General features: G+C 28.7%; 861 protein-coding genes, 23 pseudogenes, 5 riboswitches and 3 other annotated features (1 of these 892 cut by a window edge). Of the genes and pseudogenes, 314 read left to right on the top strand and 570 right to left on the bottom strand.

What is annotated here, in order from left to right:
- The 24 genes and pseudogenes from psyc5s11_RS14830 to psyc5s11_RS14715 all read left to right on the top strand — a co-directional run.
- Positions 1-446 carry the 3' portion of a SpoIIIAH-like family protein gene (locus psyc5s11_RS14830; protein ID WP_224033280.1) on the top strand. 67 nt of this gene lie to the left of the window's left edge, so the window shows 446 of its 513 coding nt (coding positions 68-513); the start codon falls outside the window, past its left edge; it ends in the stop codon at positions 444-446.
- A gap of 100 nt (positions 447-546) precedes the next feature.
- Positions 547-927, top strand: a complete 381-nt coding sequence (locus psyc5s11_RS14825; RefSeq protein ID WP_224033279.1) for an Asp23/Gls24 family envelope stress response protein — start codon at positions 547-549, stop codon at positions 925-927.
- A gap of 187 nt (positions 928-1,114) precedes the next feature.
- Entirely contained in the window at positions 1,115-1,519 is a 405-nt protein-coding gene (gene nusB, locus psyc5s11_RS14820; protein ID WP_224033278.1) for a transcription antitermination factor NusB, read from the top strand.
- A gap of 25 nt (positions 1,520-1,544) precedes the next feature.
- Positions 1,545-2,393, top strand: coding sequence for a bifunctional methylenetetrahydrofolate dehydrogenase/methenyltetrahydrofolate cyclohydrolase (locus psyc5s11_RS14815; RefSeq protein WP_224033277.1), 849 nt, complete (start codon positions 1,545-1,547; stop codon positions 2,391-2,393).
- Positions 2,383-3,591: an exodeoxyribonuclease VII large subunit gene (xseA, locus tag psyc5s11_RS14810; RefSeq protein ID WP_224033276.1), complete on the top strand. Its 1,209-nt coding sequence runs from the start codon at positions 2,383-2,385 to the stop codon at positions 3,589-3,591. The genes psyc5s11_RS14815 and xseA overlap by 11 nt, the downstream gene beginning before the upstream one ends.
- Positions 3,592-3,640: 49 nt before the next feature.
- A complete protein-coding gene (locus tag psyc5s11_RS14805; protein ID WP_224033275.1) occupies positions 3,641-3,865 on the top strand; it encodes an exodeoxyribonuclease VII small subunit in 225 nt (74 codons plus the stop codon).
- Positions 3,852-4,721 carry a polyprenyl synthetase family protein gene (locus psyc5s11_RS14800; RefSeq protein ID WP_224033274.1) on the top strand — a complete coding sequence of 290 codons (870 nt, stop codon included), beginning with the start codon at positions 3,852-3,854 and terminating at the stop codon, positions 4,719-4,721. Before psyc5s11_RS14805 ends, psyc5s11_RS14800 begins: the two co-directional genes overlap by 14 nt.
- A 17-nt stretch (positions 4,722-4,738) precedes the next feature.
- Positions 4,739-6,595, top strand: coding sequence for a 1-deoxy-D-xylulose-5-phosphate synthase (gene dxs / locus psyc5s11_RS14795; protein ID WP_224033273.1), 1,857 nt, complete (start codon positions 4,739-4,741; stop codon positions 6,593-6,595).
- A gap of 12 nt (positions 6,596-6,607) precedes the next feature.
- A complete protein-coding gene (locus tag psyc5s11_RS14790) occupies positions 6,608-7,417 on the top strand; it encodes a TlyA family RNA methyltransferase (protein ID WP_224033272.1) in 810 nt (269 codons plus the stop codon).
- A gap of 16 nt (positions 7,418-7,433) precedes the next feature.
- Complete coding sequence (locus tag psyc5s11_RS14785) at positions 7,434-8,288, top strand: NAD(+)/NADH kinase (protein WP_224033271.1); 855 nt, start codon at positions 7,434-7,436, stop codon at positions 8,286-8,288.
- The gene (locus tag psyc5s11_RS14780) at positions 8,285-8,737 is read left to right on the top strand and encodes an arginine repressor (RefSeq protein WP_224033270.1); all 453 of its coding nucleotides are present in this window, start codon (positions 8,285-8,287) and stop codon (positions 8,735-8,737) included. Before psyc5s11_RS14785 ends, psyc5s11_RS14780 begins: the two co-directional genes overlap by 4 nt.
- 18 nt (positions 8,738-8,755) lie before the next feature.
- Positions 8,756-10,444, top strand: coding sequence for a DNA repair protein RecN (gene recN, locus psyc5s11_RS14775; RefSeq protein WP_224033269.1), 1,689 nt, complete (start codon positions 8,756-8,758; stop codon positions 10,442-10,444).
- A gap of 225 nt (positions 10,445-10,669) precedes the next feature.
- The gene (gene spoIVB / locus psyc5s11_RS14770; RefSeq protein WP_224033268.1) at positions 10,670-11,857 is read left to right on the top strand and encodes a SpoIVB peptidase; all 1,188 of its coding nucleotides are present in this window, start codon (positions 10,670-10,672) and stop codon (positions 11,855-11,857) included.
- Positions 11,858-12,364: 507 nt separating this feature from the next.
- Positions 12,365-13,186 carry a sporulation transcription factor Spo0A gene (gene spo0A, locus psyc5s11_RS14765; RefSeq protein WP_224033267.1) on the top strand — a complete coding sequence of 274 codons (822 nt, stop codon included), beginning with the start codon at positions 12,365-12,367 and terminating at the stop codon, positions 13,184-13,186.
- Positions 13,187-13,330: 144 nt separating this feature from the next.
- Entirely contained in the window at positions 13,331-13,594 is a 264-nt protein-coding gene (locus tag psyc5s11_RS14760) for a hypothetical protein (RefSeq protein ID WP_224033266.1), read from the top strand.
- 105 nt (positions 13,595-13,699) lie between these two features.
- Complete coding sequence (locus psyc5s11_RS14755) at positions 13,700-14,227, top strand: PadR family transcriptional regulator (RefSeq protein WP_224033265.1); 528 nt, start codon at positions 13,700-13,702, stop codon at positions 14,225-14,227.
- A 242-nt stretch (positions 14,228-14,469) separates the two neighbouring features.
- Positions 14,470-15,693: a glycosyltransferase gene (locus psyc5s11_RS14750; RefSeq protein WP_224033264.1), complete on the top strand. Its 1,224-nt coding sequence runs from the start codon at positions 14,470-14,472 to the stop codon at positions 15,691-15,693.
- 739 nt (positions 15,694-16,432) lie between these two features.
- A pseudogene (locus tag psyc5s11_RS14745) lies at positions 16,433-16,771 on the top strand (recombinase family protein); the annotation flags it as partial.
- Positions 16,772-17,264: 493 nt separating this feature from the next.
- On the top strand, positions 17,265-18,188 hold the full coding sequence (locus tag psyc5s11_RS14740; protein ID WP_224033263.1) for a polysaccharide deacetylase family protein: 924 nt from the start codon (positions 17,265-17,267) through the stop codon (positions 18,186-18,188).
- Between the two features lie 710 nt (positions 18,189-18,898).
- A pseudogene (locus psyc5s11_RS14735) lies at positions 18,899-19,033 on the top strand (sporulation initiation factor Spo0A C-terminal domain-containing protein); the annotation flags it as partial.
- A 144-nt stretch (positions 19,034-19,177) separates the two neighbouring features.
- A complete protein-coding gene (locus tag psyc5s11_RS14730; protein WP_224033262.1) occupies positions 19,178-20,182 on the top strand; it encodes a tyrosine-type recombinase/integrase in 1,005 nt (334 codons plus the stop codon).
- Positions 20,183-20,191: 9 nt separating this feature from the next.
- Positions 20,192-20,428 (top strand): hypothetical protein, encoded by a 237-nt coding sequence (locus tag psyc5s11_RS14725; RefSeq protein WP_224033261.1) that lies wholly within the window; start codon positions 20,192-20,194, stop codon positions 20,426-20,428.
- A 1,147-nt stretch (positions 20,429-21,575) separates the two neighbouring features.
- Positions 21,576-21,932 carry a hypothetical protein gene (locus psyc5s11_RS14720; RefSeq protein WP_224033260.1) on the top strand — a complete coding sequence of 119 codons (357 nt, stop codon included), beginning with the start codon at positions 21,576-21,578 and terminating at the stop codon, positions 21,930-21,932.
- 257 nt (positions 21,933-22,189) lie between these two features.
- Positions 22,190-22,639: a GIY-YIG nuclease family protein gene (locus tag psyc5s11_RS14715; protein ID WP_224033259.1), complete on the top strand. Its 450-nt coding sequence runs from the start codon at positions 22,190-22,192 to the stop codon at positions 22,637-22,639.
- 205 nt (positions 22,640-22,844) lie between these two features.
- Here the strand turns inward: psyc5s11_RS14715 and psyc5s11_RS14710 are convergent, their stop codons facing one another.
- A complete protein-coding gene (locus tag psyc5s11_RS14710) occupies positions 22,845-24,323 on the bottom strand; it encodes an ISLre2 family transposase (RefSeq protein ID WP_224033258.1) in 1,479 nt (492 codons plus the stop codon).
- A gap of 172 nt (positions 24,324-24,495) precedes the next feature.
- On the opposite strand from psyc5s11_RS14710, the gene psyc5s11_RS14705 reads away from it, so the two are divergent.
- From psyc5s11_RS14705 to psyc5s11_RS14675, 7 genes are all read left to right on the top strand, one after another.
- Positions 24,496-25,446 carry a hypothetical protein gene (locus tag psyc5s11_RS14705; protein ID WP_224033257.1) on the top strand — a complete coding sequence of 317 codons (951 nt, stop codon included), beginning with the start codon at positions 24,496-24,498 and terminating at the stop codon, positions 25,444-25,446.
- A 178-nt stretch (positions 25,447-25,624) separates the two neighbouring features.
- Complete coding sequence (locus psyc5s11_RS14700) at positions 25,625-25,810, top strand: hypothetical protein (protein WP_224033256.1); 186 nt, start codon at positions 25,625-25,627, stop codon at positions 25,808-25,810.
- 76 nt (positions 25,811-25,886) lie between these two features.
- Positions 25,887-27,380: a DEAD/DEAH box helicase family protein gene (locus tag psyc5s11_RS14695; protein WP_224033255.1), complete on the top strand. Its 1,494-nt coding sequence runs from the start codon at positions 25,887-25,889 to the stop codon at positions 27,378-27,380.
- A gap of 600 nt (positions 27,381-27,980) precedes the next feature.
- Entirely contained in the window at positions 27,981-28,334 is a 354-nt protein-coding gene (locus psyc5s11_RS14690; protein WP_224033254.1) for a Rha family transcriptional regulator, read from the top strand.
- Positions 28,315-28,473 carry a hypothetical protein gene (locus tag psyc5s11_RS14685; protein WP_224033253.1) on the top strand — a complete coding sequence of 53 codons (159 nt, stop codon included), beginning with the start codon at positions 28,315-28,317 and terminating at the stop codon, positions 28,471-28,473. The genes psyc5s11_RS14690 and psyc5s11_RS14685 overlap by 20 nt, the downstream gene beginning before the upstream one ends.
- A gap of 122 nt (positions 28,474-28,595) precedes the next feature.
- Positions 28,596-29,021 (top strand): hypothetical protein, encoded by a 426-nt coding sequence (locus psyc5s11_RS14680; protein ID WP_224033252.1) that lies wholly within the window; start codon positions 28,596-28,598, stop codon positions 29,019-29,021.
- A 325-nt stretch (positions 29,022-29,346) separates the two neighbouring features.
- Entirely contained in the window at positions 29,347-30,309 is a 963-nt protein-coding gene (locus tag psyc5s11_RS14675) for a tetratricopeptide repeat protein (RefSeq protein WP_224033251.1), read from the top strand.
- Between the two features lie 438 nt (positions 30,310-30,747).
- Here psyc5s11_RS14675 and psyc5s11_RS14670 read toward each other — a convergent pair whose 3' ends face one another.
- Positions 30,748-31,002: a hypothetical protein gene (locus psyc5s11_RS14670; protein WP_224033250.1), complete on the bottom strand. Its 255-nt coding sequence runs from the start codon at positions 31,000-31,002 to the stop codon at positions 30,748-30,750.
- 1 nt (position 31,003) lies between these two features.
- Positions 31,004-31,159 (bottom strand): hypothetical protein, encoded by a 156-nt coding sequence (locus psyc5s11_RS14665; RefSeq protein WP_224033249.1) that lies wholly within the window; start codon positions 31,157-31,159, stop codon positions 31,004-31,006.
- A 270-nt stretch (positions 31,160-31,429) separates the two neighbouring features.
- On the opposite strand from psyc5s11_RS14665, the gene psyc5s11_RS14660 reads away from it, so the two are divergent.
- The 22 genes and pseudogenes from psyc5s11_RS14660 (at position 31,430) to psyc5s11_RS14555 (ending at position 50,890) form a co-directional block, all read left to right on the top strand.
- A complete protein-coding gene (locus psyc5s11_RS14660) occupies positions 31,430-32,095 on the top strand; it encodes a recombinase family protein (RefSeq protein WP_224033248.1) in 666 nt (221 codons plus the stop codon).
- Between the two features lie 482 nt (positions 32,096-32,577).
- The gene (locus tag psyc5s11_RS14655; RefSeq protein WP_224033247.1) at positions 32,578-32,925 is read left to right on the top strand and encodes a cyclic-phosphate processing receiver domain-containing protein; all 348 of its coding nucleotides are present in this window, start codon (positions 32,578-32,580) and stop codon (positions 32,923-32,925) included.
- A 329-nt stretch (positions 32,926-33,254) separates the two neighbouring features.
- Complete coding sequence (locus psyc5s11_RS14650; RefSeq protein WP_224033246.1) at positions 33,255-34,415, top strand: hypothetical protein; 1,161 nt, start codon at positions 33,255-33,257, stop codon at positions 34,413-34,415.
- Positions 34,408-35,223 (top strand): restriction endonuclease, encoded by an 816-nt coding sequence (locus tag psyc5s11_RS14645; RefSeq protein ID WP_224033245.1) that lies wholly within the window; start codon positions 34,408-34,410, stop codon positions 35,221-35,223. The genes psyc5s11_RS14650 and psyc5s11_RS14645 overlap by 8 nt, the downstream gene beginning before the upstream one ends.
- 320 nt (positions 35,224-35,543) lie before the next feature.
- On the top strand, positions 35,544-37,169 hold the full coding sequence (locus psyc5s11_RS14640) for a hypothetical protein (RefSeq protein WP_224033244.1): 1,626 nt from the start codon (positions 35,544-35,546) through the stop codon (positions 37,167-37,169).
- A 234-nt stretch (positions 37,170-37,403) separates the two neighbouring features.
- Entirely contained in the window at positions 37,404-38,201 is a 798-nt protein-coding gene (locus psyc5s11_RS14635) for a hypothetical protein (protein ID WP_224033243.1), read from the top strand.
- Positions 38,202-38,204: 3 nt separating this feature from the next.
- Complete coding sequence (locus psyc5s11_RS14630; protein ID WP_224033242.1) at positions 38,205-38,654, top strand: hypothetical protein; 450 nt, start codon at positions 38,205-38,207, stop codon at positions 38,652-38,654.
- A gap of 259 nt (positions 38,655-38,913) precedes the next feature.
- Entirely contained in the window at positions 38,914-39,222 is a 309-nt protein-coding gene (locus psyc5s11_RS14625) for a hypothetical protein (RefSeq protein WP_224033241.1), read from the top strand.
- 30 nt (positions 39,223-39,252) lie between these two features.
- Positions 39,253-40,020: a hypothetical protein gene (locus tag psyc5s11_RS14620; protein WP_224033240.1), complete on the top strand. Its 768-nt coding sequence runs from the start codon at positions 39,253-39,255 to the stop codon at positions 40,018-40,020.
- A gap of 88 nt (positions 40,021-40,108) precedes the next feature.
- On the top strand, positions 40,109-40,342 hold the full coding sequence (locus tag psyc5s11_RS14615; protein WP_224033239.1) for a hypothetical protein: 234 nt from the start codon (positions 40,109-40,111) through the stop codon (positions 40,340-40,342).
- A 581-nt stretch (positions 40,343-40,923) separates the two neighbouring features.
- Complete coding sequence (locus tag psyc5s11_RS14610; protein ID WP_224033238.1) at positions 40,924-41,637, top strand: HNH endonuclease; 714 nt, start codon at positions 40,924-40,926, stop codon at positions 41,635-41,637.
- Positions 41,638-41,686: 49 nt separating this feature from the next.
- Positions 41,687-42,349, top strand: a complete 663-nt coding sequence (locus psyc5s11_RS14605) for a hypothetical protein (protein ID WP_224033237.1) — start codon at positions 41,687-41,689, stop codon at positions 42,347-42,349.
- An 827-nt stretch (positions 42,350-43,176) separates the two neighbouring features.
- A pseudogene (locus psyc5s11_RS14600) lies at positions 43,177-43,437 on the top strand (sporulation initiation factor Spo0A C-terminal domain-containing protein); the annotation flags it as partial.
- Between the two features lie 153 nt (positions 43,438-43,590).
- On the top strand, positions 43,591-44,457 hold the full coding sequence (locus psyc5s11_RS14595; RefSeq protein ID WP_224033236.1) for an N-acetylmuramoyl-L-alanine amidase: 867 nt from the start codon (positions 43,591-43,593) through the stop codon (positions 44,455-44,457).
- 267 nt (positions 44,458-44,724) lie between these two features.
- Entirely contained in the window at positions 44,725-46,029 is a 1,305-nt protein-coding gene (uraA, locus tag psyc5s11_RS14590) for a uracil permease (RefSeq protein WP_224033235.1), read from the top strand.
- A 175-nt stretch (positions 46,030-46,204) separates the two neighbouring features.
- Positions 46,205-46,465, top strand: coding sequence for a hypothetical protein (locus psyc5s11_RS14585; RefSeq protein ID WP_224033234.1), 261 nt, complete (start codon positions 46,205-46,207; stop codon positions 46,463-46,465).
- A 343-nt stretch (positions 46,466-46,808) separates the two neighbouring features.
- Positions 46,809-47,525, top strand: coding sequence for a DUF1287 domain-containing protein (locus tag psyc5s11_RS14580; protein ID WP_224033233.1), 717 nt, complete (start codon positions 46,809-46,811; stop codon positions 47,523-47,525).
- A 211-nt stretch (positions 47,526-47,736) separates the two neighbouring features.
- On the top strand, positions 47,737-48,357 hold the full coding sequence (locus psyc5s11_RS14575; protein WP_224033232.1) for a thioester domain-containing protein: 621 nt from the start codon (positions 47,737-47,739) through the stop codon (positions 48,355-48,357).
- Positions 48,358-48,490: 133 nt separating this feature from the next.
- Positions 48,491-48,649, top strand: a complete 159-nt coding sequence (locus psyc5s11_RS14570; protein ID WP_224033231.1) for a hypothetical protein — start codon at positions 48,491-48,493, stop codon at positions 48,647-48,649.
- A 144-nt stretch (positions 48,650-48,793) separates the two neighbouring features.
- Positions 48,794-49,195, top strand: a complete 402-nt coding sequence (locus tag psyc5s11_RS14565) for a hypothetical protein (RefSeq protein ID WP_224033230.1) — start codon at positions 48,794-48,796, stop codon at positions 49,193-49,195.
- 35 nt (positions 49,196-49,230) lie between these two features.
- Complete coding sequence (locus psyc5s11_RS14560; protein WP_224033229.1) at positions 49,231-50,238, top strand: type II toxin-antitoxin system antitoxin SocA domain-containing protein; 1,008 nt, start codon at positions 49,231-49,233, stop codon at positions 50,236-50,238.
- Positions 50,239-50,260: 22 nt separating this feature from the next.
- Positions 50,261-50,890, top strand: a complete 630-nt coding sequence (locus psyc5s11_RS14555) for a histidine phosphatase family protein (RefSeq protein WP_224033228.1) — start codon at positions 50,261-50,263, stop codon at positions 50,888-50,890.
- Positions 50,891-51,221: 331 nt separating this feature from the next.
- On the opposite strand, the gene psyc5s11_RS14550 is transcribed toward psyc5s11_RS14555, so the two are convergent.
- The 3 genes from psyc5s11_RS14550 to psyc5s11_RS14540 form a co-directional block, all read right to left on the bottom strand.
- On the bottom strand, positions 51,222-51,539 hold the full coding sequence (locus psyc5s11_RS14550) for a hypothetical protein (protein ID WP_224033227.1): 318 nt from the start codon (positions 51,537-51,539) through the stop codon (positions 51,222-51,224).
- Positions 51,540-51,597: 58 nt separating this feature from the next.
- On the bottom strand, positions 51,598-51,915 hold the full coding sequence (locus tag psyc5s11_RS14545) for a hypothetical protein (protein ID WP_224033226.1): 318 nt from the start codon (positions 51,913-51,915) through the stop codon (positions 51,598-51,600).
- Between the two features lie 159 nt (positions 51,916-52,074).
- Positions 52,075-52,887 carry a MerR family transcriptional regulator gene (locus psyc5s11_RS14540; protein ID WP_224033225.1) on the bottom strand — a complete coding sequence of 271 codons (813 nt, stop codon included), beginning with the start codon at positions 52,885-52,887 and terminating at the stop codon, positions 52,075-52,077.
- 241 nt (positions 52,888-53,128) lie between these two features.
- On the opposite strand from psyc5s11_RS14540, the gene psyc5s11_RS14535 reads away from it, so the two are divergent.
- The 16 genes from psyc5s11_RS14535 (at position 53,129) to psyc5s11_RS14460 (ending at position 74,491) form a co-directional block, all read left to right on the top strand.
- Positions 53,129-54,055, top strand: a complete 927-nt coding sequence (locus psyc5s11_RS14535) for a helix-turn-helix transcriptional regulator (protein WP_224033224.1) — start codon at positions 53,129-53,131, stop codon at positions 54,053-54,055.
- Between the two features lie 208 nt (positions 54,056-54,263).
- Complete coding sequence (locus psyc5s11_RS14530; protein ID WP_224033223.1) at positions 54,264-54,854, top strand: DJ-1/PfpI family protein; 591 nt, start codon at positions 54,264-54,266, stop codon at positions 54,852-54,854.
- A gap of 143 nt (positions 54,855-54,997) precedes the next feature.
- Positions 54,998-55,258 (top strand): MerR family transcriptional regulator, encoded by a 261-nt coding sequence (locus psyc5s11_RS14525; protein ID WP_224033222.1) that lies wholly within the window; start codon positions 54,998-55,000, stop codon positions 55,256-55,258.
- Between the two features lie 3 nt (positions 55,259-55,261).
- Entirely contained in the window at positions 55,262-56,044 is a 783-nt protein-coding gene (locus psyc5s11_RS14520) for a class I SAM-dependent methyltransferase (RefSeq protein ID WP_311196449.1), read from the top strand.
- A gap of 34 nt (positions 56,045-56,078) precedes the next feature.
- The gene (locus psyc5s11_RS14515; RefSeq protein WP_224033221.1) at positions 56,079-56,642 is read left to right on the top strand and encodes a GNAT family N-acetyltransferase; all 564 of its coding nucleotides are present in this window, start codon (positions 56,079-56,081) and stop codon (positions 56,640-56,642) included.
- A gap of 524 nt (positions 56,643-57,166) precedes the next feature.
- Positions 57,167-59,809: an AAA family ATPase gene (locus tag psyc5s11_RS14510; RefSeq protein ID WP_224033220.1), complete on the top strand. Its 2,643-nt coding sequence runs from the start codon at positions 57,167-57,169 to the stop codon at positions 59,807-59,809.
- A 332-nt stretch (positions 59,810-60,141) separates the two neighbouring features.
- Entirely contained in the window at positions 60,142-61,707 is a 1,566-nt protein-coding gene (locus psyc5s11_RS14505) for a MutS-related protein (protein WP_224033219.1), read from the top strand.
- A 466-nt stretch (positions 61,708-62,173) separates the two neighbouring features.
- Positions 62,174-63,850 carry a ribonuclease J gene (locus psyc5s11_RS14500; protein ID WP_224033218.1) on the top strand — a complete coding sequence of 559 codons (1,677 nt, stop codon included), beginning with the start codon at positions 62,174-62,176 and terminating at the stop codon, positions 63,848-63,850.
- A gap of 178 nt (positions 63,851-64,028) precedes the next feature.
- Positions 64,029-65,936, top strand: coding sequence for a sigma-54-dependent Fis family transcriptional regulator (locus psyc5s11_RS14495; RefSeq protein WP_224033217.1), 1,908 nt, complete (start codon positions 64,029-64,031; stop codon positions 65,934-65,936).
- 435 nt (positions 65,937-66,371) lie between these two features.
- Complete coding sequence (locus psyc5s11_RS14490) at positions 66,372-67,538, top strand: iron-containing alcohol dehydrogenase (RefSeq protein WP_224033216.1); 1,167 nt, start codon at positions 66,372-66,374, stop codon at positions 67,536-67,538.
- Positions 67,539-67,825: 287 nt separating this feature from the next.
- Complete coding sequence (locus tag psyc5s11_RS14485) at positions 67,826-68,641, top strand: PPK2 family polyphosphate kinase (protein WP_224033215.1); 816 nt, start codon at positions 67,826-67,828, stop codon at positions 68,639-68,641.
- 49 nt (positions 68,642-68,690) lie between these two features.
- The gene (gene eutH, locus psyc5s11_RS14480; RefSeq protein WP_224033214.1) at positions 68,691-69,791 is read left to right on the top strand and encodes an ethanolamine utilization protein EutH; all 1,101 of its coding nucleotides are present in this window, start codon (positions 68,691-68,693) and stop codon (positions 69,789-69,791) included.
- 3 nt (positions 69,792-69,794) lie between these two features.
- A complete protein-coding gene (locus tag psyc5s11_RS14475) occupies positions 69,795-71,570 on the top strand; it encodes an aminopeptidase P family protein (RefSeq protein WP_224033213.1) in 1,776 nt (591 codons plus the stop codon).
- A gap of 102 nt (positions 71,571-71,672) precedes the next feature.
- A complete protein-coding gene (locus tag psyc5s11_RS14470) occupies positions 71,673-72,107 on the top strand; it encodes a hypothetical protein (RefSeq protein ID WP_224033212.1) in 435 nt (144 codons plus the stop codon).
- A 221-nt stretch (positions 72,108-72,328) separates the two neighbouring features.
- Complete coding sequence (locus tag psyc5s11_RS14465) at positions 72,329-73,591, top strand: peptidase M56, BlaR1 (protein WP_224033211.1); 1,263 nt, start codon at positions 72,329-72,331, stop codon at positions 73,589-73,591.
- Between the two features lie 180 nt (positions 73,592-73,771).
- On the top strand, positions 73,772-74,491 hold the full coding sequence (locus tag psyc5s11_RS14460) for a lysoplasmalogenase family protein (protein ID WP_224033210.1): 720 nt from the start codon (positions 73,772-73,774) through the stop codon (positions 74,489-74,491).
- Between the two features lie 129 nt (positions 74,492-74,620).
- Here psyc5s11_RS14460 and nrdJ read toward each other — a convergent pair whose 3' ends face one another.
- The 8 genes from nrdJ to psyc5s11_RS14420 form a co-directional block, all read right to left on the bottom strand.
- Complete coding sequence (nrdJ, locus tag psyc5s11_RS14455; protein WP_224033209.1) at positions 74,621-76,714, bottom strand: ribonucleoside-triphosphate reductase, adenosylcobalamin-dependent; 2,094 nt, start codon at positions 76,712-76,714, stop codon at positions 74,621-74,623.
- Positions 76,715-77,069: 355 nt separating this feature from the next.
- On the bottom strand, positions 77,070-78,191 hold the full coding sequence (locus tag psyc5s11_RS14450) for an ABC transporter permease (RefSeq protein WP_224033208.1): 1,122 nt from the start codon (positions 78,189-78,191) through the stop codon (positions 77,070-77,072).
- On the bottom strand, positions 78,188-78,466 hold the full coding sequence (locus psyc5s11_RS14445) for a hypothetical protein (RefSeq protein ID WP_224033207.1): 279 nt from the start codon (positions 78,464-78,466) through the stop codon (positions 78,188-78,190). Before psyc5s11_RS14445 ends, psyc5s11_RS14450 begins: the two co-directional genes overlap by 4 nt.
- Positions 78,459-79,001 (bottom strand): RNA polymerase sigma factor, encoded by a 543-nt coding sequence (locus psyc5s11_RS14440; RefSeq protein WP_224033206.1) that lies wholly within the window; start codon positions 78,999-79,001, stop codon positions 78,459-78,461. Before psyc5s11_RS14440 ends, psyc5s11_RS14445 begins: the two co-directional genes overlap by 8 nt.
- Positions 79,002-79,085: 84 nt before the next feature.
- On the bottom strand, positions 79,086-79,832 hold the full coding sequence (locus tag psyc5s11_RS14435) for a hypothetical protein (protein WP_224033205.1): 747 nt from the start codon (positions 79,830-79,832) through the stop codon (positions 79,086-79,088).
- Complete coding sequence (locus tag psyc5s11_RS14430; RefSeq protein ID WP_224033204.1) at positions 79,825-81,993, bottom strand: M1 family aminopeptidase; 2,169 nt, start codon at positions 81,991-81,993, stop codon at positions 79,825-79,827. The genes psyc5s11_RS14435 and psyc5s11_RS14430 overlap by 8 nt, the downstream gene beginning before the upstream one ends.
- Positions 81,986-82,876, bottom strand: coding sequence for an ABC transporter ATP-binding protein (locus psyc5s11_RS14425; protein ID WP_224033203.1), 891 nt, complete (start codon positions 82,874-82,876; stop codon positions 81,986-81,988). The genes psyc5s11_RS14430 and psyc5s11_RS14425 overlap by 8 nt, the downstream gene beginning before the upstream one ends.
- A 71-nt stretch (positions 82,877-82,947) precedes the next feature.
- The gene (locus tag psyc5s11_RS14420; protein WP_224033202.1) at positions 82,948-83,409 is read right to left on the bottom strand and encodes a GNAT family N-acetyltransferase; all 462 of its coding nucleotides are present in this window, start codon (positions 83,407-83,409) and stop codon (positions 82,948-82,950) included.
- Positions 83,410-84,005: 596 nt separating this feature from the next.
- On the opposite strand from psyc5s11_RS14420, the gene nudC reads away from it, so the two are divergent.
- The 4 genes from nudC (at position 84,006) to psyc5s11_RS14400 (ending at position 88,884) form a co-directional block, all read left to right on the top strand.
- Positions 84,006-84,845 (top strand): NAD(+) diphosphatase, encoded by an 840-nt coding sequence (gene nudC, locus psyc5s11_RS14415; RefSeq protein ID WP_224033201.1) that lies wholly within the window; start codon positions 84,006-84,008, stop codon positions 84,843-84,845.
- Positions 84,846-85,915: 1,070 nt separating this feature from the next.
- The gene (locus tag psyc5s11_RS14410) at positions 85,916-87,160 is read left to right on the top strand and encodes a toll/interleukin-1 receptor domain-containing protein (protein ID WP_224033200.1); all 1,245 of its coding nucleotides are present in this window, start codon (positions 85,916-85,918) and stop codon (positions 87,158-87,160) included.
- Positions 87,161-87,860: 700 nt separating this feature from the next.
- Positions 87,861-88,421: a hypothetical protein gene (locus tag psyc5s11_RS14405; RefSeq protein ID WP_224033199.1), complete on the top strand. Its 561-nt coding sequence runs from the start codon at positions 87,861-87,863 to the stop codon at positions 88,419-88,421.
- Between the two features lie 142 nt (positions 88,422-88,563).
- Positions 88,564-88,884 carry a hypothetical protein gene (locus psyc5s11_RS14400; RefSeq protein ID WP_224033198.1) on the top strand — a complete coding sequence of 107 codons (321 nt, stop codon included), beginning with the start codon at positions 88,564-88,566 and terminating at the stop codon, positions 88,882-88,884.
- Positions 88,885-89,462: 578 nt separating this feature from the next.
- Here psyc5s11_RS14400 and psyc5s11_RS14395 read toward each other — a convergent pair.
- The 4 genes from psyc5s11_RS14395 to psyc5s11_RS14380 all read right to left on the bottom strand — a co-directional run bounded on the left by psyc5s11_RS14395 (position 89,463) and on the right by psyc5s11_RS14380 (position 92,157).
- Entirely contained in the window at positions 89,463-90,098 is a 636-nt protein-coding gene (locus psyc5s11_RS14395; RefSeq protein WP_224033197.1) for a DUF3793 family protein, read from the bottom strand.
- Between the two features lie 23 nt (positions 90,099-90,121).
- On the bottom strand, positions 90,122-90,538 hold the full coding sequence (locus psyc5s11_RS14390; RefSeq protein ID WP_224033196.1) for a flavodoxin: 417 nt from the start codon (positions 90,536-90,538) through the stop codon (positions 90,122-90,124).
- Between the two features lie 153 nt (positions 90,539-90,691).
- Complete coding sequence (locus psyc5s11_RS14385; RefSeq protein ID WP_224033195.1) at positions 90,692-91,552, bottom strand: DMT family transporter; 861 nt, start codon at positions 91,550-91,552, stop codon at positions 90,692-90,694.
- Between the two features lie 11 nt (positions 91,553-91,563).
- Positions 91,564-92,157: an HD-GYP domain-containing protein gene (locus psyc5s11_RS14380; RefSeq protein WP_224033194.1), complete on the bottom strand. Its 594-nt coding sequence runs from the start codon at positions 92,155-92,157 to the stop codon at positions 91,564-91,566.
- A gap of 240 nt (positions 92,158-92,397) precedes the next feature.
- Here psyc5s11_RS14380 and psyc5s11_RS14375 point away from each other — a divergent pair, with 240 nt between their 5' ends.
- From psyc5s11_RS14375 to psyc5s11_RS14325, 11 genes are all read left to right on the top strand, one after another.
- On the top strand, positions 92,398-93,750 hold the full coding sequence (locus psyc5s11_RS14375) for an effector binding domain-containing protein (protein ID WP_224033193.1): 1,353 nt from the start codon (positions 92,398-92,400) through the stop codon (positions 93,748-93,750).
- Positions 93,751-93,762: 12 nt separating this feature from the next.
- On the top strand, positions 93,763-94,590 hold the full coding sequence (locus psyc5s11_RS14370) for a nitroreductase family protein (RefSeq protein ID WP_224033192.1): 828 nt from the start codon (positions 93,763-93,765) through the stop codon (positions 94,588-94,590).
- 235 nt (positions 94,591-94,825) lie between these two features.
- Positions 94,826-95,266: a MarR family winged helix-turn-helix transcriptional regulator gene (locus psyc5s11_RS14365; RefSeq protein ID WP_224033191.1), complete on the top strand. Its 441-nt coding sequence runs from the start codon at positions 94,826-94,828 to the stop codon at positions 95,264-95,266.
- 101 nt (positions 95,267-95,367) lie between these two features.
- Complete coding sequence (locus tag psyc5s11_RS14360) at positions 95,368-97,143, top strand: ABC transporter ATP-binding protein (protein ID WP_224033190.1); 1,776 nt, start codon at positions 95,368-95,370, stop codon at positions 97,141-97,143.
- Positions 97,140-99,074, top strand: a complete 1,935-nt coding sequence (locus tag psyc5s11_RS14355; protein ID WP_311196367.1) for an ABC transporter ATP-binding protein — start codon at positions 97,140-97,142, stop codon at positions 99,072-99,074. The genes psyc5s11_RS14360 and psyc5s11_RS14355 overlap by 4 nt, the downstream gene beginning before the upstream one ends.
- Positions 99,075-99,340: 266 nt before the next feature.
- Entirely contained in the window at positions 99,341-99,826 is a 486-nt protein-coding gene (locus psyc5s11_RS14350) for a GNAT family N-acetyltransferase (protein WP_224033189.1), read from the top strand.
- Positions 99,827-99,873: 47 nt separating this feature from the next.
- Complete coding sequence (locus tag psyc5s11_RS14345; protein ID WP_224033188.1) at positions 99,874-100,254, top strand: VOC family protein; 381 nt, start codon at positions 99,874-99,876, stop codon at positions 100,252-100,254.
- Between the two features lie 64 nt (positions 100,255-100,318).
- The gene (locus psyc5s11_RS14340) at positions 100,319-101,119 is read left to right on the top strand and encodes an HD domain-containing protein (protein WP_224033187.1); all 801 of its coding nucleotides are present in this window, start codon (positions 100,319-100,321) and stop codon (positions 101,117-101,119) included.
- 48 nt (positions 101,120-101,167) lie between these two features.
- On the top strand, positions 101,168-101,968 hold the full coding sequence (hisJ, locus tag psyc5s11_RS14335) for a histidinol-phosphatase HisJ (RefSeq protein WP_224033186.1): 801 nt from the start codon (positions 101,168-101,170) through the stop codon (positions 101,966-101,968).
- Positions 101,969-102,012: 44 nt separating this feature from the next.
- Positions 102,013-102,507, top strand: coding sequence for a GNAT family N-acetyltransferase (locus psyc5s11_RS14330; protein WP_224033185.1), 495 nt, complete (start codon positions 102,013-102,015; stop codon positions 102,505-102,507).
- Positions 102,508-102,594: 87 nt separating this feature from the next.
- Positions 102,595-103,209: a YdcF family protein gene (locus psyc5s11_RS14325; protein WP_224033184.1), complete on the top strand. Its 615-nt coding sequence runs from the start codon at positions 102,595-102,597 to the stop codon at positions 103,207-103,209.
- 112 nt (positions 103,210-103,321) lie between these two features.
- Here psyc5s11_RS14325 and psyc5s11_RS14320 read toward each other — a convergent pair whose 3' ends face one another.
- Positions 103,322-104,362, bottom strand: a complete 1,041-nt coding sequence (locus tag psyc5s11_RS14320; RefSeq protein WP_224033183.1) for a galactose ABC transporter substrate-binding protein — start codon at positions 104,360-104,362, stop codon at positions 103,322-103,324.
- Between the two features lie 474 nt (positions 104,363-104,836).
- On the opposite strand from psyc5s11_RS14320, the gene psyc5s11_RS14315 reads away from it, so the two are divergent.
- The 16 genes from psyc5s11_RS14315 to psyc5s11_RS14240 all read left to right on the top strand — a co-directional run bounded on the left by psyc5s11_RS14315 (position 104,837) and on the right by psyc5s11_RS14240 (position 123,733).
- A complete protein-coding gene (locus tag psyc5s11_RS14315; protein ID WP_224033182.1) occupies positions 104,837-105,100 on the top strand; it encodes a DUF1883 domain-containing protein in 264 nt (87 codons plus the stop codon).
- Between the two features lie 161 nt (positions 105,101-105,261).
- Positions 105,262-106,770, top strand: a complete 1,509-nt coding sequence (locus psyc5s11_RS14310) for an IMP dehydrogenase (RefSeq protein WP_224033181.1) — start codon at positions 105,262-105,264, stop codon at positions 106,768-106,770.
- A gap of 284 nt (positions 106,771-107,054) precedes the next feature.
- Positions 107,055-108,308, top strand: a complete 1,254-nt coding sequence (locus tag psyc5s11_RS14305; protein WP_224033180.1) for an HD-GYP domain-containing protein — start codon at positions 107,055-107,057, stop codon at positions 108,306-108,308.
- Between the two features lie 134 nt (positions 108,309-108,442).
- Positions 108,443-108,622, top strand: coding sequence for a hypothetical protein (locus tag psyc5s11_RS14300; RefSeq protein ID WP_224033179.1), 180 nt, complete (start codon positions 108,443-108,445; stop codon positions 108,620-108,622).
- Between the two features lie 441 nt (positions 108,623-109,063).
- The gene (locus tag psyc5s11_RS14295; RefSeq protein WP_224033178.1) at positions 109,064-109,768 is read left to right on the top strand and encodes a response regulator transcription factor; all 705 of its coding nucleotides are present in this window, start codon (positions 109,064-109,066) and stop codon (positions 109,766-109,768) included.
- Positions 109,743-111,989 carry a sensor histidine kinase gene (locus tag psyc5s11_RS14290; RefSeq protein WP_224033177.1) on the top strand — a complete coding sequence of 749 codons (2,247 nt, stop codon included), beginning with the start codon at positions 109,743-109,745 and terminating at the stop codon, positions 111,987-111,989. Before psyc5s11_RS14295 ends, psyc5s11_RS14290 begins: the two co-directional genes overlap by 26 nt.
- 205 nt (positions 111,990-112,194) lie before the next feature.
- A complete protein-coding gene (locus psyc5s11_RS14285) occupies positions 112,195-113,031 on the top strand; it encodes a sugar phosphate isomerase/epimerase family protein (RefSeq protein ID WP_224033176.1) in 837 nt (278 codons plus the stop codon).
- A gap of 105 nt (positions 113,032-113,136) precedes the next feature.
- A complete protein-coding gene (locus psyc5s11_RS14280; RefSeq protein ID WP_224033175.1) occupies positions 113,137-114,144 on the top strand; it encodes a LacI family DNA-binding transcriptional regulator in 1,008 nt (335 codons plus the stop codon).
- Positions 114,145-114,487: 343 nt separating this feature from the next.
- Positions 114,488-115,324 carry a 5-dehydro-4-deoxy-D-glucuronate isomerase gene (gene kduI, locus psyc5s11_RS14275; protein ID WP_224033174.1) on the top strand — a complete coding sequence of 279 codons (837 nt, stop codon included), beginning with the start codon at positions 114,488-114,490 and terminating at the stop codon, positions 115,322-115,324.
- 67 nt (positions 115,325-115,391) lie between these two features.
- Complete coding sequence (kduD, locus tag psyc5s11_RS14270) at positions 115,392-116,174, top strand: 2-dehydro-3-deoxy-D-gluconate 5-dehydrogenase KduD (RefSeq protein WP_224033173.1); 783 nt, start codon at positions 115,392-115,394, stop codon at positions 116,172-116,174.
- A 212-nt stretch (positions 116,175-116,386) separates the two neighbouring features.
- Positions 116,387-117,472 carry a glycoside hydrolase family 88/105 protein gene (locus psyc5s11_RS14265; protein ID WP_224033172.1) on the top strand — a complete coding sequence of 362 codons (1,086 nt, stop codon included), beginning with the start codon at positions 116,387-116,389 and terminating at the stop codon, positions 117,470-117,472.
- Positions 117,473-117,562: 90 nt separating this feature from the next.
- On the top strand, positions 117,563-119,098 hold the full coding sequence (locus psyc5s11_RS14260; RefSeq protein ID WP_224033171.1) for an MFS transporter: 1,536 nt from the start codon (positions 117,563-117,565) through the stop codon (positions 119,096-119,098).
- A gap of 129 nt (positions 119,099-119,227) precedes the next feature.
- A complete protein-coding gene (locus tag psyc5s11_RS14255; protein WP_224038192.1) occupies positions 119,228-120,052 on the top strand; it encodes a polysaccharide deacetylase family protein in 825 nt (274 codons plus the stop codon).
- 227 nt (positions 120,053-120,279) lie between these two features.
- Positions 120,280-121,806, top strand: a complete 1,527-nt coding sequence (locus tag psyc5s11_RS14250) for a glycoside hydrolase family 28 protein (RefSeq protein ID WP_224033170.1) — start codon at positions 120,280-120,282, stop codon at positions 121,804-121,806.
- Positions 121,807-122,295: 489 nt separating this feature from the next.
- Positions 122,296-122,637, top strand: a complete 342-nt coding sequence (locus psyc5s11_RS14245) for a hypothetical protein (RefSeq protein WP_224033169.1) — start codon at positions 122,296-122,298, stop codon at positions 122,635-122,637.
- Positions 122,638-122,719: 82 nt separating this feature from the next.
- Positions 122,720-123,733, top strand: a complete 1,014-nt coding sequence (locus psyc5s11_RS14240) for an alpha/beta fold hydrolase (protein WP_224033168.1) — start codon at positions 122,720-122,722, stop codon at positions 123,731-123,733.
- 389 nt (positions 123,734-124,122) lie between these two features.
- Here psyc5s11_RS14240 and psyc5s11_RS14235 read toward each other — a convergent pair whose 3' ends face one another.
- Positions 124,123-124,983 (bottom strand): IS1/IS1595 family N-terminal zinc-binding domain-containing protein, encoded by an 861-nt coding sequence (locus tag psyc5s11_RS14235; protein ID WP_224033167.1) that lies wholly within the window; start codon positions 124,981-124,983, stop codon positions 124,123-124,125.
- A gap of 341 nt (positions 124,984-125,324) precedes the next feature.
- Between psyc5s11_RS14235 and psyc5s11_RS14230 the strand changes: the two genes are divergently transcribed.
- Together psyc5s11_RS14230 and psyc5s11_RS14225 are read left to right on the top strand one after the other, a co-directional pair.
- Positions 125,325-126,233, top strand: coding sequence for a M15 family metallopeptidase (locus psyc5s11_RS14230; protein WP_224033166.1), 909 nt, complete (start codon positions 125,325-125,327; stop codon positions 126,231-126,233).
- Between the two features lie 34 nt (positions 126,234-126,267).
- Entirely contained in the window at positions 126,268-127,380 is a 1,113-nt protein-coding gene (locus psyc5s11_RS14225; protein WP_224033165.1) for an amidase domain-containing protein, read from the top strand.
- 226 nt (positions 127,381-127,606) lie between these two features.
- On the opposite strand, the gene psyc5s11_RS14220 is transcribed toward psyc5s11_RS14225, so the two are convergent.
- The gene (locus psyc5s11_RS14220; protein WP_224033164.1) at positions 127,607-128,770 is read right to left on the bottom strand and encodes an HD-GYP domain-containing protein; all 1,164 of its coding nucleotides are present in this window, start codon (positions 128,768-128,770) and stop codon (positions 127,607-127,609) included.
- A gap of 303 nt (positions 128,771-129,073) precedes the next feature.
- Between psyc5s11_RS14220 and psyc5s11_RS14215 the strand changes: the two genes are divergently transcribed.
- Positions 129,074-130,948 carry a hypothetical protein gene (locus psyc5s11_RS14215; protein ID WP_224033163.1) on the top strand — a complete coding sequence of 625 codons (1,875 nt, stop codon included), beginning with the start codon at positions 129,074-129,076 and terminating at the stop codon, positions 130,946-130,948.
- Positions 130,949-131,095: 147 nt separating this feature from the next.
- Here psyc5s11_RS14215 and ilvN read toward each other — a convergent pair whose 3' ends face one another.
- Positions 131,096-131,398, bottom strand: coding sequence for an acetolactate synthase small subunit (gene ilvN, locus psyc5s11_RS14210; protein WP_224033162.1), 303 nt, complete (start codon positions 131,396-131,398; stop codon positions 131,096-131,098).
- Positions 131,391-133,076 (bottom strand): biosynthetic-type acetolactate synthase large subunit, encoded by a 1,686-nt coding sequence (ilvB, locus tag psyc5s11_RS14205; protein ID WP_224033161.1) that lies wholly within the window; start codon positions 133,074-133,076, stop codon positions 131,391-131,393. Before ilvB ends, ilvN begins: the two co-directional genes overlap by 8 nt.
- A 120-nt stretch (positions 133,077-133,196) precedes the next feature.
- Positions 133,197-133,455, bottom strand: a binding site (T-box leader).
- Positions 133,456-133,666: 211 nt separating this feature from the next.
- Here ilvB and psyc5s11_RS14200 point away from each other — a divergent pair.
- The 7 genes from psyc5s11_RS14200 to psyc5s11_RS14170 all read left to right on the top strand — a co-directional run bounded on the left by psyc5s11_RS14200 (position 133,667) and on the right by psyc5s11_RS14170 (position 142,696).
- On the top strand, positions 133,667-134,371 hold the full coding sequence (locus psyc5s11_RS14200) for an MBL fold metallo-hydrolase (RefSeq protein ID WP_224033160.1): 705 nt from the start codon (positions 133,667-133,669) through the stop codon (positions 134,369-134,371).
- Positions 134,372-134,459: 88 nt separating this feature from the next.
- Entirely contained in the window at positions 134,460-135,026 is a 567-nt protein-coding gene (locus tag psyc5s11_RS14195) for a GNAT family N-acetyltransferase (protein WP_224033159.1), read from the top strand.
- Between the two features lie 192 nt (positions 135,027-135,218).
- The gene (locus psyc5s11_RS14190; RefSeq protein ID WP_224033158.1) at positions 135,219-136,019 is read left to right on the top strand and encodes a tetratricopeptide repeat protein; all 801 of its coding nucleotides are present in this window, start codon (positions 135,219-135,221) and stop codon (positions 136,017-136,019) included.
- 334 nt (positions 136,020-136,353) lie between these two features.
- The gene (locus tag psyc5s11_RS14185; protein WP_224033157.1) at positions 136,354-138,285 is read left to right on the top strand and encodes an ABC-F family ATP-binding cassette domain-containing protein; all 1,932 of its coding nucleotides are present in this window, start codon (positions 136,354-136,356) and stop codon (positions 138,283-138,285) included.
- Between the two features lie 73 nt (positions 138,286-138,358).
- On the top strand, positions 138,359-138,544 hold the full coding sequence (locus psyc5s11_RS14180) for a hypothetical protein (RefSeq protein WP_224033156.1): 186 nt from the start codon (positions 138,359-138,361) through the stop codon (positions 138,542-138,544).
- A 51-nt stretch (positions 138,545-138,595) separates the two neighbouring features.
- Positions 138,596-141,856 carry a DEAD/DEAH box helicase gene (locus psyc5s11_RS14175; protein ID WP_224033155.1) on the top strand — a complete coding sequence of 1,087 codons (3,261 nt, stop codon included), beginning with the start codon at positions 138,596-138,598 and terminating at the stop codon, positions 141,854-141,856.
- 132 nt (positions 141,857-141,988) lie between these two features.
- On the top strand, positions 141,989-142,696 hold the full coding sequence (locus psyc5s11_RS14170) for an MgtC/SapB family protein (RefSeq protein ID WP_224033154.1): 708 nt from the start codon (positions 141,989-141,991) through the stop codon (positions 142,694-142,696).
- 168 nt (positions 142,697-142,864) lie between these two features.
- On the opposite strand, the gene psyc5s11_RS14165 is transcribed toward psyc5s11_RS14170, so the two are convergent.
- The gene (locus tag psyc5s11_RS14165; RefSeq protein WP_224033153.1) at positions 142,865-143,215 is read right to left on the bottom strand and encodes a hypothetical protein; all 351 of its coding nucleotides are present in this window, start codon (positions 143,213-143,215) and stop codon (positions 142,865-142,867) included.
- A 568-nt stretch (positions 143,216-143,783) separates the two neighbouring features.
- Here psyc5s11_RS14165 and psyc5s11_RS14160 point away from each other — a divergent pair.
- From psyc5s11_RS14160 to psyc5s11_RS14120, 9 genes and pseudogenes are all read left to right on the top strand, one after another.
- Positions 143,784-144,962: an N-acetylmuramoyl-L-alanine amidase family protein gene (locus psyc5s11_RS14160; RefSeq protein ID WP_224033152.1), complete on the top strand. Its 1,179-nt coding sequence runs from the start codon at positions 143,784-143,786 to the stop codon at positions 144,960-144,962.
- Between the two features lie 104 nt (positions 144,963-145,066).
- Positions 145,067-145,124, top strand: a sequence feature (sodium ion sensor (DUF1646 type); this cis-regulatory element may regulate processes involved in with the transportation of sodium ions).
- 256 nt (positions 145,125-145,380) lie between these two features.
- Positions 145,381-146,610, top strand: a complete 1,230-nt coding sequence (nhaA, locus tag psyc5s11_RS14155; protein ID WP_224033151.1) for a Na+/H+ antiporter NhaA — start codon at positions 145,381-145,383, stop codon at positions 146,608-146,610.
- Between the two features lie 150 nt (positions 146,611-146,760).
- Positions 146,761-147,804, top strand: a pseudogene (locus psyc5s11_RS14150) (SulP family inorganic anion transporter); the annotation flags it as partial.
- Positions 147,805-148,140: an STAS domain-containing protein gene (locus psyc5s11_RS28310; RefSeq protein ID WP_224038191.1), complete on the top strand. Its 336-nt coding sequence runs from the start codon at positions 147,805-147,807 to the stop codon at positions 148,138-148,140.
- Between the two features lie 405 nt (positions 148,141-148,545).
- On the top strand, positions 148,546-150,132 hold the full coding sequence (gene clcA, locus psyc5s11_RS14140) for a H(+)/Cl(-) exchange transporter ClcA (RefSeq protein ID WP_224033150.1): 1,587 nt from the start codon (positions 148,546-148,548) through the stop codon (positions 150,130-150,132).
- Positions 150,133-150,400: 268 nt separating this feature from the next.
- On the top strand, positions 150,401-150,607 hold the full coding sequence (locus psyc5s11_RS14135) for an alpha/beta-type small acid-soluble spore protein (protein ID WP_224033149.1): 207 nt from the start codon (positions 150,401-150,403) through the stop codon (positions 150,605-150,607).
- Between the two features lie 497 nt (positions 150,608-151,104).
- On the top strand, positions 151,105-151,872 hold the full coding sequence (locus tag psyc5s11_RS14130) for a polysaccharide deacetylase family protein (protein WP_224033148.1): 768 nt from the start codon (positions 151,105-151,107) through the stop codon (positions 151,870-151,872).
- A gap of 295 nt (positions 151,873-152,167) precedes the next feature.
- A pseudogene (locus psyc5s11_RS14125) lies at positions 152,168-152,347 on the top strand (hypothetical protein); the annotation flags it as partial.
- Positions 152,348-152,480: 133 nt separating this feature from the next.
- Positions 152,481-152,798: a DUF1540 domain-containing protein gene (locus psyc5s11_RS14120; RefSeq protein WP_224033147.1), complete on the top strand. Its 318-nt coding sequence runs from the start codon at positions 152,481-152,483 to the stop codon at positions 152,796-152,798.
- Between the two features lie 58 nt (positions 152,799-152,856).
- On the opposite strand, the gene psyc5s11_RS14115 is transcribed toward psyc5s11_RS14120, so the two are convergent.
- The gene (locus psyc5s11_RS14115; protein WP_224033146.1) at positions 152,857-153,015 is read right to left on the bottom strand and encodes a DUF1540 domain-containing protein; all 159 of its coding nucleotides are present in this window, start codon (positions 153,013-153,015) and stop codon (positions 152,857-152,859) included.
- Between the two features lie 228 nt (positions 153,016-153,243).
- Complete coding sequence (locus tag psyc5s11_RS14110) at positions 153,244-154,794, bottom strand: nitrite/sulfite reductase (protein WP_224033145.1); 1,551 nt, start codon at positions 154,792-154,794, stop codon at positions 153,244-153,246.
- Positions 154,795-155,088: 294 nt separating this feature from the next.
- On the opposite strand from psyc5s11_RS14110, the gene psyc5s11_RS14105 reads away from it, so the two are divergent.
- The 9 genes from psyc5s11_RS14105 to psyc5s11_RS14065 all read left to right on the top strand — a co-directional run bounded on the left by psyc5s11_RS14105 (position 155,089) and on the right by psyc5s11_RS14065 (position 164,568).
- Positions 155,089-155,538, top strand: coding sequence for an ATP-dependent metallopeptidase FtsH/Yme1/Tma family protein (locus tag psyc5s11_RS14105; RefSeq protein WP_224033144.1), 450 nt, complete (start codon positions 155,089-155,091; stop codon positions 155,536-155,538).
- 401 nt (positions 155,539-155,939) lie between these two features.
- On the top strand, positions 155,940-156,986 hold the full coding sequence (locus tag psyc5s11_RS14100; protein ID WP_311196366.1) for a sulfate ABC transporter substrate-binding protein: 1,047 nt from the start codon (positions 155,940-155,942) through the stop codon (positions 156,984-156,986).
- Positions 156,987-157,110: 124 nt separating this feature from the next.
- Positions 157,111-157,935 (top strand): sulfate ABC transporter permease subunit CysT, encoded by an 825-nt coding sequence (gene cysT / locus psyc5s11_RS14095; protein ID WP_224033143.1) that lies wholly within the window; start codon positions 157,111-157,113, stop codon positions 157,933-157,935.
- A 13-nt stretch (positions 157,936-157,948) separates the two neighbouring features.
- Positions 157,949-158,779: a sulfate ABC transporter permease subunit CysW gene (cysW, locus tag psyc5s11_RS14090; protein ID WP_224033142.1), complete on the top strand. Its 831-nt coding sequence runs from the start codon at positions 157,949-157,951 to the stop codon at positions 158,777-158,779.
- A 3-nt stretch (positions 158,780-158,782) separates the two neighbouring features.
- A complete protein-coding gene (locus tag psyc5s11_RS14085; protein WP_224033141.1) occupies positions 158,783-159,850 on the top strand; it encodes a sulfate/molybdate ABC transporter ATP-binding protein in 1,068 nt (355 codons plus the stop codon).
- Between the two features lie 30 nt (positions 159,851-159,880).
- Positions 159,881-161,557: an adenylyl-sulfate reductase subunit alpha gene (locus psyc5s11_RS14080; RefSeq protein WP_224033140.1), complete on the top strand. Its 1,677-nt coding sequence runs from the start codon at positions 159,881-159,883 to the stop codon at positions 161,555-161,557.
- Positions 161,541-161,855 carry a 4Fe-4S dicluster domain-containing protein gene (locus psyc5s11_RS14075; protein WP_224033139.1) on the top strand — a complete coding sequence of 105 codons (315 nt, stop codon included), beginning with the start codon at positions 161,541-161,543 and terminating at the stop codon, positions 161,853-161,855. The genes psyc5s11_RS14080 and psyc5s11_RS14075 overlap by 17 nt, the downstream gene beginning before the upstream one ends.
- Before the next feature lie 123 nt (positions 161,856-161,978).
- Positions 161,979-162,878: a sulfate adenylyltransferase subunit CysD gene (gene cysD, locus psyc5s11_RS14070; protein WP_224033138.1), complete on the top strand. Its 900-nt coding sequence runs from the start codon at positions 161,979-161,981 to the stop codon at positions 162,876-162,878.
- 1 nt (position 162,879) lies between these two features.
- A complete protein-coding gene (locus psyc5s11_RS14065; RefSeq protein ID WP_224033137.1) occupies positions 162,880-164,568 on the top strand; it encodes a sulfate adenylyltransferase subunit 1 in 1,689 nt (562 codons plus the stop codon).
- A 457-nt stretch (positions 164,569-165,025) separates the two neighbouring features.
- Here psyc5s11_RS14065 and psyc5s11_RS14060 read toward each other — a convergent pair whose 3' ends face one another.
- The 7 genes and pseudogenes from psyc5s11_RS14060 to psyc5s11_RS14030 all read right to left on the bottom strand — a co-directional run bounded on the left by psyc5s11_RS14060 (position 165,026) and on the right by psyc5s11_RS14030 (position 171,295).
- Positions 165,026-165,805, bottom strand: a complete 780-nt coding sequence (locus tag psyc5s11_RS14060; protein WP_224033136.1) for a methyltransferase domain-containing protein — start codon at positions 165,803-165,805, stop codon at positions 165,026-165,028.
- A gap of 186 nt (positions 165,806-165,991) precedes the next feature.
- Positions 165,992-167,101 (bottom strand): annotated as a pseudogene (locus psyc5s11_RS14055) (ABC transporter permease); the annotation flags it as partial.
- Positions 167,102-167,140: 39 nt separating this feature from the next.
- The gene (locus tag psyc5s11_RS14050; protein WP_224038130.1) at positions 167,141-168,019 is read right to left on the bottom strand and encodes an IS3 family transposase; all 879 of its coding nucleotides are present in this window, start codon (positions 168,017-168,019) and stop codon (positions 167,141-167,143) included.
- 8 nt (positions 168,020-168,027) lie between these two features.
- Positions 168,028-168,708: a helix-turn-helix domain-containing protein gene (locus tag psyc5s11_RS14045; protein ID WP_224033135.1), complete on the bottom strand. Its 681-nt coding sequence runs from the start codon at positions 168,706-168,708 to the stop codon at positions 168,028-168,030.
- A 30-nt stretch (positions 168,709-168,738) separates the two neighbouring features.
- Complete coding sequence (locus tag psyc5s11_RS14040; protein WP_224033134.1) at positions 168,739-169,887, bottom strand: FtsX-like permease family protein; 1,149 nt, start codon at positions 169,885-169,887, stop codon at positions 168,739-168,741.
- Positions 169,887-170,585, bottom strand: coding sequence for an ABC transporter ATP-binding protein (locus psyc5s11_RS14035; protein ID WP_224033133.1), 699 nt, complete (start codon positions 170,583-170,585; stop codon positions 169,887-169,889). The genes psyc5s11_RS14040 and psyc5s11_RS14035 overlap by 1 nt, the downstream gene beginning before the upstream one ends.
- Before the next feature lie 569 nt (positions 170,586-171,154).
- Positions 171,155-171,295, bottom strand: a complete 141-nt coding sequence (locus psyc5s11_RS14030; protein WP_224033132.1) for a hypothetical protein — start codon at positions 171,293-171,295, stop codon at positions 171,155-171,157.
- A 523-nt stretch (positions 171,296-171,818) separates the two neighbouring features.
- On the opposite strand from psyc5s11_RS14030, the gene psyc5s11_RS14025 reads away from it, so the two are divergent.
- From psyc5s11_RS14025 to psyc5s11_RS13970, 12 genes are all read left to right on the top strand, one after another.
- Positions 171,819-172,349, top strand: a complete 531-nt coding sequence (locus tag psyc5s11_RS14025) for a dihydrofolate reductase family protein (RefSeq protein WP_224033131.1) — start codon at positions 171,819-171,821, stop codon at positions 172,347-172,349.
- Positions 172,350-172,927: 578 nt separating this feature from the next.
- Positions 172,928-173,338 (top strand): peptide deformylase, encoded by a 411-nt coding sequence (locus psyc5s11_RS14020; RefSeq protein ID WP_224033130.1) that lies wholly within the window; start codon positions 172,928-172,930, stop codon positions 173,336-173,338.
- 28 nt (positions 173,339-173,366) lie between these two features.
- Positions 173,367-173,648 carry a hypothetical protein gene (locus tag psyc5s11_RS14015; protein ID WP_224033129.1) on the top strand — a complete coding sequence of 94 codons (282 nt, stop codon included), beginning with the start codon at positions 173,367-173,369 and terminating at the stop codon, positions 173,646-173,648.
- Between the two features lie 138 nt (positions 173,649-173,786).
- Positions 173,787-174,260 (top strand): peptide-methionine (S)-S-oxide reductase MsrA, encoded by a 474-nt coding sequence (gene msrA / locus psyc5s11_RS14010; RefSeq protein ID WP_224033128.1) that lies wholly within the window; start codon positions 173,787-173,789, stop codon positions 174,258-174,260.
- Positions 174,261-174,689: 429 nt separating this feature from the next.
- Positions 174,690-176,522, top strand: coding sequence for an urease accessory protein UreH domain-containing protein (locus psyc5s11_RS14005; protein WP_224033127.1), 1,833 nt, complete (start codon positions 174,690-174,692; stop codon positions 176,520-176,522).
- Positions 176,523-176,993: 471 nt separating this feature from the next.
- The gene (locus tag psyc5s11_RS14000; protein ID WP_224033126.1) at positions 176,994-177,920 is read left to right on the top strand and encodes a methyl-accepting chemotaxis protein; all 927 of its coding nucleotides are present in this window, start codon (positions 176,994-176,996) and stop codon (positions 177,918-177,920) included.
- Between the two features lie 173 nt (positions 177,921-178,093).
- Positions 178,094-178,849 (top strand): DUF438 domain-containing protein, encoded by a 756-nt coding sequence (locus psyc5s11_RS13995; RefSeq protein ID WP_224033125.1) that lies wholly within the window; start codon positions 178,094-178,096, stop codon positions 178,847-178,849.
- Between the two features lie 189 nt (positions 178,850-179,038).
- The gene (locus psyc5s11_RS13990) at positions 179,039-179,221 is read left to right on the top strand and encodes a DUF1858 domain-containing protein (protein ID WP_224033124.1); all 183 of its coding nucleotides are present in this window, start codon (positions 179,039-179,041) and stop codon (positions 179,219-179,221) included.
- Positions 179,222-179,307: 86 nt separating this feature from the next.
- Positions 179,308-180,069, top strand: a complete 762-nt coding sequence (locus tag psyc5s11_RS13985) for a SagB/ThcOx family dehydrogenase (protein ID WP_224033123.1) — start codon at positions 179,308-179,310, stop codon at positions 180,067-180,069.
- A 230-nt stretch (positions 180,070-180,299) separates the two neighbouring features.
- Positions 180,300-181,958, top strand: coding sequence for a hydroxylamine reductase (hcp, locus tag psyc5s11_RS13980; protein WP_224033122.1), 1,659 nt, complete (start codon positions 180,300-180,302; stop codon positions 181,956-181,958).
- Between the two features lie 248 nt (positions 181,959-182,206).
- Positions 182,207-183,910 carry a hydroxylamine reductase gene (hcp, locus tag psyc5s11_RS13975; protein ID WP_224033121.1) on the top strand — a complete coding sequence of 568 codons (1,704 nt, stop codon included), beginning with the start codon at positions 182,207-182,209 and terminating at the stop codon, positions 183,908-183,910.
- A 309-nt stretch (positions 183,911-184,219) separates the two neighbouring features.
- Complete coding sequence (locus psyc5s11_RS13970; RefSeq protein ID WP_224033120.1) at positions 184,220-184,705, top strand: oxygen-binding di-iron domain-containing protein; 486 nt, start codon at positions 184,220-184,222, stop codon at positions 184,703-184,705.
- 200 nt (positions 184,706-184,905) lie between these two features.
- On the opposite strand, the gene psyc5s11_RS13965 is transcribed toward psyc5s11_RS13970, so the two are convergent.
- Both psyc5s11_RS13965 and psyc5s11_RS13960 read right to left on the bottom strand, forming a co-directional pair.
- Complete coding sequence (locus psyc5s11_RS13965) at positions 184,906-185,223, bottom strand: hypothetical protein (RefSeq protein ID WP_224033119.1); 318 nt, start codon at positions 185,221-185,223, stop codon at positions 184,906-184,908.
- A 48-nt stretch (positions 185,224-185,271) separates the two neighbouring features.
- Positions 185,272-185,589, bottom strand: coding sequence for a hypothetical protein (locus psyc5s11_RS13960; protein WP_224033118.1), 318 nt, complete (start codon positions 185,587-185,589; stop codon positions 185,272-185,274).
- A gap of 423 nt (positions 185,590-186,012) precedes the next feature.
- Here psyc5s11_RS13960 and psyc5s11_RS13955 point away from each other — a divergent pair, with 423 nt between their 5' ends.
- The gene (locus psyc5s11_RS13955) at positions 186,013-186,246 is read left to right on the top strand and encodes a DUF2249 domain-containing protein (protein WP_024040351.1); all 234 of its coding nucleotides are present in this window, start codon (positions 186,013-186,015) and stop codon (positions 186,244-186,246) included.
- An 84-nt stretch (positions 186,247-186,330) separates the two neighbouring features.
- Positions 186,331-187,044, top strand: coding sequence for an iron-sulfur cluster repair di-iron protein (gene ric / locus psyc5s11_RS13950; protein ID WP_224033117.1), 714 nt, complete (start codon positions 186,331-186,333; stop codon positions 187,042-187,044).
- Positions 187,045-187,154: 110 nt separating this feature from the next.
- Here the strand turns inward: ric and hcp (psyc5s11_RS13945) are convergent, their stop codons facing one another.
- Positions 187,155-188,801, bottom strand: coding sequence for a hydroxylamine reductase (hcp, locus tag psyc5s11_RS13945; protein WP_224033116.1), 1,647 nt, complete (start codon positions 188,799-188,801; stop codon positions 187,155-187,157).
- A 195-nt stretch (positions 188,802-188,996) separates the two neighbouring features.
- Here hcp (psyc5s11_RS13945) and psyc5s11_RS13940 point away from each other — a divergent pair, with 195 nt between their 5' ends.
- Together psyc5s11_RS13940 and lon are read left to right on the top strand one after the other, a co-directional pair.
- The gene (locus psyc5s11_RS13940; RefSeq protein WP_224033115.1) at positions 188,997-189,563 is read left to right on the top strand and encodes a TetR/AcrR family transcriptional regulator; all 567 of its coding nucleotides are present in this window, start codon (positions 188,997-188,999) and stop codon (positions 189,561-189,563) included.
- A gap of 122 nt (positions 189,564-189,685) precedes the next feature.
- On the top strand, positions 189,686-192,073 hold the full coding sequence (lon, locus tag psyc5s11_RS13935; RefSeq protein WP_224033114.1) for an endopeptidase La: 2,388 nt from the start codon (positions 189,686-189,688) through the stop codon (positions 192,071-192,073).
- 409 nt (positions 192,074-192,482) lie between these two features.
- Here the strand turns inward: lon and psyc5s11_RS13930 are convergent, their stop codons facing one another.
- Positions 192,483-193,298, bottom strand: coding sequence for an IS1/IS1595 family N-terminal zinc-binding domain-containing protein (locus tag psyc5s11_RS13930; protein WP_224033113.1), 816 nt, complete (start codon positions 193,296-193,298; stop codon positions 192,483-192,485).
- Between the two features lie 567 nt (positions 193,299-193,865).
- Here psyc5s11_RS13930 and psyc5s11_RS13925 point away from each other — a divergent pair.
- The 8 genes from psyc5s11_RS13925 to panD (psyc5s11_RS13890) all read left to right on the top strand — a co-directional run bounded on the left by psyc5s11_RS13925 (position 193,866) and on the right by panD (psyc5s11_RS13890) (position 200,389).
- Complete coding sequence (locus psyc5s11_RS13925) at positions 193,866-194,588, top strand: histidine phosphatase family protein (RefSeq protein WP_224033112.1); 723 nt, start codon at positions 193,866-193,868, stop codon at positions 194,586-194,588.
- Between the two features lie 155 nt (positions 194,589-194,743).
- Positions 194,744-194,938, top strand: coding sequence for an alpha/beta-type small acid-soluble spore protein (locus psyc5s11_RS13920; RefSeq protein WP_224033111.1), 195 nt, complete (start codon positions 194,744-194,746; stop codon positions 194,936-194,938).
- A 192-nt stretch (positions 194,939-195,130) separates the two neighbouring features.
- Positions 195,131-195,901 (top strand): polysaccharide deacetylase family protein, encoded by a 771-nt coding sequence (locus psyc5s11_RS13915; protein WP_224033110.1) that lies wholly within the window; start codon positions 195,131-195,133, stop codon positions 195,899-195,901.
- A gap of 371 nt (positions 195,902-196,272) precedes the next feature.
- Complete coding sequence (locus psyc5s11_RS13910) at positions 196,273-196,728, top strand: DUF441 domain-containing protein (protein ID WP_224033109.1); 456 nt, start codon at positions 196,273-196,275, stop codon at positions 196,726-196,728.
- Between the two features lie 474 nt (positions 196,729-197,202).
- Positions 197,203-198,078 carry a Rossmann-like and DUF2520 domain-containing protein gene (locus tag psyc5s11_RS13905; RefSeq protein WP_258712300.1) on the top strand — a complete coding sequence of 292 codons (876 nt, stop codon included), beginning with the start codon at positions 197,203-197,205 and terminating at the stop codon, positions 198,076-198,078.
- Positions 198,078-198,905 (top strand): 3-methyl-2-oxobutanoate hydroxymethyltransferase, encoded by an 828-nt coding sequence (gene panB / locus psyc5s11_RS13900; protein ID WP_224033108.1) that lies wholly within the window; start codon positions 198,078-198,080, stop codon positions 198,903-198,905. The genes psyc5s11_RS13905 and panB overlap by 1 nt, the downstream gene beginning before the upstream one ends.
- 77 nt (positions 198,906-198,982) lie before the next feature.
- On the top strand, positions 198,983-199,834 hold the full coding sequence (gene panC, locus psyc5s11_RS13895) for a pantoate--beta-alanine ligase (RefSeq protein WP_224033107.1): 852 nt from the start codon (positions 198,983-198,985) through the stop codon (positions 199,832-199,834).
- Positions 199,835-200,014: 180 nt separating this feature from the next.
- Positions 200,015-200,389: an aspartate 1-decarboxylase gene (panD, locus tag psyc5s11_RS13890; protein ID WP_224033106.1), complete on the top strand. Its 375-nt coding sequence runs from the start codon at positions 200,015-200,017 to the stop codon at positions 200,387-200,389.
- A 212-nt stretch (positions 200,390-200,601) separates the two neighbouring features.
- Here panD (psyc5s11_RS13890) and psyc5s11_RS13885 read toward each other — a convergent pair whose 3' ends face one another.
- Both psyc5s11_RS13885 and psyc5s11_RS13880 read right to left on the bottom strand, forming a co-directional pair.
- A complete protein-coding gene (locus psyc5s11_RS13885; RefSeq protein WP_224033105.1) occupies positions 200,602-202,308 on the bottom strand; it encodes a coiled-coil domain-containing protein in 1,707 nt (568 codons plus the stop codon).
- Between the two features lie 197 nt (positions 202,309-202,505).
- Positions 202,506-203,216, bottom strand: a complete 711-nt coding sequence (locus tag psyc5s11_RS13880) for a hypothetical protein (RefSeq protein WP_224033104.1) — start codon at positions 203,214-203,216, stop codon at positions 202,506-202,508.
- A gap of 276 nt (positions 203,217-203,492) precedes the next feature.
- Between psyc5s11_RS13880 and panD (psyc5s11_RS13875) the strand changes: the two genes are divergently transcribed.
- Together panD (psyc5s11_RS13875) and psyc5s11_RS13870 are read left to right on the top strand one after the other, a co-directional pair.
- Positions 203,493-203,867, top strand: a complete 375-nt coding sequence (panD, locus tag psyc5s11_RS13875; RefSeq protein WP_224033103.1) for an aspartate 1-decarboxylase — start codon at positions 203,493-203,495, stop codon at positions 203,865-203,867.
- A gap of 55 nt (positions 203,868-203,922) precedes the next feature.
- The gene (locus psyc5s11_RS13870) at positions 203,923-204,090 is read left to right on the top strand and encodes a hypothetical protein (RefSeq protein ID WP_375541951.1); all 168 of its coding nucleotides are present in this window, start codon (positions 203,923-203,925) and stop codon (positions 204,088-204,090) included.
- 31 nt (positions 204,091-204,121) lie between these two features.
- On the opposite strand, the gene psyc5s11_RS13865 is transcribed toward psyc5s11_RS13870, so the two are convergent.
- Positions 204,122-204,460, bottom strand: a complete 339-nt coding sequence (locus psyc5s11_RS13865) for a hypothetical protein (protein WP_224033102.1) — start codon at positions 204,458-204,460, stop codon at positions 204,122-204,124.
- A gap of 136 nt (positions 204,461-204,596) precedes the next feature.
- On the opposite strand from psyc5s11_RS13865, the gene psyc5s11_RS13860 reads away from it, so the two are divergent.
- The 5 genes from psyc5s11_RS13860 to psyc5s11_RS13840 all read left to right on the top strand — a co-directional run bounded on the left by psyc5s11_RS13860 (position 204,597) and on the right by psyc5s11_RS13840 (position 209,609).
- On the top strand, positions 204,597-205,055 hold the full coding sequence (locus psyc5s11_RS13860; protein WP_224033101.1) for a hypothetical protein: 459 nt from the start codon (positions 204,597-204,599) through the stop codon (positions 205,053-205,055).
- Positions 205,056-205,299: 244 nt separating this feature from the next.
- Positions 205,300-205,797 (top strand): hypothetical protein, encoded by a 498-nt coding sequence (locus psyc5s11_RS13855; RefSeq protein WP_224033100.1) that lies wholly within the window; start codon positions 205,300-205,302, stop codon positions 205,795-205,797.
- A gap of 257 nt (positions 205,798-206,054) precedes the next feature.
- The gene (locus tag psyc5s11_RS13850; protein WP_224033099.1) at positions 206,055-206,807 is read left to right on the top strand and encodes a hypothetical protein; all 753 of its coding nucleotides are present in this window, start codon (positions 206,055-206,057) and stop codon (positions 206,805-206,807) included.
- A 94-nt stretch (positions 206,808-206,901) separates the two neighbouring features.
- A complete protein-coding gene (locus psyc5s11_RS13845; RefSeq protein ID WP_224033098.1) occupies positions 206,902-208,038 on the top strand; it encodes a glycosyltransferase family 2 protein in 1,137 nt (378 codons plus the stop codon).
- A gap of 191 nt (positions 208,039-208,229) precedes the next feature.
- Positions 208,230-209,609: a glycosyltransferase gene (locus psyc5s11_RS13840; protein ID WP_224033097.1), complete on the top strand. Its 1,380-nt coding sequence runs from the start codon at positions 208,230-208,232 to the stop codon at positions 209,607-209,609.
- Between the two features lie 234 nt (positions 209,610-209,843).
- Here psyc5s11_RS13840 and psyc5s11_RS13835 read toward each other — a convergent pair whose 3' ends face one another.
- From psyc5s11_RS13835 to psyc5s11_RS13805, 7 genes and pseudogenes are all read right to left on the bottom strand, one after another.
- The gene (locus psyc5s11_RS13835) at positions 209,844-212,525 is read right to left on the bottom strand and encodes a glycosyltransferase (RefSeq protein WP_224033096.1); all 2,682 of its coding nucleotides are present in this window, start codon (positions 212,523-212,525) and stop codon (positions 209,844-209,846) included.
- Positions 212,526-212,703: 178 nt separating this feature from the next.
- Positions 212,704-213,780: a tetratricopeptide repeat-containing glycosyltransferase family 2 protein gene (locus tag psyc5s11_RS13830; protein ID WP_224033095.1), complete on the bottom strand. Its 1,077-nt coding sequence runs from the start codon at positions 213,778-213,780 to the stop codon at positions 212,704-212,706.
- Between the two features lie 738 nt (positions 213,781-214,518).
- Positions 214,519-214,803, bottom strand: a pseudogene (locus psyc5s11_RS28305) (hypothetical protein); the annotation flags it as partial.
- A gap of 15 nt (positions 214,804-214,818) precedes the next feature.
- A pseudogene (locus psyc5s11_RS28295) lies at positions 214,819-215,673 on the bottom strand (DNRLRE domain-containing protein); the annotation flags it as partial.
- 1,068 nt (positions 215,674-216,741) lie between these two features.
- Complete coding sequence (locus psyc5s11_RS13815; protein ID WP_224033094.1) at positions 216,742-218,271, bottom strand: glycosyltransferase; 1,530 nt, start codon at positions 218,269-218,271, stop codon at positions 216,742-216,744.
- A gap of 13 nt (positions 218,272-218,284) precedes the next feature.
- The gene (locus tag psyc5s11_RS13810) at positions 218,285-219,790 is read right to left on the bottom strand and encodes a glycosyltransferase family 4 protein (protein WP_224033093.1); all 1,506 of its coding nucleotides are present in this window, start codon (positions 219,788-219,790) and stop codon (positions 218,285-218,287) included.
- Positions 219,780-221,297 carry a glycosyltransferase family 4 protein gene (locus tag psyc5s11_RS13805; RefSeq protein ID WP_224033092.1) on the bottom strand — a complete coding sequence of 506 codons (1,518 nt, stop codon included), beginning with the start codon at positions 221,295-221,297 and terminating at the stop codon, positions 219,780-219,782. Before psyc5s11_RS13805 ends, psyc5s11_RS13810 begins: the two co-directional genes overlap by 11 nt.
- 441 nt (positions 221,298-221,738) lie before the next feature.
- Between psyc5s11_RS13805 and psyc5s11_RS13800 the strand changes: the two are divergent.
- A pseudogene (locus psyc5s11_RS13800) lies at positions 221,739-221,873 on the top strand (dTDP-glucose 4,6-dehydratase); the annotation flags it as partial.
- A 110-nt stretch (positions 221,874-221,983) separates the two neighbouring features.
- On the opposite strand, the gene psyc5s11_RS13795 reads toward psyc5s11_RS13800, so the two are convergent.
- Positions 221,984-222,778: an HAD family hydrolase gene (locus tag psyc5s11_RS13795; RefSeq protein WP_224033091.1), complete on the bottom strand. Its 795-nt coding sequence runs from the start codon at positions 222,776-222,778 to the stop codon at positions 221,984-221,986.
- Between the two features lie 262 nt (positions 222,779-223,040).
- Between psyc5s11_RS13795 and lexA (psyc5s11_RS13790) the strand changes: the two genes are divergently transcribed.
- Positions 223,041-224,579 carry a transcriptional repressor LexA gene (gene lexA / locus psyc5s11_RS13790; protein WP_224033090.1) on the top strand — a complete coding sequence of 513 codons (1,539 nt, stop codon included), beginning with the start codon at positions 223,041-223,043 and terminating at the stop codon, positions 224,577-224,579.
- A 166-nt stretch (positions 224,580-224,745) separates the two neighbouring features.
- On the opposite strand, the gene psyc5s11_RS13785 is transcribed toward lexA (psyc5s11_RS13790), so the two are convergent.
- Complete coding sequence (locus psyc5s11_RS13785) at positions 224,746-225,324, bottom strand: 5' nucleotidase, NT5C type (RefSeq protein ID WP_224033089.1); 579 nt, start codon at positions 225,322-225,324, stop codon at positions 224,746-224,748.
- Between the two features lie 95 nt (positions 225,325-225,419).
- Here psyc5s11_RS13785 and psyc5s11_RS13780 point away from each other — a divergent pair, with 95 nt between their 5' ends.
- From psyc5s11_RS13780 to mutS, 6 genes and pseudogenes are all read left to right on the top strand, one after another.
- Complete coding sequence (locus psyc5s11_RS13780; RefSeq protein WP_224033088.1) at positions 225,420-226,781, top strand: MATE family efflux transporter; 1,362 nt, start codon at positions 225,420-225,422, stop codon at positions 226,779-226,781.
- Between the two features lie 398 nt (positions 226,782-227,179).
- On the top strand, positions 227,180-227,971 hold the full coding sequence (locus psyc5s11_RS13775; RefSeq protein WP_224033087.1) for a helix-turn-helix domain-containing protein: 792 nt from the start codon (positions 227,180-227,182) through the stop codon (positions 227,969-227,971).
- Between the two features lie 112 nt (positions 227,972-228,083).
- Positions 228,084-229,085 carry an acyltransferase family protein gene (locus tag psyc5s11_RS13770; RefSeq protein ID WP_224033086.1) on the top strand — a complete coding sequence of 334 codons (1,002 nt, stop codon included), beginning with the start codon at positions 228,084-228,086 and terminating at the stop codon, positions 229,083-229,085.
- A 40-nt stretch (positions 229,086-229,125) separates the two neighbouring features.
- The gene (locus tag psyc5s11_RS13765) at positions 229,126-229,455 is read left to right on the top strand and encodes a hypothetical protein (protein ID WP_224033085.1); all 330 of its coding nucleotides are present in this window, start codon (positions 229,126-229,128) and stop codon (positions 229,453-229,455) included.
- A 97-nt stretch (positions 229,456-229,552) separates the two neighbouring features.
- On the top strand, positions 229,553-230,149 hold the full coding sequence (locus psyc5s11_RS13760; protein ID WP_224033084.1) for a DUF1919 domain-containing protein: 597 nt from the start codon (positions 229,553-229,555) through the stop codon (positions 230,147-230,149).
- Between the two features lie 339 nt (positions 230,150-230,488).
- Positions 230,489-232,913: pseudogene (mutS, locus tag psyc5s11_RS13755) on the top strand (DNA mismatch repair protein MutS); the annotation flags it as partial.
- Positions 232,914-233,562: 649 nt separating this feature from the next.
- Here the strand turns inward: mutS and psyc5s11_RS13750 are convergent.
- Positions 233,563-233,889 (bottom strand): YopX family protein, encoded by a 327-nt coding sequence (locus psyc5s11_RS13750; RefSeq protein ID WP_224033082.1) that lies wholly within the window; start codon positions 233,887-233,889, stop codon positions 233,563-233,565.
- A 323-nt stretch (positions 233,890-234,212) separates the two neighbouring features.
- Here psyc5s11_RS13750 and psyc5s11_RS13745 point away from each other — a divergent pair, with 323 nt between their 5' ends.
- The 26 genes from psyc5s11_RS13745 to psyc5s11_RS13625 all read left to right on the top strand — a co-directional run bounded on the left by psyc5s11_RS13745 (position 234,213) and on the right by psyc5s11_RS13625 (position 262,400).
- Positions 234,213-236,423 (top strand): AAA family ATPase, encoded by a 2,211-nt coding sequence (locus psyc5s11_RS13745; RefSeq protein WP_224033081.1) that lies wholly within the window; start codon positions 234,213-234,215, stop codon positions 236,421-236,423.
- On the top strand, positions 236,405-238,342 hold the full coding sequence (locus psyc5s11_RS13740; RefSeq protein ID WP_224033080.1) for an ATP-dependent helicase: 1,938 nt from the start codon (positions 236,405-236,407) through the stop codon (positions 238,340-238,342). Before psyc5s11_RS13745 ends, psyc5s11_RS13740 begins: the two co-directional genes overlap by 19 nt.
- 152 nt (positions 238,343-238,494) lie before the next feature.
- A complete protein-coding gene (locus psyc5s11_RS13735; RefSeq protein ID WP_224033079.1) occupies positions 238,495-238,956 on the top strand; it encodes a hypothetical protein in 462 nt (153 codons plus the stop codon).
- A 29-nt stretch (positions 238,957-238,985) separates the two neighbouring features.
- Entirely contained in the window at positions 238,986-239,486 is a 501-nt protein-coding gene (locus tag psyc5s11_RS13730) for a hypothetical protein (protein ID WP_224033078.1), read from the top strand.
- A gap of 21 nt (positions 239,487-239,507) precedes the next feature.
- Entirely contained in the window at positions 239,508-240,326 is an 819-nt protein-coding gene (locus psyc5s11_RS13725) for a hypothetical protein (RefSeq protein ID WP_224033077.1), read from the top strand.
- A 252-nt stretch (positions 240,327-240,578) separates the two neighbouring features.
- Complete coding sequence (locus tag psyc5s11_RS13720; RefSeq protein ID WP_224033076.1) at positions 240,579-241,730, top strand: hypothetical protein; 1,152 nt, start codon at positions 240,579-240,581, stop codon at positions 241,728-241,730.
- A gap of 297 nt (positions 241,731-242,027) precedes the next feature.
- Positions 242,028-242,180 carry an NUDIX hydrolase gene (locus psyc5s11_RS28205; RefSeq protein WP_375541950.1) on the top strand — a complete coding sequence of 51 codons (153 nt, stop codon included), beginning with the start codon at positions 242,028-242,030 and terminating at the stop codon, positions 242,178-242,180.
- An 87-nt stretch (positions 242,181-242,267) separates the two neighbouring features.
- Entirely contained in the window at positions 242,268-244,553 is a 2,286-nt protein-coding gene (locus psyc5s11_RS13710) for a protein kinase domain-containing protein (RefSeq protein ID WP_224033075.1), read from the top strand.
- Positions 244,554-244,994: 441 nt separating this feature from the next.
- Complete coding sequence (tnpA, locus tag psyc5s11_RS13705) at positions 244,995-245,318, top strand: IS66 family insertion sequence element accessory protein TnpA (RefSeq protein WP_224033074.1); 324 nt, start codon at positions 244,995-244,997, stop codon at positions 245,316-245,318.
- Positions 245,311-245,661: an IS66 family insertion sequence element accessory protein TnpB gene (tnpB, locus tag psyc5s11_RS13700; protein WP_224033073.1), complete on the top strand. Its 351-nt coding sequence runs from the start codon at positions 245,311-245,313 to the stop codon at positions 245,659-245,661. Before tnpA (psyc5s11_RS13705) ends, tnpB (psyc5s11_RS13700) begins: the two co-directional genes overlap by 8 nt.
- A 99-nt stretch (positions 245,662-245,760) precedes the next feature.
- The gene (gene tnpC / locus psyc5s11_RS13695; protein ID WP_224033072.1) at positions 245,761-247,371 is read left to right on the top strand and encodes an IS66 family transposase; all 1,611 of its coding nucleotides are present in this window, start codon (positions 245,761-245,763) and stop codon (positions 247,369-247,371) included.
- 416 nt (positions 247,372-247,787) lie between these two features.
- On the top strand, positions 247,788-248,951 hold the full coding sequence (locus psyc5s11_RS13690; RefSeq protein ID WP_224033071.1) for a DUF6361 family protein: 1,164 nt from the start codon (positions 247,788-247,790) through the stop codon (positions 248,949-248,951).
- Positions 248,952-249,091: 140 nt separating this feature from the next.
- The gene (locus psyc5s11_RS13685; RefSeq protein ID WP_224033070.1) at positions 249,092-250,699 is read left to right on the top strand and encodes a phospholipase D family protein; all 1,608 of its coding nucleotides are present in this window, start codon (positions 249,092-249,094) and stop codon (positions 250,697-250,699) included.
- Positions 250,700-250,701: 2 nt separating this feature from the next.
- Positions 250,702-253,659 carry a DEAD/DEAH box helicase gene (locus psyc5s11_RS13680; RefSeq protein ID WP_224033069.1) on the top strand — a complete coding sequence of 986 codons (2,958 nt, stop codon included), beginning with the start codon at positions 250,702-250,704 and terminating at the stop codon, positions 253,657-253,659.
- Positions 253,660-253,723: 64 nt separating this feature from the next.
- The gene (locus tag psyc5s11_RS13675) at positions 253,724-253,966 is read left to right on the top strand and encodes a type II toxin-antitoxin system Phd/YefM family antitoxin (protein WP_171779958.1); all 243 of its coding nucleotides are present in this window, start codon (positions 253,724-253,726) and stop codon (positions 253,964-253,966) included.
- Positions 253,963-254,343 carry a type II toxin-antitoxin system death-on-curing family toxin gene (locus psyc5s11_RS13670; protein ID WP_224033068.1) on the top strand — a complete coding sequence of 127 codons (381 nt, stop codon included), beginning with the start codon at positions 253,963-253,965 and terminating at the stop codon, positions 254,341-254,343. The genes psyc5s11_RS13675 and psyc5s11_RS13670 overlap by 4 nt, the downstream gene beginning before the upstream one ends.
- A gap of 382 nt (positions 254,344-254,725) precedes the next feature.
- On the top strand, positions 254,726-255,163 hold the full coding sequence (locus psyc5s11_RS13665; RefSeq protein WP_224033067.1) for a DUF1569 domain-containing protein: 438 nt from the start codon (positions 254,726-254,728) through the stop codon (positions 255,161-255,163).
- A gap of 129 nt (positions 255,164-255,292) precedes the next feature.
- On the top strand, positions 255,293-255,496 hold the full coding sequence (locus tag psyc5s11_RS13660; protein ID WP_224033066.1) for a Panacea domain-containing protein: 204 nt from the start codon (positions 255,293-255,295) through the stop codon (positions 255,494-255,496).
- A gap of 222 nt (positions 255,497-255,718) precedes the next feature.
- A complete protein-coding gene (locus psyc5s11_RS27895) occupies positions 255,719-255,844 on the top strand; it encodes a hypothetical protein (RefSeq protein ID WP_258712292.1) in 126 nt (41 codons plus the stop codon).
- A gap of 148 nt (positions 255,845-255,992) precedes the next feature.
- A complete protein-coding gene (locus psyc5s11_RS13655) occupies positions 255,993-257,129 on the top strand; it encodes a tyramine oxidase subunit B (protein WP_224033065.1) in 1,137 nt (378 codons plus the stop codon).
- Between the two features lie 33 nt (positions 257,130-257,162).
- Positions 257,163-257,474 (top strand): (2Fe-2S)-binding protein, encoded by a 312-nt coding sequence (locus psyc5s11_RS13650; protein WP_224033064.1) that lies wholly within the window; start codon positions 257,163-257,165, stop codon positions 257,472-257,474.
- Between the two features lie 29 nt (positions 257,475-257,503).
- Positions 257,504-259,081 carry an FAD-dependent oxidoreductase gene (locus psyc5s11_RS13645; protein ID WP_224033063.1) on the top strand — a complete coding sequence of 526 codons (1,578 nt, stop codon included), beginning with the start codon at positions 257,504-257,506 and terminating at the stop codon, positions 259,079-259,081.
- Positions 259,082-259,092: 11 nt separating this feature from the next.
- Positions 259,093-259,419: a (2Fe-2S)-binding protein gene (locus tag psyc5s11_RS13640; protein ID WP_224033062.1), complete on the top strand. Its 327-nt coding sequence runs from the start codon at positions 259,093-259,095 to the stop codon at positions 259,417-259,419.
- Position 259,420: 1 nt separating this feature from the next.
- The gene (locus psyc5s11_RS13635; RefSeq protein WP_224033061.1) at positions 259,421-260,548 is read left to right on the top strand and encodes an NAD(P)/FAD-dependent oxidoreductase; all 1,128 of its coding nucleotides are present in this window, start codon (positions 259,421-259,423) and stop codon (positions 260,546-260,548) included.
- Between the two features lie 101 nt (positions 260,549-260,649).
- Entirely contained in the window at positions 260,650-261,048 is a 399-nt protein-coding gene (locus psyc5s11_RS13630; protein WP_224033060.1) for a Rid family hydrolase, read from the top strand.
- A 503-nt stretch (positions 261,049-261,551) separates the two neighbouring features.
- Positions 261,552-262,400, top strand: a complete 849-nt coding sequence (locus tag psyc5s11_RS13625; RefSeq protein WP_224033059.1) for a helix-turn-helix domain-containing protein — start codon at positions 261,552-261,554, stop codon at positions 262,398-262,400.
- 176 nt (positions 262,401-262,576) lie between these two features.
- Here the strand turns inward: psyc5s11_RS13625 and psyc5s11_RS13620 are convergent, their stop codons facing one another.
- Positions 262,577-263,905 (bottom strand): APC family permease, encoded by a 1,329-nt coding sequence (locus psyc5s11_RS13620; RefSeq protein WP_224033058.1) that lies wholly within the window; start codon positions 263,903-263,905, stop codon positions 262,577-262,579.
- A gap of 446 nt (positions 263,906-264,351) precedes the next feature.
- On the opposite strand from psyc5s11_RS13620, the gene psyc5s11_RS13615 reads away from it, so the two are divergent.
- The 13 genes from psyc5s11_RS13615 (at position 264,352) to lepB (psyc5s11_RS13555) (ending at position 280,194) form a co-directional block, all read left to right on the top strand.
- Positions 264,352-265,824 (top strand): methyl-accepting chemotaxis protein, encoded by a 1,473-nt coding sequence (locus psyc5s11_RS13615; protein WP_224033057.1) that lies wholly within the window; start codon positions 264,352-264,354, stop codon positions 265,822-265,824.
- A 171-nt stretch (positions 265,825-265,995) separates the two neighbouring features.
- On the top strand, positions 265,996-267,132 hold the full coding sequence (locus tag psyc5s11_RS13610) for a deaminase domain-containing protein (protein WP_224033056.1): 1,137 nt from the start codon (positions 265,996-265,998) through the stop codon (positions 267,130-267,132).
- A gap of 105 nt (positions 267,133-267,237) precedes the next feature.
- Positions 267,238-268,512 carry a flagellin lysine-N-methylase gene (fliB, locus tag psyc5s11_RS13605; protein WP_224033055.1) on the top strand — a complete coding sequence of 425 codons (1,275 nt, stop codon included), beginning with the start codon at positions 267,238-267,240 and terminating at the stop codon, positions 268,510-268,512.
- Between the two features lie 241 nt (positions 268,513-268,753).
- Complete coding sequence (locus psyc5s11_RS13600) at positions 268,754-271,351, top strand: lipocalin-like domain-containing protein (RefSeq protein WP_224033054.1); 2,598 nt, start codon at positions 268,754-268,756, stop codon at positions 271,349-271,351.
- A 236-nt stretch (positions 271,352-271,587) separates the two neighbouring features.
- Entirely contained in the window at positions 271,588-272,094 is a 507-nt protein-coding gene (locus psyc5s11_RS13595) for an LURP-one-related/scramblase family protein (protein WP_224033053.1), read from the top strand.
- A gap of 134 nt (positions 272,095-272,228) precedes the next feature.
- Positions 272,229-272,960, top strand: coding sequence for a DUF434 domain-containing protein (locus psyc5s11_RS13590; protein WP_224033052.1), 732 nt, complete (start codon positions 272,229-272,231; stop codon positions 272,958-272,960).
- A gap of 361 nt (positions 272,961-273,321) precedes the next feature.
- On the top strand, positions 273,322-275,145 hold the full coding sequence (locus tag psyc5s11_RS13585) for an alpha-amylase family glycosyl hydrolase (protein WP_224038102.1): 1,824 nt from the start codon (positions 273,322-273,324) through the stop codon (positions 275,143-275,145).
- Positions 275,146-275,404: 259 nt separating this feature from the next.
- Positions 275,405-276,412: a type II TA system antitoxin MqsA family protein gene (locus psyc5s11_RS13580; protein ID WP_224038101.1), complete on the top strand. Its 1,008-nt coding sequence runs from the start codon at positions 275,405-275,407 to the stop codon at positions 276,410-276,412.
- A 465-nt stretch (positions 276,413-276,877) separates the two neighbouring features.
- Entirely contained in the window at positions 276,878-278,041 is a 1,164-nt protein-coding gene (locus tag psyc5s11_RS13575) for a class I SAM-dependent methyltransferase (RefSeq protein ID WP_224038100.1), read from the top strand.
- 316 nt (positions 278,042-278,357) lie between these two features.
- Positions 278,358-278,672, top strand: coding sequence for a DUF6442 family protein (locus psyc5s11_RS13570; RefSeq protein ID WP_224038099.1), 315 nt, complete (start codon positions 278,358-278,360; stop codon positions 278,670-278,672).
- A 28-nt stretch (positions 278,673-278,700) separates the two neighbouring features.
- Entirely contained in the window at positions 278,701-278,910 is a 210-nt protein-coding gene (locus psyc5s11_RS13565) for a helix-turn-helix transcriptional regulator (RefSeq protein ID WP_224038098.1), read from the top strand.
- 135 nt (positions 278,911-279,045) lie between these two features.
- Positions 279,046-279,588, top strand: coding sequence for a signal peptidase I (gene lepB, locus psyc5s11_RS13560; RefSeq protein ID WP_224038097.1), 543 nt, complete (start codon positions 279,046-279,048; stop codon positions 279,586-279,588).
- Between the two features lie 93 nt (positions 279,589-279,681).
- Complete coding sequence (gene lepB, locus psyc5s11_RS13555) at positions 279,682-280,194, top strand: signal peptidase I (protein WP_224038188.1); 513 nt, start codon at positions 279,682-279,684, stop codon at positions 280,192-280,194.
- Between the two features lie 75 nt (positions 280,195-280,269).
- Here the strand turns inward: lepB (psyc5s11_RS13555) and psyc5s11_RS27890 are convergent, their stop codons facing one another.
- Positions 280,270-280,404, bottom strand: a complete 135-nt coding sequence (locus tag psyc5s11_RS27890; protein WP_258712453.1) for a hypothetical protein — start codon at positions 280,402-280,404, stop codon at positions 280,270-280,272.
- Positions 280,405-280,876: 472 nt separating this feature from the next.
- Between psyc5s11_RS27890 and mutL the strand changes: the two genes are divergently transcribed.
- The 4 genes from mutL to psyc5s11_RS13535 all read left to right on the top strand — a co-directional run bounded on the left by mutL (position 280,877) and on the right by psyc5s11_RS13535 (position 285,589).
- Positions 280,877-282,964 (top strand): DNA mismatch repair endonuclease MutL, encoded by a 2,088-nt coding sequence (gene mutL / locus psyc5s11_RS13550; RefSeq protein WP_224038096.1) that lies wholly within the window; start codon positions 280,877-280,879, stop codon positions 282,962-282,964.
- A gap of 18 nt (positions 282,965-282,982) precedes the next feature.
- Positions 282,983-283,912, top strand: coding sequence for a tRNA (adenosine(37)-N6)-dimethylallyltransferase MiaA (miaA, locus tag psyc5s11_RS13545; RefSeq protein WP_224038095.1), 930 nt, complete (start codon positions 282,983-282,985; stop codon positions 283,910-283,912).
- A gap of 47 nt (positions 283,913-283,959) precedes the next feature.
- Positions 283,960-284,193, top strand: a complete 234-nt coding sequence (hfq, locus tag psyc5s11_RS13540) for an RNA chaperone Hfq (RefSeq protein ID WP_224038094.1) — start codon at positions 283,960-283,962, stop codon at positions 284,191-284,193.
- Positions 284,194-284,299: 106 nt separating this feature from the next.
- Positions 284,300-285,589 (top strand): methionine gamma-lyase family protein, encoded by a 1,290-nt coding sequence (locus psyc5s11_RS13535; RefSeq protein WP_224038093.1) that lies wholly within the window; start codon positions 284,300-284,302, stop codon positions 285,587-285,589.
- A gap of 110 nt (positions 285,590-285,699) precedes the next feature.
- Here psyc5s11_RS13535 and lexA (psyc5s11_RS13530) read toward each other — a convergent pair whose 3' ends face one another.
- Positions 285,700-286,308 carry a transcriptional repressor LexA gene (gene lexA, locus psyc5s11_RS13530; RefSeq protein WP_224038092.1) on the bottom strand — a complete coding sequence of 203 codons (609 nt, stop codon included), beginning with the start codon at positions 286,306-286,308 and terminating at the stop codon, positions 285,700-285,702.
- A gap of 203 nt (positions 286,309-286,511) precedes the next feature.
- Between lexA (psyc5s11_RS13530) and psyc5s11_RS13525 the strand changes: the two genes are divergently transcribed.
- From psyc5s11_RS13525 to psyc5s11_RS13515, 3 genes are all read left to right on the top strand, one after another.
- The gene (locus psyc5s11_RS13525; RefSeq protein WP_224038091.1) at positions 286,512-287,015 is read left to right on the top strand and encodes a GAF domain-containing protein; all 504 of its coding nucleotides are present in this window, start codon (positions 286,512-286,514) and stop codon (positions 287,013-287,015) included.
- A gap of 159 nt (positions 287,016-287,174) precedes the next feature.
- Entirely contained in the window at positions 287,175-287,588 is a 414-nt protein-coding gene (locus tag psyc5s11_RS13520; RefSeq protein ID WP_224038090.1) for a hypothetical protein, read from the top strand.
- 87 nt (positions 287,589-287,675) lie between these two features.
- Positions 287,676-288,278, top strand: coding sequence for a hypothetical protein (locus tag psyc5s11_RS13515; RefSeq protein ID WP_224038089.1), 603 nt, complete (start codon positions 287,676-287,678; stop codon positions 288,276-288,278).
- A gap of 108 nt (positions 288,279-288,386) precedes the next feature.
- Here psyc5s11_RS13515 and psyc5s11_RS13510 read toward each other — a convergent pair whose 3' ends face one another.
- Entirely contained in the window at positions 288,387-289,376 is a 990-nt protein-coding gene (locus psyc5s11_RS13510) for a tyrosine recombinase XerC (protein WP_224038088.1), read from the bottom strand.
- Positions 289,377-289,935: 559 nt separating this feature from the next.
- Between psyc5s11_RS13510 and ybaK the strand changes: the two genes are divergently transcribed.
- A complete protein-coding gene (gene ybaK / locus psyc5s11_RS13505) occupies positions 289,936-290,415 on the top strand; it encodes a Cys-tRNA(Pro) deacylase (RefSeq protein ID WP_224038087.1) in 480 nt (159 codons plus the stop codon).
- A 110-nt stretch (positions 290,416-290,525) separates the two neighbouring features.
- Positions 290,526-291,287, top strand: a complete 762-nt coding sequence (locus tag psyc5s11_RS13500; RefSeq protein WP_224038086.1) for an AAA family ATPase — start codon at positions 290,526-290,528, stop codon at positions 291,285-291,287.
- 119 nt (positions 291,288-291,406) lie between these two features.
- On the opposite strand, the gene miaB is transcribed toward psyc5s11_RS13500, so the two are convergent.
- The 9 genes from miaB to psyc5s11_RS13455 all read right to left on the bottom strand — a co-directional run bounded on the left by miaB (position 291,407) and on the right by psyc5s11_RS13455 (position 297,070).
- Positions 291,407-292,774: a tRNA (N6-isopentenyl adenosine(37)-C2)-methylthiotransferase MiaB gene (miaB, locus tag psyc5s11_RS13495; protein WP_224038085.1), complete on the bottom strand. Its 1,368-nt coding sequence runs from the start codon at positions 292,772-292,774 to the stop codon at positions 291,407-291,409.
- Positions 292,775-292,847: 73 nt separating this feature from the next.
- Positions 292,848-293,717 (bottom strand): GNAT family N-acetyltransferase, encoded by an 870-nt coding sequence (locus psyc5s11_RS13490; protein WP_449720076.1) that lies wholly within the window; start codon positions 293,715-293,717, stop codon positions 292,848-292,850.
- Positions 293,718-294,092: 375 nt separating this feature from the next.
- Complete coding sequence (locus psyc5s11_RS13485; RefSeq protein ID WP_224038083.1) at positions 294,093-294,266, bottom strand: hypothetical protein; 174 nt, start codon at positions 294,264-294,266, stop codon at positions 294,093-294,095.
- 60 nt (positions 294,267-294,326) lie between these two features.
- Positions 294,327-294,557, bottom strand: a complete 231-nt coding sequence (locus psyc5s11_RS13480; protein ID WP_224038082.1) for a hypothetical protein — start codon at positions 294,555-294,557, stop codon at positions 294,327-294,329.
- Positions 294,558-294,621: 64 nt separating this feature from the next.
- The gene (locus psyc5s11_RS13475; protein ID WP_224038081.1) at positions 294,622-295,179 is read right to left on the bottom strand and encodes a hypothetical protein; all 558 of its coding nucleotides are present in this window, start codon (positions 295,177-295,179) and stop codon (positions 294,622-294,624) included.
- A 247-nt stretch (positions 295,180-295,426) separates the two neighbouring features.
- Positions 295,427-295,576, bottom strand: coding sequence for a hypothetical protein (locus tag psyc5s11_RS13470; protein ID WP_224038080.1), 150 nt, complete (start codon positions 295,574-295,576; stop codon positions 295,427-295,429).
- A gap of 106 nt (positions 295,577-295,682) precedes the next feature.
- Positions 295,683-296,330 (bottom strand): pentapeptide repeat-containing protein, encoded by a 648-nt coding sequence (locus tag psyc5s11_RS13465; RefSeq protein WP_224038079.1) that lies wholly within the window; start codon positions 296,328-296,330, stop codon positions 295,683-295,685.
- A gap of 209 nt (positions 296,331-296,539) precedes the next feature.
- On the bottom strand, positions 296,540-296,758 hold the full coding sequence (locus psyc5s11_RS13460) for a hypothetical protein (protein WP_224038078.1): 219 nt from the start codon (positions 296,756-296,758) through the stop codon (positions 296,540-296,542).
- Between the two features lie 168 nt (positions 296,759-296,926).
- Positions 296,927-297,070, bottom strand: a complete 144-nt coding sequence (locus psyc5s11_RS13455) for a hypothetical protein (RefSeq protein WP_224038077.1) — start codon at positions 297,068-297,070, stop codon at positions 296,927-296,929.
- Between the two features lie 203 nt (positions 297,071-297,273).
- On the opposite strand from psyc5s11_RS13455, the gene psyc5s11_RS13450 reads away from it, so the two are divergent.
- On the top strand, positions 297,274-297,789 hold the full coding sequence (locus psyc5s11_RS13450) for a ferritin (RefSeq protein ID WP_224038076.1): 516 nt from the start codon (positions 297,274-297,276) through the stop codon (positions 297,787-297,789).
- A 98-nt stretch (positions 297,790-297,887) separates the two neighbouring features.
- Here the strand turns inward: psyc5s11_RS13450 and psyc5s11_RS13445 are convergent, their stop codons facing one another.
- On the bottom strand, positions 297,888-299,213 hold the full coding sequence (locus tag psyc5s11_RS13445; RefSeq protein WP_224038075.1) for an ATP-binding protein: 1,326 nt from the start codon (positions 299,211-299,213) through the stop codon (positions 297,888-297,890).
- Positions 299,214-299,425: 212 nt separating this feature from the next.
- Here psyc5s11_RS13445 and psyc5s11_RS13440 point away from each other — a divergent pair, with 212 nt between their 5' ends.
- Complete coding sequence (locus psyc5s11_RS13440; protein ID WP_224038074.1) at positions 299,426-300,718, top strand: NCS2 family permease; 1,293 nt, start codon at positions 299,426-299,428, stop codon at positions 300,716-300,718.
- 147 nt (positions 300,719-300,865) lie between these two features.
- Here the strand turns inward: psyc5s11_RS13440 and psyc5s11_RS13435 are convergent, their stop codons facing one another.
- The 15 genes from psyc5s11_RS13435 to psyc5s11_RS13365 all read right to left on the bottom strand — a co-directional run bounded on the left by psyc5s11_RS13435 (position 300,866) and on the right by psyc5s11_RS13365 (position 314,928).
- A complete protein-coding gene (locus psyc5s11_RS13435) occupies positions 300,866-301,765 on the bottom strand; it encodes a sensor histidine kinase (RefSeq protein WP_224038073.1) in 900 nt (299 codons plus the stop codon).
- A gap of 69 nt (positions 301,766-301,834) precedes the next feature.
- The gene (locus tag psyc5s11_RS13430; RefSeq protein ID WP_224038072.1) at positions 301,835-302,572 is read right to left on the bottom strand and encodes an ABC transporter permease; all 738 of its coding nucleotides are present in this window, start codon (positions 302,570-302,572) and stop codon (positions 301,835-301,837) included.
- A 13-nt stretch (positions 302,573-302,585) separates the two neighbouring features.
- The gene (locus psyc5s11_RS13425) at positions 302,586-303,332 is read right to left on the bottom strand and encodes an ABC transporter permease (RefSeq protein ID WP_224038071.1); all 747 of its coding nucleotides are present in this window, start codon (positions 303,330-303,332) and stop codon (positions 302,586-302,588) included.
- Complete coding sequence (locus tag psyc5s11_RS13420) at positions 303,332-304,249, bottom strand: ATP-binding cassette domain-containing protein (RefSeq protein ID WP_224038070.1); 918 nt, start codon at positions 304,247-304,249, stop codon at positions 303,332-303,334. The genes psyc5s11_RS13425 and psyc5s11_RS13420 overlap by 1 nt, the downstream gene beginning before the upstream one ends.
- A gap of 94 nt (positions 304,250-304,343) precedes the next feature.
- Positions 304,344-305,048: a response regulator transcription factor gene (locus psyc5s11_RS13415; RefSeq protein WP_224038069.1), complete on the bottom strand. Its 705-nt coding sequence runs from the start codon at positions 305,046-305,048 to the stop codon at positions 304,344-304,346.
- A 210-nt stretch (positions 305,049-305,258) separates the two neighbouring features.
- Complete coding sequence (locus tag psyc5s11_RS13410; RefSeq protein WP_224038068.1) at positions 305,259-306,608, bottom strand: MATE family efflux transporter; 1,350 nt, start codon at positions 306,606-306,608, stop codon at positions 305,259-305,261.
- A gap of 197 nt (positions 306,609-306,805) precedes the next feature.
- Complete coding sequence (locus psyc5s11_RS13405) at positions 306,806-307,417, bottom strand: NUDIX hydrolase (RefSeq protein WP_224038067.1); 612 nt, start codon at positions 307,415-307,417, stop codon at positions 306,806-306,808.
- Between the two features lie 91 nt (positions 307,418-307,508).
- The gene (locus psyc5s11_RS13400; protein ID WP_224038066.1) at positions 307,509-309,413 is read right to left on the bottom strand and encodes a bifunctional 4-hydroxy-3-methylbut-2-enyl diphosphate reductase/30S ribosomal protein S1; all 1,905 of its coding nucleotides are present in this window, start codon (positions 309,411-309,413) and stop codon (positions 307,509-307,511) included.
- A 48-nt stretch (positions 309,414-309,461) separates the two neighbouring features.
- Positions 309,462-310,115 (bottom strand): (d)CMP kinase, encoded by a 654-nt coding sequence (gene cmk, locus psyc5s11_RS13395; RefSeq protein WP_224038065.1) that lies wholly within the window; start codon positions 310,113-310,115, stop codon positions 309,462-309,464.
- A gap of 91 nt (positions 310,116-310,206) precedes the next feature.
- Positions 310,207-311,424: a BaiN/RdsA family NAD(P)/FAD-dependent oxidoreductase gene (locus psyc5s11_RS13390; RefSeq protein WP_224038064.1), complete on the bottom strand. Its 1,218-nt coding sequence runs from the start codon at positions 311,422-311,424 to the stop codon at positions 310,207-310,209.
- A gap of 282 nt (positions 311,425-311,706) precedes the next feature.
- A complete protein-coding gene (gene queF / locus psyc5s11_RS13385; protein ID WP_224038063.1) occupies positions 311,707-312,210 on the bottom strand; it encodes a preQ(1) synthase in 504 nt (167 codons plus the stop codon).
- Positions 312,211-312,253: 43 nt separating this feature from the next.
- Complete coding sequence (gene queC, locus psyc5s11_RS13380; RefSeq protein ID WP_224038062.1) at positions 312,254-312,916, bottom strand: 7-cyano-7-deazaguanine synthase QueC; 663 nt, start codon at positions 312,914-312,916, stop codon at positions 312,254-312,256.
- Positions 312,917-313,041: 125 nt separating this feature from the next.
- Positions 313,042-313,635 carry a GTP cyclohydrolase I FolE gene (gene folE / locus psyc5s11_RS13375; RefSeq protein WP_224038061.1) on the bottom strand — a complete coding sequence of 198 codons (594 nt, stop codon included), beginning with the start codon at positions 313,633-313,635 and terminating at the stop codon, positions 313,042-313,044.
- Between the two features lie 181 nt (positions 313,636-313,816).
- Positions 313,817-314,485, bottom strand: a complete 669-nt coding sequence (gene queE / locus psyc5s11_RS13370; protein WP_224038060.1) for a putative 7-carboxy-7-deazaguanine synthase QueE — start codon at positions 314,483-314,485, stop codon at positions 313,817-313,819.
- 14 nt (positions 314,486-314,499) lie between these two features.
- Positions 314,500-314,928: a 6-pyruvoyl trahydropterin synthase family protein gene (locus psyc5s11_RS13365; RefSeq protein WP_224038059.1), complete on the bottom strand. Its 429-nt coding sequence runs from the start codon at positions 314,926-314,928 to the stop codon at positions 314,500-314,502.
- Between the two features lie 296 nt (positions 314,929-315,224).
- On the opposite strand from psyc5s11_RS13365, the gene psyc5s11_RS13360 reads away from it, so the two are divergent.
- A complete protein-coding gene (locus tag psyc5s11_RS13360; protein ID WP_224038058.1) occupies positions 315,225-316,022 on the top strand; it encodes a DUF1189 domain-containing protein in 798 nt (265 codons plus the stop codon).
- A 128-nt stretch (positions 316,023-316,150) separates the two neighbouring features.
- Here the strand turns inward: psyc5s11_RS13360 and psyc5s11_RS13355 are convergent, their stop codons facing one another.
- From psyc5s11_RS13355 to psyc5s11_RS13335, 5 genes are all read right to left on the bottom strand, one after another.
- Positions 316,151-316,972 (bottom strand): Cof-type HAD-IIB family hydrolase, encoded by an 822-nt coding sequence (locus tag psyc5s11_RS13355; RefSeq protein ID WP_224038057.1) that lies wholly within the window; start codon positions 316,970-316,972, stop codon positions 316,151-316,153.
- 255 nt (positions 316,973-317,227) lie between these two features.
- Positions 317,228-317,749 carry a metal-dependent hydrolase gene (locus psyc5s11_RS13350; RefSeq protein WP_224038056.1) on the bottom strand — a complete coding sequence of 174 codons (522 nt, stop codon included), beginning with the start codon at positions 317,747-317,749 and terminating at the stop codon, positions 317,228-317,230.
- 190 nt (positions 317,750-317,939) lie between these two features.
- Positions 317,940-318,101, bottom strand: a complete 162-nt coding sequence (locus psyc5s11_RS13345; protein ID WP_224038055.1) for a FeoB-associated Cys-rich membrane protein — start codon at positions 318,099-318,101, stop codon at positions 317,940-317,942.
- A gap of 65 nt (positions 318,102-318,166) precedes the next feature.
- Complete coding sequence (gene feoB, locus psyc5s11_RS13340) at positions 318,167-319,933, bottom strand: ferrous iron transport protein B (RefSeq protein ID WP_224038054.1); 1,767 nt, start codon at positions 319,931-319,933, stop codon at positions 318,167-318,169.
- Positions 319,934-320,023: 90 nt separating this feature from the next.
- Positions 320,024-320,245, bottom strand: a complete 222-nt coding sequence (locus tag psyc5s11_RS13335; protein ID WP_224038053.1) for a FeoA family protein — start codon at positions 320,243-320,245, stop codon at positions 320,024-320,026.
- 614 nt (positions 320,246-320,859) lie between these two features.
- Here psyc5s11_RS13335 and psyc5s11_RS13330 point away from each other — a divergent pair.
- The 3 genes from psyc5s11_RS13330 (at position 320,860) to psyc5s11_RS13320 (ending at position 323,899) form a co-directional block, all read left to right on the top strand.
- A complete protein-coding gene (locus tag psyc5s11_RS13330; protein ID WP_224038052.1) occupies positions 320,860-321,717 on the top strand; it encodes a hypothetical protein in 858 nt (285 codons plus the stop codon).
- A gap of 96 nt (positions 321,718-321,813) precedes the next feature.
- Positions 321,814-322,521: a LytR/AlgR family response regulator transcription factor gene (locus tag psyc5s11_RS13325; RefSeq protein WP_224038051.1), complete on the top strand. Its 708-nt coding sequence runs from the start codon at positions 321,814-321,816 to the stop codon at positions 322,519-322,521.
- Position 322,522: 1 nt separating this feature from the next.
- Entirely contained in the window at positions 322,523-323,899 is a 1,377-nt protein-coding gene (locus tag psyc5s11_RS13320; RefSeq protein WP_224038050.1) for a sensor histidine kinase, read from the top strand.
- A gap of 231 nt (positions 323,900-324,130) precedes the next feature.
- Here the strand turns inward: psyc5s11_RS13320 and psyc5s11_RS13315 are convergent, their stop codons facing one another.
- Both psyc5s11_RS13315 and psyc5s11_RS13310 read right to left on the bottom strand, forming a co-directional pair.
- The gene (locus psyc5s11_RS13315; RefSeq protein ID WP_224038049.1) at positions 324,131-325,888 is read right to left on the bottom strand and encodes a [FeFe] hydrogenase, group A; all 1,758 of its coding nucleotides are present in this window, start codon (positions 325,886-325,888) and stop codon (positions 324,131-324,133) included.
- Positions 325,882-327,717: an NAD(P)-binding protein gene (locus psyc5s11_RS13310; protein ID WP_224038048.1), complete on the bottom strand. Its 1,836-nt coding sequence runs from the start codon at positions 327,715-327,717 to the stop codon at positions 325,882-325,884. The genes psyc5s11_RS13315 and psyc5s11_RS13310 overlap by 7 nt, the downstream gene beginning before the upstream one ends.
- Before the next feature lie 516 nt (positions 327,718-328,233).
- On the opposite strand from psyc5s11_RS13310, the gene psyc5s11_RS13305 reads away from it, so the two are divergent.
- The 3 genes from psyc5s11_RS13305 to psyc5s11_RS13295 are packed head-to-tail and all read left to right on the top strand — an operon-like array spanning position 328,234 to position 333,640.
- A complete protein-coding gene (locus tag psyc5s11_RS13305; protein ID WP_224038047.1) occupies positions 328,234-329,604 on the top strand; it encodes an ABC transporter substrate-binding protein in 1,371 nt (456 codons plus the stop codon).
- A gap of 11 nt (positions 329,605-329,615) precedes the next feature.
- Positions 329,616-330,698, top strand: coding sequence for an HD-GYP domain-containing protein (locus psyc5s11_RS13300; RefSeq protein ID WP_224038046.1), 1,083 nt, complete (start codon positions 329,616-329,618; stop codon positions 330,696-330,698).
- Positions 330,699-330,700: 2 nt separating this feature from the next.
- Positions 330,701-333,640 carry an ATP-binding protein gene (locus tag psyc5s11_RS13295; RefSeq protein ID WP_224038045.1) on the top strand — a complete coding sequence of 980 codons (2,940 nt, stop codon included), beginning with the start codon at positions 330,701-330,703 and terminating at the stop codon, positions 333,638-333,640.
- 47 nt (positions 333,641-333,687) lie between these two features.
- Here psyc5s11_RS13295 and psyc5s11_RS13290 read toward each other — a convergent pair whose 3' ends face one another.
- The 4 genes from psyc5s11_RS13290 to psyc5s11_RS13275 all read right to left on the bottom strand — a co-directional run bounded on the left by psyc5s11_RS13290 (position 333,688) and on the right by psyc5s11_RS13275 (position 337,365).
- A complete protein-coding gene (locus psyc5s11_RS13290; RefSeq protein WP_224038044.1) occupies positions 333,688-334,443 on the bottom strand; it encodes an ABC transporter ATP-binding protein in 756 nt (251 codons plus the stop codon).
- 38 nt (positions 334,444-334,481) lie between these two features.
- A complete protein-coding gene (locus psyc5s11_RS13285) occupies positions 334,482-335,531 on the bottom strand; it encodes a FecCD family ABC transporter permease (RefSeq protein WP_224038043.1) in 1,050 nt (349 codons plus the stop codon).
- A 16-nt stretch (positions 335,532-335,547) separates the two neighbouring features.
- A complete protein-coding gene (locus psyc5s11_RS13280; RefSeq protein ID WP_224038042.1) occupies positions 335,548-336,462 on the bottom strand; it encodes an ABC transporter substrate-binding protein in 915 nt (304 codons plus the stop codon).
- Between the two features lie 178 nt (positions 336,463-336,640).
- Positions 336,641-336,813: riboswitch (cobalamin riboswitch) on the bottom strand.
- Positions 336,814-336,891: 78 nt separating this feature from the next.
- A complete protein-coding gene (locus tag psyc5s11_RS13275; protein WP_224038041.1) occupies positions 336,892-337,365 on the bottom strand; it encodes a metal-dependent transcriptional regulator in 474 nt (157 codons plus the stop codon).
- Between the two features lie 199 nt (positions 337,366-337,564).
- Between psyc5s11_RS13275 and psyc5s11_RS13270 the strand changes: the two genes are divergently transcribed.
- On the top strand, positions 337,565-338,872 hold the full coding sequence (locus tag psyc5s11_RS13270) for an Nramp family divalent metal transporter (RefSeq protein WP_224038040.1): 1,308 nt from the start codon (positions 337,565-337,567) through the stop codon (positions 338,870-338,872).
- A gap of 116 nt (positions 338,873-338,988) precedes the next feature.
- Here the strand turns inward: psyc5s11_RS13270 and psyc5s11_RS13265 are convergent, their stop codons facing one another.
- Together psyc5s11_RS13265 and psyc5s11_RS13260 are read right to left on the bottom strand one after the other, a co-directional pair.
- Positions 338,989-339,579 carry a DUF1836 domain-containing protein gene (locus psyc5s11_RS13265; protein ID WP_224038039.1) on the bottom strand — a complete coding sequence of 197 codons (591 nt, stop codon included), beginning with the start codon at positions 339,577-339,579 and terminating at the stop codon, positions 338,989-338,991.
- Between the two features lie 180 nt (positions 339,580-339,759).
- A complete protein-coding gene (locus psyc5s11_RS13260) occupies positions 339,760-340,554 on the bottom strand; it encodes an HAD family hydrolase (RefSeq protein ID WP_224038038.1) in 795 nt (264 codons plus the stop codon).
- 150 nt (positions 340,555-340,704) lie between these two features.
- On the opposite strand from psyc5s11_RS13260, the gene psyc5s11_RS13255 reads away from it, so the two are divergent.
- Positions 340,705-341,133 (top strand): CBS domain-containing protein, encoded by a 429-nt coding sequence (locus psyc5s11_RS13255; protein ID WP_224038037.1) that lies wholly within the window; start codon positions 340,705-340,707, stop codon positions 341,131-341,133.
- Between the two features lie 158 nt (positions 341,134-341,291).
- On the opposite strand, the gene psyc5s11_RS13250 is transcribed toward psyc5s11_RS13255, so the two are convergent.
- The 5 genes from psyc5s11_RS13250 to psyc5s11_RS13230 all read right to left on the bottom strand — a co-directional run bounded on the left by psyc5s11_RS13250 (position 341,292) and on the right by psyc5s11_RS13230 (position 345,767).
- Entirely contained in the window at positions 341,292-341,915 is a 624-nt protein-coding gene (locus tag psyc5s11_RS13250; protein WP_224038036.1) for a cytidylate kinase-like family protein, read from the bottom strand.
- A 173-nt stretch (positions 341,916-342,088) separates the two neighbouring features.
- Positions 342,089-343,261 carry a phosphoribosylaminoimidazolecarboxamide formyltransferase gene (locus psyc5s11_RS13245; RefSeq protein WP_224038035.1) on the bottom strand — a complete coding sequence of 391 codons (1,173 nt, stop codon included), beginning with the start codon at positions 343,259-343,261 and terminating at the stop codon, positions 342,089-342,091.
- Between the two features lie 49 nt (positions 343,262-343,310).
- A riboswitch (ZMP/ZTP riboswitch) is annotated at positions 343,311-343,390 on the bottom strand.
- A gap of 147 nt (positions 343,391-343,537) precedes the next feature.
- Positions 343,538-343,951 (bottom strand): GNAT family N-acetyltransferase, encoded by a 414-nt coding sequence (locus tag psyc5s11_RS13240; protein ID WP_224038034.1) that lies wholly within the window; start codon positions 343,949-343,951, stop codon positions 343,538-343,540.
- A gap of 249 nt (positions 343,952-344,200) precedes the next feature.
- Positions 344,201-344,941, bottom strand: a complete 741-nt coding sequence (locus psyc5s11_RS13235) for a phage replisome organizer N-terminal domain-containing protein (RefSeq protein ID WP_224038033.1) — start codon at positions 344,939-344,941, stop codon at positions 344,201-344,203.
- A 370-nt stretch (positions 344,942-345,311) separates the two neighbouring features.
- Positions 345,312-345,767, bottom strand: coding sequence for an AraC family transcriptional regulator (locus tag psyc5s11_RS13230; RefSeq protein ID WP_224038032.1), 456 nt, complete (start codon positions 345,765-345,767; stop codon positions 345,312-345,314).
- A gap of 419 nt (positions 345,768-346,186) precedes the next feature.
- Between psyc5s11_RS13230 and psyc5s11_RS13225 the strand changes: the two genes are divergently transcribed.
- Complete coding sequence (locus tag psyc5s11_RS13225) at positions 346,187-346,735, top strand: ECF transporter S component (protein WP_224038031.1); 549 nt, start codon at positions 346,187-346,189, stop codon at positions 346,733-346,735.
- A 115-nt stretch (positions 346,736-346,850) separates the two neighbouring features.
- On the opposite strand, the gene psyc5s11_RS13220 is transcribed toward psyc5s11_RS13225, so the two are convergent.
- The 7 genes from psyc5s11_RS13220 to psyc5s11_RS13190 form a co-directional block, all read right to left on the bottom strand.
- Positions 346,851-347,924 carry a helix-turn-helix domain-containing protein gene (locus psyc5s11_RS13220; RefSeq protein WP_224038030.1) on the bottom strand — a complete coding sequence of 358 codons (1,074 nt, stop codon included), beginning with the start codon at positions 347,922-347,924 and terminating at the stop codon, positions 346,851-346,853.
- Positions 347,925-348,215: 291 nt separating this feature from the next.
- Entirely contained in the window at positions 348,216-348,665 is a 450-nt protein-coding gene (gene def, locus psyc5s11_RS13215) for a peptide deformylase (RefSeq protein ID WP_224038029.1), read from the bottom strand.
- Positions 348,666-348,902 carry a helix-turn-helix transcriptional regulator gene (locus psyc5s11_RS13210; protein WP_224038028.1) on the bottom strand — a complete coding sequence of 79 codons (237 nt, stop codon included), beginning with the start codon at positions 348,900-348,902 and terminating at the stop codon, positions 348,666-348,668.
- A gap of 449 nt (positions 348,903-349,351) precedes the next feature.
- Complete coding sequence (locus tag psyc5s11_RS13205; protein WP_224038027.1) at positions 349,352-349,765, bottom strand: sulfite exporter TauE/SafE family protein; 414 nt, start codon at positions 349,763-349,765, stop codon at positions 349,352-349,354.
- Positions 349,765-350,124, bottom strand: coding sequence for a sulfite exporter TauE/SafE family protein (locus psyc5s11_RS13200; RefSeq protein ID WP_224038026.1), 360 nt, complete (start codon positions 350,122-350,124; stop codon positions 349,765-349,767). The genes psyc5s11_RS13205 and psyc5s11_RS13200 overlap by 1 nt, the downstream gene beginning before the upstream one ends.
- A 134-nt stretch (positions 350,125-350,258) precedes the next feature.
- Positions 350,259-350,471 carry an SDR family NAD(P)-dependent oxidoreductase gene (locus tag psyc5s11_RS13195; protein ID WP_224038025.1) on the bottom strand — a complete coding sequence of 71 codons (213 nt, stop codon included), beginning with the start codon at positions 350,469-350,471 and terminating at the stop codon, positions 350,259-350,261.
- 165 nt (positions 350,472-350,636) lie between these two features.
- Positions 350,637-351,560, bottom strand: coding sequence for a ketopantoate reductase family protein (locus tag psyc5s11_RS13190; protein WP_224038024.1), 924 nt, complete (start codon positions 351,558-351,560; stop codon positions 350,637-350,639).
- A 141-nt stretch (positions 351,561-351,701) separates the two neighbouring features.
- On the opposite strand from psyc5s11_RS13190, the gene psyc5s11_RS13185 reads away from it, so the two are divergent.
- Positions 351,702-352,583: a LysR family transcriptional regulator gene (locus psyc5s11_RS13185; RefSeq protein WP_224038023.1), complete on the top strand. Its 882-nt coding sequence runs from the start codon at positions 351,702-351,704 to the stop codon at positions 352,581-352,583.
- Positions 352,584-352,660: 77 nt separating this feature from the next.
- Here the strand turns inward: psyc5s11_RS13185 and psyc5s11_RS13180 are convergent, their stop codons facing one another.
- The 8 genes from psyc5s11_RS13180 to psyc5s11_RS13145 form a co-directional block, all read right to left on the bottom strand.
- The gene (locus psyc5s11_RS13180; RefSeq protein ID WP_224038022.1) at positions 352,661-353,092 is read right to left on the bottom strand and encodes a hypothetical protein; all 432 of its coding nucleotides are present in this window, start codon (positions 353,090-353,092) and stop codon (positions 352,661-352,663) included.
- Positions 353,093-353,299: 207 nt separating this feature from the next.
- Positions 353,300-354,013 (bottom strand): gamma-glutamyl-gamma-aminobutyrate hydrolase family protein, encoded by a 714-nt coding sequence (locus psyc5s11_RS13175; RefSeq protein WP_224038021.1) that lies wholly within the window; start codon positions 354,011-354,013, stop codon positions 353,300-353,302.
- 23 nt (positions 354,014-354,036) lie between these two features.
- Complete coding sequence (locus tag psyc5s11_RS13170) at positions 354,037-355,023, bottom strand: ABC transporter ATP-binding protein (RefSeq protein ID WP_224038020.1); 987 nt, start codon at positions 355,021-355,023, stop codon at positions 354,037-354,039.
- Positions 355,016-356,008 (bottom strand): ABC transporter ATP-binding protein, encoded by a 993-nt coding sequence (locus tag psyc5s11_RS13165; RefSeq protein ID WP_224038019.1) that lies wholly within the window; start codon positions 356,006-356,008, stop codon positions 355,016-355,018. The genes psyc5s11_RS13170 and psyc5s11_RS13165 overlap by 8 nt, the downstream gene beginning before the upstream one ends.
- A 69-nt stretch (positions 356,009-356,077) precedes the next feature.
- On the bottom strand, positions 356,078-356,917 hold the full coding sequence (gene opp4C, locus psyc5s11_RS13160) for an oligopeptide ABC transporter permease (protein ID WP_224038018.1): 840 nt from the start codon (positions 356,915-356,917) through the stop codon (positions 356,078-356,080).
- 16 nt (positions 356,918-356,933) lie between these two features.
- On the bottom strand, positions 356,934-357,896 hold the full coding sequence (locus psyc5s11_RS13155; protein ID WP_224038017.1) for an ABC transporter permease: 963 nt from the start codon (positions 357,894-357,896) through the stop codon (positions 356,934-356,936).
- Positions 357,897-357,965: 69 nt separating this feature from the next.
- Positions 357,966-359,636 carry a peptide-binding protein gene (locus tag psyc5s11_RS13150; protein WP_224038016.1) on the bottom strand — a complete coding sequence of 557 codons (1,671 nt, stop codon included), beginning with the start codon at positions 359,634-359,636 and terminating at the stop codon, positions 357,966-357,968.
- A 390-nt stretch (positions 359,637-360,026) separates the two neighbouring features.
- Complete coding sequence (locus psyc5s11_RS13145) at positions 360,027-360,326, bottom strand: hypothetical protein (protein WP_224038015.1); 300 nt, start codon at positions 360,324-360,326, stop codon at positions 360,027-360,029.
- 226 nt (positions 360,327-360,552) lie between these two features.
- Here psyc5s11_RS13145 and psyc5s11_RS13140 point away from each other — a divergent pair, with 226 nt between their 5' ends.
- Complete coding sequence (locus psyc5s11_RS13140; RefSeq protein ID WP_224038014.1) at positions 360,553-361,107, top strand: biotin transporter BioY; 555 nt, start codon at positions 360,553-360,555, stop codon at positions 361,105-361,107.
- On the top strand, positions 361,094-361,507 hold the full coding sequence (locus psyc5s11_RS13135; protein ID WP_224038013.1) for a DUF1284 domain-containing protein: 414 nt from the start codon (positions 361,094-361,096) through the stop codon (positions 361,505-361,507). Before psyc5s11_RS13140 ends, psyc5s11_RS13135 begins: the two co-directional genes overlap by 14 nt.
- Positions 361,508-361,797: 290 nt before the next feature.
- Here psyc5s11_RS13135 and psyc5s11_RS13130 read toward each other — a convergent pair whose 3' ends face one another.
- From psyc5s11_RS13130 to psyc5s11_RS13080, 11 genes are all read right to left on the bottom strand, one after another.
- Positions 361,798-362,496, bottom strand: a complete 699-nt coding sequence (locus tag psyc5s11_RS13130) for an SAM-dependent methyltransferase (protein WP_224038012.1) — start codon at positions 362,494-362,496, stop codon at positions 361,798-361,800.
- A gap of 1 nt (position 362,497) precedes the next feature.
- Entirely contained in the window at positions 362,498-362,797 is a 300-nt protein-coding gene (locus tag psyc5s11_RS13125) for a chorismate mutase (protein ID WP_224038011.1), read from the bottom strand.
- 318 nt (positions 362,798-363,115) lie between these two features.
- Positions 363,116-364,294 carry a tryptophan synthase subunit beta gene (trpB, locus tag psyc5s11_RS13120; RefSeq protein ID WP_224038010.1) on the bottom strand — a complete coding sequence of 393 codons (1,179 nt, stop codon included), beginning with the start codon at positions 364,292-364,294 and terminating at the stop codon, positions 363,116-363,118.
- 24 nt (positions 364,295-364,318) lie between these two features.
- Positions 364,319-365,095: a tryptophan synthase subunit alpha gene (trpA, locus tag psyc5s11_RS13115; protein WP_224038009.1), complete on the bottom strand. Its 777-nt coding sequence runs from the start codon at positions 365,093-365,095 to the stop codon at positions 364,319-364,321.
- Positions 365,095-366,267 (bottom strand): tryptophan synthase subunit beta, encoded by a 1,173-nt coding sequence (gene trpB, locus psyc5s11_RS13110; RefSeq protein ID WP_224038008.1) that lies wholly within the window; start codon positions 366,265-366,267, stop codon positions 365,095-365,097. The genes trpA and trpB (psyc5s11_RS13110) overlap by 1 nt, the downstream gene beginning before the upstream one ends.
- A gap of 18 nt (positions 366,268-366,285) precedes the next feature.
- The gene (locus tag psyc5s11_RS13105) at positions 366,286-366,996 is read right to left on the bottom strand and encodes a phosphoribosylanthranilate isomerase (protein WP_224038007.1); all 711 of its coding nucleotides are present in this window, start codon (positions 366,994-366,996) and stop codon (positions 366,286-366,288) included.
- A 47-nt stretch (positions 366,997-367,043) separates the two neighbouring features.
- Entirely contained in the window at positions 367,044-367,844 is an 801-nt protein-coding gene (trpC, locus tag psyc5s11_RS13100) for an indole-3-glycerol phosphate synthase TrpC (protein WP_224038006.1), read from the bottom strand.
- A gap of 29 nt (positions 367,845-367,873) precedes the next feature.
- On the bottom strand, positions 367,874-368,884 hold the full coding sequence (gene trpD / locus psyc5s11_RS13095; protein WP_224038005.1) for an anthranilate phosphoribosyltransferase: 1,011 nt from the start codon (positions 368,882-368,884) through the stop codon (positions 367,874-367,876).
- Positions 368,885-369,001: 117 nt separating this feature from the next.
- Positions 369,002-369,589: an anthranilate synthase component II gene (locus psyc5s11_RS13090; RefSeq protein ID WP_224038004.1), complete on the bottom strand. Its 588-nt coding sequence runs from the start codon at positions 369,587-369,589 to the stop codon at positions 369,002-369,004.
- Complete coding sequence (trpE, locus tag psyc5s11_RS13085) at positions 369,586-370,977, bottom strand: anthranilate synthase component I (protein WP_224038003.1); 1,392 nt, start codon at positions 370,975-370,977, stop codon at positions 369,586-369,588. Before trpE ends, psyc5s11_RS13090 begins: the two co-directional genes overlap by 4 nt.
- A 911-nt stretch (positions 370,978-371,888) precedes the next feature.
- The gene (locus psyc5s11_RS13080; RefSeq protein ID WP_224038002.1) at positions 371,889-372,551 is read right to left on the bottom strand and encodes a hypothetical protein; all 663 of its coding nucleotides are present in this window, start codon (positions 372,549-372,551) and stop codon (positions 371,889-371,891) included.
- A gap of 210 nt (positions 372,552-372,761) precedes the next feature.
- Between psyc5s11_RS13080 and psyc5s11_RS13075 the strand changes: the two genes are divergently transcribed.
- On the top strand, positions 372,762-372,905 hold the full coding sequence (locus psyc5s11_RS13075; RefSeq protein ID WP_224038001.1) for a hypothetical protein: 144 nt from the start codon (positions 372,762-372,764) through the stop codon (positions 372,903-372,905).
- 107 nt (positions 372,906-373,012) lie between these two features.
- Here the strand turns inward: psyc5s11_RS13075 and psyc5s11_RS13070 are convergent, their stop codons facing one another.
- Entirely contained in the window at positions 373,013-373,441 is a 429-nt protein-coding gene (locus tag psyc5s11_RS13070) for an RrF2 family transcriptional regulator (protein WP_224038000.1), read from the bottom strand.
- Between the two features lie 463 nt (positions 373,442-373,904).
- Between psyc5s11_RS13070 and psyc5s11_RS13065 the strand changes: the two genes are divergently transcribed.
- Positions 373,905-375,014 carry a DEAD/DEAH box helicase gene (locus tag psyc5s11_RS13065; protein ID WP_224037999.1) on the top strand — a complete coding sequence of 370 codons (1,110 nt, stop codon included), beginning with the start codon at positions 373,905-373,907 and terminating at the stop codon, positions 375,012-375,014.
- 320 nt (positions 375,015-375,334) lie between these two features.
- Here psyc5s11_RS13065 and psyc5s11_RS13060 read toward each other — a convergent pair whose 3' ends face one another.
- From psyc5s11_RS13060 to psyc5s11_RS13050, 3 genes are all read right to left on the bottom strand, one after another.
- A complete protein-coding gene (locus psyc5s11_RS13060) occupies positions 375,335-375,511 on the bottom strand; it encodes a hypothetical protein (RefSeq protein WP_224037998.1) in 177 nt (58 codons plus the stop codon).
- A 284-nt stretch (positions 375,512-375,795) separates the two neighbouring features.
- Positions 375,796-376,560, bottom strand: coding sequence for a hypothetical protein (locus psyc5s11_RS13055; RefSeq protein WP_224037997.1), 765 nt, complete (start codon positions 376,558-376,560; stop codon positions 375,796-375,798).
- Between the two features lie 119 nt (positions 376,561-376,679).
- Positions 376,680-377,945: a ferredoxin reductase family protein gene (locus psyc5s11_RS13050; protein WP_224037996.1), complete on the bottom strand. Its 1,266-nt coding sequence runs from the start codon at positions 377,943-377,945 to the stop codon at positions 376,680-376,682.
- Positions 377,946-378,261: 316 nt separating this feature from the next.
- Here psyc5s11_RS13050 and psyc5s11_RS13045 point away from each other — a divergent pair, with 316 nt between their 5' ends.
- The gene (locus tag psyc5s11_RS13045) at positions 378,262-379,134 is read left to right on the top strand and encodes a site-2 protease family protein (protein ID WP_224037995.1); all 873 of its coding nucleotides are present in this window, start codon (positions 378,262-378,264) and stop codon (positions 379,132-379,134) included.
- 111 nt (positions 379,135-379,245) lie between these two features.
- On the opposite strand, the gene psyc5s11_RS13040 is transcribed toward psyc5s11_RS13045, so the two are convergent.
- The 9 genes from psyc5s11_RS13040 to psyc5s11_RS13000 all read right to left on the bottom strand — a co-directional run bounded on the left by psyc5s11_RS13040 (position 379,246) and on the right by psyc5s11_RS13000 (position 386,518).
- Positions 379,246-379,632 (bottom strand): DUF2085 domain-containing protein, encoded by a 387-nt coding sequence (locus psyc5s11_RS13040; protein ID WP_375542002.1) that lies wholly within the window; start codon positions 379,630-379,632, stop codon positions 379,246-379,248.
- Positions 379,604-379,828 carry a hypothetical protein gene (locus psyc5s11_RS13035; protein WP_224037994.1) on the bottom strand — a complete coding sequence of 75 codons (225 nt, stop codon included), beginning with the start codon at positions 379,826-379,828 and terminating at the stop codon, positions 379,604-379,606. Before psyc5s11_RS13035 ends, psyc5s11_RS13040 begins: the two co-directional genes overlap by 29 nt.
- A gap of 81 nt (positions 379,829-379,909) precedes the next feature.
- Positions 379,910-380,743 (bottom strand): TIGR02452 family protein, encoded by an 834-nt coding sequence (locus tag psyc5s11_RS13030; RefSeq protein ID WP_224037993.1) that lies wholly within the window; start codon positions 380,741-380,743, stop codon positions 379,910-379,912.
- Between the two features lie 165 nt (positions 380,744-380,908).
- Positions 380,909-381,622: an isoprenyl transferase gene (locus tag psyc5s11_RS13025; RefSeq protein ID WP_224037992.1), complete on the bottom strand. Its 714-nt coding sequence runs from the start codon at positions 381,620-381,622 to the stop codon at positions 380,909-380,911.
- 144 nt (positions 381,623-381,766) lie between these two features.
- The gene (locus tag psyc5s11_RS13020; protein WP_224037991.1) at positions 381,767-382,513 is read right to left on the bottom strand and encodes a hypothetical protein; all 747 of its coding nucleotides are present in this window, start codon (positions 382,511-382,513) and stop codon (positions 381,767-381,769) included.
- Positions 382,514-382,616: 103 nt separating this feature from the next.
- On the bottom strand, positions 382,617-384,080 hold the full coding sequence (locus psyc5s11_RS13015) for a nicotinate phosphoribosyltransferase (protein ID WP_224037990.1): 1,464 nt from the start codon (positions 384,078-384,080) through the stop codon (positions 382,617-382,619).
- A gap of 24 nt (positions 384,081-384,104) precedes the next feature.
- On the bottom strand, positions 384,105-384,644 hold the full coding sequence (locus psyc5s11_RS13010) for a cysteine hydrolase family protein (RefSeq protein WP_224037989.1): 540 nt from the start codon (positions 384,642-384,644) through the stop codon (positions 384,105-384,107).
- 136 nt (positions 384,645-384,780) lie between these two features.
- The gene (locus psyc5s11_RS13005; protein ID WP_224037988.1) at positions 384,781-385,584 is read right to left on the bottom strand and encodes a ribose-phosphate diphosphokinase; all 804 of its coding nucleotides are present in this window, start codon (positions 385,582-385,584) and stop codon (positions 384,781-384,783) included.
- Positions 385,585-385,624: 40 nt separating this feature from the next.
- A complete protein-coding gene (locus psyc5s11_RS13000; protein ID WP_224037987.1) occupies positions 385,625-386,518 on the bottom strand; it encodes an NUDIX hydrolase in 894 nt (297 codons plus the stop codon).
- Positions 386,519-386,909: 391 nt separating this feature from the next.
- Here psyc5s11_RS13000 and psyc5s11_RS12995 point away from each other — a divergent pair, with 391 nt between their 5' ends.
- Genes psyc5s11_RS12995 through psyc5s11_RS12985 form a run of 3 tightly spaced genes read left to right on the top strand, consistent with a single transcriptional unit; the run spans position 386,910 to position 387,935 of the window.
- Complete coding sequence (locus tag psyc5s11_RS12995) at positions 386,910-387,086, top strand: spore coat associated protein CotJA (protein ID WP_311196447.1); 177 nt, start codon at positions 386,910-386,912, stop codon at positions 387,084-387,086.
- Positions 387,087-387,098: 12 nt separating this feature from the next.
- Complete coding sequence (locus tag psyc5s11_RS12990; protein ID WP_224037985.1) at positions 387,099-387,350, top strand: spore coat protein CotJB; 252 nt, start codon at positions 387,099-387,101, stop codon at positions 387,348-387,350.
- A gap of 18 nt (positions 387,351-387,368) precedes the next feature.
- The gene (locus psyc5s11_RS12985) at positions 387,369-387,935 is read left to right on the top strand and encodes a manganese catalase family protein (RefSeq protein WP_224037984.1); all 567 of its coding nucleotides are present in this window, start codon (positions 387,369-387,371) and stop codon (positions 387,933-387,935) included.
- Positions 387,936-388,034: 99 nt separating this feature from the next.
- Here the strand turns inward: psyc5s11_RS12985 and psyc5s11_RS12980 are convergent, their stop codons facing one another.
- The 44 genes from psyc5s11_RS12980 to psyc5s11_RS12765 all read right to left on the bottom strand — a co-directional run bounded on the left by psyc5s11_RS12980 (position 388,035) and on the right by psyc5s11_RS12765 (position 444,200).
- Positions 388,035-388,199 carry a hypothetical protein gene (locus psyc5s11_RS12980; protein WP_224037983.1) on the bottom strand — a complete coding sequence of 55 codons (165 nt, stop codon included), beginning with the start codon at positions 388,197-388,199 and terminating at the stop codon, positions 388,035-388,037.
- Positions 388,200-388,494: 295 nt separating this feature from the next.
- Complete coding sequence (locus psyc5s11_RS12975) at positions 388,495-391,431, bottom strand: helicase C-terminal domain-containing protein (RefSeq protein WP_224037982.1); 2,937 nt, start codon at positions 391,429-391,431, stop codon at positions 388,495-388,497.
- 87 nt (positions 391,432-391,518) lie between these two features.
- The gene (locus psyc5s11_RS12970; protein WP_224037981.1) at positions 391,519-391,947 is read right to left on the bottom strand and encodes a HepT-like ribonuclease domain-containing protein; all 429 of its coding nucleotides are present in this window, start codon (positions 391,945-391,947) and stop codon (positions 391,519-391,521) included.
- A complete protein-coding gene (locus psyc5s11_RS12965) occupies positions 391,944-392,372 on the bottom strand; it encodes a nucleotidyltransferase family protein (protein ID WP_224037980.1) in 429 nt (142 codons plus the stop codon). The genes psyc5s11_RS12970 and psyc5s11_RS12965 overlap by 4 nt, the downstream gene beginning before the upstream one ends.
- 267 nt (positions 392,373-392,639) lie before the next feature.
- Positions 392,640-392,837 carry a cold-shock protein gene (locus psyc5s11_RS12960; protein ID WP_224037979.1) on the bottom strand — a complete coding sequence of 66 codons (198 nt, stop codon included), beginning with the start codon at positions 392,835-392,837 and terminating at the stop codon, positions 392,640-392,642.
- A gap of 226 nt (positions 392,838-393,063) precedes the next feature.
- Positions 393,064-394,083, bottom strand: a complete 1,020-nt coding sequence (locus psyc5s11_RS12955; protein WP_224037978.1) for a molybdopterin-binding protein — start codon at positions 394,081-394,083, stop codon at positions 393,064-393,066.
- 139 nt (positions 394,084-394,222) lie between these two features.
- The gene (locus psyc5s11_RS12950; RefSeq protein ID WP_224037977.1) at positions 394,223-395,152 is read right to left on the bottom strand and encodes an NTP transferase domain-containing protein; all 930 of its coding nucleotides are present in this window, start codon (positions 395,150-395,152) and stop codon (positions 394,223-394,225) included.
- 385 nt (positions 395,153-395,537) lie between these two features.
- The gene (locus psyc5s11_RS12945; RefSeq protein ID WP_224037976.1) at positions 395,538-396,356 is read right to left on the bottom strand and encodes an FAD binding domain-containing protein; all 819 of its coding nucleotides are present in this window, start codon (positions 396,354-396,356) and stop codon (positions 395,538-395,540) included.
- Positions 396,350-396,817 carry a (2Fe-2S)-binding protein gene (locus psyc5s11_RS12940; RefSeq protein ID WP_224037975.1) on the bottom strand — a complete coding sequence of 156 codons (468 nt, stop codon included), beginning with the start codon at positions 396,815-396,817 and terminating at the stop codon, positions 396,350-396,352. The genes psyc5s11_RS12945 and psyc5s11_RS12940 overlap by 7 nt, the downstream gene beginning before the upstream one ends.
- Positions 396,817-398,931 carry a xanthine dehydrogenase family protein molybdopterin-binding subunit gene (locus tag psyc5s11_RS12935; RefSeq protein ID WP_224037974.1) on the bottom strand — a complete coding sequence of 705 codons (2,115 nt, stop codon included), beginning with the start codon at positions 398,929-398,931 and terminating at the stop codon, positions 396,817-396,819. Before psyc5s11_RS12935 ends, psyc5s11_RS12940 begins: the two co-directional genes overlap by 1 nt.
- A gap of 84 nt (positions 398,932-399,015) precedes the next feature.
- Positions 399,016-399,621, bottom strand: a complete 606-nt coding sequence (locus psyc5s11_RS12930; protein WP_224037973.1) for a nucleotidyltransferase family protein — start codon at positions 399,619-399,621, stop codon at positions 399,016-399,018.
- 127 nt (positions 399,622-399,748) lie between these two features.
- Positions 399,749-402,310 carry a selenium-dependent xanthine dehydrogenase gene (gene xdh / locus psyc5s11_RS12925; protein WP_224037972.1) on the bottom strand — a complete coding sequence of 854 codons (2,562 nt, stop codon included), beginning with the start codon at positions 402,308-402,310 and terminating at the stop codon, positions 399,749-399,751.
- A 409-nt stretch (positions 402,311-402,719) separates the two neighbouring features.
- Positions 402,720-404,066, bottom strand: a complete 1,347-nt coding sequence (locus psyc5s11_RS12920; protein WP_224037971.1) for a nucleobase:cation symporter-2 family protein — start codon at positions 404,064-404,066, stop codon at positions 402,720-402,722.
- Between the two features lie 271 nt (positions 404,067-404,337).
- Complete coding sequence (locus psyc5s11_RS12915; RefSeq protein WP_224037970.1) at positions 404,338-404,715, bottom strand: RidA family protein; 378 nt, start codon at positions 404,713-404,715, stop codon at positions 404,338-404,340.
- Between the two features lie 79 nt (positions 404,716-404,794).
- A complete protein-coding gene (gene ssnA / locus psyc5s11_RS12910) occupies positions 404,795-406,123 on the bottom strand; it encodes a putative aminohydrolase SsnA (RefSeq protein WP_224037969.1) in 1,329 nt (442 codons plus the stop codon).
- A gap of 65 nt (positions 406,124-406,188) precedes the next feature.
- Positions 406,189-407,394 carry a diaminopropionate ammonia-lyase gene (gene dpaL, locus psyc5s11_RS12905; protein ID WP_224037968.1) on the bottom strand — a complete coding sequence of 402 codons (1,206 nt, stop codon included), beginning with the start codon at positions 407,392-407,394 and terminating at the stop codon, positions 406,189-406,191.
- Between the two features lie 46 nt (positions 407,395-407,440).
- Positions 407,441-409,147: an adenine deaminase gene (gene ade, locus psyc5s11_RS12900; protein ID WP_224037967.1), complete on the bottom strand. Its 1,707-nt coding sequence runs from the start codon at positions 409,145-409,147 to the stop codon at positions 407,441-407,443.
- Positions 409,148-409,266: 119 nt separating this feature from the next.
- The gene (locus psyc5s11_RS12895) at positions 409,267-410,691 is read right to left on the bottom strand and encodes an NCS2 family permease (protein ID WP_224037966.1); all 1,425 of its coding nucleotides are present in this window, start codon (positions 410,689-410,691) and stop codon (positions 409,267-409,269) included.
- A 618-nt stretch (positions 410,692-411,309) separates the two neighbouring features.
- The gene (gene ygfK, locus psyc5s11_RS12890; protein ID WP_224037965.1) at positions 411,310-414,327 is read right to left on the bottom strand and encodes a putative selenate reductase subunit YgfK; all 3,018 of its coding nucleotides are present in this window, start codon (positions 414,325-414,327) and stop codon (positions 411,310-411,312) included.
- Between the two features lie 19 nt (positions 414,328-414,346).
- Positions 414,347-415,630 (bottom strand): guanine deaminase, encoded by a 1,284-nt coding sequence (guaD, locus tag psyc5s11_RS12885; RefSeq protein WP_224037964.1) that lies wholly within the window; start codon positions 415,628-415,630, stop codon positions 414,347-414,349.
- Between the two features lie 35 nt (positions 415,631-415,665).
- A complete protein-coding gene (locus psyc5s11_RS12880) occupies positions 415,666-416,307 on the bottom strand; it encodes a helix-turn-helix transcriptional regulator (RefSeq protein ID WP_224037963.1) in 642 nt (213 codons plus the stop codon).
- 121 nt (positions 416,308-416,428) lie between these two features.
- Positions 416,429-417,808, bottom strand: a complete 1,380-nt coding sequence (gene hydA, locus psyc5s11_RS12875) for a dihydropyrimidinase (RefSeq protein WP_224037962.1) — start codon at positions 417,806-417,808, stop codon at positions 416,429-416,431.
- Positions 417,809-417,989: 181 nt separating this feature from the next.
- Positions 417,990-418,895: a carbamate kinase gene (gene arcC / locus psyc5s11_RS12870; protein WP_224037961.1), complete on the bottom strand. Its 906-nt coding sequence runs from the start codon at positions 418,893-418,895 to the stop codon at positions 417,990-417,992.
- Between the two features lie 29 nt (positions 418,896-418,924).
- The gene (gene ygeW, locus psyc5s11_RS12865; RefSeq protein ID WP_224037960.1) at positions 418,925-420,118 is read right to left on the bottom strand and encodes a knotted carbamoyltransferase YgeW; all 1,194 of its coding nucleotides are present in this window, start codon (positions 420,116-420,118) and stop codon (positions 418,925-418,927) included.
- Between the two features lie 23 nt (positions 420,119-420,141).
- Positions 420,142-421,404, bottom strand: a complete 1,263-nt coding sequence (locus psyc5s11_RS12860) for a YgeY family selenium metabolism-linked hydrolase (protein WP_375542010.1) — start codon at positions 421,402-421,404, stop codon at positions 420,142-420,144.
- Positions 421,405-421,654: 250 nt separating this feature from the next.
- Positions 421,655-422,086, bottom strand: coding sequence for an MOSC domain-containing protein (locus psyc5s11_RS12855; protein ID WP_224037958.1), 432 nt, complete (start codon positions 422,084-422,086; stop codon positions 421,655-421,657).
- Positions 422,086-422,565 (bottom strand): cyclic pyranopterin monophosphate synthase MoaC, encoded by a 480-nt coding sequence (moaC, locus tag psyc5s11_RS12850; protein WP_224037957.1) that lies wholly within the window; start codon positions 422,563-422,565, stop codon positions 422,086-422,088. Before moaC ends, psyc5s11_RS12855 begins: the two co-directional genes overlap by 1 nt.
- 5 nt (positions 422,566-422,570) lie before the next feature.
- Positions 422,571-423,530, bottom strand: coding sequence for a GTP 3',8-cyclase MoaA (gene moaA / locus psyc5s11_RS12845; RefSeq protein ID WP_224037956.1), 960 nt, complete (start codon positions 423,528-423,530; stop codon positions 422,571-422,573).
- Between the two features lie 121 nt (positions 423,531-423,651).
- A complete protein-coding gene (locus psyc5s11_RS12840; RefSeq protein WP_224037955.1) occupies positions 423,652-424,143 on the bottom strand; it encodes a MogA/MoaB family molybdenum cofactor biosynthesis protein in 492 nt (163 codons plus the stop codon).
- Positions 424,144-424,151: 8 nt separating this feature from the next.
- Complete coding sequence (locus tag psyc5s11_RS12835) at positions 424,152-425,477, bottom strand: DVU_1553 family AMP-dependent CoA ligase (RefSeq protein WP_224037954.1); 1,326 nt, start codon at positions 425,475-425,477, stop codon at positions 424,152-424,154.
- 91 nt (positions 425,478-425,568) lie between these two features.
- Positions 425,569-426,168 carry a histidine phosphatase family protein gene (locus psyc5s11_RS12830; protein WP_224037953.1) on the bottom strand — a complete coding sequence of 200 codons (600 nt, stop codon included), beginning with the start codon at positions 426,166-426,168 and terminating at the stop codon, positions 425,569-425,571.
- A 6-nt stretch (positions 426,169-426,174) separates the two neighbouring features.
- A complete protein-coding gene (locus psyc5s11_RS12825; RefSeq protein ID WP_224037952.1) occupies positions 426,175-427,272 on the bottom strand; it encodes a DVU_1551 family NTP transferase in 1,098 nt (365 codons plus the stop codon).
- Positions 427,269-428,306: an XdhC family aldehyde oxidoreductase maturation factor gene (locus psyc5s11_RS12820; protein ID WP_224037951.1), complete on the bottom strand. Its 1,038-nt coding sequence runs from the start codon at positions 428,304-428,306 to the stop codon at positions 427,269-427,271. Before psyc5s11_RS12820 ends, psyc5s11_RS12825 begins: the two co-directional genes overlap by 4 nt.
- A gap of 12 nt (positions 428,307-428,318) precedes the next feature.
- Positions 428,319-429,641, bottom strand: coding sequence for a radical SAM (seleno)protein TrsS (gene trsS / locus psyc5s11_RS12815; RefSeq protein WP_375542009.1), 1,323 nt, complete (start codon positions 429,639-429,641; stop codon positions 428,319-428,321).
- Between the two features lie 125 nt (positions 429,642-429,766).
- Positions 429,767-430,204 carry a DVU_1555 family C-GCAxxG-C-C protein gene (locus psyc5s11_RS12810; protein WP_224037949.1) on the bottom strand — a complete coding sequence of 146 codons (438 nt, stop codon included), beginning with the start codon at positions 430,202-430,204 and terminating at the stop codon, positions 429,767-429,769.
- A gap of 15 nt (positions 430,205-430,219) precedes the next feature.
- Entirely contained in the window at positions 430,220-430,930 is a 711-nt protein-coding gene (trsM, locus tag psyc5s11_RS12805) for a DVU_1556 family methyltransferase (RefSeq protein WP_224037948.1), read from the bottom strand.
- Positions 430,930-431,139 carry a DVU_1557 family redox protein gene (locus psyc5s11_RS12800; protein ID WP_224037947.1) on the bottom strand — a complete coding sequence of 70 codons (210 nt, stop codon included), beginning with the start codon at positions 431,137-431,139 and terminating at the stop codon, positions 430,930-430,932. The genes trsM and psyc5s11_RS12800 overlap by 1 nt, the downstream gene beginning before the upstream one ends.
- Positions 431,140-431,141: 2 nt before the next feature.
- Positions 431,142-433,415, bottom strand: a complete 2,274-nt coding sequence (locus tag psyc5s11_RS12795) for a pyridine nucleotide-disulfide oxidoreductase/dicluster-binding protein (protein WP_224037946.1) — start codon at positions 433,413-433,415, stop codon at positions 431,142-431,144.
- Between the two features lie 126 nt (positions 433,416-433,541).
- Positions 433,542-436,271 (bottom strand): molybdopterin-dependent aldehyde oxidoreductase, encoded by a 2,730-nt coding sequence (locus tag psyc5s11_RS12790; RefSeq protein WP_224037945.1) that lies wholly within the window; start codon positions 436,269-436,271, stop codon positions 433,542-433,544.
- Between the two features lie 59 nt (positions 436,272-436,330).
- Entirely contained in the window at positions 436,331-437,353 is a 1,023-nt protein-coding gene (locus psyc5s11_RS12785; RefSeq protein ID WP_224037944.1) for a molybdopterin-binding protein, read from the bottom strand.
- 273 nt (positions 437,354-437,626) lie between these two features.
- Complete coding sequence (locus tag psyc5s11_RS12780; RefSeq protein WP_224037943.1) at positions 437,627-439,528, bottom strand: sigma-54-dependent Fis family transcriptional regulator; 1,902 nt, start codon at positions 439,526-439,528, stop codon at positions 437,627-437,629.
- A gap of 268 nt (positions 439,529-439,796) precedes the next feature.
- Positions 439,797-440,675, bottom strand: coding sequence for a tyrosine-type recombinase/integrase (locus psyc5s11_RS12775; protein ID WP_224037942.1), 879 nt, complete (start codon positions 440,673-440,675; stop codon positions 439,797-439,799).
- A gap of 112 nt (positions 440,676-440,787) precedes the next feature.
- Positions 440,788-441,420 (bottom strand): stage II sporulation protein M, encoded by a 633-nt coding sequence (gene spoIIM / locus psyc5s11_RS12770; RefSeq protein ID WP_224037941.1) that lies wholly within the window; start codon positions 441,418-441,420, stop codon positions 440,788-440,790.
- 347 nt (positions 441,421-441,767) lie between these two features.
- Complete coding sequence (locus psyc5s11_RS12765; RefSeq protein WP_224037940.1) at positions 441,768-444,200, bottom strand: histidine kinase N-terminal 7TM domain-containing protein; 2,433 nt, start codon at positions 444,198-444,200, stop codon at positions 441,768-441,770.
- Positions 444,201-444,518: 318 nt separating this feature from the next.
- Between psyc5s11_RS12765 and psyc5s11_RS12760 the strand changes: the two genes are divergently transcribed.
- Entirely contained in the window at positions 444,519-444,833 is a 315-nt protein-coding gene (locus tag psyc5s11_RS12760) for a hypothetical protein (protein ID WP_224037939.1), read from the top strand.
- A 212-nt stretch (positions 444,834-445,045) separates the two neighbouring features.
- Here the strand turns inward: psyc5s11_RS12760 and psyc5s11_RS12755 are convergent, their stop codons facing one another.
- The 24 genes from psyc5s11_RS12755 to psyc5s11_RS12640 all read right to left on the bottom strand — a co-directional run bounded on the left by psyc5s11_RS12755 (position 445,046) and on the right by psyc5s11_RS12640 (position 465,860).
- A complete protein-coding gene (locus psyc5s11_RS12755) occupies positions 445,046-445,771 on the bottom strand; it encodes a hypothetical protein (RefSeq protein ID WP_224037938.1) in 726 nt (241 codons plus the stop codon).
- Entirely contained in the window at positions 445,765-446,622 is an 858-nt protein-coding gene (locus psyc5s11_RS12750) for an ABC transporter ATP-binding protein (RefSeq protein WP_224037937.1), read from the bottom strand. The genes psyc5s11_RS12755 and psyc5s11_RS12750 overlap by 7 nt, the downstream gene beginning before the upstream one ends.
- 408 nt (positions 446,623-447,030) lie before the next feature.
- Positions 447,031-447,414, bottom strand: a complete 384-nt coding sequence (locus tag psyc5s11_RS12745) for an alpha/beta fold hydrolase (protein WP_224037936.1) — start codon at positions 447,412-447,414, stop codon at positions 447,031-447,033.
- A gap of 258 nt (positions 447,415-447,672) precedes the next feature.
- Positions 447,673-448,488 carry a methyl-accepting chemotaxis protein gene (locus psyc5s11_RS12740; protein WP_224037935.1) on the bottom strand — a complete coding sequence of 272 codons (816 nt, stop codon included), beginning with the start codon at positions 448,486-448,488 and terminating at the stop codon, positions 447,673-447,675.
- Positions 448,489-448,563: 75 nt separating this feature from the next.
- Positions 448,564-449,034 (bottom strand): DUF3795 domain-containing protein, encoded by a 471-nt coding sequence (locus psyc5s11_RS12735; RefSeq protein ID WP_224037934.1) that lies wholly within the window; start codon positions 449,032-449,034, stop codon positions 448,564-448,566.
- 45 nt (positions 449,035-449,079) lie between these two features.
- Positions 449,080-449,739, bottom strand: a complete 660-nt coding sequence (locus psyc5s11_RS12730; protein ID WP_224037933.1) for a phage head-tail adapter protein — start codon at positions 449,737-449,739, stop codon at positions 449,080-449,082.
- Between the two features lie 10 nt (positions 449,740-449,749).
- Positions 449,750-450,055 (bottom strand): ATP-dependent metallopeptidase FtsH/Yme1/Tma family protein, encoded by a 306-nt coding sequence (locus tag psyc5s11_RS12725; RefSeq protein ID WP_224037932.1) that lies wholly within the window; start codon positions 450,053-450,055, stop codon positions 449,750-449,752.
- A 303-nt stretch (positions 450,056-450,358) separates the two neighbouring features.
- Positions 450,359-450,703, bottom strand: a complete 345-nt coding sequence (locus psyc5s11_RS12720) for a cupin domain-containing protein (protein ID WP_224037931.1) — start codon at positions 450,701-450,703, stop codon at positions 450,359-450,361.
- Between the two features lie 90 nt (positions 450,704-450,793).
- Entirely contained in the window at positions 450,794-451,540 is a 747-nt protein-coding gene (locus tag psyc5s11_RS12715; RefSeq protein ID WP_224037930.1) for a phage replisome organizer N-terminal domain-containing protein, read from the bottom strand.
- 264 nt (positions 451,541-451,804) lie between these two features.
- Positions 451,805-451,993 (bottom strand): hypothetical protein, encoded by a 189-nt coding sequence (locus tag psyc5s11_RS12710; protein ID WP_224037929.1) that lies wholly within the window; start codon positions 451,991-451,993, stop codon positions 451,805-451,807.
- 74 nt (positions 451,994-452,067) lie between these two features.
- Entirely contained in the window at positions 452,068-452,781 is a 714-nt protein-coding gene (locus psyc5s11_RS12705) for a Crp/Fnr family transcriptional regulator (RefSeq protein ID WP_224037928.1), read from the bottom strand.
- A 50-nt stretch (positions 452,782-452,831) separates the two neighbouring features.
- Positions 452,832-453,014, bottom strand: coding sequence for a hypothetical protein (locus tag psyc5s11_RS12700; protein ID WP_224037927.1), 183 nt, complete (start codon positions 453,012-453,014; stop codon positions 452,832-452,834).
- Between the two features lie 575 nt (positions 453,015-453,589).
- The gene (locus tag psyc5s11_RS12695; protein WP_224037926.1) at positions 453,590-454,021 is read right to left on the bottom strand and encodes an MOSC domain-containing protein; all 432 of its coding nucleotides are present in this window, start codon (positions 454,019-454,021) and stop codon (positions 453,590-453,592) included.
- A 221-nt stretch (positions 454,022-454,242) separates the two neighbouring features.
- Complete coding sequence (gene mobB, locus psyc5s11_RS12690) at positions 454,243-454,740, bottom strand: molybdopterin-guanine dinucleotide biosynthesis protein B (RefSeq protein ID WP_224037925.1); 498 nt, start codon at positions 454,738-454,740, stop codon at positions 454,243-454,245.
- Between the two features lie 25 nt (positions 454,741-454,765).
- On the bottom strand, positions 454,766-455,971 hold the full coding sequence (locus psyc5s11_RS12685; protein ID WP_224037924.1) for a molybdopterin molybdotransferase MoeA: 1,206 nt from the start codon (positions 455,969-455,971) through the stop codon (positions 454,766-454,768).
- A 3-nt stretch (positions 455,972-455,974) separates the two neighbouring features.
- The gene (locus psyc5s11_RS12680) at positions 455,975-457,000 is read right to left on the bottom strand and encodes a molybdopterin-binding protein (RefSeq protein ID WP_224037923.1); all 1,026 of its coding nucleotides are present in this window, start codon (positions 456,998-457,000) and stop codon (positions 455,975-455,977) included.
- A gap of 184 nt (positions 457,001-457,184) precedes the next feature.
- Positions 457,185-457,350, bottom strand: a riboswitch (molybdenum cofactor riboswitch).
- Between the two features lie 145 nt (positions 457,351-457,495).
- Positions 457,496-458,083 (bottom strand): molybdenum cofactor guanylyltransferase, encoded by a 588-nt coding sequence (locus tag psyc5s11_RS12675; RefSeq protein WP_224037922.1) that lies wholly within the window; start codon positions 458,081-458,083, stop codon positions 457,496-457,498.
- A gap of 20 nt (positions 458,084-458,103) precedes the next feature.
- Positions 458,104-459,330 carry an NAD(P)/FAD-dependent oxidoreductase gene (locus psyc5s11_RS12670; RefSeq protein ID WP_224037921.1) on the bottom strand — a complete coding sequence of 409 codons (1,227 nt, stop codon included), beginning with the start codon at positions 459,328-459,330 and terminating at the stop codon, positions 458,104-458,106.
- A 49-nt stretch (positions 459,331-459,379) separates the two neighbouring features.
- Positions 459,380-459,796: a 4Fe-4S dicluster domain-containing protein gene (locus psyc5s11_RS12665; RefSeq protein ID WP_224037920.1), complete on the bottom strand. Its 417-nt coding sequence runs from the start codon at positions 459,794-459,796 to the stop codon at positions 459,380-459,382.
- Between the two features lie 3 nt (positions 459,797-459,799).
- Positions 459,800-461,887, bottom strand: a complete 2,088-nt coding sequence (locus psyc5s11_RS12660) for a molybdopterin oxidoreductase family protein (protein WP_224037919.1) — start codon at positions 461,885-461,887, stop codon at positions 459,800-459,802.
- A 368-nt stretch (positions 461,888-462,255) separates the two neighbouring features.
- Entirely contained in the window at positions 462,256-463,236 is a 981-nt protein-coding gene (gene asrC, locus psyc5s11_RS12655) for a sulfite reductase subunit C (RefSeq protein WP_224037918.1), read from the bottom strand.
- A gap of 11 nt (positions 463,237-463,247) precedes the next feature.
- Positions 463,248-464,039, bottom strand: a complete 792-nt coding sequence (asrB, locus tag psyc5s11_RS12650; protein WP_224037917.1) for an anaerobic sulfite reductase subunit AsrB — start codon at positions 464,037-464,039, stop codon at positions 463,248-463,250.
- Complete coding sequence (asrA, locus tag psyc5s11_RS12645; protein WP_224037916.1) at positions 464,040-465,047, bottom strand: anaerobic sulfite reductase subunit AsrA; 1,008 nt, start codon at positions 465,045-465,047, stop codon at positions 464,040-464,042.
- Positions 465,048-465,170: 123 nt separating this feature from the next.
- Positions 465,171-465,860, bottom strand: a complete 690-nt coding sequence (locus tag psyc5s11_RS12640) for a Crp/Fnr family transcriptional regulator (protein ID WP_224037915.1) — start codon at positions 465,858-465,860, stop codon at positions 465,171-465,173.
- 213 nt (positions 465,861-466,073) lie between these two features.
- Here psyc5s11_RS12640 and psyc5s11_RS12635 point away from each other — a divergent pair, with 213 nt between their 5' ends.
- On the top strand, positions 466,074-467,378 hold the full coding sequence (locus psyc5s11_RS12635) for an MFS transporter (protein WP_224037914.1): 1,305 nt from the start codon (positions 466,074-466,076) through the stop codon (positions 467,376-467,378).
- Positions 467,379-467,576: 198 nt separating this feature from the next.
- On the opposite strand, the gene psyc5s11_RS12630 is transcribed toward psyc5s11_RS12635, so the two are convergent.
- The 10 genes from psyc5s11_RS12630 to psyc5s11_RS12585 all read right to left on the bottom strand — a co-directional run bounded on the left by psyc5s11_RS12630 (position 467,577) and on the right by psyc5s11_RS12585 (position 475,966).
- Positions 467,577-468,770, bottom strand: coding sequence for an SAM-dependent methyltransferase (locus psyc5s11_RS12630; RefSeq protein WP_224037913.1), 1,194 nt, complete (start codon positions 468,768-468,770; stop codon positions 467,577-467,579).
- Positions 468,771-469,190: 420 nt separating this feature from the next.
- Positions 469,191-469,886, bottom strand: coding sequence for an MBL fold metallo-hydrolase (locus psyc5s11_RS12625; RefSeq protein ID WP_224037912.1), 696 nt, complete (start codon positions 469,884-469,886; stop codon positions 469,191-469,193).
- A gap of 184 nt (positions 469,887-470,070) precedes the next feature.
- Positions 470,071-470,649, bottom strand: a complete 579-nt coding sequence (locus psyc5s11_RS12620; protein ID WP_224037911.1) for a lysozyme inhibitor LprI family protein — start codon at positions 470,647-470,649, stop codon at positions 470,071-470,073.
- Between the two features lie 208 nt (positions 470,650-470,857).
- The gene (locus tag psyc5s11_RS12615; RefSeq protein ID WP_224037910.1) at positions 470,858-471,016 is read right to left on the bottom strand and encodes a hypothetical protein; all 159 of its coding nucleotides are present in this window, start codon (positions 471,014-471,016) and stop codon (positions 470,858-470,860) included.
- Positions 471,017-471,172: 156 nt separating this feature from the next.
- Positions 471,173-471,418, bottom strand: a complete 246-nt coding sequence (locus psyc5s11_RS12610; RefSeq protein WP_224037909.1) for a hypothetical protein — start codon at positions 471,416-471,418, stop codon at positions 471,173-471,175.
- 288 nt (positions 471,419-471,706) lie between these two features.
- Entirely contained in the window at positions 471,707-471,874 is a 168-nt protein-coding gene (locus psyc5s11_RS12605) for a hypothetical protein (RefSeq protein ID WP_224037908.1), read from the bottom strand.
- Positions 471,875-472,066: 192 nt separating this feature from the next.
- Positions 472,067-472,603: a signal peptidase I gene (gene lepB / locus psyc5s11_RS12600; protein WP_224037907.1), complete on the bottom strand. Its 537-nt coding sequence runs from the start codon at positions 472,601-472,603 to the stop codon at positions 472,067-472,069.
- 212 nt (positions 472,604-472,815) lie between these two features.
- Positions 472,816-473,781, bottom strand: coding sequence for an alpha/beta fold hydrolase (locus psyc5s11_RS12595; protein ID WP_224037906.1), 966 nt, complete (start codon positions 473,779-473,781; stop codon positions 472,816-472,818).
- A 184-nt stretch (positions 473,782-473,965) separates the two neighbouring features.
- On the bottom strand, positions 473,966-474,262 hold the full coding sequence (locus tag psyc5s11_RS12590) for an HTH domain-containing protein (protein ID WP_224037905.1): 297 nt from the start codon (positions 474,260-474,262) through the stop codon (positions 473,966-473,968).
- Between the two features lie 225 nt (positions 474,263-474,487).
- Entirely contained in the window at positions 474,488-475,966 is a 1,479-nt protein-coding gene (locus psyc5s11_RS12585; RefSeq protein WP_224033258.1) for an ISLre2 family transposase, read from the bottom strand.
- 361 nt (positions 475,967-476,327) lie between these two features.
- On the opposite strand from psyc5s11_RS12585, the pseudogene psyc5s11_RS12580 reads away from it, so the two are divergent.
- The 5 genes and pseudogenes from psyc5s11_RS12580 to psyc5s11_RS12560 all read left to right on the top strand — a co-directional run.
- A pseudogene (locus psyc5s11_RS12580) lies at positions 476,328-477,305 on the top strand (transposase); the annotation flags it as partial.
- An 80-nt stretch (positions 477,306-477,385) separates the two neighbouring features.
- On the top strand, positions 477,386-477,709 hold the full coding sequence (tnpA, locus tag psyc5s11_RS12575) for an IS66 family insertion sequence element accessory protein TnpA (protein ID WP_224033074.1): 324 nt from the start codon (positions 477,386-477,388) through the stop codon (positions 477,707-477,709).
- The gene (gene tnpB, locus psyc5s11_RS12570; protein WP_224033073.1) at positions 477,702-478,052 is read left to right on the top strand and encodes an IS66 family insertion sequence element accessory protein TnpB; all 351 of its coding nucleotides are present in this window, start codon (positions 477,702-477,704) and stop codon (positions 478,050-478,052) included. Before tnpA (psyc5s11_RS12575) ends, tnpB (psyc5s11_RS12570) begins: the two co-directional genes overlap by 8 nt.
- Before the next feature lie 99 nt (positions 478,053-478,151).
- Entirely contained in the window at positions 478,152-479,762 is a 1,611-nt protein-coding gene (gene tnpC / locus psyc5s11_RS12565) for an IS66 family transposase (protein WP_224033632.1), read from the top strand.
- A 103-nt stretch (positions 479,763-479,865) separates the two neighbouring features.
- A pseudogene (locus psyc5s11_RS12560) lies at positions 479,866-480,516 on the top strand (transposase); the annotation flags it as partial.
- Positions 480,517-480,678: 162 nt separating this feature from the next.
- Here the strand turns inward: psyc5s11_RS12560 and psyc5s11_RS27885 are convergent.
- The 11 genes from psyc5s11_RS27885 to psyc5s11_RS27875 form a co-directional block, all read right to left on the bottom strand.
- Positions 480,679-480,801: a hypothetical protein gene (locus tag psyc5s11_RS27885; RefSeq protein WP_258712449.1), complete on the bottom strand. Its 123-nt coding sequence runs from the start codon at positions 480,799-480,801 to the stop codon at positions 480,679-480,681.
- A gap of 21 nt (positions 480,802-480,822) precedes the next feature.
- Positions 480,823-482,682: an oxidoreductase gene (locus psyc5s11_RS12555; RefSeq protein WP_224037904.1), complete on the bottom strand. Its 1,860-nt coding sequence runs from the start codon at positions 482,680-482,682 to the stop codon at positions 480,823-480,825.
- Between the two features lie 81 nt (positions 482,683-482,763).
- Positions 482,764-483,198 (bottom strand): MarR family winged helix-turn-helix transcriptional regulator, encoded by a 435-nt coding sequence (locus psyc5s11_RS12550; RefSeq protein ID WP_224037903.1) that lies wholly within the window; start codon positions 483,196-483,198, stop codon positions 482,764-482,766.
- A gap of 466 nt (positions 483,199-483,664) precedes the next feature.
- On the bottom strand, positions 483,665-484,480 hold the full coding sequence (locus tag psyc5s11_RS12545; protein WP_224037902.1) for an MBL fold metallo-hydrolase: 816 nt from the start codon (positions 484,478-484,480) through the stop codon (positions 483,665-483,667).
- 162 nt (positions 484,481-484,642) lie between these two features.
- The gene (locus psyc5s11_RS12540; RefSeq protein WP_224037901.1) at positions 484,643-485,158 is read right to left on the bottom strand and encodes a GNAT family N-acetyltransferase; all 516 of its coding nucleotides are present in this window, start codon (positions 485,156-485,158) and stop codon (positions 484,643-484,645) included.
- Between the two features lie 22 nt (positions 485,159-485,180).
- The gene (locus psyc5s11_RS12535; protein ID WP_224037900.1) at positions 485,181-485,396 is read right to left on the bottom strand and encodes a hypothetical protein; all 216 of its coding nucleotides are present in this window, start codon (positions 485,394-485,396) and stop codon (positions 485,181-485,183) included.
- A gap of 211 nt (positions 485,397-485,607) precedes the next feature.
- A complete protein-coding gene (locus psyc5s11_RS12530; RefSeq protein WP_224037899.1) occupies positions 485,608-486,513 on the bottom strand; it encodes a GNAT family N-acetyltransferase in 906 nt (301 codons plus the stop codon).
- 141 nt (positions 486,514-486,654) lie between these two features.
- Positions 486,655-486,819, bottom strand: a complete 165-nt coding sequence (locus tag psyc5s11_RS12525) for a hypothetical protein (RefSeq protein WP_224037898.1) — start codon at positions 486,817-486,819, stop codon at positions 486,655-486,657.
- A gap of 28 nt (positions 486,820-486,847) precedes the next feature.
- Positions 486,848-487,447 (bottom strand): lysozyme inhibitor LprI family protein, encoded by a 600-nt coding sequence (locus psyc5s11_RS12520; protein WP_224037897.1) that lies wholly within the window; start codon positions 487,445-487,447, stop codon positions 486,848-486,850.
- A 397-nt stretch (positions 487,448-487,844) separates the two neighbouring features.
- Positions 487,845-487,970: a hypothetical protein gene (locus psyc5s11_RS27880; RefSeq protein WP_258712448.1), complete on the bottom strand. Its 126-nt coding sequence runs from the start codon at positions 487,968-487,970 to the stop codon at positions 487,845-487,847.
- 275 nt (positions 487,971-488,245) lie between these two features.
- The gene (locus tag psyc5s11_RS27875; RefSeq protein ID WP_258712447.1) at positions 488,246-488,380 is read right to left on the bottom strand and encodes a hypothetical protein; all 135 of its coding nucleotides are present in this window, start codon (positions 488,378-488,380) and stop codon (positions 488,246-488,248) included.
- Positions 488,381-488,633: 253 nt separating this feature from the next.
- Between psyc5s11_RS27875 and psyc5s11_RS12515 the strand changes: the two are divergent.
- Both psyc5s11_RS12515 and psyc5s11_RS12510 read left to right on the top strand, forming a co-directional pair.
- Positions 488,634-488,795 (top strand): annotated as a pseudogene (locus tag psyc5s11_RS12515) (IS1595 family transposase); the annotation flags it as partial.
- A gap of 107 nt (positions 488,796-488,902) precedes the next feature.
- Positions 488,903-489,382 (top strand): HIT family protein, encoded by a 480-nt coding sequence (locus tag psyc5s11_RS12510; RefSeq protein WP_224037896.1) that lies wholly within the window; start codon positions 488,903-488,905, stop codon positions 489,380-489,382.
- A gap of 503 nt (positions 489,383-489,885) precedes the next feature.
- Here the strand turns inward: psyc5s11_RS12510 and psyc5s11_RS12505 are convergent.
- The 9 genes from psyc5s11_RS12505 to psyc5s11_RS12465 all read right to left on the bottom strand — a co-directional run bounded on the left by psyc5s11_RS12505 (position 489,886) and on the right by psyc5s11_RS12465 (position 494,801).
- Positions 489,886-490,167 (bottom strand): metallophosphoesterase family protein, encoded by a 282-nt coding sequence (locus tag psyc5s11_RS12505; protein WP_224037895.1) that lies wholly within the window; start codon positions 490,165-490,167, stop codon positions 489,886-489,888.
- Between the two features lie 223 nt (positions 490,168-490,390).
- Positions 490,391-492,001 (bottom strand): IS66 family transposase, encoded by a 1,611-nt coding sequence (gene tnpC / locus psyc5s11_RS12500; RefSeq protein WP_224033632.1) that lies wholly within the window; start codon positions 491,999-492,001, stop codon positions 490,391-490,393.
- Positions 492,002-492,100: 99 nt separating this feature from the next.
- Positions 492,101-492,451 carry an IS66 family insertion sequence element accessory protein TnpB gene (gene tnpB, locus psyc5s11_RS12495; protein ID WP_224033073.1) on the bottom strand — a complete coding sequence of 117 codons (351 nt, stop codon included), beginning with the start codon at positions 492,449-492,451 and terminating at the stop codon, positions 492,101-492,103.
- Entirely contained in the window at positions 492,444-492,767 is a 324-nt protein-coding gene (gene tnpA, locus psyc5s11_RS12490; protein ID WP_224033074.1) for an IS66 family insertion sequence element accessory protein TnpA, read from the bottom strand. Before tnpA (psyc5s11_RS12490) ends, tnpB (psyc5s11_RS12495) begins: the two co-directional genes overlap by 8 nt.
- A 60-nt stretch (positions 492,768-492,827) precedes the next feature.
- Positions 492,828-492,977 carry a metallophosphoesterase family protein gene (locus psyc5s11_RS12485; RefSeq protein WP_224037894.1) on the bottom strand — a complete coding sequence of 50 codons (150 nt, stop codon included), beginning with the start codon at positions 492,975-492,977 and terminating at the stop codon, positions 492,828-492,830.
- A gap of 130 nt (positions 492,978-493,107) precedes the next feature.
- On the bottom strand, positions 493,108-493,299 hold the full coding sequence (locus psyc5s11_RS12480; protein ID WP_224037893.1) for a hypothetical protein: 192 nt from the start codon (positions 493,297-493,299) through the stop codon (positions 493,108-493,110).
- Positions 493,268-493,795: a cell wall-binding protein gene (locus psyc5s11_RS28090; protein WP_311196433.1), complete on the bottom strand. Its 528-nt coding sequence runs from the start codon at positions 493,793-493,795 to the stop codon at positions 493,268-493,270. Before psyc5s11_RS28090 ends, psyc5s11_RS12480 begins: the two co-directional genes overlap by 32 nt.
- Positions 493,796-494,022: 227 nt before the next feature.
- Positions 494,023-494,337, bottom strand: coding sequence for a hypothetical protein (locus psyc5s11_RS12470; protein ID WP_224037892.1), 315 nt, complete (start codon positions 494,335-494,337; stop codon positions 494,023-494,025).
- Between the two features lie 53 nt (positions 494,338-494,390).
- Positions 494,391-494,801 carry a hypothetical protein gene (locus psyc5s11_RS12465; protein WP_224037891.1) on the bottom strand — a complete coding sequence of 137 codons (411 nt, stop codon included), beginning with the start codon at positions 494,799-494,801 and terminating at the stop codon, positions 494,391-494,393.
- Positions 494,802-495,158: 357 nt separating this feature from the next.
- On the opposite strand from psyc5s11_RS12465, the gene psyc5s11_RS12460 reads away from it, so the two are divergent.
- Together psyc5s11_RS12460 and psyc5s11_RS12455 are read left to right on the top strand one after the other, a co-directional pair.
- Positions 495,159-495,518, top strand: coding sequence for a thioredoxin domain-containing protein (locus psyc5s11_RS12460; protein ID WP_224037890.1), 360 nt, complete (start codon positions 495,159-495,161; stop codon positions 495,516-495,518).
- A 354-nt stretch (positions 495,519-495,872) separates the two neighbouring features.
- Positions 495,873-496,214 (top strand): hypothetical protein, encoded by a 342-nt coding sequence (locus psyc5s11_RS12455; protein WP_224037889.1) that lies wholly within the window; start codon positions 495,873-495,875, stop codon positions 496,212-496,214.
- A 353-nt stretch (positions 496,215-496,567) separates the two neighbouring features.
- On the opposite strand, the gene psyc5s11_RS12450 is transcribed toward psyc5s11_RS12455, so the two are convergent.
- The 16 genes from psyc5s11_RS12450 to psyc5s11_RS12375 form a co-directional block, all read right to left on the bottom strand.
- Positions 496,568-496,753, bottom strand: a complete 186-nt coding sequence (locus tag psyc5s11_RS12450) for a hypothetical protein (protein ID WP_224037888.1) — start codon at positions 496,751-496,753, stop codon at positions 496,568-496,570.
- 58 nt (positions 496,754-496,811) lie between these two features.
- The gene (locus psyc5s11_RS12445) at positions 496,812-497,570 is read right to left on the bottom strand and encodes a nucleoside/nucleotide kinase family protein (protein ID WP_224037887.1); all 759 of its coding nucleotides are present in this window, start codon (positions 497,568-497,570) and stop codon (positions 496,812-496,814) included.
- Positions 497,571-497,639: 69 nt separating this feature from the next.
- Positions 497,640-498,458 carry a C40 family peptidase gene (locus psyc5s11_RS12440; protein ID WP_224037886.1) on the bottom strand — a complete coding sequence of 273 codons (819 nt, stop codon included), beginning with the start codon at positions 498,456-498,458 and terminating at the stop codon, positions 497,640-497,642.
- A gap of 105 nt (positions 498,459-498,563) precedes the next feature.
- Positions 498,564-499,478: a S66 peptidase family protein gene (locus tag psyc5s11_RS12435; RefSeq protein ID WP_224037885.1), complete on the bottom strand. Its 915-nt coding sequence runs from the start codon at positions 499,476-499,478 to the stop codon at positions 498,564-498,566.
- 186 nt (positions 499,479-499,664) lie between these two features.
- Entirely contained in the window at positions 499,665-500,630 is a 966-nt protein-coding gene (locus psyc5s11_RS12430; protein WP_224037884.1) for an ATP-binding cassette domain-containing protein, read from the bottom strand.
- Positions 500,631-500,634: 4 nt separating this feature from the next.
- The gene (locus psyc5s11_RS12425; protein ID WP_224037883.1) at positions 500,635-501,690 is read right to left on the bottom strand and encodes an ABC transporter ATP-binding protein; all 1,056 of its coding nucleotides are present in this window, start codon (positions 501,688-501,690) and stop codon (positions 500,635-500,637) included.
- Between the two features lie 11 nt (positions 501,691-501,701).
- The gene (locus psyc5s11_RS12420) at positions 501,702-502,676 is read right to left on the bottom strand and encodes an ABC transporter permease (RefSeq protein ID WP_224037882.1); all 975 of its coding nucleotides are present in this window, start codon (positions 502,674-502,676) and stop codon (positions 501,702-501,704) included.
- Positions 502,676-503,620, bottom strand: coding sequence for an ABC transporter permease (locus psyc5s11_RS12415; RefSeq protein WP_224037881.1), 945 nt, complete (start codon positions 503,618-503,620; stop codon positions 502,676-502,678). The genes psyc5s11_RS12420 and psyc5s11_RS12415 overlap by 1 nt, the downstream gene beginning before the upstream one ends.
- Positions 503,621-504,251: 631 nt before the next feature.
- On the bottom strand, positions 504,252-506,102 hold the full coding sequence (locus tag psyc5s11_RS12410) for a peptide ABC transporter substrate-binding protein (protein ID WP_224037880.1): 1,851 nt from the start codon (positions 506,100-506,102) through the stop codon (positions 504,252-504,254).
- A gap of 244 nt (positions 506,103-506,346) precedes the next feature.
- Positions 506,347-507,147, bottom strand: coding sequence for a M55 family metallopeptidase (locus tag psyc5s11_RS12405; protein WP_224037879.1), 801 nt, complete (start codon positions 507,145-507,147; stop codon positions 506,347-506,349).
- A 34-nt stretch (positions 507,148-507,181) separates the two neighbouring features.
- Entirely contained in the window at positions 507,182-508,015 is an 834-nt protein-coding gene (locus psyc5s11_RS12400; protein ID WP_224037878.1) for a serine hydrolase, read from the bottom strand.
- A 40-nt stretch (positions 508,016-508,055) separates the two neighbouring features.
- Positions 508,056-509,135 (bottom strand): dipeptide epimerase, encoded by a 1,080-nt coding sequence (locus psyc5s11_RS12395; RefSeq protein ID WP_224037877.1) that lies wholly within the window; start codon positions 509,133-509,135, stop codon positions 508,056-508,058.
- Between the two features lie 231 nt (positions 509,136-509,366).
- The gene (locus psyc5s11_RS12390) at positions 509,367-510,041 is read right to left on the bottom strand and encodes a hypothetical protein (RefSeq protein WP_224037876.1); all 675 of its coding nucleotides are present in this window, start codon (positions 510,039-510,041) and stop codon (positions 509,367-509,369) included.
- Positions 510,042-510,732: 691 nt separating this feature from the next.
- Entirely contained in the window at positions 510,733-511,821 is a 1,089-nt protein-coding gene (locus psyc5s11_RS12385; RefSeq protein WP_224037875.1) for a glycerol dehydrogenase, read from the bottom strand.
- A gap of 258 nt (positions 511,822-512,079) precedes the next feature.
- The gene (locus tag psyc5s11_RS12380; protein ID WP_224037874.1) at positions 512,080-512,325 is read right to left on the bottom strand and encodes an SHOCT domain-containing protein; all 246 of its coding nucleotides are present in this window, start codon (positions 512,323-512,325) and stop codon (positions 512,080-512,082) included.
- Between the two features lie 69 nt (positions 512,326-512,394).
- Positions 512,395-514,881, bottom strand: a complete 2,487-nt coding sequence (locus psyc5s11_RS12375) for a CoA-disulfide reductase (protein ID WP_224037873.1) — start codon at positions 514,879-514,881, stop codon at positions 512,395-512,397.
- A 293-nt stretch (positions 514,882-515,174) separates the two neighbouring features.
- On the opposite strand from psyc5s11_RS12375, the gene psyc5s11_RS12370 reads away from it, so the two are divergent.
- Complete coding sequence (locus psyc5s11_RS12370; RefSeq protein ID WP_224037872.1) at positions 515,175-515,384, top strand: cold-shock protein; 210 nt, start codon at positions 515,175-515,177, stop codon at positions 515,382-515,384.
- A gap of 114 nt (positions 515,385-515,498) precedes the next feature.
- Here the strand turns inward: psyc5s11_RS12370 and psyc5s11_RS12365 are convergent, their stop codons facing one another.
- From psyc5s11_RS12365 to psyc5s11_RS12350, 4 genes are all read right to left on the bottom strand, one after another.
- A complete protein-coding gene (locus psyc5s11_RS12365; protein ID WP_224037871.1) occupies positions 515,499-515,966 on the bottom strand; it encodes a YhcH/YjgK/YiaL family protein in 468 nt (155 codons plus the stop codon).
- A gap of 37 nt (positions 515,967-516,003) precedes the next feature.
- Positions 516,004-516,357: a PilZ domain-containing protein gene (locus tag psyc5s11_RS12360; RefSeq protein ID WP_224037870.1), complete on the bottom strand. Its 354-nt coding sequence runs from the start codon at positions 516,355-516,357 to the stop codon at positions 516,004-516,006.
- Positions 516,358-516,553: 196 nt separating this feature from the next.
- Positions 516,554-516,709, bottom strand: a complete 156-nt coding sequence (locus psyc5s11_RS12355; protein WP_158518795.1) for a zinc-ribbon domain-containing protein — start codon at positions 516,707-516,709, stop codon at positions 516,554-516,556.
- A gap of 167 nt (positions 516,710-516,876) precedes the next feature.
- A complete protein-coding gene (locus psyc5s11_RS12350; protein ID WP_224037869.1) occupies positions 516,877-517,368 on the bottom strand; it encodes a CarD family transcriptional regulator in 492 nt (163 codons plus the stop codon).
- Positions 517,369-517,758: 390 nt separating this feature from the next.
- On the opposite strand from psyc5s11_RS12350, the gene fba reads away from it, so the two are divergent.
- Positions 517,759-518,625 (top strand): class II fructose-1,6-bisphosphate aldolase, encoded by an 867-nt coding sequence (fba, locus tag psyc5s11_RS12345; RefSeq protein WP_224037868.1) that lies wholly within the window; start codon positions 517,759-517,761, stop codon positions 518,623-518,625.
- A gap of 58 nt (positions 518,626-518,683) precedes the next feature.
- Here fba and psyc5s11_RS12340 read toward each other — a convergent pair whose 3' ends face one another.
- Positions 518,684-519,091, bottom strand: a complete 408-nt coding sequence (locus psyc5s11_RS12340; protein ID WP_224037867.1) for a hypothetical protein — start codon at positions 519,089-519,091, stop codon at positions 518,684-518,686.
- 361 nt (positions 519,092-519,452) lie between these two features.
- Here psyc5s11_RS12340 and psyc5s11_RS12335 point away from each other — a divergent pair, with 361 nt between their 5' ends.
- A complete protein-coding gene (locus tag psyc5s11_RS12335; RefSeq protein WP_224037866.1) occupies positions 519,453-520,802 on the top strand; it encodes a [Fe-Fe] hydrogenase large subunit C-terminal domain-containing protein in 1,350 nt (449 codons plus the stop codon).
- A 140-nt stretch (positions 520,803-520,942) separates the two neighbouring features.
- On the opposite strand, the gene psyc5s11_RS12330 is transcribed toward psyc5s11_RS12335, so the two are convergent.
- Together psyc5s11_RS12330 and gloA are read right to left on the bottom strand one after the other, a co-directional pair.
- A complete protein-coding gene (locus tag psyc5s11_RS12330; RefSeq protein ID WP_224037865.1) occupies positions 520,943-522,976 on the bottom strand; it encodes a penicillin-binding transpeptidase domain-containing protein in 2,034 nt (677 codons plus the stop codon).
- Between the two features lie 256 nt (positions 522,977-523,232).
- Positions 523,233-523,613, bottom strand: a complete 381-nt coding sequence (gloA, locus tag psyc5s11_RS12325) for a lactoylglutathione lyase (RefSeq protein WP_224037864.1) — start codon at positions 523,611-523,613, stop codon at positions 523,233-523,235.
- A 220-nt stretch (positions 523,614-523,833) separates the two neighbouring features.
- On the opposite strand from gloA, the gene cax reads away from it, so the two are divergent.
- The 3 genes from cax to psyc5s11_RS12310 all read left to right on the top strand — a co-directional run bounded on the left by cax (position 523,834) and on the right by psyc5s11_RS12310 (position 527,593).
- Positions 523,834-524,880 (top strand): calcium/proton exchanger, encoded by a 1,047-nt coding sequence (cax, locus tag psyc5s11_RS12320; protein ID WP_224037863.1) that lies wholly within the window; start codon positions 523,834-523,836, stop codon positions 524,878-524,880.
- Positions 524,881-525,100: 220 nt separating this feature from the next.
- Positions 525,101-525,580, top strand: coding sequence for a MarR family winged helix-turn-helix transcriptional regulator (locus psyc5s11_RS12315; protein WP_224037862.1), 480 nt, complete (start codon positions 525,101-525,103; stop codon positions 525,578-525,580).
- 18 nt (positions 525,581-525,598) lie between these two features.
- Positions 525,599-527,593: a methyl-accepting chemotaxis protein gene (locus psyc5s11_RS12310; RefSeq protein WP_224037861.1), complete on the top strand. Its 1,995-nt coding sequence runs from the start codon at positions 525,599-525,601 to the stop codon at positions 527,591-527,593.
- 129 nt (positions 527,594-527,722) lie between these two features.
- Here psyc5s11_RS12310 and psyc5s11_RS12305 read toward each other — a convergent pair whose 3' ends face one another.
- The 4 genes from psyc5s11_RS12305 to psyc5s11_RS12290 form a co-directional block, all read right to left on the bottom strand.
- Entirely contained in the window at positions 527,723-528,661 is a 939-nt protein-coding gene (locus tag psyc5s11_RS12305; protein WP_224037860.1) for a hypothetical protein, read from the bottom strand.
- A 305-nt stretch (positions 528,662-528,966) separates the two neighbouring features.
- Complete coding sequence (locus psyc5s11_RS12300) at positions 528,967-530,388, bottom strand: HAMP domain-containing sensor histidine kinase (RefSeq protein ID WP_224037859.1); 1,422 nt, start codon at positions 530,386-530,388, stop codon at positions 528,967-528,969.
- Positions 530,375-531,061, bottom strand: a complete 687-nt coding sequence (locus psyc5s11_RS12295; protein ID WP_224037858.1) for a response regulator transcription factor — start codon at positions 531,059-531,061, stop codon at positions 530,375-530,377. The genes psyc5s11_RS12300 and psyc5s11_RS12295 overlap by 14 nt, the downstream gene beginning before the upstream one ends.
- Positions 531,062-531,085: 24 nt before the next feature.
- Positions 531,086-532,006, bottom strand: coding sequence for a magnesium transporter CorA family protein (locus tag psyc5s11_RS12290; RefSeq protein ID WP_224037857.1), 921 nt, complete (start codon positions 532,004-532,006; stop codon positions 531,086-531,088).
- 252 nt (positions 532,007-532,258) lie between these two features.
- Between psyc5s11_RS12290 and psyc5s11_RS12285 the strand changes: the two genes are divergently transcribed.
- Positions 532,259-533,607, top strand: a protein-coding gene (locus psyc5s11_RS12285; RefSeq protein ID WP_375541960.1) for an IS3 family transposase whose coding sequence is annotated in 2 segments (ribosomal slippage) — positions 532,259-532,646 and positions 532,646-533,607 — 1,350 coding nt in all. Because the reading frame shifts where the segments join, the coding sequence is not laid out codon by codon here.
- Positions 533,608-533,684: 77 nt separating this feature from the next.
- Here psyc5s11_RS12285 and psyc5s11_RS12280 read toward each other — a convergent pair.
- Positions 533,685-535,283 carry a methyl-accepting chemotaxis protein gene (locus psyc5s11_RS12280; RefSeq protein ID WP_224037856.1) on the bottom strand — a complete coding sequence of 533 codons (1,599 nt, stop codon included), beginning with the start codon at positions 535,281-535,283 and terminating at the stop codon, positions 533,685-533,687.
- Positions 535,284-535,575: 292 nt separating this feature from the next.
- Between psyc5s11_RS12280 and psyc5s11_RS12275 the strand changes: the two genes are divergently transcribed.
- A complete protein-coding gene (locus psyc5s11_RS12275) occupies positions 535,576-537,003 on the top strand; it encodes a GGDEF domain-containing protein (protein ID WP_224037855.1) in 1,428 nt (475 codons plus the stop codon).
- 54 nt (positions 537,004-537,057) lie between these two features.
- Here psyc5s11_RS12275 and psyc5s11_RS12270 read toward each other — a convergent pair whose 3' ends face one another.
- On the bottom strand, positions 537,058-537,855 hold the full coding sequence (locus tag psyc5s11_RS12270; RefSeq protein WP_224037854.1) for an amidohydrolase family protein: 798 nt from the start codon (positions 537,853-537,855) through the stop codon (positions 537,058-537,060).
- A 202-nt stretch (positions 537,856-538,057) separates the two neighbouring features.
- On the opposite strand from psyc5s11_RS12270, the gene psyc5s11_RS12265 reads away from it, so the two are divergent.
- Positions 538,058-538,396: a winged helix-turn-helix transcriptional regulator gene (locus psyc5s11_RS12265; RefSeq protein WP_224037853.1), complete on the top strand. Its 339-nt coding sequence runs from the start codon at positions 538,058-538,060 to the stop codon at positions 538,394-538,396.
- Positions 538,397-538,488: 92 nt separating this feature from the next.
- Here psyc5s11_RS12265 and psyc5s11_RS12260 read toward each other — a convergent pair whose 3' ends face one another.
- Together psyc5s11_RS12260 and psyc5s11_RS12255 are read right to left on the bottom strand one after the other, a co-directional pair.
- On the bottom strand, positions 538,489-540,204 hold the full coding sequence (locus psyc5s11_RS12260; protein WP_224037852.1) for a methyl-accepting chemotaxis protein: 1,716 nt from the start codon (positions 540,202-540,204) through the stop codon (positions 538,489-538,491).
- Between the two features lie 349 nt (positions 540,205-540,553).
- Positions 540,554-541,051: a cupin domain-containing protein gene (locus tag psyc5s11_RS12255; protein ID WP_224037851.1), complete on the bottom strand. Its 498-nt coding sequence runs from the start codon at positions 541,049-541,051 to the stop codon at positions 540,554-540,556.
- Between the two features lie 253 nt (positions 541,052-541,304).
- Between psyc5s11_RS12255 and psyc5s11_RS12250 the strand changes: the two genes are divergently transcribed.
- Positions 541,305-542,045, top strand: a complete 741-nt coding sequence (locus tag psyc5s11_RS12250; RefSeq protein WP_224037850.1) for an NADPH-dependent oxidoreductase — start codon at positions 541,305-541,307, stop codon at positions 542,043-542,045.
- Between the two features lie 368 nt (positions 542,046-542,413).
- On the opposite strand, the gene psyc5s11_RS12245 is transcribed toward psyc5s11_RS12250, so the two are convergent.
- The 3 genes from psyc5s11_RS12245 to psyc5s11_RS27865 all read right to left on the bottom strand — a co-directional run bounded on the left by psyc5s11_RS12245 (position 542,414) and on the right by psyc5s11_RS27865 (position 547,847).
- Positions 542,414-544,504, bottom strand: a complete 2,091-nt coding sequence (locus psyc5s11_RS12245; protein ID WP_224037849.1) for a methyl-accepting chemotaxis protein — start codon at positions 544,502-544,504, stop codon at positions 542,414-542,416.
- 254 nt (positions 544,505-544,758) lie between these two features.
- Complete coding sequence (gene helD / locus psyc5s11_RS12240; RefSeq protein ID WP_224037848.1) at positions 544,759-547,029, bottom strand: RNA polymerase recycling motor HelD; 2,271 nt, start codon at positions 547,027-547,029, stop codon at positions 544,759-544,761.
- A 695-nt stretch (positions 547,030-547,724) separates the two neighbouring features.
- A complete protein-coding gene (locus tag psyc5s11_RS27865) occupies positions 547,725-547,847 on the bottom strand; it encodes a hypothetical protein (protein ID WP_258712446.1) in 123 nt (40 codons plus the stop codon).
- A 762-nt stretch (positions 547,848-548,609) separates the two neighbouring features.
- On the opposite strand from psyc5s11_RS27865, the gene psyc5s11_RS12235 reads away from it, so the two are divergent.
- Positions 548,610-548,858 (top strand): AbrB/MazE/SpoVT family DNA-binding domain-containing protein, encoded by a 249-nt coding sequence (locus psyc5s11_RS12235; RefSeq protein ID WP_311196431.1) that lies wholly within the window; start codon positions 548,610-548,612, stop codon positions 548,856-548,858.
- A 148-nt stretch (positions 548,859-549,006) separates the two neighbouring features.
- On the opposite strand, the gene psyc5s11_RS12230 is transcribed toward psyc5s11_RS12235, so the two are convergent.
- Complete coding sequence (locus psyc5s11_RS12230) at positions 549,007-550,254, bottom strand: hypothetical protein (RefSeq protein ID WP_224037847.1); 1,248 nt, start codon at positions 550,252-550,254, stop codon at positions 549,007-549,009.
- Positions 550,251-551,798, bottom strand: coding sequence for a glycosyltransferase family 2 protein (locus psyc5s11_RS12225; RefSeq protein ID WP_224037846.1), 1,548 nt, complete (start codon positions 551,796-551,798; stop codon positions 550,251-550,253). The genes psyc5s11_RS12230 and psyc5s11_RS12225 overlap by 4 nt, the downstream gene beginning before the upstream one ends.
- 564 nt (positions 551,799-552,362) lie before the next feature.
- Here psyc5s11_RS12225 and psyc5s11_RS12220 point away from each other — a divergent pair.
- Complete coding sequence (locus tag psyc5s11_RS12220) at positions 552,363-552,929, top strand: LemA family protein (protein WP_224037845.1); 567 nt, start codon at positions 552,363-552,365, stop codon at positions 552,927-552,929.
- Complete coding sequence (locus psyc5s11_RS12215; protein ID WP_224037844.1) at positions 552,926-553,717, top strand: TPM domain-containing protein; 792 nt, start codon at positions 552,926-552,928, stop codon at positions 553,715-553,717. The genes psyc5s11_RS12220 and psyc5s11_RS12215 overlap by 4 nt, the downstream gene beginning before the upstream one ends.
- Positions 553,718-553,827: 110 nt before the next feature.
- Here psyc5s11_RS12215 and psyc5s11_RS12210 read toward each other — a convergent pair whose 3' ends face one another.
- The 13 genes from psyc5s11_RS12210 to psyc5s11_RS12150 form a co-directional block, all read right to left on the bottom strand.
- Positions 553,828-554,097 carry a late competence development ComFB family protein gene (locus psyc5s11_RS12210; RefSeq protein WP_224037843.1) on the bottom strand — a complete coding sequence of 90 codons (270 nt, stop codon included), beginning with the start codon at positions 554,095-554,097 and terminating at the stop codon, positions 553,828-553,830.
- Between the two features lie 276 nt (positions 554,098-554,373).
- Entirely contained in the window at positions 554,374-555,342 is a 969-nt protein-coding gene (locus psyc5s11_RS12205; protein WP_224037842.1) for a methyl-accepting chemotaxis protein, read from the bottom strand.
- Between the two features lie 16 nt (positions 555,343-555,358).
- On the bottom strand, positions 555,359-556,390 hold the full coding sequence (locus tag psyc5s11_RS12200; RefSeq protein WP_224037841.1) for an FIST signal transduction protein: 1,032 nt from the start codon (positions 556,388-556,390) through the stop codon (positions 555,359-555,361).
- Between the two features lie 134 nt (positions 556,391-556,524).
- Complete coding sequence (locus psyc5s11_RS12195; protein WP_224037840.1) at positions 556,525-557,865, bottom strand: CCA tRNA nucleotidyltransferase; 1,341 nt, start codon at positions 557,863-557,865, stop codon at positions 556,525-556,527.
- Positions 557,866-558,189: 324 nt separating this feature from the next.
- The gene (locus tag psyc5s11_RS12190; protein WP_224037839.1) at positions 558,190-559,086 is read right to left on the bottom strand and encodes a MurR/RpiR family transcriptional regulator; all 897 of its coding nucleotides are present in this window, start codon (positions 559,084-559,086) and stop codon (positions 558,190-558,192) included.
- 377 nt (positions 559,087-559,463) lie between these two features.
- Complete coding sequence (locus tag psyc5s11_RS12185; protein WP_224037838.1) at positions 559,464-560,174, bottom strand: pseudouridine synthase; 711 nt, start codon at positions 560,172-560,174, stop codon at positions 559,464-559,466.
- Between the two features lie 292 nt (positions 560,175-560,466).
- Complete coding sequence (locus psyc5s11_RS12180) at positions 560,467-560,700, bottom strand: ground-like protein (RefSeq protein ID WP_224037837.1); 234 nt, start codon at positions 560,698-560,700, stop codon at positions 560,467-560,469.
- 189 nt (positions 560,701-560,889) lie between these two features.
- On the bottom strand, positions 560,890-561,951 hold the full coding sequence (locus tag psyc5s11_RS12175) for a hypothetical protein (protein ID WP_224037836.1): 1,062 nt from the start codon (positions 561,949-561,951) through the stop codon (positions 560,890-560,892).
- Complete coding sequence (locus psyc5s11_RS12170; RefSeq protein WP_224037835.1) at positions 561,932-562,828, bottom strand: ABC transporter ATP-binding protein; 897 nt, start codon at positions 562,826-562,828, stop codon at positions 561,932-561,934. The genes psyc5s11_RS12175 and psyc5s11_RS12170 overlap by 20 nt, the downstream gene beginning before the upstream one ends.
- A complete protein-coding gene (locus psyc5s11_RS12165; protein WP_224037834.1) occupies positions 562,812-563,210 on the bottom strand; it encodes a GntR family transcriptional regulator in 399 nt (132 codons plus the stop codon). The genes psyc5s11_RS12170 and psyc5s11_RS12165 overlap by 17 nt, the downstream gene beginning before the upstream one ends.
- Positions 563,203-563,748: a hypothetical protein gene (locus psyc5s11_RS12160; protein WP_224037833.1), complete on the bottom strand. Its 546-nt coding sequence runs from the start codon at positions 563,746-563,748 to the stop codon at positions 563,203-563,205. Before psyc5s11_RS12160 ends, psyc5s11_RS12165 begins: the two co-directional genes overlap by 8 nt.
- 379 nt (positions 563,749-564,127) lie before the next feature.
- Positions 564,128-565,615, bottom strand: a complete 1,488-nt coding sequence (gene yjeM, locus psyc5s11_RS12155; RefSeq protein WP_224037832.1) for a glutamate/gamma-aminobutyrate family transporter YjeM — start codon at positions 565,613-565,615, stop codon at positions 564,128-564,130.
- 745 nt (positions 565,616-566,360) lie between these two features.
- Positions 566,361-567,293 (bottom strand): 2-dehydropantoate 2-reductase, encoded by a 933-nt coding sequence (locus psyc5s11_RS12150; RefSeq protein WP_224037831.1) that lies wholly within the window; start codon positions 567,291-567,293, stop codon positions 566,361-566,363.
- A gap of 136 nt (positions 567,294-567,429) precedes the next feature.
- Between psyc5s11_RS12150 and psyc5s11_RS12145 the strand changes: the two genes are divergently transcribed.
- Positions 567,430-568,302 (top strand): LysR family transcriptional regulator, encoded by an 873-nt coding sequence (locus psyc5s11_RS12145; protein WP_224037830.1) that lies wholly within the window; start codon positions 567,430-567,432, stop codon positions 568,300-568,302.
- 132 nt (positions 568,303-568,434) lie between these two features.
- Here the strand turns inward: psyc5s11_RS12145 and psyc5s11_RS12140 are convergent, their stop codons facing one another.
- From psyc5s11_RS12140 to psyc5s11_RS12130, 3 genes are all read right to left on the bottom strand, one after another.
- Positions 568,435-569,712, bottom strand: coding sequence for an FAD-dependent oxidoreductase (locus tag psyc5s11_RS12140; protein ID WP_224037829.1), 1,278 nt, complete (start codon positions 569,710-569,712; stop codon positions 568,435-568,437).
- On the bottom strand, positions 569,709-570,698 hold the full coding sequence (locus psyc5s11_RS12135; RefSeq protein WP_224037828.1) for a sulfide/dihydroorotate dehydrogenase-like FAD/NAD-binding protein: 990 nt from the start codon (positions 570,696-570,698) through the stop codon (positions 569,709-569,711). The genes psyc5s11_RS12140 and psyc5s11_RS12135 overlap by 4 nt, the downstream gene beginning before the upstream one ends.
- Before the next feature lie 134 nt (positions 570,699-570,832).
- On the bottom strand, positions 570,833-571,687 hold the full coding sequence (locus psyc5s11_RS12130) for a D-alanyl-D-alanine carboxypeptidase family protein (protein WP_224037827.1): 855 nt from the start codon (positions 571,685-571,687) through the stop codon (positions 570,833-570,835).
- Positions 571,688-572,068: 381 nt separating this feature from the next.
- Between psyc5s11_RS12130 and psyc5s11_RS12125 the strand changes: the two genes are divergently transcribed.
- Positions 572,069-572,623: a DUF2953 domain-containing protein gene (locus psyc5s11_RS12125; protein WP_224037826.1), complete on the top strand. Its 555-nt coding sequence runs from the start codon at positions 572,069-572,071 to the stop codon at positions 572,621-572,623.
- A gap of 75 nt (positions 572,624-572,698) precedes the next feature.
- Complete coding sequence (ytfJ, locus tag psyc5s11_RS12120) at positions 572,699-573,178, top strand: GerW family sporulation protein (RefSeq protein WP_224037825.1); 480 nt, start codon at positions 572,699-572,701, stop codon at positions 573,176-573,178.
- Between the two features lie 78 nt (positions 573,179-573,256).
- On the opposite strand, the gene scpB is transcribed toward ytfJ, so the two are convergent.
- From scpB to psyc5s11_RS27860, 6 genes and pseudogenes are all read right to left on the bottom strand, one after another.
- Positions 573,257-573,850 (bottom strand): SMC-Scp complex subunit ScpB, encoded by a 594-nt coding sequence (gene scpB, locus psyc5s11_RS12115; protein ID WP_224037824.1) that lies wholly within the window; start codon positions 573,848-573,850, stop codon positions 573,257-573,259.
- Positions 573,843-574,589 (bottom strand): segregation/condensation protein A, encoded by a 747-nt coding sequence (locus tag psyc5s11_RS12110; RefSeq protein WP_224037823.1) that lies wholly within the window; start codon positions 574,587-574,589, stop codon positions 573,843-573,845. Before psyc5s11_RS12110 ends, scpB begins: the two co-directional genes overlap by 8 nt.
- Positions 574,590-574,782: 193 nt before the next feature.
- A complete protein-coding gene (locus psyc5s11_RS12105; protein WP_224037822.1) occupies positions 574,783-575,973 on the bottom strand; it encodes a D-alanyl-D-alanine carboxypeptidase family protein in 1,191 nt (396 codons plus the stop codon).
- Positions 575,974-576,336: 363 nt separating this feature from the next.
- Positions 576,337-576,711 (bottom strand): hypothetical protein, encoded by a 375-nt coding sequence (locus tag psyc5s11_RS12100; RefSeq protein WP_224037821.1) that lies wholly within the window; start codon positions 576,709-576,711, stop codon positions 576,337-576,339.
- Between the two features lie 269 nt (positions 576,712-576,980).
- Complete coding sequence (locus psyc5s11_RS12095) at positions 576,981-577,172, bottom strand: YwbE family protein (protein WP_224037820.1); 192 nt, start codon at positions 577,170-577,172, stop codon at positions 576,981-576,983.
- A gap of 305 nt (positions 577,173-577,477) precedes the next feature.
- Positions 577,478-577,965: pseudogene (locus tag psyc5s11_RS27860) on the bottom strand (diguanylate cyclase); the annotation flags it as partial.
- 391 nt (positions 577,966-578,356) lie between these two features.
- Here psyc5s11_RS27860 and psyc5s11_RS12085 point away from each other — a divergent pair.
- Positions 578,357-578,497 (top strand): hypothetical protein, encoded by a 141-nt coding sequence (locus tag psyc5s11_RS12085; RefSeq protein WP_224037819.1) that lies wholly within the window; start codon positions 578,357-578,359, stop codon positions 578,495-578,497.
- Positions 578,498-578,866: 369 nt separating this feature from the next.
- Here psyc5s11_RS12085 and psyc5s11_RS12080 read toward each other — a convergent pair whose 3' ends face one another.
- Complete coding sequence (locus tag psyc5s11_RS12080) at positions 578,867-580,321, bottom strand: DHA2 family efflux MFS transporter permease subunit (protein ID WP_224037818.1); 1,455 nt, start codon at positions 580,319-580,321, stop codon at positions 578,867-578,869.
- Positions 580,322-580,536: 215 nt separating this feature from the next.
- On the opposite strand from psyc5s11_RS12080, the gene psyc5s11_RS12075 reads away from it, so the two are divergent.
- The gene (locus psyc5s11_RS12075) at positions 580,537-581,424 is read left to right on the top strand and encodes a LysR family transcriptional regulator (RefSeq protein ID WP_224037817.1); all 888 of its coding nucleotides are present in this window, start codon (positions 580,537-580,539) and stop codon (positions 581,422-581,424) included.
- Positions 581,425-582,159: 735 nt separating this feature from the next.
- Here the strand turns inward: psyc5s11_RS12075 and ubiE are convergent.
- The 8 genes from ubiE to psyc5s11_RS12035 form a co-directional block, all read right to left on the bottom strand.
- Positions 582,160-582,864 (bottom strand): bifunctional demethylmenaquinone methyltransferase/2-methoxy-6-polyprenyl-1,4-benzoquinol methylase UbiE, encoded by a 705-nt coding sequence (gene ubiE, locus psyc5s11_RS12070; protein WP_224037816.1) that lies wholly within the window; start codon positions 582,862-582,864, stop codon positions 582,160-582,162.
- Positions 582,865-583,379: 515 nt separating this feature from the next.
- Positions 583,380-584,006 (bottom strand): CPBP family intramembrane glutamic endopeptidase, encoded by a 627-nt coding sequence (locus tag psyc5s11_RS12065; RefSeq protein ID WP_224037815.1) that lies wholly within the window; start codon positions 584,004-584,006, stop codon positions 583,380-583,382.
- A gap of 18 nt (positions 584,007-584,024) precedes the next feature.
- Positions 584,025-584,936, bottom strand: a complete 912-nt coding sequence (menA, locus tag psyc5s11_RS12060; RefSeq protein WP_224037814.1) for a 1,4-dihydroxy-2-naphthoate octaprenyltransferase — start codon at positions 584,934-584,936, stop codon at positions 584,025-584,027.
- Positions 584,937-585,096: 160 nt separating this feature from the next.
- Positions 585,097-586,488 carry a 4Fe-4S binding protein gene (locus psyc5s11_RS12055; RefSeq protein ID WP_224037813.1) on the bottom strand — a complete coding sequence of 464 codons (1,392 nt, stop codon included), beginning with the start codon at positions 586,486-586,488 and terminating at the stop codon, positions 585,097-585,099.
- A gap of 31 nt (positions 586,489-586,519) precedes the next feature.
- On the bottom strand, positions 586,520-587,074 hold the full coding sequence (locus psyc5s11_RS12050; protein WP_224037812.1) for a FixH family protein: 555 nt from the start codon (positions 587,072-587,074) through the stop codon (positions 586,520-586,522).
- 59 nt (positions 587,075-587,133) lie between these two features.
- Positions 587,134-587,640, bottom strand: a complete 507-nt coding sequence (locus psyc5s11_RS12045; RefSeq protein ID WP_224037811.1) for a DoxX family membrane protein — start codon at positions 587,638-587,640, stop codon at positions 587,134-587,136.
- Between the two features lie 41 nt (positions 587,641-587,681).
- Positions 587,682-588,509 (bottom strand): polyprenyl synthetase family protein, encoded by an 828-nt coding sequence (locus psyc5s11_RS12040; RefSeq protein WP_224037810.1) that lies wholly within the window; start codon positions 588,507-588,509, stop codon positions 587,682-587,684.
- A 279-nt stretch (positions 588,510-588,788) separates the two neighbouring features.
- A complete protein-coding gene (locus tag psyc5s11_RS12035; RefSeq protein WP_224037809.1) occupies positions 588,789-588,971 on the bottom strand; it encodes a heavy-metal-associated domain-containing protein in 183 nt (60 codons plus the stop codon).
- Positions 588,972-589,319: 348 nt separating this feature from the next.
- Here psyc5s11_RS12035 and psyc5s11_RS12030 point away from each other — a divergent pair, with 348 nt between their 5' ends.
- Entirely contained in the window at positions 589,320-591,791 is a 2,472-nt protein-coding gene (locus psyc5s11_RS12030; protein WP_224037808.1) for a GxGYxYP domain-containing protein, read from the top strand.
- Positions 591,792-592,111: 320 nt separating this feature from the next.
- Here psyc5s11_RS12030 and psyc5s11_RS12025 read toward each other — a convergent pair whose 3' ends face one another.
- The 7 genes and pseudogenes from psyc5s11_RS12025 to psyc5s11_RS11995 all read right to left on the bottom strand — a co-directional run bounded on the left by psyc5s11_RS12025 (position 592,112) and on the right by psyc5s11_RS11995 (position 599,019).
- The gene (locus psyc5s11_RS12025; protein ID WP_224037807.1) at positions 592,112-592,669 is read right to left on the bottom strand and encodes a cupin domain-containing protein; all 558 of its coding nucleotides are present in this window, start codon (positions 592,667-592,669) and stop codon (positions 592,112-592,114) included.
- 95 nt (positions 592,670-592,764) lie between these two features.
- A complete protein-coding gene (locus psyc5s11_RS12020; RefSeq protein ID WP_224037806.1) occupies positions 592,765-594,078 on the bottom strand; it encodes a VTT domain-containing protein in 1,314 nt (437 codons plus the stop codon).
- A gap of 98 nt (positions 594,079-594,176) precedes the next feature.
- Positions 594,177-594,758 (bottom strand): phosphatase PAP2 family protein, encoded by a 582-nt coding sequence (locus psyc5s11_RS12015; RefSeq protein ID WP_224037805.1) that lies wholly within the window; start codon positions 594,756-594,758, stop codon positions 594,177-594,179.
- Positions 594,759-594,910: 152 nt separating this feature from the next.
- Positions 594,911-595,159: pseudogene (locus tag psyc5s11_RS12010) on the bottom strand (prenyltransferase); the annotation flags it as partial.
- A gap of 634 nt (positions 595,160-595,793) precedes the next feature.
- Positions 595,794-597,995 carry a DNA topoisomerase III gene (locus psyc5s11_RS12005; RefSeq protein ID WP_224037804.1) on the bottom strand — a complete coding sequence of 734 codons (2,202 nt, stop codon included), beginning with the start codon at positions 597,993-597,995 and terminating at the stop codon, positions 595,794-595,796.
- A gap of 47 nt (positions 597,996-598,042) precedes the next feature.
- The gene (locus psyc5s11_RS12000) at positions 598,043-598,486 is read right to left on the bottom strand and encodes a DUF5673 domain-containing protein (RefSeq protein WP_224037803.1); all 444 of its coding nucleotides are present in this window, start codon (positions 598,484-598,486) and stop codon (positions 598,043-598,045) included.
- A gap of 89 nt (positions 598,487-598,575) precedes the next feature.
- Entirely contained in the window at positions 598,576-599,019 is a 444-nt protein-coding gene (locus psyc5s11_RS11995) for a DUF5673 domain-containing protein (protein WP_224037802.1), read from the bottom strand.
- Positions 599,020-599,301: 282 nt separating this feature from the next.
- On the opposite strand from psyc5s11_RS11995, the gene psyc5s11_RS11990 reads away from it, so the two are divergent.
- Positions 599,302-599,457, top strand: a complete 156-nt coding sequence (locus psyc5s11_RS11990) for a hypothetical protein (RefSeq protein ID WP_224037801.1) — start codon at positions 599,302-599,304, stop codon at positions 599,455-599,457.
- 110 nt (positions 599,458-599,567) lie between these two features.
- Here psyc5s11_RS11990 and psyc5s11_RS11985 read toward each other — a convergent pair whose 3' ends face one another.
- The 3 genes from psyc5s11_RS11985 to glyA form a co-directional block, all read right to left on the bottom strand.
- Positions 599,568-599,813 carry a hypothetical protein gene (locus tag psyc5s11_RS11985; RefSeq protein WP_224037800.1) on the bottom strand — a complete coding sequence of 82 codons (246 nt, stop codon included), beginning with the start codon at positions 599,811-599,813 and terminating at the stop codon, positions 599,568-599,570.
- A 126-nt stretch (positions 599,814-599,939) separates the two neighbouring features.
- The gene (locus tag psyc5s11_RS11980) at positions 599,940-600,455 is read right to left on the bottom strand and encodes an isochorismatase family cysteine hydrolase (RefSeq protein WP_224037799.1); all 516 of its coding nucleotides are present in this window, start codon (positions 600,453-600,455) and stop codon (positions 599,940-599,942) included.
- Between the two features lie 307 nt (positions 600,456-600,762).
- On the bottom strand, positions 600,763-601,998 hold the full coding sequence (gene glyA, locus psyc5s11_RS11975; RefSeq protein ID WP_224037798.1) for a serine hydroxymethyltransferase: 1,236 nt from the start codon (positions 601,996-601,998) through the stop codon (positions 600,763-600,765).
- A gap of 376 nt (positions 601,999-602,374) precedes the next feature.
- On the opposite strand from glyA, the gene psyc5s11_RS11970 reads away from it, so the two are divergent.
- Both psyc5s11_RS11970 and psyc5s11_RS11965 read left to right on the top strand, forming a co-directional pair.
- The gene (locus tag psyc5s11_RS11970; protein ID WP_224037797.1) at positions 602,375-603,127 is read left to right on the top strand and encodes a threonine/serine exporter family protein; all 753 of its coding nucleotides are present in this window, start codon (positions 602,375-602,377) and stop codon (positions 603,125-603,127) included.
- A 71-nt stretch (positions 603,128-603,198) separates the two neighbouring features.
- Positions 603,199-603,648 (top strand): threonine/serine exporter family protein, encoded by a 450-nt coding sequence (locus tag psyc5s11_RS11965; protein ID WP_224037796.1) that lies wholly within the window; start codon positions 603,199-603,201, stop codon positions 603,646-603,648.
- A gap of 61 nt (positions 603,649-603,709) precedes the next feature.
- On the opposite strand, the gene psyc5s11_RS11960 is transcribed toward psyc5s11_RS11965, so the two are convergent.
- On the bottom strand, positions 603,710-604,369 hold the full coding sequence (locus psyc5s11_RS11960; protein WP_224037795.1) for a DUF6483 family protein: 660 nt from the start codon (positions 604,367-604,369) through the stop codon (positions 603,710-603,712).
- Positions 604,370-604,692: 323 nt separating this feature from the next.
- Between psyc5s11_RS11960 and psyc5s11_RS11955 the strand changes: the two genes are divergently transcribed.
- Positions 604,693-605,265, top strand: coding sequence for a DUF4489 domain-containing protein (locus tag psyc5s11_RS11955; RefSeq protein ID WP_224037794.1), 573 nt, complete (start codon positions 604,693-604,695; stop codon positions 605,263-605,265).
- 49 nt (positions 605,266-605,314) lie between these two features.
- Here the strand turns inward: psyc5s11_RS11955 and gshAB are convergent, their stop codons facing one another.
- The 38 genes and pseudogenes from gshAB to psyc5s11_RS11765 form a co-directional block, all read right to left on the bottom strand.
- Positions 605,315-607,654, bottom strand: coding sequence for a bifunctional glutamate--cysteine ligase GshA/glutathione synthetase GshB (gshAB, locus tag psyc5s11_RS11950; protein ID WP_224037793.1), 2,340 nt, complete (start codon positions 607,652-607,654; stop codon positions 605,315-605,317).
- Between the two features lie 42 nt (positions 607,655-607,696).
- The gene (locus psyc5s11_RS11945; protein WP_224038185.1) at positions 607,697-609,010 is read right to left on the bottom strand and encodes an MATE family efflux transporter; all 1,314 of its coding nucleotides are present in this window, start codon (positions 609,008-609,010) and stop codon (positions 607,697-607,699) included.
- A 144-nt stretch (positions 609,011-609,154) separates the two neighbouring features.
- Positions 609,155-609,499 (bottom strand): ArsR/SmtB family transcription factor, encoded by a 345-nt coding sequence (locus psyc5s11_RS11940; protein WP_224037792.1) that lies wholly within the window; start codon positions 609,497-609,499, stop codon positions 609,155-609,157.
- A gap of 295 nt (positions 609,500-609,794) precedes the next feature.
- Positions 609,795-611,702, bottom strand: a complete 1,908-nt coding sequence (locus psyc5s11_RS11935) for an FtsX-like permease family protein (protein WP_224037791.1) — start codon at positions 611,700-611,702, stop codon at positions 609,795-609,797.
- Entirely contained in the window at positions 611,702-612,454 is a 753-nt protein-coding gene (locus psyc5s11_RS11930) for an ABC transporter ATP-binding protein (protein WP_224037790.1), read from the bottom strand. The genes psyc5s11_RS11935 and psyc5s11_RS11930 overlap by 1 nt, the downstream gene beginning before the upstream one ends.
- Before the next feature lie 91 nt (positions 612,455-612,545).
- Positions 612,546-613,850, bottom strand: coding sequence for a S41 family peptidase (locus tag psyc5s11_RS11925; RefSeq protein ID WP_224037789.1), 1,305 nt, complete (start codon positions 613,848-613,850; stop codon positions 612,546-612,548).
- Between the two features lie 194 nt (positions 613,851-614,044).
- A complete protein-coding gene (locus psyc5s11_RS11920; protein ID WP_224037788.1) occupies positions 614,045-614,866 on the bottom strand; it encodes a sensor histidine kinase in 822 nt (273 codons plus the stop codon).
- Positions 614,867-615,069: 203 nt separating this feature from the next.
- Positions 615,070-615,744 (bottom strand): response regulator transcription factor, encoded by a 675-nt coding sequence (locus psyc5s11_RS11915; protein ID WP_224037787.1) that lies wholly within the window; start codon positions 615,742-615,744, stop codon positions 615,070-615,072.
- A gap of 178 nt (positions 615,745-615,922) precedes the next feature.
- Positions 615,923-617,401, bottom strand: coding sequence for an ISLre2 family transposase (locus tag psyc5s11_RS11910; protein ID WP_224033258.1), 1,479 nt, complete (start codon positions 617,399-617,401; stop codon positions 615,923-615,925).
- A 234-nt stretch (positions 617,402-617,635) separates the two neighbouring features.
- The gene (locus psyc5s11_RS11905; RefSeq protein ID WP_224037786.1) at positions 617,636-619,309 is read right to left on the bottom strand and encodes an AAA family ATPase; all 1,674 of its coding nucleotides are present in this window, start codon (positions 619,307-619,309) and stop codon (positions 617,636-617,638) included.
- Positions 619,310-619,421: 112 nt separating this feature from the next.
- On the bottom strand, positions 619,422-619,850 hold the full coding sequence (locus psyc5s11_RS11900) for a GTP pyrophosphokinase (RefSeq protein ID WP_224037785.1): 429 nt from the start codon (positions 619,848-619,850) through the stop codon (positions 619,422-619,424).
- A 32-nt stretch (positions 619,851-619,882) separates the two neighbouring features.
- A complete protein-coding gene (locus tag psyc5s11_RS11895) occupies positions 619,883-620,308 on the bottom strand; it encodes a GNAT family N-acetyltransferase (protein WP_224037784.1) in 426 nt (141 codons plus the stop codon).
- Positions 620,309-620,503: 195 nt separating this feature from the next.
- Positions 620,504-621,853 carry an FtsW/RodA/SpoVE family cell cycle protein gene (locus tag psyc5s11_RS11890; protein WP_224037783.1) on the bottom strand — a complete coding sequence of 450 codons (1,350 nt, stop codon included), beginning with the start codon at positions 621,851-621,853 and terminating at the stop codon, positions 620,504-620,506.
- A 22-nt stretch (positions 621,854-621,875) separates the two neighbouring features.
- Positions 621,876-622,298, bottom strand: a complete 423-nt coding sequence (locus psyc5s11_RS11885; protein ID WP_224037782.1) for a PadR family transcriptional regulator — start codon at positions 622,296-622,298, stop codon at positions 621,876-621,878.
- 27 nt (positions 622,299-622,325) lie between these two features.
- Complete coding sequence (locus psyc5s11_RS11880) at positions 622,326-622,850, bottom strand: RNA polymerase sigma factor (protein ID WP_224037781.1); 525 nt, start codon at positions 622,848-622,850, stop codon at positions 622,326-622,328.
- 272 nt (positions 622,851-623,122) lie between these two features.
- A complete protein-coding gene (locus psyc5s11_RS11875; protein WP_224037780.1) occupies positions 623,123-623,521 on the bottom strand; it encodes a hypothetical protein in 399 nt (132 codons plus the stop codon).
- The gene (locus psyc5s11_RS11870; protein ID WP_224037779.1) at positions 623,518-623,964 is read right to left on the bottom strand and encodes a hypothetical protein; all 447 of its coding nucleotides are present in this window, start codon (positions 623,962-623,964) and stop codon (positions 623,518-623,520) included. Before psyc5s11_RS11870 ends, psyc5s11_RS11875 begins: the two co-directional genes overlap by 4 nt.
- A 285-nt stretch (positions 623,965-624,249) precedes the next feature.
- A complete protein-coding gene (locus psyc5s11_RS11865; RefSeq protein ID WP_224037778.1) occupies positions 624,250-624,591 on the bottom strand; it encodes a cupin domain-containing protein in 342 nt (113 codons plus the stop codon).
- A gap of 162 nt (positions 624,592-624,753) precedes the next feature.
- Positions 624,754-625,479, bottom strand: a complete 726-nt coding sequence (locus tag psyc5s11_RS11860) for a cell wall-binding protein (RefSeq protein ID WP_224037777.1) — start codon at positions 625,477-625,479, stop codon at positions 624,754-624,756.
- A 24-nt stretch (positions 625,480-625,503) separates the two neighbouring features.
- Positions 625,504-626,259 carry a GNAT family N-acetyltransferase gene (locus psyc5s11_RS11855; protein WP_224037776.1) on the bottom strand — a complete coding sequence of 252 codons (756 nt, stop codon included), beginning with the start codon at positions 626,257-626,259 and terminating at the stop codon, positions 625,504-625,506.
- Positions 626,260-626,317: 58 nt separating this feature from the next.
- On the bottom strand, positions 626,318-626,812 hold the full coding sequence (locus psyc5s11_RS11850) for a GNAT family N-acetyltransferase (protein WP_224037775.1): 495 nt from the start codon (positions 626,810-626,812) through the stop codon (positions 626,318-626,320).
- Positions 626,813-627,280, bottom strand: coding sequence for a GNAT family N-acetyltransferase (locus psyc5s11_RS11845; RefSeq protein WP_224037774.1), 468 nt, complete (start codon positions 627,278-627,280; stop codon positions 626,813-626,815).
- Between the two features lie 216 nt (positions 627,281-627,496).
- Positions 627,497-628,171 carry a ribose-5-phosphate isomerase RpiA gene (rpiA, locus tag psyc5s11_RS11840; RefSeq protein WP_224037773.1) on the bottom strand — a complete coding sequence of 225 codons (675 nt, stop codon included), beginning with the start codon at positions 628,169-628,171 and terminating at the stop codon, positions 627,497-627,499.
- A gap of 39 nt (positions 628,172-628,210) precedes the next feature.
- The gene (locus psyc5s11_RS11835; protein ID WP_224038184.1) at positions 628,211-628,414 is read right to left on the bottom strand and encodes an HAD hydrolase family protein; all 204 of its coding nucleotides are present in this window, start codon (positions 628,412-628,414) and stop codon (positions 628,211-628,213) included.
- 279 nt (positions 628,415-628,693) lie between these two features.
- Positions 628,694-629,158 carry a GNAT family N-acetyltransferase gene (locus psyc5s11_RS11830; RefSeq protein WP_224037772.1) on the bottom strand — a complete coding sequence of 155 codons (465 nt, stop codon included), beginning with the start codon at positions 629,156-629,158 and terminating at the stop codon, positions 628,694-628,696.
- 119 nt (positions 629,159-629,277) lie between these two features.
- Complete coding sequence (locus psyc5s11_RS11825) at positions 629,278-629,613, bottom strand: DUF2500 domain-containing protein (RefSeq protein WP_224037771.1); 336 nt, start codon at positions 629,611-629,613, stop codon at positions 629,278-629,280.
- Positions 629,614-629,717: 104 nt separating this feature from the next.
- Positions 629,718-630,440 (bottom strand): MBL fold metallo-hydrolase, encoded by a 723-nt coding sequence (locus tag psyc5s11_RS11820; protein WP_224037770.1) that lies wholly within the window; start codon positions 630,438-630,440, stop codon positions 629,718-629,720.
- Between the two features lie 42 nt (positions 630,441-630,482).
- On the bottom strand, positions 630,483-630,752 hold the full coding sequence (locus tag psyc5s11_RS11815; RefSeq protein ID WP_224037769.1) for an inorganic diphosphatase: 270 nt from the start codon (positions 630,750-630,752) through the stop codon (positions 630,483-630,485).
- Positions 630,753-631,069: 317 nt separating this feature from the next.
- Positions 631,070-631,444, bottom strand: coding sequence for a nuclear transport factor 2 family protein (locus psyc5s11_RS11810; RefSeq protein ID WP_224037768.1), 375 nt, complete (start codon positions 631,442-631,444; stop codon positions 631,070-631,072).
- Positions 631,431-631,979 (bottom strand): P-loop NTPase family protein, encoded by a 549-nt coding sequence (locus psyc5s11_RS11805; protein ID WP_224037767.1) that lies wholly within the window; start codon positions 631,977-631,979, stop codon positions 631,431-631,433. Before psyc5s11_RS11805 ends, psyc5s11_RS11810 begins: the two co-directional genes overlap by 14 nt.
- Before the next feature lie 44 nt (positions 631,980-632,023).
- Positions 632,024-632,584, bottom strand: a complete 561-nt coding sequence (locus psyc5s11_RS11800; protein WP_224037766.1) for a GNAT family N-acetyltransferase — start codon at positions 632,582-632,584, stop codon at positions 632,024-632,026.
- Between the two features lie 167 nt (positions 632,585-632,751).
- Positions 632,752-633,024: pseudogene (locus tag psyc5s11_RS11795) on the bottom strand (hypothetical protein); the annotation flags it as partial.
- 177 nt (positions 633,025-633,201) lie between these two features.
- Complete coding sequence (locus psyc5s11_RS11790) at positions 633,202-633,459, bottom strand: hypothetical protein (protein WP_224038286.1); 258 nt, start codon at positions 633,457-633,459, stop codon at positions 633,202-633,204.
- Positions 633,422-634,355 (bottom strand): annotated as a pseudogene (locus psyc5s11_RS11785) (3-dehydroquinate synthase family protein). Before psyc5s11_RS11785 ends, psyc5s11_RS11790 begins: the two are co-directional and overlap by 38 nt.
- A gap of 22 nt (positions 634,356-634,377) precedes the next feature.
- Positions 634,378-635,148 carry a GNAT family N-acetyltransferase gene (locus tag psyc5s11_RS11780; RefSeq protein ID WP_224037765.1) on the bottom strand — a complete coding sequence of 257 codons (771 nt, stop codon included), beginning with the start codon at positions 635,146-635,148 and terminating at the stop codon, positions 634,378-634,380.
- Between the two features lie 548 nt (positions 635,149-635,696).
- On the bottom strand, positions 635,697-637,106 hold the full coding sequence (locus psyc5s11_RS11775) for a glycosyltransferase family 2 protein (protein ID WP_224037764.1): 1,410 nt from the start codon (positions 637,104-637,106) through the stop codon (positions 635,697-635,699).
- The gene (locus psyc5s11_RS11770) at positions 637,103-638,263 is read right to left on the bottom strand and encodes a HEAT repeat domain-containing protein (protein WP_224037763.1); all 1,161 of its coding nucleotides are present in this window, start codon (positions 638,261-638,263) and stop codon (positions 637,103-637,105) included. The genes psyc5s11_RS11775 and psyc5s11_RS11770 overlap by 4 nt, the downstream gene beginning before the upstream one ends.
- A gap of 73 nt (positions 638,264-638,336) precedes the next feature.
- The gene (locus psyc5s11_RS11765; protein WP_224037762.1) at positions 638,337-640,472 is read right to left on the bottom strand and encodes a family 2 glycosyl transferase; all 2,136 of its coding nucleotides are present in this window, start codon (positions 640,470-640,472) and stop codon (positions 638,337-638,339) included.
- A gap of 343 nt (positions 640,473-640,815) precedes the next feature.
- Between psyc5s11_RS11765 and aat the strand changes: the two genes are divergently transcribed.
- Complete coding sequence (gene aat / locus psyc5s11_RS11760) at positions 640,816-641,466, top strand: leucyl/phenylalanyl-tRNA--protein transferase (protein ID WP_224037761.1); 651 nt, start codon at positions 640,816-640,818, stop codon at positions 641,464-641,466.
- A gap of 231 nt (positions 641,467-641,697) precedes the next feature.
- On the opposite strand, the gene psyc5s11_RS11755 is transcribed toward aat, so the two are convergent.
- From psyc5s11_RS11755 to psyc5s11_RS11650, 22 genes and pseudogenes are all read right to left on the bottom strand, one after another.
- The gene (locus tag psyc5s11_RS11755) at positions 641,698-642,117 is read right to left on the bottom strand and encodes a pyridoxamine 5'-phosphate oxidase family protein (protein WP_224037760.1); all 420 of its coding nucleotides are present in this window, start codon (positions 642,115-642,117) and stop codon (positions 641,698-641,700) included.
- Between the two features lie 106 nt (positions 642,118-642,223).
- A complete protein-coding gene (locus psyc5s11_RS11750; RefSeq protein ID WP_224037759.1) occupies positions 642,224-642,583 on the bottom strand; it encodes a winged helix-turn-helix transcriptional regulator in 360 nt (119 codons plus the stop codon).
- Positions 642,584-642,693: 110 nt separating this feature from the next.
- The gene (locus psyc5s11_RS11745) at positions 642,694-642,831 is read right to left on the bottom strand and encodes a hypothetical protein (protein WP_224037758.1); all 138 of its coding nucleotides are present in this window, start codon (positions 642,829-642,831) and stop codon (positions 642,694-642,696) included.
- Positions 642,832-642,844: 13 nt separating this feature from the next.
- Entirely contained in the window at positions 642,845-643,153 is a 309-nt protein-coding gene (locus psyc5s11_RS11740; RefSeq protein ID WP_224037757.1) for a hypothetical protein, read from the bottom strand.
- A gap of 104 nt (positions 643,154-643,257) precedes the next feature.
- Entirely contained in the window at positions 643,258-644,139 is an 882-nt protein-coding gene (locus tag psyc5s11_RS11735; RefSeq protein WP_224037756.1) for an aminoglycoside 6-adenylyltransferase, read from the bottom strand.
- Between the two features lie 86 nt (positions 644,140-644,225).
- Positions 644,226-644,651, bottom strand: coding sequence for an amidohydrolase family protein (locus tag psyc5s11_RS11730; protein WP_311196446.1), 426 nt, complete (start codon positions 644,649-644,651; stop codon positions 644,226-644,228).
- Positions 644,652-644,684: 33 nt separating this feature from the next.
- Positions 644,685-645,167, bottom strand: coding sequence for an NUDIX hydrolase (locus psyc5s11_RS11725; protein WP_224037755.1), 483 nt, complete (start codon positions 645,165-645,167; stop codon positions 644,685-644,687).
- A gap of 136 nt (positions 645,168-645,303) precedes the next feature.
- Entirely contained in the window at positions 645,304-645,606 is a 303-nt protein-coding gene (locus tag psyc5s11_RS11720; RefSeq protein ID WP_224038182.1) for a putative quinol monooxygenase, read from the bottom strand.
- A 6-nt stretch (positions 645,607-645,612) separates the two neighbouring features.
- Positions 645,613-645,990: pseudogene (locus psyc5s11_RS11715) on the bottom strand (hypothetical protein); the annotation flags it as partial.
- 44 nt (positions 645,991-646,034) lie between these two features.
- Positions 646,035-646,505 carry a GNAT family N-acetyltransferase gene (locus psyc5s11_RS11710; protein WP_224037754.1) on the bottom strand — a complete coding sequence of 157 codons (471 nt, stop codon included), beginning with the start codon at positions 646,503-646,505 and terminating at the stop codon, positions 646,035-646,037.
- 95 nt (positions 646,506-646,600) lie between these two features.
- Positions 646,601-647,131 carry a CDP-alcohol phosphatidyltransferase family protein gene (locus psyc5s11_RS11705; protein ID WP_224037753.1) on the bottom strand — a complete coding sequence of 177 codons (531 nt, stop codon included), beginning with the start codon at positions 647,129-647,131 and terminating at the stop codon, positions 646,601-646,603.
- Positions 647,132-647,292: 161 nt separating this feature from the next.
- Positions 647,293-647,901, bottom strand: coding sequence for a class I SAM-dependent methyltransferase (locus psyc5s11_RS11700; protein ID WP_224037752.1), 609 nt, complete (start codon positions 647,899-647,901; stop codon positions 647,293-647,295).
- Positions 647,902-647,975: 74 nt separating this feature from the next.
- Positions 647,976-648,242 (bottom strand): hypothetical protein, encoded by a 267-nt coding sequence (locus psyc5s11_RS11695; protein WP_224037751.1) that lies wholly within the window; start codon positions 648,240-648,242, stop codon positions 647,976-647,978.
- Between the two features lie 514 nt (positions 648,243-648,756).
- On the bottom strand, positions 648,757-649,623 hold the full coding sequence (locus psyc5s11_RS11690; RefSeq protein WP_224037750.1) for an SDR family oxidoreductase: 867 nt from the start codon (positions 649,621-649,623) through the stop codon (positions 648,757-648,759).
- Between the two features lie 500 nt (positions 649,624-650,123).
- Positions 650,124-650,972: a DegV family protein gene (locus tag psyc5s11_RS11685; protein ID WP_224037749.1), complete on the bottom strand. Its 849-nt coding sequence runs from the start codon at positions 650,970-650,972 to the stop codon at positions 650,124-650,126.
- A 78-nt stretch (positions 650,973-651,050) separates the two neighbouring features.
- The gene (locus psyc5s11_RS11680; protein ID WP_224037748.1) at positions 651,051-651,695 is read right to left on the bottom strand and encodes a pentapeptide repeat-containing protein; all 645 of its coding nucleotides are present in this window, start codon (positions 651,693-651,695) and stop codon (positions 651,051-651,053) included.
- Positions 651,696-651,910: 215 nt separating this feature from the next.
- Positions 651,911-652,519: a superoxide dismutase gene (locus tag psyc5s11_RS11675; RefSeq protein WP_224037747.1), complete on the bottom strand. Its 609-nt coding sequence runs from the start codon at positions 652,517-652,519 to the stop codon at positions 651,911-651,913.
- Between the two features lie 82 nt (positions 652,520-652,601).
- A complete protein-coding gene (locus psyc5s11_RS11670; RefSeq protein WP_224037746.1) occupies positions 652,602-653,228 on the bottom strand; it encodes a hypothetical protein in 627 nt (208 codons plus the stop codon).
- Between the two features lie 337 nt (positions 653,229-653,565).
- On the bottom strand, positions 653,566-655,518 hold the full coding sequence (locus psyc5s11_RS11665; protein ID WP_224037745.1) for a flagellar assembly protein A: 1,953 nt from the start codon (positions 655,516-655,518) through the stop codon (positions 653,566-653,568).
- Positions 655,519-655,674: 156 nt separating this feature from the next.
- Positions 655,675-656,154 (bottom strand): hypothetical protein, encoded by a 480-nt coding sequence (locus psyc5s11_RS11660; protein WP_224037744.1) that lies wholly within the window; start codon positions 656,152-656,154, stop codon positions 655,675-655,677.
- A gap of 54 nt (positions 656,155-656,208) precedes the next feature.
- Positions 656,209-656,388 (bottom strand): hypothetical protein, encoded by a 180-nt coding sequence (locus psyc5s11_RS11655; protein ID WP_224037743.1) that lies wholly within the window; start codon positions 656,386-656,388, stop codon positions 656,209-656,211.
- Between the two features lie 138 nt (positions 656,389-656,526).
- Entirely contained in the window at positions 656,527-657,453 is a 927-nt protein-coding gene (locus tag psyc5s11_RS11650; RefSeq protein ID WP_224037742.1) for a ribonuclease Z, read from the bottom strand.
- Positions 657,454-657,641: 188 nt separating this feature from the next.
- Here psyc5s11_RS11650 and psyc5s11_RS11645 point away from each other — a divergent pair, with 188 nt between their 5' ends.
- Positions 657,642-658,142, top strand: a complete 501-nt coding sequence (locus psyc5s11_RS11645) for a hypothetical protein (RefSeq protein WP_224037741.1) — start codon at positions 657,642-657,644, stop codon at positions 658,140-658,142.
- A gap of 181 nt (positions 658,143-658,323) precedes the next feature.
- Here psyc5s11_RS11645 and psyc5s11_RS11640 read toward each other — a convergent pair whose 3' ends face one another.
- From psyc5s11_RS11640 to psyc5s11_RS11615, 6 genes are all read right to left on the bottom strand, one after another.
- Positions 658,324-658,461, bottom strand: coding sequence for a hypothetical protein (locus psyc5s11_RS11640; RefSeq protein ID WP_224037740.1), 138 nt, complete (start codon positions 658,459-658,461; stop codon positions 658,324-658,326).
- A gap of 371 nt (positions 658,462-658,832) precedes the next feature.
- Entirely contained in the window at positions 658,833-659,429 is a 597-nt protein-coding gene (locus psyc5s11_RS11635) for an FMN-dependent NADH-azoreductase (RefSeq protein ID WP_224037739.1), read from the bottom strand.
- 122 nt (positions 659,430-659,551) lie between these two features.
- Positions 659,552-660,250, bottom strand: coding sequence for a pirin family protein (locus psyc5s11_RS11630; RefSeq protein WP_224037738.1), 699 nt, complete (start codon positions 660,248-660,250; stop codon positions 659,552-659,554).
- A 59-nt stretch (positions 660,251-660,309) separates the two neighbouring features.
- A complete protein-coding gene (locus psyc5s11_RS11625; protein ID WP_224037737.1) occupies positions 660,310-660,765 on the bottom strand; it encodes a MarR family winged helix-turn-helix transcriptional regulator in 456 nt (151 codons plus the stop codon).
- 52 nt (positions 660,766-660,817) lie between these two features.
- A complete protein-coding gene (locus psyc5s11_RS11620) occupies positions 660,818-661,915 on the bottom strand; it encodes a S41 family peptidase (protein WP_224037736.1) in 1,098 nt (365 codons plus the stop codon).
- 150 nt (positions 661,916-662,065) lie between these two features.
- On the bottom strand, positions 662,066-662,434 hold the full coding sequence (locus psyc5s11_RS11615; protein ID WP_224037735.1) for a desulfoferrodoxin: 369 nt from the start codon (positions 662,432-662,434) through the stop codon (positions 662,066-662,068).
- A 291-nt stretch (positions 662,435-662,725) separates the two neighbouring features.
- Here psyc5s11_RS11615 and psyc5s11_RS11610 point away from each other — a divergent pair, with 291 nt between their 5' ends.
- Positions 662,726-663,373 (top strand): DUF975 family protein, encoded by a 648-nt coding sequence (locus tag psyc5s11_RS11610; RefSeq protein ID WP_224037734.1) that lies wholly within the window; start codon positions 662,726-662,728, stop codon positions 663,371-663,373.
- Positions 663,374-663,545: 172 nt separating this feature from the next.
- Here the strand turns inward: psyc5s11_RS11610 and psyc5s11_RS11605 are convergent, their stop codons facing one another.
- Positions 663,546-665,393: an ATP-binding protein gene (locus psyc5s11_RS11605; protein ID WP_224037733.1), complete on the bottom strand. Its 1,848-nt coding sequence runs from the start codon at positions 665,391-665,393 to the stop codon at positions 663,546-663,548.
- 239 nt (positions 665,394-665,632) lie between these two features.
- Between psyc5s11_RS11605 and psyc5s11_RS11600 the strand changes: the two genes are divergently transcribed.
- From psyc5s11_RS11600 to psyc5s11_RS11570, 7 genes are all read left to right on the top strand, one after another.
- Positions 665,633-666,181: a response regulator gene (locus psyc5s11_RS11600; protein ID WP_224037732.1), complete on the top strand. Its 549-nt coding sequence runs from the start codon at positions 665,633-665,635 to the stop codon at positions 666,179-666,181.
- Between the two features lie 13 nt (positions 666,182-666,194).
- Complete coding sequence (locus psyc5s11_RS11595; RefSeq protein WP_224037731.1) at positions 666,195-667,340, top strand: universal stress protein; 1,146 nt, start codon at positions 666,195-666,197, stop codon at positions 667,338-667,340.
- A gap of 434 nt (positions 667,341-667,774) precedes the next feature.
- Positions 667,775-669,082 (top strand): PTS sugar transporter subunit IIC, encoded by a 1,308-nt coding sequence (locus psyc5s11_RS11590; RefSeq protein ID WP_224037730.1) that lies wholly within the window; start codon positions 667,775-667,777, stop codon positions 669,080-669,082.
- A gap of 24 nt (positions 669,083-669,106) precedes the next feature.
- The gene (locus psyc5s11_RS11585) at positions 669,107-669,547 is read left to right on the top strand and encodes a hypothetical protein (protein ID WP_224037729.1); all 441 of its coding nucleotides are present in this window, start codon (positions 669,107-669,109) and stop codon (positions 669,545-669,547) included.
- A gap of 39 nt (positions 669,548-669,586) precedes the next feature.
- A complete protein-coding gene (locus psyc5s11_RS11580) occupies positions 669,587-669,895 on the top strand; it encodes a PTS sugar transporter subunit IIB (RefSeq protein ID WP_224037728.1) in 309 nt (102 codons plus the stop codon).
- Positions 669,896-669,931: 36 nt separating this feature from the next.
- On the top strand, positions 669,932-670,264 hold the full coding sequence (locus tag psyc5s11_RS11575; RefSeq protein ID WP_224037727.1) for a PTS lactose/cellobiose transporter subunit IIA: 333 nt from the start codon (positions 669,932-669,934) through the stop codon (positions 670,262-670,264).
- A 229-nt stretch (positions 670,265-670,493) separates the two neighbouring features.
- On the top strand, positions 670,494-671,693 hold the full coding sequence (locus psyc5s11_RS11570) for an enolase C-terminal domain-like protein (RefSeq protein ID WP_224037726.1): 1,200 nt from the start codon (positions 670,494-670,496) through the stop codon (positions 671,691-671,693).
- 177 nt (positions 671,694-671,870) lie between these two features.
- On the opposite strand, the gene psyc5s11_RS11565 is transcribed toward psyc5s11_RS11570, so the two are convergent.
- The 9 genes from psyc5s11_RS11565 to kdpA form a co-directional block, all read right to left on the bottom strand.
- Positions 671,871-672,617, bottom strand: coding sequence for a GntR family transcriptional regulator (locus psyc5s11_RS11565; protein ID WP_224037725.1), 747 nt, complete (start codon positions 672,615-672,617; stop codon positions 671,871-671,873).
- Positions 672,618-672,722: 105 nt separating this feature from the next.
- Positions 672,723-672,860 (bottom strand): hypothetical protein, encoded by a 138-nt coding sequence (locus psyc5s11_RS11560; protein ID WP_224037724.1) that lies wholly within the window; start codon positions 672,858-672,860, stop codon positions 672,723-672,725.
- Positions 672,861-673,001: 141 nt separating this feature from the next.
- Positions 673,002-673,211 (bottom strand): hypothetical protein, encoded by a 210-nt coding sequence (locus psyc5s11_RS11555; protein WP_375542000.1) that lies wholly within the window; start codon positions 673,209-673,211, stop codon positions 673,002-673,004.
- Between the two features lie 32 nt (positions 673,212-673,243).
- Entirely contained in the window at positions 673,244-673,564 is a 321-nt protein-coding gene (locus psyc5s11_RS11550) for a heavy metal-binding domain-containing protein (RefSeq protein WP_224038181.1), read from the bottom strand.
- A gap of 293 nt (positions 673,565-673,857) precedes the next feature.
- On the bottom strand, positions 673,858-674,424 hold the full coding sequence (locus psyc5s11_RS11545) for a hypothetical protein (protein WP_224037722.1): 567 nt from the start codon (positions 674,422-674,424) through the stop codon (positions 673,858-673,860).
- A gap of 1 nt (position 674,425) precedes the next feature.
- Positions 674,426-674,788 carry a helix-turn-helix domain-containing protein gene (locus psyc5s11_RS11540; protein ID WP_224037721.1) on the bottom strand — a complete coding sequence of 121 codons (363 nt, stop codon included), beginning with the start codon at positions 674,786-674,788 and terminating at the stop codon, positions 674,426-674,428.
- Between the two features lie 635 nt (positions 674,789-675,423).
- Entirely contained in the window at positions 675,424-676,026 is a 603-nt protein-coding gene (kdpC, locus tag psyc5s11_RS11535; protein ID WP_224037720.1) for a potassium-transporting ATPase subunit KdpC, read from the bottom strand.
- 12 nt (positions 676,027-676,038) lie between these two features.
- Complete coding sequence (kdpB, locus tag psyc5s11_RS11530; protein ID WP_224037719.1) at positions 676,039-678,084, bottom strand: potassium-transporting ATPase subunit KdpB; 2,046 nt, start codon at positions 678,082-678,084, stop codon at positions 676,039-676,041.
- A gap of 15 nt (positions 678,085-678,099) precedes the next feature.
- The gene (gene kdpA / locus psyc5s11_RS11525; protein WP_224037718.1) at positions 678,100-679,758 is read right to left on the bottom strand and encodes a potassium-transporting ATPase subunit KdpA; all 1,659 of its coding nucleotides are present in this window, start codon (positions 679,756-679,758) and stop codon (positions 678,100-678,102) included.
- 404 nt (positions 679,759-680,162) lie between these two features.
- On the opposite strand from kdpA, the gene psyc5s11_RS11520 reads away from it, so the two are divergent.
- A protein-coding gene (locus tag psyc5s11_RS11520; protein ID WP_375541960.1) for an IS3 family transposase occupies positions 680,163-681,511 on the top strand; the annotation gives its coding sequence in 2 pieces (ribosomal slippage) (positions 680,163-680,550 and positions 680,550-681,511; 1,350 coding nt in all).
- Positions 681,512-681,598: 87 nt separating this feature from the next.
- On the opposite strand, the gene psyc5s11_RS11515 is transcribed toward psyc5s11_RS11520, so the two are convergent.
- From psyc5s11_RS11515 to psyc5s11_RS11465, 11 genes and pseudogenes are all read right to left on the bottom strand, one after another.
- Positions 681,599-682,150 carry a DUF1003 domain-containing protein gene (locus psyc5s11_RS11515; RefSeq protein ID WP_224037717.1) on the bottom strand — a complete coding sequence of 184 codons (552 nt, stop codon included), beginning with the start codon at positions 682,148-682,150 and terminating at the stop codon, positions 681,599-681,601.
- Between the two features lie 101 nt (positions 682,151-682,251).
- Complete coding sequence (locus psyc5s11_RS11510) at positions 682,252-682,833, bottom strand: phosphatase PAP2 family protein (RefSeq protein WP_224037716.1); 582 nt, start codon at positions 682,831-682,833, stop codon at positions 682,252-682,254.
- Positions 682,834-682,839: 6 nt separating this feature from the next.
- Positions 682,840-683,394 carry a phosphatase PAP2 family protein gene (locus tag psyc5s11_RS11505; protein ID WP_224037715.1) on the bottom strand — a complete coding sequence of 185 codons (555 nt, stop codon included), beginning with the start codon at positions 683,392-683,394 and terminating at the stop codon, positions 682,840-682,842.
- A gap of 270 nt (positions 683,395-683,664) precedes the next feature.
- Entirely contained in the window at positions 683,665-684,237 is a 573-nt protein-coding gene (locus psyc5s11_RS11500) for a class I SAM-dependent methyltransferase (RefSeq protein WP_224037714.1), read from the bottom strand.
- Positions 684,238-684,437: 200 nt separating this feature from the next.
- A complete protein-coding gene (locus tag psyc5s11_RS11495) occupies positions 684,438-685,853 on the bottom strand; it encodes a sensor histidine kinase (protein WP_224037713.1) in 1,416 nt (471 codons plus the stop codon).
- On the bottom strand, positions 685,834-686,514 hold the full coding sequence (locus psyc5s11_RS11490) for a response regulator transcription factor (protein WP_224037712.1): 681 nt from the start codon (positions 686,512-686,514) through the stop codon (positions 685,834-685,836). The genes psyc5s11_RS11495 and psyc5s11_RS11490 overlap by 20 nt, the downstream gene beginning before the upstream one ends.
- A 236-nt stretch (positions 686,515-686,750) precedes the next feature.
- Positions 686,751-687,443, bottom strand: a complete 693-nt coding sequence (locus tag psyc5s11_RS11485; RefSeq protein WP_224037711.1) for a L,D-transpeptidase family protein — start codon at positions 687,441-687,443, stop codon at positions 686,751-686,753.
- 284 nt (positions 687,444-687,727) lie between these two features.
- Entirely contained in the window at positions 687,728-688,690 is a 963-nt protein-coding gene (locus psyc5s11_RS11480) for a cation diffusion facilitator family transporter (protein ID WP_224037710.1), read from the bottom strand.
- 400 nt (positions 688,691-689,090) lie between these two features.
- The gene (locus psyc5s11_RS11475; protein ID WP_224037709.1) at positions 689,091-690,152 is read right to left on the bottom strand and encodes a DUF5050 domain-containing protein; all 1,062 of its coding nucleotides are present in this window, start codon (positions 690,150-690,152) and stop codon (positions 689,091-689,093) included.
- Between the two features lie 286 nt (positions 690,153-690,438).
- Positions 690,439-690,540, bottom strand: a pseudogene (locus psyc5s11_RS11470) (cation transporter); the annotation flags it as partial.
- A gap of 26 nt (positions 690,541-690,566) precedes the next feature.
- On the bottom strand, positions 690,567-691,259 hold the full coding sequence (locus tag psyc5s11_RS11465) for a L,D-transpeptidase family protein (protein WP_224037708.1): 693 nt from the start codon (positions 691,257-691,259) through the stop codon (positions 690,567-690,569).
- A 250-nt stretch (positions 691,260-691,509) separates the two neighbouring features.
- On the opposite strand from psyc5s11_RS11465, the pseudogene psyc5s11_RS11460 reads away from it, so the two are divergent.
- Positions 691,510-691,710 (top strand): annotated as a pseudogene (locus psyc5s11_RS11460) (GxGYxYP domain-containing protein); the annotation flags it as partial.
- A 92-nt stretch (positions 691,711-691,802) separates the two neighbouring features.
- On the opposite strand, the gene psyc5s11_RS11455 reads toward psyc5s11_RS11460, so the two are convergent.
- From psyc5s11_RS11455 to psyc5s11_RS11440, 4 genes are all read right to left on the bottom strand, one after another.
- The gene (locus psyc5s11_RS11455) at positions 691,803-692,786 is read right to left on the bottom strand and encodes a magnesium transporter CorA family protein (RefSeq protein ID WP_224037707.1); all 984 of its coding nucleotides are present in this window, start codon (positions 692,784-692,786) and stop codon (positions 691,803-691,805) included.
- A 333-nt stretch (positions 692,787-693,119) separates the two neighbouring features.
- A riboswitch (M-box (ykoK) riboswitch) is annotated at positions 693,120-693,277 on the bottom strand.
- A gap of 287 nt (positions 693,278-693,564) precedes the next feature.
- The gene (locus psyc5s11_RS11450; RefSeq protein ID WP_224037706.1) at positions 693,565-694,443 is read right to left on the bottom strand and encodes a cation diffusion facilitator family transporter; all 879 of its coding nucleotides are present in this window, start codon (positions 694,441-694,443) and stop codon (positions 693,565-693,567) included.
- 311 nt (positions 694,444-694,754) lie between these two features.
- Complete coding sequence (locus psyc5s11_RS11445) at positions 694,755-696,332, bottom strand: [FeFe] hydrogenase, group A (RefSeq protein WP_224037705.1); 1,578 nt, start codon at positions 696,330-696,332, stop codon at positions 694,755-694,757.
- Between the two features lie 371 nt (positions 696,333-696,703).
- Positions 696,704-697,396 (bottom strand): cyclic nucleotide-binding domain-containing protein, encoded by a 693-nt coding sequence (locus psyc5s11_RS11440; protein WP_224037704.1) that lies wholly within the window; start codon positions 697,394-697,396, stop codon positions 696,704-696,706.
- A 250-nt stretch (positions 697,397-697,646) separates the two neighbouring features.
- Between psyc5s11_RS11440 and psyc5s11_RS11435 the strand changes: the two genes are divergently transcribed.
- Together psyc5s11_RS11435 and psyc5s11_RS11430 are read left to right on the top strand one after the other, a co-directional pair.
- A complete protein-coding gene (locus tag psyc5s11_RS11435) occupies positions 697,647-698,069 on the top strand; it encodes a DMT family transporter (protein ID WP_224037703.1) in 423 nt (140 codons plus the stop codon).
- A gap of 16 nt (positions 698,070-698,085) precedes the next feature.
- On the top strand, positions 698,086-698,544 hold the full coding sequence (locus psyc5s11_RS11430) for a DMT family transporter (RefSeq protein ID WP_224037702.1): 459 nt from the start codon (positions 698,086-698,088) through the stop codon (positions 698,542-698,544).
- Between the two features lie 112 nt (positions 698,545-698,656).
- Here the strand turns inward: psyc5s11_RS11430 and psyc5s11_RS11425 are convergent, their stop codons facing one another.
- On the bottom strand, positions 698,657-699,175 hold the full coding sequence (locus psyc5s11_RS11425) for a hypothetical protein (RefSeq protein ID WP_224037701.1): 519 nt from the start codon (positions 699,173-699,175) through the stop codon (positions 698,657-698,659).
- Between the two features lie 268 nt (positions 699,176-699,443).
- On the opposite strand from psyc5s11_RS11425, the gene gpmA reads away from it, so the two are divergent.
- Positions 699,444-700,187 carry a 2,3-diphosphoglycerate-dependent phosphoglycerate mutase gene (gpmA, locus tag psyc5s11_RS11420; RefSeq protein WP_224037700.1) on the top strand — a complete coding sequence of 248 codons (744 nt, stop codon included), beginning with the start codon at positions 699,444-699,446 and terminating at the stop codon, positions 700,185-700,187.
- Positions 700,188-700,464: 277 nt separating this feature from the next.
- Here gpmA and psyc5s11_RS11415 read toward each other — a convergent pair whose 3' ends face one another.
- From psyc5s11_RS11415 to psyc5s11_RS11335, 17 genes and pseudogenes are all read right to left on the bottom strand, one after another.
- On the bottom strand, positions 700,465-700,815 hold the full coding sequence (locus psyc5s11_RS11415) for a hypothetical protein (RefSeq protein ID WP_224037699.1): 351 nt from the start codon (positions 700,813-700,815) through the stop codon (positions 700,465-700,467).
- 60 nt (positions 700,816-700,875) lie between these two features.
- Positions 700,876-702,237 (bottom strand): DUF6179 domain-containing protein, encoded by a 1,362-nt coding sequence (locus tag psyc5s11_RS11410; RefSeq protein WP_224037698.1) that lies wholly within the window; start codon positions 702,235-702,237, stop codon positions 700,876-700,878.
- Between the two features lie 6 nt (positions 702,238-702,243).
- The gene (locus psyc5s11_RS11405) at positions 702,244-702,711 is read right to left on the bottom strand and encodes a DUF6323 family protein (RefSeq protein WP_224037697.1); all 468 of its coding nucleotides are present in this window, start codon (positions 702,709-702,711) and stop codon (positions 702,244-702,246) included.
- Between the two features lie 277 nt (positions 702,712-702,988).
- Positions 702,989-703,732 (bottom strand): LytR/AlgR family response regulator transcription factor, encoded by a 744-nt coding sequence (locus psyc5s11_RS11400; RefSeq protein ID WP_224037696.1) that lies wholly within the window; start codon positions 703,730-703,732, stop codon positions 702,989-702,991.
- A gap of 22 nt (positions 703,733-703,754) precedes the next feature.
- Entirely contained in the window at positions 703,755-704,147 is a 393-nt protein-coding gene (locus tag psyc5s11_RS11395) for a hypothetical protein (RefSeq protein ID WP_224037695.1), read from the bottom strand.
- Between the two features lie 23 nt (positions 704,148-704,170).
- On the bottom strand, positions 704,171-705,157 hold the full coding sequence (gene floA, locus psyc5s11_RS11390) for a flotillin-like protein FloA (RefSeq protein WP_224037694.1): 987 nt from the start codon (positions 705,155-705,157) through the stop codon (positions 704,171-704,173).
- Between the two features lie 26 nt (positions 705,158-705,183).
- Positions 705,184-705,675 carry an NfeD family protein gene (locus psyc5s11_RS11385; RefSeq protein ID WP_224037693.1) on the bottom strand — a complete coding sequence of 164 codons (492 nt, stop codon included), beginning with the start codon at positions 705,673-705,675 and terminating at the stop codon, positions 705,184-705,186.
- Positions 705,676-705,851: 176 nt separating this feature from the next.
- Entirely contained in the window at positions 705,852-706,706 is an 855-nt protein-coding gene (locus psyc5s11_RS11380; RefSeq protein WP_224037692.1) for a sensor histidine kinase, read from the bottom strand.
- A gap of 124 nt (positions 706,707-706,830) precedes the next feature.
- Positions 706,831-707,745 (bottom strand): metallophosphoesterase, encoded by a 915-nt coding sequence (locus psyc5s11_RS11375; RefSeq protein ID WP_224037691.1) that lies wholly within the window; start codon positions 707,743-707,745, stop codon positions 706,831-706,833.
- Positions 707,746-707,949: 204 nt separating this feature from the next.
- Positions 707,950-709,005 (bottom strand): acyltransferase, encoded by a 1,056-nt coding sequence (locus tag psyc5s11_RS11370; protein ID WP_224037690.1) that lies wholly within the window; start codon positions 709,003-709,005, stop codon positions 707,950-707,952.
- Positions 709,006-709,075: 70 nt separating this feature from the next.
- Positions 709,076-710,101 carry an ABC transporter ATP-binding protein gene (locus tag psyc5s11_RS11365; protein ID WP_224037689.1) on the bottom strand — a complete coding sequence of 342 codons (1,026 nt, stop codon included), beginning with the start codon at positions 710,099-710,101 and terminating at the stop codon, positions 709,076-709,078.
- Positions 710,102-710,105: 4 nt separating this feature from the next.
- Complete coding sequence (locus tag psyc5s11_RS11360) at positions 710,106-710,888, bottom strand: ABC transporter permease (protein ID WP_224037688.1); 783 nt, start codon at positions 710,886-710,888, stop codon at positions 710,106-710,108.
- A 5-nt stretch (positions 710,889-710,893) separates the two neighbouring features.
- Positions 710,894-711,718 carry an ABC transporter permease gene (locus psyc5s11_RS11355; RefSeq protein ID WP_224037687.1) on the bottom strand — a complete coding sequence of 275 codons (825 nt, stop codon included), beginning with the start codon at positions 711,716-711,718 and terminating at the stop codon, positions 710,894-710,896.
- A gap of 32 nt (positions 711,719-711,750) precedes the next feature.
- Positions 711,751-712,974, bottom strand: coding sequence for a serine hydrolase domain-containing protein (locus psyc5s11_RS11350; protein ID WP_224037686.1), 1,224 nt, complete (start codon positions 712,972-712,974; stop codon positions 711,751-711,753).
- Positions 712,975-713,063: 89 nt separating this feature from the next.
- Positions 713,064-713,675, bottom strand: a complete 612-nt coding sequence (locus psyc5s11_RS11345) for an ABC transporter permease (RefSeq protein WP_224037685.1) — start codon at positions 713,673-713,675, stop codon at positions 713,064-713,066.
- Positions 713,645-714,199 carry an ABC-2 family transporter protein gene (locus psyc5s11_RS11340; protein ID WP_224037684.1) on the bottom strand — a complete coding sequence of 185 codons (555 nt, stop codon included), beginning with the start codon at positions 714,197-714,199 and terminating at the stop codon, positions 713,645-713,647. Before psyc5s11_RS11340 ends, psyc5s11_RS11345 begins: the two co-directional genes overlap by 31 nt.
- A 2-nt stretch (positions 714,200-714,201) precedes the next feature.
- Positions 714,202-715,203: pseudogene (locus psyc5s11_RS11335) on the bottom strand (ABC transporter ATP-binding protein).
- Positions 715,204-715,730: 527 nt separating this feature from the next.
- On the opposite strand from psyc5s11_RS11335, the gene psyc5s11_RS11330 reads away from it, so the two are divergent.
- Together psyc5s11_RS11330 and psyc5s11_RS11325 are read left to right on the top strand one after the other, a co-directional pair.
- Positions 715,731-717,539 carry a DUF4153 domain-containing protein gene (locus psyc5s11_RS11330; protein ID WP_224037683.1) on the top strand — a complete coding sequence of 603 codons (1,809 nt, stop codon included), beginning with the start codon at positions 715,731-715,733 and terminating at the stop codon, positions 717,537-717,539.
- Between the two features lie 116 nt (positions 717,540-717,655).
- Positions 717,656-718,642 carry a DUF4434 domain-containing protein gene (locus tag psyc5s11_RS11325; protein WP_224037682.1) on the top strand — a complete coding sequence of 329 codons (987 nt, stop codon included), beginning with the start codon at positions 717,656-717,658 and terminating at the stop codon, positions 718,640-718,642.
- A gap of 40 nt (positions 718,643-718,682) precedes the next feature.
- On the opposite strand, the pseudogene psyc5s11_RS11320 reads toward psyc5s11_RS11325, so the two are convergent.
- From psyc5s11_RS11320 to tnpC (psyc5s11_RS11300), 5 genes and pseudogenes are all read right to left on the bottom strand, one after another.
- Positions 718,683-719,246 (bottom strand): annotated as a pseudogene (locus psyc5s11_RS11320) (zeta toxin family protein).
- The gene (locus psyc5s11_RS11315; protein WP_224037681.1) at positions 719,246-719,419 is read right to left on the bottom strand and encodes a hypothetical protein; all 174 of its coding nucleotides are present in this window, start codon (positions 719,417-719,419) and stop codon (positions 719,246-719,248) included. The pseudogene psyc5s11_RS11320 and the gene psyc5s11_RS11315 overlap by 1 nt, the downstream one beginning before the upstream one ends.
- Positions 719,420-719,523: 104 nt before the next feature.
- Positions 719,524-720,072, bottom strand: coding sequence for a GNAT family N-acetyltransferase (locus tag psyc5s11_RS11310; RefSeq protein ID WP_224037680.1), 549 nt, complete (start codon positions 720,070-720,072; stop codon positions 719,524-719,526).
- A 367-nt stretch (positions 720,073-720,439) separates the two neighbouring features.
- Complete coding sequence (locus tag psyc5s11_RS11305; protein ID WP_224037679.1) at positions 720,440-720,955, bottom strand: GNAT family N-acetyltransferase; 516 nt, start codon at positions 720,953-720,955, stop codon at positions 720,440-720,442.
- A gap of 169 nt (positions 720,956-721,124) precedes the next feature.
- Positions 721,125-722,594, bottom strand: a complete 1,470-nt coding sequence (tnpC, locus tag psyc5s11_RS11300) for an IS66 family transposase (RefSeq protein WP_224033641.1) — start codon at positions 722,592-722,594, stop codon at positions 721,125-721,127.
- Positions 722,595-722,743: 149 nt separating this feature from the next.
- Between tnpC (psyc5s11_RS11300) and psyc5s11_RS11295 the strand changes: the two genes are divergently transcribed.
- Complete coding sequence (locus tag psyc5s11_RS11295) at positions 722,744-722,887, top strand: hypothetical protein (RefSeq protein WP_224037678.1); 144 nt, start codon at positions 722,744-722,746, stop codon at positions 722,885-722,887.
- Between the two features lie 109 nt (positions 722,888-722,996).
- Positions 722,997-723,401, top strand: a complete 405-nt coding sequence (locus tag psyc5s11_RS11290; protein ID WP_224037677.1) for a PTS sugar transporter subunit IIB — start codon at positions 722,997-722,999, stop codon at positions 723,399-723,401.
- On the opposite strand, the gene psyc5s11_RS11285 is transcribed toward psyc5s11_RS11290, so the two are convergent.
- The 4 genes and pseudogenes from psyc5s11_RS11285 to psyc5s11_RS11270 form a co-directional block, all read right to left on the bottom strand.
- Positions 723,398-723,745 carry a DUF86 domain-containing protein gene (locus psyc5s11_RS11285; protein WP_224037676.1) on the bottom strand — a complete coding sequence of 116 codons (348 nt, stop codon included), beginning with the start codon at positions 723,743-723,745 and terminating at the stop codon, positions 723,398-723,400. The genes psyc5s11_RS11290 and psyc5s11_RS11285 overlap by 4 nt on opposite strands.
- Before the next feature lie 174 nt (positions 723,746-723,919).
- A pseudogene (locus psyc5s11_RS11280) lies at positions 723,920-724,273 on the bottom strand (BRO-N domain-containing protein); the annotation flags it as partial.
- Positions 724,274-724,362: 89 nt separating this feature from the next.
- Positions 724,363-724,500, bottom strand: coding sequence for a hypothetical protein (locus psyc5s11_RS28085; protein WP_311196430.1), 138 nt, complete (start codon positions 724,498-724,500; stop codon positions 724,363-724,365).
- A gap of 58 nt (positions 724,501-724,558) precedes the next feature.
- A complete protein-coding gene (locus tag psyc5s11_RS11270; protein WP_311196429.1) occupies positions 724,559-725,773 on the bottom strand; it encodes a phage replisome organizer N-terminal domain-containing protein in 1,215 nt (404 codons plus the stop codon).
- Between the two features lie 301 nt (positions 725,774-726,074).
- Between psyc5s11_RS11270 and psyc5s11_RS11265 the strand changes: the two genes are divergently transcribed.
- Positions 726,075-726,428: a helix-turn-helix transcriptional regulator gene (locus psyc5s11_RS11265; protein ID WP_224037675.1), complete on the top strand. Its 354-nt coding sequence runs from the start codon at positions 726,075-726,077 to the stop codon at positions 726,426-726,428.
- Positions 726,429-726,671: 243 nt separating this feature from the next.
- Here psyc5s11_RS11265 and psyc5s11_RS11260 read toward each other — a convergent pair whose 3' ends face one another.
- Positions 726,672-727,154, bottom strand: a complete 483-nt coding sequence (locus psyc5s11_RS11260; protein ID WP_224037674.1) for a hypothetical protein — start codon at positions 727,152-727,154, stop codon at positions 726,672-726,674.
- A gap of 74 nt (positions 727,155-727,228) precedes the next feature.
- Here psyc5s11_RS11260 and psyc5s11_RS11255 point away from each other — a divergent pair, with 74 nt between their 5' ends.
- Positions 727,229-727,552: a type II toxin-antitoxin system RelE/ParE family toxin gene (locus tag psyc5s11_RS11255; protein WP_224037673.1), complete on the top strand. Its 324-nt coding sequence runs from the start codon at positions 727,229-727,231 to the stop codon at positions 727,550-727,552.
- A gap of 248 nt (positions 727,553-727,800) precedes the next feature.
- Here psyc5s11_RS11255 and psyc5s11_RS11250 read toward each other — a convergent pair whose 3' ends face one another.
- Positions 727,801-728,616, bottom strand: a complete 816-nt coding sequence (locus tag psyc5s11_RS11250) for a TdeIII family type II restriction endonuclease (RefSeq protein WP_224037672.1) — start codon at positions 728,614-728,616, stop codon at positions 727,801-727,803.
- Positions 728,617-728,666: 50 nt separating this feature from the next.
- Positions 728,667-729,752, bottom strand: coding sequence for a DNA cytosine methyltransferase (locus tag psyc5s11_RS11245; RefSeq protein WP_224037671.1), 1,086 nt, complete (start codon positions 729,750-729,752; stop codon positions 728,667-728,669).
- Positions 729,753-730,529: 777 nt separating this feature from the next.
- Between psyc5s11_RS11245 and psyc5s11_RS11240 the strand changes: the two genes are divergently transcribed.
- Positions 730,530-732,506 (top strand): ATP-binding protein, encoded by a 1,977-nt coding sequence (locus tag psyc5s11_RS11240; protein ID WP_224037670.1) that lies wholly within the window; start codon positions 730,530-730,532, stop codon positions 732,504-732,506.
- Here psyc5s11_RS11240 and psyc5s11_RS11235 read toward each other — a convergent pair.
- The 4 genes from psyc5s11_RS11235 to psyc5s11_RS11220 all read right to left on the bottom strand — a co-directional run bounded on the left by psyc5s11_RS11235 (position 732,501) and on the right by psyc5s11_RS11220 (position 741,290).
- Positions 732,501-733,727 carry a DNA cytosine methyltransferase gene (locus tag psyc5s11_RS11235; RefSeq protein WP_224037669.1) on the bottom strand — a complete coding sequence of 409 codons (1,227 nt, stop codon included), beginning with the start codon at positions 733,725-733,727 and terminating at the stop codon, positions 732,501-732,503. The two genes, psyc5s11_RS11240 and psyc5s11_RS11235, sit on opposite strands and share 6 nt — an antisense overlap.
- Before the next feature lie 186 nt (positions 733,728-733,913).
- Entirely contained in the window at positions 733,914-735,863 is a 1,950-nt protein-coding gene (gene drmB / locus psyc5s11_RS11230; protein WP_224037668.1) for a DUF1998 domain-containing protein, read from the bottom strand.
- Complete coding sequence (locus tag psyc5s11_RS11225; RefSeq protein WP_224037667.1) at positions 735,856-739,287, bottom strand: helicase-related protein; 3,432 nt, start codon at positions 739,285-739,287, stop codon at positions 735,856-735,858. Before psyc5s11_RS11225 ends, drmB begins: the two co-directional genes overlap by 8 nt.
- A gap of 11 nt (positions 739,288-739,298) precedes the next feature.
- On the bottom strand, positions 739,299-741,290 hold the full coding sequence (locus psyc5s11_RS11220; protein WP_224038178.1) for a DrmE family protein: 1,992 nt from the start codon (positions 741,288-741,290) through the stop codon (positions 739,299-739,301).
- Between the two features lie 150 nt (positions 741,291-741,440).
- Between psyc5s11_RS11220 and psyc5s11_RS11215 the strand changes: the two genes are divergently transcribed.
- Positions 741,441-742,919 carry an ISLre2 family transposase gene (locus tag psyc5s11_RS11215; RefSeq protein WP_224033258.1) on the top strand — a complete coding sequence of 493 codons (1,479 nt, stop codon included), beginning with the start codon at positions 741,441-741,443 and terminating at the stop codon, positions 742,917-742,919.
- A gap of 57 nt (positions 742,920-742,976) precedes the next feature.
- Here the strand turns inward: psyc5s11_RS11215 and psyc5s11_RS11210 are convergent, their stop codons facing one another.
- From psyc5s11_RS11210 to psyc5s11_RS11130, 17 genes are all read right to left on the bottom strand, one after another.
- Positions 742,977-743,576 (bottom strand): DrmE family protein, encoded by a 600-nt coding sequence (locus tag psyc5s11_RS11210; RefSeq protein ID WP_224037666.1) that lies wholly within the window; start codon positions 743,574-743,576, stop codon positions 742,977-742,979.
- Positions 743,577-744,435: 859 nt separating this feature from the next.
- Complete coding sequence (locus psyc5s11_RS11205; RefSeq protein WP_224037665.1) at positions 744,436-744,594, bottom strand: hypothetical protein; 159 nt, start codon at positions 744,592-744,594, stop codon at positions 744,436-744,438.
- Between the two features lie 176 nt (positions 744,595-744,770).
- Positions 744,771-745,691, bottom strand: a complete 921-nt coding sequence (locus psyc5s11_RS11200) for a Ppx/GppA phosphatase family protein (protein WP_224037664.1) — start codon at positions 745,689-745,691, stop codon at positions 744,771-744,773.
- A 226-nt stretch (positions 745,692-745,917) separates the two neighbouring features.
- Complete coding sequence (locus tag psyc5s11_RS11195) at positions 745,918-746,235, bottom strand: hypothetical protein (protein WP_224037663.1); 318 nt, start codon at positions 746,233-746,235, stop codon at positions 745,918-745,920.
- A 234-nt stretch (positions 746,236-746,469) separates the two neighbouring features.
- Positions 746,470-747,837, bottom strand: a complete 1,368-nt coding sequence (locus psyc5s11_RS11190) for a transglutaminase domain-containing protein (RefSeq protein ID WP_224037662.1) — start codon at positions 747,835-747,837, stop codon at positions 746,470-746,472.
- Between the two features lie 224 nt (positions 747,838-748,061).
- The gene (locus tag psyc5s11_RS11185) at positions 748,062-748,382 is read right to left on the bottom strand and encodes a DUF1540 domain-containing protein (protein ID WP_224037661.1); all 321 of its coding nucleotides are present in this window, start codon (positions 748,380-748,382) and stop codon (positions 748,062-748,064) included.
- A 202-nt stretch (positions 748,383-748,584) separates the two neighbouring features.
- On the bottom strand, positions 748,585-749,724 hold the full coding sequence (locus psyc5s11_RS11180) for a peptidylprolyl isomerase (RefSeq protein WP_224037660.1): 1,140 nt from the start codon (positions 749,722-749,724) through the stop codon (positions 748,585-748,587).
- 395 nt (positions 749,725-750,119) lie between these two features.
- The gene (locus psyc5s11_RS11175) at positions 750,120-750,848 is read right to left on the bottom strand and encodes a M48 family metallopeptidase (protein WP_224037659.1); all 729 of its coding nucleotides are present in this window, start codon (positions 750,846-750,848) and stop codon (positions 750,120-750,122) included.
- The gene (locus tag psyc5s11_RS11170; protein WP_224037658.1) at positions 750,848-752,935 is read right to left on the bottom strand and encodes a GTP-binding protein; all 2,088 of its coding nucleotides are present in this window, start codon (positions 752,933-752,935) and stop codon (positions 750,848-750,850) included. The genes psyc5s11_RS11175 and psyc5s11_RS11170 overlap by 1 nt, the downstream gene beginning before the upstream one ends.
- 97 nt (positions 752,936-753,032) lie before the next feature.
- Entirely contained in the window at positions 753,033-753,461 is a 429-nt protein-coding gene (locus psyc5s11_RS11165) for a hypothetical protein (protein ID WP_224037657.1), read from the bottom strand.
- 126 nt (positions 753,462-753,587) lie between these two features.
- Complete coding sequence (locus tag psyc5s11_RS11160) at positions 753,588-753,737, bottom strand: hypothetical protein (protein ID WP_224037656.1); 150 nt, start codon at positions 753,735-753,737, stop codon at positions 753,588-753,590.
- Between the two features lie 283 nt (positions 753,738-754,020).
- A complete protein-coding gene (locus psyc5s11_RS11155) occupies positions 754,021-754,722 on the bottom strand; it encodes a lysophospholipid acyltransferase family protein (RefSeq protein WP_224037655.1) in 702 nt (233 codons plus the stop codon).
- An 85-nt stretch (positions 754,723-754,807) separates the two neighbouring features.
- Positions 754,808-755,659, bottom strand: coding sequence for a P-loop NTPase family protein (locus psyc5s11_RS11150; RefSeq protein ID WP_224037654.1), 852 nt, complete (start codon positions 755,657-755,659; stop codon positions 754,808-754,810).
- Positions 755,660-755,727: 68 nt separating this feature from the next.
- Positions 755,728-757,374, bottom strand: coding sequence for an ABC-F type ribosomal protection protein CplR (gene cplR, locus psyc5s11_RS11145; RefSeq protein ID WP_224037653.1), 1,647 nt, complete (start codon positions 757,372-757,374; stop codon positions 755,728-755,730).
- A 549-nt stretch (positions 757,375-757,923) separates the two neighbouring features.
- Positions 757,924-761,439 (bottom strand): pyruvate:ferredoxin (flavodoxin) oxidoreductase, encoded by a 3,516-nt coding sequence (gene nifJ, locus psyc5s11_RS11140; protein ID WP_224037652.1) that lies wholly within the window; start codon positions 761,437-761,439, stop codon positions 757,924-757,926.
- 501 nt (positions 761,440-761,940) lie between these two features.
- Complete coding sequence (locus psyc5s11_RS11135) at positions 761,941-762,489, bottom strand: hemerythrin domain-containing protein (RefSeq protein WP_224037651.1); 549 nt, start codon at positions 762,487-762,489, stop codon at positions 761,941-761,943.
- A gap of 18 nt (positions 762,490-762,507) precedes the next feature.
- Complete coding sequence (locus tag psyc5s11_RS11130; protein ID WP_224037650.1) at positions 762,508-763,146, bottom strand: hypothetical protein; 639 nt, start codon at positions 763,144-763,146, stop codon at positions 762,508-762,510.
- Positions 763,147-763,511: 365 nt separating this feature from the next.
- Here psyc5s11_RS11130 and psyc5s11_RS11125 point away from each other — a divergent pair, with 365 nt between their 5' ends.
- Positions 763,512-763,649, top strand: a complete 138-nt coding sequence (locus psyc5s11_RS11125; RefSeq protein WP_224037649.1) for a hypothetical protein — start codon at positions 763,512-763,514, stop codon at positions 763,647-763,649.
- Positions 763,650-764,068: 419 nt separating this feature from the next.
- On the opposite strand, the gene manZ is transcribed toward psyc5s11_RS11125, so the two are convergent.
- The 22 genes from manZ to psyc5s11_RS11015 all read right to left on the bottom strand — a co-directional run bounded on the left by manZ (position 764,069) and on the right by psyc5s11_RS11015 (position 792,269).
- A complete protein-coding gene (manZ, locus tag psyc5s11_RS11120) occupies positions 764,069-764,890 on the bottom strand; it encodes a PTS mannose transporter subunit IID (protein WP_224037648.1) in 822 nt (273 codons plus the stop codon).
- Between the two features lie 22 nt (positions 764,891-764,912).
- Positions 764,913-765,698: a PTS mannose/fructose/sorbose transporter subunit IIC gene (locus psyc5s11_RS11115; protein ID WP_224034966.1), complete on the bottom strand. Its 786-nt coding sequence runs from the start codon at positions 765,696-765,698 to the stop codon at positions 764,913-764,915.
- Positions 765,699-765,747: 49 nt separating this feature from the next.
- On the bottom strand, positions 765,748-766,239 hold the full coding sequence (locus psyc5s11_RS11110) for a mannose/fructose/sorbose PTS transporter subunit IIB (RefSeq protein ID WP_224037647.1): 492 nt from the start codon (positions 766,237-766,239) through the stop codon (positions 765,748-765,750).
- 77 nt (positions 766,240-766,316) lie between these two features.
- The gene (locus tag psyc5s11_RS11105; protein ID WP_224037646.1) at positions 766,317-766,739 is read right to left on the bottom strand and encodes a PTS sugar transporter subunit IIA; all 423 of its coding nucleotides are present in this window, start codon (positions 766,737-766,739) and stop codon (positions 766,317-766,319) included.
- 338 nt (positions 766,740-767,077) lie between these two features.
- A complete protein-coding gene (locus psyc5s11_RS11100; RefSeq protein ID WP_224037645.1) occupies positions 767,078-769,873 on the bottom strand; it encodes a sigma-54-dependent transcriptional regulator in 2,796 nt (931 codons plus the stop codon).
- Positions 769,874-770,022: 149 nt separating this feature from the next.
- Positions 770,023-771,969, bottom strand: coding sequence for a PTS fructose transporter subunit IIABC (locus psyc5s11_RS11095; protein WP_224037644.1), 1,947 nt, complete (start codon positions 771,967-771,969; stop codon positions 770,023-770,025).
- A gap of 204 nt (positions 771,970-772,173) precedes the next feature.
- Positions 772,174-773,076: a 1-phosphofructokinase gene (gene pfkB / locus psyc5s11_RS11090; protein ID WP_224037643.1), complete on the bottom strand. Its 903-nt coding sequence runs from the start codon at positions 773,074-773,076 to the stop codon at positions 772,174-772,176.
- Positions 773,069-773,824: a DeoR/GlpR family DNA-binding transcription regulator gene (locus psyc5s11_RS11085; RefSeq protein ID WP_224037642.1), complete on the bottom strand. Its 756-nt coding sequence runs from the start codon at positions 773,822-773,824 to the stop codon at positions 773,069-773,071. The genes pfkB and psyc5s11_RS11085 overlap by 8 nt, the downstream gene beginning before the upstream one ends.
- Positions 773,825-773,989: 165 nt before the next feature.
- Positions 773,990-774,172 carry a hypothetical protein gene (locus tag psyc5s11_RS11080; RefSeq protein WP_224037641.1) on the bottom strand — a complete coding sequence of 61 codons (183 nt, stop codon included), beginning with the start codon at positions 774,170-774,172 and terminating at the stop codon, positions 773,990-773,992.
- 113 nt (positions 774,173-774,285) lie between these two features.
- Positions 774,286-775,773 (bottom strand): UxaA family hydrolase, encoded by a 1,488-nt coding sequence (locus tag psyc5s11_RS11075; RefSeq protein ID WP_224037640.1) that lies wholly within the window; start codon positions 775,771-775,773, stop codon positions 774,286-774,288.
- A 399-nt stretch (positions 775,774-776,172) separates the two neighbouring features.
- Positions 776,173-777,123 carry a sugar kinase gene (locus psyc5s11_RS11070; protein WP_224037639.1) on the bottom strand — a complete coding sequence of 317 codons (951 nt, stop codon included), beginning with the start codon at positions 777,121-777,123 and terminating at the stop codon, positions 776,173-776,175.
- Position 777,124: 1 nt separating this feature from the next.
- Entirely contained in the window at positions 777,125-777,772 is a 648-nt protein-coding gene (locus psyc5s11_RS11065) for a bifunctional 4-hydroxy-2-oxoglutarate aldolase/2-dehydro-3-deoxy-phosphogluconate aldolase (protein ID WP_224037638.1), read from the bottom strand.
- Between the two features lie 39 nt (positions 777,773-777,811).
- On the bottom strand, positions 777,812-779,212 hold the full coding sequence (gene uxaC, locus psyc5s11_RS11060) for a glucuronate isomerase (protein WP_224038177.1): 1,401 nt from the start codon (positions 779,210-779,212) through the stop codon (positions 777,812-777,814).
- Positions 779,213-779,328: 116 nt separating this feature from the next.
- Positions 779,329-780,753, bottom strand: a complete 1,425-nt coding sequence (locus psyc5s11_RS11055; RefSeq protein ID WP_224037637.1) for a glycoside-pentoside-hexuronide (GPH):cation symporter — start codon at positions 780,751-780,753, stop codon at positions 779,329-779,331.
- Positions 780,754-780,876: 123 nt separating this feature from the next.
- The gene (locus psyc5s11_RS11050) at positions 780,877-781,299 is read right to left on the bottom strand and encodes an HIT family protein (protein WP_224037636.1); all 423 of its coding nucleotides are present in this window, start codon (positions 781,297-781,299) and stop codon (positions 780,877-780,879) included.
- A 93-nt stretch (positions 781,300-781,392) separates the two neighbouring features.
- Complete coding sequence (locus tag psyc5s11_RS11045) at positions 781,393-782,841, bottom strand: tagaturonate reductase (RefSeq protein WP_224037635.1); 1,449 nt, start codon at positions 782,839-782,841, stop codon at positions 781,393-781,395.
- A gap of 308 nt (positions 782,842-783,149) precedes the next feature.
- Positions 783,150-784,151 (bottom strand): LacI family DNA-binding transcriptional regulator, encoded by a 1,002-nt coding sequence (locus tag psyc5s11_RS11040; protein WP_224037634.1) that lies wholly within the window; start codon positions 784,149-784,151, stop codon positions 783,150-783,152.
- Between the two features lie 115 nt (positions 784,152-784,266).
- Entirely contained in the window at positions 784,267-784,815 is a 549-nt protein-coding gene (locus psyc5s11_RS11035; RefSeq protein ID WP_224037633.1) for a histidine phosphatase family protein, read from the bottom strand.
- A gap of 30 nt (positions 784,816-784,845) precedes the next feature.
- The gene (locus tag psyc5s11_RS11030) at positions 784,846-786,627 is read right to left on the bottom strand and encodes a bifunctional homocysteine S-methyltransferase/methylenetetrahydrofolate reductase (RefSeq protein ID WP_224037632.1); all 1,782 of its coding nucleotides are present in this window, start codon (positions 786,625-786,627) and stop codon (positions 784,846-784,848) included.
- 328 nt (positions 786,628-786,955) lie between these two features.
- Positions 786,956-788,110, bottom strand: coding sequence for an anti-sigma-I factor RsgI family protein (locus tag psyc5s11_RS11025; RefSeq protein WP_224037631.1), 1,155 nt, complete (start codon positions 788,108-788,110; stop codon positions 786,956-786,958).
- Between the two features lie 9 nt (positions 788,111-788,119).
- Entirely contained in the window at positions 788,120-788,785 is a 666-nt protein-coding gene (gene sigI / locus psyc5s11_RS11020) for an RNA polymerase sigma factor SigI (RefSeq protein WP_224037630.1), read from the bottom strand.
- A 310-nt stretch (positions 788,786-789,095) separates the two neighbouring features.
- Positions 789,096-792,269: a DEAD/DEAH box helicase gene (locus tag psyc5s11_RS11015; protein ID WP_224037629.1), complete on the bottom strand. Its 3,174-nt coding sequence runs from the start codon at positions 792,267-792,269 to the stop codon at positions 789,096-789,098.
- Positions 792,270-792,606: 337 nt separating this feature from the next.
- Between psyc5s11_RS11015 and psyc5s11_RS11010 the strand changes: the two genes are divergently transcribed.
- Together psyc5s11_RS11010 and psyc5s11_RS11005 are read left to right on the top strand one after the other, a co-directional pair.
- Positions 792,607-792,918, top strand: a complete 312-nt coding sequence (locus psyc5s11_RS11010; protein ID WP_224037628.1) for a hypothetical protein — start codon at positions 792,607-792,609, stop codon at positions 792,916-792,918.
- A gap of 90 nt (positions 792,919-793,008) precedes the next feature.
- Positions 793,009-793,344: a hypothetical protein gene (locus psyc5s11_RS11005; RefSeq protein WP_224037627.1), complete on the top strand. Its 336-nt coding sequence runs from the start codon at positions 793,009-793,011 to the stop codon at positions 793,342-793,344.
- A gap of 104 nt (positions 793,345-793,448) precedes the next feature.
- Here psyc5s11_RS11005 and recQ read toward each other — a convergent pair whose 3' ends face one another.
- The 6 genes from recQ to psyc5s11_RS10975 form a co-directional block, all read right to left on the bottom strand.
- A complete protein-coding gene (gene recQ / locus psyc5s11_RS11000; protein WP_224037626.1) occupies positions 793,449-795,908 on the bottom strand; it encodes a DNA helicase RecQ in 2,460 nt (819 codons plus the stop codon).
- Positions 795,909-796,386: 478 nt separating this feature from the next.
- Positions 796,387-798,102, bottom strand: a complete 1,716-nt coding sequence (locus psyc5s11_RS10995) for a S8 family peptidase (RefSeq protein ID WP_224037625.1) — start codon at positions 798,100-798,102, stop codon at positions 796,387-796,389.
- Positions 798,086-799,960 (bottom strand): S8 family peptidase, encoded by a 1,875-nt coding sequence (locus tag psyc5s11_RS10990; protein WP_224037624.1) that lies wholly within the window; start codon positions 799,958-799,960, stop codon positions 798,086-798,088. Before psyc5s11_RS10990 ends, psyc5s11_RS10995 begins: the two co-directional genes overlap by 17 nt.
- A gap of 281 nt (positions 799,961-800,241) precedes the next feature.
- Positions 800,242-801,111, bottom strand: coding sequence for a methionyl aminopeptidase (locus psyc5s11_RS10985; protein WP_224037623.1), 870 nt, complete (start codon positions 801,109-801,111; stop codon positions 800,242-800,244).
- Positions 801,112-801,189: 78 nt separating this feature from the next.
- Positions 801,190-802,632, bottom strand: a complete 1,443-nt coding sequence (locus tag psyc5s11_RS10980) for a DEAD/DEAH box helicase (protein WP_224037622.1) — start codon at positions 802,630-802,632, stop codon at positions 801,190-801,192.
- Between the two features lie 205 nt (positions 802,633-802,837).
- Positions 802,838-803,527, bottom strand: a complete 690-nt coding sequence (locus psyc5s11_RS10975; protein ID WP_224037621.1) for a DUF5680 domain-containing protein — start codon at positions 803,525-803,527, stop codon at positions 802,838-802,840.
- Positions 803,528-803,810: 283 nt separating this feature from the next.
- Here psyc5s11_RS10975 and psyc5s11_RS10970 point away from each other — a divergent pair, with 283 nt between their 5' ends.
- The gene (locus psyc5s11_RS10970) at positions 803,811-805,019 is read left to right on the top strand and encodes a DEAD/DEAH box helicase (protein WP_224037620.1); all 1,209 of its coding nucleotides are present in this window, start codon (positions 803,811-803,813) and stop codon (positions 805,017-805,019) included.
- Between the two features lie 59 nt (positions 805,020-805,078).
- Here psyc5s11_RS10970 and psyc5s11_RS10965 read toward each other — a convergent pair whose 3' ends face one another.
- Positions 805,079-805,885, bottom strand: coding sequence for a Cof-type HAD-IIB family hydrolase (locus psyc5s11_RS10965; RefSeq protein WP_224037619.1), 807 nt, complete (start codon positions 805,883-805,885; stop codon positions 805,079-805,081).
- Between the two features lie 243 nt (positions 805,886-806,128).
- Here psyc5s11_RS10965 and psyc5s11_RS10960 point away from each other — a divergent pair, with 243 nt between their 5' ends.
- From psyc5s11_RS10960 to psyc5s11_RS10950, 3 genes are all read left to right on the top strand, one after another.
- Positions 806,129-807,061 carry a DMT family transporter gene (locus psyc5s11_RS10960; RefSeq protein WP_224037618.1) on the top strand — a complete coding sequence of 311 codons (933 nt, stop codon included), beginning with the start codon at positions 806,129-806,131 and terminating at the stop codon, positions 807,059-807,061.
- A gap of 825 nt (positions 807,062-807,886) precedes the next feature.
- A complete protein-coding gene (locus psyc5s11_RS10955) occupies positions 807,887-809,620 on the top strand; it encodes an ABC transporter ATP-binding protein (protein ID WP_224037617.1) in 1,734 nt (577 codons plus the stop codon).
- A 1-nt stretch (position 809,621) separates the two neighbouring features.
- Complete coding sequence (locus psyc5s11_RS10950; protein ID WP_224037616.1) at positions 809,622-811,391, top strand: ABC transporter ATP-binding protein; 1,770 nt, start codon at positions 809,622-809,624, stop codon at positions 811,389-811,391.
- Positions 811,392-811,465: 74 nt separating this feature from the next.
- Here psyc5s11_RS10950 and psyc5s11_RS10945 read toward each other — a convergent pair whose 3' ends face one another.
- The 11 genes from psyc5s11_RS10945 to psyc5s11_RS10895 all read right to left on the bottom strand — a co-directional run bounded on the left by psyc5s11_RS10945 (position 811,466) and on the right by psyc5s11_RS10895 (position 823,204).
- Positions 811,466-811,633 carry a hypothetical protein gene (locus psyc5s11_RS10945; protein ID WP_224037615.1) on the bottom strand — a complete coding sequence of 56 codons (168 nt, stop codon included), beginning with the start codon at positions 811,631-811,633 and terminating at the stop codon, positions 811,466-811,468.
- Between the two features lie 398 nt (positions 811,634-812,031).
- Entirely contained in the window at positions 812,032-812,769 is a 738-nt protein-coding gene (locus psyc5s11_RS10940) for a TIGR03943 family putative permease subunit (protein ID WP_224037614.1), read from the bottom strand.
- A gap of 78 nt (positions 812,770-812,847) precedes the next feature.
- Positions 812,848-813,846 (bottom strand): permease, encoded by a 999-nt coding sequence (locus psyc5s11_RS10935; protein WP_224037613.1) that lies wholly within the window; start codon positions 813,844-813,846, stop codon positions 812,848-812,850.
- Between the two features lie 338 nt (positions 813,847-814,184).
- Positions 814,185-814,811 carry a GTP-binding protein gene (locus tag psyc5s11_RS10930; RefSeq protein ID WP_224037612.1) on the bottom strand — a complete coding sequence of 209 codons (627 nt, stop codon included), beginning with the start codon at positions 814,809-814,811 and terminating at the stop codon, positions 814,185-814,187.
- 62 nt (positions 814,812-814,873) lie between these two features.
- Complete coding sequence (locus psyc5s11_RS10925) at positions 814,874-815,815, bottom strand: GTP-binding protein (RefSeq protein ID WP_224037611.1); 942 nt, start codon at positions 815,813-815,815, stop codon at positions 814,874-814,876.
- Positions 815,816-816,018: 203 nt separating this feature from the next.
- Positions 816,019-817,494 (bottom strand): leucine-rich repeat domain-containing protein, encoded by a 1,476-nt coding sequence (locus tag psyc5s11_RS10920; RefSeq protein ID WP_224037610.1) that lies wholly within the window; start codon positions 817,492-817,494, stop codon positions 816,019-816,021.
- 262 nt (positions 817,495-817,756) lie between these two features.
- On the bottom strand, positions 817,757-818,395 hold the full coding sequence (locus psyc5s11_RS10915) for an HAD family hydrolase (protein WP_224037609.1): 639 nt from the start codon (positions 818,393-818,395) through the stop codon (positions 817,757-817,759).
- A 120-nt stretch (positions 818,396-818,515) separates the two neighbouring features.
- Positions 818,516-819,550 (bottom strand): M42 family metallopeptidase, encoded by a 1,035-nt coding sequence (locus tag psyc5s11_RS10910; protein WP_224037608.1) that lies wholly within the window; start codon positions 819,548-819,550, stop codon positions 818,516-818,518.
- Between the two features lie 26 nt (positions 819,551-819,576).
- Positions 819,577-820,083: a GNAT family N-acetyltransferase gene (locus tag psyc5s11_RS10905; protein WP_224038176.1), complete on the bottom strand. Its 507-nt coding sequence runs from the start codon at positions 820,081-820,083 to the stop codon at positions 819,577-819,579.
- 252 nt (positions 820,084-820,335) lie between these two features.
- The gene (locus psyc5s11_RS10900) at positions 820,336-821,727 is read right to left on the bottom strand and encodes a 6-phospho-beta-glucosidase (RefSeq protein ID WP_224037607.1); all 1,392 of its coding nucleotides are present in this window, start codon (positions 821,725-821,727) and stop codon (positions 820,336-820,338) included.
- A 199-nt stretch (positions 821,728-821,926) separates the two neighbouring features.
- The gene (locus psyc5s11_RS10895; RefSeq protein ID WP_224037606.1) at positions 821,927-823,204 is read right to left on the bottom strand and encodes an L-cysteine desulfidase family protein; all 1,278 of its coding nucleotides are present in this window, start codon (positions 823,202-823,204) and stop codon (positions 821,927-821,929) included.
- Between the two features lie 307 nt (positions 823,205-823,511).
- Here psyc5s11_RS10895 and psyc5s11_RS10890 point away from each other — a divergent pair, with 307 nt between their 5' ends.
- Positions 823,512-824,348, top strand: coding sequence for a MurR/RpiR family transcriptional regulator (locus psyc5s11_RS10890; RefSeq protein ID WP_224037605.1), 837 nt, complete (start codon positions 823,512-823,514; stop codon positions 824,346-824,348).
- Positions 824,349-824,660: 312 nt separating this feature from the next.
- Here psyc5s11_RS10890 and psyc5s11_RS10885 read toward each other — a convergent pair whose 3' ends face one another.
- The 25 genes from psyc5s11_RS10885 to leuA all read right to left on the bottom strand — a co-directional run bounded on the left by psyc5s11_RS10885 (position 824,661) and on the right by leuA (position 853,300).
- On the bottom strand, positions 824,661-825,137 hold the full coding sequence (locus tag psyc5s11_RS10885; protein ID WP_224037604.1) for a hypothetical protein: 477 nt from the start codon (positions 825,135-825,137) through the stop codon (positions 824,661-824,663).
- A 269-nt stretch (positions 825,138-825,406) separates the two neighbouring features.
- A complete protein-coding gene (celB, locus tag psyc5s11_RS10880) occupies positions 825,407-826,741 on the bottom strand; it encodes a PTS cellobiose transporter subunit IIC (RefSeq protein ID WP_224037603.1) in 1,335 nt (444 codons plus the stop codon).
- A gap of 88 nt (positions 826,742-826,829) precedes the next feature.
- On the bottom strand, positions 826,830-826,919 hold the full coding sequence (locus psyc5s11_RS10875; RefSeq protein ID WP_224037602.1) for a PTS lactose/cellobiose transporter subunit IIA: 90 nt from the start codon (positions 826,917-826,919) through the stop codon (positions 826,830-826,832).
- Positions 826,920-827,384: 465 nt separating this feature from the next.
- Entirely contained in the window at positions 827,385-828,449 is a 1,065-nt protein-coding gene (gene hisC / locus psyc5s11_RS10870; RefSeq protein WP_224037601.1) for a histidinol-phosphate transaminase, read from the bottom strand.
- A 141-nt stretch (positions 828,450-828,590) separates the two neighbouring features.
- The gene (locus tag psyc5s11_RS10865; RefSeq protein ID WP_224037600.1) at positions 828,591-829,958 is read right to left on the bottom strand and encodes an FAD-binding oxidoreductase; all 1,368 of its coding nucleotides are present in this window, start codon (positions 829,956-829,958) and stop codon (positions 828,591-828,593) included.
- Positions 829,959-830,056: 98 nt separating this feature from the next.
- Positions 830,057-830,719, bottom strand: a complete 663-nt coding sequence (locus tag psyc5s11_RS10860) for a methionine ABC transporter permease (protein WP_224037599.1) — start codon at positions 830,717-830,719, stop codon at positions 830,057-830,059.
- Positions 830,720-830,722: 3 nt separating this feature from the next.
- Positions 830,723-831,751 carry a methionine ABC transporter ATP-binding protein gene (locus tag psyc5s11_RS10855; protein ID WP_224037598.1) on the bottom strand — a complete coding sequence of 343 codons (1,029 nt, stop codon included), beginning with the start codon at positions 831,749-831,751 and terminating at the stop codon, positions 830,723-830,725.
- A 96-nt stretch (positions 831,752-831,847) separates the two neighbouring features.
- On the bottom strand, positions 831,848-832,690 hold the full coding sequence (locus tag psyc5s11_RS10850; RefSeq protein ID WP_224037597.1) for a MetQ/NlpA family ABC transporter substrate-binding protein: 843 nt from the start codon (positions 832,688-832,690) through the stop codon (positions 831,848-831,850).
- A gap of 159 nt (positions 832,691-832,849) precedes the next feature.
- Positions 832,850-834,010 carry a pyridoxal phosphate-dependent aminotransferase gene (locus psyc5s11_RS10845; protein ID WP_224037596.1) on the bottom strand — a complete coding sequence of 387 codons (1,161 nt, stop codon included), beginning with the start codon at positions 834,008-834,010 and terminating at the stop codon, positions 832,850-832,852.
- 202 nt (positions 834,011-834,212) lie between these two features.
- A riboswitch (SAM riboswitch) is annotated at positions 834,213-834,327 on the bottom strand.
- A 171-nt stretch (positions 834,328-834,498) separates the two neighbouring features.
- Positions 834,499-835,386 (bottom strand): GNAT family N-acetyltransferase, encoded by an 888-nt coding sequence (locus tag psyc5s11_RS10840; protein ID WP_224037595.1) that lies wholly within the window; start codon positions 835,384-835,386, stop codon positions 834,499-834,501.
- Positions 835,387-835,510: 124 nt separating this feature from the next.
- Complete coding sequence (locus psyc5s11_RS10835; protein ID WP_224037594.1) at positions 835,511-836,038, bottom strand: GNAT family N-acetyltransferase; 528 nt, start codon at positions 836,036-836,038, stop codon at positions 835,511-835,513.
- Positions 836,039-836,171: 133 nt separating this feature from the next.
- Entirely contained in the window at positions 836,172-836,672 is a 501-nt protein-coding gene (locus psyc5s11_RS10830) for an AAA family ATPase (protein ID WP_224037593.1), read from the bottom strand.
- A 406-nt stretch (positions 836,673-837,078) separates the two neighbouring features.
- Entirely contained in the window at positions 837,079-838,011 is a 933-nt protein-coding gene (locus psyc5s11_RS10825; protein ID WP_224037592.1) for an Rpn family recombination-promoting nuclease/putative transposase, read from the bottom strand.
- 365 nt (positions 838,012-838,376) lie between these two features.
- Entirely contained in the window at positions 838,377-839,315 is a 939-nt protein-coding gene (locus psyc5s11_RS10820) for a hypothetical protein (protein WP_224037591.1), read from the bottom strand.
- 497 nt (positions 839,316-839,812) lie between these two features.
- Positions 839,813-840,691, bottom strand: coding sequence for a phosphatase domain-containing putative toxin (locus psyc5s11_RS10815; RefSeq protein WP_224037590.1), 879 nt, complete (start codon positions 840,689-840,691; stop codon positions 839,813-839,815).
- Positions 840,692-840,953: 262 nt separating this feature from the next.
- The gene (locus tag psyc5s11_RS10810) at positions 840,954-842,462 is read right to left on the bottom strand and encodes a hypothetical protein (protein ID WP_224037589.1); all 1,509 of its coding nucleotides are present in this window, start codon (positions 842,460-842,462) and stop codon (positions 840,954-840,956) included.
- A complete protein-coding gene (locus psyc5s11_RS10805; RefSeq protein WP_224037588.1) occupies positions 842,459-844,420 on the bottom strand; it encodes an AAA family ATPase in 1,962 nt (653 codons plus the stop codon). Before psyc5s11_RS10805 ends, psyc5s11_RS10810 begins: the two co-directional genes overlap by 4 nt.
- 676 nt (positions 844,421-845,096) lie before the next feature.
- Positions 845,097-846,017, bottom strand: coding sequence for a ribokinase (gene rbsK / locus psyc5s11_RS10800; protein WP_224037587.1), 921 nt, complete (start codon positions 846,015-846,017; stop codon positions 845,097-845,099).
- Positions 846,018-846,319: 302 nt separating this feature from the next.
- Positions 846,320-846,967 (bottom strand): PD-(D/E)XK nuclease domain-containing protein, encoded by a 648-nt coding sequence (locus tag psyc5s11_RS28080; protein ID WP_311196427.1) that lies wholly within the window; start codon positions 846,965-846,967, stop codon positions 846,320-846,322.
- A gap of 269 nt (positions 846,968-847,236) precedes the next feature.
- A complete protein-coding gene (locus tag psyc5s11_RS28070; protein WP_311196426.1) occupies positions 847,237-847,800 on the bottom strand; it encodes an AAA family ATPase in 564 nt (187 codons plus the stop codon).
- A gap of 310 nt (positions 847,801-848,110) precedes the next feature.
- Entirely contained in the window at positions 848,111-849,796 is a 1,686-nt protein-coding gene (locus psyc5s11_RS10790) for an AAA family ATPase (RefSeq protein ID WP_224037586.1), read from the bottom strand.
- Positions 849,797-850,113: 317 nt separating this feature from the next.
- Positions 850,114-850,284: an aspartyl-phosphate phosphatase Spo0E family protein gene (locus tag psyc5s11_RS10785; protein WP_224037585.1), complete on the bottom strand. Its 171-nt coding sequence runs from the start codon at positions 850,282-850,284 to the stop codon at positions 850,114-850,116.
- A gap of 93 nt (positions 850,285-850,377) precedes the next feature.
- Positions 850,378-850,548, bottom strand: a complete 171-nt coding sequence (locus psyc5s11_RS10780; protein WP_224037584.1) for a hypothetical protein — start codon at positions 850,546-850,548, stop codon at positions 850,378-850,380.
- Between the two features lie 179 nt (positions 850,549-850,727).
- The gene (locus psyc5s11_RS10775) at positions 850,728-851,336 is read right to left on the bottom strand and encodes a class I SAM-dependent methyltransferase (RefSeq protein WP_224037583.1); all 609 of its coding nucleotides are present in this window, start codon (positions 851,334-851,336) and stop codon (positions 850,728-850,730) included.
- Positions 851,337-851,629: 293 nt separating this feature from the next.
- Positions 851,630-853,300, bottom strand: coding sequence for a 2-isopropylmalate synthase (gene leuA / locus psyc5s11_RS10770; RefSeq protein WP_224037582.1), 1,671 nt, complete (start codon positions 853,298-853,300; stop codon positions 851,630-851,632).
- 320 nt (positions 853,301-853,620) lie between these two features.
- Here leuA and psyc5s11_RS10765 point away from each other — a divergent pair, with 320 nt between their 5' ends.
- The gene (locus psyc5s11_RS10765; RefSeq protein ID WP_224037581.1) at positions 853,621-854,244 is read left to right on the top strand and encodes an MntP/YtaF family protein; all 624 of its coding nucleotides are present in this window, start codon (positions 853,621-853,623) and stop codon (positions 854,242-854,244) included.
- A gap of 79 nt (positions 854,245-854,323) precedes the next feature.
- On the opposite strand, the gene psyc5s11_RS10760 is transcribed toward psyc5s11_RS10765, so the two are convergent.
- The 14 genes from psyc5s11_RS10760 to psyc5s11_RS10695 all read right to left on the bottom strand — a co-directional run bounded on the left by psyc5s11_RS10760 (position 854,324) and on the right by psyc5s11_RS10695 (position 868,990).
- Positions 854,324-854,815, bottom strand: a complete 492-nt coding sequence (locus psyc5s11_RS10760) for a hypothetical protein (protein ID WP_224037580.1) — start codon at positions 854,813-854,815, stop codon at positions 854,324-854,326.
- Between the two features lie 302 nt (positions 854,816-855,117).
- Positions 855,118-856,464: an ABC transporter permease gene (locus psyc5s11_RS10755; protein ID WP_224037579.1), complete on the bottom strand. Its 1,347-nt coding sequence runs from the start codon at positions 856,462-856,464 to the stop codon at positions 855,118-855,120.
- Positions 856,455-857,192 (bottom strand): ABC transporter ATP-binding protein, encoded by a 738-nt coding sequence (locus psyc5s11_RS10750; protein ID WP_311196425.1) that lies wholly within the window; start codon positions 857,190-857,192, stop codon positions 856,455-856,457. The genes psyc5s11_RS10755 and psyc5s11_RS10750 overlap by 10 nt, the downstream gene beginning before the upstream one ends.
- 13 nt (positions 857,193-857,205) lie before the next feature.
- Positions 857,206-858,672: an efflux RND transporter periplasmic adaptor subunit gene (locus psyc5s11_RS10745; RefSeq protein WP_224037578.1), complete on the bottom strand. Its 1,467-nt coding sequence runs from the start codon at positions 858,670-858,672 to the stop codon at positions 857,206-857,208.
- A 1-nt stretch (position 858,673) separates the two neighbouring features.
- The gene (locus psyc5s11_RS10740; protein WP_224037577.1) at positions 858,674-859,861 is read right to left on the bottom strand and encodes a TolC family protein; all 1,188 of its coding nucleotides are present in this window, start codon (positions 859,859-859,861) and stop codon (positions 858,674-858,676) included.
- 376 nt (positions 859,862-860,237) lie between these two features.
- Positions 860,238-860,936 (bottom strand): response regulator transcription factor, encoded by a 699-nt coding sequence (locus psyc5s11_RS10735; protein ID WP_224037576.1) that lies wholly within the window; start codon positions 860,934-860,936, stop codon positions 860,238-860,240.
- 45 nt (positions 860,937-860,981) lie between these two features.
- Complete coding sequence (locus psyc5s11_RS10730; protein ID WP_224037575.1) at positions 860,982-862,445, bottom strand: HAMP domain-containing sensor histidine kinase; 1,464 nt, start codon at positions 862,443-862,445, stop codon at positions 860,982-860,984.
- Positions 862,442-862,771: a hypothetical protein gene (locus tag psyc5s11_RS10725; RefSeq protein ID WP_224037574.1), complete on the bottom strand. Its 330-nt coding sequence runs from the start codon at positions 862,769-862,771 to the stop codon at positions 862,442-862,444. The genes psyc5s11_RS10730 and psyc5s11_RS10725 overlap by 4 nt, the downstream gene beginning before the upstream one ends.
- 4 nt (positions 862,772-862,775) lie before the next feature.
- Positions 862,776-863,639, bottom strand: coding sequence for a pseudouridine synthase (locus tag psyc5s11_RS10720; protein ID WP_224037573.1), 864 nt, complete (start codon positions 863,637-863,639; stop codon positions 862,776-862,778).
- 110 nt (positions 863,640-863,749) lie between these two features.
- The gene (locus psyc5s11_RS10715; RefSeq protein ID WP_224037572.1) at positions 863,750-864,508 is read right to left on the bottom strand and encodes a YdcF family protein; all 759 of its coding nucleotides are present in this window, start codon (positions 864,506-864,508) and stop codon (positions 863,750-863,752) included.
- A 221-nt stretch (positions 864,509-864,729) separates the two neighbouring features.
- Positions 864,730-866,580: an alpha-amylase gene (locus tag psyc5s11_RS10710; RefSeq protein WP_224037571.1), complete on the bottom strand. Its 1,851-nt coding sequence runs from the start codon at positions 866,578-866,580 to the stop codon at positions 864,730-864,732.
- Between the two features lie 338 nt (positions 866,581-866,918).
- Complete coding sequence (gene hslO, locus psyc5s11_RS10705; RefSeq protein ID WP_224037570.1) at positions 866,919-867,806, bottom strand: Hsp33 family molecular chaperone HslO; 888 nt, start codon at positions 867,804-867,806, stop codon at positions 866,919-866,921.
- Positions 867,807-867,923: 117 nt separating this feature from the next.
- The gene (locus psyc5s11_RS10700) at positions 867,924-868,661 is read right to left on the bottom strand and encodes a class I SAM-dependent DNA methyltransferase (RefSeq protein WP_224037569.1); all 738 of its coding nucleotides are present in this window, start codon (positions 868,659-868,661) and stop codon (positions 867,924-867,926) included.
- A gap of 107 nt (positions 868,662-868,768) precedes the next feature.
- Positions 868,769-868,990, bottom strand: coding sequence for a small, acid-soluble spore protein, alpha/beta type (locus psyc5s11_RS10695; protein ID WP_224037568.1), 222 nt, complete (start codon positions 868,988-868,990; stop codon positions 868,769-868,771).
- 380 nt (positions 868,991-869,370) lie between these two features.
- On the opposite strand from psyc5s11_RS10695, the gene psyc5s11_RS10690 reads away from it, so the two are divergent.
- From psyc5s11_RS10690 to dapB, 3 genes are all read left to right on the top strand, one after another.
- Positions 869,371-870,354 (top strand): aspartate-semialdehyde dehydrogenase, encoded by a 984-nt coding sequence (locus tag psyc5s11_RS10690; RefSeq protein ID WP_224037567.1) that lies wholly within the window; start codon positions 869,371-869,373, stop codon positions 870,352-870,354.
- A 156-nt stretch (positions 870,355-870,510) separates the two neighbouring features.
- Complete coding sequence (dapA, locus tag psyc5s11_RS10685) at positions 870,511-871,389, top strand: 4-hydroxy-tetrahydrodipicolinate synthase (protein ID WP_224037566.1); 879 nt, start codon at positions 870,511-870,513, stop codon at positions 871,387-871,389.
- A gap of 11 nt (positions 871,390-871,400) precedes the next feature.
- Complete coding sequence (dapB, locus tag psyc5s11_RS10680) at positions 871,401-872,153, top strand: 4-hydroxy-tetrahydrodipicolinate reductase (RefSeq protein WP_224037565.1); 753 nt, start codon at positions 871,401-871,403, stop codon at positions 872,151-872,153.
- Between the two features lie 82 nt (positions 872,154-872,235).
- On the opposite strand, the gene psyc5s11_RS10675 is transcribed toward dapB, so the two are convergent.
- The 10 genes from psyc5s11_RS10675 to psyc5s11_RS10630 form a co-directional block, all read right to left on the bottom strand.
- Positions 872,236-872,658: a hypothetical protein gene (locus psyc5s11_RS10675; protein ID WP_224037564.1), complete on the bottom strand. Its 423-nt coding sequence runs from the start codon at positions 872,656-872,658 to the stop codon at positions 872,236-872,238.
- Positions 872,651-873,019: a nucleotidyltransferase family protein gene (locus psyc5s11_RS10670; RefSeq protein WP_224037563.1), complete on the bottom strand. Its 369-nt coding sequence runs from the start codon at positions 873,017-873,019 to the stop codon at positions 872,651-872,653. The genes psyc5s11_RS10675 and psyc5s11_RS10670 overlap by 8 nt, the downstream gene beginning before the upstream one ends.
- A gap of 748 nt (positions 873,020-873,767) precedes the next feature.
- Positions 873,768-874,121: an HD domain-containing protein gene (locus psyc5s11_RS10665; protein WP_224037562.1), complete on the bottom strand. Its 354-nt coding sequence runs from the start codon at positions 874,119-874,121 to the stop codon at positions 873,768-873,770.
- Entirely contained in the window at positions 874,094-874,231 is a 138-nt protein-coding gene (locus psyc5s11_RS10660; RefSeq protein WP_224037561.1) for a hypothetical protein, read from the bottom strand. The genes psyc5s11_RS10665 and psyc5s11_RS10660 overlap by 28 nt, the downstream gene beginning before the upstream one ends.
- Positions 874,232-874,330: 99 nt before the next feature.
- Positions 874,331-875,020, bottom strand: coding sequence for an HAD family hydrolase (locus tag psyc5s11_RS10655; protein WP_224037560.1), 690 nt, complete (start codon positions 875,018-875,020; stop codon positions 874,331-874,333).
- 321 nt (positions 875,021-875,341) lie between these two features.
- Positions 875,342-875,851: an RDD family protein gene (locus psyc5s11_RS10650; RefSeq protein ID WP_224037559.1), complete on the bottom strand. Its 510-nt coding sequence runs from the start codon at positions 875,849-875,851 to the stop codon at positions 875,342-875,344.
- Entirely contained in the window at positions 875,835-876,836 is a 1,002-nt protein-coding gene (sppA, locus tag psyc5s11_RS10645) for a signal peptide peptidase SppA (RefSeq protein WP_224037558.1), read from the bottom strand. The genes psyc5s11_RS10650 and sppA overlap by 17 nt, the downstream gene beginning before the upstream one ends.
- Before the next feature lie 216 nt (positions 876,837-877,052).
- The gene (locus psyc5s11_RS10640) at positions 877,053-877,520 is read right to left on the bottom strand and encodes a ferritin family protein (RefSeq protein WP_224037557.1); all 468 of its coding nucleotides are present in this window, start codon (positions 877,518-877,520) and stop codon (positions 877,053-877,055) included.
- A 517-nt stretch (positions 877,521-878,037) separates the two neighbouring features.
- Positions 878,038-878,355, bottom strand: coding sequence for a pyrimidine/purine nucleoside phosphorylase (gene ppnP, locus psyc5s11_RS10635; protein ID WP_224037556.1), 318 nt, complete (start codon positions 878,353-878,355; stop codon positions 878,038-878,040).
- Positions 878,356-878,400: 45 nt separating this feature from the next.
- Positions 878,401-879,546 (bottom strand): pyridoxal phosphate-dependent aminotransferase, encoded by a 1,146-nt coding sequence (locus psyc5s11_RS10630; RefSeq protein ID WP_224037555.1) that lies wholly within the window; start codon positions 879,544-879,546, stop codon positions 878,401-878,403.
- 300 nt (positions 879,547-879,846) lie between these two features.
- Between psyc5s11_RS10630 and dapD the strand changes: the two genes are divergently transcribed.
- Complete coding sequence (gene dapD / locus psyc5s11_RS10625; RefSeq protein ID WP_224037554.1) at positions 879,847-880,557, top strand: 2,3,4,5-tetrahydropyridine-2,6-dicarboxylate N-acetyltransferase; 711 nt, start codon at positions 879,847-879,849, stop codon at positions 880,555-880,557.
- 169 nt (positions 880,558-880,726) lie between these two features.
- On the opposite strand, the gene psyc5s11_RS10620 is transcribed toward dapD, so the two are convergent.
- From psyc5s11_RS10620 to psyc5s11_RS10605, 5 genes are all read right to left on the bottom strand, one after another.
- A complete protein-coding gene (locus psyc5s11_RS10620; RefSeq protein ID WP_224037553.1) occupies positions 880,727-881,377 on the bottom strand; it encodes a single-stranded DNA-binding protein in 651 nt (216 codons plus the stop codon).
- A 221-nt stretch (positions 881,378-881,598) separates the two neighbouring features.
- The gene (locus psyc5s11_RS10615) at positions 881,599-882,372 is read right to left on the bottom strand and encodes a polysaccharide deacetylase family protein (protein ID WP_224037552.1); all 774 of its coding nucleotides are present in this window, start codon (positions 882,370-882,372) and stop codon (positions 881,599-881,601) included.
- 156 nt (positions 882,373-882,528) lie between these two features.
- Positions 882,529-882,663, bottom strand: coding sequence for a hypothetical protein (locus psyc5s11_RS27855; protein ID WP_258712442.1), 135 nt, complete (start codon positions 882,661-882,663; stop codon positions 882,529-882,531).
- A gap of 4 nt (positions 882,664-882,667) precedes the next feature.
- On the bottom strand, positions 882,668-883,561 hold the full coding sequence (locus psyc5s11_RS10610) for an ROK family protein (RefSeq protein ID WP_224037551.1): 894 nt from the start codon (positions 883,559-883,561) through the stop codon (positions 882,668-882,670).
- A gap of 165 nt (positions 883,562-883,726) precedes the next feature.
- Positions 883,727-885,730, bottom strand: a complete 2,004-nt coding sequence (locus psyc5s11_RS10605; protein WP_224037550.1) for a beta-galactosidase — start codon at positions 885,728-885,730, stop codon at positions 883,727-883,729.
- A gap of 277 nt (positions 885,731-886,007) precedes the next feature.
- Here psyc5s11_RS10605 and psyc5s11_RS10600 point away from each other — a divergent pair, with 277 nt between their 5' ends.
- The gene (locus psyc5s11_RS10600; protein WP_224037549.1) at positions 886,008-886,910 is read left to right on the top strand and encodes an AraC family transcriptional regulator; all 903 of its coding nucleotides are present in this window, start codon (positions 886,008-886,010) and stop codon (positions 886,908-886,910) included.
- A gap of 250 nt (positions 886,911-887,160) precedes the next feature.
- On the opposite strand, the gene psyc5s11_RS10595 is transcribed toward psyc5s11_RS10600, so the two are convergent.
- Positions 887,161-888,525, bottom strand: a complete 1,365-nt coding sequence (locus tag psyc5s11_RS10595; RefSeq protein WP_224037548.1) for an MFS transporter — start codon at positions 888,523-888,525, stop codon at positions 887,161-887,163.
- Between the two features lie 29 nt (positions 888,526-888,554).
- Entirely contained in the window at positions 888,555-889,895 is a 1,341-nt protein-coding gene (locus tag psyc5s11_RS10590; protein ID WP_224037547.1) for a glycoside hydrolase family 30 protein, read from the bottom strand.
- A gap of 314 nt (positions 889,896-890,209) precedes the next feature.
- Here psyc5s11_RS10590 and psyc5s11_RS10585 point away from each other — a divergent pair, with 314 nt between their 5' ends.
- Positions 890,210-890,737 carry a DUF4364 family protein gene (locus psyc5s11_RS10585; protein WP_224037546.1) on the top strand — a complete coding sequence of 176 codons (528 nt, stop codon included), beginning with the start codon at positions 890,210-890,212 and terminating at the stop codon, positions 890,735-890,737.
- On the opposite strand, the gene psyc5s11_RS10580 is transcribed toward psyc5s11_RS10585, so the two are convergent.
- The gene (locus psyc5s11_RS10580) at positions 890,738-891,622 is read right to left on the bottom strand and encodes a YncE family protein (protein ID WP_224037545.1); all 885 of its coding nucleotides are present in this window, start codon (positions 891,620-891,622) and stop codon (positions 890,738-890,740) included.
- 181 nt (positions 891,623-891,803) lie between these two features.
- Between psyc5s11_RS10580 and psyc5s11_RS10575 the strand changes: the two genes are divergently transcribed.
- On the top strand, positions 891,804-892,055 hold the full coding sequence (locus psyc5s11_RS10575) for a TIGR03905 family TSCPD domain-containing protein (protein WP_224037544.1): 252 nt from the start codon (positions 891,804-891,806) through the stop codon (positions 892,053-892,055).
- A 75-nt stretch (positions 892,056-892,130) separates the two neighbouring features.
- Here psyc5s11_RS10575 and psyc5s11_RS10570 read toward each other — a convergent pair whose 3' ends face one another.
- From psyc5s11_RS10570 to psyc5s11_RS10520, 11 genes are all read right to left on the bottom strand, one after another.
- Positions 892,131-892,805, bottom strand: a complete 675-nt coding sequence (locus tag psyc5s11_RS10570; RefSeq protein ID WP_224037543.1) for a cell wall-binding protein — start codon at positions 892,803-892,805, stop codon at positions 892,131-892,133.
- A gap of 232 nt (positions 892,806-893,037) precedes the next feature.
- Positions 893,038-895,014, bottom strand: coding sequence for an HIRAN domain-containing protein (locus tag psyc5s11_RS10565; protein WP_224037542.1), 1,977 nt, complete (start codon positions 895,012-895,014; stop codon positions 893,038-893,040).
- A 275-nt stretch (positions 895,015-895,289) separates the two neighbouring features.
- Complete coding sequence (locus tag psyc5s11_RS10560; protein WP_224037541.1) at positions 895,290-896,594, bottom strand: bifunctional folylpolyglutamate synthase/dihydrofolate synthase; 1,305 nt, start codon at positions 896,592-896,594, stop codon at positions 895,290-895,292.
- Positions 896,595-896,873: 279 nt separating this feature from the next.
- On the bottom strand, positions 896,874-897,710 hold the full coding sequence (locus psyc5s11_RS10555; protein ID WP_224037540.1) for a TerC/Alx family metal homeostasis membrane protein: 837 nt from the start codon (positions 897,708-897,710) through the stop codon (positions 896,874-896,876).
- A 95-nt stretch (positions 897,711-897,805) separates the two neighbouring features.
- Positions 897,806-899,335, bottom strand: a complete 1,530-nt coding sequence (locus tag psyc5s11_RS10550; protein ID WP_224037539.1) for a leucine-rich repeat protein — start codon at positions 899,333-899,335, stop codon at positions 897,806-897,808.
- 343 nt (positions 899,336-899,678) lie between these two features.
- A complete protein-coding gene (locus psyc5s11_RS10545; RefSeq protein ID WP_224037538.1) occupies positions 899,679-901,679 on the bottom strand; it encodes a methyl-accepting chemotaxis protein in 2,001 nt (666 codons plus the stop codon).
- 327 nt (positions 901,680-902,006) lie between these two features.
- The gene (locus tag psyc5s11_RS10540; protein WP_224037537.1) at positions 902,007-904,649 is read right to left on the bottom strand and encodes a valine--tRNA ligase; all 2,643 of its coding nucleotides are present in this window, start codon (positions 904,647-904,649) and stop codon (positions 902,007-902,009) included.
- 161 nt (positions 904,650-904,810) lie between these two features.
- Positions 904,811-905,371, bottom strand: coding sequence for a nitroreductase family protein (locus psyc5s11_RS10535; protein WP_224037536.1), 561 nt, complete (start codon positions 905,369-905,371; stop codon positions 904,811-904,813).
- Between the two features lie 675 nt (positions 905,372-906,046).
- Positions 906,047-906,202 carry a hypothetical protein gene (locus tag psyc5s11_RS10530; RefSeq protein ID WP_224037535.1) on the bottom strand — a complete coding sequence of 52 codons (156 nt, stop codon included), beginning with the start codon at positions 906,200-906,202 and terminating at the stop codon, positions 906,047-906,049.
- Positions 906,203-906,281: 79 nt separating this feature from the next.
- Positions 906,282-906,788 carry a DUF1648 domain-containing protein gene (locus tag psyc5s11_RS10525; RefSeq protein WP_224037534.1) on the bottom strand — a complete coding sequence of 169 codons (507 nt, stop codon included), beginning with the start codon at positions 906,786-906,788 and terminating at the stop codon, positions 906,282-906,284.
- A gap of 31 nt (positions 906,789-906,819) precedes the next feature.
- Entirely contained in the window at positions 906,820-908,010 is a 1,191-nt protein-coding gene (locus psyc5s11_RS10520) for a MalY/PatB family protein (RefSeq protein ID WP_224037533.1), read from the bottom strand.
- A gap of 549 nt (positions 908,011-908,559) precedes the next feature.
- Between psyc5s11_RS10520 and psyc5s11_RS10515 the strand changes: the two genes are divergently transcribed.
- On the top strand, positions 908,560-909,855 hold the full coding sequence (locus tag psyc5s11_RS10515) for a DUF4179 domain-containing protein (protein WP_224037532.1): 1,296 nt from the start codon (positions 908,560-908,562) through the stop codon (positions 909,853-909,855).
- Positions 909,856-909,921: 66 nt separating this feature from the next.
- Positions 909,922-911,211, top strand: coding sequence for a hypothetical protein (locus psyc5s11_RS10510; RefSeq protein ID WP_224037531.1), 1,290 nt, complete (start codon positions 909,922-909,924; stop codon positions 911,209-911,211).
- A gap of 424 nt (positions 911,212-911,635) precedes the next feature.
- Here the strand turns inward: psyc5s11_RS10510 and aspS are convergent, their stop codons facing one another.
- On the bottom strand, positions 911,636-912,925 hold the full coding sequence (aspS, locus tag psyc5s11_RS10505) for an aspartate--tRNA(Asn) ligase (protein WP_224037530.1): 1,290 nt from the start codon (positions 912,923-912,925) through the stop codon (positions 911,636-911,638).
- 192 nt (positions 912,926-913,117) lie between these two features.
- Positions 913,118-913,344: a binding site (T-box leader), on the bottom strand.
- A 134-nt stretch (positions 913,345-913,478) separates the two neighbouring features.
- Between aspS and psyc5s11_RS10500 the strand changes: the two genes are divergently transcribed.
- Complete coding sequence (locus psyc5s11_RS10500) at positions 913,479-914,186, top strand: hypothetical protein (protein ID WP_224037529.1); 708 nt, start codon at positions 913,479-913,481, stop codon at positions 914,184-914,186.
- Between the two features lie 101 nt (positions 914,187-914,287).
- The gene (gene gloA2, locus psyc5s11_RS10495; protein ID WP_224037528.1) at positions 914,288-914,668 is read left to right on the top strand and encodes an SMU1112c/YaeR family gloxylase I-like metalloprotein; all 381 of its coding nucleotides are present in this window, start codon (positions 914,288-914,290) and stop codon (positions 914,666-914,668) included.
- Between the two features lie 223 nt (positions 914,669-914,891).
- Here the strand turns inward: gloA2 and psyc5s11_RS10490 are convergent, their stop codons facing one another.
- The 7 genes from psyc5s11_RS10490 to psyc5s11_RS10460 all read right to left on the bottom strand — a co-directional run bounded on the left by psyc5s11_RS10490 (position 914,892) and on the right by psyc5s11_RS10460 (position 921,323).
- On the bottom strand, positions 914,892-916,043 hold the full coding sequence (locus tag psyc5s11_RS10490; protein WP_224037527.1) for a methyl-accepting chemotaxis protein: 1,152 nt from the start codon (positions 916,041-916,043) through the stop codon (positions 914,892-914,894).
- Between the two features lie 245 nt (positions 916,044-916,288).
- The gene (locus psyc5s11_RS10485) at positions 916,289-916,666 is read right to left on the bottom strand and encodes a phage holin family protein (RefSeq protein ID WP_224037526.1); all 378 of its coding nucleotides are present in this window, start codon (positions 916,664-916,666) and stop codon (positions 916,289-916,291) included.
- Between the two features lie 177 nt (positions 916,667-916,843).
- Positions 916,844-917,689 carry a metallophosphoesterase gene (locus psyc5s11_RS10480; RefSeq protein ID WP_224037525.1) on the bottom strand — a complete coding sequence of 282 codons (846 nt, stop codon included), beginning with the start codon at positions 917,687-917,689 and terminating at the stop codon, positions 916,844-916,846.
- Between the two features lie 132 nt (positions 917,690-917,821).
- Positions 917,822-918,643 carry an MBL fold metallo-hydrolase gene (locus psyc5s11_RS10475; RefSeq protein WP_224037524.1) on the bottom strand — a complete coding sequence of 274 codons (822 nt, stop codon included), beginning with the start codon at positions 918,641-918,643 and terminating at the stop codon, positions 917,822-917,824.
- Between the two features lie 78 nt (positions 918,644-918,721).
- Complete coding sequence (locus psyc5s11_RS10470) at positions 918,722-919,354, bottom strand: flavodoxin family protein (protein WP_224037523.1); 633 nt, start codon at positions 919,352-919,354, stop codon at positions 918,722-918,724.
- Between the two features lie 261 nt (positions 919,355-919,615).
- Positions 919,616-919,951: a winged helix-turn-helix transcriptional regulator gene (locus psyc5s11_RS10465; RefSeq protein ID WP_224037522.1), complete on the bottom strand. Its 336-nt coding sequence runs from the start codon at positions 919,949-919,951 to the stop codon at positions 919,616-919,618.
- 175 nt (positions 919,952-920,126) lie between these two features.
- A complete protein-coding gene (locus tag psyc5s11_RS10460) occupies positions 920,127-921,323 on the bottom strand; it encodes an Mbeg1-like protein (RefSeq protein WP_224037521.1) in 1,197 nt (398 codons plus the stop codon).
- A 323-nt stretch (positions 921,324-921,646) separates the two neighbouring features.
- On the opposite strand from psyc5s11_RS10460, the gene psyc5s11_RS10455 reads away from it, so the two are divergent.
- Complete coding sequence (locus psyc5s11_RS10455) at positions 921,647-922,564, top strand: cation diffusion facilitator family transporter (RefSeq protein WP_224037520.1); 918 nt, start codon at positions 921,647-921,649, stop codon at positions 922,562-922,564.
- The last annotated feature ends 182 nt before the right edge of the window (positions 922,565-922,746 follow it).

The following is a 922,746-nucleotide window of genomic DNA, read 5'->3' as shown; positions in this document are numbered from 1 at the left end:
CAGCAAAACTTAATAATGGTGGGTTAAATGACCCAACAGATTTAAGTCAAGTTTTATCACCTGAAAAAGTAAATGATCAAGATGCAGAAGCTTTAAATCAACAAAATTACTTTTATAATTCAAAAAGTGAAAGAGATCAAATGGATTCAGCAACTATTCAAACTTTAAAGTCTCAAATTTCAGATGAAAATATATCAAAAGAGCAAAAGGTTGTAGCACAAAAAGAATTAACTCAAAAAACAATGGTGAAAGATAATGAAGGAAGAATAGAACTTAGTATTAAAAACAAAGGTTATGAAGATGCTTTATGTAGATTAGATTCAAACAAAGCAACCGTTATTGTTAAATCAGCAACTGGGCTTCAAGAAAATGAGACTATAGCAATACAAGAACTAGTTCAAGATGTATCAAAAATAAAGGATATAATAATAGAAGTTCAAAAATAGTAGAAAAACCATAATATAATTGTAATGTTAAAATATATTTGATATAATAAACACAAGATTATCATGTTTTGTTATTACAAAACCTAGGAGGGTAAGTAACATGGAAGATTTAGTTAGAGAAGATAATATCGGAGTCGTTAAAATTTCGGATGAAGTAGTAAGCGTAATTGCTGGAATTGCAGCTCAAGAAATTGATGGAGTTTTAGATAGTCAAATTGGTGTTGCAAGCAATTTAACAAACATATTTAAAGGCAAAAAGAATACTGCTAAAGCAAGTAAAGTAACACTAGAGGAAGATAAAGCAATAATAGATATGAATGTATCAGTAGAGTATGGCAGAAAGATAATGGATGTTGTAGCACAAGTACAAGATAATGTTAAAAAAACAGTTGAAGCTATGACGGGATTATATGTTGAATCTGTTAACATTTATGTCCAAAATATTTATTTGCCTAAAAAGGAAGAAATTGAATCTAACTAGTTTGATTTTCACCCTCTGAAGCTTTCAGAGGGTATTTCTATGCGAAGACGGCCTTAAGGCATATTCAAAGAAACAACAAGAGAGAATATGTTACTTATTATTTTCTTGCACGTGCTTAAAAGAAAAAAAAAGTGTATATAATGATAAATGTACATAATTAATTATGATACAAATTTAGGAGGACTATATGAATAGAAAATTATCAAGAGACAAAACTATGGAGTTATTATTTGGAATGACTTTAAGCAAAGACACCACTGAAGAGGCAATAGAAGGATTCCTAGAAAATTATGAAGGCGATATAAAAGAAATTGATTTAACTTATGTTAAACAAGCATTAATTGGAATAGAAAATAATAAAGAAGCAATTGACAAAATTATTACTGAAAACTTACATAATTGGAAACTAGATAGGGTACCTAAGGTGAATTTAAGCATATTGAGACTTGCAACATATGAGTTATTATATGATGAACAAGTTCCAAGAGCTGTTGTTATTAACGAAGCATTAGAAATTACAAGAAGATATTCTGATGAAAAAAGTGTAAGCTTTATTAATGGAGTTTTAGATAAAATTGATTCAGCAGAATGATGAAGAATGAAAGTAGGTTTGGTTTATGGGCAAAATTATAAATGGTAAAGAAGTTGCATTGAAGGTAAAAGAAGATATCAAAAATTTTATCAGCAATAGAAAAGAAAAAGATCTTAAAATCCCTAAAATTGCATCTATATTAGTTGGAAATGATGGCGGATCTATTTATTATATGGCAAGTCAAGAAAAGGTTGCGGTTTCTCTTGGAGCTGGATTTTTAAAAGTGACTTTACCTGAAACCTCAAAGAATGAAGATGTAATATCTGAAATACATAAATTAAATGAAGACAAAGATGTTCAAGGAATTATTTTGCAATTACCACTTCCAAGTAATTTTGATGAAAAGAAAATAATTAAAGAAATATCTCCAAGTAAGGATATTGATTGTCTTACATTTGAAAGCCAGGGAAAGCTATATATGGGTGAACCTAAATTCTTACCTTGTACTCCTAATTCTGTAGTTACTTTAATTAAGAGTTTAAATGTAGATATTGTAGGTAAGAATGTTGTAGTTCTTGGAAGAAGCAATATAGTTGGAAAACCGGTAGCGCAACTTTTATTAAATGAAAATGCTACAGTTACTATTTGTCACTCTAAAACAAAGAATTTAAGAGAAGTTTGTAGAGTAGCAGATATATTGGTAGTTGCTATTGGAAGACCAAAATTTATTGACGAAACTTATGTAAATGAAGATGCAATAGTAATTGATGTAGGAACATCATCTTTTGAAGGTAAGATAACTGGTGATGTAGATTTTGATAAGGTTATAGATAAGTGTAAATTACTAACTCCAGTTCCAGGCGGAGTAGGGGCACTTACAACAACTCTTTTAATAAAAAATGCATGTGAGGCTTTAGAACAAAATGAATATTAAGACGTTAACTGTTTCTGAGGTTACGAATTACATAAAAAGAATGTTAGACAATGACTTTATTTTAAGCAATCTCTCTGTAAAAGGGGAGATTTCTAATTTAAAATATCATGGTAGTGGGCATATTTATTTCACTCTTAAGGATAGCAATGGGAAAGTAAATTGCGTTATGTTTAAAGGAAATGCACTTTTACTTGATTTTGATTTAGAAGAAGGCATGGAAGTTGTAATTAAGGGAAGAGCATCTATATATCCTGCAACTGGAAGCTTTCAACTTTATTGTGATGAAATAAAAAAAGAAGGTCTTGGAGATTTATTTATTAAATTTGAAAAGCTTAAAGAAAAATTGTCTAAAGCAGGATATTTTGATGAGGCTAATAAAAAACCATTACCCAGGTTCTCTGAAAAAATAGGAATAGTAACATCACCTACTGGAGCAGCAATTAAAGATATTATAAATGTTGCAACTAGAAGAAGTACTTTGGTTGATTTGGTATTATATCCAGCTGCAGTTCAAGGCATTGGTGCCTATAAAGAAATAATTAAAGGTATTAATTATTTTAACAAAACGAAGTCTGTGGATGTAATAATAATAGGTCGTGGTGGTGGATCTATAGAAGAATTATGGAATTTTAATGAAGAAGAATTAGCTAAAGCTATTTTTAATTCAAAGATACCTATAATTTCAGCAGTAGGTCATGAAATAGATTTTACTATTTCAGATTTTGCAGCAGACGTTAGGGCTGCAACACCATCACAAGGAGCAGAAATAGCAGTGGCCTTGAGCAGTGATATACAAGCTAAAGTTTGTGATATCTCTAAAATATTAGATAAAAGAATAGACAATAAATTAAAAGAGTGTAGAATTGATTTATCTGGAGCAGAAAGAATTTTAAATATTCATTCGCCAATAGCTAAAATATCTAATTCATATTTAGAATTAGATAAATTACAAGATAGATTAAACTTTGTAATAAAAACAAAACTTAAAAGAGAAAAAAATAAAATAGAAAATTTCAATAATTTACTTATCGCTCATAATCCAGTTAATGTTATACGCAAAGGATATGCTATAATAGAGGACAATGAAAAAAAATTAATTACATCAAAAGAACAATTAAAAGAAACAATTAATTTAAAGATTTGTCTTAAAGATGGAAGCGTAGAAGGAAAATTTGTGCCAGAACAATATGTAAAATAACAAGTTAAAGATGTGATATATATTATGCATCAGGCAAGGAGTTAATAATATGGCTAAAAAAGAAAGTTATGAAGAAATGTTAACTAAGCTTCAAGATATATTAAATAATTTAGAAACAGATGAATTAAACCTTGAAGATTCTATGAAATCTTATGAAGATGGAGTTAAACTTGTAAATAAAATTTATAAGATTTTAGATACATATGAAGCAAAAATTTCTATAATTAAAGATGAAAAAGAAGTGGAGTTTAGTGAAAGTAATGGAGATAAATAATTTAAAGCAAGATATTAATGATTATTTAGAAAATTATTTTAAAGAAAAAGGAACATATAATAAAATTATATATGATTCATGCAGTTATAGCTTAAATATAGGTGGGAAAAGAATTCGTCCTATATTACTTGCATTGTCTTATTATATATACAAAGAAGATTATAAAAAAGTTATGCCAATGGCGGCTGCCATTGAAATGATTCATACTTATTCCTTAATTCATGATGATCTTCCTTGTATGGATAATGATGATTTAAGGCGAGGAAAACCAACAAATCATGTTAAGTTTCAAGAAAATATAGCAGTTCTTGCAGGGGATGCTCTATTAAATGAATCTATGATAATTATGATGAACTATGCTTTGATAAATAACGATAATTCATTAAAAGCAGCTTATAGTATAGCAGTAGCAGCTGGTGCTGAAGGAATGATAGGCGGTCAAGTAGTTGATGTTATCTCTGAAGGTAAAACAATTTCAAGAGATGAATTAAAGTATATGCACTCAAAGAAAACAGGTGCCTTAATTAAGGCAGCAGTACTTGCAGGAGCAATATTAGCAAATGCTCCAGAATGTGACTTGAATGTTTTAGAAGAATACGGAGAAAAATTAGGTTTAGTGTTTCAAATAAAAGATGATATATTAGATGTTGTTGGAGATACTAAAGTACTAGGTAAAAATACACATGCTGATGAAGAAAATGATAAAACTAATTTTATATCAGTTTTTGGATTAGATAAGTGTAATGAATTATGTGATACATTAAGTGAAGAATGTATTAATATTCTTAAGGATTTAACTGTTAATGCAGATTGTTTAGCTAATCTAACGTATACTCTTTTAAATAGAGAAAATTAATAGAGGGAATGATTGTTGTGAAATTACTTAATAAATTGAATTTCCCAAAAGATATAAAAAAACTTAATGATAATGATAATAAAGTCTTAAGTGATGAACTTAGAGAGTTTTTAATAGATAGTGTTTCTAAAACAGGGGGACATTTAGCATCTAATTTAGGTGTTGTTGAGCTTACTTTAAGTTTATTTAAAGCTTTTGATTTTGATAAAGATAAGATAGTATGGGATGTAGGACATCAAAGTTATGTTTATAAAATTTTAACTGGAAGAAAAGATGGATTTAAAAAACTTAGGCAATTTAATGGAATGAGTGGATTTCCAAAAAGAAATGAAAGTAAATATGATTATTTTGACACAGGTCATAGCAGTACATCTGTATCAGCAGCACTTGGTATTGCACGTGCAAGAGATGTAAAAAAAGAAAAATATAGTGTTATTGCTGTAATAGGTGATGGTGCATTAACTGGTGGGATGGCGCTTGAAGCGTTAAATGATGTTGGTTTTAGAAAAACTAATTTGATTATTATTTTAAATGATAATCAAATGTCAATTTCAAAAAATGTTGGGGGACTTTCAAGATATTTAAACAAGCTTAGAATGGAACCTAGATATAATAAATTAAAAATGGATATACAAGCTTCTTTAAATCAATCGGATTTTGGGAAAAACATTGCAGGGAAATTGTCTAAAGTAAAGGATAGCATTAAACAATTAGTAGTATCATCTATGTTTTTTGAAAATATGGGAATTAAGTATATTGGGCCTATTGATGGTCACGATATAAATGCAATGACTGATGTGCTTATTAAAGCTAAAGAAATTGGAGGACCGGTTATAATACATGTTTTAACCCAAAAAGGAAAAGGATATGCATTAGCTGAGGAAAGCCCTTCTAAATATCATGCAATGGGTCCTTTTGATCTAGAAAGTGGAGAAGCAAATGTATCGCCAAAAAATAGTTACTCTAAAGCCTTTGGGAAAGCATTAATGAATCTAAGCATGGAAGATGAAAGAATTGTAGCTATTACAGCAGCAATGCCAGATGGAACTGGTCTTAAGTGTTTTTCAGAGAAGTTTAAAGATAGATTTTTTGATGTTGGAATAGCTGAAGAACATGCAGTTACTTTAGCCGCTGGAATGGCGAGTAATGGATTGAAACCAGTATTTGCTGTGTATTCTACGTTTTTACAAAGAGCATTTGATCAAATAATTACAGATGTTTGTCTTCAGAATCTTCCAGTAGTATTTGCAATAGATAGAGCTGGAATAGTTGGAGAAGATGGAGAAACGCATCAAGGTATTAATGATTTATCATATTTATCTCTAATTCCTAATATACATATAGTTGCACCAAAGTGTTTAGAGGAAGTTGAAGTTTTATTAAAATGGGCAATAAATAAGAATGCACCTGTTGCTATTAGATATCCAAGAGGTGGAAACATAATAAATACTTTATCTCCAATTACAAAAGTTTGCGAAGGTAAATGGGAAATCATAAATAAAGGTTCTAAGGTATGTATTATTGCAACTGGTAAAATGGTTCAACATGTTATGCTTGCAAAAGATATACTATATGAAAAGGGATTAAATCCTACTATAATAAATGCAACATTTATTAAACCGATTGATAAAAATTTACTAGAAAATATTAAAAAACAAGGATATAATATTTTAACAATAGAAGATAATATTTTAAAAGGTGGACTAGGCAGCGTTATTAAAGATTATTTAAGTAATATAGATTATAAAGGAACAATTAGATCTATTGGATATGGTGATGAATTTATTCCACAAGGGAATGTAGAAACTTTATATAAAACATATAAGCTAGATTGTGAGAGCATAAGTAAGGCTGTTATAAATCTTTATGATTAAAAGGAGAAACAAATGGCAGAAAAAAAGGAAAGACTTGATATACTTTTAGTAGAAAAGGGCATAATTACTTCTAGAGAGAGAGCAAAAGCATGTATAATGGAAGGTAAAGTTTATGTTGATGGACAAAAAGTAGATAAAGCTGGAGAAAAGATTAGTGAAAGTGCGAATATAGAATATAGAGGAGCTACTCTTAAATATGTTAGTCGCGGTGGACTAAAGTTAGAAAAGGCAATGAAAACTTATGACATTTCACTAGAAAACAAGGTTTGTATGGATATAGGAGCATCTACAGGTGGCTTCACAGACTGTATGCTTCAAAACAAAGCATCCAAGGTGTTTTCTGTTGATGTCGGATATGGACAGTTTGCGTGGAAGCTAAGAACAGATGAAAGAGTAGTTTGCATGGAAAGAACAAATATAAGATATGTTACTTTAGAGAATATAGGAGAACCTTTAGATTTTGCATCTATAGATGTATCTTTTATCTCGTTGAAAAAAATAATGCCAGCAACTTTAAATCTTTTAAAAGATGATGGAGAAGTTGTTGCACTTATAAAGCCACAATTTGAAGCAGGACGTGAAAAAGTAGGTAAAAAAGGTGTTATAAGAGAAAAGGAAACCCATAAAGAAGTAGTTTATGGAATTATAGATTTTTTAATGCAACAAAATTTAAATGTTTTAGGTGTGGGATATTCTCCTATTAAAGGGCCAGAAGGCAATAGAGAATATTTAGTTTATTTTTCAAAAGATAAAAATAAAGAAAGCAATTTTAAAAGAGAAGATGTAGAGACCGTAGTTGAAGCATCACATGTAGAAATTTAACTTCTTTGGAGGGGCTATGAAAAATATTGGGATTGCAATTAATCCATCAAAGGATAAAGATAATAAAATATTACATATGGTTATACAGAAATTTAGAGAAAAGTTCAACTTTAAAGACATTGCTGTTTTTAGTTCTTTTGATATAGAAAATCAAGACTTAAAAGGTATTGATTTACTTGTTGTACTTGGAGGGGATGGAACTCTTCTTGGAATAGCAAGATCTTTAAATGATAGTTTTAATGCACCTATCTTAGGAATAAACATAGGTAATTTGGGATTCTTGTCCAGTATAGAGATATCTGACATAGATAATGCACTTGATAAACTTGAAGAAAAAAAATATAAAATTGTTAATAGAATGATGTTAAACTGCAAAGTTGAATCTAATGGGAATCATGAAGAACTTAATGCACTAAATGATGCAGTACTTGCTAGAGGAACATTATCAAGGATGGTGAAATTCAAGATATTTGTAGATGGTAAAATTTATACAACATTTAAAGGTGATGGACTTATTATTGCAACTCCTGCAGGGTCTACAGCATATTCATTTTCAGCGGGTGGACCATTTGTATATCCTGACTTAGAACTTATAACAATAACACCAATATGTCCACACTCAAGAAGTATGCATACTATTGTATTAAAAGGTGATAGTATTATAGAAATATGTGCAGACCACGAAGATGAAATAGTTTATTTAACAGTAGATGGCCAAAAAGCAATTAAAGTTAATCATGAAACTTCAATCAAGGTAAGCAAAAATAAAAAAAGTGTAAAGCTACTTCTATTTGATGATTATGATTATTTTAAGGTTTTAAGAAGTAAGGTTTTAAACAATTCTAAAGAATGTGATGGTGAGGAATTTTGAAATCAAAAAGACATACAAAAATATTAGAAATAATAACCTCAAGAGAAATAGAAACTCAAGAAGATCTTGCAGAGGCATTAAAAAAAGAAGGTTTTGATGTAACTCAAGCTACAGTATCTAGAGATATTAAAAATTTAAAATTAATTAAAATGCAAGCTTCAAGCGGCAAGTCTAAGTATTTTGTATCTACAGGAGAACAAAAAAATATTATAGATAGATTAAGTAATATATTAGTTAATACGGTTCTTTCAGTAGAAAATGTAGATAAGATGGTCGTTATAAAGACTATAACGGGTTCAGCACCTATTGCGGCAGAGGCTGTTGATAATTTGGAAAGCGCAGATATTGCAGGAACAGTCGCTGGAGATAACACCATATTTATTTTGCTTAGAAGCATAGAAAGTGCCGAAGAATTAGTAGAAAAAATAAGAAAGAGAATGTCATCATAATTATAAGGATGGGGTAAAATGTTAATTCAATTAAATATTAAAAATTTTGCGTTAATAGAAGAAATGACAATAAACTTTAATGAAGGATTTAATATACTTTCAGGGGAAACAGGCGCTGGAAAGTCTATAATGATAGATGCAATAGACTTTGTTCTTGGCGGAAAGTTTTCTAAGAGTTTAATAAGAACAGGTGAAGAAAAAACATATGTGGAAGCATTATTTACTCTTGAAAATTCTAAAGTCTGCGATGTTTTAAAAGAATTAGATATTGAGTTTGATGATGTATTAATTGTTTCAAGGGAAAGCCATGCAAGCGGAAAAAATTTAATTAAAATTAACGGAAAAAGTTTTATTACATCAGAGCTTAGACGCGTAAGAGCAAAGCTTTTAGACATTCATGGACAACACCAAAATGTTGACCTTTTGCAAAGAAACAGTCATATATCATATTTAGATGATTTTATTGGAAATGAATTATTAAAGCCAATGAATAAGTTTAGTGATTTTAGAAAAAGATTAATAGAATTAAAAGAAGATATTAAAAGAATTTCAGGAAACCAAGATAGAGATAAGTTATTAGATTATTTAAAATTTCAAATTGAAGATATTGAAAAGGCCAAGCTTAAAGAAAATGAAGAAGAAAACTTAAAAGAAGAATATAATATTTTAGCAAATGCTGAAAAAATTAATAATAGTTTAGTTGTTTCTTATGGAATATTAAATGGAAATGAAGAATTTAGCGTAATAGATTCAATTTCAAAAGTAATTCAAGAATTAGCTAATGTGGAAAAACATTTTGAAAAAATAAAAAAGAATAAGAAAGCTATTGAAGAGGCATTTTATACAATAGAAGAAGTAAGCCATGAAATTCGAGATATGGCTGAAGAAATTGTTTTTGATCAAGATGCTTTAGAAAAAACAAATGCTAGAATTTATGAAATAAATCAATACAAGAAAAAATATGCACCAACTATTCCAGAAATATTAGATTATCATGAAAAAATAAAGAAAGAATATGATGAAATAGTAAATTCGGAAAAAATAATTGAAGAACTTAAGCAAAAAGAAAAAGAAGTCTTATATAAGATGGAAAAAGAAGCTTTGGTGATTCATGAGTATAGAGTAAATAAAAGCAAATATTTAGAAGAAAAAATTTTGAAAGAACTTACATTTGTAGGGCTTGAAAAATCAAGAATGGAAATAAGAGTATCTAGAACCGAGGAGTTTAATGAAAAAGGCTTTGATGATGTGTGTTTTTTAATATCTACAAATCCAGGAGAACCACTTATGCCACTAGAAAAAGTATTATCAGGTGGAGAACTTTCAAGAATAATGTTGGCTTTAAAATGTGTTTTTGCTGAAAAAGATGAAATACCTACTTTGATTTTTGATGAAATAGATACAGGTATAAGTGGAGCTGTTGCACAACGAGTTGGAGAAAAAATGTATCAATTATCAAAAACACACCAAGTTTTATGTATAACTCACTTGCCACAAATAGCAGTATTATCAGATAATCATTATTTTGTTATGAAAAAAGTAATAGATAATAAAACATTTACTAAAATAAAAGTTTTATTAAAAGAAGAAAAAGAGCTAGAAATAAGTAAAATGCTAGCTGGTGATGATGTAACAGAAGCTACACTTAACAATGTACGCGAAATGATAAAACTAAGTGAATTAAAAAAAATAGAAATTAAAAAATAAATACATATACAAATAAAAATTGGTAAAAATAAAACCATGGATTTCGTGGTTTTATTTTTTTTTGATTACATTTTTTAAAATTTATATAAAAATAAGAAAGAAAATAATAGAACTATTAAAATTTAGTATATGCTAAACTTTTTGTCTGCAATAACAAAGTTCATATAGGATAAGATTTTTATATAGTGGGGAAATTAAAGATAAGAAGTAAAGGAGGAGAGAAATATGAAGAAAAAACTTTTATGTACAACTAGTCTACTTATAGCTCCAATCCTGATTCTAATTTTAATTACCTTAGCGAGTATAAACAATTTGCCGAGTACAATTTATACAAAAAATGAAAAGACAGTACAGTCAATTGCACCTATAGGTAACACAATAGATAAAATCAAGAATAATGAAAATACATATGAAATAAAATTTTTAGGAATGATTCCACTTAAATCTTTAGAAGTTCAAAAAATTAAGGACTTGGAAGTTTATCCAGGTGGAAATCCTATTGGTGTAAGAGTAAATAGTCAAGGTGTGCTAATTGTAGGATATTCGGATATAGAAGTTAATAATAGAAAAGAAGAAAGTCCTGGGAAAGTATGTGGTCTTGAAATTGGCGACATAATATTAAAAGTAAATGATATAGAAATGGAAAATTGTATAGATTTATTGAAAACAATTAAAACATGTGAAGAAGATGTGAAGGTTGATATCTTAAGACGTGGAGAAAATTTTACAAAGATTATTCACTTAAAAAAAGAAAATGATAAAGACTATAAAATTGGATTGTGGATTAGAGACTCTACAGCTGGAGTTGGAACAATGACATTTTTTGATGATGATACTAAGAAATTTGGAGCATTAGGACATCCAATCACAGATTGTGATACAAATGAACCTTTCTTAATAAAAAAAGGAGATGTATTAGAATCATCTATAATAAGTGTTAGAAAAGGAGAAAAAGGCTCGCCGGGTGAACTTCGAGGGATTTTTCTAAATGAACAAACACCAACGGGGGATATTGAAAAGAATACTCAAAGTGGAATTTTTGGAGAAATTAAAAATACAGAAGCCTTAAATATGAATATAAAACCACTTAAAGTTGGTTTTAGAGATGAAATATCCATAGGAAAAGCAAAAATAATCACAACTATTGATGAAAGTGGTCCACAAGAATTTGATATTGAAATTGAAAAGCTTTTAAATCAGTCTACGGCAGGTTCTAAGAGTATGGTAATCAAAATTACAGATCCTAGGTTACTTGCGAAAACTGGTGGAATAGTGCAAGGGATGAGTGGAAGTCCGATTATCCAAAATAATAAAATTATAGGAGCAGTAACTCATGTATTAATTAATAAACCTGATACAGGATATGGAATATATATAGAGTGGATGCTTCAAGATGCAGGAATAATTAAATAATGTATAAATCACAATGCACAATTTATAATTAAATAATGTGCATTGTGTATTAATTTGTATTTATAAGAAATAATAATAAATCTTTTAAGAAGCTTATCTTATAAACATTGTAGAAAAAGAGATATAATTATATAATAAATATATATTCAATTAATAATTGAGAATTAAGGAAATAATAGTTACATTTTATTTAAAAAAATACTTTAAAGTATTTTTTAAGAAACTATTTACTTCTTGAGAAGAAAAGTGTATAATTTACAAATAGTGGAATATAAATACATTAAAACAATTAAACATTTAAAATATTTAGTTAAAGTGAAATGTATTAATATAAAGTATAATAATTATAAAAAAACTGTACATACCCAAATAATGAAAAGTTTTTACAGAATTTTGTAAAAACAATATATATATGTAATATTGGAATGTGATATAATATATTTTATAAGGGTAAAAGGCTAAAATACGAAACATAATTTAAGAATGGACAAAAGGAGAGGGGATAACATGGAAGATTCAAAAATATCTGTACTAATTGCTGACGATAACAAGGAATTTTGTAGTATTTTAAATGACTATCTATTAAATCAAAGAGATATAGTTGTTACAGGAATTGCAAAAGATGGTAGAGAGGCTTTAGAATTAATAGTAGAAAAAAAGCCTGATTTAGTTATTCTAGACATTATAATGCCACATTTAGATGGATTAGGTGTTCTTGAAAGATTAAATACTATGGAATTAGAAAAAGTTCCAAGAATAATAATTTTATCTGCAGTTGGGCAAGATAAAATCACTCAACAAGCTATAACACTTGGTGCAGATTATTATACTGTAAAACCTTTTGATATGGAAGTATTCACTAAGAGAATAAGAGAGATGTTTAATGGTGTTACATCTCAAGCAACAAGTTTAAGATCTTCATATCAATCATCATCAGTGATATCTTCATCAAATGAAAATAGAACGAAGGTACCTATGGATTTAGAAACAGAAATAACTAATATCATACATGAAGTTGGCGTACCAGCTCATATAAAAGGATATATGTATTTAAGAGAAGCTATAACTATGGTTGTTGGCGATATGGAATTATTATCAGCAGTAACTAAAGAATTATACCCTTCAATAGCTAAGAAGTATAACACAACAGCTTCAAGAGTAGAAAGAGCAATAAGACATGCAATAGAAGTAGCCTGGGGTAGAGGTCAAGTAGAAGCTATTAATAGACTATTTGGATATACTATTCATGGAGATAAAGGCAAACCTACTAATAGTGAATTTATCGCAATTATTGCTGATAAATTAAGATTACAAAATAAAGTTAGCTAGGGCTGTTTTACTGGGATGAGGGTATGTAACCTTTATAAAGTATAGCCAACAAATATTATTTTATACCTATAAACATTAAAAGTGTCAATAAGACATCACTTAATCAGTTTTAACAAAAATTGGTTTGGAGGTGTCTTATTTTTTATGCCTAAAATTAGTAAAAGAATTTACGATTTTAATGAAAGTATTAATGATTTTATGATTCATTATACAAATAAAGATTCAACTAAAAAAACTATGAAATCATATGAAGGTACATTAAAGTTGTTTGCAAAATATTTAGCTGATGAAGTTAATATTTTTACACTGCTTAAAGTAGCTACAAAACGTTGTAATATTACAACTTCTTATGGATACAGGAATAAGAATAGGCGAAATAAAGAAATATTGCATAAGAGCAAAACTTAATAAATCTATAACATGTCACGGTTCTAATAGTACCAAGTTCTATATTGACAAATATATCATATACTACTATACTTTATAGCAGTATAATAAATGGTGGTGATTAAATTGTCTTCAATAAATTTAATAATACTTGGCTATTTGCAGCGCAAAGAGAAAAGTGCCTATGAAATGGTTAAGGAATTTGATATTTGGAATCTTACTAAGTGGCTAAAAATCAGCAATCCGTCGGTTTATAAAAATATAATTAAATTATGTGATAATGGATATTTAAATTCAAGAACTGTTAAAGAAGGTGAAATGCCCGAAAAAACATTATATTCACTGAACGAAAAAGGAAATTCATATTTCATTGAACTAATGGAAGAAAGTTCAAAAAATATAGGAAATATTTATTTAGACTTTAATGCATTTTTAGTTAATATAGAAAATTTACCAGAAGAAAAAAGAAAAGAATACCTTAAAAACTTCAAAGATAAGGCAGAAGAACGTAGAGCGTTTGTGGAGCCAATTTATAATCACTCAAAACAGCAGAATGAAAAATCTGGTTCTGAATTGCTTATATTAGATCTATATAACGAATTTTATAACGTTTTACAAAAATGGTCGGAAAAAGTTTTTGATTATTATAATTAATAATTTGATGTCTCAAATAAATCCTTATATTGTGAGACATTTTTTTTGACCGACTACTATAATATATAGTAGTCTATTATACACTAATAAATTTTACAATTATATTATTATTTAGGATGTTTGTCTTCATATATAAAGAAAGGTTATTTTAAATATATTGATTATAAATCGGCAACAGAATTTATCCATAGTGATTTTTTCATAAATGGGATAAAAAAAATTTAATTAGAGGAGATGTTAATTTGAAAAAAATATTATTTGCTCCTGGAATAGCATCTATTGAAGCTTTAGGAAGTATAACCAGATTAATTGCCATAGCAGATGAGATAAAGAAAAGACAGAAAGATTGCAGTATAATATTTAGAGCTGCAGGAAGAGAAGCAGATTATGCCGCATCCTGTGGATATGAAGTGGTACAAGGATATAAACCTAAGTTTGATATGCAAAAGTTGCTTAAGCAAGGCAGCAATAACGATATTAAAGGCAATTTATCACAACCTAATTTCTCTATCAGCAGTGTATGTGATGTAATAAGGCTTAAAGGCCTTATTTCCAAAGAATATGTGCAAAATACCTTTAAAGAAGAAATGGAATTAGTACAAAGTTTTAAGCCAGATCTGATATTCGGCGAATTTGAAACAGTCATGCCTATAGTTGCAAAGAAAATGGACATACCATATTTTTGTACAGGTGGTACTCCAGGCAAGAAAGACTTCTCTTACTTTGGATTTTCTAATAAAACTGAATACGGATATGCAGAAGATTATAATGAACTCTTAAGGACTTTAAATTTAAAAACTATAGAAAACATATGCGAACTTAATCAAGACTATAACTGTAGCAAAGTTTTCGTTCCAAGCATACCTGAACTGGAGGATTTAAAAGACAGTTCAAAATATATTTTTTTAGGCTCAGTGACACCTAAGAATTTTATAAAATCAGATTTTAACTTTGAAAAGAAGCGCCCACTAATATACGTATATTTAAGTGCTGGCGAAATAACGCCGGAGGTATATCAAAAGGTGATTTTAGACACATTTTTAGGCTCGGAATTTGATGTTATGGTCACAGCAGGAGGAAACCCTAGATTTAAAAGCAGTGTGAGCTCTAATACTAGTAATGTACACTTTATGAATATGGTTCCATCAGATAAGGTTATAAAAATGACAGATATAGCTATTCATCATGGCGGCCAAAATACCACTGTACAATGCATTGAAAATGAAGTGCCTTCAATTATTTTTCCTGGAAAACATTTCGAACGTTATTTTAATGCCGAAAAAGCTTCTGAAATAGGCTGTGCATTAAATTCAGGCATGAATAATTTTAATAAGGAATTTCTTTTAAAAACATGTAGAGAAATTATTAAAGACAATGCATCTAAACAAAATCTCAAGATATATTCAGACAAAATAAAAAGCTGTGGCGGTGCGGCTAAAGCTGCCGATTTTATATTAAATTATTAAATTTATATTTTATAATTATGCCTTTTATCTTGAGAGAGTTTATATTACATAGAGCAATAAGAACTGGCACTATATCTTATAATTGTAACAACCATAAATCAGTGTCTATTAATCATATGATTACAGGCATAAAGATTGTAGACAATTTAAAGTCTTGGGTATAGATAAATAGGCGTAATTAATTTCATTAGCTGTCTAGGATACTTAAATATGATTTTATATGCGTTAGTTTTGTTTGTGGAATAACTTACCAGTAGGAATATTGGTATATTTAATTTAATACTGCACACAATAATACATGAAAGAGGTGATTGTCATGGGAAACGATTTTGAAGATGATTATTGGGGATTACTCCAAAAATAACTTTTAAATCCCCATAATTACACTTATTTTCACATGAAACCAGGGTTTAAGAATAAGCCCTGGTTTTATTTTGTTTCTCTACCTATTTACTATGATCCTAGTCCACATCATGATCGTATAATAACTTAAAAGGTTTAAATGCTTATTTTTATTGGAGCAAGTGGAACTGAACCTTCTTGAAATTTAGAAGGTTCAAAAATAGTATCAAAAGTAATATTGATTAAAAAAGTATTAGAAGTTATTGACAAAGTATAAAATAACTGAAATATTAAGAGTATCAAAAGAAACGGTCGTCAAAATTGATACTCTCAATATGAGGTGATAATAATGTGTAAAATATATGGATACTGTAGAATATCAAAAATTTCCCAGTAGATTGAAAGACAACATAGAAATATCTTATCAGTCTATCCAAATGCAACAATTATAAGTGAAGTATTTACAGGAACTAAGGTGGAAGGTAGAAGGGAATTTAAAAAGCTAATAAGTAAGGTTAATGAAGGTGATTTAATTGTATTTGATAGTGTAAGTCGTATGAGTAGAAATGCTGATGAAGGATATTCAATGTATGAGGAATTATTGAACAAGCACATTGAACTTGTATTTTTAAAAGAGCCACATATAAATACATCAACTTATAAAAAAGCACTTACAAATAATATTGAAATGACAGGAACAAACGTTGACTTCATACTTGAGGGAATAAATATCTATTAGCGGGGGTAATAAACTTTATTTAACTAAATACTTAAATAGAAAATCAAGAAGGTTAAGAGTAAATCTTAATCTTTTTTAGACGATTTTAATAGTAGAATAAATTTTAGTCTGATAGCATTAGTTATGATTTTGTGATCAAATCTTTTTTATGTAATTCAAACATTTATAGTTAAATAATATGATATAATATATAAGGCTAAATTGCACAAATAAGCCAGTACATAAATAGGGATAGTATAGACAGAAGAAATTCTTGTTTTACTATCACTATTTTTTTCTTTTTTTGTTGTAGAAATTTATAGATTTTTATACATAGGAAAATTTCTTGTATTAATGCACAAGTTAAAAAGTTATTTATTAAGATGGATACAAATTAAAATGACTTACCATACTATGGAAAATTATGGAAAAGTATGATAGCATTAAACATGTGATAATTAAAAATAACGTCATTTATAAAAAAAGATATTTTATTTCTAGGGAGATATATATGAAAAGAACAAAGTGTAATATAAAAAATAAGAAAAATAAAAGAACTATTTTTATAATATTAACTAAATTAATATTATTCATAGCTGTAGTAAGCATTGCTTTTATAATTAGTATTAATCAAAGAGTAAAGATTTCTTCAAATGTGACATTTAATCAAGAAAATGATCAAAAAGAAACTTCTGAAAAAGCTAGTGAAAAAGTTTCGGAGAAAGGGGTAGACCAATTTGAGGGCATTTCTGTAATAAATGATAATAGAGGAGTACCAGTACTTTGCTATCATTCTATAAACTCAGATCCTTTAAAGAAAAATTCAATTACTATGTCTAAGGAAAAATTTAGAGAACAACTTAAAATCATTAAAGATTCTGGATATATAACATTAACAATGGCTGAACTTAACGATTATTTATTTAAAGACAAGTCAATGCCAGAGAAAAGTGTAGTTATAAGCTTTGATGATGGGTATAGGGATAATTATAATAATGCATTTCCAATTTTAAAGGAATTTAATATGAATGCAACAATTTTTGTTATATCAAGTTATTTAAATCGGGATTCATATTTGACAGCTGAAGAAATAAAAGAAATGAGTGACTATGGAATTGATATAGAATCTCATACAGTTTCTCATGTTAAGCTTTCTACTTTGTCCTATAAAGATCAACTTAAAGAACTTAAAAATTCTAAAGACACAATAGAAAATATAACTGGTAAGCCTGTTATTTCAATTGCTTATCCAGAAGGAAAGTTTAATAAGGATACTAAAAAAGCAACTTTGGAGGCAGGATATTCTATGGGATTTACTATTGAAAGAGGTTATGCTGATAGAAATGATAATCCTGCTCAGTTAAATAGAATATGTGTAGATTATACCTATAAGCCCAACAATATTATAAATGTATTGAAAAATTTAAAGAAGTAACCAGGCTTGCAAACTAAATGAGAAGATATTAAAAGAAGTTAGAAAAGATAATGAAGTCAATACTAATCATTGACATATATTTCTAATAATAGTATAATAATACTTGTGTTTTGAGTTGGATAAGATGTTAACTAGCACTTGATATTTTAATAAAACAAAAGGACTTTCTAATTATATTATTTACCATCTCACGTGAGTACCATTCACGCTTTTAAGTAATATAATTATACTAATCCTTTAAATTTTACTTTTGTGTATCAAATTTTTATTTAAAGCATTTTAGAATTACCGAGACTAAATTAAATAGCGCTCCAAGAAAAACAAATATATCTTTCAACAATTCTTTATCGAAACGTTTTCTGCTACGTCTACGTTCCATATGCTACCGCCCCCTGCGATATATAAATATTCGAGATGGCATATTAAGTATATCATTATTTGGTAAAAAAAACAATTTAATACAAAAATAATTAAGAACTTAGTACAAACTTTGCTAGGTTCTTTTTTGTTGTTGAAAAATATTACATGTATAATGAAAAGATTTTCTGATTTTGGATATTCATAAAAATAAGTATTGTAATCTAGTGGAGAAAGATATATTATTATTCGAATAAATAAATTAGTGATTAAACCAATATATTATATGTATAAACTATTAATTTGTTGGGTTATAAATTTATATATATTAGGATACTTAAAGCTAGTCATAGTGGAGCAGAGGTCAAGTAGAAGCTATTAATAGACTATTTAGATATACTATTCATGGAGATAAAGGCAAGCCTACTAACTCAGAATTTATTGCAATTATTGCGGATAAATTAAGACTTAAGAATAAGGTTAGCTAGGGCTGTTTTACTGGGCTGAGGGTATGTAACCTTTACAAAGTATAGCCAACAAATATTATTTTATACCTATAAACATTAAAAGTGTCAATAAGACATCACTTAATCAGTTTTAACAAAAATTGGTTTGGAGGTGTCTTATTTTTTATGCCTAAAATTAGCAAAAGAATTTATGATTTTGATGAAAGTATTAATGACTTTATGATTCATTGTACAAATAAAGATCTAACTAAAAAGACTATGAAGTCATATGAAGGTACATTGAAGTTGTTTGCAAAATATTTAGCTGATGAAGTTAATATTTTTACACCGCTTAAAGTAACTACAAAACATCTTAAAGACTACTTGGAATTTACGAAGAACAAAGGAAAATATTCATACGTTGTAGATATTAATTCATTAAAGTCTAATAACCCATCTGCAAGAGGAGATTTTGGCAAACAAGTATCTATGTATACAGTCAATAATTATTTGAGAAATATTAAAGTATATTTTACATGGTTATATGACAATGAGGTGATTAAGAGCAACCCTACTGTGCAAATTAGAGCATATAAGCATAGTAGAAAGCCTAAAGATGAAATTAAGGATGTAGACTTTAATAGAATCATAAAAAGCCTAGATTTGACCTCTTATGCAGAATATAGAGACTATGTAATATTACAACTTCTTATGGATACAGGAATGAGAATAGGCGAAACATTGAACCTTAACAGTGATAATGTCTTAATCGAAAAAAAAGCAATATTCATACCTGCTGAAATCGCAAAGGGTAGAAAAGATAGATATGTCTTTTTTAGTACAATAATGCAAGGTATTTTAAGAAAGTGGATCGACTATAAAGAGAGATATTTTGACACAGAGTATGTGTTTACAAGTTCGAGAGGTTCAAATTTTAACGTAATGAATTTTGAGAAAAATTTAAAGAAATATTGCATAAGGGCAAAACTTGATAAGTCTATAACATGCCACCAAGTACGAAATAACTTTGCAAAAAGATTCCTATTGTCGGGAGGGGATATTTTTATTCTATCTAAGATATTAGGACATTCAAGTGTGACTGTTACAGAACAAGCCTATTTAGATGTGACAGCAGAGGATATAAGGAAGAGTTATCAAAAGTTCTCGCCGTTAGAAAATATGAAGAAGTAGGGGGCAAATATGAAAGTAGAAATTAAGAGAAATTCTACTACTAGAAAGATAGAAAGTGCTGATATAACAGGACTAACAGGAGAAAATTATGTTGAAATAATGTTGGTTCTAAGATTAAGAGTAGAATACCTAGAAAAATCAATAGATGAATATAAATCAACAGATAATACAAGGCTGAAAGAATATATACCTAAAAAAGAAAAAGAAATTGAACAAGTAAAAAGACTAATTAATTTAATGCAATAAAAAATAGGAGGTGCTACAACACTTCCTACCTAAAACTGAATATAGTTTTATAGATACTTTGCAATCTCCATAAGGAAATATACAGTTAAACTCATAACCTAATTGTATTTCAAAAAAATGGAGATTGCAAGGGTTTATTTCTTGCACCCTTTTTTAGAGAGCAGGTTAGTTGTACAAGCTTTGAAACAACTCTAAATAAATTCATGAGTTTGGTCAGCTAATGCAGAAAATTGACCATGCCACATTATTCATCAGTAATTACTCTTATTATATCTGATGTGTGGTAGTGATGTGGCGTAGGTGAACGGCAACCAATAACCTTAAATAATAGTCGTGGTGGTATTTTGGCGTTGTAATCAATGGGTAAACTTTAGCAATTTAACATCTAGGACAAAATATAGATGGTAAAGCTAAAGGCGTAAGCATAATAATAAGAGCGTTGATAGGATTCTGAACAGATAAACCAAACAATTAGTTATTTTACTTTATGAGCCGTTGAAATTAATTTTTTGATGGCTTATAGGTAAAATAATTATATCTAAAATAACTGACAAATTCCCAAACAATATTACTTGGTATGACTCATAGTCAATAGTAAATTTAAAATAAAGACACTAAATTTAGTGTCACTATAAGCCTAGTAATACCAAAGGCTTATAGTGAACGAAGGAAAACTAGTAATAGTAGGCATTTATAAGAGAATGTACTACAGAGGTGTTTTTAGCTAAGCTGTTAATGTTAGTTGAGTATATAGCTGTAGCAGAAATTTTAGAGTGATTCTAGGCGCATCTGAGAGAAAGAGGTTAATGTATTCAACTGTTGAAATTAATACGTGCAAAAAAGAATGAGGAGCAATAGAAAATAGATGTGGAATCAGTCCTTGGCAATACGCTTAATATATTCTATTAAATTTTTATGATTTGTAAAATAAAAAAATGTTGACAAAGTAAACAAACCATGATATTATTATGGTGTATAAACAAAAAGCGTTGACAAGTAAATAAAGAAAGAGTATTATAAGACTTAGGCAGGAAAAACTGCACTAGGTTTGTTTTGCGTTAAATTGTTATTGGAGGTGAGAAAATGAAAGAGTAGGACAAGTAATAGGGCATAAGAGATTCAAGAATAAATTAAAAGGAGAGCACAAATGAAAAAAATATTAGAAGAAGTAAAAGCAGATTATGAAAAACTATGGGAAAAGAGGGTCGATAGGAAATATGATTTATTGCATACATTATATGACTTAGTACCATGCGGATTTAAAGACAAATTAGAATATAATGATGAATATGATGAATTGCGGTTTGATGGGAAATTTATATCAGATTTAGAATCGATGGATGATATTAGTGGAGGTTATGATGGTAACTTATTTAAGTATAGTATAGATTTTACTAGAGACAAGGAAAAGGAATTTATGTTTCTTAAATTTAGACGTTGTAAAGATGCAAAGGGCAATCGTAGGTGGAATAAATATCTATTAGGAGAATGGGATGCAGTTTAAAAATAACAGTTGCAAGGCTGATAATTATATATATTCTTAAATATAGAAAGTGATTAAGGCAAAAAAATAGAACGAAAAATACTACATAAGCAAATGATAAAATAAAGCTATTAGCAAGATTGGAAAGGATTTTACAATGAAATGGAACGGTTGAAACAACTATATAACGAACATACAATAAAGGTATATGATTATATCCTATTAACGTTAAAAACACCTCTAGAAAGGCTATGGCTCAACAGGAGGTATTATTTAAAATGGCGACTAATAAAAAAGGATATTTTGATAAATTTAAGGGGTACTATGTGTACATAATAAAGGACTTAGAGGACAAAATTGTCTATATCGGGCAGACAACAAACTATTATACAAGGTTAGCAAATCACAAAAGCAGGAATGTTAAGACCACAAAAGAGTTTATAAGCAAAGGCAACTACATTATTCAGTATCTAGATGTGACTAAGGATATTAAGACAGAGCAAGAGTTATTATATTTAGAAAACGTTTTGATAGATTTGTGGGAGCCACCATTAAATGGACAGGTAAATATTATAAAAGATGTGGATTGGCTTAGAATGTTGGAACTAGGTAGTCTGTTACATAGTTTTGGTGCTAACTGGATTACATATTGCAAATGTCTCAATGGTAAGATTAAAAAGGACAAAAAAATATACTTATGCAATTACTCTCGCAAAGTAATAGCATAAGCATACATAAATTAATTAAATTTATGTGTTAGATGTATACAATCTCTAAACACCCTATAACAAAATTATATCAGAAAAATTAGAGCTTGTATATCTCATTTCACAACAGCGGTTGAGTCAAGTAAAAGTTGGCAAGAATTTTATTTAAATTATTATCCATTATTTTACATTGCATTTTTAAAATTTCCCTACCCATACTGTATATTTAACTATAACTAATATCACTAAATGATTTTAATCCACATAAATCACGTACTATTTTTCTACCTAACGTTGCGGCAGCTCCGCTATACGGAATTTGTGCACTATTGCACTTATATGCCTTACACTTATTAGATTCTTTATTCGCTTGAAATACTGTTAATGGTAGTTTTGCAACTACTGTATCAATAACATCATCAGAAATAATATTTCTGTAGATTTTATCTACAGTATCAAACAACCTATTACTAAATTTTTCAGATAATATTTTAGATAAATTATCTGCACCATTAATAGACCAGCTCATTTTTCTGCCCTTCATTCTTTGAGCTAATACATCACAAATATTATGTTCCATTGTGCCTAGATTCTTGTATTCCATGCCTTCCGGCGCCGTAGGCATGTTTATGTCACTTCTTAATTTATACGGTATTAATCCATCTCTATTGTGAACAAAGTAATCATATAATTCAGTAAGCTTCTTAAATGCAATATCTTTTTCGTTTGTAAGTATCATCATATTTACAATAGTTTCTAGACCTTCATCAATTTTACCTTCTCTAAATAGTTTTAGTAATTGCTTTTGAGCTCTTTTATCACTTACCTTACGTATAATCGCTTGGCCTACATGAAATGGATCTAGCTGAAAATGAATGTCTTCATCCTCACAAGTTGCTTTAATCCAATTTGCTCCATCACCGTTTAATATTCTAGTTTGAATTTCATCTACATTGTATTTTTCTGAAATTGTTGCGCTAGCAAGCTTTTTAAAGTGATTGGAATTGCTAAAGCTTGCACAAACAGTTTTATCAACAACCACATATTCTTTTTTGCTCCCTGGGCGTAAAGTCCAGCCAGTATATGATACTGCTAGTTTTAACTCTTTCTTTTTATTTTTCCCTTTTGGTCTATCATTACCTTGAAGATAGAGCCAAACTCCATCTTGCTCCTGAAACAATACTGGTACTTCCTTTTCGCCTTTTAATGCACCTTTGTCATTTAACTCAATTTTACGATTTTCTATTTCTTTAATCTTTTCCCCAAGTGTTTGAACTATGTTCCAAACGCCTTGAGCACTAATATCTTGATTACACATAGTTTTAATATTCTCAGATGTCTTTCTAAAAGAAACCTCCGTCACGTTAGTTAAAATAGTTTCTACGAGATTTATAGACACATTTCCTAAAGTGTCCATCCCTAAATACTCATCCAAAAGGTACTTAGTTGCTTTCTTACCATCTTCAAGTTTAAATTCATAAATGCGCCTAGAATACTCTACGTTCCCCATAATAGTCCTCAAACAAGTTTGCTTACGACCTTTATTACGGTAAACCTTGCTATCTCTTTCATTAAGTAGTTTTTCATCTAAAAATTCTAATATACTTTTTAAAGCATTACAAGCTTCGTCACAAGCATATTTATAAATTCTTTTCTCTAACTCCTTGAAAGTCATTCCTTTATCATTTAAACTTAATTCATACATAAATATAACTCCATTCTATTTAGTCTTAGCAACTTAATTATAATGGATAATTTATGTATTTGGGAGATGCTTTCGCATCTCCTTTTACTATTTATACAGTTTTTATTACTGTTTCTGCCTACTAAAATTATACTCTAACCACAACAGCAAAAGATGAAGGAGAGATTAATATATGAAAAACAAATTAAAAGATAATCAAGAGGAAGTATTAAAACTATGCTCAGAAGGAAAAAGCATAATGGGAGTAGGACTTGAGACAATCGAATTCAATAAATTAACAGATTTACAAAAGGAACTATTAGAAGAATGTTTGGAGGGAGAAAGTATAGAAGAGGTAGGCGTTAAAAATGCCAAGTCTAATTTATTTGAGCTATATGAAAATGAAATTTGGTGGAATTATAATGCAACACCATCAGATTGTATGGAAGCTTTTCATGAAGTGGAGAGATATTTAAACGCTCTTGGAGATAAGGAAGTTAGACAGAAAGCCTTAATTGGAGACTTCTATGAGATGTGTACTAAGAGTCAATGGAATATTGATAGTTTTGCAGGAGAAGGATCAAATTGTAAAGATATATCTACAGTACCAAAAGAACATGTGGCATGGGATCAACTTGGAATTAGATATGGCTTTACAGAGAGTGAAGTATATCAAGTTCTAAAGCATAATAGAGAAACAAAAGAATTAGAAACGCTATTAAATAGTCCAATGGAATACGGTAGAGTAGCCTATTTTGCAAGATTTTCAAATGTAGATGAGAGAGGGAGAATAACATTACAATTCATTGATAGCAATGATAATAAATCGTTAATCAAGCTAGAGGTAGAGTACACAGATGATCATCTGGATCTTATTCAGAGATTAATAAGTAAAACATATGCTGATTATATTAACCCTTATAGCAAAGAGGTCAATTCATTGAAAGAATTTTCAATAAGAAAAACTGAAAGTTTGAAGAGATGGATTCAAAAGGGCAATCAAGATAAAGTTAATAAAATCAATTCAGATATGATAGAGAAGTTTGATAGAGTGGAGGATGCAAAGAGTAAAAAGAGCTTCTATAAGCAATTTGTGAATATGCTTTATTCTGTGAAAGGTGATTTGGAAATGAAGATAGCTTAGGTAGCATGATTGCTACCATTTCCACCTATAAAACTATGATTTTAAAGGTTATGAATTCAGAAATTGAAGTGGGTTAGCAAACTAAAATTTGAATGGGACAAAGGTACAGTTAAATTACAAAAGAAAAGCAGTTTAAAGCGATGGCAAGTGCTTTAGATTAAGAAGAGGAGGAATAAAAATGGCAACAGCAATACTTGTAACAATAGCATTTATGTTAGGATTTGAAATTCGTGATAGAATAAGACAAAAAATTCATAGAGACTCAGAAAAACAATTTTGGGAGAATCTGAAAAAAGCTACTGAAGGTATGTCTAAGGAAAACGAAGAACGCAGAAAAAGATTAAATGAACTTATAAATAATTAATATGCTGGGGGAGATTTATCTCCTCTGGTCACACTAAAGATGAACTTTACAGATGAAAAGGAGAAAAGAATACAAAATGAAAAAAAGAGTAAGTGAAATAATAACACAGGATGAAATTGAAAAATGGAGATTAGGAGACATAGTAACAATAGATGCTAATACAGGTGCTGGAAAAAGTTATTTTGTTAAGAATGTTCTATACGAATATGCTAAGAGTAAAGGGCAAAGAATATTGATGCTAGTACACAGAAAAAATTGTAAGTATCAATTTTTAGATGAACTAGAAACCAATAATAAGACAGATATTATAGATTTAAGAACATATCAGTCAATTGAGAATAAGGAATTAAGAAAGAGTAATTGTGATTTAAGTCAGTACCAGTACATTGTAAGCGATGAATTTCACTATTTTATGAGTGATTCTAGCTTTAATACAATTACGGACATATCGTTAAATAAGATATTGGAAGCTTCAAATAGTACAAGAATATTTATGAGTGCAACAGGGGATGTAGTAAAAAGATATATTAAAGGTCATAAAAAGCTTGAAGTACGAGAATATGAAATCCCTAAGGATTATAGCATAATAGAAAATTTGAGTTTTTTCAATAATGATAGCTCAATAGAAGTGCTGTTAAAGGAGATGCTTGAAACAACAACAGACAAGGCTATTGTTTTTATAAATAGTGTTGAAAAATGTTATCAGTTGCATAAAAAATTTGAACAATATAGTGTATTTAATTGCAGTACCTCAAATGAAATGTACAAGCATGTTGATTCAGAAAAGATAGGAAATATATTAAAAAATGAGAAGTTTGAAGAGAGAATACTATTCACTACAGTTTGCATGGATGCTGGTGTGAATATTAAGGATAAGGAGCTAAAACGTATAATCTGTGATGTTAAAGATATTGGTGTTATGAAACAGTGTGTTGGAAGAAAACGTGCAGTACATGATGAAGATAGGATGAATGTGTATATAAAAAACATAAATAATAATTCTTTAGGTGGATTTATGACCAAATATAAAAAGAACGTTGCAATGGCAGGATATTTTAGAAAGCATACTATTAAAGAATTTATTGAAAGATATCCTAGGAAATTAGATTATTCAAAAATGATTTATGATGTTGCTGTTGATGATGAAAATAAATGTACTAAAAAAATAAATGAGCTAATGTATTTTAAGTATAAAACAGATATCGTATTATTTCAAAGCATAGTCAATAAAAAGGGGAATAATGGTTATCAGAAATATATAGCTGAATTATTTAAACAAGAAGAGTATGACATCATTGAACGTAAATGGGAAGAGGATGGATTATTAAGTTATCTTGAAAAATCTGTTGGAAATATAATGCTAGGTCTAAAAGATAGAAAAGAATTAATACAAAATATAAATGTAAAATTTGATGGACATCTACTTAAGGGTATGCAAACTATTAATCATGCATTAGAAGAAAGAAATATCCCATATAGAATAGTTGAATTATCAATAAGCAGGATGATAAAAGGTAAACAAAAAAGATATCGAAGTGCTTGGAGAATAGATAGATTAATTGCATCTTAAAAAATAGTCATAAAATAGACGTTACCCACTATATAAAGGGTTACGTTCAAAATATGACTAAGAAATAATATAGCGCCGTCTTTTGGTTACCTTTTGGGCGGTGCTTTTATGTGATTCACTGTGAAACGTAGCTTTAGCTAGTTGAACTGGGAAGCTCATGAAAGGCTACAAAAGGTAAAAGAACCCCATTAATACAAAGGTATTAGGGGAGAAAGGTAATTGTGTTAGCACACGTGCCAACCAAAATACCTTACAAGTTCTCCCCTTACTTCGCTCTGCTCGTTTCACCCCTTCTTGTAATATGCCGTAATATTGTAGAGATGGTGCATTAATTGAAGAAGTCTAAGATGTTAGTTGATTAGTGCTATGATTTTAGTCTATAATATAATATATGTGGTACGCAAATACCACGTAGAACATATGATAGCACATTTTTCGAAATTAGGGCTATTAAATGTTGGTAACTAACTTAATTTCATTAGTTGTTTAATAAAAAGCGTTACTTGTTGGGTGGACGCTTTTTATTTGTCTAAAAGTTATGCTGACGCTAGTTAAACAAGTGAACAAGGAACTAACAATCGACAGCAGGAAGCTGCTGAAATGACTGGAAAGGCTCATGACCAATTAATGAGAACTATACGAGGATATATAAAGGTTTTAGATGACTCAGCAATTTTGCAGACTCCTAATTTATTTATAGAAAGTACTTATTTAGATGCTAATAATCTATCAAGACCTTGTTATCTGTTAACTAAAAAAGGTTGCGATATGGTGGCTAGGCTAATAAGACGACTGGTGAAAAAGGAATCTTATTTACAATTTACAGCTACTTATGTGACCAAGTTTGAAGAAATGGAAAAGCAAATTAAATCTAATGTTCCTCAAATATCGAGAGAGCAACAATTAGTATCATCTATTTATAGTGGCGGACTTGATGCAATGGAAGGCAACTAAGGAATTGACTCAATTAAAGGCTCAAGAAGCTGTAAAGCCATTAGAAACTAAGATAGAGAACGATAAGCCTTTAGTTGAATTTGCAGAGCAAGTAAGAGTAGCTAAAGATGTTACATGGATTGAGCAGATATTTCGATGATCTTATGGGACGTAATATTTATATCTCTAGTTTCTAGACACTTTGACTCCCTATTTTGGAGCGTGGGTATAAGATGTGGACACTTCGGGGGAGTTGAGCTTGATAACAGATCCAAGGACGATATGATACTGGAAGACTTGATATGTACTAATATCATGCAGAGAGGTGTTGGTAATGTAAATCCTATGAAGATGGCTAAATGTATCATGGAACTGGAAAGAATTTATGGCATACAAAATGGTGGAGATAGAGGAAATCAATATAAAGTGGCAGAACAAGATAATCTTACTCTGCCCAAAACTCAAGAAGGTTTAGCTGACCAAGTAGGTATAAGTAAACAACAACTCCAAGATTACAAGAAGCTAACCACTCTTATCCCCGAATTACAACAGATGGTTGAGAATGGATCAATGAAGGCTACAGTAGGATACAAGATATGGGCAAAGATGCCACATGAAGAACAGGAGAAGTTCTTTGAGGAAATAGGTCGTGAGAAGCTAAAGACAATGACACAGAAAGCTACAGAGCAATACATAGAGGGAATTTAACCAGTCCAAATTTTGACTAGGTTATTTATACCTGCATCTGCACTAGTTCCAAAAAATTTCACGACGTCGATAAGTACTTTTTTATTACACCACAAAGCCAGTAAATACAAGGGTTTCAGAAAACGCTAATTATCTCTAAAACGTGAAAAATATTGATATATAAGCGTTCTATCGACGTGCTAGCGATGATGTATTTCATAGAATTAGAACATATTAAAGTTAAGGAGTATGTTTTTCAGCATTTTCATGTATTGCATAATTATAGTTAATGATGATATTATATACATTAGATTCGATATTAAGAATTATAGGGGTATAGTGTATAATGAACAAAGGATTAATAACAAGAGTAGATAAAACAATATTTTCTACCATATCAAAAAAGAAAAAGATAATAATATCAATAGTCGCAATATGTATAGCTATAGGAGTAATTTTAATAGGTGTTAATTGCAGTTATTCTTCAAAAGTGAAACAAGCTGATGAGGCAATGTCCCAACAAGATTATGATAAAGCAGTAACTACGTATGAACAAGCTTTAAATCTCTTTAATAAAACAGATACTCAGGCAAAGCTTTCAAAAGCAGAAGCGTTGCAAAAGTCTAAAAAAGCATATGATGATGGAATGAATTTCTTTGAGAATAAAGATTATAATACCGCCTTTCTATCATTTAAAAATGTAATTAAAGAAGATACTATGGATTATGACAATGCATTAAAAAAAATGGAAGAGTCAAAGAATCTATATGTAGCTAGCATGATTGAAGTGGCTAATAAATGTGCTTCTGATAAGGACTATCCTAATGCAATGAAATATTTAGCTGATGCTTTAGGCGTGGATTCAACTAACAAAGAATTGATTGATTTGCGCGCTAAATATGATTCCGCTAGAGCAAAAGCTAAAGAAGAAGCAGATGCAAAAACTAAAGCAGATGCAGACGCAAAAGCAAAAGCAGATGCAGAAGCTACAAAGAAGGCTAAAGAAGATGCAGACGCAAAAGCTAAAGAAGAAGCTAAAAAATATCAACCTCAAAAAATAGTGGATTCAAATGGTAAGCAAATATGGAAAGTTTATATAAGTAATAGCTCTTTTCATTTTACTGGTACTTATAAAGGAACGGGCAACTTTATAGTTAAATTATCAAATTCGAACCAAGAATTAGTTACACTTATAGCTAATGAAATAGGCGATTTTGTCTCTGATAAAACTGTTACAGTACCTTATGTTGGATGGTATTATCTTGAGATAAAAGGCACAGACGGTAAGTGGGATTATAAGTGGCAGTAAAAGAGAAAAAGTGATGAAAAATAAAGGGATTATAATTGGCGTAACTTACCAACAGTGATACTGGTATATTTAATTTGATACTGCACACAATAGTAATTGAAAGAGGTGATTGTCATGGGAAACGATTTTGAAGATGATTATTGGGGATTACTCCAAAAATAATTTTTAAATCCCCATAAGTACACTTATTTCAAAATGAAGCCAGGGTTTAAGAATAAGCCCTGGTTTTGTTTTTGTGCATTGGAGCAGTTGGAAAGGTGTCATATCTAATAATCTATCAACTATTAAAAAATCAATCCATTAATTACATAGATAAAGCACAACTAATTATAGATATAACAACAACTTAAAACAATTATCGTAAAATATCATGAATGAAAAATATTAATCAATCCAATGAAATTCATATGTTACGATTAAAAGGGCTTTAAAGCCCTTCTATACTACCAGACTTTCATCTGACAGACTCTCTTCACATACATTTGCAGCTATCAATATTACAGATTTATCCTGTGAAAAATTTGTGAATGAATTTGTATTACTTCGTTTTCCTCTTTTAAATCCAGCTGCATACGTAAGCACATTAGCTTGCTTTTCTGATATTCCTAGTTTAGAAGCAATATCAGAAATCCAGGCACCTCTATTTCCATAATATTTCTCGATAAATGTATAGATTTTTTCAATTTTAGTCATGCTACTCCTCCTTATTATGCTGTTCTACAGTTTCTTTTATATGTTGAAGTAAGTCATAGGTGGTATTAGTATGCTTATCAATAAGTACTTTCTTATAATCAGCGTATAATTGGCTTGGTACACGAATTGTTACCCTAGTTATATTTTCTTCTTTCATATTTCTTATAACTCCTTTTGATATACTATATGCGAATATTCTTATATTATCATATTCTTATATTCTTATATTAGTATATAGCATATCAAAGGCTTTAAATTTAGTCAACTAAATTAGCTTATAAATATAAGCGTCAGAATAACTATTTATTGAAATGTTTTTAACAAAAGTGTCAAGATATATTGACCAATAGATTAAATAACTATATAATAAGAGTATCAAATAAACTATAGTTAAATTGACATGTAATAATAATATGAGGTGGACAGTATGAGTAATTATTTTAGCTACATGAGAATATCAACAAAGGAAGCATCAGACAAACAAAGTTTTAACAGACAAGAGAAGAGTTTAAAAGCATATGCAGAAAATAATAAAATCGAATATACATTAAGTTTTAAAGACGATTGCACAGGATCAACATTCAATAGACCTAATTGGATAAGGCTAGAAAGTTTACTACATGATGGAGATACAATTGTATTCAAGGAAATATCACGTTTCACAAGACAAGCAGAAGAAGGTTATAAAAAATTCATGGAATTAATGAAAAAAGGTATCAATTTAGTGTTCATTGATAATATGACCGTAGGAACTGATTATATAAAGAATTTAACAAGGGTAGCACATGAACAAGACTTGGTGGCTAAGACGGCGTTAGAAAGCACTATAAAATTATTGCTAATTGTTGAATTAGATAGAGTACAAAAGGAAAGAGAAATAATAGTCAAGAGAATTAAACAAGGTATACAAGCAAGCGAGAAGGCAAGCGGTAGAAAGAATAATACGCTTGATAAAATGACAGATGATTTAAGAACAGATATAAAAGAGTTTTCAAGTAATAGGAGCATTAAGCAAATTGATTTGATGAACAAGCATAATATTAGCAGAAATACATTAAAGAAGTATGTTAAATTAGTATCAGAAGAGATTTAAATGAACCTTTTCTTTTTTATTTGGTTTAGAAGTGTAGTAATTTTGGATAGCTATATCTATGATAAAATCTTCACTTTAAGCTATCACAGAATTACTTAGAAGGTGCTCTGCAGACGATTTAAGAGGTATAATAGTGTTCACATAACCAGAATAAGTGCAATTAAAAACATTCTAATACACCTATTCAATATCATTATGTATAGAGGGGGGGCTAGGTTTACATTTGCTAGAAAAAGTTAGATTCTTATTTTAGTGCCAACAGTTGAACTTGCACACTCTAGAAAGAAATTAGCTAATATTGCTAAAGCTGTTTTTGATTAATCCATATCATGTAGAATTAAGTGTTGGAAGTGATTCTCAGAAAGTGAGATTAAATTTGATGAGAAGGCAGTAAAGTAATGTAACTTGCTTTAAGAAGTCATTAGACTATAATAGAGTTAATTACTTTGACTATATTAACATAATAGAGAGGTGCGTTTAAAATGGACTTAGTTAATTTGTATGTGGATGACCTAAGGAAGTGTCCAGATGGGTTTATTATTGCAAGAAATTATGATGAAGCTATTGAGATTTTAAATACTAGTAAAATAAATATATTATCATTAGATCATGATTTAGGTATAGATGAAGATGGAATTGAGAAGACTGGCTATGATGTCGTCAAATACATGTGTGAGAATGGAATAAGCCCAAGGAAAGTATATATTCATACAGATAATGTTGTTGGAAGGGATAATATGTACCACACACTAATAGGAGCTAGAGAAAGAGGCTTCATAGAGAATAATGTTGAGGTATATATTTATGGTTATACAGAAAATAGAATATAAGAATATATTAGATGAAAATAAAGGTGTAGGAAGTGATTTCTACGCCTTTTTTGTTGTAATAAAAGCATGACTTTATAATTATACACAAAAGCTTCTTAATGATAAAGTGTATGTTTTTGAATTTAAATTCCAGAAATAAAGAATAAGTAGTGAATTAGTTGTATAATGACAGATTTAATAAGTAATAAGTACTTTAACACTATCTTTTTAAATTGTTTTAGAATCTACAATTATTTACACATTATAACATAAATTAAGAATAAGGGTTGAAATTAAGAGAAGCTTAATGTAAAATTATGGTAATAAGTATAAATGGGGGAGTGGATTTTGTGGAAGAATATAACAGGGGAATATTAGTTAAAGAAATTATGTTAGATAAAAATAATCCGAGATTTGGTGGAGGGGTTAATTGTACACAGGAGGAAATCAAGGACAGATTAATACATGCCCCGAAAGTAAGAGAACTTTTAGTTGGCATGAGAGCAGGATTAGTATGGTCTAATAAAATTTCAGTTATGCTCATAAGCGATTTAAGTAAAAATGAGTTGGATATAATAGGAGAAATACCGCTAGATAAAAAATATATTGTAGTAGATGGGAACACACGATTAGCATGTATACTTGAAAATTCTATGAAAGGGAGTTACGATATAAATAAACCAATACCAGTTAACTTATTAGTAAAAGCTAAAGGAGAGAGCGATATTGAATTTCTGTTGAAGCGAAAAAGAATACAAGGTATAAATAATATAATGATTGTTACAGATTGGCATGAGATACCCAAAAGTAAACACTTATATGATACCTATATGATAACTAAAAAAATAGAACACAATAAATCCGAAAATCAGATTTTTAAAAAAATTGGCGAAGATATTGGAATATCGTTAGCTAGGACTAAAAGTGCTGTTTTTAGGTATGTTTTTTATAAAGAATTAGTTGAAAATGTGCAAGAATTAGATAGAAACGATTATAAATACTTAGAAGTATTTGAGGTAAGTTATGGTATAAGAGCATTATTTGGATATTCAACTGATAAAGGTAAATTTATTTGGGATATGGATAATGATAAATTAAGTGAAGAAGAAGAAGAGACTATTGAAAAAAGAAAGGAATTGTTATATGCATTTCCTAAAATTATTGAGATAGCTATAAATGAAAATATAAGTTCAAAGACATTGAGAGATATAATATGCGAATATAAAAATAAAGATTTTGAGGATTTATTACAGAAATTTAAAGATATACAAGATTATCGTGATGCTTTTGGATATGCAGCTAATGGAATAAGGAGCATATTAGAATCAGATGTCAATCAAGAGGAAGAAGAATTAAAGCACCTTAAACAAAAAGTAGATGCTGCAATAAAAACATTAAGACAATTTCCAATTAATGAAAAGTATGCGGTTATATTCAAAAATAAGCTAATTGAAATAAATAAATCAAGTGAAAAGTTATTAAAATATTTAGAGATGTATCCAAATGCGTAATAAAAGGGTATTAAATACAATTGCAGAATATATTATATTAAATTTTAATGAAAGTAAGATGGAATGCATTGATTATTTATGTGAGAGAGCGTCAGAAGTATCTAATTTATGTGAAGTAGATATTGATTTTATTGAGGAGGAATTAATCGATAGAAACTCGCCAGCATATACTGCTCTTATCGAAATAATAAAGCAAAAATTAAAATTAGATAAGATGAAGCAGAATTTATGCATAGAGGAAGTATATCCATTTTTCTATATAAAGAATATTAGAAGTGATTATAAAGAAGATGAGAATGCCTATAAAGAAAAATTAGAATATATATTGAAACATGAAGATGAGAGTAAAAAAGGATATTTTTATCAGGAATTAGTAGTGAAAGTTATGGAAGATTTAGGTGTTAAATGTGAAGTGATTAAAAAAAGTTATGATGGAGGCATTGATATAATAGGAGAACAGAATATAGGAATATTAAATAACAATATTATATTCCCAATAGAAGTATATGGGCAAGTGAAGTGTTATAACAATAAAGTTAAGCCAGCAGAAATTAAGCAATTAATTAAAGATGAAATATATTACTTAATGGAATCGAATAATATACTGGAAATAAAATGCATTAAATTGCTTTTCATTAGTCATTGTGGATTTACCGAAAAAGCTAAAGAGTATGCGAATAATACTCAGATAATATTATTTGATAGTGAAGATTTAATAGGTCTTTTGTTAAAAAAAAGAAAATCAAACAATGCATTTAATTATATTGAAGAAAAATATAATAGCCTTGATATAAATGGAGCAAAGTAAGGAGGGGGATTAAAAAGAAGAGAATTACCTCTTCTTTTTCTTTGGAATAAAATCGATATTTTAAGACTAAATAGAATTTTAAATTAGCATGGTAAAATAAATGATGAGCTTCGATGTTGATATGTTCACTATCAAATCAATGATAATAGTTGTTATATAATATTGTCAGTTAACTTTTTTGCAATGCAAATTTAAAATTGCAAATACTGAATTAGTATATTGAACATGCATATAAAATTTGAATTGTAGACATAATATTACAAAAAATACCTATTAATAGTGGTATAGTTATATAAATGAATTTAAGGGGGAAATGTGAAATGAATATAGTACAAATAGATGCAGAGTTTTTTAAGCATGATGCTCAAGCAGGAGGCTTTTTTCCGAATACTCATACTAATCTAATACTAGATATCGAAAAATTTATAACACCTACTGGTCAAAATTATATTGTAGAGGGTATACGTGGGACAGGAAAAACTCACATATTAAAAATGATAAATAATAGGTGCTTGGAGAAATATGATAAGCTTAAAATATTACCAGTATACATATCATTAGCTGGCGTAAGTGAATGGATTGAAAGAGATATGGTATCATTTAGATTACACCTATATAATAATATTGTAAAATCTACCATTGATACTGTAAAAAAGAATAGAAGTAGTATAGAACTTTCTGGAAACAAAGATTTAGTTAAATCAATAAAAAAAATAGGACAAATGTTTGGTTTTAATAAGGAAGAAAATTTTGATGAATTGCTTGAAGAAATTAGAAATTTAAGTGAGACTCTTACTAAAAATTTAACATATAGTCTTAAAGAGCAATTAATAAAAGAATTAAGGGAAGAAACTGATATTATTGAGGGTACAATGCAAAGTTCTGTTGTAAATGTAAAAGGAAGTGTACAAGCTAAAAATGGTTTAAATACAGAATTGAAATTCTTGGGAAGCAATTTAGCACACGAAGATGCAGCAACATTCATATTAGAGTTTTTTAGAGAATTAAGAAATATATTAGGTAATTCATATTCGTATATTTTAATTGATGAATGTTCAGAAGTTTCGAAAGAAGCTCAGATTGAAGTTTTTAGATTATTAAAGCTTGTGAGAGGATCTGGAGGCGAGGACATAGAAATAAATCCAGTATATTTTTGTGCAACAGCATATCCGACGCCGATAACATATTATCCATCAAAAACAAAAGGTGATTCATTTAACTTTGAAATGGGACATGATGCTGTTGTAGAGTATTTAGATTTGGATGAATTAGATGATGAATATTTAGATTTTTTTAAAGAAATGACTAACAAAAGGTTAAATGAATTTAAAAAAGAAGATACAGCAAGTAGTTATATGGAAATATTCGAAAATGAAAGAGTATTTGTTTTATCAGCATATTTAGCAAATGGGAATATAAGAAGATATATAGAGATACTTAAGCATTCTTATGACAATTTAGCAAAAAGAGTTAAAATAGATGATACTAGTAGTAAGCAAGCTATTTCTCAAAAGGATGTTCAAGAGGCTGTATATTCTATAGTGAATGATCAAATATTATCGTTTAATAGATTGAATGAACAAGATATGGAATTACTTCATGATATTATATCTAAGTTGAGCAAAAGAAATAAAAAAACTGAAACAGAAAATAAAAGCAAAATAAATAAAATACCAGCTAATGTGTATTTTACTATATCAAGATTACAAGCAAATACGTATGGAAATTTAATAATGCAAGGTGCTTTACATGATAAGGGAAGAACTAGAAGAAGAAAATATTATACAGAAGGAGGAGTAAGAGGACTCCTATATATGTTGGATTTATCTGTTGCATTTAATGAAAGTGCTATAGATAGACAGAGAGCCGTTGAAATATTTTCAAAAGACTTAAAAGCTAATGCAAAAAGTGGATATTTATATTGTCAAGATGTTGAAATAAAATAAATAATCATGGAAACAGAAGTAGTATAAATGAAGTTTTATACCACTTCTGTTTTTATTTGAGTTACTAAATAAAATTGATATTTTAACGACGAAAAAGTATCATGATTAAGGAATGCTGATTTACAGTTTGTAACAAAGGATATATAATTAGTTTAATAATGAAATTTTATAAAAATAAGAAGTGCATATACTACTACGTGGTTATATGTTTTAGTTAGATAGAGGTGTGCCAAATTGAAATATTTATTTTGGAATGCTAATAAAGAAATTATTAATGATTATATAGTGAAATTATCGGTAAAGAATGATTATGATATGATTATACTTGCTGAATATGGAGATGATATTAATGATTTATTAAAAAAAATGCAAAGTAATAAAATTATAATGTACAAAATTATGAGTAATTGCAAAAGAATAAAAATCCTGTCAAAGAGTAAACCTAATAAGATAAAACATTGTAATGAGACAGAATATTATACTATAAAAATACTTGAAGTTAATAAAAGTGAAAAGCAAATAATAGCAGCGGTTCATTTACCAAGCAAACTTTATGCAGAAGATGAAGACAGAAGAATAGAGATATCAGAGATTGTAAGTCACATAGAAAAACTAGAATGTAAATATAAAACTAATAACACTATAATAGTTGGAGATTTTAATGCTGACCCTTTTGAAGGGTGTATGACTAAAATTACAGGATTACACTCTGTATCATCAAAAGATGTTGCTTTGAAGATTAAGAGGACTGTTAAACAAAGAGAGTATAATATGTTTTATAATCCAATGTGGAATAAATTTGGAGACTTTCAAGGGGTAGCGGGTACATATTATTATTCTGGAAGTACGGCAGAAGAAATTTTTTGGCATATTTTTGACCAAGTAATCATAAGACCACAACTTATTTCACGTTTTGAAGAAGAAAAGCTAAATATAATAACTCAAATTGAAGATGATATACTAGTAAAAAATAATACACGAATAATGGTAAGTGACCATTTACCAATAGAATTTTCGGTGATGGAGGTATAATATATGGAAAGTTTTTGGGGAAAGAATTTAGATAAAAAAAGTATTAATACACCAAAGAAAATATTGGAGGAACAATCAGCCTATCTTGAAAAGGAAACTGGAGGATATGTTTTTACAGAAGTGATTAATAAAACGAATGGACATAAACGGGGAAGTTTTGAGTTAGTATATGTGTTAAAAGCAAAATATTTTGAAGATTATAGTTATAAATTATTTTCATTAAGTCATGATGCAATTATTTATCCTAGTTTTATCGTGTTAGAAGGTCATGTTTTTGATGAAGTAAACCCTATTTTGAATCAAATTAATGATGTTGAATGTGAGGAAGAGACTTGTGAAGTTATAGTTAAGACTGAAAAATCATTTATAGATACTTTAAAAGTTATATTGTCAAGTGAAGAAGTAGGAAATTTAGTTTCTGGTATAATGACTATAACTAATGATTATCTTTAACATATTTATTTGATATAAAAGTTTAATTTTAACGTTATGGTAAGAGGCATAGGGGGATAGTGTGCATTTGTAGAACCAAGTCAGCTGATTAATGTTAGGAGCAACTGTTGGAGCTACACAATACTATAAAAGTTTTCGTTATCTCTTTAAAGGGGAGTAGATAGGTGAAAGATCTTGTCTGCTACCCTTTATTTTTTTGACCTAAATTACATAATATAGTAAAATAATAAATAATAAGGAAGATGAGAGGGGTTAGAATATGAAATTAACAAAATATCAAGAAGATTTATTAGATAATACTGATAAATTGATGAAAGTAAACAATCTAAAAGAGGAAGAAGATTACGCTAAATTCTTTAGTGAGTTAGGCGATTTAAGAACTGGAAGCAAAGAAATAATTATAGCATTGCAACTGAAAAATGAAGAGAGCACAGTAAAACAATTGAAGAAATTAGGATGGAAAACAGGGCACAAATATTATACTAATGGACAAGTTAGAAATTATTCAGACGGAGATTCAAAAGATGATTATGGCAATATAGAAATGATACAATTAGTATTTAAATAATCAACTAAATAATAATGTAGGAGTAAGTTTATGAATATTGATGAACTCAAAAAACTAAGACAACAATTATTAAATAATGAAATTGACCCGTTTAAAATTGGTAGTACCTTATTTGTCAATCAGACAAAAACTTGGCAAACAGAAGAATGGAAAGAAATAAGGGGAAATAAAATTCAAGATAAATGTAGTCAATGTGAATCAATTGACGAATTAAGATTACAGCATACATGGAAACCTAGGAGTTATGGAATCGTAAAGAATGAAATATTAGCTAAATATAAAGAATTAATTCAAAATGAATATCCAATAGACCAAGTAGTTAAAGATGATGAAGTACAAGAATATTTTAAAAAAGAATATGAACCAAAAAACAGGGAAATATGCCCCAAATGTGAATCAACCAACATAAGAAAAAGAACAACTGTACAACCAGTATATAAGTGTCAAAAATGCAATTATGAATTTGATAAACCAAACTATAAACTTGTTCCAACACTAATTGATGATAGAAATACGTCAATTGAATTAGCAACCTCAGATAAATCATTCATGACAATACAAAGAAGAATTGGAAGCGAAAGATATTATAATTTAATTCAAGAAAAATATGGTGTAGAGTTAGAAAAAGAAACTTTAACTATTATAATTGATGAATATATAAAATATTTAAGTGGAGAAGCAACAGTAACGTTATGTAAAAGATGTGGATTTGCATTATTACAAGGTAAAAACTTATGTCCTATATGTAAAAGTAAATATAAATTCATTCATAGTGATGCCTGCAAGGAATGCAGATAAAAGATTTATATTTACTTATTATTCATACTATATTTTATGATATGATGCTTATATAAAGTAGGAATTTTATGAAGATAGGAGAGATAAAATGGAAAAATATAGTGAATGTCAATTTTGTAAATCTGCATGGGAAAATGGTTATAGTAATGGTAAAAGGTTATATTATTGTACTTATAGTACAGGGGGTAAGTTAATAATGAAATTTGGTAGCGACTTTATCGGAGAGGGAGAAACATCATCAAATAATGAATTGAATGTGAAAACATCTCCATTTTGGTGTCCTATCAGAAAAAAGAATTTAAAGCAAGGTATAAGCTTTTAATAAATATCTGATTTTATGAGTAATTTAATCGGATATTCTGAAATTATGAATTAGCTAAAAGGAAGGATGATATTAAATGACTTGTAAATGTATTAAAGAAGGAAATACAAAATCTAATTGTTCCCTTGACACTAAAAAGAGAACTTGCGACTTAGCTTATAATATAAAGATTTGTCGGTATGATAAAAGTACCGAATGCGAGGGAGATGATACATGTATTTTTGACAACTTATCCAATAGTTATACAAGAAATTGTAAATCCGTATATATATTAGAACGCAGTAAAATTTTCTATTGTTGCCATTTGGATACTTTTCCCTCAAACTTTAATAGTAAAATAGAAAAGATGTTTCAATATGATAAGGGTAAGGATATGTTTGCAGATATTACTTCAACAGACCATGGTAAAACAACTATACCATGGATTAATAAATTCCACCCATGGCGATAAAAAGTAGTTTTGTCACAATGATAAAATATTGATGTATTATGATAAAATCTTAGCTTTATTTCTGGATGATAAGGTGAAGTTGGTGTTTAAACTATTATCAAATAAAAATCATTAATGGAGGGAAAATGTTTTGGCAAGATATGTAGAGAGGTTTACAGAAGACGAAATACTAAAAGTAATTAAAGCATATTTATTAGAAGGTTTAAGCCATAGGAAAATTCAAGCTCTAATATTAGGGTTGCCTGCGCCTGATAATGGTGGTGGATATATAGCAATGGATATTCTTCATTATTATAATATTTATGGGGACAAGAAGGGGATTCTTGTTAATGAGAATATTAACAGCTTAATTGAAAATGCAACAGGAAACTATCTCGAGGCTTTAACAAAAATAAAGGCTTACTGTGAAGAAGAGAATGAGGCAAGAAAAGTAATTAAAGGGCTGAAGAAGGATAATATAGTTAACACGGAAATAGAAGTCGCAACAAGGCAAAGAGTTGGGCAAGATAAGTTAAGGGAGTATATTCTTGATATATATGAGCATAAATGTGCCTTATGCGATATAGATAAAGATGATTTACTTATCTGTAGTCATATTGTTCCTTGGAGGATAGATGAACAAAATCGCTTAAACCCTAAAAATGCAATATGCTTATGTGCTCAACATGATAAGTTATTTGATAAGGGATATTTTTCATTAGATGAGAGTTATGGTATTAAATTTGGATTGAAAGCTGATGAAAAAGTTATTAATCTATTAAAGGATGCTGAATTTAGAGAGCCGTTAGAAGATTCACCTGATAAGGAATTATTAAAAGTTCATTTTGATTCATATTGCTTATAGTTTTTTTGTGATGATTTTATAGTAAAAATTTTAATATAGAGGAGAGATTATGAGTAATTTTAACTATATAATGGAACCAAATGAATTTTTTGAGGAAGTTATTAATTTATATGAGATTTCAAGGAGAACAAAATATCCTAATGATTTAATTAGAAGGGGAACCAGTCATAGCATATCAAGCGAAATTGAAGACTTAATGGCACAGTTTTTAGTAACTAATTTAAAAAACAAATATAAAATCTATATAGCTCAAACGCTGAGCTATAAAATAAACAACAAAAGTAAAAGTTGCGAATTTGATCTTCTGTTAGTAGATAATAAGAATGAAATAAACAATGTTGTTGAAATAAAAATCGATCAGGGACATATAAGAAATGGAGTTGTTAATTATTGCAAAAACAGAAGGTATCTTTTGGATATGCTAGAGAGAAACTTATGTAAGTGCAACGATGGAATAACCAAGGAAAAGTTCACATTAAAATTTGGAGACAAACCCACATGTCATCTTGTAATTGTGAGTAATAAGAATATTTCTAAAAGAGAATTAGATGAGAATATAAAAAAGATAAAATGTATATCGAATATTGAACTGTATTTTCTTTCTAATGGTGAACATCCTAATAGTTACAAGTTCAAAGGTACTGAATTAATTGATAAAATTTCTATAGATAAGGATGAATTTGGTAGGCTTATGGATAGTTTATCTTATTAGAAAATTACGTATATAAAGGAAAAATTGATCGTGCCATGAGAAGAAATTATTTTTCACTTTATAATTGCGTCGCTATTTTAAGTATAAAATCTACAGAGTTATATGATGATATTTCGGTTTTGATAATGGGTAAGGTGTAGAAGTTGAATTAGAATTCATTACATTATTCTTTAGGCTAAATTTATAAAAGTATGATTTTATAGGTATAGTATGAGAGGAAAAGCAGGGATAGTTTACATTATCAAAATAAAGTTGATGCCTTTAATATAGGAGTAACTGTTGGAATTACACAGGATGCAGAAAAGCTTTTTAAGGGTGGGTTAGAAAGAGCATTAGTTGTAAAAGAACTGTTAAAAACAAGCAAGGCGTTATAGCTATCAGATGTGACAAATTGTAGGTGTAATTTAAGCGTGTAGAAAATTCCTACATTATATAGTATATAGTTCATTTGACGATAGTGTAGCTATGGCTGATGATAATGGGTTGGTAAGAGGCTATAATTAATGCTTATGCGTGCTAATGATAATGACAGTGTATGGATGAGAAGGCTACACTGTCCTAATAGTCACTTAGAAGGCTAGAATAGGTGGTGCGCAGAAAGTCTCGGCTATAAGATGTCTGAATAAGGCTAGCTCAGATTTAGGTGATAGAGCATGTACGTTTATAGTGTTAAAAAAAAGTATTGTGTAATTTTGGATGTAGTAGTATACTTTTAGTACAAGTATAGCCAACAAAGTGTTATACTGTAATCCGACTGATTAAGTTGAATTTTAATGAATTTAATAGAGTATAAAATAATATAAATTAAGCCTATAATTTGTAAATTTATGGTTGTTGGCGATATGGAACTATTATCAGCAGTAACTAAAGAATTATATCCTTCAATATCTAAGAAGTACAATACAACAGCTTCAAGAGTAGAAAGAGCAATAAGACATGCGATAGAAGTTGCGTGGGGTAGAGGTCAAGTAGAAGCTATTAATAGACTATTTGGATATACTATTCATGGAGATAAAGGCAAGCCTACTAATAGTGAATTTATTGCAATTATTGCTGATAAATTAAGACTTAAGAATAATGTTGGCTAAAATATTTTGAAATTTTTCATAAGGCATCACTTAATCAATTTTAATATAAATTGATTAAGTGATGCCTTATTTTTTGTGGCTGCTGTTAGTAAACATAATAAGGTTACTAACATATTATATAACTATAAACTAGAGAGGAAAGAGTGATGAAAAATGAAAATAGGATTAAGAGCTGGGCATAGCGACAATTGCACAGGAACGATTGGAATTGTAGATGAACATGAGCAAATGAAATTGTATTATGCAAAAATAGAAAGTGTATTAGTGAAATATGGGCATACTGTTATAGACTGCAATAGCAATGGAAGTACAGAAAGTGAAGAATTAAGTGAAGGCGCAACTAAATCTAATAATAACAATGTAGAATTATTTGTTTCTTTGCACATGAATTCTTATAATGGCTCAGCACATGGGACAGAAGCATTAGTTAGTAGCACTAGTAGCGGAGCATATAGTTATGCAAAGAATCTATGTACTAATTTTAATGCATTAGGTTTTACAAATAGAGGGGTAAAAAGTGAAAATTATTATGAAATGAAATATGTTGAAGCACCTAATATTATATTTGAGATTTGTTTTTGCGATAGTGAAACTGATATAGCTATTTATAATAAGTATTCATTTGAACAACTGGCATATAGATTTTGTAATGCCATAGATAGTAATATTCCTAGCAATCCATATAGTTCAACAAGTTCATTAAAATTAGGTTGGAATGAAAATAGTACAGGTTGGTGGTATTGCATCGACATTACTAATGGATATTACTATAAAGATGAATGGAAACAAATTAGTGGAGAATGGTATAGCTTTGATTCACGAGGCTATGCACGTGAATCTGTTTGGATAAAAGACGGAGGAAAATGGTATTGGCTAAAAGATTCATGTGCCATGGCTAAGGCACAGTGGTTATGGATAGATGGAGAATGTTATTGCTTTGATGCAAATGGGGCATTATATGTAGATTGCACTACTCCAGATGGGTATATAGTAGATGAAACTGGTGCATGGGTTCAATAATAAAAAATATTTGATTAGGGATTATAAAGTGGATATAAGTTAATATTGTATTATTTAAGGGTAGTAACAAGTGAAATTTAGTTACTATCTTTATTTTTGATTTTAGGTATCTAGAATAATCACCATTTTCTCTGATGCGCCTAAAATTATGAAAATATATTTATACAAAAATTTACAAATAAATTGACAAACTATATAAAATTGTGATACCTTTTTTAAGGTGTACTTTTAATTTAGTTCAGCGAAACTAAGAAGGGGGATAATATAATGAATAATGAATCATTAGACAACGAGCATGATTTTATAGGGGTGACAGACAAGGTCCCTTTAAAGATGGCAATTCCACTCAGTATCCAACATTTATTTGCAATGTTTGGATCATCAGTTTTAGTACCAATTCTTTTACATATTGATCCAACAACAGTTTTATTTTTTAATGGTATAGGCACTTTATTATATGCAGTTATTACTAAAAGGAAGATTCCAGCTTATTTAGGATCGAGTTTTGCTTTTTTATCACCAGTCGCATTGTTATATAGTCAAGGATATGATTTTCAAACTGTACAAGGTGGCTTTGTAGCTGTAGGAATACTATTTTCAATAATAGCAATTATTGTAGGACGTACAGGTATGGGATGGATTAATAAATTATTTCCACCAGCAGCTATGGGATCAATCGTAGCAATAATAGGTTTAGAACTAGCTAGAACTGCAGCAGATATGGCAGGATTTCCAGTTGGAGGAAGTAATTCGCAAGTTTTAAATACAACTTGGGTAATCGTATCAATGGTAACGTTAATTGCAGTGATTTTATGTAATGTATTGTTAAAAGGATTTCTAAAAGTTATACCTATATTAATAGGTATAGTAGTAGGATATATTACAGCTTTATTTATGGGTATAGTAGATTTTAGTACAATAAACAATGCAAGTTTCTTTGTAGTACCTAATATAAAATTAGCTCATTTTGATATGAATGCAATATTAACAATATTGCCAGCAACATTTGTAGTAGTTGCAGAGCATGTAGGACATTTAAAGGTTACTAGTAGTATTGTAGGAACAGATTTAACACAAGATCCAGGTCTTCATAGATCTTTACTTGGAGATGGATTATCAACTATTATTTCAGGAATGTTTGGTTCAGTTCCAACAACAACTTATGGTGAGAACATAGGAGTTATGGCTTTAACTAAGGTATATAGTGTATATGTAATTTGTGGAGCAGGAATAATATCAATAATTCTGGGATTTTCAGGAAAGATGTCAGCAATTATTAGTACAATTCCTACACCAGTTATAGGCGGTGTTAGTTTTCTGTTATTTGGTACAATAGCAACTTCAGGACTTAGAACTCTTATTGAAGAAAAAGTTGATTTTTCTAAATCTAGAAATTTAATACTTGCTTCAGTAATATTTGTAGTAGGATTAAGTGGAATAAAAGTGGCAATTGGAACTACTGAGTTAAGCGGAATGGGCTTAGCTACAATAGTGGCTATGGTATTAAGTATAACTTTTATAATATTTGATAAACTTGGTATAATGAATGAAAAAGAAGAAAGTGCATCATAGCATTTTCATTAATTAAAATAGCAATAAGGCATCATATGATCAATTTTTATGAAAAGATTGGTTATGTGGTGTCTTAATTTTTTTGTAATAATATATTAAGAAAACATTAACATTGCTGACATAAATATGACAAAAACCAATGATAATATAAGTATATAAAAGGGGTGTTGTTAACATGATAAACGATTATGAAGAGCTAGAAATAAGAAAACAAGTTACAACAAAAGATAAGCAAATATTATTTACTGCATTAGATGGAATAAGTGGATGGAATTTCAATCCTATTGCTGTAATTACTAATGGTATAGAAGATTATTATTTTATATGTAAAGTAAAAACAATAATAGAAAATTTACAAATGAAAATGGCAAAAATATATATTAAAATTCAAGAAAATAAAAAGCCGAGATTACTGAGCATAGAAGAAATAGTATAAGTACAACTTTGAAAAATAGGTATATACAGATTAACATTTAGATAATAAGTTTACTGAATTTCTTATATTTGTAAAGGAAATGTACAGGAAACTTAATTATAATATTCTAGACACAAGACAACAATACAACTAACAATATTTTAAACATCTTAAAAGAAGAGCGATGAAGAGAAATCTTTATTGCTCTTTTTTTATCTAGAATAAGGATTATAAAACAAAATTTAAGAAATTATATAGATTATGTTACAATACTATTATTACAATATAAATAATAGTAAATTATGAGAAATAGAACTTAGATTATAAGTGTATTAATAGGATAAAACTTAATGGGGTGTTAAATGTGAAAAAAACCAAAATAATTGGTATATTTGTGAGTTTACTTGTTGTATGCGTAGTAGCTACAATAGTGGTATTGAAATTTCCAGATAAAAAATCAAATAATGAATTGAATAGTCAAATAGAAAAAATTACTGATGAATTACCAATTAATATAGTTGATGTTCCAGATGAAAGCTCAAAGGTTGATAAAAATGCAAATGGAATAGCTGACCCTATAGATATAGTAAATTCTGCAAGAAAAGAGGCTCAGCAGAAAACTCCATATGTAGATGCGTACTATGTTGGAGGATATCCACCAGATGGGGAAGGTGTTTGCACTGATGTAATATGGAGAGGTTTTAAAGGGATAGATGTATCAATTAAAGACTTGATAGATAATGATATTAAACAAAATATGGCGGAGTATAAGGGTGTAAATGGAAAGCCAGATTCTAATATTGATTTTAGAAGAGTTATAAATCAAGATGTATTTTTCAAAAAAAATTGCATTTCACTTACAACAGAATTTAAAGTTAATGATATTAATAATTTGAAAGAGTGGCAGCCTGGAGATATAATAGTTTTTATTGAGGGATATGAGCATATTGGTATTATTTCAGATAAAAGGGATGAGGAAGGTATTCCATTTGTTATTCATAATTCTCACCCATCTGCATCAGAGGTTAAATTAAGCTGGTTCCATAATCCAATTCATGGCCATTACAGATGGAGATATTAGGCTGGTTATTAAGTAATCTAAGCTTTGAAATAATAAAAACGAATAATATTTTATAATTTACAACGCATAGAGTAGACATATAAATCAAAAGATAAGCACAACATATTCTTATATTAGAGTATGGGGTGTTTTTGTTTTTCTTAAATTTATGAATATATAAATGGATTAAAACAAAAACTATATTTAAATATATATGTTAGGAGTGAAATTCATGAAATTAAAAAAATACATAAAGGTGATAAGTTATTTTATTATTTTTACATTACTTATAGGGACTAATATAGGTGCTAGTATGCCTGATACTGTAAAGATAATTACAGAGAAGGGAATTATAGATACGGTTCATTATGAAAATTATGATCTTAATGTAGAAAGAATTAAAATAGAGGGAAGTGACGATATTGTATATTGCTTAGAAATAGATAAGAAATTTCCATCAGGGCAAACTTTTTTGAAAAATGGGACTAATAATGAACAAATTAATAATGTTATTGCGGCTGGATATCCAAATAAATCTGTGGCTGAATTGAATTTGGATAATGAAAATCAAGCATATTTTGCTACTCAAATCGCTATATGGAGTTCTGTTCAAGGGTATGATGTTAATAAAATAAAGGGTGATAATCCTAAAATATTGAATGCAATAAGAACTATATATAATGATGGGGTAAGTGGAAAATATAAAAATAAAATACAAAGTAAAATATACAAAACAAGTGATGATTCTATTCAAGAAGTAATAATTATATCTCATGATGACTTAATGGATACATTAATGTCAGAAGAAAAAGCAGAATCAGAGCAAATGGAATTTGCACCTCAAGAAGGATAAAAAATTAATTAAAAAATATGTTAAAATTAAGCAAAATTTGAGAATTGTATTGTATTATTAAATAGAAGATGAGAATAATATGAAATTAAAATTGCAAAGTAATATTTTACATATAATAAAGGGCGTGAGAGTAATGGAGGGGTTAATAAATATTAATACATATAAGTCAAATTATAAGATTATAGATATAAAAGTTCTACAAGAAAATTTAATGAATTATAGAAGCTGGTTAAGAAAAACTAATAGAGATGATAAAATAGAGAATTATGAAAAGTTTTTGCAAGCTAAATAGTTGTTGTAAGAGGAAAGAAAAAATTTAATACCAAGATCAAGTTAATGAATAAGCCAAGTGTATCGACACTTGGCTTTTATTGACAGAGATACTTTTAAATGATAATCTTTTGTTGACACATTTTACTAAGGTGGTGAAAAAAAGGTGTTATTAAAGGATTATAGTGAAGAACAGATTAAGAATTTAATTGATATTATTAGAGATTGCGTAAGAGAGAATAGATATACAATATCTTTAGAGGATAACAAAATAGAAAATATTCAATTTATTGAGGAATATAATATAAATGAAAAGAAACGGGTAGATATATTGTTTTATTTGGATTATAAAGACTTTTGTTATGGACTTCAAAATTTGAAGGATGGCGTTGAACAAAATAACCTTTATGTATTTTGTATCCAAAGAGAATTATATAATTTTGATAATAAAAAGGAACTAGTAGATATTTATTTAAAATTTAATATAATATGTAATGAAGCAGAAGAATATAGAACGTTAGTTTCATTGCATAAAAGAAATAAACCAATCACATATCTTTTTAAGTAGAAGTAATTACTCCAATTTTTTAGGAGGGGAAATTTATGAGACATTTAGCATTTTGTGAATATTGTATGAATGAAAATGAGTATGGCGTACATAAAGAAAATAAAACATCAATATTAAAAGATGAAGAAATAAGTTATATAGCTAAAGAAGCTGTTTGTAATAATTGCGGTAATGAGATTTTTGTTTCAGATATATGTGATTATAATCTTAAGACTTTATATGATGAGTATAGAAAAAAGCATAATATAATAAACGTTATAGAACTTAAGCGTATTACAATTAAATATTGTATTAATGACGAAGCTTTATCATTATTATTAGGATGGAGAAAGGAAACTATAAGTAGGTATTTAGATGGAGATATGATTACAAGTTCTCACTTTGATATTCTTAAAAAAATATATGAAAATCCCGCTTATTACTCAATTATTTTACAAACTAATAAAGAAAGAATAGAGCCCATAGATTATAATATAAGTAGACAAGCTGTTAAAAGTGCTTTGAATAAAAATATAACAGAAGAGAAAATTGATGCAGTAATAAAATATCTTTTAATAAGATGTGAAGATTTTACACCTCTTATGCTTCAAAAGTTATTGTATTATGTTCAAGCTTTTTATTATGTATTCACAGATAAGTTTATTTTTAAAGAAGATTGTGAAGCATCTACGAAAGGGCCAGTTTATACTAATGTACATGAGAGGTATGAACAGTTTGGGTATGAAGAAATTAATAAAGAAATACTTGCTAATGACAAATTAAAATTAGAAGATGTTGAAAGAAATGTCGTGGAAAGTGTAATTAAATTCTATAGCTGTTATAGTGGGAAAATATTAGAACAAATGACTCGTAATGAGGCTCCTTGGATGTTAACTAGAACTAATATAATTAATGAGACTAATAAAAGTGAGAACACTAATAGAATAATAGAAAAAAATTTAATTGCAGAATATTTTAAGGGAATAAAAGAAAAATATAATATGATAAATTTATTAGATATACAAAAATACAGTACAGATTTATTTGGTAAAATATCTATGTAAAAACAAAAGAAAGAGGGTACATATGAAAACAACAGTATTATTAATTAGACATGGGGAAACAGAGTGGAACACTTTAGGGAAATTTCAAGGTTGTACTGATATAGCTTTATCTGATGCGGGAATTAAACAGGCAGAGTTATTAAAAGATAGGCTTAAGGGAGATTTCGATTACATATATTCAAGTCCACTTAGCAGAGCTTTTGAAACAGCTAATATATTAGCAACTGGTATTAGTAAAGAGGTTACTGTAGCTCCTGAAATTAGAGAAATTAATTTTGGAGAATGGGAAGGCTTGACAGTACATGAGATAGCTGAAAAGTATCCAGAAGTTTTTAAGGCTTGGAGAACAGATAAAACAGAAAGTTATATTTGTGGCGGAGATTTAAGCATTAACAATGCAGCCAATAGAGCAAAAAAGTGTATATTAGATATAGTTAATCAGCATAAAGGGAAAAAGATTGCAATTGTTGCTCATGGAGGAATTATTAAAGCTGGTCTTATAGGAATATTTGGGTGGGATATGACCATGTATCATAAAATGGCACTTGGAAATACATGTATTAATACATTAACCTTTAATGATGATTTAAAACCAGTATTAGTTGCATTAAATGATACTAACCACTTGAAAAATGATGCTAAAACTGTGTAACTTAGATTTAATAATATTTTATTAGATAAAAATAATCAAAATGCATAATATATATGTTGCAATAAAGTTCTCATATATCTCTTAACCAGCATGTTACAAGCAAATTCTAAAATTCTAAAGTTCTAAAAAATTTTAGAATTTTAGAACTTTTAACTTTAAAATGATTATTGAAATTCATATATAAAAGTTGTCTAAATTAATTCTAAGCAAGAAAAAAACTTTATTACTAAAATAGATAAGAAATTATACTTATCTATTTTAGTAATGATTTATGTAATCAATATGGAATTTAATAAAGCTGTTTTAAATGCATCTATATCATATAATAAGGTTAGTTGGTAAAATTTATCGTAATTTCTCCTTTGCCAGCAATTATTATAACATCTCCCTTCTTAATAGAGCCTAAGGTTATAACTTCATCTACAGTATCAAATCGTTTATAGAATTTTTCATTACTATTAGTATCAACAACTATTAAGCTTGTAATATTATTTGGAGTCAAAAGTTTAGCAGTAGAATTAAGTCCCTTGTCTTCAGAAATATTATAGATTCCTTCTTTATAATCAACAGGGATGGTTATTGCTTTTGAGATTACTGTAAATGAAATTACAGATATTAAAAAAAATATTAAAAATTTAATGATTTTCACTATATATTCCCCACTTTCGTATATTTTCTTTAGCTATAACAAAGTAAAAACTAAAGAATTATTTAGATAAAGTAATAGCTATTTCTCCGGTGCCAACGATAGCAATTAGATCACCATCTCTAATAGAACCTAAGTTAATAACTTGATTCAGAGTATCAAATCTTTTATAAAATTTTTGATTACCATAAGAGTCAACTATTATTAAACTTGATACATTGTCTGGGGTTATAAGCTTAGCAATAGCATTAAATTCTTTGATTTCAGAAATATTATAGATACCTTGTTTGTAAGTATCTGATGTTATAATTGCTTTTGCACTGCTAGTAAAAGCAATTAAGGATATTAAAATAATTATTATAAATGGTTTAATTTTCATTATATGCACCTCACTTAATTATATTTTGTTTAGAATTTATAAAAATATGCACTCAATTATTATTTGATTTTTAAATAATATTAAATAATTAAATAATTTTAATATTTTTAAATAAATGCAAAAAAACAGAGCCCTTTACGGGCTCTTAAAAAGTTGGATCTATAATTTTTTTACGGGGACTTGTATTTCACATAAATAATCATTAGGATTGTTTTCATTACAAGGTGTTTTTATTGGTAATTGACGGGATAGGCCACATATGGTATATCCATTTTCTTCAATCCATTTTCCAAGAAAATTAAAAGCAGGTGCAACATTTGAATATTCACCTGGAACTAAGATACTTGCAGCTTGCTCTATGGGCTTTGTTTCTTTATAAGTAAAACCATCAGCATCTACTAGTAATTCCTCAACGCCCACTACAACTTCTACATCAACTGGTCCTTCTATATAACCTTCAACATGGTAAGTTGCATAACAAAAATTGTTACAAGAAATATTTTTCTCTTGAATATACGTGCCTAACTTAACCCAAAGCATTCCTTCTGCATCGTATGCTGGTATAGTATCTCTTAAAGAAATAATTTTATAGGATGGTACTGATTTTAGTGTAACATTATAATTCATATTGATTTTCTCCCTTTTCAAATTCTTAATTGCATAGTTGATTTTTTTTAGTTTTTCTTCTTCTGTTTTGATATTATTTTTCACCTCATCCTTTTTTTGTTTTAATATGTCTTTCAATTTTTCATCAGATTGATCATTGATAGCAACTGCGATATCCGATACATTAAAACCCATATCACGAAGTGAAACAATGAGATTAAGCGTAGTAATTTGCTTTGCTGAATAATATCTGTATCCAGTAAAGGTGTCTATTTCAGCAGGCTTAAAAAGTCCCATCTCATCATAGTATCTAATCATACGAATAGATACCATTGTTAATTTAGAAAAATCCCCAATCTTAAACATAAAAACCAACTCCTAAAAATAATATCATTGCAATGACAAATTAAGAATAATGCCTCACACCATGTTAGAGTCAATACCTTATTTTATATTTTACCATATTTAATAATAGTACCATTTAAGAATTCAATAATACATAATTAGTGTTAGGTGCTATAATTGAGAATATATTGATGCTAATTTAGCAACACAGTTCAAGAAGCAATTTCATAAATAAGATATTCTTTTTATAGGAGGTGATGACATGGAAAATTGGGAAATAGTAAATGCAGTGCAACGAATGCAGGATTATATAGATAATCATATTATGGAGGAAATTACTCTTAATCAGCTTTCAAAAGTTGCAGGATATTCAGCATGGCATAGTGCAAGAATTTTTAAAAAGCTTTTAAATAAATCACCATTTGAATATATTAGAGCGCTTAGGCTTAGCAGGGCTGCTTTAGTTTTACGTGATGAACAACCAAAAGTAATTGATGTAGCTTTTGATTTTGTATTTAGTTCTCATGAAGGATTCACAAAAGCGTTTTCAAAACAATTTGGTATTTCTCCAAGAAAATATATTCAAAATGCACCGCCAATTGGTCTATTTATTCCTGATAGTATCCGTGATTATTACGTTATATTAAAAAAAGGAGAGATTGTTATGGAAGAAAAGAAAGAAAAAAATGCAATTTTTGTTCAAGTAGTGGAGCGTCCATCGAGAAAAGTATTACTAAAGAGAGGGATCGAGGCATCTGAATATTTTGCTTATTGTGAAGAAGTGGGCTGTGATGTTTGGGGAGTTCTTACTAGTGTGAAAGAAGCACTTTATGAGCCCGTTGGAATGTGGCTACCAGATCATTTGATAAAGAATGGTACTTCAAAGTACGTTCAAGGTGTAGAATTGCCATTAGATTTTGATAAAAAGGCTCCAGAAGGATTTGAAATCATAGATCTTCCACCATGCAAAATGATGGTATTTCAAGGAGAACCTTATGAGGATGAGACTTTTATGGACGAAATTTCAAATGTGTGGAAAGCAATTGATAATTATAATCCTGAAATATATGGATTTGAATGGGCAGAAGATATGGCACCAAGATTTCAGCTCTGTCCAATGGGGTATAGAGGATATATTGAGGCAAGACCAGTAAAGCAGATAACAAAAGAAAATAAGAATAATTTCTAAGTTATCATTAAGATGGTTTTCTGAGTTATATAAAATCAACACTAATTAAAATTAAATATAACAAATAAAGACACCGTATTGTTCAAAAGAATGATACAGTGTCTTTATTTTACAAAATATGCTATGATAGGAGTATATTACTAACAAAATGATGAAAAATGTTTTTAGCTGGTGAGATTATGTATATTATAGAAAGGATTTGATATATATGACTGATTTTAATATTTTTTTATTTGATGATTTTGAAACATTAGATGTATTTGGACCTGTAGAGATAATTGGACAATTAGAGGAGGTATATACAATGAAATTTTTCTCTATAAAAGGTGGAATAATAACCAGCAAACAAAAAACACAAATAGTTACTAAACCATATACGGAGGTAGACTTCAATGGAATTTTATTTATTCCAGGTGGAAAAGGTACACGGAAACTTGTACATGATGAGGATACAATATTAATATTAAAGAAAATTGCAAAAAGCTCATTGTATTGTATTACAGTTTGTACTGGAACTGCATTACTTGCAAAAACAAAATTACTTAATGGAGTTAAGGCAACTAGTAATAAAAAAGCATTTGATTGGGTAAAATCTATGAATTTAGAAGTACATTGGATATATAAAGCAAGGTGGGTGAATGATAATAAATATTATACATCATCAGGGGTTTCAGCTGGTATGGATATGATACTTGGATTTATTTCTGATAAATTTGGCAAGGAAAAAGCAATGGAAATAGCTGATAGTATAGAATATGTTTGGAATGACAACCCGGAAGAGGATATGTTTGCAAAGTAATTTTAAATTAGGTTTTAGATTTTTTTAAGCCACATTATTCAGAAATGAATTTGTGGTATTTTTTTTTGAAGCAATAATAATTTCACTTGACATTAGCCTAAGGCGAAAGTTTAAAATAATATTTACGGGGAGATGATATAAACATGAATAAAAAATATAATATTAATGAAGTAGCTAAAATATTTAATATCACAACTAATAAAATTAGGTATTATGAGGAAAAACAATTGCTAGAGCCTCTGCGTGATAGCAATAATGAATATAGAATATTTGATGAAAAAGATATATTTAAGTTGCAGGCAATATTGTTATATAGATCCATAGGACTACCAATTAAAGAAATACAAGATATATTAAAAAATAACACTAATGCTAATTATTTAAATCACTTTAATAAGCAGTAGAAAATCGTAAATAGTCAAATTCATAGATTAACTACAATTAGGGAATCCCTTGAAAATATAATTGATAATATTTATGAAAATGATAGTTGCAAGATAGATAATAACATATTAGGTATTATAGAAAAAACCTATGAACTAAATAAAATTAAAGAGAATTGGAAAGATAGATGGGATTTTGATAGTTGGGCTAGAAATTACGATAAAGATGTTAGAGAAGATAAAGGCGCTTTAAAAATCTATGCAAATTATGATTCAATATTAGATAAAGTTTATAATTTAGCTGTTGATTCAAATATAAACAAGCCATGCATATTAGAAATTGGAGTTGGAACAGGGAATTTGTCAGGAAAATTTTTAGATAAAGGCTATAATATTATTGCTATAGATCAATCTATAGAAATGCTAAATGTAGCTAAGGAAAAATATCCAAAACTCAAAGTTAGGTTAGGGGATTTTTTGAAAATACCATATAGCAATAAGACTTTTGACATAATAGTTTCTACATATGCTTTTCACCACTTAAATAATAATGAAAAATCAATAGCAATAAAAGAAATGGCTAGAGTACTTGAAGATAATGGCAAAATAGTTATAGGTGATTTAATGTTTAAAAGTAATAAAGATAAAGATAATATATTCCAAAAGTTGACTGGTGAACAAATTGAAGAAATAAATGATGAGTATTATTCATATATAGACTTTTTAAAAAGTGAATTCAAAGAGATTAACAAAGAGCTAAAATATACAAGAATAGATAATTTAATTTATGTAGTAGAAATACAATAGGTAAAATAAATTTTTAAATTAATGGAGGAATAACATGAGTAAATCAATAAACATAGTCTTAAGAGAATTAAAAATTGAAGATTTAGAGGATTATTTATACTGGAATCATCCTTCACGTGAATTCCATAAGTTCAATGGTCCTTATTTTGCAAAAGATAATGAAGAGGAATTAAAAATATGGATAGATGGGTTGAAAGGCAGATTTGTAAATGGAGAAAAAAACGTATTTAAGGATAAAAAATTAATAGCAAACAAAGATACTGATGAGATAATAGGTCAAGTGAATTGGTATTGGGAATCACAAGAAACTCTTTGGATGGAAGTTGGAATTGTTATTTTTAATGAGGATTATTGGGGAATTGGGATAGGATATGAAGCTTTGAAAATATGGATTGACCTTATTTTCAAGCAAAACCCAAAACTTATAAGGATTGGATTATCAACTTGGTCTGGAAATAAAAGAATGATGAAACTATCTGAAAAGCTAGGTTTAAAAAAAGAAGCAGTTTATAGAAAAGCAAGAATTGTTGATAATGAATATTACGATTCTGTGAGTTATGGTATATTGAAAGAAGAATGGGAAATGTTAACTAAATAGAAAATAGCAAAAAAAGCCACTAAACTTATTTAGTGGCTTTTATCAAGGCTTCTAATTATATCAAGACTTCTAGTTAAGGATAACATAAGGGGACTTATAAGTCTAGCAAGTAAAAAAAGGCTACTTCTCATGGTTTAAATATGAATTTTGTTGAAGCATTAAATACTCAAAATATAGAAATTAATGAGAGTTGTGTTGTTGTATAATTTCATAATTATTTATAACTAAATGTAAAGGTTATGTTATGAAAAAATATGGACATATGATATAATTTTGAGGATGAAAGAATTTGAAGTAAGAATATATAATTATTAAAGTATATAGATATACACATAAGGCACAATCAAAAAAATAACAAGTCCATTTGCCAGCCTATTTTCCATCATGCTGCGTCGGCAAATTGACCTAATAGGCCTGCTATGAGGGCAATTCATCTCCTTGCCTGATGAAAAATATTCATGGTAACTTTGGACTTGTTATTTATTTTCATGTGCCTAAGAAAAGTGCTTTGGAAGGAGGGAAACATGGATTATACTAATTTACATGATAAGAAGCAATTTGATAAATTTCAAAATGAAATACAGCAGTTTAATAATAATTGCAATTATAACAAATCTACTACAATATTATTAGAGTCCATAAAGTGTTTTGAAGACCATCCAGGATTGCATTATCTTTTAGCACTTACTTACTACAAGTGTAAAGAATATTTAAAAGCAACTGAATGTTTGAAAACAGCTATATATTATGATGAAAATAATAATAAGTATTTGGGGCTTATAGGATGTTGCTTTTTTCAAATTAATGATTTTGAAAGTGCATATAATTATGCTAGAAAGGCATATGAAATAGATAATTATAACTTAGATGCAATAATAACTTTAGGAAAGATAGAACTTTTTCGCCATAATTATGATGAAGCCCTTCAATATGCAACTTTAGCTGTAGAAATTGATAGTGATAATTTTAAAGCAATAAGATTGTTAAGTAAATGTTACATAGCTCAAGGTGAAGATGAAAGTGAAATTTTAAGTGTATTAAATAAGGCTAAAACTTTAGGTAATGATGATGAGCTTGATTATGATATAATTAAGTTTTTATATATTAATGGTGAGTATTTTGAGTGTTTAAAAGAATGTAAAAAAAGCATAGTAGAAAATTCGGATTCATATATTGCGCAAAAGGCAGCAAAATATGTTTCGAAAATATATGAAAAAGTAATGAAAAGTCGCGCTAGAATGAGTCGAGAATTAGAACTTGGTAGTGAAATAGATGGAAATAATGAATCAAATTCAAAAGAAGAATTTCATATAACTGAAAGCAAAGTAAAATCGTCAATAGATGATATTATAGATATGGGATTTAAAAATGAAGATTTAGAAAAACCTAAAGAAGATAAAAGTATAGATAAAGATGTTAAGAATGAAGAAGAATTAGAAAAGACAACAGATAGACATAAGAAAATCAAAGACAATAAGAAAAGTTCATCAAACAGAGGTGAACTTGAAACTGAGGAGAATAATGAAAGTAGAAATTCAAAATCCTTAGAAGAAGCTTTAAGTAAGCTTGACTCATTAATTGGTTTAGATAATGTTAAAACTGAAATAAAAAGAATAGTTCAACTTATTAAATATGAAAATAACAGAGCAAATGTACTTGGGATTGAAAAAGGTAGCAATCAATCTTATCATTTTGCTTTTTTAGGTAATCCAGGGACTGGAAAGACTACAGTTGCTAGGTTAATTGGAGATATATTTTATTATTTAGGAATACTTGAAAAAGGCCAATTAGTAGAGGTTGATAGAAGTGTAATTGTTGGACGTTTTATAGGAGAAACTGCAAAGCTTACTAAAAAGGCTATAGATAATGCTATGGGGGGAATCCTTTTTATAGATGAAGCCTACTCTTTATCAAAAGGTGGAGAGGGAAGCAATGACTATGGATCAGAAGCTATAGAAGTTCTAATTAAGGCCATGGAAGATAATCGCGATAAATTCACTGTTATTTTAGCAGGGTACACAAAGGAAATGAGAAATCTAATGAAATCAAATCCTGGACTTAAAAGTAGAATTAATTTAGACATTGAATTTGAAGATTATAAGGATTACGAATTAGTTAAAATTGCAAAGAGCATGGCCAGTGGTGATTATTATATATTTAATGAAGACTCAGAAAAGGCATTTTTAGAGAAAATAAAAATAGAACAAGTAGATGAAAATTTTGCTAATGCTAGGGTTGCAAGAAATATTTTAGAAGCTGCAATACGAGAAAAAGCCTTTAGAATTGGTGATAGTGAAGTTTCTAAAGAGGAACTTGTGACTTTAACTTCAGAAGATTTTGGTATAAATCTTGAGTTTAATGCTCGTAATAAGATGGAAGAATTGCAAGGTGAATTAGATAATTTAGTTGGACTAAGTGATGTAAAAAATATTATAAAAGGAATATTAAATACCTTAGAACTTCAGCATAGAAAAAAAGAAATGGGTATAGAATGTGAAGATATTTCTTTAAATATGATATTTTCAGGAAATCCAGGTACAGGAAAAACTACAGTTGCAAGAATTATAGGTAAAATTTTAAAAGCCATTGGAATTCTAAAAAAGGGACATATGGTTGAAGTTACACGTTCAGACTTAGTTGGAGAATATGTTGGGCAAACTGCTCCAAAAACCTTGAATAAAATAAAGGAAGCTTATGGTGGAGTATTATTTATTGATGAAGCCTATAGCTTAAATGGAAGCGGCTCAAATGATTTTGGACGTGAAGCTATAGCAACTTTAATAAAAGAAATGGAAGACAATAGAGACAAGCTTGTTGTAATAATGGCTGGATATACAAGAGAAATGAAAGGTTTGCTAGATTTAAATCCAGGTATTGAAAGTAGAGTTAAGTTTACAGTAGAATTTTCTGATTATAAGTCAGATGAATTAATGGAAATATTCCAAGGGTTATGTAAAAAAGAAAGCTATGAACTTTCAGAAGAAGCAAAAGAAGAATTGGACTCTATATTCCAAGTACAGTATGAAAACAAAGATAAAAATTTTGGAAATGGAAGATTAGTTAGAAAATATTTTGAAAATGTAAAAATGAAACAAGCTGATAGAGTTATTAAAGATGATATAAGGGTGAAAGAAGAGATTCTTAAGATTATTTTTGAGGATGTATAGATAATATAGATGAAAACTTTAATGATATTTGTAAAACATCTATATTAATATTTTAGTCTTTTGAAGATCATTATAAATTTATGTATTTAAAGTGCAGTGATTAAGAAAAAGAAAATAATCAAAAAAGTCTTACGTGTTAATATGCAGTAAGGCTTTTCTTTGATTGTAATTAATTATCATGAAAAATGATATGATATAAGATAAAATTATGATGAAAGGCTAAATTTGACACGTTTTTCTAGTAATACTATAATAAAGGGATATTATTTGCCAAGCATATTTAAAGCTAATATAATTGAAATTATGATGTATGAAAGGATATGAAAAATTAAATGAATACTAACGCTAGTAAAAGTTTTATAAAAAGAGATCTTAATGCAACAAAAGATAAAAAAAGAAATTTTAAACAAATAAAAACATTATTTAATTTAAGTGAAAAAAATGAATTTACTCTTGATGATCAGACTTGGGATGATTTAATAATGGATGAGGTATTTCATGAAGTAGATAGGACTTATTCAACAGAAGGAGAAGCATCATTATATGAAATGCTTAGAAATCCAATTATGGATGAAGAAAAACTAAAAGAAAGAGGCAAGTTAATAGATTTATTTAAAGAGGATTTAGATTTAACAGTAGATTTGAGACAAATACTCTACAATATGATTTATGATAGTAAAAATAGATTAATAGAAATGCTAAATGAATTCCTGTCAGTTAGCAAGTTAAAGTATTATCTTTACTCAATTTTGGGAATTTTACCTATAGTGACGATATTAGCTGCTATTATATTTAAAGAACCTAATTTTATGATGATATTAATGGTAAATATATTTGTAAATATGTATTTTCATAATAAAGAAAATGATACTATAAATGTCATAGGACTTGTTTATTTAAGGGATTTGATAAATGCAGCTAAAAAATTATCGGGTATTAAAAATCATGAAATTAAATCATACACGATTAAAATGAAAAATTTACTAAAGGAATTAAGTAATATAGATAAGTCAACTTATTTGCTTAAGGTGCTTAATTCTTTTGGAGGACTTTTAGAGGTTTTTTCTATTCCGTTTTTAATAGAAGAAATTACATATTATAGAATAAGCGGTAAATTGCTTGGGGAAAAAGACAAAATATTAGAATTATATTATTTAGTTGGAGAGCTTGATGCGTTAACTTCAGTTGCAATTTATCAAATTAATAATGCAGAAAAATGCAGCACTCCAAAGTTTATTAAAGAAACTTCATTAAAAATAACAGAGGGGATACATCCACTTCTTAAAAAGCCAGTTGCAAATTCCGTTGATATATCTAAAAAAGGAATTGTTTTGACTGGGACAAACATGTCTGGGAAGTCTACATTTTTAAGAATGATAAGTACAAATATACTTTTGGCCCAGACTTTTAATTTTGTTTTAGCTAAAGGATATGAGGGATGTTTCTTAAATGTTGTATCATCAATAAGTCCAAAGGATGATATTGTAAATGGAAAGAGTTATTACTTAGCAGAGGCAGAATGTATTTTAAGAATAATAAAAGCATCAGAAAATGAGATTCCAGTTTTTTGTCCAATAGATGAAATTTTTAGAGGAACAAATCCCCTTGAAAGAATATCTTCTTCAGCTGAAATTTTGAATTACATTAATAAAAGGAATGGTATTTGCATTGTAGCCACTCATGATAGAGAACTTTCAGATATGCTTAAGGAAAATTATGATTTCTATTATTTTAGTGAAGATGTAGATAGTAAAGTTGGATTAAAGTTTGATTATAAGCTTAAGAAAGGCATATCTAAAACAAGAAATGCAATTAAACTTTTAGAATATATAGGATATCCAAAAGAAATAATAAAAAATTCATATAAGAGAGTGGAACGAATGGAAGGATATGTTTAGTTAAATAACTGAAAAATAAGCCTGTAAATTTTTATTTTATGAAAATATACAGGTTTATTTAAAAAATTTACCAAAAAAATTCACTTTATGTATGAAATTTATGAAAAAAAGGTTATAATGATATAATAGTGATAGTGGATGATAAAAAAAGATGAATGAATACAGATGATTTTTAATATTACAAATGTGTATTTATTCAAGTTTTTTTATAATAATTATAAAAAGATGTATGAAGAGATGTTAAAGCGTAGATACACTAATTTTATTTTTAATCTTTGCAAAATTAAACATGATTAATGCTTAGACAAAATAGATCTTCTAAAAGTGTAAACTTTCATGAGCATAATGCTGCAAACGGAATTATAACATCTTCGGTACATTAAAAAATAAGATTATGAAATAATGAAAAATTTAGTAGTAACTAAGTTCTGTTTTTCATACATTTAGTTACAAGTTAGGAGTTAAAATGGCAAATAAGAATAAAAACAAAAGCAAGATAAAGATAATACCTCTAGGAGGATTAGGTGAAATAGGGAAGAATATAACTGCCTTTGAATATGAAGATGAGATAGTAATTATAGATTGTGGATTAGCATTTCCAGATGAAGACCTTTATGGAATTGATCTTGTAATTCCCGATGTATCATATTTAGTGAAAAATAAAGATAAGGTAAAGGGATTCTTTATTACTCATGGACATGAAGATCATATAGGAGCGCTTCCATATGTTTTAAAACAAATTAATGCACCTTTATATGCTACAAAATTAACTATGGGGTTAATTGAAAGTAAATTAACAGAACATAATATACTTAGTGATTGTACATTAAATGTAGTAAAAGCAGGGGATATAGTAGAAATAGGTAGCTTCCAAATGGAATTTATTAGAACAAATCATAGTATAGCAGATAGTTGCTCTATTGCGCTGCATACACCTGTAGGAATAATTGTACATACTGGTGATTTTAAAGTGGATTTTACACCAATTGATGGAGAAGTTATTGATTTGCAAAGATATGCACAGTTAGGGAAAAAAGGTGTAGTACTTTTAATGGCTGAGAGTACTAATGCTCTTCAAAAAGGTTATACAATGTCAGAAAAGACTGTAGGTGAAACTTTAGAAAGTCTTTTCAATAAAGCAACTGGAAGAGTTATAGTAGCTACATTTGCATCTAATATTCATAGAGTTCAGCAAATTGCAAACGCTTCTGTAAAAAACGGTAGAAAAATTGCTTTTAGTGGAAGAAGTATGGAAAAAATAAGTGAAGTTGCTAGAACTCTTGGATATTTGTTTATACCAGAAGAAATGATAATAGATTTAAATGACATTAAAAAATATTCGAGTGAAAGAATTACAATAATAACAACTGGAAGCCAAGGCGAACCAATGGCAGCACTTACAAGAATATCATCAGGAACTCATAGGAGTATCCAAATAGAAAAGGGTGATACGATTATTATTTCTGCAACTCCAATACCTGGAAATCAAAAGGCTGTATCTAATGTTATAAATGATTTGACAGAAAAGGGCGCAGATGTAATATATAACGCAATAAGGGATATACATGTTTCAGGTCATGCTTGTGAACAAGAGCTTAGATTGATTCATGCTTTGTTAAAACCTAAATTCTTTATGCCTATACATGGCGAATATAAGCACTTAATAGGCCATGCTAAAATTGCAGAAAACATGGGCATGGATAAATCAAATATATTTGTATTAGAAACAGGAGAAATATTAGAATTAGCTAGAACTAAAGCACAAATAGCTGGTAAAGTTCCATCAGGAAGAATACTTATAGATGGAATTGGAGTAGGAGATGTTGGTAATGTAGTCCTACGAGACAGAAAAAACTTAGCTGAAGATGGTATTATAACAGTTGTAATAGCTATAGATAGGCAAAATAAAATAATATTATCTGGACCAGATATTATTACAAGAGGATTTGTATACGTTAGAGATTCTGAACAACTAATTAGAGATATTAGGGCAATAGTTATTAAAAGTGTAGAGAGATGTTTTAATAATAATATAACTCAATGGTCAGATATAAGAAATACTATAAGAAGAGAAATAGATAGTTTTGTATACACAAAAATGAAAAGAAAACCTATGATTTTACCTGTGATAACAGAAATATAAATTTAAACTAAAACAGACTAGATATGAAGTGTTATGTAATGTAGCACTTTATTTGTCTATGTTTTTTTGAATGTGCCTTATATAAAAAGTTATTTACCATATACGTAATTATAAATATTTATAAGGTGAGATTTTATCAAAATATATAAATGGTACCAAAGAAGGAGGGCGATGTCTTATGGATAGTAGAAAAGTGTTAATTGAGAAATCTCATAGGAGAAGCGAAAGCTATGGAGTTGAAAAAAAATCAAGTTATTCAAGGAAGATTCTTTTTGGAGAAGAATTAGAAAACATACTAAATGAGAATAAAGAATTAATAGACATATCTAAACTATACATTGACATGGTTTTCTCTGCTGTTATGGATAATGAATTTATTATAGTATTAACAGATAATAATGGATGTATTTTATATATAAAAGGAGCGGAAGAAAATAGTAGCAATATAAATTGTGTTAATATTAAGGTTGGAGCTTATATGGATGAACAAAATATAGGAACTAATGCTATGGGAACTGCTATTTCCGAAGATAAATGTGTTCAAATAACTGCTAGGGAACATTATATAGTTGGTCTTCAAGGGCTAACATGTTCAGCTGCACCTATTCACAATACAACTGGAGAGATTATAGGAACTTTAAATTTAACTGGTAGAAGTAATATGGAACATCCACATACCTTAGGACTCGTAGTATTTGGGGTAAAGGCCATTGAAAATGAATTGGATAACAAAAAAATAAATGATATATTAACTCAAACTTACAATTACATGGAAAGTGTTATAGATAATTTTGATAAGGGTATTATGATTTTAGATAAAGAAGGAAAAATAACTAATATTAATAAATTTGGAGCAGAAATATTTAATAGGGATAAAGATGCGTTGATAAAAGAAGAAGTACATTATATTTTACCGGATTTAGGAAATATATTAGTAGAAATAGATACAGATGAAAGTATTGTTATTAAAGAAGTGAAACTTAAACATACAAGTAAATATAAAACTAAATTAGTTTTTAAAGGAATTAGACAAAAGGAAAAGATAATTGGAATAGTTGTAACCATGAGTAATGAGAAAGAAGAAAAGGATATCAAAGATGCAACTGGAGCTTTTTTAACTTTTAATGATATTATAGGAGAAAGTGCAGCTATTGTTAATGTAGTGACAAACAGTAAACTTATTTCTAATAGTCCTTCAACTGTTTTAATTCAAGGAGAAAGTGGGACTGGAAAGGAAGTTCTAGCACAAGCTATGCATAATTATAGTTTGAGAAGAAACAATAAATTTGTAGCAATAAATTGTGGCGCGATACCTGCAAACTTAATAGAGAGTGAATTGTTTGGATACGAAGATGGAACTTTTACTGGTGGAAAAAAAGGTGGAAAGATGGGAAAATTTGAAATCGCTAGTGGTGGGACTTTATTTCTAGATGAGATAGGGGAAATGCCACTAGAGATGCAAGTTAATTTACTTAGAGTACTTCAAGGTGGCAGATTAACTAGGCTTGGGGGAGACACAGAAATTCCTATTGATGTTAGAGTAATTGTAGCTACAAACAAAAACTTAAAAAAAGAAGTTGAAAAGGGAAATTTTAGAGAAGATTTATATTATAGATTATGTGTTATTCCAATAAAATTACCACCTTTAAGAGAACGAAAAGGTGATGTGGAAAAACTTATAGAATATTTTTTGAGAATAAAGTCTTTTAAGTTAAATAAGGTAATGCCAAAGATTGCAGAAAATTTATATAATAACTTGCTGTCATATAATTGGCCAGGGAATATTAGGCAGTTAGAAAATTATATAGAAAATATAGTTAATTTAGATGGAAATATATCATTTGATTTATGGGAAGAAAATGACGAGAAAATAAATCAAGTAAACCATAAGGATAGGGAAATGACAGAGACAAGATTTCATGAAAATCAAGAAGCTAAAAAAGATAATTTTGATTTGGAATCATTAGAAATAAACATAATTAAAGAAGCTATGAAAGCATATGATCATAATATGACTAAAGCAGCTAAGGCTTTAGGAATAAGCAGAAATACATTATATTTAAAAATAAAGAAACACAAAATATAAATGTCCTAAAATAATACAATGTCCTAAAATCATACAATAATAATTTGGTTGACTGTATGATTTTAGGACATGAGTTTGTGGCAAAAGATTTACAAATGGGTGGTTCAGAGAGATTGACAAAATAATAACAATTTGGCATGGGTTTTGCTATATATATTTATAGAGGTTTAATATATGTTGCAATTAAGTTTGTAAATAAAACACAATTTTGTGATTTATATGTAATAAACCAATAAGGCACACTCAAAAAAATAACAAGTCCATTTGCCAGCATATTTTTCATCATGCTGCGTCGGCAAATTGACCTAATAGGCCCGCTATGAGGGAAATTCGTCTCCTTGCCTGATGAAAAATATTCATGGCAACTTTGGACTTGTTATTTTTTTTCATGTGCCTAACTAAATCAAGATAGATAAATTTTAGGAGGAGTTAATTATGGCACGTTTTACTTTACCAAGAGACATATATCATGGAGAAGGATCTCTACAAGAACTTAAAAATTTAAAAGGTAAAAAAGCTTTTGTAGTAGTTGGCGGTGGCTCTATGAAAAAATTTGGATTCCTTAAACAAGTTGAAGATTATTTAAAAGAAGCAGGAATGGAAGTAGAATTATTTGAAGGTGTAGAGCCAGACCCATCTGTAGAAACAGTAATGAAGGGTGCAGAAGCCATGAGAAACTTTCAGCCAGATTGGATAGTTGCAATTGGTGGAGGATCACCAATAGATGCAGCAAAGGCTATGTGGATATTCTATGAATACCCAGAGTTTACTTTTGAACAAGCAGTTATTCCATTTGGATTACCAGAACTTAGACAAAAAGCTAAATTTGTAGCTATTCCATCAACAAGTGGTACTGCTACAGAAGTTACAGCTTTCTCAGTAATAACAGATTATAAAGCAAAAATTAAATATCCTTTAGCTGACTTTAACATAACTCCAGATATAGCTATAGTTGATCCAGCACTTGCTCAAACTATGCCTAAGCAATTAGTTGCTCACACTGGAATGGATGCATTGACTCATGCAATAGAAGCATACACTGCATCATTTAGATCAAACTTTTCAGATCCATTAGCTATTAAAGCAATAGAAATGGTTAAAGCAAATTTATTTAAATCATTTGAAGGAGATAAAGAAGCTAGAAATTTAATGCATGAAGCTCAATGTTTAGCTGGAATGGCATTCTCAAATGCATTACTTGGAATAGTTCACTCAATGGCTCATAAAGTAGGTGCTGTATTCCACATACCTCATGGATGTGCTAATGCAATCTTCTTACCATATGTAATTCAATATAACAGAACAAAATGTGAAGATAGATATGCTGATATAGCTAGAACATTAAAATTAGAAGGAAATACAGATGCAGAATTAACTGATTCATTAATTAAAATGATTGATAAAATGAATGATGAATTAAGTATTCCTCATTCAATGAAAGAATATGGAATTGAAGAAGCAGAGTTTAAATCTTATCTTACATTTATCGCTCATAATGCAGTTTTAGATGCATGTACAGGATCAAGTCCTAGAGAAATAGATGATGCTACAATGGAAAAGCTATTTGAATGCACATATTATGGAACTAAAGTTACATTCTAATATGGCTTAATATAATTAAAATGCTCATAATTTCAACATAACATATAAACAAGGGGCTGTTTTGCTAAATGATTATCTTTTAATCATTATAAGCAACAGCCTTTTGTTATTGTATAGGAGAATATGATTAAATTCTATTTCTTATCATACCCATTTCGTTAAATTAACCAAATTATAACATAGTTTAAAATAAGGCCATGAGAAATATATTAATAACATTTCAACTACTCGCACAAATGTTATAATAGTAATATGAGATAACAATATTTCACAAGGAGGATAAGACTATGGGGGATTTTACTATTAATTCATATGACAAACACTTTAGTTTGAAAGATTTTAACCCAGATGATACTAATGGACTATTAAAAGGAAACGTAAAAGCAGAATATGAAAAGCTACAAGAGAAGTTTAGTGAACTTCAGGATGTGTTCTATGCAGCAAAAAAATATAGGCTATTAATTATACTGCAAGGAATGGATTGTAGTGGTAAGGATAGTACTATTAAAAAAGCATTATCAGGAGCAAATCCCATTGGATTTAATGTTGAGAATTTTAAAGTACCAAATCAAACAGAATTAGATCATGACTATCTTTGGAGGATACATAATAAAACACCAAGAAAAGGTGAAATTACGGCTTTTAATAGGTCATACTATGAAGATGTTCTTGTTCCACGTGTTCATAACACTATCGATGATAATATTATTTTTAGTAGATTTAGGGAAATCAATGAATTTGAAAAATATCTAGTTAATAATAACACAATTGTATTAAAGTTCTTTTTGCATATATCAAAGGAATTTCAATGGGAAAAGTTGAAAAATAGATTGGAGTCTCCAGAAAAGAATTGGAAGTTTTCAGTGGCAGATCTAAAGGAAAGAAAATTTTGGGACAGATATCAAGAATGTTATTCAGATGTTATTTCAAATTGCAGCACAAAAGAAGCTCCTTGGTATATAATTCCTGCAAATCATAGATGGTTTAGGGACTATATTATATTGAAAACTATTGTGAAAGCCATGGAAGATTTAAATTTGGAGTATCCACCTTTAGATGGAAATATTGAAGAATTTATGAAGGAATTGAATGAAAGTAAGTAGCTAAACTTAATTGTTGCTAAAAAGGAGTCAGTTAAAGGAGAAAATAAACATGGATAAATTGGTAGTGTATCTAATTGGGACTTTTTTTGTAATTGGAGGAATTGATTATATACTCGGAAGTCCTTTAAAGCTTGGTGTAAAATTTGAGGAAGGGATAAAGACAATGGGAGCGTTGGGTATTGGCATGATAGGAATATATTCGTTAGCTCCTATATTATCGAATTTTTTATCTACTATAATTATTCCTATATCTAGAGTGTTTCATTTAGATCCTTCTATATTCTCGGCAGCGTTTTTAGCTGTAGATATGGGCGGGTATCAAATAGCTACTAAGCTGGCATTAACTAAGGAAATGGGCATGTTTTCAGGAATTATTATAGCATCCACTTTAGGTGCAACTATTAGTTTTTCAATACCTGTTGCTCTTGGAATGATTTCTAAGGAAGATGAAAAGTATTTTTCTAAAGGGGTTATGATTGGTATTATTACTATACCTATTGGATGTCTTGTAGCTGGATTATGGCAAAAAATAAATTTTAATATTTTGGTATGGAATCTCCTGCCAATATTTATTTTTGCTATTGTCTTGGGAATAGGATTATTAAAATTTCATAATGTTTTAATGAAAGGGTTTAATATTTTTGGAAAGCTAATAATGGCCTTAAGTGTCGTTGGATTACTATTACAGGGAATAGAGGCTATATTTCAATTGAAGATTGTCTCTGGGCTGGCACCACTTTCTGAATCTACATACATAGTTGGTAAAATAGCATTTGTTTTAGCTGGAGCATATCCAATGCTGGAAGTTATAAATCGCATTTTTAAAAATAGTCTTGAAAAAATAGGTAAGAAATTCGGAATTAACGAAGTTGCAGTAGCAGGTATTTTAGGAAACTTAGCTAGTAACCTTTTGATATTTGGAACTTATAAAGAAATGGATCCTAAGGGTAAGGTGATTTGTACTGCATTTGCAGTAAGTGGAGCTTTTGTATTTGGTGGTCAGTTTGGATTTGTGTCAGGAATAGCGCCTGAAATGTTAGGAGCGTTTATTATATCTAAACTTACAGCTGGAATAATTAGTATTGTACTAGCTACAAAGTTGTATGAACGTGAAGAGAAAAATATAAGCTTAAAGAAAGTGAAGGTATAAAATATGAAAATTAAAGATAGGGTTGAAAACTTAAGAAAATTAATGAAGGAAAACAAAATGGATGCTTACATAATTCCGAGTTTTGATGCTCACATGAGCGAGTATGTAGCAGATTACTTTAGAGGCAGAACATGGATATCTGGCTTTACAGGTTCAGCAGGAACAGCGGTAATTACATTAGAAGATGCTGGATTATGGACAGATGGTAGATATTATATTCAAGCTGAAAAACAACTTGAAGGTTCTGGAATCAGATTATTTAAAGGAGCAGAACCAAGTGTACCTTCTTATACAGAGTGGCTTAACGATACCCTTAAAGAAGGAAGCATTGTTGGTTTTGATGGGAATGTTTTTTCAATAGACATGGTTAAAGATATGGAAAAAGAATTTAAAGCAAAGAAAATATCGTTAAAAATAGAAAAAGATTTACTTAATGAATTGTGGGAAAATAGACCAGAAATGCCTAAGGGTTCAGTTTTTCTACATGAAGTAAAATATGCAGGTAAGTCTAGAACACAAAAACTAAGTGAAGTAAGAGAAGAAATGAAGAAGCATAATGCAAATTATTACTTATTAACTTCATTGGATGATATTGCATGGCTTTTAAATATAAGAGGAGCTGATGTAGAAAATAATCCAGTTGTAATTTCTCATGTAATAGTAGCAGAAGATAAATGTTATTTATTTGTTGATTCGTCAAAGGTATCTAATGATGTTAAATTAGAATTAGTAGCTGAAGGTGTTAAGCTTAAAGGCTATGATGAAATACAAAAGTTTTTAGAAGGACTCACAAGTAAAGATACAATTTTATTTGATAAGACTAGAACAAATATATGCTTATATAATGCCATTAACATTGATACAACGAAAATAGAATCACCTAATGTTACTACTAACTTAAAAGCTATTAAAAATGAAATTGAGACAGAAAATTTAAAAGCTTGTGAAGTGCAAGATGGAGTAGCTATGGTGAAATTTATAAAATGGCTAAAAACATCTGTTGGTAAAGAAGAAATTACAGAAATTTCAGCAGCAGACAAATTAGAAGGCTTCAGACGCGAAATAGAACTATTTGCAGGTCTTAGCTTTGATACGATAGCAGGATATAAAGAACATGCTGCAATGATGCATTATAAAGCAAGTAAAGAAACTCAATATACTCTAAAAAATGAAGGATTCTTATTAGTTGACTCAGGTGGACAATATTTTAATGGGACAACAGATACTACAAGAACTATAGTACTTGGAAAACTTACAGAAGAAGAAAAAAGAGATTATACTTTGGTGTTAAAATCTAACATTGCATTAAGCACAGCTAAATTCTTAGAGGGATGTACAGGTGGTAATTTAGATGTACTCGCAAGACAACCAATATGGCAATATGGCTTAGATTATAAGTGTGGAACAGGTCATGGGGTAGGATTTTTCTTAAATGTTCATGAAGGACCTCAAAGCTTTAGAACAACTAATAATATAAAAATAGAAAAAGGTATGGTTATTACTAATGAACCAGGAATATATAAAGAAGGAAAATTCGGTATAAGAACTGAAAATATGATGATTGTACTTGAAGATGAAAAAACAGAATTTGGGCAGTTTATGAAGTTTGAAGCAATTACATATTGTCCTATTGATTTAGATGGAATAAATAAAGATATGTTAACTGACTTGGAAAAACAATGGTTAAACAATTATCATAAAGATGTATATACAAAACTTATTCCTTATTTAAATGAAGAAGAGAAAGCTTGGTTGGAACAAGAGACTGGGGAAATATAGAAAAAATATAAAGGAATAATATTGTAATAAAAAAGGCACTAAACATTTTGATTTTGAAATGTTTAGTGTCTTTAAATAAAGCTAGGGAGGCGTAACGTAGATATGAATATAATTATTAACAATCAAAATATTATAACCAATAAGCAAATCAATAGAGTTTTAAAATTGACTAAGTTTAAGGATTTAGACAATACTAAATTGATTGTATTAGAAAAGAAAGCTGATATATTTCAAGCTAAAAGAATAATATATTATAATCATTTTCTACAAACTTATAATTGTGAAGGGGTTTATAATCAATTTTATGATTTTACAATGGTTAAGCTTTATAACTTAGAAGGAAATATTGAAGATAAAAGATTATATGGTATTGGGGTATTATTGCATGAGCTTAAACATAGAGATGATTTAATGCTTAATGGAAATACAAATGAAATATCAGCTGATAAATATGCCAAGAAATTTTTAAATAATAATTCTAATGTAATAAAAGATATTTTAAAATTAAAAAGCGAATGGGAAATAGAAGATTTTTAGGACTTTATAATATCAGAATTTTTTTATTATAGAACTTCAAATGGAACAATTTTAGTTAGGGTATAATTCTAAAAAATGGGGAAGTTAGTCATTAGATCCATATTCTATGTTGACAAATTTTAGCTACAGATGTAAAGTTAAAAGGGTACTTTTTATGAAAAATGTACCAGAAATATCACATGCTAAATGGGAAATAATTAAATTATACGAGGAGAATTAAAATGATAAAACAAATTAAAAAGGGCTCTTATAAAATATCTAGAGTGGCTGTGCTCAGTTGTTTAATAGCTACAACTGTATCAATTACAAATGGTGTAGCAGTTAAAGCACTAGATGTTAACAATACTACAGTAACTACAGCGACTAATATAACAAATACAAATGCTAAACATGAATTTCTTATTGATGAAACTTCAAAATCTTATGATGATATAAATAAAGTAGGAAAAGTAGCAAATTTAAAATTCAAAGTACCTGATTTTCTTCCAGAAGGATGTAAATTAGGCGGTTTTCATCTTTTAAAGCTTTCAGATCAGGATAATAGTTTGAAAATATTTTTCGACTCAAAGGATAAAGAAGGCACTAATTTTTTATTTCAAGTTTCTGAAAAAGACCCTATAGATGTAATAAAGAAATTTGAAGCTGAAAGTAATGGACATTTTCAAGATGCTAAATTAGATACAAAAGAAGAATCTATGAAATTAGAAGGAATTGATGGATCAAATGTTACGCTAACAGCTACTTTTTCACCTAAGAAAATGGAAGATGGTGTTTTTACAGAGGCGTATACAGAGACTAACAAGTATTTCATATGGAAAAATGAAGGGTTATGGTACGGTATAAATTACAATTCAGTCTTTACGAATTCAAAAAACAAAAGTAAGCAATGGTCTAATCTTTCACAAGATGATATAGGAAAAATAGCAAAATCTATAAAATATCCAGGGGAAGTAAAAAGTGTAAGTTACTCAGTGCCAGAACGAGAAGTTTCAACAGAAATCGGAGTAATGAGTATTTATGATAAAGAAGATTTAGAAAAGGCAAGCAAGATTCTTGGATTTAAACCTAAACTTCCATTAAAAATTAATGAAGATATAAAAATAACTGGAGCAGGAGTCGGAATTGCAGGGGATTCTGATATAAAAAATAATAAGATTAATTATGAAATTAACAACTTTTATTCCAATAAAAATGGTTCAATAACTTTTAATCAAGGAAAAACTTCGAGATATTATGAGGACATAAAGAAGAATGGATATTTTACTACGGATTCTACAGAAAATAATAAACCTAAACAAATTAAAGCTGAAAAATTAAACATTAATAATAATGAAGTTTTTAAATATGAAGAAACTGATTATGGTTATAGTTTAACTTATGAGTGGAAAGAAAATGATATTTATTATTCAGTAACATTTTTTGATAAAACTGAAAATTCTGATGAAATAATTAAAGAATTTGTTAATTCTAAACCTATAAATTAATTTGAAATTTGGGCTTTTGTAATAGATTTTGATTTTTATTAAGACTAGAAATAAAAAATAGAAGTAGCTCCATTAGTTATAATGAAGCTACTTCTGATAAATTAAAGTCTTATAATAGTATAAAAGTAGTATATTTAGGAATAATTATAATTAGGTGCTGAGCTAAAATGAGGAGATTAAATGAATAATACTCAAAGGATTTTATTGGTTATTTATCTTCCTATTACCCTTTTAATACTTATTCTAGATAATATTTACCCTAAAGAAAATATGGTTTTATATCTTAAATATACTATTATGATTACACTTTTTTTATCAGCTATAACAATGCAAAAAAAAATTCGTGAGCAAAAAATTATGGCTCTGTCTTTCTTTTTTCTAGTAGTTGCTGACTTCTTTTTGGTATTTATAAATACTATAGATAATTTAAAATTAAATTTTTCAGCACTTGGAGTTATTGGTTTTCTTTTTGCATACATTTGTTTGATTGTTGCTTATCAGAAAAATTTCAAGGTAGGAAAAGAAGAAATTATAGTAGCTATACCTATAGGAATTATTTTTATATATGTATTTATATCTTTACAGCCATATGTGAAGGGGGGAATGTTCATAGGAGCACTAATATTTTTAATTGTATTATGCTACATGACTTGGACTTCGATTTGCACGATTTTTAGAGGGTACTTCACCAAAAAATCAGCTTTGTTAATTGCAATTTCTGGCATTCTCATGTTTATTTGTGATATAGGAGTCGCATTTTCTAGGTTTCATTCTATTTATTCAAAAATGTATGTGCCATGGCTTGCTAATATAATTTGGACTACATATATTCCAGGATGGACTCTTTTGGTTGTGGTAATATGTGAAAAAAATTTAATCATTGGTATGCAGGATAAATGAAAAATTAGTTTATAAGTAAGTAGGAGAATAAGTAAAAAGTCCCTGCATATTGCATGCAGAGACTTTTTAACTATTTTCTTAAGTTGAAGGAAAACTTAACTTAAGAATAAACTATTCAAAATTTGTCACTTATCTTATAGGACAAACTCCATTTGCACATTCTTTATCAATAATTTCATGTTCTTCATCATCATCAAGCTCAGATAATAATTCATAATCTATTGGTTTAATATTTTTTAAACGTTCTTCATAATCTTCTTTTGTTGTAGATTCATATGGAAGTAGAGGATAAGTTTCATCGAATAGTGGTAAGAAAGTTATACCAACTACATACTCAAAATTTTCATAAAGCCAGGCAGCTACATCATCCCATTCTTCATCTTTTACATGTACAGTAATTGAAGTGTTATGATCTGTCCAGTTTAGCATTGATAATTTATAAAGCTCAAGCTGTTCTATAGCGCCAACATCATATTTTGTTTTTCCCTTTGGGGATTTTACTGGGAACTCTATAACTTTTGTTGTACAATTTTCATCTGTTTGACCATTTTCATTATAAATAGGATAACATTGAAGTTCTTCTATCATTTTATATAATGGGTCAGATGTAGAAATTCTAACTCTTCTAATATAATAATTAGAATGTGAATAATGTATTCCTGAACTTACACATGGTAGAGTTGAGAGAGATCCCTCAGGCTTAATTGTAGTCATAAGCTCAGGTACTGAAACTGCAAGTTCATTACAATATCGCATGCCTTCATTTCTAACAACTTCTTTTAAATGGTTTAATAATTTACCTAAATCTTCATAGGTCATATTTATTTTGTTAACCATATCCATCATACCAGTTAAAGAAATTCCAATTATTCTATCTTCTTTCATAACCTTATCCCATTCTGGAAGCTCTACAGTTACTAAGGTCATTCTAATTGCAACTCTTGTAGATAATTTTAATACTTCATCTAAATGTTCAATATCTAGTTTATTATTTTCATTTACAAAAGCTACTAAATTATTTGTAGATAAATTACAGCATTCATGAGATTTAAGTAAAATTTCGCCACATGGATTACAACCCTTAAAAGAATCTTTTCTTTTTGCGGCTTCAGTTCCATTAATAAATCCTGGTTCACCATTTATTTTTATGGAATTTAATATTTCCTTTATTTTATCTAAAGATGGTGTTTCTTTATATAATACAGAATTATTACTCATTTTTCGATGAGAAACATCTTGGTTTTCTATCCAATTACCATCCACTATTTTGTAAAGCTCACTTTTTGCATTAATAACATCTTTATCATCTTCATCACAAAGAATCATCATAGCACTACGTCTAACTCCACCAGATACAACATTTTCACTTACTATAGTAGCCAAATCAAGAACGTCTATTGATTTTAAGTAGCCATCTACAAGATTATTACAAACCTTATTAATTTTTTCAAACATTCTCTTTAGAGATTTGTGGCCAGAAGCGCGTCCTCCAAATCTTTTTAGTCTTTCACCTTCAGGTCTAACATAACTATAATCAATTATTACTTTTTTAATATTAATATAATCTGGGAGCGTAATTAATTCAAAGTAAATTTCTAGTGCGCTGCACCAACCCTCTTTACTATCACCAACTTTGATTGTAGCTATAGAGGAATCTTTTGTATCTAAAGTGAGTTTTGTATCTTCCATATATTCTTTTGGCATATATTTATGAACATCTTGTGTGTATTCTCCAGTTAAAGAGATATTTCTAACTTTAGGCATATTTGATATTAGGTCTTTATCAATTCTAACTCCAACACCAGAACCAACCATAAGAAGATAAAATACATCTACAAAATCATGAAATTGCTCAATCATAGTAAAACAACAATTATAATTTGAAAGTGGATATTTCTTAACTATATCAGTTCCACCCATATAAAGAGTTCTGCCAGATGTAAAAGTTCTTAAATTAAATAAATTATCAAAAAGAAATTCAGCTTCTTTGATTTCATCTTTCATATTTATAAATAGTCCATGTTTCTTTTTAAAATCTATACCAAGTTCAAGATTATATTCAGTTGTTCTAAGAACAGTTTCAAACCAATTTTCTCTTCTTTTTTTATCATCTAAATACCTTGAATAAGTTCTTAAATAAACAAATTCACCAATATTGCTTAAGGGTGATTTAGTAATATCTCTATATTCCTTTAAAAATTCTTCTGATAATATTTTATTCATGTATATTCCTCCAAGCTTGATTTTAAGTAATTTATGAAGCTTTTAAGCTCCTTTTATTATTGCAAATTATAGTATATTTTATTAAGTGATAATTGTTATTCTATACTATTTTATAAGAAAATACAATATGTTGTGCTTATAAAAATTTATGAAACACCATATATAGATTATACCCTGTTGTATTTCCAATATACTAATAACAAAAAAATAAATATATATTATAAAATAAATTGATTATATTATTGTTAAATAGCTTTAAGATAATAGAATTATACTTAAATCAAGTATAATTAATGAGTTAGTTAAAGATCAGATAGCTTAAAGCCATCTGATCTTAATAATTAAAGTGTCAAAATTAAGTGTTTCTTTTTCTAAATCTAGTCCATATATATGAGCTTAATAAAATAATCGCAAAGGGGAGTATAGTATAAAAAATTCTATTTTCAATGATTGCAGTTTTCCACATAAGGTAGTTATCATATTCTCCAAATACATTAAACCTTATTACATATTTGGTTAATCCATATTGTCCAATTAAATTTTGTATACTGCTGAAACATAGAAATAATTGAACTATTATTGCAAAAATTGGATTATTAAAAATTGCAGATATTAGTATTCCAAAAGCAGTAGCAAAAAGTACAGTTGGACCTATCCAAGCAAAAGTGTATTTATATATAGCCATTCTATCAATTACAGAATTAGTGTCTAAAGCAAATTTTGAATATGCTAAGGTAGTATAGGTTGCGAGTATCAAGTAACATCCCATTATGCAAACACATATTCCTATATATTTAGCTAGAATATATTTTGTAAATGAAACTTTAGAGCTATATATATTTTCGTAATCTTTTTTGTTTTTTTCTCTGACAAAAATAAATGCAGATAAAAATACGGGAAAGAATCCTGCTGTAATACCCATATAGTCAGCAAAAAGCCTTCCATATGCATTAGTAAATTTATCTTTTTCCATAACATCATTATAAGCTTTCAAAGCATTTTCTGAGGATATTTCTTCATACCCAAGACCATATTTTTCGGGATTACCATAAATTGTATTGCCATTTAAATTTTTATCCAAATCTTTAAGTATATCTAAATATTCATTATATGAAACTTTTATTTCTAAATTATTTTCACTGTCAAAGATATAAATCTTATCAATAGTAGCTTTTAAATAATTTTTTTCACTATCATTTAACTTAGCATCATATCCAAATGAGAATTTATATTTTAGAACAGTACCTTTTTCATAAGCACTACCTAGCCATAAATACATATGTTTCATTTCTTTGTCTTTATCTGTTATTTTTTCATAGTTATAATGATTTTCTTTTTGTGTTGTTAATGTTAAGTCACTTTTTGTTGGAATACCAAGCTGAGAAAAAAACATTAGTAAAACTACTATAAAAAAGCCATAAAAGGTTGCATTTTTGAGCTGATATTTTATTTCCTTCCATATAATATTTAAAATCATTGTGAGATCTCCTTTGAGTAATTTTCATAATAGCAGCAAAACCCTAAAATGCAAATTCCTAAAACAAATACATAAATCATATCAAAACTCTTAGTTATTAACACAGGAATTAAGATTATACATAGAATTATACTAAAAACTAAGGTTAGTTTAATGCTTTTTTTCATATTTGTTTTTTTATACTGTTGAATTTTTTCTTCTTCGTATCTAACATGCTCAATATAATTTATTTTCCTCCGAACATTATCAATAAATTCCTTATCTTTTTCATTCACTTGTACATTCCTCCTGTTCAATTAACAATTTTAATTTTCTTCGTGCTCTAAAAACAAGTATTTTCATTTGAGCTAAATTTTTTTCCAGGATAGTTCCGGCTTCTTTATAACTAAATTCTTCATAATCTATTAAATAAATTGCAATCTTGTAATCTTCCTTTAATTTATTTATATTCTTTATAACTAAATTTTTTCTTTCATTTCTCAATATTATGTCTTCAGGAGTATCGGAGTTGCTTAAATTATATAAATTAGACTGAAGATCTTCTCTTTTGGATTTTCTGTAATAGTCAATACTTTTATTTCGTATAATGCTAAATAAATAAGTTTTAAAAGAATATTTTTCATTATATTTATCTTTATATACATACAAATAAGCAAAGCTTTCTTGAGTAATATCTTCTGCAATAAATTTATCTAAGGTATACCGTTGTGCAAAACATATTGCGTTAGCTCTATATTTTATTATAAGTTCTTCAAAGGAATTTTCATTGCCTTCTTGAAACTTTTTCATTAGTAGTTTATCTTCATCCACTAGCATACCTCCTTTTATATAGGGACATTCAAGTCTTTCAATTTTCTTTTATATGCATAAGTAAATTTTCAAGTTAGAAATACCTTATTTATTTTTACACTTTTTAGGTTTACATGCAAATATAAATAATAAGATTCCTAAAGCTACCAATACTAGTCTGCTACATAAAAAATCATTAGGTATAATGTAAGGAACTACATCACTATCACTTCCCATAATAAAATGTAATCCATAATCTTGCACAAAATTATTTCCAAAAACATCTATCCAAACAGGCAAATATCTTAAATTTAAAGCACCCATTATAAAAGTGAAAGGAATTAAAGCATATAAAAGTTTGTTATTTATTTTTCCTAAAAATATTGAAAGACCAAAAATAAATAGACTAGTTGGAATTATAAATAAAAGGATAGGAAGTATAAAATATTGATATTCTGTATATTCAAATAAAAAAGCATAATATACAAAGCTAATTACAATAGGAATAATTGTTGTAATAATAAATACTACAAAAACACCACATCCTTTCATTATATAATACTTTGATTCTGAAATCGGGGTAGAATAAATAATATTTTTTACTGATTTTTCACTTTCTGAAAATATACTTGTACATAAAAGTATTAATATTATAAAAAGTATAGGAGAAAACAAATTGATGAATTCTGAATAACTCCACTGTGAAAAAGGAGCTGTGTAATAAAATCCATTTATAACTAATCTCATTAATACATCTACTGTCCAAACGCACAGTATAAGTATCATATAAAAAAATTTTTTTGTTAATATAAGTCTACGGATTTCATATTTTAGTAAAACTAGATTAATCATAAGAAAATGCCTCCTTTGAAATTCCCATTTCATTTAAAAATTCTTCATAACTTAAGTCTTTTAGAATGTTGTTTTTATATACATTTGATAGATTCTTTGAAAACATTTCGCTACCTTGAATTTCTTCTGTTTTTTTAAGTTGTAGAGGCATCATATCATAACGCTGCATTTTAAGGTTTTTAAGTTCAAAATCTTCTCTATAGTTTTTATTTAATTTTTCTAAGTTTTTAGTACTTTGAGAATAGTAACTTTTACTTAAAGAAACAACACTTTGTTGCCAATCTTGTACTTTTAAATCTGCTAATTGTTTGTCCAGACTATTTCCAAATTCTTTTTGTATATACTTATAACTAGAATATTCTGCTAGACCTTCATCTGAAAAGCTTCCATTTGTAGTTAAACTCACACCAGTACCCCACCATTGATGAGACATTTCATGGGCAATAATATCCAAATCATGTACTATAATATAAGCATTTAGATTATTTGACATCTCACGATTTACCATATATTCTGCAAAGGTAATTACATTACCTGATGAATGGCCTCCTGGTTTATATATGGAACTTTCAACAATTTTTAAAGGATATTCCTTAGAATAATAACTTCCTATATTATCAGAATAATATACAAACATATTTTTTATATAATTTTCAATATTCATGTTATTACCTAAAAAATCATTGTTTATATAATCTTCATGTTTTGGAGAATAATAAAATTCTATTTCTGTACCGTTAATGTTAAATTTAGATTCTTTATATTCTGCTGCAAAAACTCCAATGTTAATGTCTTTTGATTTAAACTGAAAGTTCCAAATTTTATTTCCATTTTCACTTTTTACCTCAGTAGTTTTTCCAGGAGTTACAACAGATAAGTTAGAGGGAGCACTGTAAGAACCTTCAATATCTATAGTTTTCTCATTTGCAGTTAAAGGTCTAAATATCCAGTTAGATACTTCTAATAAGTAAATACTGTCCTTGCATATATAACCTGCAATTGCGCCACCTTTATAATATTTAATTTTGCCTTCATAAGATATATTAACTTTAACATCTTTAGTTTTAGGAATTGGAATTTGAACATTGTTTGTTTGTCCTATTTTTTCATAGGTACATAATTCATCATTTACACTTATATTTTTGATTTTAAGTCCTTCATTAATGCTAAATGCAATAGACGTAGAAGAGTTGTTTTCAAATTCATAAGAAACATCAGCAGCCAAGGTTTCTTTATCTGTGAAAAATGTAACATGGGGACTTACTTTTTTTAGTGTTACATCTGTATTTATAATGGAATTAACAGCGTTTGGATTAAAATTCATGGAATAGGGTTCGTTTGTATAAATGAAAAGTGAAGTACTTAAGCTTAAGATTAGGAGTAGTAGTAGTACTTTACTTTTTATATTAAAAATGAAAGATTTAAATAAGTTAGATTCATACCTTCTTCTAAACAAAAGTCCTATTAATAAAACTGAAATTGAAATAATAAACCATAAAAGTCTATTGTATAGTATTAATTTCGAAACCGGTCTAACGCCTGCAAAATCGGAGAATATTGTAACTCCAGTTTGAGCCCAATTAAGTAAATAGTTTGGTGATAAAAAACTAATGAAAAACAATACAATCATAAATAAAATGCTTATATCTATACTTTCACTAATTAAATATAAGCCAACACTTATAAAAACTGAAAAAAGTAATGCTGGAAATGATATAACTGTATAGCAATATAAATAGTCAAAAAAATAAATAGGCACGTTATAGATAATAGCTGCAAATGCCATAGTAAATATCATTCCAAGTATTATGGTAATCACCACATAAAAAATTATAGAAAATATACGCACAAATAATAGTTTCTGCTCATCAATAGATGAATGGATAATTGAATTAACTCTTTTTCTATTATCTCTGCTTAATATTAAAATAGTAAAGGTTGAAAATGCTAATATTCCTGATAGTGCACCATATTTAGATGATCCAAGAGCACAGGTTAGGGAAGTCACTTTTATATTATAAAGGCTACTGTCATTTGATAAATTTATAGAATCTATACCAACTATCATAAATATATTTGTAACTAAAATTACAGCCCAAAGGATTTTAAATTTTGAAAGAGATTTTATTTCATTTTTTAACAATCTAAAATTATTAATCACTGAGCTGTTCCTCCTTAAGCATGCAATATACATATGCATCTTCAAGAGTTGGAGTAACTTTCTCGCAAAAATCTGGAAGCACGTTTGCAACTATTTTGTAATGAATACCAGTTGGTTTTACAATAGTTGATGTTACTTTAAAACTTTCTTGTTTTTCTCTTTTTAAGAATTCTTCTTTTTGTTCATTACTAATTTCAACAATACCAACATGGTTTGCAGCTTTTTTTATTAATTCACTTGGTAGCCCATTAAATAAGAATTTTCCTTTATTTAATACAATAAGTTGATTGCATATGGATTCAATATCTTCTACAATGTGGGTTGATAATATAACAATTTTATTGCTTGCACCTTGAGAAAATAAATTTCTATATTTTATTCTCTCTTCAGGATCAAGTCCTACAGTAGGTTCATCAACTATTATTAATTCTGGATCATTAAGAAGAGCTTGGGCGATTCCTACTCTTTGTTTTTGTCCTCCTGAAAGGGTTTTAATCTTAGCTTTTCTTTTTTCTAAAAGATTTGTGTTCTTAATACAATTAAGTATAACTTTCTTTCTATTTTCAGAAATGCCCTTTAAACATGATATATAATCTAAAAATTGTTCTACAGTAAGTTCATCATATAATCCGAAATCTTGAGGTAAATATCCTAGCCTTGTTTTTAAGTAATTTAAGTTTTGACTAAGATTCTTGCCATCTACAGTTACATCTCCATATGATGGCATAAGTTGTCCAACTAAAATTTTCATTAAAGTGCTTTTACCAGCACCGTTGGGTCCTAAAAACCCAATCATTGCTGGTGTTTTAATAGTTAAATCGATATTGTCCAAGGCTTTAATACCTTTATATTCTTTAGTTACATTATTTAGTTTTATCTCCATTATAATCACTCCTCATTACTTATTCGAAGAAGTGATTAAAAAGTTACACCTTTATATGCATTTATTTACATCTATTTTTCTGCAAAGTTTTTTTTGCAGAATGTTTTTGAAAAACTATACCCTTTAATATCATAACCATTACTTTTATAGAATTCATGGGCTTCTTTGCGATTTATTCCGCTATTTAAAGTAATTGCAATTGCTTCTTCATCTAATGCCCAGTTTTCTGCTGACTCAACTAATTTTGTACCTATCCCTTTACCTCTATAATCTTTATTAACCACCAAAGCAATAATTTTTACATACGATCCATCATACTCATATGCATGTGATTTACATAATCCAATAAAACCAACAATTTTTCCATCTATTTCAGATACAAGTGTTTTGTAACACTTATTTGAATTAATTTTAGAGAGTCTATTTGATACTGTGCTTACAGTTGATGGATACCCCAACTCACTAATTAACTCTGTTAATGTTTCAAAATCATTATTATTAACATTTCTTACAAAAACTTTTTCTATCATCATTTTTCCTTAACCTCCTATAAAAAATCATATATAATTATTCTTCCTAAATTTTATAGTTATCATAAATAAATTTATGATAGCAGTTTTTACTTTACAATAAATAATATTAACGCATTTTCCATTTCTTAAGTAGTACCACAAGTATAGAAATATAATATATAAGTGGATTGTCAAATATCAAAAAAATTAAAATAGACAGATTTAAACGATATTAATTAATTCGCCTTATAAATCGTATTACTTAGTAAAATAGAATTGCACAGAAATAAATCTCAAATTCACTCTTTTAAATCAATATTTTATTATTTCAAATTTGTGTTTACATTTGAGAATATGTATTATTACGCTTCGAACAATTCTTATTATAGGTTATATAATCTATAGTAATATTAATAAAATAAAAAAAATGTTATAATATTAACTAAATTACAATTAGAGGAATAACAATAGGGAGAATTTTCAATAGTACATTTCCAATAGAAATAACACATCATAAAAGATAAGCACATTTATTTATAGATATTCATAAGTTTTTAATGTGCACAAGATTTTATAAAACAAGGAATAGACTTAATGAAGAAAGAAGGATAAAGAAAATGATTCATGAAATTGCACCATACATATTTAATAGCCAATTAAGTAAAAGAAAGCCACAGGATGAAGATATACTCCTTAATTTTGAAAATGGACAAGTCTTGTTAAAAGGTGAGGGGAAAGATTTAGAATTGCCTAAAATTTCTGATATACAAGAATTAAAAGATATTTATGAAAAGGCAGAGTATTTGTTCTCTATTGATGAAATAGGTTTTTTCTTATTAAGAGAAGAAAAAATAGAAGTAAATAAAAAATTGAATTATTATGATATACAAATACTTAGAACTTTTATGCCACAGCACATGGCTTTTGCAGCTATAACAGGAAACCAATTATATAGGTGGTTAGAAAATCATAAATATTGTGGACGTTGCGGAAGTGAAATGAGAAAAAGTGAAAATGAAAGGGCAATTGTATGTCGTGAGTGTGGACAAAGGATATATCCAACTATTTCACCAGCTGTAACAGTTGCAATTATAAATGGGGATAAAATTTTACTTGCAAAAAATGCTCATGGGAACTTTAGAAAATTTGCTTTAGTTGCAGGATTCGTTGAGATAGGGGAATCTTTTGAAGAGACAGTGGAGCGAGAAGTCATGGAAGAGGTAGGACTAAAAGTAAAAAATATTAGATACTATAAGAGTCAGCCATGGGCATTTTCAGATACTCAAATGATTGGATTCTTTGTTGAGCTAGATGGGGATGATACAGTGACTATTCAAGAATCAGAAATTGCTGAGGCAAGATGGTTTAGCAGAGTAGAATTGCCGGAGGATTTATCTCAAATAAGCCTTTCTTTTGAAATGATAGAAGAATTCCGTTGTAATAGACATTTATATTAAGAATAAATTACTTTCTATTAGAAATGCACTTGCAGATCATTTTAAAATATTTAGTACCTTTTCTTATGCCACCTTGTGAGAATCATCAGCATATGAAAAAGATACAATACATTCTTGTATGGTTCACCATAAATATGTAGAAGAATATTACCATAAATATGGTTCACCATATATATGGTGAAGAATATGCGCCAAAAATGCGGGCTGAGAGGTTTCAAAGTTAGAAAAGCTAGTTATTTTAAGAAGATTTTTGAATTTAAAATATATACATCAAATTGGCAGTGATGATTCTGAGCGATAAATAAATTTTGGAGCATGTTGTAAATTGTTAAAGATTAAATTAAAATTACAACAGAAAATATTAATACTTAGATAAAAATAATATAGCACTGGTTATTAGAAGATAGAATTATAAAAAATTATCAGCGATGCCTGAAATGTATTTATGATTTGTTTGATGAGATTTATATAGAAGAGATTACGAATAATATTAGTAGTTTTAAATTTGAATAAAGTATTTTATTGGCATTAGAGAAATCCAGTGTCTTTTTTGAAAGAACTAATAAATTAAATTTTCTTTATTGGTAAAATATTAGGATATTTAAAATTATATATTGTTTGAGAATATATAGATTAGTATTAGAAAGTTGGATTATTGGTCAATCTAAAATCCACATAGGAGGGATTTTCAGAGTACAAGTTACCGTTATAGTGGTGACTGTTACAATTGTGAACGGTGTGAACTTTATATTAATTAAAAAAGAAGTGATAGTGGTTAAAGTAAATGAAAATTTCTGAGAAAATAATGATGAATTGATAGGGAATATAAAGAATAAAATGTAAAATATGTAGTATAATGAGGATAGACTATCTATAAATAAAAAGAGGGGCTATTCATATTATATTTTAGAAAAAAATAATAGAGATTACCATAATGTCTATAATGGATAGTTAGATTTTATATAAATTACAATAAGATAGAACTAATTTGTATATTATTTTTGATAACTATAGTCATATTCTAAGGACAAGTTAAATTAGTTATATTATATACTTTTATGAGGTGAAAAATGATGAAAAACGATTTATTGAGTTTAATTAATAAAATTGATGACCTAAAAATGAATTTTCACATTTCAAGTGGCACAGGTGTAAATATTATTTATGATACTTTTACATTTGCTGATTGGAAGCAAGAAGTTCAACTTGAATTACAAGACATTTACGACCAGACGAAAGATAATTTTATATGGGATACATTGATAAAATTAAAACAAGGATTTAATGACTGGAAGGATGAAAGAACATTTAATGAAGTGTCTGGAAGTTTAAATGCAATTAAAAAGAATATTGATAAATATTATCCTGTAGAAATAACAGAGATTAAAAAAATAAAAGGAGAAATTACTATGCTACAAAAAAGTCATAAAATATTTATTAGTCATTCTAGTTCTGATAAGGAGTATGTTTCAAAACTAATTGACTTATTAGAAGGTATAGGATTAAATCATGAACTTATTTTCTGTTCATCGGTTCCAGGTTATGGGATTCCATTAGACAATGATATTTATGACTACCTAAAAATTCAGTTTGAAACTTACAATCTTCATGTTATTCTTGTGTTATCAGATAATTATTATAAAAGTGTCGCATGTATGAATGAAATGGGTGCTGCATGGATATTGAAAAATAGGTATACAACTATCTTGTTACCTGGATTTGAATTCACAGAAGTTGCAGGAGCTATAAATCCACGACAAATTGGATTAAAACTTGATAATGAGGTAACCGAAGTGAAAGAAAAACTTGGTCAGTTAAAAGATTGTTTGCTGAATGAATTTGGATTGTCTACTATTCCAGATATACGCTGGGAACAAAAAAGAGATTTATTTATTAACTCTATAACTACTAATAAGAAAGAAAATACTGTTTCTAACGATGTAAAAGTTAATCTAAGAAAGACGATTAAAAAATCAGAAGATTTAGATGATATTCATAGTATTCAGAATAAAACAGATGCAGATTTATCTATAATTTTAGGAGATAGTCAAATAGAAGCTGACTCTGTTAAATCATTTTACAGAAAAATATTTGAGCATTTAATTATCAAACAGATAGATTTTGATAGTATCGTACCTTTTAAAACAGGTAATAAAAGGTATCTAATTAATAAAGAAAATAAACATATAAGTGGTTATAAATTTTTTTCGCCAATTCAAATACAAAATTATTATATAGAAACGCATAAAAGCAAAAATAGTGCAAGATTAGATATAATTAAGTTTCTAAATGCATTAAGTCTAGAGGTTCGGTAAGTTTAACATTAACTATATAAAGGAATATATAAATTTTATAATAAGCTGAATTCCCAATTATTCATAGCAAATAATATGAATTAGATAGTAGGAATATGTATAATTACTTAAAATTAAAACAAGGAACAGTAATGGAAAAAAGAAATTTTAATTAAATCATTAAAAGCATATTCTGATCATGTTAGAAATATTACAAAAGAAGGTTCTAATCCCTATGATTCAACGAGAGGGAATATTAGTCTAGACGGTATAAAGTGCTACAATAAATTAGCAAAAGAATTTAATCACACTTATTGTTATCGTCAAATATTTATTTTTCAAGAAGATACAAATGCAAATAATGTAAATCATCCCAAAAGTATAGAAGTCCTCATGAAAATGTATTTCTCAAATGTCCACGATCTACACTAGAAGATCATGATTTAAGACTTGAAGATATTAAAACTTGTGAGAAGCGCAAATATTTTAATGGATATGTTTACTAAGATGGAAGGAAAATATCCATAAAATGCAGAAGTGGGGTGAGATAATATATACCGAGTAGGCTAATAATGGGTATATGGTAGAGAAATATTATAAATAAATTATTTTTAACGACATGTTAAGTAAATATGACAATACATATGAACTATGTAAAATAGTAAATAAATTAATAGCTCAATGATAATCTTAGTCAAAATTAAGTACATGGGGGAAATAAATGATTATATTAAAAGATGATTCACTTGAAGTTAATGGTTCGAATTTTGTAATTAAAATTATTGACTTGCATTGGATAGATGGAAAAGAAGATGATGGAAAAGACTTATGTTTACATGGAAATGTTTTTGTTAGAATCGGTGATGAAATAATTGATAATGGAATAGATAATGATGATTGGACAGTAAGTGCAGGTGCTCTTATGATGTTACGTTCTATAGAAACTAATCACATAGCATTTAAAGAAGAAAATCATATGTTACCTTGTTGTGGTCATTTTATGTATATAGATGAAAAAACTAATAAGATTGTAGTATTAGGATGCCCAACTGGAATTGATTGGACAGTTATTCATAAAGGCAATAATGTTAAATTAATTACTGAAACTGGAAAAGAAACTATTATACCTAATAATGAGTATGAAGAGATAATTTTTAGTTACACAGATAAACTAAAAGAGTTTTATAATAATTCGATGCCGAAAATATTTTCAGATGACTATGATAGAAAAAGTTATGTTGAATTTTGGAAAGAATGGAATCAAATTAGAAACAAACAATAAAGTTTTTATATTTTGGGGATATGCTATGTTAAAAATGTTGTTAAAAGAGATTTTTAATGATTCAGTATAATCTAAGAAACACATAAAAATATAAGTTAAATATTCTTAATATATATATGTAATTTTAATGGAGGAACTTATTATGGACAATCTAAAACAGATAAATAAAGGTATGTTAGCTTATTGTTTAGCAGTAATTCAAATAGCTTATATAATTGTAATTTCGATAGTCGATATTAGTGGGAAATATATGTTATATGCTACTAACACTTATCTAATAAGTGAAACAATAGTGAGAGTAGTTGTTGCACTTATAAGTTTAATATTGGGATTAGTTGCAATATTTCAAAAAGAATCAAAAAAAGTGAGAACATATATCAGCATTATTATTAGTGTTGTTGTACTATTAGGACCAGCATGGGGGATTATTAAAGCAATATTTATCATTTTAAAGTTAAACTAAAGCAGGATCATTAAAAAAATTTATATTTTAATCTAAAAGAGTAAAAAAATTTTCTCCAATGTCACCATTTGGCTCTTTATAAGTAGTTGGCTATAGTATGTATAATTTGGGGTGGTAGATTTGAACTTGAGCTGATATATCAAATAAATAAAATTCTAATTATCCATATAAGCTACAAAACATGTAGGTTATATATTTAAAAAGAACAGTTGCACACCTAACTCATTTTAGTTGTGCAACTGTTCTTTTATATAAATTTTATGGAATGTATTTTTTATACTAAATTTAGGATTGGAATAATATTCGTTTGTACTCATTGTTTAAAATTTTCAGTGTGTGTGAACTGAAAATTCTTATGGTGGTTAATTATTACAAATTCATGGTAGTGTGTGAATATCATGAATTTATTTGTGTTAAAAGTAATATAATCATTTAATTGCATACATTAATGATAGTTTGTGAATATCATTAATGTATTAGTTAAAAAATAAGATAAAGTATTTAATAATTATATGATTAAGACAATAGCTTTAAATCATCTATTTTAATTTAAACTAAATATATTCACTTTGGAGGAGCTATATACATTTAGCATTTTCATAAAAGGAGTTCTTTATACTTAAAGCGAGGTCACGCGATGAATTACCTTTAAGCATATTTTTTATAGTGTATTCTTTTACTTCATCATATTTATTAAAAATTTCTTTTGCTTTATTACCGTTATTGTATACTTTCCAATATCCACATAATAAGCATTTTTTTGTAGTACATTCCATAAAATCTTTAACATCTTCAAAGGGTATTCCAAGGAACAATCCAAGTTCATGAGGGCAGTGATATTCTTCATATCTATTTTTTAATATGTTTATATGATCACTAATGCATACATTAGAAGGATATCCTAGATTAAATAAAAATTCCATATGAGACTTTTGGCTTAATTCATTTTCTAACATAAATTCATCATAAATCATAGCTATAATTGAATCGTTACTTTCTCTTAATTCTATGCACTTTAAATCTATATTATCTAAAAAACAACTTCCAAAGTCCTTCCAACTATTATATAATTTTTGATTATTCTTTTTTATTGTAACTGTAATAGCTGGTTTGATTCCTGCAATTACTAATGATAAATTATATACTAAAAAAGTTTCTATATATTCTTTATCATGCAATGAATCTAATTTATTATAAAAATCTAGATATATCATTTTCTATCACCGCCCAATTTATTCTATGCCAGAGCTATTTTAATGCCGAAATCTATACATTCTTGCTTGCAATCATCAGGTTCATTTTGAATTATTAATGGGTTATCTATGATAGTACAACCATATCCTATTATTCTTTCTTCAAAATCTCTCATCCATTGACCATCTCCCCAACCATAAGAGCCAAATAGTGCAACTTTTTTACCAGAAACCTTAGTTGAAATTTCATCAATAAATGGTTCGAATTCTGATTCTTCTAATACTTCGTCTCCCATTGCAGAACAACCTAAAATAATTACTTCTTCTTTTAGTAATTCATCCACATTTACATCAGACACAACTACCGTTTCAGCATTTTTACCTGCGCCTATTATTCCTTCTTTAATGAATTCTGCCATTTTTTCTGTATTACCTGTTCCTGACCAATATACTATTTTCATTTTACTACCACTCCCTACAACTTTTTAATAATTATGAAAATCGTTCTCAATTAGAGAATATAATATATGACCACTTTTGTCAAGTTTTATTTTAAACTTGATAAAATTGCTAAATCAGATAATTTATTATATTAATAAAGTGTAGAATTATATTCAATTTTTATTGAATATAAACATATATAAAGAGGCCATAAATACAATAATATAACCTATAACACTTAAATAATCAGGAAGTATTCCAAATATACATAAACTTATCAGTGCTGAAAAAATTATATTAGTATAATCAAATATAGATATTTCTTTAGCTGGCGAATATTTATAAGCAAATGTTATTCCGAATTGTCCGATGCTTGCAAAAACTCCAGCTAAAATCAAGTAAATTAATTGAATCATTCTCATAGGTTCATAAGATAATAACATTAGTGGGAGAGTAACAACACTTGAAAAAAATGAAAAATAAAATACAATTGTATCTGGATTTTCCCTTCCACTTAAAGCTCTAACACATGTATATGCAGCAGCGGCTGCAATACCTCCTAATGTCCCAATAATGGCTGGAATCATTTCTAAATTAAAAGTTGGTTTAATTATAAATAATGCACCTATAAAAGCTATAACTATTGCTGAAATTTGTTTTAAATTTATCTTTTCTTTTAAAAACAAAGCCGAAAAAATAATTACAAAAAATGGACTAAGTTTATTTAACATGTTAGCATCTGATAATACTAATCTATCTATTGAATAAAAGTTAAAAATTATTCCAAGTGTCCCAAATACAGATCTTAAGACTAATGTTTTTTGATTTTCTCTTTTACCAAAAAAGCTTCCATTATGATTTAATATAAGTGCTAATGCTACTAAAAGTGAGACTATGTTTCTAAAAAAGGTTTTTTGAAAAGAGGGTAAATCTCCTGATAGCTTAACAAAAGCTGACATCATAGCAAAGCCAAAAGCTGATATTATTATAAATAGTATTCCCTTATACCTATTGTTTAATTCACTAAAATTCATATTAATCTCCTTTATTTTGAATAATAAGAAACTACAATATTATTCCAATTTTCAATTATGCAGTCAGTGACGTTAGGATCATACATTAGTCCTTTATTTTTTAATATTTCATTATAGCATTCAGTGTTACTTGCTGTTTTTCTATACGGTCTGTTACTTCTCATAGCATCTATAGAATCACAAACAGCAATTATTCTAGCGCCTAGTGGAATTTTTTCTTTTGATAGTCCTTTAGGATATCCAGCACCATCCCACCTTTCGTGATGATGTAAAACAATAGAAGATATCTCTTTTAAACTTTCTGCTTTTTTCACAATATTATATCCCATTTCAGAATGACTTTTCATAAGTTCCCACTCATAAGCATTGAGTTTATCTTTTTTATTTAATATATTATCCGGCACTCCAATTTTACCAATATCATGCAGGTGACCAGCAATATGAATCATTTGTAAATCATAATCGTCAAGTTCGAAATTTTTAGCTAAATCATATGCCATATTGCCAACTCTAGTAGAATGACCTGATGTATAAACATCTTTTGCATCTAAGGCAGCAGTTAAACTTTCTATTATATCGTGGTACATATCAGAATTTGTTATCATTTAATCACTCCCTTTATTTTATTATTACCTATTAGTTTAATACTAAAAATAATATACCATATGAGAAATAAAAAGTAAATGAAAATGGTTATCAATTATATAATAAGAAATTGTTGGTGTATTAGGTAAAAGTGGAAGTCATAAAAGTACATCAATGGATATTTAGAAAAAAAGTCGGACAATGGTAATTAAGGTATGATAATCTATATTTATCTTAAGATATTAAAGGAGTGCATTCCATTGAACTATTATGAACGCATACAAAAATCTATTGATTACATTGAAAGAAACCTTGAAAATAAGATTGATTTAAATCTTGTAGCCAAAGAAGCATACATGTCACAATCTAACTACTATAGATTGTTTTTTGCTATTGTTGGTCATTCAATAAAAGAATATATTAGGCTTCGTAGAATTAGTTTTGCAGCTTTTGATATTAGAAGTAGCAATGTTTGTATAATTGACATTGCTGTGAAGTATGACTTTAATAGTGGAGATACATTTTCAAGAGCTTTTAAGCGTATTACTGGATTTTTGCCAAGTGATTTCAGAGAGCAAAATCAAATATATAGCTTTGAAAGGATGAATGTTATGGATAAATATTTTGATGTTCAGGATAAAAAACTCCTTGAAAAATATCCTGATATAAAAGTTCTAAAAAAACTTGAAACTATGAGAGTAGCTTATTATTGCTATTATGGAAAACACTCTGAAGATAATGCTTTTACAGTAATGAGAGAGTGGATAAATAAGACTGGGATGAATATAAATGAGCAAAAATTACGAATTTGGGGTTTTGATAATCCTAGTCCATCAGAAGGTCATGATGAATATGGTTATGAAGTTTGTATTACAATTGATGAAGATATAGATGTTAATGATGATAAAATTAAAACAAAATTTCTTGATGGAGGGCTTTATGCTGTAATTGGTGTAAAACCAGATGAGAATGGTGAAATAGGATATGAAATAATGAAAGCATGGAAAAGATTCAATAACTGGTTGACAGATAGTAAATACATTTATGGTGGTCACCAATGGCTTGAAGAACATTTGGGTTTTGATGATAACTTCAATCATATAGGTGGAGTAGATTTATATATGCCTATTATGGAAAAGAATAATATCGATATGATAAAAACTTTTGAAAATGTTGAACCTATGTGGACAGCTACTTATATGGTGACAGGCAAAGATGCAATCGATAAAGGGAGAGACTACTTTCTAAAATGGGCAGCATCTGAAGGGTTATTTAGTGACAACTTAAATAATAGATTTTTTGCTTATTATAACTATGAAAGAATTGGACATGATGATTTCTTTTTCAAAATCCATACAACTGTTGATAAAGAATTTAAAACAGATAACCCTAACATAAAGTTAGAGGAATTCAAAGGTGGATATTATGCCGTTATGAAATCTAAATATAAATATAATGGATGGGCTTTGGGAGAGTTTATGAATTGGATGTCCAAAAGTAAGGAGTATTGTATTGGGGATTATTGGTTTTTTGAAGAATATAAAATCAATGACCCACATATTGAAATGGAAACAGATATGATATTGTATATGCCAATAAAAGTAAAAGTTTAAGGATGTGGAAATATGCAGAAGTTTAAAACAGTTTTAATAAACACAAAAGAGAAAGGTGGTCTTACTGTTATTGATTTACCATTTAATGCAGCAGAAGAGTTTAATGTTAAAAAAGGCACAATAAAAGTATATGGTAACATTAATGGTGTAGATTATAGAAATAAGCTTATTTCAAGAGGAAATGGGAAATATATAATGAGCGTGGATAAAAAATTGAAGAAAAAAATTGGCATTAATGTAGATGATATGGAAATTGAGGTTACTATGGATCTTGATAAAGAGGCATTATATGATTCAGGAGAACGCAAAGTTATTGAAAATGAATTATGCAATATTAATGTTTTAACTGCAATTAATTCAAGACAAAGCATACGAATATTTTCATCTAAAGATGTTGAAAAATCAAAGATTGATACCATTCTTCAAGCAGGTTTTTGTGCGCCAAATGCAAAAGGAAAGCGACCTTGGCATTTTGTTATAACAAATAATAAAGTTGTCATTTCAAATATGGCAGATGAAAACAATCATAAGCCTTTTCTTACAGCAAATTGTTGTATAATAGTTTGTGGAGATAAGAATATAGAAGGCATAAATGAATTTTTATTAGAGGATTGTTCAGCTTCTGCACAAAATATATTGATTGCAGCTCATGGGTTAGGCTTAGGTGCTACCTGGTGTGGATTACTTAAATCATGTCCAAGTTATAAATATATTTGTGAGTATTTTAATTTGCCAGAGAAAGTTATTCCAATTGCAGTAATTGCATTAGGCTATCATGCAGAAGAAAAAGAGTTTACGCCAAGATATGATGGAACTAAGGTACACTGGGAAAAATGGTAATGTAGTTAGTATTTTCTATAGTGTACATTTTTGAATATTACTTTTTGACATTGACTTAAAACCTTATATGGATTAAAGACTTCGCGTAAAATTTATGCGAAGTTTTTTTATTTGAATATACCTTGACAGAAAATGTTTATGAGATTATAATTTATTTCGTAAGCGAAACATTCGCAAACGAAACATTCGCAATAGAAATATACGTAAGCGAAATATATTTTAAGGTGGAGATAAAATGGACACAGTAAACGATAGTATGGAAGTTGCAAGACTTTTCCAAGAGGTAATGCATTTATTTAAACATAATATGAAAAAGTTGCTTGGTGATGCAGGTATTTCTGCACCACAAGGTATGGTTATTGGACTTTTGAGTAAGAATAAGAAAATGAAGATAACAGAACTTAGTAGTAAGCTTTGTTTATCAAATAGTACTGTATCTGGAATTATAGATAGGCTTGAAGCACAGGAAATGGTGGTAAGAGAAAGAAGTAAAGAGGATAAGAGAGTAGTTTATGTAAGTATATCTCCAAACTTTGAAGATATGCATAAAGTTTTTCATAAGCAAATGGAAAAAAACGTTGAAAAAATAATCAGTCAAGGAAGCCCAGAAGAACTTCGCAAAATATCTGAAGGCTTAGATGCACTTAAGAAACTCTTAAGTGTTCAGCAAGAATAAGGCACAATCAAAAAAATAACTAGTCCATCTGTATGACATTTTTGACTTGTTATTTTCTTTCATGTGTCTAAAATAATAACAATAAATGGAGATGATATTAAATGCTTAAATTGTTTAGGTTTCTAAAACAATACTCATTACAAATAGTTGCAGTAATTTTATTAATTTTTACGCAAGTTCTTGCAAATCTGTATTTACCAAATTTAATGGCTGATATAGTTGATAAAGGTATAGTACAAAAGGATGTAGTTCAAACTATTTCATTTTTAGGATTTAGTGGTTCGTATCAAGGTGTAGATTACATTCTTAGAACAGGTGGAATCATGTTACTTATTTCAGCAGGTGGGGCTGTATGCTCAGTTATATCTACATTCTTATCTTCAAGAACTGCTGTGGGTTTTGGTAGAATTCTTCGTAATGAATTATTTACCAAAGTTGAAGGTTTTTCATTGCATGAGTTTGATAAGGTTGGTACTGCTACTCTTATAACAAGAACTACAAATGATGTTACTCAAATTCAAGCAGTAACTATAATGATTTTTTCTATTATGCTTTTTGCACCTTTAACTGCCATAGGTGGTATTGTTATGGCTTTAAGAGAGGATGCACCTTTAACTTGGATTTTTGCAGTAATAATTCCTCTCCTTGGAATTATCATTGGAGTAACACTTAAATCAGCTATGCCATTATTTAAATTGATGCAAGTAAAAATAGACAAATTGAATCTTGTATTACGTGAAGGACTTACTGGAATTCGTGTAATACGTGCTTTTAACCGTATAGATACAGAAAAAGTTAGATTTGATGATGCAAGCATTGATCTTATGGATAATGCTATAAAAGTAAATAAGATTATGGCATTTTTAATGCCAATGATGATGTTAATTATGAATGTTACAACTGTTGCTATAATTTGGTTTGGTGGTATACGAATAGATGCTGGTAATATGCAAATTGGTTCATTAATAGCATTTATTCAATATGGAATGCAAATTTTATTTGGTTTTTTAATGCTTTCTATGGTATTTATAATGATACCGAGAGCTCAAGCTTCTGCCATAAGAATAAATGAAGTATTAGAAATGGAACCAGAAATTTTAGATCCACAGAAGGCTATACTTGCTGATAAAGAAAGTGGATATGTTGAGTTTAAAGATGTAAGTTTTAGCTACCCTGGTGCAGATCAGCCAGCTGTGAGTAACATAAATTTTAGTGCGAAGCCAGGTGAAATAACTGCAATTATTGGTGGTACAGGTTCAGGTAAATCTACCTTAATAAACTTAATACCGCGTTTTTATGATGCAACTAGTGGTTGCGTACTCGTGGATGGAGTAGATGTAAGAGAAATGAGTCAAGAAAGTCTTAGAGCAAAAATAGGTTTTGTTCCTCAACAGACAGTACTTTTTTCTGGAACAATTGCTGAAAATATAAAATATGGTAAGGATAATGCTACTATTGAAGAAATTGAGCATGCAGCTAAAGTAGCTCAGGCTACAGATTTTATTAATACAATGTCAGAAGGCTATGAACATGTTATAGCTCAAGGAGGCACAAATATTTCTGGTGGACAAAAACAACGTTTATCCATAGCGCGTGCTTTAGTTAGAAAGCCTGAAATATATATTTTTGATGACAGTTTTTCAGCACTTGACTTTAAAACTGATGCACGATTACGTGCATCACTTAAAAATGAGACAGCAAAAGCTACAGTACTTATTATTGCTCAAAGAGTTGCAACAGTTATGGATGCAGATAGAATCATAGTTTTAGATGATGGCGCTATTTCAGGTATGGGAACTCACAAAGAACTTTTAACTAGCTGCAAAGTATATCATGAAATTGTATCTTCACAGCTTTCAGAGGAGGAATTAGCATGAGCGAAAATAAAAATGTAAATAAACAAAAAAGTGGAATGGGAGGTCCAGGTGGTGGCCCAATGGGTTCTTTCGCACGTGGCCCAGTCGTAAAAGCAAAGGACTTTAAGGGAACTTTAAAAAGGCTTTTAAGCTATTTAAAACCGCAAAGAGTTAATTTTATTTTAGTGTTTATATTTGCAATCTTCAGTACTATTTTTAGTATAGTAGGACCTAAAATTTCAGGCTGGGCTATAACTAGATTAGTTGAAGGCTTAATAGCAAAATTTACAGCAATAGGTCAAAATACTGCTTTGGTTAAAGCAGGTAAAGATGCTAATATTACGATCCCTAGTATAGACTTTACATATATAAGAAATGTTATTTTATTGTTACTTGGATTATATTTAATAAGCACACTTTTTGGATTTCTGCAACAATATATTATGGCTGGAGTTGCACAAAAAACTGTTTATAATATTCGTAGAGATGTTGAAGATAAGATTTCACGGCTACCACTGAAATTTTTTGATGCAAGAACTCATGGTGAGATTTTAAGTCGTGTAACAAATGATGTTGATAATATTGCAACAACCCTTCAACAAAGTCTTACACAACTTATTACATCTATTGTTACTATCATTGGTATTATTGTAATGATGTTAACCATAAGTCCATTAATGACACTTGTTGTTATTTTAACTTTGCCACTGTATATTTTGGTAACAGCACTTGTTGCAAAGCGTTCTCAAAAATATTTTGCAGCTCAACAAAAAGAAATTGGAGCACTTAATGGTCACGTTGAAGAAATGTATACTGGTCACAAAATTGTTAAGGCTTTTGGACATGAACGTGATTCTATTAAAGAATTTAAAAATATCAATGATAAATTATACAATGCAGGTTGGAAAGCTCAGTTTATATCTGGAATAATAATGCCTATGATGAGATTTGTTAGTAACATAGGCTATGTAGTAGTTTCTGTTGTTGGTGGTTATTTAGCAATACAAGGCAAAATTACTATTGGTGATATTCAAGCCTTTATTCAATATTCTAGTCAGTTTACTCAACCAATAGTTCAAACTGCTAATATTGCAAATATTATTCAATCTACAGTAGCTTCAGCTGAACGTATATTTGAATTATTAGATGAAGTTGAAGAAATACCAGATTCTACTGATTCTAAAATTATAGAATTTCCTAAGGGAGAAGTTAAATTTGAAAATGTTAACTTTAGCTATAAAACAGAAGAACCTCTTATTAATAACATGAACATAGATGTAAAACAAGGTCATACAATTGCAATTGTTGGGCCAACTGGTGCAGGTAAAACTACCCTTGTTAATTTGCTTATGCGTTTTTATGAGATAGGTGCAGGGAATATTACAATTGATGGAGTAGATATTAGAGACATAAAACGTGGAGAATTACGTAATATGTTTGGTATGGTACTTCAAGATACTTGGCTATTTAATGGCACAATATTTGATAATATTGCTTATGGCAGAAAAGGAGCCACAGAAGAAGAAGTTATGCAAGCTGCAAAAGCAGCACATGCACATCATTTTATTAAGACTCTTCCAGATGGATATAATACAATACTAAATGAAGAAGCTTCAAATATATCACAAGGTCAAAAACAACTGCTTACTATAGCTCGTGCAATACTTGCAAATCCAACTATTATGATACTTGATGAAGCTACAAGTAGTGTTGACTCAAGAACAGAAGTTTATATACAAAGGGCTATGACAGAACTAATGCAAAATAGAACAAGTTTTGTAATAGCACATAGACTTTCTACAATTAGAGATGCAGAGTTAATATTAGTTATGAATAAAGGAAGCATCATTGAGATGGGTAATCATAATGAACTTCTTGAAAAGAATGGCTTCTATGCAGATCTTTATAATAGCCAATTTACTGGAGCAGCTTTAGATAATGAAGTAGTATAATATAAGTAGTTGCAAAGAAAAATCAATCCTTTTATTGGCGTTGCAACAAACTTAGATAAAATAATGATAGTGAAATGAACAAAAAGTATTTAAAATAATTGTAAGTTATTAAAATATAAAATTAAATGGTGTACGCAAAGGGTAGAATAATTTTTAAGATTACCTTTCGGCGTACACTATAATTTTTTGAATTAAAAAAGAAAAATACTATGTAATATAACATTTAAATGCTAAAATATAGGAAATAAATAATATGGAGGAAACAAATGAGTAATTATGAAAATTCAAATTCAATAAAAATAAGAAAAGCTAAAATAGAAGATTTAGAAACTATAGTAAAATTTAATTATAACTTAGCAAAGGAAACAGAAGATAAAGAATTAGATTTAGAAATCCTTACTAAAGGTGTTGAATCAATGTTATCAGATAAAAGCAAAGGTCAATATTATGTTTATACAATAAATGATAAAGTTGTAGGACAAATTATGCATACATATGAATGGAGTGATTGGAGAAATGGAATGTTTCTTTGGGTACAAAGTGTATATGTTGATGCAAAACATAGAAGAAAAGGTGTATATAAAGAGTTATATAATTATGTAAAGAACATATGTGATGAAGATGATGATATAGCAGGAATAAGGCTGTATGTAGAAAAAGAAAATATTAATGCAAAAGCTACATATAAATCATTAGGCATGCAGGAATGTAATTATCATATGTATGAATATGAACAAATGGAGATAAAATAATAGTCAAACATGATTAGTATTAATAATACAAGTAGGAGGAATAAAGTATGATTAATAATATAGGAAAAATAACATTATATTTTGAAAACCAAGAGGATGCAAAGAATTTCTGGGTAAAGAAACTAAATTTTGTTGTTAAATTAGAACAAGAAATGGGTCCGGGTATGAAATGGATTGAAGTTGCTCCAAGTAAAGAATCTCTTACCACATTTATATTATATGATAAAAATATGATGAAAGTCCAAAATCCAGCAGTCAATGTGGAACATCCATCTATACTTTTGAGCACTAATGATATAGATAAAGCTTATATTGATATGAAAAATAATTCTGTAGAAGTAGGAGAATTGATGAATATGCCATATGGTAAAATGTTTTCTTTTAAGGATCTAGAGAATAATGATTATTTACTACGTGAGGATAAATAATATTATACAAAAAATAAATATTATATCTATAAGAGAAAGGAAGTGAATCTTACAAGAGATAAATATGCAAAATAAATTAGTTAAAGAATATTATAATTGGTTTAATTCATATGTAAAAAGATTTTATGGAGAAGACAATGTAGTAAATCAAAATATTGAACTTAAGGAAATTCACACTTTAAAGGTTGCAAAACATGCTGTAAATATTGCGAAATCTTTAAATTTAACAGAGGAAGAAGTTAATACTGCTGAGATAATAGGGTTATTTCATGATATAGGAAGATTTGAACAATTTAGGACATACAAAACATTTAATGACGATCTTTCAATAAATCATGCAACTCTAGGCATCAAAATATTAGAAGAAAACAGTATCTTAAAAGATTTAGATAAAGACTGGAAAGAAATTATTATTAAAGCTATAAGTCTCCATAATACAAAGGATCTTCCACATGATTTAAATAAGAAAGAAGCTTTGTTTTGTAAATTAATCAGAGATGCTGATAAACTTGACATTTTTAGGGTAATTATTGATTATGAAAAAGAACGAGAAAATGATCCAAATCCTGCTATAGATAATTTACCTTTTACATCTGGATATAATAAAGAATTATTGGAATATATTCAGACCAACAAAAAAATTAGCAATAAGTCATTAAAAAATTATAATGATAGAAAGTTGTATGAGCTAAATTGGATAACGGATTTGAATTTTCCTTTCTCTATTAATTATATTAAAGAAAAAAATATTTTAAGTACACTAATTAGCTGCTTACCTAAAAATGAAGAGATTAATAGAATTTCAAAGTATCTAGAAGAATATTTAGAAAATTTTATAATGAATTATAGCATAGAAGGGAAGTGAATTTTTAGAGAGGGACATATTAAAATAATCCTTCTCTGAAATAATATTATGGAAAATAAAAAAATATTAAGAGATGGACATATTCATTCCCCATATTGTCCTCATGGAACTAAAGATTCTTTTGAAATGTATGTGGAAAAAGCCATTGTTGAAGGTCTGGAAGAAATTACATTTACTGAACATATGCCATTTCCAAGTTATTTTATAGAGAATAGAAAGTTTTTAGACGAATGTGCTTTGTCAAAGGATGTTGTAGAAAAGTATTTTGATGAAGTAGAAAAGTTAAAACCTAGATATAAAGATAAACTTAAGATAAATACAGGTTTAGAAGTAGATTTCGTAGAGGGATATGAAGAAGAAATAAAAAAGATGCTTAATGTTTATGGGCCTAAGGTAGAAGATAGTATATTATCAGTTCATTTTATAAAGATAGTTGATAAATACACAGCGATTGATTGGAAGCCAGGATTTGAAGAGGCCTTAAATGAGTTAGGTTCTGTTGAATTAATATATGATAAATATTATGAAACTTTATTAAAAGCAATTAAAGCAGATTTAGGAGAATTTAAGCCAAAGCGTATTGGACATCCTACATTAATAAGAATATTTAATAATCTATATCCTGTGCAATATAGAAATAAAGAGCTATTAGAAGAAATAGTAAAAGAAATTAAAGAAAGAGATTATGAAGTAGATGTAAATACTGCTGGTCTTAGAAAACCTTATTGTGGTGAAATTTATGTATCAGATATTTTTAAAGAATTAGTAGAAAAATATGAAGTTAAAAAAGTTTATGGATCAGATTCTCATACAGCAAGTGATGTTGGAAGAGATTTTGATAAAGAATAATAAAATTTAAGAATAAAGATAATGTTCTTAATGGGGGTAAGAAGATGGATTATAAGATAGATAAAATGAAAAATGCAGATTGGGAACAAGTCTCTAAGATATATTTAGAAGGTATTAATACAAAAAAAGCAACATTTCAAACACAAGTACCTACTTTTGAAGAGTGGGATAGTGGACATGTTGAATCATGTAGATTAGTTGCACGTTCAGAACAAGGAAATGTATTAGGTTGGGTATCATTAAGTAAAACTTCAAGTAGATGTGTTTATATGGGAGTTGCAGAAGTAAGCGTATATATTGGAGAAAAATTTAGAGGAATTGGTGTTGGAAAAGCTCTTCTTAAAACAGTAATAGAAGAATCCGAGAAAAATGGATTTTGGACTTTGCAATCTGGTATTATAAGTGAAAATGAAGCTAGTATAGAATTGCATAAAAAATGTGGTTTTAGAATTGTTGGTATAAGAGAGAAAATAGCAAAGATGGATAATAAGACATGGCATGATGTAGTTTTTATGGAACGCAGAAGTAACTTAGTTTAATATAAGGAGTTTTATTAAACCATTATATTTTTAAGTATGTAAGGGATATTAAATTTGTTAATATCCATAAATTGAGGAGATAAAAATATGGAGCTCATGGGTATAAATTTCATAAGAGAAATTACATCATTCATTTTTGTTGAAGACAAGATTCAAAAAGCTGATATTATTTTTGTGCCTGGTGGTTCATGGCCAGAGCCAACAGAAAAAGCAGCTAAGCTTTGGATTGATGGATATGCGCCTTATATTTTACCTTCAGGGAAATATAGTATGAGCAAAGGCTATTTTCCTGGACCCGCGACAAATGGCGATAAATATAATGGAACTTATGAGACTGAGTGGGAGTTTATGAAAGCTGTAGCACTTTCTTATGGCGTCCAAGAGAGTTCAATAATAAAAGAGGACAAGGCAGAGTGGACAAAACAAAATGCATTTAATTCTAGGATAGTTACAGATAAAAATAATTTAGATATAAAGAAAGCAATTATATGTTGTAAGTCATATCATGCTAAACGATGTCTAATGTTTTATAGCTGGGCTTATCCCAAAACAGAATTCTTTATATGCCCAGTTGAAACGCAAGAAATAAATAAAGATAATTGGTTTAAAAGTGAAGATGGGATTGAAAAAGTCATGGGTGAATTATCACGGTGCGGAGGGCAATTTAAGAAAGCTATTCGACCTTGGAGTGAGGAATGTTAGATAAAAATATAAATAATGCGATTATCATACCACACATAAATATAAAGAAAAATTAAATATATATAGGGAATAAATTAGAATGAATTTATAAATCACTCTAATTTATTTTTTACTACTTTTTATATTCATAATAAGGCATTTGAATTGTAACCCCTGTTTCATCAAATTTATAATTTGTATTTTCAAGAGCATATTTATCATTAACTAAATTCATCCCTATGGTATAAAGTGCTTCAGCTGTTTCATTAGGATCTTGAAGAATAGTACCAGCCATAAATCCTTTATTAATTAAATCTATAGCTTCAGGTATTCCATCGATTCCGAAAACTGGAATATATTTTGATTCATCACCTGTGTTATATCCGTATTTTTGCAATGCCTTAATAGCACCTATTGCCATGGCATCATTATTTGAGATAATCGCTTCAAATTTATTGCCATATTTTAAAAATAACAATTCAGTGGAATTTCTTGCACATTCTTCTTCCCAATAGCAAGATTTTGATATAACTTCTTGTGTTTTTATTCCAGAATTTTTAATCGTTGAGATAGAATATAAGCTTCTGTCAAGTGTTACAGTGATATTTTCTGGACCTTTTAGCATAAAGTATTGTAATATGTTGTCACCGTTATAATCTATATTATTTTTTTTGGAATTCCAATAATTAGCAACAAGTTCGCCTTGTAAGATACCTGATTGTTTAGAATCTGTAGATATAACTAGAGATTTACTATAAGATTTAACTGGTTGGATATCAAATGGTACTGTGTTAAATAAGATTATTGGAATATTTTTTTGTTTCGCTTTATTTATGACTGATGTTACAGTGTCTGAGTCTAAACTAACTAAGTTTACTAATAAAAGATCATAAGTACTTTCGAGGACAGAATCTATAATTGTATTTTGTATATCTTGATTTCTTTTACCATCGTAAAAAGTATAGTTAACATTGTTCTCATTTTTATTTTGAATTTCTTCTAAGCTTTTACGAACTAAAGAAATGTAAGGATCATCAAAACTAAATAATATTACAGCTATTTTAAGTGGTTTTTCAGGTGAAATTTGTGCGTATGCATAAATGTTAGTTTGAATATTATTCATTAACACGACAGTTAACATAATTATTACTAATGTTCTTTTTAATATTTTCATTGTAATCCTCCAAATGTATTTGCTGAATTATAAATATTTAGTATTAGCTTTATCTTTTGCTTTGAAAATATTCATAATAAAATAAGGATAAAAGAACATTTTAAGTTAATTTTGTATTGATACGATGAAACATATAGGTGCTATCTCACTGGGAGTATCATATTTCATGAAATAATAGATTAATCTGCAGGTAATTTTATTATACTTGCAGGTTTAATTATTAAATTAAATAATACTGTATTTATAGAATATGATATAATCTTTAAAAAGATAATATCAATAAAGTTAAATTGATTATTATAATTATGCAGAAAATATAATTATATATAGAAGATAATAAGGAGATTGAAAGGGAATTATTCTCCGAGATTGAAGGCCATTTTACAATTGTTAGGTGATGTATAAAAAGCTAAAACGTAGTAAAATAGCATGTTACATAACTTTAAAAAACTTGAAAGGAGTTATAAAAATGTTATGAAATATTCTTATAAAGAAGGTAACTTTAAAAAAGGCGATATATTAAGTATTGCAGTTGATCGAAAAGTAAATATTTATTTAATGGATAATATAAACTTTTCAAAATATAAAAATAATAACAGTTGTGAGTACTATAATAGCAAGGCGTGTAGTTCTCCCTATAACATAACAGTTCCAAGTACAGGGCATTGGTATATTGTTATAGATTTAGTAGGTGGAGGCGCTGGAATATTAAATTATTCTATAAACGTATTTAAATAATTAATTAAAATGCGAATATTAATAGCTGAAATAAGATTTTTAATTCGTGAATTTTAACATATTTAGTTTGGAAAAGACTTTTTATATTGACAATAACCGTGAAAATGGATTATCATATAGAATAAAATAGTGATAATGTAAGAATGAAGGAGTAAGATAAAATGGCATATTATTTTAATGAACCATCTCATACTTTTGGAGAATATTTACTAGTACCAGGGTACTCTTCAACAAAATGTATTCCTCACAATGTAAGTTTAAGAACACCACTTGTAAAATTTAAAAAGGGTGAAGAATCAAAAATTATGATTAATATTCCAATGACTTCAGCAATTATGCAATCAGTGTCAGATGATAAAATGGCAGTAGCACTAGCAAAAGAAGGTGGAGTTTCGTTTATATTTGGTTCTCAATCAATTGAAAATGAAGCAGCTATGGTTGCAAAAGCTAAAAGTTATAAATCAGGACTTGTTACAAGTGCTGCAAATGTTAAGCCAAGTGCAACACTACAAGAAGTAGTCGAGTTAAAAGAAAAAACAGGTTATTCTACTATGGCAGTTACTGATGATGGAACTGCTAATGGAAAACTACTTGGTATAGTAACAAGTAGAGATTATAGAGTTACTAGAATGGATTTTAAAACACAAGTTTCAGAATTTATGACACCTTTTAATAAACTTACATATGCAGATGCAGATATTACATTAAAAGAAGCAAATAATATTATTTGGGAAAATAAATTAAATATGTTGCCATTAGTTGATAAAGATGAAAATCTAAAATATATGGTATTCCGTAAAGATTATTCAGCTAATAAAGAAAATCCAAATGAACTTATTGATAGTAAAAAAAGATATATAGTAGGAGCAGGTATTAATACTCGCGACTATGCAGAAAGAGTACCAGCATTAATAGAGGCAGGAGCAGATGTTTTATGCCTTGATTCTTCAGAAGGATTTTCAGAATGGCAAAAGATAGCAATTGAATATATTCATGAAAATTTTGGTGAAGATGTTAAAGTTGGAGCTGGAAATGTTGTTGATAAAGACGGATTTTTATTTTTAGCAGAAGCTGGTGCAGATTTTGTTAAGGTTGGAATTGGCGGAGGATCTATTTGTATAACTCGTGAACAAAAGGGTATAGGTCGTGGTCAAGCAACAGCAATTATTGATGTAGTTAAGGCTAGAAATGAATATTTTGAGAAAACAGGAACTTATATACCAGTATGTTCTGATGGTGGTATTGTACATGATTATCATGTAACTTTAGCTTTAGCTATGGGAGCAGATTTTATGATGCTCGGTAGATATTTCTCTAGATTTGATGAAAGTCCAACTAACAAAGTAAATATAAATGGAAATTACATGAAGGAATATTGGGGCGAAGGCTCAAATAGAGCAAGAAATTGGGAAAGATACGATCTTGGAGGAGATAAGAAGTTATCTTTTGAAGAAGGTGTTGACTCATATGTGCCATATGCAGGAAGTTTAAAAGATAATGTTACAATAACATTAAATAAAGTACGTTCAACAATGTGTAACTGCGGAGCACTTACAGTTCCAGAGTTACAAGAAAAGGCTAAAATAACATTAGTATCTGCAACAAGTATTGTTGAAGGAAGTTCACATGATGTTATATTAAAAGATAGCCATTATACTACTCAAGAATAAAAATTACTAAAAGTTTAGAAAGAAAGAACGTTTATAAAATTTAAAAGACCTTAGTATTTACAATACATTGTAAATACTAAGGTCTTTTGACTTTTATACATCAAATAATGATGATATAATAAAATAAAACTCATAATGGAAGATTTATAACAAACAATAAAAGTTCTATTATAAAAATAGACGTATTTAGACTGTGGAATTATATAATAACTAAATAAAACAATATTATAAATATATAATTAACTTTGATATTTATTAAATTAGGAATAATGATTGGAGAAAAAATGAAAGAAAATTTTGAAGTTACATTAAAGCAAATGATACTTATTATACATAGAACTATCAACTCTGTAGATAAAAGACTTTTAAATCATGGAGAACAAGTGGCATACATTATGTTAAATTTATTAAAAGCTGAAGGTAGTTATAGTGAAGAAGAAATACTTGAGATTTGTGCCATATCTGTTTTTCATGATATAGGTGCATATAAAGTTGCAGAGAGAGATAAGCTTGTAGAAATTGATACGGTGGCGCCATTTGATCATGCTTTTTATGGAGCTTTATTTATAAAGTATTTTTCACCACTTTCAGATTTGTATAATGTAGTTTTAACCCATCACTTTACATTTAAATATTTTAAGGACAGGAAAATGAATGTTATTTCTAAAGAAGGATTATTACTAAGTTTTGCTGATTTTATTGATAGGGTTTATTTTAAAAAGGGTGCTTTGACAAAGGAATATATTGAAAACCATCAAAAGAATTATTTGAAAGAGCATATGGATTTATTTAACGACGCAGATAGCAAATTTGATTTTATAAGTAAATTATTAGATAACTCTTATGAAAAGGAATTGGAAAGTTTTTTTGAAACTAAAATCCTTACTAGAGAAGAGGTATTATCTTATAGTAAAATGTTAGCATATTCTATTGATTTTAGAAGTGAAGCAACTGTTAAACATACAATATTAGTTGAAGCTATAAGTTATCAAATAGGAAAATTATATGGATTAAATGAAGATGAATTAACGAAAATCAAAGTAGCTTCAGTGCTTCATGATATAGGGAAAATAGGAATTCCAGTAGAAATTTTAGAGAAACCAGGAAAACTTACTGATGATGAATTTGAAATTATGAAAAGCCATGCTATAATTGGATATAATATTTTAAGTGGCTTAAATATAGATGATATCAGGGATATAGGAACACTTCATCATGAGAAATTAGATGGAACAGGATATCCTTTTGGTTTAAAAGGTGAAGAAATAACCGTAGAAATTAGAATAATGGCAATCGGAGATATCATTAGTGCATTATTAGGGGCAAGAAGTTACAAAGAAGAATTTAATAAGGATAAAATAATCAAAATATTAAAAAATATGGTAGATATGAATAAAATAGATTCAAAAATAGTGAATTTATTTATAAATAATTATGATTATATTATTAATGAAGCTCAAAACCAAAGCAGTGATTTAATGAACATGTATTTAAATTTGAACAATGAATATAACACATTATTGAAGTCTTTTGTCTAAGGAATAATATTCAGAATTAATGTAATAGACTTAATGGAAATTTGTTTTAAGACACAATATATGCAATTGTTTTATAGTTACATATGATATAATATTATGGATAGTTTAAAATGTTAAGTTATGGAGGAAATGTTATGTTCACGAAGGAAGAACTTTTAGTTATTGAAGATGCCTTAAAAATTGCAGATACAGAATATATTAAATTAATTGATGAAAATAAGAATATCAAAAATAGAATAGTTGCTTATAATAGAAAGCAAAAAAAACTATGGCTAGTTCAAAATAAATTAAAGAAACTTATAGCTGAAATATAGCAGTATAAAGAAGAGGTTATCTTAAAATGAAAGAAATTTTAAGATAACCTCTTTTTGAAATTTAAATAAGGGTGATAGGTTTAGATATCCATTTGCATATTATTAATATTTTTACTTTTCTTTAGAAAATCTTTCGTTTTTATTATAATCTATCTTTATTTTTGAAGTGTATATTTATATTTGTAAACAAGTAGTTATGATCAGAAAGAGAAAGTTAAGAACTTATAAAAAGATTGGAGGGATATTTATACAGAGAATTAATTAAAATAAAAAAATTATAAATACTGCTTAATCATTTATAGTGGCCATTGTGATTTGCAATATATATAAGAAACTTGGTAATCCCTCACATAATATTATATAATTAATTCTGATGTAATATTATGTTAGTGTATTTGGGAATTTGTAACTTAACTATAGTGAGTGAGGCGTTTAATCATAATGAATTTGTATAATGTTTTAATTGTGGAAGATGAAAAAGAAATATGTGATGGAATTGAAATATATTTAAAAAATCAAGGATACAATGTTTTTAAAGCAAGTAATGGAATAGAGGGATTAGAAATTATAGAAAAGGAAACTTTACATTTAGCAATTGTAGATATAATGATGCCTAAGATGGATGGAACAACCATGGTTATGAAACTTAGAGAAAATCACGAGTTTCCCGTAATTATGCTCACTGCTAAATCGGAAGAAATGGACAAGATTATGGGACTCAATATTGGTGCAGATGATTATGTAACCAAGCCATTTAATCCAATGGAGCTTCTAGCTAGAGTTAATTCACAACTTAGAAGATACTCAAAGTATTTAAGAGTAATAACTAATCAAGAGAAAAGTATCAATAGTTTTGAAATTGGTGGTCTTGAATTAAATATAGACACTAAAGAAGTAACGGTGGATGGAGAAGAAGTAAAGCTTACTCCCATAGAATTTAAAATATTAGAATTACTTATGAAAAACTGTGGAAAAGTATTTTCAGCAGAGTCAATATATGAAGATGTTTGGAATGAACAAGCTATAAATACTGATACAGTTATGGTTCATGTTAGAAATATAAGAGAAAAAATAGAAATTGATAGGAAAAATCCGAAATATTTAAAGGTGGTATGGGGAGTTGGATATAAAATTGAAAAACATTAGTAAACCAATTAAATTAAATATAATTGCAATATTAGTTTTAGTTTTAACATCATTTGGAATAATAAGTTCATATCCATTAATTAAGAATATTGGAAAGGATAATAGTTCTTCTCCTTATGAAAATAATGATATTCTAAAAATAATAAATCAAACTAGTTATATATTATATAAAGATAGTTTAGAAAAACAAAATGGTGCAGATTTAACTTATGATGAAGTATATGTTAAATCCTCTAAATATAAAGAATCAGGAAAGTATAATGATTATTTAAAGTATAATGATTTTAAAAAGAATTTTAATAATAAATTAGAAGAATGGGATGAATATTTCGGCAGAAGTTTAAAAAATCTGAATTACTTTGCATATGGAAATGATATAGAAAAAGGTAAAACTAATACAGAAAATAAACTAAGTGAATTAGTAAATACCATTGACAATAAAGAATTAAATAATATTTATGATTTTTACATGGTTGTACATTATGATGAAAATGGTGGAGTAGAAGTAACTAATGTACATGGTGCAGATGAATATACAGTAAGAAATAGATTCTCAGAATTCAACTTTAAAAGATCATTTGATAATAACTTAGTAGAAGAAAATGAGGTTAAATTTAATTCTATTAAAAATGCAACTTTTGTATATGCAATTCCAAAGGAATTAAAATTTGAGGATAATATAAGTGTACTTGTAAATTCACCTGGTGATATGATTGATTATCCTATAGTCGCAGAATTTATACTAATAATAGGATGTAGTATAGGAATTCTATCATTATTAATGCCTTATAAGGTGGGAAAAGAAATATTAGGTATAAAAAATTTATTGAAAATTCCATTTGAAATAAATTTCTCTATTTTAATTGGTGGTATATTTGTTTTAGGAGAATTATCTATTCAAGTGGTAAAAAATACGTTGAATAACAAACTTATTTATTATTTTCTAGGGAATACCAACAATAATCAATTTGATAAATTTATAGTTATTATATTAAATTTAATTTTGTGGATTGTATTTACATCTTTCATATTTGAAAATGTAATGTTTTTGAAACATATATTTAAACCTAATATAATTACTTATATTAAAGAAAATTTACTTACAATTAAATTTTTTAAATTATTAAAAAAATTAAATGATACGCTAATTACGTATATAAAAAGGGTAACGCATGAGTTATCAAATATAGATTTAACTGATAAATCTAATAAATTTATAATAAAGATAGTTGTAATTGATGCTGCTGTTATTTTAGTTTTTTTCATTTTATGGGTTTTGGGAATATTAATAACTTGGTCATTTATATTTTCAGCATTCTGGGGATTAATATTAGCATTTACTTATTGTACAGTTATGTTTAATTTATTAAAAAAATATTTAATTAAAATAAAAAATAATTATGCAATGTTATTGGATGCTACAAATAAAATTGCAGAGGGTAATTTAGATGTTAAAATAAATGAAGATTTAGGATTATTTAATCCCTTTAAAGAGCAAGTTGTAAAAATACAAAATGGATTTAAAAAAGCAGTAAATGAAGAAGTTAAAAGTCAAAGTATGAAAACAGAGTTAATATCAAATGTGTCTCATGATTTAAAAACACCTCTCACATCAATAATAACTTATGTAGATTTGTTGAAAAATGAAAACATAACTGAAGATGAACGTAAATCATATATTGAAACTTTAGATAAAAAATCTCAAAGACTTAAATTTTTAATTGAAGATTTATTTGAAGTAAGCAGAGCAACAAGTGGGAATATTAATTTAAATTTAGTCAAAGTCGATATTGGTGAATTAATGAAGCAAACAGAAATAGAATTGGAAGATAAGATAAAAAATACAAATTTAAAAATAAGGAATAATTTCCCAGGGAATAAAATTATTTTAACTCTAGATAGTCAAAAGACTTTTAGAATTTTTGAAAATCTTTTAAACAATGTAGTTAAGTATGCTATGGAAGGATCAAGGGTTTATGTAGATATAATAGATCATGAAGATAAAGTCGAGATTAATATAAAAAATATGTCTGCAGAAGAAATCACTTTTGATGCATTTGATATAGTTGAAAGATTTGAAAGAGGAGATAAATCTAGAAATACTGAAGGATCAGGACTAGGCCTTGCAATTGCAAAGAGCTTTGTGGAAGTTCAAGGGGGGAATTTTAATATAGAAGTAGATGGAGACTTATTTAAAGTCATAATCATATTCAAGAAATAGAATACAGTATTAATTTGAACACATCATATAATCTCTAAATCTCAAGTTTATAAGCCTTTATTAGATATTAAAGTAAAATATAGTAACTTAATATCTATGAAGGCTTGAAATTTGTTCATAAGTGATATAAAATAAATTTAAACATTTGTGAACACGTGTGCAATATACGCGTGAATTTGTAAACAAAAAGATGAGGAGAATACTTATGAGACTTGGAGTTAGATGTCATGATGTGATTCATGGTAATTTAGATGAACTAGGGGAAAGAATACATGAAAAAGACTTTAAAAGCGTTCATTTAGCACTTAAAAAAGTCAAAACTGGATTTAAACTTACTAAGGGAAGTATTACACCAGGAATGGCTAGATATGTTAGGGATACTTTTTCTAAATATAATATAAATGTAAGCATACTCGGATGTTACATAAATTTAGCTAATCCAGATGATGATGAACTTAAATGTTTATTGGATACCTTTAAGGAATATATACGATTTGCAAGAGATTTTGGTTGTAGTATTGTAGGTACAGAAACTGGAGCACTTAATAAAGAATATGTGTATACACCAGAAAATAACACAGAAGAAGCATTTCAAAGAACATTAAGTTCAATAAAAATACTTGTGAAAGAAGCAGAAAAATTTGGAGTAATGGTTGGCATAGAAGGAGTTGCAAAACATGTAATTAATACACCTGAAAGAATGAAACGTGTATTAGATAATGTTAAGTCAAATAACGTACAAGTTATTTTTGATCCAGTCAATCTTATAAATGAAAACAACTATGATAAACAAGATGACTTAATTAGAAAATCTTTTGAACTTTTTGGAGATAGAATAGTTGCAATTCATGCAAAGGATTTCGAATATACAGATGGTGAAATTAAGCTTGCAGCAATTGGAAAAGGTCAATTCAATTATCCATTATTATTGTCTTTGATAAAAGAAAAAAAACCATATATAGATGTACTTCTTGAAAGTACAACTCCAGAAGATATAGATGAAGGAATTATATACTTAACAAAAATATATGATAATTTATAATTCATTGTATTTATGCATATGGGAAAAATTATTTTATTATATTTTCAACAATAACTGATATAATAGTATATGATTATATATAAAAGAAGTTTATGGAGGATAATAATGGCTACTACGATTAAAGATATAGCAAAATCACTTGGTATATCCCATTCAACTGTTTCTAGGGCACTAACAGGTTCTAAAAATGTAAATGAAAAGACTAAAGAGGAGATATTTAAAGCAGTTAAAGAATTAAACTACACGCCTAACATGAGTGCTAGGAGCTTAAGAATGGATAAGGCTTATAATATAGGCGTATTCTTTTCAACAATAGATAATGGGACTTCCGCGTTTGTATTCCAAACTGTAATAAATAATGTATATAGAAATATAGATAAAAAATATAATGTTATTGTTAAAGGTATAGATACCTATGAGAAAAATACAATAAACCCTAAGAACTATGATGGAATATTAGTGGTAAGCCAAAAAGTAGATGATGATGAGTTTATAAAAGAAATTTTAGAAAAGGAAATACCACTTGTTGTTATAAATAGAAAAGTAAACTTTGATGTTATAAATATATTTACTGATGAAAGTATAGGTACTTGCAAGGGTGTCGAAGAGTTGATAAAAAAAGGGCACAAAGATATTGCAATAATTGAAGGTATAGAAAATTTTGATTCTACTAAAATGAGAAGAAAAGGTTATTTAGAAGCTTTTAAAAAATATAATATTGATTTAAATAAAAATTTAATAGTAAATGGAGATTTTACTGTAAAAGGCGGTTATATACAAGCTAAAAAAATTATTGAGAAGAAAGAATATTTTTCGGCAATATTTGCGTTTAATGATGAAATGGCAGCTGGTGCTATAAAAGCTCTTGCAGAAAAGGGATTAAAAGTCCCAGATGATATTTCTATTTTGGGATTTGATGGAAGTGAATTCGGAGAATTTCTTACCCCAAGTATTACTACAATAAAAAGACCTATCGGAGAAATAGCTAAAATTGCAATTGATTTACTTTTTAAATTAATAAATAATGATGAAAATATATATGATAAAAAGATATATTTACAATCAAAATTAGAAATGGGCAATTCCATTAAAAATTTAATTAATACTCAATAAATAAGATAAGATGATCATAAAAAGATTTTTTTGAAAAGCTATTGCAATTCTTTACATTACCATATATAATAAATTTATAAGATTTAGGAACACGTGTGCAAAGTGCTTAAATACAAGTTAAGTATTAATAAGCACATTATAAATCTTGAATTATATTTTAGCCTTTTAGGAACACGTGTGCACAATGTTTAATTATAAGATTAAAAAGCATATTGTAAGTTCTAAATATATGCTTTTAATTTAAGCTCAAGAACAAGCTATGTTCTTGAATTATATTTTAACTTTTTAGGAACACGTGTGCAATAATCTGAAAATTAAGTTAGAAATGAAGGAGATTATAATTATGAATATGGAAATTAGATATTCAAATCACCCAGATGATTCAAAACACTATGACACAGAAACATTAAGAAAGTATTACTTAGTAGAAAAAATATTTATTGAAGACGAAATAAATTTAGTTTACAGTCATAATGACAGAATAATATTTGGTGGAGTTACACCTATAAAGGAAACATTAAAACTTGGAGTATGTAAGGAATTAGGTACAGACTATTTTCTTGAAAGAAGAGAACTTGGAATTATAAATGTAGGTGGAGCCGGAAATATTATAGCTGATGGAGTAGAATATGATTTGGAATATAGAGATGGGTTGTATATAGGGCAAGGAACTACAAATGTTGAATTTATGTCAGTAGATTCTAAGAATCCAGCAAAATTTTATGTTAATTCAGCACCAGCACTTAAATCCTATCCAACAGTAAAAATTGATTTGGAAAAAGCTAATAAAGTACAATGTGGTGATTCACTTACTTTAAATAAGAGAGTAATAAATCAATATGTACATCCAGAGGTTTGTGAAAGTTGCCAATTAGTAATGGGACTTACAATATTAGAACCAGGAAGTGCATGGAATACAATGCCTTGTCATACGCATGAAAGACGTATGGAAGTATATTTATATCTTGATATTCCAGAAGATCAATGTGTAATGCACTTTATGGGAGAGGGACAAGAAACAAGACATATTGTAATGAAAAAGGAACAAGCTGTAATTTCTCCAAGTTGGTCAATTCATTCAGGCGTTGGAACTCAAAACTATTCGTTTATTTGGGGTATGTGTGGAGAAAACAAAACATTTGATGATATGGATAATATAGAAATTAAAGATTTAAGATAAGGCACATCTTGAAACCATTATTTTCATTCATGTACTAATAAATATTTTAGAATTGAGGTAGACAAATATGGCAAATATATTAGATGGTTTTTCAATGGATTTCTTTTCATTGAAAGGGAAAGTGGCAATAGTTACAGCTGGAAACACGGGACTTGGACAAGCATATGCAGTAGCTTTAGCTAAGGCAGGGGCAGATTTGGTAATTCCAACTCATGGTAAGGAGTGGGATGAAACTAGAAAATTAATAGAAAAAGAAGGAAGACAAGTTAGATTTATTCAAGGTGATTTAACCAATAAAGAAGATAGAGATAACATCGTGAAGTTAACAGTACAGTTATATGGAAAGATAGATATATTAGTAAATAATGCAGGAACTATAAGAAGAGCTCCACTTCTTGAATATAAAGAAGAAGATTGGAATGCAGTAATAGATATTAACCTAAATGCATTATATTTCTTAAGCCAAGATGTAGCTAAAATAATGGTTAAGCAAGGCTTTGGAAAAATAATTAATGTCGCATCTATGTTAGCATTTCAAGGTGGAAAATTTGTACCATCATATACAGCCAGTAAACATGGAGTTGCAGGTATAACTAAAGCTTTTGCTAATGAACTTGCATGTAAGAATATTCAAATAAATGCTATTGCACCAGGATATATAAAGACAGCAAATACTGAACCAATAAGAGCCGATAAAGAAAGAAATGCTGAAATACAAGGAAGAATACCAGCAGATAGATGGGCTGATCCATTTGATTTAATGGGAGCAGTTGTATTTTTAGCAAGTAGAGCATCAGATTATGTTAATGGACATATACTTGCAGTTGATGGTGGCTGGTTAGTAAGATAGTTTAAAATCATAGTACAATATTTGATGTTATAAATAAAGTTTCTGCATCTAAAAAGTATATTTGAAAAGTTACGGTTTATTAACTTTTTAAATTTAAGTACAATATTTACGACCTTAATGTAAATAAATAAAATATAGCATTGTATGCAGAAACTTTATTAATATTATATAATAATTGAAAAAAATTGAACTGAAATTAGGAGGATCATAAAATGAAAGATTATGCAAAATGGATGGCAGATTCAGTAATAGAAAGAAAGACTGACTTAACTAGTTATTGGGCTTATGAATTCGGGTTAACACTTGATGGAATTGCGGAAGTTTGGAAACAAACTAAGGATAGAAAATATTTTGATTATATAAAAGAATGTATGGATACTTTTATTCAAGAAGATGGATCTATTAAAGGTTATAAAGAAGATGAATATAATATTGATCATTTGAATAATGGAAAAATACTATTAACAATATATAAGGAAACAAAAGATGAAAAATACAAAAAAGCATTGAAACAATTAAGAACACAAATTGATAATCATCCAAGAACTAGAGAAGGAGTTTTCTGGCATAAGGAAATTTATCCTGAACAAATATGGTTAGATGGTTTATATATGGGAGCAACTTTTTATGCAAAGTATGTAAACGAATTCGGAGATGCAGGTGAGTTTGATGATATAGCAAAACAATTCGTTATAGCTAAGAACCATTTAATTGATAAAAAAACTGGTCTTTTATATCATGCATATGATGATGCAAGAGTTCAACATTGGGCTAATAAAGAAACTGGATTATCAGCACATTTCTGGAGTAGATCTATGGGATGGTATCTTATGGCATTAGTTGATACATTAGATGAACTGCCAGAAGATAATAAATATAAAGCAGAAGTTCTTAACATATTTAATGATTGTGTAAATGCACTTATAAAAGTAGCAGATAAAGATAGTCATGTATGGTATCAAGTATTAGATCAAGGTGATAGAAAAGGTAATTATTTAGAAGCTTCAGGATCATCAATGATAGCGTATTCAATTTTTAAGGGAATTAGAAAAGGATATCTTCCAGAAGAATTAAGAGAATTTGGAAAAGCATCTTTTAAAGGATTAGTTGATGAATTTATTTTAGAAACTAAAGAAGGTCTTATTAATTTAAATAAAATTTGTTTTGTTGCAGGACTTGGTGGAAAAGACAATAGAGATGGATCATTTACATATTATATAAGTGAACCTATAGTTTCCAATGAACCAAAGGGTCTTGGACCATTTATATTAGCATCAGCAGAAGCAAATCTACTATAAACTAAAAGGAATACTAAAAATAAAAATTAAGTAAACTCGGGCGATATAGAGTTTCCGAGAGTACTCAAATTATATGAGGAGGAAAAGATAATGAACGAAAAAATTAAATTAAGAAATATACTTGGTTATTCAAGTATAAACTTTTTGGGGAGTGGAGCCCAAGGCTTAATGTCTGCATGGCTATTATTATTTTATACTACTGTTTGTGGACTTGATGTAGTAAAAGCATCATCAATTTTCGTAATCGCAAGAATTATCGATGCTGTTGGAAATCCATTATTAGGATTTATAAGTGACAGTTTTGGGCAAACAAAATTAGGTAGAAAATTTGGTAGAAGAAAACCTTTCATAGCACTTGGAATAGTTGGAATAGCAATTATATTCCCATGCTTATGGATAGCAGGACACTCTTTTGTGTATTACTTTGCTGTTAATATGATATATGAAATATCGTATACTTTAATATTTGTACCTGGGACAACTCTTCCAGCTGAAATGACTCAAAATGCAGCTGAAAAAGCAAAGCTTATTGGAGGAAAACAATATTGTGGTACTTTATCAGGATTTATATCAGGTTTGATAACTGCGTGGATTTTCACTACTTATGGAAATAGTTCAGCTCAATCATTCTGGTATATAGGACTTTCTTGGGGAATTATAACCACACTAGCCCTACTCTTCTTTCTATTTAATGTATATGAAAGAGATCCTAAAACAGTTGTTTATGAAGATGCAGCTGGTTCAGTTGTAGAAGTGTTCAAAAAACTTGGAGTGGATTTAGTTTCATGTATGAGACTTAAAGCATTCAGACTTCACAGCATAATGTGGTTCTTAGGTAGTATTTACAAACAACTTGCAGGTGGAGTTCTTACTTTCTTTGCAATGTATGTTTTAAGCTTAACAAAAGTTAATGTATCAGCTGTAAACAGTGTTTCTTCTGGAATTTCACTTGTAGCTATATTTATATATATAATACTTGCATATAAATTTGGTGGTCCAAGGACTTTTAAACTAGGTATTGGAATAATATTAGTCTCACTTTTAGGTTATGTATATCTTGTATTTGCAGGACATAATTCAATGACTTTAACTTTGTTCTTCATTTTCACAATAGTTAACATTGTAGGTAAGGCTGCTGTTGACTATATACCAACTTACCAAATGGGATTCGTTGCAGATATAGATGAAGCACTTACATTAAAGAGAAGAGAAGGTATCTACAATGGAATAAATGGTTTATTTGGGAAACTTGCAGCTGCAATAGAATCAATTGTACTTGGAGTTGGTTTATCAGCTTTTGGTTTTATCAGCTCAAGTGCAAAAGATAAAGTGGTAGAACAACCAGCTAGCGCGATAACAGGTATATCTGTAGTTACAATTGTATTCCCAATAGTATTACTTACAATAGCTTGGATTGCAGCTTCAAGATATAAACTTACAAAAGAAACTCACAAATTATTGGTAGATGAAGTAAATAGAATTAAAGCTGGTGGTTTAATGGATGATGTAACTACAGAAGCTAAAGAAGCTGTTGAAGTATTAACAGGTTGGAAATATGAACAATGTTTTGGAAACAATAATGTAGCATATACAAATAAAACGCTAAATTTTAAAGCAACTGCGTAAAGTAAATGATGGTAAAAGTGCACATATAAAGTTATATACATCCTTAAATTATTTTTCAAAAATGCTTTGGGCAAAAGCTAGAACAATTCGATAAAAAATTGTTATTTGCAAGAGAAAGGTATGAAAAAAGTGAAAGTTATTTATAAATGCTTTCCAGGTGGAAAGTTTAAGGTATTAACAATGAGTTATGACGATGGAAGAGGGCCTGATAAAAAATTAATTAGTATATTTAACCAAAATGGAATAAAAGGAACATTTAATCTGAATTCAGGGCTAATAGGATCTCCACCAACAGCACCAAGTGATATCTATGGCATTAGAATACCAAAATCTGAAATTCAAAGTGTATATGAAGGACATGAAGTATCATGTCACACAATGACTCATCCAACAATAGCAAGATCTCCAATAAGCCAAGTAGTATTGGAAATTACTGAAGATAGAAAAGAATTGGAACATTTAGTTAAATACCCAGTCAGAGGGTTATCTTATCCAAATGGATCATATAATGATGAGATAAAGAATATGTTACAATATGTTGGCATTGAGTATTCAAGAATTGTTGGCAATAGTGAAAATTTTAATTTGCCAAAAGATTTTTTAGAATGGAAAGCTACATGTCATCATAATTATAATTTAATTAAATTTGCTGATGAATTTATTGAATTGAGTAAAAAGCAATATATGTATATATTCTATGTTTGGGGTCATAGCTACGAATTTGTACGAGATAATAATTGGAATCTTATAGAAGAATTTTGCAAAAAAATTGGACACAGAAATGATATATGGTATGCAACCAACATCGAGATAGTTGATTATATGAAAGTATGCAATAATTTAAGATTTTCAATGGATGCAAGTTTTGTATATAATCCATCTGTTCAATCAGCTTGGCTAAGTGTTGATGCAGAGATTGTTGAAGTTAAAGGCGGAACACAAGTAAACTTATAAAAGTACAAGTTTAAAATAACTTAGCAATAACTTAGCAATAACTTAAATAATTGTTCAATAAAAGAATTTAGAGCATATTTACACCTCAGAGTTTTATTTGAGGTGTAGATTTCTATAATTTAAAAATAAAAAATTAAGTTTATAAATATAATCCATAATGGACTAAAGCTTGACGGAGAAATAAAGATTATGAATTAGGCTGTTAAAAAATAGGAGGTATAAAAATAATGGGTGAATTTGAATGGAATGAAAAATTATACAAAGAAATTGAAGACAAAGTAAATAATAATATGCCAGTATTAGAAAATAAAATTGAATATAATATTTTAGATGAAAAATATAAATCTCTAGTAAGAAATATTGAAGAAGAGTACTTAACTCATCCAAATGGTGAATATAAAGGTAGTAAAAGTCAATTGAAACAAGATAAAGAGTATATTAGTAAATCATTAATAAAAAATGTTAGAGAAATAGAATATTACGGAGATATAATACAAGAAGCAATAAATGATGCTACTTCTAATGGTGGCGGAAAAGTAGTTATAAAAGGTAGTGCTGATTCTAATAATCCTAATATATATTATACAGGTGCTATAAATCTTAGAAGTAATGTTGAATTACATATAGAAGAAAATGTGATTTTAAAATTTGTGAGAAATAAAACAAATGAATTTTATCCATTAGTTTATACAAGATGGGAAGGTGTTGAACTTATAAATTTCTCACCTTTTATTTATTGCTATAAAGAAAAGAATATAGCAATAACAGGAAAGGGAACTTTAGATGGATGTGCAGATGAATTTAATTGGATGCCATGGAAGTTTGGATATTTTAATGAAGAAGATCAACAAATTCAAAGAGAAAGATTATTTGATTTGGGGCAAATAAATGCTCCTGTAAGAACAGAAAGAATATTTGGTGATGATATATCTACTATAAGGTCACCATTTATCCAACTATATAAATCTAAAAATATTTTAATCAGAGATATTAAAATATTAAATTCTCCTTTTTGGGAAGTAAATCCTGTTCTTTGTGAGAATATAAAAGTTGATGGAATTAGGATAGATACTAATTTGTATAATAATGATGGTGTTGACCCTGAATCATGTAAAGATATAATAATAGAAAATTGCTATTTCTTAACTGGTGATGATTGCATTGCAATAAAATCAGGAAGAAATAACGAAGGAAGAAATATTGGTGTGCCATGTGAAAATATAATTATTAGAAATAATGAATTTAAAGATGGTCATGGTGGAATAACTATTGGTAGTGAAATATCTGGTGGAGTTAATTACGTATTTGCCCACGATAACTTTTTCGATAGTATAAAATTAGATTATCCAATAAGGTTTAAAACAAATGCTGAAAGAGGCGGAAAGCTTGAAAATATATTTGTAAAAAATAGTACTGTAAATAAATCTAAAATTGCTGTAATTCATGCAGATTTCTTTTATGAAGAAGGAGCAGAAGGTAATCACAAACCTATTTTAAGAAATATAACATTGTCAAATATTAAGACAGTTGATGGTGGTAGTATAGATGCGAAACATGCTCTATACATAAAAGGATTTGAAGATGCTCCGATTGAAAATATAGTGCTAGAAGATGTAGTTTTAAGTGGAGTAAAAGGTGAGACTATATTACAAAATGTTAAAAATCTTACTTTCACAAATGTAACTATAAATGGAGAAAAATTAGATGATAAAACTATAGATGTAGATAATGATTTGATAATCCATATAGTTTAATAAACTCAACTGGTTATTTTTAATAGACTTAAATATATAAGTGAAATTATAGAACTATCATAGTTCATAAGTTTACTTATATACATATTTTTTGTCGTTTGATAGAAAAAATGGATACATTGATAAAAATGATAAAACTATACCTAAAGAATAAAAGATTTGATTTGTTTGTAATAACTATGCATAAGTGTATTTCCTCTAATAAATTGATAATTCTTTATTAGAGGGGATATATAATAGTTATTTAATATATATAATTATGAGCAGTGTCAATAGCTTTTCAGTATTTGTATCTAGGTTTAAAATATAATATGTATTTACATTAAATTAGATTTTTATGAGAACAGTTTAAAGTTAATTAGTGTCAGCTACCACATATTTGAAGCTTGTGGTAGTTGATTTTTTATTGCTAAAAATACTTCCAAATACTATAATGTAAAGATAAAAATAATTTTAGTATATTAAAACTAAAAATGAATGGAGAAACATATGAATAAATTATTTCAAGTTAAGGATTTAGTATTTTATGAAGAGGATTTTGTAGATGATATAAAAGATTATGAAGATATAATAGATATTATACAAGAATTAAGTCTCAAATTAGATTATGAAACAATAGAAATTGCAGGGTCTAACGGATGTTGTGATAATACTCGCAAAAATCATTTAGTAGAGATAATTGGTTACATAGATGAAAATGATGAATTTGTAACTAAAGAAGAAAGAGATACTATGGGAGTAATGGAATTAAATAAGAAATTTGATTTATTCGTTATAACAGTACATAAGTGTACTTCATGCAATAAGTGGGTAATATCTATATTGGAATAAGAATAAGATTATTGTTGTAAATATAGCTTTTTCTTGTATAAAAGTATTAAATCTTATTATGAAAAGGAAGGATGTATACAGATTGAATAATAGAATTTCAAATGCATCTGAAACAGAAGATGCTTTAAATGAAATATATATATATGAAGATAATTATGATGAAAACATGAAGAATATTGCGGAACCTTATATCAATAGTAGATTAAAATGTGGATATTTGAATGGTGATGAAGGCGTTAAGTTATACTATGAAAATTACGAGGCTCTAGATGCAAAAGGTAATATTGTAATATCTCATGGATATTGTGAAAATTTAGAAAGATATCATGAGATGATTTATTACTTTATGAAAAATGGATATAACGTTTTTGGTGTTGAACATAGAGGTCATGGAAGATCAGATACACTTGGAATAGCTGATAAAACCCAAGTGAATTTGAAAGATTTCAATCAATATGTTTCTGATTTGAAGATTTTTATGGATAAAGTTGTTATGAGTAATAATGAAAACAAAAAAGTATTACTATTTGCTCACTCAATGGGTGGAGCAATTGGTGCAAAGTTTTTAGAAGATTATCGAGATTATTTTGATGGAGCCATATTAAACGCACCAATGCTTGAAGTTGATACCGGAAATATACCTACTTTTTTAGCTTATATAATAGTAAGGTTTCAAGTTTTAATTGGTAATGGTGGAAAATATGTATTAGGTCAAGGGCCTTATATGCCTGAGTACAATATAGATAAAATAGGTACAAGCTCTATAATTCGTTATAAATATAGTGATGATATTATAGCTAATAATGAAGAATTTCACAGAGGTGGGGCAAGTTACAATTGGACATGGGAATCTTTAAAAATAACCAAAGAAATTGTAAAAGAAATTAATGCATCAAAAGTTGAAATCCCAGTATTATTATTTCAAGCTGAAAAAGATTTTTATGTAAAACCAGGTGGCCAAAATAAATTTGCAAAAAAAGCAAAAAAATGTGAAATTCAAAAAATAGAAAACTCTAGACATGAAATATTTTTGGAAAAAGATGAAGTCCAAAAACCCTATTTAAAACAAGTATTAGATTTTTATAATAATATCTAGATTTTAGTTAAAATGTGGCTGTTGCAAAATAGAATCTAATATGTTAATAGCCAGACTCTATGTATTTAAATTCCATGCTGAGTGTTTTAAAAAAATGTTGTTTAAAATAGTACTATATAAGTTGGAATAAAGATTTTACGCTGTAATACAGAGCAAGTCTATTATTTGTTGTAGAACTTAATGATTTGTATTTATGGAAATTACTGTATTGTAATAGTATTATTGCAACATATATATTTTAAACCTATAATAAATAAATTTTCACTCATGGCAAGCTAGCGTTAGTATTTAAGTACAAGTATAATTTTAATTCCTATTTTACAAGCCTAGTTTTATTCTTATTACAATTATAGTTTTATTTCGTAAATACAAGTATGATTTCAGATTTCCTATAATCCTATTTCTTTTGTCCTTATAAATCTGTTTCCAAAAGATAAATAACATATTATATCCACATAATCAATCTTTCTATCTAAATTAAATAATATAAAAAACGAAAGATATTCTTCTAAATATTTTGTAGCAATTCCTTTGAAAGGGCTAAACCATTTGATTATATTCATAATAATAAATTTCACCCGATCATCTTCTTTTCTTTCTTTTATTAACTTTTTGTTATGTTCTTTTGCTACAGCAGTAATATATCTGTCATTATATGGAATGATATAGGATCCCTTTTCGATTCTAGAATATACCTTTTCATAGAATATTCCTCTCATCCAACAATGTTTAAATGCAGGCATAACAAGCATTGAATCTTCATTTCCTTTTGCTGCTATAACCCAAATATTACTTCTTTTAGTTGTCATTATATTTCGACATCCCTTAAAGTTTTCTACTATTATTGTTTTATTAATATGTATATCTCCTTCCAATTTTTTGGGAACACTATCAATTTTTAATCCATTCAAAATTTTGTGTCTCCAATAAAAAGCAGTTGTTACACTTATCTTTAATTTTTTAGCACAAAACCTTAGGGATTTCCTTTTTATCATTAATTCTATGAATTTTACCCATATATCTAGGTCTTTCTTTGAATAACTCCATAGTGAATTTGTCATATTCGAGAAAGTTTTTCCACAATCTTTACATTTATATCTTTGTATCCCCTTATATGAGCCATGTTTAATATAATTTTTCCCACCACAAATTTGACAACATTCAATTTTTTTGTTTTTATAAATGTCTTTTTTTAAAAAATTATTTATATGTTGTTTTAATTTCTTTGATTTTACTTTTTTTTGTATCAAAAAGATTCACCTCTTGCTGCAATTTTTTTTCATATACATTTAGGTTAGAGAGTGCAATATATATTTGCTTCCTTTTTAATACTTGCCATACAATACAATTTTTAAACAATCTCAGCAACATTTATTTAAAATAGCCACCATGGAAATAAATATGGAGGTAAGTATAGAAGTGAGTATGAAAGTAAGTATGGGAATAAATACTAAAATATGTTGGCGATTTACTGAATTTTTAAAATCATTTTGCAACAGCCCCATTTTTTTGACTAAAAAAAGACCATTGTACATACAATTTTAATTATTGGGACAGTATATATTTATAGGATTTAAAGGTGGTGTATATAATGATAAAAAAGATAAATATTTTTATAATATGCTTATTAATGGTTCTTAATATATCAATTACTTCAAAAGCATCAATCAATCAAGATTACAATATTGAGATGAAGCAAGACATTTTAATACTTATGTTAGCTTATCCAGAGTACATAGTAGGAGTAGAAAAAAAGAATGATGATCAAGTTTACTTGGTTATGAAGTCTGGCAAGAAAATTATTTATGATGATAAAAAACAGAAAAATCATGATGAAAAGTTAGAAAATGCAGATATTCAAGATATGTTAGAACAAGATTATCCTCTTGAAAAAAACACAGAAATTATGGATAAAACTTTTGATCCAGGAAGAGCTAGACATTATGAATTATTTAATGAAGTTTATGGAAACTCTAAAGCATCTATAGAAAAAAATTTAAGTGCTTTAAAGTATGGATATACTAATTATCAATTTAATAGTAAAAATAAAGCTAATACATCTTTAGAGGATGCATTAAAAGAATCAATGACATTAGCCAAAACTAGAGGAGATATAGGAAGTATTCTTTATCCTGCTAGTGGGACTTATAATTATAGAGTTATATCAGGCACGGGAAGATTAAGTCCTCATTCTTATGGAATAGCAATTGATTTAAAAAGTGATAAAAGAGATTATTGGAAATGGAGCTCTGAAAAACAAGGGAAAGAAAGATTGAAAGATTACCCTAAGGAATTAGTTGAAGCCTTTGAAAAGAACAATTTTGTATGGGGAGGAAAATGGGGACATTTTGATATTTTACATTTTGAGTATAGACCAGAAATAATATTAAAGGCTAAATATTTTGGTAACGTAAATAGTAATAGTGATTGGTATGAAGGAGCACCTTTAGAGGAAGAAGCCACAAAAAAATACATTGAGATAATTGACAATGTACTGTAGTAAAATAATATTTATTTAGAAAGGGGTAGTAAATATGCGACTCTCTAAAATTAATAAGAATTTATCAATAATTATAAAGATGTTTATGATTACTTTAGTATTTTTATTAGTTAATATTAATATGGAACAAACAGTTATAGGAGATATTAAAACTGAAGAAGAAGCAGTAAGCTTTGTAGAGAATATATTTAAAGTAAAAAGCAAAGCAGTATTAAGCAAAGACTTAGACTCAATAGAATCATTGTATGCTACAGATACAAGATATGGTCAGTGGGCTTATGAATATGAGCAAAGAAAGGTAAAATACATAAACAATTGGGCAGAAAAGCAAGGTGTTAAATTTATAGATATAATACCTAAAGTTGTAATTAAAAAATCACAAATAAAAGAAGATAAATGTTCTTTTAATATATTATGTAATACTGAATATAAATACATATATCCAGATCAACCAGAACAAATTAATAGTTCAAGAATTGGAACCCATCATTCGCTTTCATTAACTAAGAGAGACGGAGAATGGATAATAACAAAGGAATGGTATACTGATCCTTTTGCAGATTCATTAAGTTTAGAATCTATTAAGGCTGATGAAATAAAAGAATATATAAAATCACAACCAGCTAGGGATATATCTGATATTCATGAACGAAGAAAAGGTGTAGTAGAATATGCAGAAAAATTCTGTGGATCGGCAACTATTGAGGATTATAATTATAAATATAACAATAAGTATAGAAATTTTAATCCAGAGGGAGGAGATTGTGCAAATTTTGCTTCACAAGTATTACATGAGGGAGGAAAGTTCAAGGAAACTTCAGGTTGGAATTATGATAAAGGAAGTGTCACAGGTCCTTGGGTTAATGCAGGCAAGTTTACTTATTTTATGATAAATAGTGGAAGAGCTTCAGTGGTTGCTAAAGGAAGTTATGAAAAAGTATATAAGGCTTCTTATAAGCTTCTTCCCGGAGACTTCATAGCATATGAAAAGAAGGGCGATATAACTCATGTATCTGTAGTTACTGGTGTTGATTCAAAAGGATATTCCTTAGTAACTTGTCACAATACAGATAGAAATAATGTGCCATGGGATCTAGGATGGAGTGATAAAAAAATGCAGTTTTGGTTAGTTAGAGTACATTATTAAGCACTTAATTATCCATATGTTGTAAAATTAGATTCGATGTAAATTATATTATATGATGATCAAATAGTATAAATACATTATTTGTATTTGTCAGATAAAAATAAAGATCATGCAATTTAAAATAAAATGCATGATCTTTAGGTCTATAATTTAAGAAGATAAATTTAAAAATAAATATTATAAGTACGGAAATTGTTTCAGTATTATAAAAATATAAAGAAATGAATTAAAGAACAAATTCTACAATCTCTAAATCGCTATTTAGAGATAACTTTATAAAAGAATCCTCTAATAATATTAATGGCCTATCTAAGTCATTAATATCCATTTGAATTATTTGTGCTACTTTGTTATTGTTTAACACTACATCTTTTCCAACATAATAACTAAACATATGATGTAAAAAAATATTAGAATATTTGTAGTCTAATTTACCAAAGCTTTCTTTTTTTATTATTTCAAGTGCTTCGAAGGGAGCTTTCTTTTTTCTATAAGATCTATTGGAATTTATAGCATCAAAAACATCTGCTATCGCAATTATCTTACCAAATTGTGATATGTTATCATCTTGTAATCCTAGAGGATATCCACTTCCATCTAATCTTTCATGATGCATTAGTATACCTTGAGCAACTGATTTATCTAAAAAGTTAATTTCTTTAACGATGTTATATCCTAATAGAGGATGAGATTTTACTATGTTAAAATCTTCTTCACTTAGCAAATCATTTGTAGTAAAGATTTTTGAATCTATTTTAGTTTTGCCTATGTCATGTAACAACCCAGAATAAGTAAGAAGATTAACCTTTTTTTCATCAAGTCCAACCCATTTTCCTAAAAGATTACTGAGCACAGCTACATTGATACCGTGACGATATATTGAATCTTTTCCACTTCCATGGAATACTATAGCGTTTATAAGGGCATTAAGATCAGTCATTTTTTCTTGAAGTTGTTTTGAGATAGTTCTAATTTCATCAATATTAGATCCCTTAAGCATACCTAGCTTGTAAAAAATTTGATTTAAATTCGCAGATATTGAATCAAAAGTTTTTTCTAATATAGCTACAGTATCAGCAACATTAATTTTTATTTTATCGTTGTAGCCACTTATGTAATCTTTATTTTCCACAGATTCATTTTCAGGATTTTCAAAATCACTATTATAGTATTTTTTAGTTTTATAAACACAAACCTCCTCCAGAGTTTCTTTATTTTGTAACATCTCTAATATTTCATTTGTTATAGTATCATTTTTTAATAGTATTTTTTTTTCGGAAACATTAATAGTTTCTCCTAAAATCATACCTATTTTTAATTCATCAATTTTTAGTTTGTGTAAATTTTCATTGATATCAATAATTTCATTTATTTTTAAATTGTCTCCCATTTAACCATCTCCATTACAATTATTATTTGTACCCACAGTATATTAATTCTACATATATGTAGATTTTCCTGTTAAAAAAAGAAAAATATTGGAAAAGTTATATATTAAGCGTACAATATGTAAAAATTCGTAGTAACTCCATATTGTTTATCTTTATAAATGAGTGTTAATTTTATTTATTAATGGAATAAATATTAAGTAAAGAGAATATTTATAATAATAGATTTGTATATTAACATATACTACTAAATCATAAAGACTAATAACAAATTATTAATAAGTACTCTATAGAAGGAGGATATTATGAAAAATATAAAAATAAAATTTGAAAATGAAACTAAGACAAGAATAAATATAATGGGCATAAATAATTTTAAAAAAACAAGTTTACTAAAAATATTGGTTAAACAAGGAGTTTTAGATGCATCAGATTCTATTTGTGATAATAGTTTTCCTACAGAAATATTGTGTTCATCAATAAAGAGTAATATTGTTAGTGTTTATTTATGTATAAGAAAAAAAGAAGAAATACTTAAGGAACTTAAGGAAAACATTTTGAAATCTGTTTATGAAGCAAGTCTTATTTTTGAAAATGAGAATATTAGCGAAAATATAAAAGACAATGAATTAATCAAGTTTAAGAAAGAATTTATAGATATATTAAATCAATCTAGTGAATTGTCTTTGAAAAAATTTTATGAGGTAGATAATATAGAAAGGATATTTGAATCAATTAAATTTAATGAATTACTTAATGAAGTAAAAAAGATAAATTGTATAAATGATAATGAAATAGCTGAAGATAAAGACGATTTTATATGGAAAAAGTATTTTAATGAATTTCAAATTAAATTCCCAAAATATTACTGTAAGTGGATGAAAATGATTTCAAAATATTATTCGGGTAATGAAGAGGGCAATGAATATATAAATGAAAATCAAAATTTTACTAATAAGTATTGCAATGAACAGCTTGATAGTTTATGTGAAATATTATATGGAATAAGAAGTTCTTGTGCACTTATGGTTGAAAGAGCATATATTGAGGCTCCATCAAGCATGGAACAATTTTCAGGAAATGTATTTATTTATTATCAAAATGATACTCAATATAAAAGTATTGCTCAAATAATAGAAAATCGAATTGGTGAAGATTATAAAGAATTATTTATGATATTAGCCAATTGTAATGAAGATGCTTTGTACTTTTCGAAGTTTAAAGAAAATATCAATAAGATAACTTTAAATAAAAGAATATTTTGCATATTAAATGAATTTGATTTTTATAGAAAACAATTATTAAGAGATGAAAATAAAATAAATTTTTTAAGTAGTGAAGGAAATTTAGTAGATACTATAAAAACTAATATTTCTAAAAAAATAGGAATTTCAAAAGATAGAATTATTATAACAGAACAATTTAATGATATTGATAAAAATACATTGAGAACGTTAAAAACAAATAATGATTTTTTGCAGTTATTAAAATTAATAAAACATGAAAGTGAAAATTTAGGGAAAAGTATAAAGATTAAACCTTTAAATAAAGAAAAAATAATAAGCATTTCATTAAATCAAGAAAGAATGAGTGTACAGGCTTTGATGACTATGCTTTATGAAAGATATAATGGATATTTAGTTGACTTGTGGAATAGAATAATTGAAGGTGAAGAAAGCCTGGAAGATCCTAAAAAATATTATTACAGTACAATTCGTACTATAATTCGAAATCGAAAAGATTATTATAGGGAATATAAACCTGTATCCTATAAGAGTTCTAATCAAGATTATAATAACAGAATTGATTTTAGTTTAAGAAGTGGAGATTACAATGATAGTAAAAAGATATTAAAAATGCTAGTTAATTATGGATATCATACGGTTGGTTTTAATTCTAATGAGAATAAAATTTTAGTTACTGTTAATGGAGAAATATCACAAGAACACAAAGCTAATTTAATTAAATCAATTGAAGGAAGGCTTAATGAAAGTGCTATAAATTATTTTGAAAATGCTTTTTTAATGAATATATCAATAACAAAATTTAATGATAATGACCTATATAAAGCTTTAGAATCTGAAAAGAGTATAACTATTGATGATTTCTATAGTGCTTTTAAGGAGATATTTAAAAAGATGAGTGAAAATATATTGAGATACGAAGTTTGTCTTCAATGAAAAATATTATAAACCTATTAATTTAAGAGTAGTAATATTACTTAAATAAAAAACTTCAGTAATAGCAGGATCGCTAATACTGAAGTTTTTTTCATATTTAATAAAAGTTTATAACTAAGGCACAATCAAAAAAATAATATAGAATTTCTAAGATTCAGATTTTAGTTTAAGCACAGCATCAAGATTTTGGAATACAGATTGATCATAATCTTGATGAATTGAAACTTCAATCACATCATAAAGTTTTTCTAATTGTTTTATAATTTGATCTAAAACGGAATTATTCTTTACAAGTAGAAACATCTTACTTGTAGTACCATCACCTATTTGTGCACAAAGAATGCCTTCAAGATTAAAGGCACGACGGGCAAAAAGTCCTGTTATATGACTCATCACTCCAGAATGATTTCTAACAAGTAATTCAATAAGATAAAAATTAGTATTAATCATTAAAGTTTTCACCACCTATCATTTCTATATTTGATCCACCAGGAGCAACCATTGGAAGTACATTTTCTGTTTCTTCTATAGGGATATTGATCACACATGGTCCTTTAATAGACAATATTTCCTCTAGCTTCTTTAAAGGATTTTCTTCATTTTCTAGATCACAGGACTGTATGCCAAAACCTTCTGCAATAATCTTGAAATTTGGATTTGATATAAAGTGTGATGCTATATAATGCTGGTTATAAAATAATTCTTGCTGCTGACGTACGAGTCCTAAATGATGATTATTTAATATAATTATTTTTACATTAAGATTTAAATCAGCTAATGTCGCAAGTTCTTGAATATTCATTAATATAGAACCATCACCACTAAAACAAACTATAGTTTTATCTTTATTTGTTAAAGCTGCACCTATAGCTACAGGAAGTCCAAATCCCATGGTTCCAAGACCGCTAGAAGTTAAAAATGCTTTTGGATCTTTAAATGGATATCTTTGAGCTACCCACATTTGATGCTGTCCAACATCTGTCGTAATAATAGTATCGTTTGGCATTTTGCTCCCTATAAAAGGAATTATATTAGCTGGGTGCAATATATTTTCATAGGAAGGAAGTGGATATTTTTCCTTAAAACATTTAACTCTTTCAACCCAAGAATTCCTAGGTTTAGCTTCAATGTGTGGAAGAATAGCCTCTATAAAATCATAAATGTTTGCAACCATTGAAAGACTACTTGCTTTAATTTTATTTATTTCAGAAGGATCAATATCAATATGAATAATATGAGCATTAGGACAAAATTTTTCTACATTTCCTGTAGCTCTATCATCAAATCTTACACCTAGAGCTAAGATTAAATCAGCTTCATTAAGTAAATAATTAGTGAACGGTGCTCCATGCATTCCAAGCATTCCAAGGCTTAATTCATCGTCACATGGAAAAGCACCAAGGCCCATAAGACTTAAAGCTACAGGAATATTATTTTTCTTTGCGAATTCATATAAATTATTACAAGCATTAGAGTTAACTACACCGCCACCTGCATAAATTATGGGCTTTTTTGAATTATTAATTAATTCTGCCATACAGTAAAGGGTAGAACCTTTTAAATCTTTTTTCAAAGGCAAATTATTATGTCCTGAAAGAGTAGAAGACGGAAATTCTTTAAGTTCAATAATTTGTGTTTGTATATTTTTAGGTATATCAATTAGCACAGGACCAGGCCTTCCGTCTTGTGCTATTTTAAAAGCTTCAGGAATAACAGTAAAAAGTTCATTCATATTTCTGATTAAGAAATTATGCTTAGTAATAGGAATTGTTAAACCGTAAGCATCTACCTCTTGAAAAGCATCTGTTCCTATAGCAGCTAAAGAAACTTGACCTGTTATAGCAACAAGTGGTATAGAATCAAGTTTAGCATCTGCAATGGCAGTTAGAAGATTAGTTACACCAGGACCAGAGGTCGCAAAACATACACCAACTTTATTTGTGCTTCTTGAAATTCCTTGTGCAATAAAGCCAGCACCTTGCTCATGACGAGTTAGTATATGTTCAATTTTACTGTTATATAGAGCATCATATAGTGGGAGATTAAAGCCTCCTGGTATACCAGATATATATTCTACACCCTCATTTTCTAATAATTTAATAACAATTTCAGCACCATTATATTTCAAAAAAATCACTCCTTACATAAATATTTTTATTTCACCTTCCTAAGAATCTATGAAACATAAAAAAGTTTTATTTGTTAATTATCATAAATTTATATAATAAAAAAACTCTTCATCCTATAATAATAGGACGAAGAGAATATCATCGCGGTACCACCTAAATTTGTATAATTAAATACACACTCATCATAATACAGGTGATAAACACCGATATTACTGTCCTTTTAACGGTAGACCATCCGTTTAATTCTACTCACTTAGTTAAAAGATTTCGATTAAAAACTCCAAGGCTACATTCCATATATATATCATGAGAACTTACAGCAAACATTCTCTCTCTGCGTTTTAAAATATATGTACTCTTCCTTTTCACAGTTTATAAAGTATTAAGTTTGTATTTATTATATTAAAAAATAATCTCATTTGTCAATAAGAATTTGAAAATTATGCTAAATAAAACTTGAATATTACATAATATTCAGAAAATTTATAATGCATACCTATAATATTCAAATTCACTTTACCAATTACAAGTAATAAGGTAACATTATTTATTGATATCATTAACAATATTATTGCAAGGAGATTAAATTATGAATAAATTAGAATTCTTAGGACGAGGTTCAGGATATAATGTAACAGAAGGCAATACATGTGCTTTTATAAAGAAAGATGATAATTTATTATTAATAGATTGTGGAGAATCAGTATTTGAAAAAATTGTAAAACTAGACTTAATTAATGGAATAAAAAATGTACATGTATTAATTACTCATATGCATTCAGATCATATAGGTTCTTTAGGTAGTTTTGTAGGGTATTGTTATTGGAAATCAAAAATAAAAACAAATATTTATTTTAATGAAAAAGAAAAAATAGGAGAATTTTTAAAACTTACAGGTGCTATTGAAAGAGAAAGTTTTATTTTACATAATTCTAATAATAAAAGGATTTATGAATTGAACTTAACTTTTAATGCTTCATTAACCAAGCATGCAAAGACAGTTAATACATATTCATTTTTATTAAAATTTGACTATGGAAATGATATTTTTTACAGTGGTGATACTTATGAGACTAATTTTGATGTTATCCCATATTTAAAAGAAGGAAATTTAATATATCATGATACTTGTTTAAATGATTCTGAAGGTAATGTTCATACATCACTCAGAGTTTTAAGTGAAAAAATTCCTTATGAATATAGAAAACAAGTGTATTGCATCCATATAGATGGTGAAAATTTTATAGAAAAGGCTAATGCACAAGGATTTAATGTAGTAAACATAATAAAATGATTTATATTATATGCATTATAGTGTAAAATAATAGCTGTAAACAATTAATTAAATTAAATTAAATTGTGTAATATTTAGGAGAACTTTAATGTTAAAGCATAAAGGTACAAGTATTTTAGAAACTAATAAATTTATATTAAGACCATTTACATGCAATGACACTTTGGATATGTATAATAATTGGGCTTCTGATAAAGAAGTTACTAAATATCTTACATGGCCTGTGCATTGTAACATAAGCAAAACTAATATGGTAATTTCCCGTTGGGAAAAGTTGTATGAAGACAATGAGTATTATAATTGGGCAATAGAAGATAAACAGAGTGGTAATGCGATAGGAAGTATTAATCTTATGAATTTAGATGATTATAATCAAAATTGTGAGATTGGATATTGCATAGGGAAAAGATTTTGGAACCATGGTATTATGACTGAAGTTTTGCATGAAATACTTTATTTTGCATTTACTGAAGTTAATTTTCAGCGAATTACAGCGAGAAGGCACATAAATAATATATCCTCTGGAATGTTACTAAAGAAGTGTAAATTTGTTTATGAAGGAACTTTAAGAAAAATCCTTAAAGATAATAATGGTTTTTTTGTGGATTGTAAATACTATTCTATATTAAAATCAGAATATCTAATTGAAAAATAAAGAAAACTCGACTTATATGTATTTACACAGTAAATACATATAAGCAAATCATAGATGTTCACAGAGAAAGTTTGAATAACGAAACATAAAAGCTCTAAAGAGAAAGTTCTGCTAACCAAATATAAAATTTGGAGCATCACTTTTTTGATTCTTACTTTTGCAATTTTACTTAAGAGATAGGAGAAAAAACATATGGAAGAAAACAACAAAATAAAATCAATTACAAATAGTCTAAAAGAAAGGAAAAAAAATATAACAGTTCATGAAATGGATTTATCCGAATGTGGAAAATATCAAGAACTAAACGGTGGCTGGGTAATATGGATGCTAATATCGGGCATAATATTATGTTTTAAAAATTTGTATGGAGGAATAGCCTTAATTATTATATCCGTTATAATATTTATGATGTATAAGAGAAGCCCAAGTAATGTTTCAGTTACATATTTTAATATTGCATTAAATTGCATAAATAAAGGTGAAATGGAAAAGGCTAAAGAATCACTTTCAGAATCAGTAAAAATTGATTGTGAAAATAAATTAGCTTATGTATTATTATCATCAATTTACTATAAAGAAGGAAATTATAAAGAAACCTTAGATAATTTATTAAAAAGTAATGTTCTTAAAGCTCAAAATAGTAAATATAATTATTTAGTTGGGGCATGTTACTTTAATACTTATGATTATAAAAATTGTATCAAATATTTAAATTCTGTTAAATATGAAAATAATGATTTAATGAAACATGTTAGAGATGTACTTCTAGCAAAAGCATATTTTTCAAATGAAGAATATAAACAAGCACTCAAGGTATTTAATAGAATAATAGATATAAAAGATGAATTTAAAGGAGAATTAATAGAATTCAATTACTTTTTAGGATTAACATATTTAAAACTCGGAGAAACCGAAAAAGCTAATAAAGAACTTAAAAAAGTATATAAGCAAGATAGTGAATATAGAGATATTAGAACTCTGATTAAAGAGTAAATTAAAATAAAGGAGCAGATATGCGTGTAGCAACTGCTCCTTTATTTTTGTAATAATTTCAAAATTAATATGAAAAAAGTTAAGGATATACATATAACATATATAGGAGACCTCTAAGTTAGTTAACATAGCAATTATTATGTAAACTAAACTGTGTTAAAATTGGATTGGTGCGGTGATTAATCTTACCAAAGTTTTAAAACAAGATTGGATTTTGATTGAAATTATTTCTTTAGAAATAATATTTAAATATCAATTTTCAGTCTTTCATTTTGGTTTATTTGCTTACTGTGTTAAAATAAGAGTATATAATTGAAAAAGGAGTTTAAAATAAATGAATATAATTACTTTAGAGAATATAAATAAAAGCTATAGCGAAAAAATCTTGCTAAACAATGTATCATTAGGAATTAGTGATGGAGATAAAATTGGTTTGATTGGAATAAATGGTGCAGGTAAATCAACATTTTTGAAGGTTGTATCGGGGAGAGAAGAATTTTTTGAAGGAAATATAACCAAGGGCAAGAATGTTAGAATTGAATACCTAGATCAAAATCCGATTTTTGATGAAGAGGCAACTGTTTTAGAGCAAGTTTTTAAAGGCGATACGAAAGAGATGAAGCTCCTTAGAAAATATGAAGAGTTATTAGATAAAATCAACTCTTGCAAAAGTGAAGAGTTTGATTCTTTAAATAGTGAACTAATTAAAATTCAAGGGCAAATTGATTCGCTTAATTTGTGGGATTTGGAAAGTGACGCTAAGACAATTTTAACTAAGCTTGGCGTAAGAAATTATAATGAAAAGATAGGAAATTTATCTGGTGGGCAAAAAAAGAGAATAGCACTTGCATGTGCTCTTATAACTCCATGCGAGATGCTTATATTAGATGAACCTACAAACCATTTGGATTCAGATTCTATAGAATGGCTTGAAGAATACTTAAATGCAAGAAAAGGTGCTCTGCTTATGATTACCCATGATAGATATTTCTTAGATAGAGTTACAAATAGAATTATTGAATTAGATAGAGGGAATATATATTCTTATCCAGGTAACTATACAGCATATCTAGAAATGAAAATTGAAAGACTGGAGACAGAGCAAGTTCAAGAGGAAAAGAAAAATGCATTAATAAAAAATGAATTAAAGTGGGTTAGACGTGGTGCTAAGGCTAGAACTACTAAACAAAAGGCCAGACTTCAAAGATTTGATGAACTTGTGAATACTGAATCTATCCGAATACGAGATGATGTTGATATTTCATTAGTTGGCTCAAGACTTGGGAAAAAAGTCGTTGAATTATATGATGTATGTAAATCATTTGGAGATAAAATATTAATTAAAGATTTTAATTACATATTTTTAAGAACTGATAGAGTTGGTATTATTGGAGAAAATGGTGCTGGTAAAACAACTTTAGTTAATTTACTTAGAGGAAAACTTTCTTTAGACAGTGGAACAATTGAAATTGGTGATACTGTTAAAATAAGCTGCTTTGCTCAAGATAATACTAATATGGATCCTAAGCTTAGAGTTATTGATTATGTTAAAGAAGGCGGAGAATTTATTCCTGTAGATGATGGAACAAAGATATCAGCATCAATGATGAGTGAAAGATTTTTATTTGATAGCACAATGCAATATACTCCAATTGAAAAGTTATCTGGTGGAGAAAGAAGAAGATTACATTTGCTTAGAGTACTTATGGAGTCGCCAAATTTTTTAATACTTGATGAACCTACAAATGATTTGGATATTGAAACACTTAATATCTTAGAAGATTTTCTAGATAAATTCATGGGTGTAGTAATTGTCGTATCACATGATAGATATTTCTTAGATAGAATCTGTAATAAAATTTTCTCATATGAAGGAAATGGATTAATAAAGGAATATAACGGTAACTACAGTGATTTCTTAATTTCAAAAGAAATAGAGAAGCTTCAAGAAGACAATAATACACTTGAAGATAAATATAAGGACGAAAAAAGTAAAGGAACTAAGGAAAGAAGCAAAGATAATAAACCAAAGTTTACTTTTAAAGAACAAAAGGAATTTGAAGGGATAGATAATGATATATCTAAACTAGAAGAGAAAATTGAAAACTTGGATAACGATATGGCAAAAAATTCTTCGAATTATGGTAAACTTAATGAATTGATGAAAGTAAAAGAAGATGCTAAGAAAGAATTAGAAAATAAATATGAGAGATGGGAATATTTAAACGAAATTGCAGAAGCGATTGAAGAATATAAGAATAATTAAATTAGAAATAATATAAACTGAAAACGAAAGGGGAATGGGATTATTCTATAAGGAATAGTCTCACATAATATATATGGAAGTACATATTTACTTAAAAGGGAAAAAAGAGCCAACCATATTTAATGGGGATAGGATCGATATTTTAGATATGCAGCTTGAAGGAAAAGACTATAAACAAATAAGATATTTTAGAAAAGGAATTTCTAAGTCACAATACATTAGTGTAGATTTAATAAATAAAATTAAAACATTTGAATAAGGCACACTCAAAAGAATAACTTAGGTTAAAATAAAAATGCAGGTGATAAAATTGATAAAACAAATTTTACTAGAAGGCTTTAATAAAAGCATAACCAATTCAGCGCGGATAAAAGGTGAACGTGTCTTAAAAAATGATTTACTTAGAGAAGTAAATGTTAGCGTAGACAAAGATAATATTAAAATACGTGCATCTGTAGTTTCTGAAAGTCTTCTTAGTGAATATTTATGTAAGCTTGAAATTGATAATGAAACAAAAGAGGTTATTGGATCATACTGTAGTTGTATGGATTTCGAAAAAAATGAATTTACAAAGGACAACTATTGTTGCAAACATTTAGTAGCTACTTTTTATACATTCTTACGAAATATTGATGATGATGATGAATTAAGAAATAAAATAACTAACAATATTAAGCCTAAAAAAAATAAATCTAAAGTTAAAGAGGATAATAATAATGATTTATTATCCTTGCTTATTGGAGATAATCAAAAAGAAAAAATTAAATTTGAAATTATTATAAATAAAAATAATTGGTCTTCTAAACTTCAAGCAGAACTTAAAATAGGTCTTAAAAGTAAAAGTAATAAAATGTATATGATTCGCGACATAAATCAATTTTTAGTCTCACTTTATAATAACGTTCCAATTAAATATGGAAAAGATTTTATTTTTGATATAAAAAATCAATGTTTTTCTTATGAAGACAAGAGATTAATTAAATTTATTTATAATATCCAAAATATGGCGCAGCATGATAGGAATTTTAAAAGGCATCAAGATAAACTAATAGATGGAAAAACATTAACTATTCCTGATGTTATGTTTAAGGAATTTTTAAACGTCATAAAAAAGAATAGAATATATTTAGGGGATGGTTTCTTTTATCGAATATTAGAATCAGAAATAATAGAAGGAGATATGCCTATTCCCTTTGCCCTATTAAATAAGAAGGATTCCATAGTACTTGAAGCTTCAAATGGGTTGCCAGAAGCTTTAACACAAAATGAAGATGTATTTTTATATGGAACTACAATTTATATTCCTTCTATAGAACAATGCGAAAGGTTGTCTCCTTATTTAAAGATTTTTAATGCTACATCTAAAATAAGTTTTAATATAAATCAGGAAAATAAAATTTTAAAAGAATTAATACCATCTATGCAAAAACTTACAACTGATTTAACTTTATCTAAGAATATAAGAGATAAGGTTATTATAGGACCTGTTAATTTTAGATTTTACTTTGATAAAGATAAAGACAAGGATATATCATTATTATTTAAAGTATCTTATGAAGGCCATGAATTTAATTATTTTGAAGAATATAATGATAAGGTTATTTATAGAGATACAGATAAAGAACATGAAGTATTTGGAATGCTAAAAAGTCTTGGATTTGAAGAAGTTGATGGTAGACTGTACTTTTTGAGAGATGATAATGATGCTTTTAAGTTTTTTAAATACGAAATAGAAAAACTTCAAAGATATGGAGAGGTTTTTTATTCAGAGAGATTTAAAGGAATAAAAGATATTAAAAAATCTGATTTCAAGGGAGAAGTTAGAAAAGGACAATTTGATTATTTTGAATTTAAATTTAATATTTCTGATATATCAGAACAAGAAATTTCAAATATACTTAGAAGTTTTAGAGATAATGTTAAATATTATAAACTTGAAAATGGGGAATTTTTAGATTTAGAAGATGAAGAATTTAAAGATGCTTTAACTCTTATAGATAATTTGCTTTTAGAGGATGAATTAAAGAATAACTCAATTCAAATTCCAATGAATAAAGGAGCTTATCTAGAAGATTATTTAGAAGCCAAAGAGCTCAGATTTATTGAGAGTTGTGATGAAATTAAAGAGATTAAAGGTAAATTAAAAAATATTAAAGATAAATCATTTCAGGCGCCTGTTAATCTTCAAGCTAAACTTCGTGAATATCAAAAAGATGGGTACAATTGGTTTAGAACTTTAGATTATTTAGGCTTTGGAGGAATTCTTGGCGATGAAATGGGACTTGGAAAAACTCTTCAAGCAATAACATTATTACTTTCAAAACCAAATTCTAAAACACTTATTATTGCACCTACTTCTTTAATATATAATTGGAAAAATGAATTTGAAAAGTTTGCTCCTAGTATGAAAATTGGAATTTCAAATGGCATTAAAGAAGAAAGAGAAGAATTAATTAAAAACTATAAAGATTATGACGTAATTTTAACTACTTACAATCTTTTAAGGCGCGATTTAGAACTTTATGATATGGAATTTGATTATTGTATTTTAGATGAAGCCCAAAATATTAAAAATCAAGCCTCACTAAGTGCAAAGTCAGTTAAAGAGATAAGAGCAAGAGTTAGATTTGCGTTAACAGGAACTCCAGTAGAAAATTCCTTAATGGAACTTTGGTCAATATTTGATTTTATAATGCCTGGATATTTATATAATGAGAAAAATTTCGTAACAAGATATTATAGAAGGCTTGAGGAAGGGCCAGAAATATTAGAAGAATTAAATAGGCTTGTAAAACCGTTTATTTTAAGGCGTTATAAGAAAAATGTAATTAAAGAACTACCAGATAAAATAGAAAAGAGATTACTTGTACCATTAAGTGATGAACAAAAAGTTGTATATGAAACCTATGCAAATTATGTTAAAGATTTAATTCAAAAGAAGGTTAAGGATTTCGAGTTTAGTAAGAGTAAAATTGAAATTTTATCTTATATAACAAAACTTCGTCAAATATGTTTAGATCCTTCGGTTACAATGGATGATTATGTAGGAACTAGTGGTAAAATAGATGCACTAATTGAGCTTCTTGAACAAAGTATAGATGAAGGACATAAGATATTAGTATTCTCTCAATTTACATCTGTACTTAAGAATATAGGTAAGATACTTAAAGAAAAACATTTCTTATTTTCTTACTTAGATGGTAAAGTTTCATCACTAAATAGAATGAAGATGGTAGATGAATTTAATAATGGAGAAAATACTGTATTTTTAGTGTCTCTAAAAGCTGGAGGTACAGGACTTAATTTAACTAGTGCAGATATAGTAATACATTTTGACCCTTGGTGGAACCCAGCAGTTGAAGATCAAGCTACAGATAGGGCTCATAGAATTGGTCAACAAAATGTTGTTGAAGTAATAAAATTAATTGCAAGTGGAACTATAGAAGAAAAAATAGTAGAACTTCAGGATTCAAAGCGCGAATTAATTAATAAGATTTTAGGTGACGATTTAGCGGTAGGCTCATTTATAAGTACATTAAAAGAAGATGAAATTTTAGATTTGTTTAACTAAGGCATATAAAATAGCACGTAAGTATGCTACTTTATATGCATAATGAAGATGGAGTACACATTTTTAATTAATTTGTATATTATGATTCTATGCATTTTAGTAATAGTGAATAATAAATATTGGAGGAATTATGTGGAAAGTGTAATAAACGATATATCAAATTATATAAGAGAAGTTAATACAGTATCCATAATTTTAAGATTAACCTTAGCTACAATTTGTGGTGGAATCCTTGGTGCTGAAAGAGGGCGGAAAAAAAGGCCCGCAGGTCTTAGAACACATATTTTAGTATGTATTGGTGCCGCTATGGTTATGATAACAAGTCAATATATGACTGATATACTTAAAATTAATACGGATGCAAGTAGAATGGGTGCACAAGTTATAAGTGGAATTGGATTTTTAGGTGCTGGTACCATTATGGTTGTTGGGGGGAATCAAGTTAAAGGTCTTACTACAGCTGCAGGACTTTGGTCTTGTGCATGTATGGGGCTTGCCATAGGAATAGGTTTTTACGAAGGTGCTATTATAACATGTGCTTTTATATTCGGAGTATTAACATTACTTCATAAAATGGATATACATTCAAGAACTCATTCAAGGATACTAGATGTATATGTAGAACTTCAAGATATTTCAGGTGTTACAAATTTTCTTAATATGGTAAAATCTGATGGAACTAAAATATCTAATATGGAAGTTAAAAAATCTAAGCATTTGGATGAGCATACCATAGGACTTTTGATGACTTTAACCTTAGCAACTAAGTGGGATCATAGTGAATATTTATTGCAACTTCATAACTTAGAAGGAGTATGTACTGCTGAAGAAGCTGAATAAAACTCAGGTGATAAGATCTACAATTCTTTTAGGAAAGGTTTTTTAGAAATAAAAAAGTAATTGCAGGCTCTGGCGAGTTTACGTGAGAGCTCATAATATGAAGCTGCTGTACAAATAATTAATTGTGCGGTAGCTTCTTTATTATTTTATACAGGACATTGTTAACTATTAATTCTTTACTTTTGATAAGAGGTAGATATTGAATAAACCTCCCAGTACGGCAAGAGCTCCTGATATGATATACCGCAAATTGTTTGTTTTTTGCCATGTAATAACATTGCCAATTATTATACAGATTAGTATAATCCACGAGATAAAAATAACTATGTTACCAATAGTATTATTTAATGAGTTTTTGTTGTTAGGATTTTCATTGGTCATAACATCATGAGTTTGTTGGTTAATGATTGCAGTATTGCTATTAACTTTCTTGATTTTCTCAACTAAAATCTCAGTTCCGCACTTATTACAAAATAAACTATTCTTTGGAAATTCCTTTCTACACTTTGGACAAATCACTTTTTATTCCCTCCTTTTGTATTAATAGTTTCGGCTGTCTGATTTTCTTTTTTTATAGACATTTATGACTATCGTTTTAACTTATATTTGTAGTATATGGTGAATAAAAATCCCCTGGTAGCTACCGGATGTTTTAATTATCTAGATAATTTTAATTTTGTAATATTTTACTATAGTTAATTTGACTATAATGCAACTTTAGTTTCTGGGGTGGGAAGCGCTATTAGAGTATTTCCACCTCTTTTTTATACGAATTTTCAGTAAAAGTTTAACTACAATCTTTTTATTTAAATTAATACATAAAAAGTATTTAGAGAAAATGAATTTTTTAGATTACTGAAAAGGTACCTGAAATAATTTGGATAATTGTATCATATAGTGTAACAATAGAATATTAAGGATAATGAGTTGTAATTATTCTTATTTAGAATTGCGAACAAAGGAGAAAAAGGAGTGTTTAATTATTGAAAAATTAATAGTTCAAGTAAAATTAATTGCTAATTTCAGTTGAGAATAATATCTAAAATTAGTGCTAAATATACTAATTATATTTAAGGAGGACGATAATATGAACAAAAATATTAAGAAAGTAATTGCAGTTGCACTTATAATTAGTGCTTTTAATGCAATTATACCAGCATCAAATTTTAATTTAATGACTACAAAGGCTTATGCATCAAGTGGTGATTTAACAAACATAAATGTTAAAACTTCAAGTGGAGGCACAATAAAAACTTATAGTGAGGATGACTATAAGAGTAAAAATGAAGTAGATGATAGTGAAATGAATGATGATGGAACTTATTATGCTAAGACATCATCAGATAAAATAAAAATAAGTACAAGTGGTGTCAGTTCAAGTCATGTTAGAATTTTCAAATCAAAAAACAGCTCTACTAAAGGCATAAAAACAAGTAGCACTATTGAATTATCAACAGGATCAACAACAACTTTTACTATAAGAACCTATGATGATGATCCAGGGACTGTAAATTATAGTGATGATTCTTTTGTTAGTGAATATATTATTAAAGTAGAATGTATAGGGAGTTCTTCAGACAGCGATAGTGAACAAGGTGATGTATATTTAAACAGTATTTATTTGAGTGATGGAGATTTAAGCTTTTCAAAGAGTACTTCTACTTATAATGTTAATGTAGCTGAATCTATTAGTGAAATTAACATAACTGCAAAACCAGATTGCGATAGTGAATATTATGATGATTATGAAGTTAAAATAGATGGAACAACAGTTAATGTAGATGATAAATTTAAAAAATCAGTATCTTTAAGTAAAGGAAAAAATGAAATAAAGATAACAGTTGAAGATAATGATAATGAAATAAGAACATACACACTAAATATTATTAGAGGTGTAACGACTACAACTAACACCAATACTAGTAATACTGGAACAACAGTTGCTACAACTGTTAAGGCTAATCAATGGATACAAATAAATGGATTATGGCAATATAATGATTCAATTGGAAATGTAGTAAAAAATAGCTGGTTCTATGATAGAAACTATGGCAAAAACTATTACTTACAAGCAGATGGGTACATGGTTACTGGTTGGTTAAGTAATAACGGAAAGTGGTATTACTTAGGAAGTGATGGAGGTATGAAAACAGGTTGGCAATTAGTAAGTGGAACTTGGTATTACTTAGATTCACAAGGTGTAATGGCTTATAATACTACAATTGGTGGATATAAATTAGGTGCTAGTGGAGCTTGGATTAGATAGCTTGAATAAAGTATGAAAATCTAAATTATAGATACAAAACTTAATTATTCTATTAAACTATAATATACTCAATGTTGTAGAAATAAATGAATATAACTAAGTACGGCTGGGCAAATTTTATAATTTGCTTTCAAGCAATTTTAGTTTCTGGGGTGGGAAACTCTATTAGAGTATTCCCATCCTTTTTTTGTTGCAATTTTTAACAAATTTAAATATAGATATAACAAAAACTGATATTCTACTTAATTACTTGTAAATTAAATTGACAAATAAACATTGATAATTAGTACGTTTAAATTACCAATTTCATTTAATTTATAGAGAGTTAGATATCTATATGTAACAAAAGATTATTTATAATTATTTAATAAAATCAAGTTTTTAGGGAATACCTAAAAATAACCAAAGGAGATTAATTATGAAAAATAAAATTCATCGCAAAATATTTAATCCATTTGCATACTTTTTTAAAAGTGAATCTGCAAGTGGGTTAATACTTATGGGATTTGCAATTATAGCAATGATAATTGCAAATTCTAGTTTTAATCCAACATACAATAATATACTCCATACCTATATAACTATTGGTTATAAACAAATTTCTTTATCAATGTCAGTTCTTCACTGGATTAATGATGGATTAATGGCTATATTTTTTTTAGTAGTTGGGATGGAAATAAAGCGAGAAGTGGTATTTGGAGAACTTAAATCTTTAAAAAATACAATATTGCCTATATCTGCTGCTATAGGAGGTATGATTGTACCAGCAATTATTTATGCATTATTTAATTATAAAGAACCAACTATTTCAGGATGGGGAATTCCAATGGCAACAGATATTGCATTTGCACTGGGAATACTTTCTTTGGTAGGTAGAAAAGCACCTAAAGGAATAATAGTATTTCTTACAGCATTAGCTATAGTTGATGATTTAGGAGCTATTATAGTAATTGCTATATTTTATACTAGCCAAATTTCATGGATTGCTCTTATTATAGGTTTGATTGTTTTTATCGCTCTTATATTAGTTAGTAAATTTAAAGTTAAATTTATACCTATATATATTGCTTTAGGTATTATATTATGGGTTTGTCTTTTAAAGTCAGGTATACATGCAACAATTGCTGGAGTATTACTTGGAATGGTATTGCCTATTGGAAAAACTGTTCGTCAATTTGAAACATCAATTTTATATAAGTTTGAACATGATTTAACTCCAATGTCTTCTTTTGTAATTATGCCAATATTTGCTTTAGCTAATTCAGGTATAGCTATCGATATTAGTAGTCTCGGAGCAAGCATAATGACACCTGTTAGTGTGGGTATTATATTTGGTTTAGTTATGGGTAAGCAAATAGGTATATTTGGAGTTTCATACATAGTGGTAAAATTAAAAATTGCGAGTCTTCCAGCACAAGTAACCAAAAGACATTTATATGGTGCAAGTGTTCTTGGAGGTATTGGATTTACTATGTCAATATTTGTTTCATCTTTATCATTTCCAGATGAATCTGTGTTAGCTACAGCCAAAATAAGCATTATGATTGCGTCGATTTTAGCTGCAATATTAGGTTGGATAGTTTTTGCGTTAATAGAATTTAAGAGTGAAAAAGAAATAAATCAATTAGATGAAAAAGAAATATGTTAATCATAAATTGACGGTATATAATATTAATGTTACAATAAATAACAGCTTTGATTTAGTTAAAGTATACTAAATCAGAGCTTTTATTGTGTAAAAAATTGTTTATATATATTTAAAATATTTAACGTAATAAAAGAGGAAAAAAGGAATTAGATGAAAGAAATTAAACAAGAGTGGTTTGGAAATATTAAAGGAGATTTACTGGCAGGGATAGTAGTTTGTATGGCATTGATACCAGAGGCTATAGGATTTTCTATAGTAGCTGGAGTTGATCCTATGGTTGGAGTATATGCATCTTTTTGTATGTCTTTAATTATATCAATTTTTGGTGGTAGAACAGGTATGATTTCAGCTGCAGCTGGTGCAATGGCATTGGTTTTGGCAAGCTTAGTAAAGGAACATGGAATAGAGTATATGCTTCTAGCTACAATACTTACAGGAGTATTCTAAGTTATATTAGGATTTTTAAAGATAGGAAATCTATTAAAGTTCATACCTAGACCAGTTATGATAGGATTTGTAAATGCACTAGGAATAATGATGTTTAAGTCGCAATTACCTTATTTTAAAGGATCATTGCTTTTAATAATTTTAGGCGCTATAGGCATTGCAATAATTTATTTATTACCTAAATTAACAAGAGCAGTGCCATCTCCAATAGTAGCAATAATAGTTGTTACATTAATAGTAGTTATTTTTAAGATTGATATAACTACACTAGGTGATATGGGGAAAATAAATAGTGATTTACCAAGCTTTTTAATATCTAACATACCGTTTAATATGGCAACTCTTAAAATAGTATTACCGTATTCTATATCACTTTCTTTAGTTGGACTTGTAGAATCTTTATTAACAGCTCAGTTAATTGATGATTTAACAGATACGACAAGTAATAAGAATAGAGAATGCGTAGGTCAAGGATTGGCTAATGTAGTATGTGGATTTTTTGGAGGAATAGCAGGGTGTGGAATGATTGGACAAACCCTTATAAATCATAATTATGGTGGAAGAGGTAGATTATCAACACTTACATCAGGAACAGCAATGTTGATTTCAGTAATAGTATTAAATAAATTTGTTGTACAAATTCCAGTAGTTGCTTTAGGTGCGGTTATGGTAGTTGTATCAATAACAACCTTTAATTGGGGTTCAATTAAGAGAATTGCTAAAGTACCTAAAACAGATACAATTGTAATGATTTCAACAGTTGTAGTAGTTTTGTTAACTCATAACTTAGCTTATGGAGTTCTTCTTGGGATAGTATTAAGTGCAATATTCTTTGCATCTACATTAAAGTTTATTGGCAGTTTTGATTTTACAGAAGAGATTAAATTTGTGGATATAGATTTATCTAGGGTGAAAATTTGGGATGAATCAGCAGTTGATGTTATAGATAAAGTGGTATTTAAATTTCATAAAAATGGAGTTAAAGTTAACTTAATAGGAATGAGTAATCAATGTTTAGAATTAGTTGATAGAATGGCCGTTCATAATAAACCAGGTGCATTAGGTGCATCTAGCAGTCATTAAATTATAATGTGATACTATAAATTTATTGAGGATATGAAAATTTGGGTAAAAAATATAAATACTTTATTAGAAGATAGTATTTAAAGAATGATTATATATGAAATTAAAGCATTGTAGATAGATTTTGACAATATAAGCATAGATGAAAATCACATTAGTGATAGACATCTATGCTTATTTTTTGTGTAAAAGCAAATTTACTACAGTCTTTTGTATTAACTGTAGTTTCAACTCTTTTTGCATTTAAATTAATAAATATATATAATAACATATATACATCAAGATCATTAAATTACATACTTTAGAAAAATAAAAAAGTATAGGACACATAAAAATAACAGCAAAGTATGCTAGTCTATTTTGTGATTGACTAATGATGATTATTGTAGTAATGGAGGCATAAAAATGGAAGTCAAAAACAAACATAATACCTATAATACATTGTTTCATTGGCATAGCTTTAAGTTAAAGCTTGTGTTTGAAGGAATAGTTGTAGGTATTCTAACTGGTTTATTAATTGTGTTATATCGTTATGCACTTGAAAAGGCAGGAGTTTTATTAAGTGATATTTATAAAATCATAGCTATAAAACCCATACTTATTCTACCTTGGATTGGAGCATTAATAATTATAGGATATATTGTAGGGCTGATGGTTAAACATGAGCCTATGATTAGTGGGAGTGGAATTCCACAAGTTGAAGGAGTTCTACTTAGAAAGCTTGATATGACATGGTGGAGAGTTATTCTAGGTAAATTTATTGGAGGGATTCTTTCAATAGGTTCAGGTCTTTCACTAGGAAGAGAAGGTCCATCAGTACAATTAGGAGCAGCAGTTGGACAAGGATTTAGTAGAGTATTTAAAAGAGTTAAAATTGAAGAAAAATATCTTATTACAAGTGGCGCAAGTGCAGGGCTAGCAGCTGCCTTTAATGCGCCTTTAGCTGGGGTAATGTTTGCATTAGAGGAAGTTCATAAAAATTTTTCACCTTTAGTTTTACTTTCATCATTATCTGCAGCATTATCAGCTGATTTTATAGCAAGTGGTTTCTTTGGATTAAAACCAGTTTTTACTCTTGGAAAGCTAACTACATTACCACTTAATTTATACTTTTATATAATTTTATTAGGAGTTTTATTAGGAGTTTTGGGCGTAGTCTTTAATAATATTCTTTTAAAAACTCAGAATCTATATGCAGCTCAAAAATGGCTACCCAAAGAAATGAAAATAATAATACCTTTATTAATTTCAGTTGTTATTGGAATATTTTTGCCACAAGTTTTGGGTGGAGGACATGAACTTATAACATCATTAATTACAAATAACTTTTCATTAACAATTTTAGTGATTGTAGTTATTGTAAAATTTTTATTCACTATGGCAAGTTTTGGATCTGGAGCACCAGGAGGAATATTTCTTCCACTGCTTGCTATTGGAGCTTTAATAGGGAATGTTTATGGAATGGCACTTGTAAATTTCATACATTTTGACAGCATATATATTAATAACTTTATAATACTTGCAATGGCAGGATATTTCGCGGCTGTAGTTAGATCACCTATAACTGGAACAATTCTAATTACTGAAATGACAGGTACATTTAGTCATTTGCTTTCCTTAGCTATTGTATCTATAGTTGCATATATAGTAGCAGATATTTTAGGATCAAAACCTATTTATGAATCATTACTTGAAAAGATTTTACATAATCAAGGAGAAAAAATATCTATTGGTAATAAGAAGAATAAGTCTATATTAGAGTTTGCAGTTTGCATGGGCTCAGATTTAGATGGAAAACAAATTAAAGAAATTAAATGGCCATCACGTTGTTTATTAGTAGCCGTTAAGCGAGGAGAAGATGAAATAATTCCAAAAGGAGATACTGTCATTTTTCCTGGAGATTATTTGATTGTGCTCACTAATGAAGATAGGGTATCTAAAATAAATGATGTTTTAACAATGATTACAGGAAGCTGTGATACATTAAAATAAATATTATATAGTTACATCTGACTTATTATTTTATGTTACTGAATCAATTTTAAAGAGGGTGTTATAGTGGAAAGTGTGACTAATTTAAAAAATAAATTTTAAAACTAACATTTATATTAAAAAATGAGTTACAAAAAACAAAATATCTAGAGTTATCTAATAAAGATTTTCAATACTAAATTTGTTAACATTTAAATAGATTATTTTTTATAACAATGGTTAATATAATAGTGTCCAATAAAATAAAAACTAAAGGAGGAAGATAAATATGTCATCAAATAATAGTGGAAGAAACAGAACTTTAGTACCAGAAGCAAGACAAGGTTTAAACAGATTAAAAGCTGAGGTTGCATCAGAAGTTGGATTAAGTGACTATGAAAATGTTGATAAGGGAAACCTTTCTTCAAGACAAAATGGAACTGTTGGTGGAAATATGGTTAAACACATGATAGAAAGCTATGAACAAGGATTATAAAAGATAATATATGATTTTGAAGGGGCTATTGCAAAATGATTTTTTAAATCATTATAAGCAATAGCTTCTTTTTATTGTTCTAACCAGGGGTTACTAAAGAACTAAAACTAGCCTGTATTAAGTAAATAAAAAGAGCTAAAAATATTACTATTACTAACAACATTTTTTTAGAACACTCAGCATGGAATTTAATTAACATATACTAAGCCATTTAACATATTAGATTTCTATTCTGCAACAGCCCTTTATAATTTGAAATGAAATCAATAGTAAAAAGATGAATTTCCTATATTCATTTATAAATTAATCTTAAAGCTAATAGAACAAAGATATTTTAGGTACACTAATCATAATATTCTACACAGAATACCACATGATAAATTTAGTTTCTACGATTGCACAATAACTTACTATACTAATAATGTAAAAAGTTAACATAAATAAAGATTAGAAAAAAGCAAATAATAAAAATAAAACAGATTACTAAGGAGGAAAAAATGAAAGATAAATTAAAGTATATTTTATTCATTTTTCTAAGTACATTTTTTATTATTTCTATATTTGAAGTAAATATTAGTAGTGTTAATGCATCAATTAATAAATTAACTAATGAACAAATTGTAGAAAATGAAAAGCTTACTAAGCACAAGAAAAAAATTATATATTTAACTTTCGATGATGGACCTAGTTATAAAGTAACAAATAAGGTATTAGATATATTAAAAGAAAATGAAGTACAAGCAACTTTTTTTCTAATAGGTAATCAAATTAAAGACAAAGAAGATGTAGTAAAAAGAATTTATGAAGAAGGAAATGGAATAGGACTTCATACTTATACTCACAATTTCAATAAAATTTATAGTGATGAAGATAAGTTTATACAAGAAATGATCATTTGTCGTAGGGCTATTAACGAAACTATTGGAGTTTCACCAAATATAATCAGATTTCCAGGTGGCAGTTACAAGCATTTAAGCAAAAGTTATTTAAAGAAATTACATAATAACAAATTTAAAGTATATGACTGGAATGCAGAGAACTCAGATGGATTAAATCCTCAAATAGAACCATATAATTTATATACAAGAGCTATAAAAGGAAATAATGAAAAGCAGTCTATCGTACTACTTTTGCATTGTACTGATATGAACAAGAACACTTGTAAAGCACTTCCAAAAATAATTAAATATTATAAATCCAATGGATATGAATTTAAGATTATTACAGAGGAAACAGCAGAGTTATATTTCCCTATAAAAGAATAAATAACATTAAAATAAATAACAAGTCCCAAATGCATTGCAAGATGGACTTGTTATTTTTTACTGTAATGCTTATCCACTCATCTTGTTTAATTTCTATTACAAGGTCTTAATAAAATATTTAAATAGGTTTAATTTGGTCATACATGAAAAAACACATAATTCAATTAAATAATTACAAATAAGTTTTTATAAAATGAATAAATGAAAAAAGTTTGGGAAAAATAAATTAATATTTTTAATTACATAAATTGAGCGTATAATTTTCAATCAACATAGATATAGGAGATAATTATATTTGAGCAATATAAATGGAATTGGAGTAAGTATACCAAGGAAGGAAGCTTTTGATAAAGTTACAGGAACTGCAAAATGTACTGATGACTTAATTAGTCCTGGTATGCTGCATGGAAAAATACTAACAAGTCCTTATGCACATGCAAAAATTATCTCAATTGATGTACTGGATATGAGGAAATAAAAGATGTAATTAAGTCTATTATATTAAGTAATATTGAATAGTTTAAAAAGGTAATAATATCGTAGTATGTTTATAAATACAAAATAAGCTTATGAAGAAATTTTAATATGGAATTAAAAGGAGTGTTTGTATGCAACAAATTAATTGTGATATAAATAACTGTTCACATAATAAAAGTGGTATTTGTTATTCTAGCAGAGCTAATATTGGCGGTATAAATGTATTAAGTAAAAGTGGAACCTGGTGTGATTCATTTTCAGGTAAATATTTAGACAATATTATAACTAATAATACAAATACTAATACACAATGTGATTATATTACTTGTGAAGTGGAAAATTGTATTCATAATACTAATACACTTTGTAATCTACAATACATAAGTATTTCGGAAACAAAATCTTCAATTTATGCTCAAACTAGATGTTCAAATTTTTATTTGAAATGATAAAATGTTAATGAAACGAAAAATACTGCTTACATAACGTAAGCAGTATTAAAATTAGTTATTTTGATTCAAAACTTCCACAATCAGTTTGTTCAACTGTCGTTGCTTCATTACTATGTTTTACAACTTGGATTTTGTCTAAAGCACAGTATTGAACTTCATCACTATGATATTTACATTCTGTAACAGCGCATCCTATACTATCATTCTTTTTCATAATTATAACCTCTTTTCTTAATTTATTATATTTTCATTTGCTATAATAGTATGTGATATTTAGAAAATACTATCCATGCAATTTGTGGCAATATCAGCACATGTAACCACAATAAATCGAAAAGCAATTTGCAGTAAATACAAATTATAGAATAATCTTTAGAAGCGGATTTCCTTCATAGAATTTTCCTGTAAGTTTTGTAGAATAAGTTCATAAAGTGGAGCGCTATTATTTAATATATTTACCTATTAGTTCAACTAATTCCACTTCATTAGTTTTTACATAATCATCAAAGCTAATGTTTTTATTTTCTACAAGTAATGATAACTCATATAAAAATCTTGGGATTTCACATGCAAGTATATCTCCATAAACCTTTCCAAGTCTTGCGTCACCCGTTTCAAATGATCCATTAATATGCAGTTCAAATACATCTTCTATAGTATCATTTACTTTTTTACGTTTCCCTGTTAATCCAATTCCTACTACCTCATGAACTGCACATGAATTTCCACATCCAGATACATGAATTCTTGGCAATACATCTTTTTTATATCCCTTTTCTTTAAAATAATTTATTATATTATTTAATGTTTTTTGACTTTCTAAAATTCCAACTTGGCATATTGGAACTCCAATACATGAAACACTTTGTTCTATAGCTGTTTCACCACCAAGATCTTGTGTCATCTCTAATACTTTCTTAGCTTCTTCTCCATTTAAGTTTCTAAAAAACATTCCTTCTGTCATTGTAAGTCTTATTTCTAGATCTTCTATTCCTTTTAGCTTATCTAAAATTCCTCTTAATTTTTCAATATATATTTGCCCACCAATTGGATGGAAATATACACTATATAAACCTTTTTGTTTTTGCTCAAATAACCTTGAATGTTTTATGTCTAACTCTTTACCTTCTTTAGTGTATTCTTTTGAAGTCACTGCTAAATTTAAATCTTCTTTGTTTAGAACTTCTTTTAAATGTTCTTTATATGTTTCTATAAATTTCTCTGTTCCCATTCTTTCTAATATAAATCTTATACGAGCTTTATTCCTATTCTCATAATCGCCTTCTTTAACAAATAAATTAGTCATAGCATCCACATGATATAAAACTTCACTTGGATCTATAAGTTCATCATATTCAATGCCAATTTTAGGATTTCTGCCAAGACCTCCACCCATATACACTTTAAAATATTTCTTATTATCCTTAATAATAGCTAGGAATCCTAAATCAGTAACATTACAATGTCCAAGATCATCATTGTTACTTGAGAAAGATACTTTAAACTTTCTTGGTAACTTGTATGTTGTTATTTTACTTAGAAAATGATTATTCACAGCTAAAGCATATGGTGTTACATCGAAAGCTTCAGATTTATCAACTCCAGATAATGGAGACATAGCAACATTTCGGGGGAAGTTTCCACCACCACCTCTAGAATATATATCATTATCTATTCCATCTTTCATTATGCTGCAAGTTTGATCTATTGATAAATTATGATATTGAATTGCTTCTCTTGTAGTTAAATGAAATTTATCTAATTCATATTTTTCAGCTATACCACATAACCAATTCATTTGATTTATATTAGTTATTCCTGAAGGTATTCTAAGTCTTATCATAAACTCTTTCTTACTACGTTCTGAATATACTCCCATTCCTCCAGAAACTTTTTTAAAATCCCCAATGGAAACTTCACCACATAAAAATTTATCACCTAATCTCTTAAAGTCTTCTAGTTCAATTAATAAATCTTGTTTTAAATTATTCAAAATAAATCCTCCTACCTAAATAATGATTAATAATATTATTTGTAACATATTATAGCATAAGTTTATAGGTTTAGTGTATTATAAATAATTTAAAATATAATATTTTTATTTATGTTGAAATTCTTTCATAATATTTTGAAATTTTATTATTGATAATGTAAAATTTAAATTGCAATATATATAAAACTGATTGAGATTATCAAAATGAGATTTACAATGCATGTTATGATATTAATATTACATATAAATAAATGTATGGTTTATATAACACTGTTTTGAAAGGGGTAAAAAGAAATGTACAAAAATAAAAGCAAGGGTATAAAAATAATTGTTATATTTTTTGCAATATTATTTGTGTTTCTAATGGGATTTAATTACGTAAAGAAACTTACTACAACGAAAGAGATTAGCTATAACGAATTTATAAACTTAGTGGATGAAAATCAAATTTCACAAATTGTTATAACGGATAAAGAAATAACAATAACACCAAGGGATAATTCAGAATACAAGGGAAAAATTCTATATACACCTAACATAAATGATAAGAATTTGATACCCAAACTTCAAGAATTAAAGGTAAATCATAGTAGCATAAAAACAAAAGAAAAACCAGTATTTGGTATAATTATTGCTTTGATTATTATTATGTCATTTATAGGTATTATTTGGAGGAGTAAATCTTTGAAAAAAGATAAGGAAAGGTTATTAATTCAAATAAGAGATTTAGAAAACAAAAAATAAACATTTACATTATTTAATAAAAATATTATAAATTTCATAATATTCTTATGAATTAGCAGGTAGTTAAAAATTGGACTACCTGTTTTTCTTATTTATTTGATTGAGTGTAAATAAATAACAAAGTTAAATTTGCTGATTATTTTGTTAATCTATGACTTTCAAAATTTTTTATAATATCTCGAACAATTTTGTTGACAACAGCATAGATATACCTTATAGTTAATTTCATATAAAGTTTATAAAGATAGTGGGGATTGAAAATTCATATTAAAATGAATGATTAATATCATAATTTAATTAGAAATCAAAAAGTATTTCTAATTAAAGATGTTTACGTTAAAAGCCTACTAAACATATAAGAAAGATTACAATATTTAATACAAGAAGAGGGGCGAAATATTATGAAAAAAATTAGAATTTTAAGCTTAGTGCTTTCAGCTACATTAATAATGGGGGTTTTTGTAGGCTGTGGAAAGCAAAGTGGAAGCAGTGAAAATACAACAAGCAATAAGCCGGTAGAACTTTTAAATGTATCATATGATCCTACAAGAGAATTATATACAAAGTATAATGAAAGCTTTGCAAAGTATTGGAAAGAAAAAACTGGACAAGAAGTAACTATAAATCAATCTCATGGAGGTTCAGGAAAACAAGGAAGATCAGTTATTGAAGGATTAGATGCAGATGTTGTAACATTAGCATTAGCTTATGACATAGATGCCATAAGTGATTCTGGACTTATTGAAAAGAATTGGCAAAGTGAATTTAAAGAAAATAGTTCACCTTATACATCAACTATTGTTTTCCTTGTTAGAAAAGGAAATCCTAAACAAATAAAAGATTGGGATGATTTAATAAAAAAAGATGTTTCTGTTATAACACCAAATCCTAAAACTTCTGGTGGTGCAAGATGGAATTACTTAGCAGCATGGGCTTATGCAGCACATAAAAATAATGGAGATCAAGTAGCTGCAAAAGATTTTGTTTCTAAATTATATTCTAACGTTGAAGTACTGGATTCAGGGGCTAGAGATTCAACAACGAGTTTTGTTGAAAGAGGAATGGGAGATGTACTTATAGCTTGGGAAAATGAAGCGTTTTTATCACTTAATCAATTTGGAGATGATAAATACGAAATAGTTGTACCTTCATTGAGTATTTTAGCAGAGCCACCAGTTGCCATAGTGGATAAAGTTGTAGATAAAAGGGGAACTAGAGAGGTTGCAAATGCTTATCTAGATTACTTATATACTAAAGAAGGTCAAGAAATAGCAGCACAAAATTATTATAGACCTAGAGATAAAGAAGTAGCTGAAAAATATAAGGATAAATTCCCAGATATTAACTTAGTTACAGTAGATAATGAATTTGGAGGTTGGACAAAAGCCCAAGCAACTCATTTTGCAGACGGAGGAACTTTTGATCAAATTTATATGCCAAAGAAGTAATTTTAGTTAATGATGAATGATGAAAAATTAATGATGAAGGAAGAAGGAAGAAATTCCTTTAGGAATTTCAACCTTAATCATTCACTATTCATTATTAATCATTCATTAATTAAGGAGGATATTTATGAGCAAGTCTAAAAGAGTTATTCCAGGATTTAGATTAACAATGGGAGTTTCTCTTGTTTATTTAAGCCTTATCGTTTTAATTCCATTATCAACTTTAGCTATAAAGTCATCAGGAATGGGCGTTGATAAATTCTTAAGCACAATATTAGAAGCTAGAGTATTACATGGGTATTTAGTTAGTTTTGGAGCTGCATTCATAGCAGCAATAATAAATAGTGTATTTGGTTTGATTTTAGCATGGGTTCTAGTAAGATATGATTTTCCCTTTAAAAGATTTATAGATGGGATAGTTGACTTGCCATTTGCACTGCCTACAGCCGTTGCAGGTATATCTTTAACAGCCTTATATTCAGAAAATGGATGGATAGGAAAGATACTTTATTCTTTTGGAATTAAATCTTCCTTTTCAATTTTTGGAATTGTTGTAGCTCTAACCTTTATAGGAATTCCATTTGTTGTAAGAACGGTTCAGCCAGTATTAGAAGATTTAGATAATCAATATGAAGAAGCTGCAATGATGCTTGGAGCAAGTCGCGTGAGAACCTTTTTTAAGGTTATATTACCAGAAATATCATCACCTTTATTAACAGGCTTTGGACTTGCATTTGCAAGAGGTATAGGAGAGTATGGTAGTGTTGTTTTCATAGCAGGAAATAAGCCAATGAAAACAGAAATAGCACCACTTTTAATTATGTCAAAGCTTGAACAATATAATTATGGTGGTGCAACAGCAATAGCAGTAGTAATGTTATGTACATCATTTTTAATATTGTTTGTAATAAATGGAATTCAATTAAGAAATAATAGATTAAAGCAGATATGAGGTGAGGAATAAATTGAGTAAGTCATTAACAAATCAGAGAGAAAATAAAGTTGTGAAATATGGGTTGATAGCTATAAGCGTGCTATTTTTAGTCTTAATGTTAATAATTCCTCTTATAAGCATAATTTCAGAAGCTTTATCAAAAGGTTTTAATGTATATATTAAAGCTGTTTCAGAGGGATATACTTTTAAAGCTATGAATCTTACATTTGTAGCTACTATAGTTGCAACCATCGTGAACACTTTATTTGGTATATGCGTGGCATGGACAATTACAAAGTTCAAATTTAAAGGTAAAAATTTATTGGGTGCTCTAATTGACTTACCTTTTGCAATTTCACCTGTTATTGCTGGTTTAATATTTGTATTGACATTTGGGCGTGGAGGTCTACTTGAAGGAGTAATAAATCAGGTCGATTTAAAAGTGGTTTTTGCTGTTCCGGGAATTATATTAGCTACTATATTTGTAACTTTTCCTTTTGTAGCAAGAGAAATAATACCATTAATGAATGCTCAAGGTACTGATGAAGAAGAAGCAGCTGCAATGATGGGAGCTGGTGGATTTAAAATATTTTTGAAAGTAACACTACCCAATATAAAATGGGGCCTTATATATGGAATAATACTTTGTGCTGCACGTGCAATGGGAGAATTTGGAGCAGTATCAGTAGTATCTGGTCATATAAGAGGAAAGACAAATACACTTCCGTTACAGGTTGAAATTTTATATAACGAATATCAATTTGCAGCAGCTTTTGCAGTTGCATCAATATTAGTTATTATTGCAATTATTATTTTAATACTAAGAAATATTGTTGAATGGAAGAGTAAAAAGGAGGTCTAGAATATGTATGTGGAGTTAAAAAATATTAATAAAAAATTTGGAGATTTCAAAGCATCAGATAATGTTAATTTTAAAATAGAGCAAGGAAAGCTAATTGGACTCCTAGGACCTAGTGGAAGTGGTAAGACAACAATACTTAGAATGATTGCAGGTCTTGAAACTCCAGATGAAGGGGACATTATTATTAATGGAATTAAAGTAAATGATATAGAGCCAGGAAAAAGAGGAATTGGATTCGTTTTTCAAAGTTATGCTTTATTTCGTCATATGACTGTTTATGATAATATCGCTTTTGGGCTTGGAGTACAAAAGGTTAAAAAAGAAGAGATTCGTAAAAAGGTTACTGAACTTATAGAACTTATTGGTCTTAAGGGGCTTGAAAAGAGATATCCGGGACAATTATCAGGTGGACAAAGACAAAGAGTAGCATTTGCACGAGCACTTGCACCAAATCCACAACTGCTATTGTTAGATGAGCCTTTTGCAGCAATAGATGCAAAGGTAAGGAAAGAACTTAGAAGATGGTTAAAAGAAACAATATCAAAGCTTGGGATAACAAGTATTTTTGTAACTCATGATCAAGATGAAGCGGTAGAAGTAGCAGATGAAATAATAATAACTAATAAAGGGCAGATAGAGCAAAAAGGAAGTCCTATTGAAATCTATAAAAATCCACAAACTCCATTTGTAGCACAATTTATAGGAGAATCGAATCTTATAAATGATTATACAAAGCTAAAAGGTTTTGAAGTAGATGGGAAAATTGAAGAAACTAAAGCAATACTTAGACCAGAATTTATAGAGATTGCTAAAAATGATACTGAAATATTAACTCCACTAGCAGCTGAAAAGGGAATTGTAAAAGATATTGCTTTTAGAGGAAATAATCTCCAAATAGATGTCCAAGTTGGAGAGGAAATACTTAATGGATACAGGAGCTTGGAGCAAGAACCATTGAATATTGGTGAAGAGGTTTTGGTTTTAATTCATAGGGTATATAGATTTAATGATAAAAAAACTGAGGTTGTGGAAAATAAAATCAAGACACAAGAAATTTCAGTATTTATATAGTGGTAATATTTCACTTAAGGAGGCAATAAGATGAAAATAGAAAAACTTCAAACGGATGTTTTAATTATTGGAGGTGGAACCTCTGGATGTTATGCAGCAATTACTATAGGTGAAAGTTCAAATAAGAATGTTATAGTTTTGGATAAGGCTAATATAAAAAGAAGTGGTTGTTTAGCAGCTGGAGTTAATGCTATTAATGCGTATATTGTAAAAGGCCAAAAGCCACAGGATTATGTTGATTATGCGGCGCGAGATGCTGAAGACATAGTACGGGAAGATTTATTACTTACAATGTCTGAAAATTTAAATCAAGTTACTAAAAAGTTAGAAGATTTTGGTTTAGTTATATTAAAGGATGAAAATGGAGAATATGTAACACGTGGAAATAGAAACATAAAAATTAATGGAGAAAATATAAAACCATTACTAGCAAAAGAAGCTTCTAAACATTCTAATGTTAAAGTATTAAATGGAGTAAATGCAATTGAATATATTGTAGAAAATAATGAAATAATAGGTGCATATGCAATATCCGTTGAAGAAGATATATTTTATGTGATTGAAGCTAAAGCTGTGATTTGTTCAACTGGAGGAGCAGCTGGATTATATAAGCCTAATAATTCTGGATTTTCTAGACATAAAATGTGGTATAGTCCTTTTAATACAGGAGCAGGCTATGCTATGGGAATAAAAGCTGGAGCAGAAATGACAACTTTTGAAATGAGATTTATAGCATTAAGATGTAAGGATACAATATCTCCAACTGGAACTTTGGCTCAAGGAGTAGGTGCACAGCAAGTAAATGCACTCGGTGAAGAATATCAATATAAATATGGAAATACTACAGCTCAAAGAGTTTATGGAACAGTAAAAGAAACATTAGAAGGAAGAGGTCCTTGTTATTTAAAAACTGAAGGAATAACAAAAAAGCAAGATGAAGAATTGATGAAGGCATATCTTAATATGTCACCAAGTCAAACTTTGAAATGGGTTGAAAATGGCAAGGGACCAAGCGAAGAAAATGTTGAAATAGAAGGAACTGAACCATACATTGTTGGTGGACATACAGCAAGTGGATATTGGGTTGATACAGATAGAAAAACAACTATTAATGGTCTTTATGCAGCAGGTGATGTAGCAGGAGGATGTCCACAAAAGTATGTTACAGGAGCTTTAGTTGAAGGTGAAATAGCAGCAATATCTGCTTTGAATTATATTGATGGGAAAGATAATAAATCAATTAAAGATATCAATATAGAGGAAAAATTCAATTATGTTAACAAATTTTTAAATAATGAAAAAGATTTATTTGGAATAGATGATTTAGAAGAAGCAATGCAAAAAGTTATGGATACATATGCAGGCGGAATAGGTAGTCATTATCAATATAATGAAACACAGCTAAATTTAGCCTACGAAAAAATAGAAACCATTGAAACTTTAAGTGAAAATTTAAAAGCTGAAGATATGTATGAATTGATGAAAGTTTTTGAATTAAAAGAAAGACTTACAGTTTGTAAATCAGTTATAGCTCATTTAAAAGCAAGAAAAGAAACTAGATGGCATAGTTTTGGAGAAAACTTAGATTATCCAGAAAAAGATGATAATTGGTTAAAGTATGTTAATTCAAAATTAGAAGACGGAAAAATAAAAATAATCTTTAGGGATTTAGTAAATGGTGGTGATAAATATGAGCATAAAAATTGATAAAAACCAATGCGTTGGCTGTAAAAAATGCAAAAATGTTTGTCCAGGAAATTTAATAACTATTGATAAAGATAATAAAGCTATTATTAAGTATCCAAAAGATTGTTGGGGTTGTGCATCTTGTATTAAAGAATGTAAGGTAGAAGCAATTAAATATTATTTAGGTGCTGATATGGGTGGAAAAGGCAGTTTACTTTATGTAAATGAAGATAAAGATATAATGTCTTGGATAATTGATAAGAGTGACGGAGAAAAGAAAATAATAAACGTCAATAAGAAAAATTCAAATGAATATTAATTCAATTAACAATTAACAGTTAACAATTAACAATGAATGATGAAAAGTCATGAGCTTTTCTGAATTTAATTTTAAGATATTTTTAAAGAAGAGTTTAATTTTACGAAAACAGGAGGACTTATTATGAGTGAATTATCACATCTTGATAAATTAGAAGCAGAAGCAATTTATATTATTAGAGAAGTAGCTGCAGAATGTGAAAAACCAGTAATGTTATATTCTATTGGTAAAGACAGTTCAGTTATGCTGCATCTTGCAATTAAGGCATTTTATCCTGAAAAGCCACCATTCCCTTTCATGCATATTGATACCACATGGAAGTTTGGGGAAATGATAGAATTTCGTGATAGAAAAGCAAAGGAATTAGGTATAGATATGATTGTCCATTCAAATGAGGATGGTATAAAGCAAGGAATTAATCCTATTGATCATGGTTCAGCTTATACTGATATTATGAAGACACAAGCTTTAAAACAAGGATTAAGCAAATATGGTTTTACAGCAGCATTTGGTGGTGGACGTCGTGATGAAGAAAAATCTCGTGCTAAGGAAAGAATTTTTTCCTTTAGAAATGAAGCACAAGCATGGGACCCTAAAAATCAAAGACCAGAAATGTGGAAGCTTTATAATACTAAACTTAATAAAGGTGAAAGTATGAGAGTTTTCCCAATTTCAAATTGGACTGAAAATGATATTTGGCAATATATACAGCGTGAAAATATTGATATTGTTCCTTTATATTTTGCAAAAGAAAGACCATGTATTACTCGTGATGGTAATATAATTATGGTAGATGATGATAGATTAAAATTATTACCAGGTGAGAAGATTGAGCATAAAACAATAAGATTCAGAACACTTGGCTGTTATCCATTAACAGGTGGTTTTGAATCAAATGCAACCACTTTAGATGCTATTATTGACGAGACACTAAGTGCTGTATCATCTGAGAGAACAACTAGAGTTATTGATAGTGAAGCAGCAGGTAGTATGGAAAGAAGAAAAAGAGAGGGGTATTTCTAAGATGAAGAGCTTATTAAAGTTTATAACATGCGGTAGCGTAGACGACGGAAAATCTACTCTTATAGGACATATTTTATATGATTCAAAGCTTTTATATGCAGATCAAGAAAAAGCTTTAGAATTAGACAGTAAAGTTGGAAGTAGAGGTGGTGCAATAGACTATTCTCTATTATTAGATGGCTTAATGGCAGAGCGTGAACAAGGGATTACAATAGACGTTGCATATCGTTATTTTACAACTGATAATAGAAGTTTTATTGTAGCAGATACTCCAGGTCATGAAGAATATACTAGAAACATGGCAGTAGGTGCATCTTTTGCAGAACTTGCTATTATATTATTAGATGCAAAGCAAGGAGTTCTTGTTCAAACAAGAAGACATGCAAGAATTTGTTCTTTAATGGGTGTAAAGCATTTTGTATTTGCAGTTAATAAAATTGATTTAGTAGAATATAATCATGAAAGATTTTTAGAAATTGAAAAGGAAATTAATGAATTAGTTAATGAACTTTCATTAGAAAATGTTCATATAATTCCTGTATCAGCTACAGAAGGTGATAATGTTACAAAGAAGTCGAAAAATACCCCATGGTATAAAGGTGATTCACTTTTAACTTATCTAGAAAATGTAGATATTAGTAGTAAGTCAGAAGAAGGTTTCTATATGCCAGTTCAAAGAGTATGTAGACCAAATCATACTTTTAGAGGATTCCAAGGGGAAATTGAAGCTGGAGCTATTTCTGTAGGTGATGAAATTACAACACTTCCTAGTAACGAGAAAGCAATAGTAAAAAGTATTCATATTGCAGATAAAGAAGCACAAAGTGCAGCCATAGGTCACGCTGTTACAATACAACTTAATAAAGAAGTAGACGTGTCAAGAGGTTGTGTACTTACAAAAGGGACTAATATTGTGACAAACAAGAAATTTAGTGCGAAAATTCTTTGGATGGATGATTCAGAATTAACAGCAGGAACTGAATACTTTGTAAAAATCGGAACTAAGATGTTAACTGGAGTTGTTACAGATGTAAAATACAAAATAGATGTAAACACAGGAAAGCATCTGCCAGCTGGTTATTTAACAAAAAATGAAATAGCTGCATGTGATATTTTACTTTCTGAAAATATTGTATTGGATAAATTTGATTCACATAAAGCCTTAGGCGAGCTTATCTTAATAGATCGTGTTTCTAATATGACATCAGCTTGTGGTGTTATTGAAGATATTCATAATAATGATACTAAAAATGAAAAATTCACTTTTGAATATAACGACTTAAAAGCTAGAGGCGACATTTTTGAAGAATTTTATTATGACACAGAAACTTTATCTATATTCAAATATAAACCAGAAGATCAAACTTATACAGTAGGTGATGAACTTCCAATAAAAGGTGATAGCTTTGAATATCCAGAGAATTTTGATTTATTAATTCTTCGTGACTTGGTAGCAATTGAAGTTCGTAATAAGAAAATTGCGAGTATTAAAGCTTTGGAAGATTACAAATATCAAGAAGTGCCAGTTATTAATGGTAGAGGATTTGAAGTAAAAGTAAATTCACAAGATGAAGTTACTAATTTCTTGAATGAAAATAAAGAAATTAATGAAAAGTCTCAAGCTGATTTCTTAAATAAGTGGGTTAAGTTTGAAACTTATAGAAAAGTAGTTTTTCATAGTACTAACTAGAAGATATAATAACTACCGATTTAATAGTGAAAAGATATATATGTTGTAATTTACTTTTCAACATATACATTGGGATATTAAACAATGGAAATAATTTATGAAGATCAAAAGAAATAATAGACTAGAGATGCTTGTGTTTTTACCATCATACAAGCATAATGGTCTGTTATTTTTTTGCTATTTAATACTAAAATAACTTGTAAGTATATATAAAGACAGGTAGTTCAATGTGGTTACCTGTTAGGCATATGAAAATAAATAGCAAGTCCAAAGTTGCCATGAATATTTTTCATCAGGCAAGAAGACGAATTGCCCTCATAGCAGGCCTATTAGGTCAATTTTTCGACGAAGCATGATGGAAAATAGGCTGGCAAATGGACTTGTTATTTTTTTGATTATGCATTAATACACCAATTACGAAAAGAACTAATCAATTAAACATCAAATTATGTTCACTTTATTTAGCTTTTGATGTTGCAATAAAAAAGAATCTTGGAAATCTAAAAATAATATTCCCATTTTTCTGTATTGAATATTCTTTTATAACTCTATCAAAAACATCTTGCTCAAAAATCTTCTTTTTTTCGTCTGATAAAATATTTAAATATGGTCTTAATCCTGTACCACGATACCATTCCATAATATCCTTATGGGATTTTAAATTGTGACAATATATAGTTTCCCACATGAAAAATTCTGATGAAATTTCTGAAAGTAAATCAAAATATTCACTTTGTGTCAGATTGTAAAAAGTTCTAGGATTAATAAACTCTGATTTCCATTTTTCATTCGTTGAAATCTCTCCGATGATTTTGTGAATTGGCTCTTGATAATTCATTGGCGTTTGTACTGCAAGTATTCCACCTGTTTTAAGTAACCCAATCATGTTCTTCAATAGTTGATTATGATTGGGTATCCATTGGATACAAGCATTGGAAAAAACAATATCAAAATCATTATCAAGTATTGGTAAATCTTTACCTACATCACAAGTCTTAAAATCAAGATTAGGATAATCTCTTTTGGCTGTTTCAATCATATTTGAAGAATTATCAACACCAAGAATATATGCATTAGGAAATCTTTGGGCTAAAACTTGTGTGCTATTTCCTGGACCGCATCCAATATCAATAATCTTTTTAGGGTTATCAATATAAATACGATTAACTAAATCAATTGCTGGCTGTGTTCGTTCATTTTTAAACATTAAATACTGTACTGAATTCCAATCCCCCATAATATCTCCTCCTAAAATTAACATATTTGATCTTCGTCATAATTTACACTAAGTATTATGATATATACACATTATACTGTAATTGTATTTATCTACAAGTTTAAATTAAGTAAAATTAGATGAATTTAATTTTATTGCATAAAGCCAATCCATAATTCTAAAAGAGATTGGCTTAAATACCTGTTTTTATTCCATTCTGGACTTCAATGCTTCTACCATGGAAATTCTATTTATCTTTTTTTTATTTAACAGCTTTGATAGTTCAAAGGTTAAGTATATTATGATAAAACCAACTAGAACATAGATATAATCAATAGTTACAGGGAAAGATATACTCATCTCTTTTGTCATTGATTTAAACAATGCAGTTAAGGAACCCAGTAGGAGAGGAACTCCTAGTATATAACCAAGTACTACTATAAAGCTGGAACTATTTAAAATTAGTGAATAAATTTCCTTTTTCCTATAACCTAAAACTTTTAGAAGAGAAATGTTATCCTTATTCTCATCTATAGTGAGGGAAGTAACAACATATATCACAATAAGACCTATTATAAAGGAAATAAAGGCTATAACTCCAATTACTGCTTGTAGTGGTTTTGTCATTATATCAAAGGCTTTTTTCATATCATCTACAGTTACAAATGTTAATAGCTTATTTTCTGGAATATCTATTTTTTCTGTGCTCCATAATCCAATGTAGCTACCAGAAGGTAAACCAAGCATATCATTAAGGGTATCTAGTGGTATATAAATATATTGCCCTACAAAAGTTTCTGCAATGCTATCAACAGTTATGCTGTATTCTTTTGAGTCCAATCTATTAATGAGCTTTATAATATCCTTTGGAGCTATATTAAATTTATCTGCCAATGGTCTTGTAATAATGATTTTATCAGATTTCAATATATTTCCTAATTTATCTTTAAAGGAAATAAATTCAGAATTAGGATTTACACCATACACTGTAAAAGTAGTTTTATCGTCGTATTTCATTGCAAAGGGTATTTCCAAGAAAGCTTCTCCTTTTTCAGGTTTACCATTTTGGAGAGAGTTGAATACATAATGATAATTATACTTAAAGGCTTCATTAAAAGATTCTTTAAGCAAGGAATCCATTGAACTCTTTGATGCAAAGCCCATTAAGAGTAGCATTGTTGACATAATAATCCCAAGTAACAGAAATGTGCTTCTTGGTATGCTTCGTAAGAGCTCACGTATTTTAAATTTAGTATTAAAACTGAATCTTTCAAGATTTACTTTTCTTTCTAAGAAACCAACACTATTCTTTTCTGAACTGCTCCCTGTCAAGTAGACAGATGAAAAAATAAAAAATTATGAAGCTAAGGTCTGATTTCGATATTCAATTGGAGTCAGACCTTTTAAGTTTTTCTGTAACCTTTTTGTATTATAAAATACTATGTAGTCATCAATTGATTGTCTCAATTCTTCATATGTATAAAACTTTTGCAAATAATACATCTCACATTTGAGAGTTCCCCAAAAACCTTCCATTGGTCCGTTGTCGATACACCTACTAACACGTGACATACTTTGGGTTGCATTGATCTTATCAAGTTTAGCTTTGAAAGTTCTATTAGTATACTGAAATCCCCTGTCACTATGAAAAAGCGGCTTTGCATTCGGATTAGCAATTACTGCTAAGTCAAATGTATCAAAAACAAGTTGATTGTTATTTGAGTGACCGACCACATAAGAAACAATGCTTTTATCAGATAAATCAAATATTGCACTGAGGTAAGCCTTTTGACCATTAAGTAGCTTAAATTCAGTGACATCTGTTAACCATTTTTCATTTGGTTTCTTTGCATAGAATTCTCTATTTAATTTGTTTTCTGCCGTAATTTGTGGAGTACTTTGCAGATAAGACTTTCTCTTTTTTCTTATAACTGATTTCATGTTAATAGACTTCATTAATCTATAAATTCGTTTATGATTATACTGTTTATTAAGAAGTCGATTTATATTCATTGTTATCCGACGGTATCCATAGATACCATGTACATCTTCATAAAGTTTAACAATTTCTTTTAGTATTAGTGAATTCTCTTTATCTAATTCAGTCTCTGAACGGTTAATCCATTTGTAGTAAGATGATCGTGCAATATTAGCTAAATTGCATAAATCAGCTATTGGATAGTCGTTTTCCTCATGTAATTCTTTTATAGAAATATATTTATATTCTTGAAATATTCTAGTACTTATCGCCTTCTTTCTACTTCCTTCAATTTTTTTAAGAAATCAATCTCCATCTTTAAACGTGTATTTTCTGATTCGATAAGTTTCAATTGTACAGATAATTTTTCCAATTCAGTAAGCTCAGTAGCTTCTTTACGCTTACCGCGTCGATCCATTAGTGCCTCATATCCATTAGCTTCGTATTTTCTTACCCATGCATAAACTTGTTGATAAGAAACTTTGAATTTATTAGCAGTGGCTTGATAATCACCATTATTCGAAATGCAGAATGCAACAATCTCAATTCTTTCTTCATAAGTAGTTTTTCTTCTATTAGTCATAATTCTATCTCCTTGCTTACTATGAGATTTAAATATTTTATGACCATTATACTTCTTAATCCAATCTCTGAGAACACGAGGAGATGAAATTTCATATATGCAGCATATATTTCTTAAAGAACCTTTTCCGGCTAGATAATCTTTAACTGCATTAAGTTTAAGCGAATCAGAATAATATTTATTTTTTGTAGAAACTATTAAATTTGCTTCCCCAACATCATTATATATTTTCAACCAGTCATAAAATGTGGCACTATGAATTGCCATCTCATCGCATATCTGAATAACTGCTTTTTCTCCAGATAGATATTCTTTAATTCCTTTCAATTTCTCTTCCAGAGAACATTTCGTTTTTCTTGACATTAAAATACCCCCTTTATAGAAACAGTTTTATTATTTTAACTGTCTACTATAAAGGGAGCATATCACAGGAGAACTTTTGAGGGATTTATTAACTACAAAATAACTGCAGGCTACTAAGAAGAATATTGGCAGCAAAATACTTATTATAATATAGTTTATATCATAGTTTAAAGAACCTACAGGAATATTAAAGAATGATACATAATAGTTCATCATAGGTCTTAAGGTTAATAATCCAAGCATAGTTCCTAGAATACCACCTAAAAGTGAAATGACCATTGGATAAAGAAGATAATGATTCATAATCTCTTTTTTTCTATAGCCTAGAGCATAAAGCGTTCCTATGATAATAGCTTCTCTCTTTAACATTCTAAACATAACTATACCAGTTAATATGCAGGTTAAAAGGAGTACAGCCATAGGCATGGAAGAACTCATCTTCTCAATGCCAGAAAGTTTTGCTGTAAAATATGTGACTCTTGGGTTATCGCTTATGTTCATCCAGCTGAGAAGAATAATATTCTCACTTTTTAGATAACCCTTAACCTTGGATATTTTACTATCTATATTACTTCTGTCTCCATTAAATCTTATAGCATAAGAGATATTACCTCTATTTAAACTATTAAAATCCTCTTTACTTATAACACCTACTCCAAAACTATTTGGATCATTCATTATATCTGATTCACTTTTTAAGGGATAGATATAGTTAGGAAGAGACATAAATCCTGATATGATAAAATTCTTATCATTTATTTTTATTTTATCCCCAATATTTAATTTATTAGCTTTTCCATAGGATGGATCTATGATGATATCACCGTAGCTTAGAGCTTTACCTTCAATAATAGCAGGTATATTAATTTTTTTATTTTCACTGAATAATCTTAGTGTTTTATCTTCTGATACTGAGTAATCAAATGATTTTATTTCCTCTATATTCATATCAAATTTTGTTTCTAAGGCTTCGAAATTATTTGTTTTTGGAGTAGCCATAAAATTTGCATCTTCCTGCTTATAATCTTTTTCAAATGAAGAAGATAGTTTTGTAAGATTCCCTGAAACCAAGTTAAACATTGTAAAAAGCAAACAGCTAAAAATGATAAGTACTAGTGAACCAATATATTGTGATTTGCTTTCCAGCATAGTTCGTTTGATTTTTTTATTAATAATCATTACCACTCAATCCTTTCTGCAGGCATGGTAATACTATTAACTATGCTCTCTATGATTTCACCACTTCTAACCCTATAAATTTTATTAGCCATAGCACTAATTGCAGTGTTATGGGTTATCATAAGTATGGTTGTGCCAAACTCTTTGTTTACCTTCTCAAGAAGTTTTAATATTTCTCTTGATGTTGAAAAGTCAAGGGCACCTGTTGGCTCATCACATAACAAAAGCGTTGGATTTTTAACTATAGCCCTTGCAATAGAAACTCTCTGTTGCTCACCGCCGCTAAGTTCTCTTGGGAATCTATGCTTTTTATCAAACATATCTACAGCTTTTAGCACCTCATCAATGTTAAGTGGTGATTTGCTTATATTTGAAACGACCTCTATATTTTCGCCTACAGTAAGATTAGGTATTAGATTGTAAAACTGAAATATGAAGCCGATATTTTCTCGCCTATAATCTGTAAGCTTACTGTCATTTAGTATAGTAATGTCTATATTATCAACTGAAACCATACCTGAATCGCATCTATCAATGCCTCCAATAATGTTAAGAAGTGTTGATTTTCCAGAACCAGAAGGTCCAAGTATTACTCCTATTTCCATCTTTTCTAAACTTATAGCAGCACCTTTTAAAACTGTTGTTGTTACATCACCTGTATTATAGCTTTTCTTTAAATTTTCTACTTTCAAAAACATTATTTACCTCCTCTGATTACGCCATTTTTTATTAATTAGAGTCATGGTTTATATTTATTTTTTTCATGTGCCTTACGTAATAGTCTTCACCCAAGGGTGTCACCTTATTCAAAATTGTAGTTTGAAAATTCATTTATTGCAGATAACACATCATTTTCTAAAGGTTATTGGAGGAACTATAGGGAAAATAATGAAGAATGTTGTATAATGAGAGTAGATTATTTATGTAAGAGATTGTTAGTCTTATTTTGTTAAGAATGAGCTGTGAACTTGAGATTCGTATAATGAGTACAATGTGAAGCTGGTAAATTTCAATTTGTGGAGTGAGTTATAAGTGTTATGAATTGCTATTGATATGACGAACTATCATAAATAGAAAATCCAATTATTCATCCAATGGGAAGTTGATATAACTAGAAAAAACACACTGAATATTAAATAAAGTTTAGGATAATAATTTTTGTGAAAATATAGCCCATGTAAATTTCATTTGATAATTTTCTATATCATCTTCATGAAATTAACAAGGACTATTTTGGAATCACTAGAATTTCATTAAAATCAATGTACTACTTTTTCCATTTGCCTGAAGATACATCTTTCTTAGCTTTATGAGTATTACTTTCCAAACCATTATTAGATGAGTCTCGTTCTGAAGGGGGTGAATTTAGTATCTTTAAACCTGGTACATCTTTAGCGTTTCTAACCATAATTATGTTCTCCTTTCATTTTTCACAATCTTTAATTACTGAAAATTTAGACATAATTAATATGCCTAACAAATATATTTTATCTTTATTTCTTTCATTTATAACAGGAAGTTTATCACTTTGAATGATTATTATAGCATTAATGAAGTTGAGTTCTGTATTTTTAAATTTAAAGAATTACTTAAAAATATTTATATTTTAATTTAAAAGAGTAAAAGAATTTTTCCCCAATGCCACCATTTGGCTCTTTATAAGTAATTAGCTATAGTATGTATAATTTGAGGTTGTAGATTTGAACTTGAGCTGATATATCCAATAAATAAACTTCCAATTATCCATATAATCTACGCAATACTAGTACAATATGTAGATTTGATATAGTAATAAATGAAAATAATATTCTTCGAAAATTGAATAATGTGATAGTTACAATTTATGTTATAATTGATTCATAATAGTACAATATTCTTCACTAATTATATTATAAAATTAGATTGAATTTTATAAATATGGAGGTTTATAGATGTCCAACAATAGAAAATTAGTTTTATATATTGCAATAAGTTTAGATGGTTACATAGCGACAGAAGATGATTCCTTGGAATGGTTGTTTAAAATTGAAGGTGAAGGAGATAATGGATATTCTGAATTCTACAACACAGTTGATACTATTCTAATTGGTAGGAGAACTTATGACTGGATTATTGAGAAAGAAAAAGGTAAATTTCCTTATAAGAATAAAAAGTGTTATGTATTTTCTAAATCAGAAAATGATAAAAATGAAAATGTAGAATTTATAAGTCAAGATGTAGCGGAATTTACAAATAAAATTAAAAGCCTGGATGGCGGAAATATATGGCTTGTTGGTGGCGGTAATCTTTTACATTCTTTCATTAAAGAAAAGTTAGTTGACGAATTTATAATTACGGTAGCGCCTATACTAATAGGTCATGGAATTCCTTTATTTAATAAAAACGATTTTGAGTTAGAATTAAAGTTAAAGGGGATGAGGAGATTCAATCAATTTGTTGAACTCCATTATGTGGTGAAATAAAGTAATTGATATTTAGTTCGGAATATTCTTAAATTATCAACCACTAAAAATAAATAACAAATTGTAAAATTGCATTATTTAAAAAATTGAATTTGCGATTTTATGGAATAAATTTCTAATAAATACAGAGATGAAAAATATTATTCAGATAAATTTATGCATGATTTCTATGAAAGTTATGGGGTTAGGAGTAAAGCTTGATGGAATTTGATAAAGATGTATTTATAGATGATTTTACAAAAGTTAATAGTGCTTAATATTTATTGCAAGCAAGTATAGAAGCTATGTTCAAATTATATAAATTATTAGGAAAAGCACAACTATTTTAATTACATAAATAATTGACGCACATTTTATAAAAGTATCTATTAAAACATAAGCTAATGATATTAACAGTGTCATTAGTTTATGTTACAATTTTTTTGAGTCAATGATGTGTATTAAGGGAAGAACTTATAGTTAATGATAGGAAAGGATATAGTAAAGCAAATTTATTTAATAAGGTTAGGTTATATGATATATTTTAAAGTCATATCCTATTTTTTATAAAAATTATAAATGAAAAAGAGGTATAAATTATGATAAAACCAATTGTAAAAGATATATTATTTTTAGGACAAAAATCAGAAGAAGCAACTAAAAATGATATAGTAGTAATTGATGATTTAATAGATACATTAAGAGCAAACTTAGAGCATTGTGTTGGATTGGCTGGCAATATGATTGGAGCAAAAAAGCGTATATTGGTATTTGCTGTAGGCAACCTTATTGTGCCTATGATAAATCCAGTTATATTAAAGAAGGAAAAGCTTTATGAAACAGAGGAGAGCTGTTTATCTTTAATTGGCTTTAAAAAAACAAAGAGATATGAAATGATAGAGGTTATGTATCTTGATAGAAATTTTAAGAAGCAAAAGCAAGTGTTTAATGGATTTACAGCACAAATAATTCAACATGAAATGGATCATTTTGAAGGTATAATAATATAATTGAATTATATATTGAGGAGAATTTTTTATGAATAGTTTGTTTTTAGGACTTGGAGTATGTTTTGTAGCATATTTAATAGTTGATTTTCTTTGCACCAAATTAGGCGTAGAAAAATTAATAAATAGCAAAGCAAGTATAAGAATTACTTTGTTTTTATTTGCTGTTCTATTTAATATTGCTGGTAGATTAGCTATAGGGAATTATATTACTAGAGAATACCAATTTTTACTTAGGTGTTTTTTGACTGGAGCAACGTTCTACTTTATTGTTTTTTTATTGCCATTTAAAAATAGGAAAACTAAACTGTAATATTATTAAATGATGTAACAATTAAAATTTGTAGGTGTTATAATAATGTAAGATATGTGTATATATTTCTAAACGTAATTACAATATAATAATATTATTATTATTTGGATTTATAATTTTAGTAAAGGATGTGATAATATGAAAAAAATAATTTTAGGTGGAGGTTGCTTCTGGGGTGTAGAAAAGTTTTTTGCGATGATACCAGGAGTAAGTAAAACAGAAGTAGGATATGCAAATGGAAAAACAGAAAATCCAACTTATGAAGAGGTATGTAATAAGGATACATATTTTGTTGAGGTATGCTATATTACCTATGATGAAAAACTAGTATCATTAGATATATTATTAGATAAGTTTTGGAGCATAATTGATCCTACAACAGTAAATAGGCAAGCAGGAGATGTTGGTACTCAGTATAGAAGTGGAATTTATTACATTGATGAATCAGATTTAGATATAATTAATAAAAGTAAAATCAAAACACAAGAACAATATAAAAAATCCATTGTAACTGAAGTTAAACCACTGGAAAAATACTATACAGCGGAAGAATATCATCAAGATTATTTAGATAAAAATCCAACTGGATATTGTCATATAAAATTTGATTAGTTAAAGGAGTACCCTTAAAATATAAATTATTTTAAGAGTACTCTTTTGATTTAGGCGAAAAATTACTAGGTTATTTATGAAACATATTTTTAAGGGAACGAAGGAAGCATGAGTAATCATTAAAAATAGCTGAAAAAAGTCACTAAGATTATAAGATTATAGGAAACACAAAAATACATTTTGATGATAGAGGAGTGGTTAGAGAAGTTTTAGATGAACATTTATTTCAGAATTGTACAAAGTGTCGAGTAAAAACGGGGTAATGATTATCCTGTTTTTTTATATCTAAATTTCAATACTATGTTAAAGCAAAGCCTAAGGAACAATTTAAAAATATCCTAACATCCTCATAAAATCTTCATAACTTTTTATTATAATTAATTAAATGAGAAAGACATATAACTAAAATAAAAATAGAGGTGAAAAGATATGAGTATTAAAAGAGAGAGAATTAAAGTTTATAATATGACATGCACTTCTTGCGAAAACAGGGTAGAAAAAGCATTGATGAAAGTCCCAGGGGTCGTAAATTCAATGGCTAGCTATAGCAAGCAGCAGGTAACTATTGAATATGAGAGCGAAAGTTGCAACATGGAACAATTGAAGGAAGTCATTAACAAAGCTGGTTATAGCACAAAAAGTCCCAGTACAATTAAATTTGCAGGTTTTTTTGTTATAGTTGTAGCTATTGTACTTCTTGGGAATTCAACAGCAGGTTTTGATATGAATGCTAGATTAAACAATGCATCTTATGTGGTATTATTTGTTGTTGGAATGCTTACTTCTATTCACTGTGTTGGAATGTGTGGTGGAATAATGCTTACGCAAAGTTTATCTAAAAACAGTATTGTAGATGAAAAACAAAGTAAATTAAAGACTCTAATGCCTGCGATTTTATATAATGCAGGAAGAGTAACTTCATATACAATTATAGGTGGTATTGTAGGGGCTTTAGGTTCTGTATTATCATTATCACTTAATGTAAAAGCTGGACTTCAAATATTTGCAGGAATATTTATGGTAATAATGGGTTTAAATATGACTGGTTTCTCTTTATTTAGAAATTTTAATATTAAATTACCATGGTCTTCATATAGCGTGAAAAATAAACCTAAGGCTCCATTTTTGGTTGGAATGTTAAATGGATTAATGCCTTGTGGACCACTCCAAACAATGCAGCTTTATGCATTAGGTACTGGTAGTGCAGCAGCTGGAGCTATATCTATGTTTTTATTTTCCCTAGGAACAGTTCCTTTAATGCTAGCGTTTGGAGCAATATCAGGTTTGTTAAGCAAAGGATATACAAAGCAGCTATTAAAGTTTAGTGGAATTTTAGTAGTAGTACTAGGAATTATGATGGGAAATAGAGGCCTTGCCCTTGCAGGAGTTGGAGGGCTTCCAAGTATAATGAGTACATTAAGGCAAAGTATTTCTGGTAGTGAAGTTCAAGCTAGTACAAACAATATAGGTAAAGCAACTATTGAAAATGGAGTTCAAATAATTAAGATGACAGCAGATAGTAATGGCTATACTCCTAATGCTTTTTATGTTCAAAAGGGTATACCTGTAAAATGGATGATTTCAGGAGATAAACTTAATCCGTGTAATAATGCAGTGGTAGTACCTTCTTTAAATATAGAAAAAAAATTAGTATCTGGTGAAAATATAATAGAATTTACACCAAAAGATGGCGATATAAATTTTAGTTGCTGGATGGGAATGATAAGAGGAGTAATTAAGGTTACAGATAATCTTGATTCTGTAGATGCTTCTAAAGCAGAATCATCAATTCCAGCGCCAAGTAGTGGAATGAGCTGTTGCACAGCTGAAAGTGCAGGCGCTGCAAGTAGTGAAAAGCAAACTCCAAGTATATATGGAGATGATTTAAGTAAAGTATCTACTGATAGATTAATAAAAAAAGCTACTAAATCTTTAGATACCCAAAGTCTAAGCATAAAAGGAATTGGTTATGAGTTTGAGCCACTTGTAATAGTACTAGAAAAAGGATTAGAAACAAAACTTTCCGTGAATCTTAATTCATTTGATAATTTTGATGGGAATTTTACTATATTAAATTCAGATATTGGAGGTGTAGTAAGTAGCTTCAAAGGTAAAAAAGGCATTGTAGATGTTGAATTTAGTATACCAAACAGTGGAAGATATCTTATTGTCCAAAATAATGTGGCTGTAGCTGGTATTGAAGTTACAGATTCTTTAGAAAATATTAACTTAGAAAAAGTTCGTGAAAAATATATAGGATAATGGTACTTTGTTGTGTTAAAAATAATTTTTATTTTTGTGTTATTGTGAAACTAAACTTTAATGAAAGAGATATTTGATTCCGAATATTAGGAATCAAGTATCTCTTTGTTTTTTCACATACAGGAATATACAGTAACATATGTTACTGTATATTTGCATGAAAATAGTTATTATGGAAATATAAATAGATTTATGTATTAAATAAAAATTTTTCTGATTTTTATTTAATGGATAATTTATTCATAACATTTATAAAAGTAGATGTACTAATTGTACCTTGGATTTTAAATAGTTAAAAATTAATATAATATGATGCAAATCACATTATATTTAAGTATAATCATTTAAAATTAGGTTACTAACATTTTTAAATTAACATAATTACATATTAAAGTGATATAAAATATAAGTTTTAAGAAGATTTCAAAAGTACTTTAATGATGAGGCGGAATTACACAAGGAGGAGAATAAATGAATATATTTAGAAATAGAAAATCCAAAGGTTTAGAAAATAATCAGGATCAGCATGGTGAAGAAGCAGTACATAAAGAAACTAATAACTTTATTCAAGATATGAGCAAGTTGTTAGCTGAGACTGTAAAACAGCACCATATTGTAGATAATGAGCATGATGTTTTAGGACATCTTTTTCAAAAAGTAAAGATACATATGAATGAAATTTCGGATTTAACAAAAAACACTAACGATTTAACGGATAGATTATATTCAGAAGGTAACAATCTTATAGAGATTACAGAAGATACAGTTAAGAAATCCTATGAAGGTAAGGATGCCATTGAAGAAATGGTGGAAATAATAAAATCTTTAGAAAAAGAGAATAGGAATAATACCGAAAGTATACATGAATTAGCAAGGAGATTTACCAAAGTTAATGAAGTTGTTCAGCTAATCACTAATATTGCGAGTCAAACAAATCTTTTAGCTTTAAATGCAGCAATTGAAGCAGCTAGAGCAGGAGAACATGGGAAGGGTTTTGCGGTAGTGTCAGGAGAAATAAAAAAATTAGCAGAAATGACTAAACAAAGCACTAAGGACATTTCAAGTTTAATAGGAAGTATAGAGGATGAGACGAAGATAGTTCTAAATAATTCAGGTAAATCTAATGAGGTTATTGCTAGGGGTGTTATAGCTTCTGGTAATGCTGCAGAAAAAATAGAAGAAAGTCTATCATCTGTAGCAAAAGTAGAACAGGAAGTAAAGGGTGTAATGGATATTTTAATTGACCAAAAGAGTCATATTGAAAACATGAGTAACGAAATAGTAGATGTTGATGAAATATTAAAAATTACATCGGAAACTATAATAAATCACATAGAAGCTGCAAGTGTTGTAGATAGGCAATTGGAAGAAATAAAAAATACAGTTAACACCTTATAGTTAGAAATCAAGATAATAAAAAATGTTTATAATGAATTAAAGCTATTTAATTTGATATAAGTATTTATTTTTTTGAATTTTGATTTAAATCACATTTTTATGAAGGGAAATTAAGTAGAATTAAGACATAGAAAAGTGGAATTTGAAAATGAATTTATGAGGAGGAAATACAAATGGATAATAAAAAGATAGAAAAGTTAACTGAAGTTTTACAAAAATTAAATAAAGAAGGTGTAACAGAAGCTTTAAGAAAAGAGGCTTTAAATATTGTTTCTAATATAAGTCCCATAGAGCTTTCAATTGCAGAACAAAATTTAATAGAAAAAGGAATGAATCCTCAAGATTTAAGACATCTTTGTGACATTCACATGGAAGTTCTAAAAGGAGAACTTGATAAAATTAAAACAAAAATTGAACCGGGGCATGTTGTGGATACACTTATTATTGAGCATGATAAAATTCTTGGGTTTTTAACAGAACTTGAAGAAATAAATTCTAAAATTCAAAAATTAGAAAGCTATGATAGCAGTTTAGAAGAATTTGAAGCATTAAAAATTGTTGTAGATAATATATTAGATGCAGAAAGTCATCACCAAAGAGAAGAGCAAGTGTTGTTTGCAGAGATGGAAAACCGAGAAATCACTGGTCCAACTAGAATTATGAGAATGGAACATGATGATTTAAGAGCCAAGAAAAAGTTTCTAAAACAGGCAGCTGAAGAAGTTTCTAAATTAGAATTTAATGAATTTAAAGAAAAAGTTGATGACACATCAAAATATATTATATTTAACTTAAGAGATCACATATTTAAAGAAAATTATATTTTATATCCTACAGCAATAGAATCTATAGCAGAAAAAGAAACATGGGCGGATATGAAGAGAAGGTGTGATGAAATAGGGTATTGTGGATTTACACCTAAAGTATAATTTTTTAAACAATAAGTTAAAAATAGGTATAAATAGAAAAAGAAATTGTAACATGGGTTACAGATTAAAAATAAGTTAAGTACTATAATATGACATAGAGAGTAAACAGTAATAAATCTGATTTCAATAATAAAATAAATTCATAAGTTAAAGAAAATTAACTATATTAAAATAGAGGAGAAGATAAATATGATAACTAAAGATTTAACAATAGGCGAAGTATTAAGAATAAAGGAAAATGCACCACAAATTTTAATGAATTTTGGAATGGGATGTGTTGTATGTCCATCTTCTCAAGCAGAATCAATTGAAGATGCAGCTAAGGTTCATGGATTAAATTTAGAAGAATTATTAGAATCATTAAATAAATAATTTAAATGGAAAATAACTATAGCATATGTTATGGTTATTTTTTATTTAATTTTACATTAGTTAATTAGCAAAAGGAGAGAAATATTATGGGAAGATATGAAAATCAGAGAAAATTTCTAAAGTCTAATTTTAATGAATTTAAAAATATAAAAACTGATAAAATGAAAGGAATGCCTCAGCCAGATAGTGTTAAATCCTACAACTCATCTTGTGATATAATTGACCTTCCAAAGGTAAATGGTGATATTGTAAAAAAACAAAATATATATGAGTGCATAAGGGAAAGAAGAAGTACAAGGTTTTATTCTGAGGAGACAATGAATCTTTCTGAACTATCATATTTATTATGGGCTACTCAAGGGATTACTGGTACCAATAAAGCTGGACTTACGTTTAGAACAGTTCCTTGTAGTGGTGCAACACATTCTTTTGAAACATATTTGTTCATTATGAACGTGGATGGAATAAAAAAAGGAATATACAGATATGATCCATTAGAGCATAAACTTTTATTAATGTTTGAATTGGAAGGGTTAGATACTAAAATAGATGAAATTACTCTTGAGCAGCCTTTTGTTCCTAATTTTGCTAAGAAAGCTGCAGTTATATTTGCATGGAGTACTACGCCATATCGTTCTGAGTGGAAGTTTGATATTACAGCTCATAAAAAAATTCTAATAGATATTGGACATGTATGCCAAAATCTTTATTTAGCTAGTGAATCTGTTAATGCTGGGACTTGTGCTATAGGAATATATGACCAGAAAATGATAGATGAACTTTTGAAATTAGATGGAGATGAAGAATTTGTGGTATACCTTGCTGCAGTTGGAAAAAAGCCAGAATAATTGAATTTCGAAATACTTGAATTATATATTTAATAAAAGCGTTTGAAAATGTAAATTTTCAGATGCTTTTTATATTTTATTTAAAATAAAAAAATTTTAAAGACATTAAAAAATTAAATACTTTAAAAGTAGAAAAGACGAGCAAGAAAGAAAGTCCATTAAATTATTAAAGAATATAAAATTAATTTATGCAAATACTAATATAGATTAATTTTTAAGGAGTGATATTTATGGACGAAAATCCAATGTTTTGTTATCAGTGCGAACAAACAGCAGGGGGAAAAGGATGTACTAAAATGGGCGTGTGTGGGAAAACGCCTGAAATAGCTAATCTTCAAGATTTGCTTTTATATCAATGTAAAGGAATAAGTTGCTATGCTAAAGAGCTTATTGAAAAGGGAGAAGAAATAGAAAAGGACATTGTTAGTTTTGTAGAGAATTCTTTGTTTACAACACTTACTAATGTTAATTTTGATGCAGAAGTTCATGTAGAAATGTTAAAAGAATCTCAAAAAATAAAAGAGAATTTGAGAGATAGAGTAGGGGATGATAAAAATTATCCTGAACAAGCAACTTATAATTTAAGTGAAACTAAGGACGAAATGCTTAAGGATTCAAAAAGAGCTGGAATTATGTTTGACCAAGATTTAGATGCTGATGTTAGATCTCTTAGACAAACAATAGTTTATGGATTGAAGGGCATAAGTGCATATGGACATCAAGCAAGATGTTTAGATTATTATGATGATCAAGTTGATAATTTTTATTTTAGAGGACTAGAATGTACGACCAATGATAATTTAAGTGTTGAAGAGTTAATTCAAATGACTATGAGAACTGGTGATATGAGTGTTGCTGTAATGAAGAAGTTAGATGATGCTAATACGGAGACTTATAAGAATCCAAGTCCTCATAAAGTTAATGTAAATATTGAAAAGGGACCTTTTATCATTGTTTCTGGTCATGATTTAAGAGATTTAGAAATGCTACTTGAACAAACTGAAGGAAAAGGAATTAACATATATACTCATGGTGAAATGCTACCTAGTCATGGTTATCCTGGACTTAAAAAATTTAAACATCTCGTAGGAAACTATGGTGGTGCTTGGCAGGATCAACAAAAAGAATTTGACGGCATACCAGGATGTATTTTAATGACTACAAATTGTTTAATGAGACCTAGAGAAACATACAAAGATAGAATTTTTACAACAAGTGTAGTTGGATGGGATGGAGTTAAATATATTTCAGCAAATAAAGATGGATATAAAGATTTTTCAGAAATAATAGAAAAAGCATTAGAGCTTGGTGGATTTAAAGAAAGTGAAGAACCAAAAGAAATTCTTGTTGGCTTTGGTCATAATGCAACATTAAGCCATGCAGGAGCAATTGTTAATGCAGTTAAGGAAGGAAAGATTAGACATTTCTTCTTAATAGGTGGATGTGATGGTGCAAGACCAGGAAGAAGTTATTTTACAGAAATTGCACAAAAGGTTCCAGAAGATTGTGTTATTCTTACACTTGCTTGTGGAAAATATAGATTTAACAAATTAGACTTTGGAGAAGTTGCGGGACTTCCAAGATTATTAGACGTAGGCCAATGTAATGATGCATATTCAGCAGTTAGAATTGCAACAGCACTTGCAGATGCATTTGATACAGATGTAAATGGATTACCATTATCAATAATTCTTTCATGGTATGAACAAAAAGCAGTTGCAGATCTTTTAGCATTGCTATCACTCGGAGTAAAAGGAATTTTCCTTGGACCATCACTTCCTGCATTTGTAAGTCCTAATGTATTACAATATTTGGTTGATACATTTAATTTACAAGCCATAAGTGAACCTGATGATGATTTAAAAACTTGCTTACAACAAGGAGTATAAGTATAAATTAATAGAATCTAATTGATGAGGTTATATCATCAATTAGATTTTTTTGATTATGCCCTAAATAATTTATATCTAAGTAGAAAAAATAGATATGGGTAACAAATTATTAATTTTAAATTAGTAACGTATGTTACAGATATAAAGAAAAGAATATAGTAAACTCTAAATAGTCAAGAAGATGAAATAGTAACAAGAAGTTATTAATTTTGTATATAAAATAAAAGAAAATAGGAGGACATAATATGTCAATGTTTTGTTATCAATGTCAAGAAACAGCAGGTTGTACTGGATGTACTAAAGTGGGAGTTTGCGGTAAAGATGAAAATGTAGCAAAGGCTCAAGATTTATTAATATATGTAACTAAAGGACTAGCTATAGTAAGTAATGAAGGAAGAAAAGTTGGAGTTATAGATAGTACTGTTGATAAATATATAACAGAAAATTTATTCACAACAATTACAAATGCTAATTTTGATAGAGATTCTATTTTGGATAGAGTAAGAGAAACTTTAAAACTAAGAGAAATTTTAAAAGCTAAAGTTATTAAAGCTGGTGGAAAGGTTGGAGAGGTCGTAGTAAATGGTGGTTTCTTCAAAAAAATATTTGGAATGCAAACTACAGAAATGATAATGCCAGATGCAGCAGCTTGGACTGGTGATAATACAATAGAATTTGATTCAAAGGCCGAAAAAGTTGGAGTACTTGCAACTGAAAATGAGGATATAAGAAGTTTAAGAGAACTTATTACTTATGGATTAAAAGGATTATCAGCTTACATGAAGCATTCTATGAACTTAAGTTATAATAATGAAGAAGTTCACGGATTTATGGCAAAAGCATTAGCTGCCACATTAGATGATAGTTTATCAATTGATGAGTTAGTTGCTTTAACTTTAGAAGCTGGTAAATTTGGTGTAGATGGTATGGCATTACTAGATAAAGCTAATACTGAAAAATATGGACATCCTGAAATAACAACTGTAGATATTGGGGTTAGAACTAATCCAGGAATATTAATTTCAGGACATGATTTAAAAGATTTAGAAATGTTACTTGAGCAAACAGAAGGAACTGGAGTAGATGTTTATACTCACGGAGAAATGCTTGCTGGACAATACTATCCAAAGTTCAAGAAATATGAACATTTTGCAGGAAACTATGGAAATGCATGGTGGAAGCAAAAAGAAGAATTTGAAAGCTTTAATGGACCAATACTTATGACTACTAACTGTATAGTTATACCTAAAGATTCGTATAAAGATAGATTATTTACAACTGGAGCTACAGGAATGCCTGGATGTGCTCATATAGAAGCTAATTTTAAAGGAGTAAAAAACTTTTCTAAGATTATAGAAATGGCTAAAAAATGTAATGCACCTACTGAAATAGAAAAAGGACAAATAGTTGGTGGATTTGCTCATAATCAAGTTTTAGCCCTTGCAGATAAAGTTGTAGATGCTGTTAAAACTGGAGCTATAAAGAGATTCTTTGTAATGGCTGGTTGTGATGGAAGAGCTAAATCAAGAAATTACTATACTGATTTTGCAGAAAAATTACCTAAAGATACAGTTATATTAACAGCAGGTTGTGCTAAATATAAGTATAATAAATTAAACTTAGGTGATATTGGAGGAATTCCAAGAGTATTAGATGCAGGACAATGTAATGATTCATATTCATTAGTTGTTATAGCACTTAAACTTAAAGAAGTATTTGAATTAGATGATATAAATGAATTACCTATATCATACAACATAGCTTGGTATGAACAAAAAGCTGTAATAGTATTATTATCATTATTACACTTAGGTGTTAAAAACATTCACTTAGGACCAACACTTCCAGCATTCCTTTCACCAAATGTTGCTAAAGTATTGATAGATAACTTTGGTATTGGTGGAATTACAACTGTAGAAGATGACATGAAAATGTTTATGGAAGCTTAAGATAATATTATTTCATAAAAATATTATCCAATAAAAATGTGCCCTATTTATAATCTACAGTATTATTTACAATATATAATCCTAGCTACGTACATTGTAGCTAGGATTTATTTTTACGTATTAATATTTAGTAAATCAATAAGGAGGATGATAGTATGAATAAAAACTGCAGTTGATCAAAAAATGAAAATTATATTGATGTCGTGATATAAATCACACTAAAAATATAAAGCAATGGTTATAATGTTATTATCTAATAAAATTTGATTTCGTATTTAGATTATATTTAAAAAGAAAAGAGGTAGTTATATGGCGATTATAAATAAGGATTTACACCAATTTAGTAGTTATATTCAGCAGATTAATCTTACATTTCATCAATATTTGTTATTATGCGATGAACCATTATTAGTACATACAGGTAATGTAATGCAGGCAGAAGCTTTGCTGCCACAACTTAAAGCAGCACTCAACAGCAAAGATTTAAAATATATTTTTATTTCACATTTTGAAGCAGATGAATGTGGTGCGTTGTCAGTAATATTAGAACATTTTCCTGAGGCTTTGACAATTTGTTCTGAAGTTACGGCGCGTCAATTAAATGGTTTTGGAATTAAGGCAAAAACTATTACAAAAAAAGCTGGAGAAAAGCTAACGACAGATAGTTATGAATTGGAATTCATTGATTATCCTTCAGAAATGCATCTTTGGGATGGATTATTAATACAAACTTTGCGACAATTAAAACCTAATTTTATAGCTACGGGTCATGGACCTTGTCTTAAACTACAATAGATAAAAGGATGCCTTAAAAATCTGAGGCATCCTTTTTATTTTACCTTGAAATTATATACCTCTAACTGGCGAATGCATAATATTAGAAGAACTATCGATTTACAATAAACGGAAATTTATAAACATATGATTTAAATCACATATTTATAAATGAAATTCAAATAGAATTAATATATAGAAACTATTATATAGATTAACTTTTAGGAAATAATTAATTCACCTTCACCAGTTACCGCAATTTTATATCCATCTTTAAGAGGTACTAACTTGAAGCTCCTCGATTGTGGCCATAAACGTACAGTTTGAACAATATTTAAATTAGAGTCAAAAACAAATAAAAAAGTTCTTTCATTAAATGAATTATTATTAACGGTATAATTTTTATCTGGAGACAACTTTAAATAATCGAGTGTATAAACTCCATTTTTTGTAATTCTTGTTTCAGCCATACAAGGTATGATGAGAACATTAAATGATAAACTGATTAAAAGTCCTATCATAACAATAATTTTTTTCATAAATATCCACCTTTTTTACTTTGTATTAAATATGTCTGGAAGCATATTTTAAGAAATAATTACTTCTCCGTTGCCTATTACCATAATTTCATATCCATGATTTATTATTGGTAGATTATAGGTCCCTGATTCTGGTACTAGTTTTATAAGTTCCTGTATAATACTATTAGAATCAAAAATAATCACAACTGCAGAGTCACTGGTAGAAATGTTTTCTACACTATAATTATTGTTTGGTAGTAAATTTAAATCACTAGCTCTATAGTCACCTTCTTTAAGTGTTATTTGTTGAGCATGGGAAGTTGCTATTGTCATATTTGGAAGCAGAAACAAAATTAAAAGAAAAATTATACTAAACCTTTTCATATATATACCTCTTTAATTATTATAGTTGGTGCAATAGAATATGGTTCACTCGATGCTATATTATAAGTAATTAATGAAGCCATAATGAAACGAAATTAAACTCACAAAACTTTATCCCCTAGATATTATGTGGAATTCTTAATATATTATTCTAATTATAACCCATTAAATTACTCATTGCTTTTTTAAAGTTACGTAATTGTTGTTACAGAGAAAAAAAGAGAATGTAGCAAAATCTAAATTGTAAAAGTTAAAAAAATAAAAAAGTAATTATTAATATTAGTTGATTTTCTTTTTTTGCATATTTTGGTTCATATTTGATTCAAATCACATTTTATTAGATCAAATGAAGTTATAATTGAGTCAGAAGTTAAATAAAACATAAATTTTAGAAATAAATAAAAAACTTAGGAGGAATTAAATATGTCAAATTTTACTGCAACTGTGGATGCTAGAATATATGAGCCTAAAGATAAACACCCAATGATTTTTAAAACTTTTGAAAGCTTAGCATCTGGTGAAAAAATGGAACTTATAAATGATCATGATCCTCGTCCACTCCATTATCAGTTTATAATGGAGTTACCAGAAACATTTGAATGGGAATACCTAGAAGAAGGTCCTGAAGTATGGAGGGTTGCTATTACAAAGAAATAATTTATATTCCATCGAAGTTAGTAATAGGTATTGATATATCAGAAAAAATAAAGCTAGAATTAATAATATAGGAGGAATATATAAATGAGTATATTTAATAGTAATCAAAAAATCGGTGATATAGTAGCTAAGTTTCCAAATGCTGCAGACATACTTAAAAAATATAGAATTGATTTCTGTTGTGGTGGTGATAGATTATTGGTGACTGCTATAAATGAGCAAGGAATTAATGAAGAAGAATTATTGGAAAGAATAAATATTTCATATGAAATATTTAAAAATAACATCCAATCAAATGATAGAAATTGGCTTGAAGTATCTTTTGAAGAATTAATTGATCAAATTGTAAATTCACATCATGCTTATCTTTATGAGAATCTCCCTAAAATAAGTGAATTAACAACTAAGATATTAAGAGTCCATGGGGCAAAGCACCCTGAACTTTCAAGAGTATATAAGTTATTTCATACCATTAAAATGGATTTGGAAGCTCACTTAATAGAAGAAGAAACAATTCAATATCCAGCAATAAAATCATATTTAATGAATAATAATGAAGCTGATTTAGATAAAGCTATAAATATAATTAAGCAATTGCAAGATGAACACACTGGAGCAGGTAATATACTTAAGGAATTAAGAGAGATAACTAATGACTATGAAGCTCCAGCTAATGCTTGTACAACTTATAGATTAGCATACTCTAAACTTGACGAAATGGAGTCGGATTTGTTCCAGCACATACATTTAGAAAGTAATATACTATTTCCAAGACTTTGTAATCTAAAAGAAAATTAAATAATATTAATTAGAGACATACTTTTTACTAATTTATTATTTAGTTACACGAAAGAAAATAACAAGTCCAATTTGCTAGCAAATGGACTTGTTATTTTTTTGATTGTGCCTTATCCTAATATTTGTTTTAAATCATCATCAGGAGTACTTATTGGTTTAATACCAAAATTATCAACTAAAAATTGTAATACATTAGGACTTAAGAAAGCAGGTAAGCTTGGCCCAAGATACATTCCTTTAACACCTAATGAAAGCAATGCTAAAAGATCGGTTACCGCTTTTTGTTCATACCAAGATAATACTATTGATAATGGTAAATCATTAATTCCACATTTAAATGCATCAGCTAAAGCTAAAGCTATTCTAACTGCTGAATAAGCATCATTACATTGCCCAACATCTAGTAATCTTGGAAGACCTGCAACTTCGCCAAAATCTATTTTATTAAAACGATATTTTCCACAGGCTAAAGTAAGTATAATACAGTCACTCGGAACTTTCTCAGCAAATTCTGTATAATAATTTCTTCCAGGTTTTGCGCCATCACATCCACCTATTAAGAAGAAATGCTTGATTTTTCCATCTTTAACTGCATTTATTATTGTATTAGCATGACTCAAAGTTGCTTTGTGTCCAAAGCCTACTAAAATTTCTTTAACTTCTTCATCTTCTTTAAAGCCACCTAATTCTAATGCTTTAGTTGTTATTTCAGAAAAATCTTTATTTCCATTTTCATCTTTTTCTATATGTTTAATACCGTCCCATCCAACAACACTTGTTGAAAAGATTCTATCCTTATAAGAATCCTTTGGTTTCATTAAGCAATTTGTTGTCATTAAAATGCAGCCTGGTATATTATCAAATTCTTTTTGTTGATTTTGCCATGCGCCTCCAAAGTTACCTACTAAATGAGCATATTTATTTAATTCGGGATATCCATGTGAAGGTAACATTTCGCCGTGAGTATAAATATTTATACCTTTACCTTCAGTTTGTCGTAATAACAGTTCTAAGTCTCTTAAATCATGACCAGAAACTATTATAAATGGACCTTTTTTGATATTTACATTAACTTTTGTAGGTGATGGAGAACTATAAGTAGTATTATTAGCAGTGTCTAGGACTTCCATTATTTTAACGCCCATATCTCCAGTTTCAACTAATAACTTAATTAAATCTTCAAGAGTCAAATTATCATCAGTAATGGCAGCCAAAGCTTTAAAATAGAAGTTATTTACTTCATAACTAGTATATTTTACAAATCTTGCTTGATGAGAATAAGCAGCAATTCCCTTTAATCCATATTTTATAGTTTCACGAACTGAACGAATATCTGGATCTAAATTTTCATCATACATTATTCCAGCTTTTTTAGCATCTTCAAGAAGTTCTTCTTTAGAAGAACTTAAATTGTAAAGTGCATAAGGAGAATTTATTTTTTCATCTCCAGCCTTTTTTCTTAAATCTTCTTTAATTTTTTGAGACTTTTGAAGCCTAGTAATATGAGCATTAGGATCAAAATTAACATTAGTTAATGTCATAAATAAAGAGTCTTCAACAAAAGAAGCTATTGAATTGTCAACCTTTTCATTTTTATCCATAAGTTCATTAGCGTATATGCTGATTCCTTTTAGTTGGTAAATTAATAAATCTTGCATTGCTGCAATTTCTGGTGTTTTTCCGCAAACACCTATTTTAGTGCATCCTTTACCTCCAGCAGTTTGTTCACATTGATAACAAAACATTTGTTCAGTCATAACATCAGCCTCCTTAATTGGAATACTTTAGTATCCTATATACATTTTACATCAAAGCTGGTTAAATATGCAACAAAATATCAGAATATTTAGAAAATTGTAAATTAATACTAGTAAAAAGTTAAGTATAATAAAGATTTATATTGACAATAAAAGAACGTTCGTTTATTATAGAAATATAATAGAGGTGTGCAAATGAGAAAAAAAGATGATGAAAAAGAAAAAAGTATAAAAGATGCAGTTATTAAGTTAATACTTAAAGAAGGTTTTCAGGGTACTTCTATTTCAAAAATAGCTAAAGAAGCAGGGGTTTCGCCAGCTACAGTTTATATTTATTATGATAATAAAGAAGCAATGCTTCATGATATATATATTGAGTATTCTGAAGAAGTCTTTGAATATTTACTTAATAAGGTTAATAATGTGATTGATGGTAAGCAACTTATTGAAATAATTGTTAAAGAATATTACACATACATTAAAAAGAATGGTGAAATTTTTCATTTCGTAGAACAGTTTTCAAGTTGTCCAGCTCTAGCGAGTGGATGCTCAGAACGCACGGGTATAAAAAACTTAAATAATTTGTTAACTGATATGAAAGAAAAGAAAGTGTTTAAAGATTTTCGAAATGATAATTTGATAGCAATAATTTTTTCTCCAGTAAAATACATTGCTATTAATCAGTGTATTGGAGAAGAAGAGCAAGTTGAATTACTAAAAGAAATGATTAGGATTATACAGGCGGCTTTGATAGTAAATTAAAGCAAGAGTATTAAAGCGAGAGAATTTTGTGAAGAAATAATCACAAAAATATCTCGCTAATATTTAATAAATAGTTAAATGAACGTTCACTTATGAATACAGCTGAAGAAAGGATGATTAAAATGATGAATATAGATAAGAAAAACAACGAAGGTATGGTAATTCCAGTATCAGACCTAGCTTTATTACCAGGGATGATTTATACCCTAAAGCTAAATAAGATTAGTGAGGAAGAACTTAAAAATTTAGCTGAGGAGCATGAAATTAATATTGCATTACCTTTAAAGCAAAATTTTAACAAAAGTCTCTTAAGGGAAGATGATTTTTATAAAATTGGAATTTCCTTTCATGTAGATGGAATTGAAAAAACAGAAAAAGGATATCAAATAAAAATTAAAGCTATAGATAGAGTAGAAATTAAATCACTTAGCATTGGAAATAATTGTATCCGCACAGAATTTGAGGTTGCATCAGATATTATTGATCTCACAAAAAATAGCCAAGAAGAAATGATAGAGTATGTGAAAAAGGTTACTCGTGAAGTTAGTGAAAATTTCACAGGATCAGAGCAGTTCATGAAGATTATAGAAGAACAAAAGGATTTAAATAAACTAATTGGTTATCTTACTCAATTTATGCCACTCTCAAACCAAGAAAAATATGAGTTAATAGAAACTCAATCTTTAAAAGATAGAAGTCTTAAGTTTATGGATTATCTATTAAGGCAAAAGGAAACTCTAAAGTTACAATTTGAGATGACAGAAAAATTAACTGAAAAAGCTAGTAAAAGTTATAGAGAATCAGTGCTTAGAGAACAATTAAAGGCAATTCAAAGTGAATTAAATGAAGGTAAAAGTGAAGGATCTAAAAAGGACAAGGATTATTTAAATAAGATTGAAGAAGCTCAAATGCCAGATGAAATAAAAGAGGCTGCATTAGAAGAATTAGAAAAATTAGAAAGCCAAAGCCCAAATAGTTCTGATTATAATGTTATACGAAACTATTTAGAACTATTAATGAAACTTCCTTGGAAAAAGAATGAATCTAAAGTTACTAACTTAGGGGAAGCAAGACGTATATTGGATGAACAACATTATGGACTTGAAAAAGTAAAGGATAGAATAATACAACATTTAGCAGTTATGCAACTTAAAAAGGATAAAAAGGGTTCTATTTTATTACTAGTTGGACCTCCAGGAACAGGGAAGACAAGCTTAGGTAAAAGTATTGCTGAAGCCCTTGATAGGAAGTATATACGATTAAGTTTAGGTGGTGTTCGTGATGAAGCTGAAATTAGAGGGCACAGAAGAACCTATGTAGGTGCAATGCCAGGAAGAATTATCCAAAGTATTAAGAAGGCAGGAGAAATAAATCCAGTTATGGTGCTAGATGAAGTAGACAAGCTAATGACAGGCTATAATGGAGATCCAGCTAGTGCACTACTAGAAGTACTAGATCCTGAACAAAATAATAGTTTCACTGATCACTATTTAGATTTACCTTATGATTTATCAGAAGTATTTTTTATAGCTACAGCTAACTCACTTGACAATATTCCTAGACCTCTATTAGACAGAATGGAAATAATTCAAATATCTAGTTATACTATGAATGAAAAATTCCATATTGGTAAAAATCATTTGATTCCATCAATACTTGAAGAACATGGACTTAATAAAGCTCAGTTAGTTATTGAAGATGAAGCTTTAGAAAAAATTATTAGTGAATATACTCTAGAGGCTGGTGTTAGAGGTCTTAAAAAGCAATTAGCTACTCTTGCAAGAGTTACTTCAGAGAAAATTGTATCTAATAAGGTAGAATTACCATTTAAAGTTACAGTAGATGCGCTAGATGATTTACTTGGAAGAAAAGTTTCAAGTCATGATAAGGCTCAAAAAGATAATCCACCAGGAGTAGTAACAGGACTAGCTTGGACAGCAGTAGGTGGAGAGATACTTTTCATTGAAGCTACTGATATGATGGGTAGTGGACAAGTTACCCTAACTGGTCAATTGGGAGATGTTATGAAAGAATCTGCAAAGATTTCTTTAAGCTTACTTAAGTCAAGGTTACCAATGAATGCTATAAACTTTAAGGAAAGAGATCTTCATATTCATGTTCCATCAGGATCTGTTCCTAAAGATGGTCCTTCAGCTGGAATTACACTATTTACAGCACTTGCATCCCTAGTTACAGGTATAAAAGTAGATTCAAAGCTTGCAATGACAGGAGAAATTACTTTAAGAGGAGCAGTACTTCCAATAGGAGGACTTAAAGAAAAATTAATAGGAGCCCAAAGAGCTGGAATAACAAAGATATTAATTCCAAAGGATAATTTAATTGACTTAAAAGATGTGCCTGAGGAGGTTAAGAGTCAATTAACTATTATAGCAGTAGAAACAGTAGAAGACGTACTTCGTGAGACTTTGGGAATATCATTACCTAGAGTAGAACATATATTTAATCCTAATGGATCTATTGAAAAAACTTTTAATGTAAATCAAATATAAACTAACACAAAATAGTACTTTTATTTACGATAAGTGCTAGATACACATAATATGAAATCACCTGCTTACAGATGTAAAATCTTTAAGTAGGTGATTTTTATTTGTTATAGCTTAATATTACCAGGATTCTTTTGCTATTTAGATATATTTTTAATTATATATGTTGCACTAAAATTCTCACATATCTCTTAACCTGCATTTTACAAGCAAATTCCAAAGTGGCTGTTGTAAAATAGAAATCTAATATGCTAATAGCCTTACTATATGTATTTAAATTCCATGCTGAGTGTTTTAAAAAAATGTTGTTTAAAATAATACTATTTTAAATCTATAATAAATAATTTTTCACTCATGGCAAACTAGCTTTAGTATTTAAATACAAGCCTAGTTTCTATTACAATTATACTTTTTAGTACCCTATTACAAATCTAGTTTTAGATCCTAAATACAAGTATGGTTTCAGATTTTCTATAAGCCTATTTCTTTTGTCCTTATAAATCTGTTTCCAAAAGACAAATAATATATTATATATATTCATAATAATAAATTTTATCCGATCATCTTCTTTTCTTTCTTTTACTAACTTTTTGTTATGTTCTTTTGCTACAGCAGTAATATATGTGTCATTATATGGAATAATATAGGACCCATTTTCAATTTTTGAATATATATTTTTGTAAAATATGGGTCTCATCCAACAATGTTTGAATGCAGGCGTAACAAGCATTGAATCTTCGTCACCTTTTGCTGCTATAACCCAAATATTACTTCTTTTAGTTGTTGTTATATTTCGACATCCCTTAAAGTTTTCTACTATTATTGTTTTATTAATATGTACATCTCCCTCCAATTTATTAGGAATGCTATCAATTTTTAATCCATTCAAAATTTTGTGTCTCCAATAAAAAGCAGTTGTTACACTTATCTTTAATTTTTTAGCACAAAACCTTAAGGATTTCCTTTTTATCATTAATTCCATGAATTTTACCCATATATCTAGGTCTTTCTTTGAATAACTCCATAGTGAATTTGTCATATTCGAGAAAGTTTTTCCACAATCTTTACATTTATATCTTTGTATCCCCTTATATGACCCATGTTTAATATAATTTTTTTCACCACAAATTACGCAACATTCAATTCTTTTATTTTTATAAATGTCTTTTTTCAAAAAACTATTTATATGCTCTTTTAATTTTTTTGATTTTACTTTTTTTTGTATCAAAAAGATTCACCTCTTACTGCAAATTTTTTTCATAAACATTTACGTTAGAGATTGCAATATATATTTGCTTCATTTTTAATACTTGCCAAACAATACAATTTTTAAACAATCTTAGCAACATTTATTTAAAATAGCCACCATGGAAATAAATACTAAGATAGGTTGGTGACTTACTGAATTTTTAAAATCATTATGCACCAGCCACTTTTAATTGTAAAATAATTATTGAAATTCATATATTATAATAAACATTTCATTTGCAGGTATTATTACAAGCTTATTTTTTCGTTAGAAAATCATTTATTTAAAATATTCAACAAACTTGATATCTTTTTCTCACAATTAATATGATATAATTTTATAGAGATTACAATATTTGATAAGACCTATTTATGGCAAAAGTCATAAGATTCTAAATTGAGTATAAAAGTTATGTAAAAAAGATAAATTTTTTTATTTATCAAATCGAAGAAAAGAAAATCTTACATAAAGAAAGTCTTAGATACAGAAATGAATTTAAGATAATAACTATAAAGATAAATTTTATTTATAATTGTGGAGGGAAAAATGAGCGACAAAAATAAGGGCAAAGTTATTTTATATTTAATGAGGCATGGACAAACTATTTTAAACAAAGCTAATAGAACTCAAGGATGGTGCGATGGAGTTCTTACTAAGGAAGGAATTGAGGTAGCAATAAACGCTGGTCTTGGACTTAGTGATGTTGAATTTAAAGCAGCTTATAGCAGTGATTTAGGTAGAGCCATAAAGACTGCAAGAATTGTTATTAAAGAAAATAAGGCAAGTACAAATTTGCAATTAAAAGAAATTGAAGGCTTAAGAGAAGTGTATTTTGGAAAATATGAAGGTGAGCATGAAAGTATAATGTTTAATGATATTATGAAGTTTCTTAATGTAAGTTCATTTAAAGAAGCAGATGAAAAATATGATTTTCAAAAGGAATACTGTAATTCATGTGCTCTTTTAGATGAAACAAAAGAAGCAGAAGATTATAATTCAGCAATAAAAAGAGTCATGAAAAGTCTAAAGGATATATGTATTGAAAACTCACATGACAATGGGGGAAAAGTACTTGTAGTAGTACATGGAGGAATACTTAGATTAATTATTGATTATTTAGATAAAAATATTAATGTAAGAAATATGGATAATTCAAGCATATCTAAGATTATATTTGAAGAGGGAAGCTTTAAAGTTGAATCTGTAAATGATAATAGCTATAGTGAGAAAGGTAAATGTATGAAAATAGAACCAAGAAAATTAGTATAATCTATTCTAACAGGAGCGCTGAAGGTAAAAAATCTAAAGTTATCTAATAAAGTTTTTCAATACTACTTTTGTTAACATTTAAATAGGTTATTTTTTATAACAATGGTTAATATAATAGTGTCCAATAAATTAATAACTAAAGGAGGAAGATACATATGGCATCAAGTAACAGAACTTTAGTACCAGAAGCAAGACAAGGTTTAAACAAATTGAAAACTGAGGTTGCATCAGAAGTTGGATTAAGTGATTATGAAAATGTTGATAAGGGAAACCTTTCTTCAAGACAAAATGGAACAGTTGGCGGAAACATGGTTAAACACATGATAGAGAGCTATGAACAAGGATTATAAAAACAAATAATGAATAATTGTGAATGCACTAAGTTAATTCTTAGTGCATTCACAATTTATGATCAAAAAAACTATAGAATAGTAATTATTTAAAAGATGTTTAAAATTAACATAAATAAAGATTGAAAAAAAGTAAATAATAATAAATAAAGAACTTTTTTATTATAAAAAAAGATTACTAAGGAGGAAAAAATGAAAAATAAATTAAAACATATTGTATTCATTTTGGGGAGTACATTTCTTATTATTTCAATATTTAAATTAAATATGAGTGCTGTTTCTGCAACATCTCATATAATAACCGATAAAAAGGCTACATCAGTTGAGAAATCTGTAAGCTGCGGGAAAAAAGTTTATTTAACATTTGATGATGGTCCTAGTTGCAAAATAACAAATGAAATTCTTGATATATTAGATAAAAATGAAGTGAAAGCAACTTTTTTTCTTATTGGTAACAAAATTGAAGGTAACGAAGATGTAGTAAAAAGAATGTATGATAAAGGGAATAGTATAGGATTACATAGTTATACTCATAACTTTGATAAAATTTATTGTAATGAAGATGCATTTATACAAGAAATGATTGATTGTCGTAATGAAATAAATAAGACTATTGGCATTTCACCTAATATAATAAGATTTCCAGGTGGGAGCAGCAGTCGCTTTAGCGAAAAGGGCATAAAAGTAATACATGATAATCATTTTAAATTATATGATTGGAATTTGGATACTACAGATGGATTTAACCCAAGACTTTCACCAGATACTCTATATAGAAAGGCAATAAAGGGAAGTGAAAAAATGTATGCTATAACTCTACTTATGCATTGCACTGACATGAATGAGAATACTAGCAAAGCTCTCCCTAAAATTATAGAATATTATAAATCACAGGGATATGAATTTGCTACGATTACTGAAGATACACCAGAATTATATTCTCGTTTAAGAGACAAAAAATAAAAGATTTATATTGAGTGAATTAAAATTATAGGATATACAACATTTATTAAAAGATAAGTTTAATATAGAGCATTCTCCAATACAATTTGAACAATTTACTTGTGGAAGCCGTTTTCACAGTAAGCCTGACCACAAGTATTGCTACAATATGTGTATTGACAAATGTGAATATGAGAGAAATAAAAAAATTCTATTATACCAAAATGTAAATTAGATTTTGAGGCTGTGGAACAACTTAAGAATACTGTCATAGAAAGTGTCAAAACAGATTAACACAAATTTTTGATTGGGTAGAGCATATTAAGTAATTATATGGTATATAGTAAAATATAATTATATTGAGCATAATTTTATTTAAGTGGTGATTTAAATTGGACTCTAATATTATATTACTAGCAATATTGGCGGCTTCAATACTGGGAAAGGCCAATTCTGTAGCTATTGCAACTTGTATGCTTTTGATTGTTAAGCTTTTAAATATGGATAAATACATTTTCCCAGTTGTAGAAGGCAATGGAATGACTTTAGGATTAATATTAATTATTGCTGCTATTTTAATTCCAATTGCAAATGGACAAGTTACATCCGTTAACATTAAAAATATATTTACTTCATGGATTGGCATAGCTGCATTATTGATTTCTCTTTTTACTACCTATTTAAGTGGGCTTGGATTACAATATCTTACGGTTCAAGGTCATGGCGATATAATGCCATCCTTAATATTAGGAGCTGTGATAGCCGCTGCTTTTTTAGATGGGATTCCGGTAGGACCTTTAATTACTGCAGGAATGCTTGCATTAGGAATTAAGCTATTTGATAAATAATATTAATGAAAGTAACTTCATTACATTAAAAAGAATATTTTTTTGACTAAAATGCAAAGTCTACATCTTACTTTACCAGTTACTCGAATGATCTAATAATCCCCTAATAGGTCATTCTTTTTTTGCATATAATTTTTTTCTTGCTTTAACTTTTTATTGGGTAGATTTTTATATATTATTATTGATAAACTTAAAACATAATGGTAAAATGTTTTTGGGTAGTATCTTAATAGAGTTACACCAGATTTTTAAGCATTAAAATTTATCCGATAGCTAGCATCCGTAATACTCCTACTTCTATAAGTATGAGATAACGGCTGTACGTGCCTGGACATTGTGCCCCTTACGGGTATAAGTGAAACTTGATAATACAACTCATATCTATATGAATGGGATTGAAATTAGGATGTTGTATCACACATACATGGAGGTGGTACTATTAAAATTGGATTTATTGGTCCTGGGAAGGTAGGCGTGAATTTAGGACGCTACTTTACTCACAAAGGAATAAAATTAAGTGGCTTTTATGGAAGAGATATAAATACAACTATTGAAGCAGCTAATATTACTAAATCAAAGTTTTATTATAACATTCAAGATATTATTAAAGAAAGTAATATATTATTTATTACAACACCTGATGACATGATTTCAATTATAGATAGAGAATTATCAAAATTTGATCTAAATAACAAATCTATTTGCCACACAAGTGGTTCACTTAAATCAAATGTATTATCTAATGCCAAACATTCTGGTGCACTAATCTATTCTATACACCCAATATTTGCATTTTCAAATAAAAACACAAATTTAAAAGAGTTAGAAACTATTTATTTTTCAATTGAAGGTGAGTACTTAGAAGAAAAATGTCCCGTTATTAATTTCATTAAAACTTTGGGGAATGAGTTTTTTATTAGAAGCAAAGAAAACTCTTCAATTTACCATTTGGCTAATGTATTTGTTTCTAATCTTACTTTGTCTTTGCTAGAGATAGGCACAAGTTATCTAAAAAAACTTGGATTAAGTGAAGAAGATGCTTTAAATGCAATTAAGCCATTAGTTCAAGGCAACATTGACAGTATTGTTAAAAAAGGTTTTGTGAATTCTTTAACAGGTCCCATATTAAGAGGGGATATATCTACTATAGAGAAACATATTTCTGTTTTGGAAAAAGAAGATAAAGAACTTTATAAAATATTATCTTTAAATTTGTTGAAGCTTGTAGCATTACGAGAAAATAATAATATAAGCAAATCGGAAATTGAAAATGAAAATATACTTCAAAATTTATTAAATAATTCAGAAAAACATTCTGTAATATATAAAGTTTTAGGGGGATTAGATTAATGAAGAATACAGTATTAACTTTTATGCAAGCTAAAAATGAAGGGAAGAAGTTAAGTATGCTTACTGCATATGATTACTCAATGGCAAAGATTATTGACGAAAGTGGAATCAATGGAATTTTAATTGGAGATTCTCTTGGAATGGTAATTAAAGGAGACGAAGATACTTTATCTGTTACTATGGATGAAGTAATTTATCATACAAAAGCAGTTAAAAAGGGTGCAAAAAATGCTCTTATAGTTAGTGATATGCCTTTTTTATCTTATCATGTATCAGTTGAACAAGCAGTTTTAAATGCAGGAAGATTAGTTAAAGAAGGTGGAGCAAATGCAGTTAAGCTTGAAGGTGGAGCAAATGTTTTAGCCCAAGTTAAAGCTATTGTAGATGCTCAAATTCCTGTAATGGGACATTTAGGATTAACGCCTCAATCTGTTAATGCTTTTGGAGGATTTAAAGTACAGGGAAAAAATGAATTAGCAGCTAAAAAGCTTATTGAAGATGCTGTTCTTTTGGAGAAAGCAGGTGCCTTTTCAATAGTCCTTGAAGGAATTCCAGAAAAGGTTGCAGAGCTTATTACAAATTCAGTTTCAATTCCAACAATAGGAATTGGTGCAGGTAAAAATTGTGATGGACAAATTCTAGTTTACCAAGATATGCTTGGAATGTTTGATGATTTTATACCAAAGTTTGTTAAACAATATGCAAATATAGGCACAGTTATGAGAGAAGCTATTGGTTCTTATGTTAAAGAAGTACAAGACGGAACATTTCCAGAAGCTAAACATACTTTTAAGATTGATGAAAGTGAACTACGAAAATTGTATTAAAACACATTCAAAAAAGTAACAAACAGTATGCTTGTCTATTGTTTTATATACATAATAGAGAAAGAGGGAGAACAAGAATGTTAGTAAAAGAAATCAAAGAACTTAGAAGTTTAATTAAATCATGGAAAAGAGAAGGACTCTCAGTAGGTTTTGTACCAACAATGGGAGCGTTGCATAAAGGGCATGAAAGCTTAATAAAAAAAGCGGTATTAGAAAATGATAAAGTAGTTGTTAGCGTATTTGTTAATCCAACACAATTTGGACCAAATGAAGATTATGACAGTTATCCAAGAGATATAAATAAAGATTTAGCTTTATGTTTAAATGCAGGTGCTGCATTAGTTTTTAATCCAGAGCCAAGTGAAATGTATTTTGATAATAAAGCTACTACTGTTAGTGTCTCAAGTCTTACAAGTGTACTTTGTGGAGCAAAAAGACCAGGGCATTTTGATGGAGTTTGTTTAGTTGTTTCTAAGCTTTTGAATATAGTAACTCCAGATAAAGCTTACTTTGGAGAAAAGGATGCTCAACAAGTAGCTGTACTTAAAAGAATGGTTAGAGATTTAAATATAGATGTAGAAATAGTGGCTTGTTCAATAATTCGTGAAGAAGATGGACTGGCTAAAAGCTCAAGAAATACTTATCTTTCAAAAGATGAGAGACAAGCAGCATTGATATTAAGTAAAAGTTTAGAACGAGCTAAAGATTCATTAAAAAATGGTGAAAGAAATGCTACTAAGCTTAAAGAAGTTATAAAAGCAGAATTAAGCAAAGAGCCATTAGCTAAAATTGACTATGTGGAAATAGTAGATAGTGATTCTTTAGAAAATGTTGAAACTATAGAAAAGAATGTATTAATTCCAATAGCTGTTTATATAGGAAAAACAAGATTAATAGACAATTTCACATTTAAAATATACACATATTAAAAGAGTGCTATGCCACAATACGGAACTTATCACCAATTAAAAGAGTAGCTATGCACCTATATAAAGAGTAGCTATACTACAATGCGGAACTTTTCTACAATACGGAACTTAATTTAGATAAGAAGTAAAAATGAATAGTAAAAATTATATTAATTAAGCACATTTAGGAGGAATTTAAAAATGATACTTACAATGTTAAAAGGAAAGATACACAGAGCTACAATAACACAAGCAGAGTTAGGTTATATGGGAAGCATTACTATAGATAAGACATTGATGGAAGCTTCAAAAATAATTGAAAATGAAAAAGTTCAAATAGTTGATATAAATAATGGAGCAAGATTTGAAACATATGTAATCCCTGGGAAGAGAGACTCAGGTGTTATTTGTGTAAATGGTGCTGCTGCAAGACTTGTACAACCAGGAGATAGAGTGATCATAATTGCTTATGCTCAAATGGATGAAGGTGAAGCTAAAAAATATAAACCAGCTGTTGTATTTATGAATGATGATAATACAATAAAAGAAATAACAAATTATGAATCTAATGAATAAAATTCAATTCACAATTATATTTTTAGATAATAGTAATGATTGAGAAATTTAAAAGTTATTTTATAAAATTTGGATATAAGATAAGCAACAAGTGCTTTCTTATATCCTTTTTTATTTGAATTTTTATACTTATGCGTGTAGCCCACTTAAAAATGGTACTCTGTTGTTATGGTTGTTGAGGACTTTGATGCAACACGATTTGCACTATTTCATTAGTATATATTATGTCTTTTATAATTTTTAGTGTACATAATTCTAATAATAGCCTTTAATTTTTTTATTTCACTTATCAAAAATAAAATTTTATTATCCTCCTGATTAAGTTCCCCTTTTAGAGCGATAAGCTCTTTTACTTTTTCAAAATTTATCTTTTCTATTACTTTTAGTTTTTGGTTTCTATCAATTAAAATTTTTTGAAGTAAATTTACATTTTGAGAAAGGTTATTTTTAAGTAAGAGTATTTCTTCTTCTTTTTCCTTATTCATATTTTGTAATAAGTTTAGCTTTTCTTCTTTATCTATTAAACTTTCTTGAAGTAAATTTATATTTTCAGAAGAGTTATCCTTAGAAGAGAGTATTTCTTCTTCTTTTTCTTTATTTATATTTTGTAATAATTTTAGGTTTTCTTCTTTATCAGTTAAACTTTCTTGAAGTAAATTTACCTTTGTATTCAATTGATTGGTTAAATCTATAAATTCATTATTGGATTTATTTATTTCTTCAAATTTTGTTTTATATAATAAAGTTTCAACTTTTTGTTCTTCTAACTCATGCTTAAATTGAACAATTTCTTCTTCTTTGCTCCTAGATGTCTTTTCATATGATAAAACCTTTAAGTATATTTCAGTCATGTAGTATTTAATATGTGATAGATAACTGTTACTTTTTTTGTTATCTCCAATATATGGGTAGAGAATGGAGAAAATTAAATATTGCAATGTATCATCATTAGTAAGATATATTTCATTACCTAATATACCGTTCCTTTCTTCAGGCTCATTGGAAATATATATGGATTTAAAAACATTTGGAGAATTTATAGATTGTTCATAAGGAGGAGTGCTAAAATTATTTCCATTATCTATTGAAAAACTACTATAAATTTTATTATTATCTATACCAAAACACCATATTTGACCATATATTATAAAAATTAAACAGGACTCTATATTCATACCTTTAAACAGTTCATTATTCTTAAAATTAGAATGATTACCATGTACATAATTTAAACTATCTATATTTTCTTCTTTTTTTATATACAAAGCATGTAAAATCTCATTAAACATTATTGCACAATAATCCTTAAAAGGATATTTGCTTGTATCTATCAATTTAAAATCAGACCATTTTTCATTATCCTTATCAAATGATTTATATCCTATCTCGTGGTTATCTACGAATCTCTGATACATAATAAACAGTTCTTTATTATCTGGTGAATAAAGAATAAACGGAACATCATAATCATAATCGTATTTAATTTTGTCAATAACTTTAGGGCTAGATAAGTTATTCTTTTCATCAAGAATTTGATGAAATAGTGTTGCAGTATTATTTTCTTTATTAAAAATACTAAAAATTACTTGGATTTTATTTTCATTAATAGCTGTTTTAAAGTAAATACTAAATATTTCATTTTTTTCATTTGTAAGAATTCCTTGCTTAATCCACTGATTTCCATCATATTTACTTAACATTATAGTTCCATCAAAGTCTTGGTAGAATACATTTATGCTATCATTAGGAAGTAAAGTCACTGAAAAAATTTTTGAAGCTTCTTTAGCCAGAGTATAATGTTCTGACCATGTATTTTCTTTTAAAAGTTTATATATAATTCCTGCATCTTCTTTAAAAGAAAATTTCCATGTAGTACCGTCAGATTGCTTTATGGTGTACAAATTTCTTTGAGCAGTCATAATTTGTTCCTTTCAAATCATAGTTCTTTATATAAGATATGATTTTAGTAATTAACTGGTGTTTATAAATATAGTGATAATTGAACTTGGATTTTTCATCAAAATAGAGAATAAGCCCTTGCAAGATGCAAAGGCTTATAGATATATTTTTATAATAAATTTTTAATTATACTTCTAAAGTGATAAATTTATTCCAATTATTGTTTAGATATTTCTGCTGTAAGCCCACCAACACTAGTACACACATTTTGAATATTGAAACCAACACTTGCAGTTGCAATAGTATTATTTCCTGTAAAGCCAACAGTCAAGGTTGGAGTTATAAAGCTACACCTTAACCCACTAGCTATTAAGAGTGCTATTAAGTTACGTGCAAGAGAAGCTACCCCTAGGCTACAGGCAAAACCGATAATATTATCTACATGTGCACTACCACAACAACAGCATGCGTATACAGTAGGAGTGCTATTATTAACACGAACGCCAGTAGAGGTAAACTCAGCAGTACAATTGTTAGAAGATGCAAGTGGTACGTCTACAGTATATGAAATACAACCAATAATTCTTATACGATATATTGGTGTTGCTACTGTATCACAACTACATGGCTCTACCACAATACGCAAGCCAGCTAAACTGTATGCGATTCTACGATTAGCTCCAGTGTCAAACACAAAATTTCTTGGAGCAGTTGCTACACAAAGAGTAGGTTCTACTGAATTGTCAGTTGTCCCACATTCAGTTAAACCAGAAACCCCAGCACTACATGCTTGAGCGCAAGTACAAGCAAGACCTAAACTAGGAAGCACTTGTTGTACTTGTTCTAATGTTACTGCAATGTCCTCTGTTGCTGCTATTTCATCAGATACTACGTTCATTTCTTTCATTATCTCTTGTATATCTTTCATATATAATTCTCCTTTTAATATATATTTTAAATCAACCCTTTACAATAATATATTATGAATTTTAAGCAAAAGAGTTACAGATTATTTTATTTACAGATATGATTAAGAGATAAATGGTCATCCTATAAAATTATAATTATACAAAATATGTTATATTGTATTAATTCAATAATACAACCATCAATTTCTAAAAGTGGTCTACCTGTATTAATAAATACAAGATTAATAGATAATTTCACATATGCAATATAATGTAACTTTGGGAGGAATTTTAAGATGATACTTACAATGTTAAAAGGAAAGATACACAGAGCTACAATAACTCAAGCTGAGTTAAGCTATATGGGAAGCATTACTATAGATAAAACATTAATGGAAGCTTCAAAAATAATAGAAAACGAAAAAGTTCAAATAGTAGATGTAAATAATGGAGCAAGATTTGAAACATATGTAATCCCTGGAAAGAGGGACTCAGGTGTTATTTGTGTAAATGGTGCTGCTGCAAGACTTGTACAACCAGGAGATAGAGTGATCATAATTGCTTATGCTCTAATGGATGAAGGTGAAGCTAAAAAATATAAACCAGATGTTGTATTTATGAATGATGATAATACAATAAAAGAAATCACAAATTATGAATCTAATGAATAAAATAAAAAAACTCTTAATATTAATATACTGTATATTAATATTAAGAGTTTTTTTGGTGATCACATATAAAATAGTAGGAAGGCGTTTAGGCGATGTAGCTAGTTGCTATGCAGACTCAACTAAGGTTAATAGGGAATTAGGATGGAAAACTGAAAAAGACATTAATGATATGTGTAGAGATTCTTGGAGATGGCAAAATAATAATCCTAAAGGGTATACTTAAGAGAGTGAGATTTTACTTAAAATCTCACTCTCTATTTACATATAACGCGAATAAGTATGCTTTCTATACGACTCTCACCATATTCATCTTCAACTAGAAGTTGAAACAAGTCCAAACCAGAGAATCTCCTAGTAGATTTATATATAATGGTAGAGGAATTTAACAATAGTATTTTTCCATGCATAGGTCTTGATTTGATTTTTATGCAACGCTTAACGTTACAACAATTAATAACTTTTAAATCCAATACAATAGATCTACAGGCACGTACACAAAATGGTTTAATTTCTTTGATTTTTATCTTAAAGTTGCAAGGATGTACTGTAAATTCACACTTTTCTTTGCAAGTTTCTTTATTTTTCAAAGTCACACGTCCTTTTCATTTTGCACTTATAATGCATATTATGATTTAAAATTAATAATTGTACCACTATTAAAGAAGTCTTAATACAATATAATATAATTTTAAATAAACTATGAGAAATAGTTATTTAGGAGGGTACATTATGAATGTAATTAAAGATATATGTAATGAAAGTCAAACGGATTATATAAAAGAAAATAAAATTACTGATAAATTTACTGAAGATAATAAGAAGATAGAGAATTATGCACATACAGAAGAATCAAAGATTTATATAAATTGTAACTTAAAAGCTGGTTTTGATACAAGAAATAAGATGATTTATTTATATCCAGGTAAATCTCAATATTTCACAATGGATGTATCAAAATGCTGTGGAAATCTTAATATTAAATATAAAGGTCATTACCAAAGTAAAGGGATATCCGGAAATCTTGGAATTTATCACATAGTTCAATCAGGAATAATTGTAAAAACTCATTGTAAGTTGGATCCACATAAAATGGATATTTTAACTTTTACAGCAATTGATGAATGTACTAAAGAATGTTGTGATTTTGTTGTAGTATTCAGCTGCAATTCACGTTGTTGCTGTTGTTAGTTATTAAAAAAATATCTAGTTAATAATTGCACATATAGTATAAAATGAATAATTAATATGATTTTAAATTAGCAATATACTGAATTATCAATTTTATCTAAAATTAATAATCCATACTTGCTAAGTGTAACAATTAAAATAATTGACTATATAATATTATATAACTAGATAAATAAAGTGATTAGATTATGAAAAAACATGTATATAAATATTATATTTATATGGATAAACTAGGAGGAAAATTATGAGATATGACGAAATGGAAGAATATTCAAAACAGGAACCTGATGAGGAAAGAGAAACTGATGAAGCAAAAAGTCATAGATGTCACGTGCCGCCAATGAAAATAAATTGTGATTTAGAAGTAGCTATTGAAATTAAAGATAAGATAATTGAAGTATGCCCAGGAAAATTACAATACTTCACAGCCCATGCAATATGCTGTTCTGGTGGTGATGAAATTGAAATAGAATATTGTGGTAAAAACACAAAGTGTATATGTGATGAAGTAGTTATATGTGGCTGTCTTGGATTTTATAAAATAGTTAGATCAGGTATAATTTTCATACCACGTCACAAATTATTAGAAATGCATGAAGAATGGTTTCCAACAGATATTTTATGCTTCAAAGCAAAAGAAAAATGCGGTAAGGTTGTTAAAGAGGTTAGATTTGATGTAGTATTCACTTTCTCACCATGTACAAATGCTGAGCGTAATTGTAATAGGCACTGTAAAAGTTAATAAATTTACTAGATAACTATATGTTAACTAGTAATATAATAATAAAAGATATTGGAATGTCATAAAAGAAGGATATAAGAAAGCATTTTGCTTATCATATATCCTTCTTTTATATATAAATAATTTCACATGTAAATAATTTCATGTTTTGATTTTGAGTATGCTTATTGTGGAAATTTTAATATGATTTATTGAGTCACTTATTCACAGTAATAATAATACTATATAAGTGATTATAATGTAGGGGAGCATAATTTATGGTAACTTTTGAAACAAAATGTTATGAAAATTATTTTCAGTTAATGCTTAATTCTAATTACCTAGAAACTATGATTGAAAGATGTAACTATAAGTTCGATAAAAAAATCTTATTTATCAATAATGTTTCTGATATAAATCAAGTGAAAACATATGCTAATAAATCAGTATCAAAAGGTATTATTAATGAATTTTATGTAGTCGAAGAATATGCTCAGGCTGCACTTGATTTTTTTAAAATTGACAAAGAATCCTTTTTAGGAGGATATTATTACTCAATTGCTGAATTAGTAAGCATATTTTTATGTAAAACTGAATATTTGCTTCATTTTTCAAGTGATTCAATGATGCTTGCAAATTCTGAAAGCTGGATTGACGATGCTATTAATATTATGAAACAAAATGAGAAATTTATTGTTGCAAATCCAACTTGGAATAATTTATTTAATGAAGCAAAAAATGAATCTTTTGATGAAATTGAAAATTGGTTTGTTGGATCAGGATTCTCAGACCAATGTTACCTAATTAAAAGTGACGTTTTTAAAAATAATATATATAATTTTCATCATAAATGTTCACAAAGATATCCGAAATATGGAGGTGAATTATTTGAGAAGAGAGTAGATTCATATATGAGGTGTAATAATTTATATAGACTTACAAATAAAAACTGTTCCTATATGCATGAGAATATTCCTAAAACATCTTACTTAAATCAAATTAATTGGTTTGATAGAAACACGCAAAAGTAGTATTTCTAAATATTATAGGCACGTAAAAAGTAACAATTATATAATCAACAACATAGAATATTATTGATTAAAAATTGTTTAAAAGAGGTATTATATGGAATTTAAAATAAATATGAGTTCAGTATACAAGTTATTAAATAGTTTCATGACTGATAATTTCTCCTATGATTACAGAATTAATAATTTTAAAATAAATGAAAATTTAAAGAATGACTATAAGGAAGCTTTGAAAAATAAGGAAGATGAATATTTAAGTTATTTAAAAGAAAATCTGATAATTTGTTCTGTTAAGGATGTATCAATAAATTTTCTTACATTAAGAGATGAAATAATTGAATTAGAGTATTCTTTTATGCTTGATACTCAAAATGAAAAAACTGATTCGCAAAAATATAATTGCAGGCTAAAATTAAATCCAGTTAATGATGGATATGAAATAAATAATATATTACTTCTTAATGATGAGGGAGTAATTTTTTATGGATTTCATCTTATAGATTTGCTTAAAAATAGGATACGTATTGCAAAGCCTGCGGGTAATACAATTACATTAGCTGTTTCTGTACGAAATGAAGCCGACAGATTTTTAAAAGGAATGTTGACACATGCCATGCAATATGTGTCCAATATAGTTATACTTGATGATGATTCTACAGATAATACTGTGGAAGTATGTGAAGAAATTTTAAAGAATTTTCCTCATAAAATATATAAGAATGATGAACCTATGATAATGAATTTAAAAGAGTCAGAAAACAAGAAGAAACTTTGGGATTTAACTATTAAAGAAAATCCTGACTGGATATTATTATTAGATGCTGATGAACTTTTTGAAGATTGGGGAATAAGTGTATTACCTCAAATAATAAATGATGTTAATTTTGATGCTTATTATTTTAAAATATACCATATGTGGGAGGATGATGAGCACTATAGAGTTGATGGCTTATGGAAACCAGTTGATTTTAGAATCTATCTTTTAAGGTATCAACCCAATTATGAATATGAATGGTACAACATGGAGTTGCATAGTTATAGGCATCCATATAATGTATATAACATGCCAGGATGCTATTGTTATGCAAGGCTTAGACATTACGGACATTTCACTAAAGAAATTCGTAATGCTAAATATGAAAAATACAAATTGTTAGATCCAAATGCAATATATGTTCCAAAGAGCCATTATGATAGTATTCTAGAAGAAAATCCAATTCTCGAGAAATTTTAATATTATGTATTTAAAAACTTTTATGTAATTTAGAAAAATAAAATTTCAAAATTAAGTACCTGCTTATAAAAATACGGATGATAAAAAATTGATACACTTTAAAATAGATTATCTTTTATTTGTTATTTTTTTGATTGTGCCTAATACTAGAGATATCATTAGAAAATTAAAGTGCAGAGAGGGAGGAGATTATGTCAAACGTATCGATTATAATTCTTACTTACAATAATATTGATTATAATATGCAGTGTATTCAAAGTATAAGAGAATATACAGAAAAAGGTACCTATGAAATAGTTGTTGTAGACAATGGATCAACAGATGGAACAAGAGAATGGTTAAAAAAACAAACTGATTTAAAGCTTGTTTTTCCAGATTATAATACAGGTTTTCCTAAAGGATGTAACTTAGGTATAGAAGCAGCAGAAAAGGAAAATGATATTCTTCTTTTGAATAATGACATAGTAGTAACACCTCATTGGCTGAATAATTTAAGCAACTGTTTGTGTAGTGATGAAAGTATCGGAGCCGTTGGACCAACAACTAATTATGCGTGGAATAATCAATCCATATCTGTGCCATATGAATCCATAGAGGATATGATTAAATTTGCTGAAACTATAAATAATTCTGATGAAAATAAGTGGGAACCAAAAGTTAAGCTAATAGGTTTTTGTATGCTTATTAAAAGACAAGTTTTAAACATTATAGGTTTACTTGATGAGAGGTTTTCTCCTGGCCATTATGAAGATGATGACTTGTGTATGAGAATAATAGAGTCCGGATATAAATTATTCCAATGTAATGATTGCTTTATTCATCATTATGGTAGTGCAACTTTTAAAAATGAACCAAATAAGTTTAATAATTTTATAGCTATAAACGCACAAAAATTTATAGAAAAATGGAAGTTTACTGCACCTGCAACAGCAACAGCACATGAAAACTTTGAAATTCTAACTTTTTTAAATGAACAAAAAGAAAAAGAGTTAAAAATACTTCAAATAAGATGTGGTTTTGGTGTAACCTTGTTAAGAGCAAAATATTTATATCCTAATGCTAAACTTTATGGAATAGAAACTGATAAAAATATAGCTAAAATATCCAGTAAGCTAATTAAGATTTCTACAAAAGAAGTAGAAGACTTTCCACTGGAGTTCGAACAAAGCTTTTTTGATTATATACTACTAGACGATTATTTAGCATATAGTAAAGAGCCTTGGGAGCTTCTAAAGGAACTTAGAAAATATTTAAAACCTGGAGGATATCTAATTGCTTCAGTACCAAATCTCATTCACTATTCTGTAATTCAAGATCTACTAAAAGGTAATTTTATTTATGGATTAAATAGTATACTAAATAGAAATCATAACTGTTATTTCACATATAATGACATTAATATCATAGCCGAAGAATGTGGTTACAGAAAAACACCTTATATAATATATTGGTCCAATGTGAGAAGTGATGAGGATGAAAAATTTTTAAATGATCTTTGCACTATTTCTAGAGAAAATATGAAGTGGAATTTTATTTCATATAAATATCTAGCTAAGTTTCAAAATGAATAGGGTACATTTAAAAATAATAAATATGACTAAATTATAAAGAGAATACTAAATCGATAGCAGGATTTATATATACACTTAATAGCAGGTTATTCCACTTTTTCTTGTTCCATATATAATATGACAAGCAAAAATGGGTACAACCTGCTATTAAGTCGTTTCAAGCTAAATTTTCTATTGTACTATGCTATCTAAGTTCCATGGGTTATATGCTTACTGTGGTAGCTATAAATTGATTTATTTTTTTATTTTGTAGAAGTTTGAAACATTATATAAAGTTTTTTCCCATAAGTTAATCATATTCTCTATATTAAACTCTGAAGCTGTCTTTAGTCCATTGGAAATTAACTTGTCACATTTATTTTTATTTAGTATTAAGCTTATTAAAGCTATTAATAAGCTATTTGTATCACCTGGAGTAACTAATAAGCAATTATATTCATTTATACCATAAGTTCTAATTCCACCGCTGTCAGTAGCCACAACGGCAGTGCCACTTGCCATTGCTTCTAAAGGTGGCAATGCAAAGCTTTCGTACCATGAAGTTGATAGTAGGATGTCATTTTCTCTTATAGTTTTAGCTAACAGTTCCTCTTTTGGATTAACTATATAATTAATATTTATAGGAACTTCCCAATTTGGTCTTTCCTGACATATCCAAGTTACTTCTATTTTGTGATTCAGGTCTGTTAATCTTTGTAATACATTTAAAGCTAAATCGAAACCTTTAAAATCTAAATAAGGACTTCCTATAAGTAGTATTTTTTTTATACTATTTTCTGATTTATTGATAGGATAATATACTGATGTGTCAATTCCGTTAGGTGTTACATCTGATAATCTTCCAAATCTATACTTTAATATGTCTGAAATAATATGAGATACTGATATAATTAGACTTTGCTTCGAGCTATATATATTTTCAAAATACAACTTATGATTTTTTTCAGTCAATGAATCTATATTTTTATAGTCTCCAAATAAAGGTTCATATCCTTGCTCAAAAAGTACAACTGGTAATTTTGTATCCTCTATCTTTATCCAATCATTAATAAAACCTACTATTACTAAATCATAATCTTTAAGATAATTATCTAATCTATCATTGTTGCTAATAATTAGTTCTTTATCTATTTCAATTCTATTCGTATCTGGGAAAATGCTGCCTGTAAACTCTCCTTGCAGTATACCTGTAATAGAATGACCTCTATTTTTTAAGAATTTCATTTGCTTTATTAAAATCTTAAGTCCTCCAGTGATGCTTTTATGAGGAAGTACATAAGCTATATTTAATTTATGCTTATCTAATGATAAAGAATTTGAAGATTTGAAATTATTATATAGTGTATCAATATTATTTATTTCATTGCATACTGAATAAAAGCTAAATACAAAAAACTCACTTTCGTCTACTTTTATAGTATTGCAACTAAAATTATATTTATAGAAGTCTATATAACTCCAATTACTTGTAAAAGTATTTTTGAAAGTTTTAGGTACTATTAATATAAGCTTCTTATCAGTATGTTCTAATAATCTTTCAATTATATACAAGCCTTTATCCTTTGTATAGTATTCAAGTATATCAGATACTAATATTACTTCATAATTAGGCAAAGTATCTAAAATATTAGTAATTTCTAGGGGATAAATATTTCTATAGTTTTTATTGTATAATGAATAAGCATTATTTGTATCTGATTCTATTCTATCTATTATAATATTGGTACTAGAATTTATTAACTCTTCTTCTGAAATCAGTGCAGAGCCACAATGGTACTTACAAAAATCCAAAACAGTTGTAGGTGATTCGATAACAGTTCTTTGAAGTAAATGAGGAATTAATTCACGAAAATTTGATGGCATATGAATATAATAATCTATTCTTTCACACAGAGAAACCCAGTTTAAATTGTCTTTTGCATGTTTCTGAATAGCACTGCAAGTCTGTTTTAGGAAGTTTTCATTTGAACAAACATCAACTAATATTTTTGCTAATTCTTCAGAATTACTTATTAGGAATATGCTGCCATACTTCTTGTTATTTGTAATGTCATAAGCAGGATCAATATCCGAAGAGATTATATAGTTTCCTTTAACTGCAGATTCTGGAAAAACATTAGGAAAACCTTCAAATCTTGATGTTAGACAAAATATCTTCGCTTTTTCATATTCATCTTCTAGTAATTTTCTGTCAGTAATTTTACCTGTAAAGATAATTTTGTCTTTTAAGTTAGGGTTTGAATTAAAAAATTCATTAATATACGTTTTAAATGAATCCTCAATGGTTCCGATTAATTTTACTTTCCAATTGTCAAGTTTTGAGGAAGCAAGTTTAAAGGCTTCCAATAAAGTTTCAGTTGATTTTTGATAGGATCCTAGTCTACCTACTGTAATTATAGTATTTTCTTTATTCTCATAATTGACTGTTGCATCATTAAAGTCATAATAACCATTTGGGATATATTCAACTTTAACGTTCCAATGATCTTTTATATATTTTTGGAGAGTTCGGCATTCAACAGATATTAATGTACATTTATTCAGTAAATCCGTCAAATTTTTATCCATGTCTATGCCTTTAAGCCAATGTATATTCATATCAAGCTTAAGATATATTTTACCATTAGGATTAATATTTTTATATTTAGTTATCATTTCTAAATTATAGTCATAAATCCCAAATAACATTAAAATGTCTGTATTTTTCAATGTAGATACTACGGTTTCATCATTTTCTATAAGAGTAACTTTTATATTGTTTTTTACTAATATACCATCGAAGTCTTTAATCCAGTTACATAAAAAATTGCAATTATAGTGCAAATCTTTTTGAAAAACAATTGGAATAAGTCCTACATCTTTAGTCAAGCAATCATTTTCAAAACCAGGTTGAAATATAGTAAAGTTTTTACTCATTTAATATCAAATCCTTGAAGTTATTAATCGTATTATATAGTATTAAAACATCACTAGTATTATTACTTAAATGAAGAAGCACTGCATTAAATTTATGTTTAGTGCAGTACTTTTTCTCCTAAATAAAAGAAAAGCTAAAAAAGTACATTTTAATTCTATCTTCTTACTAGAATTAAAATTATTTGTTGGTAATGGTTTTAAAATAATTCTTATTGTACTCAACAGCAGTAGAATTAGGCTTATATTTTCCTGCAATATTATTGTATTTAATTGCTTCATTAACGTTTCCTATTTTATCATAACAAATACATAGTTGGATATTCGGTAAATACCCCCAACAATCATGTAAGAGGAAGCCCCAGTTATCAATTGGCTTTTCCAGGTTGGTGGCTAGCTTATACCAAAAAATAGCTTTATTATAATCTCCTAGGTTGACATAATAGTAACCAAGTTCACAGCAAATTTCTGCTCTAGGAATGTCATATTCAAAACTTCTTAAAAGAGCTTTGAGTGCATTTTTTTTATCATCTATATTTTTATAGCATAATGATAAGTTATAACATGCTCCTATTTTATCTTCAACCCACCCGCCTTCATTATCTAAAAATTTAGTGAAATATTCTATAGCTTTATTATATTTCTCAAAAGATAACAATTCTCTTGCATAATAATACATACCTCTTAAGCTTAAATCATTCCCACTAGATAGAATGTTTTCATATATCTCTATATTTCTACCTGGAACTGAATCCTTTTCCTTTTTATGAGTTATGCATATATCAGCGTTATTTACATTTCCCCATAGTTCTATAAATTCATGAACGGGTTCATGCCAACAATAAGAATTAATTCTTTTTAAAAGACGTTCTCTAAAATATGAGAGAGTTATGTTATCATTTTCATCAAATCCAACATTATATTTCATCATAACTACATCCACAGCAGGGTTTAAGTTTTCTTTTAGATATTTAAATTTAATTTGATCTTCTGGAAGAATGATATCATCAGCATCTAACCAAAGAATATAGTCCATGGTTGCTTTTGAGAAAGAGTAATTTCTTGCAGCAGAAAAGTTATTTATCCAATTAAAATCAAATACCTTCTCAGTGAATTCTTTGGAAATTTCCTTTGTATTATCTGTTGAACCAGTATCTATAATAATTATTTCATCAACAAGTTCCTTGACAGAGTTAAGGCATCTTGCTAAAACTTTCTCTTCATTTTTTACAATCATACATAAACTTATAGTTACCACATAATCACCTCAAAAAAATATTTTACCATCAATGGGTACCTAATCTGATATCTAGATGAAAATCAAGAATGGAATGCCCATAGATAAGTTAAACTAAATTCAAGTGGAGTATAAATCCCAATTCAAAAGTTTAAGCTTATATGACATGATATGATAGAAGATGTGATTTTGATTCATTTTAATTAAGAAATATATATAAGGTTTTAATAGATTTATCATATTAAGGTGAAAAAGAACCATAAGTTAATTTATCTTTTACACAAAAAAGAATGCCCAAAAGATATACTTTTGAGCATTCTCAAATTCATGAGACTTTTTTAGATAAATGCTTTTACTATCTTATTAAATACTTAATAAGATAGTAGCGGAAACACCACCCTCAAATGCGCTGCTACCACCGCCACTAACTCGAGTAATTCTTACGGACAATAGATCACATTGATTAACTAAAACTGCACCATCTCCAAATGAACAGCAACTTGGACCAGTTACAATTGCTATGATTCCAGTGCCTGTAGGGTTAAGACCGCAATTTGTGCTTCTGTATATCTCACCGTTTACTACAACTCCATTAGCTAAAGTGTTTTCATCTCGAAGGTTTACAACTACTCTTGTAATAGTTGCATCCGTTGCCATTACGACATTGTTTCGTATAAAATCCGCAGATGAAGTACCTAGCCCTAAGAAAGCTTCATTAGGAACTCTGCCTTGTGAAGATAGATAAATTGGAGCTGCTACAGAGCCAGCACCACCGGTTGCACCTCGAGGACCAGTAGCACCTGTTGGACCAGTTGGTCCTGTTAAACCTTGAGGACCAGTAGGACCTTGTGGTCCTGTTGGACCAGTTAAACCTTGAGGACCAGTAGGACCTTGTGGACCAGTTGGTCCAGTTAAGCCTTGAGGACCAGTAGGACCTTGTGGACCAGTTGGTCCAGTTAAGCCTTGAGGACCAGTAGGACCTTGTGGACCAGTTGGACCAGTTAAACCTTCTGGACCGGTTGGGCCTTGAGGACCAGTTGGACCAGTTAAACCTTGAGAACCAGTAGGACCTTGTGGTCCTGTTGGACCAGTTAAACCTTCTGGACCAGTAGGACCTTGAGGACCAGTTGGTCCAGTTAAGCCTTGAGGACCAGTAGGACCTGTTATACCTTCTGGACCAGTTGGACCAGTTAAGCCTTGAGGACCGGTTGGGCCTTGTGGACCCGTTGGACCAGTTAAACCTTGTGGACCAGTAGGACCTTGAGGACCAGTTGGACCAGTTAAGCCTTGAGGACCGGTTGGGCCTTGTGGACCCGTTGGACCAGTTAAACCTTGAGGACCGGTTGGGCCTTGAGGACCAGTTAAACCTTGAGAACCAGTAGGACCTTGTGGACCTGTTGGACCAGTTAAACCTTGAGGACCAGTAGGACCTGTTAAACCTTGTGGACCAGTAGGACCTGTTATACCTTCTGGACCAGTAGGACCTTGTGGTCCAGTTGGACCAGTTAAGCCTTGAGGACCAGTTGAACCAGTTAAACCTTGAGAACCAGTAGGACCTTGTGGACCTGTTGGACCAGTTAAACCTTGAGGACCAGTAGGACCTTGTGGACCTGTTGGACCAGTTAAGCCTTGAGGACCAGTTGGTCCTGTTATACCTTCTGGACCAGTTGGACCTTGTGGTCCGGTAACACCTTGAGAGCCTTGAGCACCTTGAGCTCCAGTTAAGCCTTGAGGACCAGTTGGACCAGTTAAACCTTGAGAACCAGTAGGACCTTGTGGACCTGTTGGACCAGTTAAACCTTGTGGACCTGTTGGACCAGTTAAGCCTTGAGGACCAGTAGGACCTTGTGGTCCAGTAACGCCTTGAGCACCTTGAGCGCCAGTTAAGCCTTGAGGACCAGTTGGTCCTGTTATACCTTCTGGACCAGTTGGACCTTGTGGTCCGGTAACACCTTGAGAGCCTTGAGCACCAGTTAAGCCTTGAGGACCAGTTGGACCTTGAGGTCCGGTAACGCCTTGAGCACCTTGAGCTCCAGTTAAGCCTTGAGGACCAGTTGGACCTTGTGGTCCAGTAGCACCTCGAGCACCTTGAGGACCGGTTGGGCCTTGAGGACCAGTAGCGCCTCGAGCACCTTGAGCTCCAGTTAAGCCTTGAGGACCAGTTGGACCTTGTGGACCAGTAGCGCCTCGAGCACCTTGGGCTCCAGTTAAGCCTTGAGCACCAGTTAAGCCTTGAGGACCGGTTGGACCTTGTGGTCCAGTAACACCTCGAGCACCTTGAGCACCAGTTGGACCTTGTGATCCAGTAACGCCTCGAGCACCTTGAGGACCGGTTGGACCTTGTGGTCCAGTAGCACCTTTAGCTCCTTGAGGCCCAGTTGGACCTTGAGCACCTCTTCGACACTTGCGGCAATGACAGCAATTTTCTTTATCCATTGGCTCTAGTAATCCCAATAGATTCATACAATCATGTTGTTTACCACATGTTACATCATCATCTTCTTCATCAAATTTATTTTTACTTTTTTCATCTATTTCTTCATCAAAATAATCATCGTGACCCATAATATATTATAACCTCCTTTGAACGATGGTATGTAATAACATACCATGCATTACATACCATGTTATTACATACTATGGATAGTGTCATAATATGTTACAAATTGCGCATAATCTATTCATAAACATTGATAAAAATACAAAATTTAAATGAAAATAATGTAGTAATTGATGAACAAGTTTATTTACTAAAACATTTGCTATAATTATAAAAACGGTATAAAAAGAAGGTTTTAGGCACATGAAAATAAATAACAAGAAAAAAGTTAAAAGATAAATTGCCATAAAAAATCCTCCATTATAATATGAAAAATATTGATCATATTATAGCGGAGGAAAATTCTATTGTATCTTATCTAACCGTGATTAAAATAAACTTGAAATAACTTAAAGGAATGTTCAAATCATTCTCGTAAAGGTTCAGGGTAACACTACTACCTTTTCCTTACATGAAGAGCAAAACTTAGCATATAGAATACACGTTTCTAGTGAATCTGACTGCTCCATTGTCCACCATCTTATTGCTCCCATGGGCGCCTTCGACGCAAAAGTTTCGATTTCTTTAGGAACACGACCTATAATCACTACTTCCATATCTTTAAAGTTGGTTTCTATGCCCTTTTGAAGAGTCTTAAATAGTTGATAATGCTTAATTACAGGATATGAGTAGGGAATTGGAAACAGCATCGAAACTTTGGATGAATCTTCATTAATGATACTCGCTGATTTAAGAGCAGTGTCATCAGTAGACCGCTCCCATACACGACTATATGGCACATACTCTGGTAAACCCAATTCTTTCACTCTTGTATGGATTTTTTCACCATAATAGCTATTTAGTTCTTTTACTAGTATTTGAATTTGCTGATTTCTACTAAAAGTAGAGTTGTCTCCATTTTCATTCCTATATTGTATATATAATAAATCTGGAATAGCTGCATACTTTGTACAAAGAAAAGTCCGAACTAACATATCATAATCATCTGCAACTAATAGTTCTTCCCGGTGGCCACCAAGTAGATGATAGCACTCCTTTGTCCACGCACGAGGGTGATTGGGTAAACCAACTAAATGGCATATGGTACTACTATTAATAATAGTATTTCTTAATATATTTTGCCATCGATTCATTTCATGCACCCAAACCCGATAATATATGCCGTATCCAAAGCCACAATCCCAACCATACCAATTTGCATTATTGCTCCCTACGTAGACCTCTGCACAATCTCCATAAGCAAAGCCGCATTCAGGATGTTGCATAAATGTATGGACGATTTTCTCCAAACAGTTGGGCGTTAGTTCATCATCATGGTCTACTTCTACTAAAATTTCCCCAGTGCATAGACCTGCTGCATATCGTTTGATTGCTCCTATATAGCCATTACGACAATCCTGTCTATATCGCCTTATACGTGGATCATCTAAAGGTAGTAAGTCTTGGTTATATGTTGCATCCTCATCATCAGAATCATCTACAATCACCCATTCCCAATTGGAATAGGTCTGATTCAACAAAGAACGATATGGACGCTGGATTTTTTCTTTGGACTTGTAGGCAGCTGTAAAAATTGACACCAAAGGAGTGTCAGAAGAAAAGTGAGTGCTTGGTATTATTTTATTTTCAGGGAGGGGATCCGTTCGTTTTAGCCAGCAGTAAAATAAATGAGAAGGTTGAATATCTTCAGGAGACTTGTAATGCATCCAACGTTTTCTCTCATGATAAGGTAAGTTACATAGTGTTGTAAATTCATTTTCTGTTGAGCCCAATGAAACATATACACGAGGATTTTTAGGATTTATATTTAATAGTGCATCATTAGGTTTATACAGTTTCACCGTTATACCAGCTTCATCAAGTCTTTTTAACATTTCTTCAAATCCATCCAATGATTTCTTACTTAAAATAAATAGGTGAAGTGTCAATAGTGGAGTATTATTTGATGACATGTTCATCCTCCTTTCAAAATCCACTCTCTAATAATGATTTGTTATATAATATCCTTTCATCCATTGGCATAAAAGAACGTGCTATTTCATTATGCTCGTAGGACTTTTGGTAATTTCCTAATTTATAGTAACATACACATAATTGAATATGAGGTAACCAAGTCCAACAACTTTCAAATATTATTTCATCATTTGTTTTAGGCATCTCTAATTGGGTTGCTAAACTATACCAAAAAGTTGCTTTCTTAATCTCATTATTTTGCAAAAACTCAAATCCAAGTCTGCAGCAGAATTCAGCACGAGGAATGTCATATTCAAAAGACTTGAATATGAATTTTCTTTCTTTTTCTGTATCCTTTAAATCGTAGTAAATATCAGCTATTTCATAGCAAACTTTTATTTTATGCCTTTTAGGAAGCTCTTCTCTGAGCAAAAATTTCTTATAATATTCAATAGCCTCAGTGAAATTTCCTATTTGTTTTAACTTATTTCCATAATTATAGTTGACTTCTTCGGTAAGTAATTGATTATATAGTCTTATATATTCTCTGGCCATGGTATCTTTGCTGAAATGATCGGCTACATATTCACGAAGCAACTTTGCTTCAGGAAATTGATTACTATTTAGTTTTTCCACCATTTCATTTACAGAAGAGCAGATTAGATTTTGAAAACCTTCCATAACTTCAGGAACTGCTCCATTTGGAAAGGCAAGTATAGGTGTACCACAAGCCATAGCTTCAATCATTACAAGACCAAAAGGTTCCTCCCAAGATGTTGGGAAAAGTAAGCATTTTGCTTTTTTTAGTAGATCCTGCTTTTGTTGTCCACCTACTTCACCAATGTATTGAATGTTTGGATTCTTTTTAATTCTCGGCTCAACATGATTGGTGTAGTAATCGTAGTTGCAAATTGGACCAGCTATTATCAGTTTTTTATTGGTTTTTTCAGCAACATCTATAGCATAGTTTATGCCTTTATGCCAGTTCACTAATCCTAAAAAGAGGAGATAATCTTCCTTAACCTCAGAAAATTGATATTCATTAAGATCTATGCCATTGTAGACGAAAAACCCATAATTCTTACCAATAATATTCAAGGAACTATTACTTACATAAACAGGATAATCAACGGAATTGTATCGTCGAGCATGAATAGTGCAAATTGTTGGAATATCAAGTTTTCTAAGACCAACAACTGAGTCAATGGTATGGTCATGAATTATATCAATATTTTCAGGCAGTGTCTTTTGTACAAAATCAGCAATACTTTGTGGACTTGGATTAGTATCCTCGTAATTAATAATTTCAGCACTGCTTTTGCTTCCTTTAGGTGCATAAAGATATACCTGATGACCAAGTTTTACAAGCTGTTCAGTTAGGTCATAGATAACTTTTTCGGCTCCACCATATTTAGGAGGTGGAACAAGATAATAACCTGGTGCAACTTGTACAATTCGTAATGGTCTAGATAAATTGGTTTTATTAATAGTATCTGTTTCTGTTGTGTTATTTATCATTTTTCAAAATCCCCTCCAATAACGATTTATTATATAATACCCTTTCATCTGTTGGTATAAAAGAACGTGCTATTTCATTATGCTCGTAGGACTTTTGGTAATCACCCAATTTATAGTAACATACACATAATTGAATATGTGGTAACCAAGTCCAGCAAGAGTCTATTATTATTTCTTCCTTTTCTTTAGGTATATCTAAATTAGTAGCCAAATTATACCAAAATGTTGAATTGTCAATCTCATTATTTTCTAAAAACTCATATCCAAGTCTGCAGCAGAATTCAGCATGAGGAGTGCCATATTCAAAAGACTTAAATATAAATTTTCTTTCATTTTCTATATCATTTAAATTGTAGTAAATATCAGCTATTTCATAGCAAACTTTTATTTTATATCTTTTAGGAAGTTCTTCTGCGGACAGAAATTTCTTATAATATTCAATAGCCTCAGTGAAATTTCCGATTTCTTTTAACTTATTTCCATAATTATAGTTAACTTGCTCCAAGAGTAGTTTATTATATAGCTTTAGATATTCTCTTGCCATAGTATTTCTGCTGAAATGACCCTCTACATAATTACGAAGTAGATTAGCATCTGGAAATTGATTGGTATTTAATTTTTGTATCATTTCATCTACAGAAGAGCAGATAAGATTTGGAAATCCTTGCATAACTTCTGGAACTGAACCATTAGAAAAGGCAAGTACAGGTGTACCACAAGCCATAGCTTCAATCATTACAAGACCAAAAGGTTCTTCCCAAGAGGTTGGAAAAAGAAAGCACTTTGCTTTCTTAAATAAATCTTGCTTTTGCTGTCCACCTACTTCACCTACGTATTCAATATTAGGATTATTTTTAATTCTTGGCTCAATTTCTTTAGTGTAATATTCGTAGTTGTAAATTGGACCAGCTATTTTAAGCTTTTGATTGGTCTTCTCAGCAACATCTATTGCATAGTTTATCCCTTTATACCAGGCTACCAATCCTAAAAATAGAAGATAATCTTCCTTAACTTCAGAAAATTGATATTCAGCAAGATCTATACCATTGTAAACAAAAAATCCATAATCATTACCAATAACATTTAATGCTCTATTACTCACGTAAACAGGGTAGTCAACAGGATTAGATATAGCATTATGCATAGTACAAACTGTTGGAATAGGGAGCTTTCTTCGTCCTATAACTGAGTCATGAGTATGATCATGTATTATATCAACATTATCAGGCAGTGTCTTTAAAACAAACTCAGCGATACTTTCTGAACTTGGACTAGTATGCTCATAATTAATAATTATAGCACTACTTTTGCTTCCTTTTGGGGCATAAAGATATACCTCGTGGCCTAGGTTTACGAGCTCTTCGGTGAGGTCATAGACAACCCTTTCAATTCCGCCATAGTTTTGAGGCGGAACAGGATACCAATCGGGTGCAACGTGTACAATTCGTAATGGGCGAGGTGAGCTAGATTTATTAATAGTGACTGTTGGTATTGGGTCATTTGACATTTTTCAAAACCCCCTCAAATAAATAGTTTCTTTCTACTTAAAAATTATCAATCAAATTTAAAAATACGTTATAAATATATTTTTTGTTAATTCAACAATATTATTAGTTGAGTCAGTATCTAACAATATTGATTTCATGCATATAATCTTCAATGAATTCCATTCACTTTTAAATAGAATCGTGTTCATTTTAACAATCACAAAAAGACTAATTACAATACATCATATGAATTTTCTGATAAGAGGTACCTAATAAGTTTTATACTTTATAATGACAAAATTAAGAAGGGACGATAGGTATTGGATTATGAATTAAACGTGGATTTTATCATAAGACAGGAAAATGCGTAAAAAAGACAATTACCAATTATAAATAAGTTCCAGAAGTAGAGGTTGGTGTAATCAACGAAGACATATTTAGTTACAGGTGGAGCAGGATTTATAGTAGCAAATATTATTTTATATTTAATAAATTTAGATAAATTAACTTATGGAGGAAATTTAGAAAATCTTAAGTTAATAGGAGATGGTAAAAGATATACACTTGTTCAAGGAGATATTTGTGATAAAGAATTAAGACGCTATCCTGAAACTACTTTTGAAGTTGTAATTATGTGGATAGTTTTGTTTTTACACAAAACTACCTACTTTTTTAAAAAAATATTTCAAGGTTTAACTATCAGATTTTATATTATATTGTAGTGCTTTAATGCAGAAAAAATTCCATCTTCATCAACATCTTTTGTAACAAAAGAAACTAAATCAAATAGCAGGGGATGACTATTACCCATAGCAATACTATTTTCTACATATTCAAGCATAGATAAATCATTGGTACTATCACCAATTGCATATGTATTTTGGTGGGGAATATCTAAGTGCTCTATTAAATATTTTATCCCAGTTGCTTTTGAAAATCCGAGTGGCACTAATTCATAAAAATCTTCACCACGGTGTATAAATTCAAGGGTATTTTCAAATTCATTATGAAAAGCTTCAAAATCACTAGATTCATTATTCCAAATAACTAATTTATCAAAATCAATATCAGAATCATCAAAGGTTTGTCCTTTATAAAAACCTACGTTTATATGACGAGCTTTAATTCTAAGTACCTCTTTAGAACATATATTTATATCATTATCATAGTAAACACCATTTTTGCCTTCTAATATTGCATCAATATGATATTCACGTAACTTACTTACAATTTGTCTTGATAAATTTACACCAAGACTTCTATGGAATAATTCTTTGTTTTTAAATTCTATATAAGTCCCACATCCACATACATATCCATCAAAGTTAAGATCTTGAATACAATCATCAATTTCTAAAATTGGTCTACCTGTATTAATAAATACAAGATGTCCATTTTCTTGAGTTTTTCTTATAGCTTCTTTAGCACTATCTGGAACAGTAAAAGTTTTTTCGCTTAATAATGTTCCATCAATGTCAAAAAATATAATACTTTGTTTCATTTTATTCTCCTTTCGTACTTGTCCATAATTTTAATATTTTTACTTTAGTATCATAGTTTTACTTTTTTTATTATACATATTTTAAAGAATCAACACAACGTTTGTATATTCTGTAAAATATAAAGATATCTTTATATTTAATGAGTCACAATTCCTCAAAACTTTACACATAATCATTTAATATAGTATAATTACACAATAGTTTAAAATTTTCGCACGGTATATATTTATAAATTAAAAAACTGATGGAAGGAGGATAAACATGGAATTTAATAGAGCGCAAAGTAAAATAATTAATAATAAGCCTAACGGTCATATGTTAATAAAAGGTGTAGCTGGCACTGGAAAGACTACTGCATTTATTAATAAGATACCCACATTACTTAATAAGTATTGCATATCCAAAGATGATAAGCTACTTATAGCAACTAATAATGAAGAAGTTTTAAAAAATGTATCATTTATTTATGAAAACATAGCAGATGAAAAATATCATCAGAATAGTTTTTTTGATGAAGATAATAGTTACAAATTAGAAATGAGTACAGTAGATTCTTTAATGATTTATTATTTTAATCAATATAATAAATCTAACAAAAAGAAAGTTGCTATTGCATCTATTACAGAATGTAAAAATACGCTTGAAGAAGCAATAAAGATTATAGCTAAGAAATATGAAAATAATAAGATTAATATACTAAATATTGCATTTATAGAGTTTATACAAGAAGAAATCAAGTGGATAAAATCTTGTGATTATATAAATATTGAAGAATATAAGACTGCCAATAGACCTTATAGAGTAAGTAACTCAAGTAATAATGTCCCTAAAATTCTTAGAAAAAATTCCAAACAGAGACAAGTTGTATTTGAAATTTTAGTTGAGTATAATAATAATTTAAAAAAGGTAAATAAGATAGATCATAAAGATATGGAACTTATAGCTCTAGAAGAAGCTCAAAAAAATCCAAGTAAGAATTATACTCATATTTTTATAGATAGTTGCCAAGATTTAACGAAGGTTCAAATAGATTTTTTAAAAGCACTATATAATGAAAAAACTTATTCAAGCATAACCTTTGTAATTGATATGATGCAATATAATAATCCTTATGCATATCTTACAAAGGGACGATCTTTTGCTACATTAGGGTATGATATGAAGGGGAAAAGTATTTCTTTAAAGGCTATTTTTATTGAAGAAGAAGCTAAAATGAATAAAATAAAAACATCTGATAAAATTGAACAAGCACAAGCTGAAAATAATATAAAAGATAATTTAGATAAGTCAGCTTTGACTTTAGATACTATTGAATATATAGACTTAAAAAGAAATGTATCTCATAAATTTATAAAAGATTCTGGATCTGTAGATGAAATTTACATTGAATACAATGGAACTGAGGAAAAAGTGGAAGATGTCTTAAGCATTCCAGTATTTAATGAAATTGCAGCAGGAAGTCCAATTCTTATGAATGATTCTATTGAAGATAATTACTATTTGCCAAAAGAATGGATACGAAAGTCTAAAGATGTTTTCATGCTTAAAGTAAAAGGTGATTCTATGATAAATAAAAACATTTATGATGGAGATTATGTAGTAATAAGTAAGCAAAATACCCCAAATGTTAGAGATATAGTTGCAGTGGACATTGAAGGAGAAGCTACTTTAAAAACATATAGAATTATGGATGGGAAGATAGCTCTTATGCCAGAAAATGAAATGTACGAACCTATTATTATAGAAGATCAACAATTTTGCTTTCTTGGAGTAGCTATTGGACTAATAAAAAATCCGTAAAGATTATAAAAATCCTTATAGTAATTGATATAATTGCTATAAGGATTATATTCTTTATTCAGGATATGTATTTCTTAATGAATTTTAAGAAGTTGTTAATATTAGAAATGAAGGTTATAGAATGGTAAGAAGTCAATAAGAGTTGGGTATAAGAATATGGCATAAGTTAAACTGCTTTTTTCTCTTTGGACATTTCAGTTATGATTTGTAATATTTCATTCCAACTATATGCTCTAATAATATTATTATTTAGTGGAAATCTATTATAGTTTGTATCTAGTAATATAACTTTAAAGCCACTGTTTGATAGATCTATGGCATTATCATAACTGTCTTCTATGAAAATATCACAATTTAAATCTATTGCTTTAGGAACTTTATTATGAGTACCTAAAATAAAAACTTCATCAAATGGAATTTCATGGTTCAATAAATATAGATAAGTTAAAAGTTCTAAAGATTTATCTCTAGCAGTTATAAAATAGAGGTTGTTAAATTTATGGAGTATGTCTAATGTATCTATGACATCATCTCTTAATTTTTGGTTAGTATGAATTTCAAACTTATATTTTTCATAGAATTCTAAGTAGTCATTTCGGTCAACATTAAGCACTTTGGAAATATCGTAAGATGTAATTTGACTTTCAGATATATTAGAATTAAAATAATTGTTTGCATAACGTAACCAATAATAAGGGTCAGTTATAGTTCCATCAATATCAATACATATATTTAAATTTTTCATTTTTTTCACCTTCCTTTAATAAATATTATATTCAATAAATGTTAAAAATGAATTAACTTTAGGTTATAGTTTAAAAGACTAGAAAGGGGAATATTGTGACAAAAGATATGACAAGTGGTAATATACCAAAGCAGTTAGTGACATTTGCATTACCTATGATTTTAGGTAATATGTTTCAACTAACTTATAATGCAGTAGATGCTATTATAGTAGGACGTTTTGTAGGAACAAATTCGCTTGCAGCAGTGGGGGCCGCAAATCCAGTAATGAATATTGTTATATTTTTTATTGTTGGTATCTGCATGGGTACATCTATTTTAATGAGCGAATATTTTGGAGAAGGAAATATTAAAAAACTAAAAAGAGAAATATCTACTTCAATGATAGTTGGAATAATTTTCACTATTGTTATGAGCATAATTGGTTTCTTTTTAGCCAAGCCTATCTTAATGCTTATACGAACTCCAATTGAAATTATTCCAGAGGCGGCTTTGTATTTAAAAACAATATTTTGTGGACTAATATTCACTTTTTTATATAACATATATTCTGCTACATTACGTAGTATAGGTGATTCTAAAACGCCTATTTTATTTTTAATATTTTCATCTATATTAAATGCTATTTTAGCTGTTTTGCTTGTAGTTGGTTTAAACCTAGGTGTACTTGGAGCAGCTATTGCTACTGTAGTTTCACAGGCTGTATCTTCTATTTTATGTATTATATACGTATATAGAAAGGTGCCTATTTTGCGTTTTTCAAAAAGTGAAATAACAATAGATACATCCCTTTTAAAAAATACAATAAACTATAGTTCTGTTACAGCGCTTCAACAAATTTGTCTTTACATAGGTAAATTATTAGTTCAAGGATCTGTTAATCCACTCGGAGTAAACAGTATAGCAACATTTAATGCAGTTACTCGTATAGATGATTTTGCGTTTACGCCTCAGCAAAGTATTTCTAGTGCTATGACTATATTTATTGCTCAAAACAGAGGTGGTCATAAAAATGAACGTATAAAAAAAGGGTTTCGTTATGGAATGATATTAGAAATCATTTATTGGACTATAATAGTATTCCCTGTATATTTCGGTTCAAGAAGTATAATGCAATTGTTTGTACCAGACAGTGGTGCACAAATTATTCATCTTGGAGTTATTTATTTAGAAAGTATGGCGCTCTTTTACATATTGCCTGGACTTACCAACGGACTTCAAGGCTATTTTAGAGGTATGGGAGATTTAAAAATAACTTTAATTTCTACATTTCTTCAAATATTAACTAGAGTAATTTTTTCATATATACTAGCACCACGTTATGGAATAGCAGGTATTGCATTTAGTTGCCTAGCTGGATGGATAGTAATGCTTTCTTATGAAGTACCTTCATATTTTATAAATCGCAAACAATTTATAAGTAACAATGATAAGTTATCAACTAGCAATAATCAATAATCAATTGTTGATTATTATTGGATGAAATTCAGTATTTAGTTAAAATTTAAAGTGTGTAATCTAAAAAACACGCTTCAAATTTTAATTTTTTATTTTTTATACAAAATTACATACTTTTATAAAAAACTTTATAGTCAAAATGAATCCATAATATCGTTCACAGTTTAGAATTAAGCTCTAGTATGAACTATTATAAATTATATATCAAAGCTTTAGTCACGACATAGTGAAATAATAAAAGAAAATAATCACTATATGATGATTCAAAGAGATAATTTTATCAGATGGTAATATTAGGCTGAGAATGGTCAAATTTGCAATTGGCAAATTTTCATCTTAAGACATATAATGATATTGTCACTAGATGGTGACAATATCATTAAGGAAGTGATTGATTTATGACTATTACAATTGTTACAGCAGAAAATAGAAGACTTTATCCAGCTATAGTATATAGCCTTGAAGATAAAGAACAAAAGAATCCAATTTTCGATATTGATGATATTTTCGATTTGCTATATAAAAGCCAAAATATTTTGGTTATATCCACTCAATTTGATCAATATGGAAAAGAACTTAAAATTTTTAATGGTGAATTAGGAAAATCAGATATAAAAGCTTTGTTTTCAGCAAAAGACATTAAAGCTGGCAATGAATTAGATTGTGTTATGACTTTATCTGAAGCAGCAAAGAAATGGGGATTATCTAATGGATCCACAATTCGGAAATCTATAGAAAGAGGAAAATTTGAACAAGATGAGATAAAGCAGGCAGGAGATGTATGGATTACAACTTATTCTGCAATGGAGAGGGTATTTGGTTCAATAAAAAATGAAGAAAATGCATATGTAATATATGATGATTTTGAATGTGTGTATTTAACAAAGATGTATTATCAGTACTGCAATTTAGGGTATATTAGGGATATAAACTCAGCCTATTATAATAAAATATTGAAGGATTATGAAGAAAAATATCAATATGTAAAAGGGATATTTGAAAATGCCTTAAGAGCTATAAGAAACAATGAAAAAGTAATTATAAAGAAAAGTAGAAACAACAAAGTCAGAGAAATATTAACCACAGAAGGTGAATTTTTTCTATATTTAAATACGTTTCATAGTAGAAGGAATATGGCCCCAGAAATGCTTAATAGATTAATGGAGGAATTAAAAGCAATTCGAAAATAAAATTTAAATGTCTAATTTAAATGTCTAATTTAAATAAAATGCTTTTTGGGGGGGGATTAGATAAATTAAATACCCATCCCAATATAAATAATTTAAAGGGGATTGATGTGATATGGAAACAAAAAATTCTACTTATTATGGAATGATTGATGTATTGCGATTAGTTTTTGCTGCTTTAGTTGTATCTATTCATACAATGGCTTTTAAGTCTATAAATGAAGATTTATGGATTGCAACTAGCATGGGGATAGCTAGACTTGCAGTGCCATTTTTCTTTATAGTTACAGGTTATTTTTTGTATAATCGAATAAATTCAGAAAAAGAACCTAAATCAACTTTAAAACGGTTATTAATTCTTTATGTTTCATGGGTGCTTATAGAGATTATAACGTTATTTCCAATGGTTTTAAGTAATTTAGGTACTTCGCCAATATTTCTTATTGAACGATTATTATTTATGGGTATTACAGGAAGTCTTTGGTATATATCTTCTTTAATAATTGCTATTTTTGTAATATCACCATTGCTTAAAAAAGATAAAATATTACTTTTGATTATTATTGGATTTGTATTATATTTATTTGGAGCAACCGGAGATACCTATTTTGGGTTATTTGAAAAAACTATGATAACTCATTTAATTAATGGATATACTGGAGTATTTGTCATGCCACAAATAGGTATTACTGAATCAATTATTTTTGTATCTATAGGTGCAGCAGTTAATAAATATAAATTTAATGAAAAGATAAAAAATGCAGGATTACTAAGTATAATTTCAATTATATTATTACTCATTGAAACCTTTGTATTAAATAAAACTGGTATTGCTAAAGATGCTAACATGTATCTATCAGCAATAATTGCAGCTCCTTTAATTTTAGTTTGGGCAATTAATTGCAATATAAGTATTTCAACTAGGATTTCTAAAGCTTGTAGAGATTATAGTTTAGGAATATATTGTTCTCATCAAATAATTATGATTTGGATTGCAATGTTTGCACCTATGTTATTTGAAAATACAATGATTAGATTTATTTGTACCTTATTAATATCAACCTTAATAATTACAATTTTAAGAAAGACTAAAGCAAAAAAAATACTTTTAAAATGATTTTTTGATTATACCCAAAAATAAATGGGAGGTTGTTATTATGGTATTAGTAAATTGTAAATGGAGACAGCAGAATATAATAAATAATGTTGAGTCTGTAGAAATTGATGGTATTCAAATCTTCAAGCATGTAAAGACTGAAGGCATGAGAATATATTTTGACTCTAAAATTGGAGATGAAGTAAGAAACATGGACAAGTCATCATTTATGGAATATATGCTAATAATGGAGGCTATAATGGAGATTCCGGGATGGGCTGCTCTTGCAATTAGTATTTTACCTGTAGTAAATGATAGTGTATTTGAAGGATACAAGTATACAGTATGTAGACCTAATAGACCCATGGACTGCCAAAGACTTCTAAAATAATAATATATATAAAGATAAAAGTGGTTAGGAGTGTATTACTCCGAAACAGAGGAACTGTAGGTTTTGAATAAATAAAATACATGGGAGTGATGTTTAAATGTTATCAAAAACAAACTCAATATTAAATTTGAAAGATGAAAATTTCAGTATAATATGTAATAATTGCCTTGGGGGATTTATATATCAACATTACAACATTGAATATAGAACCCCTACCCTAGGGTTATTTTTTTTAGCTAGAGATTATGTTAAATTTTTGTCTGATATTAAATTTTATCTTTCAAAGCAATTAGAATTTATTAATCCAAAAGAATCAATTTATTATGATGATTTTAAAAACTCGGAATTATCTATGGACTTTCCAATTGCCAAGTTGTATGATATTGAAATATTCTTTATGCATTATAAAAACGAAGAAGAAGTAATAGAAAAATGGACTAGGCGAATAGATAAAATTAATTGGAAAAACTTAATAATTGTTTTTGCTGAAAATGAAACATGTAACTTAGATATAATAAAACAATTTGATGCTCTTCCATTTAGTAATAAAATATGTTTTACAAGAGATGATCATCCAGATATAAAATCATCATGTTTTATAGAAGAAATGAAAGATCCTAAAAGATTATGGGATGTGGAAACAATAATGAAGCATTTTGACATAACAGAGTTTATTGATAACAGGTCTAATTAATGTAGAATAGGGAATTTATTTAATAATAAAACTTATTTCCATATGTATATATATAAGTTTCAATAATGATTTTACAATTAGGAATTCTAAAATTCTAAGATTCTAAAGAATTTTAGAACTTTAGAATCTTAGAATTTAAGAATTTTAGAATTTGCTTGTAAAATGCGGGTTAAGAGATATGTGAAAACTTTATTGCAACATATATATTAAAATAAAAATAATGAAAATCCCTAGAATAATTGTTATAATTGTCCTAGGGATTTTATATATGTAATTAAATATTAAAAAAATGTCAATATTCTAAAAGAATAGATAGACATTTAGAGGAGGAAATATATTATGGCTTTAACGCCAATGATGGTTGAATACATGAAGACTAAGGAAGAATACAGTGATTGTATTCTATTTTATAGATTAGGTGATTTTTATGAAATGTTTTTTGATGATGCACTTACGGTATCTCGTGAACTAGAACTCGTACTTACAGGAAAGTCATGTGGACTTGAGGAGAGAGCTCCTATGTGTGGAATTCCACATCATGCAGCAGCTGCTTATGTACCAAGACTTGTTAATAAAGGATATAAGGTTGCAATCTGTGAACAACTTGAAGATCCAAAAGAAGCTAAAGGAATTGTTAAGCGTGGTGTTGTTAAGATAATTACACCTGGAACATTTGTAGATGCTAGTAACACTCTTGAAAATGATAATACTTATTTAATGGCTATATATGAAAATGATGAAAATTTCGGTATAGCAATTTCAGATATAAGTACTGGTGAATTTAAAACGACTTCTTTTGATAATATAAGAATAAGCTTACTTGATGAAATTGCAAAGGTTTCACCAAAAGAAATCCTTGTAGATGAAAATATAAGCAAAAGTCTTATAGAAGATATAAAAGGAGTAACTCCTGCATTTATATCTACAAAGAATTTCAATGAATTTTTTGTTACAAAAGAAGAACTTTTAAATCAATTTTCAGATTTAGAAGTTGCAGGGTTAAATAAGGAAAGAGAACATGTTAGCTCAGTATTACTTAAGTACATATATGAAACTCAAATGATGAGTTTAACTAACATAAATTTATTAGAGCAATATGAAATCATAAATTACATGACTATTGATGGTAATTCAAGAAGAAACCTAGAACTTACTGAAAGTATAAGAGAAAAAAATAAAAAAGGTTCTCTTTTATGGGTACTTGATAAAAGTGCCACATCTATGGGTGGAAGAACACTCCGTAAGTGGATAGAAGAACCTTTAATTATTAAATCTGAAATAGAAAAAAGATTAAGTGGAGTTAACGAAGCATTTAATTCTATAAGTTTTAATGAAGATTTAAGAACTTCTTTAAAAGAAATCTATGATATAGAAAGAATTGTTGGTAAGATTTCTAACAAAAATGTAAATGCAAAGGATATGTTATCACTTAAAGCGTCCTTAAATAAAATTCCAGCAATTAAAGAGTTATTAAAATATGCAAAGTCTGATCTTTTAAAAGAATACTATGAAAATTTAGATGAATTAGATGATGTAAGAAGATTGTTAGATGCGTCAATTAAAGAAGAGCCATCTTTAAGTATAAAAGAAGGAAATATAATAAAACAAGGCTATAATGCAGAAGTTGATGAATTAATACAATCAAAACTTCATGGCAAGGAATGGATTGCAGCTCTAGAAAATCAAGAAAGGGAGTTTTCTGGAATTAAATCATTAAAAGTTGGTTATAACAAGGTTTTTGGATATTATATTGAAATAACCAAATCAAATTACAACTCTATTCCAGAAGGAAGATATATAAGAAAACAAACTTTAGCTAATGCTGAAAGATATATAACAGAAGAGCTTAAGGTAATGGAAGATAAAATCTTAGGCTCAGAGGAAAAACTTATTAATTTAGAATATGCTTTATTTAATGAAGTGCGCGATACTATAGAAAAAGAAATTGCTAGACTTAAGCAAAGTGCTAAAATTATTTCAAATTTAGATGGAATATCTACATTAGCTTTAGTAGCTCTTGAAAATGATTATGTTAAACCAGAAATAAATGAAGAGGGACTAATTAAAATAGTTGATGGAAGACATCCAGTTGTTGAAAAAGTAATAGGACGTGGAGAGTTTGTTTCTAACAATACTACATTGAATCAAACAGATAAAGAGTTATTACTTATAACAGGACCTAATATGGCAGGTAAATCTACATATATGAGACAGGTAGCACTTATTACTTTAATGGCTCAAATAGGTTCTTTTGTACCAGCCTCTTCTGCGAATATTTCAATATGTGATAAAATATTTACTAGAATTGGAGCCTCTGATGATTTAGCAGGTGGAAAATCAACATTCATGGTTGAAATGTGGGAAGTATCTAACATACTTAAAAATGCTACATCTAAGAGCTTAGTGTTACTGGATGAAGTTGGACGTGGAACTTCAACATATGATGGACTTTCTATAGCATGGTCAGTTATTGAATACATAACTGGAAATGAAGCTTTAAGATGCAAAACATTATTTGCAACTCACTATCATGAATTAGTAAAACTTGAGGGAATCTTACCTGGAGTTAAGAACTATTCTGTAGCAGTTAAGAAAATGAAAGATAGCGTAATTTTCCTTAGAAAAATAGTTGAAGGCGGAGCCGATGAATCTTATGGTATAGAAGTTGCAAAACTAGCAGGCCTTCCAGAGAAAGTAATAAGCCGTGCTCGAGAAATACTTCTTGGTATAGAAGGAGAAAATAGTTTTGATATTCATAAGGTAACTAATGGTGAATTTAAAGTGAATGATGAAGCTGCTATAGATAGTGTTACTGCTAAAAATGATGGTTATGGTTCTGAAAAAGCTTTAGAAGTAACTAATGAAACAGTTAATGAGACTGTAGAGGAATTTAAAGTTGAAAGTAATTCTTCTAATAGTGTTGAAATTAACTTAGAGGATGAAAGTTTTGATAATTCTCTAGTTAAAGAAGAAAGTACTCATAAGAAACATAAGCATAAGGATGTTTCTAATAATATGCAGTTGGATTTTGCTTTTATGGAAAAAGAAGCTTTTCTTAAGGAGATTAGTGAAGTTGATATTTTAGGGTTAAATCCTATGGAGGCTATGAATACTTTGTATAGGTTGGTGGCTGAGGCTAAGAAGTTGAATAATTAATGACAAAGTGTGGGGCTTGTTACGGCTCCCCTCCACCAAACTTAGAAATCCCGCCAATGCAAATGAGTATTGTCGGGATTTCTAAGTTTAAGGTAAATAAAGATAGTGTGATAATCGTAACCACACTTTTCATTGAAAAACATTTTGAATTATATATGCAAAATTTAACTATAGATAAAGGATAATATATTCTATATAAATTAACAAAGAAAAATGCTCCCATTTATAAACATTCTTGCAATTAAAAATATTACATATTAGCGTTTAAGACTTTCATACTTATTTCCAATGATTTCATTCTCACAATTCTCATTGAAGAGGTAAACAGAATTATCTCCATTATTTATCCACCAACTGCCATTATAAAATTTAACTTCACCAGTAAAACATATATTTGGGCCATCTATTACAACTGATTTTTGATATACTATATCTCCTTCATAGATATTATTTCCATGAATATCATTAAGTTCAGTATATTGCAAAAACGCTAAGTAATCCCTATCTAATAAGTCTGTCTTTACATTTTGGCACATATAATTAGTGTTTTTATGCCATGCTCGAAACTTAATATCTCTGCTCATATTTGTTATCCCCCTTTCTACGTATCATTTAAATCATTTCAATAAAATTCCTTTTCTATTCTTATTTATATACAAAATTAATATAAAAAATCACGCTAAGAAAATATTTATTCTTAATGATAACTTTATTAGCAATTAAATCACTCAATATAGTTGAAGAGTAAATTTATAGCTTGCATTCTAATGGGATATAATCAATAAAAATGTTATTGATTCAAAAAAAGGAGAAATATAGATTTACATGTAAAAAATGTGTATAATAATATTTGTATAAAAGATCATAAATCTACAATATTATTATATAAATAAAAAGGGTGAAGAATGTGAAAATAACTAAAATACAATTAAAAAATTATAGATTATTAAAAGATTTAAAATTAGATTTAGAAGAAATGTTATCTATTATTATAGGAAAGAATAACTGTGGGAAAACATCATTACTATCTATACTAAATAAATTTATAGGGGACAAGTCATCAAGTAATAGTTTTGCATATGATGATTTTAATATTGAATTTAAAAGTAAATTGTATAGTAGTATAAAAGATAACAAAATAGTATGGGAGAAGCAAGACGGAATTTCATTATTAATTTTCATTGAATATAACGAAAAAGATAAACTTTCAAATATTAGTGATTTAATGCTTGATTTGAATCCAGATAATAGGATAGTGGTATTGAAGTTTGAATATTCATTAGATGTCGAAAATTACAATAAAATGAGAGAAAAATTTGAGGAATATAAATCTAAACATTCTGCATTATCAACAAATGAATTAGGGTGTTTTGAAAATTTTGCAAAGTCGCAGCATAATAAATTCTTTAAAATAAGAAGGAAAGCAGTACAATATGATAATGCTATCCAAGATGTTAATTTAGATGAATTTATTGATTTAGATAAAAAGAAAGTAGATATAAGCAAAATAATAAATTTCAAATATATAGGAGCACGAAGATCTATAACTAATATTGAAAATGATGGAACATTATCAGATTTATCATCAAAGTATTATGAAAAGACTGAGATAAATGATTCTCAGAGCAAAGCGATAGATAATTTTGAAAATGCTTTAATAGAAACAGACTCAAAATTATCAGCTGTTTATGATGATTTATTCGAAGATGTAGTTGAAAAGGTCAAAAAGTTTGGAGGGATGAAAAAGGATGAAACAGTTATTAAAGTAATTTCATCTTTACAAAGACGAGAACTATTAAAAGGTAACACTACTGTTGTATATGATGATAATAGTCATTATCTTCCTGAAAGTTATAACGGATTAGGATATTTAAATTTAATAAGTATGATTTTTGAGATAGAAACATTGTTAAGTGAGTTTAGAAAAGACAATAAGAAGGAAATGAAACCAGCAGATGTAAATTTACTATTTATTGAAGAGCCTGAAGCACACACACATCCTCAAATGCAATATATTTTTATAAAAAATATAAGGGATATATTGGAAGAAGGGAGCGATGGAAGTAATAATAATAAAAGTTTTGAATTGCAGACAATTATAACAACACATTCGTCGCATATTGTATCAGAGTGTGAGTTTGATAACATTAAATACTTTAGGAAAGATAGTTCGAACTATGTAGAAGCAAAAAACTTAAAACAATTGGAAATAGAATATTCTAAAGAAAAAGATGTTGGTAAAGCTCATTTTAAGTTTTTAAAACAATATCTAACATTAAACAGGTCAGAAATATTCTTTGCAGATAAAGCTATTTTTATAGAAGGAGATACGGAGAGACTTTTAGTGCCAGCTATGATGAAAAAAATAGATGATGAAGATAAAGCTACGGATATTTTGCCTTTACTGTCACAAAATATTTCTGTTATAGAGGTAGGGAATTACTCTCAAATATTCGATAAATTTATAGAGTTTATTGGGATCAAGGCACTAATTATTACAGATATTGATTCAGGAAAGATGGTTCTAGATAAAGATGAAAAAGGAACAGTAAAGACGAAAGCAGATGGAACAGATAAAATGAAGGCGGAAGCTAGTTTGGTAGATGAAAGTACATGTACAAGTAATGGTGCATTAAAGCATTATTATAAAAAAGAAATAGAAGAATATTTGATAAAACATGGAACAAATGAAATTGACTATTTTAAAAATTTAGATATTAAAGATAAAGTGTTAATAAAGGAAAATGATGAGTGGCAAAGTTCATTTAAAGGACATTTGATGCTTGTTTATCAAGTTGCAGAAGTTAATGAAGATAGTGATAATTACAATGCAAGAAGTTTTGAAGATGCTTTTTTTCATATAAATAGAAAATTAATAATTGATAATAAGGACAAGTTTAAAAGCCTAAAAAATATTAATTATTTTGATAAAAAAGAAAGCTCAAGTGGAAAATATAAATATGATAGCTATGAACTTGCAGAAAAATGTATACAAAGTAAACCATCTTTCGCTATGGATGTTTTACTTAACAGCGTATGTGATGATAAATCAAATTATTCAAATTGGAAAATACCTAAATACATTAAGGATGGGTTAATATGGTTAAAGAAAAATTAGAACCTGAAGTATTAAAAATAATTGAGTATATTAAAGAAAAGGAAAATTTTTTGCTTAGCGGGGGAGCAGGAAGTGGAAAGACTTATTCCCTTGTTCAAATTATAAAAGAAGTAATTAATCTAGATCCAACTTCAAAAATAGTATGTATTACCTATACAAATGCAGCTGTAAAGGAAATAGAACAAAGAATTTCGTATAAGAATTTATCAGTGTCTACAATTCATGATTTTTTATGGGATACAATTAGTCCTTTTCAGAAAGAAATGAAGGAATCATTATTAAAAATAATTAATGATTCATCTTCTAAAATTAGAAATCCTAATGGTGATATAGAATATACTAATGATTTTGAGAATGGTATTCAATATAAAGAGTATGTAAGAATAAATAAAGGTGAGATATCACATGATGAGGTATTGATATTAGCAAATTATATGTACAAAAAATACTCAAGACTTTGTGACATAGTAAAAGACAAGTATCAGTACATATTTGTTGATGAATATCAAGATACTTCACCATTAGTAATAGAAATACTACTAGAATTTCTTGAAAAAGGTAACCATAAAAATGTAATAGGCTTATTTGGAGATTTAATGCAGGCAATATATGATGGTGGAATTGGTAATGTTACTAAATACATAGATAGTGGAATAATTAATGAAGTCAAAAAAGTACAAAATAGGCGAAATCCTAAAAGTGTTATTGACTTAGCAAATAAGATTCGTATTGATAATCTTAGTCAAAAATCATCAGATGATTTAGATGCTCCTAATATGAAAGACGGATTAATTAAAAATGGTGATATCAAATTTGTGTATTCAGAAAATATAGATATAGATAAGTTATATAATTCGAAGTATTGTAAAATGTGGAATTTTAAAGATTCTAGGCAGACAAAAGAACTAAGATTAACACACAATTTAATTGCTGGACAAGCTGGGTTTTCTGAATTGATGGATATATATGACTCAGATCCAATTACTAAATTAAAAAATGAGATTGATAAAGAAATCAAGAATAAAAGTATATCTGTTGATGCGGAAGAAACATTTGATAATATTGTAAATCAAGTAAATCTTACTTATAAAAATAAAGAGAATAAAGGACGTTCTAAAAAAGATGTACTGTTAGAAGATCATTTATTCAAGGAATTATATGATATTGTAAAAGATTGGTCGTTTAGTAAAGTAAAAAGGATATATTTTAATAAAGACCAATTAATAGATGATAAAAAAGATGATTATATGGAAGAAAAATCAAGAGAACCTAAAAGAGATAGATTAATTCAACATCTATTTAAGATACAAAATTTGTTACATTTATATAAGAATAATCAATATAATGAGTTTTTAAGAGCAACATCATATACAATAACTACAATTGCCGATAAATTAAAGATAAAGGATATTATTAATAATTTTAGTAGTATGGAAAATGATACGATTGAATCAGTTATTAAATACGCTGATGACCATAACTTGTGTAAGGTTGATGATAAACTTGAGCATTTTATAGAATCTAATGATTATCTGTATGAAAGAGTTAAGAAAGTTAAATATGAGGTATTCCAAGAATTGTATTACTATTTAGAAGGTTATGTACCTTTATCAACACAGCACAAAATAAAAGGAAATGAATTTGATAACGTATTGGTTATTCTTGATAATGGTGGATGGTCAAATTATAATTTTGAATATTTGTTTAATCCAGAAATAAAAAATACTATTACACCAGCTAAACAAAAAAACTTTCCAGTTATTTTGGAAAGAACACAGAAACTCTTTTATGTATGTTGCACAAGAGCAAAGGAAAATTTGGTAGTATATTATCCACAAGCAACGGACGCTATCTTGGTTAATGCAAAAAATTACTTTGGATATGAAAATGTGGTTGATTTAGACAATAAAGCTGATTAGTAAAAATATTACGTTTTTTAATATTTTAGTTTTTTATTTAATTGTTTAGAGTCCCTGAAAAAACACTGGAGAGAGAACAGTACTGGAAGATGTGTTTTATACAATTAAGAACGGATATAACGATAATTGATAATAAAGGATGTAGATAAGAGGTGGGAATATCATTTAGAAATTCAGCTGGATTTGGGAAACGAATGGAATATAAACTGATTGGGGATATGCTAATAGAAGGTCTTGATTGCTATGTTCCGTTGGTGGATGACCACGGTGTAGATTGCGTAATTAAGAAAGAAGACGGTACTTTCATTGAGATTCAGATTAAAGCCAGATCCAAAGATGTTATTGATGGTGATGCAGCTTTATTTGCAGCTATTACACATGAACTGACAGATAATTTCTATTTTTTATTCTTTTCGGAGAGACTGGATATTATGTGGATTTTATCATCAAAAGAATTTCTTGATGAATGTGTAACTAATAAGACTGGAAAGAATGCGGGTAAACATAGCATTTGGTTTAATGGAAATCGCAAGGATTCAAATGGGGTAAAGAAGGAATATTGTAAAAAGCAATTCGAAAAATATGTTTGCACAAATTTTTCGAGGTTTTACTAAGAGAATTAATAGCTAAGGAGGACAGTATAATGAGTAACTTATTATCGGAACAGGATGTGTTACAACAGTTTGATATTCCTGATTTTAGGCATATTACAAAAGATAAGGTTATGACTTTTGCATCTATGTTGCAGAATATGGAACCTGATGTTGCTAAAAAAGCATTAGAGCAATTCCCAGAGTTTGCAAATATGGCATTGGAAGTGTTGAGAGATTATAAAAGTGTTATGGAAAAGATACTTGATGCAAATTCGGAGAGCAGCAAACAGTGTTTTGATATTTATAACGAAGTGGTTACGGCCTTAAAGAGTTGTCTAGCAAAAGATGATTTGCCTTTTGAGGAGAAAAAATATTACATCGAGAAAATGGTTGAAATTGCAAAAATGGCCAAAAGTAAGGAGACAGAAAACAAAGGATTCAACTGGAAAATGATTTCAGTAGGTACATTGGCTGTCTTTACAGTTGTTGGTATAGGGGCAAGCATTCTTGGGGGTAACACTAATATAAAGTTGCCAAAACCAAAACTATGATTCTAGCAGGAGGTCAGTTGAATGTATAATTTTGACTTGAGAACTCCAGACAGTGCATATGATTTTTTACTTACTTTCTTCAATATGTCTGGACAAGAATATATTGAAGAACTCATTATCAACAGCGATAATGAGTTTGAGAAATTTTGGAATCGCAATGCAGCAAGGGTAAATGACATCAGCGTGGATAATATTAGAGTATGGGGATTTCATGTTTTGGGTTCTTTAGATGAATGCAGAGAAATTCGTAGTCAAGGTTTAAGGAATCTTCAAAAAGTATTATCTGGGGATACTCTATTAAGCAGAATGCTAAAATCTAATGGTGTATTTTTTGATGTGAAAAGGCATTTATTGTTCTATAAAGGTAAAGAGTACAATGTGGATTATGATTGGTATAGACACAATAACTATTCAATGCCTCCAGAGAAATATCTCAAGCCAATTGCACATCGAATTTATTACGACTACTGTGTTAATGGGTTTATGATGAACGATGATATTTTTTCTTATGGAACCAATATTCATGAACGACCAGAATTTATGATGAAACTTTCGAGTGCTTTCCCAGAGTTAAAAAAGATGGAGGATGATTGGGCGAAACGTAGCAAAAGCTATAAAGTGAATTTTTATGCAACAATTGACCAAATCCATCGCTTTAATTTTGACTTGAATGAAACACAAGAAGAATTAACAGATAGTGAAATTAATCAGATAAAACGGTGGATGGTAAGCCGTGCAATTGACCGTGCAAATAGTGACTTGTTTTCGGAGGTATTCTTATACATAAAAGATGAAATAGATATTCCGCCGAATCAAATAACTAGTTGCGATGAAATTTAGATTTATTAAAACGAAAAGAAATATAGGAAATAAGCTTCGAGGGTTGCTTATATAAAATATTGCTGATGAGATTTGCCGATTTAGAGAACTAAAACATAATACGTTAGTTGAAGATGTAGATTAGAAAGGTTCAAAGAAAAGGCTTGAAGATATGGCAGCTTTCCTTAATGCGCAATCATGTATTTTAAGCTATGTTAAGATTTTAAAATACTTCATATATATACAAAATGCTTTTGATAAGGAGTTAAGACAATGAAGTGCAAATGTGTTAGATGTAGTGTCGTTAAAACAATTTCCTTCAAGGAACGAATGAATATATTGTTACAACGAGAAAAATATATGTGTGACCAATGTAAATCTATTAAGAAGTACGAGGAAGATTATGATTTTTCTAGTGGGATTAGTAGATATGATTCTTATTCTTGTTGTGTGGGTAGATATGACAAAGGATTATATGAGTGGTGGAAAAGTAAAGTTGGTTTGTACTGTGCTGTTAAAAGTAAATCCGGAGAATACTTTACAGCATATTTAGAGAGCTTTGATTATGGAAGAGGCGTGTTTAGAAAAAAGGAAGTTATAAGACCGTTTTTAATTATGGAGATAGATTTACTTGAGATTATTAAAGAGGGTGATTCAAAGTATGAATTGACTGATAGTACTATGTATGGTTATAAGGGGCTAAGTATTCTAAATGGGATTTTACATACAAGTTGGTATATTTATGAGATTAGTATTCCGTATGTAGAAGAGAGAAGGGACCCCTTATCTACAAATTATCAGGATGTTTATTCACATTTTTGTTCCTCTATAGAGGATGTTTTTTCATGGAGAGATTGCATTACAACGTCTGTTAAGAATGCAGAAAATGGTACAAGATATGATGAGGATAGAATATTTAAAGTACGAGCAGAGGGGCATTGTTTTAGAAACACAGATACCGGTTGGGTTACTAATAGTCTTACTGTTATTGAAGAGGTGACACAAAAAGAGCTTGTTGCTTATTTTGAAGAACATGTTGATGCTAGAGAGCATGTGTTTTCTAAGCTGGAGAAAGAAAAGAATATGACAGATTTATGGAGACGTTATAAGTCTGCGTCTATTAGCGTATATAAGAATTTATTAAGTGAAAATGAAATATTAGAAATGTGTGTGAAAAATTCACCGTCTTTTGGAACAGAAGGGTGTATTGCTATTGCTAATTATAAAAACTGTTTTATTTGTCTAAAGCATACATATTGTTTTGAACGTTTTATGCAGAATAGTTTTTATTACTTGATAATTAGAAAAAGAATAGAGGATGGCACTTTTAATACTAATTGTGAAGAATATAGAAGCCTTGTTATAGCTAATGCAAAAAAAGAGGTTGATAGTATACATCGATTAATCCAAAGAAAAATAAATTGATAATTTTTAATTGTAAAGAAGTTGTTAACTATTTGATGGTAATTGAAAATGAAAACAATTAAAATAGTAGCCGCAGTAATACGTGACTCTTTTGATAATAAAGCAAAAATATTTTGTACTGCAAGATGTTATGGTGATTTTAAGAGTCAATGAGAATTCCCTGGTTAAAAAATTGAAACTGGCGAAACACCATAAGAGGCTATTCTATGAGAAATACGTGAGAAGCTGGATGTAGAAATAAAAGTTGGAGATTTGATTGATACAATTGAATATGACTATCCAGAGTTCCATTTGAGTATGGACTGCTTTTGGTGCGTTATAGTAAATGGAGAAATCGCACTAAAAGAAGCGGAAGCTGCAAAGTGGCTTTGCAAAGATAATTTATACAGCGTGAAATGGCTGCCAGCCGATATCTCCCTTGTTGATAAAATAGAAAAGAGCTTGTGGTAGCTTAAAGGAGGTTCCTATGCCAAGACTAGATACTTTAGATTATGAGGAGCCTGACATTGATTCAGAAGGAAAGAGGAAGTGAAAAATATGTCCAAAACTAAAAGCTGGCATAGCAGCTATAATACTTTAAATGAATTAGGTGAAGGAGGAAATGCAAAAGTATATCATGTTCAATGTAAAGATAATGAGGAAGAATATGCATTAAAAGATTTAAATGCAGGTGGGGCTGAGAAAAAGGGCAGATTTATTGACGAAATTAATGTTATAAAAGATAATTGCACAGAGATAGAAGGAATTATTCCTATCTTTGATTTTTCTATTGATGAATATTGGTATACAATGTCTATTGCAAAACCTGCGATAGAATATATCCTTGAAAACGAACTTAATATTAAAGAAATAGCTCAAGGAATTATTCAATTATGTCAGACATTAGAAAAGCTACATGAAAAGGGTATTTCACATAGAGATATTAAACCTTCAAACATATATTATTATAAAAGTAGATTTTATTTTGGAGATTTTGGATTAGTTGAATTTCCGGAAAATATAAATGAATTCACAAAATCTGATAAGGGGCTTGGAGCAATATTCACCATTGCCCCAGAAATGAAGCGAAATCCTAAAAGTGCTGATGGCAAAAAAGCTGATGTTTTTTCAGTTGCAAAAACAATGTGGATGTTCTTATCTAAAGATGAAAAAGGATTTGATGGGGTATATAACTATTTGGATTCAAGTCATAGTTTACGGTATATTGATAAATATAAAGATACTCATCTTGTAGAAATAGATGAGCTTCTTAGAGCTGCTACTGATAATGTTCCTGAAATTCGTCCAACTATAAAGGAATTTAAAGAAAGATTAGAAAATTGGTTGGTTATATATTCAGACATAGATAAATCTCAAGCTAGTGATTGGAACTTTCTTAATAAACAGTTATTTGGGTCAAATCCTCCAGAGTCGTCATCGTGGAGGAATATTAATAAAATTGTAGAAGTATTAAATATTATCGGTAAGACCCCCGCATATAATCATATGCTTTTTCATGATAGTGGAGGTTTGGATTTTTCTCATGCTGAAAACGCAGCTGAAGATGGTTGTATTAAGTTATATGATACACTAGGATTTTGCTATATTGTTAAACCTAGAATATTACATTTTGAAGGATTTGAAAAAAAATATAGGTGGAATTATTTTTTGCTTGAGCTTAATGAAATGAGATCGATTTTCGAAAGTAATACTTACAATAATTATGAATATTTGGTTGAAGATAGTCCGGGTAATTATGTATCAGCTCAATATGCTCAATATGGAGTATACGACTATGACACAGGAACTCCTTTACCAAAAGGATATAAAATAGTACACAGGTGCACTAAAGGAAAGTTCTTAATTGTAATGAAGAGCGGACCATACAATGGAATAAATGGAACATATGATGGTAGGCATGGTGATTGTAGTGATATTGCTTTCAGAGAATATATGAATAACTTAATAAGCAATTATGAAGAATTATATAATTATGCTAAACAAGATGATGCATTAAAACATTTATCAGATGAAGATATAGAATCTAGAATCCTTAACTTAGAAGAATTTAATCGAAATCCTTTCAAAATGGATTTCACGGAACTGAAAAATAGCAATGAAGTTAGAGCGAAATTTGCTGAACAACAAAAGAGTAAAGAGTATATCAAAGATAATTTCAATCAATGGAATTTCAAGACATTATTACATCTATATGAATTATCTTCTGTAGAAAAAATAAAATTTGCTTTTACATTTAAATCTCCAAGCGATCATTTTTCACTTGAAAATTTAAAAGGAGTGGATAATTATCTCTGTACAGACGGATATATAAGAAAATTGAATTCACCATTAGAAAATGACTGTTATTGCATTGATGATAGAGAGTTAATGATAATCTTAAAAAATAAGCTTGAGCAAAAAATATCCACATTACTAAAAGAAAACAAGTTGGCAGAATTAGAGAAATATGAAAATTGTTTCTCAATTAAACTTTTTAAGTGTGGTAAACCTACTCATTTATTTACAAAAAAAGAAATTGAGGAAGAAATGAGAAAGGCAGATGATAGATTCAGTAATCAACTTGTTATTGACGAAGATGGATATGCTAAAGTAATTAAAAATGAGGGCTTTGGCTACTTGTTTCCAGTCAGGCATGAATCATGGAATGCAGGTAATGTATATGTAGGTAAATATTCAAGATTGTCTACATTAGAAGATGATTATATCTCATCACTACAAGGATGGTTGCAATATTTAAAAACAGGGAGTAAACAAAATATGGATTATGTTCACGAAAATAGAAATGAAGAAGAACTCTTAAAAGAGATAAAAGAATTTTATTAAATAAATAAAATAGAAAAAGATATAGATAATAAAATTGCTAGACCAATTGTTCGTACAGGCAGCAGAAAAAGATACTGATTTTGCATAGTGGATAAAGTGTTAGTACCTAGACGTACTTGATATCCTCTCGAGCCTGCTAGTATTAGGAAATATATCATTACAAGGTATTCAATTTTTAGCAATATTAAATTATTATATTTACTAAAAAACTCGCTAAGTTGTATTAAAATGTAATTTTTTGGATAAATAAGAACTAGAGTTTTTATACAATGTAAAGCCACTGAACTCAGTGGTTTTTTAGTGTTTCTTCGGACAACTATGATGGAATCTTTTAAGTGGTATTAGTAGAATTATCGTAAACGTAAAAAAATTAACGGATAGATAAATATAAACCTTCAATGTTAAAATTAACATAGATTTTAACAATGGAGGTTTATTTACATGAATAATAATGAGAAGATAAATTGGAGAGAAATTGTTGCTACCTTTTCTTCTTACGAAGGAACGTTAGGAACTTTCTGCAATGCAAATCACATTACTAAAAGTCAATTTCATTACTATAAAAAGAAATTCAAGAATGAAGATAATAATTTACAGTTTCATGCAATTTCAATGAGAGAAGAAAAAGTAACAACTGAAGTCACCGTAGTTCCAGCTGATAGACCTAATATAATAATAGAAATAGGAGCCGCTAAAATATATGTACCGGCTAATGAAATAGCTATTTTGAGTAAGTTGCTTAAGGATTTGATTACAAATGTTTAATCTTAATAAAGTTAATACAGTTTATCTTGCATGTGGAATAACAGATTTGAGAAAAAGTATTGATGGACTAGTAGTGATTGTGCAAACGCAGCTAAAGTTGGATCCGTTTGAAAAAGCCTTGTTTGTTTTTTGCAATAGGCAAATGAATAAAATTAAGATACTTCACTTTGATGAAGGATTCTGGCTGTACTATTTCCGACTTGAAAATAGTAAATTGAAATGGCCGATGACTCCAGACGAAGCTCTTAAAATCAACAAAGAGGAATTGAAATGGTTGCTTATGGGATATGAAGTTAGAACTAAGTCTAAATTTAAGCCAATTGAAGTAAGAAATAGCTTTTAAAACAAATATCGCTGTAAACCCTTAATTTTGAACTTTTACAAGTTTCGGAATTGAGGGTTTTGTGGTAAAATACCCCTATATTTGTTGTGAGGTATAGGGATGGATATTTTAGATTTAGAAGATCAACTTGATAAAAAAACAAAATTATTGATTTCTAAAATGGAAAAAGACATTGAATCAAAAGATAAGGAAATTGATGATTTAAAAAAGGAATTGGCTTTTCTTAAAGGACAGCTCCTTAATAAAAACAGAAAAATTTTTGGACAATCTAGTGAACAAGTTGATTCAAGACAGCTCTCACTTTTTAATGATGCTGAAAAAAACAGTGATATTAAAATAGATGAGCCTTCCATTGAAGAAATTACATATACAAGAAAAAAATCATCTTCTCATTTAGGAAAGAAAGATAATCTATCCGGCCTAGATAGAGTTACAATTGAGCATAAACTTGCTGACTCTGAAACATTTTGCGATAAATGTGGGAATGATTTAATTATAATCGGTAAAAAATCAAAAGAAATTTTAAAATATAAGCCAGCAGAACTTTACATAGAAGAACATATTTCATATACATATGCTTGCAAAAATTGCGAAGCGGATGCTGATAAAGCCAATATAATTTCTGCAAAAATTCCAAATACTTTCTTATATAAAAGTATGGCTTCAAATGAATTATTAGCTCATGTTGTGAGCATGAAATATCAATATGCAATGCCATTATATAGAATGGAATCATATTTTAAGATGATGAATGTTAATCTTTCAAGACAGACATTATCCAACTGGATAATAAGTTGTGCAAATGAACTTCAGCCTGTTTTTCATTATATGAAAGAGGAACTCTTAAGAAGAAATTATATCCACGCCGATGAAACTTATGTGAAGGTTATTGAGGAAAATGGAAAAGACTCCAACTCAAAAAGGTTCATGTGGCTATATCGCTCCGGAGGCATAGAGAACCATATAATTTTATATGATTATCAGAAAACAAGATCTGGTTCTTGTGCTGAAGAATTTCTTGAAGGTTTCTCTGGATATCTTCAAACAGATGGATATGATGGCTATAATAAAGTTAAGAATATAAAAAGACTATATTGTATGGCCCATATTCGAAGAAAATTCTTTGATATAATATCAACCTTAAACCCCGAAGCTCTAAAGCAGTCTCACGCAATAGAAGGGTTTAATTATTGTGAGCGACTTTATAAAGTTGAAAAAGATCTAAGGGAACAATATATATGTAGTGATGATTATTATGGTGATCGACATGCAATAAGGCTCAAGAGATCTGCACCCATTCTTAATAAATTTCAAGAATATGTAGATAATGAAATTGTTAATGCTCTTCCTAAAAGTCCTTTAGGTAAAGCTCTTGCATATGCTCAAAAGTTGTTGCCATATATGAGAACTTTCTTGACAAATGGATGTCTTGAAATTGATAATAATGCAGCTGAAAGAGCTATAAAACCATTTGTAATTGGCAGAAAAAACTGGATGTTCTCCAAGACAGTAAAAGGCGCAAAATCAAGTGCATTACTTTATAGTATTACTGAAACGGCTAAAGCCAATGGCTTAGCAGTGGAAAAGTATTTAGTATATTTATTTGAAATGTTTGCAAATTCAGAAGTTAAGGAAATGGACATACTAGAAAAATGTATGCCATGGTCTGAAAGCATTCAAGATGAACTGCGCGTTAAGACTACCAAATAATTATTTCTATATAAAATTATACCCAACAGAGAATATAAGTTTTTCTGTTGGGTTTATTTTATCACTTAAATTATACTAACGCTACGCGTCGATTCTTTGACGCTTACGAATTATCAATTGAAATTGGTAAAGCTTTTTCTCGTTCAAATCTTCGGAATATATGAGAAAGTTATTTATATTTGTGTTATCCAAATTGCCAGACATTGTCTGGCTAATTAAGTTGGCCTCATTATTGTGAACTTTTATCTATTTCGATAAAAGCAAAATGAATTTTTATGAAAAAGAAAAATGAATTGAAGAAGTTAAAAAAACTTATAAATGAAAATAGCTAAATTTAAAGGTGTTAGCAAAAGAAAAAAATGATGATGAATATAGTTTTTAACATAAATTAAACATAAGAAAGCTGGGAATACATTATGCAATTAGGATGGATAGATTTTTCAAGAGAAGAACGGAATAAGGTTATGGCAACACTGGATTTGTTGTCAACCACAACGGCACTAGATGAATTAGGAATAGGAACTTTAAGAGATATATATGCTGATATTCTATTTCCAGGCATATCAACAATCCAAACAAGAGCTAAGTATTTTGTTATTATTCCATATATTTTTAGTTTGGCTGGATCACAAAAGTTTAAAAGAGTTAGTGAGATTGTACCTTGGGTTAATAGAAAAGAGGACAACCTAGTTTCAACTTTAGTTAAGAATGGTGGCGAAGATGATGCTGGAATTATAGGAAGCAGGTCATTAAAGCAAGGAAAGCATGTAAAAAGAAAACCTTCCTCTATTTATTGGAATGGGATGCGTACCTATGGAATTTTACTTGATAATCGTATTTCTATGGATCAAGCAGCAATATTAATTTACAATCAAGGAAATAAGAAAAGAAATATTGAAATAGTTAAAGGTGAAGAATCCTATGATGATGAAACTGCAGCTAATGATGGAATTTCAATTTTTTCACCTATAAAGGCAAATTTTGATTTTGAAAAAAATATAGATATTAGACTAACCAAGGAAGAAGCTTTATATATTAGTGATCATATTATTTCATCTATACATTCGAGAGATTCTTTACTATCATTTATTATTAAAAATAAGATAGATATTAGTAATTTTTATTTTGAGGATTTAGAAGACTTACCAATGCCAAGTGATATAAAAAATGATTATAAGCTGGCAAAAGAGTTAGCGGATTTTATATATGGAGCTCATATTAGATATAACGTTATATATTCTCAAAAGCTGGATATGGAGCAAATAAAATCTTGGAATAATTGGATTGATAAATTTGATGTAGTAGCTTTAAGGTTTGAGGAAATCATGACAAGAATCAATTGTAAGGGAACAACTAAGGATTTTCTTAAGAAGTTTCTTAAGGCAGTGTTAAATAAAGATATCGAAGCTATCGATAGATGTATTATAAATAGAGAAAAAGAGGTTAAGGGTGAACGTGCAAAACTTTGTAAGCCTATGGAATATCAATATAATACAGCCATTCACAATTATAAGCTTAATTACAGGTACTATTCAGCACTTACTATAATTAATGACATTTTAGAAGGGTTAGGTGAATAAGTTGGCTTAAAACATTATTAAGTCCCTCAGACAATCGTTTAGACTATGGTAATTCACTTCAACCTGAGGTAGGTTATGATGTTGAATTTGCAGTTGCATTAACATACTCTTTAGACTTGGAAGCCTTATTAGGAGTACCTATGTCACTAGGATTACTTGAGAGCATGGATTCTAATTTAAAGGATGTGCCCATGTTCTTGTTAGAAGGAATTCGAAAAAGTAGTGATAAAATTGCTATCTTCTGTAATCCAGGAGGAATAAAGCTGCCTCAAAAGATACAAAGTGTGTATTCCTTATTGGAGAATAGCGTTTTTGAAGTTAAAGCTAATGAAATTAGTAATTTTCATCCCAAGATGTGGTTTATTAAATATTCAGATGATGATGGAAATGCTTATATTAAGATAATTGTTTTAAGTAGAAATTTAACCTTTGATAGAAGCTGGGATGTTTCCTTTGCCTTTACTGGAAGAGTTGGAAGGCATAGAAGTAGGACTAAAAACGAAAATATTCCATTAAGGGATATGCTTGAGTATGTAAAAGTGTATGCCAATAAAGAAAAGAAAGATAAAATTTCAGAGTTTCAGGAAAATATCTTAGATGTTAAGGAGTTTGAATTAGAGTCACCTTTTGAGAGCTATGAATTTATGCCAATTGGAATTCCGGGATATAAAGGAAAGGATTTAGATTTGTTTAATACTCACAATGAACTTTTAGTTGTATCTCCATTTTTAAGTGATGATATTATTGAAAAATTTGAGCAAAGTGCAAGAAATACAAGAAAGATAATAACTAGAAGAAGCTCTATTACCAATAAAACCCTAGATGTTTTTAATAACGGTGTTTATGCTATGAAAGATATAATAGTGGATGGTGGAGATGAAGAAAGTATAGAACAATGGCAGAAGCAAGATATCCATGGTAAATTATATTTTGAGGGTGGTTATGATGGAAACTTTCTATATTTAGGTTCAGCTAATGCTTCTCACAATGCTTTTTACAATAATGTTGAATTTCTTATTAAGTTAAAGTTTAAACCAAGAACCATGAGCTATCAAAAGTTTATTGGTGATTTGCTGCCAGAAGAGGATAATCCTTTTGAATTAGTAACAAATATTGATCTTAATAAAAAAGAAGAGGAAGAGGAGTTATATTTAAAACAAATTAAAGAGATTATTTGGGCAATAAAAGAAGCAAGGGTTATAAGTAACGGTACAAACTATGATATTCAAGTAAACTTTAAAAAACTTAATCCTGACATAAGAGGAAAAATAGCTCCACTGATGCGAAAGAATACTTACAAGGAAATAGAAAATTTAACTACTTTAGAGAAGCTAACAATTACACAGCTTTCAGAGTTTTATGTAATAAAAGTAGGAGATAAAGAGGTTGTTGTGAAAATAAAAACTAAGGATATCCCAAAGGATAGGGACGATAAAATATATCAATCAATCATTAAAAATAAGGATGATTTTTATGCTTATATTTCCTTTTTACTAGGGGATAGCTATACAGAGTCAGCCTATGAATTGAGGGAATACATGGAAAGCAGAAGGCTCTTAGATGGTAATTCTAAGTTAAATAACAATGCAGTCATTATCTATGAAAAAATGCTGCAAATAATTATTGATAATCCTAATAAGTTAAAGGATATTGAAGCTGTTATGAAACGGTTGGATAAGGATATTGTATCAGAAAATTTCAAGAAGATGTATAATACATTTATTTTAGCAGCAAAGAAGGTGAAATAAGTATGAAAGCAAAGGATTTTCAAGAGGCTACAGCTCAAAGAATTTTTGAAGTTTTAAAAAAAGAAGGACAAAATAGAGTGCTTTTAGCTGATGAGGTTGGACTAGGAAAAACTATAATAGCCAAAACCGTTATTGAGAAGGTATCACAGTGGCATAAAGATGATTTAAAGGATGATTTTTTCAAGGTAGTGTATATTTGTTCTAATGCTAATATAGCTAAACAAAATTCTAGAAAGCTAGGAATACCAAAGAAAAACTGTGTAGAAGTATCTCAAGGAAGATTATCTATGCAACATATAAAAATATATATGCAGGAAAGTGAAGACCATGATTATATGCAGTTGATTCCATTAACACCTATAACCTCTTTTGCAACAGTTAAAAGTTCTGGCAGCGTATCGGAACGAGCACTTATGTATGCTTTACTGATGAGAATGGATTGCTTTAAGGATATGAACGGTTTTAAAGATTTCATGAGTAATAATACCAAAGCATTTTATGAATGGGCAATGGAGTATTATGAAGGACAAGTTATTCAATGCGATGACATATGTGGTAATAGGTATATTTTAGAAATGGTTGAAGCTTTAAATAAGAAAATTTCACCTGAATTGATAGAGAAAATAAGAGAAAGAAGTAGCTTGGCAAAGCTTGAAGAAAGCTATAACAATAATGATATTTTAACTGAATTAAGAACTATTTTTGCACATATAAGTCTTGATAAATTAGAGCCAGATTTAGTCATAATGGATGAATTTCAGAACTTTAGACAGCTTTTACATGCAGAAAATGAAACAGGAATGATTGTTGAGAAGTTTTTAAAACATGATAGCACAAAGGTTTTACTTTTATCAGCAACACCTTATAAGCCATACTCTACTATAGAAGAGATTAGTGAAAACAATGATGAAGAGCATTATGTAGAGTTTATGCAAGTAATGGATTTTATTTTTACAGATGAAGTTAAAAGAAAAAATTTTAGAGAGGTATGGAACAACTATTCTAACAAGTTAATTGAATTTAAGAATAAGGATTACACAACTCTAAGAATATGTAAAAATGAAGCAGAAGATGCAATGTATCAAGGAGTATGCAGGACCGAGCGCTTTAATGTAAATAAAAATGGAATCATAGATGATAGTCAAGCTAGAGAGATAGAAATTGAGCAAGGAGATATAATTTCCTATGTTAAAACACAGAGTTTATTGAAGGATATTGGAGCTAGTAACATACCTATAGATTATGTTAAATCGTGTCCCTATCTACTTTCCTTTATGAATCAATATAAACAAAAGAGAGAAATCGTAAATTATTTTAATAAGCATAAGGATTATAGTCTCTTAAATAAAAGAAAGGACTTATTCTTAAATAGGAATCAGATTCAAAATTATAAAGAGATTCCAATGAATAATGCTAGGTTAGAAAATTTAAAAGAAATGTTGTTCCAAGGAGGTAGAAATGGCTTTGAAAAATTATTATGGATACCTACTTCAAAGCCATATTATGTAACTAATAGTCTCTTTGATAAAAACTCTAATGCTTCTAAGGTTTTAGTTTTTTCTTCATGGGAAATGGTTCCAAAGATGATTGCAGGAATGATGACTTATGAGGTTGAAAGGCTTACAGTTGGCAAGTTATATAATAGTGAAACAGAAAAGGCAGGTAAAGGATATTTCACAGAAGATGTTAAAAGAAAGTTTCTTAGACCAAGACTTATAGAAGAAAGGACTCAAACTTTAACCTTAGCTTCAAAATCTTTAGCTGATATGTTTAATCCGTTAGAATACATAGGTAAAGACATAAAGGATATTAAGGTAGAATTAGAGAAAAAGGTAGCTGAGAAATTAAATGAAATTAAGACTAAGTGTGGAATCGGTGAGAGTCAAAGAGGAGATGTATCCTGGTATGTTGATGCTCCTCGCATTTGGGATGGAGAAAATTTAGAGGACAATCATGGGGATATGCCAATGGATGCAGCTAAGGTTATAACTAATATGATAATTGGTTCTCCAGCAGTGTGTGGAATGAGGATATTCAAAGATAATAATATGGCTGAAAAATTAGGAGAGCTATTTGTAAGTTTATTTAATAAACCAGAATCGATTGCAGCCGTTGATTTATTCTATGGAAAAAGAAGTGAAAGAACCTATTACAAGAATGTATTAGCTTACTTGGTAGATGGAAATATACAAGCTGTTCTAGATGAGTATTCCCATACTCTAGGAGTAAAAGCTTCAGATTTATTAGAACAAATTTCAGAAGGAATGAATCTTAGAACTTCTACTTCAGAAATAGATACCTATGATTCTTTTACAGGACAAAGAAAAAAATCAGGGCTTAGAGCTCATTTTGCAGTAGGATACTATAATGCAAAAGGTGATGACGAGAATATTCAACGTACTGAGAATATAAGAACGGCTTTTAATTCGCCCTTCAGACCCTTTGTCCTTGCAACTACATCCATAGGTCAGGAAGGCTTAGATTTTCATTTGAATTGCAGAAAAATAATACACTGGAATTTACCAGCTAACCCTATAGATTTGGAGCAAAGAGAAGGCAGAATTAATAGATTTAAGTGCTTAGCCATAAGGCAAAACATCGCTAAAAAATACGGAGACATAGCGTTTAGGCAAGATATATGGGAAGAGATGTTTAATGAAGCCAGCAAACAAGAAAAAGGTAATAACTCAGATTTAGTGCCTTATTGGAGTTTACCTAATACTGATGAGGATACAATTAAAATAGAGAGAATAGTCCCTATGTATCCAATGAGTAAAGATCAAGTAAAATATAATAGACTAATTAAAGTTCTATCTTTATATAGGCTTACTTTAGGACAACCTCGTCAAGAAGAACTTCTAAGTATACTAGGAAAAAGCTTTGAGCAGGCAGAGAATATAGATGATTTATTTATTAATTTAAGTCCATTTAAACGAAGAATTAGAGAAGTGGAAGACTAAGTGTGTTTTAGGTTTAATTTATCCTAAAATAGTATATAATATAATTATAGAAGGAGGTGTTTTTATGCAAGTAAATATTAATAATTTAGTTTCTATATCTGAAGCTAATCAAAATTTCTCTAAAGTTGCAAGAATGGTAGACGAAAATGGTGCAGCAGTTATACTTAAAAATAATGTGCCAAGGTATGTTTTAATAGATTATAGTAAGTTTCAGCAAGATACTATTGCAGATGATGCTACAGTAGAAGAAGCAGCAAATAATATTTTAAGTAAACATCTAAAGGCATTTGAGGAGTTGGCTAAATGAGACACCTAAGCAATCAGCAAATTATACATTTACATTCGGTAGCAATTAAAAAGACTGGTGGCTTAGATGGAATTAGAGATGAAGGGTTATTGGAGTCAGCAATAAATTCTCCATTTCAGTCATTTGCAGGCGAAGAATTATATCCATCTATACATTCTAAAGCTGCAAGGTTAGGCTTTAGTATTATTAATAACCATCCTTTCTTAGATGGGAACAAGAGAATAGGGATTTTAGTAATGATGGTGTTTTTAGATGTAAATGGAATTGAACTGCTCTGTAGTGATGAAGATGTTATAGACCTTGGATTAGGAGTTGCATCAGGAAAATACGATTCTGAATATATAAAAGAATGGATTATTACTTTTAGTAATAAGTAGAGGTGAATTTTATTGGTGGATTTTAAAAGTTACGGCTCGCCTCCACCAAATAAGAACTAGAATTTTTATACAATGAAAAGCCACTGATTTCAGTGGCTTTCAGTGTTTCTTGAGACAAACTATGGCAGAAGATTTTAAGTGGTATTGGTAGAATTATTGAAGTATATAATATTAATTAAAGAATTATCGGATGAACTTGGTAAGGGTTTTTCACATTCAAATCTTCAGAATATGAGAAATTTATATTTGTGTTATCCATTCGTATAGTTGATTATATTAAAATAATTAATATTAATTATCGGCAAATTATTATTGTCTTTTATACATTATAGTGATAATGTATAAATAATTGATGAACTATAATAAAAAAGGAGTTTATATTATGAATATTAAGTTAACATCTCTTTCAGATGCAAAGAAGGCGATAGAAAATTTGAATGAGACCACACTATCATCTCAATCAGAATGGAGTGCGTATCAGATTTTTGTACATTGTTCAAAAACTATCGAATATTCAATGACAGGCTATCCTTCCTTGAAGCCAGCTATTGTCAGAAATACAATTGGAAAGTTGGCAATTAATAAATTTCTTAAGCAGGGAGCTATGAAACACGATCTTCACGCTGATGTTCTTGGTTCTCCAGCAATTGAAAATAAAGGTTCTTTTGAAGAAGGGGTTCAGATTTTAGTAGCCTCAATTGAAAAATTCAGCTCGTATAAAGGAGAACTGAAATCACATCTTTTATTTGGAAAGTTAAGCAAAGAACAATATAACAGATATTTTGCTATTCATATTGCAGATCATTTATCTGTTTTTTAAGTAGTATATTTAATGCGCTGATTGATAGAATTTTAGATCAGAAGAATCCGTGATTATATCTGATATGGACTATCCAGTACCTAATATAAGACACATGGTTCTGGAGTTATACCAAAATACGAAGGCGAATTGGCTAATTTTTCAGAAGATGACTTGGATGTGTTGAATCAAGTAATTGATGTGTATGGAGGATATACTGGAAATCAATTAGAAAGTATTTGTCATCAAGAAAGCCCATGGAAGATTGCACGAGGTAGTTCAAAATCTTTTGAACCATCAAATGAGCCAATTAAAGATGTAGAGATTTTTAAATGTTATTCAGCGAGATTGTAAAATGGGAAAAAGAATTAAAAATACTACGGATAGGACTTCAGTCAGAAATACGTTTATTTGGAACGATTATTGGCAATATGTTTAGGGTTTATTTCGTAGACTATTATCATGATTTTGAGTTTGATAAATGAAGAAATACTAGAAATAAGAAGTACTGTGATTTTTGTGCAGTAAATTCAAAGTTATAACAAATTTAATAATGAATAATATAAGCCACTCATTTTGAGTGGCTTTTTTAGTATTGCTAAAGGACTTGAAAAAGATAATAAAAAGAAGCAAGCAACTGATACAGTAATAGAAGCTGAGCAAGGGCAAAGATTATCATCATTATTAATGTTTATAAATTAATAGATGATTTAATTCCGATTTTTACAATTTATGTTTGCAGCGATGGAGTAATATAATACTCAAGAAAGGCAATGAGGCCTAGTTTCAAAGAAGAAGCTAGGCCTTCTTTTTTTATAAAATTTATAGTTAGCTTGGGAGGAATATTAATATGAGCGAAACAAAAATTGATTTCTTATACCTAAATGAAGAAGACATGATTAAAGCTGGAGTTAAGGAAATGGCTGGCTGTGTAGAAGCTATGGAGGAAATGTTCAAGTTATTAAAAATTGGTGACTATCGTATGGGCGGTCCTAATGGAAATTCACATGGAGTTATGATGACTTTTCCAGAAGAATCTCAATTCCCTAACATGCCTAAAGACGGGCCAGATAGAAGATTTATGGCAATGCCTGCTTATTTAGGTGGCAAGTTTGATATGGCTGGAATGAAGTGGTATGGATCAAACGTAGAAAATAAGAGTAAAGGTCTTCCAAGATCAATACTTATGCTTACTTTAAATGATAAGGATACAGGAGCTCCTATTGCATATATGTCAGCTAATATCTTAAGTGCTTATAGAACAGGTGCAGTACCTGGTGTGGGAGTGAAATATTTTTCTAAAGAAGATTCTAAAGTAGTTGGAATTATCGGACCTGGTGTTATGAGTAAAACTGCATTTGCAGCAACTATAGCTGTTAGACCAGGAATTGAAACAGTTAAAATTAAAGGAAGAAGTAAAAAGTCAACAGATGGATTTGTAAATTATCTTAACGAGGAGTTTCCAGAAATTAAAGATATAAAAATTGTAGATACAATAGAAGATGCTGTTAGAGATAGTGATGTTGTACATATTGCTACATCAAGTCCAACTGGAGATATTAATGAATATCCATATATAAGTGAAGAATGGATTAAGCCAGGTGCAATATTATGTTGTCCAGCAGCAGCAAGATTTGATGATGATTTTATTTTAAATAGAGCTAGAACTGTTACTGATAATATTCAATTATATGAAGCCTGGGAGGAAGAAATGGACTTTCCTGCATATAATTCTATTCCTATTCCAGCAGTACACTGTATGGATTTAATTTCAGAAGGTAAAATGAGCAAAGAAAAAATTGATGATTTAGGAGATGTGTTAATTGGAAAGGTTCCAGTGCATCGTGAAAAAGATGAAATCATTATTTATTCAGTTGGGGGAATGCCAATAGAAGACGTTGCATGGGGATCTATAGTTTATAGAAATGCCATTGAGAAAGGAATCGGGACTAAGTTAAATCTTTGGGATGAGCCACAATTAGCTTAGGCACAATTATTAGAATTGAAAGGAGAGCTTTGTATGAGAATTGAAAATCATCCAATTTTAGGTGAGCCTAATAAAGGACGTTTAGTGAATTTTGAATTTGATGGGAAAACGTTTGAAGGATATGAAGGAGAACCAATAGCAGCAGCATTAAGGGCTGCTGGTGTATTAGTTCATAGACATACTAAAAAAGGATCACCAAGAGGTATATTCTGCGCTATTGGCAGATGTACAGATTGCGTTATGGTAGTTGATGGTAAACCAAATGTAAGAACTTGCGTTACTCCTTTAGTTGAAGGTATGAAGGTTCAAACACAATATGGTGTTTCAGCTGAAAAAGAAGCATAAAAATTTTTATGAAAGGAAGCGTTAGTTGAATGAAAAGATATGATGTGATAGTAGTTGGAGCAGGACCAGCAGGACTTTCAGCTGCTATAGAAGCTGCAAAAAGAGGACTAAAGGTTGTTGTGTTTGATGAAAATTCTAAGCCAGGTGGACAGTTATTTAAGCAAATACACAAGTTTTTTGGATCAAAAGAGCATAGAGCAAAAATTAGAGGTTTTAAAATAGGTGAGGAACTGTTACAAGAATCAAATGATGTTGGAGTAGAAGTTGTTTTAAATGCTATAGTAATTGGTCTTTATTTAGATAAGGAAGTTACTGTAAAGATAGAAGATGAAGTGGTTCATTATAAGGCTGATGCAGTAATAATTGCAACCGGTGCATCTGAAAATATGGTTACTTTTGATGGATGGACACTTCCAGGCGTTATTGGAGCAGGTGCAGCACAAACAATGATGAATCTTCATGGAGTACAGCCAGGAAATAAAATACTTATGCTTGGAAGTGGAAATGTTGGTGTAGTTGTTGGATATCAACTTTTACAATCAGGATGTGAAGTAGTTGGAATAGTAGATGCAGCACCTAAGATTGGTGGATATGGTGTTCATGCTGCAAAAATAGCTAGATGCGGGGTTCCATTCTATTTATCCCACACTATTATAAAGGCAGAAGGAGAAGAATTTGTAACTGGAGTTACTATTGGTGAAGTTGACAATAGATGGCAGATAATACCTGGAACAGAAAAACATTTTGATGTTGATACTATATGCCTTGCAGTAGGTCTTTCGCCTATGTCACAGCTTTCTAAAATGGCTGGCTGCATCATGGAGGAGAATCCTAAAAAGGGTGGATATGTTCCTGTATGTAATGAATATGGTGAAACTTCAATTAAGGGAATATTTGCAGCAGGCGATGTTTCAGGAATTGAAGAAGCAAGTTCAGCTATGATAGAAGGAAGAATTGCTGGGGTAGCTGCATCTTATAGATTAGGATTTATTGAAAAAGAAGAATTAGAAGCAAAAACTGAAGAATTGGAAAAAGCATTATCTAGTTTAAGACAAGGAATGTTTGGACCAGAAAATAAAGGAAAAGATATAGAAAAAACAGATGAAGGTTTTGAGGTTTCAAAGAATTTGCTTAAGAAAGGATATTTAACTGATGAAGAAGTTACAAAATATCCAGGGGTTAAGTCTATGAAGGGAATTCATCCAGTTATAGAATGTTCGCAAAATATTCCTTGTAATCCATGTCAAGATGCATGTCCAAAAAACTGTATTAAGATTGGAGCAAATATTACCTCTCTTCCAGTTGTTGATGAAAATTCAACATGTATTGGCTGTGGTATGTGTGTAGCATCTTGTTCTGGTCAATCAATTTTCCTTGTGAATGAAGACTTTGAAGAAGGTTATACTTCAATAACACTTCCATATGAATTTTTACCACTACCAGAAAAAGGTGCAAAAGGCATTGGTTTAGATAGAAGTGGAAAAGAAACATGTGAGGTGGAAGTAGTAGAAGTTAAATCTGTTAAAGCCTTTGACAACACAAATTTATTAACAATAAAGGTTCCCAGTGAAATGGGTATGAAAGTAAGATTTTTTAAGCAGGCATAGGAGGTAAGATTATGAGTAAAGTAAATGATAGATCAAGAGATATAGGTAAATTCATTCCGCAGCTTGATGACAATATAATAATTTGCCGCTGCGAAGAAATAACAAAAGGCGAAATACGAAGAGCAGTACATGATGGTATGTTTACCATAACTGAAATTAGAAGATATTTAAGAACTGGTATGGGTCTTTGTCAAGGGCAAACCTGTGGTAAATTGGTTAATGGGATTGTAGCAAGAGAGCTTAAAATATCGCCTTTAGAATTAGAACCATCAGTATCACGTGCGCCTATGAGACCAATAGAAATGGAAGTCTTCGGAAATGAACAAAGGGGGGAATAACATGAAAAATAATGCAGATGTAATAATTATCGGAAGTGGTGTAATTGGAAATGCAGCAGCATATTACTTATCAAAAAAAGGCCATTCTGTTATTGTCCTAGATAAAGGTGACAGTGTTGGAGATGGTGGTTCAACAAGAAATGGAGGAGGAGTTCGTCAATCAGGACGTGATAAAAGAGAACTTCCACTTGCGATGTATGGCATAAAAAACTTATGGCCTAACCTTTCAGAAGAACTAGGAGTGGATGTGGAATATTACCAAAAAGGAAATTTAAGACTTGGGAAAACACCTGAGCATATGAAGATATTAACAAATATTGCTAAGAATGCGGAGGATTGTGGACTTGATGTAAACATAATATCAGGAGATGAAGTAAGAGAAATCAATCCATATCTTTCAGAGGAAGTTATAGGGGCAAGCTGGTGCCCTACTGATGGACATGCTAATCCTTTAACAACAACTTTAGGCTACTATCGTAAAGCAAGAGAATTAGGTGCTCGTTTTATTACAGGGGAAGAAGTTATTGAAATTAGAAAAATAAAAGGAAAAGCAAGACAGGTAGTAACTAAAAATAATGTGTATGAAGGAAATCATATAATTTTAGCAGCAGGTTATGAAAGCCGAAAGCTAGCTGCTACCGTGGGGATTGATATTCCAATGAATCAGGTTCTGTTAGAAGTTCTTGTTACAGAAGCTCAAAAGCCAATGTTTTATCAAATGCTTGGTACTGCAGAGGCAGATTTTTATGGGCATCAAAGTAAACATGGTTCCTTTGTATTTGGTGGTTCATCAGGTTATGAATCTTTAAATAAAGATAATGGAACCCCAACTACGGCAAGTATTACAGCTTCATGTATATGTAGAGGAATAATAAAATATTTTCCAGATTTAAAAGATGCTAAAATAGTACGTACCTGGGCTGGTTGGATAGATGATTGTAAAGATCATGTACCTGTCATAAGTCATGTAGAAGAAGTTCCTGGACTTATACTTGCATGTGCATTTTGTGGACATGGCTTTGGAATATCTCCAACAGTAGGTATGCTGTTATCAGAAATGGTAGAAGGAAATGGAACTACTCTTGATATAAGTGCCTTCCGTTATGATAGATTTAAAGCTAAGATTTAGATATTAAATAATCAAAGATCAATTATTAAGTAATTTGAAGACTAAAGTTGATTTTTTAGTATGAGATTTTTTATAAATAGTATTAAAGAAGGAGAATTAATATGGATTTAACAAGAACAAATTATTCATCAGGTGCTCCCTTAGAAGAAAAAACAGGATATTCTAGAATGGTAAAGGTTGGTCCATTTGTTTATATTGGGGGAACTACTTCTGTACAACCTGATGGTACAGTCTATGGCGAGGACAGTGCTTATGAGCAGACAAAATATATTTTAGAAAAGCTAGTGAAATTGCTAGAGAAATCAGGTTCTAAAAAAGAAGAAGTAATTAGAATAAAAGGTTATACAACTGATATGAAGTATGGAGCTGAAATTGCAAGAGCTTATTCAGAAATTTTTCATGATATCAAACCGCTTTTTACAATGGTAGGTACTCCTATGCTTAATAGACCATCTCAGTTAGTTGAAATTGAAATGGATGCAGTTATTGACCATTCATAATATAATTTCTATTCTTTAAAAGGTGATGTACTATCCGCAATATAGATAGTATATCACCTTTTGAAATTGTAGTATAAACCTATATACCTCAACAACTTTATATTAAAATTTAATAAGATTAGAAATAATAATTGATTTAGTTCCGATTTTTACAATTTTTATTTTCATACATGGAGTAATCTAATACTTAAGAAAGACAAAGAGGTCTAGTTTCGAAGAAGAAACTAGACCTCTTTTTTACAATGGTTGGTAATCCTATGCTTAATAGACCTTCTTAGTTAGTTAAAATTTAAATGGATGCAGAAGGAATGATAAAACTTTATTTGCTGAATATAATTAAAAATAATTTTATTCCTGCATAGCTATTGAAAATGTATTTTCAACCTCAAGTAAATAATATATAGTTAATATAAATAGTTATATTTTAAGTAATAATGTACAGATGGTTTTACAAATTCAAGGAAGTTTAATTTACTTAAGAAAAGAAGAGGAGTGAATGAGATATGATGGGAGAAATAAAAGAAAATATTATTAGACCTAAGCAGCCATACTTTGTAATGACTACATCTCATTATTATAAGGCAGTTATAATGAACTATGGAATTTCTCATTTCTACTGTTTCCAGAAAGAAGATATTATAGAAAGGCCTTTTATCGCAGTACCAGATGGATGTATTGATATACTATTCTGTTGTGATGATAAGACCCCATATGCACATGTATGCGGAACAGTTCTTCGTCCAACATTAACCCATAATACTGAAAATAAATATTTCTTTGGAGTAAGATTTTTACCAGGAAGTCCATTTAAATTTAAAAATATAACCATGTCAGATTTGGTTGAACAAGAAATTCCATTTTTAGAAGTGATAAAAGATAACGAGCTGTTTGAAAAAATTACTTCAAGCAAAGATTTTAACTATCAGATACAGGTGTTTTTAGAAAGATATATAAAGTTTTATGCTAATTTTAAAGAAATAAATAAATATAAGGATTTAAAGAAATATATGCTGAATAACATTATGCAGACGGCAGGAAAAATTAAAATTAACGAACTTGCAGAGGCAACGGGATATTCAGTTAGATATATAAATAAGACATTTTCTCAAGAGTTTGGATTATCACCGAAAGTATTTTGTAAACTTATGAGGTTTCAATATTTATTAAGTACTTTAAATGAGCTAGATAAAGATATGATTCAATCTAATTTGACGCAGATTTCTATGGAGTTAGGTTATTATGATCAATCTCATATGATTAAAGATTTTCACGAATTTACAAATACAACACCCAAGATGTATATAAAGTCATTAAAAGAAGTCGAATATAAAAAACGAATAATTATTATATAATGAATGAAAAGTAAAAGGAATATTCAGAGCAATATACGTGCTTTGAGTATTCCTTTTACTAATATCATGTGGAATTATATGAAAAATCATAGTCGTCTTTAATAAGTTTTAAAGAAAAACCATATAGATTCTAAAATGATTCTTATAAGTAAGCTGCTTCATTTTTTTTAATATGCCTAACCTATCTCCAACTGTGGAACAGGGTTTCTAAAGAATTTTGTAACACCTGCTAAATATAAGCCGCCGACTAACAGCCAAATTGATCCAATTAAATGTGCGTTTGCATCTAGATTAACAAAAATCCACATAGTTACTGCCAAGCCAATCATAGGACATATTCCATAATTTATTATTTTCTTTTTTAAGTTGATTGGTTCATCATTTTTAAGTAAAAATTTACTGATTACCGCAAGGTTTAATAAAATAAAACCTAATAAGGCACCAAAACTTACGATTGAAGTTATAAATTCAAGAGAACAAAACAGTGAAATAGGTGTTATAATGATTCCAACTAATACCGTAGCAACTACAGGACTTTGAGTTTTTTTACTAACATAGGCCAATTGCTTTGGCAACACTCCGTCTCTTCCCATTGCAAAAAGCACTCTTGCAACCGCTACTTGAGAAGCTTGTGTTGTTGCTATTCCAAAGGAAACAATTAATGTAATTGTTGTTAATATATTAAGCCATGTACCACCTACAAAGGTAACAACATCTGTAAAAGCAGTATCAGGATTTAAGTCTTGATAATTTGGATATGCCATTCCTGCAAAAAAAGTGGTTCCAATAAATATTAATCCAATAATCAAAATTGAAAGTATAATTGCTTTTCCTACAGCTTTTTCTGGATTAATAGTTTCCTCTGCTAATGTACTAATAGCATCAAATCCTAAATAGCTAAGAACAACAATACCTGTTGCCTTAAGAATACTAGATAAGTCAAATTGCGCAGGATTATAAAATGAAATCATGTTAAAATGAATAGTTCCATTAAGTAAAAGTCTGATAATACATCCTATAAAGGCTACTATTACGACAATCTGCAATGCAAATAGTATCCAGCTACATTTAGACATCAAATCTACACCTAAAACATTAATTGTCGTACTAAAGATGATAAACACTAGTATCCAAATCCAAGCTGGAATCGAATGTATAAGAGAATTACCATAGATACTTCCGATAATAACAACAGTTGCAGGCATTAAGAAATAATCTAATAATATAGCCCAACCTGTTAGAAAACCTAATGCAGGCGATACGCCTTTCTGAACATATACATATACAGAACCTGCTGTTGGAAATTTTTGTGACATGACCCTGTAACTCATTCCGGTAAAGAACATAGCCACCATTCCTATTAAATAACACAATGCAACCATTCCGCCAGATGGCTGTAAATATACGCCATACATTCCGGCTGGAGCTAGAGGTATCATAAATACCAGACCAAAAATTACCAAATCACTTGTTTTTAAAGTTCGTTTTAATTTTCTGTGTTCCATAATAAATTCCTCCATTTTTATATACTAAATTATAAAAAGCAATGGTATTCTGCTTAGCAGAGCACCATTGCTCTAAATTCAATAAAAATAATATTTAATTATATGTTTGTAAGAAGCTTCTTTCTACATAATAACAGATTTGAATCTTTAAAGAATTGTAAATTTCGGAACAAAAGAATTGGTTACTATTTTATCAGTAAAACACTATATTGAATTAAAGTTCCGATTTTTACAATAAATCTATTGTAAAACTATTATAATTAAAAGAAGAGAAAATATTTTTTTATTCTTTATGATAAAGTTAAGAATATGAGGAATTTATACTAGGAAGTTTTTTCATATGCAATTAGATTTTAAAAAATCAAATAAATCAAAGAAAGTCCAATGAAGGAATAGCAAACTTTATTGGACTTTTATTATTAAAAAGATTGGGAGCGTGGTAAGTCATGACTAATTTTAAAAAATTGTATAATCAAAGGAAAGAGGATAAAAATCTTTTATCTATTAGCATTATTTTGGGAGTCATATTATTTATACATGGTATTGCTTCAAAGGAATTCTTGGAGTCAGCAATTATTATTTTATATATTGGAATAATTACTTATTTATTTTCAAAAAATTATAGGGTAATAAAAGTATGTAAAAACAAACTAAAACAGGAAAATGATAACAAGAAGAGTTTGCTTAAAAATATTTCTGTTACTTCAGAAGGCGTTCAAAGCGCATTAAATAAAGTCATGGAAATCATAAATGATTCTAATTTGAGCTTCGGTGAAGTGAATAAAATTATAGATAATATCTCGCAAAGTACAGAAATACAGGCTAAAGTTACTAAAGATGGAGAAAATGTTGCAGTAGAACTTGGAGAAATTATTGATAATATTAAAAAATATATTTATTCTGTTAATAAAGAAATTGATGGTGTAATTATTTTTAAAGATGAAGCAAGTCAGACCATTGAGAGTTTAATAAATAAAACCAAAGTAAGTGGAAATTCAATGCAAGAAATTTATGATCTTATTCATAGAACAAATGATAATGCAGCAGAAATAAATGAAGCCAGCAATATGATAAAAGGGATATCAAAACAAATTAATTTACTTGCTTTAAATGCAGCAATAGAAGCAGAAAGAGCGGGGGAGGCTGGGAAAGGTTTCTCTGTTGTAGCAGCAGAAATTAGAAAATTGGCTGAACAGACAACTGAATCGGTAAAGAAAATTGATGAAATTGTGCATAATCTTCAAAGTAAATCAGATGGTGCTGTAAAAGCTATAGGGGTGGTTAAAGAAGAATTTAATAATCAGTTTCTTATAGTAGAAGACACAATAGAAAAATTTACTGGAATTAACAATGAAATTGATGAAATTAAATACATAATAGATAAAATTAATGAAGCTGGAATAGATATGGCGACTAAAAAAGAAAAAGTACTTCAAATTATGTGTGATTTATCGGCTATAACACAAGAAAATTTGGCTTGTACTGAAGAAGCCGTTGCAACAACAGAAGAATTTTCTAATTCTATGAGTGAAGTAGTAAAACACTCAAAAGAATCTACTAATTATATAATTAAATCCATGAATGATGCTGCAAACATAGATAGTGAACAAGGATGTTTTTTTTATCGCCATAATATAAACGGTGTAATGAAATATGTAAGTCCTTCTATAAAAAATCTTTTAGGATATACAGAAAAAGAGTTTTTAACAGATTTCACTAAGTTCCTTACAGATAATCCAATTAACAATCAAGGGGAGCAATACACAGCCCTATCTATTCAGGGTGTTAAGCAACCTTCATACCATATAGAAGTATTCAATAAAGATGGGCAACGAATAAAGTTTGAAGTAACAGAATTTCCTGTATTCAATAAAGAAGGAGAGGTTGTTGCAGTTGAAGGAATATGTATAAATTTATAAAAATAATAATTGACTATCTTTATTGTCAGTGTATATAATATGAGTATGGAACAAAAACATTTAGTGTTTTTATCGGGAAGGTGCTAGCACCATCCCGATTTTTTGCTTTAATATAATAAAATTTTAATTGATTTAATTTTCCAATATGGACTCCAAAAATAAGAGGTGAATATGACACAAAGAAATATGATTATAAATAAGAAAAAAAGAGAACGACTAAAAATTAGCAATATAAATGATTTTAAGGATGCATTAAAAAGAGATGGATATATTATAAATGAATTCGATGATCAAAATTTTAAAGAGAAAATGACACAGACTTTTAAACTTGATAATAGCGTAATAGAGAGGCTATATAATTGCCTTGAGGAAGCTGCTATTACTTATAGAGCAGATAATGCACGCGACTTTATTGATTATATAGAAAAAATGATATTGTTTGAAAATGAACATAATAAACTATGTGAAAAAATAAGTGAAGTAAAAAAACTAATTATAGATAGAATTGAATATGAACGAGAGATGAGCTCTCAAGATAATGTTTATGATATCCAAAAAGCCATAGAAGAAATAAAAAGTAAAATATCTATAATAAGAATAAGTAAAGAAGAAAAAGCAAGATTAGAGGATTTAGAAAAGGAATTAGATAAAGATTATCTTTATGCAAAAGATATTGAACTATTGAAAAAAATGGTTATTATTAAAAAAGAAAGCGTAAACGAAAAATATAACGCTAAAACAAAAATAAAGACTATATCAATAGAAATACCGAAGCATATAAGTTGTCATTATATTAAACCAAAGAAGGGTTCTGTAGAGTATCACCATCATTTAAAAAGTGACATACCAAGAATGCAACGTTTAATAAAGAATCTAAATAAATATATGAAACCTTACGGAAATGAAAAAGCAACTTTTAAAATAGATCAAAGCAAAGCATTACAGGACACTATAAATATAGCCGTAGCAGTATTTGATAATAAGGAGTTTAAAGCAATAAGTGGTAGTAATAATATAACAAATTATTGTACCGAACCACCACAAGATTCTGCAATTTTTGAAAGTTGTAAAGTTAATAAATTAGGTAAATTAGGTATAGGATATAACAGAATCTTTGATAGTGAAAAAAAGATATTAGAAGAAATACATAGGCAAATAGAAGCAAAAGTATTAAAGAATGAAGGAAATCTTATTTTGTATAGTAAATGGGAGCCCTGTCCAAGCTGTTATTTTGTAATTAGTCAGTTTTGTAAGTATCATCCTGATATAAAAGTGCAGGTGAAATATGATAAAAAGTATGGTGAATAACAGATTTAGGCTTTTGGATATGTGTATAAAGATTTAGGTTGATTTAAAATTAAAATATGATTGAAATATAAGATATGTAAAATATTAAATCAATAGGAGATAAAAGTGGAAGAACATATTAAAATCATATATCCTACATATGTTAATGAATTTAAGTGTGTTGGAGGAAACTGTGAAGATAACTGTTGCAATAGCTGGAATATACATATTGATAAAATCACCTTTAAGCAATATGAGAATGTTCAAGATAAAAAATTTCATAAACTCCTTAATAAAAATATCTTTATAAAGGATAAATGTAAGAATGATAATATAGATTATGGCCAAATAAAATTGAAAAATGGTAAGAATTGTCCTTTTCTAAGTAAAAATAAGTACTGTGTTATTCAATCTAAACTTGGAAAAGAATACTTATCAAATGTCTGTGCAAATTATCCAAGAGTTGTAAATAAAGTAAATGATTATTATGAAATGTCCCTCGATGTTTCCTGCATTGAGGTAGCAAGAATTATACTTTTAAAAGAAGAAGGAATAGAATTTGAAGAAGGCGAAAAAGCTCTAGGGAAGTATACTTTATCCATGAAGATAGATACTAATGACAAGATGTTTGACTATACAAATTTTAAATACATAAAAGAAATAAGAGAAATTAGCATTAATATTATAAAAAATAGAAACTATGAATTGAGCGAAAGATTATATATGCTTGGATCTTTTTTAGAAATTACACGAAAAGAATTATGTTATAACTACAACGAAGTAATTGAATTTGTAAATACATATAATATTAAGTCTTTTAGTGGTGAATTTAAAAGAGATAAAACAAATTACATGCTTCAGGTATCATTTTATAAAAAAATGTTGGATAAACTAAATGTCTTTGAAAACTGTAATAGTAATCTTTCTAAATTTAATATAATAAAAGTTATATTAGGAAACAACTGTAACAGTAATTATTTTATATCAAGTATAGAAAAAGTTATATCAGGATTTAGATTTAATGAACATAAGAGTTTAATGGAAAACTCTGAGCTATACCTAAATGCTTATGATATATGCGAAGAGAATATCTTTGGAAAATACAGCTACATTTTTGAAAATTATTTAGTTAATCACATGTTTAAGGAGCTTTTTCCATTTTCAGAAAGTGATGTAATATTTGATAGCTATATTATGATGCTTGTTAGATTCTCTTATATAAGATTTTACCTAGTTGGGCAATATCTTTATAATGGGGAAATTTCAAAGGAAAATATAATAAGATCAATTCAAAGCTTAACAAAAGAAATTGAACATGACGAAACTTATTTAAAAGATATTCTTAAGTTTTTAAAAGAAAATGAACTAGATAATAAAAGATTTGCCAGAATACTTTTGTGATTTGTAGATTACATTTTGCCTTCATTAGAAAATTCACGATAATTTCTCGTGAATTTTTTTTTAGTTTATAAGCGCAGAGAATGTAGATATAAGTCGTATTAAACTGAATGATAAATATTGCTTTTATGGACAAGGACTAATATAATTTAAATTATAAAAATCTAAAATGTTTTAGATTTTTATAAAACATTTATTTGAATTCATTGTATTTAAAAATTTAAAAAGAAATGAGGATGTCTTTATGAACAGAAAAAAATTGCAAAAGTTAATGTCATGTTTAGTGACTGGAATGATAGTTACGACACTAATCAATCCAAGCACTGTGTTTGCAGAAGAAATAACTCAAAGTGGACAATCATCTACAAGTACTGGAAAGGAATCAACAATAAAAGCTAAAGATCGTGTATCCGTGCATGACCCTTCTATAATAAAGGATGGTAATTCATATTATGTATTCGGTTCACATATAGAAGGAGCAAAATCTACAGATTTGATGAATTGGACAAAATTCACTAATAGTTACACTACACCTAATAATGTTATATTTGGAGATTTATCAAAAAACTTAGCTGGTTCTTTTGCGTGGGCTGGTGAAAACGATTCAGATTCCAAAGGGGGCTATTCTGTATGGGCACCTAGTGTTATTTGGAATAAGGATTATGTGAATAAAGATGGAAAAATAGGGGCATATATGATGTATTATTGTACCTCTTCAACTTATAAGCGCTCAGCTATAGGTTATGCTGTATCACAAAATATAGAAGGTCCATATACTTATGTAGATACTATTTTATATTCTGGCTTTACGAAATCAGATGCTTATGATGCTGGAAGTAGCAAAAATACTAATTATCTAAATACAAATATTAAAAATCTAATAAGCAATGGCACATTAACAGGGTCAAATTCGAAATGGTTTACAGAAGATGGCGGATATAATACAAGCTATGCTCCTAATGCTATAGATCCTGAATTATTTTATGATAAGGATGGAACACTTTGGATGAATTATGGTTCTTGGTCTGGTGGAACATATATTTTAAAAATGGGTAAAAAGACAGGAACTCCAATATATCCAGGAAAAGATGAGAATACCGATACAAGTAATCTTACTGATAGATATTTTGGAACTAGGATATCAGGTGGATATACTAAATCGGGTGAAGGTGGAGAAATAGTTTATGATGAGGCAACAGGTTATTATTATTTATATGAATCTTATGCTGGTTTAGCTGCAAATGGTGGATATAATATTAGAATGTTTAGATCAAAGAATCCAAATGGTCCATATTTAGATGCGGCTGGAAACAATGCTGCTCTGCCAGGTAATGTAGATAATGCTTATTGTGGTATTAAACTTATTAGTAATTACAAATTAGATTGTTTAGACGTAGGATATAAAGCAGCTGGACACAATTCTTCATTTATTGATTCAGATGGACAAATGTATCTTGTTTATCATACAAGATTTAATGGAGGTACAGAGGAACATCAAGTTAGAGTTCATCAAATGTTTATAAACGAAGAAGGATGGCCAGTAGTAGCACCTTATGAATATAGTGGTGATAAAATTTCTAAAGGCGGATATTCAAAGGATGAAGTTGTTGGCTACTATCAATTTATAAACCATGGTAATGCAAACACTTCTGCAATGTCAGATACATTAACTGTAAAACTAAATTCAGATTACACGGTAACTGGTGATGTAACTGGTACTTGGAGCATGAAAGATAGCTCATATTATATGAATGTTACTATAGATGGAGTAACTTATAAAGGAGTTTTCTTTAAAGAACAAGATGAATCTAAAAATGTATCTAAAGTAATGACATTTACTGCTGTTGGTAGTAATAATCAATGTATTTGGGGAAGTAAGCTTGATTTAAAAGATAGTGAAGCAGTTAAGTATGCAGCTGGTCCTTTAGAGAGTAAAATTCCAAGTAGCACAAAAACAAATATAACATTACCTACAGTAGGTGCATATGATACAACTATTTCATGGTATTCAAATTCTCCAAGTGTTTTTAGTAGTCAAGGAGTAAATCGTACAAATAAAGATGAAAATGTAATACTTACAGCTAAAATATCTAAAGGTAAAGAAATTTATACTAAAACATTTAATGTTCTTGTTAAGGGAAAATTAGATAAGCTTAATGTTACACCAAGTTATAAATACGATTTTAGTACATTAAATACATCTGAAGTTGTAAATAGCGGAAGCAAAGGTGGAAAAGCAACTTTAGTAGGGGCAGCATCTATTTTAGAAGACACAAATAGAGGAAAAGTACTTAATATAAAAAATGCAAAGGGAGCTATAAAAACTAACTATTTAGCGTTGCCAAGTGACACATTTAGTGGAATTACAAATAACGGATATACAGTAGGTATGTGGGTAAACGTAGATACTACAGATCCTAACTATTTTGAACATAGTGCATTGTTTGAGGCAAATGGTGGTGTTAAATTCCCTATTACTAGAATAAGTGCAAACTTATACTCTAGAATTAATGCTAATGGTGCATTTGCAGATGCAACAGAAATTACAAAACCATTAAAAGCAAATACATGGCAATATGTAACTTATACAGTAAATTCAGAAGGCATTGTTGTATATGTGGATGGTAATGAAGTTTCAAGAGTTCAAAAAGATTTAGCAGCATGCTTTACAAATGACTTTCTTTCAAATATGATTGATGTTAGAGTTGGAAGTGGTAATATTTGGGGAGATGCAGATATATCAAATGCAAAATTTGATAATGTATCCATATATAATACTGCATTAACGGATAAGGAAGTTGAAGCTCTTTATAATCAAGAAATATCAATTATAACTAAGTAAATAATGATATTTCAATTTATAATAAACTAAATCAAAAAGCTTAAAGTAGAATTTTTTTTACTTTAAGCTTTTTATGTATCTATAAAATTACATAACCATTTTTAATTTAATTTAATTATTATGAAAACTATGATTAGAAAGTTATAAGAAAACTACAGCATATAATTAATTAATCTATAAATATATTATTGGATGTATTTTAATTTATGGTACAATAAAGCAAAAAGGGGTAGAGTATGAAATATCAAGTTCGAGAAAAGTTATTTTCATTCACTGATGATTTTACTATTAAAAATGAGTACGATGAATCTATATTTAATGTAAGAGGAAAGTTTTTATCACTTGGTCACAAGCTTAACCTTGAAGATTTAAATGGTAATTCACTTTATTATATTGAGCAAAAACTTCTTAGGTTTCTTCCTGAATATTATATATATGATTCAAAAGGCAATCAGGCTGCTAAAATAAAGAAACAATTCACATTTTTTAAACCTAAATTTATAATCGAAAGTAATTATGGATATTATGAGCTAAATGGAAATATATTTGATCATGATTTTGAAATTACTAAAAATAATTCTATTTGTGCAGTGATTAGTAAAAAGTGGTTTTCTTTATCATGTACCTATGGTATTGATATTGATGAAAATGAAGACCATGCTTTTATACTTTCACTTATTATAGTTTTGGATAAAGTTATGGATGATCAACAAAGTAACTCCTCTATGCTACCTTTCGAGTGATCTTTAGATATGATGAAGCACTGATGCTATTTTATTAATTAGGTCTTTTGAAAATATAATACGATAGTATAAATTGTGGATGTAAAGGGAAATACTTAAATATCTATATAGAAAGAGATAATTTGAGGTGAAGTATGAGTAAGGAAGTAAGAAGGGGATATGTACCCACAGATGCAAAAGAATTTAGTGATAAAAATTTAGAGTTAATAAAAAGAGCGCAATCTGATGTATTTATGCTTTTAGAAAGAGGATACCCAATCAAAAGCGCATCAACCTTTGTAGGTAATCATTATTTATTATCTGAGAGACAAAGATTAGCAATTGTAAGGTCGACTTCTCAATCAGAGAATATTATAAAACGTAATAATAAATTACTTAAAAGCGATTTTGAAGGGAAAATAGTTTATATTGATGGATTAAATCTTATTATCACCTTAGAAGTTGCCTTGTCTGAATCTACAGTGCTTAAATGTATGGATGGTACTATAAGAGATTTGGCTGGACTTAGAGGAACATATAAACTTATTGATAAGACAGATATAGCAATAGAATTTATTGGCGAAAAACTAGCAGAAATGGAAATAAGCGAAGTTAATTTTTATTTAGATTCACCTGTATCAAATACAGGAAAATTAAAGCAGAGAATTTTAGAATTATTAGCTAAGTATTCGTATGAGGTAAAAGTAGAATTAGTCAATAATGCAGATGTTATTTTAGAAACTAAGAGTTGCGTAATAACAAGTGATGCAATTATTCTAAATAAGTGTAAAAGCTGGATAAATTTTGCATATGATGTTGTTTTAGAGAAGCTACCTAATTTTAAATATATAGATTTGAAAATGAATAAGGCACATGAAAATAAATAACAAGGCAAACAATTTGTTTGCCTAATTTTATTGGATTTAAATTTTTTTATACACAAGTCTCCATTAAATTGCTTGATAATAAGTTTTATAAAGAAGAAACAGAAGAAGATTATATATAAAAGTTACTAATACATAGAGTTATTTTATTTGATTAAAAGCTATTAGAATAATATATATATAAATTAGAGAAATATATGTCAATCGATTGATATATATTTGTTATCTGTATATAATAGAGTGTAAGAACAACAATTAGTAAACGTGTACAAAATAATAATTATAAATTATTATCTATTTATGTAAAAATAGTATTATGGAATACTGTATTATTCAATTAAAAAATTATGTGGAGGTATTTGATATGTGTAATTCAATAATAAGCAACTGGAATGAAGATGAGTTAAGAGAACTTTATCAATCAATATATAATAATAATGAAGCTTATGAACAACTTATCTTAAGTCTTAAATCGTATTATAAGCTCAGACCTTTAAATTTAAAGAAAAGAGATATGGAAGAAGAACAGTGGATTCAAAAGAGAGATACTGTTGGAATGATGCTTTACGTGGATTTATTTGCAGGGAATCTAAAGAAATTGGCTAAAAAGGCTAGTTATTTTAAGTCTCTTGGAATTACATTGGTTCATCTTATGCCACTTTTAAAACCGAGAGAAGGACAAAATGACGGTGGGTATGCAGTAGAAAGTTACAGAGAAATTGATCCCAAACTAGGAAATATGGACGATTTTCAAAAGGTAATTGATGCTTTTCATAATAGTGGTATTAGAGTATGTATTGACTTTGTTATGAATCATACTGCAAAGGAACATGAATGGGCGCAGAAGGCGGTGCAAGGAATTAAACCTTATGATGAATTTTACTTAATGTATGATTCAGATGAAATTCCTAGAGATTACGAGCAAACTGTTCCACAAGTATTTCCAAAGGTATCTCCAGGAAATTTTACTTACTATCAGTGTTACAATAAGTGGATATTTACATCTTTCTATGAGTTTCAATGGGATCTAAATTATGCAAATCCACTTGTATTTAATGCTATGGCGGAGAATATGTTATATTTCACCAATATAGGAATAGATCTTATAAGATTAGATGCAATACCTTTTATATGGAAACAACTTGGAACCAACTGTAGAAATCTACCAAATGTACATAAATTATTACGAATGCTTCAGATTATTGTCAAAATGATTGCACCATCATCAGCAATATTAGGAGAAGCAATTGTAGAACCTAATGAAATTGTCAAGTATTTTGGGCAGGATGATAAAATAGAATGTAATCTTTTGTACAATGCATCTTACATGGTAGATATATGGAATGCAATTGCTACTAGGGATGGAAGATGTTTAAGTCATTCCGTAAATAGATATGTTCCAAAGGAAACTTGCTGGATTAATTATGCACGATGTCATGATGATATTGGTTGGGGAATTGAAGATAATGTTCTTAGAGGATTGGGCTTTGATCCATATAATCATAAACAGTTTTTAATAAATTTTTATAATGGATCCATTCAAGATAGCTTTGCGAGAGGACGGCTGTATGAATTTAATCCAGAAGATATGGATGCTAGGAATACAGGCACACTTGCAAGCTTGGCAGGGCTTGAAAAGGCAGTATATGAAAGTGATGATTATCAAAAGGAGATAGCGATTAATCGTATAAAACTTATTCATGCAATTATTTTATTATCCAAGGGAGTACCAATGATATATAGCGGTGATGAAATTGGGGCGTTAAATAACTATAGCTATGAGCACAATAGTGATAAATCACATGATTCAAGATGGCTACATAGAGGAGTATTTGATTGGAATAAAGGAATTTCAAAGGATCCAATAAAGAGTAAAGTTTATGAGGATACAAAACAATTAATCAAATTAAGAAAACAATTTCCAATATTTGATGGGAAAATTAATCAGATAAATATGCAATTATTCAATAAACATGTTTTTGGATTTATTAGAATATCCGAAGGCAGCGAACTTAAACCTGTTATTGCACTTTTCAATTTTTCTGAGGAGAATCAGTTGGTTGGCACCTACGATATTAAACAAAATCAAATATATGGTATAAAAACTGATCTTCTTCAAGGTAAAACAATCAACTTGGATGAGGAAACAATTTTACTTAGACCATTAGAATTTCTAATAATGCAATAATAAAAGGTAATAAAAATAATGAATTACAACAAAAATACTTTTAAATATATATTCTTAAGACTAAAAACATATAAGATATAAACTATTGGTACAAGCCATCATTAAATAAATGTTTAGTGATGGCTTTTTATTTGCTCAGTGAAGAATAAAATTTAAATAAGAGTCAATAATAAAAGATAAGTGCCATCAAATGGTGGCACTTAATAATGAAATATGTTATTATAGTAATATAATAAAAAGTTAAAAAGGAGAGATTTCTATGAAAATGATCTTCTGTGAAAAATGCAATAAAAAAGTGTACTATGACATAAGGAAAAGTATTATTGAGGATTTTAAGGGACAGAAAGTTAATATTGAAGAAAATATAGCTGTTTGTATGGAATGTGGAACAGAATTATTTGTACCTGAAATTGAAAATGATAATTTAAAAAGAATTTATACAAAGTATGCTGAGCTTACTGGGATAATAACTCCTAATGAAATTATAAATTTCAGAGAAAATTATAATTTATCACAAAGGGAACTAGTTTCAATACTTGGATGGGGAAAGATGACTATAAATAGGTATGAAAATGGAGGATTACCTAGTAAGAGTCACAGCGATATATTAAAAAATATAAGCATAAGTGAAGAGTCATTTAAAGAGAGAATTGAAGAATCTTATAGATCTTCAAGAATAAATGAAAAAGTATATACTAAACTTATGAATTCTTTTAAAAGTACAAGTGAAAATATGATTATCAGCTTACTTGAAAATGAATTTTCTCATAAGGAAAGTATAGAAAATGGATTCAGAAGATTTGATGTGGAACTTGTAGAAAATTTAATAAGTTATATAGCTAGTAAAGTTAATAATTTATATAAAACAAGTTTAAATAAATACCTATGGTTTATAGATTTACTAAATTATAAAGAGAATACTAGATCTATAACAGGATTTGTATATGTAAAACAACAATTTGGACCAACTATTGAGAAAAAAGGTTATGAGATGATAATAAACTTGCTAGACAATAAGTTTGATATAGAAGAAACTGAAGAAGATTATAATAGCACAAAAAAAATCATAAGTAAGAATAACTATGATATGTCTGTGTTTTCAGAAGATGAAATGGAAGTTATTAATCTTGTTATTAATAATTTTAAAGGAAAGACTTGTGCAAATATATCAAATGAATCACATAAAGAACCTGGTTGGCTTGAAAACAATATAAATAATGTAATTTCTTATGAGTATGGTGATAGATTAGTGTACGATTTTAAGTAATAATCAACCTGGTGTATTTCAGGTAAAGTATATTGTGAAATTATGTTAGTTATTAATTGAACTTGTGCTGAAAGAAGGTAGTTAAAATAAAGGATCCATTTTTAAAAGAGTTTTTAAAGCAAGTTAAAAAAATAGTCGCAAGTGAAGAAGGTGGATTTACCTTTGCAGGAGGCAGAAAAAAGAATAGTAATTTCCTGAAAGAAAGAGGTTTAACTGTAGATAATGTTGTTGAAGCAATATTATCTCTTACACCTAATGATGTTCCTAAGGGCCCACAAGCTGATAGAGATGGATATGAAGGATTCATATATACCTTTAAATCTAATTACCTAGCAGATGAAGTAATATATATTAAAATACGATATAATCCTCCAAGAGCGAGGTGGTTTGTATATCATTTCATGAGGATGAAATATAAAAAGCAATGTAGATTTTTAAAATAAATAACACGAGGTGTATTAAAAAATGGAAGAGTTAAAAAAAGCAATAGATGAAATAATGCAAGAAAATATAATTAAATTAGTTATTAGCAATAAAATTAATAAAAATGCTGAATATAACAAGATAACGTTTATGTTTAAAGAAAATAATGATAAACAATATTATCAAATAGAGAAATATACTGATAAACAGGTATTCCATGAAAATATTGATGTTGATGTTTTAAGAGACAAAGTTTTAGAATATTTCTCATCAAATTATAAACAAATTTCAGCTTGGTCAAATACTACTACTTTTGAACTCAAAATTTCTAAAAAAGGTAATTTGTTATTAAGTAAGAAAAAAAATGATAATACGAAGCTTGTTAATAAGGATCATAATAAAGAAAAAAATTACATACTAAAAGAAGGTATGATTATTCAGCCTCTTATAGATTTAGGAATTTTCACGAAAGAGGGTAAAGTAGTTAATTCAAAATATGATAAGTATAAGCAAATAAATAGGTTTGTAGAAGTTATTGATGATGAAATTAAAAAGAATGATTTTAAGGAACTTACTATTTTAGATTTTGGATGTGGAAAATCTTATTTAACATTTGTTTTATATTATTACTTTGTAGAAATCAAAAAAATCAATGTTAAAATGATAGGGTTAGATCTTAAAGCTGATGTTATTAAAAAATGTAATGATATAGCTAAACGTTATAATTATGAAAATTTACATTTTGAGCTTGGAGATATAAATGGATTTAAATACAATAATAAAGTTGATATGGTAATTACATTACATGCATGTGATACAGCCACTGATTATGCTTTATATAATGCAATAAAGTGGAATACTAAAATGATTTTCTCTGTTCCTTGTTGCCAGCATGAGTTTAATGCTCAAATGAAAAGTGATTCATTATCCATATTAACAAAGTATGGAATAATACAAGAGAGAATTGCAGCCCTTATGACAGATTCAGTTCGTGCTAATTTATTAGAAGCTGTAGGATATAGAACTCAACTTTTAGAGTTTATAGATATATCACATTCTCCTAAAAATATATTAATTAGAGCATCAAAATCTAAACTATCTAAGGATCAAAAAGAAAAAGCTTTAGGTGAAGTTACAAATTTAATGAAGCAATTTAACTTAAGTCCAACATTATTTAAACTATTAAAAGAAGATAATTTGATTTAAGATTCAATCCTATGCAAGCTATTTTACACGTATTTAGCCTAAAATTTACGTGATGATGATACTATGTATTTTAATGGCTCCATTAAGTGAATTCATGACAGTACTTAACTATAAGTGTTTAAGTGTTGTTGTGAATTTTTTTCTGTGTATAAATAGTAAATTGAGTTGTATTTCCATGTAATAATTTATAGTATATATTCTATTTGCAAAGTATAAATATATTTTTGACAAGTTTAAATATTTTTATGACAAGTTTACTTGACAATGATAAAATCCCATGATATATTATATTTAAATTACGGAGGGATTGATGTCAATGAATAAAGAAGAAATTTTAGAGAGAAATAGAAAGTATAATACGCATACAGAAGAAGATGAAAGAGAACAATATATTAGTGGGAAAGCAGGAATATATGCTAAGAGTGTTTTCACTTTAGTAGTTGTTATAATAGCAATGTATAAACGTTATAAGAATATTCCTAACGGCGATGTATGGTGTATATTTATGACTTATTGTGCAACTGAATCTTTATATAAATATTATTATTTAAAGAATAAAAAGCTACTTTTATCAGGTGTTTTTTTTAGTATTTTTGCTATATGTTGGTTACTTGATTTTGTTATCTTGTGATTTTAAATTGTAAATAAGGAGGATGCTTATGGAGGAATCATTAATTTTACAAAATCGATTAAGAGTCGCACGTGCTGAAAAAAAATTATCTCAAGGAGATTTAGCAAAACTCGTTAGTGTGTCACGTCAAACTATCAGTTCAATAGAAACAGGACAATTTTGCCCAAGTGCTAAATTAGCATTATTAATTTGTATAGCATTAGATAAAGAATTTGAGGAACTATTTTATTTTGAATAATAGTATAAAGAATAATTTACAATTAAATTAAAATCATAATATTTAGAACGTTTGGATTAAATTAAAGAATCTAATCCTTATTGATTTTACATATTAGGTTTAAAATATGAACTATAATTTTAGGAGGTATCTATTTTGGAAGAAATTAATAACCAAAAGAAAAAAAATATAAATATCAGGAGCTTTTTTAAAGATTGGGTAATACCAATAATTAGTGCTCTAATAATAGCTTTTTTAATAAATAAATTTCTGTTTTTTAATGTAGTTGTACCAACAGGTTCAATGATTCCAACCATAAATAAAGAAGACAAAGGAGTTATAAGTGTAATATATAACACGAAAAATATGAAAAGAGGTGATATAATTGTATTTCATTCTAATGAATATAATGAATTGCTGATAAAACGATTAATAGGACTTCCAGGTGATGATATAGAAATAAAAAACGGAATAGTCTCTATTAATGGTGAAGAGCTAAAAGAAGATTATGTGAAAAATAAAGATCAATATAATGGAATATTTAAAGTTCCAGAAGGAAAGTACTTTTTCTTAGGAGACAACAGGCCAAACTCAGCTGATTCAAGATATTGGAAAGACCATTACGTTGACAGTTCTGATATAAAAGGAAAATTACAATTTAGATTTTATCCTTTCAAAGATTTTGGAATAGTAAAATAGTTGAAAAAACTAACTATTTTATTATGAGTAATATTAAAATTATAATTTAGAGGTGTTTATTTTGGAAGGAAATAGTATCATAAAAAAAGTAATATATCTATAGGATATTTTTTGAAAGTTTGGATAATACCAATAATTAGCGCTCTAATAATAGCTTCTTTTATAAATAAAATACTATTTTTTAATATAGTTTTACCACCCTCTGGTTCAATGATTCCAACTTTAAATGATTATGATAGGGCGCTTGTGAGTAGAATATATAATATGGAGAACACTAAAAGAGGAAGTATAATTGTATTCTATTCCCAAGAGCTTGATAAACTATTAGTAAAGAGGTTAATAGGAATTCCAGGTGATAAAATAGAAATAAAAGATGGCATAGTATTTGTTAATGGAGATCGATTAGAAGAAGATTATGTGAAAAACATAGATGATTATAATGGAATATTTGAAGTACCAGAAGGAAAATACTTTTTTTTAGGAGATAATAGACCAAATTCTAACGACTCAAGGTTTTGGAAAAATCCTTATATATTGAGTAATGATATAGAAGGAAAAGTTCAATTTAGATTTTATCCATTGAAAGATTTCGGATGGGCAAATTAATAAAAACTAACCACTCAATTAGCGAGTGGCTAGTTTTTTAGCTTTTATGGTTATAAACGTATACTAATAGATAGCTTATTTATAAGTAGTACAAGGTGAAGGTTCATCTTCTCCGTAAGGACTTTTTTCATTTGCTTTATTCTTTGCAATTTTAGGATAATTTCGTGATGTTGGATCAGATTCACTTTTAGAAAACTTTTTATTTGCCATATAATAGCCTCCTCTTTAATAAGTTGATTCCTATATTAGCTTATCCATGTTATCAAAAAATATTAGTAATTTAATATTAGGCATATGAAAATAAATAACAAGTCCAAAGTTGCCATGAATATTTTTTATCAGGCAAGAAGACTAATTGCCCTCATAGCGGGCCTATTAGGTCAATTTGCCGACGTGAGCAGTGAACCAAAATCTATGATTTTGTGTGAATCGCTTACTCAGTGAGCGTAGCGAATCGAGCTTCATTTATGATGGAAAATAGGCTGGCAAATGGACTTGTTATTTTTTTGATTATGCCTTATATTGTTGAATGTACCTTATGTAAAAATTTAATTATGATTTGAATTGTTATTCCTATTTAGATTAGATATAATACATTTGAATAAAGATAAAATTATAATGCCTTAAACTTTACATAAAATGAAGTTATGTATAAAATGAAAGTAGGAAGGGAGGTCATAAATTGAAAAGAATTAATATTTTAAATGAAGATACTGCAAATAAGATTGCAGCAGGAGAAGTTGTTGAAAGGCCCTCTTCAGTAGTTAAGGAATTAGTTGAAAATTCTATAGATGCTAATTCTAAAAACATAGTAATTGAAATAGAGGAAGGTGGAACATCACTTATCAGAATTATTGATGATGGAGATGGAATTTATAAAGATGACATAGATAAAGCTTTTCTTCCTCATGCTACTAGTAAGATTAATAAATCAGAAGATATTTATAATATACATACTCTAGGTTTTAGAGGAGAGGCTCTTCCATCAATAGCATCTGTAGCTAAGGTTAATTTAAAATCAAAACAAGAAAATACAGAATTCGGTTATGAAATATCTATTGAAGGTGGAAGACAGTCAGAAGTTACTGAGTGTGGTGTAAATAAAGGTACAATAATTGAAGTTAGTGATTTGTTTTTTAATGTACCTGCTAGAAAAAAATTCTTAAAGTCTACATCTAAAGAAGGTTCTTTAATAAATGATATAATAACTAGGCTTGCTTTAGCTAATCCAAAAGTTAGTTTTGAATTATATAATAATCATAAGAAAATTCTTCACACTTTTGGTAATGGAGATCTTAAAGATGTCATAAGAACTATATATGGAAAGTCTATAACTGATAATATACTTTATTATGATGATTCCTCTGATCTTATAACTGTTTATGGATATGTGGGGAAAGAGGAAATAGCTAGAGGTTCTAGAAATAATCAAAGTATTTTTGTAAATAAAAGATATATAAAAAACAGATCACTTGGAATAGCTGTTGAACAAGCATTTAAATCTTTTTCAACAGTAAGTAAGTTCCCATTCTTTATATTATTTATAGAAGTGTACCCTGAAGACGTAGATGTTAATATTCACCCAACTAAAGCAGAAGTAAAATTTAATGATGAAAGAATGATATTTAAGAAGATTTTTGGAGCAGTACATAATGCCTTGAAAAATGAAGTGTTTGAAACTTTTGCTATAAAAGAAGAGACTGAAACTATTAAACCTGCAACTGTTCCAAGTTTTGAAGAAATAACTTTTAAGATAAAAGAGGAAGAGGAAAAAGTTAAATTTGCAAATTCAGCTGCTAAAATTTTGATGGAGCAAGGAAAAGATCTAAAAGTAGATAATTCTTCTAATGAAGAAAAATATACAAATACATATGTTTCAAAATTAAATTATGAGAACAAATCATCATTAACTAATGATAATAATTCACCTTTAGTTGATTATAATAGTTCATCTTCAGCTGATGAAAATGGTTTATCACGTAAAAGAAGCAATAATGATGAATTAAATAAAAGTGTGATTGATATTCCTGTAGATTTTAAATCTACTATAATTAATGAGAATTCAAATGAAATTAAAATTAATAAGACAGATATTAATTATGAATATGAAACTAGCGATAAAGATATAACTATAGACAATTCAACTTTACAAATGAAAGTTGAAAGTAATATTTCTAAGGCAATTGCGAAATTTCCGCCAATCACTATAATTGGTCAGTATAACAAGACTTATATATTAGGTGAATATGAAGGAACTTTGTATATGATTGATCAACATGCTGCTCATGAGAAAATATTATTCGAGAAATATTTAAAGGAAATTGAAAATGGAAATATTATAATTCAACCACTTATGGTTCCAAGTGTAATTGATTTAAGTATAGATGATTATTCTTACTTTGAAGAAAATAAAAAAGTATTTGAAGAAGCAGGATTTTGCTTACAAGAATTTGGTGGAAATTCATTATCCTTAAAAGAAGTTCCATATTTTCTAGGAAAACTTAATCCTAAAAACTTATTTCTAGATATACTTGATAATCTTAAAAACTTAGGTAATGGAAAGACAAGTGAAGTTAAACATAATGCTATAGCCAGCAAAGCATGCAAAGCTGCAATTAAAGGGAATGATAAGCTAGAACTCAATGAAATGATAAAACTCATTGAAGATTTAAGGTTTATTGATGACCCATTTCATTGTCCACACGGAAGGCCTGCAATAATAAAATTTACAAGTGTTGATATTGACAAAAAATTTAGGAGAATAATTTAACAAAGAAAGGATGAAAAAATGAAAAAAAAACTATTAGTAATTGGCGGCCCAACTGCTGTAGGGAAGACTGACCTTTCTATAAAACTTGCAAAAAAATTAAATGGAGAAATTATTTCAGCTGACTCTATGCAAATTTATAGGTATATGGATATTGGTTCTGCAAAAGTAACAAAAGATGAGATGGATGGAATTAATCATTATTTAATTGATACTATAACTCCTGATGTTCCATTTTCAGTAGCTGATTTTAAAGAATATGGAGATAAGGCGCTAAACGAGATTATAGCTAAAGGAAATTTACCAATAATATCTGGCGGAACAGGACTATATATTAACTCCTTAACTTGCAATATGACATTTACAGAAGCAGAAAAAGATGAGAATTATAGAAAATACTTAGAAAATTTATCAATAGAAAAAGGGAATGAATATGTACACGAAATGTTAAAAGAATGTGATCCAATAAGTTATGAAGAAATACATCCTAATAATAGAAAAAGAGTTATTCGTGCATTAGAAGTATTTAAACTTACAAATAAACCATTTAGCTCTTATAATGCTGGTGATGATTTTTATTATAGCAATTATGATGTATATTATTATGTTTTAACTATGGACAGGGAAATGTTATACAAGAGAATAAATAGAAGAGTAGATATAATGATGGAAAAAGGACTCTTAGATGAGTGTATAAGATTAAAAGAAATGGGATATAATTCAGATATTCAATCAATGCAAGGAATAGGGTATAAAGAAATTTTATATTACTTGGAAGGAAAAATTTCTTTAAATGAAGCAATTGATATGATAAAGCAAGGATCTAGAAATTATGCCAAAAGACAATTAACCTGGTTTAGACGAGACAAACGATGTGTATTTTTAGATAAAGATACATTGGATGATGATGAAATTTTAGATAAAGTTATTAATGACATGAGAAACAACTAGCGTTATAATAATATTATTAATAAAGTTTCTTATGGAGGTGTTATATTTTGGTCAATAAACAACAAAGTAATCTACAAGATATTTTTTTAAACAATGCGAGAAAAAATAAAATACAATTAACTATACATTTATTGAATGGATTTCAATTAAAGGGTATTGTAAAAGGTTTTGATAATTTCACTGTTATTTTAGACTGCGATAATAAACAAATGCTTATATATAAGCATTCAATATCAACTATAACGCCAATTGAACCAATTTTATTTGCAGATAATGAATAAGGTCAAAAGATTAGTAAATAGGCATTAATTTTGCCTATTTATTTTTGAGCCTGAAAAAAATTTTATATAAATTAAACTTATATATTTTGGAGGATGAAAATTAGATATGCTAAAAAAAACAGAAGAATTTTTAATTAATAACTACAATATAAGCGAAAAAACATTTGAAATATATAGACAGGCTATATCAGAGGTGGAAGTTCAATTTAAAGAATATGATGAAATTAGAGAATTTAATCAACTAAAGGTTCTAAGAGCTTTTCAAGTAGAAAAAATAAGTGATTCTCACTTTACTAATACTACTGGGTACGGACTTGATGATTTAGGGAGAGATGCTTTAGATAAAGTATATGCTAGAATTTTTAATACCGAAGCTGGGCTTGTTCGTCCGAATTTTGTTAGCGGTACCCATGCTATTGGATGTGCTATAGCTGGAAATGTAAAACCAGGCGATAAAATACTTTGTGTTTCAGGGCTCCCTTATGATACTTTACTTGGAGTTCTTGGATTGTCAAAAAAGAAAAATTCTGGTTCATTAGATGAATATGGAATTAAAACTGATATAGTAGATTTAGATAAAGAAGGTAAATTTCAATTTGACAAAATTAAAGAAGCTCTAAATACAGATCCTAGTATAAAGCTTATACATATTCAAAGAAGCACAGGTTATGCTTCTAGAAAATCATTTTTAGTTTCAGAAATAGCAGAAGTAATTAAACATATAAGAGAAGTTAGAACAGATGTAATAATATTTATAGATAACTGTTACGGTGAATTTATTGAAACTGTTGAACCTACAGAATTTGGTGCTGATATTATGGCAGGCTCACTTATGAAAAATATAGGTGGTGGGATTGCACCAGGGGGCGGATATGTTGTAGGAAAAAAAGAATATGTAGATGCTGCTGCAAATAGATTGACTGTTCCGGGCGTAGGAGGAGAGTATGGCGCTACATATGGTCTTATGAGGAGTTTTTACCAAGGATTGTTCTCAGCTCCACATGTATCTATAGAAGCTGTAAAAACTGCAATTTTTTGCGCTCGTGTAATGGAAATTGTAGGTTTTAAAGTATTTCCATCATCAAGTGATAAAAGAACAGATATAATTCAAGCAATTGAATTTGGAGATCCTAAAAAATTAATTAATTTCTGTAGTGGAATACAAGCAGGATCACCAATAGATGCATTTGCAGTGTGTGAACCCTGGGCAATGCCGGGATATGATAGTGAAATTGTTATGGCAGCAGGTGCATTTATTTCAGGTTCGACTATTGAATTATCAGCAGACGGACCTGTGAGAGAACCATATATAGCTTATATCCAAGGCGGATTAAATTTTGATCATGGTAAAATAGGTGTACTTATTGGATTAAGTAAAGTATTAGAAACAGAATAATTTTTTCAGATAAAGCAAAGTTCAATGAATTATAATTAAAATTGTATAATATATAAAAGCAAGTCAGTATACTAATGCTAAATACTGACTTGCTTTATATATATAAGTTTTTATATGAAAGATCTGAATATTCCAACAAGCTTACCTAATATTTTGCAATCATCTACTAAAATAGGCTTCATAGTATCATTTTCAGGTTGAAGTCTAATATGATCCTTTTCTTTAAAGAATCTCTTTATCGTAGCACTATCATCTATTAAAGCAACTACTATATCACCATTTATTGCATTTTGTGAACTTTCTATAATAGCTAAATCATTATCTCTGATACCTACATTAACCATACTTTGCCCGGAAACTCGAAGCATAAAAAGTTCTTTATCATGTTTTATATAATCTAATGGTATTGGGAACGTATCTTCTATGTTTTCAGTTGCAAGTATTGGAAGTCCTGCTGTAATTTTACCTATAATAGGAATATTAATCATCTCTTTTTTGGGAGCTGAAAGTTCAGCTATTTCTAAAGCTCTTGGCTTAGATGGATCTCTTTTAATCATGCCCTTTTTTTCTAATCTTTTTAAATGGCCATGAACAGTTGAAGTTGATCTTAAAGATACAGCTTCACAAATTTCCCTTACTGAAGGTGGATAGCCTTTGTTTCCTGTATAAGTTTTTAAAAATTCATATATTTCTGATTGCTTATCTTTTACGTCTGCCATTAACAAACACCTCACTATTCTTCTAATTATTATAGCATATTACTGTACTATAGAGCAAACTTATGTTCTGAAATTTTACTGCTTCTATATTATTCTTCCCATAATATTAAATTAATAGTATTATATTTATAATAAATATCAAAATTTATGAAATTAAATTTTGATATTATCAGTTAAAATTAATTGAAAGATAAGGTGATAGAATGTTTGATATAAAAATCTTTGAAAATATAAGCATAGAGAGTAAGTTAGACAATATGCTTGTTATGCTTGAAGGGTTAATGCAAGATAAAGAAGATTTACCTATAACTAAGCTTTGTAATGCTTCAGCATTAATTAATGTACTTATAGGGAGAATAAACTGGTGTGGTTTTTATTTGGTAAAAAACAATACACTTATACTTGGGCCTTTTCAAGGCATGCCAGCTTGCACTAAAATTGAAATTGGCAAAGGTGTATGCGGAACTTCTGCTTCAAAAAGAGAAACACTGCTAATTAAAGATGTACATAAATTTGAAGGACATATTGCTTGCGATGCTGCTTCGAACTCTGAAATAGTTGTACCTATAATTAAAGAAAATGAACTTATAGGTGTTCTTGATTTAGATAGTGATGAATTTGACAGATTTACAGAAGTAGAGAAAGATTATTTAGAAAGAACAATTAATATTCTTAATAAATATATAAACTGGGAAGATATAATATAAATAAACTTAACAAAACATATTAGTTTTAAATATTAAAGTAAAGTAGAACAAATATGTATTAGGCACATGAAAATAAATAACAAGTCTAAAATTTGCTTTAGCTAATTATTTTTGTTATAATTTAATGATATTCCATAATAGAAAAATGAGGTGTTTTATATGACATATAAGTATACAGATGATGATAATTGTGATATCTATGAAAATAAGATTTGTGATAATTGTGGCAAATGTTTGGAACTAGAAGGCATAGATACAAAAGCCATTAAAATAGAAGATATTGCAAAAACAAAAGAAGAAAACGAATTATTAGAAGAAGAGTTTTTAAATGATTTAAAAACTTCTTTAAATGAAGACGAACTTCATGAAATAGATGAAGAGAATCTTGATTTAAAAGATATATACAGTAAATTCGGGAAAACAACAAATGAAATTGATGATTCTAAAGAAGAATATGAAGATGCTTTTGAACATATAGAGTATTTAGATGAAGTAGGCCTAAATGCCGATGAGGATATTGAGGAAATGACGGAAGAAATTTATCCTGGAATTAGAAAATTAAAAAAACAATAATAGTATATAATTAAAAATTGCGCATAGATTTTCGTTGTAGTTCACATAATAATATCGTAATACAATTCAAAGAAAGGGTGATTTATTATGAAACGGAAATCTATTTTAGTTGCAATTATTATAGTTGCAATATCGTTAGTTGGTTGCAGCGGAAATTCAAAAACAGGTAATAATGCTACTGGTAATCCTAATACCGCAAATAATTCTACTGGCAATATGGATGGTAATAATATTACCGGTAATCCTAATACTGCGAATAATGCTACTGACAATACAGATACAACTAAAAATGCTACCGGAAATACAGATAATGATATAACTAATTCTACAGGATCTATTAACAATGCTTTAAACTACACTGCTACGAACTTCAGAGATGATTTTAGAAATGCTGGCTATAAACTTGAAGATTCAGCGAATACTAATAAAAATTACTTTGGCGGAAAAGAAACAGATTATTTAATGGGAAAAGATGTAGTTAGAGTTTATGAATATAATTCTGCTAATGACTTACAAACTGATGTGAACAGAATTTCCCAAAATGGATTAACAATAAACGGGACAGATGCAAATTACACTAGAAAGCCGTATTATTATAGGAAGGGCAATTCGCTTATAATGTATGAAGGCAATGAACCAGCATATACTGATCATTTTAAAACAATGTATGGAAATACATTGATACCTTAAATATAAGAATAGAAATACATATGTTTAAAATCTTATTTAAATTAATAAAAGGTTACTAGTATAAAATTATGACTAGTAGCCTTTTTTATGTGGAAGGAGAGTGCAGAATTATAATTTTGAAAGAGGATTTGATTTTACTGCTTCTCTTAATGAATCATCATCTACATGGGTATAAATTTGTGTAGTTGATATATTTTCGTGTCCTAATATGCTTTGAAGACTTCTTATATCTACATTCCCATATTTGTACATAAGAGTAGCAGCAGTATGCCTCAATTTATGAGGGGTATATTTTTCATCAGTGAGCCCGGCATTTGTTATATGTTTTTTTATCATAACTTCAACAGTTCGTTTACTTATCGGCGAATTTCTTGAAGATAAGAATAAAAATGTTTTATTTTCCGGTAATGCTTTAGAATCATTTCTAACCTTTTTATAATTCTCTAAAGCTTTCAAACAAGCTTCGTTTAAATATACAGTTCTTTCTTTATTACCTTTTCCTATAATTGTAAGAGTGTCTTCTTTGATTTTATCTCTTCTTATACTGCAAAGTTCCGAAAGACGCATTCCACAATTTAAAAAGAATGTTAAAATACAATAATCTCGTTGATAATTTTTATCATCCTTTTCTAGTGATCCCAGCAAATGAATACTTTGGTTTAAAGTAAGATAAACAGGATGACGTTTATCCAACTTAGGCGATTCTAGTTCAGATGCTGGATTATCTGATATCATCTTAGCTTTCCCTTGAAGATATTTAAAGAAAGATTTTAATGTAGCAACTTTTCTAGCTCTTGCGTAAGCGCTGTTGCCTCTATATTTTTCTGTGAAAGAAAGAAAAGCATATAAATCTCTAAGCTTTATACTTTGTAAAAATTCATCATCTATTTTACTTATATCTATTTCTTCGAATTCAATTAAATCTGAGTTGACTTTGCCACGGTAAACCATCATAAATCTAAAAAACACTGTTAAATCAGTTTTATACCCATTTATAGTATTTACAGATTTGCGTTTTATTGTTTCTAAATAATTTAAAAAATCAATCAAACTCTCTGGACGATTATTATTTTCAACAGATTCAATATTATATTTCATATTTTTCACCTTTTTCACTTATTTAAATTTTAGCTGAAAATCCTAAAAACAATTTATTATTCTCGAAAGTGGCTTGTACACTAACTTTAAGTATATTATATCAGACTTTGAAAAACAATGCAATAATTGCGTTAAATGTATATTTAACGCAATTATTAATAACTGTTTTTAGAATATCTTTTGTAATTTTAATTTTATAAGTTTTTGCAGTTCTTTTATTTAATATCTACTTGTAACTCCTTATCTAATTATTTCTTCATTATCATATGTAATTCAATACAATATTCTTATATGAGGATTTGGATTCTAAGAATTTTGAAATTCAAAAACTATTTCATTTTGTTTTATATTTCATCAATTCAATTCTGACGTTTTTTTGAATTCGAACATAAATAAAACATGAGATAACTACATTTGATATTTTTTCAAATTCACATTTAAAATTTCATATATAAACAGAAAATAAAAGAAAATCTTTATATTTATAATAATTAAAGAAGTTTTATTTTATGCTATAATATACTAGAAATACATTATCCAAGGAGGAAAATTAAAAGTTATGGCAAAAGAAGGCAAAACAAATGCTATGAGAATTTTAGATAGTAACAAAATTGAATATATAACTCATACTTATGAAAATAAAGATAATAAAATTGACGGGGTTGCCGTTGCACATAAAATAGGAAAAGATGTTGACTCTGTTTTTAAGACATTAGTTACCCAAGGACATTCTAAGGAATCTTATGTTTTTGTAATTCCAGTAGCTGAAGAATTAGACATGAAAAAAGCTAGCAAAATAGCTAGTGAAAAAAGTATCGAAATGATCCATGTTAAAGATATAAATAATATTACTGGTTATATCAGAGGTGGCTGTTCCCCACTTGGAATGAAAAAAGTTTTTAAGACTTTTATTCAAGAAGAAGCTTTACTATTTGATACTATAGTATTTAGTGGAGGGAAAATAGGAGCTCAAATTGAAATGAACCCAAATGATCTTGAAAAAGTTATAAAATGCTCATTTGACGATATAATTAAATAACATCTTCTAAATTTAATTATTGAACTATCAAGAATAAACGTTGCAAGTGTATTTTAATATATTTTCTTATAAAAAGTTATTATAATTTGTTTTTAGGAGGCAACTCATTTATGCTATCCCAAACCACTCAATACATAAGAAGTTTAAAAATCAATAGAGATAGTATCCCCTCTTTTGATGAGTATCCATTTAACCTACCTGCAATTTGCAATCTATCCACTTTAGAATTCCATCCAAGAGTAACATTTATCGTAGGCGAAAACGGAGCTGGAAAATCGACTATTTTAGAAGCTATTGCAATAGCTTACGGTTTTAATCCTGAAGGCGGTACTAAAAATTTTAATTTTTCATCAAATGATACTCATTCCGAACTAGATGAACATATAAAATTGATCAAAGGGGTTAGATTACCGAAGGATGGATTTTTCTTCAGAGCTGAAAGTTTTTATAATGTAGCAAGCAATATAGATGTTTTAGCTAGATCCGGCGGGTCTTCTTTTTTGAATATGTATGGTGGGAAATCTCTTCATGCTCAATCCCACGGAGAATCTTTCTTTTCAATTTTTGTGAATAGATTTTCTGGTTATAGCCTTTATATACTTGATGAACCCGAAGCTGCACTTTCTCCATCAAGACAGATGGCAATGATTAGAAGGATTCATCAATTGGTTGAATCTAATTGTCAATTTATAATTGCTACCCACTCTCCTATTATAATGGCATATCCAGATGCTGCTATATACGAAATAACAGGTTCAAGTATAAATGAGGTTGATTATGATGAAACTGAACATTATCAAACCATGAGGGCATTTTTTGATAATCCTAAAAGAATAATTGATATGCTTATAGAAGAAGATGCTGAGGATTAAACATTAATATTGAACAAAAAAACATGCTAGAAAAATATTTAAAATTTATTATATACAAAGACAAATGAATCTATAAACATTAAATGTATAGATTCATTTTTTGATTTCAATATTAAATTTTATTTAATTACTTCTCCGATTAGAGAAAATGAATTTGCCTTAACTATTTTTACGTTAACTAATTGACCTATTAGCTCTTTTGAGCCTTCAAAATTTACAAGTCTTGCATTTCTAGTTCTACCTGTTAATCTTGACTCGTCATTTTTGCTAGTGCCTTCAACTAAAACTTCATATATTTTTCCTTCAGCTTCTTTATTACCTTGAGCTATGACATCATTTGAAATCTTTACTAATTTATTAAATCTTTCATGTTTAACGTCATCTGGAATTTGATTTTCCATTTTATCTGCCGGTGTATAATTTCTTCTTGAATATAAATAAGTAAAGGCTGCATCGAATCTAACTTCTTTAATTAATTCTATTGTTTCATTAACATCTTCTTCAGTTTCTCCAGGGAATCCCACAATTAAATCTGTAGTAAATGTTACATCAGGAATTTCACTTCTTATTTTCTTAGCTAATTCTAAATATTGTTCCTTAGTATAATGTCTATTCATTTCTTTTAGAATTCTATTTGAACCACTTTGCACTGGTAAGTGAATTTGCTCACATACCTTATCACAATCTCTTATAGCATAGACTACATCTAAAGTTAAGTCTTTAGGATGAGAAGTCATAAATCTGATTCTTTCAAGGCCTTTTATCTCATTTATTCTTCGGAGTAGATCTGCAAAAGTTATGCTTTCTTCTAATCCCTTTCCATAAGAATTAACATTTTGGCCTAAAAGAGTTACTTCTTTATATCCTTTAGCTACTAATTCCTTTATTTCATTTTCTATGTCTTTGGGTTTTCTACTTCTTTCTCTGCCTCTAACATAAGGTACGATACAGTATGTACAAAAGTTATTGCATCCATACATTATAGTTACAAAAGCTTTTGTATCACTTTTTCTATCTATTGGAAGCCCTTCTACAATCTCAGTTTCCTTATCTACAATTTCCTTAACTTGAACGCCTTCTGTTTTAACTCTGTTTAGATATTCTGGAAACTTGTATGAATTATGTGTACCAAATATTATATCAACATAAGGGAATCTTTTTAGCATTTCATCAGCCTTCCCTTTTTGTTGCATCATACAACCACATATTGCTATTATTAAATCTGGATTTTTCTCTTTTTGCTTTTTTAACCTTCCAAGATTACCGTAAACCTTGTTTTCTGCATTTTCTCTAACACAACAAGTATTAAATATTATTATAGATGCTTCTTCCTTATTTTCAGTTCTTTCATACCCTATTCTTTTAAGCATTCCTGAAAGTTTTTCAGAATCTTCTTCATTCATTTGACAACCAAATGTAGAAATACAAAATAGTTTATTTTTATTAGTAGCCTGTTCATTATCTAATTTCTCTATATCAAAATTCATTATTTTTCCTCCGTTTTATAATACAATTCCCATAGTATTATAACAAATAATACTTATAAATAAAAGACTATAACTATTCTATATTTTTATACCAAGTGATAAAAGATTCATATTCTTTAAATCCAATCTTATTATATAAAGATAATGCTTTATCATTGCTCTTATCAACTCTTATATAAATATTCTGTATAGACTGTCTATAACAAAGTTCAATCAAGTATTTAACTAACATTTCTCCATATCCGTGCTTTCTATATTCATCAACTATTCCAAGATTAACTATTGTATAAAGTCCATTATTACAGATAATTTGGCCATAGCCAATGGCCTGTCCATTTTCTGTGCAGATAAAAACACCAAAATCTTTTAAATAATATTCTTCATCTTCTTCTATTTTAATATCTCCCGCACTTAGTGGGATTCTATTTTTTTCATGAAACACTGAATTTTGAATTTCACACCTTAGCTCTTCATCTTGTCCTTCTTTAAAATGCTTAAATATTATTTTATTTTCATCAAGATTTTTATTATACGTAGTTGTATGCATTTTCATTAATATATTTTTAGAATTCACATTAAAATTTAACTTTTTCATGATAGCTGTAGCTTTCGAATTAGCCAACATATCAAATCTAAATGTATTAACCTTCGAAAGAGATAATATCTGCGAATTAAGCAATTCAATGTACTCATCCTTTAAGTATATTGCATATATATTGCTAAAGCCTTCATCTGAAGGATATTCATACCAAATGTATCCAACATATTCATTTTTTACTTTAAATAATTTAATTTGTTTTCGTATAATATATTTTATAAAAAAAGGTTCCTCATTATAAATTTCAAAAAAACTTTTATCACAAATATAGGCATTTTCACTTTTATTGTATAATTTTTTAAAATAATTAATATTAAATATTGATAATTTTTTCATAAAAACCATAGAAATTCCCCGTTTCCCCATTAATAAATAAAATGATTTTTAGCTTTAGGTGGCGCTTCCTTAATAGACTGTAATTTTCTTCACCTAAAGCTTAGAAGAACTTATCCCCCCAAAAGGGGTAACCATTCCAGTAGTTAGCATTCGTAACACTTCTAGTTAAAAAATAGGAATGTTACGAATGCTAGCTATCGGATAAATTATAATTGTTCTAAATAATATAGTCAACTTTTAATAATAAAGATATAAAATCTCAGAGAGCATATTTTAAAAAACGTTTCCTTCATTTAGATAATTTATTATTTTATCTTTACGAAGGAAACATAAGATATTTCAGATCCTAATAATAATATATACTTTTTTTATACTTTTATTCATTTAATTCCATTTGCTTTTTGTTATTTGCGTGTTTTTAATTTCCCCTTCAAATCCTTTAACGGTATAATGTTCCGTTAATTGTGATGGATCATATGAAATATATCCACCTTTGTAATTATAATAACCATCAGTCATATTATTTTCATCAGAATAATTCGTATGTTTTTTACTCATAATAACCACTCCTTCTTCACTTAATATAGTGCATAGCAGTATTATATTATAGTAAATCTTCTATTTATTAGTAGAACACCATTGATTATTAGTAGCAGTTTTTTCATGTTTATGACAAGATTCTTCTTTGTCATAAGTTCTTGGTACAGAAGTCCAATCGTTATTACCTTCATTTTTTCTTTCATTATTGTCAACAAAAGAAGTACTTAAATCTTTACCTTTTTTATTTTCTTGTGAAGTTATCTGTGAGGAATTTTCCAATATACTATTTTTTTTAGATTCATTATTCATAACAAACACTTCCTTTCTACAAGTATAGATTGTGCACTAACGTAAATTTTTATCCGTATTTTAATTATCCTCGTTTATCAATATTATGATTTTCTAGGTTATTTATTACTTCCAAAAACATATTATACATTTCAACTTTGTTATCTTCATTAGAAAGAATTTTCACTCCAAAACTTAAAACCAATATAGCATATAATGCAAAAAATAATGGTCCAAGTCTTTTTACATAGATATCCATATATGAAAAAACTCCACTTGCTGTGAGTCCTGCAAAAAGTGAAGCACCGATTCCACATCCACCACTTGAATATGAACCAAGTTTAGTATTTATAAAAATCTTTTCCATACTTAAATTAATACTTTCTTCATTTTCGTACCATTTCCAAACTTTATTATACATTAAAAATTTCGTTTTAGTTTTATCATTAGTAAGTTTAAGTAATGTTTTAAAAGAATTCCTGTATTTTATAATAATCTCAGAAGTATATATTTTGCAATTTTGAGGAATCACTCTTCTGCTGCACACATAGGATGTATATATTTTTTTATCATTTGATTTTTTGTTATTATTATTTTCATTAAGATGTTTGCTACTTAATTGTGTGATTTTATTAATTTCCATTTCAATATTTCCTCCAAAACTTAAATTCAAAAATTTAATCACATTTAATTTAGTTTTCTTTTATCAATATAAAATATTCACTCTCTCCACAAATATTGCAAATTACTTTTTAATATAAAAAAATAAAGCTACAAAAAACCAACATAAAATAGTCAGTTTTAGTAGCTCTATTTCCATTATATGTAAATATTTTCAGATAGAGTTGCACTATAACTATTAATAATGAACTCTACATTTTTAATTTATATTATTTCGAATTTTTATTTTTCTCATTGTCTTTTTTTAAGTAATTAGTATTATCGTCACCTCTAAGCCATGCATTTATTAAAGTTTCAGCAGCTCTAGAAGCTTGTTCTTCTGTAAGAGTTATTTTCTTTTCTTTAGAATCATCACTCATTTTATACTTCTCCTTTATGCTAAATAGACTTAAATTTTTATATACTTATGCAGTTAGCTATATTATTTTTACAGCCGAAGCTGTTTTAACATAGTATGGAGTTGATTTATAATACAGGCTTATTTTGTATAAGTCTAATAATATAACTTAATGTATGAAATTCTCTATCAACTTCATGTTTGACATAATGAAGTCCCTCTATTAAAGTTGTTTCATCGAATTTTTCACTTAAAATCAATAAAGATAATGTATTTATAGTTCCATCCTTAGTGTCAAAAACTCTTGATTTTTTAATAAATTGATTTTCCATTGCATTTAATACTACTTTTTCTAGTTTCTCACTAATTTCAAATTCAGGCATTGTATCAAAAACTCTTATGCCTTTATCATTAAGGTTTAAATTTTTAGCTTTAGTTACATCACAACCTACAAAGATTGTATTTTTAAATTTTGCATCAACAAAATCTACAGCATCTAAGTTTGCTCCTTCAAATACCGTGTCTTCTAATTTAGCTTCTTTGAATTTACAACCTTTTAAATTTGAACCTATTAATTCTGCCCCTTTAAAGCTACATCTAAAAAAATTACATTTTTTAAAATGAGCCCCTCTTAAACTTGCAAAATCAAAATTTGAATTTGAAAAATTGCAGTTGTAACATTTACTTCTATTAAGGTTTTTATAAATAAAATTTTTATTAGTTTTTTCTGCATTATCATAATAAAAATTTTCTGGTGCGCTTCTATTTATAGCCATAATTATTACCCTCTCTATTCTTTAATATCAATTTTTGAATTTTCTAAAACTTCTATTGAAACAACTTTTATTATCTCATTTCATTTTAGTTTAATGTTATTTCTACATTTTATCACATTTATCAATAATTATATACTTTCCGGAGTTATCTTTATGTATTTACTAATTATTATATATTAAATACGGCAAATACTTAGTTTCTAACATTATTATAAATCTAAATATTTAACAGTAATTTTACCATAAGATTCTAATAATGCATTACAGACATCTTCTACTTGCTTATCTGTAAATTTCATTTCAGCAGATATAAAAATTTCTTTTAGCTCTTCCTTTGTTTCTTTCATATCATTACTAAGAGCATTTTTTCCATCCTCTTCTTTCAAGTTAATCTTACTAATATTTAAAAGTATATCATATATCTTCATATAAGATAAGTATTTTACTGACTTGTCCCATTTGTTATCTTCTTAAATATCCCATTTACCATATAATACTCAATTAAACTCTATTCAAAAATAAAATAAGAATATCAAAAATTAGTTAATACATTATACGTTAAGTACTTACTATTTTTGATATTCTTATTTTTAATTTTAGCGCTTTTGATTAATTGTCATATCTCGACCTCTAGACACAACTTTATTTTCAATATCTTCTTTTTCAACAAAAGCCTTAACTTTTGATTGTGACATGCTACCAGTTTCTAGAATAGTTTCTTCCTTTTTATTTTTTGACATTTAAATCATCTCCCTTCTAACTTATCTGAATGTTTCACCTTATATTATTTGAATTTTATTAAAAGTTATGTGTATTATTTTTAAATATAATTTGATAAATTACGCAAAAAGATGTAAACTAATATTAAATAATATTAGTTATTAATAAAAAAACAAAAATTCTTACCTATACCTTAATTTTTTATTATAAAGGAGATGTCAACATGTTAAGCGAAAAATTACTTAATCATCTTAATGCTCAAGTTAATTTTGAAATATACTCGTCATATGCATATTTATCTATGGCAGCCTATTGTGAATCACTTGATTTAAGTGGATTTGCCAACTTTTTTAAAGTTCAATGCCAAGAAGAACTATTCCATGCAATGAAATTTTATGACTACATATTTCAAAAAAATGGTGTTGTAGTATTAGAACAAATTGAAAAACCAAATAGTAACTTTGAAAATATCTCAGATGTTTTTGAAACAGGGTATGAGCATGAACAACTAGTTACAAGTAGATTATACAGAATTGCTGATATAGCAACTGAGGAAAAAGAGCATGCAACTATTAGTTTGCTTAATTGGTTTATTAACGAGCAAGTCGAAGAAGAAAATACATTTAATACTATTTTAAAGAAAATTAAAAGAGCTGAAAATAATCCAGCCGCTTTATATATGTTAGATGACGAACTTGGTGCAAGAGTATATGTAGCACCTACAACAACTAATGCTTAAAAATACAATAATAAAATTTCAATTTTGATACAGTAACTTATGTAAAATAAAGAAATAGAAGGGAAATTTCTTCCCTTCTATTTCTTTGCTACATTGTTTTATTTTTTCAAATCTCCTTCAAGCCAGTTTATAAATTGCTTTGCTGTTCTTGGCGAACGTGCATTATGCCATCTTACCCACTTTAAAGCTTCTGCATGAAGATATTCTGTATCAACTTCAAGTTTGCGTGCTTCTACTATTCCATCAATTATATTTAAATATTCTTTTTGATCTGGTGAGTAGAAAGATACAGTTATTCCAAATCTATCTGATAAAGATAACTTTTCTTCTATAGCATCACTAGCATGTACATCATCCCCAGCTCTTTCGCTAAAGGTTTCCTTAACTAAATGTCTTCTATTTGTTGTTGCATAAATTAGCATATTGCTTGAATTACTTTCGACTCCACCTTCTAATATTGTCTTTAAGGCAGAATAACTAGCTTCTCCCTCTTCAAAAACTAAATCATCAACAAATACTATAAATTTTAAATTCTTATTTTTAAGAATTCTAATTATCTTTGTAAAATCTACAAGTTTATCCTTATCAACTTCAATAAGTCTTAACCCTTCAGTATAATATTCATTTATTATAGCTTTAACAGTCGAAGATTTACCTGTTCCTCTTGAACCATATAATAAAAGATTATTAGCCGGATGTCCACTTAAGAATTGCTTTGTATTATCAATAATTGTTTCCTTTTGATGTTCATATCCAACCAAGTCCTTTAATGTAACTGGATCCGGTGCATCTACACCTCTTAGATATGTTTTATCATCTTCATGTTCCCAAACAAATGCTTTATATTCTCCAAATATTCCAGTACCGTATTGTTTATAGAACTCTATAATATTTTCTAAGGAATCTCCCCAATTATCACAATTTAAAATGTTTAATTTCAATTTATCCATAGCTTTATATGAATCATAATTGTCGTCAGAATCAACTTCAAAGTCTATAAGGGCATTTATTACCTCTATTTCAAAATTCTTTGCCTTACCTTTATGTATTATAGTTTCTTTAAGTTCTTCAGATGTTATACTTGATATGTATTCAAGAGCTTTAAGTTCAAACTTTACTTGTTTTATAATATGCTCATTGCTTAAATTTTCATTGTCTATCATACTTGTAAAAGAATTATTATCTAAGAAAATCATATCAATTATGTATTTTTTGAAAGAAGTCCCATCAGCCTTATTTAAAATCTCATAAACAAAATCATTATAAAGAGTGATTCCTTTTTCTATAGAAATTTCTTTTTTATTTAAATATTTCAATAATATTTTATACTTCTTTAATACATTATTCTCTTTTACATTTGTAAAGATGCATAATGAATTTATCAGTACATTTGCTTTTTTTATTTGTTCAGATTCTGTATACATATATGTTGCCCCCTATAAATATTACATTTAATAATATTTTACTACTTTTATTGACTTTTTACTATTATTTTTCTTGATTTAATTATCATTTAGTATTTATCTTAAGTTTAAATTAATATAAGTTGACATACATATTGATGATGTTATAATTATAATTGCGCTTTTGGCGTGGGTGGGTGAGGGAGTTATGAAAGTTAGGTTGAATTGAAAGGATGAAAAAATTTTTTAAGTTAAAAGAACACAATGTTACAGTTAAGGGGGAAATATTAGCAGCACTAACATCATTTTTTGCGGCAGTTTACATTATAATTGTCAATGCTAATATATTAAGTGATGGTGGTATTCCAGTGGAACCATTAATTATTGCTACCGTATTATCGTCTGCTGTAGGATGTCTATTGGTTGCTATCATAAGCAACACCCCACTAATAATTATGCCTGGTATGGGAATTAATGCGTTATTCACATATACCATAATTCAAACTTTAGGGCTTAATTATCATCAGGCTTTGGCCGCAGTTTTTATTTCTGGAGTAATATTTGTAATAATTGCATTAACTCCATTATCAAAATCTCTTATTGAAGCTATACCTCATAATTTAAAAGAAGCTATAACAATTGGGATTGGGCTATTTATAACTTTTATTGGCCTTCAAAAGGCTAAAATTGTAGTAGCTGATACTTCAACTTTGCTTAAGCTTGGGGATATTACAAGTCCAGAAGTTTTGGCATTTATTGTTATCATGATTTTCACCTTAGTACTATTTTTAAAAAATGTTCCAGGTAATTTTCTAATTTCCATAATAGTAGGTACTATCATTTGTATAGGGTTTGGTATAGTAGATATTAGAAACATAAAATACACTATGCCAAATTTTAATGATTATAAAGATATATTTTTCAATTTAGATTTTAGTGCCTTAGGAAATATTAAATTCTGGATAGGAATATTTTCATTAACTTTAGTACTACTATTTGAAAACATTGGAATACTTCATAGTCAAGTTTCTGGAATACTAAATAGACCTGATAAGACATCAAAGGCATTAATTGCAGTTTCATTCTCCACAATTGGATGTGCTCTTTGTGGTACAAGTCCATCTGTGTCTACTGTTGAAGGCGCTGCAGGATTAGCAGCTGGAGGTAAAACTGGTTTTACAGCTGCAATAACAGGACTGCTATTTTTAGTCTCACTATTTTTTATTCCACTAATTTCTATTATTCCAAATGCAGCTTTAGCTCCAATTCTTATTATAGTTGGCTGTTTAATGGCTTCTAATTTAAGAAACTTGGATTATGATGACCTTAGCGAACTATTTCCATGCTTTATAACAATAGTTGTAATGCCACTCACATACAGCATAATCAACGGAATAGCTTTAGGCTTTATACTTTATCCAATTTGTAAATTATGTTGTAAAAAAAGTCATGAAGTGTCAGTTTTAAGATATGCTACATCATTTGTTTTCTTACTATATTTTGTGGCAAATTCACTTATGCATTAGGAATATTCGAAAAAATAATAAGCTAGTATGTTAATATTTAATTCGTTTTCATACTTTCATATTCCTTAAATAGAAAGCAACAATAAAGAGCTGTCTTAATGTGAAGACAGCTCTTTATAATACCCCCATATAATAGGATATGTTATTTTATATTTTCCACTTAATTCTAATAATCAAGTTATCGTTCCTTTTCACCGCTTCTATTTCATGACCTTGTTTTTCTACTAATATTTTAGTAATAGCTAGACCTAATCCAGTATTTTGTCCACTTCTCATTCTATCTGCTGTGAAGAATCTTTCAAATACTTTTTTTGCATCCTCTTCAGACAATTCAACTGCTTTATTTGAAAATTCAGTAATGATATACTTTCCTTCTAGCTTCAAACTTATTTCAAGATTTCCCTCAGCATGTTTTAATATATTTTGAATTAAATTTGTAAATATTCTAATTACTGCATTTTTGTCACCATATATTAATGGTGCATTTTCATCTATATTGATTTCAGGTTCAAGGTTTTTGTTATTAAAATCTTCATAATATGTTGCTATAAGCTCACATAGTATCGACTGTAAATTGATTTTTTCTATATCTATAGTATATTCATTTGCTTGTAATCTAGATAAATCATAAAAACTTGAAATTAAATCTTTTAGCGCGCTTGATCTCTTTTCTATAATTAAAAGATACTCAGCATGCTCATCTTTTGATATACTTTTATCATTTAATAATTGAATATACCCCATTATAGAAGTTAATGGAGTTCTTAAATCATGAGAAATATTAGCTATTGCTTGCCGAAGTTCTAAATCCATCTCTTTAGACTTACACTGAATTTCTTTGTTTAGCTTCAATGTATAATTAATTTCCAAAAGCAAATCTTCTATATTACTATTTGGATATGATATTCTAAGAAGTTCATTAGTATCATTATTATTTATAATTTTTAATTTCTTAGTTATTAGTTTAATTTCATTTCTTCTTAAAATTAAGAGAGTGAAATTAATACATAATAGAATTGATAGTATTATGGTAATCAGATTTTGCATATTTTATCACCCCCAGTATATAGGTATATAGTCTAACTTATATTTATTTAATGTAAATTAAAAAACTTGCTATTTAACTTCAGTTCTTTTAAATAATAATCCTCCTAGTGTAGTGAATATAATAAAACTAACAATACCTACTAATAATACATGGATTATTTCGTTATTTCCAGCTGATAAATTACTCATTATTGAAGTTTGATTATAAAATAAATAATCATTTACTATAATTAATTTGCTCCAAACACTTCTGCTTAATAGTTTTATTATATCTGTTAGTATTAACAAAATCGTAATATAGCTAACTATTGCTATACCCTCTTTTTTTATTCCTATTACTAATAAATTAGATAATGCAAGTCCAGCTAATAAAACTGGTAAAAGAGCTACTATTTTTATAAGTAATCTTATTAACATATCATTATTGTATCCATCTCCAGGATTTAATAATAAAAGTCCACATAAAAACACTCCAATAATTATTATTCCCATAAGTATTATAATTAATATTTGCACTATTACTTTTCCTAAATATATCTTTTCTCTAGATACATTAGATGTAATCAGATTTTTAAGAGAATTATATTTATATTCTTCAAAAAATACTAATGAAAATAATACTATTAGCAAAAGCGCAAAACCTATTCCTGCTGGACATACTTCTGATATGACAAAAACTCGATTTGTCATATTTGATGAAAAGACTACTTCAGTTAATAAAATAATTGATGATACTATAAAAGTAATAATATAAAAATATGGTCTGTGTATATATTTGTAAATTTCTGCTTTAATTATATTTAACATTAACTTTCACCCCTTACTTTATATCCTGTTTATTGAATATTATAGCTGTAATTATAGTTAAAACTACTGTATAAACTAATCCAATTAACACTGCCTTTATTATTTCTGGTGTTGTAGAATTCATATCTCCAACAATCTCTAATTGTGTAGATAAAAGAAATTCACGAATCACCCCAAACTTATTCCACAAAAGCTTCTCAAGAATGAACGTTAATATTCTTATTTGCATAATAATATAATATATAACACATACTATTGCTTCCTTTTTTATAAGAATAACTAATAAATTTACTATAGTTATTCCACCTAAGAATATAGGAGTTGATGCTATAAATCTAAATGTAAATCCTTTAAGCATTTCACTACTATAGCTATCCCCAGTTATTATCATATTTACTGATAATAAAAACACTATCATGCACATAGTCGCAATTACGACTGCTAAAATTATTTGGACTATAAATCTACTAAAAAATATCTTACTTTTGGAAATATTAGAAGCACATAAATTTTTAAAAGTACCTTCTTTATACTCTTCTGAAATTACTGGACAAAAGACCATCATCAAAATTAATATTAGTGGAAAATAAGTAAATGTTAATGATAAGAACTTTTCTCGTGTATAAAACGCTATTCCTGAAAATTTCCCTGCAACTAATGCAGTTACTAAAAATGTTCCAATACAAAGAAGTAGTGTTGCTATATAAGTAAATGGCCTTTTTGAATATTTATAAATTTCTGCTTTAATTAAATTAGTCATTACTTATTTCCCCCTATTAGATTTAAGAAGTATTCTTCTAAATTACTTCCTACTCTCTCTAGTGAAGAAATCATAACTCCTCCATTAAATAACGACTTACTTACAACTTCTGGTTCTTCTAAATATCCATAAACTCTTATAGAATTGTTATTTAATACCTCATAATCTTTGCATTTCAAATTTTCCTCCAAAATTGTTGTTGCTTTTTCCGCATTATCAACTTTTATAGATAAATAGTGTTTGCACTTATTTTCTAATTGTTCAACTGAAATTTCTTCTATAAGCTCTCCATTATTTATAAATCCATAACATGTTGAAAGTTGTGAAAGTTCTCCTAAAATATGACTTGAAATTAAGATTGTTGTACCTTTAAGTTTGTTTAATTTTATAAGTAGCTCTCTAACTTCTTTAATCCCCATTGGATCCAATCCATTAATAGGTTCATCTAATATTAAAAAATCTGGACTTCCCATTATTGCGAGTGCAATACCTAATCTTTGTTTCATACCTAATGAAAAACCTTTAAACTTTTTCTTTCCTACATCAGATAACCCTACAATTTCTAATGCTTCATCAACGCATTCTTTTCCAATTATTCCTCTTTGAATTCTGTAATATTCTAGATTTTCCTTAGCACTTAAATATGGATAAAAAGATGGAGTTTCTATCATTGCACCTATTTTAACATGTTCCTTTATTCTATCTTTTTCATTAGTTGCTCCAAATAATTCAATTTCTCCACTTGTTGCATGTGACATAGATAAAGCCATTCGTATTAAGCTAGTTTTACCAGCTCCATTCTTTCCAACTAAACCATATATATCACCTTTTTTTACAGTTATATTTAAATTTTTTGCAGCATAACTCTCTCCAAATTTTTTGCATAAATTTCTTGTGACAAGTATATTGTCATTCATTAAAATCATCCTTCCGTATTTCCTTTTTTCTATGGTTTTATTCTACGATACAAACACCAAGATACATTAAAGAAAATATTAAGAAAGTATTAAATCATTCAGCAAGCTTAAATCCAATTCCCCAAACTGTTTTTATATACTCATTTTCACTATCTATTGCACTAATTTTTGAACGCAAGTTACTTATATGGACATTTATTGTATTGTCATCTCCAAAAAATTCTTCATTCCATACACGTTCAAACAGATTTGATTTAGTAAATACTTTTTTAGGATTAGTCATAAGTAAATCCATAATTGTAAATTCCTTCACAGTAACTTGTACCGGAGAACCCTTTACGCACATTTGCATTTGTTCTTTATCAATAGTTATTTCTTTATAAGCTAATACCAAGTTCTCTTCTTTATTTGCATTTGAAAACTCTGTATATCTTCTTAATTGAGCATTAACTCTTGCTACTACTTCATTTACATCAAAAGGCTTTGTTACAAAATCATCCGCTCCAAGCTCTAAAACATTTATTTTATCTTCTGGAGTAGTCTTAGCTGAAATAACAATTATAGGCATTTTCTTTTTCATTCTTATTTCAGATATTATTTGTTCACCAGTCATTCCTGGAAGCATTAAATCTAATAATATAAGCTGAAAATCTTGCAGATCTAAACACATTTTTGCTTCTGTGCCTGAAAAAGCTTGTTTTACATTATATCCTGCTTTAATTAGAATTCTATTTATTAATCCATTTATATCTGCATCATCTTCTACTACTAAAATATTTATATTTCTGTTTTCTTTCACAACTTGTACACCTATCCCTTCATCCCTATTTATATTTTACAGGTTATATTATTACATAAATTTGAAAGTTTTGCCATAAAATTAATAATGCTATAAACATATATTAATGTTTATAGCATTATTAATTTTATGAAAAGGAAAGAAAATAACAAATCTATGATGTAATTAGATGTTCTTATATGCTGAGATGTTCCGTATTGCAGCATAGCTTTAAACATACGCTTTACCTTCCCATTTTCTACTCTTCCATCTGTATATTACAAGTACTGCTCTAAAACATTCATCGCAAGTTAAACCAATCCATATTCCAATTAAACCAAGACCAAGCTTTATTGATAATATATATCCAACGCCTACAGCTATAGTCCACATAGAAAATATTCCTATATATACAGGAAATCTTACATCTCCTACTGCCTTAAGTGCACCAATTCCCACTATATTCGTAGCTCGTCCAACTTCCAGTATTACATCAATTGCAATAACTATAGATCCTAATTTAATGATTGCTTGATTTTGTGTAAATATCCTCATTAAAGGATGTCCGAGTATTGCAAACAAACCAGCCATTCCTGTAGATAATAAAATAGCAATTTTTATCGAATACCATCCAAAATTTAAGGTAGCATCATTTTTCTTCTCTCCAACTAAACGTCCTACTATTATTCCATTACCTTGTGCAAGGGCTGCTGAAAATAAAACTGCAAAGCTAACTATATTAATAACATAACTTCTTGTTGTAACTGTTTCTACGCTTATGGTGTTCATAAAACCCATAAGTACAAATTGAGCCAGACTATAAGACAAATTCTCGCCAGCAGAAGGAACTCCTATTGACAAGACATTTTTGAGATGCTTAATTGGAAGTGGGTATAATAACTTAATAGAATATCCTTTAAATATTTTTATATAGATAATTATACATAAAATACATAAACCAATGAATTTACTTATAGTTGTTCCAAGTGCTGAGCCTGTTATGCCAAGTTCTGGCGCACCAAATTTCCCGAATATAAGAATATAATTAAGAATTGCATTTATTACATTTACAAACAATGTGACATACATGCAAATCTTAACATATCCATGAGGTCTAAGTATTGCACTAATTGTCGATGATATTGCTTGAATAAATATAAAACCACCAACATATTTTAAATAATCATAAGCTAAGTATAATATATCACCAGACGTATTAAGCAATTTTAAAAATGCAATTCCAAAACATGCTAAAACAAAACTTAATAATATACCAACCAAAGCATTAAATCCCATTGATACACCGCAAAGTTGTATAATGTCATTATTCTTTTTTTCATCTCTATTAGCCCCTATATATTGAGCTACTAAAATTGAAGTTCCTGATGTTATTATTACAAACATCAAATTAATTATATTTATTATTTGATTTGAAACGCCAACTGCTGCAACAGCATTATCAGAATATCTACTTAACATTAAAGTATCTACCCCACCAAGAGTTGACAATAACAAACTTTCAATAAAAATGGGCCAAGTTATTCTAAGTAATTTCTTCTTCATTCTTTTGTTTTCATCCATTTTTAATACCTCTTACATGTTTTTATTTACCAAAATAATTATATTCTAAGTAAATTAATTATTCTATTGTGAGATATACTAAAATGTAAATTAAAATATATTTACATAGTCTATAAAAAATTAGGCACATTCAAAAAAATAACATGCAAAAATTCATATCTACTATTTTTTGAATATGCCATATAACTTTATTAATATTATTCAATAAATAACTTTTCTCCAACTAGTGCAAAACTTTGAAGAAGTAAAAAGCATTTAATATCAAATTTTTCTCGGCTTTGTATAAGTTCTTTTGCTTCTTCTTGAGATATAAGCATTGCTTCAATACATTCATCATCCTCAAGATGTTCATCGCTTATTTCACCTTCACAAATGCAATAAACAAAACTTAGCGATTCATCTGTCATACCTGCTGAAACATATACTTTATCAGTGCCTCTATTTTTAATTACATCTACTATCTTTAGACCTGTCTCTTCCATTAATTCTCTTCCGATTGTACTCTTTGCATCTTCACCCTTATCTATAAGACCTGCTGTTAATTCATACACATAATCATTAAGCGGAATTCTAAATTGCTTTATTATAACAAGCTTCTTTTCATCTTTATGATATGCTGCAATTATTACCCCATCAGCTGTATCTTCTTTATTTTCAAAGAATTGCTTTTGAAGAGTATCATTATCTTTTCTAGAAGCTACTGTCCATGTTCTTTTGTTTCCAACTTTATTTTCATATTCCGCCTCATATAAGCTTAAAAACTCAGTTTCTACTAAAGGTTTCAAATTAGTGACTTTATTTTTTTTCATAAGTCTGCATTCCTCCTACAATATATTTATAATAAAGGGTACTCCTTTTTTGTTTATTACAAAAGAGTACCCTTTGTCTTGATGATTTTTATTAAATATCTTTTATGCTTAAGCTTATTCTTTTATTCTCTTCATCTACACTTAAAATTTTAGCTTTAATTTCTTCTCCAACTTTTAAAACTTCTGATGGATGTTCTATTCTGTTATGTGAAATCTTTGAAATATGAACTAGTCCGTCAACTCCTGGTTCTAATTCTATAAAAGCGCCAAAGTCATTAAGTCTTACTACTGTACCTAAAACTATAGAATCTTCCGGATATTTTTCTCTAGCATTCTCCCAAGGTTTAGCAATAAGTTCTTTTATGCTTAAAGAAAGTTTTTTAGCATCTTTATCAAGACCTATAATTTTAACTTCAACAGTTTGGTTTATCTTTAATACATCACCTGCATTATTAACATGATTCCAAGAAATTTGTGATACATGTAATAATCCATCTATACCATTAATTTCAACAAAAGCACCAAAGCTTGTAAATCTCTTTATTTCGCCTTTAACAACATCTCCAAGGTTAAAATTTTCAAATATTTTTGCATCTTCTGCATTTTTAACATCTTCTAATAATATTCTTCTTGATGCTACTATTTTCACCGGCTTTTTTAAAGATAAATCTATTAATTTAACTTCTAAATTTTTCCCTACATATTCGCTTTTATCTTTAGTGAATTTAGTATCAATTTGTGATGCTGGTACAAAAATTCTAACACCATTATAATATGCAACTAATCCATTTTCACTTGCTTCTTTAATAGTTATTTCAAAGGTCTTTTCTTCCTTGAAAAGAGATTCTAATTCTTTAAAAGTTTCTTCTCCTTCATATTCCAATCTTGATAAAACTACATATCCATCACTATTTTGCAATTTTATAACCTTAGCATTAATAGAATCTCCAACACCTAGTTTTTCTGAAAATGTCACTGGATCTTCTTTAGCACATAGTTCTGTATAAGGAATAACTCCATCAGATTTATAACCTACAAGTGAAACTAAAATAGAATCTCTAGTTTTTGAAAGTATTTCACCTTGAACTTCGTCTCCAATAGCAAACCTTTTATCTAGCTCATTCATTAGTGACAATTGATCGTCAAAGTTATTATTTTCTGTATTCATAATATCAAGTACCTCCTTAATAATCCAATCTGGTGTAGATGCACCAGCTGTAACTCCTATTTTTTTCATATCATTATTTTTAATAAAATCAAGTGGTAATTCTGTAACATTTTCTATATGAATTGTATTTTTGCAATTTTCCTTTGCAATTTGATACAATTTAGTGGTATTTGAACTATTTTTTCCACCAACAACTATCATAGCATCTGCTTCTTTAGATATTGTATTTGTACTTTTTTGTCTAGCATAAGTAGCTGAACAAATTGTATTAAAAGCTAATACCTCTTTTACAGAACTTAAGTTTTTTAAAGTGTTTTCCCAATTCTTCATTTTTTCTGTTGTTTGAGCTACTACACATACCTTTTGGGGTATTGCTTCTTCAAAAGTACCATCTTTAGTAATAAGCGCTTTATCTTGACACCATCCATTAATTCCTATTACCTCCGGGTGATTTGAATCTCCTAATATTACTATATGATATCCTTCTTTTGAATATTTCTTAACCTTCTTTTGAATGTTCGTTACAAAAGGACATGTAGCATTTAAAATTGTTAATTTCTTTTTTTCAAGAATATCTAAAACCGCTTCAGAAACACCATGAGATCTTATAACAATTACATCACCCATGCTTAATTTATCTATATTTTCTAATTCTATAGAAAATATATTATTTTCTTCTAAAAACTTAACTACATCATTATTATGTATTAATGGACCTAAAGTATAAATTTTTGCATTATGTTCTTTTTGAATTTTAAGAGCTTCATTTACAGCTCGTGAAACTCCAAAACAAAAACCTGCATTCTTTGCTAAAATAACTTCATTCATTATAATCTCCTTGTGCTGCATATTTAAAATATCTCAGATCGCGATGTCTTATTTTAATTTTTCTATAAACTCACAAATTGTATTTACTACTCCATTAATATCTAAGTTCGTGCTATCAATTTCAACGGCGTCATCTGCCTTTTTTAGAGGGTCAAAAGCTCTATGAGTATCTTTATAATCTCTATCTATTATATCCTGTAATATTTGCTCATAGAGACATTCTAAATTTCTTTCTTGCAATTCCTTAAATCTTCTTTCTGCTCTTTCTTCTGGACTAGCTGTTAAGAAGAATTTGAATTTTGCATCTTTAAGAACAACAGTTCCAATATCTCTACCGTCCATAATTACATCAAACTTACTTGACATATCTCTTTGAAGTTTTACAAGTATAGATCTAACTTCTGGAATACTAGCATAACCAGATACAATACTGCTTATTCTTGGCATTGTTATTTTTTCTTGAATATTTTCACCATTTAAAATTAAGTCATCATCTTCAAAATGCATTTCCATACTACTTATTAAATTGCAAATTTCATCAACTTTTTCTGGTGATAAATTATTTTCCGTAGCTTCAAGTGCTACTGCTCTATACATTGCCCCTGTATTTATATACATAAGGTTATATTTTTCTCCAACTAATTTTGCTATGGTACTTTTACCTGCCCCAGCAGGTCCATCTATTGCTACTGAAATCCTCAAAATTTTCTCCCCATTTCTTGGCCTTATAAATTTATGCCTTCTATTTAAGATTATAGTATTTTTTACTTATTCAAACAAGAAAATATTAATATTAAATATTACTTCCAGCTATAAAGCCTGTTGAAAATGCAATTTGAACATTATAGCCTCCTGTAAAGGCATCTACATCCATTACCTCTCCAGCAAAAGAAAGATTATCTATTATTCTTGACTTCATGGTAGACGGATCAATTTCTTTAATATCTACTCCACCTTTTGTCACAATACCTTCATCTATTGGTCTTAAGCCTTTAATATCAAATGGTAAATTTTTAATTAAGTTAACTAAATTTTTTCTTTCTTCTTTTGTTATTTCATTTACCTTTTTAGTTTCTGAAATTCCTGAATACTCAATAATCATTGGAATTAACTTTTGTGGTAATAATTCATCCAAAGAATTTTTAAAGTCTTTATTTAAGTACTTACTAAAATCTTTTTGAATCCTTTTATCTAATTCGCCTAAATTTAAGGCTGGTTTTAAATCTATATGTAATGTATAATTTTTGCCTTTTTTTACAAACCTACTCCCACTTAATATAAGTGGACCTGACACACCAAAATGTGTAAATAACATTTCTCCAAAATCCTTATAAACTATAGTTTTATTGTTTTCCTTAATTGTAACTTCTACATTTTTTAGAGATAATCCCATAAGTTCTTTTGTCTTTGCATCTACAACTTCTATTGGTACAAGTGCTGGAGTTAAAGGTATTATATTATGCCCTAGCATATTTGCAAATTTTTGGCCTTCTCCACGTGATCCTGTAAGTGGATAGGTTGCTCCACCAGTTGCAATAATAAACTGATCTCCGCTTAAAATTTCATCATTATTTATTTCAAGTGCTGTTATTTTTTTATCCTTAAATTTAATATTTGTAACTTTAGAATTTAATCTTATTTTTACTTTAGTTCTACTTAAGGCATTAGACAAACCTTTTATAATATCCGAAGATTTATCAGATTCAGGGAAAACTCTATCCCCTCGTTCTACCTTTAACTTAATTCCTTCACCTTCAAAGAAATTCATAGTATCATCATTAGTAAAACTATATAATGAACTATATAGAAAATGTGGATTACCTGGAATGTACTCAAAAAACTCAGATATATCTTTTGCATTAGTAACATTACATCTTCCCTTACCAGTAATAAAAAGCTTTTTACCAATTCTTTCATTACCATCTAATAATATTACCTCATGTTTTTTTGATGCTTGCAGAGCTGCCATCATACCTGCTGGCCCTGCGCCTATAACAATAACTTTACTCAATTTTTAAAATCAGCTCCAATCTGTTATCTACTTTATCAAGTTCAACTAAGATTCAGGTGGGGTTTCATCCCCATCTGAATCTTAGTTGAACTTATACCCTCAAGGGGCACAATGTCCAGGAGCGTGCAGCCGTTATCTCCCACTGTGAAAGTGGGAGTGTTACGGATGCTAGCTATCGGATAAATAAGTAGCGTATTTAATAAATTATATCATACAAATATTCGATATAAAAATAGCTTGAATATATTTTAAACACTATATCCAAGCCATTTAACTATATTATTATCTATTATCTACTTTTTCTGGATACATATCATGATTCATCATTCTATAATTTTCCATTTCTTCAAACTTTGTGTTCTTCATTCCATAGTTGCAATATGGATCTATACTTATTCCACCTCTTGGAGTAAACTTGCCCCATACCTCTATATATTTTGGATCCATAAGTTTGATTAAATCCTTCATTATTATATTCATACAATCTTCATGAAAATCCCCATGATTTCTAAAGCTAAATAAATATAGTTTCAAAGATTTGCTTTCTACCATTTTTACATTTGGAATATAGCTTATATAAATTGTTGCAAAATCAGGTTGACCTGTAATAGGACAAAGGCTCGTAAATTCTGGGCAATTAAATTTCACAAAATAATCATTACCAGGATGCTTATTATCGAAAACTTCTAATACTTCAGGATTATATCCATAATCATACTTTGTTCCTTGATTTCCAAGTAGTGATATTCCTTCAAGTTCTTTTGACTTTCTTCCACTTTCGCTCATTATTTTTCTCCTTTAAAATAAATTGTTTGTTATTTTGAGAATATTATTTATTATTATTATTTTTACTTAATAAATAATTGTCTAATCCATTTTTTCTAAGTTTACAAGCTGGACATTCTCCACATCCATCTCCGATTACTCCATTATAACAAGTAAGAGTTTTTTCTCTTATATAATCTAACTTTCCAAATTTATCTGCCATTTCCCATGTTTGTTCTTTGTCTATCCACATTAATGGAGTATGAACTACAAAATCATAATCCATAGCTAAATTTAAAGTAACATTAAGGGATTTTATAAATACATCCCTACAATCAGGATAACCACTAAAATCTGTTTCACATACTCCTGTTACAATATGTTTTGCACCTTTAACCTTAGCGAGTACTCCTGCAAAAGTTAAGAATAACATGTTTCTTCCCTCTACAAATGTTGATGGAGGTTCTCCGTTTTTACCCATTTTAATTTCAATATCATCTCTTGTAAGTGCATTTGGTGCTAATTGATTAAGTAATGCCATATCTAATATATGGTGCTCTACTCCTAATTCCTTTGCTATTTCAGTTGCACATTCTATTTCTTTTCTATGTTTTTGATTATAGTCAAAGGTAACTGCTATAACCTCATCAAATTCCTTAAGTGCCCAAAACAAACATGTAGTAGAGTCTTGACCACCACTAAATACAACTACTGCTTTTTTATTCATATATAATTCCTCCAATTTGATTCAGTTGACAGTTTACAGTGCACAATTAACAGTTATTGATGAAACCCCAAAGGATTTTGTTCCTTAACTATTAATTGCTAACTATTAACTGTTAACTGATTTAATTATTTCATAATTAACAAAGCTTCTTGTCTTAACATATCATTAGTTTGAAATTTCCCAGTAAAAGTCGTTGTAGTAGTAAGTGTTCCAGGTTTTTTTATCCCACGTGACGTCATGCATCCATGTTCTCCAGTAATAAGAACACCAACATTACTACTTTTTGTAACCATAGAAACTATTTCTGCAATATCACTGCCAATTCTCTCTTGAAGCTGAAGTCTTCTTCCAACCATATCTGCTATTCTTGAAATTTTACTAAGGCCTATTATTTTTTCATTTGGTATATATACTACTGTAACTTTCATATTGTACATAAGCGCTAAATGATGTTCACAATAACTATGAATTGGTATATCGCGAACTACAACCATATTATTATAAGCTTCAGACATGAATTCTTCATTCTCAAATGTAGTCCCAAACATTTGTGCTATTTCCTCATTTGAAAAAGTCATTCCTTCAAAAACTTCTTCATACATTTTAGCAACCCTCTTAGGTGTATCTAATAATCCTTCTCTATTTGGATTATCGCCAAGTGCAATTAAAATTTCTCTTATACATTCCTCTATCTTTTTGGTATCTATCTTCTTTGACATATTCAATCCTCCAAACTTTTCCTAATTGACAATGTACAATTGACAATTAAGGATGATATTCCTTCGGAATATCTTTATTTATTATTTATTTTTTCAAACTCCTCTGGAAAAGTGAGCGTCCAAATCTTGTATTTGGTATCTTGAACCTTCTCTGTGAGTTTTGTTTCTCAATTGTCAATTGTTATACTCCTCTTGCATTTTTATTCCAAATAATCTTATGAAGTTGTGCTTGTAATCTAACTTTGTTTAATTTTTTATCTTTCATAAACTCTACAATTTCTTCCATATCTATATTCCCCGAAACTGGACTTAAATAAACCAAGCATTTAGAAGTTAAATCATATTTAATTATAAGCTCATAGGCCATTTCTAAGTCTTCCGTGCTTCCTACAACAAACTTATATACATCACTATTTTCTACAACGTTTAAATTATTCAAATTCATTTGACTTGTCATATTACTACTTGGCAATTTAAAATCTACTATGTAACTTATATTGTTTTTCTTATGTCGCGTCTTAAATGGTTGTATATCTACAGCTCCATTTGTTTCTATATGAATCTTTAAATTATCATCTTTATTTAAAATATCTAAAAGTTCATCTATATTTTCTTGAATAAGTGGTTCTCCACCAGTCAAAGTAACATTTGTTACCCCAGTTTCTTTTATGTAATTATAAATTTCTTTAGGAGTTAATATTTCAAGTGTACTCTCTTTATCCCATGAATAAGTAGTATCGCACCAAGAACATCTTAAATTACAACCTTGAAATCTTATAAAAGTCGCAAGTTCCCCAGAACTTGGACCTTCTCCGTCTACTGATAAAAATTTTTCTACTATGTTAAACATCTATAATCCTCCAATTAATCTTCTGTGTATATGCAACTATTATTAGGCGTTTCAAATAATTCCACTTGACACACCTGTAATCCATTAATTTTTAATCTATTGAAGATATCTTTAGACATCTCCTCCGCAGTTGGCCTATAATTTACAAAATATATATCAAAGTCATTTGGAAGTTCTTCTAATTTCTTAGCTAAAGCTCTTCCTTCTTCATTATCTTCAATAATTAGCTTGTGATCAAAAATATCTGCAATTTCTTTTAAAGCATCTTTAAAATTTGTAAAATCATCAACCATACCTCTAAGCTGACCTTCTGCAATTAAGGTTTCTGATTTTAACATTACAATTAGCTTATATCTGTGTCCGTGAATATTAGAACATTTTCCTTTATATCCACTTAAATAATGTGCCATATCAAATTGTACTTCACTTTTTATTTTAAACATAATTTTCTCCTTACTTAATTACTACAATGATATATTTTTATACGCAAAAAGGTTAATTTTGCCATGACTAAAACCAGTACAACAAAATCAACCTTAAATTCTTACTTAATTTAAAATTAAATTGCCTAGTTTTGTTTAAGGACAGGATGGTCTAACGAACTGTCCATTATTAAATTTTATACTGGTAATGATAACATATTTCATTTAAATATGCAATCCTTCTGTCGTATTCTAATTCAATGTGTTATAATTAGAAAGAATAAAATAAATTATCGTTACGTTGAGGAGGTCTTTCATTGGAAACCAAAATGGGATTTAGGCATAAATTTGCATATAGTTTTTTCGATTTTGCAGCCTATAAAGAATTTTTAGTACAAGGACTTGGAAAATCAATTTTATATATGTTTCTAGTTACTTTAATATTTTCTACTATATCCAATATAAATATAATAGACAAATTCAATTCTGAACTATCTAATGTAGAAACAACTTTTATACATAGTGCACCAAATTTTGAACTTAAAAATGGTACATTATCAGTAGGTTCAGATGAACCTATTTACTATAAATATGATGATCAACAACTTATTGTTGATACTAGTGGGAAAACGAATAAATCAATTTTAGACTCATATAGTGATGGTATATATATAAATTCAGATGAACTTATTATGAGACAAAAGTATACTACATTACAAACTCTAAAATTTTCGAATTTTCCCGAATTAAATATAACAAAAATATCTATACAAGATAGTATGTCTGCATTGAAAATTATTTTTCCAGTATTACTCTTATTTTTAAATCCAATAATTGCATTTTTATTGAATTTAATTTCAGGATTTTTAATAATAGGTCCTTTAAGTTTATCCATTAGTGGTGTTATGGGTGTGAAATTTAAGTGTTCTGAATTATGTATTTTAAGCTTTTATGCAATGACACTACCACTATTACTAGAATCTTTAATAAGTATATCAGGAATAGATGTACCTGAATTTTATGTTATTTTCTATGTACTTTCTTTAGTTTATTGTGGATTAGCTATTAATAAAATTAAAAACATTGATAAATCTAATTTAAATTTATCAAAATAGACTTTAAATTAGAAAAAATAAATTTTACTTTTAAATTAAAGTTAAATTTATTTTTTACTAGAAATTAATAAAAGAGTAACGTTCTATTTTATAACGTTACTCTTTTTTAGTATATATAATAAAAAAACTTAGTTGTTTAAAATAAACTTATTAATTGCCTCCGCAACACCGCCTTCATTATTATTTGCTTTACACACATAATCAACTTGTTTTTTTATGTCATCTACAGCATTATTTACTGCAACACTTAGTCCTGCAGACTTAAGCATTGCTAAATCATTGAAATTATCTCCAATTGCCATTATTTCATTTTGTTTTATACCCAATCTTTCAGCCAATTCAAGAAGTCCTATTCCTTTATCTATTCCCATTTTATTAAATTCCATATATCTATTAGAAGAAAAGGTGACAGTAACTTTATTGTTTATTATATTTTTAATTTCATCTCCAATACTTATCAAATAATCTCTGTTCAAGTTTTGAAATAAAACTTTTGCAATTGGAATATTCTTTAAGAACTCAATTGAGTTACTGTTCATTTTTTTAAATCCTTTGAGCCTTTGAGATACATATGTATGTTCATCTTCATTTAAATTAAATATAAAAACATCATCTTTAGTATATACATGAATACACACATCTTTTGTTAATCCGACTTCAAATAATTCTTTTGCTAAATCAAAATCAATACCATTGAAATTTAAAATGTTAAAATTCTTACTTTCTACTATACTTGCACCATTAAATGAAATAATGTATTCATCTTCTTTATCATATAATCCTAAGTCTTGGAGGGTGCTCCTTATTGATTTATGACCTCTTCCTGTTGCAGGTACAAACTTAACACCCATTTTACTTGCTTCATTAATAGCTTCTATATTTACCTTTGGAATAATATTATCATCTCCGATTAAAGTTTCATCTAAATCACATGCAATTAATTTATACATATATCAATCTCTCCCATACCTATTTCTATAATTTATAGTTACATGTGCTTTGACTATATACCTTAACAAATCTTTATTCAAATATTAAGTAACTACTTATCTATATAATAGCACGTTAGTGAATATAAGATATTCCTTATTAACTTTTAGTTATATATTACTTCTTTTGTTATTTGTTTTTATATATAACATAGTGTTTTATTTACTTTTAGTAACACTAAATCAGAATTGCCACTAAACTATAGGAAGATTTTGTTATTTTTGAGTAAATGTAAATACTGAAGTAATATGAAGTATATCAAGCACTATAACTATGTTTATAAAAATTAAAACTCCACATAATATATCTTCTACCTTACTATTTGTTTTTACACTGCCTAAAGAAAATTTCTTTTTACTTAAAGGATAAAACCAAGGTAATCCCCCAATCGTAAAACTGTCTAAAAGTAAATGTGATAATACACCTAAAAACAATCCTTTTATACCAACTAGAAGTAATTTATCATTAATCATTCCAATACTTATTGAATATAAAAGCAAGTACATAAGTGGGGCATGAAACAATTTTCTATGTCCTGCAAATTTATTTATTGCTTTAGAAATTGTTTTTGCTTTTTTACCAATATAACTATTTTTATGATCAATATCAGGAAATATGCTTCCAACTACAGCTCCTCCTAAAAATACTCCTGTAGATATTATAGAAGTATTTGACATTTGTAAATTCACATATAGTCCTACTAATATTCCACCATTTATATGTGTTTTGTAATTCATTTTTTATACTCCTACTATTCATTTTTCATCTTTTGTTTGAATTTCTTCATTGTGCTATTATACTATAGATTTATCATATGTCAAAAACTATGGATAAGTAGATTTAGCTATCATTTATGCCACTCTATTGATTTATATCTTAACCATTAAAATCCCACTAAAAAACTAATATTTTTAGTGGGATTTTATTTTATTTTATATGTTTAATATCATTTTTTTTTGAGCAAATATTTTTGGATTTGCATCCATTACAACCACTATTACATTTTCCTTTTGAAGAATTTTTTAAAGACTTAACTATTATAAATCCAGCAAAAAAAACTATTATAGTTGTAATTATTATTTCTAACATTTAAGCTTCACCTACCTATAGTATCGAATTTTCAAGGTAAATACTGATAATTGAGTTAATAGTAGTTAGAATATTAAGCTACCTATGTTAAATACCAAGAAGGCAGCAATCCATGCAATTATTAATTGAAAAAATATTGAAAATAAAGTTAACTTTGTCCCATATTCTTTTTTCATAGTTCCAATTACAGATATACAAGGCGTATACAGCAATATGAATACTAAGAACGCATAGGCTGAAAGTTCCGTAAAATGAGCTGGTAAAATAACTGATAAATCTCCAGCAAATATTACTTGCATTGATGCTAAAACTGATTCTTTAGCAAGTAAGCCAGAAAGAAGTGACACTGCTGATTGCCAATTGCCAAAACCTAGTGGTGCAAATATTGGTGCTATTACGCCACCTATAGATGCTAATATACTATCATTTACTTCATTTACCATTCCATGAAGATTAAAGTTTGATAAAAACCATATTACAACGCTCATTGCAAATATAAGAGTTGCTGCTTTATTTAAAAAGCTCATAGCTTTATCTTTTGTTTGTTTATATATTGAAGAAAGTTTTGGCATTTTATATTCAGGAATTTCAATCATAAAAGGTTCTTCATCCTTTTTAAAATATGTATGTTTAAATAATATTCCAAGTAAAAATGCAACTATTATTCCAAGTAAATATAATGAAGAAACTACAAGTCCTCTATGAGACGTAAAAAACACTGCTGCAAAAACTGTATAAACAGGTAATCTTGCATTACAAGACATAAACGGTACAAGCAATGCTGTAAGTTTCCTATCTTTTTCACTTTCTAGAGTTCTAGCAGTCATTATTGCTGGAACTGTACATCCAAAACCTATTATCATAGGTATAAATGCCTTACCTGAGAGTCCCATCTTTCTCATTAACTTATCCATCATAAATGCCACTCTTGCCATATACCCACTATCTTCTAATATAGTTATACACATAAACAATACTAAAATTATTGGCAATAATACTATTATTCCTCCGACTCCAGAAATTATTCCATCTACTATAAGAGACTTAAACCAAGGAGACGAATTTAAGAGGAGATTACTTACAGTTGGAATTAATATATCATTTAAAAATCCATCCAATAAATCTGAAATAGGTTGTCCAACCCAAGAAAATGTTAGTTCAAACATTAAAGCCATTAGCAATATAAAAATTGGATAAGCAAGAACTGGATGTAATACCCACTTGTCCATTTTTTCAGTTATAGTTGCTTCCTTTTTCTCTTGTTTTGTAATGCTTATACTTAACACCTTTTCAATAAATGCATAAGCTTCCTTTTCAGAAGAAAAATTGTACTTATCTGAATCTAATGGTACAGCAAAATTTCCTTTTTGTAGTCTTTCTTCAATTTTATCAATACCTTCATTTTTTCCTGCAACAATAGGAATAACTTCTACATTTAATTCTTCTGATAATTTTTTATAATCAATAACTATTCCTTTACTTTCAGATACATCAATCATATTTAAAGCTAATATGATTGGTATATTAAATTCTTTAAGTTGAGTTGTAAGATATAAATTTCTATTAAGATTTGATGCATCGACAATGTTTAATATTAAATCTACATTTCCTTCTTCTAAAAATTTTTTAGAAACTTTTTCTTCATTTGAGAAAGTATCCATAGCATATATTCCTGGCAAATCTACAATTTTAATATCCTTAGAAAGAAAACCTTCCTTTTTATCTACAGTTACACCTGGCCAATTACCCACATATTGATTTGAGCCTGTAAGTGCATTATATAACGTGGTTTTTCCTACATTAGGATTACCAAGTAAAGCTACATTTATCATAAATTTAAGTCTCCCTTATTTGTGCTAATAATTCTCGCTTTAATTAGCTTTATTTAATTTTTTATGTGGTGTATAAAAATTTAAAATTACTTATTTTTCTAACAATATATATTTAGCATCATTTTTTCTAATAGCTAAATCAAATCCCCTAAAATTTATAATTATTGGATCACCTAGTGGTGCGCGTCTTCTAAACTCTACTTCTGTACCTTCAATACATCCTAAAGCAAATAATCTTTTTATTAATTTTGAATCGCCTCTAATAGATGCAATTATTCCTTTTTCTCCTGGATTTAAACTACAAATACTCATTTGGCACCTCCTAATTGAAAATACTTATCATATAATTAAGAATATCATTATTATTGCTTAATTGCAAGAAAAAAATGATGTTTTCAAGCATCATTTTTAATCATAGTAATTATTTTTCATTCTAATTTAAGCTAGAAGTTAACCAACTAGTATTTGTATACAACTATATATATAATTTTATTACTTAAGATGTTTTATTAGATTAAATAGCATAAAATCTACATTGCATATATGACGTCCAAAAGATTTCATATGTATTAAATCCCATATTTTTTAATATCTCTAAATGTCAAGTATTGTAATTGAAAAATATGATTTATTAAACCATGCTTTATGTTTTCTACAGACTCTTTATCCTTGCCCTTAGCTTCTTGGAAACTTCCTCATCTATTAAGTCCAATTAAAGTTTCACTTTCACTTAAAGGCTTAATATTTTCAAAACTAATATATATTCCACCTTCATTTAATAAATCATAGCAATTTTTAATTAAATTTTTTTACTTAAATTAGCTATTTACTACATTTATGTGACCTGTTATTACAAACTAATAATATTTATATTAGTTTTATCGATAACTAAATATAAGAGTAATTAAAGAAAGAAGGAATATATTATGATGATAGGTTCTTCATCAAAACAATCACTACATTTATCAATTTCAAACAGTTATCAATCTATAGATGATAATAATAAAATTCCAAAGTGTAAAAAAGAAAACACTACAGAAAAAAATACTTCTATTAAAAATAATGTTAATAATCCTTTAAAGAAAAACGATCCATTAAAAGATTTAATGGAGCAAAAACAAAAAATATCTGATAGTAGACAGAAGTACTTGGATGATGCTTTTAGTAAAAATGAATCTTCTGAATCTATTAAATCAAAGCTAGCAGAATATGACAAACAGATTTCTGAAATTGATAAGCAGATAAACGAACTTAAATTAGCGGAACAAAAGAAAAAGATAAGCCCTGACGATAAAGCTAAAAAAAATGACAAGGAAAAAGATAATTTAAATAGCACTGATACACAGGGTAATTCCAAGTCAGATAAAAGTACCGAAATGATGAATAAGCTTGTAAGTCTTTCAAATAATATATCACAAGCTAAAACCCTTTCTGCTGAGAAATCTTCAGAGGTAAGTGAAATAAAAGTTTTAGAATGCGAAATAAAGAGAGATGAAATAAGAAATCCGGTTGGTAATGCCCGTAAGCAAAAACATGTTGCTAAGTTAGAAGACAATATCGAAAAAATGGAAGAAACTATTGATGATAAATTAAATCCTAACAGCTCAAATGATAATTCGAATAATGTCGTTAGTAAAAGTGAAAATTCTAAAGAAGAACAATCTACAAAAAATGCAGATGGATCTGTAAAAGATTCAAAACTTTTGCAAACTGCAAAAAAATATAAAGACAACATTGATAACACTACTCAGACAAATGGTCAAAAAATTAATTCTGTAGCTTAGAAAAATTTAACCTGTAAATAAATTTATTACAGGTTAAATTTTTATTTTGTTTCCTAATTAAATTAGATGTATAATTTTTTATGAGGTGATTAGAATATGCTAAAAATAGCCATTTGTGAAGATGACAATATTCAAAGAAAAAGTATAGTAAATATGATTGAAACATATTTAGGTGCTATTGATAAAAGATGCAAGACATTTGAATTTATTAGTGGTGAGGAGCTCCTCTTGTCTATAGATAACTTTGATATATACTTTTTGGATATACAAATGGATAATTTATCTGGAATAGATACAGCAAAAAGAATTCGGTTAATACATGAAAAAGCAATAATTATATTTACAACGGGCTTCAAAGATTATGTTTTTGATGCTTTTGATGTAAATGCTTTTCATTATATCCTTAAACCTATTGATGAAAATAAGTTTAAGGACATACTATACTCAGCTGTAAAATTAATATCAAAAAAATATAAGTTTCTTATAGCAAAAACCATTAATTCTTCTGCTAAAATTCTTTTAAAAGACATAATATACATAGAGTCTGATCAACGAAAAATTAGAGTTCATACTACTTATGATATAATTGAATATTACTATAAAATATCTGATCTTGAAAATGAACTTTCAGAAGATAACTTTTTTAGATGTCACAAATGCTATATTATAAATCTTGAGTATGTTCAAAGCTTTGACAATACATTTATAATCCTTAAAAATTTTGAAAAAGTATATATTTCAAGAAAAAGATTATCAGATTTTTCAAAAGCATTTATGTACTATCTAAAAAATGAGGAGTTTTAATATGGATTATAATTCAATTGCTCAAATTGTCGGAGTTTTACCAGATTACTTAACTTTACCTCTATTATACATAATTAGATATTACTTTTATAAGAAATTCTTAGGCTTTAAAAAGGAAATTTGGACTTATATTTTCGCCACATTGCTTTTAGTTATATTTGAAATTTTAACTAATAATTTAATACCTAATATTTTAGTAATGATTTTAAGTGATATACTATTACTTTTTACGATGCACCTTATATGCCAAGGAAATCTTATAATAAAACTTTATGCTATAGTTGTTGAAAACATTATATTACTGCTTGTTAATTTGATTTTCTTGCCGTTTGAGCTTTGGGTTAATCCTATTATAAATAATATTGATATGTCATTTAAGCAACGTATGCTTATAAATTTTACACATAATACTATTCTTGATATTTTAAATTATATAATCCTATATATGTTATTAAAAAGAGTTACTTATTACTTAAATTTGAAAGATAAATTTCTTAATGTATCTCAAAGCATATATTTACTCCTTCCTTGTTTATCAGGTTATGGATTAGCCTTAATTTTTTATCTTATTCAAGAAGTTAAAATAGATAATAAAATATATTATTTACCTAATATAGCTCCAAAGGTTTATTATATAATACTACCTTTTATATGCTTTTTATTTTTAATATCTATTCCTATTAGTGCTTGTACCTTTAAAAATATGATTGAATCAGAAGAAAATAAACACAAAAATATAATTATAAAACAACAATTTGCATTGCAACTTAATCATATTAAAAATATTGATAGTATTTATTTAGGAATAAGAAAAGTAATTCATGATATGAATAATCATATTTCTTGTTTGAAAAATTTAGCTGATAATAACAATCTTGATGAAATAAAAAAGTATTTACATAATATTAGTAAAACTGTAGGTAAATTAGACTTCGAAATTAAAACTGGAAATCCAATAAGTGATGCAATCATTAATGAAAAGTTTAATATTTCACAAACTGAAGGAATAAACTTTATATCTGATTTTATTCTTCCACCAAAGATTTTTTTAGAATCTATTGATTTATGTGTAATTTTAAGTAATGCTCTAGACAACTCTATCGAAGCTTGCAGAAAAGTCACTAATTCTGATATTGAAAAAAAGATATCCATAAAATCTTATATAAGAGGCTTATATTTAATAATTGAAATATCTAATTCTAGTATGGAAAAGCTTATGTATATTGATAATAAAATTATAAGTAGTAAATCTAATATAGAGAATCATGGTATTGGACTTTCAAATATAGAAGATGTAGTAAAAAAATATAATGGAGTTCTTGATGTAATAGAAGAAAAAAATTATATTACTCTCTCTATAATGATTAAAGTTAATTAAAGGAGAAATCAACTTCTTTTGCTCAATCTAATTCATATCTAAGTAAAATGACTTTTACATTCTTATTGAATTTTAATATTTTCATAATGTATAGAAGGATTAGTTATAATTCTGATTTAGTATATAACATAAGAATAGATAATGAAGCCCTCAAGATTTTTAGAATCTTGGGGATTTCATTATCTATAATATTAATATCCAATTGTACTTTATAACATTTTTATATATACACTACTCTTCATCATCCATTTCTCGTCTCGGAGATAAAGGCATATTCCATGCACTATGGTCAGTATGAAGTAATTTGTGTGATTTATGTGATAGTGGTTTTTCCATATAATCAGCATAAAGTTTTATTATAGAAGGATTCTCATGTGAAAATCTAAGTGTAGACTTTTTATCAAGTCCATATAAATTATCTGCACGTACCTTTGCTAGTTCTAAGCCATCACAAATTGGCTGTCCACCACCACCTGAGCATCCACCAGGACATGCCATAACTTCTACAAAATCATAGTTAACCTTTCCTGATCTTATTGCTCTAATTAATTTTCGAGTATTTCCAAGTCCACTTACTATTGCCACTTTTATAGGAATTCCTGTGATTTCAAAAGTTTTTTCCTTCCATCCAGCCATGCCGCGTACTTCTTTAAATGCATCTGGATCTGGATTTGTACCTGTAGCTAAAAAGTATGCTGATCTAAGCGCTGCTTCCATAACTCCTCCTGTAGCACCAAAAATTACACCTGCACCTGATCCAACTCCAAGAGGCATATCAAATGCTTCTCCTTTTAAATCCTTTGGAATAATATGCTCTGCTCGTATCATCCTATCAACTTCACGTGTTGTAAGAACTAAATCAACATCTGGTCCTGCTCCCGCATCATTCATAATAGGAATTTCACATTCATGCTTTTTAGCTACACATGGCATAATTGAAATACAATAAATCTTTGATGGATCTACATTTAGAAGCTTAGCATAATAACTCTTTGCAACAGCTCCAAACATTTGTTGTGGTGATTTTGCACTTGAAAGTTGGCCTACCATGTCAGGATATTGTGATTTCAAGAAACGCACCCAACCTGGACAACATGATGTAAACATAGGGAATACATGGTTTTCTCTGTCCTTTAGTTTTTCTAAAAACTCACTTCCCTCTTCCATAATAGTAAGGTCTGCACTAAAATTTGTATCAAATATATAATTAAAACCCATTCGTCTAAGCGCTGCAACAAGGCGTTCTACGGTTGCTTCCTCGCGAGAAAGTCCAAGAGATTCTCCCCAAGCTGCACGAACCGCAGGTGCAATTTGTACTACTGTAATCTTATCTGGGTTTGCTAAAGCTGAAAAAGCCTTTTCTGTATCATCTCTTTCTCGAAGAGCTCCTACAGGACAATGAGTAATACATTGCCCACATAATGAACAATCTGAATTTTTAATTTTTCTATTATGTGAAACGTCTACTGTAGTTCTCGAACCAGTGTTTGCAACATCCCAAATATTAAGACTTTGTATTTTATCACAGACTTGAATACAACGCATACATTTAATACATTTTCCAGCATCACGTATTAATGGAAAACTTTCATTCCATATGTATGGTTCAACCTTTTTATCATAATTTAATTTTATTATTCCTAAATCATTAGAAACTTCTTGCAAATTACAATTACCACTTCTTATACAGAATGCGCAATTACAATCATGCTGCGATAAAATAAGCTCCACATTTGTTCTGCGAGTTTCACGAACCCTAGGACTATTTGTAAATATCTCCATGCCATCTTCTGCAATGTTATTACAAGCAGGCAGTAATTTATCTTTCCCTTTTACTTCAACAACACACACACGGCATGCACCTATTTCATTAATTCCTTTCAAATAGCAAAGACTTGGGATAGGGATGCCAATAAGTGCTGCTGCATCTAAAATGGTAGTACCTTCTTTTACTTCTACTTCAATATTATCAATTTTAAATTTTACCATTTTTTTATCCTCCCACCCTTAAATACTCCATATCCAAAATGATCACATCTAAGACATCTAGAAGATTCTTGATTTGCCTCTGCACATGTCATTCCACATTCTATAAGTTCAAAATCATTTTTACGCTCAGTTGCATCTCGCTCTAGCATATTGACTCTACCACATGCTGGTCTATCATCAATTCTTGCAGTTGGAATTTCAACATCGCAACTTATAATATGATTATAGCCTAGATAGTTATCAATATTTGCAGCTGCTACTTTACCTGCTGCAATTGCACGAATAACAGTAGCTGGACCAGTTACACAATCACCACCTGCAAATATTCCAGGACTATTTTCAATACCACTAGAACTTAATGCCTCAATAGTACCCCTTTTTACTGGTACACCATATTCAGCAAAATATTCAGATTCTATACCTTGACCAATTGCTATAATGACTACATCACATGAAATTCGCACTTCTTCTTCTTCTGAATTTACTATTGTAGGACGACCGCTTCCATCAATCTTTCCAATTATTTGAGGTTTTACCCATAACGCTACAACATTGCCATCCTTGTCACTTTCAATTCGTAGTGGTGCTTGAAGTGTTAATATTTCAGCACCTTCAGCAATAGCGCCTTCTACTTCATCAGGAAGTGCTGTCATATCAATCTTTCTGCGTCTATATACATTACATACTTTTTTTGCACCAAGACGTACCGAAGATCTTGTGACATCCATGGCTACATTTCCACCACCGATTACTATAACTGTTTTTCCTGCAAAATCTGGTAGATTATTATCTCCAATAGCACGTAACATTTCTACTGCTGAAATAACACCTTTACTATCTTCTCCCTCTATACCTATTTTTTTGTCTGTATGTGCACCAATAGCAATATAAAGTGCATCATATTTATTTTTAAGGTCTAACATAGTAAGATCACGACCAATATTAATACCAAATTTTACTTTTACGCCAGTAGAAATAATAGCTTCAATATCTTCATCGAGTCTTACTCTTGGAAGACGATAATTTGGAATGCCATAGCGAAGCATACCCCCTAGTTTAGAACGTTTTTCGTAAATTACTACTTGATGCCCCATAAGAGAAAGAAAATATGCAGCACTTAATCCTCCAGGTCCCCCTCCAACAACTGCAACAGTCTTACCAGTAGCTGGGGCACAGACTGGTACTGGCACTTTTCCTGCATGATCAACAGCATAACGCTTAAGACCACGAATATTTACTGAATCATCTATCATATTACGCCTACATCTAGCCTCACATGGATGTTCACAAATAAGCGCACAAGCAGTTGGGAAAGGATTATCCTTTCTAATAAGACGAACTGCATCAGCATTTCTTCCTTCAGATATTAACGCAATATATCCAGGAATATCTACTCCAGCAGGACACAATGCGACACATGGAACTGGCTGATCCAAATTACAAATACATCTATCATTTATTATATGTTCAACATAATCATTTTTGAAACCGGTAACACCTTTTAGTACCATATTAGCGGCTTCATAACCAATTGCGCAATCTGCAGAATTTGAAATTACTCTTGCTGTTTTCTCAATTAGATCAATAGTATCGAGTGTTGCATTACCATCTAAAACATCATTAAGTAAATTTTCTAACTGAGCTAGTCCAACTCTGCATGGAACACATTTTCCACAAGTTTGTGCATGACACAGTTTTAAAAAGGAAGCTGCCATATCTACTGGGCAAAGTCCCGGAGGACTGGCAGTAATTCTACGTTCTAAATCTTTATAAAGGCCTTCCACTACGGTTTGTGCCCTATTTGGTGTAGTAATATCAAGTCTACTCATTTTTGCTCCTCTCCGCATGATTTTGTCATGCCTTACAAATAAAAAATGTAATTTTAATAAAATTCTATGTAAACATTTACTTATATTGATTATACATTATTTTAATGAACTTTTCAAAACATATATTTTTAATTATTAGTAGCAAAGATTACATATTTATTTTCTATAATTTCCCGCATTAATATTTTATTCACCTTTTGCATTAATATGCTATTTAAAATCTTTCATTTTTTCAAATTGACAAAATATCAAGCCTATATTTATTCACTTTAATGATTGAAACAATTTTTATGCAAAATTAAAAACCACCAACTAATTAATATATTAACTAATTGGTGGTTAAGCAAATCCTAACCCTTTTCTACAAATAATTTTCTAATCCATTATTATAGTATAAAACAAACTATTGTAAATAATAACAGAATTTATTGTAAAAAAATGCCCAAAGACATATACTTAATTATAGTATATATCTTCATATTACATAAAAAGATAATCTGTAAAGGAGGATTTACGTTGGGTAAAAATAAACAAATTGTAAAGGTTTTAGTTCTTTTATCTGTTCTTATATTGCTTTTTATTTGTTACAATCAGATTAATAAGAAGCACTCCAATTTACAAGTTAAACCGTCATCCCAAACAGCAGAATTGAAGGAATCCTTAAACTTCCGTATTACTTGGAAGTCTTATTCAGGTCGTGGTGAAGCTATAAAAAAAATCGTAGCAAGTTATAATGGACTTAATCAGACGCCTTATCACGTTACAGTCATTGATGGTGATGAAGATTTGAAAACCATCGAAACCCTTCTAAGTACAAGCAATACCCCTGAATCATCTACAAATGTAGCCACATCCAGTACTATCGATATTTATATGCTTCCCTATCGTTATGTTCAATATTTCGGTTATAAAAATAAGCTAGATAATTTGACTCAAGACTTTACCGTAGAAAAAGAATATTTTTTCAGGAATTTATGGAAACTTGGTATCGTAGATGATAATGTTTATGGAATTCCTTGGTTGGGTCATACAATGGGGCTTATTTATAATCAAAATTTACTTAAAAAAGCTGGTGTTGATCCAGACCAGATCAAAGATTTGAATTCCCTTGTTGCCGCATGTGAAAAGGTTGAAAAATCTACAGCTGCAAAGGGTATAGGTCTGGTTGGTGCCGAACATAATGATGTTTCATGGATGGTAAATCAGTTTATTTATGGCTTTGGTGGTTCTCTTGTCAGCGAAGATGGTTCCAAAGTGACGATTAATTCCGATAAATCAAAGGCAGCTCTAGAATTCTATAAAAAAATTCTTGGTGCACATGCTCAAGAGAGTTGGAAAACCGATACTGGGGTTGAGGTCATGAATACCTTTAGAAATCAGAAAATTGCTTTTGAAATACAAGGTTTGTGGGGCGTGACTGATATTTGGAAAAGTGGAAATACATTTAAAACTGGTGTTATTCCTTTAGAGAGCATCGGTTTATATCCAGAAGTTGGGCCTATGATGGTTGCTATTCCTACTAATCTTGCTACTCAAAAAAGAACAGCTGCTATGGACTTCATCCGTTATCTAATATCATCAAAAGGCCAAGAGCAGATTATGGATGGCGAGTACAGTCCAGAACACGATGCTTATTATCCATTCCGGATTCCAGTACGAACAGATAGCGCTCAAAGTGATATTTTTAATGAGTATCCAGAATTCGCAAAGTTTATTGGCGGTTTTAGCAACCCAAGCATTGATGTTCCTGTCCCTTTGTGGCAGAATATTAAGGATGAATACTACGCACCGGGTCTACATTTAGTCATGGAAGATCAGCTTTCCATCGATGATTTCCTTAAAAATATTGAAAAACAAGGCAACAAAATATTAAATAACAAAAATTAGGGGGATACCATATGAATGCAAAAATTTTGATTGTTGATGATTCTGCAACAGATCGAATGATTATCAGCAATATACTGAGTGATTGTGAATTATTTAAGGCTTGTGATGGAATTGAAGCCATGGATATCTTGATAAAACAAGATATTGATTTGATTATTTTAGATATAAATATGCCTAGGATGAATGGGTTCCAAGTGCTGAAAGCACTAAGAGATGATCCTGTTCTCAGTAAGATTGCAACTATAATTTTAACTAACTATGACGAAACAGAGAATGAGATAAAAGGGTTAGAATTAGGTGCTGTAGATTACGTTCGAAAACCCTTAAACCTAGAATCCCTTCGCAAAAGAATCGAAGTTCATACTAATATTCGACAAGCACAAAAAATCATTGAATCTCACAACATAATATTAGAAGAAACTGTCCGTGAAAGAACAAATGAACTTGTTATGACTATAGATATAACTATTCACGCTTTAATAGGTCTCTTGGAGGTTCGAGATATTGAATCGAGCAATCACACTAAGAGAACTCAACATATGATATTAAAATTGAGTGAACACCTATCTTTGAAGCCTGAATATAAAAACATTTTAACAGAAGACTATATTACTGAACTCTATAATACCTCTCCACTACATGATATCGGGAAAGTTGGAATTCCTGACAGCATTTTACTAAAACCAGGAAAGTTGGATACAGATGAGTTTGAAATTATGAAAAAACACACTACCTTTGGTATTGAAGCTTTAAGTTATAATTCACACGTTGAGAATATCCCCTCTTTTATTAGAACGGCAATAGACGTGGCAGGTACTCACCATGAACGCTATGACGGTTACGGTTATCCTTATGGGCTGAAGGGTACCATGATTCCTCTTGCCGGTAGATTAATGGCTATTGTTGATGTATATGATGCCCTAACCAGTAAACGCGTATACAAACCGGCTTTCAATCATGAATATGCGTTAGATATTATTAAAAGTGAAAGTGGAAAGCAATTTGACCCAGAACTAGTTTCAGCTTTTATGGAGATTGAACAGGAAATTAAAAAAATTTCTATGCATTTTACGCAAAATAACAAGGAGGGATAACATTGAAGCGGTTTATCGTAATAATTATGTTTTTGGTTGTGCTTGCACCCATTAAAGCTTCTGCAAACGATACTACTTCCATCCCAATAAAGTTCACTGCAGAAGAACAAGCCTTTATTAAGGAACACCCTACGTTACAGCTAGGAGTCGACCCTGAGTTTATCCCTTATGAATTTATTGATAGTGATGGCCAGTACAAAGGTATAGCCAATGACTATATCCAATTACTGAGTCAAAGAATCGGTATGAAGATGATGATAGAGCCAGATAAAACATGGTCGGAAGCCTATGAAATGGGCGTAGAAAAAAAAGTAGACGTTTTACCCTGCATTTCAAAGACTACAGAACGTCAACAATATTTTCTTTTCTCAGATCCTTATTTTGCTTTTCAACGTGTGACTGTCGTTCAGGAAAATAATACAACTATAAAGAGCTTGGAAGACCTAAAATATACAACAGTAGCTGTCCAGAGGAACAGCTCTCACCATAGTTACTTGAAGAATATCCCTGAAATAAACTTGAGTTTGTATGATTCCGTGGAAAAAGCGCTCGTAGCAGTTTCTAAAGGTGATGAAACATCCTTCGTTGGTAATCTAGCAACCTCAGCTTATCTCATCAAATCCTCTGGACTGACTGGACTTAAATATGTATCTCTTGATACGGAAGATCAACAATCTCTTTATTTTGCTGTACGTAACGACTATCCCCTCCTTGTAAGCATAATTAACAAGGGGTTAGCCAGCATAACTGAAGAAGAAAAGATGGTAATACGGGATAAATGGATTGGTCTTGAAAACCATATTGATTATAGTAATATTATTAAGACTGCTGCTATAGCTGGTAGCATTATTATCATTATTTTTGTTGTTTCTATCTATTGGATTATACGTTTGAATAAAGAAATCTCAAAACGGATCTTGATTCAGGATGAACTGAACCGCGCAAAAATTGAGGCAGAAATCGCCAACCGAGTAAAATCTACTTTTTTAGCACGAATGTCCCATGAAATCAGAACTCCTCTCAATGCTATTACTGGTATGGCCTATTTAATCAAAAAAAGTGACATCACTCTTTCACAAAAGATGTATGTGGATAAAATCACCCAAGCTGCTCATAATATGCTCAGCATTATTAATGACATTTTAGACTTTTCAAAAATTGAAGCAGGCAAAGTAGAAATTGAAGACATCTCCTTTAATTTAGATAAGGTGATTCAACAGGTGATTAGTATCATTTCTTTTAGAATTGAAGAACAAGGTATCGGGTTTGCATTGACCAAAGAACCTCAAATACCTGTTCATTTTATTGGTGATCCTAAACGAATTGAGCAGATACTTCTTAATCTACTAAGCAATGCAGTCAAATTTACAAAAGATGGAGAGGTTTCTCTTGGTATACGTCTCATTGCACAAGAAGGTGAACGCTATCATCTAGAATTTGCAGTGAAAGATACTGGAATTGGTATGTCTGAAGATCAAATTGCTCAATTATTTATGCCCTTTTCCCAAGCAGACTCCAGCATCACTCGACGCTTTGGCGGAACTGGTCTTGGTTTATCAATCGTAAAGAGTCTTGTAGAGATGATGAACGGTGAAATTCATATATATAGTGCCGCAAGTAAAGGTTCGACCTTCGTCATTAAATTACCACTTATGATAGATGCATTCCAAGACTTTGAGGAAAAGAAAAAAGTAGCTTCATTTTATGTACAAAACGTACGAACCCTAGTTCTAGCGAAAAATGATAACTTAATAAATTTAATGCAGACATATTTAGTTAGTTTTGGTATTCATGCTGAATTTACCAAATCACCGTCTAATGTGCAACAATTGCTACGATCAGTCCCTACTGCTGGAAAAATTCCTTTTAATTTGCTCATTGTGGATTATGATATTTTAGCAGAACAAAGTTTTGACTTTGCAAAAAATATTTTAGACGATTCTAAAATCATCTCAAATCCAAAAATTATTATGCTCATTCCATTGATGCGAGAGGATCTTTTTGAGAAAATTGAATCTTCTGATTTGAATCTTGGAATAACAAAACCGATTATCCCGTCTGTCTTATTTGATGGGATTCAGGAAATTTTCAAAAAAAATGACTTAGAAAGCAGCTTATCTATTCCTGTTTATATTAAAAGCGAAGAGAAAAAAGCAACTAAAAATTATACTGTTTTGGTTGTAGAGGACAATAAAACCAATCAATTTATAGCTAAGTCCATATTAGAACCAGTCGGTGTTAATGTTATTCTCACTGATAACGGTGAAGAAGGCGTCACATATTACACAAATCATGCATCTGATATTGACCTAATTCTCATGGATTTACACATGCCGGTTTTAAACGGTTATGACGCCACACTGCAGATTAGGATGAATGATGAAAATGTTCCTATTGTTGCTATGACCGCCGATGCTATCACTGGTATTGAAGAACAGTGTAAAAGGGTGGGAATTAATTACTATATAAGTAAACCTTTCGAACCAGATAAATTCATCGATACAATTCTGGAAATATTGGATCAACATGAAGGTTCAGCATTAGATTCTGAAAAAGATGCACAAGTGGAAATAACAAAAGAAGTTGAAACCGTACAACAAACTCTACCACTAATTAATCAAGATGATGCATTAAAACTCTTGGGACAAAATGTTCAACTCTACCATATGGTATTGAAAGAGTATATCCAGGAAAATGTATCTACCTGCGAGGATCTTGATTTAGAAATTCAGAAAAGTAATTATTTACAGGCAGCTCAAATCGTGCATAAAGCTAAGGGCAGTTCGGGAAATGTCGGTGCAAAGGAAGTGTACAAAATTGCTGTCGTTCTCCAAAAGGCTCTAGAAAACAATCAACAAGATGAAATATCGAAATTCTATCCCGAATTTAATAAGCTATTAAATCAAAGTTTAGCAGAAATCGAAGAAATATTGAAAGAATAATTTACATCTAGAAAGGGTGAATCCTTATTACGAAGATTCACCCTTTTTTACTGCCATTTTTTCAATGCCTTAATCATAAAATCTTTTACATTTATATTATAAACCGTCTCTAGGTCCTCTTCTAAAAATACTTCTTTAGGTGTCCCTTTTCCAATGATATCGCCTTGGCTTAACATTACAATCTTATCACTAAATAAATTAACTAAGTTTAAATCATGTAATACACCTATAACAATTTTATTATTCTTTTTTGCCCAAGAACTTAAATATTCTAAAATTTCTATTTGACACTTTAAGTCCAGATGATTTGTTGGTTCGTCTAATAAAATAACTTGAGGATTTTGCGCAAATGCACGTGCTAAAAATACTCTTTGAAGTTGTCCACCAGATAATTCACTTATTAGCTTATCTTTTAATTCAATAAGACCAACACTTTTTATAGCTTCTATTACAATATCTCTATCCTCTTTGCTTAAAGAAGATAAAGCGCCTTTTAAATATGCATACCTTCCTAAGCAGACTGTTTCATAAACAGTATAAGGGAAATATATATTATTTGTTTGAGTCATTAAGGCAATATTTTTAGCTAACTCTTTTCTATTTGAATTTTCTATATTACTTTCATCTAATATTATATTTCCTTTATATTCAATAATATTACCTATGGCTTTTAAAAGTGTACTTTTCCCACAGCCATTTGGTCCAACTATGCAAAGTATTTCTCCTCTTTTAGCTTCAAATGTAATATCGTGTACAACATCTTCATTATCATATCCACAACTAACACTTCTAAGTTCTAACATAAAAATCACCTACCCCGAATTTTTTAGAATGGACTCCTCTACTTTGATTTTTTAAAATATATGTATGCAAAGAATGGAGCTCCAATTAATGCTGTTATAGCTCCAACTGGTAATTCTGATGGCACAATTATAGTTCTTGCAACTAAATCAGTAATCACCATGAAGCATCCTCCGAAAATTATGCAAATTGGAATTACATTTTTATGTTTTGCTCCAAATATTCTTCTTACAATATGAGGAACAATCAAATCAACAAATCCAATAGTTCCACTTATAGCAACAGCACTTCCTGTTAATACTGCAGAAAAAACAAGTAAATTTCTTTTTATTTTAGTAGTATCTACTCCTACTGATTTAGCTTGTTCTTCCCCAAAAGATAATATGTCCATTTCCGTGCAGTAACGCATAACTCCAATAATTCCTATTATAAAAAACGGTATACCAATTTTTACATAAGACCATCCTTTCATAGAAAAGGAGCCCATTTGCCAAAGTATTATGCTTTTTATATCTTCACTATACAATGCTGTTATAGTTGTGAGAATAGCATTAAAAAACAAAGAAAACACCATACCTGATAAAATTATAGTTGTATTTGACATGCCCTTATCAACTGTAGATGCAAATTTCACGATAGCAAATACAGTTCCAATTCCACATAAAAAACCTATAATTGGCATTGTTAATTTCCCTATGAAAGGTATTGAGAATCCTGTGACTATAAGTAATCCTACTCCAAGGGATGCGCCAGAGGATACTCCCAAAGTATATGGTGACGCTAGTGGATTTTTAAGTACCGATTGAACTACAGCACCACTTACGGAAAGTGAACCTCCTACTATAAAAGCTAATAAAACTCTTGGCAATCTCAAATTCCAAATTATTGCTACATCATTATTATCAATACCTTTAGATAGTGGGATGCCAAATACTTTATGTCCAATTATAGATAAAATATCTTTAATGCTAGTATTAGCACTTCCAACAGAAGTTCCAATACATAAAACCAAAAATGTTAACAAAATTATTAATATTATTCCTTTTTTATTATTGTCTATAGTTTTTAATGATTTTTTATAAATGTGCATAGTATTTATTACCTTCTCATTTCTGTATGTATTTTTCAGGATAAACAGCCTTAGCCATTTCTTTAAGCGCTTTTATTATATTTTGAGATGGTCTAGAGGATGAATTTTTATCAATAACAAATATCTTATTTTCCTTAATCCCAGTAACATCCTTCCATCCATCACGGGTTCTAATTGAATCAACAATATTTTCTGCTGATTCATTAGTAAGTATTACATCTGGATTAGCTTTAATTATAATTTCATCACTTGGTGATATCCATGAATTTTCATTTGCTAATATATTCTTTGCTCCAATTAGTTCTATCATTTCATTTAAAAATGTACTATTACCAAAACTATATAAAGCTGGAGTTGATCCTATTTCAAAATACACATTTTTTTTGTTAGTTATTGTATTTCCAATTTCTTTAATAGAATTTATTTCATTTTTCATATTATCTACTATTTCTGTACCTTTTTTCTCAGTATCTGTAACTTTTCCGATAAAATTAATATCTTCATAAATACCTTCTATACTAGAACTTACTGGTATATATACAACCTCTATTCCAGCTTCCTTTACTGCTGCAAAGGGATCGTCATTTCCAGATTTATTATGACCTGAAGCTATTATTATATCTGGCTTTAAACCTACAATTGTTTCTGCATCTGGATTTCTAAAATCAATTTTAGGTAAATCTGAATCTAAACCCTTAATATCTGCGGAGTACTTATCTATAGCTATCAATTTATCTGCAAGACCAAGATTCACTAATATCTCTGTATTAGATGGTGCTGTGGATATTATAGTATTTACTTTTTTAGGTAAATCAAACTTGTTTCCTGCTCTATCGACCATTGCTGTAGTCTTTTCTGTGCAACCAACTAGCATAGTCATAATTAATATAACTACAAAAACTAATGATAAAAATTTATTTTTTAATTTCATAATGTCCTCCTAAAATTTTTGAAAATTTAAGGGCAATTAAAAGGCATACCCTTTTGAGAGTATGCCTAAAAATACATAATTGTATAAATCCATGAAAGATAAAACTAAAGTAAATAACTAAAGCTTTAATAAACATAAATATATATTATTACCTAATATCCCACCCTCAGGAGATATTAATTTCATATAACATTTAGGTATCCCGACTTAACTTCATTCTACTTTCAAGCCTTCCCAATTTCTCAGTGGCCATTTTGATTTCGTCAGTTTTACGGTTACTGGGGTAGTTGAAGAATTTCACTTCATTCCCTATTGCATGTCATACTCTATTTTAAAAATTATATTCAATAACTCATGTACTGTCAACTTAAAACATAAAAAGAGAGAATAAAAATAGAAAATAAACTATTAAATAAAAAAAATATTTTTTCATAACTTTAAGTTTTTTCTGTAGGTTTTAAATTCAATAACTATCTCTGGATTGTCCTTAATGAATTGCACAAAATCTTGAAAACATTTTGTTGTTTGATTACTTATAGTATGTTCAATTTTTTCAGTTTCTTCTAATATATCAAGCTCTGAAATATCAAGTATTCGCAGTAGACTTTCAATAACATTATGACGGTTAATCAGTGCCTGTCCAAGCAGTTTCCCAGTATCTTCAAGGACTAAAATCCCATATTTTTCATATTTCAAAAGCCTCATTTCTGCTAACTTTTGTACCATTTTTGTCGCAGAAGGAGGCTTTACATTCAAGATATTAGAAAGTTCATGAATCCTTGTAAATCCTGTATTAAAAGATAATCTATATATCATTTCAAGGTAATCCTCCTGAGACGCAGTAAGGCAATTATCTTCTTTTTTCATATATTCATTAAAAGTATAAAAATCATTTTTAGTCATAGTCTCACCTACTTTGCGCTATAGTCTATTAAATACATTCTATGCTTGAACAAATAAAATAATTACTTTGGTGTATCATTTTTTCAATTTACTACATAGCTTATATTATAAAATAAATTAGTTTAGACTAACAAAATTAACTATTCATAACTATTTAAAGTATATAAAATAGGATTAATTATTAAGGATGATATATTTTATGAAAAACGAACTAGGCTTAAGAGATATTGATGTATCTCCAGAAAAACTTTTTATTTTGAAAACAGGAACAAATAACATACTTAAACAATCACGCAAGTTAAAAGAACTGCTAAAATTTTTAGGACCTGCTTTTGTTGTTAGTGTGGCATATATTGACCCAGGTAACTTTGCAACTAATATCAGTGGGGGGTCAAAATTTAACTATGTACTAATTTGGGTAATTTTGTGGAGTAACTTAATGGCTATGTTTTTGCAGACTATGTCTGCAAAACTCGGAATAGCTACAGGTCATAATCTACCTGAAATGTGCGCCAAAGTATTCCCAAAGTCTGTAAATTGGATATTTTGGATTATTGCTGAAATAGGTGCCATGGCTACAGATTTAGCAGAATTTCTTGGTGGAACATTAGGATTATATTTACTGTTTCATATACCTATGATATATGCAGGACTTCTTACTGCAATTATAACATTTATAATTTGCTATATGGAAAAGTACGGTCAGAAGACAATTGAAATTATAATATCAATACTTGTTGCGGTAATAAGTATTGCATATACAATAGAATTGTTTCTTGCTAAACCAGATTGGATGGAGGTAGGTATTCATACCCTAATTCCAATGTTACCCAGTAGTGAAGCTGTATTGATTGCTGTAGGAATGCTTGGTGCAACAGTTATGCCTCATGTAATATATTTACACTCACAATTAGTTCAAAGCAGAAATACTGATTCCTCAGATGAAGGAAAATCAAGACATTTAAGAATGGAAAAGATAGATGTTGCTCTAGCTATGAATATTGCTTTTATTGTTAATGCTGCAATGGTTGTAGTATCAGCTGGAGTTTTTTATAGAAATGGAATGGTAGTAGAAACAATGGAACAAGCTCATACATCACTTAAGCCATTATTAGGTTCTTTATCAAGTGGTGCCTTTGGAATAGCATTGCTTGCATCTGGACTATCATCTTCTGTTGTTGGAACAATGGCTGGGCAAACAATTATGGAGGGTTTTGTTAATTTAAGCATACCTATAAATATTAGAAGACTTATAACCATGCTGCCAGCCTTGATTATAATTGCACTTGGAATTAATCCAATGAATGTTCTTATTTTAAGCCAAGTTGCACTTAGTTTTATTCTACCCTTCCCAATAATCCAAATGTTAACTATATCTAAACGTAAAGACCTAATGGGAGTTTTAGTCAATAAGGGTTTTGTAAGATTCTTTGGTGTTCTAATAGCCACTTCCATAATAATACTAAATGTAGTGCTCTTGTACCTAACATTTACAGGTAAATCTTAATATTATAAAGCAAAAACTAATTATCAATTTGTATATAAGTTCTATAACTATCTCATATTATATTTATAGAACTTATTTTTTCATTTAGCTTTTTTGAAGTTCTATTAATATATTAATTACTCCTCATCATATTCAGTTACTATTTTTTGAACTAATTTTTTAATAGCACTTGCCTTAGATATCAAAGATAAAACTAATAAGAATATTCTTATTCTCTCTCCCTCTTCATCTTTCAAATTAAATTTCTTTATTATTTTATCAAATTTATCTTCAGAATTTAAGGAAGGGATTAAAGGATCATTTAAACTTTCTTTTTGTAATTCCATAAAAATTTTATAGGTTTCTTCCCACGACAATATATCATCATTGCTATCATTAATTTCATTAAACGCAAGTTTGAAAACTTTTTTAATCTCTTCTGTTGTTAAAATTGGCCTCATATAACTAAGTAATACTAACTGAATTAAATGAGTTTTAGTATATCCTTTTTTTTTTCCATCTTCTGGTTTAGTGATAACTTCACTCTTTATATAATTTTGAACTATATTATTAGTGAAATTTTCATCAATGAATCTATCATTTAAATAATCTATAACTTGAGATAGAAATAAATCATACTTTGGGAAATCGTCATATGAAACTGAACTACATTTAGATATTTCCTCAGTTAGTTCTTTTATATAATTGGAATCAAAATTTTTCTTCATACTATCACCCATACTTTCTTATGTAAAATATTCATATCTATATTATAGTGTATACATTAACTTATTACAAATTATTTTACAATTGGAAATCTACCATTTTTTTATGCTAGTCACACAACTTTCTAAGTCCCTTTATTTCTGCATAAATCTCATCTTTATTTGCATTCAATGCATTTTGAGTTAATAAAGCACATACTTTTTAATGCCTACAGCTACGCCATCATTATGGACTGTATCCGTAATTTTTTTTGCGTGCTTTTTAACTTCATCACAAGCATTACCCATTGCTATGCCACATCCAACGGTTGATAACATTTCTATATCATTTCTACCATCGCCAAAAGCATAACTATTTTCAATAGGAATATCTAAATATTCTAAAGCAGTTAATATTCCTGTAGCTTTTGTATTTTTCTTAGAATACAATTCTAAAGCTTTTGCATCTATACTATGAAAATGATCATAATCAGGATTACTATTCATTAAAGACAAACAGAAATTTACAGCTTCTTCATTAGGACATAACATTTCTATTTTATGGGTATTAATTTTTTCAATATCATAATCACTTTTCAAGAATTTTCTAGAGATTTCTATACTGTCATAGAAATCATAGAATTCCGTGCAACTGTTTTTCATATATGAGTAAAGTTCCCCTTCCAAAATATATTGAATATTAAGTTTTTCAAACTCAGTAATTGCTTTTTTTACAAACTCTTTATCCATTGGCTCTGAATAAATAGTTTTATTTTTAATTATTACTTGAGTTCCATTTGTTAAAATAAAACCATCAAAACCAAAATCTAATATAGCTTGGCTCAAAAATGCATAAGGTCTGCCAGTTGCAATAAAAACATAATGTCCATTAGATTGCAAATTACGAATTCCCTTTTTAACTGTTGGTGTGATATCCATTATTCCTCCAAGGCAATCTATCAGTGTTCCATCAATATCAAAAAATATTGCTTTCGTCATAAGTATCTCCTCTCTCTCTTTATATATTAATATTTATTATCATTTTATATCGTTTATTCTCAATGGTCAATTGACATAATATTTGCGATATATAAATTTTTAATAATAAAAATATAATTATTGGGAAATATAATTTCGGAGGTGAATATTATGATAGTAAAAGATATAATGTCAAATGATATAGTAAGTTTAAACTCAGAGGATTCTGTTGAAAGGGCTGCTCAAATTATGAAGCAGTTTGATGTAGGATCAATACCTGTATGCAATATGGAAAAATTAATTGGAATAGTTACAGACAGAGATATTACATTGAGATCCGTAGCAGCAGGTGGAAATTCAAATCAACAAAAGATAAGCGATGTCATGACTCCAAATCCTGTTACAGGAACCCCTAATATGGATATTCAAGATGCTGCAAGAATAATGAGTGAACAACAAATAAGAAGGTTGCCTATTATTCAAAATAACAATCTAGTTGGTATAGTTTCTCTAGGAGATATTTCATTAGAGCCTAAATTTCAAAATAATGCAGAAGACGCTCTTAAAAACATTTCAGAACCAACAAAAAGCAACTTGTAATTTACCATATCACTATAAGAAAACCAGTATAATCTCACTGGTTTTCTATTCATTAATAAACAGCTTTAACCATATAATATCAATGGCTAAAGCTGCTTTTATAATTTAATATATAAATTTTTTAATTGTGTACCTTTTAATGTGCATTTTTCAAATTTTTATGAGTCCATTCTAAATTTGATATATTCCTTAATATATTCAACACTTTTTTCAATGCCTAATTTACTAGTATCAATACATAAATCATAATTTTTTGCACTTTCCCATGTTCTGCCTGTATGATAATAATAGTACTCTTTTCTATACTTATCTAATTTACTAATTTGTTTAATTGCCTCTTTTTCTGAAAAACCGAAATATTTCATTTCATGTTCAATACAATATTCATTAGATGCATGAATAAAAATCTTAAATACATTTGGATTATCCTTTAAAATATAATCAGCACAACGTCCTATTACAACATAAGATTCTTTTTCTGCGAGTTCGCGCAATATTTTAGCTTGATAGTTAAACAAATTATCATTTGAAGTAAAATCATGGTTTTCTGGTGGAATTAACTCACCATCATATACCTTCTTTGACACCCAATACAGTAAACTCTTTTTCACAGCTTCATCTGCATTTGCAAATAGTGCTTCATTGATACCGCTATCATCAGATGCTAAGCGTAACAATTCTCTGTCATACATATTAATTTTCAAATCATTTGAAAGCATTTTTCCAACTATTGTCCCACAACTTCCACAAGTTCTTGTGATTGCAATTACAAACTTCTTCATAATTATCTTCCCCTTTTCCTTTTAGTTAAAAATATATATTACTATATAATTATATCATGATTTTATTATATTATTTACCTAAATATTCTTTTGTAAAAAAATTATCATATAATCAAGCTCTACTTTTATTTCTTACTACGACTTTATACATTATGCTCATACTCTATATTATCTTAATGATGAAAAAGACGAATTCCTATAAATGCCATAGCCATATCATATTTATCACATATTTCCACTACATTATCATCTCTTATAGAGCCACCGGCTTGTGCTATATAAGAAACTCCACTTTTTTTTGCACGTTCTATGTTATCACTAAATGGGAAAAATGCATCTGATCCTAAAGCTACACCTGTTAATTTTTGAATCCATTCTTTCTTTTCATCTTGATTCAATATAACTGGTTTTTCAGTAAAAATGTTTTCCCATTGACCATCAGATAATATATCCATATAATCATCTGAAATATAAACATCTATAGCATTATCTCTATCAGCTCGTTTTATTTGTGGCTTAAAAGGAAGATCCATAACTTTAGGATTTTGTCTTAAAAACCATATATCAGCTTTATTTCCCGCTAGTCTAGTACAATGAACTCTAGATTGTTGTCCTGCACCGATTCCAATTGCTTGCCCATCTTTCACATAACATACAGAATTTGATTGTGTATATTTTAATATAATTAAAGATATAATTAAATCTCTTTTAGCATTATCTGGTATTGTTTTATTTTTTGTTGGTATATTATTAAATATACTTTTTGTTATTTTAATATCGTTACGTTTCTGTTCAAATGTTATTCCATAAACCTGTTTTGTTTCTATTTCTTCTGGCATATAATTTATATCCATTTGTATTACTACATAATTACCTTTTCTTTTCTTTTTCAATATTTCTAAAGCTGCGCCCGTATAAGATGGTGCGATTATTCCATCTGAAACTTCATGTGATAAAAATTTTGCTGTTTGTTCATCGCAAGTTTCAGATAAAGCTACAAAATCACCATAAGATGACATTCTATCTGAACCTCTTGCTCTTATATAAGCAGTAGCAATGTCAGATAAATCTACACCTTCAACAAAATACATCTTTTTTAAGTTTTTAGTTAATGGAACAGCTACAGCTGCCCCAGTAGGGCTAACATGTTTAAATGAAGTAGCTGCTGCAAGGTTAGTAGCTTCTTTTAATTCTTTTACAAGTTGCCAACTATTAAATGCATCCAAAAGGTTTATATACCCCGGATTTCCACTTAGAACTTTTATAGGAAGTTCACCCTCCTTCATAAAAATACTAGCTGGTTTTTGATTTGGATTACATCCGTACTTTAATTTTAATTCTTTCATTTTATTGTTACACTCCTTTTTTAACACAATAAAGAGCCCACTATCTGGGTGCTCTTGCCCAGACGGTCGGCTCATTATTTGTTATACTCCATGTGGTTTCTTCCACTTCCGTCAGTTGTATAACCTATATATAGAAAAATATCATTGCTATATACATTTGTCAAGTTATCTGAAAAATACGTGCAAATTTTTCCGATTCTTAAAACATAAGACTATAAGTAGACTCCTTGTTATAATGAACATTTTTCATTGTTGCATATTTTAATATATTATTTACTATAACTTTTTTATAAAGTAATGCCTTTCACCAGTTAGTGGATAAGCCTTCAAAGAAAATACTTCTTGATATCCAAGCTTCAAATAAAATCCTTTTGCCTGGAAACTAAATGTATTTAAAAAAACATATTTGCAGCCTCTTTCTTTTGCTATTAATTCTGCTTTAGAAATGATTTCTGTCCCAATATCTTGCCCTCTTAGTGTCTCACTTACCCATAAATATTCAATTTCTAGCCAGTTACCATGTGTATCACCCACAATTCCAGCTACTTTTTTCCCCTGTTCATCTTCTAAAAATATTCCAAGCTCCTTTATATCTTTGCATTCTATGCGCTCAAGATTGTATTTCAGTAATTCTTGAAAAATCTCGTCCTTATCTTGCTCCGTTGGTATATCTGTTATTCTATAATTCATACTTTATTTCCCACCTAAATTGCTATTTATATTTTAGTTAATTATATCATATTTTGTAAATGTAACACTATTCAATTTTCAAAAAGCTATTTTAGCAGTTTCCACGTCAAATCTACATATAGATATTTAATTCTATTTCCCTCGCTTTGTTAATTTTTGTATCAATAACTTTGAAGAAGTATAATAGTTTATCCTTGTATTTACAGTTATTTTAAACTAGTTGTTGAAGTTAAAATTCAACAACAAATTTTACCCAAAGGACCATTCTAAAACAGTACTTTCACCATCTCCTAATAGTTTGACTCCATCAGTTATATAGCAGATTGAATTATCTTGAAATTCTTCATCTGTAGTATTAATATCGGGTACTTTATCTCTGTTCTTCTTACTTTTTTTAGTTTCTAAAATTATAGGATCATTATCTTGTAAATTACCACTGCTATTTTCATCATTCATGTTATCATTGACTTTGCTAATATATTCATTAGTAATTTCTAAATCCACGCTATTAACATCCATTAAATTTTTTACTTCATTTTTACTTATTTTGTTATCTAACTCTTTATCTTCAGCCTCATTTGTTGTAACTTTTGAATTATCATTTGCTTGAACTTCTATGCTCTTTACGTCATCCTCTTTATTCTCAGATATACCTTTTTCCTTGACCTTAATATTTTGATGCTTAGCAAAGTTTTTCACTCTATAAATCTTATCTTCAGTAATTTCAATCATTTCTAATTCTATAAATACATCTAATGATAATTTGATTTGAGCGATATCCCTATTAAACTCTATTGCTAAAGTCTCAATTGTATATGGAATGTTTTTTGAAAGATATAAATCCCCCTCTAAATTAACCTTTCCTGCCAACAATACAATTCTATTCCATATATAATGAATAACATCTCTTTCAGGCTTCCTATCTATTATTTTAAATTTAGTATCTTCATGCATATCTACTCTGAATTTTACGTACTTTCTTTCTCTCATATATCTCATTCTCCTTAAATTTTATTTTTGCTGCTATACTAATATCAAATATGTTGTTTTAATTATGTCTCCTAATTAATATATATGCATTAATATATAAAATCACAGGATAATTCATAAATTTCTTTCTATTAAAATACTACAATTTTTTACATCGAATAAATTTCGATAAAAAAAGATATTACATCTCATATAAGACATAATATCTTTTTAAAGCAATCGCTAATTTTAAAAATAATTTCTTAATATGCTAAATTATAATATGTTCTCAACATTAATAATACGTTTCATAATATACTATGTTGTAATTTTGATATGAATTTTTACGCCAATCAAAATTATCTATTATATGAATAATTAGAAACTTTCTTTATAATATTGGTACACAAATTTCACAATAATGCTTATTTATCATCTGCATTGCATAGCGTTCAAGAATAGGTCTTCTATTATCAAATTCATAATTTCTTTTTGATAACTCCGGAAATATCTCCATCCATGCTTTTTGCATACCATCTACTGTATGACTTATTTTAAATACGCAATATTTTCCACCGATAGTTTTTCCAAAATTAATATACTTATTATCAACCTTAAATTCATCAAAAACAACTAAACATGTATCATAACGACAATCTTTGGGTTCTGTAAAATTCGGGTTATCTTTGGCTATTCCTAATATAATTGAACTTTCATTAAATAAGTCTCTTTCTCTAGCCCAACTTTTTAATTGTTCCATTACTTGCACATTCTCTAAACCGTAAGGACCTGTTTTTCGTATATAAGCAATTTTATATGATGATATCATTTCAATATTAATATCCATAACTTACCTTCTTTTTTAATATAGTACATCGATGCCTGAATTCATCATATAATGCTTTAAAATGTATTTCAACTTATTTTTTAAAATTGCTAAATTACAATTCATCTTTCATTAAATTCTATATATTTACCTGATTTTACACTTCTTTAAACTTTCGTAGTAAGTATTTACTGTTTTTTTTCATCCCATATCTAGAGAGTCTAAACTTTCAGCTATAATGGCAATTTTAGATCAAGGCTTTAAGGAGTTTTATGTATTAATTTATAGCTTGTTTTAGTAACAATTTCTATATGTACCCATACATTTGATAATTTAAAATAATATTTATATAATATGTATATAGATAATCCTAGGAATAGTTAAATGAAAATCGTAATATAATTTGTTATATAGCAATATTTTATAGGAGGGGCATTTTAATGGAAAATAGTAAGTCTTTAAATACAAAAGAAATGGTTTTAATGGGGTTAATGATTGCTTTAGTTTATTTGGCAGGAAGTATAATTAAGATTCCATCCGTTGGTGGATTTGTTCATATAGGCGACTGTATGGTATTTTTGTCGGTAATAGTCCTTGGTAAGAAAAAGGGAGCAATTTCAAGTTCACTCGGAATGTTTCTTGTAGATGTACTTGGCGGATATTATTTTTGGGCGCCATTTACATTTATAATTAAAGGTGCAATGGCTTATATTGCAGGATTCATTTTAGAAAAAATGTCAAAACGTTATGGAAGTATCAGATACACAATTGCATTTTTAGTTAGTGGTGTATTTATGGTAGTTGCATACTTCGGAGCTGGAATCATAGTAGCAGGTTTTCTAACAGAAAAAGCTGGTCTATTACAAGGCATTATATTTTCAGCAAAAGATATAGTTGGAAATATAATTCAAGTAGGTACTGGAGTAGTAATTGCATTGCCATTAAGTGCAGTAATAATCAAAGCTAAACAAACTGCATTTGCTAATTAAAATTATAATTTGCAGCATTTATCCATTAATGCTCAAGTTTTTGTAAAGTGAAAGCTACTTACAAAAGCTTGAACATTTTTAATTCAATTGAGAGGGATGAAAACTAATAGCTTATTTACATTTCACTAACAGCCACTTTTAATTCTTTAATTGCTTTTTCATATTCTATAATTCCAGCTAAACTTTTAAACTCATCTTCATCTATTAGTGACTGTAGCATTTTTTTTCTGATTATATTCTGCTCCTCTGGTTTTACTTCTAACTCAACTTTATCAAAGTAAGGATTACTATGATAATCATATTCTGTAGAGATCAATCCTTCCACATAAGTTTTGAACCATTTAGCCGCAGCTTCTTTCTCACCAGTTTCAATGTTTAATTGGATATAATTATATTCTGCTGAATTTAACCCCATTTGAAATATATTCTGTATCTTATAACATGCATCTAGAAAATAAAACGAATTTTCATAATTTTGTTCTGCTTTTGAAGTTTTTGCCATCATGATAAGCATAAGACAACTATTATTTATATAATTCAATAATTTATTACTACAGAGCTTCATCGCCTCCTTAGTTTTTCCTTGCTTCATAAAAAGAGCTGGATATAAAGACATTGGATCTATAGTCTGCGGAAGCTCCTTAAGTGCCTTTTCACTTTCTTCATAGTTCTCTAGTACCATATGAATATGAGCAATAAAAAATAGTGCTGTTGATGTATATTTAGGATCTCTACTTTCAGCTACCTGCTTAAACAAAGCTAAAGTTTCCTGCCTTTTTATTTTTATAAATTCTTCTGAATTGTCTTTTGACATCATCAAATACGTTTCAAGCAAGCCGGCAATAATAACTTTTAAATGGATACTATTGGGATACTCATTTAGGTACTTTTGACATTTTGCTTCCCCAGCTACATAACCTTCATGTAAAAATACTTTTGTCAGTTCTTGATTAATGTTACCAACCTCTATTTCTGAAAGTTCTTGATGAAAAGACAATAAGACATCAAGAGATGTATTTAATGCACGAGCCAAAGGAGCTAGCAATGAAATGTCTGGCATTGAATTTCCATTTTCCCATTTACTGACTGCTCCTGCCGAAATACCAACCATAAAAGCTAACTGCTCTTGAGTGATGTTTTTTTCTTTTCTTAATTGTAAAATTGTTTCACCTATATTTAATCTATTCAATTATATACCTCCATTTTTCCAATTCAAAAGCCTTTTGATAAATCTATTATAATGTTAATTATTCCTGTGAACAATAGATAGTAATTCGAGTTTAAGTTAAAAAAAGTTGAATGGTATTCATCTTTTGTGTTTTATTTTTAAAAAGATTATTTCATTAATGTTCACTTCATATTTTGCAAGTATTTTATTATTAAATTTTCAAAGAACTTTTTATTAAATGAGTGTTGCATAATAAAAAATACCGCAAATTCAATTTTGTAAAATGCGGTATCTAAAAATTTAATATCATAATTATATATATTCAGTAACAAAGTCAGTAAAAAGAATACCTTCTAAATGGTCAATTTCATGACAAAAACATTTTGCTAATTCTCCTGTACCTGTTAATGTTATTTCTTTACCTTTTTCATTAAGTGCTCGCACTGTAACTTTTGCTGGTCTTAATAATTTTCCAAATATATTAGGATTACTTAAACATCCCTCTATAACTTCTTGACTTCCTTCTTGCTTAATTATCTTTGGATTAACTAATTTCATAAGTCCCTGTCCCATATCAATCACAACTAATCTTTTTAGTAGACCTACTTGTGGTGCTGCTAATCCCCCACCATTTTCTGCATTATACATAGTATCTACCATATCATTTAGAATTTGTATTATTTTTTCGTCCACAACTTCAACTTCTCTACTTTTTTTTCTTAATATTTCATCACCAAAAAGTCTAATTTGTCTTAATGCCATTTAAATGCCCCCTCTACTTAATTGTGCTCTTGATTTTCTTTCACTCTGTTCAAAAAGAAAAACCTCTTCTATAGGACAGTGACATATTCGCGAAATATCATAAGCTAACCATATAGATGGTTCATATTTTTCTGTTTCAATTGAATTTATCGCTTGTCTTGACACTCCGACAAGCTCTCCCAGTTGTTCTTGCGTTAATCCAAGAGATTCACGAAATTCTTTTAATTTATTTTTCATTAACACCCACTCCTGTCACGTTTACCTTACATATAAGTATATTAGCATTCCATTTTCATGTCAAGTTAACATTACATCATGTATGATTTACAAAGTTACAACTTTTTGAATACTATATTATTTAATTTTCAAATAACAATTTTTATGTTTACAATTTAATACGTAAAATTAGTATGACGCATCAAAAAAACCGCAAATTCAATCTCTTGAATAGTGCGATATTTTAAACTATTATTTATTTCCTTATCCAATTCATTTCTCCACATCCCATTACCATAAATATTATAATGATACAGGAAATTTTATAAGTTTATTTACTAATTTAATAGCTATAAAATCTAACATGGAAATAATTACAAAGTATCAAAGTATTAGTGTTAATTTGCATTTGGTTCTGACTTATATTTTGATACTCTATTAGCTCTAAATTTTTCTATCATAATAGGTCATCAGATTTTTTCCTCTAAATTAATATGATTTTCATTTTTCTTTACATTTACTTTAAATGAAGTTCTCAATACTTGAATGCCTATAACTGCAAAAAATAAACTAAAGATTTTACGTAACATATCTTCATTAAGTATATTAGCAATAGATGCTCCAAAAAAGCTTCCTAAAATACCACCAATAGCTAAATATATCCCAACTTTATAATTTATCAAACCATTTTTATGATGTTTTGCTGCACCTACAAAGGCTGTTGGAATAATAGCTGCCAATGCTGCAGCTTGGGCCACATGTTGAGAAACATGCAGCAATGATGTACAAAGAACAACCATAAGTGCACCGCCACCGATTCCTAATAACCCACTAAGAGTACCTGTAATTATACCTATCAATATTCCAAATATTATAATCATCATTAGAAACCAACTCCCATCTTTATTGCCATAATTATACATAATACACCTAGTAAGCGCTGTAATATAGTTGCATTAACATGTGGCATTAGAGATGCACCAATATATGCTCCTATTACACCTCCAACAGCAAGCACACAAGCTAAATAAATATTTAAATTACCATAACTGCTATAAACTGCAGCACTCATTACAGCAAGAGGCGCAATAGCTGCCAGTGACGTAGCATGTGCTTTATGTTGTGATACTCCTAAAAATGATATCATACAAGGAATCATGATAATTCCTCCGCCAATACCAATTAATCCAGCACCTATTCCACCAGCGATTCCAACTGATATAGCTTTAATTTCATATTTCATAATTATACATACATCCTTTCTAATTTAATCTTATATAAAACTGAGAATTATAAATATTTTCTCAAAAGACTATTAAACATCTATAATTCTCAAGTATTATAAATATAAACGTTAGATTAGTAGTACGGTCTATGTCATAAAAAAGTCTTTTCTTCAGAAATATCTCCCACAAAAAATAGATCGTCTCCATCCTTTTTTTTAATATACTTTAGACTTTCCTCACCTGCTTTTTTATCATTATCAATGAAAATAACTTTTTCACCACTTCTTGCAAATTCACGTGTCAAGCATCTTCCAATACCTAAAGCCCCACCAGTAATTACACAAACTTTATTTTTAAAATTCATACTTATCTTTAGCGAGAGAGTATATCACAAGTCTTAAACTCACACTAAAGTTCTCACCTACTTTATATATTGTTCACCATATTTATTCTTCAGAATATTACCATACATATTCTTCACCATATGCAGGAAAAATGATGGTTAAGCTATTATTATACTCTAGATTTCTTACATAGGTTGTAATATTTTAAGTTTTTCATAAGCTTTTTGAGTATAAGGTGTTGGAACTCCAACAGCCTTTCCCATACGGCATAACTCACCACAGAATAATTCAAGTTCAAATTTCTTTCCAGAAGCCACATCTTTATGCATAGAACTTATACTCTTCTTGGATAAGCTTTTCAGAGTATTAATTGAATTCTCATAAATATTTTTTGGAAGATTAATTCCCTTAGTCCTTCCAACCTCTTCACATTCTTTTGCAACATTGCAGAAAGTTTCAAACTTCATCCTATCTTCTAATATTCCTTTTACTTTAACATCATAATAAGAATCTGTTACATTAAATGCACAATTAAACACATAATTATTCCATGCAGCAACTTCTGCATCTTTTCTTACTTCACACATAATATTTGCTTTAGTTAGAACGTTATAAACCCTTTCTAAATATCTCCTTTGAATAGGACGATGTTTATTTGATGATATAACAATTTTGGTGTTTTTACTAGTATGTTTTATAACTCCCTTAGCTTCAATTTTAGAACTAATATACATTATGGCCTCCGTTACCTTACCGCGTCCTAAATAAGAATATAGTTTGCTTCCTCCATTTACTCCATTAATAATAGGAACAACTAATGTATGATCATCAACCATAGGTGAAATAGCTCTAGCTGCTGCTTTTAATGAATATCCTTTTACACACACAAATACAATATCCATAATTCCAGCTTCGTTTGCGTCTTCTGTTATAAGCGTTGGAAAGACCACAAAGTTTCCATTTGCTTCACTTTTTAAAGTAATTCCCTTATCCTTTATGATGTTTAATGTTTCACCTTTTCCTATAATATAAACATTTTCGTTGTGTCTGCAAAGCATTGCACTAATATATCCGCCAATAGCACCGATTCCCATTATTCCAATTTTCATAATATATCATTCCTTTCTTATTTATTTTTAAAACAGAATTAAACATTTAGATATTTTCTTTAACTTATATCTATTTTAACCTTCCTTAAGGTATAATGAAAATATATATTAGTTATGAATACTATAAGTAGGAGTTATATTATGAATATTGATTTAAACCTTTATAAAGTCTTTTTTACAGTTGCTAACTGCAAAAACATATCAAAAGCAGCTGAAGTTCTTTTTGTTTCACAGCCTGCTGTAAGTAAATCTATTAAAACCTTAGAAACTTCTCTTAATGTGAATCTTTTTTCAAGGAGTTCTAAAGGAGTAACTCTAACGCCAGAGGGAGAAATATTATATAATCATATAAAAAATGCCCTTGATGAATTTAGTTTAGGCGAAAATATTTTAGAAAAATTAAAAAATAAAGAAATGGGTAATATTAATTTAGGCGTAAGTACAACCATTGGTAAAAGTTACTTCTTACCTAAATTTCAAGAATTCATAAAAGAATATCCATATTTTAAAATTAAGATTATAAATAAGCCCACTTTAGATACAATAAAATTAGTACAGGAAGAAAAATTAGATTTAGGTATTATTGGAACAACTTCAAGGGAAGTTGATCTTGAATTTATTAAACTTTGTGAAATACAAGATATTTTAGTTGCTAGTAATAGCTATGTAAAAAGTTTAAATTCAAAATCTATAAACGATATATTTACACAAGGATCTTTCATGTTTTTAGAAAATCCTAATGCTACAAGGGAATTTATTGATAATTACTTTGCTAATCAAAATCTAAGTATTATTCCAGATATTGAAGCTAGTAATATGGATTTCTTAATTGAATGTGCTAAAATTGGCCTTGGAATTACTTCTGTTATAAAAGATTTTCTACATAATGAGTTAGAAAATGGAACTCTTGTAGAGCTTCCTTTAGAAGTTCCTATTCCTCCTAGATATATTGGTGTTATTTATAAAAATTCATCCAATCTATCTATTGCGGCGAAAACTCTTATAGATTTTTTAAGAAAGTAAATAACAATCTATACTTTCCTCGCACATAAAAAATGAGCCTTTGCATAACACAAAAACTCATCTTTAATAATATATATTTAGTTGTTACTTGAATTATTAACTCTTGGTACGTATCCTTTAATAATCAATGTTGACCAATCAGTATTTGAATTTTCAACCCACTCACAGTTAACATCAAGGAATTTAAGCCATGCATTAAGTCCATGACTTTTCTTAGATACATTTGGAGATTTTCTTCCGTGTATCTCTTTTATTTTTTCTAATAATTCCAATTGTTCTTCCTTACCTATTTCCTTATCTAATAATCCAGTTATAAGTTCTATGCAATCAGGATAAATTGCTGCATCACCTAAATATAACTCATCTGCATATACTTGTCTTTCCTTATTTAATTCATCACTAACTTCACTTATTTCATCTTTGTTTGATAAGTATTGTTTAACTCTTCTTAAAGCCTCAATATCATTATCTAATTTATTTATTGTTTTTTCTAAGCCTTCAAATCTCATTCATGTTTCTCACTTTACTAATTTATTTAATCATTAATTACTAGGCATACTTACAGTTATTTTTTTATGTGCCATTAATGAAGATTATTTTATTATAACACTATTGTTGCTATTATACATATATAAATGTGCAAAAATAAATAATTGAAAATATATTACATATTAACTCCTATTTATTTTCTCACGTATAACTATCAAATTCATATCTTACTTGTTAATCGAACAAACATTAACAAATTCTTTAAAAAGCGGTAATTGATCTTCTAATCCTTCTGGATGCCACTGCACACCATGCATAAAAAAACCACCTTCATATTCTATTGCTTCTGCAATACCATCTTCACTTTTAGCTGTAACCCTTAGATTTTCACCTAATTTTTTAATACATTGAACATGAAATGAATTTACTGAAATTTTTGATTTATTGGAAATCTTAGTAAGAAATGAATCTTTCTCCAAATAAACAACATGCTGTTTTTCTTCTATCTTTTTGTCTACACCTTCATGATCAATTTCCGTATCCATTTGAATATCAATATTTTGAAATAGACTTCCACCCTGCAAAACATTAATCAGTTGACTTCCTCTGCAAATTCCTAAAATCGGCACTTTCTTTTTCTTTGCTACAGAAAATAAGGCTCTCTCAAAGTTGTTACGCAATTCAGTTTCTATACTTAGCTTTTCCAGTGGCTCTTCACCGTACCATAATGAGTCTATATTTGCACCACCAGAAAAAATAATACCATCAAATGAATCCATTAAATGATTTAGCGTTTCAATTGTAAAGTCCTGTAATATTGGAATCTCCAATGGGATTCCTCCAGACTTTTCAATTTTATCTATATATTCATATCCAACTTGTGAATAGCTCCTAAATGACCCTTTCCTTATATAAGTTGTAATCCCGATAATAGGCTTCATATTAAAAATTCCTTTCCTTCAAATTAATCATAGAAATGACATGCTAGAAAATGTCCGCTACTAATTTCTCTAATAGCAGGAGCTTCATGTCTGCAACGTTCTTTTGCATATGAGCAACGGTTGTAGAACTTACAGCCTGTTTTGCTATCTTCAATAGCTATCTCTGACTCTTCCATGCTAGCTCTTTTCTTTCGTAATTTTGGATGACTTACGGGTATAGATTCTAGTAGCATTTTTGTATATGGATGCATTGGATTTTCAAACAATTCTTTTCTCTTTGCAAGTTCCACAATACTTCCTAAATACATTACTGCAATTCTATCACAGAAATACTTTACAACACCTAAATCATGAGATATAAATAAAAAAGTTAATGAATAGCTTTCTTTTAATTCATTTAGTAGATTTATAATCTGTGCTTGAATTGAAACATCTAAGGCTGCTACAGGCTCATCTGCAACTATAAATTTAGGCGAAACTGCTAAAGCTCGTGCAATTCCAATCCTTTGACGCTGACCACCACTAAATTCATGTGGGTAACGATTTGCAGCCTCTTTATCTATACCACAAATCTGTAGATATTCTTCTGCCATTTTAATCGCATCTTTCCCCTGTGCCAATTTATGTTTTTCAATTCCTTCTGCTACAATCTGCCCAATTTTCATTCTCTTATCCAAACTTGCAAAGGGATCTTGGAAAATAATTTGCATATCCTTTCGAAGCTTTGACATATCATTATTACCAATGGATTGCTTATTTTCAACATCAAATAAAGTATTATCTTCAAATACAACACTTCCACCATCAGCTTCTATTAATTTTAAAATACTTCTAGCTATTGTAGATTTACCACATCCAGATTCTCCTACTAAAGCAAAGCTTTCTCCTTTTTCAATGGAAAATGACACATCATTTACAGCATCTAAGACAACTTTTTCTTTACCAAAAAAAGTCTTTTCAAGTACATATTTTTTCTTAAGATGTTCTACCTTTAAAATCACATCACTCAAATTTTTTCGCCTCCTCATCATATAACCAACATGCCACTTTATGATTACCATTAATATTAAATAATGGTGGCTGCTCATTTACACATTTCACGCAGAACTTCTTTGAACATCTAGTACTAAAACGACATCCTATTGGCATATTAGAAAAAGATGGTACTATTCCTTGAATGCTTGGTAGCGGCTTCCCATTTTCACCTCTATGAGGTTGAGATTCTAATAAACCAATTGTATATGGATGCTTAGGATTATCAAATAATTCATAAACATCAGTTTGTTCCACTACCTTGCCTGCATACAATACCATAACGTCATCGCATACCTCTGCTACTACTGACAAATCATGAGTAATAAACAAAATTGATGTATTAACTTTCTTATTTAATTTTTTTAGTAAAAATAAAATTTGCGATTGAATAGTTACATCTAGAGCAGTTGTTGGTTCATCGGCAATTAAAATTTCTGGCTCACAGCTTAGAGCCATTGCAATCATTACACGTTGACGCATTCCTCCGCTCAAGCTATGTGGATAAACGTCATAAATTTTTTCTGGATTTGGAATATGTACAGTTTTAAGAAGCTCAATGACTTTATCCTTAAGTTCCCTTCCATGAAGGTGTTTATGTATTTTTAATGGCTCTCCGATTTGCCTTCCCACTTTAAAAAGTGGATTTAATGAGGTCATTGGTTCTTGGAAAATCATAGAAATTTCATTTCCACGAATATTTTCAAGTTTTCCTTCTGCAAATTTGCTTAAATCATCTCCATTAAATAAAATCTCTCCCTGTTCAATTTTACTTATTTTCTCTGGTAAAAGTTGCATAATAGATAAAGCTAATGTGCTTTTACCACAACCAGATTCTCCAATGACTCCTAATATTTTACCCTTTTCAAGATTAAAACTTACATCATCTACAGCAATTACTTTTCCGTTATCCCCAGTAAAACTAACTGATATATTATTAACACAGAGATTTTTCTCATTCATAATAGTTCTCCTCCTAAGACATATTGAAATATACATTACATGCTTGACTTGTTATTTTCTTTAATATGCCTAAATCTTCATTTTGGGATCAAGAGCATCTCGTAATCCATCTCCTACAAAATTAATTGATAAAACTGATAAAAATACCAATAATCCAGCTGGAATCCATAACCACCATTCAGATTGCAATACACGCATACTTTGGGCAGCCGATAATATATTTCCCCAACTTGGCTCTGGTTGTTTTACACCAAGTCCTAAAAAGCTTAATCCAGCTTCCATTAAAATTCCTTGCGCAACGCTTAATGTAGCATTTACAATAACTGGCGATAATATATTCGGTAGTAAATGCTTACGAATAATTTCAAAATTACTAAATCCCATAGCACGTGCAGCTTCAATAAATTCACTTTGCTTAAGAGATAAAATCTCAGCACGTACAATTCTAGCTACCCCTGTCCATTGTAGTAATCCAATAATTAAAATAACATTCCAAACGCTAGGCCCCATTAATGCTGAAATTGAAATTGCAATTACAAAGAACGGAAAACACATAACAGTATCAACAATACGCATAATCACATTGTCAATCCATTTTCCATAAAATCCACTAATACAGCCAAGGGTAACACCAATAACCAATTGTATAATAGTTGCACTAAGAGCAACTCCAAGTGAAACACGTCCGCCATATAAAAGTCTTGTAAATACATCTCTACCAAGTTCATCAGTTCCAAGAATATGATTTAAATTAGGACGGCTTTCTATGTTCATTAAATCTATTGAATCTCTTAAATAAGTTGTTAAGATAGGTGCAAATATAGCTGCCAAAATGAATAAAGTCAGAAGAATAAAACCAATCATAGCAAGCTTATTTTTTAGAAATCTATGTAAAATTGTATGTTTCAACTGTGTTTTCCCCCCTCTAATCAAATTCAACACGTTTATCTACAACAGCATAAAGTATGTCTGCTAGTAAATTAGTGAGTAAGCTTATTACTGCAACCATCATTACTATTCCCATAATAAGTGGATAATCACGACTCATAACAGCATTGTAATTTAATCTTCCAATTCCTGGCCATACAAAAATTGTTTCTGTAAGCAAGGCACCAGATAATAGTGAAGGTATCTGCATAGTTACTACCGTAATTAAAGGTAATAATTCATTTTTTAAGGCATGTTGATAAATAATACTTCTTTTCTTAACTCCTTTTGATCGTGCTGTACGTATGTAATCAGTTTTTAAGACTTCAATCATATCAGAACGAGTATAACGCATTAAACTAGCTGTATTCATTAGTGCAAGAACTACCATTGGTAATAACATATGCTTTGCAATATCAAATGCATATGCAAAGCCACTTAAAGTAACACCTGTACTTACCATTCCTGAAATCGGAAGCCATCCTAAATCTACAGAAAATACTTTAATCAAAAGCATTCCGAAGAAAAAAGATGGAATTGATAATCCCATAAAAGCAAAAATTGTAACAATGTAGTCAGTTTTAGTACGTTGTTTTGTAGCACTTATTACACCACATGGAATTGCTATTACAATACTAATTATCAAAGAACATAACGATAAAATCACTGTATTCCCTAAACGACTGTAAATAACACTTAGAACAGGTTGCTTGAATTGAATTGAATATCCAAGGTTTCCTTGTAATACGCGTAATAACCACTTTAAGTATTGAATTATAATTGGATCATTATACCCTAGTTCCTCCAACATTTTTCCTTGCATTTCTTTTGTAAGATTAGGATCCATCATAGAAGAAAAAGGGTCTCCAGGCTGCAAATTCACAAGCATAAATACAATAATTGAAATTCCGATTAATACCGGAATAGTTTGTATTAAACGCTTAAAAACATATTTTTTCAAGAGCTCTCAGTCCTTCCTATAAAAAATTGTATCGATTAAAGCTTTTACTTTAACCGATACTCTTTATTTCTATTTTGAAATTGTCCAGTTTTGAATATCAGGGAATACAGAATATGCCGAATATTTGTATCCTTGTAATTTTGGATTATGTGCATGAATAGCATTTTGTGAATACAAGAACACATATGGTGCTTCTTCATTTAGTATTTGTCCCCATTTAGCATAAATTTCTTTACGATCATTACGGTCAATTGTAGTTGCACCTTTTTCAATTAATTCATCACTTTGAGTATTAATAAAGTTTGAGAAATTAAATTGTGAACCATTTGCAATTTTTGAAGACCAATAACGATCAGCATCTCCTGGATCTACTTCTAATGTAAATCCGAGTACTCCCATATCATAATCTCCTTCGCCCTTAGTCTTTGCCATAGCAGATGCAACATCCATTGTACTTATATTAACTGTAATACCTACATCTTTTAAATTTTGTTGAATAATTGGAGCACTTTGTTCACGAACTTTATTTCCTGTTGGCACCATTAAATCTACCACAAATTTCTTACCATCTTTTTCAAGAACTCCATTATTGTCATTCCATCCTGCTTCTTTTAATAATTGTTTTGCCTTATCAGCGCTGTAATCATAACTATTAAGTCCTGATTGTGGATAAGCCCATCCTGCTAGTGATATTGGTGTATTTACAACTTGTCCATGATCAGTTAACAAACTATCGACAATTCCTTTTCTGTTTATAGCATAAGTTATTGCTTGACGAACTTTTTTATCTTTAAAGAATTCACGGTTACTGTTCATAGTCATAAATTGATAATTTGCACTTGGTTTTTCTTCAATTATTATGCCTGCATCTTTCAATGTCTTAAAATCTTCTGCCTTAGTACTTGTAAGTTCTACTACATCAAGATCTCCTTTAGCTAATTCAGAAAGTTCTGTTTCTGTATTAGTAACTTTGAAAATAAACTTATCAATTTTTGGTGTTCCACCAAAGTAAGTATCATTTTTTACTAATTCAACATATTGATCTGCTTTAAAGTCTGTAAGTTTAAAAGGACCTGTTCCTATTGGCTTATTAAGCAAATCACTTTGCTTGTCCCACTCAGCAATACTTACTTTACTCCAAATATGTTTTGGAATAATACCACGTTGTGAAAAGTTTGATAATGCTGGTGCATACACTTTAGTGTAAGTAAAACTTATTGTATTTTTATCAATAACTTTTATTCCACTAATAGAATCAGCCTTACCATCATGATAATCTTGAGCTCCAACTATTTTTGAAATTTCATTAAATCTTGATCCTGTATACTTTGGATCAGCAATGCTAGTAAATGTAAATGCAACATCATCTGCTGTAAATTCTTCTCCATCATGCCACTTAATATCTTTTCTTAAATTAAATGTCAAAGTAAGATTATCATCTGAAAATGTGTATTTTTCTGCAAGTCCTGGCTTATAGTCATTGTTTTCATCTAATAGAACCAATGGTGAGTATACTAAGCTATTTACATTATTATCATATGTTGTATTTGATAATAATGGACTAAATAATCCTTTTGGTGAAGATGGTACTGAATACCTAAGCACGGCTCCCTCACTTGATGATTGATTCGTTGCAGTAGTTGGTATTTCTGCAGTTGTAGATCCGCAACCAGTTAATAGTGACAATGATAATAATGAAATAAGTATTCCCGCTAATATTTTATTTTTTCTATAAAGCATAATTATCCCCCTTTTTGTAATTTTATTGATTAATATAAAAGTTCTGCTATCAAATATGATTGTAGAAACAAACTAAATCACTGTATTTTCCAAAGATTTTTTTCTTGTACAGGTTAATTTTAATAAATAATTTATTCCAATAATTTAATTCATAGTATTTCTATAAACTTAGTATAAAGTGTAAATATTAAAATGTCAATAAAACCCTCTAAATATATTAAATCTCCATATTTTTAATAATTTGAAATACTAAAAAAGCACTCCATCATTCCTGTGAATAGGTTGTGCTTCTTCATATTTTCCATATTTTGTTTTGAAGTGAGAATCGAAAAGTGAATGCGAATCTGGTTTCATTTCTATTTGATTTCGTGAACTTTCATTCTGAGCACGTTATAGTTTTGATTTAATTCCATCATAAATATAAATTAAATATTCTACATTAACATCATTATCGACCAACTTATCAATTCTAACCTTTACCATTTCCATTGTATCTTTTGCCTGTTTTAAATCCTTATCTTTAATGCATGTATTTGCATAAGTCAATAAACAATCTATTTTCAAAACATCTTTTGCTAAATCTTCTCTATCTTCATTTACTAGCTTGACTAATAAAGAATATACTTTAGGAGTAGTCGTGTTCTTAGTTTCTTTTAGGATATCTGTATTTCTACTAGTTTTCTTCGCCATAAGTTTTAAACACCTCATTTCAATGACGATTATATCATAAAAATGAGATTTTTCAAAAGCCTAATTTATGAAAAATCCATCTTATAAAGATACTTAATGTGTTCTAAAAATTAACACTCCTCATATTCAAACCTATATTTTTACATTGTAAACTCATTTTATTTTTACAGTTGACAATATATTTTCCCATATGTATACTTAAAATGAAATAAAGGAGGGCTATACAATGAAATTAAATTTATCAATCAAAGAAATGACACAAATTGGAATGTGCGCTGCACTGATGGCTATTTTTTCTCAGCTTTCAATTCCACTTCCATTTACAGCAGTGCCTGTAACACTACAAATTTTTGGATTAATAGTACTAGCAGTTATAGTAGGTGCTAAAATTGGAACTCTTTCATTAATTGTATTTGTAATTCTTGGCGCTATTGGCTTGCCTGTTTTTGCAAATTTCAGTGGTGGATTTGGGGTGATTGTTGGACCAACAGGGGGATATATTATAGGATTTATTATTATGGCATTTTTAATTGGATATGCATCATCAAAGGGAAATAAAATATTCTTGTTTGTTGCAGCATATATTGGAGTAACAATTGATTTGATTATTGGAACACTTTACCTAAAAATAGTAACTGGAATGACAATGCAAGGTTCACTTATAGCTGGTTTGTATCCATTTATAATCAAAGATTTTATCACAGTCGCACTTGCAGTTTTTATAGGATTAAAAGTTAAAAAAAGTGTTGAACATATACTTACAAGAAATGTTATTGCTTAGACCTCATCATATAAATTGCATATTTTTTTATAGAGGCTTAGGTTATAGTGAAGATTTTATATTAGGAATGAATAACATGTTAACTTTGTTTAAAGAAAATCCTAATACTAAAATTAAACTTACTATAAAATGTGATAATTTATGCGTGAAGTGTCCCAATAAGCAATTAAGTGATGTCTGCATAACAGAAGAAAAGATTGCTAGACTAGATTATAATACTTTACAGATATATAATCTAAAAGAAAACAAAGAATACGCATTTAATGAAATAATAGATATTATTTATAAAAATTTTAATAAGGATACATTTCATAAAATATGTAGTACTTGTAATTGGTACAAGGACGGAGTTTGCAATGATAATATCATTAATGAACAATTAGAGAAATGGACTTTATAGATATTTCAATATAAAGATGACCTAATCAAGTATAAGCTCAATCTACCACATTAACTTATTGTATAGATTTGAGCTTATACTTGTCTAATAAATTATTATTTACATACTATTTGCAATATTTTCAATTGTGATATATTTATAGTTAACACTTAGAATTAAGGCGATAAAAACCTATCCAAGACTTGGAAATCCTTCGGCAATAGCTATATAGTATGATCATATATTTTTGAATTATATTAGTTCCTCCAAAACAATTCATCTTTAAGTACTTTATGCTAATAATATAAAATTCAATACTTTAATTTTTCATTCTTGGACCCTATAACTAGCACCTTATCTCCATCTTTTTGAAATTCATAATCTGTTTTTTCTATCTTCACATCATAGTTTTTATTATAATAATCTATAATAGGCTGAAGCACACTTGATTCCTTAGCATCTAGATCTATAATTGGGAAAATACGAACTTCTTTGCATATTCTAAGCATTTCATCTATTGATTTAATATGAAAATCTAGTCCCAGCTTAGGATATAGTAATAGAAAATGTGAACTTAACCCTATATCAAAATGATTGTCTGAAAAATTTGTTTTGTTAGGTAATTCATGAGGAATGTATCTCTTTTCTTCTTTTCCCTCTTCAAAATCTTTTATAAAATTAGACATCGCTCCCATTCTAATTTTTTCTAATTCATCTAAATCCTTTATATTTGTCCAAATAAAATTATCTTTATTTTCTTTAGTTTGTTTCATTACAATATCTTTTGTCTCTTCTATTCTATTAATTAATTGTTGCTTTGTAAATTGATAGATTGGATCAAACGATATTACATTATTTTTTAATTTTGTCATTTCTGCATTAAAGCTCGCAGGTCCATCTCCAAAACTTGCAATTGACTTTTTAAGATCTTCAGTGCTTAATGTAAACATTGTTTTATATTCCTCTAAAGTTCTCCCCCAAGGGACTACTTTTGATAATTCAAATGCCATATTAATTCCTCTCTTTTTGTGTTAATTTTTCATGTTCAGATAATTCAAAATTTGTAAATGAGTTGATTATTTCTCTATAAATATTTTCAACTAAATCTGGATTTACGCCATCTTCCTGTGCTAAATCCCTCACCTTATTTATAATTCTTTCAACTCTTTGCGGTGCTTTAACCTCATCTGTATTTTTCTTAAAATTAGCTGCTTGTACAACATAGGTGCTTCTGTCAGTAATTAACTTAACTATTTGTTTATCAATTCGATCTATGTTTTCTCTTACTTCCTCTAAACTTTCGCATTTCATAATAATTTGCTTCCTTTCATTGTATTTTCTAAATTGAACAATATAAAATAAAAAAGCATTTCATCCTAATTTAGGACGAAATGCTTTAATTTCGTTATACCACCTAATGTATATCTATCATTTTAACGGCTGATTTGCCATACATTCCTACTCTTAAGAATTTCAAAATGTCACCTCAAAGACCCATTCAATAATATCTACAGTATTCGAATCTCACCACTTTTCCGAACTCTCTTTGTACTAAGTTTTATTATCTACTCTTCTTATCACAGGCTTTAATTTATATATTCTCTATTTTATTATACATTAGTTTTTATATTATTTATTTTGATTTTCAAGATATGAAAGTATAGCATCCATATCTTTATCTCCTCTACCTGATAAATTTACAATTATTATTTTGTCTTTATCTAAGGTAGGTGCTAATTTTTTAGCATATGCAAGAGCATGAGACGATTCTATTGCAGGCACTATTCCCTCTGTTCTTGTCAAATCTAGGAATGCTTCTATTGCTTCTTCATCATTTATACATTCATAGCTAGCTCTCTTAATATCTGACAAATATGCATGTTCTGGTCCAACTCCTGGATAATCAAGTCCTGCTGAAATGGAATACGCTTCAGCAACATTTCCATCTTTATCTTGAAGCACATATGTCATCATTCCATGGATAACACCTTTTACGCCTTTTGTTATTGTAGCGGCAGTAAGATCAGTATCAACACCTTTTCCAGACGCTTCAACTCCAACAAGTTTTACTTCTTCATTTTCAAGAAAAGGAGTAAATATTCCAATTGCATTACTTCCACCTCCAACAGCTGCTAAAATATAATCCGGAAGTCTTCCCTCAAGTTTTAAAATTTGCTCTTTTGCTTCATCCCCAATTACTCTTTGGAAATCACGAACAATTGTTGGATATGGATGTGGTCCAACAGCAGACCCTAAAAGATAAAAAGTATCTTCTACATTGTTTGCCCAATATTCTATAGCTTCATTAACTGCATCATTTAAAGTTCTCATACCACTTAAAACTGGTACTACTTCAGCACCTAGAAGTTCCATTTTCTTAACATTCAAGGCTTGTCTCTTCATATCTTCTTCACCCATGAATATTTTGCATTCCATTCCAAACTTTGCAGCAACGGTAGCTGTTGCAACTCCATGTTGTCCTGCACCAGTTTCAGCTATAACCTTTTTCTTTCCCATTCTTTTAGCCAATAAAACTTGTCCAATTGCATTGTTAATTTTATGAGCACCTGTATGATTTAAATCTTCTCTTTTTAAATAAATCTTTGCTCCACCTAAGTTCTTTGTCATGTTTTCTGCATAATAAAGTGGGCTTGGTCTTCCAGTATAATAATTTAAATAATAGTTATATTCCTCTATAAACTTCTCATCATTTTTAGCCTTTTCATACTCATCTTCAAGTTCATTCAAAGCTTTTAATACGTGCTCAGGAACGTATTGTCCTCCAAATTCATTAAATCTACAACTCATAAATTTTCTCCTCTCATACTCTTATTAATTAAAGCCCTCTTTTAAATCTTTTACAAAGTTAATTACTGCTTCTTTCCCTTCAGCCATTCTCTTAACTATTGCACTTCCAACTATTACTCCATCACAATAGTCTTTAACTTCTCTTACAACTTCCTTTGAAGAAATTCCAAAACCAATACACATTGGAACATCTACAAGCTTTCTAACTTCTTCTAAATATTCATGAGTTCCACTATCTAAAGAGGTTCTTTCTCCTGTAGTTCCATTATTTGAAACACAATATACAAAACCTTTTGCATCTTTAGTTATAGCTGCTATTCTGTCTCTTGATGTTCTAGCTACAAGTGGAATTAAATAAATTCCACTTTCTTCGCATAGTTTACTCAGTTCTCCTCTTTCTTCAAGAGGAACATCTGGTACTATAAGTCCATCTACTCCATTTTTTGCCGCTTCTTTTAAGAATTTTTCTATTCCTTTGAAATATACAACGTTAAAATAAACCATAATTACAATAGGTACTTCTGAAGATTTTCTTACAAGCTCCACACATCTAAATACATCTTTAAGTTTTGTTCCATTATTAAGAGATTTAGTATATGCGTTTTGTATTACAGGGCCATCTGCAAGTGGATCACTAAATGGTACTCCAATTTCAACTACTGTTGATCCTTCTTTGTCTAGTGAAACTATCAAATCAGCAGTTTCTTCAATAGTGAAATCTGCTCCACATGTTACGAAAGGTATAAATGCCTTCCCCTTATTTTCTTTTACTTTGTTAAATGATACATCTATTCTATTCATTATTTATCACCTAGATATGCAAGCACAGCATCCATATCTTTATCTCCTCTCCCTGAAAGATTTATAATCATAATTTTATCACTACTTAATGTTGGTGCTAATTTTTTAGCATAAGCTATAGCATGTGATGATTCAAGTGCTGGTATTATCCCTTCAATTTTTGTTAAATACATGAATCCATCTACAGCTTCTTCATCTGTTATACTTACATACGTAGCTTGATTTGTTTCGCAAAGATAAGCATGTTCTGGTCCAACTCCTGGATAATCAAGACCTGCTGATATTGAATAAGCTTCACTTATTCCTCCTTGATCATCTTGAAGAACATAACTTAACATTCCATGTAAGATTCCTTTTTCTCTTAGTGCCATAGTAGCTGCATGTTCTCCAGTCTCAATACCTTTACCAGCTGCTTCAACTCCTATAAGCTTAACTTCTTCATCATTTATAAATGGATAGAATATTCCTATGGCATTACTTCCACCACCAACTGGAGCTAAAATATAATCAGGAAGTTTTCCTTCAAGCTCTACAATTTGTTTTCTTGCTTCATCACCTATGACTCTTTGGAAATTTCTAACCATAATTGGATATGGATGTGGACCCGCAGCTGTTCCTAAAACGTAAAATGTATCTTCTACATTTGCAGCCCAATATCTTATTGCTTCAGTCACAGCATCATTTAAAGTTCTAGCTCCATTTAAAACTGGAACCACCTCTGTACCTAAAAGTTCCATTTTCTTTACATTCATAGCTTGTCTTCTTATGTCTTCTTCACCCATGAACACCTTACATTCCATTCCAAATTTTGCTGCAACTGTAGCTGTTGCAACACCATGTTGTCCTGCACCTGTTTCTGCTATAACTTTCTTTTTGCCCATTCTCTTAGCTAAAAGCACTTGCCCAAGCGCATTATTAATCTTATGAGCTCCTGTATGATTTAAATCTTCTCTCTTTAAATAAATTTTTGCTCCACCTAAATCGCGAGTCATATTTTCAGCATAATAAAGGGGACTTGGTCTTCCAGTATAGTATTTTAAATTATACATATACTCCTCTATAAATTCCTTGTCATCTATTACCTTTTCATATGCGCCTTCAAGTTCTATCAAAGCATTCATTACAGTTTCAGGAACATATTGTCCCCCAAAATCATTAAATTTACCATTCATTATTTTTCCCAACCTTTCTTATTTAATTGTTCTAACTTTTTCAATTAAACTCTTCATTTTCTCAAAAGACTTTGTTCTATTTCCATCTCCATCTATGATTTCAACCCCAGATGAAACATCAACACCACTCGGATTTGCCTTAGCTATTCTCTCTATAACATTTTCAGCACTTATTCCCCCAGCTAAAAAGAAGTTACTTTGTTTAAAAATACAATCATTTACATATCCTGTTTCATAATCTTCACCAAAGTATTCATTTATATTTTCTAAAGAAAATGCTTCTCCACTGCCTGGATTATCACCATCTATTAGAAAATTATCTATTAAATAATCCCCCTGTTTTTCATTACCTACTGACTGCTTATTGCGTGCAATATATTTTTTCATACTTTTAATATCCTTTATAGATATTGCTTTCCATATTTTTATGGATTTATTCATGTTTTTCTTTAATAAATTTATAAAGTCTTCATCTTCTTTTCCATGAAGTTGAATAACATCTAAATCCACATTTCCTAAAACATCTAAAATTTCATCTATTGAATTATCCTTAAATACCCCAACTTTTTTTATGTTTTCATCTAAATTTGAGCATAATTCCTTTGCTTTTTCCCCAGTTACTTGCCTTTTGCTCTTTGCAAATACAAATCCTATGTATTCTGGTTTTAAAATATTTAAATATTCTATTTCCTTTTTATTAGTTATTCCACATATTTTAACTTGAATCATATTAAATCCTCACATATGCAAATATTTTTGAATGATATATATATTAGTTATTTGTTTCTAAATTCCTTATATTTAGATTTAAAATCTGAATTATCTATATTTCTCATAAATAATTCTCCAATTAAAGCCCCATCTACTCCAAATTCTTCTATCATCTTTAAATCTTCAATACTCATAATGCCACTTTCTGCTATAATTACCTTGTCTTTTGGTATGCTTTTAATTAGCTCTTTAGTAGTATCTAATGCTACATCAAAAGTTTTTAAATTTCTATTATTTATTCCTATAATCTCACAATCATATTTAAGCGCCAAGTCTAGTTCTTCTTTATTATGAACTTCAACTAAAGTCTCTAAATTAAATCTTTTTGCTTCATGATAAAATTCTCCCAAATTATCACCTAAAACACTTACAATAAGTAATATTGCATCAGCACCTAAAATCTTAGCTTCATAAATTTGATAGTAGTCTATTATAAAATCTTTTCTAAGAATTGGAGTATGTGAAATCCTTCTTATTTCTTTAAGATATTCGTCACATCCTAAGAAGAAATCTTCTTCAGTTAAAATTGAAAATACATCAACCCCAAGGTAATTATAATAATTCAATATTTCTTTTACATTAAACTCTTCTACAATTACACCTTTTGAAGGGGAAGCCTTTTTAAATTCAGCAATTACAGATAACCCTTCTTTCGTTAATGCAGTTTTAAAAGGATTTTTATAATTGGATTCTGCTTCAACCTTAACTTTTTGAAGCGCTTGTTTTTCTAATTCTTTAATAGGAATTTCTTTTTTTCTTTTGTCTACTCTAATTTTTTTCTTTGCTATAATATCATCTAAGATCAAAATACATTACCCCCTAGTTACTTTACGACTTATTTTAAGCTTGCAAGTTCTTCATATTTTTTGTAAGCAACCCCTGAATCAACAAGCTCAATAGCTTTTTTTATTCCTTCCTCTAAAGAGTCAGCAAGTTTTGCAACATAAAGCGCAGCTCCACTGTTTATTATTACTATATCCCTTGGTGCTCCCTTTTCCCCTTTTAATACACTTAATATTATTTCTGAATTTTCTTTTGCTTCTCCGCCTTTTAAATCTTCTAAAGTTGCCTTCTTAAATCCAAGTTTTTCTGAATCTAATTTATAAGTTATAATTTTTCCATCTTTAACTTCACATACATTAGTAGTTGTTGTTGTTGTAATTTCATCTAAGCCATCATCACCGTATACAACCATAGCTCTTTCTATTCCAAGGTTTAATAAAACTTCTCCAGCAATTTCAATTAATGATCCATCATATACTCCCATAAGTTGTCCTGTAAGTGGCGCTGGATTTGAAAGAGGTCCTATTAAATTAAATATAGTTCTTGTTCCAAGTTCTTTTCTTTCCTTTGCTACATTTTTCATTGCTCCATTGTATTTCGGTGCAAATAAAAATGCCATTCCATTTTCTTCAATTATCTTTTTGCTTTGACTTTCATCAAAATCAATTTTTATCCCAAGCTCTGTAAGTACATCTGCACTTCCACTTTTACTAGATACTGCACGATTACCATGCTTTGCAACCTTTGCACCTCCACTTGCTGCAATTATTGCAACTGCTGTAGAAATATTAAACGTCTTTGATCCATCTCCACCAGTTCCACAAGTATCTATAAGATGTGCATTGTCTTCTATTTTAACTGGAATTAAATTATCTCTAAGTGCTTTAACTGCACCTAAAATTTGCGCTGGAGTTTCTCCATTTATTCTAAGACCGATTAAAAACCCACCAATTTGAGAAGATGTTGCTTCTCCTCTCATAATTTGATTTATTACAGCTCTTACTTCATCTTCAGTTAATACTTCCTTTGAAGATAATTTTTTAATTGCCTTATCAATTGTCATTTTAAATCCCCCTCAAAATCACTTTATTATTTGCTTATTTACTGCTTATTATTAATGATATTTCATTTTATTTTTACAACGTACTAATATATAAGAGTATTTTTACTACCTTGCAAATTAATCGTTTAATTTATCTTCACAAATATTGATTACAAAATTTCCAATCATATGCTTGCCCTTTGGAGTATATATTGATTCGGGATGAAATTGAAGTCCAAATACATTGTATTCCTTATGCTTAATTGCCATAATGTCATTACTTTCTACAGTAAAAGCTAAAACTTCAAGACAATTAGGAAGAGAACTATTTTCAACTATTAATGAATGGTATCTCATAACATCTAATTTTCTTGGGATTCCTTCAAATATATCTTTTCCTTTAACTTGAATTTTTGAAGTTTTACCATGAAAAATTTCATTTGCGCGTATTACATTGCCACCATAGGCAGCTGCAATACTTTGATGTCCAAGGCATATTCCAAGTATTGGGATTTTATTCCCTAATTTTTTAATTACTTCTATTGAAATCCCTGCATCTTCTGGAACTCCAGGTCCTGGTGAAATAACTATTCCCTTTGGATTTAATTCGCTTAATTCTTCTATAGTTATTTCATCATTTCTAAAAACTTTAGTTTCTGCAAATTCACTTAAATATTGATATAAATTAAATGTAAATGAATCGTAATTATCTATTAAAGCTATCATCTTAAAGCCTCCTTTAAAACTTTTAATTTGTTTTGAACTTCTTCAAATTCTGTTTCTGCTACTGAATCATAAACAATTCCAGCTCCTGCTTGAAGGTAAGCAGTTTTACCCTGTAATATAATAGTCCTTAGTGCAATTGCCACATCCATGTCTCCGCCATATGAAAAATATCCAACTGCGCCTGAATAAATTCCTCTTTTATAATCTTCAAGATCTTCTATAATTTCCATTGCTCTTATTTTAGGAGCACCTGATACAGTTCCTGCTGGAAGGCATGCAGCTATTGCATCAAAACCATCGCAAGTCTCTTTTATATCTCCAACAACTTTTGTTGTTATATGCATTACATGTGAAAATTTTTCAATTTTCATAAACTCACTAACATTTACGCTGCCAATTTTACTTATCTTACCTATATCATTTCTTCCAAGGTCCACAAGCATAACATGTTCTGCTAGTTCTTTTTTATCTTCCATAAGTTCTTTTTCAAGTGCATTATCTATTTCAGGAGTTTCTCCTCTTGGTTTTGTACCAGCTATTGGATTTGTCATAACTTTACCCTCTTTAACTGACACAAGACTTTCTGGTGATGATCCTATAATTTGATAAGCATCATAATCAATTAAAAACATATAAGGTGAAGGATTTCCTTCTCTAAGTCTTCTATAAATTTCAAAATAGGATTTTTCAGTTTCGCAAGTCATCCTTTGAGATAATACAACTTGAAAAATATCTCCTGCTAAAATATGTTCTTTTGCTCGTTTTACTTTTTCAATATAATCTTCTTTAGAAGTATGAAATTTAAAATTGATGTCTTTCTTTTCCTCACATTTTTCAGTTACTGTTGGCTTATATAAGAGACTATTTATATATTTCTCTTGTGATTTAATTATTTCATCATAATCTCGTTTGTCATTTTTTAAAATATTATCTACAATATAAACCTTATGAGTAAAGTGATCATAGCAAATGTATCTATCATAAAAATTAAATCTTATTATAGGAACATTTAATTCATCTTTATTTTTAAAATTAAGCTTCTTTTCATACAATTGTATAGAGTCATAACCCATATATCCAATTGCTCCACCTTTAAATGAAAAATAATTAGTGTTTTTATCAAACTTTATTCTAATTTCTTTCTTAATTTCATTAATTTCCTCTTGCGTATCACCAGAAACTTCTTTATAAGGATTTTCTCCCAGAAATGAATATCTTCCAAAATAATTTTCCTTACTTCCACTTTCAAATATAAATTTTCTATTTCCCTTAAACCCATCAAAAATTTTTATAGGAGTAATTTCATCACCTCTAAATTCGCTTATTAAAGAAAATACAGTCTCAGAATTCTTCTTTTCATTAAAACTCTCTTTTGATATATTAGTCATAATCTTTCCCCCTTAAGTGATAAGTGAGCATCCAAATCTATGATTTGGTTCCTCGAACTTAGTTAAGTCGTTAATACGACTTAACTTCCTTTTATTTTGTTAGGAATGAAATTTTTTATATAAAAAGAGCCACTTCGTCCCCAAATTTTGGGACGAAGTGACTCGTTATGCCACCCAAATTTTAATACAATCTACGTGATATTTTGTAATCATAATTTTACATTTTAATTAAGATTTAATTTGGCAATTTTTAATGATAAATATTTTTCTTACAAAATCCAAAAAATATTATTATAAAAATAACTTGCCCAAATACATATTTCCTTAATCAAAAATAATAAAAATATAAACAAAAAACACTTCATCCTTACAAGGACGAAATGTTATAATTTCGTTATACCACCTAATGTATATACTTTATCAGATACTAATAATAAAATTTAAAAGCTAATTAATCTTTAATATTATTTATTTTCTACAAATACAAATTAAATTAGATTTATAATTCTCATATTTTATATCCTGTCATTTTAACGGCTGACTTCCCGTACATTCCTACTCAAAATTTCAAAATGTCACCTCAAAGACCCATTCAATAATATCTACAGTATTCGAATCTCACCAAGCTCTCGAACTCTCTTTACACTAAGCTTTATTATTTACTATTCTTATCACAGGTTTTAGCTTTATATTCATTATATGCATCTTTTATATATTTTGCCAATTCATAATATCCCAAAATTCATGTGTTTTCAGCGTTTATATTTAAAATGCTAGTTATTACTACTATTATCTAAATATTTAAAATAAATATAAAATATATTTATTTCCATTAGCCTTTATAATAGTTTTCAATGTAACAAATAAATCACATTGAAATTAAATGTGATCTATTTTTGAATTATCTTCTATTAAAATGCTAACGATAAATTCAAGAGATCTTCTAATTCTCGTTTATTATTATCAAATGAGTCTAAATTACTTGATATCCCAAAAACATATGCTTTATTATTATTAAAGATAAACACCATATAATTTTTTAAAGTTTGAGAATTTTGTGTATACACATACTCTGCGCAGAAAGCCTTTTTCCCATTATAATTTTTTTCACTGACTTGAACATCTGATTGTTTACTTGATAATCCAGCTTTCACGCCACTCATAAAAATGCTTTCCGAACATCCAGCAGGTAAATCCTTAGTTGAATAAATAAACGCTGATTTATTATTCATATTATAACTCAAATCAATTCCAGCTACTTTCATATCCAACTTTGTCCAATTAGCTGGAACTTTAATTGGTATACCTACACTTGAAGTAGCAACTGCTGTTCCATTAGATTCAATATAGTATCCATCCACTATAGTATTATGAGCCATATAACCATTAGAATCAAAGTAATACCAACTGTTATCAATTAATTTCCACCCAATTGAATAACTAGTTCCTTGTGAATACGACCAGCCAACATTATTGCTTCTCCATTCGGCACTTGCTCCTATTGGTAACGTAGTTAATAAAGTTGCCCCTATAATAGTTAAAGTTATAAATTTTTTTAATAATTTACTTTTCATTATTTCCCCCTCAATTTCCATTATGTAAAAATTATACCATTATATCTATATTTAACAAGATATTTATTTTATTGTTTTTATAATTATCGTTATACTCACTAGAACTTGTTTCACTATCTGCAAGCAATCTAAAAGCTAGCCTTATTTGAATATATGGACTAATTCAACAAAAAAATAGCATATGATTTATTACAAAAGCTAATTAAAATCATGAAGGATATTGATAAATCTTTAGATAAAAAATCAAAATTACATAATGCTAAAGTTCTGCAAACATTAGATAGTAAAATCCATACTCTAGAAACAGAAATCCATGAAATTAGAAACAAATTGAAAGACATTAAGATAAAATAATACAAGCCTACAATTATTGTAGGCTTGTATTTTAATCTTTTAATGCAAATTCAAAAAAAATAATAAGTCAGTATACTAGTCCATTCCAAGTATTATGCCTAAATAGATTATATATAATACATATCTTCTTTATTTTTATTCTTATAATCATTAGCTAAATCTTCCAATGTTATCGAATTAAAAAATGAACTTATCTTATTATTTATAACATTCCATAAGTTTTCACTTATAAAATTTTCGATAGCATTTTCATCTTTTTCTATATCAATTAAAAGTAAATCTCCTTCTAAAACACTTAAAATGTCTCCAATTGTAAATTCTCTAGCACTCTTAGCTAAAAAATATCCTCCTTGAGCTCCTTTTTTAGCATTTATTATCCCACCTTTTCTAAGTGAAGAAAATATTTGTTCTAGATATCTTTCTGATATTCCTTGTCTTTCTGAGATACTTTTTACTGTAACCATTTCTGCTGATGCATATAAACATATATCTATTAATGCTCTTAATCCATATCTACCTTTTGTTGAAATTTTCATAAAATCACCACACCTTAGCCTTTCTCTTTACGTTAATTATATTGAGTCATATTTAAAAAATCAAATATTGAAATGTATCATATGTACAAAATATCATACATATTTCTTCTTTTTTAAAAAATAACCGTTTCTAGTATTCCTATAATTTTAGTATATATTGTTACTCTATTTAAATTTAACATATTTTTGCGTTTTGTAAAGCTTTTTTTCAATAAATGCTCTTTATTAATTGACTTTTATAATTAATTACCTATATTATATAGGGTAGTGCTTAATTAAAATTAAAATACTAGATTAATATAACTATACGATTTTAAAATTTCTTATATATATGTTGTAAAAATAATCTATACCTAATTTGGTGACTATCACCTATTTTTCTGAAGAATTAAAATTTCTATATATATATTTTAAATTTTAGCTTTTGGTATTTATACATCTAATTATGAAAGGTATGAAAAATATGAATTTTAAACAATTAGGAATAAACGATGATTTAATAAATATATTAAAAAATACAGGAATCACTAACCCTACCCCAATTCAAGAACAATGTATATCTCTTATAAAGGAAGGACACGATATAATAGCCGAAGCTGCAACTGGAACTGGTAAAACTCTTGCCTTTTTGCTTCCTATTTTTGAGAATATAAATTGTGCGTCAAATGAAATTCAAGCTCTTATATTAACTCCAACTAGAGAGCTTGCTATTCAAATAACTAATGAAGCTAATAAGCTTAAAGAAGCCAAAAACATAAATATATTAGCAACTTATGGTGGACGCGATATTGGATCTCAACTAAAAAAATTAAATAAAAATATTCATTTAATAATTGCAACTCCAGGTAGACTTTTAGATCATATAGAAAGAAAAACAATTGATTTAAGTAAATTGAAAACTTTCATTTTAGATGAAGCAGATCAAATGTTACTAATGGGTTTTAAAAATGAAGTTGAATCAATTATAAAAGAAATGCCTAAAAAACATCAAACCCTTTGTTTCTCAGCAACAATGAATTCAGATGTAAAAAAATTAGCTTATAGATATATGATTGATCCAAGTATAGTTTCTATAAAAAAAGAAGAAGTTACGTTAAGTGCAATTAAACAAGATGTAGTTGAAACTACTGATAGAAATAAAAGAGATGCTTTATGCAAAGTATTAGATGAAGATAATTCATTTATGGCTATTATATTCTGTAGAACTAAAAGAAGAGTTGATGAGCTTGAAGTAATTCTGCATACACGTAAATATGATTGTGTAAAATTACATAGCGATATTCCTCAAAACAAAAGAGAACGAATAATGAAATCTTTTAGAAATGCAGACATTCAATATTTAATAGCTACAGATGTAGCAGCAAGAGGTTTAGATATAAGTGGAATAACTCATATTTACAACTATGATATACCCGAAACTGTTGAAAGCTATATTCACCGTATAGGTAGAACTGGTAGAGCTGGAGAAAGTGGTTACACATGTATGTTTGTAGATCCTAAAAACATGAGAGAATTAGAACAAATTGAAAATAATATTGGATTTAAAATTCCTAGGAGAAATGTAGACATATAAACTGAATTATTTATATGTCTATTTAGGTACAATCAAAAAAATAACAAGTCCATTTGCCAGAGAAGTTCCGTATTTTAGCACAGCTACTCTTTTCTAATGTGCCTATTTTCCATCATGCTGCGTCGGCAAATTGACCTAATAGGCTCGCTATGAGGTCAATTCGCCTCCTTGCCTGATGAAAAATATTCATGGCAACTTTGGACTTGTTATTTATTTTTATGTGCCTTAAAGGTAGTCCAATTTTAAATTAGGACTACCTTTAAATGTATGTGGAAAAATATTAACAATTCATATTTTTTGAACCTATATAAATTGTTATTTTAATCTTTAATATAATCTTTATATTCGCATACATCAATTAATTCACATTTATCTGTTATACATTTTATAGAGCATGTACCATCACTATTAACATTTGCAAATGGTAAAATTACATTGGTTTGAATACCAAATTTTCTTATATTTACATCGTAGCCTTTTTTACATTCTTTTATCATTTTTTTCCTCCTCTGTTTCTATATATAAATACTATAACATATTACCATGCTATTTGTCGATATATTTCGACATATTGTTATTATTTATCCCAATCATTTCTTTCTTCTAGTTCTTTTTATGTTTCAAATATTAATATTAACTTTTTTATAATTTATTGAGGCTTATCAAAAATAGCTAATGCCAAAAAGAAGGTATACTTGCTAAAATTGCAACTATACCTTCTTTTTTTGTTTTATCAAACCTTAATTATATTAAAGTTTAAATTGTATCTATTTTTCTTTTATTAATCAATTGCTTCTAATACTGGTCTATATCCTACTGTTTTGTAGCTTACTTCTTTTTTTACATCATTAAGATAAGTGTTAGAATAAAAACCTCTTATTATACATGATTTCTCACGCTTTATATTTTGTGTAAGACTGCAAATATTAACCCAATGCCATAAGCTATTATTTTCTCCATTTAGTTTATCTAAACCATTGCTGCTAATTTTATCACTTTTATCAGATTCAGATGATAAAGGAAGTCCTAGAATGTTATCTTCATTAACTATATATCTATTCCACTCATTATCTACATCATCCTTCTTTTTATCTCCACCTTTAAGAAGTCTTAGGATATATTTTTGTCCATCTATAATAACCACTTTACCAAATACTAAATTTTGATTATTTAATTCATCCCATGAAATTCCTTTTAAAATATTTCTATCGCAAATCAAAAATTTCTTATTATCATCATTAATTTCCACCCAAAATAGATTGTTTTCAGCCATCTTGTCACTATCTTTTATTTCTATTTTTTCTCCCATATATTCGCAAATATCATCATAGTTAATTATATCTGTTGGGCATTTCTGTTTTCCACCATTTAAATATAAAGTACCAAATTTTCTTATACTTCCTGTTTCATAGGTCTTATTTTTCAGAGTTTCTTGTACTTGCTTATTCTTTCGTAATTTTCTATTTAATACAGTACCACCTAAAACTGCTAGACCAGCAAATAGAGTTCCTGCGCCTATTAAAGTATTCTTTTTATTTTTATTCATATATTAATCCTCACTTTGCTGTATTTATTTGTATATATTATACCCTACTTTACTATAAAATTCATATAATTTATTTTTAAACCTCGAAGAGAAATAATACCCTAATAGTTATTTATTGTTTATTTAAATTGAAATTGTTCATAATGAAAGTTTGCAACATTGAGGTTACTATTTTTAAATTGTTTCATTAAACTAGCCCTCATTGGTTTTGGTCCACAAAAGTAAACGTCAATTTTTTCTTTTGTATTTACATCCTTACATATTTCATCTACATTTAAAAATCCTTTTTCTTTTGAGTTGAATAAATGTACTCTTAAATTATCACTACTTAAAGATTGTAATTCATCTGCATAAGCCCCTTCTTCTGCATTATTATAAGCATAGAAAAAATCAACTGAAAAGTCTTTTTTTACATTATCTTGAGCAAAACTTCGAAGTGGTGTTACTCCTATTCCACCTGCAATCCATATTTGATTTTTCATTCCTGTTTTATAATTAAATGTCCCGTGAGGTCCTGATACTGCAAATTCATCGCCAACCTTAAGCGTATCAAATAAAGCTTTTGTGTGATCTCCTAAACTCTTAATTGTAAATTGTATTTCTCCTTTTTTAGGTGCTTCACTAATAGTAAATGGATGAGATACAAATTTATTGCCTTTATCTAATGTTTTTAAAAATGCAAATTGACCAGGTTTAAATTCCATATCTGACCCTAATGCACTTCCTGTAATCTCTAAAGTACCAGTTGCTACTGTTTCTAATCTTTTTACTTTAAACTTATATTTAAAAGATATTTTTTCATAAAAGAATATACTATAAATAACAGAAATAATCCCTAAGCAATTTATTATATCTAACCATATGCTATAAGGTGCCATAGAAAAGACTGGATAAGTTGCACTTCCATAATAGTGATAAAGACCAAAAGCATATGGAATAAACATAAATTTGTGAATAACTTTCCATCTTTCGTAATTTAATTTTTTTCCTAAAATTGCAATAATTATAAAAAGTACAAATAAAAACATACTAAAAGACCCAAACATAGCATAAGGATCTTTAGTTCCTCTTATACCTGCAGCCCTTTCTATGTCTTTACCAATACCTATTGTTATGTTGTGACTAAAAACTAAAATAAGTGCTGAAATACTTAAATATTTATGATAGATATATGACTTATCTAACCCATCAAATAAATAATCTAAACTTTTATGCCTAGTAGAAATAAAATTTACAAATGCAAAAGCTACCAATGCAAGTGAAGCTAATAATTGAGAATATCCAGTCATAGTGGAGATATATCGTGTTGGTTTAACAAATAGCCATACTATCCAAGTTATTACGATACTTAATAAAATAATTAAAATTCCTGATTTCTTTTTCATTATAAACGCCCCCTTAATAATCAATAAAACTATTCTAAATACTATGGATTGTCAAACAATAGTTATTATTGCTATTATTGTATCATATTTTAAAGATAAATAATGCAATAAATTTCAATTACTTGCGAATTTTAAAACACTGTATACACAATTATATATAAATCCATCTTGTTCTTACTTTTTTCTAAGATCAAAAAAAACTATAACATAGTATATATATTGTAATGAATAACAATAAACTGTATAATTTCATTAAGTTAAACTTATTGAAAAAACAACAATTTAGTAATATGAGTTAAGAGAGGATCGTTTAGTTATGGAAAACAACACCGATAAAGAAAAAATTGAAGAATTAGAAATTAAGTTTACTGAAAACCCTGATGTTTCAAAATCCTTAGTTAATAATGTAAAAGAGAAAAAGGGAATATGGGCTATATTAGCAGTAATTGTAGCTATTTTGGCAAAGTTTAAATTCATATTACTTTTTATTCTTGGAAAGCTCAAATTTTTGTTAATAATACTTAAACTGGGCAAATTCGCATCCACTTTAGGTTCTATGTTATTTATGATTTTTGTTTATTCCCAAATGTTTGGATGGGCTTATGGCTTAGGTTTTGTATTGCTTATATTTGCTCACGAAATGGGTCACTATATTGCAGCAAAAAAGGTAAATGTCGATGTTTCAGGTCCAGTTTTTATTCCTTTTGTAGGTGCTTTCATCAGTATGAAAGATGAACCTGACAATGCAGTCACAGAAGCAAAAATAGCAGCAGGAGGTCCTGTTTTGGGGAGTTTTGCAGCCTTAGCTTGTGTTCTATTCTATGTATTAACGAGCAATCAATTATTCCTTGCACTTGCTTACTCTGGATTTATGATTAATTTATTTAATTTAATTCCAATACATCCACTAGATGGAGGACGTATTGTCACAGCCATATCTCCAAAAATATGGTTTATAGGCATACCTATACTTGTTATTGTTTCATTTAAATTCTTTAACCCAATATTAATATTATTTTTAATTTTCGGATGTATACAAGCATATAAACAGTGGAAAAACCCTAATACTAATTATTACAATACAAGTACAAGCACGAAGATTATTTTTTCTCTAATTTTCTTTGGGTTAATAATATTTTTGGGTCTTGGGATATTTTTCATTCATGATATTCACAGTATTTATCGTTAATCCAGCAGAAATAATATTTCACATAAAAAGCCTGAAGTAGGAAATATTAAAGTACATTATCTATAATTATTTATTGCCTTCATATCTTATAAATTTTTAAAGCATCTATAATCATAGATGCTTCAAAAAATATGAAGCTAGGTTTACTAAAATAAAAATACAGCCTGCACCAGCTAAAATTCCAGTTATTAATCTTCTAATATTCGTAGATTCTTTAATTTTAAATAGCTGTAAAAATCCATCACATGCCATTATCAAAATTAATAATACACATATCTTTGAACTAATTCTAACTTTCATAATACATAAAAATATAGCAATTATGTGTCCTATAAAAATTCCCGTACATCTTGCACATACTGGGAACTGGTATCCTCTAAAAGTAAAACTTCGTTCATACATTTGATGACAACTGAATGATCCAATTCTCATAAGAAGAATCCATATTTTTGTTTTTTTATCAATTGTGTTATTTAAATCTTGCGCCACAATTGCCACACACTCTATATGTTGTTGTCTTAGTTCTGCCTTCTCCCATTCCAAGTAATCCACACAACAAGCCTATAGGCCCAAAGCATATATAACCCAAGCAACCTTTTCCAGCACCAAAACCTTTTGTAGAACCAGTTACATCACTTACAACTCTAACATTTTGACTTCCACATTTAGGACAGCCAACAATTACGTTACTCATTTATATGTATCCCCCTGTAATAAAACTATCCCAATTATACCACAAAAGTACATTATTTTACAATGCCTTGAATAATCACAATTATTTTGTAAATAATTTTTCAAATACTTTTATACAATCCTGATTTTTAGAATTATCAAAAACTGCAAATATTACATTTTCAAAGTAACTAATATAGTTCTCATCATATAAGAGTTCCTTCCAGTACTTAGCTACAGTATTAGGATCATTTCTAAATACACCACAACCATAAGCACCTAAAATAATATTCTTATTTTTCTTATGAGCAAAGAGTGCTAAAACCTTTCGCATCCTTATCTTCATTAATTTTTGTGCTAATACCGAATCTTCCTTTTTTAATAATACTTGCCCATAATTAACTGCTGGTGCTGTTATTATACTTGCTGTAACAGGATTTTCTAATAGATTTAGTCCTTCATCTCTTATAAACACAACATCTGGAGAATAAATCATATAATCGGTATACATCATAGTTTTACAATCTCTATTTTCTAGATAATACTTTTCATTTTTAAGTTGTGTATCATAAAGACCACTACCTACTGCAATGCTTTCTTCTTGAGCTAAAGCTCCATTTAAAAATCCTCCACCTGGATTTTTAGCACTTGCAAAATTTAAAACTCCTATATCTTTTAAATTTTCAAAATTCAAATCTAATACAGCTTTTACTGTAGGTACATTTAATACTTTAATATTAGCCCATTTATTATCTGTAGATCCTTTATATTTTTCTACCAACACATCTCCGTCTTCTGGAGATACAAGAATACTTTCTTCTACTGATTTTTTATGAGTTGCTGAAATATTTATTCTTTTTTCGTCTATAATATAGTAGCCCTCTTTTAAATACTTTAATGTATATTGAGCTGCTTCCATTCTTAAATTTTTCTTCATTTTATATCACTTCCTTCTTATATCTCGTGTAGCATATGTTAAACAATTTGACTTTGCTTGTTTTATATATAGACTACATAATTAAATTTTTTATAATTAATACTCAATTTAAGAAGATTATGCAGAAATTTATAGTTTAATAAACTTGTTATTTTGCTCACTAAATTACTCAATTACATTTCCATATCTTCTATCTCTTTTAGAAAAATCATAAATTGCTTTTTTCAAATCATCCTTTTTAAAATCTGGCCATAATACATCAGTGAAATATAATTCTGTATAGGCCATTTCCCAAAGTAGAAAATTAGACAATCTTTTTTCTCCGCCTGTTCTAATAAATAAGTCCGGATCAGGAATATCACTTGTATCCATATGTGAAGCAAACAAATCTTCGTTAATTGCTGAAGCATCTAACTTGTTATTTAAACATTCTAAGGCTATCTTTTGGGTCGTACGTATGATTTCATCTTTCCCACCATAATTTAATGCAAGTTGAAATTTTAGTCCTGTACAATTTGTTGTTGCCTTCTCTAAGTTAATTATTGAACTTTGAAATTCATTATCCAGTTTTTTTATATTGCCTATTATCTTTACTCTCATATTATTTTTTATTGATGTTTCAATACTCCTATTCAAGTATTCTTTCAATAATTTCATCAATCCCTCAACTTCATCTTTCGGACGACTCCAATTTTCTGTTGAAAAAGCATAGATTGTCAAATATTCTACGCCTAAATCATATGCATTTTTACATATAGCTTCTAATGTTTTCCCACCTTGTATATGTCCAAACGTTCTGGGCATAAATTTTCTTTTTGCCCAACGTCCATTTCCATCCATCATAATTGCAATATGCTTTGGAATTTTTATAGTATTCATCAGTTACATTCCTCCATCGTGCATTTTATATAAATAATCATTACTTCGTCCTTACTTACAAAGTTGTAGAAACTCCAAAACCTAATTGCTACCTCCTTGAAGAAGATTATGCATTATAGGTTATAGCTAATAATTAAGTGCTAATTACCACTGTTCTGAATGAAATATTATCTCATTTCTTTGTTTACTAACCGCAAAAACACTTAAAAAACCATGGTTCCAATCGTTAGGGTGATAGGGTTTGCTGTCAAACAGATACATTGTAAAATCTTCTGGCAGAACACCATAATCTATCATACCAAATGTACCTATCATTATTCCGTTATTTTCAGTTTTGTTGTCACTCCATTTTCCTATCCACTTTGCTTTCTTTGAAAATTCATCACTATAATTATTAATGGAATCTGAATCAGTTTCAAATTTTAAATTAAAATTCTCACCACCCTGCAAAAAAGCAGGACAATAACTAAATACAACATTTTTTGTACTGACAGGAATTTTATCAGGAAAATATTTTATTAATTGGTTATTCGGATAACCAGTCAATTTTAAAACTCTTTCATATTTACCTATATCCGTAGTTACAGTTGTTGATTCAATAATAGCCATATAAATAAACATACAGAACATTGCAAAACCTAAAATAAAAATCAAACAGCCCGTTATTACTGATGATGTAACGATTTTTAATTTTCCTATTACAGTGAAAAATGTAGTTATTCCAAAGCAAACAAACGGAACTGCAAATATCAGCCCTTTAAAATAATGTGGTTCAATTGCTGTCACAGTCATCAACCAATACACTCCCGCAAATAACACAAAATAAATTACTGTCATTATCGCTGGAAAAGGTGCTTTCTTGAAAGTAAAAGAAATTTTACTTATCAACATTGATAAATCCCCTTTTAGTAGAATTGTTTTTTGTACAATAATTTACTATTGTGTTCTTTACATATTTTCATATAACTTACATATAAGAATCTCTAATATAATTTTAACCATGTAATCTATATCTAATTTCTTTTAATGAATAATCTCGAAGTAAATTTCCATCCTTAAAAACAATTTCTAATAAATTGTCTTTAAAATCTTCTTGTTCCTGAAGTGTAAGTTCATCTTTATAAAGAATATCCTCACCATCCTTATAAACATAACACATACCCTTTTGAGACTTCTTAAAGTTCCCTGTATCAGTCTTTGGATCTTTAAAAATAAACTTTTCTTCTCCATTTATTACTGCATGAGTAGCCTTTAATGCAAAGCCAAAAGTATCTCGAGTATTATATTGATAAGTGTATGATCCAATTCCAAAAGTACAATTACTAACTGCAAACCCTTTTTCAGCTAGCTGTCTGCACATTTCTTCACATCTTTCTACAGTTATGCTATCCCCATAAATTGTTCCAATATGAGAATTAAGCACCTTATATCCTTTAGAATTAACTTCACCACCAAAAATATCCCAAAGAAGTTCAACTGTTCCCTTATATTCTGGAGAATCTTTTGGAGCCTCACTATCTCCACAAATTATCTTTATAGGATCACCACTATCCCCTCTTATTACAATCTTCCCATCTCTATTTAAAATATCGTCCTTTAATAATGGAAGCATATTAGTTATAACGTTCCAATAATCATAAGTATCTGAGACTATACTTAATAATCCACTTGGAAATACTTCATTAATTAATCGTTTGTAAGCTTTAAGTTCATCGCTGCCATAGCTACACATAACACTATGCTCAGTTGATGGAGTTCCAAGTCCTACAATTTCATTTTCAATATTGCAATTATAATACTTTTCTAAATAAAGTATTGATGAGATTGTTGCAGTTCCAGTAAAAGAAAGTAAATGTCCTGCACTACTAACCTCTGCACTTTCAATTGAACTAAAACCCCTCATACTAAAATCTCCACAAGCTTTTGCAACATCACCATTTTCAACAGTTAAATCAAAATACTTTTCAATAATTTCTCTATATCTATATGCAATAGTGGCACTTGTCATTGGTTGCCATATATTGCAACTCATAAATGTCTCTAAATAATTTACAAGCCAAGCGAAGTCATCATGAGTATTAGTAATTTCTATCATAGGTGTCTTGATATTTACTCTTGAACCTTCTGGTACTGCTTTAATTTGTATAGGAAGGTACCCAAGATCATGTAACTTTTCTATATGATCTGTGCCTGCTGCCATATCTCCAAGAGTTCTTGATATAACTCTCTTGTATTCTTTAATAATCTCATCACTCGGAACATTAAAGAAGTTTTCATTAAAATATTCTATTAAATATTTCTTCATAAAAGATTGAAGTCCAAACATAACAACCTTATTCATATCTTCTTTTCTAGACATTCTAGGTGTCCAATAACTTACCAGCTTTGTCATGCCCTCTGCATAACACATATGGTGTATTGTTTTATAAAAATCTGTTAATAATATTGGATTTATCATTACTCTAGTTTCCCCCTTATTTTTTTATCTTACAACCTTAACACTTAACGCCTCAATTACATCTAATGCCTTATCATGAAGACTATCATCAAAGCTTGCACAAAGAGTTCCATCAACAATCAAATTAGCATTTATATATTGAGCTTGAAAAGTAACTACATTACTTATCACACACATATTTGTCACAACTCCAACAAGTTCTATTTCATCTATATCAGTACCTATATCTTCTGCTAATTTAAGCATATCCTTTGGAGCTATTCCAAAAGCTTCTTTATTATAATGAAAAGTATTTGGCGCTGCTACAAATTCAGTTAATTTGCCATAAAGCTCATGTCCTTCAGTATTTATATAACAATGAGGAACTGGCAAACCTTTCCCTTCTCTACTTTCTAAATAATTTTCATAGTGAGTATCATAAGTGAATATAACCTTATCTCCATTATCTAAATAATTTTTGACTTTATTATAAATTCCTTCTTCTAAAGTTTCTGCCTTCTTAAAGCCTAATGCTCCATCCACAAAATCCTTTTGATAATCTATAACAACTAATAATTTTTTCATAATTTCAACCCTCCATTTTTTATTTATAAACCTTCAATCCCTTGTAAGCACTATAAATATTTATATATTTTAATAGTTATATATTAATCTAGTTAAATATCTATATAGTCATTTTTAGTGTAATCTGGTTGCATATCTATATAATTTTTCTTATCTCAATTTTCTCGTGTTCTCTACTTAAAATACTATTGGTTGTATACACCTTTTTAATTAAATCTGTCTTTAAAATATCACCACTATATATTGTGTCTTCACAATGTGTTACTACAAGATATATTTCTGTAGCTCCCATTTCTTTAAGCTTTGAAGCTGTAAGAATAAATGTTCCACCTTTTGAACATAAATCATCTACAATGATAGCTTTAAATTCCGTGCTTTGAGTAGTTCCAATTATATCAAGCTTCTTTATATATCCTGTTTTAAAATCTCTTTCCTTGCTTGCTGTTAAAACTTTTTCATATTTAATCTGTTTACCATATCTCTTAGCAGCTCCTGCATCAGGGTAAACTAAATATAAATCTTCTTCATTAGAATTTATATTTTGTAGTAACTGCTCTGTCAAAATTTTTGACATATCTATAACCTTAACTCTATCAAGTAATGCAACGCATACATCTGAATGTGGTTCATAAATTGATACTTCTTCAAAATCTAAAGAATTAATAAGTTTACATAAATGCTTTAAAGTAAAAACTGTCATTCCTTCTGTTCTATCCATTCTGCTATATGGCATATATGCAATTTCTAAACTACACTTTACTCTTAGTTCATCTAAATGCCCTTTTAAAAATATCAAATGAGTTATATCCTCATCATTTTCGAATTTTAATTTTATAGTATTTACAGCACTATATTCTATTTTTAAATTCTCACTACTAATTAAGCTTTCTCCATTAGGAAATTTTGTCACATTTACCTTTTCATCATTTAAATTAATCATTTTTGTATACCCTCTTTCTTTTCATTTTTTTGAATGTGCATTAAAAATTATGTTCCCATTTTTCATTAAACTTGAATACCTTAGCTGGTCTAAAAGGCTTACCCTCTATTTTTTCATCTGTTTCTACAATCATCTCATCCATTTTTCTTCTAAAGTTTAAAATTTCTCTTCCCATTATTGCTTCATAAACACATTGAAGTTCTTTTACTGTAAATAACCTTGGTAAAAGATTTAAAGCTACAGGTGTATATTCTATCTTATTTCTAATTCTATCTATGGCGTAATCAATTATTTTATAATGATCAAAAGCTAATTCTTCACTTCCATCTTTTAAAACCCTATAAGTTTTTTCTATTTTTCTTAGAACATTTTTTTCTATTTTTTCCGTAATTTCATAATCTGCTTCAAATGCTCCATCTTCACTCTTAAACTTTAAAATATATTCATTTATCATATATTTTTCATCTTCTTCGGATTTAATCAGATTCTTTTCTATCCAAAACCATTTAGCCTCTTTCACAGTATTTTCATTATTAAAGTTAATATTATCTTTGGATATTAATGCAACATTTCCTACACTTATAACTCTAGTCCTTGGATCTCTATTTACTTCTCCAAAGCTATATAGTTGCTCCATATATACATTATCAATTCCTGTTTCATCTTTTAATTTTCTAATAGCCCCTTCTTCTAAACTTTCATCCATACTTACAAAACCACCTGGAATCGCCCATTTACCTTTTTGTGGATAATCATCTCTTTTAATTAATAATACTTGAAGACCTTTTTTCGGAACCTTACGAGAATTGTCTTCTTTCTTATCATCAGTTGTAAATATGATCACATCATTTGTAACACTTGGTCTTTCATAATCTCCTAGATTATATTCTTTTAAAAATTCTTCTTCATTTTGAACTAATTTTTCTTTACTCAAATCATATCACCTCAACTTTATATTTATCTTCATTTTTTTGATTGTGCCTAATTATTGTAATCAAATTAAAATTCTATTATCTAAATTATAGGACTATCATAAAAATCATTATCAAATAAAAATTACTTCTTTTCAATTAGATAATATCAATTTGACTTTATGTATTTATAATATACTATATGGTTTTATTTGTAAAGAGTTCTTTTTAAATTTTGAAAATTAATTTTCTTATCACACTTTGTTGAAAGTTATCATAAAATATTTATTAAGTGACCAACAAATAAAGGAGCAAAAACTTATGTACACACACGATGACTGTATGTGTAAATCACAAGAAGATTCTATGAGCAAATCAAAACATGACCATATGGATGAATCAAAAGATGGTTGCATGTGTAAATCACATGAAGATCATATGAGTAAATCAAAAGAATATGCGCGTGCATATATCATACCTCAAAAATATGAAAATTTGTTTTCATGCAAAGAAGGATTTTTAGCGGGTACAATCTTTAAAGATCTTTATAGACCATATCATGATTATGACTGCAAAAAAAATAAATGTTAGAGGTGAAATATTATGTGCGTAATTAAAGATGGCTTAAGTAATATAATGATGTATCAGTTTTGTGCTATAGACCTTAACCTATACCTTGATAATTTTCCTGATGATAAAAATGCTAGAGAAGATTACAACAAAGTATCTTGTAAATTAACTAGCTTAGTTCATGACTATGAAAAAGTTCATGGCCCATTAACAAACTTTGGTTCTGCTTTTGTAGAGAATCCAAAAGCTTGGGTAGATCAACCATGGCCTTGGGAAAATTATTAGTAGGAGGAATAAGAACTTATGTGGTATTATGTAAAAACACTAGAATATCCAATAAATCTAAAATGTAAAGATCTTAATATGGCAAAATATCTAATAACACAATATGGCGGTCCTGATGGTGAACTCGGAGCAGCTCTTAGATATTTAGATCAACGTTATACAATGCCAACTGGCAAATCTAAAGCACTTTTAACCGATATTGGGACAGAAGAAATGGGCCATGTTGAAATGATTGCAACTATGGTTCACCAACTTATGGAAAATGCTACTATCGATGAACTTAAGAAAGCAGGTCTTGGTGGAAATTATGCTGATCATAGAAAAGCAATTTTCTATACCGATGCAACTGGAAATCCCTGGACCGCAACTTATATACAAGCCAAAGGAGATGCTATTGCAGATTTACATGAAGATATGGCTGCTGAACAAAAAGCAAGATCAACTTATGAAAATTTAATTCACTTAACTGATGAACAAGATATTAAAGAAATTTTGAAATTCTTAAGAGAAAGAGAAGTTGTCCATTTCCAAAGGTTTGGAGAATGCTTAGACCATGTTCAAGACGCTATGTGTATAAAGAAATAAACTTAATTATTTAGTATAATATTAATATATTATTAAATAGAAGACCGCCTCAAAATGATATCATTTTGAGGCGGTTATTATATTATTTTATATTATATTCTAATTAAATTGTTTTTCTAATTGTTCTAAATCACTTATGACCATATTTATGACTTCTATCTTAGATTTAGCATATTCATTTTTAGGCAACCACTTTAATCCACTTTCTAAACTTTCCTTTGTACTTCTGTATTCATTTAATAATAGTGTTACATTTTCTAACATACCATACCACTTCCCTCTCATTTTTTGCAATCGTTTAACTCGCTCATATTTTACTATGCACTTATTAATAATTTAAGACTATTATATATTATATCCCCCTTCCCTAATAATTATACCATTTTTTTTGAAAGTTCTTTTATAATGTATGTGCCTTTATTATACCATATATTTCTTAAAGTTAACATATATTCCATAAAATTAATGCTTATTCCATAAAATTAATGCTTATTCCATAAAATTAATTTATTTTACAAATAATTCAGGATATAAATATACAATTTTATCCTGAATTATATTATATTTTTCCATTTAATTGAAAATTAATATTTTTAAAATAATATTCTTTATTTTCAACTTTTACTAATTCCCAAAAAAGCTTATGCTTCTTAGCTTCATTATTAAATTCATCTTGAATATTTTTATCATTTTTCTTTATATTATTTATGATTATATTAATATTGTTTCTTTTCCAATTATTATAATCAAATTGCATTTCTGAAAGTACTTTTTCAGTTGTTGATATTTCAATACTTGGACCTGCAAGATCTCTTTCTAGATTTCTTAAGGTATATGAATTTTGGCCTGGATCTAAAATTATAAAATATCCATAATCAAAGGTACTTCTTATAAGTCTTCCATATATTTGTTTAGTTTTTATGCAAACTTGAGGATAATTTACATCTTGATATCCTTTTTTTTGATATGTTGTAATTGCCCGTAGAATAGGATATTCAGGACTGTAATTTGGAATTTTATCTAGCATAACGCAAGAAAGTGCATCTCCAGGTACATCTATCCCTTCAAAAAATCCTTTGCTCCCAAGTATTACAACTTGCCTATTTTTATCATTTAAAGCTCCTACAGATTTTTTATTAGTATGAACTTCTATTTTACTTCCTCTAGTAAGTAATTCCAATTCCTCATTTACTGCTGTTCTTCTTGCATTGTTGTTAAACAATACAAGAATGTGGCCATTTATTCTTTGTGCAGTATCAAATATGAATTTAGAAACATTCTTAATATACGATTGTTCATCATATCGTCCCACATCATTTAATGCAAATATTCTTGTCCTTTTCTTTAAATCAAAGGTTGGTGGAATGACAAATTCATTTGCCTTTTCTTGACCTAAATGTTTCTTTATTTTATTGAATGAATTTTCTATTCTAAGGGTTGCTGATAAAAACGTTGTACTTTTAACATCCTTAAGCATGTGTTCATTAACTAATTCTCCAACATTTAGAGGTACATTTTTTAGTTTGAAATCCTTATATTCACAATCTACCTCTAATATTTTTGCATAAAACACTGTACTTTCTAAAAACTTATCCAATATATCAAAATTAGATTTAAGCTTTGCTATATAATCAGATAAACCCTTATGATCATTATCCCCATTTACTTCATCATCTAAGGTAATATTAGAAACATAATCATTTAGCACTTTATATAATGGATATATACTTTCTTTTAACACTGATATTTCAGAACCTAATGCTTTTGTAATACCTTTTAAGTCTTCTCTTGGAATAAAAAATTCAGTATTAAAATTATACTCTCCACTAACAAGACGCATAGATCTAAAATCATTTATGAGTATATTTATATTTACTATAATTTCATTAACCAAATATATAAGTTTATCTTTTTCTATGGTTTCCCGGTGCCCATAACTAGCATTTAAATTAAGAAGCATAGCTATAATACTTGGATGACCTTTTTCTATAGTATCTAATAAATCTATAAATTCAAAAGACGAAAACTCCTCTGCAAAAAAATCATAACACTTTTCCATTAAATTATGACCTTCATCAATTATAATATGATTTATCTTCTTTTTTTCACCATATGGCCAACATGCGAGTAGTGAGTGATTTATAACTGTTATATTCTCCTCTGGAAGCGCATTATATCTCTTTCTTAAATAACAAGGTCTTGTGCATTTATCCAATTTACATTGTTCACTATCACAATTAACTTCTTTTATATACTTATCTATTTCAAAGTGTTTTTGAGCTGCGTAATTTATGTTTTCTATATCTCCATAATCACCTTTAGCGCAGAGTCTTCTAAGAAAAAGTAGTGCTAAATTACCTTTTTCATCAAACTCTAAGCTTTCACATTTATTTAATCTTTCTATGCAAAGATAATTCCCTTTCCCCTTCATAGCCCCATAATTTAATTTATCATTTAATCGTAGCTTTTTAAGGATAGTTGGAATATCTCTTTCAATAAGCTGATTTTGAAGTTCCTTTGTGTTTGTAGATATAATAAAACTAGCATCATCTTTTATTTTTTTTTGCTTATTTAAATAAGTTCCTATGGCTGCTATTATGACATATGCAAAAGTTTTTCCACTACCTGTTGGTGCTTCAATAAATATTCTTTCACCTTTTTCAAAATTTTCACGTATCTTCTTAGAAAACTCTCTTTGATCTTTTCTATACTGATATCCAAAATCTCCACCATTATTCCAAATCTCTTCATTTTCAAGTAAACCTTCATAAAGCTCATAATTTATAGGAATTTTCTTTAAGACCGTTTCATCTTGTTTATTTTCTTCATAACTTACATACGAATAATTTTCATCTGTAAAAAAAGGTGGTTTTAATAAATATTTAGTCCATGCCCAATTATTTAAGTGCAAATATTCCTTAGTTATACTCAAATATAAAGAGTTATTTTTCTTATTACTTTTACTTTTATCATCTCTCGCCCATTGCCTGAGTAAAAGGGAGTTAACCACTTTTAAAGTATCAATTGAATCTTCTAAGCCTCTATGCAATTCATTCTTCTCTAAATTAGTAGTTTCCTTTATTAAAGCATTTAAGTTAAATTCCTTTCTCCATGGTTCAAGTATTGCTGCAAGTTCCATAGAATCCATAATTTTATTTTTAACTTCAGGAATGTGATAAGATAAAAACTTTCTTTCAAAATTAGAATTATGACACACTAAAGGGAGGTCCTCTAAAAATTCTACAACCTCTTGTTTTATAGTATTTAAACTTCTAGCACTTAATAATTCTATTTCATTTAAACCAGTGCAAAGATTATAAATACCAATAGGTACTCGTCCTCTAGGTTTGATTAAGGTATTATAAGTAGTTATTACACCATCTTTTACCTTAACTGCACCTATTTCTATAATTTCCGAGCTATTTTCATCAAGTCCAGTTGTTTCAATATCTAAATATATTACATTATCTAAAATACTATTTAATTCTTGTAGCATATCTTCTCCTAAATTGCTTAGCGCATTCAATAAAATAATAAGTCAGTTTGTTATTTTATTTTGACTTGTTATTTTCTTTCACATGGCTTAATCGTTCAAATGTTTCTTTGCTAGTCTTATTATTCTCTTAAAGTTACTTTTGTACTTTACTATATGTTTCATTAATTCTTCGTGATCTGGTTCTTTATATCTATGTGAGATTCTATTTCTAAGTAACCTTGATTTTTCTAAGAAATCAAAAAGGTCTTTATCTATTATATTTTTGTCTTTTAATACAACTAAACTATCATTTAATGTCATACCTATCTTATACTTTTTAATTTCCTTAAGCATTATAGATGCAAATTCTTCGAGTATTGTATGAAAACTTACGAACAATTGTCTAAGGCTCGATTTTGAAAGCTTTACCATAATTTCATTATCACAATCACCTTCTAGTATTTCAAGACATTCTTCTATGTCACCAAAACACTCTTGAAGGTCTTCTATAATTTTCACAAGTCTTTCTTGATTCATGACAACACATCCTTCTTTCTAAACCAGAAAAAATTCTCATTTTCTTTATAAATTTTATCTGTTTCATCTTTGAATACTTCTAAATTATAATTATCATCATTTGAATAAATAATTTCGCCTTCATTTAATACATTTATTTTTAAGAAAATATATAAGTTTTCGCATTTTAAATCTATAACATCAATTTCCTTGTTAAATAATTTTGCTAAAAATAATTCAATTTCTAATATTTCCTCTAAATCTATTTTATGTTTCCCTATTATAGCAATATCTATATCTGATTCTTTTGAAAAACATTCATTATTAATACTTCCAAAAGTGAGCATACTTGAAATATCATACTTATCTAGAAAATTCATAACTTCTTTACTTTTTAGTTTATCCATAATCACTTTCTTTTCATCTTCTATATTAATTTTGCTCACCTACCTATTAATATTTATTTTCTTTGACATTTCTTAGATATTTTAAAAATATATCGTTTTAAATATTGTTTATTTAATTAATTATATCATAAATAAACTAAATGAACATTTCATTAGTATAAGAATTTTTTCTACTAAGGCTTCTTTTTTATACAGATTATAAATTTAAAAAGATTGCTGCTTGATTAATTTTTGTTTATAAAAAAGCCACCTTCTCAGAGAAGGTGGCAAAAACTTTATAATCTAACTATTAAGATTAAAATATGTTTATACTAGTGAAATTTCAATTGCTTGAAGTCCTTTAGGTCCATTTTCTGTTTCGAATTGAACTTTTTGGCCTTCTTCAAGACTTCTTATTGAATCTTTAATTGCAGATGAATGAACAAAAACATCTTTTTCACCTTCAACTTCAATAAATCCAAAACCTTTTTCTGTGTTATACCATTTTACTGTTCCGATTTTCATTAATTATCCTCCAAGTACAAAACATTATTATTTACGATACATTAATTTTGCATCAACAATGTTATCTAATTATTATAACACAATAAATAAAAAATACCAAGTTTTTATTTTCCCGAATTTATAAAAATTTAAACTACTACAATATTATCTCCAGATTTAATATATCCCTCTTCTAATAACCTTTTCAAATATTCTTTCAATGTTTCTCTTTTCATAGAAATTAATCTTATTTCCCGAAACTACAATTAGGAAATGAGCAAATATCGCATGAAAGGCACAACCCACCATGTCCAAAACTTGCAAGATCTTCTAACGTTATTTTATCGTTAGCCATAATTCTAGGAAGAACCAAATCAAAAATAGTACGTTTGGCATACATTACGCAACCTGGAAGTCCTATAATTGGAAGTGTGTCATTATAATATGCTAGTAAAAACATTGCACCCGGAAGCACAGGAGCACCATATGAAACTATCTTTGCACCTGTATTTTGAATTGCAGTTGGCGTTGTATCGTCAGGATCTACACTCATTCCACCTGTACAGATTATTAATTCTGCACCTTCTTTAATAAAATCCTTTATAGCTTGTGTAATCAATTTAGGATCATCATTTAGAATCTTCTGTCCTAAAACCTCAACATTATAATCCTCAAGTTTCTCCCGAATAACAGGTCCGAATGTATCTTTAATTCTTCCATAAAAAACCTCATTACCTGTAGTTACAATACCCACTTTCTTGTTGGTAAACGGAAGAATTTCCATCATTGGTTTATCACCTACCAGTTTAACGGCTTCCTCCATTTTCCTTTGTTCAATTACAAGCGGAATAATACGTGTGCCTGCTAATTTATCACCTTTTCTTACGGGGAAATTACTGTGGCGAGTTGCAATCATCATCTCTCCAAAAGAATTGATTTCACGAAGCTTTTCAATATCAATTTTAAGTAGACCGCCCTCTGTAGCAAATAGTTCAATTTTACCTTCCTTTACATCTGATGTAGACATATAATCATTCTTACAAACTTTGCAAAGAATTTCTGCTGCTTCATTTTCATGAAGCATTCCCTCTTCTTTTTCCCATACATAAAGATTATCTTTACCTATTGATAATAAAACAGGAATATCTTCTGAACTAACAATATGCCCTTTTTTAAATGCAATACCTTTTTTTTCACCTTTGATAATTTGTGTAATATCATGGCAAATTACATAACCTACCGCTTCTGTAGTTTTAATCTTTTTCATTTTTGTTCCTCCATCATTATTTCGTCATTCTTGCATACGCTTAATGAATTATAAAAACGACTCTACATTTTCGTATAAAATATAAATCTATATGTATCAAATTTTTTTTCAAAGAACTTGATACTGTGAATTCCAACTTCTAAAATAACCTGTAAAATTCATTCTTTGCGTACTGGTGCACATTCTGTTCAAATTGCTGATATTTTTCCAAAAATTCAATACCTTCTTTGGTTAAATAAGTTTTCCCACCATTGCTACCACCATGTTTTCTTTCAATTACTGCATAATCTAGCTCTTGTTCCAACTGATTTAGCATATTCCATGCCTTACTATAAGACAATGCCATATGTTTGCATGCACTCCGTACAGAGTGAGTATCCCTAATTAAAATTAAAAGCAATTTTGTTCTTGAATCAAAAAACAAGGATTCTTTTTCAATACTGATTTTAATAAAAGGATGAAGTATATGTTGATTGTGTTTTATTAAAAGTTGATCCAATCGATCTATATAATCCGTATCATAGAGAATTCCTTCATCCTCTACATCTATCCATTCTCTTTTAACCTTTATATTTTCAATTGCTCCTCGTAATCCCATAGTCCCATTATATTTCAGAATTCTAGGAATCAATTCAGAAGATATCAGAAGAGGATGTCCAGATTTTCCATGATATGATGGTGAAAGCAACTCTTTTCCACATTCTATCATTATTTGAATTGTCTCTGGTGTAAACATTGGTATATTTACTGGAGTGAACAATACCTGATCACATTTGTTCTGTAAAAAATCTAATCCTATCTTTGCGGAATCAAATTTTTGCGAGTTTTCATACTGATTATTTTGTAAAAATACAACTCCATAATCAGCTAAATGATGTTCAATTTCTTCAGTTTTATATCCAGTGATCACCACAATTGGCGAGATTCCAGCTTTTTGAAAAGTTAAAACTATTCTTTTTACTACAGTAATGGATCCAATTTTCAATAGTGGATTTAATCCATTTCTTTCTGATGTTTTTCCTGCTGCAACAATTATGCCGCCTGTTGTTTTCTTTACAGTGTTTTTCATATCTATACCTCTTACTCTGCCTAAGTAGTATTATTTCATTCTTAAAAACTTAATTAATAATGCCGAATCTTAGCACTTTAGATTCCATCTTAAAATGTAATTGGTTATATTTACCTTCACATCCATAATATCATTCTACACTTTTTTGTAAAATAATTAAACCCTTACAATAAATACTATGTAATATTATCCCATAATTTTGAAATATATTAATATTCATCAACTATTTTAGTAATAATAAAAGGCATTCAATTCATTGTTATGATTAGGCACAATCAAAAAAATAACAAGTCCATTTGCAAGCCTATTTTCCATTGCAACTTTGGACTTGTTATTTATTTTCATGTGCCTTAAATGCTTTTTATCCTACTCAATATGGTACAAATCAGATTCCATTGCTTTCAAGAAAATCATGAAGTAAATTCATACATACTGTCTTTCTGTATTTCGCAGATATTCTACCTTTGATAGGAACAATTGCTTGATCATATTCTGCAAGGTACTCTTCCTTGACAGTCTTCGCCTCTTCAATAGTCTTGCCGATAAACATTGTATCAAGATTCGCCCGTCTGATGACTACATCACTAATTGCACCAAATGCTGTCATACAATTAGCAACCTTACCAGCTTCTACGTTAAGGATAGCAGCAAAAGATACTCTTGAAATTGCCAAAGCATTTCTTTCACCAACCTTCTTATAGTAGTAATTATTTAGACCGGTTCTACTCATAAGAATCTCAACAAGGAGTTCATCCTTCTCAAGAACAGTCTTCTTTCTACCAAGATAGAACTCAGTAATAGGAATTACCCGTTCACCTCTGTTACTTACGAAACGTAGTTTAGAGTCTGTTGCAAATAAAATCAGTGCACTGTCTGCCTTTGGAGATCCATTGCAGATATTTCCGCCAACAGTACCTAAGTTGCGGATTGCAGGCGCTGCAATCTGTGAAACTGCTTCCTTTAATATGGCTGGAGTAAGCTCATTTTCAATAATATTAGTAAAAGTACATGCTGCACCGATACGAATAAATTCATTATCTTCTACTATATTTTTCATTTCCAATACTTTATTTAGGAATAAATATGTGGCATTTTCATCTGGTTCAATCATTAAATCAGTACCTCCGGCGTAAGGGGTAACAATCTCCTTTGCTCTGATATCCAATGCTTCTTTTAAAGATGTTGGCTTATAACAATTTACCATAATCCTGTCCCCTCCTTTGATGCAATACTAATAGCTTCAACTATGGCATTATAACCAGTACATCTACAAAGATTACCTGAAATACCTTCACGAATCTCTGGTTCTGTAGGCTTTGGATTTTTGTCAAGAATACATTCAGATGCAAGAATCATACCTGGAATACAAAAACCACATTGTACAGCACTGACTGATGCATATGCCTTATCAAGAACTGCAAAACGCTTTGTTTCTCGATAACCTTCAATTGTGACAACAGTACTACCTTCAATGCTCCCAATAGCTACCATACAAGAATTAACCAACTTACCATCAAGAATTATTGAACAAGCACCACATTCGCCTTCTTTACAACCGCACTTTACACCAGTAATACTAAATTCATTTCGAAGTACATCTAGTAAACGCTCATTTGCATTGGAATTGGATGCGACCTCTTGATCGTTAAGAATAAATTTTATCATTATTTATGCACCTCCTGTAAAACACTCATTGTGTCTTCTGTTGTAAATGGAATCTTATTTAGATCAGCACCAAGGGCATTTTCCATAGCTTCAACATAAGCTGGAGCCGCACCAACGAGAGGGAGTTCACCTGCACCCTTTGCCCCATATGGACCATTGCTATATGGATTGTTAATTATTTCAGTAACTAAATTTGGTACATCTACTGCTGTAGGAATAATATAATCACTAAAACTATTATTACGAATCATACCCTTATCGTTGCAATTCATTTGCTCCATAGATGCATATCCAATCCCCTGAAGAAAACCACCTTGCATCTGTCCTTGTATAATATTCATATCGATGGGAACACCAACATCAAAGCTTCCCCATGCACCAAGTATCTTTGTGGTAGCAGTTAATGTATCTACTTCCACTTCAATAGCATTTACCCCCCAAGAATATGTTGGATAAGCATCTCCCTTAAATTCATTAATATTAAATGGAATAACAAAATCAGGTTCAACAAAATGCTCTTCTATAATTTGAACTTCTCCTGCTTTCCATTCTTTCTTAAGTTTCTCTGATGCACGCCTTAAAAGTTCTCCAACTGTCATAAGTGAACGACTTGCGACAGTTGGACCTGAATCAGGAACAAGATCTGTATCTGGATTATTTATAAATACATGTTCATATGGAATACCAAGGGTATCTGCAACAATTTTAGAGAAAGTAGTCTTTAGGCCTTGTCCTATATCTGAATTACTTGCAAGAATCTCTACAGTATCATCTGAATTTTTCCTTATTTTTGCAACAGCCTTAATGAAATCACGTTCTCCACTGCCAGTAAAACCACATCCATGAAAGAACAAAGACAATCCAATGCCTTTACGATATCTACCATTTTGGATTGTATATTGTTTACGCTTTGCACGGTAATCAGCAAGTTTATCAATCTGTTCAATCATTTCAGGTAGAGGTACATGAAAATGGTACTTACCACTAGTAGATGTAGAATCACCTTGTCTAACAATATATTCTTCTTTAAGCTTAAGGGAATCAACACCAATTTCTTTAGCAATATGATCCATAATCATCTCTACTGCAAAGAAAGTTTGAGGTGCACCAAAGCCGCGGTATGCGCCACAAGGTACAGTATTAGTCTTAACAGCACGTCCACCAACCCGAAGATTATCTATACGATATACTCCGTTTGCACAAATTAAGCCACGTTGTAAAACAACTGGCGAAAGAGTTGTGTATGCGCCACTGTTAAATATAACCTCAATGTCCATACCAGTAATTTTACCGTTTTTAATAGCTACTTTATAGGTAGATATAGATGGATGACGTTTTGAAGTAAACTCCATGTCCTCTCTTCTGTCAAATATAACCTTAACCGGTTTATTTGCCTTTTTTGCTGCTACTGCAGTCTGGCAAGCAAGTATTGAAGGAAATGCTTCTTTACCACCAAATCCTCCACCAGTAACATCTTGAATAATTTGTATATCCTTCGGTTCATAGCCCAATGCTTTCGAAACTGCACCATAGATATAGTATGGACATTGCATAGATCCGCGTACAGTCATTCGTCCATTATGAGGGTAAGCAATCATTCCCTGTGTTTCAAGATAAGCTTGTTCTTGATAGCCAGTATGAAATGTCTCTATGAAAATACGATCAGCTTCTTTAAAAGTCTTATCTATATCCCCTTTTTCATAATTGTAATTAAAAAAAACTGTATCGGATTTTTTCATATCTAAAATAGGAATTTCTTCTTCATATGTTACAATAATCTCATTCAAAATTCTCTTAACTTCCTTAAAATCAGGTCCAACAACCATTAGAATTGGTTCGCCAACATACTCTACAGTATCTTCAGCATAAACTAGAGTGTCATCTTCAACAATATGAACTCTGTTTACACCTGTTACATCATTTTTATCAACAACAAAATAACCATCAGGTAATTTGGGAAGAGAAATATTAATGATCCGAGCTTTTGCCTTTGCAGAGTGCAATAGCTTACCATAAAGCATATCCTCCATTACATGATCATCCACGTAAATAGCACTACCTCTTATTTTATCTTCATGATCCTTTTTCTTTACATATCCACTTATTTTTTCCATATAAAGTGCCTCCTATATATTTTATTAATTAGTCTTTTGCAAAACTCTATAGATAATGACTTAATGTAGTTTTGCAAATATATTTCAACTCTCCATGTAATGAACTAACCTACTGTAATCTTCCTTTGTATCTGCATCTATCGAACATCCAAAATCCTCAACAGGAACTGTTACTATTTGAGTTTCAAGCTCATTCCATAAGCTTCTAAGACCGCCATCTCCATGAAACTTGAGAATAAAATCTATGCATTTCCACGAAATCAAAGGTGGATGTTTTCTATGGTCATTAATAGTTGGAAAAGCCACCATAGCTCCAGTCCTGCCTAAACACTCTTTCACCATAAGAAAAGTTTTGGTTTGAATGGCTGGCATATCACCTGGGAGAAGATAAAAGGCATCACAAGTATCCAAGGCTGAAATTCCAAGCTTAACAGATGCAAACATATCGGTTTCAGCATATTTTTCATTATATATAAATGATACTCGTGAACAATCATATTTATTACGTAGTAGAGTTTCAATTTCTTCAGCATGAAATCCTAATACCATCACAATTTGATTTACTCCAGCATTAAACATACTATCAATACTATATTCAATTATGGTTTTTTCTTTCAATTTTAAGAGTGGTTTAAATGCTTTCATACGGCTAGATAAACCTGCAGCCAGAATAACGCCATTAGTTTTCATGCTATCTACTCCTTATATATACTGTATTTTATAATCTACAATTCACTGCAAATTATTTAAAACTCTGATCATCGTCATTAATTGAGCATTGAAAATTGAACATTTATAATTACAATATCTATATTATTTATTTCTGTTTTTTATAAAATGTATCTTTTAACGGCAACTGAGCTCGAAACTTTCCATCTAATCTGTAATAAGCAAGTGAACATGCTGGAGCTGTTGGAATCAGACATAGTTCTCCACAACCTTTAGCACCATAAGTTTCTGGAATTTTATTTTTGCTTTGTACAAGAATTACATCGAGCTCAGGAGATTCCGTTGCTCTCATAAGTCCTAGTGTACCTAGTTTTGTCTTAGGGTAACTTCCTTCAACTTTAAATTCTTCTGTCAACGCATAACCTAATCCCATAACAATACCACCTTCAATCTGCCCTTCAACAGACTGAATATTAACAGGTGTTCCAATATCATATGCTGCAACTACTTTTTCAACTTTTCCTTCTTCATTCAGGATAACCACTTGAGCTCCATAACTATAGCTTACATGACTGATTGGGTTTTCTTTTTTAGATCCCATAGGATCTGTCTTTGCAGAATACTCTCCATAAAATTCTTTGCCTTCCAAATCATCTAACTTTAAGCCTTTATCTAGTTCTATTTTCAATTTTTCAGATGCTCGTCTTACAGATTCACCAGTTACTACTGTTTGTCTAGAAGCTGTACTAGTTCCTGAATTAGGCGTACGAACAGTATCTGGTCTTTCGTGTATAATAAGAGCAGGATCTAAACCAGTTGTCTCACATAACACAGTAGTACACATTGTTGCTATTCCTTGTCCCATGCATGCTGCAGAAGTTCGAATATGAACTTTTCCATCCTCAATTGATAAAATACAACGCCCAATGTCCTTATTTCCTACACCAGTTCCGCTATTTTTAAATGAAATAGCAATACCTGCATATGGACTTGATTCATATACTTCTTTAACAGCTTCCAAACATTCTGCCATAGCAACGCTTTCGTCTGCTATCTGACCATTTGGTAATACCTCACCAGGACGAATTGCATTACGATAACGGATTTCCCATGGTGAAATTCCAACCATTTCAGCAAGTAAGTTGATATTATTTTCAATAGCAAAGCAACTTTGTATTACACCAAAGCCTCTAAATGCACCAGCTACAACATTGTTGGTATAAACTGACATTCCCAAAATATCAATGTTTTGATAATTATATGGTCCTGGTGCATGAGTACATGCTCTTTGAAGCACTGGTCCACCAAGAGATGCATATGCACCTGTATCAGCGATAATAATACCTTTCATAGCTGTCAAATAACCATTTTCATCACACGCTGTTGTAAATTCCATTTCCATTGGATGTCTTTTAGTATGATAGTCAAGACTTTCCTGTCTTGAAAATTTTACTTTGCATGGTTTTTTCGTATACCATGCCATTAATGCTGCATGATGTTGAACGCTCATATCTTCCTTACCGCCAAAGCCGCCTCCAACAAGCTTAGACTGACAATGGACTTTTTCTATTGGAATCTTAAGCATATTTGAGATTTCACGCTGCTCATCATACACAGATTGTGAACCCGAATATAACAAAATACCATCTTCTCCTTCAGGCATAGCAATTGCACATTCTGGTTCCATAAATCCATGTTCCTGAAATGGTGTCTTATATTTTCTTGTTACCACATATTTAGAATTTTTAATTGCTTCATTAGCATTACCACGTCGAAGAATATCACGACTCATGATATTTCCATCAGCATGAATTAAAGGTGCATCTGCCTTTAAAGCATCTGTTGGACAAGTAATCGGTTCCAATTCAGTATAGTTAACTTCAACCAATTGACATACTTCATCTAGTTTATCTTTATGATAAGTTGCTACTAATGCCAATGCATCTCCTACATATCTAGTTGTATCACCTTCAGCAATCATTACATCCCAGTCTTGCTTTATATGTCCAATAACATTGTTTGGAACATCCTTTGCAATTAATATTCTTGCACAGTCTGGATGAGTTTCAGCTTTACTTATATCAATTTTGTTTACAATAGCTCTTGGATATTTTGAACGAACTGCTTTTACATATAACATTCCAGGTATTTGAATATCATCTACAAAAATACCTGTCCCATTAATTTTTTCAGCTGCATCAACACGTTTAAATTTCTGTGCCATTTTAAGTTTTGTTGGACCAGATGGAATTTTAATATTATCCCTAAAGTATTCTGCTGCCATTAAAATAGCTTCTTCAATTTTCTTATAGCCTGTACAACGACAAAGGTTACCATTGATTGCTTTTTTTACATCTGTTCTAGTGGGATTAAGATTAACATCTAACAATGATTTTGCAGAAATCACCATTCCTGGAATACAGAAACCACACTGAACTGCACCGGCTTCTGCAAAGCAATGTTCATAAACTTCCTTTTCTCTAGAGCTTAAGCCTTCAACAGTTAAAATCTTTTTTCCTACAAACTTTGATACCTTCTGGATACAGGCTTTTACCTTCTTTCCATCTACTAAAACAGTACAAGCTCCACAAGCCCCTTCGCTGCAGCCATCTTTCACAGAAGTAATTCTTAAATCATCTCTTAAAAATGATAATAAATATTTGTCCCCTTCGGATACTTGATCTTTACCATTAATATTTAATATAAACATAAATAACCTCCAATTTCGTAATCATTAACAATGTATTACTAAAATAACAACTTAACAATATCTGCTATAATTAGTATACAACTGTAAATAATTACAAGCAAATTCTTTCTCAAAAGAACTTGCCAGATATTAATTCTAACCTTTTGATATAAGTCTATTTCCCCTCTCTAGCTTCACAACTATCACAACGTATGTATTGTGTTGCATCGAAAGCTAATTTTACAAAAAAATATCTCAAAAAGGTTTATACATTTCTGCATTCTCCTCTTTGAGATTTTATAATGAAAGTTGTACTTCCTTCTTTGATAACATTAATGTTGTCATTATCGCTTATTTCTTGTGGCGCTAAAAAAGACCTATATTCTGCACAAAATGATGCTACTATTAAACCTTCAATTAGATATAAAACTCATTCTGAAATTGAACCTTGCTTTATGTCGCTTTCAACTTCTTTATTACCATGATTCAAAAATGCATTTAGAATTACAGCAGTTACAGATGCTGAAACTATACCACTACTAAAAATTGACTTGAAAAATATTGGTGTTTGGTCAAGTAAAGTAGGTACAGCAGTGATTCCAAGCCCTATACCAATAGAACAAGCAACAACCATCATATTTGCATTATTATTAAAATCTACACCCTGAAGCATTTGAATACCTGCAACAGCAACCATTGCAAACATTATTGTTGTAGCTCCACCTATAACAGGCTGTGGAATAATAGTAGCTAACGCTGCAAATTTAGGAATCAATCCTAGTGAAATAAGAATGATACCAGATGCTATAACAACAAAACGACTTCTTACTTTACTTAGAGCTAAAAGCCCTAAGTTCTGATTGAATGTTGTATATGGGAATGAATTAAAGATACCACCTAAGAGTGTTGAAATTGCTTCTGCTCTAAGTCCACGTACAATATCTTTTTCAGTAATATCCTTTTCACAAACTTTACCAATTCCAAGGAATGTACCTGTTGATTCAATCATTACTGTTAACATGACAAATGTCATCATAATTATTGAACCAATGTTGAATTGTGGTAATCCAAAATTAAAAGGGTGAACAATACTTATCCATTTTGCATTTGTTACCACTGAAAAATCTACTTTACCCATAAATGCAGCAACTATTGTTCCTAAAATAATACCATTCAAAACAGAAATTGCTTGAAAAAATCCCTTTAGAAATTTATTAGATATTAGAACAATAATCATTACAAATGATCCTAGTATAAGATTTTCTATACTTCCAAAATCTTTAGTTCCTGAACCACCACCCATACTAGTAACTCCAACATTTACTAAAGAAAGACCAATCATTGTAACTACTGTTCCTGTTACAACAGTAGGGAAAAATTTCAATACTTTTCCATACAATGGTGCTACTAGTAAAACAATAATTGCAGCTACTATTATAGAACCATAAGCTGTTTGCATTCCTAAGTTTTTACCAATAATAATCAATGGACCAACTGCAGCAAATGTACAGCCTAAAATTGCTGGCAGCTTAATACCAACATATGGACCTATACCAATTGCTTGTATTAAAGTTGCAATACCACAAGTAAACAAATCTGCAGCTACCAAAAATGCCAATTGCTCTGGGGTTAGACCTACAGCACCACCAATTATTAATGGTACTGCAACTGCACCTGCATACATTGCTAGTACATGTTGCAAGCCTAAGATAGCAAGCTGACTTGCTGGTAGCATTTCATTTACTTTATCCTCTTTTTTAATATTATTTTGTGACATAATTAACCTCCTCAATAAAATTTTGTAATAATAAAAGTCTTTCATTATTCTCTTTAACTCAAGTATCCTATTAAAAAATAGATAGGTTGTCTCTTCACCTTCGTTAATCTGAAGTCAGTCCTCCACCATAAGAACTGACTTTTTAATCTTTCATTATTGCTATTTTATAGTCAACTATTTCTGGCACATAACCATTATTTAACTTTAGTGTAGAATTCACAATATATAATACAAAAATACATAATTTACATTTATTCTTAATGTTTCTATACTATTCGATTGTTGCAATAACTTCTATTTCAATAACTGCATCCATTGGTAATTTAGCTATTTGAACGCAACTTCTTGCTGGTGGATTTTCTTTAAAATATGTTCCATAAACTTCATTTACTGCTGCAAAATCATTTAAATCTTTTACAAATACAGTTGTTTTAAATACTTTATCCATACTTGTTCCTGTTTCTTCTAATATGGCTTTACAATTTTCTAAGCTTTGTCTAGTTGCTGATTTTATTTCAGTTTCTAAAACTTTTGTTTCTGGATTTAATGGTAGTTGACCTGAAGTATATATTAATCCTTGAGCTACTACTCCTTGTGAGTATGGTCCTATGGCTGCTGGTGCCTTTTGAGTTGTAATTATTTTTTTCATTTTAATTCTCCCCATCTTGTTATATTTTTTATCAAATGAATACTTTACTGAAAATTCAATTTCAGAAATATTTTTCAGACTAAATTCTATCCCATAGTTTTTGACTAACTTTTCTGGCTTCATTTAATATTTCATCTTCATTAACATTAAGAAGCTTACCATTCCTAACTATTATTTTTCCATTTACTATTGTTGTGTCAACAGATTTTCCCATCATTCCAAATAAAACATGGGAATTGTAATTACTTTCATTCATTGGAGTTAATGGATTGTAATCTACTATTATTACATCTCCATTGGCTCCCTTTTCTATAATTCCAAATTTCCCTGCAAAATGCCTTTCTGCAATCTTTCTATTATTTTCAAATAGCATTAAAGGTACTTCACCCCAAGCAACTGATGGATCTTTTAAATTATGCTTATGAATTATATTGGCAACCTTCATGGACTCAAACATATCTTGAGTATATCCATCTGTTCCAAGTCCTACAGTTACACCTTTCTTTATTAGGTTAAGTGCTGGTGATACACCTACTGCATTACCCATATTTGATTCAGGATTATGAACTACAGATGTATTTGTATTAAAAATTAATTCTTTCTCATTTTCATCTGCATGTACACAATGAACTGCAATAGTCTTTTCTCCTAATATATTAAAATCATTAAGCCTCTCTACTATTCTCTTTCCATACTTTTCTACACATTGCTCTTCATCTGCTAATCCCTCAGCTACATGAATATGATATCCACAATTTAATTTTTCAGCTTCTTTTACACATTTTTTTAAAGATTCATCAGACAATGTAAAACTTGCGTGCATTCCAAACATTGCAGACTTCATATTATCATTATTTTCATTGCAATAATTTATATAATCTACATTTTCTTTAATTCCATTTTCTAAAACTTCTTCTCCATCTCTATCAGAAACTTCATAACAAAGTGATGTTCTAATCCCAAGTTCTTCTGCTACCTTTCCAATTGTAAAAAGACTGTCTTTAACAGCATTTGGACTTGCATGGTGATCAAAAAATGTTGTTACTCCAAACTTTAAACTATCCATTAATGTTGTATAAGCACTATACTTTATATCTTCTAAAGATAAGTTTTTATCTAATCTCCACCATAAATTATTTAATACATCTAAAAAATTCTTAGATATTGGACCATCTAAATTCATCCCTCTTGCAAAAGCACTATATATATGTCCATGAGTATTTATAAGACCTGGCATTATAACTTTTTCCTTTGCATCAATATATTCTACATTCTTATATTTATCTAAGATATCATTAGTATTTCCATAGTCAATTATCTTACCATCATTTATAACTAATGCACCATCTTCTATAAATGGATTTTCTTTGTTTTGAGTTATTAGTCTTCCATTTCCTACAACTTTCATAAAAAATTCCTCCCATATCTTCTCAATATTATACCAACTGTCGCATTCTAATATAATTTTAAGTGTTAATATTTCCCATCCCATACTATTTCTCTATATTTATCTGGATCTGTATCTCCTTCTGTACTAAATAAAAGCACTCTTGAATTTTCATCTAACTCCAAAGCTTCTTTTAGATCTTTGTATTCATTATTAGTCATAATCTCATATAAAGCACCAGTAGTTACTGCTCCTGATTCACCTGATATTACACCTGTATCTCCTTTTAGTGGATTTCCAAGAATTCTCATTCCCTTAGCAGCTACCCAGTCAGGACATGAAATAAATGCTTTTGAATAATTTTTTAATATTTTAAAACCAATTGTGTTTACTTCTCCACATGCAAGACCAGCCATTATTGTTTGCATATCTCCTCCAACAGCTCTTGCTTCTCCATCATTTGCTATTGCAGATTTATAGTAACAATCGGCAAGATTTGATTCTACTACTACAGTCTTTGGACAACCCTCACCGTATTCTGAAGCAAAAAATCCTTGAACTGCTCCTGCTAAAGAACCAACACCAGCTTGTACAAAAATATGAGTAGGCTTTAGAACATTAAGGTCCTTCAATTGTTCACTTGCTTCTAATGCCATTGTTCCATATCCTTGCATTATCCATGCTGGAATTTTTTCATAACCTTCCCATGCAGTATCTTGAATAATTATGCCATTATGTTCTTCTGCATATTTATTTGCAAGCCTTACAGCATCATCATAGTTAAGTTCTGTAATACTAGCTTCTGCGCCTTCTGCTTTTATATTGTTTAATCTTATAATTGAAGAACCCTTTGGCATGAAAACTACTGATTTTTGTTTTAATCTATTAGCTGTCCATGCAACTCCTCTTCCATGGTTACCATCTGTTGCTGTTACAAAAGTTATATCTCCAAGCTTTTCTTTAATATCTGTGCAAGTCATTTTTGCATATGGTAAAGCTTCAATATCTTCACCTAGTTTATATGCTAAATATTTTCCCATAGCAAATGAGCCACCTAATACTTTAAATGCATTTAATCCAAATCTATAAGATTCATCCTTTAAATATATTCCACCTAATCCAATTTTCCTAGATAACTCTTCTAGATTTACTAATGGTGTCTTATCATATTCTAAAAAACTTTCATGAAAATTCTTAGCTTTTGAAACTTCTTCTTTACTAAGGAATTTTATACTTTCTTCTTTATCAGTTTTAGGTAAGGCATTTTCTTTCCATAATATTCTTTCCATCATAATTCCCCCATTAAATTAATTTTCATCTCACTCACAATGTAACATTTTAAATTTCAAACAAATCTATAAAGCTATAACTACTGCTGTCAAATAAGCCTCTGTCAGTTATTTTCAAATATGGTATTACTGGCAATGCCATAAAAGCCAGTGTTAGAAATGGATCTACTTCGTTTTTAACTCCATATTTTCTTGCCAATAAATTTAATTTACTGATCTTATCAATTACAATTTCTGGGCTTTCACATGTCATAAGTCCTCCTATTGGTAAACTCAAAAAATCTAACAACTTACCATTAGATACAATGACAATTCCCCCATCTTTACTAATAATACTATTTACAGCAATCTCCATATCTTTGTCATTATCACCTATTACAATTATATTATGTGAGTCATGGGCAATTGTTTGAGCTATTGCAGCTCCTCTTAATCCTAACCCTTCAATAAATCCTACACTGTGTTTTTCAGTATTTTTATGCCTTTCTATTACTGCTATTTTATTAATAACTTCTTCTGCTTGTACTACTTTTTTTATTAACCTATTTTCAACACTAATTTTTCTTTTTTCTTTTGTAGTTTCCAAGGAACCAGGCTTTACCTTTATAACATTAACTTCCTTGCCCTTTGCTTCTATATGAAATAAATCTTTTTTTATAAAATCAAGTTTTACTGATTTTTTACTAGTTACTTTTGAATATGTTTCTTTATTTCTATAAATTTCTCCATTTTTAATTACATCTTTTATGATTAATTTATTTATATCTTTAAAAATTACAAGATCGGCCTTAAAGCCTGGAGCAATCGCTCCTCTATCTCTTAAATTATAGCAATTAGCTGCATTATAAGAAGCAATTGTATATGCTTTTATTGGATCAAGACCTTCCCTGATAGCAATTCTTATACAGTTATCTATACTTCCCTCGTCCATAATATTTTCAATATGTCTATCATCAGTACAAAATAAAAATCGATTATAATTTTTATCATCCACTGCTGGCAATAGATCAATAAGATTTCTGGCAGCTGAGCCCTCCCTAAGCAAAACATGCATACCAAGTCTTACTTTCTCCAAAGCCTCATCTACATCTGAACATTCATGATCTGTACAAATTCCAGCACATAAATATGCATTAAGTTCTGAAATACTAACTTTAGGACAGTGTCCGTCAATGTTCTTATGACTTTTACATGTCATAAGGATTTTTTGCAGCATACTTTCATTACATGCTGTAACTGCATTCACATCCATTACTTCTCCAAGTCCTAATACTTTTTGATTATCTATAAATCTGCTTAACACATCAGCTTTAAGTACTGCGCCATTATCCTCAAATTCTAATGCTGGAACACAAGAAGGCAGCATAATAAAAGTATCAATAGTTCCTTTTGCACTATTTTGCAGCATGAATTCTATACCTTCTTCGCCTAAAACATTTGCAATTTCATGTGGATCAGCAATAATGCTTGTGACACCTCTTTTAATAACCAAATTAGAAAAGATTTCTGGTGTGACCATGGAAGATTCAATATGCACATGTGCATCTATAAAACCAGGAGCAACAAACAATTCACTACAATCAATTTCACAAATACCATCATACTTACCAATACCTATAATAGTATACTTGTTTATTGCAATATCATTAATTTCAATTTTTTGAGTAAATACATTTATTATTGAAGCATTTTTTAATACGAGAGCTGCCTTTGTCCTAGCCATAGCAGCATTAATGTTATTTTTGATTTTCTCCATTATTATCCCCCCATATATTCCAACTATAATATTTAAGAAGATTTTTAATATACAGCATGATGTTAATCGCTTCAATCACTTAATTAAAAGCGATTGAAGCGTCAAACTACTTCTTAAGTCTATTCAAAAGGAAGTAAAATATATCTTAGAATGAACAATAAAGCAAGTATATATACTATTGGATGAAGTTCCTTTTGCCTGCCTGTAGCTATTTTTGTTATTGGATAAAAGATCATAGCAGCTGCAATTCCATTAGCTATACTATACGTAAAAGGCATTAATGCTATAGCAAAAAATGCTGGAACTGCTTCTGTAAAATCATTGAAATCTATCTTAACAATTGCTGACATCATCAAAACTCCTACTATTACAAGTGCTGGTGCTGTAGCTTCTCCAGGAACTATACCAACAAGACCTGAGAAAAATAGTGATAAAATATACAATATACCTACTGTTACCGAAGTAAGTCCAGTTCTTCCTCCTTCTGAAACACCAGACGTAGATTCAACATATGTGGAAACCGTACTTGTCCCCAAAAATGAACCTACTGTTGTTGCTACTGCATCACATAAAAGGGCTTTTCTCATTCTTAAAACCTTACCATTTTCGTCAAGCATTCCAGCTTTTGTTGCAGTTCCAACTAGGGTTCCTATAGTATCAAAAAGGTCTACTAGACAAATAGTTATAACAACCATAATAACACTAAGAATTGCACCTCCTATTGAAGTACCACCTTTGGAAAATAAACCAGCAAAATCAAATGCTGCAAAAGTAGGGGCAATTGATGGCGGTGCACTAAAAACATGTAAATTTTCTAGTGATGTAATTTTGAATGGAATTCCTATTATTGTGGTTGAAATTATTCCAATAAGAATCGAACCTTTAACACCTCTAGACATTAAAATAGCAGTTATTATAATTCCTATTATAGCAAGTAATGTTCCTGGTTTTGCAAAATTTCCAAAGCCAACGAGTGTAGCTTGATTTGCAACTATTAGTCCGCCAGATTTCAAGCCAATAAGAGCTATAAAGAGTCCAATACCTCCAGAAATTGCGTACTTAAGATTTTGTGGTATTGCATCAACTATCTTTTCTCGTATTGATGTTACTGTAATAATTATAAATAATATTCCTGACATTAATACGCATGATAATGCCTGATGCCATGTAAATCCTAATGTTAAACATACGGTATAAGTAAAAAATGCATTAAGACCCATCCCAGGAGCTTGCGCAAAAGGAAGGTTGGCATAAAGACCCATTATTAATGTACCAACAGCAGCGGCTAGACATGTAGCCACAAAAACTGATGCTACTATTGGATCAGAGCCTACACCAAACTTTGCAGCTGCATCACCTACTGCATTTTCAGAGTTCATTCCAGCTATTTTTAGTACATTAGGGTTAACAAATATAATGTATGCCATTGTAACAAAAGTAGTAATTCCAGCAAGTATTTCTGTCTTTACATCTGAGTCATTTTCCTTCAAGTGAAAATAGCTTTCCAAAAATGATGATTTTTGTTTGGTTACATTTGTTTTCATAAAATATCCCCCTTAAAATTATACCTAGTGTTAACGCATTGCTGTCTCATTTTCTAACTTCTTGCTTCAGCAAGAATTGCACAATCCCCCCTCATAATGATATATAACCTCTTAGCTTAAAAGAGTAAGGCATATGAAAGACAATAACAATTCCAAAATGCGATGTATATTGACTTGTTATTTCTTTGAATATGCCTAAACACTATAGTCTAGAATAATTATTTAATTAGGTTATATGTATTAGTCCATACATTACTGCATATTTCAGTAATTCATTCTTCGAGTTTTTTATTTGGTCTTGGGCTATATTATGTATATCATTACCCAAGACCATCATAGGATATTTTATATCTGCTTGTAATATCAAGTGAAACTTGATTCAGGTGGGGTTTGATCCCCATCTGAGTCTTAGTTGAACCTATCCAGGAGCGTGCAGCCGTTATCTCCCACTTAAGCAGAGAACCTAAATCTATGATTTAGTGTGAATCGCTTACTCATCTGACTTTAGGAAGAGTAGTTTCATCTATAGTAGGAGTATTACGGATGCTAGCTATCGGATAAATTGCATTATAGAAAATATTTTTATTATTTTCTATTACAACTCTCTAAATTTTAATATTAAAGCATGTAATCATATTTATCTATACAAGTTTGAATTACACTGACCATTTCTTTTGAAATAGCTGTGTCCTTCCCTATAGTATAATTTATAATTCTGCCTTCTTCAGTTCTTATTAGGCAAATACCTTTTTTTATATTTTCAATAAAGAACCCCTTGTTTTCGCTATTTTCTAATTCTTCTTTACTCCAGAAAACTGTTATTTTATCCTTATATGGATTTCCCTTATGAGGACAGAAAATACCGCAGTTACCGCATTCATTGCACATACCATCTAAATGTACAATCTGATGAGTCGAAGCAAAATCACCATTTACCTTAATCGCTACATTGGCTCTATTAGGACAAACATCAACGCATAATTCACAAATTTTATTACAAGATAAACATCTACCAGCCTCTTTTTCAATAGACTTAGGATCTTCTAAGATTCCCTTCCTGTCATATAATATTTTTTCATTAAAACAAGAACTTTTTAGTTTGAAATCAGAGCTTAGACCTTCTTTTATTAGAATATCTTTTGTAACTGTTTTTGCATCTGCTATTGCATTAACAATTGTAGATGGACCTTTTTTCAAATCACCAATAACATAAACATTTGCTATATTGGTTTCTAATTTTTCATTAACTATTGGAAAATTATTAGAGTCTAAATTCATTTCATTTTGTCTTAATAAATGACTATCAATTTTTTCACCTGTTGCAATAATAACTGTATCTGTATCCACCATGGTTATTTCTCCAGTTCCTATTGAGCTTCTTCTTAAAGAAGCATCACTATCACCTAAAATCATTTTTTCGCAAGTAAGTTTGCCATCTTTAATAGAAATCGGTGAAAGGAGTTCTTTAAGTAAAATACCTTCGGAAATAACAAGTTCTATTTCTTCATTATCAGCTGGCATATATTTTTTAGTTCTTCTGTATATAATAGAAACTTTTTCTACTCCACTCACTCTTTTAGCAACGCGCGCTGCATCCATTGCAACATTTCCTCCACCAATAACACAAACATTTTTACCTAGAGAAATCTTTCCTTTTTGTTTTTTATATTTTTCTAAAAATGAAATAGCACTAATTGCTTTATTCTCGCAATCGCTTAATGAAATCTTTCCTGGTTTCCAGGCTCCTATAGCTAAAACTACATAATCATATTCTTTTTTTAATTCATTTAAGCTAAGGTTTTCATCAATAGAAAATTCAAATTTTACCCCTTGCTTTTTAATCATCTCAAAATCTTTTTTAATCATTTCAGAAGAAATTCTAAACTCTGGTATAACGTGCTCTACCACACCCATTGCACTTTCCTTCTTATCCCTTACTGTAACATCCACACCATTTCTTCTTAAGAAAAGAGCTGTGGAAAGTCCTGCAGGACCTGCTCCAATGACCACAACTTTTTTGCCAGTTCTAATATCTGCTGATTTAATAGCCAGAGTGAATTTATCCTGTGCATTCAAAACAGCAATCTTTTTCAAATCTCTAATTAAAACAGATTCATCGTAATCAAGTCTAGTACATTTAGACTGGCACTTATGATTACAAATAGTTGCTGTAATAGCTGGTAATGCATTGTCTATAGCAATTACTGAAAAAGCTTCATCGTATTTTTTTTCGCCCACTAAAACTACATATTGTGGAATTTGCTGATTAATTGGACATCCTTTAGTACAAGGTGCTATTGCACAATCATAAACTTTGAGGTTAGAATTAAGTTTTCTGCTATTAACAAGGCGTAGCTCTTTCCTATAATGTTTATCATTAATAGCTTGCTTTGCTAAGTCCTCCAAAATTTCTATATTGATTCCTGATAATTTACAATCAAGCTGTTTTTCAACTTTTTTAGCCATTTGTGTTATTCTTTCATAACCACCTGGCTTTAATATAGATGTTGCAAATGTTATTGGACTAATTCCCGTAGATAATATCTTATCAATATTAAAGAAATCAGCTCCACCTGAATATGAAATTTGTAAGTCTCCATCAAATTCTTTAGCCAATTTGCTAGCTAGTGATATAGATAATGGAAAGAGCGCACGTCCTGACATGTACATTTCTTCCCCTGGTAATTCATTATTTATAATTTTTGTTGGTAATGTATTAGTTAGTTTAACTCCTATTTCTAGCTTTAGTTTCTTTGCAAGCATTTTTAAACGTTTTAACATTGTAACGCCATCTGAATACTGCAAATCATTTATAAAGTGTTCTCCATTTAGAACTATATAGTCATAACCCATATCTATTAAAGTTTCTCTAACGAACTTTTCGCCTAGTAGAGTTGGATTCATTTTAATATAAGTGTATAATCCTTTTTCTTCAAGAAAATAACTAGCAATTCCTTCAATTTCATTGGCAGGGCATCCGTGAAGTGTAGATATTGTAATAGATGAACAAATAATAGGTGAAATATCTTCCAAATCTTCCTTCGTAAATTCATCGAACATATCTATATGAGAAAGAAGTGTTTCTTTGCATTCTCTCCAAATTTCTGTAGAAGATGCATTACGCATTCCTTCAATATAAGCATCTATTTTAGGAGATTTTATGCCTTTTAAATCATATCCTACACTCATGTTGAACATAAAATCTCTTTCCTTATCAAATTTAAGCTCTTTCATCAAAACATGAAGTAAAAACCATGCTTTTACATATTCATCAAAAGCTTCTGACACTTTTAATTCTGTAGACCACTCTACGTTGTAACCCTCATCTTGTGCGTTGATGCATGGTTTAGCAACTGTAATATCTTCTCCATCAATAACTTGTACCGTTTTTAATTCAATAAAACGACTTCCCGTTAAATATGAACAAACAATATTTTGTGCTAATTGAGAATTTGGACCTGCTGCTGGTCCAAGTGGTGACGCAAGTTTTTTATTGAATAAAGTAATTGATTTTCCAGTTTCATTATAATAAAATTTATCTTTATGCACTCCAAAAATAGATTCCTTTTCCTTTAACTCTTTAGTTATCCAAGTTAGCATCTTTTCAAAAGGAATACGTTGCATCTTATCACTCATAAATAGTCCTCCTATGATTTTAATATTGTTTTGGTTCTTCTATTTTTTTGCCTGCTACATATCTTTCTTTAATATTTCTGTCATCACCAGTGTAAATAAATTTTTCTAATCTTTCCTCCATTGATAATGGGTTGAATATGGATAAGTTGCTATCATCAATAATTAGGGCATCAAACTCATAGCCTTCTTCAAAACTTCCTACTTTTCCAAAAAATTTTCCGCCACCTTTTGTTGATAAATAAAATAATTCTGCTGTGGTTAAAGGCTTATCTGTTCTATTACTTTCTAACCATTTTAACTTTGACACCATGGCACTGCTTACAATTGCATTTATCATGGATACACTATATCCACCTGATACATCCGTTGCAAGTCCTATATTTAAACCTCTCTCTAGCAGTTTTCTAATAGATGCAATACCACTTGATAAATTGCCATTTGAATTAGGACAGTGGGCTACGAAAACTTCGTTCTTCACCATTAGTTCAATTTCATCTTCTTCAAGCCAAATACAATGAGCCATTATAGTCGGACAATCTCCAAATAATCCTGCTTCATCATAGACACTGGCATAATTTTTTAATTTAGGGTGTAATTTTTTTACGAAACTAATTTCGCTTAAATTTTCACTCAAATGAGATTGAACTGGAACATTATATTTTTTCGCCAATTCTCCAAGGCTTTTTAAAAGCTCAAAGCTACATGTTGGAACAAATCTTGGTGTAATAATGGGTTTAACCAATTCATATTTATGATCATATTCCTCTAATAGTTCTTTAGTATTATCAATTGATTCCTCAGTACTTTCTAATAAATACTCCGGTGCATTTCTATTCATATTAACTTTTCCTACATATGCACCCAACCCTGCTTCTGCAAACAAATCCATTAATAACTTTGTTGTATTCTTATGAATGGTAGCAAAAACACAAGAACGAGTAGTTCCATGCTTCCATAGACTTCTTATAAAAGCTGAATACACTTTTTTTGCATAGCCGCTATCAGAATATTTTTTTTCTTCTGGAAACGTATATGAATCTAACCATGGCATAAGTTCCTTATCTAGTCCTAAACCTAAATTAGGAAACTGCGGTGCATGTGAATGAAGGTCAACAAATCCTGGTATTATGAGTGCATGTCCATAGTCTAAAATCTTTAGTTCGCTAAATTTTTCAGGTAACTCTTTAAAAACACCTTTAACAAGTTTGCCTCCAACAACAATATATCCATTTTCAAATATTTCATATTTACCTAAATCTTTAGTGAAAATAATATTACCTTTAACAATAAACTCATCTTGCATTACAAGACCTCCTAATAAAATACACTGTAATACTCTTAATCCTCATTACTATTTAAATAGCTATAAAGTGAATATTTTGATATATCATAAAACTTTGAAATTTTATCTCCTGATCTTTTAATTAAAAGTGCACCTTTGCTCTCTAAAAATTTAATGGCTTTCATTTTATCTTCTTTAGTCATAACTGAAACAGGTTTTCCAATTAATTCATATGATTCCTCAATTAAATCTTCAAGAAGTTGGTTAACATCTGTTGGAATTGCAACATTAGCCTCATCATTGTTTTTTATTTCCTTCATGGAAATAAAGTCACTCATAATCTTATTAGATACCATTAGTTGAGTAATATCATAATTAATACAAAGAAGTGCTTTAGCTTTACCATTTTTATCTGGAATGCATATGGTAGTAGATTTTAAAATACGTCCATCATTTGTACGGGTGCTATAACTATAATGATCCTCATGTTGAAGATTAGAATGAATTGTTTCCATTGCAATTCGCGATGCAACATCCCCAATCTTACGTCCTGTAACATGTCCATTTTCAATTGCTATAATGCTGTGTTCATATCCTGCTTTTAAATCATGAATCGCCACTTCACAATCTGACCCAAACTCTTCTGCAATACCTTTAATAAGCCTTTTTAAAAAATCCAAATCGTCATATACACTCATGGTCAAATCTCCTTTATTACTCTATATCTAAATTATTAAATTTATAAATCTCAATAAATAATTCAAAGCATAGCAACTAACCATTGTGGTTGCTATTGTTAATATATTGAATAGTACTTTCCTATTGTTCCATTATTTTTCTTTTAATAAATTCTCCATTACCTTTTTTACCAAAAAATTTATTATTTTTATAAGCTACTTTGCCATTCTGTATTACAGTATCAATTTCTCCCTTTAATTTCATTCCTTCAAAGCATGTGTAATCTACTGCTCCATGAAGCATATTTCTTGTAATAGTATATTCAGGATTTGGATTAATAATAGTAATATCAGCATCTGCCCCAGGAATCAAAGATCCCTTTTTAGGATAAAGTCCATAAATTTTAGCAGGATTTGTACATAAAAGTTTTACAAAAAGATTAATTGAAATTTTCTTTTTCATAACACCTTCAGAGAAAATTACTACAACTCGTTCAGCAACTCCAGGAGCTCCATTAGGGCATTTTGTAAAATCATCTGCTCCCTTTTGCTTGTCCCCTTTTAGGTTGAATGAGCAATGATCAGTAGCAATTACATTAATTGCACCATCTTGAATTCCCTTCCAAAGAGCTTCTATGTCCTTCTTCTTACGTAAAGGTGGAGACATTACATATTTTAGTCCATTATTGTTTGGCTCAAAATATTTTTCCTCTGTCATTGTTAGGTACTGAGTGCAAGTTTCCGAAAAAATATTCTTTTGCCCCTGTGCTCTTGCTTTTCTTATCTCATCTAATCCCTTTTCAGTAGAAGTATGCACTATATAAATTGGGGCATCTCCCGCTAATGCTGCAAGATGTAATACTCTGCTAATTGCCTCAGCTTCACAGTGATCTGGTCGTGATTTTGCATGGTATATTGTTTCTACGCAGCCATTTGAAACATATTTTTCCCTAAGGTCATTTATAACATCATTATTTTCAGCATGTACAGCAATAATAATTCCTAATTCTTTTGCTTTTTGTAATACTTTTAAAATTGAACCATCATCTAGTTTAAAATCATATGTCATATAAATCTTAAAACTAGAAATTCCTTCCTTAGCCAAAGACTCCATATCAGATAAAACCCCATCATTTACATGCTGTATTACCCCATGGAATCCATAATCAATTACTGCTTTTCCATTAGCTAATTTATGATATTCGTCAATTTGGTGGCGAAGAACACATTTTGGGGGACCAAAAGCTACATGATCAACAATACTTGTAGTTCCACCACAAACTGCTGCAACAGTTCCAGTATAAAAGTCGTCTATTGAACGACTGTTTCCAGATTGCAAATCCATATGAGTATGAACATCCACTGCTCCAGGAATTACATACATTCCAGAAGCATCAATAATTTCTGCATTATCATCTGACAAATTTGCTCCAATACAAGATATTTTATTATTTTCTACCATAATATCTGAGTGATAGCTTTCTGATTCAGTCACTATCGTTCCATTTTTAATAATAATCATTCATAATCACATCTTTCACTTTAGGCACATTCAAAAAATAGCAGGTCCATTTGCCAGCCTATTTACCATCATGCTATGTCGGCAAATTGCCCTAATAGGCCCGCTATGAAGGCAATTCGTCTCCTTGCCTTATGAAAAATATTCGTGGCAACTTTGGACTTGTTATTTTCTTTCATATGCCTTACATTTTAAAGTGAGTTCCTGTTTTACCTAGAATTCCTTCATGTACTTTGTCTAAAAGCGTAATAATTGCAGTCCTTTCCTTTCCTGAAGAAACAAATTCTAAAGCTGCTTGTACTTTGGGAAGCATAGATCCTGGTGCAAATTGTCCTTCTTCAATATACTTTTTAGCTTTTTCTATTGTAAGTGAATCCAACCATTCAACATCTGGCTTACCAAAATTCACAGCAACTTTTTCTACTGCTGTTAGAATAATTAAACAATCTGCTTCTATCTCTTTAGCTAACAGCGCCGCCACAAAATCTTTATCAATTACTGCGGGTACACCTTTCAAATGATTGTTTTCTGTTTGAATAACTGGAATTCCACCACCACCGCATGCGATAACTATTTCTCCAGCTGATATTAATTCTAAAATCGTTTTCTTTTCAATTATATCAATTGGTTTTGGAGAAGAGACCACTTGTCTATATCCTCGTCCAAAGTCTTCTTTCATTATTAATCCAGTCTTTTCTAATTCTTCAGCTTCCTCTTTGCTATAAAAACGTCCTATTGGCTTTGTAGGATTTAAAAACGCGCTATCATTAGGATCAACAAGAGTTTGCGTAATAAGAGTTACTACAGGAATTTTTAAATTTCGTGATAAAACTTCTTCTCTAATTGCATTTTGTAAATCATATCCAATGTATCCTTGACTCATAGCAACGCATATTGTTAATGGCATTTGATCCATTTCTGAATTTATCATTCCTACTTGTGGTCCATTACCATGAGTTACAACTACTTGATTTCCACTTTCGATTAAATCTACAATACTTTTAGAAGTAATTTTTACAGATTCCATTTGTTCCTCTAATGTCTTTCCTAGTGCATTTCCTCCTAGTGCTATTACAATCTTGCTCACCACACCTGCCTCCAATTCTCTCTATATAAATATTAACCTTTAAATCTTGTATCCTCGCTTTGAGCCATTTTTTCTAAAACTTCTGCTGGATTCTTTACTTTTGCAAGAAGAATAATTGCTGCTATAACATACGGCTTGTAACTTGCTTCTTTATAAAGTGGATCTCTGTAACGATCGAATACAGAAACTTCAACTTCACCCTTTTCACAAGATAAACCACTAATATCAGCTGGTAAACAATGTAAGTAAAGTGCCTTTCCATCTTTAGTTGTTTTCATTAATTCTTCTGTACATTCCCAATCTGTATGCTCTGCATTTTGAGCAAGAAGTCTTTTCTCTAATTCTTTAATTCCTTCTAAATTACCTTCAGCATAAAGATCTGTACGTTCCTTCATTGCTTCAAAAGGAGCCCAACTCTTTGGATATACTATATCTGCATCTTTGAATGCTTCTGCTATACTATTAGTTTTTGTGAATGATCCGCCAGATTCTTTAGCATTATTACTAGCTACATTTAAAACGTCTTCCATTACTTCATAGCCTTCTGGATGTGCTAAGCAAACATCCATACCGAAACGTGTCATTAATCCTATAATACCTTGTGGTACTGACAATGGTTTACCGTAAGATGGTGAATAAGCCCAGGACATAGCTATTTTTTTACCCTTTAAATTTTCAATGCCACCAAACTCATGGATGATATGTAGCATATCTGCCATAGCTTGAGTCGGATGATCAATATCACATTGTAAATTTACTAATGTTGGTTTTTGTTCAAGAACACCATCTTTATGTCCTTCCTTTACAGCATCAGCAACTGTATGCATATATGCGTTTCCCTTTCCAATATACATATCATCACGAATTCCGATGACATCAGCCATAAATGAAATCATGTTAGCTGTTTCTCTTACTGTTTCACCATGAGCAACTTGGCTTTTACCTTCATCTAAATCTTGTACTTCAAGACCTAAAAGATTACATGCGCTAGCATAAGAAAAACGAGTACGTGTTGAATTATCACGGAATAATGAAATTCCAAGTCCGCTATCAAACAATCTTGTTGATTTATTGTTTTTACGTAATTCTCTTAATGCATCTGCTACTGCATAAACTGCCTTTAACTCATCTGTAGTTTTCTCCCAAGTAAGGAAAAAGTCATTTTCATACATTTCATCAATCTTCAGGTTTTTTAATTCATTTACATACTTATTAACAATACTCATAATTTTAACATCTCCTTTAATTTTCATTTATTTTCAGTATATAGAGTTGGAACAGCGGCATAAACTGCTGCACATGTTACTAAATCTGCTTTCCAAGTCTTTTCATTTGGAGCATGCGCCTGAGCTTCTGCACCAGGTCCAAATCCTATTACAGGAATTCCGTTACGTCCCATGATTGAAACGCCATTTGTTGAGAATGTCCATTTGTCAGTAAGTGGACGAGCTTTTCTCATGGTTTCAGTTTCAGAAACACCGATTCTTGTTGTGCCATAAAGACCTTTGTATGCTTCTTCCATTGCTTTTGTTACAATGTGATCTTCTGGAATTACCCAAGTTGGAAAGTAGCATTCAATTGGATATACTAACCCTGTGTAGCTTGGTCTATCATAGTTGTACATGCTTACTGTTGCATTGTATTTTTTAATAGCTGGAAGTTGACGAATTTCTTCTAAGCAGCTTTCAAAGGTTTCACCTGTTGTCATACGACGATCTAATGAAATTGAACATGAATCAGCTACAGCGCAACGGCTTGGTGAAGAATAGAATATTTGAGAAGTTGTAACAGTACCTCTTCCTAAAAAGTTAGCTTCTTTAAATTCTGGATTGTATTTTTCATCTAACATTTTTATTAAGCCTTTTATTTTTTTACCATCAGCTGCGTCATTTTCGTTAAGGTCACGAATGTTCATTAATATTTCAGCCATTTTGTAAATTGCGTTGTCTCCTCTTTCTGGAGCTGAACCGTGGCATGAAACTCCTTGTACATCAACACGAATTTCCATACGACCTCTTTGTCCTCTGTAGATACCACCGTCTGTTGGCTCTGTAGAAACTACAAATTCAGGTCTGATTTTATCTTCTTTAATTATATATTCCCAGCAAAGTCCGTCACAGTCTTCTTCTTGAACTGAACCAACAACTAATGCTGTGCATTTTTCATTTAAAAGGCCTAAGTCTTTCATTATTTTTGCACCATAAACAGATGAAACGATTCCACCTAATTGATCAGAAGTACCACGTCCACCTATTTCAGTTTCTGTTTCGTACCCTTCATATGGATCAAATCTCCAGTTATCTTTATTTCCTATACCAACTGTGTCAATATGAGCATCGAAGCCTATTAAAGTTTCTCCTGTACCCATATATCCTAAAATATTCCCCATTGGATCTATTTCTACTTTATCAAATCCAACACTTTCCATCTCTAGTGCTATTCTTTTTACAACACCCTCTTCTTCTGCACTTTCACCTGGAATAGCAACTAGATCACGGAGAAATTTTGTCATATCTTCTCTATAACTTTCAGACTTTGATTTAATTTGATCAAAATTCACACTCTCATCCCCTAACTAAAAAATTTTTTTTATACCAAATTTATTTTTATGATATAATCATACACCTTTCAAATTTGTTTGTAAATATATTCCATAATAACTTTTTTATAGAAAAAGAGTCTGAATTATTATTTTAATAATTCAGACTCTTTTTATTTAATTACTATAAAAAAAAATAACAAGTCAGTATGCTAGTATAGCCTTAAACCACTACAATATTATCTGAAGCTTTAATATAGCCCTCTTCTAATACCTTAGCAAATATTCCTTCTTTGGGCATTACACATTCCCCTACTAACTCCTTAATTTTGCACCCCTTATGACATTCCTTTCCAATCTGTGTTACTTCCAAAAGAACATCTCCAATTTTGAGTTTTGTTCCAACTGGGAGTTCATATAAGGTTAATCCTTCTGTTGTAATATTTTCAGCAAATTGTCCTGTAGATAGAGATTCAATTCCAACTGCTTTCATTTTTTTAATACTCTCAATTCCAAGTAAACTAACTTGTCTATGCCACTCCCCTGCGTGAGCATCTCCTAAAAGGCCATGATTAATTTTAAAGAAACCTTTTTCTATTGGATTTTTTGTAACACCTTTTTCCTCACTTATATTTATTGCAATAACTTTACTCATTATAATCCCTTCCTTTCAAATAATCCTGATTTTCCTCCACTTTTTTTAACAAGCATAATATTGTTTATAACCATTTCCCTATCAATAGCCTTACACATATCATAAATCGTTAATGCAGCCGTAGATACTGCAGTAAGTGCTTCCATCTCAATGCCAGTCTTTCCTACGGTCTTAGTTGTTGCAGTTATTTCAATTTTATTATTTTCAAAGTCAATTTTAAAGCTTATATCACAGCCAGATATCATTATAGGATGACACATTGGTATTATTTGTGGAGTATTCTTAGCACCCATTATTCCTCCTACCTGAGCTACTGCTAATACATCTCCTTTTGAAATTGTACCTTCTTTTATTCTTTCAAGTGTTTCTCTTTTCATAGAAACTGATCCAATTGCAACTGCTTCTCTTGATGTATCAACCTTTTCAGATACATCAACCATTTTAGCTCTTCCCTCTTCATTTATGTGTGTAAGTTCCATTTTCCTTATCCTCCTATCTGATACATCATCTTTCCACTTCTACTAGCATTTTCTTCTTGAAGATGATGTTCAAGTGGTTTATTAAAAATTGCTGATTTCAATTTCATTGTAAGTAACTCTTCATTATTTAAATATTCTCTAAGATCTATTTCTTCACTCGAATGAAGACATGGTTTAATTTTCCCTATAGATGTAAGCCTAATTTTATTACAATCTGGGCAAAACTTGCAGCTTATTGGACTGATGAAACCAATTTTTCCTTTTGCTCCTTGAAGCTTGTACAATTGAGCTGTGCTATTTTTTTCTGTTTCTATTTGAATTAACTCAGGATACTGTTTCAAAATTTCTGAGAAATCCACCTTACTTTCTTCATATAATTTAATACTTTCTCCTATTGGCATTAGTTCAATAAATCTTATTTCTACTGGCATTTCTTTAGTTAAGTTTAAGAAATCTATAATCTCGGTATCATTAACGCCTCTCATTAGAACTGTATTTATTTTTACAGGTTTTAGCCCAAGCGTTAAACACTTATCAATGCTTTCTAATACTTTATCTAAATTTCCTATTCTTGTAATACTCCTAAACTTATCTTCATTTAAAGTATCAAGACTTATGTTAACCCTTTTGAGTCCAGCCTTTTTTAAGTCTTCTGCCATATCAGATAACAAAATACCATTTGTAGTTATTGCAATATCATCTATACCAGGTAATCTAGAAGTTTCATATATTAGTTTATCAATGTCTTTCATTACCAGTGGTTCTCCACCTGTATATCTTACCTTATTAATACCAAGTGAGGCAGCTGACTTTACGATTTTTAAAATATCTTCAAAACGTAGAATATCGTCATGCTCTAAACTTTCGATGCCATCTTCTGGCATACAATAAATACATCTTAAATTACATCTATCTGTTACTGATACTCTTAAATAATTGATGTTTCTTCCTTGTTTATCCCTCATAAAACCACCCCATTCATTCAGTTAACAGTTAGCAATTAACAGTTAACAATTATTGTTAAATTTTTTATAGAATTTTCAAAATTTATATTTAAGAATTATTTTTCAATATTTAATCATTAAATTAACTTCTTGCACATTCACTAGCTTCTCCTGTAAGTATTGCAATACCATGTGGAATTGCAGGTAATACAAATTGGAGGTTTTCCACAGCACCCTTTGGACTTCCCGGAAGATTGATTATTAAGGTTTTTCCACGAATTCCTGAAATTGCTCTTGAAAGCATGGCCTTTGGTGTAATGGCAAGTGATTTCATACGCATAGCTTCACCGATCCCTGGAACATATTTCTCTATTACATTTTGAGTTGCCTCAGGAGTAACATCTCTTTTTGAAAATCCTGTTCCTCCATTAGTTAAAATTAAATCCACCTTTAGTTCATCACACAAATAAATTAATTCTTGTTCTATTTCCTGCATTTCATCTGGCACAATTTTATAAAAACTTATGCTATAATCCTTATCTCCTAATTCATGTTTTATTGCAGGGCCTGTCTCATCTACTCGTTCGCCTCTAGAGCCTTTATCACTTATAGTTAATATTGCAGTTTTTATCATTCTTATCACTACCTTCTGTATTCTAATTTTCTTTTTTGCATTCCATTACTTACGTCAACATTATCTATAATGCCAGTAATTTCTATAAAAATATTATTATTTCTTATTAAAGTAGCTAAATATTTATCTTTAATAATTAAATTTTCAATATCACTAAATCTCACAGGAATTTCTTTATTTATAGGCTGTATACTTAACTTAATTATTTTTTTTTCATCTTCTTTAATAATAGCTCTGTAATCTAGAACATTATCAATTTGGAACATAATTTCATCAAGCATTCCTATTGAAATAAAACTTCCATCCTTAAACCTTAAATTTTCAGACAACCTTCCTTGTACATAATCCATTCTTTTAAATACATCATTACACGAACAGCTATTTGGCAAAAACCTAGCTATATCTCCTGTTTTATATCTTATAAGTGGCATGCCTTCTCTTCTAAATGTTGTAAAAACAACTTCTCCATAATTACCTTCCTTAACATTTTTTCCTGTTAAAGGATCAATAATTTCAATATACAAATCTATATCTCTCATATGGTAGCCATTAAGCGCACTACATTCGACTCCGCCTCCATACCCCATTTCAGTCATACCATAATGGGTGAAAACAGGACAATTGAAATCTTTGCTAACAGCATCACATATTGCTCTTGGAACATAATCTGCACTCAAAAGAATGCTTTTTAATTTTAAATTTCTATACCTTTCATGCATATTTTTAATCTTTGCAAGGTAAAACACTTGAGTTGGTAACCCTACAATACAATCAATTTTATTTAATTTCAATGTTTCTAATGCATCTAAAGTATCAAATACAGGTCCATATATAATTGCTTCACATCCTGCTTCATTAAGGCCTTTCTTTAAAAGAAGCCCTATGCTTGAAGGAGTACTTCCAGGCATTAATATAAGTACACGTTGACCTGATTTTACAAGATTTAACATACCATGTTTAAAAAATTCTATAGTACCTTTAAGATCATTTTCAGTGAAAAAAACTCTTTTGGAAGTTCCTGTAGTTCCTGAGGTATTTATTGTTACAATTCTTGATATCTGATCAAGAGCTACACATAAAAAGTTTTTTGGATTATTACTTAAATCCTCTGACGTTGTAAAAGGTATACTTTTAAAATCTTCAAAGTTCTTAATATCCTCACTTTTAATATTTTTTAATACGTCTTTGTAAAACTTCCCCTTCTTAGCAGTATTAATTATATTTCTAATTTCATTTAATTGATACAATTTTAAAGATTCTAAAGAAAGTTTTTTTTCTCCAGTTTCTTTTAAAATTTTATCTTCCATCCATTTTTCATATATAGTTTTAATCATCTTTATACTCCAGTAATCTTAATTAATTTGTAATGGATATCTAAAAATTCATAACAAGTAAGATAGTTAGCTAGTCTATTGTCTTAATTCTCTATACGCTCTTTAAATTAATACCTTCAACAAAGAAATTTTGTCCCTCACAGGTTATAATGTTAATCGCTCCATAATTTTGTTTTATATCAAACATATCTTTTAAGTCTATATTTGAGAGGCTACAAAGTAGTGTTCTTATAAAACCTGCATGACTACAAATAACAATATTACCCTTAGTTGAATTAATTATATCCTTAAAAACAGTTACTGCTCTTTTTTGACATTTACTAAAGGATTCACCATCTTTTATTGTAAACTCTGCTATATTTTCTCCCCTATTTTTATAATCCTGCGCATACTTAGTTTTAACTTCATCAAAAGTTAATCCATCCCACTCTCCCATATTTATTTCTCTCAATTGTTCTAAAAAAGTTACTTTTCTTTCTGGGAAAACTATGTTTATTGTGTCTTTACACCTCTTTAAATCACTACTAAAGATACTTTGTATTACTATTTCATGATTTTGAAAAATGCTAGCTAAATACCTCCCATTGCTTTCCCCATCTTTAGAAAGGTTACAATCTGTATGTCCTAAATATTTTTTTTCTTTTCCATATTCAGTTTCTCCATGCCTTAAAAGATAAATATACCTTTTCATAACTTATCACCTCAAGTTTTCTAAGCTGTTTCCAAGTATGTTTTCAATATTATTCTTTATAACTTTTGCATCCTCATACCTTTTGTTAACATTTTTCAATATATCTTCAGAATGTTCATACCTACAAAATGATTCTTCAAATCTTTTATTTAAGGTAACTAACTGAGTTCCTTTTAAAAGTTTATCGCAAATATAAACTATTTTCTTTTCATCAATTTTGCTAACAGTTTTAAGCTCCATATGTTCACCTATTATTTCACTCAAACAAACATACCCAAAGTTCTGAGCAATTGTTGCGCCTTCTTCTGCATGATCTTTTTTCCCCTTAGCTACATCATGAAGCAACGCACCTGAAAATGCAGCATTTATATTTAAATTATACCCCTTTTCATTAATCAAAATTGCTATTTTCTTTGAAAATTCACTTACGCTTATCATATGCTCAATTGTTTCTTGCTTAACCTTACATAATCTTAATATCTCCAAACATTCCTCATAATCAGGAAAAGGTTCTTTTAATATATGCTCATAAAGAACTTTAACGTCTTCTTTAGTGTCCATATCAAGTAAAATACCTCTATCCGCTGTTTCTTCATAATACCACTGCTCTTTATGCTCACTTAAAATTTCTCTTAATCCGCCTTCAGGATTCTTCATTAATATTTCTTCCACTAATGAACATGATATTAATGTAGGATGGCCCTTTTCTTCATTAAATGTTGGAAATAAAATTCCATCTTGTATTTTTTCATAAGTTCCTATCATTTTTTCAATTGTGTGTACTTTCACAGATGCAATATCTACTGGTAATAGAAAGAAAGCATCTGTATTTTTTGAAAGTACTTTTGCTCCAGCTTTTATTGATGAAAACATACCTTCATTATATTTATTATTTACTACAGTTCTAATATCATCTGTTAGCATTTCTTCAATCCTATTATTTTGATAGCCTGTAACCACAATAATGTCATTAATTCCAGCATTTTTAAAAAGATTTATACATCTTTGAAGAGAATTTTTCCCACCTAAATCCATAAGCGGTTTGAAATCTCCCATCCTTGAAGAATAACCTGCTGCAAGGATTATTGCAGCATAGCTTTTCATTTCATCCTCTCGCGTCTCACCTTAATAAGTTCTGCTGAAATACTTACTGCAATTTCTTCAGGCGTTTCAGCTCCAATTTCAAGACCTATTGGGTTATGAACTTTATTAAAATCATCAAGGGTAAATCCGTCTTTTTTAAGTGCTTCATAAACAATATTACGTTTTCTTCTACTTCCTATCATTCCAATATAATATGCATCTGTCCTTAAAGCCTGTTTTAAACAAGTCAAATCAAAAATATGTCCACTTGTTACAATTATAATATAACTATCCTTATCTATGGGTAATTCTTTAAAACATCCTTCGAAAGAATCTGGAACAATAATTTCATCAGTAGTTGGAAATCTCTCTACATTTGCAAACTCTGATCTACCATCTACTACTGTAACCATAAAATCAATCTTTTTTGCAAGTTCAGCAAGTTTTTGAGAAACATGGCCTGCACCAAAAATATATAATCTACCTAAATTACATATAGGTTCAATAAGTACATTTGCATTTTCCTCTTTAATAAGAACAAGATCTCTATACCTTACTATATCTGAATATTTATCAATATTTTCTCTTTCAACAGTATTTGAAGTAAAAATCATTTCACCATTCTTATATAAATAATTTATCTTATTCCCATCATTAAAAAACTTTCTAATTATAGAAGCTTTTTCTCCATTTTGAAAACACTTAACTACTTCTTCATACAATTTAATATTTATATCATTTTCTGCATCTACATATTCCATTAGAATACTCACATCACCACCGCATGCCATTCCAATGCCTTTATTATCAGTTTCTTGCAATTTATAATCCTTAAGCACTGTCGTTTTTGTATTAAATATTTCTATACCATGCTGGATTACTAATGATTCAATTTTCCCTCCACCAACAGTTCCAATAATAGAACCATTTTTTCTAATTATCATTCTTGCGCCTGTTGTTCTTGGTGCTGAACCCTGGCTATCAAAAATTGAAGCGAGCACAAAATTTTCACCACTTTTTAGAAGTTCCAGCCTCTCCTCATAAAATTCTTTCATTACCAACCCTCCCTATCTATATAGCTTCTTTTGGTTAATAGCTGTAATATTATAAGCACAAAACGGAATTAACTTTCCCTCTTTGCTAACAACATGAATGCAGCAATCTTTTAATCTTTCTGTATCTAAATTCCAAGCATCTTGAAAGGCCATACCCGATATACTGAAAAAACCATTCTTTATTTTTTGAGCTAACTCTTCAAAGGAATTCTTTTTAGGGACATACTTATTTATTTTCACTCCAGACCAATTTCTCTCAACAAATTTCACTGCTTTATGTGATCCTTCCTTCCCATCTTCTACGCTACAGCAATTGTTCTTTTTACTTATGGCAATAAGTTTGTCATCTACGTATGCATAATTTGCATGAAAAGAGCATCTTGCATTTTCACAACCTGATGGACCAAAATCTGAAAGGTTAATTTTATTATTACTTTGTTCTACTATTTTACTCATAACTTCTGGAAGAGTAATTCTATCCTTATCTTCAGGGATCTTAGGTATTCTTCCAAAATAGCTTACAGGTTGAAAATGCACTCCTCTTACAGTTGGTGCATTTTTAAGTCCAAACTCTATAATTTCCCAAAGTAGATCATCATTTACACTAGGAACTACTGTACATACAAGAATTACACCAATCCCTAATTTTGCACTATTTTCTATAACCTTTAACTTATTCTGTATTATATCTTGTCGTCCAAGCTTTGTCATTGCAGATTCACTTAAACCATCAAATTGAAGAAAAATAGATTTAAGTCCTGCTTCCTTTAATTTTTCATAATACTTATAATCTGCAAGCTTAATGCCATTTGTGTTTAGTTGAATAAATTTAAAATCCATATTTGAAGCCATGGAAATAATCTTATGAAGATCTTCTCTTACGGTAGGTTCTCCTCCAGATATTTGAAGATTATAAGGCCCTCCTGCTTCAATAATTCTTCTATACCACATTTCTATAGTTTCCATATTAGGATCATCCTCATTACCATGTGCATCTGCAAAACAAAATTCACAGTTTAAATTACACCTTGAGGTTACTTCAATAAGTACTGTACAAGTATGTTGACGATGTTCACTGCAAAGCCCACAATCAAGTGGACAGCCTTTTGAGACCTTTGTATATGGCACTTTGGGATAAGCCGGACTTTTTGGTCTTACCCAAGCTTCATAATCTGGCATCCCCCTCCAAATCACAGTTTCAAATTTTCCATGTTCTTCACATTTCTTAGTTAAATATAAATCAGCACCTTTTTTTACGACTGTCGCATTAACTATATTTAAACAAACAGGACAAATACTTTGTGTCTCATTTATTCTCTCTTCCACTTTGCTTATCCTCTCATTCTTTTATATAAATATACTTTTTCAATTTACCTATTCATATGATTCCTCTATATAGTTATACCACATGTCCCTATAATTCTGTATAACTATACGCTTTCAAGTTACTGATTATCTTATTATATATACTTATATTCTTTCAAAATTTCATTAATTTTATTGTAGGATTTTTGCATTGTATTGCCACATTTTATTGGGTAAGCTTCATTATCATTCATGTCATTAAGTACATCTACAGTTATCATATCAACACATTCTGTACTTTCAAACTCATCTTCAAACCACTCCACAAATTTTTGAATCATCTTTTTTAAATTATCATCTCTAATTTCAATATCTATACCTTTCCCTGCGTAAATCCCCAATAAACATGCTCCTCCAGTTATAATTCCGCAGGTTTTCCCCGTATTTCCAACACCTGCACAAAGTCCAGCCATAGCCTTTACTAATTGAACATTTTCCATTTCTTTACTTTCAAGATACATAATAATTAGTATCTGACTACAACAATAACCTGAATTTGCTAATTTAAACATTTTAAATGGATCTGCTCCCATACTAATCCACCTCCACTACTTTTTTTGAGCAACAAGTAAAAAATATCCTGGTTTACAAAGAGTAAGTTTTTTCTGAAAATCACCACAACTACTACAGGTTGCTATTTCCCAAAACGCTGACATTGAACCATACTTAAAAATTATTTTCACCATAAGCTGCTTCAATAAATCTGTCCAATCTTCAAAGGATATTATTTCAAAGCCTGAGCTTACAATTGCCTCTTTTAATACATCTATATTGAAAAGTCCTCTCATACAACTATTAACATTATGTTTTTGCACTTCTTCAAGGTATTCTGGTCTTCTTGCATACACATCTGAAACAATAAAATATCCTTTATCCTCTAGAACTCTATTACTTTCCATTATTGTCTTTTTATAGTCCTCCATAAGTGACATTGTGCATTCAGCCATAACTCCTTTAAAAAATGAATTTTCATAAGGTAACTCTTCTCCTCTACCAAGTTCTATATTATGATTCCCATATTTCTCTTTTCCTAGTTGTAGTAATTTTAAAGAAGGATCAACTCCAAAAGCATTTAAATTATATATACTTTTAAGTTTTTCTACAGTTACTCCCATACCACAACCCACATCAAGAATTTTATCGTTTTGTTTAAACTCACATATTTTAATTGCTCTGTCAGTAAGAAACATTCCTCCTGGTCTTAGAGTATCCCCTGTTATTCCCTGCATGTCTTTATTTTCATAAACTGTGCAACCCATCATTTGTCCTCTAAACTCTTTTCTACTTCAAGCATTTGACCAGCTGCAAGCTCCTCTGTGATTAAAACATTTTTACAAACAGGGCACTCTAACAATTCTATTTCAAAATTTCCTCCAAGGTATTCTGCTTTTACAGGACCTTCCTCAAGAGGACCTCCACACTTTGAGCATAACCATTTACTTTTTTTATTTTCATTATCTTGTTTCATCGTCATACCCCCGTTACATCCATTCTATGGCTATAAGCATTTATAATTTTAAATGTATCATTAATCTTTTCATATTCTACCCAAAATGTTACATTTACTAATCTTCTCCAAGCAAGAATGTGTTTGTTCTCAGGATTAAAAAAGCTATTTTTATTCTTTTCTGCATCTCCTATTACTTTTTTAATATCCATTTCTAGAATTAGTTCATCTTCCATTTTGTTTCTAATCTTGTCATCTATTACTATTTTCAACTCATCATATTCATCCTTTATTTCCATTTTTTCACCCCATAAATTCTTGAGCATTTCTTTCTTAAGTCTAAATCTATTTGCTCTTCTTTCGGATAAGGTAGGGACTTTCATATCTGAAATCTCAATACTTTTATTACCATATATAAGATCCAAAATATGATACGTCTTTTTACCTTTTAAAACAAATAGATCTCTGCACATTGCGCAATAAGCAAGAAAATCATTTTCTGAATCCTTTATTCTATTTTCAGTTACTTCCTTACTAAATTCTTTATTTGAAAAATAAACAAGTCCTCCAAAACCGCAACATTTTGTAGTTTCCCTTGTAAACTCAGGCTCTTCAATTTTATAACCAAGACTTTTGGCAATATTTCTTATACTTTCATGAATGCTTTTTTCTTTTCTTGTAGTACATGCATCATGTACTGCTAAAACTTTACCATTCCCGAGCTTAACATCACTTGGAAGACCTTTTTCATCAAATATTTCCCAAAGAGATTTAATTTCTATTTCTTCTATATTTCCCTTAAAATTATTAAAACATGTAGAACATGCAGTTATAACAATTGGATTTCCCAACATTTTTAAATTTGAATATATCTTTTCCATACTGTTATTATATTGTTCTTGCCTCCCTGCAAAATCAGCAGGTGCTCCACAACAACCTAAATATAATCCAACACCACCATCAAGTTTTTCCATTAAATAATTATATGCTTTAACAACATATTCTGAATAACTGGCACTTAACTGACAACCAGGATAAAATACATATTTACTATTATTCTTCCCAGGCTGATGTTTAATTAATTCAAAATATTGACTGTTTGTAAATTCCATATCTTTCAAAGCAAAATCATGAGCTGAAATTGGCATTTTGTCTTTAGACACCATACTTTTTCTAGTTTCTTTAATTATATCAGCCATATTTATTGATTCAGGACAAACTGCACCACATAATCCACACTCTAAGCAAGAATTTATTGTTTTATTAGCATAATGATCTCCAAGAATAATACGCTCATTTTGATTTATAGTCCTTATATAAGCTTTAGGATCTAATTTTTCCTTTTGAAGATGAATACAAGCTTTAACACATTTATGACATTCACATTGAACACATCTTAATGCTTCATTAATTGCTTCTTCCTTTGTAAATGTAATATTTTCAGGTTCAATTCTTGGTGAAACCTTCTCGTTTTCTGTATCAATTTTAAGAATACTTTTATAAGATCCTTCTTTTCCTCTTAGTGCAGTCAGAGACTTCTTTTGTACAAATCTATCAATAGATACTGCAGCTAATCTTCCAGTATATACTGATTGTATAACTGATTCCTGTCCATGTGCAAGACTTCCACCAACAAATACTTTTTCTATCTCTGTTTGCATAGTAACTTCATCTATATTAAATTTTTGCTGCCATACACCTGTCCCAATAAAAACTGCATCATATTCATCTAAAATGTTTTCAAAGTTTTCAGTAGTGACTTCATAATTCACTTTTATTTCAATTCCTAACTCTTCAAGTTTAGTAATTTCATATTGTATTTGCTTTTGCTGTAATATCTTTTCTGAAAACTTTAAAAAAGAGCCTCCTGCTTGACTTTCTTTTTCAAAAATATCAATACCATATCCTTTTTGATTAAGATCATAAGCACAGGTAATCCCGCTGATTCCACCACCAACAATGGCAACTCTCTTATCATTTTTAGGAATAGGAAGTGTTTTTATTTTTGCCATACCTCCATAAGTTACTACTGCCCTTTCAAGTTCATGGATTGAAATTGCTTTCCCATCCACATTAGTTAAACAAGAGGTTTCGCAAGGATGATCACAAACCAATCCTATTATATTAGTGAATGGCATTCTTTTTTTCAATATTCTATATGATTCTTCAAAATTTCCTTTTCTAATTTCTAAAATAATTCCTTTAACATCAACATGTATTGGGCATTCAGTATTACATGCAGGAGGATTATCATTTATGCATTTCGCCTGCACTGCTAAAAGTTTTTCAAGATCCATATGCTATTCACCCCTTTTCAATTCACAATGCACAAATTAGGTAACTGTTCATTACTTTAATGTTTTAAAAGGAACCTAAAATGAATTTCTAACATTTCACTTTAGGCTCCTATTTTAAAGTAAAAACTATTTATTTAATTTATTTAATCCAGCAAGAATTTTTTCTGGACGAGCTGGAAGATGTCTAATTCTAACTCCACAAGCATCATATATTGCATTAATAATTGCTGCATGAGGAGCAGATAATGGCATTTCACCAGCACCTGATGCTCCATAAGGTCCAAGTGGTCTTGGAGTTTCTTGGTAAAGTAATGTTATGTCATCAGTAACATCCTTTATTTTTGGTATTCCGCAGCCAGTTAATGTTGTATGCTTCTTAAGATCCTCAAAATCTTCAGTTAGTGCAAGCCCAATACCTTGAACAAGGCCTCCAAGTATTTGACCATCAACTACAAGTTTATTTACAATAACTCCCACATCACAAACACATGTTAATTTATCAACATAAGCCTTACCAGTATTCATATCTACTTCAACTTCTGCAAGTAAAACTCCATACATGTAAGTTGGGAATGGGTTTCCTTGTCCTGTTGCAGGATCAGGGGCTGTACAAGGTGCAGTCCATTTTCCATCATATTTTAATGGATTTCCTTCTGCAACCATTTCATCATAAGTTCTATAAGTTCCATCTTGTTTTTTCATACCTTCAAGTAAGTTTTCACAAGCAACTCTTGTTGCATTTCCTGTAAGAACATTTGAACGACTTCCACCTGCTGGTCCGCTATTTGGTGTAAAATTCATATCATTTAATATCAATTTTATATCACTTACCTTAATACCAGCTTTTCTTAGTGTCTCATATGCTATTGTCAATGTTCCCATATCTGCACCTTGACCATGATCTTCCCATGAATTCCCAACTGTCACTCCATCTTTTGTAAGTTCAGCCCAAGCTTCTGAAGTATCAGGGCCATCAAGTCCACAGCCATAAATTAGAAGTGATATTCCAGCACCATATTTCTTATCAACACTAGTTTTATTCTTTTCCTTTGCAGCTTCCTTTGCTTTCTTGTAGTATGGGCGAATAGTATCAAGCATTTGTGGAAGTACAATTACATCCGGTGCACATCCGGTTGGAGTAGTATCACCTTCCCTATAAACATTATTATATCTAAATTCTAATGGATCAATACCCATCTTAGCAGCAAGTTCATCAACCATTACTTCTGATGAAAATAAACTTTGTGGTGAACCAAAACCTCTGAAAGCTGCCCCCCATGCATGATTTGTTGCAACAGTTCTTCCATTACCTCTAATATTATCAATTTTGTAGCCAGCACCCATAAATTGTGAACCCCTTGTTGTAACTAAGTCACCAAATTCACAATATGGACCGTGATCACAAGACCAATCTGTTTCTAATGCTTTTATCTTACCATTTTCATCTGCACCCATTTTTAAATGCATGAAGAATGGTGATCTCTTTCCAGTGTAAGTAATTTGTTGGAACATATTAAATTCAAGATATACTGGTCTTCCTGTGTCTATAGCAGCAACTGCAAGCAAAGCTTCTATTGTAGGACTAAATTTATATCCAAAGGTTCCACCTGTTGGATTTTGCACAATTTTAACATCATCTAGTGGAAGACCAATACCATCCGCAATCATAAGAGCATGGAAATGTAATGCAATACTCTTTGAGTGAATTACTAATTTTCCTTCTTCATTAAAATAAGCAAATCCTACATCTGGTTCTATTGGAAGATGTGGCTGTCTACCTACATAATAATCCTCTTCAAGAACATAAGACAATTTTTCCATTATTGGAGCAGTTTCTTCTCCTTTAACAGTTCCACATTCAAAATATACATTAGGTGTTCCTGGATGAATTTGAATTGCATCCTCTGCCATAGCTGCTGGAGCACTCATATATGCTGGTAATTCTTCAATTTCTACAACAACCTTTTTAGCTGCATTCTCTGCATTTGTAGGTGTATCTGCAAGCACCATTGCAATTGCATCACCAAATTGGAATATTTTCTTATCATTTAAAATTGGTCTTTCAAGTCCATCACCTTTATTCGATGGGAAAGCTAAACCATTAATTCTGTTTGTTCCCTTTACATCTTTGTAAGTTAAAACTCTATATACTCCAGGCATATTTTCAGCTTCAGATGTATTAATTGATATAATGTTTGCATGAGAAACTGTTGCTTGAACAAGTTTTATATGTAGAGTATCCTCTGGAAGAGTTAAACCAAGGTCAGCACCAAAATCCCATGTACCAGTTACCTTTGCACATGCAGAAGGTCTTACAGCATCAGTACCTAATAAACTTGCACCTTCAGGAAGCTTAAACCACAATTGCTCCTTTGTAACTTCTCCTCTTATAATTCTAGCTGCTTCCATTACTGCATCTACTAATGGTATATATCCTGTACATCTACATACATTACTACATTTTTGGAACCATTGTCTTACTTCTTCTCTTGTAGGATTATTATTTTCATCTAAAAGTGCTTTAGCACTTACTATAAATCCAGGGGTACAAAATCCACATTGTGCTGCACCATGTACCATCCAAGCAAATTGAACAGGATGTAAATCATCTTGAGTTCCAATTCCCTCAATAGTTATAATTTCAGCTTCATCAGGTACTCTTTTCATTCTTGTTATACAAGACTTTACTACCTTACCATTCATTATTACATTACAAGCACCGCATTCACCTTTTCCGCAACCTAATTTAGTACCAGTAAGAAATAATTGTTTTCTTAAAACATCAGTAAGTGAACTTTCTGGATCTGCAACAATAGTTCTATTAACACCATTAATTTTTAATATTTTTTTTAACATTTCAAGTCCCCCTTTTTATTTATTAGAAAATCATGAGGCAAATGTGCCTAAAATCTTCATCACCATTTACCAAAACTGCAAGCTGGAAAAGTACAAACTTCACAATCCAAACACATGCCTCCATGTCCAAGCTTTGTAATATCTTCTCTTTTTATCTTTTCTCCCGCTGCAATCTTTGGAAGAATAAGATCAAATATTGTTCTCTTGTTATACATGACACAACCTGGAAGTCCTAATATCGGTATATCATTTTTGTATGCTATTAAAAACATTGCTCCAGGAAGTACTGGTGCTCCATAGGAAATAATAGTTGCTCCAGCTTCCCTTATTCCAGCTGGCGTAACATCATCAGGATCTACTGACATTCCACCAGTTACAACAATCATTTCAGCTCCGCTTGCCAATAACTCATTTATTCCATCCTCAATCATACTCACACTATCTGAAACAAAGATTTGCTTTATAACTTCACTTCCTATTTCAGCAATTTTATCTCTAATAACAGGTCCAAATTTATCTGTTATTCTACCAGTATAAACTTCACTACCAGTTGTAATTATTCCAACCTTCATAGTTTTTAATGGTTCCACCCAAATAATAGGGCCTTCTTCTCTACAAACTTTTTCAATTTGTTCAATTTTAAGTTTATCAATAAACAAAGGTATTATTCTTGTTCCTGCAACAACACTTCCTTTTTTTACTATAATATCAGTATGTAATGTAGCAATCATTGCTTCCTCTATTGTATTAAGCTTTTCTAAAGTTTTATAGTTCACTTTTAGTAAACCATTACACTTAGCTAATAATTTTACCTTTCCTTCAGAAGGTTCAGTAAAGAGAATTTCCTTACCGGCTGATGATATTGCCATCCTTTCGCCTGCTTCATTTTCATGAATTATCCCCTCCTGCATTTCCCAAACATAAATCTTTCTTTTCCCTATATCTAACATTTTAGGTATGTCATCTTCAGTTATTACATGACCCTTTTTGAATGCAACTCCATGAAATTCTCCAGGAACAATTTTTGTCAAATCATGACATAATACCATGCCTATTGATTCTTCAACCGAAACAGACTTCATTTTCATTCCTCCTAACTGTCGCAAATGTCTTAGTAGAATTTTAATTATTATTTAATTTTTTATATCATTCTACGTATTAGAGTACTTTTAAAACCTCCTTGCATACTTTATTAGTTTCTATATATATTAATATAAGCAAGTTCTGTGCCAACAAAAAAACACTAAGAATATATTTTAAAAACCCCTCATTTCCTTGGTCTTAATACTAACCTAAAAAAGTGAAGGGTTTTAAAGTATATAAACTGTTCCATTTCGCTACACTTCGCCAAATAATTACCGTTCCACTTTAGAACAGTGATCAATTTTGGAACAATCTATATCAAATTTTTCAATTTTTCTATATAAAGTGTTTCTTCCGATCTCTAATATATTTGCAGCTAAGGTCATATTTCCTTTCACATCTTGTAAAACTTTAATTATATGCTGTTTTTCCATCAGTTCCAAACTAACATTTGTGTTTAAATTAACTATAATCTTTTGAACTTCATCCACACTATCACCAAAATTAATAACTGGCTCTTCAGAATTTATCATTAGTTCGATTACATTTTCTAATTCTCTTACATTTCCAGGCCAGTCATAATCTATAAGATATTTCATATATTCATTAGAAATATTAACACCTTGCTTATTAAGCTTTTTAGAAATTTTCTCCATATAATAATTTATGAATTCTGGTATATCTTCACTGTGTTCTCTAAGAGGTGGTAAATATATAGGCAAAACATTTAACCTATAATAAAGATCTTTTCTAAAATTACCGCTTTCTACTTCATTTTTAAGATTTCTATTTGTGGCTGCTATAATTCTTACATCAATAGGTATTTCTATTGAACTTCCTATTCTAGTTATCACACCTGCTTCAATTACTCTTAATAATTTAACTTGCATATCAATAGGCATTTCTCCTATTTCATCTAAGAAAACCGTACCTCCCTCAGCTATTTCAAATTTACCAACACTACCACCTTTTTTCGCTCCAGTAAATGCTCCATCCTCATAACCAAATAATTCTGATTCTATAAGCGTCCTTGGAATTGCACCACAATTTACTGCAATAAAAGGGTCATCATTGCGGATACTATAATTATGAATAGCTTGAGCAAAAACTTCCTTTCCAGTACCACTTTCTCCAGTTATTAATACTGTAGATTTACTGTCTGCAATCTTTTTAGCATAAGCAACAATCTTCATGAATTTTTCATTTTTCCCGATAACTTGTTCAAATGTATATATAGCTTGTCCATTTAATATTTTTCCAGAAAACTTCTTACTCTTTTTTAATTCATGAATTATAATAGTAATTTCTTCAATGTTCATTTTCGAATTGTATATTGGGTACAAAGTAAGAGCATATTGTACTTTATTGATTTTTGTATTTATGTATATATCTTCATCAATATAGTTATTCCTGGCTTTAATATGTTCAATTATTTCATTCCAGTTTTGAATCATATCAGGAATTTTGATTTTTCTCTTTTCATGCTCTCTGTAACCAAACATTCTTGTTGCTTGCTTATTCATGGTTGTAATATTTCCAATTAAATCACAAGTTAAAATTCCTAAAGAAATTGAATTAAAGGTTGTTTCTAATCGTTTTTTTGAAATTTCAAGCATTAAATTATATTTGTTTATTTTAAGCATTTTTTCTATTGCATCTGCTGCAGCAACTACCATTCCCAATGTATGTGGATGAGCATTTCCTATATATCCAGTTAAGTCAATACTTCCAATAATATCTCCATTTATATCCTTAATAGGTGCTGCAGAACACGTCCATTTATGATATGCAGAAATTAAATGTTCCTTTCCAGAAATCTGAATTGGTATTTGTTCTGATACTACAAGGCTCATTGCATTAGTTCCAATATGAGCTTCATCCATGTATGCACCTTTAATCATTTTGAGCTCTGAAGCTTCATCTAATATTTTTTCATCTCCTATTACATTTAAAATGCAACCTTCTCTATCGCATAATACCGCAAAAAAACCAGATCCTCTCACAAAGTTATACAACTTATTTATAAAAGGTGTTGCTACTAAAATAAGTTCTTTATTTTTATCTAGTATATTTTCAAGTTCAAAACCATCTAATATCTTAGTACTAAACGAATTTTTTAATAATATCCCTTTTGATATAGATCTCTTATGTGCCTCTTTAATGTAATCTTCCATGCTCTTCATCCTTTTGCTATTTATATTATTTCTTTTCCTTATAAATCCTCAATAATTCACTATTTTTCTATTTTAATTATAACACCTGTATTATTTTTTACTAGTAAAAAGCAGAATACTAAATATATGTCATACATTATTGTACTTTTATAAAATTAATGCTAACCCTTTATGAATTTAAAATTGCCACCAACTTGAAAAAGCGGTGGCAAATAGGTGGAAACACCCAAATTACATTTATACTATTCTTAATGATACTCAGTAAATATCAAGCCCTTGGATGTGTATGCATGTATATATAGTTGATTTTATCATTGTTTATTATCTCATAATATGTGTCCATATATGTTAGAACTTGATTCCCTAATAACTTTTGGACTGCTCTTACATTTGCTCCATTTTGAAGTAGATGGACTGCAAAGGAATGCCTAAAGGTATTTAAATTAACATCCTTATCTATACCAGCTTTTCTAGCATATTCTTTAACAATTCTCCAAATTCCTTGTCTTGTGAGTTTATTACCATTTAAGTTTACAAAAAGATTTGATACTCCACATTGTGCTATCTTATATCTTATATTTAAATACTCTGTTATTGCCCTAGAAGCACTTCTTCCTATAGGTATAAGTCTTTCCAAATGCCTATTATCTGTACATCTCACAAAATTCAAATCAAGATTAACATCCTCTACATTTAATGAAATCATTTCAGAAACCTTCATTCCAGTAGCATACATTAATTCTAATAATGCATTATCACGTACTCCTTTTGAGCAATCCTTTTCAACTATTCTAATTATTTTATCTACTTCTTCAATGGTTAAAATTTGTGGTAACTTTCTGTTATTTTTGGAACTCTTGTATTCTATTTTGGGAACTTCCTTTATTAAAGTTTCACCTTTTAAGTATGAGTAGAAATTTCTGAGGCTTATGACTATTCTATTTATAGATCTTTCGGATTTGCCCAGAGTTGTGAGATTTTGTATATACGACATAATTGTTAATTTATCACTCTTATATAAATCTATTTCTTTTCTATTTAAGAATTTGAGATATATACTTACATCAGTCACATATGCGTATATAGTATTTTCACTTTTGCCACTCTCCGACAAATACTCCTTATAATTACTTATACTATTTATCATTATTATCTCCTATACCATTGATTATGATTAGTATTCGACAAAATTGTGAATTTTCCTTTTTAAAATTTTCACAGGTGAAGGTTTTTAACTATTAAGATGTATATATTTTGCATTACGAATAGAACCGCTTAGTCACAAATTTTATTAAAGATGGCGATAAATAAGTTTCAATTAACATTCCTATTAAAAATAATATTATAATTATAATTAACTTATTTAATATACCATCTAAAAAAGAATTTTTATTTTTCCCACGTTTGAAAAACTTTCCCTTGAATTTTTCTGTAGACATAGACAAACTAATCACACTTAATGCTATAAAACATGGAATATATATTAAATTTTGAGGAATAACAGATACTAAGGCTAGTCCAATTCCCTTGCCTTCAAAAGTAGTTACCATAAAAGAAAAAGTATACCCCAGTGAAAACCCTTTTAATAAATCTAAAATCAATATTATAGGAGCTCCAAAAAAAGTTAAACCTAATATAAATATAGGTACAATTAACAGTATATTTTTCTTAATAACCTCAAATAATAAATTTCCATAGTTAACAGGTTCATTTGCTATAGAATTACTGAAACTAGAAAAATAGTTCATTAAATCATTCCTATCACTAGCTCCCATGTATTTTACAGTATAAAGTCCAAAGGATATTCCTAAACAAAACATTATGAGTACAATAAAAAAATAGGCCTTTTTATCCCTAAAAGTATCATTTAATTTAGTAAGTAAAAAATTCATCTCTTATTCCTCCTTTAGTTACTCTACTTTATACTATGTTTAACATTTAAAGTTTATTCACTCACCTAATTATAAATATGTAAAACTATCATGATTAATTATATCTTGTTTATAGCATATTTAAATTTTGTACATAAAAAACATCTTATGTATATAAAAAAATCAATATACATAAGATTATTCAAATGTGCTATTCAATATACTTAATACAGAAAAAAGGAATCGCTACGATTTGTAACTCCTTTTTCACAAATATTTAAAGATTGATTTTGTTAATTTATTGATATTCACAGTGGTAATCTCTAATACCTTGTTCAACACACTGTACTCCACATATTTAGTATAAGCTAACATCTCATCAATGTTTGTTCTCTTTTCATTTTTACTATACGCTTATATTCATACATACGTTCATCAGCAATCTTTATTAGCTCATCAAATTCCCTTCCCTCTCCAGGAAAACTAACAATGCCATAACTATAGCTGCAAACAATTTTGTTTTCTCGAAAGATTATTGGATTATTTTTAAAGTTCTCAGATAATTCTTCAAATCTATTAATTAAACCTTGAGAATTTTCATTTAAAAAAACTCCGATAAATTCGTCGCCTCCAAATCTTCCTATAATATCAAAGTCTTTAACTATACTACTTAAGCCTTTTGAAAATGCTTTAATCAATTCATCACCAGCTAAATGACCATAATTATCATTAACAAATTTCAAATCATTTAAATCAAAAACTGCTACAAAAAATTCTTTTGTATCTAAATTCTCATTATAAATATCAGTATAAACTAATTGTTCAAAATACCTCCTATTATATATATGGGTTAATTTATCGTATCTAGATAAATATAGAATTTCCTCATAAAGTTTATGTTTAGATATGGCAATGGCAACTTGATTTCTCATGTATTCCATTAATTCTAAATCACCTTCGTCAAATATATTATTATACTCACTGTCAATATTAAGAAATCCATACAATTCGCCATCTATAATAATTGGCGAACTAATAGTAGATTTTATTTTTATTTCTTCTGATGTATCTAACATATTTATATCTTTCATTTCATCAATGCCATTAATAATAACTGTTTTATTTATTTCCCCCCCATTATTAAACCATGCAAAGTGATCTTCAAGTTTTACTGAAAATGTTTTAATCTCGTCTTCATCATAACCTTTAGCTACAGCTATTTTTAAATTTTTATCCTTATCTAAAAGCAATACTGAACCATAACTTCTTTCATCAACACAATTAATAACTTCATTAAGTATTAATTGAAGTAAATCATTAATATTAGATATTTCATTAATAGAATAACCTATCTTAAGCATAGCTTCTTTTAACTTTGATAATTTCTCTATTTTTTCTCTATTCTTTTTTTCTTCTGAGATATCCATTATAACGCCAACTACGCCTTTATTATTCCCCTCTTCGCTTACAGTAAGTGATTTACTAAAAATCACATCATGATCTGTACCATCATTATGCCTAAGCTTTGCTTCATAAATTTGAGATTCTTTTGTCTCCATTAAATTCTTATCTTCTTTTTCATAAGCTTCTGCTGATTTCTCTTCAAATACTTCATAAGAAGTATTTCCTATAAATTCTTCTTCCTTAATTCCTAAATATTTTGTTAACGCAATATTACAATGATTATATACTCCCTGTTCATCTTTAGAGTATATTGGATAAGGAATTGCATTCATAAGAATCTCAAGAAAATTAAGACTATCAGACAACTTTTTCTGCTGCAGTTCCATCTCAGTAATATCATTAAAAATTAGTATTTTTCCAATGCTTTCACCAGTATTTTCATATACATAGTTAATATTCATATTATAATATCTTAATTGATCTTTATTTTTTATACTTATTAAACTTTCATTATAAGAATCACTATTTACAGCTTTTAGTATTGTTTCATATTTCTTTAGTACCACATCAATTTTTTGATCACCGGGTTCTATATCCTTCAATTCTGAAATAATATTTTTTGATGAATTGTTAAAATTAACTATATTATTTTCAGAATCTAGTATAATTACCCCATCTAGCATATTAGAAAAGACTTTCTCCAATGCTATTGGTGTAAGTTTTATAAGTTTAAATTTTAATATGGCAAAACTGGAAATTATTCCCGAAAAAGAAAATGCAAGTGGACATAAATCAACATCAAAGGGTATCAAGTGCATCATATAAACAATATCTGAAATCCATGGAATTACCCAGGCTATTATTAAAAGTAATATCTGTTTTCTTATTATTGATACTGATTTAAAATAAGCTGATATAAAAATTATTAGCCCTATAACCATAATAGCATATGTATAAGCAATATTTAGCCAATACCAAGGTCCTTTTATTAGTTCTACAATTGGGAAAATACCATTATTGTTCATATATAATTTTTTATAAAACATATGATGAAAATCATTTGTATAATTCATTATTAATGTTATAACAGGTACAATATTTAGTAACATGAAAGTACTCTTTTTAATTTTCTCCTTATGCCCAGTAAAATTAAGTGCAAACATTAACCAAGCTACAGGTAAAAATGCCACACCAATATATTCTATTTTAATCCAAAACTTTACCCATTCAATACTTGTACCTAATATTTCTAAGCCATATCCAAATGCATAAATTGATACCGGCATCAAAGATATAGAAACATATACCATCTTTCTTTTCCATGAAAAATATCCTATAAAAAGTAGCATTAATGCTGATACTAATAACATAAAACTAAGTACATTATTTAAGTTCAAAAAAATCACCTCATTTTTCTATTATACTAAACATTGGTTGTAAAACACTATAATTTTATTGTTATTTTTGTATTTAATTTATTATATATATCTTACTATTAATCTATAAGATTTGAAATATGAACTATTTTAACCCTATTATAATGCCAATTCTATCATTTCATATACTTATCAACCAATACGTAACATCTTTCTTTTGTGAGTTTTTCAAAGATCCCCAAAATAAAACTTTTTCTACTAACAAACTATATTTTCTTAGTAACATACGTGAATATTATTATGGTTATTACACACTAAAGCTGAAGGTGGTAAATTATAGTGAAGAAATTTTTTATTTCATTGTTAGTTTTATTATTCTTATCATTTAACATTATTACCTTAATACCTTTAGCTATAGGCAATATCTTTAAGGAAGGTTTTTATAAACCATCTGATTTTAATCTATCATCAAAACCTATTTATAATATTCAAAATGTTTCTAGTACTGATAATGTTTATGTGCTTGTTTTTGATAAAACTCATTCTTTATACCAATCTATACGAATGGAACCTAACTCTCCAAAGTATGTGTTATCTTTTGACCCTGACTTCAGAATAGCAATAGTTGGTAAAGGAGAAGTATTTTTCTCTTAAAAGGTACTTTTCGAGTGTCTTTTTTTATTTTTCCTTTACCTTAAATTCTAAGTAATATTTACATATTGCATCATATATAAGAATTGCATTTAAAAAAATATCGCAAATTTGAATAATGCGATATTTCAATCTGTTATTTATTCTTATTGATTCATAATAGAAGACTATAAATTGTAAAAAAAATGAATACTAATCTTTTCTTCTTTGTACTTTTATTCAAATCCCTTATTCAACATAATTTTTATATATACAATAATTTCTATAATAATGTACACAGTAATCCAGAAGAAATAAATCCATGTGTTACCTAATTGAAAATAAGTATCTTTACAATAAAAAGCACTTAAATCATAAACTGGTGGCAAAAGCCATGTAAGGAATTTAGCTATTATAAACTTGTTATTTATAGGTTCTTTCACTATTGCCACTATGGTAATAAATGTACACAGCAGAATAGCATTTTTCCTTTGCTTAATAATTCTTTGGTTTGCAATAAGTCCAACCAAGCTTCCACTCATGCCTATAAACCAAAACAACATGATTCCAGAGCATATATCAGAAAATACTATACTACGCTTAAATAGTGCAAACCCAGAGCACACATGGATTACCACTGGAATAAATACGGAAAGTAAAGCAAACACCATACTCATCTCTGCCATAATCATTATTTTCCCCAAATAGAAATATTCTTTTTTAGGTAATTTCGCAAAAATCGTTTGATCAATCATTTGATAATTCATATCACCGTACATAACTCCAATGCTAACCATGATGGCAAAAACAACTGAAGAAGCAGCACCAAAGCTACTCAGAATCTCTAATGGTCCCACAGTATAGGAACAACTTATATATGTAATCAATAATATAAATGGAACTACCATTTTACTACTATGAATAAGCTTATCTTTTTCAAATTTGTATATTGCTTTTAACATAATTCCATAATCTCCTCATACTTTATGATATGAACATCTTCTGTCAAAAACAATTGAAATAATTGCTTTGAGTATTCTTTGTCAGCCTCTATTTTGCACATTTCCCCACATTTGCTTATAGTAATCTTTTCTTCTGCTTTTGTATAATCTTGAATTAAATCAGTTATGTTAAATCGTTCATCCTTATACTGTACTAAAAATATACATCTTGGTTTTTGATGACCATAAATATATTCTGTTCCATCCACCAACTTTCCATTTTTAAGTTGCAAGATTCTATCTGCAAGTTCTTCAATTAAATTAGCTTCATGACACGCCATTACTATTGCCATTCCATCTTCTTTTCTTCTACGCATTTCTTCTATAAAATTACACTGAGACATAGTATCTTGCCCTGATAACGGTTCATCCATAAATAATACATCCTTATTACTTATTAGTGCCTGTATAACAGCTACTTTTTGCAAGGTTCCCTTTGACAAATATTTCATAGGAGTATCTAACATGTTCTCTAAATAAAAATCATGATAATATTTCTGCAATATTTCAGGTTTGTTTCCATTTCCCTCCATAGCTTGCATATGCATCATAAACTTAGGAATAGATAAATTTATTTTTTCAAAATGATCAGGTATTAATCCTAATTTTGTATTTAAGCTAGTCCTAATTGTTCCGCCTGACGGCTTTGTAAGTCCAGATAGAATTTTAATCAATGTACTCTTACCACACCCATTTTCACCAACAAGAACAATTGCTTCGCCCTTCATTACAGATAGATTTATATTATCCAGTATAGTGTGGCCATTATATTTTTTACTGATATTCTCATATTTTAAAACTATAGATTCCATTTTAGCCTCCATTTCGTAGCTACTGCTGGAAACACAAATACTTTTATTTTCCCTACTAATAGACACTTATAAATGATCCTTTTACTAATTTTATCCAAAAGTAATTTAAGAATTTTATAACATGTCAATCCATTAGCCATCTTAATTATAATATCTACTATTTCACCAGTATCTAATAATTCTCTATTTATTAAAGTATTTAATGAATATTCTAAAATTGGTATTATCCATATCTTAATTTTTTTTACTCACTGGCTTGCAAGTAATATTATTTTCAATTAAGTTCTTTCTTATTTTATATATTGTATTTTTATACATATTATAACATAACGTTAAGCTTCTTTTCAAACAACAATAAAGAGCCGACCATCGGGGTGCTCTTTATCAGATGGTCGGCTCTTTACTTTATTATATTTCATGTTGTTGATTCCACTTCCATCCAAATCCGGCGTTATCAAAGCTTACTATTCTTGCATACGGCTGCAGTTCCATTTGCAATCTGTAAAAATCAGTAAACGAACTTGGTGTTCTTGATCCTGACACAAAGACAACAGTATTTCTTCCACTTCCTGTAGAATGTATATACATATTGTGATTATTAATATCAAATACTTCTCCCTGAGATAATAATATATTTGTTTCTTTTTCAATAATTATTCTTTGCCAAATTGCTACAATTAAAAGCATTATTATAATTGTAGTGATAACTCGTTTTATTGTTAATTTTCTTTTACCCTCTTTTAATTCTTTTATATGGTCCTCCTTTAGTAAATCCAAACTGTAGCGTTGCATAACAACTTATACTTGAACCATTATAATTATGTACCAATGTAAATTACTATTTATCTTTCAGTTAGTCATAACATATTTTGTAAATACAATAATTTTAAATTATCAAATAATAAGTTTTATTTATCCCATCAACTCTACATATTGTTTTAGTATTATATAGCAAAAAATATCGCAAATTCATATTACTGAATAATGCGATATTTGAAGCTGTTATTATATTGATAATTTCTTATTACTAGAGTTTACACAAATTAATGACTAAATAGTTTTAGATATCTCCTCTAAATTCATAGCTGAAGAAGCCAATGCTTCAATTGCTGATGCTATTTCTTTAGTTGCTATAGATTGATGTTCTCCAAGAGTCGAAGTTTCATTAATAAGCTTTAGCATATTGGCTGATTTTTCTTGAATATTTGCTAAAATTTTCTTGATATCTTTAGCTGAATTTGCACTATTATCTGCCATTTTACGGATTTCTTTTGACACAACAGCAAAACCTAGCCCATGCTCACCAGCCCTAGCTGCTTCTATGGCTGCATTAAGTCCCAATAAATTAGTGTTTGAAGCTATAGTATTAATAAAACTCAAAATATTCTCTGTACCTTTTATTTCATTTACGACATCTTGAGTTTTATCTTTTAAATTTTCTAAATTCTCCGACAATGACATTGCAGAAGATGCTACTTCTTCAGTTGTTGCTGTTATTTCTTCAGCTGTTGATGCAATGTTTTGCGAAACATTTTGTAAAGTTTCTTGTGCGATTAAAGTGGTACATGTTGATATAGCACCTATTAATTTATTATTATCGAAAATAGGAATTGCAATTGCTCTTATAGGAATTCCGTACACTTCACTTGGTAAACTTATGTGAAATTCTTTACCTGTATTAAGGCACTTAGCAACAGAACCTGCTTGTGAAACTTTAGAATTGACAACAATATTTAAGTTAAAAGTTTTACCCTTAACATATTCTAAAATAGTTCCTTTATCATCAGTTATAATTATTGCACAATCTAATGGATTTAGTTTTTTAAATAATTCAAGATTTGATTTTAATGTAGTTAATACGTCCATAAAATAATTCCTCCTATAACAACAGTTATTTACTCTTGTAACTAATTATATCATATTTTATCGATATAGTATTATTCAGTTTTCTTTATATGCCTTATAATGTGGTCTTTCACAATTTTTTTCCCAAAAAACTTCTATTCCCCAATTTTTAATTTCCCGATTGCCTTTAAGCCATTGCATATATACTTCTTCTTCAAAAATTTTCTGCATTTTATCACAAGGAAATTCAGCACATTCACCGCAATAATCAATATCACGTTCTTTTGTACAATCAAGAATAAAGCATCCCTTTATACTACATCCAAGATGTTCTTTGTTGCGACATCCCGAACACTTACCTGCACTATACTTTGCCAACTCTTCTTGAAAGACTTTAAATCGTTCAATCTCATTTGGAGAATGCTTTTCATAAAATTCACAGATACCTTCCGTATATTTTGATAATTGTTTTGCTGTTTGAGAAATCACCCCATCTTCATAAGCAATACAGGTATGACACATCAAAGAACATGGAGCTATTTTTTCTAGTAATCCTTTTTTCTTCACACGCTCATCCTTCTTTTTACATACATATATTCGAATTATAATTTGTCAGCTTTTATATATTTTATTTTTAATATGAAGACTGGCTTGAGTATGCATTATCCAATGCCGCGAAAATGGCATTAGAATTAAGCCCTGAATATTTTTATTACACCAATAATCAATTAACCAAACAGCACTTTCATCATTACTAACTACATCCAATGACTTAATCAACTCTTTATCTTGTTCAGTCATTTTTATTTTTAAATCCTCATATGAAAGTCCTTTTAATAATTGTGTTGTCGAAATATCAACTTCACTAATATATTGATATAATTTATCCAAATTTAGTTTTGATGAAAATATTGAAATTTCTTGTTTGACCAGTTCATTACCAGTTGTCCTAATAGATGACTTCATTCTTTCACGATAGTTATCTTTAAAAAATATTTGCTCTCTTTTTTTTATCAAAGAATTAGATACTATGTCTTCTATTCTAAAAATATGGTACAAAGAATAAGCAATTGTTTTATTATGATATCCTTTCGCATTGATAAAAGGCATTGCATTAAAATCTTCTCTATTCAATACTTCCTTAAAACCTATTATTTGTTTCATCAATTCTTTTCTTAACTCTAATAACGTGTTAATTCCTGCATAAAAAGTATCCTTTTTCTTTAGCTGTATATGCATTTTTTTATTTAAATCTGACAATTCGGCATTCATAAAATCACCTCTACAAATTATAATTTATCTTTGATTCCTCAAGCCGCTGTACTAAGTTTCCATCATTTATATTAGCTGTATATAAAATTTTACCATCATATTGTGTATTATTTTTCTTCGGTGTTATTTTTAAAGTATCATTTTCTATAACTACTCTTTCAATCTGATTTTGATTTAATAAATTTATAAATTCAGAATAACTTATCTCATTACTTGTAATTTCTTTTGTGTAATTGAAAATCATAATTGATGAAATCAACATAATTATTATAATACTAGTTATTATTATTTGACTCTTGCTTTTAATTATCTTCATATACTTTTAATCCTTTCATACTAATTGCATAATATTCTATATAATTTTTTTCTAGATTTATTAACTTCCCATTTTTGACATTATATCTATATAAAAACATCACTATTTCATTCCCATTCAAAAATAAAATAAGCATACACCATCTCTTCATTCAGAAATAGCGCATCCTTATTATACCACAATTTTACATATTATTCTTTATTTTGCCACCTAATTTTCCATTATTTTCTCAAAATATTTCATCTACTTTATGTTTTTTAACTTAAGTTAATAAATATCTAAATCATAAAATAATATATTTTACTAACCCTTCACCACAACTAATAACATTTTAAATTTTTCAGTTGCCACTAATCCATGAGTAATGTTAGCGATCATTACTATAAAGTTTCCTTCTATAACAATTACAGGGTCATTATCTCCAATTGTTATAGTAACTTCACTTTCTGACACATAAACGAATGCATCTCCAGGTGCTGAATGTGCACTTATTTCCTCTGCCTTGTCAAATGAAAATAAAGTTATGATTACATTTTGTGTTTGGACTAATATCTTGCTAACTACTTGTCCCACTGCATAATTCACATCTTCTTTAAGTGCTAATACCTTTACAAATATTTCTTCTACAGTTGTTTTTGGTTTTGCCATTATAATATTCTCTAAAATACTTGCTTTTATAAGCCTTGTATTTTGAAATACAAAAGATACTTTATCTATTAAAATCCAACAACAAATTCTTTACCCAAAAGACCATTCCATAATAGTACTTTCACCATCTCCTAATGGCATGACTCCATCAGTAAAACAGCAAATTGAATTGTCTATAATTTCTTCATCTATGGAATTAATATCTGATGCTTTACCTCTTTTCTTATTTTTATTGTTCTTCTTATTTTGCAGTATTATAGGCTCTTTATCTTGTAATTTATCACTGCTATTTTTATCGTTCATACTATCATTAACTTTGCTAATATCTCCATTAGTAATTTCTAAATTCTCTCTATTAACATCTACTAAATTTTCTGCTCCATTTTCACTTATTTTATTAGCTGATTCTTTATCTTTATCCTCATTTGTTACAACTTTTGAATTGTCATTTGGCTGAACTTCTATGCTCTTTACATTATCATTTTTATTCTCAGATATATCTTTTTCCTTAACCTTAATATTTTGATGCTTAGCAAAATTTTTCACTCTATAAATCTTATCTTCAGCAATTTCAATCATTTCTAATTCCATAAATACATCTAATGATAATTTGATTTGAGCGATATCCCTATTAAACTCTATTGCTAAAGTCTCAATTGTATATGGAATGTTTTTTGAAAGATATAAATCCCCGTATAAATTGACCTTTCCTGCTAACATTACAATTCTATTCCATACATAATGAATAACATCTCTTTCTGGCTTCATATCTATTATTTTAAATTTAGTATCTTCATGCATATCTACTCTGAATTTTACATATTTTCTTTCTCTCATTATTATCATTCCCCTTAAATTTTATTTTTGCTTGTATACTAATATCAAATATGTTGTTTTAATTATGTCTCCTAATTAATATATATGCATTAATAAATAAAATCACAGGATAATTCATAATTTTTTTCTATTAAAATACTACAATTTTTTTATTTTAATTTTAATTAATATAACTATTTTCATTTTTATAACTCCTATACTACTATCCAACATTGGATAGTGACTTTAATAATTTATCCTATCTAAAAAAGATAGGATAAATTATTATTTACTCAACTTTTTAATTAGCTCTTCTAATTTTTCTTGTGCATTTTCTGGGTTATTTAAGATTTCTTGTTTTAAACTTTCGATGGAATCCTTTGTTGATGCTTCTATTGTCTCAGCATTTGAAAAATCAAAATTTGAAATGAGCTTTGAAATTTCATTACTTACAGTAAATTTACATTCTGACACATAAACGAATTCATCTCCAGATGCTGAAAAAAATAAAGCTCATCATTACAAAATAGTAATAACAAGCTTTTGTCTTAAATATAATCTTTTAAGCCTTCTTCATCTATAATTACAATAGTCTTTGTTCCCACTATTTTTATTAATTTCTCATCTTCAAATTTCTTTAATTTTCTACTTATAGTTTCCCTCGTTACTCCAATGAAACTCGCCATCTCTTCTCTTGATAGTGGTAATTTTATAGATATATTATCTTCCGTAATTTCTCCGTACTTCTCCATTAAATCAGTTAATAAATAAGCCATTCTTGAATCTACATCATTAGTTGCAAGATTCTGCACAAGGTTTTCTACCTTTGATAATCTCTCTCCTACTGTTTCCAATACTTTTATTCCAATCTCTGGCTTTTTCATAATTATATCTTTCATCTCATCTTTAGTAAGAGTGCATATTTTACAATTTACTATTGCTTTTGAATTAAATCCATACTTAGAAACTTTTATTAATTCTAATTCCCCAAAAAATTCTCCTTCTGAAAGAACATGCAATATCTGTTCCTTACCATCTTTAGTATACTTATATAATTTTATCTTTCCTTCATTTATAAAATAAAGTGTATTTGCTACATTTCCCTCAGTAAAAATAACATCACCTTTAATATATTCTTTATGATTAATAGTATTTACAATCTCTAATAATTCTTCATTATTTAAATTTTCAAATATTGGTATCTTACTTGCACAAAGTCCGCCTCTACAATTATTACAACAGTTGCTACAATGATTATTCATAATATCATCTTCCTTTATTAATGAATATGTGTTATATTCACCATTCTAAATTATTTGGATTTTTCATCACTTTGATTTTGATATTTTTTATCCCAACATCTATTGCAAGTTAAACAACAGCGAGTGGCAAAGTTATGACAATGCATATTATTTTTATTACTATCTAGATTAATATCATGTGTAATTTTTTTCATCCAAATATTCATATTTCTTTTTATTATTTTAAATCCCAAAAAATCATCTCCCTGCATATTAACCTATTTATTAACATTATAATACTTAAAATTATTAATTTCCGTAACATTTGATACCTAAAAAAGTTTATTGCATAAAGGGATATTTGATTCCTAATATTCCGAATCAAATATCCCTTTCATTATTCCTAAAGTTTAATTTTACAATAACACAAATTTTATATTTATAGAAGATATTTTTTATTTCTTTGTAATTCCTATTCTCCATAAATCAGGTCCTTGTTCTTTTATTTTATATAAAAAATTAATAACTTCTTGTTGCTATTTCTTCTTCTTGACTATTTAGAGTTTACTATATTCTTTTCTTTATTTATGTAACATACGTTACTAATTCAAAATTCTAATTTGCTATTCTGATTTATTTTTTATTCGCATATATATAATTAGTTAATACAAAAAAATCTAATTGATAATATGGCATCATCAATTAGATTCTTTTTAAATCTGTAACCTATATAAGTTGTGATTAATCCTTTATAGTCAATTCTAAAATTGCAATCAATACCTAAATATACATGGCTATTGGAATAAAATGTATTATGAAGTTATTATTGCTACTTTGAACATATTAACTCATCTCCCACTTTGATTTTTCCACCATGGATAACCTTTGCAAAAACACCTTCTCTAGGCATAATACAATCTCCAACTCTCTTGTAAATTTCACAATGAGCATGGCACTCTTTGCCTACTTGAGTAAGCTCTAAAATAACATCATTACATTTAAATAATGTACCAATAGGTAATGTTTTAAAATCAATACCTTCAACTAATATATTTTCTCCAAAGGCTCCATCCTCTACGGCTCCACCCTTAGCATTAAATTCAAGCACTCTATTATAAGATAATAAACTTACCTGCCTATGCCAATTTCCACCATGAGCATCATTTTCTAGTCCAAAGCCTTCAATAACATTACATTCTCCTATATTTTTCTTTTCCGTTCCTCTTCTTTCACTTATGCATATAGCAATAATCTTTCCCATTTTTATTTCCTCCTAATTTTATATACTAAGCTTGTTCCTAGCCACCTATTTGTGACATTATATTTTTCTCGAAATTATCACTATGATTATCATCTAAAAATCTATTTTCTTTTGGCTTATTGTATATTGTATTTTTAATGACTTCAATAATTTCTTCATCACTTTTTCCACTTCTTATTAATGATCTAAGATCTTGACCTTCATTATATTATTAACAATTATTAACGTAAATAGTTTAGGAATGCTTCTAAAATTTCTTCAATATCATTTACATTAACAGTCTTTACTCCCTCAAACCCATAATCTAAGTCAGTTGCAATAGCAATTAAGGTTTCTTTTCTGCTAATATAATTATTAGATATTTCTTTTCTTACAACCTCAATCTTTGGATAATTGGAATATTTAAAACCTTCTAACAAGATAATATCTGCTTCTTTAAAATTTTCAATTAGTTCTTTTTCAGAAATGTTATTCTGCTCTTTAATTATCATAAATTTTGAGTTTGAAAATACTGCAGTTCCATAGGCGCCTGCTTCTTTGTGCCTATAAGAATCAGTGCCTTTTACATCTCCTTCAAAATCATGTCCATCATGCTTAATTGTCGCCACCTTATATCCTAAGTTTGTTAATCTTGGTATTAATCTTGTTATAAGAGTTGTCTTTCCTGAATTTTTAATGCCGCTTATTGCAATTAAAATAGGCTTCTCCTTATTTTTCATTTAATACACCTCACGTTGATATCTGTTATATTAGAACAATATTTATATTATCGCCTTTACTCAATTTTTTTGTCCCTTTGTGAACATCTATCAAACAATTACAACCAGCCATAGATGCAAGCATTCCTGATGAATGTTTACTTTCAAGAAATCTAACTTTTCCATTATCAAAATAAGCACGTATGAATCGTCTTCTCATACTTGGTTTATTAAATTCATCCTCCATAATTCCATTAACCTGCTTAGGTTGTAAATTTTTATTGCCACTTAGTTTAGCTAAAACTGGCCTTCCTAAAAGTTCAAAGGTCGTAAGGGCTGCAAATGGATTTCCTGATAAAGATAATATGGGTTTATTTTTGTACAAAGAATACATTGCTGGAGTTCCAGGCTTTAAATTGACCTTCCAAAAGATTCTGTTTGCATTTAATAATTCAAGTACATTATGTAAAATATCCTTTTGACCTACAGAAACTCCACCTGTAGTTATTATTAAATCTACATCTTGAATAATTTCACTTATTCTTTCTCCTATCCTTTCTGCACTATCTCCAATGATTTCTGCAATAATCGGTTTTAATCCAAATTCCTTTAATCTAGAATATAATAAATGCAGATTACTGTCATAAATTTTTCCCATTTTTAATTGCTGTCCTGGAATTTCAACTTCATCACCAGTAACAATTAACCCAATCCTTGGTGTCCCTTTAACTTTAACCTTTAAAATCCCCATACTTGATAGCATTCCTTGATGGACATATGTAAGCAGCTGCCCCTTCTTTATTAATACATCTTCCTTCTTTATATCTTCACCAGCAAAACAATAATTACTATATTCGCGGAGTTCTTCATATATTTCAACTTCATCCTCACCGTAATTTGTATTTTCCTGCCTTATAACACAGTTTGCACCTTTAGGAATTTTTGCACCTGTCATAATCCTAACTGCTTCACCCTTCTTGAGTACTCTTTCACTATACCCACCTGCAAATATACATTCTACAACAGTAAGCTTCTTTATATTTTTCCTGCTTGCACCCTTAGTATCTTCTGCAATAAGTGCATATCCATCAAGGGGCGACCTATCAAAAGGAGGATTGTTCATAGGTGCATAAATATCTTCAGCACTTATCCTTCCACATGCTTCAATTAATTCAATTTCTTCTGTTTCTTTAATCTCTTCTATGCTTTTTACCATTAGCTCTACAGCTTTCTCTAGTTCTATATTGAGCATAAACTATACTCCCTTTCCAAATCCACAGTTTGGATATATGCAAACCTTGCAGCTAAGGCATAATCCACCGTTTCCCATTCTTGCAATATCCTTTTTCGTTATCTTCACTCCTGCTGCTACTCTTGGCAATATTAAATCAAAAATTGTTGCTTTAGCATACATCACGCAGCCTGGCAAGCCCATAATAGGTGTTCCATCTTCAAAATATCCAAGTAAGAACATAGCTCCTGGTAGCACTGGTGCACCATAAGATATAATTTTTGCTCCACTCTCTCTAATAGCACTTGGTGTTAAATCATCAGGATCAACACTCATACCGCCTGTACACACAATAAGGTCTGCTCCATTTTCCCTGAGTTCATTAATAGCATCTACTATCATATTACTTTCATCATTTACTATTTTGTGTTTGCAGACACTAATGTTATATTTACTAAGTTTTTCTATAACAACAGGTGTAAATGTATCTTTAATCCTTCCATGATAAACTTCACTTCCAGTTGTGACTATACCTGCTTTCATATTCTTATACGGCAGTAGTTCCATGAGAGGAATATCACCTACACTTTCTTGTGCCTTCTTTAATTTTTCTTCTTCAACAACAAGAGGTATAACCCTTGTTCCTGCTAGCTTTTCACCTTTTTTCACTGGATAATTTGTATGTCTTGCAGCAATTATAATTTCATCTAATTCATTAATTTTATCTAGTCTTTCTACATCAATCCTAAATAAACCATCTATGTCTGCAATTAATTCAATCTTTCCTTCTTTAACTTCTGAAGGTTTGATATTTTCATTTTTACAAATATCATATAAAACTTCTGCCGCTTCATTTTCATGAAGCATTCCTTCTGTCTTTTCCCAAACATAAAGATGTTCTTTACCTATAGATAGCAGCATTGGGATATCTTCTTCCTTAACAATATGCCCTTTTTTAAAAGCTACATCCTTTACTACATCCTTTACAATTCTAGTAATATCATGGCATATTACATGACCTACTGCATCAACTGTTGCTATTTTTTTCATAAATAACGCCCCTTCTTTTAATCTCTTATATTCTCACTTCTTAATTTTTAATTAATAAAAACTTCTATACATTTAAAAACGCAAAAAAGCTGTATTATTTCATCCATATAAAAAGGTATGAAAAATACAGCTTAGGTATTTTGCTCTATACATCATTCATTATTTACAAAAAAATATAATATTCCCTTATGTAAATAATGCTCCTTCTCAAATACGGAAGGCTAAATGGTTTCCCACGTAACCCAGAAAGTGTTTAAGGTATATGAAAAATTGAATATGCTTAATTTCACTTTGGCTCAATATCATAGATTTTACTCCTTAGATATTTTTGCTTGGAGATTATTCAATTACTTATATAGATATCCAAATTAAGAACTAAATTTATAGTTGACATAACTAAGATGATTAACTAAACATAGTGACTTGCTACAGTAGAAACCGGAACACAACATGTTACTTATTTCGGTGAGGCACCACATAAGTCTAGAATTCATGTTAGATATCTATATCTAAATTTCTAAGTTTATCATAATCATTTATATCGTTTATATTATCCAAAATATCTTTATTAAAATTAGTCTCAGATAAAGGTATGATTTTAGTTTTTGATCTACTTATTAAATTTAAAAGCTTATAATCTTTCTCTTGTATCATATTTTCAATTTCACCAATTAAATCTTTAGAATATATTCCTCCCAAAGGACAAATCCTGTCTTTTTCATCTTGGGTTACGATGCATTGTACATCTTCCGTAATGGAACCACAAAGGAAATATATGAATTCTTTTGTGATCTTAGGCATATCGCAAGCAGTTACAAAGATATACTTTTCGTCAATTAACTTTAATGCTGAATGTATACCTCCGATTGGTCCAATATCCTTATACATATCCTCAATTAAAGTGAAGTTCAAATTTCTATATTTATTTTTATTATCTACTGAAATATAAATATTGTGAAAACCTGTTAGTTGATCAGTTATATTTTCAATAAAACTCTTGTTTTTAAATTCGAGAAAAGCTTTATTGTCTCCATTCATTCTTCTACTTTTTCCACCCACGAGAACTAATGCTCCAATATCCATATGAACCACCCTTATAATTTCTAATAAGTAAATTCAAAATTATCTTTAATATTGAAAAAATCTGAATAGTCTATTTTAAATATTGGTTTTTTAACTTTTGAAATATCAATTTGTCCCTTAATTAATTGAGTTAAAATTCCAGCATAAGATAAATCACCTTGAAGTATAGCTCCATAGATTTTACCGTCTCTATGTATTATCTTCTTATAATTCCCTTTGTCATCACTTTCAATTTCAACCGTATAAGATTCATCTAGAGGTTCATTGATTCCAAGTGACAGTGTAGGAATTCCTAAAAAGTTCATGGTTGATTTGCTAGCAAAAAAGTCTGTCATTTCACTTTTAATTCCTACCATATTATTTGCGGCAATTATTCCTTCCTTAACAGCTGTAGGCCAAATGGGATTTCTTCCTGTAACATCTCCTGCACCATAAATATCGTCACAATTTGTTTTACCAAAAGTATCAACAATAAGTCCAAACTTATCTGTTTCAACTTCCGAGCCCTCTAAAAAGCTGACATTAGAACGGACTCCCGCTGCAACTATTAATAAATCACAAGGGATTTTTTCTCCACTTGTCAATAATATCTCCATAATTTTTCCTTTTTCATCAACAATGAGCTCTTTAATTCCTTTTTCATAATATTGCTTAACACCTTTACTTTCGAAACCTTTTTCATAAGCTAAAGCTGATTTTTTATCAAGCTGAATTGAAAGCATATGATCCTTCATCTCAACAAGAGCAATATTTTTGCTTGTATGAGTTAATCCAGAAATAACATCTATCCCTACAAGTCCTGCTCCCATAACTACTATATTCTCACATGTTTTTGACATTTTCATTATCTTTTCACAATCATCAAAATTACGAAATCCAATAGCATTCGGTGCAGATCTTAAATTTGGTATAGGTGGAAAGAAGGTATTAGCCCCTGTTGCTATAAGTAGTTTATCAAATTTCACCGTTTCTCCATTTGAAATCGTAACTTCCTTTGATGTAACATCAATTTTAGTAGCTTCAACATTTTTAATCCACTTTATGTTATTTTTATTTATAAAATCATCCTCAACAAATTCAAGTTTTTTTACATCACGAATGCCTTCCATGTAATGATGAAGTATACATCTTGAATAAATTTTATCATCCTTTGATATTAATGTAATTTCAGCTTCTTTATCTAAATTTCTAAGCTCCCTAGCTCCATTAATCCCTGATGCCGAAGCACCTAATACAACATATTTCATAAGACTATCCTCCTTGTATTCCTTATTAGTACGTAAAGATTATTAATCTTTACGCCTCCTCTAAGGTTATTGCACCCATTGGGCATTTTTCAACACACATAGGGTTTGACTGATTATCCTCTGTACGGTGAACACACATATTACATTTCATAATTTCTTTATGCTCAATTCTATCGCTTTTTAATACTCCATAAGGACATGCCATTATGCACATGTAACAACTTGCGCAACGTTCTTTATCATATTCAACATAACCTGTTTCTTTATTTTTAGACATAGCTCCAGTCATGCATGTATAAACACATTCAGGCTTATCACAATGTCTGCAGAAAATAGGTGCTGCCTTTGTTTTACTATCTATAGTAACGCGATTTCTTGAATCACAGCTTTCATGACTAACAACGCAAGCCGTAACACAAGTTAAACATCCTATACATTTACTTCTATTAATTTTTATTCTTTTCATAATTTACATACCTCCTACTTCAATTTTACTAATATTAATTGGAGTAGTTTTATATGAAGGCTCTTTAGAATAAGGATCATATAAAGATGGTGTTAAATTATTACATTCTAAATAATGTATAGGTGCATACAGTTCATCATATCTAACCTTGTCTGTAAGCTTAACTATAAAATCTGAAGAATTGCCATTTATAGAAGAAACTCTAATCATCTCATTTTCCTTAACCTTAATTTCTTCTGCAAGTTTAGCATTAATATAAATATATGCTTCTTTAACACTTACATCTTCAACAAATTCAACTTCCCTTGTACGGGTTTGTGTATGCCATTGTCCAACACTTCCCCTGCCTGTGTTTAATGTATAAGGAAATTCTTTTGTATTTGGTAGTGGATTTTCACGTACTTCTTCAAATATAAACTTAGCTTTTTTTGATGGAGTATAATATTTATTATCTTCAAATAAGCGTCTTTGGTCATCTTTAAGAATTTCTCCTTCTCTAAAAGGCCATTGTATTCCCTTTGAATTTACCAATCCATCATAAGTAACACCTGTCATATCACAAGGCATATTTCTAGAACATTCTTTCATTAAGTTGAAAGCATCCCTTTGAGTTTCCCATCTATCAAGTAAACTACCCATACCTAATGCTTTTCCAATACCATAAATAACTTCATAGTCATCTCTTTCATCCTCAGATTTTTCAAGTGCTGGTCGCATAGCTGAAATACGTCTTTCTGTATTTATGTAGGTCCCTTCCTTTTTTATACCTGGTACAACTGGAAGATACATATGACAATCTTCTGAACTATCAGTATCACCATAAATATCTTGAACCACAAAAAATTCTAATTTCTTCATAGCTTCTTTAAAAGTTTTATTGTTTGTCCATGAATGACGTGGATTTGTGCAGATTACCCACAAACCTTTTATTTCTCCTGAAATTATTTTTTCAATAATAGCATTGTACGTTATTGTAGGTTTTGTTGCTAAATCAGATTCATGAACTCCAAGTACTTCAGCTACTCTTTCACGTCTTGCCATATTATCAAAATCTCCACCGCCGTACAGAATGGCAGTATTGCTATATGCTCGAGATCCCATTGCATTACATTGACCAGTAAGAGAATTAGCACCTGTACCTGGTCTTCCAATATTTCCTGTCATTAATGCCAAGTTAATAATAGCTTGTGCTGTTCTAACTGCTTCATAACTTTGATTAACACCCATTGTCCACCATAAAGAAACTCTTTTTCCATTATGTATAAGTTCTACAAGTTCTAAAATTGAAGCTTCGCTAAGTTCAGTTGCTTTTGCAGCTTTTTCTATAGTATATTGCTTAACAAATTCCTTAAACTCTTCAAAACCTTCTGTATAATTACTTATATATTTATTATCTATATAGCCTTCTTCTATAAGCTTATTAGCTACAGCATAAAGAAGCATCAAATCTGTTTTTCCTTTTAGACCATACCAATAATCAGCATTTTCAGCTGTTTCTGATTCTCTTGGATCTATCACTATTAATTTTTTGTTTTTATTGCTTCTGATTCTGTCCCATAATATAGGATGTGCCACAACTGGATTAGCGCCAATCATGATAATTGTATCCGAAAGTTCTATGTCCTTTAATGTGTAAGGTGGTGCATCAAATCCAAAACTCTGTTTATGAGCAACTACTGCTGTTGCCATGCACAGTCTAGTATTACCATCAACATTAGTCTTTAAATGATTTCTCATCACATGCCCAAATATAGCAAATTCCTCCATAGTTAATTGCCCAGTACTAAGACCAGCAATACTTTCAGTTCCATGCTTTTCTTGAAGTTCTAAAAATTTGTCTGCTACAATTTTATATGCATCATCCCATGGAACTCTTTTAAACGAGCCGTCTTCTTGCTTAATCCTGGGCAATGTTGACTCTCTTATTATTGTCTGCTGTTTGTCTAACGAAAGCCCTTTGATACATGAAAATCCATTATTAACTGGATATCCTTTTGTTGGTAAAACTTTTACGATTTTATTGTCTTCAACGTAAAAATCTAAATTACAATCTAGTGCACAATAATTACAAGTTGATTGAACCTTTTTCATAATTACATCCATTCCTTTCTTTAAAGTATAAGTCATATTCCTTTTTACAAAATAGTGCTTAGGCACATGAAAATAAATAGCAAGTCCAAAGTTGACAAGAATATTCTTCATCAGGCAAGGAGACGAATTGACCTCATAGCAGGCCTATTAGGTCAATTTGCCGACACAGCATGATGGAAAATATGCTGGCAAATGGACTTGTTATTTTTTTGATTGTGCCTTACATTAATTCTTTTAAAAATATGCCATGATGAAAATACATGTTATGCTAAGATATTAACTTTTACCTACAAACGATTACCATCAATAATTTATTAATAATTAATTTTATACATGCTACAATAATAGTATTGTAGCATATGTACATATTAAAGATTATCTGTCGAATTAAAATGTATTCCGCCCCAATATACACAATCCTTCTTTATTACCTTAGGTCCTAACTCAACTCCATCTAATGCGCATTTTTTATATTCTTCAAATCCAACTCTGTCTATTATATATCCTACATGTTCTTTTCTAGCTGGAGCATCTGGTGATATATATTTATCAGCAAATTTATATGTGTTTAAAATTATTTTTGTAATGCTTTCTTCATCAGCCCAAATTAGGAAATCTTGTCCAAGCCTTGGATTCTTCTTCCCTGTTCTACCCATTATAGTTAATTTGTAATATTTCTCCTTACTTCTAGTCCATGCTCTTGTTGGACATTTAGTTACACAAACTCCACAGCCTATACATTTTTCAGTATTCCTTACAACTTTATAATTTTCAAAAGATAATGCGCCTACTGATAATTTTTTGCAAGCCTTAATACAAGCTCCACAGCTTATACAACGATCCGCTTCATATTGTGGTTCTGTCATACCAATTATTCCAAAATCATGCATTCTAGCCTTTGCGCAATCATTAGAACATCCAGTAAGAGCAACTTTAACATGTAAATCATTTGGAAAAATTGCTTTATCTATTCTTTTTGCAAATTCTGCAGTATTATAGTTTCCAAAAGGACATACATTATTACCAATACATGCTGAAACATTTCTAGTACCAGAAGCTTGGTATCCGTTTTCACTATCTACTTGGTTTATTTCTAATCCTTCAATAATAGGTTTAAGCATAACATTTACTGCTTCCATGTCTTCATATTTTATGCCTTCAATTTCAAATCCTTGTCTTGAAGTTAAATGAACGACTCCATTACCATATTTCTCAGCTATTTCTTGTACCATACCTAAAATTTCAGATTTTAAATATCCACCTGGGACTCTGATTCTTGAAGCACCAATACCTCTAACCTTAGAAACTCTAAAGGCATTTTTTTTAAGTTTCTTTGTATTTATATCCATTACTACCCCTCCTAATCTATTAATTGTTTTCCTTTAGTGTAATTAAATACTGGTCCATCTAAGCAAATATATGTATCATCCATTTTGCAATGTCCACATTTACCAAGACCACAACACATCTTTCTTTCTTGAGAAATCCAAATATTTTCTTCAGGAACTCCTCTTTTTAAAATTTCTGCTACTGTAAATTTCATCATTATAGGAGGTCCAACTACTACAAATGCTGTATTTTTTACATCCTTTATCTCTAGTTCTGGAATAAATGTAGTAACTAATCCTGTTTTACCAGCGTAACCTTCATCAGCTTTATCAACTGTTAAAATTAAATTTATATTTTTTTCCCACTCTTTTAAATCAGCTTTGAATAACACATCATTAGGTGATTTAAATCCACAAATTAAATTCAACTTTTCACACTTATCTGCATTGTTTGCAAAATAATCCACTACACCTCTAACTGGTGAAAGTCCTGTACCTCCAGCAACTACTGTGATTTCCTTACCTTCATAATTTTTTACATCAAAGCCATTACCATAAGGTCCTCTTAAAAATAACTTATCACCAACATAGCTCGTGAATATTTCATCAGTTACCTTCCCAACTTTACGTATTGTTAAATCTACAGTTCCTTCACCAATACCACTTACCGAAATAGGAGCTTCACCAAATTTAGGTAGTGAAACTTCAAAAAATTGACCAGGTTTAACTTGGCCTTCATAAGTCATTCGAAATGTATATTCTATATCAGTATGTTTAATAACTTCTTTTATTTCAGATAAAAATGGGATATATTCATTTTTCATTTATTCCACCTCTTTCGCAGCATTTTCAAGTTTATTTATACAATTAGAGAAAGATATATATTCAGGACAAACATCATCACAACGTCCGCATCCTACGCACATATTATATCCAAAACGTTTTTTATAATCATAAACCTTATGCATAACTTTAAATCTCATCCGTTGACCTTGTGGTTTTCTAAATGTAATTCCACCAGCCATATCTGTATATCCATCGATTTGACATGAAGCCCACATTCTACGACGTTCTCCAACTTTTCCATTATCCTTATAGAAAATATCTTGCATAGTAAAGCATGTACATGTTGGACAAACAAAGTTACAACGTCCACAGCCAATACAACGAGTTGTATATTCATCCCATATCTTAGACTCAACAATTTTGGTTGATAAATTATCTGGTATTTTTACATGAACTTTATTTTCTGTAATAAAGCTTGGAGCTACTTTCTCTTCTTTAAACTTTTCTTCTTTTATAATTTCCTCTAACTTATCCCATCTGCAATCTATTGATGTAAAGTCTTCATCAACTTTTATGTAAGCATCATAATCATCTGTTATATTAGTTTTCATGTCTACGCAAAAACAATTATCAAAGGTTCCGCTGCATCCCATCAGAATGAATTTTGTATTTTCTCTAAGTCTTTTATAATAAAAATCCTCTGGCCCATTATTTAAATAAATTTGATCCATACGTTTTAAAGCATGCAAATCACAGCTTCTTAGGAAAACAATAGCTCCTTTTTTAGGTGCATCTGCTAACTTTACTTCATCCTCAGTAAAATAAAATAAAGTTTGAGTAATAGGTAAAAGTATTTCCTTAAATGAATAATCTGATTTTTTATCAAAAACAATTTCTTCTATTGTTGATATTTCACCATATCTGACTGTATCTGTATCTGAAAAACATCCATCTCCTTTAAATACTTTTGGTGCATAAATTAAGTACTCGTTTGAAAGCTTACTAAAAATAGAATTTATATTTTTAGTAATTATTTGATATCCCATTTTAACACTCCTTTTTCTTTGTTAATTTTTTCACTTTATATGGCATAACATGTTATTTAAATTATTACAATTAGTGTATACTAATATAATAATTAAAACAGAAAATAAACACCGTGATATATATCACGGTGTTTTAAAATAATCGGAAAGTTTTTGTAAATCAGGTATCAAGATTTTTTTGTCCTTATAATGAAATAGCTTTTTATTCTGCAGTATTTTTATAGCTCTTGAAACTGTTTCTCTCTGACTTCCTAGCAAATCTGCAAGATATGTAATACTTATGTTCATATCAATCATAGTTCCATCGTCGCAACTAATTCCATAATCTTTTCCTAGCTTATATATTTTAGCAACAAGCTTCTTTTCTATCTTTATAGACGAAGATGTGTTCTTTAATTGCCTATACATACGTCTAACCTTATTGGATAATGACTCTATAATTTCTTTTGTAAGCTGAAAATCACACTCCATTATCTCTATTAATGTATCCCTATTAATTTCTAATATTTCAGCATCTTCAAAGACTTCACTGTTTATTGATTCTGGAAGATTTTCAATTATAACTTCATTTATTATTTTTCCCTGATCCAAAATAAACATGACTTTTTTCTGTCCATTTTCGTTAATTTTATACATTGATACAGTTCCACTGATCACAACATAAATTATGTTTACATATTCCTTATCTGAAAATATTATATTTCCTGATTTATATTTTTTTATTTTTCCATATTTATGTATTAAAGAAATAGATCTATCTGATACTTCTGAAAAAATCTTCAATTTCCTAAGTTCTTCTTCCTTATACTCCATATATACTCCTTATTAAATTATTAAAATTAATATTAATACTTATGGTATCACATTTATACTAGCTTTAATATATCAGTGTAATATTTCTTTAGATTTAAATCAAAAAATATATTGGTTGAGTTTGTTAATTTGCAAAACCGTGACCTACATCACGGTTTTATAAAGTTAAATATGGTAATCTTATCTAAATAAATATTTATTTGGAGGCGCAATATGAATAACATGGAATTAAAAGGTAGTTCAAAACAAGGTCTTACGGGCGCTACACTCGGCTTTTTTATTGGGTTTGCAGCTGTTGCACTTTATGGTTCTACAGTTACTTTATTTAAACAAAGTTTTGTAGGCATAAATCCAATCTTATTGGCTTTATTAGTGTCAGCGCCATCTCTATCAGGTTCATTACTTAGAATACCATTTGCTGCTTGGGTTGATACTACAGGCGGAAGAAAACCTTTTCTAGCATTACTTATATTATCCATAATTGGAATGTTTGGTCTATATATTGTAATGGCATTTTTCAAAGAAAATTTAAGTCAATATTATTGGGTATTATTTAGTCTTGCACTTTTATCTGGTTGTGGTATAGCTACTTTCTCTGTTGGAGTAAGCCAAACATCTTACTGGTTCCCTCAAAGCAAACAAGGATATGCCGCAGGTATTTATGGTGGTGTAGGAAATTTAGCACCTGGAATATTTATGGTTATAATACCTAATATAGCACTTCCACTTTGGGGTTTATCAGGTTCATATTTAGCCTGGTTAATATTCTTAATTATTGGTACAATAATTTATTACTTTATAGGCCAAAATGCTTGGTATTTTCAACTTATTGAAAAAGGAATAAAAAAAGAAGAAGCAAAAAAAATAGCTTCAAAAGATTATGGGCAAGAATTATTTCCAAATAATAAAATTAGTGAAAGCTTAGGCATGTCAGCTAAGTCATGGAAAACTTGGGCATTAGTTGGAATATATTTTGCAACCTTTGGAGGATTTATGGCACTAACGAGTTGGTTTCCTACATATTGGACAAGTTTATTTAAACTATCTATAAAAACTGCTGGTCTATTAACTGCCCTATACTCAATAATTGCTTCTGTCACTAGAATTTATGCTGGAAAAATAGCAGATAAAAAAGGTGGAGAAACTACAGCAACTTTAGGACTTGTTATAATGCTTGCTGGAGCAGTATGTATGACTTTTAGTTCTTCTATTGAATTTGCTATTGTAGGAATATTACTACTAGCAATTGGTATGGGATCTACTAATGCAGCTGTTTTCAAAATAGTACCAAAGGCAGTACCTCAAGCTATAGGTGGTGCATCAGGTTGGATTGGTGGAATAGGCGCACTTGGTGGTTTTGTAATACCACCACTAATGGCTTCTTTCATAGATAAATCAGGTAAAAATTCAACTGGTTATTCAACAGGATTCGTAGTCTTTATAGTATTAAATATCATTGCTCTTATTATATTAGCATTAATCAATAAAATACAAAAAGAAAATGTAACTCATAAATAAATTACATATAATTATAATTCTTTTTTTAAGCTGAGATTTCTAAAAGTTAGAAATTCTCAGCTTTATTATTTTACCCATTATTAAAAAAATAATTTAATTTCTGCTTTAGGCACAATCAAAAGCATTTGTAACAGCTTTGGGAAGATCTCTAATTAACTTTCCACCTCTAAGTGGTTACATGACACGTCCACTTAAATATTAATGATTATCATATATATACTCTCTAGTCCATGGCAACTCATTATTTACTCCTTTCGTAAATAAGAATTGGTGAAGGTAAACATTACCACAATCAAAAGATGCTGCACAAGCATTTAAATATAGTCTCCACATTCTAATAAATGTTTCATCCTTAATTTTGCTTATTTCAGGCAATGCATTTTCAAAATTTTCTCTCCACATTTGCAAAGTCTTTCTATAATGTCTTCTAAGACTTTCCATGTCAATAAAGTAAAGTTTTTCAGACTCCATATGAGAAACTAATTCATTTACTGATGGTATGTATCCACCCGGAAAAATATATTTATTAATCCATGAATTGGTTCCGCCTTCTTCATTATCTTCTTGGCTTGTTATACAATGAAGCAGAGACACTCCACCATCGATTAATAACTCATTAACTTTAGAAAAATATTCATTAAGATGATCTTTTCCAACATGTTCTATCATACCAACACTAACTACTCTGTCAAATTTTCTATCTTTTATTTGTCTATAGTCCATAAGTTGAACTTCAACAAGATTGCTTAAGTTCTCTTCTTTTATTCTTTCTTGAACTCTAACAAACTGTTCTAAACTTAGTGTTACTCCCATGGCTTTAACTTTATACTTTTTAGCTGCATTAATAATTAATTCACCCCAACCACAGCCTATATCAAGTAAAGTTTCACCTTCTTTTAATGCTAACTTCTTTAAAATATGATTTACTTTATTTTTTTGAGCTTCATATAGAGTATCATCAGTATTTCTAAAATATGCACAAGAATAAGTCATACTTTCATCTAACCATAATTTATAGAAATCATTTCCGATGTCATAATGATAGTGAACATTTTCCTTACTATTTTTTATATTGTTTGAAATTTTTTTAATTATATTTGTATATTTACTATTGCTACGTAGGAAGCTTTCTTTGTTATTGTATATAGATGCAATAACATCTTCAACACTACTACCTTTTATATCCATCTTTTTAGTCATATAAGCTTCACCAAAGGCTATTGAAGGATCACTAAGGATATCAGCTTTAGGAATAATTTCATTAAAAATTATTTCAAATTTAGCCTCTCCTTCTCCATAATTCTCAACTTCTCCATCCCAAAATCTAACCCTACATGGATCAGAAAATAAGTTTTTAAATAATGCTTTATAAAATACTTTATCAATATTCATAATAAATCTCCTTGCTCTTTGTTGTAAATCCTACCATTACAGTATGCATATGAATCTTTTTTTAGAATATGTATTTCTTTTTGATAATATTTTTAACTTCTTCAACAATATTTTGAACTCATTTTCTTTACATATTAAACAAGCCCCTCGAGTTATCTAAACTCAAGGGGCAATTTTCTCATTTTAACTAAAATATATCTTTTGCGGTATAGTTATCGTTTAAATATTTTTATAAATAAATATTGTTTTATTTATAAATGTATTACAATATTTAAATATATAAAGCTAAAAAGAAAACAATATACACCTATAAAAAAAGTGCAAATCCCAACCAATAACTTTTGTGATTTATAGGAAACATGCGGCTTTAAATTGCTAAATAAAGAAAAATTTCTTTATTTATGTTCTGCGAAAGTTGAGTTAGTAAGAAATTATTTTGTCACGATATATTTCTGAACAATCCATTCCTTTTAATCTCTCAATTACTGAACTATCATTCCAGAAGTGCATTGGGTATACTTTATCTGTATCAGTATTTTTCATATAATAATCAAAACCTAAATAAAACATTTCCTCTTGCCTAGGATCTAAAACCACAAAGGCAGCATCAAAATGTCTATCCTTAATTTTTCCTATCTCTTTCTCATACTTTTCTCTCATATTTTCATTGTTACTTTCATCCTTGTGATTCCATGCCCATAAATTAAGGTCGCCTGCATGATAAATTGTCTTACCATCAGCTGTAACAATAAACGCTACCCCTTCATCTGTAGAGTTTAAAGTTTCTATCTTTAAATCTAATGTTTCAAGAATCTGATTGCTTCCGATAAATTCAATATTTTTATAAATCTCATCATCAACACCGTGAGAATTAAAAAATTTCCGTCCAAATTTCCTCTTTATATCCCTTGAAAGAATATATCTAACATTAGGATATCCTTTTAATAGCTGAAAAATTGATACATCAAAATGGTCATGGTGATTATGACTTGAAAATACGTAAATTATTTTCTCTTTATCAAATGCTGGAAGCTCACCTTTAAAATAATCAAACAATAAAATCACATTGTCTAATTCTACTGAAAAACAACTATGTTCAATATATGTAATCTTCATTTGCCTCATCCTTTTTATAGTTTTTATTTTAAAGATTATACCACAAATCAATAGTACTGTTCTGTTTAATCAATATATTCTTGTCCGACCCTCTGCGCTCGTTGCTATAGTTCTGCACTTCTACATGTATAAATAATATCTTACTATTTTGATTTTTTAATCTAACTTCTTAATTTAAATACAATTACTGCATATAGTTCTTTACTAATTCATAACATCTCTTTTTTGTTGAATCTGCTGCCGATAGAGTATACTTAACTGGTTCAAGAGTTCCACCCTTTGCTTTGTCTCCTGAATCTTTTGCATCACTTTCCTTTTTGGATATCCATGCTAATTCTTCTTTTTTTAATTTTTCCATATCACTAGAAGGCAAAGTCTTCTGCAATTCCTTGTAGATTTCATTTAATGCATCATCCCAAAATTTATACTGTGCTCCACTTGTACTTCTCATATCTTTTGTGGTAATTGTATTATTAAAATTATAATCCTTATCTATTTTTGCCTGAATATCATTAAGTTTTTGTGTATAATATTCTTTTTTATCAGTTTTATTAGTAGTTGTATCATTGGTTTTTGACTCTATAGATTTATTGTTGTCATTTTCTTTATCTGATGTGTCTTGTGTAGATCCTAAATTATCCTCTTGTTTTGCTTCTACAGTACTACTGCTATCACTTTCTTGATTAATTGGCTTACTCAAACTACATCCAGCTATAGAAAGTGTACTGGATATAATCATTGTAATAATAATAAGTTTTTTCATTTTTTGCTCCTTTTTTACTATTTATATACTTTTTATCCGCTATTGCTAAACTAATTCTACATTTTGAGTAAATTATGAAAATCTATTCATCTTTCTGAATAATGCGATATTCTAATTTAATATTAAATTTTCAGATATAAATTAGCAACTCTACAAATTGAAATTTGTAGAGCCTCGCATTTAATCAAAGTATTACCACAATATGATATTATAAATCATCATATTTGCCACAAAAAACTGCGCCATTCATTTTTAAATAAGACTTCTCATGTAATAGCGCTTCTTGATGGTATTTGGGATTAGTGTAATTTTTATAATAATATTCTTTTAGTAATTCCAGGTCATTTCTATATTTTTCTACTTCCATAGCACACACTCTAGTCCATAAAAGTCTGTCTATTGATACAATTAAAATATCTTCTTCCTCAATGGCACCTTTTTCAAAAATTTAATGATTTGCATTTCTTCCACTTGTATACCAACTTTCATCAAATTTAAATAATTGTGCAATAAAATCACTTTATTAATACCATGCCGAAAAGCATTCTTTTAAAAATTCTCCTTCTTTTTTCATTTTTTTAACTAAAGAAAGGCAATGATAAATATACATTGAGTTGCATCTATATTCTGAATCTTCTATAATTACATATTCAATTAATTTTTCGTCCTCAAACGTAAATTTAATAATACCGTCCCCACCTCTACATTCAGGTTGAAAATAGTAAATAACAGAATCGTTAATAATCTCTTTTAACCTCATTTTTAACATAGCTGCGCTCCTAAATTTTATAAAATATTATTATTTATTTCGAAAATACTTTTCCAATTTACATTTCTCCTTATATATTACTTGATTCTTATATTACTAATTTTTCTTCTTATTTTCATACATCGGGGAGTTCCTAATATTAATTTCAATTCTCCCATTAATTTCAACATTCTCATTATCAACCCATCTTACTGTTGGTTTATCACCACATCCGCCGTGATAAATATTTCTGCTATTCTTTTCAAATGTATTGAAATATATTCTATAAAGCCTAATATATGTATCTCCTCAAAGTGCTCCTTGATCTGCATCATCTATGTCAACTCTATATTGTCTGTCAAATGAATACTCGCTAGATAATGTCGTATTCTCACCAAAACCTCCTAGTAAAAAATCAAAATAAATTCCTATAACACCTAAAAAGATGCATGATACAGCATACGAACATACACCCAATTGTAGCTGTTTATAAAATCCAATTTTGATTCACCAAATATAACACCTATTATCATTATTAAAAGGTAACTAAACCTTAAAATACTTATTTTCAAATTGACGGGTTTCATATTTCTTTTCCCCTTAAATAAACTATAGTTTTCTTATACATAAAAACTGATTGAAATTGAAGCAAATCATATTAAATTATACCTATAAATAACCAAAACTACTAAATGAAGAAAATCTAAAAATAGCTTTTCCTTGTATATTTGAACCATCTATATATGGATTAATCCACCTTCTGGAATCAACAGAAATTCTTCTATTGTCTGCTAAGAAAAAGTATTTATTGTCTGGCACATCATAAACCCCATTAAAGCTCTCATTATTTATTACATAATTCTCTTTAATATCTTCTCCATTTATATTTACAATACCATCATGTATTTTAATATGATCTCCAGGCAATCCAATAACTCTTTTTATAAGTTCTTCTTTAAATTCATCAGAATAAAACACAATAATATTACCTCTTTCTATATTATTAGTATTATTTATTCTTGTAGTCACTATCTTATCACCTGGATTTATTTTTGTAGCCATCGATTTACCAGGAACATCATATACGTTAAATAATAATGATTTGCTTATTAAGCATAATATTCCTAGTGCTACAACTACAGCTACAACTATCCATATTTTAATATTTTTTTTACTCGTTGGCTTGCAAGTAATATTATTTTCCATCATATTCCTCCTTGTTTTATATATTGTATTTTTATACATATTATAGCATATAGTTATACTTCTTTTCAAACAACTATAAATAGCCGACAATCTAGATGCTCTTGTCCAGATTGTCGGATCATTACTTTATTATACTTCATGTTGTTTATTACACTTCCATAAGTTGTATAACTATATTTTTATATATATTTTAAATTGCTTATTGGTTTTTATTAAGCAATAAGTTCCTTTATTTTTTCAACTATATAATCAGTATTAGTCCAATGAATATAGTGACTAGAATTATAAAGTGTTTTCTGGGAACTATAATTTGACCAATTTAATAATTCCTTCTGAGTTTTCTCCCAACTTTGTCCACTATCAGAGGATATGATAACTAACGGAATATTATTAAGAGGCCCATTCTTTATTACTTCCCTAGCATTTTCATTTATATTTTTAATATACTTTAAATTACTTGTATTCCCAAGATATTTATAATACATTGCTGTATCTATCTTCTTTATATCACTTGGTAACTCATTATTACGTAAATTTTCACCAAGCAAGGGGAGTTTAATGCTTAAATTCCCAAGTGCTCTTGCAATTCCTGTTACCCTCAATCCAGCACTAAAACGATTTAATATATATGATTTTATCTCAGAGTCATTTGCATAAAATTCTGGACTTCCTCCATCTAACAATACAATTCCTTTAACTTCAGTAGGATATTTTTGTGCAAAGCGGATTACTTCCAGGGAAGCCAATGAATGTCCCACTAATATATAAGGCGATGATTGTCCTGATTTTTCAAGTAGTTCATGTAATTCTTCAGATAATACATCTATAGTTCTAGGTATATCAGTTTTTTCATTCCATCCAAATCCGGCGTTATCAAAACTTACTGTTCTTGCATACGGATGCAGTTCCCTTTGCAATCTGTAAAAATCAGTAAACGAACTTGGTGTTCCTGATCCTGCCACAAAGACAACAGTATTTCTTCCACTTCCTGTAGAATGTATATACATATTGTGATTATTAATATCGAATACTTCTCCATGAGATAATAATATATTTGTTTCTTTTTCAACCATTATTCTTTGCCATATTGTTCCAATTAAAAGCATTATTATAATTGTAGTGATAACTCGTTTTATTCTTAATTTTCTTTTACTTATACCTTCTTTTAATTCTTTCATATGGCTCTCCTTTAGTAAATCCAAACTTTAGCATTGCATAACCACTTATACTTAAACTATTAGAATTATGTAACAGTGTAAATTGGAATTTATGGTTCTAATTCTTTAAAGAAAAAACGTAATGCCATTACTGTTTTAGATATTTTATATTTACTTTATAAAGATACTAACTTAGGATTTTCCACTAAATCACTAACTTCTTTTTCACAACTCCAGACATCAATGCAATTGTTTCTGCCGAAATACTATGATATTCTAATAAAACTTGCAAAAATGCTCCAATTTTAAAATCTGCATCATCTTTTCCACTAAGTTCAAGCATAACAATTAAATCATACATCTTAGAAAAATCTTTAGAATTTTCAAATAGCTTTTTTTCATCATGGCTTAAAATAACTTCTTTTTTTACATCTAATAATTTTGAAAGTGCATCTATATTAAATTTATATTTTTCAATCAATAGCTGCAATGTTTCCATCATATCTTTTATAGTTATAACTTACACATCTTGCACATCTTTCATATTGATCACCTTTCTTACAAACTACTATTTACCCTTTAGTAAATTATAACATATCTTTCAAATATACTACTATTCGATTCTCGAAAATGGTTGAGTCAAGTAAAAGTTGGCAAGAATTTTATTTAAATTATTATCCATTATTTTACATTGCATTTTTAAAATTTCCCTACCCATACTGTATATTTAACTATAACTAATATCACTAAATGATTTTAATCCACATAAATCACGTACTATTTTTCTACCTAACGTTGCGGCAGCTCCGCTATACGGAATTTGTGCACTATTGCACTTATATGCCTTACACTTATTAGATTCTTTATTCGCTTGAAATACTGTTAATGGTAGTTTTGCAACTACTGTATCAATAACATCATCAGAAATAATATTTCTGTAGATTTTATCTACAGTATCAAACAACCTATTACTAAATTTTTCAGATAATATTTTAGATAAATTATCTGCACCATTAATAGACCAGCTCATTTTTCTGCCCTTCATTCTTTGAGCTAATACATCACAAATATTATGTTCCATTGTGCCTAGATTCTTGTATTCCATGCCTTCCGGCGCCGTAGGCATGTTTATGTCACTTCTTAATTTATACGGTATTAATCCATCTCTATTGTGAACAAAGTAATCATATAATTCAGTAAGCTTCTTAAATGCAATATCTTTTTCGTTTGTAAGTATCATCATATTTACAATAGTTTCTAGACCTTCATCAATTTTACCTTCTCTAAATAGTTTTAGTAATTGCTTTTGAGCTCTTTTATCACTTACCTTACGTATAATCGCTTGGCCTACATGAAATGGATCTAGCTGAAAATGAATGTCTTCATCCTCACAAGTTGCTTTAATCCAATTTGCTCCATCACCGTTTAATATTCTAGTTTGAATTTCATCTACATTGTATTTTTCTGAAATTGTTGCGCTAGCAAGCTTTTTAAAGTGATTGGAATTGCTAAAGCTTGCACAAACAGTTTTATCAACAACCACATATTCTTTTTTGCTCCCTGGGCGTAAAGTCCAGCCAGTATATGATACTGCTAGTTTTAACTCTTTCTTTTTATTTTTCCCTTTTGGTCTATCATTACCTTGAAGATAGAGCCAAACTCCATCTTGCTCCTGAAACAATACTGGTACTTCCTTTTCGCCTTTTAATGCACCTTTGTCATTTAACTCAATTTTACGATTTTCTATTTCTTTAATCTTTTCCCCAAGTGTTTGAACTATGTTCCAAACGCCTTGAGCACTAATATCTTGATTACACATAGTTTTAATATTCTCAGATGTCTTTCTAAAAGAAACCTCCGTCACGTTAGTTAAAATAGTTTCTACGAGATTTATAGACACATTTCCTAAAGTGTCCATCCCTAAATACTCATCCAAAAGGTACTTAGTTGCTTTCTTACCATCTTCAAGTTTAAATTCATAAATGCGCCTAGAATACTCTACGTTCCCCATAATAGTCCTCAAACAAGTTTGCTTACGACCTTTATTACGGTAAACCTTGCTATCTCTTTCATTAAGTAGTTTTTCATCTAAAAATTCTAATATACTTTTTAAAGCATTACAAGCTTCGTCACAAGCATATTTATAAATTCTTTTCTCTAACTCCTTGAAAGTCATTCCTTTATCATTTAAACTTAATTCATACATAAATATAACTCCATTCTATTTAGTCTTAGCAACTTAATTATAATGGATAATTTATGTATTTGGGAGATGCTTTCGCATCTCCTTTTACTATTTATACAGTTTTTATTACTGTTTCTGCCTACTAAAATTATACTCTAACCTCGAAAATTTTATTAAACCGCAACTTAAAATACATAAATTATAGTATAATCTTTAGTAATAAAAGCTAAACAAACTGCATTTGCTAATTAAAACAATCTCCCACATTTAAAAAGGGGCTGTTGCAAAACTAACGTAGTTAGTTTTGTGGCAGCTCATTTTTTTATAAAAAAAATAAAAAATGTGAATTCAAAAGAATTCACATTTTTAGTATAATTAAATTATGTTAAAAACCAAATTATACAATAAAAATTATAATCAATTTAATGATAATTATCAACTTATATTACCATTAAATTTAGAAAACTTAATACCAGAAGATGATTCAGTCCGCTTGCTAAGCCATATATTGGAGGGATTAAATTATACAAAGTTGTATCAGGCGTACTCTTCCGTTGGAAGAAAACCGGCAGTGGAACCAAAAATCATGTTCAAAATAGTATCGTATGCTTATTCTCAAAATGTTTATTCTAGTAGAAAAATAGAGAAAGCATGCAAAAGAGATATAAATTTCAAGTGGCTACTTCAAGGCTATAAAGCACCTGATCATGCTACCATTAGTAGATTCCGTAAAGAATATCTTTCAAATGAAGTAATTGAAGATTTATTTTATCAACAAGTTAAATATCTAGCAGCTCAAAATGAAATATTATTTGAAAATGTATTTATTGATGGTACTAAAATCGAAGCGAATGCCAATCGTTATACTTTTGTTTGGAAGAAATCCATTTATAAAAATGAGGCAAAAATGTTTGATAAGATTCTTACTCTTGCTGAAAATATCAATCTTGAAGAATCGAGAGACTTTATTGCTAAAAAAGAAACATTGATAGATGATATTGATAAAATTCTCGAATGGCTTTTATATGAAAAAGATAAAAGAAACATAGAGTTTGTTCACGGTATTGGTAAAAGAAAAACTGCAATTCAGAAATGGATAGAGCAACTATTTGAATATAAAGAAAGACAAGAAAAATATAATTTCAGTAAAAACATATTATCAAAAAGAAATAGTTATTCTAAAACTGATACAGATGCAACTTTTATGCGTATGAAAGATGACCATATGAGAAATGGTCAATTGAAACCTGCATATAATGCACAAATCGCAGTTGAAAGTGAATACGTAACCGGGGTCGGAATATTTGATGATAGAAATGATATAGCAACATTAATACCTATGCTTAATAATATGGTAAGCGTAAAAAAATTAACGGATAGATAAATGTAAGTCTCTATTGTTAAAATTAACATAGATTTTAACAATGGAGGTTTATTTACATGAATAATAATGAGAAGATAAATTGGAGAGAAATTGTTGCTACCTTTTCTTCTTACGAAGGAACGTTAGGAACTTTCTGCAATGCAAATCACATTACTAAAAGTCAATTTCATTACTATAAAAAGAAATTCAAGAATGAAGATAATAATTTACAGTTTCATGCAATTTCAATGAGAGAAGAAAAAGTAACAACTGAAGTCACCGTAGTTCCAGCTGATAGACCTAATATAATAATAGAAATAGGAGCCGCTAAAATATATGTACCGGCTAATGAAATAGCTATTTTGAGTAAGTTGCTTAAGGATTTGATTACAAATGTTTAATCTTAATAAAGTTAATACAGTTTATCTTGCATGTGGAATAACAGATTTGAGAAAAAGTATTGATGGACTAGTAGTGATTGTGCAAACGCAGCTAAAGTTGGATCCGTTTGAAAAAGCCTTGTTTGTTTTTTGCAATAGGCAAATGAATAAAATTAAGATACTTCACTTTGATGAAGGATTCTGGCTGTACTATTTCCGACTTGAAAATAGTAAATTGAAATGGCCGATGACTCCAGACGAAGCTCTTAAAATCAACAAAGAGGAATTGAAATGGTTGCTTATGGGATATGAAGTTAGAACTAAGTCTAAATTTAAGCCAATTGAAGTAAGAAATAGCTTTTAAAACAAATATCGCTGTAAACCCTTAATTTTGAACTTTTACAAGTTTCGGAATTGAGGGTTTTGTGGTAAAATACCCCTATATTTGTTGTGAGGTATAGGGATGGATATTTTAGATTTAGAAGATCAACTTGATAAAAAAACAAAATTATTGATTTCTAAAATGGAAAAAGACATTGAATCAAAAGATAAGGAAATTGATGATTTAAAAAAGGAATTGGCTTTTCTTAAAGGACAGCTCCTTAATAAAAACAGAAAAATTTTTGGACAATCTAGTGAACAAGTTGATTCAAGACAGCTCTCACTTTTTAATGATGCTGAAAAAAACAGTGATATTAAAATAGATGAGCCTTCCATTGAAGAAATTACATATACAAGAAAAAAATCATCTTCTCATTTAGGAAAGAAAGATAATCTATCCGGCCTAGATAGAGTTACAATTGAGCATAAACTTGCTGACTCTGAAACATTTTGCGATAAATGTGGGAATGATTTAATTATAATCGGTAAAAAATCAAAAGAAATTTTAAAATATAAGCCAGCAGAACTTTACATAGAAGAACATATTTCATATACATATGCTTGCAAAAATTGCGAAGCGGATGCTGATAAAGCCAATATAATTTCTGCAAAAATTCCAAATACTTTCTTATATAAAAGTATGGCTTCAAATGAATTATTAGCTCATGTTGTGAGCATGAAATATCAATATGCAATGCCATTATATAGAATGGAATCATATTTTAAGATGATGAATGTTAATCTTTCAAGACAGACATTATCCAACTGGATAATAAGTTGTGCAAATGAACTTCAGCCTGTTTTTCATTATATGAAAGAGGAACTCTTAAGAAGAAATTATATCCACGCCGATGAAACTTATGTGAAGGTTATTGAGGAAAATGGAAAAGACTCCAACTCAAAAAGGTTCATGTGGCTATATCGCTCCGGAGGCATAGAGAACCATATAATTTTATATGATTATCAGAAAACAAGATCTGGTTCTTGTGCTGAAGAATTTCTTGAAGGTTTCTCTGGATATCTTCAAACAGATGGATATGATGGCTATAATAAAGTTAAGAATATAAAAAGACTATATTGTATGGCCCATATTCGAAGAAAATTCTTTGATATAATATCAACCTTAAACCCCGAAGCTCTAAAGCAGTCTCACGCAATAGAAGGGTTTAATTATTGTGAGCGACTTTATAAAGTTGAAAAAGATCTAAGGGAACAATATATATGTAGTGATGATTATTATGGTGATCGACATGCAATAAGGCTCAAGAGATCTGCACCCATTCTTAATAAATTTCAAGAATATGTAGATAATGAAATTGTTAATGCTCTTCCTAAAAGTCCTTTAGGTAAAGCTCTTGCATATGCTCAAAAGTTGTTGCCATATATGAGAACTTTCTTGACAAATGGATGTCTTGAAATTGATAATAATGCAGCTGAAAGAGCTATAAAACCATTTGTAATTGGCAGAAAAAACTGGATGTTCTCCAAGACAGTAAAAGGCGCAAAATCAAGTGCATTACTTTATAGTATTACTGAAACGGCTAAAGCCAATGGCTTAGCAGTGGAAAAGTATTTAGTATATTTATTTGAAATGTTTGCAAATTCAGAAGTTAAGGAAATGGACATACTAGAAAAATGTATGCCATGGTCTGAAAGCATTCCAGATGAACTGCGCGTTAAGACTACCAAATAATTATTTCTATATAAAATTATACCCAACAGAGAATATAAGTTTTTCTGTTGGGTTTATTTTATCACTTAAATTATACTACCGCTACGCGTCGATTCTTTGACGCTTACATAATATGCAAGAAAAAATTGGGTATAAATATCTTAATGTAATTGCAGATTCTGGTTACGAAAGTGAGGAGAACTATTTATTTTTAGAATCTAACAATCAAACTCCGTATATAAAACCACAAACTTATGAAAAGTGGAAAAAAAGAAGTTTTAAAAATGATATTAGTAAACGTGAAAACATGAAATATGATGCAGAATCAGATTTATATATTTGCCATAATGGTAGAAAGTTGATTCCGACCTCTATTATTAATAGAAAATCCGCCAGTGGATACAAATCAGAGGCTACTATCTATGAGTGTGAAAGTTGTAATAACTGTGCTCATAAATCGAAGTGCACGAAAGCAAAAGGAAATAGAAAGATGCAAGTTTCAAAAACTTTTGTGGAAAAGCGTGAAATATCTTATAGAAATATCACAACTGAATTTGGAACTAAATTAAGAATGAACAGATCTATTCAGGTCGAAGGAGCATTTGGAGTTCTAAAAAGTGATTATGAATTCAATAGATTTTTAACACGTGGAAAAAATAGTGTTAAAACTGAATTTATTTTGCTTTGTTTTGGCTACAACATTAACAAATTGCATTCAAAAATACAAAATGAAAGAACCCAAAATCATCTTCCTGAATTAAAATCTACTGCCTAATTATGGAATAAAATAAGTAGGCTTATTTGAGTGCGCTTGAAATTCAGAAATCTCCCCAAAATTGATTTGATATTTCAATTTTGGGGAGATTTCTTTCTTTGAATCGAAAAGGAGCATCGCTCCTGATCGAAAATCAATCATTTTGCGACACTCCCTTTTATTTTAAAATATACTTCCAAACCTCTTATCACATGTCCTTAAGTCTTCATTATAATTTTCAACATTTTCATTCAAACTTTTCACTTTCATCACATCATTACTTGTTGATGAATGAACATTTAACAATTTAGTTCTAATGTCATATTTTTAATCTACTAATGGAAACCATCCTGCTGTATTTACTATAACATTCCAAAGAGGAGTTGGTATATCTAAAATTTTCTCATCTTTTTTGCTTAGAGTAGTCCTTATCTCAGAGTATTTTTCATTATAGACTTTAGTCATCCATTCAGGTTCCATAATTATTTCTCTACCTAGCGCTATAAAGTCTGCTCCACTTTTTAGTGCTTTTATAGCGTCTTCAGGAGTACTAATAGAACCAACTCCTATAAAAGGTACTCTTCCATTTATTGTTTTAAGAATTTTAAGAACAATAGGATCTTTATCTTCTAAGTCACGAATAGAAGTTTGCCAAAAATTATTTAAAGATGCATGTAAATAACTTAAACCTTGATTAGCTAGTACATCTACAAGCTTAATAGTATCTTGTAAAGTAATTCCTGGATTTTCTATTTCTTCTGGTGAAAAACGATAACCTATTATAAAATTATCTTTACCTTGTTCTTTTACTACTTTTTTCACTTCATTTATAACAGCTAGGGAAAAATTCATTCTTTTATCTATACTTCCACCCCATGTATCCTGTCTACGATTAGAATGAGGTGAAAAAAATTGTTGTATTAAATAAGTATTAGCTCCATGTATTTCTACACCATCAAAACCAGCATCAATAGCTCTTTTAGCTGTTTTACCAAAATCTTTAATAGTATCCTCAATTTCTTTTTCTGTCATTTCTCTTGGAGTAATAGCATCTGGTCTTTCTGCTGGAATTGCACTAGCGCTTATAGTATCTCCGTTAGGTATTTCATTTGAAAGTGCCATTCTACCTGCGTGAACCATCTGTAATATAGCTATTGCACCTTCTGACTTTATAGTATCTGCTAAGCTTTTTAAGCTTGGAATAAATTCATCGGAATAAGCTGCAAATTGTCCAGGAAATCCCTTCCCTGACTCACTTACATAAGTAGTGGCTGTAATAACGATACCTGTATTTTTAGATCTTGCCTTATAGTAATTCAACTCTTCTTGTGAAACTGTACCATCTAAGTTTCCTGAAAAAGTAGTCATAGGTGCCATAACGATTGGATTTTTTACTGTTATACCTCCCAAAACCTTAGACTTACTTAACTCTGTGTTTGCTAATTTCATTACTAATTTTTCTTTTAATGATTTTATACCTTCTGGTGTATGTGTTGATAAATAAACTGTATCATTTTCTTTTATAAACTTTCTAACTTTTTCTAATGTTTCCTTTGCTAAATCCTTATTTTCAAATACCACTGATAATTCATTTCTTCTTAAAGCTTCATCTGTATAAGTTACATCTCCATGAATCATATAAAATAATCCTTCAACTTCTACAACAACAATTGAATTTCCCTCAGTATGTCCATAAGCAGGTAACATAGTAATTCCTTCAGTTATTTTTTCACTTTGAGAAAAGTTTTTATATTTACCATTTTGAAAATTAACTCTAATTATATTTTCACCTTGTAAATTCATAGCATCTGCTTCTATTTGAGAAATATAAATTTTAGCATTTTTGAATAATCTAAGTTCTCCACTATGATCAGGATGCTTATGTGTTACAACAACTTTATCTATATCCTCTATTTTGTATCCTGCATTTTGCACAGCAGTTGCAAAATCTGCAACCTTCTCTCCCATATATAGCTTTTGATTTGGCTCTCTCTTAAATTCAGGTGTTTCTACTGGTAATCCTGTATCAACTAAAATAACTTCTTTCCCTGTATCTATTAAATAGTTTTGTAAACTAGCTGGATATGTTTTATTCATATCTAACTTTTCTTTTTCCATTGACCCTCCTAGTGCAAAATCCTCTTTCATTTCCCCATTTTTATAAAATTCTAAAGCAATAATTTTCATTTATAATTCCTCCTAATCATATTTTTTATAATTGGCTTTCCGACATGTTATGTTTATTATTTGATCTTCTTATTATTTTTGTTATGCATCAATTAATTTTATTAATATAGCATCTAATTTTACCTTTAAATCAGTAATTTCTTCTTCGGTAATTCCAGTTTTAGAAATAATTTCTTCTGGAATTTTTAATGCTTTTTCTTTCATTTCAATTCCTTTTTCTGTTAACTTAATATAAACATTTCTTTCATCGTTTTTATCGCGTCTTCTTTCAATTAACCCTACATTCTCTATTTTTTTTAGTAAAGGCGTAAGTGTATTTGATGCCAATAGTAACTTGCTGCCAAGATCCTTAACTAGAATATCATCTTCTTCCCATAGCACTAACAATGTAATATATTGGGTATATGTTATGTTAAATTCATCTAATATAGGCTTATAAAGTCTTATTAATTCCTTGGAACACGCGTATAATGAAAAACATGCTTGATTTTTTAACTTTAAACTATCATACTTCATATTCTCATATTTCATCCTCTTCTCGTAAGATTTAATCGTGCGCGATTTGATTGTTGTATTGACTATATCATATATAATTATAAGTTTCAATATATTTTTTTAGCGTGATTAGCGCATAAACACCTATAGCATTATATCAATTTAGCTCGTTTTATTTCTAGCTAGATCAGTATCATGTGTAATTTTTTTCATCCAAATGTTCACATTTCTTTTTATTGTTTTAAATCCCATAAAATCATCCTCCTGCATACTAACCTATTTAATAACATTATAATATTTAAAATTATTAAGTTCAGTAACATTTTATACCTAAAAAAGTTTATTGCATAAAGGGATATTTGATTCCTAATATTCTGAATCAAATATCCCTTTCATTATTCCTAAAGTTTAATTTTACAATAACACAAATTTTATATTTATAGAAGATATCTTTTATTGCTTTGTAATTCCTATTCTCGTTAAATACTTATAATCTTTCCAACATCTCATAACTCAAGGTACGAAATACCTGACAATAATTTTGAAATCCATTCTGCCCGATAATATAAATATTTGGCATATAGTCCATTCTTGTTTTTGAATACATAATACGTTCCAAGCCATTATCTACAGCTGTATGATTGCTTAAAGCAACATCTACTTTTTTACGTATTGCTTCACATATAAAGTAATCCAATGACTTGAGATATTGTTTCACTTCATTCTTTGTCCACGGTGGTGTCGTACCACCCCATAATGCTGCCATATGGATTTCTCCATCTTCTTTTACAGGGAATATGTAACTTAATCCTCCCGGAGTATGACCAGGTGTACCGTATACATATATTGTTTTATCACCTAATGTTATAGTATTACCATCCTGAATATAAGCATCAATTTTGTAATCTTTCCACGTTTCCGGTCTATCAGGTTTTGTTGGATGCTCTTTCCAAAAAATATCATCTACTTCTGAAAGATATGTATCAACATTATATTTTTCAACAAACCATCTCCCACATCCTGTATGATCAACATGTCCATGCGTCAAAACCAGTTTTTTTATTGTATCAGGATTCCACCCTACATCTTTAATCGCACCTACTATTGCCTCAAAAGCTTTTTTCACTGGCCAAATAGCATCTATTACTATCAACCCATCACTTGTCTTTAATACAAAACAATTTGTTTGTTTTTGTGCAACAATTAGCAAATCGTCAAAAATCTTAGCATGAGTAAAAAATGACATATCCTCCATTGCCTTGATTGTTTCTTTTGTAATAACTGGTTTATTTAATCTTTTCATTTAATATACACTCCTCTGTACAATATTAATTTTATAGTTGCACAGAGGATAAGCGATTCTTTGGATGCATACGTAAAAATATTTTCATGATTTCACCTTCTCCACAAATTACTATTTTTATTACTCAACCTTAAATTGGAATTTATCCGCTTCACATTATACTCATAATATCTTCTTAACAGAGAATAGAAAATGAGGCACATCAATGCCCCGATAATGCTTGATAAACTTAGCAATACAAGTCATTCCATTTCGTATTGCTACATTTTGTGAAGGTATATTTGTATCTCTAATAATAGAATATACTTCTTTAGCATTCAGTTTATCAAAGGCATATTCTTTACAGGCGATTGCGGCTTCACTTGCATATCCGTGATGCCAGTGTTCTTTTTGAAAAAGATAACCGACTTCCATTATCTTGTTACTATTGTAATCTTGCATTGTCAATCCACATTGTCCTATCACTGTACCCGTTTCTTTCAGAACAACCGCCCATAACCCAAAGCCATGTTCTTTATAACGTTCTAATTGTCTGTCAAGCCATCCTTGAACCTCATCACTACTAAATGCACCCTCATATGCATACATTACATCATCATCCTGTAAAATTTTACAAAGAGCCGAAAAATCTGCTTGTGTCATTTCTCTTAAAGCTAATCTTTGAGTTTCTAATCCCATGCTATTACCTCCTATAATTGCTTCAATTATTTTTATTATTTTGATCATTAAGTTGATGAATAATCTTATTTAACTTTTCAACTATAATACAAGTGCAAACAATAATAACACCACATAAAGTCACTACACCAGCATAAGTAAATGTATTTGGAAATATTTTCTCAAATATCAACATTAAAAGAAAATTAAAAATATAAAAGCTAATCATTGCCACAATTCCGTAAAAAACTTTATCCATATGAAAACACCATCTCCTCACAATAATTTACTATTCTGCATTAATTATAGCATATTTTGTAAAAATCGCATTATCTACAAATTAAGTATAAAAAATATTGCAAATACATTTTTTCCATGGATAGCACGATATTCTAATTTAGTATTGAATTTTTTAGATATCAATAATATATAAAAAAAAGTCCTATATCTCATTAATAAATTGGAATTTGTTAAGAAACTCCTTTCTTATAATTTATCTTTTTCAAAACTTGTGTTTTACCAAAAGAAGAATACAATTTTCTTGTTTTTTCCTCCCATGCAGATATTGAAAGTTCTTTCACACCTTTGCTTATTCCTCTTTTAATACATTCAGAAATTACTATTTTGGCAAATCCTCTATTATCATATTCCTTTTTTGTAGCAACAACCTCTACTTCCATAAACTGATTGTTTTTATCTAAGAGACCCATACAGGTTGAAACTGGTTCACCATTTTCATTCAGTAACAACACACAAAATTCGGGAAGTATTATAGGATTTTTCCTTGCATATTTGTATGCGTGGTCAAGTATTTCATCATAAATACCATTAGGATTAAATGCATAGAATCTTAAAAGTTCTGCCTTATCTTCATCTAAATACTCTTTTTGAGATGTTAAAACGAACTCATTTGGTATTGTTATATTTGGTATAACAATATCATCTGAACTGTAAGTACATGTGACATCAGCATCACCAGAACAAATGAATCCGTTTCTTTCAAGAATATATTTTTGATACTCATCATTCACAGGGAGGGTTATAACATACGATTTATTAAAGTTTCCACCTTCTAACAAAAATTCAGTCATTGACTGTAATAGTTCTTTCTCTTTCTTAGAAAGAATATAATAACTTTCTCCAAAATTTTCAGTTATAATTATCCCACATAATTCATTAGAATCATCAAAAAATAACTCTGACTGTTTTTCAAATAGTGAATCAATTTGACTTTCTTTACTCCATCTACCATATTTCCATCCAAACAATCTACCTAATGACCAATCACACAAATGTAAACTATTCAAGTATGAAACCAATACGTACATCTTATTGAAGTCATCAGATTTTTCTATATACGTTCTATGATAATACATCTCTACCTCACCTCTTATGAATGTTGTTCTTGTCCATATCAACCGAAATGGCATAACCAACTTCGCCAGCACCTATAATGTTAGTTCTGTTATTACGATCCTTTTTCATACCGTTTCCCTCCATTAATATCAGTTTAAAATTTATTTCATAAAAATTAAATTTGAATAAATACTGTTTTCTGGTTCACCATTTTTAATGTATTCTGCTGAAACAGTTTTTCTATAAAAATTCTCTGCTTCACTAACCCATCCTATAATCGAGTTGGTCATAACTATTTTGTAAATAGCATACTGCTTAATTATCATTTAATCTAACTTCTTAATTTAAATACAATTACTGCATATAGTTATTTACTAATTCATAACATCTCTTTTTTGTTGAATCTGCTAATGATAGAGAATGATTAACTGGTTCAAGAGTTCCACCTTTTGCTTCGTCTGCTGCATTTTTTGCATCACTTTCTTTTTGAGATATCCATGCTAATTCTTCTTTTTTTAATTTTTCCATATCACTAGAAGGCAAAGTCTTCTGCAATTCCTTGTAGATTTCATTTAATGCATCATCCCAAAATTTATACTGTGCTCCACTTGAATTTCTCATATCTTTTGTGGTAATTGTATCATTGAAATTATAATCCTTATCTATTTTTGTTTGAATATCATTAAGTTTTTGTGTGTAATAATCTTTTTTATCAGTTTTATTAGTAGTTGTATCGTTAGTTTTTTGATTTGCATCCTTGGTTTTTGACTCTTTAGATTCATTGTTGTTATTTTCTTTATCTGATGTGTCTTGTGTAGACCCTAAACTATCTTCTTGTTTTGCTTCTACAGTACTACCGCTATCACTTTCTTGATTAATTGGCTTACTTAAACTACATCCAACTATAGAAAGTGTACTGGATATAATCATTACAATAATAATAAGTTTTTTCATTTTTTGTTCCTTTCTTACATTTACATAATTTTTATCTACTATTGATGCACTAATTCTACATTTTGAGTAGATTATATGAATAATTAGAATTTGAAAGTAATACACTTAATACCTTGGTTAGATACAATATTTGAAATTATTCCACTTTACTTATTTTATTTTCTCTCCAAATTCCTCTAAGCTCTCAGCCCTCGCCGCAATTTTAGTCCAAAACTTTAATACATCAATATTATCTTGTTCATTTATAAGATCAATTAAATTCTGTGGCACATTTTAGAGTTCGCTTAAACTATCTATTATAGTTTCTTTTAATACTTTTATCCCCCCTCTTATTATATCTATTGAAATCCCTGTGCTCTATGCTACAATTTCTTTCTTAGCCAATTTGCCAATGTCTTCATGTAATATATTCACTTTCTTCAGGTATATATTGACCTGTAATCTCTACCGCATTACCGTCTGGGTGTGCAACTTGAAAATAATAATATGGCATTACATTATTTACATATTTAACCTTAGTCACTAAATCGCTTATATTTAGATTTATTATTCTTTCTCGCTCTTTTTCTAAATCTTCAACCCAAAAATTTAATACAAACTTATTGGTGTTTTTTGCCTCTGCTATAGCAACAAGGTTATCAAATTTATCAACATATTGTCCCTTATGTATTGTTAATTTAGGATTTTGATTATCAAATGAAATATGAAATACCAGTTTATAACTATATATCTATTTTTAATTGCTTATGGTTTCTTATTATCAATATCATTATTTTTGCTAATTTATGTTTCTCGTATTTAAAAATATTTCTTCAACTCATCAATTGAATTTATCTCAAATATTTCTGTTCCTATAACTTCTATTACATCTTGCGGCAGCATCATTATCTTCTTTTTATATTCTTCTAATGCTTTATGCCTTCTACATCCCATGGTATCGGCTTGTATTTCAGAAAATATTTCTTGTAATATTCCAGCATGAATTTTTTATACAGTCTATGCATTTAATTGCATTTTAATTAACAAATGTACTACGCAATTCTATTTTTGCCAATTTATAAAGATTAATCATACAAATACATTATATATTGGAAATAACATTAATCCAATATATAATAAACACTTCTTCCTTATATGTTTAGACGCATAACTCATATGTAAAACTCCATTCATGGACATTATACTTATAAGCTCATATTTTTTATCCTTATGCAGGTTCAAATGGCTTGAACTATTTGAAAATGATAAAGAATCAGTAAAAGTTAAGAATTTTATGGTTCAATGCAATGTAGCCTATGCTTACACAAAAACAGCAGACTCTAGAGAAAGAGAGACAATATTTGTATAAATATATACATTATGTTAAAATAAATGTTATAATTAGATCATAAATTAACTATAATTTACTGCACAATTGTAGCATTATCATGAATTGTCTATAGGGGGGGGATTTAAATGTATAATCATGCACGAAAAGATTATATCTGTCCATTTTGTTTAGTTGTTGGGGGTGTTGAAAACGAACATGTGCTGACTAAACAAGCAGACATTGTGTATACGGATAATTACATAACGGCGTTCATTAGTGCAGGCCAGTATAAGAATAATAAGGGTAATGTAATTATTATTCCTAATAGTCATTTTGAGAATATTTATGATTTACCTGATGAAATTTCTGCAATGATTCATAAATTAGAAAGGAAAATTGCTATTGCACTTAAAGAGGTTTACAAGTGTGATGGAGTATCTTCAAGGCAACATAATGAACCTTGTGGAAATCAGGATGTTTGGCATTATCACTTGCATGTGTTTCCAAGATATAATGATGATAATTTGTATTTAACTGACAGAGAGTCATCAAAACCAGAAGAACGAATTGAGTATGCCAATAGGTTGAAAATTTATTTTAAAAACATTGATAAAGATAGCCTGTAAATCTAAATGAACAATTACACAATTTTAAAAAAGGCAGATTAAGGGAAGTCAAAATGGCTTCCCTTAAAAATTCATATATTTTCAACACTATTCTAAAACATAGCCATTTTTAAATATTCATATAAAACTTTACTTATATGAACACATTTTAATAGATAAATATGTATAAAGAAAACTATTAAAATATAAAAATAGTTAAATATTTATAGGAAACATCAGAATTTAGCTATTATGATATAATTTTGACCTTCTTATTTTTTTAGTTTCTAAAAGTATGAGAATGCTCTCCTGTGAATTAATAATAATCTTCTCGTCACTCATATTATTAATGTATTTATGAGTAATTTCTAAAAATTATTATTATCACAATGGTGGCGTGAAAAAAAGCAATTAACATTTATAATTTAATGTTATTACCTTTTAATTAATATTGTTCATCCCATCATTAAATTTTAAAGTATTTATATTAGCCATGAGAATCTCATTATAAATCACTTTATATTTTATCTGTCACAATTAGAAATTGTTTTTTTTATTTCATCCCAAGAAATCGGAGTGTAATTAATTCTTTCTACACATGCGCAAAATGAATGTTTTGAATAATCAACATACATCTCATTTCCATGTACATGTCCATAAATATTTGCATATGGCATATTTTTGTTTAAATATAATGGTTTATGAGAAACCATCCAAAATTCATCTAAAATTATAGGATATTCAGATACCTTATCAAATCCACAATCATAATAATACTTTTCTAAGTTATCATCATGATTACCCATAATCAGTATCTTTGTTCCTTTTAACTTATTACATATCTCTGTAGTTTTTTTGCATATTGTATAAAGAAAAATCACCAATCATAAAAACCTTATCCTCATCAGTTACAACATAATTCGTAAGCGTCAAAGAATCGACGCGTAGCGGTAGTATAATTTAAGTGATAAAATAAACCCAACAGAAAAACTTATATTCTCTGTTGGGTATAATTTTATATAGAAATAATTATTTGGTAGTCTTAACGCGCAGTTCATCTGGAATGCTTTCAGACCATGGCATACATTTTTCTAGTATGTCCATTTCCTTAACTTCTGAATTTGCAAACATTTCAAATAAATATACTAAATACTTTTCCACTGCTAAGCCATTGGCTTTAGCCGTTTCAGTAATACTATAAAGTAATGCACTTGATTTTGCGCCTTTTACTGTCTTGGAGAACATCCAGTTTTTTCTGCCAATTACAAATGGTTTTATAGCTCTTTCAGCTGCATTATTATCAATTTCAAGACATCCATTTGTCAAGAAAGTTCTCATATATGGCAACAACTTTTGAGCATATGCAAGAGCTTTACCTAAAGGACTTTTAGGAAGAGCATTAACAATTTCATTATCTACATATTCTTGAAATTTATTAAGAATGGGTGCAGATCTCTTGAGCCTTATTGCATGTCGATCACCATAATAATCATCACTACATATATATTGTTCCCTTAGATCTTTTTCAACTTTATAAAGTCGCTCACAATAATTAAACCCTTCTATTGCGTGAGACTGCTTTAGAGCTTCGGGGTTTAAGGTTGATATTATATCAAAGAATTTTCTTCGAATATGGGCCATACAATATAGTCTTTTTATATTCTTAACTTTATTATAGCCATCATATCCATCTGTTTGAAGATATCCAGAGAAACCTTCAAGAAATTCTTCAGCACAAGAACCAGATCTTGTTTTCTGATAATCATATAAAATTATATGGTTCTCTATGCCTCCGGAGCGATATAGCCACATGAACCTTTTTGAGTTGGAGTCTTTTCCATTTTCCTCAATAACCTTCACATAAGTTTCATCGGCGTGGATATAATTTCTTCTTAAGAGTTCCTCTTTCATATAATGAAAAACAGGCTGAAGTTCATTTGCACAACTTATTATCCAGTTGGATAATGTCTGTCTTGAAAGATTAACATTCATCATCTTAAAATATGATTCCATTCTATATAATGGCATTGCATATTGATATTTCATGCTCACAACATGAGCTAATAATTCATTTGAAGCCATACTTTTATATAAGAAAGTATTTGGAATTTTTGCAGAAATTATATTGGCTTTATCAGCATCCGCTTCGCAATTTTTGCAAGCATATGTATATGAAATATGTTCTTCTATGTAAAGTTCTGCTGGCTTATATTTTAAAATTTCTTTTGATTTTTTACCGATTATAATTAAATCATTCCCACATTTATCGCAAAATGTTTCAGAGTCAGCAAGTTTATGCTCAATTGTAACTCTATCTAGGCCGGATAGATTATCTTTCTTTCCTAAATGAGAAGATGATTTTTTTCTTGTATATGTAATTTCTTCAATGGAAGGCTCATCTATTTTAATATCACTGTTTTTTTCAGCATCATTAAAAAGTGAGAGCTGTCTTGAATCAACTTGTTCACTAGATTGTCCAAAAATTTTTCTGTTTTTATTAAGGAGCTGTCCTTTAAGAAAAGCCAATTCCTTTTTTAAATCATCAATTTCCTTATCTTTTGATTCAATGTCTTTTTCCATTTTAGAAATCAATAATTTTGTTTTTTTATCAAGTTGATCTTCTAAATCTAAAATATCCATCCCTATACCTCACAACAAATATAGGGGTATTTTACCACAAAACCCTCAATTCCGAAACTTGTAAAAGTTCAAAATTAAGGGTTTACAGCGATATTTGTTTTAAAAGCTATTTCTTACTTCAATTGGCTTAAATTTAGACTTAGTTCTAACTTCATATCCCATAAGCAACCATTTCAATTCCTCTTTGTTGATTTTAAGAGCTTCGTCTGGAGTCATCGGCCATTTCAATTTACTATTTTCAAGTCGGAAATAGTACAGCCAGAATCCTTCATCAAAGTGAAGTATCTTAATTTTATTCATTTGCCTATTGCAAAAAACAAACAAGGCTTTTTCAAACGGATCCAACTTTAGCTGCGTTTGCACAATCACTACTAGTCCATCAATACTTTTTCTCAAATCTGTTATTCCACATGCAAGATAAACTGTATTAACTTTATTAAGATTAAACATTTGTAATCAAATCCTTAAGCAACTTACTCAAAATAGCTATTTCATTAGCCGGTACATATATTTTAGCGGCTCCTATTTCTATTATTATATTAGGTCTATCAGCTGGAACTACGGTGACTTCAGTTGTTACTTTTTCTTCTCTCATTGAAATTGCATGAAACTGTAAATTATTATCTTCATTCTTGAATTTCTTTTTATAGTAATGAAATTGACTTTTAGTAATGTGATTTGCATTGCAGAAAGTTCCTAACGTTCCTTCGTAAGAAGAAAAGGTAGCAACAATTTCTCTCCAATTTATCTTCTCATTATTATTCATGTAAATAAACCTCCATTGTTAAAATCTATGTTAATTTTAACAATAGAGACTTACATTTATCTATCCGTTAATTTTTTTACGCTTACCATAATTCCATCTATTGATTAGTTCTCTATCCATATCTTCAACACTTTCAAATGGCCTTTGCTCATAATCAATAATTTGACTATCTCCAAAATGTGTATCTCCTATAAAAAATATCTTACTCATTTTTTTCTCCTTATAATAAAATAAACAGCCTAAATTAGAACTATCCGAAATTAATTATAGCATAATCTTTTAACCTCATCTTTAACATAGCTGCGCCACCTATAGAATAGAGTACATTTCCTTGGATATTTTAATGTTCTATATAAGACGGATTAATTGATTTTAGATAGTTGTCAATTACTTTAATATCTAAGTTACCTTTTGTAACATTAAACTCTTCTCCATTAATATCAATTGGATTATTAAAAGATATATCCATTACCTCTTTATCATTGATATAGAATAATGCCCTATGTAGCCATCCTGTTACTACTGGAACCATCTAAATATCCCGCAAATTCTTTAATCTTTTGTTTATCTTCAACCGTTACTGTGTCATTTTTTAATGATCCGTCGCAAAAAACTATTTTTGTAATATCACCGAATTTCACACTAGCTACACCACTTATTGTTGTGGCGTTTGGATTAACATTGGATAAACGTATTGAACTAGTTCCTGCAATTTGATTCCATGCACCATCTGAACCTACTGTAAGTCCATCTATTGTCGCATCGTGAGCCATACTTCCATCTGAATTTAAATAGTACGATTTACCACCATACTTTATCCAACCTGTTTTCATATATCCATCTTGTCCAAAATAGTACCATTTTCCATCAATCTCTTTCCAGCCGACAGAATATGAAGTACCTTCTGTATTCCACCAACCATTAGAATCTTGTTTCCATTCTGCATTTGCTCCTATTGGATTTAATACTAATATTGAAGATAGTATTAATAAACTCGCTATTGTTTTTGTTAATTTCGACCTTCTCATTATTTCCCCTCCTGAAATGTTATTTAATGCAATAATATATAAATTATTATATTGTTTTCTTTTTTTATTCTTAACTTTTTTACTTTTTAAATTGTAAAACATTTAAATTTAAACCCATTTTTCTTTTTAAAAAGAAAAAAATATTTATTTACCATGCCTAATATCGCCTTCTCATCATTATCCTAACGGATATATAAATATTAGGTACTTTTATTTTAAATTGCATTTTAATTATCAAAGGTACGACGCAATTCTATTTTTGCCAATTTATAAAGCTTAATCATACAAAATACATTTAATATTGGAAATAACATTAACCCAATATATAATAAACACTTCTTTCTTATATGTTTGGACCCATAACTGATTCGGATAACTCCATTCATAGACATTATAATTATAATAGAAAACATTAAAATAAAACCAGTAACTACAACAAAGCCTATTATTGCATAAAAGTAAAATGGTAATGCTATAAAAGGCATGAATATCATCATTAAAACCCCGACTAACAAATATCCTATGCTATCTATTGGATGCATTATTATATTCCCTAAAGTAGCGTGATTATTACTGATGAAATATAAAACACCAGTTAAAAAAATACTGAATAAATCAAATTACCATATATACAATAACTAAGTAGTCTCTTACCTGAATCTAAAATGAGTAATTTTTTAGATTCATCGGCTTCCTTAGTAAAATAACAAACTGGAAATAAGTTCAATCTAATTAAACTGAAAATAGAAATAATAAGAATTTCTAAAATAATTATTAACAATGTAATAGCCGCAACATTTTCCTTAAATGGTCCCCCAATACGCAGTAATATAATAATTACATCTAAAACTCCTAGCGGTATCACAATCATCAAAATTATAGGTAATACTGTAATAATGCTGTACCCAGTAAATAGTCCTCCAATTTTAATCTTCCCTACAATAAGCAAATAACTATAAACCGCACCAAAAATACTTATAGCAACCATAATCAACAAACTTAACACAATTTTAACCCCTCTTTTATTTTATTTTATTTCATAAAATAAAATGTACTAAAAAAATTTCGTCTTATTTTTCTGCTTATACTTTAGAATCCATAATAACAGCGTTACAAATTTATGAATATTATTTTTACTTATTCTATAATGTCATCATATGGTTATAGTAATAAAATTGAAATGTTAAAGTATATACATTCATGCTTTAAGCTACCCATTATATGAATAGCAGAAGTTTAAATATTTTTCTATCTTATCCAAACTCTCTATGTCTAGAATATTTTCTCTAATTTCACAGAATAACTACTAGAAAAGCTAACTAACTAAATTGATATAATATTATAAAAAACAAGGAGGATACAAATGTTTGAAAAAGATAGCTATGAAGAAGATGTAAAGTTATTTGAAAAAGTGATTTCTACACAAGCAGACGAATTATTATCTAATGAAGACCTAGCTGTTGCTTATATTGGTCGTTCAACATGCCCATTCTGCCGTAAATTTGCTAAAAAATTAAGTGGCTTGACTAATAAAATTAACATAACTATTTACTATGTGGATAGTGCTGATTTGTCAGATAATTCAATCAACTCATTTAGAGAAAAATATAATATTGTAACTGTACCAGGATTTATTGTTAGTAAAAATAGAGGTTCGTTGCGATTCTTCAATTACAGAGGACAAAATATTAGATCTGTTAAAATAAATAATCAACTAATTTAATTACTATAAACTAAAGATACGCTAATTATAATAATACAAAAAGTGTGATAGTACTTTTCTATGGTAATCGTAAAAAATTTAGCACTTTTAATATTTTTAAAGGTAGTAGTTAAATATCCTAGTAAGGCATGAATAAGCTTTACTAGGATATTTTAATACGTCTAATGTCTCAAATTTGTATTATTATTGTTTAAACTTCAACCTCTAGTTATATGAATAATAAGAAGTTTCCTTTATGATTAAATACTCTTACACAGAAATTCATACATACTATATTAGAAGTACATAATGTGTATTTTTTTCATATAAGGTGTATACTTAAATTTATAAATTTAAGTATAGGAGAGTATATTTATGATGAAATTATTATCCTTTCTTCTAATGAAAATAGTATGCTTTATTTGGCTAATACTTTCACTCTATCTATTACTGGCAGGTATTAGTTTGTTTTTTAATATTTCTAAAAAATTTAATTCTTTTAGTTTAAAACTAAGTGGATACGATTCAATAAAATCGGTTAGGTCAATAACTTTTATTGCAATAGACAGGCTCATATTGGGAGTATATGGTGTTATTTCAGCCTCTATAATATTCTTTTTTAATGATTATCTTTCAAACAATTTTAAACTTGCATTAGCAGTTATATATTTCATATTTCGTCTATTAGATACAATCATACTCTCAAGATTAAAATAATAATATTACAATGTAGCCTTTCACTCTAGTTTTTTTATATCAAGGTCTTTATATTCCCTGATTTATTCGTTTTGTGCTATTGCTCTTTCAAAATAGGATGCCTTTATATCAAATCCATTTACATTAAAAATAAAATCTTTAATATTACCCATTCAAATTTTCTCATTCTAACTACCCCCGGTGCGTATCATCAGCCTAAAGAACTTTAAAGCTAATAATCATTTTAGCTTTTATCTTGTTATTAAGTTTAAAGATGTAAGTAACACATATATCTCATTAGTAAATTAATGAAATTCGATATTTTTATCATCAAAATATAAATATTATTTAAAAATTTTTTTGAACTTTGAATATTATTTTAAAGACCATATTTCCCTTGCTACTTCACTTAACTCTTCATCAAATACAAATTCTGATAACTTTATCAAGTTAATATTTTCACCTATTTCTTTCTGAATATTATTTTTTAATGCTTTTAATGCCAACTTTCCATGTTTATACCTATCTACATCTTTATTATATAAATCAATACATTCCATACAAATTCAAATGAATTAATTAGCACAATATTTTTGCTTTCTAAGAATTTCTTCTGTTCTAATGTGTGACTCCATGGTTAGTATAATCTCCATTTTCTTTCATAATTAACTCTAAATCTGCTTTAAGATGATTATTTAAGACTCTTCTAACATTAACACTATCACTCTTTTCATAAAATCTTAAAGCGTCTTCATAAGTAAGCCCACCCTTCATTTTCCTTTCAATTAACCTTTGTTTTAATAAGTCTTCATCCGCATAAATGAAAATACTATAATTACAAAAATCTTTTAAATCTCTCCATTTTTCCTCATCTGTTAGTAACCAATTTCCTTCAATTAAAACTATTTTTTTATTAACAAATATACTATTCTCTACAACATCATGAATATTTCTATCATATATTGGCCACATAACATTTTTCGTTTCTAGTTCCTTCAATTTAGCTTTTAATTTCTCTAGATCAAAGGTCTCTAGACAGCCTTTAACTTCACTCATTGGTATTTCATTTCCTTTTATATTAACACTGTGACTCCTTATATAATCAGAATGAAAATGAAATCCATCTAATCCTATAGCTTGTACTTCATCTATTCCTTCTACGCTTTTAGATAAGTACTCAAGAAATTGTGATAAAGTTGTTTTTCCAACTGCTGGAGGTGCAACAAGGAAAATTATGAATCGTTCATCTTTCTCCTTATTCATCTCCGTCCATTCTCTTAATACTGGAATAAAAATTTCATCTATACTTCTTTCAAAATAGGATGCCTTTATATCAAATCCATTTACATTAAAAATAAAATCTTTAATATTATCCATACAAATCCCGCCTTTATCACTTGCTTTAAATAAATTACAAATTATTCATTTATCAACGTTCAAGTCTTATTAAAATATACTTCCAAACTTCTTAGGACAATTCCCTAAATATTCATTATAATTCCCAGCTCCCTCATTCAAACTATTCACTTTCACCACATCATTACTCGTTGAAGAATGAACATACTCCCCATCTCCTAAATACATAGCCACATGTCCTGGAAAGAATATTAAGTCTCCTTTTTTTATATTAGCAAAAGGTATTTCTTTTACAGGAAATCCTTCTTTTATTTCTGCATCTCTATAAATTATTATTCCATTTAACATATATGCCATAGAACAAAGACCTGAACAATCTATTCCAAGAGGTGATTTTCCGCCCCATCTATATTGAGTTCCAAGATAGCTTAAAGCTGACTTTGCTAAGTTTTCTCTAAGCTTTTCTTCATCTTTTATTTCACAATCTATTTTTAAATTTGCTATAAAACTCTTTCTTATCCACCCAATTTCTGAGTTTGGTAATTTTACCTTTAAAAACATTTTATTTTCACTTATTTCACCTGTAGAAATTAAATTAGCTCCTCTTGTTACACTAGCAATTTCATATCCAGATGCTTCTGGTTTATTAAGTACATCTGAAAAGGAATTAATTACCGCAATATTTTTATCTTTTTCCCATTTTTTAGAAATCTCATCATTAATTATTAAATTATCTCCATTTATATAACCTTCATAATCATAATGAGTTCTTACATAAAACCAATTATTTTCAGCTTCTTTAAGTATTTCAACATTCATTCCAAATAAAACTTCATCAGTACTTTCAGAAGCTTCCTTAGGTTCACTTTTCAATACCACAACAGTTTTATTAACTACTGCATACTTCATAAAATCACTCCTCCCTTATACGCTTAACATAAGGTAGTCCTAATTAACTACCTTATGTTAAAAAATTATTCGATTAATAAGGTTAATTGTTTAGCATGATTATATCTAAAGCACAAGTATCTCATTATTTTTCGTATTTATTTTAACCATGGCTCCTAAAGGAAGACTCATAGTAGGCATACAATGCCCACAAGCTAAATTATAAATTGTAGGTTTGTTTTCTGGTAATATTAGTTCTTCAAAGACCTCCATTAAAGTTAAGCTATTATCACCTTCATTTGCTTTACAATCAGTCCATGCACCCAAAATAATTCCTGCTGCATCTTCAAATTTTCCGCATTGTTTTAATTGTAATAACATTCTATCTATTTTATATGGATATTCATCTACATCTTCTAAAAATAATATTTTCCCCTTTGTATCGAGCTCATATGGAGTTCCCATTGAAGAAACTATTAGCGAAAGATTTCCTCCAACTAATTTCCCCTTTGCCTTGCCTTCAACTAAAGTTTTAATTTCTTGTCCCTCTGGATTTTTAAGAATTCCTAGAGGCTCATCACTAAAAATGTTTTTCTTAAAATAATTCATCGTATAATCATCTGTTCCTTTATAGAATTCGGTCGAAGCCATTGGTGTGTGGAAAGTTATGAGTTTACATCTTTCATTAAATACACTATGAAGCGCAGTTACATCACTATATCCAGCAAATACCTTGGGATTTTTCTTAATCATATCGTAATCTAACATATCCAAAAGTCTAGAAGCACCATATCCACCTCTTATGGCAAAAATACCTTTAATGCTTTTATCCTCAAACATATCATTAATATCCTTTGCTCTAAGTTCATCACTTCCAGATAAAAATCCATGATACCCTCTGCAGCTTTCTCCAAGTACGACTTCTAAGCCTAAATCCTCCATAGCTTTAATAGAATACTCTATTCTATCTTGAGGTGTTGGACTTGACGCACCAATTAATCCTATTAAATCGCCTTTTTTTAAATGTTTTGGTCTTATCATTTACAACACTCCCCTTATTCACTAATATAGTTATATTTTTATTTAACCTAATAATAACTCCTTAACCATCATTCTACAAGCAAATTCTAAGATTCTAAGATTCTAAGATTCTGAAATTCTAAAGTTATTAAATTTTTTAGAATTTGCCAACATATATTTTCAATTAAGACTATACCAAGTTATAATTTATACAACCTCACTTGTATCTACTTCTATCATGTTCCCAGATATTTTATACAGATTAATTTCTTTTTCATTTGCAAGAATAAAATGCTCTTTTTCTATTTCAACAAACTTTGGTTTGTCTTCATCATAGCTATGACAACTTGAACTATATACCTCTATCTTCTTATTTTTTTCACGTCTTGGATCTGGCTGTGGAATTGCAGATAGCAGTGCCTTTGTATATGGATGTATTGAATTTCTAAATAACTCCTCTGCCTCAGCAAGTTCTACAATTCTACCTTTATATATTACAGCGATTCTATCTGCTATAAATTTAACTACAGATAAATCATGAGCTATAAAAAGATAAGTCAAATCATTATCTTTTTGAAGAGATGATAATAAATTTAATACTTGAGCCCTAATTGAAACATCTAACGCCGATATTGGTTCATCAGCAATTATAAATTCTGGCTTCATAACTAGTGTTCTTGCAATTCCTATTCTCTGTCTTTGTCCACCTGAGAATTCATGGGGAAATCTACTTGCAAATTCAGGTAATAACCCAACTTCAAGCAAAGCATCAAAAACAATAGCTTTTCTTTCCTCTTCACTTTTATAACTTTTAAAATTATATAAGCCTTCAGAAACTATATAATCAACTTTTGCTCTTTCATTTAAGGATGCCATTGGATCTTGAAAAATCATTTGAATCTTTTTTGTTATTTCTTTATCTAACGATTTAGGAATTTTACCACTTATTTTGTCCCCGTTATAAATAATTTCTCCACCGGAAACTTGATTTATTCTTATTATTGCTCTTCCTATAGTAGTTTTTCCTGAACCTGATTCTCCTACAAGTCCAAAAGTCTCTCCTTTATATATGTTAAAACTCACATCATCAACTGCTAAAAACTTATTTTTTTTATTACCAAATTCAACTTTTAAATTTTTAACTTCTAATAAAATATCTTTATTGTTTTTCATATGTCTAGCCCTCCCACTCATCAAACAGTTTTTTTAGAGCTTTAGGATATTCAACTTTTGGAGCTCTAGGATCTAAAAGCCATGTTTTAGCTTTGTGTGTTTTGCTAACTTCAAAATATGGGGGTGCTATTTCAAAATCTATCTTAAGAGCTTTTGGATTACGAGGTGCAAAAGCATCACCTTTTATCTCTTTAAATAAATTTACTGGAGTACCCTTTATTGAATATAATTCTTCACCTTTTATTCCTAGTTGTGGAAGTGAGGATAATAGAGCCCAAGTATATGGATGTTTTGCATTATAAAATATTTCTTCTGAAAGTCCAATTTCAACAATATCTCCTGCATACATTACTCCAACCCTATCTGCAACCTTTGCCACAACACCTAAATCATGAGTAATATAAATTATTGTGAGATTGTATTCCTTTTGAATATTTTTAAGCAAATCCAAGATTTGTGCTTGCATTGTTACATCTAGTGCAGTAGTTGGTTCATCGCAAATTAAAATTTTAGGATTACAACCAATAGCAATGGCAATTACAACTCTTTGCCTCATTCCCCCTGAAAATTCATGAGGATACTGATAATATCTGGTTTCAGGATCACTTATTCCAACATCCTCTAAAATCTTTATTGCAAGGCGTTTAGCTTCTGTACCTTTTAAATTTTGATGAAGCTCTATTCCTTCTTGCACTTGCTTTCCTATTATTTTAAGTGGATTTAAAGATGTCATTGGATCTTGAGAAACCATTGCAATTTCTTTTCCTCTTATTCCACGCCAATCTTTTTCAGATTTGAATTTAGCTAAATCCTTTCCTTTATATATAATCTCGCCACTATCAATATATCCATTACTTTCAAGTAAACCAATAAATGTTTTTGTGAAAACAGATTTACCTGAGCCTGATTCTCCAACAATTGCAAAACTTTCTCCTTTATATAAATCTAGTGAAATCCCTCTAATTGCATTAAGTACATGTCCTCTAAGTTTAAAATTCACTTTAATATCCTTAACAGAAAGTATAACTTCTTTATTATCTTTTGATTTAGAATAATTCATTATAATCTCCCCTATACATGATTTTTAGGATCTGCAGCATCTGCAAATGTATTTCCAATTACATAAAAAGCTATAGTTATTATAGAAATTACTATACTTGGAAAAATTAATTGATATCTGAGTGTTGGTGTCATCATAAGTATCCTTCCTTCATTAACTAAATTTCCTAATGATGGAATACTAACTGGAAGTCCAAGCCCTATATAAGTTAAAAATACTTCCGACCCAATTGCTGTTGGAATTGCAAGAGCTATTCTAAGCATTATTACAGATACCAAATAAGGTAACAAATTTTTAACTATTATTCTTTTGGTAGGTGTACCTAAACATCTAGATGCTAAATTATATTCTCTATCTCTAATTATTATTATTTGATTTCGAACAAATCTAGCCATTTGAAGCCACCCAGTAAGGCAAAGTGCAAATATTATCGTACTTATACTCGGCCTTAATACATAAGTCATTAAAATCAATATTATTGTTGTTGGAATATTATCTACAACATTATATATTTGAGTAATTAGTATATCTAATTGTCTTACATATCCCCATAAAGCACCTATAAATATTCCTACAACTGCTTCAAAAAGACCAACTGCAAAACCAATTAAAAGAGATGTACGTGTTCCACTCCAAATTCTTGCCCACAAATCTTGACCAATCGAGTTTGTCCCAAACCAAAATTCAACAGATGGAGCTACATTTTTATCTTGAACACCCGTTACTGAATTAATATATATTTCAGTAGCTGACTTTTGATATGGCAGAAAAGGTTGAAGTATTGTAAACGCAAGTACTACTATAACTAATATTAATAGGGAAAATGCTACTTTATTCTTAGTAAATGAATTCCACGTTGATTTCCAATAAGAATAATTTGAATATCCTATTTTTTCAGCCTCATTATTATCAAATTCTGCAAATTCAAATAAAGAATTACTAATGTTATTTCCGAGGTTATTTATTTTATCACCATTAAAACTCATTATCTTCCACCTCCAGTCTTTTCAAGCTTAATCCGAGGATCTGCTAAGGTCATTGCAATATCTCCAAGCACAAGTCCTAAAATTCCCAAAGATGAATAAATTATTACGAGTCCCTGTACTAGTGAATTATCTTGCCTTTGAATTGCATCAACAAGAAGTCCACCCATACCTGGAATTGAATATAATGATTCAATATATATAGATCCAGCTATTGTATAAAGAATAGAAGCTGGTAGATATTGTGCCATTGGCACAAATGCATTTCTTAGAACGTGATGAGCCATGATATTCTTTTCACTTACTCCCTTTGCCCTTGCAAGTTTTACATAATCCCTATTTAATTCATCCACCATATATCTTCTCATCCACATGGCATATCCAGCTGTATTTACAAGAGACATGGATATTGCAGGTAAAATCCAGCTTGCAATATTATCTTTATCAAATAATATTGGTAGCTTTAATGTATTAGTCACGTAGAGCTGAATAGCTAAATAATACACGGCTGCAGGTACTGCATTTATAATTACTATATATCCAGTTCCTAATTTATCAAATATACTATTTTTGCGTCTTGCCATGATTATTCCCATGCTTACTCCAACTACTAGAGATAATCCTACAGCTACAAGTCCAAAATATAAAGAATAAGGTATTTTTTGTTTTAATATTTCACTTACCTTAATATCAGGTCTATAAGTAATTGATTTACCAAAATCTCCAGTAGCTATATTTTTATAAAACTTTCCTAGTTGAACTATTATAGGATCTCTAAGACCTAAATTTGTTAAAATTGTTTCCTTTTGAATATTACTCATTTTATCAGCATTTGTTCCTAAGTATCCTTCTTCTGGCATCAATCTAAGTAATAAAAATACAACTGTAATTATTAAAATTAAGGTAAATATTGATTGAGCCAGCCTTTTAAAAAGATATTTAATCATTGTCACTCCTCCTTTGTTGCTCTTTATGTAAAAAATATCTAGTTATAAATTTCCGAAAATAAATGTTAGTATGTAATTTATAAATAATACTATTTTATAAATGTTGCAATTAACCTCCTACATTCAAACACCACTTGCCGACTTATATTAGGTTTCTTAATTATAAAATCATTAACGCATCTTATATAGAAGCTCTAAACCATATATATATAATTTAAAAATAAATATTATATTCTTATTCAATAAAATTAGGCTGCCTTAAAGTAAAGATCACTAATAAAATTTTTATATCAGCTAATTATTAATGCATATTGCATAAGTTTATAAAGCTCACAAAATATTTCACATATCCTTAACTGTAAGACAGCCACTTAATATATTACCCCTATTCCAAGTTATACTATGAAAATATATCCAAACTAGAAATAAGGGGGCTTGCTTTTGTGGAGTGTTGCATAAGAGGATTTTGATGTAGAATTTCTTTAGTAGAAGTTGTTCCAACAAGCTTGTTCAAAGCTTGTCTTTGAAGCAAGCTTGTTGGTGCAACTTCTACTATTAGAAATTCACATCAAAATCCTCAGCAACTGCAACAAATGCATGCCCCCTTATTTCGGTGGATATAAACATAACCCTATTTCGCTGCTTTCTTTAATGCTTCGGTACGTTCAGCTTCCCATTTCTTTAATCCAGCTTTAAATTCATCATTACTCATAGCTTTAGGTAACATTGTTTGTCCTTTATATTTTTCAGAGATAACACCAAATGGTGAGAATTGTGCATCAAATGGATTTAATTTAGATGCAACGTAACCTTCTCCTCCTACTACATAAGGTATTACAAAACCTTGATTTATTAAATAGCTTTCAGCTTCTGCAAATAATTCATAACGTTTATTTACATCAGTTACTTCTGCTTTTGCTTTAGTTAACATTTCTTCATATTTTGTTCCTATATCACCTTGTGCAAGTTCTGGTCTGTTGTAATTTCCTCCTGTATTAAATGGTTCTGAATATGTTTCTGGATCTGCATAGTCAGGACCCCAATTACATAATGAAAGTGCATAATTTCCAGCTTTTCTAACATCTTTTAAGTATCCTGTAGCTGGTTTTGGATCAATTATTACATCAATATAATCAGTACCTAATGCTTTTTCTAATTGTTGTTCAACAACTTGTTCACGATTGGCACTTCCAGCTATACCTGTATTATATGGTAAATATATTTTAACTGGGAACTTAACTTTTCCTTCTAATTCTTTCATTGCCTTATCTTTATATTCTTTTGCTAATTTTTCATCAAAAGAGTCTTTTGCTGTAATATCTGCTAGTGCTCCAATTTGAGTATAATCTTTTCCTTTTATATCTACAAAGTTTTTTGGAGTTATAGTATTTAATAGTTTTGCTTCTGTTTCGTATGGCTCTAATGTTGTAGCTGCTGCCTTTCTATCTAAGGCATTAAATAATGATTTTCTAAAATTCAAATTATTAACTGCAGCTTTCCAATTCGCTGGTTCGTATTCCTCTGAAAATTTTGGATCAAAGTTTAATGCATAAAAATAACTATAGAATCCATTTTTACTTTGATGAACTGAATTCTTTTTGTCATCTGATTTAAACCATTCATCTATAATTGATGGTGATATATTGGCATAATCTATTTCTCCTCTTAAAAACATTTCAGGAGCTAAAGTTAATGCTTCTTTATTATAAGTTAATTTAATTTTCTTTATAAATATATTATCCTTGTCCCAATATTGATCGTTAGCCACATAAACTCTACTGCTTTGTGGTTCAAAGGTATCGAATATATATCCTCCATTATATAAAATATTTTCTGGAGTTGTACCAAAGTCAGCTCCCTTTTCATCTAAAAACTTACCATTTACAGGGAAGAAATATACATAAGTAAGCATTGATAAAAAGTATGGTGTTGGTTTTTCAAGTGTATATTCCACAGTATGCTCATCAATTGCTTTTACACCAACTTGACTAAAATCAGTTATTTCTCCGGTGTAAAATTTAGAACCGTTTTTAATTACTCCCGCTGCTATATCTACTGTTTCTGACCCATTATTTTTATCTAAAACATATTTCATCGAATCAACAAAGTCTTGTGCTACAACATTTGCATATTCTTTTTTATCTTTTGTTACCCACTTAACATTGTCTCTTAGCTTAAAAGTCCAAACTGTATTATCTTCATTAGCCTTCCATTCAGTTGCTAAGCAAGGCTGAACAACTCCATACTTATCATAATCAACTAAGGAATCAATCATATTTGCTAAAGCACCAAATTCAGTAGTTTCTGATGTCTTTAAATAATTAAGTGTTTTTATTTCCTCAGAATATACCTTTTTAAACTCAGTTGCACTTACATCTTTTTTGTCAGCTTCTTTACCTTTGCTACATCCAATTGCTGTCGTTCCAAGTAGCATTAATGAAAGTGTTAATGAAAGTATTCTTTTTAATGTATTTTTTTTCATATTATTTCCCCCTTAGTTTTATTGTTAAATCCCTATTTCTTATAAAAAAAATCATTGCATTTTAATTTATCCATTTCCAATTGATGTATATTAAATTTTCTTACTACATCAATTAGAGTGATAAAATAAAAATACAATGACTTCATTGCCAATTTTATAATAACTTATTAAATCCCCTAAAATATATAAATAAATTATAACATTTACCATATCTTTTGTAACTATTTTATTAATTATATATATATTATGTTAAAAAGTGTATTAATCTTAAAACTTCAAAATATTCCTTTGTATTAAATACAACACTTCTTGGTGCCTTAAATTCTGCACCTGGATAAAAGGAATATCTATAAGCACATTTATGATCTTTATATTCAATTTCAACTTTAAATTCTTCTGGCAATTTAATTTTCATTAAATTCAAGTCTTTTCCCAAAGCTTCTTTTACTAATCTTTCAGTTTCTCTAACAGCTTTCTTAGGATTCATGTTAATTGTTGCAGCTCCAATTCCATCTTTTACTCCAAGTGTGACAATACTTGGATTTACTTTATTAACTTCTTTAGTTAAACCAATATCTCCACTTACAAAAACAACTGGAACATCATATAAGGTAGCTGCATAAGCATGTATCAAAAATTCACTTGTGTATTCATCATTAATCTTAATATAAGATACCTGTGATACGTTCATTGTATGAACCAGAGGATTTGTTATAGTCCCTGCTGCATTATGATATCCAATAAAAATAACCGCATCAAAACTCTTATCAATGCCACTTATCATAGACAAGGGATCACCCATCCATCCACGAATAAGTTTAGCTTCTTCTGGTAATGCATTAATATCAATATTCCTTGCACTATCATGAGCATCTTTTATTAATATTTCAGTTGCACCTGCTGCAATTGCACCATTAGCTGCTGCAACAACTTCATCTGTCATTTGTTTTGCAAAAGGAACCCAATCTGGAAGGTTCTTTTCAGTTTCATTCCAATGAGTTGTTCCAGTTATTCCTTCAATATCACCACTAATATATACTTTCATTTCCCTACACCTCTTTATATTTATTGGATTGTGCCTAATCATTGAACATTGAATATTGATAATCAAATTGCCACTTAGAATCCGAGTTTTCATTTTTATTATCTATAAAATAATCATAAACCTTTTTAGATAGCTTTCCAATTATTTCATACGATTCATTGTTATCTTTTGCCTTATGAACAAAAACACCAATGAAATAATCTGTATTCTTTGTATAAAAAATGCCTACATCACTATTTAAATTATTAAGTTCACCAGTTTTGTTAGCTAAAACTACATTTTCAACAATATATCTTTTAAGCATTGTATTATCTCTTTGATTTTTCATAATATCAAGGGCTCTTCTGGAAACTTCTTTATCTATAACTTCACCTCTATATAAGCCTTCCATAACAACTAGCATGTCTTTTAAAGATGTAAAATTATTTTTACCTTCTTTTATTGCTTCAAAATCCATCATTTTTCTTTGTAGTTTAGTGTTTTTCATTCCTAAACTATTAATTTTTTCATTGATTTTATTAAGTCCAAGTAAGTCTATTAATACATTAGTTGCCGTATTATCGCTATTTATTATCATACATGTTATTAATTCTAAAAATGTACACTCCGTAAGATTTTGCTCTGTAATAATACTAAAATCAACTTTATCAGATTCTTTTATTTTAATAGTACTTAGTAGTGGGATTTGCAAATCATCTGCTTTACTTAAAGCTTCTATCATTATAGGAATTTTAATAATACTTGCGGATGGATACATTTTTTCTTCATTATAATTAAATAATATTTCATTACTACTTAAATTTTTAACTAACATTGCTATGTCTTCATCACATTTTTTTATAATTTCCTTAAGCTCATTTTCAAGCATATTTCTCCCCCATCTCAATATAAAACTTACATTTCTATAATTAAGTTTCTACTATACCTTCAAAACCTATACCAACTTTATCGCTCATTTTAATATTACTTCCACAAAAAATAGGTCCTCCACTTATTGGATCAATTTTACAAAGTGCTGGTCCATCTAAATCTACCATTGTTATTATTTTTCTAGCAGCTCCAAGATGTGCTGCGGCACTTACACTTATTTTACTTTCAAGCATACATCCTACCATGCACTCTACTCCATAAACTTCTGCTATATCACAAATCTTTAAAGCATTGTATATTCCGCCTGTTTTCATAAGCTTTATATTAATTAAATCTGCTGCTCTTTCTTGAATTATCTTAACTGCATCTTGCGCAGAAAAAACGCTTTCATCTGCTAAAATTTTTGTATATGTATTTTTAGTTACATACTTCATACCCTCTAAATCCCAATATTTTACTGGCTGTTCTACCAAATCAATATTTAAATCTTTATCTTCTAGATCACTTATGATTTTTACTGCTTCTTTGCTTGTCCATCCTTGGTTTGCATCTACACGAATACTTACATTTTTCCCAACTGCTTTTCGTATTTCATCAATTCTTTCAATGTCCTTTTCGCAGTCTTTTCCTACCTTTATCTTTAAAATATTAAAGCCTTCGTTTACAGCTTTTATACTATCTTGAACCATTACATCTATTTCATTTACACTAATAGTAATATCTGTAGTAATTTCACTTCTATATCCTCCAAGAATTTTATACAAAGGTGAATTAAGTTTTTTAGCATATAAATCATAAATAGCCATATCTACTGCAGCCTTTGCACTAGTATTTTTCATAATACAACTATTTAATTTTTCCATTATACTTTCTAAATTATCTATTTCCATTCCTATAATTGCTGGTTTTATATAATTTAAAATGGCTGATTTAATTGATTCTTTTGTTTCTCCAGTTATTACTGCTGTTGGTGCAGCTTCACCATATCCTATTTCACCAGTATTTGATGTGATTTTCACCACTATATCATTAACAGCTTCAACAGTTCTTAGTGCTGTTTTAAATGGTGTAACTAAAGGCACTAAAATTTCAGATACTTCAATATTTTTTATAATCATTTTTATCCCCCTCAAGACATCCCAAATTATAAGTTAAAAATAAAATGTATAGTATTTTTTAAGATATCCTCAAATTTAATAAAAAGGTCACTACATTTTGTTTATTCAACAATGCAGCGACTTCAACAATATATTCATAATTTGCATTTATTATATCATCTGTAGTAGATATTGTAAATTTAATTGTATAAAAATGTCTTTTTATGGTATCATTTTTTTATCACTCTAAGATTAGTGCATATCTTCATTTTTTTGTTTCATTATAAAATTAGCAACACTTGACAGAATACTGTTCCCCACATCGTTCAGCTTTTCTATCCCCGAAGCTTTAATCTGATCTTTAAGATCTTCAGGAAATATTTCTACAATTTTTAATAAATCTTCTTTTGATTTAATTGAAATACCAATAAACATTTCAAAATTTTTCCCATTTATATTTATAGATTTGAGTTTTATATTTTCAGGTAAAGGATTATTTAATATAATACATTTATTTTCTTCATCAATAGTTATATATTCGCTTGAAAATTCTTTAAAACTTTTTATTCCTGATGTTATGGGAATACTTACAAATCCAGTTTTAATTTTATCTATCCATAAAACCAGATTATTATTACTTATTCCTGCTCTTGTTTCTACAACAAAGTTAAGTGGAACAAGCTTAAATACGCTATTTGAAACATGTAATTGAATTTTACCATTTATGATTTCAACCCTAATGTTGCTTTTTGAAGCTGAGCTGTTATCTTCTTCAGATTTATTAATTAATTCTATAATCTCATTGATTTCTTTTTCAGAAAAAATAATTGGGCTAATACTTCTGCTTGCTATAATTTCTCTGACAAAGTTCATTAATTTATTGGATATAAACTCCTCTATAGAAGAATATCCGGAGGAATTATCCATAATATTTCTCCTTCATACCTTAATATTGATTGGAACTATGCTAGAGTCCCTGCAATACTATTTTATGTATTAATAGTATAATAATTACTGATACTGTTATTTTTTTAATTATCATTTACCCTATTACTTCGATCACATCTCTCATACTAGAATAGTATTTTTATTAAGATGATGTTACTTCCCATAATTAAAAGAAACACCTGCTCAGTTTACCAAGCAGGTGTATTGTAGATTCCTTTATGTCATTTTAATACTAGAATGGTAAATCTATATTGGCTTCTACCTTTAATTAGTAATGAGCTACCTATATTAATATTTATTTCCATAGTGGGTATTTAAAATAAATGTTGTTAATATGTTTAGAAATTATATGATATGTCAAGGATTAAAGAGAAAGCAAGTATATGCAGTGAAATATATGCTATTTGATATTACTATTTTTAACAACATTTTTTTGAAACACTAACTATGGAAATTAAATAGGTACATTGGTGCAACTCAGCATAGCGAATTTTATTTTTATACAGCAAAAACGTGTAGAACTAGCCATGAATAACAGTTCTTCTCGATCCTAGGGAGAATTTGTTATTCATAAAAAATAAATTGGACTATTGATTATAATTATTATTAATCTCAATAGTCCAATTTGTCTATATTTTTTCATTATGTTATAAAAATATGTAGGTTTAATCTAATATTCTCTTCCAATAGCATCTGCTGTAAGAAGTGCATTATATAATTCTTCTGGTGTAACATCACCAAGCATATTATGAATAGATTCACCTTCCATACATGCTTTTTCACATGCAATCTTAACTCTTTCATTATCTGTTACGCCTACTTGTTCAAGTGTTACAGGAAGTCCTACTGAAATACAAAATTCTATAACTTCATTAAGCTCATCTTTAGGTGCATTTTCTATAATTAATTGTGTTATAGTACCAAATGCAACTAATTCTCCATGCATTGTCTTTTCACATTCTTCAAGTGCTGTAAAACCATTGTAAACAGAGTGTGCTACTGCAAGCCCTCCATTATCTGCACCAACTCCACTTAAGTAAGTATTAGCTTCAATAATATTTTCTACAGCTGGAGTTAGAAGTCCTTTTTCAGCTGATAACTTAGCTAGATAACCATCTTCTAATAATGTTTCATAGCAAAGTGAACATAATGCCATTGCTGATTTAGTAATTCCTCCATTTTCTAAACTTGGCGAGTTTGTTTTAACGCAAGCTCTAGCTTCAAAATAAGTTCCAAGTGCATCCCCCATACCTGCAACTAAAAATCTTACAGGAGCTTTTACAATAATTGATGAATCAACAATTACTACGTCTGGATTTTTAGGATAAAATATGTAATTACAAAATGTTCCATCATCATTATAAATAACTGATAAACCTGTACATGGCGCATCCGTAGCAACAACTGTTGGCATAATTACAACTGGAAGTTTTTCATAATACGCAGTTGCCTTTGCTGTATCAATAGCACTACCACCACCTATTGCGGCAATAATCTCAATATTATTATCTTTAGCAATCTTACGCATTCTTTCAATCTCTCCTGTAGAACTTATCCCACTAAAGATTTCAAATATAATCTTAGTATTCGTTCCTTCAAAGCTCTTTTCAATCTTATCTTTACATGCCTTGTATCCACTGTTACTGCATACAAATAAGACTGAAGATCCTAAGTCCTTAATGTTTTCATATACTTCTAAAAATGCATCCTTACCTTGAACATATTTTGCTGGTGCTCTCATTAATTTTAACATAAACATCCCTCCATATTATAAAATAATCTTCAATTACTAATATATACCTAAAACGATTTCCTATCAATGAAGATTATATTAATAATTAATGTGAAAATACCATAAACTGAATCTTCTGCATAATTTCTTACAACCTTATTCTTAGTAATAACAACACTTGCTTCAATATATATGTTCAACAAGCATGCTGAATAAAAAAAATAAAGGCTCAAAATATTAAGCCTTTATTAGTAGTTTAATTATATTATATATATTTGTTTTACTCTAATTTTGTAGTTGTTCCTTTTTTTCGATATATTCTTCTTGATTTATTTCGCCTTTGGCAAATCTCTCATTTAATATAGTCATAGCTTTTGATACTGATGTATCATAAGGAGCAGAATTTATATTCTTACTATTAGCTGCTTTGTGAATAAAATAAACTATCATTAATAATATTAGAATCATTGGAACCATCATAAAGAAATTAGGTCCTCCAAATGAACCTCCAAAACCATTATTACAAAACATACAAAACACCTCCATACTTTTTCTTTTATTGTAATATAAAATTGTGTAGATATTGTGTAGATTTACTTTTTATATAAATAAGTTTAATCCAGAATCATCTGTTGCTCCTAAATAAGATGCAACTCCGCCAATTTCAACTCCATCAATAAATTCTTCTTTTTTTATTCCCATTAAGTCCATGCTCATTGCACATGCGACTACTTTAACGCCCATATCTATTGCATTTTTTATTAGAGTTTCTAAGCTGTCAACATTATGTTTTTTCATAATTTGCTTAATCATTGCAGGACCCATTCCACCCATATTCATTTGAGATAATGGTAATTTTCCTGCATGAGCTGGTAACATAACATCAAACATTTTTTCCATAACATCCTTAGTTACACTAGGCTTACTTTCACTCTTTAATATATTAAGTCCCCAGAAAGTGAAAAACATAGTAACTTCTTTACCCATAGATGCTGCACCTGTAGCTATTATAAATGAAGCTATCGCCTTGTCTAAATCTCCACTAAATACTACTAAAGTTGCTCCATTTTTTTCAGTTGCTGGTACTGAACATGACTTTTGTCCTGCTCCTTCTCCCATTCCTTTTCTTATATAAGCTACAAAAGCTTTTTCGTTGCTATCAAATTCTGCTTTTAATAAAGTGTTGTGAGTTGAGTCACACCATGATTTTATATCCTTAGCAAAACCTGGATCACTTGCTTTAACTTTTAAGACATTTCCATATTCCATTTTATTTATTTCTTCAAATACTCTTTTTATTGGTCCTGGACATTGAAGTCCACAGGCATTTAAAGTGATGTTAGCATTTATTTCTGTTATATCTAATTCTTCTAATTTCATTACAGCCACCTCATCTTTTACATCTTTATTATTTTTGTATTGATTTGCAATACTGTCAATTGCTCTCTTTACAAATAAATATGTCTTTATGCCTCCATCTATATTTGTGCATTTAATACCATTTTGTTCAAGCATTCTGCAAGCCACATATCCTCTAAGCCCAACTTGGCATGTAACATATATTGTTTTATCTTTTGGTATTTCATTTATTCTGTCTCTTAATTGTCCAAGTGGAATGAACATAGAATTATCAAAACCGCCTGTAACTAATTCAAATTCTTCTCTTACATCAATTATTAGAGAATTATCTTTATCTAACTTGTCTATTTCATGCCATTGAATTATGTTTGTAAGACCCTCTATAATATTTGAAGCATAATATCCAAGCATATTAACTGGATCTTTTGCTGAATTATATGGAGGTGCATAACAAGGTTCCACATCTTGCAAATCAAAAACCGTAAGATTTCCTTTTATAGCTGTCGCAAGTACATCAATTCTTTTTTCAACGCCATCAAGTCCTACACCTTGAGCTCCAAATATTTTTCCTGACTTTGGATCAAACAACATCTTAAATGCTATAGGAAAAGAGCCTGGATAATATCCTGCATGAGAGCCTGGATGAATATGAATGGCTTCATATTCTATACCTAATCTATTTAATGTCTTTTCATTATTACCAGTTGTAGCTACTGTATAATCAAATACCTTTGCAACTGAAGACCCAAGTGTGCCTTTATATTCCACATTTTTTCCACATATATTATCTGCAACTAATCTACCTTGCCTATTAGCTGGCCATGCAAGTGGAATCATAGTAGGTTTTTTGTTAACAAAATCCATAACTTCTACTGCATCACCCAGTGCATAAATACTTGCATCTGAAGTTTTCATAAATTTATCAACTACAATAGCGCTTCTTTCATTTAAATTAAGATTAGCTTCTTTTGCAATTGCTGTTTCTGGTTTAACTCCAATTGATAATATTATCATATCAGTTATTATTTCTTTTCCGCTACTTAGTATTATCTTTTTGCCTTTGTTTTCAAATCCAGCCACTCCGTCATTAAGTATTAATTCTACATTTTTATCAATTAAATGTTCATGTATTATACTTGCCATTTCAATATCTAGAGGAGCCATTACTTGGCTACTTGCTTCCACGATGGTAATATTAATTCCCCTAGCATGTAGATTTTCAGCCATTTCAAGTCCTATAAATCCTCCACCTATTACGGTTGCATGTTTAGGCTTTATATTATCTACATAATATTTAATTTTATCTGTATCGGGTATATTTCTAAGAGTAAATAAATTATCACATTCATTTATCCCAGATATCGGTGGCTTTATTGGAGCTGCCCCTGGAGATAAAACTAAAATATCATAAGTTTCTTCATATTCTTCATCTGTTTTATGATTTTTTATTGTAACTTTCTTATTTTCTTTATCTATGCTTAAAACTTCATTTAAATTTCTAATATCTAAATTAAACTTTTCGCTCATTTCTTCTACAGTTTGAACTATTAACTTTCCTCTCTCATCAATAGTTTCACCTATATAATAAGGAAGCCCACAATTAGCAAAAGATATGTATTCACCTTTTTCCACCATAATTATTTCTGAATTTTCATCTAATCTTCTAAGTCTAGCAGCAGTAGATGCACCACCTGCAACACCACCAACAATAATAATCTTTTTCTTCATAAGAATCTCTCCTTCTTATATATTTAATGATATTAATTTAATACTTAGTATTCCAAAAATATGAACTTACTATTACTTCAAATATTTTTAATATATATTCATAAGTCTCATTTCGTTAATTTCAATATATCTTAATTTAAGTTTACTTAATATAATTATTATTGTCTGTGACTTTGTCACAAACTTAAACCTTGTAGTAATTACATTTTTAATTATCTTTTTATTACGGTTTAAAAATTATTCTTTTAACAAATACTATAAGTAATATCTAATGCATGAAGGAGGATTTTTATATGGCTAAAATAACTGGGGTGGTTAAATGGTTTGATACAGAAAGAGGCTATGGATTTATATCTTGTAATGAAGGAGAGGATGTTTTTGTACATCATCAACAAATCAAAGAAAAAGGTGCTGATAAAGATTTACATGAAGATGAAAGTGTGACCTTTGATATTGAAAATAGTGAAAAAGGACCTATTGCTATAAATGTTCAAAAATTGTAATATTGTATGAAATATGTTCACCATTTTCTTTAAAACAAATCAAAAAGATAGTTTAAACAATCACAAAATGTTTAAACTATCTTTAAAAATATTTATTGACCCTACAAAAACTTTTCATAGTTTTCTATTTGCATGCACTTTTACCACTATTTTCTTTACCTTAGAACATTCTCCAGCAGCACAACCTGGTTTATGTGCATCTTTTGGAAAGAAAATTGCATAATCACCATTAGTAAATTTTATATTAGAACCATTTAAAGTTTCATTATAAAATATCATATCACTTTCTGGTCTTAAGTCCTCTTTAACTTCTAAGCCCTCAACTGGCGCATATCCTATAATTTCTTGTCCTTCAACTATTAATTGAATATCTATATACTTTTCATGAGACTCCCATTTTTTTTCTTCTTGGTTTTGTGTAGTATATTCTTGTACAAGTGCAAATATTTCTTCACCTTGTATTTCATATTTCCCTACAGCTAATGCCTTTAAATCAGTCGTTTTTAAAAATTCAAAAGCCTTCTCAAAATTATTATTAATACTTGAATAGTTATTTCTACTCCTCATGTTTTCACAAATCATAATTTAATTCCTCCCAATAATAATATATTACGTTCATCTATTCTAAATCTTTTAAAATATCTCTATATGCATCTTGCAGCGCTACAAATTGACCACCAACTAAAAATCCAAAATCATATAAATTTGTATGCTGTATTTTTATAATTGCGGGTATAGTTACTTTATTGTACTTAAATGCTATTTCTAATATATCATTTATTTCAAAATTTATATCCGATATAAATCCTATACCAGAAATAGACAGTTCTACACCCTCAACTTCCAAGTTTACTTGTTTAGAATTTACACTTTCTATTTTAAATTTATAATCATATTTATTTCTTTTGTTAATTCTATTTTCTTTCGTGAACACTTGTTTTTTGTCTTTTAAATAACTATATCCCTCATTCATTTCTTCACTTTCTTTCCTTCATTTATTTTTATTAATTCCAGGTTTTCTATTTCATATTTAAATTATTTATCCATCCAAAGACCATCTACTAGAATTATAATTTATTTCTTATATTTTATCTATATAATAAATATATTATTTTGCAAAACAAAAAAGAGCTATAAGAAAATCTTATAACTCTTTAAATAAAACAGAATTATCTTCTGTTATTTTGTTCTTTTTTAATTCTTCTACAATCAATACATCTTGTAGGTTCATTAGTGAATCCTTTTTCTTGGTAGAATTCTTGTTCTCCTGTTGTGAAAACAAATTCATTTCCACAATCTCTGCATACTAAAGTTTTATCGTTCATATAAAGTTCCTCCTTTTATTAGTAAAGATTAATATATGATTTATACAATTCTCTAAAAGGAGAAGTTTACATATCTATAAAAAACCTTTTTTATTTGACTTACATTTCTAATTATAACAGGTTTCAACAAAATAGCAAGTCTTTTTCTCTAGGTGATTAAATTTAATTTAAAATACCATAGAAACATCTAATAAGCTTGTAGCTTCATCACTAGTTACGTTTTTTCCTTGAGATATTTCTTCTATTACAATTTTTTTAGTACTGTTTAACATTTGCTTTTCACTTGAATTCAAATTATGTTCCATTTTAAGTTGAGTAAGATTACAAATAACTTCAAGATAATCATCTAAAGCTCCAGACTTAATTTTCAATTCATTGACAGTTTTTCTTTCTTTAAAGTTCACTTTAGAAAGTTCACCTGTTTCTACTACAAATTGATTAATGTGCTTTAAGCACATATCTAAAGTTTTAGAATCGCTTACTAATCTCATATTTGATGGTTCTATTCTACTAGATGGTAATGTTAATTTCATAGTATTGTTTGATAATTGTATTGTATAGTACTTTTGTGTTTCACCATTAAACTCTTTTTCCTCTATAATATCAATTACTCCTATCCCCTGACTTGGATAGACAATCTTATCTCCTATATTAAACAAATAATGACCTCCTTATTTTTATTCCTAAAACTATTATAACATATTATTTCACTTTCGCAAAGTTTTTATTTTATCACTAATACAATAGCGTGTCAATAACTTTCCATCAAATTTTTACAATCCGAAGTAATTCGTTTACATTTAATCAATTCCCAACAAATTTAGCTTACCCAAAAACTAAATTTACATACATTTTTCGAAAGTAACTTTATATACATAATTAAGGAAGCTTTATTTTTATTACACAGACTTTTCATTTTTTTTGTTTTCATATAGCAAATTTTAGAGTATAATAAATTAGAAAAAGGAAATTTGATATATAATTAACAATCAGTTTTCTTAAGATATTATAATTATTATAATAAATATAAATTATACGGAGGTCGTAAAATGTTAACATCAGCTAAAGAAATGTTAAACAAAGCTAAAGAAGGAAAATATGCAGTTGGTCAATTCAACATAAACAACTTAGAATGGACAAAAGCTGTACTATTAACTGCACAAGAAAATAATTCACCAGTTATTCTAGGTGTATCTGAAGGTGCTGGAAAGTATATGACTGGATACAAGACAGTAACTGCAATGGTTAAAGCAATGATTGAAGAATTAAAAATTACTGTACCAGTTGCATTACATTTAGATCACGGTAGTTATGAAGGAGCTAAAGCTTGTATAGAAGCTGGATTCTCATCTATCATGTTTGATGGATCTCATTATGCAATAGCTGAAAATATTGAAAAGACTAAAGAATTAGTTGCTATAACTAATGCTAAAGGACTTTCTTTAGAAGCAGAAGTTGGTTCAATCGGTGGAGAAGAAGATGGAGTTATCGGAAAAGGCGAAGTTGCTGATGAAAATGAATGTAAGCAAATCGCAGATCTTGGAGTTACAATGTTAGCTGCTGGAATCGGAAACATCCACGGAAAATATCCTGCTAACTGGGCTGGATTAGATTTTGAAGCATTAGCTAAAATCGAAAAAGCAGTTGGAACTTCTATGCCATTAGTATTACATGGTGGTACTGGAATTCCAGACGATATGATAGCAAAAGCTATATCACTTGGAGTTGCTAAGATCAACGTTAACACTGAATGTCAATTAGTATTCCAAGAAGCTACTAGAAAATATATCGAAGCTGGAAAAGACTTAGAAGGAAAAGGATTTGACCCAAGAAAGTTATTAAATCCTGGATTCGAAGCTATCAAAGTTTGTGTTAAAGAAAAAATGCAATTATTTGGTTCAGTAAACCAAGCATAATTTCATTTATGCAAAAGGAGCATCCTATAAACGGAGGCTCCTTTTTTTATTTAATCTCCTATCCTACATTTTTAATTTCTTCTAATGACATATTTTTATGTCTCCGCCTCTCCTTTTGTCTTTTTTCGTATGTATTATTTATAATTGAACTTAAAACTATTTCTGATTCTTCTTTTAGAATATTATCTCCATTATAGAAATATTCTAATATCCAAGAATTATTTTTAGTTTTTATAAGTTTATTTAAAATTCCTATACTATCTTGATTTGTTAAATTATATTTATTTAAAACTTCAAAAGTATCTATAATTTTCTCAGTAATATTTTTAATATCGAAATTTTTTTTAATACCTGCCAGTTGTGAAATATACCATGTATCATTTATAATTTCAAAATCTGAACGTTCATTAATAGTGCTTTTCTTCTTTAAACTATCATTCAATAAATTTAATATATATATAAACACTTTAACATCTCCTAATAAAAATTTATTTATTAATTCCATACTATTTTATAAATCATACTACTTAAGATGTAAGCTAATATTATTAAGGCCAAATCAGCTTATACGTTTACAGCACTTTTACAAATTTTATATGTAATGTCTTTTATTCTACACATACATATCATTTTCCTTCTATTTTTTTATATATTTTTTATTTTTTTGTTATTTGCCATTTTTTTGATTATGCCTTATAAGTAATACTTTTCTAAAAAGTGCATCTTCAAATTTCTCACTTATTTTATTTTTTATAAATTTAGTATTATTAATGCAAAATAAAATCATACTATATATAGTATGATTTTTTTACTTTGGAGGTATATTAATGAATAACAAATATAATGATTTATTTGATGAATTAGTTAAATCCTATTATGAAGGTAATTTTGACGAAACTCTTACACGTATTATGGTATGTCACGAAAAATCCCCTCAAGAAACATTTGCTATTATTTCATCACTATGTGGTGTTGATATTAAGTTTGATAATAACTATATTTATAATTTAAAAAAAGCTATAACAAAATACACTGTTCATACCAGATTAATTGAAAAGATTAAAGGTTGTCATGAATCATGTTCTAAAGACGAAGATGGTAAATTTAGTTGCCAAGCATCTTGTCCTTTTGATGCAATTCTTTATGATACAAAACAAAAATCTACTTTTATAGATTCTGAACGCTGTCTTAATTGTGGCTTATGTATAGATTCTTGCAAAGAGGGGCTTATTTTAGATAAAGTTTATTTTCTTCCTATTGCAGATTTAATAAAGAATAATGAAACAGTTATTGCCGCTGTTGCCCCTGCCATTAGTGGTCAATTTGGTGATAATGTAACTATGGATCAGTTAAGAGCTGCATTTATAAAAGTTGGTTTTGCTGATATGATAGAAGTTGCCTTTGCAGCAGATGTATTAACAATAAAAGAAGCAGTTGAATTTGATAAACATATACATGGGCCTAATGATTTGATGATAACTTCATGTTGTTGCCCTCTATGGATTGGGATGTTAAGAAAAGTTTACAAAGAACTTATTCCAGATTTGTCACCATCAGTTTCACCTATGGTTGCTGCTGCTCGTATAGTAAAAAGACTCAATAAAGAAGCAAAAGTTGTTTTTATTGGTCCATGTATTGCTAAAAAAGCAGAAGCTAAAGATAAAGATTTAAACGATGCTGTAGATTTTGTACTAACGTTCCAAGAACTATATGAAATATTTAAAACCTTAAATATTGATCCGGGAAAATTAAAAGGTGTCCCTTCTACTGAATATGCTTCAAGGGGCGGAAGATTATATGCACGTAGTGGCGGTGTTTCAATTGCAATTTCTGAAACCATAGAAGAACTTTATCCTGATAAATACAAATATTTTAAAGCTGCTAAGGCTTCTGGTGTTAAAGACTGTAAAGATCTTTTAGAAAATGCTCTAAAAGGTAATGTAGATGCAAACTTCCTTGAAGGCATGGGCTGTGTTTGTGGATGTGTTGGTGGCCCTAAAGCTATTATTCCTACAGAAGAAGGCAAAGCTGCTGCTGATAATTTTGCATACGATTCTCCTATTAAAGTACCCGTTCATAGCGGTATTCTTGATAAAGTATTAGAAAAACTCGATATAAATTCCATTGCTGATTTTAAAGATGATAAAAAAATAAGTATTTTAGATCGTGAATTTTAAAAATATATAATATATAAAGCTCAGAGACGAAATTTAACTATCCAAATTTCATATTTAGATACTGTAAATCCATATCTGAGCTTTAATCTTTAATTTACAATTAATATTACCTTTATATTTAGTAATGTATTTAATACTTACTATTTTATTGTCTCTAATGCCTTTTTTACCTTAGGAACTACATAGTGACTACCACCTTTGTCTTTAACATCCTCCGCCATCATAACTACTAGCAAATTATTAGGTGCTTTATTTGTAGTCATACCTACAAACCATCCAAGCTCAGTTCCAGTCGTATCATCTTGAGATGCCTTAATCTCTGCCGTTCCTGTTTTCCCTGCTATAGTTAAGCCACTTGTAAATGCAGCATGTCCTGTCCCATTTGGATTTTCTACTACTTGTATTAAATCTTGAAGAACAATACTAGCAGAATCCTTGTCTACAGCATTTGATTTCCATATCTTATTTTCTTGAGCTCCATTGTATACAAGATAAGGAGTCAATATGCTTCCTTCATTTTGAAACATTGTATAAAGTGATGCTAAATGAACTGGATTTATTAATATTTCTCCTTGTCCATACCCACTATCAGCTAACTGTACTTCTGTTTTAAAAGTTTTATCACTTGAAAATTGTGAATTATATAATGGATATTCAAATGGAACTTTTTCTGAAAAGCCAAAACTATTTAACTTATCTTTAAAAGTGTCCTTTCCTATATCTAATGCTACTTGTGCAAAATAAATATTATCTGAATAAACAAGTGCATTTAAAAGATTAGAATCTCCAGCATAGCTGCTCACTCTTGTAACAGAATATTTTCCCCAACTCTTATCTTTTTGCCAGCCAAGTCCACTTATATTTTTATTAGCATTTGGATCAAGCTTTTTAGTATCAACTCCAATAACTGCAGTGATTGGCTTAAAAGAAGATCCTGGTGCAAAAGTTCCTTGAAATCTGTTATATAAAGGCTTGCTTGGATCATTATTCAAGCTATTCCACTTATCATTAGACATACCTAAAACAAAGTCATTAGGATTATATGATGGAGTGCTTACAAGTGCTAAAACTTCACCAGTATTAGGATTCATAGCAATTGAAGATCCTTTATCACGTTCAAGTTGATTATATAATAAGCCTTGCATATTACTATCAATAGTTAATTTTAAATCTGCACCATTTTTTACTACTTTAGTTATAAGAGATGTTTTTTTCTCCCCCTCTTTATTTTGAATATATATTTCTGCTCCATCTATTCCTCTAAGAGTTTCTTCATATGCTTTTTCAAGTCCAGACTTACCAATTAAAGAGTTTTCTGTATATTCTTCATCCTTATGTTTTTCCAATTCTTCAGCATTTATAACTTGTACATATCCAGTCAAATGAGCAGCTTTTTCAGCTAATGGATATATTCTTGCATCTTTTTCATTAATTTGAACTCCTGAAATCTTAAGTAAACTAGGAATTCTTTCATCCCCGTATGGTATTGACTTTATAGGAATGAACATATCTGGCTTTACATATGTTGCACTTAATTGACTATTTATATATTCTGCAGAGGTTTCTAATAATTTTGCAATTTCATTAATAGCTTGATCTTTATTATCACCTAACTTTCCTGGAATGATCCCTACATTAGATGAAACAGAATCGGTTGCAATTTTTGATCCACTTCTATCTATAATGTCTCCTCTTTTAGATTTTATAGTTTTTACTCTAATCTTATCATTATCCGTTAAATCTGGAAATATAGTTTTTGAATTCCACTTAACAGTATAATCTTTGCCTATTTCTCTTGCCATAGTTATTGTATTTGAAAATTCTAATTTTCCACATAGGGTATTCATAGTTGTTTCATAATCTATTATTGCTACATTACTCCTATTTTCAACATTTTTAACTTCAACTGTAATGGCACTTGAGCCAATTCCTTCATATATGTTTTTATTTCTTGCGATAAAATCGTCTTTAGAAATTGTTTTCTTAGTTTCACTATCAGTTAATTCATACATTTTTTCATAATCTTTTGAATTGATTAAATTCACATATTCAGTTAATTTATATTCAGGCTTATGTGATTTATTATACATAAATAAAGCAATTCCACATATTATTAGTGGAACAACTACAACTCCTACACCTATAAACATATACTTATTCTTATTTTTATTCATACAATCATACCCTTCTCTGCTTTAGTCTTTAAATTAATTATATCATAGGATTTTATATAAAAATATATTTATATCCATATTATGTAAATATGTAAAAGGAGTTTCAAAATCAGTTGATTAAAACACATATTTTAATCAACTAATTTTGAAGCAGCCCTTTTTGATGTATAAACCTTAGAAATTGCGATAAAAACTAAGATTAAATATACTTTTTTAAATTAACAATGTACGATTAAGTCATACACCTACAAGTTCTCTATATTCTTATAACTTCAACTTTGTATCCATCTGGATCAGTTACAAAATAATACTTTGGCTTTTCACCTGGTAATCCTTTTAAATCAGTAACTTCATATCCTAATTCTATATGTTTTTCTCTAAGTTCTTCTAAATTTTCTACACCAATTGCAGTATGACTAAATCCATTTCCAATTTCATATGGTTTTTCTACATCATAATTATATGTAAGTTCAATTTCATAGCCATTAGCTTTATCTGATAAATAAACAAGAGTAAATTTATGTTCTGGAAAATCCTTTCTTCTGGTTTCTACAAGACCTAAAGCATCTTGATAAAATTTAAAAGATTCCTCTAAATTTTTAACTCTTATACATGTATGTAACATTTTTACTGACATATTATTTCCTCCTAATTTATAGTAACTTGCATTACTTTCAATACTTTTCTACTTTAAATATATCACATAAATGAAAATCTAAAAATAGTCATTATTTTATATAATTGGATATACTACATAGAATACTATTTATTATTGGCGTAATAGCCATAAATATTTTATAATAGTATATGAAAAGCTTTTTTTCTATTTATAATTAATTTAGGAGGTCATTATTTTTATGAAAATATTAAAGTATATGCTTATATTTGTACCTATAAGCTTTATAGCAGAATTCATGCATGCATCCTCATCAATAATGTTTATACTCGCAGCATTCTCTATAATTCCACTAGCCGGACTTATGGGTGAAGGAACAGAAGAAATTTCATTTTATTCAGGTCCTAAAATAGGTGGATTTTTGAATGGTACTTTTGGGAATGCCACAGAACTTATAATATCATTTTTTGCTCTTAGGGAAGGACTTTTTGAAGTTGTTAAATCATCCATAGCTGGTTCTGTAATAGGAAATGTCTTATTAGTACTTGGCGCTAGTATGCTTGCAGGAGGATTAAAATACAAAACTCAACCATTTAATAAAAAAGTTGTTGAAGTATCTTCAAGTATGCTATTATTTGCAGTTATTGGTTTATGTATCCCTGCATTATTTACTCATACTGTAGATCCTGCTCTTTTAAATACAAGATATGAAGGACTAAGCATATTTGTTGCAGTAATAATGATTATTATATATATATTAAGCTTAGTTTTTTCATTCCATACACACAAACATATCTATACAGTTAATACAGAAGAAGAAGGCGGCACTGCCAAGTGGTCTTTAAAAAAAGCAATAACAGTATTAGTTGTGGCTACAGTATTCATAGCTATAGAAAGTGAATTTTTAGTAAGTGGTATAGAACCTATAACTAAAAGGTTCGGTCTTAGTGAATTTTTTGTAGGTATAATATTAATTCCTATAATAGGAAATGCTGCTGAACATAGTACAGCTATTGTTATGGCTATGAAAAATAAAATGGATGTAGCTTTAGAAATTGCTCTAGGATCTAGCCTACAAATAATATTATTTGTTACGCCTGTATTAATATTTTTAAGCTTATTGTTTGTTCCTATGAGTATTGAATTTAATGTATTTGAATTAGTAGCACTTATAGTAGCAGTAATAATAGCTAATAGAGTATCAAATGATGGAGAATCTAATTGGCTCGAAGGGGTTCAGCTCCTTGCTGTATATGCAATAATTGCAGCTTCATTTTTTATTTTATAGCTTAATTATTTATCTAAAATGCATAAAAATTTCATAAAAAATAAGCTGCTATATTTTTAGTAGCTTATTTTTTAATTAAATTACTTTTGTGTTTTAGAATTCTGAATACATAACACTTAAATTTAAATAGTAAAAATAGTTATCATTAGATAGTTGTCAAATGATAACTATTTTGCTATAATGTTTTTTAAGTAATAATTAATGTTAAAGGAGATTGGTTATGAATAAAATAGAATCTCAAAATTTGATATTACATATGGTCAACTTTTACACAATATTTAATACTGAATTTATAGACCTTATTCCAGACCTTTCAAATTCTGAAATTAGCCCTTTGCTTTCAAAAATTTTAAATTTTATTCATTTAGAAGGTAATACTACTGCCTCAACTTTAAGTAAAAAATTAAATATCTCTGTCCCAAATATTAGTAGAAGCATTAGTACATTAAATAATCTTGGTTACTTAACAAAAAAACAAGACTCTAATGATAAACGAATTATTTATTTATCATTATCACCAAAAGCTTTAGCACTTATTTCAACAGTCATTTCTGCTTCTGAAGAAATATTCTTAAAAAGGTTCAACGTACTTTCTCTTGAAGAATTAAATGAGCTTTCTAAATCGTTCTCTAAAGTACAAAGTTTACTTATAAAAATGCGTGAATTAAATGTTAACAATAAAACTTGTAACAAAAAATAAAGGAGTTGATTTTCACATATGATTACAAAAAGTATAAAATCAAAATTAATTGTTCTAATAGGTATATTACTATTTATTGTAAGTAGTGGACTCGGAATTATTTCGTATATTAATGCATCTAATTCTTTAGTATCTAATATAGAAAAGACATTACCACAAATAGCTACTCAAGCTTCAAATACAGTACAAGCTAATTTAGATAGTCAATTAAATGCAATGGAGGTAACTGCTGAAGTTGCTGCAATAAATAATGATTCCTCAGAAAAACTTATGACTATATTAAAAAGTGAAGCTAAAAGAAATGGCAGTATAAAAATGGGATATGCAGATGCTAATGGTACTATTCTGTATACAGATGGAGGACAAGATAATATCAAAGATAATACTTTCTTTAAAAAATCTATTTCTGGAGAAAATTATATAGAAGATCCAGTTGTTAATAAAGATAAGACTGCAATGACTATGATATATTCAGTACCCATAAAAAATAATAATTCCGTTATTGGCGTATTAGTTTCAGTCCGAGATGGAATGGAACTTAGTGAAATGATTAAGAAAATTGCATTTGGAAAAACTGGTAGTGCATATATGATTAATAGCAAGAGTACTAGTATTGCATATATGGATCCTAGCATGCCATTAAATCAATATAATTCAATAAAAGAAGCTGAAAAAAATCCAAGTCTTAGCGCCATTGCAAATATGCAAAAACGAATGATAGCTGGAGAAACTGGTTTAAGTTCATATACTTTTGATGGAAAAGATGCTTATGGAGGATTTGCTCCAGTAAAAAATGAAAACTGGTCTATAACCGTTATATTAGATAAAGGTGAACTATTGTCAGAACTTGATTCATTAAGAATATCTATGGCCTTATCTTCATTAATATTTCTAATTGTTGGAATTTGTATGATTTACATTCTTGCTCATAAATTATCCACAAGAATTAAATACGCTTCTAATTCTTTAAATATATTATCTACTGGAGACTTTACTAATAAAATAGATAAAAAATACTTGAATAATAAAGACGAAATAGGCCAAATGGCTAACTCTATGAGTACAATGCAAAATTCAATTAAAGAAATGCTTAAAATTTCTAAAGATAGTTCTTCCATAATAGATAAAGATTCAACTGATCTTTCACATATTTCTCAAGAAATGGCTTCTTCATCAAACAATGTAGCCAGTTCAATTCAAGAAGTTTCAAGTGGCATAAGTTCCCAAGCAGATAATTTAATTGAGATTACCTCAATATTAAATAATTTTGGCAACAAACTTGAAGATATAGTTTATAACATTAATGATGTAGATAAAAATACCTTATCCATGAATGAACTTGCAACTGATAGTAGTTCCAATATGAATTCATTGATGGCTGCTGTAAATGGTATAAGTTTATCATTTAAAAAGCTATCTGATAAAATACTTAGTTTTAATATTAGTATAAAAGAAGTAAATAATATTGTAATTATAATTAATTCAATTGCAGATCAAACTAATTTATTGGCTTTAAATGCTTCTATAGAAGCTGCAAATGCTGGTGAGGCCGGGAAAGGCTTTGCTGTAGTTGCAAATGAGGTAAAAGCTTTAGCTGAACAAACAAAAGTTTCATCAGAACATATTAGTACACTAATATCTAATATTGCTGAAAATACTACTACTATTACAGAAGATACTAATAATGTAGATACAGAACTTGGTAATCAAGTGAATATTATAAACGAAACAATAACTTCTTTTGAAAAAATAATTGATGCAATTAAAATCATAATTCCAAAGGTAAAGTCTGTTAATTCGTCAGTTATGGAGATTAATAACGAAAAAGATAATATATTAAATAAAGTAGAAAGTGCATCTGCTATCGCTGAAGAAATAGCAGCTTCTTCTGAGGAGATAACAGCATCAATTGATGAAATGAATAATTTATCTAATAACGTAGCATCAACATCAATTACTTTAAATGATATGACTAAAAATATGATTGAACAACAAAATAACTTTAAAATATAATATTTAAAAAGGGATATTTTCATCAATGAAAATATCCCTTTATCTATAAAACATAAACTTTTGTTTTTCTTAATAGTAATATCTAGTACCGATTTATTTAATTGATTGAATTTGTATAATAAGTTTCATTTATTGTACTACATTAGCAGTCTTTGCTGCTTTCTTTGCTTCACGAGCTTCCTTAATTTTCTCTCTTGCTTCCTTGTTAGTAGCACCAGTAATATCTACTCCTAATTTTGTAGCTTTTTCTGAAAGTTTTTCAGTTACTACTTGCTTTTTTGATTCAAGAGCTGCTTTTATTTTTGCTTTTGCGTCTTCCTTTGATAATCCTGTAATGTCTACGCCAAGTTTAGTTGCCTTTTCGGTAAGTGTTGCAAGCTTTTTAGCATCAATAGCTGCTTTTATTTTTGCTTTTGCATCTTCCTTTGATAATCCTGTTATATCTACTCCAAGCTTTGCTGCTTCTGCTGTTTGAAGTTTAATTCTTGCGTCTTCATTTGATAGACCTGTAATGTCTATTCCAAGTTTTGTTGCTTTTTGAGTAAGTTTTTCAAGGTTTTTAGTATCAATAGCTGCATGTACTTTAGCTTTTGCATCTTCATTTGATAATCCTGTTATATCAATTCCAAGAATTGCAGCTTTGGCTGAAATCTTTTCAGCTGTAGCCTGTGTTTTATCTTCAAGGGCAGCTTGTATTTTAGCTTTTGCGTCTTCAGCTGATAATCCTGTAATATCTACACCAAGCTTTGTAGCCCTTGCGCTTTGAATTTTAGCATTTGCATCTTCCTTTGAAAGACCTGTTATATCCACTCCAAGTTTTGCTGCTACTGCTGCTTTTATTTTATCTCTTACTTGTTCACTAGTTAAACCTGTAATGTCTATTCCAAGTTTTGTTGCCCTTTGAGTAAGTTTTGCTAATTTATCTGCTTCACTAACTTGTTGTGTTGCAACTGTTGTTACATTAGTTGTTGTATCCTGTGGAGTAATGTCAGCAGCAAATGCTGGAACAATACTTGACATTGAAATCATAGCTGCAATAGCAAGTCCTAATATTTTATTCTTTTTCATAATTATCTCTCCTCTTATTATATATATTTTTGTTAATGTGCCTTAATATAAAATGTACTTGTAACTTAGTAATAACTGGTTACAAGTACATAATAACTTTCTTTTGTGAAATTTATGTGAAATAAGGCACATGAAAGAAAATAGCAAGTCCAAAATACCATGATTATTTTTTCATCAGGCAAGGAAGTATATTGGTCTCATAGCGGGCCTATCAGGGCAATATGCTGACGTAGCATGATGGAAAATAGGCTTGGCAGATGGACTTGTTATTTTTTTGATTGTGCCTAACTAAATATATATAAATATTATTTTTTTGAATGTATATAAGGAATTTCAAGAGAAAATACTACACCCTCATTTACATTTTCCACTTTAGTAGTACCTCCATGAAGTTGTACTATTAATTTTACAATTGCTAGTCCTAATCCATGTCCCACATATTTTCTAGACCTTGCTTTATCTACTTTATAATATACATCCCAAACTTTTTCAAAGTCTTCCATTGATATATGGTTTCCTGTATTAAAAACACTTATTTTAATTCCATTTTCTTTTTTTTCAACAGTCAATCGAATTAATTTTCGTCCTTCTACATGATTTATAGCATTTGTAATAAAATTATTTATAGCTTTCTCAATCATTTCACGATCAGCAGATACTACACAATCATTTATACATTCCAATTCAAAAGTAACCGCTTTATCAATAAATCTAGGATTAAATCTTTCTACTATCTTATATATAAACTCACAAATATCAAAACTTGTTATATTTAATTCAACCATTCCTACTTCCATCATAGAATGATTTAAAAGTTCAAGTACTAATTTATCCATTCTATCGCATTCTTCCACTAGAACTGTACAATACTTCTGCATCTTTTCCTTATCATCAGCCACACCATATTTAAGTCCTTCAGCATATCCCTTAATTATTCCTATTGGAGTTTTTAATTCATGGGACATATTACGTACAAGCTGTTTTCTACGTTCAACGTCTTCCTTAAGTTCATTTATACTAGCACATAATTTTTCGGAAATTTTATTAATACTTTCTCCAAGCTTTCCAATTTCATCTTGAGACCCAATATGTACTCGTTTATCAAATTCAAGGTTAGATATATTTTCTGCAACATTGCTCATTTCTATAATTGGCTTAGTTATTTTCTTTGAAAAAATAAGTATAAATATTCCACCAATAAAAATTACTATTACTCCTGAAAGCATATAAAACTGATTTGCTATTGAAACACTTTGATTAATACTCTTAAAAGGCTTTTTTAAAATAATGTATTCTTCATTACTCATTTTTAATACAAAAACTAATTTATTTGTTTGAGCATTGTTTTTTTCTTCAGTATAATAAACAAAGTTCTTTGAAAGTTTCTTTTTATTTTCTAAAATAATTTGTTTCATTTCTTTAGGTAAACGGTTCTGATTAGTATCTTTTTTTTGATTAACGGAATTGTATTCTATATTAAAATTTTGATCAACAATAGTTGTACTTATATTTTCAATATTCTCTATTGTGTTTATGTATTCATAGCTATTTTCTTTATCATTTATATACTCATTATTAATTTTTTCACTTATTGATTTTAATATACCTTTATTCTTATAAATATAATACGATTCTAAAAATATTGAATTTAAAAATATCCCAAATGCTACTAAGGAAACCATAAATATTGAGACTATTAAAAATATCTTCGTTTTAATTGTCTTCATGATTTTGTACCTCAAACATATAGCCACTACCTCTTATTGTTTTTATGTAATTACCATAGGTTAATAATTTAGATCTTAAAGTTTTTATATGTGTATCTATAGTTCGTATATCTCCATCAAAATCATACCCCCATACTTTGTCCAATATTTGTTCACGTGTTAATACTCTATTATTATTAGTTACAAAATAATTGAGAAGACTATATTCTTTACGATTTAACTCAACTTCTAAATCATTTACTATTACTTTATGCCTTACTGGATAAATTTTTATTTTTCCTACAATTATTTCATCAATTCTTTCTTTCTTTAATTTTCTTACAATTGTATTAAGACGAGCAACAAATATTTCATAACTAAAAGGTTTGGAAATATAATCATCTGCGCCTTCCTTAAGCCCAAAAACTTCATTTTTTTCGTCTCCCAGTGCTGTTAACATTATTATAGGCACATCTGAATGTTCTCGAATTTCTTTGAGAACTTCCCAGCCATCATATATAGGCATCATTACATCCAATATTACGATGTCAATATCATTTGAACTAAAGAAAATATCAATTGCTTCTTTGCCATCTCTAGCCTCCACGGGCATATAACCTTCTTTTTTTACTATATCTGATACAAGTTCTCTAAATATTGATTCATCCTCTGCTATAAGAATTTTTATATCCATAATCACCCTTCTTACTAATAGATTCTAAAACCATTCGTTTTTCTTAAACCAAACCACACATAAAATAACTATACTAATACATATTGCTATAACAACTGGATAACCATAACTTAAGCTATATTCTGGCATATTAAAATTCATTCCATACCATCCTACTATAAGAGTAAGAGGTAAAAATATTGTTGTAACAACTGTAAATAGCTTCATTAAAGTATTCTGATTTATATCCATTTGAGCTTGGTATGCCTCCCTAACTTGTGTAACATAATCTCTTAAATTGTTTACGCTTTGGTACAATCTACTAATGCGGTTAGTAAACATTCTAAAATATTTAATTGTCTTTTTATCAATAAGTTCATTATCATTTTCTTCAATAGATTCTGCAATATTCAAAAAGCGTTCATAATAACGTTTTAGCTTTAACAATTTTTTTCTAAGAATAATTATTTTGTTTAAATAATCATCTTTTTTGGAAGTTATTAGTCCGTCCTCAAGGTCAGTAATTTCTTGTTCAATATTTTCAATAGAGTATGTGTCTTCAGAGGTAAGTCTATCGAAGAATATGTAAAGCATCTTATTAAGACTTGTGCATTTAATTTCTCCAGACTTAGTTTTAGTAATTATGTCGTCTATAATAGTATATTTATCACTTATAAATACAAGAAGATTTTTTGTGAAAAATATACATACTTTCTTTGAGTGCTTTAATATATCATTAATCATTGGAATTTTTAGAGATATATAGTCAAATCCCTCATAACTCTCAAACTTAGATGATCTTCCATTCAAACATTCATAAAATATCTTTTCATTAATATTAAGCTTTTCCGCTACTGATTCCAATTGTTCAAATGTAATAACACAAATAAATTGTTTACTATTATTTAAATTTATATTATCAATAGTGTCTTCCATTAAACTATCATTATTTAAAGAATATATCATTAATACTCACCTATTTTTCATTATTTTACTATATCTTATCATAAATGATTAATTATTAACAATAAAGTTCTACTTCTTATCTAAATATTTGTCATTTTGGAGTTATATTTGGGCTTAAGATATCTTAAGTCAAAGAAAAATGCTGTAAAATTCATTTACAGTAAAATGTACCCTATAAGATAGATAGTAAATAAAATATCTATCTTATAGGGTTTTTATGTATAATAAAACAAAGAGATAGGAGTAGATTTTATGAGTAATAAGTTATTTACAAAAGAAGAAATAGAATTGATATCTAGAAATAAATATGTAAAAAATGTTAGTGAAAGATCAATTACATATACAGATGAATTCAGACGAATTTTTATATCAGAATACGAAAAAGGAAAGTTTCCACGAAAGATATTTGAAGAATCTGATTTCGTGATAAGTATCTTAGAGATTGGACGAATTGAATCGATAAGTAAAAAATGGCGTGCTGCCTATAAGGAAAACGGTATACATGGTTTAGATGATACAAGAAAAGGCAAAGCTGGGCGACCTCGTGATAAGGAACTTTCTATAGACGAAAAATATGAACGTCTTAAAGTACAAACTACTCTACTGAAAGCTGAGAATGAATTATTAAAAAAACTCGATTTGATAGAAAGGAGAGTGATAAAACGAAAATAGGTTCATTAACAAAAGAAAATTTCATTCTTATTAAATCAGTAATTAAAAAATATAAATTAAAGAATATGACAAGCTATTTATGCACATTAGCTGGTGTATCACGTTCTGGATATTATAATTATTTTTCAGCAAAATCCGAATGCTTGCGCAGCAAGCGCAACGATAATGATTTGGAAGTTAAAGATATAATTTTAAAGGCATTCAACTTCAAAAAACATAAAAAAGGTGCAAGACAAATAAAGATGGTATTGAAATCTCAATATGGAGTTGTATATAATCTAAAACGTATTCGCAGACTTATGAAAAAATATGACATAGTTTGTCCTTATAGAAAAGCAAATCCATATAGACGAATGGTAAAAGCAACTAAAGAACATAAAGTCTTACCTAATGTGCTTAATAGGAATTTCAAACAGAATACCCCTGGCAAAGTATTGCTTACGGATATTACCTATTTGTTCTATAAAAATAAAAGCAAAAAGGCTTATTTGTCGACCATTAAAGATGCATCAACTAATGAAATAATGGCTTATAATGTATCTGATAGTCTCACATTAGATATAGTTATCGATACTATCACCAATCTTAAGAAATCAAAAAGTGTAAAATTTCATCCTGAAGCTTTCATTCATTCAGATCAAGGATCACACTACACAAGTCCTAAATTTCAGAAGTTAGTAAAAGAATGTGGGTTTGGTCAATCTATGTCTAGACGAGGAAACTGTTGGGACAACGCCCCGCAGGAATCATTCTTTGGGCATTTCAAAGATGAAGTAAACATAAAACAATGCCAAACATTAGAAGACCTAAAAAATGAGATAGACCAGTACATGATTTATTATAACAACTATAGATATCAATGGAATTTAAAAAGGATGACTCCTGTTGAATACAGAAATCATCTCATTGATTCTACACAGTATTTTTAACAATGTCCTTTACAAAGGGTACATTTTACAGAATGATACAGCATTTAAATTCATTTATTTATCTTTAATAACCCTTACTACACCTTAAAATCATTAACCATTTCCACTAATTTATTTGTGCTAGTATTAACTTCTTTTATTAAGTTCACCACATTATCAGATTTTTCAGATATAGTATTCATCATTTCAGCAATACTATTTGTTCCTTTTGCTGATTCGTTATTTGCTGTAGTTATTTGATTTACAGAGTTTGCAACTGTATTTATTGAAGTCATCATCTCATTAGATTTTTCACTAAAGTTACTTGTCATATCACTAATCATAATTGCATCATCACTATAATGTTCTCCCGTTTTAACAATCATCTCATAATCACTTATAACTTGAGTATTTATAAATTGAAGCATGTCCTCTGATGTATCCACTAAGTTTTTCACAGTATTTACAACTACGTTACTAATATCTTTTATTTCTGATACAGTATTTTTCGAATCTTCTGCAAGTTTTTTGATTTCTTCCGCTACTACTGAAAATCCTGTTCCTGCATCTCCTGCTCTTGCAGCTTCTATTGAAGCATTTAATGCTAATAAATTAGTTTGAGATGCAATTTGTAAAATAGCTTCCGATAAAACATTTATTTTTTCCACTTCTTTCGATTTTTCAATAGCTTCTAAAAGCTTGTCCTGTGTTTGAATATTAATTTGCTGTGCTTGTTCTTTAGAATTAACAGCTTTGTTTTTAAGCTCATTTGCTCTCTCTTTAATTAATGATGAATTTTCAGCTTCGCTCTTTGCCTTTTGCGCAACTGATTCAATATTTAACTCAATTTCAGAAGTTGCTAAACTCATTTCTTCAGTTGACGCTGCTGTTTCCTCCATAACACTAGATAATTCCTCTGTTGTAGCATAAATATCCTCAATCAAGGCAGCTAGCTGACTAATATTTTCGTTTGTTTTCTCAACTTTATTCTCAACATTCATAGATTCATCAATAATAACGCGAATTATCTTTCTAAAGGAATTCTGCATTAAGTTAAAGTTTTTTGCTAACTCACCTATTTCATCATTACTAACAAAATCAATATGCTGTGTTAAATCCCCTCCACTACTTGCCATAACTTTTAATTTAGATAATATTGTATTTATTGGTTTAACAATATGCCTTGTAACATATCCCCATGTTATTATCGATAATATTATTGCAACTAAAATGGATACTACTATTAAAATTATTGTGTTTGAAATCGATTTTTCTATATTCTTTATAGATGTTTCAATATTTTCAGAAGCTGAAATTTTAAAGTTATCAACTTCACTGTTAATTTCTTCTGCTGTACTATCAAACTTTTCCATAGATACATTACCTTTTTCAGGACCACCATCAATATATGCTGTAGCCATTGTCTTACCTGTTTCATAATATGGTTCAAAAGCTTTTTCTATTTTTACAATTTCCACTGTGCTTTCAGGGTTTATTTGTTTAAGTTCTTCCGTAATAATTTTCACATCTTGTGCATACTTTTCAGCCTTATCAAATCCATCATCAAAACCTTCTGCTGCTCTTGTCGCACTTATATCTGTAAGCCATTGCTGAACCTCTACAACATCAAGTTTTAACTTATCAGTTTTTGAAATAGTCGAAAAGTATTTTATATTCATTTCCTTTACTAATTTCAAATTATTATTTGTATAGACAAACTGAATTGCCATAAACCCTAAGAAAAATATAATCATGAAAAAAAGTGGTAATAGTATTTTTAACTTTATGCTTCTCATATATAACAGTCCCTTCTTGTGTGAAATTAATTTATTTATCAGCCGAATATGTTGTCATATTATACATTTTTAACGTTGATTAATTACATAAATTTGTTGCTAATGCTAATTATTAATTGTATTATATACTTGAAATGAAAAATATACTACAAAATTTATTGTTTTTTGTAGTATGATAGCGAGGAAATTAAATATGTTAAGTAATTCTTATTTTGCGCCAATTATGGAGACTATAGCTTGTTTATTGGGAACAATATTATTTGTTAGGTTCTTTTATAAAAATAAAGATCCTTTTTGGAAGTTCATGTTATTAGCACTGCTTATGTCAGCAATAGGTACTTTTATTGATGAAAATTTTGATGAATCATCACTTAGAACAATTGTTGAAAATATTTTTTATTTAAGTACATATGTTTTAATTATAATTGGATTTAAAAAAGGAATTAAAAGAATACATAATTATATAAAGATAAAAATTAGAACTATAATTCTGAATTTTCTTGATATTGTTATTTTTTTCTTTTTATCTCTTATTATTTTTTGTTTTTTTGATAAAGAAATGCTCAAAAACCTTTTTTCGTTTAATATAACTTTAGATTGTTATTTTAATTTTATTTATCCTATATTAGATTCTTTCATTTTATTATATTTTACTTTTAGTCAAAGAATATTTAGTACTTCAAATAAAAATAAATCTTATATTTATTTTTATGTTGGTGTTATGATAAGAATAATATCAGATTTTATAGATATATTTGAAATAGGATATTCTAATAATATATATTCGGTAAATTTATGGATAAGTTCAGTTGGTATTTTTATAATTATTTATGCACTTTATTATATAAAAAGTCATGAAATGCAACTAAAATATTCAGCATTTAATATAGTAGAGTATAATGATGAAATGATTACCGGGTTCAATTATAGCACTGTCTTTGTACTTATAACATATCTTACTATTTATATTTATTATAATATATTGAAATTTTCACAAGTATATTACAATGATACTTATAATGATTTTATCATTATGTGCGGAATCATCATGTTAGGAATCCAGAGTATAAAACAACTTGTAATAATCTATTCATATCAAAGCCAAGTATCTGATTTAGAAAAAAAAGCAACGAAAGATTATCTTACAAATGCATATAATCGAAGCTATACATTTAAATTGTTAAACAATCTATTTATATACTACCAAAATAACAATCTAGAATTGTCAGTTCTTATGTTAGACATAGATTTTTTCAAAAAAATCAATGACAAATATGGGCATTCATATGGCGATTTTGTATTAGTTAATATTGTAAAGATCATTAATATGTGTATATTAGAGAATGGTATTGTATGTAGGCATGGAGGAGAAGAATTTCTTGTTATATTACCAAACTATTCTATGGATAAAGCATTTATTTTGTCAAATGAGATTAGAGAAGCTGTACAGAATTACGAGTTTGAGTATAAAAATAATGAAATAGTAAAAGTAACTATTTCAATAGGTGGAGAAACAATGAATTCAACTACTGAAGATGAAATCGATTTAGTTGATAATGCAGATAAGGCGCTATATGATGCAAAAAAAACTAGAAATTTGTGTAAGTGGTATTTAGAATAAAATAAAATGGCTATCTCTCCCAATATAATTAGAGATAGCCATTTTATTTTAGTATTAATACAACTTCAATAATCTTGATATATTTCCACCAAGGACATTATCTGTCACTTTCTTATTAGGACTTATTTTCTCCACCGTTTCTCTCAATAATAATGGATCCCCATATGGAGCATCCGAACTAAATAAAGTACGATCTGGTAATTCTTTTATTGCTATTGTAGGTGCTAAAATTGTAAATGTAGCTGATAAATCTAGGTATATATTCTTATTTTCCTTTGCCATTTTTATTGTTTGAAGCCAATTTGTACCTCCCATATGTCCGAATATTAATGGAACTTCAGAGTATTTTTTTGCTAATTCTATAAGTTCTTTAATATCATCACCATTAAGAGGATGAAATGTATGAACCCAAATAGGTAATTTACTAAGTTCTGAAGAGGCTTGGAAAATAACTTCTAAATCTTTTACTTTGCCTGACGCAGGCGCAAATTCACCTAATCCATAAAAGTTATTTTCAATTACATTTTTAACAATCCATTCTGCAGTTTCATCATAAGTTAAATTGAGTGGTACTTGGCCAAATCCTATGAATTTTGATGGATTTCTCTCTATTACTTCTTTTAGTTCTTGTGTAGTTCTCTTAATATTCTTAACCCGTTCTTCTACAGTAGTATTACTTGCTAATATATTGTCTAATATCTCCATCTCCTTTTCAAAGGATTCCATATCATAAGCTTTTTCTGGATGTGGTGTTGTAGAAAATAGTATAGTTTTATCTATAGAAGCTTCCTCCATCATAAGTATTTGTTTTTCTACTGGAAATATAACATGCGCATGACTATCTACTATCATTAATAACATCCTTTCATTTAGGCTCTTTCAAAAAATATTGACCCATTTGCTTGTCTCTTATTTTCTGTAAGATTCCTTATTATTTTTCTCTTATAACAATAATAATCTTAATGATAATCAATTTAAAGTACGCACAAATTTGAAATATAGTATCATTAATGATACTATTAAACCATTATTACACTCATATGGAGGAAAAAGAATGTCAAAATCAGAAAATATAGATTCTCAGTGTCCTATGGACGTTACTATAAATATTTTAAGTGGTAAATGGAAATTATCTATCCTCTGGAATTTAGCCAATAAGGGTATAATTAGATTTAATGAATTACAAAGACTTTTACCCAATATCACTCAAAAAACCCTTACAATGCAATTGAGAGAGTTAGAAAGTGATAACATAATTTATAGAAAAATCTATGCAGAAGTCCCACCAAAAGTAGAATATAGACTTACTGATTTAGGTGAAAGTATGAAACCTATTTTAAGTTCCATGTGCGAATGGGGAAAATTTTATAAGCAGACATCCTCAAATAATTAAAATTACTAGACGCTTCAAAAAAATTGAGCTGTTAAAAAACGGAAATATAATTTCTATTTTTTAGCAGCTTCTTATTTTCTCTTAATAAACAATTAAATTTTAAATTTCTGTACTAATTCATGAAGATCTTGTGCCAATTCAGCTTGACTCTGAGCAGATTCTGCTACTTGCTCCACTGCCTTTGTAATCTCACTTATGCTAGCTAGTACTTCTTCTGAACCAGCAGCGGTTTCTTCCGCTGTAGCAGAAACCCCTTCAAATGCTATATTCACTTGTTCCACTGTTTCATTCATCTGCTTCGTAGAATTAAATATACCTATAGCCATATTGCTTACAAATTCAGCATCTTTTTCATATTGTATTCCAGTATCTAAAAGCAAAGTGTAACTTGGTTTCACGCTATTTACCATGTAATCTAGCATATCTTCACTACTTGAAGATAATGCATCAAAGGCATTCCTTACTTGAGTAACCATACTTTGAATTTTTGTTACAGCTTCAGTTGACTGTTCCGCTAATTTTTTAACTTCTTCAGCCACTACTGCAAAGCCTTTTCCTTGTTCTCCAGCTCTTGCTGCCTCTATTGCTGCATTTAGTGCAAGAAGATTAGTTTGTTCAGATATGGTTCCAATAGAATCAGCCATTATTTTAACGTCTTCCACCACTTTGCCCTCTTCAATTGCATGTATGATATTGGCTCTCTTTTCTTCATATATTACATTGTTTTGTTTTATGTTTTCATTAGCTTTTTCTTTTATTTGAATAGCTCTTTTATTTATATCACTGCCAGAAATTTTTGATTCTTCAGCCTTCTTAGCTAAGTTATTTGTGTTCATTCCTATTTCATCCATTGAAGCACTTACTTCTTCTGTTGTAGCACTTAAGTCTTGAGCACCTTTAGCAATTGTCTCAGTAGCTTCACTTGAAGCTTGCATCATTGAAGATATCTCTTCTGTTGTAGCAGACAAATCTCCACTGGCTGAATTTATCTTTTCTGCACTGCCTACAATCTCAGTTATAAGCTGTTTTATATTTTCTCCAGCTTTATTTAAAGCCTTAGAAAGTCTTCCTATTTCATCTTTGCTATCTATTTCTATTTTTTTAGTTAAATCACCATCACCTATAGCTTCTGCAAAATTTAAGACCTTCTTCAATTGCTTGTCTATGGTAATTGATATAAATGTACCAATTGTTATAGCAAGTGCTAGTCCAATAATTATTACAGCTATAATAAAATATAAAGAAGTACTATATGTATCTGTATTTTGTTTATCTGAAGCCATTGCTTGTTCTTGATTAATTTGAATTTGATCTTCCAAGTCTTTAAACAAATTAGCTCTAGCTGTAGCAATTTCTGTAAATCTAACTTTAGATTTGTTAAACTCTTTTTCATTTGCTAATTTTATTACATCAGCATAAATTATTCTAAATTCTTGTAAATCCTTTTTTAGTTTTTCAAATGTAGGTTTTTCCTCTTCAGATAATAAAGTCTTTTCATAGTCACTAATTATTTTGTCTGTATCAGTAGCAAAATCTTCAATTTCTTTAATCAATCCAGGATTTTGATTATCTCTATTTTCTTGATTTGAAATTTTTAACAAGCTATATCTTATCTCTAAGGTATCCTGCTTAATTTTGTTCATCTTTTCTATAGACATAAGATTTTGTGCATACATTTTTGCAGCATTTTTATGTATAGTTTGCATATTTCTTATTCCAAAAGCCCCAACTAGGACTATTAGTAAAGATATACTTACAAATGCTGGTATCAATTTTTTAGACATGTTTAAGTTATTAAACCACTTCATAATAATTCCTCCCAAAAATTCTATTTATATATACACTTCAACTATTAATTAAAAAAATTTCAAGCTACCTTAAAATCTAAGCTTTTCATATACTTTGAATTAAGTTGAAACATTGTACATTAATTACCATACGCCTCAAATGCTAAACATACAAATTATTCGACATTTTTTCTCATTCTAATTATAATATACTATAAATTTCAACACTTTAGCAAATAAAATTTAACAATAATTTTAGAATAAATTTGATTCGGGTATATAAATTGGTAAACTCGTCTTTTTTTAGTCGGATTTTGACATAATAATATTTCTAAAACAAATTAAACCAGATTTTCAATTTGGTATTTTATTATTTTGTAAGCTTAAGAATTGTCTTCTTATATTCAGGATATTTTTCCAATAAGAATCTTCTTTCAAATAATTCAAAATCTCTAAATTCAAATCCTGGTGAAACATTGCAGCCAACTAATGCATATCCTTTATTATTCATTGCAGATCCAAATATATAGTCTTTAGGGACTAATACTTGAGGTTTTTCACCATTTTCAATATTAAGGCCAAGTTGTTCAGTCTTAAGTTTTCCTTCAGGGCTAATCATATAAATAGTTAGTGGTGAACCAGAATGGTAATACCACATTTCATCAGATTTTAATCTGTGAAAATTTGAAACTTCTCCATCTCTAAGTAAGAAGTATATACTTGTCCAAAGCATTCTTGAACCTTCAAAATTAACATCCAAATCTTTGTCTGAGATATTTTCTGTTGATGCAAAAGTTTCCTTATAAAAGCCGCCTTCAGGATGAGCTGTCATGTTTAGATTTTCCACAAAATATTCTGCTGTGTACATATTAATCGCTCCTTTTCGTAAAGTATAATTTCATATATCGTCAATAATACTTCCATTTATTACTCTCTCTGACTTGATTGTATATATTTATATAATAACATATAATATTCATTTTTATTATTGAATATCACTTATTTATATACAAAAATTTTAACAATTTACATCTTATTGCTTATTTAGAGAATAAGGTATAAAATATATTATATAATAATTAATGTTAATTGATAATTTATAATTAAAAGGAGTGCATATTATGAACGATATAATAAAATCAATACAAAATCATAGATCTATTAGATCTTTTTTAGACACTGAAGTATCAGAGGAAGTTATTGATGAGCTTCTAAAAGCTTCTCAATCTATGCCTAATTCAATAAATGGTCAACAAACTTCTGTTATTGTAATTAGAGATAAAAAAACAAAATCACAAATAGCTAAATTAGCAGGAGATCAGAAATGGATAGAAGATGCAAATGTATTCTTACTGTTTGTTATGGATTTTTATAAGACATACAAAGCTGGTGAAAAAACTGGAAATCCTCAAGTTATACATGAAAGTATAGAAAGTACTTTAGTAGGTTCTTTTGATGGTGGACTTGCAATGGGAGGCGCAATAATTGCCGCAGAATCTTTAGGCCTTGGTATTGTACCAATAGGAGGAATTAGAAGAAGCCCTTCTAAAATAATAAATTTGCTTGAATTACCAGAATATACTTATCCTCTTGCAGGACTTGCTATTGGATATCCTGCTGATAATTCAAGAAAGAAACCAAGAATGCCTCTTAATTCCTTTAAGCATAATGAAAAATATCATACTGAAGTTTTAGATAAGGCAATAGATGATTATGATAAAGAAATGGAAACTTATTTAAAAGAAATTGGAAGAGAAAAAGAAGTAAATTGGAGTACTGCAACTTCATCTGTTTATAAATCTGTTTATTTTCCAAAAGTTTATCCTACACTAAAAGACCAAGGTTTTAATAACGATAAATAGAAACACGACAATTGGCAATTTATTCAAATCTACTTTAATTCAAATGAGTCATATTAAGAACAAAATCTTAATATGACTCATTTATATTTTAGTATCTATACCACTATATACTTATTCAATTTTTCCACATTATATGAATTCTACCACCCTTTACCCAAGACCTTCTCAACAAACACCTTTGCAACATTTTGATCAAACTGCATACCCGAACATTTTCTCAGTTCATTTATAGCGTCTTCCTCACTTAATGATTTACTCTAAGACCTATCCTCTGTCATAGCATTATAAGCCTCTGCATTTGAATAATGATACAAATATCAACGCTAAAGCTTATTTTAACTTAGCAGAGCCTTATTAAATTGTTTTTATTAAACCTTAAATCTACTAACCATTTCATTAAGTTTTTCAGCAAGCTTAGCTTGATTTTGCGATACTTGTGATAACTGTCCTATAGCTTTTGTGGTTTCATTAATACTATCTTTTATTGTTTCAGCATTTTCAGATGATTTTTGCGAAGTTTCAGCTGTATTTTGTACTGCTTCACTTACTTGATTTATTGTAGCTGCTAGCTCCTCTGACATAGATGCTATTTCATCAGACATGTTGGTCACAAATTCTGCATCATGATAATACTCTTCACCAATTTTCTCTATACCTTCTAACTGCGGATCTACATTTTCATATATAAATGTTAAGACTTCCTTGCTATTATCAGAAAGATTTTTAAATGCTCTTTGAACCCTTACAATTGTATCTTGTATACTAGCCACTGCCAATGCTGATTGTTCTGCAAGCTTCTTTACTTCATCAGCTACCACCGCAAATCCTTTTCCTTGCTCTCCAGCTCTTGCAGCTTCAATGGCTGCATTGAGTGCAAGTAGATTTGTTTCTTCTGATATATTTGCAATAGTATCAGCCATTACCTTTATATTTTCTACTATCTTGCCATCTTCAATTGCTTTTAATCCCTTTTGTTTCTTTTCAGCATATAACCTTCTTGTTTCATCTATAGATAATTTTCCTTTCCTCTGAATCTCTGTAGCCCTTTCTTTTGATTGAATTGCATTGTTGCTTCCTTCCATGGCTTTACTCGATAATATGTTAATACTTGAATCTACTTCTTGAATAGATGCACTTATTTCTTCTGATGATGCGTTTGTTTCCTGCATATCATATGTTATATTATTTATTGCTTTTTCTATATTTACTGCTTTTACTGTAAGTTCTTCCACTGTAGCAGAAAGTTCTTCACCAGATGAGCTCATATCCTGTGATTTTTCTAATATTTGTTTAATAAGTGCCACAAATTCTATTCTCATATGGTTAAATGCATTAGAAAGTTGACCTATTTCATCTTTATATTTTAATAGATGATCAAAATCATTATCATAAGTTAGATCGAGATTTTCAGCTTTTTTTATAATAGCTGTAATTTTGACTATAGGTTTTGAAATTACATTACCAAGATAAAAAGCAACTAAGCCTGATAAAATCAATCCAATTATAACAAACATACTTATTATTTTAATTAGATTATTTGATTGTTTTAAAATCTCATCTACAGGTGCTGTTAATGCAAAAATCCATCCATTTGAAAGATTATTGAAACTTAAATTTTTGCTTACACCTTTATATGTATATGAAAATTGTTTATCAGAAGATGAATTTTTGCTCATTTCATCTGTTATTATTTTCATAGAGCCATTATCTGTAGTGACTAAATTCTCTTTCATACTAAGTTCAGGATGAGACATAATATCATATTTCCCATTAAGTAAAAAACCATATCCCGAATCATAAACCTTAGTATTTCCAACAATATTTTGAATTGTTTTAAAATCAATGTCCATACCAACTATCCCAATAGACTTTCCATCTTTAAATAAAGGTACTACATAAGAAACCATAGTTACATTAATATTAGAATTTAAGTATGGATCCATCCAAATTGGCTTCTTTGCATTTACTGGTATATAATACCATCCAACATGTTCTGCATCACTAGGATCATATTTACTAAAGTCAGTAGGCACTAACTTTTCAAAATTGCCTTTTTCACTTGATTTCGAATAAAAAACTCCAGATGTTGGTGGCGTAATTTGAGGATTGAACCTTATATAAAATGTCATTGCCCCATCTGTATTTTCTCCAAATTCTTTAGCTATAGCTTCAATACGATCTTGATAATTTTGTACATACTCAGCATCTTTTGAAAATTTATTTACATCGTCTAAATTGTCTAATACTATTTTCCCAAGAGTATTTACTGATTGTTCTACTTTAGAAATTGTTCCATTAAGTTCATTTGTTTTGTTTTGACATATTAAAGTTAATTTTTCTCTTGAATTTGTTTCAGACACATTGGTTGAATTTGAGATGCTTACAAATCCAATTAGTAATGAAATTAGAATAGAACATATTACAATAGCCGAAAATATTTTGATTCTTATGCTTTTCATAAATTTGCCCCCTCGTTTATAAAATGTATAAAAAAAGGCCAATAGAAATCAATAATATATAAAACTACTAAATTTCTATTGGCATATGTTATACCATTAACATAAAATTCTTTATGTCCCTACATTTAAATATAAACTTTTAATATTTTCAATTTTTTACAATCTAACAATATAAATATTTAACATAATTCTACCATTTTAGTCATCATAAAACAATATAAATATGATTAAGACTTCGTTAAATTATTTTTCCATTAAATTAACTTTGTAATCTTATCTTTTTCAATTATATATTCTAAATGTAGTGCCCTAGTTAATGACACGTATAATAATCTTTGGTCTAATGTATTCTCTTTATAATTTTCTTCACTTGGATTTAGTATTATAGTACAATCAAATTCTAACCCTTTTGTTAAATATGAAGGAATTATTATTAAATCTTCTTTTAATTCCTTTTCTTTACCTTCTATTAATTCAAAAGTATATATGCTTTTCTTCTTTAGAATTTTATAGATTTTTGATGCTTCTAAAATATCCTTTGTTATTATTGCTACACTACGTTTTCCCTGATCTTTTACATTTTTTATAATTTCAACTATTACATTATAATATTCTTCATCATCTTTAATTTTTATTATTTCAGGCTTTGTGCCATGTCTTAAAACTGGTTTAGCATCCTTAAGACCTAAATTTTGAGCATTTAATGTCTTTTGGGCTAAATCAATTATTTCAACAGTTGATCTATAGCTTTGAGTTAATTGAACATATGTTGCATTTCCCTCAAAAACCTTTTCCGTTATATCCTCCCATGTTTTTAATCCCTTATAATAATAAATTCCTTGAGCTAAGTCTCCTACTAATGTTAATGCATTCCCTTTAGCAAATCTATTAACCAAATAAACTTGAAATGGACTATAATCTTGAGCTTCATCTACTATAATATATTTAAACTTTTCTTTTTCATCTATTCCCTCTAGTAAAATTCTTATATATGCAAGGGCTGCTAAATCATCTTCATCGATTATATTATTTTCATAGTTACTATTAAATTCTTCCTTCATATATTGTGCTAAAATTTTAGGTATTTTCTTATCAGTAGCTATTTCAAATAAATCATCATTATAAAAATTGTAATAAATATCTCTTGAGTTTATTTCTTTCCAGTCTTTGAAATAAGCATTAAATTCTTTTTTACTATCATTCTTTACATGATCTTTTATTTTATCTCTTTCTTCATACAGATTTATAAGGGATTTTCTTCTTTCCTCTGAATCTTTAAATTTATTTCTAATTTCACTTATTTCTTTTTCCCATTCTCTATCTATTTGTAATAATAAAGTTTCAATGCTTCCTTTTATTTTTAAATTCAAATACTTCTTTATCTCATTTTTTCTCTTATTTATAGGATAGGATTTTAAATCTTTAATATACAATCTCTTTATTTCATTTTTGTCAAACAATATTTCATTTCCAACTTTAATGTCCTTTATATCAAGGTTACTTCTTTCAACTAATGAAACATACCTATCAATCATTGTTTTAAATACTAATGTTCCTTTTACTTTACTAGAATTCACTATTAATTTTTTCTTTTCTTCATTTCTTTCTTCTATTATTCTCAGTAATTTTTCATCTTTATTATATACTTTTCCTTTTAATTTAAGCTTTGCTAATATCAATTCTTCAAAGGTACTTTGATTTACCTCTTCTGCTCCAAGACTAGGTAAAATATCTGAAATATAATTTAAAAACAATTTATTAGGAGCTAAAACTAAAATTTCATCCCCACTCATTGTTTCCTTATATATATAAATGAGATATGCCAATCTATGTAATGCTATTGTAGTTTTTCCAGAACCTGCTGAACCCTGCACAATTATAGGTAAATTTTTAGGCCATCTTATTATCTCATTTTGTTCTTTTTGAATTGTTGCAACAACTTCCTTTAATTTTTTCCCCCTAGTTTCTTCAAGGTTTATTTTTAGAAATTCATCAACTAAATTATTACCCTCTTCTTGATTTATAATAATATCATTAATTCCTTCATCAAATAACTGTTCTATATCCCCATTCTTATATAGAAATTTCCTTTTTAATTCTAATTTGCCTTCAATTATTCCAGCTGGTGCTGTATAATACGAATCTCCACCAGTTCCACTATAGTAAAGATCAGCAACAGGTGCTCTCCAATCAACAACTATTTCCTCTCCATCCTTACTATTACTTATGCCTTTTTTACCAATGTATATACTCTCAGTAAATCTTGTGCGCTCTCTAAAATCCACTCTACCAAAATAAGGCTCATTTAATGACTCCTCATATTTCTCAATATCTTGAGATACATAATTAAATATCTTTTCAATGGTTTGTTTTTCTTCACTATAACTTCCTTTTGCTTCTTTGCTTAAAAGTCTAACCTTTTTTTCTATTTCCTCAATGCTTTTCTTTTTTTCATATAATTCTGTTTCTATTACTTTTTTCTTTTCTACTAATATTTTTCTTTCTTGTTTCAAATTCTCATCCATATTAATATTTATATAATGAATATTCAGAAAATTTCATTATACGCTCCTCTCCTAAAAATTATTTACAAATTTAATTACTAGAAACTTTTATTATACCACAATATAGTAATTTAAAATATTTCCTTAACTGAAAACTTATTGGTAATTAATATATTCCGATGAAAATTGAAATATAATAGTATATTTAATTTAATACTGCACACAATAATACATGAAAGAGGTGATTCTCATGGAAGATGATTTTAACAATAATATTTTGGTATTACTCCGAAAATGATTTTAAAGTCCCCATAAGTACACTTGTCTTTCTAAAAAGGTAAAACCAGGGTTTAAAAATAAACCCTGGTTTTATTTTTTTGTACTGTTTCTGAAATATTCACTTCATATTGTAGTAATCTAATAATTTTTCATATTTAGGCACATAAAATATACTACATCCTAAAAGAAGTAATATCTATATTATAAAATATCTCTTTCATAAATTAATCCAGACTTTTAATTTATGAGAATTAAAAGTCTAGATTAACTTTCTGCTATTATAGCTCTTTTCATTTGATTATTACTAATTTTTAAATAATAGATTTTCGAAAATGCTTCTGTATGCTTTTGTACAAATATGACAGGACAATATTAACAATATATGTTTTGCAATATTGAATACATACCTATTAAATTTAAGAGAATAGATGTAATTTTCACATTCTAGTAAGCCCTCTTGCAGGCATATGCATTTTTTCTTCTGTTTCTATATTACTAAGATCTCCTGTTTTAGTATTTGATGATTTCTTCTTCTTTTTATCAGAATTATTTTTTGCCATTTCTCTCACCTCCATTTTAGCTTTTCCTTGTTATCAAATTTATATTCATAGAAAAAAAGTTCTAAGATTTTGATCCTTAGAACTTTCATACTTATATTATATAGTGCAGTTTAATGATTCCCATTGATATAATAGATACCCACTACTAAAATTTTACTTATACTTGGGATTAAATTCAACACTTACCATACTTAAGAGCATATCCAAACAGAGAAATTGGATACATATTTGTGAAGTAGGCATTGAAAATAAGCTGCTGAAGCTTCTTAATGGAAGGTTGTTCCATTTATGCTTGTCCCAATGTATATTGGGAGCATGCATAAATGGGGGCAACCTTCAATTTAGATGCTTCCAGCGAAATTTTCACAGTCCTACGGAATAAATATGTATTCAATTTCGGCTGGTATACACATAAGTATGATTTTCACTGTAGGTATCTATAATATTTCAAATTTTGAACTTAGATATCTCTTCTTTTAGTTTTTGTGAACTTGTTTTAGCCTTTGATGTTTCATTTAGTACATTATTAGATTTGGTATTTACATCTGAAACTCTATTTACTATAAGGCACAATCAAAAAGTTTACCTTTTTCACAGCATATTGTAATTTTATTAATATAATTATATTTAGCAGGTAATCTTAATATTAATTGCTGACATTTTTCATTACATTAGTACTATTTATTGACATAATTCGCAATCTTTGATATTATTATATTATGAGTATGTCGAAAGATGTAATAAATTCAAGGAGGGATTATTATGAAATCTATAGGTATTGTAAGAAAAGTAGACGAGCTTGGCAGAATTGTATTACCAGCCGAATTAAGAAATTCATTAGGTATTGAAAAGAAAAGTCCATTAGAAATTTATGTCGAGAGTGAATATATTATTCTAAAAAAATATCAACCTGATTGCATTTTTTGTGGCGATGTTAAAGATGTTATTCTATATAAAGGGAGAAACATTTGTCCAGTATGTTTTGAAGAAATGAAGTCACTAAATAAGTAATTTCCCATAAATATAAAGAAAAAATAGACTAAGTTTAACAAGATAATAAACTTAGTCTATTTTTCTATTTATTCTAGCCAGGAAATTAATTTTTCATATTATTTTGCTTTTTAACATCATACTTGTCTTCAATATTATGTTCTTTCTATTAAATAATCTTTAGAAAATTCATTATTTTTGACCATGCTAATTTAGTATCTTCAAAATCTTTATAATGCTCTTCTACATGGGTATCATAAAATTCAAGTTCATTTAATATATTTTTAAATTCTTCATTCCCAAAATAATTACATATATTAGGAATTACATTTGATAAATTTTCTTTCATTTTCATAATTTCTGCTTCATAATCATCTCTTTGAGTGATGTAAAGCAAGAGTGGCTTGTACCTAATCCAACCAATGCAAGCTTTTAAAAACCTTTTAGTAATTACACTTGAATCAGCCCTCATAGTTTTTAACTTATTAGGAAGCACCCCAAGAAGCAAATGCTCATAATTAGAAAAACCATCATGGAAGGTATAGCAAGGAACTTTTCTTATATTATATTCACTAATACAAGTACTTAAGAAAGTATCTTCTCCTCTTGCTCCAGGTGGGTTATAAAAAGGAAATAATTTATCGATATGCTTAAAATTAAAACCTAAATTAGAACCTGAAATGAATTTCATTCCATTTATTTCTTTAACAACTTCAGTAATTTCACTATTAATTATATCAAGGTCCGCATATGTAACTCCACCATCATTCATTTTTTCTTTTATTGAACCCCAGTTAATAATATCATTACTTATGGATTCTATAAAGCTTCTAAACTCATCTTCAGAAAGTTTGTCGTTGAAATCAAAATATGGTATTGGAGAAATGTAACCACAATGATGTCCATGTGTCATCTGAACATTCTTAATATTTTTAATATGTGTTGATAATACCTCTTGACCCTTCCAAACAATACTATCATTAATTTTTATAGTTGCTATTGGATATTCATCATCATCAAGGAAAATAAGATAATCCATTTTATTTTTTAATGCAAAATACAAAACTGCATTTCTTTTCATAGCATAGCCTTCACCAAATATAAGTTTAGCCTCTTTTAGAGTGATAACTTTTTTTTCTACTAGATATTGAGCTTCAGTTGTTATTGAAGAATCTCCTAAGTAATACGCCGAATCTACTCCATCCAATATTTCTTCATCTGTAATTTTATAATCACTAACTTTCGTACTTTTATACTTCAAATCGTAAGCAACAAACAGGTGTAATGCATATTTTTTCTTATCAGAAAATCCAGATTCATTCCAATTATCTACATATGTTTTTACTACATTTTTAAAATTCTTTCTTCCTGTTACAAATCCAACGCCCACGTTTATCTTCTTTCTTTCAATTTTCATCTAGTTTCTCCCGCTTCCCACTTTATCAAATTGGGATTGGTATCCATAATCGAATCGTATTGCTCCTTAATTCCATATATAGCATTAGGATCTAAAAGTTCATATCTTTTAAATTTTTCTATTCTATCTTCTTGTGTTGCCCATCCAAGATGTTTAACTCTAAATTTAGATGTAGCTTTTGAAAAAAAGAAAGTATTTATAGGAAATCTTCCACAGTGTTGAGATGTTTCCTTCCATGTATACTTAAAATCAGGTTGGTATCTCATTAAAAATGGTCTATAAACACTGTGCGAATTCCAATATTTATCCTCTCGATAGTCAGTTGCATTCCACATATCATATAGTCTAAAGCAATAAAAATCGTAATTCTGATCATTAATAAGTTTTTGTGCATTGTTCCAAAAACTCTCTTCTAATATTTCATCTGCATCAAGGTTTAAAATCCAATCAGGATTTGTTTTTATAGTTTCATCCCATTGCTTTTTTCTAAGATTTATCTCGTTTCCAAACATAGATTTTTCATTTTGTATAATATGTAACGGAATGCCTTTAAGTATTTCCTTACACATATTTACTGTGTTATCAGAGCTTGCATCATCAATAATAACAGCTTCATCAATATGTTCCTTCAAACTATTTAGCATCTGCCTTAGATAACGTCCTTCCTCATTTTTGACTATCATAGAAAGAGTTATTTTATTCCCATTTTCTTTATGTTTACGTACAAAGTTACAATCTACTTCGCAAACATTTACATAGTCTTTCACGCCTTCCAAATCTTCTTCTCTATAAATATGATATGCAGGATAGTGAGTATCAACAAAAAGGTCAAGACCAAGAACAGCTGCCCTTATGCAGAAAAACCTATCTTCTCCATGTATAGTTAAATTTTTAATAGGCTTAAAATTAACGCCTTCCACAAGTGCAGCTCTACTAATCAATGTACATGCTCCCAGCCCACCCACTTCATATAATCCTGGGATTCTAAGCTTATTCAAAAACTCAATTTCCCTTAATTCCATCTCTTTTTCGCTTAAGTTTTCACCTAATCTTTTAGGTACCAAGTCATATTCATCAAAGAGCCAAACATTTGGTTCTAAAGGTCTGTCCTTATGCCACTGGCTCCAAAATATTTCAGAGACAATGTCCTTATTTGCCACCTTTAAATGTTCAATCAAATCAGGGTGCAAAATCAAATCTGAATCCACAAAAAATAAATAATCATAATTATTTTCTATTGCATAATCAATTATAGAATTTTTGTAATTTGCTACTTTTAACATTAAGTTATCATCCCAATAATGTGATTCTTCATTACATAAATACACGCCCTGTTCAGTGCCAAGCATTATAATAACTTTTGATTCTTCTCTTTTAAACTCTTCTAATAACTTACTGGATTTTTCATCTTTATTATCATCAACAAACATATAATCTATATCAATGTTATTCCTATTAAGATTTTTTAAGGAATTTAAAAAGGCATCCAATATTTCTGGTTTCTGATATACTGGACTACCAACTAATACTCTTTTTTTATTCAATTATGCTAACTCCTTCATAAATCTAGTTTGAAATTCAATGTTGGTGAAAAGTCTCCCACCGCACATCTTGCCCAAGTAGATTATCTTATTTATTATTTTTTATTAGGTTTCTTTGCAGAAATTGTTTCAGTTCCAATTGTTGGCTGTACCGTACCTTTATCAACTATTTTCTTCTTTTTTTTCAATTTGTTTGGATTTTTATCGCCCATTTAATTCACCTCATTCTCACTTTTATGTAATTAATTGCAATTTATGGATGTATTTATATAAAAAACTGTTCAAAAAAGCCACTTTATAAAAAGTGACTTCTAATATTTATATCCATTTTTAGTTGTTGGCACTCTTCACCGATGAGTGCTAATAGATTCATCGTATCACTAAGTTAACATAATGTCAATTTTAGTTATTAATAAAAATATAATAGTTACTATGCTAAAAATATATAATTATCCAATAAACGTTTATCAAACTACCAAAATAACTTCTTTGATTTACCTAATCTCTAGATATAAATTTAATATTTCTGCATATACTAAACATAGTATATAAAGGAGGATTAATTTTATGAATAAAAGTATGAAAATAATATTAGTCATAGCTGGGATTTTAATAATTTTAGCTATTCCTATTGGTGGTTACAATAGCTTAGTTTCTCTTGAACAAAATGTTAACTCATCATCCTCAAACATTGATACTCAACTTCAAAGAAGAAATGATTTAATTCCTAATTTAGTTAGTACTGTTAAAGGATATGCTACTCAAGAAAAAACCATCTTCACAGATATAGCTAATGCAAGAAGTAAATTAGCTGGTGCTACCAATGTATCAGATAAAGCTAATGCAGATACTGCACTTTCTGGTTCTCTGTCAAGATTATTAGCTATTGTTGAGAATTATCCTGATTTAAAATCAAATCAAAATTTTAGAGATTTATCAATTCAATTGGAGGGAACAGAAAATAGAATTGCAGTAGCTAGACAAGATTATAATACTTCTGTAAATAATTATAATACTAAAAGAAGAAGATTCCCTAGTAATATAATAGCCTCATTATTTGGTTTCCAAGAAAAAGCGCTTTATAAAGCAAGCGAGGGTGCCAAAGATGTGCCTTCTGTGGATTTTACTAAGTGAAAATAATCAACAAAAATAGATTTTTAAACTTATTTGTATGTTTTCTTCTTTTAGTAATTTCACTTTTATCTTTTTCAGCACGTGCTGATATTAAACTTCCTTCTCCAACAACTTATAAATATTTAAATGATTATGTTAATGTAATTAGCGAAACAGAACGAAATAGCATAATTTCTATCGGAAAAGAATTAGAAGATAAAACAGGCGCACAAGCCGTTGTAGTTGTAATAGACTCAACCAATAATGTTCCTATTGAAGATTATGCTATTAATCTCTTTAGAAATTGGGGCATTGGTCAAAAGAATAAGGATAATGGTTTATTAATACTTTTAGCTGTAAATGACAGAGCTTGGAGAGTAGAAGTTGGTCGCGGGCTTGAAGGTGCCATTCCTGATGCATTAAGTAACAGAGTTATGGAATCAATTGCAAAACTTAGTTTTGCACAAGGTAAATATGGAGAAGGATTACTTAACTCTTATAGTGCATTGTGTGATTATGCTGCCAAAGAATATAATGTTACTTTAGATAAATCTTTAAACATATCCGTGCCTAATAATACTACAGTTTCAAGTACTAATGTTAAAATTTTTGGAATCATTTTCATAGGTTTGATGTTACTAGATTTAGTATTTAATAGAGGGCGGATTTCTTACCTGCTTTTACAAATTTTCTTTTTAAACAGTTTATTTAGAGGAAATGGCCCTAAAGGTGGATCTACCGGGGGGGGAGGTTTTGGCGGTTTTGGCGGTGGGTCTTCAGGCGGTGGTGGCTCTAGTGGAAGTTGGTAAAACTATTACTCATTAAAGATAATTATTTAAAAATAATTATCTTTTTTTAATAATTAAATTTTATAAACTTCAATGTTCTAATGGCACGCAGTTTGCAATTCTTTCTACTATTATCTATCATGATTCGGACTGTTTTGTACTTTATTAATTGCTTTTGTAACTTGTACTATTATATCTGTTTCAACTTGTTGTTTAGTACTCTCTATTTTTGCTATTATCTCCCCTAAAGGTGTAGCTACATAATATGGTTTTAAGTTATTCATTGAAAGTGTAAAAACATCTCTTTTACATTTATCACATTTACATCCCTCTTCTTTTTCTAATATTATATCCATATACTCTTTTACCCATATTTCCATATAATTAATAACATTATTCATTACTTAATATCCCCTTTATTTAAACCTTAAATATTATGCGAAACCATTTTGGCTAACTATAAATGCTTTAGTACTTTCTTCCAAATGAAATCACTATAATTTTACTATAATTTAACCATAATAAAAAGTCTTAATTAGATTTTTTATTAAATAATTCTTATTATATATATTCAAAATTAAAACTAAAGTGCACTCTTTTAGTAATTACTATCTAAAAATACCCTTTATTTCGTAGTAAAATACGATAATTGTAGTTTTGACCTTGGGAATCTATCCTTAATTCTCAAGAATCTTAATTTGGTTTAAATTATTAATTATATGCAAATAACAATCCGCCTTTTTTTGTATACTATAAATTATAGTTTCTAATTCTTGATTTTCAGATTTTGATTTATCTACCAAATTAGTTAAATTAGCAGATATTTCTTTTATGCCATGCAAATTATTGTTTTGAGAATCTTGTACAACTTGTACATGTTTATGTACCTCTGACTCAGCATCAGTTATATTATCTAATATAGACGATGAACCTTCAATAATTTCAGTAGTTTTAGTTATAACATCAGAACCTTCATTTGATTTAGTAATTAATTGGCCCATAGATGTTGTTAAACTTTGCAATGAATCCATAATATCTTTTGCATTTTCTTGAGTATCAACAGAAAGTTTTTTTATTTCGTTAGCAACAACAGAAAATCCCTTTCCAGCTTCACCTACTCTTGCTGCTTCAATAGCCGCATTTAAAGATAATAAATTTGTTTGCTTTGCAATGCCAGTTATCATAGTTGCAAAACCTTGTATGCTATTATAATGTGTCTGAATATCCAAAATTAATTTTACTAATTCATCAAATACTTGTGAAACAGTACTAACTTGATTTATTAAATCGCCAAATTCACTTTTAGCATTTTCTATTTCCTTTTGGGAATTGTCTAGACTTACAAATACACCATCAACAAGGTGTTTTGTTTCATCACTATTTTGAGATAAACTATGTAAGTATTCATTAACTTGTTTTGTTTGTTCTGTTGTATATTCTGATCCTTTTAGAAGCTTATCTAGCCCACAGGTCATAGTTCCTTCTTCATCAACAAGAACATCAATATTTTTTTGTATTTGTGATGTCAATTCAAAAACTTCTTTTGTATAACCAAAAGATTTTTCGTCTGTCTTTGAATTCATATTCACTTCATTTTTTAAAGATTTCGCTACATTAAGTTTATTTTTATTTAAAAATTTAAGCACACATTTGCCTCCTCAATTATTCAACTATTAATAATACCATTGTTTGATTAGCGTGATTTTTATAAAATTGTTCCCCATAGCTTACAAATCCGCTTATATTAGAACAAAACGAAATAAGTTCTTTATCTATACTTTTCCAAAGATTATCTTGTTGAAATTTTAAACTCCTTAAAATACAATGTACTGAAAAAACAAAAGTTGGTTTAAATGGCATACTTCTAATAGTATTTTTTATTTCAATAATTGGATCAACTGGCTTAAGAACTTCTACAAAAGTATTTGGGATTAGTTGACAATAAAAAGTAATAGACTTGTCAGGATTTACCTTCATAGGTGAAGCTATAAAAATTTCATCTTTATATATTTTACCTAAAGGATTATTCATAAAATGATTAGGCAAATCTGTTTCACTAATATTTAATCTTTTTGCATATTCTGTACTAGCAGGGATGTTATTAAATTTTTTTACAGTTCTATTTATAACATCTGCTTCAGTTACTAATAAGCGTTCTCCACTTGGAACGTAAATATTTTCTTTAATGATACTCGTCCTTGTTTTCATATTAAAGAAAAGAACTGCACTATGAACTCTTTTTGAACCTATAAATATAAAGGTTTCTTTAAATTTAAGATTGTCACCAGCACTTCCACCTATAATTTTGAAATTATCTTCTATAAAATAAAAAGTAGTAATAATACTTTCTTCCATTCCAGTCAATCCATCACACAATAGTAATGCAAAAGCGTTTTTATTATTTTGCACCTTCTTATAAGATTCCTTTAAATTATTAATACTTTTTATTGGAGGATAAAGTATTTCCACAACTTCTGCATCTGACAATTCATATTCAAATCCCGAAATAATTCCATTTTTATATCCTTCTGCACTATATTCACCCGCTGTAGAACAAAGTGTAACATTTGAAGAAACTAACTTAGACATTTCTAATACTTTTTCTATATTTGAAAATAAAACAAATCCCTTATTAATATTTGCTTTGGTAAAATTTGATGCATCTTGTGCATTTGAGAAAACTAACGCTTTCATAATAACAGCTCCTAACCTTTTTAATGCGTTCTGAAAAATATAAATATTTTCCTACATAATTATATCTAAATTTACGAAAAAATACAAATTTCACCTAACTATATCTTATTTTGTAATTTAAATGCATTATTTTTTTAAAGGTAAAAATTTAATTTTTCTTTTGCTAATATAATTAATTCTTCTTTTTCATTTAATTTTGGATTTTCTATAACTACCTCTAATAAATATTTTAAAGTCTCTCCAATTTCTTTTCCCTTATTAAATCCTAATTTTATTAAATCTTCACCATTGATCTTTAAACTGTTTAAATTAAAACATTCATTTTGAGATAATATTAAATCCAATTTTCCTTCAACACTAGTTAAGTTTAATAATCGTACCTTAGCATACACAGGATTTTGAGAAAGTATATCTGCCCTTTGAATTTTAATTAAATCTCTTAAAAGTTCTTCTCCAATTTTATTTAGCATTCTCTTTACTGATAACTTTGATTCTAATGTACAATCATGATATTTTATCAAAGTCAAAACTTTATTTATGATGTTATTATCGTATTTCAAATTCTTAAGTATGTGTTCTGCCATTGTTACTGATTCTTTAGCATGAGCATAATAATGAGAAATTCCGCTTTCATCTGTAGTTTTTGTTTTTGTCTTTCCTAAGTCATGTAAGCACATAGTTAATCTTAAGTCAAGACTTGGTTCTATAGCTTCTGTAGCTACAAGTGTATGATTATATAAATCATAAATATGATAAGGATTATTTTGGTTGAAATTATAAAGATTACTTATCCCTGATATAATATATTCTAAAATTTCACATTCTTTTAGAACGTCTATTTTTCTTGGATCACTAATCAATATTTTATTAAATTCTTCTCTTATTCTTTCTTTAGATATATTTTTAATATTATCCTTAAGTTCTTTTATTGTGAATAACACATTTTCATCAATATTAAAACCCAATTGTGCTGAAAATCTAATTGCTCTAAGCATTCTTAACGCATCTTCATTAAATCTCTTTTTAGGTTCACCTACAGTTTTTATTATTTCATTATTTAAATCTTTCATGCCCCCAAAATGATCTATTAAACCATCTTTTTCATTATATGCCATAGCATTAATGGTAAAATCTCTTCTTGCTAAATCTTCTTTTAAAGAACTTACAAACTTAACTTCTTTAGGATGCCTATTATCTTCATATTCACCATCAGCTCTATAAGTGGTAACTTCATATCCTTCTTTATTTATCATAACTGTAACTGTTCCATGCTTAAGCCCCGTTAATACAACCTTATCAAATAATTTTATAACTTCTTCTGGATTGGCTTTAGTCGTTATATCCCAATCTTTAGGATGCCTTTGCATAATGCTATCCCTTACACAGCCTCCAACTATATAAGATTCATACCCATTATTCATTAATGTGTTAATAATAAACTTAACATCTTGAGGTATATCAATCCTCACATTCATTATCTCATCTCCTTGCAGCAATCCATCATTTACCTTCTAAATACTTTCTTATCACCAACCTCTTTATGGTAATAGATAAGATTATCTCCTGGACATTTTAACCCTTGTAGGTTACCAAGTGTCACTTATGAATACTAAGTTCCCATTGTGGAATAAGATTCAGATGGCTATAAAACACAACTTGAGTCAAGTTTCACTTGATACTATTTCTTTGAATTTATGGGAAATAAGCTGTTCTCAAAATTCTTATGAGAACAGCTTATTTTTCTTATGTATTGTACTTATTTAATGTTTAATCATCTTTAACTTTTTTCATTTAGATACTTAGTCGTCTGCTACATTTCTATTGTTAATTGAATATACATTATATGTTTGCCATATCTTTTCTAGGTTTCCGAATATATCAGATATATTTTCCTTTTCTCTCATTCCAACAGCAATAATTAATGCATTTATTACTGATAATGGTGCTACTAAAGAGTCTACAAATGATGCCATATTACTTTGCGCTATTAATGTATAATCTGCTTTAGATGCTAAAGGTGATAATAAACTATCTGTAAGCGCAACTACTTTTGCACCTCTATCTTGTGCGAATGCCAAAGCATCAATTGTCTTAGCTGCATATCTTGGAAATCCAATTCCAATAACTAAGTCACCATCTCCAACACTTATCATTTGTTCAAAAACATCTGAAATGCCATAACTTACGATTTTTACATTTTGCAGTATTATATTAAGATAAAACCCTAAAAATTCTGCAAGAGCTGTTGAACTTCTAAGTCCTACTATATATATTCTATTTGCTTCAAATATATTTTTTACGACTTCTTCAAAGGTATTTTGATTTATTTTTTCTAAAGTGGCTCTAATATTCTCCATATCTGCTTTAAGCACACCCTTTAAGGCATCTCCATCAGAAAAATAATCATTTTTAAGTTCTAGCCTTTGAACGGTAGTAAGCTTATTCTTTATAAGTTCTTGCAAAGATTTTTGCAATTTAGGATACCCTGAAAATCCAAGTTCATTTGCAAATCTTACAACTGTTGATTCAGATACTCCTACAGATATTCCAAGTTTAGCTGCTGTCATAAATGCTGCTTTATCATAATATTTTAATATGTATTCAGCTATTAATTTTTGACCTTTACTTAAACGTATAAATTTTCCTTGAATTAATCTCATTAAATCTTTGCTATTTTCATTATTTATATCATCCATATTTTGCCTTCCTATTATCAAATTGAATAATCTTCACTTAATTCTATCATCTTATTTATAATTGTACAATAAATAACTGATTTTTTCATAAAAAACATTAAAAGTCTGCAAGATTTTGTTTTTTTACTTTCAATTTTATCTTTTAATAACAGATAGAAATTATAAATCTTTAAATTATATTGTTTATCTTAATCACATGAAATAAGGCACATGAAAATAAATAACAAGTCCAAAGTTGCCATGAATATTTTTCATCAGGCAAGGAGACGAATTGCCCTCATAGCGGGCCTATTAGGTTAATTTGCTGACGCAGCATGATGGAAAATACGCTGGTAAATGGACTTGTTATTTTTTTGATTGTGCCTAAAATATAGTCATTATAAATTAGTTATATAACTTATTTCTTCCTTATCTAGATTCCTATATTCTCCTCTTTTCAAATATCCAAGCTTTAATTGTCCCATAGATATTCTCTTTAAGGATAATACTTCATGATTTATTACCGCACACATTTTTCTAATTTGTCTATTTTTTCCTTCATGAATTCCAATTTCTATAGTTGATATATCTCTATCATAACTTATGATTTTAAGTTCTGCTGGAGCCGTTATATAATCCCCAATATCTATTCCAACTTCAAACTTTCTTATATCATTGTCAGTTATTTCACCATTAACTACCGCTATATACTTTTTCACAATCTCTACACTTGGATGAATTATTTTATTATATATTTCTCCATCATTTGTCAGTAACAATAATCCAGAGCTATCATAGTCTAATCTGCCAATTGGATATACTCTTTCTTTTACCTTAACTATATCTAAAATAGTATCTCTACCTTTTTCATCCTTTACAGAACTTATGTACCCTTCTGGTTTATTAAGCATTATATATACTTTATTTTCTTCCTTACTTATTATTTTTCCTTCATATTCTACTACATCCTCTAATGGATTTACTTTAGTTCCAACCTCATTAACTAAAACTCCATTAACTTTAACTTTTCCTGCAAGTATTATTTCTTCACACTTTCTTCTTGAAGCCACTCCACAACTTGCCATGTATTTTTGTAATCTTTCTTCCATAATTTTAATCACTCCATAATTTTAATGTACTATTCAATACATTTTCGTTTTTTGATAATTTAAATTATATCTTCTTCAGCTACATATTACAACTTTTATAACTGTAAGTCGTATGAATTATTCATAATACTTACAATTTAGCATAAATTATTGATCATCATTACTTTAATTAACATAAACATTATTCTCTTATTTTAATATTATAAAGATAATAGAAACGCTAAAAATAGCGTTTCTATTATCTAATACTAAGGCAACTTTGCAGTTTTCATCCTTAAGATTAATCAAATTACTAGAATAATCCTCCGCAACCTCTTCCGCCACCAAAAAATATAATTAATAGTATCCAAATCCAGCTGCCACCACCGCAGCCACCGCAGCCACCAAAACCTCCGCCAAATCCACTACCAAAACCTCCACCAAATCCGCCACCATTGCAGCAAGAATTATTATTACAGCAACAAGGTTCACATGGACAGCAAGATTGACGTCTACAGCAACAGCAATCACTAGAATGTTTAGACATGTTTATCATCTCCTATTCTTTTGTTAATATATCTTATTCAAGTTTTAGATTTTTTGTTCTATAATACTTAAAAATAAATATAAAAACCGCATGTGAAATGTTGCCACAATTCACATACGGTTTTTACTTAGAAATCAAACAAAATATTTTTCTGCTCCAATATTTAAGATGATTAACCAATATAAATTTTTATACTATATTTTTTAATATCTTCTTCATTATTTTATAAGCTATAAATCCAACTATAACAACACATAATATATCTGCGCCTAAGCCTTTAACTAAATCAACTCCAGTTAAAGGTACATAATCACCACTTTTGTATTGCATATTATTTATAAACTCCGATACAAAAAATAGTGATGCAAATGAACCAAGTGCCGTAGATACTAATATGACTATAATATTTTCATTAAGTTTAGATGAGAATATTTTATTACAGTGCTCTAATTTATATCTTCTTTGGGCTATATTAAAAATAAAAATCATAATTACAATAATACTTAAGGCAATTATTATTTCAATTGACAATTCTCTAACTGTTACATCTCTCAAAGAAACACATTCAAGTAGAATTTTTGCAGTGTTTTTTTGAATTTCATCATCTGAAGAATTAAATAGATATGATAATCTAAAATTATTTAATACTCCAATGTAATTTAATGTTGTATATAATTTTGTAAAAAGAGCAAAAATTGATATTGGTATTATAAAAATCATACTAATAAATCCTATTGCAGAATTAGAAAATAGTAAATCAACAGTAAGCATAAATACTATTCCTATTATTCCAATTAAAATCATCCTAACAATTTCTATTAAAATAATAGCTCCATATCCATCAACAATAGCTAAAAATCCTCTATTTCTAATGTATGCCATAAAAGCTATATAAACATATGTTACAATAAAGAAAACTAATGTTATTAAAATGCTTATTAATTCATTATATTTAATTTGCCTTTTTGTATAAGGACCACTAGATAAAAACATATTTGTATTTCTCTTATTAATTCCTTGAGATATAAAATATATAGCTATAAATATGACTCCTAGCATTACATAACTCTCCAAATTAGTTGTTCTAAAACCATTGAAAAAACTATCTGATATTTGGTTTTTCAAATAAGTTAAATTACTCTCTATTATACTATTTGCTATAAATCCCCAAATAAATATTCCAATAATTATAGGTACTTTAGCTGCGTTAAACCATGTATAAAGTAATCCTTTATTTAAATACTTTTTCATTGTTATCCTCCTTGTCAACCTTATAAATGAAAATATCTTCTAAACTCAAATCAATTTCTTCAATAAATAGTGGTTTGAATTTTTTTATACTATTAATAAATTCTTCATCATATTCATCAGTTATTATATTAAAGACTCTTCCTACTTTGCTTATTTTAAAGATTCCTTTTAAGTCTAAATCTTCTTCATAAACTGGCTCATCAAAGGCAACTTGTACCTTTTTAATCTTGTTTTTCATATTTTCTACCGAATTCTCATAAGATACTACACCTTCATCTAAAATAGCAACATCATCGCAAATTCTCTCAAGTTCGCTTAAATGGTGAGAACTAATTATAATGGTCGTATCATTTTCAAATACTTCATCTACAAATATCTTAAGAAGCTTATTTTTAAGCACCGCATCTAGCCCTGAAGTAGGTTCGTCTAATACTAGATATTTAGCATGAATAGAAAATGCCAGCATTATAGAAAGTCTCATTTTCATCCCTTTAGATAGTTGGAATATGAATTTGTTTGTTGGAATTTTAAAGATTTTATTAAGTTCATTAAATTTTTCTTCATCATAATTTGTATAAGAATATTTATAATATTTTAATATTTCACTTACCTTGAAATTAGTTTGCATTATATTTTCATCAGCTACAAAACCTATTTTATTTTTTACCTTTGGATTATCATAAACTAATTCTCCATCATAAAATATATTCCCAGTTGATCCATCATATATTCCTGTTAAGCATCTAAGTAATGTGGTCTTTCCAACACCATTAGGTCCAATAATCCCAAATATTTTTCCCTTATTAATTTTTAAATTTATATCCTTTAAAATTTGTTTTCCATCAATTTCAAAAGATAAGTTATTTACTTCTATCATTATCATTCACCCCTAATTCAGAAAATATCCGAAGCGCTAGTTTCATAAAATCTTCCTTATTAATCCCACTATAATTAGCTTCAAGTATAAGTTTTTTTAATTCATCTGAAATATACTCCATTTTTTTCTCATCCACTTTCCCCTTATAATTATCAGTTATAAATGTTCCCTTTCCCCTTAGAGTTTCAATTATACCGTCCCTTTCCAATTCTCCATAAGCCTTACTTATTGTATTGGGATTTATTGTAAGTATCGATGACAACTCTCTAACAGAAGGTAATTTTTCCCCACATTTAAGAGCCCCTTTTAGTATAAGCTCTTTGACACCAAATTCTATTTGTTCATAAATAGGAGTACTGCTCCTAGGATCAATCTTAAGCATCTTTATTACCTTCTTGTTTTAATTGTTCAGGATTATATTCCATTATATAATCAATCACTAGCCCTTCACCTTCATCTACAAGGACTAAATCAATGATGCGTTTTCTAGGTTCAGAATAATTTAGTTTTCCTTGTTCCCTATATGATTGATATACATTAGTTTCCAATCTAATAGGCTCTTCTTTTGTTATTACCCTCCGCTTAGTAAATTTATTTCTAAGCTTATCATAATCTTTTAAAATAAATTGTTTTTGATTTTCACTAAGTTCTTCTACTTTTTCTATTTCTATTTTTCCATAATTAAATTGCGAATTAGTTAGCCTTTTTCTTTCAGAGAAACATTCTTTTAAATTGTTAGTTTCATAAAATCTTCCCTTCTCATCAATTGCCCTAAGTTGTTTACCTTCTAATTGCTCTAAAATATCATTAGATGTTTCAAAGTGTTTTTCCTTTTGATACATTTTTTCAGTACTCATTCCAAGGAAAGCTGTAACAACAATGAATAATCCAAATACAACTATTATCGTTGATTTTTTCATAATTTTACCTCCTATTTGTATTAGGTGTACTACATTATCTAGTACACTCAGATTATATATGGAAATATATCACTACGCAAGTAAAAATTCCTATAATATTTCTTAAGTATAAGTGAGAATCCAAAAGTGATGCTCCAAATCTTGCATTTGGGAAGCAGAACTTTCTCTGTGAGCATCTTGTATTTGGTTATTCTAACTTAGTTAACTCTTGAATACGAGTTAACTTCCTTTAAAAAGGATTTGGTATGAATCACGTGCTTAGTGAGTGAATACAAGTCGAGTTTCCTTTAATATAAGTGAGCGTACAAAAAAGCCTAACTAAAAATACTTGTTGTATATAACAACAAATATTTTTAGATAAGCCTAAACCGTTTATATTTTATTTCTTTTCACCATTAGCATAAATTATAACTGCTGCTACAATAAATATTAAAGGCCCTGCAATCATAGCAATTGTAGATGTGTAATTTCCATGGATAGCTGGTTCTATGATTGTAAATAAATTTGCAAATCCAACTACTGCAGTTACTACAAATCCCATAATTATTGCAAATGTTTTGTTTTTAACTACTAAAAAGGGTTTTTCTATAGAATCTTTTTTTCTAAACGAAATGTATGAAATTGTTAAGAATAGATATGGTAATGTCATTGCAACATTTGTCATTAATACTAACATTTCAAAAAATACTTTTGCACTCTTACCACCCATTGAAATAAATAACACCATTACTGCTACTATAGTTGTTTGAACAGCCATTGCATTTATTGGCATATCATTTTTATCAATACTCGCCATTTTTCCTGGCCAAAGCTTTGCCGGTGTTCCTTCTATTAATTGTTTAAGTGGTGCATAAGACAAAGTGAAAAATGCTCCTGTTATTGCTAAGAACATTGATAATCCAACAAATCTAGCAACCCAATTTCCAATTTGAATAGATATAAAATCAGATAATCCCATTGAATTTCCCAAAGTATATCCTAAATTATTCATGACAACATAGGCAACATTTGCCATGTTTATATTTTCACCCGAAAGACTGGTAGCCCAATTAGTAAATATTCCAATTAAGAATATCCCAAGAGAATAACCAATTGAAATTATAGCTGCTGCTATTAAAATCCCCTTTGGAAAAGTCTTTTCTGGATTTTCAGTTTGATCTACAAGACCAGATGCAGCTTCAATACCACCATATGCAAATAATGCAAAAACTAAGAATGATAACATTGAAATAATGCTATGATATGATGGGTTTGGCGAATTAATAAATGACATAGCTGATGTAATAGGTTCTTTAAATTGTCCTTTGTTTAGTATAAATACTATAACAGCTACTATTATTAGTAGTATATTTAATAATGCAACTGCCATTCCACCAACTGATGTTATTTTAGTTATTTTAGTTATTCCTCTTTTAGATATGAGAAAAGTTGTGCATACCCATATGACTCCTAATATTCCAAGAACCTGTGTAGAACTTAATCCAAATGTCCCCCAACTAGAAGTAGTATCAACTCCAAAAATTGTATTTGATAAAGGTATCCAAATAGTTGAACAAATATTTATCATCCACACTACATAAGATGCATACCACATGAAAACTCCTATAAATGCAAACTTAGGTCCTACTGATTTTTCCATCCATGAATATATACCGCCTTTTTCTTCTTTAAAGGCCGATCCATATTCAGCCATCATAAATGCAAATGGTATAAAAAATGTTACTCCGCCTAAGATAAACCACGGTATTGCACCATATCCCATAAGATAAAATGATCTTGGCATATTAGCAAATCCAAAAACTGATGTAAATATCATAAGAATTAATGTTATTAAAGTTAACTTCTTTTGTTTTTCATTTTTATTCATTATTTTACTCCTCATATTGTTTCTTATTTCATCATTTAAAATTAAGTTAAAATTTCTATTATTATTATTTGCATTCATTTCGTAATATATTATTAATTTTAATAAGTAATTTAATTTTTATTGGTTATTCAATTTTATAAATTTAATTTTGAGCTTTTCTTATTATATGTTAATTTATAATTACAACATTGCTATTTCTTTCATGAATAAACACTTTTTTATACTACTATCCTTTTTTCGTCAATTCAAATTAAGTTATTTTTCATTTTATTAAGAAAACCTTTAATTTTTTTAGCATTTCATTAAATATTTCTCAAATTAAAATGTGTTTAAGAAATCCTATACATATATTTCTGTATTATTATAAATTTATATTAAAGTAATATTTGCTTAGTATTGTCCTAAATTAAGGCACATGAAAATAAATAACAAGTCCAAAGTTGCCATGAATATTTTTCATCAGGCAAGGAGACGAATTCCCCTCATAGCGGGCCTATTAGGTCAATTTGCCGACACAGAATGATGGAAAATGGGCACATTAGAAAAGAGTAGCTGTGCTACAATACGGAACTTTTCTGGCAAATAGACTTGTTATTTTTTTGATTGTGCCTAATCTAAACTGACTAATTTTATACTGTAAAATATATAAAAATAATCAAAAAAATAGAGGTAAAATAGTATTTCTACTAGTCTACCTCTAAATATTTTGTGCAATTCATATTATACTACATATTTAAAATTTTATTTAGCACGCTTTAAACTTATAAGTTCCTTCAATAGCATGAAGTAAAAAAACAATAAATTCATTATACGGTGTTTGAATACCATATTCCTTAGCTACTCTAACTACAGCCCCATTGATATGGTCAATTTCTGTAATTCTTTTATTTAAAACATCCTGATTCATTGAAGTTACAACCTCATAAAAATCATCTCTGATATGTTTTTCTACTTTTTCTATTACTTCGTCCTTATTGAAATAAGTGCCATCTGCATTTGCAACATCTACAGCTTCCGAAATGATCATTTTAACAATTTGACTTGCATCATTATTTTCATGTAAATAACCAACTTTGCACTGTAAAATCGCTGTAACAGAATTAAGGGACATATTAATAAATAACTTGTTCCAAATTACTTCTTGAATGTTTTCATAAATTTCTGTAGGGATACCACAACTTTTAAAATTATCTGCTATTTGCTGTAATATCTCAATATTATGACATACCATTCCAATATTAGTTATTCCACTTGAATTATGTGAAATACGACCTGGTTCTAAGTTTGCACAGTTATGTTCCGTTGTTCCTATTAGAATATTTTCTTTTTTAACAAATTGTTCTAAATCTCTATCATTTCCTGCACCATTTTGTAGCGTCAAAACTAGTGTGTTTTCTCCTATAAGACTTTGGTTTTTTTCCATGGCAGAAATAGTATATATATTTTTTACAAAAACAATTATAAGATCCATTATCCCTAAATTATCGGAATTAATAACTCCTGAAATTGGAAATACAACATCTTTATTTTGTTCTTTTTCTAATATGATTAAACCTTTTTGGTTAATCGACTCTACTACTTTATTGTTTACATCAATCATATGCACTTCATTATTACGTGATAAATAAGCTCCATAAAGACTTCCCATTGCTCCTGCACCTAAAACTGCAATTCTCATAATCTCTCCTCCATCCATAGAATATATTGACTATCTTAAATCAGTATATTACTATTACTTACATAAGTAAAATTCATTTTTTTCATTCTTATGTTGAATAATTTTCATGTATGTTTTGAAAGGAGATATTAGAATTATGTCATTATCATCATATGAAATATTTAAAACCGTCGTAGATCAAAATAGTTTTCAGAGCGCTGCTGAAATTTTACATTTAACTCCTTCTGCCATAAGCCACTCTATTTCAAGTCTAGAAAAAGAATTGGGGTTTCCTCTATTTATTAGAAATAAAACAGGTATACAATTAACTGGCTATGGAGAAAACCTATTACCTCATATTCAAACAGTTCTTAATAGTGAAGAACATTTAAAACAGGAAATTTCCTTATTAAATGGATTGGAGAAAGGAACTATAAAACTTGGTACATTTAACAGTGTGTGTACAAATTGGATACCACATATTGTAAGCTCATTCCAAGAATTATATCCGAGTATTACTATAGAACTATATCAAGGAAATTATAATGACGTTTCAGGTTGGATAAGAAATGGGCTAGTTGATATTGGGTTTTTATCTACTTCAAGTGCAGATCACCTGCAAATTATGCCATTATATAAAGATCCACTTGTATGTGTAGTTCCAAAAAGCTTTCGCCCTAAAAATAAAGACTACATAACGATCGACGATATACGCGGACAGCATTTTGTTTATCAAAGAGAAGGCTGTGACGCCGACATCAATAATTTTTTTCAAAAATATAAACTAAATGCGCTATCCACCTGTCATGTAGTTGATGACCAATCCACTATCGCAATGGTTGAAAGTGGTTTTGGGATTTGCATTATGCCAGAGCTCGTGATGAAAAACCAAACTCATAATGTAGATGTATATAGAGTAGAGCCACGTGAATATAGAATCATCGGAATAACTACTTTAAATAAAATGTTTATGGCACCTGCCGTAAAGAAAATGTTTGACCATATTATTCGTACCTATAAAAACATATGAATATAACTGGTTTATTAATTATATTTCTACATAAACATAATTGCACTGTCATATTTAATATAGTTACATGCTTTTTTCCCTTAATTCAAAAGCTACCTATATAATAGGTAGCTTAATACAGTAAGTTTTATATTAACATAATTTTTGATTGAAAATATTATCCAAATTAATTTTTTTAATCTTTTCTCTAATTTCATTTATATCAGTGGTATAAAGATTAAGTTCTTTCATCCTTTTAAAATAACTTGATCCAGCAAAAGTATACCTGTCCTTTCTTCCTTCTCTGGTTCTAGCCTTTTCGTTTGCATAAGTTATCAAATCCCCAATAGCAATGGATGAAGGAAGTATTAAAAGTGGCAATCCTAAAGCTAATCTTACGGCATTGTGTCCAGCTAAAGTTCCAGTACAAATTGCCTCTGTGTGCCCAACAAATAATCCGCTTTTTTCACCTGCGCAAAACAAATTATCTACTCCTGTAACTTTTAAATCATTTGTCCTCGGTGCAACTGATAAATATCTGATGGAATTTCCTTTACTACCTGCATATGGATCAACATATTTTGCATTTTCTAATCCTTTTATTTTTCTTAATTTATGCAATGGATAATAGGTCGTCATTAACTTAGCATGTCCAGTATCTAACAAAATTATATTTTCCGCAAATTCCTTCAATGCATATTGTTGACATACCTTAGTGCTTAATTTATCATAATTCACATCTTCCAATGGAACTTTTAACACAACAACACCTTTGGAATCTAACTCATTTCTTAATTCCTTTGATAAGCTTTCCTTTGCTAATTTACATGAACCTGACATAGCACCTAGAGCATCGTTGTTTGTTTCACCTTGAATATCTGATACGCCACAACGTCCGCTAATACTTATTCTAGGGCCAAAGGAAGGACATCTTAAAACACACATAGAGCAACCATTACCATAACGCAAGCAATTCCCCATTGGCCCTGTTGTACCAGTAGTTTCAATAAAAACATCACCAATTATATAAGTATCATCACTAAGATATACACCTTTAATTTTTCCCTTTTCAAACTTTACATTATTTACTCTACTTTCCATCATTAAATTTATACCGAGTGTTGTTAAATATTTACTAACCTCACCTTCAATCATATTAACATTATATAATGTAGCGTGCTTATGACCTGGAAACTCTATATTTGTATGAGTTGAAACTCTATCCGTAATTTCTATTAATTCTCCACCACCGAGTGCTATAAGCTCTTCTGATGCAGTATATCTTCCATTATTCCTCATTATTCCACCAACATTACCAAGTCCAAGTAGAAGATCTGTTTTTTCTATTACAGTAACATCTGCTCCAGCCTTTTTGCTTGAAATAGCTGCCGCTACTCCAGACCAACCTCCACCAATAATAACAACTTTCATATAAATCTTCTCCCTTCAAAAATACTTCTTGGGTCAGCCTGTTCTTTGCAGAATCTTTTGACTCTATGCCCTGAGAATCTCGATGTACACGCTCCACAAATACCTTCTCCACAGCACATTTTAAAGTTATTACAACAAGAAAGGGAGACATCATTTCTATCAATATCATTCAAATAATTAATAACACTATAAGTTAAAATATCAGCTCCTGCTACATGAATATACTTAGTTCCATCATTAAGTGCATCTTTAATTATGACTTTAGCATGATCTGAAAGTTTGCCTTGATCTAATAATGAATTCTCTGATATTTTCATATTGTAATCAGCTAAAAGAACACTTGCAAAATTCACTTCAAAAGGGCTTTTATCTATTACTACTTGCAACTCATTATTTTGCGCTTCTAATTTTCTTATTACAGGCATCATAGGAGCTAGTCCAATACCTCTTGCAAGAACTAATGCTTTTGTTTCTTTTTGAGCTAATATAGTATTAATTCCAAATACCCCATTCCAATATGGGCCCCTAATTACTATGTTTTGATTTGGTTTTGTATTTAATAATCTATTGGTTTTTATTCCTCTAATTTCAACAGCAATAGTAATACTATCATTTTCAATATCTGAATTCATAATAGATATGGGAATATCAAAATATTTATTTTCATCTGTTCTTACAAATATATAACTTCCAGGTTTAGCTAAATCTAAAGCTAATTTATGAGTAGATTTAAATTTAATCATAATTATATTATTATTATAATTAGTTACATCTTCAATAGCACAATCATAAGTTTTTCGACCTTCCTTTGCTTTATTTCCATTATTATAAAGTTCTTGATATATACAAACCCCCTTCCAGTTTAAACAATCACAAAAACACTCTCCTTGGCATTGCGAGCAAATCAAGCATTCACCTGATTCAGCTAATTTACAAGGACAATACTCAGTTCCTGCATCTATACAATCAATAGCTTCTTTTATCATTTTCTCTCCTTTAGATAAAATTGCTTCTTAATAATAGTTTATTTTAAAAGACGTAATTTGCTACAAATATAGTTATTGAAATCATAAAAAAATAGTAGACAGTAATTTTCTAAAAAACTATCTACTACAAAGTGTTATACTAAATCTTTAACAGTATGATTTCCAAATGCAACTTTTTCTAATACATGTTGATAAATTTTCTCTGTTACATTCCATCTATCTGGGCAATTTAGGACTACAATTATTACATCTTTACCGTTATTGTTAACTGAAGAAACTAAGCATTTTCCTGCTTGACCTGTAGATCCTGTTTTAACGCCATTTGCTCCAGGAATTCTCCAAAGTATTTTATTAATATTATTATAATCCCTAGTAAAATTGTATTTCTCTTTTGAAATTTGTTTGCTTCCTACAATTTCTCTAAATAAATCATAATCCATGCCTTTAGCTGTAAGTATTGCTAAATCATATGCTGAAGAATAATGTTCACTGCTATCTAGACCATGAGGAGATTCAAAATGTGAATCTAATATCCCAATTCCTCTAGCATAATGGTTCATTATCTCTGAAAAGCCTTCTATTGAGCCTCCTAAGTCTTCAGCAATAGCTATTGCTGCATCATTTCCAGACTTAAACATAAGCCCAAAAATTAACTCCTTTAAAGCTATTTCTTCATTTACTTTATATCCTACAGTAGAGCCTCTAACGCTAGCAGCTTTTTTACTAATAGTCACTTTTTTATCTAAATCCCCTTGTTCAATAGCAATAAGAGCAGTAAGTATTTTAGTTGTACTTGCCATTGGAACTATTTCATATGCATTTTGTTCATACAGAACTGTACCACTTTCTTTGTCCAATGCAATTGCAGATCTTGCATTTACTTTAAAATTAGTATTATCTTTACTTTTAGCATTTACGCTTACACTTAAGACTTGAGTAAAAATAAGGCTCAGTAATATTATTGAAATATTTTTAATACCTTTCCTCATTATTAATCACCTTCTAAATTTACTATTTGGTTGTAGTTTACCTTTAAAATTATTTTTTAACCCTATTTTTCGTAATTTTTTAGGTTTATTTTTTGGAAATTAGTCAATACTTATGGATATGAAAGAAATAACAGGTTAAAGATGCGATGAGAAGTTCTTATATGCAGAAAAGTTCCGCATTGTGGCAAAGCCACTCTTTTTATAGGTGCATAGCTGCTCTTTTCTAATGTGTATATTTTGTGTCAGACAAGGAGGCATATTTGCCTCCTTGTTGGCTATTAGGTGAATATGCCGACGAAGTATGACGCAAAATAGACTAGCATACTGACTTGTTATTTTTTAAATGTCCCTTATTAAGTACATAGAGTTTGGAGGGAATTTATGAGATTATTTTTTATTTTCTTTGTGATTTTATTGATATTTTTTATCCCTATTCCTATTAAATTTAATATTTACTATTCTACAATAAATTATTATATAAAATTATATGGACTTACCATTATTTCAAAAAAAAACTTTTCACATATAATTAAACATCATAAAGTTAATCCTTCACTCAAAAAAAAACATAATTTTTTTTCAAGTTTGTATAATAATATAAACTTTAAATCTTTAGAGTGGAAACCTTTATTATCAAATTTGTATAATTCAAATTTTAAACCTTTATTAAGAATAAAATTTTCTTTAGATTATTCACTTAATGATGCTGCTAAAACTGCAATTTTTTATGGAGTTCTATGTCAATCACCGCCACTAATTTATGTTCTTCTAAATGTTCCTTTTAAGACTTGTAAATTTAATTTCAAAATAAATCCCATATTTGAAGATAAATTTTTACTAAAAATTGAAACATCCAGTATAATTTTCTTATCATTTGCAAACATTATATATATGATAATTATTTTATTTAGATTTATAAAAAAGCAAGGGAGGTGACCAATTGAGCATATGAAAGAAAATAAACTATCACGTTACTTACTATTTTTTTAATATGCTATAATTGGGACTATTATGTCAAGTGAACAACAAGTTGAAAATTTAATTAAAAGTACTATGGAAAATCTTAAAATTATGGTTGATGTAAATACCGTAATTGGAACAGCTGTAGAAACGAAGGATGGATCATTTATAATTCCAGTTTCAAAATTATGCTTTGGTTTTGCATCTGGCGGTAGTGAGTATCCTGGTCAAAAGCAAAATTCTAGCAGCACAATATTTCCTTTTGGTGGTGGTTCTGGAGCAGGAGTTTCAGTTAAACCAGTTGCATTCTTGGTCGTTAAAGAGGATGGAGTTAGAATGTTACCTGTAGCACAGGATACTACTTACGATAGAATAGTTGATACTGTTCCTCAAATTTTAGATATTATAAAAAGTTTAGTAAAAGATATATGCAAAAAGAATAAAAATTCTGATAATGGTAATACTAATAATGTTGATAATAATTCTGAGGATACTACCCCTAATGAGAATTATTCCACAAATAAATCATAATATTAACTAACTCCTAATTTTTTAATTCAAAAGAGAAATAGAATACTGATTTATTCAGCAAATCTATTTCTCTTTTTATTATTCTGCCTCAAGTTTATTTTCTTGTAAATCATCTTGCCCAAATAAATTTAAAGACGGAAGTTCCTTTAAATCTTTCAATTCAAATTGTCTTAGAAATTCTTCTGTTGTACCATACAAAATTGGCCTTCCTGGTACGTCAAGCCTTCCAAGTTCTTTTATAAGTTCCTTTTCCATAAGTCTTTGGATTGCACTTTCAGATTTAACTCCTCGAATTTCATCGATATCTATTCTAGTTATAGGCTGCTTGTACGCTACAATCGCCAAGCTTTCTATAGATGCTTGTGATAAAGATTGTCTCTTATTTTTCTTTAAAAGTTTTTGTATATAATCAGCATTTTGCGCTTTAGTAACTAATTGATAACTTCCTTTTATACATATTATTTTTATTCCTCTATTGGAAATTTCATATTCTTCCATCATTTCTTCAATAATAATTTCAATAAGCTTGGATTTTTCTTCAAGATGATTTACTAAATCTTGCAAGCTTAAAGGTTCACCACTTGCAAACAATAAAGACTCTATTGCTGATTTTAAAGAATCCTTTTTCAAATCATCCATAAATGGTATTTGAATCCCCTCATTTTTATGCATCTTCTGCTCTCCTCTCAATTAATATCTTGCTAAAATTATCACTTTGATAAACCTTAACCATTCTTTGTTTAATCATTTCAAGTAAAGCTAAAAATGTTACGACACACTCTAATTTACATTCGCAATTTTCTATAAATTCTGAAAAACTATTAGCATTTTCATTTTTTAACATGTCCATTATATACTCTAACTTATCTTCTATCTTATATTTATCTACATATATTTTTTTTTGAATAACATTATTTGTATTTTGCTTATTATTATAAATTTCTAACAAATTATTATAAATATTGTATAATTCTATAAGGTGTATATCCTTTAATAAATCTTTTGCTACCACAACTTCTCTTTTATCTTCTATTAATTCTGGTTTTTTTGCAAATACTTCCCCTGCACTAATATATCTTTCTTTAAAGAATATTGAGACGCCCTTTATTTTCTTGTATTCTATAAGCTTTTCTATAAGATTTTTCTCATGATCTTCTTCGTTTTCCTCTTCTTTTTTAATCTTAGGCAATAAATGTTTGGATTTTATTTCTATTAAAGTTGCAGCAATTAATATAAATTCAGATGTTATATCTAAATCCATTTCCTTCATATCATTAAGATACTTTAAATATTGATTAGTTATCTCAAATATTTTTACATTATATATACTCATTTGATTTTTCTTTATTAGATGTAATAATAAATCAAATGGTCCTTCAAAATCATTAATTTTAATCTTTGGAAGTTCCATATACTATTTTATACCTCCATAATAAATTTCACTTAAATTTTAATTTTAACACTCAATATATATAATATCAATTTATATGACTCAAAACAAGAAACATTGAAAAAACATAGCTCAATAATTAAGATAAAATCTTTTTTATTGAGCTATGTTTTTTCAATGTTGTTATTTTTATTTAAGTTTATTTTCTTTTATATTACACACCTTTTTCAAATAAATTTTTAATATTGTACTTAATATTATCAAATATATTGCCTTTCTTTATATCTCTGTCACAATATATTTCTACTTCTCCTACTTTTTCTTCACCTAAATAAACTTCATATTTTCCAACGATATCTCCTGCTTTGTATTCTTTCTTTAATTCATCAATGACAATTTTCTTTTCTAACTCTTTATTTTCACCCTTTGGTAATATAGCGGTTAAATCATCTTTTGCCATTGCCATAAAAAATCTATCAGTTTGTTCATCCATATATACCTTATCAATTTCTTGATCTTTTACTACAAGCTTTTTACCTTCATATTTTGAAAATCCATGATTAAGTAATACTCCTGCATCACGATTCCTTATTTTATAAGTTGGAGCACCCATAATTACAGATAACATCCTTACTCCATTCCTTGTTGCTGTGGCACTTATACAATATTTAGCTTCATCTGTGAATCCTGTTTTTAGTCCATCGCAACCTTCAAAGAATCTAACTAATTTATTGTGATTTACAAGTTCAATTGGAGATTTTCTTCCTTCTGATATAGAATCCATATAAGTTCCTGTGTATTTTAGAATTACTGGATGTTTTAATAATTCCTTAGACATTATTGCTATATCTTTTGCTGTAGATAAATGTCCATCTGCAGGTAAGCCATTGCAATTTTTAAAAGTTGTATTAGACATACCTAACTCCGCTGCTCTTTTGTTCATCATAATAACAAAATCTGGTTCTGTACCTCCAAGATATTCTGCAAGTGCAACTGCCGCATCATTTCCTGATGCTATTGCAACACCTTTTAAAAGTTCTTCTACTGTTCTTATTTCTCCAGTGTCTAAGAGCATTGTACTTCCGCCCATTTTCTTTGCATTTTCACTGCAAGTTACCTTATCATCTAATTTAATTTTATCACTATCTATAGCCTCCATTGTAATTAACATAGTCATAATTTTTGTTACAGATGCTGGTGCAAATTTTGCATCTGCATTTTTCTCATAAAGTATCTTTCCAGTCATAGGTTCCATAAGTAATGCTGACTTTGCTTCTATATTAGTTCCATCTGATTTAACTTTATCCGCTGTATCTATAGCATTTGCTAAATTAATTGGTAAAAGTAATATTGTGAAAATGAAAATTAAAGTAAAAGATAAAATTCGTTTCGTTTTATTTTTCATATTTCTCCCTCCTTTCAAAATTAGTGTTACCATAAGAAGAAAAAATATAACAAGTAATTCTAAAATTCTCAAAGATTTGACAAAAAATTTAATTATGCGTATACTCGCCGAAATAAAGGGTACTCTGTTGTTCCGGTTGCTGAGGATTTAGCTATGAATTTCTACTGAAGAAATATCTATAGCTAAATCCTCTGATGCAACACTGCACAAAAGAGTACCCTTTATTTGTAATTAAGATATATATTTAAAGTTACCATCACTCATTATATATATTTTTTTATTTTAATTTAAGGTTATATTTTAATATAATCTTGAAATATTATAAAAGAATACTATTGCTTTACTTTTATAGTAATAATAATTCTAAATTATAAAGTCAATAATGATGCAAATTGCACCACCTATAATCAATGAAACCATATTTAATCCTATACTTATATTGGGATTAAGATTATTTTTGGTTTTTTCCTTTTCCTCTTTTAAAGTTTCAAGATTTGCATTTGAAACATATTGAGCATTATTTTGTCCCATTCCTTGAAGCGATAATCCTGTGGAATTTCCACTAATTCCAGAAAATATTCCTAAGATGATTACTACCATTCCTTCAACAAATAGAACATCTTTAAAATTATAGTTAGTAAAATACACAATTGCTAATCCAATAAGAAGTAAAATGGCAGACAATAGTATTTCAAAAAAGATATACTTAACTAACCGCTTATTTTCTCTTTTATTCATAAAAAATTCTCCTCTTCTATCAATATAATATTCTATATCATTAATTAGATTATAGTTTTATATTGGCTTATTATAACATAATTTATAAAATCTATCACAAGTTATACAAGAATCCTCTTAACTATTCCTTCTGTTAATTACCCAATCCTTTGGTGTGGGTAGACAAGCATTATAACACTAATACGCAGAAATATTGATTTTACGTAAAGATGTACCCCCTAAAAGAAAAAATTCCCCAAAGCATCACCTTAGGGAACAAAAACACACTATTATTTTATTTGTTGAACTCTTCCAACCACGTTATCTTCAAGCATAACTTTTATACCACGATGATGATTTTGTGAATTAGTTAGTATTCGCTTAACTATTCCTTCTGTTAACTGACCTGTTCTTTGGTGCTCTTTTTTTACAACTAATACCCTAGAACCTATTTTGATATTTGCTCTGTTAGTTCCATCCATAATATTACCTCACTACTGACATATTGATTTGCTTTTTTAATATGCCTTATTTATCATTAAATATATTTTGAAATTGATCAGATTTTTCTTCAAAGTTACAGTTGTGCCTAGGCAAATATATATTTCACCCTGACTGCTTCCTCTAGTTATAGCTTCCTTTTATTTATGTGTTCTTTTTATTATAGCAATAGATTGACATAAAAACAAATAAGTTTAGAATTAATTAGTTTGTTACCGTTTTATAAACTAACCTTATTTCTACCAGAATTTTTAGCTCTGTAAAGCCCTTCATCTGCTGCATTAATTATTGTTTCAGGAATTAAATCTGAAGTAGGTCTAACTGCTGCAATTCCTATTGAAACAGTGACAATTTTATATTGGGGCCAGCCTTTATGCTCAATATTTAAATCTTCTACACTTTTTCTAATCTTCTCTGCTATATATTCTGCCTTTTTAAATCCGAATTTTTAATTAAGCAAATGAATTCTTCTCCACCATATCTTGAAACAACATCACCTGTTTCTTCCATTACCTTTTTAATTTCAGAAGAGATCCTTTCAAGACATTCATCACCTTTAACATGACCATATCCATCATTATATTCTTTAAATTTATCTATATCTATCATAAGAACAGCTAAAGAATTATTATCATTTTTATGATTCTCCCATTCTTCCATAAATATCTTATCAAAATAACGTCTATTATATAAATTAGTTACAAAATCAATTTTCGAAATTTCATCTATTGATAATCTGACATAGTTAAGCTTATTTTCTATAATAGCAGACATCCTTACCATTCTTTTCATTTGTTCAAGGAGTTCTGTATAATCGCAAACAAGATTCATATACAATTCTTTATCCGTATCGGTTTCAATAACTGATTCTGCTATTGAAATTGATTTTTTAATAACTTTTTCTTCTTTTAAGAATATTTATGGCTAAGAAAAAACATCTCAACTACCTAAAAGTGATTATGATTCTATAGAAGATCTTGATATATGTTCTTTCACTCTTTAAATTTAAAATTTAACTTCCTTAATGCTATAATAATCATTCAAAGTGATAACTTTCCTGTTATAAACGAAAGAAATAAACATAAAATATATTTGTTAGGAAAAATTAATCATGTCTAACTTTTTAGTAATAAAAGATTGTGAAAAGCGAAAGGAGAACATAATTATGGTTAGAAACGCTAAAGATGTGCCAGGTTTAAAGATACTAAATTCACCCCCTTCAGAACGAAACTCCTCTAATAACGTTATTGAAAGCAATACTCATAAAGCTAAGAAAGATGCATCTTCAGGAAAATGGGAAAAGTAGTATATTGATTTTAATGAAATTCTAGTGATTCCAAAATAGCCCGTGTAAACTTCATGACGATGATATAAAAAATTATCAAATGAAGTCTACATGGGCTATATTTTCACAGAATTTATTATCAACATTCTTCTTAAAACTATATCCTTTCCTATCATTAACTATGAGCTCTTCCCTTAATACACATCCTTAACTCAAAAAAATTAAAACATAAACCAATGACACTTTTAATATCATTTGCTTATGTTTTAATATTTAATCACGTTCTATTTATTTTGGTTGTCCATGTATATGGTTTACCATTAATTCTAACATACCCATATATTAATACTTTTAACTAAGTAAATCATCCTCTGTTAATAGGATTATAAATCAATCCATATTTACGCTTTCCTGAACAACATTATTTTTCCTTTTTGAATATAGCAGAATTAAACTTAGCATTAGTGCCACTATAAAGAAAATAGTAAAAAACCTAAAACTAGAATCAATCGAATTAACTAAATCATCTTTTATATCTATACTATTTAACTTTCCTATTCCAGCAATTGCTTTAGAAACCATATCCGCTGGTATAACGACTTCTATTGTTAATATCACCAATGTCTGACTTAACGCTTTACCAATATTCATAATAGTGTAATGCATGCCTGATGCTGAACCTGTTTGATCTTTAGGCGCTGCTGATAATACAGTTTTTGCTAATGATGGCCACGCTAAGCTATTGGCTATTGACAATAATATTAATGGTAAGACTACAGCTGAAATTGATAGCTCTGCTCCAAGATTTCCAAGCATAAATATACCTACAACAAGAAATACAATTCCAAATGCAAGAGTCTGTAAAGATCCAAAGTGATCTACAAGTTTACCAGCAAAAGGACCAAGCACAAGTTGTGGTACTGATAATGAAATCATCAATAAACCTGACATTGTGGGACTTAAGTGTAGTGCACTTTGCAAATATATACTTAATAATAAAGGTAATGAAAAATATGCAATACAATAAAAAAATGTAATTCCAAGTCCAATTGAATAATTCCTATATGAAAATAACTTGAAATTAAACAATGGATTTTCCACATGTAATTCTGTGATTATAAATGTAACGCATAAAGCAGTTGCAATTATTAATAATCCCATAGTTTGAATAGATAACCATCCCCATGATTGTCCTTCTGAGAGTACTATCATTATTAATGTTAAACCTAAACTAAATGTTACTATTCCGACCCAATCAGTTTTTTGTTTAATGTTAATCTTTGTCTCTTCAATTACTAAAACTGCTCCAATTATACACATAATCACAAATGGAACTGTGATTAGAAATATTGAACGCCACCCAAATCGAGTAATTAAAACACCTCCAACTACGGGCCCTACTATTGATCCAATAACCCACGAAGTCGCATTAATACTTAAAGCTAGCCCAAGTTGACTACTCGGAAATGTTTTAACTATAATTGGTGTTGCAGTCGCTAAAGCTAAGGCAGCACCTGAGCCTTGAATTAACCTATATATATTTAAAGTCAACCCTGAATTTGCAATTCCACAAAGTATTGTACCAATCATAAAAATTATGAGTCCTAGTATAAAAATGCGCTTTGTTCCTACTGTATCTGCCCATTTTCCAGCCGGTAATATTAATATAGTGCTTGCAATAATGTAACCAGTAATTATCCATAGCCCAGTTGTTACTGAAATATTTAATCCTTCCATCATCTTAGGCAAGCCTATTATTACTATAGTTGAATCTAAATTTGTAATAAATGAAACTAGTGTAACAACGAGTAAAATACTCCACTTATGTGATTTAGAATTTGTCATATAATCTCCTTATCTTTGAATGGGATAAATTTTCGATTTTAAACCATATATATAAAATGTGTAATATTTTTTTTAGTTATCTATAATACAGCTATGCCATCGACACCATTCAACTTTGCTTTCTAAATATAGTTTACAAGAGATTATATATCATGTAAAATGATTATAAGTGATGATAACATTCACTTTTAGTGATTTATGTATTGAGGTGCAATATGGAAAGTAATGAATTAAGAATTTTTAGAGTCGTTGCTCAAACTGGGAGCATAACAAAAGCTGCACAGTCCCTAGGCTATGTTCAATCTAACGTTACAGCTAGAATTCAACAATTAGAATCTGAATTAAAAACACAATTGTTTTATAGGCAACGTGGTATGATTTTAACTCCAACAGGTGAAAAATTATTAGCTTATGCAGAAAAAATCATTTATTTACTAGATGAAGCTGATAAAGCTTTAAATGATTCTTGTGATCCCTCTGGAAGTTTAACCATTGGTGCTAATCACACAATATCATCTCTGCGTCTACCTAAACTCTTAGCACAATACCATAAGACTTATCCAAAAGTCGATCTATCTCTTACAACAAATGAATCAAATGAACTTATTTATAAGATAAATCATTTCCAATTAGATGGTGCTTTTGTTAAAACTCTGCCTCTTAGTGACGAAAATATTGTAAAAGAACTTGTATTTGAGGAAACTTTAGTACTTATTTCCAGTCCTCTGTATAATGATATATCAGATTTATATTCCAAGCCATTTCTAATGAACACTATAGGATGTCCTAATAGAATACAGCTTGAAAACTGGCTTAATTCGAAAGGCATTTGTAATATTCGATATATGGAATTTAATAATTTAAATTCTATCATTGAAGGTGTGATAGCTGACCTTGGTGCATCTTTCGTTCCCGAATCTGCTATTAAAGAATATGAAGAAAAAGGCTTCCTTAAATCATTCCAAATACCTGCTCAATATAACATTACAAAAAGCTTTTTTATAAGACGAAAAGATTCTTTAATGACTAGCTCACTTTCAAAGTTTATCGAAATGATTGAACTGAATACCCCATATCAAAAGCTATTGCCTAAAGATAAATAATTTTTCATAAGATTTTACTAACTAAAATAAACCCATGAAAATCCAAATTAGATTTTCGTGGGTTTCATGGTAGAGGCGAGCCTCATTGAACCCCTATCTGAAAAATATATTCTTTATTTCAATTACCCATTATTAGCCTAATTGGTATAATTATAAACTGTAAAACTATATGTATTTATTTTATATAACAGCCTCGCAACATCTTGATACCTTCGTGTATCTATTTTCTAAAAAATCCAAATCACTGACTTCCCATTTTAGACATTATGTGAATCTCAAATTCACAACTCATTCTTAACCAAATAAGATCAATCAATCTCTTATATAAATAATCTACTCTTATTATACAACATTTTTCATTAATTTCCCTGTAATTCCTTTAATAACCTTTCGCCAAATTTACACAATAATCGACTACACTTTTCTATATATTTTTCTAGTTAAAATATATACCATGATATTCACTTAACTTAAGCATCTATCTAAACAAAGAAATTATATGAATGTTTTTGCAATGAGCATTTGAAAATTTTGATACTAAAATGAATTAAGCGAGTCATACCAAATCTATGATTTGGTATGACTCGCTTACTTAGGTATAAATAAGAAAAATAGATAAACAAACTACGAATCAGATTTATACTTTGAAATATATATCCTCCATCAAAATTCCTAGAAACCAGAGCACAATATGTTGCTTATTTCGGTGAATCACCACATAAGTCTAAGTTATATTTATTTAATTCCATAATGTATAGATGCAATTCCAAAAGTCAAAGACTTATATTCCGAATTCTTAAAACCTATCTTCGAAATTTCTTGCTTTAGCTGATTTTTGTTCATAAATTCATTTACTGAATCCCTTAGATAATAATATGCCTTTTTATCTCCTGTGCCTATTGAACCTACAAATGGCAATACGTTATTAAAATACATATCATATATATTTTTTAAAATTGGTATATTAGGTTTTGATAGCTCTAAACATACTAATCTTCCACCCGGTTTTAAAACTCTATACATTTCTGATAGAGATTTGCTTTTATCAGAAATATTTCTTAAACCAAAAGCTATTGTAATACAATCAAATGTATTTTCTTCAAAAGGCAATTCTAAAATACTATCTCTAATTAACTCGAACTTATAATCTTTTAATGATTTATTAAGCCTTCTATCTCCTACATTAAGCATTTCTTGGCTAAAGTCTACACCAATAACTGTAGTATTTTTCCCTACTGCCTTACATTCGTAGTTAATCATTTGCCCTGTGCCGCAGCACAAGTCTAATACCTTTTGCTCTTCTTTAATATCACATATTTTTATTGCTTTCCTTCTCCATAGTTTATCAATATTTAAAGTTAAAATTGAATTTAACATATCATATCTCTTTGCAATAACTGAAAAAACTTTCTCAACATCTGTTATATCAGTTTCTGGCATTTATAATCACCTCCCTTTTATATGAATGGATATTTTAGGTTGTTAATTCTATCCTTGAAAAATTTCATTTGCAACATATATATTATAATGCAAAAGCCTTCAAACCGTGATATTTACTATAAATATTTATATATTTATCTATTTTTATATGTTCATATTTTCCTTTTAAACTATTTATCTATTTAAATAGTTTCCTATTTAAATAGATATCTTTAAACATATATACCTTTAAAAATTCTTTCCTATATATATACCCACAACTGAAGTTGTATTTATACTTGGGATTAAATTCAACACTTACCATACTTAAGAGCATATCCAAACAGAGAAATTGGATACATATTTGTGGAGTAGGCATTGAAAATAAGCTGTTGAAGCTTCTTAATGGAAGGTTGTTCCATTTATGCTTGTCCCAATGTATATTGGGAGCATGCATAAATGGGGGCAACCTGCCATTTAGATGCTTCCAGCGAAATTTTCACAAAATATGTATTCAATTTCGGCAGATATACGCGTTACATTAATGGGAACAAAACAAATACAGTAAAGTCCCAAAGTGCATGGGATATTATTATTGGAACAAGGCTTTTTTCTTTTTTATAAATCCAACCCCAGAATATACCACATACTAATGCTGCTACTACAAGCATAAAATTAAATGTTATTATGTGCACACCTGCATAGAGTAAAGTTGCAAATATATATCCCTTGTTTTCTCCAAATTTTTTTGTAAGATTATTTTGAATAAAACCTCTCCAATATATTTCCTCTCCAGGTCCTATTACAAATAAAAGTAATGTTCCAATTAGCAGTGAATTTCCTTGGGCTCTATTGCTATAAACTGATGCTATTTGTGCATCTTTAAAAGGAAATAAATATCCCGAAATAATATTTCCAACGTAGAAAACAAAGTACAATATTATAGCTGAAATAATTCCAATTAATATATGTCTTAATTTAATATTTCTAAATGATATTAAATTTTTTTCTGCAAGTAATGCTATTGCTACTAATAATGATATTGAGAATCCCATTTCAATCCAAAAGTTAAATGGTTTTATCACGAATATTACAAACCATAATAATGTTGCAATAATTAATGAGAATATAATGGTCTTACTCTTTCTTTCATCTTTCTCCAAAGCTTTATTACCACCTTTCTATAATATCGAAGATAAAGCATATTCAAAAAATATAGATAAAATTAATAAAATTCCAAATTGACCTTGAAGTTTACCACTTTCTTTATCAAGCTCTGCAATATTATAGCTTGAGTTTTCAGCAGTTCTTAATTTATTAATATTTTTAATAGCTGCTGGCACAGTTAATAAGCAAATTAAACTAACGAACGGAACATAGTTATAAATAATCATCATAATAAGGGAAACATACGAAAGTATAATCAAGCTTGAATATACTAATTGTGCTTTCTTATAACCTATAAATATGGATAAAGTTTTAATTCCTGCTTTCTTATCATGATTTATATCCCTAATATCATTTGCATGCAATATTGCAGTAGTAAGAAGTGCTGTTGGGATTGATATTAAAAATGATTGTATGGTAAATTCCTGCCTCTGTAAATAATACCCTCCAAGTGTCATTAGTGGTCCAAAAATTATGAAAACCATAGGTGCACCTAAACCTCTATATTTAAGCGTTAATGGTTTTCCTGTATAAAAATATCCACACACAGCACCAATAATCCCTAAAATTAAAATTGTTACGCCTCTTTCATAAGATAAAAACAAACCAATTAAACATCCTAAGATTAATAATAAAATACCACTTACATATACCTCTTTTAATGTTAGTAATCCTTCAATAATTACTCCACTAGAACCATAGGAATCTTTTGTATCCACATCATTTATAAAATCATCATGATCATTTAGCAAATTCACTGAAGCTTGCAAAAAGATTATAGCTACAATGGACAATAACAAATATGCAAAGTTGAAGCCCGGCTCATTTAATGCAAGTATTCCTCCAAGTGTAACTGGAATTACAGATGCTGTTAAAGAAAAGGGCCTTGAAGCCCTAATAAATAACTTAAATTTTTCATTTATCATTTTCTTATCACCTCTATTAATTAAATTTGCTCTATTACAATTAATTTATTCCTTATATAAAGGTACAAACATCAAGTTATTTTATTCCTTCTATTTAAGTTACAAAAAAATTAATATTATAGGTTATCTAAAACTTATTTTAGATAACCTATAAAAACTATTACATACGCATAGTCATAGGTATTGAAAATAGTATTATATTAACTACTGCAAGTAATATTAAAAGAACAGTATATACAATTGTCGTACTTATATTTTTAGATTTATAGTTATTTTTAGAAATCTTATAAGCAGTATATATTGAACCAATAGTTCCTATTCCTATTAATAAGAATTGAAACACTTGTATTGTTGGACCATCAAGAATAGCTGAAGATGTATGCTCTAGTTGAACTCCAAATAACTCTATAAATGTATAAAAAACAGATTTCCCTTCCGCTAATAAGTGGAATAAGTTATGAGCTATATGAGCTGCCATATCTAGTGGTATTAGAGCATATCCAAACTTAGTAATATTTTGAATAACTGAATCTTTATTGAACATTTTTGCAAATAGTCCAGTTATATATATCAATACCACTGGTATAGCCATAGCTATAATAAATGTTATTGTAAAAGTTACTGCATAATTTTCTGTTCCAACTGCATTTTCAAGGTATTTTAGCATTCCATCCCAAATTTCTAGCATCGTAATATTTTGAACAAATACAATTCCCATGATTACAATTGCTAAAAATGAAGCTTCTAACTTTGGTTTTCTTATAAACCATAATTCCTTAGTTGGTACACGCCATGATATTTGAATTGAATTATTAGGACAATTCTTTACACAGTTACCGCAGAAATTACATTCTGCATTATCTTCCATAGTCTTTGGAAATTCAAACATTGGACATCCTTCTGCTCTTTCAGTTCCCGTGTAGCAAGATGCTACTGTACATTTAGAACATTTATCTTTTGTTCCACGTAATTGCAGCATACCTGCCCTAGAATAATTTCCAGATAAACCTCCAAGGAAGCAAAGATATCTACACCAAGTTCTACGTTCCCAGAATGCTCCTGAGAATATTACTCCAATTGTAATAAGTAATAGTAATGTTCCAGAACCCCTTGGCGATTCAACAATACCAAAGACATGATCACTCCAAGTAATTGCTAAAAACATTGCATCTATAAGCCATACACCATATTTTCGGAGGAACTTAGGTACTGGACTTTTACTTCCTACAAATTTTTGAACTACATCACTTAAGGCTCCAAATGGACATATTGCACACCAAAATCGTCCAGTAAAGAAGAGCATTATCGGAAGAATAGGCCACCATAGCACCCATGTTCCTGCTGTACCAAAGTTGTCATGAGCTTCACTCGGACCAGTTAGAAGTTCAAATACTATAAATGTAAATACTATTCCTACAAGTAGTTGAAATATTCCTGGATACCACTTGCTTCTGATGAATTTAGAAATTAGTTTATTTTCTAATAAATTTTTTCCATTTTCCTCCTGTGATGATTTTTTTTCATCACAGGGCTTCTTATCCATTTTTGACATTAAACTGTCACCTCTATTCTTTGCTTTATTATTATTTTCTTACTTTGCTGCTTTGCTTCTTCTTGACTGCAGCTACTATGATTATTAAGGAAACTATTCCTGTAAATCCACCTACAACAACCCAGTTTGGGCCACCACTAGCTACATCAACATCAAATTGTACATTTTGTCTCTCTCCATTTACAACAATGTTAGCTGTAACAATCCACTTACCTTTGTCTGTGAAATTTATATTACCCATGTATTGACCTTTTTCACTATTTTCTAATGTTACTTCAATTGGCTTTGACTTATCCATATTCATGGTACCCATGTCAGAACTTTTATCCATTTCTGCACTTATTTTAACAGTAGCCTTTTCAATTTCCTTATCATTATTATCATGCAAAGTAATCATCACATCATTTTTACCAGTTTTCACTTTATTATCTTTATTAAAAGTCAACTCTGCCTTTATACCATTCATACTTTTTTCCGTTCCTTTTGACATGTCCATGTTGCCCATACCATCAGCAAAGGCTGCTGTTGAAAGACCTAAAGTAATAATTAAACTTAATACTGCACCTCTAATTGTTTTCTTTTTCATTTTTTATTAACTCCCTTCATCTACGACGTATAAATATTTTATTTTTTATGTTTAAATTTCTATTTTGCACTTAGCTGTTTACCCTGTTTCTTTTTCCAATATGAAATCAATAAACTATCAATACCTAATTTGTATACATTAGCTCCAGCTACCATTAAAATTATAGCTACAGTATACAAAATTGGGTTAGTACTTGTTGTACCTGCTAATAAATAATTTAAGTTCATAAATGCGCCACCAATAAGTCCTGCAATGGTGAAAGCTCCAAGTATTAAACTAATACCTACAAGAAGTTCCCCACAAGGAACTAAATAAGAAAATACCTTAGCATTTGGCATTGCAACATTTTCTACAAATCTTGCATACCACCACTGTACTGCTGGATGTTCACCAGTAGATTTAGCTAACGCACCTTTTAAAAATCCTGTTATAGCGACACCTGACTGACTACCTACCCAAGTTGGATCTTTAAGTTTTTCTATTGCTGGAACTATCCATTGATATCCTAACCACACACGTAAAACTGTCCATATAGGAACAAAATACTTATTATTAAAAATTTTCATTTAAATTATCTCCCTTACATATTTATTTTTCAAAATCTCAATTAAGCTTTTTTTGTTTTAGGCAGCGAAGATTCAAGGACATAATTTAGAAGACTTACTAGACCCTGTTTATACACTGATGGCTCCAAATTATCAATAACTTCATCAGCTTTTACAGCAAACTCTTTTGCGTTTTCAATGGTTATGTTATTTTTAATAGCATTACAATCGCCATCTAAACAATCGTCTATAATTTGATATACCATTCCAAAATTCAAACCATAGTTTTCTAAAGCTATAATATCTTCTTCTTTAGCTTCAACTAATTTTGCTCCAAGTTTGCAACAAGCACTCATGAATGCTGCAGTTTTTCCTTCTATTATATTTAGATAATCTAGCTTTGAAACCTCATTAATTTGGGCTTGTTCGATTTCTGATATACACATCTTTTCGATGACCTGTGTGATTATCTGCTCTGCGTCTCTATTTGGCAAATTTAATAATATCGAAAATGCTTTAGCATAAAAAACATCTCCAGCTAGAACCGCTATCTTTCTTCCATATATATTGTTTAATGTCTTCTGACCACGACGAATTAGATCATTGTCAATTATATCGTCATGTACTAAACTAGCACTATGAATAAGTTCAATAGCTACACATAAATTAATTAATTGTACTCTTTGATCTATAGTCATCTTAGGCCTTATAGCCTTTGCAGAAAGTATTATTAACGTAGGACGAAGATATTTTCCAGGAGATTTAAAAAAGTAATCAAATATCTCTTTTGCTGAAATCTGATTAAAGTTTTTCCCCATATCTTTTAAAATCATCTCAACTTCATAAAGCTCTTTACTTATTGCATTTTTAGCTTCTATAAAACTTAACATGACCTCACCACCTCTCCATAATTTAACCTTTAAGTAAAATTCTTTATTCAAAATAGTTTTCACTTTTATGAGTAAAGTATAGATAAAACATGTGTAGATATTATGAAGATAATTTAAAAATATTTAAAGTTTTAGTTACTTCTGAACATTTAAAGTTAATATAAAGTTAATATAAATTTAAAGGACAGTTGCAAAATGTAACAGTCCTTTTTCACAAAAGAAAAAAGCGGACTCAATAGAATCCACTTTAGATTGTACAATTTTAATAATTTTTAATATTTAAGACTCTTCAATTTCTATAACATCATACCCTGCATCTTCAATAGCTGCTTTAATTGCATCATCAGTAATATCTCCAACTTCAGCAACAGCATTCCCTTCTTCTAGATTTACTTTTATATCAGTTGATCCAATCTCATCAAGTGCCTCATAAACATGGTTTACACAATGCCCACAGCTCATACCTTCTTGTTAACAATCGCCTCTCAGCAATAATATCTAGATACATTACAAGAAACTAAAAATCCTGAATCTGCACAACAAAATATTCTAGCTGAAATATACTTTATTAACTCTTGAAAAATAATTAGCTAATTCGTCTAAAAACATTATTCTGAATGACTTTCACACACATAAGTAAGTCATTCTTTTTTTATACACACTATTATATGGCAACTTGTATAGAAAGTATTTAAATAGCACATATTATACTTATATAACTTAGGGATCTTCAAAAAATAACTAGTCAGATTTCTTAAGCATATTGAAAATTTATCATATTTATAATTCCTATAAATGAGGTGATCATAATTGCATAAAAACTTTAAAGCCAGTATATGTATATTATCAATTTTATTAAGCATTTTTTATTCTTTAACAATAAAAAATGGAATAGCACAAGCTTCTGATGTATCGCTAGATATAAGCAATATAAATCTTATTATCGATTCGTTAGATTACAATGACATTCCAAAAAATTTTCGTAAATCTTCTAATATAATAAATGTCCAGAACAATAAAAATTTAACTCTTAGTGGACTAGATACCTTAAACATTTCTGGTAGTCAACAATTTTCTGAGTTCAATTTACCTCTTGTAATAAATAGTATAGAAACTTCCTTACCTATAACAGTTATTGACTTAAGACAAGAATCCCATGGATTTATTAATGGATATCCTGTTAGCTTTGCTAATGCAAAAAATGATGCTAACATAGGTTTAACAAAGGAACAAGTTTTATTAGATGAAAATAGTAAACTTAATAATATTAAATTAAATGTACCTATCACTTTTTATAATCATGATAATATAACTATAGTTCCAACAGAAGTTAACAATGAAAATCAGCTTGTTAATTCTAAATCACTATCATATATTCGTATCCCTGTCACTGATGGTAAGATACCTACAGATGATATGGTTGATTACTTTGTTGATTTAGTAAAGTTACAACCTACAAGCATATGGTTTCATTTTCACTGTAAAGAAGGTATAGGGAGAACTACTACCTTCATGATTATGTATGATATGATTAAAAATTCAAAAGAAGTTATGGCTGATGATATTATTAAACGACAACTACTTTTAGCAAATTTTAATGAGGACGATATCAAATCTTTTTATAATGATGAAAGAGTTATTTTCTTGGAAAATTTCTATAAATACAGTAAAGAAGCTAGCAATAATTTTAATATCAAATGGAGTGATTGGAAAAAGACTCTACATACTGATAGTAGTAATTTTTTTCCTGTTACTCCTATATGTAAAAACACATCTAATTATATAAAAAACCCTATAATTCCAACTTATTTATATGTTATTTCTCAAGATATAATGAGTTCTAGTGAAAGAACAATGATAGCTACCCTTCAAGGGTTAGTTAATAGTCATTGTTCTTTTCAAATATATACACTTAATTCCATGCAACCTGATTATCAAATATGGCTAGATGATTTAAAGAATAGTTATGGAATTTTATACAAAAACATCTCAGACCCATGGGAATTATTAGATACATTTAAAAATTATGTTGATGGATATGTACTTTATAATAATGAATCCATAAAAGATCCATCAATAAATAATGCTTGTTCTCTTGCCTCCTTAAATAATTGTATTGCAGTTGATCAATCTATCGAAGATAAAGTAAAAATCCATGGTATAACAAAGATTAAAGGTGATTGTAGGAACACGGATAATAACTGGGCTTACAATAATTTATGGAATTCTGGCTTGAACCATTCCCTAATAATAGAGCTATCCCCTGATAAAGAAACAGCTTTAAGAGACTATGGAATAATGAGCAAATCCCTAGTGTTTTATGAAGATAGCATAAAGGACACATCTCTTAGAGATAAAATATTTTCATCCATGGAAAGTGACTCCACATGCTTAGGTTGGGGACCAGATGAGTTTATTAATGTAAGTACAGCTTCAAAATATGGTATAGGTATGGTTGCTGCAGATTGGTCTTATAATTTAACTACATTAAGTGCTTTTCCATCATTACCTATAACTCAAAAAGCTTCAATGAACATTCCTAAAGAAAAAAATGTTCATTATGTAACATTCATTATGTCTGATGGCGATAATCAGCAGTGGAATCTTGGAACTAACTATGGTTCTTCTAAATGGTTTGGTTCTTCTTATAGAGGTAAATTTAATTTAGGTTGGTCCTTCAGCCCATCTTTATATTATCTAGCTCCTACTGTTTTTAACTTATATTATAAAAGTGCAGCTCATGGCCCTACTAATGATTATTTTATAGTATCACCTTCTGGAAATGGTTATATATATCCAAGTAAATTTGATAAGAATAAGTTGAATACATATATTGAAACATTAAATGATTATATGAAAAAAGTAGATGAGAAATATATAGCAATTATCGATGACTCCTCTTTTCATAATGATACTCTTTGGGATAAATTCACTATTAAGCCTAATATACACGGATTATTTTATCTTGATTATCATAGACACGACAACTATCACGGTGAAATTATTTGGTCTAATAATAAACCTATAGTGTCCTGTAGAGATTTACTTTGGGATAGTCTGGAGAGCGAAGATGAGTTAGTTGAAAAGATTAATCATCGAATTGACTCAGGGCAAGTAGATCTTCATAATTCTAATAGTTACACATTTGTTTATGTTCATTCTTGGAGCAAAAGCTTGAGTAATATTGAAAAAGTTGTAAATAAGCTAAATGAAAACCCTAAAGTGAAAATAGTCACCCCAGAAACATTTATGAAATTAATAAAGAAGAATGTTACACACTAATATCATTTGATTATAAAAAAATACTGAAAAAATCGCTAAATTACTGTAAAGTAGTCGCTATGTCAAGGACAATTAAAAAAACTGACTAGAAAATGGATAAAATTTTTAATGTTCTTGTGTCATGGAGGCAATATGACACAAAAGCACTGGTATTGTATCTCCAGTAGATACGCTTTACCAGTGCTTTTATTTACTAAATAATGCGGTATTTAATTATTCATTTTACATACTATGCATGTACCAATTATACTTGTAATCCAACTATATTAGGTAATCTAATATTGGTTTATTATTAATTATCCATGGTTCTTTCTAGCAACTTATTCAGCAGACTTAGTTACCTCAACTACACCATGTGGATGTTGTGGTGGTGCATAGATAGAGTATACTTTAAGTGGTTTATTGCCTGTATTAATAACATTGTGCCAAGTACCAGCAGGTATCATGATTGCAAAGTCATCATATACGTTTGCTTGAAAGTCTAGATTATCTTTACTTTTTCCCATTTTAACAATTCCTTGTCCGTCTTCAATACGTATGAACTGATCAATTTTAGGATGAACTTCTAAACCTATGTCATCACCAACCTTGATGCTCATCAATGTAACTTGGAGATTGTTTCCTGTCCATAAACCGGTACGGTAATTATTGTTTTGCTTGGCGGCCTCATTAATATTAACTACGAAAGGTTGTGGTCCATAATCTTTCAATACAATTGGAGCATTACCCATTAATCTAGAACTATCTTCTGTTTCATCATCAACTGGAACATAATGGTCATAGGAATAAGGACACGGATAAGTTCTATAATCATTATAAATACCATCTGAGTTATAATCACAATAAGGGCATGGGTGTAATCTATGAGTATTATTCATATTGTTTCTTCCTTGTATAATATTTCAAATTTATAATATGTTTTAGTTTTTTAAAGTGTTCTTATAATCATTATAAATACAGCATTATTCAATTTTCATTTAAATTTTTCTACATGTTTTAATTGTACTTTTGTTATTATACGATATACTTCCAATAAAATAATATTTAAAGTTAACCATACTCCACCAAAAATATACCCTGCATAAACATCACTTGGATATTCAGTTTTATAAAACAGAGGGTTTAATCCTGAAAATATACAAATAAGTATAGTTGCAGTAATTATAGTAGTTTTAATCCAAGTTTTCTTTCCATGACGTAGTATTATAAATGCAATAAAACCATATGCAACAATTGACATTAATGATTGATTACTTGGAAATGTATATTGAACATTTCCTATTACTTCTAGAACAGATGGTCCTAAACGTCTAAAAATATGTCTCAATATAAATTGTAAAGCTTCTCCACCAACAATTGTTATTAACAAAAATTCAATTTCAAGAAATTTGTCTATATTTCTTCTTATAATCCATATTAATATGATTATCATTAATGGCATTAATATTTTAATAGAAGTTATTGCTCCAAACAAATCAATCAAATAAGACCATTTATTTTCAAAAATTGCTTTTATTAAATAAGATACAATAGTATCAAATTGCTCAAATTCATGAGCTAAATAATCTTGTGTCACACCAATTACAAGAGCTGAAAAACCTAACAAAGCAGCTGCCATAATAGCTATTACAACTTTTATTTTCCCAATAGAATGAAATGCAACCATAATTCTATTAATTATTTTATAAGTAAATTCTATTATCTGAGTTTTATGATATTTATAAGAATATATAATTATCATAATCAAAGCAATAATTAGACTCCCAATAATCATGTATTTTTTTATATACCCGTGAAAATTATCCCAATTTGGTCCAAGTACCTTACCTAATGAAATAAAAGTAGCTGTCCATATCAAAGCTCCTATATATGAGTTTAAAGCAAATTTTTTATAAGATATTTCTGTTATTCCTGAAAAATATCCAGTGATATGCCTGATTCCAGGAATGAAATAAGCTAATATCAATAATTTGTTACCATACGATTTAAACCATTTTGATGTTTTTTCTAACTTCTCTGGTCCAAAATGAACATATGAACCATATTTTTTAAAAAATCCTTCTCCAAGTTTAGTACCTATAAAATAAGATATTGTTATGCCGAGTATTGCCCCTGCAGTTGCAACAATAATACTAATAATCCAATTCATTTTAGATTGATAAACTAGAAAACCACAATAAGTCATCATAAGTTCTCCCGGTAAGGGAAATGCAATCAGCTCAAGCACTAATGCACTAAATATAATTATATATCCATAATTATTAACTAATTCAATTATAGACTGCAAAATATCACATCCTAATTTTGTTATACTTTATAATTATTTATGAAATTAGACTATTTATAATAAGTAGACCTTGGTATTATAACCCTCTAATACTATTATTATTTATAAATCCAAGTAATGCCTAACTTAGTTACAAACATGTCTTCAATTTTATCATATATTTTATTAATTTTATTACTTAATTTAGCATTATATATGTAACTCATAATAAATACTATTATATATGTACCAACTACATCAGCAGGCGAATGATGACCAACATATACCCTTGAGAATCCTACTATGATTGACAATATTGTTAATACTATCCCAAAAACTTTGTTATATTTGTTTATACCAAGTGCAATACTCATTGTTACTGTCGCATGATCGCTTGGAAAAGATGCATCCTCTACATGTGGGTAAAGTAAATTAACCTTATTATGAATAAATGGTCTATCAACATAATAAATACTACCAATAAAATAAGCTAATATTATATTTATAACTGTAAGTAGAAATGTATTTATAGCTACCCATCGAACTTTTTTATCTTTCTTAATTACCCCTAATATAAATACCAATGCAATCATTCCTGCAAATACATAAAGCATGTATTCAGAAAAGAATAACATAACGTTATCCAAAAAAGTATTTTTATTTTCTAAATTATTTATTAATCGAAAAATCTCCATATTCATTTGTGATTCCCTTTCTTACTTGATTTTTTTGTATTCCAATATCCTTTTGTCTTTCCAAAAATTAATTGCTATTTTTTATTTTATTATTCTCCTATATTGTTGTTATTAAACCTCAAAGTATAAGAGTTTATTGTTGAAACCTAAGCATTTTTTTACAGTATGATTGCTATTAGTAATCCAATAACCACAGCTAAATGATATTTTAATCCGACTTGACCTATAAGCCCCATACTTCTACCTTTTGTATGAATATTTTTTTCATAAGATAAAAAACTAAAAACCAATTTATAAGGAAATAATAAAATAATAGGCTAAATATGCATTAATACTAATCCAAACGTTAATACAAGTAACATTATTACATTAAAAATCCACAACTTCTCAGCATTTTTTCTACCTATGTATTACTTTCTGCCATTTATAAGCACCTCATATTCTTTTATATTACCTTACAAAAAATCAATATATATATGTTGCAATAAAGTTTCCACATATCTCTTAACCCGCATTTTACAAGCAAATTCTAAAATTATTAAGTTCTAAAGTTCTTTACGAGAATATTAGAACTTTAGAATTCTTATTTATAAAATCATTATTTAAACATATATAGATACACACACAACAGAGCTTATACTTATACTTATACTTATGCTTTGTATTATATTCAACTTTTACCATACTTAAGAGCATATCCAAACAGAGAAATTGGATACATGTTTCTGGAATAGGCATTCAAAATAAGCTGTTGAAGCTTCTTAATGGAAGGTTGTTCCATTTATTCTTGTCACAATGTATATTGGGAGCATGCATAAATGGGGGCAACCTATTTAGATGCTTCCAGCGAAATTTTCACAGTCCTATGGAATATTATGCCCCTTGAGGCGGCGGATATCCTTATAAATAAGTTACATTAATGGGAACAAAAAAATACCTACAGACTAAACACTTTTTTCATGTGTCCAGTCTATAGGTATCATTTTTTTATTAGCAAATTTAATATTTTTTCTTTAATATTTCAAATGTGTTTAATACACTTTATTTACCGTCGAATTTCATTCCACCGAGTAGTGCAGCAAACGGATTATCATTAAAGTCCTCTGCTTCCTTTTTCATTTTGTTCATATAATTATTTACTTCTCTTTTATCAACTTTTCCTTTTCCATCAAATCTCTTTTGGAATTGAGCTGATTTTTCTCTAAAGTTACAGGTGCTGCTTGCACAAACATATATCTCTCCATCTCCATGCCCTCTAATTTCTAGTTTCTTTTTACATTCAGGGCATCTTGCATTTGAGACTCTTGATACGTTCTCTCTGTGACCACATTCTCTATCTTGGCATACATTCATTACACCATTTTTCCCTTTAACTTCTAACATATACTTGCCACATTGTGGGCATTTCTTTCCAGTTAAGTTATCATGAGTATATTTATCTGTACTAAATTTAACATCTTGAACTAATGCTGTTGCATAATTTCTCATTCTTCCTATAAAATCACGAACATTTGTTTTCCCCTTACTTATATCATCAAGCTCTTTTTCCCATCTAGCAGTTAAAAGTGGTGATTTTAGATCCTTTGGTACAAGTTCCATAAGTTGTTTTCCTTTTGATGTTGGAACTAATTCCTTGCCCCTCTTTTCTATTACAAAAGAATTAAATAACTTTTCTATAATATCTGCTCTTGTTGCAACTGTTCCAAGTCCACCTGTTTCACCTAAAGTCTTAGCAGACTCTTTATCTATGGTAATATACTTTTGTGGATTTTCCATAGCTGATAAAAGAGTACCTTCAGTAAATCTTGCAGGTGGTTTAGTCTTATGATTTTTGATTTCAATATTATTAATTTTAAGTTTTGCACCTTTATTTAACTTTGGCAAGACTTGTTCTTTAAGCATTCCTTCTTCACTATTTTCTTCAAGGTCATCTACTTTGTCATAAACCATCTTCCAACCCTTAGATGTTATAACTTTACCTTTAGCTATAAAAATTTCATCTCCTATTTTTACTTTAATTCCTGTTTGAATAAATTCAAATGGTGGAAGTAAAACACTTAAAAATCTCTTTATTACTAAATCATAAACATTTCTTTCATCTGAGCTTAAAATTCCAAGGCTAACTCTTTGTTCTGTTGGAATAATTGCATGGTGATCTGTTACCTTGCTATCATCTACAAAACTTTTACTTGCGACAATGTTTCCCCTTAATATTTCAGTTGCACTTTTTGCATAATTAGCAACAGAAATTGCCTTTAACCTATCTTTTATTGTTGGAACTATATCCTTTGTTACATATCTTGAATCTGTTCTTGGATATGTCAAAATCTTATAATTTTCATAAAGTCTTTGCATTATAGATAATGTTTGTTTTGCTGAATATCCAAAAATTCTATTACAATCTCTTTGAAGTTCTGTTAAATCATAAAGAGCTGGTGCATATTGTTTTTTGTTAGTCTCTGTAATTTCAGTAACGTCTCCGTCTTTACCTCTAATTGCTCCAACTATTTTTTTTGCTAAACTCTCATCAAATGTCCTATTAGTGTTATCTTTATTAATCCATTCAATAGAGAAATCACTAGTATTACCTATGATTGTGTAATAATCCTTAGGCTTAAAATTCTTAATTTCTTCTTCTCTTTGGGCTATCATAGCCACAGTTGGAGATTGAACTCTTCCTGCTGACAATTGAGCATTATATTTGCATGTTAAAGCTCTGGTTACATTAAGTCCAATTATCCAATCTGCTTCTGCTCTTGCTTGGGCTGCTTTATATAAATTTTCATAAGCTGCACCTGGTTTTAGATTTTTAAATCCATCTAAAATCGCTTTATCAGTTTGTGAAGATATCCAAAGTCTTTTTATTGGCTTTTTAAATCCAGCCTTTTCAATTATCCATCTTGCAACTAATTCTCCTTCACGTCCTGCATCTGTTGCAATAACTAAATCACTTACATCAGGTCTTAGCATTTGCTTCTTTACTTCGTTAAATTGCTTACCTGTCTTTTGGATAACTGTAAGTTTCATTTCTTTAGGTAACATTGGAAGTGTTTCCATGCTCCATTTCTTATACTTATCTCCATAACCTTCTGGATCAAGTAATGTAACTAAATGGCCTAATGCCCAAGTTACTATATAATTAGGTCCTTCTATATAGGCACCTTTATTTTGATTGCATTTTAAAACTTTAGCTAAATCTCTACCAACACTTGGTTTTTCAGCTAATACAAGAGTTTTACTCATTTTTTATCTTCCTCTCTCAAGTAACTTCTTAAAGTCTTCTCTATAATTTATTTTCTAGAATATCTTAATTCTTTTATTCCTAATAAGTACTTTTTCACTGCATCTTTATCCTCATTCTTGAAACACAGTTTTTTTGTACCTACATTGGTTTTGTAACAAAGTATGTATTTATCTTCTTGTTCTTTTAATGAATAGCTTTCAATCTTTCCCCACTTAATTATATAGGAATTTGTTAATAATCCTTTTTCTGTTATTCCGCATTTATTTCCAACAAATGCAAGTGGTAATATTTCTATTAATACTATAATATCTTGTATTTTAAATTCTTTAGATAAAGCTGTAATAATAATAAATATAATTACGGTTATTGGCATTATTATTCTATATTTGTTTTTCCCAACAATTATCAATTTATGCTTTAGGTCTATTGTAATAACAACTATATCTACTATTAATATAAATATAGCTATTACTATTGATGATATATCCATTTGCTTTCCTACTCTCTGCTTAGTTATATACTTATAAGTTTGTCTTTTTTATATTTTAAATTCTTTATATGTATTTTCACTATTATAATCTATTTTTTTATATTATTAACTTTTTTTATGTTTTCTATATATTTCTTTAATTCATTTTCTTCTTCTTTTTTGAATATTAATCTTTTTTTAATATTTTTGTTTGAATAAAAAACAATACATTTATCTCCTTGATTTTCTACATAAATATCATCTACTTTACTCCAAGCAGTAAACCAAGACCCAGTAATTATTCCTTTTTCTCCCACACCACATGTATTACCAAGTAACGCAAATATAATAAGTCCTATAGTAATTAGAATATTTTCAAAAGTGAAATTCTTTCCAACAAAAAGTGATCCTATAAACAATATCACTACTGCTGGAATTATAAATCTATATTGATCTTTTCCCTTAAAATCCAATTTATTGCTTTTAATTGTAGTAAAAAATAGTATGTCTGCTGCAAATACGCATATTAGCGGTAACATTAATGTAAAATCCATTTTTTCTCTCCTTCTTTCTTTAATCATCTGAAAATTCACTTTGCAAATATACCTTAATTTTATAACAACCTTTGAGGCACCTTATTATAGCATATTTTTCATAAACTTACCTTAAGAATTTAAATTGTCCAGTTGAATCTTCCTAATATTCATAAAAAATAATCTGTAAACTAAATACTAATTTATATACAGGACTAATTTTTATTTTAGATATCTTTACCATTATTAATTTTTGCTAATTTACACATACTATATGTGTATAAAAAAAGGAGATGATTTTTTATGGATAACAATAATAAAAAAGATTATTCAAAGAGTAATTATTTAAGAAATGGTACAAAAACTCAAGATCAATATGCTAAAAGTAGCATTAATACAACAATTGAAAAACCTGCAGTAAATGAAAGTGGAGCAGAAGCTAAAAAGAGAGGCTTCTAGATTTAATGCACAATTTCAATGCACAAAGCAATCGTGCTTTGTGCATTGAAATTTTTATTTAGACTAAGTATGTGAAAAAACATATCTTTTTATTAATATGTTTCTTTTTTTTATAATAGATTATATTCATTCAATAATTCTAATAACACTTTCACTGCACGTTTAGCATCTTTAGGGAGTTTATCTATTACTTGTTGTCTTTGAGTTTCATCATTTATTTGAGCTATTCTCATTACCTGTTGTTGGAGTCCTGGTATATTACTTAATTCAGCTATTGCTTTGTTAAACCTATTTGCAAAGTTCGGATCTTGTTGCATTTTTTGTTGAAGTGTCATAATTAATTGATAAGGATTCATTTTGTAAGCCTCCTAAAAAACCTTCCTACTTCTTATCTATAATATTCAAAAACACTTCAAAAGTTCACCATGATTGCTGAAAAAAGACTATTTCAAAATATATTTAATTTTGAAATAGTCTTTAAATTATATATAAGCTACACCAAAAGCTTTTAACTTAATTGTACTCTTAATAAATTTTTCTGGATTAACTGTGCCTACACTATCACTTAAAATAGTGACTTTAAGTCCAGTTTTAATTGCTCCTTTAGCAGTTTTGAAAACGCATCCAATCCCGTCAACTCCAATAAGTTCCACCTCACTTATTGCATTATCTTTTATAAACTTCACCAAATTATTATTTTTAAAAGCATTACCTACCTGTTTTTCAAAATAATTTTCTGATACAATTTTAATTCTTTTGTCAAATTTAGCTCCTTTGCTTCCTGCAATTCCATAACCAAAAAGCTTTTTATTTAGAAAATTATTTGGCAATACATTAGCAATGTAAATAACCTCATCCATATTTTTCTCATAAATTCTAATCTTGTCATTGATATTTTTCACAAGTTCATCTACATCTTCATAATTAAATTTATCTGTATTACGGTGTTCTCCAATAAAATCTTCTTGCGCATCAATGACTAAAAGTGCTTTTTTCATTTACCTTCCCCATCTTCCATATAAACTATATGCATATTTTTCTATGTCCTTAAATTATGCTCTCTCTTTTTGAGCGTACATATTCTTAATATTTCCTATATATTGTATATATTTATAATATCATATTTTATTAAATTTTTCAGTTATTTTCAAGTTAATTTAAAATAGTAATCGTTTTTCTATAACAGCAAATATATTTATTGGTAGTTAATTTATTTTTATATACTTACCATATATATTTTTGTTTAATAATAAGAAGAAGAGGCTTCATCGTATTTAATGAAACCTCTTTAAATGTTTTTAATTACTAATTATACAATGGATATTTATCGCATAAAGTTTCTACTCTAGACTTAAGTGCTGATAAATCTCCTTCTCGTGTTTCTATTGCTTCACTTATAACTGCTGCAATTTCTGCCATATCTTCTACTGCAAATCCTCTTGTAGTTATTGCTGCTGTACCAATTCTAATTCCTGAAGTTATAAATGGACTTCTTGTTTCGTTTGGTACTGTGTTTTTATTAACAGTTATTCCTACTGTATCTAATAAATTTTCTGCTTCTTTTCCTGTTATATCCTTGTTATGTAAGTCAACTAAGAATACGTGATTATCTGTTCCGTCTGATACTATTTTAAATCCTTTTGCTATTAATTGCTTTGCAAGCTCTTTGCAGTTTTTAACTACATTTTCACCATATACTTTAAAGCTAGGATCTAATGCTTCTTTAAAACATACAGCTTTTGCAGCTATAATATGTTCTAAAGGACCACCTTGTATTCCAGGGAATATATTTTTATTTAATTCTTTAGCATATTTTTCTTTGCAAAGAATTAATCCACCTCTTGGACCTCTTAAAGTCTTATGTGTTGTTGTTGTTACAAAATCAGAATATGGTACTGGTGATGGATGAACTCCTGCTGCAACTAATCCTGCAATATGAGCCATATCTACCATAAGTAATGCTCCTACTTCATCAGCTATTTCTTTAAACTTAGCAAAATCTAGAATTCTTCCATATGCACTTGCACCTGCTACAATTAACTTAGGTTTAGCTTCCAATGCAATTTTTCTTACATTTTCATAATCAATCATTTCAGTTTCTTTATCAACTCCATAAGATACAAAGTTAAATAATTTTCCCGAAAAATTAACTGGTGATCCATGGGTTAAATGTCCACCATGGCTTAAATCCATACCTAAAACAGTATCACCTGGTTCAAGTACTGTAAAGTATACAGCCATGTTTGCTTGTGAACCTGAATGTGGTTGAACATTTGCATGTTCTGCACCAAATAGTTCTTTAGCTCTATCGATTGCTATTTGCTCTATTTCATCCACTACTTGACATCCACCATAATATCTTTTCCCTGGATATCCTTCAGCATATTTATTAGTTAAATAAGAACCCATAGCTTCCATAACAGCTGGACTCACAATATTTTCTGAAGCTATTAATTCTATACCTTTTCTTTGTCTTTCTAATTCTTTTTCCATTAAACCATAAATTTCTTTGTCTTCTTTTTGTATATTTTCAAAATTCATACTTTTTACCACCCCAACTTATTTTTTTATACCCTTAAGAGTATACGTTCAACTAAATTCAAATTGAATATAAAATTCCACTTAAAAAGTTTCACTTTGTATTAAAATTATAAGATTTCTTACTAAATTAATCAACTATTTTTTAATTTTTTTTAGTATTATAAGCATTTTTTTAATTTCAACCTAATATTCTTACATTAAATACTTCTGTGTCTAAAATAAGCTTCCTTAAAAATCATACATCTCCTTGGGTATTTTTGATAATTTCACTATAAATATTAAAGAAATATAGTTCTATAAGATTTATTTATTTTATGCTATAATTCACTTGTCATATAATGCGCATTCAAAAAATATTAATTTTGGAGAAAAAAATATGGATTTAAATAAATTAATTAAAATTTCTACTCTTGCTGGTAAAATCATGTTAGAAAGTGGAGCTGAAACTTATCGAGTTGAGGAAACTATTAGCAGAATATGTATTGCTTATGGTGCCCATACTGCTGATAGTTTTGTAATACCCACAGGAATCATGGTCACAATTACTCATTATGATGAAGTTGCAACCCTTGTTAAAAGGATTACTTCTCGTGGTGTTGATTTAAATAAAATAGATGCTATAAATGATCTTTCTAGAAGAGTTCAAACTGAAACAATAGATCTTTGTGATTTTAACAAAGAACTTATTAAAATATCTACTGAGCCTAGATATTCACCTACAATAACTTTACTTTGTTCTTCTATATCTGCTGGATGTTTTTCAATAATGTTTGGTGGAACAGTCAAAGACTTTTTTGCTGCAAGTCTTATCGGTGCTATTATAAAAATAGTAATGATTATATTTCAAAAATTAAATATAAACGAATTCTTTGTAAATTCATTTTGCGGTGGGTTATGTGCTATTTTAGCTATCATGCTTTTGAAGTTAAATTTATGCTCTAACTTAGATAAAACTATTATAGGTTCCATTATGTTACTTGTACCTGGACTTATTATTACAAATGCCATTAGGGATACTATCGCGGGAGATTTTTTATCTGGAATAACAAAAGCATCAGAAGCATTTTTGATTGCTGTTTCAATTGCTGTAGGTACTGGTGGTATCTTAAGCATATTTATTTATAACTAATTTAAGACACATACAAATAATAATGTAGTTACTAAAAAATAAGTATATTGGTATAATTTAGGAGGTTTTAAATGGTTGAGCAAGTTATAGTTGCTTTTGTTGCATCTTTTGGTTTTGGAATAATTTTTAATATAAAAGGAAAAAAATTAATTTTTGCAGCTATTGGCGGAGGCTTGAGTTGGTTTTGTTATTTGTACTTAAATAACAATGGGATGCGTACTATTTTATCTTTATTTACATCTTCTATAATATTTAGTATCTATTCAGAGATTTGTGCAAGATATTTAAAAACTCCCGTTACCACTATAGTAATCTGTGCACTTATACCCTTAGTTCCTGGTGCTGGCATGTATGAGACAATGTATCAGACAATACTAGGGAATGTAAGTGGTGCATTAGAAATTGGTCTAAATACCTTGGCTAGTGCTGGAGTATTAGCCCTAGGTATAATATTTGTATCTACAATAACAAGACAAGTTGTAAATTTAAAAAGAGTAAAAGAAAAACTATTTGCAAAATAAAAGAGGCATTTCAAAATGATTGAGTTAAACCATTCATTTTGAAATGCCTGTTTTTCTATTCTTACATTTCCAATCTTCTTTCAAGTTCAGAAATTCCATCTTCAATTTCTTCTATAGGTAGATTGCCTAGTATTAATTCATCAAGTTCTCTTTCTTTAAGTCTATCGTAAAATCTCATTCCTTCTAAAATCATACTTCCATCATCATTTGTTTTTCTAAGCATGTAAAATAACGTATCTTCAGCCTTATCAAATTTATTAGCTAATTCATAAATTTTAAAAATCTTCTTATCCAAATCCAATGAAAGTTCATAATTAACTAATTCGCCTGCTACCTCTACTGCATCATCTAAATATTTAGAATTTGTCTCATCATCTTCATTATATGCCTTATAAAAACCTTCTAAAGATTTTTCATAATATTGAATTTTTAAATTTTCATTATTTTCTTTACTACTAATTTTACCTTGAAGGTTCATAAGACATGCAAATACAATAAATTTCTCAGCATTATATTGCATTTCTTTACTTATAAGTCCATCTAAACTATTAAATGAAAAAATATCTACAGTTCCTATATCAATCCCAACTACAGCTTTAAGTACTTTATTCACTCTTTCCTTGGCCTCTTCTATCTGACCATTTATTATGTTTTTATCTACTTCTTCTGTTAATAATCTTAAAGTATTTTCTACTTCTTTCATATAATCGTTTTTTAGCATTTTAGTCACACCTCATATTTTTAATTACTAGTTATAATTTTTACATAATTATTTAAACAATTAATTTTCAATATAATATATCCTGTCCTACATTTTATAAGTATATTCAAAAATACATACTTACCTTAGAATTTTACCATATTAATTACTTTTATCAAAGAACTATAATTTCAATGTTTTAGTCATATGAAATTCCAAAATATTAAAATTGCTTTACCGCACATTTTTATATATTCTTCATACAATATACTATAAATGAATCTCTTATAACGTAATTATATGGAGAAAATTTTGATAAACCTATGATAATATGGAGGTATCTTATGAGTATGAGACGTGAAAATGAACGTGGATTTGAAACTTTTTTAGCTAATCACTGTAATACTGAAAATGAACGTGACAGAGAAAACACTTTAACTACTAGTGATACTAGTAGTAGAAGATGTCATAATTATTCTCCAGAACCTGGTAGATCTATACTAAGTGTTGGTTCTGGCGGAGTTGGGCTTTTGCCTATAATTTCAACACCATTATCTAGACCGATACCTGTAGCTAGCGTATCTATAGATACTATAAATATGTGTAACCCTAAAGTTCTTTTAACCTTTACTGCTTTAATTGTTTTACCTGCAACTATTTTAGTAAATTTAAATTTTATAATCGTAAAAACTATTGATTGTGGTGCTCCACAACCAATAGGTGGAACTTATACTTTTGCTGAACTTGCGGGTGCCCTAGAATCCGAATCATTTTCTTTCCAATACTGTGATTGTAGTCCATCTGTTGGTGGAACAACTTATACAGTTCAACTTGAACCAAGTAGTCTAATTTCTGTAACAGCTGGATTAACAATAACTAATGCAACATTGTCTGCTTTAGCTGTTGAAACTCTTTAATAGTAAGTAATTATATTACAGGGAGCTCTATTTTAGAGCTTCTCTTATTTTAAATAAATCCTAATACCTTAAGTACCTCTACACCAATTTTTCTCTCAACACCTTTATATGGATAGCAATGAATATGAATAGCAGGATTAAAATTAAGTTCAATTATTGCATAATTAGAATTTTCGCTGCTATAATCTTCAAGCATCATATCAACACCACAAATTCTAGCATTAACTGCTTTAGCTGCACTCACGGCTATATTTTTAAACTTTTCTGAAATATAATCAGTATAATCTATACTATCTCCACCTGTGCTTATGTTAGAATTTTCTCGTAGATAAATCACTTCATCTTTTTCTGGAATGTAATTAAAATCTTTATTTTGCTCTTTTAAAAACAATTCCGCATTCTCATCTAAGCTTATTTTTTCAAGTGGTGTTACGTAATGATATCCTCTAAGCGGATCTTGATTTTTTACTTCTACGAGTTCTGTTATAGATTTTATCCCATCACCTTTTACATTAGCTGGTACTCTATGAAGTATTCCAACAACCTTATCATCTATAACTAAAAAACGATATTCTTTGCCCTTTATAAATTCTTCAAGCAGAACTGTATTATCATGTTTGAATGCAAGCTCAAAAGCTTTTTTAATGCTTTCTTCTTTTGCACCATCTTTAAATATACTTATCCCGATTCCAAAGTTCGTTGATTTTGGCTTAATTACTATTGGTATATTAACAAACTGTTTTATTACATTTTGAGCTTCATCTATAGAATTAACTTCTATACCTTCTGGAACTTTAATATCACTACCTAAGAGTACTTTCTTTGTAACACTCTTATTTTCCATAATCAAAACAGTCACATAATTGTCTTTTGAAGTTTTAGTAGCTTGCTTAACATATTCTACTACACCATTTTTTTTAAGAGAAATGAAATTTTCAGTTTTATCTAAAACTTCTACCTTGATACCTCTTTTAATAGCTTCTTTCATTAAAATTTGAGTTGATAACTCTAGTTTTTCATAACCTTCTAATTTGAATCTATTATTATAAGCATCTTCTTTATATTTTTTTGCTATATTTAAATGAGTATTAATATAACCTTCTTCTTTAACTCTTTTTTCAATTTTATAAGCATAAGTTAATTTATGATCCTTAACTTTTTCAATCATTAAATTAATTACTTCTTCTTTTCCAAGATTAAGTTCGTTATTAATACTTTTAATGCTTTCTAAAATTTCTAATCCCCACTCTTCTTTTGAGATAAGATTTCCATCTTTCTTTAACATAACATCATTTTGTCCAAACTTTGATATTATATTTTGATTTTCTACGCCTTCCTCTTGCCATTTATCATAATCACTTTCTTCATTCAAAAGTAAAAATAAGTTGAATATTTGAAGAAAATGCAAATCATTTAACCCTATTCCGCCTTTTTCAAAAGGATTAATATCAATACTTCTATATTCTAAGTATTGGATTCCATCTTCACTAAGGGAATTCATAAAATCACTAACATCAATAGGTTTAAGTCTTATAGAACTATACAGTTCCTTATGGCTATCTATAATTTTATCCGTTATAAAACCTTTTAAACTTTCAATATATTCTTCCACAGAATCATATTTTGGAAATAAATCAACTTTATTTTTATAACCACATTCACTATTCCTATAAGATAAAGCCCCTTCATTTGAAAACCCATCTTCGCCAATTCTTTTAGCTGAATGTACACATTTTTTTATATAGCTTTTGTCAACCACACCGCTTGCCCCTAAAAGATATATAATGAGCCATCTATATCTAAGATAATTTCTTGTAATCTTTAAATAAATACTATCTTTAAATTCCTTATATTCTAATTTTTGATTTTTATACTTTGTATTTTTTAAAAGTTCATTACCAAGTTGACTATTATATAATTTATTAATTAACTCATCATCAAAAGAAAAATTATAATGTATACCACATATAAGTTGCTTTTTTCCACCATATTTTTCTATTAATTTTTCTCTATATAATCTTGCCTCTATACCTTTATTATTTTCACCATATTCTGAAACTTTAATTTTATTATCCTCTGGTACTATACTAGGCATAGATTGAGGCCATAGATATTCTTCCCCAATCTCCATTGCCACAATATCATAAAGTGAATTTGTGAAATTATATGCTTCTTCTACATTTTTAAAAGGTGGAGTTATCACCTCAATCTGACTTTCTGCAAAATCTGTAGTTATATAGCTATTATCAGACTTATCACCAAATACACTTGGATGATCATTTAATGATAATTCCCCTTTATCATTAACTCTTAAGCCTTCTCTTTCTATGCCATAATTACCCTTTAATAATTCATCTGATGTAAATAATTCTTTAAGTTTATTTAACATTTCCTGCCTCCCTCAATCCAGCTTTATATATATCTTTTATTATTATTTTAAATTTCCTTTTACTTCTATTCTATATAATAGATACGCGGTGCTTCCCTTTAAAATACTAGATATTGCAATACTTATCCAAATACCAGTTATCCCAAAGGGCTTTATTAAAACTAATGCCATCGGCAGTCTTAAACTAGTAAATATAACACTTATAATAGACGATATTTTAGGTTTACCAATGCCTGTAAACAGACCATTTGACACACTTTCTGTAGCACTAAATATTTGTGAAAAAGCTATCACTTGTAAATATGCTTTTGCAATAACTATAGTATTTTCATCACTAACAAATAATTTAATTAAGGGTGTACTTCCAAATATAAATATAAATGCCATTAATAAAGAGTAAATTATTGCAATTTTCAAGGCTGCATTATATCCTTCTTTTATTCTATCATGTTTTTTAGCGCCAAAATTCTGTCCAATAAACGCTGCTACTGCTCCCTGTAGTCCTCCAATAACCATATAAGTAATTGATTCAATTTGAAGACCTATTTTTTGTGCTGCTATAGCATCTGAACCAAATATAGCTATAATTCTTGCAAGGAATATATTAATTATAGTAAATAAAATTCTTTGAAAAGCCATAGGAAATCCTAAAATTATTATTTCCTTCACTTTTTTATAATCAATTTTAATATCAAAACTAAATTTAAGCATCCCTGATGATTCCATTAAATATAATGCAAACATTATAATATTAGCTAACATAGTAGCAATTGATGCACCTACCACTCCAAGCTTAAACACATAAATGAATATAGGATCTAATATTATATTTACAACTACACCTATAGAATTAATTTTAAATGCCAATTTGTTATTACCAAAGCTACCTAATATCCTTGCATATAACAAATTAAAAAATGCAAAAAATATAGTTGGTCCACTTATAGCCAAAAAAAGATAAGCATCTTTTTCAACTATAGGATTGCCAATATGTAAAAACCCTATAAGGTTTCTTCCAATTAAAATAAGTAGAATTCCAAAAACAAGGCCAATTATTGTATTAATTAACAGTCCTGCATTAATGTATTCTTTAACAGCATTTTCTTTTTTTTCACCTATAGCATGAGAAACTTTTATTCCAGTTCCAATAACTACTAATGCATTTATAGAATATCCAAGTCCTATATAAAAGCTTGATGACCCTATGCTTGCAACTGCACCACTTCCTAGTCTGCCAACCCATAACATGTCAACTAAGTTATATGTAAATTGTAGCAGAGAACTTCCCATTATAGGTACAGCTAAAGTTGTCAGAACTTTTATAGCACTACCTTCTGTCAAATCTATTTTCTTCATTTTATCTCCATTCATATTTAAGATTGATTATGGTTCCTTAATTCCAAAAATTCTTATGCCATAACACTTCTATAAATACCAATATATTTTCTGTATTTCATCATCTGCATTTTTAAAAATTATAATCCAATCTTCTATGTAATTTTAAAATTCATCCTTTATGTTATTATCTTTACATGCACATTTAGGATTGTTACATATGCAGTTTTCTTTTTCCGTAATTAAGTTCATTAAAAACAATACTAATTTATTAGTATTCTTACCTTTTAGTTTATAATAATTCCATATACCATCTTTTCTGACTTCAATCAAGCCACAATCCATCAAAACTTTCATATGATGAGATAATGTAGGTTGTGTAAATTCAAAACTTTCCAATATCACGCACGCACACTTTTCACCACAAGATAATAAATCAATTATCTTAAGTCTATTGGGATCACTTAAAGCTTTTAATATTTTTGCATTTGTTTCATATTCTGAACTCATATTATGCTCCTTTCAAAAGATTATTCATAATTAATAATCTATGTATATAGTATAGATATGTATCTATATGTAGTCAATATTTTTCTTTTTTAATATCTTATTGTACTTTTATATATATCTTCTCTATTAATTATTATATTCTTCCTATAATGCATCTATGAAATTCTAACTATTATCTTTTCATTTGCAAAATAGGCTAGAGCATAATGCAATGCTCTAGCCATCAATTTTCTTAAATTCCATAACTAATCCAATCTTATTATTCATCTATAAGTAAAATTACATTCTTATCACTCTATTTCAAAACTAACTGTTTTATATATCTTATTGATTGTACATAAAGTATAATAAATACAAAAATACAAACTCCAATACTACTTATATAAAGTTTTACTAGATTTAATTCCATATAACTATTCAGTATTTTTACTGAAAAATAGCTATTAATGCTAGCTAGAAGTAAAGGTATAGCATACAACAAACTTATTTCTTTCTTTAAAGCACCTAATATCTCTTTTTCTTCTACTCCCATCTTTAACAATATTAGATATTTCTCCTTATCCTCATAAGCATCACTATAAATTTTCATATATAATATTGTTCCAGTCGCTAATAAAAAAACTAAAAACAATACTACTCCTATAGCATAGGAGAAAGTAAGCCACTTAATTCCTTGAATTTCATCCATATAATAAGAATTTGTTACATCTTCAGGCAGCTTACTATTTATCTTATTAAGAATATGGTATAACCTTTGATCATTTTCAAGCTTAATCCCATAAAAATTTGCTTCATTTGTTATTACTTTTATTTTTTCATAGTTATCTTTGCTTACAACTAGTATATCTCTCTTGCTAGACATACTTCCAAATAACAATATGGATAAATTATAAGATGTTTTATAAACATCCTGTCCAATATTAAATTCAGTTACAGTTTTATTATTTTTCCCATTTATTACATTTTCTCTATCTATCACAATAACATTATTGTTTTTCACCATATTTTCATTAATGTCATTAATATTTTTATATTTTAAATATTTCAATATATTTATAAAATCATTATATTCTAAAATAAGTGTATTCTTATATCTATATTCATAACTACTATTAGAACTTACCTTATCATCACCATATAAAAACCTTGTGTTTATATCATCCATTATTTTATTATCCCATATACTATCTTTTACAGGCTTTGTATCTATATTGCTATTTGATACAAAAGAAAAAGTATATGCTGAGAGACTTCTCATCTGCTTATCATAAGATGTCTTACTTGATATTGCTACACCTAATGTAGAAATTGTAGTTGTAATTAAAATAGTTATAATCGCATAAATTTTATAGTTCTTTTTAAATCTATAAGCTAAATTATTTATAGTTATTATGTTGTTTCCAGCGTATAAAACTTTTTTAGTGTTAATTAACATATTAAATATAATTGAAAGTACACTTCCAAAGAATCCAAAACTTCCAATTATAATAAAAAATGTTGAATATATTACATATCCCATATTTTCAGTTGAACACGCTTTTGTTGCTAAAATATAAGCATATATAGTAATAATTACTGAAGCTACTGCCACTATGTATGTAATAATAGTAACCTTAGGAATTCTAGTCTCCTTCTTATGAGCATTTAAAAGATTTATTATTTTACTTCTATATATATTTAACAAGCCTTTTAAGGTCATTATTAAAAATATAGTCATAAATATTAAAATTGTATTTACTATTGGAACCAATCCTATATCAAATGCCACATCTAATTCATAACCAGATATTTTTAATATTATCATCTGAAAAAACTTTGAAAATATTGTTCCTAGGCTTATTCCTATTATGCATGAGCTTAATCCCATTAAAAATACTTCTATAAAATAAATTTTTCCTATTATAAATAAATCAAGTCCACTAAACACATAAATTCCAATTTCTTTTTTTCTCTTCCTAAGAAATATATTAGTTGAATACCAGATGAAAAATATCATAAATATAATTAAAACTGCAATTACACATTTGAGTAAAACAATATAAATATCTTTATTGATTTTGCCAATATATTGCATTATGTCTCCATATAATAGCAATTCAAAATTCACTAATATAAATACTGAAAAAATCATTGAAATAAAAAACATAGAATATATTTTTATATTGTTTTTCAAATTGTTTAATGCAATGCTAAATACATTCATTAACATGCACCTCCAATAGATGCAAGCATATCAATTATTCTCTTATAAAATTCTTTTCTATCGTTACCTTTATTTAGCTTACACATTATTTTACCATCACTGAGCATATATACTTCGTTAGAATAACTTGCACAAGCACTATCATGGGTAACCATAATTATAGTTGCATTTTCTTTTTCATTAATTCTACATAAACATTCTAGCAATTCAGATGATGATCTTGAATCAAGTGCTCCTGTTGGCTCATCTGCAAATACTATTTTAGGGTTTGTAATTAAAGCCCTAGCTGCTGCACCTCTTTGTTTTTGACCTCCTGATAATTCATAAGGATATTTATTTAAATGATCCTTTAGTCCAAAGATATCTGATATTTCTATTACTTTATCTTCTATTAATTTGCTTTTTTTCCTTCCGAGTGCTAATGGCAAAGCTATATTATCCATTAAAGTCATATTGTCTAACAGATTATAATCCTGAAATATAAACCCAATGTTTTCTTTTCTTATTTTAGATAATTCCTTATTACTTGTTTTAGTTACATCCACACCATTTAATATAATTTCACCACTAGTAGGTTTATCAAGAGTTGACATCAAATTTAAAAGAGTTGTCTTTCCTGATCCTGAAGGCCCCATAATTGAAATAAAATCTCCTTTGTTAACTACTAAACTTACATTATTTAAAATCCTGCTTCTAAAACCCTTAATTCCATATTCTTTTGTAATATCATTAACCGTTAAAATCTTGCCCATCACCTAATCCTCCATTTATTATCTTAATATTTATAACCTGAAAGTTTTTCACTTAATTTATGCTCTACATATCTAATCTGTAGTTAACAAATTAATCTTTAATAGCAGCTTGTACATCATCATCAATTCCATATATATAATCATTAATTGTATTTTCCACACTAATATCTGGATACAATGCATCCTTGTCATAATTCTTAATATTTTCAAAATACTTTGTTGAATAAGCAACTGAAAATCCACTATAAGGTAATTCAAATTTTTTAACTTCACCATAATGATTAAGATCACCACCAGTAGGCTGTCCAACTAAAGTTGCCTTTAATCTTTTTTTACCTTCATAAGCATTTAAAATTGCTGATGAAAAAGTCTGATTCCCTATTAAAATATAATATTTAAGATTATATTTTTCTTTATTTTCCTGCAATTCATCAAATAGAGGTTCTATTACGTTAGAAGATCCACCTCCATTGTATCGGAAATCTAATATTACTTTCTTGAAATTATTATCTTCTATTTTCTTAGAAATTTCCTTGCTAAATTCTTTTATAGGTAAAGTATTATCTTCCATACACTTGTTATATTGTACATATAAATCATTATCATCAATTTTATCAAACCAATATTTTTCTTCTTTTATATTTGATGTCATAGTCTTTTTTACTTTATCTCGAAGTAGTGAATGCTTTTCATTTTGCACATTATCATCTTTTGCCGCTGAAACTTTTATATCTACTGAATTTTGATTTTCATCCTCTAATGATACGGTAATATTCTCCGAAATATCACTTATAACTTTTACTCTCTTTAACAATTGTGCTGTTTCAACATAAAGCGAAAAATTATTAGCTATTTTATATGGATTCTCATGAGGCATGACATTTAAAATTCTATTAAAAACTTCATCTATTTTTATACCATTGATAGATGTCACCTTATATCCTAATAAATTTTCATTACTTTTATCTATTCCCATAAGAATCCATCCTTCTTGAAATTTCTTTATATCAAAATCATAAAAGTAACTTTCATTCATAATATCATCTGAAACTCCAATGGCTGTGTGCGCATCATTTAAACCAGTCATTAATTCTGACAAAGCATAATAATAATCAACTTCATCCTCAATTTGAGGAATATTAGTAATTAACTCTTCTTTTTTCTTTTCAAAATCCTCTTTTGAAATACTATGATATAAATTTATGTGCTTCTTTTCCAAATTACTGCAAAGATACTCTACCTCTTCCTTCATCTTAACTATTTTCTCCTGCTTAGATAAATTACTAAATTCTTTAAATTTATCTTTATTGTTTGTACTATTGCATCCAATGAGGCCTAAACTCATAATTAGTACCAGTGTTGCAATTATTATTTTTGAAAAAAATCTACATTTCATACTTTTTCTCTATCCTCCATTTTCTTAGTTTAGGCACATGAAAGAAAATAACAAGTCCAAATATTCTGGCGGATTGACTTGTTATTTTTTTGATAGTGCCTTATATATGAAAAAACTACTAAACCTTTCATATACAGTTTAGTAGTTTTTTCTATAAAAATCCTTTTATTAAAGTTACTTTTCAATATTATCTGTTACATTTTTGTCACATTTAGATAATCTGATATTTTATAAAAATAAACTTTAAATTCTGTAAATTCATTTTCCTTAGAATTCGCCTCTATTTTATGCCCAAGCTTATCCAATGCCCTCTTTGAAAAATACAAGCCCATTCCTGTTGATTTATAGATTTTATTACGACCATTTATACCAGTGAAGCCCTTGTCAAAAATCCTTTTTATATCTTCTTTTTTAATTCCTATGCCATAATCCTTTATATTTAAAACAACACAGTTTTCTTCATCATATGAAGAAAACTCTATCTTTTTAACATCACTACAATATTTTATAGCATTGCTTATTATTTGATCAGCAACATAAATCATCCACTTAGAATCTGTATAAATATTTTGATTTAAATTATCAAGTTTCACATCTATTTTATTTTTTATAAGAAAAAATGCATTATTCCTTATGGACTTTTCTATTATATCTTTTAATTTTTCTTCTTTTATAAAAATATCTTCATGTAAACTAGTAAGCCTGCTCCCATATAAAACAGAACTAACTAAAGAGTTAATTTTTTCAACTTGATTCTTAATACTATTATTTAATTCAATATCATCTATTCTATCTAATATAATATTAAGAGCTGATATAGGTAACTTAATTTCGTGAACCCATCTTGATATATATTCTTCCATTTCTTTCAAGGCTTCTTCATATTTCTTAGATTTATTATTCATAAAATTTTTATTTCTATTTATCACTTCTTTAATAAAACTTTCTTCTAAAGTATCACCTTTTATTGCTTCACTTTCAATTATCTGCTCATTCTTTAATAAATTATATAGCATATCATAATTTCTTTTATATTTTACATACCGAATAAAAATGAATGCAATATAGAATAAGCTTATAATTAAATCTAAGTATAAAATATCATCATAATTGCTCTTTAGAGAATTTAATGAAAATAAATATATATTAATAATTAAAAAAATAAATATATTGAAAGATAAGTATGATAATCCATCTTTAAAAAACTTCATTTTATTCATTAAATTATGTATCCTATACCTTTCTTAGTTTTTATAAAATCTTTCAATCCTAGTTCTAAAATTTTATTTCTCAACCTATTAATACTTACAGTAAGAGTATTCTCATTTACAAATTCATTTTCATTCCAAAGAGACATCATAAGATTTTCCCTGGAAACTATTTTTCCTTTATTTTTAATAAGTGTACTTAATATTTTCATATCATTTTTAGTTAGTTCCAGTGATTTTTCGTTATAAGTTACAATACCTTTTTCTGTATCTAAAGCTAGTCCATCATAAAATAAAATATTACTTGATATTGAATAATCATAAGATCTTCTAAGAAGTGCATTTATCTTAGTAATTAAAATATCTGTTGAAAATGGCTTGGTTATATAGTCATCTGCCCCATCATTAATTCCCATAATCATATCCATATTGGAGTTTCTTGAAGATAAAAATATAATAGGAACCTTTGACATTCCTCTTATCTTTTTACACCAATAAAAGCCATCATAAAACGGTAAGTTTATATCCAGCAATACTAATTGTGGTTTTTTCTCTAAAAATTCTGATAGGATTTTATCAAATTCATCTATTTTACAAATATTAAATCCCCATTTATTTAGTGTTAATTCAATTTCATTTGCAAGATCTATCTCATCTTCTATTAATAAAATTGTTTTAGTCTCCATATCTACATTCACCTTCAATAAATTTCATATTTTACATCATTATAACATATATATATCTTGTCTATTAATTGTTATATTCTTACGGTTGAGTCAAGTAAAAGTTGGCAAGAATTTTATTTAAATTATTATCCATTATTTTACATTGCATTTTTAAAATTTCCCTACCCATACTGTATATTTAACTATAACTAATATCACTAAATGATTTTAATCCACATAAATCACGTACTATTTTTCTACCTAACGTTGCGGCAGCTCCGCTATACGGAATTTGTGCACTATTGCACTTATATGCCTTACACTTATTAGATTCTTTATTCGCTTGAAATACTGTTAATGGTAGTTTTGCAACTACTGTATCAATAACATCATCAGAAATAATATTTCTGTAGATTTTATCTACAGTATCAAACAACCTATTACTAAATTTTTCAGATAATATTTTAGATAAATTATCTGCACCATTAATAGACCAGCTCATTTTTCTGCCCTTCATTCTTTGAGCTAATACATCACAAATATTATGTTCCATTGTGCCTAGATTCTTGTATTCCATGCCTTCCGGCGCCGTAGGCATGTTTATGTCACTTCTTAATTTATACGGTATTAATCCATCTCTATTGTGAACAAAGTAATCATATAATTCAGTAAGCTTCTTAAATGCAATATCTTTTTCGTTTGTAAGTATCATCATATTTACAATAGTTTCTAGACCTTCATCAATTTTACCTTCTCTAAATAGTTTTAGTAATTGCTTTTGAGCTCTTTTATCACTTACCTTACGTATAATCGCTTGGCCTACATGAAATGGATCTAGCTGAAAATGAATGTCTTCATCCTCACAAGTTGCTTTAATCCAATTTGCTCCATCACCGTTTAATATTCTAGTTTGAATTTCATCTACATTGTATTTTTCTGAAATTGTTGCGCTAGCAAGCTTTTTAAAGTGATTGGAATTGCTAAAGCTTGCACAAACAGTTTTATCAACAACCACATATTCTTTTTTGCTCCCTGGGCGTAAAGTCCAGCCAGTATATGATACTGCTAGTTTTAACTCTTTCTTTTTATTTTTCCCTTTTGGTCTATCATTACCTTGAAGATAGAGCCAAACTCCATCTTGCTCCTGAAACAATACTGGTACTTCCTTTTCGCCTTTTAATGCACCTTTGTCATTTAACTCAATTTTACGATTTTCTATTTCTTTAATCTTTTCCCCAAGTGTTTGAACTATGTTCCAAACGCCTTGAGCACTAATATCTTGATTACACATAGTTTTAATATTCTCAGATGTCTTTCTAAAAGAAACCTCCGTCACGTTAGTTAAAATAGTTTCTACGAGATTTATAGACACATTTCCTAAAGTGTCCATCCCTAAATACTCATCCAAAAGGTACTTAGTTGCTTTCTTACCATCTTCAAGTTTAAATTCATAAATGCGCCTAGAATACTCTACGTTCCCCATAATAGTCCTCAAACAAGTTTGCTTACGACCTTTATTACGGTAAACCTTGCTATCTCTTTCATTAAGTAGTTTTTCATCTAAAAATTCTAATATACTTTTTAAAGCATTACAAGCTTCGTCACAAGCATATTTATAAATTCTTTTCTCTAACTCCTTGAAAGTCATTCCTTTATCATTTAAACTTAATTCATACATAAATATAACTCCATTCTATTTAGTCTTAGCAACTTAATTATAATGGATAATTTATGTATTTGGGAGATGCTTTCGCATCTCCTTTTACTATTTATACAGTTTTTATTACTGTTTCTGCCTACTAAAATTATACTCTAACTATTCTTACTAATAATGCCTCTATCAAATTCTAACTATTATCTTTTCATTTTCAAAATAGGCTAGAGCATAATACTCTAGCCTATTTATAAATTATTATCTAAAAACACAAACTTCTTTACCTTTAAATACAATTGCAAGTTTTAGTATTTTTTTAATACCATCTTTAATTAATTCTGCTTCATATTTTCTATCTTCTATTTCCTTTAATGCCTTTATAGCAGCTTCATCAATGGTGTCTTTCATAAAATCATCAATTTTCTTAAATTCCATAATTATTCCTAGTTTACTATTATCTTTTGGAATAATCATTACATCATATCTTCCATAACCACTTTCCTTATTAGATTTCACTTCATATTGTCCTTCAAGTGAAATTAACATTCCAAGTACAAAAGCATGATAAACTCTTTCTGGCTCTTTGCCTGAAACATCAAAGTAACTTATATTATTTATAACAAACTCTTTAAATAATCCTTCAAAAAGTTCAATATCCCCAGTTACTAAAGCATTTAACATTATATTATATTTTCTCATGCTCATGCTATCTTCAAACCATTTTAAAATCATATCTGTATAATAAATTGATACTTCTTTATTTGGAACTTTTAAATCACAAACATATTTTCCTTCTATTAACTCTTTTTTATTCCATTTTAAATACCCAGTCATTAATAAAAAGCTCCATACATTTTGAGGCGAATTATCTATTTCTTTCATAACTATATTATCATCTATAGTTTTTCTAATTACTTTACCTTTAATTAAATCTTGTAATTCAGATTTAACTTCTTCATCACCTTGAGATAGTAATGTTTTAACTAAAACATTACTACTGCTATTTATCCAATAGGGTTTTAATCCTTCATTTTTGTTTTTTAAATAGCTTAAAACTGACCAAGGATTATAAATTGTTATTCCACCAAATACATATCCATCATACCATTGTTTTATTTTTTCTATTTGATCTACTGCGTTAAAATCTAATGCTAACTGATCTATTTCCTTTTGAGTAAATCCAAATTTATCAGAAAAGTTTTCATTTAATAAGGTATATACTTCTAAATTATTCATTCCTGAAAAGATACTTTCTTTTGCAACCCTTAAAATACCTGTGAGCATTGCTTTCTTTATATAATCATTATCTTTTAGTGCAGAACTCAATATATTTCTCATAAATGATATCATTTCATCATAATAACCACACATATATCCTTCTTGAATAGGAACATCATATTCATCTATAAGTAAAATTACATTCTTATTATAGTATTTATAAAGAAAATACATTAATTTACTTATCGCTTTAGTAATATGTTCATCTGAGGCTTTTTCATTCCATATATCATCAAAAAATTTTCTGTCTACATCTGATAATTTATTACTTTCCATAATGCTAGAATAATTACTGTATAATTCTGACATTAATATTCTCATACCATTTTTAAATTCACTATAACTAGAATATTTGATATCCTTAAAGGTTACAAATATAACAGGAAACTCTCCCTGATATTTGAATTCTTCTTCTTTTTCAATATTCAATCCTTTAAATAAACACTTAGATTCTTCCTTAGTATTAATATCAAAAAAGTATTTAAGCATACTTAAATTTAAAGTCTTTCCAAACCTTCTTGGTCTAGGAGTCAATATTATCTTAGCACCATCATTTAAAAACTCTTTTATAAGTAAGCTTTTATCAATTAAATAATAATTATTTTCTATTAATTCTTTAAAATTTGATATTCCTACTGAGATTTTCTTTGGCATACATCTATCACTCCATTCCCTTTATATAATTCTCACCTTAAATTACTTATATTATAACATTTTTTCATAACTTTTATATTTTAACTATAGTGAAGTGATAATTTCAATTTATCTATTTATAACTTTCTAATATTTCTTTTGCTTTCTTATATTTTTCTAATCTTTTTAGGTCTTTCTCTGTGACTTCCTTTAATCTTTTTAAATTCATATTGTCTTTTAAATCAGATAGTTTTACATTAATAGTTAATTCATCAGCTTTAATCCTGTCTATGTAATCAAAATACTTTTCATTTTTCCCTTTGCATAAAATCTCTAATTTCTCTACTAAATATTCAGGTATACCCTCATCTATTAATTGTTCTCTAGATACATCACAATCCTCTAATACATCATGCAATACAGCCAATATTTTTTCTTCTATAGATTCAACTCCTGCCATGACTCTCAAAGGATGTTCAATATAAGGAGAACCTCCTTTATCAAATTGACCTTCATGATATTTTTTTGCTAGTTTAATGGCTCTTTCTAGTAATTCATTCATATATATCCTACCTCATTTATTAATATCGTAATCTATATGCTTTTTTTCATAAAATACCTTGAATGTTGCTGTGGACACTCATCTAATATACCAAAAATCTCGTATCCATATTTAATGTAAAAATCCTTTGCTTGAAAATCAAAAGTATCTAAATGAATTAAATAACAACCTTTTTCTTCAGCTATTTTCTCAACTTCCTTTAATAGCTTTGAACCTAATCTATCTTTTCTATGTCCTTCTTGAACCCATAAGGCATCAATATATAAACATTTCCAGCAATACATTTTACTTAGTATTCCTGCAATAATATTTCCATTCTTATCTTCAATAATTCTATTTATCCATGAAAATGATACCTCTTGTTTAAGCGGAACTTTAGATAAATTATATTCAACTAACCTATCAATAATTAAATCTGCTTCTGAATCACTGCTTTCCCTAATAATATATTCATCCATATATAATACTCCTATCTATTTCTATAAATTAATTAATATTATATATCAAATTCATTTTATCATAAAAGAACCACTAGCTTTATAACTTTAAATGCTAGTGGCTCTAAATATTTTCATTGTTGGTTTTAGCTTAAATTAAAGCATTTATTTTAACTTATCTCTTCTAATTTATCCATCAATAATAATATTAGTAATTTACTTCTTAGTTATAAGTATAATACATTTATAATGGAATTCCTTAATCAATTCCACTTTAGAAATACTTCTTCCTTTATATACATTAATAACAATCCCAACTATGAACATATTAATAATAATTGATGTCCCACTATAACTTATAAATGGCAATGATACTCCTCCAACAGCTAGCCCTAGATTAAATAATATATTCCATACAAATTGAATTCCTAATATGTTTGTAAGTCCAAGTACTAAAGATTTTCCATAGCTATTTTTTACACTTATTGCTACTTTAATTATTCTAATTAATAAAGTTGCTAATAGTATTACAACTATTGCTCCAGCTACCCAACCAAAGCTATACACTATAGATGAAAAAATTACATCATTATAAAATTCAGGAAGTGTATTTAAATCAAAATTTACTCCTCTACCAATTAATACAGAAGAATCTCTCATTATTTTAAGCTGATTATATACATATCCAGAATCATTAATATCATTCCATCTGTTAATAAAACCTGAAACAGATTCAAATCCTACTCTTGTTAAAAATAAAATTAAAATTTCAATGGCAGCAAACAATCCTAAAATCTTTTTGTTTGCTTTCGACATATAAACTAATAAATTTAATGATACTCCATACATAATAAAATATCCTAATATATTTATATTAGCCATTGCTACCAATAATAACGGCACTATTCCTAACAATAATCCCTTTATCATATTATTTCTGTTATTCCAATCATACTTATCATATATTCCTGCTAATGCAACTATGAAAATAATTGGGCCAAAGTAAGCCGTATTTATTGAAAATCCCCCTATTTGTAACACTTGCCCATGGCCACTAATAAATCCATCAAAAAATGAAAATACTGTACAGCTCATTAGAACTATGCCAACTATATAAATATATTTTGAATATATTTTTATCTTTCTATAATCAATAAAACATCCTACTACTAATGCAACCAATCCTATAGTACCCCATAATATGCTTCTATCTAATATTAAACTACTGCGAAAGATTCTATAAAGATTACCATTGATTTGGAATAAAGTTATAACCCCAATACTTAATAAAACTAATGTAATACTCATTACTATTATGCTCCATTCCGGATTACATTTATGAATCTCATTAAGTTCGTCTCCAACATGTTTTGATGAGCCCATTTCATTTATTGCTTCTTTTAATGCTTCATTTTCACTTTTACCACCTTTTAGATATTCATTAGCTTTTTCTTCTAAATGTGCATTTAATTCTGCTATAATTTCTTTATGCACTCTTTTATTTTTCACTTGGGCACAAACATCATTAATATACGTTTGGATTTCATTATTTTTTTTTAAGTCCACGCTTTTCACTCCTAACTTTTAATTAATTTATTTTCTGTAATCTTTGAATATCGCTTGAAAAACTAAATTTTTGAACTTCCTCAGTCTTAGTTTTTAGATGTTCTCTGCCTTTTCTAGTTAATTTATAATATTTCTTTTCTATATCATCTTCATCTTTCCAATATGATTCAAGTAATCCTTTGTTTTCTAGAAAATGTAGAACAGGATAGACCTCCCCTTCATTCATTGAAAATGTTCCTTTTGATTTAATATCCATCTCTTTAATTACTGCATATCCATACATATCTTTTCTTCGAATTAATAACAACACTAAGATATTTAAATCATCTTTTTTAGCTTCTATTTTTTCTTCTTCTCTAACTATAGTTAATATATTCTGTAATATTTCTTCTTTAAGTTTTAAATTATTATCAATAGATTTACTTATTAACTCTTCTTTTTTCAACGTGCTTCCTCCTGACTTAATATTTTCTTATATATTGAATTCATTATTTATCTTATCCATTGTTCTATACAATCTGTTCTTAACCGTTGATTCACTTATATTTAATTTCTTACCTATATCCTTTATTTTTAAATCATTTCTAAAATACAATAAGAATATTTTTAAAGTAAGCATGTCCTTTTGTTTCAAATAATTCCATATATCTTTGCATAACAATATTTCATCATAATTGCTTTCAGTTTTTAAATCATTTTGAAACTTATTAAAGTTTTCTTCATCATATGTTGAAAACACAGGGATATAATTTTGTGCTATTTTTAATATTCCATAATGTTTATATATTTCATTTCTTGCTATTACTATTAAATATTTCTTTGGATCTTTTATCTCTCTCTTACTTTTTAATGCTCTATAAAAATTCAAATATATGTTTTGTAGTAAATCCCCTATATCATTATAATTTCTACATTTTGATGATACATATCTTAAAACATCATCATATGTTGCGTTATATATTTCCGTCAGCAATTCTTCTATGTTCGTTTCTTCCAATATTCACACCCCCTACACTACTATTGATAGTAATATTCTTCACTTTGTTTCATAAAAATCTTTTTTATTTTAATATTTCTTATATACATTGGGAAAATAGTATTTAGCATAAATATAATTAATAACATAAGCAAAAGCTATGAATTTAGAAGTTTGTTTTCTAAACTCATAGCTTTTTTCTTAGGTTCTCTTTAAAACACAGTATTAATAAAATTACAATTCTTAATTATTTATTCCAATAATCATTAATTTTGAATTTTCACCTGTTGTCATTACCTCACTAATCCAAATATTATTCCTTGATAATTCACAAACATATATTTTGTATAAGCATTACTAATCACTTTCTTAAAATTTTCATTAAAAATTTTATTATAATTTCTAATGAAGTCATCTTCATTTTCTATTTGAGTGACTTTATTATTAACTTTAACCTTGATAGGATATGATACTTGTTCCGCTAATTGTTTCCTATTATCATTTACCACATAATTTTGAATTTCGCTAACAAAATTCTCTACATCTTGATCACTCTCTGTGCCTACTGGTAATGCATACCGTTTTCCATATTGAGCGCCCGTAATTATACTTTCAAGTGATAATGTAAATGGATAACTTTTTTTATTGTCTGCACTTATCCATGTTCCTACAATTTTATCAACAGTATTCATCGTTCCTTTAAATATACCTGTATTTTTTCCGTTCTCATCATATTCATATAATACAATCTCTTTCTCTCCTGCTTTCCTTTGAGTTTAATTTCTTTTCTCTGACTATCATAAAAGTATGAACCAACTATATCTTTTCCTAATTGATAAATACTCATTTTGATTGACATATTATCACCTATAATACCTTCATAGTCATGATATCCCTTTTCAAAAGGACTCTTAGAAGTATCTATATTATCAAGTAAACTAGGCTTTGTATCACTATTAGTATCATTAGCCCCTTGAGACGTGCTTTCTGGCTGTGATTGAGATTGTTGATTGTTACTTGATGAAGTATTTTCCGTCACCGTATCATTAACAGTTTTATTAGCTGATTTATTTTCGGTTGAACATCCTGCTAATATAACAGTAAATATAATCATAATTATTATAATTTTTTTCACATTTAATCTCCCTCGTATATTATATTATTTTCATATAAGATTATAGACTGTATTCTTTCTACTATGTCAGCATCTAAATTAATTAAATGTCCTTTTGTTTCTCCCAAAAACTAGAGATTGCACCACAACCAACGATTTTATTATCTATACATGCAACGTACATATGTGAATAACCACTAATCTTCAATACCTTATATGAACTCCTGATGTCTCCTATAAATTGTTATATTGAAAATATTGTGTCTATTATTTAAATACAATTTTATTTATATTCTTTTATTAAATTTACTTATGAATTCTTTTTCCTCCAAAAGCCGAAATTGTTCGTGTTCCTGCAATGTACCTTCCACCTTGTAAAGTTCCTTTTGGAACAAATATCTCATCACCTGGATTTAATACAATTTCTTTTCCATCAATAATTGCTGTATACTGACCAAAAACAACAACCGTGTATTCATCAAATTCATGCTTATGTTCTTTAGAAACTCTATCTGAATAGCATGTCCAAAAAGCCATTTGGCTACCGTCTTCACCTTCAAAATAATAACCGTCAATATCTTCAGTATTTTGTTGACTGCCACTGATATGATTTTTTTCATTTTTCATAAACTTTGGGAAATCTTTCATGTTTAATACCTCCTATTTTCTATATTCGTTTGGCAACCTTATTTTTTGATTTTTATAATATACTTTAACATTATCATTAAATTATGAAATATTAATTTCTATCATATTCTTTGATTCCTCTCCATAACCTTTCTTTAATTAATCTACACTTAAAAAAATTATTTATAAACCAGCCATTATATCATACGAGGGGTCAATTGATTTTAAAAACTTACCAATCGTTTCACTATCTAATTCACCTTTTGTAATATTAAAATAATCTCCATTAATAATTATTGGATTAACAAATGTTATATTCATTACTTCTTTATCATTGATATAGAATACAGCACTATGTATCCATCCTGTTGATTCCAGATTTTTTGTTTTTTTAATAGAACAACCATCTAAATATCCCATAAATTCTTTAATCTTTTGTTTATCTTCAATCATTACTGGCCCATTTCGTCTGCCCCTTCCATCATAAAAAACTATTTTTGTAATATCATCAAATTTTACACCAGTTACATCACTTATCACTGTAGAGTTTGGATTAATATTTGATGAACTTTTTAGTGAACTAGTTCCTGCATATTGATTCCATTTACCATCTGAACCTACTGTAAATCCATCTATAGTTGTATCGTGAGCCATACTTCCATCTGTATTTAAATAATACAATCTGCCATCATACTTTATCCAACCTGTTTTCATATAGCCATCTTGTTCGAAATAGTACCATTTTCCATCAATCAGTCTCCAACCTACTGACCATGAATTTCCTTCTGTGTTCCACCAACCGTTGGAATCCTGTTTCCACTGTGCACTTGCTCCCATTGGATTTAATGCCAATGCTGAAACTATTAATAATGAATTTGCTATTATTTTCGTTAATTTTAACTTTTTCATTTTTCTTATCCCTCGTATATTATATTATTTATCGTCCTTACTTTTGGAATAAAGTTCTGCCCATGCTGGAAAAAATCCAGAACTTACAGCAATATTCTGTGAGTGAAAATGTGATTCCACAGTTCCATAAAAGGGTATTTTCCCTCTCTTTAAAATCTCATTTTTTAAAAGTGTAACCAAGTTTGTCCCTATACCCTTTCCACGATACTTTGGCAAAACATCAATGCCAATTTGCCATATAGTTTTGCTATCTGCACTAGCCCCTGCCATACCCATTATGTCATCTCCATCAAAAGCTGCAACTGCAAGCACATCTGGATGATTTTTATCAAAAGCAAGAGCTTCTCCAAATCTATTATCGTTCTCAAACTGAAAAAGATCTACATACTCATACCATTTTACACTGGTAATTGGTTCTATACATGACACATTAGGATTTGGTAGATAGTAGTGATGAATATCTGCTATTTCATGACCAAATTCTTGTATTTTAAGGTCAATTTCTCGTAGCTTTGGATATTCAAAAAACCATGCCGCATCTCTATTTAGTAGTTTTTCTCCACACCAAAGCATAAGTTTAGGTGAAGTACTTATAATTGCTCTACCACCAAAACAAAGTATTTTAATAAAGCATCCATCACTGCCATAAATCCGTCTACCATCAATAAGCTTGTTCTTAACTATCGTATTTTTTTCTTTCTCAAAATCAGACATTTGACAATTATAGTCAAGTGTTAATTGTTCCTTAGCAATTTGTAAAATTTCAGTTTTTGTGTACATACTATCACCGTCCATTAATAAATTTATAATATCTACCTAATTTAGGTATTCTTTCATATTAAATCTCTTTTTCAAAACAAAAAAATTCACCTTTTCTAAATGTTACAGTGCCCCTTTTTTCATAACAATTCTTCTCATACAATTTACATGCATGATTATTTTGAGTAAAACAATCTAAACGTATTGCTTCATATTTATTGTCTTTTGCAAATCTTTCAGCATATTCTATAAGAGTTGTTGCGATGCCTTTACTTTTATACTTTGGATTAATACATAACCTATGAATAACTAAATTCTTATCTGTATCGTTTTTCCATTTTATTGCTTCATATTCTCTATCCTGAAATTCATTTAAAATAATAAAGCCTTTAATGATATTTTCATCAATATAAACATAAAGATTTCCTTCATAAACATCATTACTTATTACATCTTCATTGGGGTAAATGCTATCCCATTGATCTATGCCTTCTGATTCCATATCAATAATTGCATCTTTTATTATTTTAATTATTTCCTTAATGTCTTCTAAATTGCCTTTTCTAATTTTCATTTAATTTCTCCCTTGTACATTTTTTGCTATGAATCCAGTCTTTTCTCCTTTTTCAAATCCCGAATTTTCATAAAACCTCAAGATTTCTTCCTTTTTAGATCCTGTAAGAAGCATAACCTTATAACAATTTTTATCCCATGCAATTTCTAACGCCGTGCTTAATACACTTCTTCCATAACCATTATTTCTATAACTTGAATGTGTAACTACATTTTCAATTAATCCATAAGGTCTTGCATTCCTTGTCAAATTTTTGATTATAGTCAGAATACAAGAAGCTACTATTTCACCGTTAACATCTACCACTACATAATAAGAGTTAGGGTCATAATATATTTCGCTCCACAACTTTTCTAAACTTTCATTAATAACAAGTTCTGGATCATCCTTGTTAAGATGCTTGTACAATTGCAGTAACTTTTGTAGCTCATTATGTTGAATCAATCTAACTTCTGCTTGTTGTTCCATTTATATCAGCCTCACTTTATTATAAAACAATTCTCCTAATTTCATTTGCATTTTCATTTTCCACTGTTGTTACACAATTTGAATAGCATTGATTGCAAAGTTGAGCGACTAAAAAATAGCAATAAACTAAGAAATTTATGTTAATTTAAGATATAGCATAAATTTATTTATTTTACTGCTCAGGTTTGCAATCTGAGCAGATTGTGTAGATTATGTTTAAATCAACGTATTCTCAATAACTTTTGTACCACTATCAGTACCAACAATAATACGCTTACACATATTAATAAATAATCCTGTTTCTAAAACTCCTGTTATTCCATTAACTTTATCATAAACATCATTAATGTCCATTAGTTTTCCTATATGTAAATCAACTATATAATTCCCATTGTCAGTTATAAACACATTACAATCTTTCATCCTTATTACAGGATTTAAAGAATAATTTTTTAATTTTCTAATAACTTGTGTATAACCATAAGGTAATATTTCAATTGGCAACGGAAACGCTCCAATACTATCAACTAATTTACTATCATCCATAATCCATATTACTTCATTGGCTAAGTTAGCAACGATTTTTTCTCTGAATAATGCTCCCCCGCCACCTTTGATTGCATTAAAATGTTTATCTATTTCATCTACACCGTCAATACATAAATCAATTCTATCTAATTCATCTATTTGTACTAAAGGAATATGTAATTCTTTTGCTAAATTTTCTGTATCTTTTGAAGTTGCAACTGCCTTTAAATTCATACCATTTTGAACTAGTTCTCCAACCTTTTTAATCATATAATACGCTGTAGAACCTGTTCCTAATCCTAATATCATTCCATCTTTTATATATTCTGTTGCTTTTTGTCCAGCAATTCTTTTTTGTTCCATACTTACCTCCTAAACTTCACAATAAATTACTAGTGAGTATTATCGAAACCGTATATATTCTTCTATATACTTTGCCACTCCATCAGCGTCATTCAAAACTGTTATGACATTTGCTACTTTTTCAACTTGTGGAATAGCATTTTCCATAGCTATTCCCAAGCCACAATATTTTATCATTTCAATATCATTATAATCATACCCAAAGGCAATTACATCCTCCAAAGCAACTCTCAAATATTTAATTAGCTTGTTATTATTTTCTCTATATAATGATTTCCTCCATTCGCTTTCATTTACTTTATAAAGCCAATTATAACATATTTTTCATAAACCACATTATTCAACTTTTAAACAAATTTTCATATTTCACTTTGTCAAATCTACATATTGACATAGTCTTACGTGAAAAAATATCGCAAATTCATTTTTTATTTGAATAATGCGATATTTTTAATTTACTATTTATTTTTATCCAATACATATAATAAGAAAATGTATGTTATATCTCTATAAGAATTAAGCTCACTTTACTGGGTTAATTTTCTTTTCAAACAACACTAGCTTAACAGAGCCCTCCATATACTCCTTTACAATGTTATATCCAAATTTCTTATAAAAATAATGGTTTCTCTCCTTATCCGCAGGTGTCTCTAAAGTCCAAACAGTTGCCTTAGGAAATTCACTTTCAATAAACCTAAGAGCTTCTTGTCCTATTCCTTTGTTTTCATAATCTGGTATAACACAAAGACACCCAAGGAAATAAGTATTATCATTATTATCTCTTACACCAATATTACCTACTATTTTATTATCAGAGATTATATTATATATTATTCTGCTTAAAAAGACGTTCTTCATATTCTCCTTTGTAAGATTATATCCAGGGCATTCACCATATTTAACATAATCTTCATAAAAACTTTTATTTCTTACATTAATCAATTCATCAATATCATCAATAGTTGCTTTTTCAAATTCAATTTTCATAATCTAATTTCCTTTCATAATTTACCTAATACTTAGTATAAAGACGTCTCTACCCAGAAATATAGCAAATTGAATAACTTAATTTCCTATTTATACTGGTAATTTTTCAATTTTAGGTATTATTCCACTATTCCATTCTTCCACTCAAACTTCACGAAACGTGTGCCTTGAAAAGTCAATGACCCCCATTCATATTCTGAAATACTATTATAAATTCGCCATCCAACAGTAAATTTAAGTTCACTGCCTGTATCAAGTTCAAATATTAGTATTAAAGTTTCATTTGTTGTCATAATTCCATTAGCATCTGTTTGAGTATGACTATCTCTTTTTTTCTTAATTAGTTGTGCTTTTGTAGATATAACTGGAGAATTTTCATTTTTCACATATGTGCTAATTACACTAAAAATTATAAAAGCTAAAATAACAAAAAATATTAATTGAAATCCAAACATAAAAAGCCTCCTTATTTATAAATAAAATCATACTTCCTTATATCCATAATTTTTCTTTTTTTGATTATCTGATCGTGTAAATTTTTTACACGATCATTAATAGACTACACTTCAAAAGTCATCCCATCATAAGCAAAAATAATTTCATTATATTGATTTTCCAATTTTAAATAATCATCATAAGACTTACCCCAGTCTTCTTCTAAATGAGTGATGATAACTTTTTTGATCTTATATTTATCTTTTAAATTTTCAATTTCACTCATACTAAACAACTCATTACTAATACTGTTTCCTTCTTTTAAAATGTAACCATCCTTTAGCACTTCACCAACAATAGTATTTCCGATAATCATAACATCTGCATTTTTAAAAATATCATTACTTGGAAATGGCTTTACATCACATGGAGCATAAATAACTTTTCTTTCTCCTTGTTCAAAGACAAATACTGTTGCAGATGCCACCTTAACAAATGTCAATTTTATGTTATCCAATTTAATATAGTCTGTTACTACATTTCTTTTTATTACATTTCTAATATTTTCATAATAATCTAAATATGGCCCATATTTTGAACATATAGAATTTATATCTAACATAACATGCTCCATAGCAAATACGCTTATTGGATTTGTACATTCTTTTCCTTCAGAAATTTCAAACCAATTAAGACGCATATGTTCAAAAACTCTCATACCAAGTACATGATCTGGATCAATATGACTAAATAACACCGTATTAACTTGCTGAATATCAGCATAATTCAGTGCATGTGATATATCTTCTGGTGTATCTACTAATAAATTTAAATCTTCTAAAAACAAACTACATCCAAATCTAGAATAAGGTTTGCCTTTTTCTCTTGCCTATGTACAAATTTTGCATTTGCATAATGGTTTAGGTTTAGGTAATGCAACGCATCCTCCACTACCTATTATTGCAATAACATATCCTTCATAAGATTCTAAAGGCTCAAACTCACCAATAATATAAACATCTATTTCTTCTCCATCACCTGAAACAATACTAGGAATATATCCATAATTTATTGGATATACAAATCCATGATTATGGTGTTTTGAACCTAATGACCTATCCATGACCACCTTAACTTTTTTACACAAATATTCTTCCATTAATTTCACTTGCCTCTATATACTCTATCTTTTATATCTTATTGTATTTCACTTAATAATCCTTGCTCTTATAACTCTCAAATTTCTTAATGCAGATGCTTACAAATTCTTCTGGAATAATTTTTTCATATGTGCGTGCTCTATTTTTAATTTTTATTAAGCTCCGTTGTATATCTATTTTCATATTTCTTCCGAGTATTATTTCTATTTGATATATTCTAAACCATATTTATTCTGAACCATATATATTCTTCAGAATATGCTGATATAATGGGACCTAAGCGAGATTAAATTAAAAGTTAATTATCATTTTTCTCTTAAAATTCAGATGTCAAAGTCCCCTGATGAAAAATCATTTTCCACGTTCCATTTAATAATTTCCATATTGAACTACGAAGTGAATATTTCATGCTTTCGCTTAATTCACTATGTTTTATCAATTTGTATGTTGCTAATATACAATCCGTTGACAATTGTTTTATTTCGAATTCTTTTACTTCCCACTTTATTTCTGATGAATCAACATCACTATCAAAAACATCACCTTTGTTATAATAATACATGCTTCCAGAACTACAAATTTCAATAAAATCCTCTGACAGTATTTCACTTATCTTTTCTGCTGATTTTCTTATTTCAGGTTTAAATAACTCTTGTTCCAATTCTAATATATGTTTTTCAAGTAATTTCATTTATAATCTCCTCATATTCCTTAGAAATTTCTATAATACACTTGTTTGCTTCTCTTCTATTTTTAAACACTATTATTTTTTTATCTCTACTTATTTCAAGTCTATCAATGTTTCTTTGACCTGATGTTTTAGGAAAGTTCCAAATATACTTCATAAATTCAAAGTCAAACTTTTCAGGACAACCTTCTGGCATATCTGGTCTTACTTTATTTACATTTGTTATAACTCGTTTAAAGTAACTTAGTAAACAAACTGCTTTATTTAATTCAAAACAAATTACTGTATCAGCCTTTTCAAGACGAATATCCATAGTCCCACCATAGTTCCCGTCTACTATCCATTTATCTCCTGATATTAAGCACTTTTGTTTTTTTACCCAATCCTCCCTTGCCGTTTCAATCCAACCATAATTCCAAAACTCTTTATCAAGATGAATAAGCTTAAGACCTGTTATCATTGCAAGTTTTGTTGAAAATGTACTCTTACCACTACCTGGTGAACCTATAACCATTATTCTATTCCCTATGTTATTCATGATATAGCACCCCTCCGCATGAATATGATTGTTAATTTATTGAATTAATTTGTTATATTCCTTCGTACATAATAATCATCATATATCATAACCTTTTTATCTAATGGAACATATCCTTTACTTTGCAGCGAAGCAATACGTTCAGCTGCATTAGGAATTGCTTTTGTAAGAATAGAATCAACATCAAAAGCTTTGTAAAAATCTTGATTTACAATTTGTAATATTTCATTAATATGCTTTTGATTTTCATATTTGCTTCGTAAATCTATTCGGAGCAATCCAAAATGGTTAAATTCATCTTCTGACTCACGATTAAACATTTCTATAGTTCCAATTTTCTCTTTTGTTGAATTTAAAATAACCGTTAGTCTTACAAAATATCTATGTTCATAAGAATATTGCCAAAAATCAACTGCCTCTTTCATTCTCTCAATAGTAGTATAGTGAAAGTCATCACCATGACAATTATCAGAATTAAATAATGGTACTGCTTTTTCATCAGAATAACATTTTAATAATTCCATCGCATCTTCTAATGTTGTTAATCTTAATTTGATAACATTTGTTGTATAAATCGGACATTCTTTAAAAATATCATTTTTCATAGTCTTTACCCCTTTAATTAAACATAAATACTGCTTATTTCATGCTTTATAACTCTTATGACATAATTCTCATAAATATATCCTTATTATAGCATATTTTACCAATATATTATGAATTAATATTGAAAATTAGAAATGCCGTAAATCCATTTCTGCATAATACGGCATTACAATAGCTTCTTCTTATTTTCAGCTCCAATTTCAATGAAAAAGTCTTCAAGCCTTGTAACTTCTGTTATTCCTTCAAGACGCCCAGGCTTTACATTGTGTACAATCCTATCAATATATCCTTTATTAGTTTTTATTATCACATGTTTTCCAAATAAGTTTTGAGGATTAATTCCACCAATTGTATCAAACCACAAAAAAGCTTTAGAATCTATTCTTTTTATTATTAATCCAATTTCATCTGTATGTGCTACTATCATCAGTTTATTTTTCCCATTGACTTTTTTGACGCAATTAAATTTCCAAGTACATCAACTTCTAAACTATCAACATAATCACTTATTTTATTCTTTACAATTTAAACTACGTCATTTTCAAATCCCGAAACACTATATGCATCACATAATTCTTTAATACTATTTACGAAATCTTCTCTTATTTCATCTTTCTTATAACTCATAAATACTCACTTCTTTCTTAAATCTAATTTTAATTCTACTAATTATTAATACTACAAAATCACAATCATAAAAATACTTTACCATACATGTAATAAATTCATTAATTACTTGTAAAATTTCCCAGGAAATTAAATACCTTATTATATAATCTAAAGCTTGATTTAAAAGTTTTTCCAACTTCATTAATATCATATAAATTCCTACTATATTAAAAATTATCTTTTCTCTCTCTGATTTCATTTTCATTTATAGGCTTAGCATATATATCATTATCAAATTGTTGTATTGCACCTATACCTTTTTGAAATACAAATCTAAGTTTTCCATCTCGTACTTTCTTATCTGTATACACTTTTTAATTAAATCTTCTCTATCTATGTAATGTGGAATTGAAATTGGTAAGCCAATTCTTTCAAGCAAGTTAATACACCTATCCTTTTCTTCATTTGAAATATATCCTAGCTTACAACCTAACATAACTTGAGCTACAATCCCAATAGAAAATGCCTCACCATGTAATAACTTATAATAGCTAACTGTTTCTATTGCTCTACCAACAGTATGACCTAAATTCAAGATTTCCCTTAAACTTTTTTCTTTTTCATCCTGCATTACTACATTATATTTAATTTCACAATTTTTCTCTGCAATATGCTCACAGATAGTTGCATTAAAATCAAAAATATCATAAACATGGTTTTCTAAATACTCAAAAAATTCAATATCTGCAATACAAGCATGCTTTATCGTCTCTGACAATCCACTACTAAGCTACCTTCTAGGCAATGTTTTCCATGCATCAATATCAATATAAACTTTTACAGGTTGATTTATAAGTCCTATAAGATTTTTCCAACATACTATCTTCGATAATTTCTTTTGTCTTTCTGGTTTTACTTTTTTCACCAGCTTCGAATACAAACAAATCAGCCTTGTATCCATTATCAATTAATTCATTATATATTTTACTTCCATATAACTCTTCAACCACACTATCTGTAATAACAGCAAATTTATTTATTCCTCATACAAACCAGACCATTTTTCAAATCATCAATTAATTTGTTTATCAAATCATGTCCTATTTCAACATCATATGAATCATCTACTACTTTTTTTAATTCTACGTGAAACTTTCCCATACTGCACCCCACTTAATTTTTATTAATCATTTATGTTTCCAATATCATAAGAATTTTTAACCCGATACCAATATGTATACACTTTTTCAAATCCAAGAGAGCTGTATAATTGAACAGCTTTTTCATTTAAAGAAGCTACTTGTAAATATGCTAAATCTGCACCATTTTTGATTCCTTGATGTATAATTGCTTTACATATTTTTGTACCAAATCCCTTACGTCTATGCTGTTCCATAACATTGATATCATATAACCCTATTTTATCATTTTCCAGAACACCAAGACCACAAGCTATCATAATTCCACCATCATTTATACTTGCACAAAATACAGGATTCTTTATATTAAAAAGCATAGCTTTTGCTGTTGATTTTATACTCTCTTTTGTCGTTCCATTAAGGTTTAAAAATCCCTCCAGCCATTCATTAGTCATGTCCATACTAATCTTAATTTCTTCACCTTGAAGTTTAATATCTTTATCTATTTTGCACTCCATAATGTCTGCACACTTTTCAATAGTATATCCTTGATTTTCCAAACTAATATCTAAAGCTATATCAACATTTTCTGTCATCTTATATACGCATGGCAACCCACTTTTAAAATATTTATCCTCACAATATTTAATTTTATCTTTTAATTCAATTGTAGATGAATACAATGGATTTATACTATTTCCTCTATATGTATATCCGTTTGAATATCTCAAAACCCATCCATCATATAATTCAGTTAATATTGCTGGAAAAGCATTTATTGATAACTCCTCTAATTGAAGTATTTTGTTCTTCATATTTACATCCTTTTATTTGATATAAAAAAATTTGTTTTATCATTAATAACTCTTATATTATAATTTCATAAATACATGCTTATTATAGCATATTTTACCAATGTACTATAATTTAATTTGGATAAAAAAAGAGATAGTTAACCTTCCACTTCCAAAGAAAAAACTGTTAAACAACTAATTTTTTAGTTGTTTAACAGCTTTTCTTTATTACTATAGATGCCCACAACTGAAATTTTACTTATGCTTGGTATTATATTCAACATTTACTATACTTAGGAGCATATCCAAACAGAGAAATTGGATACATATTTGTGAAGTAGGCATTGAAAATAAGCTGCTGAAGCTTCTTAATGGGAGGTTGTTCCATTATAGTTTGTCCAAATTTTACATTTGGAGCAAACTATAATGGGTGCAACCTCCCATTTAGAATGCTTCCAGCAAAATTTTCACAGTCCTACGGAATAAATATGCATTCAATTTCGGCGGATATAGGCATAAGTATGAGTTCCACTGTGGTTATCTATACATTGATTAATAGATATTTTACATCAATCGCTAAAACTCTCTCTTTTTATTTTTCCCCAACTATTTCTAAACTTTTTAAACCTTATAATTGCATCTATTCTAAAAAGTGTTGTCATTTGTCTATATCCAAAATTCTCTAAAACACCATACCACGAAAGTCTTACTAACTGTTTTATAGATGGATATTTACTAAAAGTATATTCTTCTAATAAAATTGCACCTATAGACAATATTATTCCATAAAGTATGGATGAAACTAAAAACAGTATAAAATATCTAGTGTTAAGTAACCCAAAAGCATAAGATAATGGAATAGAAATATATCCTAACGTTTCAATTACTGGACCTAACATTTCAAAAATCCAAAAATATGGAACTCCTACTATTCCTATTATGCCATATTTAGGATTCATAAATAGTTCTTTATGGCGAAGTAAGCTGTCCATTAAACCAATTTGCCATCTTCTCCTTTGTCCTCTCAAGTCCTTTATATTTTCAGGTGCCTGCGTCCAACAAACAGGGTCAGGTATAAACTTTATTTTATATTTTGTTTTATTTTTTCTTAAAGTTTTGTGAATCTTAACTACGAGTTCCATATCTTCTCCAATAGTATCACTACTATATCCGCCTGCTTGCAAAACAATATCTTTCCTAAATGCTCCAAAAGCACCAGAAATAATTAGTAAACATCCTAATGCATTCCAGCCCATTCTTCCTGTAAGAAATGCTCTCAAATATTCAACTATTTGAAACATTGCTAACTTACTATGGGGCAATCCAATGGATTCAACTTTTCCATCCTTAATCTTACTACCATTAACAATTCTAACAATTCCACCAACAGCAACTGTTAGTTTATCTTCAATAAATGGCATTATTACTCTAACTAAGGAATCACTTTCAAGCATTGAATCCGCATCTATGGACGTAAATATCGGATATTTCGATAGGTTTATGCCAATATTAAGAGCATCTGCTTTACCACCATTTTCCTTATGTACTAAAGTAAGTTTTGGTATGTCAATATTTTTATAGATACCTTTAACTTTTTTTGTTTTTATTAAATATCTTACTGGTTGATTTATTTCTTTCAAATTGTAAGCTTCAACTATCTTTTTAAAAGTATTATCTGTTGAACCATCGTTAATAACTATTACTTCGTGGCATGGATAATTTAACGCTAATAGAGAGTTTATGTTATCTACTATTGTACTTTCCTCATTGTAAGCAGGAACAAGTACTGAAATAGGTATCATATTTGTTGAAGCAGTATACTTCTCATAATCAGAATAATGCATTTTTTTTATATAATCATATAAACTAAAGGCAGATAAAAATAGCTGCAAAAAATTCATAGAATTAATGATTAACACATAATAAAGTACAATCTGATTAAATGTTATAACTATTTGTGTAATAATTACTGTATTCATATGATGCCCTCCTTGTTTTTTTGCACAATATATTGCTTTATTTGGAGAGCTAAGGCTACTTTATCTTCATCATTGGAATTTTCATATAAATAAAGTTCATTATTTAATGAATTTTCTATTGCTGCTATAATTGTATCCTTGGCAAATTTATCTTTCCCTTGGAAAACATCTGAGACTACTGTCATTCCTTTGCTATGGTTCAATATAGATTTAGCAGCATTAAATCTAACGTACCACTGTGAATCAGAAAGTGCTTTTGCTAGCGGGCTTAGGATTTCATCTTGAGCAAAGTTTCCCAATGCATTTGCCGTTACTGCTCTTACCTCCCATTCAATATCTTTTAAAAGTTTTACAATGTCATCTAAATATCTCTCATCAACTATGTTACCAATAGTTTTTACTGCTGCAATTCTTAGTTCCTTATTTTCACTAAACAAATATTTTGATATATCCTGGCTTAATGATATATCCTTATAGTTGCCTGCTGACTTAATAAATACGCATGCAATAAGGCTATTTTCAAAGTTTATCATATATTTATAAATTCTATTTTTGTCACCTTCAAAACTGTCAACTATTTCTATTAGGCTTCTTTCACTCAGCATTAGTGTCGAATTATTATTTTTAAATGCGCGAAGAAACGAATTTTCTTTTCCTATCTTTGCAAGTGCTAAAAGAATATTATATTGTACATCACTATCTGCTATCTTTAGCTCATTTATCAATCTATAAACAGATTTCTTACTTCTAAACTCTCCTAGACGTTTAGCCGCTAAAGCCTTTTTGAAGTTATTTTTATTTTTTAGGTTTTTCATTTCATATTTAATAATTTTTGCATACTGGCATAAGTATGTAAGCTTCGGTAAATATTCACCTTTGCAATTTTCAAAGTAATATAATAATCTTTCTTCTACAATTTCTCTTCTATCTTTATTTTCACAAATCACTTTAAGATTTTTTAGAGTATAAAAGCCTACATCTTTTCCATCTATAATTTCATTAACAATAAAATCAATATAAGGTACTAATTTTTTAGAATATTTTTGTTTTCGTCTGCCTTCATAGGTTTCTACTAATTTTTCAAATACAATGTAGATATATAGAAAAAATATTATTAATGAAAAAAATATTATTGATAGATAAACATATTGTTCCATACATACCTACCTCCTCATCCCAAAAATGCATTTCTTATTAGATCTAATTTTAATATTAAAATAATCTATATAATTATTTCCCAATTGATTTAAAAGCTTTTTTTAAAATGTCGTAAGAAGGTTTAAGTCTTTCGTGATAAGTTGGAATCTCCCATTCATTCCAATTATAAACTTCCATGTTGCTAGTCTCAGTAACAACATTGTTTTTAGTTAGAATTCCGCCTATATAAAGTCCTTCTATTTTTAGTGATGATATTTTATTTTTCTCATTGAAATCATCCATAATCATTTTTGTAGAAGGATCCATAACATTTAAAAGTTGCCACGGGATTCTAATTTCTACTTTATCTTTATTCACAGCATAATCAGCTAACGAATTATAATCCTTGTGCTCTGGATTTGCATCTCCCAGAATCAACTTACCAGTTTCATATTTTTCTAATGGAAGTGTTTTTTCATCTTCTGGTAAAAATAATGATCTATTTAAACATAAATAAATAGGGTTAAAAATTCCACTATCTTTTTTTTCATAAGCCGTATTTTCATCTATCATTTTTAGTTGTTTAGAGTATAGATAATAAAAAGTATCGTAATAAGAATCTGTAACTATTCTTGAACCCTCTTTATTATCTAATACAATTACCATGTCTGTTGGTCTTTTAAATGTTAAATTATAATCATTGTATTTTAAATTTCCAGAGTATGGAGTTATATCAATAGGCAAAAATACTTTATCATTTTGAAAATCAAATCCTTTTATATCTCCCATTATATATAAATACTTTTCATCGCTTTTAACATATAATTTCATGTTACTAGTATCTACTGAAGGCTTATCCCTCTTCCAATCAGAAATGTCTCCATCCACATAACATATACTTTTATCTTCTCCAGGGTCAAAAGCTAAAATTCCAAACTCCTGTTCATTAGTTTGAGGGTTAGACCAATAGGCTCTTTTATCTGGCAAATCTAAATCCATTGTGTTCCAAGTTCTCTTAAACCATTCATCCTGCCATGTAAAAACCAAACCTCCAGCATAACCTTCATCATAAATATCTTGAAGCATTGCTGCATCCATTTCTCCTTGACTTTTTTCATCTATATCCCCCTGATTATATCCCATATGAATATTTTCATGAGCCTTTCCTCTTGATGCTGGTATTCCAAACTCTGCTACTAATACTGGTACTGTATGTTCTTTTATTAAATCCTTTAAATAAGCTTTGTACGTATTTATCTTTCCATCCTCATCTGTATATGTTGCATAGTCATGCTGATAATTCATAAAATCTGGATAATAAGGATATACGTGATATGATGCAAAAAGCCCTGGTTTGAATGAATCACTTTTCTTTATATGTTCTGTATTCACTTCAACCATATCTTCCTTTTTTAACGGTTCATTAGGATGTTTTAGTGTATCTGTCGTAACCCAGTTAGTAAAACTTAACGGTCTTTGCAATTTATACTTTTCAGTTTCATAGTTTATAGCATAATCTCCACATTCCGCTAAAAATGCTTCAAAAGGAGAAGCGTTTTCTGTATATAAGTATTTTCCATCAAAACTATTAATACTTTCATTAATCTTATTTGTATTTTCTACAAACTCTGGATCCCATTCAAGTCCTAATATCCATCCCATTACATAAGGTGATATATCTTTTGTATACACTCCGCTAGCATGCCCTCTTTTAGCTTCAAGCTCAGCCTTTCCATGAATTATATCAATTAATGTTTTTATATCTTCTTTAAAACCATTTTTTATTATTGGATTATGTGCATCTTGTAATTCCGATAGATCATCTTCATTAATCCATGTTCCTTGAAAAATATATATAGGTTTTAATGAAGTTTTATTATAGTCATATAATGCATCATAAAATTCTGGTTTAAGGATTGTATATACCCTTATTGTGTCCGCATTCATATCTGCTATTTGTTTAAACCATCTCAAATATTCTTCTTTTGTTATAGCTAATTCTCCAGGAAAAGTACCCGGTTTTGCCGCACCAATATTTACCCCTTTAATAAAGGATTTTTCCCATTTTCCATAACTGTATATATAAAATGATGTATTATCGACTTTAGCAATATAGGATATACCATCCCCTGTATATACTGATGCTTCGTTTCTGATTATGTATATATACTTAAAACTTAGAAAGGCTGATAAAACAATAATTATTGAAAATATTATGAATTTTTTCATTGTTTTACTCCTTTCTGCTAAATAATTAAACAAATCGCTATAGCTAATTCAAAAATATAATTAGTACAATTATATTTTATATACATATAGTAACATATTTGTAGCAAAAATTACAATATAGTTATCGAAAATTGTCTAAATTAAGATTTTAAACTCGTATGTACTTTTAGCTTTAGTAACAAAAATAAAGCACTACTTATTTTTAATATTAAGTAGTACTTTTTAACTTTTTTCTCTCTGCTAATCCATTAATAAATTGCTTTTTATTAAATTTAGGCATATGAAAATAAAATCTTAACAATACTGTAATTTATATTTATAATAGAATTAAGGAGGCGATAAATTGACTGTATATAAGTTATCTAAAGAATTAATATTCCCAAATCCTGAACTTTCAGAAGAAGATGGGCTTTTAGCTATTGGAGGAGATTTATCTTTAGAAAGATTATTACTTGCATATTCTAATGGTATTTTTCCTTGGTATAATGAAGGAGAACCTATTTTATGGTGGTGTCCAAAGCCAAGGTTTATTGTAAAACCAAATGAAATTAAAATTTCTAAATCAATGAAAAAAATCATTAAAAAGAAACAATTTACTGTAACTTTTAATAATGATTTTGAAGGTGTCATAAACAATTGCAAATCAATGAGGGAAAATAATGAAGGCACTTGGATTACAGAAGATATGAAAAATGCTTATATAAATTTATTCAAATGTGGATATGCAATGAGTGTTGAAACATATTTAGATAATGAATTAGTTGGAGGACTATATGGTGTTAAAATAGGAAAATGTTTCTTTGGAGAATCTATGTTTTCAAAGGTAAGCAATAGTTCCAAAATAGCATTAATTACTCTGGCAGATAAATTACAACAAGAAGATTTTATATTAATAGATTGCCAAATGCATACTACTCATCTAGAAAGTATGGGAGGCAAATCGGTAGAATGGAATAAATTTCAAGAAATGCTTCATAGAGGAATAATATTATAGGACAAAAGCGAAGGTATTACTCTTAATGCCTTCGCTTTTATATGTTTTATCTAATATTGATTATTTCATTGCTTTTGAAATTTCAGTAAGGTTTATGTAAATATTTAAAAACATATTTCTCTTAAATCTCCATTAAATACTATTATTCATTAGATAATAGTTCTACATAACACTTATCGCAACATAGTTTACAATAAAAGAATATTATCTAGATTATGATCATTTTGTATATTATTGCACATCAAAATTTTCCGATTTAAAATTGCTATAAAACCGTCCTTTATGTGCAGTGAATTTTAAAACGCAATAGTCACGATCAGTTACACCTAAAGGATAATATATTTTATCACCCTCATTCCAAATCATTTCTTTAGTTTCACTATCTTCAAGTACTTCCATAGTCCCTTTTAACATCACACCTCTGAAAAAGCGTTTATCACAAAAGTACACGCTTGCTTTTGGATTTTCTTTATATTGGCTTACTCTCATAGATGAAGTGTTTGTTGTAAAATAAATATCCTTAATTCCTTCTCTTTTTCGTGGTGGTAACATTGCTTTCATATTTGGAAATCCTTCATCATCTATAGAACTGATAAAAGAAATACTTACTTTGTCAATTAAATTACCTATGGTTTTCTCTGCATTTATCATTTTAATATCCCCCTTGTGAATTTAATAGTTATGAACTTTATATTAATTTTAATGCTTCACAACTAAATAGTAAATTACACACTTTTTTGTGGGTATGATAACTTAACTAATCCATAAATCCTTTTGCTCTTAGTACATCCTCCATTCCATTCTCTTGCATAAGCTCAATGCCTATATTTTGCATAATTGTAATAGCTTCAAGCATTTTTTCCCCACGCTCAGTTAAAAAATATTCAACCCTTAAAGGATAACCCTCAAATGTCTTTTTACCTATTATTCCAAAATCTAAAAGTTCTTTTAACTGCTCTATAAGCATTTTTTGATTCACACCATGTATATTCTTTTCAAGGCTTGCAAGTGATGTATTACCAAGTCTTAACTGCCATAATATAATGGGTTTCCATTTCCCCTTTGTAATATCATGTGTCAGTTCTAATGGACAGGTGTATTCTTCTCTTATTTTCAATGTACTCACCTCACAAATTATAAATATACTCTTCACATTAGATATTTTTCCAATAAACCTAAATCAAAATATGTAGGGGTTCTATAATCATCAAAACTACAAAATTTCTTTCATGTAAAGAATACTACATTATCTTTCTCAATATATTTTACATTACTAAATTGTGAAACTCTCCATTTACCAGAGAACATGTCAAAAATCATATGTACTGCACTTTGTGCAACTTTTAATCGCCTGTATTTTCTCATAATAAAGAAATGTCTACAATCTATACCTATTAATGACCTCATCGTCCCAAACTTGCACTTCAATATATTTAAAGGGTAGCTGCTGACCTCTTTTTGAAACACCATTTGGATATCCGTATTTATTGATTATTTTCAGCATTTCATTATACATATAGGTAGTTCTCCTATATTCACTGTCATCATTAACTCTATCGCTGAAATTAGGAAACATATCTCCGTAAGTAAATGAAATTGTCTCTAAGTCAAATTCTGTAATGGGAATTTTTATATATGCACCATCAGTATACCAGGTTCTTATCCAATCACATTCACCTAATGTCATATAATGAGGTACCTTCCTAATTGGTTTCTCACCCTTTGTTATAAAAATCTTTATTTCTCATAATTTTACTCTTGTAACACAATTAACGGTAATGTGTAATTTAATTAGTAAATTTTCGTTGCAGTATTTGGTAATTCCTTGATATGCTTTATAAAATCAAAGCTTCTTTTAGCTTCATCATAATTATAGTCATATTCAAATATTTTACCTACTTTTGGTGCAATCTCTTCAAACAATTCACATGTTGTAATCAATGCATTCCAAGAAGAATCATAATCGCTCATATTAAATGTCTTCATCAATCTCGTCCATACGTCCAAATCTAAATATTCTTTTAAATATTTGTTTGCTTTTCCGATACTTACTTTAAATTCTGTTTGAGCACCCACATGCCAATATAGCATTGTTAATAATTCTTGTCGCACATAACTGTTCAGTACTTCTATTGTAAAAAGAATTTCTTGCCTCCAAAGGCCTTTTGCACAATATGGTGCTACCCACCAAAAATTATTACATCGACTAAAATATTGTCCATATGTAGGTTTTTTCACCCAATAATCCTCATCTGATGGTGCTGGAATTTTTGGTAAACAGTTATCTTTATCAAGCAGTGGAACAGTCAACTTATCAGTTCCGTATTCTTTCATTAACCCCTCCATAGTCTGAATATGCAAGTCAATTCTATTTCCATCTGTAAACTGCATTAAATATCCATACCCATTTTTTAAATCAACATCTCTTCCTTGCATTTTATCAAGCTTATCAGGCTCTTGGAAAATAATCAGTTCTCCAAAAACACTTATCCAACCATCATCACTCAGAAAGGATTCTGTTTCAGTAACCACATAAACAATGTCATAGTCCTGAAAAATATCCTTTTTTATATTAGGATTTGCTCGAGAACCATTCATATAAACAGCTCTAATTTTATCATTTCTATTTGCAACATCTAATATTAAATCAAACATTTCTTTTTCAGTTCGCATAATAACACTCCTTTTTTCACTCCATAACTTAATTGTTAATAATTTAATTCACCATTCTAATATTTTGTATAATTGAAATATTATGATCATAATTTACGCAATCCATTAACCCTTATATCATCTAATTCTTCAGCAGTTAATGTTCCTGCTTCATACAACCTTAAATATTCTTTAGATATAGGGCTATCAAAAATCAATATATCATCAGAATTAATTGTCACATCAATGCCTGCTTTATAAAACGCCTTAATTGGATGTTCAGCCAATTTTGATACTCGACCTAATTTAATATTACTGGTGGGCACAATATTTAGCCGTATATGGTTGTCCACTAAATATTTAATTACTTCGGGAGATTCAGCTGCCGAAATTCCATGCTGAACTTCATCTAAACCTAAAACATGCACACCTTTTTGAACATCTTTTGCAATTCCCCATTCTCCAATATGTGCTTTTAGTTTTAATCCTTGTTCCTTAGCTTTCTTATAAATAGACTGAAATTTTCTAAGAATGAATATTCGTTTAAGAAAATTTTCAGATACAGATTATGCTTTGATTTCGACTATGTGCTCTATTGTATTGGGTAAATTCATAATTCTTTCTTTTAAAAAGAGAGGATATATATGTAAATTTTTAATGTCTTCTAAAGGCTTCCAAGTAAACATAAGGGTATGTTTTCCCCCTTCGTTCATAACAAATTCGTTACCCATTTGAAGAATATTTTCATCTTTCAAATGCAGCAAATAATATAATCCTAATTCATCAAATTTCTCACCACTTTGTTCCTCATTAAAGAAATTTTCAACTATCCAAAGCAGTCTCTCTACATTTACATCTATTTCTACCTCTTCTTTAATTTCTCTTATTATTGCATCTTCACTTGTTTCATTCATTTTTACTCTACCACCAGGAATATAATAATATGGAGAATTTTCATCTTTCATTATAAGTAATTTATTGTCATGAATTAAAATCCCCGTAACTCTATAATTAAAGCGACCAATTTCTGTTTTAAATGCAATATCCATTAATTCCTCTCCAATCAAAGACATATAAATAATCTTTACTTAATAACTATCTACTGTTGTGACACATTTTCTACAAAGTTGTAGTAACTACAAAACGTTAACTATCCTTAATTTTTCGAATCATCAACAGTGGTGCTTAACGCTTGCTTATATTATATTTCTCAATATTTACATCTGTCACATATTCTTCTTTCAATAACTGCAATTTTTTGTAATGTTCCGTCTTACCATGCATTGATTGAGCTACATCATTCACCCACATTTCCATTAGAAATAGTTTATCCTCGGATTCAACTTGGAAAAAGTACTCATATTTGATATTTCCAGGTTCTTTCCTTGAATCCTTAACAATCCTCATTTCATTTACCTTATTAAAAAACTCTTCTCTTTTTCCTTGTTTTATTGTGTAAGTCACATTAACTAATAGACATTCGTTCATTTTATTTATAGCAGCTTCATAACTTACTGTCCTAACAACTGCGAAATATTTGCCAAATTCTTCTGTCCATAAATCCATTTCTTCTTCAATTTCATTTACTTCATTTATGATAAACGCAACATATTTACAATCTGTCTTAGACATTGCCGGAAGTAGCTCTGAAAATCCCCACTCCACATCTTCTTTATCATCTTCAAACCCATTTCTTGCATCTACCACAAATTTACTATTTGGATATTTTTCCAATAAACCCAAAGCAAAATATGTAGGGGTTCTATAATCATCAAAACTACAAAATTTCTTCCATGTTAAGAATACTATATTATCTTTCTCAATATATTTTACATTACTAAATTCTGAATCAAATTCTAATTTACTGTTCATTAATAAGCCTCCTATTTTGTATTTAAGTTGTAATTAGAAATCTTCTATAAAGTTTTTATATACCATACATCGCAAGCATAATGTTCTGTTTCAACTAATGGTTTTTCTAATCGAATAAATTTATGCTTATTATAAAATTTATTGGCTGCCACCATATTTGCAAAAGTTTCAAGATAACATTTTTCATAATACTTTTTCGCAAATTCTAAAGAAATTTTTAATAATTCATTTGCAATTCCAGTACCTCTCACTTCTTTTAGAGAATACATTTTCTGTAATTCACATATATTTTCTCTATTAGGTAAAGGACCAATACCGCAACCAGCTACTATTTTATTATCCTCTTCAACAACCCAATATTTAGATTTTTCATTTTGATAAACTTGATAAAATTTCCCCAAATTAGGATCTTCCCATGCACAACCTGGTTTATTTGCTTCAAATTCTATTAAACAGGTTCTAATAAGGGACTCCACTTGTTCATTATCTTTTTCTTGTATTTCTCTAATTATCATAAAGTACCTCCATTTATCTCTTATAAGTCCATAATGAAATTATTATACCACAACCTATAATCCATAATAAAAAGTTAAATAATCCTTCTTTTGAATCATTTTAAGAATATGCTTTTCTTATTTATTTGCAATTCATTTGACGATAGATGAATAACTAATTCTTCAATAGCAGAAATACTAGCGAAGATACAAATTGTATACATAATCACTTCTGATTGGAGAAAAGCAAGTGATAGCGGCAATGTAAATAGTACAAGCCCCGTAATTTTATTTCCATAAGTATGAAGCATCTCAAAAGTTTTATACTTTACAAATACCACCATCATTGACACAACTCTAATTACTCCTATGATAAATATCCAAAGAATTATTTGAACTGTCAGACTCATGATTGGATATAGTACAATCATCAGTACCACTAGCATTATCAAATCTGCAACAGAGTCAATGTTATCACCCAATTTGCTTGTGGTGTTTGTCTTCCTTGCAATATATCCATCAAAAATATCACTAATTCCACAAATGAAATATATCGTAAAAAACTCTATACTTAATGGTTTTACTAAAAACAATGTAATGGCAATAACCATCCTCGAGATTGAGATATAATTTGCTATTAACTTCATTACATCAGCCCCTGTCTATTTAATATTTTATTTATTAATATATCTGTATCCTTATAAAAATATCTATCTTTCATAAATTATTCCTCTTAAAAAAGCTATAAAATTAGAGTTAATTGACTACAACTTTATACCTTAGAATAATTTTTTCTACTTTTAAATTTTTACTTTTGAACTATATAATCAATATATCCTTGTTTAACTTTTTGTCCCTCATAAATTCTTTCTATAATTCTATTTTCTTTAAATAAAATTTTCATATCTTTAAAGTGAAGTTCTGCTTCATTAATGTCATAGTATGTATGAATAACTTGTTCTCCTCTTTCTATCTGCAAAAATTCATTTTCTCCTAGTTTATCTCCTTCACCATACCCACTGTCATATAATGAAAGAAAATTTATGCAACATAATCCTCCAGGTTTTAGGACTCTCTTAATTTCATTCACAGATTTTGTAATATCTTTCTTTGTCATATGAAAAATAGAATTGTAAGAATAAATATAACTTATGCTTTCATCTTCAAATAGTAATTCTCTTATATCTCCTTTAGAAATATTCAGTTCAAGACCGAATTTTTCTGAAAATATTTTGGCTTTTCCTATTTGTGAATCGCTGATTTCAATTCCGTATGTTTTATATCCAAACTCTGAAAAAATAGCAAGTGGTGGACAATCTCCCCCTGCTCCGCAATCTAATATATTTTTTTCCAAGTCATATTCATTGCAATAATTTAAAAATCTGTATAACTGTGGTTGTTTAATTAAAAATGTCATGTAATTTCCCTCCATATCTTAATTATTACATTTTTATAGAAAAATGTGTGGTAGAAAAAAATACAACTTTGTATTTACTTATTGTTTATTATATTACTGTATTTATCTTCATTCTTTTTCCATTTTATAAATAAAGATATTATATATATAACAATAAAAATTATGAATAAATCAAAATTCTCTATTAGTTTATGAAATTCTTTACCTTGAATTAGAAAAATTAAGCTTGCAAATATCCAATATACTATACAATATATTGTACTATTGATTATAATATATTTTAATCTTCCATTTCCCCTTTTTTTAGACCATTGTTGAATAAACCTCTCATTATTTCTCAAACCAATTCCTCCTATAACCATATTAGACTAGTTACAATTTATATCTATATATCTTCAAAATTATTTAATACATCATATACCATTGTGCATTAAAATATTATTTATTTATATTTTAACATTTTATAACCATAAAAGAATAATATTCCTAATTATATTAAACATTATTTTTAACTCGTCTCACTATGTACTCCCCCCCTAAAGTTTGACAAAATGCTAAAATTCTTTTCTCAATTTATTTCCGAACTATTCTTTATCAAAAATCCACCTCTTAATCACCTTTTCCAAAAGCTCTTGAAGCCCTTTATCCCTCTAACTTTAACCAACTTTTCTCTTTTCTATTTTCTTCATCAAAAAAGAGCTAAGGCATAATATTGTACCTTAACTCTTGGATTCATTTTGGTTAGTCATTCGTTTCATTTCATTTTTTCTTTATTATTGGGTGTTGCTGTTTTGGACGATGTAGTTTCAATTTATTTAAAGTTTAAGCAGTTTGTTCAATATTTATTGGTTCAGTTCAACCATTTACTATTTCCCCACCATTAATATGTATAGTTTGACCTGTAATGTATGAAGCACATTCTGAAGCTAAAAATACATAAGCTCCTGCACATTCAACGGGTTGCCCTGCTCTTCCCATTGGAGCTTTTGATCCATGCTCCGAAGTCTTTGTTTCATCAAAACAAGATGGTATAAGTGGTGTCCAAATAGGTCCTGGTGCAACAGCATTTACTCTTATTCCGGTTTTTCCTTTTGCAAGTGCTGTTGATAGACTTCTTGTAAATGCAACAAGTGCACCTTTGGTCATTGAATAATCTATAAGTGTTTCATTGCCCAAATAGGCTACAACTGAAGTTGTATTTATTATACATCCTCCACTTTTCAAATGATTCATTGCAGCTTTTGTCATATAAAAAGCACCATATACATTGGTTTTAAAAGTTCTATCAAATTGATCATCAGGCAATTGCTTAATATCAGTGCATTCATATTGAACAGCAGCATTATTAACTAATATATCAATTTTCCCATACTCACTCATAGTTTTTTCTATAACACTTTTACAAAAATTCACATCACCAATATCTCCAGATATGAGAGTACATTTTCTACCTATTGCATCTACTAATTTTTTGGTTTCTTCTGCATCCTTATGTTCATTATAATAAACAATCACTAAATCTGCGCCTTGATTTGCATATGCTATAGCAACAGCTCTACCGATTCCACTATCACCACCAGTAATTATAGCAACTTTATTATTTAATGTATTACCCTTTTTATTATAAGTTGGATCATCGTATATTGGAGTTGGATTCATTTCATACTCAAATCCCGGATGCTTGTTTTGATGTTGCTTGGGAAAAGATGTTGGAAAATTCATTTTAATTCCTCCTAAGTTTAGGGAGGTTCAATAAATAGCAAGTCAGTATGCTAGTATATTTGACTTGCTATTTACTTTCACCTCCCTTATATATTTTTCTATACATTAGTCTTTACTATATATATAAAATTATTTATTGAAATTAAAATAAAACTCCTACTAATATTAAAGAAAACACTTAATTTTTCTTTAATATTAGTAGGAGTTTATATAGATAAACAGATGCAAAGTTTTACTTATACCATGAATATATATCCATAATTAGAAATCAATAATACTCTGTTGTGCAGTGTTTCATTAGGAATTTTGATGGTTGTGCTTCTTAGATTGTAAGTTGTTCCAAAACGCTTGTTCAAAGCTTGCCTTTGAAGCAAGCATTTTGGGTACAACTTGCGATCTTAGAAGAACCCATCAAAATTCCTTAGAAACCGAAACAACAGAGTATTATTGATTTCGGCGGGTTATATCCATAAGTACGATTTTCACTGTGTTTATCTATATTAATCTACTCTTTCTATTGCAATACCTACAAGACCAGGTCCAGTATTTACTCCAAGTGCAGGTCCAATTGTTCCAGCAATTGTACATTCTACTACATTAGGAAGATCTTTTATTGCATCATATAAACTTTGAACTTTATCCATTCCATATCCATCTAAAATCCAGGCTTTATATTTCCCTTTTTCTAAGTACCCTTTAAATATTTCAATCAATTTGGATACAGATTGCTTTGAACCTCTAGCTTTTGCAGCAGTTCTATAAGTTCCATCATCTGCTACTGTTATAATAGGTTTAAGATTTAAAAGTTCTCCAATAGTTCCTGCAACTCTACCTATTCTACCACCTTTTTGTAAATATTCTAAAGTATCTATAGTAAAAAATAAATCTATTTTTTCTCTATATACGGGCAATAGTTCAGTTATTTCTTTAAATGATTTTCCTTCACTAATTAATTTTGCAGTTTCAAGTACCATTGCACCTTCTGCCATAGTTAAAGTTTTAGAATCAAAAACAAAAGTCTCAAGCTCCGGAAAATCTTCGCAAACTAATCGTACCGCATTATATGTACCTGAAAAAGCAGCTGATATGGTTATTATAATTGCATGAGTACACCCTTCTTCTATTGCTTCCTTAAAGATATTAGTCATTTTTTCTATACTAGGTAATGAAGTTGTAGGTATTTCGATTTTTAGACGTTCGTACATCATTTGTGGAGTTATATCTATTCTATCTTCATATTCTCCATCAGAATATATAACCTTAAACGGTAATAGTTTAATTTTATTTTTCTCTAACAGTTCAACACTTATATCTGAAGCACTATCTGTTATTAATGCTATTTTTTCCATTGTAGTCCCTCCTACATAAAATTATCTTATAATCATTATATCATTCTTGGTATGTTTATCAATAGTTGTTAAATATAACTATTTAATTATAACACCAAGAAGTCTTGCAAGTTCCACTGCTTGAAGTTGTGAAACTATAGCATCTTTTAATTCGCTTCCTGTTAATGCTATTTCAGATATATCACTATCTGTAAAATCTATTTGTTTAAGAGGAGTATTCGTAAATTCAGAACTACTTATATCGCATTCTCTAAATGCTACCTTATTAAATTTGCATTCTAAAAATATAGTTCCTTTCATATTACATTCTTTAAAATTTATATTCTTCATTTTACAATATCCAAAATTCGAGTACCTTCCAAGAACTTCTTCAAAAAGAACATTTTGAAGATTACCTTCAGTAAAATTAGTGCCTATAAGCTTACACCCTTTAAATTCAACTCTATGTATACTTGAGTCTGAAAAATCAATATTAGATAAATCACAATTTTCAAAAACTACATCTAATAAATCTATATTTCTGAAAGAACATTCGTTAAATGTAACATTTACAAAGTGACAACCATTTATCTCTATTTTTTCTTCATTTATATAGTCTAAGCTAATATTTTGAATTAAACTATTTGATATATATCTTTCATTTATTAATTCATCCTTAAAATCTTTATTTTCTTCCAATAAATTTTCTAATTTAGGTTTCAATATTTTATTTAATTCTGCCATATGTAATTTCCCCTTGCTAAAATAATTTGATATTAATTTACTAAAAATCATATTAATCTATTATATCAAATAAATCACAACGAAGTTAAATTTATTGTTCAAAGTAATGCATTATATTTATATATAAAGGTAAAAGCTTTTAAGCAAAACAAGTATAGGTGGATAATCCCACCTATACTTGTTTATCATTTTCCAACGATATATTAAAAAATATACTATTTTTTATAATATTCTTCAACTTTTCCCCAATCAATTATATTCCATATGTTCTTAACATATTCTGCTCGTAAATTTTTATATTTCAAATAATAAGCATGTTCCCAAATATCTATAGCTATTAGGGGAATAAATCCAAAACTAAGCGGTGTATCTTGATTTAAAGTGCTCATGATTTTTAATTTTCCATGTTTATCTTTAACTAACCATCCATATCCTGAACCAAATTGATTTATAGCTGCCGCGCTTACTTGTTCTTCTAATAGCTCTAATGATTTAAAAGTTTTTATTATTTCTTTTAACAATTTTCCTTCAGGGCATTTTTTCGGATGAGGACTAAGAATAGAAAAATACAAATTATGATTTGCTACTCCACCACCTTGATTTATAACAGCTTGCCTAATTCCCTTAGGTATTTTATTTACATCTGAAAGTATTTCTTCTAATGTTTTTCCTTTTGTAAATTTTTCATGTCCTTCTAGAACAGTATTTAATTTATTTACATACCCTTGTAAATGCTTATTATAATGTATATTTACAGTTTCTTCATCAATATATGGTTCTAATGCATTGTATGAGTATGGTAATTCTATTTTGTCATACTTCATATATTCCCCCCCAAGTTAGTAGTTTTTAAATTACTATCCTATTATAATATGATGAATATTTAATATTGCTACTATAATTTTTTTATGCAGAAATGTTTTTTTCATCACCAGATACCACTTCTGTGTCACATACATTCCTATTATTATTTAATTCTGCATTTCCACATACTTTGCCCTTATGAGATACTATTACATTATCATAAATTACAGCTGTATCACATACTACTGCATCATCACATACATGTACATTCCCTAATAATCTTACATATCCGTATATTTTTGCATTCCCTGATAATATTACATTACCGCCTACAACAGCTTCATTAAAAACAAGTACATTATCACATACTCTTGCATAACCTATTAGTTTTGCATTATCATATATACTAGCTTTCCCTGATATAATTACATTATCACCTATTTCAGCATTATCACTTACAATTGCGTCATCATATATTCTAGCTTTTCCTGATATTTTTGCTTCTCCTGCTATAACTGCATTTTGAGAAACTTTTGCATCATCAAACACTTTTGCATCATCATAAATCCAGCAGTTTCCCTCTTGAGATAAGTTATTTATATCTTCAACATATCCACCAACTTCTCCCTTTTCAATATCACTAAAACTTTTTAGAGCAATAATTTGATATAATCTTTTCCCGGCTGAATCTCCATCGATAAATTTTTCACTTAAAGTATATTTGTTCATAATAATTCCTCCTTAAAATATATAATCTTTTATATTAATTAAACTTTTTACTTATATATGTTGCAATTAACAATGTACAATTGTTAATGAAATGAATAATCATTTTTTTAACATATATATTTTAAATTAATCTATATATATCAATCAACATATTTTTGTACTCCAAGTACAAATTTAACTTAATTTTATTATATCACTATTATGAAAAATGTAAATATTTATAAAATTATTTAATTTTTATAATAAAAATAAGACAAGACCACACATAAACAAATTAAGTGTGAGTCGTGTCTTCATTATACTTTATTTTGAAACATATTATTTCCTCTATTTCACTTTATAGCACAAACTTATTAATTACGATTTCTCCATCCTCTTTCATATAAGCTTTTACATTTTTACCTGGAGTATCTAATGTCTTGCATCTATTCCCAAAGCAGAAAATTGTGTTACTATATGCTATATTTGCAGTTATTACTCCATCTTTTAAAACTTCTAATTTGGTAGTTACTCCAGCAGGACTTCCTACTGTTCCAAGTTTTATATTACCTCTTGCGGATATTGTTCCACCTCTTGCAACTGCATCAGCTCTTATAAAAATTATATCTTTAAATGCTGTTAAAGTAGAAACATATTCTCCTTTATCGCTTATAATTATACTTCCTGTAGCTTTTACTATAGAATCCTGGCAATATGGCAAGTTAATATCTGCTGAAATTATCAAATTATCTTCCAACAAATCTATTTCATTCTCTATTAATTCCTTAAGAATTTCCAAATCATTTAAAGAACTTATTTTTAATATATTTAACCCCATCATTTTATTTCTTATAAAATCAGCTAATTCACTACTTTCACTATCTATACAAATATTATGTGTTATTATTCCTAATGAAAGCTTTGGTATATTTTTATATCTACTTTCAATTAGAATTTTCACTAATTCAGAAATCTTTCTAGAACCCTTGCTAGACTCATTTAATTTATCAACTGCACTAATAAGTTTAACAATATTATCTTTATATTCATTTAACTTGTCTAGGTATAATTTCTTTTCCATATCAACTTGTCCTGTTAAAATTGTTGATTTTATTGCATTTCCCCTTATATTAATTCCATCTCTTGCTATAATTGTTGCTACATCAACATTCTTTCCAATGGTTAATAACCTACCAGATTTAACAGTCATCCCCTCTTTAACGTTCCCTGAAATATTAACATCTCCAACAAAATATATATTACCAGATTTCATATCAACATCTTGAATTTTATACATATTATTTACACATATAACTCCATTTTTTGAAGATGGTCTACCTGTTTTAGTTGCAATTATTTTATTTCCTTCAATTTTGCATCCTTCGCCTATTTTTATTGGTCTATTTCTAATAGCTTTTTTCTTCAAAATTTCACCACATACATTTTTACCATCTTGTCCAATTACTCCTGGTATTATTTCAGCGAGAACTTGACCTTCTTCTATATTAGAAATATAGTTTATATTTTTGTAATCTATATTTTCTTTTGAATTTACATCTATAATGTTTTTTTCTCCAATATCAAATAATATTTTCACTTCACTTATAGTGTCATCTATAGCAATCGTCCCTTTAGCTATTAAAACATTTTCATTTCCACCTAAGACACAAGTTTCTATAAGCTTTTGATATATTATTCCGTCAGTAATTTTATTTATTCGCAATAGTTCTTTAATTTCCGTAACTGTGTATTTTTTAGGATATTCACCTGGAATTTTTATAGCTTTAAGAGCTAAATTTCTATATGTTGGTTTATCCTTAAGTTTATATGTGTATTCAGGTATATATTCTATACATATATAGCCTTCCATTTTATCTTTTGAAATGGAAACTGTAACATTCCTAGAACATTCTGTTTTATCACTTTCATATTCAATTTTATCATATTCAGTTATAGGATATTTCATATTTTCACTACAGCAATTTCCATTAATGAAAATCTTAATTCCGGTGCAAGGTTTAATTGTTATAGATTCCGAATTTTCCTGTTTTAAATTTTCAGTAACTATTATTTTCCCATTTTCAACTCTTGCTCCTATTTGATTCACTTCATCATCTAAAGAGTCATTAGAATTTGATGAATCTATTTCAGTTCCAATAACTTCTATTTGAACTTTTTTACCCATTAATGAATCTTTCTCTTTTATTATTTTATAATCTATTTTATCTTTTGTAACATTTAATTCTTTAGACGCATTTTCTAAACATTCATCTAAAGATTTTCCTGAAAACATTAAATTCATCATCATCATAATTATCAACCCCTTATAATTGTTATTTCCTCTATTATATCATTAAACGATTACATTTAATACTTTATTCTACATCTAACTCCATTTTTTTACAAAAACAAAAGCTTATTCATTATCAAAATAAGCTTTTCAATAAAACATATAGATTTTTATTTACTAAGATATAGTTTTTTCAATAGTTCGGATTTGCTTTTTTATATTATTAATTATTTTTGATAATATATCATATGTTTTTGTACTTGTATCATTTATATTTTTAACTAATCTACCTTGTATATCAATAAACAAAGAATATGTGTCTTTAGCTAAATTTAGTGAAAATTTCAAATAATCTTTACCATTTTCTATATCTGAATGATATATTTTAATATTAAATTCATTTATTAAAAAAGATATCTTATCATATATTATTATATCTATTTCTTCAAATTCAGTATCTCTTATTTCATCTTCAAGCTCATGATAATACCTGATTATTTCATCTATTTGATTACATAGTACTTTGGACATTAAAATTATATTTGCTTTTGCTTTATTTTCTGATACAACCCTTTTAAGTATGATTTTTCTCCTGTTTTGAATATCTATAGCTTTATTAATAATGTCTAATACATTGTATCCCATATTATTAATCAATCTTCTTTCTTACAAATTTTTATAACTTTTGGGGTAAAAACTAAAGTGAAATTACTACTTATCAAATAGTCCTCCACCATTTCCAACTTTAACGCCTTTTGAAGCTTCCCTTCCCATAACTTTTGATGCTCTCCCTATAATTTTATCAGCTTTTTTATTGTTTTTAGAATTATTTCCTTTTTGTTTTTTTTCTTCTATTAACTTTTTCATCATTTCTATATTCTTTTCATTCATTTATATATCCCCCACTTATAATTATTTTTTATGCTTTAACGCTTTTTTTGTAACTATTCTTTATTGTGAATTTATTTATCATCTTATAGTCTATAATTCACAATTTTTCCTTTCATCAATCGTATCATATTACCATAATTAATCATCTTGAAAATTTAAAGTTACATTATATCTATCAAAACCAATTATAGTATTATTAAATACTTCTTTTGAATTATCTAAATATACTTCTGGATCATTCATAGCAGTACTAAAATGTGTTAATAGTAAATTTTTAACTTTTGCATTTTGAGCCATGGTTGCGGCTTCTCTAAAAGTCATATGTTTATTTTTTATTGCCTTAGGTAAATCATCATCATTTCCATAAGTTCCTTCACATATAAAATAATCACTATTTTTAATAAATTTATTAATTGCTTCAATTGGTCTTGTATCTGTTGTCATACTTATTTTTATACCTTTTCGTGCCTTTCCCATAACCATATTATCTAAATATTCTATACCTTCAAAAACAATCTTTTTTTCATTCTTTTGTAATCTGCTCCATAAAATTTTAGGCACGTTATTTTTAATAGCTTTATCTACATCAAATTTAGGTTGCCTTTGAAAATCGAAACTATATCCTATACAAGGCGTAGAATGATCTAATTCTAAAGTTAATATTTTTGTATTCCAATTCACATATTCATTATGTATCTCAAAAGGTTCTTTGGGATTTTCTATTATGTTAATCTCATAAGGTAACCAATTTGCAATTACTCTCAATTTATTAACAGTATCCTCTATCCCCTCTGGTCCTATTATTGTAAGAGCTTCTGTTCTCCCACTATTTCCTATAGTTCCAAGTAATCCTGGAAGCCCTACAATATGATCACCATGAATGTGTGTAATGCAAATAATATCTATAGTTTTAAATCCTGCATTTGCCATTCTCATAGATACTTGTGTTCCTTCTCCACAATCAATAAGTATCTTTCTTCCATTATAACTTAATAACACAGCTGATAAAAAACGATTTGGCATAGGCATTCCGCCTCCACATCCCAATAACAGCAAATCAACCATTACTTAATACTCCTTTCTTACAATTATTTGTTGCACTTAGATATTTCTAATCATAATTTAATCTTATTCATCAATAATATACATTTTTCATTATCATTGTAACATAATTCTCTATTTTATAAATTTATTGTAATAACCCCATATTATGTTATAATATTGCAGTAATTTAATTTAGGGGGTTTAATTTCATGGCAAAAACAAAAAATTGGGAATTAACTGTGGATGGTATTGAATATAATGTTGAATTTTACAGAAAAATCTTTTCAAGAGGCTTACGAGTAAATGGACAAGATATTCCGCTTCAAAAATCAAAAACACTGGGTACTACAAGTGAAACACATTTTCTATTAGGTTCAAAAAATGCCATTTTGGTTATTATTGGAAATAAAATTGATGTAGCTCTTGATGGCAAATACATTGATTCCGGCAATGATTATGTGCCAGTTGCCTCTATGCCTAAATGGGCATGGATTTTTATTATATTAAATGGATTAGTAATTATCGGTGGAGGAGCTCTTCCTTTCCTATTAGCATTTTTAGGAGTTACTATATCTATAAGAACTAGTATTTCCGCTAAAATGAAGTTTATTCCAAAACTTTTAATTTGTATTGTTATTACTATAATTAACTATGCACTTATTTTTACTATTATAGAACTAGCAATAGCTGCTAGAGGTGGCAATTTTTAAAATCAACTTTTTATATTTCAGATAATATCATTTATGATTAATACATATGTATTAATCATAAATGATATTAAATTGACTTGTTATAATTAACAAGTCAATTTTTTTAAGAATATTTAAATAAAAAAATAAGTAGTCATATATTTCAGTGTACATTATTTTTACAACACACATATCTTTTGTTTTATTGTGTTGTTCTTCCACTATGCAATAACATTTTACCTATAACCTTTTTAGGTTTTTCATTATTTTTAGTATTCTTTCCTTTTTGTTTCTTTTCTTCTATGAGCTTTTTCATCATTTCTATATTTTTATCGTTCATATTTCTTCCTCCGCTTAAAATTATTTTTTTGATTGTGCCTTATGTAATAGTGCGAAATGATTATATCATGAATTTAAAATGTTTATCTACTTTTCCATAAGTAATTTATTTTTTGCATGTCTTCCTTATTATTAATCATACTAAAATAAATATATTTTGATTGTGCATAATATCTATAAATAAAAGAATTCTGTAATTGTACGTATTGCTGATGTTTATCACGCAATGATATCTGATAGATCACTGAAATAAGGGTCATACATTTGTTACGGTTTGCTCAAAATTCACCATATCACAAATTATGACCCTTATTTCTAATTTAATATATATTTTCAAAGTATAAAATCTATTTCAAACTTGACTATCTATATTTAAAAATTCTTAGCAATTTCTTTTGCTTTACTTATTGAATCTTCTATTATTTTATTTATATCTTCACCTGCAACATCCAATTTTTCTGCTGCAATAGTTTCTACATCTTTAATACCAAAGAAATTAAGCATTGCTCTTAAATATATTCCATCCATTTCATATGGAGTTCCTGAATATGCTCCACCTCTAGCTGCTATATACACAGCTTTTTTGTTTTCTAAGAGCCCTACTGCCCCTTGCTGTGTATATTTAAATGCAATTCCTACTACACTTACATAATCAATATATGCCTTCAATATTGCCGGAACACTTAAATTCCACATTGGTGCTGCAATAATGTATTTATCAGCCTCTGCAAATTGATATGCATATTTTAGTACTGGATGATTTCTACTTTCTTCATTTTTAGGTCCAAATACAACCCCTAAATCTTCTCCTTTTAAAAAGTCTATTTTTTCTTTATATAAATCTAAAGTTATAATCTCATCATTAGGATTGTTTTTCTTGTATTCCTCTATAAAACTATCTGAAACTTTAAAAGTTCTTGATTGTCCTTCTGGTTTTGCGTTTGCTTTAATATATAATATTTTACTCATATTTATCTCTCCTCTTAATATCTCGTGTAGCATATGCTAAACGGATTGATTTTACTTGTTTTATATATACGATACATATATTTTATGTATTTTATAATTAAATTATTTTATCATTATACTGTTTACGCTTTTTTCATCTCTAATACTAAGAAATGAGAATTTTCTTTTGCTTTAATTTTAATATTTTCTTCTACAATCTCTAAAGCATCTTTTTGATTTAATTCTATACCATTTATTATAGAGTTTCCTTCAATTTGAACAAGATAAGCTTGCCTATCTTTTTCTACATTTAAGGATTCTTCATTATTCTTATCTAAATAAATTGCATAAATATTAACATCTTGATGAATCTTAACTGGGGCATTACCTTCAATACTTGAAACCATATGAAGCCATTTATTCTCTCTATCACTCCAATTAAATTTGTTTTCTCCATAGTTTGGCTTATAATCTTTTTTATCTGGATAAATCCATATTTGAAGTGATCTTAAAGTTTCATCACCCAGATTATATTCACTATGATAAACCCCTGTACCAGCACTCATATATTGAACTTCACCTCTAGATAATTCGCCTGTATTACCCATACTATCTTTATGAGTTATCTTTCCATCAATAACGTAACTTACAATCTCCATATCATTATGAGGATGCATAGGAAATCCTGTTTTTCCTTGTATTAAATCATCATTTATAACTCTAAGTTTTCCAAAATTAATATTTGAAGGATTATAATACTCTGAAAATGAAAAATGAAATGAACTTTTTAGCCATCCAAGATCACTTTTCCCCATATTTTTATTATCTATCTTTTTTAACATAATATACACCTTCCTATTTATCACTAATTAGTGATATTCCTTTAAAATTTTTAACGTCTTTAAACGTCCCTAAATTTTTTTAATATTTTTTTTAATTCTAATTTTTCTTCAATTGTTAATATATCAAAAATACTATTTATATTATCAACATGCTTTGGAAAAATCTCATCCATAATCTTTTTGCCTTTATCTGTTATAGATATTAATATTGATCTTTTATCTTCTGGATCTGAATTTTTACTAACAAGTCCGTCCTTCTCTAAATTTTTTATCACTACAGTAACATTTCCTGAAGTTGTTAATATTTTTTCTATTATCTCACATATCTTCAAATCACCCTTACTATAAAGGACTTCCAAAACTGCAAATTGAGAATTAGTTAATCCACCTGCTTTTATTGTTTCATATTCTATTTTGTGAATTTTTTGTTCTGCTCTCGTAAGGACAATTAATGTAGATAAATTTAAATTTGTTTTATAATTGTTATCTTTATCTGATTCATATTTCTTATCCATGAATTAAATTTATCACTAACTAGTGATAATGTCAATATACATTTTTTATAATCTAATTTCTAAAATCATCAATATTTTCTTCAATTATCTTATCTGGATACAATGCATCTACAGAGTCATCTTCTATTAATTTATAATATCTAGTTGAATAGCTCACATTAAATTTACTATTTGGCAAATTAAATCTTAATATTTCTCCATAACAATTTGGTTTCCCACCTGTTGGTTCACCAATAAGTATTGCATTACATTGATTTTTTAATTCATATGCATTTAAAAGTCCTGAGGAAAATGTCTCTCTTCCTATAATTACATTTAAGTTTCCTTTTTCACTAATATCCTTATTGTTTTTTAAATATTCTATTAGAGGCTTTAATAATAATGAGTCTCCACCAAGATTATTTCTTAAATCTATTGTTACTTTGCTTATATTATTCTTTTCTATGTAATTTATTGTACTCCTTATTTTATCTTTTAAAGGAATCCCATTTTCTCTACAGCTATTATATTTTATATATAATGATTTATCTTTATCTATATATTTAAACCAATAATTTTCCTTAGATTTTTCTCCATATATTGGCACATTCATATTATCTATGTAATTTAGTTCATTTAACTTTACAGTTTCTACTTCTATTATCTCATTTTCTACTGTAATTTTTATCTTATTTTTATCATCACATATTAATAGTCCATATAAAACATCTGCAGCTTGCAAATATTTTACACATTGTGCTTTAAGAAAATATTTGTTTTCATGAGAAATTATTTTAGCTAACTCCCTAGTTACATCTTCTATTAATAAATCTTCAATTGCAGTTACTTTTTTATATAATAAATTTTCATAACCTTTACTAACAGCAGTAATATATATACCATCAGAAAAGCAATAAAATCGTAGTGGCATATATCTTTCAACTGGAAAGTATATAGATGTATGAGCGTCTTTTACCATAGCCACAAGTCTACTAAGTTCTACTTTCATTTCATCATAATCTAAGTTATTAACACTTAACTTTAATTCTAAAACTTTCTTTTCGAATTCTTTTTGATCTACATTGAAAAATAAATTTTTATGCTTTGTTATTAATGATTTTTTTAAATAATCTATATCTTCCGTCCATCTTTCTTCCCAATTCTTATTCATAATTGTTCCTTTCTTTTTTTAAGGCACATGAAAATAAATAACAAGTCCAAAATAGGCTGACAAATGGGCTTGTTATTTTTTTGATTGTGCCTAATTAGATATAAAAAACACCTAAGCTTTTAAACTTAAGTGTTTTGATAATACTAAATATTATGCTTCTACTTTCCATAATCCATGCAAATTACAATATTCATAAACTACTGCATTTCCCTTATCTACAAAAACTGCTTGTGGTTTTTCTCCTGGTGACAATGAAACTCTTTCTGTTCCTTTATCTGAAACCACTGCAATCCATTCTATATAATGTTCTTCTGTCATTGGATGTTCGACAGATCCTACTGTTACATATATCTTTCCATCTTTTCTTTCTACAACTGGAACATGTTTTTCTTGTGCTGCATCTGTAGAGTTAGCTTCAAGCTTAGTCATGTTTTTGCCACAACAGACTAATTGGCCTCCTCCATTTTTAATAAGACCTACAATATTTCCACATAATTCACAACGATAAAATGCTACCATAATATAACCACCTTTCTCTATAATATATACATTATAGCATATATTTTATTAAATTTATCACATTAACTGTAATCATTTACTTTTATTTTTCATACTTCTTGACATAATATATATTTTTAGGTAATTTACTGTTATTTTCATATTTATAATTCTTAGAATTTATTTACACATATAATAAACATTTTTTGATAAACTAGTTCTAAATCCTAATATTGTACATATAAATAAATTTATGGTATAGTTTTAAATGTTATTGGGTAAATATCAAGTTATTTTAAGGGGGAAATTTTTATGATTAATAGATCTGAATTAAAAAGCCATGCCAAAGATGAATTAAGAGGAAAATGGGGACTAGCTGTAGGTGGATTTTTTCTTGCAACGCTTATACTTGAAGTAGTTGGACAAGGGCTTAACATTATATCTGGTAAATCTTTACCACTAATATTAATCTCATTTTTAGCTACAACAATTATTACTGCTGTAATGAGCGTTGGAATGTGTAGATTTGCATTGAACTATGCAACTAATGGTGGAACTCCAGCTATAGAAGATCTCTTTTCTGGATTTAAAGTTATACTAAAAGCATTAGGGGTTTATTTTCTAGTGTTAATAATTATAGTTATAGGATTCATTTTATTAATAGTACCAGGTATTATACTTTCATTTATGTTTTCACAAGTATTTTATATTTTAGCTGATGATAACAGTAAATCAATTATTGATTGTTTAAAGGAAAGTGCAGCTATGATGAAAGGATACAAATTTAATTACTTTGTACTTTCATTAAGTTTCCTAGGATGGCTTATACTAGGTATTATTCCATTATTCATTGGATTACTATGGGTAATTCCTTACATGAACGTAACAATGGCATCTTTTTACTTAAATATTAAGAATAATTACTATGCTGTTACTGAAAACACTAATTCAGAATTTTAGATTAAATAATTAAAGATTTTTAAAGAGACTTAATCATGGTTACCCAACATGATTAAGTCTCTTTTTACTCCTCTCATGTGTCGAACCAATTCTTACTTTTTAGCTCTCTAAGCAATTCATCTACAATATATTCCGAGCTTTCTACCTATAGCCTTTTAAAAATATTTATAGGTTATAAGGCTTCTCCAGCTTTAAGTGTAAAGTAAAATGAACTACCTTTGCCTACAGTACTATCTACCCATATTTCTTCACCATGTGCTTTTACAATTTCTTTGCATATAGCAAGCCCGAGCCCCGCGCTTCCAGTTGAATCTCCATTCTTATCTTTTATTTGTATAAACTTTTCAAATATTAACTTTTGATATTTTTCTTCAATGCCTTCTCCATTATCACAAACAGATACTAGTATTGTATTGTTTACTTCTCTTGCTTTTATTTCTATAATTCCTGTACCATCGGTTTTAGTATATCTTAAAGAATTTCCAAGTAAATTTGCTATTACCCACGATATTTTATTCATGTCTCCTTTTGCTTTTCTTACTATCCCATTAGTATCAATACTTAATTCTATATTCTTCTCTTCAAGTTGAATTTTAAATGCTCTTTTAACTGCATATATAACCTCATTTATATCTATATCTCTTATCTCCATCTCAATCTTCCCAGATTTCATCTTGGATAAATCCAGTAACTCACCAACCAAATCATCTAATTTATCACTGTCTTCTTTTATTATTGTTAATAATTCTATTTCATCATCACTAATATGTGACTTTTTATCTAGAAGTAATCCAACTGCCATACAAATTGATGTTAAAGGAGTTCTAAATTCATGTGATACATTGGATATAAAATCTGTTTTCATGTCATCTAGTTCTTTAAATTTAGTTATATCTTGCATAATAGTAACAGTTCCTAAATTCTCACTATGCTTAAACCAAATAGGATTTGTTGTTATTCTATAATATGTTTTATCTTCAGTATCTCCAATTTCTATATCTTCAAATGGTTTATACGCTTCAATGGAATTACGTGCCTTTTGTATCATATTAAATATATTTTCTTCTTTAATTCCTTCTAAAAATTGCCTATTAATTACCCTTTTTTCTTTTATATCAAATACTCTTTCAGCACATTTATTTAACATTATTATTTTATTTTCATAATCAGTAACTATTATTGGTGACTTAATGCTTTCCATTATTGCTTCTGTTCTTTGCTTTTCCATTAATATCTTATTTAGATTTAATCTATCATATTCTTTCAATTTCTCTACCATGCTGTTAAAGCAATCTAATATAAAATTAATTTCCTTTCCTCTTTTTAATGGAATTTTATATTCATAATTTCCTTCTGATACTTTATTAATTCCAATTGCTAAGTCCTCAATTGGATGTATAATTTTTTTAAGTAAATAGCTTATTATAGAAATACCTATTATAAGTACAACTCCAGCAATACCAAGTGTACAGTATCTAGCCGTAATTACTAATTTTTTTGATTTTTCCTTCATATTAATCATTGACTTCTGATTAATATCTAAAAGAGTATTGCAGTTTTCTTTTACATCTTTAAATAGTGGAAAAACAGTACTATAATAATATTTACTTCCTTCATTATCTCCTTGATTTTTTTTAATACTTATTAATACTTTTATATTATCTGTATAATCAGTATAATTTTTTTCAATTAAATCTATAGCTTCGTGTTCTCCTTCTTCTGTAATATTATTTTTAGCCTTCCCTAACCATGCTAAAAAATTAGTATGATTTAATTCATACTCAGGTGAAATTTCTAAATTATTCTCAAATATAAAAGAAAGTTCTAAACTGTCCTGTCTTTCTAATGAATCATTCATATTTTGTGCATAAACTACGCTATCATAATTAGCATGCATTATTGAATCTATGGATTCTTGTAATTTATCAAAAAAATTAATTGATACAAAACTATTGCCTATAATTAATGATATAAATACTATTATGATTAGAAGAATCTTTAATTTTATGCTCTTTATCATATTTATCCCCCCCTATAACATACTATTTAAATTATATTATACCTTATAGCAAGTTATCTAATGTCCATAATACTTTATTAATTTATAATCCATGCTTTTATTGACTGTTATCTTAAATCTCCTTCCTAATACGTATGTTTTTGTTAATATAATCTACTTTACTCAAAGTATTTATTATTGATAAAAAAATTAATCTAAAGTACTATAAAACTATTAAGAATATTATCGGAGGATTTGTTATGAAAACTGCATTAATAGTTGATGATACAAAGAATATTAGAATTCTGTTATCTCATTGTTTAAAAGATTCAGGATTTGAAGTGCATTGTGCTAGTAATGGCAGTGAAGCACTAGAATTAATATCTATTATAGATTTTGACATTGCCTTTATTGATATTAAAATGCCAATAATGAGTGGTACTGCTCTTCTTGAACAAATTAGAAAAGATGGTTATAAATTTAATATAATAATAATGACTGCCTTTGCAACAATAAAAAATGCAGTCACAACTACTAAACTTGGTGCACTAGCTTATCTTCAAAAACCATTTACTTCTACTACAATACATAAAATACTAGATGAGATATTTCCTGATTATAATAAACAAGCTCTTCCTGAAACATTAAACGATAAATCATCTAAAGAATATATAGATTTATCAAATAACATTGTTCCCAAAGATCCTCTAGTTTATAGGAACTTTGGCGATTTGCTAATATCAAAAGGTGAAATTGAAAAAGGAACTTTATTTATACAGTTCTCTGAAGAATTAAAAAATTTGAAATAAGGCATGTGATTATATGGACATTGAAGAAAAACAAAGAATTACTCCTGAAGAAGCATTAAAAGAATATAAAAAACAAGCTAAAGGATCACTTAAAATATTCTTAGGATATGCTCCAGGCGTAGGTAAGACTTTTACTATGTTAACTGAGGCTAATAGACGGTTTGAGCGAGGAAAAGATGTCGTTATAGGATATTTTGAAAGTCATGAAAGGGAAAATACTATTAAGCAACTTAATAACTTACCTATGGTTCCCTTAAAAGAAATAACCTATAATTCAATTCCATTAAAAGAAATGGATGTAGACGCTATAATACAAAGGAAACCTGAGTTAGTATTAGTTGATGAATTAGCTCATACTAATGTACCTGGTTCTAAAAATAAGAAACGCTATGAAGATGTATTGGAAATAATAAATGCTGGCATTAATGTTTATTCAACCGTTAATCTTCAACATCTAGAAAGTCTTAACGACATTGTAAAACAAATAACAGGTATAGGTGTTAACGAAACTATTCCAGATAACATTATTGCTGAGGCTGAGGTAGTTGTTATAGACATGCCCCCAGAAGCTCTACGAAAAAGATTGCAAAGAGGTAATATCTATAAACCTTATCTAATAGAATCAGCCCTTAAAAACTTTTTTAGAGCTGGTAACCTTAGTGCTCTTAGAGAATTAACCTTAAGGCAAATTGCTGATGAAGTTGATGAAGATTTAGAGGAATATAAAAATAAACATGATATTCATGATAACTGGTATACCTCGGAGAAAATTATGGTATCAATTTCCTCTAACCCAAAATCTAAACGCTTAATACGATTTGGTGCTAGATTAGCTAAAACGTATAAATGTCCTTGGTATGTTGTTTATGTTAAATGTACTCATTTCATGTCTCCTAAAGAAACACCTGAAATAATTAAGGGGCTTAATAGTAATATAGAATTATCTGAAAAGCTTAATGGTACAGTTATAGAATTAGAAGGAACTTCAGTTTCTAAAGCCTTATTAAAATTTGCCCATGAAAAGCATATAACAAAGCTTGTTATAGGACATCCAAAACGTACTCGTCTTCAAAGACTTTTTAGAGGATCTACAACTAATAAATTTATAGAACAATCTACGGATATTCAGATAATTGTAGTTCCTTATGATTCACTCTAGCAAATCGAGAATTATTTGATTTTAATATTATCATCAACTTTATTAGCAGCTTTTTGATTTATTTCTAAATTAGCTGCTTCTTCTTTTTTTACATTTTCTGATTTTTTAGAACTTATTTTATTTACATCTTTATTTTCTTCTCCATATGTTTCTTCTAATCATCTCATTATCTCGCTATGGAACTTATTTATATATACTCACATTGCCTTTAATATTTTAATCTTTAGCATGTTCTTTTTCCTAGTATATTTATATTCAATCTAGAAGACTATAAAGTTAAATGTATTAAATATAATCAATTCAGTTTTTATTGAAGATTGGTATTAAAATTTTCACAATAAAGATGAAAGTACGTACCAATTTGACTTTGATGTTTTAGATATGCTTAAATGTTTATGTAGAGCTTTACAATAACAAAATGGAGGATTATAAATATGAAGAATTTTGAAGCATGGTTAGAAAATTTTTTAATGCCCTTTGTAACTAAATTCACTACTATCCCAATTGTGTCTGCTATCAAAGATGGTATGATTGCATCTATGCCATTTTTAGTAGTCGGGTCTATTGGAATAATTATTAAAAGTTTACCTATTCCAGGTTGGTCAGATATTTTAGCAACTAAGTTTGCAGGAACAACCTTATCTGGTGCATTGACAGTATGGTCAAATGTAACTTTTGATTTATTTACATTACTTACAATTATTTGTATTGCATATTATTATGCTGCTAAATTAAATGTTGATGAATTAACGGCTTCCGTGCTAGCAGTCGTTGGATTTGCTATGGTTACACCTTTAACAGTAGTTATTGACAAAACTTCAATAGCTGCAATGCCATTACAATGGCTAGGATCACAAGGATTATTTGGTGGAATGATTATGGTATTTATCTCTGTTAAAGTCTATGCATTCTGTATAAATAGGAATATTGTGATTAAAATGCCAGAAGGAGTCCCACCAAATGTAGTAAGAGCATTTGCTGCTATGATTCCGATTTTCTTTGTAATGGTAATAGGATTTGTACTTCGCTTTGGCGTAATTCTTTTAGGCTTCGAATCCTTCCATATAATGGTCCAAAAATTAATAGCTGCGCCGCTAAATGGATTTGGTGGAAGTATATTTGGAGCTTTAATAGGAGTTTTCTTAATATCTTTATTATGGTCATTTGGTATTCATGGTGCTGCAATTGTAACTGGTGTTATGAATCCCATATGGATGTCTCTGCAAGCTGAAAATTTAACTAATTTTGATGCAGGGTTACCAGTGCATAATATTGTTACTCATACATTTATTGATTTTGCTAAGCTTGGAGGAGCTGGATTTACTTTACCATTAATATTAATGTTTGTTTTCCTTGCAAAGTCGGAACAATTAAAAAAATTAGGAAAAGTAGCATTTATCCCAGGACTATTTAATATTAATGAACCAATTATATTTGGAGCACCAATTGTAATGAATCCAATCTTAATTATTCCATTTACAATTACTCCAATAGTAGTTGTGCTTATAACTTATTATTCAATGTATTTTGGTATAGTTCCATATCCAACTGGAGTAACACTACCATGGGCAATGCCTGGTATTTTAGCTGGATATTTAATCACTAATAGCTTAGCTGGAGCGATACTACAAATTGTATTAGTCATTATTGGTTGGGTTATCTACTTTCCATTCTTTAAAATGTATGATACTAAGTTACACAAAGAGGAATTAGCATATTTAGAAAACAAACAAAAAGCTTAAACAGATCTAAGAAAGGAGTCATATATGATAAAAAAGTATTTTAACGCAAAAATCTTTGAATTTATCTTATTATATATAATTGTATTCCTAGCTATGTCTATGTATTTTAATTATAGACTAGGAAATTTTCGAGATATTGCAGTTAATGCAGATCAATATACAACATACGCTTTAGGATTATTTGCGATTTATATTTACTTATGCATAATTAATCGTAAGACAATTCTTCAGTATCAAAAGATTACAGGAAAAGTTATGTATAATGAATTGAAAATAGGTAATAAAATACAGAAATTAATTCATAGATATCTTGCCATTTTTTTATTCATTGTGATGACTATGGTAGAACTAAATTTTAGAGGAGTATCCTATTTAATTTGGTTTTATACATTATTAATAATACAAACAATTTTATTATTAATAGCTATTAGATTTTCAATAAAGGTTTTAAGAAATATTGTTTAGATAAACATTTTCAATAATATATCAAAGGAGAGATAACTTATGGTAAGAATTGGATTATTTTGTGCATCTGGAATGTCTACAAGCATTTTAGTAAATAAAATTAAAGCAATAGCGGAAAAGAAAAATATTGAAATAGATATTAACGCTTTTCCAGAATCAGAGATGGTAAAAGTATTAGATCAAATAGATGTTGCATTATTAGGGCCACAAGTTCGATTTTTTCTTGATAAAGCAAAACAAATTTGTGAACCAAAAAATATAAAGGTTTCTGTAATAAATATGAAAGACTATGGAATGATGGATGGTGAAAAGATTTTAGATACTGCATTAGAATTATTTGAAAAATAAATTCACTTTTATATTACTAAATGAAAAGGAGTTATTATGGAACAATTAGAACTTACATGTTTTCAGATTATATCATGTGTTGGAACCGCAAGGTCATTATATATTGAAGCAATTAAAGAAATGAAACGAGGTAATATTGAAAAATCTGAGCAATGCATTAAAGAAGGAATAGTGCATTTTGCAGAGGGACATAAAGCTCATGCAAGCATGATTCAAGAAGAAGCAGAAGGAAAAACTATAAGTACATCATTGCTACTTATGCATGCAGAAGATCAATTAATGAGCGCTGAAGGATTTAAAATAGTTGCTTTAGAATTTATTGACTTGTATAAAACCTTAGCTGATCAAAAAGTAATAAGTTTTAAATAATTATAAAAAGACAAGCACTTGATTGAAAAAGAAAATATATTTAAGATAGAATTATGGGTTTAAGTCATGCTCTTTAAATTACTTTAGCTAATATTATTTTGAATAATTAATATTTAAAGAACATTGACTTTCATCTGAAGGTATTTATACTAATAAACCACTTACTTTAGTAGTTTATTAGCTCTAATATCTGATAATTAATTTAAATTAGGAAAATAAGGAGATTAAAATGGAAGCTACTATTATAACAAATGTAACATCGTTTATAGTTAACCCCAAGCGACATAATTTAATTGTAGTAAAAGTTGAAACTAATAGAGGCATTTATGGTTATGGATGTGCAACATTTCAACAAAGACCCCTAGCTGTTAAAGCTATGATTGATGAATATATAACCCCATTAATACTAAATAGAGATGCAAATAATATAGAAGATTTATGGAATATGATGATGGTGAATTCATATTGGAGAAATGGTCCAGTTATTAATAATGCTGTTTCCGGAATTGATATGGCATTATGGGACATTAAGGCCAAGCTGGCTAATATGCCATTATATCAGTTATTTGGTGGTAGATCTAAAGATGCAATTGCAGCCTATATGCATGCTGATGGATTAAGTGTTGAAGAGGTATTTGAAAGTGTAGACGGTCTTATAGAAAAGGGATATAGATATATAAGATGTCAGCTTGGCAAATATGGTGGTAAAAATCACAAAATGCATTTACCTAACGAGTCTACGGATGGAGACTACTACGATCCTCAACAATATATGAGAAGTATTGTTGACTTATTTGGAAAACTAAGAGAACGATATGGATACGAAATTAATTTTCTACACGATGTTCATGAAAGGTTATCTCCAAATCAAGCAATACAGCTTGCAAAAGATTTGGAGCCATATAAATTATTCTTTTTGGAGGATGTTCTACCTCCTGATCAAACAGAATGGCTATCTCAACTTAGAAATCAATGTGCAACTCCAATCGCAATCGGAGAACTTTTTAATAATCCCCTAGAATGGAAAAATTTAATTATTAATAGGCATATTGATTACTTAAGATGCCATGTATCGCAAATCGGAGGAATAACTCCTGCTTTAAAATTAGCTGCTTTTTGCAATACTTTTGGAATTGATGTGGTTTGGCACGGACCTTCTGATATGTCGCCAATAGGTGTTGCAGTTAATACACACTTAAATATGTTTATGAGAAATGCTGCAATTCAAGAGTTTGAGGAATTAGATGAAACAACAAGAGAAATATTTCCAAATGCAGTAGAAGTTATAAATGGATATATTTATCCTATTAACAAAGTTGGAATTGGCGTAGAGTTTAATGAAGAAATGTCAAAAAATTATCCTGTTCAATACAGAGTGCATGAATGGACTCAAGCAAGAATACCAAATGGAACAATTCACACTCCTTAAATATTATAATAATATTCATATATTGAACTATAGAAGAACTAGAATCAATTTTATTGACCTAGTTCTTTTATATTATAAAAAGTGTAAATAAATAGTATAATTTTTGATTTAATATAGAGATTTATTGAAGGAAAAATAGTAATGTTAGATATAATTACTATAGAAGATGCAATAGTCCTATTTATATTTATCAAATTGTCGATATTTATGCATATCTGAATTGTAATCATTTATATAACAACAGGAATAATCTAAATTAAGAGATTCTGTAATTTCAAACACTATTCCATTTTTTAAATAACCACGATTTTTTATCTTTGTTACCGCAGTACCTTTTTTACAATCTAATAATTCTGCATCCTCCTTTGAAATATTAATTGACCTATACTCTGTAATAAAATGAGAAATTTTGTAGTTACAAGACTGTACATAATCATGAATTGACTTTTCAACTGTTTTAGCAGTTAATTTTGGAAATAATTCTTTAGGCATTAATGAAGTTTCAATTTGAACTTTTTGACTATCTGCTATACGAATTCTTTTAAACCCCCAAAGTTTTGACATATATTCTATATTAAACATTTCTGCAAGTTCATGGTCTGCAATTGTTTCTTTAAAATATAGTACTTTGGAATTAATATCACTAAACTTTTTTTGTGTTAACGAATTATATATTAAAGCATTATAGTGGATAGAATCACTTATAAATATTCCTGATCCTTGAATTTTGTATATATAACCAATGCTTTCTAATTTTTTTAATGCCTCTCTTACGGTATGCCTTGATACACTATACTTTTCTGCCAATTCACGTTCAGTCAATATTTTTTCGCCAGGTGTATATTTTTTTTGAGTGATTTTATTCATTATATCATCTACTATAAAATCAATTTTTTTCACCATACTACCTACTTTCATTAGCATTAGCTTTTTCCTTCTTACAGAGTCTTCAAGTCTTATTCTCATTATATCCTTATCTAAAGCTCCGAAATACTTTCTTAAATAATTAAATAAATTTTTATGTTGTAATTACAATTGATATTGTTCACAATTATTAAAGAATTCATATAAATCTTTTATACTATGATTATTGAAACATCCCTTAAAGCCTCTTTCATCATCAATAGTATTTTTCTTTAGAATACTATGAAACTCCAATAATACCATTTTTGAAATTGTTTCTCCTAATGTATCTGCTACAAAGTCAAAATTTTCCTACAACTCTGCACTACCCATAAATTAATTTATGACAATTAAATAAGAGTATGAAATAATATCTTATACGTCCCTACAATCATATGAGAAAATTTATATGCCATTATCCTCCTCGTGATAAAATCTCTCACCAGTAGTAGGGTTATAGTAAACTCTGAGTTTTTTATTAGTGCTTGGGTCTATGGTTACTTCTTCAGTCCTCTTAAACCCATTTGGGATATTAGAACCATGATTTTTTCTATATCTCTTATCCCAAAATATTAAGGAAATAACTGCAAAGATTAAAATTCCTGCTTCAACCAAAGCATAAATACTAAATATTTTGTGCATGTTAATTATTCCTTCTCAATTACAACTGCTGTGCCAAATGCTAATACTTCACTCATATTCTGGCCAATCTCGCTTGAGTCAAATCTCATCATTACCACCGCATTTGCTCCCATTGCAGTTGCATTTTTAACTAGTCGGTCAATCGCTTGTTTACGTGCATCCTCAAGCATTGCTGTGTACTCATGAATTTCTCCACCTACTAGACTTCTTAGCCCAGCCATTATGTTTCCACCTAATCCACGACTTCTTACAATTAATCCAAAAACCTGACCTTTTACTTCTATTACCTTGTACCCTGTAATATTTTCAGTTGTAACAATTATCATTGAATTTTCCTCCTTTTGAATCACATTAAATTACAATTGTTCATTTGTTTAATTATATACTACATGACCACAAATATTCAAATACTTAGCATAACTATATATAAATTGCTTCTCTAAGTCTAAAGTCCTTTAATTTTGTGTCAGAATGACATGTATGAGATTGATTGACTATAATATTACCTCAGTAACTCTTTATATAGTCTTATTATAGCCTTGTATACAACAAATAATAAATTTGTATAACAGTAGTTCCAGAATCCAAGATAACAACACCCTTTTCTGGTATCATTTCACTATTTAACCTCTAGCCCTCCACAAAGAGCATCCATCAAGTGTGCATCCATTTCGATTTTCCATATTCCCCCCGTTTTGTTAAGTGTGATTTTCAAGTCAGTTGTAACCATTTTACTATTAGCATTTTTGATTGCTTCAATGAGCGGATTATCTGAATCTTTATAACGTAATATACCCTTATATACATTTGATAAATCCCGATTGGTAATTTTTATTTTAACTGTTGCTAAATCTTCATTTTCATTTACTTCACCTATTTCATAAGAAAGATTGGCAAAAACACTCTCTATAAATTTTTTTCCTTCTCCATCTAAATTATTGCCAAAAAGCTTATTATCCTTATATATGAAAATACCATCTTTTCGCTCATTATATTGAATAAATTGATTAAAGCCACTTGAATTTGCATTTTTCAGTGCTTCAAAAGCAATTTCTATGGTTTGCTTAGGGGATGTGGTTGATGACAAATTGATTGTTTCATTACTAACATCTGATGAATTTCCACAAGCGGATAATGACATTATAAATACAAAAGTAATTAATAAAAGAAAAAATTTTGTTTTCACTTTAACGGCCTCCTAAAAATGTTTTTGCTAAAAAAGCAAGGCTAAAAATGAACAGAACTGCAACAATAGAAATACCCGCAATAAATAAAAGTATGGTAACCATTCTTCTTAATATACAATTATCACTATTTTGTTTAGAATCAATTTCAATTGGCTCAATTATCGGCTCCACACCTTTTAATAAATAGTCAGTACTCACATTATAAACTTCGCTTAATTTAACAATATTATTAATATCTGGATTTCCTTGGTCACTTTCCCATTTTGATATTGCCTGTCTTGTTACTCCTAACTTTTCTGCTAACTGTTCTTGCGAATAGCTTCCTTGTTTTCTTAATTTCTGTAATCTTTCAGATATACCCATTAACTCGCCACCTCTCTTATTCAATTATATAGACAATTAGAGGTTGCAGTCTACCAAAAAATGCCGAAAATTTGTCAACGATGCGTTGCTATTCGTTTTTCTTTTTAATATATACGTATAATTAATGTATTTATTTAGGATTGGATTCTTTCCGTAATTACATTTAAGAATTCCAAAACAAAACATGTGTAGAAATGAAAATAGTAAATGCTAATAATGAATATCCAATTTGATAATTTGGCAATTAAAGACGGTGACTGTAATATTCTTGCTGTCCTGGCAAATGATACAGATGAGATTTTAGTTAATATGCTAGTCTAGCTAAATATCACTAAAAGATAATTTTTAATGTCCCCTTTATATTTATACTGACATAGAAATAATTATTCTAAACTTAATACATAAGAAAACCATCGACTCTCTGCCGATGGTTTAATAGTGGAAGCGAATAGCTCATAACTCATATTTTATTATCTAATTTTAGTAAAACTCGCATTTATTTATGATACGCTTCACTATTTTAATATTAAAAGTATAGTGCAGAAACTGCAATATACTTTGCTTTCTGTTGCAACCTTTTTGAATCTTTTTCACTCAAATCAGATTTTTTATATTGTGTAGATGTTACATCCTTATTAATTACTTTTCATATTTTTCATATCATCAACTGCTAAATTTAGGCTAAGCACATTAATCTTTTCTTCCCCAAACAATCCCAACCATTTTCCCTTCGTATTTTTATCAATTAACCTATCCAAATCATCTTTTGAAATTCCAGTTGCCTTTGATATTCTATCTACTTGTATCTTAGCCCCCTTTGGAGTTATATCTGGATCAAGTCCTGAACCTGACTGTGATATAAGTTCTGATGATATATCTTCTTTAGATAAAGTTGGATTTTTATCTAAAAATGCTTTAATATCTCCTTCAACTCTTTGTTTTAAAACATCACTTGTTGGTCCTAAATTATCCGAACCTGATGTTGCATCAATTTCTTTTCCATCAGTTGAAGTATTGTAATTTACAGCTGATATTCTACCCACAAAATGACTATCATCATTATATTGTTGTCCAATAAGTTTTGAACCTACTTCTTTTCCATTATGAGTTATTACGCTTCCATTTGCTTGGCTTGGAAATAACACTTGTCCAATTCCCGTAATAAGTAGTGGATAAGCTAGACCACAAATCACTATTAATACTAAAGTTAATCTTATTGCTTTTTTTAATTCATTCATAATCTGTTCCTCCTACATACCTAATAAGGCTAATAATGGTGTTATTATTATATCTATTATCTTAATACCAATGAACGGCACTAGCACTCCACCAAGACCATATATACTTAAATTCCTCTTTAATATTTTTTCTGGTTTCATAGGGACATACTTAACACCCTTTAATGCTATTGGAATTAAAAGTGGAATTATTATTGCATTAAATATTAATGCTGATATTATTGCTGATTTTGAGCTAGATAATCTCATAACATTTAATATTTGCATTTGTGGAATTGCTATCATAAACATAGCAGGTATTATAGCGAAATATTTAGCTACATCATTAGCAATTGAAAAAGTTGTAAGAGCACCTCTAGTTATTAAAAGTTGTTTACCTATTCCAACTACATCTAATATCTTAGTTGGATCTGAATCTAAATCAACCATATTTGCAGCTTCCTTTGCTGCTATAGTTCCTGAATTCATTGCAATTCCAACATTTGCTTGTGCAAGTGCTGGAGCATCATTTGTTCCATCACCAGTCATTGCAACAATTTTGCCCAGATCTTGTTCTTTCTTAATTGCTTCAATCTTATCTTCTGGTGTACATTCCGCTATATATTCATCTACCCCAGCTTCACTAGCAATTGTAGCTGCTGTTAATGGATTATCGCCTGTACACATTATAGTTTTTATTCCCATTTCTCTAAGTTTAACAAATCTTTCTGCAAGTCCTGGTTTTACTGTATCTTTTAAATAGATTACTCCATAAATTTTATCATCTTTAGCTACGACTAGCGGAGTTCCACCTAATTTAGATATCCCATCTACTTTTTCTTTTAAATCATTAGGAATACTACCACCATTATTTTTGACAAATTCTATAATTGCTGAATTAGCACCTTTTCTAATCTTCTCTCCATTTTTAAGATTCACTCCACTACTTTTTGTTTGAGCTGTGAATTCTAGAAACTCATCCTCTGCATATTCTTTTTCATCTATTTGAAAGCCTAGCTTTTGTCCAAGATCTATTGTTGATTTTCCTTCTGGAGTTGTATCTTTAATAGATGTTATAAGGGAATATTTTATCATTTCATCCTTTAATATGCCTTCAACTGGTATAAAATCAGCTGCGAGTCTATTACCAAATGTAATAGTTCCAGTCTTATCTAATATCATTACATCAACATCACCGCAAGCCTCTACTGCTTTACCGCTCATTGCTATAACATTAAATCTTGTAACTCTATCCATACCTGCTATTCCTATTGAAGATAATAATCCTCCTATTGTAGTAGGTATTAAACAAACCAATAACGCAACTAAGGTTGAAACTTCAAGTTTTACGCCTACAAAATTTGCTATTGGATATAAGGATATAATTACTACTAAAAATATTACTGTAAGAGCTATAAGCAAGGTTGAAAGTGCTATTTCATTTGGAGTTTTCTTCCTTGAAGCACCTTCAACAAGTGAAATCATCTTATCCAAAAATGACTCTCCTGGTTCTGATGTTATTTCTACCTTAATCCAATCCGATACTACTGTAGTACCTCCAGTAACACATGAAAAATCCCCACCCGATTCTTTAATAACTGGTGCTGATTCACCAGTTATTGCTGACTCATTGACTGATGCGAGTCCTTCAATAACTTCACCATCATTAGGTATCATGTCCCCTGCTTCAACTAAAACTAAACTTCCTTTTCTAAGTTCAGATGCACTTACTATAGTGTAGCTCCCATCCGGCTTTAAAAGCTTTGCCTTTGTATCCTTTTTAGTTGACTTCAAAGTATCAGCTTGTGCTTTACCTCTACCTTCAGCAATAGCTTCTGCAAAATTAGCAAACACTATTGTTGCAAATAGAATTACTGTAACTATACCATTATATATTCTTCCATTTTCCCCTACTATTTGAGGAAAGAATGTTAAAATTGCTGTAATTATCATACCTATATATGCTACAAACATTACTGGATTCTTAATCATATCCTTTGGATTTAACTTTTTAAAAGAATCTCTTATAGCACTTTTAAGCATTTTATTTGTAATAAAAGTCTTTTTACTGCTTTTCATTTTTTACTCCTCCAATCAAGATATTGTCAAGAACTCTGCACCAGGTCCAAGTACTAGTACTGGTAAAAATGTTAATGCTCCAATTATTAGAATTACTGCTATTAACACTCCTACAAATAAAGACGTATCTGTTCTAAATGATACTGCACCTTCCGCCACTAATCTCTTCTCTTTCATTGATGCTGCTAAAGCTAATAACAATATCATAGACACATATCTACCTAAAAACATTACTATACCAGTTGATACATTCCAAAATACTGTTGTATCTGCTAGCCCTTCAAATCCTGATCCATTGTTTGCTGCAGAAGTAGTAAATTGATATAGAATCTGCGATAATCCATGATATCCACTTAAGGATGCTTGTCCTGTTGCTGCTGCTAATGCCGTTGGAAGTAGTATTAATATTGGATGGATTAAAATTACAGCTGCCATTATTTTCATTTCTTTTCCTTCTATTTTTCTTCTCAAAAACTCTGGAGTTCTACCTACCATGAGTCCACAAATGAATACTGCTAACATTGCATATATAATCAAATTCATGAAACCTACACCTTTTCCACCAAAAACCACATTAAGCATCATGTTCCACATAGTAATTGCTCCACCTATTGGTGTTAATGAATCATGCATGTTGTTTACAGATCCTGTTGTAAATGCTGTAGTAACCACTGAAAATAAAGATGAATCAAACATTCCAAATCGTACTTCTTTACCTTCCATGTTTCCTAAAATATTAGTTATCCCAATCTTATTCATAACAGGGTTACCTAACGCTTCAAAATGATACATTATTGGAATAACTGCCAAGAATAAAATTAATGCTGCTGAAAATAATGCAACACCTTGCTTTTTGTTTTTAGTTGCTTTTCCAAATACATAAAAGTATGCACCTGGAGTAAACATCATTAGTAAAATTTCTAATATATTAGTAAATGGAGTTGGATTTTCAAATGGATGTGCTGAATTAGCACCAAAGAAGCCACCACCATTTGTTCCTAAATGTTTAATACTTTCTAATGCTGCAACTGGTCCATACGCTAAAGTTTGTGTACCACCCTCCAAAGTTTGTACAATTTTATGAGCTTGAAAAGTTTGTGGCACTCCTTGCCATATCATAATTATTGATACAATTATTGATACAGGTAACAATAATCTAGTTATTATTCTTATTAAATCCTTATAAAAATTACCGAGCTCATGGCCTGTAATTCCTTTAATAAATGCCCCACTTGCAGCAAATCCTGTTGCAGCAGATGTAAACATCATAAATATAATTACAATCATTTGAGAAAGATTAGTTAGATTGACTTCCCCCGTATAGTCTTGTAAATTAGTATTAGTCATAAAGCTTATAGCTGTATTAAATGCTGTATGATAATTCATATTAAGACTAGGATTTGTTGCTCCTACTATAAATTGTTGAACCATAAGTAATATAAAAATTACAACTATCATTACAATATTAGTTGTAAGTAATGCCTTTATATACTCTTTCCAATTCATTTCTTTGTCTTCTATCCCTGCTACTTTGTATATAGCATTATCCACTTTGTCCATAACCGGGTCTACAAATGACTTTGTTTTAAATAAAATATTGTACATGTATTTACCAACATAAATTGATATTAATACAAATAATCCTATGATTATAACTAAAGATAGCCATTTCATATAATCACCCCTAAACTTAAAATTTAACTACGAACTGAATTATACTTCCATTGCTCTAGTTAAACAACGCGATTTTTTTGAATTATTGGTCGTTTTCCGCAATATCAGGTGATTACATTCATGTTTATATGGGTTTTTCATTTATTTAGACTGTATACCTTTCTTTTTCTATGACTATTAAAATTTATTATTCTATCTATAATATAGATACCTAAGGTGAAAACGTATTCGTGCAGATCCCAGCGAAATAAGGACTTATAGAAAATTAAAGATAGGATTTTAGAGAAACAAAAAATACCGTAAATTCATTTTGTAAAATGTACCCTATAAGATAGACAGTAAATAAAATATCTATCTTATAGGGTTTTTATGTATAATAAAACAAAGAGATAGGAGTAGATTTTATGAGTAATAAGTTATTTACAAAAGAAGAAATAGAATTGATATCTAGAAATAAATATGTAAAAAATGTTAGTGAAAGATCAATTACATATACAGATGAATTCAGACGAATTTTTATATCAGAATACGAAAAAGGAAAGTTTCCACGAAAGATATTTGAAGAATCTGATTTCGTGATAAGTATCTTAGAGATTGGACGAATTGAATCGATAAGTAAAAAATGGCGTGCTGCCTATAAGGAAAACGGTATACATGGTTTAGATGATACAAGAAAAGGCAAAGCTGGGCGACCTCGTGATAAGGAACTTTCTATAGACGAAAAATATGAACGTCTTAAAGTACAAACTACTCTACTGAAAGCTGAGAATGAATTATTAAAAAAACTCGATTTGATAGAAAGGAGAGTGATAAAACGAAAATAGGTTCATTAACAAAAGAAAATTTCATTCTTATTAAATCAGTAATTAAAAAATATAAATTAAAGAATATGACAAGCTATTTATGCACATTAGCTGGTGTATCACGTTCTGGATATTATAATTATTTTTCAGCAAAATCCGAATGCTTGCGCAGCAAGCGCAACGATAATGATTTGGAAGTTAAAGATATAATTTTAAAGGCATTCAACTTCAAAAAACATAAAAAAGGTGCAAGACAAATAAAGATGGTATTGAAATCTCAATATGGAGTTGTATATAATCTAAAACGTATTCGCAGACTTATGAAAAAATATGACATAGTTTGTCCTTATAGAAAAGCAAATCCATATAGACGAATGGTAAAAGCAACTAAAGAACATAAAGTCTTACCTAATGTGCTTAATAGGAATTTCAAACAGAATACCCCTGGCAAAGTATTGCTTACGGATATTACCTATTTGTTCTATAAAAATAAAAGCAAAAAGGCTTATTTGTCGACCATTAAAGATGCATCAACTAATGAAATAATGGCTTATAATGTATCTGATAGTCTCACATTAGATATAGTTATCGATACTATCACCAATCTTAAGAAATCAAAAAGTGTAAAATTTCATCCTGAAGCTTTCATTCATTCAGATCAAGGATCACACTACACAAGTCCTAAATTTCAGAAGTTAGTAAAAGAATGTGGGTTTGGTCAATCTATGTCTAGACGAGGAAACTGTTGGGACAACGCCCCGCAGGAATCATTCTTTGGGCATTTCAAAGATGAAGTAAACATAAAACAATGCCAAACATTAGAAGACCTAAAAAATGAGATAGACCAGTACATGATTTATTATAACAACTATAGATATCAATGGAATTTAAAAAGGATGACTCCTGTTGAATACAGAAATCATCTCATTGATTCTACACAGTATTTTTAACAATGTCCTTTACAAAGGGTACATTTTATTGAATAATACGGTATTCTGATTAGTTATTTCTTATAATTTAATTTTTATTTTTATTCTTTAATTCTTTAATTCTTTAATTGTTTTTAATAATAATTCTTGAGTTCTTTTATTTTCTTCTTGTTGTTCCATTAAAACATCAATTTTTTTATGCAAATCTTCTACTATTATTTCAGATTTCAAATTAATAAGATAATCATTTGCAGCAGTTAATCTATCTTTTTCTGTTTGACGGTTTTGTGACATCATGATTATTGGAGCTTGTATAGCTGCAAGGCAAGATAATATTAGATTTAAAAATACAAATGGATATGGATCAAATGCTTTACTCCTTAGAATAACAGCATTTATTATAATCCAAGTTACTAATACAACACCAAAACTTATTATAAATGTCCAACTCCCACCAAATATAGCTATTTTGTCAGCAGTTCTTTGTCCAAGTGTTGAGTGTTCATCATGTGTATTGTTTATATTCTTTGAAACCTTGCCACTAATAAGTTCATGGATTAATTCTTCATCAATATTACTATCTTTTAAGTCCTTATCCTTTTCTAATATTTCTCGCACTAACTCTTCTTTACTATTGTATTTTGTACCATTGTCTTCCATAAATAATCTCTCCTAATCATTGTTTTATTTTGTTATTCTCACATATAACAAGTATAACCATTATACCTTCTTTTAAAAACTAAAATTATATAATATTAAATTTAGTTATATAATGATTTTAACCCTAATCTTGTTGCCATTTTATTTTCAACTATTTCATATAATTTTTCAACTTTACTTCTTAATTTTAAATTGTAAATATAACTTGTTACAAAAACAATTACATATGCCCCAATAACATCTGCAGGATAATGATTTCCAACATACACCCTTGAAAAGCCTACAATTATTGACAGTATTGTCATTATAATTTCAAGTATTCTATTGTATTTTCCGAGTCCTAAAGCTATACTCATTGTTCCTGTAGCATGGTTACTTGGAAATGATGAAGCTGTATCATGAGGCACTAATAAATTTACCTTATTATGAATAAAAGGCCTGTCTACATGAAATATACTTCTAATTAATAAATTTATTATTAAATTTATAATTGTTATAACAACAGTACTAAAAGCAATTTTTCTATATTCAAATCTTTTTTGTTTAATTCCTAAAATAAACACTATTACAATAACTGCCATAAATACATAAGGCACATAGTTAGAAAAGAAAATCATTATTCCGTCCAAAACTCCATTTTTATTTGCTAAGTTATTTATAAATCCAAAAAGTTCCATATTCATTTTTAACTACCCCTTCAGCAATATATTTTTCAAAAAACAGTTTTTACCAAATATATAAATTATTATTCCACTACATATTAACCCTAAAATGATCCCAGCTAATACATCTGTAGGATAATGCACATATAAATACAATCTTGAAAAAGCTATTAAAGATGCTAATCCTAAAAATCCAGCTGCATATTTTTTAAAATATTTTGCCATTACTCCTGCAACTGCAAAAGAAGAGGCAGTATGCCCTGATGGAAAAGAATAAGATAATGGTTTTGTAATTAACATGTTAATTACGGGTATATCTGCTGACGGTCTTATACGCTGAACCACATGTTTTAATATTCCTTCTCCTAAAATTGTACTTAAGATTAAAGCACATAAAGCCATAAATCCTATCTTTCTATATTTTTTATTAATCATTAAAAGTGCAGCTATTATAATCCATATAGCTCCCCCATTGCCTAAGGAAGTGATTATAACCATGGCTTTATCCATTATATTCCCATGCATATTATTTTTTATAAATAAAAGAATGGAATTATCAATATTTTGTAATAGAGATATCATATTCTTAATTACCTTCCTCTCTATTTTCTTAACAAATGTGACCACTTCTAAAATAAGTGATATTCTTAAAACGACAATTTGCAACTAAGAAAATTATGTTATATTAAATTTAATAATTTTTAATATAATTTGTCTTGATACTATTATATATAGTCACATTAAGAGATTAAAATCAGATTAAAAAACACTTAGATTTATATTAAAAATTTATTTTAGCATAAAAAAATAAAGTGAAAGTATTTTTTCACTTCATAATTATATAAATATATATTAATTACAGTTTATACAATTTAGTACATACGCTGGAGGCATGTTCCTAAATTCTCTTTTAAGGTCAATGTACCTAAAATATTTTTTTATAAACCCTACCTTCAATAAAGTATATTGAAATGTTATAAATTTCCCATCCTTTTTAAGTATACTTTTTGTTTTTTTCAATATCTCATCAGAAACTTGCTGTGGCAAACTTGCAAAAGGGAGTCCGGATACTACATAGTCTACACTTTCAATTTGATGTTTTATTAGGTACTTATCAACATTTTCAGAAGAATCATTTATAATAAATAAATTTTCTTCATGTTTAAACTTGTCTTTTAGTAAACTGCAAAACTTTTGATTATATTCGAAAAGCATAATTATTGTACTTTTATCTCTATTTTGTAATAACTTTTCTGTAAATACTCCAGTTCCAGGTCCATACTCTATAATGCATTTAGCCTGTTTAAAATCAATATTTTCCATCATTTTATTTGCAAGATACCTTGAACTTGGTAATATAGCCCCTACAGTTCTTGGTTTCTTTATATACTGTAAAATAAATGATATTTCTTTCTTTTCTCTCATTTCTTCCCCTCCAATTAATCCTAGTAAAATCTCCCTATTTTTTTACATTATACATCTCAAACATTAAAATTGCATTAAAAAGTTCTTAGATTTGCCTTTAAATTTCATATATATTACCAAATCACAAAAAATTTAAGTGAGAATATATAATTCATACTCTCACTTAGATAAAACAAGGCATATGATATGCCTAACGTTCATTATACTTTTAACTTTAAAACAACAGTTATTTTTGTGCCCTTCCCTTCTTCACTTTCTACATCTATAGTTCCCTCATGCATATCAACAATCCATTTAGCAATAGATAAACCAAGTCCTGTGCCACCTTTTTCTTTAGACCTAGCTTTATCAACAATGTAAAATCTGTGAAATATATTTTTAATTTCATCTTTAGGTATCCCAATGCCAGTATCACTAATAGTTATTTTTACAACTGTATCTTGAACTTCTGAACTTATATCTATTTTATTTTGTTCTGCTGTAAATTTAATGCTGTTATCAATAAATATCCTTAGCATTTGTTTTAACATTTTATAATCTGCAATTATACTTACAGTATCATTTTTGTTACTTGATATTATTTGATTTGGTGCTATTAGCTTGCTTTCTGATACTACCTCATTAATAAGTTCATTTAGATAAAATTCTTTCTTATCTATAAATTGAGTACCACTATCACCCCTTGCAAGAAACAATAACTTTTCAACTAAATCAGCCATATTAGTAGCCTCTAGTTTAATTGCATAAATAGATTTTTGCAAAGCTTCTTTATCTTCTTTTCCCCATCTATCTAATAGATTTGCATATCCTTGAATAACTGCAATAGGAGTTCTAAGTTCATGAGATGCATCCGATACGAACTGAACCTGTCTATCAAATGATCCTTGAAGTCTATCTATCATATTGTTAAATGTATTTACAAGTCTATTAAGTTCATCATCAGAACTGTTTCCTTCTATTCTTTCTTTTAGGTTATTAATGCTTATATTTTCAGCGGTCTTAGTTATATAATCAATAGGCTTTAACATTCGCGTGCTTACTATATACCCGAGTATTAGAGATGCAATCATACCTATAAAATCAGCTATAGCCATAAATGCAAATAATATTTCTATAAAATAATATTCATTCTCCATATTTTTTACTATTTGAATATATACAATGCCATATTCTTTGCTTTCAAATTTAACATTTTTATATAATAAATCTTTATCTTTTTCCTCTAAATGTTTTGCTTTTTCTTCTAAGGTATTTATTCTATCCTTAAACTCTTTAATTTCATAATTAAAATTTTCTGATGAATTTAATATTTTTCCATCTTCTTGTATTATTCTTATGTATATATTTTGATTAGATGGAACATCTAAAAAGATTTCCTTATTTGATAAATCTAACTGCTCGTTTTGTGATGTAATGTTATTTAATATTACAGTTTGTATATCTTCAATTTGCTTATTTGCTTGATTATATAAGTAATACTTTACACCATATAAAATTGAAGCATTTAACAGAAGTAATACTGCTGAGAACATAAACGCATATAATATTGTTAGCTTTATAGAAATTTTTGCACTTTTAATAATCTTTAAAACCTTATTAATTATCTTTAATAACATAGCCTACACCTCTTATGGTAATTATAAGCTTATTTTCAAAGCCATCATCAATTTTACTTCGTAAATATCTTATAAATACATCTACCGAATTTGTATCTCCTACATAATCATAACCCCATACCTCTTCAATTAATTTCTCTCTTGAAAGTACAATATTCTTATTAATTAATAGCATTTCAAGAAGATCATATTCTTTTTTGGTAAGTTGAATTTCCCTGCCAGATCGAAATACCTCATGTGTTATGTTATTCATAATAATATCCTTTACTTTTATTTCATCACGCTTATTTTTTAATACTTTTTCTCTTGTATATACCCGTATTCTTGCCAACAATTCTTCTATTGCAAAGGGTTTGGTCAAATAATCATTTGCTCCAACATCAAGTCCTAAGACTTTATCAGGAACGTCACTTTTAGCAGTTAGCATTATAATAGGTACATTCGAAAATTGCCTAATTCTTCTGCAAACTTCAATTCCATTTAAACTTGGTATCATAATATCAAGAAGAATTAAATCATACTCATTATTCTCTACTTTTTCCAATCCTTCTCTTCCATCATATGCTGTTTCAACTTCGTATCCTTCATGGGTAAGCTCCATTTCAATAAACATTGACATTTGCTTTTCATCTTCTACTATAAGTATTTTATAATTTCCCACATTCTCACCTCCATAAGAAAATAGTGAGCTTATAGCTCACTATTTAATATTAATATATACTATTTTCTTAATCTTCGCCATAACTACGCTTGCCACCATACCAGATATATTATCTTTAACTTTTCTATCAGAAGTAACCATAAATAAATCCCTCCTCTAAATTCAAAAAAACTGGATAATTATAATTGTCATAGGTGAATATACTACTATTGTATAATAAATTATATCTATATATTTTAATCTACTATTACTATTCCAAGTTTTTCATAAAATTCATAATCGATATTATGGTTAATTATAAGATCATTATCTTTTTTAAATTTCATTACATACTGTTTCATACCCTCTCCATATATTCCATCTAATTTTCCTGAATAGTATCCTTTTTCTTTCATTTTTCTTTGTAACTCTAAAACATCTGCTCCTCTATCTCCTGGTTTTAGAGTTACTAATCCCTTTTCAAATGGACCATACGGTCCTGCATATATGGCTACTATCATTCCATTCTCCACATATTCATATAAATCCTCAACATCTTTATTTAACATTCTAATACAACCATGAGATGCTTCTGAACCAATTGATCCTGGTTTATTTGTTCCGTGTATGCCAAAAGTTCCCCAAGGAACTTTTAAACCAATCCATCTTGTGCCAAATCCTCCACTCCATTTAGACATACCAATCACTTTCCACGTACCTATTGGAGACGGTGTTTCTATTTTACCACTTGCTATACTATATTTTTTTACAATTATATTTTTCTCCTTATTAATTAAATAGAGTCTTTCTTCGGTAAGATCTACTAATATAGCAAGATTTTTATTGGATTCAACTTTTGATTCTGCCTTTGTTGGACATTCACATATATTAAATATAAAAATAATTGTAATTATAAAAAAAATACTTCTTAGAAGGTTTTTTCTTTTCACTCATTGCACCTCACTTAATATGGAATCTTTTCTGATATGTTACCTATTTATTTTTATATTAAAATATTTTTTTATACCTTATAATCAATTATTTTATTTGCCATATATTATTGTCATAATTCAAATAACGTTTTTCAAAATATTCTAGCTGAAATACACTTTATTGACTCTTGAAAAATAAAAAAACTCTTGTTGATTTTAAAAACAAGAGTTTTTAATAGCAATTCATATTTAAAAATAATCTTTAAAATTCCACTTTTTATTTAATAATACAATATCATCTATTAATAATTTTTTGATTTTTCACATTTATCAATACACATATTACAACAATACTTGTGATCAGGTTTGCTGTGAAAACAGCTTCCACAAGTACACTGTTCAAATTGTATTGTAGAATGATCTATATTAAACTTATCTTTTAATAAATGCTGTATATCATGTAGTTTTACTTCACAATTTCCTATGTTGTATTCTTTCAGTGAAATGTGTGCTGTCATTGATAAAATTTCTTTTGATAAACTCCATATATGAACGTCTGTAACTTCAACTACACCTCCTAAATCTTTAATGGATTTCTTCAAATCATCAATACAAACCTCTTCTGGAGCTGCTTCCAAAAGAATCTTAATACATTCAACAGCCATTTTAAATGCATTTCTTAAAATAAGGCAAGCTAATATTGAACTAAGCAACGTATCAACTCCAGATAAATGTGTAAAATAAATTATCACACCTCCTATTAATACTCCTATATCTGATAATGCATCTCCAAGAAAGTGTAGAAATACGCTTTTTACATTCATATTACTGGAATTATCTCTAAGATTTAATACTATTATTGTATTTACAATTAACCCAAGGATAGAAAAAATAATCATTCCAACTGGTTGTACATCTACAGGATTAAAATACCTCAGTATTGCTTTATAGAAAATATATATAGATATAATAATTAATGAAAGATTATTTACTAAGGCTGTAAGTATGCTAAATCTATAATAACCAAAAGTATATTTACAATTAGCAGGCTTTGTTGCTATCTTTAAGCCCCAAAAGCTTATGAGTAATGATGCAATATCAGTTAACAGATGCCAACTGTCGCTAAAAAGGGCAAGACTATGTGTCATAAAAGCACCTGTAAATTTACCTACAAAAATAATAGATACCAAGATAACTGTATAAAATACCTTTTTCTCACTCTTCTTAAATCCATAATTACTAGATTGAGGAGCTCTTTCATTCACTTTATAAACCTCCCAAATAAAACCAAATATTATTTCATATCTATGATGAAATAATATTTCTAATGAACATTATATGTTGTATATATGAAGATGTTACGAAGGCTAACTTTTTATACGTGACTTTGGAATGGCATTACTTTTATCTGCATTATTGTTTAGTTTAGCCTCTAATCTAGATAACGTAGTTGTAAGTACCGCATATGGAATAGTTCAAGGTATAGGAGTTAACGATTTAAAGTTACGGTAATTTTTGTACTTATTTTTTTACTCATAAAATATGTATATATTATTTATGTAATTCTTAAAATCTTGAGGCTACCTTCCAATTCAATATTAATGAAATATTCTACCTAGATACTTCCAATCTTTAAATATTTCAAAATAAAAATACTAAATACCTTTATGCAGGCAAGAATATATAGCCATTGTTAACATTAACTCCTTTTCGTGCAAATATACCTTTAGTAGTTGGATAATATTCATTTACTTCATAATCGGAAATATCGTTAAAATTTACAGTTGTAGTTGCCTTAGTTAAATCTACTGTCATTTTCGAAAGATCCCTATTATTACTTACATTTACAAAATATATTGTTCCATTAAAAATCTTCATATCTTCTCCATTCATTATTGCTAATCTTTTTGTTGACAGATCAGTTAAGTTTATTGAATAGAGATTATTGTTATCTGAAGAATTTATTGCTAATATCTGCCCTGAGTATGGTGCAAAGCTATTTACTGAAAAATTAGAGAGCTTTTGTTTTTGAGTACCATCTACATTTATTTTATATAAAGTCGACTTATCACTCTTATTCTCATAAAGAATAGAATCTTCATCTACTAAATAGTTTCCAACATTATCAGAAGATATAATCTTCTCTACATTATTAGTTGTATCAAAAGCGTGGAGTTTATTCCCATCATTTTGATCAATAAAATATATAACATTATTTACTGCTATCATATTAGAAACTTTTCCTGAAGCTAAATTAGGTTTATATGCTCTATTTGATAAATCTATCGATGATAAATTGCTTTTATTATCAGCATCGGAAAAATAAGCTATATTATTTATAACTACTAAGGAATTAACTGGATAATTAAAAAAATCACTAACATTAGAAGTATTTACTACATCTTTAGGGTAAGGCTCCTTTATGACAGAAAGATTATTATTATCATCCCAGTTTGGAAAAACCATAGTATTTCCATTTACTTGAAATAAGCTGGTATACATTGCTGAGTCCTTTAATGAAAAAGGTGTATATCCATTCTTAAATGCCTCTTTATCTAAATTAGAATTAGTGCTTACTCCTGATGAACTAGCACTATTATTTACAGTTATCTGTTTTGGAGCAGTTCCATTTTGATTTTGATTATCTTGACTTGTCGATTGCTTTGCTCCGCAACCTAACAAACTTGTACATAATGCCAAAGATAATAACAATAAAACTTTTTTCAATATACCACCATCTTTCCTTGTATCTAATATTTACAGTTAATTTTCTATACTAATTTTATCACTTCCAGACAATTTTTTAAACCCATACAATATATATATGTTGTATAAAATTTTTGTATAAATCAAGCTATAAAGTATCAATATTTCAATTATTATGAAAGTTCACTTGTATTAATAGCTTTAGGCTTAATCTCTTTTAAGACATATTGTTTGCCATCTAACAAAAAAAATTTTTATCAAATCTACCCAATTTATTATCAATTGGAAATGCTTTTATATTTTTATAACCGGATATATTCTCTATTTTTCCATGCCCATAGAGATGTTTCTTGTCAGCAGGCTTTGAAGAATGTCTAACAGATAAAAATGCAACCACAGATGCTACTATTGGATAATAAATTATATCTATATATTTTAATCTACTATTACTATTTCAAGTTTTTTATAAAACTCGCAATCTATATTATGGTTAATTGTAAGATTATTGTCTTTTTTAAATTTCATTACATACTGTTTCATACCATCTCCATATATTCCATCTAATTTTCCTGAATAGTATCCTTTTTCTTTCATTTTTCTTTGTACCTCTAGAACATCTGCTCCTCTATCTCCTGGTTTTAGAATTACTAATCCCTTTTCAAATGAACCATACGGTCCTCCATATATGGCTACTGTCATTCCGTTCTCCACATACTCATATAAATCCTCAACATCTTTATTTAACATTCTAATACAACCATGAGATGCTTCTGAACCAATTGATCCTGGTTTATTTGTTCCGTGTATACCAAAAGTCCCCCAAGGAACATTTAAACCAATCCATCTTGTGCCAAATCCCCCACTCCATTTAGACATACCAATCACTTTCCACGTACCTATTGGAGACGGTGTTTCCATTTTACCACTTGCTATACTATATTTTTTTACAATTATATTTTTCTCCTTATTAACTAAATAGAGTCTTTCTTCGGTAAGATCTACTAATATAGCAAGGTTTTTATAGGATTCAACTTTTGACTCTGCCTGTGTTGGACTTTCACATATATTAAATATAAAAATAATTGTAATTATAAAAAAAATACTTCTTAGAAGGTTTCTTCTTTTCAATCATTGCACCTCACTTCATATGAAATTTTTTCTGATATGTTACCTATTTATTTTTATATTAAAATATTTTTTTATACCGTATATAATTAATTATTTTATTCTCCATATATTATTATCATAATGCAAATAACGTTTTTCAAAATATTCTAGCTGAAATATACTTTATTGATGACTCTTGAAAAATAATTAGCTAATTACCCTAAAAGCATTATTCCGAATGACTTCCACACATAAGTAAGTCATTCTTTTTTTATACACACTTAATTCCATGCAACCAGATTATCCAATATGGTTAGATGATTTAAAGAATAATTCTGGAATTTTATATAAAAACATCTCAGATCCATGTGAATTATTAGATACATTTAAAAATTATGTTGATGGATATATACTTTATAATAAGTCACATGGAAATAAATCACAAAAAGATCCATCAACAAATAATTGCAGTTGATGAATCTATCGAATATAAAGTAAAAAATCCATGGTATAACAAATAGTGCTGTATCCTAATTAATTATTTTAATATTCAATTTTTATTTTCTAAAACCATTTATCTTTCTTAAGAAGTAACATCATGCCAATACATATTGTTGGTATAAATATCATTCCAAATACTATCCAAAATGCAAATTCAAAATCATGCATTGGAATTCCTTGTACATTCATAGAAAAAAGTCCACTAACAAGAGTCATAGGAAGTATTGCAACTTGAATAATAGTAAAAGTACGCATAAGTCCATTCATTGTATGGTTAGTTAATGATGCAAAAGTACTATCAGCAGATTCTATAACCTCTTTATAATTTTCAAGCATATCCCATATCTTTTCTATCTTATCAGTAATATCATCAAAATATATATCCCTTTCTCTAGGAAGATATTTTGTGATTACTTTTTCTAAAGTTATTATAACAGGTCTTAATGGTTTAATTACACTTCTATAATTTATTATTTGCATCTTAGTTCTTGAGATTGTTTCAAGCATTGATTTAGATCGAGTCGCAAATACTTGTTTATTAATTTCATTAACACTATTTCCAATCTTATCAAGCATAGGAAAGCAATAATCAAATAACGCCTTAGTTATCTCATAAAGTAGTAGTGCTGAACCTTCCTCCATATATTCCTTTCGTGCTTCTTCATTAGCTTTGCATTTTTCTGCCAAATCTACTAAAGGTTTAAGTTCTCCCTCATGAAGTGTAACTAAATAATCATGGCCTATAAATATATCTAATTCTTCAGAATCAAGTCTGAAAAGTTCTTTTCTATATCTTGGAAGATGAAGTACAATAAAGCTATAATCTTCATACGAATCTATCTTTGACCTTTGATGTTCAGTCATACAGTCTTCTAAAAGAAGTTCATGAAAGTCGTACATATCCTCAAGCATTTTAATTTCCTTATTTGTAGGTCTGATAATGTCAATCCATTTAAGACCATTAAATTCAATAATCTTTACCTCTGTATTTAACTTTCTTAAAACAATAGGTTGCTTTTTATCATTTTGGAATGGTAGTGCAAACATAATAATCCTCCTCCATTTTATAGGGAGAATATAAAATCATCTACTATGAGTAGTACAACCTAATCCTCCCTTTTTTAATTTTAAATTTTTATAATAGTTCTGGGCCGGATAGCCATCCACTCAAATTCACCACCTTTTTTAATATACATATAAACATACTTTATAAGTTTTTATACCCACTTATAAAGTATAATTATATTTATGATACTGTACAAGTTAATCAATGTTAAATTTCTTTGTTATTAATATTCTAAAAACAAAAAAAATCCTCGCTCAGCTAAAACTGAACGAGGACGTAAAATACACGTTATTAATTAAATAAATAATAAATTATTCATTTATCCCGTTCAAGCTTTAGCTTCATAGGGCAATGTAATTGCATTAAAATACGCCTTAAACTCGACGTATCCTGCTAACCTTCTCATAGTGTCTCCACTACTCCGCGGCAGCAACCCGTATCCCTATGGTAACCTCACCTACCGATTATTATTCAATTGTTATAGTCTTTCAATACTATATTAGTATATGCACGTAATTATAAATTGTCAACAATTTATAATAAATTAATAATCAAATTATATTATATAATCCTGTTCCATTTCATTAATATTTTTGCATAGTTCTTGTAATCTTAATGATTTTTTTTATCCAATTCAAGTCATACTCATATAAAGTGATTCTTAGCTTGGAGTGGAGCTTTCTTAGGCACATGAAAATAAATAACAAGTCCAAAGCTGTCCTTAATCTTAGGTTAGTACAAACATCATCTGTTGTGTTTCTAATTTTCTTCTTTTTTATAGGGATCAATATGAATATTTATCCGAGTACTTTTAAATTTTAGATTCATATCCTTTTTCAGATTTCCAATAATATCATGTGTTTCTTTTGCTGTAAGATCAGGGGCAACGGTAATATGAAAATCAATATGCTTCACATTTCCTGATTTTCTTGTTTTTAGCTTGTGGTAATCTATAAATTGATGACTATGTTCTATTATGACTTTTTCTATCTCTGATTCTTCTTCATCCGATAACCTTGCATCAAGAAGGTAATCAAAGGCATTTTTAGAAAGTCCCCATGCCTCCTTAATTATCAGTAGTGCTACAAGTATTGCAACAATTGAATCGAGTATAAGCAGTCCTGTAACTTTGATAAGAAAAATCCCAATGCCTACTCCTAGGGATGTGTATATATCAGTTTTCAAGTGAAGAGCATCTGCCTCAAGAGCCATTGAATCCTCCTCCTGAGAAACCTTGTATAACTTTCTTGACACAACAAAATTTATAAGTGCTGAAACAATCATAACCACAATTGCTATAGTTGCTTGCTCTATTTCAGCAGGCTCAAATATTTTCTTAAAAGCTTCAATAATAATCATTCCAGCAGCTATAAAAATTAAAAGTCCTTCAACCATACCGGATATATTCTCTATTTTTCCATGTCCGTAGGGATGTTTCTTGTCAGCAGGCTTTGAAGACTGTCTAACAGAAAAAAATGCAACCACTGATGCTACTAAATCCATTCCTGAATGTATTGCTTCAGAAACAATACTTACTGAACCACTTAAAGTACCTGCTATAATCTTAAAAATTATGAGTGTTGTGTTTGATACAATTGACAAAAGAGCAACTTTAACTTTTATATCAGAAGTAACCATAAATAAATTCCTCCTCTAATAAATTCAAGAAAACTGGATAATTATAGTAAAACATTATAATTGCCATAAGTGATATTTCATGTTACCAATCAAAACCCAGCCTATGCACTCTACTTAGTATGCGTTATTTTCTCTATCTACATACATACTTAATAGCAAACACCTCATATTCAAAGTGATTGCCATTGGAAATCACTTGCGTCTATATTTTTTAGTTAGTGTAAATTTTTTATGACGTGTGCTTGATTACATCAAAAAAGACATACCAATAGGTATGCCTTGTTATTGTTATAATTCAAAACAACTATAAATTAATGTTTTTTTCTTTTTGTACTGGACTTATTCTGAAGTTCAGATGCCTTATCTAAATAATTAGTATGAAGCAATGTATTTGCTTTTTCTCCATCGGGTTCTCCCATATAATTCTTATACATATTTTGAAGATTTTCATTTTCATCTGAAATTCTTATTGTTGATTCTTTATCAATATTTTTTAAAACATCTGTTCTTAATTTTATATAACTTTCTTCTAAAGGTTTATCTGTAGCTTTATCATAATATTGCATTTTTATTGCCATAGCTCTGCAAATATTGCTACATAATTGACATCCAACACATTTCCCATTTTGAACTTCTGCACGTCCTTGTACATTATATTCTATAGCTTGAACAGGACAATTTTCTATACAAGTACCACATGCTATACATAAACTTTCATCGATTTGAGATTTCTTTTCTATTCTTGGAGTTCCTCCACCATTTATACATCCTCCATTACAAGCCATAACTTCAATAAATAAATACTCTTTCCATTTTCCACTGCTTAAAAATTTCTCAATTTCTTTTAGTGCATTTACAATTGCAACTTTATACTGTTGTCCGCCCAAAGTTACAGTTGCTTCCTTTATATCTTCATATCCATCTATTTCATTAAATTTAATATTGGCAACTTCTGATACATTACCTTTTAAGTAATTTGTTACCGTTCTAAGAGTTGATTGCATAACGCCACCACTTGCTCCAAAAATAACTGCTGCTCCAGTATATTCTCCCATAAATGGATCTGGACTTTCATCTGGTATTGCAGTTATATCTATTCCTTTTTCTTTTAAAAGCTGTGCATATTCTCTTATAGTCAAAACTATATCAATATCTTTATACCCATTTCTCCCCATTTCCTCTCTTTGTGCTTCATATTTTTTAGCAGTACATGGTTTTACAGATACTGCAACTATATTAGTAGGCAAAACATTATAAGTATCTGCAAAGTATGTTTTTATGCTTGCCCCCATCATTTGCTGCGGAGACTTTGAAGTTGAAATATTTTTTAATATTTCTGGGTGAAAAAGTTCTGCATAACGTACCCAAGCCGGACAACAAGAAGTAAACATAGGTAAATTTTCTTTATTTGAAATTCTCTTTATAAGTTCAGTCCCCTCTTCTATAACTGTCATATCAGCTCCAAAATCAGTATCAAATACATTTTGAAATCCTATTTTTTTAGCCGATGGTGCTATCTTTCCACCTACATTTGTTCCTATTGGAAGATTAAATTCTTCGCCAAGTGTTGCTTTTACTGCTGGAGCTGCTGTTAATATTAAATATTTCCCACTGTTTATTGCCTCCTTTACTAAACCTACATCATTTCTAACATTGATTGCTGTTGTAGGACAAGCAAGTGTGCATTGTCCACAATAAATACATCCACTAGCTCCAAAGGTGCCATGTTTTGGATCTACTGTCCGTCTCCCATTATCAACTGCTTTTATTACAGATATCTTAGTTTCTTGTGCACATGTAAATGCGCAAGCTGTACATCCAATACATTTTTTTTTATTTATTTGTATAATATTATCTTCTTGAACTCTATTTCTTTTTGATTTACCCATAAACATCTCCATATTTTAAATAGATTATACATTTAAGTCTATGATTTTAAAAGGATAGTTTATTCTAAATAAATAGAACAACTTTAAAGTAAATTCAGTAAATTTTCTGGACCTAAGGATAATGGTGGCAGCTTAGGATTTATACCATATAACTCAACATATTTAGTTACTGAATTTGCGGATGGATTTAAGAAATATATCGTAAATATTAACTACTTGCACTAGAATATCTTTTTAACCCCATTTTCCATATCACTCTTCTGATTAATGTAAATACTATACACATACTTATAGATATTACCCAACCCGACTTATTCATTGTTCCTGATACTCTAAAACTAAAGTTCACCAATTCAAGTGCTTTATGTTCCTTATTTATATAAATCTCCAGCCAAAGAAAGTAATTTTTCAAAATCTTGTATGACATATTCCTTTTCACATTTTTTTAAGATTCCTTCTAAACAAAACTTATTTAACGTCCTACTCAAATGTCTATAACTTGTTCCAAGTAATTCTGATATTTCCCTATAACGTTCTTTAAATATGAATTTCTTACTCTTGTCATCATGGGTATTTACAAATGCAATTATATAGCTAGCAAGTCTATTTTCAAGAGGATACAATAAATTTATTGAACTATTATTACTACCATCCGTAAGCTTATCGCCTAAATATCTACATATGTTTAATAAAAACTTGCAATCTTTTGTAAGTTTACTTCTCACAATATCAAAATTAATCCCTATACAATATGTATCTTCTATAGCCTGTACACTACAATCTGTAACCTGATTTTCTATAAACTCAACATCTCCTATTATAGTAAGAGGCCTATAAAAACTTATTAACAATGATTTTCCATTTTCTAAATGCTTAGATACTTTAGCTTTTCCATGTACTAAAAAATACATATTTTCTAACTGTTCTTCTTCCCTACATATATAATCATTTGTATTAAACATATACAGTGTCATGTACTCTTTCATATTATCAGAGAATAATTTATCCATTTCATATATTTTTATAAGTTCTTCTATTTTCTTAGGATCTTCTATTTTAATCAATATATTCAACTCCACAAAATACTTTTCCTATAATTAGCCACATTTTAAAAATAACAAATCCGTATGCTCGTCTATTTTTGTATCGTTAACTTGTTATTGTCTTTCACTTTCCAAATATAATTCTTAAACATGACATATGTCCTACATATATTCAATTATAATAGCTTAAAATATAAATGCAAAGACAAATTAACTTAAATCAGATATTAATCACAATCAAAAAATAATTTATTTTATTAAGGAGACACTTATGTATAATTTTTTATCGTTATTAATTGGAGCCCTGGTTGCAATTATGGTAGCTTTTAATGGTGAATTATCAGATGGACTTGGAAATTATTCTTCTTTAGTTATAATCCATCTTGTTGGGTTTGTAATAATTTTAGGAATAATGTTTTATAAGAAAATAAAAATATCTTTTAAAAACAGCTTACCCTTATATCTTTATAGTGCTGGCGCCATTAGTGTTTTTACCGTTATGTTTAACAACTTAAGCTATGCAGTGCTTGGAGTTTCTATCCCCGTAGCCCTTGGGCTTTTAGGTCAATTAATAGCTTCACTAGCCTTTGATCATTATGGATTTTTAGGTATGCCAAAGGTACACTTTAACAAGAAAAAGTTTATTGGATTATTTATTATCATAATAGGAATTTCTATTATGACATTTCTTTAAAGAGGAGGACAATGACATGTTTTTTATATTAATTTCAATAGCTTCTGGTGCTATCGTTGTAATCTCTAGAATTCTTAATACTAGACTTTCTGAAAAAGTTGGTTTAATGGGCTCTACTTTTTTTAATTATTTTACTGGATTATTATCTGCATTAATATTATTTGCTATTGTTAAAGATAAATTTACCTTAAATGCGCTTCATAACATTCCTATTTGGGCTTATTTAGGAGGCGTACTTGGAATTGCTGTTGTTATACTATCAAGCATTGTAACTACTAAAATGTCTACTTTTTACATTACTTTGATAATATTTATTGGACAACTTTTTACAGGAATTATTATAGACTTTATAACCACTAAAACAATACCCTTTGCTAAGATTATAGGAGGATTATTAGTTGTTCTTGGCTTAGCATATAATTTGCGTGTAGATTCCTTAGCAGAAGAAATTTCTAAAATGGGTTATAAGCTCTAGCAGATTAAACTTAGAAATAATACAAAAAAAGACTTCGTATGTTTTCAAATTAAACGAAGTCTTTTTTCATATATAAACTATTTTATTGTTCAATGTGTAGATGCTATAAATATTAAAATACAACTTCTTCGATTGTATAATCGCTCCAATTACATGCATTTGCACGATTTTGGCAATCACCAATTACTTTGCCATCTTCACTTATAAACATTTTATGTTCTGCATCTTTACCATATTGTTTCCATATTATAAAATATACTTTTCCGTCTTTATCAATTGCATATGATCTATATATAGTCCCATCAATTTGTCTCTCTGGAAATGCATCTTCAACTTGATATATTGCTTTATCTTCATATCTGAATTTTCCATATTTTATTTCTAGATTTGTTATATTGAATTTTTTTTCTAATCCCTCACAAAAAACTACTAACTCTTCTACATAATTCATATGTAACACATTATTTTTAATTTCGTAGTAATAGTGATCATCCCACTTCATGGTTTCAAATTCTTTTTGTTCATCTTCCGTAAGTACTACGGATACATGAACACTATCTGTTCCCTTAAATCCAAATTTCGCTGCTTTTGCTTCTAGTTTATCAGTAATTGTTTTTAATAATTCACTCATTTTATTCTCCGATTGCCTTTTGAGGTTTAGGCATAACCTTTTATTTAATATAACTAATATATAAGTTATAGAGTAAATTTGCAATTACTTTTTTATATTGTAATTTAATATCTAACTACAGCACTACATAATCATATTTTCAATTATAAATATAAAAGTGCATATCTTTTTAGGTCATAATTGAAAATAATTATCATTTAAGTGTACATATTTAATAAAAAGGTTTATAATAATCTTAATAGATAAGGAAAGAAAGGATGGAAAAAGTATGATTAAATTAGTATTAATAAGGCATGGAGAAAGTCTTTGGAATTTAGAAAATAAATTTACTGGATGGACTGATGTTGACCTATCAGAAAATGGACTTAAAGAAGCAAGAATGGCAGGAAAAATACTTAAGGAAAATGGATTTACTTTTGATATAGCATACACATCTGTTCTTAAAAGAGCTATAAGAACATTATGGATAGCATTACATGAAATGGACCTTATGTGGATACCAGTATATAAATCATGGAAATTAAACGAAAGACATTATGGAGCATTACAAGGACTCAACAAAGGAGAAACTGCTGAAAAATATGGAGAAGAACAAGTTCATAAGTGGAGAAGATTTGTAAATGTGAAACCACCAGAATTAACTAAAGATGATCCAAGATATGCAGGTCATGAGGTTAAATATAAAGATTTAAATGAAAATCAAATACCATTAACAGAAAATCTAGCTGATACTGAAAAAAGAGTCTTAGAAGAATGGAATGAAAATATAGTCCCAAATTTAAAAGCAGGTAAAAAGATTATAATATCTGCACATGGAAATTCATTAAGAGCTTTGGTTAAATATTTAGACAATATTTCAAGTGATGGTATATCAAGTTTAAACATTCCAACTGGAACACCATTAGTATATGAGTTAGATAGTGATTTAAAACCAATTACTCACCATTATTTATCATTAGATGGTAAACTTCCAGAGGAAACAGTTCCAACTCATTTTGAAGAAAAAAAGTAATTCAGAACAAAATAACTCATTATTACTAAACAATGTAATAATGAGCTTTTGTTTTATATCTACTCTTTTAAACAGTCTTAGGGATGTTCAAAGAAATAACAAGTCAGTATGCTAGTCTATTTTGCGTCATACTGCGTCGCCAAGTTTCACTAATAGCCTACTATGAGTAAACCTTAGCTCCTTATCTGACGCAAAATATACATCGCATCTTTGACTTGTTATTTTCTTTCACATCCCTTAATCTAAAAAATAATTTCCTTGAGTATACTATTTTTTATTAAACAAATTTGCTTAATCTATCTTTTAAATTTACTTCCTTATCAATAAGCCAGCCTTCTTCTTCACAGGTATTTCCCCATTGAACTATATCATTTATTTCATCTTTAGTTAATTCGACAGATATTTTATCAATAACTTCTAAATTTTCTTCATAATATCCATTATACATTTTTAAAGCATTGGTTTCCCCTTTTAACCCTAAAGAATATAAAGGTGTGCTTTTTGCATCTTTATGATGCCCCACAACATAAAGTCTTACTCCATGATTCTTTTTATCAGCTTCTGTGCCAATATGTTTTACTTCGACTAAAGTCCCCATTGCTATCTTATACTTTTCCAATAATTCCACATCCTCTCTATACTATAAATTCTACATAAAATTTCAATTCCCTTTGTTTTCAGAAAATTCTTAATTTAATTGTATTATTTCTTTATGCTTTTGTATTATTACTTGTTCTTCTTCTCTTAAACTTGATATATAATCATTAAATTCAAAATACCAATCATTTTCGTATTCATTTTCCAAATTTAAATCAGATACATATTTGGATAAAAGAATAATTTCCATTTGTGATAAGCTTTTAAAGTACATAACATATTCATCTTCAAATAAACATTCAGCATCTAATATATCTATTAAATCTTCTAGACTATTAATATTATTTCTTATTAATTCAATTTTATCCTGAACTAATGAACATTCTCGAATCTTTTCACTTAATTTTCTAAATACCGAGTTACTTAATTTTTTACCATCTATGTATTCAATAAATTCATTATCAATATCATTATTCTCCTTAAATGATAAGAATACTGTTTCTAATTTATTTAGTTTAATGCTATTATCTATCAATAAAGTTATTTTCTCTGTAGCCTTTCTAATATAATTCACTAATATCTTATTTCTAATATCTAAAATTTCACAGCATCTTTCTGCATATTTTACTAACGCTCCTTTTAATTCCTCTAATGATAATTTGCCTAACCTATTTTTTATCTGTTCTCTATCTATACTATTAATATTAAGGTTTTTTAGAGATTTACCACAAATTATTAAACCTAGTGAATTAGTAAATACTAGTTCAAATATGTTTATGAGTAATAATTCGCATTTTTTATCATACCCTTTTAATAACTCATTGATTTCACAAATATCAAAGTTATAGCAAAACTCGTTTTCTAAACTTAATGTCTCTAAATAATTACTTATATACTCGATACCTATATAGTTCATATTATCCATGTAAAGCCTATAATCTATTGATCCTGGAGTTTCATGAGCTGCAAAAAAGTCTTGATATTCTTTAAAAAATAATGGAATACCATAATCTATAGTATCGTTATATGAATAATTATCAACTTTCAACTTATTTTTACAAATTTCCTCTAGTAGCTTTTTACTCTCTATCACTTTTTTCTTAATTAAATCATTTCCGATTTTAAACATATCAGCTAAGCTTGCATTCTTTAATTCCTCTAATATTAATTCTATATTATTAAAAGTCTTTAAATAAACTCCTAAAGTGTAATCAATGCACTGCATTAGACTTTCCGCTACCTCTACCATAACTGAACTGCTCTCATCTTTTGTATAATATTTCAATTGTACTTTTAAAACTTCCAATCTCTCATAAGATAGATTGCTTAAAATCTTATCATCTAACAGATTTTTCTCATAACAAGTTACTAAAATATCTTTTAAAAAAAATTCCGCGCTTAAGTTATTATCTATAGAAAAACTATATTTTTGAATGCTTTTACTGTTATCCATAACTTATCAATCCTTTTCACTATCAAGATTTGTATAATCTTTCACACCATTTCTTATATTATCAGCAATTTTATATAATACTTTTCCCTCTAAAAGTTCTAATGAACCTTGACAATAGTTATCAAAATGCTCCTTCATAATTTCCATTAATTCATCATCACTTATATAATCTAAAGTTTCATTCTTATAATTATAAAAAATTTCTACAAGTTCATTTATTGTATCACTGTAATTATGTTGTGATATATATGGTGAATCACAAAAAATCATAATAATTTTGTTTATGATTTGACCATTAAATTCTATTCTTCCGCTTTTTTCAAGTGCTATATTTCTTGTTTTAATAATTTCTTTTACATCTTCCTCCTGAAGCATTAATCCATATTCAGTCGTAAGTTCATTACACTTAGATATATCATTATATATTTGCTTTTCTAATAAATTGCTTTCAAATAAATTAATAATTTCTTTCATTTTTTTAACTTCCTTTCAAAATAACTATTGACATATATTTTTATATATGCTATACTTAAATTATATACATCTTTACTGATTTATTATACCATTGGCATTTTTTATTGTCAATGTGTTTTAGCGTAAAAAAGAGTATCTTCAATCTTGAAGATACTCTTTTTGTTTTGAGTTTTATCTTAGGCACAATCAAAAAAATAACAAGTCCCCTTGCCTGATGAAAAATATTCATGGCAACTTTGGACTTGTTATTTATTTTCATGTGCCTTATTGTTATTCTTTATAAATTAAAAAGTTTCTTTATTTCTTCATACTTTTCATGGGTAAGTAGAGCATCTTTTTCTGTATTTTTAAGTTTAACCACATAAGTCCATCTCCCATATGGATATATCTTTGTGATCAATGATAGATTTATAATATATGATTTGTGGCTTCTAAGGAATTGAGTATTATCAAGTTTTTCCTCAATGTCAGATAAAGAAATAGATGTAGTAAAGCTATCTGTTTTTGTATATATAACAGTAGAGCTGTCTTCTCTTTGTACTAGCACGATTTCCTTTGTATCCACAAAACTTATGCCTTCTTTATTTTTTATCATAAGCTTGTCCAAGCCTTTTTCATGCTTTATTATCTTATCTATACCATCTCCATAGCTAGGTTTATTTAACTTTTTTATTCTATCTAAAGTTTGCATTACTCTTTCTATTTTGAATGGTTTAATCAAATAATCAAAAGCATATAATTGAAATGCATCAGACATATATTCCGAGTGTGCTGTTGCAAAAATAATTATAGTCTTGGGATCTATATCTGTTAACCTTTTAGCACAATCTATACCATTACCACTAGGCATTTGAACATCAAGGAACACCACGCAGGGGCGCTGCTCCTTAAATATTACTATAGCCTCATCCCCATTATCTGTATCTCCCACAACCTCAAAACCACCAGATTTATCTAATATTTTTTCAATTATGGTTCTCATTCCTTTTTCATCATCGACTATAAGCACTTTTATATCCATAGCAAAATTCTCCTATTTGTTTTTAAAATCTTCTTTTTTTTCTAGTTTTACTTCTTGGTTTTCCAACTATTTCTGAAAGTATAATCGCCTGCTCTAGTCTAACTGGTGTCATTTCCTGAGTAATAGAATCTATCACCCCTTGTGGACCTAAACAAGTATCTTGTTGTTCATTATAGTACCCATTACTTTTATTATCATTATAATACTTACTATCTTCCAAAGGAATACTTTTATTATTTTCTTTATTGATACTTTCATTCTCTACATTAATATTATTATTCATACTATTATTTAAGCCAATACCCTTTGCATATTTGAAAATATCACTTTCTCCAAGCTTATTTTTCATATATCTAGGATCATTGATACCCGTTATAATAGTCTCTAATATATGAATTACATCATTAAATTTCATATTTTCCACGCTCCTCTAGGAGACTATTTTTTATCTTTCATTCCCGTATCATCAGTAGTTAAATTCTTATTTTTATTTCCTGCATTAGAAATTGAACTTCTCATACTTGTATCTGAAATAACATTTTGCATATCATAATAATCCATTATTCCAAGTTTTCCTTCTCTAAGTGCATAAGCCATTGCTCTTGGTACTTCTGCCTCTGCTTCTACAACAGTAGCTCTCATTTCTTGTTCCTTCGCTACCGCCATTGCTCTTCTCTCTTCAGCCTTAGCTCTTGCTATATTTTTATCAGCTTCTGCTTGTAAAGTTTGAAGTTGAGCTCCTATATTTCTTCCTACATCTATATCTGCTATATCTATAGACAGAATCTCGAAGGCTGTACCTGCATCTAAGCCTTTACTTAATACGGTTTTTGAAATAGCATCTGGATTTTCAAGTACTATCTTATAACTATTAGAGGAACCAACTGTAGTTACTATACCTTCACCAACTCTAGCTAAAATAGTTGTTTCTCCAGCTCCTCCAACTAACCTTTCAAGGTTAGCTCGAACTGTAACTTTAGCTTTAACTAGAAGTTCTATACCGTCCTTTGCAACTGCTGAAACATTTGGTGTTTCAATTACTTTTGGATTAACACTCATTCTAACGGCTTCTAAAACATCTCTACCTGCCAAATCAATAGCAGCTGCCTTTTCAAATTTCAAGTCTATGTCAGCTCTATGGGCTGCAATTAATGCATTTACTACATTATCCACATTTCCTCCTGCTAAATAGTGAGCTTCTAATTGATTGACATTGAGCCCCATCCCAGCCTTTGTTGATTTTATAAGTGGAATTACTATTTTAGAAGGTACAACCCTTCTAAGTCTCATACCAACTAAATTGAATATACTTACTTTAACATTAGCTGCTAAAGATGATATCCATAGTCCTAGTGGTACAAATGTAAGAAATACGGAAATTAAACATACTACTGCTATAACTATTATAAGTAAATTTGTAATCATTAATAATCTCTCCTTTAAATATTAATTTATATTTTTTTAACTAATAACTTTACCCCGCTAACTTTAAATATCTCAACCTTAGCGCCACTTAAAACATACTCCCCATCAGAAACCACATCAAACTTAACTCCATCTATATCTACAGATCCTGCTGGTCTTAAGTCTGTAATTGCAATTCCCTTTTTTCCGAGTAGATAATCCAAATCTGAAGAACTAATATATCCATGTTCTTTATTTTGTTCATCTGATAGTATTAATGGTTTGAATAGTTTCCCTTTTGTAAAAAACGTCAGAACCACACCTAACATAGTCCCTAGTATAGCGAGGATTCCTAATGCCATAACTAATGCTTGTGCAAAATTTTGTGCTGTTAGTACTACTGCAAGTATTAAAAATATAGCACCTGCAATTCCCGGAACTCCGAATCCTGGAATATGCATTTCTAATAATACCAACCCAAAGCCTATAATTAGAAGTAAAATTGTTAGAACTGTCATATCCGGTAAAAATACATTCATGTTTTTATACCTCCTTCCTTACTATAAGTGAAAGTACACATTTTATATTTGGAAACTTGAACTTACTAAGCGAATGTCTGTGAGTCGAGTTTCCTTATAAATATAATATACTATCAAAAATAAAGATTCGTAATATGAAACTTCTAAACTATACACTTTTGAAGCCCAAATGTCATTTATATGCCTTTTTTAGGTATAACTATTTCAAAAGATGTCCTTTTCTCATCTGATGTAACTACTACTGTGCCACAAAATGTTTCAACAATTTCCTTAACTATAGCAAGCCCCATACCATCTCCCTTATCACCTTTAGTGGTAACTCCTACTTTAAATATATTATCCATAATTTCCTTAGGTATACTATATCCATTATTTGATATATTTATTTTGATATTCTGCACATCTTCGGCAAATTCAACAAGCATATACCTATTATCTGGCTTTAGCTTTAAAGCATATATAGCATTATCTATTATGTTGCCTATCACTCTACAAAACTCCCATGGTTCCATATTAAGATGCTTCAAATCACTTTTTATTTCTAGTTCCATATCTATTTCATTTTTTTCTGCCATCTGTAACTTTGCTTGAAGTAGTGCATTTACAGCTGGTTTTGAAGTTTTTAAAGCCTTACTAATTCTTACTATATCTTTGTATACAGGCTCTATATAGTTTCTTGCCTCTAGAAACTCCTCAAGTTCCATAAGCGAATAAATAACTTGAATATGGTTTAAATAATCATGTCTTTGAGTTCTTAAAGTTTTATTAAATGATTCAAGATCCTTTATGGTATCAATTAAATTATTACTTCCCTTTTTTAATAAAAGATTATAAAATATAATTCCTGTAATAATGCTGTTAACACCTATGCTTATAGCTATAACATAAATAATAAAGTTTCCCTCAAGCATATAAGGATTTTTATTTTTGTAATAAATAAATAGAGTTATAAACACCACTTGTATTAAGTTTATAACTATTGATATTAATACTATTTTTGATATGTTATATTCTTGCTTTTTAACTGTCATTCACTGACCCCCTACCTCATATATAAATAACAAATCTATATTACCATATTTTTCTTATATTAACACTAAATTTTAGACAAAAAATGACCTATTAAGGTTAATAAGTCATCCAAATTTTTTATCTCTAATTTTCATTTAATTCACTTTTACTAATATCGTATTTTTCAATAGGATTTGGCCCCCGCAAAATTTGTCTTCTTATCTGAAGTACACCATCCTCATCCGGTAGAACTTTCCATTGAACCAACTGAATTTCTCCACCTGTAATTTCAATATTCGTTATGCTAGTAGGATAGAGGCAACATCCTATATTAAAATATGGTAATTCGTTATTTCTAGGGTATTTAAGTCTGTGTGTATGCCCGCAAATAATCATTTTTTTATGTTTTTTTATCCATTTTACAAAATTCTTCTCAATCTTATGCCTTTTATTCATATTTCCAACCGGGCTAGAGGGACTTTTAGCACCCAATGCATGCAAATATCTCCAAAAATATTTTAAAGAAAGCATGGATAGAACCCAAAACTGGTCGTTAGAAAAATCTCCCTGATGTCCATGAACAACAAGAATTTCCTGCTGAGTTTTTTTATGCTTCAGAACTAGTCCTTCACAAGGTTTTAATCCTTTCATAAAATCATAGTTCTTTTCTTCATAGTTGTTATAGTATGTATAATAATTACTTTCTACATATTCCTGATTTTTTAGGTAAATATTGTGGTTGCCATATAACATAATCAATCTGTCTTCATAAAAAAATCTTTTTAGCATGTCAAACACGTCTGAATGGGCATTTTTTATATCTCTAAAATGAGGATGCTCCCACAATTCATCCCCGTCTCCAGCTTCCACATAAGTAAATCCATTTTTATAATAGTATTCAAGTGCAAATAAGTAGTTGTTACGGTTTTTTATAAATTCATCAGAATTACTTCCATTGCTCCTATGGCAATCGCTAAAAAAAACATATTTTGAGTTCTCGTCAAAATATTCTATTCTTGCACTTTTATAAGCTTCCGTTAATCTTTGATCCGTATGCATAATAATCACCTCTAAATGTATAAATACAATTGATTATAATAAATATTGTAGAAAATTTAATTACTATAATTCACAAAAATGTTTTTTTATTAATTTTAATCTTAGTATATGTAATTACATTTCATATTATTATAATTTAATATTATCACAGAATTCGGCAATTACAATCCAGTCCTAAAAATATGAGTATAGAATACTATATTTTTAAATCCTAATTAATCTATTAACTATTGGAATTTTAGAAATTATTAATGTTAAAGCTAATGAAATTCCAAAAACAATAAATATCAAAAGTATATTAGTTATTGGAGTATTAAACTTATAAAAATGTGTGGATACATTAAGTACAGTAACATGCACAATATATATTCCCATTATTTTATCACTTACTAAACCTATAAATTTTCCTGAGTTAACTTTAAACTTGTGATTATAAATCAAGAAAAATAAACTAATAACCCAAATGAAATCAAAAATATTATCATAGAAAAATTCAATAGATGCAGCGTGATAATATTTATGTGCCATATTATATTGATAAACACTTATAATAATACTGCTTAGGACAAATATAAAAATGTTTAACTTTCCTGAAATTTTATTTAGTATATATTCTCTAATTTTTGTTTTACCAAGTAATCCACCTAATAAATAATATGCAAACCATGTCCATAATCTAAGGGTTTGTATAACACCAATTTGTATAATAGGTTTTTTATTAAGACTTCTAGATATACTAAGTGAATCTACTATTAAGCAACATACAATAAATATTACAGTAATAACTATAGCACGTTTATTACTTGCGAAACACTTAATCAATAAAGGTAACACAGCATAGATAATTATTATTGATCCAAAGAACCAAAACTGCCAGAAATAGTCTCTTTGTATTAAGCTATTCAAGGTCATAGAAAATGGATTAGTAGTCTTTTTTGATAATAACAAATCTGTTAAAAATCTATTTGTAACAACTCTTGATAATAAAAATACTATTAAATTCCACACAAAAACAACAATTAAAATATTACCTATTTTTTTCATAACATAAGTATAATTAACCTTTTCTTTATTTAACTGAAAATATCCATTAACAATGAAAAATATCGGAACTGCAAAACCTGCCATATAATATAACGTGTGATTTATAGTATAGTTACTCTTCATATTAAAAGTAATTATTCCAGTTACATGTATAACTACAACTGCAAAACAAGCCATAATTTTTAGTATATCTAATTGTAAATTTCTTTCTTTCACCTCTACATCACCTTTTTGTAATAAGAATTTTTATATTATTTTTTATTTATACATCTTAACCTTGAATATTTCACTTAGTTTTTTCATAAATTTTAGTTATGACTTTTTCCATAGGAAGTTCCTTAATTGATATATCAGAAAAGCTGCACTGCTTCACTAATAGCTCCATAAATTTACTTATTGGTAAGATATCTGTATCTACTTCAAGTATAATCTGATAATCATTTACTTTTTTAATCAACTGAGTGCCTTTCATAAAATAAGTATTATCTATTGTATTGAAAAATCTATTGCTTTCTGTTAAAGTCAGTTCTATTATCTTTTTTTCACCAAGGGTTTTTCTCAAAGTATCAATAGATCCATCAAAAACTTTTTCTCCTTTATTTATGATTATCACATTCTTAGCTAGCTTTTCTACATCTTCCAAATCATGTGTAGTCAATATAAAGGTTACCCCCTCTTTATTCATTTCTTTAATAAATTCTCGTATATTCTGTTTTGCAATAACATCAAGACCAATGGTGGGCTCATCTAAAAAAACAATATCTGGGTTATGAAGCATGGACATAATAAACTCACACTTCATTCTTTCTCCAAGTGACAAAACCCTAGTTGGACGCATGATAATATCTCCTAAATCAAGTAATTCTACAATCATATTTAAACGTTTTTTGTAGATATCATCAGGTATTCCATAAATAGCTTTATTCATTTTAAAACTATCAATTGGAGGAATGTCAAAAATAAGCTGGCTTTTTTGTCCAAAAACTGCACCCATTTTATTTACATATTCTATTCTTTTTTTGCAAGGATTATATCCCATTACGGAAATACTTCCTGATGTAGGATATAAAGTTCCCGTAAGCATTTTAATAGTTGTAGATTTCCCAGCACCATTAGGACCTAAAACACCTACAATATCACCCTTCTTTACTTCAAAGCTTATATTTTTAACTGCATCAACATATACTTTATCTCTTTTAATAAAACTTTTAATACTTGAAGCAAATCCACTTCCACGCTTATATGTAACATAACTTCTACATAAATTTTCTACCTTTATTATAGAATCCAATTCCTTATTGTTCTTTTCCATTTAATCAACCTCCAACCCCTTCATACAGTCTAACCATATGCTGATAAATATACATTCCAATAATCATAAATAAAACACATGGGATTATGGAAATAAACATCCTCTTTTCCGTTAGTCCTAAAAGCGCAGATGCCGGAAAAAATCCAATCATTGCCACTGGTACAATATATGAAGTTATGAGAATAATACTACGACTAAATATACTTTGTGGATAATATCCAAAGCGAATAAAACTACTATACATTTCCGGTATTCTTGAATTAGCAACCCATTTAAAAGATGTTGCTGCCATAAGTAGCTGAGTGCCGACCATTACAAAAAGTCCCATAATAAAAAATATAAAAAATTCCATCCACATTAGAGCAGTTATTTCTCTAATGTGTGCAATTGAAATACAGAAGAATACAATCCCTCCTAAAATAACCCCTATTCCATCCATGCTAACTGTAGAAGCCATTAAATACAGCATACTGTTAACTGGTTTTATTAATGTTATTTCAAAAGTACCTTCCCTAACCTCCTCCATGGTTTTCCAAACGATACCATTAAAAAACATATTTGAAAATCCATTTGATATGGTGAATATAGATTGAATTAATAATACTTCATATATATTCCAATCATTAAAACTTGCACCAGAACCATAAATCATTAGGGTTACCATTGGTAATACAATATTACTTATTAATGTAATTAACATATTTAATAGAAAATTCACTCGATATGCTATTGCTGATGAAAAAGAAATTTTTACTGCTTCTTTATAAATTTTTAAGTATTTACGCATTTCTATCAGCCTCCTGCATCCGTATATTTATTCATTGCAAGCCTATATATTATTTCGCTCAGTATCATTACAAGAGCTACTGCTCCCCCTTGAATAAGTACAATCTGACTAAGATCCATTGTAATTCCACCTAGTGAATACTTTCCCATAACTACACATGCTGGCACATAAGTAATATATTGAAATGGCAAGAAAAAAAGTATTTTTTGAAGTATCTCTGGGAAAAATATTAGTGGAATCAAAGAACCTGACAAAATTTCAGAAATCACCTGGTATACTTGCCTTATTCCTGATGATTGTACAAGCCAAAAAGCAGTCATTCCAATACAATAATTTACATAAAAGTTTATAAGAAATGCAAATGCTATTGATATAATTGATAATCCAAGATGTTTTGGTATCAAATCAACTTTAAAAATAAATTGTAAAATAAAGAAGCAAGGCAAAAACTCAAAAACAAATCCTAAAGCTCTATGACCAATTTTTTGTGATAATGCAAAAAATCGGTGATGTATAGGCCTTAATTGAAATGTCAGAAATTTACCACTCCTTACGAGCATCTGAAGATTCCAATCTGCAAAATCCATAATCAAATATCCAATTAATGTGATGGCCCCATAATAACAAAGAATCTGTTTAAATTCCATACCATTAACCATTCCTCCAGAGTTTCCTCCAAATACAGCCTTCCAAATAAAATACTGTATAATAAAATAAACTGGTCCAACTAATATGGATACCATAGAGTGAGTGCGATATGCACTCCACTCTTTAAACGTTACAAATGCCACCGATTTTAGTATCTCAAAACGATGTTTAATTTTGTCCATTTTTTTCTATTAATCCTTTCTTTTGATTATGCCTAATCCTCCATAGCTGACATAATAAGATTTACAAGACGTCCATTAATATTAAGAAATTCTGGTTTTTCATAATGTACAGTTTCTGCTGCAAACCAAGCCATTGTCAAATCATGTTCTGGATCAACAAATATTTTTGTTCCACCATATCCTGTATGATCAATACAACTCTCTGAACGTAAAATCCCATCATTATCTTTCTTATTGCCATGAAGATTCCAACCTAATGACCACCTAGAATATTCCTCTCCTTCAGCACATGGAACTCCTTGATTATGATCAGTAAACATCTGCTTAATGCTTGCCTTAGACAACACTCTGACATTATTAAATTTTCCTCCATTTAAAATCATTTGAGTAAAACGCATCATATCATCTACAGTTGTTTTAAGTCCGCCAGCTCCACTTTCAGAAACAAAATTTTCATTGCTGTTAAACCATTTTGCACTAACGGCGCTATCGATTCTTCCAATAATCCTGTCCCATTTTTCTTCTGGCATACGCCATGCAGTATCCTTCATCCCTAATGGACTAAATAATTTTCTAGAAGCATATTCATCCAATGATTCACCTGTTGTAGTCTCAATAATATCGGCTAATCTTTGAAAGCCATAACTACAATAAACCATATTTGTGTGTGGCTTACGTCTCATATTAGTTTTCAAAGAAAGAATATATTCAATATTTCCCATTCTTCCCTTAACACTTCTATCAACACCCATTTTATCTGCTACTTTATTTGCAAAATCTTCAAATTCTTCATGAGAACATTCATTATTAGGTGCTTCTAAGCCAAATTCATTTTTTACATATTCTTTTGAATCATTCCAGATTTCTTCTTCATCTAACCCACTAGAATGTGTTAGAAAATGCCATACGCATATATTTTCTCTACCTCCTCCTATAAATTCAGGAAGATACTTGCATACAGGCTCCGTCACATCCACAATTCCATCTTCTTGAAGACATAAAATAAGCGTAGCCACAACTGGTTTTGTAATAGAGCATACATTAAAGATTGTATCTGATTTCAATCCATATTCCTTGGTATTCATTCCATATGTTCCTTCAAAGATTGTAACCCCTTTCTTCACAGCTTTAAAAATAATAGCCTGTCTTTGTCCTTGTTCAATAAAATAATTTAATTGCTTGTCCAACACTTCTAATCTTTCTGGTATAATTCTAAGTTCTTCTGCCTTTTCAATTGCTTGTTTTGTAATACTCACTTTTCTGTTCCTCCCTTTTGTTTTTCTAATAATATTTTCAAATTCTATAAATCACATACAAAGTAATAGATTATATTAAAATTTATGCTTTATGAACCTGTACTTTTATAATGTTTTATTCCATTATTCCAGATTAAAATTGCAAGTATAATCATTATAATTCCTACAACAGGTGTCATATAATAAAGCGCAGAATTAAAAATTGGTGGATTTGTTTTTCTAAGAAAATATTCTGCTGGATAATAATTTACAAATGCATATGGCAATATAAAAGTTAATACTACCTGTATAAATTTATTAAATATTGTTAATGGATAATCTAAGAAACTTCTAAGACCATAAATGGCTGTTTCAACTGCTACTTTAGATTTTACAATGAAAAAACTTAGACTGCCTGTTATTATCATAAAAGCTGAATGTATAAGTACTGCTCCAAAAATAAATGTAATAAAAAATAAAATCTTACCTAATGACCACTGAGTTTCGATTTTATTTATGCTTATTCCAAATGTAAAAATGTATAATACAATATGTCCTGCAAATGTATATTCAAACTGTCTTGCTATCACATGAAACAAAGGATTTATTGGTTTTGTTAATATACTATCAAACTGTCCCTGTTGTATCATACTTTCCATATCCAACATAGGATGTTTAATAAACATTCCACTTAACGCATATAAATACGTTCTAAATGCCATATAGACAAATACCAAAATCCTACTAGTCCCAAAATATATGCTAACAAAAAGCTAATTAATACGCCATTTATAAGAGATATTAAAAATATAATTGCTGTTTTTATACTTGGAATATAAATGCCGTAAAAAGGAATAAAAATTAAAAGTACTGGAATAAATCTAAATATGAAATTATAAATATTATCTGCAGTTGCTATTGAAAACATATATGCTTGAAAGTTAATAGGTTTAATTAAATCAGATGAAATTTCTCCTGTTCTTATTTTTTTATCAATAATATTTATTACGTTATTATTAACAAGAATAGAGATACCTGCACTAATTATTACGTAATATATCATTACTTTAAGATCTATATTATCTTTTGAAATTCCACTGTTATTATTAAAATAATAAAGGGCTGTCCAAACCGATATTTGTACAACAATTTCAATAACTTGTACTAATCCACGAAAAATAGCATCAAATTTATATTCAAAATTAGATGCAAATGCATTTTTGAAAAACTTAAAATACATTGTCATTTTTAAATATTCCCTTTCATATCATTTTTTAGATACATTATTCTTATTGCTTCATCAATCTCTGTTTCATATACCTTGAAATTTTTTATAGTATTTTTAGACATTAGATATCCTAAAATAGTAGATGAATTTATTTTAGTTTTATCATACTTAAGTACTAAATCCTTTTCATTTCTATTTATTTCTATAATACCGTTTTCATAAAACCAATTAAGATCTTGCAGCTCATCTTCCAATATAAGTTCCATTCTCTCCATGAATCCGAATTTATCCTTAACCTGTTCAAGGTTTCCATCATATATTAATGAACCTTTATCAATTACGAGTACTCTTGAACATAACTTTTCTATATCTGCCATATCATGTGTCGTTAATATTACTGTTGTTTTTCTTTTTCTATTTACCTCTTTAACAAAATCTCTAACATTCTTTTTTACAACTACATCAAGTCCTATAGTTGGTTCATCTAAATATAATATATCTGGATTATGCAATAATGAGGCACATAAATCCGCTCTCATTCTTTGTCCTAAACTTAATTGCCTTACTGGAGTACTCTCAAACTCACCAATGTTTAGAATATCCATAAAAAGTTCCATGTTTTATTTAAAAATATCATCTGGTATTTTATATATATATTTCATTAAATCTAAGGATTCAAATACAGGAATATCCCACCATAATTGCGTTCTTTGCCCAAACACTACTCCTATTCTTTTTGTATATTCTTTTCTGTTTTTATACGGAATCAATCCATCAACTTCTATTATTCCAGAACTAGGGACTAATATCCCTGTAAGCATTTTAATAGTAGTAGACTTTCCAGCTCCATTTGGACCAATATATCCAACAATCTCCCCCTTTTCAATTTCAAATGAGATTCCATCAACTGCATTTTTCATTTCATATTCCCGATGAAATAACTCATTGAAAATGTTAGTCTTTTTTTCTTGTTTTCTTACTTTAAATTCTTTTCTAAGATTCTCAACTTTTATTAAACTCATAATTACTTTAGATATAATTAAACCTTATATTAATTACCTCCTATCTTTATTTTCTATCTAAAAATATATTCTTAAGTATATTCTTTATATTAAGTTAATATCATATTTGTTTTCCAGCCCAAATTCCTCTGAATATAACGTCTTAAGTACGCAACACTAGCATATGTATCTATTCCATTTTTAATTAATTTCCTCTTTACTATGTTACTCAAAACTTTACTCTTGTTTTATATATTTGTCAATCTTTTCATACTTTCATAAAATGAATTTATATATAAATCTTATATTTAAACTTTCCAACCCAATTTAATGGGTAAGTATAATCTTATAATGGTGACAACCACCATTTAAAACTTGAGGCGCCAACAATCTATGTTGGCGCCTCATTTACTAATTATAATAAAAATTTCATTTATCTTAGAGGATAATTGTCAGAATATATGGAATATTTATATATAAAGAGAACTTTATAAATTAAGTGCACGTTGTGCAGACTAAAAGCACCATATGTAAAGGAGGATTCGAAGATGAAAGCTATAGATACCCTACGAAATAAACTCAGTGGACTATATGATGCAATATCTCGTTATCCATTAACTGTAATTTTTCTTATTGTAGCTGCAGTTGTAAATGCAAATGCTATAAACCGTGGAGAACCTTATTACAAGCTTCTTTTGACATTTGTGGTTGGAGCATGCCTTGGTTTTACCCTGCAGGCAGCCTTTGAACGATTTTTTGAAAAGTTCTTACACCGCGTTGTTTCCATGGTCATTTGCGTGGTCTTAACTATGGGATATTTTCTCATTGTTAATCAGTACACAACTACCAGCTTAGAAACATGGATTAGAACCTCAGTTGCTGTGTTTGCCCTAGTTATTGCTTATATTTGGGTACCAGTAATTAAAAGCACTGTCAGTTTCAATGAAAGTTTTATGTCATCATTCAAATCATTCTTTAATTCTCTCCTATTTTCAGTGGTACTCTTTACTGGCATATCAATGATTATTGCAGCTATTGATTTACTTCTTTTTCAAGTAGACGGAAAGTCATATATGCATGCTTTAAACATAATTTCAATCCTCTTTGCACCAATATATTTCTTGTCACTTATTCCGGTCTATCCAGGTATTTCTAACAAAACTCTTTTTAAGGAGAGCCAAGATTATAACAGGGAAAATATAACTAGATCTTCAAGCTGTCCAAAATTTTTGGAGATTCTACTCTCCTATATAATTATTCCTCTATTGTCAATTTATACAGTCATTCTTGTGATATACATTGCAAAAAACATCACCGGAAAATTTTGGACAGACAATCGACTTGAACCCATGCTCGTTGGATTTGCTATTACCGTGATCCTAATCTATATTTTAGTTAGCAGAATTGAAAATAAGTTTGCTAAACTTTTCCGAAAAATTTTCCCGAAGATTCTTGTTCCAATTGTGGTGTTTCAGATTGTATCCTCTATACTGAGAACTCAAGATACGGGGATTATGCATGGACGTTATTATGTAATTTTATTTGGAATCTTTGCAGCTGTTTCTGGAGTTTTTCTAAGCTTTATTCCAGTACGAAAAAATGGCATTGTGGCAATGTTATTGATAGTTTTTGCACTCTTTTCCATTATTCCGCCTTTGGATGCCTTTACAATCAGCCGTACAAACCAACAGAAAATGCTTCAAAGTGTACTAGTTAAAAATAAAATGCTTCTGGATAATAAAATAACACCAAATCCATCTGTTTCTCAAGAAGATAAAAAAATCATCTCCTCTACCCTAAACTACCTTGAAATGATGGGATATACAAAGAACATAGATTACCTAGGAAAAGATTTTAATCTATACAACGATTTCTATGATACCTTTGGATTTTACCAATACGAAGAGAGCATGTATAGGCAAGAATCAGTTCACATGTCCTTGAATCAACAGTCGCCCATAATCATTTCAGGTTACGACGCTTTAGTTGTATTGAACTTTTATTTTGAGAAAGATAACCCAACTCCTAGTAATAAACTCTGTGATTTTAAAAGCTCTGGCAAAACCTATACCATTTCAAATATTAACTCATTCGATTCAGGTAAACTCTGGCTTTCAAATGACAAGGGTGAGGAGCTTATAAGTGTTAACATGAAAGATGTTTTTGATATGTTTGATACTTCAGCCCAAGGAAATTATCAGATAAGCAAAGACTCCATGACTGCTGATAATTCAACATTCACGAAGGAAAATGACAATGCCATTATATCTCTAGTTGCACTAAACATTAATATTCAAAAATCTAATTCCGAACATCCATATAGTGGGGACTTTTATGTTCTAGTAAAAATCAAATAAAATACACCAAATTATTTATATTCATTTTTTCAGTACCATTTTCATAACATTCTAATATTATAGTAGCAAAGTCATAAAAAGCAATATAATTTGCTATATAAATGGAGGCACTTCAAATGAAAAAACATATAGCTACAGTTGAATCTAATATTAAAACTAATATTGAGGCTAGGACTGAAGCTCAAGTGAAACCTGTATTTAGCAGTTCCTTTATACAATATTGGTTAGCTCAAAGCTTTGATTATAATAGATGGGTTTCTGAATTAACTATGCTTAAGAATATTGGAATTAACGAAATAATACTTCAATCAATAGCTGATACAAGAATTAAGTATGCAGTTTATCCTACAAATATACTAGGATATACGTGTAATAATATAGATATGGTTGAAACAGTTCTAAGTGCAGCAGATTTTCTTGGAATGAAGGTTAGAATAGGATTAGGCTTTAATAGTAATTGGTGGGTAATGAATGCTTTTAGCAAGTGTTGGCTTAATTTACAAGCCTCAATTAATAAAACTATTGTACACGAAGTCTTAGATATGTATGGAACTCATAAGTCATTTCAGGGTTGGTATATTCCTTATGAAATTAATCAATTAACTGCCATAACTAAAACTCAACAATCGTATTTGAATAGTTTTCTTAAGCAAATTACTTCTGAAATGAAATCAAATATTACAAGGGATATAATGATTGCTCCATTTTATAATAGAAAGTTTTCATTATTAGGTTCTATATCAACCTGGTCAAAAATGCTTGAAAATACTTTAAATGAAACTGGAATAGATATTGTTGCACTGCAAGATAGTATAGGGGCAAAGTTTAATACTATAAATCAGTTAGATAGTTTATATTCATATACTAAAAAGGCAACTGATACATTAGGCATAAAGCTTTACGCAACTACAGAAACTTTTGCTATTAAATCATCTGAATTTATATCTGCACGACAAGAATCAATTTCAAAGCAACTCTCTGTAGAAAATAAATATGTAGAAGGCTTCGTAGCCTTTAGCATCAATCATTATCAAAATAAAAATGTATTATCGCAAGAAAATAATTACAAGGATTATCATGATTACTATTTAGTTAATAAGTAAAATAAAATTTAGAAAACCACCGACTGCGTAAATCGGTGGCTTATTTTAAAATGTTACTACTCAACTTAGGAATTGTATCTCTTTTCCATCTAATTATTCCATCACATATATATGCCACACGCTTAAATTTATTTGTATTATCATATATATTTATTTCATTACATATATCTAATACTTCTTTTAAATTATCTAGTGATTCATAATATCTTCTTTCTATAGTGTCTTCTGGAATTCCATGTCCACCTTTCAATACTCTAATTCTAACTCTTTCTTTAGCAATATCCGGAGTGTCAACTCCAATATAGTTCATCACTACATGAAAACCTTCTTGCCTTGCTTTTTTTATATTTCTAACAATACTTTTACCCGAAAGAGTAGTTTCTTGATTAAATGATATATCATTTTTTATATAATAACTTATAAGTTTTGCGGCTTTTCTTCCACACTTAATTTGGAGATTATTATCTTTCCATGTACCGACTCTTGCTACCATCTCATCTGTATTTATTCCTTTTTCACTTTTATTTTTTTAATAATAAATAGACTTATATATTGATGTTTTTCCAGCACCATTTACACCTGCAAATATAGTATACGTAGCCATCAATTTTTACCTATTGCTCTTTCTTGTTCCTTTTGAAGTATTATATCAGATAAAGCAACATAAAAATCTTGTTCTTCTTTTGTTTTTGTTTTTTTAAATGATTCTTCTAAATCTTTATATGAATATTTTAAAAACTGCTCATACAAATTATTTTGTTCATTTATATTTTCCATAGAACTTCCTCCGATAAATAATACGTTTATTATATTATAGCCTAACAAATTACTAATATAAACATTTTTTTATCTATAATCGGCCTCAAGTAATAGTTAACAAATTATATTTTTATTATTTCATATACATCTTTAAAATGCTCTTTTTTCAGAATGGCATATTGGTAGGTATTTTCATAATGCGGAGTTCCATCTGGGTTGTTCACGAAAGATATAAATTCCATAAAGAGTCCTTCTTTTCTCATTCCAAGTCGCTCACAAAGTTTTTGGGACGGAATATTATCGTCTTCAGCATAAGCATATATTCTCCTTGCATCGTTATTGAAGAGGTAGTTGATTAACGCTTTTGCCGCTTCAGTTGCATAACCGATCTTGCCGTATTTTAAATTGAAATTCCATCCGACGCTATATGTATCAGGCTCCTCTTTTATGGCAAAAAGATCCCCAATAATTGAATCTGTATCAGACAAGCAAACAGCGAAGTGTTCACCTTCTTTGCCTCTTCTCTCCACTTCTTTTTCTGCTTCATCAAGTGAATCTAATTTTTCACTCATAAAACAATGTACAGGTGGGTGCTCAAGGAATTCATACAATCCCGCAGCATCTTTTTTGTCAAAATCACGAATTATTAATCTATCTGTTTTCAAATGCATTTAATAATTATCTCCTTTAACTTCTAATTTTCACTTAAGTTATATTCTGTTTTTTAAATTCTAATTTCGTAATAAACACAGCAAAATACAATCAACAATGTTTTTAAAATAGTATATTGAACCAAAAAAAAGTGTGACAAGATCTTTTCGGATCTTATCCCACTTAAATAATCTTTTTATTACAAGTCCTCTGATAAGGCTAATTAATCATACCATATTCAGACAAAAAAGCAACGACAAATTCTGATTTATTTTCATTGTTAGAATTGCACAATAAAAAATCGCTAATTCTAATTCTTGAATAATGCGATTTTACAATCTGTTATTTATTTTTTAATTCATAATATTAAATAGACTATCTTATTATCTAGTTATTTAAAAATTTACACATTAGTATAATGCCCTCATATCCTTTATTTGTTTTTATTGCTTTTATCTTTCTACCCTCTTCGATAAAAGCAAATTTCTTATAAAGCGAAATTGCTTGAGTATTATTTTCAAAAACTTCTAAATCTATTTTTTCAATTCTATTAAGTTCTGCCCATTCAATAACCTTTTTCATCAGTGCACTGCCTACACCTTGATGAGAAAATGCTTTTAAAATAGTTATACCAAATAAGGCAGCATGGTTTAATCTAACTAATTCACTTCTATCTAAAGTAGCTGAGCCTATTATATTTCCATTAACTTCTGCAACTAAAAAAAGTGCTGCATTTTTTATATACTTTTCTTCTTGTTCAATAGTAAAGTTAAATTCATCAGATGTTCTTGGGAAAAATGGAGATTCTTTCATAACTTGTTTGACTAACTGTATTATCCCTTCAGCATCTCTTGTCTCTGCATTTCTAATAATTAAATCCGTATTGTTTATCAAATCCTTCATACTCTTTCCTCCCTTTAATGAAAATAATATTACTATTATAACACAAATTGTAAATATAACATTATTCGTAACTATTCAGCTGTAGTCATTTAAAATTTTAATAGATATACTTTTAGGTATGGCAAATAGGGGTATCAACTTATTCTCAATACCCCTAGAAATATCTTAGTTAAACTAAGGTCGGATCGATTATATTTGAAGTAAATACTGATTTTATACAATCCAAAGTATTCAAGCTATTTTTTCGAACCGTGGATACATATCCACGAATTCTAGTAAATGCTTTTGCGCCATCTTTACTTCTAAATGTTCCAGAGATTTTTTGTTTAACCTTAGTCATTCGTAGATCACGCTCTGCAAGATTATTATCAAAAGGTATTTCAAAATCATACATAAAAGCAAGTATTTGATTTTTATAACCGCTTAATCTATTTAATAGATTAAGACTAGTACTTTTCTTTACTTTCTTTTTACTGTATGCTTTACTATTTGCTATATAATCTTCTTTGAAGCCATCTTCTAATATTTGATCATATCTTTTTTCAAAGGCTTCAATTTTATCTAAAGTTAAGGCATTGGCAGTATTCCAAGATAAATCTACTTCTTTTTTTATTTCTACTAATAGATTTTTCAAAGGCTCTGCCCATTTTTGTTTTTCTAGCTCTGATATAGCATTTAACTCTCTTAATATGTGAGCATTGCATAAAGCGTGCTCACAAGAGTATTGATGATATGTCTTCCAGCAGTCATGTACTGCTGTTCCGGTAAATTTAGGTAATATATTTATATCATCAATAGCTTCTTTACCTCGTTTTTCATGTGCTTCATAATAAGTATATTTATCATTTGAAGCAACATGTAGCCATTGGCGTTTTTTATCTATATATATTCCAGTTTCGTCATAATGTACAGCACCTTGATAATTAGTTATTGCATTTTTTATATTTTCTTCAACAAGTTCTAATTTTTCATGACAGTTATTATTAAAATTGACTATTGTACCTTGACTTAAACTTATATTAAACATATCAGAAATCAATTCAGCACCACGTTTAAACGGAATTAATTGATATTGAGTTAAATAAACAGCTATCGCTTTTACTTTATCGCCATATTGAACTGTGTTTGTTATTCCCTCAGGGAATTTACCGGTGTTTTTTCTTCTACACTTTGGACATTTTTTAACTTCTGATCTATGTTCAGTAACTTTTACTTTAGTCTCTGGTAGATCAACCACTTGTCGTACAATTATACTGTCCGGAGCTACATCCTGTAAGGATTCTCCGCAAATATCACATTTATCTACAGTGTGTACAATTATTTCATCTGGATTTTCAGTAAGCTCAAGTGTCTTTCCATCATGACCTTCTTGACCACCAGGTTTTTTGCCTGATTTAGTTCTTAAAGTTTTAGTTTTCTTTTTAAAACCATCTGTCGATGGTGGTTTGCTACTGTTATTACTATTCTTTTGAGTTTGTTTTTCTAAAGATTGAACACGCTCACCGAGAGCTTTATTTTCTTTTGAAATTTTTTCTACTTGAGAATTTAGACCTTTTATTTCATTTGTAAGTTCTTTTATAACACTCATAACTTGCGTTAATCCTTGATTATAGATTTCTATAATTTTGCCTTCGCTCACGATAGTCACCACCTTATCATTAGTTTTTTAAAAGACAATATTTATAATACCAAAAGCTAAGAATAATAGGAATAATTTTTTGAAAAATTATTTAATATATAATAAATTTATTCAATAGCTGAATAGTTACCATTATTCAATTTTCAAAGATGAATTTTTTATTGGTTACTACGTCAAATTTACTTATTCTTTACTGTAGTGATTTTCCTCATACTCCAGTGACTACTTGTAAATTTCTTTCAAAAGCATTAGAAAATACAGAAAAACTTACTGCTGAAGAAAAAATACTATAAATTCTCCATGTTATATTTTATTTATTGAATTACTATATTTATTTTGATATGATTTATTTATTAATAATACGTTTGTCACAATATTATTTTCTAAAATGGAGGGTTTAAAATGATAAAAATTCTTTTATGTTGCGGGGGAGGCTTCTCCTCAAGTGCCTTGTCTAATAAGGCGAAAAAGGAAATACTAGAAAATAACATGCAAAACGATTTTGATATCGAATTTTCTCCATTTTTTACTGCAAATAATAAAATATCTGAATTTGATATCCTTGTATGCTGTCCTCATCTAATATATGATGTTAAGAAAATGCTAAAAAACTCCAGTCCTGATATACCTATTTATATTCTTCCACCAAAAATGTACGGACTTATGAATATCAAAGAGTTAGCATTAGATGTTATAGATGCAATTGATCTATATAATAAAAATAAAGTAAATCCAATACATTTTCCTGGAGAAGAAAATACTATGTCGATTACTAGATATGTTGCTTATAGAAATAGTAAAGTTTAATTATTAATTAACAAAAATAAGTTCCTTTTTATTTGGAACTTATTTTTGTTAGACACATGAAAATAAATAACAAGTCCAAAGTTGTCATGAATATTTTTCATCAGGCAAGGAAGAAAATGTTCCTTGTTATCTTTGGGTTTTCCCCATCTATTTCTATCGATTAAATGACTTGATATATCTAACATTGCATCAATGCTTACTTGCAATAAATATTTAGCACTATCAACTTTTGTAAAATCATCTATAAATGCATCTTTATCAAATGCTCTAAGTTTTTTTAATTTATTTAAACAAGTATCCATAAATAATAATTTTTGATCTATTTTATTTTTATCAAATTCCATCAAGCTTTACTCCTAACCCCATAACTTTCATAGAAATCATGCATAAATCTATCTAAATAATATTTTTCATCTCTATATCTATTAAAAATTCCTTCCATAAAATCACAAACTTTATAATAGTCTTTTTCATAAATGCTTCTATCTTCATCTATAACTTTAAATTGTAATGTTATAAATAAGTAAATCAGGATTATCTAATAATTCATCTGTTGCATACATTCCAGTTTTTCGTATGCAAGGTAATACTTCATCAAAAATCCATGCTTCAAATTTTTCTGCACCAGGTAATTCTGATTTAGTAATTAACCTAAATACATCTCCTTCAGGTATTAATGCAACACATTGTCCACCTTCTTTAAAGCTGTCGTGTTTCACGATACCCTTGCAATGTCTTATAATTGCATCTCTAGGATTAATATATCCTAAACATTTTGCAACATCTTTTCCAATGGCATAATCTTTATTATTAACTTTTACCCATCTTATTTCGCCAAATCTATTATCTTTAAAAATTTGCAAACCATCCATTTGTTATCTCCTTTTTACAGGTTTTATATTTATTTTTATTTATAAGTTCAACTAAATTCAGTTGGAGTATAAACTCCACCTAAAAAGTTTTACTTAAGCTTATAGTTATTGTTCATGTCCTTCTCAATTTCCACCACATAATCCTTACACATTTCTGTATTAATTCCACATGACTTCCAATCATCTTTAAGCTTTTCAATTTTCCTACATTCACAAGCTACAGCCAAAGGTTGTGCATGTTCCTGTCTTATTAAAATCCAACCAGTATCCTGACACTTATCACATTTATATAAGACCTTCTTGTGCCTCTTTTCGTTCAGATTCTGTGAGGTTTCGTGGTTTCTTTGGCTTGAATCCTGTAAATTCATTTTTATCTGCTGAGTTACTTTTTCCAGCGCTTCTAGTCCCATTTTTACTCTCCTCTCTTTGATTTGAATACACTTCTCTTCTCCAATTTTTTAATATGCCATTAATGTATCTCATATCAGTTTGATTTACTTCTAACGCCTTATTTATAGCTATCTTAACTGATTCTGCACCATGCATATCAATAGCTAATCTCAAAGCACCATAATTAATCCCACCAATTACCCCTGTAATTTTTTCATAATAGGTCATAATCTCGATGGCTTTAGCATTTAAATCATCAGCTATAGCTGCTTTGTCTTCTTTAAGCTTTTCACTTTGAGAGAGACTTACCTCTTTTGCCTCTTCATCAAAAGTTGAGCCTTTATTATTTATTTCATCAGCTATGTTATTATCTTCACTCTCTATCTCTATCTCTGTCTTATTCTTATTCTCTTTCTTATTCTTACTCTCTCTCTTATTCTGTTGCATTACTGTCACGTTACTTTTATTTTTTGTAACACTACCCAAATTATTTATAACTCCACAAGAATTATTTGTAATGCTATTACTATCATCATTTATATTATTACTAAGGCTATCATCGGTATTTTCAATATAATTTGCGTTATCTTCCTTATTAACTTTTAAATTTTCTTCTTCATCATCTTGAACCTCAACATAATCAATATTTTGTTTTTCCCCTTCACAATTCTCTTTTACATTTTCAAAATTTCCTTTAGTTGTTTCCTCAATTTGTTTTTTCTTTTCTCTATGATTTTCAGCTCTTTTTCTATTTTGAGCCCTAACTCTTTCCATCCCCTCAATGTTTTGATGCTTATCCCAATTTAATATTTTAATTATATTGTTTGAATCTATTTCTATCATTTGAAAATTGCATAAGGTTTTAAGTGCAAATTTAATGGACTCTAAAGATTTGCAAAATAATGTGGATAGCATTTCTTCTGTGTATGGAATGTTTTCAGTTAAATAAATATATCCATTAGCACTGATTTTTCCAGCTTGTACAAGTAATCTTAACCAAACGTATATAACCATAACACCATTTTCCATTGCATCTATTAATCTGATTTTCTCATCTTCAAACATATAACTAGTTATCTTGATCCGTTTAATTTCTGACACTATCTTCACACTCTAATAAACAAAATACTCTAAATCTTTCTAGTCCAACCATGAAATAACTTAATGCATTTCTTTTTCTTAATTTATCAATTCTATTTATTAGGTATATCCTTCCAATTATTAACTTATTGTTTGTATTATATTGAACTTTTAGTTGATTTAAAAAGTTGATTTAAACCCATTGTTCATGATATTTCATACAAAATACCACTCATACTACTTTTATCTAATTATTTGGAAGTTTCTCATTGCCAAATATTAACTATTAGTTTATAATAAGGATAAATTACTGATTCAAGAGGTGTTAAAAGTGTTAATTGAAAATATTAAAAGATTGATGACTATTAATAGAATTACATCTAAGGAATTGTCTGAAATGGTAGGCGTAACGCCAACTCACATTAGTTATATATTAAATAATAAAAGAGATCCTAGCGTAGAATTGCTAACTAAAATAGCAAATGCATTAGGTGTGACTATCGAAGAAATTTTTGGTGAGAAAAATTCCAAGACTATAAATAATTCTTCTAAAAATATTAGTCATGATGAAATGCAAAAACGAATAGATACAGTTTCAGCGCATTTAGAAGATAAAAATTTAACTCCACAAAAACTGGAACTACTTAATAAATTTATTGATGCATTATTTGCAGAAGAATTTTGATGCTTTAAAATACACGCATTAAGAAATGGCATCTATACACTTTGAAACATATGTAAGACGTAAAAGCACCATAATATTGAGTTGAATAATATGGTGTTTTATTTAAATAAAAGAAATATATTAACATTTGTAATATTTCATAATAAAAAATGCACCACATTTCTATGAAGAGATATGATGCAATTCCTACTTCTATAAGTATTTTTCAATGATTCCTCTCTTTAATAGATGTCACTTTTTATATTAAGACAACCATTTTTCTTCTATGAATTTAGAAAATTCATTATAATTAGTTTTTAACTTTTCTTCAGCAGCTTTAATAAATTCAATCCTATGAGTTCTTTCTAAAATATACCTTTTCTCTGCTTCTATATCTTGTTCTTGCATTATTGGATCTTCTACTGGATTATCAAGAATATTTTTTAGTATATTTTGAGCATTCTCAAGTGAACCTTCTTGACTTTTAATCCTTTTTTTTATTATCACGTCTAATTTAGTTAAGAAATAATTATCTCTTTCGTAGTCCACTTCGAATTTTAGTTCAAAAGGGTAATTATCCAAAAGTATCTTATCAAATCCTAATTCTTGCTCAAAAGGATCATTATCAATAAACACCGCGTATTGAACAACTCTATTGAGTCTGGTATGAAATACTTCCTTTATTGTAAAAGGTTGATAACATGCAATAGTATTCCTTATTATTAATGTTTTTATTTGTGTACTCATATTAAATTAACTCCTTACTATAATAATAGCAGTAGAAGCTCAATAAGAACAGAACCTCCTCCTTCTAATATCTTTTGTTATTTATTTTCATGTGCCTCAAAAGCATAGATTTAGCTTCAAAAAATTATGGTAGTGATATTGCACGAAAAATTATTCAAAGACTATATGAAATACAAGCTGCTAACTCTTTAAATGATTTAAATAGACTACCACCAACTAGATGCCATAGACTTAAAGGAAATAAAAAATTCACCTCTCAAAATATGATTTCAAAACTAAGTATTATTAATTTTGCAAAATCAATTGGAATTCACCCTTGTATGATTGTTGGTAGATTACAACATGATGAGTATATTGGTTACAATCAATATACTGAACTAATACCCAAAATATCTTAATATAATTTACGGAATAAAACATCAATTAAGGCTCCATGATATAGCTATCATGAAACCTTTTAATTAATCCACCTTTAACCTATAATAAGGAAGCGATTTTATGTCATATCTGTATAATTATCCAAGTCAAAATTATACAGATATTTTATAATACAAGTAAAGTAGCTGTGAAACAAAAATATTTAAAGAAAAAGAAGTAGAAATATTTTGATTTCTACTTCAATTATTATATATAAATTAAATATTTATTATATTTCAAAATATTCTTTTCTTATCCTAGTTCTATATATTCCACCAATCTCATCAAATAGCTCTAGTAACTCATCATATGTAGTATCTGCTTGCCCTATTTTATTCCACAGTTCTCTTCCTATCAATACATTTTCGTCATTATCCATATCGAATAATTTATATGGAATAGCATGAATGCTTTTATATAAATTACCATCTCCAGCTGGATTATATGGCAATGCGAAAAATGCTTGTGCATCTTCTGCTGTCATTAATCTTAACATATCTTTTTTAGCAGTTTCTGTTTGATCTAAATTAGGTTTCACTGTCTTTAATGAATAAAACTCCTCTTTTCCATCCTGTCTTTTTATATACAAATCAAATAGTACACTTACATTTTCATATCTATCTGTTTCTAATTCTCTAAGAACACTTACTTCTTCTTTAACTGTTTTTATATCTAACGATTTATCAGATATTTTTTTCTTACTTATATTTTTATGTCTTTGCTTCTTTAGAATACTGTCAATCTGTTCTATTTGCCAAGTATTTAAATTAATTTCCCTCACATATTGATTTTCAGCTTCAGACCCTGATCCTTCTGCTATTATTTTAGCGATTTGTTCAAATATTCCTTGCCCCAATGAAGTTACAAAAGAACGTTCAAATTTAGAACCTTTCCACACTTCTACAGGAACAAGTCTATATCCAAATGGGTTATTTTGTTTTATATCTTCTTCATTAAATGGTTCTTTCTCGGTTCTCTTTATTAAAATTCTTTCCATAACATCACTAAGTTGTTGTTTAACCTTTTTTTTCGTTTCATTATTCATACAAACTCCCCCAAACATATAAATTTAAAGTAGAAGCGATAATTTTCCTTCTACTTTTCTAAAATTTCTATTATTTTTTTTCCTATTATTGTTGCTATTTTTACAGGTACTGCATTCCCAATTTGAGTATATTGATTATTTATTGTTCCATTAACCTTATAGTCGTCTGGAAATCCTTGAATTCTAAGATATTCCTGAATACTTAAAGGTCTATCTTCAAAAGGATGACCTATATTAGTGCTTTTTTGAATTGGTGATGTTAGTAACGTTGGAGAAGGTTCATTAGCTTTTACTCTTCTAAAATAACCTGTTTTTCCACCACCAGATTGATAAGCTCCACCCATTGCTTTTTCTACTATGCTTGTATCTAAATCTCTCCAATTTCCTCCGCCTTTTGGTATTAGCTTCATATACTTTAGCCTATCTTCAGAATATTTTACATATGTATGATTAATATCTTTTAAATCCTTTATGGCTTCAAGAATTGTAACAAATGGTACTCCTGTTGTTTCACCATTTGTTGCTAAAGGAAATTCAAATTTCTTATTTAAATCTTTTCTTATTCCTACAAAAATAACTCTTTCTCTTTTCTGTGGAACACCATATTCTGCTGAATTAACTACTTTATATGTTACATTATAGTCTTTAAAATTGCTTAATAAATATTTTAATGCACCGCCCTTTTGTTCTGCTTCATCTAATGGTGCAAAATCTTTACCTCTTTCATTTAATTGTCTATGTTTTAAAGGCGCAGAAAGCAGTCCTTTAACATTTTCAAGTAAAAATGCTTTTGGCTTAACCTCTTCAACTAATTCAACAAACTTTAGCATTGCCTTTCCTCTTTCATCAGAAAAAGCTTTTCTCTTACCTGCAGTACTAAAGCTTTGACATGGACTTCCACCAAATAATAATGTTATCTCTTGATTACTTTTTAGTTTTGCCATTTCATAAATTCTATCTTTTGAGTATTCCATTATATCGCCACTAACAACATTAAACGTAGGATTGTTATTTTTTAGTGTTTCACAATATTTAGGTTCTAATTCTACACTTAATTTCACGTCAAAACCAGCTTTATGTATCCCTAAATCTAATCCTCCAGCTCCAGCGAAAAATGAAATAGCTATTCTTTTCATAAGTTACACCTCTTAATAATATTAGTCTCGTAAAAATTATATCATTTTTTCCCCAATCGGTCCACTTTTTTTTAGACTAATTTAGATTATATAGAACTAATGTTCACGTGTAAAGTAATAGCTTGTCATCTTTTCTTGAAAACTCAATTTACTTTCTTATAACTAATCTTTGAAAAATCCCATTGTCTTATTTTCTAAAGTTTCAACTAGCATAGCTCTATCTAACAAAGTATTAGATTCTTCACAACTTGATTCTGGTAATAGCGTACAACTAGCAAGCGAAGCAGTTTACATTTCTAACACCTTGGCCCCTACTATTTAAACATATCAGATTATAAAACCACTAACTTTCTCTTTAAACTTTGTTTGCTTTAAGGCATAATAGCTTACATAATATCAATAAATACTTTAATTATTCAATCCTCTATGTTAGACTATAATCAGGTTTAAATTTTCCAAACATTGTTATTCTCTACTAAATACATTTTAATATATGATCTATTTGATTAAAATCTTTTGGACTAAATGTGAGACTTATAATTTTATTGATTATGTTATAAATAAATTATAAATATAAAAAGTAACTCTTTGGAAATTGACTGTTTAATTAGTTTTACTATATCTAATTAGAGTAAAATCAATCTTTAAACAATTTAATACTTTTTATATAACGCTTTATTATATGGTGTTCTTCATGGACACCTATATTTTTAAATATATATTGTAATAATTTATCATAAAATGCAATATTTTATTAAAATTAAGGAGGAAAACATTTTGACTAACTTAGATGCTATAACCGAAAAATATAAATTAACATTTTCGCCTAGAACAATTACTGACGCTTTAGGTAGTAAGATTATTGAATTAGATGCTATTGTTTTTTCAGAATTAATAAAAAATTCAAGAGATGCTCATTCAAAAAATATAACTATTAACTTTGAGAATTACAAAAATACTGTCTCAATTGAAGATAATGGAAATGGAATGACTTCAATTTATATTAAGAATAATTGGGGTGTTGTAGCTTCTGATAACAAAGCCAATGATTTTTCTAAATTAGGTGGGAAAGGCATTGGACGTTTTAGTGTATTTAAACTATGTAGTAAAATTACAATAATAACAAAAACAGAAGACTCTGAAGAATTAGAATTTTCTATAAATACTGCTGAATTACTTAATTTAAAATCTGCTGAAAATTTCGAGATTAAAGTAACCACAAATAAAATGGCAAAAATATTTACTACTACTAATTCAAAAGGAACAAAAATTATTCTTGAAAATATGAATTTAATTTCGCTGGATGAAATTTTTAGTGACTTACAAAATCTAATATTAGAAAACTCACCAACAAAGCAAAATTTAAATATTAACTTTATATATCCTAAAGATTATGTTATACAACCAATAATCTCAACTAGTGATGCAAAATTACTAGCGCCATTTAAATGTACTGCATATTTTAATGGCAATAATCTTATTAGTTATTCTTTTACTGCTGAATTAAATAATGTTCAAGTAGCGTTTATATCCGAATCCCAAAAGTTATCAGAAAGTTTTTCAAAATTAGATTCTAATATATCATTGGGAAAAGTTTATTTACAGCTCAATCAGTTCTTTTTAGGTAATGAATTTATTTCACATTACGGCATTGATAAAAATAAGCTTCAAACAGAATTTTTAGATCACTTTAATGGAGTTTCAGTTTATAGAGAAGATTTTAAGATATTTGGTTTAGGTAATATGGATTGGTTAGGGCTATCTGAACGCCGTATTGATAAACCTACAAAACATGTAAACAATAAGCAAATTTATAGTTTTGTAAAATTAAATTCCCTTGATTCTAATTTATTAGAAGAAAAGACCAGTAGAGAAGGTTTTATCCGAAGTAAATATCTTACTTACTTAAAAAATGCAATAATGTTGATAATAAAGCAATTTGAAGATGATGCCCTATCATACAGAAAACAGCTAAATAAGAATCCACAATTATTTGAATCTAATATTAATGCAGAACCACTTCAATGGTCTAGTCAAATTAGCGATAATCAAAAGCTTACTTCACATAATACTCAAGATCCTAGTCAAATTGATGATAATCAGAATCTTATTTCACAACATACTCAAGAACCTAATCACGTTGATGATAATCAGAACCTTGTTTCACAACTTATTCAAGAACCTAATCACGTTGATGATAATCAGAACCTTGTTTCACAACTTACTCAAGGACATTATCAAGCTAATGATAGTCAGAACCTTGGTTCACAGCAATCTCAAGAGTCTAGTCAAGGATTGTTTAAATCGTATCCAAAGCGATCATTTAATACTAGTGTTATTATAGATGCTAGCTTTATAGTACCTGATTATGCACCTGAAAAAATAAAAAAAATTACATATGAACTTCAAACAGTAAAAAGTGCTAATACTTATTCTCAGGCATTATTGTTAAGATGTTTACTTGATATAACTACCAATCATGGCAGTAAAACACTTGGAATAGAGTTTAAAGAAGGTGATTTGAAAGGTAGTATAAATAAAGTTCTCCAACATTTAGGTTCAAATAAATTACTAAATCAAAAATATATAGATAGAATACGTGTTGCAATGAATAAGGATAATATAATTAATTATTTCAATGGTATAGTTCATTATCCTGACTATAGAACTAATTATGATGCTGTAAAAGACATATGGGATACTTTCGAACCTTACATAAAATACTGTATAGAAAAAAAGATGGACGAGTCATAATAACTCGTTCACCTTTTTCTTAATTTCTTTTGCAATTATTTCTGCCATTAATGGTGGAACTGCATTTCCTATCTGCTTAAATGCAGCTGTTCTTGATGATTCAAAATAATAATCATCAGGAAATGATTGTATTCTTGCTGCTTCTCTTACGCTTATAGACCTATTTTGATTAATATCAGGATGAATATAATAATGTCCATCTTTGGCTATATGTGCTACAACTGTATGACAGATATTATCATATGGTACTATATTAAATCTATCAAGAAATGAATTCTTATTACTATGAGTTGATAACTGTTCTGGTAATTCATTATATTTCAGTTTTCGGCCTTCTTCATTCCAAACTTTGATATATAATTTATATATTTCTAAATCTCTTTCATTGTTAGGACGACTTATATTTTGGGTTAACACATCCCATTCTTTTGTCCTAATATGAGTATCTTCCAAACATTTTGTAACTTTTTCTTTGTATAAATTCGAACATTCACCTGATTTTATAACTGGTAAATCCTTAAATAAATCTCTTATTGTATAGTTATTATTTATAACATTAAACTCCGGGTATTTAAAATTAATATCTTCTCTCCACCCCATTAATATAATTCTTTTTCTATGTTCAAGTACACCAAATTCTTTAGCATTTAATACTTTATAGTCAATATTATACCCTGCATTTTTAAATTCTTTTTTCATATTATTGAATATTACACCATTTTGAGCTGATAATAATCCTAACACATTTTCAAATACAAACAATTTAGGAGTATATCTCATAAGAAACTTTATATATTCTTTATATAAATAATTTCTTTTATCTTCTGACATTCCTTTAGGATCTCTTGATCTTCCTATAACAGAATAGGCTTGGCAAGGTGGTCCACCAATTATAATGTCAACATCCTGTCCTCTGCGGTTTGCATCAATCTGTTCAAAAATACTATTTATAGTTTCTTCATTAATTTCTGCATTAATTACACTTCGAAAAACTGTATCAGGTATCTGCAAATAAAATTCTTCTCTGCTTATATTTCCACTAATATAAGCAATATATATATCAAGCCTATTATTTCTTTTTAAATAATAGCATGCTTGTCTTGTTTTTAACGTTAAACTCGCCGCTTCATCCATTTCCACATGTGCAAAAAACTTAAATCCTGCTCTATGAAATCCCTCAGATAATCCACCTGCTCCTGCAAATAAATCAATACAATTCAAATTTTACACATCCTTTCTGTTTCCAAAAGAATTATACCAGGTCTTTTAATCCATTACAATCTTTATCTTTTAATAAATAACCTTTGAGTATATCATATTCTTTTATAAATCATGCACATAAAAAACTATATGAGTGAGTTTTTATTATAGCTCTCTCATATATTTTAACTTTCTTATACATATATCTTACTTATAACTATTAAAAAATCCTATTCTTTCATTATCTAATGTTCCTACTATTAACGCCCTATCTAATAAAGTATTAAATTCTTCACAACTTGTTTCTGATATTAAACAGCATGAAAAACATGCTGATAAATTTAAGCCATCTCTTCCTTGACCTAAACTTTCTATACAAACAGGATCTGACGAACAAAATCTTGCCTTTTCTATTGCATTATCAATAATTTTAGACAATCTGTCGCTTTTGCCTTGTCGTACCAATCCACCTAATGTCCCCTCTGCATCTCCATTTGCTGTATATATCATAATTCCAGACATATTGTAATTATCGCTTTCTGTATTACAATATATACGTTCTCGAAGCGATGTTGAACTGTAGCCACATTTAAAACTTAATTCTTTTATTATTAAATGTGAAAGTGTATGTAACAACACAAATTTGGGTGTTATTTTTCTAAGTAAAAAACCTCTATCTGATAATATCTTGTAATATTTTTTATTTAAACTATTTACTCGTTTTAATACTTCTGAATTTTCATCTGCCCATTTGCCTATTAACTTATCATCAAATTCAATAAATATCCCTTCACCATTAACTTCAATGGCTGGATACCAATTTTTATCTGATAATGGTCTAATTATTTTGCATTTTCCTTCATTTGATTCATCATCACTATCCATCACATTATTATCTGGTCCATTAATTCGTGAAAATCCTGTTAATACTCTTACTTCTTTCATTCTATGAACTAGGACAACTTTTTTGATATAGCTTTTCCCATAATTACTTCCTTCAACTGGCTCTACCTTAAAATCAGCTTGATTAAAAATATCATAACTTAAATCACCAATTAATGCCTTGTATTCATCTTCCTTATATTTTGTCTTATCTGTAGTTAAACTTTCATCATCACTACTTTCTAATTTTCTTAATACTATTTTTTTTACTGTATATTTATTTAAATTAGTCTCTTCTGAAATTTTATCTATCGTCTCTTTTATAGTTTTTTCTTTCTCCTCATTGCTTAAATTTCGTTTTTCTATGAATTCTAATTCTGTATTCATAGTCACAAAGCTATCAGACTCTTCAATCATTTTAGTAAATTTATCTGAATATGGTGGGATGACTATTGAGCTTTCAATTTTAGGGAAATATATATTTGTTGCTCCTCTTTGTGTAGTAGTTGGATATACTCCACAATTCATATCTTTAGTACCATCCCAAGGTCTATTCCCCTTACATTTCAAAGAAAAATCATCATCTACTAACTGTTTTTGTTTAGCTATATTTTCTAGACTTTCAAACTCATTTTTGTCTTTCCCTGTAAATGTACCACTTAAATTTACTCTAGCATTACAACTTTCACATTCAACACTTATACCCTCTAATCCTGATGTTACCCCACTAGTTTTAATTTTTAATTTAGGATTTTCACATATCTTCTTATGATTTTTCAAATGAGTCCACGCAATCCATGGGAAATCATCAATATGTCCATTTTCACATGCAACTACAAGTCTTGCTGGTGCCAATTTTATTCTACATTTTGAGCAAACTGGTCTTATTACCATTACTGCATCATCACCATTAACTCGTTTATAATCTTGCTCCCATTCTTTTAATGGTTTAAACCTTCTGCACTTTGGGCAAAAATACCATGTTGGAAATTGAACAAAAGGTATATATAACTTATCTTTTTTTTCATCAGCCAAATCCTTATCTGATTGCTTAACTACTGGTGATTTAAATTCTCTTACTTTAAGTATCTTCTCTAATCTTTCATCATGTATAGTTGTTAATTTTTTCCTATCCCAATGTTCTCCACTAACTGTCATAAGAACCCAGTCTGGTAAATCAATCATAGCGCCTGTACCAAAAGGAAAAACCAAAGTAGACGATCTTACCCTTGTTTTCTTTATTGGAATTTGATATTTATTTTCAAGATTACTCATTACTTTCATCTCCCCTTTTTTCTAAAATTCTAATACCAGCTTCTCCATCAACATTTCTCATTGATGTCATTGTTTCAATTCCAGGATGCTTTGCACTCTTATCGTAAAACGCACTTATTAATGGATTCTCACCTTTCACATATTTCAATGGATATTCTTTGTTCTGACTTTTATCTATCCAATTTTCTATTATTTTATTTAATTTATCTTTTATATATTCTACACTAGTTGGTTCTATTTCCTCTGCTCTATTTATAATATAATTTTTAATTTTTTCAACATCATTATCCTCTATTTCAAAATTCATAGCAAAGTCATCACTATTTAAACTGGTGCTATGTCTAATCATACTAATAAACATAGAATGTAACATTCTATCTATAGCTGCTTCTGAATAAGGTGTAATGCTTGTTGGTTCTACGTATTTATAAAATGCTTGGTGATACGCCTGAAATATTTCATAGTGTGAATCATCTCTAGATTTTCTTCCATCATATAATGTAAATACTATACCTGGGTCACTACGGCCAACTCTGCTTGATGCTTGAATATACTCTGAAGTTAATTTAGGTTGTCCTATTATGGCCATTATATTTAATCTAGGAACATCAACTCCAACTGAAATCATGTTGGTAGCCAACAATATATTAATAGCTTCTTTACTGGGGTAGTGTGTTTCCAAATCCTTTAGCGTTTTAACTATTTCAGATGAACTTATTCTACTAGTTAATTCTCTAGCACTTGATATTTTTCTAGTTATTCTAGAATCCTTTATTCTTCTAGCCATACGAATCATATAGTCTTTTACATCATCATAAATTATAGTTGATGCCTTGCCTAACTCCCTTATACTATTAAAATATGATACTAAAGTCCAATACTTATCTTTTTCTTCATCAGACATATTCATCATTTCTATTTTTTGTAATATAGAAGCAAATGTTCTAATTTCTGTAGTAATCTGTGTTTGCCCAATTCCAGTTAATCCAACATACAATCTTCCAAAATTATCTTCAAGATTACTTTCTCTTGTAAAAAATGAATCTTCTATTTCAAGTCCTGGTGATGGAAATTGTTTTACGGCTCTTTTGTAAACATTCTTTATTTGTTCATCTGCTTCACATATCGTAGCGGTAGAAGCTATTATTTTAGGTTTAATACCATTTTGACTACATAGATAATCTATAGCTGTTTCAAATAAACCAACTAATGTTCCTAATGGTCCTGATATTAAATGTAATTCATCTTGTATTATTAATTCTGGAGATGCATTATCACTAGCTAATCCAAAAAATGATGCAATTTCACCTTTCCAAGCCAGCATTGCAAATTTATCAACAGTTGAAAATAATAATGTTGGTGGCTTCTTATATAATGATTCATCAATAATTTGAATAGGTAACCTTCCTTTGACTTTGAAATGGCAATTATGGTTTTGGCAATCAAATTCAAATGTTTTGTTTCCTCTTGTGGAAACATTATATGAACTAATTGTAAATTTTGTTTTACACCATGGACACTCTCTAAGTTGAAATTTATTTTCAGCATATTGATTTTTAGAAAGTTCTGTTTTTTCATATCTAGCATCTTTTAATGTATTTGGAGTTTGTGATGAGCCAATCCATAAACCTATTGAAATAGGTTCGTCGCCCAATAATTCTTCATCCTTTTCTCTTAAGTATTCGCAAGCGCATATTAATATACTTGCTCTTTCAAATTGTTGAGCTGCTAATAAACGTAAAGTATATCTCATTATTATGGTTGTTCCACCTGCTGATTTTCCTTTGGTTATTTTTCTATAAAAAATAGTAAATGCAGATACCCCTAAATAAGCTTCTGTCTTTCCTCCACCAGTAGGTATCCAGATTAAATCTACAACATCTCTATACTCATTTTTATCATCTACTAAAGATGGAATTGTCATAAGTAAAAAAGCTAATTGAAATCCTCTCCATTTTGCTTCCTTAATATCATATTTTTTATACATATCAATTGAATTGCACTTTTCCAAGTCATTAGGATGATAAGATTGTATTCTTTGAATCAGCATAGCTGTATTGGCTAATTGAAATGATTTATATGCATTAGCATTATTGATTAATAAGTTAAGACCTTCTTTCATCCTATCATAAGAAATTTTACAATTTTTAATATTCTCTCCAGCTACTTCTTTAAACATATTATCAAAGCTTTTATTTTCTATCTCAGTTCCTTTTTTATCTATCCATTCTTTATAACTTTTAATAAATCCATTTAATAAATCCATTATTTTATCCTTGTTAAAATCACTTAAAGTTGATAAATTTAGCATTGGTAAAACTAAGTCTTGGATTGATTTTATTTCTTTCATATTAAAGTCAGTACTAGGAACTTCGTATATTGGCATATAATCAGTCTTTATTTTTCCTATTCCTGTTTTTGTATCAATTTTCGAAAAATCTATTGAAACTCCATGACCTGATCCATAACTTTGCTTATTTCTATATAATAATTTCAATAATTTATCTTCATTATTTTCACTAATATTTGAACTAAGAAATCTAAAATTATTATCTTCTGAATTTACAATGATCTCTGGTTGAAAGATATAATTTTCGTCTGAATTTTTCGATGAATTTTTATTTACTAACATAACTGTGATACTATATTTTTTATAATATTCTCTCTTTAAAACAAATACTTCTAATTGTTCTTCTTTTATTTCAAAAAAACCATAGTTGCCTCTATCAAAAGATACTTCTATAGGGTTCGTGAAATTTATAGGAACTCTTTTATATGCTTTGTTATAAGTATTTCCTTGCTTTGCTAACTTATAAAATGCATCTTTTAAATTTTCTCTATCTACAAAGTATCCATTTTCATCAAATTTATTTATAACCTTTGTATCAAATCTATTTTTCAACTTCAAAAAGCCTTCTTCATAAGAAACATACGATCCTACTTCTGCTTCTTTCAGTGGCAATAAATCTCCACTATAAGCTATCATACATTCACTAGTTTTTACTTCTCTGTATCGTGCCCCATTTACATAAATTAATAATTTTTCTATATTTTTATCACAAAAAAAAGTCATTCCCATAGAACTCTTTTTTATAATATGAGAATTGTTTATGTTCTCACTAAAATCTTCATCTATTGTTTCTTCTAAACATTCTGATTTTGGATTTACAACAAGCTCTTCATCTTTTCCTTCTTGATTATTTTCATTTTCAGCATCTTTATCTGAACTACTACCTTCATCAACATTAATATTTTCTTGTTCTTTTTTTGTAAATAATATCCCTGTTGAATATCTTTTGCTTGGCTTATCAGTTATGATTTCCTCTTCAATTGGTAATCCTGTTTGTTCAGATCCTGGACCAAGTATTTCTTCCCTAACAGAATAATATATATTGTCTCTAATATTTCTCAATTCATCCTTCATGTTTATCCCCCTTATTCCTCTATCACCTTATTTGCTAGGTACACAGGTATCTCTTTATTCACTAAATAAATATTTTGAACTTCAACTTTCTTTATGTATTTTATTGTTTCTTCAATTCTATTTCTAATCAATAAATCTAAATCATCACGTTCTTCATTTATTGATGATTTTAAAATACATCTTGCTATAGCTTTTCTAATATGTACTTGAAACTTGCGTATATTGGAACAAGCCTCATAACATTGTGTATGTTTATTTAATAATACCTCTATAGATGTTATCTCTCCTAAAACCCTCAATACATCTTCATCTTGTGGCCCAACAACTGTATTTACTAACCAAGATCTAATACTTGCTCCACATCTTGAAATACTTCTATTTTTTAGTTCTAATTCCAATTGTCTATACGTAATCTTATTTACATTAATATACTCAATCAATTCACTTTTCCATTGATTAACCATGTTATAATCCTCTTCATATTTGTTTTTAATTTCTTCTACATTCATTAAATCTAGCATTATTTTATCAATTAAATCTTTGCCTATTTCCTCTACAAATAATAATATGTCTCCTTTTTCAATATTTTTAGGTTTCTTATTTATCAATTCTTCTCTGCTCTCATTTAACACATATGCTTCATATTGAGGTGTTATAAAGGCTCTTTCACCTGATTTAAACGCTAAAACCACTTCACATATTGTAGATGATTGATTGCTTTCTGTATTTTGTTGTATCGGTATATAACTAGTTGCTATAAGTCTCTCTAACTCATTATTTAAATTATTTTCATCAGCTGCTTCTAACTCTTCAACTAAAATTCTATCATCATAATTTTTTTCTTCATTGAGAATATTATCATCTTGAACTATTTCTAATATATTCGTACCTCTAATAAAATTTAGATATTTTCTTTTTAAATACTTGATATTATTTTTTTCATTTCTAGACAAAATATAAATATTATTACTTGAATTTAAAATTTTGTAATTCCAATAATAATTATCATCCAACCTTGAAGTATATACAACTCTTTCAAATACAGAATCCTTAATGCTATTAATAGATTCTATTAATATATTGTTTTTTAATGGATATCTAATACCAAAATATTTTCTAAATGCTCTTCGTATATTTTTATTTTCAACTATAATTCCTGTTTTCTGATTTTTAGTTAATCGTATTACCGTTTCTAACTCTCTCCATTTATTATTAGTTTTAATTTCTCTATCATAAAAACTTAAACAATTATCATATATATCATTAATAATGTTCTTAGAATCTTTTGATAATGAGTCCATAAATTCACTCTCACAAAATGTCTGTAATTCTTTTAATATTGATTTTATTGTATATTGTTTTAAATTCTTTTTTTCATAGAAATTTTCATATTCTAATAATGGCATAATCATACACGATAATCTTTTTGATAATGTTCTAGCATTGATCACAAATTTTATAATTTTATTATTATCTGCAAATATATTTATTAAACTTCTGCATTTTTTAAGTATATTTTTTTTGTATATATCTTGGTTACAATCTTTAATTGTAATATACTTTTCAGTAGCATTTACATAATTCTTAATTAATCTATATTCTTGTTTATTAAGTATGTTTATGTCTTGTGGAGATATATTTTCAAAAAATTCTTCATTAATATTTACAATATTGAATTTTTCCTTTATAAAATTCTCATCTATATAATGTTCTATTTCTAAAGGTTGTAAAAGTAAACGTGTTTTTGAAATGTTGCTTCTATCACTTATGTATGATATATCATCTAAATCTTCTCTATTTATTTTTTTCTGCAATACCACTACCGAATTTATTTTTTTATTCTTCTTTACAATATCCTTAGCATTATAAATTTTTGATGTGAATTTTATAATTGGTTCTTGTTTAGAAGAATTTCCTCTAAAATAATAATAGTTATCTTCCGATAAACAATACGCCATTGGAAATACTTCTCCAATATCTAGTAATTCTCCATTAAATCGTATTTTTAGGTTTTGTTAGAGTATAATTTTAGTAGGCAGAAACAGTAATAAAAACTGTATAAATAGTAAAAGGAGATGCGAAAGCATCTCCCAAATACATAAATTATCCATTATAATTAAGTTGCTAAGACTAAATAGAATGGAGTTATATTTATGTATGAATTAAGTTTAAATGATAAAGGAATGACTTTCAAGGAGTTAGAGAAAAGAATTTATAAATATGCTTGTGACGAAGCTTGTAATGCTTTAAAAAGTATATTAGAATTTTTAGATGAAAAACTACTTAATGAAAGAGATAGCAAGGTTTACCGTAATAAAGGTCGTAAGCAAACTTGTTTGAGGACTATTATGGGGAACGTAGAGTATTCTAGGCGCATTTATGAATTTAAACTTGAAGATGGTAAGAAAGCAACTAAGTACCTTTTGGATGAGTATTTAGGGATGGACACTTTAGGAAATGTGTCTATAAATCTCGTAGAAACTATTTTAACTAACGTGACGGAGGTTTCTTTTAGAAAGACATCTGAGAATATTAAAACTATGTGTAATCAAGATATTAGTGCTCAAGGCGTTTGGAACATAGTTCAAACACTTGGGGAAAAGATTAAAGAAATAGAAAATCGTAAAATTGAGTTAAATGACAAAGGTGCATTAAAAGGCGAAAAGGAAGTACCAGTATTGTTTCAGGAGCAAGATGGAGTTTGGCTCTATCTTCAAGGTAATGATAGACCAAAAGGGAAAAATAAAAAGAAAGAGTTAAAACTAGCAGTATCATATACTGGCTGGACTTTACGCCCAGGGAGCAAAAAAGAATATGTGGTTGTTGATAAAACTGTTTGTGCAAGCTTTAGCAATTCCAATCACTTTAAAAAGCTTGCTAGCGCAACAATTTCAGAAAAATACAATGTAGATGAAATTCAAACTAGAATATTAAACGGTGATGGAGCAAATTGGATTAAAGCAACTTGTGAGGATGAAGACATTCATTTTCAGCTAGATCCATTTCATGTAGGCCAAGCGATTATACGTAAGGTAAGTGATAAAAGAGCTCAAAAGCAATTACTAAAACTATTTAGAGAAGGTAAAATTGATGAAGGTCTAGAAACTATTGTAAATATGATGATACTTACAAACGAAAAAGATATTGCATTTAAGAAGCTTACTGAATTATATGATTACTTTGTTCACAATAGAGATGGATTAATACCGTATAAATTAAGAAGTGACATAAACATGCCTACGGCGCCGGAAGGCATGGAATACAAGAATCTAGGCACAATGGAACATAATATTTGTGATGTATTAGCTCAAAGAATGAAGGGCAGAAAAATGAGCTGGTCTATTAATGGTGCAGATAATTTATCTAAAATATTATCTGAAAAATTTAGTAATAGGTTGTTTGATACTGTAGATAAAATCTACAGAAATATTATTTCTGATGATGTTATTGATACAGTAGTTGCAAAACTACCATTAACAGTATTTCAAGCGAATAAAGAATCTAATAAGTGTAAGGCATATAAGTGCAATAGTGCACAAATTCCGTATAGCGGAGCTGCCGCAACGTTAGGTAGAAAAATAGTACGTGATTTATGTGGATTAAAATCATTTAGTGATATTAGTTATAGTTAAATATACAGTATGGGTAGGGAAATTTTAAAAATGCAATGTAAAATAATGGATAATAATTTAAATAAAATTCTTGCCAACTTTTACTTGACTCAACCTTAGGTTTTCCATAATAGAAAACACAATATCTTTTTGTGCTACAATTAATGTAGAACTACTAATAACTTTTGAAAACACATCATTATCAATTTCCAATATTTTAGATATTATATTCCTAGTCTTCTTTGAACCTCTATTACTATTGCTAGGAAACTTATTTAAAGTGTTCGCATTTCCCTTATAAAAACTTATCTTATATATTTGCTCTATTGGAAGACGATATAATAAATCAGCAAATTTAAGTTTCATTTTTTTATCCTCAACCCCGAGAAATTCACATCGTGCTTTACTATATTCTATGATATCTCCTTGTTTCAGCGCATCAATTAGATCATTCCCTTTAGAATATATATTGTCTAAATATTGAGCTAATCCTGAATAAATAATAAATAGTGCTATAAAATAAATATTTTCCTTGGGCATAATATATATATAAGTATTTTCTTTTTCCTCCAAAAAGACGTCAATCAATCTATTTTCAAAATCAGAAAATTTTATTTCCTTTTCTTCATAATATATTGTAAATTTCTCAAGTGAATTTCTTATTACATCATTATACATATTTTTACCTCTTTCTCTACTACTTATAACATTATATTACCATATAATTCATGATAAACCATATATTAAACCATATTTTTTTAACAATATTAAATTCCTCCACAAAAACTAAAGTTGGTAAATATTAAATATAAGAAATTTTTTATTTAATATTTACTCAGTAAATTTATTTAAAGAGTTTCCGCTTATTTTATTCTGCTCTGCGCTTGAAACTACGTTAGCTTGAAAAATTTTTAAACAACTATCTTTCCTCCCCCATATCACCTTAGCCCGCATTTTTGGCGCATATTCTTCACCATATATATGGTAATATTCTTCTCCATAAATATGCACATTTATAAAGAGTGCGCTAGCACAATTATAGATACCCACAACTGAAATTTTACTTAGACTTGGTATTATATTCAACATTTACTATACTTAGGAGCATATCCAAACAGAGAAATTGGATACATATTTGTGAAGTAGGCATTGAAAATAAGTTGCTGAAGCTTCTTAATGGGAGGTTGTTCCATTATAGTTTGTCCAAAAAGTGAGAATCGAAATTTTATATTTCGTTCTTCGAACTTTCTCTGTGAGCTTTTACATTTGGAGCAAACTATAATGGGTGCAACCTCCCATTTAGAATGCTTCCAGCGAAATTTTCACAGTCCTACGGAATAAATATGTATTCAATTTCGGCGGATGTAGGCATAAGTATGAGTTCCACTGTGAGTATCTATAGGAACTTAAAAGAATATATGCACTTGATGAAGTTCTACTATTATAAAACAAAAATGCGTTGGTTCAAGAATCTTAATTCTATCTACCAACGCATTAAATATTTTATCATCAAATTCTTTGAGCACTCCTATTTACATTAATTTATTAAATAATTAACTATAAGCTTATCCAAACACATATTAATTTCTTCAATATCTTCACTACAAACATTCCCCTTCATTTTAGTATAGAGTAATTCCTTTACGATTTCAATTTTCACATCCAATTCTCTTTCTTCTTCAAATTGTCCGCTCATAATAAATATCACTCCTCATAATAATAATTTAAGTTCTTTTCTACTATTACAATAAAACAATATTTGATTCATTTCAATGCACTTAATCAAACTTTTACCATTTCTTTATATTTATTAACATTGTATTAATCCACTACTGCTTCATTAAAATATTTTCAGAAAGTTAAATAGTAATTCTATACTCCTCTCTTCAATACCTTGTTATATAAATACCCTTCTCTTACTCCATATCTGCTTACAATGATTGTTTCACTTTCAAAATATTTTGCAATAGTGTCTAATATTATTATGCCAGGAACAACAGTATGTACCCTTTCTGGAACGACCTGCAAGATATTCTTTAATGTATCTTTGTTTGGCTTACTTAAGCTTTTCAAAAGTTTTTTTAATGACTTTGTCTTAATTTCCTTGTTGAATTCTGGCAATGAATATCTATCGTTTATGAGACGCTTTGTCGCACGAACAGTTCCTCCGACTCCACATATCAATTCGCAGTTTTTTAATTTAGATGATACTTCAGGCGTTTTGAATATTTCATCAAGTTCTTTAGTTACTAGTTTTTTTATTTCCTTTTTTTCATCTTTCGTAGGAAGTATATTTGAAACACATTTACAAAAAAGGTTTAATGATCCTATAGGAATACTTACAGCATCAATTATTGTTTTATTTTTGTACAATACTAATTCTGTACTACCTCCACCTATATCAATAAGAAGACCATCTGTTACATCCATGATTTGTGTGGCACCTACAAAGTCTAATCTTGCTTCATCTTCTCCAGATATCACATCAACATCAAAACTAGTTTCTGATTTTATGACTTCAACAACGTCCTTTGTATTGTTTATATTTCTTAATGATGCTGTTGAAAAAACAGAATAGTTTTCAACATTGAAGTTTTCCAATATATCCTTATATTCTTTTAATACCTTGCATGCTATTTCTATTCCTTTACCGGACAAGTTACTGTCTTTAACATAACCAGCAAGTCCAGCCATGGTTTTTTTATTCAAAAGTAGTTCGATTTCTTCATTTTCAAATTTATATAAAGAAAGCCTAATTGTATTCGATCCTAAATCAATTATTCCATATATCATTTAAAGTCCTCCAGTAATGTTTTAGATATTATAAATATGTAAAATATTATTAATTTTTTCAGAATTAAATTTAAGTATATTTTAGCATGAAATGAGTCTTTTGTTAAGATTGCTAACATTAAAATTCAATCTACATCAATATTCTATTAATTCAATTTTTGCATAGACAATAATTTTATTCTAACTATAAAAAAGAGTACCATTTCAGATACTCAATACTAATATATTATTTATTTGTTTCTAACTCAGCTTTTAATTGCTCTGTTGTATTATTCAATTCTTCTTTAATTTCTAAATCTTTTTTAGCCATTTCTTCTGATACCTTTTCTTTTTCTTCTAGTACCTTATAATTCTCTTCCTTGTCATTTTCATTCTTGATATCTTCAATTGGCTTACTATCTCTATTCTCTAATGCGTTAGTATCTTTGTTATGTTTTTTCTTTAATGCTTTAATATCTTTCTTATATTGTTTCTTTAGTTCTTTAATTTCTGCTTTTAACTCTTTCTTATTACACTTGATTAATTTTTTAATTGATTTTTTCATAATTATACATCTCTCCTTATTATTGGTTTATTTTCATTATCATATTCTATTTGTAATTTTTACAATATTTTTAATCTTTTAATTTAATCTACGCTTACTTATTTGTATTTATTTCATATGTTATATAATTATACCACCAAAATACATAAATACCACTAATTCTTCAAGTTTTTATCTCGCTTGTCAATACAAAAAAATACCGCAATTTAATGCGATATTTTAAAGTAAATTATTTTAAACTAGTACTTGATAATTTTTAGTAACTTCTCCATTATCATCTTTTAAAGTAACATGCATCATATTGTCTTTAATATAGAAACTTACAAAAAAGTCCCCCTTGGGTTGTCCAAATTCAGATAAGAAATCTAAAGATTGTATAGTTTTACCTGTTAAAGTATCATATTTGTTTATATCCATATAAAGCTCATTATTTTTAAGTCCATATTCAAAATAATAAATTTTATTATTGTACGCATATGCATTATCTGCATCATATATATTTGCTTTTATTACAGTTTTATTAGTTCCATCTAAATTGCATGAATAAAAATTATACTTACTACCATTTGGTTCAATTCCATACAACTTATTATCAACTCTAACTACATTTTTCCACTTTAGAGTATCATCTTTAACATTTCTAAATATGTTATCAAAAGTGACCTCTGTGGTATTCGGAACATTACCAGATATTGCTGTATAAGTTTCTTTATTGTCTTTATCCTTTTCCATTTGATCCTTGGTAATATTGAAGTAGCTATACGGATATATAGTTGCTTCATCTTTATAATCATCCCAAGTTGTATCTATTTGATAGTAATTACCATTTATTTTCACGGAATTCCATCCATGTTCATTACTTCTTATTACTTCTGACTCAATATTACTCTTGTTAAATAATATTTTTGCAGTTTTTGCATAACCTTCACAAACAGCTTTCCCCTTTACTAATACTCCATAAATGCTATGGGATTCAAAATAATTGGCATTTGCTTTTGCGACAGCTCTGTCATCTGCAATATATGCATCGAAGTCAATATTAGGATCAATTTTACTTGAAGGCATTGACTTTTTATAGCCTTCAACGTCATAAGTACAATTTTTATTAATATAATCATGAATTTCATATACTTTTCTGAGCTCATCATAAGATGAAACTTTATTAGTAATTTCATTTATCTTATCTTGTAATTGTAACTTCTTACTATCAATATCAGAATTCTCATACAAGTTATTAATAAATAAAATATATGAACCATCATCATATTTTACCCACGTAATCTTTAGTGAAGTCCAAAATATTTCAGGATGTTCAAATAATAGATCATAATATATACTTGCAGGATCTGTTTCTGTATCTTTTACTATTCCAAAGTTCTTTACTTCATCTGCAGTAAATGTTATCTCTGTCTTATAACTTTGTAATCCAGTAAATATTTTATTTTTTATTAATTCTTTATTACTTTTAATGACCGTGCTATCAGCATATGCAACTACTGCTGTACTCGGAATTATTATATATGATCCAATTCCAAATACAGATGTTAATATTAATACTTTTGCTACTAAATTCAATCTTGCCTTTTTACTAAAAAAATTCATTTTTGCACCTCTCATGTTGTAAATCCTCTCATAATGAATTTGTTTCCATTCTACATCTAATAATAATCATTATATATACCTATTGTAGCATATTTTAGTAATACCGTATCGCTCTAATTTCAAAAAAATCTTATTCATTAGATAATATGATAATGAGGGGCCATCTCAATGTATTTTGAGATAACCCCTCATTTTTTCAATGTTTAAATTATAATATTTATTATTTATCTTTTTGAATCAAAACTAGAACATTTAGTTTGAGTATATGTTCGAGAACTTGATCCTGAAACATTTATAGATTGTAGATTACAAAATGCATTAGCGTTATGAATGCAGTTTTCGACTTCACAAGTAAGACAATCACATTGGCTATCAGAATTGGCATTATTAATTAATCCCCTATATAAAGCTCTATTTGAAAATGACTCACAGCAAGTTTCACTTTCACTTGATACATTTAGAACTCCAATGCCAACTCTGCTAGAATAACAAATACCACTTTTATTGTGTGCACAATTACTTGCATCACAATTAATTTGTTGCATACAAAACACTCCTTTAAATTACTTATTTACTTTAGAATTTATTCATAAACTTATTGTTGTAATTAAAGCTATAACAATATTATTACCCTATTAAACTAGAATTATTATTAAATAAATTAGAAAAAGAAAACAAGCTGATGGCCATAAATATTATTTTATAGCTATCAGCTTGTTTTGATTTTTTTGTATTTTAGGTCTATGTTTAGTTGTATTTAACTTTTAAACCCGTTTTCCATTCCTCTATTTTTGAATTAAAAGCAGCTCCTTGTTTTTGTTGTAATAATGCTCCTTTAAGTTCATCTTTAACTTGATCAAATGGAATTACTTCTGCACTTTTTAACCCAGTTGCTTTAATTAAATGATATCCATATTGACTTTTTACAGGCTCAGATACTTCGCCCTCTTTCAAATTCTTAAATCCACTTACAAATTCAGTAATTAATTTTGTTGTGTTATATGGTACAAATCCTAAGTTACCACCCTTATCCTTAGATCCTGGATCTGTTGAGTTTTCCTTAGCTAATGTTGCGAAATCAGCGCCAGCATCTAATTTAGCTTTTAAACTTTTAGCTTTTGCTTCATCTGCTACTAATATATGCGCTACAGTTGCTCCTGCACCTGCCGTAAATATAGTATCTTTATTTTTATCATAATATGTTTTAATCTCTTCATCGGTAACTACTACATTTTTTACTATATCTTTTTCAACTGCATTTGTTATTATTTTTGACTTTATGAGGTTCTTTAATTCATCCTCATTAATACCATTTTGTTTTAAAAAGCTTTCATATTGTGCTTGTCCAGAATATTGAGTCTTGTACTTACTTATCTCAGCGTCAATTTGTGTATTAATTTCAGCATCAGATGGATTAAGCTTTAATTCTGTAGCTTTTTTCAAAAGCATCTTTTGAATTACCAAATTATCTAATTGTTGCTTCTTAATTTTTTCTATTTGAGCTTTAATGCTATCATTAGTTGCATAATCATTTCCATACTGCTGTTTTAACTTATTATCATATTGATTCATTACTTTATTCAAATCATCTTTTGTTATTTTTTCATCTCCAACTGTTGCAAGAACTGTATTTTGCATCCATGAACCATCAGAACCTAACTTATATCCATCTATTTCTGTATCATGTGCCATATACCCATCAGAATTGAAATAATACCATTTTCCATCAATCTCTTTCCAACCGGTTGCCCATGAACTTCCTTCTGTGTACCACCAATTAGTATTACTTTGTTTCCACTCTGCACTTGCAGCTATTGGATTTAATCCTAATACTGAAATTACTATTAAAGAACTAGCTATTAATTTTGTTAATTTAAATTTTTTCATTTTATTCTCCCATCTATTAACTTTTTTCATCTTATTTTAACACATTTATACCACTTTTATAATTATTTTATTATATATCCTTAAATTTCTTTAATCACCTTATGATTTAATATTTGCCTATTTTATACTAGGCACATGAAAATAAATAACAAGTCCAAAGTTGCCATGAATATTTTTCATCATGCAAGGAGACTAATTGCCCTCATAGCGGTCCTATTAGGTCAATTTGCCGATGAGCAGAGAACCAAAATCTATGATTTTGTGTGACTCGCTTACTCAAGAAGAGCGTATGCGAGTCGAGCTTCCTTTATGATGGAAAACACGCTGGTAAATGGACTTGTTATTTTTTTGATTGTGCCCTATTACAATGATTCAATTTTTGCAGTATATATTATCTACAAATATAAATTCATACCATTTGTTTTTAGCCAAGCATGCTTTTCTTTATAATTTGGCATTATTTCTTCTACTCTATTCCAAAAATATTTGGAATGATTTCTATGATCCATATGGCACATTTCATGAACTACAATATAATCTAAAACATCAGCTCTTGCCATACTAATTCTCCAGTTAAAAAGAATGGCATTTTTGCCAGTACAACTTGCCCATCTTCTTTTTTGTTCCTTGACTCTTATATTTGTAACTTTATCTTTAAAATTGTCTGCATAATAATCTATTCTTTTTGTGACTATTTTAAGAGTTTCTTCCCTATACCATTTTTCAAAAGCCATTTTTATTTTTTCTACATCCATTGTATTTGCATGTATTATAAACCTCTGTCTTTCAAGGGCTTCTTTACTAAGTTCAACAGTTATGTTTTGGATACCTTCATCAAAAATCAAATGTAAAGGATATTCTTCTCCTAGATACATAAATGTGCTGCCTTCACTAATTTCTCTAGTAATTTTCTTTAACCCTCTTTTTTTTATTTCAGCTTGATTCTTTACAATCCAATCAGATTTACTCTTCACAGCTTGCAAAATCTCTTCCTTATTAATTCTTAAAGGTACACTTACAATAACCTGTCCAGTTGACTCTATTTTTATGGAAATACTCTTCCTTTTTCTGCGTATTATAATAAATTCTATTTCTTTATCTTTATATTCAAATTTCAATTTCATTATTTCTCCCACATTTCTATTTCACAATGCATTGCTGCATCAGCTTTATCAAAGGTTACTAAATATCCTTGCCCATGTGAACAAAAGACTGATGTTGAAATATATTCTATATCTGCATTCTTATTGTATTCTTTATTTTCTATTACTTCTTCACTATTATGACAAACATCGTATCCATCATATATTAAGGTTATACTTCCTTTTCCTTTAGTAAACGCTACAACCTCTGTGCTATAATTCATAAATGTAGCCACAGGACCTCTTCCATTTATAATAACTTTGTCCTCTTCAATTTGCGCAGGCTCAAAAGTTCCAAATAATTTTTGAATATCAGATAAAACTCTTCCTATATATTCATTTGAAACTTCTATTGTAAATTTATAATAAGGTTCTAATAATACATTTTCTACTTTTTCTAAGCCTTGTCTTAATGCTCTAAAAGTTGCTTCTCTAAAATCTCCCCCACAAGTATGCTTATTGTGAGCTCTACCAGTTAAAAGGGTTACTTTTATATCTGTTAAACATGAACCTGTTAAAAGTCCATGATGTTCTCTTTCAAAAATATGAGTTCTAACTAAATTTTGATGTCCCACTGTTAAATTATCTGCATGACATTTATTTTCAAAAACAATACCACTATTTCTATGTAATGGTTCAATCTTTAAATGTACCTCTGCATAATGTCTTAAGGGCTCAAAATGACCACAACCTATAGTTTTTTCAGCTATTGTTTCTTTATAAAGTATTTGACATGGTCCAAATTCAATTTTTAAATTAAATCTTTCTTCTACCACATCTTTTAAAATTTCCAATTGAATTTTGCCCATAATATGTACATGCATTTCTTGAAGCGCTTCATTCCAGATTATATTTAATGCTGGATCTTCAGCTTCTAAAATTTTGAAGTAACCTAAGACTTCCCGTACATTGCAACCTTTATCAAAAATAATTTTAGACATTAAAGTTGGAATCATTTCATAGTGAGTTTTTTCTTTTAAAGTCCCAACTCCATCACCAGCTATAGCCTTTGAAATTCCTGAAACTGCGAATAAATCTCCAGCGCAAACTTTATCTACAGCCTTAAATTTACTTCCATTATATATTCTTATACTACTTACCTTTTCCCGAGTTTCACCTTGATTTGTTTCTGTATTATTAATTTCAACATCTAAATTTAATATATCTTGTATTTCTTTGCCATAAGAAATTTCATCTCTAACTTTCAATGTTCCTGTTATTCCTTTAATGAATGTTATTCTGTTGCCATTTTCATCATGCCTTATCTTATATACACGCCCTGAAAATTCTTCATTTTCATTATAATCAGTGTATGTTAACTTATCTAAAACATTTAAAAATTCCACTATTCCTGCATCTTGAAGTGCTGAACCTCCAAAACACGGAAACACCTTATTTTCTTTTATAAGGACTTTAAACGTTTCAATCCAAAGTTTACAATCATAAGCGCCTTCAAGATACTTTTCTAAAAGTTCATCATCATATTCACTTATAAACTCTATAAGCTCCTCACTTAATTCAAATTCATCATAATTTATTAAATTGTTGTCGTCTTTTACATAATTTACTCTATCTTCCTCGTGATCACTATGTACAAAGTTATTTTCTATATAACATACATCTTTAGTTAAATCTCTTCTTATTTCTTTAAGAACTCTATCTTTGTCAGCTCCAACTCTGTCTAATTTATTAATAAAAAACATAGTTGAGACATTATATTTTCTAAGTAACTTCCAAACTGTCTTTGTATGTCCTTGCACTCCTTCAACGCTACTTACAATAATTATTGCATAATCCATGATTTGTATTGCTCGTTCCATTTCGCAGCTAAAATCAATATGACCTGGAGTATCAACTAAATAATAAGTAGAATCCTTAAATTCAAATATTCCTTGATCAGAAAACACAGTAATTCCCCGCGATTTTTCAATACTATGGCTATCTAAAAATGCATCTTTGTGATCCACGCGTCCTCTATTTCTTATGCTATGTGTATGAAAAAGTACTTGTTCAGAAAATGTAGTTTTACCTGCATCAACATGAGCTAGCACCCCTATTGTCTTCTTCATAAAATCATCCTTTTCATGTGCCTAATTACTAAAAGTATATCATAAATTTAATTCAAAGTAATAAAAGAACCCTATTTACTAGAGTTCTTTTAGTTTGTTATCTTGCTTTATTTTTTAATATTTCACTAATAGCAAAATTAATAGCTTCTTTTAAATTTTCATAAGATTTGTCAACATTTCTTAATAAAACTGTACCTTTAACTTGATATTCTTTGCTAAAACAAGTTATTTCTATAGAATCTGAAAAACTCATTGTTTCCAAATTATCGTATACTTGCATTAATAATTTATTTTGCTCCTTGTTTACTTCATACCCAATAATTATATCCAATTTCCTAGTTGGGAACTGTATAATATTTTTCTCTTTTATAAGAACAACCAGTTTATCACTTTTCCTCTTATTTAATTGTTTATTTACTGCTATTACTATATTTTCTATTTCTTCGTTTACCTCTTCTTGAACTATTTTTTTAGGACATAGTTTATATGAATAATCTATAATCCATGATTCTATATTTAAATCCATATCCTCACCACCTCTCCTATAACTAATTACACAAAAGTAAGTGGATTCCTTCTAAATATTTTAAATTATTATCCTATAGTAATTCTTATTATCTATATCATGTTTTCTATAAATTTATTCTAGCTATTACCATCTGCAACCTCCAACTCTTACACTCCAATTTCTCATTTTTCTAACAGTTTGTTCACTTCGATATGCTTTAAATTCATTTTCACCTTGTGATTTTCTTTTAATTATATCTTTTATTGTTTTTTGAGTTAGTTCTTTTGGATTCATAGCCTTTCACCATCCTTTTTTTTGTACCTTAATTTTCTCAAACTTATGCTAAATTTAAGTACATGTATTGTTAAATAGATTTAATATTTCATTAAATCAAAGTAAAATATTTATGACACATTATTCTTTGTTGCTATTAAACTTTTAAGAAAAAAGTATGGTGAATAATGATATTACTATATATATGAAACTAAAAATAAAGAGTACTCTGTTGTTCTAAAGTAACTGGAACAGCAGAGTACCCTTTATTTCGTACGGATATATTCAATAACTTAATTTTTCATTATTTTAAATTAGATATAATAGTATTTCTTATATTCTCTATCAAATTTAGTTCTTCTTCTTTTGATAAATTATTAGTGTTTAGTGCTTCTCCAAATACAAGTTTTATCTTTGTAGGCACAAATTCTTTAGTGTCTTCAAAAGCTCTAGATGCTCTCTCTATACTTACTGGTACTATTTTCACTTTAGCCTTAGTTGCAAGCTTTAAACTACCTTTTTTAAATTCCCCAACTTTTCCTTCTTTATTTCTAGTCCCCTCTGGAAATATAGCCATGGAACTTCCATATTTTAAATTTTCTACCGCATCATTAATAGCTTTAAGCGCTGTTCTTGGATTTTCTCTATCCATTGCCACACAGTTAGTCCTTGTTAGCCAATAACCTATTATTGGAGTCTTCAAAATTTCTTTTTTAGATATGAATCCTATATTTCGGTTTACAGTACAAAGCAATATAGGTATATCTAATATGCTTGAATGATTACCTATAAATACACATGGCTCTTCTGGTATATTCTCCAAACCTTTTACTTCTAAGTCTATACCTATAATTTTTATAGTAAATTTACACCAAAGATAAGTTGTTTTTTGTGCATACTCTAATGCTAAAACCTTACCCTTAAATCTTCTAATGCATTCATATTTTAACCCTTTAATTAATACTAATAGTACATAAAAAACATAAATTATTTTTCTTAATAACATTTTTATTTCGTCCCCTTATCATATAAGTTAATCCCATCAATTTCCTCTAGTATTATAAACCATTTCTAATATATTTACTAATTATCTAATTAATATCATTTAATATATTATGGGAAATATCCTTCCAGTCATAATTATGATTATAAACTATTAAATTGTCTATTGATAAATTTTCTATAATCTTTAATTCAATTTCTTGCCTCTTCTCAAAATATCTAACTAATCCATCAAATCCATTTATATTATTATGCTTTCCATAATTTGAGTTTTCGAAATACTCTATAATTATATCTATCCAATCAGGATATACTTCTTTATTATCACTAACACGTTCTTTAGCTACTCTATTTAAAGTCTCTTTTACAGATAGCTGATTCAGATAGATAATTTTCGGCTCAAGTGCTCTAACTGTTTCTATTAATTCTTTTAAGTATTCTTTTATATAGTTCAAATCTTTTTCATGTACTGCTAATAATTCATTTACATGATTTTGTAGAAATGCACATTCAAATATTACAATCTTATTCTTATCTTCTTTCATTTTTTCTGAAAATTTCTTCCATCTCTTTAAATGAAGTTCTTTAAATAAATCACAAGTAACCCTTCCATCATAAACTTCATGAGCTTCAAACCTATTCATTAATTCTTTTTTGTCTTCAGGTAACCCTAATTTTGTATACGCTACTATTACATAACCATCTTCACATATACTGTTTTCATTTATTGCATTCTCATATTCTTTATTCTCATTAATTATATTATTATATTCTTCTTTAGTTAAAAGAGCATTCCAAGCCATATCGGCTGGATGTATATCCCCTTCATTATACAAAACTACGTCTAGCCCATTACTCTCAATATAATCTTTTATCTTTTTTGAAATCGTTGATTTACCTGAACCTGGCATTCCTTCTACCAATATAAGTCTATTTTCCATACATATTCTCCTCTACAATTTTACAGAATTTGTTTTAAGATAGTGTTAAAATCGCCTTAAAATATTGTTTAATTTTTTAATTCTCTAATATCCTTTAATAGCTTATTATATTCATACTCCAGATTTTCTCTTTTACATATATCCTTTTCTATTGATAACATAGAAATTACTTCAGAAAATTTAATTTGTATCAGCAACAATTTTTCTGTATTTATTTTTTCAGTTTTGTTTATTTCAGGTCTATTCTTTACCTTAATATATTCCTTATAACTTCCATCAAACTCATTAACATTTTTATCTTTTATTTCGATTATATAATCACATATATTTTCTATAAATTTTCTATCATGACATACTATAATTACTGTTTTTTCTGTATTTTTAAGCGCTTTTTCCAACGCTTCCATAGCTTTAATATCTAAATAATTTGTAGGTTCATCTAATATCAGAATATTGTTATCACTGAGTAGTACTTTGCAAAGAGCCACCTTAACTTTTTCCCCTCCGCTTAAAGTGTTGACAGTTTTATAAACCTCTTCACCTTTAAATCCAAAATTATCTAAGTTAATTCTTACAAAGCTCTGTTCATATGAACAATTTTCTCTAACATTATCTAAAATGCTTTTTTCTTTTTGTAATATGCTTTGGCCTTGATCAAAATATCCTATTGTTACTCTGCTCGCAACTTTAATATTCTCATTTTCTCTTTTTAATATTTCCTTTAATAAAGTAGTTTTCCCACAGCCATTGTCACCTATTATTCCTACTTTTCGCCCTCTTTTAATTTTAAAAATAGCATCCTTTATTAACAACTTATTATCTACAGATAAATTCAGCTTATTAACCTCTATAATATTTTTAGATATTATCTCCATACCAGCTTGTATATTTATCTTAGTTTCATTTATAGTTTTTGGTTTTTCCTTAACTTCTAAATGATCAATTCTACTTTTAAGTGCTTTTATATTTTTATCAATTTTTCCTTTTTGCTTTTGTCCACCCATTTTATGAAGTCTTGCTTCTGAATTTCCCATTCTCTTTGGAGTCTTTCTTATACTGTCGCTTAATTCTTTTTTTCCTATAACTGCATTTTCAAGTTTCTTCTTTTCAATTAAATATTCATTATGCTCAGTTTCTTCTCTTTTTCTTTCTATACTTTTTAATTCTAAATACTTAGAATAATTGCCTTTGTATACTGATATTTTCCCATCTTCTATTTCAACAATAGTATTGCATAATGAATCTAAAATCTCCCTATCATGAGATACAAGTAATAATGCACCTTTATAATTTTTTAACATAGTTTCAAGAACTTTAATACTTTTACCATCTAAATTTGAAGTTGGTTCATCTGCTATTATAAGTTTTTTGTTTTCACTTAAAGCATTTGCTATTTTTAATTTTATTTTCTCTCCTCCAGATAAAAAATCTTCATAATTATCTGGTGCATTAAATAATTTTTTGACCTTGCTTTTTTCACATTCACCAAAATATTCTTCCATTTGACTTATATATGAATAACTTTCTGTTAAAAATATTTGCCCTTCATCGCATTGAATATTCTTCAGTAATATATTTAGCATAGTTGTTTTTCCAGCACCATTTTCCCCAACTATTCCAATTCTGTCTTCTTCTAAGATTTTAAAATCTTTAATATCTAGAATTAATCTATCTCCATAATATTTCTTTACATTATCTAATTTTGCTAATTGCATAAAAAAATCCCTCCTACTTTAATAGGAGAGAGTATATATCTATTTTTGATAATGAAAACCGCGCTTTATATCATCTTTGAGTAATTTGTATTTTCTAAATGTAAAATTTTCAATATAAATCAGGCTATAAAAGCTAAAGTTTATAATTTACTTTTAGACTAATACACGGTAAAATCATCATTTATTAGATTATAATCTACTCTCCTTAATTTTAAGCATAACAATAGCACCTGTAAAATTAGGTTTTTAAATTCACTGTAATAAACTAACTTATAAAAAATACTACTATTTTTATAAAGCAAATCTTCTACATATAAATTAAATTTTGTTGTTATACCTTAAGTTTTTATTGTAGATTACATTTTCATATCTGAAATTACCTTACCCTTTCTTCAATATAATTTGATTATATCATTATTTCTATAAATATCCAAGGTGAAAACTATATTTATATAACGCTTCATATTTTTTAGAAATGAGAAAATAGAAAATCCCTCACAAGATAAATTCTTATGAAGGATTTAATTATTTAGGAAATTTTTGTATCTGTTATTCTTGACTAGCTAATCTCTTGTAAATATCTAATCTTTCCATTGCATCTGCTTCTGTTTTTTCAAATAAAGCATCTGCTTCTTCTGGGAATGCTTTAGCAAGTGATGCATATCGAACTTCTCCCATTAAGAAATCTTTGAAATTACTCTTTGGATCTTTAGAATCCAAAATAAATGGATTTTTCTCTCCTTTTAATGCTGGATTATATCTATAAAGTTGCCAATATCCACATTCCACAGCTTTTTTCTCTTCATCTTGAGAATTAGACATTCCTACTTTAATTCCATGACTAATACATGTAGAGTACGCTATTATTAATGATGGTCCATCATAATCTTCTGCCTCTGTTATAGCCTTAAGAGTTTGGTTCTTATCTGCCCCCATAGAAATTTGAGCAACATACACATAACCATACGTCATTGCCATTCTTCCTAAATCTTTTTTCTTAGTTCTCTTTCCAGATGCAGCAAATTTAGCTATTGCAGCTGTTGGAGTTGATTTTGAAGATTGACCACCTGTATTTGAATAAATTTCTGTATCAAATACTAAGACATTTACATTTTCGTTACTTGCAAGTACATGGTCAAGGCCACCATATCCAATATCATAAGCCCAACCATCACCTCCAAATATCCATTGTGATCTTTTAACAAAGAATTCTTTATCTTTAAAAATCTCCTTAGCTATTTCACTATTATCATTTTGTAGAACTTCTATTAATCTATTTGCTCTATCTCTAGTACCATCTGAATTATCTTTATTGTCTAACCAATCTTTTAGTACTGTTTTACTATTTTCTGATATATTACTTTCAAGGGCAAGTGAAGCGTTATTAGCTATTCTTTCTCTTATAGTTTTTACACCTAAATACATTCCATATCCAAATTCAGCATTATCTTCAAATAAGGAATTAGCCCATGCTGGTCCATGCCCTTGCTGATTAATTGTGTATGCACTTGCTGGTGTGCTCGCAGCCCAAATTGAAGAACATCCTGTAGCATTGGCAATCATCATTCTATCTCCAAATAATTGAGTTACAAGTCTTGCATATGGAGTTTCACCACAACCTGCACAAGCGCCATTGTATTCAAGTAATGGTCTTTCAAATTGACTTCCTTTAAGAGTATTTTTATTTAATGGATTTTTAACAATTACTTTTTCAATTGTATAATTCCAAGCTTCTATTTGTTCATGTTGACTATCTTGTGATTTCATAACTAAAGCTTTACCTGGTGCTGGACATATTTGTGCACAATTTCCGCATCCAGTACAATCAAGTGGAGTAACACCAATTGAAAAATATAAATTTTCATCACTTTTAAGTCCTTTAGGAGCAAGTGTTTTCACGCTTTCTGGAGCTTTGGCTTTTTCTTCATCATTTAATAAAAATGCTCTAATTGTAGCATGTGGACATACAAATGCACATTGATTACATTGTATACAATTTTCTGGTATCCATTCTGGAACATTTGTAGCTATTCCTCTCTTTTCATAAGCTGTTGTTCCATGCATAAAGGTACCATCATGCATTCCAGCATTAATAAATGTTGAAACTGGCATAGAATCTCCTTCTAGCCTATTCATTGGTTTTACAATTTCTTTAACAAACTCTGGGAAATCTTCATTATGTTCAAGTTTTTCATCTTCTGCAGTACTCCAATCAAGTGGAACAGTAATTTTTACTATTCCTTCAGTACCTGCATCTATAGCCTGATTATTCATATTGACAATCTTTTCACCTTTTTTACCATATGATGAAACAACTGCTTCTTTTAAGTATTTAACAGCATCTTCTATTGGAATTATATTAGCTATCTTAAAGAATGCAGCTTGCATTATCATATTTATCCTGCCACCTAATCCAACATTTTGAGCTATTTTAACACCATCTATTGTATAAAATTCTATATCATTTACTGCAATATATCTTTTCATTGAAGCAGGTAATCTTTCATCCAGTTCTTCTTGAGTCCATTTTGTATTAAGTAAGAACTTACCACCTTTTTTCAAACCTCTAAGTACATGGTACTTATAAACATATGATTGATTATGACATGCAATAAAATCAGCTTTATCAATTAAATAACGTGATTTTATTAATTGAGTACCAAATCTTAAATGTGAAACTGTTATACCACCAGATTTTTTAGAATCATAATCAAAATATCCTTGAGCATACATATCCGTATGATCTCCAATAATCTTAATAGCACTTTTATTTGCTCCAACAGTACCATCTGAGCCTAGCCCCCAGAACTTACATGATGTAATTCCTTTTGGAGTTGCATCTATATCGTCAAGTGGTCTAAGGGACGTATTGCTAACATCATCAATTATTCCAATTGTGAAATTGTTCTTTGGTTCCCTTAATATTAGATTATCAAAAACAGCAGCTATATGGACTGGTGTTGGGTCTTTTGACCCAAGCCCAAATCTACCACCAACAATATCAGGAGCATTTTCCTTACCAAAGAAGCATCTTAATACATCTAAGTATAATGGTTCTCCGATTGAACCCGGTTCCTTTGTTCTATCTAAAACTGCAATTTTTCGAACAGTTTTAGGAATAACTTTTAATAATCTTTCCATAGAAAATGGCCTATATAATCTAACTTTCACAAGACCTACTTTTTGTTTGTTTGCACTTAAGTAATCAACGGTTTCTTCTACAACATCATTTACAGATCCCATTGCAATTATAATTCTATCAGCATCAGGTGCTCCATAGTAATCAAAGCAATGGTATTCTCTACCAGTAAGTTTTGTTATTTTGCTCATATATTCTTCTACTATTTCTGGAATATCATCGTAATAAGAATTTATAGCTTCCCTTGTTTGGAAATAAATATCTGGATTTTGAGCCATTCCTCTTGTAACAGGATGATCTGGATTTAATGCTCTTTTTCTAAACTCATCAAGAGCATTATAATCTACTAATTTAGCAAGCTCTTCTTGCTCTAATACTTCTATTTTTTGTATTTCATGTGAAGTTCTAAAGCCTTCAAAGAAATTCATAAATGGCATTCTTGATTTTAACGAAGCTAAATGTGCAACTCCACTTAAATCCATAACTTCTTGAACAGAAGTTTCTGCAAGCATTGCAAAGCCAGTTTGCCTCGCGGCCATAACATCTTGATGATCTCCAAATATGTTTAGTGAAGATGTTGCAAGTGCTCTAGCTGCCACATGAATAACGCATGGAAGTAGTTCTCCTGCTATCTTATACATATTAGGTATCATAAGTAATAATCCTTGAGATGCTGTATAAGTGCTTGTTAATGCACCTGCTTGAAGTGATCCATGAAGTGCACCTGCAGCACCTGCTTCTGATTGCAATTCAACAACTTTTACTGGTTGACCAAAAATATTTTTCTTACCTTGTGCAACCCATTCATCCACATGTTCTGCCATCGGAGATGATGGAGTTATAGGGAAAATTACTGCTACTTCTGTGAAGGCATAAGATATATATGCAGCAGCTGTATTACCATCCATAGTTTTCATTTTTCTCATAGCATTTACCTCGTTTTCTTTGTTTTTACTAAGATTTTTATTTATTATTCTTGCATTATTATTATTTGCTAAGAATATCTTAGTTATTCATCTATACCACTAATTTAAAGAATAAAAAATAAACGCAATATTTTATTCTATTACTTTAGAACAAATATTACGTTTATTTGATAACATTTTTAATTGTGCCTAATTATATAGATACCCACAACTAAAATTTTACTTATGCTTTGTATTATATTCAACATTTACTATACTTAGGCGTATATACAAACAGAGAAATTGGATACATGTTCGTGAAAGCGGCATTAGAAAATAAGCTGTTGAAGCCACTTAATGGTGGGTTGTTCCATTTTTGCTTGTCCTGAGCTTGCCTCAGGAGCAAGCAGAAATGGGTGCAACCTTCCATTTAGTGGCTTCCAGCGAAATTTTCTTAGTCCGCTGGAACAAACATGTATTCAATTTCGGCGGATGTAGGCATACGTATGAGTTCCACTGTGGTTATCTATATTTCATTTCTAAACTCTCTAATATAGATATATTTTCTTCTTTTACAGTAGAATTTATATTTTCAAATTCTACACATTCGTTATCTATATTTTTTAAAATATTTTCATTTAATTCTCTCTGTGCAAATTTATATATAACCTTATCTTCTTTATCAATATGCCTTTCTAGCAAATGAGTATAAGAAATAGCATTTGCAATTATATCTAATATAGCTTCTTTATTTCCACCTTTATAATCCTCTAAAGCTTCTTCAAGACTCTTTATATAAAATCTTCCAAGGTCATGTTCTACAAGCATCCCATGTTTTATAACTTTTTCTGCTGTTTCTCCTATTTCCTCTACCATTTTATTAAAAAGCATTACTTCTTCTTTTTTATGATGATGTGAATCTGCAAAATTCCTAATAAAACTTATCATTGAATTAAAATCTTCATAATTTATAGCTTCACCTTCAACTACTTTAAAACATGATTTTCGTACAACAAATAACATACGCTTAATATATTTATGTTCTTCCATCATTAAATCTATAGCATTCATCTTTATTCCTCCAGTGCCTTATTTTTTTGTTATTACTTTTACCCCATCTTCTCTTTCAATATACTCAAAATTCGAATTTATTTCATGTACAAAAGCTTTAATCCATAAGCTTCTTAATTTATAAAAATATTCAACATTTCCTTGTTCCTTATTCCATATATCTTCATGAACACAAATTCTTCTATTCCACTCTACAATGTTTTCTTCTGATGTAACCACTTCATTAACTCTATCACATGGCATTCCATCTAATATATAATCATTTATACTATTAAATATATCTACAGCTGTTTCAATTTCTATTCCCTTTTCTTTTACTTCCTTAGCTGCTTTTATTCCTTGCTCAGTATAAATATTCTCCATTTTCGAAGTAACTTCACTATTATTTTTAATAACTGTAGTTGTCCATGCTGCCATTCTTCCTTCAGCAGAACTTATTTTTTCTTGTAGCCATCCATGAATATTACTTGTATCAATCATTTCCTCTAAAGGAAGCTTTGGAGTTTGCTCACCATATTTATCATTAATATCCTTTCCTAACTTCTCTATATCTAATCCTTCATTTTTTGCAAGAATAATTATTTCGTTTTCTAATCCCTCAAACCATAAGATCTTATTAAATAACCAATAATGTACCTTTCCTAAATATAAACTCATTGTATTTCCTCCTAATTTAAAATGGCTTAATATATTGCAGTTAAGCCATTTTTCTATTTTTAATATTATTAGTATCTCATTTCCATAATTAAATAATACTATAGTTATCCTTATATTTATGTATCATATGTTACATAAATATAAAAGTCTAGAAATTTCACTCTATTTGTATAATATATGGAATTATCGTCAATAATCCTAAATGCATAGCTATCCTGTATCTCCTAATATTAAATAAAGAGGTAGATTAAACCTTAACGTCTAATCTACCTCTAAAATGCAAAAATAATATTTCCTGAACTTATAAATATCGTGATATTTTCCCCAATATATTGGCAATAATTTCAAATGAGTGAGGTGTTAATATGGTAATAATAAGTTTGATATTTCTAACTTTTATAAGCATTAATATAATTTTAAATTCTATTAAAACTAAGAATGTAGATGAATATATAAATGAAATGGAAAAAGAATTATGCGAAGAATTGAAAATAATAAAATAATTTCTAATTAGGCACATGAAAATAAATAACAAGTCCAAAGTTGCCATGAATATTTTTCATCAGGCAAGGAGATAAATTGCCCTCATAGCGGGCCTATTAGGTCAATTTGCCGACATGAGCAGTGAACCCAAATCTATGATTTGGTGTGAATCGCTTACTCAATGAGCGCATGCGAATCGAGCTTCCATTATGATGGAAAATGGGCAATTAGAAAAAAGCAGCTATGCTGCAATACGGAACTTTCCTGCATATACGAACTTTTCTGGCAAATGGACTTGTTATTTTTTTGATTGTGCCTTAAAGAGGCACCTTCAAATGTTATTAGATAATCATTCGAAGGTACCTCTTTATTCATATTATATTTATTATTTTTTATATATGTCAATAAAGTCTATTATAGAAAAAATCTATATCTTTGATTATTGTAATATACCTGCAGCCACTCCTAATATACCTACTGCAAATAATCCAAATATGATTAACAATGGATTAACTTTTTTCTTCAATAAGTACATACATGCAAATGTTAATAGAAGTGGAACTAATCCTGGCATTAAACTATCTAATACACTTTGAACAGTTGTAATAACTTCTTTTCCATCAGCTTGTGTATATTTAGATAAAACAAATGGTATGTTAATACTTGTCCATTTTGAAACAAGACCACCTATAACTAGTAATCCAAGTACTGACGATCCTTCTGTAAGATATCTAAGTTTATTTCCTGACATATCAGAAACTAATTGAGTTCCTTTTTCATATCCGTAGAACATTCCATACCAATTTGTTGCAAGTCTTATTGCATTAAATCCTAAGAAGAATATTAATGGTCCAATAATGCTTCCAGTAAGTGCAAGTCCAGCACCTAAAGCTGCAAGTACAGGTCTTAAAGTTCCCCAGAATATTGGATCTCCAACTCCAGCAAGTGGTCCCATAAGACCAATCTTAACACCACTGATTGATGCTTCACTAATATCAGCACCATTTGCTCTTTGTTCTTCCATTGCTGCTGTTATACCCATAATTGGAGTAGCCATGAATGGTTGTGTATTAAAGAATTCTAAATGTCTTTTAAGTGCTTCACTTAATTCGTCACCTTTATATAACTTCTTCAAAGCTGGTATCATCGTTACACAAAATCCTATTGCTTGCATTCTTTCAAAGTTGAATGATCCTAATAGAAAATTTGAACGAATAAACATGCTTACTATATCACTTCTATCTAATTTCTTTTCACTCATTATAATATCCTCCTTTTTTTATTTACATTAAGTCTGAATCGTCAATACCATCCGAGTCACCAGCTACTGCTACTTTACTTTCTTTTGCTATTGATTGAATGTGGAATATAGCGCAAATAACACCTATTGCTCCAAAACCAATCAAGTTAACACCAGTAAATGCTGCTAGTATGAATCCAATAAAGAAGAATGGCATTAATGACTTAATATTCATCATGTTAATTACCATTGCATATCCTACAACTACTATAAATCCACCGGATACTTGAAGTCCTCTTGTAATTACTGGTGGAATAGCTGCAAGCATTGCGTTTACAGCATCTGTACCCGCTAGCATTCCTACTATAGCAGCTGGTACAGCTACACGGATTCCTTGAAGTGATAATCCTAAGAAATGACACATTTCTATGCCTCTTGTATTACCAGTCTCTGCATATTTATCAGCTAAATGTTGGAAAAATACTGTTATTGTTCTTACAAATATAGTAAGTACTTGTCCTGCTGCTGCAATTGGAATTGCTACTGCTATACCTGCTCCAATTGATTGATGTCCAACTACTACAAGTACTGTTGAAATTACACTTGCAAGGGCTGCATCTGGTGCCATTGCTGCACCAACATTCATCCACCCAAGTGCTAACATTTCAAGTGTTCCACCTAATATAATTCCTGTTTGAATATCTCCAAGTACAAGTCCGACTAGTGTACATGCAACTAATGGTCTGTGAAATTGTGCTTCATCAAGTACGCTTCCCATACCAGCAATTGCTGCAACTATTACTAATAAAATTAATTGTAAAGTGTTCATTATAATTCCTCTCTTTCTTCTTTTAATTATATAAAATTTAATTTTATATCTATATAAGTTTTAACTCTTTTAATCTATCCATTAAGTTAATCTTGTTATCTTTTGCTAATTTTCTTACTTCTAATTCGATACCTTTTTCATTAAGCTTTTTAAATGCTTCAATATCAACATCATTCATACATAATGCATTTGTAATTTGTTTGTCACCAGCTTTAAAGCACATTCCACCAACGTTTACAGATTTAATATCTACTCCGCCTTCAACCATTCTAAGTACGTCTGTAGGGTTTGTGAATAAAAATAAAGTTTTAAAACTATCAAATTTAGGATCTTTGTATGCAGATATTGCCTTTTCTATAGTAACTACATAAGCTTTTATTCCTGGAGGTGATACTTGAATTACCAATTGTTTTCTTAAGTCATCTGCTGCAACTTCATCACTAACAGCCATTATTCTATTACATCCACTGTCCTTTGTCCAAACTGTTGCAACTTGTCCATGTATTAATCTGTCGTCTATTCTTACAAAACTAATTTCCATTTCTTATACCTCACTTTTTCAATTTATATTTGTTTTATATAAAATTACATATAATTTTTTATAAATGTTTAAAAATTTTATGCCATTTCATCATCTATATCTGTCTCAGGATTTTTAGTTAAAACTCTTATAGCTTCTTTACCTGAATTTTCTGCAATTGCTAATAATTCTGATAAGCTTGAAAAATCTCTACTTCCCAAAGTTTCTAAAATCATTGGAAGATTAACTCCAGCTACAATTTCCATATTGTCATGTTTCATTGCAATAATACTAGCTGCATTAAATGGACTTCCTCCAAAAAGGTCTACCATAAATAAAACTCCATCTGTGCAATCTAATTCATTTATAAGCTTATTATATTTTTCTAATAAGTTTTCTACACCTTCACCTGGTTTAAAAGTGACAGTACCCACATTTTCTTGAGTTCCAAAAATCATTTCTGCTGATTTAAGAATTTCTTCTGAAAACATACCATGGGTACCTATTATTACTGAGATCATTATTTCATCATCCTTTCACTACTACATATATTATTTCTATACTTATTATATAAGCAATTACTGTGCCAATTTAGTATGTCAAAATTAAAGTGTTCCTACAACTATGCATTTTACGAGGATATTTATTTCTTTAAAACTCAGCTTAACATTCTAAAAACACACTTGACACACTTCTAACATACTTTTTTTATCATTATTTCAAACAATGTCACTTTTTGATTCACTTAAAATATATAAACTGATTTTGTAATCATTTTCTCCCTACTTTAATAGCCAAAATTTTAAAAAAAGTACACCAATCCTAGAGTTGGTGTACTTATAATAAACAATGTCAATTTCTAATTTTTATTAACAATATCAAGTATATAATATATCTCATGATCAGTTAAATTTATTGATAATGCTGATTTAAATATAGTTTTTGCTTCCATCAATGCATTTAAAATTTTTGTATCAAATTTTACATTCGAATCTTCATATGTTAATCCATTATTTAAAAGCATTCTCTCTAATGCACATGCAACATGAAACATAATCCTTAATTTTGCAGGATTTGAATAGTGCGTATCTAAAGATTTTTCAATTGAGTTTACAAAGTCATCTAATAATGGATATATTTTTTCTGGATTAAGAAATGTTATAATTTCTATTAATGTTTGTTTACATAGATTTTTTAATATAATTTTATTTTCACTTTTATGTGTAATATTAATAGCTTTACCTTGAATAATACTTTTTAAAGCTTCTTCACCAGATCCATCTATTAATTCTTCAATTGATATAAAAGGAATTCCCATGTTAGGATTTTCAATTCCAATAAGAGAAATAATGTTACTTTTTTTAGAAAGGCTTTTTATTAATTCCTTTAGACCATTTAATCCACATGGAATAATATCAATATTTTCTGCCGCAATATTTTTAGTTACAGCTTCAACCAATTCTTTAAGTTTAATTGCTGCTCCTTTACCTGTGGAACAAATTGTAATTATGATGCCCTCATTATCTAAAGAACTTTCTGTAATAATATTATTAGTATATCCTCTAAAATCAGCACATAAATATGTATAAACAGAATTTAAATCATTGTCACAAAGTGCACATTTTCTAACAGCTTCTAATACTATTGGAGTTGATACCATATCAATACTCTTAGTTTCAATATTAGTTCTATCAGTAATAACTTCTCCTAAGCTTTTTAATGACCCCATATCTACTAAAAGTAATACGCCCTTGCCTTCATCAACTTGCTTCACTTTTTCAACTACACTTTCTAAAATATCAGAAGGTGTTCTTTCAAGTGGCATATCAACTGCAATAATATTATCTGCATCAAAAAGTTTTTTAGCAACGGCAACCATGCTTGTAGCTGTGCTTGTACCATGAGCTGCTACTACGATTCCAACTCTTTCTTGATGTGATGATTCTTGTATTGAAGTTAAAAGTATTGATAAATATTCAATTTCAACCTGCGGAATAGTTAGTTTATATCTCTCTTCTGTGAGTTTATGGATTTCTTTAGCAACATCATATTCCTTACTATTAATTGAAGATTGTAAATTAATATCAGATGAAAATGAGACAGTATTTTTATTAATTCTATTGAATAATGCACTAAAATGAAGACTTATAGCATAAATAAATCTTTCACTTAATTTTTTATCTAATCTGTCTTCAGCTAAAACTTTTATTTCTTCAGCAAACTCAACAATATCCTTATCAACTATTTTAAGTAACCCTTCTCTACGATGCATATCATTTTTAAATCTATCATAGAATTTCTTTAAGTGGATGTTTATATCTGTAGTTATAAAATTTTTAATATCGTCTTCTCTCATACCTTCATCTTCAAGTAATGATGCCTTATCTTCAATTATGTTATAAATATTAAAAGGAGGTTCATACGCATCAGTTTCTAAAAATGTTTTATCTCCATCTGGTTGAATTATAATTGTATTTGGAATAATATTCCACATTGTTGTATTATCTTTTGTTTTATTTACAAAAGTAAATATCCCATTTTTTATATTTGGAGGAAGTAAATTTAGGTTTATATCAATACATTTATCTGTATTAATACAATTTAAGAAACCTTTTGCACAAGCCAATTGAATATTAGATTTTAATTGTCCAACATTTCCATAGGTCGTGCTTCCTATAAATGCCTTAACAGCTTCTGATGAAACTTTTATAGTTTTGTTTACTCTTTGTGCTTCTTTTGAGATTAAATAATTTATCATTGCAAGCTTATCTTCAATAGGTCGTTCCTCAAAACTCGGAATAGCTATTGTTATAGGTATTCTTCTAATAAATGTATTTAGTAATGTGGAATTAGGATCCTCAGTTGTAGCTCCTATTAATAATACATTTGCAGTGCGGTGTCTATCTGTTTCACCTAGCTTATTGTATTTTCCTGTATCCATAAAATAAAAAATCATTTCTTGTCCTTCAGGTGGTAATCTATGAATTTCATCTAAAAACAATATGCCTCCATCAGCTTTTTCCACAATACCTTCTTTTTCTTTTTCAGCACCTGTGAAAGCGCCTTTTATATGCCCAAAAATATGAGATAAAAGTAGTTGAGGATTATTACAGTAATCAGCACAATTGAATATAATAAATGGAGCATCTTCGGGTAATTTCTGTATATATTTAGAATATTGATACATTATATTAACAAATAAACTCTTTCCAACCCCTGTACTACCTATTATTAATGTATGAAGTCCATTAGGTGGATATAATAATGCTGCCTTAGCTTGTTCAATCGAATTTTTCAAACTTGTAGTTGCACCAATTAAATAATTAAATGGAGACTGTTCTTCAGTATTGATATTTATTTTACTATTAATATAATCATTAATATCTGTTATTTCTTCTAAATCAGATGGCAATTTTATACATAATATATTTTCAAAACATTCTCTATCAAAATAGCAAACAGGTCTATTTTTAATTTTAACTATTTTCTTATTCCTACAAAGTACATTAAGTTCTCTACATACATTACTTTTTAATATATCAAGAGACTCTTCAATTTCTTGAGCATTGAATCCTTTGATTTCAAGCAACTTATCCTTAGTAAATTTTTTAGAATTATTTAAGATGTAATTATAAATTTTATCTATACGTTTCATAATTATCCCCTCTCACCTAGTACACTTTAAGACTTCCAATACATTTTCATGTTCTATTTTAAGAGTTCTGCTATATTAAATAGCCATCTATAAATGACTCAAAATCATTCAGAGATGGCTATTTGTTCATATCCTTTAATTAAAAAATATTATTTCTTTAATGGTTTCTTTAATACGGCTAACATAACCATACCAACTATTGATCCTATAGCTATTGCTGCAAGATATCCAAATGGATTTCCTATAACAGGAACAACGAATATTCCACCATGTGGTGCCATTAATGTACAATTAAATATCATTGAAATGGCCCCTGCTGTAGCTGAACCAATTATACATGAAGGTATTACTCTTAATGGATCTGCTGCTGCAAAAGGTATTGCACCTTCAGTTATAAATGATAATCCCATTACATAATTAGTTATACCTGATTTTCTTTCATTTTCAGTAAATCTATTACCAAAGAATGTTGTACATAATGCAATTGCAAGAGGTGGAACCATACCACCAGCCATTACTGCTGCCATTATTAAAAATCCACTTTCATTTCCACTAGCTAGTGATGCTGTAAGTGCTGCTGTACCAAATACATACGAAACTTTGTTAAATGGACCACCCATATCTATTGCCATCATACCAGCTACAACTATTCCAAGAAGAACTTTACTAGTTCCTCCCATTGAATTAAGACCATTTGTAAGTCCAGTAAATATTGCTCCAAAGAATGGATTAACTATTACCATTACAACACCAATTAATAATGTTCCTACTAATGGATATATTAATGTTGGTTTTAATCCTTCTAAAGAATCTGGCAATACTTTACATACTTTCTTTAAACCTAAAACTATATAACCTGCAGCGAAACCTGCAAATAAAGCCGCTAAGAAACCACCACTAACTACTGGTATCTTAGAATCAAAACAGGCTGCATAAGTTATACCTGCCTTTGCAATAGCTCCACCAACAAAACCTACTGCGAGTCCTGGTCTATCAGCTATACTCATTGCAATATAACCTGCAAGTACAGGAAGCATAAATCCAAAAGCAGTTCCACCGACTGTTTTTAAGAATGCTGCTAGTGGTGTATTCATTCCAAAGTTTGAAGGATTTGTAGCATCGTACGTATCAAAAAGGAATGCTAATGCTATAAGTATACCTCCACCTACAACAAATGGTAACATATGAGATACACCATTCATAAGATGTTTGTAAATTTGACGACCTATTCCTTCACCTTCCATATCTGAACTTGAACTATCGCTACCACCTTCATGATGATAAATAGGAGCCTTTCCACTTGTTGCTTTCTCTATTAGTTCAGTAGCCTTATGAATTCCATCTGAAACCTTAGTCTTAATAACTCTCTTTCCATCAAATCTAGCCATTTCAACATTTTTATCAGCTGCAATTATAATACAATCAGCATTTTTAATTTCTTCCTTAGTTAAAACATTTTTAGCTCCTCCAGAACCATTAGTTTCAACTTTTATTGAAATCCCCATTTCTTTACCTTTGCTTTCAAGACTTTCAGCTGCCATATAAGTATGTGCAATTCCAGTAGGACAGGCAGTAACAGCTAAGACTTTGTAACCCTTATCACTCATTTCAATATCCCCCTTAACTTCTTCTGGAAATTTTTCAATTTCCTTTTTATCTATTAATTTTAAAAATTGATCTGTATCAGAACAATTAATTAAACTTGTTCTAAATTTTTCATCCATTAATATAGTAGATAATCTTGCCAAAACCTCTAAATGTAAATTATCACTATTATCTGGTACAGCTATCATGAAGAAAAGATGTGCAGGTTCACCATCTAATGAATCATAATCAACACCATTTTTAGAAATTGCTGCTGCAAGTGATGCCTTTTTAACTGCACTAGTTTTTCCATGAGGAATTGCTATTCCCTCACCAATACCTGTTGTACTTAATTCTTCTCTAGCTAATATTGCCTTTTTATATTCCTCTTTATCCTTTAAGTTTCCTGTCTTATCCATCAAGTCGACTAATTCATTAATGCATTGTTCTTTTGTATTAGGGTTAAAATTTAAATTTATACCTTGTTTTTGTAATAAATCTACAATTTTCATTTTTTTGTCCCTCCTATAAATATAAAATATATTCCTTTATAATTTAATTGAAAAGATAATATTATTGTCTTTTCATTATTAACGTTTTCATTAACTCAATCATGTTTGTAATTTAAACTATATTAATTATATTGGTAATTTTAAAGTTCCAATTACCAATGTTCAGTTTTCAATTGTTGAACATTGATAATTGAGCATTAATAATTATATTTCTTTTAATAACTTATATACTTCGTCCTCAGTTGCCAGTTCCTCTGAAAATGCACTAGCACTACCAGTTGCAATACCCATCTTAAATGCTTCATCTATATCTTTATTTTTAAGATATCCACATAAGAAACCTGCTACCATTGAATCTCCAGCACCAACTGAATTTTTAAGAATTCCTTTTGGAACTTCTCTTTTTATCGCTTCACCGTTTTCAGGTAATAGAATAGCTCCATCACCAGCCATTGAAATAAGAACATTTTTTGCACCCATTTCTTGAAGCTTTTTACCATATTTAATTATGTCTTCATCATCTTTTAATTCAACATTAAACATTTCTGCAAGTTCATGATGATTTGGTTTTATTAAAAATGGTTTGTATTTTAGCACTTTAAGTAACAATTCTTTTGTTGCGTCAACTATGAATTCAACGCCTAAACCTAATAAACTATTCATAATATTTTCATATATATCATCTGGCACACTTGTTGGTATACTTCCTGATAATATTAAATAATCACCTTTAGTTAAATTAGAAAGTTTTTTATATAATATTTTTAGATTTTCTTCTGTAATTTCAGGACCAGAACCATTAATTTCTGTTTCCCCATCACTTTTAAGCTTTACGTTTATTCTAGAAAATCCCTTTTCTAATTTTACAAAGTCACAATTTACTCCATGACTTTCAATTTGTCTTAATATTTCATCTCCAGTAAATCCAGCAACATATCCAAGAGCTGTATTTTCTACGCCTAAATTTTTAAGAACTATGGATACATTTATACCTTTTCCGCCTGCGTAAATTCTTTCTTCTTCAATTCTATTTAAAGAATCAACTTTAAAAGAATCAACTTTAACAATATAATCTAAAGACGGATTAAGAGTTATTGTATTAATCATTTTTTATCACCTCTATTACATTAGTATCATAACAAATATCATTACCATTTATTTTAGTTGTTATGAGCGTTGCATCTGTTATTGCTCCAAAAGTTGCAAAACTGACTTTTTCTAATTTTGATGTATCTGTTAAGACAAATGATTGTTTGCACATTTTCATTGCTTGAGCTTTAACCATAGCTTCATTTACATCTGGCGTCGTATACCCATTTTTGTTACTTACACCATTAACTCCAAAAAATCCTTTTGAAAAATTGTATTTTTTAAGTTCTTCAACTGTATTACTTCCAATAATTGCTTCAGTAGAAGCTTTAATTTCTCCACCCAAGATAAATGTTCTAAAACCTTTTTCTAAAGCTTTTTTAGCATGAACTATTCCATTTGTTACAACTGTTATATCTTCAGCTTTTATAAACTCTATTATTGCTTCTGTAGTTGTGCCAGCATCTATGTAGATTACATCTCCATCTTCAATCAACGTCGCTGCACGTTTTGCTGTCTCATACTTTTCATCTACATTTAAAGATTGTCTAACATCAACCCTATAGTCATGTTTAGAAGAACTCTCGTCAATTGAAATCGCACCTCCATGAATTTTCTTTAAAAGGCCTTTCTTATCAAGTGAATTTAAATCTCTTCTAATTGTTGATTCTGAAGAATCTAAAATTTTAACTAAGTCAGTAACTGATACTATTCCTTTTTTCTTCAATTCTTGAAGAATGATACTAAATCTTTCTTCTGTAAACATTATCACCACTCCTATGTATTTATAATAACTTATCTTTCAAAAAAAATCAAGCATTTTCATTCAAAATAATTCAAATTAATTCAACATATTTAATTTTCCTAATATTTATAGATTAAAATGCTCGTTTTTCACTTTTAGTTAGTCATTTATGGCCATTTTTGATTTTTATATATCATTTAAATATTTTAATACCGCTTCCAAAAGAATTCCTTCCTTATTAATAGTACTTCCTAAACATCCAACAAATATTCCTTCAAAATCTATTTCTATATCACTATAATGTTTAACTGCTTTACTTATATATCCATCCGATTTGATTACATTTGGCTTAAATCCTACAGTATACATACTCTATTTCTGCTTATAAATATCCAAAATATATTTTTAGTTCTATTCAAAAAAATACTACTAAAATCAATTTATATTGATTTTAGTAGTATTTTGATTAATTTTAAATTTTTTTATAAAGTAACACCTTTTTTTAATATTGCAAGTTCTTTAAATTTATTGATTTCATTGTTTACAAGCTGTCCATTGGAAACTTTAAGTATAAATTCTAGCAATTCTTCTGTTACTTCTTCCAAAGTTTTATCTTCAACCAAGCATCCCGCATTAAAGTCCATCCAATGAGGCTTTAAATTATAAAGTGCTGTATTTGTTGATATCTTAATTGTAGGAACAAAAGTACCAAATGGAGTTCCTCTACCTGTTGTGAACAATACAATATGGCATCCAGCAGACGCTAGGGCAGATGCTGCTACTAGATCATTACCAGGTCCACTTAATAAATTAAGCCCATTAGTTTTTAGAGTTTCCCCATACTTAAGTACATCTACAACTGTTGCATTTCCTGATTTTTGCGTACATCCTAAAGACTTATCCTCAAGAGTTGTTATACCTCCTGCCTTATTTCCCGGTGATGGGTTTTCATATATTGGCATATCATATGCCATAAAATATTCTTTAAACTCATTAATTAAATGTACAGTTTTATCAAAGGTATTTTCATCTTTTGCTCTATTCATAAGTATTGTTTCTGCGCCAAACATTTCTGGTACTTCTGTAAGAATTGTAGTACCCCCTTGAGATACTAGAAAATCTGAAAAACTACCTACCAGAGGATTTGCAGTTATTCCTGAAAGTCCATCAGATCCACCGCATTTTAATCCAACTTTTAATTTTGATAAAGGAATAGATACTCGCGTATCTCCTTTCATATTATCATAAAGCTCTTTTAAGATGATAGCGCCTTCTTCTACTTCATTAGAAACTTCTTGTGAAACTAAGAATTTAATTCTCTTTTTATCATATTCTCCTAATGACTTTATAAAATCTTCCATTGTATTATTTTCGCATCCAAGTCCAAGTACTAATACGCCTCCCGCATTAGGATGCTTTACTAAATTTCCAAGCATTGTCCTTGTATTAACGTGATCGTCTCCAAGCTGTGAACAACCATAATTATGCTTAAATACCTCAATCCCATCTAAACCTACTGGCTTAACTTCTTCTTTAAACTTCTCAATAATTCTATCTCCAATTCCATTAACACAACCTACTGTTGGAACTATCCATAGTTCATTTCTTATACCTATATTTCCATTTTCTCGTTCATAACCTTCAAATGTAATCTTCTCATCATTTTCTGAACTTTCTGATAATTTTTGATTAAATGTATAATCTTTTATGCCATCTAAATTAGTTTTAATATTATGAGTATGAACCCAAGCTCCATCTTGAATTTCTTTTGTAGCATGCCCAATTGGATATCCATATTTAATTATATTTTCATCAACTGATATGATCATTATAGCAATTTTATGTCCTCTTTTTATATCTTCTTTTATTTCTATTTTTTTATCATCTACTTCAATTACTTCATTCTTAGACAAATCTCTAAGCGCTACTATAACATTGTCTTTTTCATTTATCTTTAAAATTTCTTTCATTAGTTATTCCTCCAAACTTTATATTTATTAAAGCTATTTTGCATTAATTCAATACACAATTCACGATGCACAATATTTTATAATTATTTATTTTACATCGTCAAGTGTTCATTGTTTCCTTGCACATGTGAACATCTATTTATACCATTACTTATTTGCTACAATTTATAATTTGAAGATAGTTAAAATTTTATTTTAACATGGTTATTATTTTGTTTCATATTCAATTTAGAGATAGAATATATTCAACTTAAATTTATTTTTTCAAACAAATATTTTTAACTATCTTCATATATAGTAATTATTTTTTAATTATTATATTTTATACTTTGTTATATTAATATTCTTTCTTTCAACATCCCTCATTTTGCAACTTATTAAGATTAAATTATAAATATGTTATCTTTCTATACATTGTTTCTTTCCTATAAACTCCATTAATTGATCATAATATGGATATCCTTCCATATCACCTTGAACTAATGTTGCCATGGCTCCAACGCCATTTGCATATTCTCCAATTTCTTTTAATGGCAAATTTTCCAAAAATCCAGATAAGAATCCCGCTGCAAAGCCATCGCCTGCTCCAGCTGTATCTTGAATCAAATCTGAAACATCATATCCCGAAACTTTGACTCCTTCTTTTTTGTTTTTAATATAGCAGCCTTCTGCACCTAATTTAACTGCTACTATTTTTGCTTCTTTTCCTAAAAAATAGTCACAAACCTCGTCTTTATTAGTTAATCCTAGTAGAAGTTCTGCTTCATCCAATCCTGGCATTACTATATCTGCCTTGTTTGCTATATCAACTAAAACTTTTTTAGCTTCTTTTGCAGTCCATAATTTCAATCTAATATTTGGATCGAAAGATACTAAAACGCCATTATTTTTAGCAATTTTAATAGCTTTATATACAGCTTCCCTAGCACTTTCTGATAATGCTGGTGTTATTCCTGTTAAATGAAGTATTTTTGCTTGTTTTATATATTCTTCATCAATATCATCTACAGAAAGAGTGCTAGCTGCTGAATTTTTTCTATAATAATATACATTAGGATTGCTTCTTTGATAATGCTCTTTAAAAAGCAAGCCTGTACTTCTTTCTTTATCAACTATTACTCTTGATGTATCTACGCCTTCTGCTCTTACAGAATCTATAACAAACCTTCCAAATTCATCATCTGATACTTTTGAAAACCAGCCAACACTGTGATTAAGTTTAACTATTGCAGTAGCAACATTTGATTCAGCTCCACCAAGAGACTTAGTAAAAGTATGAACATGCCTTAATGGCCCATTAATATTAGGCTTAAAAACAACCATTGACTCTCCAAATGTTACAACATCCATATTACTTCTTCTCCTTTGCCCTTTTATATGCTTCAACAAATTCTCTAGCAGTTTTTTTAACTAATTCATAATCGCCAGTTTTAGCTCCTTTAGTTAAATCTCCACCAGTTCCAACAGCTACTGCACCGGCTTCTATCCATTCATGTAAGTTAGCTACCGTAACTCCACCTGTTGGCATAAAATCACCTTGAGGAAGAGGTCCCTTAAATGATTTAATTACAGATGGTCCATAAAGATTAGCTGGGAATATTTTAACTACGTCAATACCATATTCAAAAGCAGTAATCGCATCTTTAACAGTCATTACTCCGGGCATTACTGCAATTTTATACCTATTGCAAAGTTTTAATGTATCAACGTCTAGGCTTGGACTTACAATAAATTGAGCTCCAGCTAAGATACACGCTCTAGCTGTTTCAGTATCTAACACAGTTCCTGCTCCAACAATTATATCTGTTCCTTTGTATTTTTCTGCTACTTCTTTAATTACATCTATAGGGTTTGGAACTGTCATTGTAAGTTCCATAATTTTTATTCCACCTTTTGATACTGCATCTACAATTTTAATTGCTTCATCTTTAGAATCTCCTCTAATTACTGCAACAACACCAGCATCTGTTATTCTTTTTAATACTTCTTCTCTTCTCATTTTTGCACCTCACTTTAAATTTTTCCATTTTATTTCTAATTAAAAGTTAAAATATTTTTCAGCATTATTATAGCTTATATCTGCTACAATTTTTCCCAGAACTTCTACATCATTAGGAAATTCACCATTTTCAACCCATTCTCCAATTATATTACAAAGAATTCTTCTGAAATATTCATGTCTTGTATATGATAAGAAACTTCTTGAATCTGTAAGCATTCCTACGAAGGCACTTAAAAGTCCTAAGTTAGCTAATGATCTAATTTGTTCTTGCATACCAATCTTATGATCATTAAACCACCAAGCTGATCCAAATTGAATTTTACCTTTTATATTATCTCCTTGGAAACATCCAATTAATGTTCCAATAGTTGCATTATCATTTGGATTCAAACTATAAATTATTGTCTTTGGAAGTGCATCTTCATTTTTTAAAGAATCTAATAATCTTGAAAGTGGTACTGCCACTTCTGTATCATTAAGGGAGTCAAATCCAGTATCTGCTCCAAGCTTATTAAACATTTTTGTATTGTTATCTCTTACACAATTCATGTGTAATTGCATTGTCCAATTCAAATCGTGATATAATTTACTTATATATTTTAATGTAAATGCTCTGAATTTATTTTCATCTTCAAATGATACTTGGCCATCTGCTAGTACTTTAGTAAATATTTTTCTTACTTCTTCAATTGAAGCATTTCCAACTGGAACAAAATCTAATGCATGGTCTGAAACTCTACATCCAACTTCATGGAAAAATTCAACTCTTTTCTTTAAAGCTTCTAAATATTGATCATAAGAAGCTATTTTTCCACCAGTAACTTCTTCTAATTTTCCGAACCATTCCTTAAAGGTTTCCTTATTAATTCCTAAGGCTTTATCAGGTCTAAAAGCTGGTAAAACTTTCACGTTAAAACTTTTATCTTCCTTAATTGCTAAATGATATTCAAGTGAATCAATTGGATCGTCTGTTGTACATATAACTTTTACATTAGATTTTTTAATAAGCTCTCTTACGGTAAAATCATCACTATTTAGCATAGTATTTACTTTTCCCCAAATATCTGGTGCAGTTTTTTCATTTAACACCTCATCTATACCAAAAAATCTTTTTAATTCTAAGTGAGTCCAATGATAAAGTGGATTACCAATAGCTACTGAAATAGTTTTTGCCCAAGCCAAAAACTTTTCATAATCGCTTCCATCTCCAGTAATATACTTTTCATCTATTCCATACGTTCTCATAGCTCTCCATTTATAATGATCACCATAAAGCCATACTTGAGTTATATTAGCAAACTGTTTATTCTCTAAAATCTCCTTTGGATTAATGTGACAGTGATAATCTATAATTGGCATTTTCTCTGAATACTCATGATATAAAGTTTCTGCTGTAGTATTTGATAATAAAAAATTTTCATCCATGAATTTTTTCAAGTTAAACCCTTCTTTCTTCATCATATAGTATTTAATAAAGTTTTTAATTCTTACTGTTTACGTTAACAATAATAGGTCTTTTATATGGTAACGAGAACAGCTTTTTATATTGTTCTTTATTCTATAATACCTTTTTCCCATTTTCCTTCTTCTAAGTCTTTTGCTATCTTTATGTACTTATCATCTGGTAAATTATATAATAAACCAACCACGATAGCTGCAACAGCTAAAGCAAATGCTGGATATATTGTCATCGCACCTTTTATTCCCAGTAGAGTTGTTGCACTTTGTTGAGCATTGGCTACATATCCTGTTAACCCTAGTACTCCCGCACTAATAAGAGCAGCTACAGATTGAGCAATTTTTCTCGAAAAATTAAATGCAGCATATGTAATACCTTCTTTTCTTATTCCAGTATGCCATTCACCATAATCTATAGCATCTGATACGAATGCCCAAGTAACTCCATTTGGAATAGCTAAAGCTACATAACCAATAGTAACAAGTACTACAAATGAGTAGAAGTTTGTTGGTATTATAAAATTCAACCCATTAGCAATAGCACCTACTATGAATCCTCCCATTGCAGTCTTCTTTTTACCAAACCTTTTAACAAGCTTTGGTATTAAAGAAATTCCTACAACAGAGCAGCCAATCATTATGAAATTTATAATAGGTTGGAATCCAACACTTCCCAAGTTATATTGGCAAAAGAATATCATCATTTGATTATTTGTATTCATTGCAGATATTGTAAATACAGTCATAAGAATTAAACATAAAAGTGGTCTATTTGTGAATACAACTTTTGCATAATCTTTAGCACTTGCTTTTTCTGAATTACCTGTTCTGTTAACTTTTACATGTTCTTTAGTATTTCTAAAACATATATAGAATGAGCCTACTCCTATAACAGCCATAATTAAAGCAGCTATTGGATATCCTACTTTAGGATTTTTAAAATACATAAGTATTGGAACAAAAGCTACACCTGTAATTAATTGGGCACCTAAAGAACCGCCCTGTCTATATGTTGCTAATTGGCTTCTGTCCTCAACGTCCCTTGTCATAACAGATGCTAATGATCCGTAAGGAACATTAGTAAATGAATACACAAGTCCCCAAATCATATATGTAGCATATGCATATGCAATCTTGATTGGCATTGATACATTAGGCATAGTGAATGTAACAACTGTAAGTATTCCGAGAATTATACTTGAAATCATCATAATTGGTCTAAACTTTCCAGATTTACCAATATTCTTTCTACCATCAACTGCTGATCCAGCAATTGGATCCATAAAAGCATCAAATATTTTTGTAAGTGAGAAAATACCTGCAACTGCGCCTGCCCCTATTCCACATGCATCAATAAAGAATTTTGTAAGGTATGCTTGACCTAAATCAAACATAAATCCATTACCAAAATCTCCAAAACCATATGATATCTTTTCTTTTAATGTTAATTTAGTACTTCCACTTTTATAAGTATTATTAACTGATTCATTGCTATCAATATTATTAGCTAAATCTTTCATTTTTTTCCTCCTGTTTATATTATTCCACTTTTAATAAAAGCTTTTCATCATTTGAGCATATTTAAATCTATTAATAAAATTTTTTAATCTAAATTAGCTTATTATTATCTAATATTTTAAACCTTATAAATTACTATTTATCTTTATTATTAATTGGCTATATTCTTCATCACTTAATAAAACCGTACCTGGATTCATATCAAAAGTTTCCCCCCAGGATGGACCGCCTTCATATTTGGGTACTACATGAAAGTGAAGATGCTTCATAGTGTCTGCAAATGCTCCATAATTTATTTTATTTGGATTAAAAGTTTTTTGAATTGCTACAGCTACTTTTCTAATATCTTTTATAAATGTTGCTGCTTCTTCTTCTGTTAAATCTGTAATTTCACTTTTATGTTCTTTAAAAACTACATTACATCTTCCTTTATAAGTTTGTTCCTTAAATAGATATACTGTTGATACGTCCAAATCACAAATTTTAATCATTAAAGAGTCCAGATCTTCATTCTTTGAACAATAAAAGCAATTTTCATCAAAATTCATATGTTTTTCCTCCTAATTATTAATTAATTGATTTCTATTTTATAGTTAATTCTTTGCAATAATTAGTAATTACTTATTATTACATTTATATTACTAAAGAACTATTTTAATAGCTTCTTTAATTCCTAAACTTTCAATTGATTCTAAATATTTTGTAACTTCATATGTTAAGTTTGGGATATCATTTAAGTTCATCCCCCAGTTTTTTTCATATGCAAGAACTGATGTTACAATCTTATTTAGCCCTTTTGGTGTACCATCAAAATTAGACCATAAATCATTATATAATTCTAATATATCTTCATCATCTGATAATTCTATGTCCTCACTACCTCTTTTACCCTTGTAAAACTCAATTAATGCTGCAAGAGAGAATACTAATTTTTTAGGAAGTTCTCCTTTTCGTTTTAAATATTCAGTTAAACTTGGTAAATCTCTTGTTTTATACTTAGACATTGAATTTAATGCTATGCTCATTAAGTAGTGCTTAACATATGGATTTTGAAATCTTTCAATTATTGCATCTGCAAATTCAACTAATTCTTCATGAGGAAGATCTAAAGTTTCTATGATTTCATCATAGATTACATCATGAACATATTGTCCTATAACTTCATGTTCTACAGATTCTCCTACAGTTTCTAATCCATAAAGGTATGCTACTGGTACCATTGCTGTATGAGGTCCATTTAATATTCTAACCTTTCTAGTTCTATAAGGTGTCATATCATCAACAATTTTTACATTAAGTCCTGCTTTTTCTATTGGTAATTCATCTTTTATAGATTGTGGTCCCTCAATTACCCATAGGTGGAATACTTCTCCGACATCTACTAAGCTATCATCATAACCAAGCTCTGCCGTAACTTCGTCAATTGTATCTCTTGGATATCCCGGAACTATTCTATCTACCAAACTACAACAGAAAGTATTATCCTTATTAATCCAATTAACAAAGTCTTGTCCTAAATTCCAAAGTTCTGCATATGTTAATACTATTTCCTTAAGTTTTTCACCATTTCTATCTATAAGTTCACAAGGTATTATTATTACTCCTTTAGTACCATCTCCATTAAAAGTTACAAATCTGTGATATAAGAGGGCTGTTAGTTTTCCTGGATAACTCTTTTGACATCCCTCATTTAATTTATCATTTTCATCAAAAGCAATTCCAGCTTCAGTAGTATTTGAAACTATAAATCTTATTTCTGGATTTTCTCCAAGTTTTAAGTACTCATTATAATTTCTATATGGATTAATTCCTCTACTTATACTATTTATAATCTTGTGAGTCTTTACAGCTTCTCCATTTTGTACACCTTGAAGATAAAGGGTGTATAGACCATCTTGTTCATTTAACATATCAATTAAACCACCTTCTTGAGGTTGAACAACTACTGCACTTCCATTAAAATTTGCTTCTTCATTCATCTTATCTATTTGCCAATCAACAAATCCTCTTAAGAAATTCCCTTCTCCAAATTGAATCACTTTCTCTGGATAAGTCTTAAACTCTTTGTATAATTCTTTATTTAGTTTCATTAATTATTCCTCCAAATTCTATATTTATCTTTTCTGTTTGTTCACGTTAACAATTAAGATTACTTACATTGTTAACGTGAACAAAAATTAATAAGTTAGTATCTATTGATTAATTATATTATAATATCAATTTTTGAATATTGCAATACTTTTTTGTTAACGTTAACAACTTTTTTAAAATTAGTTAGCTTTATATATTGTTCTGAAAATTTTAAGTTTAATTAAATATATTGATACTAATTTTATGTAGGTTTCTTTTTACAATATACAACTTACTAACTAATTATTACTGTTTTATATTGAGTCTTCTATTTCAAATTCTTTACCGAACCTCTCACCACAAGCTTTGATTCAATATAAATTTTTTCTTTGTTTACATTATTATTTTTTATTATATTTAATAAATTTATTCCACCATGTTCGCTCATAATTGATGCTTCTTTTCTTACACTTGTTAAAGTTGGAGTGACATAGTTGCAGAAATTACTATCATCGAACCCTATAATAGAAATATCATTTGGAACATTTAATCCTGATTCTACAACAGCCTTCATGGCTCCAACTGCTATATCATCATTTAAACAAAATACTGCTGTTGGTCTGTTTTCTAATTGTATTAATTTCTTCATATTGTCATATCCACTTTGCAAATTATATTTACCACTTATGATATATTCCTCATTTATCTGAATATTATTATCTTCTAAAGCTTTAATATATCCTTTTTTTCTATATAGACTTGACTCATATTCTTTATTTCCTTGTATTAATGCTATCTTCTTATGATTATTTTTTATTAAATAATCAACTGCATCATAAGCTCCTTTAGTATCATTAGACATTATATTCACAATCCCATTAGTTTCTATATGTCTATTAATTACTACAATCGGTATATCCTTTTCAATTATATTTTTTATGAATTCATCGTCATTTTTACTTTGACTAACCACTATTATCCCATCAAAGTTTTTATTATCTATTGGATGAGAATATTCATAGTTATCTATCCCTCTAATAACTAAATTATATTCTTTATCTATTACGTTATTTATTCCCGTTATAATCTCATGAAAAAATGTGTCTGATGTTCCCTCACTAATAGACGAAAAGAAAACTCCAATAACATATGATTTCAGCAAAACTAAACTTTTTGCATTATAATTCGGTACATATTTTAATTCTTTTGCTAAAGCTTTAATTTTAACCTTTGTCTCTTCATTTATGTAAGGGCTATTATTAAGTGCCCTTGATACTGTTGTGTGAGAAACATTTGCAAGTTTTGCAATATCTTTTATTGTAATACCCATCTTTTCTCTACTCCCTTATTAATTATATATTAATTTAAATGTGCCAAAATTTACATTTATAAACTTTTACCCCACACTTGTGGACATATTGCTGAGAGTGGATTATTATTTAACATTATTCTTTTTTATGTAAATATAATACACCATTCTTAGGACTATATATAAATTTTCCTATAAATCCTCTTTTTTTAAGTTCTTTTTGGAGACTATACATAAAAAAGCCATGTGTAACTATCAATATATTTTCTGTGCCTTCTGTCTTTGCTTCATCTAAAAGTAGATCAACAAATTTTTCAGCTTTTTCCCTTGTTATAATTTTGATTTCCTCTTGAGATTTATGATTAAAATACCAAGCAAGTCTTCCACTAACTGCCCAAAACCAATATGGGAGTTTAAAATCACTTTTGAATATAGGATCTATTATAGTTTCCCTAATCAAATCATTCTTAATTATATCTTTTTTGTACACATGTTGTGCTGTTATTATTGCTCTTATGAGTGTACTAGAATAACATTTATCCCATTTTATTCCCATTAATTCTACATCTTCTTCAATAACATCACTTTTATTATAATTATCTTCCCATTTTTTAAATTCCTTTGATGTCATAAAAAGATTTTTATGGCAATTAACTTTGAAATGTCTTATAATACCTATTTTCATAAGAATCCCTCCAGTATTTGAAGAATTATATTAATCTTTAATTTGTTTTATTATTTCAATTAGCATACTAACTCTATTAAATGGAGTTGTAAAATATAATCCATCACAAATGCCTTTTAATTTTCTTCCAATTTCTACACTGATTTTTATTCCAACTTCTTGCGCTTCTTCTTTACTCATATCTTCCGAAAACATTTTTACATATTTGTCAGGTATTGTAACTCCTGCAAGCTCATTATTTAAAAACACTGCATTTCTATAAGTCACAACTGGAAGTAATCCAGCTAATATCTTCACATTTGTTCTTTCCTTAATTTTCTTTAAAAATTCTATAGCTTCATCATCATATATAGGTTGAGTTATAAAGAATTTTGCGCCTTTCTCTATTTTCTTTAACATACGATTAAATTCTACTTCCTTGTTTAAAACATTTAAATTTAATGCCCCACCTATAAGAATATTATCATCTTTAAAAAATTCTACATTCATATCATCTATAAGTTCCATCAATCTAAATGAATTTAAATTAAATACACTTTTTGTTTCAACCTTACTAGCATCTGATATAGGATCACCTGTAATTGCAAGTACATTTCGTATATCTTCAATATGAGAACCAATTAAACTCGATCTTATAGCATTTGTATTTTTATCTCTACAACAAATATGAGGCATAACTTCAATGCCTATTTCTCTTTTTATTTTAGATGCTATAATTGTTGAATCAGCTCTTACTTTTGACATTGGTGAATCAGGCACTGTTACCAAATCAATATTGTTTTCTTTGCATATTTTAGCTCCAGTAATAAGCTTTGATATGTCTGTATCTATAGGTGCAGATAATTCTATTGCAACTACAAATTTATTATTATCTAATTTTTCTTTAAAAGTATTTTTCATCTTTTTTTCATGTTCCTTAGCGGTTTCTTCATATGTACTAATAGTTTTAACCACTTTAGAATTTTCTATAATCAAAGATGCTAATTGTTTGATATACTTTGGATTTGTGCCACAACATCCACCAACTATAGAAACACCCATGGCTTTAATTTCATCAACTTTTTTTGCAAAGTATTTTGAATTTTTTGGGTAAATTGTTCTTTCATGAATTATTTCTGGAAATCCTGCATTAGGAAGTGCTGAAACAATATCATTGCCTATATTAATCTTTTTTATTATTTCAGACATATGAGATGGTCCTGAACCACAATTAAATCCATACGCATCTATATTTTCTATCTTTTTAACTTCTTTAACTAATTTAGTTACACTTAATCCATCTCTTGTAAATCCATCTGGTTTAACTGCAAACTGTGTTAATATAAAGCTATCTGAATTTTTACTTTTTATATATTCACTTATTTCCTTTAGATAATTGTAATTACTGAAAGTTTCAAATACAAAACTATCAATTCCATTAACTAAAAAGCAATCTACTATAAATTTATATTCGTTTAAAATTTCATCATGCGATTCATCTATATTATCCTCTTTTATGGGTCCAATGCTTGCTCCTATAAAAACAGATTTGTTTTTTGTAGCTTCTTTTGCTATATTTATTCCGGAGTTAATTATATCACTTAATCGATCTTTCGAAACTCCAAGATCATATGTATTAGCTGAAAAAGTATTAGTTCGTATTAACTTAGCTCCCGCATTAATATATTCATCATGTATTTTTTTTATAGTCTCTTTATCATTTAAATTACCAAATTCACAATATGATGCATCATTTCCTGTTAACTCTGAATAATATGTACCCATTGCTCCATCGCTTATTAACACGTGATTTTTTAAATATTCTTTTATCATTCTTAATTCTCCCCAAATTCTTATTAATAATACTTAGGCATACTGTCCCGTTATTTTTTTGAATATACCTTATTAGTAAGTATACTATAAATCATTATTCTAGTCCTCATTTTTTATAGCAAAATTTAATTTTCATTGTTCACTGTTCAACAGCTAATGTTCAATTTCTATAAATTAATCATTACAAATATAACTTAGAGTATACTTTAATTTTAGAAGGATATATATCTAAGTGTAGTTTTCACTATAGAGTATCTATAAATTCCCACTAAAAAAAGTAGGTTTATCACTCATAGATAAACCCACTTTTTATAAATTAAAAACTACTTTAATTTTTAGTATCCTTATTCACCAAAGTCTCTCCAGTTTTTGCTGGTTGCTCTGATATTTTATTAGTATCTTCTTGAATCTTTCCTGACGTTGTCTTATTCTCAATAGTTCCATTATCTGGCGCTATTATAATACTACTATCCTTTGATGGGATTGGATTTGAAGTTGAAGCATCATTCTTTCCTTCTTGTTTTGGTGGTGCTTCTGGTATTAATTCTAATACTCCATTATTTCCAGGCTTAGTATTATTATCTTTGCCTTGTTCTCCATCAGTATTTTTATTAATCCTAGGGTCAGTGTTTTCAGGTACCTTAACTGGTGGCTTCTCTGTTCCTGGAGTTTCAGACTTTACTTCAGGGTTTGTCTTTACTACTGGTACATCGTCAGGTTTTGCTTTATCAGCTTCTAATTTTTCAACACCTGCTTGCCATTGAGAAACATTTGGTTTGTCTTTTATACTTGAAGTAATATCCTTAACTGGTGCTTTATCTATTATATTCTTTGTCTCTTCATCTGCTACAAGTGACGCTTCATATCTTCCTAAACTTATACCTTTTGCTTTAGCCTCATCAACGCCTTCTTTATTGCCTTTAATATAAGTAACTGTTTCTGTATTGAAAGTAGAATTAATAGCTTCTGTTATATTATCTGCATAAGCACTATTATCTCCATTTTCTATAAAAATACCAACCAGTACTTCCCTATTAGTATCTAAATAATTTTTCTCTACAAGTTTTTCTTTTATTTTATCTATTCCATCATCAAGAGAAATATTTTTAATATCACTAAAATCTATATTCTTACCATCAATATTAACACCTTCAACTTTAATAATCTTTTGATTACTATCTGCTTCTATTTGTATACTAGGGTTAATATCTAAACTAACAACAGCATACGCCTTTGTATTATTCATAGGATTAAAGAAGGTGAATACAAGTAAAAATAATGCAGCAATTGATCCAAATGCTTTTATTAAATTATTATGCCTATGAACTCTACTGGCAGTTGTGTTCACAACATCATCTTCGAAATAAAATATCTTTTGACCAACTTCCAAATTTTGTTTAGATGTTATTTTTTCCATAAATCCTTCATCATTTAAAGCAATAGCATAATTCCGTTTTACTTCCATTATCATTCCTTTATTCATAATTATCACCTACTTTCTGATCCAATTTTTTAAAACGCTGAAATTTTTGTCAATTATTATTACCACAGAAATTATAAATTTTTTGCTTCCTTTAATTACCTTTTCTGTAACAGAAAACTTTAAAACAATTCTTTTAATAGGTAACCTTTTTTTTACATACATAAAAGAAGTAAATTCTTCATCTTTGCTTATTTCTTCTGATAAACTAATTGCATTTCTTCTTGTTGCTTGCTGTTTAGGAGCTTCACTTGCTAAATCTTCTAAAGTAAACCCAAAAGAACTTATTTCTGTTTTTAGTCTACTTATTTCTTCAATCAATATGCTATTATCTTCTTTTTGCTCTAAATATTCATCTTTAATTTCTAAGCCCTTATCCAGTAATTCTTCAAGGGATGAATGTTGATGTTTATTTTCACTTTTTAGATAATTTTTGATTCTACTTCCTATAACAAGCTTTGCAAAAGATAGGAAATGACCTTTTTCATTATCATATCTTTCAATAGCCTCATGAAATCCAAGTAAACCAACACTTAGCTCTTCATCATTTTCACATGATACATATCTTCCTGTAACATCTGAAATACTTTTTATTATAAAAGGCATATGCTTTTCAATAAGTTCATTTACACTTGTGTTCTCATTAGCATGTAAATCTATCAAAACACATTCGAGCATACCATGCGCTCCCTTCTCGGTCATTATTATATACAAAATAATTTATTTATTTTGGTACTTTTTATTAATTAAATGAAAAACTTTTATATAAAGTTTTAATTTAACATTTAATAAATACATTTGTATATGCCCATTTTATCATATTTTTACTCATCAAATAACAGATAATATCAAATTTGATAATGTTTCATATACCAAATATGACATTTTATTCACACTCTGGAATTTAATTTTCAACTACTTATTAGTTTGCTTGGAATAAATAACTATTTTACCGCAAGCTCCCCCATTATAACATAATTTTAACTATTTAGCTCGAAAATAAGCTTAACATTTCATCATTTGTAATTTTATTGATTATATTTCCATCTTTCAACTCACATGTTATAACATTATCTATGAGTTCTTTTTTATCATCTTGAAGAAGTAATATCTTTTCTTCAATTGTATCTTTTGCTATTAATTTAATTACCTCTACCACATGTTTTTGACCTATTCTATGAGCTCTATCTGTAGCTTGATCTTCTACTGACAAATTCCACCAAGGATCAAAATGAATAACAATGTCTGCACTGCTTAAATTTAATCCTGTTCCTCCTGCTTTTAATGATATTAAAAATACTCTTATATTTTCATTTTCGTTAAATTCATCTACAAGTTTTAATCTATTTTTTGAAGAAATACTTCCATCTAAATAACTATACTTTATATTCTGTAATTTTAATTCCTCTGAAATTCTGGATAATACAGATGTAAATTGAGAAAATAATAAAATTTTATGCTCTTTTATATTTTCTAATATCAACTCTTTTGCAATATTAATTTTACCACTGCCACCAGAGTATTCATCAATTATAACAGCTGGATCTAAACAAACTTGTCTTAGTTTTGTTAAATAAGAAAATATAGTCATATTATTTTTCTTAATATTGGCATTTTTAATGTTATCTTTAATTTCCTTTAGAAATGCTTTGTATACTTTCTTTTGAGAATCTGTCATTTCAACTAAAAACTTAGTTTCTATTTTTTCTGGTATTTCCTTAATTACATCTTTTTTAATTCTTCTTAAAATATAAGGACTAATGAGTATTTTAAGATCTTCAAGATAATTTTCTTCTTGCTTAATAAATTTATAAGAAAATTCTTGTTTCTTATAAAGATATCCTGGCATTATAAAATCAAATAAAGCCCAAAGCTCTAATAAATTATTTTCTATTGGTGTTCCCGTTAAAACAAATCTACTCTTAGCATTAATATTTTTTATTAATTTTGCATTTTGTGATTCCGAATTATTTATATTTTGTCCTTCATCTAATATTAAATAATCAAATTTAATATTTTCATATTCTAAAACATCATTTTTTAACGTTCCATAGGTAGTTAATACAATATCATAACCAAAAACATTATTTAAGACTTTCATTCTCTCATTTTTATTTCCATGAATAATTCCAATCTTTAAACTTGGAGCAAATTTGTCAAATTCTTGCTTCCAATTATATATAAGTGATGTTGGTGTAACTATTAAAGAATGTCTATTTTTTTCAGATAACAAAAATGTTATTGTTTGAATTGTTTTTCCAAGACCCATTTCATCTGCTAAAATTCCACCAAGGCCTAAATAGCTCAAACTTTTAAACCAATTATATCCTTTAATCTGGTATTCTCTAAGAGAACCATTAAGGCCACTTGGAATTTCAAAATGATTTTCATTCAATTCATTTAGTTTTTTTAATGCTTCTTCCAAATTTTCTTTTCCATTAATTAAATTTATTTTTTTACTATCTAATTTACTATTTAAATAATAAATTTTATTTAGTTCAATTTTATATTCATCTCTGCCTTCTGTAACGTCTATATTTAAAGAATCTATAATTCTTATAAATTCCCTTAGCTCCTCATCTTCTAAGTCAACAAAAGTATCATCCTTAAGCTTAATATATGTTTTTTTATTTTTATAAGCATTTATAACAGAACTTAATTCTTTATTATCAATTCCATCTAATTTAAATGAAAAATTAAAATTATTATCTTCATATTCATTTAAATTTACTTCTGATATATCACCTTTATAAAGTTTAAAATATTTATCACTATCTTTTGCAACTCTTATTTCTCCTAGCTCCTTTAGGTACTGAAATTTTTCTTTTAAGAAAAGATAGTACTCATCATCATTTCCATAAAATATAAAAGTTCCATTTTTATAAAAAAATCTATTTTTGTTCAATACACTTTCTATAAGCCTTATCTTTTTTGAATTTTTTATAATTGAATTACTGGAATTTAAAACTTCATTATAAGAAAGTTTCTTTTCATCATTTATTAAAAAAACATTACAATAAAAATTTTCTTCTTTCTTTTCAAACACAAAATCCACTTTTATATTTTCTGCTAATTTTTCCATAATAACATCATCTAATGATAAATTTTTAGACATAACATTAATATGTGAAATTAAATTAAATAAATCGTTAATTTGTATGTCGTTATAAAATGTAATCTTATTATCTTCTTTAAGAGTATTATAAAAAATCTTATACACTTCAATTTGAGCAAAAGATGGAATGTATATTCTCCTATCATAAAAGAAAACATCCATTTTATCATTTAATGGTATTGGAAAAACTTTCTTAGTAGTTAAAACATAACCTTCATTTACTGCTTTCAACGTAAATGAAATAGGTAAATTTTCATCTTTTACTTCACAATTATATGTTTGATAATTATAATTGAATTTTATTTTTTTATATAAAAGCATTTTAAGAAATCTCCGCAAAATTTCTTTATGAATTCTTATGTTATTACTATTATTATTATGATCAGAAATCAACGTATATTCATAAATATATTCTAAAATCTCTTTGTCCTCTTTAGAAAAATAATATTTATTATCATTATATATTAATCCTTTTCCAATATGATATTCTTTGGATTGATTCACACATATAATAAATTCCTGAATATTAATAATTGGATGCATATTATTGATTCCTACAAATATATTAATATCAAAATAATTACCTTTATCTTCAAATACTTCTTTTAAAGAAATATTTACTTCTAGCTTTTCTTTTGTATTATTTATATTAGATAGAGCAAGTAAAAAATTTTTATCTTTCCTTAAAACTTCTTTGTTTTCATTTTTTTTATTAAGTTTATTTTTTATTTGATTTACAAAGCCCAATCCTATTGCAACTAAATGTTCACATAAATAAATATTATTCTTAGCATCCACGTTTTGAAACATACTGCACTCGCATTTAGCAAGTATGATTCTTTTTTTTATAATGTCTATTTTTAAATGAGCATTATAATTTTGTATTTTATTTTCACTTTTAAAGTTTCCATATATATTGTAATAATCATCTATCCTATTTATTCTAATTTCTATCAGATCCGCCCTTTTCAATATTTCTCTGGCTCTATTTAAATTGAGTTTAGATGTATTATCTAATATAATTTTTTCTAATTCAGATATTTTCAATTACTTTCACCGCCCTAATTATATAGCTTCTAGTCACCTTCCAAAAACAACCAATTATTTTTTGACGAACAAAAAGGAGCTTAGAGACCGGCGAAGGACACTCTAAGCTCCACGCTAGCACTTTACGTACCAACTGCTCTTTTATAATAACATACTTACAATATAATATCAACTTAAATAATTAAATTTTCGATTAACTGAATAAAATAAATTATTTTTCTTAATAATATATAGTAGTAAGCACCGTTAATTATAATGTAAATACTTATAACAAAAATTTAAATTATTACATATCTACTTAATAAAACAAAAATAAAGTTGGAAGGTGGTTATATTAGTGAAGAAGTCTTTTTTCTTATTACTCTTATGTTTATCATTTAATATGTTTACAATATGCGCTATGGCTCAGCCAAAGAATTTTAAAGAGGGTTTATATAAAGATACTGATTTAGATTTATCACCAAATACTAAACATACGATTCAAAACAATACTCATAATGACTATGCTTTTATAATGATTTTCGACTCTAACCAAATTGCTCAACAACTTATGCAGTTACCACCTAAATCAAAAGAATACGTTTTAACCCCTATGCAGTTTGGATATCAAATGTTGGTAGTTACTAATGGAGAAATCACAATAGACTAAAGCATACTTTGAAATATATTGGTTTCCTTAATTCTTAAATTTAATATTTATGTTATTTATAAAAATTACAATTGAAATGAGGCTGTCTTGATGAAAAAAAATATTATAATATTTTTATGTTTTTTCTGCTTTTCTTTTATAATACTTCTGGTACCTACTATAGCTAATGCTCAAGTTCTAAAAAAAGGTTTTTATAAAATCGTTGATTCAAATCTATCACCTGATACTACTTATACTATAGAAAACACTTCTTTTAATGAACGTATTTATATACTTGTTTTTGACTCTTATGCAACACCACTTCAAGGTATACGTTTAAAACCACAATCTCAAAAATATAATTTAGTTCCTCTTCAACTTGGCTATAAATTTGTACTAATTGGGGATGGAGAGCTTGCTATATCCCCTAATATCAGCCTAAAATAGACTTCGAAGGAAACTCTTTCATAAAAGTGAAACTTAAAAGTTCTGATATATAAATTTTATATTTAAATATCAGAACTTTGTATATAGAAAATAAACTATTGTTCTTAATAGTGAATATTATAGTACTTAATTAAAATAACTGATCTTATACTCTCATATTTAATATGAGATGGGAGCTCTTTTTTTAGCACATTTATCTGATTATAGCCATTTTTCTCACAAGCATTTACAATTAGCTGTTCATCTTCTTCATTATAAAATTCATCTAAATTTATATCAAATATATTCTCCCCAAATTCTTTAATATAATCTGTTACATAGCCTAAAATAGTTGAAATTGATAATTCTATCTTCCTTGATATTTCATGAATATCAATATTTTCTTTAAGCATATCTATTGCAATTTGATTATTTTCTCTAGTTTCTCCATCAATTATAACTTTTTTTCTTTTTCTCTCATTCCAATTTATCTCTTTATTATTTTCTGATAAATAATCATTTACTATTTTTATTATTGTTTCTCCATATGAGCTTATTTTTTTTGGTCCCATACCACTTACATCTTTCAATTTATCTAAAGTGATTGGATATCTTCCACTTATCTCTTTTAAACTATTCATAGTTATAATTGCTTGTGGCGGGGAATTTTCTTTTTTAGCAAATTCATCTCTTGCTATGTGTAGTATGTTGTATAAGTCTAAATCTGTAGTTACTTCTAACTTTAAATCATTATCTTTAGGCTGATTATTTTCAGGCTCTACTACAGCTTCTAGATAATTAGGCACTTCAATATTATGTTCTTCTGTAAATTCTTTTATTGCATCTTCAAAATCCTTACCATATTTGCTATATTTAACTTCTCCAACTCCAGAAATCTTAAGCATTGCTTCTTTGCATATTGGATAATTTGCAGTCATTTCTTTTAATGTAACATCACCAAATATAACATACGGTGGAACATTGTTTTCTCTTGCTAAATTTTGGCGTATAGCTCTTAGAATTTCAAACAATTCATTATCTTCATGTATTTTCTTTTCTACTTTGAATTCTTTTAGTTGTACTTTTTCTTTTGATGTTAATACGTTTCTAGATCTATCATTTAAATTTAAAACTGGATAAGTACCTTCAATAACATTTATATATCCATGAGAAATCAATGTATTAATAAAGTTCTTAAGGTCTTCTGCTGAATATTCTTTCATTAATCCATAGGTTGAAATTTCATCAAAGTGAAATTGAAGCACTTTCTTATTTTTAGATCCTCTAAGTACATCTACAAGCATTCCACTACCGAATTTCTGTTTCATTCTATATATACATGAAAGCACTTTTTGTGCTTCTATAGTTTTATCTACAAACTCACCTTCACTTAAACAATTACTACAGTTATCACAATGTTTATTATATTCTTCTCCAAAATACTCCAAAATATATTTTCTATAACAGTCATTACTATATACAAAATCCATCATTTGTTGAAGTTTTCTATATTGATTATTTTTCCTTTCAATATTCTCTATTGAATTTTCTATTAAATACTTTTGAACTTGAACATCTTGAGGTGCAAACAAAAGTATACATTCACTTTTTTCTCCATCTCTTCCTGCTCTACCAATCTCTTGATAATAACTTTCTATATTCCTTGGCATATTATAATGAACTACATATCTAACATTAGGTTTATCTATACCCATACCAAAGGCATTAGTTGCAACCATTATGTTTGCCCTATCATATATAAAATTTTCTTGATTTTCTTTTCTTATCTTTTCAGATAAACCTGCATGATAATGAGTTATATTATATCCTTTTGCACTCAAGTTCTCATATAAATTATCAACTTCTTTTCTCGTTGCAGCATATATAATTCCAGAAACTTCTTTGTTATTTTCTATATAACTATTTAAATACTCTTTTTTACTTCCACCTTTAATTACATTTATAAGTAAATTTTCTCTATCAAAACCTGTTACAAAGACTTTTGGATTGTTTAAATTAAGTTGTTTTATTATATCTTCTCTTACTTCTTCCGATGCCGTTGCTGTAAATGCTGTTATTATAGGTTTCTTTTGAAGTAAATTAATAAAACTTGCTACCTTTCTATAACTCACTCTAAAATCATGTCCCCACTGAGATATACAATGAGCCTCATCTACTGCTATTTGAGCTATATTGCATCTTGAAATTATATTTATAAAATTAAAAGATTCAAGTCTTTCAGGCGCTATATAAAGAATTTTAATTTCACCATTTACAAGATCATTTATAACTTCATTTTCTTCTATAACACTTAATGTGCTATTAATTAATGCGCCTTTGATCCCCATATCCTTCAAAGTATCTACTTGATCCTTCATAAGTGATATAAGTGGAGAGATTACTATTGTGATTCCTTCAAGTATAAGCGCTGGAATCTGATAACAAATAGATTTACCTCCTCCAGTTGGCATTATAGCAAGTACATCTTGGCCTTTTATTATTGTATCAATTATATTTTCTTGACCTCTTCTAAAAGTCTTATATCCATAATATTTTTCTAAAACATTTAACGCTGTATTCTCCATTAATTTTACTCCTTAAGTCAATTCATTTAATAAAAGTGGTTATGCCACATTCAATTGTAACTATTACCTCGGGTCATATGAACTAATAGTATTATACCACCTTTTCATTATTGACTTTATTATACTAAAAAAATCATACAATAGAAAAAATTATATTCATCTATTCTATGATTGTAATTTTATTAACTCTATTTGTAAATCAGCCTTATTCAATTCCTAATATCACTAAAATTCACTCATATAATAATTCCTTATTAAAATTTATATTAGGCACATGAAAATAAATAACGAGTCCAAAGTTGCCATGAATATTTTTCATTAGGCAAGGAGACGAATTCCCCTCATAGCAGGTCTATTAGGTGAATTTGCCGACGCAGCCTGATGGAAAATGGGCACATTGGAAAAGAGTAGCTGTGCTACAATACGGAACTTTTCTGGCAAATGGACTTGTTATTTTTTTGATTGTGCCTTAAATTCCCTATATTATATTTTGAAACATAAGAAGTATATTTAGCATTCCATATCCCCATTCTGCATTAGGGTAATTATCTCCACTTCTCCTTACAGTTCCCCTTTGAAGATATGTTCTTACAGTTTCAGAATATATATTAGGATCATTTCCTTCTACAATTCCCCATTGTAATAACATAACACACGCTCCAGCAACTATTGCTGCAGCAACACTTGTACCATTAGCAACAGTTGTTTTATTATCAGGTGCTACTGCCAGCGCATTTACTCCTCCTGCTGCAACATCTATTATAGTCGTATTACTTAAAAATGACCTACCAGAATAAGCTACAATATTATTATTGTTTTGATTATATGCTGCTACACTAATTAAATATTCCGAATCACTTGGATCCATAAATGTTCCATAAGGATCAGATAAAACAAATCTTGTATCTCCAACTGTTATTCCTTCTTGCGGTATCCACATATTAAAGTTACCATCTAAAATAAGTTCTCCAGTTAATCTAAATTTCCATATTCCTTGCTGTAAATCACTAAATCTAATACTTATTAATTCATCTCCACTACGCTCCTCTGGTAGAGAATAAGTAATTGTCATAGATGTTTTCTCAAATAAATAGGTATAACCACTACCAACGTTAAGCAAAGCATTTATTATTCCACTATTTTCACCTGATGGCGATATTACCTCTAAAGACATTATATTTGGTGCACCTATCCAAATTTCAGCAAATATATTTTTTTGCTCTGGTGATATATACAATTCTATATCGCTTGTTTCACCTACTTGTGATACTAAACCAGAAGCATGAGTACCACTAGCTCCTTGATTGCCTGTTCCAGTGACCATAACCAATCCACTATTACTAGATATTTCTTCTACATATTCTTTACCTGAACCAATTCCTTTATGATTACCCATATTAGTTCCAAGTGGATAATATATAACCATTGGTTCATTATTAGTTAAATAATATTCATATAAAAATTGTACAGCTGTAAAAAGAATAGCTATATTAAATATAGGTACTTTAGAATTATAAAGATTTCTGTATGTAATATCTTCTGCTAATTTTACAACTACAAAATCACATTCTGGGCAAACTCCCACCAAATCAGGATTTTTTCCAGTAGCACCAATTATTCCTGCCATACTTGTTCCATGCCCAATTTCATCTTTACTAGCAACTATTTCATAAGGAGATTTTCCCGATTTCTTAGCTTTTATTGCATTATTTATTTCATCTTGCATATATATAGTTCCATATGGGACTATATCATTTCCAGTTTTTAAAACTGATTGTATAGTTTGATCCCAAATAGCTTTAATTCTTGTTTCTCCATTAGGTTTCATAAATTCTTCACTTAAATAATCAATACCTGTATCTATAATTCCTACATTTACGCCTATTCCTGTCAAATGCAAAGGTAAATCTAGCTGTAAAAATTCAGCCCCTGAGGCATCAATAGGTGAAATTTGCTGTAGTGTAAATGGTTGTTGTGGATTAACATATACAATAGATGAAAAATACGGTTCTTTAGCATTTAGAGCAGTTTCTCCCATTGTTGATACTATTGCATACTTGTAATTAATTATAGTTACATAATAGCCCGGTTGCTTTGATAATTCCTCCTGAATATTTCCTTGATATTCAACAACATGATGATAATAATTTTTATTAGTAAAAAGATCATCTGGAGCTTTAACATCCCTTATCATCTAAAATCCTCCTATTCTTAGGTAGCGGAATTCTTATAAATAACTTATTAATGTAATATTCCATAAAGTTATTATCTTTATTATTTCTTAGGATATTTTCTTTGGTGATTCTTGGAATATTATTATTTATATGTACACTTCTATATGATCTGCTAATAACATCAAATGTATTTAATAAATCAAGATCTCCAAAACCAGTTTCTCTGTTTGGAAATTTGTAAATTGGATTTCTATATGCTCCATATATTAAATAAGTTCTAATTTTTTGTGAATACATGCTTTTATCATTTCCATCTACTATCCCCCATTGTAATAAAAGAGCACAAACTCCTGCGAGTATTGCAGTTGCTGCTGAACTACCAGAAACAGAAGTCACACCACCTGAAACTTGTGTTGTTAAAATATTGATTCCTACAGTGGCAAGATCAGGGTTGATTTTATTATCTATATTAAATCCTTTACCAGACGATGCAATTAAAGCATTATTATTTCCATAATAACTAACTGTAATTATATTAATCGCTGTAGATGGAATTGTTAATGTATTAAAAGGATTTGATTCAAGAAATACTGTATTTTCTAGCAAAGTGGTTTTTGGAGGAAGCCATATATCAAATCTTCCATTAATTATATATTCTCCAATTAATTCAAATCGCCATATCCCAGGTTTTATATTATCGAACAATACTATTATGACTTGATGTCCAGTAAAATGTTCTGGAGAATAATAGCTAACTGTCATTTTTGTATCTAAAAAAACAAATTTGATTTCTTCACTTTTGCCAGTTTTTGAATCAATAAATTGAGATGCTTCTCCAGTTGGAGAAATTACATTTAAAGCAGCTCTATTTGGTCTTTGTACCCATATATGCAAGATAAAATATTTCATTTCTTTAGGTATCTTAAGCTCTACACTTTGTATATCTCCTACATTTTTAATAAACTTCGTCACATGCCCTTGAGAGTCACCTTCATTTCCAACCCCTGCTACTATACATAGTCCTCTAATACTTCCAACTGCTGTTAAGTATCTAGAAATTAAACTTTTCCCATCATGACTTCCTTCACTACTTCCTAAACCTAAATATATAACCATAGGTCTTTGCATTTCTTGAGATCTAGTTCTTAAATACTGTACTCCTGCCACAATTGCAGTAGCATTATAAACTGGAGTATATTTAACATTATTTTCTTTTAATATCCTTGCAAAATAAGGAGATTCAAAAAGTTTAACAATTACAAAATCACTATCACTCGCAATGCCTTGAAACTGATTATTATATCCTCTTGCACCTACAATTCCAGCAATTTTAGTACCATGGCCTATATCATCTTTTGAAGGTACAATTGCATATGGATCTGTATTATTTTCATGAGCCGTAATTGCATTATTAATTTGATCATTTGAATAAGTCTTTCCAATAACTACAGATTTATCATTACTATTTTCAATTGTTTGATCCCATATACTCATTATTCTTGATGTCCCATCTTCTCTAATAAATTCTTGATTCAAATAATCTATTCCAGTATCAACAATACCTATTAACACACCTCTACCATTTAAGTTTAAATATGGGTTTATTTTAATATTATTTATATTATCCACACTAGATGGTGAAATATCTTGTAGTACAAACATAGTTCTAAAATCAAAAAAAACAATTGATGGTACATCTATCAAAAGCTGATTTATATCGTTAGGATTTACTGATACAATTCCAACCCTATCAGTAAATATATCTCCACAAGCATAAGCTACCTTATCAATTTGTTCCTTAAAAGGCCCTCTATATTCGATTAAGTAACTGCCCTTATATGGATCATAATATGAATTGCAAAAACGTAAATCAGCCATGAAATTAACTCCTAATATTACTTACACAATACTATTTATATTTTAAAAACTTATATTTAATTACAATTTCTTAACATACTATAAACATAATTTTTAGATGCACAGTTCACACTTTGCAATTAGGGAGGTTCAAAAAAACAACAAGTCAGTATGCTAGTATATTTGACTTGTTATTTACTTTCACCTCCCTTAGAATACAATTTCTTCGTACATGAAAAAATGGTGCAACTAAAAATGTATTTTTCACACTTATAGTTACACCATTATTTTAAAGTTTCACTTTATTTGGCTAAGATTTCAACACCAGTTTCAGTTATCAATACTGTATGCTCCCATTGAGCTGATAACTTATCATCTTCTGTATATATAGTCCAGTCATTTTCCTCATCAACAAACACGTCATAAACACCTTCATTTACCATTGGTTCTACAGTAAGAACCATTCCTGGGACAAGTAGCATTCCTGTTCCTTTTTCACCTATATGTGGCACAAATGGATCTTCATGAAATTGATTTCCAACCCCATGACCGCCAAGTACTCTAACTATTGTATATCCATTTTTATGAGCATGTTCGCCGCAAGCTGCTCCTATGTCTCCTAGGAATCCCCATGGCTTTATAGCTTCGATTCCCTTTACCATACATTCTCTAGCTACTTTTACTAGCTTTTCAGCTTCTTCACTAACCTGTCCTATCATAAACATTCTAGATGCATCAGAATAATATCCATCTAAAATTGTAGAAACATCTACATTTACAATATCTCCATCTTCTAAAATAGCACCTTCCTCAGGTATCCCATGACAAACTTGATTATTAATTGATGTACATACACTCCTTGGGAAACCTTCAAAATTTAACGGCGCCGGAATTGCTCCATGTTCTGTAGTATAATCATATACTAATTTATCTATTTCTAATGTACTCATACCAGCTTTAATTTTACTTGCAACTAAATCTAGTACTCCGTTATTAATTAATCCACTTTTTTTTATTCCTTCTATATCTTTTTGGTTTTTTATAAGATCTCTTGATGGAACAATATGTCCCTTAAGTTTGCAACTTTCTATTTTTTGATCAAATTCTAAGTGGCATCTTTTATACTTTAATCCACTGCCACACCAACATTTTGCATTTCTATCTGAAAACATTTTTAAATAACACCTCTTTAAAATTATATTACAGAGTACCTTATTATTTTACTCTCGTTAATTATTATACACCTAATTTTATTTATATGCTTTTTCTATAGTTATTTTCTTACCTTTTATAGTCATATTTTTTAATTCATCTACAACTTTTTTTCCTTTTCCATTTAATATATCTACATAAGATACTGAATCTTGTATATCAATTATTCCAATATCATCTGCACTTAATCCTTCTATATTACAGATAGCTCCCACTATATCTCCAGCTCGGAGTTTCTTTTTCTTTCCGCCATTTAAATAAATTTTAGTTATGTTAGTATTTATAATTTTAGCTTTTTCTGTTTTTTTCTTAGGTTTACTTTGAAGTAATTCAGTGCTTTCTTCTCTTTCTTCTTCTATTTGCTCTTTACCTGGAATATAACAAACTGGAAGTTTAAAACCTATAAGTTCTTCAATTTGACTTAAAAGATTGTCTTTCTCCTTAACACAAAAAGTTATAGCTTTCCCCTTTGCGCCTGCACGTCCGCATCTTCCTATTCTATGTACATAAGCTTCTTTTTCTACTGGAAGCTCATAATTTATTACATGAGTTATACCTTCAATATCAATTCCTCTTGAAGCTACATCTGTTGCAACAAGCAATCTAAAATCTCCACGTCTATAGCTTTCCATAGTGCTAAGTCTTTCTTTTTGAAGCATTCCACCATGAATTTTATTAACCGAATATCTTTTTGTCTTTAAAAATTCAAATACTTTATCTACATTTTCTTGAGTTCTAGCAAATATAATAGCAGTTTCAGGTTTTTCATGTATTAATATACTATTTAAGTTTTCTAACTTTTTTTCATAATTCACATAATATAAAGTGTGTTCTATATTATCTGTAATGAGTTTTTGACTTTCAATAGTAATATCTACTGGTTTATTCATATGCTTCTTGGATAAATTTTTAATTTCATCTGGCATTGTTGCTGAAAATAGCATAGTAACCTTTTTCCTTGGAAGTTTCTTAATTATATCTTCAACTTGATCTATAAATCCCATATTAAGCATTTCATCAGCTTCATCTATAACAAAATATTTTATTTTTGATAGATCAAGGCTTCCTTTATCAATGTGATCAAAAACTCTTCCTGGAGTTCCAACTACTATATGAGTCTTTTGTTTCAATTTTCTTATTTGATCTGTTATTGGCTCTTTACCAAAAACTGCAATAGCTTTAATTCTTTTAAATCTTCCTATATTAGATATATCTTCACTTACTTGAACTGCAAGTTCTCTTGTTGGTGTCAAAACTAATACTTGAGGACTATTTTCTTCCCAATCTATTTTTTCACATAAAGGAATACCAAAGGCTGCTGTCTTTCCGCTTCCTGTTTGTGACTTAACTATAACATCATTATTTTTAAGAATCTCTGGTATTACCTTTTCTTGAACTTCTGAAGGAGTCTTATATCCAAGACCTTCTATGGACTTCAAAAGTTCCTCTCCTATTTTAAATTTACTAAATTCACTATTCATATGTTAAATTATCTCCTCACTCTAAATTACTAACGTCTTCATTAGTAATTATATCAATCCTTCTTATTATACCATTCTTATTCATTTTTAAAACATAATAATTTAACGCGTTATGTTAGTTCTTAAAACATAATTATAAGTAATGTTTCCTAAGATATATAAAAAACATAGCCTACATATTTAAATACAAGCTATGCATTAGAATTTATTTTATTAATCCTCCATGAAAATTACACTCATAGACTTTTACATCATTTTTATAAATTTCTTCATGACCACTATACCATGTAAAGTCGCCCTCTACAGTACAGATATATTTGTACTCTCCATTCTCATGTTCAAGAGGCCCGCGATATGGATATTCTTTTGGGACTAAAGCTAATGCTTCTTTTAAGAAATCTCCTAAAAATCCTTCATCAAGAACTCGTCCTATATAATTCATTGACCAAAAAGGAATGTTATCTTTCCATAAAGCCTCTTCTCCTGCAAACTTCTCTCCACCTAAATATGTGTCATAATATTTTAAATTTCCTTCAATGTGTTCTAAATCATGAGAATTAGGTCTACTTGAAATCACGTCTGCACCTTTTCCAGCATAAGTTGCTCTCTTTGCTCTAATCATAAAATCTATTACTTTTTTATCCAAAATAAACCCTCCATTTATATCAACTTTTCCTTTTAGTTCACATAGATTTTTTTCATTATCCTTAACTAAATCATCAATGCTAATTTTAAATAAATTGCTTAAAGTTATTAGCTTATTAATATCCGGATATGATTGTGCAGATTCCCATTTAGCAATAGCTTGCCTAGAAATATTCATTATTTCTGCTAATTTTTCTTGAGATAATTTATTTGCTTTTCTTAGTCTTTGCAAATTTTCCGGAAAACTCATTTTTTATTCACCTCTTTTTAATAATAGCAAAACTACAATTTTATTACTATCAACTATAGAACATATTTTTGTAAACTATTAGTTGCACTACCCTTAGAAATGTATAAAATCATGTAACTTTAGCTAGAAAAATGAACATAATAAGGATATAATTAAATAACAATATATAAAGACGCATCTTTAAATAGTTTTTAGATGCGTAAATTTTAATATATGACATAAGCTTATAATAATTGTAGGCTATATATTATGTCCAAAAAATTAAACTATGAAGGAGAAATCAATGAATAATTCTTTTACTGATTTAAACGTAAATTCAAATATAATAGAGGGGCTTTTAAAGCAAGGCATTACCGTTCCAACTCCAATTCAAGCTTCATCTATTTTACCAGCTCTTGAAAACAAAGATATAATTGGAGAAGCTTTTACTGGAAGTGGTAAAACTTTAGCTTATCTTATCCCTATGTTTCATAAAATAGATACTTCAAAAAGAGAAATGCAAGGAATGATTTTAGCACCAACCCATGAGCTTGCTATACAAATAGAAGATCAAATTAAGCTTCTTGCTGAAAATTCTGGTGTTCCTGTAACCTCTATGTCAATTATTGGAGAGGTAAATATAAATAATCAAATTAAAAAACTCAAGGATAATAAACCACATATAATTGTAGGGACAACAGGTAGAATTCTTGATCTTATCAAAAAGAAAAAGATAGCTGCTCATACTATAAAAACAATTGTTATAGATGAAGGTGATAACTTATTAGATCCTAAGAGAGCAGATACCGTTAAAGATATTATAAAAACTACTATGAAAGATAGACAGCTTATGGTCTTTTCAGCTTCTATAAAACTTGAAACCCTTGCGACTGCTACGGATTTAATGAAAGAACCTGTAGTTATAAAGTCTGAAGATAAACCAACTATAAACCCTAACATCGAGCATATGTTTGTAGTGTGTGATAGACGTGATAAATTTGAAACTCTAAGAAAAATTATTGTAGCTGTGAAACCAGAAAAAGCAATTATTTTTGTTAATGATAATGAAGATATTGAATTAACTACTGTAAAACTTAATTATCATAGTAAAGATTGTTTTGCTATGAACGGAAAAATTTCTAAAGAAGATAGAAAACTTGCCATTGAAAGCTTTAGACATGGAAAAATTAAAATATTAGTTTCATCAGACATTACCGCTAGAGGACTTGATGTTGAAGGTATAACTCATGTATTCCATCTAGACTTACCACTGAAATTAAATGAATATTTACATAGATCTGGAAGAACTGCTAGAGGGGATGCACATGGCACATCCATATGTATAACTACAATTAAGCAACTTAATATAATAAAGCAATATGAAAGGGCATTTACTGTAAAATTCACTGAAAAGAAAGTATTTGGTGGTATTTTAGAAGATAGTCACTATGCTTCTGACGCAAAACAAGATAAAGCTAAAAGTAAATCTTATGATAGCAAAACAAATAATTGAAAATTCATTAAACAAAAATAAGGTTAGAGAGTTCATTGCTCTCTAGCCTTTATATTATTTTAACTTAATTTATCTTCAACCCACATAACTATATGTTTTATCACATGTTCTTCATTGCTTGGAGCTATAAAATCAGCATATTTCTTTAATTCTTCCGAACCATTTTTAGGACAAAAAGAAAAGGCAGCTTCTTGTAATAACTCTACATCATTCATATTATCTCCAACACATATAACTTTGCTCTGATCTAAATTATACATTTCTATTATACTTTTTAGCGCTTGTCCTTTAGATTCATTTGCTGGTAATAATTCAAATGATGTTTTTCCACTTCTAGTTCCTTTTATATTATATTTATCTTCAAATGTTTTCTCTATGCCATCTATAACGTCACTTTTCCCAACCACTAATATTTTATGCCAATTCATTGAAAAAACATCTTCTGTAATATCATATATTATATCAAGCATTTGTGTTGCAGATCTAATTGAGTTCCCTGAATCTCTAAGAATATACAGTTTTCTGTTTGCATATATCTCAATTCCTATATTCTCATCATCTTCTTTAATCCTAAGCGCAATTTGCTTTTGATTATCATCTACAAATTTTTCACTTAGTATTTTTTTATTATTATGATCATATATAACGCCACCATTGTACACTATTATTGGGAGATTAACTTCTATTTTTAAAAGATATTCTTCAGTAGCTTCTACAACTCTTCCCGTAGCTACTGAAAATTTTCCTCCATTTTGTGTAAAATAATTTATAGCTTCCAGATTTTCTTTTGAAATATTTTTATTATTATCCAATAAAGTTCCATCTAAATCAGATACTATAACATATCCATCAAATTTCTTATTCATAATTATCCCTCGTCTCATTTAGGCATATTCCAGAAAATAACAAGTCAGCATGCTAGTCTATTTTATGTCATATTCCTTATATCATTTTTTAAATTTATCATTATAATTAATTCTAGCACTATTTGATAATTTTAGACATAACACAATATTATTTTTTTTAATTTATTCATATTGCATTTATTAAAAGTTTAAGTTACTGTATATTATATTGATCATATAAAATTATAAAAGGAGACTAACCCAATGAATGACAAAAAACTTTTCTTAAATTTATTAGCTTTAATAACTGTAGTTATTTGGTCAGCAACATTTATTTCTAGCAAAATACTATTAAATACATTTACTCCACTTGAAGTTATGTTTTATAGATTTGTAATAGCATATTTTTTACTGCTTATAATACATCCAAAATTTCATAAGATAGATTCATTAAAAGAAGAACTCATGTTTTTGCTATCAGGAATAGCCGGTGGATCACTATACTTTTTAACTGAAAACTCTGCTGTGAAAATTTCACAAGTTTCAAATGTAGGATTAATAGTTGCAACAGCGCCAATTATTACAGCACTTCTTGCGCACTTTTTTACTAAGAATGAAAAACTTAATAAAAATCTATTTTTAGGATTTGTAATTGCAATTTCAGGAGTTATTTTAGTTATGTTCAATGGTAGCTTTATGTTAAAGCTAAACCCAATAGGTGATATTCTTGCTTTATGTGCTGCTGTATCTTGGTCTGTTTATTCAATAATAACTAAGAAATTGGGTAGCAAATATAATCCCTTATATTTAACAAGAAAAATATTTTTCTACGCTTTACTTACCATGATTCCATTTTTATTTACGTCAGAATTTAATTTTGATATATCTAAACTCTTAACCTTTGAAATAATGTCTAACCTATTATTTTTAGGGATTGTAGCTTCTAGCATTTGTTATGTTATGTGGAATTTCACTGTAAATAAATTAGGAGTCGTAAAAACTAATAACTATATTTATCTTATTCCCGCAATTACTTTAATACTTTCTGTAACAATACTTCATGAAAAAATTACACTCTATTCCGGAATCGGAGCATTATTAATATTTCTTGGAGTTTATGTTTCAGAAAATGGACTTAATTTTAATATTTTTTCAAACAATAGGAATTCTATTCAAGAAAAGACTTTAGGCGCATGAAAATAAATAACAAGTCAAAAGTTGCCATGAATATTTTTCATCAGGCAAGGAGACGAATTGCCCTCAAAGCGGTTCTATTAGGTCAATTTGCCGAAGTAGCATGATGGAAAATAGTCTGGCAAATGGACTTGTTATTTTTTTGATTGTGCCTTATCTGATGTCTAACAACTTTTAGTTCTCATTTCTTTATATGTGAGATAAATTTTATATTTTTACTATTAATTTCATAGTATGATAATTTGTATATTGAAGAAAATAGTACTGTAATATGCCTAAATTATTACGGATGGAGGGATACATCATATGAGTGAAAAAAAAGATTCTTCTTGTGCAAGCCAACAAGAAAAAGAAAAGAAAGCAAATAATTCCGGAATTAAACATACTAAAAAGACACATAAAAAAGATTGATATTTTTGTATTTGTGCTATAAATAACTTCTTAAATTGTTAAGAAGTTATTTGCTTTTATAGTCATATTTTGGTTTTTTAATATTTCTATTGCTTTTTATGTAAATTGGTGGTATATTTTATAAATGATGTTTAAGAAATAATTTAAAAGGAGGTTTAACTATGAATACTAATAAAATATTTACTGTTTCAATACAATTTAACATTGATATTTATTCATCTGTGAAACCTCAAAATAGAGAATCCATGTGATTTATTAGTTTTATTTATAATATTTAACTGATCGCATTATATTTTGAATTTAACACAGCTCTGAATAGCTGTGTTTTTTTGTGCTTAAAATTATTTATAAAGGTAATTTTACACATGTTTTAACATTCATTTTAAACATCAACGATCTCAAAAGGAGGACTTTTTTATGACTTTATTTAAAACTTACATTGCAAAACAATGGAAACTTTTAATTATCCCTATTGCTTCTATGATAGGATGCATTTGTATAGACAGTGCTTATCCTTATCTTCAAAAGATATTTATAGATAACATTATTCTCGGTGATATGGAAAATTATTTATTTATTTTCTTAATGACTATAATCTTATTTGCTTTAATCCAAGGCATACTAGGATATTTGAAGGAATATTTATTCGATAAATTTGCTGTCATTGTTTGCAAAGAATTAAGACAAGATTTATACTCTAAATTTCAATCATTTGAATTTTCATTTTTTGATAATAATAATACTGGAGAATTATTATCAAGAATTATTGAAGATGTTGATATTGTTTGGGATACTTTAGCCTTTGGAATGAGAGTATTCATTGAAGCAATAATACTTTTTTCTGTATCTGCTATTATAATGTTCAGCTTAAATCCATCACTCACAATTATATGTTTAGCTGTACTACTACCTGTAGCTTATATTGGCACAATTATGGACAAGAAGTTCTGGACTGTGTATTCACAAATTAGTGATCAAACTGCAGAAATTAATTCTATAGTCCAACAAGATGTTTCTGGAATTAGACTTGTAAAAGCCTTTGCTCGTGAAAAACATGAAATATCAAAATTTTTAAAAGTAAACCAAAAGTTCTTTGATTTAAATGTACAACAAGCAAAAATTGTTGGTACTTATGGACCTTTAATTGAATTTTTAACAAACAGTGCACCAATTATAATGATAGTGTATGGTGGATATTTATGTATTCAAGGAAACTTGAGTTTAGGCAGTTTAGTTGCTTTTACTAGCTATATATTCAATCTTTCTTGGTGTGTTAGAAATTTAGGATCGCTCATTAACTTACTTTCTCAAAATAAAGCTTCTATGGCTAAAATAAAAGATATACTAGATAGAAAACCAACAATTGCTTCTAAAGAAAATAGTTACAATCCAACTGTTGTTAAAGGGGATGTTGTATTTAAAAATGTAAGTTTTTCTTATAATAATACAGAAGTCTTACATGATATAAATTTAAATATTCCATCAGGTAGTAGTGTTGCTATAATGGGAACTACTGGCTGTGGTAAAAGTACATTACTTTCATTAATTGGAAGACACTACGATGTAACTAAAGGCGAAGTTTTAGTTGATAATGTTAATGTTAAGGATTGGAACTTAGAAACTTTAAGAGCTAATATGTCAGTTGTCTTTCAAGATACGTTCCTGTTTTCAGATACAATAAAAAACAATATTGATTTTGGTAGTAATAAATCAGAAAGCACCTTAATAAAAGCAGTTAAAGACAGCAGCGCTTACTCTTTTATTAAAGAAATGCCTGATGGTTTTGATACTGTTATTGGTGAAAGAGGACTTGGATTATCTGGTGGACAAAAACAAAGACTTGCACTATCAAGAGCAATAATTAGAAAATCACCTATATTAATTCTTGATGACTCAACTTCAGCTCTTGATATGGAAACTGAATTTAACGTACTTCAAAATCTAAAAAATAATAAGAGAAAAACTACAACCTTTATAATTGCACATAGAATATCTGGAGTAAAAGATGCAGATATTATTCTATTTATGAAAGATGGTAGGATTGTAGAAATAGGCAAACATTCGAACTTAGTTAATTCTAAAGGCTACTATTACAATGTTTATTCTCATCAATTCCAAGATTTTGAATCACTTGCATTGGAGGCGAATTAATTTGAACGATATAATAAATGAATCTTCTAAAATTTCAATAATCAAAAGATTATTAAAATACGTTAAACCCTATAAAATGAAAGTAATATTTGTAATATTCCTGTTACTTATTGTAATGGCTTGTAGTACTTTAACTCCTTATTTAATGAAAGTATCAATTGATACTTTTGTACAAGAAAAAAATATTAAAGCATTATTATTTCTTGGCGTTGCTTTAATACTTGTTAATGTAGTTTCTATGATTTTATCTAGAATTAGAACCATAGCTATGTCTAAAATCACGAATCAAATATTAGTAGACATTAGACACAGTTTATATACTCATATTCAAACTTTAAGTTTTAATTTCTTTGATAATAGACCTGTTGGAAAGATTATTTCTAGAGTTGTTGGCGATGTAAATGCGCTGCAAAATTTATTAAATAATAGTATTGTAAATTTAATTCCAAATATCTTTACTATTATATTGGTTGTATGTATGATGCTTATACTAAATCCTGTTTTAGGAGCAGTTTGCCTTATTACAATACCCCTTTTAACATTTGCTATGTTCTTTATTGAAATTAAATCAGATAAGAAATGGAAAGTTTTTAGAGAACATCGTTCATCACTAATTGGATATACTCATGAATCATTGTCAGGTATGAAAGTAATTCAAGGTTTTAGCAAAAAATATTATGCTAAAGATAAATTTGATACTCATATAGGAAAGCATGCTAATGGCTTTATGAATGCTGTTTATACTCAAGATTTCTTTTGGCCATTTTTGGATTTATTTCGTGGTTTAAGCATGGTTATATTAATTATTTCTGGATATATATTAACTAAACAAAGAAATTTAACTTTAGGCACTTTAATGGCTTTTTTCATGTATATTGACATGCTTTGGAGACCTATAATAAATCTTTCTGCATTTTATAATGCATTTGTTACTAGTATGTCTGCTGGTGAAAGAATCTTTGATATTTTAGATACTAAAAGTGATATGATAGATGAAAATTCCAATAAAATTCTTCCTCCAATTAAAGGAGACATTGAATTTGACCATGTTACCTTTGCCTATTCTAAAGGAGAAGGTGCAGCACTTAAAGATGCATGCTTTAAATTAAATGCTGGAGAAAAAATTGCTTTAGTTGGTGAAACTGGTGCAGGAAAAACCACAATAACTAATTTAATAAGTAGATTTTATGATCCTACTTTTGGCTCTATAAGAATTGATGGAGCTGATATTAAAGAAGTTAATATTGAAACTTTAAGAAGCCAAATGGGAATAATGCTTCAAGATTCATTTTTATTCTCAACTTCAATTAAAGAAAATATACGTTATGGTAAATTAAATGCAACTGATGATGAAGTAATTCAAGCTGCAAAAGCTGTTAATGCACATGAATTTATTGAAAAACTTGAAGACGGTTATGATACAAATGTAAATGAGAGGGGTTCAAGACTTTCTCTTGGACAAAGGCAATTAATAGCTTTTGCAAGAGCATTAATTGCAAATCCTAGAATACTAATATTAGATGAAGCAACAGCAAATATTGATACAGAAACTGAATTATTGGTTCAAGATGGAATAAAAAAACTCATGAAAGGAAGAACTTCTATAGTAATAGCCCATAGGCTTTCAACTATTCGTGATTGTGATAAAATCTTTGTTCTTTCTAATGGTAAGATAGTTGAACATGGTACTCACTCTGAGTTACTTTTAACACCTGGATATTACCATAATTTATATTCCGCTCAATATAGTTTTCTTAAGCAAGATGCATAATGGCGAGAACATACTTCTGCGTATAACTCGCCGAAATAAAGGGTACTCTATTGTTCCGGTTGCTGAGGATTTAGCTATGAATTTCTAACAGTAAAAGTTGCACCATTTATGCTTGTCCCAATATACATTGGGACAAGCATAAATGGAACAACTTCTACTGAAGAAATATCTATAGCTAAATCCTCTGATGCAACACTGCACAAAAGAGTACCCTTTATTTCTACTTTGATATAATATCTCAAGTATAAGTAATTATGTTGTATTTATATAGATACCCACAACTGAAATTTTACTTATGCTTTGTATTATATTCAACATTTACTATACTTAGGAGCATATCCAAACAGAGAAATTGGATACATATTTGTGAAGTAGGCATTGAAAATAAGCTGCTGAAGCTTCTTAATGGGAGGTTGCTCTATTATAGTTTGTCCAAAAAGTGAGAATCGAAATTTTATATTTCGTTCTTCGAACTTTCTCTGTGAGCTTTTACATTTGGAGCAAACTATAATGGGTGCAACCTCCCATTTAGAATGCTTCCAGCGAAATTTTCACAGTCCTACGGAATAAATATGTATTCAATTTCGGCGGATTATACTCATAAGTACAGTTTTTACATTTGTATCTATAAGTATTTGCTTTATTCAAGTTCTAATTTTTCTATTTTTATTATTGGTACCTTATGACTTGCATTATTATCATCTCTTATAGTTGAACTACTAATTGTTCCATGTGCAATGATCTTCTCATTTTCATTTAAGTCATAAGCTTTATCATATTCTCCTATTATCCCAACAGCTTTTGAATCAGCTGCACAGCAAGACATCACGATTCTTCCTATAATAAATTGGTTTTTATTTAAATAACTTTGTTTGCATACAAATCCATGAATTTCCAATTTCATCTCTATATATTTTTCGGGATTTATTCTTATATCTTCAAGTACCATAGGATTATCTTCATTAATTATTAGAATTTCTTTATTATTATTGTCACCTTTAATTAAGCTATCGTCTAATTCATGTTCATATAATGATTTCATATCCATACTGCTTACTTTGCTTTCTGTAAGTTCTTTATTAAGTTCAATATGTTTAAAAGTTTCTTGCTTATTAATTGAAATTATGCCTAATATCACAGTTAGCACAATTGGTAGTAATTTCTTTTTAATATTACCATTTCCTTTTGATGTAAATACATTTTTAAATTGAAAAATTGTAATTATACTTATCATTACTATAGTAATGTAAATATATTTAATCATTTTATCTCCTATATAAAAATCTATCTTACCTGTAAATACCAAATAAATTATTGATAAATCTAATAAAATAAGAACTATAAACCATAAAAATTCATCAAAATTAAATCTTCTCACTTATCCGTCCCCCTTATTGTATATAAATAATGTTCTTATTTTAGGCATATTTTTAAAAAACAAGAAGTTGAATATGCCTTATATTCCACATATGACAAATAAACAAGAAATTATAAATACAACACTAATTGTCGTTAAACTCAGCTTAAATACAAATTTCTTTTTGAAAGTTCCAGATAACATAATCAGATTCTTTAAATCAAGCATAGGCCCTAAAATCAAAAAAGCTGCTACTCCACTAAATGAATAATTAGCTAAGAAACTTCTTGCAACAAAAGCATCTGCTTCTGAGCAAAGGGATAGGGAAAAGCCAAGAAACATCATAAAAATTATGACCAATATTTTATTATCAGAAATGAAATTAAATCCTCCATGAGAGACAAAAACTTGAAAGCCACTAGATATAAAAGCTCCAAATATTAAATACCCCATAATGTCTAAAAACTCTCTATTCGTGTGCTCAAATATTGCTTTAAATTTACTTTGATTTGGAAATATATCATTACATCCACAATTACAATAATTATCATTTTCTACAGAATCTAAAATTATGGAATGTTTATTTTCTTCAAGAGAATTCACTATGATTCCAATTAAAATTGCGGCTACAAATCCACCAGCTGTTCTAAGTATAACCATAGATTGCTTATCATAAAATGCATAATAAGTAGACATTATTACCACTGGATTAATTATAGGTACTGCAAGCATAAAGGTTACTCCAAAACCTATGGGTACACCTTTTTTTATAAGCCTCCTTGTTATAGGAATAATCGCACATTCACAAACTGGAAAAATAAGTCCAATTAAAGCTGCTCCCAAATACCCAAAAATATTTACATTCGGTATTAACCTAGATATAATTTCTTCGGATATAAAAATTTGAATTATTGCAGATACGAAAGAGCCTATAATAATAAACGGGATTGCCTCAAGAATTATACTCGTAAATATACTTGCAAAATCCCCTATTTCTTCTATATTTAAATTTATTGCATTTTTTTTATAAATAAAGAGTATTAATATTATTACACACAATATAAAGAAATTTAACCTTTTCCTATTATAATTAACCATGTCCCATCCCCATTTCAAGCTTATATTCTGTATTCGCCTCTAATATAGATACCCAAATTCTAAGTTACTTTTTCTACCTTGCATATATCTCCAAAAGTAGAAATAAGGGGGCTTACTTTTGTGGAGTGTTACATTAGAAGATTTTGATGGCTGTGCTTCTTAGATTATAAGTTGTTCCAAAATGCTTGTTCAAAGCTTGTCTTTGAAGCAAGCATTTTGGGTACAACTTGTGATCTTAGAAGCACCCATCAAAATCTTCAGTAACTGGAACAAATGCATGCCCCTTTATTTCGGCGGATTATACGCATAAGTACGATTTTTAGTGGGTATCTATGATACTATTTATAATTTGCAAATTTGATTTTTAATTTCTTCAAGTATCCGTTGTCTAGGACATTAGCCTCTTTAAGAGCATACTTTAAAGTATACTTATTGCTCACTTTTAAAATATAAGCTTTAGGATTAATATTCCTTACTTTTTTAAAACCTTCATCTAAGACTTCCTTTTTACAATAGTCCATGTTATTTACGACTATCATGTTTGAATATTGTATAAATGGAATTATAAAACTTCCCACATTATCAATATATTTGTTTAAATTCTTCCCATCTGCAACGAAAAATATTGTAGTAACTTTGCTATAGTCGCTATAAATTTTTTCATTTAATATATCAATTAATTCCTTTAAATTAGAAGTTCCATTATATTCAATAATTATCCTATTGGGATTGTATTTCTTTATTGAATAAATCATTTCTTTTTTAAGGTCTTTAACTTCATTTAATTTTTTAATTTCCACAAAATAATTTATATCCGTTGATTGTGAGATTTTTTTTTCTCCATGCTCAAGTTGAAAAATCAAAATCTTTTCTCCCTCAACTTGAGTTTCACTTAATAAAGAGTTTATAAATGAAGTTTTCCCAGAGCCTAAAAAACCTGTTACAATCTCAATATGTATTTTCATCTTATCACCGCCTTCTTATAAATTGTAATTATACATTCTTACTTTATATTTTTTGAATACAATTAACTAAATAATTGTTTTAATTCTTTCTTATTTAATTTACTTCCAATTATTGAAACAACTTTTTTATTAGACCATTTGATTTTTCTACTCTTAAATTCATTTGGAACATAATCAAATTGATAATATCCTCCATCAGTTCCTTTTATAAATCCCTTTGCTCTTATTATTTGTCCATACTTCTCACTATTCTCTATAAGCTCAAACTTTCTTTGAATTTCTTGTGTACTAGTATCGTAATCGAGGTCTATAGGATATGTTTCAAAAACCTCTTTAGCACTATGATTTACTTTTTTAATAAATGTTTTACTTTGGTTAGATTTGACAATAAACATTTCCTTTTTCTCTTCAATTTCATTTGTTTTAAAAAAATCACTGCCCTTTATGCTTTCCCAAGGTTTATATATTATTTCAGCCTTAGAATTAAACTTTTTAATAGAGTCTATGGTAGTTTTAATCTTTTTATCCTCTACTAATTGACTTCGACTTAACACAATTTTATTTGCTTTTCTTATTTGATTTTCATAAAATTCTTTAAAATTCTTTAAATACATATCATAATTTCTAATATCAATCAAAGTAAAAATATTTCTAATTTCAACCTTATCTTTAAACTGCATTCCTTTTAATATATTTAATATTTCACTTAATTTAGCTACTCCTGAGGGTTCAATTATTATATTATCAGGTTTGTATTTATTTAAAACTTCAAATATGGCTCCTCCAAAATCTCCTGAAACCTCACAACATATACAGCCCGAATTGATTTCCTTAATTTCAAGATTACTTTCTTTTAATATCTCTGAATCTATTCCTATTTCTCCAAATTCATTTTCTATAATAACTGTATTTTTCCCATAAACTTTTTCATTCAATAACTTCTTAATTAGCATTGTTTTACCTGCTCCTAAAAAGCCTGAAAATATATCAACCTGAGCCTTCATTGAATTCTCCTTTTCTTTTAAATATTGATATTTCTATTTATACTATATTTTTTTCATATATATGAATAATTTTTACGTGATTTTTACGTACAAAAAAAGCATTTATAATTAATAGTTTCTTATTAATCATAAATGCTTTTTCATATTAGCGTTTTAAAAAATTAATTCAATTAAATTTAAACAGACTCTTTTCCTAAATTATATTACTTAGGATAATAGAAAAAATGAGTTGCTCTATCTGAGATAGCAGTATCTTGATATATTTGTCTTCTATGAAGAACTGAATTCCCATAGCTTGTCCTTTGATTGTCCACAATATAAGCATATCCATCTACATCCCAGCACATAAAAATATATACATGGGTATAATTATTTGTAAATATAATATCTCCTGGTTTCAATTGTGAAAAATCATAACTATATGTAAATCCCAAACTCTTTAATTGATTTTCAAATTGATAAGTATTAGCTGTCGCCTTTGGAATATTAACTCCAGTTCTTCTTAAAACTTCTGATGCAAAATATACACAGTTGTTACTAGTATCCCCTCCATGTAACCAAACAGCAGTATTATCAACACTCATTTGATTATTTACATCAGTCATATATTTAAATAACTGATAATTAGTATTAGAATGTGAATAATTAGAATACGTGTTTACAGACTTACCGTTAGCTTGAATATATGTATAATTATCAATCCACGTATTTTTAATTAATGAACCATCAGTAGAAAATTTAAATTTCTCACCGTTTATAGTCTTTTCTCCGGATGCCATTGCTCCTGTACTTTGATCAAGATAATATTTTTTATCATCTAAAGTTAACCAACCATATTGCATTCCACCTGTACTTGAAAAATTGTAATTATTATTATCTATTTTTTGCCATCCAGTAACCATTTCTCCACTATCATTTAAATAAAATTTAACACCTTTAATAGTTTGCAGCCCTTTTTGCATTATGCCTTCTTCATTAAAGTAATACCATTTTCCAGAAACTTGTTGCCATTTACTTTTTATAGCTCCACTTACTCTATCGTAATAATACTTATTATTATCTTTATCTGTTTCCCAGCCTTCCCTTACATTCCCATCTTCGGTAAATTCGTAATCTTTACCATCTATTCTTTTACTTCCTTTACTTCTATCTCCATTTCTGTCTAAATAACACCATTTACCTTTTAGAAAATACCAACCTTCTTCGAGTTTAGATTTATTACCTTCTACATCGCAATAACTATACTTTCCACTTATAATTTTCTTTTTAATATTATCAGGTAATCCTTCAAGCTTATTATCTCCTAAATCTAAATAAGTTAACTTAGGTAAGTCTCCTAAAGATTCTGGAGCTTGTCCATCTATCTTACAAGAATTTAAATTTAAATATTCCAAATTTTTTAATAATTTTATTTCTTCTGGTATATTATTATCAATATTATCATAATGTAAGTCAATTTTTTTAATATTTACAAAATCTTGTTCTGTAAGATTTCCAACCTTTTTCTTCAATTGACTAGCAACTTCTCGCGTAAGCCAGTTGTCATCAATTTCAATCTTGCTTTGTGTAGTGATTTCGCTATTTACAGTAGTATCTTTTGCATAAGTTACTACCGGAATACTGTTAATACATAAAATCACAGCCAGTAGCGCTAATTTTTTTAATTTATTATGTCGCATCTAATCGTCTCCCCTTTGCTTTTTAACATATAGATTATACCATTTTTGATTTATAATCTCAAATAATTATAAAATAATCTAATTTTCTCTCAAATTTACAACATTTTAATGTTCTATATAATTATACAACCAAATTTTAATATTTTGGGCCTTTTATAAACTAAATTTAGGTAAAATGTCTTTTGAAATCGTATTACTACTATAATTTAGTAAAATAAATTTTTCAGCCAGCATTTTTTATAAAAAATATCATTTTTTTCATTTACAAATACGACAATTTTATTTCTGCAATTGATTTAACAATAACATTGGCTTTAGATAAATCTTGATTTCCTGAATTAATATTTTGGAAGCCGATACACCTCATTCCTGCAACTTTAGCAGCTAATACACCATTTTTAGAATCTTCAATAACTGTACAATCCTTTGGAGCTATTCCTAATTTCTTGGCAGTTTCGATATAAACATCAGGTGCTGGCTTTCCGTTTTCTACTTCTTCTCCGCTTACTATATACTTAAAGTACTCTTGCAATTTAAACTTTGATACTACTACATTTATAAAGTCTTTAGGGGATGAGGAAGCAATTGCAGCAGGAATGTTTTTCTTTTTTAATTCACTTAACAATTCTCTAATTCCTTCTATTGGTTCTAAACCGGATTGTACTATCTTATTTTTAATTATTTCTGCCCTATAATTAATTATATCTTCAACTGATTTTTCTATATTATAATTCTTCTTTATATCTGAAAACATATATTCATTTGTTGTACCTACATACTTTTCTAGTTCTTCTTTTGAAATATTACATCCTAAATACTTCATCGTTTCCATGTCTGTCTCAAAGTGGATTGGCTCACTGTCAATAATTACTCCATCCATGTCAAAAATAACTGCTTTCATATAATCCCTCCTTCAAAATTAAAAACATAACATAATATATTTGCATATTATATTAAAAATAAAGTGACACTTTTCAGTCAGAGTTTTATACCTTAACTGAGAAATTTCACTTTATTATTTTTAAGCTAAATATAAATACAAAAGTTTAACTGTATTTTCTAAAGCACTGTAATGTGTTCTTTCCATTCCATGAGATGCATGAACTCCTGGTCCTATAAGTGCTCCACGAATATTATTTCCAGCTTTAAGTGCAGCTCCAACATCTGAACCATAGAATGGATAAATGTCTACTGCATATTTTAATTCATTAGCTTTAGCTAAATTAACTAGGTCTGTAACCATATTGTAGTCATAAGGTCCCCCTGAATCTTTAGCACAAATCGAAACATCATATTCAGTGCAACTTAAGTCATCCCCAATACATCCCATATCAACTGATATCATTTCTGTAATATCACTTGGTATATATGAAGCACCATGGCCTACTTCTTCATAAGTTGAAATTAATATTTTAGTTGTAAAGTTTGGAACTATTTTTTCTCTGTTGAACAATTCTAACAATCCCACAAGACATGCTACACTACCTTTATCATCTATAAATCTTGATTTTATAAATCCACTTTCAGTAATTGTAGTTTTAGGGTCTATAAATATGAAATCTCCAGGACATATTCCTAAATCTTGAGTATCTTTTTTTGATTTAACATTTTCATCAATTCTTACTTCCATGTTTTTAGGATCTCTAATTTTACTTGAACTATCATCAAAAACATGTGCTGCTGGACTTGTACTTAAGAATGTACCAGTATATTTTTTTCCTTCTCTTGTTCTAATTCTGCAATATTCACTATCTAAGGTTGGAACAATCGGTCCTCCAAGTAGTGTGAATTTTAATTTTCCCTCTGTTGTAATAGATCTAACCATAGCACCTAAAGTGTCTACATGAGCAGATAATCCTATTGTTTTTTCTTCTGACTTACCTTTCATGGTTATAATTCCACAACCTTTATTAGTTGTTTCAAAATCATATCCAAAGCCCTCTGCTATGCTTTTTATTACATCCATTATTTCAAAGCAAAAGCCTGTTGGGCTATCAAATTCTAATATTTCCTTAGCTGTATCTAATATATATTTTTTATTAATTGACAATTCCATAAAAATCCCTCTTTCAATGTGCTTATTTAAAATTTATTTGCTAGATCGCAAAGTTCTGAGTCGCAAACTCTATATACTGTCCATTCATCCATGGGTTTAGCTCCCATTTCCTTATAAAATTCTATAGATGATTCATTCCAATCTATACACCACCATTCAAGTCTACCACAATTACGCTTTACTGCAAGTTTTCCCAAAAATGATAATATAATCTTACCAAGTCCTTTTCCTCTCATCTCTGGTTTTACGTATAAATCCTCTAAATATATGCCTGGCTTTCCTAGAAAAGTTGAGAAATTATGAAAAAACAATGCAAATCCTACTGGTTTTCCTTCATATTCTCCAATAATTACCTCTGCTTTTTTTTGCACAAACAAGGAATCATATAAAACTTCTTCAGTTGCCACTACTTCATCTAATAATTTTTCATAATCTGCTAATTCTTTTATAAAATCTAATATTAATTTAGTATCGTTTTCCTCTGCAAATCTAATTTTAAAATCACTCACTTTTGTATCTATAATATTTATCATATTTTCCATCCGCTACTCCTCCATATATTCATAAAAATATAAAAAATTAAACATGATACAGCACAACTTTTTTCTTTCACTTTGTTGTGCTTTATCATGCTTTTTTATATTATACATTATTTTTTTACTAACTCAATACTATTGTAAAATAATTTTAATTGCTTTTTTACATCTGCTATTTGTGTTATTTCCCAACATTTACAGTATATTACAAATCTAAAAGCTAACACCACCTACAAATGTTAAAAATGATTAATGGCCATTAACCATTAAATCCATAACAACAGAATCTTTAGATACTACACCGTCAGCTTCTAATTCTGCAATCTTATCAGAAAATTGTGGTAAGTATTTTTTATGTGAAACTAATAATTCATCTAGTAATCCTTTAGCACAAGCTCCACTTTTTACTAATGGGTTTAATAGAAACGCCTGTAAAGCTAATCCATAATCACCAGTGATGGCGGATTTAATAACACATTCTTCCATAGCTTTCATACACTGTACCCAACCTCTTTCAGCGGAGTTGAATTTGCCCCAGTTAAGTGGCATAGCACCTTTACCGGTAATGATAGAAGAAATCTCCACTATACAATCATATGGCAAATCAGTAATTGCACCATTATTTTGAGTACTAACTACCATATGAGTTCTTTTATCATTGTAAATTGAATTGATGCATTCACATGCAGCATCACTATAATGTGTTCCACCACGTTTTGTTAACTGTTCTGGTTTATTGTTTAATTTTGGATCTTTGTATAATTCAAATAATTCAGCTTCTGTTACTTTAACCTGTTGTGCACGAGTTCCAATACCATTGAATTCTTCTAATCCATGTTTTAACATTTCATCTTGCATATAATAATATCTGTGGTATTCACTAGGAATTAACTGCATTTCTTTTAGCTGATCTATAAGAAATTTAACATCAAAAATGTTAGCTGGAGTTCCTGTATCTTCAACATACATTTTGTCAATAATCTTATCAGTTAAGTTATTACCATGTACATCAGTAACTTTATGCCAATGGAAATGGTTTAATCCAGCGAACTGATGTACTAAATCTCTTTCAGTTACACCAAACATTTCTGCTTCTTTAGTTAATGCAATAACTGGTACGTTACATAAGCCGATACATTTTTTCCACCCACCATGTTTAATCACAGCTTCAGTAATAATTCCAGATGGATTTGTAAAGTTGATTAACCATGCATCAGGACATAATTCTTTCATATCTTCTACGATGTTTAAGATAACAGGAATTGTACGGAATGCTTTAAACATACCACCTGCGCCATTTGTTTCTTGTCCTAACATACCGTGTGAGAAAGGAATTCTTTCGTCTTTAATACGAGCATCTAATAAACCAACACGGAACTGTGTTGTAACAAAATCAGCTCCTAGCAAAGCTTCTCTACGATCTAATGTTAAATGTATTTTTACCTCATAAGGAGATGCATCCCACATACGTTGTGCCATGGCTCCAACAATTTCCATCTTTTCTTTTCCCTCTTCGATATCTACTAACCACATTTCTTTAATTGGAAGTTCTTCATATCTTTTAATAAATCCCTCCATTAATTCTGGAGTATAACTACTTCCTCCACCAATTGTAACAATTTTTATAGGTTTCTTTTCCATATTCATTTCCTCCTAAATAATTTTTATAATAAGATGATTAAACAACAAAAAGGTATAAATCATTTTTCAATACACAATATAATATGCAAACAATTCTTATTTACATCTATATATTATGTAGTTAAGAGACTATTCAATTTTTTTGTGGGACAATCATAATATAAATTTAAAATTACAAATTATTAATATAGAAATCCTCTTAATTTCCAATCATAATTTTAATAATCTCTTTATCAGTTTCCTTCATTCCGTCTTTAGCAAGTTTGCCTATATTGCTTATTGTTGCTTCAACACCTTTTTTTACTATGCCATCCCCATCTCTGAATTGTTGACCATTTTTATACATATAATATCCTAAAATTCCTGCATCAACGCCTGCTGCAATTTTAGCTGCACAAGATGCTTTAGCTCCATCACAAACAATTCCCGAAACTATAGATAAAGCATTAACAATTGTATGGGAAATTTCTTCATAACCGCCTCCATATAGGTAAGCAATACCAGCTCCACTTCCAGCACCTGCACAAATAGCACCACAATATGCAGAAAGTCTTCCTATTCCAGTCTTTTGATGTATTGTAACTAAATCTGAAATAACCAAGGCTCTATAAAGTTTTTCTTTTGAAACCTGTAGTTCATTAGCATATTCAATAACTGGAAGCGAAGCTGTCATTCCTTGATTCCCACTGCCTGAAATGATAATAACAGGCAACTCACATCCATTCATTCTAGCATCTGACCCTGCTGCGGCTTTCGCCTTTGCTCTTACTTTTACATCAGAACCATATGTTGAAAGTAGTACACTTCCTATATTGGCGCCATAACTATTTTTTAATCCTTCTTTTGCAATTGATGAATTATATTCAATTTGTCTGCCAATAATATCTTCTATATCTTTTATATCCACAGAATTTGCAAAATCAATAATATCTTCTACGTTCAGTAATCTCTTATCACTAAGACCGTCTTCTTTTGATACAGTTGCTTCTTTGTGGTAAAGTATCTCACCACATTTTTCAATCAAAACAATATTAGTATGGTAGTTTACAATTCTTAATTTTACAGATGAATCTTTATAAAATACATTCATCTGTATATCAAATATAAATGGAGTATCTGCCATTTTAACCTCTATAGCACAAGTGCCTAAGTATTCTTTAATCTTTTGTTTTTCTTCTTCAGTTACATAAGAAATAACTTCTAGTTTCTTTTCAGCTTGACCTGCTATAATACCAGCAGCTGTTGCAGCTGATATTCCCTTTAAATGATTTGTATTAGGAACTATAACACTTTTAACATTCTTAATAATATTTCCACTCACTTCTACTATAACTCTTTCAGGTATACATCCTAATACTTCTGTAGCCTTTGCTGCTGCATATGCAATTGCAATTGGTTCAGTGCATCCCATAGCAGGTACTAATTCTTCTTTTAAAATCTGCAAATAATTTTTATAATTCACATCACAATTTTTCATTTTTTTCCCTCCTATTTTCTTTTAACTCCAGTCGCCTTCGCATTGATTTATGGCAATTTCACCACTTTATGAAAATCATCCTTAAAACATTTTTTTATAATTTTCCTCTAAAACTTTTACATTGTAAATGCACTTACCTTACAATTTCATTATATGATGATGTCAAAGAGAATGTAATACGGTTTGGATTCAATAGGCTTAATGATTCATAAATTTTGAATCAAACCTCTATTTTTTGGATCAAACCTTTATTTTTTTGAATCATTGATTCATTCATGATATAATAAATTGGGTGATAATTATGATTATGGAAAAACTTAAAGATACAAATAATTTAACAACTCAAGAACAACTTATTGCTTCTTATATCTTAGAAAATCCTGATAAAGTAAAATCTGTTTCCAGTCATCAGCTTGCAAGGCTGGCTTATACTTCACAATCCACAGTTATTCGTTTATGCAGAAAATTAGGCTTTGATTCATTTAGAGAATTTCAAATTGAATACAATCTAGATTATAAAAATTCACTTTTACATTGTGAAATTAATAATGATACGCCAATTAACATGAAAACAAGATATGAAGAAATTGTTCATCTGCTTCCCAAAATTCAAATGAATACTATTACCAAACTTCAATCAACCTTAAATCAAAATAAAATGATTCGTATTGCCAACTATTTAGTACATTCAGATTATATTGATCTTTATGGCCTTGGTATTAGTAATATAATTATAAATCAGGCTGCTTTTAAATTTAGGTCTATTGGTTTTAATTGCACAGCTCATGATGGATTAAATTCACATTATATTCTTGCTGCAAATAATAATAAAAGAGTTGCCTTACTGTTAACATTCACAGGTGCGAATGCTACCATTCTTGAAATTTCAAAAAAATTAAAGAAAAATCATATTTATACAGTTATTATATGTGAATACAATTCAGAAAAATTGCATGACTATTGTGATGAAGTTATCTGTATAGATTCAGGAATTTCTTATCTAAATCTAGAATCTTATACTTCCATTATTTCAGCACATTTTGCATTTGATATTTTATTTAGTTTAATGTTAACAAGTAATTATGATAAAAGTCTTGAAGCATCAATAAATTTATTAAGCGAAAAAAACAAAACTAATAAATAAAAAAGAGCTTATAGTAAATAAGTTAAATTAATAATTTATTTACTATAAGCTCTTTTTCTTTATTGGGGATATTATCCAAATTATTAGACTACTATATCAAACTAAAACTAGCATACTGACTTATTTTTTTACTATTCCTTATTAAATTTGGTTTAATTCTTTTTTATAGTTAGGCACGTGAAAATAAATAACAATTCCAAAGTTGCCATGGATATTTTTCATCAGGCAAGGAGGTGAATTGCCCTCATAGTGGGCCTATTAGGTCAATTTGCCAACGTAGGATGATGGAAAATAGGCTGGCAAATGAACTTGTTATTTATTTGATTGTGCCTTAAGTGTATCTTTACTTACTGCCATCAAACAATATCCCAAAGCAAATACAATTACATATACTCCAACAAACTTATTTAATAATGCACATATTAATAGTGAATGTGTAGCATAATTAAATAAATAAACATAATTTACATGCTTAGTTTTTTTCCAATACATGACCAATTTTAATAATCCACTTAATGCCAATGAACTAATAGTTAAACCAAAGACCATATACAAAAAAGTAATTATTAAGTTTTTAAAAGTAATTATTTGTAAATAATCACCAAACCATATGATTTTTTCTGAGAATAATGCAACAAAAAAATTTAATATTAATGAAAACAGTACTGCCATCAATGCATTTATAAAATTAAATAATAAAATTCTGCCAAATGATAGATTTTTTAATTCAAAATATAAATGTGGTTTAAATAAACTTATTTTTAGTTCCTTAAGAATACTAATCTTCATATTATCTTATCCTTTCTGTATCATTTTTTTGCCACTAAACTTTTATTTTTATTACATTTCTTATATTTTTATTTTTTAATATCAAGCTTATTATAATTTGAAAATTCATGATATTTAATCAGTTAGTGATATACCCTTTGAAATTCCATGAGGTATATCACTAAAAATTAATATATATAAGTTCTAAAGAAGTTTATCCATCAATTTTTTGCAAACGCATACATAGTGATTCTACTAATTATTAATTAGAACTTATATATTAACTTGACTTAGGCATTTATAATTTCTTTTGCTTCACCATTTGTTGTTTCTTCTAAATAATATTGTTTGTCTACCATCTTTATAAATGGTAAATATATCAAGAAAGAAACTATTATTTCAACAATTTGGAGTATAGCACCTCTTACACCACAAATTATTAATCCTCCAATAATTGGCGGTGTAGTCCATGGAATTATAACTCCAGATGGTTTAGGTACAAGTCCAAGTGACATTGATGCATAGCATATTGTTGTAAGAACCAAAGGCACTATAATAAATGGTATCATCATTATTGGATTCAAAACTATTGGCAAACCAAAAACTATTGGCTCATTAATATTGAATAATCCTGGTATTATTGCAAGTTTCCCTAATTTTTTGCATTGTTCTGATTTACAAAGGAATAACATTGATAAACATAATGATAAAGTTGCTCCTGACCCTCCTAGTTGAATAAATAAATCTTCATATTGTTGAGTAAGTATATGTGGTAATTCCTTGCCTGCTTGAAAAGCCGCTAAATTATCTGCAGATGTTGCAAGCCATATAGGTTGAGTAACAGCACCAACAACATTTGGTCCATGAATACCAAATACCCAAAATACTTGCATAAATAAGTTTGCAACTATTGACGCTACATACGTATCTCCTAATGAAGTTAAAGGCTGTTGAAGTATTTTAAATATAAATTCATGAATCGTACCAAATGATGTAAATGAAAATCCTAGTCTTACCAAATTAAAAACATATAAAGCTATAAATCCTGGAATTAATGCTGAGAATGCCTTTGCAACTGAAGGTGGTACACCTTCTGGCATTTTAATTGTCCACCCGCGTTTAACAACAACTTTAACAATTTCTGTTGAAAATATTGCTGTAAGCATTCCTACAAATAACCCTTTAGACCCAATCCACTCTAGTGGTATTATACTTGCTACTTTATAAGCAGTAGTTGATCCTTCTGGTATAAAATTCATGGAAAAAGGTGTAATTATAAAGAAACATACCAATGCTATAGCTGAAGTACTTATTCCATCAATTTCGTAGTAACGTGCAAGACTATTAGCTATACCAATTATTACAAATATAGCCATAATATTCATCGTACAATTAAAAGGTATCCTAAAGAAACTATCCCAACCAGCTCCAAATATATTCTTCATAAAATCAGAATATCCTGGTATTGGTAAGTTAGCTAACAATAAAGACATAGCACCTATTATTAGTAGTGGCATAGAAAGCATAAAGCCATCACGAATTGCTAAAAGATATCTATTATTTGAAATTGCTCCTGCAATAGGCATCAAAACTTTTTCCATTCTAGCCGTAAATTTACTATTCATATTAATACCTCCTATATTTTTCTTTTGAATTTATGTTTACCCATCAAATATCTAAACATTTTTTATATAAAAATAACTGTTCCTATTTTTAATAAATCATACTTAATGCCTCATGAGCACATCCCCTTGCTTCACCTGATTGAATAATTATATCCATTACTACCTGTTCAATATCCATTTATCACCTCCTTGTATAATATTGCATTTAACATATTTTCCTCCTTTCCATATCGTTTACATTGAAACTATATTTTATAAATCCTTTGAACTTTACAATTTAATTATAGTATGGAACTAAACAAAAAATAATACAGTTACTATGCAATAGGAGCAATGATTCATTAATTATAAATCAAATCTTTGTTTTTATTGAATCATTGATTCATTAATTTATGCTGAAAATTTACTTCTTTTTATAAGATACATACTTGACGTGATTTCTAATTTCATGAACATTTTACATTTTCAACTCAAAAATTGAGTTAAAAAAAATATGCCATTTCAGCATACACTTATGAGATATGTCATATGTTCAAGATATGATCCTCAGTATTCCAATGATATAATTTCCTAAAGAATAAATAAGCTATATAATCTATAAGAATATACTTCTTTAGATTATATAGCTTATATTTTAAATCATTTAATTTTGACTTAATATTAACTCCAGCTTTTCAATTAAAATATCCATTTCTTCATCTGTTCCTATTGTTATCCTTAAAAAGTTATCTATTCTATCTTTATTAAAATACCTTACTAATACTCCATTATCTTTCAACCTTTCATAAAGAAGTTTTCCAGATACTTTATTATGACTTGCAAAAACAAAGTTTGCTTTAGATTCCAAAACATTAAATCCTAATTTTTCTAAAGACTTCATTGTTGTTTCTCTTGTATCAATAATTTTCTTAGTTATCTCTTCAAAATGTTCATTATCTTTCATTGCTTCAGTAGCACCCGCAAGAGCTACTCTATCTAAGGTATATGAATTTATACTATTTTTAATTCTGTTTAAGCCTTCAATCAAATCCTTATGTCCTAGTGCAAATCCAACTCGAAGTCCTGCGAGTGATCGAGATTTTGATAATGTTTGGATAACTAAAAGATTATCATAATCTTTTATAAATTTAACCATAGATTCTCCACCGAAATCAATATAAGCCTCATCAATAATAACCACACTATCTTTATTTGCTTCAACTAAATCTCTCAAAGATTCTATATCTACATATTTTCCTGTAGGCGCATTAGGATTAGGTATTATTACACCTCCATTTTGCTTTTTCAATTCTTCTAATGGTATATTAAAATTATCATCTAATTTAACTAATTCATAATCCAAATTTAAAAGCTGTGCATAAACTATATAAAAACTATAGCTTATATCCGGAAATAATATTTTCTTATCTTTAGAGAAAAAAGCCATAAATGCAAATGCTAAAACTTCATCTGAACCATTCCCAACAAATATTTCATTTGAATCTAAATTATAATATTTTGCTATTTCAAGTGTAAAATCACTACAAGTTGGATCTGGATAAAGCTTCAAATCATCATTAACTGCATTTTTCATAGCTTCCATAACTTTTTTTGATGGTGGATATGGATTTTCATTTGTATTTAACTTTATGTATTGCTTGTCCTTAGGCTGTTCCCCTGGCACGTAAGGCTCTATTTCTTTTACTTTATCATTCCAATATTTGCTCATTTTAATTGCCCCCTAGAAATTTTGCTTTTTAGTATATTATACCTCAAATTTATTGTATCTTCTATTGTTTATACCACTAAAATTCATTTGATCCTAATAATTTCAGAAATTTATATTCTTATTTAACATCCTTAATATTAATTAACAGTAAACCTTCCCGATATTTAAAATATTGTTCTTATCAAATATGTTTTTTATGTTTCTCATGTATTCTAAATTTTCATCTTTTGTAACTTTCTCAAAGTATTCTTTCTTTGTTAACCCTATTCCATGTTCTCCTGATGGAAGTCCATTAAATTCATTACTTTTTTTATAAAGTTCATTTAATAATTTATGAGTTCTTTGCTTCCACTCATTACTCTCCATAGAGTTTCTAATTGCACTTACATGGATGTTCCCATCACCAGCATGTCCAAAATAAATCACTTGGATGCCATGTTTTTTTCCACATTCATTTGTAAATTCCACAAACTGTGGTATTTTATCTATTGGCACTACAATATCTATTGGAACTTGTTCATTGTTTTGACAAATCGAACTAGCTAGCGCACCTCTTATTGTCCACGCATTTAATGCTTCTTCTTCATTTAATTCCCTAAAATCTAATGCACCATTATTTATAACCACTTCTCTAGTTTTATTTATATTAGCTGATATTTCATCTTCTTCACCATCAAAAGTAAGTAAGAGATAAGCATTCCCATTATTACAAGGAAGTTTTAAATCCACAAATTTTTCTGAGTTTTCTACAATGTTATTTTCCATAAATTCTATAGCTGTTGGATTTGAATTTGATTTAATTATTTTACTTATACAATTAACCCCGGTTTTTAAATTATCAAATGGAATCAATACACTAACTGATGCAGCAGGCTTTGGTATAACTTTTAGAGTAATTTTAGTTATAATTCCAAGGGTACCTTCTGAACCTACTATTAAATCTTTAAGATCTAATCCGGAACTATTTTTAATTGTTTTGCTTCCAACAGTAATAATTGTTCCATCTCCAGATACAATTTCAAGCTCTCTTACATAATCTCTAGTAACACCATACTTTACTGCCCTCATACCTCCAGCATTAGTACTAATATTTCCTCCAATAGTTGAAGCTTTTTCTCCTGGATCTGGAGGATAAAATAATTTTTTTGATTCAACATAATCTTGTAAATCCTTTAGTAGCACTCCTGGCTCAATAGTTATATTTAAATTTTCTTCATCTAATTCTAATATATTATTCATTTTAGATAAATCCAATATAATGCCTCTCTTCGTTGGAATACTTGCTCCTGTAAGACATGTTCCAGCTCCTCTTGGAGTAACTGGCATTAAATTTTCATTGGCAAACCTTATAATATTAACAACCTCATTAGTATTTTTCACAAAAACTAATGCATCTGCTTCTCCATATTCTAAGGCTAAACCATCAGTTAAATATTCTTTTTCTATATGTTCTCCTAAAATAACTCTATTTTCATCCTTAATTATGTTTTTCAATTGACTATATTCCATGTTTTTGCCCCCTATAAATTTATAAAAATAACTAGACATAAAATCATTAAATTCTACATCTAGTATATCAAAATTATCTTTTTCATTATATAAGTTTTCTATCTTCTAGAAAACCTTGTAGCAAGTATATCTCCAAAAATTTGAATAGATTGTACTAATATTAACAAAATAAGAACTGTTACTATCATAACTCCAGTTTCATATCTATAATATCCATACCTTATTGCTAAGTCTCCTATTCCGCCTCCACCAACAATTCCTGCCATAGCTGAAAATCCAATTAAGCTTACTAAATTAACTGTAATTCCTCTTATTAAACTTGGAAATGCTTCTACTATTAATACATCTGATAGAATAAGATATAAACTTGCTCCAGAGGATATAGCTGCTTCTATAACACCATTATCTACTTCACTAAAAGCACCTTCAGAAAGTCTTGCAAAAAAAGCAATAGCAGCAATTGTAATAGGTACTGTTGCAGCCTCTGGCCCAATATTAGATCCAACTATTATCTTAGTAAGTGGAAGTAATAAGACAAGCAGTATTATAAATGGAAGTGAACGAATTATATTAATAACAAATCCTGCAATAGAATTAATTAGCTTGTTTTTAAAAAATAACTTACTAGAGGTTAAATACAAAAGAAGACCTAATGCTCCTCCAATAATTAAAGATATAATCATTGCTGTTCCAATCATTTTTCCTGAATCTAAAACAGCTTGCCCAAGTTCACTTTTTAATATTTCAATTGTAGAATCCATTTATTAAATCACCTCCATATATTCATTAACAATTCTTTCAGTCTTAACTACATTATTATTTATGTAAGTTTTTGCCTTACTTATTTCTTCTTTTTCTCCAATTATATTTACAATTAATGTTCCAACTGGCTTTCCATCTATATAATCTATTTTCCCATGAATAATACTTATATCTACTTTGAAATTTTTAGCAGCTTCTGATATAACTGGTTTTAAACTATTATCTCCTTTATAATGAATCTTAATGATTTCCCCTTTGTTTATAGAATTTAAAACTTCTTTAGGTAATTGTAAATTAGAATTCTTGCTTATCAAAGATTTAGTAACTTCATGTTGTGGATCTGAAAATATTGAATATATATCCTTAACTTCAATAATTTCACCCTTGCTCATTACTGCAACTCTATTAAAAAATTTCTTTGCAACTTCCATTTCATGTGTAATAAATACAATTGTAATTCCTGTTTTATCTTTTATATCTTTTAAAAGATTTAAAATTTCTTCAGTATTTTCTAAATCTAATGCAGAAGTTGCTTCATCACAAAGCAAAATTTCCGGTTCGTTAGCAATAGCTCTTGCAATACCAACTCTTTGCTTTTGTCCACCACTTAAATTTGAAGGATATGCATCTTCTTTATCCTTTAAATTTACTAGACTTAAGAGTTCATTAATTCTATCTCTTCTTTTCTCCTTAGGATAATTATTCGCTTTAAGTACAAACTCAATATTTTCATATATTGTCTTTCCACTTATTAAATTGAAGTGTTGAAATATCATTCCTATTTTTAGCCTTGTCTTTCTAAGTTCGCCTCTGTTTAAACTAGTTATGTCTTTTCCATTTATAATAACTTGTCCAGATGATGGCTTTTGAAGTAAATTAATAACTCTAACTAATGTACTCTTTCCAGCTCCACTTAATCCTACAATTCCAAATACTTCACCCTTGTTAACTGTTAAATTTACGTCTTTTACAGCCTGTACAATATCACCTTTTAATTCAAATTCAACATTTATATTTTTTAATTCAATCACTATATTCACCACCTTTTGACAATTTTGTGTGAACTTATTCCAACCTATTGGTGGATATTAGTTCACACATCTTATTAATCAACCTTTATAAAATTATTATTTCCACCAATCTGGTTTTGTAAAGTCTTTAAATTGACCCTTCTCTATAGCATCCTTAAATTCTTTAGATTCTACTGCTTCTTTTATATCTTTTCCAAGTTCACTATCTAAATCTTCTGTTCTTACAGCTATGACATTTTTATAATTTTCTGTTAATGCTTCAACAGCTAATGCTTTAGAATAATCAAATTTAGAAGCAAATGCAAAGTTTCCTGGAATAGCTGCTGCATCAACACTATCTATACTTCTAGCAAGTTGAGCACCTTCAATTGGAGTAAATTTAATGTTTTTAGGATTTTCTGCAACATCTTTTTCAGTTGCTTTAGTTTCATCAACATTATCTTTTAATTTAATTACTCCATTCGCCTTTAATAATTTTAAAGCTCTTGCTAAATTTGAAGCATCATTTGGAATTGCTATTTTAGCACCATCTTTTAATTGATCTAATGATGTTAATTCTTTAGAGAATATTCCCATTCCAAGTGTTGGAACAACTTTTACTGCTGAAAGCTTTAAATTGTTATCTGCACTAAATTTCTTTAAATATTCGCTGTGTTGAAATAAATTGGCATCAATTTCTTTATTATCTAAAGCTTTATCTGGTTGGATATAATCACTAAATTCTTTAGTTGTTACTGTATAACCTTTAGTTTTTAGAGCTGGAGCTAAGACTTCCTTAACCATATCTCCATAAGGTCCTGGGCATACTCCAACTACAATATTCTTATTTGCTTTTTTATCTTCTGCTTTCTTTGCATCCGTATTACTTCCACAACCTACTAAACCTATTCCTATAGTTCCTAAAATTGCTAATGCTGTTACCTTTTTTAAAATATTCATTACGTTTCCCCCTAAATTTCATTGCTTATTTTTATATAATTATCAATTATTAATTTTATTTTAAAATTATTTATTGATTTTATTTACATTAATATTAGATTTTAATTTTTAAATTTTTATAGCACTTATTCATTTTTATTTTTTACTTTGATACTTAAATTACTTTTTATACTCTTTAAGTTTTTCAAGCCTTTTAAGTGCTTCTATTAAGGTTTCTTCTTTTTTAGCAAAATGGAATCTTATATAATTATTTACTTTTCCTCTAAAGAAACTTGAACCTGGAACTGCTGCTACCCCAATTTCTTTTGCAAGCCATTTGCAAAATTCATAGTCATCCTCATATCCAAATTCAGATATGTCAACCATGACATAATATGCACCTTGTGGTTCATAATACTTTAGTCCTATTTTATCTAAACCATTTAAGAATAAACTCTTCTTCTTTTCATATATATCATTTAATTTATCATAGTAATCTTGGCCAAATTCCAAACCTTTAATTGCAGCTTCTTGAAGTGGTGCTGCTGCTCCGACGGTTAAAAAATCATGAACCTTTTTACAATTATCTATTACATCTTTATTAGCTATTATATATCCAAGCCTCCACCCTGTAATAGAATAGGTTTTAGATAATGAACTACATGATATTGTCCTTTCAAACATATCTTCTAAGGATGCTAAATAAGTATGTTTATAAGGCTTAAATATTATATGTTCATAAACTTCGTCTGTAATTACAAAAGTATCATATTCTTTTGCAAGACTTCCTATATATAAAAGTTCTTCTTTTGTAAATACCTTCCCTGTTGGATTTGATGGATTGCAAAGAATTAGTGCCTTTGGATTTTGCTTGAATGCATTTCTTAATTCTTGTTTGTCAAAATTAAAAGCTGGTGGTTTTAACTCCACATATATTGGTTCTGAACCTGATAAAATCGCATCGGCTGTGTAGTTTTCATAGAACGGTGAAAATACTATAACCTTATCTCCTGGATTACAAACGCTCATCATTGCGCACATCATTGCTTCAGTACTTCCGCAGGTTACAAGAACATTCTCATCTGGATTTATATCTATACCCATAAATTTTTCTTGTTTTAAAGCTAATTTTTCTCTAAAGTTTTGAGCTCCCCATGTAATTGAATACTGATGTGGTCCTTTATTCGAAACATCTTTTAGTGCTTCAAGTATTTCCTTTGGTGGATCAAAATCTGGAAACCCTTGTGAAAGATTTATTGCCCCATATTGGTTAGCTATTCTTGTCATTTTTCTGATTATTGATTCAGAAAACCAGTCTAACCTGTTACTTAACTTTGGCATGTTTGTTACCCCCTAATTTTATAATCTAATTACTTCTCTATATCTTTTTATTTACTATTCATTTTAATAATTCCTATCTAATTACCATGATTTAAGATTGCAAAATAAATTACTCTATTTTTTATAATTAAGATCTATTTTTTATAATATAAAAGTGCTAGAGAATAAACTCTAGCACTTAAAATGCTCCCGAAAATTTACTCTCTTATCTATCAGCAAAAGCTGCAGGAATTAGCACCACAAATTATTAATAAATAAATTAATAATCTAGTTGCTGGGCTTCACAGGGCCTATCCCTCCACCACTCTTGATAAGTTCTTATTTCTTTATTTAATTCTTTTCCTTATTTCCTATGGGTTTAGTATATATTCATTTTATAATACTGTCAATACTTTCTATATATTTAATAAAATTATATAAATAATCTTTGCTTAATAATAAATTGCTATACTGAATTAATTCAGTATAGCAATTTATCTCTCACCATTTTATGTATGTGATGTTTTAGGAAATAATATTCCATCTTCTAAATTTCCTTTTCCTTCTTTAACAAATAAAGTATCTCCTGTATTTTCCTCTAATTCAAAATTTATTTTATACTTTTTACTCTTTGGTATAAAATTAAATTGTATTGACTTGTCCTCTTTCCTAATAACTTTTGAAATAATATTATCCAAATCAAAATCATCTGAACTTAAAATATCAAAAAGATTAACAACATTATTTTCTCTTCTAAAAATTATAATGGTATCTTCTTCCTTTATATAATATAAATCATCTCTAAACTCATAATTACAATATAAGTTAAGTATGCTACTATAATTAATAATTCCAAGTTCTTGTGATATTGGAACTCTATTTTTAGCTAATCTTTTAATAATATTTTTATGTTCTTCATTTTCTAAATCTAATTTAATAACTTTGCAATTGTTTAATTCTAACCCAGTTATTTCCTTAGCATCTAGTTCATATTTGCCTTCTATTACTTTCTTAAATCCAAACTTAGGATAAAAATCTAGTACACTATCATTTGCAAACAAATAAATTAAATCATAATTTTCATATTCTTTTAATATTGTATCCATAAGCTTTCTAATGAGTCCCTTATTTCTATAATGTTCATCTGTCATAACTGTTCCAAGTTGAATTGCTTTTTTAAGTTCTCCATTATGAATTATATTAAACTTATTTGCAGACACATTTGCTACAACTTTTTCTTCATGAAGAAAAGAGTAATTTATATAATTATCACCTAAATATCCTTCCCTATACCATTGATCAAAATTAATACTAAAAGTTTTCTTACCTAATTCATTAAAACTCTTTCTGTATTTATCATTCTTTAAATAATTTTTTATAAATTTAAATTGTTCCATAATTAGTTTTTAGTGAGAGTGTGTATTATAAATACCCCTACTAAAATTCACTTCCTTTTGTTTTATATTTTTTAGTGTATAACTTTGTAATAATTCATCATAAAATAATATTATGCTAATTATCTCATATTAATTTTTCATATAGTTTAAACCAATTCAACCCGTAATTTCCAAGACCTAAATCAACTGTATCAATATATTTAAACCCACACTTTTCATACAGCCTGATGGCAGGTATATTTTTTTCATAAACATCCAATCTAATTGACTTGACGTGTGACTTAATACTATATTCAATAGAAAAGTCCATTAATGCTTTGCCTACACCACATTTTAAAAATTCTGGATGAACTACAAATGTATGTACAACAAAAACATCTGTATAGTCCGACTCAAATCCCCATTTAGTATTATAGTATGCAGTTTCAGGTTCATTACTTAAAATAATGGAACCAACGATTTTCCCATTATGTTTTGCTACATAGAGATTATCATGTTTAACTCCATCAATTGCATTTTGCCGAACAGGATATATACCCTTTCTCCATCCAGGATAGTTTACTTTCTCTTTCAAATGATCATTTAAATCGTTATAAAGCTTTTCTAATTCATCAATATCATTTGTGTTTCCTATTTCAATAATAAAATTCATAGTGTATCCTTTCTCATCAACATAAAATATAAATAATTTCCGTCATACTTTACTATTGTATTTTAGCTAATTTACTTTAATTTCTCTAATTGTTCTCTTAATCTTTTATTTTCATTCAGAATTTTCCCCAATATCACTGAACTATTTCACAAATTTTCTTTGCAGTCTCATGTGGAGTAATGTTACTTACATCAATCTTAACAGTATCCATTTTTTCATAAAATGAAATTCTCTCTATACTCCTACTAATAACATCAGTTTTTCTAATACCATTTTTAACATCAACATCTAATCTATTTTTAAGAGATTCTTCACTGCAGACTAATGATACCTTATGAAGCTCAAAATCAAATTCCTTTAATTTATCTAATATTTGTTTAAATATAGCCTCATCATGCATTACCCAACAGAAAATAATATATTTGTACCCTGAATTGTTTAAGTAAGATTTCAATAAATATGAAATATTGTTTATTACCATTTCTTTATTTTCATCTGATACCACAAAAGGATTCATATTCCAACACCAATCTCCATCTAAATAAACACTGTTATTTAACATTTTAAATAATATATTACATACTGTGCTTTTTCCTACTCCCATTGTTCCATTAATCATAATTAACTTTTTCATTTTAATTTCCTTCCGCTCACTAATTTTATTCTTTTAATAACTATATAAGTTATTATTGAAATTTTACATTATCAATTGGAATATATATACGATACCTTCTCCATATAAATTATTATATATTACGAATCAATATTTATTAAATTATAACGATTTCTTCTACCTTATTTTTTATCTAAATAAACTGTATTAATAGCAAAGATAAAAACGTCCATTACTCACAAATGATGCGCTTTTATCTCAAATTAAATTATTCTGTGCCTCTATGCTTAAAACTAGAATATACAATAACTTCAATTGATTTTTTAAATTTCGTATAACGCTTCCTAATTATATGAATAATTAAAATTTAAAATTAATACTCTTAATACTTTGGTTAGATACAATATTGGAAATTATTCCACTTTACTTATTTTATTTTCTCTCCAAATTCCTCTAAACTCTCCGCCCTTGCCGCAATTTTAGTCCAAAACTTTAATACATCAATATTATCTTGTTCATTTATAAAATCAATTAAATTCTGTGGCACATTTCCCAGTTCGCTTAAATTATCTATTATAGTTTCTTTTAATACTTCTGTTCGTCCTTCTCTTCTTGCACCGTTAAATCGACTCTGCTCATCCATAATTGCTTTTTCTCTCATTTCTGCAAGCATTACAGCTTCCTTATCTCCACTTATTTTGTAGAGTACGTCCATAGCTTCTTTAATTTCTCCATCAGTTTTCATAAATTCCTCAGTCTCCTTTCCAGTTGGATTTGATAAAAATGTTAACCATTTGTATAATTTTTCATTATATTCTTCATTTAGATTAATGGATTTATGTTTTTCTCCAAACAGCTTAAATTTAGGTAACTCAATAAAAATTAACTCCAGCAAATCCGTTAGTGGCTTTTTAGTCTCCTTTTCAAATAAACCATAACATTTAATAAAGCTTTCACCGTCTAAGTAATTAAAATTAAGGATATTAATAGTTACAGTTCTATTTAAACAAGAATAATCTTGACCTTTTCTAAGCTGACCTAACAACATTTTTGACATATAAAATATTGTCCTTTTAATCATATTATACTGATTTATTAATTGTATTTCTACATTTACATGCATATCTTTTTCAGTTGTTACATGTAAATCTAATATACTTAACTTTTCGCTTGCAATCAATGATACATCAAGGTGCTTTTCTTCAAACTCCACCTCTTTAATTGAATTAATTCCTTTCAAATTTAATATAGAATTGAGAAAACTGATTAATATTTTTTTATTTATTTTCATTCCAAATAACTTTTGAAAAACAACATCGTTTTTAGGATCTAATAATTTAGTCATAGTTTCTACCTCCATTTATCATCTCCTCCATAGTATTGGCTTATTTCCTCCTTCTTATGCAAACATACATTCTATAATACAATGATAAAAAAACACAAAATATTTCAAAATCAAAATGCTTTGTGTCTTTTACATATCAAATGAAGGGATTGTTTACTGTAAACTCCCCATTAAATATACATCTTTGGTAGTTTATAAGCTTGTAATTATATGAATAATGGGACGTTGATATATGTTATCTATATTAAAGAAGCTCTTTAATCATTTCTCTCTGATACTTTCATAATTTATAAATCCCATCTCTAGATTTCGTAAAAAGGCTTAGTTTTTATTCTTTTTAACACTATAATTAATTAAAATGATTTTGTTTATGTAAATTCCTATTTTCTTATTAAATGTGCAAATTTACACATTATTTTACTCCCAAAAGCTACGCTCTTTTTTATTACATTACTTTTAAGATTATTAGTACTAAATGAAATTATTATCTTTTTTTCAACCTCTATTTCTTTTGTCTTAATATCTATTAAGTAATTTATAAATTCTAATTTTTTTCTATTAATATATTCTTGGTTAATATTAAATTCATCATATCCTTTAATAAAAAATATTATTACAATAGAAAATCCTAACAAACCTAAAGAAGCATAAAACATAAATCCATAAAATTGTTGTATCGGTGTTGTTTTAGCATTAAATACTTCAAAATCTTTGTTTATATTACCTATCTTTATTATATCTTGCTTTGAACTAGATAATTTACTTGAATATTTTTCAAATTTGGGATTGCTATCTATTTTTCTTACCATTTCTTGAAAACTTTTGTTATATTCACGATATGCTTCTTCATTTGAACATATATCCATAGCTCTTATATTTGAATTTCGAGTGAAATCAGATAATAGTTTATTTAATTCTAAATAGTCTCTATCTGTTTCTAAATCATTATCCTCAACAATTGAAGAATTTACATTACTGATATTTTTATTAACACTTCTAAAAAGTTCAATTCTCTGGCTTAAATAATTACTATAGCCAAGTATTCCAGCTGAATCGCTTAAAATATAATATCCTATTGATATTATTAACACTAAAATTGTCAAACCTATTGATATAACTTGAAAAATGTATTCCGAAAAAGGTTTCTTACTACATAGGTTTACTTCAACCTCTATTTTCTCATTTTTAAGTTCTATTATTTCACTATTTTGTAATTGTATTTTATATTGCTCAAATTCTTCAAGATTTCTTTTAAATAATTTTCTTCTTTCTTTTTCACTAAAGTATTTTTTTAGTGTACATATTTGGGGCAAACTCATAATACACTCAACTTTCTTAATCTTTTTATTTACTATATTGTGTTTGTTATCTTAGGCATACTTTCTAGATATTATAATACTTTGACTTATATATACCTTTCTTGTGCTCTTCTTTTATCTATTCATTACTGTTTTTATAAGTTTTTTAATAAATATTTTACTGGTTTTGATTTTGCTTTTATAAATTCAGAGTTCTTGTAATCCCATAAGTTAATATATTGCCTTTAGTATTTTTTAGAAAACGTATTAATTTAATTTGTAACATCCTATTTATAGATACAACATATCCAAATTTAATGATACTTTCTCCCTCTAATTATTAGCCTAATGAGTATATGAATAATGGGAAGTTTTGTTCTCTATAATAAATAAATAATGTTGCAGCACCTACGCCTACATCCGTAAATAGTATGACGCAGTATTAAAATACCGCAAATTCATTCTGTTAATGCGATATTCTAATTAATTATGCTTCATATTTATTTATAAAATTTTAATTAGTTTTTTAACCATTTAGACCATGTAATCTTAAAGTTATCATCGTTTTGAGATGCATATTTATAGAATTTTTTTATAAATTCAGTTCTTTCTTTCGCATTTGTAGATATATTAACTTTAGCATCTAACAAGTCTTGTCCACCAATTAAAACTTGTCTGGTCATTATATCATCGAGGTTAACTCTTTTAGCATTTTTCATAATATCATACATTACCATAAAGGTAGTTGTTCTACCCAGTCCCTCTTCGCAATGAAAATGTACCCATGTATTTTGAGGTAAAGATTGAACAAATTGTACAAAATAATCAACCGTATCATTACTTGGTTTTTCTTTATCTGTGACTGGTATACGTATATAAGACATTCCCTTATTCTCAACTAATTCATTTTCATTTTGTACCTTTGTAGGTATTAATTTTTGATTTTGAATTGATATTTCTTTGTTATTTTCAATACTACTCAACTTATTATTTTCATTATCTAATATTTGTTCTTTAGTTAATCCTTTGTTGGATGTATTCTTCTTATTTACCCAACTTATCGGTGTGCCATTTATAAATCCATGATCCTCTTGCTTTAAATCTACAATAATTATAGAATTACTATCTATTTCCTTCTTCATTAGATTTAGACTGTTTTCTGAAAACTGTCCACTTCCAGAAATGTTTAAATCAGATAGTCCAATTAAATCTTGCACCACGTCATCTTTTATATAACTATTACACATACGAAAGTTTTTTGGCAATTGTTCTATATTACTTGAATCAATAATAGGACTAATACTAGTAGTATCTAATTTTCCTATAGAAAAATATATAAGAAATATACTAATAATCACTATAAAAGTAACCATACCCATTTTTTTCTTTCTCTGCATGATATATTCTCTCCCCACTATCATTTCTATAATAATACATTATATAGAAATATTAATTTCACATTTTCTTATATGATGTTTATTATGTTATTCCTATGATTTAATTTTGTAAATATATTCTCATTATAGAATATTTAAAAAATATTTCATTGTTCAATTTTCAAAGATTAATTACTACATCAAATTAAAAATATTCTCTAGGTTATATGAATAATAGGTAGCTTGATTTAAAATTCCAATAAAACAATATAATATTTTAAGATTATAAATCTAATATATCACGAGTTAATTTTACTAATGGTTTCTTTAAATCCTGGTTTTTATCTTCAGTATCAATTCCATATAAAATACGGTTTTTTTCATTTTCAGAAAGCTCTTCTGGTGTCTTTTCTTCTAAATGAGATAATATAGCCTTAACACTTATATTTCTATTTTCACCTAGCGGAAATTCATTATTAAATAGAGTATTCATTACAGATTCATATACTGGGTTATCATAAATTGCCTTTGTTCTAATAATTTGAGCTGCATATTCTTTATGTGATTGGTATACATTTTCTAACTGAAACATTTCAATTGAGCCCTCAATATGCTTTTCCTTTATTTTATCGCTTATATTAGACCTATTAATATTAATCCTATATTTTTCAGATTTCAAAGTGTCATCTCTTCCATATAGTAAATCAAAGAGTGCTTTTCCTTCATTTTCTTCATCTACAGGTATCACTTCAAATTTCACTTCATCTCCAAAACATTCTGCATATGGGTATAGAATTTCAATTGGCCTGTCAATCTTCATTCGGGAATTGCATATCTGACAAGCTGGCACAAAATTATATAACGATAAAGAAAATAATTGAAACTTAGCTTTGGGATAAAAATGATCCAAATCAGCTGTAGCCAATGTCTCAATCTTATTTTTTCCCTTTTCACTAGGCTCATATGATGTAATATACTGTCTATTGCAATACGGACAAACTGATACATCTAATGCATTCAGAATTATATGTCTCTGCTTGTCATCTAACATCTCATAGCTAATGAAAAATTTTAGCATTCTATTAAATTTTTCAATATCACCTAACTTATTAACATTACCAAAACAATTTGTATAAAATTTCTCTTTTTCCTGTAGTTCAATACATATTTTCTTTTTTATATCTATAATACTCTTATTAATAAAAAATTTTTTATCCCATTTTGTTAAGCATTCGTATTCTATACTTAATGTTTCAGGGATAATTTTAAATTTTTTATGATTAGAATTAAACGCCTTAATCTTTGCATTATAAATATCTTCAATAATCTCTATACATTTTTGCTGATTAACTTTTTTCTTTTTAGTAGAATTTATAATATTATTTTTCATTTTTCCCAAATCATAAAACACAAATTTAGTAATTGCATAGTAACTTATAATTTTAAGCCAGTAATCACCAAAATCCTCACTAGGGGGTTTTTCAGACAACTCAACTAAATTTCCGATAAAATCTCCTAATAGTAAAATACTAATTAAATTTCTATCCATATATCCATTTTCTTTTTTGAAAAAAGGAATAATATTATCTATGATATATTTTTCATTCTCTAGATATTCCTTTTGAAAATCCTTAGAAGCTCTACTACTTGGCTTACCTTGATTATTATATTTAGTTTCTATCTTATTGACCATAATTGGCTGATACCATGATTTTAAATGTTTCATTTCTTTCTTACCATCTATATTTAAATTAACCTCATTGTCAAAGCATTTTTTATTTATTAAAATCATAATTTTTCTCCATTGTAACTTCTACTTTTTAATTCTGATACTTCTTGTTTTAACTCTTTTATTTCTTTTATTAAATTTTCTATTAAATTTGGTGAATTAATATCAAGTGAATCCTTTCTCTCCTTCTGAAGTATGTCATATAGGCGAGCTCGTACTAATTTATCTGATACCATATTAATAAAATCAGATATAGCAGCTATTTCTTTATTTCGATTTTTATCTAGAAAACTTTTCAACGCCTTAATTCTCGTAATAATTTCATGAATTTTTTGTTGCGCAAATTCTCCTACAGGTGCATCCATAAAAAAACCATCATTTAAAAGCTCATAAATATTGGCTGCAAAACTATATTTAGGTTTTTCTATAGTTCGATAAGTACTTTTATTTTCATCTGTGTTCTTTTTAATGCATGTAACATAATCTGAAGGCATATCAGAAACCATAAATGGAGAATGAGTCGTAATAATAAGTTGGCATTTTTTATCAGTTCCACTAAGTAAATCATTTATAAATTTTGTTACATAATATATTGATTTTCTTGACCATTCAGGGTGAAATGCTAAATCAGGTTCATCTAAAAGCAACAAATAATTTGAAGCTTGAACATACAGTTCAACTTCAAAGTCATCTTCCTCATCTTTAATTACATTCAATGATAAAATATCATATATCTTAGAAAATAAATATATGAGCTCCTTTTCTCCTGAACTCATATTACAAAAGTCAACCCATAGTAATTTCACTAACTTTGTATCATCACTATTTGAATAACTCTCAATTTTCTGTGTAAAATCAATAATCTCAATTAACTTCTCATCTATTTCTTTATTCAACTTTTTATTTAACAAAATTGTACATTCAATACCTACTGTAGATCCAATTCTTATTTTAGTCCATCCTTTTTTTACTGATAAAAATAATTTTTCTATAAAATCAAACTCTATATAATCTCTTACTATTTTAATTATATTACTTTCATCTTTTGATTTCTTAATAATATGATTCAACGCTCTTTTTAGATAACGATTAAATTCTGATAACGAATTAACATTGCATTCAAAATCCAAAACCCTAGTATTTTTTACATTGGTAATAGTATACATTATCCAAAATACATATATAATCATTTTTATTAAATTTAGTCGTTCTGTTGAAAACATCTCCTTATAGAAACATTCTACTAATAATGAATCTACATATTGCCTATATTTAATATACTCTTCATCTATTTCACCATAACCATACTGTTCTTTAGTTCTAATGTTTAACTTAAATTCTTTACTTTTGCTTATCATACAAGTAGCTGTCTCTAATATATTTTTTAAATATATATTCAATTTTTCATTTTTCAAGTACTTAACCATAAAATTAGTATCAACCCTAATATTAAAGTTATAAGCTAATTTTTCAGCTGGAAAATCCTTCTGAAGTATATCTAATTCTTGCTTAACAAACTTGTACACTGATGAGGCTTTAATCTTCTGAAACTCTCTATCTAATGCATTAGGAATGTACTCAGCTATCATGGATGAGTCATATATTTCTTTTGGTTCAATAATATTTTCTATATTCCACCCCTCTAATATTTCTATACTAAACGGATAATCCACATTTGCATCAAAAAACCAATTTAAGTTTTGATCTACTACTTCCTTATAAATAGCAAACCATTTCGTATAAGTATAATCACGCCCCCCTAAACACTTCATTATCGTAGTTTTACCTGCGCCATTTTCTCCTACAAGTAAATCAACCCTACTTACATGTTTTTCTTTCCCCCAAAATTCTTCAGTAATATTATCCGTTTTTTTTCGGCTAATCAGAACTTTACACCTAAGGTTTTCTTTATCTAATTTTTTAATACTAAATTCAAATTGATTACTAAACGTTAACTCAGTATTATTTAATCCCGTATCTGATTCAAGTAAACAAAAATATACTAATTGAATTTCTTGCATATAACTTACTCCTATGTACATAATAAATTTTTTATCATAATTGCTCTAACTGCCCATTATAGACATAATAATACATTGCATTATCATAATATAATTGTACTACAACTTTTACCAAATAACATTATTTTTCCCATAAGTCCACCTAAATATTTACACATACTTTTAAAATTATATTCCATTATGCAAAAAAGCATAGAACAACCTATGCTTCAATTAATTCTATATTAACTCCCTTAAATCTTCCTACATACCTTTTTACAAAATCCTTCATGGCCTTGAATATATTTATCTTCAATAAATATTAGCTCAATCATCTTTATATTGGTCGATTATAAATTCATTTTAAGTGAATTACAAATATCTATCTCACAAGCTTTCCTTGCCTTATTTCATCACAAAAGTAGACCTCAGAATAAAACCAAATCACTTCAACCCTTGATGTTTCCTATAAATATTTACATATTTATATATTTTCCTATTTAAATATTTTTCTTTAAACATATATATCTTTAAAAATATGTTTCTATAAACAAAGTTTCCTAGGAATATTTAAAACTATTTTCCTAGAAAAATAGTTTCATTTAAACATATAAAAATACTTTCCTATATAAATTTTCCCAAATAAAACTAAAATGGTCTAACAGTAATAAAATGCTGCCAAGACCATTCAAGTATATTATTTTTTTTCATCCATAAATTTTCTAACCACTTCATAAGATGGCATAGCCTCCTGTGCTCCTAATGCAGTCGTTGAAATACCACCTACCGCATTGGCAAATTTAACACATTCCTCTAAAATTTTTCCTTGTGCTAAAGCAAAAGCAAAGCCTGCATTAAAAGAATCTCCTGCTGCTGTCGTATCTACGGCATTAACCTTAAATCCAGACACATGAGCATATTCATTTCTCTTAATAATTGCAGCACCTCTTCTTCCCTGCTTGCTTATTATAACCTTTACACCTTTATCAAATAATATATTGGCAGCTTCTCTTAAATCATCTTCATTGTCTATCTTTTTCTCAGCTAATGTTTCTAACTCTGTTTCATTTGGTGTTATAAAATCTATATATTTAAAAATATCATCTGGAAGCTTTGATGCTGGTGCTGGATCAAGAATAATTATTTTCCCTAAATCCTTTAATTTTTTCATAGTATAAACTACTGTCTCCATTGGAATTTCTAATTGAAATAAAAATATATCTGCTTTTACGATTACATCCCATTTACTTTCAATATAATTTACATCAACTTTACCATTAGCACCTGAAACTACTACTATATTATTTTCACCTTTATTGTTTACTTTTATTATTGCTACTCCAGAGGATATTTCCTTCTCAATATCCACACCGTCTTGCCTTACATTGTTATTTTTTAAAACCTCTAAATACTTTGCTCCATATATATCATCTCCAACTTTTCCAACCATTAGCACATCTGCACCTAATTTTCCTAAAGCAACTGCTTGATTTGCCCCTTTTCCACCTGGAAAAGTTTTAAAACTATCACCAAAAATAGTTTCACCTGGCTTGGGGAAATCCCCTACAGTTGTTACTAAATCCATATTTAAGCTTCCAATAACACACAACTCTTTCATATATACCCACACCTTTTAAATAATATTAAACCTTTATGATTTATTCCATTATATCACTCCAGTTTAACATTTATAGATATTCAAAAAAGTTTTCACATATCTCTTATCCCGCATTCTACAAGCAAATTCTAAAATTCTAAAGTTCTTAAGTTCTTAAATTCTTAAATTCTTAAATTCTTAAATTCTTAAATTCTTAAATTCTTTAGAATTTTAGAATCCTTAATTGTAAATCACAATAAATTTTTTTCAATAAAATTAAAGTTGTCCTGACAGTACTATAATACTATCAGGACAATTTAACTTTATCCAATTTCTTTTATATTTTCATTTTCTTTGATATATATATCCTTACCTTTAAACACAATACCAATCTCTTTTATATTTTTTATGCCTCTATTATCCAAAGTTATAGAATATTTTTTATCTTTAATTTGTTTTAATGCTTCTTCTGCTGTCTCCTCTAAAGTCTCATCATCATCAGTATCAAGTTTCTTAAATTCTATAACAATACCTAATTTAGAAATATCCCTAGGTATTATCATTACATCATATCTACCATAACCACTCTCTCTATTGGATAATACTTCATGAGTATCATTTAAAGAAATTAACATACCAAGGACAAATGCATGATAGACTTTTTCTCCTTCATAGCCACCAACATCAAAGTAACTTATGCTTTTTATAACAAATTGCTTTAATAGCTTGCCAAATATTTTGATATCACCAGTTACTAGGCTATTTATCATAAGTTCATAATTTTCTTTAGTTATTGTATCTTCAAACCATTTTTCAATTAAATCATAGTAAAGTGTTGTTACTTCTAAGTTAGGAATGGACAAAGTATAATAATCTTTTAACCCTTTTCTTTCCTTAAAGTTAACTTTTAAATAACCTGTAAATAATAAAAAGCTCCATAAGTTATCCGTAGATTTTTCTATATCTCCCATAACTATATTCTCATCTATTATTTTTTCTATATTATTCCCACTAACTAAATCTTCAAGGTTTTTCTTAACCTCTTTAGATCCTTTTGATAAAAGAATTCCAACTAGATCATTTGAACTGCTATTTACCCAATATGGCTTTAACCCTTGTTTAGGATTTGATAAATAATTTAATATTGACCAAGGATTATAAATTGTTGTATTTTCAAAATTGTAACCATTATACCATTCCTTTATACTATCAAGTTTTTCTTCTATGCTATATTCATGAACTAGGTTTTCAATTTCATTTTCTGTAAATCCAAATTTATCACTGAAATTATTACCTTTTTATCAAAATAACTATGAACGTATTGTGATAACTTCTTCAAAGCGTTAGCTAAATCAATTATATCTGCTTTTTTATTTATTATTGAATTATAATATTCTTTATCTATATTATCTATCTTATCTGTATTTAAGCAATATTTATGATCCTGATATAATTTACTTAATATATTTCTAAGTCCCGCCTTAAGATATTCAAAAGAACTATGTTTTTCATCCTTAAAGGTTAAATATATAACTGGATACTTACCTTGAAGCTCCATAATCTCCTTATGATTTTCTATATTAAGGCCTTTAAAAAGATACCCATTATCATTACTACTGTTCTCAAAAAAATATTTAATCATACTCAAGTTAAGAGTTTTACCAAATCTTCTTGGTCTTGGCACTAAGATAGTTTGCCCATCGATGTCCCAAAACTCTTTTATTAATTCAGATTTATCAACAAATAAATAATCTTCCTCTATCACTGTTTTAAAATCACTTATTCCAAGTGGTATTTTTTTCAATTGCCTCACCTACCTTTTATATTTATTATAATTATAACCAACTAACTCATATTAAACAATGTATCAATTATCTAATTTTCAAGTGATTAAAATGTAACACAAAAGGTTATTATAACTGCTTTTAACTATAAACCTTATTCTATTATATCACTATAGTTCAAAGTTTATATATATTGAAATAAAGTTCACACATATCTCTCAACCCGTATTTTACAATTAAATTCTAAAATTACAATAATTTATTCCAAATAAAATTAAAATGATCCTGAAAGTACTACAATACTTCCAAGACCATTCAACTTTATACAATCTATTTTTCATTATCATTTTCTTTGATATATATATCCTTACCTTTAAATACAATACCAATCTCTTTTATATTTTTTATGCCTCTATTTTCCAAAGTTATAGAATATTTTTTATCTTTAATTTGTTTTAATGCTTCTTCTGCTGTCTCCTCTAAAGTCTCATCATCATCCGCATCAAGTTTCTTAAATTCTATAACAATACCTAATTTAGAAATATCCCTAGGTATTATCATTACATCGTACCTGCCATACCCACTTTCCCTATTAGATAATACTTCATGAGTATCATTTAAAGAAATTAACATACCAAGGACAAATGCATGATAGACTTTTTCTCCTTCATATCCTCCAACATCAAAATAGCTTATACTTTTTATAACAAATTGCTTTAATAGCTTGCCAAATATTTTAATATCACCATTTATAAGACTATTTATCATAATATCATAATTATTTCTTGTAATTGTATCTAAAAACCAATTTTCTATTATGTTTTTATAAAGACTTCTAACTTCTCTATTAGGAATACTTAAGTTATAGAATATATCTTCGTCTTTTCTATAAGCTTCCTTTGCCTTCAGATAACCTGTAAATAGTAAGAAGCTCCATAAATTATTACTTGATTTTTCTATGTCTCCCATAACTATGTTTTCATCAATAATTTTGGTTATACTATTTCCAGAAATTAATTCTTCTAAATCACTTTTAACATCTGCTGTGCTTTTAGATAATACAACTTTTACTAAATCGTTTGAACTAGAATTAACCCAATACGGCTTTAATCCCTCTTTAGGATTTGATATATAATTTAATATGGACCACGGATTATATATGGTTGTATCTCCAAAAAAATATCCATTATACCATTCTTTAATATTTATTAAATTTTCCTTAATATCATACTGCAAAGCTAACTTTTCTATTTCACTTTCCGTAAACCCAAACTTATCATTAAACTTATGACTTAAAATACCTTCTACCTTAAGGTTGTTTAGTCCTGAGAAAATTGATTCTCTAGCAACTCTAAGTATCCCTGTAATCATTCCCTTTTGCAAAGAAGAATTATCCTTAAAAGCTCCACTAAGGAAATTTCTCATAAATTCTATAGCTTCATTATAATAGTTACTTACATATGCAGCTTGTATTGGCACATCATATTCATCCACTAAAATCATTACCTTTTTATCAAAATAACTATGAACGTATTGTGATAACTTCTTTAAAGCGTTAGATAAATCAATTATATCTGCTTTTTTATTTATTATTGAATTATAATATTCTTTATCTATGTTATCTATCTTATCTGTATTTAAGCAATATTTATGATCCTGATATAATTTACTTAATATATTTCTAAGTCCCGCCTTAAGATATTCAAAAGAACTATGCTTTTCATCCTTAAAGGTTAAATATATAACTGGATACTTACCTTGAAGCTCCATAATCTCCTTATGATTTTCTATATTAAGGCCTTTAAAAAGATACCCATTATCATTACTACTGTTCTCAAAAAAGTATTTAATCATACTCAAGTTAAGAGTTTTACCAAATCTTCTTGGTCTTGGCACTAAGATAGTTTGCCCATCGATGTCCCAAAACTCTTTTATTAATTCAGATTTATCAACAAATAAATAATCTTCCTCTATCACTGTTTTAAAATCACTTATTCCAAGTGGTATTCTTTTCAATTGCCTCACCTACCTTTTATATTTATTATAATTATACCCAATCTATCTAAGTTAAACAACATGCAGGTAATATATAAACACGGAAAAAGCACCTCCAACTGAACCAAAAAATTGCAACCAACCATCATATGTGATATAAGCTAATTTTCCTTGGCATTGTAACCATATAGGAATCGGGACTGGTATAATTATAATTGTCAATATAATTAATAGAATAACTGCACTCTCTCAAATATTTTATTCTGATTCTACTGGTCTATAAGCATATTAATTTTCACTAAATACAAGGAGAGATTTTTCAATCCCTCCCTTTTGTTCTACTTGTCTACTTTGTTAAGTAAATTGTTATACTCATTCAAAGCTTCATCAAGTTCTTGACTTGCGGTAACGACTTCTGGATCTATTAAACTTGGTTTTTCATTAATTAAATCCTGTAATGATTGTCTCATTTCGCAAATCTTTTTGTTTATGTTTTTAGCATTTCCCATAATATCCCTCCTTTCGCTATTCCATTATAGCGAATAAAGGCAATGTTGTATTTAAGTGTAACATAATGTAATTTATTACATATAAAAAGACACCTATATTTCTATAAATGTCTTTTGAGTCGGATCCGTAATTAAATTAGGATATTTTGATTGAATGAATGGATCAAGTTCTTTTTCTAAATTGTTTTCTTTCCAAGTCTTTAATGCCTTATCATTATATTTATCACCTTTCTTATAAGCTTCTACTGCTTCCTTTAATGTCATTTTATTAGGACCTACCAAATCATTTTCACTCTCTTTAGGTCCATTATTTTGATAGTTTAGTTTTATCTATACAACAAAAGAGGATATATTAAAATGCTTTAGACTTCATCTTAATATATCCTCAAATTAATTTTCATAAACTATCTTCTTTGCTCCTATCATTTCTTTCGTTTCTTTAATTATTTTTGAACTATATAATCTATATATCCTTGTTTTATTTTTTCACCTTCATATAGTCTTTCTAAAATTCTATTTTCTTTAAATAATATTTTCATATCTTTAAAGTGCGCTTCGGCTTCTTCAATATCATAATAAGTATGAATAACTTTCCCGTCACCTTCGCACTGTAAGAATTCTCCTTCTCCCACTTTCTCACCTTGTCCATAATCACAATCATTTATCGAAAGGAAATTTATAAAACAAATTCCACCTGGCTTTAAGACTCTTTTTATTTCATCTACTGCTTTTGCAATGTCCTCTTTTTTCATATGAAAAATAGTATTATAGGAATAAATATAACTGATTGATTCATCTCCAAAAGGAAGTTTTCTAATATCTCCTTTAGAAATATTAAGTTCAACATTATGTTCTTTAGAAAAAGTTTCAGCCATTTCAATTTGTGAATCGCTTATTTCAATTCCATATGTCTTATACCCATAATCTAAAAAAAGGGCAAGTGGTGGACAGTCGCCCCCTGCTCCGCAATCTAAAACACTTTTTTCTAAATTAATCCCATTACAATAGTTTAAAAATTTATATAACTGTGTTTGCCTAAATATAAAATTCATAAAATCCTCCATTACTTATTTAAATATTTTTCAGATTACTACTAACCTTATATAATAATATAACAGTAATACACAAATTAACAGACTGCAATAAAGATTACTTTTATGTTATAATTTACATATAACTTAGATTATAAATAGCTAATATTAATTTTTTCTACTTTAATTGGCACATCTTCAGCTTCCATACCAACAAAAGAGGATATATTAAAATGTTTTATACTTCATCTTAATATATCCTAATTTAATTTTCATAAACTATTTTTTTTTGCTCCAGATCTTATACCCAATTACTACTTAGAGTATAGACGATTAATCGCACTAATCATTGATTTAATTGATGCTCTTGTAATATTACTATCAACACCAACACCAAAAGTCTTATTTCCAGTATCATTTCTTTCCATATATACATACGCTGCTGCTTTTGCTTCAGAACCTGTACTTAAAGCATGTTCTGTATAGTCAATAATCTTAATATTGATTAAGCTACTTCCAGCTAGTGAATTTTTAAATGCATCTATAGGACCATTTCCTATTCCTTCAATTTCCTTTGATTGTCCATTATGAACTATTGTTGCATTTACCTTAGTATCTTCATCACCAGCATCATCTGAAATATCAGAAATTGTGCATTTAACTAATTTAAACGGAACTTCTATACTTAAATATTCCTTTTCAAAAGCTTGCATAACTTCGGTTGGAGAAACTTCTCCTTTTTTTTCTGAAAGTTTTTGAATTACATCTGCAAATTCTTTTTGCATAGTCTTTGGAATCTTAAATCCATAACAATGATCCATAACAAAAGCAATTCCGCCTTTGCCTGATTGGCTGTTAATTCTAACTAAAGCTTCATATTCCCGACCTAAATCACCTGGATCTATAGGTAAATAGGGTACTTGCCAAGTACCTTCATGTCTTTCTTGATATTTCTTCATCCCCTTATTTATAGCATCTTGATGTGAACCTGAAAATGCTGTAAATACAAGGTTTCCTGCATATGGATGTCTTACATGTACTGGTATTTTAACACATCTTTCATATACTTCAACTATTTCATTTATGTTATCAATATTTAACTTAGGATCAACACCATGAGAGAACATGTTGTATGCAATATTAAGTACATCAACATTTCCAGTTCTTTCCCCATTACCAAATAAAGTTCCTTCAACTCTATCAGCACCTGCAAATAGAGCAAGTTCTGCATCAGCGACACCAGTTCCTCTATCATTATGAGGATGTACACTTACAATAACTCTTTCTCTATCTTTAAAGTTTCTACACATCCATTCAATTTGATCAGCATAAATATTGGGAGTATCCATTTGTACTGTCGATGGAAGATTAACTATAACCTTATTGTCCTTATTTGCTCCCCATGTATCTAAAACAGCATCACAAATTTCTAGTGCATATTCAACTTCTGTTCCTGTAAAGCTTTCTGGAGAATATTCTAAAAATACCTCTCCCTTAAAGTCCTTTGCATATTCTTTGACTAATTTAGTTCCTTCAACTGCAATTTCTTTAATTTCTTCTTTACTCATATTAAATACCACATCTCTTTGAAGTACTGATGTTGAATTATATATATGAACAATTGCTTGTTTTACACCTTCTAATGCTTCAAAAGTCTTTTTAATTAGGTGTTGTCTAGCTTGAGTTAATACTTGAACCTTAACATCATCTGGAATATGATTTTCATCTACTAATCTTCTTAAAAAGTCATATTCAATTTGTGATGCTGAAGGAAATCCTATTTCAATTTCTTTAAATCCAAGTTTAACAAGCAAATTAAAAAATTCTACTTTTTCATCTACTGTCATGGGATTTATAAGAGCTTGATTTCCATCTCTTAAGTCAACACTACACCAAATTGGTGATTTGGTTATTTCATTATCTGGCCATGTTCTGTCCTTTAGTTTTATTGTTTCAAATCTTTTATATTTTTTATAATTTAACATTTAATTAGCCCCCCAAAATATATATTTATTATATTCTTCTCTTCCATGTGCTTTTTGATTTCCAGATACAGTCCTTCAACCACACCTCGAAGCTTAATAATAAATATTATTTTCTTATCTACTTTCTTATTAACCCCACCTATCATCACCTCTTTAATTATTTAAAAACATTACCTGTATTTTACCATACTGTTGATTATATGTAAACATTTCAGTCACTTTTCATAATATTTAAGCACATATTTTATAAATTTATCAAAATATAATCCTTTTTGGATTATATGAATATATTGTACTAAAGTAATTTTTAGGAGTTCCATATGATTTTTTTATCACCACTTTTATTGTCTATATCTTTAAGTTTGATTACTTTAACGATTTCTTCCTCTTATGGAATTAAAAAAATATATTTAAGTAATTCTAGAACTATTTTACTTGCAATACTAACTTCTATTGGTACATTTATTTCTATGTATATTGGCAAATTAATTTTATATTTATTGAAACCAGAGCTTGGTAACATATTTGGTGGTATTCTTTTAAGTTTTATTGGAATTTATTTCATAGTAGAATATATTAGACTAGAAGAAAAACGCTCGGGATATGACACTTCTTATTATTTTGAAGGCTCCTTAAAATATAAAAATATTTCAGAAAATCCACGCACTATAATTTCTGATAAATCGAATCATATACTTATAAAAGAATGTTTTAATATTTCTATTGTTCTTATGTTAAACACCTTCTTCATTTGTTTTGCTGCCAGTATCACAGGTGTTAGTATTAGTCTTAGTGTCTTATTTAATTTTATTCTTACTCTAGTTAGCGTTTATTTAGGATATTTTAATTCTAATATATATATATCAAAATGGTTTAATAGATATTCAAATTTAATTTCTGGTGTCATCCTCATAATTTGGGGAATAGTTGAAACCTTTGTGTAAGACATATAAATAAAACAACAAATAAAACATGCCCTAGAATGATTTACTTTCACTAATCATTCTAGGGCATATAAAAAATCTATTCTACCTTTCCATGTCCTTTTCCAAATATTAAATATACTCCAAGCAATACTAATATAGCTGGCACTACAAGTGAAGTATTAATGTTTCCAAAAATCATGGAAGCAAAAGACGTAGCTGACACTAAAGTTAAAATACCTACTGGGATAAGCAATTCTCTTTTTCTGCCACCAAAAATATATAATTGAAATAATCCCACTGCAACAGCTAACGGATATATTGGCCATGTATATCCTGCAAAATGCCAATTAGTCATTGTTTCAAAGAAAAACAGTAACCCTATTGTTGTTAAAATTCCTCCTGGAACTAATACCCCTGGTCCTTTTCTTGTAGAAAAATATGCAAAATTGAAGCATAAACCTGGTATTAAAACAAATATTGGCCATAATCTCCCCATATTAAATAGTTGTATACTAAATAATTTTGATATAAACAATAATATACCTATTATTATCAAAAAGAATCCCCAAAAGTTATTTTTATTTTTCATTTTCTAATCTCCCCATTTCTTAATATAACTAATTTTATTTATATGCATTTCATATAAAGTTTTCTAATAAATTACTTTGTATTTTATTCCTTACAAAGTATTATTTTACTTCATGATCTTTATTTTTACAATTAAGATACTCTTAATAATTTCTTAATATTCTTAATAGGAAGTCATTTTTAAAATAATGATTTAATTTGAACAAAAAAATGACAATCCAAATCTTATATTCGGACTGTCATTTTCACTCTATGTTTTTATCCTTAATTGACTATTAATTCTTTAAAGTTATCATTTTAATTTTACTCATATCTAAGTGCTTCAATTGGATCAAGATTTGCTGCTTTCTTAGCTGGATAATATCCAAAGAATACACCAATTACCATTGAGAATGTGAAGCTTATTAAAATTATAGGTATCGATATTGATGGGCTTTGTTTAAGTATAGTAGCACCTATAGCACCTATAAGTATTCCTAGTACTATTCCTATAAGACCACCAATTGCACATATTATCATTGATTCAACTATAAATTGCATTTGTATATGTGTACTTTTAGCTCCTAATGCTTTTCTAGTTCCTATTTCTCTTGTTCTTTCGGTTACAGATACAAGCATTATATTCATAACTCCAATACCACCAACTAAAAGGGATATTCCTGCAATTACAGCTATAGCTATTTTTAATGTCGACATCATTGTTGTAAGTGATGAAAGCATACTTTGCATATTACTAGCTTTTCCTTCAAAGTCTTTATTATTTTCATATACAGTAGCTAAGTAAGCTGAAAGTTCATCTGTAAATGCTGATATATCAACATTGTCATTTGATTTTATTGTTATGGATTGATAATTTTTATCTAATGATGATGTTTTTACAACAGTTATTGGAAGATATAAATCTGTGCTTAAATTATCATCAGATTCTGAAGAATTCCCTCCATTTGATTCGTATTTATATACTCCAATTATAGTGTAACTCTTAATGGTACCTGATACATAAACTTTTACTTCTTGTCCTATTGGATCAATATCTTCACTAAACATTTTAGCTACTAATTTATCAGATACTACTGCAACTTTTTTTACATCAGTCATATCTTGTTCTGAAATAAATCTTCCTTCACTAAGCGTAATATTTTTAACGTCTTGATACCCATCATTTGTACCAACTACACTTATATTTGCAAATAAAGATCCGTCTTTTACTTTACCCGAACCACTATTTTTAGATATACTTATTGCATTTATTTTGTCACTATAATTCTCTCTTAATGCATTAATCTTTTCCATGGATAAAAGATCTGAATCTGCTGGTGTTTTCTTTGTTGAGCTTGAAGATGATCCGTTTTTCCCTCCACCCCCAGGGGCGCCACCGCCACCACCAGGTAATCTCAAACCACCTCCGCCTCCACCAGATCCATTTTTTTGTGTACTAGTTGTGCTTCTTTGTGCTACATTAATTGTAATATTATTAGCTCCCATGCTAGCCACATTACTTGTTACAGAAGCTGTTAATGCATTTCCTACTGAAACAATACCAATTACAGATGATATACCTATTATTATCCCAAGCATTGTAAGTAATGCACGCATTTTATTAGATTTAAGCCCTGCTACAGCAAGCATTATATTTTCTTTTATAAACATAGCTCTTCACCAACTTGAAATCTTCTAGAATATTTATCATTATATTTGTCTGATATTATTTCCCCATCTTTAAGTACTATAATTTTTTCTGTTTCTTCTGCAAGTTCATTGTTATGAGTTATTAATATTATTGTTTTTCCCTCTTGCTCATGAATTTTATGAAATAAATCCATAACAAGTCTTCCAGTTGTAGAGTCAAGAGCACCTGTAGGTTCATCTGCTAGAATTATGCTAGGATTATTTGCAAGAGCCCTAGCTATTGCAACTCTTTGTTTTTGCCCTCCTGATAATTCACTAGGTTGATGACTCATTCTATCTTTCATTTCAACAAGATCTAAAAGTTCTTTAGCACGTTCTCTTCGCTCGTTTGGATTCATTCCATAATAAAGCATTGGCAATTCAACATTTTTTAAAGCTGAACTCCTTGGTATTAAATTATAGGTCTGAAATACAAATCCTATTTTCTTATTTCTTATTTCTGATAAACCATCATCTGATTTTTCATTAACATCAGTTTCATCTAAAACATAGGTTCCCGAAGTAGGTCTATCAAGTGCACCTATTATATTCATCAGAGTACTCTTTCCTGATCCAGAAGTTCCAACAATAGATACAAATTCACCTTCTTTTATAGTAATATCAAGATTTTTTAGAATATTCAGCTGATTGGGAGTTCCTATGTAAAAACTCTTTACAATATTCTTCATTTCTATTATATTTTTACTCAAAAAAACTCACCTCTTATTTATTCTTATTTATTTGTACAATACTTCCTGGTTTATAAGTTGTTGTATCACCAATTACAATTAATCCATCTTTAATATCTTCTCCTTGAATTTCTATATTGACATCTGATTCTATTCCTTTAGTAACTGGAATTTCTTTAACCACATATTTTCCTTTTTGTTCTTCTGCTACATATATATTATTTCCATTCTTACTCTTAACAATAGATGAATATGGAACTGCATATATATCATCTTTCTCATCTAAAACAATATTAACTATAGCATTCATACCCTCTTTAATATTTTCATTTTTACTATCTATCTTAACTTTTGCTGTAAATGTTACATCAGTACTTGTAGAAGTACTACTACTTGTACTACTGCTGCTAGTTCCTGATGAGCTATTACTTGATGAGCTACTACTTGTACTAGAACTACTTGAAATTGGATCAATACTCATAATTTCTCCAGCAATTACTTCTTTTCCAGTTGCATCTGTTGTTATATTTGCCTTTTGTCCAACCTTTATCTTAGGAACATCTACTTCAGCAATAGATACATTTACAATTAGATCACTTAAATCCTCAATTTTGAATAAAGCACCACTACTTGAATTACCTACTGTTGCATTAACATTTGTTATTGTTCCATCAACTGGTGCTACAATTGTGCAATCTGCTAGAGCCTTTTGTTTATTCTCTAAATCCATCTGATTACTTTTATTTTCAGAAGCTAATTTTGACTTTTCATAATCATTTTTTGCTTTATCTAATGATTGCTGAACTGTTACTTTTGAATTCTCTAAATTTACAGTTGCGTTATCATAATTCGCTTTTGCCTTTTCATAATCATTTTTCGCTTTATTTAAAACTTCCTGTGAAACCTCGCCATTTTCAAGCATCACCTTATTATAGTCATAATTTTTTTGCGCCGTTTCAAGATCTAGCTTATTTGAATTAACAGCTGTCTCTTTACTTATTAAATCTGTATTTAAATTATTATCATACAAATATATAAGATTGTCATAAGCTTTCTTATTATTTTCTAGATCTATTTGTGTTGAAGCATCATTATTCTTAATTGTTTCTTGCAATTTTGCTATATCTTGTTCTAGAGTTTCAGTATCTAATACTGCTAAAACATCTCCTGCCTTTACCTTATCACCAACTGATACATTCACAGTTTTTACTTTTCCAGTAGAATTACTATAAACATTTGTATTGCTATCACTTTTTACTGATCCTGAAGTACTAAGGCTTTTTACAAGATTAGTTTTATTTAAAACAGTATATTTAACATTACTTTTCGCTGCTAGTGCCTTTTTATTAGCATAAATTTTATATCCGACAATTCCTACAATTATAATAATTATTATAGTTGATATTATTATTACTTTTTTATTTAGGAATTTTTTCTTTATAACTTCCTTGTTTATAATTTCTTTATTTCCTAAGTTTTTCTTTTTAAATGATAGCTTCAATTTAGTACCCTTCTTTCATTTCAATATACTTTAAATATAATAGATAGCACGAATTTCTAGATTTAATAAAAGAAGCAATATCAGTATCCAGCTTTAATTTTTTAGCATCTAGTCCGTTTTGAGAGATGAACCCATAATCATATTGTGTTTGAGTAACTTGATACTCTTTTTGTTCTTGAATTATTACATCATAACTGCTTTTTATTGAATTATATGAAGTAATAAGATCATTATATTTTCCTTTAAAGTCTGTTTCTGCAGTATTTATTGCTTGTTTTAAAGAAATTTCAGCATTATCAACATTATAATCATATATGTCTGTATCATCATCTTTTTCATCGTCTAAGTCATCAATAGCATCATTTTTATCTTTTATATCAAAATTATTATCAAGCATTTGATTTAAGTCATTCTCATAATTTATTTTTGAAATAACTTGAAAATCTTCATTTATTTCTGTATTAAATATCATTTTTTCTTCTGGGCTAATTCCTAGTGTATTGCATAATTGTATTCTTTCAAGTTCTACTTTATCTTTTGATGAATTCAAATCATTGACTGAGGTATTTTTTTGTAAATTATCAATATATGTATTTTTAGATATAAACCCACTATCATATTGAAGTTTATATACTTTTGCTTCTTTTTCATTAGTCTTTACTGTATCTTCGTTTAATTTTTGTGTAGCTAAATCAGATAAATAATTTAAGTAAGCTGTTTGTGCTGAATAAACTACACTTTCAACTTTTTGGTCATAATTAGTTTTCGCTGTTTTATAATTATTTTTAGTTGTTTCATAGTCCTTTTTAGCTGCGTTATAATCTGTCACAGATTTATCATAAACTGCCTTATCTGCATTATAAGCAGTATGATTAGCATCATCAGTAGCATACTTTGAATCTGAACTTTGAGGCTTATCACTATCAGTAGGTTCTGTTTTTCCCTCATAAGTTGACTTGGCATCATCACGCTTTTCTTTTGTAATTTTTAGATTATTGTCTGCAATTTTAAGGTCCAAATTATTCTCAATCACAATATCTCTTATATTATCTAAGGATATTTTTATAGTGTTTTCAGTTGTAGTTACAACATTATCAGTTGTAGCTGCTTGTACACTAGATATATTTACCAATGATATGTTTGTTAGCATTAAAGTCATTATTAAACAACTTATAAATATCTTTTTCAATTTTGTCTCCTCCTCAATTTGTCATTCTACAATAATATTCTACTTTTAAATATAATTTAATTGTTATCCTTAGTATAATAGGTAATTCTAACCTTGCTATAAAACAAATATAAACAAATTATAAACCAATGTTAAATTTACGTTAAATATTTTAGTTCTAAAAAAGCTATATAAAAAAACTAACTTGTTCTAAAATTATAAAACATTAGTTATTTATATAGCTTATTAGCAATTTATCCGATAGCTAGCAACCGTAACACTCCCATTCTTCAAGTGTGAGATAACGGTTGCACGCTCCTGGATAAGTTCTTCTAAGCTTCATGTGGAGAAAATTGTATCTATATTAAGAAAACTCCACCTGAAGCTAAGAATCACTTTATATATTAAATCTATATCCAGCTCCCCATACGGTTTCTATATACTCAGGATTACTGCTATCTAATTCAATTTTTTCTCTTATTCTATTAATATGAACAGTAACAGTTGAACTGTCTCCTAAGGATTCTTCTCCCCAAATCCTATCTAATAACTTATCCTTTGAAAAAACGATATTGGGGTTTAGTGCTAAAAACATTAATAATTCGAATTCTTTATTTGCAAATTTAACTTCTTCCTCTACAACATAAACTCTTCTAGCTTTAAGTAAAATCTTAATTCTTCCAATAGTTATTGAACTTCTTTCAATATTATTATCCTTATCAATGTTTGTAAGACGTTCATAACGAGAGATATGTGCATTTACTCGTGCTACAAGTTCACTAGGACTAAATGGCTTTACAATATAATCATCTGCTCCAATTCCAAGTCCTTGTATCTTGTAAATATCTTCTTTTTTAGCTGTGACCATTAAAATCGGTATTTCCTTTACAGCTCTTATTTCTGTACACACCTTAAATCCATCTTTGCCTGGTAACATAACATCTAATAAGATCAAATCAAATTCTTTATTTAAGGCAAGTTCTAATCCTTCTGTTCCTGTACTCGCAATTTCAGTTTGAAATCCAGATACTTCAAGATAATCTCGTTCTAATTCAGCAATACTTTCATCATCTTCTATAATCAATATGCTTTTCATTTAATATCCCTCTCTTCATTTAAGATAGTGTTTCAGTTTGGTTATCTATATTGATTCTTTATCCGAAATTTTAGGAAGAGTTATCTTTATTGTAAGCCCATCCATATTATAAGCTTCAATTTTTCCACCATGGGCTTCTACAATATTTTTTGCTATAGCGAGTCCAAGTCCACTTCCTTCACTAGGTTTTGTTCTTGAAGAATCTCCTCTATAAAAACTTACAAATAAATTAGAAATTTCCTCCTCTTCTACACCTTTCCCATTATCACTAACTTCTACAACTACGGAATCTTCTTTTTCAAATAATCGTATTTTGATTTCACCCATGCAATTGCCATTATATTTCACACTATTTTCTACTATATTTAAAAGAACCCTATTCATTTCCTGACAGTCTATTTTCACCCTACATAAATCATCACATTTACTATTAAAAAAGAATTCAATATCTTTTCCATAAAACTCATCTTTTACGTGATTATAAAAACTTTTCATATATTCCTTTATATTTATTTTATCAAATTTAAATGGAAAACTACCTGTATCTAATTTTGAAAATAAAAATAGCCTATCTACAAGGATATCCATATCACATGCTTTCGTATAAATTGTGTTTAGATATTTTTTTTGTTTTTCAGGAGTTTTTGCAATTCCATCAATTAATCCTTCTACATATCCTTTAATTGCTGTGAGCGGAGTTCTTAAATCGTGAGATATTCCAACTACCAATTGCTTTCTGTCTTCCTCATATTTTAATTGCGCATCAACAGAATCTTTTAATCTCAGTCTCATTTCATCAAAATCACCGCAAACTTGTTTAAACTCATCATCACTTTCATAATTCATCTCAAAATCAAGATTTCCATTTTTAATCTGTTCAGCCCCATAACTTAAAAGTTCAAGAGGAACTATCAATTTTTTATAAATCTTTGTAGACAATATACCATTAGTTAATGTAACAACAATTAATGAAATAATAATAACTATAAATATATAACTTACTACAAAAGTTGACATTTCATGTTTCATATCAAATCTTATAGGTTGGTAATTTGAATTAATTGCAATAATATTTACAACCTTGCTATCCTTTCTAAAGCTGTTTTTAACTAAAGAAGTTGAATTCATCTCAAGCACTAATGAATTAGATTTAAAAAGCATATCTTCTCCTATATTGGCAATAGCCTTTTTATCTTCATCTGTAACATTAGATGAAATTATTTCTCCATCATATGTAATTATTAAGTGATAACCTTTAGGCTTGAGAAACTCTTGCAACTCGGTGGGTAACTTAACAAAATCATCTTTATTATTAAAATTTTTTAAATCTGGTCTCAAGCTCTGTTGAATGAAGTAAGCATTAGAATCACGTTCTCTATCACTTGCAAATTTGCTTTCAAATGCTTTTGAAAATGGTATACTCATTATTCCAGCAATAATGAATATAATTACTACAGGTATTACAATCATAAGAATATTTGATATTGTAAGCCTCTTTTTTATTCTCATATTATTTCCTCAACCAATTTCTTATTAATAAGTAAATCTGTCAAATCGATTTTATTAGGGTTAACAAGCAAGGAATAATCCTTAATCCATATGTTTCCATCTATAATCTTACATTCATCAACTTTTTCAGTAGGATTTTCATCATAAACTTCTTCTAATTCTTTGTTTTTAGTAAGAACAACAATTCTTCTGCAAGGTTCTTCAGTTTCATCGTAAATATTAAAAAAACTATTGTATGAGTCAAAGCTCTTTACTGATGTAACTACTTTTAAAATCAAATTGTATTTCTTTGCAGCTTCCATTGCATTCATATATTCCTTATTCATTTCATTATCTCTCCTTATCTTTAGTAGCAACTCTAGCTTTAAGTTCTATTACCTCTTCTTCATAAAGCCCTCTCCATTTTCCAGCCTCAATACCAGAAGTACTTATATTCATAATTCTAATTCTTTCTAGTTTTATAACTTTATATCCTAACGCTCCACTCATCTTGCGAATTTGTTTATTAAGCCCTTGGGTTAAAATAATTTTAAACGTATTCTCATTGACCCTAAAAACTTCACAAGGCCTTGTTTTAAGCGTATTCTTCTTACTAATTTTGTTTTGCTTTAAATCTGTTAATTGTACTTTATTTAATTTATCAAAGTTCTCTTTGCTGAGTTCAACTTCTTTATCATTTTCAAGCTTGCAAACACCCAATGTATCTGATATTCTTTTAATTCCAGAACTTTCATTTCCTGAAATTTCAACACCTGTAGCCATTTGTTTAATAAATTCATCATCAAAAATTTTATCTACCCTAACTATATATTCTTTTTCATGCAAATTTTCCGATTCCAGAATTTCATTAGCTAACTCTCCATCATTGGTCATAATTATAAGCCCTTGTGATTCTTTATCTAGCCTACCAACCGGAAATATATACTGAGGATATTTCATGAAATCAATTATATTATCTTTTACTTTATTTTCTGCTGTACACGTAATTCCAACAGGTTTATTGAGTGCAATATAAACTTTATTCCTCATTAAAATAGGCTTATCGTCAAGAAGAATTTCATCCGTGTCTGCTTCCACCCATTGTCCTAAAACGCAAAACTCTCCATTAACCTTAACTCTTTTTTCTTCAATTAGGCTATTAGTTTCTTTTCTAGAACAAATTCCATAGTTGCTAAAAAGTTTATTTATCCTCATTTTATAAATTTATCCTTTCATAAAGCATATTCTAAAATAACTAGCCCATATGTAGTGTTATTTTACCACTATCTTTTTTAATTCTAAAGCCAATATATTTTTGTAACTGCTTATTTATCAAAAAGCACACTTTTTACAATTGCAAAAGCCTCTCTAGTATATGTTACAGGAATTAAATACCACACTGTAGAGCAAGAATAATTATCAAAATTCACATACCCATTTCTCTTTGCTAAAATACTACTTCTAAAAGCATGGAAATCTGTTGTTACTATTTTAACATTAATTTCATCTAACGATTTATGACTATGTTCTTCTATTTTTTTCTTAGAAAATTCAAAGTTTTGATTCGTATCTCTTGATTTGTCCTCTAGTATTAGTCTATCATTATTTATGCCTTTTTCTTGCAAATACTTACTCATAGCATGGGATTCTGGCATATCCTCATCCTCTCCCTGCCCACCAGATAATACAATATATGCTTTATCATTTGTCTTTAAACATTCTATTGCTGCATCAAGTCTTTCGCGAAGTATTAAACTAGGATTTATTCTATTGGTAAGCCCTGCCCCTAACACAAGAATATAATCATCTTTTTTTTCATTATGCTTAGGGTAAGTTACTATCATAGCTTCTATTCCCAAGAAACAAATAAATCCAATGCACAAAAATATCTTTGCAATTTTAAATCCTTTAGATAAAAATTCACGTTCTTTTATTTTGTTTTTAACAAAATGATATAATATTAAGATAATTCCTAAAATTACAATTGGCAAACTAAATGCAATTCTTGCACCACTCATAAAATTTATAGCAATTACATGTAAAATCAAAACTACCCCTAAAATAGCATCCCAAAATTTCTTCAAAATTCATCTCTCCTTATAATGTGATTCTATTACACCATATTTAGTTTCTTTTGTCTCTATAAATTCATTATAAATAGATTTCTTAAATTTGTATTTACATTTAATAAATAGTACAAAATATATCACAATATTGTAATAATATTGTCATACATAAATAATTTTGGCTAAAACAAATCAAGCTCAAATCCCAATATAAGGATTTAAGCTTGATAGTAGATACTTTAATTTTCTTTTATCCATATAGAATAAGATCCATCTAAAACTCTAAAAATTCCGCATCCATTTTCATCTATAACAACTTTGTCTGTTAATTGTTTAGTAGCATCTATCCATATCTCTCCTTTATGATGGATTCCAACATACATTATTTTTGTACCACCATAGTTAACTGTAATTATTGCTGCTACCCCAGATTCTTCATGTTCATTATTCCCTTCTCTAGTCCATCCTATAATAGACTCATTATCCATATAATCATGCTGCATCCCATAAGCATAATCTTTTCTTATCTTTAATATTATATCTAATTCATCTTTTATTCCATCAAAATTCATTTCTGGTATTCCATAATAATCTCCGTAGAAAACACATGGATATCCTTCTTGCCTCGTTAAAATAAATGTATATGCTAAAGGTTTAAACCAAGGTTGTACCCATGATTCTAGAGACTGTCCAAGTTGTGTATCATGATTATCAACAAAAGTAACTGCTTTATCTGGATTAACCTTTAAATAAGTATTATCCATTAATGTTCGCATATCAAAGAGCCCCAATGAATTACTAGCATTTTGAAAGTTAAAATGAAGTGGTGCATCAAATAAGCTCATACTGCCTCCACATTTATCCATATAATTTTCAAGACTATTAACATTATGTGTCCAATATTCGCCTACTGCAAAAAGCTCTTTTTTACTTTCTTTTCTCATATCCTTGAGCCAGTCTTCAAAAAAATCAAACTTAATATGCTTTATGGCATCTAATCTAAATCCATCAACGTTGGTCTCATATAAATACCATTTCCCCCAACTTTTAAGTTCATTAACTACATAAGGACTATCCATATCTAAATCTGCAAACATTAAAAAATCATAATTTCCATATTCAAGGTCTACATCCTTTTCCCACTCTTTTCCTTCAAATTTAAAAATACCATATTCTTTTGTAATGTCATCAAAATCTACTCCATCAAAATCATTTGCAGTCCATTTATATGCTGAATATTTATCTCCTCTTCCCGGGAAATTAAAAACTGTATGAGATCTTATTTCTCTTTCTTCTCCTACAAACTCATTTCTATTATAACTTGATACAGGTCTTGCAGATACAGTTTCAGCCTCATCTGCTCCCCCCTTATGATTAAATACCACATCACCATAAACTTTTATATTATTTTTATGTGATTCCTCTATAGCTTTTAAATATTCATCCTTTGTGCCATATTTAGTTTTAACGGTACCTTTTTGATCAAATTCTCCTAAATCATATAAGTCATATGATCCATATCCAACATCATAAATTCCATCAGCAGCCTTGCAAGCTGGTGGCAGCCATAGAGCTGTAATTCCAATAGTACGGAGCTTTTTAGCATTTTCTTTAACTCTATTCCAAAGAGAACCATCACAGGGATAATACCATTCAAAATATTGCATCATTGTTTCATTTGTCTCAATATGTTTTAAAATTTGTTCTGATTTTTTTAAAGTTTCTATTTCTTTTGAATTATCTATTTTCTTACTATTTGAATTATTGTTTTCCCGTATATTATCTTCAATATTATTGAAATTTAAGTTGTCTTCTTCAGCTCTCTGTCCTTTATTTATATTTTCTTCACTAATTGATTTTTTATCAAGCTCTATTTTTACTATTGAATCGTGTTCATAATTATCCTCTGCTTGTTGTTTTTCTTCTACTTCGTTTTTACTATCTTTAGATACATTATTATCTTCTGACGCCTCATTTTTTGAGTCCTCATTTGAAAGTGACCCTTTATATTTTAATATCCCATCTTTAAAGATATCATCTATTCTTAATTCTTGTAGCTTTAATTTAATAGCCTTACTAATCCTACCCATCTCTACCTCCACATTCATACATAATTTCTATACTGAAATTACATGTCTTACTGTAAACTCATCTTAATTAAAATTCACAAATTACTTTATTCTAGTAATTGCTTTAAATTATACCACATTTCTCTATATATGTTGTTTAGATAAAATATAGTTATACAATATAAAAGTTAAACCCACCCCTTTATCTAACACAAACAAAGGATAATCTGATATTTAAAATTCATCAGATTATCCTCTATTTTTATTTATTCTATTTATTTCTTCATATATATATTACAATTAACAATTTATACGCTTTATTGGTAGGTAACCTGTGGGCAATGTACAATTCAGGCAGATTACTTATTTTTATTTATTATCAATAATTCCCCTATATCTTTATTGGTGAATTCATATTTCTTGTTGCAGAAGTTACATACTATTTCTTCTGTCTTTCCATCATCGTATATTTCTTGAAGAGTTTCTTTCCCAATAGATATTAAAGCTTTTTCTACTCTTTCCTTAGAGCAATCACATTTATATTCTGGCTTAAGGGAATCTAATATTTTCAAGTCCATTCCATCAAAAATATATTCTAAAATTTCTTCTATCGTTTTTCCTTCACTTATCAAAGTAGTTATTGGTGGGATTTCTTCTAATCTATATGTTATAACATCTGCAAGAAGTTCATCTGCCCCTGGCATCATTTGAACTATAAATCCTCCAGCAGCTTTTATTGATAAATCTCTATCAACTAATACACCAAGTGATACTGCTGATGGTGTTTGTTCTGACACTGTAAAGTAATATGCAAAATCTTCTGCTATTTCTCCAGTTTGTATTGGCACTTGTCCTACATATGGATCCTTTAAACCTAGGTCTTTTATTACATATAAAAGTCCATCTGTTCCAATAGCTCCACCAACATCTAACTTTCCTTTTTCGTTAAGTTGTCTATCAATATATGGATTTCCTATAAATCCTTTAACAGATGCATCATCATGAGCTGTTACTGTTATTCCGTTTATTTCTCCATTACCATTTATCTTTAAAGTTATAACTTCTTTTTCACTTTTTAAAGTTGATCCAATTAATGCTCCCGCAGTTAACATTCTACCAAAACCAGCAGATGCTACTGGTGTACATTCGTGCATCATAGTACCTTCATTTACTAAATTAGTTGTAATTGCTGCAATTATTCTAACCATTCCATCCTTAGCTGTTGCTCTAATTAATTTATCTTCCATTATTATTTCATCTCCTACTTAATTCAGTTAACAGTTATAAGTTAACAATTAACAGTTTATTTTACAATTTCCTTTTGAAATTGAATTATTTAATAAATTTAATTCAAACTTACTTAATTATTTACTTACTATATAAAGTATTCTTTCACTATTCTCATCTACTTTTTGATCAGAATATCCAGCAAATTTTTCAAGAATTTTGAATCCGCATTCTTGTAAAGCTTGTTCTATATGTGATTCTTTATACGCTCTTTCAAAATGCTCTTCTTCAAACTTTTCATAAAGACCATTGTCTTGCTTTACAAAAAAGGTTAAAAACATATTTAATACTTCTTCCTCAAAAGAATTTTCCCATGTATAAAAAATTTCATCTGAGCTATATGTGTATATATTATTTCCAAGGACTGTAGAAAGTTTGTAATATGAATTTATATCAAATATAAACAATCCATCTTCTTTTAAATGTTCATAAACATTTCTGAAATATTGTAATAAATCTTCATCCTCTGTTATATAATTAGTTGAATCAAGGACAGAAGTTATAAGATTAAATGTCCTATTTAAGCTTAATTCACACATATCTTGACATATTACTTTTGCCTTAATTTTATTTTTCTTAAATTTATCAAAAGCTATATTTAGCATATCATCTGATAAATCTACTGCATATGTATTTTTAAAGTATTTTGCTACCTTAATTGCAACATTACCTGTTCCACATGCTAAATCTAAATAATCTTCAAAAATCATACCATTTTCAGTGCATATATCTATAACCTTCTCGCAAACTTTATCATAATTAATATCTTCATATATTAATTCATCATATATATTTGCAAATTCTCCATATGCCATATAATTTATCACGCCCTTAATTTAGTGTATTAATTCGTCTAGTCTATTATATCGTAATAATGTACTTAGTCAATTAGTCAGACTAAAACAAAAGGCTGTGATTTTTGTTATTTCAAATTGTTTCTTTTCCGTTTAGCCATAAGGCCTCCAATTCGACCAGTTTCTTCAGCCGATAATTCAGCCCAGCCCATTTTACTAACCTTATCAGTTAATCCTAGTTCTTCTGCAATTTCATATTTGATTTTCTCTCTCATTTGTTCTTCTTCTGTGAGTTCTTTATTAGCTTTAATTTTTGCTTTTATTATTTTTTTTACATTTTCACTACTCATATTTCATCCTACCTCTCTTAAAAGTATTAATATTATTATTTCCTTTATATTTATTATTATTCTATAAGAATTTTTTGTAATGTTTATCACCTATCATGCTAGTTTTTGATGAAAAAAGTGACTGTATTATGTCCAGTTAATGGTGAATGATTATGGCTAAAATTCCTTAAGTTTTTAGATGTGAAAAGTTCCGTATTGTGCTTCGCACTCTTTTTATAGGTGCATATTCTTTTATCATTTTCCTAATTAATGGAATATATTATAATAATGAATAGATTTTTTTAACTAATTTATCCTATTGACTTGATATTTATTTCATATTTAACTATAGTATTTGTATATATTAAAAATATATATAATTAAATTTAGGAGGGATTATTGTGTATAATATTGCAATAGTTGGGGCTACTGGAAATGTAGGAAGAAAATTTTTAGAGATTTTAGAAGAAAGAAATTTTCCAGTAAAAAATTTATATCTTTTCGCATCAAAAAGATCAGAAGGTAGTACTTTACCATTTAAAGGTAAGGATTATTTAGTCGAAGAAACTTGTGAAAAAAATATAAAGGATAAAAAAATAGATTATGCACTATTTTCAGCTGGTGGAGATGCAAGTAAAGAATTTGCACCTGTTTTTGCACAGTATGGGGCTGTAGTAATTGATAATAGTAGTACTTGGAGAATGGATCCTGAGGTTCCACTTGTAGTACCTGAAGTTAATCCAGAAGACATTAAACTTCATAAAGGAATAATTGCTAATCCAAATTGTTCAACAATTCAAGCAATGCCTATAATGAAAGCTTTAAATGATAAATATGGAATAAAAAGAATTGTTTATTCTACTTACCAAGCAGTATCTGGGGCAGGTGTCCAAGGTATAAAGGATTTAGAAGATGGAGTTAAAGGTATAGCACCTAAGAAGTTCCCTTATCCTATCGCTGGTAATGTATTACCTCATATAGATGTATTCTTAGAAGATGGTTACACTAAAGAAGAAGAAAAAATGATTAAGGAAACAAGAAAAATACTCCATGCACCAGACTTGAAAGTTACTGCAACAACTGCAAGAGTTGCTGTTCTTAACAGCCATAGTGAAAGTGTAAATGTAGAATTAAATTCTGAATTTGATGTAAAAGATATATTTGAATTATTAGGAAACACTCAAGGTGTAACTGTATATGATAATGTTAAGGAATTAAAATATCCAACTGCACTTGACGTTACTGGTAAAGATGATATTTATGTTGGAAGAATCAGAAGAGACTTTAGCGTAGATAATGGATTAAACTTATGGATTGTTGGAGATAACATAAGAAAAGGAGCAGCTCTTAACGCTATTCAAATTGCAGAATTAATGATAAAGTGAAACTTTTCAGGTGGAGTTTTATACTCCAGCTGAATTTAGTTGAACTCATCCAGGAGCGTGCAGCCGTTATCTCCCGATTTAGGGGGATTTACGGATGCTAGCTATCGGATTAAAGATAATAAATAGTCTGTAGCAATTTATGTTGGAGGAATCTAAATGTCAATATTTCAAGGTTCAGCTGTAGCTATAGTTACCCCTTTCAATGAAGATGGAGTTAATTTTGAAAAACTTAAAATTCTACTTGATTGGCATATTAAAGAAGGTACTGATGCTATTGTTATTTGTGGCACTACAGGTGAAGCTACTACAATGACAGAAAAGGAAAAAAAGGATACCATTAAATTTACAGTTGATGTTGTAAGCAAAAGAATCCCTGTAATTGCAGGGACTGGTTCAAACAACACTATTTCTGCTATTTCTATGAGTAAATATGCAGAAAGTGTTGGGGTTGATGGATTACTTGTTATTACTCCATATTATAATAAAACTACTCAAAATGGGTTGGTAAAACATTTTGAAGCTATAAATGATGAAGTTAAAACACCTATAATACTTTATAATGTTCCCGGTAGAACTGGAATTAATATCGACCCGAAAACTTTAGTTAAACTAGCGTCGTTAAGTAATGTTGTTGCTATAAAAGAAGCTAGTGGAAATATTAGTCAAATAGTTCAAATGAAAGCATTATGCAGAGATTCTATTGATATTTATTCTGGTAATGATGATCAAATAGTTTCTATAATGTCCCTTGGTGGCATCGGTATTATTTCTGTTTTAGCTAATATAATTCCAAAAAAAGTTCATGAAATAGCTCAAAAATGTTTAGAAAATAATTATAAAGAAGCTTTAGATATTCAATTAAATACCTTATCTTTAGCAAACACTTTATTTATAGAAACAAGTCCAATCCCAGTTAAAACAGCCATGAATCTTATGGGACTTAACGTTGGTCCTTTAAGACTTCCTCTTTGTGAAATGGAATGTCACAATGAAGAAATACTAAAAGCTGCTTTAATAGAGAATAAATTGATGTAAGGTGATAATAAATGATAAAAATAGTATTAAATGGTTGTTCAGGTAAAATGGGTAAGATGATTACAGAGTGCGCTAATAACTTTAAGGGTTTAGAAATAATCGCTGGAATTGATAAATACCCAAGTAATGCTTCATATCCAATATTTGAAACTGTAGAAGATTTAAATATTGATTATGATGTTTTATTAGATTTTTCAAGATCTGATGCTCTTCATGCTCTATTAGAATTAACAGAGAAAAACAACAAACCATTAGTAATCTGTTCAACTGGATTTTCTAAGGAAGATTTAGATTTAATAGATGAAAAAAGTAAATCTCTTAAGTTATTTAAGACAGGTAATTTGTCTTATGGAATTAATCTAATAACCTCTCTTTTAAAGAAAATCACTCCACTTCTTTATGGAAATTATGATATAGAAATAGTTGAAAAGCATCATAACCAAAAAGTAGATGCACCTAGTGGTACTGCAATAATGCTTGCTGATGCTGTAAAAGAATCAATTAAAGATACCACTAAATATGTATATGGACGAGAAGGTAATTCTAAAAGAGAAGAAAATGAAATTGGTATCCATGCAGTTAGAGGTGGCTCTATTATAGGAGACCATGAAGTTATTTTTGCTGGAACTGGTGAAGTAATAGAACTAACTCACAAAGCAATATCAAGAGAAGTTTTTGCAATTGGTGCTTTAAAAGCATGTGAATATATGGCGTCACGAACTAAACCAGGATTATATGACATGAATGATGTTATAGAACTTTAATAATAGTTACTTTATAGTAAAAAGAAACAGAATGGAAACCTCCATTCTGTTTCTTTTTTATTATTTCTGTTTACTCTCAAATCTATTTAAGTAGATCCTTAATTGATTGTTCTAATTCACTTATATATTCTAAATTATTCTTTAAATTTAAAAGAAGATCTTCATCTTTAGGCATCTTATATCTATGTGCTAATCTATTTCTTAATCTTCTTGATGTATTATAAAATTCAAAAAATTCATCACTTATTTTATTTGAACTTTTAACTATTTCCATGCCTTGTATTGCTGAAATATCTACTTTAAATTTATTTAAATGCTTTAAACTTATTGATACATAATCCTCACATAATATATGAAAATCTAAAAAATAAGCTCTTACACTATGATATAAAAGTTTTTTTATATCATTATCACATTTTTCTAGTGAATCTATACATTCTTTGAAGTCACTTTCCCACTCTTTGAAATCTCCAAGTAATTTTAAAACTCTATCTCTATTAATCAATTAAATCTCTCTCCCTCATATGGATAAAATCACTGTTTTCAGCAAAGAATATCTCCACAAACTCATATAATTTTTCAAATGCATGATTTTCACTATAAATAACTTCTGCATCATTTACAATATTTTTTAGTAATATTCTGTCACTATCTTCTCTTATCTTCACAATATCTACACTCTTATTTAATGCTTTTTCTAGTTCAGCTTCTAAAGCTAATTCTTCATCTAAAGTCAAATTACCTATTATAAAAATGTCATAATCTGAATCTTCTCTATAATCTCCTCTAGCACGGCTTCCAAATATGCCAATTGAATCTAAATTATATTTATGCGCTACATCACTTATTATTTTTCTTGGATTCATATGATAACACCACCAATCTACAAGACTTTATAAATAATATCTTATCATACTTTTAATATTAAAAATATAATTATACAATTATTAGCTGCTCTTCTATGACAACAAACGAAAAGAAAGATTCAAAACCTTTTACGTAGTCAATTCCTTTCCATCAACGATTTTTACATAGTCTCCAATTATATTATTGAAATACCAATAAAAAGTAAACTAATTAAAATCATAAAATCCTCCTTGCATATTAGCAATATAATTCCATTGCATTATAATCTACAACATTGTAGCAACTACAAAATTTTGATTGTTACACCTTTATAGAAGATAGTGTATTAAATTACGCTCATAATATCTGCAACAAATTGGAATTTACTGTTCTCTATCATCTTGCTTTTTCTTTTTTGAATTCATATAAGTAAGGACAAGAACAAGGCCAATTGAAAAAGCAACCCAAGGAAATGCAGCATTAAAAAAATCTCCCACTTCACTTACCTCCTTTCTAATACTCTTATATAGATTTCTGTTTATCTATATGATATATAAAGAATCTTTACTTCATATTTCTTACTATCATGTATTAATTATAGCATATATTGTAAATTTACCATTATCTAATTTCTAAATAGCATTTTTATATTTTGCTACATATTTTCCTAGGGCGTAGCAAAAATACCGCAAATTCATTGAATAATACGATATTCTAATTTTTTATATTTAATTTTACTTATTGATCCTGCTACATGATATAAGAATCTTACGCAACGCCAAATTCAAGTTTAAGTTTTTCATACCTGTTTTTTTCATGTGCCATGATTTCAAACATAGGATTATACAAGCAGTGTTGAAATACATCTGCATCTATTAAAACTTCATTAAAACCAGAATGCACGACTTCTTTTTCACTGTGGTTATAAATAGCATCGCAAATCAGTTTAGTTTCATCATCATTTGTTATCTGCAATGATGTCAAAATTTCTCTTGCCAATGTAGCACCTTTATGTGCATGGTCTTTTGTGTCCATTTTAGCATACGAATATATGTCGTGGAGCATGCCTGACATAGTTGCAAGTTCAGCATTTTTCAACGCTTTAGTGCAATTAATGCACAAGATTGAGCAACTCCATATAAATGCAAATAAGCACATCTTCGTTCTTCAACATCTGTCATATTCAAGAGTATTTCATCAATATATTTTCTTAAAATTTCAATTCTGTTCATAATTGCTTCACCCCACTTGATATAAATAATCTTTAATTCGTCATAATTTACAAGGTTGTATTAACTACAAGACCTTAATTGTTTCATCTTTATAGACATTTACGAATTTATTATATTAATAATTTCTTTAAAATCTTCTATATAATAATCTGCAAAATTTTTTATCACATTATGTTCTTTAGTTTCTTTTTTTAATAAGCATCCTGTTTGTATAGTTTTCATTCCTAATTCTTTTGCACCTTTTAATTCATCAGAGCCACCGTCTCCAACAAAAATACATTTTTGTGGAATAGTATTCATTTTCTTTAATGCAATCTCATATATTTCATTTTGAGGCTTTAAATACCCTACTTCATATGAAAATATTGTATCATCAAACAGATCATTCAGAGGGGATTCTTTCCAATTCATTACATCAATTATATCTGCATTACTAATCAAGCATAGCTTTTTCCCCTTTTTCTTTATGTCTAAAAGAACATCAATTATTGTAATATCTACATCAATTATTGATTTTTTAAATCTCTCTTTTCTTAATTCTAAAATTTCTTTTTTTTGACCCTCGCTAACTTTTATGTCTATTTTTCCAACAATACTTTCAATTATCTTTTGTGGATTTTTTTCTCTTCCAGTTGCTCTATCTAAATATAATTCATTATCTTCCGCATATTTTTCCCACTCTTCTTTTGTTATTCCTAATACATCATTTTCATTCCTAACATCATTATATTGCGGTGTTATCAATGTAAAGAATAAGTCAAAAAATATAACATCTATATCATTCTCCATATTAAATTAAAATCCCCTTTTTTATACTTTAATGAGCAATAATCTACCATTATAAATTAATTATAACATATTTTGTTAATATGCCATTATTCAATTTTCAAAGAATAAGTTTTTAATTTAATACATTAAATTTTACAAATTGTAAACAAAAAAATATTCACAAACAAGGATTTCCCCGTCAGTGAATATTTTTTAGGACATAATTTTTTTATTATTTCTTTTTAAATTAATTCTTTTATCCGATAGCTAGCATCCGTAACACTCCTACTATGGATGAAACTCCTCTTCCTAAATTCAGATGTGGATTAAAGCACCTGAATCTTAGTTGAACCTGATATCATTATTATCATTATCATTATTAGAATCATATATAGGCTCTATATTATAAACTACTAAAGTATCACTCAATATATCATGAAGTGCACGTTTTTTTGAATCTACTCCAATCATTATATATCCAATAAATAATATCAACGCACTTAAATATCTTCCAATACTTTCACGATAAATTACAGTAAATAAAGATAATTTTTCATCTGTATTCTTACATACTTTAAGTTTAAATAATTTTTTTCCGAGTGTTCCACCACAATAATATGTCATTAAAACAAAATACGTTAATCCTAGTATATAAATGACAATATCAAATATAGAAAATTCAAATAAGATAGGTTTTACAAAAAATATTTCTGGATTCATCATATATATGATAAATTTAGGTATTCTTATAATCAGTAATGCTATGCCCACAATAATACAATCAATTATATATGCGGATAGTCGTACGAAAAAACCTGCATATAATATATCTTCTTTATTTTGTTTCAGCATAATACATCAAACCTCCATTACCTTCTTTTTCTAAGTGTTCAGAAATTACCTGTGCATCTGATTTAGGTTTTAAATTTTCTGCTTTTTCAAATAATGATGATAAAACATTTGCTTTGTTCTCTGGAGTAAATATTTCTACATCTTTACCTACAGTATCTAACATATTTTTTTGCATAGTTTCATAAGTATCAACATTGTCAATTAATCCTAAATCTAAAGCTTGTTTAGCAGAATATATACGTCCATCTGCAATAGGTTTAACTTTGTTTATGTCCATTTTTCTTCCTTCTGCTACAACACCTGCAAATTGTTCATAAGCTTCATTAACTAAGCTTTGTAAAATTTCACGGTGTTCATCTGTCATCTCTATTCCTGGAGATCCCATTGCCTTATTAGTTCCACTTGTAATGTCTATTTCCTTAATTCCCAGCTTATCATATAAACCTTTTACATTAGTTGATGATACAATTACTCCAATGGAACCTGTCCATGTATTTCTGTTAGCATATATCTTATCAGTAGCCATGGATATATAATATCCACCTGAGCATGCTTGTGATGCCATATATGTCCAGATAGGATGTCCTGTTTTTTCTTTATATTCCTTTAACTTTAAATAAAGTTCATCACTTTCATAAACACCGCCACCAGGACTATTAACATATAAAATAATACCCTTATTATTTTTTGATTCCATCATAGAATCAATATATTTCAATGTTTTTTTATGATTATATGACTGTGGATTTGAAAACATACTCGAAGACTTTGCTACATCCGCAATGGTGCCTTCTACTTTAACTACTCCAACAAAATCTTTATCCGGTAATGTAACTTTATCAGAAAGTAAGATTGACTCTAAAGATTTTGTTTCATTTTTATTTGACATATTTTCTGAAACTGTTTTTGTGATAACACTTGCTACACTAATAAATACAAATGCAACAGACGCAGCTATCAACCCGATAATTTGTTTTTTATTCATTCACTAATTCCCTCCAGTTTTTTACTTATACTTTTTGATTATACAGCAAAAAACTCATTATAGTATTAAATTATCCTTAATTTTTATCTATTTTTCATAAAAACATTGTAACTATTCAGGTATAAAAGAAGCAAAAGCCATCCTTTTATGGATAGCTTTTTGTTAATTGTATATTATCTATATCATAGATCCTTACAATTTGAATAATATTTTTAATTATAAAAGTTTCGAAAACTCATCAATATGAGTTTTTTCTTCATCTATTAATGTACTAAGTAATTCCTTAACTTCACCTTCTACAATTCCTTCATACATTTTTGTATAAACTTCTACTGTAAGCTGTTCTGATTTTATTGCATATTCTATAGCAGTTTTATAATCTTTAAAAGCATCTTCAGGAGGTGTTTCTTTATTAAAAACTTTATTATCAATTAAAGACTTTAAATAAGAAGTTACTTCAGCGTCAAAAAGATAATCATAATTTTCATCTTTTTTACTTGCTAAATTATTGTAAAGTGTTAAAAATTTTTCTTTATGTATAAATTCTTGTCCTGCTGTAGCTAATAAAAAATCTTTTAATTTTCCTGTTGTATATTTTGCACCATTAGTGTAGAAATCTCTTCCTTCTTCCTCCATTAATATTGCAATCTTAAGCATTTCTAATCCATTAAATGTGTTTGCCATCTCAATCCCCATCCTTTCATTGCGCATATACTCATTTTTATTTACTTATTATCTATAATACCTGTTTATTCAACATTAACCAAATATCTCTAAGCGCTTTTTAAGGGCTTCTAACTTAAATAGACTGTATACGATAACGTTTTCTAATACTACCGCATATTTCCGTGTGCTACATATACCTTTATAAAAACTGTTATAAATACTTACAAATTTGTAACCAAACTTTATATAAAAATTAGAATAGCGACATTTGCATCTAAGATATTCTTTGGGTTCCCCATTTACTGTTAGCTTTTGTCCAAAAATTGCTCTACTAACATGAATATACGCGCAATTCCAGTTGCACGACTATAATATTGAATTTATTTGAATATACTCTTTATTAAACTCAAAATAGAAGTCTATCCATAAAAATATACTTTACGTAAGTACATTTTTATGGATAGACTTCCATTGGTTATATCAAATATTTTTGCATTAGATCTTAAATTTTCATATTTAATCTTTAAAATATAGGCTATTCTTTAATATAAGAACAGCAATAATCTGCTACTTCTTTTACTACTAAACTAAACTTAGAATTTGCTGGAACTTCAAAACTTTCCCCTTCTTTATATGTAACAAACTTATTGCTTCCTGGTAACTTAACATCCATTGAACCGCCTAAAATTTCCATTATTTCTTTATCCCCTGTGCCAAATTCATAATCCCCTGGTAACATAATTCCCAAGGTTTTTCTTTCACCATCTTCAAATATTACTGTTCTACTAGTAACCTTTCCATCAAAATATACATTTGCTTTTTTTACTGCTGTGACATTTTTAAATTCATTCATTGTAGTACCCCCTATTTATTTTTTGATTGTGCCTAAATACCATAATTAATAATTTGGAAAATTTGATTTTAAGAAATTTCCAAGTCTATCAAATGCTTCTTTTAAAGTTTCATCCGAATAGCAATATGATATTCTCATATATCCTTCTCCCAGTTCTCCAAACGCTGTACCTGGTACACAAGCTAATTTTCCTTCATTTAATAATTTTTCGCAGAATTCTTCTGAAATCATATTAAACTTTTTAATTGAGGGGAATATATAAAACGCTCCCCTAGGTTCTGCAACTTCTAAATTAAGTTGTTTTAATCTATTCATGCAATAATCTTTTCTTCTTTCAAATTTCTTTCTCATATGCTCAACATCTTCTAATGAACTTTTTAGTCCTTCAAGAGCACCATATTGCGATATTGAAGGAGCACAAGATACTCCATATTGATGCACTTTAATTATTTCTTTCATGTATTTTTCTGGACATGCAACGTACCCAATTCTAAGTCCTGTCATAGAAAATATTTTTGAAAATCCACTTACATATATAATTTTATCTTTTATTTCTTTTGCTTGAGCTACTGAATAATAATCATCAAAAATTATAGCTGAGTACATTTCATCAGTTATTACTATAATATCCTTCTCTTTTATTAATTCAACAAGTTCATCCCTTTGCTCTTTAGATAAAATTGCTCCTGTGGGATTTGAAGGAAACGAAAGAATTAAATATTTTATATCTTCATTTTTTAATTTTGCTCTTATTTCATTTATATTTAATGTAAAATTTTCATTTAATCCATAATTTACAACTTCTGCACCTATCATTATTGAAATATTTTCATAAGCAGGATAAGCAGGACCTGGTATTAAAATCTTATCCCCTTTATTCATTAAAGCAAACAATACTGAATATAATCCTTCGCTACCTCCAACAGTTACACATATTTCGTCTTTACTGTATTCAATCTCAAATGTCTTCAAATATGTACATATTTCTTCTCTAAGCTCATCGATCCCTGCATTTGATGTATATGTTGTTTTATTAGTCTTAATAGCATTGATCATTGCTTCTGATACCTTCTCTGGTACGCAAAAATCTGGCTGACCAATAGTTAATGAAATTGCCCCATCTACATTTTTAACCTTTTCTGCAAATCTTCTTATTCCAGAGATTTGAACTTTCTCAACTTGTTTATTCATTTTTTTAATGCCCCCCTGTTATGATAATATAAAGTGAAACTTTCAGGTGGAGTTTTATACTCCAGCTGAATTTAGTTGAACTTATGACCTCAAGGGTCACAATATCCAGGAGCGTGCATCCGTTAACTTCATCTTTATGAAGATGGAGTCTTACGGATGCTAGCTATCGGATAAATTTATTTTACAACATTACCAAAGTTCATTCAAACTATTTGTGTTTTTTTTTCATAATCTCTTTCAATTGTGTTCAATCTTTATTATAATAGTCTTGATTGCAATTATAATGGAAAGGGTGATATAATGTCATATAATTTAACAGATCCTTATGAAATTGCTAGATTTATTAAGGAATCAAAAAAATCAACTCCAGTAAAAGTTTATGTTAATGGAGATTTAAGCAATGCAGAAATGAATGATGTAGAATGGTATGGTTCAAGCGGATTTTATATACTAATGGGAGAATCTGATTCTATAACTAAAATAGTTTTAGATAACAAACACCTTATTAAACACTTTAGAATAGAAAATGACAGAAGAAATTCTGCAGTTCCTATGCTAGATTTACTTGAAGTGGATGCAAGAATTGAACCAGGTGCTATCATAAGAGATAAAGTTATCATTGGTAAAAATGCTATAGTAATGATGGGTGCTGTAATTAACATTGGAGCTGAAATCGGTGATGGAACTATGGTTGATATGAACGCTGTAGTTGGTGCACGTGGAAAATTAGGTAAGAATGTTCACTTAGGTGCTGGTGCTGTCGTAGCTGGAGTATTAGAACCACCAAGTAAAGAACCTTGCATGATTGGTGACAATGTTTTAATTGGTGCTAACTCTGTAATTCTTGAAGGCGTTAAAATCGGCGCTGGCTCTGTTGTAGCTGCTGGTTCTGTAGTTACAACGGATGTTCCAGAGAATGTTGTTGTTGCAGGCAGTCCTGCTAAAATAATTAAATCAGTAGATGATAAAACAAAAGACAAAACTCAAATTATGGATGATTTAAGAAAATAGGAAATTATTAGCTTATTTAAAATTACATAATGGATAATCAAAAAACAAAAGGTTTCAATAAATTTAAAATTTATTGAAACCTTTTGTTTTACTTAAAATGATAAGCGAATATTTAATAAATAACTATTAATTATTGACCATAATAGATTTTCTAAAGCTATTAATTATATTATACTGCTCCTTCTTCTCCTGCTATCTCTTCTTTTTGAGCTCTTTCCATCTTTGAAATTGAAACTTCATATGCTATTTTTCTTATTACTTCACTGTCCGATACCTTTTTTTGGTATTCTCTACTTTGAAGTCTTCCCCAAACCTTAATATTATCACCAACACTTAAAGTTTGGCAAAACCTTGAATTTCGTCCCCATGCAATAGTAGGAATATAATCTGATTTATTATATGCTCTATTTACAGCCAAAAGTACATCTGCAATTTCACGTCCAAACGGTGTTGTTCTGTAAATAGGTTCCTTACATATATATCCATCTAAGAATATTTCATTAGGATTCTTGCTTCTTTCCAAGCATGGTTCGATATTCCTTGCAAAAACAGTAAGTATAAGCTTATTAGATCCATCTATAAATTTATTATAAGATCTTAGTTGTCCTTCTACAATTACGTCTATGCCTTCCTCTAGCTTAATATCACTAAGCAGTCTTTCTGAAACAGTAATATTTAGTGTATCTACTGAGTCACTTAATCTCATTACATCTAAATCAAAAGTATAGAACCCTTCTCCATACATTTCATGGCTAAACTCTAATCCAGATGTTACTTTACCCTCAAGGTAAATCTTGTTATTTAGCATTAAATTATCCATTGTTATCCCTCTCTCCATTGGAAATTATTTTATTTTGTGTAATATATGCTCCTATTAGCACATATTACCATTATAATACAAAAACTAGTTAATTTTCAATAAATATTAATATTTTTATCCGATAACTTAGTTCCACTAATAAATCACTTTCTTTATATGGCGATAAGCGAAACTAAGTTCATAGACTTTGTGACCCTTGAGGCTATAAGCTCATCTAAAATTCAGCTTGCTGAATCAAGTTTTACTTTATGTTGAATTCCTTGATTGTCAATATTATAGTCTTCAAAATATATCATTTCACCTACAGTTTTAAACTCATAACCCTTGTCTCTTAGCTCTTTTATAATCCTATCTATATTGTCTGGAGTATATTTTGCATTATGAAAAAGAATAATAGATCCAGGCTTAACATTCTTCATTACTCTGTTATATTCTGTTTCAGCTGAAGCTTCCTTCCAATCAATAGAATCAACATTCCATTGTATAGCCATATATCCTAAGTTTCTTACCTTCAAAAAAGCATCTTTATTATAATCTCCACTTGGAAATCTAAATAGCTTAGGTTTTTCGCCTGTATATTTCTCAATAATGTCATTAGTTTTATCTATTTCTTCCTTCATTTTATCCGCTCCAATTTTTGTGAACTGCGGATGCTTATAACTATGATTTCCTATTTCATGCCCCCCTTCTTTTATTAACTTTAGCTTATTCACATTCTCTTCACTGAAATTCACCCATCCACCCATTATGAAGAATGTTCCTTTTACATTATATTTCTTTAATATGTTTAATATTACTTCTAAATTATCTTTTTCTGTCCAATTTACATCAAAAGTTAAGCTAACTACTTTATCATTTGTATCAACACAATATATAGGTTCTTCTTCATGTGTATTTCCAATAACCTGAGTAGTTTTATTAACTCCAATAGATATAGCTATTAATAACAATAATAAAATTAAATTTATGCCTATCCTCTTTTTCTTCCATGTCACCCTATACACCTCTTATAAACTTTCTTATGACCTATATAAACTATATTCATTACATATTTTTTTATGCTATAAAGAATGTCACCTTTAATATAAATTATCAAGATAAAAAAAATAAGGCTAAGGAGTTTTTAATCACTCCCTAGCCTATCTAAAATATTACTTAACTGATTTTAATTTAGTTACTTCAACCCAATTACTTGCAGTTACAAGTTTAACTTTATTTAAATCTTTTTGAATATCATTAATTTTATTTATTACCTCAGCATGGGTTAGCTGAACATTTACCTTCACTTAATTAATTATGCATTATAAAATTGTATAAAGCACCTATAAGATTAGCATCATTTCTAAATTCACATCTAACCACTTTAGGTTTTGGAACATTAAAATTTCCAAAGATTTTATGATGTTTCTCTACATTCTTTTTAATATATTCTATCAATATATCTTGAGCACTTATTCCTCCACCAATTGCAAATATGTCTGAGTCTAAAACACATTGTAAATTGAAAATTTGAACTGCCAATTTATACGTAAAATCATCTAATACTTTAAGAACATCTTCATCATTATTATTTGCATACTCAAATACTTTATATCCATCTAATTCTTCTACTGGTATGTTTTTTACCTTTGCAGCGGCATCTATTAATGCTCTAGAACCATTTACAAGTCCCCAGCAATTTTCAATCTTTTGAGCATCATTAATATTAGTAGCCATAAAACTAAATTCACCTGCAAAAAAGTTTCTGCCTTTATGTATTTTCTTATCTCTTACTATTCCTCCCCCTACACCAGTTCCAAGGACAATAACTACTCCATCATTATAATTTTTCAAACTACCTTTCCAAACTTCTGCTAAGGCCGCACACTTTCCATCATTTTCTATTGTAATCTTTACTTTACATCTTTCTTGCAAAATCTTCACAATTTCTTTTCCACCATTATATTCTAAATGACCTCCTGTATAAGCATAACCATTTTCACTATCTAAAACTCCAGGCATACTTATAGCCATTCCTTCTATATGATCTTTATATTGATCATATAATTTACCAACTGCTTCAACGAAATTTTCTATATTATCTATAGGTGTTGGTATATTTCCCTTTTCAATAAATTCTAATTCTTTTGTCATAAGTGCATATTTAATAGCACTTCCTCCAATATCTAAAACTAAATATTTCATACTTACGCTCCTAATCCTAAACTTATTATGGTAATTATAATTTTCTATATTTTAATACTTTATCTAAAAAGAGTATGATTTTAATATTCATACTCTTTTTATTTTACTATATAATGCGTATTTTATTGCACATAACCGTGTAGCGCAACTGTTTTTTACTTTAAATTACTTATTTTCTTCTACAATTATTAGACCCCAAGGCTTTAATACCACTTTTTCACCTTTTTTAATAGGCTGATTTTTAGTTAATTCTATTCCTTCATTATGACTATACTCAATTTCTTTCTTTTCACAAGAATAGTTAAAGTAATATACTATCTTCTTATTTTCTGAATTGTAACCAGATTTAATTATAATAGGAAAATTGTATTGTTGTTCTTGTCCAAATAAATTAGCTTCTTTTAATACCTCTATTAAAACTTCTTTTAAAATTGCTTTATTTGCAAAACATCCAATATAAGTTGCAATTCCTTCTCCGTAATGATTCTTTGTTATAGCTGAATATTTTCCCCAATTTGGATGATCATAATATGCAATAGTTTCAGCCGTTGTAATCTTTAATAATTCCATCCAATGGGAAACTTCATTTTCTTCGTCTGATACCTTAAAGTCATGTCCTTTTAAAGAAACTTTGTCTGGCTTTGTAAATTGATTATAAGTAACTCCAAGACATTTATTTATTATGTTAGGTTGGTCATTGTGGCTAACTTTTACATTTTCATTTGTAAATGCGCTCTTAAAGGTAACAACTAAATTACCACCATTTTTAACATATGAATTTAATTTATTAAGTAAATCACTAGGTGCTGAATATAAAGCTGGAGCTACAATTAATTTATATTTTTCTATATCCTCAGAATCAGGATTAATAAAGTCACAGCCTACATTCATTTTGTATAATTCATCATATACCCATCTTACAACATCATTATATTTAAAATCTAATGTCCAGCTAAACCATTCAATTGCAGTTAATGCTTCATTACTTACAAGAATAGCCACATCATTTTTCTTCTTTAAATTTACAAGCTTATCTCCAAATCTATTAAATTCATCCCCAATAATCTTTGATTCATTATATGTAGGATTTTCTTTAAAGTCATGACTTAAAAGACCTTTCCAATAAGTTTCAGCTGAATTATGAATAGAATGCCAATGCCAATACATAACAGAATTTGCTCCTGAAGCTACATGACTAAAAGCTTGTAATCTAAGTTGTCCATCATAAGGTACCCAATGTTCAAATCCTTGAGCCTCTGTTTCCAAAACAAGATAATTATCATTTTTAAGGGATCTTGTCATATCACCACCAAAAGAGATTTCAGTTCCAGTTAAATAATCTTGAGTTGGATGATATATGTCAACACCTGCAATAGTTAAACACTTTGATGCTTCAAAATGATTTACTTTAGGTTGAACTCCAAAAGAATATCCTCTCCATTCAAAATCAAAGTTTTGAGTTACAAATTGATTTTCTCTTTTATATTCATTTACAATATCAGATTGCCAGCTTAAAAATTTATTTACAAGAGTTCTTTGGAATTTTTCAAATTCTGCCCCAAGACTTCCATTTATAGTTCCAAGAACATTAGGGAAGTCTTCCCATGAATTAATTCTATTACTCCAATAAGCTAATCCAAATTCATCATTTAAATCATTTATATTTGGGAATTTCTTTCTTAAATATTTAATAAACAAATGTTGCACATTAGAACCAGCTGTGTCATAGTGTTTAGTTTCATTATCAAGCTGATACCCTATAACACATTTTCTCTTGCTTACCCTGTCCATAATTTTTCTAATGACCCTCTCTGCATAAAATAGGTATGTTGGATTAGTTATGTCCATGTTTTGTCTTGTTCCATAAACGCCTTGTCCACTCTTGGTAACTGCCAGTGCTTCAGGACATTCAGATACAAGCCATGTTGGTATTGCATACGTAGGTGTTCCAATAATCACACTAATGCCTGCTTCCTCCATTGCATCAATCACTCTATCTATATGTTTAAAATCAAACTCGCCATTTTGTGGCTCTACACTACTCCAAGTTGATTCAGCAATTCTAACAACATTAATATTAGCTGATTTCATCATTTTAATATCTTCATTTAATCTATCATATGGCATGTATTCATCATAATACGCCACTCCAAAAAGTAATTTTTCCATTTTTTACGCTCTCCTTTTACCTTGAAATTATTTTTTTAAATATCTATGATTAATGTTTAGTTGCATACATATTTAAATTATACTACAATCTAACTATGCTTTTTGTTAAACCTTTTCAACTTCTTAAATAAATTATATCAATTTTTTATTTGATAAATTAGTATGATTATTGACTTAATTTATGTCGTTTTTTGTTTTTATTTATTAACTACGTAAAATTGTTATAAGGCATATAAAAGAAAATATACTAGCATGCTGACTTGTTATTTCTTTGAATATGCCTAAGTATTCAAATAAAAAGATTGTAGGTGATTTTATGGAATTTAAACATGAATTAGTTAAACGAAATGAAGACATTAGTGTTATGTTTCTCAACATGACTGATAATGCTAGAATTATACCTAAGCATTGGCATAATCATATGGAAATTATTTATATTTTAGATGGCTATCTTGAAGTTGATATTAATAATTCTTCATATTTAGTTGAAGAAAATCAGTTAATAGTAATAAGTCCAAGAGATATTCATTCAACGGCCCATAAAGATAGTAATACATCAATACTTTTACAGATTCCTTATGAACTTTTAGAAAATAATATAGATGATGTTCAAAATATTCATTTTGAATGTAATCCCTATATGAAAAATAATCAACACATTGATTGTCAAAATGATATAAAAATCTTATTAAAATCTTTCGCAGAAATTTATAAATATAGACCTCTTGGTTATAAACTTAAAATAAATAGCTTAATTTATGATTTATTATTTATTTTAGTAAATAAATTTAGTGTTTCTGTGCCCAAATTAAATATACAAAAAACAGACCGATATTTAGATCGATTAGAGTTAATAACAAAGTATGTAAAAAAACATTATAAAGAATGCATAAGTTTAGATGACATATCAGCTCAAGCTAGATTAAATCCTGAATATTTTTCAAGATTTTTTAAAAAATATATGGGTACAACCTTTTTAAAATACTTAAATAGTATAAGATTAGAACATTTTTATACTAATTTAACTAATACTGATTATAGTATTACTGAGCTTATTGAAAAAAATGGTTTTACTAATTACAAAATGTTTATGAAATTATTTAAAGATAATTATGGGTGTACTCCAAGTGAAACTCGAAAAATAATATTAAAAAATAATATTAAGAATTCTAAAATGTAGTTACGTATAATCAAGAGTAATTGCTGTAGTCAGTGCATCACTAATAAACGTACAAACATGACTCCTTCTCAATACCGTAATGAAAGTAAGGGAGAATATTAAATTATATAAATTTGTATTAATAAAAACCATGCATATAGAAGAGTTCCCCTATTTATGCATGGTCTTTAGATCTATATGAGACTTTTATATAATTTTTAACAGCCTCTGTATATATTGTAATTAAATTTTCAAATCGATTTAATATTCTCTAATTATTTACTGTTTTTCTTTTTTCAAGATCTTCTAAAACTTGTGAATATTCTTTATCAAGTTTGTAAGGAATTAAGATTACAAATTGGACTACTACAAATGCTATTGGGATAAAAATGAATAATGCTTTAATCGCACCTACTGCACCTGCAGACTGTGCTGCTGCACCACCTATATATCCACCCATACCTAAAATCCATCCTATTACACCACTTCCAAGTCCTCCCCCAGCTTTTCCGCCAAAGCTTTGTGCACTATAAATTAACCCTTCTGTTCTTACGCCAGCTTTCCACTCACCATACTCAACAGTATCTGCAAGCATTGCAAAACTTAAAGTTTGTACTGGAGTAAATCCTAGTCCTCTTATAGCAGTTCCTATAAGTACAAGCGTTAAATTTGTTGGCGCTATCATTACTATTAAATATCCTATTACCATAATTACAATACCTGCTAATGAAACATTACGTTTTCCAAACTTCTTAACAATAGGAGCTAATACGAACATACCGGCTAAACATGGAAGCATCATTGCAAATGTTAATACTGACACTAATCCTGCATTTCCTAAAACATATTGAGCATAATAAACATTCATTCCCATCATAATTGTTAAATTGGCACCATTTAATAAACCTTGAATCGTTAAAATCCCCCAATACTTATTCTTAAATAATGCTTTTACACCAACTTTAACAGGAACCTCTTTCTTAACTTCATCGGTAGCACTACCTACTCTTTCCTTTGTATTAAAGAAAGTAATAAGGAAAAGAACTACTGCCACTGCACCAAATAATGCATATGTTAACGACCAAGCTTTTCTGTCATTACCAAACATAGCAACAACAGGTAAAGTCAACATACTAATACCAATATTACAAATTACTGAAAATATCATTCTAAATATAGTTAAAACTGAACGTTCATATTGATCTTGAGTCATTAATGAAGTAAGCACTCCATAAGGAAGATTTATAGATGTATAAATTATATTAACAATATTATAAGTCACAAAAATATATACATATTGCCAATAATTACTCACATCTGGAACTGAAAACATAAGAACAGCTGCTATAGCAAAAGGTATACACATTCTTAATAACCAAGGCCTAGCTTTACCATACTTTGATTTTGTCTTATCAATAATTACTCCCATAAGAATATCAACAAATCCATCTAATACACGAGAAATCAACATAATTGAACCTATAGTCACTGCACTAACTTTTACTACATCTGTATAATAAAATACTAGAAAACTGCTCATAGATGCAAATATTACATTATTACCAGCATCACCGCAGGCATAAGATAATTTTTCTTTTAACCCAATTTTATTTTTTAAATTTTGTGTTGCTTCCATTTTTTATCCTCCTAATTTTATCATTTGTATTATTTTTGTACACAAAAAGTATTAACTGAATGTGCTTTGATAATTGTAGAAAAACTTACATCCTTATATTTAAATGTAAATTCACGATCTGCATCCATTGCATTACCTACAACAACTACAATTTCTCCATCAGGATTTTCAAATACGATAGAATTTGAAGTCCAGTGACCTTTAGTTGCTATTCTTTTTGCTTCTGGTTTAACAAAATGCGAGAAATGCTTCATAATATAAAATTCAGGTTGATATGCTACTTCTTTTGTTTCTGGGTCAATTGTTATCATTGTATTTTGTTCCCAGCCCCAAGTACTTATTCCACCACTCGGAAGTACCATATTCCAGTAAACATAGCTTTCAACACCGTGAGTGAAATAATGCCAAAAAAGTCCATAAACATATTCTGCGTGAGTCCATGTATTTTGGCCATCCCCACATTCATTTTCTGTTTGCATAAGTCTTATTTCTGGATAACTTAATTCAATTTGTTCAATTACATGTTTTCCACCCCATTGGAATCCTACCCCATATATGTATTTTCTCGCTTCTTTATCTGAAAGTATTGTATTTACACATTGATCATAGAATTGTGAGAATGGAGCACAACCTGGAAGTGGAAGCTGAAAATCTACAAATGGTCCATTAATTGTACCAAGCCAAATCTCTGCATCTATTCCTTTTTCCTCAAATACTGGTCCAAGATTATTTTTAATAAAATCTCTCATTTCTTTGCCTGTCCACATACATGATGGGAATTTTTGATCAGCATGAGGTTCATTTTGAATATGAACTTGTTCAATTTTTACTCCAGCTTTCTTATATTCCTCTACATATTTTGCAAAGTAATTTGCATAAGCTTGTAAATTTTCTTGGTTCCACGATAATGTTCCAAAATTGTATGATTTCTTTGTTTTCATCCATGTTGGCGGGCTCCAAGGTGAAGCAAATAATGACATTTCTGGTTTACGATTTAATGCTTCTTTTAAATATGGCAATAAGTATTCTTCGTCTCTTTTTATAGAAAAATCTTTTAACTCATAATCTCCATTTGTCTCATCATAACTATGCCATTCCAATGCATAATCACTAGCACCCATTGGTAAACGTCCTACATTAAAATTCAAACCTTCTTCTGTGAATAAATTATCTAAAATTTCTTTTTGCTTATTTTTATCTACTATTTTTAAAATATCCCAGCTAATTTCATTAAAACAACCACCAAAGCCTTTTACAGTTTGCTTTGTTTCGCTGGTTAATTCTAAAGTGTCTTCATATTCTATATTCTGTAACTGTCCTTCTTGCCAATAAGTTTTATCACTACTATAAATGTGTTTAATTTTGCTCATTTATACGTCCTCCTAAAGTCTCTAAGTTTCTATTCGTAAATATCAAAGTTAACTTTGATATCATTTACAATACTAATTTTAGCAAACCAAACGTTTTCATTTAAGTATATTTATTGACACAAACATAGTATGTTTTTGACTTAACACTATTATATATATACATAAGTTAATATTTAGTAAAAAAACAAATTACTTTATAAAAATTTTGGGCACATATAATTCTTTTTTTGTAATTAAATTCTTTTAGTTACTATTCACTACAAGATAATTTATGTTATAATAAAAGTAGATTTTCATTAGTTATGGAGGTATTTATGTACGAAAATTCATCAGAACTCGCAGAAAACAAGTTACTAATGTTATATGTATTAAAAACAATAAAAGATCCAATTTCCAATACTCAGCTTACTGAAATAATTCTTGAAAATAACTTTATTAATTATTTTACATTCCAACAATATTTGGCTGAGCTTGAGGAGTCTAAATTCGTTGAATATCATGAAGCTAATGATAAAAAATTATTGATATTAACAGAAGCGGGAGATAATGTTCTTTCTTTATTTAAAGCTAGAATATCCCCCTCAAAAATATCTATTATTGATGAATATATAAAAGAAAAGATAGGATCTATAAAAAAGGAATTAACTATACACGCTGACTATACTCTTGGTGAGAGTGATGATAGCTTTATAGTTGATCTTAAAGCTATTGAAGATCAAACTTTATTAATGGAACTAAAATTATCAGTTCCCACGAAAAATCAAGCAACTTCAATTTGCAGCAAGTGGAAAGAGAATCCATCTGAAATATATACCAATATAATTAATATATTAATTAACTAATTAATTTTTAACTAAAGTCATAGCATTCGGTTCAGAGCCTAATTCTATGGCTTTTATTTTTTTATTTTCTATACCTATTATATTTAATATTCCATTCAAATAATCTCCAACAAATATATTTTCTTTAATCTTTACTATCCCCCTTGGCATTCCTCCAATAATTATTTTATTTTCTTCCTTAAGTTCCTTTAAATTAACAATACTTATTGATCCATCACATAAATTAGAAACATATAGATAATTACCCTCTTCAAATAAATCTACTGGGGACAATCCAACCTGAATCCTATTAATTAACTCTAAGGTTCTTAATTCAATAATCCCTATGCTTCCTTTTTTATCATAGCCAAGATAACTAATACATATATATAGATACTTTTTATTTTTTGATATATTTATTTTTGTAGGAGTATTTTCAACTTTAATTCTTTTTATTTCCTTATTATTTATATAGTCAATTACAGATATACTATCATCACCCATATTACTTATAAACAAAAGATTTTCCTCTTCTAATAGTGCCATATTATGAGGAAATCTACCTGTTGGCACCTCAAAATTTACTCGTTCATTTATCATGTCATATATTATAAGTGAATTTGATTCTCCACATGAAACATATGCTATATCATTATGGGCTACTATATCATTAGGATGTGCTCCTATATATAAATTATTTTCTTCTTTAAATGTCTTATAATTTATTAGTGAAATACTATTATTATAATTATTGGCCACTAAAATTTTATCTTTGTACAATGATAATCCATGAGGGCCCAATGAACTTTCATCAGCAGATAAAATTATACTCTGATTATTCAAATTTTCAGTATTAATCTTGTTTAAGCTATCTGAACCAGTATTGCAAACAATAATATAGCTCATTCCATTCCCCCCATAAGATAATCATATTATTATCTATAATATATTCCAAAAATACATTATTGGGACAACTTATTAATTGTATTATCTTTATTTATTGACAAATTTCTTGTATAATTAGTGAGGGCTCATCACGTATTCACATAAGAGCTAAAATTAAATCTTATTTTAAGGAGTGTATATAATGTATTCATATAAAACATCAGGTGTTTGTTCATCTATAATTAATCTTGAAATTAATGATAATATTGTTGAAGATGTGCAATTTGTTGGAGGTTGTTCCGGAAATCTTTTAGGTATTGGACACCTAGTAAAAGGCATGTCTGTAGATGATGTTATTGCTAAATTACAAGGAATAGATTGTAAAAAGAAAGGTACATCTTGTCCAGATCAATTATCTAAAGCTTTATTACAATGGAAAAAGGAGACTCTATAAAACTAAAATTTAATTTAAAATAGAAAGAAGAGGTTAAACACCTCTTCAAATATATAACATTTTAACAAGCTCTAATTAATTTGCAAATTTAACTGTATTTAACATATTATTAAAAGCTATCATATTTTCATCTGAAATCTTTTCTCGTCCAGCAATTGTAAATATATAAGAAGTATTGCTATTTAAAAAAGTCACTTGATATGTTGGAATATTTATACCTTGATATGTTTGAACAAAATTAGTTAATCTCGCCTTTTTATTATTAAATTCATGTTCTTGAACTTTTATATTATCAATACCTAAGTTAGTCTTTACATCTATATCAGATGCTTTATTATACTCTTCTTCTGATAACCCTTGCATACTTTCTACCACTAAGTTCACACTAGTTCCTTTATCATCTAGTAAGTAAATATTCTTCCCCTTTATGTTCTTTTTAATCCAATTGGAAGGATATACAACTGAAATTTTTTCAGATTGAGTTTGTGTACTTATCCAAGCACCACTAGCATTTAAATAATATCCATCAATAGTTTTATCCTTAGCCATATATCCATCAGAATAAAAATAGTACCAATTTCCATCAATTTCTTTCCAACCTGTAGAATATGAACTACCTTCTGTATACCACCAGCCTGTACCATTTTGTTTCCATGATGCACTTGCTCCTATTGGATTTAATGCCAATATTGAAGCTACTACTAATGTACTAGCTATTACTTTTGTTAATTTTAATTTTAACTTTTTCATTATTTATTCCCCCTATTATATTTTCATCCTATTATATAATTTCTAGATATCTTTTAAATTATATCACTTTATTCCCTTTAATTGTATTTAGCTCTTAATATTTTACAATAAAATTGAGTACCTTCTCAGATACTCAATTATTATTTAAATCTCCATTTTATGCCATTTATGATTTTTAATATTTTTTTCTAATGAAATAATTTTTAGAATTTTCCCTAAATCAATTGTCTTTTTATTGAAGATAAAGCTCTTTTCCCCCTGAGAGTAGTGATAAAGTACTTGTTATTTCTTCTATTATATCTTTATAACTTAGATAAAGTTCAATGTTTATATGATTATAGTCATCACTTATTTCTTTTATCTTTCCATATATATACTTGCCCTTATCCATTAGATTTTTTAAAATCAAATTATTTTCTTTAGGAACATATCCAATTACATATCCTTCTGTGGTTATAATTTGAATTGCATTTGGATCATATGCATTGCTACTCTCTCTCTTTAAATATAACATATCCTCTTCTAATAACTTATTGTATATTTCACTCATATCGATATAATTTGTTCCAGCAACATCTATATTAATTAAATATACATCTTTAACATGAGCGTCTATGTGCATATTATCATAAACTTCAACATATCTTTTTTCCTTATCATGTGTTTTGATTAATAAAGAATTAAGAGATCTTCGTATATTCCCTACCATTTCTGTGTCTATGGCATCATTAATAATTTCCTTATCTAAAGAATCAAATTCTTCTCTAAATCTTTGAAGATTTGTTGCAGCTTGAATCCTTGTTTCAATTAAAGGTGATCTTAAAGCTTGAAGATTAATGTCTTTATATTTATCTCGAAAATCCTCATACTGTGCATATTTTATTAATATAAAAAAACAAATTTGTGATATATATTCATAAGTTAAATCATCTATTTTTAATTCATCTTGACCACTTAACATTTGATTCATTGGTAATTTTTGTAGCCCTATGTTAATAGCACATTTTTTTATTGATTTATTTCCTGTTGAAAATGCATATTTGTATAATAATGGATTAGTATAATCTCTTTTTAACATTGTCTCAAATTCTTTTTTTCTTAATTTATATTTTGTTTTTTCACAGCTGCTTATTAAAACACTGCTTTCAATTTCTATGTTTGATATTTGGCTCTCTATTATTTCATGCCAGATATCTTTCTTACAGATTCTTTTACAATTTTCAATTATATCATTGTAATCATTATTAAATTTAAAAGAACCATGGCTTCTTTTTGCTTTATAATCATCAACTACAATAGCTTCTATTGAATAAAGAATTGAAATCACAACATATAAAGAATATATTCCTCCATCAACCTTATCAATAATTTCTAATAATTTATTACAAACTTGTTTCCCATCCTTAATGTCATCTAATCCATAATCTGAAAATAACAAACTAAATGATTTTGCTAAAACCTCAATTTTTTCTCCATCAAACTCAGCAGTTTCTAAATACTCTAAAAGTTCTAATGAAAGCATACTATAAGATAATAATTCTGCAACTCCCACATTGTTGTTTGAGCCTTCTTCTATCATCCACTTTTTTATTTCATAAGTTGTTGGTCTAAGATTCATTACACAAAATACTTTGCCATACCCCTTAGCTTTCTTTGCCACTTCAAAAATATTATTATTAAAGCCTCCTATATATTCATAAGCCTTAATCACATAAAAAAGATAATCATTATGAATAGAAAATACTTCTAATATATCTTCTATATTTTCAAACTTGCAAATAGGTGCAAGTATTAATCCCAGCTTAATTTCTTCACTTGAATCACTATCTATAAGCATTTTTTTTATAATTTCACTTATTTTTAGACTTATACTATTATCATCTTCTAATAAGTCTTTGAAAAGTTTAATATAACTTTCATAATAATTAATGATTGGATTTAATGTTATATATCCATTTATCTCAGATAATTTTTCTGGAGTTTTAATATCTTTTAATAAAATTCTCATTAATTCATTAGATAGTCTATTTTTTTCATAATTCTTAAGCGGACGCACTTTATTCGTAACACTTTTAAATTCTCTTATTCCAGCTGTTTCAAAGTCTTGATAGCTATAAAGTACACCTAAGTTTCTATCATGAAACTCTTTTAAATCAGAATAGATTGATTTATTGCCATAATCCAAATTCTCTTTATTTTTCTTAACCATATAACTTTCATTCCCTCTTTTCCTTAATTATATTTTAGCGCATGAAAATAAACAACAAGTCCAAAGTTGCCATGAATATTTTTCATCAGGCAAGGAGACGAATTGCCCTCATAGCTGGCCTATTAGGTCAATTTGCCGACGTGAGCAGTGAACCCAAATCTATGATTTGGTGTGAATCGCGTGCTCAAGAAGAGCGTTATGCGAGTCGAGCTTCCTTTATAATGGAAAATAGGCTGGCAAATGGACTTGTTATTTTTTTGATTGTGTCGTAACTACTAAAAATTTCGAGTTATAATTTTCCTCATATCTCCTATCATGTATAACGACCCACTTATTAATATTAAATCTTCTTCCTTAGCTTCTTTTAATGCTGAAGAAATTGCTTCCTCATAACTTTCGAAAGCTATAGTATTGGAATTATATTTTAATATTTCATTTTTTAAGTCTTCACTAAGTTCAGCTCTTTCACTATGAGGTGTTAAAGCATAAATTTTTTCTGCTACTGGTGTTATTTCTTCTATCATTTCTTTAACTTGCTTGTCTGCTAAAATACCAAGTAATAAATATATTTTATTATATTTAAAGTACTTCTCGATGTTTTTTCTAAGAGCTTTAATTCCATCTATATTGTGTGCTCCATCGAGTACTATAGTAGGTTTCTTTCCTAAAACTTCAAGTCTTCCTATCCATTTAACATCTTCTAGCGATTTTTCTACTATCTTTTTATCAAATTTAATCTGCTCTTGTTCACATAATACTTCTATAGTATTTAAAGCTACATTTAAATTTAATATTTGATGTTCTCCAAGTAAAGGTAGCTTAATTATATATTTGTTTTTATAACTTTCAATTTCTACATTTTGATATAGATTTTCATAATCAATATCAATTAGTCTTCCATCTTCTTTTTTTACTAAATACACCTTTGAATTCTTTTCTTTTGCTATCTTTAATATAACTTCTTCTACTTCTTTTTTTTGAGGATATAATATAACGGGAACACCTTCTTTAATTATTCCAGCTTTTTCTTTTGCAATATCCTTTAAATTATCACCTAAAATATTCATATGATCTAAACTTATAGAAGCTATCACACTAACTTTTGGTGTTAATACATTAGTTGAATCTAATCTTCCACCAAGACCAACTTCAATTACACCATAATCTACTCTTTCATTATAAAAATATAAAAACATAAGTGCAGTTATGATTTCAAATTCTGTTGGATGTTCATAACCTTCTTCAATTACTTTATTTATAGCAATTTTCACTTCTTCTAATAACCTTACTAATGTATTTTTATTAATATTTTCTCCATTTATCTGAATTCTCTCTTCAAATTCTTCTAAATAAGGTGAAGTATACATTCCTACTTTATACCCAAGACCTCTAAGAATCTTAGTAACCATCGCAGTAGTAGATCCCTTACCATTTGTTCCTGCAACATGTATTAATTTAATTTTTTCATGAGGACTTCCAAGTAGCTCTAAAAGCCTAAAAGTCCTTTTGAGTCCATAATTCGATCCAAATCTACCTACACTTGATATGTAATCCATCGCTTCTTTATACGTCATATTCATTTTCCTTTACCTCTTGTCTTTTACACTTTTTTTATAAATATAATTTATACACTAATATGTATTACTTTACATTATACTTCAATTATAAGTAAATGACTAATATAAAAAATCAAGCAGAAACTCTTTATGAATTTCTGTTTGATTTATTTTTATCTGATGTCTAGCCGCTGTAAGACTCCCACTTCTATAAGTGGGAGATAACAGCGGCACGACCCTAGATAAGTTCAACTAAGATTCAGATGGGGATCAAACCCCACCTGAATCAAGTTTCACTTGATTCTAACTTTTTGACTTATTAATTAGTTCATCCCATACGGAAGATATCAAAATACTACTTAATAAAATAGTAATTATAATCAATACAGAATTTGTAACTGAAATTTCAATGTTCCAAAATAGTAGTACAAGCTTTAGACCTGTAAATATCAGTATACACCCTATACCATACCTCATAAATTTAAACATATTATTCATCTTTTGTAGTATATAATACATACTTCTAAGTCCGAGTATTGCAAATATATTAGACGTATAAACTATAAAGGTATTTGTAGTTATTGAAAAAATAGCTGGTATAGAATCTATTGCAAATATAATATCAGAAAATTCGATTATTATAAGTGCTGCAAAAAGAGGTGTTGCATAAAGACTTTTGTTTTGTTTTACAAAAAACTTTTGTCCATGTAAAACATTTGTCACTGGAATTATTTTTTTTAAGATCTTAATTGCAAAATTATCATGAAATTGTATATTGTCATTTTCTTTAGAAAACATTTTAAAACCACTAAGTAATAATATGACGCCAAAAATAGAAAGTAGAAAACTAAACTTACTTATCATAGCTACACCTAATAAAATGAATATTAGACGTAGTATCATTGCACCTATTACCCCATATAATAGCACTTTTTCTTGATATTCTTCTTTTATCTTAAAGCTTGAAAATACCATTAAAAATAGAAATAAATTGTCTAAGCTTAATGACATTTCTACTATGTAGCCGCCAAAATACTCAATAGCTGCTGTTTCACCTCTTGTATAAAATATAAAAATATTAAACAAGATTGATAAAGTTATCCAGAATATTAAGTTAAGTAAAGACTTTTTTGCTTTCAAATTTAAATACCTCCATACATAGTCTTATAACACTATGTATATTAATATTTATTCTGTTATATCCTTACTTACTAAAACTTTTTTAAATTAATTTTTTATAGTATAAGATATAATATCCAATTTATTTTGTTAACTCCTGTTACTTCATTTAGAACTATCATTATTGTTACTACTTCATCGGCAATGTTAACCCCTATTTTACTACTCTTACTTTTTGAAGACGAACTACTATTTGATTTAATAATATAACTTGAATCATCATTTTCTGTTATATTTAAATTTCCACTTGGAGTTATAGTTTGATTTACTCCATCACTTGGAGTAATTATATATGAACCATTATTATCTATTGTTATTATTTTATCTCCATAAATATCACTTCTATCTTTTGCAGTTGCCCTAACTGTTACAGTTCCATTACCACTTTTTCTTGCAGTAAGCGTTCCATCTTTACTAATACTTGCTAAACTATCTCCACTTACTATACTCCATTTAATATTCGTATTTGTAGCATCATCTGGACTTACACTAACTGTTAAGTTTGTGCTTCCTCCACTTTGACTTATATAGTCTGCTCCACTTACTGTTATTCCTGTTACTTCTACTTTTTGTTTTAATGCATTTATTGCTTCTCGCAATGCTTTTTCTTCATTATCTACTTCTGTTTGTGTAGTGTCAGTCTTCTTATCTAATACTTTTTTTGCATTATGTAATGCATCTATAAATAATTTAAAACTTTCAACTGTATAATTTCCTTGTTTCATTTCTTTATATACATCATATAATGTTCCTAATTTGCTTGTATCTAATGTTACTACTGTAATCTGAGAGCCTTGTATACGACTCTCACATCCTAATAAATATTTTTTTATATCATCATTGTGCACTATATATTTCAAGTTCCAATTGCAACCCAAAAAAGCATAGTCCTCTATTTTTATTACACTACTTGGGATTTCATATTTTTCATCTGTTTTTTCTATTGGATATTGTATTAACTTTATTGCATTCTTATTAAATAAAACTCCATCCTTACTTTCATAATTGTTATTATAAGTATCTACATTTATTTTTGTTAACGAAGTACATCCCAAGAATGCCTCATTTTCTATGTTCTCTATACTACTTGGTATTGCTATTCTAGTTATTTTTTTACAGTTTTTTAATGCACTCTTACCTATACTTGTTACTTTAAATGTTTGGCCATTACATTTAATTTCACTTGGTAATACTAAATCAGTATTAGCCTTTAAACAGTTACCTGTTACTGAAGCACATTTGCTTCTATTATCTGTTAATTGAAATTTAATTGCATTAATAATCACAGTACCGTCCATATTTTCAAAGCTATTGTTACTTGACCATTCATTATCAAATTCAACATTTAAATTAGGAATAGTAACAGACTTATCAAGTGAATTTGATACCTTTACACTGGCTGACGTTGTGGAGACAGTTGTGTCATTGGCTGTCTGATCAACTTCTACATAATCATATGGTTTTTTTTCTCCTTCTTCCTGACTTGCAAATACAGGTATTGGTGAAATAATTACTGGCACAATTCCGGTGAATGTTGCTAAACTTATTACTAAAGTTATTATTTTTTTTATGGTGGTACTGAACATTTTCTTTCCTCCTAGATTATTTTATAGCCTATCTATTTATTTTTAAGGATAGTCTTTTGGGGAATTTTCTTATATTATTACCTTATTTTATAATTGTAAACAAAAAATACCAGAAAGCGTATGACATTGTATTTTTATCAAATACATGTGTAAATATTCTAATACAAAATAGAGGAATCATAACAAAATGATTGGAATTTTAATCAGAAACGACGCTCTTTTTCGGTTCAAAGCAAAGAATCTCTAACTAATTGATATTCTATTTCAATTAGTTAGAGATTCTTATATTTTAGGCGCAATTAAATTAGCCTCCATAATTAAGCAGTTGTTTTTAATTCGTGTCCTAATTAGTTTTAAATCTACTTATTTCATCACCTAATTTTTGTGCTAATATTTGAAGTTCACTTGAATGACTTGAAAGTTCTTCCATAGTTGCTGTTATTTCTTCTGTTGAAGCGGTAACTTCTTCTGAAGAAGAAGCTGTTTGTTCTGATATAAATGAAATATTCTCAATTTCTGATACTGTTGATTGTTTTTTCTTATTTATCTCTACAATAGATAGTTTCACTTCATCAACTTTAATAATCATTGTTTCAATTGATTTTAAAATCTCACTAAATATCTGTTGAGTTTGACCTACCGCTAATTCTTGTTCATTTACTACAGTTCCAGTTAGCTGAATAGCTTTTACTGCTGTATTTGATTTATCCTGTATACTAGTTATAATTTTCTTTATTTCTTCTGTTGAAGTTTTTGACTCTTCAGCAAGTTTTCGTATCTCCTCTGCAACTACAGCAAATCCTTTGCCTGCCTCACCTGCACGTGCAGATTCTATACTTGCATTTAATGATAAAAGATTAGTTTGTTCTGTTATATTAGCTATTGTTTCAGATATAGTACTTATTTGCTTAGTGCTTTCATTCATATCTTGAACTATTTCATTAACTTCCCTCGTAGCTATCTTTGTTTTATTTGATTTCTCAGTTAATGTTTCTATCATGTTTAGACCTTTTACGCCTAATTCTTTAGTATCACTTGAGATTTTATTCATCTCATTAGAATTAACACTAACTTGATCTAATTTTTTTGATAAGTCTTCCATTTCAGAAGCACCTTTTTGTGCATTTTGAACTTGTTCAGTTGCCCCAACAGACACCTCTTCTATTGCCTTTGCCACTTCATTTATTGAAGCTGTTATCTCTTCTGACATACTTGCAAGACTTGTTGACGTTTCTAATACTGTATTAGATGACTTTGTAACACTATTCATAAGATTTGATATGTTTTTTATCATTGAGTTAAATGATATAGCCAAATCCTCAAATTCATCTTTTGTTGAAGCTGTTATGGAAACAGTTAAATCCCCGTTTGAAGCTTTAGCAAATACTTCTTTTAAATTTTTTATATTATGAGCTATTCCTTTGCTTAATAATAACGACATAAATACTGCAATTAATCCCATTATTCCTATTATTAAAAAAGTTGTTTGTAATATAGATTTTGTGTCATCTGAAAGTTCACTTTGATCTAATGTAGCCACTATCTTCCAACCTGTTAATTCGTTTGTTTCATATACTGCAAACTTGTTCACACCTTTAAATTCATAATTAACAAATCCACTTTTCTCTGTTTTTACTTTATTCCAAATACTTAACTTTGAAGCAGCATCTGTGTTAACAACATCCTTTTGTGGGTGAGCTAAAACAGTTCCTGACACATCTGCAATAAATAAATAACCTGTATTACCTATCTTTTTATCGTTTATTCTTTCTGCAATCGTAGCTAATGATAAATCTACTCCTATAACACCAACTACTTTCCCATCTTTCTCTACTGTTTGTGCAATTGTTACAACATTATCTCCAGTTACAACATCTTTATATTGTGGAGTTATTATAACTTGTCCCTTATGTTCTAAAGCTTGTTTATACCATGGTCTTGCAGTTGCATCATATCCATCTGGCATTTCTTCTTCTGGATATATATCAAACTTTCCAGACGCAGTTCCATAATAAATACCTAAAATATCTTTATCAGTTTCTTTTACACTTTTCAATATATCCCTTATAATTTCAATATTGTTATCTGCATCAATATTTACAATAACAGGATTTTCTGAAGTAATAGATACTATCTTTGTAAATCCTTGAAAATAATCTATTAATCCATTATTTACTTCTGAAAGTGTTTGAGTACTTGTAATTGTTAACTTGTCACTAAGGATTGTCTTTGATTTATTGTATGAGCCGACTCCCAATATAATTAATGGAATTATACAAATTGATACTAAGCTAATAATTAGTTTCGTTCGAATGCTGTTTAGTTTTAGTTCCTTAAATTTCATGTTAATACCTCCTCTAATTTATACCATAAAATAAAATTATAATTTATTTTTCGACTAAAATCAATTTTTATTCCCTCTTTTTGAATAATTGTATTATTAAGTTAAAATATTCTTCCATATAGTGTTTTGATAATCACGAAACAGCTCGAATATAGAATGAAAAAATTTATAAAATACAGAATTGATTAAATATTGGTCCTAGTAGTTTTATTGAAAGAAAACATGTAAAAAAACAGTATATAGTTTTGCTTTTAACAAAACTATATACTGTCCTCATTTATGGATATTCAAATTTTTTAAGTATCAATACCGATTTAAAATATATTATTAATTTAAAGCATCAATTCTAACTTTTACAGCTTCAAGCATCTCTACATACTTTACTCTTTTTTCTTTTTCTGCATCTATAACTTCTGCAGGTGCTTTAGCTACGAATCCTTGATTTCCTAGTTTTTTATCTATTCTATCAATTTCGCCTTCTAATTTTTTAACTTCCTTACTTAATCTATCTAATTCTTTTTCTTTATCTACTAAGTCAAGTAATGGCATAAATAATTCTCCACCCTTAACAACTAAAGATACAGCATTAGATGGAACATTAGCTTTATCAGCTATAAATTCAACGTCTGAAGCTGAAGCTAATTTTTCTATATATGCAGATCCTGCATTAAACGCCTTCTTAGCATCTTCTGCTATATAACAAATTACTTTAGCTTTTCTAGATGGCGGTACATTCATTTCTGCTCTTACATTTCTTAATCCTTTTATTGCTTCAATTATATATGCCATATCATTTTCTGCTTCTTTATTTACTAAAGCTTCATTAAATTCTGGCCAAGCTGAAGTTGTTATTGTTTCTTCATCAGTTAAGTGAGTGAAGATTTCTTCTGTTATAAATGGCATAGCAGGATGTAATAATTTAAGTCCAGTAACTAATACAGTATTTAATACATTGTAAACTATTCCCTTAGCTTTTTCATCTTCACCATAGAATACTGGTTTAACAAGTTCTATATACCAGTCGCAGAAATCATTCCACATAAAATCATTGACTTTTTGCATAGCAATTCCAAGTTCAAATTTATCCATGTTTTCTGTAACTTCTTTAACTACGGTATTCATTTTTGATAAAATCCATTTGTCTGCTAATGAATACTCCTTGCTATCTTTATATTTGTTCATTATCTCTTTATCAAGATTCATCATAACAAATCTTGAAGCATTCCAAATCTTATTAGCAAAGTTTCTTGAAGATTCAACTCTTTCTGGGTAATATCTCATATCATTACCTGGTGCATTACCAGTAGCTATCATAAATCTTAAAGCATCAGCTCCATAAGTATCTATAACTTCTAATGGATTAACTCCATTTCCTAAAGATTTACTCATTTTTCTTCCTTCAGAATCTCTTATAAGACCATGAATAAGTACTGTATCAAATGGAGTTTCATCCATACAATGAAGTCCTGAGAATATCATTCTAGCAACCCAGAAGAATATAATATCATGACCAGTAACTAATGTACTTGTTGGATAAAAATATTCTAGATCTGCTGTTTTGTTTGGCCAACCAAGTGTTGAGAAAGGCCATAATGCTGAAGAAAACCATGTATCTAATACATCTTTATCTTGTTCTATATTACTAGATCCACACTTAGTACAAGTCTTTGGTGTTTCTTCTAATACCATGATTTCACCACAATCTTGACAATAGAAAACCGGTATTCTATGCCCCCACCATAATTGTCTTGAAATACACCAATCTTGAATGTTTTCCATCCAGTTGAAGTATGTCTTTTCAAATCTTTCTGGAACAAATTTAGTTTTCTTATTCTTAACTACTTCTATAGCTGGTTTCGCTAAAGATTCCATTTTAACATACCATTGCTTTGATATTATTGGTTCTACTGTAGTACCACATCTATCATGAGTTCCAACATTATGAGCATGATCTTTAATTTTAACTAAAAGACCTAATTCTTCTAAATCTTTAACTATAACATCTCTTGCTTCATATCTATCTAAACCTTGATATTTTCCACCCAAGTGATTAATAACACCCTTATCATCCATAACTCTTATGATTTCAAGGTTGTGTCTCTTTCCTACTTCAAAGTCATTAGGATCATGAGCTGGAGTCATTTTAACTGCACCAGTTCCAAATTCTAAATCTACATAGTCATCTCCTACTATTGGGATTTCTCTATTTACTAATGGTAACATTACAGTCTTACCGATAAGGTGCTTATATCTTTCATCATTAGGATTAACAGCAACACCACTATCTCCAAGTAATGTTTCAGGTCTAGTTGTTGCAATTTCAATAACTCCACTTCCATCAGCTAATGGATAATTTATATGCCAGAAGTGACCTGCTTGTTCTTCATATTCAATTTCTGCATCAGATAAAGCAGTTTGACAATGAGTACACCAGTTAGTTATTCTATTTCCTTGATAAATTAAGCCTTGATTATAAAGCTTAACAAATACATGTTTTACAGCTGCACTAAGATTTTCATCCATTGTAAAAGCTTCTCTTGTAAAGTCAGCTGATACACCAAGTTTCTTAACTTGATTTCTTATTTTTGCTCTGTATTCATCACTCCACTCCCAAACTTTTTCAAGGAATGCTTCTCTTCCCATTTCTTTTTTATTTAAACCTTGCTTTGCAAGTTCATTAGCAACTTTAACTTCTGTTGCAATAGATGCATGATCTTCTCCTGGTAGCCATAATGTACAATATCCTTGCATTCTCTTAAATCTTATTAACATATCTTGAAGTGTATCATCAAATGCATGCCCTAAATGAAGCTCGCCAGTTATATTTGGTGGTGGCATTATTATTGTATAAGGCTTTTTCTTCTTATCAATTACTGGTGTAAAATAGCCTTTTTCTTCCCAGTTCTTATAAATTCTATCCTCAAATTCTTTTGGATCATATGTAGTTGATATGTTTTTAATTTCTGACATTTTCATTCCTCCATTTTATATTTCACATACAAGGTATTCAAAGCCCCTTGTCATGGCATTTTGCACATAAATTGCATACAAACAATGTAGTCTATGATTTAGTATTTCTAATTACAATTTAGTACATATTTTATGAAGACTGTACAACAATATTTAATATTTTATTTTTTATTAAATATTATTGGTTTTTTTCTTTTTGGTGGTGTTAGTTTAGTTTTCATATATCCAATACTCATAGGACAAACCAATTCATATTGTTCTGGCACACCATATTTTTCTTTGAATTCCTTTGTATTTAAAGTATACTCTGCAAATCCAATCCAACAAGTTCCAATTCCCATACTATGAGCGGCCAACATGATATTTCCTGCTACAAGACTGCAATCATAAACATGCCAATGAGATTCTACATTTCCATAAATAATCAGCAATGTACTTGCATGATTGAAAATACTATATTGTGAGTTCTTTAACCAATCTTTATATTGCTGTAAATAGGGATATTTTTCAAAATTATCTAATAAATATTGCTTTGTCATTTCAGATAAGGAATCTATTTCATTTTTATCTTGAATAATCACAAATCCCCATGGTTCAAGACCTGAACCAGTTGATACTTTTGTACCAAGTTCAATTAGATTAGTTAGAACTTCTTCAGGTATTATTTCATCTGCATATACTCTAATACTTCTTTTGCTATTAATACATTCTAAAATTTCCATTTTTAATGCTCCCCTCAAGTATGATTAATCGTACTTTTTATATTATAAAATTTTCTTTTATAAATTTTGGATTCTCAACGCAAAAAAAGCCTTCATCACAAAAAGGACGAAGACTCGCGGTACCACCTTTATTTCCACATAAGCACAATCATAATTATATGTTTTGCTTTAATAGACTCTTAATTTAAATAACGATTTAGACAAACCGTCTTTAGTTACTATTAATTTCACTAAAGAAGCTCAAAAGCTACCTTCAAAACTTTCAGCATAAGGGGTTTCAGCTATTCCCTCTCTCTTACTAGTTCTTCGCATCTATGATTTAGATAAAAGAACTGTACTCCTCAACTCGTTTGAGTGAGTTTCCTATAATGCTTTTAGGTTTTTACTCCTCTTTTTCATTGCTTTTAATATATTAATTTAATTAAAATAATATATTATAGTATAATTTTTGTCAATAATCTATTTTAGTATCTATATATTCTTAACCCCTATAAACATGGATATTTTTTCTATAATAATAAGGTACAACTATACCTCACCCCGCATTATTCCAATAAATATTTATATATGTATATATTTTTATAGCTTAATATATACATATATATATTTTTTTATAGTTATATAGTTTCATTTTTACCTAGTTAACTATTTATATAGTTTTCTTCATATATATTTTTATAGTACAATTGTCCATAAATTTTTATCATCTATATATTTCATTTCATTATAAGTTATTACTACATCAAGTCTCTTTTCTTCAGAAATTTGAACTTCTTTATTATTTTCTAAACTTTTTATTAAATCATCAAATAAAGTATTATCATCCTTCAATATAATCTTTAATGTTGTATATACATCATCTATAGATATACCATTTTAATTATTAAGCATGCTGACTTGTTCTTTTTAATTATGACTTAAATCTCTTCATTCTTATAGTTTCATATATTACAGTTCCAAATATAATAACCATAAATATAGGTACTATCACTATTCCTAGTCCACTTTCATTTCCAATTGCGGTCTGTATGCTTTTACATAATAATATAGCAAATAGCAATGATATATCAATATCTAATAAAAGCATTGTTTGTTTTCCTATTTTATATAAAGCTTCTGCATTTTTATCAGTAACATTAACTGGATAATTAAAGGAATGTGGTATTTTACTTAATAATGCAAGAGTTAAATGTAATATTGAAGCTATTATTGGTATTAAAAACAAACTGTTTTTATTTCCGAAATTATCAGGAACACCTGAAAATCCAAAATGGGTTGGAACAATATTCGGAATTTCATTCCACATAATCCATAAATACAACCACATAGATATTACGGACAGTGTCGATATTAAAACTATCAGTTTTTCCTTCCAGCTAAATGAGATTTTTAATTTTGGTCTTTTTTCATTATTCAAAGTAATCTCCTCACAGTCACTAATTATAATTTTACTTATAGCATCTTTTTACAGCCTCTAATAATCTATCCAAGGCTTCTTTTAATACATCCTTAGGACATGCTAAATTAATTCTTTCAAATCCTTGTCCTTCATCCCCAAATATATACCCCTCATCTAAGAAAAATTGTGCTTCTGTATGCATAAATTTTTCTAATACTTTATGATCTTCTTCTAGAGTCCTAAAATCTAACCATTGAAGATATGTGCCTTCTAAATCTATAACTTTAATTTCTGCAATATTTGTTTTCATAAAATCTTCTACAAGTTTTTTATTTTCAGATAAAACTTGTATTAATTCATCAAGCCAATCTTCGCATTCATTATAAGCAATTTCACAGGCCTTATATCCAAAAATATTTAATCCTGAATTTCCAATGGATGCTCTACGCTCTGTTACAATTTTATCCCTAATCTTTTTATTCGATGTAATTATATTGGAGGCTTGAAGTCCTGCCAAATTGAAGGTTTTACTTGGTGCTGTGCAAATAACAGAAGACCCTGCAAATTCTTCAGAAATATTTGCAAATACTGTATGTTTGTATCCTGGCATTATTAAATCAAAGTGAATTTCATCAGATACTATAAGAACATTATTATCTATACATATTCTACCTATTTTCTTTAGCTCCTCTTCACTCCAAACACGGCCAACAGGATTATGAGGATTACATAAAATCAGTAATTTTGTACTTTCTAATTTTGCTTTTTCTTCAAAATCTTCAAAATTAATTTCATAATGATCGCTGCAAAATACTAATTCATTTTTTATTACTCTTCTGTTATTTAACTTGATAACTGTATAAAATGGATAATATACCGGAGTCATAAGAAGTACGCTATCTTCTTTTTCTGTAAGGGCTCTTATAATTATATGTAATGCTGGAACTACACCTGAAAATTCTGTGATCCATTCTTTTTTTATCTTCCAATCATGTCTTCTTTCCATCCAATTACATACCGCTTTATAATATTCTTCTGTAGCTTCAGTATATCCAAAAATGCTATCATCAATATATTTTTTTAGGCCCTCTACAATTTGTGGTGGCATTTTAAATTCCATATCAGCAACAGAAAATGGAACTATATCATCACTAACATCCCCATTAAGCTTTTGCATTAAATTCCACTTACTGGAACCCACATTTCTTCTTGTTACTAATGTTTCAAAATCATACTTCATTAAAATCCCTCCAAGTTTACTATGCGTTAGACATATTATACGTATCTACTGTATATATTTAAAAATTGTTTTTCCAATTATATTTCATTGTATTACATGACTCCTAATTAATCAAACTCTCCTTTATTTTAATGAAACCTTTCTGATTTATTTTAGCATTTTCAATTTTTATGTGTTTTATAAGATATATCTAAAAGGTTGTTGCAAGCATTTAGATATCATCTTTTATACTTAGGAGCTGATAATTCATCCAATAATAAGGGTATAATAAATACCTTTTTGAAAGTGAAATCACATCATCTTTTAAGTAAAGAGAATATAAATTTCTCATTTCTTGAAAATCCTTATTAGGATTTTTTTTACTTATAGAAAGTATTCTTTCTTAAACCAAAAAAGTTACTAAATTACTAAATATATCATAATTATTATCCTATAAAAATTATGGCAGATTTAAGATGCATTCATAAATAAACTGGTGTACAATACCATTATAAGGTTATATATATTTAAAAAGTAAATAAACACAAATTACGGAAGAGGGGATAATTAATGATCAATAAAAAATTAAGTAAAGCCTTGGGCCCAGTTTTAGGACTTATGGGCTTTATTTTAGCTACTGGTGTAGTGGAATTGCCAGTTTTTGCTGCTGATACTACTACTACTACTACTACTACTACTACTACACAAGCTAGTGTTACTTATACTGACAATACTGCTTCTGTGCAACCTAAAGATTATTCTATAAACACAAACAAAAGCGTAACTGAAAATGGGATTAAGGTGACTGTTGATAAAGCAATTGCTACAAAACATAAATTAAAAGTAACACTTAAAATTGAAGGTGACAAAGCATTAGAAGATTTTAACCACAATAACTCAATTTTTGCAGTAACTTACGGTGATAATGATTCTAGCTTTGGAAGTAGCTCCCACGCTCAGCTTTTAGATGATAAAACTATGCTTCTAACTTTAGAGAAAGAAAATTATCGAGGGGAATATCCTGAAAAAGGAGCTATGAGAGTTGATGTAGCCCTTTCAAATTACAAAGTTAATATAGGAATGGACATACCTGTAGACTTTTCAAGCTCTTTTGAAAATTATTATACAAAAAATATTTCTGCTAAAATACCACAATTTGATTATGCTTTAAATTCCTTAGAATCTGATGTTATGGGCACAACAATATCTTATACTAAACCTAAACATGATGAATATGATGATATAGATAATAATGATACTTTATGGAATTCAAAAATTCTATTAAAAGTTGGAGATAAAATGTATCAAACAGATTCTAACGGAAACTATTCAGGTGATGATAAAAAAATAATGGGTAACTACGTTTCAACTTTACCAACCTATGATATTATTAAGAATGAAAAAAATATAAGTATAGTACCTATTTTTTCTAATATATCAATAAATGACTTAGACGACCTTAATATTCATGATGATATCAGTAAACAAAATACTACTAAAGATATTTTAAACAACATAAGTTATGAGAAAAACTTTAGTTTTTCAGATGGATCAAAGGGAGAATTGTATAATATTGAAAGAAATGACAATAGCATAAAGGTTGCTTGCAAAGGTCAATCTGAAATAGAAAGTTTATTAATGGCAAGCAATCTTAATCTTAATTACGAATATGTCAAAGGACAAAAAAACAACACTTTTTATAACAATCAGGCTATCTGTATTTATAAAGATCCAAAAGACTCTTTGGGCTATATTGTGGAATTTTATAATGTCCAAAAGGATAAATCAACTAACCTATACCTTGACCCTATGATAAAACAAGTTAATATGTATAAATTAGGTGATGAAATTAAACTATTAAATTAACATTTAGATTTCACTTAGGTTTAAGGCACATTCAAAAAAATATAATTATAAAAGCGAGGAAATTTTATGATAAATAAAAAAATTAATAGATTGCTAAGTTCTATATTAGGAGTTGCATTAATTGGTGGAATTATTCAAATTCCAGCTTTTGCAGATGATAATGTACAAGTTACCTCTTCCTATAGTTCAAGTGATAATTTAACAAACGATCAAACTAATATTGCAAATAAAGATAAGAATATTGAACAAAATGGATTAAAAATATCTGTAAACAAGATTATTGCCTCAAAACACAAATTAAGAGCAACTATAATAATTAAAAATGAAAACTCCTTTGATAAAACTAAAAGACCTAATGCACAGGTTCTTTTATCATATGGAGACAATAAGTTAAATGGCGAGAGTACATCATCTAACTATACAGATGATAAAACCCTTGTAATATCAATTACAAGAACTATTAATAAAGGAGAATTACCTAAAAAAGGTCCTTTACGAATAGACTTAGTAATTCCTACGTATAAAATTAACTTAGGAATAGATGAAAACATGGATTTTTCAGAAGCCTTTAAAGATTCTATCGAAAAAGACTTATCCATTAATGTTCCAGATTGTAATTTTACAATAAATAAATTAGAATCAGATCTTCTAGGCACACACATTACTTATAGTAAGCCAGAAAAAGATTCTTCAGATAGAAATTATAGTTTATCAGAGCACCCTAATCTTATACTAAAAACTGGAGATAAAATGTATCTATTAAGACCATCTGGCTCTTATTCATCTAATGTATCTGGAAATGGAAAAGATAATAAAGTAACCCTTGGAGGTTATGAAGCTGAAGCAGCAAATTATGAAAAGATAAAAGATCAAAGTAATATAAGTATGATACCAATTATATGTACTATGAACAGCAACGAATTAGAAAATTATTATAAAGAAACCTATAAAAACCAAAAAAATTCTATTGATGATACTATAAATAAAGACATATTAAATAATGTATATTACAATAAAGCTCTTGACTTTTCTGATGGAACTAAAGGGGAAATATATAATATTGAAAGAAATAATGATGTTATAAAAGTTTATTGCAAAGGTGCTACAGAAAAAGAAAGTTTATTAATGGCAAGCAATACAAACATACGCTATAAATCTGACGAAAGTAAAACTTATAATAATTATTATTCTGGAAATTCACGCATCACCTTATCCAAGGATCCAAAGGAGTCTCTTGGATACATTATAGAATTTACTGGTGTAGACAAAGATAAAACTATGCAATTAACTTGTGATACTATAATAAAACAAATAGATAAATTTAAACTAGGAACTGAAATTCAAATCTCTAAATAGTGTATCAACCAAAATAAGTACCATGAAAACTAGATTTAAGTTATAACCTGCTGAAAGGGCGGGGACTCTGTTGTTTCGGTTGCATTTAGAGTCCCCGCCCTTTCTAATATTGAGATCTACTTAAATTTAGTTGTTGTTCATATTAATTCTAATATATATACATTAGCTAAACTTCAAGTTAATATCTGTACTAGAAATCAAAAATATTCTATCAATAAAGCTTAAGGCATAATCAACTCATCAACCTTATCCATTTTTAAATCATAGATAACATTCGGAATTTCTTCTATATACCATTTATATGCCCTACTTAAACCTTCTTTTAATGAAATATTAGGTATATAAAGACCATCCTTTATTAATTCATCTATCTTAAGTATATAAGTTACATCTCTGAATGGAAAATAGGATCTTACTTTTTAATTTACGGCATTAACCTCGTTCTATCTCTTGGAATTAAGCTTGCCTCTCTGACATTTTCAAATCCTAAAAGTTTGAAAGTTATTCTTTCAAGGCCTATTGCTAAACCTCCATGTGGTGGCATTCCATACTTAAAGTTTGAAGTATAACTTTCGTAATTTTCAGGATTTAATCCTTTGTATCTCATATTTTCTATTAGCATACTATATTCATGGATTCTTTGTCCACCAGTTGTAATCTCAATCCCTCTAAATAATAAGTCAAAACTATGAGTTTCCTCATTTCCACAAGGCATTGTATACATTGGTCTCTTTTTCCTTGGATAATGAGTTAAGAATATAAAGTCACAGCCTAATTTTTCTTTTGCATATTTATAAATTAATTTTTCACCTTCTGGATCCATATCTCCATCTAATCCTGTTTTGTTATATTCTTTTTTCAATATTTCTATAGCTTCACTAAATTTTATCCTTGGAATTTTGTTTTTAATACTTGGAACTTCTGCTTTTAAAATGTCTAAATAATTTTCACCTTCTTCTGTAACTTTTTTTAATATATATTTTAATAATTTTTCTTCTAAACTCATTATTTCCTCTACACCTTCAATAAATCCTATTTCTAAATCCATACTAATATACTCATTTAAATGTCTATTAGTATTATGTTCTTCTGCTCTATACACATGCCCAACTTCATAAACTCTTTCAAAACCTGCTCCAACCATCATTTGCTTATAAAATTGAGGACTTTGTGCTAAATATGCTTGCTTTTCAAAGTATTGAACTTTAAAAACTTCTGTTCCTCCTTCTGCACCACCTTCTACAAGCTTAGGAGTAGATATTTCAGTAAAATTCTCTTGGTTTAAAAATTCTCTAAAACCTTCAACTATAATATTTTGTATTTTAAATATTGAATTTACTTTTTCATGCCTTAAACTTAACATTCTATTATTGAGCATAGTATCTAAATTAACTTCTAAATTTTCCTTATTTATTTCAATAGGTAATTCTTCTAGAGAACTGTTAATAATATTAATTTTTTCAACTGATACTTCAAATGGATTTAAGTTATTTTTACTCTCTAGAACAGTTCCAATAATGTATACTACTGATTCTAATTTGATTTCACCAGCATTTATTTCTTCATTATTTACAACACATTGCACTAAGCCGGTTCTATCTCTTAATATGATAAAGGTTATAGATTTTAATTTTCTTATACGATGTACCCATCCTTTAATTTGTGCTTTTTCATTTATATGATTACTTAATTCATTTACCATTATTCTTTTCATTTTAAATTCTCCTTCAGACATATTTTTTAATACAACAAAACCCCTTGAGTTAGCTAAACTCAAGGGGCAAAAATCTTTTCGCGGTACCACCCTTTTTTACTTATTATATTATCTTATCAAATTTGCAGATATGAACCCCTAAAATAAAATGGGTTCATTTTATTTTAATACAAAAAAGCTTCCACTTCATTATATAGAAGTGAAAGCTATAATTTCACGGTGCCATTCTACTTTGACAAAATTTAATAAACTAAGTCATCTTTAACCTTTTAACGGAGGGGTCCGGCTTATCCTACTAAATCATTTCAGATAAGCTTCTCTGGGATGTCTTCAATACAAACTTTCTCATAGAGCTTCCACCACCCTCTACTCGCTTAAGATACTAATATAATATCTACTCTTCCCTTCAAAGAATTTCAGTTTTTACTTTTTCTATATATTACTCTTTATAAAAATAATTGTCAATAAGAATATTTTTTTGCAATACATTAAGCATACTGAAAATAGAACGAAAATTAAGTAATAAAATAATAATGAAAAGGAGTGATTGTTTATGGTTATGAATATTACTGCCGATAAAGGAATTAATACTATAAATTATAAGACTGCAAATGATACCCAAAAGGTAGACAACAAGAATAATATAAATGCTGCTACAGAAAAAAGTCCAGAAATAACGCAAGCTTTAGGAACTGATACATTTGTTAAATCCACAGAAGAAGATACAACAGCTTTAACCTACAAACCAGAAAAAAATAAACTTACTACAGAAGAAGTTAAAGGGTTAAAGGAAGAACAAGAAAATATAAAAGTAAATCTTATAAAAAAGTTCATAAGTGATACAATAAATAATCAAAATAAGTTGCTTGGAAAATCAGCTGAAAATGGAAATAATGAAATTTCACAAGAATCTAATGATTTACTTACTAAAATATTTGGTTCTTTAGAAAAGGCTTATCCAAAAATCGAAACAACTCCTGAGGGTGCACAAAAAGCAATTGAAGATGGTGGAGCTTACTCTGTAAATGCAGTAGCTGATCGTATTATGACTATGGCAACAGCTATAGCTGGAGATGATCCCAATAAGTTACAACAAATGAGAGATGCTGTAGAAAAAGGTTTTGCAGGAGCTGGCTTAACTTTTAAAAATGCAACAGACAGTGATTTACCACAAATCTGCAAAGATACAATGACTGAAGTTATGAATAGATTTGATAAATTGCAAAATAAAACTACTACAAATGGCGTAATTACTAATTAATAAAATTTTTATTCTAACTGTCTTGAAATGATATATAATATTTTAAGGCAGTTTTATTAATATCAACATAAAAAGTATCCCTATATCTAAAGGAGGTTATTATGAAATTAAATTCAATACACCACATTGCTATTATCGTTTCAAATTATGAAATCTCTAAAAATTTTTATGTGAATATATTAGGATTTGAAATTATACGTGAAAACTACAGAAAAGAAAGAAATTCTTATAAATTAGATTTGAAAATAGGCGATAGTGAAATCGAGCTTTTTTCTATGAATGAATGTCCTAAAAGACTTAGTAGACCTGAAGCATGTGGCTTAAGACATCTTGCTTTTCGCGTAAATAATATTGAAGATGTTATAGCTGAATTAAATTCAAAAGGAATTAAAGCAGAACCAATTAGAATAGATGAATACACAAACAAAAAATTCACTTTCTTCAAAGATCCAGATGGTTTACCTTTAGAATTGCACGAATAATGTAAATTATACATTTAATGGTCTCATATGGACTACACTTTGCTTGCTAATCACCTTTGGTAATCTATTACCTATTCTTACAGCTATTATTTTTCATACATTTAAGACCTCTATATTTCTATAGAGGTCTTAAATGTATATTGAAATTTTATCTAGTGTCTAATTTTCGATAGAAAAGCAAGATGAAGATTTAATAACACCTTCTACCCTTTTACTATGTAGTCTATAAATCTTTTGCCATATTATCTAACTGATTTGTTATAGCTGATAACTCTTGAATACTCGCAGAAATTTCTTGTGTTGCAGCCGCTTGCTCTTCACTTGCTGTTAAAGATTCACGACTTTCCTTATTAACTTCATCTATTTTATACTTTATCTCATCAGTTAATACTTTTATCTGAGGTACCGTCTCTTTTGACTGATAGGCTAACTTTCTAATTTCATTAGCTACAACTGAAAAGCCTTTTCCCATTTCTCCTGCACGTGATGCTTCTATTGCAGCATTAAGTCCAAGCATATTTGATTGATTTGCTACTGAAGAAATAAATTCAGTAATACTATTTATTTTTTCTAAAGTTTCACCAACAGAATTTACATGGTCATATAAATTCCGCTCACTTTCATGTATTTTCATTGCACTTGCTGCTAACTGTTCAACTGTAGCAGATATTCCTTCTAAACTAGTTGATAAAGTTCCAGTTATAGCCTTCAATTTATTAGAAGCGCTCTTAGGCACAACAACACCAAGAGTTGCCACTATATTCTTACCCGTATCTTCATCATACAAAGGATAATTAGCTATGTAAACAGGAACACCATAACGTTCTTCTCCTATTTCCATTGATTGTGCTTGTCCAGAATGTATAGTCTTATAGGCCATATCTGTTTCCTTTAACTCATATCCTTCATACATATTTGGCAAAGCAAACTTTTGAGAAGATTGTATGTATGCTATTTTATTTAAATCAGACATATATAAGAATGCTCCTTCTGGAAATAATTCTGCCACTATAGGTGCAAAATTCGGAAAACTTTCAGCTACTGGATGAAGTCTTGGTAATACTATTGAAAATGCTCCGACTGGTATATTAGAATCATCAACAAGTGGTACTGCAACAGTAATCAATCTTTTCCCATATTTTTCTCTTGGCACTTCTTCAGTTAGAACTTTGCATTCCTTCATTGCTTTTACTGCAATAGCACTTTCTGCCACATTAGCCCCTTCCTTAAATATATCCATATCAAATTTTCTTGAAGCTACTTTCCATTTAATTGTGCGATTTTCAATAAATAAAAACATTATACCACCTGAAATTAGCTCAACTTCTAATTGAGCAACTGCTTTTAAAATATCTACGTGTTTTATGTTAAACATTTTACATCTCCCCTTTTATACCAAATTTGGACATAAATTAACTATTCGGAAAATTTTATTTTTTATGTTTATCTAATTATAACAAAAAACACTTAACATTTACTAAATATTTTTAATTTTTTAATTCTTACTATTATTTACAAATTAATCTTATCTTCCTTCTAAAGCACATAAGGCACTAGAAAGAGGGATGATTATAATATAAAATCATCCCTCTTTCTTGTTGCAATATTGAAAATCAAAAATTACATTGCTCTACCAGGCATTACTGCATCTACTATCCCAATAACTAAAGCTGCTAATATAGCACCCCATATAGATACACTCATATTAGGAACTAAAAATTGTGCTAAATACAATATTACTGCAGCAATAACAAATCCTTTTATCCCCTTTCCAAATGGTGATGCATCGACCCCCATAAATGATTCTACTAAATAATCTATTACACTTATTACAATTGCAGCTAATAAATATGACCATAATCCATTAATACTAAACCCTGGTGTAAAAAATGATGTTATTCCTAAAATTACAGCTGTCAATACTAACCTTCCTACCCAACCAAAAATACTTTTGCTGGTATCATTTTCTCGTGTCGAATGTTCTTTGTCATGTACCATTTATAATTACCTCCTTACAAATATAAATTAATATGAGTGTAATTACATTTTGCCCAATATATAAAAAAATATTATAAATTTTTATAATTTCATATAACTAACATTTTATTTAATCATCTTAGAAATAAAAGAGAACCTAGCACGCCCATTATAATCTATTATTTTTTTGAATACGTCCTATTTACTACTAAGTAAAGTTATACTAACTATTTCTCTTTTATTAAACAATCTTATTCCTGGTCTGCTATGTCCAAGTCCTCTATTTACTAGAAGTTTTTTATTATTTATTTCATAAATTCCACTGCTGTATTTAGGAAACAATTTTCTTTCTGGCGAAAGTATTGCTCCAATAAAAGGCAATCTTATCATTCCTCCATGTACATGACCAGATAAAGTTAAATCTACGTTCTGCTTTGAATATTCCTCAAAATATAATGGATTATGTGCCAATAAAATGTTATATTCTTTTTTATTGCATTTATTTAATGCTCCACTAATTACTTCTTCTACATTAGAAGGTTTATTTATTGTTTTATAATATAAAAGAGGAATATCAATGCCATAAATATTTATGTAATCTTTTTCTCTCATTATAGTTATTTTTTCGTCCCTCAATATCTTAATACCAAATTCCTTAAGTTTTTGTATAATAAAACTTAAATCATCTTTTCTTAATCTTATTTCATGATTTCCTAAAATATAATATATTTCATACTTTTCACTCAAGGTTTCTGCTAAATTAAAAAATTTTTCAAAATTTTCATCATACTTATTAACCATATCTCCAGTCATAACAATAATATTCGGATGTTCATCATTAATTTTTTTAAGTACTTTAGCATTATCTTTCTCAAAACCATAACTATGAAAATCTGATAACTGAACTATTTTAAAATTGTTAAATTCTTTTGGAATTTTATCACTTTTAATTCTATAGTTAGATATCTTTATTAAAGTATTCTCAAAATATATTAATGTAGACATTAAAGTCAAACTTGATATAGCTATTAGATTTTTAATCATTTTTCCATTACTCTCCTCTCTAGCTATTTTTAATTATTTCTTAATTATAACAGGTAAAATATTAATAAAAAAGTTATCCAAATAAATTATTTATTTGGATAACTTTTTATTATATATTCATGTAGAATATAGTTACTTATGTCGAACTAGTACCCTATCTCCATGATTTCCAATCCAATACTCTACTCCAGGATATTTTGCTTCAAGATAATCTTTAAATAATAATGGGTCCTCACTATTTAAAGAAAACATTTCATAATGTCCTGGTACAACAAGTCCTGGTTTTAAATGCCCTGCTAAGTCTACGGCTTCCTGATAAGTCATGTTTCCTATGCAATTTCTATTATATCGTGCTGCATCCCTTCCATTTATAGGAATGAACATAATATCTAAACTCCCCCATTTTTTTAATTTAGAATACATGCCTTCATATAAACAGGTATCACCAGAATGGTATAAAACACATCCATTTCCTTCAATAATATATCCAAGATAAGGATATATTCCTGTTTTTAAATCCTGGTCCAAAAATTCATGAGCAGATGCAATACCACTTATCTTTAGATTTGCTTCTGAAATTGACATACCATCATCTAAACCAATAAACCTATCCTCTGGTATATTTAATTCCCTTGAAAGAGATTTTATTAACAACTTTGAAACAACAAATTTTGCATTTGGTGAACTTATAGAAAGTTGGTGCCATACTCCTCTATCTATATGATCCTCATGATCATGAGTTCCTAAAATAATATCTGCATTTACCACTTCCTGTGGTTTTAATAATGGCTGAACATTTCTGTCAACATTTTCCGATAGAAAAGCATCTAAATAAACAACTGTTTTACCAATCTTAATAACATAACCTAACTGACCAAGCCACCAGAATGCTATTTTACCATCTTCTAAAACACAATCATCAATATCTTTAATAAGATCCAATCCCTTTTTCAAGTTCTACCACCTCTAACTTTCTCATAAGTTTTATTATTGAAAATAAATCTATTTTAAATTATCCACTTTTTCTACTGCCTAACGAATAAAGTTCGTAAAAACTTTATCTTCTTTTTCTGGTTCTTGAACTTTTCCCTTGCCAAATTCAACTAGCTTCATAAGCCATGCCATATTTTTGCCTAAAACTCTCATTATTTGTTTCCCTTCAGCATCACCTTCAACTTCACCTTGCGCTGCTCCATGTATTACATTCCAATAGTTTGAAGTTGGCATAAGCATTTCTGCATAATTAATATAATTATTTAACATATCAAAAGTAGGAACACCTCCTGAACGTCTAACAGCAACTACAGAAGCTCCTATCTTATGTCTTAGCATTGATTTGTTTACGCTTGTAACGTAACTTGCCCTATCTAAAAATGCCTTCATTGTTGCTCCTACAGAAGCATAATGAACTGGAGAACCAAATATTATTCCGTCTGCTCCCTTCATTTTTTGAATCCAATCATTAACTTCATCATTAATTACACATTTTTCATCTTGATTTCTTACACATCCATTGCAGGCAAGGCACCCTCTTATAACCTTATTTCCTACATGAATAATTTCAACTTCTATGCCTTCCTTTTCTAATTCTTCTGCAACCATTTTTATTCCATGGTATGTATTCCCTTCTTTTTTAGGACTACCATTAAATGCAACAACCTTCATATATATTACCTCACTTTTATTTATATTTTTATTATCCTACTATAACCTAAAATAAATTTTCTTAATTCGTTAAAGTGGAAATTGTTATTAGTATATACTGTGCTAATTTTTCACACAAGTACTTACTTTTATGTAAGGTTACTTACCTGTAGGTAAGTAATACTGGTTCAACTGGCGCTAGCTCTTAGGCGCCCATTGAAATTATGAGTTTCTCATTGCGAGGACAATGTGCCTCGTAGCATATAAGTTCTTCTAATCTATTTAATCTTCTTTAACAATTGAAAAATTTCTTTCAGACCATTCTTCAATTATTTTTAAAGCAGGTACAAGTTCCTCTCCTTTTTTAGTTAATGAATATTCAACTTTAGGAGGCATTTCTGCGTATATTTTTTTACTTATAAGCTCATCCTCTTCAAGTTGTTTTAAAGATTGATTTAATACTTTTTGACTTACACCACACGTAATTCTCTGTAATTCTAAAAATCTTTTTGGACCTTCCCATAAGTGACACAATATTACTGCTTTCCATTTACCTCTTATTACTTCAAATCCTAAATCTAAATAACATATATACGATTTATCATTATGCTTTATCAAAATAAAATCCCTCCAACTCTATAGAACAATTATACCAATTATTATAGGCATTTCATTAAATTTAAAATTATTTATTATCCATTGTCATAAGTTACATTTTAATAGTATTTATATTCACACATATCAAAAATCTCCGTGTTTTAATAATCTATGAATATTTTATAAATTAATACTCTTATTGCAACACTTCATTTTCAAGTTTAAAAGTTAAGTTAGTTATTGCATTTGAAACACTCTCAATTAGACTTATTTGATCTTTATTTATAATCTCCAGTTTTTTTATCATTCCATTTCCTAATATATTTATTCCGCCTATAACTTCATCAAGAAGCTCTTTAGACTTAGTTTCTTCTACATATATAAAATCTTCCCAAAATAATAATGGTAAAATTAAGACTTCTAACGCAGCATAACTTGTATTAAAAATTTCTTTATACTTATAATAATTTTCGAAGCAGAACATTATTATAAGTTCACCTGCAACTTTTAGAATATTATCTTTATTTTCTCCTTTACATAAAATTAATTCTATTGCACTTATCATTCCATTAATAATTAGATTTTGCATGTACTCTGGTAAATCTGATATAAGAGATGTTGAGAAATAATTGATTATTTTTGAAAAGGTTGCTTGTTTTGTCTTCTGTCTTAAATCTCCATTTTTATCTAAAAGTATATTACACTTGTGATAATCTAAAGGATTAATTTGAAAGTCTGTTTGTATATAATGACATTCTCCTTCAATTGAGTTAAATAAACAATTAACATAATCATATTTTGAGTTTATGCATATAATTTTGGATTTATTTTTATAGATTTCCTCTTTGTACTTATTAATAAATTCATTGGAAAAACCTTGTCCATTAACTGATATGCACTTAATTACTTTAGAAGATAAAACTGCTACATATTGAGCTTTATTCCCACCCTTTGAATGCCCAGTTACAGTAATATTATCAAGTTCAAGACTATTTATATAATTTAATGCGTTTTTTTGCTCCAACGTATCATATTCATAAGCTCCTTTACCATTATCATCCCATTCTTCTATTGTAGCTGTCCCTCTAAAGACTACTGTTGCATTATTTTCGCCATCTACGAAACATGCAACTCTCATACCACTTTTATAATTGTATACATTTTTAATTTTAAGTTCTTTTAAATTGCGTTTATTTTTAATTTGCTCTAATATATTTACCCATTCACTTTTAGGCAATTTTATTATACAATTTCCCTTTACCATATTATCAAGTTCTTCATTATATAATATGCTATCTATAATATTTATAAGTTCTTCATCTTTTTCAGCATCCCATTGTAAGTATATTAAATTATCTAAAAGTATTAACTCCTCATAAGTTAGCTTACACATTAGACCTCCATTAGATACTATCTATATTACTAGGTTATTCAACTTTATTACAAAGGTGCACTATGTTAACAAATCCCATACATTGAAATTTTGATTCATTAGATAATAATTACAATATAATATTACAATTCATTCTCAATTGACATCTTGTTCTAATTAAGTAAAACCCTTGACTTACTATTATATTTAGGTATATTATAATAGTAATTTGTATGATTTATAGGCGCTAAACTAAATTCAGTTGAATTATCACACTCCAACTGAAAGTCCCACTATATATTATCAAGTGATAAAAAATTAGTTAAATTATGGAGGTCCTTTATATGAATGCTAAAGTTAAGGTAGCTAGATTGTCGCTACTTTCAAACACAAGCTTAATAATTATGAAATTGATTGTTGGACTTTTTACTGGGTCAGTAAGTATAATATCGGAAGCTATACATTCTACTATGGATTTACTTGCAGCTATTATAGCGTTTTTTTGTGTAAGAATATCAGATAAACCCGCTGACGATACTCACCCTTATGGACATGGTAAGGTAGAAAATATTTCAGGTGTCATAGAAGCTCTACTTATCTTTATAGCGTCTGTTTTAATAATAATTGAAGCTGTCAAAAAAATTATTAATCCTTCTGAAATAGAATCTGTTGGAGTTGGATTTATAGTTATGTTCATTTCTGCTGCTGTAAACTTTGTAGTATCAAAAAAAATATATAAAGTAGCTAAACAAGAAGATTCAATAGCATTAGAAGCTGATGCACTTCACTTAAAAGCTGATGTTTATACGTCACTCGGTGTAGGTAGTGGTTTACTTCTTATTTGGGTTACTGGTTTAAATTATTTAGATCCAATAGTTGCAATTTTAGTTGCTATATTTATACTAAAGGAAGCTCTTGAATTATTAAAAGCTGCCTTTAATCCTCTTTTAGATGTTAAATTATCGGATGGAGAGATTGAAATTATTAAAGATACTATAAATAAATATGCTTCTGTATTTTGTAATTATCATGATCTTAAAACAAGAAAATCTGGACGAATAAAATATATAGACCTACATTTAGTATTTCCTGAAAATAAGTCAATTAAAGAAGCTCATGATATATGTGACAAAATTGAAGCAAATATAGAAGAAGCTCTAAAATACGCTGAAGTTATGATACATTTAGAATCTTCAGAAAAAGAATGTAACTGCCTCCAATGTAAAAGCCAGTGCACGTTAAAAATAGATACCATAAATTAAGGCTATATTAAAAATTCTATAATATGCATAGTCAAAAGTTATTACCATTAATATAGTAATAACTTTTTTTGCATTAAAAAATAAACCTGTAGATGCTTCATTGTGTGAATATCTGCAGATTTCTTAATTTTTCAGAAATATATATTGTAATTAGTTTTCTACACTTTCAGTATTAATTATCA

The sequence above is a fragment of the Clostridium gelidum genome, from assembly GCF_019977655.1.
In the GTDB taxonomy this organism is placed as follows: domain Bacteria; phylum Bacillota; class Clostridia; order Clostridiales; family Clostridiaceae; genus Clostridium; species Clostridium gelidum.
The sequence above is the reverse complement of the archived record's forward strand: the minus strand, read 5'-3'. Positions and strand labels throughout refer to the sequence as shown.

Bases quoted from the DNA above. Each gene is read 5' to 3' on its own strand.
- psyc5s11_RS12365 (WP_224037871.1), bottom strand. From the start codon at position 515,966: ATGATTTGTGAAAACATGAGGAGTAGAAATAACTATTCAAGTATTAAT.
- psyc5s11_RS12730 (WP_224037933.1), bottom strand. From the start codon at position 449,739: ATGAATGCCGAATTGTCAGATTTAAATAAAAAAATGCATATACAGCTA.
- psyc5s11_RS10965 (WP_224037619.1), bottom strand. From the start codon at position 805,885: ATGAATAAGAAATTTGATGGATATGTTATAGTATCTGATTTAGATGGA.
- psyc5s11_RS14705 (WP_224033257.1), top strand. From the start codon at position 24,496: ATGAAAAACAAATTAAAAGATAATCAAGAGGAAGTATTAAAACTATGC.
- psyc5s11_RS11135 (WP_224037651.1), bottom strand. From the start codon at position 762,489: ATGAATGCTATAGATTTAATGATGGAAGAACATAAATATATTAAGCGT.
- psyc5s11_RS12455 (WP_224037889.1), top strand. From the start codon at position 495,873: ATGATGAAATTATTATCCTTTCTTCTAATGAAAATAGTATGCTTTATT.
- psyc5s11_RS11400 (WP_224037696.1), bottom strand. From the start codon at position 703,732: ATGGATATAAAAGTGCTTATAGTCGATGATGAAAAAGGAATGAGAACC.
- psyc5s11_RS13450 (WP_224038076.1), top strand. From the start codon at position 297,274: ATGTTAAGCGAAAAATTACTTAATCATCTTAATGCTCAAGTTAATTTT.
- psyc5s11_RS27875 (WP_258712447.1), bottom strand. From the start codon at position 488,380: ATGGGATGTAGAAGGCATAAAGCATTAGAAGAATATAAAAAGAAGATA.
- nifJ (WP_224037652.1), bottom strand. From the start codon at position 761,439: ATGAGAAAAATGAAAACTATGGATGGTAATACAGCTGCTGCATATATA.
- psyc5s11_RS12895 (WP_224037966.1), bottom strand. From the start codon at position 410,691: ATGAAAACAAATGTAACCAAACAAAAATCATCATTTTTGGAAAGCTAT.
- psyc5s11_RS13995 (WP_224033125.1), top strand. From the start codon at position 178,094: ATGGATAATAAAAAGATAGAAAAGTTAACTGAAGTTTTACAAAAATTA.
- psyc5s11_RS13210 (WP_224038028.1), bottom strand. From the start codon at position 348,902: ATGAAAAATAAATTAAAAGAATTTCGTGAATCTCTTGGATTAACGCAA.
- psyc5s11_RS13050 (WP_224037996.1), bottom strand. From the start codon at position 377,945: ATGAAAAAGAAATCAGGAATTTTAATTATTTTATTAAGTATCGTAATA.
- gpmA (WP_224037700.1), top strand. From the start codon at position 699,444: ATGATTAAATTAGTATTAATAAGGCATGGAGAAAGTCTTTGGAATTTA.
- psyc5s11_RS14825 (WP_224033279.1), top strand. From the start codon at position 547: ATGGAAGATTTAGTTAGAGAAGATAATATCGGAGTCGTTAAAATTTCG.
- ppnP (WP_224037556.1), bottom strand. From the start codon at position 878,355: ATGAATGAATTTAAAAATGTCACAGCAGTAAAAAAAGCAAATGTATAT.
- queC (WP_224038062.1), bottom strand. From the start codon at position 312,916: ATGAATAAAAAAGCAGTAGTTGTATTTAGTGGTGGTCAAGACTCTACT.
- psyc5s11_RS12550 (WP_224037903.1), bottom strand. From the start codon at position 483,198: ATGAAGTATGATAGTTTAAAGTTAAAAAATCAAGCATGTTTTTCATTA.
- psyc5s11_RS13855 (WP_224033100.1), top strand. From the start codon at position 205,300: ATGAGATATGACGAAATGGAAGAATATTCAAAACAGGAACCTGATGAG.
- psyc5s11_RS10785 (WP_224037585.1), bottom strand. From the start codon at position 850,284: ATGGGAAATGCTAAAAACATAAACAAAAAGATTTGCGAAATGAGACAA.
- psyc5s11_RS10720 (WP_224037573.1), bottom strand. From the start codon at position 863,639: ATGAGGATAAATAAACTTTTTAGCAACTATGGAATTTGTTCTAGAAAA.
- psyc5s11_RS12210 (WP_224037843.1), bottom strand. From the start codon at position 554,097: ATGAATAATGTTATTAATTATATGGAAATATGGGTAAAAGAGTATATG.
- psyc5s11_RS14525 (WP_224033222.1), top strand. From the start codon at position 54,998: ATGAATAAAAAATATAATATTAATGAAGTAGCTAAAATATTTAATATC.
- recN (WP_224033269.1), top strand. From the start codon at position 8,756: ATGTTAATTCAATTAAATATTAAAAATTTTGCGTTAATAGAAGAAATG.
- xdh (WP_224037972.1), bottom strand. From the start codon at position 402,310: ATGTTTATATTAAATATTAATGGTAAAGATCAAGTATCCGAAGGGGAC.
- dapA (WP_224037566.1), top strand. From the start codon at position 870,511: ATGTCAATATTTCAAGGTTCAGCTGTAGCTATAGTTACCCCTTTCAAT.
- psyc5s11_RS12880 (WP_224037963.1), bottom strand. From the start codon at position 416,307: ATGAGTGTATATGACGATTTGGATTTTTTAAAAAGGCTTATTAAAGGT.
- psyc5s11_RS13595 (WP_224033053.1), top strand. From the start codon at position 271,588: ATGAAATATCAAGTTCGAGAAAAGTTATTTTCATTCACTGATGATTTT.
- gloA2 (WP_224037528.1), top strand. From the start codon at position 914,288: ATGAAATTAAATTCAATACACCACATTGCTATTATCGTTTCAAATTAT.
- psyc5s11_RS12125 (WP_224037826.1), top strand. From the start codon at position 572,069: ATGAGATTATTTTTTATTTTCTTTGTGATTTTATTGATATTTTTTATC.
- psyc5s11_RS13125 (WP_224038011.1), bottom strand. From the start codon at position 362,797: ATGAAATGCGAAAGTTTAGAGGAAGTAAGAGAAAACATAGATCGAATT.
- psyc5s11_RS13475 (WP_224038081.1), bottom strand. From the start codon at position 295,179: ATGGAAATTAATAAAATCACACAATTAAGTAGCAAACATCTTAATGAA.
- psyc5s11_RS11595 (WP_224037731.1), top strand. From the start codon at position 666,195: ATGGACATTGAAGAAAAACAAAGAATTACTCCTGAAGAAGCATTAAAA.
- psyc5s11_RS14360 (WP_224033190.1), top strand. From the start codon at position 95,368: ATGCTTAAATTGTTTAGGTTTCTAAAACAATACTCATTACAAATAGTT.
- psyc5s11_RS11355 (WP_224037687.1), bottom strand. From the start codon at position 711,718: ATGGACAAAATTAAACATCGTTTTGAGATACTAAAATCGGTGGCATTT.
- psyc5s11_RS12435 (WP_224037885.1), bottom strand. From the start codon at position 499,478: ATGATAAGACCAAAACATTTAAAAAAAGGCGATTTAATAGGATTAATT.
- psyc5s11_RS11410 (WP_224037698.1), bottom strand. From the start codon at position 702,237: ATGGATAACAGTAAAAGCATTCAAAAATATAGTTTTTCTATAGATAAT.
- cax (WP_224037863.1), top strand. From the start codon at position 523,834: ATGAAAATATTAAAGTATATGCTTATATTTGTACCTATAAGCTTTATA.
- drmB (WP_224037668.1), bottom strand. From the start codon at position 735,863: ATGAGTAATCTTGAAAATAAATATCAAATTCCAATAAAGAAAACAAGG.
- psyc5s11_RS11905 (WP_224037786.1), bottom strand. From the start codon at position 619,309: ATGCCAAAGAAAATCTCAGTAGGAATATCAAATTTTAAAGAATTAATA.
- psyc5s11_RS12385 (WP_224037875.1), bottom strand. From the start codon at position 511,821: ATGTTTATGTTAAAATTAATGAGAGCACCAGCAAAATATGTTCAAGGT.
- psyc5s11_RS11285 (WP_224037676.1), bottom strand. From the start codon at position 723,745: ATGGAATTTGATAAAAATAAAATAGATCAAAAATTATTATTTATGGAT.
- psyc5s11_RS12295 (WP_224037858.1), bottom strand. From the start codon at position 531,061: ATGGATATAAAAATTCTTATAGCAGAGGATGAATCAATATTTAGAGAA.
- ubiE (WP_224037816.1), bottom strand. From the start codon at position 582,864: ATGCCAGAAACTGATATAACAGATGTTGAGAAAGTTTTTTCAGTTATT.
- psyc5s11_RS12675 (WP_224037922.1), bottom strand. From the start codon at position 458,083: ATGGATATTGGAGCATTAGTTCTCGTGGGTGGAAAAAGTAGAAGAATG.
- psyc5s11_RS10805 (WP_224037588.1), bottom strand. From the start codon at position 844,420: ATGCAAGAAATTCAATTAGTATATTTTTGTTTACTTGAATCAGATACG.
- trpB (WP_224038010.1), bottom strand. From the start codon at position 364,294: ATGAGTTGTAGATTTAATGAATTTGGAGGACAATACGTTCCTGAGCAC.
- psyc5s11_RS10650 (WP_224037559.1), bottom strand. From the start codon at position 875,851: ATGCTGAAACAAAATAAAGAAGATATATTATATGCAGGTTTTTTCGTA.
- psyc5s11_RS11620 (WP_224037736.1), bottom strand. From the start codon at position 661,915: ATGAATAAGAATTGGGAAGAAAGATGGACGGAAGATATAGATTATTTA.
- psyc5s11_RS13185 (WP_224038023.1), top strand. From the start codon at position 351,702: ATGAATATTGATTTAAACCTTTATAAAGTCTTTTTTACAGTTGCTAAC.
- hslO (WP_224037570.1), bottom strand. From the start codon at position 867,806: ATGGAAGATAAATTAATTAGAGCAACAGCTAAGGATGGAATGGTTAGA.
- psyc5s11_RS12135 (WP_224037828.1), bottom strand. From the start codon at position 570,698: ATGATAAAAGAAGCTATTGATTGTATAGATGCAGGAACTGAGTATTGT.
- psyc5s11_RS10725 (WP_224037574.1), bottom strand. From the start codon at position 862,771: ATGAATAAGGAATATATGAATGCAATGGAAGCTGCAAAGAAATACAAT.
- psyc5s11_RS10875 (WP_224037602.1), bottom strand. From the start codon at position 826,919: ATGGATATTGAACAGGTAGTAATGGATATAATTATTCAATCAGGTGAA.
- psyc5s11_RS14515 (WP_224033221.1), top strand. From the start codon at position 56,079: ATGAGTAAATCAATAAACATAGTCTTAAGAGAATTAAAAATTGAAGAT.
- psyc5s11_RS12265 (WP_224037853.1), top strand. From the start codon at position 538,058: ATGTCAAAATCAGAAAATATAGATTCTCAGTGTCCTATGGACGTTACT.
- panD (WP_224033103.1), top strand. From the start codon at position 203,493: ATGATACTTACAATGTTAAAAGGAAAGATACACAGAGCTACAATAACT.
- panC (WP_224033107.1), top strand. From the start codon at position 198,983: ATGTTAGTAAAAGAAATCAAAGAACTTAGAAGTTTAATTAAATCATGG.
- psyc5s11_RS12270 (WP_224037854.1), bottom strand. From the start codon at position 537,855: ATGATAGTAGATAGTCATGCGCATGTTATATTTCCAGTAGAAAAACAA.
- psyc5s11_RS11645 (WP_224037741.1), top strand. From the start codon at position 657,642: ATGGCAAAAACAAAAAATTGGGAATTAACTGTGGATGGTATTGAATAT.
- psyc5s11_RS13310 (WP_224038048.1), bottom strand. From the start codon at position 327,717: ATGAGTAGACTTGATATTACTACACCAAATAGGGCACAAACCGTAGTG.
- psyc5s11_RS12985 (WP_224037984.1), top strand. From the start codon at position 387,369: ATGTGGTATTATGTAAAAACACTAGAATATCCAATAAATCTAAAATGT.
- psyc5s11_RS12810 (WP_224037949.1), bottom strand. From the start codon at position 430,204: ATGGGAGCAGATCCATTTAAAATGTTTAAATTAGCAAATTCAGGTTAT.
- psyc5s11_RS14330 (WP_224033185.1), top strand. From the start codon at position 102,013: ATGGATTATAAGATAGATAAAATGAAAAATGCAGATTGGGAACAAGTC.
- psyc5s11_RS10985 (WP_224037623.1), bottom strand. From the start codon at position 801,111: ATGTTTTCAGATAGAAATGCAAAATGTTGGTGTGGCAGTGGATTAAAG.
- psyc5s11_RS14660 (WP_224033248.1), top strand. From the start codon at position 31,430: ATGAGTAATTATTTTAGCTACATGAGAATATCAACAAAGGAAGCATCA.
- psyc5s11_RS12470 (WP_224037892.1), bottom strand. From the start codon at position 494,337: ATGCATCCAATAGATAGCATAGGATATTTGTTAGTCGGGGTTTTAATG.
- gloA (WP_224037864.1), bottom strand. From the start codon at position 523,613: ATGTCAGTAAAAATGTTACATACATGTATAAGAGTTAAAAATTTAGAG.
- psyc5s11_RS14665 (WP_224033249.1), bottom strand. From the start codon at position 31,159: ATGAAAGAAGAAAATATAACTAGGGTAACAATTCGTGTACCAAGCCAA.
- psyc5s11_RS12800 (WP_224037947.1), bottom strand. From the start codon at position 431,139: ATGAAACAAGATAATGAAAATAAAAAAAGTAAATGGTTATGCTCAAAG.
- psyc5s11_RS10540 (WP_224037537.1), bottom strand. From the start codon at position 904,649: ATGTCAGAAATTAAAAACATATCAACTACATATGATCCAAAAGAATTT.
- psyc5s11_RS11600 (WP_224037732.1), top strand. From the start codon at position 665,633: ATGAAAACTGCATTAATAGTTGATGATACAAAGAATATTAGAATTCTG.
- psyc5s11_RS28080 (WP_311196427.1), bottom strand. From the start codon at position 846,967: ATGGGAGATATAGAAAAATCTACGGATAACTTATGGAGCTTTTTATTA.
- psyc5s11_RS14495 (WP_224033217.1), top strand. From the start codon at position 64,029: ATGGATAGTAGAAAAGTGTTAATTGAGAAATCTCATAGGAGAAGCGAA.
- cysD (WP_224033138.1), top strand. From the start codon at position 161,979: ATGAGTGAATTATCACATCTTGATAAATTAGAAGCAGAAGCAATTTAT.
- psyc5s11_RS10760 (WP_224037580.1), bottom strand. From the start codon at position 854,815: ATGAAAAATAAAAATAACTTTTGGGGATTCTTTTTGATAATAATAGGT.
- psyc5s11_RS10520 (WP_224037533.1), bottom strand. From the start codon at position 908,010: ATGAAGTATGATTTTGAAACATTAGTAACAAGAAGAAATGTGGGTTCC.
- psyc5s11_RS13460 (WP_224038078.1), bottom strand. From the start codon at position 296,758: ATGAAGATATATGATATACTTTTAAATATTAGTAAGATTAACTTGAAA.
- psyc5s11_RS14355 (WP_311196367.1), top strand. From the start codon at position 97,140: ATGAGCGAAAATAAAAATGTAAATAAACAAAAAAGTGGAATGGGAGGT.
- psyc5s11_RS13630 (WP_224033060.1), top strand. From the start codon at position 260,650: ATGGATTTAACAAGAACAAATTATTCATCAGGTGCTCCCTTAGAAGAA.
- queE (WP_224038060.1), bottom strand. From the start codon at position 314,485: ATGTTTAACATAGTAGAAAAATTTTTATCAGTAGACGGAGAAGGTCCA.
- psyc5s11_RS12195 (WP_224037840.1), bottom strand. From the start codon at position 557,865: ATGAATGTGAGGATTGATATACCTCAAGATGTTAAGTTTATTATTAAC.
- psyc5s11_RS14615 (WP_224033239.1), top strand. From the start codon at position 40,109: ATGGAAAAATATAGTGAATGTCAATTTTGTAAATCTGCATGGGAAAAT.
- psyc5s11_RS11215 (WP_224033258.1), top strand. From the start codon at position 741,441: ATGTATGAATTAAGTTTAAATGATAAAGGAATGACTTTCAAGGAGTTA.
- psyc5s11_RS10695 (WP_224037568.1), bottom strand. From the start codon at position 868,990: ATGAGTAGTGAAAATGTAAAAAAAATAATAAAAGCAAAAATTAAAGCT.
- psyc5s11_RS10755 (WP_224037579.1), bottom strand. From the start codon at position 856,464: ATGTTTATAAAAGAAAATATAATGCTTGCTGTAGCAGGGCTTAAATCT.
- psyc5s11_RS12370 (WP_224037872.1), top strand. From the start codon at position 515,175: ATGGCTAAAATAACTGGGGTGGTTAAATGGTTTGATACAGAAAGAGGC.
- psyc5s11_RS13205 (WP_224038027.1), bottom strand. From the start codon at position 349,765: ATGATGATTATAATATTTGGAATATTGATAGGTATAATTACAGGTACT.
- psyc5s11_RS13815 (WP_224033094.1), bottom strand. From the start codon at position 218,271: ATGTCATCAAATAATACTCCACTATTGACACTTCACCTATTTATTTTA.
- psyc5s11_RS13035 (WP_224037994.1), bottom strand. From the start codon at position 379,828: ATGAGTAACGTAATTGTTGGCTGTCCTAAATGTGGAAGTCAAAATGTT.
- psyc5s11_RS14400 (WP_224033198.1), top strand. From the start codon at position 88,564: ATGGACAATCTAAAACAGATAAATAAAGGTATGTTAGCTTATTGTTTA.
- psyc5s11_RS14690 (WP_224033254.1), top strand. From the start codon at position 27,981: ATGACTGGAAAGGCTCATGACCAATTAATGAGAACTATACGAGGATAT.
- psyc5s11_RS12535 (WP_224037900.1), bottom strand. From the start codon at position 485,396: ATGGATAAAGTTTTTTACGGAATTGTGGCAATGATTAGCTTTTATATT.
- psyc5s11_RS10620 (WP_224037553.1), bottom strand. From the start codon at position 881,377: ATGGATAATTTAATGCTAAATAACAAGATTTACCTTGAGGGTAAAGTA.
- psyc5s11_RS10860 (WP_224037599.1), bottom strand. From the start codon at position 830,719: ATGGATTCTACAATTGAAATATTAAAAAGTGAACTTGGGCAAGCTGTT.
- psyc5s11_RS13365 (WP_224038059.1), bottom strand. From the start codon at position 314,928: ATGTTTAAAATAAAAAGTGAAGTACAATTTGATATGGCACATTATTTA.
- psyc5s11_RS12740 (WP_224037935.1), bottom strand. From the start codon at position 448,488: ATGGACGTATTAACTACATTAAAATCAAATCTTGAATTATTTAAAAAA.
- psyc5s11_RS14195 (WP_224033159.1), top strand. From the start codon at position 134,460: ATGTTAAAGCATAAAGGTACAAGTATTTTAGAAACTAATAAATTTATA.
- psyc5s11_RS12595 (WP_224037906.1), bottom strand. From the start codon at position 473,781: ATGAAAGAATTAAAAGAAGGTATAAGTAAAAGAAAATTAAGAATAAAA.
- psyc5s11_RS11025 (WP_224037631.1), bottom strand. From the start codon at position 788,110: ATGAATAAAGGAATGATAATGGAAGTAAAACGGAATTATGCTATTGCT.
- psyc5s11_RS13645 (WP_224033063.1), top strand. From the start codon at position 257,504: ATGAAAAGATATGATGTGATAGTAGTTGGAGCAGGACCAGCAGGACTT.
- psyc5s11_RS14310 (WP_224033181.1), top strand. From the start codon at position 105,262: ATGGCATATTATTTTAATGAACCATCTCATACTTTTGGAGAATATTTA.
- yjeM (WP_224037832.1), bottom strand. From the start codon at position 565,615: ATGAATAAAAATGAAAAACAAAAGAAGTTAACTTTAATAACATTAATT.
- psyc5s11_RS10670 (WP_224037563.1), bottom strand. From the start codon at position 873,019: ATGAATCCAAGAAAAATAATAAGTGATGTAGCGCATAAATATAATTTA.
- dapB (WP_224037565.1), top strand. From the start codon at position 871,401: ATGATAAAAATAGTATTAAATGGTTGTTCAGGTAAAATGGGTAAGATG.
- spoIIM (WP_224037941.1), bottom strand. From the start codon at position 441,420: ATGAATTTTTTACTTACTAAATTAAATGATACTTTTAGGGATAAAAAG.
- hisC (WP_224037601.1), bottom strand. From the start codon at position 828,449: ATGAGCAAATATTGGAATGATAAAGTAAAAGAAATAGAGCCTTACGTG.
- kdpC (WP_224037720.1), bottom strand. From the start codon at position 676,026: ATGAATGAATTAAAAAAAGCAATAAGATTAACTTTAGTATTAATAGTG.
- psyc5s11_RS11855 (WP_224037776.1), bottom strand. From the start codon at position 626,259: ATGTACACAAAAACTGAAATTTTACAAATTGCTAAGGAACAATTAACA.
- psyc5s11_RS13625 (WP_224033059.1), top strand. From the start codon at position 261,552: ATGATGGGAGAAATAAAAGAAAATATTATTAGACCTAAGCAGCCATAC.
- psyc5s11_RS13275 (WP_224038041.1), bottom strand. From the start codon at position 337,365: ATGACTAAAAATGATTTTTATACTTTTAATGAATATATGAAAAAAGAA.
- psyc5s11_RS11305 (WP_224037679.1), bottom strand. From the start codon at position 720,955: ATGAAGGATTTGATAAACAATACGGATTTAATTATTAGAAATGCAGAG.
- psyc5s11_RS14040 (WP_224033134.1), bottom strand. From the start codon at position 169,887: ATGATTATTAATAAAAAAATCAAACGAACTATGCTGGAAAGCAAATCA.
- psyc5s11_RS14475 (WP_224033213.1), top strand. From the start codon at position 69,795: ATGAAAATTAAAGATAGGGTTGAAAACTTAAGAAAATTAATGAAGGAA.
- spoIVB (WP_224033268.1), top strand. From the start codon at position 10,670: ATGAAGAAAAAACTTTTATGTACAACTAGTCTACTTATAGCTCCAATC.
- psyc5s11_RS13070 (WP_224038000.1), bottom strand. From the start codon at position 373,441: ATGAAAATTTCAACAAAAGGTAGATATGGATTAAGAGCATTAATAGAT.
- kdpA (WP_224037718.1), bottom strand. From the start codon at position 679,758: ATGAAATGGCTATCTTTAGTTATAATCATAGGATTATTTGTATTAATA.
- spo0A (WP_224033267.1), top strand. From the start codon at position 12,365: ATGGAAGATTCAAAAATATCTGTACTAATTGCTGACGATAACAAGGAA.
- psyc5s11_RS14790 (WP_224033272.1), top strand. From the start codon at position 6,608: ATGGCAGAAAAAAAGGAAAGACTTGATATACTTTTAGTAGAAAAGGGC.
- psyc5s11_RS14115 (WP_224033146.1), bottom strand. From the start codon at position 153,015: ATGAAAAAGAATGATAGTATAGGATGCGCTGTTACAGAATGTAAATAT.
- psyc5s11_RS10500 (WP_224037529.1), top strand. From the start codon at position 913,479: ATGGTTATGAATATTACTGCCGATAAAGGAATTAATACTATAAATTAT.
- psyc5s11_RS10490 (WP_224037527.1), bottom strand. From the start codon at position 916,043: ATGTTTAACATAAAACACGTAGATATTTTAAAAGCAGTTGCTCAATTA.
- psyc5s11_RS11290 (WP_224037677.1), top strand. From the start codon at position 722,997: ATGATAAAAATTCTTTTATGTTGCGGGGGAGGCTTCTCCTCAAGTGCC.
- psyc5s11_RS13880 (WP_224033104.1), bottom strand. From the start codon at position 203,216: ATGAAAGATATACAAGAGATAATGAAAGAAATGAACGTAGTATCTGAT.
- psyc5s11_RS12940 (WP_224037975.1), bottom strand. From the start codon at position 396,817: ATGATAAAATTTATTCTTAACGATCAAGAGGTCGCATCCAATTCCAAT.
- psyc5s11_RS12525 (WP_224037898.1), bottom strand. From the start codon at position 486,819: ATGATAATTAAGCAGTATGCTATTTACAAAATAGTTATGACCAACTCG.
- psyc5s11_RS13520 (WP_224038090.1), top strand. From the start codon at position 287,175: ATGACATATAAGTATACAGATGATGATAATTGTGATATCTATGAAAAT.
- psyc5s11_RS13335 (WP_224038053.1), bottom strand. From the start codon at position 320,245: ATGAGTATTTGTAGTTTAAATCCAGGAGAAAAAGGAATAATTGCATCT.
- kduI (WP_224033174.1), top strand. From the start codon at position 114,488: ATGAATATGGAAATTAGATATTCAAATCACCCAGATGATTCAAAACAC.
- psyc5s11_RS13775 (WP_224033087.1), top strand. From the start codon at position 227,180: ATGACTATTACAATTGTTACAGCAGAAAATAGAAGACTTTATCCAGCT.
- psyc5s11_RS12300 (WP_224037859.1), bottom strand. From the start codon at position 530,388: ATGAAGACAATTAAAACGAAGATATTTTTAATAGTCTCAATATTTATG.
- psyc5s11_RS10480 (WP_224037525.1), bottom strand. From the start codon at position 917,689: ATGATTAAAAATCTAATAGCTATATCAAGTTTGACTTTAATGTCTACA.
- psyc5s11_RS11045 (WP_224037635.1), bottom strand. From the start codon at position 782,841: ATGAAACTAAATAAAGAATTATACAAAGAGTTTAAGACTTATCCAGAG.
- psyc5s11_RS10485 (WP_224037526.1), bottom strand. From the start codon at position 916,666: ATGGTACATGACAAAGAACATTCGACACGAGAAAATGATACCAGCAAA.
- psyc5s11_RS13080 (WP_224038002.1), bottom strand. From the start codon at position 372,551: ATGAAAAGTAAATTATTAAAAAAATTTATAACTTTAACTATTATAGGG.
- psyc5s11_RS12400 (WP_224037878.1), bottom strand. From the start codon at position 508,015: ATGCTTGAAAATGAGCTTAAGGAAATTATAAAAAAATGTGATGAAGAC.
- psyc5s11_RS14120 (WP_224033147.1), top strand. From the start codon at position 152,481: ATGCAACAAATTAATTGTGATATAAATAACTGTTCACATAATAAAAGT.
- psyc5s11_RS11450 (WP_224037706.1), bottom strand. From the start codon at position 694,443: ATGGTTACTTCTGATATAAAAGTTAAAGTTGCTCTTTTGTCAATTGTA.
- manZ (WP_224037648.1), bottom strand. From the start codon at position 764,890: ATGAGTGAAAAGAAATTAGATAGAAGTGATATAGTAAGCATGTTTATT.
- psyc5s11_RS13180 (WP_224038022.1), bottom strand. From the start codon at position 353,092: ATGAGATTTGAAGGCTTAGAAAAAACAATAAATAAATTAGATAATGAT.
- celB (WP_224037603.1), bottom strand. From the start codon at position 826,741: ATGAATAGTAAATTTACGGCTAGAATGGAAAAAGTTTTGATGCCTATT.
- psyc5s11_RS11040 (WP_224037634.1), bottom strand. From the start codon at position 784,151: ATGGGTATTACAATAAAAGATATTGCAAAACTTGCAAATGTTTCTCAC.
- psyc5s11_RS11800 (WP_224037766.1), bottom strand. From the start codon at position 632,584: ATGAAAAATGATATTTTTAAAGAATGTCCGATTTATACAACAAATGTT.
- psyc5s11_RS12375 (WP_224037873.1), bottom strand. From the start codon at position 514,881: ATGAAGAAAAAGATTATTATTGTTGGTGGTGTTGCAGGTGGTGCATCT.
- psyc5s11_RS13600 (WP_224033054.1), top strand. From the start codon at position 268,754: ATGAACAGAAAAAAATTGCAAAAGTTAATGTCATGTTTAGTGACTGGA.
- psyc5s11_RS13325 (WP_224038051.1), top strand. From the start codon at position 321,814: ATGCTAAAAATAGCCATTTGTGAAGATGACAATATTCAAAGAAAAAGT.
- psyc5s11_RS12545 (WP_224037902.1), bottom strand. From the start codon at position 484,480: ATGAAAAGATTAAATAAACCAGTTATTACAAAAGAAACAATCAAGGCA.
- psyc5s11_RS14710 (WP_224033258.1), bottom strand. From the start codon at position 24,323: ATGTATGAATTAAGTTTAAATGATAAAGGAATGACTTTCAAGGAGTTA.
- psyc5s11_RS11755 (WP_224037760.1), bottom strand. From the start codon at position 642,117: ATGATAAATGCAGAGAAAACCATAGGTAATTTAATTGACAAAGTAAGT.
- psyc5s11_RS12430 (WP_224037884.1), bottom strand. From the start codon at position 500,630: ATGAAAAACAATAAAGATATTTTATTAGAAGTTAAAAATTTAAAAGTT.
- psyc5s11_RS12720 (WP_224037931.1), bottom strand. From the start codon at position 450,703: ATGGCAAAACCAAAAACAACTGTAGAAGAAATATTTGTAAAGGTATTA.
- psyc5s11_RS14075 (WP_224033139.1), top strand. From the start codon at position 161,541: ATGAGCATAAAAATTGATAAAAACCAATGCGTTGGCTGTAAAAAATGC.
- psyc5s11_RS13445 (WP_224038075.1), bottom strand. From the start codon at position 299,213: ATGTATACAGAATCTGAACAAATAAAAAAAGCAAATGTACTGATAAAT.
- psyc5s11_RS11565 (WP_224037725.1), bottom strand. From the start codon at position 672,617: ATGCTAATGAAAGTAGGTAGTATGGTGAAAAAAATTGATTTTATAGTA.
- psyc5s11_RS14630 (WP_224033242.1), top strand. From the start codon at position 38,205: ATGGAAAGTTTTTGGGGAAAGAATTTAGATAAAAAAAGTATTAATACA.
- psyc5s11_RS10810 (WP_224037589.1), bottom strand. From the start codon at position 842,462: ATGATTTTAATAAATAAAAAATGCTTTGACAATGAGGTTAATTTAAAT.
- psyc5s11_RS10765 (WP_224037581.1), top strand. From the start codon at position 853,621: ATGATTTTTTTATCACCACTTTTATTGTCTATATCTTTAAGTTTGATT.
- psyc5s11_RS28310 (WP_224038191.1), top strand. From the start codon at position 147,805: ATGATTTCAACAGTTGTAGTAGTTTTGTTAACTCATAACTTAGCTTAT.
- psyc5s11_RS10660 (WP_224037561.1), bottom strand. From the start codon at position 874,231: ATGAACAGAATTGAAATTTTAAGAAAATATATTGATGAAATACTCTTG.
- psyc5s11_RS11195 (WP_224037663.1), bottom strand. From the start codon at position 746,235: ATGAAAAAATCAATTAAAAAATTAATCAAGTGTAATAAGAAAGAGTTA.
- psyc5s11_RS14725 (WP_224033261.1), top strand. From the start codon at position 20,192: ATGAAAGTAGAAATTAAGAGAAATTCTACTACTAGAAAGATAGAAAGT.
- psyc5s11_RS14530 (WP_224033223.1), top strand. From the start codon at position 54,264: ATGACTGATTTTAATATTTTTTTATTTGATGATTTTGAAACATTAGAT.
- psyc5s11_RS10780 (WP_224037584.1), bottom strand. From the start codon at position 850,548: ATGACATTAAAGGAAGCAGTAGAAGCTTATAAGAAAGGTGATAAATAT.
- clcA (WP_224033150.1), top strand. From the start codon at position 148,546: ATGGAAGTCAAAAACAAACATAATACCTATAATACATTGTTTCATTGG.
- psyc5s11_RS10970 (WP_224037620.1), top strand. From the start codon at position 803,811: ATGAATAATTCTTTTACTGATTTAAACGTAAATTCAAATATAATAGAG.
- psyc5s11_RS11875 (WP_224037780.1), bottom strand. From the start codon at position 623,521: ATGAATACTGTTGATAAAATTGTAGGAACATGGATAAGTGCAGACAAT.
- psyc5s11_RS13965 (WP_224033119.1), bottom strand. From the start codon at position 185,223: ATGAAAAAAATTATTGTTATGATAGGACTTTTAATCAGTTTATCATTT.
- psyc5s11_RS12955 (WP_224037978.1), bottom strand. From the start codon at position 394,083: ATGAAAAAGATTAAAACTACAGAAGCGGTAGGTTATGTAATTTGCCAT.
- psyc5s11_RS13020 (WP_224037991.1), bottom strand. From the start codon at position 382,513: ATGTTGATAAGTAAAATTTCTTTTACTTTCAAGAAAGCACCTTTTCCA.
- psyc5s11_RS14740 (WP_224033263.1), top strand. From the start codon at position 17,265: ATGAAAAGAACAAAGTGTAATATAAAAAATAAGAAAAATAAAAGAACT.
- psyc5s11_RS11245 (WP_224037671.1), bottom strand. From the start codon at position 729,752: ATGAAAAGAATAGCTATTTCATTTTTCGCTGGAGCTGGAGGATTAGAT.
- psyc5s11_RS14305 (WP_224033180.1), top strand. From the start codon at position 107,055: ATGAAAGAAAATTTTGAAGTTACATTAAAGCAAATGATACTTATTATA.
- psyc5s11_RS12425 (WP_224037883.1), bottom strand. From the start codon at position 501,690: ATGAATTATTCTAAATCAAAAGATAATAAAGAAGTTATACTTTCTGTT.
- psyc5s11_RS14540 (WP_224033225.1), bottom strand. From the start codon at position 52,887: ATGTTTAAGATTGGGGATTTTTCTAAATTAACAATGGTATCTATTCGT.
- psyc5s11_RS13510 (WP_224038088.1), bottom strand. From the start codon at position 289,376: ATGAAATATAATATTGAATCTGTTGAAAATAATAATCGTCCAGAGAGT.
- hcp (WP_224033121.1), top strand. From the start codon at position 182,207: ATGTCAATGTTTTGTTATCAATGTCAAGAAACAGCAGGTTGTACTGGA.
- psyc5s11_RS11165 (WP_224037657.1), bottom strand. From the start codon at position 753,461: ATGGATTTAAATATAGAATCATGGATTATAGATTATTCATATAAACTA.
- psyc5s11_RS13290 (WP_224038044.1), bottom strand. From the start codon at position 334,443: ATGTTAGAACTTAGAAGTGTTAGTTGTGGATATGATAATGAAGATGTT.
- trsM (WP_224037948.1), bottom strand. From the start codon at position 430,930: ATGGGTTGCACAGTTTATGAAAATAAAGACATGCAGGGAATAACAGGG.
- psyc5s11_RS10825 (WP_224037592.1), bottom strand. From the start codon at position 838,011: ATGGAGGTAGAAACTATGACTAAATTATTAGATCCTAAAAACGATGTT.
- moaC (WP_224037957.1), bottom strand. From the start codon at position 422,565: ATGGAACTTACACACATAAATGAAGAGGGAAGAGCTAAAATGGTTGAT.
- psyc5s11_RS12075 (WP_224037817.1), top strand. From the start codon at position 580,537: ATGGAAAGTAATGAATTAAGAATTTTTAGAGTCGTTGCTCAAACTGGG.
- psyc5s11_RS12695 (WP_224037926.1), bottom strand. From the start codon at position 454,021: ATGGGAAAGATTATTGCTATATGCATAAGTGAAAGAAGAGGAACGGAA.
- psyc5s11_RS11970 (WP_224037797.1), top strand. From the start codon at position 602,375: ATGGATTTAAATAAATTAATTAAAATTTCTACTCTTGCTGGTAAAATC.
- tnpA (WP_224033074.1), top strand. From the start codon at position 244,995: ATGAATAATAATGAGAAGATAAATTGGAGAGAAATTGTTGCTACCTTT.
- psyc5s11_RS11250 (WP_224037672.1), bottom strand. From the start codon at position 728,616: ATGAATAATGAAACGAAAAAAAAGGTTAAACAACAACTTAGTGATGTT.
- floA (WP_224037694.1), bottom strand. From the start codon at position 705,157: ATGATTACAAATTTACTTATAATAGTTATAGCAGTAGTATGTTTAATT.
- psyc5s11_RS11865 (WP_224037778.1), bottom strand. From the start codon at position 624,591: ATGAAAGATTTCCCAAAGTTTATGAAAAATGAAAAAAATCATATCAGT.
- psyc5s11_RS11705 (WP_224037753.1), bottom strand. From the start codon at position 647,131: ATGAAGTTAATAGCAAATTATATCTCAATCTCGAGGATGGTTATTGCC.
- psyc5s11_RS14465 (WP_224033211.1), top strand. From the start codon at position 72,329: ATGATAAAACAAATTAAAAAGGGCTCTTATAAAATATCTAGAGTGGCT.
- psyc5s11_RS11985 (WP_224037800.1), bottom strand. From the start codon at position 599,813: ATGAATCCTTATCAATTAATTATGACACTTCAACAAAAAATGCAACAA.
- psyc5s11_RS12680 (WP_224037923.1), bottom strand. From the start codon at position 457,000: ATGAAAAAAATAGCAACAGTTGATGCAGTAGGTCATGTAATATGCCAT.
- helD (WP_224037848.1), bottom strand. From the start codon at position 547,029: ATGGATGAGAATTTGAAACAAGAAAGAAAAATATTAGTAGAAAAGAAA.
- psyc5s11_RS10565 (WP_224037542.1), bottom strand. From the start codon at position 895,014: ATGGTTAAGAAAAATAAAGAGAATTTGGATTATGGCAATAAATCAATC.
- hisJ (WP_224033186.1), top strand. From the start codon at position 101,168: ATGGAAAATAAAAAAATATTAAGAGATGGACATATTCATTCCCCATAT.
- psyc5s11_RS13235 (WP_224038033.1), bottom strand. From the start codon at position 344,941: ATGAGAGAAAGAAAGTACGTAAAATTCAGAGTAGATATGCATGAAGAT.
- psyc5s11_RS12330 (WP_224037865.1), bottom strand. From the start codon at position 522,976: ATGAATAAAAATAAGAATAAGTATATGTTTATAGGTGTAGGAGTTGTA.
- psyc5s11_RS11930 (WP_224037790.1), bottom strand. From the start codon at position 612,454: ATGGGCAAGATTTTAACGGTTAATGATATTACAAAAGAATATGGAATT.
- psyc5s11_RS11260 (WP_224037674.1), bottom strand. From the start codon at position 727,154: ATGAGTACACAAATAAAAACATTAATAATAAGGAATACTATTGCATGT.
- psyc5s11_RS12825 (WP_224037952.1), bottom strand. From the start codon at position 427,272: ATGAAAAGCTATGCTGCAATAATCCTTGCAGCAGGTTATTCTTCAAGG.
- psyc5s11_RS11445 (WP_224037705.1), bottom strand. From the start codon at position 696,332: ATGGGTAAATCAAAAAGAAATAGAGTTCAAGAAGATAATATTATACAA.
- psyc5s11_RS11495 (WP_224037713.1), bottom strand. From the start codon at position 685,853: ATGTTATTAAAGATAATTAATAAGGTTTTAAAGATTATTAAAAGTGCA.
- psyc5s11_RS11780 (WP_224037765.1), bottom strand. From the start codon at position 635,148: ATGAAGAACAAAATACTTCAATTAGAGGAGTTATCAATAAATGCTTTT.
- mobB (WP_224037925.1), bottom strand. From the start codon at position 454,740: ATGAAAAATAAGGAGAAGCCTATTTTAATTGCAATAAGCGGCATTAAA.
- psyc5s11_RS13845 (WP_224033098.1), top strand. From the start codon at position 206,902: ATGGAATTTAAAATAAATATGAGTTCAGTATACAAGTTATTAAATAGT.
- psyc5s11_RS12015 (WP_224037805.1), bottom strand. From the start codon at position 594,758: ATGAATATGGAGATTTTTCGATTAATAAATAATTTAGAAAATAAAAAT.
- psyc5s11_RS11380 (WP_224037692.1), bottom strand. From the start codon at position 706,706: ATGACAGTTAAAAAGCAAGAATATAACATATCAAAAATAGTATTAATA.
- psyc5s11_RS13405 (WP_224038067.1), bottom strand. From the start codon at position 307,417: ATGAAAAAAAATAAAGTCACTAATTTGAAACCTTTAGTAGAAACTGAG.
- psyc5s11_RS12795 (WP_224037946.1), bottom strand. From the start codon at position 433,415: ATGGATCTTGAAAAACTTTTAGCAGTGCAGGCGAAATGCATAAATGAT.
- asrC (WP_224037918.1), bottom strand. From the start codon at position 463,236: ATGGATATAAATACAAAGAAACTTAAAAAAAATGCCTTTAGAGTTTCT.
- psyc5s11_RS14160 (WP_224033152.1), top strand. From the start codon at position 143,784: ATGAACAAAAATATTAAGAAAGTAATTGCAGTTGCACTTATAATTAGT.
- psyc5s11_RS11205 (WP_224037665.1), bottom strand. From the start codon at position 744,594: ATGAGCGGACAATTTGAAGAAGAAAGAGAATTGGATGTGAAAATTGAA.
- psyc5s11_RS13025 (WP_224037992.1), bottom strand. From the start codon at position 381,622: ATGAATACTATAAAAATTCCAAAGCATATTGCAATTATGATGGATGGA.
- psyc5s11_RS11085 (WP_224037642.1), bottom strand. From the start codon at position 773,824: ATGTTTACAGAAGAAAGATTTAGTATCATTCTTCAAGAATTGAAGAAA.
- psyc5s11_RS10575 (WP_224037544.1), top strand. From the start codon at position 891,804: ATGTATTCATATAAAACATCAGGTGTTTGTTCATCTATAATTAATCTT.
- psyc5s11_RS10895 (WP_224037606.1), bottom strand. From the start codon at position 823,204: ATGAAAAATTGTGATGTGAATTATAAAAATTATTTGCAGATTTTAAAA.
- psyc5s11_RS10570 (WP_224037543.1), bottom strand. From the start codon at position 892,805: ATGAAAAAGTTAAAATTAAAATTAACAAAAGTAATAGCTAGTACATTA.
- psyc5s11_RS11225 (WP_224037667.1), bottom strand. From the start codon at position 739,287: ATGAAGGATGAATTGAGAAATATTAGAGACAATATATATTATTCTGTT.
- rbsK (WP_224037587.1), bottom strand. From the start codon at position 846,017: ATGAAAGAGTTGTGTGTTATTGGAAGCTTAAATATGGATTTAGTAACA.
- psyc5s11_RS14365 (WP_224033191.1), top strand. From the start codon at position 94,826: ATGGACACAGTAAACGATAGTATGGAAGTTGCAAGACTTTTCCAAGAG.
- psyc5s11_RS13565 (WP_224038098.1), top strand. From the start codon at position 278,701: ATGGAGGAATCATTAATTTTACAAAATCGATTAAGAGTCGCACGTGCT.
- psyc5s11_RS13135 (WP_224038013.1), top strand. From the start codon at position 361,094: ATGTTATTGCTTAGACCTCATCATATAAATTGCATATTTTTTTATAGA.
- psyc5s11_RS13230 (WP_224038032.1), bottom strand. From the start codon at position 345,767: ATGGATATTAATATTGAAATGATATCATCATATAAAATTGCTTATATA.
- psyc5s11_RS13690 (WP_224033071.1), top strand. From the start codon at position 247,788: ATGCAATTAGGATGGATAGATTTTTCAAGAGAAGAACGGAATAAGGTT.
- psyc5s11_RS13940 (WP_224033115.1), top strand. From the start codon at position 188,997: ATGAGAAAAAAAGATGATGAAAAAGAAAAAAGTATAAAAGATGCAGTT.
- psyc5s11_RS14585 (WP_224033234.1), top strand. From the start codon at position 46,205: ATGATAAACGATTATGAAGAGCTAGAAATAAGAAAACAAGTTACAACA.
- psyc5s11_RS11825 (WP_224037771.1), bottom strand. From the start codon at position 629,613: ATGTTTGGATTTCAATTAATATTTTTTGTTATTTTAGCTTTTATAATT.
- psyc5s11_RS12410 (WP_224037880.1), bottom strand. From the start codon at position 506,102: ATGAAAAAAAATACATTAAAAAGAATACTTTCATTAACACTTTCATTA.
- psyc5s11_RS11115 (WP_224034966.1), bottom strand. From the start codon at position 765,698: ATGAACACTTTACAATTAATTTTATTAGTAATAGTTGCAGCAATTGCT.
- psyc5s11_RS13860 (WP_224033101.1), top strand. From the start codon at position 204,597: ATGAATGTAATTAAAGATATATGTAATGAAAGTCAAACGGATTATATA.
- psyc5s11_RS13805 (WP_224033092.1), bottom strand. From the start codon at position 221,297: ATGTCAAATGACCCAATACCAACAGTCACTATTAATAAATCTAGCTCA.
- trpD (WP_224038005.1), bottom strand. From the start codon at position 368,884: ATGACAATTGATAAGGCAATTAAAAAATTATCTTCAAAGGAAGTATTA.
- psyc5s11_RS14685 (WP_224033253.1), top strand. From the start codon at position 28,315: ATGCAATGGAAGGCAACTAAGGAATTGACTCAATTAAAGGCTCAAGAA.
- psyc5s11_RS14700 (WP_224033256.1), top strand. From the start codon at position 25,625: ATGGCAACAGCAATACTTGTAACAATAGCATTTATGTTAGGATTTGAA.
- psyc5s11_RS14380 (WP_224033194.1), bottom strand. From the start codon at position 92,157: ATGATAACAAATTCTGATATGTACCACGATATAATAGAAAGTTTAACT.
- psyc5s11_RS10580 (WP_224037545.1), bottom strand. From the start codon at position 891,622: ATGAGCTATATTATTGTTTGCAATACTGGTTCAGATAGCTTAAACAAG.
- psyc5s11_RS13850 (WP_224033099.1), top strand. From the start codon at position 206,055: ATGGTAACTTTTGAAACAAAATGTTATGAAAATTATTTTCAGTTAATG.
- psyc5s11_RS10710 (WP_224037571.1), bottom strand. From the start codon at position 866,580: ATGGGTAGGATTAGTAAGGCTATTAAATTAAAGCTACAAGAATTAAGA.
- psyc5s11_RS12855 (WP_224037958.1), bottom strand. From the start codon at position 422,086: ATGAGTAAAGTTATTGCAATAAATATAAGTGAGGAAAAAGGTGTTACA.
- psyc5s11_RS10550 (WP_224037539.1), bottom strand. From the start codon at position 899,335: ATGTTCAGTACCACCATAAAAAAAATAATAACTTTAGTAATAAGTTTA.
- psyc5s11_RS13425 (WP_224038071.1), bottom strand. From the start codon at position 303,332: ATGACTAATTTAATTAAAGCAGAAATTTATAAATATTCAAAAAGGCCA.
- psyc5s11_RS12150 (WP_224037831.1), bottom strand. From the start codon at position 567,293: ATGAGAATTGCAGTTTTAGGTGCAGGAGCAATGGGAAGTCTTTATGGA.
- panB (WP_224033108.1), top strand. From the start codon at position 198,078: ATGAAGAATACAGTATTAACTTTTATGCAAGCTAAAAATGAAGGGAAG.
- fba (WP_224037868.1), top strand. From the start codon at position 517,759: ATGTTAACATCAGCTAAAGAAATGTTAAACAAAGCTAAAGAAGGAAAA.
- ygeW (WP_224037960.1), bottom strand. From the start codon at position 420,118: ATGAGTATTGTTAATAAGTATGTAAATGAATTAAAAAACCTGAAGATT.
- psyc5s11_RS11435 (WP_224037703.1), top strand. From the start codon at position 697,647: ATGTATAATTTTTTATCGTTATTAATTGGAGCCCTGGTTGCAATTATG.
- psyc5s11_RS10960 (WP_224037618.1), top strand. From the start codon at position 806,129: ATGAATGACAAAAAACTTTTCTTAAATTTATTAGCTTTAATAACTGTA.
- psyc5s11_RS10850 (WP_224037597.1), bottom strand. From the start codon at position 832,690: ATGAATATTTTAAAAAAGGTAACAGCATTAGCAATTTTAGGAACTATA.
- psyc5s11_RS14035 (WP_224033133.1), bottom strand. From the start codon at position 170,585: ATGTTTTTGAAAGTAGAAAATTTAAAGAAAAGCTATAATACAGGTGAT.
- psyc5s11_RS10640 (WP_224037557.1), bottom strand. From the start codon at position 877,520: ATGGCAAACACATTTAATGGATTAGAAATGCTTAAGATTGCAATATTA.
- psyc5s11_RS13355 (WP_224038057.1), bottom strand. From the start codon at position 316,972: ATGTATAAATTAATTGCATGTGATTTAGATGAAACTTTAATCGGAGAT.
- psyc5s11_RS11065 (WP_224037638.1), bottom strand. From the start codon at position 777,772: ATGAGAAGAGAAGAAGTATTAAAAAGAATAACAGATGCTGGTGTTGTT.
- psyc5s11_RS10885 (WP_224037604.1), bottom strand. From the start codon at position 825,137: ATGAAGATTAGTATTCTTAAGGAACTAAAAATAAGTTTATTTAAACCA.
- psyc5s11_RS11510 (WP_224037716.1), bottom strand. From the start codon at position 682,833: ATGAATATGGAACTTTTTGGATTTATAAATAACTTAGCAAATAAAAAT.
- psyc5s11_RS14625 (WP_224033241.1), top strand. From the start codon at position 38,914: ATGAAATTAACAAAATATCAAGAAGATTTATTAGATAATACTGATAAA.
- psyc5s11_RS13140 (WP_224038014.1), top strand. From the start codon at position 360,553: ATGAAATTAAATTTATCAATCAAAGAAATGACACAAATTGGAATGTGC.
- psyc5s11_RS10545 (WP_224037538.1), bottom strand. From the start codon at position 901,679: ATGAAATTTAAGGAACTAAAACTAAACAGCATTCGAACGAAACTAATT.
- psyc5s11_RS11810 (WP_224037768.1), bottom strand. From the start codon at position 631,444: ATGAAATTACTTGAAAAACATATATTAGAATTGGAACAAGAGTTATTT.
- psyc5s11_RS12175 (WP_224037836.1), bottom strand. From the start codon at position 561,951: ATGAAAAAGTATTTAAATAAAGGATTACTTTATACATGGTTTAACGCA.
- psyc5s11_RS11745 (WP_224037758.1), bottom strand. From the start codon at position 642,831: ATGAGAAAATACAGGCGATTAAAAGTTGCACAAAGTGCAGTACATATG.
- psyc5s11_RS12005 (WP_224037804.1), bottom strand. From the start codon at position 597,995: ATGAGTAAAACTCTTGTATTAGCTGAAAAACCAAGTGTTGGTAGAGAT.
- psyc5s11_RS14130 (WP_224033148.1), top strand. From the start codon at position 151,105: ATGAAAGATAAATTAAAGTATATTTTATTCATTTTTCTAAGTACATTT.
- feoB (WP_224038054.1), bottom strand. From the start codon at position 319,933: ATGATAAATGTAGCTTTACTTGGTAATCCTAATGTAGGAAAAACCACG.
- psyc5s11_RS13785 (WP_224033089.1), bottom strand. From the start codon at position 225,324: ATGAAAAATTTAAATATATGTATTGATATTGATGGAACTATAACTGAC.
- psyc5s11_RS13300 (WP_224038046.1), top strand. From the start codon at position 329,616: ATGAATGCAAAAATTTTGATTGTTGATGATTCTGCAACAGATCGAATG.
- uraA (WP_224033235.1), top strand. From the start codon at position 44,725: ATGAATAATGAATCATTAGACAACGAGCATGATTTTATAGGGGTGACA.
- psyc5s11_RS12615 (WP_224037910.1), bottom strand. From the start codon at position 471,016: ATGGAAGTAGAAAAATATAGAAATGACCTGGAATTACTAAAAGAATAT.
- psyc5s11_RS12200 (WP_224037841.1), bottom strand. From the start codon at position 556,390: ATGAAAGCGTTAGTTTTCTCAAATGCACAAGATGCATCAAATTTTACC.
- psyc5s11_RS13685 (WP_224033070.1), top strand. From the start codon at position 249,092: ATGTCACTAGGATTACTTGAGAGCATGGATTCTAATTTAAAGGATGTG.
- psyc5s11_RS14760 (WP_224033266.1), top strand. From the start codon at position 13,331: ATGCCTAAAATTAGTAAAAGAATTTACGATTTTAATGAAAGTATTAAT.
- psyc5s11_RS12165 (WP_224037834.1), bottom strand. From the start codon at position 563,210: ATGCTTAAGATTGATCCTAGGAGCAGTACTCCTATTTATGAACAAATA.
- psyc5s11_RS12520 (WP_224037897.1), bottom strand. From the start codon at position 487,447: ATGAAAAAACTTATTATTATTGTAATGATTATATCCAGTACACTTTCT.
- psyc5s11_RS13615 (WP_224033057.1), top strand. From the start codon at position 264,352: ATGACTAATTTTAAAAAATTGTATAATCAAAGGAAAGAGGATAAAAAT.
- psyc5s11_RS12970 (WP_224037981.1), bottom strand. From the start codon at position 391,947: ATGAATCAAGAAAGACTTGTGAAAATTATAGAAGACCTTCAAGAGTGT.
- psyc5s11_RS12840 (WP_224037955.1), bottom strand. From the start codon at position 424,143: ATGATAAAAACTGCAATATTAACTATAAGTGATAAAGGCTCTAGAGGC.
- psyc5s11_RS13670 (WP_224033068.1), top strand. From the start codon at position 253,963: ATGAGACACCTAAGCAATCAGCAAATTATACATTTACATTCGGTAGCA.
- psyc5s11_RS13195 (WP_224038025.1), bottom strand. From the start codon at position 350,471: ATGAATTTTAAAAATAAAGTTTGTGTAATTACTGGTGGGGCTTTAGGT.
- psyc5s11_RS14425 (WP_224033203.1), bottom strand. From the start codon at position 82,876: ATGGAGATAAAACTAAATAATGTAACTAAAGAATATAAAGGTATTAAA.
- psyc5s11_RS14715 (WP_224033259.1), top strand. From the start codon at position 22,190: ATGGCGACTAATAAAAAAGGATATTTTGATAAATTTAAGGGGTACTAT.
- psyc5s11_RS14460 (WP_224033210.1), top strand. From the start codon at position 73,772: ATGAATAATACTCAAAGGATTTTATTGGTTATTTATCTTCCTATTACC.
- psyc5s11_RS13265 (WP_224038039.1), bottom strand. From the start codon at position 339,579: ATGAAGAAAAATTTTGATTCCAATTATATAAAAGAACTAACTGAGGAA.
- psyc5s11_RS13955 (WP_024040351.1), top strand. From the start codon at position 186,013: ATGTCAAATTTTACTGCAACTGTGGATGCTAGAATATATGAGCCTAAA.
- psyc5s11_RS14345 (WP_224033188.1), top strand. From the start codon at position 99,874: ATGATTAATAATATAGGAAAAATAACATTATATTTTGAAAACCAAGAG.
- psyc5s11_RS11395 (WP_224037695.1), bottom strand. From the start codon at position 704,147: ATGAAATTTAATGATGTAATTCATATATTAGAGACTATTATAACGGGT.
- psyc5s11_RS14720 (WP_224033260.1), top strand. From the start codon at position 21,576: ATGAAAAAAATATTAGAAGAAGTAAAAGCAGATTATGAAAAACTATGG.
- psyc5s11_RS12715 (WP_224037930.1), bottom strand. From the start codon at position 451,540: ATGAGAGAAAGAAAATATGTAAAATTCAGAGTAGATATGCATGAAGAT.
- psyc5s11_RS11365 (WP_224037689.1), bottom strand. From the start codon at position 710,101: ATGGAAAAGAACAATAAGGAATTGGATTCTATAATAAAGGTAGAAAAT.
- psyc5s11_RS13990 (WP_224033124.1), top strand. From the start codon at position 179,039: ATGATAACTAAAGATTTAACAATAGGCGAAGTATTAAGAATAAAGGAA.
- cysT (WP_224033143.1), top strand. From the start codon at position 157,111: ATGAGCAAGTCTAAAAGAGTTATTCCAGGATTTAGATTAACAATGGGA.
- psyc5s11_RS10605 (WP_224037550.1), bottom strand. From the start codon at position 885,730: ATGGAAAAATTACTTTTTGGAGTGGCGTATTATGATGAATACATGCCA.
- psyc5s11_RS10835 (WP_224037594.1), bottom strand. From the start codon at position 836,038: ATGAATTTTATTATTGAAATAGGAAACACAAATGATATTGATGAATTA.
- msrA (WP_224033128.1), top strand. From the start codon at position 173,787: ATGAAAAAAATAATTTTAGGTGGAGGTTGCTTCTGGGGTGTAGAAAAG.
- psyc5s11_RS11170 (WP_224037658.1), bottom strand. From the start codon at position 752,935: ATGAAGAAGACAATAGGGGTGCTAGCTCATGTTGATGCAGGTAAAACT.
- psyc5s11_RS11650 (WP_224037742.1), bottom strand. From the start codon at position 657,453: ATGGTTGATTTGCTGTTATTGGGATGTGGAGGCGGAATGCCTATGCCA.
- psyc5s11_RS14215 (WP_224033163.1), top strand. From the start codon at position 129,074: ATGAAAAATATAAAAATAAAATTTGAAAATGAAACTAAGACAAGAATA.
- psyc5s11_RS14300 (WP_224033179.1), top strand. From the start codon at position 108,443: ATGTTCACGAAGGAAGAACTTTTAGTTATTGAAGATGCCTTAAAAATT.
- psyc5s11_RS11385 (WP_224037693.1), bottom strand. From the start codon at position 705,675: ATGAATGTATTTTTACCGGATATGACAGTTCTAACAATTTTACTTCTA.
- psyc5s11_RS13650 (WP_224033064.1), top strand. From the start codon at position 257,163: ATGAGAATTGAAAATCATCCAATTTTAGGTGAGCCTAATAAAGGACGT.
- xseA (WP_224033276.1), top strand. From the start codon at position 2,383: ATGAATATTAAGACGTTAACTGTTTCTGAGGTTACGAATTACATAAAA.
- asrB (WP_224037917.1), bottom strand. From the start codon at position 464,039: ATGAAAAATGAATATATCCCATTTTTATCTGAAATAAAAGAAGTTATT.
- psyc5s11_RS14500 (WP_224033218.1), top strand. From the start codon at position 62,174: ATGGCAAATAAGAATAAAAACAAAAGCAAGATAAAGATAATACCTCTA.
- psyc5s11_RS11180 (WP_224037660.1), bottom strand. From the start codon at position 749,724: ATGAAAAAATTTAAATTAACAAAATTAATAGCTAGTTCTTTAATAGTA.
- psyc5s11_RS13030 (WP_224037993.1), bottom strand. From the start codon at position 380,743: ATGAAGAAAAATTTAAGAATGGAAGCAGCTCAATATACATTAAAGTAT.
- psyc5s11_RS13610 (WP_224033056.1), top strand. From the start codon at position 265,996: ATGACACAAAGAAATATGATTATAAATAAGAAAAAAAGAGAACGACTA.
- psyc5s11_RS14060 (WP_224033136.1), bottom strand. From the start codon at position 165,805: ATGGGGGATTGGAATTCAGTACAGTATTTAATGTTTAAAAATGAACGA.
- psyc5s11_RS12085 (WP_224037819.1), top strand. From the start codon at position 578,357: ATGGTTAGAAACGCTAAAGATGTGCCAGGTTTAAAGATACTAAATTCA.
- psyc5s11_RS11345 (WP_224037685.1), bottom strand. From the start codon at position 713,675: ATGGCATTTAGAACGTATTTATATGCGTTAAGTGGAATGTTTATTAAA.
- ssnA (WP_224037969.1), bottom strand. From the start codon at position 406,123: ATGAAAGTTGTAGGAAATGGAAGACTAATAACTCAAAACAAAGAAAAT.
- psyc5s11_RS14065 (WP_224033137.1), top strand. From the start codon at position 162,880: ATGAAGAGCTTATTAAAGTTTATAACATGCGGTAGCGTAGACGACGGA.
- psyc5s11_RS14805 (WP_224033275.1), top strand. From the start codon at position 3,641: ATGGCTAAAAAAGAAAGTTATGAAGAAATGTTAACTAAGCTTCAAGAT.
- psyc5s11_RS14545 (WP_224033226.1), bottom strand. From the start codon at position 51,915: ATGAAAATTAAACCATTTATAATAATTATTTTAATATCCTTAATTGCT.
- psyc5s11_RS13130 (WP_224038012.1), bottom strand. From the start codon at position 362,496: ATGGCATTTGAATTATCAAAAGTAGTCCCTTGGGGGAGAACTTTAGAG.
- psyc5s11_RS11720 (WP_224038182.1), bottom strand. From the start codon at position 645,606: ATGAACGAATGTCTATTAGTTAATGTGACTTACACAATAAAACAAGGA.
- scpB (WP_224037824.1), bottom strand. From the start codon at position 573,850: ATGCATAAAAATGAGGGGATTCAAATACCATTTATGGATGATTTGAAA.
- psyc5s11_RS11935 (WP_224037791.1), bottom strand. From the start codon at position 611,702: ATGAATGTATTTAGCATTGCATTAAACAATTTGAAAAACAATATAAAA.
- eutH (WP_224033214.1), top strand. From the start codon at position 68,691: ATGGATAAATTGGTAGTGTATCTAATTGGGACTTTTTTTGTAATTGGA.
- psyc5s11_RS13400 (WP_224038066.1), bottom strand. From the start codon at position 309,413: ATGAATGAAGTTATTTTAGCAAAGAATGCAGGTTTTTGTTTTGGAGTT.
- psyc5s11_RS12505 (WP_224037895.1), bottom strand. From the start codon at position 490,167: ATGGGTAATCATGATGATAACTTAGAAAAGTATTATTATGATTGTGGA.
- psyc5s11_RS13055 (WP_224037997.1), bottom strand. From the start codon at position 376,560: ATGAATAAAAATAAAAAGAATACTTTAATAGGCGCAGGAACTCTATTT.
- psyc5s11_RS12025 (WP_224037807.1), bottom strand. From the start codon at position 592,669: ATGAATAATACTCATAGATTACACCCATGCCCTTATTGTGATTATAAC.
- psyc5s11_RS13960 (WP_224033118.1), bottom strand. From the start codon at position 185,589: ATGAAAAGGTTTAGTATAATTTTTCTTTTAATTTTGTTTCTGCTTCCA.
- psyc5s11_RS13525 (WP_224038091.1), top strand. From the start codon at position 286,512: ATGTTTGATATAAAAATCTTTGAAAATATAAGCATAGAGAGTAAGTTA.
- psyc5s11_RS14575 (WP_224033232.1), top strand. From the start codon at position 47,737: ATGAAATTAAAAAAATACATAAAGGTGATAAGTTATTTTATTATTTTT.
- psyc5s11_RS10930 (WP_224037612.1), bottom strand. From the start codon at position 814,811: ATGAAAATACATATTGAGATTGTAACAGGTTTTTTAGGCTCTGGGAAA.
- psyc5s11_RS13150 (WP_224038016.1), bottom strand. From the start codon at position 359,636: ATGCTTTATAGAAAAAATAAAATATTAGCGGGAATACTTATTTCATTA.
- psyc5s11_RS14260 (WP_224033171.1), top strand. From the start codon at position 117,563: ATGAACGAAAAAATTAAATTAAGAAATATACTTGGTTATTCAAGTATA.
- psyc5s11_RS12660 (WP_224037919.1), bottom strand. From the start codon at position 461,887: ATGAAAAAGGTTCAATCAACTTGTAATTATTGTGCACTAGATTGTAAT.
- psyc5s11_RS13165 (WP_224038019.1), bottom strand. From the start codon at position 356,008: ATGAATGAGAAAAATCTCTGTGTTAATAATATATCAGTTAGTTTTACT.
- psyc5s11_RS14800 (WP_224033274.1), top strand. From the start codon at position 3,852: ATGGAGATAAATAATTTAAAGCAAGATATTAATGATTATTTAGAAAAT.
- psyc5s11_RS14025 (WP_224033131.1), top strand. From the start codon at position 171,819: ATGTCCAACAATAGAAAATTAGTTTTATATATTGCAATAAGTTTAGAT.
- lexA (WP_224038092.1), bottom strand. From the start codon at position 286,308: ATGGCAGACGTAAAAGATAAGCAATCAGAAATATATGAATTTTTAAAA.
- psyc5s11_RS13190 (WP_224038024.1), bottom strand. From the start codon at position 351,560: ATGAAAATTGGAATAATGGGAATCGGTGCTATTGGCGGATATATTAGT.
- psyc5s11_RS11160 (WP_224037656.1), bottom strand. From the start codon at position 753,737: ATGAATCCAAAAGAACTAACTCAAAAAACAATAAAAGATATAATTAAA.
- psyc5s11_RS14045 (WP_224033135.1), bottom strand. From the start codon at position 168,708: ATGTCAAGAAAAACGAAATGTTCTCTGGAAGAGAAATTGAAAGGAATT.
- psyc5s11_RS13200 (WP_224038026.1), bottom strand. From the start codon at position 350,124: ATGAAATATGAAATTAAAGCTATATCAGTTGGAATCGCTGGTGGAATA.
- psyc5s11_RS11330 (WP_224037683.1), top strand. From the start codon at position 715,731: ATGAAAGCTATAGATACCCTACGAAATAAACTCAGTGGACTATATGAT.
- psyc5s11_RS28205 (WP_375541950.1), top strand. From the start codon at position 242,028: ATGGACTGCTTTTGGTGCGTTATAGTAAATGGAGAAATCGCACTAAAA.
- psyc5s11_RS14555 (WP_224033228.1), top strand. From the start codon at position 50,261: ATGAAAACAACAGTATTATTAATTAGACATGGGGAAACAGAGTGGAAC.
- psyc5s11_RS12050 (WP_224037812.1), bottom strand. From the start codon at position 587,074: ATGAAAAAGAAAACAATTAGAGGTGCAGTATTAAGTTTAATTATTACT.
- psyc5s11_RS14180 (WP_224033156.1), top strand. From the start codon at position 138,359: ATGGAAGTACATATTTACTTAAAAGGGAAAAAAGAGCCAACCATATTT.
- psyc5s11_RS12305 (WP_224037860.1), bottom strand. From the start codon at position 528,661: ATGAAAAAGAATAAAATATTAGGACTTGCTATTGCAGCTATGATTTCA.
- psyc5s11_RS14620 (WP_224033240.1), top strand. From the start codon at position 39,253: ATGAATATTGATGAACTCAAAAAACTAAGACAACAATTATTAAATAAT.
- nrdJ (WP_224033209.1), bottom strand. From the start codon at position 76,714: ATGAATAAAATATTATCAGAAGAATTTTTAAAGGAATATAGAGATATT.
- psyc5s11_RS13480 (WP_224038082.1), bottom strand. From the start codon at position 294,557: ATGAATAATGAATCTAAAAAAAATAGTATATTGGAAAATTCCTCACAG.
- psyc5s11_RS11455 (WP_224037707.1), bottom strand. From the start codon at position 692,786: ATGTTTGCACTACCATTCCAAAATGATAAAAAGCAACCTATTGTTTTA.
- psyc5s11_RS11765 (WP_224037762.1), bottom strand. From the start codon at position 640,472: ATGAAAAAATTCATAATATTTTCAATAATTATTGTTTTATCAGCCTTT.
- psyc5s11_RS12420 (WP_224037882.1), bottom strand. From the start codon at position 502,676: ATGAGTTTTAATGGTGATAAAATAAATAACCTCGGAAATAACATTAGT.
- psyc5s11_RS12100 (WP_224037821.1), bottom strand. From the start codon at position 576,711: ATGAATAAAAGAGAAAATAAGCGGTTAGTTAAGTATATCTTTTTTGAA.
- psyc5s11_RS12635 (WP_224037914.1), top strand. From the start codon at position 466,074: ATGAATAACATGGAATTAAAAGGTAGTTCAAAACAAGGTCTTACGGGC.
- psyc5s11_RS12245 (WP_224037849.1), bottom strand. From the start codon at position 544,504: ATGAAAAGCATAAGAATCAAAATATTTTCGGCTATTGTAATATGTTCT.
- psyc5s11_RS13485 (WP_224038083.1), bottom strand. From the start codon at position 294,266: ATGAGTAAAAAACATACGAATTATTCTGATGAAAATAATATGACTGAT.
- tnpA (WP_224033074.1), bottom strand. From the start codon at position 492,767: ATGAATAATAATGAGAAGATAAATTGGAGAGAAATTGTTGCTACCTTT.
- psyc5s11_RS11070 (WP_224037639.1), bottom strand. From the start codon at position 777,123: ATGGATGTTGTAACATTTGGAGAGTCAATGGTTGTTTTTAAGCCTAAT.
- psyc5s11_RS12335 (WP_224037866.1), top strand. From the start codon at position 519,453: ATGAATAACAAATATAATGATTTATTTGATGAATTAGTTAAATCCTAT.
- psyc5s11_RS10980 (WP_224037622.1), bottom strand. From the start codon at position 802,632: ATGAATAGTGAATTTAGTAAATTTAAAATAGGAGAGGAACTTTTGAAG.
- psyc5s11_RS14280 (WP_224033175.1), top strand. From the start codon at position 113,137: ATGGCTACTACGATTAAAGATATAGCAAAATCACTTGGTATATCCCAT.
- psyc5s11_RS11680 (WP_224037748.1), bottom strand. From the start codon at position 651,695: ATGGCAGAATTAAATAAAATATTGAAACCTAAATTAGAAAATTTATTG.
- psyc5s11_RS11315 (WP_224037681.1), bottom strand. From the start codon at position 719,419: ATGGAAAATATAAATGAACAAAATAATTTGTATGAGCAGTTTTTAAAA.
- psyc5s11_RS11095 (WP_224037644.1), bottom strand. From the start codon at position 771,969: ATGAAAATTGTAGATTTATTACAAAAACAAGGTATAAATTTAAATTTT.
- psyc5s11_RS13765 (WP_224033085.1), top strand. From the start codon at position 229,126: ATGGTATTAGTAAATTGTAAATGGAGACAGCAGAATATAATAAATAAT.
- psyc5s11_RS13005 (WP_224037988.1), bottom strand. From the start codon at position 385,584: ATGATTAATTTAAATGATGAAAAGGTAAATGTGACAAAATTTCCTAAT.
- psyc5s11_RS12590 (WP_224037905.1), bottom strand. From the start codon at position 474,262: ATGATGGAAACATTGCAGCTATTGATTGAAAAATATAAATTTAATATA.
- cplR (WP_224037653.1), bottom strand. From the start codon at position 757,374: ATGCAATTAGCAAAATTAGATAATGTAAAGAAATATTATGGAGATAGA.
- psyc5s11_RS12190 (WP_224037839.1), bottom strand. From the start codon at position 559,086: ATGGATGATATAAATAATGAAAATAGCAAAGATTTAATGAGATTAATT.
- psyc5s11_RS14695 (WP_224033255.1), top strand. From the start codon at position 25,887: ATGAAAAAAAGAGTAAGTGAAATAATAACACAGGATGAAATTGAAAAA.
- psyc5s11_RS13570 (WP_224038099.1), top strand. From the start codon at position 278,358: ATGAATAAAGAAGAAATTTTAGAGAGAAATAGAAAGTATAATACGCAT.
- psyc5s11_RS14535 (WP_224033224.1), top strand. From the start codon at position 53,129: ATGGAAAATTGGGAAATAGTAAATGCAGTGCAACGAATGCAGGATTAT.
- psyc5s11_RS13260 (WP_224038038.1), bottom strand. From the start codon at position 340,554: ATGACGAAAGCAATATTTTTTGATATTGATGGAACACTGATAGATTGC.
- psyc5s11_RS13175 (WP_224038021.1), bottom strand. From the start codon at position 354,013: ATGAAGCCTATTATCGGGATTACAACTTATATAAGGAAAGGGTCATTT.
- psyc5s11_RS12915 (WP_224037970.1), bottom strand. From the start codon at position 404,715: ATGAAAAAAATAATTACAACTCAAAAGGCACCAGCAGCCATAGGACCA.
- psyc5s11_RS13285 (WP_224038043.1), bottom strand. From the start codon at position 335,531: ATGCACATTTATAAAAAATCATTAAAAACTATAGACAATAATAAAAAA.
- psyc5s11_RS13585 (WP_224038102.1), top strand. From the start codon at position 273,322: ATGTGTAATTCAATAATAAGCAACTGGAATGAAGATGAGTTAAGAGAA.
- tnpB (WP_224033073.1), top strand. From the start codon at position 477,702: ATGTTTAATCTTAATAAAGTTAATACAGTTTATCTTGCATGTGGAATA.
- psyc5s11_RS12640 (WP_224037915.1), bottom strand. From the start codon at position 465,860: ATGGAGTATAAGGAAGAAGAACTTAGGAAATTGAAGATTTTTTCAGAA.
- psyc5s11_RS13345 (WP_224038055.1), bottom strand. From the start codon at position 318,101: ATGTTAGAAATAATAATTACAACTATAATAGTTTTTTTTGCTGGATTT.
- psyc5s11_RS14470 (WP_224033212.1), top strand. From the start codon at position 71,673: ATGAATATAATTATTAACAATCAAAATATTATAACCAATAAGCAAATC.
- psyc5s11_RS10535 (WP_224037536.1), bottom strand. From the start codon at position 905,371: ATGGAAATTTTAGAATGTATTAATAGCAAAAGAAGTATTAGAGTATAT.
- psyc5s11_RS11900 (WP_224037785.1), bottom strand. From the start codon at position 619,850: ATGAATGAATTACTAGAAAGAGCCATTAAACTAGCAAAAAAATATCAT.
- psyc5s11_RS13465 (WP_224038079.1), bottom strand. From the start codon at position 296,330: ATGGCTATAAATAGAAGCGCACCAGAAAATTTTTATTATGATAATGCA.
- moaA (WP_224037956.1), bottom strand. From the start codon at position 423,530: ATGAGGGATAAACAAGGAAGAAACATCAATTATTTAAGAGTATCAGTA.
- sppA (WP_224037558.1), bottom strand. From the start codon at position 876,836: ATGAATAAAAAACAAATTATCGGGTTGATAGCTGCGTCTGTTGCATTT.
- psyc5s11_RS10455 (WP_224037520.1), top strand. From the start codon at position 921,647: ATGAATGCTAAAGTTAAGGTAGCTAGATTGTCGCTACTTTCAAACACA.
- psyc5s11_RS14135 (WP_224033149.1), top strand. From the start codon at position 150,401: ATGTCATCAAATAATAGTGGAAGAAACAGAACTTTAGTACCAGAAGCA.
- lexA (WP_224033090.1), top strand. From the start codon at position 223,041: ATGGAATTTAATAGAGCGCAAAGTAAAATAATTAATAATAAGCCTAAC.
- psyc5s11_RS11310 (WP_224037680.1), bottom strand. From the start codon at position 720,072: ATGCATTTGAAAACAGATAGATTAATAATTCGTGATTTTGACAAAAAA.
- psyc5s11_RS14640 (WP_224033244.1), top strand. From the start codon at position 35,544: ATGAATATAGTACAAATAGATGCAGAGTTTTTTAAGCATGATGCTCAA.
- tnpC (WP_224033072.1), top strand. From the start codon at position 245,761: ATGGATATTTTAGATTTAGAAGATCAACTTGATAAAAAAACAAAATTA.
- psyc5s11_RS12785 (WP_224037944.1), bottom strand. From the start codon at position 437,353: ATGAAGTCTGTTTCGGTTGAAGAATCAATAGGCATGGTATTATGTCAT.
- psyc5s11_RS13420 (WP_224038070.1), bottom strand. From the start codon at position 304,249: ATGAATGACAATATACTTGTCACAAGAAATTTATGCAAAAAATTTGGA.
- psyc5s11_RS12860 (WP_375542010.1), bottom strand. From the start codon at position 421,404: ATGACAAAATTTCTCCGTGATCTAGTTGCTATTCCAGGTGAAAGTGCA.
- ilvN (WP_224033162.1), bottom strand. From the start codon at position 131,398: ATGATTAATACTAATTTTTATCTTATTGAATTACTTGTTAGAAATCAT.
- psyc5s11_RS14730 (WP_224033262.1), top strand. From the start codon at position 19,178: ATGCCTAAAATTAGCAAAAGAATTTATGATTTTGATGAAAGTATTAAT.
- miaB (WP_224038085.1), bottom strand. From the start codon at position 292,774: ATGAATTTTGATATAGAGAAATTAGATAATGAACAGGCTACTAATAAA.
- psyc5s11_RS12920 (WP_224037971.1), bottom strand. From the start codon at position 404,066: ATGTCACAAAATAATATTAAAAAAGAGGATAAAGTAAATGAAATGCTA.
- psyc5s11_RS11725 (WP_224037755.1), bottom strand. From the start codon at position 645,167: ATGGATATTGCATTTAAAACAGAAATTGGTCGCTTTAATTATAGAGTT.
- psyc5s11_RS12480 (WP_224037893.1), bottom strand. From the start codon at position 493,299: ATGGTTCCAGTAGTAACAGGATGGCTACATAGGGCATTATTCTATATC.
- psyc5s11_RS14675 (WP_224033251.1), top strand. From the start codon at position 29,347: ATGAACAAAGGATTAATAACAAGAGTAGATAAAACAATATTTTCTACC.
- psyc5s11_RS11895 (WP_224037784.1), bottom strand. From the start codon at position 620,308: ATGGATGAATATATTATTAGGGAAAGCAGTGATTCAGAAGCAGATTTA.
- psyc5s11_RS13725 (WP_224033077.1), top strand. From the start codon at position 239,508: ATGTATAATTTTGACTTGAGAACTCCAGACAGTGCATATGATTTTTTA.
- psyc5s11_RS10900 (WP_224037607.1), bottom strand. From the start codon at position 821,727: ATGGAAAAGAAACCTATAAAAATTGTTACAATTGGTGGAGGAAGTAGT.
- psyc5s11_RS12055 (WP_224037813.1), bottom strand. From the start codon at position 586,488: ATGTCAAAAATGGATAAGAAGCCCTGTGATGAAAAAAAATCATCACAG.
- psyc5s11_RS10905 (WP_224038176.1), bottom strand. From the start codon at position 820,083: ATGATAAATATTATAGATACAAAAGTGAGTGATTTTAAAATTAGATTT.
- psyc5s11_RS12830 (WP_224037953.1), bottom strand. From the start codon at position 426,168: ATGAAAAGGTATATTTATCTTTTAAGGCATGGAGAAACTGAATATGGA.
- nusB (WP_224033278.1), top strand. From the start codon at position 1,115: ATGAATAGAAAATTATCAAGAGACAAAACTATGGAGTTATTATTTGGA.
- psyc5s11_RS14490 (WP_224033216.1), top strand. From the start codon at position 66,372: ATGGCACGTTTTACTTTACCAAGAGACATATATCATGGAGAAGGATCT.
- psyc5s11_RS11955 (WP_224037794.1), top strand. From the start codon at position 604,693: ATGAGTATGAGACGTGAAAATGAACGTGGATTTGAAACTTTTTTAGCT.
- psyc5s11_RS10955 (WP_224037617.1), top strand. From the start codon at position 807,887: ATGACTTTATTTAAAACTTACATTGCAAAACAATGGAAACTTTTAATT.
- psyc5s11_RS10730 (WP_224037575.1), bottom strand. From the start codon at position 862,445: ATGAGAATAAAAAAGAGGCTTACAATATCAAATATTCTTATGATTGTA.
- psyc5s11_RS12510 (WP_224037896.1), top strand. From the start codon at position 488,903: ATGTATAATCATGCACGAAAAGATTATATCTGTCCATTTTGTTTAGTT.
- psyc5s11_RS13665 (WP_224033067.1), top strand. From the start codon at position 254,726: ATGAATATTAAGTTAACATCTCTTTCAGATGCAAAGAAGGCGATAGAA.
- psyc5s11_RS12390 (WP_224037876.1), bottom strand. From the start codon at position 510,041: ATGGATAATTCCTCCGGATATTCTTCTATAGAGGAGTTTATATCCAAT.
- psyc5s11_RS11945 (WP_224038185.1), bottom strand. From the start codon at position 609,010: ATGAAGAAAATAGATTTGACAGAAGGTAGTGCTATAAAAGTTCTGACA.
- psyc5s11_RS12405 (WP_224037879.1), bottom strand. From the start codon at position 507,147: ATGAAAGTATATATTAGTGGTGATATTGAAGGAATAACTGGAACAACT.
- psyc5s11_RS14785 (WP_224033271.1), top strand. From the start codon at position 7,434: ATGAAAAATATTGGGATTGCAATTAATCCATCAAAGGATAAAGATAAT.
- psyc5s11_RS11640 (WP_224037740.1), bottom strand. From the start codon at position 658,461: ATGAACGATAAAAATATAGAAATGATGAAAAAGCTCATAGAAGAAAAG.
- psyc5s11_RS10915 (WP_224037609.1), bottom strand. From the start codon at position 818,395: ATGAAAGCAGTTATTTTTGACATGGATGGAGTAATTATTGACAGTGAG.
- psyc5s11_RS12095 (WP_224037820.1), bottom strand. From the start codon at position 577,172: ATGGATGGAACTAACAGAGCAAATATCAAAATAGGTTCTAGGGTATTA.
- psyc5s11_RS11340 (WP_224037684.1), bottom strand. From the start codon at position 714,199: ATGACAATGTATTTTAAGTTTTTCAAAAATGCATTTGCATCTAATTTT.
- psyc5s11_RS11690 (WP_224037750.1), bottom strand. From the start codon at position 649,623: ATGAATTTTCCAACATCTTTTCCCAAGCAACATCAAAACAAGCATCCG.
- psyc5s11_RS13245 (WP_224038035.1), bottom strand. From the start codon at position 343,261: ATGAAAGAATTAAAATTAAAGTACGGATGTAATCCAAATCAAAAACCA.
- psyc5s11_RS12180 (WP_224037837.1), bottom strand. From the start codon at position 560,700: ATGTCTAAACATTCTAGTGATTGCTGTTGCTGTAGACGTCAATCTTGC.
- kdpB (WP_224037719.1), bottom strand. From the start codon at position 678,084: ATGAAAAGCAGTAAAAAGACTTTTATTACAAATAAAATGCTTAAAAGT.
- psyc5s11_RS13225 (WP_224038031.1), top strand. From the start codon at position 346,187: ATGGAAAATAGTAAGTCTTTAAATACAAAAGAAATGGTTTTAATGGGG.
- psyc5s11_RS13015 (WP_224037990.1), bottom strand. From the start codon at position 384,080: ATGATAAATCCAATATTATTAACAGATTTTTATAAAACAATACACCAT.
- psyc5s11_RS14505 (WP_224033219.1), top strand. From the start codon at position 60,142: ATGAATACTAACGCTAGTAAAAGTTTTATAAAAAGAGATCTTAATGCA.
- psyc5s11_RS12625 (WP_224037912.1), bottom strand. From the start codon at position 469,886: ATGAAGATTACATATATTGAACATAGTTGTTTTTCAGTAGAATTAGAC.
- psyc5s11_RS10925 (WP_224037611.1), bottom strand. From the start codon at position 815,815: ATGAAGGCTCAGGTTGATATATTTTCAGGCTTTTTAGGAGCAGGTAAA.
- trpA (WP_224038009.1), bottom strand. From the start codon at position 365,095: ATGAATAGAATAGATGTATCATTTAACAAAGTAAAAGAAAATAAGGGG.
- psyc5s11_RS14000 (WP_224033126.1), top strand. From the start codon at position 176,994: ATGAATATATTTAGAAATAGAAAATCCAAAGGTTTAGAAAATAATCAG.
- psyc5s11_RS11430 (WP_224037702.1), top strand. From the start codon at position 698,086: ATGTTTTTTATATTAATTTCAATAGCTTCTGGTGCTATCGTTGTAATC.
- psyc5s11_RS13045 (WP_224037995.1), top strand. From the start codon at position 378,262: ATGGAAAACAACACCGATAAAGAAAAAATTGAAGAATTAGAAATTAAG.
- psyc5s11_RS10865 (WP_224037600.1), bottom strand. From the start codon at position 829,958: ATGGAATATAGTCAATTGAAAAACATAATTAAGGATGAAAATAGAGTT.
- psyc5s11_RS12000 (WP_224037803.1), bottom strand. From the start codon at position 598,486: ATGGATATATCATCAATAGTAATAGCTATATTTATATTAATAGTAGAT.
- psyc5s11_RS11605 (WP_224037733.1), bottom strand. From the start codon at position 665,393: ATGATAAAGAGCATAAAATTAAAGATTCTTCTAATCATAATAGTATTT.
- psyc5s11_RS11925 (WP_224037789.1), bottom strand. From the start codon at position 613,850: ATGAAATGTAGATTTTTTTCAAAAATAATAATTGCAACACTGGTACTA.
- psyc5s11_RS13655 (WP_224033065.1), top strand. From the start codon at position 255,993: ATGAGCGAAACAAAAATTGATTTCTTATACCTAAATGAAGAAGACATG.
- psyc5s11_RS11710 (WP_224037754.1), bottom strand. From the start codon at position 646,505: ATGATAATTAGAGAAATACAAGAAAAAGATAATGAACAAGTGGAGTCC.
- psyc5s11_RS14225 (WP_224033165.1), top strand. From the start codon at position 126,268: ATGCGACTCTCTAAAATTAATAAGAATTTATCAATAATTATAAAGATG.
- psyc5s11_RS27865 (WP_258712446.1), bottom strand. From the start codon at position 547,847: ATGGCAAAAAATAATTCTGATAAAAAGAAGAAGAAATCATCAAATACT.
- psyc5s11_RS10910 (WP_224037608.1), bottom strand. From the start codon at position 819,550: ATGGAATTGTCAATTAATAAAAAATATATATTAGATACAGCTAAGGAA.
- psyc5s11_RS13440 (WP_224038074.1), top strand. From the start codon at position 299,426: ATGAAAAAATTTTTTAAGTTAAAAGAACACAATGTTACAGTTAAGGGG.
- psyc5s11_RS11360 (WP_224037688.1), bottom strand. From the start codon at position 710,888: ATGCGTAAATACTTAAAAATTTATAAAGAAGCAGTAAAAATTTCTTTT.
- psyc5s11_RS14085 (WP_224033141.1), top strand. From the start codon at position 158,783: ATGTATGTGGAGTTAAAAAATATTAATAAAAAATTTGGAGATTTCAAA.
- psyc5s11_RS13835 (WP_224033096.1), bottom strand. From the start codon at position 212,525: ATGAGTAAAAACTTTACTATATTTCAACCTGGTTTTGAAAATGATTGC.
- psyc5s11_RS12725 (WP_224037932.1), bottom strand. From the start codon at position 450,055: ATGAAGATAATTAAAAGCAAGAGTCAAATAATAATAACTAGTATTATA.
- hcp (WP_224033116.1), bottom strand. From the start codon at position 188,801: ATGACTGAACAAATGTTTTGTTATCAATGTGAACAAACTGCTGGAGGT.
- psyc5s11_RS11375 (WP_224037691.1), bottom strand. From the start codon at position 707,745: ATGCATACGGATCAAAGATTAACGGAAGCTTATAAAAGTGCAAGAATA.
- psyc5s11_RS14185 (WP_224033157.1), top strand. From the start codon at position 136,354: ATGAATATAATTACTTTAGAGAATATAAATAAAAGCTATAGCGAAAAA.
- psyc5s11_RS12530 (WP_224037899.1), bottom strand. From the start codon at position 486,513: ATGTATTATCATAGAACGTATATAGAAAAATCTGATGACTTCAATAAG.
- psyc5s11_RS14020 (WP_224033130.1), top strand. From the start codon at position 172,928: ATGATAAAACCAATTGTAAAAGATATATTATTTTTAGGACAAAAATCA.
- psyc5s11_RS12990 (WP_224037985.1), top strand. From the start codon at position 387,099: ATGTGCGTAATTAAAGATGGCTTAAGTAATATAATGATGTATCAGTTT.
- tnpB (WP_224033073.1), top strand. From the start codon at position 245,311: ATGTTTAATCTTAATAAAGTTAATACAGTTTATCTTGCATGTGGAATA.
- hcp (WP_224033122.1), top strand. From the start codon at position 180,300: ATGGACGAAAATCCAATGTTTTGTTATCAGTGCGAACAAACAGCAGGG.
- psyc5s11_RS12445 (WP_224037887.1), bottom strand. From the start codon at position 497,570: ATGGATAATATTAAAGATTTTATTTTTAATGTAAATGGATTTGATATA.
- psyc5s11_RS10990 (WP_224037624.1), bottom strand. From the start codon at position 799,960: ATGGCTGATTTACGTTTTTGCAATTCATATTATGATCCATATAAGGGC.
- psyc5s11_RS14410 (WP_224033200.1), top strand. From the start codon at position 85,916: ATGATGAAAAACGATTTATTGAGTTTAATTAATAAAATTGATGACCTA.
- psyc5s11_RS12705 (WP_224037928.1), bottom strand. From the start codon at position 452,781: ATGAATAATCATTGTAGCAACTGTTGTAATAATTGTAGAGGCGGACTT.
- psyc5s11_RS10655 (WP_224037560.1), bottom strand. From the start codon at position 875,020: ATGGAGAATGATATAGATGTTATATTTTTTGACTTATTCTTTACATTG.
- psyc5s11_RS13315 (WP_224038049.1), bottom strand. From the start codon at position 325,888: ATGGTAAAATTTAAAATTGATAATATTGAAGTAGAAGTAAAAGAAGGT.
- psyc5s11_RS11830 (WP_224037772.1), bottom strand. From the start codon at position 629,158: ATGAAAATTGAATTTGAAAAAGCAACTATTGATGATATTGATGAATTG.
- psyc5s11_RS12275 (WP_224037855.1), top strand. From the start codon at position 535,576: ATGTTAAGTAATTCTTATTTTGCGCCAATTATGGAGACTATAGCTTGT.
- psyc5s11_RS10845 (WP_224037596.1), bottom strand. From the start codon at position 834,010: ATGCCAAAGTTAAGTAACAGGTTAGACTGGTTTTCTGAATCAATAATC.
- ytfJ (WP_224037825.1), top strand. From the start codon at position 572,699: ATGTCAAGTGAACAACAAGTTGAAAATTTAATTAAAAGTACTATGGAA.
- psyc5s11_RS10600 (WP_224037549.1), top strand. From the start codon at position 886,008: ATGCCTAAGTATTCAAATAAAAAGATTGTAGGTGATTTTATGGAATTT.
- rpiA (WP_224037773.1), bottom strand. From the start codon at position 628,171: ATGGAACAAAAAAGAATTGCTGGACAAAAAGCAACAGAATATATAAAA.
- psyc5s11_RS12540 (WP_224037901.1), bottom strand. From the start codon at position 485,158: ATGGGATTAGAAACTCAAAGATTAGCTTTAAGAGAAATGACACAAGCA.
- ybaK (WP_224038087.1), top strand. From the start codon at position 289,936: ATGGCAAAAGAAGGCAAAACAAATGCTATGAGAATTTTAGATAGTAAC.
- psyc5s11_RS14340 (WP_224033187.1), top strand. From the start codon at position 100,319: ATGCAAAATAAATTAGTTAAAGAATATTATAATTGGTTTAATTCATAT.
- psyc5s11_RS11630 (WP_224037738.1), bottom strand. From the start codon at position 660,250: ATGTTAAAAAAGATAGATAATAAAAATATGGGGAAAAGTGATCTTGGA.
- psyc5s11_RS12755 (WP_224037938.1), bottom strand. From the start codon at position 445,771: ATGTTAAAAGCAATATACAAATTTGAAAAAGATAAGCTTATTCATAGT.
- psyc5s11_RS13075 (WP_224038001.1), top strand. From the start codon at position 372,762: ATGAAGGATATTGATAAATCTTTAGATAAAAAATCAAAATTACATAAT.
- psyc5s11_RS14190 (WP_224033158.1), top strand. From the start codon at position 135,219: ATGGAAGAAAACAACAAAATAAAATCAATTACAAATAGTCTAAAAGAA.
- trpE (WP_224038003.1), bottom strand. From the start codon at position 370,977: ATGACTAATATATCAAAAGAGAGTTTTAATGAAAAGAAGAATTCTGAG.
- psyc5s11_RS12310 (WP_224037861.1), top strand. From the start codon at position 525,599: ATGATTACAAAAAGTATAAAATCAAAATTAATTGTTCTAATAGGTATA.
- psyc5s11_RS11775 (WP_224037764.1), bottom strand. From the start codon at position 637,106: ATGAATACAGTAATTATTACACAAATAGTTATAACATTTAATCAGATT.
- psyc5s11_RS14450 (WP_224033208.1), bottom strand. From the start codon at position 78,191: ATGATTTTAAATATTATATGGAAGGAAATAAAATATCAGCTCAAAAAT.
- psyc5s11_RS11590 (WP_224037730.1), top strand. From the start codon at position 667,775: ATGAAGAATTTTGAAGCATGGTTAGAAAATTTTTTAATGCCCTTTGTA.
- psyc5s11_RS11190 (WP_224037662.1), bottom strand. From the start codon at position 747,837: ATGAATTTTTTTAGTAAAAAGGCAAGATTGAATTTAGTAGCAAAAGTA.
- psyc5s11_RS13575 (WP_224038100.1), top strand. From the start codon at position 276,878: ATGGAAGAGTTAAAAAAAGCAATAGATGAAATAATGCAAGAAAATATA.
- psyc5s11_RS11110 (WP_224037647.1), bottom strand. From the start codon at position 766,239: ATGGAAATTAGTTTTGTAAGAATAGACGACAGATTAATACATGGACAA.
- psyc5s11_RS13320 (WP_224038050.1), top strand. From the start codon at position 322,523: ATGGATTATAATTCAATTGCTCAAATTGTCGGAGTTTTACCAGATTAC.
- psyc5s11_RS12995 (WP_311196447.1), top strand. From the start codon at position 386,910: ATGTGTAAATCACATGAAGATCATATGAGTAAATCAAAAGAATATGCG.
- dapD (WP_224037554.1), top strand. From the start codon at position 879,847: ATGTCATATAATTTAACAGATCCTTATGAAATTGCTAGATTTATTAAG.
- psyc5s11_RS13810 (WP_224033093.1), bottom strand. From the start codon at position 219,790: ATGATAAATAACACAACAGAAACAGATACTATTAATAAAACCAATTTA.
- psyc5s11_RS11915 (WP_224037787.1), bottom strand. From the start codon at position 615,744: ATGGAGACTAAAACAATTTTATTAATAGAAGATGAGATAGATCTTGCA.
- psyc5s11_RS12220 (WP_224037845.1), top strand. From the start codon at position 552,363: ATGAATAAAAGTATGAAAATAATATTAGTCATAGCTGGGATTTTAATA.
- psyc5s11_RS12290 (WP_224037857.1), bottom strand. From the start codon at position 532,006: ATGATATATTCTTTAAATAATGATAGTTTAATGGAAGACACTATTGAT.
- psyc5s11_RS14265 (WP_224033172.1), top strand. From the start codon at position 116,387: ATGAAAGATTATGCAAAATGGATGGCAGATTCAGTAATAGAAAGAAAG.
- psyc5s11_RS12485 (WP_224037894.1), bottom strand. From the start codon at position 492,977: ATGAGTAAGATATTTTTTATAGGAGATACACATTTTGGAGATAGTCAA.
- psyc5s11_RS13635 (WP_224033061.1), top strand. From the start codon at position 259,421: ATGAAAAATAATGCAGATGTAATAATTATCGGAAGTGGTGTAATTGGA.
- nhaA (WP_224033151.1), top strand. From the start codon at position 145,381: ATGAAAAATAAAATTCATCGCAAAATATTTAATCCATTTGCATACTTT.
- psyc5s11_RS10735 (WP_224037576.1), bottom strand. From the start codon at position 860,936: ATGAAAAGCATATTGATTATAGAAGATGATGAAAGTATTGCTGAATTA.
- psyc5s11_RS12460 (WP_224037890.1), top strand. From the start codon at position 495,159: ATGTTTGAAAAAGATAGCTATGAAGAAGATGTAAAGTTATTTGAAAAA.
- psyc5s11_RS11675 (WP_224037747.1), bottom strand. From the start codon at position 652,519: ATGAAGTATGACAAAATAGAATTACCATACTCATACAATGCATTAGAA.
- psyc5s11_RS13840 (WP_224033097.1), top strand. From the start codon at position 208,230: ATGTCAAACGTATCGATTATAATTCTTACTTACAATAATATTGATTAT.
- ygfK (WP_224037965.1), bottom strand. From the start codon at position 414,327: ATGAGTGATAAGATGCAACGTATTCCTTTTGAAAAGATGCTAACTTGG.
- psyc5s11_RS11200 (WP_224037664.1), bottom strand. From the start codon at position 745,691: ATGATATATGGAATAATTGATTTAGGATCGAATACAATTAGGCTTTCT.
- psyc5s11_RS10935 (WP_224037613.1), bottom strand. From the start codon at position 813,846: ATGGTTAATTATAATAGGAAAAGGTTAAATTTCTTTATATTGTGTGTA.
- psyc5s11_RS14815 (WP_224033277.1), top strand. From the start codon at position 1,545: ATGGGCAAAATTATAAATGGTAAAGAAGTTGCATTGAAGGTAAAAGAA.
- psyc5s11_RS13515 (WP_224038089.1), top strand. From the start codon at position 287,676: ATGAAACGGAAATCTATTTTAGTTGCAATTATTATAGTTGCAATATCG.
- sigI (WP_224037630.1), bottom strand. From the start codon at position 788,785: ATGCTCGAATGTGTTTTGATAGATTTACATGCTAATGAGAACACAAGT.
- psyc5s11_RS13720 (WP_224033076.1), top strand. From the start codon at position 240,579: ATGAAGTGCAAATGTGTTAGATGTAGTGTCGTTAAAACAATTTCCTTC.
- psyc5s11_RS12110 (WP_224037823.1), bottom strand. From the start codon at position 574,589: ATGGAACTTCCAAAGATTAAAATTAATGATTTTGAAGGACCATTTGAT.
- psyc5s11_RS12745 (WP_224037936.1), bottom strand. From the start codon at position 447,414: ATGCAACGCTACAGTTTGGATTTACTAAAGGAGGACCATATAAAAGAA.
- psyc5s11_RS11585 (WP_224037729.1), top strand. From the start codon at position 669,107: ATGATAAAAAAGTATTTTAACGCAAAAATCTTTGAATTTATCTTATTA.
- psyc5s11_RS11560 (WP_224037724.1), bottom strand. From the start codon at position 672,860: ATGGTATTATTGGAGTTTCATAGTATTCTAAAGAAAAATACTATTGAT.
- psyc5s11_RS12170 (WP_224037835.1), bottom strand. From the start codon at position 562,828: ATGATAGAAGTAAATAACTTATCTTTTGAAATTGATGGAAAACAAATT.
- psyc5s11_RS13920 (WP_224033111.1), top strand. From the start codon at position 194,744: ATGGCATCAAGTAACAGAACTTTAGTACCAGAAGCAAGACAAGGTTTA.
- psyc5s11_RS13250 (WP_224038036.1), bottom strand. From the start codon at position 341,915: ATGAAGAAGTTTGTAATTGCAATCACAAGAACTTGTGGAAGTTGTGGG.
- psyc5s11_RS13145 (WP_224038015.1), bottom strand. From the start codon at position 360,326: ATGGCGAAGAAAACTAGTAGAAATACAGATATCCTAAAAGAAACTAAG.
- psyc5s11_RS13770 (WP_224033086.1), top strand. From the start codon at position 228,084: ATGGAAACAAAAAATTCTACTTATTATGGAATGATTGATGTATTGCGA.
- tnpC (WP_224033632.1), bottom strand. From the start codon at position 492,001: ATGGATATTTTAGATTTAGAAGATCAACTTGATAAAAAAACAAAATTA.
- psyc5s11_RS14605 (WP_224033237.1), top strand. From the start codon at position 41,687: ATGAGTAATTTTAACTATATAATGGAACCAAATGAATTTTTTGAGGAA.
- psyc5s11_RS10820 (WP_224037591.1), bottom strand. From the start codon at position 839,315: ATGAGTTTGCCCCAAATATGTACACTAAAAAAATACTTTAGTGAAAAA.
- psyc5s11_RS12315 (WP_224037862.1), top strand. From the start codon at position 525,101: ATGAATAAAATAGAATCTCAAAATTTGATATTACATATGGTCAACTTT.
- psyc5s11_RS12450 (WP_224037888.1), bottom strand. From the start codon at position 496,753: ATGGAATGTATTGATTTATATAATAAAGATGTAGATAGGTATAAACAT.
- psyc5s11_RS13330 (WP_224038052.1), top strand. From the start codon at position 320,860: ATGATGATAGGTTCTTCATCAAAACAATCACTACATTTATCAATTTCA.
- psyc5s11_RS11100 (WP_224037645.1), bottom strand. From the start codon at position 769,873: ATGAAACGTATAGATAAAATTTATAATTACATCTTAAATAATTCTAAA.
- ric (WP_224033117.1), top strand. From the start codon at position 186,331: ATGAGTATATTTAATAGTAATCAAAAAATCGGTGATATAGTAGCTAAG.
- psyc5s11_RS13580 (WP_224038101.1), top strand. From the start codon at position 275,405: ATGAAAATGATCTTCTGTGAAAAATGCAATAAAAAAGTGTACTATGAC.
- psyc5s11_RS14570 (WP_224033231.1), top strand. From the start codon at position 48,491: ATGGAGGGGTTAATAAATATTAATACATATAAGTCAAATTATAAGATT.
- psyc5s11_RS14015 (WP_224033129.1), top strand. From the start codon at position 173,367: ATGAATAGTTTGTTTTTAGGACTTGGAGTATGTTTTGTAGCATATTTA.
- psyc5s11_RS13060 (WP_224037998.1), bottom strand. From the start codon at position 375,511: ATGATAAAAGAATGTAAAAAAGGCTACGATGTAAATATAAGAAAATTT.
- psyc5s11_RS12080 (WP_224037818.1), bottom strand. From the start codon at position 580,321: ATGACAAATTCTAAATCACATAAGTGGAGTATTTTACTCGTTGTTACA.
- psyc5s11_RS11155 (WP_224037655.1), bottom strand. From the start codon at position 754,722: ATGTTATTAAGAAAAATAATTTATGTTTTTTATGTACTATTAGTATTA.
- psyc5s11_RS13105 (WP_224038007.1), bottom strand. From the start codon at position 366,996: ATGATTCAAGTTAAAATATGTGGAATAACTAATAAAAAGGAAATAGAA.
- psyc5s11_RS11075 (WP_224037640.1), bottom strand. From the start codon at position 775,773: ATGAAAGAAATTTTAAAGATAAATGAAAAAGACAATGTTATAGTAGCG.
- psyc5s11_RS12585 (WP_224033258.1), bottom strand. From the start codon at position 475,966: ATGTATGAATTAAGTTTAAATGATAAAGGAATGACTTTCAAGGAGTTA.
- psyc5s11_RS13435 (WP_224038073.1), bottom strand. From the start codon at position 301,765: ATGCAAAATCTGATTACCATAATACTATCAATTCTATTATGTATTAAT.
- psyc5s11_RS12960 (WP_224037979.1), bottom strand. From the start codon at position 392,837: ATGAAAATCGGAACAGTAAAATGGTATAACACAGAAAAAGGTTTTGGA.
- psyc5s11_RS11990 (WP_224037801.1), top strand. From the start codon at position 599,302: ATGGATAACAATAATAAAAAAGATTATTCAAAGAGTAATTATTTAAGA.
- psyc5s11_RS14325 (WP_224033184.1), top strand. From the start codon at position 102,595: ATGGAGCTCATGGGTATAAATTTCATAAGAGAAATTACATCATTCATT.
- psyc5s11_RS10515 (WP_224037532.1), top strand. From the start codon at position 908,560: ATGATCAATAAAAAATTAAGTAAAGCCTTGGGCCCAGTTTTAGGACTT.
- nudC (WP_224033201.1), top strand. From the start codon at position 84,006: ATGATTCATGAAATTGCACCATACATATTTAATAGCCAATTAAGTAAA.
- psyc5s11_RS12945 (WP_224037976.1), bottom strand. From the start codon at position 396,356: ATGGTAAATTGTTATAAGCCAACATCTTTAAAAGAAGCATTGGATATC.
- psyc5s11_RS28090 (WP_311196433.1), bottom strand. From the start codon at position 493,795: ATGAGAAGGTCGAAATTAACAAAAACAATAGCGAGTTTATTAATACTA.
- tnpA (WP_224033074.1), top strand. From the start codon at position 477,386: ATGAATAATAATGAGAAGATAAATTGGAGAGAAATTGTTGCTACCTTT.
- hydA (WP_224037962.1), bottom strand. From the start codon at position 417,808: ATGATTATTATTAAAAATGGAACGATAGTGACTGAATCAGAAAGCTAT.
- lon (WP_224033114.1), top strand. From the start codon at position 189,686: ATGATGAATATAGATAAGAAAAACAACGAAGGTATGGTAATTCCAGTA.
- psyc5s11_RS13710 (WP_224033075.1), top strand. From the start codon at position 242,268: ATGTCCAAAACTAAAAGCTGGCATAGCAGCTATAATACTTTAAATGAA.
- kduD (WP_224033173.1), top strand. From the start codon at position 115,392: ATGGCAAATATATTAGATGGTTTTTCAATGGATTTCTTTTCATTGAAA.
- psyc5s11_RS12670 (WP_224037921.1), bottom strand. From the start codon at position 459,330: ATGAAATATGTTGTATTAGGTGCTTCGGCATCAGGGATTAATGGAGCT.
- psyc5s11_RS13350 (WP_224038056.1), bottom strand. From the start codon at position 317,749: ATGAATTACAAAACACATATAAATGGTGGAATATTAGTAGGACTATAT.
- psyc5s11_RS12975 (WP_224037982.1), bottom strand. From the start codon at position 391,431: ATGCTACAAGAATTAAATAGTATTTTAGATAATGTAATATATTTAGAT.
- psyc5s11_RS14100 (WP_311196366.1), top strand. From the start codon at position 155,940: ATGAAAAAAATTAGAATTTTAAGCTTAGTGCTTTCAGCTACATTAATA.
- psyc5s11_RS11125 (WP_224037649.1), top strand. From the start codon at position 763,512: ATGGTAATAATAAGTTTGATATTTCTAACTTTTATAAGCATTAATATA.
- psyc5s11_RS12790 (WP_224037945.1), bottom strand. From the start codon at position 436,271: ATGTTAAAAAAAATATTAAAAATTAATGGTGTTAATAGAACTATTGTT.
- psyc5s11_RS11080 (WP_224037641.1), bottom strand. From the start codon at position 774,172: ATGTATACTGTAGGATTTAAGCCAAATGTAATCAAATCGGATGGATAT.
- psyc5s11_RS12105 (WP_224037822.1), bottom strand. From the start codon at position 575,973: ATGAAAAATAAAACGAAACGAATTTTATCTTTTACTTTAATTTTCATT.
- psyc5s11_RS11105 (WP_224037646.1), bottom strand. From the start codon at position 766,739: ATGATCTCAGTAATAATAGGTACCCATGGTATGTTTTCAGAAGAAATT.
- psyc5s11_RS10560 (WP_224037541.1), bottom strand. From the start codon at position 896,594: ATGAATATGACGTATAAAGAAGCGATGGATTACATATCAAGTGTAGGT.
- menA (WP_224037814.1), bottom strand. From the start codon at position 584,936: ATGATAAATGAAAAATTTAAGTTATTTATTAGGGCTTCAAGGCCCTTT.
- psyc5s11_RS12360 (WP_224037870.1), bottom strand. From the start codon at position 516,357: ATGAATGAGGGATATAGTTATTTAAAAGACAAAAAACAAGTGTTCACG.
- psyc5s11_RS12750 (WP_224037937.1), bottom strand. From the start codon at position 446,622: ATGGAATCTATAGTTTTAAAATATGAGAATATCAGTAAAAAATATAAT.
- psyc5s11_RS11960 (WP_224037795.1), bottom strand. From the start codon at position 604,369: ATGCTAAAAAACGATTATATGAAAGAAGTAGAAAATACTTTAAGATTA.
- psyc5s11_RS14420 (WP_224033202.1), bottom strand. From the start codon at position 83,409: ATGATGATAGAAAAAGTTTTTGTAAGAAATGTTAATAATAATGATTTT.
- psyc5s11_RS13640 (WP_224033062.1), top strand. From the start codon at position 259,093: ATGAGTAAAGTAAATGATAGATCAAGAGATATAGGTAAATTCATTCCG.
- psyc5s11_RS11515 (WP_224037717.1), bottom strand. From the start codon at position 682,150: ATGGAAGACAATGGTACAAAATACAATAGTAAAGAAGAGTTAGTGCGA.
- psyc5s11_RS12040 (WP_224037810.1), bottom strand. From the start codon at position 588,509: ATGTTAAGTTTTATAGAAGCTAAAAATGCAATAAGTAAAGAGCTTTAT.
- psyc5s11_RS11860 (WP_224037777.1), bottom strand. From the start codon at position 625,479: ATGAAAAAGTTAAAATTAACGAAAATAATAGCAAATTCATTATTAATA.
- psyc5s11_RS14645 (WP_224033245.1), top strand. From the start codon at position 34,408: ATGCGTAATAAAAGGGTATTAAATACAATTGCAGAATATATTATATTA.
- psyc5s11_RS12130 (WP_224037827.1), bottom strand. From the start codon at position 571,687: ATGAGGAAAGGTATTAAAAATATTTCAATAATATTACTGAGCCTTATT.
- psyc5s11_RS11655 (WP_224037743.1), bottom strand. From the start codon at position 656,388: ATGAATGAAAAGAATATAGAAATGATGAAAAAGTTAATAGAAGAAAAA.
- psyc5s11_RS14680 (WP_224033252.1), top strand. From the start codon at position 28,596: ATGATACTGGAAGACTTGATATGTACTAATATCATGCAGAGAGGTGTT.
- psyc5s11_RS13490 (WP_449720076.1), bottom strand. From the start codon at position 293,717: ATGGTTTTTATGAAAAAATTATCAATATTTAATATTAATTATTTTAAA.
- psyc5s11_RS10775 (WP_224037583.1), bottom strand. From the start codon at position 851,336: ATGAATTTTATATTTAGGCAAACACAGTTATATAAATTTTTAAACTAT.
- psyc5s11_RS12035 (WP_224037809.1), bottom strand. From the start codon at position 588,971: ATGAGCTGTGGGCATTGTGTAAACCATGTTTATGAGGCACTTGATGAG.
- psyc5s11_RS13090 (WP_224038004.1), bottom strand. From the start codon at position 369,589: ATGATAGCTTTAATAGATAATTACGATTCATTTACATTTAATTTATAT.
- psyc5s11_RS11185 (WP_224037661.1), bottom strand. From the start codon at position 748,382: ATGCAACAAATTAATTGTGATGCAAGTAATTGTGCACACAATAAAAGT.
- psyc5s11_RS13470 (WP_224038080.1), bottom strand. From the start codon at position 295,576: ATGAGTGATGATTCTAAAGAAAAGAAAATAACTCTTACAGAAGAACAA.
- psyc5s11_RS10595 (WP_224037548.1), bottom strand. From the start codon at position 888,525: ATGGAAGCAACACAAAATTTAAAAAATAAAATTGGGTTAAAAGAAAAA.
- psyc5s11_RS13255 (WP_224038037.1), top strand. From the start codon at position 340,705: ATGATAGTAAAAGATATAATGTCAAATGATATAGTAAGTTTAAACTCA.
- pfkB (WP_224037643.1), bottom strand. From the start codon at position 773,076: ATGATTAATACAATAACTCTTAATCCGTCTTTAGATTATATTGTTAAA.
- psyc5s11_RS11575 (WP_224037727.1), top strand. From the start codon at position 669,932: ATGGAACAATTAGAACTTACATGTTTTCAGATTATATCATGTGTTGGA.
- psyc5s11_RS11965 (WP_224037796.1), top strand. From the start codon at position 603,199: ATGGTTGAGCAAGTTATAGTTGCTTTTGTTGCATCTTTTGGTTTTGGA.
- psyc5s11_RS12775 (WP_224037942.1), bottom strand. From the start codon at position 440,675: ATGATAAATAGTATAAGTAATTATAAGGAGTATTTGTCGGAGAGTGGC.
- psyc5s11_RS11740 (WP_224037757.1), bottom strand. From the start codon at position 643,153: ATGACATTAGGTGAATGTGATTGGATAAGAACCTGGTATACTGATGGT.
- psyc5s11_RS11425 (WP_224037701.1), bottom strand. From the start codon at position 699,175: ATGAGTGAATTATTAAAAACAATTACTGATAAACTAGAAGCAAAAGCA.
- ade (WP_224037967.1), bottom strand. From the start codon at position 409,147: ATGGAGAAAATCAAAAATAACATTAATGCTGCTATGGCTAGGACAAAG.
- psyc5s11_RS14655 (WP_224033247.1), top strand. From the start codon at position 32,578: ATGGACTTAGTTAATTTGTATGTGGATGACCTAAGGAAGTGTCCAGAT.
- psyc5s11_RS12780 (WP_224037943.1), bottom strand. From the start codon at position 439,528: ATGGAAGATTACATTAAAGAGGCACATAAGAGATCTATATCAAAAGGG.
- psyc5s11_RS11625 (WP_224037737.1), bottom strand. From the start codon at position 660,765: ATGGATAAGAAATATGAATCAGATAAAGATAACAATTATAAAACAAAT.
- psyc5s11_RS12440 (WP_224037886.1), bottom strand. From the start codon at position 498,458: ATGAAGTATGCAGTAGTTAATAAAACTGTTGTGGTATTGAAAAGTGAA.
- psyc5s11_RS14320 (WP_224033183.1), bottom strand. From the start codon at position 104,362: ATGAAAATATTAAAAAGAACATTAGTAATAATTATGTTAACTGTCGTG.
- psyc5s11_RS14385 (WP_224033195.1), bottom strand. From the start codon at position 91,552: ATGAATTTTAGTGAATTAAACAATAGGTATAAGGGAATACTATTTATA.
- psyc5s11_RS11210 (WP_224037666.1), bottom strand. From the start codon at position 743,576: ATGTATAATGATGTAATAAGAAATTCACTTGAGAAATTTACAATATAT.
- psyc5s11_RS10610 (WP_224037551.1), bottom strand. From the start codon at position 883,561: ATGAAATATTTAGTTTTAGATATTGGAGGAAGTGCTATTAAATATGCA.
- psyc5s11_RS12630 (WP_224037913.1), bottom strand. From the start codon at position 468,770: ATGAATATTGATAAAGTATTTTATAAAGCATTATTTAAAAACTTATTT.
- psyc5s11_RS13675 (WP_171779958.1), top strand. From the start codon at position 253,724: ATGCAAGTAAATATTAATAATTTAGTTTCTATATCTGAAGCTAATCAA.
- psyc5s11_RS11805 (WP_224037767.1), bottom strand. From the start codon at position 631,979: ATGAATAACATAGGGAATAGAATAATGGTTATAGGTTCACCAGGTAGT.
- psyc5s11_RS10630 (WP_224037555.1), bottom strand. From the start codon at position 879,546: ATGAATAAACAAGTTGAGAAAGTTCAAATCTCTGGAATAAGAAGATTT.
- psyc5s11_RS12555 (WP_224037904.1), bottom strand. From the start codon at position 482,682: ATGAAAATTATTGCTTTAGAATTTTATAAAAATGGGGAAATGAAAGAG.
- psyc5s11_RS13270 (WP_224038040.1), top strand. From the start codon at position 337,565: ATGAAAAACGAACTAGGCTTAAGAGATATTGATGTATCTCCAGAAAAA.
- psyc5s11_RS11610 (WP_224037734.1), top strand. From the start codon at position 662,726: ATGATTAATAGATCTGAATTAAAAAGCCATGCCAAAGATGAATTAAGA.
- psyc5s11_RS12380 (WP_224037874.1), bottom strand. From the start codon at position 512,325: ATGTTTTGTAATAATGGTTTTGGAGGTTCATTTGGAGGACCTAATTTC.
- psyc5s11_RS12930 (WP_224037973.1), bottom strand. From the start codon at position 399,621: ATGAAAACTAATGGCGTTATTCTGGCTGCAGGTTTATCTAGCCGTATG.
- psyc5s11_RS14230 (WP_224033166.1), top strand. From the start codon at position 125,325: ATGATAAAAAAGATAAATATTTTTATAATATGCTTATTAATGGTTCTT.
- psyc5s11_RS11910 (WP_224033258.1), bottom strand. From the start codon at position 617,401: ATGTATGAATTAAGTTTAAATGATAAAGGAATGACTTTCAAGGAGTTA.
- psyc5s11_RS10830 (WP_224037593.1), bottom strand. From the start codon at position 836,672: ATGAAAAAGTTAATTATGATTAATGGAACAATGGGAGTAGGAAAAAGC.
- psyc5s11_RS11790 (WP_224038286.1), bottom strand. From the start codon at position 633,459: ATGAAAATGAAATCAGAGAGAGAAAAGATAATTTTTAATATAGTAGGA.
- psyc5s11_RS14350 (WP_224033189.1), top strand. From the start codon at position 99,341: ATGAGTAATTATGAAAATTCAAATTCAATAAAAATAAGAAAAGCTAAA.
- psyc5s11_RS12415 (WP_224037881.1), bottom strand. From the start codon at position 503,620: ATGATTAAATATCTTTTTAAAAGGCTGGCTCAATCAATATTTACCTTA.
- psyc5s11_RS12820 (WP_224037951.1), bottom strand. From the start codon at position 428,306: ATGAAAGAATTTTATGAGGAGAGGCTGGAACTTCTAAAAAGTGGTGAA.
- psyc5s11_RS14030 (WP_224033132.1), bottom strand. From the start codon at position 171,295: ATGGTTAGAAACGCTAAAGATGTACCAGGTTTAAAGATACTAAATTCA.
- psyc5s11_RS14670 (WP_224033250.1), bottom strand. From the start codon at position 31,002: ATGACTAAAATTGAAAAAATCTATACATTTATCGAGAAATATTATGGA.
- psyc5s11_RS11500 (WP_224037714.1), bottom strand. From the start codon at position 684,237: ATGAGAGAAAAGAAAGAAATATCATTTATTTTACAGTATATAAAGAAA.
- psyc5s11_RS14250 (WP_224033170.1), top strand. From the start codon at position 120,280: ATGGGTGAATTTGAATGGAATGAAAAATTATACAAAGAAATTGAAGAC.
- psyc5s11_RS12235 (WP_311196431.1), top strand. From the start codon at position 548,610: ATGAAATCTATAGGTATTGTAAGAAAAGTAGACGAGCTTGGCAGAATT.
- psyc5s11_RS13065 (WP_224037999.1), top strand. From the start codon at position 373,905: ATGAATTTTAAACAATTAGGAATAAACGATGATTTAATAAATATATTA.
- psyc5s11_RS14435 (WP_224033205.1), bottom strand. From the start codon at position 79,832: ATGATTAATCTAGTTTTACTAAAATATGAAATCCGTAGACTTATATTA.
- psyc5s11_RS13410 (WP_224038068.1), bottom strand. From the start codon at position 306,608: ATGGATGAAAACAAAAGAATGAAGAAGAAATTACTTAGAATAACTTGG.
- psyc5s11_RS12160 (WP_224037833.1), bottom strand. From the start codon at position 563,748: ATGAAAAAATCAACGATAATAGTTGTATTTGGATTATTCATTGTTGTT.
- miaA (WP_224038095.1), top strand. From the start codon at position 282,983: ATGAAAAAAAAACTATTAGTAATTGGCGGCCCAACTGCTGTAGGGAAG.
- psyc5s11_RS11175 (WP_224037659.1), bottom strand. From the start codon at position 750,848: ATGAAATTGAAATTTGAATATAAAGATAAAGAAATAGAATTTATTATA.
- psyc5s11_RS13620 (WP_224033058.1), bottom strand. From the start codon at position 263,905: ATGGAACACAGAAAATTAAAACGAACTTTAAAAACAAGTGATTTGGTA.
- psyc5s11_RS12950 (WP_224037977.1), bottom strand. From the start codon at position 395,152: ATGAAAAACACTGTAAAGAAAACAACAGGCGGCATAATTGTTGCAGCA.
- psyc5s11_RS13500 (WP_224038086.1), top strand. From the start codon at position 290,526: ATGCTATCCCAAACCACTCAATACATAAGAAGTTTAAAAATCAATAGA.
- psyc5s11_RS12255 (WP_224037851.1), bottom strand. From the start codon at position 541,051: ATGTACACAGCAGAATATTTTGTGGAAAATCTAAACATGACAGCTCAT.
- psyc5s11_RS13760 (WP_224033084.1), top strand. From the start codon at position 229,553: ATGTTATCAAAAACAAACTCAATATTAAATTTGAAAGATGAAAATTTC.
- leuA (WP_224037582.1), bottom strand. From the start codon at position 853,300: ATGTTAAATTATAAAAAATATAAAAGATTTGAAACAATAAAACTAAAG.
- psyc5s11_RS13280 (WP_224038042.1), bottom strand. From the start codon at position 336,462: ATGAAATTAAAAAATAAATTTTTATCATTAGTTTTTGTAGTTATATTA.
- psyc5s11_RS14370 (WP_224033192.1), top strand. From the start codon at position 93,763: ATGCAGAAGTTTAAAACAGTTTTAATAAACACAAAAGAGAAAGGTGGT.
- asrA (WP_224037916.1), bottom strand. From the start codon at position 465,047: ATGGGATATCAAATAATTACTAAAAATATAAATTCTATTTTTAGTAAG.
- psyc5s11_RS11770 (WP_224037763.1), bottom strand. From the start codon at position 638,263: ATGGAACAATATGTTTATCTATCAATAATATTTTTTTCATTAATAATA.
- psyc5s11_RS12665 (WP_224037920.1), bottom strand. From the start codon at position 459,796: ATGAAAAGAATAAAAATTAATAGAAGTAAATGTATAGGATGTTTAACT.
- psyc5s11_RS11550 (WP_224038181.1), bottom strand. From the start codon at position 673,564: ATGATAATTGTTACAACTGAAAATATTACAGGGTACAAGGTAATAGAA.
- psyc5s11_RS14245 (WP_224033169.1), top strand. From the start codon at position 122,296: ATGAATAAATTATTTCAAGTTAAGGATTTAGTATTTTATGAAGAGGAT.
- psyc5s11_RS10815 (WP_224037590.1), bottom strand. From the start codon at position 840,691: ATGCAGAGAAAGAAAAAAATGGGTATGGTTACTTTTATAGTGATTATT.
- psyc5s11_RS11540 (WP_224037721.1), bottom strand. From the start codon at position 674,788: ATGGGTATATCTGAAAGATTACAGAAATTAAGAAAACAAGGAAGCTAT.
- psyc5s11_RS11685 (WP_224037749.1), bottom strand. From the start codon at position 650,972: ATGGAAAAAATAGCATTAATAACAGATAGTGCTTCAGATATAAGTGTT.
- psyc5s11_RS12250 (WP_224037850.1), top strand. From the start codon at position 541,305: ATGAACGATATAATAAAATCAATACAAAATCATAGATCTATTAGATCT.
- psyc5s11_RS12260 (WP_224037852.1), bottom strand. From the start codon at position 540,204: ATGAAGTGGTTTAATAACTTAAACATGTCTAAAAAATTGATACCAGCA.
- psyc5s11_RS12835 (WP_224037954.1), bottom strand. From the start codon at position 425,477: ATGATTAAAACTATATATGAAAAATGGATGGAAGATAAAATTTTAAAA.
- psyc5s11_RS11150 (WP_224037654.1), bottom strand. From the start codon at position 755,659: ATGGAAAATAGACTTATATTGGTAGAAGGAATGCCAGGTTCAGGTAAA.
- psyc5s11_RS14005 (WP_224033127.1), top strand. From the start codon at position 174,690: ATGAGTATTAAAAGAGAGAGAATTAAAGTTTATAATATGACATGCACT.
- psyc5s11_RS12140 (WP_224037829.1), bottom strand. From the start codon at position 569,712: ATGAAAGTTGTTATTATTGGTGGAGGTTGGTCTGGAGTAGCGGCAGCT.
- psyc5s11_RS12980 (WP_224037983.1), bottom strand. From the start codon at position 388,199: ATGTTAGAAAATGTAACACTATTATTAAATGAATACAGAAGTACAAAG.
- psyc5s11_RS11665 (WP_224037745.1), bottom strand. From the start codon at position 655,518: ATGATGATGATGAATTTAATGTTTTCAGGAAAATCTTTAGATGAATGT.
- trpB (WP_224038008.1), bottom strand. From the start codon at position 366,267: ATGAATGGTAAATTTAATGATTTTGGGGGACAATATGTTCCTGAAACT.
- psyc5s11_RS11035 (WP_224037633.1), bottom strand. From the start codon at position 784,815: ATGAAAATAGGTATTATAAGACATTTCAAAGTTAATTGCCATAAAAAT.
- psyc5s11_RS11505 (WP_224037715.1), bottom strand. From the start codon at position 683,394: ATGATATCTCTATTACAAAATATTGATAATTCCATTCTTTTATTTATA.
- psyc5s11_RS13750 (WP_224033082.1), bottom strand. From the start codon at position 233,889: ATGAGCAGAGATATTAAGTTTCGAGCATGGCATAAAAACACTAATTAT.
- psyc5s11_RS10470 (WP_224037523.1), bottom strand. From the start codon at position 919,354: ATGAAGGTTGTTGCATTTAATGGTAGTCCTAAAAAAGAAGGGAATACA.
- psyc5s11_RS11850 (WP_224037775.1), bottom strand. From the start codon at position 626,812: ATGAAAATTAGAAAAGGCAATTTAGAAGACATTAAGGAAATAATTAAA.
- tnpB (WP_224033073.1), bottom strand. From the start codon at position 492,451: ATGTTTAATCTTAATAAAGTTAATACAGTTTATCTTGCATGTGGAATA.
- psyc5s11_RS11050 (WP_224037636.1), bottom strand. From the start codon at position 781,299: ATGAATTTTGATGAAAATTGCTTTTATTGTTCAAAGAATGAAGATCTG.
- def (WP_224038029.1), bottom strand. From the start codon at position 348,665: ATGGCATTAAGACAAATTAGACTTTTTGGTGATGAAATATTAAGAAAA.
- psyc5s11_RS14315 (WP_224033182.1), top strand. From the start codon at position 104,837: ATGAAATATTCTTATAAAGAAGGTAACTTTAAAAAAGGCGATATATTA.
- folE (WP_224038061.1), bottom strand. From the start codon at position 313,635: ATGTCAAAGAAGATAGATACCAAAAAGATAGAGGAATGTATAAGAGAA.
- psyc5s11_RS11995 (WP_224037802.1), bottom strand. From the start codon at position 599,019: ATGGATTTTACATTAATGTTACCGCTAATATGCGTATTTGCAGCAGAC.
- psyc5s11_RS13885 (WP_224033105.1), bottom strand. From the start codon at position 202,308: ATGACTGCTCAAAGAAATTTGTACACCATAAAGCAATCTGACGGTACT.
- psyc5s11_RS12685 (WP_224037924.1), bottom strand. From the start codon at position 455,971: ATGCTCAATATAGAACTAGAGAAAGCTGTAGAGCTAATGGTAAAAAGC.
- aspS (WP_224037530.1), bottom strand. From the start codon at position 912,925: ATGAAAAGAATAATGGTAAATGAATTAAGTAATCATATAAATGAAAAA.
- glyA (WP_224037798.1), bottom strand. From the start codon at position 601,998: ATGAATTTTGAAAATATACAAAAAGAAGACAAAGAAATTTATGGTTTA.
- psyc5s11_RS11130 (WP_224037650.1), bottom strand. From the start codon at position 763,146: ATGAGTTTATATTTAGGAAAGGTACATTATTGGTTATTTAATAAGATC.
- psyc5s11_RS14405 (WP_224033199.1), top strand. From the start codon at position 87,861: ATGATTATATTAAAAGATGATTCACTTGAAGTTAATGGTTCGAATTTT.
- guaD (WP_224037964.1), bottom strand. From the start codon at position 415,630: ATGCAAGATGAGTTTATTGTTAAAGGTAATATTATTTTCACTAAAGAT.
- gshAB (WP_224037793.1), bottom strand. From the start codon at position 607,654: ATGTTAAATAAACTTAAAGAATTATTTACATCAGATGAATTATTAAAG.
- psyc5s11_RS12610 (WP_224037909.1), bottom strand. From the start codon at position 471,418: ATGTTAAAAATGAGGTTAAAAGAGATTATTAACGATTCTGTTATTTAC.
- psyc5s11_RS12395 (WP_224037877.1), bottom strand. From the start codon at position 509,135: ATGATTATAAAAAATATTGAAGTATCTGAAATTTTAGTGCCTTTAGTT.
- psyc5s11_RS13915 (WP_224033110.1), top strand. From the start codon at position 195,131: ATGAAAAATAAATTAAAACATATTGTATTCATTTTGGGGAGTACATTT.
- psyc5s11_RS13240 (WP_224038034.1), bottom strand. From the start codon at position 343,951: ATGAATTATAGAATAACAGATATACCAACGGAGCAAGATAAGGACGAG.
- psyc5s11_RS10700 (WP_224037569.1), bottom strand. From the start codon at position 868,661: ATGGCATATGGAGAATTTGCAAATATATATGATGAATTAATATATGAA.
- psyc5s11_RS14220 (WP_224033164.1), bottom strand. From the start codon at position 128,770: ATGGGAGACAATTTAAAAATAAATGAAATTATTGATATCAATGAAAAT.
- psyc5s11_RS14105 (WP_224033144.1), top strand. From the start codon at position 155,089: ATGTACAAAAATAAAAGCAAGGGTATAAAAATAATTGTTATATTTTTT.
- psyc5s11_RS13795 (WP_224033091.1), bottom strand. From the start codon at position 222,778: ATGAAACAAAGTATTATATTTTTTGACATTGATGGAACATTATTAAGC.
- psyc5s11_RS14395 (WP_224033197.1), bottom strand. From the start codon at position 90,098: ATGATATATCTAGATTTTTATAATAAATTAGATTCATTGCATGATAAA.
- psyc5s11_RS13010 (WP_224037989.1), bottom strand. From the start codon at position 384,644: ATGAAAAAATTATTAGTTGTTATAGATTATCAAAAGGATTTTGTGGAT.
- psyc5s11_RS11030 (WP_224037632.1), bottom strand. From the start codon at position 786,627: ATGATAAAAGAATATTTAAAAAATCACGTGTTAATAAGCGATGGAGCA.
- psyc5s11_RS11980 (WP_224037799.1), bottom strand. From the start codon at position 600,455: ATGAAAAAAGCACTTTTAGTCATTGATGCGCAAGAAGATTTTATTGGA.
- psyc5s11_RS13970 (WP_224033120.1), top strand. From the start codon at position 184,220: ATGGCGATTATAAATAAGGATTTACACCAATTTAGTAGTTATATTCAG.
- psyc5s11_RS11055 (WP_224037637.1), bottom strand. From the start codon at position 780,753: ATGAAAGATTTAGCTAATAATATTGATAGCAATGAATCAGTTAATAAT.
- psyc5s11_RS13430 (WP_224038072.1), bottom strand. From the start codon at position 302,572: ATGTTAAATATAATTAAAGCAGAAATTTACAAATATATACACAGACCA.
- panD (WP_224033106.1), top strand. From the start codon at position 200,015: ATGATACTTACAATGTTAAAAGGAAAGATACACAGAGCTACAATAACA.
- psyc5s11_RS10995 (WP_224037625.1), bottom strand. From the start codon at position 798,102: ATGATAAGGGATGTTAAAGCTCCAGATGATCTTTTTACTAATAAAAAT.
- psyc5s11_RS14560 (WP_224033229.1), top strand. From the start codon at position 49,231: ATGAGACATTTAGCATTTTGTGAATATTGTATGAATGAAAATGAGTAT.
- recQ (WP_224037626.1), bottom strand. From the start codon at position 795,908: ATGGAGAATACAGCGTTAAATGTTTTAGAAAAATATTATGGATATAAG.
- psyc5s11_RS13740 (WP_224033080.1), top strand. From the start codon at position 236,405: ATGGTTAAAGAAAAATTAGAACCTGAAGTATTAAAAATAATTGAGTAT.
- psyc5s11_RS10840 (WP_224037595.1), bottom strand. From the start codon at position 835,386: ATGGAACAATTTAAATTTATAAAAAATTATTTAAAGAATGATAAATAC.
- psyc5s11_RS11845 (WP_224037774.1), bottom strand. From the start codon at position 627,280: ATGGAACAACAAGCAGAAGTTAGATTGATTCAACATAATGAGCTACAA.
- psyc5s11_RS11570 (WP_224037726.1), top strand. From the start codon at position 670,494: ATGGAAGCTACTATTATAACAAATGTAACATCGTTTATAGTTAACCCC.
- psyc5s11_RS10510 (WP_224037531.1), top strand. From the start codon at position 909,922: ATGATAAATAAAAAAATTAATAGATTGCTAAGTTCTATATTAGGAGTT.
- psyc5s11_RS14285 (WP_224033176.1), top strand. From the start codon at position 112,195: ATGAGACTTGGAGTTAGATGTCATGATGTGATTCATGGTAATTTAGAT.
- psyc5s11_RS13535 (WP_224038093.1), top strand. From the start codon at position 284,300: ATGCTAAAAAAAACAGAAGAATTTTTAATTAATAACTACAATATAAGC.
- queF (WP_224038063.1), bottom strand. From the start codon at position 312,210: ATGAGCGAAAGTGGAAGAAAGTCAAAAGAACTTGAAGGAATATCACTA.
- psyc5s11_RS14200 (WP_224033160.1), top strand. From the start codon at position 133,667: ATGAATAAATTAGAATTCTTAGGACGAGGTTCAGGATATAATGTAACA.
- psyc5s11_RS11325 (WP_224037682.1), top strand. From the start codon at position 717,656: ATGAAAAAACATATAGCTACAGTTGAATCTAATATTAAAACTAATATT.
- psyc5s11_RS13730 (WP_224033078.1), top strand. From the start codon at position 238,986: ATGAGTAACTTATTATCGGAACAGGATGTGTTACAACAGTTTGATATT.
- psyc5s11_RS27890 (WP_258712453.1), bottom strand. From the start codon at position 280,404: ATGGCAAATAAAAAGTTTTCTAAAAGTGAATCTGATCCAACATCACGA.
- psyc5s11_RS11580 (WP_224037728.1), top strand. From the start codon at position 669,587: ATGGTAAGAATTGGATTATTTTGTGCATCTGGAATGTCTACAAGCATT.
- psyc5s11_RS14080 (WP_224033140.1), top strand. From the start codon at position 159,881: ATGAAAATAGAAAAACTTCAAACGGATGTTTTAATTATTGGAGGTGGA.
- psyc5s11_RS12185 (WP_224037838.1), bottom strand. From the start codon at position 560,174: ATGGAAGAAAGATTACAAAAATACATGGCAAGTTGTGGAGTGGCTTCA.
- psyc5s11_RS11920 (WP_224037788.1), bottom strand. From the start codon at position 614,866: ATGCTATATAATTTATTAAAGAATGAGCAGATAATTGAAAGTGAAGCA.
- psyc5s11_RS12045 (WP_224037811.1), bottom strand. From the start codon at position 587,640: ATGAAAATTTTTAATAATAAGTATTTTGTTCCTATATGGACAGTTTTA.
- psyc5s11_RS11615 (WP_224037735.1), bottom strand. From the start codon at position 662,434: ATGGTAGCATTTTATCGTTGTGAATTATGTGGAAATATTGTAGGTCTT.
- psyc5s11_RS11815 (WP_224037769.1), bottom strand. From the start codon at position 630,752: ATGGAAGAATATTTGTGTAAAAAAGTTAAGGTGGTCATGGATAGGTCA.
- tnpC (WP_224033632.1), top strand. From the start codon at position 478,152: ATGGATATTTTAGATTTAGAAGATCAACTTGATAAAAAAACAAAATTA.
- psyc5s11_RS12935 (WP_224037974.1), bottom strand. From the start codon at position 398,931: ATGGAAAAAATAAGTGGATATGTAAAGAAAAAGGATCATGAAGATAAA.
- lepB (WP_224037907.1), bottom strand. From the start codon at position 472,603: ATGGAAAATAATATTACTTGCAAGCCAACGAGTAAAAAAAATATTAAA.
- psyc5s11_RS11005 (WP_224037627.1), top strand. From the start codon at position 793,009: ATGAAAAAAAATATTATAATATTTTTATGTTTTTTCTGCTTTTCTTTT.
- psyc5s11_RS10920 (WP_224037610.1), bottom strand. From the start codon at position 817,494: ATGCGACATAATAAATTAAAAAAATTAGCGCTACTGGCTGTGATTTTA.
- psyc5s11_RS13590 (WP_224033052.1), top strand. From the start codon at position 272,229: ATGAGTAAGGAAGTAAGAAGGGGATATGTACCCACAGATGCAAAAGAA.
- psyc5s11_RS12620 (WP_224037911.1), bottom strand. From the start codon at position 470,649: ATGAAAAAACTTATTATTATTACAATGATTATATCCAGTACACTTTCT.
- psyc5s11_RS13680 (WP_224033069.1), top strand. From the start codon at position 250,702: ATGAAAGCAAAGGATTTTCAAGAGGCTACAGCTCAAAGAATTTTTGAA.
- psyc5s11_RS14295 (WP_224033178.1), top strand. From the start codon at position 109,064: ATGAATTTGTATAATGTTTTAATTGTGGAAGATGAAAAAGAAATATGT.
- psyc5s11_RS11670 (WP_224037746.1), bottom strand. From the start codon at position 653,228: ATGAACAAATATACTTTAAGTGAAAAATTTATCGATGGAGATTCAGCC.
- psyc5s11_RS10590 (WP_224037547.1), bottom strand. From the start codon at position 889,895: ATGAGCAAAATTAAACACATTTATAGTAGTGATAAAACTTATTGGCAA.
- psyc5s11_RS10975 (WP_224037621.1), bottom strand. From the start codon at position 803,527: ATGAGTTTTCCGGAAAATTTGCAAAGACTAAGAAAAGCAAATAAATTA.
- psyc5s11_RS12355 (WP_158518795.1), bottom strand. From the start codon at position 516,709: ATGAACGATAAAACTTTAGTATGCAGAGATTGTGGAAATGAATTTGTT.
- psyc5s11_RS10460 (WP_224037521.1), bottom strand. From the start codon at position 921,323: ATGTGTAAGCTAACTTATGAGGAGTTAATACTTTTAGATAATTTAATA.
- psyc5s11_RS13925 (WP_224033112.1), top strand. From the start codon at position 193,866: ATGAGCGACAAAAATAAGGGCAAAGTTATTTTATATTTAATGAGGCAT.
- dpaL (WP_224037968.1), bottom strand. From the start codon at position 407,394: ATGATGGAAAGAATATTATGGAAAGAAAATGCCTTACCTAAAACTGAT.
- psyc5s11_RS11635 (WP_224037739.1), bottom strand. From the start codon at position 659,429: ATGAGTAAAATATTATATATTAAAGCAAACGCAAAACCAGAAGGACAA.
- psyc5s11_RS14390 (WP_224033196.1), bottom strand. From the start codon at position 90,538: ATGAAAATAGTATATTGGTCAGGAACAGGTAATACAGAAAAAATGGCA.
- psyc5s11_RS11735 (WP_224037756.1), bottom strand. From the start codon at position 644,139: ATGCGAACTGAAAAAGAAATGTTTGATTTAATATTAGATGTTGCAAAT.
- psyc5s11_RS13455 (WP_224038077.1), bottom strand. From the start codon at position 297,070: ATGTCAAAAAATAAAAAGGAAGAAACTATTCTAGAAACTGGTAGCATG.
- psyc5s11_RS14510 (WP_224033220.1), top strand. From the start codon at position 57,167: ATGGATTATACTAATTTACATGATAAGAAGCAATTTGATAAATTTCAA.
- psyc5s11_RS10890 (WP_224037605.1), top strand. From the start codon at position 823,512: ATGGAAAAACTTAAAGATACAAATAATTTAACAACTCAAGAACAACTT.
- psyc5s11_RS11940 (WP_224037792.1), bottom strand. From the start codon at position 609,499: ATGAGTTCAGAATATGAAACAAATGCAAAAATATTAAAAGCTTTAAGT.
- psyc5s11_RS10585 (WP_224037546.1), top strand. From the start codon at position 890,210: ATGTACGAAAATTCATCAGAACTCGCAGAAAACAAGTTACTAATGTTA.
- psyc5s11_RS11295 (WP_224037678.1), top strand. From the start codon at position 722,744: ATGAATTTTTTATTGGTTACTACGTCAAATTTACTTATTCTTTACTGT.
- psyc5s11_RS11700 (WP_224037752.1), bottom strand. From the start codon at position 647,901: ATGACATTTTTAATTAAACAACCACAGTTATACAGATTTTTAAATTAT.
- psyc5s11_RS13985 (WP_224033123.1), top strand. From the start codon at position 179,308: ATGGGAAGATATGAAAATCAGAGAAAATTTCTAAAGTCTAATTTTAAT.
- psyc5s11_RS11405 (WP_224037697.1), bottom strand. From the start codon at position 702,711: ATGAAAGAAATTATTAATTTATTTGAAAGCAATTTATTAGAAAAGCAA.
- psyc5s11_RS14595 (WP_224033236.1), top strand. From the start codon at position 43,591: ATGAAAATAGGATTAAGAGCTGGGCATAGCGACAATTGCACAGGAACG.
- psyc5s11_RS14485 (WP_224033215.1), top strand. From the start codon at position 67,826: ATGGGGGATTTTACTATTAATTCATATGACAAACACTTTAGTTTGAAA.
- psyc5s11_RS12230 (WP_224037847.1), bottom strand. From the start codon at position 550,254: ATGAAAATTGAAAGAAAGAAGATAAACGTGGGCGTTGGATTTGTAACA.
- psyc5s11_RS12145 (WP_224037830.1), top strand. From the start codon at position 567,430: ATGTCATTATCATCATATGAAATATTTAAAACCGTCGTAGATCAAAAT.